This is a genomic window from Bradyrhizobium arachidis, from assembly GCF_015291705.1.
Classification (GTDB): domain Bacteria; phylum Pseudomonadota; class Alphaproteobacteria; order Rhizobiales; family Xanthobacteraceae; genus Bradyrhizobium; species Bradyrhizobium arachidis.
In genome coordinates this window covers 1,291,943-2,214,688 of the sequence record NZ_CP030050.1, presented here as the reverse complement: position 1 = coordinate 2,214,688, position 922,746 = coordinate 1,291,943, and the positions used below count along the sequence as shown (strand labels likewise).

Sequence of the window (922,746 nt, the reverse complement as noted above, 5' to 3'; positions counted from 1 at the left end):
CTTTCTCGTGGTGGCAAGGCATGGCGATCGCGCAAAGGTGCGACAGATGGCTGGCCTGCGCAGGTTTTCAAGGAGCCTGAGCTGCAATTGTCGCTCCGCTTGGCCCGCGCGGCATCGCAAAATATTGCTTGGCATTATGGAGCAGCAAGTTGAAAGAGCCCGACGGCCTCAAGAAGGTCCTGTTGATCGACCATATTGAAGGCCAATGCCGCTGCATCATCGGCTTCAAAGATGGAGATGCCAGAGAGGCCTATATGTGCGGCGAGCCTGTATATCAAAGACGCGGCAAGAAACTGTCTTCGTGGTGTTTTTATCACTACGGACAGATGCACACGACCGTCGCGCAGCAGAACAGAGAGAGTGATCAATCGGCCGAGATCCCTCAAGCAATATCCATTGTTCTCAACCCATGAGAACCATCATCCCTCCAAGGCCGTCTGATCATAGCCTGTATAAAGGCCAACCGAATCATGTCATCGGAGACTCGCCAAGCAATTCCGGGTTGCGGCGGAAGCCACTCGCTGCAAGCGTACTATGCGGCCGTGAGGCGCTTGAACATCGAGTTGAATCTCCGCAGCCTGACCGACCGAAAAGCTGCGTATACTCCCGGCGAAACTGCGGTCCATTTCGAAGGGCAGCCTCTCAGCTACGTCGGCCTCGGCCGACAGACTGACCATATCGCTCGCGCTCACCGACCTCGCCTCTCTCGGAGCAGGACGGCGCCAAATCAAGCTTCGCTCAGTGCTCAACGCGGCGCAGCAGGTTCACCATTGTTGGCATCACGATTCCTCTCTGATCGCGCCCAAATGCCCGGAGGTCGCGGATGCCGCGGATCCTGATCATGAATGCCGGTACGGCTCAAATGTCGGGCTCCGATCTGACACCAGCTCAACTTTCGCTGGCCGCCAATTCGGCATACCGTTCAGCGTGGTTTGCTCATGAGGGTGACCTGATAGTCTCTCCGGTGGTCATCCCCGCGGATCTGCTATCCTTCATTGGCGCGACGCTCAATTTCGACGCATCGAGTCTCTGTCTGCTTGTACCTCAAGGCGGCAGCCAATCGCCGGTGCTTGATGATTGCACACTCCTGTCCAAGACTGTTGTTGAGCGAATCAACAGACATATTCGTCAGAAATCAACCTGGCGATTGTATCCCTGCTACTCTACTGAAGGCGTCGCACGCCTGGCGGCCATGCTCGGCATACCGCAGACAGGCGACGACTTCGCTCTGCAGCGGGGGCCTGATCTGTTGAACCGCAAGAGCCACTTCCGTCAATTGGCGACAAGCGTCGCACTTCCACTGCCGAATGGATCTATCACGACAGACTCAAACGAGTTATTCAGAGCGGTCACTTCACTTAGAACCGCGACCGGCAGCGTCATTGTAAAGCTGGACAATGGAGCCGGCGGAGTCGGAAATGTCATCCTGACCGGCAATGAAAGCGATCCACTACCTGGGGCAAGAGAGACCCGGCGAATTCCATGGCCGTCGTTTGATCCTGACGCGCTTTGGTCCGAGATGACAACGGCGTCATGTAAGACGCTGGTCGTGGAGTCGTACCACCTGGCGACGTCTTTGTTCTATCTCGAGTATGAAATCGAGGATGATGGTTCAATCGTTTTCATGAGCAGTGGAAACATACGTCTGCGTAAAAGCGCCGACCGATCCGAAAGAGCTCTGATCTGGACAGGACTTGAGCTACCAAGCGACCTGAGGAACGAGCAATGGTTGACTGCCCAGGCGCATGCCTACCGATTTGTGGCGCTTGCGCGAAACCTAGGATATCGCGGAATGATCAACATTGACGCCATTTTCGCGGATGACGGACGGTTGCTGTTTAACGAAGCGAACGGCCGTTGGGGTGGCGGCTCGGTGTTACACACCATTGCCGTCCGGCTGCTGGGTTTCGACTATTCCGGTTGCAACGTTCTTTTATCCGTAAGAAATGTTCGATCAGAATCCCTACAAATAGCGCATGATCGTTTGGTCAAGGAAGGATTTCTGTTCGACCGCACACGCAAGGAGGGCGTGATCCCGCTTGCTGCCGACCCAGAGGCTGGCACCGTTGAGTGCCTTGTGATTGCGCGCGATAGGGCAGCGGCCCGCGATCTGCAGTATCACCTACTGCGAATGGTTTGATTGAGATCCCAGCGACCATATCTTCAACCGCTCATGATCTGAACTTGTCCCTGCTTTCGATCGCGCAAGATACCTGACGACGGGACGTGAATGTTTGCCTCGTCTAGCTCGAGCTCTGTCAGCCCCAGCGGGACCACCCTTAAGTCGCTACTGAAGTGCCGATCGGCGATGAGGTGCTCGAGGTGCAGCCGCTCATGGACTGGCCGCTCGCCCTGCGCCAATCGTCCAATCAGCGCTGGCGTCGCGCCTCCACCTGGGTACCCTATCCATGCCGTTCCGCTGCCGGGCCAGCGGGCCGGTTGCAGGCGGAAGCCGAGACGTGCTGCGAGCTGTTCTGCAAATGGTACTGTTGGCAGACTGGGCGGAGTCATAGTGACAGGCAACCGGGGCGGTAGGCAGTAAGCATCCGGTGAGGACCGCGTAGCGGTCACTCAGGCTGCTTGGTTGACTTGCTTATTTCGGTCGCGCCAATTCCAGGGCAAAAGTTCGTCGAGCCGTTGTACGGGATGTGCAGCGATGCGTGCCAGGACGTCGGCGAGCCAAGCTTGTGGATCCACGTCGTTCATTTTGGCTGTGACGATCAGGCTGTACATCATCGCGGCACGGTCGCCGCCGCGGTCGGAGCCACAGAACAGCCAAGACTTCCGCCCCAGGGCGATGCCGCGCAGGGCTCGCTCGGCGGCGTTGTTCGACAGGCAGATGCGGCCATCGTCGAGGAAGCGGGTAAACGCATCCCAGCGCTTGAGCATGTAGTCCATCGCCTTGGCAACGTCGTTGCGCCGGGAGAGCTTGGCGCGTTGTTCACGCATCCAGACTTTCAGATCGGCCATCAGCGGCGCGCTCAGCTCCTGGCGGACGGCCCGGCGCCGTTCGGGCGTCTCGCCGTTGATGCCTCGCTCGATCTCGAACAAGGCGTCGATCCGACGGACTGCTTCCAGTGCCAGAGGCGAGATCACCGCTGGCTTTTTGCCTTGTACCTTGCGGCGCGCATTCTCCGCCAGATCAGCCATCACGAAGAACGGTCGTCGGGCATGGACCCAACACGCCGCTTCCAGGATCGGACCTACGTTGCGGCTCGGGTCGTAAAGCTTGCCATAGCCGCCATAGGCATCGGCCTGGAAGATGCCGTTGTAGCCGGCCAGATGGGCCTGGGGATGCTCGCCCGCGCGATCGCGCGAGTAATAAAACACTGCTCCCGGCGGGGCCTGCCCGCCAAAAGGCTTGTCGTCGCGTACATAGACCCAGATGCGGCCGGTGTCGGTCTTGCCTTTGGCCAGGACCGGCACCGTCGTGTCATCCCCGTGCAATCGCTCGGCACTCAGCACATGGGCCTCGAGGCGCCGGAACAAGGGCGTCAGCGCAACAGTGCAGCCACCAACCTGGTCGGCGAGGGTCGACAGGCTGATCGGCACGCCTTCCTTGCCATAGCGTTCGGCCTGACGGTTCAGCGGCTGGTGCTGGCCGAACTTCTCGAACAGCACCATCGCCAGTAAGCTGGGGCCGGCCCAACCACGGTCGATGACGTGGAACGGCGCCGGGGACTGGCTGATCTTCTCGCAATCACGGCAGCTGAACTTCTCCCGGACGTGCTGGATCACCTTCCAGGACTTCGGGATCACCTCCAGCGTCTCGGTGATGTCCTCCCCGAGCTTGGACAACCTCGCTCCGCCGCAGCAGGCGCACGCCACAGGTCCCGGCACGAGCACCCGCTCGCGAGGCAGATGGTCCGGGAACGGCTGGCGCGACGGCCTCTTGCGCGTGAACGAGGCCACCTTCGTCGTCTTGGCCGCGGCCATTTCGGCAGCGAGTTCGTCCTCAGTCGCTGAGGCCTCGAGCTCCTCCAGCGTCAGTTCGAGCTGATCCAGCAGCCTTGCGGTACGCTCCGAGCGAGGGCCATAACGATCACGGTTCAGCTTTTCGATCTGCAGCTTCAGGTGAGCGATCAGAGCATGGTCGTCGGACTGCTGGGCGCGAACGCTGGCGAGTTCGGCGCGCGTCGCCAGCAACGCCGCTTGCAGCGCCTCAATGTCTTCCGGCAGCTTCTGGGGACCGTCACCCATGCACCGATGGAATCACAAAAGCGACGATTTGGCGTGCGCTTTTTGCAATCTCACGGGACTATTGCGCAACCTATCCTGCGCTCTGCGGCCGCCAGCTGTGTTGGGGATTGCGCCAGTCGATCGCCTCCAGCAAATAGCCCATCTGAGCTGCGGTCAGCGATACCACGCCATCCACCGTCGCCGGCCAGATGAAGCGGCCACGGTCCAGTCGCTTGGCGTAGAGCGACAGCCCGATCCCGTCGTGCCAAAGGGCTTTGATCAGGGTGCCAGCACGACCACGGAACACAAAGACGTCGCCGGCAAAAGGATCCCGCCCCAGCCCCTCCTGCACCAGCAATGCCAGACCCTGCATGCCTTTGCGCATGTCAGTGTGACCGGTTGCGATCCAGATCCTCGCCCCTGCCGCGATCGGGATCATCGCCGCTCCAGCAGATCCAATACGCGAGACAACGCGGTCATATCAACGCCGGCGTCCACGATCACCCGACAGGCCTTGCCGAAGACAATCTCCATGCGTCCGCTCGCTGGCCCCGCTAAAGTTACTGGCGGCGCCGGCGGTTGGTCCGGCATCACCATCGCTGGCACAAACGCTGGCTGAGGTTGTTCAGTATTGCTCGTCCGCGTCCCAAACGATCGTCGCCAAGTCAACAGGAGCGAGCGCGAGATGCCGTATCGTCGTGCTGTCGACGAGACCGCGCGCGGGGCCTGCAAACTCTCCAGAACGATCTTGAGTTTCTCACCATCGGTCCAGCGACGGCGACGGCCAGTCTCGACAACCTCGAACCGTTCAATCTGAGCACTGAACTTATTGCTGTCCATAAGGGCTGTTACACAGCACTGGTATTAACCCGACAAGGCGGCCCTCACCGGAGGGAGACCGTAGGCACGCGCCTCAACCAACAGAAGCGACCAGTGGGCGCCGCCACCAGTAACGCCCGCATCGTTCACAGCACGAACAGGAAATTGGCGGTATCGTTACCATCCTGATCATTGACGACCTGCTGGAGGCTTGTACGCGGTCGCGGTGGCTCGGGATCAAGCGCGGCAGCTGGGCTTGCGCAGGTTGAACGAATCGGGTCCGGGCGGCGAGATCCGGTTCGCTCCAAAGCAACTCTTCTTCCACATGCTCATCGCCCCGGCAGCTTTTGCCAGAACCAGTCTGAGCACAAGATGCCAAGCTACTACCCTCTCCTGAGAGCTCACCCCTTACCAAATTCATTCGAAAGCGATCTCAGCCACCCCACCTCATGTGCCAGCCGTAGAACTTTCGATGATCCGGCGGTTCGCGCCGCTGCGTTTTGAACAGAAGTAGACCAGCGATCGGCGCTCGCCGGACAGCACAGGCTTCACCTCATGCCGGAGCTTACATGTGGTGACAAGCACAGCGCCAAATGGCGGTCGGAATACCTGGTGTTCGTACCCGCTTGGATATACCACGAACTCCCCGCCCTCGAAGTCCCTCGCCAGCTGCACGATGACCGCGTACTCGAAATCCGGATCGCTCGCAGAATCCAGATGAATGCCAACAAACGAACCAGGAGGCATCCGATGCATTTGGCATCTGCGAATCACGTGATCCGACGTGGCCCCCAAGATCTTTCTTACCGCGAAGCTGCGGTCTTTCCTTTCAAGTAGTTCCATGATCTGCCGTGGAGCTGCACCGCTCACGTCGCTAGGAGGGCGGCCGGGCGGGTCTATCCTCACGCGCTTGACGAAAACATTGTGCGAGTCGCCGGCATCTCCCTGCCTCACTTCTTCTTCGGAAATCTCAGCCTGCAGCTGATCGATTTTGGACAAGTCATCTTGGGTGAACAATATCTGGGGGCCGATCACGACCGTCCCCTTTACCAGCAGTTCTATGCGGTATTTTGTCAAAGCTTCTTCTGAAAGAAGACGAGATTTATGATTCATTGCGCGTGCCATTCGAGTTTACTCCAGGGTTTTATGTTCGACGCAGGACTGAAGGTCCTGGTGCATCGAGCGGAAGGCTTGGTCCCAATGCTCGCCATCGAACTCGCTCACCGTTATGCGTTCGATGGTCCCTTTATCGAGGCATCGAATATTTACGCTGAATCCGTCGGGGTTTGAGCGCGGCCTATAGAATGGCTTTACGCCACAAACCCGGCAAAACGTGTGCCGAGCGATGTTCTTGTTGAACTGATACGTCGTGAGGAATTCTTCGCCACACTTAATGCGAAGCTTGTTGCCGGGTACGAGCAAGTGCAGAAATCCAGACATTTCGCAGATTGAACAGTTGCATCGAACTGCAGAGAGCCCTCGCGGTGCTTTGACGTAGAACTTGACAGAACCACAATGACAACGGCCATGGTGCTCGACCTCCGAGTGATCATCTCCCTTCAGTGAGTCAATTCGGCACAGATCGCAGCACCACTGTAGGCTGAGCCGATAGGCTCGATCGAACTCATCTAAAAAGCGGTTATTCCTATCAGCCGGGATAAGTTCGCCAATCAGCCGGCCTGTCATTTCTCCGTGGTACTTCTCCGCAGGATCTTCTCCGCCGACGTGGCTGCGGAAGTACTCAAGATCTCCAGGCCGCGCCTTAAACGTTTTGACCAGAGTGGTCCATAGCGACTCGATCATGTCCGCAGCATGTAGCTCAAAAGCGACCATGAAGGCGCAACGCACTAAGGGATCTTTCGATGACAATCCGGCATAGATAGAATGCAGGTACCGCTTGGTCGTGGCGCTGTAGTGGGGCCGTATTGCTCTGCCGAGTAGTTGCGACGCATCCTTTCTAAGAAGGTTGGAGTGGAAGTTCTCAGTCACCAGAATGTCGGGTAGCGCCGCCTTGCCTCCCTGGAGAATTTGGCCATAACCGCCCGTCTCATCCCAACAGATGAAATTTCCAACCACGCTGGTCAGTTCAATGTCCCTCGCAATATCTCGATTGTGATTCATTGCATCGAAAATGAGATCCCGTTGCGACCCCGCCTGTAGGTACGGGAACGCCTGTGACATCGCCAGATAGTCGGGCAGCAGGCGAGCGACCTGGTCCTCGGACATCTCCGCAGCGAACGGGTGCGGGCCGAACAGGGCTCGTGCTTGCTCAGTCAAATACTTGCAGCATATCTGCGGAGACTGATCGGGTGTCAATCGAGACGCTTGAGATGTCATGTGACTCCTGGTGATGAGGAGAGAACGGTCTTTGACGGAGCACCGCGCCAGCTATGGGCCACCGCGAGTTCGTTGGTTTCGATGGGCTTGTCTCGCTTTCACCATCTAGGCAACATTTTTGGTTGCGCCTTCGCGTAGCAGAAAGCGCCATTCAGTGCTGCTCACCCGCATCGAACGGAGCACGTAGATCAACTGAGCGGCGGCGATCAAAACGGATTCCGGTCCACGAAACGTTCGATGCCGCGAGTTTCCGGGCCGGCCAGCATACGCTTTCAGCGTCATGGTGAGATATTACGCCGCGCAGGCCCTCGCTGTTGCTGCTCCTGCCAGTCGATCGAACCGCTGTGAGCTTCGTACAGCTTTGCAAGGATTATCCGCATCTACCTGGCTCGCTGCTGGCTGCCACGAGATTCTCAAAGAGACCGACGCTATGTTTCACGTTCGCGAGTGCCACCACGATGTCTTCTTGCACGCTTACAGCAATCACCGTGCCAAATCGTGCACTCGCTCCAAAGATTTTGAGTACATTGACAAAATCGCGACCGACTCCTCATCGCAAGTGTATTGAACCTGACAGCGCTTGCACCGCTGTCGGACACCAGACGGCGAAGAGCCACCCGCCACTCACAACGGGCCAATGAGTATAGGGATACTGAATCGCGGAGATTGGTTCAAAGTGCCACAAAAGTCGGCTTCGCGCCTTGAACAGCGCGACAAGCGCTTTGGGGAGCGGGCGCTGGCATGGTGATCCCGTTCGCTGACGTAATCCATCTTCGCTCGCGACAACTACGCGCTAAGCAGTTGCCTCAACGCCATCGAACACGACCATATAGTGGGATCTGGACGCACTCGCAGCCCTTTGTCGATGCGCCTGACAATCGCGGCCAACTCCGGGCATTGATCGAGGCCATAACGCGGTCTAGGGAACACGCGGTCCCCGATGCCCTTGTAAATCGAAGAACGCCATGGACCATAACGCGCAGGTCGCGAGCTGAAATACCTAGCTAGATCGCGCCCACGCGAGTGCCTCATGGTGTTGGTACATCTTTGACTGTTTCGCTCCAGATCAAGCGGCACGGGCAAGTGCAGCAAGATCGGCTTCGAGCTTCGGCTGACGCTTGAAAATCGCGTCTATCAACGCCTGCGCCGGTTGCTCGCCGGCCTCGACCAGCGCTGCCTTCTCAGCCCGCGCAGAGGGAGCGAACACTCGCTTGACGACAGTCGGCGATCCCTTGAGGCCGCATTTGGAAACGTCCTCGATACCGGCATCGTTTGCGCTCCATTTCACGATTTTGGCGCGCGCGGCGCGCAAGGCATCTGCCATCGCGCCTCGCCGAATCTGATTCGTTGCCTCCAGCATGGTGATGAGACAGGGCAGCCTCGTGTGCAGCACCTGGACACCACCTTCGGCGCGTCGTTCTGCTTCAATTGTATGGGCGGCGAGATCTAAGGATCTGACTTTCGCAACGTAGGTTAGCTGCAATACGCCCAGCCGCTTTGCGATACCGGGCCCAACCTGCGCCGTATCGCCGTCGATTGTCTGCTTCCCCGTGAAGATGAGGTTTGTCGGGCCATATTCCTTACCAATTTTTCGGATGGCAGTTGCAAGTGCATACGTCGTGGCCAGGGTGTCGGAGCCCGCAAAGCAGCGATCGGTGAGCAGGACGGCGCGATCGGCCCCGTAAGTCAGCGCCTTTCGCAAAGAGTCTTCCGCCGATGGCGGTCCCATTGTAAGCACCGTAATTTCGCCGCCGAACCGATCGCGCAGCTCCAGCGCGGCCTCGAGGGCGAAGAGGTCATATGGGTTAATGATGGTCGGCACTCCCTGACGCATGATTGTATTGGTCACGGGGTGCACGCGGATCTGCGCCGAGTCCGGAACCTGTTTGATGCAGACGACGTTGTGCACGGTGTTGCTCCCAAAAGCTGCGACAGCTGCGGAGAGCACAGCAAGTGTCGTACCATCGCCCGCCCTTTCGGATCGGCTTGCCATCACAGAGGCTTAGTCCCGGTAATGCGCGCCTCTAGGCCGCTCCCCGACGAACGAATCCTAACACTGTCAGAACTGCGACAGCGCTTTTCAGCAGGCCGCGCCAGCTGAGTGATGCTAGGACGGCTTGCGACAGATTACCCCGCCAATCACCGGCGACCGGCTGACCGGGTGACGTTCAATGAGCATTGGCGCTCACTACTCCGGAGCTTGATCGACGGATAGGCATGACGATCGTTACATGATCCGCAACCGACTGTTCGCGATTGCATGGCCCGCAATGACGCCAAGTATGTCATTGTGAGCAAGTCCCTTTGTCATCGAACCAGGTGAGCCCGCCCTTCGACAGCAGTCCCGCAAGCGCGCGCGATGCTCGGGGCCAAGTTGCCCCCGTGGGCAGACCCATTTCCTTCAGATTGTGATGAGAATGCCTATCGGAGATCGTTCTCGTGTAGCTATTTGGCAGTAGCAGCTCCGACCGATGTCGTCGTTCAGAACCGCTTTATCTCTATTCCATATTTCCTCAGCGCGTAGCCAATTTGACGCGGCGTTAGCCCGAGCAGGCGCGCTGCTTTTGCCTGCACCCATCCAGATCTTTCCATGGCCGCAATGACCCGTTCGCGATCGGCCATCTTGGCGCCACTAACGAGAACTGTGCCGGGAGGCCCCAGTGAGTCCAGTTCGCCGCCGACAGACTGGACCGGCTGGGTCGCTTCAGCAAGCGGAATGGTGGATTTTGCAGGCACCGACGGCGTGGGTGCGGGCTGGTCCAGTCTCTCGTCGGAGGTGCCTTTCCACAGCATCGCAGAAAGACACTGGCCGTGGCAGCATGCAAAGTCACTTCTCACAATCGATGATCCGGCGCACAGCGTCGCTGTCCGCTCGATGCAATTTTCGAGTTCGCGGACATTTCCCGGAAAGCCGCAGTTCATCAGTACATCGATCCCGCTCGCCTCCAAGGTCAGAGTACGACCGTTCTCGTTATTGAAATTTCTGAGGAACTCCCTGGCAAGAAGCGGAATATCACTGCGTCTTTCGCGCAAGGGTGGCAACAGCAAGGGAACTACACTGATGCGATAGTAAAGGTCCGCGCGGAACTCGCTCCTTGCGACAGCCTCTTCAAGGTTCTTGTTGGTCGCAGCTATCACTCGAACATCGACCTTAACAGTCTGGTTGCTGCCGACGCGCTCGAACTCCTGCTCTTGGAGAACGCGCAGCAACTTCGCCTGGAACGGAGCTGAGATCTCGCCAATCTCGTCAAGAAACAGCGTTCCTTTGTCAGCAAGTTCGAAGCGTCCCTTGCGCGAGCTGAACGCACCCGTAAAGGCGCCTTTCTCATGTCCAAACAATTCTGATTCCAGGACGGTCTCAGGAAGCGCCGCGCAATTCAGCTTAACAAACGGGCGCCTGGCGCGGGACGATGATTCGTGAATGGCCTTGGCTACGAGTTCTTTTCCGGTACCGGATTCGCCACGCAGCAGAACCGTGCTATTAGATCTGGCTACAATCGCGATCTTCTCCAGCAGCCCGCGCAGGGCCGGACTATCGCCAATGATTCCATGGGCGTGTAGCTTCTTGCGCTCCCGAGGGGGTTGCCTGAGGTCGAGTACTTGCTTTTGTAGCCGGTCTTTCTCCGCCATCAATCGTTCGCGATCGCAGGCGAACAAGCGATGTAACTTCACTGTTTGTCCCATCAGGTTGGCGATCATGGCGAGCAGTCGCGCATCGTACTCGATCCCGAGACTCGACCTATCGTCCCGGATACGATCAACCGTCAGCGTACCCACGACCTTCGGCTCAATGCGAATCGGAACCCCGATGAACGAAACTGGCGTATCATCAGAGGCGCCGAGCACTTCCCGGTCGGCAGCGCTGAATACCGGCTCGGCGGCCACGTTCTCGACGACAACAGGCCTGTCCGTCGCGATGATCTGGTCGATTACTTTCCGCGGCAGCCGCATCCGGTAACGTTCGTCGCTGCCTTCGCTCCAGCCCGCCCCCACTGTAATGTCCGGCATGCCGTCGTCATCGAACAGTGAAACGATGCCGTGGCGCATCTGCACAAACGACTGCAGAAGATCAAGAACGTTGGCTAACGTGACCTCGAGCCGACAAGGAGCGGTGAGTATTTTCGATATCTCGAAGATGCCGGTCAGCGCGCTCTCACGCAACGGCTCGCTCGAGAGCTTACGTTCCGGCTCCGGTTGCGGTGCGGGTCGTTCGCATGAGGAAGGTATATCCAGCATGAGGCGGCCTCCGTTCTCTCGATCATCCTCCCTGGTACTTTGTCCGGGTTGGCGAGCTTCGTTTTGCATGTCACTCTCGATCTGACGCCAAGTGTTCACGAGATGACATAGAACCGTAACACCTTTTCATGGCACGACGGTAAACTTACGGTGTGCTTTCATTCCATTTTGCAGATTGCGCACGCGTCGTCAGCGGAGAACATAACTACCGCTGCTGCAGCTCAAGTCAGCGGTGTCCCCAAGGCCGGCTGATTCACAGATGCTGCCCACCATTGACCGGCACCTCGGCCCCCGCGACATAGCTCGCCGCATCCGAGCACAGGAAGAAGATGACCTTGGCCACTTCGTCCGGGGTTCCCACTCTGCGAAGCGGGATACTTGGCACGAGACGCGCTTCTGTGTCGGGCGATAACATGTCCGTCCTGATCTCGCCGGGCGCGATCGCATTCACGCGAATTCCATGCGGTGCATAATCGTGGGCCATTTCGCGTGTCAGGCTCGCGAGCGCAGCTTTCGACGTCGCATAGGCACTGCCCGCAAACGGGTGCACCTGCGAGCCCGCAATCGAAGTCACATTCACGATCGATCCTGACGCGGCTCTTAGCTCGTCAAACAGCCCCTGCGCCAGCAGGATCGGGGCCACCAGGTTGAGATGGAACACCCTCATCCAGGTCTCGATCGACGTCGTCAACGACGTCATCCGATCGCCAGCGGGCGTTTTCGGCGAGACGCCGGCATTGTTCACCAGTGCGTGCAAAGGTGCACCGGCCAAGCGCTTTTTGACCTCAGTGATCGCGCGCGGCAGCATTCGATGATTGCTGAGGTCGATCTGCACGTGATCTTCGTTCCCTGCCTCCCAGGGGCATCGCTGGCCGTCGAACGGCTGACGCGCGCAAGAAATGATGCGCCAGCCCGCCTCAGAGAACAGCTTGGCAGTGGCGTGACCAATTCCGCGCGATGCTCCGGTGAGCAACATCACTTTCTGTTCTCTGCCATGAACACGGGCTTTATCGGTCTGAAAAGGGCAAGCTAAATTTGTGTCGGGCACCTGGCCTTCGATCAGATCGTTCTTTGGCAGATCGAGATCCACGCCCGCCTCCTCTCCTGCTGCGTGCGGCATGCGTAGCAGGATTTGGGCCACTGCGATGCATGTAAATCCGCTTCCGTTTTGCGTCCTAGTGTCGCGCACGCGAAATGCTCGGTTCGTTCAAGACATAGTGCGTGTGCTTTGCGACAGCGATGGTGCATCAGCTACGTAAACTAGCGAGCACACTCGCCGTCGTAAAGACAAGGCTGCGAGCAGCGCCCCAAACTCGAAAGCTGACGTTACCAGAGTCGTACGTTAGATTCGTCGGCAACTGATGCCGACTTCATCGCGGCCTACTCGGACGTATCCAGCACTGGCACATCGCCGGGCGGATTGATTCCGGACCGCGACCTGGCGTACTGAATGTTTCTTCAAAATAGTGGATTTCGAGAGCGCCCGTTCACACCAGCGAGTACCGACCGCCAAGACGGAGCTCACCGGATGAACGGAGAGCCCTTCGATATATTCATCCGCGATCGACGACCGATTAGCGTCGACTTGCGCCCCCGAAGCGAGGACGTGTTACACCTGTTTACCGTGGCGGCAGCCACGCTAAGGTCATTGTTGTCGACGTCGAGCTTCAGCGGAAGACATTCGGCCCCCGCGTCGCTCTGTTCTCCGGTGGAAGTTCGCGACAGAGCATCACTTCGGCCAGACAATTCCCGCCCCGAAAAGATCTGCCAATACTGCTGGATGCAAAAAGCGGCAATCAGATCAATCACGCGGGCAACGGCTCTCATGAAACCACGAGCGCTTCTGAGGATTCTTCAATCAGGATCAATCGGCTCGGATCGTTCAAATCGAATTCTATAACGCGTGGGGCAAAGAGACGCGCATAGCGCGTAAAGGCGCTCGTCGGGGGAAAACGAATCACAGTGTCGCAGCGCGCAAGGAGGTACATATCGATGAGGGCGGAAAAGCCGCCCTCAGCTCCGAGCGTGGCGTTGTGCAATGGGCCGGCCTGAGGGGCCTGGAACTGTTTTGGAATCGTGAAAACATCAGGAAATATAGTCGAAACCTTCTCAAGGACGATCGCGCTGTCCGTGCACAGGAAAGCCTTCACGGGTTTTGCGTGGGGTAACTCCCTAGCCTTATCAATGGCATTACAGACCTGTCGCAAGGCGCGCTCAGGGTCAGCCCAGTAGGGAGCATGCCCCATAATGTCCTCGCCGTTGCCATGCCGGACATGAACGCCGATTACGCTGTACGATTCAAAGTGCTCGCGGTAGATCGCACTAATCCGAGACTGAATTTCAGGTCGTGGCTTGATGCTCCGGAAGATTTCTCGTTCGGCCTCCTGATCGCAGCGCCACATCAGGCAGGCGTCACACACAACCGTGTTAGCGTCACTATCTTTCCGACTTTGGAACAGTTGATCGAGTTCGTCGCGTTCTCGGAAAATCTGCTCGTCCGGACGGTAGATGCAATCGATGGATGGCTTGTTCCACCATGCCGGGAAGAATGGTCCCGGAAACGAATAATGATTGATCTCGTCGTCGCAAATCACCCGCACGCCAGCAATGCCTTGAACCGGTTCGAAGAAGACTGGAAAGGCGTTCGTGGATGGCTCATCGAGATAACAAGATCCCCGCCAATCAATGGCTAGCGTCCGTCCTGTCTGCTTTGCAAAACGCCAAGCTGCCGCCAGTGACCACAGGCAGTCGCCGAACCCCGTGCGTCGCCGGGAAACTACGAACCTATCATTCTTCGAACCGCTCTGCATTGCCTCTTCCCGGGCTCCTGGTTGGACAAGAGACGTCATTGCAGACGTCTCACGTATCATCTTGTCCGACGTCACGGTCTGAAACCGCGGTGCCGGCGAGCTGCGTCGGTAGAACTTCATAGCAGTGCTATCCGTGACGGGCCGCGTCCTCGCAACACCTTCCGTTTTTTCTTGATCGGTGTTGCGTCGACGTGCCCGATTTCAGTCGGATGCCCGATGACCCCCGTGCGTCAGGTGGTCTGGCCTCCTCACATGCTGCAGGCATAGGCATGGCCATGCTCATGAGTTCCGGCTATGTTTCGCTTTGCACTTTATTGCAGCCGCAAGCCGCGCGCGGCGGATGAAGCCGAACGCCACGCAGCTCCCACACGAGCCGCAGCTCCCTCACGAGATCTTCACGCTTGGCCTGGTCCTGCATGGTTGCGTCGATAAGCCAGCCGAGCGACGCCTCGCCCTCGATCCGCATCAAGATCTCGAAAAGCTCATGTGAGATACGCATACCATCGCGGGCGGAATGTCCTGTGCGGATCTCGCAGACCGTTTCCTGACGATCTGGCGCTGTGTGGGAGCGAACACGATGAAGGGATGCATACGGCGGCAATGAAACGCCCAGTGCACTCCAATCCTGCAGTGATGCTGGCCGCTTTCTGACGAGGAACGGCCCAACAACAAGTCCGTCCAGGTCAGTCGTTAAGAACGTGGTGATCGCATCTGCCACGGACTCCACGATCGGCTCGGCATTGTTGTTAAATGAGGTATTCAGAAGAACTGGGATTCCCGTTCGCCTCTTGAACGCATTAATTACATCCCAGTAGGTGGGGTTTGCCTTGCGCGATACTGTCTGCAGCCGAGCGGTCCCATCAACGTGTGTGATCGCACCGAGCACGGTACGCTTGGTTTCACGCACACGAACCACGAAGTTCATGAAGGGGAGCTGCCGCGTGCCGTCCGGGAGCTCAAAGAACTCGCTCGCATCCTCCTCCAGTACAGATGGCGCAAAGGGGCGATAGCCCTCGCGCTTCTTGACCATCGCGTTGATGCGGTCCTTGTTTTCCGCAGGCCGCGGGTCCGCAAGAATGCTGCGGTTACCAAGCGCACGTGGGCCGAACTCAGAGCGGCCCTGAACCCAGCCGATTACATCGCCATTCGCCATCCAGTCTGCCGCACTGGATGCTATGTCTTCACTTCGTTGAATGTCGAGGTGGCCTGACCATGCGTTGAGCTCATGCTCAAGGGCTTGCTCGTTGCCGAGATCGGGCCCCCAATAAACGTCCGGCAGTCGCTCCCGCGGCGCCGGCCTGCCCAGCTCGTTTGACAGCATCAACGCAGCGCCGAGCGCGCAACCGGCGTCGTGCGCCGCGGGTTGAACAAAGATGTCGTCAAATAGCCCGGAATAAAGCAGCTTACCATTCAGCGTGCAATTATGGGCTACCCCCCCAGCCAAGCACAAGCGTGTAATGCCCGTCGCTTCACGATGGTGCCGTAGGATGTGAAACACGATCCGCTCCAACGCCTCCTGCAGCGAAGCGCTGACATCTCGATGCTGTTGGGTGAATGGCATTCCTTTTCGCCGAACCTCGATGTTGCGGACCAGGGCTGGACCGATCCGGTCCCTGTGAACGCGATACCCACCGTTCTCCAACAACTCGTAGAACTGCGCGAAGAGCTCGCGATAGGGAGCGGGATCACCATACGGGGCAAGCCCCATCACTTTGTACTCGTCGAACAACCCGTAGCCGAGATATCGGATCGTCTCGAGATAGAACAGCCCGAGGGAGTTATATTCCGGGAAGCTTGCAAGTTGCGCAATTTCGGTGCCAGACCCCACCGCCAATAAGCCGGAGAGAAAATCGCCACCGCCGTCGACGGCAAAAACGAGACTTTGCTCGAAGCCGGACATGGCAAACGCGCTCACGGAATGCGCTTCGTGGTGATTCACGAAGGAAAGCCGCGACGGATCGATCTCAGCGCCGAACTCCCGTGCTAGCAGCTGGCGCAGCAACAGTCTGGCGTCCAACGGAACGGGCTGAGAAACAGAAAGACGCTCGAGCATGGTGTTGCAGTAGGCTTCAGTCGCGTAGAACGCGATACGGTCAAGCTCGCCGAGCTCAACTCCTGCGGTAGAAAGGCAGTATCGGATCGAATTGCTCGGGAACTTGTTGGAGTGCTTGACGCGGTTGAGGCGCTCCTCTTCGACAGCAGCGATCACGCGGCCATCCTGCACAAGAACCGCAGCGCCATCGTGAAGAAATGTATTCGGCAGCTCCGGCGTGCTTTCATAGATTCTGTCAAGTCCGCCACTCACTCCCAGGCACAACATCCCGTTCTCCATATGATCCTGCCGGGACCGCTTACTGCGTCCCACCTATCTAATCTGGACAGTCACGCTCCGTCGGGTGCGCGGGCCAGACAGCACAACACAATTTTGCAAAGTCCGTCTCGGCGCCTAGCGAAAGGCGCCCAGAAAGTAACGGTGCTGGCGTCCGCACCGATCCACCGAACAGGCGGCCGTAGACCTTGCTCGATCGCCGCCTCTTAAGGCCATGCAGCTGCTGTGACAGACCAGGTCATCCCGAGCTACCGCAGAAAGATCGTGACAGTGCATCGATGTGTCTTTCTCCATTTTCGCTGAACTCACGTCAACGCAGCAGGCGGCGCCGAAATAGTGCTGTCGACGCGAAAAAGGGCAGGACCGCGTAAACGCAGAGCGCACCTACGTGCAGGGCAGCGCTGTCAGCGCCGCGCTCAAGCATCGCTGGGCGAATAAGGTCGACCGAATGTGCGAGAGGCAACAAGCCGGCGAAATGCTGAAATGAGCCGGGCAGTTGGCTCGTCGGAAAGACCGCGCCACACAAAAACACCATAGGAGTGAGGACAAGTGTCTGGTAAAACACGAAGTAATCGTAACTTGGCGCAAGAGATATGACGACCATCGCCAGGCTGGCGAAGACAAGGCCAGTAAGGGCGATTGCTGGCATCGCATACAGAATGGATGGCCATGACGCATAACCCAGCGTGGCAGCGACGATCCAAATCGCTGTTCCGGCCAGAACGGACTTACTGGCCGCCCACACCAGTTCACCCAGAACGATGTCGCCAAGCGTGAGCTGAGTGGAGAGGATTGCTTCCCAGGTGCGCTTGGCGTCCATGCGTGCGAAGGCTGCATACATGGCTTCAAAGGTCGCGGACGTCATGGCGCTGGTCGCGACCATGCCTGCCGCCAGGAACGCGATGTACGACGTCCCCTCAACGCGTCCCACGATCAGTCCAAGGCCAAAGCCGAGGCCAAACAGATTGGTTATAGGATCTGCGAGGTTGCCGAGAATCGATGCAAGTGCGACTTTCTTCCATGCTAGGAAGTTCCGACGCCATACCGCAATCCAATTGTACGCGTTAGCGGGCATCACCGCCGCATAACTTTCACCCATCGCTCACTTCTCCATCTCGCGCCCGGTCAGCCGCAAAAACACGTCCTCGAGATTCGGGGGACGCTGCAGAATACGAAGGCCCGCTCGCCCGCGCAGTTTCACGCGTACCTGGTCCGGATATGGCGCATAACAAAAGAGCGTCTCTCCACTCACTTCAAGGTGCCGTGCATGCGGCCTGATCAGCTCGCAGAGCTGATGTGGATCACCGCCATAGATTTCGACCACGTTGCAGCCAATATGCTCATCTATGAGGCCGTCCGGCTTGCCTTCGGCGATCTTGCGTCCACCCTCGAGGACACACAGCCGATCGCACAGGCGTTCGGCCTCTTCCATGAAGTGAGTTGTCAAGAGAATCGTCTTGCCCCGCGCAAGCAGAACTCGCAGACGTTCCCAAATCAGGTGGCGGGCGTGCGGATCCAAACCAGTCGTCGGCTCGTCCATCACGAGCAGATGCGGGTCATTGATTAGCGCACGCGCCAGCGTCAGCCGCCGTTTCATGCCACCGGACAACTCGGACACGCGCACGTCCGCCTTGCTTTCGAGGCGCGCAAACTCGAGCAGCGATGGCGCGACCGCCTCGATCTTGCGAGCGCTCATGCCGAAATAGCGACCAAACACGAGCAGGTTCTCTCGAACGGTGAACTCGAGTTCAAGGTTATCGAACTGCGGCACCACGCCGATGCGCACGCGCGCCACACGAGCGCGGGAAGGCACAGGCTCATCGAGGACCGTAATCTTGCCTGCGTCCGGCGAAATCATGCCGAGGAGCATACGCGCAATCGTGCTCTTGCCAGCTCCATTTGGACCAAGCAGGCCGAAGCATTCTCCGCGCGCAACCGAGAACGATAGTTCATTGACGATGACCTTGTCGCCAAATGACTTTTTCACGCCGGCAAGCTCGATTGCTACGGTGGACATGGTCACTCTTAGGCTGACAGAAGTCGCTCGGCCGACAATGGCTTCCTTACCACCGTTTTGGTCCAGAGCTGGCCGTCGCACCACACATGCTCGACACGCTCCCATTGGCAGGCCGCGGCAGCATCCGGGAAGAATCCCCGCCCGTGGAGGTTGGCGCTCGTGTTGCAGAGCAGCGGTAACCCCGTGAGTTGCTCAAATTCGACGAGAAGCGCGGCGATTTTGTGCGGAGAGTTGCGGGAGATGGTCTGCAGCCGAGCGGAGCCGTCAAGATGGACCACAGCGGGGACCTTGTCGCGCCATTCCGCTCGCGTCTGGTGATCGAACAGCATGTAAGGATCTGGCGTACCTGGGCTGAAAATTTCTGGCGCACGGTCCTCCAGACAGATCGGCGCCACCGGCCGGAAGTGCTCGCGACGCTTAATGTCGTTGAGATGATCCTTCATTGCCGGGGAGGTCGGCGCTGCAAGAATGCTTCTGCCGCCCAACGCCCGCGGCCCAAGCTCGGCGCGCCCCGAAAGGAAGATGACCGGCTTGTTGTCGGCCAGAATCACCGCAAGTTCACGCAGACTGCATGGCGCCGCCTCCCAATCCGGCGGAAGCTCGCTGTCCTGCAGGGCCGGACCACTGTAGACTGACCATTCCAATGGCCCGAACCCATTTTGCGCCGCCATCGCGCCGCAAGCAGCGCCGATTGCCGAGCCGCTGTCATTCGGAAACGGCGGCACCCAAACATCATCGAACAATCCCGCCGCACGAAGCGCGCTGTTCCACTTGATATTGAGACCGCAACCTCCGGCGATACATAGATTTCGCGCTCCTGGAAGCGACGAGTATCGCAGCAAAACGACCGCCATTTCCTTGACAAGAAGACGTTCCACGAACACATGAAACGACGCGAGGACGTCCTCCGCTCGCTTGGCCGTCAGGCGCAATGCGCTTGCCTCGAAGAAGTCGTGCACAGCTGCAAGCGACGATTCTGCATTGTTGATGTCTGCGCGGTAGCGACGAGCCTGCTCCGTGTCAGCGGCGAAGCGCTTTTCATAGAGCTCCTGAAACACTGCCACAATGCTTTCGTCGACAGAACCAAGCGCGATGTAAGCCATCAGCTTGCCGGCGATGCCTAAATCCCAACTGGAGCGGTTCGGCTGCCTGTACGGGCCGAAGTGAAGGCCCGCGGCAGCATAGGCATGGCCGATCATCGGAAACAGGGATGCGATGAACCGTGCCCCCCGGGGTTCCACATAGTAAAGACGCGGAAAGATGCAGCCATCCCATACCAGACAGAACGCGGGTTTTCCCGCGCTGGCAAAGGGACTGGTGCTATATGCTGACGCGACGTGGCCCGTAACGTGCGGGTAGCTCTTATATGGAAACACCTTGCCTCCGAGGATCAGGCCAAAGCCGTCGACGGAATCAAGAAGGCCCTCAGCATGGCGCTCGACATACGGCGCCCCTTTCAGCGCGATCGGCACAGCGCCACTTAGGACCTGGAACTGCGACTCAATCTCCCCATCCCAGCCGTCGATGATGAACTGATCGATATCCCGCGGATCCAGGCCATGCTCCGCCAAGGCGAGCACGACTGCATCGAGATTCTCGACGGATTGATAGCGTGGACTGTTGCCGCGCTTCTCTTGCTCGGTGCAAAAGACAAGCCGCCCGTCCTCGACGACAGCAATTGCCCCGTCATGTGTTAACTTGATGCCGCAGATGCGCATACGATCCCCTGGTCTAGTGGCCGACGTTTGATTGTTCTGACGAATGACCCGGCTTCCGGAACCGCACGATCAAGCAGTCTTCGTTGACCGACTCGGTGTGGCAATGCAGACGCTCGACCTCCGATAGGCTCTCGTTGAAGAGAGCGATCACCGTTTCGGCACCAGCAGCATGGCCCCATCGTTGACATGTGGCATCACGTGCGGACCCGAAAATCAGAGCTCCATTTGGCGCAAGCATACTCACTAGGTTGCGGATAGCCGCATGCATCTCAACAATGTCCTTGAGGTAGTAAAGAACTTCGGCCACGACAATCAAATCGAACCGCTCGGTGGTCGAGAACCGCTGGATGTCGGAGGTCACCCACGTGATATGCGACCACTTCCTGGTCCGTCGTCGCGCTCGCTCGATGGCCTGCGGCATGACATCGACCACAGTGAGCCGTTCGCATAGTGGCGCCAGCATGCCGGTGAATGCACCGGCTGCACATCCCACTTCGAGGGCACACGCAACGCCTCCATTGCAACGCGACATCCGGAGCATTTGCGCGTATCGCTCCTGCTCGAAGGAACTGCTGTCGAGGCGCCATGGATCGTCGGCAGACAACTCCCGCTCTAATAGCTGATGGTTTGCGTCCGGCATCATGAGCCTATCACCTACTTGCAGGCGGTCGAACGATCACAACCGCAAACGCTCTTCGTTGCCGTCAGGCTCGATTCAGGGCTCGAAAGCCCCGCCTTATGAATTATTCCCGACATTCCCCATTTACTTGCAGCACTCGGTCCAGCGTTCGGGTGCAGGATGACAGACTGCTTTTCCCCTTCGGCCGGCACATTGGCGACCTTGCGCGATAGCCAATCGCTGTTGCTCAAGGTACAAAGCGCATAGGCCTTCAAAGGAAGTAAGAGAAAGATATTGATCGGTGTGTGGAGTGCGAAGCCGAGAAACCGCAGTTCGCGAGCACGAAGGGCTGCCACACTGCAGCGGACCATTGTCATTGCTGCAAGCGTCAACCCCGTCCACCAGGGTACTGAGCCGGCGATTAGGAGCTGTGCGAGCGCAGCCAGTGATGACAGGGCGAGAAGCAACGGGCCGACATTTTGCCCGACAACGTCTAGCGTCAGATAGCCATCGAGTTCTGGCAGCAGGCGTAATGCAAGGAACGTGTCCCGGAAGGTACTGCGCGCCCAGCGGAGTTGCTGGCGTAGATATGGCCCAAGGCTGTCCGGGACGACTGTTGCTGCGATCGCGTCCGAGACGTATTCCGTTCGAAATCCCGCCTTGAGCATGAGGATCGTTAGATGGCGATCCTCGCCGAAATCGCTCGGCTTCCCACGAAAGAATTGGGCTTCGTATTGATCGAGAAGCAAGGCGAGCGCGGAGCGACGATACATGGCACATGGGCCGCAGCAGCACATGACGGCACCGAAACGCGCCTGCGCCGCGCGCTCCTCGTTGCATGCCAACCAGTATTCCATATCGATCAACCTGGTCAGCCAGGTTTGGCTGCGGTTGCTCGCTATCAACTGACCCATGGCCGCACCGACTTCCGGGTCGTGCATCTTCAATACAAGCTTCGTGACAACGTCAGCGGCAAGTATCGTATCCGAGTCGACATTGAGGACCAAGTCACCGGATGAGCTGCGTATTGCGGCGATCTGCGCCTTGCGCTTTCCAACGTTGTTTGCCAGCAAGATGACGCTGAACCTCGGATCGTTCGCATAGATTTTGTGTACAGGCGCGACAACGTCGCGATTTGCCGATCCGTCGTCGACCACATACACCTGTAACTTTCCGGTGTAGTCTTGACTCGCAAGCGACTCCAGACATTGGGCGAGCGTGATTGGATCCTCGTTGAAGCACGGTACGATGACGTCTACACTGGGAAGGACCGGCTCCGATCGTCCCGGGGTGTCCTGCAGCGATGGGTTCGTCGCCGGTCGGGCATAAAGCGCTTGCGCGCTCTTGTAGATCGTCGAGAGCAGCGCATAAGACGAAACAGCGACAGCGCTTGTTGTAGCGAGCAGGTCCATAGGGTGTCAGTTTTTTCAATGAAGTTGAGGGAGTGGACGGATTACAAACCCGCGCCGTTGTAGCGCCGGGATCAGATGTGACAGCGCGATGGCGGTCTGATCGCGCAGCGTGGCATCAGTGCACGGTCGCTCCTCATCAGGAGGATATCCGTCGTGCAGGAGCACAATTGCACCCGGGCGAACGCTCGCCAGTACTGAATTCACAATTCTAGCAACCCCGGGGCGGGACCAATCTCTCGGATCGACCGACCAGTGCACAGCTGTGAGACCAACGCTCGCTGACACATCGAGCACCTCTTGTGTCCACATGCCGTAAGGTGCTCGCATGTGCCTGGGTGAGGCCTGCGGGCACGCCGAACGGATCGCCTCGCTCGCCGCCAAAACTTCATCGCGTATCTTCGCTGGTCCGCATCTGGATAGATCCGGATGCGTCATCGTGTGGTTCGCGACCTCGTGCCCTTCCGCGATCATTCGTCGAATGAGCTCAGGTTGTTCGGCCGCGTACGTGCCGATCACGAAGAACGTCGCCGGAGTCCGATGTTGCGCCAGCACATCGAGCACCTCTGGCGTGCAAAATGGATTTGGCCCATCATCAAAGGTCAAATACACGGGGCGACTTCCACTCACGTCAGCGTAGTCACAACGGACAGCAGATAGGGGGAAAAGCTCTTTCATAACTCGGGCCCGTTCCGATCGATGATCGTCCCGGCCGGCCACTCGCTTATCGAGCGTCCAACCGGAAAAACCACCACGATCACGTCTTCGATGCGGATCGGCGACAAATTGGGATAGACATCCGGATGCGTGGAGCGGACGCGAATGCCAGATATGAGGGTGGCGAGCCCCTGCCTTTCGACCAGCCGGGTCATATGTTTCTCAAGCGCAGGCCGAACCGTGCCAAAGCCGAATGGAATCCCAAGCCGCTGCAGCATGGGATACATCACGCGCATTGCCTGGCTAATTCCCAGGCCTTCAAGATCCGGGCGCACCGCATATAACCCCAGTTCGCCCACGAGAAGATCGACCCCTCCAACATTAATGAAACGGCGTAGTAGCCCGACGTGAGCAGCTATCCCGTGCGCGTCGTAACCGATTACGCGGACCTCAGGTCTTGCACCGGCCCAACTTCGGTTGCCCTCAAATGGCTGCGCATTGAACGCACCGGTCGGCCCGTAACTTTTGCGGAAGAACTCGGCGAGCTCGGCATGATCAGAGAGCCGCAGTTCGCTTTCCCAGCGGAGGCTCCACTGCACTTGAGCGCGCGCAGTAGGGGCTCCCGCAGTCCGGGATGCGGCAATGTTCATGGCGGGCTTCCTTGCGCCAGTGGAATTATGAGCGGAGATGGTCACGCGAATTCGCTAGTCGCCGAACCGCTGATCAATACTGAAATGCGCTGCCATGCCCCTCGGAGCGCGGCACTCCTCGCCTGCACCGCGCCAGGCGCCTTCGCTCGCGACGAAGCGATCTCATGGCTCGCGCTCGTCATCCGGCCAATGCCCTGCGCCAGATAGGCCGGAAGATGCCGGTGAGGCGATTGGACTAGCCAGATCCTGTCTGCACCACGCAGCATTTCGGCCTCGTCTAACATCTCTGTCGACGTTTTGGCGTCTGCGGGCAGGCCTTCGATGCGCGGCGCCTCATCGATGGCGCAGCCGAGTGGCATCAGATCACACTGGTTCTTATACATCTTCGACACGCCCTTAATGCGGTGGACAGGCGAGCCATTTGGAGAGCTGCCTGAATGACTGGGCATCCGCAATCTGCGCCTGCCGCTATTTCCCGACACTAGAACGCGGCTGAACGCGCTCTCAAGTGTACGCGGGTAAACCTGCAATATGGAAACGGATGAAACACGCATACCAAGGTTTACGGAGATCTGCCTGGCGTCTCGATCGAGCGACTTTCGCATCGAGACGAAGCGACGCGGCTCGCACGGGGCGCCCATGGCCGCCCCCGAAGCGGATGCGCCGGCTGCTCGCACGTCCAGGAGCTTTTCTCTGAGCCAGCGTGAGCGAGCCGCAGCCATCGTGGTATGCCTGATTACTTTTGCAAACTGATGTTTGCTATCCAACGTCCAGCAATTTGGTAAAATCGATTGTTCCGATGGAACACATCCACACGATGGATAGACTTACAACATGCGGTTCAAGGGACTTGATCTAAACCTTCTCGTTGCGCTCGATGCTCTGATGACGGAGCGCAACCTCACAGCGGCGGCGCGCAAAATTCACCTGAGCCAGCCCGCTATGAGCGCTGCGATCGCGCGGCTGCGCACCTATTTCCGCGATGAACTGTTCACCATGAGAGGTCGCGAGCTCGTCCTGACACCTGGCGCGGAGGCGCTTGCAGGTCCGGTGCGCGAGGCCCTGCTGCATATCCAACTCTCGATCATATCGCGGGACGCGTTCGACCCTACTCAGTCGAGCCGACGCTTCAGGTTCATCCTCTCCGATTTCATGACGATCGTCTTTCTTCGCAAAATTGTGGACCGTATTGCGCAGGAAGCTCCCGCGGTGCGCTTCGAATTGCTGCCATTTTCCGATGAACCCGATGAGCTGCTCCGCCGGGGCGAGGTGGACTTTCTCATTCTGCCGGAGCTGTTCATGTCGAGCGCGCATCCTAAGGCGATGCTGTTTGACGAGACCCTCGTATGCGTCGGATGCCGCGAGAACAAGCAGCTATCGCGGCAGCTGACATTCGAGAAATACATTTCGATGGGGCACGTTACGGCGAAATTCGGACGGGCGCTCAGACCAAACATCGAAGAGTGGTTCTTGCTTGAGCACGGCGTCAAGAGACGCATTGAGATCGTTGTGCAGGGCTTTAGCCTGATTCCGCCCATATTGTTAGACACAGGCCGTATCGGCACAATGCCCTTACGACTCGCCAAACACTTCGAAAAGCAGATGCCACTGCGGATCGTCGAACCGCCGCTCGCCCTGCCCACATTCACCGAGGCTGTGCAGTGGCCTGCGTTCCACAATACCGATCCGGCGAGCATTTGGATGCGGCGGATATTGCTGGAGGAAGCATCCAACATGGCATCTGAGCATCAGGAGCCTCCAACTCGCAGGCGCTGCTAGGCTCACCGTAAGCCACTCTCGGCACGTTCCAAATACGCTAACAATCCTTCGACCTACTCGGCCGCTTTCGTCACTTCAACGTCTCTGAGGCCAAGCTGCCGGCGACGGGCGATCGGCTGCGAAGACTTGCCGTGTCGTGAGCGTGGTGACCTCGCAGATGAGGCGCTTGCACCGCAAACAGGCGACGCCCGGCACTATCGCGGCACCTCCTCCAGTACAATAATGTTTGGCTTGCCGCAGAAAATCGCTTGAACCACACACTGCGTCAGGTTGTAGGTTGGCCGTCGTGATGAAAGCTGCGCTAGGCGGCTCTCGACTGGACGCTTTGGCGAACTCACGGCACTGGCCGGACGTTGGGTTGATCTGCCATTAACCAACCGGCCGGGTCCTGTCGCGTGGGTCGCCGGAACCGGGACACCGATCATCTTTGGGACTCTGACGGCTTCCGGCCGCTGCTGGCCGGACTACCGCCTTGCCTCTCCATTGTTGCGGTCATTGCACGAGCGTCTTTTTCGCGGTCGTAGGATGGAAACGATGTCTGTTCGTGCGAGCCAAGGACCTCTCCAGACGCAGCCGTCATCGCTTGGTGTATGCGCCCAATTACGTTCGTGCCGGATAAGAAGACATGCGTTTCAAAGGTCTGGATCTAAATCTTCTCGTTGCGCTGGATGCTCTAATGACTGAGCGCAACCTCAGCGCAGCGGCCCGCAAGATTAATCTTAGTCAGCCGGCCATGAGCGCAGCCGTTGCCCGGCTGCGATCCTACTTCCGTGACGAGCTGTTTGGGATGAGGGGGCGGGAACTTGTCCCGACCTCGCGCGCGGAAGGACTCGCAGCCCCTGTACGCGAGGCTCTAACGCACATCGATCTTTCAATTATCGCGCGGGACGTGTTCGATCCAGCTCGATCGAACCGGCGATTCAGGATCGGCCTTTCTGATTTTATGACAGTCATATTCTTCCGAAATGTCGTGGAGCGCGTCGCGCGAGAAGCACCGGCCGTCAGCTTCGAACTGGTCGCGCTCACCGATGAGCACGATGAGCTTCTCCGCCGCGGCGAAGTCGATTTTATTATCTTGCCGGAATTATTCATGTCCGGCGCGCACCCCAGGGCGACCCTATTCGAGGAGAGACTCGTCTGCGTAGGTTGCTCCACGAACAGCCAACTACTACGGGGGCTTACATTTGATCGGTATATGTCGATGGGCCACGTTGCGGTTAAGGTCAAAGGCGCGCGCAAGACGCGGGTCGAAGAATCCCTTTTACTCGATTTAGGCCTCAATCGGCGTATCGACATTCTCGTGCAGAGCTTCAGCATGATCCCGCCCCTGCTGGTGGGCACCAACCGCATAGGGACGATGCCATTAAGGCTCGTAAAGCATTTCCAAAGAACAATGCCCCTTCGCATTGCGGAGCTCCCGCAGCCATTTCCCGCCTTCACTGAGGCGGTTCAATGGCCCATGCTTCACAATAGCGAACCGGAAAGCCTGTGGATGCGAGAGATATTGTTGCAGGAAGCTACCCGCATGGCAACTGGGCAAGAGGCCTCCATCATCTGCACTTCGGAACGGGCTGATTCTCCCGGAGATTTCGCACGATCTGCCTCGCCGTTGTCGTAAGGACGTTCGTAAGATTTGCGAGCCTCATATCCCAACGAATGTCTCAACGCATACAGTTTTGGCTCGCCGCGCTCGAATTCATGGTCGCTCTATAAAGATCATCGCAACAGACGGCTATCATGACGATGTTGCGTACGTCTTCCGCACGTTGGCAATAGGCTCGACGTGCGAGCGGCGGGTCAGACTCTTGGCCTGGTTTTAGAGACAGGGACGTACGTTGCACCCGCCCGCCGGGCGCACCTGCTGTCGATACAGCAGAAGCGGCGCTGGGCTGCCCTCGTCAACTCTCCGAATCAGCAGTGGCTCTCGAAGAGCGGAGACGCTTGTGCTTCTTCGGAAGCCGTACCATCGCGCACCGTGCGCGTGATGGTCATCGATCATGCACATGACCACGGTCTCTTGCGCCGTCGAGGCAAGCATCGCGCACGCATGTTGCCCTGTCGCATCACATGGGAGCACATCGCATCTTCGTCGCTCCGCGCCGCGGGTCTGACTTCTTTTGGCCCTATCGCAGCCAAACGTCTTGACGACGTGCGCTGCCATGACGCAATGACAAACAAGGAGCTGAACTTGGAGCAATGCAGCGGCGTATTCGATCCGGAAGAGCTTTCCGTCCTGGGACGCCTTTATGATAGTGCGATCACCGCGCTACCCCCATCGATGCGAAGTCCAGAAAATCGCACAGCAATCGCCAAACTCATCCTGGAGCGTACAGCGGCTAGCGAGGCTCAACTGGCATGCCTGACGAACTTCTTGATCACCATTTCCCCTCAGGGTTGATCCCACGCCATTCTGAGGATAGTCACCAGTCTCGCGCTGGAATGGAAGACGATCCAGCTAGAGCTTTGAAATAGCTTGAATCACACGTGACGTCAGGTTGTAGGCTTTGAAATGAACAACATGAGCAAAGCTACACCACGAAGGCGTCGATGGCGCATTGGCGAACTTGCAGAGGCGACCGGAGTAACGGTACGCACGCTGCATCATTATGAACACACCGGGCTCCTAGCAGCTTCAGAGCGTACTGACGGCGGCCACCGGATGTACGACCGCGAAAGTGTGCAACGGGTTCACCAAATTCGAGCGCTACGTGAGCTTGGCTTCTCCCTTGTCGAGATCCGTAAAGCTATGGAGGGCACGACCTCACTTACCGATCTTCTGCGCAAACATTTAGAACGGATCGAACTTCAAGTCGCTCGAGCAACTCTGCTGCGAGATCGCTTGCGCAACATGACCATCGACAGTGATATCCAGGTAAGTGTGGATGAGCTGCCTGCCACCCTCAATGCCATGTCGCGGGTCGAGACGCATAATCAGACGTCCCGATGCACCTGTAAGTTAGCTGCAGATCGCGAGGAGCGGTGGCGGCGGATCCGCGACGACCTGCGTGATTGCATGGATCGAGGCGAGCATCCTTGCGGCGAGCGGGCAAAGGCTGTCGCAGTTGCAGCACGCTTGCTGATCGGCGAAATCGCTGGCGCCGATACACGCGTTTCGATGATCCTGAAGGTACTTGCACGATTAAGCGCCCCCCGTAGTCTGGCTGGTTGGGACCCCTGCCTCATGCAATATCTCGATCTGGCCCTTGGCGGGTTGGAGGATCAGCCGTACTGACGTCCTCCTGGCCGGCTCCGCACGGCATTGCCGATAGGCGCTCGTCGGCTCTGATGCGGGCCAACAGTTTTATGGACTAACCCGGACAGTCGTCGTGACCCCGTCAATCCGCGCTCCCTGATGCACCGTCGAGGCTCCTTCAAAACGGCCTTGAAACGCACCTAACGTCAAATTGTAAGTTCTACCGTGGTCGCAATCTGGCGACCAACGCAAGCTTCGCTTTGACAGACAATCTCCACCTGTAGACACGTCTGATCACAGCTGCCGGCTGTTACACTTCAGGTGAACATTGGGAGCTCTACAATGTTAAATCGTTGTGCGCCTGCTGCGAGTGTCGCGCTTCTCTTCTGCGCCCTCGCCTCTGTTGCGCGCGGCTCCGACGTCAATATTGCCGTGGCTGGCCCAATGAGCGGAAGCAGCGCTGCGTTCGGCGCACAAATGCGCGATGGTGCAGCTGCGGCAGTCGAGGCGTTGAACGCTTCTGGCCTACTTCTCGATACCAAGGTGATATTGACTGTCGCCGACGACGCGTGCGACCCGAAGCAAGCTGTCGCAGTCGCGAATAAGCTCACAACAGAGCGGGTCCGGTTGGTGGTTGGCCATTTTTGCTCTTCTGCGTCGATCCCGGCCTCCGAGATCTACGCCGAAGCAGGCATCATTCAGGTGTCACCAGGCTCGTCAAATCCTCAGCTAACAGAACGGGGCCTTGACACCGTCTTTCGGATCTGCGGCCGCGACGACCAACAGGGCATCGTTGCCGCAGAGTATATTCACCGGACCTTCCCTAATGACAAGATCGCAGTACTCGACGACAAGAGCACCGCAGGCAAGGGTATCGCCGACGTCGTTGAAGCACAGCTTCGGCAATTCGCTAAACAAGTCATTCGGCAAAGCTATGTAGCCGGTGAAAAGGATTACAGGGCGCTGGTCTCAAGGATGAAGAAGGAACGGGTGCGTGTCGCCTATATCGGCGGTTATCATATCGAAATCGGATTGTTTGTACGCCAAGCGTCAGAAGCAAGAGCGGAACTTATGGTCATGGCGAACGACCCTTTGATGACCTCTGAATTCTGGGCCATTACAGGCAGCGCCGGAAATGGCACGTTGTTTACCTTCATGCCGGACCCCGCCAGGAACGCCAATGCGGCCGGCGTGGTGGCCGCACTCAAAGCTTCCAACCTGTCCGCTGAAGGCTACACGCTTTACGCCTATGCGGCCGTGCAAGCATGGGCAGAGGCGGTGAACCGGACCGGTTCTTTCAATGCTGTGCGCGTAGCTAACGCACTTCGTTCACGGCCGACCGATACCGTGATTGGCCCAGTCCGGTTCGATAGAAAGGGAGACAATGCGGCTCCTGGCTTTCTGGTTTACCGTTGGCGAGAGGGCCGTGTTGAAACTGTCGAGCAGAACTGATTGGCGTCATCGCCATCTCCCCGAAGCCAAAGCGACACGGATAATGAGACGCGCTCAGATCGGAGAAGCGATACTCGCAAGCTCTCTCATACTTGCAGCCTTCGGAGCGTTTTTCGCGTTCGTTGCAGCGCTTGCAGAGCTACCCGACGTCGCCCTGACGGAGACGCTACGTCCGATGATAGACAAATAGTAGCCGTGCCGGGCTGATCTGGCTCGCGAGGCACAGGACCTCTGAAGCGAGTAACGATGCTTCTGGTCGAGCATAACTCGCCTTTGGAGGCGTTCGCGGCGCGGCGACGGCATTTCGCATTCTCGTCACCCGCTCACATGGTGCAAGCCCAGATCCACGCACTCAAAGAAAAATGGCCTGACCGGTCAAATGACGAACGAGACCTCTTTGAGCGCAAGGCACGAAGCAACCAAGACCCGCCATCTGATCGTAATCGGAGATTGATCGAGTGAAGAGTGGCCTTTCTTCAAGACTAAGGTGCGGCATTTTCGACCATTTGGATGACGACGGCCAAGATGCCGCACGACAATATGAAGATCGTCTCAAGCTGATCGAGGTCTGCGACTCGCTCGGATTCTACGCTTATCACCTGGCCGAGCATCACTGCACACCTCATGGCAGGGGGCCCTCGCCGCACCTGTTCCTATCAAGTGCCGCGCAGCGCACCCGGCGATTACGCCTCGGTCCGCTCGTACTGTTGCTCAACCTTTATCATCCATTGCGCGCATTCGAAGAGATCTGCATGCTTGACCAATTGAGCGGCGGCAGGCTCGAGGTCGGGATAGGCCGCGGTTCCCAGCCCATTGAATGGGGCTATTTCGGCATCAGTGCAGACGCTGCACCAAGTCGTTATGCGGAAGCCAGTGAAATCTTGAATATTGCGCTGAAGGGACACACGCTATCTTATCAGGGAGACCACTTCGAGTTGAGCGACGTACCCTTAGCGTTGAGGCCCCATCAACGTCCATCTCCGCCCATTTGGATCGCAAGCAATCGGGCGGAGTCGGCGCAGTGGGCCGCGGCAAATGGCGCCAATCTGGCGTGCATAGGCCCCGCCTGCGCTGTTCGGAACGTTACGGACACCTACCGTTCCCATCGACCCCACAACACAGCCGCACACGGCCGCGAGCCACTTCTCGGGCTGGCCCGCATGGTCGTGATTGCGAAGTCTGATCAGGACGCTCATGCGGCGGCCGAAACTGCGTATCGCCGATGGCTGGAAAGCTTTAAGTTTCTTTACGAGCTTAACGCCATTCCGACACCGCCCGCCCTTCCGCTGACCTTCGATGCAGCACTTGAGAGCGAATTGTGCGTCGTTGGAACGCCGGCTTCCGTCCGACAGGTCCTTCTCCAGCAGATGGAAGTGGCGGGTGCCAACTACTTGCTTTGCCAGCTTGCATTCGGAAACCTACCGCTGGAGATTTCCCTGTACACCGCAACTGCAATTAAAACTGAAATTCTCGGTAGCTTCGGCGGATAATGTCTGCGTTGGAGGATCGTATGCGTGGCAAGTATACCGACGCACTGAGGTTATCCGAGGCTGGTTGCCATATTGGTTGTCGTTGCGCCGGGCGCAAAGGCGACCGTCAGCCTCAATGGCGGCGAGATCTGACCGCCTCGCGCTCCTATTTTGGGGACGGCTTTGGCTAAGTTGTCTGCGAACCGCTTTATCAACTTATCCGCGGCCGAACGCTCTTCGTCCGCTTTGATCACGCGGACCTTTTCAATGGAGACCTGCGATTGCTCTGAGCTCATCCTGCATCTGCGGGAGGCCTGAGCTGGTCGGACAGTCCGGGCGAGACTCTATGACCCTCCCTTCGGCTTATGGGGATCGAGGAGTTTCTTTCACCTTCGTGAGATCTGGAGTCCAATTTAGAGGTATTCGCCTGCGCTCGCAGCTGTGACCTTTCTAGGCCGCCAGTCACCAACGAATCAGCAAGCTCGTCTAAGAGGCCATAAGCTCACTGCACCAAGCCGGCAGGAAGCAACTAACTGACCCGCTTTCGATGTAAGAGGTGAGATTACGCCCGTCCGCGATCCACGAACTGGATGCATCCCATCGACACTTTCGATTTTACCAATTTCAGCCAAATACCCATAAGTCGATCGCCGGTTTCCGGAAAGCGCATTCCACGGATGTCGTTTGAGAAATGAACCCATTTTACTTTCAGCATAGTCGCAGGGCGCTTCAAGGTTCTCGTGGCTGCTTCGCCAACGACAGCCATCAATCTTTGGAATCGACGCACGAGCGGCGTAAATGCGGCCAGATCGCTAATCGCAACTTCTGGCGCGTAATCTGTCGCGCTGGCGCCTCCTCCTTTGCAATCATACTAAGGCCCTCCAGGAAGATCGACTCTCGCGCACACTGCTTGGCCAAGGCAAATGCGTGCGCTGCATAGAATTGGGGCAGGCGAACCGTCCGCTAAACCGGTGCAGACTGCACTTTTTTCCCTGACCAGGCGGGCAGCGCCGACGATCCGACGCTGTTGCGGCCTCCAAACAAAGCAGTGCAGTTGGCTATCTGACCACGCTATTCTCCGGCCAGGACGAGGCACTGATGTCGATCGGTGTGATGCGACAAGCCTCGCGATCTTACTGCCCACCCCCTACACGTGGTGTGATCGTGGATTCTCACTCTGCTCGCGTCCTCAGTCTACGTCGACGGGCGGCTCCCGCACCCATTTTCTACAGACTGACGCTACCCTATCTCATTCTATGCGCCGGCCCTCTTCGACCATATCCCGGCGCGGTTATCCCTTCTCTGCAATCCTTACTTCGCCACCGGAACGACGGGTGGACGCGATCTGCCGGTCTTGTCTCTTATCGCGCCCCCCTTCCAGGAGTCGATCCGCCCCCTCGCCGGGCCAGGCATCGCCTGTCAACGAATGCAGAGAGAAACCGCAGACATGTGAAGCGGATGTTAATTCTGGGTTGCCTGGCATGAGCTGGGCCATAAACGTCTGGCATGATGACGAGACCGGTCTGGAGCAGCTGACGGCGCGCCTTCAGCAACAGCTTCGTCCAGCGCCAAACGCTCTTTGTGGCACTCTGCCTGGCAAGGCCTCCGGTTACGTCTGGATTGCTATGTCAGGCGACAAGCAATCGTGCAGCAGTTTGAGCCGCAATTCTCGACTTGCCGTCATCGCGGCGTCGCCGCCGGCTGGAGTTACTGCGACTGTCGAGGCGCTGGATCGGCTCAATGGTCGAATCACATGACAGTTCACAGCGTTCTCTGGCCGTTTCCGCCTTTGCGCTCTATTCGCGGCACATGCCTGCAACCCTCTCCCTTCGGCGACCGCGCGTGCGCACCTTGGCTTGTGCAGCAGCCATTCGTTCATTCGCCGCGTCTGCGGTCTCGAGGCTGGGAAAGCACGACACAACCTTACTCAGCCTGCTTCCTGCATTTAACTAACCGGAGCAAACACCGTGGAACTTGACCCTTCCAATTCACGCTCAGAGGACCTCGAGGATCGCATCGACCTGCAACTCGACCTCGTGGCCGCCCTCGTACGCGAAGAAGGCAGCGAGCTCGAAGCGGTCCGACTGCTAAACGCCCTGACAAACCAAATGATCATGGCGGAACTGGAGCTCGGGCAGCTCGGGGACGCCAAAACCGGGGACCCCGCCCGCGACCAGCAAACGACGCGGCTCTCGCGAGACCGTGGCGTTTACTACCCAGAAGACCTTCAGATTTTGGGACGCCTTTTCGATCAGGCCGTGGCGGCATTACCCGAAGTGCTCCGAACTCCCGCTAATCAAATGAAGATCGCGAAACTAATTCTGTCACGTGCAACAGTAGACTGAGATTTCATTTGGTTCTCTGTGGTTATGCCGCTTTTGTTGAACGTTTATCGCTGGGCTGACTGCGACGGTCGTACGCGCCAGGGATCGGCGACTCGGTGTTTATGGGCTACCGTCCCGTAAGCGAGCCGGTTCCGCTGGCTTTCCCGAATCACAACCGTTCGCCACCACGCTCAAAAGCGGGAGCCCGCACCCAGAGCAGGAGGCGCGAAGGGTCGAGCAAAGAACGAGGCCCCGCGGACACATGTCAGAAAGCAAACAAGCAGTGGCCGGAAAACGCCACACGCTTCGGTGAACGCGTCTTAGCTAGAGACTGGGAAAGGAGGAGAACGATCCATTTTCGTCGATGTTCGGCTGTACTCGTGATTGGCATGGCGCGATCTTCCGTTTGCAGGAAGAAGAGCCTCAATTGTCGACCGATACCGAGCAACAAGAGCACTTCGGCAACAAAGCCGCGCGAACAGCGCGAGCTCGTTTCAGCCGCTTCAGAATTATTCGAATGCGCCTGGCAATCCGACACGCCGGGTCATCGGAACTTCAACAAACATCTGTAAATTCATTGAACATCGAGAACAGCTCGATGTCCGAGCGTACTGCGGCTCTGATGTCTCTAGCTGGGACAAGCCACAGACGCTCGGTTTGCTTTTGCGAAGGTACTTCCTGGTATCAGGACGGCGTGGAGTGTTGAGATGGATCAGCAGATGCAAGATGCTATCGTGAGCGTCGCATTTGATAAAGCCTGGCGCTTTGTTGAGAAGGATCCGTTGCTGGCGCATAATCGCAAGACGGTCCTCCATAGCCGGTTGTGCACTTTCCTTGAGTCTTCGATAAAGAAGGGCGAACGGAATACGTTGAATCTGGCTAACGAGGCGATACGCAACTTGCGGGCTGAGCTGGCGCGGTCGACCGAGCAATAGGCGCCTGAACCCGTACTGCCACATAAGCTTGGCTTGTTGAGGGTCTTGGGAACCTTATGCGGCGGAAAACACCGGGGCAGAGCGTGGTGGAGCTACCCCTCCAGTCATGTTCAGCCCGTTGAAGAGGAGCACGTTCGCGACGACTATCGCCTAATGCAGCTCTTATGATGACCCCAGACCAGCCACCTAGACTTTAGTGCAAGTCGGCGACGAGGCGGGACAGCCGCCCTAATATTCGCTGGCGCCAGGAAGACCCATACCGTTTCCTCTCCTGACTTTTGGCACGGCACGAGGTCGCGCAAGTTCAAGCAAGAGCCTCGTCAAGCCCAGCCGCGTCGGCTCCTTGACACCCGTCGATCGAGGTCGAGGTTGAGGAACATCGTGCTAAACTTGCGATAGGTCCTGAGCCAGAGCGGTCCAAGCCTGCGATCGATCATCGCCGTATCACTCACGATTGCAAGCGGCAGCACGATCGTCCTGCCGGAGAAGTGAGCCTGGTCGCAGGAGACGCGTTCTGGATCAGCGGTCTTCATTTGCCGAACTCTCTGAACGAGCACGCCCGGGACGTGTTGGCGCAGCCTGGCTTTGTCGCTAGTCAGCGAAAGAGAGAGCCAAACAGCTCGTAGCACTGCGTCCCGTCACAGGCCATCATGAACGGATCGTATTCAAAGATTCATCTGCGCGAAGCGACCAGTGTCCCGTCCCCAGCATTTCGGTCGAGGCAGTGCATGGCAAGTTGCGCGCTCCACAATCTAACGCGGCGTACGATTGGACTCGTTTCTTTCGAAGACATGTTGTGCGGAAGTTACAGCAATTCGCGTTCATATTGTTAAACGCACGGCACCGGGGGGCACCGAAAGGAAACGACACTCGAATGAAAAAGATTCTCATTCTGACTGCAAGCATCGGCGCACTCGGTGCCGCCGCTCCCTCATTCGGCACCGACTTGGCGGGGCAACCTGCCAAGGTCAAGGCGGTACCGCTGCCAGCCGCAGCCCCGATCATCGATTGGTCCGGTTACTATATCGGCGTCAATGGTGGCTGGGGAACGAGCCGCAACTGCTGGGATTTCAATGGTGTTACCCCCGAGGGCTGCCATAATTCGACTGGTGGGACCATTGGCGGCCAGATTGGTTATCGTTGGCAACTCTTCAACATGGTCTACGGCATCGAAGGTCAGGGCAACTGGGCCGACTTCAACGGTTCCAATGTCAGCACCGTGTTCCCGGCAGACACCGTTGGCACCACGACAGATGCATTCGGTCTGCTCACGGGCCATATCGGATACGCGTTCAATGCTGTGCTCCTTTATGGCAAGGGCGGCGCTGCCGTGACGAGCAACATCTATCACGTCAACTCGGTGGCTACTGGCGCCGAGATTGGCAAAAACGATGATGTGCGTTGGGGTGGCGTGCTGGGCGCCGGTGCCGAAGTCAGCTTCACGCCAAACTGGTCGGCTGGCGTCGAGTATAACCACTTGTTCATGCAACGCAGTAACATAAGCTTCCCAGCGGCTCTTGGCGCGGATCGCGTGCACCAGGATGTCGATCTCATCACGGCGCGACTCAATTATAAGTTCGGCTCGCCCTTTGCCAAATAGAGACCTCCACGCGGTCGCATGAATCGGAACCCCGCCCCCCGGTCGGGGTTCTTTCCTCAGCTGCTCCTCACCCTGCCGGCCCCAATCAGTTCCGAAGCACCAGGTGCGCGCTCGTCTGAGTAATGGAATCCAGAGGCCAGGTGGAGTGTGGCCGAGAAGCCGCCAACACGCTGGAGGAACAGGCCAGGTCGATTCGAGAATTCATCGCTCTCGTGAAAGTCCCACAACCTCACGCAGCGTGAGATAACGGACTTGCTCCAAGGCGTGTTGCGAGCTCGCCGAAGGTGCCATGCACTATGTCAGAAGCTGGAAGCCCACGATTTGGCTGCTAGTGTCCCGTTCTCAAATTCAAAGAACATTTAGGCGAACCGCCACAACCACCGCTTGAATCCGGCTGGCTGCCCCCAGCTTTCGCATTGCGTTCTTGACATGAAAGTTGACTGTATTAACACTGATTCCCAAGATCTTCCCAATTTCCCATGACGACTTTTCCTCTGCCACCCACCGCATGCAACTAGTCTCCCGCGGCGACAGTGCAACTTTTCTGTCCCAACCATTATCGCAGGGACGAGCGATGTCGCCATAGGCGGTGTGAAACTGCCAGGCCAGCGCGTTGAGATGCCCGATGCGATCCTGAGGATCAGCATCATCGAACGCAGATGCAAACGACACCACAGATATCCGACCCAACGGGCCAAACAACGGGACGCTCATGCCATGCTTCAGCCCCGCCTCTCTCGCCTCGTCAAGTACGCGTCTTTCGTCCGGTTGAAGCTGATAGTCGTCGGCGAGTTGATCCCACAAGAACGGCCGCGAAAGCATCGGCGTACGCCGGACCACCGGATCGATAGTATGGTACTTGCGCTTGAAGTATCGGTCGCACCAGTCTGGCGGCCACTTCACAGCCACAGTCGGGGGTGGATACTCCGCCAGCCGAAGTGGCTCAACGAAGTTGAGAGCGCCGTATGCAACTTCACTGAAGCCTTCCCTCGTGGCACAGCCTACAAGAAGCTCGAATAGTGCTCTGAGTGAATGAGTCTGGTTAGCGCATTCGGTGAAGCTAAAGAGGTCCATGCTGGGCACTTCAGTACGACCATCAAGCTCCCCTTCATCGTGTTCGATTGCGCTTGCTTCAGGCCGAGCCAAATTCCAGTCCATGAGCTGAACTCGAGGGTTAGTTTAATCGTCCAGTCTGAGCGCTCGCGCTTTGCTGGACGCCATTGGACGAATTCGTTGCGCCCCGGCCGAATGCGCCGGCATGATCCCATCAAACGCCACCAGATATAGCGCCATCATCCCTGTTTCCGAGCCTGAGCTGAAGTGATCGGTCCAGTTTGCCGATAACGCACTGGCCAAATCGGAAATCATCGCCCGTGATCCGTGTTGAAGGATGATGCCATCGATACCAAACCAACGGTGTCCCGTTTGATCATGGCGGCCCTGATCGTCCGCGGGTCCCGGACTGAGCTTCCAAACAGCTCCGCCGGCTAGAGGTTTGGCTCTGTTGAGCTTGCATGGCGAGAGAACGCAGCCGAACGACGCTTTGGTTTATCTCGAGGCCGAGCACGACGAGATCCTGGGCTCTGATCTGCGCGATACGGCTAAGCTCGAGGGGCTTGGCGGCGCGGGACGCGAGGAGCGTCCTGTGAGCATCCATTCTTTGCTTAGGGACGAACAATACGAGATTCATATCTTTTCCCAATCTTGCGAATTGCCATCGCTAACCGTTCGCCGATTCTTCTCCGTGCGACGGCGCCGGAGACGGGATCGATGAGCAACACGGAACAGTCGAGGCAGAAGCCATACTCCCCGCATCATTGTGCGCCGTCTCATCGAATCCGTCCGGCAGGCCTGGCGCAAACGTACCGAACGTGCAGAAAGGGGCCACCTTAACGGCGCAACGATAGATACTCGTAACTGCGAGATCTGCTTGATGCGGAGGACATTTTGCATGCGCTTCTCCAGCAGGAGACGACCCGCGCCAGACTAGCAAGTGTCATACCAACTGCTGATTTCACAAAAACAGACCAGAAAGAGCTTCGAACGCGCATGGTTGGCGCGACGTAGGTCCGTCGAAGCATTCATGACATGCGGAAAGCCGACAGCACGTCGCGAGACGCGACACGAGGTGAGTTACAGCAAGAAATGCAGCTCACCTCGGCGGCCCGTCGAGTGCTGCTTCCTCAGGGCGCAACACAGTCCTATTCCCGCCAGTCAAGTACCAAGTACGGCAATTGATTGGAGGGCCCCAACATGGCACTCGCTAAAGGAACTTGAACTGACTGGACCTTTTGCCCAGCTATTCCGGCGAAGCGGGTCGATCCGTCCCCAAGCAGAAAAACGGTCAGACCGCACCTGATTGCGCGACTCATGATGGGCTCGGTGGAAAAAGGCGAAGATCGTCGCCAAGATTGGTGAAGCATGGCTTGTCTGCTCATCGCGATCATCTCACTGCTCTATGCGAGCGTTGGCCAGGCTGGTGGCACTGCATTCCTCTCGCTAATGGCATTTTTGGGTATGTCATTGACAGAGATGCGCCCGACGGCACTTGGTCTCAACATTGTCGTTGCGGCTTATTCTACGTGGCTCTTCAACCGCAACAAGGTCGTTGACCGGGCCATCCTGCGCCCGCTTCTCTTTTCGTCCGTGCCAGCGTCGCTTGCCGGCGGTTTGATTGCGCTCGATGACCACATGTATAAGACGCTGACCGGGCTCGTTCTTCTTCTGGCGAGCGCCGTGATGATCATGCAGCGGGGACGCGCGGCTGATCGTGTTTGTGAAACTCCGCTCACGGCAATCGTGAGCATTGGCGCGGCCCTTGGCCTGGTTTCCGGTCTGACCGGCGTGGGTGGTGGAGTGTTCCTCGCGCCGACGCTCATCACACTGAATTGGGCATCACCGAAGCAGACCGTCGCGTTATCACCCCCTTTTATTCTGGCCAATTCCACAGTCGGATTCGTCGGAGCTCTTTTCAGCGGCCAATTTCCCTCTCCGGATTTGGTTCTTTACGCTATCTTCGCGCTGGCGGGTGCGGTCGCTGGAACGATAGTCAGCCTGAACTGCCTGAACCCAGCGGGCATCAGATTTATCCTCGTTGCCGTTATGCTCGTTGCCGGCATCCAATTGGTTCTCGCTTGAAAGTCTCAACTCCCATCTTTCGTGGTTCGGCAGGTGATCCAGCACGGTCAGATCGGGGTGCAACATGATGGAGGCGGCAGCTTATGTCTGTCCGCGCGCCTTGACTAACTCTGAAGGCCGCCAACGCGAACACGAAAAGCTGTCGGGTCCAGCGGCGATGGGGCGGATCACCCCGTGCATCCCAGCTGATCGTCATGAGCCGAGCGGTCCGTTCCAAATCACCTCCCGTTCGCGCTTTCTAGTTGCCGGGAGGGTCAATGTCGGCGCGGCGCGCGAGGGGTATGAAGCGTAGTCGGCTCCTGCATGGCAGCTCCAGTTCGCAGCATCAGAACATAGTGACAACCTGACCAGGCGGTCTATGTGAAGCTGAGAGCTGCAGGTGCATCGCATCGATACGACGCAAATGGAGGCTAACGGAATAGATATGCGCGATCTGGCAGGGATCGATAGCTCCAAAGCCGATGTAAAAAGAAAACAACCCAGTTTGAAGCAGAATAGAAACTAATGCAGATAGTGTCCGTCCGATTGCATCTGGCCGGGATTCGCTTGCCATCAGCAGGCGTCCAAAGTCGTTGTGAGTTGGTGAGCTGCATTGGACAGGGACGACACGCCGCCGAACCAAGGCGCCCCGACGCACTTCGCCGGGGGGCTGAAAGTGCGCTGGGGTCGCCCCAACACCATCAGTACATCCGTGATGATGCTTGTGGCAATGAGACAACCAGCGTGGCGGAATTGAGGCTTATGCGTTCGATACTAGAGATTAAGAAAGGCTATCGTCGGCGGCGCTAAAGGACTTTGAATCGCACGTTGCGTCAGATTTTGTGCTATTGCGCTCCTGCGCTCTCATCTAGCAAGCAACTTATCTTTTGTGTCACGCCGGCCTTTGACGAAGGCATCCGTCGAACTCTGTGAGCAAACCAATCGGCTTTGCTTTAAAAAACCGGTCTGAAGATCGAGAAGCCGAGCTGCTCTTGGTGAGACCTACAAGTCCCTGTGTTGGGTCGCAAAAATGACGGGCCGTCAACGGATGCGAACCGGCGTGCCCTCGGATGAGCGATTGATCGCTCGCGCCGGCTCTCTAGCCGCTTCAACCGTGCTCGGAGGAGAAAATTCATACCTAAACATCCAAATAATCGCCAACGAGCGGCTCTCACTCCTTGCTCTGCCCCCTAGCCGCGTTGGCAGTAACATCGAAAAGCGAGACCAGATCTCAGAAACCACTTCGTTTGACATAACGCAAAGACACAATTGACGACATCGGTCAGCTTTCATGCTGTTGAGCATGGGAAAGTTAAATCTTGCAGACCTCCCTTCTAAACAAGTATTGCGATGCTCGCCTGCCTTGGTACACCATCTATCCAACCGTACCGGATTTCTCCGCGATGGTCGGTGCCAAGACTTGTGAGACATGGCTGAGGCGGCTGCCTCCCGACGAGCCCGTATCGCTCTACATCCACGTTCCGTTCTGTCGCTCTATCTGTTGGTATTGCGGTTTTCCTACAAGCCTCACGCGCGGCGAGCGACCGGTCCGCAATTACTTGGCAGCAGTGCGGGACGAGATACGCTTGGTCGCAGAGCAAGTGCCACGCGCTCTGCCGGTGCACGACGTGCATTTCGGCGGCGGGACGCCGACCACCATTGCACCGGGCGATTTTCTCGCCTTGATGGAACTCCTGCGCCGCTGCTTTGCGTTCAGTAAATCAGCTACCATCGCCATAGAAATCGATCCGCGTGGGGTCACGGCCGAGATGGTCGAAATGCTACAAGCGGCGGGGATCAACCGCGCGAGCATAGGCGTGCAAAGCTTCGACCCCGTGGTTCAAAGGGCGGTCAACCGAGTCCAGAGCGAGGTACAGACGGCTTCTGTCGTCGAAAGGCTTCGCCAGCATGGGATAGGGCGCATCAATTTCGACCTTCTCTTCGGACTGCCGCATCAGACGGTGCGGTCCTGCGTTGACTCCGCGCGAACGGCTCTAGCCATGCGGCCAGACCGGCTTGCGGTTTTCGGCTATGCACACGTCCCCTCCTATATGAAACGTCAGCGCCAGATCGATGAGACGGCGCTGCCGGATAATGTCGCCCGCGCTGAGCAAGCCGCGGCTATTGCAGATACGCTGGTCTCGGCCGGCTACCGCCAGATCGGGCTCGACCATTTCGCCCTGCCCAATGACGAGCTCGCGCTGGCCCAGAAGGCTGGTCGGCTGCGCCGCAACTCTCTGGGCTATTCGGCTGATACCTGCAAAACCGTAATCGGCTTAGGTCCGTCAGCCATCGGCCGTCTGCGCGACGGTTACGTCCAGAACGAGATCGCAACCGCTTCCTATCACCAACACATTCAGGTTGGGCGCCTGGCAACCTCAAAAGGCTACTGTCTCACCGCCGAAGATCGCCTCCGCGCCGCAATCATCGAGCGTCTGATGTGCGATTTGCAGGCCGACGTACCAGCGATCTGTGCTGCTCACCGATTTGATCCGATTCCTCTTCTCGGTTCGGCCGACCGCCTGGGAATGCTTGCAGAAGATGGGGTAGTAGACATTGAAGAGGGATTTATTCGGGTCAAGCAGGAGCACCGGTTTGTCGTTCGCGCTGTTGCTGCCGCGTTCGACACTTATCTCGACCGCATCCCTATTAACTAAGCCACGCATGTGAGCAGATCCCAAACCTCTAAGCTCTTCGCGGGGGCGATCCGAAGAAGCCATCGGGCAGGCACGCCAGATTGGTGTGATGACACGACCTTTCAGATATGATCTCAACACTGACGAGGGCTGATTGGAAGAGAGCTGATTTAAAGGAAATGCGCAGCATCGCGCCGTTCATGGCCCCGGCAAGATCATGCGGAAAGTGCGTCTGCACCACCTGCCCTGGAGTGCTCTCGATGATAGTGACGGCCTCACTACATGCCGCTGGAGACGACGGCGCCCGCACAAGCTCCGGGTTATTGCGGCCGCAGGCCGCTTTGCGACCCTACGGGCCACTTCATCGAGCACAGTTGAAGACTCGACCACGCCTGCCGCGTCTCAGACCTCAAGGCTCGGCTGTCTTCGGTGCGGCGATCACTGGCGCGCCTCCGACGGAAACGGGTCCCTGTGGTTTGGACCGCCCGAAGCGTTTCCTGGCGACGCTCGAAGCAGGCCGGGCTGGCGACAAAGGAGGCTCGGAAGCAGCAGAAGGAACAGGTGTTAATCTCTGCAGCGAATCGATCCGCGAAAGCAGAATGGTGATCTGATCCAGGATCCCTTTGAGGTCATCCCGCTGAGCGTTGATCCGGCTGTTGAGTACTGCGATCTCATCTCCGGTTTTCTGCTGTGCCCACTTTATCTCAAACAAGGAGGCCCTGTCCTCCAGTGACAGGCTCATCGTTGGAGCTTCCGGCGTCTCGACAAAGGCTTCAAGGTTAGCCCAAAGCCAGGCGCCAGCAGCACACGAGCCAACGAGGACCAGCGGGAGCACCAAAACCGGGAGGATCCGTCTTGACGGCCCGCGCAAAAGCGGCCGCAAGTCTGAAGCGGCCGCTTGATCCATCAAGTCCATTGTCCCTCGCTCAAGATCCCATTCCAGCAGGCTTGCTTCGTCGACGCGATAGGCTGCGATGCTCGCGCGCTCCAGGAGCTGCAAGCGCCGACAATAAATCACTCTTGCCGAGCTTCCCGATCGGCCACCCTGCTCCTATGAAACGCTGCTTCTTGAGGAACGCAACGCGCCAATTTGCGCGCGTCCTCCATGATAGCGTCACCAGCGAGCAGCGGTGCTCATCTTCGCCGGCGATGGCGCAGCCGTTTCTCGTCATTCAGGAGAACCTTGGCGATTTTCTTACCCGCGGCACGAATGCAAACCGTCCACTCATTCCTGCAGAGTGTTCGATGAAGCCACCTCTTGCCGGACCAGCAACCTCATCCGGGGCGGCAACGGCTGATCAGCCAAGCGGCAATGGCCGATTGGAACGGCAAGCACTGTACCTGGTCAACTACCAATTTCGGCAGATTGTTCGAGATGACGGGCTCGTGGCAAGGGTGACCAACGAACGCCGCGTACGTCAAGGATTCGGATGCAGGACGGGTTGTGCCGCGCTCACCGCAGCCAGCAACGGTTCGCCGATACTCGCCAAAGCTGCTCGATAGCTGATTCCTCCGGTCTCCTGGGCCATCACTATGGGTGTTGTGGTGAGGTTGGCGCGCGAGCAAGTTCAAGCCCGGCTATTGTCTTGTGTTTCGCTGAGAACGATACCGCTCAAGCGCTTCGTGAATCCAAGCTTCTTGCACGGAGAGCCTTGCTTGCCGGTCGCTGCCGCTTCGTCGAGAAAGTCGCCTTCGATGCAGACGCGCGACACCGCCAGACTCACAGTGAGCAGGGCGGACATTCACAATGTTTTATTGGCCAGGACAGCAAGCCCCCGCGCGCTCGTCGCGAGCATTTGCCGAGCCAGCGCCCTGCTCTGGCCCTCGGCGCACCGGCCTTATGCACCAGAAAAGTTTCGAACCAGATCATCGTCGTGCCACGGGGTGAGAGGTTCAGGAAACCTGAGTGGTCCTCTTCGGATAGATCGTGTTCTGGATCGTCCCCCTCGCCCTCGGACGCGCAAACGCCGGGAGCTCACTCTGGCCAATCAGGCCGCAGTTCAATCTATTCATCTCCGGCAGACATTGACCCGAAGTACGCCACGCGTGATTGCCTACTTGCGACGAGCTCGCCTCGGACACACTCGGCTACGGTAGCACTTTCGTTCAATTTGAAATACAGGGGAAAGCAATTTTGGCTTGTTATCGCGCTTTCGCTAGGGGCTTGTCTCGTCGGCAATTCCGTACGGGCACAAACCGCTAGTAGGTTTGATCCGAGTAGCTACTCCGTGGATCAGGCCGGCAAAAGAGGAAAGACCCCCGATCGGGCCGCAAGGCTCCCGACCGACCTGATCCGTCAGGAAATCCGCGCTTCTGCCTCGGCTCCAGCAGCAGGTCTCGGACTGCCTTTCGAGAAGCGCGGCAACGCGGGCAGGGGTGCTCAGACGAGACCGCAACAGACGATCGATCCCTTCGAAAGGTACGACAAGCTGCGTGAAAAAGGGTTGTGGTTCAACATACCTGGCCCTGCGGACACGATTGATCAGGACAAGGACGGCGTTAGATCGGCTCTGGCAGATGTCGGCATCGGCTACATCGGCTGGACACACAACAGCATTGCAAACAACCAGCTGCCGAATGCGGCCAGAAGCACTATCGCAAATCAGCTCTATATGGGCCAGAATCCGACCTTCGCGTCGGTAAACCTCATGATCGTCACCTACGATCTCAGCCGGTTTGGCATTGCCGACGGACAGATTGTCGTAGGAGCCGAGCAGCAATACTGGACGTGGGATCGCCCGGGACCAGATCGAGTAGGAATCAATACGCTCGCCTACTACCAGACTTTCTTCGACAGGACGCTAGAACTCAAGCTTGGCTACCTCAGAAACCAAAATGAGTTCACCGGCACATTGTTCGGAGGGATTACAGGATCGAACATGTCTGCCTTGTTCCAGGCAGGGATGAGCACCAATGCTACGCCGACGCCGGCGGTCAACTTGAAGTACAATTTTGACGATCGCTTGTACAACAAGGTTTCCGTGCAGCGCTCAATCAGTCCAGATGGTGCCTATTCCCACATAACCGAGAATCCCACCGGCCTGAACTGGAGCACGGCCAATGCAGGCCCCCTTCTCGTTGACGAAGCCGGCTACAAGAGCAAGTCGGCTCCCGGCGTACCCGAGACGTGGCTGCGGGCGGGCGTAGGTTTGAACAATAGCCGCTACACGAATTTGGCGGACCCCAAGCATCAAAGGGAGACTGGGAATCATTTTCACTACATCGCTGCAGACAGGCAGCTCTGGCAGAGCGACGCCCTTGGGTTGCCGTCTCGCGGCATCTATGGCGGCTTCTCTATCATGGGAGCTCCGCCTGACCTCAACAGGATCAGCCAATATTACGAGCTTCGTCTTTATGCTAAAGGACCTTTTGATAGCCGGCCCAGTGATCTGATTGCGATCGTTGCTAGCAAGACGAACTGGAGCAAATTTGCGGTGGATGCTGCTCTCGCTAAAGGCCAGCTTGCGCATCGTGATACCACGGCAATCACCGGAACATATACCGCCCGTCTTGCTCCGGGAATATATGCAGGTGTGGGATTATCATACATTCATAACCCCACAAGCATCACGCACACGCCCCAAACCGAACACGCGCTCAATCTGTTGGTATCTACGTTGATATTCTTCTGATCATCGCAAGTGCCATTTTGGTTCCACCTTCTCGAGCCGCATGGGACTTGAGCTTCGCGATCTTGTTGGAGGGACCGGCGCCAGACGAGCCCGTTGGGATCTAAGGGTGCGCTGTAAGAGCATATGGACACAAGATGTCGTGGGATCCCAGGGAGAGTGAGGCGGATTGTTCAGGAGAGCCTGGTCCATCATTTCCGAGGTTGACCCACCCCGAATAACTCTTCGCCGCGGAACCATAGCCAAGTCAGGTTCTCGAAAGCTTGCCGAACTAGGCAGACCTGTTCAGGTGATCCTGGAGTGAGCTTAGCGTGGACCCCCCAAATTTTGACCCTTCTAACGTGCCAGCCTGGTCGCAGGTGCAGCACGACGTCTCGCAAGAGCCGCAGACGAGCCAGGCCGGACAAGATGGCTTTGAGCAGCACTTGGCTGAAGCAGGGCAGGCCGAACCCGCGCCCGTCGGCGGACGAGGCTCCTATCCCCATCTATCTACAGAAGACCGGGGCCTTATCAACAAGGCGATTGCTCAATATGTGGATCAGAAGAACCCACAACCGAATACGGTCAAGCTTTATACTCAGGCACTTCGCCGACTGGCGAATGATCTCCGCGCCCGTGGCAAAACGATTGATCTAAGGGACCACCAGTCGCTGGTTAATCACCTAGATACTTACTTTCCGAACGATGCCCTCATGAAGACAGGTGTAAGCGTCCTTCGTGCGTCTCATGATTCAAATTATTTGGTTTCTCGCGGGCGACCGCGCACGCTCCCCTCGGCGAAAGAGGCCTCTAACGATGGCCAGCGCTCCCAGAATGATGCGATAGATCCACCTGCCCAGAGCAATCTCCCGGCAAGCGAGGAGGTCCCCATCAATCATGAACATGACACGGCTCAATCGAGACCAGCGAAGAGACAGAGGACGCTGAACGATCTGGAAGAGGTTCTGGTATATCGGAAACCGATCGCAAGCGCCGCTTCAGGAGGAAGTGGCGGAGCAATGCCGGTCGCCTCAACGGGCGTCATAATCCGGGGGCAGTGGGACAGGCGGCCTCTTTATCCGGAGGATGCTGCCGATATCTTCAGGCTTGAGGAGGCGCTTATTGAGGGCGGAACGGCCGCCGTTACGGCGAAGCAGCATGCAGGTTCTCTTATTGGCTATAGCCGTTGGCTCTTCGCAAAAAACAAACCAAGCATTGTTGCTCGGCTAGACGGCAAATCGCTGAGCGATGGCAGTGACGTGCGCGAGTTCAGCGGTGCCTCTAAAAGCAACAGACTCGTTAAAGCGTTAGAGCATCTGCGGACCTTTCGGTCGACGGGGGGCGTCGTGCCCATCGTGCGTCCAGGTCGCACTCGCGCTAAACTCAATCCTGCCCCTCAGAACGTGGCGCTCATCAATCCCGAAGCTGCTTTACTGACAGACTCGACACGCATCGACAGCCCCGCTCCGCAGCACGGCGCGTCCTACGGAGCTAGTCGGCAAGAGGAGCATCAGGAAGGACACAACAATCAACCTGTCCCGTCGGCTCTCCTCGAAGGACAGGTTGCGATCGATCCAGAGCAACTTCCTCAGGAGCAGGTTCGGCGCCTGCGCGACCATCTTGATGACCAAGCTATCCCCTCGCCATCAGAGGAGCTTCAGCAGCTGGAAAAGGAGTCGCGTAACGCGCTTCACCAGCAATCGGAGGATCCCCCTGATCCCTCGTTTCCCTTTGATCCAGAAGAGTTTATCATTGATCTAGACCAGTTCTCTCCAGCGGAGGTTTGGCGACTGCTCGAGGATGAAGACGCACAGGAGCTTACTGGGGGGCGAGATGATCAACCCGCCACCTCGGCTTTCATCCAGGAGCAAGTCGCATCCGATTCGGAGCAGCTCCCTCAGGCAGACCTCCGGCGAGTGCTGGATCATCTCGATGATCAACCCAGCGACTCGTCGGTCTCCGTCCCTCCAGAGGAGCTGCGGCAACTGGAAAAGGACTTGCACGACGCGCTTCACGGACTCCGGGATGATCACTTCGCTCCTCCTGTTTCCATTGATCCAGAAGAATGTACTTTCGAGCCAGAGCCGTTTTCTCCAGGCGAGCTTCGGCGACTGCTCGATGATGAACAACCAGAGGAGCTTTAGGAAGGGCGAGACGTCCGCGTTCGTGCAAGGGCACATCGCCTTTCGGCGCGGAGCAGAGTTCTCATGACCGACCGTCGGGAATACCGCGATGTAATTGCCCTGCCGAGCCATCGTTGAGGCGAACCGTTGGTTGACGCCCCATTTCTTAGCGAGGATCGATCCCCCACATGGCATCGGGGTTGTTGTACCGAGTAGAGGCGGGTTCTCTCATTGGCAGGCCCTTCTGCGATGGGTGATCGATTAGCGGCTGTGGTGCGAGATAGCCGTGGACGAAGCTAGTCTTCGTGGCTTTTACGGACCGATGTCGCCTCAAACTCTGGCGATCATGGGCAGCCTGTCCCGGCCATCAAGACTCAGAACGGCAACCGGAACAGCCTCCCTCCTCATTGTGGCCGCCTGCTCTCGTGATCTGGTTCTGTCGGGATTCGTGTTTTGCCGCTGATTCCGGACTTAGCGCCTCCAGATCTGGCTGTTCGCAGCGACAATGGGCGAACTCTGGAAACAAGCGTGCTCGTTCCTCCCTATGCCGTATCAGTAAACGTGATGGTACCAAGAGGCCGTCGTCATGCAATTTAACAGCTGCCGGATGTTGTCTCACATGCGGATCTTGCAGGGCACGTACCCGGTCGTATGATTCAATCGGGTTCACGCCGCGCTCGCTGAGAGACTGTCGCCTCGCAACCTTTCGAGCTAGGCTCGGGCCTGATGTACGGACAGTGGAGAGGTTGCCGCTTGAGAAAACTGACTGAGTCAGGCGCGCGCTCAAACGGCGCAAATCGGCTGCCGCATTCTTGATGGTGCCGTCGCTGAGATTACCCGCCGCCTTGTTTCTGAAATTTTCAATGAGCTCCTCATCGGCCGAATTGCGCCCGCGCGTCCGGCCCGGCTGCCTTGCATAATCAATTCGTACATTCGTCGAAGAGACGTCAGGTTGGACGGCGTCGCGCGACGACTTTCCGCCAAGGGCCTGCCGATTCCCGACTTGAAGCGCGACCATAATCCGCGGCTTTTTCCGCTCTTGGCCGAGGCGGCAGACTCTGCGCCCGTAAAGCTGTAACGTGCGCTGCTGAACAAATCATCTCGCAAACTAGACTGCGGCACTTGCGCCGAAGTGGGAAGCAGCAAGCTGGGAATGTCTACGCTCCGTCGCGTGTCGCCTAGCGCACTCTCCCTGAAAGCGGAGTGCGGCTGCACCCGCATCGAACCGCCGAAATCGTCCCGCCGGACTGTTCGACCACCTCCTGCGGGAGGCCGCTCAGGCGAAACCGACTTGCTTTCATCAGACGGATCGAGATTCAAGTCCTGCAGCCGCCCTTCAGAGTCACCCTGCTTGCTTGGGCTGCCCGCTCGCTGCCCACTCCGCCCCTGAAGGGCGGCGTACTCTCGCATCCAGGCTCCTGCATCGAAGAATGGGTCAACAGGATCCATCCTGCTCTCCTCATGTTTGCGTTGACCCTGCAGCAATCCGTACGGTCTGGATTACGGCCAAATAGCAGCTCGTTCAGCAAGAGGCAGATTCTCGATTGTTTCAGCCGCAAGCTTTCGAAAAGCTGACGATATCAGGATACTGCTGGGCGCGAGGCTCGCCTAGGATAGGCACTCGCCTGGCCAGGGACGGCATCGCTCCAGTTTTGCCGCACCTCTTCGCCGGCCTTCAGTTCGAGCTGACGAAATTCCTCGGCGAGCGTAACAATGGATCGCCTATCGATCGTGCGCCAAATTCAAGCATCACCGCCCGAACAGTAAGCTGCCTCGTCAAACCGAGCCGGCTGGCTGCCGCAGCGCCTCGGCAACCGATGATTTCACCGCTGCGCGCCTTGGTCTCCTCGACAACTTTTCGACCGAGAATCTCTCATCACGAAGCGCGTTCGACTGGACGTAGATACGCCCTCGCCTGGCACGCGGGAATTTTCGTCACTCGGCAACACCGAAAGACCCTCATCGACGGGAGCGCATTGCCAAGGCGCAAAAGCACCTTGGCAGCGATGGCCGAGCCTTCACGATCGATCTTTAGGTACCGCCGCGGAGCAATAATAGATATCGCTGCGGCGGTTTGGGGGCCTCATAGTTCGAGGCCACGCTGTGCGAGCACACGTTGCATGACCTCGCCTTTGATCTCGCCAGCAATCTCGTTTCGGACTTGGTCTCCGAGCACCCGCTCGGCATCCGGATCGCCTCGAAGACCATACTCGGCGAGGCGCTGATCCAATCGGGTTTGAAACTCTTCGCCCATGGCGTCGCGCACCCGGTCTCCCATCGCGGCATGTTCGTCTGGAGCGATGCGCCTCAGCACCGTTTCCCAGGGTTGCCAGCGGCTTGCCATGTAGTCGTTGAAAATGGCTTGCTTCCCGCTCCCGGACCAGGTCGAGCGCTTCCGTCGCATCATCCTCGCTAACGTGAGAGACCTCTAGGAAGCGCATGTCAGGGGCGAGATGATTGAGCTCCAACGGCTCGCGCAGCCGATGTTGATAGGCCAGATAGACTTCGATGTCGTCTACGTTCAAGTTGCCGCTCGCGAGCGAGATGATCCTGTCGCGCGCGATCTCGTCCAACGCCTCCAAGCGGAAGGCGACACGTCCGCGCTGAACGAGATCGCCAAGCCCATCGTCATATACCCCGTCCTTGACGTCAGCGTTGATGCGCGCGGTCTGCATACCATTCCAGTGCAAGGTGACGCGATCCTCGCAGCTCGTGTTGGCTTCGGAAGCCTGTGCAAAGAACTGTTCGCGCAATGTCGGATTGGCGGCCGCGTGCCGTAGATCATCAGCCACTGCCTGCCGAAACTCGTTATTGCCGTAGTTGACCGTGCCTCGTAGCCTCTCCAGGAACTGTGCGTAGTCTTGGGCGCCGGGCTCATCCGCAAAGTGCTGCCATTCGGCCAGCGTGGCCGGGTCGTCTGCGAGCCAGTGTGCGGCAGCTTCATGTGGGGATTGCTGCGCAAGCTGCGGTGGCGCTTCAGCCGCCGCCGGGTGAGCGAGGACGTCGTCCGGCAGCGCGTTATCCTCCAATTCGAGGCTCTCCAGATGCGGGTAGTAGAGGCTATTATTCGGCACAAGAGCATCTAAAAGACCTTCAGGCAGGCTGGTCAGCCGGTTACCGCTGACATTGAGTGATTGCAGCGTGCTCGGAAGAGAGTCGGGAAGGCTTGCCAATTGATTGCCGCTGACATTGAGTTCAATGAGCCGCGAGGGGAGGAACTCCGGGAGATTGGTCAGCTGATTGCCACTGACCGCAAGCAAGGTAAGCCCGCTCGGCAGAGCGTCCGGCAGGCTGGTTAGCCGGTTGTCGTTTGCGTTCAGGATCTCGAGCCCGGCCGGAAGGTTTGCTGGCAGACTGGTCAAGCTGTTGTCAGCGACCTCCAGCTGAGAGAGGGTCGCCGGAAGATCGTCCGGCAAACTCGTCAAGCGATTATGGCTAATGAGAAGACGCTGTAGACCGGGTGGCAACATAGCGGGCAGATTGCTTAGCTCGTTGTGCCTGGCGCGCAGCTCCTGCAACCTTGGCGGCAGGGCGGCGGGCAGAGCGGTCAGCGAGAGCGAGGACAAATCCAGAGAGGGCGAGCCTGTGTCATCCGAATTCCTGATTCGTCTGCGCCCCTGTCGCCGATTCTCCGCTTCGCCCTGCCCCTCTTCGGCAACCCAATTGTCCAAGATCTGCGCGCGCGCGGAGGCTGGGGCCCGATAGCCTGTCAAGGTTTCGACCAAATTCGCGACGGCACGATTGAATCCGCCGAGGTAGCTTTCCTGCTCCACCTCTTCAAATGCGTCCCGGAAGGAAGCCGCGCTCCGCTGTGCGTGTCCTGTGTCCATCAATCTCTCCATCGTCAGAACTAACGAGTACACCTCCGCTTCCCAAAGCCGCGAAGCAGCTAGGTTCGCAGAGCAAATGATCATTCGAAGGCCTGTGCGCGTGGGCCGCGACTGCCGTCCAGCGCCTCTTCGACACAGGCCGATATGAGGCCAACCTGCACAACAGATCGATACTGCTGCCCGCAGTCTGCCATCTCGCTCGCCAGATAAGTCCGGAGATCCGTCAACGGTGGCAGCCTCCGCCCTTAGCAGGACCACCTGTCGATCAGCTGACGTGGGTCGGGGCAAAGGCACCCAGATGGGCTGGGCTCGCCACCAACGGCAAATACCAACACGGCATTGTCTTGGCACGAGAAAGGACCAACGCGGACGTTGGAGAGCGTGCGCTCTTGCTTCGCAGGCAGTTGGACAGAGGCACCGCCGCCACGCGCGGGCTTTATACTCGAGCCGCTGCTGAGTGGTTATGCGCGGAAACGCGTCAGTGGAAAATATCTTACGGTCGGGCATCGGCCAATCAAAATCCTGCACCCAAGGACATCCCAGATGCGTTGCCGTCGAGGCCACTTACGGCGACAGTCTGTCAGCTTATCGAAACCTAAGGTCCTAGAGCATTGTCACCGTGGGCTGAGTCTGCGCAACGCTGTCGTTGCGCTTGATGTGCTCTTCAATCGGTTGACCACTCTGCCCGATAGCCTCCCTGCTTCGCTCCGGCGTCTTGACGTTAGGAGCAATCAGCTGACCACCCTGCCCGAACTTCCGATCGAGTTCAGAGGCCTCGACGCGAGCTCAAACCGGTTGACGAGCCTGCCTGCGGTCCTACCTGCTGAGCTCGAGATTCTCGACCTCAGTGTTGCAGGAACTGCCGGAGGTGCTCCGTGCTTCGCTGCAGTTTCTCCGCGCCAGCCACAATCAGTTGACGAATCTACCGGAGACCGCACGCCTCTTCGCAGACGTCGAGAACGGCGCCTATAATATTCGGATGTATGAGTTCATTCGTGATCCGGTGGCGACGGATGCGACAGCGCGCACACGGCTTGTTGGAATTCCGGAGAGGCATCGCGCCGACAGTCTGCTTGCTGAGATCAAAGGGCGCCGAGTTGATGGCGGCCTGAACGCATTCCGGCAGGTTCGATTTCTTTCGCTCGAAGCCGCTGGAGCCATCAGACGTACAGTAACAGATGTCGCCTGACCAAGTTCGGAGCTGCCGCGAACGTGTTCCACCGCGGCATCTAGCTTTGACTTCGACCTGACGAAAAGCGGCAATCATCCCATTCATAGGTGCACTCATTCCACGCAAAGTGGCGCTTTGCACGAGATGGAGTACCTATTGTCGGCAGCTGCTGCCCTCAAGCCCTATTGGGGCTCTTGTCCGTCGGTCGCGCCCCCGAGAGGTCGGCGCGGAAAATACATCCGACCAAGATAAAGGAACATTGCGCACTGGAGCAGCGCTTCTTCAGAAGCGTCAAAGATTTGCTAAGCTTCCGCTACCCTGGCCAGGAAACTCTGCACTTCCAGCTTCAGACGATTGCTATCCTCAGCTAGAGACCTGGCAGCGGAAAGCACCTGCGTTGACGCGGTGCCCGTCTGATCCGCACCTCGATCGACTTCGGCGATATTTGTGGCGACCTGGGTCGTACCAATTGCCGCCTGCTGCACATTCCGGGCAATCTCTTGGTTTGCAGCGCCTTGTTGTTCCACAGCAGATGCGATGGCAGAGCAACTTTCTGAGATTCGGCCAATAACGCTAGTGACTTCTTTGATGCTTGCCACCGATTCCTTGGTGGATGACTGAATTCCACAAATCTGATCACTTATCTCCTTAGTCGCCTTCGCGGTCTGGTCCGCTAACATTTTGACTTCTGATGCAACGACCGCGAACCCTCGCCCAGCGTCTCCGGCGCGGGCTGCCTCGATTGTCGCGTTCAAGGCCAGAAGATTTGTTTGAGATGCAATTGTGTTGATGAATTGGATGACGTCACCGACCTTGCCGGCGGCCTCGGAGAGAGACAGAACGCGCTTGTCAGCGCTCGCGGCTGTTCGAACGGCTTCACTGGCAATACGAGCTGATTCCTGGACTTGCCGACCAATCTCATTTACGGAAATCGACACTTCTTCTGTGGCCGATGCAACGGACTGAACGTTCGCGGACGCCTGTTCGGAGACCGACGCTACAGCGGTCGAGAGTCGCTGTGTCGATTCGGCAGTCTTTGCCAGTGAGCGAGCCGACGCTTCCAGTTCTGTGGACGCCGAGGAAACGGTTTCGACAATTTCCCCGATGGCCGCGTCGAACGCATCTGCAAGCCCGCGCATGTCGGACTTTCGTTGCTCAGCAGCGATACGATCATGAGCAAGTTTGGCTTGGGTTTCCGCCTCCGCCTTCTCGGCCGACCTCACCTTGAACCTTTCGACCGCATTCGCGATCTCCCCAATTTCGTCCTTGCGACCAAGACCTTTGAGTACAACATCGAAATTGCCCTCGGCCAGCTCGAGCATCGATGCTGTCAGATTCCGGATCGGGCTGCTAATGCTGCGCGAGGTAAACACCGCGAGGAGGAAACCCAGCAGCAAACTGAGAGCGCCAAGGATCAAGGCTATCATCACGCCCAATCCAAGGTCATCTTCCGCCTTTAACGCAGTGGCTCTCGAAGCCTTCTCGTAATCAATCGCGAGCGGCTCTGAGAGTTCGTCAACCCGACCACCGGCGGCGAGTGCGGAACTTACGGCCGATTTCGCCGCGGGCGTATCTAGCGCGCTATTTCTTCCTCTAAATTCCTTCAGTCCGAGCGCCTTCGTTTCATCGTCCTCGATGGCTCTTTTGAGATCCAGCACTCGCACCCGGCGTCCTAAGTCCTTGGTGTCGGCAGCGAGATCCTCAAGCCGCGCAAATGTTCGCCTATAGGTGTCTGCGGCCTTCTCCCAATGCGACGGATCATCGGTTGCCAAGGCCATCCATACATGCACCCGAGCTTCAAATACTTGCTTTTCGATGCGCTCATCTTCGGCTACGTGGTCTTTTTGGCGAACCACAGTCGCCAACAATCCGTTCGCGCTCCGGGAGGTATGGATCGAGTAACCGACAATTGCGACGGACATCAGAAGAAGCGATCCAAACCCAGCTATCAATCGACCGGTGATTTTGATGTTTGCGAACACTTGTTGTGGCTCTCTGCTAAAGGGTGGTCGTCTTACCTCAAATGTACTTCAGCGATCCATCGTAAAACGAGGAACGTCAGCTCTAAAGGCTGGCAGATTTCCGTTTGGCGAGAGCAAGCTCTCGCTCGATTAGATCGAGATCCGCTTCCAGCCTGGCCCCAGCTGACGAATCGGCCATCTTATGTATGAGCGCTCGTATCTGACGATGGTTCTCCTCCAGCGTGGCAATCGCATGCGCGATCGTGAGCTTGGCGTTGGCGCGGGCGGCTTTGAGCCGCTGATTTGCACCTCGACCGGAGTCACATGCTATTGCGAACGGCGCTAATGGCGCATCACGCTTAGCAATCGCCATCGTTTGCATTGACTCAGTGCGCCGCATGGGCGCACCAGGTTGACGAAACTTCACGACATTGAGCATTTTGAACCTCGACCAAAGTGACTCAAAAATACGAGCGTCGCAGTCATGCGAATGGTTCTGCGGATAACTCGACTACATGCGCAGCGGCTGCGTGTTCGCTCCGGTTGTAAGTCGGCCAAAGTTAACAAATTTCTTTAAATGCAGGTCGTCCGCTTTGCGCGCATCAACGATTGACCGCATACTTCGTTTTAAATTGCAGGGTCCACTGGCAACACGAACGTTGAATTACCGCGCCCGCCACCTGAGCTGCGCAGAAAATCTTCGTGGCTTGCGACAAATCGCAGTCAAAACGCATTAGAGTATCTCCGAGCATGTACCACGTGGGTTCGAGCGGTTAATCCAGCCACCGACGACCCCGCAAAAAATTATTGCATTGCCGACAGGCAGTCGACGAAGGGGCATTGAGTTGACCGAAATCCAACGGCCCGGCTACCCCTCATGGTCGGCGCCCGCGCCGCATACCGCGCGGCATCCAACCCTATGTTTCTCGATATGACTTCTTACTGCGGGGAAGCTGGGCGTTTCGGCATCCGATGATGAGACGGTGCAAGCAGACGTGTAGGCAATGGGGCACTTGTACATGACAGACGGAAAGGTCCCCGGGGATCGCTCTTTCCGGATGCAAACCAGTTGTTTTGACGGGTTGCTGGCCGAAAGCGCCTCGCAGGCCGATAGCTGCGCCATCCTCTATTGGGTTCCTACTCTGGACCGCCGGATCACCGCAGATACTGATCTGCAAATAGAATGCGGGCGGACGGCGCGACAGGCGAACGCGACGCCCTCGGATCATGGTGACCTTCTATTGGGCACAGCTAGCGGCGGCAACGATGATTGTCGCCGTCAAGCCGCAGAGGAGGTGCGCAGGCTGGAGGAGAGTTGGAACCGATCATGGGCTTCGACCCAATGACGGATTCGCCCGATTGCAATTTCTCGTCCTGAGCGCGGTCGCTCTCTAGAATGGTAGAGCTGTTTCTTACAAAAGCATGGTCCAGGCTCTGCAACTTTTCGGGCAAATACAGTTGCGCTGCCGAAAGCCATCGCTCCACTGCGGGCCGGCAGCGCCGAATGCGCATAGGGTGCAACTCCGACAACAGGCGGGTTTTACTCATGCACGATGTCTGAAATGCTCTTCTGCCCGATCATTCAGGACGGATATCGCCGACTGATCGACACGATTATTTCATTTCGCTTGTTTGGCTCATGCATTCCAGTACCCGACGACGGCATAATCGAGATCCAATTTCTTATTCACGGTGCATGTCCCGTCGTCGCAAGCCGCCAAAAGCGCCAGGGCTCGAAAACCGTTGTCCAAAGGCGACATCGCCGCGCTGGGTGACGCTTCGGCACACGATGCTTTGAGGCAATTGGCGATAAATTGGTGTTTTATAGGATCCGGCTGCACCGACCCGCGCCGCAAACGAATCGCCTCGACATAGCCATTTAGAGCTGCATTCGGGACGTGGACCAGCGCTTTGCCACGCACCTCCTACAATCCCGGCTGCCGTGCCAGTGCCAGCATCCACCTGCCCTAACAGTGCGAATCGTTCGAGACTTTGCTGGGTCGGCTGGTGAGCAGGGGGCTTTGTCAGCGGCGGGCGGGTACTGTGAGTTGCATTGACCCGCGAACGAGCGGGGGCCGAATTCCCTTCAGATCGCGACATTGCGCTTTCTGTTTCGCTACGAAGACGGAAGACTTTTCGAGCTTCTAAACAAAATTAAGAAGACGCCGCTCGCGTTCCTCGCTGCGCAGATCACCGCCGAGCATTGCCCTTCGCTGGATCTTTGAGAGTATTCGCACCGGTCCTATTAAAGACGTGCGTGTGCAGAACCCGACAGCAAATTGCGATTGAGCTAATCTGAAATCGCAAAGAGATGATGGTCTGAACCAAGCTCGCGCGTCCTGGCATGTCCATTGCTAGGAAGTGCCTGTTACATCATGCGACTGACTGGACGCAAAGGCCGAGTCAGACCCGGCCTGCCGTCCAAACCAAGTCTCTAGCATAGAAGCGGCGCTGTAACTGCCGCTGCGCCAACGGAGCCAGGTCATGTTGATCGACACGTCCGAAATCTTCGACTCCATTCGCATCAATAAGCAGGAAGCGCAGGAGCGACAGCCCGCGGCGCTATGCGAATGGCCTGGCTGCCAGAACAAGGCTACCCATCCCGCGCCCAAGGGCCGCGACAATGCGCGCGCCTATTGGCACTTCTGCATCGAGCATGTTCGCAAATACAATCAGTCCTACAATTTCTTCTCGGGGATGGACGCCGAAGCGGTCGCGCGCTACCAGAAGGACGCGCTGATCGGCCATCGTCCGACCTGGAAGATGGGCGAGAACATCAGCGCACACAAAATGACCGGCAGCACTGTTAGTTTCGAGGACGACTGGCATACACTCTGCACGCTCGCCGAGCTGAACGGACGCGGCGGTGCCCGCCACCGCCCGAAGGCCAAGGCTGAGGCGCGTAAGATTTTCAATGGCGAGGGCAAAGCATTGCAGGTGATGGGTCTGAATGCCAATGCGACGCTCGGCGAGATCAAGGCGAAGTACAAGGCGTTGGTCAAGCAGCACCATCCCGATGCCAATGGCGGCGACCGCTCCACGGAGGATCGCCTGGTCGAGATCATCAAGGCCTACCAGTACCTGAAGACCGTGGTGCGCTAGAGCTCGCCCGTACATCTCAGCGGGCCTCAACGGCGCATCGGAAGTGGAGGACAGAACCATCCAGAGCTTTGCTCTGGCTACGCGGGCAGTTTGACTTCCCTGGCTAACGCTTTCCGGTGGCCATGGCGGACAATCGACGCGATGACCTGTTCGTTTTGCTCCGCGCAGCGGTCAGGAAGAAGGGCCGGAACAAGGGATGCGGCAAGATCCTGCGCACGTGGCGGCTGCATCGGCCCAGCGGTGAGCTCGTGGAAATGCCAAACGGCTCCTTCCACTCCTGACGGCTAGGTCGCTATTACCGCCGGTTCCACCTGAGAAGCTCAACAGGAGTTGCGCACGATCGATCCCTCCGTTGTTCGAGAGACAACATGAAAGAACAGACCTTTCCGGGGTTACTCGGCGGCTTCATGGAAAGGGTTTCGGCGCAGAAGCGAGCCGTCCAGGCCTATTCGCTCGCTGCCGCCGGATTAATGATCGGTCAAGAGGCCGATGGATCGCGGCGTTCACGGCCATTTCTGACATAGCCAGGGGCTGTAGCGCCCCTCGCCACCGACCTATCTCAAGGGCTCTGCCGATCGCCGCGAGGCAAGGCATGAACTTGATCGCGCTCCACACGTGCATCGCGTTCGTCAAGCACTGGGCTATCGCACGCAGTTGCGCGTTTTCCTGTTCGTGAGTAACCGTCTGGTGAGGTTTTCGATTGTCCACAAATATGGTGCCCAGCGCGATGTCGGTGACAGCTTACGCCGCCGTCATATCCGCGCTCCCCCGTCATTCATCCGACGATCGCCGGCGTCTCGTCACCGTTGCTTTGTCTTCGATCGATATGGTTCCCTTTGGCAGCCAATCTGTGGCGCCTCCGAAGAACACGCTCAGCGACCATCTCGCAGCTTCGTTATCTGTCAGTTGATGGGAGTGAGGCTCGCGGGCTGAGGGGTTGGCCCCGACGCCGAAGGATCTGTATTCAGCATAGTAGCTTGTCCTCAAGGTATCGGTCTTGCCGGGCGTCCATTCGCGCCACCCTTCCGCGATCACGGGGGCATCTATCTTCGCTGACAAGAAGACCACTGTGGCGTAGGGACGCCAAGGGCGGCCAAGTGCGATATAGCCCGCAGCAGGGGCGGCAGTTAACCTGCAATGATCAAAAACATAGCCACTGTCCTCATCCGGCGCTGCCTTGCTCTGAGCGGTATAGATGACCGCTTGATTAGCGATGCCGTGCAACTCACATTGCCGGAACCAGGCCTTGGCGTTACCAAAGATGAAATCGACATGCCCTTCGATGTAGCAGTTCGAGAAGTATTGTCGTGACATTCTGCCGTTTGGTCCCTTGCCGGCAAATAGCGTGTCCTGGGCACCGAGCAGGCGGACGCGCGTAACGACGTCCCTGTCTCCGGTAACGGACAGCGCTACCGCCTGCGAGGGGGGATTGGCCGGATTGAGGGCGTAGTCGTTCTGGATGGTCAGATTCTCGAGCCGCAAGTCATCGCCAGCGGCATCCAGCGTCGCCGAACGGGCGGTTCCTCCTACATTGATCGCGCCGTCGCCATATACAATGATCGTATCCTCCGGCTTCCTGCCAGTCCCTTCGAGATGAATGCCGGATTTGGAGATTTTGACCTTCTCGCGATAGACGCCCGGCGCGATCCGGACATTTCCGCCTTCCGCCGGCAATGCGTCGATGGCTTGCTGCACGGAGTGATAGTCTGCATTTCCAGCATGCGACACGAATAGTGGCTCAGCATACGCTGCCGGGATGCAGAAACATCCGGCCAGAAGCGCAGCGGAAGGCACGAAAATTCGCATGTGATCTCATTCTTCGTTGAGTTCGCGACACGCTCGACGCAGTCGATATGAGATACCGCCGCGGGATAGTCGCCGTGCATGGTCAAACACATTTTTTGCACAGAATCACAACCTGCACGTCACCTTCGTATTCCCGGCCCTGCAAACGTCGGACAAGTGCAACCAACTCGGGGCATGAGGCTGACCTTCGTCACACCGGTCATCTTGCCCCAGATGCGGAACTCAGCAGCGAGTTTGACACCGGGTGTAGTGCTTTACCAACCGCCGTCGCGGAATGCGCTGGAACATACCTCCGATCCGCGCCGCAGCGGCTTTGCAACTCGTCCGGGCAGCGGCGGTGATACGTCAGATGCGGTAACGTTCGCATGTTCAACTTGCCAAGTCGCGGAACTGGCAAATCGGACATCTTCGAGTGTCACGTCAAGTGCATGCCCCTCGTCTAGGCCGCGCATCAGCAACACACCGGTGTCGCCATGCACATGACGGAGAACGATTTGCCGATAGACCGGAATCCTCGTGCCTCGTGCGCGCGGATCATATTTTGTATCGAAAGCCACCGGCCACCTGTTGCCCCTCAGGCACACGTACTCGTAAGTCACGCTCTCTACCAGACCGCCTCGGCTAACATCGCTCTTGATGCGCAGGCCAGACGTCGTACCATCCAGCGTCAGATTACGCACCAATATGTCTCTGGCCCCGGAATTCACCTCACTGCCGATAGACATGCCATGCCCCCAGCCGAAATAATTATCAATGATCGAGATATGGCTGCTCGAGCCATTATCGCCGGCTTTGATTGCGACGTTGTCGTCACCCGTACGGATCAAGCTGTGGGTGATGGTCACATCCTGACCCGCGCCAAGATCGATGCCGTCGGTGTTGCGGGCATCCGCCGGCGAATCAATCGTGAGGCCCCAGAACGTGGCACCTTCGACCCTGCTCATCGCGACATGAAAATTGGGAGCGTTGCGCAAGGTGACACCAGAGAACGTGATGTCCTGCGCATGATCGATCTGGATCAAGCGCGGGGCGTTCTGTTTGCCGCCCTGAGCTTGGGCGCGACGCGCTAGCTGCCACCAGCTTTCCGCGCCGCCGCCAATAATTGCTCCACCCTGACCGTCGATGATGCCCTCTCCGTAGATGCCGCCGCCACGCGTTTTTGAAAAGCTGATGAATGGCCGGCAGCCGTCGCCCTTTTCCGCGATGCGGCCACATTGTCCGAGGCCCTTGTCGTAAGCAGCAGGTTCGGGAATGGCAATCAGCGTCGCACCGCGTCCGATCCATAAGGTCACGCCCGATTTCATGTCGAGTGGACCTGAGTGAAACTCGCCGCGCCCGAGATAAACTGCAGCCCCAGCGGGGCAATGTTCAATGGCATCTTGTAGGCTAACTGTATCGTTCTTGCCGGAAGGCACAGGGCGGTCGCAGACCGTATGAGGTGCAACAGGTTCGGCGATAGTCCGGCGGTCTTGCGCCTTTGCGGCAGGGCAGACAACCATGGAGGTGAGTATGGACAATAGGATCCAGTTGCGAAAACGCTTTATCATTGACCTGCTCGTGCTTTGTCGCACGCATCCTTGCCGCGTGCCTTTTCTGGTATTTGAGCGCTGGCTCGATCGAGCCGTCGCGCGCGTCACTGGCCCGCGCAAGATGACATTTATAAGACGCAGCGGAGGCTTCGACTTTGCGATCGCGCCGTAGCACCTTGCCTATGCGCGAAGAAGACGAAGCGTTGTGCGATAGTCCAAAATCCAAACAGCTTCTCGGCGTTCTCACAGAGTTTAAGCGCCTGAAGCGGCATCTCAAGTGCGGGTGAATCCGCACTCCGCCGCATCGGCGTTCGATCAAAGACCCGCCTACAAGAAGTGTCAGGAGCGCCCACGGTCACTTGACACCGTACAGCCAGGAAGGCGCACCGCAAGATTAGTAGCGACACGTCCCGGACGAACGCGGGGGATCAGCTTTCATGTCGGCGAGATCGAGGTCGAGCGCCGCAGGGTTAGGGACAAGAACTGTTCACCGCCTCTGGCCGCTAAACTTTATCCAAGGCGATCCGCTGCGCTTCGATTGAGCCCCGGCTACTTGGCCGCTGCCAGATCGGCAAGGGGTCTAAACATCCAGCACTCCAATCACAGTCGAAAATGCGGCGCGATATTTCGCGCCAGCTGGCGCTCGCTCAGCAAGGGATGGACGCGAAGCCGGTTCGCCGTAAGCCTGCCGCATCTAATTGCTGCTCAAAGGCGTCTGCTCCCGCCTGGTTCGGTTGATCGTCTGGAACGGCGTGCTGTACCGATGGCGGAGGTGCGGCATTGGATATGGCGCAATCGTGCGAGTCCATGCCAGCCTCCCCGTCAAGGATCACTGGGTTAGTCCCTAGACGGAGAAGCTTTCGAGAAGCTGACGAGGCTGCGGCCCGCCTCAGATCGCATTCTCACCGAGAACCCTGTTCCTGGCGTCTCACGAATTTAGGTGATCGCCGTTACCTGCCGTTTTTCGGTGAATTGTGATCGTATGCGGACATAGTCAGCCGGTTCTCATCATCCTTCATGCGATGGCCGTGAGGCATGGTCGGCTTCCGCGGTCAGCACCGTCCGTCACTCGCATGCCTTGCCCCACGGTGATAGCCGACCATCGCGTCATTGAACGCGCCCCTCGCGCCCCGTCCAGAGACGTCTACCGGTAATTTGAACACCTTAAGACGGACAAAACGACCGAATTGGCTGGCTCAAGCTGGAGAGCTTTGATATTCGATTTAGAACATCTGCTGAACAGCCCCGAAGCAGGAGGCTCTAGCCAAAGACGCGGCGATACGTCCCGTATGTGGTGCTACTCTGCGCACATTCCCTTGCCAACACACCGCGGTCAACCAAACGCGCCTATCGACAGGGCCGCTGTCCAATTCGCCCGCCGGGCGCGCAACCCCATCGCGTCACAAGATCTTCACCAATTCCGCGACAAAACCTTTCGCTGCCAACGTGCGCGGCAGCACTTTCAGCGGTCCCATGTTCGACTCGAAAACGTCAAACCAGCATTCTGATCAACAGGATCATCGAAGCTTCGGGATTTGCGCGGTCGCGCGTTACGTATTGAATTGTTCGCCGCAGGGTTGCGCTGGCGTTTATCGATCGATGATGAAACCGCTCGACGCTCAAGCCTCCTCTCGAGATCCGCCAATCCTTCCTTACATTCCTCGACAACCGAGTGGGCGCGAAGCAGCTTGACCTTGAGCTCGTCCTGTTGCCTGACTATTTTCTCGAGATCCCAATCGTCCTGCATCAGCTTATTGACCATCTGCAAAGCGCCGATTGAACGCCGCCGCTTAGCTTTACAAACCCAGACTCGGCATCTCGCAGATGCCCGCGCTTGAGCCCCACCCAAAAGTGACGCAACCAATGGTCCTGAGGTATAACGCTTTTACGTTGGCCTGCACCATCTTGTTGTGGACCGCCATTCCCCGCGAGCCCTTTACAAGACAATCGGATTCTGCCCGGCAAACTGGAGCGCGATCCGAAGATGTCAGAGTTCGCGGCGCAGCCGCATGGTTTGGAAAGCGCATCAGGAGACCTCTGCCACCAACCAACCGGGCAAGTTTCATCTGAATACCTCGACCGAATGCTGAAGGAGCATCATAGTCAGAAGTGGCTGGTCACATGTTCAAGCAACCGGCATGCCAATGCCGGTTGAGCGTTTTATGAAGAACCGATGTCGGTTTTCCCGTAGCACGTAGTTGCAGGCGGTGCTGTTGTCGCGTTTGAACAAACCACGTCTTGAACGAGACATCCGAAGCCGCAACCACGACGTCCACAGCAGCGCTCACCATGGCAGCGCTCAATAGAAAAGATTTTGCGTGCGGCGGCCAGAATGCTCCCACCATTTTTGATTGGTGCGTTGTGTCGAAGCACGGCAAGGAGTCGCCCCGCCCTACTCATGGCGTTCGCGCTGCGGAACGCAGGTGTTGTTCACAAAGGCCGACGGAGGTCGTCGGCCGAGCAAGCTCATCGGGATCGGCACCGCGTTGATCCGCGCGCATTTTCTAATGAAGCTCCGGCAGGACTGGATCGAGTTCTTCCTGCTCGAGCGTCTTGGCTCCATCTTCCGCCAGGTACGCTGCCAGAGCCGCGATCCCGGAGTTCGGTGGACATCGAGCGGGTGCCGATTTTTTGAAGGGCACTTGTCCCAAGCGCTCGGCGACTTCGACGCTCATGAGGTGGGGACGGATCGGTCGATCGACGGCGCGCTCGATGGTGTGGAAGATCCAGGTGCCGTCCGGATCGATGTCCGACCAATGAAAGATCGGCGTCTGTTCGAATACCAATCCTGCGATGGTCCGCAGCGCCTGCTGGGTGGCAAGCGAAGGGTACCCGCCGACATACATGGTCGTACCTAACCGGCCGGGGTCCGCTTCGGCGATGTGCCGGTTGAAGCTTGCGAAATTTTCGATCGTCAGAACGTAGGCCGGCGGCTCCCGGAAGCGGACGCGATCTGCTTCCTTGGGACTGATCCCGAGATAATGCGGAGAGATACCGGACAGGTCGGCTCCATCAAGGTCGATCTTGCCTGCGATCAGAAGCGGCGGGGCAAAACGCTCCAGTCCGATCGCTCGCAGTGCCTCGCGGGGGCGGGCACCAGGCGGAAAGTCCATTACGCCGCTCAAAAGCCGGACCACGGCACCCTCGATGCGCTCGAGTATCTTGCTGTGCCCCACCGTACGTCGCGAGAAAGTTTTGTAGTCGACGTCCAGATGCTTGTTATCGAGGATCGCCTGGGCGAGAACGAATGCATGGCGCAGCGTGTCGACCTCGGACGAACCGAATCCGTGCCACGTCTTACCCCGCGCCCACACCTCCGCGATTTGAGAGCCGCTGTTCTTCAGGGACTCGTTCAGCGCCACTCCGGCTACAAGCCGCGCGGCGGCGTCCTCCGCGATGCGTGACGCCGGCGTGCGGTCGAGATATCGGTATGAGATCTCCGCTGAGGCCAACCTCACGTGCGCCACTTGGTCCCGCTTCGCGCCGCGCCCCCAGCCGATGGACACCGCGCCGGCACTTTCGGCTTTCCTGATCTGGTTCAGAAACGCGTCCGCCGCGACTACTGACGAGAAAGCGGCATAGTCGGGGTGGGCGATTGGACTTGCGGCCCCGGCCTCGAAGCGATCGAGCAGGTCGTTCAGAAGGCCGATCGCGTCCGTGAAACGTCGCGCCATGACTACTCGGCGGCCAGACGGGTGCCGAGCTCATCTTCGGACATCAGGTCCGGATCGATGGCCATTAGTTCGCGCTTGGCCTTCTCTTTCAGTTCCACCACAGTGGCCCTGGACTGTTCGCCGATGCGGTCCACCTCCACGATGGTGTCCATGTGCTCGAGCACGGCGACCCGCTTCTCGAACGGCGCCGCGATCACGAACTGGAGCCCCAGGTTCTTGTAGAAGCTCATCATCTGCCGCTGGTTCTTGCCGTCCATCTTGGAGAAGGCCTCGTCGAACATGGCGAGGGCGAAGCCGGAGGGCTTGCCCGTGCGACGCTCGGCGCTGCCGTAGACGGCGGCTAGCGAAGCGCCGATGGCGACGTAGATGGGCACCTGCTGTTCGGCGCCGGATCCGGTGCCGCGCCGCTGCTCCCAGCGGGTTGAACGGCCCGTAGCGACATCCTCCATGTGAATCTCGAAGGTGTAGAAGTTGCGGTAGTCCTCGAACTGGGTGAAGTCCTTATCTGGATCCTCGAGCAATACCTCGAGCGCACGGATCGTATCTTTGTGCGGGAAGTCATCGGGCGCGTCGCCCCGGAACAGCATATCCAGCGCCTCTGGAGAGGTTTTGGCAATTTCGATGATCTTCAGGATGGGCTGGAATTCCACGACCTGGGTGCGGTGGAATGAATAGCGCTCGTTGTGGAAGGGATGTGCGTAGAGACTGCGGTTCAACGACTGCAGCTCCCGCTCCATCTTGCCGATCCGGGCCGTGAGTGCGTTGATGAACTCGCCGCGCAGCAGGGTGGAGGCCTTTTCCGCCGCTTCCCGCGCCTGCCGTTCGTACTGGCGCAGCGCCTCGGCGGCTCCTACCCATTCGGGCTCGGCGACTTCGATGATGTCGCAGAGCACGCGCGGGGCCATTCCGCTCTGCCGCAGCCTGCGGCAGAGGAGTTCAGTGTCGTCGCCGAGATAGGCCCGTGCCCCTCCGGCGGCGTGCTGTCGGATCCGTTCGAGCACCTCGTCGCGCCGGCCTCGGAGCCCGGAAAGCTCCGCGATGATCGTTTGACGCGCTTCGTCGATCTTCGGCAGCCATTTCGTGCCGCTTGCGGCGAAGGACTTCTCGGCCGCGGAGAGTTCGTCGGAGACGTGCCCGATGTCGGCCCCGGCGGTGGCAGTCAGAAGACGCTCAAGCGCAGGAACGAAGTCCTCGAAACCGTCCGCGCACATCGCGCGGAGCGGCTCCAGGCGACGGATGTTCTCCATACGAGCCTTGAAGTCCGCCGAGGCGCGGTGCGCCGCCTGCCCAGCCACATCGGCGGTCTGCTGCAGGGACTTTCTGCCGGTCTTGGCATCGTGCTCGGCGATTGCGGCCGTGAGGCGTTCGATCTCGTTATCGATGGCCTTGACGTCGTCGTCGATGAATTCGAGTTGTTTTGCTGCGGCGTCCCGGCGCGCCATCTCGGTACGCCGCTTGGTCTTGAAGTCCAGGTTTGTCGCGCGTGCCGCGAGCCAAGTCGCGCGTTTTGCGATCCACTCCTCCCTGAACTTGGTCTCGAGCGCTTCTTCAAGCGTGCCGAGGACGACCCGAAGCGCCCTCAGGGCTTCGAGCCTGAGGCGCATCTTTCTAATGGTTTCGCTGATGTTGCGGTATGTCTGGATCGACTCGCGCAGCTCCTTGATGCCGATCGGACTGTCCTCGAGGATGTAGTTCCGCACGAACTGTGTGGCCGTTTGGTTATGGTCGAGCGTCATCGCGTTGACGATTGATTTCTGCAAGGCGCTAGCGTTCTGCTCGCCATAGGGCGAATGCGGCAGAAGATGGCGCATGTACTCGCGGACGTAGTCGCTCGCCCGGTCGCGATGATTGACGAAGTTGCCCTCGCCGACCGCCGCGACGATCCGGGCGCGCACGTCCTCCCACGGCGCCGGGAATTGCGACTTTCCTCGCTGCTCGATGAAGTCCTTGGAGCTCAAAACGGTCCCGACGGCGACGAACAGTGCCAGCACGGTCTCCCTGCTGTCGGACTTGCGCGCCTCAAGCGCCATGCCGATCGTGACTGGCGGTCGATCGCCTTCCTTGTCTTCGAACCCTAGCGCCACGTAGGTGCGCGCCTCGTCGCGCCGGCGCTGGTCTTCGCCGAGCGTCCCAAGGCAGTAATCGACGACGCTGCGCTTCGAGCCGCTGCGCGATTTTCCGCTGTCGCCGGCGACCGCGTTCAGGCGCAAGAACCGCCGGCTCCCGCCGGTGAGAACGACCTGTGCCATGTCGAGGATTGTCGATTTGCCGGACCGGTTCTCGCCCAAGACCCCGACGTGTCCTGTCACGTCGATGTCGGCGACATCGAACAGGTGCCAGTTCACCATCGTCAGGTGGCGTAGCTCCATCATGCCTCGTCTCCTGCCGGCTGCGGAAACCGCGCCTCCTCACTACGGACGTAGCGCTCAAGCCGTTGGAGGGCATCGCCGCCACTGATCAGCTTGATCATCGGGCGGATCCTGATCTCGCAGTCCTGCTCCTCGTCGTCAAAATCACCGATCTCGACCAAACTGCGTTGGGCGGCCTCGCGCAGGATGTCGCGAAAGCGGGCGGCCGAGATCGCGCCTCCGCCGCCGTGTTGCGCCATCTCGCGGTAGCGATCGAACAGGTCGTTCAAAGTGGCCACTACCACGGCCCGGTCCTCGACCGCTCCGACGTTCACCTCCTGCTGCCAGTATGCCGCCAGCACCAGCACAACAATGGTTTCGTCGAGCTTCATTCGAGGCAGCGACACGTCCTCATCCATGGCGACGATGCCGGCCCACTGCGCCTCCGGATCGCGATGGACGCGGTATCCGCAGCTATCGAAGAAGCCGTCGACCACGTCGCGGAAGTGGCCATCCATGATCGTGTTGTAGACTGTTCCAGTCCGGGGATCTCCCGCGAACACGAACTGCCGCCGTAGCAGGAAGTGCAGCGCTTTGCGGAGGTCGGCTGCCTTTTCCGCGCCGAAGGAGCGCTCGACGTTTTCGAACTCACTGAGCACGGGCTGCCTCTGCTGTCCGGAGGGGGCCGGATCGCCTGACCACGAAGTTCGCACACCGAAGCCATTCGCTGTCGTGGGGCGGCGTGTCTGGGCGCGGCTCCAGATCGAACCCGGCCGCGACCTGCGCCGGAACCTCACCCGTTAACGCATATCGGCGGGCGCAATCGAAGGCGAGAAAGTCGTCCACGGTCTCGATTTCCATGAAGCGGGCTTCCTTGGTCGCGAATGGCGGCACCTGGCCCTCGAGAAATCGTCTGACATCCTCAGGGCGGGGCGCGATGCGAGCGATGTACTCGAGGCGGAGCTTCTTCCGCAGTTCGTACAGCGGGTCCGACGGGGGCCCTGCGAGCTCCCTCGCTTCGACCGGGACGGCGCGGCTGCCTGGCCGGGGCCTGATGGTGCTCCGACCAGGGGGACCGCAGCGGCTCGATGCTCCATTCGATAGTCGCCTTGTGGTGTCTGCCGTCCCGCAGTAGGGCATCCAGGCGCCGCACCAGGTCGCCGGCCCGGCCGACGAGTCCCTGCCCGCCCCGCTCCGCGTACTTAATGGTGTTGCGGACCCGGGCTTCGAGTTGCCTGCGGAAGGCCTCGATCCTATCGAACATCTCCCCGATCTGATCGAAGATGCTTTCGATAGCCAGCAGGTCGTCCGCCGCGGCCATTCGACCGTCCTCGATGTCGGCTGCCATGCTGGAAGCTGTGTACTCCTCGGCGAGGACCTGCATGGTTTCTGGGGTGTAGGATATCCTCCGTGCGAGATCGACAATGGCGTCTCGGAAGCGGTACGGATGGTTGACCGTGAGGATGGACTCGAAATCCTTCAGCAGGAGCTGCTCGACGAACTCCTCGAAAAAGGCTTCCAGCCGGGTGGCGATGGTTTTCGACTCCATGACTGTCCGTCGGACGCGCTTCAGGTCGGCGAGAATGGCTCGCAGGCTCCTCGTGAACTGGTCGGCCTGATTGCGCGCCTCGCGGACGGCGAGCGCGGCTTCGCGCTGCTTGCGGTCGGTGATCTCGGGCCTCAGTTTTTCGACGGCCTCCAGGTTGAGGCGTATTTGTACGATCAAGCCGCCGAATCTTTGCGAGAGATCCTTGTTGAGGCTCGCGAGCCGCTGGATCACGAGCAGCGGTCCCATAGCCATGTCAACGGTAACGCGAAGCCCGTATTCCTCCTCTTCAAGCCATCCCCAGGCGAGCAGCCGGGCGTACAGTTGTCGGGCAAGACCGAGCGCCTTGTCGCCCTTCTCGGAAGTGAGCGCGACGTCGGCCTTCCGGATCCGGCGGCGTCCCGCGGAGATCATTTCCGGCAGGCTGCCGAAATCATCGCCTTCGTTCCAGAGGGCGGGGTTGGCGCGCATGACGTCGTAGATGGCATGGACAACCTGCTGGGGGGGGCGGAAACGACGGTGCGCCTGAAAAGAAGCGTTCATGGAGGTCGAGCAGACAGGCCGCGTACAAGTGCTTGTGATCGCGCGAGAAGGCTAAAAACGCGTCGTCATGCAAATGGCGGAACAAGGACAATCGCTATCACTCCCTGAATCGGCATCATCCAAAAAGGGATGCAGCTTGCCGCCCGCACTCAGAATCTGCCTAGGGGATACCCCAGTCGAGATGTATCGCAAGGCTGCTGCAACTGCAAGGACATGTTCACTGTATGTTCGTACATAGCTTGGCAAAGAGCTGTTGTCGAGCCGTAGCTCTCGCCATCACCAGTCCGAGATCCTGTTGTTCCTCAAGGGCTTGTTGGTCGCGTTCCGCAGCGCCTTGACAAGAAGCAAAAGAACGTGCAGCGCCACGACCGAAAGCACCATGGACTTCCTGCATGACGTCCGCCGCCGCGTCATCGGCCAGGCTGAGATTTCAACGGACGGCTTCCATCCCTACGGCGGAGCGATCCGCAATGCCTTCGGCCCGGACGCCTCTCATGGCGTGATCGTAAAGACCTACTCGGTAACGCATCTAGTGAAGGAGCGCAGGGCCGCCACTCGCCCGCCGCCGCAGTGGTGGTAAGCCGTGACGTAGTATCTGGCGATCCCGATCAGTACGTTTCGGCCACTATGTTGAGCGTCAGAGCCTTTCGCTGAGCATGGCTTCGCGGCGGTTCACGCGCCTCTCTAGTGAATCACGAGAACGACCTTCAGGGCAGGCAAAAGATCTCGGCGTTTCGCCGTCAATTGAGGATGCGGTCGCCTCGAGCGGCAATACCTCCTCGCCCAGTGGTGGTCACGTAGGTCGTCCAACCCGACATCGCATGCTTGGATAGCCCATCCGGGTGCGGGTGCCCATAGACATTACGATATCCGCAGGAAATCACCAGTTGACAGCGGCCGCTATTTGGCTTTGGCACCGACGGCGCGCCTGCATTGAAGCCGGCGCCATCATGAGTTGCGACCAGGTGATCTACTTGCTTGGCATTGGCATGCATGAGGTGCGCATAGTCTGTATCTCCGGCCAGCAAGGCCGATCGTCCGCTCGTGAGAGGCGCAAGATGGTCAATCCGCTGTCGTTGAGATCAGAGAGCCGCGCACCGCCTCTTAACAACTCACCAAAAGCAAAACAGATGCTTGCGTTGGCGGGGCCTACGACCAGATTGCTCTTTTTGGAGCAGCATATGTGCTAGACGCGCGGCACCAGGTCCCAGCCGCTGATCCGGGACAATCCAAAGGCAGTCGAGCAGATGCGTGAGCATGAGCGCGCCATGAAGATGGTCCCAATCCCAATGAGAGAGCACTATCGGCGGCTTCTCTGCTCGATCGTCTTGCGAATTTCCAGACCAGAGCATCGCGAAACACAAAGTCCGCCGAGATCCGGCCCGTGTTCTGCCAACGGCTTCATGCGCTCGAGGCCTGCGCGACGTGCCAGCTGTAACTCTGGCTGCAGCGATTGGTCAACGGCTTCAGGCGATCGAGGCTCTCAAGCGGTTTGCGAGACAGCCCCATGCCTTGAAGAGACGGTCGAAAGGCCGAACGCCCGGCGCGCCCTGACAAGGCATCGCCGGTCAGGTGCGAGAACGCGCTTTGCAGAGGGGAGCTTCCGGAGTGGGTCAGATCAGCCAACCCGCAGATCCTCAGCTGACATCTTACCCGAACGCCCAGACTTGAGCTGATAACTTACCCGGGCACCCTCTTCGAGGGTGGTGTAACCGGCCTTTTCCAGGGCACTGATGTGCACGAAGACATCGGGACTTCCGTCCTCAGGCCTGATGAACCCGTAGCCTTTGGTCGAGTTGAACCACTTCACAATACCCATTGCCACAGCGGCATCTCCATAGTGAACCAGTGTGGTCTAGCGAAGAGTCTCCCGGCCATCAAGACGGTCGGCAAGAGATGCCCAGCGTCGCTGCGATGGTCACGTGCTCACTTTTTTATCGCGCGGTCTAGCTGCGGCCGCATCGTGCAAGCGACAAAAATCCTGACGTCGACGACAGTTTCGCCGCAAGGCTTCAGCCCAGATGACGTTTTGATATCCGCTTCACTCGCCGCGCACCACCGGCTTACAGAACAGTTGCGGAGGCTCGACCCGCGCCCTGGGTCTTTGCCAGTGAAGATCAAAAACGCTGGCGGCGTCTGGCTGGCCTCCGACACGCTTTGATGTTCGCTTGGCAACCCAATGTCGGTAACCGAACATGGTCGTGCAGCCCCGAATGGCTGACACTTACGACTCTTTAGCCGGCACGCAGCTTGCCTTGAACGGCCCGCGACATAGCGCAAGCCGCGCTATGTCATGCGGTTGCGTGCTTGCCGCCGCTTCTGCTTGACGCGCCAGGTCCCGCAAGCCTGGGCGGAGCAATCAACGGGCAGCACCGCGCCGAGTGGCGCCGCTATCACTCATCAGCATCGGTTAGAGACAGAACATGAGTTGACTGTATCGACCCATTCTGGTCATGGGCCACTCGCATGATGTCTTGATTTCATGCGGGGGCCTGCGCCGCCCGCAAGAACCGCGTCAGCGCCAAAGATCTGGATTGCTCCTCTGTCCTGCTACAGAAGCCTGTCATCCGCCGTGCTATGCTTTTCGCCCGGTCAGTGCTCGCGGGCACCGAGCTCTTGTCCGCGATGACCATCGCCGGAAGCTGTCGCCGCCGGCAGATCCCACAGTCTGTCCTGTGTATGCTTCAGTGGAGCCGCTAAAGCCTCAAAGGCCGACTTCACGTCTCCATAGGCAGCGTCCTTCAAGGCGGCATCAGCGGGATCGATCTCATTATAGGAGGTCAGCGCCGCTGCATAATCTTGATAGAGCGGCATCTCGGCCTCGTTGGTCCAGCCGAGACCGAGATGGTCGAACTGATCAGCCGGAACGGTGATGCTGCCTTTGTCCAGCTCCCGGAGGTAGTCCGCCGCCCAATGGTGGATGGTATAGGATTCAATCTTATCCATCATCGACCGCCAGCGCTTGACACGCTGCTCAAGCGGCATGTTGGCCGCTTTCGAAATAGCGTCTGAAATCTCTTCGGGATTGTTTGGGTCAATCAGCAGTGCCTCCTCTTCGTTGAAATCTTCAGCCGCCCCCGCGAACTTCGATAGTACAAGAACCCCGGGATTATTTGGGTCTTGGGCCGCGACATATTCTTTCGCCACGAGATTCATGCCATCACGGAGCGGCGTGACGAGACCTACATTTGCTGCGCGGTAAAGACGGGCGAGTGCAGCCTGGCTGAACGAGTCATTGGTGTAGTGGATCGCCTTCCACTCGCCCGTACCATGCTCAGCATTGACTTGGCTGATCGCATTCTCCACGTCCTCCTTGTACTTCTGATATTCGCCGACGTCCGCACGAGAGGACGGCGCGATCTGCAGCAACCTGATGCTGCCAGGCTCCGCGGCTAAAAGGTGGTTGAACGCTTCGACCCTCTTATCGATACCCTTTGTGTAGTCGAGCCGGTCTACGCCGACCGCAAACTTGGTGCCCTCGAAGTTCTGCAATAACGACGAGAGTTTTTCTTCCTCAGCGGGTGAAAGCTCTGCCGCAAGATACTCTGCAAACTGCTTGGGATCGATGCCGATCGGGAACTTTTCGAGCCGCGTCTGGCCACGCTCCGTTGTCACGACGCCATTCTTGCTCTTCAGCCCGAAATATACCTGCAGGCAGGCGAGAAAATTGTTGAGATCTCGGTTTGTCTGAAAGCCGAGCAGATCGTACTCCAGCATCAACTTCATAAATTCGCGATGGTGGGGTACGTGCTCGATCATTTCGGGCGGCGGCCATGGCGTGTGCAGAAAAAAGCCGGTCGGCCGATCGATGCCGAGCCTATGCAGTTCAGCCGCGAGCGGAAGTAAATGATAATCATGGACCCAGAATGCGTCCCGATCCCGTACGTCGAAGGCCGCTCGCGCTATAAACGCGTTCACATTTCGATAGCTCTCATAATCGCCTTCCGAGCCCGACATCCGGTCAGGCAGGGAGTGCAGTGCCGGCCACAGGGTCGAATTCGAAAAACCTCGATAATAGCCGGGATAATCCGCCTCTGGCAGGTCTAGCCTCGCCACATCGCCTGCACCGGTCTTCACCAGCGGCAAGGGCTGGTCGGTCCCATCTCCTCGGGTATCCGAGGAACCCACCCAGAGTGCACCGGAACGTTCAACGACCGGTTCGAGGCTTGCCGCAAGCCCGCCGATCTGGGGCTTATTAGGGTCGAAGGGCGCAACCCGGTTCGAGATGACGACCAGCTTCATTTCGGGCTTCTGATTGACCGTGGCGAGGCCGTCCTCCATGTCGCTTGAGGCAACAGCATCGGAAGGGCCTGCAGCTCCTTGTTGCTCCTGCTCCAACGGTATGTCGTGCAGGTGCAGGTCAAAGGCCGCTTGGCCTAAGCTTCCATCTTGCTGGGTCGGGCCTGATGTACTGCTGGAAGCCAACGTTGCGGTGTCGGGCGCCTCATGGATCCGAACCATGTCGTAACTCCCTCTGACGATGTTTGCGTTCGTTGCAGTCGCAGATCAGCCTCAAGATATCTCCACTACGCCACGATGGCGGGTCCAGCTTTCCGGAAGCTGACCAGTCGAGCAAAATGGTCGGATTGCTTCATCCAACCAGGGGGTCAAACCGGTCGGGGCGATTAAGGCGACGAGGAGTAGGCCAAGACGACGTTTGGCTTCATCGCCTTGATGAGTACATGCAGAGCGTTGTCGTCATAGGCGGCGACGCGCAATGTACCTCGACGCCAGGACGACTCGGGCGTTGTTGCGAGGTCACCGTCCTGATCGGCACCAATAGAATGGCGACAGCGCGCATTAGCGAGTCTATGTAGCGATCTAGAAGGCCATCTTCTGCAAGGGTGCTCACAATGGGCGACCATTCGGACGACATAAGACGACCGTTGTCACCGCGTATCGAAGTGTACGCAGGCGCAGGTCGAAAGCGCTGGCCGGACGATTTGAAGGCACAGATTGCCGCGGAAAGCCTCGAGCTGGCGGCGATTGTCACAGATGTCGCGCGTCGCCATGGGTGCCGGCCCTAGCAGGTGCATGACTGGCGGCGCCGGGCGCGTTCGGGCCAATTGGTGCTGCCGGCTCGGCGGATACGCTGTCGTTCGTGCCGGTGGTATCGGAATTGGCACTATTTCACGGCCTTTGGCCGGCGTGCCCGAGGAAGTGCTGATGGACAATCCACGCGCGCTCGTGGTGCGCCATGACACGGCGAGCCCAGCGGTTCAGTTTAACACAAGCTCATCGCGTTTGCGAAGCATTGCGCCTTTCCGTCCTCGCACCTGCGCGCCGTATCGGGCCCGCACGAGGGGCAAGACGGAGAATGGCGTGGGCTACGTGAAGAAGAACGCGATCGCGGGGGCATTTCTTCGCGGGCTGATGGGCATTCGAGGCGCACCGCCGAGTGGGAGCGCGAGCTCGGCCGAGAGGCGATCCTGGCCGATTACACGGTGCAGTTCACCACGGCGACACTGGTCGCCGGCCTCGCCAAGGCGCATGGCGAGCGGCGCCTGGAAGAGAAACAGCTCGCGCTGGCGAAGCCAAAGCTGCTGATCATGGACGAGCTCGGCTACGTGCCGCTGGAGCCCGACGCGACCGCACCTCTTCTTCCAGCTGGTCAGCCGCCGCTACTAAACCGGGCCATGCTGATCACGTCGAACCGAAGCCTTGCCGAATGGGGCACCGTGTTCGCCCATCCGGTGGTCGCCACCGAGATCCTCGTGACCGGCTACTGCACCTCAGCCACGTGCTCACCATTCGCGACGATAGCTACCGGCTTCGCGCCAAGCGAAAGAGCGGCCTCATCAAGCCGGCCGCCGCTTGAGGCCCTCCGGTCGGCTCCGCCTCCTTCGCGCCGTCAGCGGTGGAGCTAACCTCCAATCGACATCATGAACCCGAGGTTGGGGCAGTTCTTCATGACGCAAAGGGGGCTGCGCCCGATTGTGGTTGACACTCGCGTTCATGCCGTACGCCAATACGGGGTTAGACCTTAAGCAGAGCAATCCGTCTTAACTGCCGACTCGCATCCATAGCGAAATGCACCGGCTTTTGTTCCCGTGTCACCTATCAATTCTAGCAATTGATCGAGTTGTTAGAGACATGTCACTTGGCGAGCAATGAACACAGACCGATCGGCGCGCCCGGAGTCTGCATGCAAGATCACGCAAATTCTCTCCTCGGCAGTGGACAAGAAGTTAATTCTTCCCGTGCTGATACGCTGCGCAGAGAGGTCTGCTCCAGCACTGAACTCCCCTTTCTGATGGAAGCACATGATGGGCTCTCGGCTGCGATCGCCCAGCGCGCAGGCTTCAAGGGTCTTTGGGCGTTCGGTCTATCGATCGCCTGCACTCTTTTGTCCCAAAAAAGCAATCACTCTCACCGCTGGCGCCGGCTCTCGCCTTCGATCGCTGATGGACCTCCGACCGAAGCCCTTGGTCGAAGTCAACGGTGCCCCGATTCTGTACAACGGCCTCCGAAATCTGGAAGCCGTCAGCGACGAAGAGGTGACGCTCGTGGTCGGTTATCGCAAGCAAGCCATTCAATACGCATGCGCACATCGCCTTGGCACCCTTGTGATCAATTATGCGGAATTGTCGATTTTCGACACTACCGGTCGTGCCTATTCGCTGTGGCTCGCGCGTGACGCGCCGCTTTCCGGAGATTGCTTTTCCTCGAGGGCGATGTGTTCCTCGAAGAGGACGCGCTGCGACATCTGCTACACAGCAGGGTAACCCCCGTGGCAGCGATCGTTCCCTTCGACGAATCGATGGAAGGCTCGGCAGTCCTGCTGACGGATAGCGACCTTATCTCTGAGTTCCGTATGAGGCTAACCGGAGCAAACCTGCAGCGAATGGACCACGGCTTTTCAAAACGATGAACCTACTGCGGCTTTCAGCGCTAAACCTCAAGGCGAGCGCTGGACCAGATCACAGGGTCCGGAGTGACCCAGGCCTACTCTGAGGAGCTTCTTTCGCACCTTGTTGAACTGCGCGGCCTGCAGCTCGCCACTACGTGGTGCGACCATGTCAGATGGTACGAAATCGACACAACTGAAGATCTGCAAGTGCAGAGCGACTTTTCAGTGGAGCGCAAGGTCGAGGCATGCCTCGAAAAAGGTGAAAATTCGATGCTCAAATATCTCTGGGATCCGGCGAACGCTATAACAACTGGCGGCCTTCTCTTTTCGTCCCTGAGTCTGTTTCTTGCCCTATCCAATCGCCTCGAGCTGTCGATAGCGACAGCACTTTGGGCTGTCCTGTCCGACCACCTCGACGGGATAGTGGCAGCTCACACGAAACATCGCCACCCAGATGTTGCCAAGATGGGAAAGAGCCTCGACGGTTTTGCTGACATCATGTACGGAGCCGTCTTGCCCGCGGTAATCCTAATCCAACTCAGCGGAGCCTCGGTTTTTGCCCTCGTCGCCGGGACCACTCTGCTCGCAGCGGGAGCAATTAGGCTCAGCTACTTTGCCAACTTCGGCCGCTTACGAGATGGCCGTTTTTTAGGGGTCCCACTATCATACGACATTCCTGTGATGGCGATCATTTTCCTTGCTCGACCGTTGGTTCCAGATGAGTTTTTCGTACACTTCACGCTTAGCACTTTCGTCCTCCTCGCAGGCCTACACGTTGCGCCGATTCGCGTCCCAGCGCCGAATATGACCATGTACGTGGCGATCTCATTATTCGCCGTCACCGCTTCATCGGCTCTGGGATTACGAGGTCTAAGCTAACAAGCGAGGCGCAGGTCGTATCGGTACGGAGATGTAGATCTTCGCAAGATCATCCCAGAGTTAGCTGGCCGAGAGATGTAGACGCCGATTTGGAGCGTTCAAGCAGTCGAAAGGAGAGCTGGATGTTAGCAAGCAGCATCTTTGAGGGAGCAGCGTTCTACTATGCTCGCTATCAACCTGAGTACCCGCACGAACTCTTCAAATCTCTTAGCGACCATCTTTCTCTAACACCTGAAAGTCGGGTTCTTGATCTTGGATGTGGTACCGGACAGATCGGAATTGGACTTGCTCCCAGCGTGAAACATGTGGACTGCGTCGATCCAAATCGCGCCATGCTGGGCGAGGCCGACCGCCTTTCATCCGAACGCGGCCTCCTCAACATTTCGGTGATTGAAAGCACCGCCGAGGAGATGGATTGGGGCTTGACCGGCTACCAAGGGGCGACGATCGCGAGTGCCTTTCACTGGATGGACCGCTCGCTCGTTCTGGAGACGCTTGATCGTCGCCTGCTATCGTCCGGCAAGGTAGCGATCATCACAAGGGTTCGCGACGAAACCGCACCGAATGATTGGTGGAACAGGATTTGGGAATTCGTCCACACCTGGTGGGGAGGCTATTTTCCCGCCGGACGTGGCGATAAGCGCCGTGAATTGCGTCTGGACCACGAAGCTGTTCTGCGCCAATCGACGTTTTCTAACATCACAGGGAGCCACATCCCTTATATGGTATCGTGGACTTCCGAGAACCTCGTCCAATATATGTATTCCACATCAAAGGCCTGTCCAGGTGTACTAACCCAGAGAAGAGATGAATTCGACGAACAAATGCGCTCTCTACTCCACCAACTGTCGCCGGCTGATACGTTTGTTGAAAGATGCCATTTATATATCTTATACGCCGGCCGCTACTAAGGGCGGAATGCAGCGGTAATCGTTCTTCAAGCAATCGGATCCTGCGGAGCTTAGATTGTGCTGAGTTTCAATCTCCCGAGGTGCACCCTTGATCGACGATCTTGTTCTTTCGCGGCTCGCGATGATAGCCGATTCTGAGCGGCCGAACGACTTCTATGCAGCAGCTCCTAGTGGCGAGAAAATTCCCCATGCTTTTGCTGATGAGGTTGGTCACTGCCGGCGGCTCTGGCCGGGGTCATCGAAGGCCCAGTTAAGTCCGAGAGCCCTGATCAGTCTTACAGCCTGCTTCCGGTCACAGAAACTGCAGCTGACCAGGGAACGAGCCATTTGGGGCCGAAGCGGAACCGTCGATACCACAATCAATCGAATAGTGAGAAGTCGCATCCCCGACCTCGCTTCTGTCCTTTGCCGGCGGAGAACCGGCCAACAGCCACAGCTTTGATGTAATGCGGTATCGGTCGCCCGAGGAGAATTGAATGTCTGGTGGTGAAACGACGGCACCGATTGATATGACGCGGACATGGGCTCCTCAAGTGCCAGCTTTCCGCGAAGTTGTCGAAAGAAGCCTCACTGCGGTGGCGCGCGCGCCGGACCTTGTTAGCATAATACAACGCCATCGCTTCCACGGGAGTGCACGTGACAAACAGGCTGGTGCCGATTGGCTGAGCAACCGGCTCGGCGCGCCCCCTAATCCTACGCGCTTACTGATGACAGGTGGGACTCAGAACACGCTAATGGTCCTGTTCTCGCGACTAGCTTCCCAGGGAGCCGCGATTGCCGCGGAAAAGCTAACTTATGCAGCGATTGGCCAACTCGCAATGCTGGGGCGGATTAGCGTTCTGCCTGTTGACATAGACGAAGACGGCATGCGTGACGATTCTCTTGAATCATTGTGCAAAGCTCACAATCTTGCGGCCGTTTATATTAATCCGACAGGTCACAATCCGACGACTTCAATGATGTCGCTTGAACGCAGACAGAAGGTCGTTCGAGTTGCCCGCAAGTACGCTCTTCCCATTATCGAAGATGACGTACATGGCCTTATAGCCAACAACCCGCCCCCTCCACTCGCTTCGATCGCTCCTGATCTCACTTGGTACCTGATGAGCGTCTCAAAATGCTTAGGCATCGGATTGAGGACTGCGTTCCTTATTGCGCCGTCGGACGACGGCCTTGCCGATCTTCTTCGACCAATACCGAGCGTCTCGAGTTGGTTTGTACCAGGGTTATCTGCGGCCATTATCACTCACCTGATTGAAAGTGGCGCCGCGAGTCATATTGTCGGACAGATATCCAAGGAAATCGCAGCCCGGCAAGACATTGCGCAGGAGATGCTTGGGCATCTAGGGATGATGCGCACGAACAGATCGTCCTTGCACGTCTGGATCGACTTGCCACCTCCCTGGACAGCAGAGCCATTCATCCAAGCGGCTCGTACTAAGGGCGTAATCCTGAGACATCCGCGAGTGTTTGCGACACCTGGCACCAACGTCGAGCAGAACATCAGAGCATCGCTGATCGCTCCGTCAACCCACGAGGACCTCCGACGTGGACTGAGTGTTCTAGCGACCTTACTCCTCAGTCGGACTTAAGCTCGCGGATCATGGCAACTCACGATCGGTAAGCATAGATGTTGGTGCCAGAATTTGCGTATCTCAACGGCCGAATTATCCCATGGGATGACGCCAAGGTGCATGTATTCTCGCCCGTGGCGAAGTATGGCATTGGTGTTTTCGAAGGAATACGTGGCTATTGGAACGAGAACGTCCAACAATTGTACCTCTTTCGTGTTGCAGAGCACCTCGAGCGATATGCCTTCTCGCAAAAGGCAATGAGGTTCGATCAGCCGATCTCCAGTGATAAGCTGGTCGAGGCACTCATTCACCTATGCCGTGCAAATGCATTTCGCACGACCGTGCATATTCGGATGATGGCTTTCGTTGATGGGCTTGGCGAGTTAGTGGCAAAAGGACCCGTAGGGACAGCGATTACGGCCTTGCCCCGCGAGGCTACTCGGCAATCCGTCGACGGCGCTTCTGCTCAGATCAGTTCTTGGATGCGCATGCCGGACAACGTCATGCCCGCCCGCATCAAATGCAATGCAAACTATCACAACGCACGATTGGCAATGATGCAGGCCCAACTCGATGGATACGACATCGCGTTTCTCCTCAATTCGAGGGGAAAACTGGCTGAGGCGCCAGCAATGTGCGTATTTATGGTTCGCGATGGTCAGTTGGTCACGCCAAGCGTTACCAACGACATACTGGAATCGATCACACGCCAGACCGTTATTCAATTAGCACGTGAATATCTCGGGCTAGATACCGTCGAGCGCGATGTCGATCGGACTGAACTTATCCTCGCCCAGGAGGTGTTCTACTGCGGCACCGGCGCCGAAATCATTCCGGTGACGTCGATCGACCGCATGGTGGTAGGGAATGGTCAACCTGGAGCGATCACACGGCAGCTAATCGAGATGTACCGAGCGATCGCCACCGGAACGAACACCGCCTACGAGTCTTGGCGAACTCCTGTCTTTTGAAGACATTGATGCAACCGGGAAGACCTCACCTTAGCCGCTAGCGGTAGTCAATGACGTCACTGTGGTCAAAAGTGTTGCGGTTCTCCAACCTACAACAGTGGCAATGGCGATCCTAATTCCTTAAGGCGCCGCGGACGCTGTTGCGGACGCGAACGTCGGTAAGGACCTACCACCAATCGCGAGGGTGCTATTGGCACCACAGAGCGAACCGGAATGGGTGCGCACCGGCCATCTCGCTCTTCACCTACTGGTACTTATAGTCTGCATCTTGAGCGATGCTTGATAGGATAGACGGCGCGAACGATCGCAGATTTGATGAATTCGTCGGCATTCGGGGTACCCATTGGGTCTTCGCCGCCCTGAACGTGCAGGAACCATCCCGCAATCAGTCGGATTCGAAGCTACTCCCCGCTTGGCTTCGATCTTCCTGAGGGAACGCCGCTCTCCTTTGTTTAATTCTCCGCTTGAGGATCGCTATGAATGAACGGGTGACATGGCAGCTCTATAACGGCGCCGCTCTGGACTACGACGAGTATAGGCCAAGGTATCCTCACACAGTCTTTGATATCCTCACGGACTATCATTCGGCACTTGCGCCACTGCGGGCAGCCGCAGACGTCGGCGCGGGGACGGGGATTTTCAGCAGACAGCTAATGGCGTCAGTTCCGAGCATTGAGCGCCTAACCTGTATTGAGCCAAACTGCGATATGGCCGCCGTTGCCAAGGAGCGATCCGCGACGTTCCGTGGCCTCGACGTCCTCGCCGGGTTTGCTGAGATGCTCCCGCTCCCAAATCATTCATGTGAACTTGTGACCGCAGCAACGGCGGCTAACTGGTTCGATCGGCCTCTATTCTACCAAGAGGCTGCACGGGTGCTGAAGCCTTCCGGAACACTGCTGCTCCTACAGAACAAGCATCGGCACGAGGAAAGCGCATTTCTCGATGATTTCGCCAGCCTTCAAGAGCGCTACATCCCCGGATTTCGGCGAGACCACTACTCCGATTTCTGGGGCGGTTATGGGAAAGCTGATTTCGAAGCGGAACTCCGTTCGAGGCACGATCTGTTGGCTGTGAAGCGCTACAAGCTCGAATGGCGCCAGAGGACGAGCGCAGAGCAGTTTCGCGGCTACTGTCAATCAGGACATTTAAAGACGGCGATCGCTAGGTCTGGCGCTGCAACGATCGCCAAGGAGCTCGACGCCCTTCTAGACCGGTACCAGGACGCGTCAGGTTATGTAACCGTTGACTGGCTGACCGATCTCGTTTTGAGCAGAGCTCCACCTGAGCGGCAATAGCTGCGGAAGCGCTAACTTCCTTTATCCCAGGCTCCATGCCGGTCGCGCCGGACTCTTATGTGAGCCGCAGCAGCTGCGTGCGATAGATGCAGATGCTCGTCGACCGATCTCAAAGAAAGTGTGTCTGGCTCGCGCTAAAGGATGCGGGAATGGGTCTTGGCTGTCTGCGACACCGCCTAGATCGCGCGTAGAGAAGGAGGCGCCTCACGATTGTGTTCGTCGCCTCCGTCAGGACCAGTTGGCAGGCGACCAAAGCCGGCTATGAGCTTGCGCTATGAGCTTTCCCCGGCATGGATCTCTTTTTCGCGGGATCGCCAACATGCGGAAAACGGCTGGTCCGCATGGCCCGGATGATGACCGGCCAATTCAACGCAACCGAGAGCCCTCCTTCGCGTAGAAAACGGAAGGGCACGTTATCCGCTCGAGGCCGAGGTGGACTCGACACCGGACCAGCATTGCTCGATAGCCGTTTCGATTGTCGCCCCAAGCGGCTGGCACTGAGCAGAAGCACGAATATACGCCTGATCAAAAATGTGAATCATTCCGGCCAAGGTTATAACGCACCACGCTTCAACCCCATTGTCGAACAATTGCAAAGGCCATGACCGCCCTGGAGAAGCTTCCAATCCGGGTTTTCTCCACTTGACCACGCTCAGATTGCCTCCGGAGAATAACTTGGACGGTCCGGCTACCTACAGAGTGATCTCGCTCCGCGGTCGCATAGGCACCCCTCGCAATAGGTCCTTAAACAGTTAGCGTCATCGCATCTTACAGGCAATCACATCGAATTATCCGATGCCTGTCATCCTTCAGTTGCGGTCGCGATGCCAAACACAGCGCGCAACGGCTCTAACCGCGTCTGAGGGATTCTATGCGCGTCAAGATAAACAACGATGGACAAAATGATCAGACAAGACCGCCATACTCGGCATCAGGACATGCGTTCCGATTTCAATCAATTCGAAAAGCGGAGCTAGCAGTTGGATGTATCCTGGCAGCTAATCTTATTACCGGAACTGCGCTGGCACAAACGAGCAGTACGCTCAATCAGGAACGCGACGCTCCGACCGGGATCGCCAAGAGAAAAGTTCAAAAGAAAATGATCCAACTTAGCACAGCTGAAAAACGAACAGTGCGTCCTGACGCTCGCCCTGCCAAAGCTATTACGCCCCAGGCCAACCCATTCGCAAAGTTCGAAAACCTTCGCATAAAGGGATTGGAGGTCAACTTACCTGGTCCAGCCGATACGTTGGTTCAGGACAAAGGAGGCATCAGATCCGCGCTGGCAGAGCTTGGGATCGGATATATCGCTTGGACGCAAAATACCTACGTCAACAACCTTCTGCCGAATGCAGCCAAGAGCACGATCGCCAACCAACTATATAGCGGACAGAATCCGACATTCTACACCCTAAATTATATGATGGTGACCTATGATCTCAGCCGGTATGGGATCCCCGACGGTCAGATCATTGTAGGAACCGAGCAGCAAGCTTGGACATGGCAGCCCGGAGGGCCGGATAGATGGGGAATCAACACAATTGCCTACTACCAAACCTTTTTTGATCGGAAGCTCGAGCTCAAAGTCGGCTACCTCATGAACTCATATGAGTTAGCCGGCACGGTGGTCGGAGGGAATCCCGGAGCGAACGTCTTCGGCCCGTCGTCGAATGTGCTTTATCAAGGAGGGATGAACTTCGCGCCGGCGCCGACACCTACTCTCAACCTAACCTACCATTTCGATGACCGGCTGTATAACAAAGTATCATTCCAACGCTCTACTAGTCCAGACGGGGTATTTGCGCATATAACCGCAAATTCAACGGGCTTGGACTGGAGTACTGCGAACGCGGGCATTCTGTTGCTTGACGAGAGCGGGTATCGCAACAGCGCGGCTCCCGGTTTACCCGAGACGTGGTTGCGGGCGGGCGTTGGCTTCAACAACAGCCACTACACGAACTTGGCGTATCCAACCCAACCGAGAGCTAACGAGAATAGCCTCTATTACGTCGCTGCGGACAGACAACTCTGGCAGAGCCATGTCCCTGACGTCGCATCGCGTGGCATCTATGGGGGATTTTCGGTTATGGGTGCTCCGCCTGACCTCAACAAGGTTACTCAGTATTATGAGCTCCGGCTTTACGCGAAGGGACTCTTTGATAGCCGGCCCAGTGATCAAATCTCGCTTGTTGCTACCGACACGGTTTGGAGCAAATTTGCAGTAGATGCTGCGGCGGCTAAAGGAAATCTCGTTCATCGGGACGCGAAAGCAATCTCCGGAACATATACCGCGCATGTTGGCCCCGGAATATACGCGAGCTTGGGGCTGACATATATCGATCATCCGACAAGCATCACATATACGCCACAAATCGGCCATGCCCTGAATTTCTCAGCGTCTACATCGATATTCTTCTAGCGGAGTAGCTCGCGTTGTACGTGGTGAAGGCCGTTGATAAGCTAAAATCGTAGGCCCCCGGGAGAACTGGGCGCGCCGACATCCAAATGATGCGTACGAAGTTAATCTCAGCGTAGCGAGGGCGACGCCAAAGGCGTGCCCCCGCAGTTGATTGGTTTGCTCGACGCCCCTGATCCTGGCTTACAGAGCCCCAACAAGCGGCTCACCCAGCGGGTATTTTGCGACCTTTCTTGGAAACGAGCTGAACTCCTGCAATGCTAGGCGGGCAATCGACCCGACTAGCCGCGGCCTGGCCTCTCTTGCGATGCACCAGAATGTACCAAGCGCGGACGTGTACCGTGTTCACTTTCGCCCGTCGCGTTCGGCCGCGAAAATAATTCGCCGTTGTTTCCGCCGACAATCGCAACTCGATGATCATCACGCAAGAGCACGCCATGTTCACATGTTGCGCGCTTCTCATATGATTTTTCGATGCATGTCATTTGCATGTCGCTATCCACCTCTTGAAGTCCTTCGCGAGCGAACGCGTTCGAGAGATCGAGGAATTGATCGTTGTGATGAGATTTGGAGGCAACGGCAACACGCCGCTGACAGCCGACCGATCGGAAGAGCTCCAATCTGCCCCCTGCTGCTTGGTTTCACAGGTGGTCGGCGCAAATGTCGCACAAAACACATCCCGCGCGACGAGCTGCCAGTTCAAGGCGCTTGCTCGCTCTATTCTATTCATTGGAGACTAACGATGAGACGTCTGCTTGCCGTGGCTTTGTTCTTGGTGCTTTCTATTGTTATCGCCAGACCGAGCATGGTTTATGCGCTTGAACTGCGTGTGAGCTATTCGCCGGCCAATTTTTCCGCGATGTACAATGCAATCGCGGCTGAATTTACGAAAGCGCACCCGGAGATAACAATCAAGTTCGAAACGGCAAAGAGCTACGACGAACTATTGCAAAGTACCTTGCGGGCGCATTTGATTAACGACGCTCCCGACGTTTCGCACCAGGGTCTAAATTGTATACGGCTGCTGGCCGATCGTGGCCTTGCCGTACCGCTCGACCGCTTTATCTCGACCGAACCGGAGTGGATTCAGCAGGGTGTTGCTGACGCCATCCGAAACATCGGATCGCCCGGTGACAAAGCTTATGCCGTCCCTTATTCGCTGACGACGCCAGTGTTGTTCTACAATAATGCCCTTCTCGCCCGCGCTGGCGCTGACCCTGCCAAGCTCCCCACGACATGGGACGGCGTTTTCGATTTGGCCAAGAAGATCTCAAAGCTGGAGCCGAACGTCAGTGGGTTCTACATGGAGTATAATGCGAATGGCGCGTGGGGCTTTGAAACACTGCTTTTTGCGCATGGCGGCAGGATGATGAACAAGGGCGAGGACGATATCGCCTTCGACCAGCGGCAAGGGCTTGCCGCTATGGCAACCGTCGCGCGCGCTGCAGATTCTGGTATGATAGACTTATCGCGCGACAACGCCCGTCAGTCCTTTGTCGGCGGCAGGATTGGCATCTACTTGACGTCCAGCAGCCTTCTTACGGACTTCGAACGGCAAATCGGTCAGCATTTCATGCTTACGATGGCGCCGATCCCCTTGGCTCAAGACGGCAAGACCTTGGCCGCCGGCAACGGAATGATGATGCTAACCAAAGCCCCCGCTCGGCAGGAAGCGGCCTGGAAATACATTAAGTTCGCCGCGAGCCCGCGGGCGCAGGCGATCATGGCGGCAATGACAGGGTATACGCCAATCAACACGGCCGCGCTGTCGGATCCACAGCTACAGAAGGTTTATCTGGAAAATCCGAACTACATCGTTCCGCTGCGGCAACTCAGCAATCTGGTGGCTTGGTATGCATTTCCCGGCGAGAACAGCACGAAGGCCGCGGCGATGATCGTGGACAAAATGCAACTGGTATTGGGCAGCAAACTCTCGGCGCAAGCGGCGCTCGACGACGCCGCCAAGGAGGCGCGCAAGCTCATTCTGAAGAAGTGATTGACGTGTACAGGCGCGGCTCTCGCCGCGCTTGTACCTTGGATCTTTTTTGTGGACCGCGTGTACCAGCACGCCGCAATCCTTCGTTTGACGCCCCGTAACCTCGGCGCCCGGCTTGGTGTGAGGAGACGAGCGCCTCGTCCCTGCCGCCCCAATACGATCGAGGGATCGTCAATCATGCTTTGAATTGCGTCGGCATAATTAGCGGGCCCGACTGCGATCGGACTGGTCGAGCGACCAGCTTCGGGGCCAGCTCGTACCGGCGGGGGTAGCTTGAACGACACGTTTTGAGGAGCGTGGGGACTATCCGAAATGCGTATGAATGCAGTAAGTGAGCGCTTGGGAACGGCTGAAGGCTGTCATTCTACTTCGTTGCTGGTGCCGGTTGATTGCAGAAGATGGCCGAGACTTCGGCCTGCAGGAATGCGATTTCGCTGGCGAGATTTGTCAGATGACGTGCTGTTGCTTTGGCGCCGCGCTCACCAACGAAGAAGAAATGACCGCCTGATACAGTACGCGTGAGACGGCGTGGCAAATCTAACATGAGCGACCGCAACTGCTCCCAAACCTGAGGACGGATAGCGGAAAGGTCGGGGCATCCGCTAACGTAGCGCTCGAAGACGTGCTGTGCGTTCAGGAAGCCCCAGGTAAGTGAATCGGTTAGCGCGTGACGTGCATCAGAAGGCCGCGTCGGCGCAATTACACCCGTCAGCGGATGGGAGCCAAAATCGAAAGTGCCGAGTTCGTCCGTCACTTCGGCAACCGAAACGACCGCGCTGCGCGATCTCAGGAATTGCGGCTCTCCGCGCAGCAGAAGCGGCGTATTTATGCGATAGTCGCGTTGATAGACATCTTCGGGGATGACCACGCGGTCGTTGTCAGCCGAAAGGGCAGCAAGTTCAGCACACCAATTTGCGTGCCGCGTTGGTAGACCGGGCTCATCGGCCGAGAGATCCCACAAGCCCGCCTCCGTCACCGGCTCGCCTCTCTCGAAGACGGGCACCAGGCCGGGAAACGGAGCGCTCGCAGCGAGCGAGATAAAGCCGATCGGCGGCAAACCGCCTCGGGAGAGCCCTCGACAGACTGAGCGAGCAACCCGCCCCGCCATGCTCCAGCCGGCCACTACGACCCGCCGCGGCGCCGGACAGGTCGCTAAAAGGTCGAGGGTGATCGCGGTCACCGATGCCCCCCAGTCGCTCACGGTCATCTCGGGATAGAGGTGGGGAAAGGTGGGATGATCACTGGGATAGGAGACCGCGAGAAGCCCCCATCCGACCTTTCGCAGCCAAAAGTCGAGGAAGTCCCGTGGATCCGCGCCCGGGTGGCCATATGCGACCCGGGCCAGATGGCCACCGCCAGGCAAGAAAACGACGGTTGGGTTGGTGCCGGTCGGCGGGCGCCAAAACACAACCGCAGGAAACGTGCCGCCATTCATAAATAGCTCGTTCGAAAATAGCGCGGCCGCCGATCTCGGGGCGGACTCTGAAATTGTCGGCGAACAGGCAACCACCCCAATTCTCCAATGATGGCGCGACTTGTGGTCCGGAAAACGGCCCGCCAATTTTGGGCGTCTAGGACCAAAGGTATGCTCGCTTTCGCGGGCATGGACGAATCGCTACAGGCCGGATGGCACCGCTCACCTTCACTCTGCCGCGACTCATTTTGCTGCCACTGAGCTCTCGCGCCCTTCAGGGCGCCGACGCATACGGAATCGGTGGTTCGCCCTCCGTCGTGATATGCCATAGGACACGCCGTTCTCGAGAGTCGAACGCCTCACGTCTATGAAGCGTGTAACTGTTATCGAAAACGAGGAGATCATCGACACCTATCACATCGCCCCATGTATCGTCATAGGCTTCGACGTATGTCCATAGCAGGTCAGAGAGCTTCTCACTCTCTTCGCTCGTCAAGCCTTCGATAAGGCACTGTCGTTGGCGCGGGAGATACAAGGATGGTCTTCCACTATGGGGATTGAGGCGAACGAGCGGAAAGCTGGGCCCAATATGCCGACGATCGGCACCCGCGGGGAGTGCTGCAATTTGCTCGGCATATTCAGGAGCGAAGTTATATTGCGAATAATGGATGCAACTCAGTCGGCTCAGATAGGATGTCAAGCAGTGAGGCAGGCGATCATGGACATCGCAGAGGTTCATGAAAAACGTCTTTGGGGGATTTATTTTGGGCGACTCGCGTCCGTACAAGAACGTTAACTTGACCGGCTGTGGCAGATAGGTGCCATCGGTGTGCCAGTAATTTTCGGAAGAACCACCGTCACCGATCGGCCGGCCATCATCATTCGCTACGTTCGAGACGACCTTGATTTCAGGATGGCCAGGCAAATGCGCGCTACTTGACGCTGCGGCGCGCTTCAGGGTCTTGGTATGGCCGAAGGCTGATGCAAGTCTGACGAACTCGCTTGGTGACAGATGCTGGGCACGAAAGCGAAGCACAAGGTGCGTTTCAAGCGCTTCGCGCAGCGCACCGCCAACGGCGGCGTCTTTTGATTCCGCCAATCTGCGGAGATCAACGTTGGCGACATCCGCGCCGATTGCAGAAGAAAGCTTTGTTATTGTGAGCATCGGAGTTCCTTTTCACACTTTGTCCATTTCAGCGCTTGCCGGGGCAATGCCTGTGCACGCGACGAGAGGAGAATTTCGATCCCCTCGTTCGCTATTGTTTGACGGCGCCTCCGGTCTGTCCCTCGACAAACCAACGTTGGGCTGCGAGGAAGGCGATGGTGAGCGGCAGCACCACAAGAGTGGATGCGGCCATCAGAGGACCGTAGTCGCTGCCGGCCTCCTCGTTCTTGAAGACCAGAATACCCAGCGGCGGCGGCATCAGGGACAGATCACGTACGGCGATCAGTGGCCAGAACAGGTCATTCCAGTGCCCGACCACCGAGAAGATTGCAAAGGCGATGATGGCCGGTAGTGCCATTGGCACCATGACCTTCCAGACGATAGCGAACTCAGAGAGACCGTCGAGACGGGCAGCGTGCACAACATCATCCGGAATGGTCTTGAAAAACTGCCGTAACAGAAAGATGCCGAAGGGTGAGACGACATATGGAAGGATCAGCGCGGTGTAAGTGTTGAGGATGGCGAGCTTGTACCCGAGGATGAATAGCGGCAGCGAAAGCACTTGGTGCGGGAGGATCAGACCAGCAAGCACCAGGCCGAAAACCAGGTCGCGACCGAAAAACCGTAATTTTGCAAGCGCATAGGCGCAAGGAGCGCAGAGGAGAATTTGCAGCGCCAGGATCAGACCGCATACCATCAGGCCGTTGCCCATGTAGCGGAGCAGCGGCGCTTCAGTCAGGGCTTTTTTATAATTTTCGATGCCATAGAATTGCGCGGGCCAAAAGGAGAAGGACGCGTGGAATATTTCGCCCGGCGCCTTGATCGAGAGCGAGATCATCCACAGGAAGGGGACAAGGATCAACGCTCCTGTGACGAGTAACACGACATGGCGAAGAGTACCGACAAGGAACGACAAGCGGTTGACGGCCGCGCTCATTGGTAATGCACCTTCTTATCCATGACGAGGGCATTGATGAGCGTGAGAGTTCCGACCATGGCAAGAAAGACGACGGCGAGAGCGGCGCCATATCCGCTGCGCAGATACTCAAAACTCTCTCGATAGAGCGTGTAGAGCAGTACCTCGGAGGCATTCCCAGGGCCGCCTTGCGTCAGTACCTTCACCGCGTCGAAGCATTCCAAGGCCCTCAGTGCCACAACAATGACAACGAACATCGAGACCGGCCCGAGCAAGGGCAGAGTGACAGTGCGGAGCCGGTCGATCCATAAGTCGGCACCATCGACATCGGCTGCATCGTAGAGATCTCGCGGGATGCTTTTGAGGCCCGCGAGAAACAACACCATCGCATAGCCGAGATTTTGCCAGATCCCGATAGTGCCCAACACCGGAAGGACGGTATTTTCATTGCGCAGCCAATTGGCGGTCGAAAGGCCCACGGCGGCGAACATCTGGTTCACGAGGCCTATCGTGGGATGCAGCAGCGCCTCCCAGACAATGGCCATAGCCGTGATCGTTGCCATAAAGGGCAGGAAATGAATGGCACGATAGAACGAGCGGCAGGATTTTCCGCTTTCGATCAGAAGTGCAACCGTAAGGCCGCCAAGCAGCGTACCAGGCACGACGATCAGAACATAGACAGCGGTGTTGGCGAGGGAGGCCCTAAAGGTGGGATCCGCGAACGCCTCACGGTAGTTGGCGAGGCCGACGAAGGCGAAAGAGCCCGCCCCCAGCTGCCAGTCGGTGAGCGCAATGAAAAACACCCCAACCACCGGCAACAAGAACAACAGCAGCAGGAAGAAGACCGCCGGGCCAGCCAGCCCGTATCCTGCGAATGCCACCACAAACGCTTGCCGACGAGCTGGTGAGGCCGCTAGAAATGAGGCTCCACGCCGCGTTAATGACCGATGACAAGCGTTGGAAAAAGCACGAGGCTCACTCATCCCGCGGCCTCGCGGAGCGGAGCGACGTATCTGCGAACAGAATCCGCTTCCCGCCGTAAGCGCCGTCCATCCCGTGTAAACAGAAGAATGCGATCCGGTCTCGCGCCGACATGCAAGGTCTGGCCTGGCGCGATATGCGGCGCCCGCTCGGCCATCAGCCTTGCGATCAAGGGCTGATCGATGCCGGCAAGATCGAGATGTACGAAGAGATCTGATCCCATGTGCTCGACCATTCGCACCGAACCTGTCAGCACTCCCTGGCCCGCGTGCTCTGCGAGATAAAGAGCCTCCGGACGAATGCCGAGCGAGAGCGGCGTGCCTGCCAAGGCATCCGCTTCGATCTGGATCGTCCAACCGGCCACGTCGATTAGGCCGCGTTCGCGCATCACACCATCAAGCAAGTTGATCTTGGGTGAGCCGATGAATTCGGCAACGCGGCGATTGTCTGGATCGGAATAGATGCTTTGCGGTGGAGCAACCTGCAACAACTCACCCTCGAGCATCACCGCCACGCGGTCCGAAAGGGTCATCGCTTCGGCCTGATCATGCGTAACATAGATGAAGGTGACCCCGAGCCGTTGGTGCAGTTCCTTGATCTCGGCGCGCAGCTGCACGCGCAGCTTGGCATCGAGATTGGATAGGGGTTCGTCCATTAGGAAAACAGCTGGATGGCGCACCATCGCCCGACCAACCGCGACACGCTGGCGTTGGCCGCCCGAGAGTTGCCCCGGTTTGCGCGACAATAGTTGGCCGATGCCTAGGGACTTAGCCGTACGGGAGACTTCCATCCCAATGTCCGCGGCGATCTGCGTCGTTCCTGGCAGAAGGCGGCCGATAAGGGGGAGCCTCTGTAAGGCAGAGAGCCGACGCATCCGCAGCGGCAGCGCGATGTTCGACGCAACGCTCATATGGGGATAGAGCGCATAGGATTGGAACACCATTGCGATATCCCGCCGCTTTGGCCGCACTCCGTCCACGATTCGCTCGCCGATCGAGACGGAGCCAGCGTCCTGCACCTCAAGTCCGGCCAGGATCCGGAGCAGCGTCGACTTACCACACCCCGATGGTCCCAACAGCGTCAGGAATTCACCATCGGCTATCGACAGCGAGACGCTGCGCAGGACGGGCACCAGACCGTAGGCCTTAGTGATACTTTCGATCAAAACCGATGCCATCGCATCACTTTCTTTCTGGCATGAACTTTTTGCGCAAGCTGCGGATCTTCAAGACCCATCGTGCTACAGCTGGATGACAAGTATCGAATAAGTAGATGATGGCTCCTGCAATATGCGATAACGGCGTACTGCGGAGCTAAACAGTGTGGCCTTAAGCGGCGTCGCCGAGGTCGCTTGAGAATGGACCAGCCGCGTCGAGCGGTCTTGGCGCTGCTTCCTTAAAGGGGGCGCCGCTCAATTTCGTCGTGAGCCGGAATGCGCTTCGCGTCCTGTTGATCATTTCGATTTTGAAGGAGAATTCACGCGTCTGCGCGGCGCCCAATGCGTAAAGCGCCGAGCAAACTGCTCCGCTGAGGCGTGGCCGCGAAACGCGCCGTCGAAAGGCATCGCAACTTGCGATCATTTCATTCAACAAACACGAATGTCCATTTTGTTCGCAAGTTTGCCAACGAGTAGAAGCGGTCAACAATCCTGCGTCAAACTTCAGGTGCTCCTATGTCTGTCGTTACAGAACGGCTCAAGGCTTGTCAGTTTCTCAGGCCGAAGCCATGACGCTGCGAGCCGCCGAGCTACACGAACACGGCGCGGCCGTGATCACACTCGGTCAAGGCGAAACGGATTTCGAAACCTCACCTGCTGCCCGGAAGGCAGGCATCTGCACAATCCGCGACGGCCGACGAAATGCAGCGCGCTTCTCGGAAGCAGGCAGCTGCGCGAGGCAGTCCACGGGACTTCAGTCGCGGTCACGGGCTCAATTCAGTATCGATCAGACTACGGTCTTTTGCAGCGCAAAGCAGGTCTTCAACGCGATCTTTGCAAGGCTCCCTACCGAGGCAACGGCGTTCGGACGCCGACGCAATCACTGGCTGGCCGGTTCTGTATGCCGCGGGATCTCTGACTCTGGTCAACGCCACCAATCTCGCCCGAAGTGGGATCTCTTCCCACAGGAGCTAGGTCGCGCAATATGGAGCTATCGAGGCGATGTCTGGCGTGCGGGTCATCTAACGCAAGCCGCGGGAGTTTGCGCAACACCGCGAACTCGTGGCCGCTGAGATGAACCAGGCGGAAGGACCATCGTGCCCGTTACCCGGCGCACTCCACGCATTTTGCTCCTGCGCCGGTTTGATCGGCAAACGAACGCCGGCCGGCAAGGTGACAGAGACTGCAGCCATGTTCGCCTTGTATCTTCTGGATGCGTTGGGTCCCTGCAGTGGCCCCCGGCGGCTTCCTGGCCTCGCCCGACATTCGCATCTCCCATGCTTCCTCGGTTGAGGATCTCACCCGGGCCTGCGATTGGATCATCGCCGCTTGCGCCCCTTTTTTGAAAGGCTTCACATGTCCCCTGCCAAACGCCTGCGCGCTCGAATGGCCGAAAGCGGCCTTGTCCACATTATGGCGGCTCACAGTCCGCTTTCAGCGATCCTCGCGGAGGAAGCCGGCTTCGACGGGCTGTGGGCCTCCGGCTTCGAACTTTCCGCGCTTTATGGCTTGGCTGACATGAGCCTGATTTCGATGGCACAGCATCTGGATATGCTGCGAGCAATCGCCGGCCGCACGACGATACCGATCGTGGCCGACATCGACACGGGCTATGGCAATGCGATCAATGTCATGCATGCGATTGGCGAGTATGAAAGGGCCGGCGCCAGCGCCATCGTCATCGAGGACAAGACATTTCCCAAGGTAACGAGCCTTGCTGCGGACGGGCGCCAGCAACTGCTGCGCGTCGAGGAATTCCAGGGCAAGATCGAGGCTGCTCTCGCCACAAGACGAGATCCAAATTTGCTTGTGATCGCGAGGACCGAAGCGCTCATCGCTGGCCTTGGCGAAGCTGAAGCCTTAGACCGCGCGCAAGCATATGTGAAGGCTGGTGCCGACATGATCCTGATCCATTCAAAGAAGAAAGATCCTGCCGAGATCGAAAGCTTTTCCCGCGCCTGGAGCGGTTCAGTGCCACTGGCCCTTGTGCCAAATGCTTATCCGGATCTGGATGCCTGTCGGGTCAAGGAGTTGGGTAACGTCCAGATGATGATCTATGGCAATTACGGGATCCGGGCCTCAAGCACGGCGTTGAGGGACACCTTCCGCCGCATCATCGCTGATGGCGGCGTCCAGAACGTCCACAAGGATATTGTACCGGTCGAGGAAATCTTCAGACTCCAGAGAATGGACGAAGTTAAGGCAGCTGAAACGCGCTTTCTGCGCTGAAGGCCACCTCTAACCTCGCCTGAACGGCCGTCGCTGCAATCTCGACAGTTTGCGCCGACTCATTCATCGGGGCTGCAACTCTATTTCGCTAAATGGAGGATCATCGGCTCCCTGTCAGTCAGCATCTTTGCCTTTGGCTCGAGCCTGTTCGCGCAAGTGGGACAGCGGACTTTGAACGGCTGCCGAGCCAGCGGAACGACTGAGCGCTGTGGTCAGCGCCCGCAAAACCTGCGCCGCCGCAAATTGATACGGTCGACATACCGGCGCCGGTACGGCCCGCCCCAGTGGGGTCGGGGGAACAACGATTCGGTGACACGCATCGAATAATCCGTCAAAACCTCCAATTTAGCGATCTTTTTATTTCGGTTATAGCCAGTGATTTGATGACCATCGAAATGGCTGCTTTCGCGCATGAGAGCTCGTGCGCTTGTGGCTTACAATGCGCGCCGGATCCGCGTCGAGCGCGGTATTTCGCAAGAGCGATTGGCCTATGATGCAGGTATTGACCGCTCCTACATGAGCGGTCTTGAGCGCCAACAGGCAAACCCGACAGTGGATCTTCTGGATCGCCTGGCCGAGACGCTCGGCGTTGCTGTCTCGAGCTGTTTGTTCGGCCATCCGAGGGGGCGCCGCAGCCCGCGACCCTACCTAAAGGTCGCAAGCCGAACTCGGCACGTCGAGAAAGGACATAGCCCCCGTTACAGCACTGAGCTGTTGACGCAGATCTTCTGCGGTACTGGACCAGCATCAATCGCTCCATGTGGATTTTATGCACAGCCGACCCTTTATACGCGGGAATCCCCCTATGGACATCGAGTAATGTGATGGATGTTCATTCTGGCGTCGGAGCAGGCGGCTCAAGACGATGAAGTTCCTTTAAACGCCATCCGCGCTTTTGTGACCGTCGCCCGCGAAGGCAGCGTCACGCGCGCCGCCACCACCTTGGGAACAACACAGAGTTCTGTCAGCCGCTATTTGTCCGCACTGCGGGACTATCTGGGTGCGACCTGATCGAGCAGCGTGGACGGCGCAGTCATTTTAACCGAGTTCGGGAGGTTATTTGCAAACGCAGTCTCCGAATCGCTCGAAACGGTCGGCTTCACCGCGAAGAGAATGCGACGCCGTGCGGGCGCAGGAGGCAATCGGCTTGTCGTCCGCACATCCAATATCGACTTTTGCTTTCTGCCTTCTGGTTCCACATCTGCAAGCGTTTCTCTGCCGAAGCGGGCGGTGTCATCGTGGACGTCGTCAGCTCGCTATCGCCACCGACATCTTCGGATGATCGACATATTGATTACACGCGACCTTTCCCGTCATCGAACCTGCCGATAGCTGGGAGATCTACAACAAGGAGCTGGTATGCGTGGGCCGCCACATCTGGTCGCGGGCGGAGAGCTCTCGCTCGTCGATCAACGCAGATACTGAACATCACATCGCGTCCCGGCATACTGCTGACATGGCCGAACAGTGAGAGAGCGATCGCAAAGATCTCATTCTATCCGCGATCGCGCCATGCCAGCAGAAGTATTGGCTGCACCGAACGGAGGTACGCCATTGAGCGCCCAAGAACTCATGAACTGTCATTCCTTCGTCTGCCCTTGTGGAGCACTGCGCGGAAGCGAAGGATCATGAGACGCCGCCCCAGCTTAACAAGCCGAATGGTTCGGCTGCGCAGGTCGTCTGTTTTCCAACTTCGGCCAGCAATACGATCACTTTCGAAAACGCCCTGCGCGATAGCTATTTCCTTGCTGCCATCCATCCAGTGCACGCAGCGCGAGGATCAGTTGAGACGCTGCTTCAAAGCCGGCAAAGCAAGGGGATCCGTTCCGAGCGGCCCATGCTCAAGCCCGCGCCACAATTGACGTGCGGCGCCCAACCGACGCTCGAAATTCACGTCGAGCGGCAGATCGAGCACGACAGCAGACAACGATGGGATCAAGCCCAAGCACAATGCGCACTATTTCGCCAATCTGCCCTAGCAGCCGCGGCATCGAGAAGTCGCATGTAGGTGACAGCGTACTCCTCTCCTGCTCCACCCGATGTTACGCCAGCGCTGTTCTGCTTAAAGAAGGCCGAAGGGGCCTGTACTAAGGCCGAGCATCTTCGAACTGAGCTTTCACGAAGTGAGGTGAACTGCCGTTACCCGCCCTCTCCCGACCCGCATTGCGACCGCTTGCGGGACATATCAGCGAGTTCTCGTCATCATCCATGCGATGCCGGATGAGGCATGGTCGGCTTCCGCTGTCAGCACCGTCCGTGACTCGCATGCCTTGCCCCACGGGCATAGCGAACCATCGTGTCATTGAACGCGCCCTCCCTCCAATCACGTTTACCGGTAATTTTGAGCGCCTTGAAGACGGACAAAACGAGCGAATTGGTTGGCTCAAGGTGAGAGCTCTCTGACACTCGATTCGGTACATCTGCGTGAGCAGCCCCCCCGAACAGGAGGCTGTAGCCAGAGTTGCGCTGACGTTCGTCGATCGGCGATGAGAATACTCGACGCTAAAGACTCCGCTCCAAATCCGCCAATCCAGCCTTACATGCGGCGACAACGATTGGGCATGAAGCAGCTTGACCTGAACTCGTTCTGTTGCCTGAGTATTTTCGCAAGACTCCAATCGCCCTGCATCAGCTCATTGACCATGTCTGTCGTCCCCACCTCGCGGAGAATACATGTGAGCTAAACATTGCGCACCGTTTCGTCGTCGCGCTGCGCGCCTCGAACCCTCCTCAAGGCCGTCCCGGTACTGCCAAGTTTCCCAATCATCGATGACGGCCCTCTAGTCGTGGCCCAACTCAGCCACATCGACTTCGGAGTTGTCCGCCTTTCCGGAAAGACCGGATTCGCGCCGTCCGCCGCAAACAACCCCAACTTATCTCGATCCGCTATATCATCGGAAGAGCGCAACAGTCGCACTGGGGTCTGCGAAAAGGTCGTTCATCAAGCTAGCTACGTGAGGATCGCCCGCACTTGGTGAGCACGCAGAGTGGTAGAATATGGTGCAACGTCTACCAGCAGCACGCGTTGGAAATGGGTTCACGGACTATCATTGCCATCTTCGTGTCCAGCCCACGCCATCTACACAGCCTTTCTGCCGACCACGACCCACGTCAGCCGCTACGATCACCTCTCTTCAATTTGGCGACACGCATACGACCGCCGCGGCCGCAGCAGGGGGACGGACCGGTCACAACGTTAACACAGAGATCCGACCTGCCGTCGAGCTTACAAGAGCGGTCATGAGCCTGCGACCTCACCTCCCCTAATGGTCCACGGAGCCCCGTGACGATCGGCGACGAAATAGAAGCACGCCCAGGTTCATAGTAACAGCTTCGATATTATGGCTCTACGGCCGCGGCCGCGTCATTCGCTTCGCTTTCCGCCGGAGCAAGCCACAGTCGCCCCTTACATTTGGCTAGATCTGTATGAGCGGCAACGGAATCGGGCCGTTACTCAATAAGACGGTGACGTCGCGCCTTGACGACGCACTGAGTCCGGCTGGACGTTTCCAGCTTTCGCATCGCATTTTTGATATGAAAGTTGACGGTGTTCTCGCTCACTTTCAGAATGACGCCGATCGCCCAGGATGACTTCCCTTCCTCGACCCATCGCAAGCACTGTCTTTCCCGTTCCGACAGCACAACCTCTTTCTCATCCGCCATGAATTTCTCCTGGACTCGAGAGAACAGGAGAAGCATCAGCAAGTGCCATGCCACTCAGTGCGGCAGCAAGCATCGGCGAGGCAGAACGAATTCTTCGGCGATTGCCGCGACATTCGCGCGAAACCGACATCCCACTACAGCGCTGTCGATGGGCTTGCGACATGTGTCGTAAACACGACATCAGCATTACGACAATCGTGGCTGTCGATGTTGTGTCCAACTCCATGTAAGGCGGATATCACCCTTTCGCTAAGCACTCCTCCCCCTCAAGGAGTGGAAGAATTCTTCCTGGGGCAATAAGACCAGGCTCGCGAACCCAGGTCATCCATTTGTAACCAAGGCCCCTCTTTCCAGCCTGTAGGGACCCCAATCAACCCCATAGCGAAAGCTTTGTATTCGCCGCCACTCCTGCGCAACTATGCAAATCTGCGCGTCTCAAAAAAACTACCAATGCTGGTCATTGATCGGCATTCCCCCAAAACGATATGAAGCGTGACGTGGACGCCAATCGAGGATCGCCTTGCAGGATTTAGGCATGAGGCATCAACCACAAGCCGTTCGGCCTACGGCAGGCCGTCAATGTGCACGCCAGTCGCCTGTTGAAATGCTTCGGGGCCAAGTCTGCTCGAATGATGAGCTCTCGTTTCTGATGGAAGCGCATGATGGCCTGTCTGCCACGATCGCCCAGCGCTCAGGATTCAAGGGGCTCTGGGCCTCTGGTTTGTCGATTGCCAGCTCGCTCGGCTATCGCGATGCCAATGAAGCCTCGTGGACCCAGCTCGTCCAGAGCGTCGAACGCATCGTGGACTCGACAGAGCTCCCTGTGCTCGTTGACGGGGATGGCGGCTTCGGTAATTTCAACAATGCTCGCCTCCTCGCACGCAAACTTCATCAGTCGGGCGCCGCCGGCATCTCGCTTGAGGACAGCTGCTTTCCGAAGCTGAACTCGCTCATTGGTGAGCGGCATCCGCTCGCCAATATCGATGAATTCTCCGGTCGTCTGCGGGCTGTAAAGGATGCAGTCGCCGACAATTTGGTTCTCGTGGCCAGGATCGAAGCGCTGATCGCCGGCCACGGGTTGAATGAAGCTATCTTGCGTGCTCACGCTTATGCCGACGCGGGAGCCGATGCAATCTTGATTCACTCGCGAAAGAGTACCGCGGACGAGATGCTTTCGTTTGTCACCGAGTGGCGGAACCGGCTCCCTGTCGTGATCGTTCCGACGACGTACTTTCTAACGCCAGTCTCTGCCTATCGTGATGCGCGCATCTCCACAGTCGTCTGGGCCAATCACTCCATGCGGGCTGCGGCAGCTGCAATGCGGCGCATCTGCGATAGCATCGTAGCTCAAGAGAGCGTTGCGAACATTGAATCTCATATCGCGCCGCTCAGTGAGATATTCGAGCTCCTGAGGTATGACGAGCTCGCCGTGGCCGAAAAGCAATATCTGCAGCCCAGCTAGTTCATGTCAGCAGGATTGGCACCTAACGCTTCTCTTTCAAAACCCGCCCGATGCGCCGCTGGCCCCTCGTCGGACTCGCTCCAGTGTGACCCAGCAAGCCGGTGACCCAACATCCTGGACAGCTCCGGACATGGCTAAACATCTGTCCTAACGCTTAAGGATCACACAGCGGCTATGCGTTGATGACAATTCACACCTACCCCCTTCAATATCTGGGCTGCTCGGACAAGTCTGCGGCACGTAACTCTGAACAGAGGCGTTCACGATGCTCGGGGAGCGAAACTGGGGATGAAGAAGGCGAATGAAATGCCTCTGAATGCTCCCAAGCATGCTCTCATTCTCGCCGCCGGAGTGGGCTCTCGACTGCGACCGCTAACGGATCTAAACCCGAAACCGTTAGTCCAAATCCATGGCACTGCCATCCTGCACAACGCGCTACATAACCTTGGGCGTGTCGGCGTGGAACAGGTGACGATTGTTGTCGGGTATCGCAAAGAGAAGATCCAAGAAGCTTGCGGCAGCCGGTTTGGCGGTGTTGCGATCAAATACATCGAATCCCCCGTTTACGACCGTACTGGGAGCGCCTATTCGCTCTGGCTGGCGCGTGACGCGCTCGTTTCCGGGGACCACCTGCTTCTTGAGGGCGACGTCTTCTTCGAGGAAAACGTATTGCGGCAGCTGCTCATCAGTGAAGAGCCAGACGCGGCTGCTGTCGCTCCGTTCGGTGAGCTGATGCAGGGGTCAGCGGTCCTATTGTCCAATCTCGGCTTCATTTCAGAATTTCGCTTGCAACAAACAGCGAGAAATCTCATCACGGATGGCCCGCCTCTTTACAAGACGATGAATCTGTTACGCCTGTCCGCGTCTACTCTGCGGACAGAGGTCGTTCCGGCCCTAGACGATATGATCAAGGCCGGAGCTACCCAGGCCTACACCGAGGAGCTTCTTTCCTATCTCGTGGAAAGGCAAGGCCTGCTGCTTGCTGCCGTGAGATGCGATGATCTCAGGTGGTACGAAATCGATGATGCGGAAGATCTGCATACCGCCGAGCGCATCTTCGCAAAAGCCGACGTTTGATCCAACCGCCCACGATCACAGAAGATTTGACGCGGCGCCTCTTCACGACCTGCGCCGCGGCCTCTGACACTGGCCGCGTAACGATGCCAAGACCCGCAAGCTTGATGGGGTCGCAACCAACGCGGCCTCCGAGTGCCTCAGCGAAACGCGAGCAGCTCGTCCGGGCCTGACGCGTGAAACACACCCCCACGAGCAAAGGTGCTAGCGAAACAGTTATTTCGCTCCAGCCGCGTTGACGGAGAAATGGGACGGCACCTAGACCTTCACAGAGGCAGATGTTTTCCACTTCCTCGCTTGCGCTTTTCCGGTTCGAGGCTTTCCTGCAAGCGACTGCTCCGCGGAACTCATCTCTTTAAAGTCGAACCTGAAGCTGGTTCTCGGTGCGCACAGTACATTCTCGCCAAATTTGATCGGAATACGGCCGGAGCAATCAAGGCTCTCTTTGACGAAGACTCGTGCTGAAGTCGACATTTCAAGGAGGCGCGCCTCCTGCGCAGAGGGCAGACGCGCACTTATCGTCACCCATTGCTGCGAGTAGTCTTCCATTCCAATACGCCTGAGAGCTGTCGAGATCGAGTTGGCGCCCGAGAACTTGTCCAGCAGTCCGGGAGTGCGTTTCGCCGGAAAGTAGCGGTGCGCAATGACGATTGGGATCTCGTCCTGATAACTCAGTGTCGATGCGCAGCACATCGTCACGAGCTTGCAAATCAAAGTAGCCGGCGAGCCGCTCGTCTGCCTTTATCGTTGCAGCAGACAGGATCTTACGACCCGCCAAGCGGCCTTGCGAGATGAGATTATCGGTCAGCCGGGTTTGAGGGGAGAGCAGATAGGGCCTTGGATGTTCGACAACGAAAGTGCCTCTCCCCTGCTCGACGCGGAGCAGTCCCTCCTGCTCGAGTGCCCGAATGGCGGATCTTACGGTGTGCCGGTTGACACCATATTCGAGAGCAAGCTCTACGTCGTTCGGAAGTTTTTCGCGTGGCCGAAATCGGCTCGACGCAATGGCTTCTTCGATGTTCGACCGAACAAACTCCCAGCGCTTTCCTTGATACATAGGTCAAATGGTCCGTGGTTCAGGCTTTCAATTGCGCGGATTAGCGCCAGGTTTATCATTCTCAACCTGCGCCAGCCGTGTTACGGCCGCTCCCGTCACGTTGTCGGTAAAGCTCCCGGAAGACAGTTGACCGGCGCACTGAAGACGCAATTGAGACGCTCGCATCTTCGACATCACACTGGCCTCTGTCCTCGCGATCTTGCAAAGCTTCATCGATGATACGGCCGCGCACCGTCGACGGTAGCGGCAATCCCAAGCTGAAAAGGATCGTCGGTACCAGATCAACGATGCTGGTTGGGGCAGCAACAACTCCGCTTCTAAAGGCATTGCCAGCAAGGACGCATAATGAAGACAGCTCGTGCGCCGAAAGCCCTCCGTGCATACCAGCGCCGATTGGATAGGGCCCATCGTAGTACACGGCGTCGGGCGAACCGCTCCGATTAGCCGCGCCGCAATCGGCGAGAACAAACGACAGGTCTGCACTTCGTTCGTGTTCGGCCATGACAGCCGAAAGCGCAAGGGTGCTCGCGATAAGTGGAGATCCATCGGGAGCCTGACGTGAGCAAGCAACGCCAAACCATGGCTCCTCGCACATGGCGTGATACAGCTCTGTCAGAAGATGACCCTCTCTGTCCCGGGCCCAAATGTTGACAACGCGTTGAGCGCTCATTGCGGCGAGGCAGCGGAAACCCGAGCTTTTTTCTTGTAATCACACTTGCCGCTAGACGATCTCTGTAAAGGGAGCGCAGCGCGGCCTTGGAGACGTCGAGCGTTTCGCTAAATTTCGCAATGGGTTGGAGGGCCGCCTGAAACGGGGCGAAGGCGTGTTTCCAACGCAGATGCTCTGAGAACGACATGCGCAGAGCTAGCGCAACGATTCGATGGTCTGTGAAGGGAACGCGAGACTCCACGCCCGCCGCCATTGTGGTGTTGTCGACCATTTCAAGCGGCGCCGGTAGATGATGACGTACAAAGAATTGCCTTATGCGCTCGACCGGGGTGGCGCCGCCTGAATGGTAGGCATTGTTCATCCAATCGATCAGCCCCCCATCGTGACCGATCTTCTTTCTCCATGCCGGTGTCGCCAGCTCCAGCTTCTCGACTTGGGGAAAGTAAGTGTACCGCGTAAGAAAGAGCTTGAATTCGCTCGCTTTGAACTTGGGAAGGCCGAGATGACGTCGCGCCCGGCGGCCAATGACATCTGGCAAGGCGGCCAACAGCGCCTGTCGCGGAAGGTCGAGGGGCAATCTGAAGATCCGGCTATATCCAAGGAACAGCTCGTCGGCACCTTCGCCGGTAAGGAGGACCTTGTGAGAGTGGCCGACCGCCCGCGCGAGCAAATACATTGCAGCTTCGTTGTGCATGCCGACTGGATGACCGCGTAATGCGGTAAGGCGCTTAACGACATCCAGGCTCGTTGCCCCAGGCAGCCGGACCAAGATATGGGCGAGCTTGAGGGATTTCGCGAGCTCGACAGCATAAGGGCTTTCATCGTACACATCGTTGCTTACAATTCCAGTAAAGCACGTCGGCTTTTGCGACGAGTGCCTTGAAAGCTCGAAAGCCAAGATACTGGAGTCGAGCCCTCCGGAAAGCAGCGCCGCGACTGGAGTGTGGGGCAGCAAATGTTCCTCCACGGCGCTGCCAATCAAGGTTTCAAGAGAATCGCAATCGCCACCATCATCGAGGTAGGCAGGATCCGACCAACACGTCTGCTCGTGCGATTGAGCCGTGATTTTCAGCCAGGTTCCAGGTTGCAGCTTCCGAACATCTGCAAACAACGTCCTCTCGCCGAAAACGGCGCGGTAGGAGAGAAAGCTTGATAATCCGACCGGATCGAGCTTCGCGCGGACCCTAGGCCACTGCAGGATGGCTGAGGGTTGTGAGGCAAAGACAAACCCATTATCCACGCAAGCGTAATATAGCGGTTTGACTCCGAGCCGATCTCTGACAAGGAACGCTGTCGCGGTCTTTTGATCGTAGATTGCGAAAGCAAACATTCCCCGCAGACGTTTGACGCTATCAATCCCCCAACAAGCAAATGCCTTGCAAAGTACTTCCGTATCCGACTCAGTGCGAAATCGGTATCCGCGCCGGAGCAGGTCCCGCCTTAAGTCACGGTAATTGTAGATCTCCCCGTTATACGTGAGGGTCAAGCCGAATTCCTCATCGAGAAACGGTTGGATTGACCTAGGATCGGGATCGATGATCGCGAGCCTTCGATGCGCAAAGGCAAAGGAAGAGGTCACGCAACTACCACTCGCGTCAGGGCCCCGATGGGCCAAGGTCTGAGCGCAACGCGCGAGGTTCCGCTCGGTCACTGACTGATCAGTAACCCGTCCGATGAATCCGCAAATCCCACACACAGCTAGCCTCCTGCGTGTCCAGCCGGCTCACACGCGGTCGGGGCGCCGGCGCCTCTCGATGGGCTGGATGCTACAAAAACAACCTCCAGAGCTAAGACCACGTTCAGCCAATGAGCAGAAGTTCGCAGGCAACACTTTGGCTTCGCGGACGGCCTCGAGAAGCGCGATCTCATATTCCGGGCTAGCTTCCGCGGTGCGAGCCAAGTCAAGCCTTACCGTGGAGATGAACGTCCCGAGCGAGCGTCCGAACCTCATTGGTCATGACTCGTTCGACAAGCCACTTTGGAGGCTCAATGCGTGGTGGAAGGTATAGAGCGCGGTAGAGCCGATCGAGTTCTTCGGCGCTGCGTGGAACGTCTGACGAATCCAAAAGTGCGCTCATCATGCGCATGGGATAGAAGCAAGCCTTGCGCTTTTCTTGAGCGATCAAGTCGTCTTGTGAGCGACACGACGCCGATCCGTCCAATAAACGCAGCCACACTTGGCAGAAGAGAGCGTAGCCATAAAGTTGCGCTCTGGTGTCTAAAGAGAGGGCGGTCTCAGAAGGCAGCACGGGGAACCGCAATTCGCCGAGAATATCGCCCCTATCGACCCGCTCTGAGAGATAGTGGACAGTTACCCCAAAGCTCTTCTCGCCATTGAGTATGGCATGCGTCCGCGCAAAACTGCCGCGATATTCAGGCAGCGGGCCCGGATGAAGATTGATACCCCCTCCATCTAACCGTGCGAGGATATGGGACGGGAAAATCTTGTTCCACATGACGCTTACGAGAAACGTCCCGAGAGGAGGAACATCATCTATCGACTCGAAAAAGGGTACTCCGAAGCGGTCTGCGACTTCCCAAAGCTCCTCACTGGTTTCGTGCCTCCACCAAGTTTTCTCGTACCGAGAAGCGCCGAGAATGCCGGCGATGTGGTCTTTGCCGCAGGTCTCGATGACGAACAGAAGACAGCGGGTCGCAAGTCCCCTGGTGCCGGCAAATACCACGCTCCTAGTTAAGCTCGACATCTCTCGTCCTTACGACATTGCAAGCCCGCTTATTGACCCGCTCTACTCGTCATCAATAATCCGGCGGACGCAGTGGCCGCCACGCCGATGGTTATCACATGCACAAGACTGCCAGAGGCTTTGATCTTGAAGGGGGCGATGTGGAGCAACGATAGCGGTACAAAGACCCCAGGAAGAACGACACTTAACTGAAGCGGCGCGATAGTGTGGTCAACCAGCAAGATCGCGGCCAGCATCGGCAGAGCGTAAGAGAGAGGTAGACCGGTCGAACGACCACGCTCGTCCAATCCGAAGTAGTCAAAATATGCCAGACGAAGAGCTCCGATCAGCATCACGAGCGCTGTGAACACCGCAGATGCTGGAAACTCCATAAAAGATGCGACGACAATCGCCGGAATGACTGATCCAAACAAAAGGTCAGAGAACGCATCGAGAGCTTTACCAATGGTTCTGGTGGCCACCGTTCGATTCCTGCTGCGCCGGGCAATTTCGCCGTCGACATCGTCAGCGATGATCGCCCAGAGTCCTAGCGCTACTGCCACCTCATACTGTCCTTTGGCCACGAGCCCGATCGCTGCGCCAGAACACAGGAGCCCCACGGCAGTAACGGCATTTGCGCGGTCAAATAAATATGCGATCATCGAACCTCGATGTTGCTCTTTCTGCCGAGAGCGATCGAACCCTGAGCCCATGCGGCTGGTTGGCAACTGCAACTTAAGTTGGGCTAGGCCCCAAATGTCCGCAAACTACCGGTTTTAGTAGGTCAGCTTAGTGGTTCCGCGCGCTAAGACGGCAGCTCTTCCCTTCATGCGATGTGAGGACGAGGCGGACTCGACTGTGGTCGGCTACCTTGACTTTCTCACCCATAACCTGCTGTTCAATCGCCTCGAAAGGACCGCCAGCGGGCGCTGCTGACACGCCCCAGGCTAGACGCAAAATGGACTAAACACCGTGGCAAACGGCGATCGCGATCGCGATGACCAGGTCTAGCGTCCAGATAATCCCAACGTGCAACTCCTCAGCGGGGCGACATCTGTCGTTTAGAGCTTTGGCGGGGGCGAAGCCGAGATACGTCTCCCAGTCGTCGCGGCAGTTGGACCGCTCAGCTGAGCGCCCCTCTCGTACACGATGGCTCTCCAGAATGCGCGCTAACGTCGCGCGCGCGGGGTTGATGAGCCCAAACTCAGACCCTAGCGATCGCTCATCTAAGGCGGCGGACACTTATTGACGATCCGGCTCACGTCGGGCTCGCCGTCAGGCCAATCAGCGGACTTCCTCAACGGCCTGGTTCGCACTTTGATCGGGCACTCACAAATGCGAATGAAACCGTGCTTGCTATTGCGCAGACCGCTAAAGAAGCTAAGGCAAGCCTGACGCCATAGTTGCTTTTGATGAAATTAAAGAAGAATGGCGCAAACGACGCCGTCGACAATCGGACAGCAGTGATAAGCCCGACTCGTGCTCCATACCCATCAGGTCCGAAGACAGAGAGCGGCAAGCTTCCACGACAGATGCTGTTTAGACCAGAGCTAAACCCAACGAAGGCAATGAAAAGTATAATTCCGACGAGAGTGAGACGCCAGCACGATGGCGACAGTCGCCAACGAGAGCATAACGCCTGACAGAATGGTGAGTTGAATAGGCGATATCCTCTCGCTAAGCGACCCTGCAAATAGCCGTACTGCGAGCTGTGACGGGCCGAAGAGCGTGGAAACCAAGGCTGTCTCCTGCCGATCCAAGCCGATCGACGAGAGGATGGGTATCTTTGGTCGCGCCAATGGTAGTGCCGCCGCCATGCGCCTTCTCGGTCGCGGTCTCGATGTAACCGTGGTCTGCACTGCACACATAGTTAAGCGGCCGGCCTGCACTTGCATTTCGAGGCGGCCAAATACGCCTTAATCAGCTTGTCCACGCGTATCAACAGTATGCGCATGAACTGGGCTGAATTGTCGTCGAAGATGATACTTCCTCATTATCTCCAGTTTGCTCGGACAGAGCACCGCTTACCGACGACTTGCACATTTTCCGCCAACGGTGAGACTTGTTCGGGTTCGCGTGGCGCGCCAACTCGCTCGTCCGAATTGCCGCCTAAAGGTAAGGCCGCTGTACTTGGCTGCGGACGCACCCAAGTAAACAACCCCTGTCAAAATGCCGTCGCGAAGCGTCCCTTCGAACTCATAGTCTAAGGCCAAGGGATCGCCCGGCAATTGTGAAACCAGCTTCAATTTCGGTCCAACTATCTGGCCTCGGCAGTTACTCGAGACATCGGCACCGATGTGCTTGCCCGTAACGTTTTGACTCTCCTGTAGCAGAACGAACGCGTGAACTGTGCTACCATGTAGAAATTCGATAAAGACTTGCCATGCTCCTGCTACATTCTCAAAGTCCTCGTGCGGTGGTGCGGCTGGCGGAACAAAAGGCTCTGAAATGGCATGAACGATTGAGCGGCCAACGATCTCGGCTTCGAATTGGGCCAGATTGGTCGGATCGACTACGATCCGTTGCGGTCCCTGCCAACAGTCGTGCAACACAATGCGCGGACGCCCGCTAGCCAGCTTCTTGGCGATCACCTCGGCGCTTACTGGGAATGTTTTAGCCCGCCAAGAAACCGCTATTCGTGGATTGCAGAATGCAGAGTCTGGCTCTATCTCTTCGACAGAGAGGCCAGGCACGCTCAAAAACTCGCGCTTCATTATCGCAATACACTCGTGCCATCTTTCCATCGCACGAGCAGCCCCTCCCTTTACCCATCGCTCCAACGCGACGTAAGCACCAATGATCTCGTCTTTACCAACTTTCATTGACCGGCCAAATGATTGGCCAGGAGGTCCATTCAGGTACGCTGCTCTACATAGTCTTTCCGAGCCAAGTAGGAACCCGGTCGATTGCGGTCCGCGAATATACTTTCCGCCCGAATGAATCAGCAAATCGCCCCCCTTTCGAAGCCAAACGTTCGGAAATCTGGGGGCTTGCCCGGCCGCATCTACAATCAGCGGAATTCCAAGTTGCTTGGTGCGCAGAGCAATTTCCTCGAAGGGCACGACGGACTTCGAAATATCTGAGGCAACGACGCATATTCCCGCAGGGCTCTCAGGCAGCAGCTGGTCTATGTCTGACACACGGTCGACCGGAAGGACGGTACAACCGACTGCTCGAATTGCATGCTCGTAAGCTATGCGTTGATCAGCAGCGACCACCACCACCCTCTCGCCGTGCAACGGGAGCTTCAGCATCTTTTCCGGATCGTTCCCTGCTACGCAAGCAGCAACAGCTTGGCTTACTGCCGCCGCGCTTCCAGCGGTCACGAGCCCCCATTCGGCACCGGTGAGAGTGGCCAGTTTCCGTCCAACCGCTTCTGCCAGTTCGTCCATAACGACGAAACCTCGACCCGACGCTAGCATTGCGGCGAGCACAGATGGCGTTGGATTGCATCCGCCGTAGGAGGTACGCACGCCCGTGCAATTGATGATCGGCTCAACGCCGAGATCGCGAAACAGTTGACCTGCGGCGAGTTCATCGTGCGGCGCGTCATCGGGATCAATATCCAAGGTCATGCAAGCACCTCCAGTACACATAAGGAAGAGCCGAAGCCAGTCACCGTCCAGAAAGCAGTAAGAGATGCAAGGACGCTCGCATTCCTAAGCCTTGCAAGCCGACTATGCAGCTCAAGAAGGGCGGCTAAACTCAAATCTTCCAGAGATGCATGAGAACTCGCGCAATATCGTGGGTGGTCATGAAATCGGTCATACAAACACCTTATGGGATGCGGCATATCAGTTGCCCTCCTCCGTGCCGCCCAAAACGGGAACTCCCGGGCATGGCATCAGCCAGCAGCTCATGCGACACGCCAACGAGGAGCATCAAAACTCGTGCCACTTAGCTTATCTCAACGAAAATCTCCTTCTTGACTATTCTTCAGTCTGACTCTGAGCCTACCTAGTGCTCGGCTGAAAGGATGTGTGTCACGAAATCAACAAACCGGATATGGGGGCGTACTGAGCTGCCGGCGACTTGATGGCCAAGGGATTGGCTACTCCGCACCTACACTCGAAACCAAACGGTTCTGAGTAGCCGATGGTTGAGGGCCGGCGGATCGTGTTCTGGACTCTCTCATAGTGGATGAACGATCTCGAGCCGAACTGGTCTCGTGTGCGGCAACCTTGACGAGCGGCTTCCATGACTTCAGAACCTGAGAAGCCGAGAAGAACGTGTGAAGTTACAGCAAGCAGGCAGCCAGCTTGTGCGCAAGGCCGCCACATATCGCGCTATAAAGGCATCGCAATCTTCCGCCCTCGTCGGAGAGAATTCCGCGCCAACGATGCGCCGATGGCTGATGGACGGCGCAAGAGAGCCGGCCGAAGAACAAGCATCGTCCGGCCGCCCTAGTTGAGTGATACGTATCCTCGGCGCGCTCAACCTTCAGCCCTGGAAGCCGTGCGGCATAAGTGACCGGGCCCTATTTATGTAAGCAGCCGGCGTTCCCCCACGGCCTCGAGAAAGGAGCTAGGTCAGGCACCTCCTCCACCCGGCATCTTCCAATATTGGAGACTTGGTCGTGAAAAGCCTTACTGCAGAAATGTATTTCGCGCGCGTCGTCGGCCTTAACGTCTCCTTGCCGGCGTAATGAGAGTATCGGGGCGGCGATCGGTATGGCCTCATCGCGCAACCGAGGCACCCAGCTCACTTCCGTCAGCCCTCAAAGTCGAATATGTGGAGAACTTCCTTTACTAGTGCTTCAGCCGGCTTTAGCAGCAAAAAGCTTGAATAGGGGCGCCATCCAATCAATGACTATTTCCCGCGATCGACTACAAAGGTTAGTAGTTCATCCTACCTCGGATCCATGGCAAGTATTAGACGATGAGCCCCGCGGACTAAGTCTACCTGCAACGAACCGAGCTCACAGCGCACTATCATGTCAGAGAGGGGTCCGCCGTTCAGACTCTATTAGTCTAAGCATACCAATTCGAGGCGGGATGATTGGAAGAGCTGTGAGAGGGAAGTTGAGGCTTATGTTGGCAAGACGTTGGACCATGCACGCGCTTCGTCACAGTCCATGTGCCATGACTCGCTTGGACCTGCGCCTTGAAAGGACATCAGGGCCGCTCGGTTCTTATGATCCCGTTTCCGGCTGTTCGGCGGCTAGAGAACGCAACGCTTTAGACAATGCGACGCTCTGGATCTCTGGAATCAATTCGGGCGACCCCACCTTTCAATCGAGGTGCGAATGATCGGTCCGGTGGAGAGTGTTCCGGTCTACCCACCGATGAGCTTGCGTGGCAAGGTGGCATTAGTCGTCGGTGGATACGGAGCGGTCGGAAAGGCAATCTCCGAAACGCTTGCAATGGCCGGGGCGACCACCCTTATCGTAGGGCCGAACGTTGAACAGGCCGACGGTCTGGCGCACGAACTAATTCAAAAAGGGCATATAGCGGAGGGTTTCGAGCTTGACGCGAGTAACGTCGCCGCCATCAAAGACGTTTCAGCTTCTTTGGCGCGGCGTTATGGATCGATCGAGATCTTGGTGAACTGCATGGGTTTCAATAGGGAGCAAAAGTTGCTTGAAGTGACTGAGGATGCCTTCGATAAGGTTTATTCACGAACTCTGCGCGCAGGAATGTTTCTTTCTCAGGCGGTTGCCACATATCAAGTCGCATCTGGAGAAGGCGGCAGCCAGATCCACCTGCTCTCGGTCGGATCATCACATGGGTTCCGAAACCACGGCTACAGCGCGTTCTGCGCCGCAAAAGGAGGGCTTGCTGTTCTTTTGAAACAGCATGCAGCCGAACTAGCACCCTACGGGATCACAGTTAATGGTGTCGCGCCCGGCAGAGTGCGCACGGAGAAAAATGAGAAGACGCTCGAGGCCATCTCCACTTTTCGGAAGGCCATCGCCGACATTCCGCTTGGCCGGCTGGCCACGCCTGAGGATGTTGCGGGGGCCGTGTACTTTTTCGCGTCTTCCCTGTCACGCTTCGTGACGGGTCAAATTCTCTACGTAGATGGAGGACTCACCACGAGCACGTAGCGAACAATGCGTAAGGGTCGCTGCAACGAAAACTGAATGGGATCAACACTTCAGATGCAGCCAATGCGGAAATTGTGTACTGGTTTGCCAGCTCGCTCGCATACGGTGACTTACCTTTCGCTTGTGAATTCTCGATCCAATGCAACTTTGAGCAAATGAACTAGGCGCTGTTTGGACGTTTTTGAACGGTTTCGTAGGAGTTGAGACGTGTGGGCCGAGGCCCTAGGTGAACATGTGGGGAAGGACATGGCATGAAGCTCCGAGAATCTCTTTCGCGTATCCCGGCAAGGCCAATCATCTTCATCGGAAAGAGCCGTGCCGGGAACTGGGCTGTGCTCGAAGAGAGCGGTAGGTTTGGCGGCTTATTCGTTAGTCGCGTTCAAGCTTTGAAGTATGCGCTATCTGAGAACGGCGATCATCCCGAGGCCATCGTTGAGGTGCGTTGCGAAGTCGGATTCGCTGTCATGAGTAAGATGATTACTCCGATGCAGTGCATGCGCGATCGGGTCCACCAGGTTATATAGTTGGCCAACGTCCCCCGATTAGAGAACTTGAGCTTCTTTTGGCATGTCTCGAAGGCCTCTGGCATTCGACCAGCAAGGATTCTTTCCCGCGACCAGTGATTGCCGCTCATGCACTTCTGGCCATGACGTCAGCTCAGCATGCGCGACTTGGATAACGTGGTCATACAGGCGTCCACATAGTGTCTTCGAGGAAAGAGAGAATAGATTCACGATTTACGTTTCTTTCTGAATCAGTTTCGTCGCTGAGATCGACGGAAAGCACGTCCGAACAGATCGCGCCAAGAGAATGCTGAAGATCCCGTGCCGGAGGCGAAGTCGAACGCAGGCCTGCTGCTGGCGAGCCCGCAAACCGTAACCAGTTATCGGAAGATATCTTCCGACCACGACATCACATACCTTGAGTAGTTAGGACGCTGCACCACAAGAGATTTTACTTGCTTACGATCATGTTCGCCTTCCGACATATTCTAAGCGAAATTGTTAGCACCGACCTCACTAGCCAACCACCAGGCACTGTCTCAGCATCTCGACCAGCTACTTCAGGTGTGGCGGTTGCGTTGAAACCAACGACGTACTCGCGCAGTGGATTGGACAGCATCTGCGCGACAGATCACCAGCACCGCCCTTGCGCTAGAGGTCAAGAACGAAGGCGGGCCGAGCACGCACAAACCAGATGAATTTGAGGTTTAGCACTTGCTCTTCGGATTTCCTCTCAAGGGCGGATATCCAGGAACAAACGAGCCGGCACGCTGCTTGCAACTTCGGCAGCTTGCTCGAGCACCACCGCGGGTTAGCTGCGCCACCAATACTAAATACTTTTTCAAAGTCGGATTTCTTTGGAAGATGGATGTTGCTGCCCGAGATTAGCGCACTGGCTAACGCAAACGGCCGTTTTTCTGTATAACTAAAGGCCGATCCACTTATGATCCAATCATTTCCCAACTGCTGGCGGGGCCGCACATCGCTCTGGTCTCTCAGCTGGACGTCTGCCAGCCGTGCTGCACCGATGGCGCTCTCCACATGCTGACAGCCGTACTATCGGTCTGAGGTTTAAAACAGTGGCAGCCTTTTTCTGGAGTGCGACCTTTCTTCTGCATAACACACTGCGTCCTCAAAAGCGGCTGGCATGCTTGTTGCTAGAGCACGTGCAGAGCTGAGCCGATCACCTCCGTTCCGAAGGCCCTATGGCAGCCAGAAACAGCCAAGGATTCGGCGATGAATTATCGGTGAGAACATGCCATCAGTGAAGCCGACCATTCCTAGTCTAATACTGACGATTAATGAATGGCGCTAAAGTTAAGGTCGAAGATGCCTAGCCCGATCCAATTCTGGAATGAAAAGGGCGAAGAATTCGCAAGGATCGCTCGCGATCCGGGTTCCTTCTTCGCTCGCCGAGCTGCTCTGGTCGCGGAGCTCGTATCCAACCATATCTCACCAGGGAGAGTGCTCGATATAGGGTGCGGAGCCGGCCAGCTCTGTTTTGATCTTGCGAGGCGCGGATTCGACGTGTACGGGGTCGATCTGTCGTCAGTGCAAATTGAAATGGCGATCCAGACCGCACGCGGACGGCTTAGTCTTCCAGACAAACGGTTTCAGGTGTGTACTCCTCAGTGTTTGTCATTCAACGGACCATTTGATGTCATTACTGCAATTGGAGTCTTGCCCTATGTAGAGGATCACTCTGCCTTTATCAAACGCGCGCTATCTCTGCTGGAGCCCAACGGCATGTTCGTTGCGTCGTGTACGAACTCGCTAAGTCTCTTTACTGGGCTGGCTGTGGCTCGTCACATGCGGGCGTTTCAGCCGGATCGAGCTTGGTTTTCGGTGCTTGCGAATTTGGTGCGAACAGGGTTGTGGTCGGGTACTTGTGTGGACTTTCGTATTGCGCGGCAGTGCGGAAGTGCGGCTGCCCTGGACCGGTTGTGCGAGAGGCTGGGCCTAGTAATAGTGGGAGAATTGGATCTGTATAACGTCACTTGGAGTTCGTTCGATCGTTCGCCTTTTGAAAGGGGCCGGATCGGTCGGATGCTATCCAGACGCTTAGGGTGGACCCACGTGGGAGCCTATCGGAAACAATTTACTGGCACCTAAAACGCTCAAAACCATCTATTACTAGCACTCGCTTGGATAGAAGGCGGCGGAGCCGGCCTGCGACAATTGTCAAACGCATCCGGAACTGCCCCCTTTGCGTCATGAAGAACTGCCCCCACCATCGGGTTCATGATGTCGTTTAATGGTTGCTTCCCGACGGAGGGAGGCGGAGCCGACCGGAGGGCCGTCACCGGCGGTTGGCGGCTTGATGAGGCCACTCTTCCGTTTGGCGCGGAGCCGGTAGCTGTCGCCGCGGATCGTCAGCACGTGGCTGTGGTGCAGGAGCCGATCGACAATCGCGGTGGCGACCACGGGATCGGCAAACACGGTGCCCCATTCGGCGACGCTGCGGTTCGACGTGATCAGCATGGCGCCGGTTTCGTAGCGGCGGCTGACCAGCTGGAAGAACAGACGCGCCGCGTCGGGCTCCAGCGGCAGGTAGCCGAGTTCGTCGACGATCAGCAGCTTTGGCTTCGCCAGCGCGAGCAGTTTCTCGTCCAGGCGCCGCTCGCCGTGCGCCTTGGCCATGCCAGCGACCAGGGTCGTCGCCGTGGTGAACTGCACCGTGTAACCGGCCAGGATCGCCTCTCGCCCGAGCGCGATCGACAAGTGCGTCTTACCGACGCCCGGCGGGCCGAGCAGCAGCACGTTCTCGCCGTTGGCGATCCAACGTGACGCGGCCAGGTCGCGGATCTGCTTCGGATCGATCGACGGCTGTGCCTCGAAGTCGAAGCCCGCAAGCTCCTTCACGGCCGGGAAGTGTGCGAGTTTGAGCGCCATCTCGATGCGGCGATGATCCTTGCGCGCGATCTCGCGCTCGCAGGATCAGCGTCTCACGCGCCGATAGGTTGGCGCGCGCCGCCTCGTCGAGCAGGTTGTCGAGCTGGTCGCGGATGCCGGAGAGCTGCAATCGCGCCAGCATGGCGTCGAGCCGATCGGTTGGTGCTTCGGTAGCCTTCCTTGTGCGCGCCATCAGAAGCTCCCTCCGATCACTGCTTCGTATTCGGCAAGAGGACGCAACAACGAGGGCAGTGGAGAAGGCGCCGGCACTGTCGATGCCGCGATTGCCGGTCGGCAGACCGCGCCGTTGCGACCGGCAACCCCGTCGAGGTGGGCGGAATCGACGATCCGCAGCCGGCGCCCCTCCGATTGCTTGTGGACCGCAACCTCGCGCATGCCGTGGCGGATGCGCACCTCGCCGGCCGCAACCGTCACCGCCACGCGCTCACCGATCAGCCGCCACGGCACCGAGTAGCTGTTCGTGTCGACCTCGACGGCACAATCGTTGCCGACGACGCGGGCCAGTTCACGCAACGATCCAAACGACGGCTGCCCGCCGAGCGGCTTCAACCGGTGCGCCTCGTCACGCGCAAAACGAGCGATCGGCGCCTCGCCGGTCGTGCCGTGGATGCGCACGTTCGCCACCTCACGCTCCCACTCGGCGAGATGCGCCTCGAATGCCTCCCAGCTCGCGAAGGAATGCCCCGCGATCGCGTTCTTCTTGACGTAGCCGACGCCACTCTCCGTCTTGCCCTTCGTGCGCGCCCGATACGGCGCGCAGGCGCGAGGACGGAAGCCCCAATGCTTCGCGAACGCGATGAGCTTGTCGTTAAACTGAACCGACCGGCTCACCGCGTCGTGGCGCGCCACGAGCGCGCGTGGATTGTCCATCAGCACTTCCTCCGGCACGCCGCCGAATGTCGTAAATGCACTCTCAAGCCCGGCGAACCAGTGCTCTTGCTTCTCGGCCCGGAACGCACGGACATGCAGCCGCCGCGAATGCCCGAGCGTCGCCACGAACACGAATGCTTTGATCTTCACCCCGCCGATCTCGACCAGACGCTCGCCAAAGTCGATCTGCAGCTGCCGGCCCGGGGGCGTCTCAAACCGCGTCGTCGCCAGCGCTTCGGCCTTCAGCGCCTGGCGATAGGGCTGCACGGCGCGTTGCAACGTTCGCCGGCTGACTGCCACGCCTTGCTCGGCCAACAGATCCTGGCGCACCACATCCGCATTGCCGCGATGCCGAATGAACCTCTCGCGCAGCCAACCCTCGAGGCCATGGAGTCGTTTTGCCCGCTCAGGCGACTTGAACGGCTTCACCCCGCCCGCCGTCACGTGTCCTTCACCGTGTGATGGCTGCAGCCCAGCTGCCGCGCAATCCGCTTCAGACCCCACCCGCACGCCCTCAGGCGCAACATCTCCGCCACGTCATCCGGCGTCTTCATCACCTGCCCCCGTGGATCACTCCACAGCGAGCCTTCAGTGATTCGTTCCCGCTTCATTCACTCTCTCCTCAGCTATCCGAGGAGGGGGCAATTCCTCGTGACGCTGAGGGGGCAGTTTTCCATGGCGCGCGACAACAATGGCCGGACGCCTAAAATCTGCTGGAAACGTTAAATGAAAAATCGCGGGCCTGCTTGAAGAGCGACCTTGAGCGCGCCTAAACGCGCCCGCAACGCCGCCCCGCCGGATACCGCAAGAGACGTATCGTCGTCGTCTTGCGCGCCCCGGAAAAGCATCGAGCGTCTCCTCGTGACTCATTGCAAGGGCCATCTCTCTTGAAGAGTTGCGCAGTCGCTTGCCCCTTTTTGCGGCTGCGAGCAGGCTTTCCCACTTGAGCTGCAAGGGTTGCGGGGAGCGCATTAGCATGCAGCACGACAGGCCGCCGGGAGCCCGGCGGTTGTTGGTGACGATGGAGGCTTTGACGCCGATCTATGGACCACGCCCGCGTTGCAAGAGCAATCGACAAAGGGATGTAGCGGTCTGCGCCAATCTATCCGGCTTCGATTTGAGGCTCTCGCCTTGAGCCATCATGGATATCCGCCCACTTCTGTCCTCAATAACTCGCCGGCCTCAAGAAGGGCCATGGCGTCGAACCAGGCTTCAGAAGTTTCGGTGCAACCCTTGCTCCATTCGTCCTTTCCGTCTCGCAAACCTCGGCGGGATATTGTTGCCTTTCCGGGTGGATCGTGGATCTTCTTCCTTCCCGGCCCTGTCTTACGCGGCGTGGCCCGTGAAGTTGGCGTCGTAATCACGGCCCTTTGCGAGCATGCTCCGGGCTAGGCGCGCGAGTTTTGCGGCCAGGCGACAACTAGTAGATTCGAGGGGAGCCGCTTGGATGCTGCTTCCAACCAGGCTCCGAAGCCATGCGTGGGCCAACTGCGACGCCTTGGAAGTACGGCTCTGGCCCTTGAATGAACAGCGTTCGGAGGTACCGGTTGCCACGCCTCGATATGCGGCCGAGAATGGTTCGATCGCCGGTCGAGATTTGTTTCGGTACGAGGCCAAGCCATGCTGCAAAGTCGCGGTCCCTCTGGAAGGCATCACAGTTCCGATCGCGGCGATCATCGCACTTGAGATGATTGGTCCGACACCCGGCGCACTCATCAGGCGGCGACGGTGTGCGGCTTGATCAGCGAGTTCGTCGATTTCCTTCGTGATCGATGCGACCCGCCGCTCGAGAAAGCGCCACTCTTCGGCCAAGCCGAACCACTCGAGGCGACAGGTTATCCGAGAGCATCGAGAGAATCTGTGGAAGTGCCAATCGGAGTGCTGCCGCTCGCTGCCGAACTGGCAGCCCTCGCTCAAGCAAAAAACCTCGGATTTGATTGATGACCGCGGTTCTCTGTGTCACCAATCGACTGCGAACTCTGTGCAGCGCCTGCAAGTCGAGTTGCGCGGCCGATTTCAACGGGACGAAGCGCATGGTCGGGCGTTGCGCCGCCTCTGCGATGGCTTCGGCATCACGCAAGTCATTTTTGTGGCCCTTGAGATATGGCTGCACATACTGTGCTGGCAAGAGCCGTACTTGATGGTCCAATTTCTCAGCTTGCGACCGAGGTGGTGTGCTCCTGCACAGGCCCCCATTCCGATCTCAGGGCGGAACATTGGCCAGCGACTGCTCAAGCGGATTTCTCGATCGCTTCTTGCGTAGGATGATTGCATCCCGTAGCATCGAACCCCACCACATGGAATGTGTTTTTGCCTGGATCGATGCCGATCGTGACAATGTTCGTATGGGACATGGTACGCGCTCTTTCTCTTGCCGGGGTTCTATGTTGCCGCTGAGAGCGGCGGGCGTGGTCCATGCCATTAACTCGCAAGGCGCGGCTGCTTTGCCCTTGCCGATGCACTCCGCCTCCGGGGCGTGGAAGGAATAAAGCTTGAAGCCGCGCTGGCGCTGCTGCTGCCAGCGGATCTGCGAGGCCCGGCTGAGCGGGAGGGCGAACGTGTTCTCAAGCACAGCCTGACCTTCGATCTTGCGGTGGATATCGCGGATGATCCAACCCAGTCGGCTGCGCAGGATGCGCAACTGCCGCTGATGCCGCTTGAATTGCTTGGCATGGGCGTAGCGTCCCGCGATCATTGTCGCGGTTTTGGCAATGCGGAGCTAGGACTGCCGCAGCTTGACCCCGTGCTTCCTCGCCAGACGGTTGAGCCCCTGGATCGCCGCGTGTAAGAGCTTGGCATCGGTCGGAAGGTGATCGCCTTCGGCTGCACGGTGGCATCACCTGTGACTCCTGGCTGCGTAACGCACCGGCCTCGTGTGCGACCCGCAAGCTCTCGGCCAGCAACAGCTCCAGCTTGTCGACGAGCCGCTTGCGCCAGTGGTTCAAGTCCGAGCGCTCGTGCGGGAATGCGTGCTGGAAGAACTCTTCGCCGTTGAAGTACTGGAAATATGGTCGTCGACCCAGCGCTCGCACCCCCACCTCATCGGACAGCCTGTAAACGTGCTTGAGCAGCAACAGCCCGATCATGAAGCGGGTCGCGATTCCGGGCCGACCATTCTCGCTATAGAGCGGCGTCATCTCGCCGTCGATCCAGTCCCAATCGACCTTGCCGGCGAGCTGAACCAGCTTGTGCTTTATATTGATGATCTGGTCCAGCCTGGCCAGGAACAGATCGCCCGATCCCGTCGTCCTGTGCTTCTTCGGTCGCCTCGCCACCTCCCATGCGATGACGGAATCATGCTTGGCGACGGAATCCTGAAAATGAAATTGCAAGGTTCCGACGCCCGAAGCATCAAAGCCCTGCAAACGCAGAACAGTCCACAACGACAAAATGTCGATTCTAGATCAATCGCTTAGCCACTCTTCACGGACTACTAGGTACCGAACGGGGCGAGACCTCAGGGCCCGCTGGGATAGTGGCGTGGACGTCACGAACAAGATTTCACTTGTCTCTTGAGACGTGGCGTTTGGCCCAGGGCAGAGGACGCTGATGATCTCGCGACAGCGCGACAGGATGGCAGTAGCGAGCCACAATGGACCTTCCGGCCAGCAACAATCTCCATTTCGAGCGGTCTGCGTCTTAACCGATGTCTTTGCGACCTCGATGACGATGGCGCTGTCATTGATCTCCGTGACGTGCGTGGTCATGCCGCTGAGCAAAGAACGCCGATGCCGGCGTGCAACTCCAGCGCAGAAGCTCGTCAAAATCAGCCCATAAGCTGGGGTCAACCGGAGCTGCAACCAACGATAGCTGTGTGGCCAGGCCCGCGGAGCAAGGCCATTCATTTTAACTGTAACTATCAGGCTGTACACGGAAGCCGCGCGCATTTCGCCCGTGATCAAATCCGCAAAAGAACCAGGATTTTCGCCCCCGTGCGGCGGTATGTGCACCTGACTCGGACCAGTTCGTCATGGCTCAATCAGATCGAGCGCTTCTTACCGTTAAGAAGATCGGGCGCGTCGTCTGTCGCAGCGTAGCCGCGCTCATGGCTGGCATCGATTCGTTCATCTGACGCTGATCCAAGCGTTCCGATGACCCAAGTCAGCTGACGACATCCTCGCTTCCATTGAGCGCTTCCGCCGTTTTAAAGACCACCTCGCCGAGCTTGTGCAGCCGCTCGCTGCCGCACTTACCACATGCGCAAGGCGCGGGTTCGACGACGCGCTCGACCGGCAGATTGTCCGGCAACGGACGTCGCGGCGGCCGTGGATTTTGCACGCGCTTCTCCTTGGCGGCTCCTGGCGCGGCGAGTTCGGCCTTGGTTTCCTGTTCGGCCTGCGTCTCTTCGAGATCCTCGATGGCAAGCTCGAGCTGTTCGACCAGCAGCTTGCCGCGTTCGGAGGATTGCCCGAACTGTTCGCGCCGTGCCTTGGCCAGCATCAGCTTCAGCCGCTCGATTTCCAGTCGACCGACGGTCACTTCGCTCTTTGCCAGCGCCAGTTGTTCGCGCTGCGCAAGGATTATTGCGTGCGCAGCGGCAAGGTCGGCGGGAAGCGGATCGAAAGGCGTTGTCACGAGGGCAAATCAATCATATTCGCCGCTAAAAACCCGGATGCGTCGCCGGTTGCGAAGATCGATCTCGATCAATCCAGCACGCGCGGACGCTACGGAGCGCACCCGGCCGTCACCCGCAGGCAAAAGCTTCGGAGTTTCCTCCACCCCCGTAGCGACGATCTGCACCGGCGCAAAAGATGGCACAACCTGCTCAGATGTCCGTGCTTGTCGACGCCAGGTAAACACCAGGCTGGCCGCGACTCCGTTGCGGCGCGCAACCTCAGTCACCTTCGCGCCCGGCACCAACGTCTCCTCGACAATCCGCGCCTTGTCGTCCTGCGACCAGCGCCGCCGCCGCTCCAGCCCGCCCAAACCCTCGACCCGCATCGCCTGATGACCTTAAAGCTAGACTTAAGGTCACACGCTTCGCGAATTACCACGCGTTACGCAAGACGGCGCCGTCGGATGCGTACTCGTACTCTGTCGGCTCGCGGTACGCTTTTTTGCGGCTGACTGTGATTCGCGACAACGAAAAAGTCACCGAGCTACCTAGCCAACGTCACGCAAGATGTTCGCAAGATCGCGCCAATTAATGTCGTTGACGTCGCCGTATTGTGTGTCACCTCAGAGAGAACCACCCGCTTTAGATCCTCGCGGAACCTAGCAACGAGCGCGTATTCTTCTCAGGCTCTCCAAGAGGTCAGTGATACGCCCCCCGTACTCCCCTGCGGCGCTCCTTGAACGATCGCAGGTCGATTTTTTTTGTTTCATGCTACCAAAGCTGACATCAGCCTCCTGAAGATGTTTCACAACACCGGCGAACACTGTCCCTTCATACGTAGACAGCTGCCGTGGGTCGACAAGGTCGCCGTGAACCTATCTGCGACTTGCCTTTTGATACAGTCGAGACTGTCTCAACCAATTCTGTTCCGGCCCGGATTTATCACACACGCTCGTGCAAGGATTAACGCTTGGGTCATTATAAAGCTCTCCGGATCCGCCTCAGGTGTTTCTCTGGCATTTGGTCAGGGAATGGAACTTGCGCGTCCGTAAACAGTTGTGCGCACTGACTACCGGCGCAGCGAAGCTCCTCTGTACTCTGATGTTATCGTGCAAGAACCATCCCAATACCAAGAGCACGAGCTTTTCGAATCGCAAGTTCTGCTAGCGCTAGATCAGAAATCACGAACCCCCGGAATCCGAACAAGGCCCTGATCGGTCCGCTACGCCTTCTCGAATTCGACGTAAGTTGCGCAAGATCTTCTTCATAATTAACGGTTTTTACCGGGCTCTCCGACGCGTCCACTGGCGAGCTGGACTGCGCCAAACTATCTGTGACAACTCTGTCGAATGCTGTGAGGGTTTCAGACCGCCAACTCCTTCCGCCGTCAACAGCCGAAGCGAACGAGGCACGGGGCAGCGATCGAGCGTTTAGAAATGATTGTAATCCGGGCGAACTTGGAACCGCGGAGATCACCACCTCGCTCTTGCTCAATAGAGCATCAGGATCAGCGGTAATGATTGGCTCTAGTCGCTTTTCGTAGGCGGCAGTCGCAACTCTCTTAGCTGATTCTTCGCTGCGACTTATAAGATAAGCTCTGCGTAAAGAGGGGAACAGATCGACAAACGCATCCAGATGACTGAGCGCCTGCAACCCACATCCGATCATGCCGATAGTGGCAGGTTTGTCAGGAGCGAGGTAGCAGGCTGCAGCAGCGGAAGTCGCCGCCGTTCTTAGGAGCGTGATGGAGTTTCCATCAAGAACCGAGATGGGGACTCCTGTTTGGTAATCGCAGACAACGACTAAGCCGTTAACTCTCGGTCTGTCTTGGTTCTTCTGAACCGGAACAATCGTCACCGTTTTTGTTGTTGCGATCCCCTTGATCTGCGATGCCGCAGTCATTGAGAGCAACCATGAATCCGGTCCGATGCTGATGAACGATTTTGGCAGGCCGATGTTGCGACCAATCGAATGGTCACGAAAGCACGCAAGAACTGCCTCACGCGCCTCCCTGGGCGAAATTTGCAACCGCTGGATATCCGCGTTTGATAAGTAAAGAAGTTCAGAAGACATGGCCTTACCTTTCGTCGGGAGCGAGCCCGTGATGTCCGCTTGAACTCTTGTACCAGCAACACTCGTGCCAGTGGTCGCGCCTGCGCCGCAAGGCTTGATCAGTCTGCAAGAAGCTGCGCTAGATCGAAGCCGGAACGTGTTTTGAAGGGTACGACTCGTCACATTGTTTACAAATCGAACAAATAGGCATTTTGGCAGCCATACCGCACGCTTCCCGAGTGCGATCGACAGCCGGATCGGCTTCTTTTTCGTTCCCCGACACGAGCTACTCGATCTTAAGAGAGTGCCGAGCGACTTCATTTCAGATCAAGCGATCTAGTCTCTCTGGCGACGATTCGTCGCTCAAATTATGCACATGCCTAGGCTGGCTGCCGACGGTCCTGCTCGATCGATCGTGATCTGAGGCCTGCAAACCTGGTCTTTGCAGTACCGCGCTCGCCAGCGATGTGCACTCCATCGCGCGGGAATGTCCATGCAGAACAAGCCACTTGAAAGTGTCATTTTCGGCATCCGGAGATGACCCGCTCTCGATCCCCCGTCTTCGTCTCTGCCTTGGTGGACCTCCCCCGAATGAGTGGACACCTGTAGTAGGCTCGTTGAGCCCGGAGGTGTCGAATGGAACGTCAACCTCGGTCGTTTACCGAAGAGGACAAGCGGCAACGGTCGAGTTGGTAGTGTCGAGCGGGCGCTCGATCGGGTCTGTGGCCGAGGAGCTCGGTCTTCGGGACTCGGTGCTGCGGCGCTGGGTTGACAAGTTCCGCAAAAGCCGGCAGCGGCGGCGTGGCGCCCCACCGCGCAGGCGACGCCGACGCCGGCTAACCCGGCTTCGGAGATCGCCCGGCTGCGCCAGGAGAACGAACGGCTGAGCATGGAGCGCGACATTTTAAAAAACCATCACGGGGCCAACGCCCGCCTGTGCGCGGTAGAAACGGCCAGCGCCGATGCTCTTCTCGACCTGAGGGTAGTGGCGGTTAGCTTATTGGAGCACAGTCCCCGTTGAAAAACGTGGTCCATGGGTGGAATGCGAACTTGAGAATGGTGTCGCTGTTCGGACGGCGATCCCGATTAGGAAGATGACGATTGGCATAACCCAGACCCTCCAGGCCCATTACTGGACGGAAGAGTTGCAATGCCGAAGACGCTTGCCGGTGGCCGCCCGGAGTTAAAGCCGGTCAACGTAGGAGCCGCCGCTATCGACATTGGGTCAAAAATGCACTGGCAGCGGTCGACCCAGGGTGCACCGATACGCCGGTGCGTGCGTTACATTCCCCACCGCGGAGGGGTGGCTGTATCTGCCTGCCGTCATGGATCTCTTCCGCCGGAAGATTGTCGGCTGGCCCATGCGCGATCATATGCAGGTCGAACTCGGATCCGCGGCACTGGCGATGGCCATCCAGCAGCAACGTCCGCAGGCCGGATTGATCCACCACTCCGATCGCGGTGTGCAAGGCGGATTCAAACGGTCGTTGCAACATTGATTGTCTTCACCATGAAAGTAATTCGTCAAGCGCTTCTGCCGGCGTTTTCCAGCCCAGTGTCTTTCTCAGTCGGGCGTTGAGGGCCGCTGCTACAGCGGATATCTCGTCGGCGCTGCGGATGCTCAGGTCTGTGCCTTTCGAAACGTACTGCCGCAGCAACCCGTTGGTGTTCTCGTTAGTGCCGCGCTGCCAACGGCTTTGCGGGTCGCAGAACTAGACTTGGATGCCCGCTTTGATCTTAAGTCGGTCGTGCTGAGCCATTTCGGCTCCTTGATCCCAAGTCGGTCGCCGAGCTGCCAAGACCGAGGATGAGGTCTCCCTGCCAATGTCCCGGCACGGCTCGATCGGCCGCTTCAGCGGGGCGCTCACTGATCATGATCTCCGGCGAGACAAAGCCCTTGCTTCGCCTGCGTACGCGCCCGTTGGGCACGCGCAACACGCGTCCCTTCGCAAGCACGCCGTCAGTTCGCTGCGTAGTACACCGCGACCCTGAACGAAGAGAGCCTGATAGATGGCTTCGCGGCTGATGCGCATCGTCTTTTCGTCCGGGAAGTCGATCGGCAAGCGTCGGGCAATCTGCTCAGGGCTCCTTGGACCATCGTCGATCCTTTCGCCGGCCATGCGGGCGGCCGTTCCACCGAACGGTGGGGCCAGCAATACAAGTCCGCTCGGGGCTACAACACTACCGGCAAGTCTCTCCTCCACATAAGTGCGCAAGGCTGCGTTGGGCGCAAGCTTAGTCGGCTTGGGCCGGCGGGCAGATCGGTCTGCATTGCCATTGGCCAGTTGTGGCCCGATAATCCAACCCCCCGCCGCGGGTGGCCGTTCGGCCGCCATTCACGGGAGACCGTCGAAGCAGCCCGTCCCAAGCGGCGCCCAATCTCCCATATGGAATGGCCCTGCACCTTGAGAAGGGAGATTTCCTCGCGTTCAGCCAATGAAAGGTAGCGCCCGGAGAGAGGCTTGGCCGAAGATCTGAACATCGCCGGTGGCGTGCCGCCTGCCTTTCGGAACAATCTGCTTCCGACAGGTTGCGATAAGCCGGCCTCAAACGCAGCATCTTCGCTGCTCTGCCCTGTGGCAATCGCCCTCCAAAACCTATTCTGTTCATCGCGTCCGGCCACAGACGGCCGGCCTGGCGATGCCAATGGCGCTCGTCCTGACCGTGCCGAATGTCGACTTACAACTTTCATCGCAACCTCCAACTTCTTGGTGTTGCGACGACCGGTTGAATCCGCCCTTGTTGCCCTGATCGGAATGATGCAGCAGCGCGTCCGGCTTGCAGCCGGCAGTGGGCCGGCAGTGGACCGTCAGAAGCGCATCGGTGACCACGATCATGCTCGCGCTCATCGACCAGCTCACCACACGATGCGCGAACAAAATCGATCACCGCCACCCATACAGCCAGGCCTTGGCTGCCCCATGCTTAGGTGAAGTCGGCGCTCCTTCTGCGTCGACCGCTCAGCGGCGGACCACAGGTGTAGAGGGGTCGCCGGCAAAGTCCTCAGCTGCCGATCGCCGCTGTCCTGGGGCGAGCGCCGGCGGCGCGGCCGCGCCCGCAAGCCTGGAGCACCATAAGCCTTTCGATTGGGTGGGGCCCATAGTCCTCTCTCGGCGAACAGGTACCCCTACCAGCGGGCGCCGTAGGTGCGGTGGCTCGCCATGAAGCTGGCCGGGTCTTGCCGCCGAGTTCTTCGTGGCTGCGGGATCTGGCGCTCGGCAATCGGTTCTGCCTGGCATGAAAGCCGGACCGCGATACCCCAGCGCTCGAATAGCCATGCCACCGGTCAGATCGCCCGGGGCTCCGCGATGAAGACGAAACTTGATGTCGCTTCCTTACGCGAACAGGCTGCGGCCATTTTAAGTATTATCGCTCGACGGCGATCCCACGCCGCAACTGCGCGACTTCATTTGTCCTGTGCCTGGGAAAGGCCTGCACGGAGCCAAACTCCTAGAGCCATTTGCGCAGAACATTCTCACGACACTCAACGTGGCGGCCGACCTGCGCCAGCGGCATCCCACGCCCTCAAACCAGCTTGACCGCCTCGAGCTTCAACTTGCGACTGCACTTCGATCTCTTCGTCGCCACTCGACTTCCTGAAACACCTAATCTCCGTCCCTTCAAACCGGCAGCAGGTCAACACTCCTAGTCTCATACATCGTGGACTAACTTCCAACTAAGTCAGATACGAGCGGCTGGCTAAATCGACGGCATATTCTCAATCAATGTTGACAACTACCTTTCCTATTGCTTTTCGAGCGGCCAATTGAGCAATGGCATCGCCAGCCGCAACAAGTGGAAAGCGCGCCGAAATGCATGGCCGCAGCTTACCAAGTTTATACCACTCGAGCAACTTAGTTGCGCTCTGACTAAGGTGCTCGACGCTACGGTCAAGCCATGCCCCCCAGAATACACCAATAATCTGGCAAGACTTGAGCAAAGGAAGATTAAGCGCAATGTGCGGGATCCCTGCGGTGAATCCTACAACGAGGAAGCGACCGTCCCACGCTATCGCGCGCAAAGCAGCCTCGGAATACTCGCCGCCTACTACATCGCATACAACGTCTGCCCCGTTGGGTTCGCATGCCTCCTTGAGACGACGCACGAGCTCCTTCTGAGACCATGAACCAAAGGGCGCAGCGTCGTATATCACTGCGCGATCTGCTCCGTGCTCTTGGACCAACCGCGCCTTTTCTGCAGTAGACACTGCGGCCACAACCCGCGCGCCTATAGCTTTTCCAATTTCAATTGCGGCCAACCCGACGCCACCTGCTGCTCCAAGCACTAACAGAGTCTCACCACTTCTCAGAGTTCCCCTATGTTTCAACGCGTAGTAGGCCGTACCGTAGGTGAGAATAAATGCTGAGGCTTCGTCGAACGGCATTGTATCCGGTATGATCACGCAACGAGCGGCGTCTATGGCAATCTTTTCAGCCATCGCCCCCCACCTAGAAAATCCCATCACGCGATGCCCAACTTGAAATGAGGACACGTCGGCGCCAATCCCTTCCACCACGCCAGAGAATTCGGCACCGGGTGAAAATGGACGTTTTGGTTTGAATTGATATCTATCTTCAATGATTAGCGCGTCTGGGAAATTTACCGCACTCGCCTTGATGCGAACGACGATCTGACCGGCCATGGCCACAGGATCATCAACGTCTTCCAGCAACAACGTCTCAGGCCCCCCTCGCGATCTACTAATAATTGCCTTCATGCGTCCACCATAGAACGGCGTGCCAATCCAGCGCTATCGCAGTTTGTCATGAGTACCCGCCCATCCTATACTTCTCTCCTCGCTCGTCGAACTCTTCCGTGCTGGAGCGATGCGCCCCAAAGCTAGGACCTATGATTAGGTAACCACAAACTGAGTTACGTCACCAGACTGAACCATGGCTCTCAATTCCTCACCGGTCAGCCAAACAAGGCAGTCGTCGTCGACGATAGCCTCGTCCAATAGATGCAACGCGCTTCCGCCTGGTTCATAGTGCGCGTATCCATAGACGCTACCCCGATCCAATCGCTTTCGCGCCACGAGTGCACATAAAAAGTCAGGAGCCCACATCGCAAACGACACGCCGCGTGCTATGCCGGCCATAATCTTCGGAATGCCTTGTCCTCTGAAGTCTCTGCGGATCCAACGATCACCATGATAGGCTACTCTTCCGGTCATCTGTTTCGCGCTTGCGGCTCTACATGTACATCGGTCCTGAGGATGTGCATAAATAGCTGGCTCGCCATAAAACGCCTGGAGCGATTCAAGATGGTCTGCGAAGTTGCTGTCTGAAAGATCGTACAATCGAGCAGCCTCCAAAAGAGCGACCTCATTGTTCGCGTCGACGCCCATCATCCAATAGCCCTCGCCTGTCTTAATTGGCGATCGCTCTGGCCGGAAGTTTGGATAAGTCGGCGCTTTTGTCGGAGTGGCCCGTGTAATCGCAAGGTACTCATGGAAATCGAAGCCTATTGATAGCTTGATGCCTTTTTTAGCGGCAGCCAAGTCATGCGCTTGGATGAAGCGTGAGACGTGCAGTGGACTAACTATGCTCATTGCCACGGTCCCATCGTGATAGGCTATGCCAACCTTTCTTGGCGCGAGTGCTTGGGTGATCCTACAGCACCACCAAGCACCAATGAGCCTACCAACTCTGGTGGGAAGAACTGAATTCGCGGCAGAGCCTTCCGCACAAGCAAGGACCTGTGCTCTTCCGGATATGGCCACGCAATTCCAGCCGTGAGATTCAATTATCTATCGTTGTTTGCGTCCTCTAGTCTCTCACACTTCGTCTGGTTAAGCGTTTCGGCTAAAGAATCCTCGAATATCAGTAGGCCCTCATCCAATATTTCTCTGTCGATTGTAAGCGCGGGCAGGAATTTGACGACCTGATCATTTGGACCACATCGCTCGACCATCAATCCCTTTTTAAACGATCTTCGTGTCGTAGCCTCGGCAATCTCCGGCTTGTGGCAATCAAACCCGTATGCCATTCCCCGCCCCCGAACAGCAAAGCGGTTTCCATACTTGGACGCGATGGCTTCGAGCCGGCGCCGCATTAACTCACCTGTGCGCCGAACTTCCTGCGATAAGATCCCACTGCTCCAAAAAATGTCCAGAGCAGCGGTCGCAGACACAAGCGCGAGATTATTTGATCGAAATGTTCCCGTGTGTTCTCCTGGCTTCCATGCGTCAAACTCTTCTTTGACTAAAAGCAATGACAGCGGCAGTCCGTATCCACTTAGTGACTTCGAAAGCGCGATGATATCAGGCGACAATGCTGCGAACTCGAAGCTAAAGAATTCACCCGTGCGACCACAGCCCATCTGAATGTCGTCAACTATAAAAAGAGCGCCAACATCCCTTGCGATCCGCTGAATTGCTTGCAGCCAGTCCTTGCGGGCTACATTTATTCCTCCCTCTCCCTGCACGGTCTCCACGAGAATGGCAGCAGGAAGATCGACACCACTGCTCTCGTCCGTCAACATCCTTTGCAGGTAGTCAGCCGTATCAATAGTCGGCCCTAGATAGCCATCATAGGGAAAGAATGTTGCGCCGAATAAGGGTACACCGCCTGCCGCTCGATAAAAGCGATTACCCGTTGCGGCGTTGGCTCCCACGCTCAAGCCGTGGTATCCACGAGTGAATGATATAACATTTTGACGGCCTGTGACTTTGCGCGAAAGCTTTAGAGCCGCTTCTATAGCACTAGCACCGGTGGGCCCGGGGAACTGGAACCGGTAGTGCAGCTCCCGATCCCTAAGGATGGTAGAGTTGAAAGTCTCCATAAATGCTAACCTTGCAGGAGTAGCCATGTCCAGTCCGTGTACCACGGCGTCGGACCCTAGATACTTGGTAATAGCACTTCTGAGCTGATGGTTATTGTGGCCGTAGTTTAGCGCCCCCGCGCCAGAGAAGAAGTCGATGATCTTTCGCCCGTCATCGGTCATCATAATGGAGCCACGGGCTCGGCTGAAAATAGCTGGGAAAGAACGTGAGTATGAGCGCACGTTCGATTCTAGAGCAGCGAAATCCTGTAACGCAAAATCCGCATCTGTTAGTCGGTCCATGGAGCTCTCCTATTTCAGGCACAATTCTCGCGATTCCCGGAGGAGCGAGGCGAGTGTGCGCAGTTGTCCAGTATGCTTTGATTGACATGCGCCTCGGGAACGAAAGCACTTTTAACTCGCAGTGGGCGTCAACAAACCTACCAATACTAGTCATTCCTTTTTTATTGAACGATAGGTATGGCGCAGCTACCGCCTAGATTCGTTAGGCACGCGCAATGCGGGTTATCTGCAGGCCGTATGATCAGAAAATGCGGCTGAAAATGGATCGGCCGGAGCGCGAGAAACCGAGCACTTGTGCGCCATAAATGGAATCAGATCACTGAACATCCGCGGCTTTTGAGAATGGTCATTGTTGTTGGAAAGCGATTATCAAGATCGCACAGTATCCGGCTTTTACGCCAATGCTCGGTGCACCGCGGACGGACTTGCAGCCCTACTCGTTGATCGTTCATTCTGAGGATAGGTCCTTGATTTTCGTGCACGGTTCTTCGGAACGCATTGCTGCACCGATGATGCCGTCCTCGAACAATCTGCCGATCTCGTCGTCGGAGAGCCCGAGAACCTTCGATAGGATCTCTCTGTTATGTTGTCCCAGCGTTGGCGCCGCTGCCCTGATTCCGCAGGGCCAGATGCCATCACGAATCGGCATCGAAGGCTGCGGGTGCAAGCCGATGAACGGGCGTTTTATTTGCTGGAAGAACTCGCGTGAGTGCAGATGCCGATCGTTGAGTAGATCAATTGGCGAGCGGACCACGCCAGCGGCAATTCTCTCAGATTGTAGTATTGTCATGGCTTCGTCGGCGTGGTGGCGGAGCGTCCAAGCCGCAATGGCGGCCTCAATTGAGTCTTCGATCTCGCGGCGAGCTTCCGCAGATTGCAATGCTTCCGTCGCCCACTCGGGCTTGGCGAGAAGGACCGCAAGCCTTTGCCACATATGCGCGTCGGTGACCGCTATCATGATCCAGTTGTCCTCACCCGCACAACGAAAGCAACCGTGTGGCACAAACTGAGGATGACGGTTTCCGTATCTCATCGGCGGCATACCATTAAGCGAATGGATGGTGATCCAGGGCGCTGCGAAAGGCATCATGCAGTCAATCTGCGCCAGATCAACAAATTGACCATGGCCGGTCTTGCGGGCGTGGATTAGCGCAGTAAGCACTGCGGCGCATCCGTTCAGGCCTCCGACAGCATCTCCAAATGCGACATGGCTCATGACGGGTACCCCATCGGGATTCCCAACCACAGTAGGCAACCCAGAGCCCTGCTCGAGAGTCGATCCATACGCCCGGCAATGTCGATAAACGCTGTCGGCACCGAACGCTGACATCGACATTACGACCAAGCGAGGGTTGATCGTTCTGAGGACATCATAGCCAAGACCGACCTTCCGCAGGACATCAACAGAATAATTGTCGACCACAATGTCGGCTCCCGCCACAAGCCGCTTGGCAAGGGCAACTCCAGCCGGACGTGTCAAATCGAGAGTAATACCGAACTTGTTGCGATTCATCGCGCAGAAGCGGAGTGTCTTCTCATACATCTGGCCAGCGACGTAAGCGTGACGTCGGTCAACACCGCGCCACCAGTCAGGATACTGAATGGCCTCAATCTTGATAACTTCGGCGCCGAGATCAGCCAGCACGCGCGTGCACAACGGGCCTGCCCAACCCATCGTGAAGTCGATCACGCGCAGCCTTTGTAACGGCCAGCGGTCGGACTCGATGCGACCTCTGGGCGATGATGAAATTCCCCTTCTACATCTGCCGGTGTTTGGGAGAGCTTGCTGCTCGCCAAGCTTTGGAACCTTCCCTCCTCGACGGGGCGGCGTGAGCTTCAGACGCTGCGGCGAGCCCACAGTGAAGCCTACTTCATCGCCTAGCACAACTGGCACGATCGCACCGCGCGATTTCCTTTCCGAATCAACAAGCAGATCTGATAGCTCGGGAACGGGCACGATTGGGATCTTCCGTTTAAGTCCCTCCGCAAACCACTCCTCCGCTGTCCGGGCTTTTAGCCTGGGTGTAAACTGTCCTTCGATCTGCTCCAGACGTAGTAGACGTCCTTCGACAAGGTCAAGAGTTGGATCACGACGCAATTCTGGCAAGTCGAGCATATCACAGAATGCGTGCCATTGCCTTGGTGTGACTGTTGTTACTCCGAGCCAACCTCTCTTGGTCTCATAAATCCCGGCCGGACCGCCCGGCCAGAACTGGTTAATGCCAATCCGGCGCATCAGGTCGCCGCGCCCAATTGCCTCGAACATGAGATACTCGCTCAGAACAATGCTCGATTCGAAGATGTTGAGTGACCAGGATCGTGCCGCCCCCCCATTCATTTGTGCAACAATCGAGGAAGTCGCGGCGATGAAGCCCCACAAACCAGCAAGAATACCGGTCTGGAAATCCGGCGCGTGCAACGGCGGACCGTCAATGGGGCCGACCAATTTGATTAAGCCCGCGAGCGCGCGGACGGTGGAATCGGTTGCGGCGAATCCAGCATAGGGCCCTTGGCGGCCGAACCAGCTCGCTTGGAGGTAGACAACGCTACGCCGCTCCTGGATCCGAGCAACATCAATGAACGGGCATTCCGCTGAATCAACATCTCGCCCATCGATCAAAATGTCACATTGCTCAATCAATGCAACCAACCTCGTGACCGCTTCGGGATCCGCGCGATCGATGACGAAGCTTGACTTGTTAAAGTTCAGGAATGCGAACCACGCGCTTTGGCCACGAGGCGTTAATGGCTCGCTGCGGCGAAGTGGATCTCCTGATGGTGGCTCGACTTTTTGAACATCGGCACCAAAGTCGGCAAACAACCGAGCGCAATAGCCACTCGCCGCCGAACTGCCGATCTCGACGACCCGCAAGTGTGATAGAGGCCCCATCGACGCCCCCATTATATTGGTCATTCTGCCGCTCCGGATACCATCTAATGCTGGCTACTCGCTACCGACATGTCTCGCCACCGAGCGCGCCTGCTAGGCGCCGATGACGCTTGAGAAGAAATATGGAAACGCTACCGAACGGTCTCATCGAACGCGGGGACCGGTTCTCGACTTCGAACACCGGGTCTATTGAGACCGCTTTGCTGTTGCATAGTTCGAAGCGCTTTCGTCTTACGATGAGCGCGCGCTGGGCGAAACGGAAGCTAGGACGCCCGGCGGGATACTTACGGTTTCATGTGAGCCTCCGCTGATGCATCGAGGATGGCGTAACCTTCGCCAGACCGGTGTGGTATGCTGTCGTGAGGTGGAAATGAAACAGATCGAGTGGGACCAAGACCAGGAGGACAGCTCAAAGCGCTGCCCCAAGCCCATTTAAACTCTTGGAGGAAAAGCCCCTGCGCGACCAGGCGATATGCAGCTACGGCGCGATCAGGCATTGCAACGGCTTCGAGCATGCGATGGGGCAGTCCAGTGCGACAGCTTCTCCCCGAGCTAGACAGCAAGGAACGTGCCAGCCAGCGACGGACCGAGTGCAATATGGCTGTTGGGCACCAAGCCGGTTCGCCGCGGGGCGGCGATCAGGCGGCGAACGCCGCAATACGCATCGTGCAGCCCTATTCACAGGCGCTAAACGCGTGAGCTCAAAGCGCTGGCGACGACCCGCTCGAGAGCCCATCGGCTCGCCGCTTGCAGATTGATACTACTCAGTGCCTTAGCCGCTGATGAACCACAGCTTGGCAGTGACGCGTTGCGGCCGGAGAGGCTCGCATCCACCGCGGCGTGCGGCAGGTCGCGATTCACGGAAGGCCGCGACCGTGGATTGCTCAGGCGCTGTCCCATTCATCGCAAGAACGGGCCGGCCTTTGTCGAGCAAAACAACCGCGTGGTAATCGGAATGGTTGGTCACAGTCGGTTGGGGGGCCTTAGGGCGGCTGCTCTGGGCCACCGTATTGATGATCTCAGCCCACACCACAAAGTCGCAGACAAACACAATTGCGCAGCCTGCCGCCCTGCTTTTTCACCTCACCATAGATTTCGTGGGTAGCTCAACAGCGTTCGCAGTTCGCTCCCGCATCTTCGACGTTATCCCTCTGGCGCCTGGCGAAAAGTTATGCCCAGCGCGTCGCAATGAGTTTTTATGTCAGCTTCAGCCTCCAAACCGGGTCCGAGAGATTTCTGGCCAATGAACCATCGAAATCTGGATTCGACAGCCCGAAGGATCTCTGGCGCTGTTGCGACATACTGTCAGATTTACCACGCGCAAGTTAGGAAAGCGCCATGCGAATTGGCTCATGCAGTTGGCGCGAATCTTGAAAAGGGAGCAGTGCCGCATAAAGAACCGCAGTAATGTCGCAAAAGCCTATCGCTTCTCACTTCACCTACGCATCGCACGTGACGTCAACAACATCGTTTCCACTGAAATGCGCACGCGCTCCCCCGGCTTTCCGTGAGCAGCATCGCGACATTCGGCCCCTTCGGTCGCCGGAAGCGGAACGCTGGTTGGTCAACCCTTTCGATCTGCTTGGCGCAAACTTCATCTGTCGGCTTTAACATGGGACAGCCATGTAAAAAGTCTACAAGAAAATTCGAGAGATAGAGCCGAACAGTGAATGCAAGCCGATAGGCGCGTTCGCGCCGGTGACAAACGCATCCACGGATCAGCAATGTGATCGTGAGGCAAACTCCCGGCGCATGGCGGAGATACTCTCCTAAAAGCGGAAGGCGTGCGTGCCGACACAAGTAGCACAATCCATGGCCAAAACAGCCAAAGCAAAGTCCGAATCAAATTCCTGGAACACACGGGCGGGACACACCGGCTGCAATCACCTCGCTGTCGAGTTCGGTAAAACCTTGAAACTTGCCCTGCCGATGGTAGCGATTCAGCTTGCGCACATCGCGATGATGACAATCGATCTCGCCTTCGTCGCGCGCATCGGCGTCGAGTCGGTTGCCGCCATCGCCTTGGCTAGCAGAGTTTATCTGGTCAGCATCACCTTCGGCGCAGGCTTATTGGCGCCAATCGCGCCGTTGGCCGCACAGGCGTTTGGAGCGCACAATCTAAGGAGGATGCGACGTTCTCTGCGCATGGGGCTATGGATGGCTCTGCTGTTGTCGTCTCCGATCGTAGCGTTCGCACTGCGCGGGGAGGAGGTACTACTGGCGCTTGGGCAAGACTCGAATGCGGCTCGGCTGGCTCAGCAATATTTGTTCGGATTGGCATGGGGCGTTCCGGCGGCCCTGGGCCTTCTTGCACTCCGACATTACATGGCCGCCGTCAATCGGCCAGAGCCGGTCCTATGGATTACACTAGGGGCCGTCCCCGCCAAAGGCTTGCTGCTATACCTGCTGATCAATGGTCAGTTGGGCTTGCCTCGCTTTGACCTATTCGGCGTGGGCCTTGCCAGCACGCTGGTGAACTGCGGCACGTTCTTGACTGCCTTGGGGTTCGCTATTATGTGCCGCCCTTTTCGGGAGTACCGCGTGATTGCCCACCTCTGGCGCTTCGATTGGCCTTCAATGCGGCAGTTGATAGTGATCGGAATGCCTATTTCAATAGGTGCCTTGGTGAGCTATGGACTATTCTCCGCGGCAGCGCTCTTGGTCGGGCATATCAGCAGCAGCGCACTGGCCGCGCATCAGATCGCGATGCAGATCGCCGGCCCCTTGTTCATGGTCTCGTTCGGCATCAGCACGGCGGCGACAGTGCGTGTTGGCCAGGCAGTCGGTCGTAACGACGGACCGGGTATTAAGCGAGCAGGAATGGTGGCGATGTTGCTCAGCGTGGGAGTCACCTCCATCATGACGATGGCGGTGGTTGCTGCACGTCTTGACCTCGTCCACTTGTTCCTAGGCACGTCGAGGAGCGAAGGCGACCCAACGAGCAAACTTGCGGCAGAGTTCCTGTTGGTCGGCGCATTTTTTTTTGTCGCTGAGGGCCTGAAGGGCGCCGCCGCGGGTAGCCTGTGCGGGCTGAAGGATACACGCGTACCGCTGTTGCTCGCCGGCATCGCGTATTGGCCGATCGGGTTCTTGTTTTGCTACGTGCTTTCCTTCAAGGTGGGGCTTGGGCCCATTGGTATCTGGATTGGCCTATCAATCGGGACGTCCGTATACGCAGCTCTTCTCGTCCTGCGTTTCCAGATACTCGCGAATAGGCGGCTATCTAGAGTGGAGACTTGAACGCGAATGGAACGTCGTTGAAGCCGCCTCCTGAGTAGTGAAAACGATGGGATTCGACACAATGGTATTCAGGGCACCAGTGGTTTGGGGCTAAGCTGGTCACCTCGCGCACAAATGGCGAGACGACGAACCGTTGCAATGCGCTGCGTCATTGGGACGGTCTGATGCTCTATCTTGACGATGGACGGATCAAAAGACCAATGCTCAAGCATGCGGCTCGGCATGCCAAGCTCAAGGCCAAGAAAGCTGTGTTCGCTCGTCCAAAAGCATCAAGCTCCTAGAATACAGCAGACATCTCTTCTCAATCCGAGCTCGTCAAGGAAATTGGGGCATTCCTGATCTTCAATGGTGCTTTGACGGATGAGCGTAAGGTCCGGCCCTGCGAACGTTCACGAGACCAGCATCAACACCAACTGGTCGCGGTAGGGACGCTGGTTTCCCAGCGCCCCCCCGCTCAGATCCGTACGTGCGGCGCTACCGCATACGGCTCCTGCCTTAGCTCATGACCCGTACCGCGGATTGGGATGCGGATGATAGGCCCGGACTTTCGGGATGTATCGCCTAACGTGACGCTGGAATCGATCCCAGGTCATGCGGGAGCGCTGGCTGCGTCGGCGAAGCGAGCGCGGCCATGCCCAGCAGACCTCGGCTCGGAACATGCCGAGCCGTTTCAGATTCGCTGGAATTGCCCGGTAGCTCGGGTAACCCTGCACCACGCGACGGACCCAGGCGCGGATCTCAGCGATGGGCGCATGGCATCGTTTCATCAGGTCGTGTGGTATCGCCCTCAGCGTCGCTCGAATGCGGGAGGCGATAGTCACGCGCCGGATTGTGAAGCGCGATTCATTCGGGTCACAGCGCAGATGCGCGTGACCCGGAGGAAGTCGAACTTTTCCGGGCGGTGTTGCCCCCGGCCTGCGCGGCGCTCGGCCGCGTACCGTCCAAATTCCAGAAACCGTGGCTTCTCCTCATTCAGCGAGAGACCGAACTTCGCCATCCGCTCACGCAATGAGTCGAGAAAGCGTAGGGCTCGGACTTTGTTTCGAAGCCCACGACGCTGTCGTCCGCATAGCGGACGACGATGGCATCCCCTTTCGCCGTTTTGCTTCGCCACTGGTGGGTCCGGAGGTCGAAGACGTAGTGCAGATAAATATTGGCGAGGAGCGGCGAGATCACCGCGCCTTGCAGCGTACCTATCCGTGCTACGGACTTCGATCCACTTTCGACAACGCCAGGCGGTCAGCCACTTGCGTATCAATCGCAAGAGCCGGCGGTCTGCAATCCTGTGCTCGAGAAAGCATCATCCGTTCGTGATCGATCGTGTCGAAGAACGAGCGGATGTCGGCGTCGAGCACCCAGTTCACTCTTTTCTGATGGACGACGATCCAGAGTGCGTCCAGCGCTTTATGCTGACTTCGCCGCTCCCGGAATCCCTAGGAAAAGCCGAGGAAGTCCGCCTCGTAGATTGCATTCAGGACCGTCGTCACCGCGTGCTGGACGATCTTATCCTCCAGCGCAGCGATTCCGAGTCGGTCTCAGTTTGCCATTCAACTTGGGGATATACGCCCGGCGAGACGGGAGTGCTTGGTAGCGGCCTGATTGGACCGTGTCCCAAAGCGCTGCTATTCGCTCGTCGAGCCCTTCCTCATAGTCGCGCCATGTCATCCCGTCGACGCCGGGCGAGTCCATCGCCCGCCAGAGAATCACAAGATGCGATCTCTGTTCGAACCGCCGATCTGTCACCGTATCAAATCCCAGCGATCAGCCAGCCGCCTGCGGTCGCCAGTTCTGTTGCGGCATCCTCCAATCGATGCCCTCCAGCAGGTATCAAGCTGGGCTGGGGTAATTGTCGCCACGCCATGTCCTCCTGTTGTCAGTTGCGCCGGTGGCAGCCCTCCTGATGCGATCCCTCTGCTCCGGCCCCATTACGAGCCTTCGTCGCTAATACGGATCGGTCCGTCCCAGTGCTCCGCGTCGGTAATCTCGCCTCGCGGTCTTCTCCGCTTGTGCTTCTCCCTTTCCATCGGAGCGACTGGTTCCCGCAGTTCCGCGGCAGCGCCTTCCGGCGGGCATCCTGGAGGGACGACACACCTCTGGTGTTGACGACGATTTCCACGTTACGACGGTTCATCGGCGGGGTCATGCATTTGCCGCGGGAGCGCATTGTTTATCCCGTGCGGGCACCTGCCCATGCTGCGGTGACAGTCGATTGCGCAAGATTGGCGAGGACGTGACCGAGACGCTGGAGCTCGTTCCGCGCCAGTGGAAGGTGATCCAGCACGTGCGCGAGAAGCTCGTCTGCCGGGCTTGCGAAGCGATCACCGAGCCGCCGGCCCCCTCGCATCCGATTGCCCGCCCGTCGCTTTGTTCAGGTCGTTCATTGGTACTATGCGAACGTCCGACTTCTCATCGACGATGACGCTGGGCTTATGGCATTCGCCTTTCCCCAGCCTGCCCGAAGGCTGTTTGTCTTCGGGCGACGACGATATCTCCCGGTTCCTGTGCGAAGGATTTCCCCGCATGCTCTGGGTCTCCGACCCGGTCAACGCCAAGCGCGTCTACCGCTGATGAAGAAGAGCGGCTTGTTTGCTGGCCCGGCATACAGGGCGCCGCATCCCGCGGACCCATGACGGAACGATCATGACAAGCTGCTCCAACGAGCGTTGGTGTTCGGACGCGCTGGAATCACCTGCTGGAATGGCGAGATCGTGCGGGTTGCCTTTGCCCGGGACAGCCACGACCGCGAGGTCATCAGCTGGGTGGCCACAACGGCTGGGATCTCCGGGGAGATGATCCGGGACATGATGGTCCACTGTGTCGAACAGCGGTTCGCCGACATCCGGGCTCCGCGCAAGGTGCAATGGCTGACCGACAATGGATCCATCTTCGCCGCCTATCGCACCCTCGAGATTGCCGCCGCCCTGAACCTCGAGCCCTGCTTCACGCCGGTGGAAAGCCCCGAGAGCAATGGCATGGCCGAAGCGTTCGTCAAGACCTTCAAGCGTAACTATGTTCGTGTGAACCCGATCCCTGACGCGAGCACCGCCCTGCAGCGGATCGACCAATGGATGGAGGATTACAACTCAGAACACCCGCACTTCCGGCTAGGCTACCGCTCACCGCGGGAGTACATTGAATCACTCAAACCAGCCGATGTCCGGTCTGACGGGGGGCAACTCCAGAGCTCGAAAGATCGTTCCACAACACGGCCATAAACAAGGCCTTCCGCTCTTGCTTGGGGGTGCGCCTGGATACCCGACTTTCCGGTGGCATCAGTGACCTACCGATACCGAACATTAAAGTATGACCCCTCGGCCGTCGATCCCGATGTTGTCGATCGGAAGGCACTCAAAGGAAACGCCTTCTCCGAAGAGTTGCAGCCACGTCCGCTTTAGCTACGGTCAAACTAGGCGACGAAGACCAATAATGGCGCACAAACTTGCGCTTGGCGATACACGGTAGACGCGATGGGTATGCCGAACGATGCATCGTAGCGAGCTTTAGGTCTGACGCTAAGTCATATTTTGCCTCCGCGACCGGGAATGTGTCGCGTGGCCACCGGGTCCTCTCGCGAAAGACCTGCTTCGCTGCCTCCGACCAGCCGTTGAGACGGCAACGTCGATACAGCTAGGTGGTCCCTGCCCTACAACCTAGCCGGAGCTCTTTCATCCCACTGGCCCTCGCTGATCCTGCTGCGCTTAATTCGAGCTAACACAGTTGAGCCTGGGCACTCCGCCAAACCTCTTACTCTAAGCTGACACCCTCACCAGAGAAGGTAGGATCCCGTAGATTGCTGGAATATGGCGCCCCCACTATATCGTCAGAGAGGAATCACGCAGTTCATGACGACAAGAGGTGGCAATGACACTCGCAGCAAATGATACGCGCGCATCGCGCTGCCTTCAGATGGATGACCCCACCGCTACGCAAAAAGGCATCCATCTTTTGATAGGGTTCGATTTTCATGAGTATCTCTCGATCACACAGGCCACTCCAACTAAGGGACCAACTTACCCAAACTTCCGACCAGATACGTCGCCGATCAAGTCAGGTGAGGGGTATTGGATTGCCGGGCTTGATCGCCGAAATGACGTCGCGATATTAGCGGCGGCTCGACTATATGACCTTTCGTACACAAACTTCGCAGCGCATCTTCAATCTCTAAACGCGTTTTACGCTGAACCGGACAAACATGCGCATCCTCAAGATCGCTGCGTTTGCACCGCTCCTAGCGCAAAGAAGATAACTGGGAAGGTCGCCTATCATGGGGATTTTTGGATCCGCAAGGACTTTAGAGGACAGGGCATATCGAAGATGTCGGCACGAATAGCACACCTTGTGTCGTTCATCCTTTGGAAGCCTGACTTCTTGTGTGGCCTCGTCCCGAGCTGGTCCGTGGAAAAGGGCATCGTCACAGAATACGGATATGAGCATCTTGAAAAGGGAGGATCGATATTACGGTTAGTTAAGGAGGATATAGTGGACGACGATTGGCTTATATGGCGGACCGGCGAGAAGTTGAGAAGCCAGTTTGATCGAAGGTGCGATCTAACTTTGGTTCCGTCAAATACCCTCAAATAATAAATTGCATCGCCTTTTGCATCGGCCGTAGGCATCAATCGCATCTGTTCGCCGGCGAAGAACTGAAAGTCCGGTCGTGGCGCCGGCGATTGCACCCCTTATTAGGAAGTCCAGAGTATGCTGAAAGCGACAGCAGCCCGACCATGAGGCTGGTCTCAACGACGAGGGCGGCCGTTCTCGCCAGGTCCGATTGTGCCGGACAACCCCCGCGCGATCACCCAAACTACGTTCCTGCATAAGCATCCAATGAGGACCGCGTAACCGTCATTCAGGCCGCTCGATTGATTTTATTAGTTCCGTCGCGGCAGCTCAAGAGCAGAAGTTCCCGAGCCGTTGGACCGAATATGCAGCGATGTGCGCCAGGCTTCGGTGAGCTGGGCATGTTGATCCGATTCGTTCACTTTGGCTGTGACCATCAAGGTGTACATCATGGCGGCACGGTTGCCTGACGCTGAGCCCGCCTCTAGTCGAGGACCTTCAGGTCTACATGCGCGAACAGCTCGCCAAACTGTCTCGTGGTCACGACCTGGCCAAGGCGTTCAACTACATCCTCAAGCGTTGGGCGAGCTTCACGCTGTTCCTGGAAGATGGACGCGTATGTCTCTCCAACAATGCTGCCGAACCTGGCTTGCGAGGCATCGCTCTTGGCCGGAAGTCCTGGCTGTTCTGCGGATCGGATCGCGGTGGACGGCGCGCTGATTCGATGTACAGCCTCATCGTCACGGCAAAATGAACGGCATCGATCCGCAGGCGTGGCTTACGGATATCCTCGCCCGGATTGCCGCCCATCCGGCTCATCGGCTGGACGAGCTTCTGCCGTGGAATTGGACGCCGGCATCAACACTCTCCGCTCAAGCAGCATGTCCACGCACGTCAACAAGGTCCATCACGTCACCACCCTCACCAAGGTCGCCGAAGACCTCGGCGAAGATGAAGATTGGCTGTGGGACATCGCCAACGAGATGGAGATCGAGGACGGCGTCAACTGGGTCTATGGTGTTGGAGAAGACGGCGTCAAGGCGTTCACCGACCTCGGAATCGAGAACCCGATCGAGCTGATCAGGTTCTACAAAGAGAACATTGGACTGCTCAAGCGGTAGCCCTGCGGCCTACGCCGAATGGATACTGTGCAGCCGCCAACCTGGTCGCCAAGGGTCGAGAGCTGATCGGCGCGACTTCCTTGTCATAGGCTTCTGGCCTGCCAGTTCAGCGTGCTACTTCTGGGACGGCACCTTCGCCAACAAGTGGGTCCGTCGCAGCCACGAGCAATCACGAGGAACGGCGCCGGGGCCTCGCTGTCTTCTGGGAATCAGGCCAGCTGAACTTCTCCCGACGTGCTGGATCACCTTGCGGATTCGGGATCACCTCCAGCGTGTCGGTCCTGTCCTCCCCAAGCTAACGCAACTGCGTTCCGCCGCAAAAGGCACAAGCTACAGCCCCTGGCACAGTCCCCCTGCGAGGCAGATGGTGCGGAAACGGCTCGCGCGACGGCTTCTTGCGCGTACACGGGCCACGTTCGTCGCTCTGGCCACGGCCACGTCGGAGTAAGTCCGTCCTCGGTCGCTGAGCCCTTGAACTCCTCTATCCTGTGTTGGAATCCTGTGTTGGAGCTGATCCAGCAGCCTTGCGGTTACACTGCGCGCGAGGGTCGAAGGCGGGTCATTTGCGTAGAACATTCTCGTGAACGTCCAGTTAGCGACCGGCCTGCGCCACCGAGACCCCGCGCTCCCTGACCGGCTTGACCGCCTCGACTTTGAACTCGCGACTGAACTTCAGTCTCTTCATCGCCCACCTCCGGCTTCATGAAACACCTAATCTCTTTGTCCATCAAACCGGCAGCAGCTCATCTTGCCACGCATGCCTAGACCGATTGAGCATATCTTCAAATTTGTACCCTTGGGTCCTGCGCCATAGGCTGGTCGCCTAAAAAAGTGAGTTAAAGAGAGATCGCCACAAGCTTTCTTCCGGGCTTAGGTGTTGCTCCTTGCGGCTGCATGCCCCCGGACAGCATCACCGAACGCGCGGAAAATACGTGCTGATGCTTCATCCGAAGCGGACCAATACTCCGGATGCCACTGAACTCCCACAGCGAAGGCGCTTGCATAGTTCACCGACACCGCCTCGACGGTTCCATCTTCGGCGACGGACTCAATTTTGAGCCGTTCGCCCAACCTGTCGATCGCCTGCCGGTGGTGGGAATTGACCTTGATTTCATCTGCGCCAACGATCTCCCGGAGGCAGCCGTCCTCCATCATCATCACCTTGTGCTTTATGGCAAATTGCTCGCTCCGGCTAACCCCCTGCGGCGCGCGATGGTCAAGCGAGCCGGGACGCTCCTGAATTTCTGTTGCCAGCGTTCCGCCCAACGCGACGTTCAGTTCTTGAATACCCCGGCAGATAGCAAGCAGTGGAATCCCTCGATCGATCGCCCTGACGATCAAAGGCAGCGTCGTCGCGTCACGCGCCGGGTCATAAGGACCGTTGAGTTCTCCGGCGTCGCCGCCGTAGAGCGACGGATGGACGTTCGAACCGGATCCTGTAACTAGGACACCGTCCACAGCAGCTGCAAGTCGATCGAAATCAAGCCGGCGACCAAAGCAAGGGACCAGCAGAGGAAAGACGCCGGCCGCAGCGATTGCCGCGTCTAGATACTGTTGTGGCGTAGCGTGCCAGTCAGTCTTGCAAAGACACCGGACATCCGTTGAAACCGCAATTAGCGGCTGAGCCATTTTTGGTTTACCGTTGGAGCGCCAAGTCGGCCGTTGCATCTATGAGAGTCCTGCCTTTCGAGCCGCGCAGGAGAACGCCACGGTCCTTATCAATCTACCCTTTGCGCACACACCTACACAGCATGGTAGTATCACCGCAAGACATTCTCTGACATTTCAGTCCACGTAGTTGAACTGAGAAGCGGTTAGCCGAGAAACTTGGTCTGCTGATATCTAGCTTCGGAACATTGACGTGCGAGCGGCGCGATTGCTGCTCGTTCATCGTAGTTCCGAACAGAATGGCGGAGTCATAGGTCAATGTCGAAGCAAGTTCTCATTGTGCTCGAAGGTGCACTTAATGGTCGGCTCTACGTCGAGGCGGCGCAGCGTCTTGGTCTGCAACCTATTGTTTTCTCGGCCGATCCAAGCCGATTTGCCTACATCGCGGCAAGCGGCTGTGAAGCAGTGCGCGTCAATACAAAGAACCTTGATGCGATGATACACGAATGTTTGCGGTTGTCTCGGACCTCTCACATTGCCGGCATAACGAGCGCACAAGAGTCGGTCTATGCAAGTGTCGGCAAGCTCTGCCAATATTTCGAACTCCCGGGCCCCGATCCCGTAGCAGTCGAACGATGCTGCGACAAATTTTATCAACGTCAGCTTCTCGCAGATGCCGGCATTCCAACCCCTGCTTTTCGCCTGGCGACGAGTGCGACAGATGTAGAGCGCTCTGCAGCCCAGATCTGCCTACCGGTGATTGTTAAGCCGGCGGTCGGCATCGGAGGCATGGGTGTTCGATTGTGCCGCGATCTTGACGAGCTAGCCAAGCACACGAGCTACCTGTTGAGTAAGGAGATTTGGGGCTCTTCGCCTAGAATACTCGTCGAGGAATTCGCGCAAGGCCCCCACTACAGTGTAGAAATAATGGGAGACAAGATTATCGAAATTGGCGCTGCCGACTTTGATAACCAGCCGCATTTCGTTTGTCGTGAATACATTTATCCCGCCTTATTGACCGATGACGAGCATAGACGAATCGTCGAGGTTTCCTCAAAGTCTTTGAAAGCCCTCGGCGTGGGCTGGGGGCCGAAAAACATTGATCTACGATGGACCACGCTTGGCCCAGTCGTGATTGAGGTCAATCCGCGTCTTGCTGGCACACCAAACTCTCAGTTGGTCAAGCTTTCATGTGGTATAGATCTCGTCGCCGAGCACATCAGGCTCGTCATTGGGCAACAATGCAATCTGCGCAGAAGTCATTCGCACATAGCAGCCGCGCGGGTTCTGCTTCCCGATCGCGAAGGCATTCTTGATGCAATCTGTGGCGAAAGTCGCGCGGCGGAAGTGCCGGGTATCACAGAAGTCCGGTTTTCGGTCGAGCCAAAGGCCTCAATCGTCAAGAAAAACGATTATCGAGACAGGATCGGGCATGTCATTGCCACTTCGCCTGATCGTGCTGTGACAAAGCGCGCACTTCAACGTGCCGTAGACTTAATTGAATGGTCGATCACACCTTTTCCACCTCTGGGTGAGCATGAGCAGGGTGCCAGCCTTACTCCACCCACCGACGCAGATGTCGTCTGATAATCCTGATCGTACCCGAGGCTCGTCGTTGAAAGTGGCGAGGGCGACGAGTCATTGCAGGACGTTCAATGGGCACGCGGAGCGCACCAAAGGCGAGAATAGTGATTTTCTTGAGCAGGATTGGATACGAATTGACTTCACGCGGTGGCAACTCCGGCTTGTGCGACTGCGAACACGAGGCAAACACGTTCTTAGTCTTAGAACAGATGCAACACCTCGAGCCAAAGCAGCGCCGCGTTACTGTTAACAATTGGGTACCTCGCGTTTGATGAAGAAGGTCAAAAGGGCCCTACCACGCGCGAAGAGCCTTCATTAGCTCGACCACGGCCGCTTAATGATCAACCAGAAGGATTTTCTAATGACACACCCTCTGCTTTTCCCTCCAGCTTTCCCCCTTGTAGAATTCCAGAGCCGCCTTTCAGCCCTGCGCAGAATCATGGCCGAGCGCCATGTTCAACTGCTTATCGTCGACCAGCGTGAACACATGGTTTATTTCAGCGGATACTGTTCCACAGCAGCCATGTACCAAGCCTTACTTGTTCCGCTCGATCGAGAGCCCTTTGCAGTGATTCGCGCGGTTGATGCTGAGATCTTCACCGAACGAAGCTGGTTTACTGACTGCGTATCGTTCGGCGACGACGCGAATCCAATTAGGATCGTTGCCGACGCGATCACAACGAGAGGTTTTGCAGGCACTGTCATCGGCATCGAGCAGGACAGTCATTTTCTTACCGTGAACCGAGCGTCGGAGCTTGAAGCATTCTTGCCGAATGCAAGGATTGTTGATTTTTCTGGTGTCATGTGGGAGATGCGGCAGATTAAGTCTCCGCTCGAGCTTGCTTGTCTAGAGGTAGCCGCGGAGATTTGCGACCGCGCGGCGCGCGCCGGTTTCGAGGCGGCTCAGGAAGGCGTTAATGAGCGGGAGATTTTCGTAGCTATGACGGATGAAGCCTGGCGGAGCGGCGCCGACAACGCGCAAGTCGCCGTCGTGGCTTCTGGCCCTCGCTCGGGTATATTGCATGCATCGCTTGGCCACCGTTTTTTACCCAGAGGTGACATCTTGCATGTGGAGCCGGTCCCTCACTTTCGCGGCTACACCTCACGTATGATGCGCCCAAAGTCGATCGGAGAGCCGACGGATCAACAAATCCGGACGGCTGAAACGATGATCCGAATTCAAGAGGAGCAGTTCCACGCAATGAAGCCTGGCGCTAACGCGAAGGACGTCGATCGCATCGTACGAGAGGCGATATTGAAGGCTCGATTGCGCGACACCTACACTAATATAACAGGCTATACTCTCGGTCTTAAGTACCCTCCTCGTACCAGTGATTTCACTCGTGTATTCCTTCCAGACAGCGACTGGCAACTCGAGGAAAACCAAGTTTTTCATATGTACACCTCAGCGCGGGGGATGGCCTTCAGCGAAACCATCGTCGTCACACCCGAGGGAGGGAAGCGGTTGACTAAAATGGAGCGCCGGCTCTTCTTCTGATTTCCGGTCGGATTCTCAACGGAGCACGCCCGAAGCTGTTGTAGTGTACCTGCAAGTGACTTTCATCTAGTGTCTGGTGGTTCGTACGCCAAGTAGTCTGGTAGAGCAACGGGCGACCGACGGAGCTGGCCGAGGCTGCTCGGTCGTCTGCTGCCGCGAGGTGGCGGCACAGGCCGCAAAACTTGCTTTTAAGGACGAATGAGGCGGGCAGATATTGCCGTGGGCGAGCGAGCCAGCGATTCTGGTGCGGGGTCATCAAGGCCGAAGAACAGGCCTCCTGGAGCAGCTTCACCGGAGTTGAAGCTCTGGATGAAGCTGTCCAGCATCGGATTTCCTGGCGCTATGAAGTGTGAGCGATGACCACGTCCTTGCTCTAGGCCGGCATGACGCGGCAGGTGAACTCGATACCGCGATCCGACGCGACCATTCTGGCTTGCCACGTCGTCCAATGACCGATGTCAGTTTGCCGCTGACTCCGTGTCCAGAGCGCGAGTTATCCGGAATATACGCGCCCGCCCGCGTCGCGAGTCGTCCGACTTGGACCTGTGGTCGCCCACCGCTCGTCGTTGTCAAAGTTCGTGAAATAACCACGCTCCTGAATGAACGTCTATTCTGCCGGTCTAGTATTCGCGTCCGGCTCGCCAGTGCTCCCAGGTCATTCGCGCTATGGCGCCAATTCCACGAAACGGCTCCGGCGGGATCCAGTCGGGGCCGGTCAGCATTAAACGATCTGTTAACAGAGGGGATTGGGAGCCACAGGCCATCTCCGCCAGGAGCTTCCCGTGAATATTACCTCTCAAAACCCCCGCCCCTTGACACCCAACTGAGGCATAAAGTCCTGGCCTCAGCTCCCCGAAGTACATTCCGCCGTTGACCGTGATCGCCGTCATGCCGCCCCAGACGTGCTCCAGGTGATAAGAGCGCATTTGTGGAAATCGTCGCCGAAACAATCGAGTCAGCGTCGAGCGTACCTTCTGTGGGTTTACCTCCTTCTCGTATGACCAGCTGCTGCGTATGAGGAAACGCCGCCCGACCTTCCTCATGGTGGTGCCCATTCGGGTAGGCGGAAGCACTCCCCAGGCCGGCAAGGAGCCCATACGGCCAAGTTCATCATCCTCCAGCTCGGGAGTTAGCCCCGCGTAGGTGTAAACGACGATCATTCGGTCAGCCAGGAGACCCAAAGCCCTCGCATGCGCATTGTTCGCGATGAATACTTTGTCGGCTACAAACTCTGCCCGAGGCGTCCGTACTTTGAACGGTCCCGATCCCTCCACGGCCTCGACCGCCCTATGTTCAAGCACAGTGACATTGGAAGAGAGCGTGTCAGCGAGACCTCGGATAAGCGCCGCCGGTTGTACAAAAGCGCGCGTTAGCGTTTCGTAGCCGTATTGGTAGTAGTCGGTGCCGAGAAGAGCTCTAAGCCCCTGAGCATCATGCTCCAAGTATCTTAGATTTCTCCTTTCCAGAGCTTGTCGTGAGCTCAAGAGCCAGCGCTCTCCTTGGCGAGTGGCAGCCGCAACTATGCGTGGGGCCGTCTCATCCCAATCGCAATTAATCTTATGCTCCTCAACGACAGCCCGTAGCCAATCGAGCCCGGCGAGCACGATGCGCGTTTTTCGATTGGCATCATCCTCCGCCGAGCCGTACGCATTTGGACGCGGCTCGATTGCCGACGGCGACAAGAAACCCGAATTTCGCGCCGATGAACCTTCCCCGATCTCCGACGCCTCGATGACAATAATATCCTTTTCCGGCATCAATTCCGCCAAACGACGGGCCGCGGCTAGCCCCGTGTACCCGCCCCCGACAACGATCGCATGATACCTCCTCTCTTTTGGGAGCTGTTCGTTCGGGACTCGCCGCGGCAATAGCGCATTCCATCCCGCCCCCACTGTGTACCGTGGGGCGGTTTTCAAATCGGTCATTCTGCTTCTCCTACCTGCCTGTTGACACGCGACTTCTCCCAAACAGCAAAGGCCCTAGCAGACTAGCTCTGGTCTGTCAGGAGTTGTCGATCTGGTCTGAACCGAGCAAACTGACGTTGCGAAACTTCAGTGTTCGAAGCACAGACCAGATGAACGTCCACAAGAATGCGCCTTTGACGCCCAAAGGTCGAGAGCTGTTGGTGCGCAGTTTAATCGAGGGCGGACTGAGCCAGGCCGACGGCTGACCGGTCCGACACGACGCCGAAGACCGTCCCCAAATGGGTCAAGCGGTTCCGCGCGGAAGGTGTCGACGGATGAGGTCCCATTCATCGCCAAGCCAAACTTCTCCAACCACAAGCACGGCTGTCGAAGCCCTGCGCCAGGCCACACCGGCAAGCAGATCACGGCCGAGGTCAAGGTGTGCCGGGTCACCGTCAGCCGCATCCTTCGCCGCTTGGGATTAAACCGGATGCGCAATCTTGATCCGGCTGACCCGGAATCCCGCGTGAGCGCGAGAGCCAGGCGAGATCATTCACATGGACATCAAAAAATCGGGCGTTTCGAACGCGTTGGCCACCGCATCACCGTCGATGCGAGCGGTCCGAACAACAGCCGCGACGCTGACTGGGGATTTCGTCCACGTCTGTATTGACGACCTTTCTCGCTTCGCCTTCTCGGAGATCAAACCAGACGAGGCGCCGGACAGCGCGGTTTCTTTTCTCAAGGCGGCCCTATTACAAAAGCCCCGAAGTGCGGTTTGGATGAAGCGCTCTGCCTTGCCGTTTGTTCTCGGCGTGTAGGGTTCGGTGAGGAAGTACTTGATGCACATTCGCGGCGACCATATCGGTACAGCTGTAGAAATGCATTCGCAGCCATACTAACGCTAGCCGAACTGGATCCCTTGTCGCGATCGCGCCGGATGCAGCAGCACATGAACAATCATGCGTCACGGTCAGTGCAGGACGAGAGCTCGAGCGGAACCGGTACACGGCGGGACCCGTCGAACGGGAGTTCAACCCGCGATCCAGATAATCCGTTGGTTGCCTCGGTCTCGAGCGCCGATGGAAGGCGGAACTTCTCGACCTGCGCGCAGCCGAAGAGGCGCTTGTCCGACAATGCCGCCCAAAGTGATCCTACAAATGGCCTGAAGCATGGGAGTTCAACGACAAAGTCATCACTGGCCGCCTCGACTAGATATGGGTGACGAGGCGTTCTCGGGTGCGCATCGCACGGCGCGTTGCGATGTCTCATCGAAAAGGCGTTCTCGACCGCGGTGAGTGGGGCTCTGGCTAGCACCGTCTTGCGTGGAGGCGCCGTGACGAAACTCGAATTAAAGATGAGCGTCAACTCCGTCATCAGATTGACGCAAGGCACCGAGATGCGGAAAGGCCTTCTAGCCCTCGATCGCGACGGCGTCCCCGAGCGACGAGATTGCCGCGAGCCTGACCCAATGGATTCTCGCGCAAGACCTCGAACATTCGCGCGCTTACAAAGGCTGCTCTCCGGGGGCATCGGCCTGCCCGTGCTGGCACGGTTAACTCCACAAGATCGCGAGGACGTCAGCGGTGGTGCTCGACATCGTTCGGCGATGTTCGGATGCTGCGCATGCTGGTCGACGCGGTCCGCAGCGAATGGCAGGTCTCGATCCGCCGGGCCTGTGACGCTCTCGAATTTGACCGCTCGACCTACCACTACAAGTCCCGTCGCCCTGGCCAGGCTGCCCTCGAACAGAAGATCAAGGAGATCTGCCATGTTCGTATTCGCTACGGTTATCGTCGTGTTCACGTCCTGCTGCGTCGTGAAGGCTGGCGCCATGGCCAGAACAAGACGCGGCGCATCTATCGCGAATTGGGCCTGCAATTACGCAGCAAAACGCCCAAGCGCCGGGTCAAGGCCAAGCTGCGCGATGATCGCAGGCCGGCGACGCGATCGAACGAGACCTGGGCGATGGACTTCGTCCATGACCAGTTGGCGACCGGACACAAGCTGCGCGTGCTCACGATTGTCGATACCTTCTCCCGCTTCTCGCCGGCGCTGGCGCCACGGTTCACCTTCCGCGGCACCGATGTTGTGGAGGTGCTGGAAAGGGCCTGCAAGGAAGTGGGATTCCCGGCAACGATCCGCGTCGATCAAGGCAGCGAGTTCGTGTCCCGCGATCTTGACCTCTGGGCCTACCAGCGCGGTGTCACCCTGGACTTCTCGCGGCCCGGTAAGCCAACCGACAACGCGTTCATTGAGGCCTTCAACGGCCGCTTCAGGGCCGAATGCCTCAACGCCCACTGGTTCCTGTCCCTTGCGGACGCCCAGCAAAAGGTGGAGACTTGGCGCAGATACTACAATGAAGAGCGGCCCCATGGCGCGATCGGCAATCGACCGCCGATTTTGCTGCAAAACCACGTCGGCGCATCCAGCTCGCCAACGTGATCACGGCGAAAAACTCTAGTTCTGAATGGTCCAAAGTTCGGCCTCGCTGCACTCGGGGCGGACTCAAACTCTTTCTGGAGGAAATACTCAGGGGCAGGTCACGACGAATTTGCGTCGGCATGGCGAGACAAATAGCAAGTGATTGCGCCACCGTCGGCGGCGGCGAGCACGCCGGAATGTCATCGGCCTGCAGAATGCCGGAAAACCCCTGATCTCAAAGAATACCCTCCTGCTTTTGAAGGGACCCGTGCTACTAGCACCACGTACCCGCTTTGCCGAGTTCGGCCGTCAGCTCCGGAACCGCCTGGTAGAGGTCGGCGACCAGGCCGTAGTCGGCGACCTGGAAGATCGGCGCGTCCTCGTCCTTGTTGATCGCGACGATCACCTTGGAGTCCTTCATGCCGGCCAGATGCTGGATTGCGCCGGAAATGCCCACCGCGACATAGAGCTCGGGGGCCACGACCTTGCCGGTCTGGCCGACCTGCCAGTCGTTCGGCGCGTAGCCGGCGTCAACCGCCGCACGCGAGGCACCGACGCCGGCGCCGAGCTTGTCGGCCAGCGGCTCGATGTACTTGGCGAAGTTCTCACGGCTCTGCATGGCGCGGCCACCGGAGACGATGATCTTGGCCGAGGTCAGCTCCGGACGGTCGCTCTTGGCGACTTCCTCGCCGACGAAGGTCGACAGGCCCGGATCGGCCGCCGCAGCAACACTCTCGACCGGCGCGCTGCCGCCCTCGCCCGCAGCGGCGAAGGTGGAGGTGCGGACCGTGATGACCTTCTTGGCGTCCTTCGACTTCACCGTCTGGATGGCGTTGCCGGCATAGATCGGACGCTCATAGGTATCGGGCGCGACCACCTTGATGATCTCCGAGACCTGCATGACGTCGAGCAGGGCTGCGACGCGCGGCATCACATTCTTGAAGCGCGAGGTCGCGGGCGCGACGATCGCGTCATAGGACGGGGCCAGCGAGACGATCAGCGCGGCCAGCGGCTCGGCGAGATCGTGCGCATAGGTCTCGCCATCGGCGAGCAGCACCTTCTTGACGCCGGCCAGCTTGGCAGCGGCGTCCGCGGCCGCCTTGGCGTTCTGGCCAGCCACCAGCACCTCGACATCCGCGCCGAGCGCGGCAGCCGCGGTCAGGGCCTTGTTGGTCGCATCCTTCAGCGACGCATTGTCGTGTTCGGCAATCAGAAGCGTCGTCATCAGAGCACCCCGGCTTCGTTCTTGAGTTTCGACACCAGCTCGGCGACGTCCTTGACCTTGACGCCCGCCTTGCGGCCTGCCGGTTCAGTCGTCTTGAGGACCTCGAGACGCGCGGTGACGTCGACGCCGTAATCGGCGACGGCCTTCTCCGCGATCGGCTTCTTCTTGGCCTTCATGATGTTGGGCAGCGAGGCATAGCGCGGCTCGTTGAGGCGAAGGTCGGTGGTGACGATCGCCGGTCCCTTCAGCTTCACGGTCTGCAGGCCGCCGTCGACTTCGCGGGTGACCTTGAAGTCCGAACCATCGACCTCGAGCTTCGAGGCGAAGGTCGCCTGCGACCAGCCGAGCAGCGCGGCCAGCATCTGGCCGGTCTGGTTCGAGTCGTCGTCGATCGCCTGCTTGCCGAGGATGATCAGGCCCGGTTGCTCTTCTTCAGCAATCTTCTTCAGGATCTTGGCGACGGCAAGCGGCTCGACGTTGCCGTCGGCCTTCACCAGGATGCCGCGATCAGCGCCCATGGCAAGACCGGTACGGATCGTCTCCGACGCCTGCGCCGGTCCGATGGAGACCACAACGACCTCGGTCGCCTTGCCGCCTTCCTTCAGGCGCAGCGCTTCCTCGACCGCGATCTCGTCGAACGGGTTCATGGACATTTTGACGTTGGCGAGTTCAACGCCCGATCCATCGCCCTTGACGCGGACCTTGACGTTGTAATCGACCACCCGCTTTACCGGCACTAAGACCTTCATCGATCCTCTTTCACTTGATATCTGCTACGCTGCTGGATTCAGCTTCGGGGGGACTTGTCGACCCTGCATAGGCTTGCCTCCGTGCTCCACGAATCGGGCTCACGATACATGGGAGACAGACCACATAACGACGGATCAGGCCTCGATCAAAGCATCGAGGCGCTTTAATCTTCAAGGAAAAAGGCCCCTGGTCCGCTTAGCCGATTGTACCACGCTAACGCCGATCGCCGTGGCCGCCATGCGATGAGAAATGCGATCGCGCTTCGCGCGAGCTATGGTCTGCTGGAAGCTACGTTCGAGGATTTGGTAGAGGCGATCGAACACTTCGGCCTCCTCCCAAAATAACCGCTGCAGATCCTGCACCCATTCGAAATAGCTGACAATGACACCTCCTGCATTGCATAGAATATCAGGCAGCACAAAGATTTTGTCGCCTCGTTCATTGAGGATCACATCGGCTTCTGGTGTTGTTGGACCATTAGCGCCCTCGGCCAGAATGCGACATTTGAGCTCTGAGACATTTCCGCCCGTGATAACCCGCTCGATTGCAGCCGGCACGAGGATGTCACACTTTTGGACCAGCAGCTCCGACTGCTCTATAAGACTCTCCGTAGAGAACCCAGCAAGTTGGCCTTGCTTGGCAACGTGACGTTGGAGCTCGCCAACGTCGAAACCATTGGGATCGTAATACGCGCCGGTGTGATCGCTGGCCCCGATAATTCTAACACCTCTTTCCGCGAGGGAATAGGCTGTCACTGATCCAACGTTCCCGAACCCCTGGACGATAGCTGTCGCAGCGCGTGCGCTGATCCCAAGATGGTCAAGGGCGCGGGCGACGAGATAGGCTACTCCGCGTCCAGTCGCTTCACGACGTCCCAGTGTACCTCCTGCTGATACGGGCTTCCCGGTGACGATCTCGTTGATTGTTTGGCCCTGATACATCGAGTATGTATCCATGAACCACGCCATGACCTGCTCGTTGGTGCCCATGTCCGGGGCCATGACGTCGGTGTGAGGACCGACGAAAGGAATCATCTCCTGCATGTACCGTCGGGATAATGCTTCCAGTTCGCGCGGCGACAATGCGTAAGGATCGACCGTTATGCCCCCCTTTGCTCCACCATAGGGGAGGCCCGCCAGCGCGCATTTCCAGCTCATCCAGATTGCCAGAGCGGCTATCTCACCAACGTCTACGGACGGCGAGAACCGCGTCCCCCCCTTGGTCGGCCCGAGTGTAAGGTGATGCTGTACACGGTAGCCCTGAAAGACTTCCGTGCGTCCATCGTCCCTGTGAATTGGGCACGACACGGCGATTGCACGCTTGGGATAAAGCAGCCGGTCCCTTTCCATTTCAGGGATCTGGAGATGATTGGCAACGCGCTCAAACTGCTGCCTGGCCATATCGAATACGGGACCACTATAGATTTGTCTGTTCGGATTTTGCATCATCTAGGCTGGTTAGCGTGTTAGCGGCACGGGAGCGGGGAAGAAAGGGAGGGAGAGATAAAGGAACAAGAAGCTGCCGTCCTAAAGCAGGCGCCAGTGAGGATCTGTCGCCGGAGGCGAAGTACGTCGAGGAGTCAAACCCGAAGATCAAATCTGCCACGCCCCAGATCCGCCGCGGCACTGTTTGATGTATATGGATTAATGCGATCGAACCATTCAGTCTAGCATCTTGTGGTCGCCCACGGGGCGTCAGTCGAGCGGTGGGCGCCTATCAACCAAGCGCAGGAGCGTCTCTGCGCGCCCGCCAGTCAGGATGCCGCTCACCGGTAAGGCCTCAAGAGCTGAGCAAATCCAGAATGTCTTTGACCGCGAGCTCCGTTGTCGTGATGACATCATCGGACGCGCCGAACGTCGATCTGTGCAGATACGCGTCTTGGGCCCGGAGGCCGTACCGTCGATATCGACGTAGAGACCAGTGCAGTGAAAGACTCTGCACCCGTTGATGCCGAAGCGTCCGAGCACGCTGCGGCTTCGTGACTGCGTCTGCCATTCGGCGTTTGAGAGCTCTGGCTGGGATGCACGGCGTGGCGCGGCTCGATCACAGCATCGCACTCAGCCGTGGCGAGAAAGCTATTTCCGCATGTATTCATTGTCACAGAACCTCGGCTAGCCCATCACTGGAACGCTGCGATCAATTCCTGAACCAATTCGGCAGTCGTCGTGAGCTTTACGGGACGATACTGGATGCGAAGTGCATTTTCGTGTCGGGCCTCTGTATAGGACGTACACCCATCAGTTACGCAAATCATGAGGAACCCGCGGTCCGCCCCATCACGAAGAGCCATATCGATGCACTGATCCGTGAGAACACCGACCACAATGATCGCTTCGATGCCGATGTTCCGCAGGACATATTCAAGCATGGTTGTATTGAACACGCCTGATCCGGTTTTCGGGAGGACAATTTCATCCCCGACCGGCGCGATCTCAGGAATCACCTGTCCACCCCAAGATCCTTTTGGGATATTGAGCTTTGCGAGCTTATGGAGCAGCGATCGGTCACGTCCATCCGCCGTCAGACTTTCAATAGTGGTATAAATAACCTCCATTCCGTGTGAGCGCGCAGTCTTGAGCAGCTCGCTGACGTTCGGAACGACGACATTTTTGATCCGCTCGACGTAATCAGGATACTCGCGCGCTGATGCTTCGGAGATCTCCTCGTTCTGCAGGTCGATCACAAGAATAGCAGTCTTTTCTGGTTGGATGCGGAGTGCCGCCCAGATCGATTCGCGAGTAACTTTTGGTTCGTGGCGCATTTGTGTTCACCGGTGTGAGGCGATAATTGGGACGCGATACAACAAGCAGCTAAGACAAGTTAGGGCTCCCTCTAGCGACTTCAGATGGTAGGAGGCGCCCAGCAGTTATCCGAACAAGACGACTTTTTGCCGTCGAACTTTGCGAGTTACACCTGCTTGACGGGAACATGCCGCTTGATGGTTCATGACCAAGCCGGGCAGCAACAGCTGAGACCGAAAGTCCGGTAGGCTCCGCCTAATCGCGAATATTCCCGCTGGGTATATCACTGCCGCACTGCTTTAGAATCTGGAACCATGGTCTGACACGGACTTTTCGAGCCCGACGGGCGCGAGCTGCCGACGCGATCGGATATCCGTTTCAACGTGCATTTTAGACATGCCAAGAGCGTAATACCATCAATATGGAGGCACTATCCGACGAGATGCTGCGTATGTCGCCGAATTCCCACCTAATTTGCGCGCTTCTGGACGCGATGCTTCGCGACGTTTTTATGACCTGTGCAACACATCCAGTCGCTCGTTCGACTAGGCCGATGAGTATCCAACGCCGTACTCTTGCTTCGCAGCCAACGTGTGACTTGGCGCGCGCGGACCTAAACCTCAGCCAGCCGGTTCGGACTGGGGTCGGACCGAGGCTCCTTGTCGGAAACTCGCAAGATTTTTCCTGTCGGACGCAGTATTTCAACCAGCATGGCCGCTTGATCGGCTGAAGTCGACCCGCACAAACCGGCAAAATGCACTACCAGCTGGCGAGAGGAGCCCGGATTGATGAGGGCGGCCCCCCGAAAAGACGGCTGCATTGTCTTCAGCGTGACCAGGCCGGCTCGGTAATGGGTGGGTAGTCAGCATCGACGAGGCAGCGTTTTCTCTAGCGATAAAGTGGCGACCAACCAAAGTGATTCCGGCCAGCCAGCCCTGCACCACCGCGGTGAGCGCCTTTTCGGCCATCCGACGCGGCTCCAGGAAGCCCGGGAAGTAGCTTCCTTTGCGAAGCTTGGGAATGCGCAGCTCGACCGCGCCGGCGCGCGTCTCCCAGGTCCGGTCACGGTAGCCGTTACGCTGGGCAAGGCGCTCGGCATTCTTCTCGCCGTAGGCCGCTCCGGTCAGCCCGGCGACCTCCAGCTCCATCAATCGCTGGGCGGCAAAGCCAATCATCTCGCGAAGCAGATCGGCGTCTGGGGCCTTCTCCACGAGCGCGCGAAGGTTCATCATCTCGTCGGTCATCGGTGGTTCCTCGAATCAGGTTGGTGTCAGCAACCCGACCCTACCGGCGAACTGCCGGTGACCACCGCAAAGCCGTCCGCCCGCTACGGCGCTATCTGAGGGCGCGCGTGCGGACGGCTTCGCTCTACCGAGCTACACCATCACTGGGGACACGACCGCAGGGAGCTATCTTACAACCCAAAGCGGTTCCTTGAACAGCAACACATGACGATTTTCACACGACATGGCGACGCGCATCGGGCTCTTTTGTCGGTCTACAAACGAATTGGGAAGTGAGTTCTTTCCTTCCATTTTTCAGGTTGGAGACAAGGATCTCTTGTGGCTACGGTGCGGCGAATTCTCCACAACTCCTTGGGAATGTAGCAGATGCGCCTCCACCGGCCGGAGAACTCAATGTACTGACTTTCAGCAGGACCTGCTCGGCGGTAGCCATGGGTTCAGATTTGCGTTCGCAGCTCGGGCAATAACCTGGCGAGCGCTGGGGACGTTTACCTGATACTTGGTCGAGAATATATAATGAATTGCTTCCCGCTCCTATCTTTGCCTCTGTGAAGGAGCTCATCCAGGCTGAGCCGCCCGAACGTTGTTCATGTCTTGGACGGCAAACGCCATCGTGTCCCATATCGACGTGTAGAGGGAAGTCGACATCCGGTTGTCCGCAGCGCGCAGACAATGGCTTGAGAAGTATTTCGCCACCTCGTTCGCTATCGGTGGCCACTTCGAGGGTTTGGGATGCTTTGGCCGCAGAGTAGTGACGGGTATTTTGGAGGCATTTAATGGGGCCGCTTCGTGGCGTTACAATTATCGACCTGACTACCGTTCTCTTGGGGCCTTACGCTACCCGAATTCTCGCCGACATGGGAGCTGATGTGATCAAAGTGGAAAGCCCGGATGGTGATCTCATTGGTCAGATCGGCCTAGTCGCACCCCGCGCATGGGCGGCATGTGCTTGAATGTCAATCGCGGCAAGCGCAGCATTATTATCGACCCCAAGTAACCGGACGGTCGCGAACCATTAGCGCTTTCGCGCGAAGCCAATGCGATCGTGTACAATGTACGTCCGCAGGCGATGGCGAGGTTTTGACTACAAAACATTTGCCGATATCAAAAGGAATGCTAGTGCTTTGGTACCCCATCTCGAAGTTCAGTTGCAGCTGAAAAGACGGCGACGCGGCGGCATATTTTGTGACGCCATCGGCTTGCGGTGACCATGCCGGACCATCATCTCCGTCGGTGCCAACGTGGCGAAGCACGTGATGGGCGGGGCCGCTGGATGCGTTTATCGAATCATGCGAGGAACAGATCCTTAATGCCTTAGTACGCAAGGCCGACGCGCGCGACGAAGCTCATTTCTTCCCCTGCGAAGAGAACGTCGGCTTGCGCAGGCGGGATCAGTCTCCGCACCATGCGTTCTCGCTGCCCCCAACCTGCCGTCCTCGTTCCAGGCCAGGCCTATCTCATATGGCCGAGCATGCTGAGAAGGAAGGCATTGTCCCAGCCGGAGCGCTTGATTTTGCGCCGGATCGAGGCGCGGTCCGGGGGGATCGCAGGATGTTGAGGGCCAGCCTGCGCAGGATGGCGTGCTCGCGGGCGTTGTCCTTTCGGGCACGATTGCCATCCTCGGCGAAGTGAACGTCGAGCACCCAATGAAGCTGATTCTCGATGCTCCAATGGCTGCGGCTGATATGCAACAGCCGCTTGGGCGAGATGTATTTGGACAAGAGATAGTAGCGCACGACCGGCGTATCGGCTGGCTTGCCGCGCAGGCGCCTGCGCGAAGTGAGGCGCCCCACCGCAACAACGCTAGGAAAATTGTGGTGCGCCGCTAGGCTGGTGTTGCGCATGACGGTGGCACGCCGCGCTTCGCGCCGATCGTGGCTGGACTGCGCGGCCTGAGCAGCGCTGCTGCGCTTGCCCAACCGCGCAAATTGCTGCGCAGCCGCCTTGAACAAGGGCCCACGGTTGGCCTTGACCACAAGGGCATAATCGCCGCCTCGTTGCGGCACCGCACTGGCAAAGGCGCGGCTGCAATGCTGCGCATCGGCGGTGACATACAGTCCTGCAGCCTGAGAAGCTCCAGCACTTCCAAGGCGCCGGCCGTCTCGTTGCGACCGGGCGCTTTCTGCTGCACCAAGGCCATGCGCGCCTCCACCGCGAAGACGTTGACCAGATGCAGCGGCGTGGCCTTGCCACCGCGTTCGTAGGCGCAGCGCAGTGCCTTGCCATCGACGGCCACCACCCCCGTGAGCTTGAGCCCATTGGCCTTGGCGAGGCCGCCATGGAGCGACGGAATGTCTTCTCGAAGACTTCCGGCTTGAGCAGGCCGAACACGCGGCTGAACGTGTCGTGGCTCGGCACGCCAGTCGCCTTCAGAATCTCTCTTGCTCTCCAATGCAATAGGCCAGAGAAATCCATATGCGATTCCCCTGCCGCTCCAGGGGGAGGGATAACGGCGCAATGCGTCGCCGCGACCGGAGCTTTATCAATACGACTTCGGAAAGCCGAGCACCTTCTCACCGATAAAGCTGAGGATCAGTTGCGGGCTGATCGGCGCAATGCGAGGGATCAGCGATTCCCGCAGATAACGCTCGACGTGGTACTCCTTGGCATAGCCGAAGCCACCATGGGTCATCACGGCCTGCTCGCAGGCGTGGAAGCCCGCTTCCGCCGCGAGATATTTCGCTGCATTCGCCGCGGGGCCGCACGGCAGGTTCTGGTCATATTGCCAGCCGGCGCGCAGCACCATCAGCCAGGCGGCCTCGAGTTCCATCCAGCACTTGGCCAGCGGATGCTGGATCGCCTGGTTCATACCGATCGGACGATTGAACACGATGCGGCCCTTGGCATATTCGGACGCCTTCGTCAGCGCGATCTGGCCCAGGCCGACAGCTTCGGCCGCGATCAGGATGCGCTCGGGATTCATGCCGTGCAGGATATATTCGAAGCCGCGACCTTCTTCGCCGATGCGGTCCTCGATGGCAATTTCAAAGTTCTCGAAGAACAACTCGTTTGAGTCGACTGGCTTGCGGCCCATCTTCTCGATCTCATGTACGGTAACTCGCTTGCGGTCGAAATCGGTGTAGAACAAGCTGAGGCCGTGGGTTGGGCTCTTCACCTCCTCCATGGACGTGGTGCGTGCGAGCAGCAGGATCTTGTTAGCGACTTGCGCCGTAGAGATCCACACCTTCTGGCCATTGACGATGTACTTGTCGCCTTGGCGCACCGCGCGGGTCTTGAGCTGCGTGGTGTTGAGGCCGGTGTTGGGCTCGGTCACCGCAAAGCAGGATTTGTCGCGGCCGTCGATGATCGGCGGCAGCATGCGCTGGCACTGCTCCTTGGTGCCGAACACCACCACGGGATTGAGCCCGAACACGTTCATGTGCACCGCCGACGCGCCCGACATGCCGGCACCCGATTCGGAGATTGTGCGCATCATGATCGCAGCATCGGTGATGCCGAGTCCAGAGCCGCCATATTCCTCGGGGACGCAGATGCCGAGCCAGCCGGCATGCGCGAGCGCGCGGTGGAAATCGGCGGGATAACCGCCCTCCTTGTCCTTCTTCAGCCAGTACGCTTCGTCAAAGCGGGCGCAAATTTTCCCGACAGCTTCACGGATCGTTTCCTGACTAGCGGAGAGCGCGAAATCCATCTCTTTTGTACTCCTATGCCTTGGAATAGCTTTTGCTGCGGCGTCGCGCACCATCGCCGCGATCTGATCCGCGAACAGAAGCGTCCGCGCTGTGATCGAATTGAGGACGGCTTCCATTGAGACCGTCCGCCATTCGAACTGATCGCTCAACCAAGTTCACCAGCTATTGAAATTTTGGACTATGGGCTTCCTGCGAAGCTTCGAATTCTTACTTGACCAGCGTGTCGAACCTGGATTGGCAGACTGTGGATCAGGATTGCAGCCCGACATTGACAGAAAGATCGCGCCCTCTTTGGGACCGGCAGACAACTTGCTGTACGCAGATCGAGGTGCTTTAGTGGACGCTCTAACCTTGCCCGCTTCTTGCAGGCGTCGTGTCGCATCAGAATGGGCTTGACCTGTTAGTATTTTGCCATTTCGAGCGACGGCTTCGTTTCCGCACCAACGGGGTTCTTGAAAGGATTTTGACTACGAAACGTCGCAAAGGCTTCCTTCGCTGCCGACAGGAGATCCTCATTTGAAAGGACGTCAGCTGCCAGGCCCGCCATTGCCTTTGCGGCCAGTGCGAGGCCTTTGTGTGCAGCTGGCGATTTGCCTTGAGCGACCAGCTGCCAGGAATGGAACGGAGTTCCTACTGCGAAAGAAGCCGCGCGGCATTGCACCGTAGGCACGACCCAGCTCACCGTTCCCACATCGGTCGATCCCAGGGAGTCCGTTGAGGAGCCGTACAACGGGAATACCTGTTCGCACAGTGCGTCAGTGCCAACGGGCAGGCCAACTCGCCCGAAGGATGAGCGAATGTCCTCGGGAGTAAGAGTTTCCTGGATTTTCTTGGCGAATTCTATGTCTACGCTGTCAAACCCGGCGCCCCCCAAATCCAGAAGGTTTGCCTGCATGGCTTCCTCCAAGGGTGGATTTGCAACAAGATTTGCTTCTCCAGAAAGCTGCTTTACGGAGACAGTCGTCTCCGTCATCAGGGCCGCGCCTTCCGCAATTTTCTTGACCCGCTCCACCAAGCTCCACATGCCGTTGAGGTCGCGCGCGCGCACGAGGTGACGCACAACCGCCCGCGGCTGCACTACGTTTGGCGCAAGGCCTCCGCCATCGATGAGTGCATAGTGAATGCGAGCGGAGGAAGGCATGTGCTCACGCATGTAGTTCACACCGACATTCATAAGCTCGACGGCGTCGAGGGCGCTTCGTCCAAGATGTGGCGCCACTGAAGCGTGAGAAGCGCGGCCATCGAAAGTAAATTCCATTTCCACACAGGCCAGCGAAACCGGGCTGAATACGCCAGTGAAAGTAGAGGGATGCCAGGAGATTGCTATGTCTACGTCATCGAAGGCGCCGGCCCGCACCAGGAAACTTTTGGAAGAGCCGCCCTCTTCAGCAGGACATCCGTAATATCGTACACGCCCCGGCAGCCCCGTCTGGGCAAGCCAGTCTTTCAGTGCCACGACGGCCAAAAGAGAGGCGGAACCCAAGAGATTGTGGCCACAGCCGTGCCCGGATCCGCCGGGAACGACAGGGATTTTTTCCGCCACTCCCGCCTGCTGGCTCAATCCTGGTAGCGCGTCGTACTCGCCAAGAATGGCTATGAGTGGCCCACCAGTGCCCGCCTCGCCCATGATCGCTGTCGGAATGTCAGCTAACCCTTCGCTCACGGTGAAGCCTTCTGAGATAAGCGCGCGACGGTGCTCACCGCAGGCGAAAAATTCTTGATAATTTTCTTCGGGGCGATCCCAAATCCGGTCGCTTAGCTCGTAGAATTTTGATTTGTGAGCCTCGACGCGGTCCCAGACGGGCTTTGAATTTTTGCGCATTTTGTTTTCTAATCCGGAGAAGGACCCTAGGCCCGAAGGGTGGTGTTGGAACACGGTTAGTCAGTGCCCGCTGGCAGACTGAGCTGCCTGACCATAGGTGTTTTCAATGGCATCTGCGCTGCGCATTGGACAACAAGCGCGTCAATTTCCTGCAAATTTCCGGGTGTCACGCACAATTTCACGGGAGAGTCCGGACCGATGACTATGACCTGCCGCAAATAGAAGTGCGCGGCAACGGAGGGAAAGCCCTGAACAGGAATGTAGTCCCGCCAGGACAACCACTCCGGGAGCGACCAGCGACTGCTCGCGTTGATTGCGATCGGTCGGGCTCATCCCTTAGCGCTCACAACGTTCGCCGCGCGTTCTCACCCGCGGATCGGCCCGAAGTCGGCAAGCTCGACCCTTCCCATCACGATGTCGCCGAGCTTTGCCTTAACTAAGCCCATAAAATGGTCGCGCAGCGTTTGCTCCATCTTCTTCGTCTGACTGTGAGGAGCGCCGCCCCATTCTCGAGCTCGGCTCCCTCTCCCGCGAGCACACAAGGATTGTGCCCGGCAGCGCTGCGGTGGTGTTGCCCTGTCGACTTGCTCCTCGGTCTCGCCACCAAACAGGTCATGGCGCGATAATCAAGCCGAGAACGCGCCAGCTTGATGGCGACACTGGAATCGAGGTCGTCTGGGGTCGCAAGCGATCGCGCAGTGCCGCAAGATTGGGTAACCGTCCGGCATCGAGGTCGATCGTGATAGCCCCGCGAGCTCGGCCTCGCATGCTCGCTCGTGGGCTAGCGCCAGAAGATCGACCGTCACCCCGCAGGCAAATTGAGATCGCGCCTCTCGTCGAGACAGCGGCGACCGCGATTTCAGTCCGTCGAGCTCGAGATCGATGCCCCTCGCTCGGCCAATCGGCAACGCAAGCCAGCGCTCGCCGATCAGGCAGCGTCGACGGACCGCCGCCGTAGTTCGAGGTAATCTTCTGCTCGGTCCTGGCGAAGCGAAAGGCAAAGTTCCTCCCTTCGATTGGTTGCCAGCTAAAGTCTGCCAAGCGGCGTCTGATTTGATTGCTCCGATGGCGGCGGGAGCGGCCATCTGCAACTCGCGGCTCCGGCCTGCCAGCGCGAGCCCTGCGCAGCAACCCCACTGCGCAAAGCTTTACCGCTGTTTGCCCTAAAGAAGCTCGAAGAGCCGCGAGAGCCGGCCGTGCGTTGCGAGAAGATTCGTCGAATTGGCGACGGCGGTCTTGCATCAATGTATCCGGCCTCTGATTGGAGCGTTCGTGCTCCGGGCCATCATGGATATCAGCGCGCGTGCGTTCTGATAGTCTACAGGCCACGGACGGGCCATTAAGGTCGACCAGTATCCGCACACGCTCGGAAGACCTATCCTCCATTTTGTCTTGTCTTCTCGCAGACCTCGGCTGGAGACGGTTGATGCGGCTATGTCATCGGCTTGCTCCTGATATTGCGTAGTTCCTTTGTTCGGACCAGTGGCCGTTCCTTCGTCACGGCCCGCAGAACTCGATCGCGTCGCGCGCAGGGCGGTCAAGGTCGGCCGTCGCTCTTGCTTACGGCTGATTCGAGATCGCCAGGCCGCGCCTTGGCCGCGCCGAGCAGCGATAGCGAGCACATTGTGGTGTAGCCGCTTCTTGGCGGCGGCTTCGATCCAGGAGGCAAAGCCGTAACGTTCCCAACTTTTTATCCTGACCAGCACGACCCATGCCGCCTGAACGAATAGAACGCGAAGGTAGCGATTGCCAGGCCTCGAGACTTTGCCAAGGATCGTGCGGTCTCCAGTCAAGATCTGTTAGGGCACCAGTGCAAGCCAGGCGCCGAAGTCGCGGCCTTTGGAGAATACGTCTCCAGTGCCGATCGCGGCCACCATGGCGCTCGAAATAATCGGCCGATGCCAGGAACTGTCATCAGGCGCGAACAGGCTTGATCTTGACGGGCAACGGCTTCGATCTCTTCGGATAGGCCATTGATGCGCTGATCCAACCGTCGCCAATCGACTGTTAACTCCTCGATGACACGCAACATGCGTGGTGACAGGGCGTCGGCGCGCGTCGCAAGAAATGGGGGTAGTTCTGTACGTAGGAAGCCGATGCCCTGTCGCATGGCGATCCCGCGCTCCAGCATGAAGGCGCGAATCTGGTTGGATGATCCCAGTGCGTTGCGACACCAGTCGCTCGCGCACACGATGTAATGCCTGCAGATCCAGTTGCTCGGCGTTCTTAGTCGCGACAAACTTCATCGCCGAGCGCTGCACGGCCTCCGCAATCGCTTCGGCATCATTGAAGTCGTTGTTTTATCCCTTACTGTAAGGGAGGACGTATTTGGCCGGCATCAGTCTGGCGTCGTGACCAAGCGATGCGAGTTTGCGGCCCAGGTGGTGTGCACCGACGCAGGCCTCCATGCCGATGAGGCAACGCGACATATTGGCGAGCCGCGCTTCTACTTGGCCGCGCGACCACTTTTGCCGCAGCACGATGGCGCCACGCGCGTCGTGGCCCACGACGTGGTACGAGGTTTTGGCGATATCGATGCCGATCACGGCAATCGCCGCGTTGAGTTTCTGAGACATGGCGTGCTCCTTGTCTTGAGCGCCCCTTACCAGCTTCTCGTGCCGGCAGGGCCGGAGCACGGCCGGACCATCCCCTGATGTCCCCAGTCAAGCACCCAGCAAACGGTTTCCCCTTCACGAGGACTCATCGTGAAGTCTTGCGCCGATGGATCGTGCAGAGGAGAAGGCGGGACCCAAAGACGTCGGTGAACAGGCTCTGATGCGCGGGTTGGATACCGCATTTCCGTGTTTTCGTCTGGGGCTGTCCTGGTCTAGCGTCGGGCGTCGATCGAATGATCGGCCACATAATGGGTTTCAGGATTTCCCCTGCCGTGGTCCCACCTTCACCTCTGCACGATTGATGTCTGCGACTACCCCTGATCCTGATTACAACAAAGGGGGCTGTGGGCCGGTCGAGCGCACCTCACGACTCGAGCGGTCCACAGCCCCCAACGCCGTTACGCCTGTCGAGGTGGCATGAGCTCGGTAAGCATCCGGCGTAGGCCGCGAGCTTGAGCTGATTATGTGGTCGACCAGCGTTTGAGCAACTCGGGATTGTCTTTATAGACTTGGATGAGCTCGATGAGGCGTTCGATGCCGAAGTCGGTGAACGCCTGGACGCCGTCTTCGCCAACGCCAAAGACCCAGATGGCTCCGTCCTCGATCTCCATTTCGTTTGCAACGTCTCGCAGCCAATCTTCGTCTTCGCCGAGGTCCCTTGCGACTTGGGTGATGGTGGTGACGTGATGGATTTTGTTGACGTGGGTGGTCATGCCGCGCGAGCGGAGATCGCTGCCGCTGGCGTCCAATTCCAGGGCAGAAGTTCGTCCAGCCGATGAACCGGATGGGCGGCGATCCGGGCGAGGATATCCGTAAGCCACGCCTGCGGGTCGATGCCGTTCATCTTTGCCGTGACGATGAGGCTGTACATGGCTGCGGCGCGCCGCCCTCCGCGATCAGAGCCGCAGAACAGCCAGGACTTCCGTCCAAGCGCGACGCCTCGCAAGCCCCGTTCGGCGGCATTGTTGGAGAGGCACACGCGGCCATCCTGGAGGAACAGCGTAAAGCTCGCCCATCGCTTCAGGATATAGTTGAACGCCTTGGCCAGGTCGTGCCCACGGGAGAGCTTGGCGAGTTGCTCCCGCATATAGACTTGCAGGTCCTCGACCAGAGGCCGGCTCAGCGTGTGTCGAATCTGAAGACGCTCGTCGGGGCTCCCGCCATTGATGGAGCGTTCGATCTCGAACAGCGCATCGATCCGCCTCACGACCTCGATTGCGATCGGCGAGAGCGGGATCTCCTTCTTGCCAGCGGCCTTGCGCCGGGCATTCTCTGCGATGTCGGCCATGGCAAAGAACGGGCGCCGTCCGTGCGACCAGCAGGCAGCCTCCCGGATCGGGCCGGGCTGGCGTCCCGCCAGATAGAGCTGGTTGTACCCATCGTAGGCGTCGGCCTGCAGGATGCCGGCACACCCCGCCAGATGCGCCTGGGGATGCTCGCCCTTGCGGTCGCGTGAGTAATAGAACATCGCCGCCGGCGGGTCCGTGCCGCCGAACGGCCGGTCGTCCCGGACGTAGATCCAGCATCGCCCCGTATCGGTTTTGCCCTTGGCCAACACCGGCACGGTCGTATCATCGGCATGAAGGCGCTCGGCCCGCATGACATGGGCTTCCAGCAGGCGCAGCAGGGGATCCAGCGAGGCACAGACCGCTCCCACGGCATCCGCCATGGTCGACAGTGCGATCGGCACGCCTTCCAGTGCGTAGCGCTCGGCCTGCCGGTTCAAGGGCTGATGCTGGCCGAACTTCTCGAACATGATCATGGCCAACAGGCTCGGGCCAGCCCGTCCCCGGGGGACGGCATGGAACGGCGCCGGCGCCTGGCTGATCTTCTCGCAGTCGCGACAGGAGAACTTCTCCCGGACCGTCTCGATCACCTTCCACTGGCGCGGCACCACTTCCAGCGTCAGCGTCACGTCCTCACCAAGCTTGCGCAGACGACTGCTACCGCAGCATTCACAAGCCGTAGGTCCATCGATCACCACCCGCTCCCGAGGAAGGTGCTCGGGGAAAGTCTGGCGCTCAGCGCGCTTGCGGGTAAATCCCCGCACCGTCGTCTTGGCCACCGCCCGTTCCGCCGCGAGCTCGTCCTCGGTCGCGTCGACTTCCAGCTCCTCGAACGTCAGCGCCAATTGCTCGATCAGCCGCGCCGAACCCTCCGACCGCTGGCCGTAGATCTGATGCCTCAGCTTGGCGATCTGCAGCTTCTGCTGCGCGATCAGCGCCTCGTCTTCCGACGTTTTCGCGCGGGCGACCGCGAGTTCGGCGGCGATCTCCAAACCCTTTCGCGCGCTCGACTGCCAGCGCCTTCTTCAGCGCGGCAACGTCATCCGTAGCAGCGTCGCGATCCGCATTCATGCGACGCAGTGAATCACAGATTGGACGCGATGGGACTCCCCAAAATGCCAGCAGCCGCAGATTTTCCTGGATCAGCCTGCGCTCTGCGGTCGCCAGCTCAGTTGCGGATTCCGCCAGTCGATCCCTTCCAGCATATAAGCCATCTGCGCCGCCGAGATCGATACCGCGCCGTCCGACGCCGTAGGCCAGATGACATGGCCTTTTCCTGCCCGTGATCGCATCTTGGGCGTCGTCCGGATTGGACCCGGCAAGGAAGGAGAAATGCTATGCAATCGGTTTGTGCCTTCGTTGGTCTCGACGTACACAAAGAGACAATTTCTGTCGCGGTAGCGGGCGTTGGGCGAGCGGGTGAGGTTCGGCATGTCGGCACGATCAAGAACGATCCGACGGCAATCGGCAAACTCGCTCGGAGTCTGGCGCGTCGACATGGTGTCGTCGAGTTCGTCTACGAGGCTGGATCATGCGGCTACAACGTTCAACGTCAACTCTCGACAATGGGGATGATCTGCAGAGTGTGCGCGCCCTCGTTGACGCCACGCAAGCCGGGCGAGCGGATCAAGAATGACCGGCGCGACGCCATCATTTTGGCTCGTCTGCATCGGGCCGGTGAGCTCACCTATGTCTGGGTGCCGGACGCGCTTCATGAGGCACTACGCGACCTGGTACGGGCGCGGCACGCAGCTGGTCAGGATGTCCGCCGAGATCGCATTCGCATTCAGGCGTTCATGCTCCGTTGCGACTTACGCTTCGAGGGTAAGGCTTGGAGTCGCCGACACCGGATATGGCTCTGCAACAGGACGTTCGCCCATCCGGCGCAACAGATTGCATTCCAGACCTATCTCAACGCACTTGAGCATGACGAGGCTCGCAAGGCTGGAGTAGAGGAGCAAATCCGCGAACTACTCGCGAGCTCCCGTGGGCCAAACAGATGCAGGCTCTGCAAGCATTGAAGGGCGTCGGTCCGATCGTCGCCGCTACGATACTCGCCGAGGTCGGAGACTTCTCCCGCTTCGCTCATCCGCGGCAGCTCGTTGCCTACTTCGGCCTCGCCCCAGGCGAGCACAGCAGCGGCGGTACGGTAAGGCCGCGCGGCATCACCAAGGCGGGCAGTTCGATCGCGCGGGCCGTGCTGTGTGAAGCTGCCTGGAGCTATCGTACCACGCCGAAGGTCGGGCAATGGATGAAAGAGCGTTGCCCGCCAGTTCCACAAGATATCGCTGCTCTGGCCTGGAAAGCGCAGCTACGTCTGCACAAGACCTATCGGAAGCTTACAGCCCGCGGAAAACGCTCAGTCGTCGCTACCGCTGCAGTTGCGCGGGAACTGCTCGGCTTTATCTGGTCCATCGGCCAGCGCGTCCCGCTAGGCGCGTAATCGAAGACGTATCCTACGATCCGCATCAGCGAGGACGCCGAGCGCGGTAGAGGGAATCCTCGAATTCATTTTGGACAGCGGAAACGCCGACGTCCGAGGCCAGAGCGAGGCAGCCCTCCGACGCACCGTCATCATGGGGTAGCCAATCCCCGCATAGGAGTCTGAGCGACCGTCGAGAACACTCGGCGTCCTCACCCATGCGGATCGTATGCATCAAATATCCACGTCCCAAAACGGGCGATCGGGAAGCTGTGTTCAAAACAGTTGACAAAGGCCATAGGAGATGAACTTGCCGCGATCCAGGCGCTTGGCGTAGAGCGACGGCCCGATCCCGTCGTGCCAAAGGGCTTTGATCAGGGTGCCAGCACGACCACGGAACACAAAGACGTCGCCGGCAAAAGGATCCCGCCCCAGCCCCTCCTGCACCAGCAATGCCAGACCCTGCATGCCTTTGCGCATGTCAGTGTGACCGGTTGCGATCCAGATCCTCGCCCCTGCCGCGATCGGAATCATCGCCGCTCCAGCAGATCCAATACGCGAGACAACGCGGTCATATCAACGCCGGCGTCCACGATCACCCGACAGGCCTTGCCGACGACAATCTCCATGCGTCCGCTCGCTGGCCCCGCTAAAGTTACTGGCGGCGCCGGCGGTTGGTCCGGCATCACCATCGCTGGCACAAACGCTGGCTGAGGTTGTTCAGTATTGCTCGTCCGCGTCCCAAACGATCGTCGCCAAGTCAACAGGAGCGAGCGCGAGATGCCGTATCGTCGTGCTGTCGACGAGACCGCGCGCGGGGCCTGCAAACTCTCCAGAACGATCTTGAGTTTCTCATCATCGGTCCAGCGACGGCGACGGCCAGTCTCGACAACCTCGAACCGTTCAATCTGAGCACTGAACTTATTGCTGTCCATAAGGGCTGTTACACAGCACTGGTATTAACCCGACAAGGCGGCCCTCACCGGAGGGAGACGCTCCAACAGGCCGCTTCAAGGATCGGAGCTGGCTTCCTTTGGGCCTTGTAGAGCTGGTTATATCCATCGAAGGCATCGGCCTGCATGAGGCCCACATAGCCGGCAAGATGGCTTTGCGGATGTTCTCCAGCCCGGTTGCGTGAGTAGTAGAACAGGGCCGCCGGCGGATCCGTGCCGCCAAACGGCCGGTCATCGCGAACATAGGTCCAGATCCGGCCGGTAACCGTCTTAAGCTTGGCCAGCACCGGCACCGTCGTATCGTCGGCGTGGATGCGTTCCGCGCTCATGATATGGATCCGGATCGCCTCAATAATGGGATCGAGCGCCACCACGCAGGCGCCAATCCGATCCGCCAGGGTCGAGATATCGATCTCGACCCCTTCGCGGGCATACGTCTTGCTCTGCCGGTTCAATGGCTGATGCAGCAGGAACTTGTTGACCAGCACCATCGCCAGCAGGTTCGGCCCGGCAAAGCCTCGTGGGATCGGATGGGAGGGTGCCGGCGCTTCTTCCTCCCAATCCCGGCAGGAGAACTTTTCGCGGACATGCTCGATAATCTTCCAGCGCGGCGGCTCGCATTCCAGGGTCTTCGAGACCACCTCGCCGAGCTTGTGCAGCCGCTCGCTGCCGCACTTACCACATGCGCAAGGCGCCGCGCTCGACCGGCAGATTGTCCGGCAACGGACGTCGCGGCGGCCGTGGATTTTGCAAGCGCTTCTCCTTGGCGGCTCCTGGCGCGGCGAGTTCGGCCTTGGTTTCCTGTTCGGCTTGCGTCTCTTCGAGATCCTCGATGGCAAGCTCGAGCTGTTCGACCAGCAGCTTGCCGCGTTCGGAGGATTGCCCGAACTGTTCGCGCCGTGCCTTGGCCAGCATCAGCTTCAGCCGCTCGATTTCCAGTCGACCGACGGTCACTTCGCTCTTTGCCAGCGCCAGTTGTTCGCGCTGCGCAAGGATTATTGCGTGCGCAGCGGCAAGGTCGGCGGGAAGCGGATCGAAAGGCGTTGTCACGAGGGCAAATCAATCATATTCGCCGCTAAAATTCGCGACCGATCTCCCTCGTGAGTCAATAGGCCACAGCTTAACCGGAAGCCTGCAGACGCCAGGTTGCCTGCGGCATTCGCCAGTCAATTCCGGACAGGAGATAGGATAGTTGCGCAACGCTGATCGTCACAACGCCGTCCGCCAGCGATGGCCACAAAAAGCGGCCGCGCTCCAACCGCTTCGTGAACAGACATGCGCCCTGGCCATCATGCCAAATGATCTTGATCAGGTCGCCGCGGCGGCCCCTAAAAACGTAAAGATCACCAGCGTGCGGATCACGCTTCAAGCTCTCCTGAACCAGGCGCGCAAGGCTCGGGAAGCCTCGGCGCATATCAGTATGGCCGGTCGCAAGCCACACCCGCACATTACCCGGTATGGCGATCATCGGCGCTCAAGCACCTCGAGGACCCGCGCCAGCGCCTCCGGGTCGACGTGCGCATCCACCCGGATGCGTCGCCGGTTGCGAAGATCGATCTCGATCAATCCAGTACGCGCGGACGCTACGGAGCGCACCCGGCCGTCACCCGCAGGCAAAAGCTTCGGAGTTTCCTCCACCCCCGTAGCGACGATCTGCACCGGCGCAAAAGATGGCACAACCTGCTCAGATGTCCGTGCTTGTCGACGCCAGGTAAACACCAGGCTGGCCGCGACTCCGTTGCGGCGCGCAACCTCAGTCACCTTCGCGCCCGGCACCCACGTCTCCTCGACAATCCGCGCCTTGTCGTCCTGCGACCAGCGCCGCCGCCGCTCCAGCCCGCCCAAAACCTCGACCCGCATCGCCTGATGACCTTAAAGCTAGACTTAAGGTCACACGCTTCGCGAATTACCACGCGTTACGCAAGACGGCGCCGTCGGATGCGTACACACAGTTCGCGGCCGCAGAGGCTGTATAGCTTGCGCAATAGTCCCGTAAGATTGCAAAAAACGCCGCGCCGAATCGCGGCTTTTGTGATTCCATCAGTGCATGGGTGACGGTCCCGAAGGTGCCGGAAGACATTGAGGCGCTGCAGGCGGCGTTGTTGGTGTCGCCGGGCGTTGAACACTCCCCAGTTGTTGGCATCGAAAAATTCCCAAGCTGGCATCCAACTAAAGGGGGCGCGGCCCCTTCAGGCTTTCCGCATCCGATCCCGTCGCCCGAACTGATTCGGGGCGGAACGGAAGATCCAGCTTAGAGATCTCATCCTGATTTTGGAGCTTCGCCGTCAGGGCTTATCGATCAGCGCTATCACCCGGCGCACGGGACGCGACCCGAAGACGATCCGCAAGTACATCGCGCGCGGTCTCGAACCGCCCGCCTGCGGGGCGCGGCAGGCTGGTCGACTCGGCCAGCTCGCGTTGTATCTCGAATACCCGCGTGAGCGCATCGCTGCTTTTCCCGACTTGAGTGCTGTTCGGCTGACCCGCGAGCTTCGGGAGACGGCTATACCGGCGCCTATACAGCCGTAAAGCGGTTTGCAGCGGCGATCCGCCCCGACAACGCACCCAAACCGCAAGGTCTCCTCGTACTCAGCCTCTGGGTTGGATAGCGCGGTTATACTGCTAACTGCCTGAAATACAGGTCGTTTGCCGTCGATCGTTGCAGTGCGGATCGCAATGCTTGTGTCCATCCAGCCACTGAAACGGATGATCCGCAATAGATTCCACGAGCGACGTTCACTTTCCATGAATCGCACCTTTGGCGCGCCGTTGATAGAGCCGACAGGAAAGCAAGCTCGAAGAAGACTGATGGCGTCATGATCTGTGCAAGTTCGCCCGTAACAATCCACACAAAGTGGTGCACCGAGACATAAGATACATGATTGCACAGCATGGGAACATCGACCGAATGCGCGGGGCAGACGCGCGATAGGTCGTTCAGCAGGAGATCCACGAGCATAATGTTCACGGCGCGGTCCTTTTTCGGATGCGACTAAGAGTTGGGCGGGCCGCTGGTCTTCATCGAAATCGGCTGAACGCGCGATTGTGCCTTTGATCGGTCGCGGTATGAATGGCGCCCTCACAGTTCATGGCTTGCGCTATCAAGAAACGTGAAGATGTGGTCGATCAGCGAAAACCCTGAATGACAGGCTCAATCGCGAACATGCATCGGGCTCTCAGTTGCGGACGGGTATTGCGCTTGAATTCGAGCGTCGACCCTAATCCCCTCTCCAGGGAGAGCGGTATACATCTGAGGCATGTAACCCGAAAGTTCGCGTCTCGCAGTAGCATTTGCGCTTGAAGTCAAAGCGCAAGGTGAGATCGCTGGTGAGTGCCGTTCTTGCAGCACAAGCACCTGATGCACTGCAGTACGCAGGGATCCGCTGCTCGCGCAGTGCACGTCATCATCGTCTGGTCGACTCCCGGTATCGATCTTGTAAGCTGCGACGTCCGTCTCGTTGTCGAATTCATCCACGACGTCGATGCCGTTGCTCAAAAATGCGGATTGAGATTGTGCGCAGCTGCAAGATCGGCCAACTCCGCAATAACCCGTCCATGTTTGTTCGAGACGAGCCTTGTCACAACCGACGTTTAGCTATCCCACCCAGCGACCGCGTATGCGTAAGCTGAAGTCTATTGAGGGTGCGGAGCAGGTGTTTGCGGCTATCAGAAGTCGGTTGTCCAAGTCTCTTCACGATCAGCAATGCAGCATTCTGAAGAATTTCACTCGTTTTCGGGTTTCTATGCGTATGCGCTGTTCGCCGGCCTGAACTAGGTCGCGCGCTGTACCGATGCGGCTGCAACATCGTACGAAATGTACGGATCTGAGGCCGCAACAACACGGCTGCAGAGCGGCCGTCTGGAATTGTCCGGTACGTACAGAGTTCTTGCATCAACAGCGGACGAAATCTGTCAACGTAAGTGGGCGAGCGGCGGAATAATCCGCACCGCGACGTTCACTGGTTCAAGCTACCGGTTGACGTTCGACGATGGCCCTTCAGGTCGAGAATGATTGGGGGCGGGGGCGAAGGTGGTCGGCTCTTCCGCAGCCAGCACCTTACAGGCCCGACAATTTGGAGGACTTTTATGAAGATGGTGAAGAGCCTTTTGCTCGGTTCGGCGGCGGGATTGATTGCTGCAGGCGGAGCACAGGCGGCCGATCTGCCCGTTAAGGCCAAAGCGATCGAATACGTGAAGATCTGCTCGCTTTATGGAGCTGGATTCTACTATATCCCAGGCACGGACACATGCATCAAGCTGGGTGGTTATCTGCGCGCCGATACTCTGCTGGCCACAAGCTCTGACTTTAACGCTGCCACCGGTGGCGTGGCTGGTGCCCGGAACCGGCTGAGCAATTACTACACGACCCGGGCTCGCCAAGATTTGCAGATCGATACGCGCACCGCGACCGAATACGGCGTGGTCCGGACGTTCGCCGAGCTCACGTTCACTTGGACCAGCGGCACTTATAGCGGTGCAGGAACGACCGCCGTAAATGGCGCGACGGCTTACACGTCGTCGGTCGGTTCTGCGGTCGCCGGTGGAGCACTTGGTGTCTACTACGCCTTCATCCAATTCGCCGGGCTCACATTTGGTAAGGCGGAGTCGCAGTTCAGGACCCCCTGGGCAGAATATCCCGCAAACAATTTCGAACTGCCGGGAAGCGCCGGATGGGATCCTGTGAATCAGGTCACTTATACCGCTGATTTTGGTCAAGGAATCACAGCTTCTTTCTCTGCCCAAGATCAGGTCGCAAACTACACGACCAACCTCTGGAACGTGAGTGGCGCGACCGCAGCAGGAATTGCCACGGGTTCGTATGGTGCCAACGATATCGGCGGTTCGCGAGCGCCAGACCTCGTGGCCAGGGTCCGTGTTGACCAAGCTTGGGGACTCTTCCAGGCGTCGTTCGCCGCGCACGACAACCATGCGGCATATTATGGCGCGTCCGAAGTCACCGGCCATCCGGGGGACAAATGGGGCTGGGCTGGACAATTGGCCTTGTCGATCAAAAATATCCCGACCGGCGCGGGTGACACGATCAATGTGACCGGCGTATATACGAACGGCGCGAGCGCGTACAACTTCCACGATTATCTGCCCTCGACCTACGCGATGTACGGCGGTACCGGCCTAGCTGGTGCATATCAAAGCCTTGGGTTTGGTGGTGTGTCGGACACAGTGTTCGTCACGGGCGCTGGCCAGGAGCTGACCACGACTTACGGCTTCAACGGTGGATATACCCACAATTGGGATCCATACTGGAATACGTCGATCTTCGGCGCATGGGCTGCCGTCCGGTACAACAACACGGCCAAGGGGTACATCTGCGGCGCGGTCGTCGCAACTGTCGCTCTCTCGAGCGGTCTTGCCGGTTGCAATCCTGACTTCAACTACGCGGTTGTCGGCACGAAGACGTCCTGGACTCCGGTCAGAAACCTGACCTTCACGGGCGAACTCGCGTATATGATGCTCGATCAAAAATATGCAAGCGGAAGCACTGTGACGCTCCCGCTGCAATCGGGGATCGCAAAGCCTGCTGCTCCCTACGAGCTGAAGGACCATAACAGCCTCGTGCTGCTGCTCCGCGCTCAGCGCAACTTCTAAAGTCTATTCAAACTAGTGAAGGAGAAAACGCGACTTCATAGATGAAAAGCTGACCTCCAAGAAAAGGCCTCCGGCATGCCCGCCGGAGGCCTTTTGACTTCAGCGGGCTTGTTGCTCGGACGAAGCCACCTCAGGCACGCTCGATTGAGGAACGCACGTCATAATTGTGCCTCGCCGCGCTAGTCATCTGGAACGCAAGTTCGTCACATTAGTTGATAGCTCGAATCTCTACAGAGGAGAGAGCTTGTGGCGAATGCAGGTGAGCGAGGCCGGCCGATCGCGCCGTTGGTGCTTAGTCCGCCGGAGCGGGCGTACTTGGAGAGACAAGTTCGTCGTCATCGCGTTGCCCGATCGCTATCTGAGCGCTGCCGCGCGATCCTGCGGTGTGCGGATGGCTTGCCAAGCAAGTCTGTGGCTGTCGAACTCGGCCTCCACGAACACACCGTCGGCAAGTGGCGCCGCCGATTTTTGAAGGATCGCTGTGATGGCCTGCTTGACGAGGCCCGCCCGGGCCGCCCTCGAACCATCAACGACGATCAGGTTGCTGAGGTAATTGAGCGGACATTGCGTACAACGCCACCCGACGCGACGCACTGGTCGATCCGCTCAATGGCTGCGGAAACTGGCTTTTCCCACACCACGATCCGCCGAATGTGGACGGCGTTCGGCCTGCAGCCGCACCGCAGCCAGACATTCAAGCTGTCGAGCGACCCGCTGTTCGTCGACAAGGTCCGCGATATCGTCGGCCTTTACCTTTCCCCACCGAACCGAGCCCTTGTCCTCAGTGTCGATGAGAAAAGCCAGATCCAGGCCCTGGATCGCGAGCAGCCGGTCCTGCCGATGATGCCGGGCGTACCGGAACGGCGCACGCACAGCTATGTGCGGCATGGTACGACCTCGCTGTTTGCCGCGCTCGATGTCGCCTCTGGATTCGTCATCGGCAAATGCTACAAGCGCCACCGGGCAGTCGAGTTCTTGAAGTTCCTCAAAGAGATCGACGCTCAAGTCCCTGAAGGGATCGATGTCCATATCGTCATGGACAACTACGCCACTCACAAAACACCCAAGATCAAAGCGTGGCTCGCCCGTCGGCCGCATTATCATGTCCACTTCACGCCGACTTCCGCGTCATGGATCAATCAGGTCGAACGCTGGTTCGCTGAGCTCACCCGAAAGCAGATCCAGCGAGGTGTTCACACCTCCGTCAGGCAGCTCGAGGCCGACATCCGTACCTTCATCGACCTGCACAACAAAAATCCCAAGCCCTTCAAATGGACCAAGTCCGCAGACCAGATTTTGGCTTCCGTCAAACGCTTCTGCCACAAAGCCCAGCAGACTTTATGTGGCGAACTTTAGATTCACGTGACTAGTTATCTGGAACGCAAATTCGTTGCATTAGTTGATCGCTCGATCTCTAGAGAAGAGAGCGCTACTGGCGAATGCAGGTGTGCGAGGCCGGCCGATCGCGCGGTTGGTGCTTAGTCCGCAGGAGTGGACGTACTTGGAGAGGCAAGTTCGTCGTCATCGTGTTGCCCGGTCGCTATCTGAGCGGTGCCGCGCGATCCTGCGATGCGCGGATGGCTTGCCAAGCAAGTCTGTAGCTGCCGAACTCGGCCTCACGAACACACCGTTGGCAAGTGGCGCCGCTGATTCTTGAAGGATCACTGTGATGGCCTGCTTGACGAAGCCCGCCCTGGCCACCCTCGAACCATCGACGACGATCAGGTTGCTGAGTAATCGAGCGGACATTGCGTACGACACCGCCCGACGCGACGCACTGGTCGATCCGCTCGATGGCTGCGGAAACTGGCTTTTCTCACACCACGATCCGCCGAATGTGGACCGCGTTCGGCTTGCAGCCGCACCGCAGCCAGACATTCAAGCTGTCGAGCGATCCGCTGTTCGTCGACAAGGTGCGCGATATTGTCGGGCTTTACCTGTCCCCGCCGAACCGAGCCCTTGTGCTCAGCATCGATGAGAAAAGCCAAATTCTGGCACTCGATCGCGAGCAGCCGGTCTTGCCGATGATGCCTGGGATGCCGGAACGTCGTACGCACAGCTATGTGCGGCATGGTACGACCACGCTGTTTGCCGCGCTCGATGTCGCCTCGGGATTCGTCATCGGCAAATGCTACAAGCGCCACCGCGCAGTCGAGTTCTTGAAATGTTTTCGACTGCGCCGCTGCGCAGGCGAGGCTTGCGATCACGAACAGCGCTAGGCCGAACACGACGACGGGCTTGCGCCCGACCCGGTCGGAGATCGGTCCGTAGATGAGCGGCGCCATCGCAAGGCTCAGCATGAAGGCGCTCATCGTCAGGCCAACATGCGAGGGGCTGCCGCGACGACAGCACGATCAGCCGCGACTACGTGCTCCAGATCGTTGAAAGAGATCGATGCTCAAGTTCCTGAAGGCCTCGATGTCCATATCGTCATGGACAACTACGCCACTCACAAGACACCCAGGATCAAAGCGTGGCTCGCCCGTCGGCCGCATTATCATGTCCACTTCACGCCGACTTCTGCGTCATGGATCAATCAGGTCGAGCGTTGGTTCGCTGAACTCACCAGAAAGCAGATCCAGCGAGGTGTTCATACCCCCGTCAGGCAGCTCGAGGCCGACATCCGTACCTTCATCGACCTGCACAACAACAACCCGAAGCCCTTCAAATGGACCAAGTCCGCTGACCAGATTTTGGCTTCCGTCAAACGCTTCTGCCACAAAGCCCAGTAGACTTTATGTGGCGAACTTTAGATTCATCTGACTAGAAGCATCACGCGGGTGAGTGCGGTGTCCGATCGAGTCGTTAACGCAATTCTGATGCAGGTGCATTTTTTCGCGCCAATTGGTCTGGTTCGGCGAGAATAGACTTTTGCAGCGCAATGCAGTTGCGTCTGAGGCGCTATCTGCTCTTACATCGTCAGTTGGCGTGGCGAGGCGATGATCGTTAGAAGCGCCGCTTCATCGCTTCATATCATTGGAAAGACCGTGGATGAACGGACGCCGAGACCGGCGCCACGGAATTCGGCAAATGCTTCGAGCGGCTTTTCCGTGAGCGGCTACGCGGCTACTGACTCGGTTGTCAGCCGGATAGGGAGTATCTCTCAGAAAGCTCACCAGATTTGGGGCAATCGAAGAACAAGAATCTTCGCGTGCTAGTGAACTAGTCGAAATGTGAAGTTGCAGAATCGGTTGCAGCATACGCCCCGGAAATGAGTCCGTAACAACCGCATGCCTTTTGTTCCAGGCCGCGGCGCTCTCCAATTTGTAGCACGCCTCGTGTTTTACGAATTAAACGTTGTTCTTCAAAGCGGTTTAACGTCTCCGTTACTCCAGCGCGGCGCAGGCCCAAGACGCAAGAGAGATATTCATGGGTGACTGGAAGAACATGAGCTTCCACAGCATCGCTCGCCAGACAGAGCCAGGATGCAAGCCGCTTTTCGCGATCATGTCGGACCCCGCATAGCCCTGTCTGAGCACAATGCAGGCTCAGCGCTTGAACATACCGAAGTAGGTGTTCTCGGATTTTAGGGCGCTTGTCCATCAAGCGATACAAGTCCGCGACGCGGATCCTGTGCGCGCTTCCCGGAATCAGTACGACCGTCTGATAAGTCGAAACGTGTCCCCCTAATAGCACGGCAGCTCCGACTGCCCCCCGACTGCCTATTGTGGCGGTCTCAAGGATGCATCCTGCCGCAACAATCCTCAACGACACGAGACCCGATTCTACGAAATAGACGTGATCAAGATTCCTTTTCGGCTCTTGCAGAAGCATACGCTCTCTGAGTACGACCGGCTGGAAGAACTCTCCTATAGCCGCGAGGTCTTGCAATGAAAGCGCCGCCAAGATCGCGTTCTTGACAAAGAACCGCGTATTCGAACGCATGGCATTGAAGCGGCGGTTCGTGGCCTGCGTGCCGCCAGGCCGCACAAAAGCGAAATCTGCGGAGCTGTCAGAAATATCGACGGCGCTCGATACGTCACTGGTCATAATGCCCCCGTCCCTGGTGGTCACCCCGTCGACGTTCACGAACTGTTGAAGTGCACCATAACAATGCATTTGTACTGATTAATGCAAATGTGGGTCCTTCAACGACTAAATCCCGCGTTGTAATGCGCCCTTTCGGCGGCTTTCTGCAGGTGCAGACTGCGAATACCTGCCCCTTACATGCCCATTGGCTAGCGCAAGCTGCGTGGAGGGATGTTCGAAGCCGACGTCGCCAAGGGCTCAGCCGAAGGTTGCACGCGCCTGCCAGTAAGCGCAGTCTCAGCCCAGCGGTTCGTACCCCATCCCAAGGTGGGCGACCAAGTCGCACCGATAGGCTGGTCGCCGTCTCGCTTGAGCCGATGACTCGACCGTGGCATCGATGGGCGTACCGCCCAGTTCGAAGAGCGCCAAGAGCATAGGCGAGGGTGAGCGCGAGAAATCGTTGTAGCAGCGGCCTAGCCGAACTTCGTCGTGTTTCTTGAAAAGACGCCTAAATCCTGATTGGAGAGGGCCATACACTTAGTCTTCGCCCAAATTGAGAGCGGGCACTCGCTAGTTGATGAGGTCAAGCATGATGGACATTCCTACCCCTTGAGGGAACCGCTGGCCTCGATTGCCGTTCAACGGTGCTCCTTTAGGTGTCCTAATGATGGATCCCACGGGAAGCGAAAATCCCCATACCCGACGACACCGGTAATGCCAGCACATGGACTGTCCCTTCGCGCTACAACGTAGTGCCTGGTTGAGTGTCTCGCGGATTTCTTGCGCCGGCCGCCGGCGAAATGCTCTCGACCGTGGTTGAGCCGGCAAAGGAGCTTGCGCGCGCGACAGTCACAAAGAGCTTTTCAGGCGGGCACCGATTTGGTTGACACAGAGTAGTCTGCCACAAACCTTAGTTCTCGGAGCGGTCGCATTAGCCTGATCGACTCCTGGTAAAGCTCATGCGCCTGGTAGGCTGCGAGTTCTGTCTCGTTGTCGAACTCACCATAGACTAGACTGTATGTCCCCTCCACAAAATGAGGCGACTCACCCTCGATGTTGCGACGAGGGTTGCCTGGATGAACCAGGCAGAGCCTCAAACAAGGAGGGCGAATCGTGGATCATCATACCGATGCCTTCGTCGGACTCGATACGTCAAAATCGCGCAATGCAATAGCCCTTGCCGATGGCGGCCGTGGTGGCGAGGTCCGATATCTCGGGGAGTTTTCTGCCACGCAGGCAGCGATCCGAAAGCTGGTGGCAAAGCTTGCAGCGAAATGCTGTCATTTGACGTTTTGCTACGAAGCAGGGCCGACAGGATATTGCCTCTACAGACTGCTCAAAAGCCTCGGCCATGACTGCCTGGTAGTGGCCCCCTCGCTTGTTCCGAAGAAGGCCGGCGATCGAGTGAAGACGAACCGGCGCGATGCGGTAAGCCTCGCCAAGCTGTTGCGCGCGGGCGAGCTCACCGCGGTGTGGGTGCCGGACGAGCGCCATGAAGCTATGCGGGATCTCTCGCGCGCCCGCCAGGCAGTGAAGAAGGACCTCCAGGGCAAGCGTCAACAGTCTCGTCATTGATGCTGCGGCTGGGACGCATCTATCCGGGCAAGACAACGTGGGGACCAGCCACCCACATGAGATGGCTGATGTCGCAGAAGCTCGAGCATCGCGAGCAGCGCATCGCATTCGAAGAGTTACTTGAGGGGATACGCCAGGAAAGTGAGCGGATGGAGCGTTTGGAAGATGCCATCCGCGAGGTGGTACCCGAGTGGTCACTTGCCGAGGTTGTCGCGGCCCTGCACGCGATGCGGGGGATTGATCTCATTGCGGCTGTGGGGGGCCGGCCGAGATCGGTGATCTCTCCCGCTTTCAAAATCCGCGTGAGCTGATGGGCTATCTGGGTCTGGTGCCTACGGAAAACTCGACTGGCGACAAGGTCAAGCGCGGCGGCATCACCAAAGCCGATAATGGGCGGGCGCGACGTATTCTTGTGAAGGCGGCCTGGAGCTGTCGATATCCGCCGCGCGTGAGCCGAGACAAGCAGCCTAAGGTGGAGGCCTCGCCGAGAGGCGCGAGAGAGATTGCGTGGAAAGCGCAAACCAGATTGTGCGGACGGTTCCGCTCACTCGAGCGGAAGGGCAAGCGGCGCACCGTAATCGTCACGGCGATCGCTCGCGAGCTATCCGCCTTCATTTGGGCAATCAATCGCGAGCTCAGTATCGCTCCGGTGAGGACCGCCTTGTGCGGTTTGATGGAGGATGAAGACATAGGCGTATGACTGACCATATGCCTATGCCGAAGGTTTCCCGACTTGAAGTCGTCTCGACGGGCGCTCGACGCCGTTGGACACTGGAAGAAAAGCGGCGGATCGTCACCGAGAGCTATGACGGGCCACGTCTGGTGTCGGTGACGGCACGACGTAACGGGCTGTCGACAAGCCAATTGTTCACGTGGCGCCGGTTGGCGCGCGAAGGCAAGTTGATCGGGGATGCCGCGCCGGTGCTTGTTCCGGTTGAGATCACGCCTGCGGCGGCTCCGATCTCGAGTGGCGCGCCACAACCGGTGTCTTCACCGCCTGCGCAACGTGCAAGGGCCGGCATTATCGAGATCGAGCTTGGCGGCGGCTGTCGCGTGCGGGTTGACCGGGACGTGGACAGGGAGGCGCTGCAGCGGGTTCTTGAGCTTTTGAGACGGCGATGATCCCGATCCCGAGCGGCGTCAGGGTCTGGATCGCCACCGGCCACACCGACATGCGCCGCGGGATGCAAAGCCTGGCGCTTGCGGTCCAGGAGAGCCTGAAGCGCGATCCTCATGCCGGCGATCTCTACATCTTCCGGGGTCGCCGCGGCGATCTGGTCAAGATTCTCTGGCATGACGGGCTGGGCATGTCGCTCTACGCCAAGCGCCTGGATCGCGGCAAGTTCATCTCCTATGGCCTTTGTCAACTGTTTTGAACACAGCTTCCCGATCGCCCGTTTTGGGACGTGGATATTTGATGCATACGATCCGCATGGGTGAGGACGCCGAGTGTTCTCGACGGTCGCTCAGACTCCTATGCGGGGATTGGCTACCCCATGATGACGGTGCGTCGGAGGGCTGCCTCGCTCTGGCCTCGGACGTCGGCGTTTCCGCTGTCCAAAATGAATTCGAGGATTCCCTCTACCGCGCTCGGCGTCCTCGCTGATGCGGATCGTAGGATACGTCTTCGATTACGCGCCTAGCGGGACGCGCTGGCCGATGGACCAGATAAAGCCGAGCAGTTCCCGCGCAACTGCAGCGGTAGCGACGACTGAGCGTTTTCCGCGGGCTGTAAGCTTCCGATAGGTCTTGTGCAGACGTAGCTGCGCTTTCCAGGCCAGAGCAGCGATATCTTGTGGAACTGGCGGGCAACGCTCTTTCATCCATTGCCCGACCTTCGGCGTGGTACGATAGCTCCAGGCAGCTTCACACAGCACGGCCCGCGCGATCGAACTGCCCGCCTTGGTGATGCCGCGCGGCCTTACCGTACCGCCGCTGCTGTGCTCGCCTGGGGCGAGGCCGAAGTAGGCAACGAGCTGCCGCGGATGAGCGAAGCGGGAGAAGTCTCCGACCTCGGCGAGTATCGTAGCGGCGACGATCGGACCGACGCCCTTCAATGCTTGCAGAGCCTGCATCTGTTTGGCCCACGGGAGCTCGCGAGTAGTTCGCGGATTTGCTCCTCTACTCCAGCCTTGCGAGCCTCGTCATGCTCAAGTGCGTTGAGATAGGTCTGGAATGCAATCTGTTGCGCCGGATGGGCGAACGTCCTGTTGCAGAGCCATATCCGGTGTCGGCGACTCCAAGCCTTACCCTCGAAGCGTAAGTCGCAACGGAGCATGAACGCCTGAATGCGAATGCGATCTCGGCGGACATCCTGACCAGCTGCGTGCCGCGCCCGTACCAGGTCGCGTAGTGCCTCATGAAGCGCGTCCGGCACCCAGACATAGGTGAGCTCACCGGCCCGATGCAGACGAGCCAAAATGATGGCGTCGCGCCGGTCATTCTTGATCCGCTCGCCCGGCTTGCGTGGCGTCAACGAGGGCGCGCACACTCTGCAGATCATCCCCATTGTCGAGAGTTGACGTTGAACGTTGTAGCCGCATGATCCAGCCTCGTAGACGAACTCGACGACACCATGTCGACGCGCCAGACTCCGAGCGAGTTTGCCGATTGCCGTCGGATCGTTCTTGATCGTGCCGACATGCCGAACCTCACCCGCTCGCCCAACGCCCGCTACCGCGACAGAAATTGTCTCTTTGTGTACGTCGAGACCAACGAAGGCACAAACCGATTGCATAGCATTTCTCCTTCCTTGCCGGGTCCAATCCGGACGACGCCCAAGATGCGATCACGGGCAGGAAAAGGCCATGTCATCTGGCCGGCGACGGTGGATGGCGTGGTATCGCTGACCGCAGCTCAGATGGGCTATTTGCTGGAGGCGATCGACTGGCGCAATCCCCAACACAGCTGGCGGCCGCAGAGCGCAGGATAGGTTGCGCAATAGTCCCGTGAGATTGCAAAAAGCGCACGCCAAATCGTCGCTTTTGTGATTCCATCGGTGCATGGGTGACGGTCCCCAGAAGCTGCCGGAAGACATTGAGGCGCTGCAAGCGGCGTTGCTGGCGACGCGCGCCGAACTCGCCAGCGTTCGCGCCCAGCAGTCCGACGACCATGCTCTGATCGCTCACCTGAAGCTGCAGATCGAAAAGCTGAACCGTGATCGTTATGGCCCTCGCTCGGAGCGTACCGCAAGGCTGCTGGATCAGCTCGAACTGACGCTGGAGGAGCTCGAGGCCTCAGCGACTGAGGACGAACTCGCTGCCGAAATGGCCGCGGCCAAGACGACGAAGGTGGCCTCGTTCACGCGCAAGAGGCCGTCGCGCCAGCCGTTCCCGGACCATCTGCCTCGCGAGCGGGTGCTCGTGCCGGGACCTGTGGCGTGCGCCTGCTGCGGCGGAGCGAGGTTGTCCAAGCTCGGGGAGGACATCACCGAGACGCTGGAGGTGATCCCGAAGTCCTGGAAGGTGATCCAGCACGTCCGGGAGAAGTTCAGCTGCCGTGATTGCGAGAAGATCAGCCAGTCCCCGGCGCCGTTCCACGTCATCGACCGTGGTTGGGCCGGCCCCAGCTTACTGGCGATGGTGCTGTTCGATAAGTTCGGCCAGCACCAGCCGCTGAACCGTCAGGCCGAACGCTATGGCAAGGAAGGCGTGCCGATCAGCCTGTCGACCCTCGCCGACCAGGTTGGTGGCTGCACTGTTGCGCTGACGCCCTTGTTCCGGCACCTCGAGGCCCATGTGCTGAGTGCCGAGCGATTGCACGGGGATGACACGACGGTGCCGGTCCTGGCCAAAGGCAAGACCGACACCGGCCGCATCTGGGTCTATGTACGCGACGACAAGCCTTTTGGCGGGCAGGCCCCGCCGGGAGCAGTGTTTTATTACTCGCGCGATCGCGCGGGCGAGCATCCCCAGGCCCATCTGGCCGGCTACAACGGCATCTTCCAGGCCGATGCCTATGGCGGCTATGGCAAGCTTTACGACCCGAGCCGCAACGTAGGTCCGATCCTGGAAGCGGCGTGTTGGGTCCATGCCCGACGACCGTTCTTCGTGATGGCTGATCTGGCGGAGAATGCGCGCCGCAAGGTACAAGGCAAAAAGCCAGCGGTGATCTCGCCTCTGGCACTGGAAGCAGTCCGTCGGATCGACGCCTTGTTCGAGATCGAGCGAGGCATCAACGGCGAGACGCCCGAACGGCGCCGGGCCGTCCGCCAGGAGCTGAGCGCGCCGCTGATGGCCGATCTGAAAGTCTGGATGCGTGAACAACGCGCCAAGCTCTCCCGGCGCAACGACGTTGCCAAGGCGATGGACTACATGCTCAAGCGCTGGGATGCGTTTACCCGCTTCCTCGACGATGGCCGCATCTGCCTGTCGAACAACGCCGCCGAGCGAGCCCTGCGCGGCATCGCCCTGGGGCGGAAGTCTTGGCTGTTCTGTGGCTCCGACCGCGGCGGCGACCGTGCCGCGATGATGTACAGCCTGATCGTCACAGCCAAAATGAACGACGTGGATCCACAAGCTTGGCTCGCCGACGTCCTGGCACGCATCGCTGCACATCCCGTACAACGGCTCGACGAACTTTTGCCCTGGAATTGGCGCGACCGAAATAAGCAAGTCAACCAAGCAGCCTGAGTGACCGCTACGCGGTCCTCACCGGATGCTTACGTTGGAGCCACGGCCGCAGAAAGTTCTTCGACCTGGCGAAATCTGGAGAGGCGCCGATTGCCAGCGAGGCCTTGCGACGCATCGATATCCTGTTCGACATCGAGCGCACCATCAACGGCAAAACGCCGGAACAGCGGCTTGCGGCACGTCGTGATAAGTCGAGGCCGATCGTCGCCGATCTCGAAATCTGGATGCGCCAGCAGCGAACCTTGCTCTCATCAGGCAACGATACTGCAAAGGCGATCAACTACCTGCTCAACCGCTGGGCGGCGTTCACCCGATTCCTGGACGATGGCCGCATCTGCCTCTCAAACAACGCTGCCGAACGAGCGTTACGCGGTGTGGCTGTGGGAAGACGAAATTGGACCTTCGCCGGTTCAGATGCTGGCGGCAATCGTGCCGCCGCTGTCTATACCCTGATCGAAACCTGCAAGATGAACGACGTTGATCCGCAAGCTTGGCTCGCTGACGTGTTGGCCAGGCTTCCAGATCACCCCGTCAATAGAGTCGCCGACCTGCTCCCGTGGAATTGAAAGGCGACCCAACAGTCCAAAGCGGCTGCGGCCTGAGGCGCCGCGGCAGACCGGCGCGCCTGCCCGGGGTGCTGGCCGGATGCGTACAACTGTGTTGCGCGTTGCGCCAGTCGATCGCCTCCAGCAAATAGCCCATCTGAGCTGCGGTCAGTGATACCCCCGTCCACCGTCGCCGGCCAAATGAAGCCGCCGCCGTCCAGCCGCTTGGCGTAGAGCGACAGCCCGACCCCGTCGTGCCATAGCGCCTTGATCAGCGTGCCGGCACGGCCACGCAACACAAAGACGCCGCCAGCAAAAGGATCTCGCCCACTGCACCAGTAACGCCAGACCGTGCATGCCTTTGCGCATGTCAGTGTGACCAATTGCGATCCAGATTTTCGCGCGCTGCTGCGGTAGGGATCATAGCCGCTCCAGCATATCCAACACCTGCGACAGCTGGATGATATCAACGCCGGCGTCCACGATCACGCGACGGCCATCGCCGACGACAATCTCAATACGGCCACTTGCCGGCGTGGCTAGACCTGTCGGCCGCGCTCCAGCGGGTCCGGCGTCACCATCGATGGCACAAGGCAGGCTGAAGATATTCATTATCGCTCGGCCGGAACCCGAGCGACCGCCGCCAACTCAACAGGAGCGAGCGAGAGATCCGATTCCTCCTGCTGTCGATGAGACGGAGCGCGAGGCTTGCAAACTCTCCAAAACGATCCTGAGCTTCTCATCATCGCTCCATCGACGCCGCCGGCAGTCTCAACAACATCGAACCGCTTAATGAGCACTACACTTATTGCTGTCCATGAGCGCTGTTACACAGCAGTGGCATTAACCCGAGGCGGGGCTCATAACGAAAATATTACGCGCGGCCTGAGGTCGAAGTTTCCCATACTCGGTCCCGATGCGTCCTAAAATCCGCGCCCGAGTGGGATAATTTACATTTTGAAACCGCTCGATTTGACTTGGTCTAAGAAACCGATACCTGCGAGGGGACTGTTCTGCAGTTAGAAACTGACTCCGCCGCTGGGCTCACATGGCAGACAGTTGAAGCGCTGCTGCAACGACCACCCTGAGTGCAGGTGAAGATTTCTGCTGAATGATGCACACAACTCGCGCGTATCAAACCGATTGGTCTCGATCTGCCACACTCGATCGCGGCGAGCGAGCCTAGCGCTTGCACTTTCCCGAGAATCCAGTTGAGCAAACCGGTCGCCCCAGACGCGAGCCCCCAGGAGGGTTACTTAACGCTCCACGTATTCCGAATTCGGCCCTTTGGGCTCTATCGTCAGGTCTGGCTCCAATCCCCATACAATGTACTGCCGAAGTCCGCGCCGGCTCGGCCGAATTCACCTCGCCTGCAATGAAAGCAGCACCGTACCTGTAGCCTGCTAACCGCCGCGCCGTGGACTGGCTCCGGCAATGAAAGCACTATCAATTCTCAGCCACCTCACGGCATCCTCATCACCAGCTGGTTCGTGAGTGGGTGAATGACACACGCTGATTGACAATCTGGCTTCCGCGTCAACTCCGTGCTGGACAGCGTCAGCAACAATGCCAGCGCATCGAGCTTACCTGTGCTCTGCATCCAACGGACCGGGCGCTAAGACCAATCCATTCCGCCCAGACTGAGAGCAACTGCGAGCAACCTGATGTCAGGGCGGCGAACTGGCGCGCACAGTTATAAGTCCAACATCGTCCACAATCGCAATCTGCGTACCGAACGGCTTCGAGAGCTTCTGCAGACGCTCCAGAATAGCTATTGCCTGCGGTCCATGCGCCCGCCGCGGGACGCCCCGGTTGGCAAGCCTCTTAGAGCGATCGAGCTCGATCGGGTACAGCCGCAATTCAACAAGCTGGTTCTGCTCAAATCGGCTGGCCGCCACTATACTCTCGTAGAAGACTGGATCTGAAAATCCGGGATCTGTCTCGTACCCTCTTGTCATCTCACTCGCCGTCACCTCAGCGTCCGTGTCGGTTCGTGGGTCCTTATCGTAAGCAGCATACATGTCAGCCCCGACCGGCGTCCGGAGATCGTCGATAATGAAATTGCCCAACCCATAAAGGATCGGCCGACTCTTGTAGATTTCGATGGCCCGCAACTGATGCGGCCCATGCCCCACATATGCGTCCGCGCCAGCGTCGATCAGCCCTTGCGCAAGCGATTGTTCATAATCAGGCGGCTCCTGACACCAATTCCCGGGCTGGTGTCCGTGATTCGTAACGATGCAAAAGTCGGAGAACTGCTTGCCCTGACGAACGTTTCGCACAATCTTGGCAAAATCGCGCGGATCGGCTTCGTAGCTGTAGCTGATCGTGTCGCCTGTATTATATGTCACTCCAGAGAGCACCACCCTATTCGGATCCTCACGATGGGACTTGACGCCTGGCAACGCGTTGCGTATCCGCCTCAAGCTCTCGAGCATCTCGGGCAAAACAATGGTGGTCTTCGCCAACCGGAGTGTGTTTACGCCCGCTCTGCCCGGAGCCTCGCCCGCCGGATCGGCGGCGCGAGATAACGGCGTGAAGGTCGACGCAAACGATACCAGCGAGACGCGACCGCGTGGCGTCTCCAGAAAGCGAGCAGCGCCTGCCTGCGCGAGACTCTCGCCTGCCCCCGCATGCACGATCCCGCTCTGATCGAGCGCCTGGCTCGTCTCGCGCATTCCTTCAAGGCCCCAGTCAAGGGCATGATTGTTCGCGCGACCTAGGATGTTGAATCCCATCGCCCTTAAATCGGGGCCGAGCTCCGGCAGGCTGACGTGATACGCACCGCCATACTCAGCCTCAGGGCTACCCTTGAACGATCGAATATCAAAGATGTTGGTTTCCATGTTGCCGAATGTGACATCGGCATTCTGGAGAATTTTGACGACGGCGGCGAAACCTGCTCCCTGATATTTGGTTAGCGGTCTTGTGGCGATCAGGTCGCCCACTGCTACCATCGTGAATCCATCCGCGACGTTCGTCTCAGTTGAAGCGATAGCGTCGTAACCATTATCCTGGTCGGCCACAGACCGGTTCTTGTGTGAATGGGATTCCATAGATTTCTCCATCGGCAACTCGCTAAGGCATTTTACCTTCTTTTACCGGCAACAAACCCAAGTCAGGTGCCATGCTCACGAGACACAGTTCAGATGAAGCGATCTGTCCTTGAGCGCGGCAGTGCGCAGCAAGGACCGCCCGGATCGCTGAACTACACGTGCAGAACTAGAGTGAAATTCATTACGAGACCAACTGACGCGAGTCACCTGTGTTGAAGTAACCGTTAGGCCGTCACAGCTTCTGAATGTTCCACATCGGAAGAAGCGCCGGCATTCCGATGACGCCTGTCAGCTTTTTGCGGCGCGCAACTGGCGAGACACTCTTCCCCAAGAAGACGAAACCGACAAAATCCCAAAACATTCGCTGCATCTTGCGGGCTAGCTCCTTGCGCTCTTCGACCGTTTCGACCTCTGCCCATTTGGCGCGAAGAGACTCGTATTCCTCGTTGTTCGGCCAGCCGTACCACGCTTTGTCACCATTCGCTGCTAAGCTGATATTGCCGATCGGATTGCTCAGCGAGTAATCGGAATCGCTCGAGATGAAGATGCTCCAGCCACCTTTCTCAACAGCCCCCTTGTTCGCCCGGCGCGCGACAACTCCACCCCAATCGCTCGGTGCGAGTTCGGCATTAACTCCGATCTTCCGCAAGGACGCCGCCAATAGCTGCGAGGCGTTGTTTATGAAAGGTATGTTCGTGGGCTGAAGAATTATAACCTTCTCGCCCGAATAACCGGCCTCCTTGAAAAGTTGTTTGGCTCGTTCAGGGTCGCCGCCCTTTTTATGCCAGCCCGTGTTTTCATCATTCGAATAGACCGATCCGGTACCAAATATCGAAGTAACGGTGCTGATGTATTCCGGCGGGTACTCGGTGCGCATGAACGCATCCTGATCGATCAAGTGTAGCATCGCTTGACGCGCCTTCACATTGTCGAACGGCTTCTGCAGAAAGTTCAGGCGCAGATACCAGTCGTTGCCTCCCTTGTTCAGAACTTGGAGCTCAAGATCGGGATCACTCTTGATCGTCGAGAGCTGATCGAGTGGCGGCGATCCGAAGAAGTCGATTTCACCCGCCTGTAAAGCAGCGAAAGCAGTCTGCTGATCTGCGATATTGTCCCAGATCACACGTTCAACCTTAACGATCTTTCCGCCGGCCAATCCGTCGGCCGGCTCCTTACGGGGCACGTAGTTTTCGTTGCGATCGTAAGTGAAGCTGGCGCCCGGCCTGGCAAGTGCGCGATTGAACTTGAACGGCCCCGATCCGATATTCGATGTGACCTGCTCTGTTGCGGGGGTGCTCGCATCTTTCTCGCGCATGATGAAGAGGCATGGCGTCGCAATATTCGCGAGAATATCGATCAGAAAGCCTAGCGGCTCCTTCAACGCGATCGTAAAGGTTTTGTCGTCCTTCTTTGAAATATCTTTGGCCCGTGCCACCATCAGCTGTCCGCCGGGATTCACTTCGGCCCAGCGGCGGATCGAGGCCACACAGTCCGCCGCAGTGACAGGGGCGCCGTCGTGCCAGCTCAGACCATCCCGGAGCTGAAATGTGTAGGTTCTGTTGTCGCCGGAAACGGTCCAGGTGGCCACCATTTGCGGCTGCGGCATAAACCTGGAATCAAGCGAGAACAGCGTGTCGTAGATCGCCAACCCATGATTCGCGGTGACATATGCCGCAGTAGAGATAGGATCGAAGACGCGGAGGTCACCGCCTCCTGTTACCATGCGGACGGTCCGCGCAGCGGCGAGCTCCGTCTGAGCCCATAGGGCTGAAGGAATGGACAAAGCCGCCCCGGCAGACGCTCCCGCCTTAATGAGCTTGCGACGAGATATTACCATGGGTCCCATCCTCTCTGAGTCGACTGCGCGATCGACTCGGGTCTACTTGTTGTGTGAGTTATCGTTAGGCTCCGCCCCGACCAGCTCTTCCTCGCGTGACTCTGCATCTGGGCTTTTCCAGCGCTATCAAACGATATTGGAGCTTGCCTGCAGTTTTATGGCGAGTTCCCATCCCAAGCCGACGGTTACGCCCTTGTTTACACCAAACCCGCCGGATTTCTGCATCCTAGGAAATCCCGCCACTTGGGACAGTTTGCCTACAGACTTGTCCGGAACCCAATCCTGCGCGAAGTCGCCGTTTCAACCATGTCCATGGGATCTGTTAAGGAACTGCCGTGACGCCCCCTGCGCAGCAGCGCGACAATAGGTCCGATGTCTCGTTGTGCTTCTATATTCAGCGTGACCACTTCATTGTCGCGCTTTCGAGAGCCCGCTCGCAACTCGAAATTTTTCGAGGACGCCGTCGTCGCCGTATGCTGTATCGCTTCTCCACGGATCGCCCAGCGCGAAGGCCGTTTCGGCTTGAAGTCGCCTGCCGTCAAGCATAACGATCCTGACCCGTGATGGCATATTGCGCAGTTGCCCGCGCACGATCTCGCTCGCGAATTCATTCGCAACGTCTCAGGACTCCACACAAAGTTTCTCTCGCAACTCTTTGACGTGCCGGATGTCTTCAGTCTCGTTGTCTAACTAGGCGCCCCCACCGGAATACCGAGCAGCACCATCGTTGCAGTGGGGAAAGCTGCACTGCCGAGAAAGCCAGTTGCGCCGTGTGAGATTGCAAAAAGAGCATTAAAGTAGGCCCAGCAAAGAGGATCTCACGAAACATCCCGGAGGACGATCATAACGAACGAATACAAGCGGCAGGCGATCGGTTTGGTCTTTCGAGCGGTTGCTCGATGGGCTCCGCGACCAAGGAGCCTAAACTACTCTGCGCGCGTCATGTCCAGCCCGATCGCTCCAAATTTGACCGAGGGTTTACGGCCGTAAGGTGGTCCGCTGGGTCATGCAGGACACATGGCCACCGAACTGCCGCTGATAGCCCTGAGCATAGCAATATCGGTGCAGAAGCCTGGCGCCGGATTGATCCACCACTCGGGATCCCGGTGTTCAATACGCCTTGGGGATTTTGCGCAGGGCGCTAAGGCCCGGCGGCTTCCGCGCCTCAATCAGCCGCACAGCCGTTTCCTACGACAATGCGCCGACATGGAGGCTTTTTCCACGCACTCAAGACAGAACTCGTTCATCATCAGCATACGCCACGAAGCAACGAGCCAACGATATCTTCGCCTACATCGAAGCCTTACTAAATTCCAACTCGATGCCATTCCACCATTGCCTCCAATTGGAGCAAAAAGCAGCATAACCCTATCCTCTTTCTTGGAGTAAGATTAAAGCTCCTGCATCCGACGTAATCGCTCACCGTCTCCCGCCACCACAGCGCGACTTTCCGCGGTCCAATCCCGATTAATCCCGCGCCAACCGGTGCTGCCTTACGATTTTCCGGCAGAGGCAGTCCTCGAAATTCAACGCTCCCCTCCAAACAGCACTCTCGCTGACTCGGTTCTCCGACGCTCGTCGCCCGAGATATCGAGGCTAATGCCTATATTCGAGCAACGTCGTATGGTGACCTCGTTCTACAAAGGAGCCAGACGGCGAATAGGACAGTAATAAGCGACGCATACGTGTCGTAAACTCGTCACGACGAGCTCCGAGAGTGCCTGGCAACCAGTAGAGGTAGCCAAGAAGATCATCAAGGCACCAGTGATGATCGTAATAGTGACGAAGCTCCGTGATTTCACAAAAATCGGAGGCGCGAAGCACTTCTCGATAGGGGGGAAGGTTGGGCCGAACTGCTCCAGGACCTGCCGGAAAAGTTCCTCCCCAGAACTCTCTGATGTCGCTCATCATCGCAGCATGCCATTCTCCAGGTTCCGACCCATCGCGCTCGCGGTTGGTTATCACAACGCAGCCATCCGGGGTAGGCAAATGGGCGAGCTTTGCCAGGACTTTGGTTTGATCCATCCACAGAAAGGAGCCCGCAATCGTCGCGATATCAAACGACGACGTTGGCTCGTCAATGTCTTCGGCTCTCGAAACTAGAAAATCAATATTCGCCGCTCCTGCCGCTTCCGCCATTCGCCTTCCCTCCTGAACCATTTCGTCGCTTGGATTGACGAAAAGCACATTCGCAACCGAGCGCGCCAAGGGAATAGCGATCTGCCCCGTGCCTGCACCTAGATCGAGGGCACGAGTTCTGTTGGAGAGGCTGCAAATCCGGACCAATGATCGGAAGAAGTCTTCTGGATAAGTTAGTCCGTGCCTCGCGTAGTAGGGCCCTGCACCACGATACAGTTCACTCGCTGCGATCATGCCTAACCCCGTTGTGTGTCTTCTTACGTGCCGAACGCCTTGAAATGACAATCCACCAGCGCGAAGCTCATCAACCAATAGGTAACATTGTTGCGTCTGTAGAGTACCTACTAAGGCTGGTAGTTGTGGGGGCGGAAAGGCTGTCGATCGGATTGACGCAACGCTGCGGCTAAGCCCCCATTCACCAGATGCTCGATCTTGATAAAAGTTTCAAGGAACGCCATTAGTAGATCCGCCAGTAGGCGGTAGCAGCGAGCGCTTGTCTCGGGTCTTTCGGCACGTAGTTATTGTATGCCTACTGCTTGTCAGAAGCCGAGTGCGCCGTCGGGAAGCTTGAAGCAGAGCCATCCGTTGAGTGGTGATGTCCGCGCGGCAAATCGAAGCCGCGTTGGTCAGCGACCGCGAAGCTAGCAAAAGAGAAACGGCAATGACAACTAGCACTCGAATATCGATCGATACTTTTTTATCGACGTTGATCCGGTCGACCGGTGAGCTGATGCTCGACATGCCGCCCTTACAGATCTCGAACAAGACAGTTAAGTCTCCGCTCGCGAGGGTCTTCGCTGGCTGGTTCGGCACGGTACTCGGTTCGTGCAGCGGTAGCGCGTCACGCGTTTAATCGGGGAAAGTGCCTGCGATATCAGACGTTCTCGTCGCGTCAGCGTGAGCTACTAGGGACGGGCAACAATTTGAGGCCCGCGCGATTTGTAACGCTCTACAGAAATAGGACATTCCTGCTGGGTTATCTGTCTGCCCCTCCGCGTTCTACTTTGCATTGCCAGAATTGTTACCGTTTTCCCAGCAACGCAACCAACGCGCCGCTAGAAATCTGAGGTCATGACAAGGTAAGTGGCTTTTACCGCAAGGCATCTTCGCTGCGAAGGCGACATTGGACATGCGAGCGTATGCGAGAAGGCCAGACGCTCAGCGTAACCAAGCGATTTGCTCAGAATACGGTCCGCCCAAGGTTTTTAGCTTGTTGAGTTCGCCGTCCTATCTGCCCGCAGGCTCGGATCGATGTAGTCGTAAAGCGTTGTGCCGTTGCGGCGCCGGTAAACGATCGGGCACTGCAAATCCCGTTTGCCCGTGGAGCGGCAGGAGCTACGCATTTGACGGTTTGTTCCGCGCCAAGTGGGGATCAGCCAAGAGCTGCATCTGCTGCAGCGTCGGGCCTCTTGTCCTCACAGCTTGTGACCAGAGCCGCGGTAACGATCAGGGGCAGCGTTGGTCTAAAGGCTCTCCACGTTTCTGATGCGATCATGATGTAGCCTGAAGTTCAGCCGCGGAGAGGTCGGAGATCATCGTCCGCCTTCTCGCTCCGGTAGTGGAGCGACCGAAACTTCTCCAGCGTTGCGCAGCACCGATAGAATAGGCTCGATTCTGCTCCTATATTCAGTGTGGCCTGGATCACTTCATCCGCCCGCGCTTTCGAGAGCCCGCTTGCAACTCGAAATTTTCGACGACGTGGTCGTCGCCGTATGCTGTATCGCTCTTCCACGGATCGCCCAGCGCCAAGTCGGTTTCAGCTTGAGGCCGCGTGCCGTCACGCATCACGATTGTGACGCGCGCAGGCATATTGCGCAGTTGCCCGCGCACGATCTGGCCAACATATTTGTTGGCCACGCCCCAAGACTCGACACAAACTTTCTCTCGCAACTCCTTGATGCCCCGGATGTCGTCAGTCGTATCGTCTAACTAGGCGGGCCCGACAGGAATACCGAGCAGCACCACATGGGGGAAGCTGTACTGCCGAGAAACCCACGCGCGCGGTTTAGGATCGCAAAAGCGGGGACCAGATACCAACACATTGGTGGCGATCAGGTCCTTTCAATCTGCTCGGGATCGATTGTTGCCTTTGAAGCGGCGGTAACTAGCACTACTTTGGCAGATTGTTGATTTTGCCGCGTTTTAGAGGATTCCCGAATCAATTTTTCAATGATTCATGGGTGGTCGGCTCTTGGAGGGGTGACCATGCCGGGATGGGGAGACGAACTCGAATGCTGGCTGATGCCGTTCTTGGACCGGCTGGGTCATAAGACCCGGCAGCGGATGTGTCCTCTATATGTTGCGGGATTGATCGGTCCTGGCGATCGCAAGAGCGTTCAGCCGATGGCAGAACGCCTTGCCACGAGCAGCTACGACCAGTTGCACCATTTCATTGCGGACGGTGTCTGGGACCCGACGCCGCTGGAGACAGAGCTGCTCAATCAGGCGGACCGACTTGTCGGCGGCAGGGATGCGGTGCTGGTTATTGATGACACCTCGCTGCCGAAGAAGGGGGAGCGCTCGGTCGGTGTTGCGGCTCAATACGCGTCGGCTCTCGGCAAAACGGCAAATTGCCAAACGCTGGTGTCTTTAACGCTTGCGCGCGGCGAAGTGCCAGTGATGGTCGCGTTACGTCTTTTTCTGCCTGACAGTTGGACAAGCGACATGCCTCGTTTGAAGCGCGCTCGCGTGCCAGTCGAACACCGAACGCCACGGTCCAAGCCGGAGATTGCTTTGGCCGAGATTGACCGCGCGATGGCGGCCAACGTGCGCTTTGGATGTGTGCTGGCGGATGCAGGATACGGACTCAGCGCACCGTTTCGACAAGGGCTAACAGAGCGCGGGCTGGCCTGGGCTGTCGGTATCCCTCGGCACCTGAAAGTGTATCCGGTCGATGTGAAGCTCATTTGGCCGATCACCAAAGTCCGCGGGAAACCACGAAAGCACCACGTGCCCGATATCTTATCGATTGCGGCAGAACAAATGCTGGCCAGCGCCAAATGGAAAACCGTGAGTTGGCGTAGCGGGACGAAAGGTCGGCTTAAAGCCCGATTTGCTGCTCTCCGTGTCCGGACCGCCGACGGCGCTCCGCAGCGGATATGGGATAAAGGTCAGCAGCATCTCCCGGGCGACGAAGCCTGGCTCATTGGCGAGCAACGTGCCTCCGGGGAGAAGAAATACTATCTCGCCAATCTTCCTGCGGCGACGGATCTGCGCACGCTGGCCGCCACCATCAAGGCACGGTGGATTTGTGAGCAGGCGCATCAGCAGTTGAAAGAGGAGCTTGGACTTGATCACTTCGAAGGGCGATCATGGCAAGGTCTTCATCGCCACGCCCTGATGACAATGATTGCCTACGCCTTCCTGCAACATCGTCGCCTCGCATGCGCGGGTCGGAAAAAAAAGAATCAACGGGCCTCCGCCTCAACCAACCATGCCCGCCGTGCGCCACGCCATCGTCGATCTCATCCTCCGGCCGCCGCCTCAGCACTGCCCATATTGCCGAAAGCAAATCCTTGAAAAACAGCGGCGAAAGCACAATCTGCCAAAGGAGTGCTAGTGTCCCGAGTCACAAGTTCGCAATCGTAGATTCGCGTTAGGTTCGCGTCGCTGTGCCAGAGATGGCGGCTTCAACAGCGACGGAGGATATGATGGCGGCCCAGCGACTTGTCCCCCTGATATTGAGCGATGATGAGCGTGCTGAGCTTCAGTCGCTGACAATGCGGCGAAAGACGGCGCAGGCGCTGGCTCTGAGAGCCCGGATCGTGCTGACCTGCGCGGAAGGCGGTCAGAACAAGGAAGTGGCGGCCAAGCTGGGCCTAGAGCGGGGAACGGTAGGCAAATGGCGGCGGCGGTTTGTGGAGCAGCGCGTGGCCGGGCTGCACGATGAGCCGCGCTCGCGCACCATTGACGATGGTCGCATCGAAGCCGTGATCGTGAGGACGCTGGAAAGCTGCCCAGAGAATGCCACTCATTGGAGTTCCCGCGGCATGGCAAAGGCCAGCGGCCTTTCGGTGTCGACGGTGCAACGTATCTGGCGGGCCTTCGGGCTCCAGCCGCACCGGCTGGAGACATTCAAGCTCTCGACCGATCCGAACTTCGTGGCCAAGGTACGCGACGTCGTCGGCCTTTACGTCTCGCCGCCGGCACACGCCATCGTTCTGTGTGTAGACGAAAAGTCGCAAATCCAGGCGCTGGACCGCAGTCAGCCGATGTTGCCGATGCGTCCCGGCCAGCCGGCCCGAAGGAGCCACGATTACAAAAGGCACGGCACCACATCGCTGTTCGCCGCCCTCGACATTGCGACCGGACGGGTTATTGGCAAGTGCTACGGACGGCACCGTGCCGCCGAGTTCCGCAAGTTCTTGGACGAGATCGAGGCCGCTGTGCCGCGCCAACTCGACGTCCATCTCGTCATGGATAACTACGCTACCCACAAGACCCCGCTGATCCGGAAATGGCTGGCTAAACGGCCGCGTTGGCATGTGCACCTGACCCCGACCAGTTCGTCATGGCTCAATCAGGTCGAGCGCTTCTTCGCGCTTCTTACCGATAAGAAGATCAGGCGCGGTGTCTATCGGAGCGTAGCCGCCCTTCGGGCGGACATCGCCTCGTTCATCGAACGACATAACGCAGATCCCAAGCCGTTCCGATGGACAAAGTCAGCCGATGACATCCTTGCTTCCATCGAACGCTTCTGCCGTTACAATGCCCCGGTACAACACGAGGCGATGTTGCGAACTTCTGGTTCAGGACACTAGCGCGCGTCAGCGGCTGATGCATCCACCGACACGTCGGCCATGGCTTGTAAGTGATGTCGGGCAGCATCCATCGAGAACCAAGGTCGCCGACCAATGTATCCCGGTCAAAACAATCCGTGCCACACATTTTGATTAGACTGCGCTCGCCGTCAAAAATGGCAGAAACTCCCGTTGCTCCAAGGGTCGCTGATCGAGTCGCAAACACGCCGGCAAGCACGGCCCAACCGGCATCCTGGTATTTGGAATCGGACAAATCCATTGATTTGCCTGGCCACATGCTCGGTAGCGGAGTCTTCGAACCGGCTATGCCAAGCGTTTCACGAGCTAAACCTTCATCCTGAGCTTCCAGTTGAAACGCCACGCCCGCAGCCGCGATGACAGTCGATACGGAGAAATGGAAGCAGAACCAGGCTTGCCGAAAATGCGCACCCCGCACGCACTTGCGACGCGCCCCCCAGTTCATATCCCGCGATCAAGCCCTGCAGGAACTGCGAACCGGTTGCTTTGCGCACCGCCGCTAGCGCCAGCGCCGCGACGACCGCGCCTGCGCCGAAGTGATGCCTTACTGGGAACGTCTCGTCTAGGTCCATGCAGTTTGCGAGACGGCCGTTGGCATATACGGCCCCCCCGCAAGACTAGCGCGTTGCTTGCGGCCTGCGGTGGATGCCACATTGCCATCTCCCAAAAATTCAGCCAGTCCGTGAACGATCGGAGTCATCCGTGTGCGCGGCTGCCAATGTGCAACCGATCGAATCGAGCAGAAGACGGCGACCATCAGTTTTGACCTCAGTTGGCACGTCGGCTAAGTCAAGAGTCGAGGCAAACTGAGCAAGAGGCGCCAGTAAGATCGGTATACGTACTATCCATCGAGAAACTTCGAGCGAATCTGCTGCGGCGAAGGACGTCCCGCGACGTAGCAAGTTGGACCGAGGTTCAGCGCGCTCGGTAGAATAAAGTAGCCGGCGTTTGACGCCGAATTCATCGAATTTAGTTGCTCGTGCAGCCGAAATTTCGCCACTGATCCTGGGATCTTTATTTGTCGGCCGGGCTGTGCTGGGCCAGTTCAACTTGAAGGCTCCTCGAGCCTTAGACCTCATGATCACCCGAGCACTCATTCGTTAAAAACAGCACGCTCCTGAATGAACGTCTATTCTGCCGGTCTAGTATTCGCGTCCGGCTCGCCAGTGCTCCCAGGTCATTCGCGCTATGGCGCCAATTCCACGAAACGGCTCCGGCGGGATCCAGTCGGGGCCGGTCAGCATTAAACGATCTGTTAACAGAGGGGATTGGGAGCCACAGGCCATCTCCGCCAGGAGCTTCCCGTGAATATTACCTCTCAAAACCCCCGCCCCTTGACACCCAACTGAGGCATAAAGTCCTGGCCTCAGCTCCCCGAAGTACATTCCGCCGTTGACCGTGATCGCCGTCATGCCGCCCCAGACGTGCTCCAGGTGATAAGAGCGCATTTGTGGAAATCGTCGCCGAAACAATCGAGTCAGCGTCGAGCGTACCTTCTGTGGGTTTACCTCCTTCTCGTATGACCAGCTGCTGCGTATGAGGAAACGCCGCCCGACCTTCCTCATGGTGGTGCCCATTCGGGTAGGCGGAAGCACTCCCCAGGCCGGCAAGGAGCCCATACGGCCAAGTTCATCATCCTCCAGCTCGGGAGTTAGCCCCGCGTAGGTGTAAACGACGATCATTCGGTCAGCCAGGAGACCCAAAGCCCTCGCATGCGCATTGTTCGCGATGAATACTTTGTCGGCTACAAACTCTGCCCGAGGCGTCCGTACTTTGAACGGTCCCGATCCCTCCACGGCCTCGACCGCCCTATGTTCAAGCACAGTGACATTGGAAGAGAGCGTGTCAGCGAGACCTCGGATAAGCGCCGCCGGTTGTACAAAAGCGCGCGTTAGCGTTTCGTAGCCGTATTGGTAGTAGTCGGTGCCGAGAAGAGCTCTAAGCCCCTGAGCATCATGCTCCAAGTATCTTAGATTTCTCCTTTCCAGAGCTTGTCGTGAGCTCAAGAGCCAGCGCTCTCCTTGGCGAGTGGCAGCCGCAACTATGCGTGGGGCCGTCTCATCCCAATCGCAATTAATCTTATGCTCCTCAACGACAGCCCGTAGCCAATCGAGCCCGGCGAGCACGATGCGCGTTTTTCGATTGGCATCATCCTCCGCCGAGCCGTACGCATTTGGACGCGGCTCGATTGCCGACGGCGACAAGAAACCCGAATTTCGCGCCGATGAACCTTCCCCGATCTCCGACGCCTCGATGACAATAATATCCTTTTCCGGCATCAATTCCGCCAAACGACGGGCCGCGGCTAGCCCCGTGTACCCGCCCCCGACAACGATCGCATGATACCTCCTCTCTTTTGGGAGCTGTTCGTTCGGGACTCGCCGCGGCAGTAGCGCATTCCATCCCGACCCCACTGTGTACCGTGGGGCGTTTTTCAAATCGGCCATTCTGCTTCTCCCACCCGCCTGCTGACTTCCTGTGCTTCCAGAGAGGGCGCGGGCCGCCGAACTGATCACAACCTTGAATTGACACTCTGAGCCTGCCCATGCCACGCCTGATATCGATGCTATATCGACTGGAAAGCATCATCATTCACTGAGCTTACTGAGCCCTGAGCCGAATTTGCGTGATATTCGGCCATTTCTAGCCGAAATCCTGCGCAGATAGGCTGACGGGCAACACTTCCATGTGCATTACCGAGCCTTTGCGCTTAAGGAACAAAAGGATGATATTACATCCGAAACGTCAACCCGGACCGAATCATAGCGATCGGGGAGGTCTGAGCAGCTCTTCCGCACACTTGCACTACCAAGGAACTGAACAAACCTGCTGGCGGGCAGGCCCGTATCTGAGAAGATCGACATGCGTTCAGAGTTGTCATTTGCTACTGACTGCCTGCGCATGGCCGAGGAGGATTTCGCCGCACGCGCGGCTAATCTGGTCAGCCAAGCAACTCTGCTTGCGTTTACCGATACGGGCATGATCCGCCATCACTTCCGTTCCGGGCTATCCGAACCAGGACAGACCCGGCAAAGGCGAAGCGGTGCTGGTATCAGGAGACAACCTCATGACGGCCGAACACTGCGGGCATCGTTGTGCCAACATGCTCGGCATGGCCTCTCTGTTGGGCACTGGGCTCAAAAAGCCGGAAAGCCATTTTTTCCAGACATATCCAATCCAACTCCATTGAAAATTGCGAGTGTCTTCAGGATAGTAGGCATGCTTGCCCCAGATCCTGCTATCATTAGGATGATTTCCTTTACCACTGACGCTGTTACGGCGAGACCTACGCTGGAGCCGACTATGCAGTACGATCGAATAGATGCTCGGATCCTTGAGATCGTCCAGAAGAACAATCGTCTAACTTCCGATGTTATTGGCGAGCTGGCAGGGCTTTCTGCTACGGCCTGCCAACGACGCCTGAAGAGGCTTCGTTCTGAAGGCATCATAGAATCGGATGTCTCGATTGTATCGCCGAAGGCGGTAGGAAACCCAATTCAAATGCTTGTGCTAGTGAGCCTGGAGCGGGAACGTTCAGACATAATCGACAGGTTTAAAAAGGCAATCAAATCGTCGGCCGAAGTCGTTAATGGATTTTACGTCACCGGCGACGCCGACTTCGTTCTCTACATCACAGCGCGTACCATGGAAGATTATGAGCAATTCACGCGACGATTTTTCTATGAGAATCCCGATATCAAGGGAGTCAAGACAATGGTGATCATGGATCGCGTAAAGGCTGGCTTCGCCGTACCAATTGAGGCGCCGTCGGAAGATCAGTTAAAATAGCGCGGAATGCTCCAACCAATACGAATGTCCAGCCGCTCACGTTTGTTAGTCGTCCGTTAAAAAGTCGATTTGATCGCGTGCGTCGCGGCAAATAGCCCCAACAAACCGATCAGGAGTAGGCGTTAACGCGAGCCCGCCCAGCGAGGACGAGCCGGAAATTATCGCTCACCGCAACCAGGATGATGCATTCCCTTCGCGGCGCTTGAGATGGCAGCGGCCGTTGAGATTTTTGAGAGACGGCAATTTGCTTCTCCGAATGGTGGAAACCCTCATGGCCCATTTCCTTCTTCCGGCCAGGAGAAAGTAAGGGAATATTCCCACTTTGGCTCGTCCAGTTTCCAAGTTAGGTCACTTATCATCGTCCCTGGCCGCTCGCCCGAGCGGAAGCAATTCAGGGGATGCAATGCGACTGGCAAATGATCTGCCGCTAGTTACTTAGCTAGCGGCCCTCGCTGCCGCGTGGGCCCGGATCGCGTCTCCGAACGCGCGGAAAATTCGCGCGGACGCTTCGTCCGACTTCACCCAATATTCGGGATGCCACTGGACGCCGACGGCGAAGGCCCGGGCATTGCGCACCGAGACTGCTTCGACGGTCCCGTCTTCGGCAACCGCCTCTACCTGAAGGCCCGAGCCTAGTCGGTCGACTGCCTGGCGATGAAGAGAGTTCACCTTCATTTCACCAGCACCAACTATGCCCGCGAGGCAGCTACCGGACGTGATCGTCACCGTCTGGCGGATGGCAAATCGCTCGTCTCGGCTCTCGGTCTGTGGTCCCAGATGGTCAACCGAGCCTGGGCGATCTTGGATCTCGGTCGCCAGTGTACCGCCGAGGACGACGTTCAGTTCTTGAATGCCGCGGCAGATGGCAAGCAATGGAACCCCATGGAGAATCGCTTTTTCGATTAGGGGCAACGTAGTTGCATCGCGCGCAGGGTCATAGGGGCCGTTCGCTTCAGTCGCATCACCGGCGTAGAGCGAGGGGTGGACACCTGACCCAGAGCCCGTGATCATCACCCCGTCGACAACGTTGAGGAGTTGGTCGAGATCAAGCCGGCCCCCAAAGGAAGGGACAAGCAGAGGAAATACGTTGGCCGTGGCGATCGCCGCCTCGAGGTATTGTTGTGGCGCCGCGTGCCAGAGATAGTTGTACAATTCCCGGACGTCTGTCGAGACGGCGATTAGCGGCTGTTTCATCTTCAGTCTCCGAATTGCGCGGCGGCAACCGCGCTATATTCTGTATCTTCGTTTTGTCCCACTTCAGCGATCCTTCGGTTGCATCCCTGACGGGAATACGCGGCCCGCGAAGAAGCCGCAACGGCGAGGCGACAACTGTTCGTTCTGCCAGTTATTCGCGCAGCATTCGCCCCAGTGCCAGCATCTGGGGCACGCTAATCACGTCGTTGTAACGGGCCGGCGCCAGAGGGTGTGACGCGAAGCGCGCGATTACCATCTCGGCCTTCGGTGCGACATAAATACGCTGACCATATAGGCCACGTGCTTCGATCGCGCCCAATTCGTTATGGGGAACCCACCATTGGCTACGATACGAGTAGCCAATGGCCGGAAGCTTAGCCGGATGGTCGCCTTCTTGAATGTCGTGCACGACAGATGCGGGAATCAGCTGCTTGCCGTTCCACTCGCCTTCGCGCCGGATCAACTCGCCAAAGCGCGCAAGGTCGCGCAGGGTCGCATTCAAGCCGCCGCCGGCCAATGGCAAGCCGATCGGGTCGACGATGACATAGCCGTCTTCCTCGCAGCCAAGCGGCGACCACAGGCGCTCGTGCAGCAGTTGTGCAAATGAGCGGCCGGTCACACGCGCCATGACCCAGGCCATCACGTCGGTGTTGATGCTTTTGTAGGCGAAGGCTTCGCCGTGAGTACCTTGCTTGCGTACGGTCCGCAGGTAATCGCAAGCGGTCCGCGGCCCGCCGTAGCTGTCCGGTCGCGGCCGCCGGCCGCTGGCGATCCTATACGTCCAAGCGTCGCTGGAGCGATCGCCGGGAGCGTACTCCTCCGTGTGCGCCAAACCGGTCTGCATGTCCATCACCTGACGCAGCGTAGCATCCTGCCACGCCGTGCCCCGCAACTCCGGCAGGTAGTGCGGGATCATCTTCGAGTCGTCGAGCACGCCTTCGTGTACGAACGCCGCGGTCAGCGCGCCCGCATACGACTTCGTTACCGAGTAGCACGCATGCGGCAGGTGCGGCTCGAGCGCGCCGAAGTAGCGCTCGTACACGATGCGCCCGCGATGCAGCACCACAATGCCATCGGCGTAGGTGTCGAACAGCGCCTCGTCGAAGCGGCGAATGCGGCCATCCTTATCTGCAAACGTGAGCGCGTCAATGTCGGCGGTTTTGTCGCTGCGTTCGAACTGCGAGGGCGCCCCCTGCCCACGCCACACGTTTACCGTCGCTACGAGCTCGCGCATGTGCGACAGCGACCAACGGTTTTGCGGGAAATCGAAATAACTGTCGCTCTCGAACGTGATGCGCCTATCCTTGGGCGGCGGCGCGCCACGCATCCAGCCGAGTTCGCGCGGATCGGACGCCCGGCCGTCGAGGTAGCGCTTGCCCTCGAACTCGAGCATGCTCTCCTCCACGTCGCGGAGAGGCACACCTAGTTCAACGTCTGTCATAAGCTTGCTCCAGATTCCAGTCTTTAGAAGATGCAACAACAGCTCGCGAGCGCGGCTCCTGGACACCGCTCGTAAATTCTGCAAGTGAGGTAAATGGCCGTTGTGCCGTCAGATCTTGTACATGCTCCACATAGCGGTATTCCCCGGCATCTCGATCATGCCGGCGAGCGTCTTGCGCCGCGCGATTGGCGAAACATACTGACCCAGCAGAATATCGCCGGCGAATTCCCACCATACTCGCTGCATCTGGCGGGCCAGCACTTTGCGCTCGTCGAGCGTTTCGACATCGGCCCATTTGGCTCGAAGAGCCTCATACTCTTCGCTACTCGGCCAGCCGTACCAGCCCCTGTCGCCATTTGCGGTCATGGCAGGACTGCTCAGCGGATCGGTGCGGGAGAAGGCGGATTCAGATGTAATAAAGATGTTCCAGCCGCCCTTTTCGACGGGGCCTTTGTTACTACGACGCGTGGTGACCCCGCCCCAGTCACTTGGCGCAAGTTCGGCATTGATGCCAATCTTGCGCAGGGCGGTCGCCAGAAGCTGTGAGGCGTTGCTTATGAACGCAATATTCGTAGGTTGTAGAATGACTATTTTCTCGCCGGCATATCCAGCGTCCTTGAAAAGCTGCGTGGCCTTTTCCGGATCGCCACCCTTCTTGTACCACCCGGTATTTTCGTCATTGGAATAGGGCGTTCCATTTCCGAATATCGATGTGACGGTTTGGAAGTATTTTGGATCTCCAATCGCCGCGTGCAAGGCAGCCTCCTGATCGACAAGGTGAAGCATGGCTTGGCGCGCCTTCACATTGTCGAACGGCTTCTGCAGACAGTTCATCCGCAGGTGCAGCATCGAACCTGTTTTGTTCAGAACCTGAAGCGCAAGACTGGGATCGCCATCAATCACTGAAAACAAATCGGTGGAGGCGAGTTCGCTGCAATCGATCTCGCCGGCCTGCAAGGCCGCCAGAGCAGTCTGCTCATCGGCGATATTGTCCCAGATGACGCGGTCGACCTTGACGATCTTACCGCCGGCGAACCCGTCAGCCGGTTCACTGCGCGGCACATAATGCTCGTTACGGTCATACGTGAAGCTCGCCCCCGGCCTGGCAAGAGCATGATTGAACTTGAACGGCCCTGATCCGATATTTGCGGTCACCTGCTCGGTTGCCGGCCGTTCCGCATCCTTCTCGCGCATGATGTATGGATTCGGTGACGAATATCTCCCGAGGATCTCTATCAGAGCCCCCAGCGGCTCGTTGAGCGCGATTGTAAAGGTTTTATCATCCCTCTTAGAAATGTCCCTCACCCGGGACAGAAGCAGCTGTCCGCCAGTATTAACCTGAGCCCAGCGACGGATCGAGGCGACACAGTCGGAGGCCGTGACAGGGGTGCCATCGTGCCATCCTAGACCATCCCGAAGCTCGAACGTGTAAGTCTTTTTGTGGTCGGAAACGCCCCACTTCCCCACCATTTGCGGCTGCGACATGAACTTTGAGTCGAGCGCAAACAGCGTGTCGTAAACTGCAAGGCCATGGTCTTGAGTGATAGTAGCCGTAGTAGTGATGGGATCAAAGACGCGGAGGTCCCCGGCCTTCACCATGCGAACCGTGCGCGCGGTGGTTGAGGCTGCCTGTGTCCGCAGGATCGAAGGAATCCATAAAGCGGCCCCGGCGGCCAAGCCCGTCTTCAGGAGGCCGCGTCGCGAGATTATCACGTCTAGTTCCTTTCTGAGCCAGTCCGCGGAAGACCCACGTCTATTTTCCGGATGAAGACCAATAGACTCTGCGGCGTTGAGTGTCGCTAGAACACTGCTGGATCCGTTTCTGCAGTCTCATGATATCGATGCTGCAGCTTTGATCCTGGTCCGCGAGCTTCGAATTGCTCTCATTTGGCACCTGCGACAATCTTATTGCAGGTTCTCTTCAGACTCTCCGCAATTCTCGGCCTTTAGAAGCAAAAACCTGACCATCTTGCGCGAATTCTGCAGGATTTCTGCGGTCAAACTTGCCTGGTTCAATGGCGCCCGTAATAACCGGTCGTCCGTTAAGAAGCTGGTTTGAGCGCGGGTGTGAGAGGGAGCAGCTGCATCAAAGCGTTCAGGATTAGGTGCAGCAGAAGCTTCAGCCAGGCGACGACGAGGCGAAGATTGTGGCCGACGGCGGTCAGGACGACATTGGCCGCATCGCCGTCGCGGCCCTTGAGATGGCAGCGGCCGAGGTGTCCGTCGGGTTTCATATGACCGATCACGGGCTCGATGGCGCAGCGGCGTCTGAGTTCGCGTTTGATCCCCCCGAAGACGCCACGCTTCTGGCCCGAGATGAAGACGCGGCGCGGGTTTTCCGTTTCGTGACCGCGATATTAGGCGCGCTCGATTCCGCAGCCAGTGAGCTCTCGGTGCTGTTGATGACCTCGCCGAGCGTGTGGCCGTCATGGGGTTACCCGGCAGCGCCTTGGCGTGCAGCACGAACTGGCCGCCCGGCGCGCGGGCATTGGTGGTGACGATCGAAGCCTTGACGCCGAACTCATAAGGCGCTGAGGCCTTGCCCTTACCGATGCATTCGACCTCGGGGCGTGGAAGGAGTAAAGCTTGTATCCGCGCTGCCGCTGCTCCTGGGAGCGGATCTGGCCTGCGCGCGAAAGCGGTTGCTCGAACGCAGATTCGAGTTCTGGCTGGCCGGCGATCTTGCGGCGGATGTCTCGGATCAGGCGGCCGAGCCGCGACCGCAGCAGGCGCAATTGCCGACGATGGCGCTTGAACTGTTTGGCATGGGCATAACGACCCGCCATCATCGCCGCCTGCTTGGCGATGCGCCGATAGGATGCCGCAGCCCAAGGCCATGCGCACGGCCCAGCCAGTTGAGCCCCCTGATCGCCGCATGGACCAGCTTGGCATCGATCGGGAAGGTGATGGCCTTGGGCTGCACGGTAGTGTCCACCGTCACCCGGTTGAGATCGCGCGTCCGCAACGCGCCGGTTTGGTGCGCCACCCTGAGACTCTCGGCCAGCAAGAGCTCAAGCTCGCTGCCGAGCCGCTTGCGCCAATGACTGAGGTCGCTTCGTTCGTGCGGAAACGCGTGCTGGAAAAACTCAAACCCGGTGAAGTGCTGGAAATACGGGTCGTAGACCCAGCGATGGCAGACGCCCTCGTCGGATAAGCCGTAGATGTGTTTCAGCAACAGCAGCCCACCGACGAAACGGCTCTCGATCCCCGGTCGGCCCTTCTCGCTGTAGAGTGGTGCGATCTCGCGATCGATCCAGTCCCAGTCGATCCTGGTACCGAGCTGCACCAGCTCGTGCTTCAGATTGATGATCTGATCGAGCCTGGCGCGAAACAGATCGCCTTCCGTCGTCTCCGGCTTCTTGGGTCGCATCGTTCCCCTCCGCTGCGACCAAGGCATCACGACTGCCGATTCGAGGAAATCTTCAAAATGGATTTGCAAGCTTTCGAGGCTTTAGCCCACCGACCGAGGAGGCCCCGCGCCCCAACGCTTCCTTGGCCGGCGCCGACAAGGCGCCAAAGCTCATTCCCCCGATGGTGACAGGTATTTTGAGCTTGATGGCTTCTTGGCAAAGCGCGTGCCCAGCGTAACCTCGGTTCCGCATCTTTCACGGTATCCCTCGAGCGGGTATCGCGAAACCGAAGCGCCCAGAAACAGGAGATCGTCGAAATGCGGCCGCGCGCGTTTTGCGCCGCCTCCGCGGATGTCATAGATTCCGGTCGCAGCGGCGCGCTGAATTTCAGCGATCGACTGCGGGCTGAAGGTGGCGGAAAAGCGAGGCGGTGTGCGGTGGGGCGGCAGAACGGTCATCAGAATTCCTGCTCAATAGGCGTCGACGTTGTCGACGTGGAAGTAGTAGAGGCGGCGCGCGGAGCCGAACAGCTTGATTTCATCGGTGCTCAGCGAGTCGCTCAGATCCGCGCGATTCAACAGCGACTTGAGGATAGACTTATCCCCCGCCGACATCGCTTTGTCGATGCAGTCGGCGCCGAGGCTGGCTACGCTGCCGCGCACGAACAGCCGAGCCTCACAGATGGAATCGCCGAGCGCATCGCCGGCGTCTCCGAGCCCGACGAGATTGCCGGCCTGCGCCATGAAGGCACTCATCGGCCCGATCGAGCCTTCGACGATGTCGATGCCCTTCATGGAGATTCCACAGCGAGCCGCCGCGTTGCCGTCGATCACAAGGAGACCGCCGCGGCCCGTTGCTCCGGCGGCCTGGCTGGCGCCTCCCTTGACGCGAACCTCGCCGGACATCATGTTCTTGGCCACACCAACACCGGCATTGCCCGAGACGACGATGGTCGCCTCCTTATTCATGCCGCCGCAGTAGTAACCAACGTGCCCCTCAATATCGATTGTGACCGGAGCATCGACGCCGCAGGCTATCGCATGCTTGCCGCCTGGATTCGTCACGACCCAATGGGTTTCGTTGGTGGAAGGCGACAGCGAATGAAGGGCCGCGTTGAGTTCGCGCAGCGGCGCCTCAGCGAGATCAAAAGTTGACATCAGGCGCGCTCCCACGCGTAGACGGTTGCAGGCTTCGGCTCAAAGAGATTGGCTTTGTCGCTAGCGTCACGTTGAACTGTGGAGTGGGAATATCTCGCGGTCCGTTGTTGCCGAGGTCTCCGTCGACGGATACTCGACGGCCCTGCGGGCGAGATCGACGCGGTCTATTCGTACACCTACGAGGCGAATGTAGACGGTCGATGGTATAGATGGACGGCTAACGGCCACGATCGTCGAGATCGCGCTCGCTTCTGGCCGCGGGCGCCCGATGGTCCCGCTATGCCTTCAAAGCCACCCACTCGCCCTTGGGCCAGATCGCAACCACCAGCTCATCGCGTTCCCGGGCCGGGGCGGCGGGACGCTGAAGCCGTACGCCTTCCGCGCCCTCCAGATGACACGGATGATAGGGCCCCAACCTCGCGCTCGATCGGGGCGACAACGCGCATTTGAGTGTCTAGCGCTCGCTGGTAGAGTCCGCTGCCGTGACACCCCGATCCAGGAGCCGACTCAGACGGGCTCAAGCCTCTTTGCGCGAAACGTTGTCCCCGCGATTGGAGGCATTGTCGTTGCGGCGGCGGGAGCCGTGGCAGCGTTCGCGCTCAACGCAGTGCTCACTCTTCCGCCCATCTCCCCCTTTTCCTTTTGAAGCGCATCTCGGACCGCTCTCCTCTTCCCCTGAAAAACTCGCCGCGCCAAGGTTTCGGGCCAGCGGTACATCATCGATTCAACATCGATCAAGGTCGAGATGTCAGCTAGTAGCCCAAGTCCAGGCTAACCTCCCGAGTGAGCGGCTTACCCGTCGTAAACTCCATTAGGCTGTACGTCCCCCACTGAATATTTCGTTGAAGAACGTCATCGGCGTTTGCGGCCTGTCCGTCAGAGCCGATCACATTCGGGAGCTCGTGAATCCTCAGGCGCGAACCCGATCCGGCCGGAAACGCCCGCCCAAACCCATAGCTCCACCAGACGTCTGCTGCGTATCCGCGTAAACCTCCGGACGTAAGTGCTTCATAGAGCGGCTTCTCTTGAGTCAAGTTTCCGCGCGAAACATTGACCAGAAAAGCAGATGATTTCATAGCTTGTATCTCGACCTTGCCAAAAAACTGATTGGTTTCAGGTGTTGCCGGCATTGCTAGAACGACATAATCGCTTTTCGCAAGCACGACATGCAGTTCGTCCATTCCGTGCATCGAGTCCACGTAGTCCACCAGCTTCTCTTTGTTGCGGCGGACTCCGAGAACATGCATATCGAAACCCTTAGCATGCTTTGCAATGCGGGCGCCGATGTTTCCAACCCCGATTATTCCGATTGTACGACCGTGTAACATCGCCGATCGAGACTCGTTGGCATACAGAGGAAAAGGTTTATTGCGGTCTTGCAGCAATTGATGCTTAAGCAATGCTCTCTTGGCGAGGGCCAGTACGAACATCATCGCTTGTTCCGCGACGGCAACCGCATTGGCACCGCGAACATTCGCAAGTTTAACGCCGCGCTGTTTAAACAGAGAAAGCGCCCCCATCTGGCGGAGATCATCAACGCCCGAATGTAGCCACGAAAACACCTTGAGCTTTTCTGCAATCTCCAACAGACCCTCTGGGACGCTGAAGCCGATCATCGCATCGGCGTCTGCGGCGAGGTCCTTTGCGTCTGAGTAGGCGCAATCGAAACGAGAAAGATAATCCCCCTTTGGTGCTATCACCTCTGCGGAAGGCGGCATCGCGCCCCTGATATAATTGACCTCGTCTTCTGTGGCGTACCATAAACAGAGTACCTTCATGGTCCAAATTCCCCCGACATAATTCCAAATTGGCTGACGTATCGAGGATCTGGATTCAAGTCAGATCCTCATAGAATCTATTTTACGGTGAAGATGACACTTGCGCATTGCAGCGTTGAGAATGCAGTGTGAGCCCGCTGGTCCAAACCCTTTCAAAGCACGTTTGCGTTTCCGGGCCTCCATAGTCCTTCGAGGTTGGCATTCGTCCAAGCACGCTACTCGGGCCGCATACATCGCTACGAACGCGAACTTTGAGCGAAACAAATTGCCTTACTTTGTCCACACGTAGCACGGAACTTTATCAGCGCTTCTCCTGCGATTGTTCTATTGATAATCGTGATGACGATGGTCATCCAATCGGGTAATCCGTCTACAGTCGGCACCACACCATCAACCTTTGACTGAGCTCTCACCAGTACAGGAGCGGCGACAGCGGCGGACCTTAGAGAATTCGGCGACGCAGTTTATCCCGCTTTTTGCGAGTCAGATCTATTTCTGTTTTTGAAGTGGGAACTTCATACGCGTTAAATTTCGAAAAGCTTCGGTGGTACAGCGCTTAGTGTTTCAACGCCAGACTCGGTGACACGAATAGTTTCGCTAAGCACATATCCGAAGTCCCCTTCCCTCATCATCCAGTTACTCAGGACGAGATGGAATGTCATATTCGGCTTTAGCTCTGTCTTGTCTAGCTCGTTGAGGCTCGCGGTCTGTTCTACCCAATCAATGCCTACGGCATAGCCACATCGGGAGACTTTGTTGAATCCTCGCTTCTCAATCGCCCGGTAGGCCGCTCCAGCGACGTCGCTGCAGGTCGCGCCAGGCCGCACTGCATTTAGCGCGGCCTCTAGACCTGCAAGCTGTGCCTCATGTGCGCGACGCAGATGATCGGAGGGTACGCCAATCGAGAAAGTGCGCGAGAGCGGTGCCGCGTAAGCATAGCGGAAGCCGGAAAGTTCAAGATTGACGTGAGTACCATGCTCAATGGTTTCTTCGGTCCAACAAATGTGAGATGTAGCCGAACGTGGGCCCGCGTTTAGAAAAACGTGGGGAAGGCTGGTGCCGGCCTTGCCGTTGAAACCACGTGTCAGCGTCGTCAGGAGCTCGGCGACCACATCAGGTTCGCGTACACCAGGCCGTATCACTTCTTCCGCACGCATAATCGCCGCATCGGAAATAGCGGCAACTTCCTTCATGACAGCAATCTCGAGATTGGACTTGACGGTCCGAACCCACGTCACCGTCCTATTCACGTCGACTATTCTTGCTTGCGGCAACCGTCTCATGAACTTCTCTGCTGCTCGCGCAGACAGCTGATACCCTTCGAGTCCCACGCCGCTTTTTGCTAGACCGGCATCGTGGAGGAAATCGATCACCGCGTCGTAGACATCCGTATCCGGGTTGCCCACAAGGTTTTCCGGATAGATCACTATGCTATCCCGATCCAAGAAGCTCTGATAAATGGCTGCAGCCGCATCCATGGGACGCACGATGAATGTCGGTTCCTCTTTTTGCATTGAAACTACAAGGCATTGCGGCGCGGACGACCGGCCCAAGAAACCTGTGAGATAAGTAAGATTGCCCGGGTTGTTCACAAAAAGCGCCTCGACGTTTAGACGAGCCATTTCTGATTTTACCGCAGCAACTCTTCGCAGGTACTCTGATCTTGGGAATGCCTGCGGCCCATTGGTGAGAGACATTTGTTTACTCCGTTTCGTATTCAAAAGTTATTGCGCGAAACTTGGCGTCCGTTCGCCAGCGCTTTCGTCTTGTGCGCTGGGTTGGCGTGGCCTGTCGTCGGGAACAGATGAACTGTCCCACAAAGATCTTCATATCAAACGGCTTAAGATCGCCTGCCTCGTTCGCGGTCACATCGCCATCTGCCCGACCGAGCCAATCGACGCACCGGACTTTCTCTCTTCGAAGCGCTCCTCGTTGCTGGCATCGCCATCGACAATCTGGCGGTAACCGCCGACACCAGGGCACCGCATTCTGCTCGCGTATGATTCCCCCTCAAGGCGATGCCGTGCACTTTGTGGGCACTCCCGCCGAGAAAGACGCCGCTAGGCCGATCAGGTGCACAAACCAGCCCGCGGCAGTGGTTGATTGAGACTAAGCCTGAGCTGGTGGGCAGTGGATGCTGGTCGCAAACAAGTAGTTCCGCTTCGGATAAGGGAGACGCACTCTTTGCGCCTTCGTGTCAATTTCCTGAGAATTTCTGCAGCTGCCCTGATCGGGGCAGCTGCAGGGTCTGCGCGGACACCATTGTCGCATAGGCGTCCGCGTCATGACGTCGGCGGCTAGCCGACCGCTGCCACGAGGAGTGCTGCGTTGAGTGCAGCATCATAGACCGGCAGTCCCGTGGCCGACCTTATTCGAGGCGAGACTCGGGCAAAAAAAGTACATTCGCATAGAATAGCTGCAATGTCTTCGCGCTTGCGGAGACTTTCGATGATAGCGTCGGTGTCGGAAAGGGCGTCCGCGACACGGATTTGTCCTTTCTCGGCCCACATGTAGGCGTAGGTTTCGGTACCTTCCAATCCTTCAATGACCAACCTCGATGTGTCTTTGATACTCAGCGAAGCCATTATACCAGCATCTAAGTATCGCGAGTCGTACGTGAGTACGGCAACCTTCTTGTTTGCAGGAACATTGGATAGCAGCATCGGAAGTAAGAGAAGACTTGAGGTCGAGACGGGCACCGATACGGCATCTGCAATTGCCTGCTGGTAGCGCACCGTGAAGCCGCAATCACATGTGATTGCATCAGCTCCTTCTCGTACCAACTCCTGCGCGGCCTTGGCGTATTCATCTGCGCACGCAGGATCACCTGGGACAATATTGCTGGTCCAAGCTCTTGGTATACGTCGCAGTATTGGGGGGATTTTGTAACGTCTCGGGTCAGCCATGCCTTGGCCAAAATCTGGGTCAGCGCCCTCGTAGAGGCCACGGTTCGATAGGCACAGAACGCCAAGAGTTTTCATGTGTTTCTCCTTCAAGTCGGTAGTAGTTCGCTTGGGACCACTGGCTCTGAGACGCCAATCGTTCACGCGGTGAGCGCGCTCCGCTCTGTTGAGCTGTCGGCAAGGGTGTCGAACAGCGCCTCATTGAAGTGTCGGGTCCAGCGTTGCTTATCGGTGAAGCTAAGCGCATCAATGTCCGCGGGACTTGTCGCTGCGCTCAAACGCACCGCGCATCCAGCCAAGTGCGCGCTGATCGGACGGGCGGCCGTCCAGGTAGCGCTTGCCCTCGAGCACACCGCCCGTCACATTTCCGAGAGATGCACGCGATCCAAGTTCTGTCATGAGCCCGTCCCGCATTTTCGACTTTTTAACCCTCGATTGCTGGCGCGCCTCTCATCAGTCCCGGTCCAGGTGAGGAATGTAAGTAGTCATGGACCCGTCAGGTCTTCTGCATGTTCCACATCGGAATCCAGTCGACTAAACCGATGAGGCCCGTGAGCGTTTTACGGCGGGCAATCGCCGAGAAATACTGGCCTAGTAGAATCGACCCGGGATCTTCCCATTGCGCTCGCTGCATCTTGAGAGCCAGGGCTTTGCGTTCCTCGAGCGTCTCCAGATTTGCCCAACTGACTCGCAAGGACTCATATTCATCATTCTTGGGCCAGCCAAACCAACCATTTTCTCCGTTGGCTGACATACTCACATTGAAGAGCGGGTAGCTGTGAGAGAAATCTGATTCAGAAGTAATGAAGATGCTCCAGCCACCATCCTCGACGGGTCCCTTCTTTGCTCTGCGCGCGACAAGCCCGCCCCAATCGCTGGGCGCCAGTTCCGCGTTGATGCCGATTTTGCGAAGTGTCGCCGCCAAGAGCTGCGCCGCATGGTCAAGAACTGCAATGTTCGTAGGCTGGAGGATGACAACCTTTTCATCCACATAACCGGCCTCCCGGAACAGTTCTTTGGCCTTTTCGGGGTTACCGCCTTTCTTGAACCAGCCCGTGTTTTCTTCGTTTGTGTACGGGGTTCCATTTCCAAACCAGGAGCGAACAGGCCTGAAATAATTCGGGTTGCCGATCGCGGCACGCATGAAAGCCTCCTGATCGACGAGGTGAAGCATGGCCTGACGCGCCTTTCTATTGTCAAACGGCTTCTGAAGGCAGTTCATGCGCAAATAGAGGAGATTCCCCGACTTGTTTAATCGTTGAAGTGCAAGATTCGGATCACCTTCGATTGCCGGGTAAAGATCGGCAGGGGGTGATTCGACATAATCCACCTCGCCGGCCTGTAAGGCCGCAAAAGCCGTCTGCTGATCAGCTATGTTGCTCCAAATGACACGATCAACATTGACGATCTTTCCGCCGGCGTATCCATCGGGTGGCTCCTTGCGGGGTACGTATTTGTCATTGCGGTCATAAGTGAAGCTCGCGCCGGGCCTGGCGAGAGCTTCGTTGAACTTAAACGGTCCGGATCCGATATTTGCAGTTACCTGCTCTGTTGGGGGACGGTTAGCATCCGTTTCACGCATCATGAACGGCCTCCACAGGAGCTCGGTCATCAGCCCCAATGGTTCGTTCAGCACGATCCTGAAGGTTTTGTCGTCTATTTTCGAGATGTCGCGGGCCCGCGCCATCAGCAACTGGCCACCGGGCTCAACGTGAGCCCAACGACGAATCGAAGCCACACAGTCTGCGCCGGTCACGGCGGTACCGTCGTGCCAACCCAAGCCATCACGGAGTTCAAACGTATAGGTCTTCTTATCGTCAGAAACGCTCCACCTCTCAACCATTTGGGGCTGATACGTGAACTTCGAGTCGGGAGCGAACAGCTTGTCGTAGATGGCAAAGGCATGATCGCCGGTGATGGTCGCCGACGAGAAGACCGGGTCGAAGGCGCGGAGGTCACCACTTTTGACCATGCGGGCGGTCCTCGCGGCACTGGGCGCTGTCTGCGAGCGCAGGGCCGAAGGAATTGACAAAGCCACTCCGGTGGCTACGCCTGCCTTGATGAAACTACGTCGACAAATCGCCATGCCTCGTCCCCCTTATTGTCAGCCTTGCCCACATCTAATTGCTGAATAATACCGACACGCTAGGCAGCAGCGTCGAAGTCTCACTGCTATAGACCTTTGGATCAGTTTGGCGTTCGGACGAGCTTAAACTTTGTCTATCGAAACATATCCAGGTGGGCCGCAGTTTTCTTGCAATTGGTGGAGCCGAGCTGGAGGTTTAGGACTCAATATATCCTAATTCTGGCGGAAGCCTGCATCGGCTAAGTCACGCACAGCGAGGGCTTTGCAGGCGGTGCGTGATGCTCTAAATCATGGCTGATTCTGGCGAGGGGCGATGGTCGAGCGCAATGTCAGTCAGATGAGCTTGGCGGACGGCCTGGTTCAGGCACCGCGAAGCGAGCATCCTGGACGAGATCGAAGCGGTCGTGATTGGTCGCCGCTTCTGCCCTTGCTTGGCAAGCGGGCGATGAGGCCGAGGCAACAGCAGCTAACCTCGAAGGGAACGTTTGTCGTGATTGCAACGGAGGGCACGAGTCAGGCCTATTGGCCCTTCAACAACTGCCCCCGTGGCGCCATGGTCAGGGCTCGAGTGGTCCGCCGGATGAGGTCACCGTGGGCGCTACGGGATCATCTTGGTTGTCTGCAGCGCGATGGCGTCACCAGGGACGGCGACGCAGCGACACTGGTGCCTCCGTGCCGGAATTAATAGAAAAGTCTGCGGTCCATTTTGGTCAGGCGCTCCCCCCCCTCGGGCGTGACGACGATAGTTTCGCTAAAGGACATGCCGCGCGCCGACGTGTACATGTGGAAAACCTGATTTTTCTTCAGCTGCCAGGCGCTGTCAGGAAGGAAGACACGCGTGAAGTCACTGAGACGCGGTGCGGACACGAAACCCAGCGTATAGCCGGTGATACCCGTGTAGCTGTCTCGCAATCCAGCCGCGAGTATGCCCTCGCGCAGGATCCGATCGACCTCTTTGGCTTCAGCCCCGGGTTTCATGGCACGATATTGCTCATCTTGAATCCTAATCATTGTTTCTGCGGTCCGCATCTGTTCATCGGTTGGAGCACCGATGGATTTCGGACGCTGCATCCGAGAGCTGTAGCCGCGAAACCGAGGTATCGGCTCCACGTGTACAATGTCTCCCTCCGCTAGCGTGCGATGCCCGAGCGAGGCGTGCAACATTGACGAGCGAGGCCCCGACGTCATGACGGCGACGGCCCCGTTGTCTGCACCACTGCGCCACGCTTCGCCAGTCATGGCGGTGAAGACCTCGCGCTCATTGATACCGGGCTGAGCCACGTCAAAGGCTGCCTTTACCGCCCGATCGCAGATCTCGGCCGCGGCCTCAAGGTAAACGAGCTCGAGCGGCGATTTGACCTGCCGCATTTCCCACATGATATGCGAGAAATCGACCATCCTGGCATTGGGCAGTAGGCTTTCAAGCTCACGCGCTCGGTTCACCGTGAGAAAATTGCTGTCGTACTCCAGGCCGATAGCTGCGGCCCCATATCCTTTCGCCAGGATTGTTTGCGCCACGGTCTTGAGCGGGTTTGCGCTGTCGTTGAATGCCACGTATTCGGTGAAGCAGCTCAGTTCGCGAAAGATCGGAGCGTCGAGCGCGCGCAAGATGGCGACCGGCTCTCCATCAATGGGAATGAGAAATGCGTGATACATGGACCCCGTGGACCAGTAACCGCCAAAGTAACCGATATGCTCAAACTGGTTGACGATTAGAAGGTCGACTTGGCGCGCTGCCATTGCAGTGCGTAATGCCTTCAGCCGAGAATGGAATTCTGCCGCAGGAAAAGGCGGAGGAAGAAGCGGAATCTGGGTCATGGAATCGATCCTGTTTGTCTAAGTTAACGGACGTTTTTCTAAGCCGGAACGGAGAGACCTTTGTTTGGGCGAACCGGCCTTTTGGTTGTTTCGATGTGAACTTACGTTAGCCCGGTAGATGCTGTTCAGGCGCAGGATCGTCGATCCTTCCGAGATTGCTATGATGTCGATTATTGCTTTTCGATATGACAGGCGCAGCAAGCCATCCGGCGCGGGATCTTCTTACGGCACATGCCCGAACGTACAGGCGTCTTGTTTTGGGAGCGTTCATTTCTCGACCAGGTTCGGCATCTTGAGAGGCCCGCATCGCAAAGCGGATTCCCGTTCGCAAGCTTGGGGTGCTTCCGGTTGGCAGCATTCTCCTTAATTCTTACTGCCGGTACTATTTAGGGTCGCCGCAAATTTCCCTTTTGGATGCAGAGATGCATATCTTTTACGCACAATTCTGCACAATTTCTGCGGGAGGTACCATGCCGCAAGTTCTTCCTTTGAACGGCAAGTGCTCACCGTCGTTAGCTCAAAATGATTCTTTTGGAGGAGTACAAGAGGAGGTCACGTCCGGTTGGCCTGACGGTGCTCAGGTGAACCAGCGCCACGCCCGCGGGGCAAGCGACCGGCGGCAGCTCGGAAGGGACGGCTAAGCCGATAATGAATTTTGGCTGAATTCCACACAGAGAACTTCTGCAAAAGATTGTCGTCGGCCAGCTGTGCTGAAAACGTTCGATCCGATGTTTGGTATACTGACGCTACTTTTTGCACGAGGCGTGGGTTCTAGACGATTGCTCCGCCCAGGCCCAAAATGACTGGTTCTCACTGCGAAAATGCGCTGGGAGCCGTAGAATGTCTCCGTTGGTGGTGGCGACATTTACCGGGTTCGGTTCGGAGGGGCTCGTAAGGTGCCAGATGAGTCAGGCGCGCGACGACAGGTCGTCAGCTCTTCCAGTAGCTGTGTGTCACCATCCAAGCGCGTAAGCGGCGGCTCGTCGCGGATCGGCGCCGCATTCCAGGACGCCTCTATCGCGATCATGGCGAACGAGACACACGCCGCCGGCGCGCCATAAACGATCTGGCCATAAGACGACCTTATGACCGAGTTGTGACAATACGTCGGCTGTTGCTTCAGAAAACCGTCCTTCCAGGCACAGTCGGCCAGGAAATGCGGTGTGCGGCGCGAAAGAATCAGGGTGACTATAAGTAATGAATCGTGGCGCCTCGACGGCCATCTGAGGGTCCATTCCGAACACCGATATATTGAGCAATACCTGTAGCACCGCCTGGACCTGACTGTCGCCACCCGGGCTGCCGATGGGCATCGTCATCTTGCCCTGGCGAAACACCATCGCGGGGTTCGGGGTGAGCCTCGGGCGTTTGCCCGGCGCGACGGATGATGGATGTTTAGGATTTGCCCACGATTGCGAGCCGCGCGAGGAAGGAGCGAGACCGGTTCCAGGAATGACAATTGTATCGCTGCAGGTGTCGCTCGGGCAAATGGAAATTGCGTTTCCGTGTCCGTCGACGACGGCGACATGCGATGTATCGAACTGCCCATCGTCGCTCTCATTGTGAGCAACTGTGGAGCTGCTGACGTTGTTTCCAGCGGGTGGAAGTTCTGGCCATGCCTTGTCTTTTCGAATCAACATTCGGCGCATCTCGGCGTATGCCGGCGACAGCAGCATGTCGGCGGGCACATGGATTACGTCGGGATCTCCGTAGAATGCTTCGCGGTCGGCAAACACAAGCTTGAGTGCTTCGGCGACGACATGAACGTACTCGGCCTCATTGTGGCCGAGAGAACGAAGATCAAAGCCCGCGAGGATATTGATCGCCTGCAGCAAGGCCGGACCCTGACTCCAGAATCCGCACGAGTGCACGTCTAGATCCCCGAACTTGGTCGACACGGTCGGAGCCAGCTTGACGTGGTATGTCGCCATGTCCTGCTCGGTAAGTAATCCACCATTCTCTGCATGAAAGTTCGTGATTGCGCGCATCAGGTCGCCGCGGTAAAAGGCATCTCGGGCCGCCTGCAGCCCACTGATCCGGTCGCCGCCACGGCTGATCGCGGCAGTTTCCTCGTCAATCATGTATTGCAGACTTCGCGCTAGATCGCGTTGGATGAAGATATCTCCGACAGCCGGGCTTATTCCTTCCGGGAGATAGATTTCACGATTCGAGGGCCAGCGCGCATTCTTGTGCGCCACGAGTTGAAGCTGCTCAGCCAAGAAGGGATACATTACAAACCCTTCTCGCGCGAAGCGTACCGCGAAGGTCGCGACGTCTCCGAATGACATCGTTCCGTAGCGTTTGAGGGCTTCAAGCCAAGCCGCAGGCGCGGCGGGGATTACCGTCCGCAATATGCCTTCGGGTACTTGGCCCTCATGCTGACGCAAGAATAACTCACAACTCGCCTTCGCGGGCCATTGCCCGACGCCATCGATGGACACGAGTTCGGCTCTATCCGCCACCCAAATGATCATGGGCGCGACTCCGGCGATGTTCACCTGATCACTGTGTACGACCCCTAGCACAAGGCCTGCGGCCACGCCCGCATCAATCGCGTTACCGCCTGCCTGCAAAATCTCGAATCCAGCGTGCGACGCAAGATAATGCCCGCTGGAGATCGCGTGCCGGCGAGCCGAAATTACCGGTCGCCACGCTTTGAATGCGCTCTGCTGGCTTGCCCCTGTTGCTGAATCCGCGGAGCCCGTGGAATTCATGGATGCCATTTTTAAACTCCAAACTTTTAGGGCAGCGGTGGTCGGGTATATTGCGCGCCGTTTTACGCGCGTGCGGATAAAGACGATCGAAAGTAACGTAAAGACACTTCTAGCCGATATCCTTCACGCGAGCATTCCGGAGATGTTAGCCCGCGGATCTTAGGGTCGGAGGTAGTGCTCGAACCATTCGCTCGCCTGCCGCTGGATCTAAAATTGGTCAAACTGGCGAAATCAGTCGCAGGCTTATCCCTCAAGTTTTCCACGTAACCCGTATCCAAGGACACCCTGATCCCGTAACCGAACATACCTGAACTCACAGGCCATCGTCATGCGATTAAGGAGGAGCGCAACTCCATGCTTACTCATCCACCAGATTATTCGCGCAGCATTCGCCCCAATGCCAGCATCTGCGGCACGCTGATTGTGTCGCTGTGGCCTGCCGATGCCAGGGGGTGCGATGCAAAGCGCGCGATTACCATCTCCGCCTTCGGCGCGACATAAAGACGTTGCGCGTGCTGGCCCCGCGCCTCGATCGCGCCCAACTCGTTGTGCGACACCCACCACATACTGCGGTACGAGTAGCCGGGCAGTCCTTTGTAGGGGAACTTGGCGGGGTCGCCGCCCCTTTGTACGTCGTGCACGACGGACGCGGGAATGAGCTGTTTGCCGTTCCACTCGCCTTCACGCCGGATCAACTCGCCAAAGCGCGCTAGGTCGCGCAGGGTCGCATTCAGGCCGCCGCCCGCCGACGGCATGCCGGCCGGATCGACGATGACATAGCCGTCCTCCTCGCAGCCGAGCGGCGCCCACAGGCGCTCGTGCAGCAGTTGCGCGAACGAGCGGCCGGTCACACAAGCCATGACCCAGGCCATCACTTCGGTGTTGACGGTCTTGTAAGCAAAGACTTCGCCGTGTGTACCTTGCTTGCGCACGGTCCGTAGGTAGTCACATAAGGTCTGTGCGCCGAGGTAACCAGCGGGCCGCGGCCGCCGACCGCTGGCGATCCTATACGCCCAGACATCGGAGCGCTCGTCCGTGTACTCCTCGGTATGCGCCAGACCGGTCTGCATGTCCATCACCTGACGCAGCGTGGCATCCTCCCACGCCGTGCCCTTCAACTCCGGCAGATAGTGCGGGATCATCTTCGAGTCGTCGAGCACGCCTTCCTGCACAAATGCCGCCGTCAGCGTACCCGCGTACGACTTCGTGACTGAGTAGCACGCATGCGGCAGCTGCGGCTCGAGCGCGCCGAAGTAGCGCTCGTAGACGGTGCGCCCGCGATGCAGCACCACGATGCCATCGGCGTAGGTGTCGAGCAGCGCCCCGTCAAAGCGGCGGATGCGGCCATCCCCATCCGCAAAAGCAAGCGCGTCAATGTCGGCGGATTTGTCGCTGTGTTCGAACTGCGAAGGCGTGCCCTGCCCACGCCACACGTTCACCGTCGCTACGAGCTCGCGCATGTGCGACAGCGACCAGCGCTTCTGCGGGAAATCGAACGAAGTGTCGCTCTCGAAGGTGACGCGCCTATCTTCGGGCGGCGGCGCACCACACATCCAGCCAAGTTCGCGCGGATCGGAGGCGCGGCCGTCGAGGTAGCGCTTGCCCTCGAACTCGAGCGTGCCTTCCTCGACGTTATCAAGGGGTGCACGCAGTTCAATCTCTGTCACGATCTTGCTCACGTTTTAGTCCTTTACGAATCGCGATAATAGTTGGCCGTGCGAGCGTTGAATAAGAGCCCGGCGGTCGATCCTGCACAGGATGCAAGCGGCAATCGTGTCGTCAGGTCTTGTACATGTTCCACATTGGATTAACCGCGGGCATCTCGATCAGGCCGGCGAGCGTCGTGCGCCGCGCGATTGGCGAAACATACTGCCCCAGCAGAATGTCGCCGACGAAGTCCCACCACACGCGCTGCATCTGGCGGGCCAGCGCTTTGCGCTCGTCGAGCGTTTCGACGTCAGCCCATTTGGCTCGAAGAGCCTCGTACTCTTCGCTACTCGGCCAGCCGTACCAGCCCCTGTCGCCATTCGCGAGCAAAGCAGGGTTCCCAAGCGGATCGGTGCGGGAGAAACCGGATTCGCTCGTAATGAAGATGTTCCAGCCACCGTTCTCTATGGAGCCCTTGTTAGCGCGGCGTGTGACAACCCCGCCCCAGTCGCTCGGCGCGAGTTCGGCAAGTATCCCTATTTTTCGCAGTGCAGCCGCTAAAAGCTGCACGGCATTGTCGAACGCGGGCAGATTCGTGGGCTGGAGAATGACAATTTTCTCGCCGGCATATCCGGCCTCCTTGAAGAGCTGTTTGGCCTTTTCCGGATCGCCACCTTTCTTGTACCATCCCGTGTTTTCATCGTTGGAATAGGGCGTGCCATTTCCGAATATCGACGTGACGGTTTGGAAGTATTTTGGATCGCCAATCGCCGCGCGCATGAACACCTCCTGATCGACGAGGTGAAGCATGGCCTGACGCGCCTTCACGTTGTCGAACGGCTTCCGCAAACAGTTCAACCGCAGGTGCATGACCGAACCTGTCTTATTTCGGACCTGGAGTGCAAGATCGGGATCGCTCTCGATCGCCGAGTATAAATCGGCGGGCGGCCCCTCAACGTAATCAATCTCGCCGCGCCGTAAGGCCGCTATCGCGGTATGCTGATCAGCGATATTGTCCCAGATGACTCGATCCACGTTGACGAGCTTCCCGCCGGCGAACCCATCGGCCGGTTCACTGCGCGGCACGTATTTCTCGTTGCGGTCATAGGCGAAGCTGACCCCCGGCTTGGCGAGAGCTTCGTTGAACTTGAACGGCCCTGATCCGATGTTCGCGGTCACCTGCTCGGTTGGGGGCCGCTTTGCGTCCTTCTCGCGCATGATGAACAAGTCCGGCGACGAGTATCTCCCGAGGATCTCGGTCAGAAGCCCCAGCGGCTCCTTGAGCGCGATCGTGAAAGTCTTGTAATCTTTCTTCGAGATATCCTTGGCCCGCTCCATGATCAGTTGTCCGCCGGCCGCTATCTGAGCCCAGCGATGGATTGAGGCCACACAGTCCGCGGCCATGACAGGGGTGCCATCGTGCCAACCCAGACCATCGCGCAGCTCGAACGTGTAGGTCTTCTTGTCGTCGGAAACACCCCACTTCCCCACCATTTGCGGCTGCGGCATGAACTTGGAGTCGAGCGCGAACAACGTGTCGTAAACCGCCAAGCCATGGTCCTGGGTTATAACAGCTGTCGTAAAGATCGGATCGAAGATCCGCAGGTCGCTTGCCTTCACCATGCGGACCGTCCGCGTGGCGGTTGGGGCTGTCTGTGCCGGCAGGACCGAAGGGATCGATAAACCGGCTCCCGCCACGAGGCTCGCCTTCATGAGGTCGCGTCGCGAGATTGTCATGTTCTTCAACTTCCTCCCACTTGGCACCTGCTTCGATCTTATTGCGGGTTCTCTTCAGACTCTCCGCAATTCTCCGGCTTTAGATGCAAAAACCTGACCGTCTTGCGTAGATTCTGCAGGATTTCTGCGGTCAGGCTCGGCCGAAGCTGTCCGGTTCAATGCCGCCATAACCAGCTTGTCGCAGAGCCCCTGAGCGATGGCCGACGGTCGCCTGCTTATCGCCGTGGACACTGTCTCGATCGTCGCACCACACCATCCGCCACGACTTAGAATCCCGCAGCGGAACGTTGGCACCACGAAATCTCATACGGGTTACCAATCCCCTCGAACGGGTCAACGGTGAGATCAAACGACTAACCGAGGTGGTCGGCCTGTTCCGCAATGAGGACCCTATCAGCCGCCCCGCCGGCGTCCTGCTCGAGCGGAACGACGAGTGGCTCCGGCCCAAGCCGGCGAACGGGGTGACCTGCTCTCCGCTACACCACGCAGGGACATGATCCCAGGCTCAAACGCATGAACTACTTGCACGAACATGACACGAATGTTGCCGAATGGAGGGAAGTAGGTTTTCGAGCGAATGTTGTGTCAATGGAGTTGGCGTGGTGGGGAAATCCCGCGTGACGGCCCTGGCGCGACGCGAGGAGCGTCGCTTCTCGTACTATTCCAATGGAGGTGAGACGACCTATATCGCCTCTAATCAATCTTACGAGTGTCGACTCGGACGAGGCGATCTGAAGGGTTTTGCGCAGCATAAGGGCAACTTGATAGACTCGGGTTCTTGCCGGTCACAGCTCCGGTCAGCCGGTGAAGACGACAGTCTTCTTGCGATTGAGCACTACGCGATCCTCGAGATGATGGCGCACCGCGCGGGCAAGTACCCGCCGCTCTATGTCGCGCCCTTTGCGCACGAGATCATCGGGAGTATCTCGATGCGAGATCCGCTCGACGTCCTGCTCAATAATCGGGCCCTCGTCGAGATCGGAGGTGACATAGTGGGCTGTCGCACCGATCAATTTCACACCCCGCTCATGGGCCTGATGATAAGGCTTGGACCCTTTGAAGCCTGGCAGAAACGAGTGATGGATGTTGATGCAGCGTCCCGACAACTTTGCCGATAGCCCGTCGGACAGAACCTGCATGTAGCGTGCGAGGATAACGAGGTCTGTGTTAGTCTCCTGGACGAGCTGCCAGATTCGCGCCTCTTGCTCCATTTTCGTCTGCTTGGTGACCGGAAAATGGTGGAAGGGCAGTCCCCCTAGATCAGTGGAAGCCAGATGCTCACGGTCGTGATTGGAAACGATCGCCGTCACTTCCATGTCCAGTTCGCCGATGCGCCAGCGATAAAGCAGATCCGTCAGACAATGGTCGAATTTCGAAACGAGTAACATAGTACGTTTTTTTGCGGAACTCTGCCGCAAAGTGAATGTCATGGCGACCCGCTTCGCGAGTTCCTCAATCGACGCAGCGATTTCCGCCTCCGATTTAGCCTGCTCAAGGCGATCGAAGACAACGCGCATGAAGAATTGACCTGTCTCGGTGTCGTCAAACTGCTGAGCATCGAGGATATTGCAACCAGCTTCAAACAGAAGGCTTGAGACCGCCGACACGATGCCTGGACGATCGGGGCAGGACAAAACGAGGACCATGGAGCGGTCTGACATTGCGGTTACCGCCCGACGGCGGCCTCTCGTAGACTTGGTTGAAATAAAGGAGGATTGGAAGTTATCCCTCGGAGCGTGCTGTGAGCAGCTCTTGGGCGACCAAGTCTTCGATCTTACGATACTCGCCCTTTACTCTAGTGCGGTTTGAGTCGTAGAAAGCGCGAAGGGACGCGATGGCTGCGTGCCGTTCACCCGCGATTTCTATCTCAAAGGATCCTTTGACCAACCATTCGGCAGTCACTCCGTGCTCCGAGCGTAGATATCCCATACCGACACCGCAGCCCAGGGTGTGGCCGAAGCCCGCGGAACGCAGGTAGCCAACGAGCGATCCGTCGCGCCAGACAGGCTCTGATCCGAACATCAACGGCGCCGCCCGGGGCGCGGCCAATTGCACAAGCCGTCGGCGCGGAACCTGCCCGCGCTGCGACTCAAGAACCGTCCGCCCGATGAAATTCTCAGCCTTGTTCCAGGCAACCGTGAAGCCCAATCCCGCTTCGAGCGGAGAATCCTCATCACTTACATCCGCGCCCCAGTCGCGGTAACCCGCCTCAAGACGTAACGTATTCAGCGCCACGTAACCCGCGTGGCGCAGGTCGAGGTCGCCTCCCGCGGCGATAAGTGCATCGTAGACACCCAGCGCCTGTTCGGTCGGAACGTGCAGCTCCCACCCGAGCTCTCCCACAAAGGTCATGCGGAAAGCGAGCGCCATGCCATAGCCAATCTCGACTTCTCGGGCCGTAGCGAAAGGAAAGGCAGCATCGGAAAAATCCGCCGGACTCACGCGCATGAGCAGCTCGCGCGAGCGCGGGCCCATGACGGAAAGGCACGTGTACCCCGACGAGACGTCGGTGATGAATACGTGTCCGGCACCTTTGGCATGCTTTCGCAGCCAAGCGAGATCCCGGATGCGCTGCACCGCCGCTGTAACTACTAAAAACTCCTCATCACCGGTTCGTGCGATCGTAACGTCGGACTCCATGCCGCCGCGCTCGTTAAGCCATGGCGTGTACACGATGCGGCCAACCGGAACGTCAACGTCATTGGTGGAGAGGCGCTGGAGAAGGGCTAGCGCATCACGGCCTTGTACCAGCAGGTGCGCGAATGAAGTCTGATCAAACAGTGTGACCCCGGAACGAGTTGCCTCGTGCTCCGCCGCGCTCGCCTTGAACCAGTCGTCGCGAGCGAACGTGGCGTGGGCGCTCGCCGCGGTCTCGGGCGCACCAAACCATTGGGCCCGCTCCCACCCAGCAGCCTCGCCGAAGTTCGCGCCAGCGGCTGCCAATCGATCGTGCAGCGGCGAGACGCGCACCTTGCGAGCAGTCTCCGGTGACTTGTGAGGCCAATGCAAGGCGTAAAGGAGCCCAACTGCCTCGCCCGTCCGATCGCGCAGATATCGTCGATTGCGCTGGAACGGCATGGCGCGCCGCACGTCCATTTCCCAGTAGTCACTGGCGGGCATACCAGTCGACATCCACTCAGCCATTACCTTGCCGGCCCCGCCAGACGACTCGATCCCGCACGAATTAAAGCCCGAGGCGACATAGAGCCCATCGATATCAGGCGCAGGCCCTAACAGGAATCTATTGTCGGGCGTAAAACTCTCCGGGCCATTGAAGCTCAGCTGCAGCCCCACATTTTCCAGCGCCGGCATGCGGCGCAAGGCATTGGAAAGGTGAGGCTCGATATGTTCGAAGTCATCGGGTAAAGAATCGAAACTGAACTCACGCGGAATCCCCTCCATGCCCCAGGGTTTCCCCTTCGGTTCGAAGAAACCTACAAGCAATTTGCCGGCATCTTCTTTTGCGTAGAAACACGCGTCAAGATCGCGCACGGTGGGAGTATCGGGCAACAAACCCGCAATGGACTCTGTCACGACGTAAAAATGTTCTGCCGCGTGCAACGGCACCGTCCAATTCAGTTCGGCGGCCAACCCCCGGCTCCACATCCCCGCGCAGATCACGACCTTTTCGGCGCGCACGACGCCTTCCGCGGCCTGAACACCGGAAATTTTTCCTTCCTCGAGCAGGACGCGCGTCACGGGAGTCCGCTCCAGGATTTTCGCTCCTCCCTGCCGCGCGCCCGCCGCGAAAGCGCGCGTTGTATCCACCGGATTCGTCTTGCCATCGGAGGGGATCCATGCCGCGCCGAGCACATCTGCCACGTCGAGCAAAGGCATGCGTCGCTTGGCTTCAGCTGCATCGATAATCTCGACATCGAGGCCAAAGGAACGCCCCATTGACGCACCTCGCTTAAGCTCCTCCAGCCGCTCGGGCGTCGCCGCGACGGTAACCGACCCACATTGCCGAAATCCGGTGTGCTGCCCCGTGAGCTCCTCAAGTTCTCGGAAGAGCCCCGCGGTGTACTGAGCCAGTTTAGCCATGTTCTCACTCGCTCGAAGCTGAGTGACCAAGCCGGCCGCGTGCCAAGTGGTCCCGCAGGTCAGTTGATCGCGCTCGAGCAGCAGAACATCGCGATGCCCGAGCCGAGTGAGATGATAGGCGATGGACAAACCAATGATTCCACCGCCGATAATGACGTATTCCGCTTGGGACGGCAGCTTGCTTTGCATTCTACGACTCAGAAAAAATGAATACAGGGAGGTGTGGGGCAGCCAGCATCAGCGTGTTGACACCGCTGACGCGCTCATAGGCACTAACCATAAAAGTTGGTTGTGCGGCACGTCGCGAGCAAGTGGCGCGATTTCGAGCGCATTGACACGATTGCCACGCAGGACCCCGCTAACCAGCGAATGGTGGCGCAGCCTAAGGCGTACAAATGCAGGCAAAATCGACCACCCTTTCCGTGCATTTCGCTTCCGTGACCTTGGGTCAACGAGCAAGTTGAATCTGTTCGCCATATTATCGAGCTCGAGATCCGAATTTCATCAATGTGGGCTTCGCGGAGCAGGAAGTCTGCGCACGATCGATAAAGCGTGAAGCTTTTGTATCGTCCACCATAGCATTCACACGGGCCACATCGAGGCAAGCTAAGGCTGGAAACGATCGGCTCGTGTTTCGCAGATGATTGGATGGCCGATCGGCGTTAGCTCGAAAAGCGAGCGGGGTCATGGAGCATCCCGCCTCGACATCGCGCACGCCTAGCCGCGTGGCTTGATTAGCCATGGCACGCAATTCTACAGAATTCCGGTTTGCGGGAGAGCTCGTAGTCGCGTCAACATTCCTACTAAATCTCGAGCGCCTTTCGCCGGCCGATGCAAACACATGTTTCTCATATTTGGCATGCTTCAGGTCAATCAGCACAACATGGCACCGCAGAACCATTGACAACTGCAGCCCTGTCGCACTTTTTGAGATCATTCCGCGAATTGAGTTGCACGAGCCTTTTTTTCGGAGGCCGATGGCCAAGCGTGTTGGCTTTCAGGATGACTACCCACCAATGACAACCGCCGGCGCGACACCGCCGCGCTAACGGTGTTCGCGAGCAAATAAGCTACAGTCATCGGCCCCACCCCGCCCGGTACTGGCGTTATGTAGCTTGCGCGCTTGCTCGCCTCAGTGAAAGCTACATCTCCGACGAGCTTAGCGGTGCCGGCCGAATCCATCGCACGATTGATGCCGACATCTATGACGATCGCCCCCTGCTTGAGCCAATTGCCTCGCACCAGACCCGCGCAGCCGGCGGCAGCGACGACAATGTCAGCCTTTCGACAGAGGTCCGGCAGGTCTCGCGTCTGAAGCTGCGCGCTGGTCACGGTACACCCGACGTCGCCAAGCAGAAGTCCAAGAGGTTTTCCGACAATATTTGAGCGACCAATGACAACAACGTCCAGCCCATTCAAATCACTCACGACGGTTTTGATGAGATGAACAACCCCGAGCGGTGTGCAAGGGGCGAGAGCTGGCCGCCCCATTGCCAATCGGCCAGCATTGTAGGGATGAAAGCCGTCCACATCCTTGGCCGGATCGATGGTCTCTAGGACCCGCCAACGGTCAATGTGCTCGGGCAGCGGAAGCTGAACCAAGATGCCGTCGATGGTATCGTTAACGTTGAGCTCCTCGAGCAGCCGCAGCAGCTCGGCCTCGTCAACGTTACTCGGCAGCAGGAATTGTTGAGACTTGAACCCCACGGCCTGCGCCTGTTTGGCTTTCGTTTTCACGTAGACCGCACTGGCCGGATCCTCCCCCACCAACACGACGGCCAAGCCCGGGATAACGTTGAATTCCGCTTGGAGCAACGCCAGATCACGGGCCACGTGAATCCGAATAGCCTCCGCGATCGCCTTTCCGTCTATTTGGATAGCATTCATGATAGATACCTGACGATTTGCGTCGAGTTCGCTCTTGCAGTAGCGGCGACCACGATTTTTCGTCGCCTGCCATCGGCGAGCGCGACGAACAATAATTGATGCGTTCAAGATAGACCTGTCAGAGACGAGTATTTCGCAGCTTTTCTTATCAATCGAAGGATTTACTGCATCACAGAGGGACTTCGCGGTGAATTCCAACTCAGGTCCGGAAGCGCCTATGTAGTGCGTCGGATGGACGTCCGCATTCTCCCGATTTTGTAGAAGAATTGTGGATGTACAGTTCCGTGCAGTGAGACCCTCACATCTGCTTCATCGAGGACTCGCATGCGACGTGCGAACCTGTCCCCTCGCTTCTCTATTCAGCAATTCTGTCGAGACATCAATTAAGGAGCGGGAACCGCCCCGGAGGAATGTCGCACTTTTGCGTCAAGCCTGATCGTATCGCCGAAATCGCGGGCATTCCCCACTGCCGCGGGAATGAAGATCACAGAGCTGAAACGTGATCGCCGACGAGTTCTCCCAGGGCACGACTTCTCCACGTTAAGGCGCCTATGACAGAAGCGAGCGCAGCCGATACGTTCAGGCAACGTGCGCCTGAACCGGCTGGATCATGGGACGCCTTGCTTGCTCAAGGGCTTTCGCCTCCGCAACTTCCTGCCCTCCCAGGGTCGCCGCTCCGTGAGTTCCGCTCTCGTAAAGCGGTTGACAGAATTCACCATCACCGCTGAGGCGCTTTGTTTATCGAAAATGATGAATTGTGCGGCTCCTCGCACACATGTCTATCCCCCGCTTCTCGTCGCCTCCTACGCGGCGGCGGCTTTATGGTTAGCAGCAAGATCGAGATACTTCTGAGCTTCCGCGCAATACCAGTCCGCATAACGTATGAGCATCGGCTCTGCCTCCTGCGAGTAGGGACCCGGCCGGTATCCCTTGCCATTCACGCCCCGCTGGTTGAGCTCGGAAAGGTCCTTATCCTCTTGATTGGTTTTTGCCCAAAGCGTAGTGAGTCCTTCGAGGGTGTAATCGACGCCTTCTTGCGCATCCTTGTGGACAAATATCTTCCAGGTGACGACGGTCTCTCGCGCCGCTGTCGGCATGGCACTGAACGTAACAACGTAATCGCAAAGCGCGTGCAAATAGGCATGCGGGTTTAGCGACCAGCGAAACCAGCCGATCTCCGGCTCGCAGAGCAGTTTACTGACCGAAGGTTTTCCATTCATCGTAAGCGAGCTGCAGCCCGCCTTGAGTGGAAAGCGATGCGCGCGCCACCACTCCCCTGCCACAGCATTGAGCGGCTCTCCTGGTGCCTGGCCCGTCGCTACTCCAGCAGCGGCCATGCGGGCCGCGAACTCATCCGCAATCGGACGCCAGCTATCGATGTCTCGGCGGGTTGCGAAGGGGTAGGCCGAGGACGTAAGGCTCGCATGCCCCACAGCGCAGTGGTAGCATTCATTTGCATTTTCCATGACAAGCTTCCAGTTCGCCCGCTCCACGAGCGTGGCCTCATACGCAAGCTTCACGTCGGTGAGGCGACTTGGGGCCATCATCGGCCCGACCTTCTCTCTGAATTCGACGAAGGGTGGCGGCTCCTCTGCAAGGCAGACATAGATAGTGCCGGCGACCGCCTCGACATGAAGCGGCAGCAGATGGATGCTCTTACGATCGAAGCTCTCTTGCATCCTGCCGGCCCCCTGTAATGAACCGTCCAGTCGATATGTCCATTGGTGATACGGGCAAACGAGCCGGGATTTGCGGCCATACCCGCTCTCGCAAATTTGCGCACCACGGTGTCGACAGGTGTTGTAAAAAGCTCGTAGTTCTCCATTATCATCGCGAACCACCACGATGGAAGAGCGCCCGATCGTCGTAGCCAAGTAACTCCCAGGGACGGGAAGCTCAGCCTCCAGCCCAACGAAGAACCAACAGCGCGCGTGTATGGCCTCCACATCGAACTCGAATATTTCCGAATCCGTGTAGAATTCCTGCGGAAAGCTGTATCCGGGGACCCGGGCCTCGAGAAGCCGACTAACCCGTTTCAGATCAATCATCGTTCAGGATCCTTCTGCTGGCTCGCGTATAGCGGGCCGGATTGAGAATTTCGCAAATGGGCGGCACTTCTACCTGCTTGATATCTGAGTCCGGCAACGCCCTGTACATGAACGATCTCATGAGAGTACATAGGTGAGCCATCCCTCATCGCATTCATTCGAAGCTCTTCCCAAAGCTCGCCGGCACACCAATCAAGGCCACCTGACACCTGTCGAACGGGAACTCTTCTTTGTTGAATTCTACTGTGCGGCAGGAGCCGAGTTTTCCCAATTGTTGCCGTCCGTTGCCGAAATTCTGCAGATGAGGGCAAAGCTTTCAAGCGTAATCGTTGATGGTTGAGTAAGGCAGAGACGTCGATTCGAAGCCTAGGGTCTGTACCTAGTTAGCGAACTCTGATTCCCTCGCAGCGGGTTGATTCCACGCGGGGGGACTTCGATGCGCAAAGGACTGTTCTGGCTCAACGACAAGCAATGGGCTCTGATAGAGCCGCATCTGCCAACGAACCAGACCGGACCGGTGCGCGACGACGATCGACGCGTCATCAGCGGTATCATTCACATGCTTCAGTGCGGCGCACGCTGGCGCGATTGCCCGCCCGACTATGGTCCCTACACGACGATCTACAATCGTTTCAATCGCTGGGCCAAGCGCGGACATTGGCGGGCGATCTTTGAAGCGCTCGCCCGCTGCGGCAAAGACGGCGTGACTTTGTCCATCGACTCCACCACGATCAAAGCGCATCGCTCGGCGAGCGGCGGAAAAGGGGGGAGCATGAGCAAGCGATCGGCCGCTCGCGCGGCGGGCGGACCACGAAAATCCACGCGCTGAGCGACCCTGACTGCAGACCTTGCGCATTTCATCTCACTCCAGGCCCGGACGCTGATATTGCTGCAGCGCCAGCCCTTTTGGAACTCGCGCCACCCATGTCTGCCCTCATTGGCGACAAAGGGTACGACGGCGACGGCTTTCGAGCCGAAATCGTCGATCGTGGTGCCAAGCCCGTCATTCCAAACAAATCCAACAGGGTCACTCTCCACAGCTTCAGCAAACGCGCCTACAAGGGGCGCAACGTCATCGAGCGCTGTTTCTGCCGCCTCAAGGATTTCAGGCGTGTCGCAACTCGCTACGACAAACTAGCCAGGAACTTCTTGGCTGCCATCCATCTCGCCGCCATCGTTGCCTATTGGATCAATTGAGTCCGAGCCCTAGCTCAGCTAGTCGCCTTTGAGCTGCTCACAGCAACTCGCAACCACCCATTCCAGTGTATCTTCATCCCAGGCGAGATATCCGTCCTAGAGTATGCGGACGCAATCGGAGCGGGGGCGCCTCTGACGCCTCCGAGGACAGGTGTTGTGAACAACTATTGCCCGGCACTGGCCTTGAACTGCACTCAAGGCTTCAGGCACGTAAGAAGATCTGAGTCCATCGCCACTCCTGGCGGCTGTGGAGCTGTTGTGACGACGGATCTCGATTGCGCCTACAGCAATATAGCTGCTCAATCTTTCGACAGTCGTCGCCGCAGCTTTTCTCCCGAAGCCAACATCACTAGACCTTCACATTTGGCCGCTGAGGAACACGTATTTGATAAACGGCGACGCTCGGCCAGTCCGGATCGTGCCTGAGGCCTGTTGGTACCATAGTTGCCGCCCCCCGAAACAAAATCCGATTTGAGCCGGATCGGCTGAGGTGCTTGGACTCGGAGTAAAGTGCGAACCTGCGAAACGTCTTCTCACGAAAGGAGGTGTGGTTCTGCGACAGCCGCGAGCGAGGAGTTCTCCCGAGCAGTCAAATCGACTGGGATGTGCGAGGCTGGAGCGCGCACATGACAGGCCACGACGCGCCCGTCTGCCATCGGTACCAGAGGTGGCACTTCCAGGCGGCAACGCTCGACCGCGAGCGGGCATCGCGGGTGAAAGGCGCAGCCACTGGGCGGATTAATTGGGCTCGGCACCTCACCCTCCACGGGCACCTCAAGCCGGACCCGCGTGGGATCCGGCACCGGAGCGGCCGCAATCAGCGCCTCGGTGTAGGGGTGGACCGGATTCGCGAAGAGGGCGTCACATGGGGCGAGCTCCACAATCCGCCCGAGATACATAACGGCGACACGATCACCGATATGCTCCACAACGCTGAGGTCATGCGAGATAAAAATGAAGGCGATGCCCATCTGCTGCTGGAGATCCATAAGCAGATTCAAGATCTGTGCTTGCACGGAAACGTCAAGGGCTGACACTGCCTCGTCGGCAATAATGAGCGAGGGCTGAAGGGACAGCGCCCGAGCGATGCCGAGGCGCTGCCGCTGGCCGCCCGACAACTCCGACGGAAGTCTATGCATCATCTCGGGCGACATTCCGACCTTGGTCAGAAGGTCGGCAGCAAGCGCTTTGCGCTGGTTCCTGCTGAGACGCTCAAAATTCTCGGCAGGTTCAGTAATGATCTGTCCCGCAGTGAGGCGTGGATTGAGCGATGAGTACGGATCCTGAAAAATCATCTGCATCCTGCGGCGCCAGGCCCGAAGCGCCTGCCTCTTCAAACCGGCAATGTCGGTTCCGTCGATCAGAATGCGCCCACTCGTAGGCTCTGCGATCCGCATCAAGAGCCGCGCGATCGTGGACTTCCCACAACCGGATTCGCCCACAATGCAGAGCGTTTCACCAGCCTGAACGGAGAAGGATACGTCCTCGACGGCCCGCACCACAGGGATGGTCATTTTCAGAAAACCTGCACCAAGCGCATAATGCTTGGTCAGGGTCTCAACCTTCAGCAGAGGATCGCTCATGCGCGCGCCACCTCTTCTGAACGCCAGCAAGCCGCGGCATGGCCAGGCCCGACATCACGCATGGTGGGTGTCTTCTCGCGGCAAATGTCTATCGCGAATGGGCAACGAGGCGCGAAGCTGCAACCAACGATCGGATCATGCAAGCTTGGTACAATGCCGGGAATCTCTGACAAACGGCGCCGAGGACCATGCCGTCGATGAGGCACCGAGCGCATGAGTCCCAAGGTGTAGGGGTGCGTTGGGCGCGCGAACAGATCTACGACGGTCGCTTGCTCCACAATTTGCCCTGCATACATCACGATCACCCGTTGGCATGTTTCGGCTACAACCCCCAGATCATGCGTGATGAACATTACAGCCGTTCCCATCTGCTTCTTCAGATCGATGATCAGCCGCAGGATCTGCGCCTGGATGGTAACGTCAAGGGCAGTCGTGGGCTCATCGGCAATCAATAGTTCCGGTGAGCAGGCAAGAGCCATGGCGATCATGGCACGTTGGCGCATGCCCCCGGATAGTTCGTGGGGATAATTGTCTACCCGACGCTCCGGGTCCGCGATGCGGACAAGACGGAGCATCTCTTGGGCCTTTTCTTTCGCAACTGAACGTGAGGCTTTCCTGTGGATCTGCACCGCTTCTGCAATCTGGCGACCGACGGTATGAACAGGGTTCAGGCTTGTCATCGGCTCCTGGAAGATCATTGCTATCCGGTCGCCACGAATTTTTCGCATCTCGCGTTCGGAGAGCTTCAGGAGATCACGTCCGTGAAAGAGGATCTCGCCGCCGATCGTCTTGGCGTTCAGCTTCGGCAGCAGACGAAGAATTGAAAGAGCAGTAACGCTTTTCCCGCATCCGGATTCGCCGACAACGCCGAGCGTTTCACCGCTCCTTACTTCGAAGCTGACACCACCGAGGGCACGTGTGACGCTTTCTTGGCCGTAAAAGTGTGTCTCCAGGCCTCGAACTGTCAGAAGGACGTCACCAGGTTTTTCGTGCATATTCATGTCAGCGTCTCCGCCGTGAGCGGACATCGAACAGGTCGCGCAAGCCGTCCCCGAGCAGGTTGGCGGCAAGCACCGTGATGGCAAGGCAGGTGCCGGGGGCGAAGACCGTCAACGGGGCAATGGCGAGATACAAGCGAGAGGTTGATATCATGTTGCCCCAGCTGGGGATCTCGGGCGGCACACCGAACCCAAGAAAGCTTAGCCCGGCTTCTATCAGAATCGCACTTGCGCACACATTTGCACTCTGGACCATAAGAGCGGGAATTGTACTCGGCAGGATATGCCGCCACAGCACCTTCGGCAGGTGCGCTCCGCCGCAGAGCGCGGCCTCCACATAAGGACGTTCGCGTACGCCGAGAACGACCGATCGAACAAGCCGCGTCACGCTTGGGATTTCGCGGATCGTAATGGCGATGACGAGAATGCCCACCCCAGGGCCCATCAGAAAAATAAGGGCAATCGCGAGCAGAATCGTCGGGATGGACATCAGACAGTCCATCATTCGCATTATAACATTATCCAACCAGCGAACATAGCCGGCGATAACGCCGATCAGAAGCCCGCAAACAGCCGCGCTCGCCGCCGACATCAATCCCACTGCCAGCGAGATCCGAGCGCCGAAGATCGTTCGGGCAAACACGTCACGGCCCAAGTTGTCGCTTCCAAACCACATCTCGGCTGAAGGAGGCCGAAGGCGCTTGAGTGGATCCATGTTCAGTGGATCGCCAGCGTAAAACGGGGCACAGAGCGTCAAAGTGCTCAACAGTATCAAGAGGCCGGCGCCTGCAAAGACCAGCGGACGCCGCTTCGCCAGACGAGAAACACTGGATATTCCCAGCCGAGACATTGGCACGGCGTCAACTGAAACGAAGGAGATGGTCATATCAGTACCGGATGCGAGGATCGACCAGAGTGTATGCAAGATCGACCAACAAGTTGACGATAACATACAGACCCGAAATGAGGATCAGCATGCCTTGAATGATAGGATAGTCGCGATTGTTAATTGCATCGACTACCAAGCGGCCAACACCAGGTATATTGAACACAGTTTCTGTGATGACGACCCCGCCGATCAAAGAGGTGAAACTTAAGCCAATGACGGTGAGAATCGGAACACCCGCATTTTTCAGAGCGTGATGGAAAAGCATGGAATATGACGAAGCGCCCTTGGCAGCAGCGGTTCGCATATAATCTTCTGATAGAACTTCGAGCATGCTCGCCCGCGCGATCCGGGCGATGAACGCAATATAGGGAATACTCAACGCCACGGTTGGCAGGATCAGACGCAAGAGCCAAGGCCCGATGCCGTGGCCAACAGATTCATAACCTTGAACCGGTAACCATTGCGCTTTGATGGCGAAGAGGTAGATGAGAAAATAGCCGACCACAAACACAGGGACCGAAAACCCGAGCGTCGCAAAGGCCGAAAGAAAGCGATCAATGAGGCCGCCACTTTGCCAAGCCGCGCAAACGCCGAAGGAGACCCCGATCGTCACCGAAACAATCATTGTCAACGTCGTCAGGGAAATGGTCGGCTCCAGCCTCTGGGAGATGAGTTCCAGTACCGGCCGCCCAGTAAAAATTGACGCCCCGAAATCGCCGCGAAGGATGCCCGTTGCCCAATGCACGAACTGAACTGGCAGAGGATCGTTGAATCCGAGTTTTTCGCGGATGCCCTCTATCATCTGTTGCGTGGCAGAATCGCCCGCAAGGATAGCCGCAGGGTCTCCCGGCGCCAGCCTGAGAAGCAGGAAAACGAAGATCCCGACCATGACCATCACGATGACGGTCCAGCCTAACCTGTGAAGGATGTAAGCGCCCACTGTTTGTCAAACCTTCTGCATATTCCACATCGGGATGATCGATGGCATGCCAATGAGACCGGTGAGGTTCTTCCGTCGCGCGATAGGCCAGAACGTCTGACCCAACATGACGGAGCCGACGAAATCCCACCATACGTTCTGCATCTTGCGGGCCAGCCCCTTGCGCGCTTCGAGCGCATCGACATCCGCCCATTTAATACGAAGGGCCTCAAATTCATCGCTCTTCGGCCAGCCAACCCAGGCTTTGTCGCCGTTCGCAGGGAAGAAAACATTGCCAACTGTGTCGCCTTGGCTATAGCCGCTACCGCTCGTGATGAAGATATTCCAGCCGCCGTTCTCGATGGGTCCTGTGTTGGCGCGGCGCGTAACAACGCCGCCCCAGTCGCTCGGCGCAAGTTCGGCATTGACCCCGATCTTCCGTAACTCGGCTGCCAGGAGCTGCGAGGCATGGTTCAGAAATGCTATATTGGTAGGTTGGAGAATGACGATCTTCTCGCCGGTATATCCGGCCTCCTTGAACAGCTGCCTGGCCTTTTCCGGATCGCCGCCCTTGCTGTACCATCCGGTATTTTCGTCGTTGGAATAGAGTGTGTCGCTACCAAATACCGTGACGGTACGGCCGCATCTTGGGTTGGGGGCCATGACACGCACGAACGCCTCCTGATCGATCAGATGAAGCATCGCTTGGCGCGCCTTTACATTATCGAACGGCTTCTGCAGAAAGTTCAAGCGCGCGTATACCTCACTGCCCGTCTTGTCCAGAATTTGGAGGTTGAGACTGGGATCGCCCTCGATCACCGAGTAAAAATCGACGGGCGGCGCCCCCAGGAAGTCGATCTCTCCCGCCTGCAAGGCCGCAAAAGCAGTCTGTTCATCCGCGATATTTTCCCAGATGAAACGATCAACGTTGACGATCTTCGCGCCGGCCAGTCCATCGGACGGCTCCTTGCGCGGCACGTATTTCTCATTGCGATCGTAGGCGAAGCTCACGCCGGGCTTGGCAAGAGGTTCGTTGAACTTGAACGGCCCGGAGCCAATATTCGCGGTCACCTGCTCTGTAGGGGGCAGTCTCGCGTCCTTCTCGCGCATCATGTACGGGCACGACGACAAAGGCGAAGCCAGAATGTCGATCAGGAGTCCCAGCGGCTCCTTGAGCGCAATCGCGAAGGTCTTGTCGTCCTTCCTGGAGATATCTTTGGTCCGCTCCAGATTCAATTGGCCGCCAGAATCGACCTGACCCCATCGCCGGATCGAAGCGACGCAGCCCGCCGCCGTGATGGGGGCGCCATCGTACCAACCGAGACCATCCCGGAGCTCGAAAGTATATGTCTTTTTGTCGTCGGAAACGCGCCACTTCTCCACCATCTGGGGCTGCGGCATGAACTTGGAATCGGGCGAGAACAGCGTGTCGTAAATCGCCGCTCCATGGTGGTTCGTGATCGTAGCCGCCGTATAGATGGGATCAAAAACGCGGAGGTCACCAGAACCTATGACCGTCCGGGCAGTCCGCGCGGCACTAGGCGCTGTCTGTGCCCGTAGGACGGATGGGATCGATACGGCCGCTCCGGCGGCCACGCCCGTTCTAATGAGATCACGTCGCGAAAACGGCACGAAAACTCCCTTTTTGCTGGTCCGCTTGCGGTGGTCCACCGCGCCTCGGCTTGGCGCTTGAACCGCACTTCAGATTCCGGTTTTCGCGCCTTATTGTTGGTCATCTGGCGCGGCATCATTCAGAATGGCATTAAAAAGGAGCGTCAAGATCACACCGTGCACAATCGCGTTGATTGGAGAAGGTGCCAGCCGACACCTCATGGGCGGAGAATTTAGCCCAGCTCCCTTGCTCTACGCGCTTGCGGTTCACGTCACCGCTCTGATTGTTTCACTCCCAGTGGCTTTGATCCGCGATCTTTGCCGCGCGGACACTTCATCATTGCGTCAATACTATTCGGGACGAAAGGTGATTTTCGCTAATTCATGACCGCCCAATGCAGAAATTATGCGCGATAGCCAGAGAACGCGGTGCTTTCACACATCCAGCTTCGTCTCGGGGTGGAATTAGTTCAATTCGGAACTAGAGACGCCGCGGCAAATGCTCGCCGCGGCTGGTCGCGTATTTGCACTATCGAAGCAGCGAACCCGCGGTGCCGGCCAGCACAATTTCGCGGGGCATCAACAACGACGACTCTCGTCGGTAGTCAAAGATGGACCGGGGCAATGAGTTGTTTACGCCCTTAGGAGTCGTACTCGTCCTGTGCATTTCGTGCCCCCTCCACGATCGATCAGCAGGATCGGGATCGCATCCCGGCGGACCGAAGCCATGATTCTTGCCCGAGTGTCTCGCTGCAGGCAAGGGATCGGCCTGTCATTATCCAAGCGATGAACTTCGGACCGAAAACAGGTTTCCTAGTCGCTCATCAGAATCGGTGAGCGGCGATGGCGGATATATCGAAGTGAGGCTGCGGCCCGCAGCAAGTGTCAGCTTTGCCGTTGCCAGTGCCTGCGTCACTCCGGAGTGGCTACGGCCGAATCCATAGAATAAGCGGTCACACGACCGGGCAGCGCCAATGCACGGTAGACGTCAGGCGGAGACGGACGATGGCCCACGCATTATTCAACTGCCTCAGCGGACCGATGAAGGATCTCGGTTCGCCGCCACTCGGGTGCGGAGACGATACTTGCGAGTTTCACCTGGCCGCGACATGCGGAATTCTTGACACGTCGCCGTAGTGGCCATCTTTCGATCAGATGGCATTATCGGATGGATGACAGCCTTGTCTCGGCCGCAATCGCGCCCGCCGAACACGCCTAATTCGGTTCTGTGCTTGCGCAACGGGATTGCCGCTGAAACGTGGTCGCGGTCACTTCCCGCGAGCGGCGCGAACAGGGTTCTGCAACATTTTGACGTTGCCGGCGGACCATGAGTCAACGAAGTCTACCCAGCAATTTCGTCAAGCCGCTGGTCCTGGTCGCGTTCGGATCACCACCAGCAGACCAGAATCTTGTTTCAAGTGGTTTGCGATTCTTTCGCGAGCTCGTCCATCACCTGCTTCGTCGCTCGGTACGCGAGATCAATCATCTCATCTATCTCAGGCTCAGATACAATGAGAGGGGGAGCGAAACCAAGAATATCTCCGTGCGGCATTGCTCGCGCAATCAGGCCTCTATCACGGGCCGCCTTCGATATGCGGGCGCCCACCTTGATCTGCGGATCAAATCGACGTTTGGTTTGGCGATCTGCAACAAACTCGATCGCGCCGAGCAAGCCCACGCCTCGCACTTCCCCGACGATCTCGAGCTGCGCAAACCGTTCCTTCAGTCGCTTTTGGAAGTGCGAGCCAACCGTTTTGGCGCGGTTGGTTAGCTCCTCCTTTTCGAAGATGTCGAGTACTGCGTTTGCTGCAGCGGCCGCAATTGGGTGGCCAGAATAAGTATACCCATGAGAGAATGCACCGACTCGATCGGCCGCCTCCTCCATGACGTTGTAGACCCGCTGACCGACGATGGCGGCCGAGAGCGGCATGTAACCTGATGTCAGACCTTTGGCGACAGTCACCAAATCTGGCTCCATCCCATAGAGGATGCTGCCGAAGTCTGCGCCCGTTCGGCCGAAGCCACAGATCACCTCGTCGGCGATCAGAAGCACATCGTACCGCCTGAGAACTGTCTGGATTTCACGCCAATACCCGGTCGGCGGCGGCGTGATGCCCCCCGTACCCAGCACGGGCTCAGCGATAAAGGCGCCGATCGTTTCCGGCCCCTCGCGCAGGATCAGCTGCTCAAGTTCAGCCGCACGTCGGCGAGAGAAAGAGTCCTCCGTTTCACCCGGCTCAGCTCCCCAGTAGTGATGCGGGCTCCCGGTATGCAGAATGCCTGGAAAGGGTAGATCCATGTGGTCGTGGTAGAAGGACATGCCGGTCATCGAGCCGGAAATCACTGAGCAACCATGATAACCCCGCTCGCGCGAGATGATCTTCTTTCTCCTGGGCTGACCACGCAAATTATTGTAGTACCAGACGAGCTTCGCTTGTGTCTCGTTGGCATCGGATCCAGACAGCCCATAAAACACCTTGCTCGGCGCACCCGGTGCCATGCGCACGAGGCGGTCCGACAGAGTTGCCAGCTCTTCGGTCGTATGGGCAGCATAAGTATGATAGTAAGCCAGCTTGTATGCTTGGCGCGCAATTGCCTCGGCGACCTCCGTGCGGCCGTAGCCGACGTTTACACAATAGAGACCAGCGAACCCGTCAATATAACTGCGCCCTTCTGCATCCTTGATACTGACACCCCTGCCGTCCGTTACGATGGTTGGATCGCCGATTTTACCTGTCGCGAAATCCTTGAGCTGAGTAAAGGGATGCAGAACACTGGAGCGATCTCGTTCAGCGACAGTCTTGATATCAGTCATGCCAGTTCTCCTAATTCGCTAGATCGCCGAAGCAGACGTACTTGAATTCCATGTATTCGGCTAAGCCGTGTCTCGAACCCTCACGACCGAGACCGGACTGCTTCCACCCGCCGAACGGAATCGGCGGCCCAGTGAATGATGCCGTATTGATACCCAGCATCCCGCATTCGATTCGCTCAGAAAGTCGGAGCGCCCGGCGTAAGCTGTCTGTGTAGACGTACCCGGCCAGCCCCATCTCGTTAGCATTGGCTCGGCCTATGACTTCTTCTTCAGATTCAAACGGGAGCACAGCAGCCACTGGCCCAAACGTCTCGTCCTGGGCGACCAGCATGTCTTCCGTGACGTCACTCAGCAGCGTCGGAGGAACGAAGTTGGGACCCAAACCAGCTCCCTGATTGGCAGAGAATACTCGCGCGCCCTTTTTCACCGCATCGTCAATTTGGGACAGACATTTGTCGGCGACCGACAACTTGGTCATCGGCCCGATGTCGGTCGCAGATTTCAGGCCGTGACCGACCTTCAATTGACCGGCCGCCCCAGCAAATGCCTCAACGAAAGCACCATAGATGCTCTTTTGTACGTAGATTCGGTTTGCAGCGAGACAGTCCTGCCCGGAGGTTGCAAATTTTGCGGCCATCGCCCCCTTAACAGCCTTTTCGAGATCCACATCATCGAAGATGATGAAGGGGGCATGCCCGCCCAGCTCGAGCGACACCTTCTTGACCGTGTCCGCCGCCCCCTCCAGGAGCAAACGCCCGACCTCCGTAGAACCGGTGAACGATAGCGCGCGTATTCTTGCATCGCGCAACAGCGGGGTCGCCAGTTCGACAGACTTACCAACGAGCACTTGCAGTACGCCGCGCGGAACCCCGGCCTCTTCGGCCAGTCTGGCCAGGGCCAAAGCAGAGAGCGGCGTCTCGGGAGCAGGCTTCACGATAATCGGACAACCGGCCGCAAGAGCAGCCCCCGCCTTTCGAGTGATCATCGCGACAGGAAAATTCCACGGAGTAATGGCCGCCGCAACCCCGATTGGCTGCATCCTGACGTGAAGTAGACTACCGAGCTTGTGGCTGGGGATTGTCTCACCGTAGGCACGCTCTCCTTCTGCAGCGAACCATTCGAGGAATCCAGCACCGTACGCAATTTCGTGGCGCGCCTCAGCCAGCGGCTTGCCCTGCTCGCTCGTCACCAGGATTGCGAGTTCTTCCGAATGGTCGCGCATCAATGAGGCCCAAGACCTAAGGACCTCTCCACGCCGCACCGGCAGCAAATCGCGCCAAGAAGCAAACGACCGTTCAGCCGCCACGATCGCCAGATTCATGTCTGCGGCAGAGCAAGAGGCAACCTCCGCGATCTCTTCTCCGGTTGCGGGATCGACAACAATCCCTCTTTTCTCGCCCACAATCCATCGTCCGTCGATCAGCGCATTTCCCGCCACAAAATCGCGGCGACGGAGATTCTTCAGGTGTCGGATCGCAAGACCGGACAAATGAGGATTTTTGTGCCGAAAAGCTTGATGAGCCATCTGAACCGTGCGGTCATTTCTTGAAATTGCCGGAGCAATCAGGATACTGATGTCGCAAACAGATTTGCGTCGCATTTTCCTTCCGTTCGGAGGATTTCCTGCAATGCGCCGGCAGTTTGCGAGGGAATGCAGCTGGGGCTGGAGACAACTATGAATTACGATCGAATAGACGTCCGGATCCTAGAGATCGTGCAGAAGAACAACCGTCTGACTTCCGAGGTCATCGGCGAAATGGCGGGGCTTTCCCCAACCGCGTGTCAACGCCGAATGAAGAGACTCCGTTCGGAAGGTATCATTGAGGCCGACGTTTCTATCGTCTCCGCAAGGGCGGTAGGACGACCTATTCAGATGCTTGTGCTTGTGAACCTGGAACGGGAGCGTTCAGATATCATCGATAGATTCAAGAAGGCCATCAAAACGTCAGATGAAGTCGTCAATGGATTCTACGTCACCGGCGATGCTGACTTCGTCCTCTACATCACCGCTCGTACGATGGAAGACTATGAGCAGTTCACCCGACGGTTCTTCTATGAAAATTCTGACATCAAGGGCTTCAAGACGATGGTCATAATGGATCGCGTGAAAGCGGGCTTTGCTGTTCCGATCGAGCCTCCGCCTAACGACTAAGGCGTGTATTCCATCCCTGGCCGCTTAATGCTACCGGAGCACCGGAAAATGTCGAGAGATACATCAGTGAGCCGCATCAGCGGCGAGATTATTATCACACGGGGCGATCCTGTTCCGGTCGAGCATTTGAATGCGCGCGGAGCATAAAATCAAACAGGTTTACAGGCGATCAAATTCTCAGTTTAGGTTGTTAATAGACGTCCGGCAAGCGTTAGCTCTGGCGTCGATCCTTTCTCTACGCGCTTGTCATGATAGAACGCGAGCAAATCACGTGGCGAGTCTTCTATGAAAGCCTGACCGCAAGAGGGGCCATAAGGGATCGCGTAAAGCCCGGGCGCTACGATCGAGCCTCATCAGGCGACTTATACTGCTACTTCACCTCACTTATTCATGCGCCCGCGCCTTTTCATTGCTTATTCGCGTAGAATGCATAAAATCGGCACCGGCGTTCCTCTACTCTATGCTCCCGTCGACGAGCTGAAGAGAAGTCTTCTCTGATCGAAGTGCGAATGGCAAGCTATCTCATGAATATTGCGTTGCATTTTGTTGCGTGAACCATCCACCCTTTGAGCCCCCCACAAGAACAGGAACTCCGCGGTTGAAGAGGTTCGTTTGATGCTCGATCGAGCCTCGTCCTAACCGACCGAGATGTAACGCCATGCCCACCTGCTGCGCGAGTGGCGTCCAATTCCAAAACAGGACACGGGAGGTCGGCGCGCCGCGATCGAGCAATAGCGCCACTCGGCCGTCAAAGTTCAACCGGCGCGAGGAGCGCTTGTCGCTCAGTCTATCATGGCGAGAGGCGAACCCTCGCGGGCCGCGGCAGTTGCGAGTCGCTGGCCAGTCAGAGCCTTGGTCGACTCATGAGTCCCCTGAAGCAGCATACGCAGCTCGAATGACATTGATGGGGACGTCAACAATTTTGGGGGCGACTAACTCCACCACGGCATCACTGATTGTGGTCACGAGAAGGTATGGGAGGCAAGCCAGAAGTCGAGATGACGCACCCCTCCAACTCCGCGCCGTCCGGCACCGACGGGATCACGGCGCCGCTGCGCTATCCAACTTTCCGCCGCATCTGGCTTGCGAGTTTGCTAACCAATCTTGGCATTCTGATCCAAGGCGTCGGCGCAGTCTGGGAGATGACCCAGATGACGTCTTCGGCGGATCGAGTGGCGCTGGTGCAGACGGCGCTCCTGCTTCCTATTATGCTGATTGCGATGCCTGCAGGCGCAATTGCCGACATGCACGACCGTCGTATCGTGGGGCTAATTGCACTCTCGATTGAGCTATGCGGAGCAACCGCGCTGACCGTCCTTGACTGGTCGGGTTTCACTACGCCGACTCTATTGCTAGCGTTCTGCTTTGCGGTCGGCAGCGGCATGGCCCTCATGGGCCCCACTTGGCAATCCTCGGTGAGCGAGCAGGTACCCTCAGAAGCACTGCCTGCGGCGGTCGCACTGAACGGCATCAGTTATAACATCGCGCGAAGCGTTGGCCCGGCGATTGGTGGCATTATCGTTGCATCAGCTGGGGCGAGGGCAGCGTTCGCCCTCAACGCGCTACTCTATCTGCCGCTCATGCTCGCGCTTTTCCTTTGGAAGCGCATCTCGGAACCCGCTCGTCTTCCGCCCGAGAAGCTCAACCGTGCCATCGTGTCGGGTGTGCGCTACATCATCAATTCTCCATCGATCAGGATCGTGCTGATGCGTTCAATGGTCATTGGCGTGATCGGCGGGGCGATCATTGCCCTCATGCCCCTGGTAGCGCGCGATCTCCTGCATGGCGGCGCGCAGACCTATGGCATCATGCTCAGCGCCTTCGGTCTGGGCGCCGTGATCGGCGCCCTGAATATCACGAAATTGCGGAAGCTCATGACTGGAGAGGCAGCGATTCGCGCGTGCACTCTGTCTATGGGTGGGGCGATGGCCGCAGTGGCGCTGAGTCGCGAGCCAGTTCTCACAGCAGCCGCTCTGATCTTGGCGGGGGCGGTGTGGATGATGTCCTGGGTGCTGTTTAGCGTTGGGGTGCAGCTTTCGGCCCCACGCTGGGTGGCGGGACGGTCACTCGCGGCCTATCAGGCCGTGAGCTCGGGCGGAATAGCGATTGGTAGCTGGGGTTGGGGCCAACTAACTGATGCCGCTGGAGTGGATACAGCGCTCCTGGTTTCGGCAGCTTTAATGCTCGCCTCCCCACTCCTTGGGCTTTGGCTCCCCATGCCGCACATTGGCGAGCGGGGCCAAGAGGCTGAATTCCTCGCCGACCCAGAGGTGCGGCTAGCGCTGACCGGCTGCAGTGGACCGCTTGTGGTGGAGATTGAATATCGGGTCGCGCAGGAGAATGCGCACCGCTTCCACAATCTCATGCAGGAGATCCAGCTGTTTCGACGACGTAACGGTGCCTACGGGTGGTCGATTGCGCGCGATATAGCGGATCCCGAACTGTGGACGGAGCGGTATCATTGCCCGACATGGCTAGACTATTTGCGCCAGCGCAATCGTTCGACGCAGTCGGAGCGCGCGCTGGACCAGCAAGCGGTGGCTTTCCACATCGGTTCTCAGCCGGTGCGCGTCAGACGCATGCTCGAACGCCCGTTCGGTTCGGTACGCTGAAGGGAAGATGCGCACAATGCTGAAGCTGATCGCCTCGATCGACGCGACGCAGGAACTCCTCCCACTTCTTCCCTCGCAACTCAGACCTGGCCCGGTTTGCAGCCCGCGTGCTCCCTGATATGCGGTCATATAGCTTCGAAAAGATGGCACGCAGCGACATCGCCGCCCGCATTGTTGAGTACGTTGAGAAAAGCGATCCACGTGCACAGCGCGCTCTAGAGCAATCGATGCGAGAAGCGCTCGCACACATAAACAGCCGGCCTCCCGCGCGAGGTGATCGCGCAAGCTTCTTGTCCAGATGGGAGAGAATAATTAAATGTCTGGAGCTGTAGATGGCGAAGCGCCCTATCAACGTCATTGTCGCTTATCTTAAGCAAAAGCAGATCGTGAGCCACTCCCCCTCTGCAACAATGCTCTTAAATGCCCGGCATATTCATGAATTGACATACAGTCTCATCTTGTGGCGCTTTAGGCTGAAAGGACTTCCGGTGCACTCAAATGTTTTTATTGAAGAAATTGCTTCAGATGCGCTGCAGATTTTGCCTCAAATCATGATGGGCTACAGCAAAACAGCAAAATTGCTCATCCGAGGGATCATTGAAAATGTCCTTCGACACATTTACTTCGCAGACCATCCAATTGAATTCGGCTACATGAATAGCGACAAAAAGTGGTTTCTGCCTTTTGACGAATTGGCAAGTTACGCGAAGCGCCACCCTGAGTATGTCAAAACAGAACGCAAAGTTGCTGCAATCGAGCAACTGATTAGCTTGTACAAGGATCTTTCCGGCGGAGTGCATGGACGCAGCGTTCGAGACCTTGAAATGCGAACGGCGCTCAAGAAAATTTCAATACGACGACCAGACAGCCACGACCGAGCTTTCGTGTCTCCGCAAGATGACAGCAGCGGTGAACTTCCTCCTAGCAATTTTCCATGCTGAGGCCGTACGAAACTTTGCAGTTGAAGATAGAAGAGCGATCCTAAGATCGATGCCGCGCAATGCTCGCGAAGTTTGGAGCGACCACGAGTAGCTCCCAGAGAGGTCAAGAACGCGTTTTTCTGCCGCCGATCCTTCCATTACTGTCCAGGTTTTTCTGCCTGTGCAACGGCCGCTTCAAGGATTGCACTGACTGAGGCCGGCACTTCATTGACGCTATCTTCAGCATCAACGGCCGCGCCTTCGTAGAAGAGGAGAATGCCCGCTAAGATCGTGACATCCGCGGAACTGGCACCCCCAGCAACACCACGATGAGGTATCAAGGATGTCGCCAGCCCCAGAATAACAGGGTAAATTCTCACAAGAGCTCTCGCGCCTACCGTGCAATGAAGGCAACGAAGCTGCTAGTGGATCCACACTCAATCGCTCAATGCCCGTCAAAGCGCCGACTATATGCAATGGCGCCGTCGCGGAGAGCAAGAGCCGGTTTAGCGAAACGCCCGATCCAGAGAAGCCGTCAAGACGCGGCTTGAGTAACAGCATCAAGCGTACTCTGCTCGTTCGCTGATCGCACATTGGATCTTTGAAGGGCCGCCCGCCGCCAATCCAGGAGGCACGATCACCCGTCGCGATCGCTTTGGATTGTATCACTTGGTTGGGATGATGCCTGATGAGGCCAAGGAGCACTCTCGATCCCTGGCGGAATGTGCTAATTCTCCTCGCCTGAACTCAGCGAACTGGCGCAACATGACGAATAGCGCGATCATTCCAGCGCCGAGCTCAGCAACGGCTTGACTGGCCAACAATCCACTGAACCCCGATATCGCAGGAAATAGGAGTACGGCCGGTATGAAGAGATACCCCTGCCTGGCGAAAGATACGACCGCGCTGAGGCGTGCTCCCCAGCGACTGAAGCATTGTCGTCACGAAACTCTGGATACCGTAAAATCCAAAGAAAAGATGAAAGACGATGCAGCTCGAGACGGCAATTTCGGTGACCTTGGCGCTATCGCTGAACAACCTGACCAACGGCCGGGCAAAAACGATAACGGCTGCAGAATACGCAACGGAAAGCGCAACGGTGATAGAGACCATGAATTTCGCAACCTTCATTACACGGACAAAGTCGCGCGCGCCCCAACCGAACCCCAGGACAGCTTGAGAGCCGATACAGAAGCCGGTGATAGGCAGCGCGCCGATCGTCAAGATTCTTACAGCTATTCCCACCGCCGCGATGAACTCGTCACCGAACCTCGCAGCAGCTCCGTACAAGAACATACCGGCAAGAGCGGCTAAGATGCTTGTCGTCGTCGCCGGCGCCCCAATGAGTGTGAGCTGCCTGATGCGATCTAGTCGCAACGAGACCTGAGATATACTGACGAGCACAGTACCGAGCCGCTTGGTAAAAAACGCGATGTAGAGGCTTATAGCGGCGATCTGTGATATCAGCGTCGCCAGAGCTGCGCCGCGCACACCTAAGCCTAGCAAGAAAATGAAAATAGGATCAAGCAAGGCGTTCAATATGAAAGCGGTCAGCATCGTCCACATACTGAATCGTGTGTTGCCTTCAGCTCTTGCGACGAAGCCGCTGACGATGTTTAGGAGCATCAAAGTAGACCCCGGCAAGAGGATCGTGGCGTAGTCGAGCGCGATGGGCAGGATGGTTGGACTTGCCCCAAGCACGACGAAGATGTCTCGCAGGCTTACAAGCAGGGCGATGGTCATAATCACCCCGATGGGAGCGGCGAGCGTGAGCGCCGTACTAGCACCTCGGCTCGCCTCTAACTCATTACCATCACCAAGATGACGAGATATGAAGGAGGCAGTACCCACACCAATCCCCTCTCCCACGGCCGCGAGCACGACAATGAGCGGCGTCGTCATGCTGACGGCTGCAATCGCCTGCGCGCCGAGTGAGCCAACAAAGATCGCGTTAAGGAGCTGCTGTAATGCGTTGATCGACAAGCCGATAACAGATGGAATGGCGAGCCGCAGGAGAAGGCTTGGGAGATTCTGGTCCGATAGATCGATGTGCCGGTTTTTATTCGGCATCGCATCGCGACTGCTTTTGACGACGAGCTACGCACTGCGCTTATCCATGATTTACGCCGTCTTCAGCTCAACGAATTCATTGATCGTCTGCATCAGCTCCTGTTGCAAGACCGTGCAAAGATGGCGGGTCACCTCATAATCGACCATGCTCGGATCAAACGTGGTGTCGATCTGTAGACGACCCGATTGATATCCGACCTCGAACCAGAAGAGATGGACCGCCGCTGCTTGATGCATGTGTTCGCCGATCCAAAGCGGACAAGGGTCTGTGTCTAGAAAACGGCGTGTGAAATGACGCTGCAAACCGGCGCGATAATTCACCCCAATTCTGGGAAGTGGCAGGCGATCGAGCCGACACCGCAAGGCTGGATCTCGGTTTAGGAATTTCAGAGCCCGAAAGCCTATTCCCCCGCGCGGCAGCGCATTGCGCTGCCGGTATACTAGACGAGCTCGGTCGGAACGCGACTCTCTTCCGGTGACCTTCAATGGAAGCGGAACAAGCTCGCTGATAACGCCAATCATCTGAGATGGATCGAAATCGTCAAACAGTCGACCTCGTGTCGAGGTCAGCCTATCAATCCAGAGCGAATAGTTGCCGAACAGGGCTCCACACACACCGGACAGGGCAGCAAGAAACACATCAAAGTCCTGACAATGCCCTGATCTGGCTCCAATACAAAGTAGACCGGCTGTCGCTTCCCCGTCGATCTCAAGATGGTGCTTGGCCCGATCTAACCGCGAACGGCCGTTCGCATCCTGCCAACGACCTCCGAGGCTTGCATCGTGAAGCCCTCTCGCGCTTCCTTCGGTAACACTCGTGCCGCGCGATGAGGCATCGCTGACACGGAAGTTGAATTGATCGTAGTCGATATCCTCCCAGTACTTGAGTTCGTCTGGTGCTTCTCTGTCCGCGTAATGCTCGAGGCGCTTCAACCAGGAAGAGAGCCTTTGTACGGTCCCGAGGCCATTCACATCATGGCCTGCAGCAAGAGCGTTGTATGCGTCCTCCAATGCTTCCAGGAATAGCCGATAACCCATCCCATCCGCTACGAAATGATGCACCAGCACCAGCAGATAGTAATCGCCGCTTTCCGAAGTACGGAAGGCCGCGACGTGAACAAGAGGCGTGTGGCCGTCAAACCGAAACATGTGCTGATGTCTTGCCGAGACGCTCTCGATTGTCCTGCGCTGGTCTGGACCGGTCATCCGGACGAGATCGATCTCCTCCACGATACGCTCAGTCGGACAAGCCCCAATCCCCAGCCGTAGTCCATCTTGGGTTCGGGCAACGCGGAGCCTAAGGCCTTCGTGCCTCTCGATGACATGGGCGAGAGCGCGGTCCAGGATCTTGATGTTCAGGATGCCGCCCCGCAAGAAGAACAGATCGCCGATGTTGAAATGCTCGTCAAAGCCGAGAAGAGAATTCCAAAACGATATTATGGGGGGCACAGGCAGCAAGCTATCCGCGGAAGCGACGGGTACCGCCTCCGCTTCCCCGGCCGCCAACTCCCTGATGGTCGGCGTTCGATAAAGTTGGTTGACGGTGAGATTCAGCCCGGCTTTGCACGCCAGCGTGACGCAACGCACGCTCAGAAGAGAATCGCCGCCGATATCAAAGAAACTGCTGTCGATTCCCACCCCCTTGGCGCCTAATAGATCCACCCAGATCCGAGCAAGAACTCGCTCGTTGCTGGTGCGGGGCTCAGCAGATGGACTGGTTTCTATCTCGCGGTAAGGAACGGAGGATAGGCGAGTACGGTCTATCTTTCCGCTCGTCGTCAGGGGAACACTGTCAACCAACCTGAAGGCTCCAGGAACCATGGCAGATGGCAACCTGTTGCGCAGGTGGGCGAGAATCTCTCCAGAGCTGAGACTTTCGCGAGCGGGCACCACGCTCGCCGTCAAGCGGCGATCGTCATCGATGCCTTCTGCGAAGACCGCGGCCTTTGCGATTGCCGGATGCAACTCAAGGGCCTCTTCGACCTCCTCCGGCTCGATGCGGAAGCCCCTCACCTTGATCTGGTTATCCGATCGGCCGCAAATCTCAAGAAGGCCGTTGGTTGAGATGCGTGCGATGTCCCCACTTCGATAAAGCACGTTGTATTGTCCGCTATCATGCGGATTCGGCAAGAAACAGCGGTCAGTCCGATCTTGATCCCGCCAATACCCAGCGCTTAGACAGCGGCCTGCGATGCACAGTTCGCCAGGGGCTCCAACAGGCACTCTCTTCAATCGTGAATCGAGTACGTAGAGTTTCACGTTGTCGATTGGCCGCCCCACTGGGACAAGCGCCGAGTTGTCATGCGTAGCCGATGTTTCGTGCACGGCTGCATTTGACGCACATTCCGTCGCACCATAGAAGTTCCACAACGGCACGCCCGGAAAAGACGCACGCCAGCGAGCGGGCAGCGAGGAAGGCATCGGTTCGGCGCTGCTCGTGACCAGTCTCAAGGCGGTCCTTTGCGGTTGCCGTTCCTGGGATCCGATGAGACCGGACAGAAGTGGCGGAGAGGCAAAAAACCGTGTCACGCGACGTTTTGCCAAACTGCAGAACAACAGATCCGGATCTAGCACCTGCTCTTGGGTGAGGATCAGCGTGGGCACACCTCTCAGAAGTCCACCAAAATACTCCCAAGCGGACGCAACAAGGCAGGCGGACTTCTGGACAACCATGACGTCGGTGCCATCGAAGGGAAAGCACCGCCACATCCAGTTCAGCCGGTTGAGAATGGCCGCTTCCGGTATAAGAACCCCCTTCGCCCGGCCTGTGGAGGAGGACGTGTATATGAGGTTCGCAATTCGGTGATCTGACGGTGTGTCGCTAGGCGCGAAATCATCCGTCGACACGCCGCTCGTTTCTAAGGGCAACAGACAAATCGAAGGTATCTCAAAGCCGGGCTCCCTGGTATTCGCGTGAACCAAGAGCTTTGCCTGACTATCTCGCAGGATATGTTGGATCCGATCACGCGGATAATCCGGCGCTATCGGCACAACAACAGCATCCAAGCCTCGCGCCGCAAGCATCACAGCGGCAACGTCCGGCGACCGGTCAACAAGCATGGCGACCAGATCGCCGGCCCTCACCTTCATATCCCGCAGTAACGAGCGGATAGCTGCTACGCGCTCACGCAGCTGGCCAAACGTGACCTCCCCGAACTCGCCAAAATATGCTACTTTGCCGTGATTAGGGACGCTGATCTGCTCGAACGTTTCAACAAGAGGACATTCAGATTCATATCGCTGGATCGACCCATCCAGCGAATGCAGTATAGTGAGGTCTGAGGCGCTAAGGCAGCTTAGCTCCTCAATTGGCACAAGTGGTTTATCAACGCAGGCCGCAATCAGACAGCGCAGATTGTTGGCCATACGAACAGCAAAATCACCGGAGATTACGTCTTCCGCATACGCCAACTGAAGCGCAATCTCATCCCCGTGATCTTGCGCGTACAGTGTTAAGTCGAATTTGACATAGCCTGTGTCGTACTCGCGGAATGTCAGAGCCAACGCGTCCCGACCAACTGGTTCGGCGGCTTCGGAGTACATGTTGAACATGACCTGGAAGATCGGTGATCGACCCGGTTCGCGACATAACCTGGTGTCCCTGACCATCCATCCGAATGGATACGCCGAATTTGCGATAGCATCGCTGACCAGGCTCTGGATGCGCCCGGCATGAGCAGCAAAGGACTGACCGGCATCGATCGCGGCTCGGATCGGCAGCATATTCAGAAAAAAGCCAATGATATCGGCGCTGCCAGGTTGATCCCGTACAGCGTGTGGCATGCCGACGACAATATCGTCCTGACCGCTATACATTCGTAGCAGCAGCTGGAAGCACGCCAGCAGTGTTGTCGACGTGGTGCAGCTATTCTGACGCGCGAATTCTCTTACCCGGCTGGATAGATCGCCGCCAAGCAGCACTGGATGCGAGCCGCCCCGGTATGATTTTTTTTGAGGGCGCGCCCTTCCAAGCGAAAGCACCGGTGGATCATCACCAATCTGACGACGCCAATAGTGACGTTGGTTCTCCAGCGCCTCTGGAGAAACGTGTTGTTTTTGCCACGCCGCGTAGCCCGAGAGTGACGCACGCTTCTCTGGCCAAGGCGCCGCAGCATCTAAATATCTCTGCTGAAGATCTCTGAGCAGAACAGAAATCGACCAAGCATCGAGAATGATTTCGTGAGCGGTGATCAATATAAGATGATTGTCGGGACCAAACTGGACCATGCGCGCACGAAACAGGTGGCCCTGTCTGAGATCGAAATTGTCTTTCAGCTCCGTTCGCCGAAACTGTGCGATGAGCTCCTCACCCTGGGAGGAGGTGAGATGAGATGCATCGATCAATTCAAGATTTGTGCATGGCGGAGCATCAAAGCGCTGAATTGGACCGTCTTCGTCGATAAAGCGCACCGAAAGTGCCTGGTGGGAATGAATGACCTCGGTCCAGGCGCGATTGAACCGAGCTAAATCGATGTTTCCCTTAATCCGCAGCCCGCCCTGAATGATGTAGTTCCGCGCAGATGGATCGAGCTGAGCCAAAAACCAAAGGTGCTCCTGGAGGTGCGTCAGAGGTGATCGGTTTAGCTTTCGGCACGTCAAAGCCGTGCATGGATTGCGCTCAGTCCGAGCCTCGATCGAAGCGGCAAGAGATCGAATTGTGCCATTCAGGACCAGTCTGAAATCAGCTCTCACGCCGAGCAAAGTCTGCAACTGCCCCAATATAAGCATCGCGCGGAGCGAGTCTCCGCCGAGGCTTATGAATTGGTCATTCACACCTATGTTCTCGATACGCAAAATGCCGGACCAGATTTGACGTAGCCGGACTTCGAGGTCTGATTGCGGCTCCTCGAAGGGCGTTGACAATGCCGGCCGAACACTCCCCGGCTCGGGCAATGCTGCAAAGTCGACCTTTCCGTTCCTGGTCAGTGGAATACCGTTGACGTGAATGATTCTTTCCGGAAGCATGTAGCTGGGGAGCGCCTCAGCAAGAAATTTCTGAAGGTCGCTTTCCGCCAGTTCAGCTGAAGCCGACACATACGCAACCAGCCGCCGCGATTCGGCGTGCGCCTCCGCCCCAGCTATATCGCGCGCCGTAAGCTTTACACCTGCGCAGACAGAGGCGACTGCGACGGCGCCATGCACCAAGGGATGAGCGGACAAACGAGCTTCGATTTCTCCCAGCTCGATTCTGTGCCCGCGAATCTTGACCTGACGATCCCGTCGACCGAGACATTCCAAGAGGCCGTTGGAACGGAGGCGCCCAAGATCACCTGTGCGATATAGGTGCCGGAAGGACAGGTCGTTTGAGAACGGGTTTGGCCCAAACGCATCCTTGGTGCGGACATGGTCATTGACGTAACCGGCAGCGACACCGACGCCGCTAACGCAGATTTCTCCGATTTCTCCTACATTGCAGAGCCGTGGTCCGTCCGCGACATAAACCTCAACGTTTTGAATTGGCCTGCCGATCGGCACATAAGGCTCAGCCAGCGCAGGCGGCACGGAAACCAGATGATGCGTCACGCCGTCGGTGCACTCGGTCGGCCCGTAATGATTGAGAATGGAAACGCGAGGATACAAGGCAAGCCACGCACGCGCCAATCCAGGCGTTAGAGGTTCTCCGACCGTAGAAATAATCCGCAAGCCATCCATGGCTCGCTCTGCCGCGGCAAGCGATTGCAGATATTCAACAAACACTGCCAGCATCGATGGAACGAATTGGACGACCGTAGCGCCGCTTCGTTGAATCGCTTGAAGGAGCGATGATGGCGATCTCAGTGTCGCATCATCGATGATTGATACAGAGGCCCCGACGCAAAGCCCAGAGAGAAGCTGCCAAAGCGAGATATCAAAGCAGTGCGATGCCGTTTGCGCGACGCAATCCGTCCGAGTGAGACTTAGAGCATCGATCTTTGCCGCCAAATGATTGTTTAGGCCGGCGCGCTCGATCATTGCGCCCTTAGGCTGGCCCGTCGAACCAGACGTAAACAGAATATAGGCAAGTCCATCCACGTGCGGCGATGGCACGACAGCCGAGGTCTGGACCTGGCGCAGGGCCGCCTCTATAGCTACGAATGGAGGAGCTGCTTTGCTGCTCTCCTGCAAGAGGCTGAGCGATTCCGGCCGGTCTCGGCCCATCAACAAAGCGCAGCGGCTCTGCTCGATCATGAATGATGTACGGGAAATCGGCAGGGATGGATCGAGCGGTAGGTACGTTGATCCAGCTTTCAAAATTGCGATGACAGCCGTCGCCCAGTCGAGGTCCCGCCCTCCCCAATAGCCGACAACCGCGCCGCGAGCACCCTGCTCTCGTAAGGTCCTTGCAAGGGCATCCGATCTTGATCGGAGGGCCTCATATGTGAGTTCGTCTGCGCCGTGCCTCAGCGCAACTCTCTTCGGATCCGAAGCTGCAAGCCGATTGATCGCCGTGATCGCGTCAACCGGTTGACGTTCCGCAGACAGCTTCTTGCCGGATTGATTTTCCGTAGGCACGCGCCCCACCATTCGTCGCCTTCTTCGTCGCCCAAATCGGAACGCCGGAGCTCGTCATCGAGGTGCGCATGCGCAGCCACCCTGATTCCGCACGTCGTAAGGTTTTGTCCGTATGACCTTCTCGCTGTTCGCTTCTGGCTCGATGATCGGCAGAGGGACAGGAGGAGGACGCTAGGACCGCGCGTCCAATTTGGCACCTGCCTACTCTCGTAGTGGACCTGCCATCGTCTGCACGGCACCCGCAACCAACGCGCCCACAGGCTCGTTGCGGCTTGTGGTGAGCGTAATTGTCCGATTTCCCGGCACTTGAGCCGGCACCACCAACCCATTGAGCATGTTGGCCACCGGTCGGTGCAGCTTGTACGGACGAGAGGCTTCTTACCGTAATCACCGCCGGACCGATGGTGTTCAAGCCGGTGAGCGCCGCAACAGGGACCCGGCGGCGCCTCAACATTACAACGAGTTATCGAAGCTCGCAGCAGCAGTCCCAAGCTCGGCCTTGAGGTCATCCAAGTGCTGGCACCGACAAACAAAGCGCCCGATCACCTCGTCACCTAAATCGAATAGCTCCGCTTATTTGGCCGCCAGTCAACGGAGAACGATTTATGGCTATAGATAGCGCGAGGTGGAAAGTGAGACGCCGTGTCATCGCGTAGCGCCCCGGGGCGAGCACAAACCGCTGTGGATAGGCCCCGAGGGCATATTTACCAGGTGGCGCACGGTTGAACGGCTGGTCGTCCGCAGGGATGTATGGCCCACGTAGACTTCGCTTACAGAGACGCAGCCTACCCACGGGAGGCCTCTGCCTGAGGATTAATCCATCCCAATGCGCTTGCCAGACTTGCTTGCCTTTGCGGTCTCGGACGCGGCAGATTCCTTTCCACAGCTGGCGAAATGCGAGGGTCGCGTCCCTGCTCCCGATCGGCAGGCTTTACAAATCAATCGGTCCGATTTTGGCGCGCTCCGCTCAGCTATTCGGGCCCGTCAATTCAACGATGCTGGACTGCATGAGCAGCATCATCCACGCAACAAATCTCAGCCTCCTGATGCTGCCAACGGCGAGCACTAGTTCGGCTTGTGCGGTCTGCTCACCGTATTTCCAGGCGCCGTTGTGTGCCCCCCGGGCAGTCCGCCGGTACTAGATGCGATTGCGACCTTAGTGGGCTGGGGGGAGACTTGCGACGTGTGTCGTTAGGCTGAGATTTATTGTCCGTCAGCCGACGCGCAACCTGGTGGCAGGTTTGGTGGGGCAGTGCCAGCTGCTCGCATGAAAGGTGGCCGATGCCGCGAGGCCTAAATGCCGCAGCGGGATCTCTCCTGGGCGATCGTGACCGGGTCAAGGCCCAACATCACGTCGCGATCGATACCGAAATGGAGGCGATAGAGCCACCAGATTGCGCAGCACCGGTCACAATCGGAGAGTGCCCGAGCGCGCTTTATTGCGGCTGCGACGCGCGCTATTGGGTTCATGACACGTCTCATCTGGCGACCTGAACGTCTCGGGACCGGTGCTCTACATTTTGTGAGTACTTGGTCGGTGACGGTCCGCTGTCGTGCGCCTGCGTCGGCAAAGGATTGGGAGCTGAGGTTCATGTTTGCCATGGAATTGCGCGTCTCGAATCTTGATAGGAACACATATGTGTCCGACCTGTCCGTAACCTTACGATGCAAGTACTGCTTCCCAAACACCCAGATCTGGTAGGGCCAATTGACAGCACTCTTATGCGATAGTTACGCGGTGGCGCGCCGGTTCGCAGACCCGATGCTGGTGCCTCGAACCGATAGGAGTCGATGGCGTTGGCTGCACCTCGAAAACACGGCGCAGCGCAGGTCCGGAGCCATGATATCGCCTCGACTTGTCGATGGCCGGTGGCCCATCCTGAGCTTTATTTGCGCCTGATGTAGCCGCTCCTCGCGACTGGCCGTTAACTGGAGACGGTGATCCATCTGCGACTTCCTGCCGCTGTGAGGATGCGGTCAACGAACGTGTATTCGTCATTTGAACGACTCGCCGGCCGACCACCTAACCGATTGGACACGCGATATAGCCAGGGCAGCAAAGCGGGCCGCCCACCAACACGGGTCCGGTACGGTCGAGAGCGCGTTGCGCAGCCTGTTGGGTCGTGTCCCCAGTGATGGTGTAGCTCGGTAGAGCGAAGCCGTCCGCACGCGCGCCCTCAGATAGCGCCGTAGCGGGCGGACGGCTTTGCGGTGGTCACCGGCAGTTCGCCGGTAGGATCGGGTTGCTGACACCAACCTGATTCGAGGAACCACCGATGACCGACGAGATGATGAACCTTCGCGCGCTCGTGGAGAAGGCCCCAGACGCCGATCTGCTTCGCGAGATGATTGGCTTTGCCGCCCAACGATTGATGGAGCTGGAGGTCGCCGGGCTGACCCGAGCGGCCTACGGCGAGAAGAATGCCGAGCGCCTTGCCCAGCGTAACGGCTACCGTGACCGGACCTGGGAGACGCGCGCCGGCGCGGTCGAGCTGCGCATTCCCAAGCTGCGCAAAGGAAGCTACTTCCCGGGCTTCCTGGAGCCGCGTCGGATGGCCGAAAAGGCGCTCACCGCGGTGGTGCAGGAAGCCTATGTGCAGGGCGTCTCGACCCGATCCGTCGATGATCTGGTCCAGGCTATGGGCATGACTGGCATCTCCAAGAGCCAGGTGAGCCGACTGTGTGCCGAGATCGACGACAAGGTGAAGGCCTTCCTCGCTCGCCCGATCGAGGGTGACTGGCTGTATCTGTGGATCGACGCCACCTACGTGAAGGTGCGCCAGAATGGCCGGATCGTCTCGGTCGCGGTGATCATCGCGGTCGGCGTCAATAGCGACGGCCGGCGTGAAGTTCTCGGCATGGACATCGGTCCCTCGGAGGCCGAGACGTTCTGGACCGCGTTCTTGCGCAAGCTCGCTCGGCGCGGGCTTCGTGGCGTCAAGCTCGTGATCTCCGATGCGCATGAGGGCATCAAGGCCGCCGTCAGCAAGGTGCTCAACACCGCCTGGCAACGCTGCCGCGTCCACTTCATGCGCAACGTCCTGGCCCATGCCGGCAAGAGCGGAAGACGCGTCGTCTCCGCCTTCATCGCCACCGCCTTTGCCCAGGACGATGCCGAAGCGGCCAGGGCTCAGTGGCGCAAGGTCGCCGACCAGCTCCGTCCCAAACTGCCAAAACTCGCCGCCTTCATGGATGAGGCCGAGCCAGACGTGCTCGCCTATATGAGCTTCCCGCCTCAGCACCGTGCCAAGCTGCATTCGACCAATCCGATCGAGCGCCTCAACGGCGAGATCAAGCGGCGGACCGAGATGGTTGGCATCTTCCCAAATGAAGACGCCATCGTTCGCCTGGTCGGCGCGATCCTGCTCGAGCAGAACGACGAGTGGGCGGTTCAGCGGGCCCGCTACATGACGCTGGAAACCATCGCGCCGTTGAGCGATGATCCCATCGTCGGCTTGCCCGCCGTGGCAGGCTGATGCCTTCCGACCCGCCGGAAAATCGGCGGTGACCTGCCGTCAGCTACACCACGCCATGGGACACGATCGCCTGTTGCGGCTTTCACAAATATTGAGACCAAGCGAATACGAATTTGGCGCGCACCTGCCACTCTCTGGGGACCATCCTTCAACTGAGCAGACAATGCATTATCATGCTGTGCGCACACGCATGCTCTAAGACCAATTTCCTGGTCGCGATGACCGGGGTCGTTGAAGTCTGTACTTGCCACGCCTATACCGCAGAGAAGATCCTTTGTGCCAGGCTCGGGAGCGATCGGTTTCATTTTTGGGTGCGCGCGCTGTTCGGGCGGTCAGCGGCCGCCAGTGAGCATGGTCCGCAATCGGCCACGACAGCTGCTGTTCTTTTGTGAATTGTCGCACAGGTTTCGTCAGCTTTTGGAAAGCTAGCGAGAGTACAGAGGCGCTAGGGTTAGCGAGGCGTGGTAGAGACAGCGCCATTACCAGAATGGGACAGCGCCGAGTCACGTTCCTGCTAACCTCAATCTGCAGCGCAGGCGCGGCAGGGACAGCCCCCGATCCAGTCCCAACCGACCGGCGCCGAGTCGCGCCCGCGCTGCTTCCGGTGTCGGAGAAACGAGCCGCGCTGTCATGCTTTTTCAAGCACGGATACCCGTCGCTTGTGCCGAGGGAGATCGACGACGTTAAATTTAGCGGCGCGCGTGGACTTTCAAGCGATCGCGTCCACACCTCCCGTCTTATCCCGCCAACATTTCCCGGGCTCTGACATGAGCGGCAGCGTGTAAGCCTTTTTCACGCAGCGGAGCGCTTTAGTATACTGGGCATCTCCAATCCCTCCGTGAGGTAGCGGATCAGCCTAGAAAGTAGCGGACAATCCAACCAATTCAGGTAGGTGATTGGCAGTCGTTCTCAGTCTACAACTTGGCAGCACCCTACAGGGCGGCAAAGTGTCAGGCTGGATACCGAATCGGGTAAGGCCGGCACCAAAGTTAGCGGCGCGTGGCAGGGACAGCGCTTTGCAGGGATTGAGCGCCGAGTCACGTCGCCGTTAACCTTTTTCGTCCCTGGCACCCTAGGGACAGCGTCGTCTTCGCAGGGTTGCCCACTAGTCCAGCTAGGCGCCCTGCGGTACTTCTCAAAAATACCACTTGGTAGCGCCGTGAGGGGCGTGCCCCTCACGGGAGCAAAGGTGGCCAGCTTTGGCTGATTACCGAGGCTTGCGGCATCTGTCAGGCACAGCGCTTTCACGGTTTCACTACCCGATGGCCGAGCCACCGGCTAGTTCTCGCTAGCATGCCGGCTAGCAGGAGCAGCATTATTTTTTTATGGCGCCAGTCGCGTCTGCGCTGCTCTCCGTGTTCTGCAACAGCTCTTTCCTGACACCCTCGTCGCTCTTGGCACCGCTCGGCAAATCGAAGTCTCTCAGCTGAGTGAGGATATGCCAGCCCGCGGCGTTCGAATGGTCCGGACAACGCCCAAGCCGAAACCTCTCAGCTAGCCTCAACCGCGCGCCGACTCCCAACTCGTTCGGGCTCAGACATCATGGGCAATGATACGCGTGGCCATCTGTTTGACTTGATAGTGGCCGATCCAATTCGCGACGTCTCACCGCTTGCCCTCGCACTATCCCTGCCGTTCCAAGTCAACACTGCGGGTTGTTTGGCCGCCCCTCTTGTGCAGTCGATGGCTGCTGCCAAAGGGGATTACACTTGCCGCACCGCGTTTGATTTGAACTGGTCGTTATTCTTGATAACCGACCGCCGCGCGTTCCTTGACCTTCAGCTAAGAGAGTTCGTCGTCGTGCCCTTAGGCGGACGAGAGAACCTAAAACTCCGTATCATGGCTGATGGCGCCCTCCGTAACGTCAACAAAGATGTTCTACCGGTAGACGAAATCTCAGAGTCCATGGAATGAACGAGATTAGGGTGGCCGAAACGCGCTGTCTGCGCTGATCCAGGGATAAAGACCACTACAACCTTGGCTGAACGGCTGTCGCTGCGATCGCGGTAGTTTGCGCTGGCGCATGTGATCGGAGCTGCAACTCCATTTCGTTGAATGGAGGACCATCGCCTCAGCCAGCATCTTTGCTCGCCTCGAGGCCGTTCGTACGAGTTGGACAGCGGAATCGAACCCGAGGCAGCAGTTCGGGTGAGCGCCGGTCATCCCCCGCAAAACCTAGGCCGCCGCGAATTGATAGACCGTCGACATACCAGCGCTTGTGCGGGCCCTCCCAGTAGCGTCCAGGAAAGCCGACACGGTGGCACGCATGGGATAATTCGATCCTAAAACCTTCTAATTTCGTGATGTTTTTAGGTAGGTTATAGCCAGTGGTTTGATGACCATCTAAATGGCTGCTTTCGCGCATGAGAGCTCGTGCGCTTGTGGCTTACAATGTGCGCCGGATCCGTGTCCAGCGCGGTATTCCGCAAGAGCAATTGGCTTACGATGCGGGAATTGATCGCTCCTACATGAGCGGACTTGAGCGCCAACAAGCGAACCCGACAATCGATCTTCTCGATCGCCTTGCCGAGACCCTCGGCGTAGCTGTCTCCGAGCTGTTTGTTCGGCCATCCAAGGGCGCGCCGCCACCTGCAACCTTACCTAAAGGTCGCAAGCCGAAACCGGCACGCGGCAAAAGGACTTAGCCCCAGACAAACACCAGCTGAGACGCAGATCGTGTCGCGGTACCGGCGCCGGTATGACGCTTCCACGAGGATTTCATGCGTTGCCGACCCATGATACGCAGCGATCCGGCTATGGGCATCGAATAATGTGATGGATGTTCATTTTGGTGCCGGAGGGGACAATGGCGGCTCAAGACGATGAAGTTCCATTAAATGCCATCCGCGCATTTGTGACGGTCGCCCGCGAAGGCAGCGTCACGCGCGCGGCGACCACTTTGGGAACAACGCAAAGTTCGGTCAGCCGGTATTTGGCTGTGCTGCGGGATTATCTGGGTGCTGATCTCATCGAGCGGCGTGGACGGCGCAGTGATTTGACCGAATTCGGGAGGCTGTTCGCAAACGCAGTGTCTGAACCGCTCGAAACTGTAAGCTTCACCGCGAAGAGAATGCGACGCCGTGCAGGCGTAGGAACGAATCGTATTGTGGTCCGCACGTCACTATCGACCTTTGCGTTCTCTCTTCTTATTCCAAATCTGCAGGCTTTCTCTTCTGAAGCGGGTGGCGTTATTGTGGACATCGTCAGCTCGCTGGCGCCGCCGACATCTTCGGATGATTTCGATATTTTGATTACACGGGATCTTTCCGTCATCGAATCCGCCGACAGTTGGGAAATCTACAAAGAGGAGCTGGTGTGCGTCGGCCCGCCAAATCTCGTCGGGGGTAAAGAGCTCTCGATTGTCCGCTCAACCCCTATACTGAACATCACATCCCGCCCCGACATCCTGCCGACATGGCTGAGGGCCATGAACCTGTCTTCCAGCGACATACGAGCGGGGGCGCGGTATGATCACAACTATCTTGCTTTGCCGGCGGTCATGACAGGAAAATGCCTTCTTGTCGCGCCGGAAATCATCGTCAGTGACCTCGTGCGAGGGGGCGCTTTGCAAATCGTCCCTGGCACCCGCGCTCCAAGTGGCATGCAATATCGCGCCTATGCCGTAGATCGCAGCGCGCACCCCGAGCTCGCACGTTCTTTTTGCCGATGGCTGGCTCGTCTCTGCAAAAAGGTCGCACCTGCGCAGGCCGCCTGAGGTCTAGCGGTGTCCTCAATTCGGCACAGCAGGAGATCAATGCTCAAGTCTAGGCGCTCAACTTAAGAAGACATTCAGCGCAGTCGTCAAAGCCTAACGGAGATGGCGCCGCTCTAGTGCAGAAATTGAACACGCCAACAATGAGAGATCGTAGCGCAAAGATTCTATCCTGGCCGCCATCGTGCCATGGCAGAAGAATTGGCAGGCAAATGGAGGGAGGCCGTTTATCGCGCCGCAACCCTTTACTTGTCATCCCTGCCCCTGCGTTTGGTGAGAAATGCTCGCCAGCGAAGGCGGATGAGACGCCGCCCCAGCTTAACTAGTCGGATGGTTCGGCTGCGCAAATCGTCTGTTTTCCAGGCGCGCTCGGCAATACGACGGCTTCCAAACAGGCCTTGCGCGATTTGGCGGTAGCTATTTCCTTCCTGCCATCCATCCACTGCGCGCAGCGCAAGAATTAGCCGATGCTGCTTCAAAGCAGGCAAAGCAAGAGGAGGCATTCCGAGCGCCCGACGCTCAAGGGCGAGCCAAAATCGACGTGCGGCCCCCAGGCGAAGCTCGAAATCGGCATCGAGCGGCAGATCAACGACGACAGCATATCCGCTTGCCGGAAGCTCTCTTAGCCAGAGGCGATGCTTCGTGCCCCCGAGCGGCACGATCGCATGCCAACCATCCGCCGCACGGCGAAGCTCGCTGCCCGGCAGATTGTCGAAATCGAGCTGATAGGTTTTGGGCGCAAGGCAGTTGGCCGCCCGCACAGAAAGTACGGTCGGCAGCACCTCGGGTGCCCAGAAGACTGCTTGCTTGTCGAAGGTCTTTTGCGGATCAGCAGGAAAACGAGAGTCCCCACTTGCGTCGGAACTCGCCCGCCGCTGCGCTTGAACGTTCGCGGCGAGATAGCCGCTTATAATCCTCTTGGTAGTCGCGATCCCGGCGCAGCCACTCCCAGGCCAGGTCGGCAGCATCCGCCTTCTTCAGGCCGCTGTACGCTTCCTCAGATCTCCAGTCAGTATTCGGCATCGCACCTTTCCCGCGCAATCTTTTGGCGCGGGGAATGCAGCCGATGATTGTGGCGCTTTCCGGCTGCTTGCTTACCGTGTGCACGCCTTGAACGCACTTAATCGATGGAATGATCAATTTTTACGATCACGACGCATTCTGGCGCGCCTGATATCCGCGCCGATCATTGTTTTGGCCAACCGCTACGTAGCAGGTCGCGATAGCCGTGGCCCGCTAGCCACTTGGCCCGAGTCAGATGACTATCGAATGTGCGTCGCGCTCGATCCGGCTCAACGGTGGGGTCAAGCCCAAGCACAATTCGCGCGATCTCGCGCCAATCTGCCTTGTCAGCGTCCGCATCAAGCAGTCGCATGTAGGCAACAGCGTGCTCCCTGTCATATGACGTGAGCTCGTCGACGCTGGGCGCCAATTCTGCGACCTTCGGCTCGGCTGGCACTGCCTGAAACTCCTACCCAGCTGAAAAATCTACCGAAATCAGAGCAACGATAACTAATCTGAGTTCGTTTTGGTACCCGTCCAATAGTCGCACGCCGAATTCCTTTTCGCGCTGAGATGGCAATCGCATATCGGCTCACACTGACCTGGTGGCTCCGTCCTGCGCTTTCCCTTTTTCATTGCCAGTCCATACTGCAAGCGATTGCAGATGTGCCCTGTAACTGGTCACCCTTGCTGTTCTGTTCCTGGCGGAAGGCATGGTGCTCCGCGGTGACGGCCAGGTCGTACTCGTGAAAGGCAATCACCAGAACCGGCCAACTGGAGAATATTCGTTTGCCTTTCGACCCGCAGGTGAACATTCGTCCTATCTAGTCGCGGCGCTCGGGAAAACGCCGCCGGCACCTCTGAGCGGACTTCTTTGCTGCTCATCGCAAGCTGTTGCCCCGCGAGAACACTTGTGATGGTCAATGAGATGACGGGCACGCGCTAGCTGCACCTGCATCTCACCGTTGGCTGATCCCTCGAAGCGAAGCAATTGGGGAGGACAGCCACTGCTGGCGCGAGCTTATCGTAATAGTCTGGCTATAACCAGTGGTTTGATAATCATCGGAATGGCTGCCTCTGCGCATGAACGCTCGTGCGCTTGTGGCCTGGAATGTGCGCCGGATCCGCGTAGAGCGCGGCATTCCGCAAGACCAATTGGCCTATGATGCCGGGATCGACCGCTCATACATGGGGCGCATTGAGCAGAAGAAAGAGAACCCGACGATTGATCTCCTGGAACGCATCGCCGCGACTTTGGGTATTCACTTGTCCGAATTATTCACACAGCCGGCTAAAGGTGCAATGCCGCCCAAGCCGATGTCCAGAGGGCGCAAGCCGGCACGGCTTGGCCGAAAAAGACGTAATTATTGAGAGAGCCATGTTTCGGCTAACGCTTGGGCGGAATCGAGCCGGAATGCCATGGCCCATGTGGGTTGTCCTGATCGCGGATCGACCGGCGCTGCATTAGTGCTGTTCGCCTTCAAACCATTACATCACACCCGAATCCGGTAGTGATCTCGCTTACGCCGTGAGAGCGGCCGGTTCCTTGCGCGTTGGTTCCTGGCCATCATTGCCCATGCCATCCCGGCGAATTTGTTGGCGAGCGCGATCGCGGCAACCTTGGTGGGACGCCGCGCTAACAAGGGTGGAAGCCAGCCGGTCCACCTGCTTCATGAATCTACAGCCGGCGCTTCCGATCTCGCTCGAGCCGATGTGGCACCGGCAGGCTTCCGCTTAGCGCTCCATCGGAGCGGCCTGTTCTAAGGCCGAGCATCTTCGAAATGAGGTTGCGCCGCTCGCCTAGACCTACCGACGACCGCTTGAACCCGATATTTTCGAAGAGCCTGTTTGGGGTCGACGGTGCGGTTCGGGTGATGGCAGCGTCGAAATCGGGAGTCCGCGAGGGTATGGAGGGACTTTGCTATCCTGCTGCGCAAGAGCATGAGAGCAGATCCGTTCTCCAGAGCTTCGGGCGGAGAATCAAGCCGGTGTCCGCCTCGAGGATGGGACCTTTGCGCTCGATGAAGATCGGGAAAGTGTGGCGCCCATGCAGTGGCGAAATTGAGGGGCTGCTGGAAAGGCTCGACTGACGGTTTGTTTATGGGACACGTAAGACGCAGGCACCATCTCGAGCGGGATAGTTTCAGCCGACGCAGGCGCTGTGAATCAAGTTCATCCAACGGTGGCGAGTATGCTCTGAATTGGGTGTGAGCTACGCCGGCCTGACTATCCCGATAAGATGAAGGGGATGCTGCTCGCCGAGCGAGAGCCAACGGATGGATCATCAAAATGCAGCGTCATCGGTTTGACCGGCGAGCAGAGACGATGCCTGAAGATTGATGCTATTGGGCCTGGAAGAAGCCTAGCAGGTGGCAGCTGCGCCCCTTAGCCGGTCCTCGCGCATAAGACCGGCCGCTCCGCTCGACATTGCAGGGCCGCAACTTAGTCTTGGGTCTGCAGACGTTGACGCGATCCGGGAGGTGCCGACAATGTCAGGCAGCCTTTGCCGCCCTTGATCTTGGCCTCTTCACGTGCGGTACGCGGGCGTCAATCGCAAGCTGGTCGATCATCCAGTGAGGGCTGCTGGATTTGCTAACAGGATACGGCTCCGTCGCGCGATTGTCCCAGATGACGACGTCGCCTGGTTTCCAGTGCCAGCACAGGGTGTTCCGGGGCGCAATAAGATAGGATTGCAGCCGTTCAAACAGTTTTTGGCTGGGATAGCGCTGCAGGCCGACGAAGTTGTTCACAGAACGACCGAGCGATAGCATGCGTTCACCGGTCTCGGGATGAACACGAACAATCGGATGTGTCGTTTCGTAGATCGTTCCAGTGGATACGCCCCACCAAGGCCGCTTGTTGGCTTCGGTGGCCCGCTCTGTCGCAGTGAGATCAGATGCGACGAAGCTCACAGCCCAGAGGTTATCTGCGAGCATCCGCAGGGGATGGGGAAGATCAAGATAAGCGGCCGCCCTGCTCGACCAAGCCATGTCGCCTCCAAAAGGCGGGACCGCTGCGAGCCGCAGCACCGAAATGGCGGTGCGGACCCGCTCATCGTTCATCTGGTTGAGATGACTGCAGGCGGGATCAGACAGCTCCTGCCGGATCGTTAAACCGCCCATTGTGTCCGCCATTGTGGGATTCGATATCAGCGAGCCGAGCCTGAGCACAAAACGCCGCTGTTGTGCATCGCCGAGATGTCCCTGGTCACGGAAGAAGATGACCTTATGCTCTAGCAGAAGCCGCTTGAATGCTAAGATGACATCGTCAGCCAAATCGTCCGACAGCGCAATGTTCTTGATTTCGGCACCAAGCCTCTCCGCGTGCTTGACGATGTCTGCTCGCGGAATGACATTTTCGACAGCCATTGTTTCACTCATGACGGTGCCTCTTTCTGTGGATGTCTAAACAGGCTCAGTGGTGGTCGGGTCTGGCGACAAACCCGGCAAAACCCTCTTGATGCTACACACCCAAATTGTCCGAGCGTGGGTCACGCGCCGCTCAATTAGGCGGCTGAATTCTGATACACACCACCAGCATCTAAGAATCCGACTCCCTTGCGTAGCGACATGCCTCGTGCCGTTCTCATCGAAGGACACTCGCATATGAGGCCAGCAGATCGATTTGCAGCCTGATCAACAGTGCAGATCATAGACGCAATCCATGTCCAGTCCATGAAACGAAACCAGCTTTCTTTTTGAGCTCGCGCGACGTTCGCGTCGCCTCAGAACTCATGCGTGGAAAATCCTCGAACAACGAGTGCGTCGTGCCTCCATCCTGCACGCCACATGCGCACGACAAAGATTGGAACTGGTTCGCGGCATGCACTCGCGAAGCCCATAGGACGCAAGCAAGATCTACCTGAAGATGTAACTCATATAGTTCACCACTTCAACGGGCTCACAATAATATTTTCGCGACTTGGAGTTGTTCAACGCGCGACGCGTTTCATCAGCTTGACAACCCACTGTCATGCACTAGCGGCAGAAGAGCAAAAGAAGGAGGCTGCAACTTCCGATGCAGCTTAACAACGGACTTAATCCCTCGATTTTCTCGAAATCTGCACGTGGCACGAATGCATTCCCCGCCCTGACCTGCCTTTGGTTCTGCCCGGAGACGTAGATATTCGTTACTGAGTGCAGGCCATTTGGCTTTGTAGCTCTCTCACAAACGATCACGCGGAACGCGTCGCCGCCACAACGAACGAGGAATCCACGCCGATGGCGTAGACGGAGGGCGATCTGATCTCTCATCAAGAAGATGCGGGAGAGTACTACCTTCTGCCCGAAGAGGCGATGTGATACCTCCCCGAGGAATGGAGAGATCATGTCCAGGCGATGGCGGATGATGGGCGCGTCATCCTCAAGTCCGTCGACCACGAGCTGTCACAGCTTATCAGGGTCTTGAACTCGTTTGCCGCCGTGGTGGCTTTGAAGCATGTGCAGAAGCGGCTATCTGCCTACAAATTCGAATTGAAAATGGAGGCTTTCCTCGAGCTTGAGATGCTTACGACAGTAGTCGTAGTCACCTACGTACGCTTGCAACAAGGCGGCAGCGGCTCTTCGCGCGACAGCATCCCGGAACAACTGCGCAGCATTCACGATCGGGTAGTCGGTTTGAGAAACAAGCGTTTCGCGCACAACGACGAACACGATACGGTTTCCAATGCGCTGGAGGTCTGGTTCGAGGACAATCGTTTTGAACTCAAATTTGGACTGTCGCTCGGATACGATATCGGAGGCGCCAAGGAGTGGCCGGACCTCGTGAGCGCCGTCGAGACCCTATATCTCGAGAGGATCGAGAAGCTACTCGCGCGAATGAAGCAGAAGACCAGCCACGAATGGGCCCTCCAAAGCGGTCCGGCGCCTGAGGAGTGACCAAATATCCGCGGGGTGGCGTACGTAAAGACGAACCCCCGTCATTGATCGGGTAAGGAGGCAGCCTAACTAGACACGTTCCCTCGGTAAACGCAGGGTCATATCAATAGTTGTCAAGCCGCTTGTCCGCATTCAGTTTGTCAAGGGACGACCCGAAGACGGCGGGGCGCGTCATCGTAACTCCTCCGAAGCTCGCCGTGACCTGACCCGATGCCAGTTGTCCGCTCGGGTCCATTGCGGCGGCGACAAAGTAGGTTCGCTTGTTTTTCTCGGAGAGCCACGTCTGCTCGACGACACCCGTGGTCCAGACTTCGATCTCCGGCCCGTACGAGCGATAGGTACAAGAGCAGTCGGCATCCGTCATCGTGGCCGTCGCGGACATCCTGAACTTGCCGACGTCGAGGCCCATCGTCGTGAAGAACCGGGCGAGGCGGTACGCGAGAGCCAGGTTGCCGTCGCCATCGAACTTCAATGTCGTCACCGAGTCGTCACGGCCATCGGGCTTTCCGTCGACTATGTGCAGCGGGCCGGCCCAGATCATCTGATCTGTCTTGTGGGTCTTTCGATCGAACCAAGCCTGCGCGACCGGCCAAGAAGCGTCCACGAAGACGCCGGCAACCCGCTTGCCGACGGTCGAAGCGGCGCCCGCCAGCAAGCCGCCGATCATGGGCTTGGAGAGCTTGCCTCGCTCTTCCGGTACGAAATCTTCGACCCGGGCGCCAACGCTCGAAAGCTTTTGCTCAACGGCAGCGCGACCGCCGGCGAAGAAACCTTCGCTCACGGGGATCGCAGTGACCGCCAGCAGGCCTAAAAGGGCAACGGCGGCGGTCGCTCGCCAACGGCTGTGCCTCGGAGCCGGCTGCTCAAATACCCGCGAAGCTTCGGCCAAGTGGAGAGCGGATGAAGTCATCTCTAAGTCCAAGGTTGCGTCGAACCGGGAATACTCGGCGGAGCGGCACGACCGAGCGCCGCCCCAAAACAATCGCATGGGCTATCGAGCCGAGGGACACGCTCCCTCGGCCCGGCCGTGTTCAACAGTCGGCCTTAACCTCAGTGAACATGTTCACCTCCTCTATCGAATTGGGCGTCGCGTCCAGAAGACATTGGGCCGGGCCAGACGGCGGTCAATCCTTCTCACTGGATGGATTTTTTGATGGGCGCGGAACTGTCCCCTCTTGAAATTGGTCAGTCACCCACTAACGTCCGGGTCGCGAAGGCGACCTTCTGCGGCGGCCGCTAGCGACAACGTAGCGAAGCGACGTCGACGAACGCGGAAGAGCATCCGTAGCTCCGACCTAGGAGAGCATCGGCGTACTCGCAACTTGCTGAAAAGTCCGAGCGGCTTCGACCAGGATCGCCGCTCGATCTGACGACCGCATCGAAAAGAAGGTTCGACGCGTGGCCTCCTGCGGCTCGCCGCCGACACCATCGGCTGGTTCAAGGCGATCGGCTCGTTCTACGATGTTCTCAAACACCGCTCCTACGCGTCCGGATCTCCGCCAGCGCTCGATTTCACGGACGCAGTCGTCGGCATGATCGACGAGCGCACAAAGGATCTGCCGGCCGAGCGCCCCCGGCGAGCGCAGGAAAGGATTCGAAGCACTATTCTCGAACGGCACGGTTTCGAAAGAGCGTACCTCACCGCGTTCACTCGCTTCTCGTAGCGGCCCGGGCGCGGTTGACCTATTCTGTGTAGAACCTTGCGCGGAATCGGCGGTGCAGCAGTCAGCTCATCGCATGTGGTGTCGGTCACGGTCCGTGGGGGCCGTCGAATCATCCTATTCTGGAAGAACAGGCTCTTCACCGAAGGGACGATTGATCACTGCGAGCACTTCAGGAGCGGAGTAAACTCGGTTGCGTGCGTATCCGGTCCGCTCGTGCAGAATGCCGGCTTCCTCCAACTGCGCAATGCCCTGATTAATCTGTGCGGGGGTGACATCGAGTAGGTCGCCAAGCCGCTTTGCCGTCACCACCGGATAATTGTGAAGTTTGTCGAGCGCTCTCATGGCCGCAGATCCCCTTCGGAATTTTCGGCGGCCCCTCCATCGCTCGGATAGTTCCGACAGCGCTGTGCGCGTCCGGATGAGCTCTTCGACGGTACCGGTCACGGCGTCGGCCATGAAGGTGACGACGGGCTCCCATTCGAGCCGTTGTTGTGCATCCTTGAGCGAGGCGTAGTACGTGCCCTTTTTGCTTTCGATGTAAGGTGAAAGGTACAGGGGCACATGCTTCTCCGCAGCCATCATGAGCGGAAGCAGAAGGCGACCGACACGACCGTTGCCGTCCCGGAAGGGGTGCACCGCCTCAAAATGAGCGTGAGCAATCGCCATGCGCGTAATGAACCCTTGCGTCATCTGCTGCAGCCCCTCATTCCGGAGGTAGTCGACCGTTTGCGCGAGGCAGTCAGGAACATCGGCAGGAGACGGAGGATTCCAACTTCAATATGCGATGTCTTTACTCCCGCCGACCCACACGACCCGCGCTTGAAGGTCGCCGGGAACGTCCTGTAATCCGGATCGTCCTTCATCACGGCCCGATGGAGATCCCTGATCAGGTCCATCGTGAATACGCCGTAGCCTTCCTTGGCGGCTCTCGGGATGAATCGGTCCAAGGCGACAGCGTAGTTGCGGACTTGGCGCGTTTCGTCCCGGGCACCATTGTCGCCGGTCTCCTCGACGGAAAGCAATTCGTCGAGAGTGGTCTGAGTGCCTTCGATCGACGAGGAACTGACCGCCTCGCGTCTGGTCAGGACCCGGCTACGATGTAGGGGTCCTTCATTTGGGCCGCGATGGCGTCGACCTTGCCGAAGGCCGCCTGAGCGGCTTCGAGGGCCTTCGTCGCTCCGGGAGCGAACACGCCGTCTTCTGGTGGAGCCGGAGGCACGATCCCGTAATGGGAATCGTAGGGCGGCGGCAGCCGCTTCAGGGTCTCTCGGATCGTATGGCTGAGATCGCCGCGCTTCATGGGAACCCAAACTGATCGCGGGAACGCTTATTTTCAGAAGTGGCGGTGTCCACTCGACCTTGCGTTCTATTTTCCAATCGAGAGACGGTCTTGCCTTAGTTTGGATTATTATCGCTTGGCGGTGTCCAAATACCGTAAGGAACTCAAGAATAAACCTATTGTTGACATACGATTCAAGATTATCTCCAGTAGACAACCAGAGAGAGTATGCCGCTTAGGCCGGTGACATCATGTCCCACTTCTTCCATGAAATCGCGACCCCCCGCGTGAGCTTCAATGAAGGCTTCAAGGCCTTTTTTGGCTTCGCCGTGCTCGCTATTGTCTTGGTTGGTGCAATCATAGGCTTCATTAGCGAATCGAGGCTATCATTCGGTCTCGGTGTCATCAGCGGCGTAGTTGGCGGGGCTACCGGTTTTGTCGTGGCAAACTTTCTCGTGGGTCGTTCCAAGAGATGAGGATAGCGTCTTTGTCTTTATAGGCGCCGTTCTCATTCTGTATGTAATTTTCGCTTACCTCTTAGATCTTCTCAGAAAACCTCAAACTACCGACGCGAATAAAGCGATCTTTGATCGCTGTTTCAACGCCGGTACGTTCGCAAGCTCCTTGATCCTGCTAATTGGCGTCTTCGTCCCGGACACCCTCAAGGCGATCGGAAATTTAAAGCCATTTCTGTTGTTCGCCGGAGTAGCTGGCGGAGCCTATAGTTTTAGGGCTCTTCTCCTTGGATAAGAGCGCCCGTCAGTTGGCGGCCTCGACCGCAGCTCGCTTCTTATAAGGCCCGCGCTTCTTCGGCGGGTCTTCGCGCTGATCGATTAGCATCACGATGTCGTTCATTTTCAGCGGAGAGGAGACAAGGCCGGCGGCTATCGCGGGCGTCATCCGAAGCGTCTTATGCTGCTTGATGAAGTTGTACCAGACGAAATAGAGCGAGAGTGTGTGATAGCGGTTCTCCACTTTCCTTTGAGAAGGCATTGGTGAGCCGAGTAAAGCGGCGCATCGACATGCGCATGGTGAGATTCTGGCGCTCCACGTAGGACGTCGAAATGTGCGCGACGTCAGGCGAACCAAGGATCAGGTCCTTATCGATGCCGATCAGCTTTGCGGGGCTGTAACGCTTCTGCGGTTGCGGGTCGCTGTAGGATACCACGGCCCCAGCCGCATCGGCGGCCTAGTCAAGTCGGCCAAATTTCAAACTCAGGCACGACCCGAGAGACGGCTTCCGAAAGACCCGCGAGCTGGCGCACGCCGACCTCAAAGCAGACGGAAAGATGGTCGGCGCCGGCGGCAGGGACACACCCAACGCACGCCAGACAGGCGCGGCGGACCCGATGCCGGCCGAATATTAGGATGCCGTCCTCAAGGACGCCGGCGCCGACGCTGACAGACCGGTCTCCCTATCCAGCTATGGAGGCTTTCGGAGATCGACCAGCACGTGCTGCGGGTCTCCTGCAGTCGATGCGGCCGCATCGTCGAAATCCAGAAAACCGATGCCTACCGGCTATACGGTCCGGATGCGGGTGGAATGACGTCGAGCAACGGCTTCTCGACGCCACCGCCACCCGTCAGTGGCGGCGACCGAGCGACTATTGGCGCGGGTCGAACGGCGCCGCATTCAAGCGAGCGCATGATCCAGCCTGATCCACGCTCCCTCGTCCCTTCCATTTACGTAAGCACTCGCGGCTTTTGCTTCATCGTGTTCGAAGGCCACTCAGCGCCGTTCGACTGGGGAATCCGCGAGACCCGCGGCCCTCAAAAATGCAAGGTGTGTTTACCGCCGCATTGCGCAGCTCTTAGATCAATGCGCCCGACGTGCTCGTCATCCAGGATACCTCCGAACGGGAAGCACGCTCTGGCCGAAATGATTGCGAAATATAGCGCCGCCGCCACGCAAACTGTGGATGAGCGAAGATCATCGAATGGGGTTCTTCGATGCCGCGCGGCACCGGCGCTGACATACTTTCGACGAAAGCGGCTAGACGAGTGCACGAGATTGGCGCTGCAGCAGTGCTGCTTCCGTCAATGTCGTGGCGGCCCGAGAGGTCCTTCAATGGTTATTGCTCGCTCAGGCATCCTGCCCTGCAAGACGAAAAACGTGGGTAGGGTTCGGTTCAGTATATGAAGCGCATAGCCCAACGGAACGTTTGCCTCATGCGCGGCGTGCTTCACCTGATCTAGCGGCACAAGGGAAGACGCCGGTGGTTCGGCTGCCCTGACTTCAAATCTTAGCTTTTGAATTTCAAGCTCCCTCTTTAAGCTTTCCAGGTCGAGAAGACTGCGCTCCTTTTCTATCTTTTGGGTTTCCTGGCCGACCTTCTTGGTTTCGGCCACGGTGCGACGCCAGTTCAGAACAGTCTCAATCGCGCCCGCGGCCGCAAGTATGCCGCCACCCGCATAGACGGGGAGAAGAACCGGCGCGGAAATGATGCCTGCACCGCAGGCCGCCACAACCATTAATCCAAAACCCAACAGACCCGGTCCAGCAAGTGCGAACGAAACGGATCCCGCACTGACCTGGGCATGAGGCATCGCTGTTGACACCCCAAATGGCCGATTAGCAGCCATGAGGACAATCATCAATTGGCTCAAAGCAACTGCATCGGCAGCGAGTTCGCCAAGAGGTATCCCATTATCATCAGGGGGCGACGGCGAAGAAAACCGTACGTTGAACGCTGTGGCAACTCCTTCGGATACGGCATGGCCGGCTTTCAAGTCTCCTTGATTCACCAGAGCAGCGACGTCATCATCGGACGGGTCTATCCATCTGAGGATCAAGGGAGCGAGATTGCTACGATTGTTTTGCACCCATGCTTCACCTTCCGGAACGCTTCCATACCCATCCTTCTTAAGGACCGATGGCCGCGTATCGGACACACCCGCGGCACGCATGAGTTCCTGCTTCTCGAGTTCAGGAAGTTGGCTGAACAGGCGATAGAGCGTGGTTTCGTCGGCCATGCTACCCCTCCCTTGGATCCCTGATCTGTTCAGTTGGGACTTAGGCGTAAAGAGAGTCAGAAACTACTCGTCGGCGTCCCCAGGATGGTTATTATCAAACGAATGAGTTCGGAAATGGCGCCTTTCCCTAATCAGGATCTGGCGTGCAGTGCCGACTCCAAAGCGCTTGTCCCGTGTGCAGCGACTGGCCGCTTCCGGCGATTGTCGGGAATGCGCAGACCATCCTCTCGCTTCCGGTGTTCGCTGCGATGGCCGACGCGATCTTCACGTGCAAAACGGGCGCTCTTAGCGAGCGAACCAAATTGCTCGCTTACAACTCCCTTCTTCTTCGTGATCACATAGCCGCCTCTTGTCATGCTGAATGGCTTTCGGAGCAGCCCAAGATGGTCAAATTTGGTGCCGGGCGGGTGCTTGAACGGCTCAAACCAGGCCGGATGTACGAAGTTCGACATCGGAATGCCGTCGACCAGAAAAGTATCTTCCTCGACTGGGTCGCTCATTTCATAAGCGTACTCGGTGCCGTCTGCCGCTTCCGCCCAAAGGTTTGCGAGCGGGTCGATCACCATTTCAAACAGTTCGTGCGACGCAGTGACGCTGACCAATTGGTGGTCCGCCAACGTGGTTCTGACGAACACTTTGGAAACGGGCTGTCCGCCTTTTGTGAGGTCGTGATAGCCGAGCGCACCAGCCGCGTCGGCATCGTTGAAATAAACGAATTGCCAATCAGAGGGCTTCGCAGCGTCGGTATTGTATAGCTTAACGGGGTAGCCCCACACTGGGAGAAAGTAGGTGTCATAGCACTTCTGAAGCGCTCGCGTCAGCTTTTCAAAAGGTACACCCAGATCGACGGTTGCCTTATTGATACAGGCAATGGTGACCTGGCCGCCCTGTCCAGCCTGAGCTGCACGAATCACTTTCATGATTGTCCTCCCTAAGCCGCGCCCCAGTCAGCCTGGCGCTCTCACCACATCCTACCGCTTTCCTGATGCCGTAGAGTGAACTGGATCACAGGTTAAGATGATAAACGCGGGTGAGTGAGCGGACCGGCGATCATGGGACCCGAGCCCGTAATCCACCCGAATGGCTCCTCCACAGTCGGGAAAGTCTCGCACTTCATGAAGCGTCGATAGGTGCAATGATTTGCACTGCTTGTGCGATCTCAGGAAGGTTACTCAACGCATCTGACTTCGCCGCGACACGCGTTGTCGCGTTCGTCGCCAAACCTCTCGCAGATGAACGAGCGTCACGAACGAACGTAAATAAATGAGCGGGGAATTTAGTCCCCGCTGAGGGCTGGAGCCCGTATTCAGAAATGAGCAGCTCCAATTTCATTCCAAATGCGGCTGATTCTGAATCTTCATGATGGCTCGGTGCTTTCTCGCAGCGTCAATCACCTGGGCAAGATCAAGGTTTTGAACGATCAACACCCCCGTAGCCGCCGGCAAAGTAGTTACCGGTCCGATCGGCCCTTTGGGGCCTTGAGGACCAGTGGCTTCCCCGTGTCCTCCTCCACAGCTCAAGCTCCCATGTCCTCCGTCCCCACCTTGCTAACCCAGCCCTCCGTCTCCGACGGCCCCGTTAGCGCCTGCGGGAGCGGAGAAGGAATACGCGCTCATGGGCAACGGGTTCTTTCCAACATTGATTAATTCTAGCGTTCTTCCGTGCCACCCGCGCCTCCTGCACCACCCGGGGCGCCCTGGATTCCTCTTATTCCGTCAACGCTGTTACCTTCGCTTTGCGTGTACAGTGCCGCCCAACGTGTCCAGATGCTCGGGGAGGACGATAGGTGGTCCGGAAGTCGCACCCTTAAACTTAGTCGCGGCGCGGCGGACCGCGGCCTTCCTGTGAACTAGCTCACAACCATTCAGCGAATTGGCTGTTATGTTACCGTAATTGCATTACGCCGCTCTCCTGAGCGTCGGGGGTCATTCCTGGACTGGATTCGCATACGAATGCCTTCGAGAGGCGACACGACCTATTTGCCGGCACAGCAGGGAATTGGGAGCCATTTGTGATTGGAAATGCGCCGTCGCTAAGCAGATTTGTGGTTCGGATGGGAAGTCTAGGCTGGATGGTTTACGATCGAGAGCGCAAGGGGCCTGCGCTGATTGGAAGCGAGTGGGCAGCCAATTTGACGAAGGAGCAGGCAGAACGTGCGCTCCACATCCTCTCCCTTTCAGCAGGAAAACAAACGGGCTAACCTCTGCCCAGACAGGCGTCTTGCAATCATAGCCCTGCGACAGGCCCGATCGCCTCCGTCTTCTGCGGAGCCGATGGGGCCAACTGGAGCGGCCCACCAGCCTCCGCGAAGGTCCGGTCCTACCCGCTCAGCTCGGGCAAGCTGCAGTTGAACTGACCTTGTCGGCTCGCCCACGCCTTTTTGTTTGGTTTCCAACCTGGTGAGTGGACGGCCAAAATGTATGGCATACCTTTTCGTCGCAAGCGTGCATACCTATCGCGTCGAGATTAAGCCGCTTGCTGTCGCAACTATCCAACGATTGCCCCATCGCACGATCGAGTCGACCCGCCCGATGCCGGGGATCACGTCGCCCCGTGCAGCCATTCGAATCCCATCGGGTCCTTCAAGCACCGCCGTTCCGCCGCGAACGTCGAGGACTGCCCAGCCGACCACAGTCGTCGGCGGTGTCTCGGGGACCGACACAAGCGGCGTCGTAGGCCGGACCGCCCCCGTCACAGACATGTCCGGCTCGACAGCATCCCCCAATTGAGCCCCACTCGACGCTTTAGTCAGAGACTTCGGAGCAAGGTTCGCGGTGACTGTGGCGGGCTGACTTAGACGAGGCGGTGTTCGCCAGCTTGATTCTGATGCTAGCTTTCGGGCGCTTTCGACCTTACCGCTCAGTTTTGTGTCCGGCATGCGGCGCGAAGCCGTTTCTATCTGAGCAATTCGATAGACAGCTGAGACAGCTGCTGGGGCATACCAAGCACCAGCCCAACCAAATCCAAAGCCTCCAACCAATGCGACCGCGACGACCCAAATAGCGGATTTTGAATGGCCGCTTGGCGCTAACAGCGCCTGGATCTCATCACGATTGGAGGTCGAGAAATCCAGTTGGTCGAGCGTGACGGGCCACGCGACCTCGCCATGTCCGCGATCGGCGACCGCCTCAATCCTTTCCAAGGTATTCGCATGGCGAAATTGCATGCTCGGGTCCCTTGTGGTCCCCAATGATCATGCCGGGAACTAAACCAACTCTTAACAGCCGTGCCCCGCAGCACGAATAAGTCAGCGACAGGTCGCGCAAGAAACCAAAAATGAGATCTCTGGCGACCGGCAGCAGCTCGTCTCCACGACCGTTTGCGGCCTTGTGCGGCTGGCACGGCGCTGTATTCGGACCGCGATCTCGGTACGAGCACCGCTCTGATGTCGGCGAGCCTCATCGCCGAGCACATGCCGCCCGCCCACGTTCTCCGTGTCGAGCCAAGATCAATTCGATGTTGCGCCACTTCTAGCGGCCGCGCAGGCCAAGGATACGCTGACTGGGTCCGAAGCTCCGACTAGGCCGATCGACGTGCTTATGCTCATTACAGAGCCCGCAACGAGGCGCCGAGCCGGACGGCAACTTGGCTGGGCGTATTTTTGATGATGCTGGGAATGCTATCTTAAGCTCGAGCCGCTCGCTTCGGCACGCGTTCAGATTGCACCCTGTGGCGCACTGCACCGGGCCTGTATTACCGCAGGCGCCGTCGGGATCGAAGAGCCCGGACGCCGGTCTAGCCGAATTGCCATGCGTACAAACGTTCCTCGCGCCAGCGCTTGCTTTAGCACTGCCTTAAACGAACCTATCGACTACGATGCCGGCCCCCCCTAGAGGATGGGACTTCCATTATGCGGTACAAAGTGTTCGTGGTGGACAGCAACAGGCACGTGATTTGCGCTGCAAAGCTCGACTGCATCGACGAGCAGGCGGCGGGCGTCGAGCCGAACAAATCTATAGCGAGCACGACGTTGAGCTTTGGGACGGCGATCGGCTCGTCGCCGTGTTTCGAGGTGCAGCGTCGAATATCCAGGCGATGGGCTAACACCGTGAGAGTAGCCTCCCACAGGTCAGCGTCAGCCACTCGCGATCGCGGTTAATGGTCGTCTTGGTCTAACTCTCGCAACAGTCGACGAAGGAAGTCGCTGGCGTGGTTGTATTGTGCGGCGCCGTCCAAGATCTGGTGAGCGAGTGGTGACATTATGTTGCCAATAGCGTCCGAGCCAATCAGCTCGGTCCGAGATGACCACAACTCCAACAGCCCGTCGGGGATGTGTTCGCTCGATCCGAATAGCTTGAGGAGCCGGCCCTCGGCGATACCGTTGTGATCATGGTGGGCCTTGGCCGCATAAAAGGCGAACAAGCCTCGAAAGGCGTCACGGGAAACGGCAGGCTTAGCCATCGCGTGTCCCCACAGAAGTTCAAATGAATTTGCGAAATCCGGAACTGAACGAGCCTATTCCCTCGAATCCTCACATGAAGAAGATTCTACAGCAGACCGGGAAAAAGCGGCAAGCCCTTTTATTTACGTTAGATGTGCCCAACTGCCTGGGCGTGTCCAAACCCGTCTTTTATGAACTCTCTTCTAGGTTGCGTTATCCCCTGATTCGAGGTCCGTCGCCCTGGGTCCGGGTGAGAGCGATAACGCGGCTCGCGCTCACGCGGCGCCGGCCGTTCATACGGATCGATGCTGATCTTAGCTTACAACTCGACAAGGTCGGTCGTCCGCCTGAGCTAGTTGCGGCGAGATGAGGTTCAACGGCCTCTTCAGCAAAGAGACAACCGGTGGCGCTAAGTGACCAATCTCTCGCAATCACAGCGAAGGATGGCCTCTACGCGAGGCGCATGCCACGGCCGCGGTCGTCCATCCAAGCATGCGTCAACGCATCACTTCTGTGCAGCTCGTCAGCGACGCAAAACAGGAAGAGCCCAACACTCCGCGCACTATTCAGCCGCTTGGACGTCTCGATCACGGAGAGGACACGTCGCGCACCTGTGGCTCAAGCCATTCCGAGTGCCTTAAGTCGCCATCAGCTGACCACTTCCTTCCGAGTCATCGCTTAGGTCCGCTGGGGTTGTGGCCGTCGCCACCGCTGTTACGTGTCAGCTGACATCCAATTGACAGCAGATTTCAACGTTCGGTTTCTCATGCCGACAAATGTCAAAAAGCCTGTCGTATTGCTCTAAGCGTAGTCCTTCAGGCCACGCTGCATCGCTGCGAGTTGAATTGCTGGACAGCAAGAGAGACGCGACGATCAAAGAACGAAACACTTCCGCCCCGACAAAATTGCAATTGAAAATTGCGGCACAACCACGTAACCATCCTATGGTCAATATTCCTGATCGTTACCAGCATCGTGTCACTTCTTCTGTTGTTTAATCGCGCCCACTCGACGGCGTCGACGCTCGGTCCGATAGCGACTGCCTCTAATTCCGACGTCTCCCTCTGGACCTGACTTCGATATTCCGATTTTTTGTTTCAACCTCGCGGAGGGAATTCCGTGGCTCATAGTCCGTCTCTGTTTTTCTATCTTCGGATCAGCGTCCTGGTGATCGTGGGTGTCTTGCTGCCTCGTGCGGGATACGCAGAATGCGTCGCCGATCCTCAGTGGTTACCGAAAACCCCAACTCCGACGTTTGATCGGCCGCCCCCCCATCCGGAGCCTGACTGCGTCTTCTACAAGCCAGCCTGGCAGAACTTTTTGTTCGCAGCCCAGCCCACGAACGGAAGTCCGACCTTCTTGTCTTATCCGACCATCGGCGACGTCTTCGGGCCTGCCGTCGCACCAACGTTGTCGCCGATCGCGGCTAAAAGGCTGAACTTGCTGGCCTTGGCACCGCGCGCGCTAAAAGGATCGAACGATCCTACGACCGACACGCCGCGGCTTCCGGGACCGAACAGCGCAACGTCGATAAACGCGGGCGTGCGCCAGGCGGGTTTCGCCGGGCTTCTAATCGATCAAAGCGGCCAACCGATTTTCTACGCGATCCATATGAACCAGACCTTCGCTGACTTTGTCCGGTCGAAGCAGTTGACCACCAAGGCCGCCGTCGAGAACGCCGACCCAAACCTCGAACTCCCGAAAGGAGCGGTTGAGCTGAAATCGGCTTGGCGGGTCGTCCCAAAGGGAAACGTTCCCGAGAACTACATCACGGTCGAGGCGAGTGTCCCAACGTTGAAGCGCAAGGGAGAGCTCCTAGAAGTCGACGAATCTGCCCCGCTGCGGAGCGAGACCGTCGCGCTGCTCGCCCTTCACGTGGTCTTTATACCAGAGGGCCATCCGGAATTCGTTTGGGCGACGTTCGAGCACGTCGACGCGAACGGGACGCGCGACCTCGCACCAGCCGCCGCTTCCCAACCATCTCCCGATAATGGACTGCCCGGTGGCGTGGATGGCCCGGTCAAGGCGCAAGACTTCGTTTTATACAAGGGTGGCACTCTCGCTTCGGCGGCAAATCAGTTCTTGACGGACGCCATAATGGCATCGTCGTTCGACGAGAGGCACCGGACTTTTCTCAGCGGCGGCAAGCCGCTACAAACGTCGATTTATCGTATGTTTCCTGGATCGAAATCCGTTGGCGCCGGGATGGATGAGGACGAAGATATCGTGGATCTCAACAAGTCCATGACGTCGCTTTTCGCGCAGAATGCGCCGAACGATCCGCGCCGCAATTACCGACTCGTCGGTGCAATCTGGATGGACAAGCCCGAGCGCTTCGCGCCCGGCATGAAGATTGAAAATCCGGCAGGCATGACCACGGACGATCCTGCGGCGATCGTCGCCGGTGAAGACGGCCTCTCCAGCATGGCCATGGAGTCCTTCACTCAGAACAGTTTCGTGAACTGTTTCAGTTGTCACGATACCCGCGTCGTAAAGGATCTGAACGGCAACGTCGTCCTGAAGGCGAAGAAACTGAACGTCAGTCACATATTCTCAAAGTTCGTCATCGATTCAAAGTAGCCGCGAGGGAAGGGAAAATGGGTTTTGGGCGAGTGAAGGAAATTCTCGATCAAGGTATGGCGACGTGGCAGCAAGCCAACGGGGAAGCCGATCTCAGTCGCCACGGTGCCAGTTTCAAATGGGATACGAAGGCAAACCTCCTCGCAGCGATTGGGCACGGAAAGCGCCTAATCCAACCTGAGCTGATCGGGCACGATGGAGCGAGTACGAATCTGGTCGTGGATCTGCGAACGGGTATCAGCAGCCCCGCGCTTCGGATGCCCAAGGGCGGTCCCTTCATACCCGACCCTCAAGTCCTCGAGATCGTCGACTGGATCAATCAAGGATGCCCCGATTGAATGTAGCGCATCGCGCCCGTTGCCGGGGTCCGACCGGGGATAAACGATGGAGGTCACGCGCCGCAGGACGATATTGATGTATGCTGCAGCACGTGGCTCGCCCGAGATATTGGTCGGAGCGGCCACACGAACTCAGACCGGTACCGTGCGGATATGCCAGACATCCAATTCAAGCCTGATATCGCTGCCGAGCCAAGTGGCGTCTAATGACCTCGTCCATTACCCGGCCCGCTGGGCGATAAGCAAGGGCGAGAACGGTGCATGCGCCCTGTCCTGGAGCGGACGCCAGACTGCTCCGAGCATCGTCAGCTCAAAGGCCACAGGCTTGTCAGCTGAGCAACCCTCCCAAATGAGTTCGAACTTCTGCAGCGCAGCTCGCTTCTCACGTAGATGATCATCCCTGCCATATATTGCGGAAAACAATTATGCTCATTCTTGATCGAACCAATCGTTCGCCCCGCGAACCACCCGTGCTCCACATGGGGTTAGCCAAGAGCAGCGAACAGCAGGTGAAACAAAGCGGCAAGACGGAGCACTAGGGCATCGCGTTCTAGGGCTATTTGCCCGCACCTCCTAACGCCAGCACACTATTCTTCGCTATTGCAATTTTGGCGTGATTGCTATCTGTTGATGCTTTAACAACTTTACATTGCCGGGCTCATTTTTTAGGGGGTGCTTTGATGAAAAGGCCGTCAAAGAGCGGTTCTCGCGGAAAGAAAGCAGCTGCCAAAAGGCGTATATTTAAAGCGGCTCGCAAAAAAAAGGTCGCCACACGAAAAACCGCAGCGAAGAAGAAGGCTGCAACCACAGCGCAGGTACGCGCGGCAGTACCAGAGCGCATGGGAGCGCTCGGTTGCTGCACGATCAAGCCTCCGGGCGAGGCAGACTTTCATATTCCTCATCTCACAAAGAAAGACTGCTGCGAGCGGGCGAGAGCCTTGGGCGCGGTGTGCCACTGGAGACCGGGTGAGTGCGCTTAGGGTTAGTGCGATAAACGCACTTGCAACTAATTGTTGGGGGGCAAGCGATTGCATTACGCGCACCGATTTCCTCTAATCCTCATTTTACTTGGCGCGTGCTCCGGCTGTGCCGTTCCCCGTTACGACGTTCCTTATGACAAGGCAGGCCAGCCAACGGTTGCGTCGATCGTAGCTCGAGTTCAATGCGAGATTCGGGATATGGTTCGGGATGATCGACCTACTGATCCCGTGACGTTCAGTCGAAATTTCTTGCTGGATGGTGACTACGATGTAGAGGTGTCGTTATCACTCGATGTAAATGACACCGGCGGCCTTACACCTAGCCTTTCTTATGCAACCCCGCTAGCTGCTGCTGCCACTACGCTGACCGTTGCTGGCAGCGCCAATTTGAGCGAATCGCGCGAGCACAATTTCACCGAAAACATTCAGCTTTCGACTCGGAAGATTTTCCAGGAGTGGAAGAACGGCGTCGATCCTCATGAATGCCCGCTTGTTGCGGACACCCCCCTCGCCGGAACGCTTGGCATTATCGACATGGTCGCAATGGCCAACAGCACCGCAGATTTGGACGAAAGTCGCAAGCTGACAGACGCGGGAGTTTTCGGCGGCTCAATCCAATTCGTGGTCACAAAGAAGATTACCGCGACAGGACCGACGTGGACGCTTGTGAGATTCAACAACATCTCTGCACTAGCAGATTTTTCTCAGGTGAACACGGACAAAATCACTCTCGCCTTTGCACTTGGTCCCAACGTCGGAAAGCCGATGCGTGTAGCGAGAGCGCGTAACCGCTACAATCCTTACGCACATGATTTCTTACAGCAGCTTCTAACAAGCTCAATCAATACTCAACTCACTAGGTTGCAGAACACGCTTCGCTGATTCTACAAGGCCATTAGGAAGCCGATGATGCCGTTTGTTACAGTCGCAGAAATCGAAGAAGCGGCAAGAGGCAAGAACCATACACGAGGCGTACGATGGTGATTTGCATCCGGATCAATTTCGACCGGCCATAACTGATAGAGTCATAAAGAAGACGATGCTCGGCCTTAAGTTCGCGCCGGGGGGGCATCAATGAGGCGATCGATCTTTTTAGCGCGACGTTTGCGGGATGAATTTCAGCAACGATCGCCGCAGAGACTGGCAAGGATGTGACTTCGGCCATCTTTTGTCCAACTGCCAGATTGCAAGATCGTGGGAAGGCACTTCTTCTCGCCGCACCGCTACAAAGTCGAAAGCTGTTTGTGCAACTCAAACGCGCTCATGCGCTTTTGGCAAACATTATTATCTGCCGTGGGCAGTATCATGCCGAGATCCTTGCTCCCGGAGCAATCAAGTTTGGGCGAGGTCATTTGACTCCAGTAACGAAAATGGGTCATTGAATCTCACCCGTCGCTGACGGCACCCAACAGCCTCTTGCGTCTGGCGTTCGCGAGATTTTTCGCGAATGTGAACCAAGCCACAAAGGCCCGCACCTCAAAACGATAAAGATGCGAAACTACCAGTTGTAGCGCACGGCTCTTGAACCCAGCCGCGGACGATCATTCCACCAAGTGATTGAGGGAGAATGTCCATGAGCGATCGCAAGGTCTTTACAGATAGCGTCACCGAATTGCCCACCCAGCCCGGAGTGACCAAGAGTGGTCTAATGGTGGCTCACGCAAGGAGCGACACCCGCAATGAGACGATGGAATTGCTCTTTTCACTCGAGATGCCTGACAAGGACGATCTGGAAAAGCGTGTTGCTGAGGGCGAGGTACTATCTGCCGAGCAATTGAGTCAGAAGTACCGACCCAAAAAGGCCGACGTTGACGCGCTCAAATCTTGGTTGACCGAACAAGGTTTCACCGTCGTCGGCGAGAGCCCGGGCGACACCGGAATATACGCCAAGGCCACTGTCGGTCAGATCGAACAAAGCCTGGGCGTCCAAATGGTGAAGGTTACGAACCAAGGAATAACCTACACCGCCGCTCAGAATGCGCCGAGCCTCCCCATATCCGTCGGCGCACCCGTCCATGCTATCATCGGCCTGCAACCATTCCGTCACGCTCACAAGCACATGGCGCGCAAGCTTGTGCACGGCAATCGCGTCACTCTGGATCGGCACGGGCTCCCCTCGCCAAATATCGCCAATTCTCCACCATATCTTGTTGCCGAGATTCTCCATGCGTACAATGCGAACGCGTTGGGTGTCACCGGCGCTGGCCAGACGATTGCGATATTGATAGACACTTTCCCAAATGATCACGACATCACTGAGTTTTGGAAAGCAAACGGGATCGCCGTCGACCTGACAAGGATCGGCAAGATCAAGGTGGGCGCTGGCCATCTGCCCGCCCCCGAGGGAGAGGAGACGCTGGATGTCTCGTGGACCAGCGGAATCGCGCCTGGAGCGAAGATTAAAATCTACGCGACCGGTTCACTTCAGTTTGTGGCGCTCGATCGGGCCCTCGATCGGATCATTGCGGACGCATCGAACGATCCGAGCCTTAGACAGTTGTCAATAAGCCTTGGACTGGGTGAAACTTTCATGGGAGGCCCAAACGGCGAAGTGGCCACCCAGCATCAGAAATTCCTCAGACTCGCTGCATTGGGTGTAAATGTCTTCGTGTCGAGCGGCGACGCCGGCTCCAATCCGAACAGCGACGGGCAAACCCCAAACGGCCCGCTTCAGGCGGAATATGCAGCCTCGGATACGGCAGTCGTTGCGGTCGGCGGGACCAGCTTGAGGCTCGCACCAGGGGACGGGTCCGTTGCTCAAGAGGATGGCTGGCCGGGCAGCGGGGGCGGTGACAGCATCTTCTTCACCCGCCCAATCTGGCAAACAGGCAAAGGCGTACCGACCGGAAGTAAAAGGTCGGTACCTGATGTCAGTGCGGCCGCCGATCCGAATGAAGGAGCGTTTCTGGTCCTGCACGGACAGCCCACCGGAATTGGTGGAACAAGCTGGGCTGCGCCGGTTTGGGCGGGTTTTTGCGCTCTCATCAATGAGTCACGCCAAAAAGCCGGACTACCCGCCCTTCCTTATTTGAATCCGCTGCTTTACCCACTCAACGGCACTGGTTGCTTCCGGGACATTACAGCCGGCAGCAATGGCGAATTCAGGGACGGGGTCGGCTATGACCGCGTCACCGGTTTGGGGGCGCCGGACGTCAAGCAATTGATCGCTGCGTTGACGCAAGCACCAATGCAGGCATCCGTCGCAGCGTAGAAGCTACACGAGGGAGCCGCTCCGGCTCACACCTGCCAATTCCGAGACCGATGCAGAGCTGGCTTCAAGCGACCAGCCCTGCATCGTTTCCTAGCCCGACTCTAAAGCGGCAGCAAAAAAATTCTGTACCGCGCGGTTTCGCGGCACCATAGGCGGGCTCGATAATCCGCCTAGCTTGGCAGAAAAGGGGTAAGCGTCGTTCTCAGGCCACGGCTTTAATGTCGTGACGGCAATAGGCCCACGGAAGCAGCTGATCGATGTCGCTATTCGGATGGCCGTTGACGATCCTGGTGAGGGCATCGGTCAGATAGACAAGCGGATTGACGTCGTTCAGCTTACAGGTTTCGATCAGGGATGCGATGATGGCCCAGTGCTCGGCACCGCCGTCGGAGCCCGCGAACAGAGCATTTTTCCGGTTGAGCGTGATCGGACGGATCGAACGCTCGACGGCATTGTTGTCAAGCTCGATACGACCATCATCGATGAAGCGCGTCAGGCCCTCCCAGCGCGAGAGCGCATAGCGGATGGCCTCGGCCAGTTTGCCCTTTTGGCTGATCAACGCGAGCTTTGCGCAGAGCCACCGCTTGAAGGCCTCCGCCAGCGGCCAGCTTTTCTGTTGTCGAACGAGACGGCGCTCCTCGGCGCTGCGGCCGCGGATGTCCTTCTCGATGGCATAGAACTCGGCGATATGCTGAAGCGCCTCGCTCGCAATGGGCGCAGGGCCAGGAGCAGCAAGTTCGTAGAAGTTGCGCCGCATATGCGACCAGCAGAATGCGAGCTGAACACCGCCACGTTCAGCGAGCTTGCTGTAGCCGGCATAGCCGTCGACTTGCAGGATCCCCTTGAAGCCTGCCAGATGAGCGATCGGTCGGTCGGCCTTGCGGTCGGGGGCATAGACATAGGCGACGCCCGGCGGATCGGCACCGTCCCATGGCCGGTCGTCCGCCGCATAGGCCCAGAGTTGACCGGTCTTGGTGCGCCCGCGGCCAGGATCGAGAACCGGCATCGTCGTCTCGTCGGCGAACAGCTTTAGTCGTTGCCTGAGCTTGCCAAGGAGGCGCTCATGCAACGGACGCAGGTGGAAGGCAGCCTGTCCCACCCAGTCCGCCAGCGTCGAACGATCGAGCTCAATACCTTGGCGGGCGTAAATCTGCGCCTGCCGGTAGAGTGGCAGGTGATCGGCATATTTGGAGACCAGGACCTGCGCGACGGTGGCCTCGGTCGGCAGACCGCCCTCGACCAGCCGGGCCGGGGCCGGCGCTTGCATGACACCGTCCTCGCAAGCCCGGCACGCGTATTTGGGACGCCGGGTCACGAGGATCCGGAACTGCGCCGGGACCAGGTCCAGCCGCTCGCTTCTATCCTCGCCGATCCGGTGCAACTCCCCCTGGCAACAGGGGCAGGTCTTATTGTCGATATCGACGACGACCTCAATCCGCGGCAGGTGCGCCGGCAAGGCGCCACGGTTGCCGCGGCGCTTGCGAGCCCGCGCCTCACGGCCTTCAGGCGCGCTGACGTCATGCGCCGTCTCGCTGTACGCGGCGACCTGCTCGACGTCTTCAAGGCCCAGCAGCATCTGATCTTCGGGCAGCGTCTCTGCCCGACGGCCAAAGCGATGCCGCTGCAATTCCTTGATGATCTGACGCAGCCGTTCGCTTTCGCACCGCTCGGCAAGCAGCATCGCTTTCAGTGTCTCGGGATCGTTAGGCAGGGCGTCGCTCACACGCAATTCAGAGCATATTCGCCGCCATCTGGCGACGCGCTCGATGCCCCTGATTCACTTCGCCGCAGCGCTGCCAACAACTATCCGGCTTGCGTTGGCGCCGGCGTCTGCCGCGCCTCATGCACGAGTCGCCAGTCGAGCCCTTCCAGTAGCGCGGACAATTGCGCCACCGACAGACGCATCACGCCGTCCTCGATCTTTGGCCAGCGGAAGATCCCATCCTCGAGACGCTTGGCGAACAGGCACAGACCCGTTCCATCCCAGAACACCAGCTTGATCCGGTCAGCCCGCTTGGCTCGGAACACATAGACAGCACCCGAGAATGGATCTGCACCCATGCTCTCGCGCACCAGGGTCGCAAGACCTTCCATGCCCTTGCGAAAGTCTACCGGTTTGGTCGCCACCATCACCCGGACCGCGCCTGACGGACCGATCACCGGCTCGCCTTTAGCGCCTGGATGATCGACGCAATCATCGCCGTGTCCGCTCCACGACCGGCTCGGATCGTGATGCCCTCGACTTCAATCTCGATGATCCCACTATCTGGCTTGCGAACCGCTTTGCGCTCCCGGTAAGCAGTCGACGTCGGCACCGCGGCGTCCACCACCGCCGGCACAAACTGTACTTCGTCCGCCTCGGAATGACCGCCTGCAGCTTCTCGCAACTGACGCCGCCAGCCAAACAGCTGCTGCGGTGACAATCCATGCCGTCGAGCCACGGAACACACCGAGTCGCCACTCGCCACGATCTCCGCGACGATCCGCGCCTTGTCCTCGTCGCTCCACTTCCGCCGACGACCAGCTCCGGTGAAGACCTCAAGCCGCCGCACTGGCTCCGTGATAGCAGTATGCACTGTGTCCATTCTAAGCCTAACGGTCGAAACCGAACCGCAGACTCGCAGATCGCCCCGTCATCCGGAAGGTGGCCCCGCAACAGCGCTTACGAAAAGGGCACCAAGCTCGCAGGTTTTATCGTCTCTGTTCTCGCGGTACTCATAGTCATACTTCAGTTCTTTGCTTGTCCTTTTTCCATTGAAGGCCTCCGAGAACCGACGTCGCACCTAGTCGGTAGGGTGCCTAAGAGACCAAAACAGCCGCCTCGTGCGGGCGTAGTTCAACGGTTAGAACGGCAGCTTCCCAATTTCATGACGCTGCAACTTCTCACAAGAGTGCGCGGGCCCACGGCGCAATGAAGGCAGCAAAACCGCAGTGGATACAAACTCGATCGCTTAGTGCCGGTCAAAGCGCCGACTGCATCCGATGCCGCCGTCGCGCACAGCCAGAGCTCTTGGTTTAGCGAAAGGCCCGGTCCAAATAAGCGTCAAGACGCGCTTGAGTAACAGCATCCAGCGCACTCTGCTCATTCGCTGATCGTACATTGGATCTTTGAAGGGCGGACCGAGCCGCCAACCCAGGAGCCACGATCGCAGCCGCAGCTGCCTGCCGCGAAGCCGTTCGTTTCGTCGTGTCGAGCGACAGACCGATGATCAGCGCGTGCTTATCCACTCTCGATCCGGAGATGCCGAGGCTTGCTGCGCTCGCCAATCCCCACCGGTTTCCCGACGGTGCTACTATAACGTGCGGAGAGGCTGATCCTGTAATGGTCGTGGTGAATGTCAATGTATCTGCAAAAATCGTCGCGCTCGTTTTGTCAGGCGACAAATTCTTGATTTCATTGACCTCAAAGAAGGTCGAAACCAGTTCGTCGATGCCGATCTTTCCTGCGATCGGGTAAGTGTAGTTGGATGATTTGTAGTCGTAGCTCGGCCCACACTCCAGCTGGCCATTCTCCAAGAGATCTTCGGCTGTCTCACTCACAACGAAATGCCTGAGATTCTCGCGCCTGAAATCGCCGCTTGCCGACAGGCCGAGTCCTGCGGCCCCATTGGTGAACAACTTGACGGGATCGAGGACGCCGGAAGCGCCGTTGTCCTCAGTAATGTCGAAGGAAAAATCATAAGCTATGCCAGTCCGGATGTATCGATCGTAAATGACCTGCTCGATCCCGTTTAGACGAGTCCTGAGGTTCGACGGCCACTGTCTTCCGCGGAGAGCGCTGAGCTCATCAATCAAAGGGTTCGCCAGATCCTCCTTCCGGAAGAGTGCAATCGCCTTGTCCTGGATTGCCAGCCGGCTTTCGCAACGAATGTATTGCACAAGCTCAGACGTGCGCACCCCGGTAACATCCTGTTGGACAGGATGGAGCGAACAGCCCGCAAGAAAGACCGTTGCGATGCAGGCCAACGGCGGCTGCCATCGCCTTTCACCCCATGCTTGGCTTAAGATCTTCGTGCGAATGTCGGGGTGCTTAGACCGCCTTTGCAGCATGATTATTCTCAAAGCAACTTGTTGAAACAAAGTACGAATACACAACAAGCAACGAATGCCATTCCCGCCGGATCGCGGCCGGCGGAAATGGCATGATGCAGTGTTTAAATCGCCGACCACCTTACGGCAGCCACGCGCAGGAATAAACGAGATACGAGTATGCGCGTTTCTGGACTGTTGTCAGCCACGCCCTCGGCGGGGCGCGCAACACACCAGGCTCTCAAGCTTCTTAGCCGCACAGACTAGAGCAGCGGCGGCGCCGTTTTTTTGCGTTTCCAACCCAAGTTACGCTGAACAAAAGCGCGGGACATTGCTTTAAAGCCGCAAGATGTCGCTCCCGAAGACATCCGGTCGCAGCTTGTCGCGGGCCATCTCGCACCGTCTGCCTAGCCAGTGCGTATTCTTCCGATAGGCGACCGTACCAAGCGTTTGCGATCAGGCTTTGCCAGCCACATCAAGGGGAGTCATACGTCGGCAACCGATTTGCGCGACGACGCGGAAGTCGCGGCCATTCGGAGGAAAACTCTTCCGTCGCCGCGTAGAAGATATCGACATTCCCGGACCACTCCTGTACGGAAGTGCACAATATTAAGCGCGCTACCTACGAGCGTGACCGTAATTCAATCTGTTTCGAGTCGCCCCTATGCTTGGGGCTCAATGCTTTCAATGTGAGCTGGCGCGAATGCTTGGTACCCGAGCCCACTCTGGCTTGCCAGCGACCTCCATTAATATGTGAGGAGAGGACGCGATGACTGTGCGCGAGCAGCTGTTTACTTTGTTGCGCAACCTTCGATGGATAATTGTTCTGTCGGTAGCTATCTCGGTGTTGCTTTACCTGCCGGATCAAATTCAGGAGCTCTACCGGATAGCCGCCGACGACCTTGGTTGGGTGACGTTCAAGGAGTTCGCTGCCTTGGGCGTGATTGCGATAGCGATTTGGGCAAGCGCGTTTCAGCTCACGACTGCATCCCTACCGCAAATCCCCCAGCCTTCCGCGCGCCTGGCTTTCTATATAAGACTTGCTCCCGTGCTGCTTGGAGCACTGCCGATCATCGCCGCCACAGCAGGTCAATTCGCCTCGCGGCCGGCGCGAAAGGTTGGCGAGGTCGAGGAAGTCGGAAGTATCTTCCGCATTCAAGACCAGGCGCTCGCGTTTGAGAGGAACGTGCTGTTCATCCTTGCGGTTACCATGCTAATCATGCTCGTCTGTTTCGTGGCATTTACTTGGCGAATGGGATCAAGAGATCGTTCGATTGATCTAGCGAGCCGCGCTAATAACGCTTACTTCATCCGTTACAGGTTTCTCGCGCTCTCGATCGGCGGCATCGTGCTGTTGACAGCAGCATTCCTTATGGTGCCTGATAGGCTCGCACAATTTGTCGGAGCGTTCGGCGTGATCGCTCTCTTTGCGATTTGCGTCCTTGGTCTTACGGTCCATTTCGCTCTCTTGACGATCAGATTTGCGTTTCCGTTTATTCCTGTTGTGTTTGGCGGGTTGTTTCTGCTTGCCTCCTTGTTGGGAGGTGACGACCACGAACTGCGTAACGTCTCTGAAGCAAACAGCTCCCCGGAAAAGGCGCGCATGTCCGCAGCCGCCGGATTCCGCGAGTGGCTTTTACAAAAACCGCGGGTAGAGGAAGCCAAGAGGCTCGGCGAATATCCCGTCTTCATTGTGGCGGCTCAAGGCGGCGGAATCTATGCCGCCAATAATGCGGCGCGGTTTCTTGCGCGGATGCAGGATCTCTGTCCGGCATTTCGCCAACATCTGTTTGCGATAAGCGGTGTGTCCGGGGGCAGCGTCGGTTCGGCAATCTTCGCCGCTGCGCTCCACGCCGAAAATGCGTCCCTTGATCCGAATGCCGTCGACGCAAAAACATGCCCCAAAATCGCGGATTTCCTGGCAGGGGTTGGACGGGTCCAAGATATTGACGCTCCTGGGCCGGTTGAGCAGCGCGTAGCAAGCGTCCTGACAACAGATTTTCTGTCGCCTTTGGTTGCCGGCTTTCTGTTTACTGACTTCACTCAGATGTTTTCACCGCTCGCGATCCCGGCCTTCGATCGCGCGCGCTTCCTCGAATACACGTTGGAGAACGCCGCTGACAGAGTCCTCCGCAGCAACAAGGGCGGCGGCAATCAATCCAATCTGCTAAGGGCTGACTTCCAGTCCCATTGGACGCCCGATAACAACATGCCGGCCCTGTTGTTCAACACGACAGATGCCGGCAGCGGCAAACGAGCCGTCATCTCTCCCTTTGATTTCGATCCGCTGCAGCCCAAAGACACGGACCTGTGTGTTCTTGCCGCGCTTGAACGTGCGGGCACTGGGGCGGACCAAACGGTCAAGAGCCATTCGCTGCATATTCCGCTCAGCACGGCCGCTTTCACGAGCGCACGTTTTCCGTGGGTGACGCCAGCGGCGACCGTCTCAGTCAAAAATGACTGCATAACCTCGCACCCGCAGGCGCGCCTGGTGGACGGCGGATATGTGGAGAACTCTGGGATTGAGACCGCGCTCGACCTGATTGAGAAGCTTAACGCCATCAAGGGCACCTCCGATGCGCCGAAATTCAGGATTTACCTGCTGTCCCTGGTCAGCGGGCAGTTCGGCGATCATGGTTCATTCATGTTCGGAGAGCTCATGGAGCCGGTGCGCGCGCTTCTAAGCACGCGGACCTCCCGTACCTATGTGGCCCTCAATCATGCAACCAGCATCGACCGTCGGCCGGACGCCGAAATGACGTCCAGTGTTCAGCGCTTTCCAACATTCGGCCGGACAGACATAACAGGTTTGTTTTATAGCCTTCCACTCGGCTGGACACTGTCCCAGAAGACCGAAGATATCATCTCATTGAGCAGCGGTCGCTTTTGGGACTGCGTGCCGAAGGACGACTTCGATCAGTCCCGCGAAAGGCAGAGCAATGCAGATTGCCTGCAGGTGAAGTTGTTCCATCTTCTGAATGGATCGGTCGCGGCCGCATTTGAAACGCTGAAGGATGCCAAACTTGCACGGGCTGCCTACGCCGACGAGCTAGCGAAGGAATATCAACCAACTCCAAAGATCAAGCCGCAGCCATTACTTGCGTGTTATGAGAGCAATTGGTTGCAACAGCGCGGTTATGAGGAATACCAGGAAAAAGTCGCCGCCTACGAGCACCAGCTGAGTCAATCGCGCAAAGATCATTCGCCGGCCCCTCCACCCGTTCCGCCATATCGCAAGAGCTATATGGCCTATTATCAGGCCGAGCAGGTCAAAGCCTTGTTGCAGGAATGGGATCGTGTCGAGGAAACGGATCCCCGTATCCTTGCCTATATTCTAGGATCCGTCTCATACGACAGCGCCGATTTTACTCGCAGCAGCGAGAACTTTTCTTACAGCGCGGTTTCTCAACTTCCGCAGAAATGGCGCGATCGCATTGACAAGAACAACTCAAGGCTCCTGGCCGCAAACAAGCCAGCGGTCGACGTGAACTCTTTGCTGAATCATCCCAAGGAACTGGCCAATTTCGTGCTCGCTTACGATGACAACGATTTTGGCAACCAGCCCGGAACGGACGACGGCTGGCTGTTTCGCCCGAGAGGAATGTATCAATTGGTCGGCCGTGAGCAGTATCAGGAAGCGCAGGATCAGATGGTGCAGCTACGCGAGCTACAAGGACTTGATCTGCTAACGCTACCCGACGCGCTATTTGATGCGAAGATCTCGGCTAAGGTTACCTTCGCTCACTTCCGACTGCACCGGTATAAGGACGGCCGGTTATCTCCGCCGAACAACCGCCGAACGCTGTTCGAATTGCTCAACGATCGTGCGAACGACTGGACAACGGTGCGCGCGTTGCAAACGGATATGACGCATCCAGCCGATCACGCGCGGGTCAATGCACGCAGTGAGATGTTCCTCGGCTGTATCGAGGAGGCGTTGCATCCGACGAAACTCAAGACCTTGCAAAGCCAATTCTACGGTGAGGAATGAAGGGTTTGATCCGGTCGCCCGCATAGCCTTGGGAGGCGCGTAGCGGCGAGATGTAGTTGTTCGACAGCTGATGTTTAAATTTTTGCTCTTACAGGGGGATTTTCCAATGATCGCGAGGGGTCAAATCAACGGATCTCTGCTTCCGCGACGGCTCGCAAGCTTGTTAGCGGCGGGGTTGATGTTCGTCGCAGCTTTGGACGTAGGAACGGCTCCGGCGCAAGCCGCGTCGAGGCCGCTTGCGCCCAATGATGTATCCATTCTCTTTCCTCCGCCGAAGTCGGCGGCCGACCTCGCCAATCTGATCGCCGTGTCCGATCTTGCGGGCCCTTCGGGATCGCCGCAGCGGCTGTTTTCCGACGCGGATTTCGCGCATTTTATCGCCAACGCCGAAAATCCGGAGCATCCGGGCGTGCCGGATTCGGGTGCACGGCACATTCAGTTTCCCGATGCCGTGAAGAAGATCGGCGCCTGGTTTGTGGCCGGGATCCGCATCGATCCGGGCGCGCCGGGATTGTCGCCGGAGATCATCGCGCAGTTTGGCCGACAACCACAGATCCGGCTCATCATTCAGCCGGTGACCAACGGGCCGGACGGCTTCAAGGTTCATGACACTGCAGGCCACCTTATCTTCAGCTTCACTCTCGCCCCGGACCCGCCTCTGGACGGTTGCGCGCCCTTCCCGCGATTCAAACCGGACGACGAAGCATTCAAGGCAATCCTTCGTGACGTCGCGACCTTGCGCGATCAGCTTGGGGCCGGACAGTTTGGCAATGTCAAAGTCTCGACTGCGGGTGATCTGAATGTGCATCCGGGTCTTGTAGGAGCATCGGCAAAGGCGTTCCGCGATGCCCTCAAGGCTTTGATTGAGAAGCACCTCTCGCCGCAGCGCCTCAATACCATGGCCGTGATGGGCATCGCCCCGCCCGAACCCTGGATTTTCGTGTCGATGTTAAGGGTCCCGCAAGCAGGCCTAATCCCAGTACCCGGCCCTACGCTTGATGGCATGCACGTGGCACAGATGTTCAGCGCCGTCGGCGGAAAGCACGTGGTCCCGGAACCGGGCGCGAACAATCAAAACCCGGTCACCTGTCGACACGCGGCGTTGCAAAATCCGCCCTTGCCCCAAGGTGATCGTAAGGGTGTTTCGACCTCCGAGTTCATCGATGGTAACGTGCCCAACAGCCGCATCATCGAGATCGTCAATACCATTGCCGATACGAAGAAGAGCCACTTCTTCAATACCGATTGCGTGAGCTGTCACACCGAGACGGCACAGCCACTCGCCAGGAAAATTCCAAATTTCGTAGCGCTGGGCGTCAACCGCGCGGTGTGGCCGAAAGAAGACTGGAATGTTCGCAACTTCGGTTGGTTTCCATCCTTTTTGCGCGGCGGCCCGGCAGCGGCGACGATAACCAGGCGCGCGGCAGCCGAGACGTCCGACGTGGTCGCCTTCATCAATAGCCAATTGTTGAACAAGTAACAGACGCCGTCGCCGTTTCCGGTAGCCTGCCGGGTCGGCTGGACGCATGAAAACGATGGATGGAGTCCTTGCTATGGGCAGACCTTCTTTTGGCTCTCGTCTTTATTCCTGGTTGATGCGCTGGCCTCATATCACCAGCCTGTTATTAGCAGCCGTCGTTGTCGTGATCGCGGCGGCCGGCCTGGTGTATTTCGCCCCGGAGAAGGTTCGCGACGCAGCCCTTAAGATCAAGAACGATGCCAATCTCGTCGCTCAATTACTGCCTGCGACCCTGCCCGAGCCATCAAAAATTGAAAGCGCTTATTGGCTCCCGCAAAATTGGAGCGCCCGCCAGCGTTACTGGTTTCACCACACATCGCAGGGAACAGCGACCATCCCTGTCCCTTATCAGTGGTTTTTGGCCCTGGAACGCCCGGAGCTGTCCTTCTCTTACACGAGCTTAACGGACGAGAACTACCTGCGCCGCCTCGGCTTCATTCCCAGTCCTGGCTCAAAGGACTTCGCGGGTATTGCGCCCGCGTACGGTTATCACGACGATGCGCCGAATGGGGACATAGCCAACCCCGGTTGGACTCCAAGCGCGCCCGCGAACCCGAATGCTTTGCCGGTCGGCTTTGCCATCCTCAAGGGCGGTTTCGATCCGGCGACTGGCGTCGCGTATGAAGATCAGATCGGGCTAACCTGCGCCGCCTGTCATACGGGCCATCTCGAATACAAGAATGTCAGCATACGGTTCGACGGCGGGCCGGCGATGGTCAATCTTGGCGAGGTTGAAAGAGCTGTCGGGCTGTCTATCGGCTACACGCTGATCTTGCCATGGCGTTTCGAGCGTTTCGCCAGCAAGCTGGAGCAGATCAAAGGGCAGAGCGTCGATCGAAATCAGCTTCGAAGCGATCTTGAGCTAGCACTCCAAAAGATCAAGAAGCAAAAGGCAGAGACCGACAGACTTTTGACAGGACAGGGAGTGGCGGATCTCGATGAAGGGTTCGGTCGACTTGATGCGCTGAACCGGATCGGGAACCAGGTCTTCTATAGCAATCTACTCGATCCCTTGACCGGCGAACTGTCCGAGCCACTCCTCAAGGGCAACTTCGCGCGCCACGATGCCCCCGTGAGCTTTCCACCGATCTGGGACACGCCGTATTTCCTTTGGGCACAGTATGACGCATCTGTTCTCAACGAACTCGTTCGCAATGCAGGCGAAGCGCTCGGTGTCAGCGCAAAAATCAATATGAGCGCTGCCGCGCCCGGAAGGCCGCTCTTTGCCTCATCCATACGTCTCTCCGACATCGCGCGGTTCGAAGAGCTTCTGCGCGGCACGGATCCCTTTTCGTCCGAAGATGCAGGAGGCAGAAAATTCACCGGGCTCGTGGCTCCCCGATGGAAGGACGCGCAGGAGAAATTCCGCGGTGACCCGGCCTGGGCGATCGATGAAAAGCTCGTTGAACAGGGTCGCGATCTTTATCGTGCTCACTGCTTTGAATGCCACCGAGGCCCGGTGAACGATGCGGCCTTCGACAAAAAGTGGCCGGAAGACTCATTCTGGCGCGCAGAGAACCCCGATCGCTCAGCCAAGAGCGAGAAGAATTGGGTAGAGGTCGGCGGACGGCATTATTTTAACGTCGTCCAGATGCCGGTCTCGGCGATCGGCACTGACCGCCAACAATCTAACGTCCTCACGACGCGGCGCGTTCACCTACCCGAGTCACTCGGATTAAATCCTGAAGATGACCTCAACAAAGCCGGAGGTTGTGGCCTTCTGGCGGATAAAGGCGTAGATCCTCTGTTTGTACTCGCGCTCATGGACGTGGTCGGCAAAACGATCGATCAATGGGACATTGCGAACGGCACTTCTGAAGAGACCAAGCGGCGAATGTGGGGGCCTCGGAAGAACTGCCAAAACCAGCGGGTCTATGTCGGGGCGCGTGCGAGCCACAACGGCAAGGACGAGACAGTACTCGCCCTTGAGCCTCAATACCGGGCTCGCCCATTGGACGGTGTTTGGGCAACGGCTCCTTATCTTCACAATGGGTCTGTTCCGACACTGAGAGACATGTTGGTGCCGCAAGCCGAGCGGCCGAGGTCGTTTTGCGTCGGCAGTCGTGCGTTCGACCCGATCAAGGTCGGGCTTGTTACAAAAGCAAAGGCGGTCGAGAGCTGTGCGGCCGGCCTTACGAACTTTGATGTGTCGCTGCTTGGCAACAGCAATCGCGGACATTCGTTCGAGGGCAAGGAAACCGACTTAACGAAGCTGCCGCCTGGCGTCATCGGACCAGAATTGACCGAAGCCGAGCGCCGAGCGCTTGTTGAGTATCTCAAGACTTTATGAGCGATGGGTTGCCCGTCGGCCTGTGTGTCGGCGCCGCCACCTTCGACTTTCCGCTGACGTCGCGCGCGCCTCGTCAGCGCGCGTGCCACTCGGGATGCGATCGAAACCTTGATCCCAAGGGGATCAAGGACAAATCTGGCTGACCCCGTGCAGCAGGCTCCCCGAGCAGGCTGCTGAGTCCCCTGCTATGGCCGAATACCGAGCGCCGTGAGGAAGGCGGGACCGCGAGCCGCTTGCCATCGCGCTCGATTACCACGACAAAAGACGCAGCGGACGGCGCTCCATGGCTCGTATCGACCTGATGTGCCGTCGTGAGAGCAAAATCCCAGCCACGATACCTTGCCATCAGTGCCGTCTTCGGCGTTAGCGAGGTTAACCAACGGCACAGCTTAGAATAAGCGCCCAAGTGCGTGTTCAGTCACCTAGACGCCACGCGGTCCGCCGCGAGGTCATGGATAATCCGAATTGGTCGCACGGATGATCCGTGCCGTAAATCAGATCAGTTATTAGTCGCCATGTTGGTCCGAGGAGGAAGCGATCAGTCCGGATGGACTGTCCGCCACGATTAACGGACCACTTGCACTCGTCCGCTAGTTGCGCTTGATTGCGCCTTTTGGGGCTCTTTTGATGACAGCAGCTACCAACCGCATAGGAAGCGGCAGAATTGCACCGACCTTTCGGCTTGAGGTCTGCGTACAGTGAGCGACTTTTTTGCTTGGCTTGAACCGGTCGCTCTGGGCGCCTTAGGAGCGGTCATTGGCTGGATTACTGCGGAGTTTGTCGGCAAACCTGTTCGCGCGTTCTTCGATCTAAAGAAGGAATGCATAGAGACCCTCATACATTTCGGCAATGTAAGCGCACTACCTGTTGAGTTACGCTCAAATATGTTCAGGCCACGAGACCCACAGGTCGAGGCGATAAAAAAAAGACTGGCCGATGCCAGGGAGGCTTTTAGAAAGTGCGGCAGCAGATTACAGGCATTCGCAGAGACCGAAACTTTAGCGGTCGTCGCGTTGGGTGCGATAGGATACAAGCCACGTGAGGCCGGGCGGGGGTTCATTGGGTTATCTGCCTCAATTGGCGATGAGGGGGCGACCCTGCACGGAAATCGGGTATTGATCGAACACGCATTGAGAATGGATCATTAGCCGCTTGCGACACGGCCACCGTTGCGACTTCGTTGTATTAAGAAGCGCATCCCCAGTGAACTCGGGCGCTCGCAATCACAATGGCAATGGCCGATATTGATCGTGTGGCCCGACTGCGAGACTTTTGACTAGCCCTGGGGATTTCCCTAGGTTCTTTAGCGCATCCGAAGGACTTACTTTACACCTGCGCCAAAGGAGTAGAAGACGCCGGGAGGCAATAGGGCGATTCTTTGGGCGGCCACCATTATGTCAAGCCCAGTTCAAGTCTAGCTTGCGCATGATTGTTCTTGGCCGAACATGGTCTGCAGTTGCCGAATTTTCTTTTGGGGGCGCACAATATGGCGGAGCGGGCTGAAATCAAGGAACCAGCTGGCGGACTGAAAATCAATTGCACGGCTGCGGACAACGTCAACATCGCCTTCTATCAAAACGCTGTTCCAATAGTCCGCGAATTGGCAATCGAGAACGGCACGGGGCGCGATCTTTCAGAACTCTCCGTACATCTCACAGCGGAGCCTCCGTTTCTGACACCCGCGGTGTCACAGATCCAATACGTTGCCGATCGCGCCATTCATCATATCCGCAGCCCAGACCTGAAGCTGGATCCCGCGTTCCTGGCCGGCGTAACCGCCTCCAGGCGAGCGCAGTTGCGCATTCGCGTAGAATCCGCGGGTGAAACGCTTATCGAGAGCGCAGTCGAGCTCAATCTGCTCCCTCCCTCGCACTGGGGCGGCGTCAACGCCGCGCCCGAGCTGCTGGCCGCTTTCGTTAGACCGACGGATCCCACCATCGATGTCATCCTTCGGGAAGCCTCGGGTAAGCTGGCGGCAGCAGGCCGTCATGATGCGATAGATGGCTATCACAAGCAGACCAAGGCCCGGGCCTGGGAGATAGCCGATGCCGTCTGGGCAGCTCTGGTTTCACACTCAATCGCCTACGTCCTCCCCCCAAAAAGCTTTGAACGGTCGGGCCAGCAGATCCGAGGCCCCAGCGAAATCCTGTCTCGTAAGGTCGGAACCTGTCTGGATCTTACTCTCCTCTATGCGTCCTGCCTTGAGCAGGCAGGCCTCAATCCTGTGCTTGTCCTAACTGAAGGTCACGCTTTCGTTGGCGTGTGGCTTGTTGACGAGGACTTCTCAAGCCTTGTAATCGATGACCCGCAGATGTTGCGCAAGCGCGTGCAGCTCGATGAGATGGTCCTGGTGGAGACGACGATCCTCACCGGGTCAAATCCAGGGCGTTTCAAACAAGCTGTCGATGCCGGCGCCAAGTTGATCGCCGAGGAGGCAACGTCCGAGTTCGAGCTTGCCATCGACGTCAAGCGTGCACGAAGCGCTAAGATCCGGCCACTCGATCTATCGAGGTCCGGCGAGCCGACCATAACCCCTTCTGGCGCACCGTCTGTCCCGAATGAACTTGGCGAAATTCCAAAATTTGAAGAGAATCTCGACAAACCACGGGAAGACGTTTCAGAACGGAGCCTGGATCGGCTAGAGGTTTGGAAACGCAATCTTCTAGACCTCACGCTGAGGAACCGACTGCTGAACTTCAAGGACTCGAAATCTACCATCGGGATCGAGTGCCCTGATGCGGCGATATTGGAGGACAAGCTCTCAGGTGGAGACCGCTTCAAATTGCTCGGAAGAGCCAGCGTGCTCGATGGCAGCGATGGCCGCGATACTGCGCTACTCGCGCAGCGACTGCAGGACGGCGCCCGCAAGGATTTCATCTCTGACGCCATGGTCCGCGGCGAACTCCACACCGCCGTTCCGGAGACCGAACTCGAAGGTCGGCTAACCGACCTCTACCGGGCCACCCGCCTCGCCTTCGAGGAGGGCGGGGCCAACATACTGTACCTCTGCGTCGGGTTCCTAAAGTGGACGCCCCACGATGGCGCCGGGCCCTACCGCGCTCCGTTGATCCTTGTCCCGGTCCAGCTTGAGCGCAAGAGCGTGCGCTCCGGCTTTCGCCTCGCGCTGCACGAGGATGAGGCTCGGTTCAATCCGACCCTGCTGCAGATGCTGAAGCAGGATTTTGACCTCTCGATTCCCGAACTCGAAGGAGAATTGCCGGAAGACGCAACTGGGGTCGATGTTGCAGGTATTTGGAAGACAATCAGGCGTCATATCAAGAGTGTCAAAGGCTGGGAGGTTACCGAGCAGGTCGTGCTCGCGACGCTGTCCTTCACGAAGTACCTGATGTGGAAGGATCTCGTCGACCGCACCGAAATCCTGAAGCGAAATTCGGTGGTCCGGCATCTGATAGACACCCCGACCCACACCTATGACGGCTCGGGCGCCGCCTTTGTCGCAGAGCACACCATCGACCAACTCATCGATCCGGCCGAACTCTTCACGCCGCTCTCGGCCGACTCCTCCCAAGTTGCTGCCGTGCTCGCCGCGCAGCGTGGAGGCGATTTCGTGCTCTTCGGACCGCCGGGCACGGGCAAGAGCCAGACGATCGCGAATATGATCACGAACTGCCTCGCTCATCAAAAGACAGTTCTTTTCGTGTCGCAAAAGACTGCTGCGCTCGAAGTCGTAAGACAGCGAATGCAGGCGATCGGTCTCGGTAATTACTGTCTCGAGGTTCATTCGACCAAAGCCCAGAAGTCTAATGTGCTGGAGCAGCTGGCCACCGCCTGGCGCGAGCGCAATCGCGTCACCGAGGAACATTGGTCGGCAGCGGCTAGCGAGCTGAAGCGGCGACGCGACCAACTGAACAAGCTTGTTTCCGCGCTACACCGGCGCCGCGCCAATGGAATGACAGCATACGAGGCCTTCGGACGGGTCGTCGCCGATCGCGATCGGTTTCCAGACGTCGGCCTGACATGGCCTATCGGTTCGGTACATACCCCCGAAGATCTCGTTCGCATGCGCGAGATTTGCTCAGATATTCGCACCGCCCTCGAAGCCGTGGGTGATCCTGTCAATCATCCACTCAAAGGCATCGAGCAGACCAAATGGAGTCCTGCGTGGGTGCAGTCGCTTCAGCAGCTGGTCGACCGTCTCCATCTCGCCCTCCAGGAAGTTAGGACGGCTGCCGACGATCTGGTGTTGTCGATTGGGCTCGATGGTGCCGCTCGCAACGATGGTCTGTTGCCGCAACTGATCAAGCTCGTCTCGTTGCTGCTGCACGCCGACGCTGCGGACGGATCGCTTTTGCTCTCGACCGATGCACCAGAACGCGTGAACGCGTTGCACGACCTTGCCGACGCCGCAGGCCGGTTAAACGAAAAAAACTCGCAGCTTTCCGTCCAATACGAGCTCAGGGCGGCGCTGCTGGATCTGCCATCGCTCGAGCGTGATTGGACGGATGCATGCGCGTCGAATGTTCTCGTGCGAAGCGGCCGGAAAAAGAAGGTCAGATTGGCTCTGAAGCCATATTGCCCGGACGAGGTGCCTGAGGACATCGGTCGAGACATTGTTGTGCTGCAAGAGCTCGCTGGCTTGCTGCGCGAAATCGAGAATACGAAACCTCGCTTCAGGGGCATGGAGCGCCTTTGGCGCGGGCCGCAGAGCGAGGTGTCTCGTTTCCAAGGGCTGATCGACTGGGCCACAAGCGTACGCGATGTGGTCGATGCATATCCTATCGATGGCATGGAGCCGCATCAGCTGCTCCTGCATATCCAAGATATGCTGCTTCGCGACAACCATCGCTTCCGGCCGAGCGGACAGGTCCGCCATGCATTCGAGGCTATGTATAGGGCATTTCCGAGTATGCACCGGACGGCCAAAGAGCTGGGTGCATGCATCGGCCTCGATGACCCGGAGGACATCGTCAAGCTCGAGTCTGGCTGGATCGAGGCCCTCCTCCAACGAACCGCGAATTGGAGATCAAACGTCATCAAGGCTCCGCAGTGGGCCACTTGGCGTTGGGCTGCTCGTTCGGCACGCGCAGCGGGACTTTCCCCTCTCGTCGATGCCGTCGAAAACGGAATCGTAGATGGGACGGCCCTCTCGAACGTCTTCGATTACTCTTATGCGCGCTGGATTGCCGAAGCTATCGTCAACGAGGACGAGGTTCTAAGTGGCTTTCTTGCGGAAAAGCACGAAGCCACGATTGAGGCGTTCATCGCCGCTGACAAGCGGGTTGGAGAACTCGCCAGAGACATCGTAAAGGCACGCATTGGGGCGGGGGTGCCAACTCAGACCAATTTCGGCAAGGATCCGGAATGGGGCACGCTCGCGCGCGAGATCAGTAAGAAAGCTCGGCACATGCCGCTTCGGCAGCTGTTTGGCCGCCTCCCGACGGTGCTAACCCAGCTCGCCCCATGCGTTATGATGAGCCCGCTTTCTATTGCGCAGTACCTACCCGCAGACGCCAAACCCTTCGATGTCGTCATTTTCGACGAGGCCTCTCAGATCCCGGTATGGGACGCAATCGGAGCGATTGCGCGCGGCACTCAAGTTGTGATCGTGGGCGACCCGGAGCAGCTGCCCCCTACGAACGTCGGACAGCGTGGCGTCGATGACGAAGATGACGACGGTTCGACCGTCCAGAGCCAACAGAGCATACTTGACGAATGCCTTGCCTCGAACATTCCGAGCATGCGGCTGTCTTGGCACTACCGCAGCCGCCACGAGAGTCTAATCGCTTTCTCCAACGTCAAATATTATCGGGGTGAGCTGACGACTTTCCCCTCGCCCGTGACGCGCGATACCGCGGTCCGCTATATTCACGTAGAGGGCGGCATCTACGAGCGAGGCGGCGCCAAGATAAACCGCAAGGAGGCCGAAGCCGTGGTGGCCGAGGTCGTCCGGCGCATGAAAACGTCGTCCCATTCAATTGGCGTCGTCACATTTAATGGCGAACAGCAACGGCTGATCGAGAACTTGCTCGATCAAGCCCGCCGCTCTGACCCATCGCTGGAGCCGCACTTCGATCGCAACCAGTCCAGGGAACCGATCCTGGTCAAGAACATCGAGAACGTGCAGGGCGACGAACGGGACGTGATCGTATTCTCGGTGGCCGTCGGACCGGACAAGACTGGACGCGTCACAGCTCAGATCTCGTCGCTGAACAGCGAGGGCGGCCACCGCCGCCTCAACGTCGCGGTCACTCGTGCGCGGCGCGAGTTGTTGGTGTTCGCGACATTGCGGCCCGAGCAGATCGATCTCGGGCGGACCGGCGCCAAAGGTGTAGTCGACTTCAAACACTTCCTCGAATTCGCTGAGAACGGCGCACGGGCTATCGCCGAGGCCTTCTCGCCAACCGGGCGCGACGCGGAATCGCCGTTTGAGGACGCTGTGATGCGGGCCCTCCAAGAGAAGGGTTGGGAGGTTCATCCTCAGGTGGGCGTCTCCTTCTTCCGGATCGATCTCGGCGTCGTTCATCCGGATTTCCCTGGGCGATATCTTGCCGGCGTCGAATGCGACGGCGCCGCCTACCACCGATCGGCCACCGCCCGCGACCGCGACCGTCTGCGCGAAATGGTGCTTACAGATCTTGGTTGGCGAATTCGGCGGATCTGGAGCACGGAATGGTGGATGGATTCATCTACTGCGACGGAAAAGATCCATGCGAGGCTGGTCGCCGATCTCGAAGCCGACCGTGCTTCTCGGCGAGCTCCCGCGATAAGTGAAGAACCAACGCCTCCGCCGGAGAGAATCCCGTCCGTTAATGATACTGGCGAGCCGGCTGGCGCCGAAACGTCGGTCGCAGAGGCGGTCCCCGAATCTGAGCAAACCGAAGTCTCGCCGGAATCGGCAAACGACGACGGAGCGCCTGTCGGGGAAACGAAGGTCTACGCTCGTGGACCGATGACCGAGGTGCGGGAGCCCGATCGAGGGACGGCCACGTATGTCAAAGCCGATCCCGCAAATGTGGCGCCCCCTGATCGGGAGCGCTTCTACGACGCGAGCTACCGCGGGACACTCCGTAGTATGGTCGATCATGTTGTCCATACCGAAGCCCCGATCTATTTCGACGTGATTGTAGATCGCATAGCGCGTGCACACGGTTTCATGCGCTCGGGTGAGACGGTGCAAAAGATCGTCGCCTCATCCCTCGGACGAAATCGGTTTCCGATGTCCAAGGACGGCGAGCGGCAGATTGTTTGGCCTCAGGATGCCGCGGCGCAGGACAGGGCTCCTTACAGGGGCGCTGGGGGACGCGATCACAGTGACATTCCGCTTCCCGAATTGGCGGGTCTCGCTGGGATGCTGCGGACCGCTGGCCTTGAGGAAGATGAGGATATCATCCGCGCCATGCAGGAGCACTTCGGCTTAGGGCGGCTGGCAGCTTCGACCCGCGATCGTTTCGAAGCTGCTGTGGCGGCGGCTAGCTAGCCCTACAGATTGGCTCAAGAGGCTGTTCGTGCGCGAAAGGATCTTCCAGCAGCTGCTACCTCAAAGCGCGCGCCGGCCCGCGGCTGGCGGGGCCTTCCAGAACCGCCGCGTCGGGCGGCTCCGCCCGGGTTCCCAGACGGCGGAGAGGACCTCGGTCCGGCCTCGTGCCCGAGCTCATTCGCAGGGAGGCGAATGAAGCTGAGCCAAGGTTCCAGAATAGTGGACCTGGAACAAATTTCTGGTAAACCATTGATTTCACTATTGTTACCATTTTGACGAAATGGATACAAGGGCTTGCTGCCATTTGCGCATAATGGATACAAAAAGACCTTTGTTACCACTTCGCCGAAATGGTAACAAAGACCCATGAAGCAGTTTTCAAACATCGACCAAGTCATGTTTTCCGACCTGGTTCAAAAGGCGACCGACGCCGACTTCGATGAGAATTTCCCGGAGAACGGGACCTTTCTCAAACAGAAGCGGGCCAATCGCGAATACTACTATTACAAGGCCTATGAGACCTCCGGCGGCCACGGACCGACGAAGACGGCCCTCAAATACGTCGGGCCGGCCGACGATCCGGAGATCGCCAAGCGCGCCCAAGCGTTTCAGCGCACGAAGATCGGATATCGCGCGCGTCGAGAGCTGGCTGCGAAGTTGAGGCGAGCGGGCTACCCGGCTCCGCCTCATATGGAAGGTCTCGTTGTCAGCGAACTCGCGCGAGCGGGACTTTTTCGACTTCGCGCCACGCTTGTCGGTTCGATGGCTTATCAAACATACAGCGGCATCCTCGGCGTCAGGCTTCCCGACGAACTCGTCACGACCGAGGATATGGATATCGCCAAGTTCTACGGCATCTCGATCTCGATCGATGAGAGCATGCCGGACATTGAAGACATCCTGAAAAAGGTCGATCCGACGTTCGCGCCCTCGTTCTCCCCCGACGAGACGAAGCTGTTCAGCGGTTTCGCCAACGCCACCGGGTTCAAAGTCGAATTCCTCACGCCGAACCGGGGCGACGAGGACTACTCCTCCAGGCTAACGAAGATGCCGTCGTTGGGGCCGTCGGTGGGCGCACAGGTATTACGGTTCTTGGACTACCTGATCCATGAGCCGATCCGCTCCGTCGTTCTGCACGATGCAGGCGTACCGGTCCTTGTACCGGCGCCGGAGCGCTACGCCATCCACAAGCTCATAGTCGCGACCAAGAGGAACGTCTTCTTTGCGGACAAGGCGAAGAAGGACATCAACCAAGCCGGTGCGCTCATTCAGGCGTTCGATACCGTTAAGCGCGGAAGTGACCTAGGCTTCGCATGGATGGAGGCATGGGAACGCGGAGCGAGATGGCGACGCCGCCTTGGCGTGGGCGCCCTACGTCTTTCCGATGACACTTTCGCCATGCTCTCAAAGGGTGTCGCTGAAGCGGCCAAACTCGACGGGAAGTCGGCAGACGAGTACGGCCTTACGGGTGGCAAGGACGGGCTTCTCGCGCGCCTCTCGATAGCGAAGGCGACAGCAGCGCCTGCGCCGTAACGGTACATTGGCTCGTCGACGGGACATGGCAGCCGCTTTCGCTTCCAGCCTCAGACCCGAATGCGTGTTAAAGAGATTAAGCGCCCTTTGCGATCTTTCGCCCCAGTTGCCATCAACAGCACCAGGGTTGCAGCCAACTCGGCGCAGTTCAGCCTGCAATGCACGGGGAAGATCGACCGGCGGTTTCTCAAGTTGGTCGACAGGTGCCACGGCCGCGAGCTGCTGACCCTTCTCCTCCCCCGCCTTTTCGGCGGCCAGCTCAGCCTGCTTTGCGGTTGCGGCCTTTTGCGGCTCAATCTGCTTAGTTTTCTCCGCGGCCAACCGGGCTTTCTCTTGCTCGGCCAGGCGTGCCTTCTCGGCGGCAGCTAACCGCGCATCCTCGGCGGCGATGCGAGCTAACTGTCCTTTTGCCAGGCTCGCATAAAAGCCATCGGGATACTGCGCGAGAAATGCAGTCCACACGTCTCTGGTGCCGATCTGAAGAGCCAGCTCGTAGTCGCGCCGGACGGCGGTCTGCGGGTCGGCCTGTGGCCCCGTCGCGGCAGGCTTAGCGGGCACGAGCGGTAGATCATCACCGCCCAGTGAACCGTACAGGTACGGCTCCTGCTTGTTCCCGGTGGACTTCAAGACGTCGTCTCGGACGTAGCCGAAGGCTTTGCGCACATCGAGGCCCGGCTTGGCGACGTGGTTGACGAGCGCCCTTGTGAACGGGCTGTACTTGCCGTCGCCATCCGAGGCGGTCGAACCCGCTTTCGACGCGAACGCAATGAGCGTGTTCGGGCTGGTCGGCTCGACCTTCGCCAGGCCGCGCCCGACAGCGCGGGAAGCCAGAGTGCGCTTCATCGACCTTGTGAACGGATTGTCTCGGCACGCATCCAGGATCACGAGTCGCAGCTTCTTCGCTGGCTCGACGGCTACGAGGACGCGTTCCAACGACAAGGCCTCGTCGTAGACGTCTCTATCGCGATCCAGGACCGCATCGACGGGGATCAGGTAGTTGATGCCATCTATCTCGATACCATGACCGGCGTAGTACACCACCGCGACGTCAACCACCTGTACGGAAGCGGCCGTTGTGCTGTGGCTCACGCCTCGCTCGAAGGCGAGATCGTTGATCCTGACATTCCTGCGGACCGAACGCGCTTGTCAAAAGACCTCGTCATCATCGAAGAACTCGCTCGCATTTATATTCGCGACGAGCTCGGCGTCCCTGACGCTCGCTCTCTGCATCAAACGCGCGATCGGCTGGCGCCATGGGATCCGCTCTTGCCGGCGGCAAGCCTTGATTTTCTTAGAAGCGGACAGAGTGCCGACGTTTCTCGGCTCGATAGTCAATCAGTTTCGGTCGGGCTGTGGCCCGATGGGCCGATACCTGGTTTAGAGCGAATGACGATGCACGTTGATGCCGTCGATGGAGGCATTGTGAGAACCGTCCTCATCAATGAGCGTAAGACGATCCTGCTGGTATTTTTCTTGGACTATAAAAGTGGGCGCATCCACACCAACCTTGAAAATGGCGGCCTCTTTTCTGGGGAGCAGGAGCCCGACGAAACCGATGTACGAGCCTACGCCACTTTCTTCTACAAGGTGTTCGGAAATGGCGTCGCCGAACTGAGATGCGGCGACCTCGAGCCCGTCGACTGTGAAATAGTGATCCCGGTGAACATGATGATGACGAAATCTCCGGATGAAGCCATTGCAGACTCAGTGGAAGCTTTCCGACTCCGACTTGGCTGCCCAATACAAGGCCAAGGCAGCCGCGATCGGTGATCGCCATAATTGCGTTTGAGCGTCAGGCAACGACCTCAAGATGGCCTCGACGATCGCGGTACCTATGGCGACGTCTCGATCGATACCGGCCACGTCCGCGGGTCCTCGCTTCGGCTGTGTCTGCTAAAGTCGGCCTGGAAGCACGTCTACAGCGGTCTCAATATCGATCGCATTGCCAGCGCCGAGGATAAGAGCGTTGGCGTATGACCAGTACCGTTCACGCTCGACAACATTCGACGCTACATCTAGGACCCCCGGGGCAACATCCTGCGTGGCCTTGCTGAGGTGTCCTCCGATTTCGACCAGGCCTACAAGAGCCACGATAGGTCAAGATCGGCGTGAAGGGACTGCCGAAGCGAGGAGCGTCGGCTATTCGGATTCCTATGGCAGGCAGAAGCTGCGCGACATTCTAAATGCGCTGGCCCCGTACCGCGGCGAGCCGTTGACTGAATACAAGGACCTTCGGAGCGGCCAGCCCCATCGAGCTTAGTATTGGGTCAAGAGGGACGGGCGTTCGAGCAACATGGTCACGCATCGCCGAGGAGCGGCGCGAACGTAGGGGACGCAATTCCCTGACTCTCTAGCGCAAGTACCTGGCTTAAGTGTGCACGATTAGGCTCAGCGCGATACACCTCACGCCTCGATGCCCATCGCGAGCGTCGGTTGCTGCGTCATCGGCCCCGACGCAAGGCCGCTCATCCTTGCCAGCCCCAGCAGCGCGGGGTGCCGATGGGTGATGAGGAAGGTGGGGATCGCCCGCAGGTATGGCTCGAATCTCCCCTTCCGTTCGAAGCTGCTGCGGAAGCCGGAGTTCGCGAAGAAATCGGCGAACCTTGGAACGATGCCGCCGCCCAAGTAGACGCCGCCCGTCGCGCCCAGCGTTAGTGCGAGGTTCCGGCGAAGGCCCCGAGCATCGAGCAGAACACCTCCATCGTTCTAATGACAAACTTGTCTCCGCGCTCCGCCAGCGCGGTCACCTCACGCGGCTCGCGTGCTGGGCTAGATGCGTTTGCAAGGGCGTGGACCGCCCGGCAAAGGTTCACCAGGCCAGGGCCGGAGAGGACGCGCTCGGCCGAAACGTGGCCGCCCCAACGCTCCCCATCGCCGCGCCGCCCGTCATCGCGTAGGAACTCGAGCACCTCTGCCTCAAAACCGTTGGCTGAGCTCACCCGCCCTCACCAGGAACCACGCCGGCCCCCGCCGCGGTTGGAATAAGGCTTGCAACTTCGAGCCCGGTCCCGGCGCCGACGACGGCGATCGGCCCGCCCTTCGCCACCCCGCCTCCGACGGTGCGGCGATCGCCCTCTGCCAGGTAGGGGACTCCGAGCGCGACGCCGACGAAGTCGTTGACTACGACCAAGCGCGACAGGCCGAGCGCGTTCTTCGTCCCGGCGACAGAGAACGACCAGCCGCCGTTGGTCAGCTTCACGCGGTCGCCTTCGACCAGACCGGCCGCGGAGAAGGCCGCATCCAGTGGACCGCCTGTCGCAAGGTGGCGTTCGCCAAGCTGTATGATCGCAAGACGCCGATCACGGCGGCCGAACTGTTGAATGATCGCGTGGTGCCGGATGCTTCACGCATGCAGTGCTGAAATACCGCGCGCGCCTGCGCTTCGCTGGATGCCTCCGCCTCGATCACCTTGGCGAGGTCAAGCTCGCCGTCGGCGGAAGCGCTGTACGGAGTGACCACCAGCGTTTCAGGCAGATCAGGCCGAAGGCGATCATATGCGGCGCGCGCTGCCGCTTTGGCCGCTTTGCGGTGCTGGCAAGTCTCATCCAGCTTATCTATGCCTTCCCGGAGCGCTCTTAGATCAATGCGCCGTCGTGCCCGAAAGAAAGGCCTAACTGAAGGCGAGTATTACAGCTGCAAGGGACATCGGGGCCGATTTTTCTCGAGAAGACCTCGAGGACTTCTTGCTCACCTGCTAATCGAAGCACATATCGCCATGCACTCGATCGGCCCGGGCGACGATCTGTAAGCCCTGGGCACTCCCGTTATGTTCCGTCCTCAGGGCGAGGCGAACCGCAACGGGCTCAAATTCTCCGCCGACCTCGCTGAAATTGACAGAAAATGCTGACGTGAAAGGTGGGGTACCAGCTTGTTTTCTGTGAATCCCGCAGTTGACCCGCAGCTCCCTGTTGACCAGTGGTTGCAGAACCGCCACAGGTCATTTTGTGAGGGGCTATTTTCGCAAACTGTATCAAGCTCTGCGTCAGACCACCCTGAGGGATCAACCGGCGTGGGGCGACGACTTGGCCATGGCCGAGCTTAAGGCGACCTTTCTCCCTGCGTATCGAAGAGTCCTTGAACGCGGGGCTGTAAGCGGTCCGCACGCTTCGACGGCGGTTGTTGCGAGGCATCACTTTGCGCGTCGCAAAACTCAGCAGATGGCCAAACGACTGCGGTTGGGGGAAGCGGATCGATCTTTCGAAGCATCTGCTGCTCACCAAGATCCGCGCCACTCTCCATTGCTAGATGCTCTCCTCCCAGATCGCGAGCAACGCTGGAAGCCAGTGATCAAAAGGAACCGCCAGCAACTTGCCGAGCTCGTTCTGACATCGACGGGTGAACCAATGAAGCCGGAGTGCATCAAGTTGCCAGTAGAGGGACTGCTCCGCGATGGCCGAGCGACAGACCATCCATTTGATGGACAGCTGCATCGAGATTGGCGTCAGCTTCCAGCCGCCAACACAAGTCCAGGGCGGCGCAGCCGGGATTACCAAGGTTAAAGCGCTCATCGACACCGGCTCACAGTGGAACCTCATCGACGAAGATCTCATCAAGGCTCATAATCCGCCGGTACTGGAGCGACTAATGAACCACGGCGTCGCCAGATCGGCGATCATGACGAACCATCGCGTATGGTTTATGCTCTATTCCGGAGTAGGCAACATGCTGCACGAGACTGGCGCCGGAGGGATCAATCTGAGCGGAAGGATGTCGCCTTGGCGTGTGATCCTCGGTCGCAAATTCTTGCAAGGCGCAAGGTTCACGTATGACAGCACAGCTGGCATTGGTGAATTGGAGATATTGGTGAGCCCGCAGGGTTTCGTCTAGCCACTAGCCCGCGCTTTATTGCGAGCCGTGATTGGACATACGTGGCAGGCGGCAACGCGCACACATTCTTCGGCTTACCCTCGCCAAGCCCCATGATGAGCGAAATTGATAAAAACAGAGAGAAATAGTGCCAACGCCAGAACAGTTGTCGTTCTTGCCAGCTCACTCTGTCGACGCATTGTTGTCAGCGGATGGCAAGGTCGTTGCGCTGAAGTTTACTTTAGACGGAGGCAAGTCCGTCAGCATCGGCCTGGACCCAGAACATGCCAGCAATCTTGCGCAGACTGTCACCGCATTACTTTCGTCAAGCTTAAACCACCAGACCGCGGTCGGTGGTAAGGGGTTCGTGAAGATGATGCCGATCAGTCGTGCTACGGCACATGCGACTGAGCAGCCCGGGGTGGTGGCACTTGGCCTTCTCGATGGATCCGGGCTCGCTCATTACTTCGTTCTGCAGTCGGAAACCAGCAGCCAGCTGCGATCCGCACTTCGAGCTGCGGAAGCCAAGTCCCGCACTGGTGTCCAGATGCCAAAGGCCTGACGAGTAGGAGTGAGCCAAGGTCAAAGGCCGCCCGCGGAGTTGCCGCGCCCTAAGCCGGCAAGACCGACCCTTTGCTGACGTTTCGAGCTGCCGACCGCGCCACAACGATTTTGCCTTCCCCGGGATTGGCGGCCTGTCCCCACTTGGCGGTCCTCGCCGGCAATAAGGCCGGCCCGGCCTACCAGGGTTCCCATTAAGGACTTCTTAATGCTATCTTTCTGATTATATTACAGCGGTGTGCGGCGGAGGGGGTGTGTGCGCCGCAATGTTCCGGTCATGTTCCGCGTTGCTCTGTGCGGCGGAATGCGCCCCTCCAGCGGAGCATTCCGCCAAAGTGAACATGACGCCGCTTGACTGATTTCTGCATATGTTGTCACGGTGCCGTAGGCAGGTTCCTTAAGAAATGATGCATAAATCCCAAAATCTGGCGAGCTCACCGACTGAGGGGGTTATGTTGCAGGATCCGCTTGACGGCTGGCTAGCAGAAAGTATTCGGCTTTCGTTTCTTGACATCCCGGGGTGGACCCAACGGCCCATCTTCGGGGAGGTCGCGGGCGTCGAGCCAACCTCAACATCAGTCGAGCGTATGGTGCAAACGCAACAGGAAGCGGGCGATGTCTCTCATGCGTTCCTCAACGTGATGCAGCAATCGAACCGCATTGATATCGTCCTGGGCGACAAGCCATCCCAGAATACGGTCGACCCTCTGACGCCTGGCTACAAACCATTTTTTTTCGTCGGGCCTTTCCGACAAACCTTGGAGATGTTCGACGCGGTCGCCGACAAAGCCGTCAATTTGGTTTCCGGCGCTATTCGTGTCGCCTATGCGATCACGCTTATTCGACCGACGTCGGACGCCCAAGAAGCGGTTCGCGCCCTGCATCGATTGATACCGAGCGTGCCGGTAGACCCAGAGAAAGACAGTGACTTGATCTTCCAGATCAATCGACCTGCGCGAGATGATCAAGGTAGAGTGATCAATCGGCTTGCGAGATGGCAAGCTCTACAGGTCGCTACTGTTCGGATGCGAGCCTTAGGCGTTCCGATGCCAATTCTGCCATCAGCGCCCCTCGCCACAGCCGCCCAGATTTACATCGATACAAGTACGGATGCGTCAAATATTGTCCCTATTAGTGATTTGCCCCGTGTGGTCAGCGAGCTGCGCGAACATTCCGTGAAGCTTGCGGAGGGAGAAAAAGCAAAATGAACAATGCCAGTCTGTATCCTCTTTCCAATAGCGCACCGCGAACGATGTTTGAGGATGGCACCGTTGCAATCGTGCCTGTCACTTCATCGACAGCGGCTACAATCTTGAACGAAGCGTTCAATCGTCCAGTTGCATCACCTTCCTACACATTCGTTACGTCGTTCGACCAATACCAGAAGATCTTTTCTGGCCAGTGCGATCGCGTTCACTCCTTTATCTATGGGCAACTCGATAACCTCGACCAATCGGATGATGATCAGAACGAAGAAGTGGTCGACTGCATCGCTCGAATTATCGATCTCATGGGCGAGCCAGCATCATGCACCGCCGTCCTTGAGGCTGGATTATTGAAAGAAAACCTTTCAGCTTTTGAGCCCCTTCTTCTCGCAATCGGAGCGTCTCGCCATCGGGATACGGAGTATCTGCGTGCACACGCATTGCGGGGATACGCCAAGGACGCGGATTATCGGGTCCGGAAAGCGGCCGTGAGAGCTTTGGGTCGCATGAAGGCTCTACCGGCGAAGCAGGCCCTTGAAGAAATCAGCAGCCAAAAGGATACAGGTGAGATTGCTCTTCTCGCCGCAGCAATGCTGCGTTGACCGTGGCGATATTCGTGCGAAAAAGTCGCCGAGGCGACTGGGACAGGGTCGCTGCCGATACGCCGGCAGACCTTGCCTTTCCCGCCAATGTTTTGGCGGACATCCTAGACAACGAAAATGAGGTATCAGTATGGGAAGTCAGCGACCCGCCTGCGGCCGCTGAGCTAGATACAATCGTCGCGGCTCTGCACGCGCGCAACGTCTCCAACCTCACAGACGTAACCTTGCGTGTGATCAGTGACTGGAAGGTGAAAAAAGAACTTGGCCTCATCATGAAGAGCACTCGCGGAGAGTCTTTGGATACGAAGCTGAACGGAGCGAGCAAGCACCAGGTGATTCAGATCAATTCGGTCGGCGACGCAATCGCTTTGGCAAAAGCTTTTAAGTTTCGAGATCCTATCTTCCGAAGTCAAGCCCAGGTCATGCAAGCTATGGCTGCAGCGCTCGCATCGGGCCGTATCCAATCAGACGCCGTGGGTTCTGGCTTGATAAAAAAGCTGTTTGATGCCGGTCATATCCAGTTGGCTCTCCCGGCACCAAAACCGGCGTCGGCTTGAAATACGCAGACGGCGATCCCTATTCTGACCCGGAAGCCGCAGCTCGCAAGCTGCTGGACTCGCGGCCAGCATGGAGCCCGTCCAGAACGGACGCATCCATATAGAGAAGATCAGTATCTCTCCGGCGAAGGCCGCCTTGTGTAGTTTGCGAGGCGGCCTGAGGATTTGACCTTAAGTCTAGCTTTAAGGTCACGCCGGGAATGCAGGTCAATGTGTTGGGCGCCGAGCGTCGGCGGCGATGGAGTTACGACGAGAAGGTCCGCCTTGTCGAAGAGACCTTGCAGCCCGGCGAGACGGTCTGCGGGGTGGCACGCCGGCACGGGGTGGCTCATAGCCTGCTGTTCACCTGGCGTCGACAAGCGCGCCAGGGGCGATTGGGCGGAGATGCTGCGCCTGCTCTTATTCCCGTCGAGATCACACCTGTAGCGGCTCCGATCTCGAGCGGCGCACCACAACTGGCGTCTTCACCGCCTGCGCAGCGTGCAAGGGCTGGAATCATCGAGATTGATCTCGGGGGCGGTTGTCGTGTTCGCGTTGACCGTGACGTGGACGTTGAGGCGCTGCAGCAGGTTCTTGAGCTGTTGCGACGACGATGATTCCGATTCCGAGCGGCGTCAGAGTCTGGATCGCGACCGGCCACACCGATATGCGTCGCGGCATGCGAAGCCTGGCTCTTACGGTTCAGGAGAGCCTGAAGCGCGATCCCCATGCCGGCGATCTCTACATCTTCCGGGGCCGCAGCGGCGATCTGGTCAAGATTCTTTGGCATGATGGGTTGGGTATGTCGCTCTATGCCAAGCGCCTGGACCGAGGCAAGTTTATCTGGCCTTCGGCGTCGGACGGCGCGGTATCGATCTCAGCGGCGCAGATGGCCTATATGCTGGAAGGGATCGACTGGCGGAATCCACAACTGAGCTGGCGACCGAGAAGCGCTGGTTGAGCACAAAATCCAGCAGATTTTGCATTTTTGGGGAGTCCCAACGCTTCCAATTTGTGATTCACTATGTCGCATGGATGCTGAGCGCGACGCTGTTCCGGATGACATTGCCGCCCTGAAAGCGGCGCTGGCAGCCGAGCGCGCGAAGGGTTTGGAGATCGCAGCTGAACTTGCGGTCGCCCGTGCGAAAGCGTCTGAGGACGAAGCGCTGATTGCCCAGCAGAAGCTGCAAATTGCCAAGCTAAAGCATCAGATCTACGGCCAGCGGTCGGAGCGTTCGTCGCGCCTGATCGAGCAGTTGGCCTTGACGTTCGAAGAGTTGGAAAGTGACGCCACTGAAGACGAGCTGGCGGCGGAGCGCGCTGTGGCCAAGGCGACGACGGTGCGCGGATTTACGCGCCAGCGCGGCGAACGCCAGACGTTCCCTGAGCATTTACCGCGCGAACGAGTGGTGATCGAACCGCCGACGGCTTGCGAGTGCTGTGGCGGCAATCGTCTGCGCAAGCTCGGCGAGGACGTGACGAGGACACTGGAAGTGGTACCACGCCAGTGGAAGGTGATCGAGACGGTGCGGGAGAAGTTCTCCTGCCGCGACTGCGAGAAGATCAGCCAGGCCCCGGCGCCATTCCATGCCGTCGCACGGGGATGGGCCGGCCCGAGCCTGTTGGCCATGATCATGTTCGAGAAGTTCGGCCAACATCAGCCCTTAAACCGCCAGGCTGAGCGCTACGCCCTGGAAGGCGTGCCGATCGCGCTGTCGACCATGGCGGACGCCGTGGGATCGGTCAGTGCGTCGCTGGATCCCCTGCTGCGCCTGGTCGAAGCCCATGTCATGGCGGCCGAGCGCCTGCATGCCGATGATACGACGGTGCCGGTGCTGGCCAAGGGCAAGACCGATACGGCACGGTGCTGGATCTACCTCCGGGACGATCGGCCGTTTGGCGGCGCCGGGCCGCCGGCGGCGATGTTCTACTACTCCCGCGACCGTAGGGGCGAGCATCCCCAGGCGCATCTGGCGGGGTATGCCGGCATCCTGCAGGCCGACGCCTATGACGGGTACAACCAGCTCTATCTGGCGGGACGCCACCCTGGACCGATCCGGGAAGCGGCGTGTTGGGTCCATGCGCGGCGCCCATTCTTCGCCATGGCCGATATCGAAGAGAATGCGCGTCGCAAGGCCACCGGCAAGAAGGAGATCCCGCTCTCGCCCATCGCGGTCGAGGTCGTGCGGCGGATCGATGCGCTGTTCGAGATCGAGCGCTCCATCAATGGCAGGAGCCCCGAAGAGCGTCTGGAGATGCGACAGACGCTGAGCCGGCCCCTGGTCGAGGACCTGCAGGTCTATATGCGGGAGCAGCTCGCCAAGCTGTCCCGTGGGCACGACCTGGCCAAGGCGTTCAACTACATCCTGAAGCGGTGGGCGAGCTTCACGCGGTTCCTGGAGGACGGCCGAGTCTGTCTCTCGAACAATGCCGCCGAAAGAGGCTTGCGAGGCATCGCCCTTGGACGAAAATCCTGGTTGTTCTGCGGCTCTGATCGCGGCGGACGGCGCGCGGCTTCCATGTATAGCTTGATCATCACGGCCAAAATGAATGGCGTCGATCCACAGGCCTGGCTCACGGATATCCTTGCCCGCATCGCCGCCCACCCAGCTCACCGGCTGGACGAGCTTCTGCCCTGGAATTGGACGCCGGCATCAGCGTTCTCCGCTCGAGCGGCATGACCACGCACGTCAACAAGGTTCATCACGTCACCACCATCACCCAGGTCGCAAAGGACCTCGGTGAAGACGAAGACTGGCTGGGCGACATTGCCATCGAAATGGAGATCGAGGACGGCCTGATCTGGGTCTATGGCGTCGGCGAAGATGGTGTTCAGGCGTTCACCGACTTTGGCATCGAAAACCTGATCGAGCTCGTCAGGTTCTACAAAGAAAACCCCAAGCTGCTCACGCGCTGGCAACGGGAATGATCCAATCAGCCTGCGGCCTACGCCGGATGCGTACGAAGATCAGCGCGCACTTCCTGTTCGAATTGAAGGAGAAGGGCAGCGAGTTCGACGCTGGCATTGGGTACGCCGTCGAGCACGGCTGGCTCGAGCTGCACGAACGCGACCAAGGTGCGGTTGCTTAAGCCTGCCGCGGACCTAAAACCTCGGGATCCGGGCCCGTTTGACATCCAGAATGACATGCACCACTTGTGACGGCTTTCGCTGGGTCTGCGAAAATCACCTCTAGTCCGCCCTTGGGAGGGCCCGCGGGCGTGCAGCTGTGGCGGTGCAGGTGCGCCCTGCCCGACGTGCAACGTCCTCGGGGAAGGCGAAGTGCCGCAGATGCCGGAGGAGTTCCGGGTCGACCTCGACAAGGACGGATGGCGGCACTGACGCTTCGACGGCCATAACTGGACCGACCGCTTCCCTTGGATTGTCGAATCCGCGCTGAAGAACCGCGAGCAGCAATTCGTCATAGATGGCGAGGCCGTGGTGCTCGGCGTCGACGAAATTTCGGACTTCAACGCGCTGCACTCACGACGGCATGATGAGGGCGGTGCAGCTCTACGCTTTGATGTCCTCGCTCTGGGCGGCGAGGACGTACGGCAGTTGCCGCTCTCCATGCACAAAACCAATTTGGCGCGGCTGCGCGGGTAGGTCATCCCCGGACCAGACAGACCGCCCCGAGCGGCCCGAGACGTTTGTGTCGTTCGATCCAAGTGGATCCAGGGCATGACGTCGACTGTCTCAGCTGCTGTCTCGGACGGATCGGGCGAAACTCACCAACTCGGTCGAGTTCAGATCTGAGATCGCCACAAATGAACGCGGACCTTCGGTCCAGGTGACGATATTGTATCCATGCTCGCTTCTTTCCTGAATGTCGCTCTTTTTGGTGTCATCGAGCAGTATCTCGCTTAGACTTATAATGTGCTGACGTCGGCGATAGACCAGCGTGGGCACCGGGGTGCTTGCTATCACGTCTATGCGCGCCCCGAGCAGCTCGAAGCCCTGGCCAGTCAAATCAGCAACGCGAGGAGCTTGCGTAATGCGACCGTTGAACCATGGCTTGACGGTATGGCGGTAAGACGAGCTGACGTCCGTCTGGTTCGAAGACATGAGCGCGCGCAAGTGTCCATCGAGAAGCTGAGCGCTAGAGCTAAGCGGCTCGCGCTGAAGGACGGCGATTGAGGTCAAGGAAACGGACGCGCCAACTACAATCATCAAAGAGGCTGCTAAGAGCGCCCATTGAGGGGGCCGCCATCGTCTTTCGATTCCGAGCTTGCCCTCCATGCGACTCATAAACGCTTCCGAAACGTCACGCTCAGTATGAAGTCGCGACAGAGCCGACTTCAGATTTGTGACTTCGCGCGCCATGTGCTGCAGAGTGGCATCCTCACGGATTTTGCTCTCCATGCTGAGCGAAGTTGTGACATCCAGCTCACCATCCAGATAGGCGTGAAGCAGAAGCACATCGTCATTGGTGAGGCGCATCAGGACGACCTCTCTCGACGGATCTGCGCAATAAGTCTCTGACGTGCGCGTGCAAGTCTTGACATGACGGTCCCCAGCGGCAGTCCCATGACATCGGAGATTTCTCGGTACTCCAATCCCTGTATGTCCCGAAGTACCAAGACCACCCTGAACCCCATTGGCAACTCAGAAATATGTCTATCCAGTAAGGCGGATTCTCCCACAGCGATTATTGCTGCCTCCGGCGAAATGTCGTCCTCACGAGCCTCGCCTTGCTCCACTTCAAGACGCTCCTGGTCACTAAGGTCATCCAGCCTTACCAATGACAGGCGCCTTTTGTCATTCAACCAGGTGAAGGCTGTATTCCTGACGATGGTCAAGAGCCAAGCCTTTGCATTTGAACCGGCAAATCGGTCAAGCGAGCGGAAAGCGCGAATGCAGGCTTCCTGCACAACGTCCTCGGCGTCAGCCCGATCGCGCGTGATCCATCGCGCGAAAGCCAGCGCGTCAGCAAGATGCGGTACGACAAGCGTTCTGAACCTGGCGGTTTGATCCGGGTTCAAGAGCCCCCTAAAGATTTGACTCGAAATGGAACCAGAAATTCCCACTCAGTTCAAAAAAACGGAACTTGCGACCTCAGCACTTGCGAAGTTAGGCGTTCTTGCAGCCGAAAAGCCCACAAAACCAGTTATCAATCAAAAGTCGCCGCGGGATGAGTTGGGCTCCCAGGCGATCGCCGCCAGGCGCAACCAAGAAATGAAAAAAATCGTCGACCGGGAATTTTTCTCGGAAGAGCTAGTTTAATGAATGAGACACAGCATTGCACCTCGTTTTTTCCTCTGTTGTCCTGGTAACTTCATGACCCTGGCAGATTGCTCGTTAAGCGCATTTGTCGTCCTCAACACCGCGAGGCTGCTGGGTTACATCCCTCAAATTATGAGAGTTCACGACGATGAGACTGGTGGAGAGGCAGCCTTAGTCTCGACCTGGTTCTTATTTGCCGCTGCTTTGCAGCCATTGGTTACGCATTGGTTGTGACACACGACTTGCTTACTGGGACGGTTTTTTCAGCAGATACAATTGGCTGCCTCGCCATCCTGTTTACGACAGCTTTTAAGCCGTTGAAGAGATCGAAGCGATCAATCCCGAGTCGACGCGGTTCTAGAGCGGCCGCTTGGCTGAGCACGACCATTCCTCTATTTCAAACGGAGATACAAATGCAGATCGCCCATCAAGCGAACAAGGAAGCGCTTTACTGGACTGCGCAGCTACGACGGTTCGATTATATTAGGATACTCGGCGTTCGCTCTGCTTCTGATTGTCGGTCTCTATCTCGCAAGCGGCGGAAGCGGCTTCTTTTCGGAGGAGATAGCGCTCTTATCCGTATCTCCCTGAGAGCTGCTCTCGCACTCCCCGCAGCGGTTTGACGTTCCGATACCTTGCGAGGCTGGTCCGCTTAAACGCACTCCAGCGCTCCCCGTGCTATCTCTCCAACCAGGCGCTGGCCCCGGCTGCTCCTGAGAGCGGCGTAAGCCGGCTGGTGCGGACGCTGGCCGCCGCGCGCGCCGCTTCGCTGCCAGCGCCCGGCCAAGATCAATTAGCGCCGTGAGTGCACCGGTGACGAGCAGAGCCGCGATAAAGGCGAGGATCGAGACGAGATAATTGTTTGGCGTCTATTGCCAGTGAATGTTCGTCCCGATTACGGCAAAAGCGGTGCCCCCTTGGAGCACTTTCCACCACATCGCGGCGCCGATCCTCGCACAGCTATATCCGCCAGCTGGCGGAATTAACGCCACAGCACAGAGGCAGCAGCGATGACGCAAGCAAATTACCCTACGGAGGCAGTTTTGCCAGCCAGTTGTCAAACGCCATCCGGAACTGCCCCCTTTGCGTCATGAAGAACTGCCCCCACCATCTGGGTTATGATCTCGATTGAAGGTTGTTTCCGCCGGTGACGGGCCGGAGGGAGGCGGAGCCGACCGGAGGGCCGTCACCGGCGGGCGGCGGCTGGATGAGGCCGCTCTTGCGCTTGGCGCGGAGCCGGTAACTGTCGCCGCGGATAGTCAGCACGTGGCTGTGGTGCAGGAGCCGGTCGAGGATCGCGGTGGCGACCACCGGATCGGCGAACACGGTGCCCCATTCAGCAACGCTGCGGTTCGACGTGATCAGCATGGCGCCGGTTTCGTAGCGCCGGCTGACCAGTTGGAAGAACAGGTGCGCCGCGTCAGGTTCCAGCGGCAGGTAGCCGAGTTCATCGACGATCAGTAGCTTTGGCTTTGACAGCGCGAGCAGTTTCTCGTCCAGGCGCCGCTCGCCATGCGCCTTGGCAAGGCCAGCGACGAGCGTCGTCGCCGTGGTGAACTGCACTGTGTACCCGGCCAGGATTGCTTCTCGCCCCAGCGCGATCGACAAGTGCGTCTTGCCAACGCCGGGCGGCCCGAGCAGCAGCACGTTCTCTCCGTTGGCGATCCAACGTGACGCGGCCAGGTCGCGGATCTGCTTCGGATCGATCGACGGCTGCGCCTCGAAGTCGAAGCCCGCAAGCTCCTTCACTGCCGGGAAGTGTGCAAGTTTCAGAGCCATGTCGATGCGGCGATGATCTTTGCGCGCGATCTCACGTTCGCACAGCAGGATCAGCGTCTCACGCGCCGACAGGTTTGCGCGTGCCGCCTCGTCGAGCAAATTGTCGAGCTGGTCGCGGATGCCGGAGAGCTGCAATCGCGCCAGCATGGCATCGAGGGGATCAGTCGGTACTTCGGTTGCCTTCTTTGCGCGCGTCATCAGAAGCGTCCCCCGATCACGGCTTCATATTCGGCAAGAGGACGCAACAACGAGGGCGGTGGAGACGACCCGGGCGCCGTCGCAATCTCCGGTCGGCGGACCGCGCCATTGCGTCCAGCAACACCGTCGAGATGGGCGGGATCGACGATCCGCAGCCGGCGCCCCTCCGATTGCTTGTGGACCGCCACCTGGTGCAGTCCATGGCGGATCCGCACTTCGCCGGCCGCGACCGTTACCGCCACGCGCTCACCAATCAGGCGCCACGGCACCGAGTAACTGTTCGTGTCGAGCTCGATGGCGCAATCGTTGCCGACGACCCGGGTTAGTTCGCGCAATGATCCGAACGACGGCTGCCCACCGAGCGGTTTCAACCGGTGTGCCTCGTCACGCGCGAAGCGAACGATCGGAGCCTCGCCGGTCGTGCCGTGGATACGTACGTTCGCAACCTTACGTTCCCACTCTGCGAGATGCGCCTCGAATGCCTCCCAGCTTGGGAAGGAATGCCCCGCGATCGCGTTCTTCTTCACGTAGCCGACGCCATTCTCCGTCTTGCCCTTGGTGCGTGCCCGATATGGCGCGCAGGCGCGTGGACGGAAGCCCCAATGCTTCGCAAACGCGATGAGCTTGTCGTTAAACTGAACCGACCGGCTCACCGCGTCGTGGCGCACCACGAGCGCGCGTGGATTGTCCATCAGCACTTCCTCCGGCACGCCACCGAAGGTCGTAAATGCGCTCTCGAGACCGGCGAACCAGTGCTCTTGCTTCTCAGCCCGGAACGCCCGCACATGCAGTCGTCGCGAATGCCCGAGCGTCGCCACGAACACAAACGCCTTGATCTTCACCACGCCGATCTCGACCAGACGCTCGCCAAAATCGATCTGTAGCTGCCGGCCAGGGGGCGTCTCGAACCGCGTCGTCGCCAGTGCCTCCGCCTTCAGCGCCTGGCGATAGGGCTGCACGGCGCGTTGCAGCGTTCGCCGGCTGACTGCCACACCTTTTTCGGCCAACAAGTCCTGGCGCACCACATCCGCATTGCCGCGATGCCGAATGAGCCTCTCGCGCAGCCAACCCTCAAGGCCATCAAGCCGTTTCGGTCGCTCAGGCGATTTGAACGGCTTAACCCCGCCCGCCGCCACGTAGCCCTTCACCGTGTGATGGCTGCAGCCCAGCTCGCGCGCAATCCGCTTCAGACCCCACCCGCACGCCCTCAGGCGCAACATCTCCGCCACGTCATCCGGCGTCTTCATCACCTGCCCCCGTGGATCACTCCACCGCGAGCCTCTAGTGATTCGTTCCTCTTTCATTCGCTCTCTCCTCGGCTATCCAAGGAGGGGGCAATTCCTCATGACGCCGAGGGGGCAGTTTTCCATGGCGCGCGACAAGCCAGTATCGCGAGGGACATTCCCGACGTGGCCGCGATCCGCCACAAATTCCGGAACGGATATCTTCCTCTCACCCAACAGGCCTTTGCCGATGGGCTCGGTATCCCCGTGAAGACCCTGCGCCACTGGGAGCAGGGAAAGCGGAAGCCGACCGGTGCCGCCCTGGTGCTGCTGCGGCTGGTTGACCGGGAGCCGGCGCTGTTCGAGCGCATGCGTGGTTAAGGCGCCCAGGTCGGTGCGATATCTGGAGCTCCACAGTTGCACTGCACTCGCTTTGGCGCTTGCGCGCGCACGACAAGATGACGCAGCCATTTCTCCGAAACGTGATCTAGGGAAGTGCGGCAACCAGGGGGACAATGCCGACTAACAAACAACCGAGCGGTCGCGCCGGCCGGTCGCTACAGGACCCACAAAACGGACGTGCCAAGGACATCCAATCGACCTCGCTCTCTTGATCTGTCTCATCTAAGGCACGCACTCCATGTTCTCGGCGCAGTAGCGGAGGGGTCGCATGCAAGAACTGTTGTCGCCTCAAACTCTGACATTCCTCCTGGGATTAGCTCTGATTGTGATCGGCATTTTCGGCGGCGGGATCGAAGTAAAGGAAATCAAGATTCCAACTCTCCCGACGCTCTCGCGGGCACTCAGTCTGGCCGTCGGTATTGTCTTGGTGGTCCTGTGTTCGGCGTTTCCGGGAATATTCCCGAAGGCCGCTGTCGCGACGCCTTCGAATCAAACCGCCGCGCCAACCCAAACGCTTGCCGCTCTCCCTTCACCCGTTCCCACCGATAAGCCGAAAGTTTGGTTGGGGGCGGCCATACACAACCAGATCATCACTGTTCACGAGGTGAAGCTGGTACTGCGACACGTCGGCAAGTATTCCGGGCCGCCAAATGATGAGGTGAACGACGCTTATTTTCGGGCCGTGGTCGAATTTCAACTTTCGCAAAACGTAGAGGCGGACGGTTATGTTGGCCCGATCACGTACGGCAAGCTTCGAGAGGCCTGGCCAGAGTTCTTCGAACCGATCAAGCCCACCAAATGAGCGACTGCGCTTAGGTCGGCAAATTTTCCGACGTGCTCCAGCGTCATTTCAGCGTGACGGTTTCGTCGCCCAGAAGCACAGCCGATGATCCGCCCCCAATACCAGATGGTGCCGGGATGATTTTGGTCGTCTTGGCCGCGGCATCGATCAGGTCGAGCGCGGCCGCTGCTGCCAGCTCTGCGCTGACATCGCCAACCCCAGTCTTGAGCAGAAACTCTGAAAAGGCGCGCGTCAGATACATCTGTCCGTGACCGGCAAGCACGTGTTGCTCGAGATATGGCACTTCCGCGAATGGAAGGAGGACACGGTCACTGTCGGGGTTGAAGCTTGTCCCCTGCAGTGTCGTGAATGCCGTGACTGGGAGAGGTTGCAGCAGGAATTGGCCCTCGCCCCTCAGATCCGCCCCGAAGGCGAGAACACTGCTGGTCCGATTGACCGCGTCGTAGCTCGAGATGATGATTTGCGCGATTCGGCTGCCAGCGAACTCTCTCAATTTCTCGGCCGCGAGGTACGGGCCGACATCGGCGAAAATAGCGTCGGTAAAGCGCTGTCCGTCGAAGTGAGCCACTGGCGTATTTTCCGCATCCAAATAGGCGAGGGTCGAGCGGCCGAAATCAATCGGCGCCGGCGTCTTCGCCATGTGCTCGCACAGCACGGGGCCTGAAAGGTCCGGCATATCCTGCAACGTGGCGAACCCAGTGATCACGACTGCGGTGCGGGCAGGCCGCGCGGGGATCTGGATCTTGTTTATGCCGTCGCAGAATGTCCCTTTCTGCGTCTGCCGCATGTCGGCCGCAATGACGAGCCCTGCGCTCGAAGGCACCAGGACCGCCAGTGTCCCGCCCATTCATTGGAAGTTGTCGGATTGATCCAAGTTCACTCCCGCCCTCCCACCATGCCCGGCTCTGACCCGGGCATCTATAACCGGCCGACGAACGCGGTGCTTCGGCTTGTCAACATACGTGAACATCCTTGCCATTCGCTTGGCAGGAGATGGTAGGAAACAGGCATGCCTCCCGGCTGGCTAGAAATGGCAAGGTCAGCAGCCGGGCGCGGCGATATGCAAACGTTCCGGCTGGGAACGTTTGCCAACGGTGGCAACTTCACCCCGGTCCTTCCTTACCCCTGGGCCGCAAGCGATGACAACAAATGACAACATTCCCGCCCGCCTGCAGAGGCTTGGCAATTTAAAACAATCAAAGGGACTCATATGGAAATCAGTGCGCCAGCCACCTCGCCTCGTCTCGCCGGCCGTTGAAAATGCTGACCTTCTTTCAATGGAGTATCAGAGCAAATCAGAGCAGTGCCAGGGACGCCGCGCTCTGTGAGCCTTCCTCAATTGAGGATCCTCGCCGGCAATATTAAATTGGAGAATATTAGCTGCGGCGAAGACGAGAGGCGCAACGGAAGCCATTTTGTCCGACGCGTCGGACATTTCGGTGCGTGAGGTGAAGGCGGTCAACGGGAATGCGGCGCAAGCTGCGGCTTCGCGGCTTTAAGGGATGTTAAGGGATGTTAAGGGAGCGCAATGAGCGGCGACTGGCCGATGAATACGATGCGGCGCGGTTGCGTGGAAAAGGGATGTTCCTGACGAGAACATCCCTTCCGGGGATGATTCGGACTCACCCGCAAACCGCTGATCTGCTGTCCGGATCGCGTGCCAGATTTTCAAGCAATCAAAGTGGTGGCCGCCGACGTTTTTGCATGACCTAAAAGGTCGGGGGGAGGAGGCTGACGGCCGGTCGGAAATAGTCCGGAATAGATGGGGGGACGGAACCGAGCCAAAATATTGTCCGCCCGCGCGAATCTCGAGCTTTGGCGCACAATTCTCGTCGGACCCAATGTCCACGGCCGTAGACAAAGCGAGGCCGGTCACTGCTTCTAGCCTGGAAGCAGTGAATCCCGGCCGATCCTCGAATCAGATACATTTTTCCTTTGTCAGGGAGATTCATCGTGCCGCAGTCGCAACAATTCACAAATACCGTCGCAGGCTATCAATCGCAGGCAAAGAGAGTGATTGAGGACGTGGCGCGCGGAAGGCCGAATGCTCAGACAATCGCAAGCCTCCTTGAGAGCCATTTCAAGATTATGGCCGAGATGGTGTCGCGCATTGACGCGCTAGAACGAAAAATCGATGCGGCGAGCAGCGGGCCAGGTTCACTGGGCCGCATGGGGAGCGACGATTAACGGAGCTTGCCCGACCGGCTGATACTAACTACTCCAACGGCTCAATATCGAGAGCGTTGCACACGCGTGCGATCGCGAACAGAACTCGCCAGCCCTCGCCCATGCTGATCAGAGCCCCGCATAAGAGGCGGCGTCTTCGTCATGCAGCTGCGCTTCCTCGATGTATCCAGCCGTGGTGTCATATTTCTGATGCCGGAGCTGCTTCTGGATCAGATGACCGGGCGCCTTGTTGCGGGCCGCCGATGTAGCCAAGCCGCGGCGAAGGGAATGCCCAGCGAATTTCCTGGCGGCGGCCTCAGCGTCGGCCTGGGAGGCGCCGTTGGCGAGCTCGCCCGCGATCGCAGCGCGCTTCACGATGAGCGCGATGGAATGAGCGCACAGCGGATCCTCACCCAAGCGGCCGTGACGATCGATTGACCGGAAGGCTGGCCCTGCCGTGATCCCCGACGCTTCAAGCCAAGCACGCCACGCACGCACGGGGCACGTTGACCGGTGCACGCCGGGCGGGATGCCGATCACCTGCCCCTCGCCTTCCTGGTCGCCCTTTGAGCGCGCCAGATGGATCGTGAGGCCCTCGGGTCCGTCCTCCACCCAATCGGCGGCCGCGCGCGCCAGCACCTCGAGCCCGGCGAGCTCGTTCCGCCGCAAGCCGCCAGCAAACCCGATCAGCAGCAGCGCGCGATCCCGCAGGCCTGTGAGCCGGGCGGCACGGCCCCGATCGCGCGGCGGAGTTGGACCGGCATCAGCGGCGCTTTCTTGACCGGCGGCCGGCCGTGCGCGTGCCGGATGCCTTTCCAGACCGACCGGAACGGCGCTGGTGTCGAGCACCACCTCAAACATGCGAAGACGAGATTTGATGGCCGCCAGCCGTCGGCGCTGAGTTGAGACTGCCACCTTGCCGGCGGTGTCGACGAGGAAGGCCAGGACGGTCGCTGCGTCGGAAGCGTGCGCCGTCATACCCTGTCGGCCGCACCACTCCTCAACGACGGTCCAGTCCGACGCATAGGCGGTCCTGGTGTTCTGCGCCTGTGCCTTCTGGGCATGACCCTTCGCCTTGGCGGCGATCTCCACGGCGGCGACGGAGCGGCCGGAAATCTCGTGCGAGCGTAAACCTTCCGCTGTGGAAGGTTTAGCGAGGACGGCGGGAACCGGCAGCATGGCTGGCTTTCAATAATTCCTGTTATGGTAAGCCAGAATATACATGCACGAATGCATGCATGGGTGTTTCGGGAGGAGTCGGGAGGCCTATCCTGTCCCGGAATGATTCGTGTCAGGAGCGCCACTCGCGCCCCCTAAGAAGCCCGCCCGACCTGCGGCCAAGAAAGCCGTCCCATCCAAGGCACAGCGGCCATGCAGGTCCGGCTCTCTGAGGACAGCTGGAAGCAGCTGCGCATGCTCTCGATCGAAACAGGCCGGCCGACCCAGGGCCTCGCCCTAGAGGCCTTCACGGACCTGATGAAGAAGTACGGGAAGAACGTCGAGATTACCGGGCCCGACACGGACGAGTAGGACCGGCTCACCTCTCGCGCGGATAGGTCGACGGACCGAAAACCTGGAGCAGACCAGGCTGCCGCGTGAGCCCGCAGTGTGCTCGCGCCGGTGCAGCGCATGGACGATCTATTTTCTACGAAGTGGTGGAGGCGTGACGTTGCGATTGCATGGGTCTTCACCCGCGATCGCGCCTTCACTCAGGAGCAGCATGACCGCGGATCACACGCTCCTCGACCAGCCGGGCGATTAGTTCCCAAAAGTCGTGGTTCTCATATCGCTGCAGGAAAGCACGTTCGCTCAGCAAGGAGTGGAAAGCGTCATTGGTAAACGGCCCCAGTTCCGCTTCTAGCGGCCAGGACTCCTCAAAGCTCCGCTTGTGCAGGGCCGCCAATAGCCGAACGGCCTTGAGGGCCGTTTCACCGTCTACAAAACCGTTGGCGCGACGCGCCGTTCGCATAATGCCGTCCGCCAGCGACCACTCGCTGTCCGGCTTGGCTCGGTCAATTGCATTGTCTGCGAGGCCAGTTTCGTCAAGCAAAGATCGCCAGCTCTGCGGCGAAGCGCCGGAAGCCTCGCGCATATCGGCAACAATTTGTTGCAGCAGTGCCGTGGAGGAAGACCCGCCGGCTCCGCGCCCAGAGCATCAAGGACAAATCGTAAAAGCGTTTCGAGGGCGACATGGCAGAGATCGTTGGCCTGGTAGATGCGCCACCGCTCGCAGTGAGCGATCAAAGCCGCATCGGCAAGTTCGAGCGGATGTCCGCCGTGTGTTTGCCCCGCATAGAGCACCCAACGGAGTTCATCCGAATCTGGAGGTCTGCCCAGCAGTTCCGCGACCTTGAGCGTAAGGAGCAGAGTCTGCGTCCGAAATGAATCTGGCGCATCCGCATCGGCAGATTTTCTAAACAGCACGCGCTGATAGATATCCCGCTCCGCGCTGCTGAAGGCAATTTGCGAGGGCGCAAACGGACTCAGTGCATCCAGTTCGGCGAGCGTCACAAGCCCGCGTGCGTGTACGTCTTTGAACAGCTGGGCCGCTTCGCCCATCGCAGATTCAAAGCCCTCGGCAAGCGCCGTACCCGACTCTTTGCTGGGAAGCGGGATGCCGTGGCCGTCGCCACGCGAGAGAACGCCGATCTCATAGAGCTGGCTTTGATAGGCCAGCCCAAAGACGCCCCAGCTCTGCGCAAAATAGTGATCCTCCGATCCCGGTACAGCGGCTGCAGCGAAGTCGATCGGGATCGACCCGCCACCCGTCTTCGCGGCGGTTATTGCGCGTAGGGCCCACACCGTTCCCGCTACGCCGAGCTCGCCGCCGGCCTGGTTCGCTATCAGGGCGTAGAGAGCTTCCGCGCGGCGCAGGAACACACGCCAGGTCTCTGGATCTGTGCTTCCATTCGCTTGCAGATAGTGGCGCACCAACCATGGATAAAGACCGTAATAGCGCATGCGGAGGGTCACGTTGCCGATGCCGGGGATGAGGCGCTGATAGAGGGCCACGCTGCTGTTCTGCATGCCGAGGGGGTCAAGTCCCCCTTTATCGGCATAGTGCGTCCACTCGGGTATGTTCAAAGTATCGACCACGGTGCCCCCATCATGGTTTTCTACTACTACCTAAACGATAGTTTGGTTATCGCGCAATCGAAATCAGGATAGTTTAACTATGCCGTAGCGTCGCCGCCGCCTTTCGCGGAGAACGACGATTGATACAACTCTTCTATTTGCTCGACTTCATCCGCGGTTAGCTCCGCGAACTCATTCTCTCTAGCCCGCTTCGACAGCTTCCCATCGTTCTGCCGAAGGAAGCCAAAGAGATTATTGAGCGTGCGCTCGGGCATATCGATCATGTTCTCGATGCCGGCCCGGAAGGCGTCGAAGCTTCGGAGGAAGTTGGTCTCATTGGGAAGATCCTGCTCGATCGTCTGACGGACGCACCCGTATAAAAATTCCGCGTGCGGCGTCGCGTCGAAGTACCGATAGAAATCGCCCGTATCGTTCAAGACCTTCACATTGCCCTTCGGCGTAGCCTCCCATTGAACGCATGGAAGCAGCCTGCTGGAATAGCTCTCCAGCACGTCCTTATATTCGGTAATCCTGTCAAGGATGGCCGAAGACACGGGGAAATGCAGCCCTGGCGGATTGAAGTCGCGCCGGGCAAGCACATGATGCATCAGGTAACGATGAATTCGCCCGTTACCGTCTTCGAACGGATGGATATAGACAAACCCGAACGCAAGCACCGCCGCAGCGACAACAGGATCGAGATCGTTCTCCGCGCTGTGGTCGAACGCGATCAGGCCCGCCATAAGCGAGGGAACATCCTCGTGCCGCGCGCTGATGTGATCTGGAATGGGTCGCTGAGTGTCGCGGTCATGCTCCCCAACGAAACCGCCCTCCTTGCGAAAGCCCATCTTCACGAAACGTTCGTCACCGATGACGATACCCTGCAAGCGCAGAAATTCCTGCTCGTCGAGCGGCGCCCGGCCAGCTTCGCCGATGGCGCGGCCCCAGCGCTGAATGCGGTCCTGCGGTGGCCGCTCTCCCTCAATCACGTAACTGGACTTTGAATCCTTCAGCAGAAGGAACGCCGCGGTGCGCGCGAGCAAGTCCTTGGGCACTTCGCGGATGACAGCGCGCGCGCGCGCATTCCAATCCTGCGCAATGAAGTCATTCAGCGCAGGTGTCTTGAATACGAGCGGACAGAATTCCGGCGTGCCGGGAAGGTTGTTGCGGACCCGGTGCCGGGCCGAGTTCTGACCTGTCCCGCCGAACTGGAGATCGGTATCGACAGCGTCCACATACGAGACCTTATCCGCGGATGGCAGCTGCAACTCGCGGCCGAGCAGCCACTCGTATAAGAACCAGAGCCGGCGCGTGTAGAGGCCGGTCGGCTTCTGGCGCACGAGTTCGGCGATGTCGCCTTCCTTCACGGCCAGAAAAAGCCGCTTCAGAACGGCAAGGTCCAGCCCCTCGTACTTGAGGGCGAAGGTAAGGTGTCCCTCAAGAGACGCGTCGGGCGCATGACGCGGCGTGTAGATGCGCCAGCCATCCTGCTCGATAACGCGGTGCTTTGAGCCTATGGCGCACAGAAGCCGGGGGACCGGAACGGGCAGATTGTAGGCGCCAATAAGCGCGGCATAACCCGCCGGTGCGGCCGCTTCTGGCAGCCGCCTGTCATGAAAAACGCTCACCGGCTCTGAAAATTGCACGCTCAAATCAAAGTCCTCTGAAAATGGCTCTCCAAGTCATGATTTTTGTTCACCGATCGGCTGGATAGCCGAAAACTCAAAATAGTACATGAAAACAGTTCTCTCAATGTCCATTCCGTGAAAAGTCTTCAGCCCAGAGCTGCATCATCGGCAGCATCCAAAATTATCGGATAGAACATACTAAATAATCAGACATTGATTTTTTAGTTTTGACCATCTAAGTTTCTTGGCAGGAGGCGACGATGGCCAGAACGAGACATTTTCAGCAACGCATGTCACAGCGCGGCATCTCGCTCGAAATGGTGGAGCTTGTCCGCCGGTTCGGCGAGCCGGACCAGGATAAGATTGTTCTGGGACGAAAGAGCCTGCGCGAGTTGATCGCCGCCATGCAGCGGCTCGAGCGGACTGCAAAAGAGGCCATGGACAAGGGCGGCTGCGTCGTTGTCGAAGATGGCGATTCGCTTATTACGACATATCGCCTGGACAGCTATGACCGCCGGAAGTCGCGCTCACCGAAGAGGCGGCAGATATGACCTTTGCGCAAACAATCCCCTTGCAGCTTTATCAGAACGTCGCCTCTATCTGGCGCGATTCCGGCGCCAATGCAGATCCACTGGACTGGATCGAAGTCATCCTCGAAATGTTTATCATCGCCCGGCGAAGTGCTGGCGTCAAATCGGCATTGGAGATCGATCAGGGCGAGCTGACTCCCAGCATCTGGAGAACGCTCCGTACCGAACTTGATCAAGAGCTTGAGTTGCCCGCGTCTGACAGGGGGCACCACAGTCTCGCCGAATCCACGCCGGGGCTTCTTGAAAAGACGAGAAGGGCGGTTGCGGAGGCATTTTCTTCCAACCCCGAAGTTATCGATTCCGAATATGCACGGGCACTATTGCGCTTTCTGGTTCACGCACCACAAACGGGTCTGCGCCGTAGCGCCTTAGGCTACTTTACATGGCCCGACTATCTCGCACCGCTGCTAACGGCTCTGATGGGGAAGCCATCGGAACAACCGGTTTACTGTCCATTCGACAGTTCGGGCTGGATGCCTTTACTCCTGGCTGACGCGGGCTGGTCAGTTGACTGTGAGTTAGCCAATTCGCAGGCCGCACGTATTTTACTGCTCTTTGCGTCCCTCGGCGATTACAAACTCAAGGCACACGTGAATGATCCGATCCGCCAGCCTTCCTGGCTGGACGGCGAAAAGCTTCGCCAATTCGCTCATTCGGCCGCGATCACAACCTTCGGCCTGCGACTGGGAAGCGACTTTACCAACGAGTCTTATGAGCGTTTCCCAGTTCGCTTTCATTACGGCGAGGGAAATCAGATCGCTCATGTCATAGCTCAGACGAAAGGCCGTGCCGTCATCGTCGTTCCCGAGAGCTTTCTGTTCCGAACGGCAGGCGGCGAGCGGGATTATAAGGAGCAGCTTGTTCGCCGCGGAATGCTTGCAGCGGTGATCCGTCTGCCGCGCGATGTCTTCGCATCTTATGCAAACGTCCAATCTTCCCTGCTGATCTTTGAGACGCTCGGCGGAAAGAACGGCGATGTGCTGTTCGTCGACGCGAGTGACGAGATAGGAGTGAAGTCGCGGGCAAAAGGTGAACCGGCTAACGACCCGTTGCAGCAGATAAAGTCGATTGTCGAAGCTCGCCGCGTGACGTCAATCTCACAAGTGGCGACATATGACGAAATCGCGGCGCAGGAATTCAATATTTCGGTCGACCGCTATATCCGGGATGAAACCGAACAAAAGATAGAGAATGCCCTGGATAGTGCAAAAACCGTCGAATTGATTGACGTTGCCGACATTATCCGTCCGCAGGCAGTGCCGAGCGCTGGCGAAACCGGACATGAGCACACGCTGCTAGAAGTGTCGCTACAGGACATTCAGCCAGACGGCTCCATAAGAACACCTACCAAACAGATACAGGTCGACGACAGCGCCCTTGGCAAAGTGATGCGCCAAAAGCTGGAGCCGGGCGATCTTCTTCTCTCCGTGCGAGGCCGGATCGGAGCGGTAGGAATTGTTCCAGAATTCAGCGGCCCGGATTGGCTTGCATCGCAAGCCTTTGTCATCCTTCGGCTACGCAAGAGCAGCCACATAAGCGCGCTCATCTTGTATCGCTATCTCGCCTCGCCCTTGGGCCAGTGGCTTATGCACTCGCTCGCCACTAGCGGAACTGTGCCGATGATCTCGATGGGCGACGTCAGAAAAATCAGGGTGATGATTCCGACCGTCCAAGAACAACGGGAAATTGAGCGACAATACGACAAGGTTCTCAAACTCAGGTCGCAGATAAAGCAGCTTGAGAAGCTGGCAGACGATCTCAACGAAGCATCGTGGCCAATGACAAAACTTTCTGTAACCGCTCGCGATTAGGATGTAGGCTGACGAAAATGGAAAATATCAAGCATCAAGAACTATCTGACAAGATCTGGGCCGTCGCGAATAAGCTTCGCGGGCCATATAGACCACCGCAATACCGCCGGGTCATGCTGCCGCTGATTGTGTTGCGCCGTCTTGATTGTGTGCTGGAGCCGACGAAGGACAATGTCCTCGATCAACTAAAACTCCTAAAGAAAAAAGGTCTTTCGAGCGCGGCGATTGAGAAGGCGCTCGCCAAAGTCGCGAGTAAAGATCGGGATCAGCCGCTCTACAATATCAGCCCTTTCACTTTCTCAAAGCTGCTGGGCGATCCGAACGGCATCGCGAAGAATCTCACCGCCTACATCAAGGGTTTCTCACCGAAAGTGCGGGAAATTTTTGAGAAGTTCGAGTTCGATAAGGAAATTGAAAAACTCGAAGAGGCCAACAGGCTGTTCGAGGTCATCAAGGAATTTGCCTCTATCGACCTGCACCCTGATCGTGTCCCAAATCTCGCAATGGGATACGTCTTCGAAAATCTGATCCGCCGTTTCAACGAGCAAGCAAACGAAGAAGCCGGTGACCACTTCACCCCGCGTGAAGTCATTCGCCTGATGGCGCATCTCATCTACACGGGCGACGAGGATATTTACAAACCGGGAATCTCGCGCACGATCTATGATCCCGCCTGCGGCACCGGCGGCATGCTCTCCGTCTCCGAAGAATACATCCGCGAGCACAACAACAAGGCCCATCTGACCTTATACGGCCAGGACTACAACCCCGAGTCCTACGCGATCTGCTGCTCTGACATGCTGATCAAGGATGAGCCGGCGGACAATATCCTGCCGACCGACACGCTTGACCAAAGCAAGGGCGGCGATGGGTTCGCGGGCAAGACGTTCCACTACATGCTCGCCAATCCGCCGTTTGGCGTTGAATGGAAGCCGCAGCAGAAGTTCATCGAGAAAGAGCATGCGGACTTCGGCTTTGATGGACGCTTCGGGCCGGGCTTGCCGCGCATCAACGATGGGGCGCTTCTGTTTCTTCTCCACATGCTCTCCAAGCGTAAACCCTCGCCCGACGAAGGCGGGGAAGGATCGAAGATCGCCATCGTCTTCAATGGCTCGCCATTGTTCACCGGCGATGCGGCCTCTGGCGAAAGCAACATCCGCCGCTGGATCATCGAGAACGACTGGCTCGATGCCATCGTCGCGCTGCCGGATCAGTTATTCTACAACACCGGCATCTACACCTACGTTTGGCTCGTGACCAATCGAAAGCCCAAAGAGCGGCGCGGAAAGGTGCAGCTGATTGACGGCACCCGCCATTACAAGAAGATGAAGAAGAGCCTCGGAAACAAACGCAATGAGTTATCCGAAGATCATATCAAGGAACTCACACGCCTTTACGCCGAAGGCGGCCACGACGCGCTCTCGGCGTTTGAAAGCAACGGCAACGAGATCGAGCGCATCTGCTCGAAGGTGTTCGATAGCCGCGACTTCGGCTACCTCAAACTAACCGTCGAGCGACCGCTCAGGCTTAACTTCCAGGCCAGCCCCGAACGCATCGCACGCATTCAGGACGCAGGCGCATTCCTTGCGCTCGCCGAGAGCAAGAAGCGAAAGGACAAATCTGTTGTCGCCAAGGAGATGGAAACCGGACGTGAAACGCAGAGCGCCATCCTGGCAGCAGCTAAATCGCTCGACCCAAAGCGGATTTATGAGAACCGCGACAAGTTCTGGGCTGGTCTCGAATCCGCACTGGAGAAGGCAGGAGTCAATGTCACGGCGGCACTGCGCAAGGACGTATTGTCGGCGCTCTCAGAGCGTGACCCAACCGCCGATATTTGCACGGACGCAAACGGTAACCCGGAGCCCGATCCAGAACTCCGTGACACCGAAAGTGTCCCACTGCCGAAAGCCGTCACACTGCCCCTTCCGATTGGCTACGAGAACAAGACCGATAACACCGAGCTCGTCGGCCTCGTACGCGATCACTGCCTCGCGTATTTCGACAAGGAAGTAAAGCCGCACTGGCCCGATGCGTGGATCGATTTCTCAAAGACTAAGATTGGTTACGAGATACCGATCAATCGCCACTTCTACGTCTATGAGGCCCCGCGCCCACTCGCAGACATCGAACGGGACATCAAGAAGCTCGAAGGCGAAATCCTCGACATGCTCAAGGCGGTGGCATGATGGCTACGCGTTACTCCGCATACAAGCCCTACGACACCGCTTGGCTACCGGAGCTTCCGGCCCATTGGTCACGGTCGAGGATAAAATTCTTGGCAACATTCATGGTGAGTGGTGGAACACCCCCGACAAGTGTTGACGGATACTGGGGCGGCGACATTGCCTGGGTCTCCCCCAAGGACATGAAGACTGGCATCATCACGGAAACTGAAGATTACATCACGCCGGACGCGATTGCTGTTTCAGCCGCACGAATGGTACCTGCCCGTACATTGCTCATGGTCGTAAGATCAGGAATTTTGCGTCACTCTATTCCGGTTGCACTAGCCGGAAAACATTTGGCGATTAACCAGGATATCAAAGCGATAGGATTCTCCAATCGCATCCTGCCTGATTTCGCGAAGTATTTCATTGAGGGACAGCAAGCCGTTTTGCTTTCGCGTTGGTGCAAGCCGGGAACAACAGTTGAAAGTATTGAGTCGGAATATTTCGCCAATGATGAAATGCCCGTTCCACCAATTGTAGACCAATCTGCTATCGTCCGCTTCCTCGACAGCGAAACGGCGCGCATCGATGAGCTAATCGATAAGGAGCGCCGACTGCTGGAGCTGCTGGAAGAGAAGCGCCTCGCGGTCATCACCCACGCCGTCACCAAGGGCCTCGATCCCAAAGCGCGCATGAAGGACAGCGGCATCGACTGGCTGGGTCAGATTCCGGCACATTGGGAGTTAAAGCGCCTCAAATACTTCAGCGCTGTTTACGACTGCAAGCATGTTACGCCAACTTATATTGATGATGGGTTTCCTCTTGTTAGCACAACAGAAGTCAAGCCTTTCTCGCTAGCTTTTAGCGCTGCCCGCCAAGTCGGTGAAGATGACTTTTCGAATATGACCGAGGGAGGGAGGCTCCCCACGCGAGATGATATTATCTATAGTAGAAATGTCTCAGTGGGCTCGGCGGCCCGCGTCGCAGACGAGGTCAGTTTTTGCATGGGGCAAGATCTCTGCTTGATACGCCCCGCTCATGAAGTGCGCTCTGAATTCCTTGAATTTTCCCTCAACAGCAACGCCGTTCTTGGACAGATTGACTCGTTAACCGTGGGCGCCACCTTTAAGCGGATCAATGTAGAGCGAATCCGAAATTATTGGATTCCTTTACCACCCGATGACGAACAGCATCGGATCATCTTATACCTAGAAGGAAATATCGCTCACTTACGGCGTATAACGACAGCGGTGGAGATGGCAATTCAGCGTCTGGTCGAATACCGATCCGCCCTAATCACCAACGCCGTCACCGGCAAGATCGACGTGCGCGACCTCAAAAACAGGGAGGCCGCAGCATGAGCAGCCGAAGCAAACACAGCGAGTTGCGCTTCGAGGACGCCATTGAACTGGAGTTGCTCGCGCGCGGTTACGATAAACGCAAGCCGGAAACTTTTGCCACTACGCTCGGCCTATTCCCCGCCGACGTGGTCGAATACATCAAGACTTCCCAACCCAAGAAATGGCAGAAGCTATCTGACATCCAGCGCGATGCCGCCGAAGCGACCTTACTCGATGCACTGAACAAGGAGCTGACAACAAAGGGCAGCCTGCACGTTCTTCGCCATGGCTTCAAATGCTTCGGCACGACCTTTCAGATGGCCGCGTTCAAGCCCGCGAGCGGAATGAATCCTGATACTATCGCGGCGTACGAGCAGAACATCCTCACGATCACACGGCAGGTGAAGTTCAACCCGGACACCGAACAAAGTGTCGACGTGGTTCTGGCGGTCAACGGCATTCCGGTTGTCACGGCAGAACTAAAAAACCCGATGACAGGCCAGAACGTCGAGCACGCCAAGCATCAATACGCCAGTAATCGTGATCCACGCCTTACACTCTTCCGCTTCAAGGAGCGGAGCCTTGTGCATTTCGCGGTCGATCCTGACCTTGTGTTTATGACCACCAAACTTGAAGGCAGAAGCACGGCCTGGCTTCCCTTCAATCGGGGTTATTGCAACGGCGCGGGCAACCCTCCAGGCGAAGGCGGCAATTATCGGACCGCCTATCTGTGGGAAGAAGCGCTCACCCGTGAAAGCCTGCTGGATATTCTCGCGCGGTTTGTCCACCTGCAGATCGATGAACGCCAAATCCGCACCGACAAAGGTGTGCGGACAGTGCGTAAGGAGACAATGATCTTCCCGCGCTATCACCAGCTTGCGGTTGTTCGTAGGCTCGTTGATCACGCTCAGGCCAATAGCTCGGGGCGTAATTACCTGATCCAGCATTCGGCCGGTTCTGGCAAGTCGAACTCGATCGCCTGGCTCGCGCATCATTTGGCAGGACTGCACGACGTCAAGGATCAGAAGGTGTTCGATACAGTGGTCGTCATCACGGACCGGCTCGTATTGGACCAGCAGCTACAAGATACCATCTACCAATTCGAGCACAAAAAAGGCGTCGTCGAGAAAATCGACGAGGACACGCAACAACTCGCCAAGGCGCTCGCAAACCGGGTGCCGATCATTATCTCGACGATACAGAAGTTCCCGTTCATCACGGGCGCGATTGCGACACTTGGCAAGAAAGGCGACCAGGTAGCAATCGATTCAGCTAATCGGCGCTATGCGATCATCGTCGATGAAGCTCATTCGTCGTCAGCTGGCGAAACGGCCCAGGCACTTCGGGGCATTCTCAACAAGGAAGGTATTGAAGCAGCCGTCGCGGCGCAACTTCTTGATGACCAGGATGACAGCGATCTTACCCCGGAGGCACGGGAGAACATGCTGCGGGAGATGGCGAAACGTCCGCGGCAGCCGAATCTTTCCTACTTCGCGTTCACCGCCACACCGAAGTTCAAAACCAAAGCCCTGTTCGATGAACCGGGTGACGATGGCAAATCGCCGTTCCACCTTTACAGCATGCGCCAAGCCATCCAGGAAGGCTTTATTATGGACGTGCTGGCGAACTACACCACCTACAAGGCCTATTTTGGTCTCGTGAAGGAAGTGGCGGATGACCCCGAAGTGCCGGAGCGAGAAGCGGCCAAGGCACTCGCGAGATTCCTTGCCTTCCACCCTCACAACCTCCGTCAAAAAGTCGAAGTCATCGTCGAGCACTTTCGTACATTCACCCGTCACAAGATCGGCGGTCGTGCAAAAGCAATGGTTGTCACCGGCTCGCGACTTCATGCGGTGCGCTACAAGCAGGGGATAGACAAATACATCCTAGAAAAAGGCTATACCGACATAAAAACGTTGGTGGCTTTCTCAGGTACAGTCGAAGACCCGGAGCTTGAGGGCAAAACCTATACCGAAGTGGGCATGAACGGCGGCATACGCGAATCCGAGTTGCCTGAGAAATTCAGCGGCGAAGAATACCAGGTGCTCATTGTTGCCGAAAAATACCAGACGGGTTTCGATCAGCCCCTGCTGCACACGATGTATGTCGACAAACGCCTTGACCACATTCAGGCCGTTCAGACCCTTTCGCGTCTGAACCGGCGAGCAGCAGGGAAGGACGACACCTTCGTGCTGGATTTTGTCAACGAACGCGATGAAATCCTCAAGGCATTCAAGCCATATTACGAGGCGACCGAGATCGGCGAAATGCCGGATGTCCACCAGCTCTATGCAATCCAGCATGAGCTTGAAGCCTCTCCGGTGATAAACCAGCCTGAAATCACCCAGTTCTGCGAGATATGGTTTCGTAACCGCCGCGAACCCACGGCCGGTGAACACAAGCAACTGAATGGCTTTCTCGATCAAGCCGTCATTCGCTTCGGGCAACTGAATGACGCCGACAAGAAAGCATTCAAATCCAAGCTTGTGAGCTTTCGGAATCTGTATGCCTTCCTTGCGCAGATTATCCCTTATCAGGACTCCGATCTTGAGAAGCTCTACACGTATGCCCGCTTCCTTCTCCTGAAATTGCCTCGCCGCGCGGAAGGGCCAGGCTACGAACTTGAGGACGAGGTCGCACTCCGGTTCTATCGACTGCAAAAAATCAGCGAAGGCGGCATCGATCTGGAGGAGGGTGAAGCCGAGCCACTAAAGGGTCCAACAGAAGTCGGAACGCGAGGCGCGGAAGACAAAAGCGTGGTGCTGTCCAAATTGGTGGACAAGCTAAATGAGCGGTTCGGGACTGAATTCAAACAGGCCGACCAACTCTTTTTCGATCAGATTGCCGAGGCGGCAGTTGACAACGAAACCCTGCAAACGGCAGCGAAGGTCAATTCACTCGACAATTTCAAACCAGTGTTCGACAGGCTTCTCGAAGGCCTTTTCATCGACCGCATGGACGGAAACGAGGAAATCTTCGATAAGATCATGAATGATCCGGTGTTCCGGGGTCTGGCTTCTGAACAGCTGATGCGCGAGGTCTACGAACGGCTTCGCGGGCGACCGAATATGTGAAGCCTTAGATAGCAACGACCCCACGAAGCAGGAGCATGGCGCAGTATCCCCGCGGTGCGGCGCGCCATCGATGGTTCTGCCGGTTAATGGCTTTCGATCAGCCTGGGCAGAATCCTCGACACGGTGCCCGGACGGACCTAAGCTTAACTATGGGTTTTTCCCTTCCGTCTTTCCGAGACGCGGATTTACCGTCTGCTGAGAGCTGTCGCCGTCGTACTTGGGTGCTTCTACGGCGCGATGGTCGCTGTGAGCGGCATACAGCAGAGGGGCGCAGACCCGGGCCTCATCGGCTATGAGTCTGACCGAGCAGCTTTCTGAACTAGCCTGCGTCACCTGAGAAACGTCGAGAATCACGGCGTCCTGGAGATGTCGCTCGCGAGACAAAATAGTCGCACCGGCGCTTTTCGAACGTGAGGGCTGCGAGAACGGCGCAACCTGCCGTTCGGCTACCCAAGGTAAAAGGTGAATGTCCTGCGGTTCCAAATCTGCCGTGATGACTGGTAATTTCATCACAAACTGCATCAGGGTGGCGACTTCGTGAGGCTCACAATAGCGCTCAGATGTCTCCGATTCACCGCCGTGACCAAGCAGATCGGCGCGCTCTTCTTCAGTGACCATTCTCTTTTTGAGTTGAGCGCCAAACAGATGCCGAACTGCGTGAGCACCCAATCCTTTTTCGTTGACGCCGGCTGCCTGCAGAATGGGCTTGAACTCCTTATAGAAGCGATCACCAAGAGGCGAACGACTAGAGGGCGAAAACAGATCAGGGAACAATAGGCCGTATCCGAGAGCCTTGATGGCCCGGAGATACTGAAGGAAATTGAGCCGGAGCACTTCCGGATGCAAAGGAATGTTGCGCTGAGACTGGTCGTTTTTAATGCGTCTGCGCGCATTCTTGGCGATGTGAAGATACGGAATATTGCCGTTGTCAACGATGACATCGTCGACCATCAAGCCGCAAAGCTCCTCGCGTCGGCAGCCTGTATAGTAGATCAAGATAGGCACAAAGTAGAGAGCGCAGTGAAATATGACCGGGACATTCTCGATGCTGGGCTCGGTCAGGCGATCCCATCCAGCGCAATTATTGAAGGGCGGCGTCGCAAAAACGGCTTTCAGTTTATCGATTTCGAGCTTTGGCCGGGCGTTTCGTGCCCGCTTACTCTTTCCTTTCACCCTCAACTTCGACAGATCAATTTTGTCGAGCGCGGTCGCGCCGCGAACGGAGGAGGAGCCGGTAGGTCCACAGCGCCCGTTTGTCCTCAAGCATAGCCCTTGTCAGGGTCGAACCCTTCGAAGCTCTTGGCAGCCGCGGCAACCCGTTCGAGCTTGCCAAGATGTTTGGTCACGACAGACCGCAACATCCCATCAAGCTGGGCTTGCGACAGATCTAGTCTGGCCTCTTCTGCGAGCATTGCGGCGTCTTCGAATATCCCGTCCAACTTGGACGCGAGCCTCCGAGCTAGAACGAGGCTGGTTGTCCTCAAGCTCATAAAAACATGCGGACGACAGATAACCTTGGCAAGGGCAATGGGGGTTCGCCGCCGCCAATAGTAGGTTGCTTCACGGCGAAAGATGTGGACAGCCATCGGGGACGACACTCTGTGCAGCAGACATGTGTCGCAGCGCTGTGCATCAGCGCCCCAGCTAGGCCGATTTTGTGAGCGATTTCAGGCCTGGCGGCCGGTCTGGCTGGGGCGGGAGGGATCGAACCTCCGAATGGCGATCAAAATCCGCTGCCTTACCGCTTGGCTACGCCCCAAAAGTTGGTCAGGCGAATCCTAAAAAGCTCAGTACTTTTAGGAGGTGGTGCGTATAGTTGCTGCGCCCGAATTGCAATGATCTTCCGAAAGCGACCTCATGTCGTGTCATGTCGCGTCGAGATCGCTCCCAGAGTTTCCCAAGCCTCCCGAACATCGCTTTTGTCCTGGGTTCGGCCTATTTGGATGTTCGGAAAGCGGGTCCCTAATAGCGAGACTCAGCCCGTTCTTGAGTATCTCAAGTGCGGGCCGTATCAGCCTCCCCAGAGCTATCAGGCCAATACGGAGGCATGTCATGGCTGGCGCCGGCTTGGTGTTGCTGCCGCTGCTGATCATCGGCGCGCCGATGATCGCGGTCCGGCAATTCCGGCGCCGGTGCCACCGACGCCATCATGGGCGCGATGATCGCGCTGTCGACATCGATGCCGAGGCCGACGATCAACATGCCGCGGCTGGTGCTGCCCGTGCGGATCGATCTGCTAGCCCCCAAAATTAGGTTCCCTTCAGAACGCGTTCGCAGTCCTGAGCTCGTTTGGTCAAAGCCGCTGCCAATCGCTCGATAACGGCGTTCTCCAATCCCTCCTTTTGCGCGCGCGCGCGGGTGTCGTTAACGAGGTCGGGGATCTGCCCAGCCATGGAGATAAGAGTAGCAGTGACCACATCCGCATCAGCCCGCGTTTCGCGCGAGAACTTCTGCCATTGACGCAAGCCAATTTGGTCGAGCTTGTACTCGCCCCCGACTTTCATGGCGAGCTTAACCTTCCGCGGGTCGACGTGATCGTAAGGAAGAATGCTAGCTATGTCGTAGAGCGGCGCAAGCCGTACGTGCGGGCCGCTAGCCAAAAGCAAGGAATAGTTCTTGGCGTGAGCGTCGGAACCGCCAATGAGCCAGTTGAAGCCCAAAGCGCTGACGAACGTCTCAAGGTCAGCGTCGCGGTCCGTCGAGTATGTCCGTAAGAGCTCGATCACGTCAGCAGACGTTGGTCCTCCCTCGTTCTGGTATTTCTTGGTCGGCAGGATGCCCATGGCCTGGCAAATATCTTCCTGGTGAACCCGAATGATGTCGTTCCCACTAACTTGCCGGTCGTAGCGTTCAACGACGATTGCGATTTCCTTTTCGAAGCGCATCACCTTGGTTTCAGCGGCCGGCAGCCCGAGTTCTCGCGCGAGCCGCAGGCAGATATGCTCGTTCTCGGCGTGACCATCGAAGTGGCCTGTCGGCGGTTTCAAAATGTGGGTGGTCGGTATGCGGCCGGACGGAATGCCCCATTTGCCGTCTTTGAGGACAAGAGCAGTTTTAGGCTGGGCGCCCGCAAGGCTGAATTGACCCGTATCGCCGGGCAGACGCCAGGCAGCATGATCCTCTCGTAAGGCTTGAAGCCGGTTTGCTGTTTCCGGCTCGTCAAGCCATTCGATCTTGTCATCTCGGCCCGTTTTCAGGGCCTCCAGTCGATCGGGCGTGACAAACTGAACGGCGCCTGCGCAATCCTGACCGACGTTCGAGATGAGAGCAAACACGTTGCGCGCTGATACCTGAAATTTCATGGCCCAACGCTCGAGCACCTGCTCATTGGCGGGAAGCAGCCCCCACAGGAAGGCCTGAATGGCGGCTGGACCATGCTCCTCAGCGGCAAGCGGCATCGAAAGCGAGAGAGGATAGGCTCCCTCAGCGTTGCGCCATGCATTGTCATAGACAAAGGTCAGCCGGCCGCGTGCATCACTTCGGACACGACCGACTTCGTTGCCGTCCAAGAGTGCAATGAGCTCGGCCATTAAGGCTTGCCTTTTTTGGCTTTCGCCACGATGGCGTCCAGATCGACGGCGGTTTTCGGGACGCCGCGGGCCGCGGAGGGATTGCTGTCTGCATCGAGCTTAATGCCGAGAGCATCGAGGACGCGGAGGATTAGCCCGAGTTCTGCGCGCGGATGTCCATGCTCGACTTCAATGAGCCATTGGCGACTGACACCAACCTTTTTGGCCAGCGTCGACTGATCGAGCTTGAGGCGTTTGCGCCGGTCGCGGATGACGGCGCCAAGATCGGCTGCGGTACGTGTAAGCATGGGAACCCCGAATGTCAGCGTTCGCTTACATTAACATATGTCGCCATTCGCTGACAATCAAAAATGTCACCTTTCGCCGACATCGTCGAACGTCGCCGATCGACGACATCTATCGGCTCAGACGTCCAACATTCGCCGCGGTCCGTTCACGGTCATCGGGGTCCTCGGAAAGAGAGGGTATACCTGGGGATGTCTGCGTGGGCTGGATGAGAACTATCCGCCGCCAAAATGGCTCTGAACGGTCGGCGTTCCGTTTTCAAATCTCACGTCCACAGAAAGATGCCGTTGACCAGCGCTCAGTCGCCGCCCTCGCGTCTCGTCCACAGCATGCCATCGCACCACACGTGGTCAACACGGCTCCACTGGCAGGCAGATGCCGCATTCGGGAAAAAACCGCGTCCATTGTGATTGGCGCTGGTGTTACATAGTAGCGGAATGCCTGTGAGGCCTTCGTATTCGACGAGAAGTTCGGCGATCTTGTGCCGAGAGGTCCTGCAAATGGTCTGCAATCGCGCAGATCCGTCCAGATGCACAACAGCGGGGATCTTATCCCGCCATTCTGCTCGTGTTAGGTGCTCGAAAAGCATGTAAGGGTCTGGCGTTCCGGGATTAAAAATATCCGGCGCCCGATCCTCCAGGCATATTGGCGCTACAGGCCGGAAGTGCTCGCGAAGTTTGATGTCGTTGAGACGGTCCTTCATTTGCGGCGATGTCGCCGCGGCCAGTATGCTTCTGCTACCGAGAGCCCGAGGTCCAAGCTCCGCGCGGCCGGCAAGAAAAATCACGGGTTTGTTGCTGGCGAGGATGGTTGCAAGTTCACGCATGCTGCATGGTGAGCCGCCCCATCCGGGCGGCATGTCGCCTCGTTCCACGGCTGGACCACTATAGACGGACCATTCCAATGGTACAAAACCTTGGTCCGCCGCCAATGCGGAGCAAGCAGCACCTATTGCCGAGCCACTGTCATTCGGAAAGGGTGGCACCCAGATAGCATCGAACAAGCCGGCAGCTCGTAGAGCACTATTCCATTTTATGTTGAGACCGCAGCCACCGACTATGCACAGATTGCGCGCGGGAAGCCTCGAATGTCTCTGTACAGCACTCGCCAGTTTGCTAACGAGCAGACGCTCTTGAAAGCAATGAAAGGATGCAAGCACATCTGCGGGGGCTTTGGCCTTTAACCGTAACACGCAGGCATCGAAGAACGCATGGACAGGCTCAAGCGCGGCGTCCTCGCTGCAACGACCGACTGGCTCCGTGAACATGCTAAAGTGCTTTTCATAGAGCTCCTGAAACACCTCGACGATGCTTTCATCGACCGAACCGAGCGCAATGTAGGCCATCAACTTGCCCGCAACACCGAGGTCCCACTTGATCCGGTTAGCCTGCTTGTATGGTCCGAAGTGATAGCCTGCGGCAGCATAAGCATGCCCGATCAGCGGAAAGAGGCACTCGACGAACCTGGCTGCGTGGCGTTCTACATGGTAGAGCCGTGGAAAGGAGGCGCCGTCCCAAACCAGACAGAACGCGGGTTGCCCGGCCTTGGCGAAAGGACTGGTACAATAAGCGGAAGCCACATGACCTGTAACATGCGGATAGCTTTTATAAGGGAAGGCGCTTCCCTTGAGGATCAGCCCAGCGCCGTCGTGCGCTATGAGGAGGCCGTCGGCATCGCCCTCAACATACGGCGCCCCTTTAAGGGTAATGGATGCAGTCCCGCTGAGAACCTGAAATTGTGACTCACTCTCGCCCCACCATCCATCGATGACGAACCGGTCAACGTCCCGCGGATCCAAACCGTGTTCTGCCAAGGCGATAACAACCGCATCGAGATTGTGGAGTTTTTGATATCGCGGATTATTGTCCCGCTTTTCCTGCTCCACACAAAAGACCAGCCTTCCGTCCTCGACAAGGGCGACTGCTCCATCATGAGTCAGTTTGATACCGCAGATTCGCATACAGTCTCCGAACCTAATGTCAGATACACTCGATTTGAACGCTCCCCCCCAACTGCCGTCATGTTGCGAGACTCAGATGGGCTCCCATCTTTCACGATGCACGCTCTGGGCCAGTTCCAATCAGAGGAATCGCCGGCAATTGTCTGATTAAAGTCGAGATTGGAGGCTGCTTGGCCGGTTCGTGACACCGAACGCGTTCGGTTTCGGACCAGGCACTCGGGCCTACAGCAACGATTTCCATGCGCACGACCGGCGGCCCCTTATGCCTTCTGCGAGGTCGAGCGAACAAGTTCAGCGAAATTCTCTGCCCGACACGAGATCATGGCCGCGCTGCCAGAAATGGCTCACCGTGAAACGAACGCGCTTCGTAATTCAGCTAGCGCCTAGGCATTCGCGCTAGCACGACATTATGAATCGTGGCGACTGCGCGTATCATAGGTGCCATGCGCCGAGATTCCGGGAGTGTCGGCAACACCGATGCGCTAGTCTGCACCGCTTTGGGATTGACGGCACTTTTAGAAAACAAACAGATGCTCCTTCTTTAAGTGGTGTCTCGTTCAAGGTCGCGAACAGCCCCTGATCGTTGCACCGTCCTCTGTGTTGGGCGAAGACACCGGGACGAGGATGGCCTCGATGGCTAAGACTCGGCAGTACAGGATCCGGGATCATGGCGGCTTGGTATATCCGCCTACCCACCTGTTATTTCAGCGCCGCCGATCTAGCCGCGCTTTGCCGCCAAGCACGTGGATACCTGAGTCACCTCGGGCTCGAAGGATTTCAGACACAAGTAATTTGGCCGCGCGCGCCGCGACAGAGCCGCCGAAGGTGACATATTGCAGCTTCTGACCAAACTGTTTGAAGGTGCATCGTCATGCGTTGGTCCGCGTAAGCGACACGATTCGCTCTGGCCAAGATTCATGGTCCTGATCAATCACCACTGTTAGTAGTTGATCAGGCCAGCGTCGAACGCCACTCTCTGGCCTCTCTGAGCTCCTTTTCTTAGGCTGGTTGTCTTTAAAGACCCGGTTTGGTGGCTGGACGCAAAAATGAAAGACATGAGTGGAAGATCAGAAGCCTTTCGTCGACCTTAAGCCCCCCTTCCTGCTCGCTCAGGTGTGGAGCGTTTCGCACATGGTTGTAGCATCCTGAACATCGCGTGGGTGCTTAAACGACGCACAATACCACTCGATGGCTAGAATGGCCTGTCTTCCAACCCTACTCGCTCCGGAAATGCCAGCTAGCATATGCAAAGCGCTGGTACGACGCTTGCTTAAGGATGAAGCGACGTGTCATCGAGGCGCCCCCGCCAGAGCGACTCCTTAACAAGTGGGTAACTATATGTCCGGTGTCGCCGGTGCATTTTTCTGCGCGTCAAGCGAACCATCGCCCCGTGTCGTTGATCAGCTGAACAAAATGATTCCGACACTTGCACTCCGTGGACAAGCGGGCGTCATCGTCTCTGCTTTTATGCAAGAGCGTGGACTCCGGTATGGAAGGGCCTTTCCATCGAACGATGGTTCGGTGCGCATTGACTGCATCGAACAGGACCCGTGCTTTCGGCCTCATGTTGCAATCGCGCAGATCCGTAGCGGATCCTGTGGAGCTAGGGATGGCGACGACGTGCAGTCAACTCCTAGCCGCCATTTTGCCATTGCTCTGGACGGCGCCTTGGTGAACGCTCATGAACTCAGGAGCGAAGTACTCGCTCGAGGCCAACTTACAGATACGAATACAGACGCCGAGCTCTTGCTGAGGTGGATTGAACACTCTTGCGAACGAGAATATTGGCGTCACGGCCGGCCCGCAAACTACGAAGCTATCTTTCGCGAGCTTGATAATCGTATCGATGGTGCCCTTAGTGCGCTTTTGCTAGATAAGGACGGAGATCTTGTTGCATACCGCAGTCGAAGCGGTTTGCGACCATTGGAGACTATGCGAGCAAGTAATGGCTTGTTGCTCTTTGCTTCTGAAAATTGTGCCTTCGCAGGCTTGGAAGGTGAGATCAGCCAGCTCTTGCCTGGGAGCATACAGCGCGTGGATGCTAAGACCGGGGCCAACGTTGACCATGCCCTGAACTGCCGAGGACATAAGGCCAAGCTCTGCGCGTACGAAGCTCTCTATTTGGGAAGTCCAAACACCTCGGTCGAGGGCCATTCACATCGCCAAACCCGTTACGACATCGGGCTCTCTTTGGGAAAAATCGTTGCGGAGCGACTTCAAGCAGAGCCACTCTTGATGCCGCCAATCGTGTCCTCAATGCCAAATACTGGGGGCCCGTACGCCGATGGTCTATTTGACTCTCTCGCCGAACAGGGCGTGCTTGCCGAGCGTAGTGACGTAGTGGCAACGCAATTTCATGAGCGAACGCTCCTCGGCAGAACCAGCGCCCGGCAATCTCGCGTTGCCCGGAAGTATCGAGTGTCGGAACCCGCCGTAGCTGAACGGACTGTAATAGTTGTCGACGAAGCCCTCATTCGAGGCGATACCAGCCAAGCCGTTACAACGATGCTCCTTGCCGCTGGAGCCAAAGACGTACATTGGGCGATAGGTTCTCCCCCTATAGTTGCGCCAAACTACTACGGCATGGGTATTGATACGCTAGATGAGCTCGCATTCTGGCAGGCATTGAAGCGGCTGCCGTCCGAACTGCGCGCCCAATGCCTTCGCTTCCACAGGATGGAGCCGCCAGCGCTCAGAATCGTTGAGAGCAACATTGCGACGGCGATCCAAGCGGCATCGATAACTTATCTGCCTTTCCGCGCCCTTGTATCCGTTTTGGCCACCAGGCTAGAGGGCATCGATCTGTCACCGTTCACGTTCGAGATGCCGACCCCCGCTGGACGGCAGCGCGCGCGTAGGCACTTGGAAGCGTTGCTGGCCGCTCTTCCTGTCAATACCCGCCTGAGGTCAGGATCATGAAACCCGCTCTCGTATTTGACTGGAACGGAACACTGCTCGATGACACCTATGCGCTGCTCGAAACGACCAATGTCATTTTGGATCGCTTTGGTCGTCCGAGCATCGATATAAAGACCTTTCGGGATCGTTGTGATGTTCCCCTCTCTCGTCTCTACCTTAGCCTTGGAATGTCGCGCGAAGAGATTGAGGCAGTGGAGCGTGACGATGGCGCACTGTTTCACGACTTATACGAGCCTCTTGCGGACAAGGCCGATCTACGTGAGGGGGCGCGCAGAGTGCTCGAGATGGCGCGACGACAATCCGCTCTACTCATCATCCTCAGCAACCACATAGTCGCGCCTTTACAGTCCCAGCTGAGGAGGCTTGGAGTAGATCACTACGTCACCGATGTGCTCGCTTTTGAAAGCCGCGCCACGCAATACAAATCGATGAGCAAAGGAGAGCGGCTTCGGCTTTATATGCAACGGTACGACCTGAAGCCCGCATCAACCTTCATCATCGGCGATATGCCCGTAGAGACTGATATTGCACATAATCTCGGCCTGACAAGCATATCCATTACCGGAGGATTTGTTTCGACCTCGCGCCTGCAAGCCGCGCGTCCAGATTACACGATCAACAACCATCACGAGCTGCCGCCCATCCTGCAAAGCCGTGGCTACTTTTCGGAATGCTAAGTCATGAGCAAGGGACCATCAGCGAGCGCGACTCCCAGACTGATCAAGCAGAGCGTAGGGCTTATCGGAGCGGGGCGCATGGGAACGGGTATAGGCATCAGCCTGCTGCGTCAGCAACGCGAACTCCACATCAAAGTCAACAAAAAGCGGTTCGGTGCCGATCGCCTGATAAGTGCAGGGGCCCGCGAACATACGTCGATCGCTGAGTTGGCGCAGCATGTAAGTGTGGTGGTGTTGTCCTTACCGTCCAGCCGCGAAGTTGAGATGGTGTGCCTTGATGACGATGGACTATTTGTCCACATGTCACGAGGAGGCTTGATAATTGATTGTACAACCTCGTATCCCGCCTCGACTATTGCATTGGCGAAAAAGGCGCAAAGACGAGGTCTAAGCTTTATTGATGCTCCCGTAACACGAAGCCCCGAGCAAGCGGAGCTCGGCCTTCTCAATGCGATGGTTGGATCGGATACAACACTCTTTCCCGTTGCTGAACGCATTCTTGCTGCGTTTTGCGAGACCGTGACGCATGTTGGAGATGTCGGACACGGCCACAAGCTCAAGCTTGTTTACAACAGCATGACTATGGGCATAGCTGCCGTCGCCGCTGAGGTCTGCCAATTCGCGGATAGTCTTCAGATAGATCTTGTAACACTACGGTCTTTGGTCAGTCGGGGCTCTACGAACAGTGGAATATTCCAAGCCTTCGCCGCTTTTTTGTTGGGAGAGAAACCGGATGCACTGGCAATCTCGATTGCAAATGCTGCAAAGGACATCGAGTGTGCTGTGCGCCTAGCGCGCGAGAGTGCCGTTTCCGTGCGGGTCCTGGATGCTGCCGCACAGGAACTCAACCTCTCAGTTGTCGCAGGCAAAGGTGAACTGACCCTACCACATTTGGCCCTATCGTAAACGCTTGGTATGGCTCCCAAGCGGGCCATTTTTCCACGAGTCCGTGGTGCCCCTCGACTCCCTCGTCATCGAGAACAATGATTAGGACGAGACGGTCCGCATCTTCAAAGAAATCAGCGGCGTTTCACATAACGATGGGCGGAGTTCGATCCAAATAGCCTCAAGGTCAATCGCATTCGCGAGGAAACCGAGTATGGCGGACTGCGTATCACCGCCGACGCATTGTTCCGCTAAGGCCCGTATCGTTATCGATATGGCCTTTGATGATGCGGTCGAACCGGGTCTACGAAATGGACTTGTCGGTTCTCCACGATCTTCCTGCTCCGCATCTGCGCGCTTATCCGCGTGAGATGGTCATCCCGATAAATTCCAGGCGATGGTTATGCTGGGCCGCGCCAATTTCGTAGTGCTCGCGGGCTATCATTGGCGCGGAGGTTTGAGCGCTTTGGACGCAGCTGTTATCCGTCCGCGCCGATTTTCCGGACAAAGTATCTTACTTCTGCTCCTGCCTGAATGAACAATAAGCTGTCATTCCAGCAAAGAAAAAGAACCGCTGCCGGATTTCTCCGACAGCGGCTCAAGTCTGGGGAGAAGGCAGACGTACCGGTCTGCCAGCGGAGAAGGGGAAAAGCGCTTGAGGCGATCCGGCGGCACTGTCGAACAATCGTTCTGCTCCGGTTTGGCACCTGGTATTCCGGTTCTAGCTCGCCTGGCTCACAAATTTGGTGTCGAGATAGCTCTCGATTGCCTCGAGGCCACCTTCCGAGCCGAAGCCGGACTCCTTCGTTCCTCCGAAGGGCACTTCGGGAAGTCCAAGCCCATGATGATTGATCGATACCATCCCGCATTGGAGATCGGCCCCGATCGCGGCCATGGTTGCGGCGGATCGCGTGTAGGCATAGGCGGCGAGCCCGTAAGGCAGTCGATTGGCCTCTGTGACAACGTCGTCATAGGTTTTGAACCGCGCAATCGGGGCGGCAGGGCCGAACGGCTCTTCATTCATGATGCGCGCTCGAGGTGGAACATCGGTCAGGACCGTCGGCGCGAAGAAGCACCCCGCATTGCCGATACGCTTGCCGCCGACGCGCAACTGGGCGCCGCAATCGAGAGCGTCCGCGACAAAGCTCTCCATTGCGTCGACCCGCCGCGAATTGGCGAGCGGTCCCATGCGGCTATCTCTCTCAAGGCCATTGCCAACCTTGATCGCGCTGGCCTCGGCAACAAACCTCTTGACGAAATCTTCATAGACACTCTCATGCACCAGAAACCGCGTCGGCGAGACGCAGACTTGGCCGGCATTGCGGAACTTGTTCGCCGACAAGATTCTTGCGGCTTTCTCGACGTCGGCATCTGGGAAAACGATGGCAGGCGCGTGCCCGCCGAGCTCCATGGTGGCGCGCTTCATGTGGGCGCCGGCAAGGGCTGCGAGATGCTTTCCGACTACGGTCGAACCGGTGAAGGAGACTTTACGGACGATAGGATGGCGTATGAGATGATCTGAAACTTCGGATGCACGCCGAAGACGAGATTGATCACACCCGCCGGCAAGCCCGCATCCGCGAAACTACGCACCAACTCCATGCAGCTCGCTGGCGTCTCTTCAGGTCCCTTGACGATGATGGAGCAGCCGGCCGCAAGGCTCGCCGAAATCTTCCGCACGGCCTGGTTTGATCGGAAAATTCCAAGGCGTAAATGCCGCAACCGGCCCGACCGGCTCCTTGGTCACGAGCTGGGCGACATTGCCAAAGCGCGCCGGCACGATCCGCCCATAAGCGCGCCGCCCTTCTTCGGCGAGCCAGTCGATGATATCGGCAGCGAGGAGCGTTTCGGCACTCGACTCGCTCAGCGGCTTACCTTGTTCGAGGGTCATGATTGCAGCGATGCCCACTGCGCGCGAGCGTATGAGCTCGGCGGCCTTGCGCATGGTCCTGTACCGGTCGAAGGCTGAAACCTTTCGCCAGATCTCGAAGCCGTCCGCGGCGGCCGCGAGGGCACGATCAAGATCACCGCGGGACGCATAAGGCGTTTCGCCAATGGGCTGTCCGGTCGCGGGGTTGAGGATCTCTTCCGAGCGCTCCGCCTCCCCTTCCGTCCATTCCCCGGCAATGAACATCTTGATCTGGGGGTACACAGGCTGTGCCTGCACCGCTTGTTCCGGATTGTTCATGCCTCAATGTCCCCAGCGAAGAGCCAACGGGTTGAGCTCGTGCGCAAGCTCGATCAATCCAGCTCTCGTCGCCGGATGGAGGCCATCGAGCGGATGCCGCACCGCTTCGCATTTGATCACACCACCTTCAGCCATGACGCTCTTGGCAGCGCGCAGGCCGCACTGGCGGTTCTCGAAATTGATGAGCGGGAGCACCTTTGCATAGGCAAGAGCGGCTTCCTGCCTGCGTCCCGCTTTGTGGTGATCGAGCACCGGGCGAAGCAGATCGGGCAGCAGCGCACTCGACATCGTTCCGGTCGCACCGGCGTCGAGGTCTGCCATCATGGTGATGGCCTCCTCCCCGTCAAAAGGACCAATGATGGCCTCCCCGCCGAGCTCGATCAGACTGCGCAACTTGGCAGCAGCAAACGGGACCTCGATCTTGAAATATCGGGCGAGCGGCACCTCACAAGCGAGGCGGACGAGAAACGGGACCGTCAATGTAACGCCGGAGAGCGGCGCGTCCTGGACCATGATTGGAATCCCTGCCGCGTCTGCGACCCTGCCGAAATGACCAATCATGGCCCCGTCATCCGCCTTGAGGCTTGCACCATGATAAGGCGGCATCAGCATGAGGAGGCTTGCGCCACGTTCGGCCGCATAGCGGGCGCGTTGCACCGCAATCTGAGTGCTGAAATGGCTGCAGGTCACCATGACTGGCTTGCGGCCCGCGACATGCGAAAGACAGAGCTCGACTAGAATGTTGCGTTCTTGATCAGACAGCAGGAACTGCTCGGAATAGTTGGCTAGAATGCAGATTCCGTCCACGCCTTGATCGATCATGCAATCCAGCACGCGCCGCTGCCCTTGGAGATCGAGATCTCCAGCCTCCGTGAACGGCGTTGGAGCGACCGGGAACAAGCCGCGATAGATGGGAGTTTTCGCATTTCTCATGTAGAGGATTCCAGACAGGAGGCGGTCACTTGCTGTCGAACGGGGGTCAGCCATCGCCAACATCTAAGGAGTGGCGCCGATACCGGCGCACTTTTTTGACAGATTGACTGGCGTGGCGTCACAAACGAGGCTTTGCTCGCGTTGGACGCCGTTCGTGCCTCCTCATTAAATCCAGCCAGGCGGCACCAGGTCGGTGAGGATGGCAAGACATTCAAACAGGAAGTAGCTTCCGAAAATCAGCTCGACGTTCTGGGCTGCATCGATATCGCGCACAATCGCCTTTCGGGTGAAGCAGCCGCCGGTGAGCATTCCAGGCGGGCGCGGGTCATCGGGAGTAGTCGGCGTCAGGTATTTCGAGATCAGCTGATTAACTGTGCGCTCCGCAAATAATCTATATTTGGCGCCCTGCTCAGGCCCAAGCGCGGATGCGAGGCGCAGCGCCGCGGCAGCAGCGATAGCAGTGGCCGCAGTATCCCTGCTGGTTTTGGGGATCGCCGGATCGTCGAAATCCCAGAAGGCAATGAGATCCGCAGGCACATGATCGATCCACCAGTCAAGAAGGCGCACGGCGTAGTCGCGCCATAGCGGTTCGTCCGGGCGGACCATGGCGGCGTGAGCCGTGTAGAGCATCGCCCATCCCTGCGCCCGGCCCCAGGTGCTGATATCGCTATATCCCTTATGCGTGTGCGTTCTGAGCACCTTGCCGGTGTGTGGATCAAGGGTGGAAGACTGGATAACTGAATTGTCCTGCCGTACGTGGATCTCGAGGACACGCCGCATATGTGCATTGGCGACCTCCTCCATCCGAGCATCGGAAAGCTCTTCCGCGGCCCAATAGAGCAGGCCTGTCGCCTGAAGGGAGTCGATGCTGCTCTCGGAGGCTCCGACTGCGCTCGCCTCCTCGGCATCCCTGCCCAACGGTATCAGTCCGAGGTGTGGATCGAACATATCACGAAGCGACCTTGCAGCTGTCAGAGCCACCTCGCGCGCGTTTTCGTCCTCGAACAGGATGCTGCCGAGGGCGCCAGCATGATAGAAGCCGAAACCCTTGAAGGCCGTAAGCCGCTCGGCACGCGGCAACATTCGGCTTAGCGCAGCACGCGCGTCTTCGATTGGGAACTGCCTGGGATCAGCGAGATGCGCGAGCCAAAGCTCGCCGACAAAGGCCCCGCCGGTCCAATCACCATCGGGCGTATACGTCCATGTTCCATCGGCAGCACTGGCCCAGTGTGGCAAGCCCGAGCGTGCAGTGTCCCTGGTCTTGGCAATGCGCTTCAGCATACGCTCGCGCGCGAGCAGATATTGGCGTTCCGTCATGGCTTCTGGTCCAACATAAAACTCGCCGCGCGGCTTTGGCCTGGCGGCAACTGAAAAGTCTTTACCAACAGGTCCTGGCCCGGCGTGAACGGTTAATGTTCACCAGACTTCCAAGCGTGCGCTAGGTTGCATCGCTGCCGAGGAGCACGCCTCGTCAGCAACACCGCAGGGAAAGCCGCGCGCAAGTTGATGCCGATCACCATGCCTCCTGACGTAAGCGCGCTACTTTCGAGAAGTCACTTTGGTCGTTCAGTGATGCGAGTCCGCCGCCCCGATGGCGCCCATATCGTAAAGATGCTTCAATTTCCTGGCGTCATAGCCCAGCTCTTTCAGAATCTCTTCCGTTTGCGCACCGAGCTTTTGCGGGGGTAAACGCACGTCCGGCTGCTCGCCGTCGTAGCGCACGGGATGGCTGACGAGGGTGATGGGAGTTCCAGTCGCGCCGGTCACGACCTGGAAATTTCTGTTGTGCGCAATCTGCGGATCCGCAACGACGTCGGCATAATCGTTCACCGCAGCGTGCCAAATTCCGCGCGCCTCGAACAAGGCGATGCATTCGGTGGTTGTGCGTTTGGCGACACTGGGCGCAATCATGGCTGAGGCCTCGTCCCGCCGGCGATAAGCCTCCTCGTCAGGAATTCGCTGGTCGACCGGAAGGCCAAGCGCGTCTGAGAGCGCCTCCAGCGATCCCAAAGAGATTGCAATGTGTCCATCGCGTGTTGCGTAGATGCCGTAGGGCGCGCCGTAGTACCAGCCCGCCACCGGACCCGGCTGACGGACGTCGTCAGGCCTTTGGCCGTTCAAGTAGCAGGTAAAAGATTCCATCTGCAGGTCGAGCGCAGCCGATAGTAGGCTTACATCGACGCGGCAGCCCTGCCCCGTGCGCGCTTTCCTCACCAGGGCAGCCAGGATGCCCGCCGCAAACAAGGCGGCGCCGTGATGATCAATGGCAGAAACGCCCACAGCCCGCGGCCCCTGCTCGCGACTTCCGGTGATCATCGCAAGTCCTGATAGGGCCTGGATCAAGAGATCCTGGCCTGGGCGGTTGACGTAGGGCCCGTCAGGACCGTAGCCGGAGGCAGCCGCATAGATGATCTGCGGATTGATCTTCTTTGCATCCTCGTAGCCGAGACCAAGCTTGTCGAGCACACCCGGGCGGAAGTTCTCTGCGATCACATCCGATTTCGCGATCAGTTGCCTGGCGATGACGACGGCTTCGGGTTTTTTCAGATCGAGCGTAAGGCTGCGCTTGTTGCGGTTGCCCGTAAGAAGCAACATTGACTGGCCATCGACCCGCTTGTCCGCCCCGCCCCATTTCCTCTGAAAGGCCCCTCCGGGCGGCTCCACGGCGATCACGTCCGCACCGAGGTCGGCGAGAAACTGCACGCCGACCGGACCCATCAGAAAGTGATTGAGGCTGAGGACACGAATGCCCTTCAAAAGATCGACCATACGTCCTTGCTTTCGGTTTTGCCTGAAATCGAGCTGCTTGGCGCTCGATTTCTGAAATCGATTTCAGAGTTAGGCCGCGCAAGAACCGGAGTCAAGCGAATAACCAACTTTTGAATGAGATTCGCTTCCCCCGCTCGATGCGCATGAGATGGCCAGAAATAGCGCCGACGGCCCGTATACAGGGCTTGAGAAGGTGGCGCTCGTGATGGTTTAACCCTTTTGAGGGGGTGACCCTCTCCTTCTCTTGGTTGACTAACGCAAATGGACAAGAAACCTGTAATCGCGCCAAAAGGCCGCCAGCAGCCGCGCGTGAAGATCGAGGACGTTGCTCGGAAGGCAAATGTGTCGCCGGCGACGGTATCGCGGGTGCTCAATCACCCCGATATCGTACGGCCGGAGCTTCGCGACAGGGTCATGCGGCATATCAATGACCTCGCCTACACGCGCGATAGCGCAGCCAGAGCATTAAAATCGGGACGCATGCGGACCGTCGGCGTCATCGTTCCGACGCTGGCGCTCGGTATCTTTGCAGAAGGGGTCGAAGCGCTCCAGAACCGCCTCAGCGAAAGCGGCTACACGCTTTTCATTGCGAATTCGCAATATGACCAGCGGCGTGAACTTCAGGAACTTCAAAGTCTCATTGAACGTGGCATCGATGGAATCGTGCTGGTCGGAGCTTCCCACGGACGGGAGCTGAGGAGCCTGATCGAACAGGCAGGCGTTCCCGTCATCACCACCTATGTTGCCAAGGCCGGCGGCGGCATCCCCGCGATCGGAATCGACAACGAAAGCGCCACCCGCGAGATGACAGAGTATCTGCTAAGGCTTGGACACGTCCGTTTCGGCGCAATTGCCAACGTTGTTGCTGCGTCAAACGACAGATCCCGCGCCAGGCTCGAGGGAATTCAGCGCGCGCTCTCGGACGCCGGCCTCCCGCTCAAGCCAACCCAGATCGTCAAGGCCGATTATTCGCTTGCCCAAGGCCGTAGTGCCCTTCGTCAACTCCTCACCGATCATCCGGACACGACAGCAGTCATCTGCACCACCGACACGCTTGCCATCGGTGCAATGGCAGAGGCTCGCAAGATGGGTCTGGCCGTACCGGCCACGCTTTCCATCACAGGATTTGACGATGTGGAGCTGGCGGCGCAAATGGACCCGCCGCTCACAACGGTCAGTGTTCCGGCAGCAGAAATCGGCCGGGGAGCCGCCGATTATCTCATCAATGCCATCGCTGGAAGTCCTGTCCCGAGAAGTGTCGTGTTGCCTTATCGGCTGGTCATGCGCTCATCGAGCGCGCCGCCGCGGTCCAGCGTCCGTCCCGCCCGGCGTGGGCGTAGTCGAGATCATTGATCGGGCTCCGGTTCTTGAAATCCGTTTCAGAACCGTGGCCTATCCTTCGCGCCGAGGGACCCGGTGAGGCATTCCATTTCACCAATCGCCCGTCAGCAACTTTGCTGAGCATGCGACGCGCGCCTGCACGCCCATCAACCGAACTAGAGGCTTCTCAATGCTCGCGTTCAACGTGAACGGAATGAACGGGCGCGTGATGGTGGCTGGCGCCGAGTTCGTGCAGTCTATGATGCAAGCGATGATGCGCAAGCTCCAGGGCAGCTCGCAGTCGCGCGTGTCGCGCTTCATCGGACTTGGGAGCAAGCGTGTCCATATAGGCGATCGATCCCTCGATTTGTGCAAGGACCGAGACTGCATCCGCGGTGGCAAAGATGGGCATCTCGCCTACTTTGACATATACCGCACTGGTGTGCGCCGCAATGTCGGCCTCGCGTCCGGCGACACTGCCCCGAGCGCGCAGTGCGATCCAACATGAATCGCTAATGGGCACGGAGAGCTGCCCCTTGCACGATAAGCCCCCGCATCGAATCTCCTCGAGGACCGTGCCGTTACATATGAGCTCCACTCGTGCCGGCGGAACGCTGACTGATTCAATCCGCCAGTTGATCGTGAGGGTGCCGCCTGAACGGGGAAGGACCACCGTGCCTCCAGGGCGGCGTCCTTCAACGATCATCTCAACCAGAGGCCCGACCGTGATGAACGTGTCCCCGCTGCGCACGGCATCCATCCAGTTGCGATACGTGAAGTCGCGTTGGCCCAGCCGCACATAGGTCCGCGAGCCCCCGAGGAGTGCGGCCGCGTCCATCTTGTCGGAGCCGGCCACCAGCGGCAGATGGCACCCGATATTGAGGTAGCGATACCAGTCGGCAAGACCAAATGCGCTGATCTGCGCGGCCCGCGGGTTGAACGACATCATTTCGATGGCGTCAACAAGGCCGAGCACAATATCGGCCGCACGTTCCGCCTGCGGGTTCGGCGCATGCGGCATCACGACCAGGCCCCCTTGCTGACGGCAGCGCTCCGCCCAGTCGGCCATGGTCGCTTCCAGAACATGGCCGATCGCAGCTTCGTTGGACCCGCCGCAGGAGAGCGGATTGATCATCTCACCTTCGTAGCCGAGCAGCGATATGTGCCCCAGAACCTGCATCCGGTTCTCCGTGCCGACCCGAACCAGGAATTCCCCGTCCCCGCCGAAATCCTTTGCCCCGATCGTCGTGCGCCCGTCGAAATCGGCGACGTTGGTGAATAGCTCGCCCCACTGTGCGGCGAGCAGGTTGACGACGTTGACATCCTCCGCCTTGCCCTCAAGCAGCGCCGTCTGCGGGCTCAGGAAATGAACGTGCGTATCAGAGCTGACCCATCCCTCTTCGCGCCAGCGCAGCACACGGTCGAGCTCAAAGGTGAGATTGTCCGTCGTTGCGGTGATTTCGACGATGGTGCGCAGCGGGCGCACCTCAAAACCCCTGCTGATCTCTACGAACACGGGCCCGAGCGGCAGGTCCGCCTCGCAGCTGCCGTCCACGTAGGCGTACTGGTTCAGCCCATTGGCAAATTCGCCCGAAAAGTCCTCGAACCTGCCGGTATTGACCTTGCGGTGATGTCCCTTGGGTGGCAGATACTCTCCGTGCGCACCATGGACATGCAGCCGCGCGGCAACACGCACCCCGCTGCCCTTCTCCACGATGCGGATCTTGACCGGCCTTGTGGCCGGTTCGACTGCGGCCACATTAAGCGAGGCGCCGCCTTCGTTACCGCCGCCTTCCAACGACCGAAGCTCGAACATATGCAAGCGGCCATCGTCGGAGCGCAGATAGAGCCTTGCGTCGGGATGCGCGGAGTACTCAACGATGACTTCGTTGGCGGAGCGCACGGGTTGCACATCAACTTTGGCGCCCAGCCAATCCGCTCTGGAGTACTCGAGCACTGCGCGGGCCGAGATGACTGTGCCGAGGTCCATGCCGATCTGCTCGCCTCGATCGTCGACATCGAGCTCGCCAAGCTTATTGAGATGAGCCCCGGGCGGCAGCCTTACCTTCAGCTTGCGACGGCCCTGGAGGCGCAACGGGTGCTGGGTGAGCGTGGTCGTGGTCACCGCAAAGACAAGCGAGATTTCCTGTTCCGCGTGCAAGCTTAGCGCCGAAAGCTCCTTGTTCGGATAGGGGTTCGGGAGCGCGTAAAGCCACAGGTTCTCACCTTGTCGATCCATGCGTCCCGATTGGGTGCGGGCCTCGCCCTGGAAGAAGCACGCCCCCGGCGCTCTGCCGAGTATAAAGTCCTCGCCCGTGCTTGCATGCACGATGGGGCCGCGTAGCGGCAGGGCGGCGAACGCACTCGCACTCCAGGAGATGTGGTTCTGCTGGATCGCGAAGCGGCGCAGCACCGGCACGTCGGTCTCGCTGCCGTCGGCATAGCGGAGCCCGTATGTCGCCACCCGGTCGCCGAGTGGATTACCTTCAACAGGCAGCGTAGCAGGGCCGATCTCTCCGAAACCCTCGGGACTTGTAGTGGGGCGGTCTGCGACCACTTGCACGAACAGCACATAGCTCGCCGTTGCCCGCGGCAACGCAATTACGGCAGGAGAGGCCCCGGGGCGCAGTTCCAGCACATCCGGCCCTGTTTCGGTGCCGAACAGAAAGGGCATGCCGCGATGAGTCTGGAGCCCACGAAGCGAATCGATCCAGCCCGTATCACCCGGGCGGGCCGCGAACCCTTCACCCGTATTTGCGCGCCTGGCGTTGAAATATCGCTTCAGGTCCACAGGCGTGAAGTGCGGCGATGAAGGTGTTTTCATGCTTCGAACTCGAGCTTCAGGAACTCTGGTGCCGCGCAAGCAGTCTTTGTCTTGTGAATGACTGCTCGCGCAAGGACGCTTGCGCCAATCCCATGCTCATGCCCAGCATGAAGGGATACGCGCGAATCCTTATGTTTTGCACCTGATGCGAACACTTTGCGTCTGTCGCGGCGAATCGCAGGGGCAGAGTGCTCATTCACCGATGTAGAGGCGGCCGCGCTTCTTGGCGATCTGGTAGACCAGCACGCTCAGGAGCGCGATCAACGATCCGTAGACGGGAAACATCCAGGCGATGTGCTCGCGTTGCAACCAGACCAGCAGATAGGGTGACGTCCCGCCAAACAGAGAGACGCCGAGCGCATAGCCGAGAGCCACTCCGGTGGTCCGCACGGCGCGCGGCATCAGCGTTGTCGCGATGAAGTTATAGAGGGCCATGTTGAAGCCCACGATCGCGCCACCGAACACCGTGACAAAGAAGAACGTGACGATGCCCTTTTCCGAATAGAGCAGTGTCAGGAAGAAGCATGGGATGAGCAACAGGCGCAGCAGCGTGAACGCGCGCGAGGGTCGTACCTTGTCTGCGAAAGCGCCGACAAGAGGCGCCGTTGACATCCAGATCAGGACCATCAGCGTCATAATCCCGTACACATACGTGCTGTTCTCCTTGAAGACCGTGTTGGCCATGTTGGGCAGACCGGTGTTCCACGCATAGTTGGCGATCTGCACCGAGCCGATCACCAGGATGACGGCGAGCAGCGAAAGGCGGACGCTCCATAGCGTTTTCCACACACCGCCAGTCGTTTCCTGAATGCGCGAAGACTCGTCTTGCCGATGCATGGCTCGGTTGATCAAGGTTTCCGGCACCGTCGTGCGGAGATAGATGATCAAAAGGCCCAGCAGGCCACCGACCGCAAAGGGTATGCGCCAGGCCCACTCGCGCATGGCTTCAGGTGCGACCGAGGCGCTCACCAGGAAGGCAACGAGGCTCGATCCAAGATTTCCTAACTGGATGAATGTGCCACCAATCAGACCGAGGTAGTGTCCCTCCTTTCCAGGTGGCGCCAATTCAATTGCAATGGCGTTGGCGACACCAGCCTCAGCGCCAGTGGCAAGCCCCTGAATGAGCCGCATGATCAGCAGCGCTATCGCCGCCGTGACGCCGAGGTCCTTGTAGGTGGGCAGCAAGGATATCAAAAGCGAGCAAACCGCCATGGCCGTAACCGAGATCAACATCACGCGCTTGTGGCTGATGCGATCTGCGACCGGCCCCAGCAAAGCCGCGCCCAGCGGTCGAGCGCAAAAACCCGCCCCGTACACGGCCAGCCCCGCTAGCAGCGAGGTGGTGGGATCATCGGAAGGGAAGAAGTGCGGCGAGAGAAACGCTGCCATTGCGCCGTAGACATTCCAGTCGTACCACTCCAGCGCCACCCCTCCTCCAAGGCCAGCGGTCATCCGCTTGTTGGCAGTTTGCTTGTCAAACTGGATGGATACAGCGCTGGGCTGAGCAATGATGTTCATGGGTCCTCGGACTCTATTGATGCGTTAATTCGGACTCTATTGATGCGTTAATAATGTTGCGGGTCGCGCGAGAACGAGCAGCCGCTCGTCGGCTCAACTGCGCCCGCAGCGGCGGGGTCTACGAGAGCGGTGGCCTGGAGCAGGCCGGACCGAGGGAGCGCAGGCGCAAAAGGTGCCGGGGATGCCGGCGGAAAGCCCGCCTCGCTTCACGTATTTGCGAGTCCCGCCTCAGGATCGGCCATTGCACGACCCTAATGCCGCAGGACGCCTCCATCATTGCCTCCGACTTGCGCGGCGGCTCGCGTAAAGCGCGCGCGACATTCCGTGCCATTCCCATGGCTTACCCTCCTCCTGTTGCTCTACGCGCGCTTCTGAAGAAGCTGATGTTCTCGTTGGACAGCGCGGCGCCAAAGACCGCCGCAGCGTCGATGAGATCCTTCAGATGCGCCCCACTCTCGCCGGCCGCACGCTTCCGGTTTCCCGCATTTATTCGGCATTCAAACATCTGCGTATGAAATCGATTTCAGAACCAATAAGAATTCGGATCTGGGGAGTCAAGCTCCTTTTTAAGGCTGAGGCCCGCCTCACGGGACACCGTCAGCCCGCCTCAAGCGAGTGGCGCCAGCGACGCGGAGGCTGATTCAGCCAAAACGGCTCCCAAAGAAGCGTCGTTGCTAAGAAATCGATTTCAGTTTATGCGCTGGTTCTCATATTCCTTCAGGAGAACCGCTCCATGACCAAGACGTCCGATCTCATCCTGTCCACATCTGTCGCGCCCCACGTGCGCCTTTTGACGCTGAATAGGACATCGAAACGAAACGCCTTGAGCAACGAACTGATTGTGGATCTAGGCGCGACCTTGCGCGATGCCGCAATTGACGAAGATGTCCGCTGTGTCGTGATATGTGGCAGCGATGCGTTCTTCTCTGCCGGCGCTGACATTAAGGAGATGCGAGAGCGCGGCTTTGAGGCAATCGACAATTGCGCGCGCCGTTCTGCCTGGCGGGATGTCGCCAATTTCCCCAAGCCTCTCATTGCCGCAGTCGAGGGCATTTGCTTCGGCGGCGGCCACGAATTGGCACTGCTCGCGGACATCGTGATAGCAGGCGAAGGGGCTGTATTTGGACAGCCTGAGATTAACATCGGGATATTGCCGGGCGACGGCGCGACGCAAAGGCTGACACGCGTGGCTGGCAAATCGCTGGCCATGCTGATGATCCTGAGCGGCCAATCCATCACGGCGCGGATCGCGATGCAGGCCGGCCTTGTGGCGGAAGTTGTCGAAAGCGGCAGGGCGCAGATTCGTGCGGTCCAACTAGCCGATCTGATTGCGCAAAAGCCTCCCCGTTCGGCTGAACTTGCCAAAGCTGCAGTTCTCGCCGCGTTTCAGACCACGCTGGACGCCGGGCTCGAGTTTGAACGCCAAGCCATCCGCTTTGCGTTCAGCACAGCTGACCAGCAGGAAGGCATGAACGCCTTCTTTGAGAAGAGGCCGCCGAACTATCTCGGAAACTAGCCACCGCGATCTGCTCGCATGCGGCGCCAGCGAAGCTGGACCGCGTAATAAGGGGCTTTCAACACTCCTTCGGGTCGACCAGGCCGGCGCTACGGGCGACGATTTCGTATTGGCCGGCCCTTGCCACACCAACGTACATGTTCATCCTACAGTGGCGCTTGCCCGGCACCATCTCCGCCGGCCCGCCAGGCCCTTCCACAAGCTTTGCGTGGTCGAGCGCGGCGGCGACCGCCTCGCGGTCAATTGTACCGGCTTCCTTGACTGCCGCTTCCCACAGCTTCAATCCACGATAAGTGCCGGTCGCGGCGCTGCCTGCTGAGAACCGGAACTTGCCAGGAAACTGCTTTTCGTAGGCCGACTGAATTTTAGCGCTCACCGGATCTTCGACCGCCAGTGCCTTGTAATAGTCGAGGCTGCTGGCGAGGCCCTCGATCTCGTGAGCCTGATTCATTTCGAGCGTGTTCTCGTCATAGTAGACGCAGCCCAGCTGTCCCCCATTCCTGGAAAAACCTGCTTAAAGCTGTTTGAAAAAAGAGCCGACGCCCGGGGGGATCACACTGTTGAAGACCACGTCTACTTTGTTGGACGTGATGCGGCTTACGGTCGAGGAAAAATCAATTTGGTCGAGGGGTAGTACTCCTCGAACACCACCTCCCCGCCGCTGCTCTCAATCACCTTGCGCGCATAGGCGTTGATTGTTTGTGGCCAGACGTAATTGGAGCCAGGGAGCGCGAAGCGTCTGCCCCCGCTCTTGATCAGCCAGGGGATGAACCGGTCGCAATTCTGCGCCGGAACCGGGCCGGTACAGAACAGATAGGGCGTGCACTCCTTGCCTTCGTAGGCTTGCGGATAGATGTAGAGCGTCTTGCCACGAGAGATGATGATGTCCTTGATGGCGTTGCGCATCGAGCTCGCAATGCCACCGAGCACCAGGTCGACCTTGTCTCGCTGAATCAGCTTGCGGACATTGCCAACAGCGACAGACTCGTTAGACGCAGTGTCCTCGATCAGGAGCTCGATGGGCCGCCCCAGTAGACCACCAGTCTCGTTGATGTCGTTGACCACCATGCGAGCGACATTGGCGTCGGTATTCCCGGCAAAGCCGAGTGCCCCCGTAAGGTCGGTGGCAATACCTATCCTGATCGGGCCTTCGGCGGCGTTGGCCCAGTCAGGACGGATCACCCAGCTGCCCGGGCCGGCCGCCCATTGCCGCCGACGCGAAGGCGAAATCGCAGAGAAAGCGGCGGCGGCTGAGTTGTCGGCGATCATTCAACATCGAACTGACCTCCCCTTGGCTCATAGCCTTAAATCCACGTGCCCTGCTCTTTCCAGGGACCCGGCAGCCTAAAGGCTATCCGTCATTTTAGGTTTCAAGCAGCCTCTTCCGCTCGCGTTTGGGTAAAATCGCGTAACAAAGGGCAGCATTCAGGACAGTCTGAAAAACTCCTTCGCGTTCTCGCCAAGGATTCCGATCGCCAAGCGCTCTGCGTCTCGCGACCGAAAGTAACCGTTCGCGACTTTTCGTTCAGAACCTCACCGATCAACCGGCGTGCGCCCCGTATCGCGGCAAATGTCTCCTCAACGTGAAGACAATCTCCTCCAATCATCATTCGCGATTCATCTGGCAGGACTTCAATGGCTTCGTGGAGGGCGAGCTTGAAATGTGACGGGCTCAACAGAAACGACCAGCACAAATCAAGCCAGACATTTCGGTATACAAAGGCCATTCCCAACAGATCCCGGCTCCAGGGATAGGCCAAATGCATCAGCAGAAAGCGGGTTCGAGGATGACGCTCAATCAATCCGGTCATGCGTAGGGGGTGGGAGCCGCTTATGATTGCCGTTCCAAGATGAGTTTGGACTGGCAGGTCGGCCTCGCCTGCGAGTTGACAAAACAAGTCGACGACAAAGTCGCAGAACGCCTTGCGCGCCGCAGGGGATGGAAATCTCTGTCCCCACGCCTGCCGAGCCAGTTCCTCGTTCGGTTCGTCAAAGCTAATATCCCGGTCATAGGCAAGTGCGTTCTTGAGCGCGATGTGATTGCGCCGTGAGCAGCCGGCAACGAGCTCGCGGATTGCGTCGCAATAATCATCGAAGGTTTTCACCTCCAGGCCAAGGCGCCGCAGCAACGTATGCCCGCAATTTCCATTATGATCGCGAGATTCCGGGTGCCAGCCGAGGGCGAATGCGTTAATCCGCAGGACCGCATCGTAACTTTGCCCTAGGACCGGCCGCGGATCCATCAACGGATCGAGAAAAGGGTCCGTTACGATCCTTCGGATGGCGGCCCGCCCGATCACCTCACTTGGCCATGTCGCCTCCTTGTGGCGCAAGCGCACCGAAGCATCTACCGCCTCCCAGTTGTCGCGAGTGATTCCAGTGTCGGCGACACCGTAAAGCTCGGCGACTCCGCGGACGAGGTTACGGACGAATGCGTTCGATCCGCTCCTCTCGAGGAACGGCGCAAGCGCCTCCCAGGTGGTCGGCTCGGGAGGGATAGATACCATTTCGATCGTTGCCTTAGGCTCGGATGGCAGCACGTGGCTCGTCCAAGCCGCATAGCTCTGTTGGAACAGTTTCAACAGATTTACGTCCGCGCTATGTGCGACCTCGGCCATGTGATGTTCATGGACATCGACGACTTGGCACGCATTGACAAAATCGCTCATGGTTTCGGACATCGCCCCTCTCCGTTCAGCCATCGCAAAAAAATCAAATGCGCCACCTTCGACCTGGAGATAGCCACCGGCGAACGCCTCTACGGCGCTAGATACGTCAACAGCCGCGGGTCGTTGCGCAGCTGCTGCGACGGGCCCGAAAGCGCGACACGGCCGCGATCGAGCACATAGGCCTGCTCCGCTACGCGCATTGCGAGGTCGAGATGTTGCTCGACGATGATGATGGCGATCTCTCTAGCTAGCTCGACCAGGCGCTCACTGATCTCCTCGATGACGCCGATCCAGACACCCTCGGTCGGCTCGTCCAGCAGGAGGAGTTTCGGATTTCCGAGGATCGCGCGCCCGATTGCGAGCATCTTGCGCTCGCCACCGGAGAGCGTTCCGGCCGGCTGATCGAGACGCTGGCCGAGCTTTGGAAACATCTTCATCACCCGCTCCGCTGCCGATCCATCGGGGTCCAAAAGCGATCCGACGGCGAGATTGTCACGCACGGAGAGGCGCGCGAACACTGAATGCTCTTGCGGCACATATCCAATGCCGGCCCGCACCCGCACTTCCGTCCGCCGGCGATCGATGCCTTGGCCGTTGAAATGCAGGCAGCCCTTCCATGCCGGTAGTTCGCCCACGATAGCTTTCATGAGCGTGCTCTTTCCGGCGCCGTTGCGGCCGAGGACGGCGACCCCGCCACGCGGCGGGATGGCCATATTGACGCCGTACAAGACCTGACTGCGTCCATAGCCGGCGTCGAGATGCTTGATATTGAGGATTTCAGGCACGGCGCAGATAAATCTCCTGGACGCTTCTGTTGGCCTGGATCTCGGCAACCGTTCCTGACGCCAGCACCTTGCCCTGATCAAGCACCGTCAAGCGGTCGCAGATGTCGCGGATGAAATCCAGGTCGTGCTCCACGATGACGAGCGAGCAATGCTGCTTGATGGGCTGCAGCAACTCGCCCGTGACGCGGCGCTCCTCTAGGCTCATGCCGCCGGTCGGCTCGTCCAACAGCAGCAGGCGCGGCCGGCATGCGAGCGCCATCGCGATCTCCAGCCATTGCTGCTGCCCGTGAGACAGGGTCGCCGCAGCGTCAAAAGCGCGATCGGCGAGCCGGAACTGGACGAGCATCTTCATGACCTCCTCGTGCAGCCGTCCCCGACTGCGCGAGAACGCAAGATCCAGCAGTGAGGACCGGGCCTGCAGCGCGAGCAGGATGTTGTCGTAAAGCGTGAGGGCAGGTAACACGGCGGTGATCTGGAATTTCAGGCTCATGCCTGCTCGCGCGCGCTCTGGCGGCGTCAACGAGGTGACGTCAGTATTGATGAACGTCACCTTGCCTTGCGTCGGCACTAGCGCACCTGCAAGACACTTCATCAGAGTGCTCTTGCCCGAGCCGTTCGGACCGATCAGGCCATGAAACTCTCGCTCGCCGACCGTGAGCGCCGCTCCGTCTAGCGCGGTGAGCTTGCCAAAGACCTTGGAGACGCCGGCGGCTTCAAGGAGCGGCATTGCGCTTCTCCTTCAGGCTCGGGCCGAAATAACCGACACGTTCTCGCTCGCCTAGCACGAGGCTGATCAAGCCGAGGGGCCGGAACAGAATGACGAGCAACAGCAGAACGCCGAGAATGATCGGCCAGATATCGCGATAGTTGTCGGAGAGCCAGAAGCTGATCCCCTCGACAATCGCGGTGCCGACGACCGCACCGATCAATGTCCCGGAGCCGCCGAACAAGACGTAGAGAACGACCTGGGTCGACATGACCACGCCCAGCATGTTTGGCCAGACGAACCCCTCGTGAAACGCATAAAGGCTACCGGAAGTACCTGCAATCGCGCCGCTGATTGCGAATATGATCGCCTTCAAATGTTGCACTTTGTACCCGAAGAAGGCGATCCGCTGTTCGTTCTCTCGCAATCCCGCGAGCGCCAGGCCGAACTGGGATCGCGACAAGAAGCGCGACAGAAGATAGATCAGAACTAGAATGGCGAGCACCAGGTAGTAGAAACCTGGTCCCTCGCTCAATTCGTGCGAGCCGATGGTCATCGGTTGGATCGAAGGGATGCCGTTCTGGCCGCCAAGATAATGTGACCCTCTCGCCAGGCGGTCAGCTGCGTAAGCTCCGGTCATCGTACCAAGGGAAACGAAGACCACACTGGAGGGATGACGGCCGAGCAGCAGGAAGCCTGCCAACAGCAATGCCGCCACAAAGCCTATCAGGGCTCCGGCCGGAAGAACGGCAAAAATCGATCCGACCCCGAAGTCGCGTGAAAGCAGCGCCACACCGTAGCCGGCCATGCCGAAGAACAACGACTGGCCCAAGCTCAATATCCCGGCATAGCCCCACACCAGGTCGAACGACAACGCGAAGAGGCACAGGATTAGCACTCGCGTCGCATAAACAGTGATGTAATCCCGCAGGACGAGCGGTGCGATCGAAGCAGCAATCAGCAATGCCAATTCGAGGATCGGAAGCACCTTCTTTCGCCCTGCGAAGGCAGATGCCATGACGGGCGAACGAGCAGCTTGAATGACGCGTGGCGGCGGCTGTATGCGAGTGCCGGTCGATGACATCAGCACTCCTTCGGATCGACAAGGCCGGCGCTACGCGCGACAATCTCGTACTGGCCGCCCTTCGCCACTCCGATGTACATATTCATCCTGCAGTGGCGCTTGCCGGGTGCCATTTCGGCAGGCCCGCCCGGCCCTTCTGCAATCTTGGCGTGGTCGAGGGCGGCGGCTACCGAGTCGCGGTCAATTGTACCAGCCTCCTTCACCGCGGCCTCCCATAGCTTCAGTCCGCGATAGGTGCCGGTAGCGGCGCTGCCTGCCGAGAACCGGAACTTGGCAGGGAATTGTTTGTCGTAAGCCGATTGAATCCTGGCGCTCACTGGATCCGCCTCCGCGAGCACCTTGTAGTAGTCGAGGCTGCTCGCAAGCCCTTCAATCTCCTGGGCCTGGTTCATTTCCAGGAAGTTTTCGTCGTAATAGACGCAACCCAGCCGCCCGCCGTTTTTGGAGAAGCCGGCTTGGTAGAGCTGTTTGAAGAACGGGCTAACGCCTGGCGGGACAATTGCGTTGAAAACCACGTCTACTTTGTTGGATATGATGCGGCTAACCGTAGAGGAAAAGTCGATCTGGTCGAGCGGGTAGTATTCTTCAAAGACGACTTCGCCACCGCTGCTCTCGATCACCTTGCGCGCATAGGCATTAATTGTTTGCGGCCAAACATAATTGGAGCCAGGCAGGGCAAAGCGTTTGCCACCATTTTTGATCAACCAGGGAATGAACTGGTCGCAATTCTGCGCCGGTACCGGGCCGGTGCAGAACAGAGAGGGCGTGCACTCTTTGCCTTCGTAACCTTCCGGATAGATATAGAGCGTCTTGCCGCGAGAGATAATGACGTCCTTGATCGCATTGCGCATCGAACTCGAGATACCCCCGATCACCAAGTCGACCTTATCTCGCTGAATCAGCTTGCGCACATTTCCTACGGCGACGGATTCGTCGGAGGCAGTATCCTCAATCAGGAGCTCGATCGGGCGTCCCAATAGGCCGCCGGAGTCGTTGATCTCCTTGACTAGCATGCGAGCGACATTGGCGTCGGTGTTGCCGGCAAAGCCGAGTGACCCCGTAAGATCGGTAGCAATGCCGAGCCTGATCGGGCCTTCCGCAGCATTTGCCCAGTCCGGGCGGATCACCCAGCTGCCTGGGCCCGCCGCGATGGCAGCCGAAGCGAAAGCAAAATTGCCGAGAAAGCGGCGGCGGCTCAGTTCACGGCTGGCGTTGATCATCGGTTGACCCCTCTCCCCGAAATTAGGCCTTGCGGCCGGAACTTGATAAAGATGATGGCGAGCACGAACACCAGAACGTCGGCGATGACCGGTGACATCAGCCAAGGCAGCGAGGCACTGAACGTGCCGATGACGCTGGCGCCAGCGACCGGGCCCGCAAAGGACCCGACGCCGCCGACCATCACGGCAACAAAACCCTGGATAAGAAAGCGGATGCCGAGATCGGCGAACAGTGAAAAGACTGGCACGATCAGCGCGCCCGCGAGGCCCGCGAGCGCCGCACCAGACGCAAAGGTGAGGCTGTAGATCATGCCCGTGGAGATGCCCGAGGCACGCGCCAGCGACGGGTTCTCCAGCGAGGCGCGGACTCGCAGCCCGAACGAGGTGTAGGCAAGCAGTACATGGCTCGCGGCCATCACCAGCAAAGTGATGATGACGATGACGCCGCGCCAGGTGGCGAAGTGTAGACTTCCGATCGTGATGGAGCCACCGATTGGCTCCGGCACCGAGAGATAGAGTCCGCCGATCAGGCCGCGCACGACTTCGCGAATGATCAGCCCGAGCGCATAGGTGCCAAGCATCGCGACGATTGGAGCGGCATAGAACCGTCGCACCACGAGCTTTTCCAGGATGAAACCAAGCGCGCCGACGACGACTGGCGCGGCAAGCATCCCGAGCGGGACCGGCAAACCGACGCTGTGCACGAGATAAGTAACGTAGGCGCCAAGCAGGACGAACTCGCCCTGGGCGAAGTTGAAGATACCCATCATGCTGGCAATGATTCCGAGGCCGAGCACGACCAGCACAACGATCGCGCCGAAGCTCAAGATTTCGAAGATGGCGATAGGTAGCGTGTCCATGCTGCTGCGTCACATTCCCGGCGATTGCGAGCACATCCTCTTCACGCCGATCGCTTGATGGCGTGGGCTACTCGTTGGAATGCGAAGGGCTTCTGCCACGAGAGCGCTCCTAGAAGGTCATCCCGGCAATGGGAGTTGCAGGCGAACGTGAGCTACTTGGGCGGCTCGCCTGTCGACACTTCATTCACGACACCCAGCGCGAGATTTCCTAGAGAAACGTAGGGGAGATCTGAGTAATGTTGAGTAATGTTCGCTGGGCAACCGACATTGCACCCGCGGCCGAACACCTGCCTTGCCAATCAGCGGAAATGTAGATTCAATTCCCTTGCACACGTGTTTTACAAGGTTTGAAGCAACTCGTCGGACGCCGGAGGCGTGTCATTATACTCTTCTAGCCGCCTGATGACGGCGCATGACAACCCGCTTCGGTCGGCGAACTCCTTCACCGACCAGTTCAGCATCACCGGGGGCTCGCAACTGCCTCCCGGTGAGCTTTGATGCGGGCCGACGGTTGCGACGATCTTGGCGTTGCGTGAGCGGCGCATCGTGCCCCTCCAAATCATGAGATCATAGTTGCATGAAACCCGGCAGGGCTGTTCATAAGATGTTCAAAGCGGTGCTGGTTGGACCATCCACACCCTTGACTTTACCCCCGGTCCGTCGTCGCAGGGGAACAGGAGAGAACATTCGGCTTACGCTCCCGATGCCGCCGCGAGCTGCTCCTGTCGCGCCGACCGCACGATGCTGTCGACTGCGCGGTAGGCGAACACAATCGCCGGGCCGATCGTAATGCCTGCCCCTGGGTAGATTCCACGCATCGGCGAGGTCATGTCATTGCCGCAGGCATAAAGACCTGCGATCGGCGCGCCATTTCCATTCAGGACCTGTCCCTCTGCATCGGTTGAGAGGCCGGTGGCCGTTCCAAGGGTTGCCGGGACAATTGGGAGTGCGATGAATGGGCCGGTTTTGATAGCCCCAAGGTTCGGGTTTTTCTTTCCGACCGCCGGATCTCCCAGCGTACGATTGAAAGCCGATTCACCGCGGTTGAAGAGCGGATCGCGTCCTTCAGCTGCGTGGGCATTGTGTTCTTCAACGGTTTTTTCGAGCTCTGTCGGGTCGAGGCCCAATTCCGTCGCAAGCTCCGCAATAGTCCGGCCAATCTCGATGTAGCCCAACCGAGCATACTTCTTGATGCTCAATGTCCATGGCCAGGGGAGCAGGTATCCCATGCCCCTGAGGCGGACGAATTCCTTGTCGCAGATGAAATAGAACCGCTTGTCCGCCGGATAACCGTTGTTGAACATGGCAAGGCAGATATCATGATACGAATTGGATTCATTGACGAAGCGCTTGGCATTTGGCCCCACCGCGATGACGCCTGGACGGCCACGATCAAGCCAGCCGTACGGGACCACTTGCAAGGAGCGGCCGCTCCTGAGGATCGAGACGGGCGTCCAGAAGCCGCTCGATGCCACGTCATTATCAATTGCCGCTCCGAGCTTGCCTGCGAGCTCAATACCATCACCAGTGACATCGCTGTGGGCGAGCGTATCATTGTGCTGGTGGGCTCCGCTGAGCTGGGCTCGCAATTTTCCGTTCCGCGCAAAGCCGCCGGTTGCCAGGATCACTCCGTGCGAGGCGCGGACCCGGAGATCGGCGCCACCTCGCTTGACGATTGCGCCAGTAACTCTCCCGCCTTCCCTCGTGAGTTCGATCGCCGGGCAGCGTGGCCAGATTTCAACGCCATATCTACGAACGCTTACCAATAACCGCGCGATCAGCGCATTGCCGCCACTGAGTTCAGTGCCCCTCCTGTAGCGCAGCCGGTCGCCTGCGTAGCGGCTCACCCGGCCGAGGACGTGTTTGAACGAGGCAACCGACTGGAAGGGGTTGAGGAAGCTTCTGACCTCGCCGGACGAAATCATCATACCGCCGAGCACGACGCGAATCGGATCACCTATCAGGTCGAAATCCTTGCCAAGAAGCCGCCCGTCGTAAGGTACTGGGCTTAGCGCCCGGCCCTTGTCGACCCCGCCGATTTGGCTCGAATGATAATCCGGAGCGGAGGCCAGTGTGAACTTGACTTCACTCCCATTCTCCAAGCTGGCGAGCGCCGTTGGGCCGTCTTCAAGATAGGCGTTCACGAACTCCGGGCGATAGTAGTTGCCAAGTTCGTGTTGCAGATAGGTCTTCGCTTTCGTAATCGAATCATCGATTTTCGCGGCTCGGGCCTGCATTGAGCATGGAACCCAGATCATGCCGTTCGAGAGCGCGGTCGTGCCGCCAAGCCGGTTAGACTTCTCGCAGACCGTGACGCGAAGTCCGGCCTTTGCCGCATAGAGCGCTGCGGACAGTCCGGCGGCGCCGCTGCCGATCACGAGCACGTCCGTCTGCGAATCGTGCGTTGGCTTGCTCGCTTTGGAGAAGGAAGCTGCATTGTTCAATTCGGTGATCGGGCTATTCATTCGTGCCTCGGTGTGGAGTCTGCAGTGAATGCTGACGCTCTCGCGGGAGCGGAACGGCTTTGAATTCTTCGGCTGCAGCCTTCACCGCCCGCTCGATCGGGATCCGTTCGATGGAGGAGGCGCCAACGAAGCCGACACATCCGGTCGATCGGTAGACTTCCGAGGTATCCTGGGGCTCAGCGACTGCGCCGCCGTGGCAGAGAAGGGTGACGTCCGGGCGGACGGCCTGAGCTGCAGCATTGATGTCGTTGATGCGCCTGATGGCCTCTTCAATCGACTGTCCCTCCTCATGCCCCACAAGCCCGCCGCGGGTTGCGCCGACATGTGGGACGATGCAGTCGGCTCCCGCCGTTACCATCGCTTTGGCGTCGTGCGGGCTTGCGACATAGGCGAGCGAGAAGATGTTCTTCTTGCGGGCCGCCGCGATCATCTCAACTTCACGCTCAAAGCCGAGCCCGACGCGGTTTCGACGCTCACGCCATTTCTCACCCATTGTTGAAATGGTCGGGTAGTTGATCACGCCGGAGAAGCCGGCAGCCCAGAACTTGTCCAGAAGGTCATCGAGGTCGAGCCGGAGGGGATCCCAGGCCTCGACACCGCCTATAACAGGAACGGAGGAGACGACATTGCGGATCTCCGCCGCTAGCTCAAGCGTCCGCGCATTGGAATCGCCGATCCGGCTCGTCGGCAGCCCCATCAACCGCGATAACCCAGTACTGTAGACCACGAGCATATCAGCCCCGCCGAGAGCTGCGCATTTTGCGACGAGCCCGCAACTGCTCGCCGCGGCAAGCACTGCCTTTCCCGCCGCAACTTGAACCGTGATCTTTGCGAGTATTTCGGCCCGATCAAACATCCGCACGCGAGGACCCTCCTGGTGTCAATCGTTCGACGATCCACGATGCGGCCGCGTCTGCAAATTCCGGATCGTTGATGTGACAATCCAGCTCGCGGGCGATAATCGAGGGCGGTAGGTTTTGCCTGACAGCGTCGAACCAGGCTCTATCGGCTTCAGGGTTTCGAAAGATTCCACCGTCTCGGTCATAGTCAGACACCCCCTTGGCCGGCCACAACACGAGGGCAGGCGCCTTTGCTTGCGAAAGGCGCTCTGCTGTGAGCCTGCCTATGCGCTCGTTCTCCGAGACGGTCGTGCGCATGAGCGTCGTGAAGGGAGTATGCGAATAGAATTGGCGTCCCTTGAACTCGGCAGGCACGCTCGAGGGAGGGCCAAAATTCACCATGTCGACAGCTCCCGGCGCGATAAGCTGAGGTATCAACCGGTGAGAAGCTGCTTTGAGCCGATCGGGACCTGCACTGGCGGTGCCGCCGACGAGCTCGTCAGCGAGCTCGGTTGTGGTCAAATCGATCACCGCATCGAACTCACCGGCGGACACGAGCTGCTCCATCTTGCGGCCCCCGGCGCCATTGGCCGGAAAGACAATCGCGTCGACGCCTGCCTCTGCCAGCCGCGCTACACAGCGATTTGCCGCCGGGGTCGTCACGCCAAAGGCCGTGATCGCTACAGTCTTTGTCTTCCGCCGCTCTCGAGCAGGCACATAGTGCATCGCCGCAATGGCCCGCCCTGCGTTGTCGAGAACGCGCTCGGTGAACGCGTTGATTCCGAAGAGATCGACCAGGGTCGGATAGAGGATGATGTCATTGTGGAGGGCGAGTTCGGCCAGGAGGGCTGGCCTCGCGCTGCTCACCAGCAGCTTTGGGAATCCATATGGCAAATCCGATACAACTTCACCGAAGACTGCGCTGCCTTTGCCGCCCGCCACTCCGACGACTGCGTCGATCGCACCTGATCGCAGGAGCTCCTTGACTTCTTCACGCGCGCTTGCAGCTATTTCCCGTAAGAGCTCGGCGGGTGCAGCCACCCGTGCATCGCTGCTATCCGCCTCGCTTCTGCACCTTCTGTTTGATGTGCCTACATCGATCGTAAGAGTCTTGCGGCCCCACTGTTCGATGACGCGCGCGAGATAAGTGCTTTCGCGGCCCTTTGTGTCCAAGGTTGCGATAATCGCGACCTTGCCCGCAAGATCGGAGGCGTGACCATCCCGGACCGACCTCTGGTCGCCCACGCAATGGTGAGACACGATCTTCCTCCTAGACGTTTCTGGACATTTGGAGGTCTAGATCGAAGTAAAATGGCTCATAAGGCCGGATACGAGCGCGACTGGGTAAAATTGGGTAGGTGCCAACCGGCGCGTTGCGGACGCGCGATCTCAAGCGGGTGACGGTGGACACTACCGTGCAGCCCAAGGCCATCACCTTCCCGACCGATGCCAAGCTGGTCCATGCGGCGATCAGGGTGCTCAACCGGCTGGCCCGCGCGCATGGCCTTGAGCTGCGGCAATCCTATCGGCGCATCGCCAAGCAGGCGGCGATGATGGCGGGTCGTTATGCCCATGCCAAACAGTTCAAGCGCCATCGTCGGCAATTGCGCCTGCTGCGGTCGCGGCTCGGCCGCCTGATCCGAGACATCCGCCGCAAGATCGCCGGCCAGCCAGAACTCGAAGCTGCGTTCGAGCAACCGCTTTCGCGCGCAGGCCAGATCCGCTCCCAGGAGCAGCGGCAGCGCGGATACAAGCTTTACTCCTTCCACGCACCCGAGGTCGAATGCATCGGTAAGGGCAAGGCCTCAGCGCCGTATGAGTTAATGGCATGGATCACGCCCGCTCTCAACGGCAAGGTAGAGCCCCGGCAAGAGAAGGAGCGCAAACCATGTCCATACGAACATTGTCACGATCGGCATTGATCTAGGCAAGAACACATTCCATGTGGTGGGGTTCGATGCAACGGGTGCAATCATCCTACGCAAGAAGCGATCGAGAAATCAGCTTGAGCAGTCGCTGGCCAATGTTCCGCCCTGCCTGATCGGAATGGAAGCCTGTGCAGGAGCACACCACCTGGGTCTCAAGCTCGAGAAATTAGGCCATCAAGTACGGCTCTTGCCAGCGCAGTATGTGAAGCCATACCTCAAGGGCCACAAAAATGACTTCCGTGATGCCGAAGCCATCGCAGAGGCGGCGCAACGCCCGACCATGCGCTTTGTCCCGTTGAAATCGGCCGAGCAACTCGACTTGCAGGCGCTGCACAGAGTTCGCAGTCGATTGGTGACACAGAGAACCGCGGTCATCAATCAAATCCGAGTTTTTTGCTTGAGCGAGGGCTGCCAGTTCGGCAGGGAGCGGCAGCACTCCGATTGGCACTTCCACAGATTCTCTCGATGCTCTCGGATAACTTGTCGCCTCGAGTGGTTCGGCTCATTCAGGACCTGGCCGAAGACTGGCGCTTTCTCAAGCGGCGGGTCGCATCGATCACGAAGGAAATCGACGAACTCGCTGATCAAGACGCACACTGTCGCCGCCTGACGAGTGCGCCGGGTGTCGGACCAATCATCTCAAGTGCGATGATCGCCGCGATCGGAACTGGTGATGCCTTCCATAAGGGCCGCGACTTTGCAGCATGGCTTGGCCTCGTACCGAAACAAATTTCGACCGGCGATCGAACCATTCTCGGCCGCATATCGAGGCGTGGCAATCGGTACCTCCGAACGCTGTTCATTCAAGGGGCCAGAGCCGTACTTCTAAGGCGTCAGAGTTGGCCCAGGCATGGCTTCGGAGCCTGGTTGGAAGCAGCATCCAAGCGGCTCCACTCGAATGTACTGGTTGTCGCCCTGGCCGCAAAACTCGCGCGCCTAGCCTGGAGCATGCTCGCAAAGGGCCGTGATTACGACGCCAACTTCGTGGGCCACGCCGCGTAAGACACGGCCGGGAAGGAGAAGATCCACGGTCCAACCGGAAAGGCACAACATCCCGCCGAGGTTTGCGAGACGGAAAGGACGATGGAGCAACGGTTGCACCGACACTTCTGAAGCCTGGTTCGACGCCATGGCCCTTCTTGAGGCCGGCGAGTTATTGAGGACAGAAGTGGGCGGATATCCATAATGGCTCGAGGCGAGAGCCTCAAATCGAAGCCGGATAGATTGGCGCAGACCGCTACATCCGTTTGTCGATTCCTCTTGCAACGCGGGCGTGGTCCATAGATCGGCGTCAAGGCTTCGATCGTCACCACCAATGCCCGCGCCCGGGCGGCCAGTTCGTGCTGCACGCCAAGGCGCTGCCGGGTAACCCCTATCACAGGCACACGCTCCGCGAGGTCATCAACAGCACCGAGACGCTCACTGGCTGCGGAATCGAGCGCGCCTATGTAGACAAGGGCTATCGCGGTCACGAAACGGAAAACCCGCGCCGCGTCTTCATCTCCTGCCAGAAGCGTGGCGTCTTCGGGGTGATCAAACGCGAACTCAGGCGCCGCTCCGCCATCGAGCCCGTGATCGGTCATATGAAGACCGACGGACACCTCGGCCGCTGCCATCTCAAGGGCCGCGACGGCGATGCGGCCAATGTCGTCCTGACCGCCGTCGGCCACAATCTTCGCCTCGTCCTCGCCTGGCTGAAGCTTCTGCTGCACCTAATCTTGAACGCTTTGATGCAGCTGCTCCCTCTTACACCTGCGCTCAAACCAGATTCTTAACGGACGACTATGAGGCGTTTCGAACAGCCAGAAGCAAGCTACCGATCCTGGCGCAGTTAGTCCGACGCGTCGAAAAAGCTGGCCGCTATTCAGATATTATCGGGCATCTGCGGCGTTCCTCCGGCCACGCTCAGGACTAGCGACCTAGATGTCTTGGCCACCGTCGGTTGGCGCCTTGTGGCGGCCGCCTGTGAGCGCGCGATCATCGCGCTTCGGCAGATTTCCCGTTCGTTTTAACGCGGACGGGTCGTTGGCAGCTCTTCGGCGTCGTCGGTTGCGATCGTCGGATCCGCCAAATCGTAACCGAAGCCTTCGTAAACGAACGCGCTACGGATCAATTCGCAGTCACGCTCGCTGACGCCGACCTGTCGGCAGACCCTATACCAGGACTCCCCAATGGTCGCTTTCATGCCGTCTACGATTGCCGTTGCCTCTTCTTTTGATAAGAGGAAACGTTCGCTCTGCGAGAGCAAATTGAGCCGGTTGGCGTAACGCCCCCAGTTGCCAAACGCCATCGCCAGGTCCCGGCGCTCCAAGGCAATCATCGGGTTCGGGGTGAGGTCGTATGCCGGTGATAGAGACCACGCTTGGTCCTTTGCCAAGATGGCGTGGTTACGTGGATGATCGTCGGTATTGGAGATGAGAGCGTTAAAGCACACCCGCCGAAACAGCTCTGGCAGATCTTTCGACTGAGTTCCGGATGCGGCTCGCCGAATTTCGTCAGCCAGCAGGAGATATGACCATCTTCGACGCTTATCGACAGTATCAGGCGTGTCATCGGCATCGAGCAGCGTCAAGGCGCTCACCATCCTGCTGCGGTGGTAACCCTTCTCCGCCTTATTCCGATCGAACCGTTTAATCAGGACGACATCTTTATCGCCGATCGTGGTCATCTGACTCTCTGCGCACGAGATCCCGCACCCGCGAGCAAGGGTCAGCATGGCGTGCTCGACCCGAGGGTTATTCCATCGATCGTCGCGGTGGGGGAATTTCGCGAGCCAAAGCGCACCCTCGTCCTCGACAGTAGCCTTCGGCCGCGCACCCCCCATCGAAGTGCCCGCGCGCATCAACGCCTCTGCCTGTTCAGCGTCAGCACCTGCTGGTGCTGCTGCTGGATCCTTCTCGGCGGCAACGATCTGGTCGGCTACTTCGATTAAACGCGCCAAGTCCAGCGTCTTGTTGAACGTACGAACAGGTGCCGGCGGTTGCACGTTGAGACCAAAACTCAAAGCGCCGGCGCGATCGTCGGGTGAATTGAGCAGATATTGAATTTCGCTCGGCGACGGATTGCCCAGACGAGTTTCGATCAGCTTGCGTCCCCAGGCGTCCGGAGAGCTGTCGCGCAACGCGCCAAAATTGCCCCGCAGCTTCGTTGTCCGGAATGGCGGAACTTGAATCTTGAGCTCGACCGGATCGAACTCGACGCGATCCTTTCGCTCGAGGTAGCTGCGGCCATAGACGAATTGTCCAACGGCGGCACCTTGGCGTGTCGTGTCGAGCTGATACCGCCCGGCCGTAACCGGTTCTGTCTGGCCTGGCAGCGTGATATAGACGAAACATTCCTCAGAAGGCATTGCTTGGTCCCCCCCCCCGTCGCGCACGCTCGCGCTCATCGAGGCCGCTTAGAGCGAGCCCCTCCTCATCGTTCTTCGGGTTGGCAACGTCGGCAAGAGACGGGAGAAGATTCATTGCCCACAGCATGCCGAGATACACGCCGGCACTGGTGCTCAATTTCCCGTTCTCAGCATCGGCGATGACGTGCCGATCTACGCCCAGCTTAGTTGCCAGCTCTGTATGGCTCAGGTTGCGGCGCAGGCGCGCGGTCCGGAGATTGTTGCCCAAGCGCTTGATCGCTTCCTGAACGGCAGAGGGTGGTGCGCTGATAAACTGACTGCGAGGAGGCATGGCGTCTTAAGGCTCCATTAAAATGCTTTTTGGCGCCTTATGGCACCAAGGAATATAACACTCCTCTTCGGCTATGTCAACTGCTTGGCGCTTTAAGCTACCGCAAAGTCGTATATTGGCGCCTTAATACGCCAAAACTTCCCTAAAAGGCTGAGAATTGGCCGTGTGCACCTTGGGCCTCAACATTGGGCCCGCTCATCCGATCCCGACATGCATCAGATGGGAAACCAATTGACGGCGGCCTCGCGAGTACATAACAGGAACATCGAAGACTGCCCTTTCAACCTCGCTCAATGCGGCAAAGCCAGTTCTTTGCCAAAGAGCGGGCGATTTCTGCCCGGCTCAAAAGTGCGGATTGCGTGGAAAAGGGCGGCGACCGGCAAACAGCATGTAGACATCGCCGCCGCAGACGGCCCAATCGCACTTGGATGATTTTCAATCGGGACCGGTCGGAATGGGGAAGTTCATGAACTTTAAAGCAATCGCAGCCGGCGCTTCAACTGAACCGACCTTGCAATGCCCCAACTGCAATCACGAGATCCACCTGACGGAATCATTGGCTGCTCCGCTGCTCGCGGAAACGCGTCAGCGCTTTCAGGAACAGCTGGCGAGCAAGGACGCCGAGTTGGCTCGAAAAGTCGAGGCGCTGCGGCTGGAACGCGAGCAACTTACGAGGGAACGCGAGCAACTTGAAGACCGGGTCGCACAACGATTGGCGATAGAGAGGGCGCAACTTGCCTCTAGCGAGGGAAGGAAGGCACGCGAGGCGGCTGCCGCTGAGCTACAAGCGAAGGAAGCGGAGGCTGCAGAGCTAAGGGCCAGCTTGGCCAACAACAACCTCAAGCTGGCCGAGGCCCAGAAGCAACAAGCCGAGTTGATGCGACAACAACGAGCGCTCGAACAGGAAAAGCGGGAGCTCGACTTAACCATAGAAAAACGCGTGCACGCATCCATCGGGGAAATCCAGACTAAGGCAAGGCAGGATGCCGACGAAGCCGCGCGCTTGCGGGTTGCGGAAAAGGACCAAACAATCGAATCCATGGCCCGCACGATCGAAGAGTTGAAGCGCAAGGCCGAGCAAGGTTCGCAACAGTCGCAAGGTGAGGTTCTCGAACTTGAGCTGGAGGAGTTGCTCCGGGGAAGGTTTCCCACAGATCTGATTGAGCCTGTCGGCAAGGGTGAGCTCGGTGCCGACGTGATGCAGCAGGTGAACGGCTCGATCAGTCAACCCGCCGGCATCATCCTATGGGAGTCGAAGCGGACTAAGGCATGGAGCGACGGCTGGCTTGCAAAACTTCGCGATGATCAACGCCGCTGTGGCGCGGACGTGGCGCTTATCGTCTCACTGGCTCTACCAAAGCATGTAGAGCATTTCGATCTCATCGACGGCATCTGGGTTGCTCATCCGCGATGTGCGCTCCCGGTTGCAGTGGCTCTCCGCCAGGGACTTATCGACGTCAACAGTTCGCGCATGGTTCAACAGGGACAGCAGACCAAGATGGAGCAGGTCTACCAATACCTGACCGGCACAAAATTCCGCCAACGGGTGGATGCCGTGGTCGAGAAGTTTAACGAAATGCGCGAGGATTTGGATAAGGAGCGCAAATTCTTGGGAAGGCAGTGGGCCAAGCGCGAAACGCAAATATTGGCCGTGATCGAATCGACCGTCGGCATGGTTGGTGACCTGCAAGCGATTGCCGGCAAGGCGATGCCGGAGATTCCCAGTCTAGAGGTCCCAATGTTGGAAGCCGCAGGCGAACGTGACTGGAAAGTAGGATAAGGCATCGACTGACCATCGACATCGGGCTGACGCGAGTGCGCCGGAAGAGCAGGATTTATCGCATACTGCCTGGTTTCACCGTTCGGCCCAGCCATCCAGGCGCCGTAGTAGAACATGCCCCCAGAAATTTCTGCCTTGCCGAAGGCCGCGCCTTCGCCTGCCGCCAACCATACTGCTGGCGGCACACTCGAACGAAGCTTGCTTATCGCTGGTGGCGGGCTTTGACCGGAATTCGGAAGCTCGGAATGCCGCTCTGAAGGAGATACGTTCTGCGACCTGCCCCTCAAAGTGAGATAGAGGAGCCAAACAACCCCGGCTGCCAGAACACACGATCCTATCGCGGCTGCGTGTTCCACAACGAATCGATAGATGGCCATAATAGCCACCACCAATCCGCCAATCAGGACCAGAAAGATGGTCCCGGCGTCAGATGATTTACCCCGTCGTCGCCCCATGGATGGTAGTCTCTAGCCCGCGCTCTGTAGCCTTCCTTCGGGCGACTCTTGCACGACGCACAACTCGCGGCAACGGCGTGGCTACAGTCAGTCACAATGAGGGAAAAGCACTATACAACAAGGCTCTGTAGCCCCTTATTCGACCACCGACCTGGTTCCGTGCCGCTATAGGAAATCGGCGCGGCCGCATCAGCGCCCGTACACAGTAAGGATTTCCCTTGGTGCGGGCAGCCCACCATGGGATCGCAAAAGCCCTACCGGGCACCTAAGGCGATCTCACATCACCGGGCGAGAATCGGAGAGATTGACCGAGCCGTCACCGGCGACTCCTTTGTCACAGTCGACAGGCTGGCTCCAAGGTGCGGGCTTGCGAGTTAGCAAGCCGAGCGGCGGGCTCTATCCCGCCTGACAGCGGAGGCCTTCGCCATGGCAACTCGTGGCAAAGGACCCAAAGACGTGTTTGTGAAGCGATACTCGCGATGGAAGGCGGGCAAGCGCGAGCAGGTGCGCGATGCGCACCGTGCTGCGGCTTACCGTCTAAGCTTGCGAAGATCGAAAGATCAGCTGGTGTTTGGGTTCTACCAATCAGGCCCGGCCTGAGAGGGAGCCGGTGACGGTAGCTTTGGGCGGGACCAGGGGCAGGCGAACGACCTTCTTCGCTCCCGTGATGGCCTCTTCCGCCACGCGCCATCCAATGGACCCGTGCAGCTTCCACAGCCGCGCCCACGTGCGAGGCAATTGACTGAGATTGTCGGAATCATCCGCTGCCGCGTCGGAAAAATCCGGATTCACCGCGCCGAGGTACCCATCGAAATAGGGCACCAACGCTATTTCGAGCCCCCGCTCGATCAGGAGATCATAGTTGGTTGAGAAGATTTCGACTGGTTTTGCCCGCTGGACGGAGCTCAACCAAGCCGCGAACTCAGCATGAAGCTGAAACCCCTTGGTCGGATCAACACTTACTCTCTGATAGATTGCCTTGCAGATCGCTCGGTCCAACTCTGTCGCAGCAACGCCAGTGAAGCCGCCGGCCGCCGCAGTTTTGCTGTCGCCGATCATCTCGCGACAGAGCCTTACGCGGTTTAGTACGTGCTCAATGTGCGCCCCTGCCCCGACTTCGGACAAGACGCGATCATACTCAGGTTGCATCTTGGCGTCGAGTTGACTCCGAACGTTTGAGGTCAGCTGGACTACACCATTCAAACCAACTGCTTGCGATGTGCCCGCACCAAAGAAAACAATTAGCCTCCGGCGGTCAGACGTCAGCTGTTCTCGGAGCTCCTCGCCCTCGCGCATGGATCGAACGTCGTCACGCCGGCGCCTCCACCTATCAATCTTTAACTGTGTTTCGTATCGGGCCAGACTGACACATTGATGCAAGTCAGATACCGAATTTCCCGATCGCGATGGTCCAATCGCCAAGGCGCTCTCGCCGTCGGTCCCGGCTTGGCTCGCCGGTCGGCATGGGAGGTCCGAGAATTTGAGCTAATCATTAGATCAACATCACAATCTGAATAGACATTCAATTGGGGAATTCCCTAGGGCGCGCGCGCCGCGGGTCAAATGAATCGTCACACGCCGACATGCCGCCGCCGATCCAGCGCGTCTGGTACTTCACGGCCATCTCTGCTTCACCATGCTCACCATCCTTGTCATAGACCTTCGAGACCATGACAATGGTCTCATCGTTGCCGTGGTTGGTCACAGGATCACCTACGCGCGTCATTTCTTTTTCGGCACCAGGTTGAGACTGACCGTGCCGCAGCTGCAGCGGAGCACCTCCTTGTCGCCCTTGATAGGTGAAACGCAGAGGAACTCACCGCAATCGGTGTTGGGGCATTGCATCAGTCGAAGCAATTCCTGAAACGAACTCGCGACCGCAACGAATTCCTTCGGTTGCAGATCCGCCCAGGCGTTGTAATGGACGGCCTTGTTGATCATCCATTCTTCCGACTTCGTTGCGGCGACACGTTTCTTGGATTCGACCTGGAGCGTTTCGGCCTCCTGGATATTCTTGCCCCATGAGGCCGCCGAATCGCGCGCCTCCTGGAGGCGGGCTTTCCAGGCGGCCAACACGTTGGGCCAGAGATCACCGAGATCGTATTGTCCGTTACCGTGATATTCGATGCGAGCACGCAGGTTGTCAGCCAGGATCGTCGAGGTGAATTCGAGGTAGCGGCGCAACGTTCCCGCCGCCTGCGGGACATTGCCCTTAGCCAGGTATTCGTCGATCTGCGTCCAGACGTCGCCTTCGGTCCAGACCTGTGGGCCGCCGTCAACCGTCCAGCCGCCAAAGCTGAGCGTGCTCTGGACCAGCTTTTCGCTCTGCATGAACTTGAGCCACACCCCGTCGTGGGTGGTCAGGATAAACTGCGTGTTGGGAAACTTCTGCTTCAGGAGCGCACAGACCTCACGCCGATGGCCGGCATCGACAGACATCAGCACATCGTCCAAGACGGCGAGCGTGAACCCGTCGCCGAGCGTATGCTTCACCAGTGCAAGATAGAGGCACAGACCCATACCATCTTGATGGCCCTCGCTATGGTAGGCGCCAGGCGGAAACTTGCCCCGGCCGTAGAAGTCAACATCGAAAGCGAGCCTGCCGAACGACGGCGAGAGCTTACCCTCGAACTTGTCTTCATCGTCACGGTTGATGAAGCTGTAATATTCGGTGAAATCCTTTTGCACCTTGTCGTAGATGCCCTCCAGGATGGCGGTGCTGACCGCGCCGTAGTGGCTCAGCACGGCCGACGCTGTCTCGGCCTGCTGCGCCGACACGCTCAGCGCGCGCCGGGTCACGCGGCATTGATCGTATTTTTCCTGCGCCACGATCAAGAATTCCTTCGCCACTTCCTCCGTTGAAGGATCTGGCAACGTGTCGATATGAGCCGCAAGACCGTCTGTGGCTTGAAGCAGCTCGGCCGCGATGGGCGAGCCCAATCGGCCGAGTGCTTGCAGGGCTTCAGCAATGACCGCCGGGTCGCCAACGACCTTATCGAGGATGACGCGGTCGCCGTCGAGCGCCTTGGCCTGAGCGCCGAGTGCCGAAGCATCTATCGGAGGGTTGGCCTTCTCGCACCATTGGGCCACCTTGCCGGCGTCCCGGACCACCGCCTGCAGGTGCGCCGTAAGAGGAGCAATTGCCGCTGCAAGCTGCTCCAGAACAGCAGACGCGGCATCGGCTTTTGCAATCTTCTCCTGAAGATGGGCAGCCAGCGCTGCCATTTCCCAGGCGTTGTCACAGAGCGGGCAAGCATCTTCCTCAAGAAGGTCGAGCCCCCGCTCGAGCAGCGCGCGTTGCTTGACCACCTTCAACAATGCCGGGTCATCGGTGAGCTTGGTGAGCGCGGCAACAGCCGCAGCCCTATCACCGGTTATTCCCGCCTGCTGCGAGGCAGCGAGACGATCCAGATAGGCTGCAAGGTCGCTCTTGGCACCAAGCTTGGAAAAGGGTTGCAGCGTCTTCTCTTTGACCTCTGTATTGACGCCTTCCTTCAGGGCATTTGCCGGCGCGAGGTCCGTGACCGGGTCGAGCTTCAGAACGGCACGCCGGGCATTTACCGCAGTAAGCAGCTCATTCTTTTTGGGAGCCGCGATGCCGAGGTGCCGGAAGAAATCGGATTTGGTACGCTGATCTTCCGCCTGAGCCCGGGTGTGGTCGCGCTTTGCCTCATTGGCAACGCGCTGGAACGAGGTCCGCAGCTTTTCGAGTTGATCGAGGCGCAGAAGCTCCTGGACGTATTGCGACCGCTTCCCCGCCGGGACGAGGATGTATTTGATGATCTCGCGACGAGACAGTGCAAACTCAGGATGGGTTTCGAGCTGTGCGAGAATGGACTTGGCCTCGGTGTCGTTCGGCTCCAGCGTCGCGGTCGTTGCGTTCTTGACGCTCCGTTCGATCGTGAAGCTTTTCTTCAGGGCAGGCGCATAAACCTTGAGGCGAACCAGCGCGTTCTGGGGCTTCTTGCTCGAATCTACGTGCGGGGCGTGCGCCTTGACGCTCAGTTCAGCCGTACCCGTGCCACCGAGCCGGGTGATGTTTCCGGTGAGGGCGAACTCGATGGCATCCACGATGCCGCTCTTGCCGGTACCGTTCGGTCCCGCGACGCCGAGGCTCCTGCGCCCGAGCGAACGCTTCAGATGACGGATGCCGCGGAATTCGACGATCTCGATTTCCTCAATCTGGATCATCGTTCTGCTCCGCAGGGGTGAAGATCGCCTCCCGCAGGCTGTCTGCGTCAAGCTTGTGTTCCGTGAGCGCCTGTCGCAACGCGGTGAGCGATGCCGACGGCAAAGTCTTATGGTCCTCAAGCCTTTTCGTGAAAGCGTCGATCACGGACGAGACCGTCGACGAAAAGGGCGGGTCACTCTGAGCAGCCATCTATGTCCTTCCCGTCCGCCGTACCGTCGCGGCCGCTGCCGCGCGTCGCTCGCTGATTCGTGCTATCTAAGGGTGCGCCACGGAAAATCGAGCGCGGAGCTTGTAGCAGATTAGTATATGTGCCGTATAAATGATTGCGCTTGCGCAAGCTAGATGCGATGCGACGAATCCTATGGCGATGGTTTTTTGTCGGGTGCGCAAGGATTCGATTGCACGGCGAAGGTCGGTTAACCCATTGAACTAACACACATGGAAGGCTCATTGGGGGATATTAGCGTCCGAGGTCCTTAGCCAGCCAAGAGCGTGCCGGGGCCTGCCGCATCATCGAAAGGATCCCTCGCGATGGAGCGACCTGACGGGCCCCTCTGCGTTTCGATGAAGGCGCCCGATGAGGTACAGCAGTTCCGAAACGAGGTGATTGAGCGCCACCGTGTGGATTGGAAGCCGCCTCCCATGAACCGACCGAGGCAAGCGTAACTGGCGGATCTTTGATGGATTAAGCCGCCCGCATGATCGCAAGGACGTCCAATTCCGCGACACCAGTTCCCGAGCGCGCGGCGAGGCGCGCTCCGAGTCAAAAAGATGCCGCTGCCGGAGTTTCCAGCAGCGGCGCCAGTCAGGGAGGAAGCAGACGAGCCGGTCTGCTAGCGGATCCGTAGGGCGCAGATAGTTCGCCCGAAATTTCTTTACCCGAGACGCGCTTTACGGGCCCTCTTTCACCGCGAGCGGAGCTCGCTCAGTACCCTGCAGCAAATCGCATCCGGCACTCAGGACGGGCGCGGAGAGCCCCGTCATGCAGCCAGGAGGAAACGGCGCCGACGACCACCCCTTCCCAGCCGAACCTGGCTCCTACGCCAAAGAAGGACAGGACGTTGCTCCGGTAACGATCGACGTCGTGGTCTAGACCTGGATGAAGCGGCGTGTAAGATCGGCGGAAGCATCAATTGGGTAGGGTTGGGTAGAAACCGTGAGAGTAGGTCGCCTTGCCGCAAGTCTCTCCTCGTCTCGCGGTGATCAGATGACGATCTATGCGCCATCACTGCGGACCCTTCCACAGAACGCCATGCTGGTCATGGCCACGCTTCCCGTCATCGACTGGAACGACTGTCTCCTGCGGAACTTGCAAGCGGGGCCCAAGGTGCCCCCTTCCTGCTATGCGGCGATCGTCATGATCGACCCGTTTGCATGCTGGGAAGATCTTGGTGATTTGTTGGAAGGTGCAAGGATGACCGGAGTGACGAACTTTCCGCCTGCCTTCATGATTGAACGGACACCGGCAGGAGTGCCGCTCGATCGCGGTCAGGAGCTCGAGCTTCGCCGTATGGAGTGGTTTGCAAGCCGAGGGTTCAAAGTCCTGTTTGTCGCGGCGGACGAGGCAAAGATAACAGCCGCGGAGCAACGGCTAGGTTCGCAACTGGATGGGTCCGTCTATCTGCGACCCGAGGCGCTTGCGCTGCCGATTGGATCGGACATCAGGCTCATAAGCCTTGGCTCTCATGGATCGTCGTCGGTACCGAAGTTCTCTCTGGAGCAGGCCTCCACGGCCAAGCAGCCGCTTCGACGGGCATGAGGCCTTATTCGAGGATCCGTAGTTTCTTGATTTTGTTGTAGAGGGTTTTGCGCGAAAGCCCGAGAGAGCGAGCAGTCTTGCCGCGGTGAAGCCGGTTTCTCTTCAGGCCCTCGATAATCCAGTCTCTCTCGGACAGCGAGGCGGCGGGCCGTGCGCCTGAAGTCGGCTCCAACAGCGGCTTTAGCATCTCACCGGTGATGTGAGTTGATGCCAGGGTCACGAGCTGGTTCACGACCTGCCGCAGCTCGCGCAAATTGCCTGGCCAGTCGTGCCCGGCTAGCGCAAGGAAAGCAGAGTTTTCGATTGTGAGCGTCTGGGCGCTGGAATCTCCTTTGGCTTCGACGGTGAAGTGTTGAACGAGTTGCGGCAAATCTTCAAGCCTGTCGGGTAGCGAAGGTAACTGGAGATCCAGCCCGGTAAAAAGGTCGAGAAGCCGCGCGCACAGAACCGTTTCAAGTCCAGCGCCTCGGGCCACTGTCGCGGTCGCAATGATCCGAGCGTGGGAACGCATGACAGTTACCCCGTTCAGAGGGGTAAACCCGCCTGTCTCCAGGTAATCGGCGAGGCGCTCCTGGCCTTCGCGCGAAAGCTGGTCAACATGCAGCAGCAAGACGGCGCCGTCGCTCGACGCCTCCAGCAGCGACAATTGGCGTCTGCCACTCTCAAGGCGCTCGGCGCCGAAAAACGGGCCGAGTGTATCCATCGCCGGACCGGGTCGGCAATGAAACAGCATCGCCTTGGCGTGCCTGCGGTCGCTAAACGCGTGAACCAGGCTTGCTATTCTACGCTTGCCCGAGCCGGCCTCTCCCCAGATGAGAACGGGGCTGGGGGTTGCCGCAACCCGTTTGGTCATCTCGAGGACGCGCTTCATTGCCGAGGACTGCGCGATAACGCCGTGCCTGAAGCCACTCAACTGCAGCTTCCTTTCGAGCAGATCCACCTTCTCGCGCAACAGGTGGATGGTCTTGAAGCCCGACGTCACCTCGAGGACCGACATCTCCAAAGGCACGCGGTCCAGCGAAGAGCCTCCGATGAACCCTTGGATTCCGGTTTCGCGGCAGATGTCCAGGAGCTCGTCCGGCTTTGTGATCGGGCCGCCCCCAAGCAAGCAGATGGTGCTCTTGTTGACGGATTGAGCAACGCGCGCAACGGCATTCGTACGCGCTGCAAGTTCAGACAGGCTGATCGACGGATCCGACCCGCTTTCAACCGCGCGGTTTAGATTGAAGTTGATGCAAATGGCCTCGGCGCCGGCTTCGACCATTCGACGCGCTTCAGATTGAGTGCGAGTATAGGCAATCGTCATCAGGCCGCGTTTTGCAGCCTTCACAAGGAGCTCGATCTCCCGGGAATAGCCAAGGCCGGACTTCTCGAGCAACGACCTGCGGTCATCATCGATGTGTATAACCGAAGGGAAGTTGGTCACGCCAGCAAATCCCCATTTGATGATCCGGTCGAGCCATCGATCCAGATCAAGCTCGGGGTCGAATGTACAGGTGCCGAAGAAGACCGGCAGTTTCGTATTTGGCAGGATCTCGGTCCGTCCGAACCCCGCTACGAACTCGTTACTATTGCGGATTGGAAGAATCGAGGCGGGCGAGGCCCCGCCCATGGCACGAAAACGGCCAGCATTGAGTGCGAGCACGAAATCGGCGCCCGCCCGCTCCGCGGCCCTGGCCGTCATGCCCGATCCGATCCCCGCACCAAGGACGAACGAACGGGAATTCCGGAAGAACTGCCTGATGCCGGCTCCCTTCACCTCAGTGGTCCGCGTGTCGATCCGGAGCCGGCATCATCGCACGGCTCAACGTCAAGACTAGCTCCAAGTCGCAGGCACTTGCAACCGCCGAACCGCCTTTCCATTGCTCATGAACAAGTGGCAATCGGCTGGAGCGGCGGTGAGGGTAAGCTTTCCGGCGCCTTTGCGCGAGCCGGATTTTGGTGCCCTGGCGACGACCGTTTCGTCTCCAACGTTACCGTAGATGTACGTGACACTTCCGAGATGCTCAACGAAATCGACCTCAAGTCCAATGGAGATCTCCTGCTGCTCGGGTGCCGGCGAGCAGAAGTCATCCGGGCGGATTCCGACAGTGACCGGCTTGCCAACTAGCATTTGGTCCGGCTGGACCGGAACGGAGATTGTAGAACCAGCCTCCAGTCGGACGTGCAGGCCTTGCTCGTGAGCTGCCACGACCTTGCCGCCCAGGAAGTTCATCTTCGGCGAGCCGATGAATCCTGCCACAAAGCGAGAGGCCGGATTGTGATATAGATCGTGGGGGCTGCCAACCTGTTCGATGTTGCCGTCCTTGAGGACGACGATCTTGTCGGCCATGGTCATCGCCTCGACCTGGTCATGTGTCACATAGATCATGGTATTTCCGAGCTGCTTGTGGAGCTTGGCAATCTGAACCCGCATTTGCACGCGCAACTCGGTGTCGAGGTTGGACAGGGGCTCATCGAACAGGAACACTTTTGGTTCTCGCATGATGGCGCGCCCGATTGCGACGCGCTGGCGTTGCCCGCCTGAAAGCTGTCGAGGCTTGCGATCCAATAGATGGTCGATCTGCAATAGCGACGCTATTTTGGCTAACTTGGCCGCGATCTCGGCTTTCGAGGCTTTGGCCATGCGCAGGGGAAAGGCCAGGTTCTCTCTCACCGTCATATGCGGATAGAGAGCGTAACTCTGAAAGACCATGCCGAGGTTGCGATCGGCCGCATCGATGTCGTTGACGAGCTCATGGTCGATGAAGAGCCGCCCGCCGCTGATGGGCTCGAGTCCGCCAATCATGCGCAGAAGCGTGGATTTGCCTGACCCGGACGGACCAACGAAGACGACAAATTCGCCGTGATCGATGGTCAGATCGATATTACGCAGGATCTCGATGGTCCCATAGGCCTTCTTGATGCTCTCCAGGCGAACGTTGGCCATTATGCCATCCTCTGTCGCGCCTCGGCCGCGTGAGCAGCACTTACCTCAATTTCGCGCAAGCTCGATACGATGAAGTCCGGGGCCATCAAGGAGGGATCCTGAGGCATCGGCACGCCGGTTCTGACAAGCACCGTGGCAAGACCCGCCCTCTTCCCGGCTTGAATATCCGTAGATACTTGGTCTCCGATCATAATGGTCGAACCGCGGTTCGTACCAAGGCGTGAGAGCGCTGTCTCGATCATCGGCACTTGCGGCTTCCCAACGATCGAGGGCTGCACTTGCGTAGCCGCTGCCACAGCTGCAATGGTCGCACCAGCCCCAGGCTCGAACCCGCTGGCCGTCGGCAGCAGAAGATCGGGATTGGTTCCGATGAAGACGGCGCCATTCAGGATCGCTTCAACGGCAATTCGCATCTTCTCGTGCGTGATATCCCGGTCAAGTCCCATCACAACGGCTTCAGGCGTTCGGTCAGTGACCTCCAGTCCAACATCGCGCATGGCTGTGACAAGCGAGGGAGCGCCGATGACATAGATTCGCGTCAACTGCGGATAGTTCGTTCGAATGAGTTCTGCGGCGGTGATAGCACTTGTCACGACCTCTGACGCCGCGATCGGAAGACCAAATCCTCTCAGCTTGCGGACGACGTCCTCAGGGGTATGCGTGGAATTGTTCGTCACAAAACAGAACGGCACGCCGGCTTCCTGCCATCGCGTAAATGCTTCTATCGCATCCACGATTGCGGTGCTGCCACGATAGACAACGCCATCCAGGTCCGAGATGATCCCTTCTATTGGCGGCCAGTTCACGTTTGAGCCGGTGCTATCCATGCATCAGCATCCCGCCATTCACATGGACGACCTGCCCGGTCATGTAGGAGGCAGCGGGGCTGGCCAGGAACACCGCGAGGCCTGCGATATCTTCCGGCAATCCGACCCGGCCCAGCGGAATTCGGCCACTGTGGCGCACTTCGGTCTCCTCCCGCGGACGCCCGTGCATGGGTGTATCGATGATCCCGGGTGCAATCGCGTTGACGTTGATCTTGAGCGGAGCACATTCATAGGCGAGCAACTTTGTCACGTCGTGTACGATCGCCTTTGACAAGCAATAATCAGCGCCGCCTGCCTGGTAGTTGAAAACCGCGCCTTGAGATGACAATGAGGACCCGACATTGACGATGCGGCCGCCCTTGCTCTTCATGAAGCGCTCGATCGCTTGCTTGGCACAGCGAAGCACCGCGACGGAATTGATCTGTATGGTCTTTTCGATTCTATCGGCATTGCCGGTCAGAAGCGGCTGGGCCGATTTTATTCCAGCGTTGTTGATCAGGACATCGAGCCTGCCGAAGCGCTTGGCGATCTCATCAAGCACCCTGCCGACATCATCTTCTCGAGACACGTCCATGCTCATGGGCAGAATGCCATTGCCGTGCGGCAAGCGCGTCAGAATGTTCCGGAGAATTTCCACATTTACGTCGGTTGCCAGGACGTTCGCACCGCCCTGACGGAAAGCATTGGCAATGGCTGAGCCAATGCCCCCGCCCGCACCGGTCACGAGCACGGTCCTGTCTGCAACTGAGAACTGTTCAGTCATTCCAACTCCAACATCGTTTGAGAATTCAGAAACTCGTCGACGGCCCCACTGCTGGGCATCGAGCTCTGGGCCCCGCGTCGCGTCACGCATAAGGCGGCAACCGCGAGCGCCTTTTTGATCGCTTCTCGTATCGGCAACCGGTGGGCAAGAGAGGCTGCGAAGGCTCCATTAAAGGCATCGCCCGCCGCGGTTGTATCAACGACCTTCACAGGAAATGCCCTCAGCGCAAAAGACGCGCTGGCATCGGCGTAGTAGGCCCCCTGCCCACCAAGCGTGATCAGGGCAGCTCTTGGCCCGAGATCGAGAAGCTTTCCGGCCGCATGAGCTGCGCTGTCGAGGTCGTGCACCTCGACACCGGTGAGCTCGAAAGATTCCGTCTGGTTTGGAGTGACGAAATCGACACTCCTCCATGCCGCCGCCGACAGGCCCGCCCTCACGGGCGCCGGATTGAAAATGAGATCGAATCCTTTGCTGCTCTTCATTGCAAACAGGTGATTGAGCGCGGGGACGGGCATGCCCATCTCGGCAACGACGATTGCGTCCCGCTCAATGAATTCGGCCGCCTTTTCGACCATGCTTGGTGTGACATTTGCATTGGCTCCCGGGTCTATGACAATGATGTTGGAGGCGTCGTCACCGACAAGGACGAGAGCAGAACCCGATATCTCCCCTGGGCACACCGCTATGGCATCGAGACGGACACCTGCCTCACGCAGCGCTTGCAGCAAGGATCGACCGGCGTCGTCATCGCCAAGCCGGGTGTAGAAGCTCGGCCGAAGGCCCAATCGAGCTGCGGCGACCGCCTGATTGGCGCCCTTGCCTCCCGCATTCCGCTTTAAGCTTCCCATCAGGCTTTCACCCGGCGTTGGAAGCCGCTCGACGTTGAAGCAGAGGTCGAGATTGGTCGTTCCGAAGAACATCAATGGTCTGGGGCTCATTTCACGGCTCCGAAGGTAAGACCACGTTCGAGATGACGCTGGCCAAGGATGATCAGGACGACCGGCACAATCATGGTCACCACCAGACCCGCAGCCATCACCGGATAGAACTGAACGCCGGGATTGAGCAGCTTGAGCAGGGCGACCGTGACTGGTGCTTTCGTCGAACTGAGGATCAGGCCGAGCGCGAAGTTGTGCCACGCGAGCAAGAAGATAAGCAAAGAGGCGCCTATCAAGCCGGGCTTTAGAAGCGGAAGAACGATGTGCCAGACAACCCGGAATGGCTTTGCGCCATCCATGGCGGCCGCCTCCTCAACGTCCTTTGGGATGTCCTCGATATATGAACGGCTCAGCCAAATGATCATTGGCAGCGTGACGACTTGATAGACCCAGATCATACCGCAATAGGTGTCATAAAGGCCGATTGTCTGAAACACGCTGAACAGCGGTATGACGACAAGGAGAGCCGGCGCGAAGCGGAAGCCCAGAATGAAGAATGCGATGTCCTCCTTCATAGGGATATCACGCCTCGCCAGGACGTAGCCTGCCGGTACCCCGGCAACGAGCGATACGAGCACCGCACAAAGCGAGATGACGACGCTATTCGTGATCGGGGTCAAGAAATCAACCTTGATAGTGCCATAGCTTGTCGCCCCGGCGTGGGCGGCATCGAACAAAACGCGGAAGTTTTCAAATGTTGGAGTGAAGATAAAGCGCGGCGGCCAGGTCATGACCTCGGCCTGCTGCTTCACCGACATCATCACGATCCAGACCAGCGGAAATGTCAGGATCAGCGTACAAGCAACAATCAGCAGATTAAGGAACAAGCTTGCAGGCGTTGAGCGATTAAAACGCATGTCAGCCCCCTCTAGCTTACGCGCTGACGGACCAACCGCCACAATCTCACCATGGCAAAGGTTCCGAGAAGCACGATCATCCAATTGACAACCATGAGCGCGGCACCACGCCCGAAGGCGAGATTTTGAAAGGCCGTGATGTAGGCGCGAACCGAGAGCACGGAAGTACTGTCACCCGGCCCGCCCTGGGTTGTTCCGAAGATGATGTCAAACTGGTTGAGCGATTCGATCAGCCGAAATACCGCGGCGATCAGGATGTACGGCGCGATGAGCGGAAGCTCGATATGGAGGAACGTTGCCCAACCCCGCGCGCCATTGACCCGCGCGGCTTCTCTGACCTCATCGTTGATGCCCTGCAACCCGGCGAAGATGATGAGCGCAAAGAATGGCGTGTAAGTCCATATGTCGATGAGTAACAGTGAGAACATCGCCGTGCTGGCATCCGAAATCCATGCGAACCGTCCGATCCCAACGAGCGAAAGCAAATAGTTCAGGATCCCAATCTGCGGATCCATCATTGTGGTCCACATCAAGGCGACGCTCATTGGCGGCAGAACCAGGGGAAGGAGAATGACCGGCCGCATCAGCCGGGCAAGGAACACCCCACTTGCGAACAATTTGGCGAGCGCAAGCCCAAAGAACGCTTCGGCGAGCACGGCGGAGCAGGCATACGCCATAGTCGCCCGCACGCTGTTCCAGAAATCTTGGGTCTTGATTGCCACTTCATAGTTGGTGAATCCAATGAAGCGAACCACGGGACGGCCAAGCTTGAGATCGGTGAGTGATTGAAAGACCCCATAGGAAAACAGAAAAAGAAATCCAAGCAGGATGATGATTGCGGGGGCAATCGCAGCAAGGCTCCACCAGTCAAGAGCATTCTGCTCGGCCTTTTGCACCTGCTCGTTTTTGGACGAGGACAGCTGGTCGACCGATGATTGTAGCGTCACGATTGCGTCGATGCCTTGAAGGTCCATCGCTCACTTCTCAAAGGATACTCGGGCCTGGTGGGGGCGGCAAACCCCTTATGCCGCCCCCTCAACCGCCTTACATGGAGGAGCGGATCTCGGAGGCGAGGTCGGTCAAAGTCGCCTTCACGTCCGCGCCGTTGACCATTTTCTGCATGGCGACTGCCCAGGCGTTCATTGCCTCGGCAAATCCTGCGCGCGGCGTAAAGGCCAATGCAGCCCTGTCCTGCACGATTTTGAAGGTATCCACGAAGTTCGTGAATTCCGGTTTAGTCGCGTAGTCGAGCCAAACCTTGTCGCTCCAGGTCGAGGCGCGCGGAGAGTTGACGAGCTTCCCTGCGACGGCACCCTTGAGCTCGACCTGCTTTGACGTCGCCCACTGGATGAACAGCCAGGCTGCTCCCTTTTTTTGAGAGGCCGCATTCATGGCCAGGGACCAGATCCAGATGTTCGATTCAAAATTCTTGCCGTTCGGAGCTCGCAGAGGGGGAGCGAATGCGATCTTGCCCGAAGCGGGCTTGCCGGCGACATCGTTCCAGAACCCGAACATGTTGGAATCGATCGCCATCGCTGTCCGACCCGAATTGATGCCATCGACCACCTGATACCAGTTGTCATTGGCAAAGGATTGAGCAGCGCACTTCTTGATCATCTCCACATAGTCCTGGTGGAAGGCGACGGACTCGGGCGAATCGAGACCAGTTTCTAATTTGCCGTCCTTGACGACGAAGTCGTGCACACCGTAAGACTTGGCAATCGAGATGGCGGCCGTGTGGATGCTGCTCCAAAAGCGGACCCCCCGCACGCCCAGAGGTGTGATCGCCGGATCCGCAGATTTCAGCTTCTCGCAAGCCGCGGACATTTCAGGCGGGGTTGTCGGAACCTTGATACCGTGCTTGTCCAGAATGTCCTTACGATAGAATAATTGGATGTTTTCGAACCCGTGCGGGATAGCCCACACCTGACCCCCGCCCGCTTCGATTTGCCCGCCATTGACTTGCCACGTCAGCGCGTCACGCAATGCGGGGAAGAAGTCCTTGTAGTCATAGCTTGCCGAGGTGAGCTTTGGGTTGTTCAGATAGCGGTCGAGGGGCTCGAGTAGTTGACCGGGCGCGAGATCCCAAGCCGGCTGAATCCCCGTGCCGACGACGTCCCACGAGGCCGACTTCGTGCTCAGCTGGATTGTCAGCTTATTCCAGTAGGCGTCGTCCGGATAAAGCTCGGGTGTCACCTTGATGCCTGTCAAATTCTCGAACTCAGGCAGCTGTGCTGCAACGGCGTCAGCATACGGATGGATGTCGTAAGCCCACACGATCGAAGAGCCCTCGAACTGGCGCCAGTTGATTTCCTGCGCTTCGGCCTGGTCGAAAGATGTGGCCGCACCGGCCAAGAGAGTTGAGCAAATCAGAGCGGTTTTGACAAAATGAGCCGAATGGCCGCCCAAAGCGGCTAGCGTCCTTGTCATTAGTCCCTCCTCTGGCTCTTTGGCCTGCAAATTCACGTGCCCTGCTCTTCCAGGGCCGCGAGTGTTGGAAACGCTAACCGTCATTTTCCGCCCATGTGCACCCATTCAGATCGAAGTTGGGTAACATTGGGTAACTCAAGAAAGCAGCATCACATGATCAATGCAGGCGCATGTTCAGACCCCGCGAGCCACCCCGCAAAGAAGGGCCGATCCCCGCCACTGCTCGCGCTTTTTCATCAGTAGCTGGTCCAAATGCTCTACTGATTCCACCGCTCGACAGACGCGGCGAACTTGTTCTCGACAGACGACAACTCGCTGCAAATAACGACACATTGACGCAACCTTTCGCAATCTCCCATCGCACCGACGATCTGTCTCGCGACTGACCGAACGGCGGTGCGATAGGCGTCCCTCCCGCAGCGTGGGAAGTGTCTGACTTACTTTCCTCGAAGCAACTGCTCATGCAGGACGATGGGGTTGCCCAATCAGCGACAGCACCTTCCCTCGAATTTCTAAAGAATGGTGATGCGGCTGCTCGTCTCGATATTGCACGCGTGGTCGATGCGCTAAGTGGTCGCGTTTCGCTTCTCGATCTCCGCATGCGCCTCGGGGGACGAGGTCTTCCACTTTGTGCACGGCGCAGACGGCTGCGACGATTTGCATCCGTTGCATCATCTGGTTTGGTCAAGGATCGCATTCACTATTGGATTTTTTCATCCGACCAACACGGGCGCCGATGCTGCAACCGAGCTTGCTCTGCAGAAGGCGTCCTTCGACCCGTGTGGATATGCCGCTGGAAGAGACCATGCGTATGATCCGAGGAAAGTCGCCGCCTGATCGCCCTTGATTTTACCGTTTCTGGATTGAACGAGGGCGGAAAGCAAAACGCGGATTAATTGAAAAGCTTCGCCCAAGCCTGGAGACCAAGCTTAAGGGCACCGTTGAGCTTGGCGCCGATATCGGCATGAACGTGATGGGCGATGTCGTCAGCCAGAGCGAGAGCCCCCGACGCGTTCAAACATTCTGGAACGATTGGGTAAATCTGCTTTTCATCGTGTTCGAGAAGCGTCCGCAAATCCTGCAACAGCTTCGCGCGCTGCACATTCATACTAGGTTGCATGCGGCGCTCCGATGGAAAGCGCGGCGTTTTACCAGCGAAGACTTGCATGATATTGAGCACGCGTCGGCTGCGCTGGCTTATTGCCTGGCTTTCTTCACTGAAGACGGACTGCACTCCACTCTCGTGGCAATCAACTGTTTCAGTGCCGGCGTGCCTCTGACACTGCGGGTGCTATCGAGTTTCTAAAGCAGACCGAGACTGAACTTCAGGCTAGTGCGCGAGCATAGCAGCGGCTATTTGCTCTTCCTCTTTGGCGCCGCGGTTCTCGCTTCCTTCCTCGTCTTCGGCTTTGCCTGCGCTTTGGAAAAGCTCTCTTTTTCACCGTTTCGAGGGCTCCCGCTCGGACGCGGCATCGGACTCCTTGGGTTCGCGCAGCATGCGTGGCGCGTTCTTTCTTCGGCTGCTTCAGCATGAAGTCGGCGACCTCCGGGATGGAGTTTTGGAGGATCTGCGCCGGAAGGGTCTGAGCTTGGTCTTCAGCCCAGTCGTCCGCCCTAAGGGCTTGCTCTAGCAAGCCCTTAAAACTCTTCTGGAAAACGTCCCGATCGTCAGCCATTGGATGCCGGGGGTGATGCCTTGACGAGCCCGCTCAGCTTTCCAACGCCGCGGTCATCGCCGCCATCAGCGCCGCGCATATCGTCATTAGCCCTGCGACTTGCTCAATCGCGAGCCGGTCTGTCACGAGCTTCAGTTTTGCAGTACCCGATGCCGCCAGTACCTGCGGCTGTTTGCTCCTATATCCCTAGCGGAGGGCTCCTCTTCCGAATGAGGACACAAGCGCTTCAATCTTGATGATCGGCAGAGCTCGAAGCGTTACACCGCGCTCAAAGCTTTTGGCTAAGAGATTTATAGTAGCGGTGTTGACCCGAGCCTGCTGGATGCTCGAATTGAAAGCAACCCGCGAAATTCTCGATCGCCTGCATTACCCCTTTAAGTGATGGCGCCGTGAAGGCGTGGGCCTGCCCCGTAGACCAATGCGAGAGGTAGTTGCTCACGATCGTCGCCACCGAAGTGGGGAGGCCGGCGAGCTGGGCAGGCTCCAGGACCAGGCGCCCGGCCGCGTCATGGAGGTCGACGGCTGCCTTGATGGCGTCTATAAGGTTTTTTGCCATTTGCTTGTCGTCATTGAAGGCAATGCCGATGGGCACGGGAATGCCGACCCTCGAGATGACCTCCTCGAGTTTGAACTCGAAGTACTGCCTGATCCGAGGCGCGGCATCGTCGGTGTTTCCGGTATCGAGAAAGGCGTGAGTCGTGTCGCGAATCTTGTGGATTACGCCGGACTGCGGAAGCACCGATGTTCGCGTGGTGCCCTGAATGCACTGATGCCACCAACCGCCCTCGTTCGCATTCGTGTTGAAAAGCTTCTCCAGGACTGTGTCATGGCTACGCAGGATGACCTGAGGACCACCTGGGACCCCAGGCGCGCAAATTGTCCTTTGATCACGTTCATCAGATGGAACTGGTGCCCGGAATCAAAGCTCGATGTGACATCATCGAGAATCAGAAACTTGGCGCCCCCACCATAGAGCGAGGCGGCCGCCAATAGACGCTGATCCCGAAGGCGTTGCGATAGCTCTCCGAGAGGACGGCTCGGGCCGAGATGTCCGGCAGTGTCCAGAATTGAGTGAGGGAGATGGAAAGATCTTCGCTGCCGGCGCGCTTTTTCAGAGCCGGCACCACTTCGGTGTACATGATCGCCGCTCGCGCAAGAGATTCGGCGCTCATTTCGACCGGGGTAGCGTGTTATCAACCTCGCAGCAGCACGTCCTTTGTACGTTTCGTATAGAATGAATTCCAAGCGACCGCATTGGTCGTCCGAGCCCCCTCCAAGCACCCTTACGTCGTCATGTTGTCAAATGCGCGGTCATCGGCTGGGAGCGCAGCGGGGCAACTCATCGAACTTTCCGAGCATGGCAAAAGACAACTATGCGCCTGGGGCGGCGCGGCGCCGCGCAACACGAGCACGGCTGCCGCGCGCGACCATCTGGATGGCGATAACGATCGCCGCGCTCTCCATGCTCGAGATTGGATGAGCGTTGTTTTCACTATAAACGGACAAGTCCACCTCGACGCCAAACCCAGGGACAGCAACCGTCTGACGCAACTTTCTGACTCCAGTCACAGTTCGAGAGCAGATGAAGCACTCGCCGTCATATAAAATTCGGAATGGGATTCGTTGCTCGCGCATCATCACCGGCCTTGATGACTCAAGGGAACTTTGGACGCGCGCGCCGCGTTCGCGCCTCGATATCACTGCTAAGCGCTGGACGACAACATCATCGCTCTCACGATATTAGCGCGACTCGCGCGCTATGATCGTTTGGTGAGCAGCCTCACATTGCAGGATTTCAGCAAATTAGCTGGAAGTTTTGTTCAATTCCGCTCCCGTCCTGAGGCATTGTCATTGACGAAGCTTCTCTCATACCATGCGGCCCTCCTAACATGTCGGTGGGCAACCGGTTCTCCCACGGACTTACCAAGACACGGCCAACGTCGCCGCTGAAGGCCACTGCCCCAACAGCAATTGCAGTGGATTGCTCTGAGCTGCTGTTGCTGCTTCGGCCCGACAGACCTCGTGCCGGGCAATCACATCCCGTGTCGCCCACCACTTCTTTCGAGTCGTTCGTCTGGCCTGCGGCTACGTGGGACCATCGTGCCGTTAAAGCCAGCGAAGGATCCCCGCGCGCGAACTGGCGCACCGCTGAGTGCCGTCTAGCCGCGCGCCACATCGCGCGCAACCACAAGCTGATCTAGCAGAAATACAACGGATCATGCCGCTCAAACGCCGCAGAACGTCCTGGTTGCGATGTTAACATCGCTCGCCGATGGGTAGGGACAAATAAGCATGGTTAAAGCATTTCGCAATACCGTCATGGTACTCACTTTTGTCGTCGTCGCCGGCAGTAACATAATTTGGAGTTTGCTAGATGACTACGTCGCCTGCGGCCTAGCGCTAGCCGCGTCAATCACCGCCGGCTTTTGCGCCGAGCGCGCCTTCATCAAACGGTCCCATCGCGAAATGATCCGCCAACATGGCGCAGACTGGCAGGCTGGCAGCGAGCGCATAGAATCTCCCGGACCAACTAGGACGGCGAAGGCAGAGAAATGACAATCGACCGGAATATCCTCGAGAGCGGCACGAAGCGGGAGGCGCCCAAGCTGGAGGTGCTCGATTGCCCCCCTTGCGACAGTTGCTAGCCCATGGATCGGCGATCGAGGCATTGCGCACCTGGTACGCCATGCAGTCAACCGTCAATACCGTCGCCCTCTACGACGCAGCAGCAGCGCTGTTCGGCTCGGATTTCGACCGGGCCGAGTACCACGAGGTCGAGTGAATATATCTGATCTCGACGCGCTTGCAGTTGGGAAAGCGCGGGCCGAAGTCGGCGACGTCTGCACCGATGATTACGATCTTGATGCACGCGGGCTCAGGTGGCCGCGACAAGTGCAGCAACAGTCTCTTCCCGCGTAACTGATCGACTAGCTTTGTGGGGGACGCGACAACGAAATTGGGGGACGGAAGATCGGGCACCCTTATCCATGCGACGCTTCAGGGAAACCACTGGTCTGCGTGGCACTCAGGACCGAAATTTCAAGAAAATCAATGCATCCAATAGTGTGGATGGTGCTGGCAGAAGGGATTGAACTGTTTTTAGTTCAGGTCGGCCTCGATCCAGCAGGACGCCGCGAAATGCCGCATGGCGTGCCACTTAAAGCGCAATCCGGCATCTTGCGTGTTTTTCGACCGAAGTGTGGCGATCGGGCAGGCCTATTTGGCTCACCGAACTCTCTGAGTGCGTCAGCTTGTCGACAGCTGGTCCTAATAGAGCGAGAGCGAAACACTCGAACCGAGGGCGGCCATGGATCCATTTAACACCATCAACCGATTCGACCCAGAGTTCGCTGCTTACAACGCCGCGGTGCAACAAGCGCAACAGCAGCAACCGGATTTTGAGCCGTACTTGGCTGAAGTGCCGCAAGTTGGTACCTCTGCGATCGCAGAGGATCCTGTTTCTGCTGATCCCTACCCTCCTCATCTGTCGGAAGAAGGCTTTAGACTCGCTGAGACCTCAGGACTTGAGCACCAGAGGGCCGACGGTTCTCATCCCGAACACGCAGTGACCGGATGCGAGGATGCCGTTGTCCTGATGGGTGAGGATTACACCGGCCAGTTGAGGCCTGCTAAGAGACAGAGGACATTTAGCGAGACGCAAGCCTATGCCATTGAGCATCAGGCCAGCGAGCCTAGCAATTCAGCCGCTCGCGGGTTGATTGAAGAGGCCGGCACACCGTTTCGGGCCAGCGGTCCGTTGATCCTTCCTGCGGAAGACTACGCTCAGGATCAGCTGTGGGCGATGCTGGAAAACGCCGGCTCATCGTCGTCTCTGGAGCCAAATGAGCGTCATGACGACGCCGTGGATTCAGGAGTGGCCGTTCGTTCCTTCAACTCGCGGCAGGATGACCAACGCACGTCAGGCGCGCATGAGGGTAGCAGCGTCCCGCCGAGCCAGGACACGCCACCCGCTCCTTTCATAGTTCATAACGACCGCTTCACGGCGCTGTTCGTGCCCGCGGCGGCGATGAGGGGCGGCTCTCCACTGAATCTGTCAGGCGCACCCATTCATTTCGGATCTCGACGGGAAATCATTCCGCAGCCGAGCGCACAAGCGGCGAATCGGCCGTCGCCAGCACTGCTTGCACAGACGATGGAGCAAGCCGCTCCGGCGTCCGCCAGAACTGAGACGACGCCGGTGGCGGCCCGCGAGATTTACGCCGCATCATTCGCCGTTCCTCAGGGCTTTTCGCACGGCACACAACCCGCCCCAATCACGATGATCTCGAAGCTCGGCCGCTGGGGCCTCTTGCCGGACGCAGCGCAGCCGATGAAGCAATACGACATTCGCGGCGAGCGTTACACGGCGCTGTTGGGGCCGGAAGGCCCCAACGACGTTCGGCTCATCCACCATCCACAGCTGTAGACACCAGGGACAGTCGCTACATGAGGGGCCAGTCCAGACAGGTAGCAGACTTGTTGATGGACGATAGCTTGCTTCAGCGACTCTTGCGAGCTTAGTGAGCTTCTGGGCGATGCGGATAAGGACTGCCGGCCCCGATGAACCTGCGGGCACCGTGGCTCAGCGGCTCCTTGTTGAGCCGAACAGCCATGGCCCCTTTTGTTTATGAAGAGTGTGATCACGTTTGGCGGGCTGGTTACGGCGAGGTGATGGTGCAGAAAACTCGGAGGCGACTCGCTCCCTCGGGGGCCGCTCGTCGCGATAATGTCTGCCCGTGTCTCGACTTTCTTTGCGGCAAGGCACAGGAACAAACGGGGATTGCGCATTCGGCCCCCGCTTTTAAAGCCTTGATGAAAGGCGTTGTCGCGGCTTGCAGGGCCCCGAGAAGGTCCGGCGTGCCGCCGCGCTGAGAGTCCACAGGTCACGATCACTCGCCTCCTTGATCGGAGCGGATCTTTGCCGGAATCCCACCGACCTACAGCTCCTTCCAGCATCACCAAGATGTCGGTGCCGCAGAAGGCGGTCCGGAGCATGCAGCCGAAAAGAATCCCGAGGAACTTTGAATTGTGATGAAGGCTTGGTGATCTGAGGCCGGCAAACTGGACCATTTTTGGCTAGAGTTCTCGCTGCCGAACCCTTCGGCTGGGAGGAGCGATGGACCATGAAGGCCTCGAAGTTTTCAGACGCCCAGAAGGCGTTCATCCTGAAACAGGGCAACGACGGGGTCGCGGTGGCGGAGATCTGCCGTAAGGCCGGGATCAGCCAGGCGACCTACTTCAATTGGAAGAAGAAGTATGACGGGCTGTTGCCGACCGAGATGCGTCGGCTGAAGCAGCTCGAGGAGGAGAACGGCAAGCTGAAGAAGCTGGTCGCGGACCTGTCGCTCGACAAGGAGATGCTGCAGGGCGTGATCCGCCGAAAGCTATGAAGCCTGGTCGGAAGCGCATGCTGGTCGACGCGGTCCGCAGCGAATGGCAGGTCTCGATCCGCCGGGCCTGTGACGCTCTCGAATTTGACCGCTCGACCTACCACTACAAGTCCCGTCGCCCTGGCCAGGCTGCCCTCGAACAGAAGATCAAGGAGATCTGCCATGTTCGTATTCGCTACGGTTATCGTCGTGTTCACGTCCTGCTGCGTCGTGAAGGCTGGCGCCATGGCCAGAACAAGACGCGGCGCATCTATCGCGAATTGGGCCTGCAATTACGCAGCAAAACGCCCAAGCGCCGGGTCAAGGCCAAGCTGCGCGATGATCGCAGGCCGGCGACGCGATCGAACGAGACCTGGGCGATGGACTTCGTCCATGACCAGTTGGCGACCGGACACAAGCTGCGCGTGCTCACGATTGTCGATACCTTCTCCCGCTTCTCGCCGGCGCTGGCGCCACGGTTCACCTTCCGCGGCACCGATGTTGTGGAGGTGCTGGAAAGGGCCTGCAAGGAAGTGGGATTCCCGGCAACGATCCGCGTCGATCAAGGCAGCGAGTTCGTGTCCCGCGATCTTGACCTCTGGGCCTACCAGCGCGGTGTCACCCTGGACTTCTCGCGGCCCGGTAAGCCAACCGACAACGCGTTCATTGAGGCCTTCAACGGCCGCTTCAGGGCCGAATGCCTCAACGCCCACTGGTTCCTGTCCCTTGCGGACGCCCAGCAAAAGGTGGAGACTTGGCGCAGATACTACAATGAAGAGCGGCCCCATGGCGCGATCGGCAATCGACCGCCGATTTTGCTGCAAAACCACGTCGGCGCATCCAGCTCGCCAACGTGATCACGGCGAAAAACTCTAGTTCTGAATGGTCCAAAGTTCGGCCTCGCTGCACACGGCGAAAAACTCTAGTTCTGAATGGTCCAAAGTTCGGCCTCGCTGCAGCGGAGAGACGACCCTACCGATTCGTGGAGGAGATTTCGCGGCTCACGTCAGTTAGCTTGCTGGCTGTTAGTGACTTTGGAGATTTCCTCGATGTTGATTGTTGAAACTATTTTGAAGCCGGACCAGTTTGGCGGGATTGGACTTTTCTCCGCGACTCGTTTGCCTAAAGGCTCATTACTTTGGATTCACAACCCGATCGTTGACATTGCGGTGACGCGCGAACAATACGAAGCTCTAGCTCCAACATTTCAAGCTCTACTTGATAAGCATGCCTATCCGAGAGACCACAAGGTTAATGACGGTGTCATAGAGTATAATGCTGACAACGCTCGCTTCATGAATCACAGCAGTCATCCAAACACATATCAAGACGATCATTGCAGAATTCTCACAGCCCGCGACGTACAACCCGGTGAAGAACTGACTTGCGATTACTTGTCCTTCGACCCAGGCTGTGACTTATCGTGGAACAAGGAGTTATTGCCGATCTCCAGCTCCTGCTTTCAAAGCTTGGAGCCGGCTCCGACAGGTTGATCATGCGGCGTACGCGTTGTTCTAGTGATTCGGTGAGCAGCTCTCGACAACTTAAAAATGCTCGCCGTCCAATCGCGCGGCCGAGCAGCGTCGCTTTTGGGCCGGACTCGCGACGTTCAGGGCGTTACACGCTGTAATCGCGTGAAAAAGCAGTTAATGACGCCGCAACTCTGCATGTGAAACTTGTTTTTTAAGTGATTTCACCGGGCCGAGTGTGTGAAGCTGCTTTGCACCTAGTCAGCTACGGCACCGGACGTGTCTGCAAAAAAGGTTGGCACGGAAGCGAGTTGATGTGATTGCTTATTGACCCGAGATTCGACGCTTCGAAGTAGGCGCATAGTAGTCCCCCCAACTGCGCTCTGCTCGCCCCGAATAGTTTTAGGATCGAGGCTCTCTGAAATCTGATGCCGTCCAAGCTGACAGGATTGAAAAGACGGCTGGGGAAGAGCCTTGCCGCGAGTCAGGATGTGCTCAGGCGATTCACGTGGGAGATCAGAGCCATTAATGTGTGTTTGGATGACCTTCGGTCTTTCCAGGCGCATGCGCTGGGCATTGCTGCACCACAAATGATGATCTTGATGGCATTGATCGACTTGGAACACGGCGACGGTGTTCCGGTCAACGTGGTTGCAAAGTTAATGAAGGTTGAGTCGGCCTTCATTACGAAGCATTCGAAACAGCTTGAGGATAAGCGATTCGTGCGACGCGAGCGCTGCGCGAACGATGCACGAATCGTCCACCTGTCGCTAACAGACAGTGCTCGCAGAGGACTTGCGAGCATCGCGGCTCAGCAGGAGGAACTCGATGAGTTTGTTTCTGGTTATCTCGATATTGCGGAATTTGCCAAGCTGGCTAGTTGCCTTAGCGGAGTCAGGCAACGACTGGAAAAGGCGCGCCTGCACGCCGCGTTAAAGATGCAAGAACCTTCAAGAGAGCAGCAGCTGCGGGACGCTTAACGGGTCAACAACTTGAGACTGTGAGCCTACTCCCTGCGAGCGCACCCAAATTCTGGATCGGGAGCTTGGATTTACGCTGCTGCTCTGCAACAGCTCGAGCCGGCGCCGAATGATCAAATTCCTCCAAGCTACGGCGACAGCATGCTGAAGGAGCAATACGCCCTCAGAAGCTCCGGCTGTTGCTACTTCGGATCAGGTCGCACCCGAGCGATGCACACTGCGCCGTCGGAGCCTTCGGACCTAACGCTCTGCGACGTAGCGATTTGCCTCGACTCTAGCAATCGTCTCTGCATCTTGCTCGGTGCGCCGACGATAAGCGATAACTCTGCTGCATTTGGCCAATGCTTTGCTTGGAGGCGCGGTGTTCTACGAGGGCGCCCCAGAGCGCTATCCGCTATTCTCGACAGCTCGTCGCCTCGTTCTCGGCCGCAACTTGGACTAATCGGAATATGACTTCGCCGTCGAATGTGAGGACAACTGATCGAGATGCCTTCATTTTGGAGGTGGCAGCACCGTACATGGTTGCTCGATGCGTCTCTTCCGATAAGAACGCTTTGTTTTGCAGCCGACCGCGACGTGGGATCGAATTGCGGCAGTATCATCCTCGATCTCTTACAGCAGAGAAGCAGGGATTTTTAGATAACTAGGCCTCTACGGATAGTCGGGCGTATTTGAGAGCCATGGCACTACGTTAACAAGCGCGCCGGATCGAGCGCATCCTGTTCTTGCATTTTTATAGCAATTTCACATGACCCCTATTGAAGCAGTCAAACGTTGGTACGTGTCCCTGGACGACGAACTTCAAACAGACATCGCGTATATGTTCGTATCTCTCACGCTGGGGGATTGCCAATTTTCGCCTGCTGCAGCCGTTCGAAGACTGCTGCAATGGTTCGACCTTCGCAGCGCGGGCTCGGAACATGAGGACGCGTTAGCGGCGGTCGTGTTTCGCGCCTCGTTCGAATACATGTTTGCCGACCGCTTCACGGGCGCGGGGTGGACCTTTCCCGAGCAATTGTTCAAAGAAGTGATCCGCGAGGCTGCTGAAGGGAAAGAGGCAAGCAAGATCGCAACGACGGCATTTCGATTGCTCCGGAACATTCCCGACCGAAAAATGAAATGGAGGCAGGCTGGTGAGAATTGGAATGCCTTGGTCAACTCGGTACTCAACGACGATGCGCTGAAGCAATGGACGCACGACCAATTCCTGGCGAGCGACTTCGGGCCGACGCAAGACTGAAAATAGCAGGAAATACCGCGTCGAGCGCCGATCCGGAATGAAATTAAGTGAGACCAGGCAGCGCGAGGATTGGAACGGCAACTTCTAAAGAGAGTAGAACGGCCACCGAGAGGCTCCCCAAAAGGGCACCGCCGCGACAGCAAAATACAGTGATCCAACCAATGGCCGATCACCTTAGTGGCATGTGGCGATATAGCAGCGCAACAAGCAGGATAGCGGCCATTGCAAAGGCTCAAGCGCCGGATTTCTGCAGGGAATTGGCGCCTAGCGGCCGAGAGCATCCATACTCGGGCAGCCAATCAGAGCAGTGGGCCGCGCTCAGCGCACAGCGACCGTTGCCGATCTGCTTACGGCGGCCCGCCCAAATCGAGAGCCGCAGCCGGCCCACTGATGTTAAGACATATCGCCTGACTTTTCGGCGTCTTGGAGGGCTGTCTTGATGAATCTCCGCTCAGCCACCGCTTCGAACGGATGTTATACTCCTCATTGTCTGTGGCGGAGAAGCACAGGGCTTTGGGGATCCGCGGGGCTTGGCCGGCAGCCGAGAAAAGGCGTTCCAGCCCAGAATAGGTGAACGAACGGCAACAGGAGCCAAACCCGCCGCTTGCCGTACCAGCAAATCTGGTTCACATTCAGCGCGATTGTCTTCCTTGCCGCTCGAAAGCGTAAGTCGGATTGATGCCGCAATAGGCGTATGTACCTGATGCGGTAGCCATGCACTGGCCATAGGTCGAGAACTGGCAATTGCCCGGATATCCCCAACTGCGTCCCTGCAGACAATAAACATCCTGGCGTACCGGTGGCGTGTACGAATGAGCCCGCGAACCAGCGATCGAACGCGATCCTGAGCCGACGAGGATGGGAAGTGCGAGCACTGCGACAAGGATAAGGTAGCGCATGAGACCTCTTGCCTCCGTTAAGTTCACCAGAGGATAAAGGATCTGAATTGCGTCCTTTGATCTTAGTCAAGATTGCCGGGTCACTCCGCGGGCTAGCTCCGGAAGTGGATTCAGTGTGATCGGTGCCTGGGGCGCGAGCGAAGTTTAGCGGCACCATGGGCTCCACTAAAGCGCAAGCAATAAGACGGCCAACCGTACGGCCCCGCGGGTTAGAAGATTCTCGAACGTCGGTCAGGCCTTGGCGCAGATTTCCTGCTACTTGCCTGGGCAGAAAGATTATTATGGGCGCGCTTCGGCATGTTTATGCTGGCTCGCGTAGCAGGCAAAATGTACCAGCCTTACATTCGTCCTTGCCGATGCTCTTTAAACGATGTGCGCGCTCTAGAGTGTCGCGCGCCATGGAAAACTGCCCCCTCAGCGTCACGAGGAATTGCCCCCTCCTCGGATAGCTGAGGAGAGAGTGAATGAAGCGGGAACGAATCACTGAAGGCTCGCTGTGGAGTGATCCACGGGGGCAAGTGATGAAGACGCCGGATGACGTGGCGGAGATGTTGCGCCTGAGGGCGTGCGGATGGGGCCTGAAGCGGATTGCGCGGCAACCGGGCTGCAGCCATCACACGGTGAAGGACTACGTGGCGGCGGGCGGGGTGAAGCCGTTCAAGTCGCCCGAGCGGCCGAAGCGTCTCGACGGCCTTGAGGGTTGGCTGCGCGAGAGGCTCAATCGGCATCGCGGCAATGCCGACGCGGTGCGCCAGGACCTGTTGGCCGAGAAAGGCGTGACAGTCAGCCGGCGTACGCTGCAACGTGCCGTGCAGCCCTATCGCCAGGCGCTGAAGGCGGAGGCGCTGGCGACGACGCGGTTTGAGACGCCGCCGGGCCGACAGCTGCAGATCAACTTCGGGGAGCGCCTGGTCGAGATCGGAGGGGCGAAAGTCAAGGCATTCGTGTTCGTGGCAACGCTCGGACACTCGCGACGGCTCCATGTGCGTGCGTTCCGGGCCGAGAGGCAGGAACATTGGTTCGCCGGGCTCGAGAGCACATTCACGACCTTCGGCGGTGTGCCGGAGGAAGTGCTGATGGACAATCCTCGGGCGCTCGTGGTTCGCCACGACGCGGTGAGCCGATCGGTTCAGTTCAACGACAAGCTTATCGCGTTTGCAAAACATTGGGCTTCCGTCCTCGCGCCTGCGCGCCCTATCGGGCGCACGAAGGGCAAGACAGCGGCGTTGGCTACGTGAAGAAGAATGCGATTGGGGTCATTCCTTCCAGAGCTGGGAGGCTTTCGAGGCGCATCTCGACAGGTGGGAGCGTGAGGTTGCGAACGTTCGTATCCACGGCACGACCGGCGAGGCGTCGATGGCTCGCTTCGCACGAGACGAGGCACACCGGTTGAAACCGCTCGGCGGCCAGCCGTCGTTCGGATCGTTGCGCGAACTGACCCGCGTTGTCGGCCACGATTGCGCCGTCGAGATCGACACCAACAGTTACTCGGTGCCCTGGCGGCTGATCGGCGAGCGCTTGGTGGTGACGGTCGCAGCCGGCGAGGTTCGGATCCGCCATGGATTGCATCAGGTTGCGGTCCACAAGCAAGCGGAAGGTCGCCGACTGCGGATCATCGATTCCTCCCATCTCGATGCTGTTGCTGGGCGCAATGGTGCGGTCCGCCGGGCGGAGATCGCGGCGGCGGTGCCGGGATCGTCTCCACCGCCCTCGTTGTTGCGTCCTCTTGCCGAATACGAAGCCGTGATCGGGGGGAGCTTCTGATGGCGCGGGCAAAGAAGATAATTGAAGCAACGACGGATCCGCTCGACGCCATGCTGGCGAGATTGCAGCTCTCCGGCATCCGCGATCAGCTCGACAACTCGCTCGACGAGGCGGCGCGCGCGAACCTGTCGGCGCGTGAGACGCGGATCCTACTGTGCGAGCGCGAGATCGCGCGCAAGGATCATCGCCGCATCGAGATGGCGCTAAAGCTCGCACACTTCCCGGCCGTAAAGGAGCTGGCGGGCTTCGACTTCGAGGCGCAGCCGTCGATCGACCCAAAGCAGATTCGCGATCTTGCCGCGTCACGTTGGATCGCCAACTGAGAGAACGTGCTGCTGCTCGGTCCGACAGGCGTCGGCAAGACGCACCTGTCGATTGCACTCGGGCAAGAGGCGATCCTGGCCGGGTACACGGTGCAGTTCACCACGGCAACGACGCTGGTCGCGGGCCTTGCCAAGGCGCACGGCGAGCGGCGTCTGGACGAGAAACTGCTCGCGCTGTCAAAGCCAAAACGACTGATCGTCGACGAACTCGGCTACCTGCCCCTGGAACCCGACGCTGCGCATCTGTTCTTCCAGCTGGTCAGCCGCCGCTACGAAACCGGCGCCATGCTAATCACGTCGTTCCCACTGACTTGCCGGTCGTAGCGCTCAACGGCGATTGCGATTTCCTTTTCGAAGCGCATCACCTTGGTTTCAGCGGCCGGAGCCCGGCTCGCGCGAGCTGCAGGCAGATATGCTCGTTCTCGGCGTGACCATCGAAGTGGCCTGTCGGCGGTTTCTGTGTGGGTGGTCGGTATGCGGCCGGACGGAATGCCCCATTTGCCGTCTTTGAGGACAAGAGCCGTTTTCGGCTGGGCGCCCGCAAAGCTGAATTGACCCGTATCGCCGGGCAGACGCCAGGCAGCATGATCCTCGCGTAAGGCTTGAAGCCGGTTTGCTATTTCCGGCTCGTCAAGCCATTCGATCTTGTCATCTCGGCCCGTTTTCAGGGCCTCCAGTCGATCGGGCGTGACAAACTGAACGGCGCCTGCGCAATCCTGACCGACGTTCGAGATGAGAGCAAACACGTTGCGCGCTGATACCTGAAATTTCTTGGCCCAATGCTCGAGCACCTGCTCATTGTCGGGAAGCAGCCCCCACAGGAAGGCCTGAATGGCGGCTGGACCATGCTCCTCAGCGGCAAGCGGCATCGAAAGCGAGAGAGGATAGGCTCCCTCAGCGTTGCGCCATGCATTGTCATAGACAAAGGTCAGCCGGCCGCGTGCATCACTTCGGACACGGCCGACTTCGTTGCCGTCCAAGAGTGCAATGAGCTCGGCCATTAAGGCTTGCCTTTTTTGGCTTTCGCCACGATGGCGTCCAGATCGACGGCGGTTTTCGGGACGCCGCGGCCCGCGGAGGGATTGCTGTCTGCATCGAGCTTAATGCCGAGAGCATCGAGGACGCGGAGGATTAGCCCGAGTTCTGCGCGGGGATGACCGTGCTCAACCTCATACCTAATTGACGACTAACGCCGATCCGCTTGGCCAGTGTCGCCTGGTCAAGCTTGAGATACGTTCGCGTCTGTCGCGAATGACGGCGCGGACGGCGACCGGTGTGAGGATAAGCAAATGTCAGCCATCGCTCACATTGGTCTAAGTCGCCGTCTCTGACAACAGAATGTCGCCTTTTGCCGACGTTTCAAAATGTCATCGATTGTCGACAAAAGAAGATAACCTCGCATTAACCAGCCCCCGCTCCCGGTTGCAGCAAGTTCCAGCCTGTTCGGTGCCTCCGTGCTCGGGGAATGGCGGCTCCTCTCGCGTCGTGAGCCGCCCGCGCTCATGTGCGTCGGATCAATCGGCATGAACAGCCCTTTGGCCGCTCGATAACTTGCGCGGCTTCTTCACCGCTTTTGCGGGTCTGAGAAGATGATGACGTTGCGCGTTCGATGCGTGGCAGCAACCATGCTCCGGTCATTCACCTCTCCGGCCAAGCAGAACCCACAACCCTGGCCCGTGGATAAGGCGCACAACTACTTCGATATTCAAAGTCGCCCCTTACTCGCGATGCCGGTCTCAGGGAGAAAAAGGCGCGCCGTGGCTCAGGCCGCGGCGGAATTTTTGGCCTGAAACCGATAAAGAAAGTCCGCGCCCGTTGGGCATTGGACGCGGTCTTGACGATCGTGCGTTTTTCGTTCTTCAGCACCTTGATCCAAGAGGTGATATAGGAGGCGTGATCCTCTCACCTCCGGTTTCAGGCCGTGATCGGCGGACAGGAAGGCCGCGCCAAGCTCTGCGACCAACTCTTCCATGGCATAGGCTTCATCGCGGCCGAACTCGCGATTCAGGCGGCTCTCGTCGCGGTATGTGTCCAACGCCACTCATTGCGCGCGTCGCGGCAGAAATGGATTACGTGGCCCTCACCTTTTCAGGTGGTGTACCGACTTTCGCCAGAGTACCTGCGAAGCTTGTCTAGATGGCCACCGCGATCGGTTGGAGCGAGATGTAAAACAGTGCGGGCGCGGCTCGGCCCTAACCGACCCGGGGGCTGAAACCAGGCCAACTAGCCCCTACCACATCCGCACTGCCGTTGAGACTAGCGGAAAGTTGACTCGGCGCTGATCGATCTGGAGCAATAGCGCTGTCCCTGCCACATTCCGTTAACCCCAAAAGGCTTTGTATCTGTGATAGCTTACCGCAAGCTGACAGGCCTTTGCGCAGTCGGTCAATCGTACGTCTGGGCTATCAATACTGGCTCAATCTGCCACAGAAATTCTTGCAACCACTCAGACATGCTCTCGGTCCTCAGCCGTCACGACTTCAGGATTATCCGGACGGTTCAGGCTGCTGATCCGTAAGATATTGTCGGTTGCGGACCATACCATCCTAGATACTCCGCCCCCGCTAGAGGGTGGGTCTCCCGTGCGTCAAATTGCGAATTCGGTGCTTTGCGCGCGCCCATACCTCGGCCTGCATATTGTACTGCCATGTTCGTCGCAGTCTGTGTATCGGTCGACTGTCGCAGTGCGTTTGTGGAATTCCAGCAAGCCTCAATCTGGGAGACTGCGGATAACGAAAAGCGAGACAGATAGGCGAGACTGAGGCGTAGCTGATCGCTCGAATTCATCCCCAGGCAGATACCACAGTCTGCGGAGAATGAGCAAAGACGGGCTTGCCGACGCCCCGGCCGATAACGTCGTCCGCCGAGCGTCATCATTGAAGGAGTTCTTAGTCCTCAACATCACTCATCGACAAGCCGCCGGGATGCATAGGTATATTCTAAAGCGATCCGGCGTGCCTGTTCAATGAGGTTGGCGGCGGCGCTATGCCCCCCATCGGTATTCTCATAATAGAGGTACGGTTGGTCCAACGCAGCGAGCCTCGCCGCTGCCTTGCGGGCATGCGCTGGATGCACGCGGTCGTCCTTGGTGGACGTGAGAATGAAGGGGGCCGGGTAGATCTTTCCTGGCACCAACCTGTGATAGGGCGAGTAGGCCTCGAGCCACTTGCGCTGTTCGGGAATGGTGGGATCGCCATACTCGCCGATCCAGGAGGCTCCGGCGCCCAGCTTGGTGAACCGAACCATGTCGAACAGCGGAACCTGTAAGATGGCCGCATTGAAGAGCTCGGGTCGTTGGGTGATTGCGGTCCCTACCAGGAGGCCTCCTTGGCTACCGCCGACGACGCCCAGCCGGCGGGGAGAAGTGATCTTGCGACGGATCAAGTCCTCCGCGACGGCGATAAAATCATCCCATGTGCGCTGCTTCGTTGCGCCTTGAGCAGTCTGGTGCCATTGGGGCCCGAACTCACCGCCACCGCGCAGGTTCGCGACAACATACGCGTTTCCCTGCTCGAGCCAAAGTCGTCCCGTGAGGCCCGCGTAAGAGGGGCAGAGCGGAATCTGAAACCCACCATAGCCATAGAGAAGCGTTGGAGTTGATCCGTCAAACCTTGCGCTCTTGGGTCGTAGCAGAAAGTAAGGAATGCGGGTGCCATCGCGCGAGATTGCCTCGAACTGTTCGACGACAAGTCTCGAGGCGTCGAACCTAGGAGGTGTCGCCTTCAGTGTCTCAAGGCGCTCGGTTGCAGCATCGAAGTACCAGAGCATCGTCGGGCTAAGAAAGCTGGAGACGGTGAACATCGCCTCGTCCGTTTCATGCGATGCCGCAGCCAGACCGACAGTCGCATTCTCTGGAAGCGGGATAGGCGTGACCTGCCAGGCGCCCTGATGGTACTTGTAGACAAACGCCCTACTCTGAACATTGTCGAGAATCGTTAGGATTAACAAGTTTCTTGTGGCCGTGAATCCGCTGAGCGCTTGTCGAGGCCCAGGCTTGAAAACGAGCGTGGGTCTGGCGTGCAGCGGATCCTGCTTCCATTCGGTCAGGTCATACGAGATGATCGAGCCGGCTGAGAAGGGGGTGTCTCCGGACGGTGGCATCCAGTCTTCGTTTAGCGTCACCAGCAGGCGACCACTCGCGATGCCCCCGATGGTCGCCTTCTTTGGCAGATTGAGCTTAGTCGGCTTGGACCCAAAGAGAACATACTCATGCTCGAACGCACTGATGCTGCGGATGGCGCCGGTCGCATGGATCGTGCCTTCACTGTCGCGCAGCACGAATGGTGTGGCCTCGACATCGGTCGGCTCCCCACGGAAGACCTCGTGCGCTTTCACGAGCGACTGAGCGCGCTTGAGCTCCTTCACAACGAAAGGGTAACCAGCTTGCGTCATGGTCCCTTCGCCCCAATCTCGTGCAATTAGGACCGTGTCACGGTTTACCCAAGTGACCTCCTGTTTTCCCTCGGGAAATTCAAATCCGTTCGTGACGAAGGTTTTGGCGACTGCGTCGAACTCCCGGACGAACACAGCGTCTTTTCCGCCCTCGGACAGGTTGAGCAAGCATAGGCGCTCTTCAGGCGGAAGGCAGCTCACCCCTTTAAGAACCCAGTTCTTCTTGTCCGCGCCAGCGAGAGCATCGACGTCGAGGATGGTCTCCCATCGAGGGCTCTGGGTGCGATAGCTTTCAAGCGTCGTACGCCGCAAGACGCCGCGCACCTGGTTCTCGTCCTGCCAGAAATTATCGAGACCGCGCCGTCCCAATGAGACGTACGGAATCCGGTCCTTGGCCTGAAGAACGTAGAGGGCTTCGCCGTAGAAGCGCTGGTAACGTAGATCGGATTGGAGCGCATTGAGTGTCTTGGCGTTCTCGGTGTGAGCCCAAGCCAGTGCGCGCGGCCCTTCGATCTCCTCAAGCCAAAGAAAAGGATCCTCGGTGCCGGTCGCAGGCGCTAGCGTCTGGGGCAATCCCGCGGCCATCAAACAGCTCATGGATAGCGACGCTGCGAGAAAAAGCGAACTTTTCATGGGAGTTGTCCTGAAGTTAGCCAGCCGGACTTAAGTGTCTTGCTAGGTGAGGGGAAGAATTCGGAAGATGCATACTCGGCGTCAAAGCGCGGGCATGCGGGAATTGCGTCCGCTGGCTGTCGATGGAGCAAGCAGCGTGCCGCTTGAATATTGGAGATTCTCCAGGCGTTTCCGCCCCATGTAAGTGTCGACTTTTGGACGTCCGTCTCAAACCTGACAGTCGGCTCTTAGTAAGGGCGGCATGTTGCGCAGCGGCCGCCTTGCTCATCGTCGCAGTGCGTAGATCCTCGAGGATCGCTTGCGCCGTCCGTTCGGCCACTCACAACTCTGCTAGGCGTGAATTGCCTTGAGCATGTGGCTCACCTCGCAAACGTTGGAAGGGGTATCGCTGAAAGCATTCGGTAAAATTAAACCATGTAGCGTTTTAGACGCGCATCGAGCAGGAATCGGCGAAGCTCTCGACAAGGCCTCTGTAGCCGTCCGAAATGACTGTTCCGGTTCCGGCAAAGATCGCGGTCGATTTTCTTGAGAGATAGCGCTCCATGCGCAGCTGTTCGTTCTCCTGGCGCAGGCGGGCGATCTCCGAAGCCTGGTTCGCCGACATTAGCGGCGCATGCATGGGGCGCCACGCCGCCAATTTCGGCTCCTGCCGGAGCTTATCCACGCAGCGTCCAAGCACCGAGCGGACGCAACCTGGCCCGAGGCGGAATGGCTCGAGTCGTCAGTGGTGTGCGACGCCCGTCGATTTTGTCGCACACTCGCCACAGAGCGCAAAAGTCTGCAGCCACCTGACGAATGCAGCAGGTTCGCATATTTGTCTTTGCCGTCCAGGCCAGCGATCAGATCAAGGGCTAAATGGTGGCGGAGAGGCCGGCATTTTTATTGCAGACGTTACGGTGAGCTTCGTCGTGACACGCTTCAGCCTACATATTGCCTGGCGAAATGGCCGTGAGGGACGGGAGCGGGCAGCGCAATGCAACGGTGCGTCCTGTCTGGCCAAAATCTTGGGTCGGAATCGCGCTTCAGATTAGGTCGAGGATGTCGAGGCAATCTACTCGAGAGAGACTGGAGCCGGTCCTCGATCCCGCAGAGGAACGCTTGACGAGCCGCGCCGTGTTGGGCGCAACCATCGGCAATATTCTCGAATTCTACGACTTCGGGACCTACAGCTTTTTCGCGATACAGATCGGCCAAGCATTCTTTCCGACAACCGACTCTTTCGCTAGCCTCATGCTTTCACTCGCAACCTTCGGCGCAGGTTTTGTAACCAGACCGATCGGGGCCATCGTCCTCGGCTCGTATTCGGATCGGGCCGGCCGACGGCCCGCGATGACCGCCAGCTTTACCATGATGAGTGCCGCGGTCCTATTGTTAGCTATCACTCCATCGTATGAGACAATAGGACTTGCCGCTCCGTCACTGGTCGTCTTCGCACGCTTGCTGCAAGGCTTTGCTCTCGGAGGTGAAGTGGGTCCGACGACCGCCTACTTGATGGAAGCGGCCCCCGCTGAGGCGCGCGGTCTTGCTGTCTCCTTTCAGCCCGCGAGCCAACAGATAGCTGCGACGGCCGGAGCGTTGGTTGGAGAAATACTCTCGCTCACCATGACAAGCGAAGCGCTCAATGCGTACGGATGGCGGATCGCGCTATCGCTCGGCGCCGCTACGTTGCCGTTTGGACTTTGGCTGCGGAGCGGCTTACCCGAAACGTTGCATCGGCCCGAGGCGCACGTTCTGGTCACCCAGCCTGGAGGCCAATCGCGTGCCGATCGCCGCATCATAAGCTTGGGATTTGTCATCTTGGCCAGCTGCACGATCACGACTTATGTGACGGGATATATGACCACCTACGCGATGAACACCCTCCACGTTTCCGCGCCGCTTGCCTTTGCTATCACGCTCATCAGCAATGCGGGCGGAATTGCTGCAGCACTGCTGGGCGGCCTGCTCGCCGACCGCGCAGGCCGTCGTCGCATCATGATATGGCCGCAGGTCAGCGCATTGCTGATGACCTATCCGGTATTCTTGTGGATTGCAGAGAGCCGCAGTGCCTTCGCCCTTCTAGGAGGTCTCGGCGCCCTCACCCTGATCGGAACGATTCCGTATAGCGCCTTCTACGTGAGCATGGCCGAAGGTTTGCCCAGGAACATTCGTGGCGGCGCCTTCGCGACGATTTACGCTTTTGCGATCGCGATTTTCGGAGGCACAGCTCAACCGATCGTCACCTGGCTGATCCACCTCACCGGGAGCCCACTCGTGCCCGCATGGTACATGCTTTTCGCTGCCGCGGCCGGGCTCTTTGCCATGCTCATGATGCCGGAGACGGCGCCACTCAATTTGACGCCCGACCATAAACGAACCTTCCTAATGCCACGACGGCTACCTCGGCACAGCCGGGAAGAATAGACATCCATGACGTCCGAAATGCGAACCATCGAACCGAAGGGCGCTACGGGCGTGACATGGAATAGCTATAGAAATTCGACTAGTTTTAGATCGAGCTGCGGCTCGCATCGGAACACAGCATCGGGATCTAAAACGACTTTTCCCGTTTACCCAACCTACGCCGATGCGGCGGCTGCGCGATTGGCGGTGGTCAACGATTGGCTGAAAGTGAGCAATCGCTTTGATCAACTTAAGAGAATTAAGATGGCGCCACTTGCACCATCTGCCAGCGTAACCGTGCGGCACGAGGACGCGGCCGCAGTCGGAGCAAGCGGCCGCACGAGGCTCGATCCTCGTTCTCTGCTTGATTTGTTTTCCGTCCTCAGTGTCGCACGCACGAGGGATCGGTCAAACAAAAGAACAGGTCGCAGATACCTTCCAACGGGTCGTCCGCGCACTGAGGATATGATGTATCGGCTACCCCCACCCTGCCGGCAACCGGTTGCGCGGCAACTTTTGCAGCAAAAGGAGGCACCGCCGCCGTTGCAAGCGCGAGGGCGCTCGCCGTCACTAACACAGACTTTTTCATTCGAGAAATCGCTTCCCTAGGTTAGCCCCAACCGTCCTCGAGGGTCTATATGACGACCCTGTAAGCGGTAAAATTGATTTTCTTGATCAGATCTATCTACGGAATGGATAAGCTCGGACATCACCGTATGGCTCAGTCTTAACCCGCTCGTAACCTGCAAATCTGCTTCGTGATGGAACGCTCGACGAGGGAGCCGTCGATGTATGTCTCGTGGTGCTCGAGCAGAGCGTTTTCTTGGATCTTTCTTTTCAACGTCCGAGCGAGACCATAGCCGCTTTTCATGGTCGCGAACATGCGCTGCCCCAAACTCACTTGCGTCACAGTTAGAGACGCACGATTGCTCCTCAGCGCTGGGAGGAGTGCGAAGATCGTTGAGGCGACGGGCGACGAGTTTCACACGCGGCTTAACCAACGGCTCGCCGAAGCAGGCCTACGGGCGATATCGATGCCGTGCGAACGTTAGGACCTCAAGTCGTTAGCGAGATCGCCCGCGAGATCAAAGGCGCGGTGATGCACCGGGTGCTTAGGGCGCATGGCATCGAGCTGTAAAAGACGGTCAGACCTATGTCGCTGTCGTGAGCTCGGGCCCTGACTCAATGGACAGTCTCCGCCAAGCTGATCGGGCGGTGGAGGCCCTCTTCGGGCGATGCCGCCGGTCGGTCGCTCGTGACGGCGACTGAACAAGCAGCGACATGACTGACCATGCGTTCATGTATTGGGATTGTCGGCGCGGCTCGGCGCGCCATAGCAGTTGAAACAAAGCACCTTTGACGTCACTCGGCTCGGGAAGCTCAAGGAAGAACGACGAGCCCCAGCATCTTTTGGGGGCCAAGGAGGCGTGATGCTGGGGCCGTCGTAGCCTTTTGCAAGAGTAGCAAACAGGCAGCGTTGTTGTGCACCGCCCCATTTGATTCGTCAAAGCTGCCCTGATGGTCAGCTCCCCTGCACCCGGACCATCCGCGATCTGTTGAAGCTCTGCCGATGGTTTGCGCGCCAGTTTGCCGCGGGCAGGCAGGTGAAAGCACTGTTACATCCGGGCGGGCCGCCGGCATCAGGTACATGTTCTCCATCTGCAATACTCGGCGGCCTAACTTCTCGCATCGGCGCCGATGTTCGCCACTGCCCGGAATGGCAGCTTGCTTCCGGAACAACCGACAATCCTCCGGGCCGGCTGGTAACCGTGCAGTGAGGTGTGCTCTCTCCCAGGCTCCGTTCTTCTGTAAGATGGAGCTGAAGGACCAAGGCGCTGCTCAGGCAATGCGCCGAGCCGATTCTAAGGCATGAACGCTGCCACCGAACGGCTCACCGCCGCAAGACAACCAGCTCACTCGATCCGCAGTTGAGCCAGCTGCGCTGAAACGTGCTGCGGATCGGGAAGCGGCTGCCACGGCTGGCCAGCGGCGGTGCTCAACAAGGACCTACAGAACGCAGGAGTGAGCTTGCCGCGGTGGATCACGACATTCTCGTGACCCTCGGCGGCTCGCGCGTTCTGCCAATGCTGATTGTATCCGCGCTGTTCGTCGGACTTCACGTGGCAGGCGGCGAATTCGCGATCGCTAAGCGTTGCCAATTGCCAGGCATGAACCGGCCGCTCGGTATGGATGTGCCCCCACATCGGCCTTGGCATCGCGCCGCTGCGCAGCGCCCTGGGCTGCAGCTTGATCTCGAATAGCTTCCCTGGCTCTCCCTTCAAGGCGCGCGGCGGATCCACTGACTCCAGTTCCCCCGCCGCGCGCAGCTGGTCGAGGTACTCTTGCGATGGAAACGGGTAGGTCTTCATGCAATCACTCGTGATCACTGCCCTCTGCGCTTTCAATGATCTTGCCTGTCCCTGCAGCTCGGACAACATCCCATTGAGCCGGACTATTTTGTCGTGCACTTCGGGAACTTGCGAAGGCGTGAGCAGGCCACGTCGGCGAGGCTCCTGCAGCGCGGTAACACAGGCCCCACTTTCGTCGGCCTGCGTCTGCAAGCGCGTAATAACCCGACCCAAGACGTGTTCGGCATCCTCGGGCTTCATCTGGCGCACCTGCGAGACCGCGCTCTGCTGAGCCGGCAGATCGAACTGCAGCAGCTTGTCCAATCGCTCAGGTAATCCCGCCAGGCTTCCTTGGACGGCGGCGCCTGCCACATCTGGAGGTGCTCGGTTGCAGCGGATGAGGCGCGTGCTTCCTCCATGGTGGCGAGCTTCTTGGTACCGAGATCTGAGCGCACGATAACCTTGCGCGTCGGAGCCGTAGCGGTATCGGGCCTGGCGAGTTGCGGCTCGGATGAGCTGGCCGTTGAACTCCCCTCGCCTGCAGCCGCCGCGCGCCTTCCTTTTGCTTTTGCTTTTCCTTTTCCTTTTCTGCCTGAATTGCCTTGGCTCACCCCGGCAGTATTTTCCGGCAGCGCAGCCCAAGCCGGCCGTTCAATCGTGGCTGGCGTAGTTGGCTGCAATGCAAGCAGCCGCATGACCTCGTTCGCGGTCACCCACGCCCCTTCCTCGATCTCGTCCAGCAACTGCAGGGGAACTTCAGCTCCCGTTCCGACCTGCCTCAGGCTGGCAACCATGCCGCTCAGCCCAGATGCAAATTCCGAAAGCCGCTCCATGACTCCTTCCAGAACGGCGCGATGCTCCGCGTCGAGCACTGCTCCATCGCGGTGCAGTACGGCGTCGCACGTGGAGACGAATGCCGGAAAAACATCCCCGACGAAGGTCTCGAGCAGACGCACCCGCCCGCTCTCGTCCATCAGGGCATCGCGCACGTCTGGGTCGAGCGTGCTCGCTCGCGAGTCAATCAAGAGCTTCGCGAGAGCAATCCGCGTTTGCAGATACACGCACCTCGTATTGAGAGCCCAGCCAGTATGCAGTCTCAGTGCAGCCTCTTCGGCCTTGCGCATCTCGGGCGTGCTGCTTGGCAAGTGGGCAGTAGCCGCACAGACAGACTGTATCCGATCAAGGCGCAACACCTTCTTTCCCCACCATTCCATGTGGGCTGCATAGTGGTTCGAAAAGATTGACTGCGTGCTCCCGGGAAGAGGCTGGGCTCCATGCTCGAACCGCTCACGTCTTCGGTGTTGCCGGCTCCTACGGCCCCAACTTCCGATGCGCCGGGTCGGCCAATGCCTGTCATGCTTCGTCTTCAATAAAAGTCGCGAATGTGCAGCCCGTCTGGATAGACCGTGTGACTGACGACTAGCTGACCAAAAGCGCTCTTGCGGATGCAAAAGAAAGCCGAGTCACCTGAAGTTCCATTTCCGCCGGAGCTCTGATGTTGCTGAACAGAGCGATGCGGGTAACCGCGTCCGTGTAAGCACCCGCGACGTGACAGCGGCTGAGGTGCTCTGGCCTTGACGCGATCCGGTACGAGTCTTGCCCCTCTGGTGGTGGCTCTGTCGACGCCGACTGAGTCAAGCCGTCCGCCAAACGTTAGTGGTAGCCGGGAGAACAGTCGGCGCCCAATCGGCGAATTATGGTCAAGCAGAAATGGCCAGCTTATAATTGGCAGACCTACGCTCGCCACACGCGTCCTACTAACGGTAAGGGGACTTCGACATAAGAGCTTAACAATCTAGCGGCCGTACACCGATGACGAGATACTGAGGGACGATCAGCATCGATATTTTTCCTCGTTCCAACCAGCTGAAATGACCTTCCACAGATCCTCGGGCTGCATTTCACAAAAGTGCGGCGCCCATCCGGGTCCGGTGAGATCACCTTCATAGAAACATTGCAGCGAGCACACCAAACGCACCGAGAACCAGCCCAATCAGCGAACCGGCGGTCGGCACGTCTCTGAAGAGCAGAACCGTGAGTATCGGTTCCACGACCAGGATCGCTCCCACGGATATCGCGACAATGATCCAAATATTCTTCAGATGCATGTAGCCCAGCGCGTATCCGAGAACGAGCAGGATGCCACCCAAGCATACCAGGAGAAACATCGGCCAAAGCATCGCCAGATCGCCACCGGCCTTTCCGAATTTCCTTGAGGCAATTAACTCGGCGAATATCGAAAGAGCTTCTCCAAGGAAAATTGCTGCCACAGCTACAATTTTCAATATCACGGTCATTGCCCTCTATGGTTTCGGCTATTCGAGGGTGGCCCGGAGACCTGCATCGGAGTAGCCGTTGAGGTTCAATTTTCGGCATGCCAAGCGCTTGCGGAGACGCGCGCCTCACCTATCGCTTCTCGCAGGCCTTTCCAAGCGTTTGCCGGGCCGGTAATTAGCTTCCGACATGCAGCATTGTTTCCATCGATCACCGCAGCTGCGCTGCTTGCAGAAACCAAACATGGTTCAGGGCAAGCCCGCTCCGCCGCCCGCGTGAGTAGAACAACTTTTGCTTAGGCTGCAATCTGCACGGGAAGAGCGGAATAGCCGTGCACGAAGTTAGACGCAATCCGCTCGGGTTCGCCGACAACCTCGAACCCCAATTGCGCAGACAAAATCTCTTCCCAGAGGACTCTCAACTGCAGTTCCGCAAGATGTCGACCAAGACAGCGATGGATGCCGAATCCGAACGAGAGGTGCTGCCTCACATTTTTGCGGTCGATCATGAAATAGTCGGCGTCCTCAATGATCTCTTCGTCCCTGTTACCGGAGATGTACCACATGACGACCTTGTCGCCTTTCCTGATCTGTTTTCCGCCTATGATGCTGTCGATCGCGGCGGTACGGCGCATATGTGCGATTGGCGTCTGGTACCGAATAATCTCGGACACGGCGCTTGAGATTAGCTTGGGATTGTCAATTAGCTTTCGCAGCTCGGAGGGATATTGACTCATGAACAGGAGGCCCCCCGTAATTGAGTTGCGCGTGGTGTCGTTTCCCCCAACGATCAGCAGAATCAGATTTCCGAGAAACTCGCTCGGCTCCATCAGGCGTGTGGCGGGCGAATGCGCCATCAGGGAAATCAAGTCGAGGCGCGGCTCGGCATTGATGCGCTCGTACCAAAGCCGGCTGAAATACTCCAGGCACTCGGACAAGATGGTGCTTCGCTTGTCCCAGCTGTCGATTGCATGGCCTGCTTTCGGAGCTGTAACAGCAACGTCTGACCAATAGGTCAGCAGTCGCCGATCCTCAAATGGAAAGTCGAACAGCGTGGCGAGCATTTGCGTCGTCAACTCTATGGACACCATGTCCACCCAGTTGAAGGCCTCATTGCGTGGCAAGCCCGCGAGAATCGCCCTGACCCGAGACCGGATCAAGCTTTCGAGCTTCGTCAAGCTTTCCGGTCCGACGATCGGGCTCACGGTATTGCGCTGCTCGGCGTGCTTGGGAGGCCCCATCTTGATGAAGCTCGGGGTCCAGTGCTCGTCAGGCACGTCGACAATAGTGACACCTTGTTCGGACGAGAACGCTTTGTGGTTTGTGTCGACGGCTACGATATCCCGGTATTTCGTCACGGACCAATATGGACCATGAGCGCTGTCTTGACAGTAGTGAACGGGATCTTCCTTTCGCAGCCGCTCAAAGCAAGCCCACATGCTGTCGTCTCGAAAGCGGTCACCCTCGCTTACATCCAGCTTGCTCAGCGGGATAACACACGAATCGTCAGCCCCATAATCTTCCGATCGCCTTGTCATGATCATCTCTGCAGATTCTGCTCTCGAGAGTTTACGGCGTGGTGCGATTCGTCGCCTTCGAGCCGCCGCGGCGCTGGGCCGCGACGGGCCGCTCGACCAGGCTACCTCACAGTGCAGCTAGCCTCGCCCTACCATGTCAGGCAGTAAGGATCGCGTTGACTTTCCAAGTCGATCTACTCAAAGGATCGGTGAGAGCTCTCAGCGCTGGTTGGCGATGGCTATGCGCTGGAGGCAAGATCAAGCCGAGTACACCTTCATAAGGTGACCCTCGCTTTGAGATACGGCCGGAACGGATAGCTTTCTCAAGGTCATGGATGAATAGTCGCCTGGCTAGGACTGTTCAGGCAGATCGATCCAGATATCCGAAGGACCCTTCACGAGAGTATCTTGATCTGGAACGTAGATATTATCGAAGATCCTGAGACCATGAGCCGTTGCCGCTCCCAAAATTATGAAAGGGAGCTCGACTTGCTCCAGGTCTTCGAAGTTGTTAGCGCCGACGACTCGAACAAAATCGAGTTTAAAGTGCCGGAATTTGATCTGAGATGTGGCGGACGCGACCAGATCCTTCACACTAGATGCCCCTTGTGCGATCTCTTTCCTCGAATGGTTGAGTGCGGTGAAAAGGCAGGACAGCTCATCAAGCTCGGAACGGCTAAATCGTCTCAGACGCGACGAAATGGGCACTCCGTTCTTGTATCTCACGGTCGGCACAAACCTTATCTCGCAATCCAGAAGGAGATCTGCGACGGCGCGCTTCACCAGGATCGCCTGACCGATATCTTTCAGGCCGAAGTAGCTGCGAGTCGGCTTTGCATAGCAGATCCAGCGGACTGCCCCGGTAACGGCTTCCTGCAAATAGGCCTCGGGTCCCCCTAGACGCAAATGACAGTCGCCTTGCGATACAAAGGTTCGATAGCCAGGCGGGAACATTTCGGTGTCGTTGGAGGAAATTACGGCAGTTGCTCCCGAACGCAATGCAAGTCCAATATCGTCGTCCAAATTGAAGTCGTAGCTCCCACCCGGCCTAAGCTGGATCTTGTTCGGGTAGACTGTGACGATCGCGACGTCATTTTCCGATGCCGCCCTTTTGATCAGTTCTGCATGCCCAAGATGCAGGGCTCCGAGAGTATGTACCGTCCCGATAGTCTGCCCTGTTCTCGCCACCTCCCGGATGAACGCTTTACCTGCGGAAAGACATGCCAGATGCATTTTCTACTCCAGTCTCTTTGAATGCCAAAAGAGCGTCGGTCGGATCGCAAAGGTCTGCCCTGCCTCTCGTATCCGACGATGCCAGGGTAGCCCCATAGCGCTTAAGCGCTCGCTCACAGCACGAACGACCGCCCAGACCTGTCCTAAGCTCGCCGACACTGCATTGCCTTCTATTTTGCAGTCCCCGAATCCGTCAGGTAGACCCTTCTCGACCCCGTCTGATCAAGGATGAGAATTCAGTCAGATAGCTTGATGACGCGCGTGGCTGATCCCCCTTCAGAGCGGCCTGTAGGCCCGGACATCGGTCTGCAAAGAACGGTGGCTCGAATGTGGTTATCTTAGCGCCCGAAAAGTCCACCTTTACGAAGCTGGCTTGGAACGGCGACATCCCACTCAGGTTCGCCTCGCGCAAGGACGATTGATTCATGCGAACGTACGCGGCCCGCGTTGCCTCCAGATTGGTTCTCGTCATTCCTGCGGCGAGATATGCCTGAACGAGATTCGATCCTTCGAGATTTGCATTATCCAGTGCCATTGATTGCGGGGGATCACCGGTGATCATCGACCTGTAAAGGTAAGCATTGGATAGGTCTGCACGTTCGAGATCGCAGTCGCGCACAAAGCTAGAGCGGCCACGAAAGCCAGATAATTTGGCGGCTCGCATTGTGCTCTCTGTTATAGAAATGCATTCGCCTGATGCCAGAGACAGGTCCGCTCCGTCGAGCTCGCAGGAATGAATGGATGCACCGTTAAGCACGGCACCGACGAGGTTTGCGTTGGACAAGCTTACGGATAGAAGCCGTGCCTCGGTCAGGTCCGTCTGCTCAAGCTCCGCATTTGGAAGATTTGACAAGTGAATATCAGCAAATGGTGCGCACATGCCTCTCGCTGCGATGCGGCCGCTTACCTTTGAGAGTCTCAGATACGGAAGATGAGCGCCTTCCAGGACAAGACCATCGACCGAGGTGGGACGCACAATCGATAAACAGTTCCCCTTTGACTGGAAGAACGAGCAAGACGCCAGATGTGATTTCGTGATCGTGAGTTGGCTCAGCTTGGCAAAGCGGAAGGAAGCGGAAGGAAGGAAACATTCATTAATGGTCGAACCCTGTAGCTCCGCGCCATCGAATACAGCATCACTCGCGTCGCATTGGTAAGCGAGAAGTCCGCTGAGCATGGCGTTATCGAAGCGTGTCCTTTTCATGCTGCAACCGTGGAACAGGCTGCCTGTTGCATCAATTACATTGCGCAGACTGGCATCGTCGAAGTTGCACACCTGCGCTGCAATCGCATGCATATACGCATAATCGAGCTTGGCCCCACGGAAACTTGCCCTCTCCAGCCCCGGACAGATAAGATTCGCCCCAGAAAGGTCTGCCCGATCCAACTTTGCTCCGTAGAGCTGCGCACGATTGAGGGTACAGCGTCGCAACGGGAAGTCTGACAGGTCGTGACCGTTAAAGTTCTCGGACGATAGCTGCAAGCCAATCCCGGTCCTTCCGATCGCCTCTTCGGTTCGCCTCCCAACCGCAGCCACCGCGCGCAGCCGATCGGCAGCTCGGCTCCAGTACCGAACAAAGTCGCCATCTGATGATAGATTGTGCTTCGGATCTGACCAGTGCTCTGCCCCTTCATTCGCGGTGCACTCACTATCAGGGCCGATCGTTTGCGACATGACGATTCCGTATTGCCCGGATTACGGGGGCCTGTTATCGACCTCTCTTGCTCCGCCTTGAAGGTAAGCTATGCGACCTGTGGCGAACTCGTCGGCGAAATGACGACACGATGCCTCGATGAGGCGCCTATTGTGTCGGTGACCTCCGCAGCCGGCAGGCTTGAGCACGTCATCCGAATTCTAGTCATGCGCCCCCACTGCCGCGCGCTGACGTTCACCGAGTCCGGCAACGTTGACAACGCAACCGTCTTTTGACATTGCCGTCCAGTCGTTGCGATTTGTCTCGTCGGCTCTTCTAGGCAAATCCAATTCGCTCTCCATCAAACCGAATGCGAAAACTTCAGGGCCTTGCTTGTTTTTCAGATGGACCCACGGCTTCCGGGGGGAAAAGTGATCGTTCACAGGGCTGAAGTGGGCCCCTACTCGGCGTTACCTCATTTCTGATAGCAATGACCGTGCCAGCCGCATCAGTCGCAATTAACGGCTGAATAGGCGTCTTGAAATCATTATTGACGCCGAATGTTTTGAACCTGACATACACACTCTCGTTGTCAGGGACCGCACCATGATGGCAAGGCTATCGTGAAAGCGAAGATTGCGAGCTCGTTTGCAGGGGCGCAAGAGCCGCCTGTCCTTTGCGAGCACGCAATCGATGACTTGCAATCCGACATTTGCGGATCGCCGAGCTCAGGGTTAGAACTCGACTCGCCCTGCTCCGCGCGCCGACCGGTCCATCTAGTGGGAACCCGTGCCACAGACTGTCCTGTTCGAGCGGTGAACGAGCCCGTAATCGTGACCAACTCGGCGCGCAAAGGCGAATGCCCCGCGATCGGAGATAGACAATTTTATGATAAAGAATCGGATTCGAAGGCGTTCATGCGATGCCTTCTTCGAGGATCGTAGCTGAATGACCTATCTGGTGGTCGCGCACAAGACGCGGCATGGCGGCGATAAGGCTCTTGGTATATTCAGACTCTGGATTGCGAAATATCTCTTCAGTGGCGCCACTATCGACGATTCTCCCCCGGCGCATAACTATGACGCGATCGCTGATGTGGCGAACAACACTGAGATCGTGCGAGATGAAGAGATAACTTACGCCGACGCGGTCCTTCAGATAGCCGAGCAGGTCCAAGACCTGGGCCTGGATCGAGACGTCGAGCGCCGAGACCGGCTCATCGCAGACGATGACGGCAGGATTTGGCGCGATCGCGCGGGCGATCGCAACGCGCTGGCGCTGACCGCCCGAGAGCTCGAGCGGTCGTCGGTCCAGCAAGGCCTGGGATAGCCCGACCAGATCGAGCAGCTCGATAACGCGCTCCTGCCGCTTGCGCCGCGTCTCAACGTCGCTCGAAAGGCTGTCGGATATGATGCGTCCGACCGTCCAACGTGGATCAAACGAGCCAAGAGGATCCTGGTAAATGGTCGATAGTGACCGCCGCCGAGCCCGCCGTTCGCGCTCGGCGAGCGCGGTCCAAGGCCGGCCTGCAAACTGAACGGCTCCCTCGTCAGGCTCCTCGAGCGCCAGGACCATGCGCGCCATCGTTGACTTTCCTGATCCGGACTCACCTACGATGCCCAAAGTCTCGCCGGATCGCAGTTCGAAGGAGACGCCGTCCACAGCCGTCCGTAAAGTGCCATCCGGGCCCTTGAAGCGCTTCACCAGACTTGTCGCTTCGAGCAGGATGGGACGAGATTTCGGTGGGGATTGCACTTCTGGCTGCGTTTGCCGGGCAGGCGCACGCACAATAGCGGATGGTGAGAGGCGTGAGCCGCGCGGCCGGCCTGATGGCACGGCGTCCAGCAGCTGCTTAGTATAGGGGTGCTCCGGATCTTTGAATATTTGGCCGGCGTTACCGCGTTCGACGACCTCGCCTTCTCGCATGACGAGGATCTCATCCGCCACGCGGGAGACCACTGCCAGATCGTGACTGATCAGAATCAGAGCCTTGCCCCTCGTTTTGGTCTCCTCAAGGAGCGACAGCACATGAGCTTGCGCCGTCACATCGAGAGCGGTCGTCGGCTCGTCGGCGATCAGGATGCGGGGATCGAGCGCAAGTGCCGAAGCGATGAGAGCCCGTTGACGCTGGCCGCCGGATAACTGATGCGGCAGCTGCTTGGCCTTGGTCTCGGGGTCGGGGACACCGACGAGCTTAAGAAGAGCAATGACGCGCTGCGCGAGTTCCTTGCGCGATGATACCGCGCCGTGGAGGAGCAAGCCTTCACCGATCTCTTTGCCGATCCGGCGAAGCGGATCAAGTGAGACGAGTGCATCTTGTAATACAAAGCCAATCTCGTTGCCGCGGATGCGCCGCCAGGCACGATCGCTAAGACCCATCAGGCTCGTTCCGTCGAAGCTTAGCTGGCGTGCATGAACATTGGCGTAGCGACCAGCGAGGCCTATGAGAGCCCGCGCAGTCACGCTCTTGCCCGAGCCGGATTCACCGACAATCGCAAGACACCGTCCCGGTCGGAGGGAGAAGGATATGCTGCGCACAACCGCTTTCTCGTCGGTGGCGCGACCGAAGGAAACACGCAGCGAATCGACCGTGAGGAGGTCTGGCTGCTGCGGGACAGGCTGTAGCCGACCCTGTGACATTCACGTTTTTCCTTCCAGACGGTCCTGTAGATGGCGCCCGATGATGGTGAGGCTGAGGGCAAACGCCGTAACTGCCAAACCGGGTATGATCTCCAGCCACCAGGCGTAGATTACATAATTGCGCCCGGCATTGAGCAGCGCGCCCCATTCAGGCGCCGGGGGAGCGACGCCGAGTCCAAGAAAAGCAAGACCGGAGGCCCATATAATCGCCTGACCTACGCCGATCGTCATCATTGCCGTCAGCGGGTTCATGGCGTTGGGAAGTATATGCCTCCAGACAATACGGGGAAATGGATGGCCCAGCACCTTGGCGGCCTCCACATACCCTGTCCCCTTGATGGCAAGCACCTGGCCCCTGATCATGCGCGCATAGCCTGGCGCTGTGCTGATTCCGACAGCTATGACCTCAGTCAATACCGACGGCCCAAAAACGGTCACGAACACAAGGGCGAGCAGGAGCGTGGGAATTGCGAAGAGCATATCGACAATCCGGCTCAGGATGCTGTCGCATACGCCACCAGAAATTGCGGCGGCGACGCCGAAAACGATCGCAATGGACATGCTCAGCGCCGTCGCGCCTAGTCCAATAGCCAGCGATTGGCCTGCCCCCTCGACTACTCGAGAGTAAAGATCTCGACCCAATTGATCAGTTCCCAACCAATGGGCGATCGACGGAGACTGTAGTGACGATCTCAAATCAATAGCGAGCGGATCGTGCGTCTGCAGCACCTTTGGCGCCACAGCCGCGAGGGCAAAGAGGCCAATGATGATAAGACAGGCGGCAACTCGGAACGGAACATGGCCGACGATTGCCAGGACCTCTTTGAGCGAACGAGACACGGTGGCTTCGGCGAACATGCTTATGTCAACCTGATCCTCGGATCGACCACCCGGTAAGTCAGATCGACAATCAAACTAACAAGAACGAACAGGCCCGCAGAGACCAGAACAGCTCCCGAGACAATCGGAACGTCTCGCGAGGACGTTGCAGCAACAAGGACTCCACCTAGGCCTTGACGGGCGAAAACCACCTCGATCAAAATCGCGCCCGAAAGCAGTTTGCCGAGCGCCCAACCTGATAAACTAATGCCAGGCAATGCGGCATGGCGGAGGACGTGGCGAAGCCTGACGCCGAAATCACTCATGCCTCGGGCCCGCGCGGACGTAACGAACGGCTGCTCGAGCACGCGCGTGAACTCGTTCTGAACGACTTGTCCGAAAAAGCCCGATAGTTCAAGAGCCAACGCAAGTGTCGGCAGAATGAGCCCGGCCGGAGAACTTCCACCGATGACCGGAAAAATGCGCAGCTTTACCGCAAAAACAACCAGCAGAATTGTGGCCAGCCAATAGGGCGGCGCGGTCGCAAAAAAGACCTGCGTGTCATTGAGCAACTTCGCCCACATGTTGTCTCTGCCGGCGATGAACAAGGTCGTCAGGACTGCGATAATCCATGCGAACAGCAGCGCGGTGACCGCCAGAATAATGGTAGGGCCAATCTGTTCCGCGATGATCCCTGCGACAGGCCGATGCTGCTGGTACGACTCGCCAAAGTCTCCATGCAGGATTCGCAGTATGTATTTTCCGTATTGAACCGCGAGCGGTTGATCAAATCCGTATTTCGCATTGATCGCCGCAAGTTCCGCCGAGGACGCGACTCCGACGTTGCCGCTTGTCGCATTGATGATGATCTGGGCGCGGTCCCCAGGGAGCACACATTGGATCAAAAACGCGAAGGTTGCGGCAGCCCACACCACGACCACACCGGAGAATATCCGGCGCGCGAACCAAACAATGGGATGATGGGCTGCTATTTTCACGGCGTCACTTCCCATCATCGAAATAAGCGTCATAGAAAACGGGTTCGCCGACCGAGCCGCGGTCCAGCCAAACGTCTTTGAGGTTTGGCTTGGTCGCCAACGTTACGTCCAGCACCGTGAGGCCAATCACAGGAGCCTCATCCACGATCTTCCGTTCCGCCTGCTGATAGAGGGCGACACGTTGCGCCCCATTGAGTTCCTGCTCCGCCCTTTGAATGATGTCCCAAAGCGTCAGATCTTGATAGCGTGAGGGATTAAAGCGATTAGTCTCGCCCTTCTGATCGGGCTTCCACGAGATCCGGAATATCTCCGCGCCGGGGGCAACCCAATAGAGGAGAACAATCTCATAATCATCGGGTCCGAGGTTTTTTCCTGCGAAGAAATCAGCTGGATTGGTAGGCTGAAGACGTACGTCAAAACCGGCCGCTCTTGCCTGCTGCTGGATAACTTGCAAGGCTTGCTCGCCATCTGGCTTCAGAAAAGCGTTCGAATAGGACACGCGCACGATGAGCGGGTTGCCATTCTTAACACGAACGCCGCTAGGATTACGCTCGGTCCAACCCGCCTGGTCAAGCAATTGATTGGCCTTCCGAATATCGTACGTATACGACTGCCCGAGCTCAGGCAGGTATTCCGGCGAGCTCTGACTCAGCGCACCGTTGCCTTCAAATGGCAAAGAGCCAAGGAATGATGTGTCGACTGCGGCCTTCCGGTCAGTAGAATAGGCAAACGCCTTGCGGACGAGCACATCGTCAAATGGGGGCCGTGCCGTATACAACGCCAGGCGCAGAGGGGTACCGCCAGTAATGTGCCGCAATAATGGAAAACGGGAATTGGCCTCCTTCCATGCGATAGCTGGGATATCGTATATGGCATCGGTCTCGCCCGCGATGAACGAGCCATACCGCACGGTCTGATCTGGCAGGAACTTCCAGCTGATTCCGTCAATGTAAGCCGGCCCTTGATGTTTGGCGGTGGCCGGCGCCGAGTTGTAGTCGGGATTGCGGCGGAAGGTGACCTCCCGTCCATGACGCCATTTGTCGACAATGAATGGACCTGAGCCGACTGGGTTCTCGCAGTTTACCGCAAGTCCGCGTTTGAGCGCGGAAGGTGAGAGAATGCCTTGCGAGGATTGAGCAAACACGTTCAGCAAGGGTTGAAACGGCACCTTCAAGGTTACCTGTAACTTCAGAGGAGCGATTGCTGTTGCCGATTCGAAGCTATCGCTAAGATACGGAGCAGCAGTCGGATTACGCAGATCAGGGGCGCTGCTGAGCCATCCGTTGATGTTGTCCGCAATGGCTTGCGCATCCAGAGAAGTGCCATCCGTGAACTTCACATTCGGCTTTATCTCGAATGTGTATATCTTCTTGTCATCGGAAATTGTCCATGACTCGGCCAGCCATGGCACAATCTTGCCATCCTCGCTGCGGGCGACCAGATTATCGCTGTACTGGCGTTGCAGATACCATTGCTGCACCCATCCTCCGAAGAGGCACGCCGGCTCCTGAAAGTGCCCGTAACGAATAACGCCTCCTCGCTTCACGCTCCCGGCTACCCCTTCTTGAGCATGAATACTTGACGGCAGTTGCGACAGGCCCAAGAGCACGAGGAGGGCCACCTTCACGGTTCTTGCTGGATAGTCCGACTTTCCAGTGAATTGCCTCGTTGACCGCGCATTCGACAAATGCATATCCAGTCTCCAAATCATTTGATGTTGAGGAAGCGTCATAGCGGTGGGCTAGCTGTGGCTCGTGCCGGCCCGAACGGAATGGAAAGCCCGAAATGCTCTCGCAGCGTCTGCCCACGATATTCTTTGCGAAAGAGCCCGCGCTTCTGCAGGATGGGCACCACATTGTCGACAAACGCTGAAGTGCCATCTTGCAGCACGTCCGGAATGATGTTGAAACCATCAACCGCGCCAGCGCGAAACCATGCCTCAATCGAGTTTGCGATCTGCTCGGGCGCACCCACGAGCACGCGGTGCCCAAACGCTTGAACGCTGCTAATGATTTCGCGAACCGTCCGACCTTGACGCGCCAGAGTCTCAATCGTGCGATGGTGACCGACAGAAAACGGAACATCATCTGCAGCAGGCAAGATCTCCTCCGGGATTGGCCTTTCGAGGCTGAGCTTCTCGACTGCCACGCCCATGCTTCGTGCAAGAGCAGCGATGGCGCGCTCCATATCGAGGAGTCCGTCAAGGTTTTTCTTGCGACGAACCGCTTCTTCCTCGGTACCCCCGATACAGGTGACAAGTCCTGGCAGGATGAGCGGGGCCGCAGGGCGGCCGAATTGCCGAGAAAGCGCGCGCAGGCGCTCTGCCTCCTGCATCGCCGTTGACAAGTCCCCGGCTGCCGCAAACACGACATCTGCACTGCGGGCGCCAAGCCGTAATCCGGGATCCGAACCGCCAGCCTGAACGATGACTGGGTGGCCTTGAGGCGAAGCGGGATGCGTAAGTGGGCCCCGGATGCCGAAACTATTGGTAGCGGGATCGAGCAGGCGAAATTGGCTCTGATCTGCGTAAACGCCCGCAGCCTGATCGGCGATGACTATCTCGCCGCTCCAGCTCAGCCAGAGAGCACGGACCGTTTCAACGAAGTCCTCCGCACGTCTGTAGCGATCCGCTCGCCCAACCTCTCGGCCGCCAAAGTTCGCAACCGTCGCCGGACTCGACGTCGTGACCGCATTCCACGCAACGCGCCCGCGGCTGATGACATCGAGCGATTGGAAGCGCCGGGCAAGATTGTATGGTTCGTTGTAGGTAGTCGACGCCGTCGCAATCAGACCAATCCGATCCGTTTCACGTGCAATCACAGCGAGAACCAGCGTCGGTTCGAGCCCATTAAGCGGCGGCTGGTGCGTGATGTCGGAACTTATCGCGGGGGTGTCGGCGAGGAATACAGCATCCATCAGACCATGCTCCGCAATCTTCGCAGCGCGAACGTAGTGCTCGATGTCGAAAAAGGCGCTTGGATTCGTGCCCGGCCAGCGCCATGCGGCGGAATGACCACCGGCACCATGAAGATTTAAGCCAAGATGAAGCATGGAGTTACCCGAAGAAATAACCGTCACTCATGCGGCGGCATCTGAGCTGCTTGGCGGGCCTTGTTGACAGCCAGCCTGCGCTTTCGCGCAAGCGCACCTTGCATGTGCTCCGGGCAGCCAATTTGAGGGATAGACAACAAACAGCCGGCTGATGTGAGAAGAATGTCACCAAAGAAGCTTTTGGTAGGTCTTGCGATCTTCTCCGAGCGGGCGCGGCCAAGAAGAGCTTCGACCACGCTGGTTGCCGATTGACACCGACCTGACAGCTTGTCTCCAGCGGCGGGCTGCTTCCACACGAGTACATTCACATCGGCTCTCCAGAATTCATCAAGAAGCCAGCTCCTTTTCAGGAAGATGTTTGGATGGGATTCGCATCGTTTTGGACTCCCGACCGAGCGAGCTAATGATCATGCTAGAGGATCTTTAGAGGTCCAGACCATGCAAACGCAATAGTTGAGTATTTCAATCTACTATCGTCCCTTGGCATCCTCTTCTATTGCCGTTTCTAACCTTCCCTCGCGTAATCCCCAGCGTTCTCTGATCAGGCTCACCGAACACGCGCTGCGCAATTGCAGCAGCTGCAATTGGGAGCGCCGGCGCGCCGCGAAAGAGATAACCGCGATGCGATCGAGAACACACGGCAATTTTGGCGCGACATGATCGGTCGACCGCTTGCTGCCGCGCTGCAAAGTGACATCCGATCAATAAGGCGTCGCCAAGCCCAGCATCTAATAATGCGATGAACCATTCGAGATTATAGATGCCGCGTTACGGCAACGCTTCGAAGCTGCGCTGGATTCGAGGATGCTGGAGCGTCGTTAATTCTCGCGCGCGCGGCGCATGTCCTCGCGTACTCTACGGGTGTGATGACGCACCGCCAATTTGCCAAAAAGGCCCGTCTTCACGGCCCCACGAGCGCGCCGATATGTGCACCGGACTCAGCTACCTTGGACACAGCCGCCTTTGAGCATCAAGAATCGCGGCGCATCAACGTCGACGAAATCACCCAGCTGGATATCGGACCGCCTCACTTACCGGCGCATGGGAGTGGGACGCCATCTCGGGATGGATCGTTCGTGGTCATGTCACGTCTGGTTGGCAATCCAACGTCTCGCGGCGGATGTCTGGATTGAATTGCATCGAGCGGGTCGTGTTTTGCGACCAGCCTTCGCCGCGCCCGCGCAACTCCTCGCCCCAAACAGCAGTCCCAACAAAGCACAATGAGCTTCACGCCAGACCGGCGCAATCACGAGCCCGATGGCTGCGGCATCGGCTACTCGGATCAGAGCTAGCCCCTGGACGAGCCTTTCAACGACATCGACTTGCGCACAATGCAAGCTGACGCAGATAAACTTATCCACCCAGCGCAAGCTCACCGATTGCAGCTCTTTCGCGCACCGCTTCTCCCAGACCATTCACACCGCGCTGCCGTGGAGCTGGACAGGGGCGAAGGGTCCATCTCGCCAAACTCAACTCTGCAATGAACAACAGGCCCGCCAGCACAGCTGGCAAGGGCCCGGACTTTACTTCAACCAATGGGCCTGGTCAGCTATTCGACAGCTAAGCCCTTTAGCATAGTAACATCTCTATCGGACTAGCAGGCCCACTTGATGGCTCAAGACCTGGAGGAGAAGGACCTGGATCCTGGCTCAGCCCGTTCCGCACGCCCTCAACATACCGTCCGCTGCAATTTTATCGAGAGTTGCGCCCGGCTCAGCCTCTGATCCTCATCGGGCCAACTTTGCTCGATGATATTGACAAGGCAACCAGTGAGAATGGAATGGACCCATTTGACAAGGTGAACCCGTCCGCGGCTCGCATCAGTTGCGTCGAGCCGCAACAGGAAGAGACCGCGCCGCAAGCAGACTTTGAGCTGCGGCTTAGAGAGCATCGGCCAGTCCTCCCAGCACCAGCTTCAGCCGGCGCTGGATCGACCCGAACTGCAACGGATGGCAATAGGAGAGCGGACCTTATTCCGAAGAACGAACGGTGCACAGCCGCATCCTTTGTAAAAGCGCGCGCTCAACTCGCCGTGACGCTGACCTGCGCGAGCCTTGCGGAACTCAGAAGGGAAATCGAACTCGCCGCGCAGACGTCAACGCCATGGTCAGGAGCGACTGGACCGTCGACCGGCGGCGTGGATAGTAGCCGCGTTCACGACGACGTGGTGGCATCCTCATACTTGGAGCTGCAGCGCTTCCAAAACCACGCTAGCCATTGCAAGCCGCGCGGGTTCGCCAATCAGAGTGCAATGGCCCATTTGCGTTCCATGGCGGCTTCGCGTTTCGACGCCGCCCCCTGGAATATCTGGGGAGGCCAACGACTTGATCTGGGTCGCGCAGCGGCAGAGCACATGAGGGGCGACACCACTTCTTCGCCCTTTGTGTCGCTGTCCGAGGAGGCCTCCCAATTGCTCCTCTCGCCAGACGACGACAACGAGTATGGCGCCAAAGTGATCGCGGAAAATGCGAATGAGTTGCACACGTACACGGTGCCAAGGATCACCGCTTGGACGGCCGACGAGATCGTCAGTATTCTTGAGGACGGGACTGAGGATGATGAACCCAATCTGGCGTGGGTGAGTGATACCCCAACTGAGGAGCGCGAGGTACTGTTTTTGGGCGGGAATCTGGATGACTATCGGACCGCGAGCGCATCGAATCCCTACAGAAAGTCAGGGAAAGAAGATTAAGAGTGGAGGCTTAGCACAACTTGGCTGTTTTCGATGTTCGGAAATCGAAAGCAGCCTTCGCTCCGTCTATACTGCTCCCGCCGAGCTGGCCATCAGGGGAGGTGGCTCGCGTACCGCACCTGGAAAATCAGAATTTCAGCCGAAGCCTGTACCGTCTTTACGTTCGCCGCCTCGTCGTCGGGTTCGAAAAGGCAGTTGCCGACCAATATTCATTCTTACTTTCCGCCCGGCCAGATCAGGTTTTGGAAAGCTAACGTGGGTAGCGAAAGAACGAGGAAACGAAGCGAGCGGACTGCAGCATGGATCGAAACAACGCGATCAACCCAGCGTATAAAGATTCCGCTACGTCAGATACCACGGTTGAACAACCCAAAGAACCGCAAGCGGTGTTCGAGCAACACGTGCGAGAGGTGCGACAGCTTGGCCCGGTATATTCCCATAGCGGGCTTTATGACATCACCGAACAAGACGATCGCCTCATCCAAGCAGCGTCTGGTGCTGCCCTTCACCGAGGCCCACCGCCAAATGCGATTTCCATTGAAATCTATGACCGCCGGCTTCGCAAATTGGCAGAGCTGCTGAAGCAGTCTGGTCACTCGATTGCTGAGCTCGATGACGACACGTTGCTCGATCGCTCCAAGACGCTACTGCCAAAAGACAAGGTGATCTTCTCTGCATTGTCAATGGTGAGTAGGTACCGGGAGCCCAGCGATACCGCTCCGCCGCTCAGAACACATTATCGTCCGTCCAAGGAAGATACCAATCTCATCAGAGAGGCGACCGAGGCGGCCTTTGGTCGAGCAATGGACGCAAAAACCGCTGGAAAATACGCTAGCAGTCTCCGCAAGCTGGCGGCAGCACTGCGCCCCTTGTCGATTGCCAAGCTCAGCCACAAAGCGCTGCTCGGCTATGCCGATGCTTTGTTTCCGAACGACAAGAAGCTCATCTACGCGTTGAACAGGCTGAACGACTACCGCCGAACCGCGGGGCGGGACAACTCGCCGAGTTACGTGGGCGATTCGCGCCGGTCAATGCAGCCGGCCGCCGATTTGCCCGTCCAGCTTTTCGAACGTGAGCAGCCTTTAGGGAACGCGGACGGCTCATTGCCGGCGGGCGGCTTCAATGCTCAGCAGTTTTGGGAGGGAACGGGTTTAACCGCTCGTTCTCCCGCGCAACGTGTCGCCCAGAATATGCTTTTCGACGCTGTGCGCCAAAACAATGTGCCTCCACCTTCCAGCGTCGATGCGCCGGCACTTTGGCAGGGAATGCGTGCCGCCCCCTCGCCCCTGCAGAGTTTCGCTCAGGAAGCGCTTTTCGATGCGGCCGATCGCGAGGGCCTGCCGCCAGTCAATGCACCGGTGCTTTGGCCGAGCATGAGTTCGGTCGCCTACTCACCCGTGCAAGATGTCGCCCAGGAACAGCTTTTAGGTGCAGCTGATCGCGGGGGCTTGCCGACGACGTTCTACGATGCGCCGGTGCGCTGGCCAACTGCCGGTTCAGTCACCCATTCGCACGTGCAAAGTGTCATCCAGCAAGAGCTTTTCGATGCCGCGGATCGAGACCAGTTTGCGCCTGCTTTCGATCTTCAGGCATCGAAGTTATGGGGGGCAACGGAGGCGACAACCCATAGCGCCTGCGGGGCGGACCCTTTCGGTGCCGTGATTTGGCAGCCCAGCTCACGGCCGCAGGGTCCAGCTTCTGAAAAAGACTTTGGACGGATGATGAATCAAGATGGGGAGAGAGCCGGCGAGAGCTTTGACGCCTCCATGGACGTTACCGAAGGTTTTTTCCATGGCAACCAGCCCGCGACGGACATGATGCGTTCCCGGCTCAGCCGCTGGGGTCAGATGCCGGATGCAGCACAGCGGGTTAAGGCCTACAACATTCACGGTGAACGCTATACGGGCGTGTTAGGACCGCGTGGGGGTAGCGATCTTCAGCTCATCCATCTGCGCTCTCCTGCTGTTGGCGATACATTTGACGTTTCATTCGCAGTGCCCAACGATTTTTCCCATCGCACCCAGCTCGCTCCCGACATGATGCTTTCCAAGCTGGGCAAGTGGGACTTCTTGCCTAATGCGCAATATCCGCTCATGAACTATGAGATTGGTGGGGAACGCTATACGGCCGTGCTGGGGCCGAGAGGATCCAATGACGTTCAACTCATCCATCACCCAAGGTTCGCTTCGGGGAGTGAAGCTGCGTCGGTGACTCCGATGGCTTCCCCGCGTACCTACGACGGCCTCGCATCTGGGCTTGATCGGCCCTCCGGGTTCGAATTGCAGGCGGCGAACCTCCAACCGCCGTCCGCCGCGCCCCCCTCGGGCCACCACCCGCTCCCGCAAGTTCCTGAACTCGGAGAGTGATTCGGCCTAAACTGGAGGCACGGCCCGCGAGAAGCTTCGACTCTCGTGATTGACATGCTCCAAAACCTGGGCCTTCTGCCGAGCCAGGGCGTCCCCATGACCCGCTTTTTGATCCATGGCGAGCCCTACACGGCTGAAAGCCTACCCGGTGGCCGCGTTCTTCTCTTCCATCGGCCGCAATTTGGCTGAACGATATGCTGTCGGCACCTCGGGCGGCCCCACAAACTCCCGAATCCACTCGGGTCGCCTATTTCCGGAAATCAGAACCGCGTCCGAACGACAATTGAGACGGCGAGTAAACCCCGTAGCCGCCATTCACAGCATGATCTTAAGCGGGGTGATTCAATCACCCCTGCGGCTGCATTCGGCAGCACGGAAGGTTCAAGTGAAAGAACCCCAAAAGACGCGGCATGAAAGATACCAGCTCATCCTGGGCGGGCCGAGGGTCGAGTGAAATCATCGCGAGCCCGCCGCTTGATCGGCTTGTAAATACACTCCCAACAGGACCGCGGAGGGCGTGGGGACGTACCTTGTCCCGCTCATCTGGAGCGTTCGACTGAGAAGCCGGGGCTCCAACCCACATGATGACATCCCGAACCGCCGGTCCTCCAATCGCTGACACGAATGGAGATCGACGGCCCTCACGCCCAACGTTCGTCAAACAGCAGCAACTTGGCGCAACTCGGATCCTTCACGATTCGGATCAACTCTTCGGAGCGCCCCTTTTCTCTGTGCTCTTCGTTACCAGATGAACTTTGCGCCATCCGGCAGTTCGCAGATGAATTCGCCTTGGTTCACAAGCTCGGTGGTTCCGACAACAAGCTTCGAGGCTCGCACCGTCAGCTTGCCTTCGCGGCTAAGGCTATGGCGGATGTACTCGGTCACAGCATGTCCAGAGCTGTCGACCGTTTGGTGAGCATTGGAGAAGCTGATTCCATTCTGGACCGTCACCCTGAATGCATTGATAACCAGACCGGCCTGCGTCGCCGATGCAGGTTTGCCGCCCTCCGCGGGGCTACAGTGGCTCATGTCCAGTATGAGCTTCACATTCTTCCCCGCCTGCAGGGCATTGAGCACCTCGGTGTATTTCGGCGAGGGCTCATCGGCTCTCGCCAGAGCGCTAGCGCTTGCGACCGAAAGCAAGGACAACAGGATCGTCAGTCCTTTGCCGGTAATCTTCATATGCTCTTCTCCCTCGATAAGTACTACAGCTTACGTTTTTCAAGATGTCGTGCTCGCGCGTTGTTTGGCTTTCATTCAGCAAGCGCGCTCGCGCCTGTACAAAAACAGCCTGCCGCAATCAGGCGCAAGTAGTTGCGACGGCTATTCCAACATCACAACCTCGTAGGTCAGGTTCTGGGGGCATTCGCCTTGCGGGCGTTGACAACGATTTGTTCGGTGGTCGGCCGCTTGGAAACCACAAACGACGAGCGGTCGCGCTGGTCCACTCGGGCGTAATGAGCGAGGACATGCAGCCGTCACATCTGCAGGAGCAGACGATCTACGAAGGAAGCACTCGATCAGCCGCATGCGCTTGCGTGTCCCTCTTAGTCTGCAAAGGACTGTCTGCCCTAGGCGACAGGTGAAGCGAAGGCAGCGCGGCGGTCGAGGAACCCGGTCCCAGCTTGATCGATGTCAGCTTCTCGAAAGCTGCACCTGCAACAATCCACGCCGATAGGCGGCACTTCGAAGGGAGTAGAGAGATGAATGTTGATCCACGGAATGCCGCAGACAATTCGTTTGAGGTTCAGCGGCCGCACCACGTCGGTCGACAGCAGGACGAGCTTAGCGCCCAAACCATCGCAGCGAGAAGTTCAGAAGACCAAGCAAACTTTGAGCAGCAGCTGAATGACTTGGCTCTAGATGACTTGGATTCGGTCTACCCCACCGCGGCGCCAGTCTCCTTAGCGGCAGATTCCGCGAGCGCCGCGCCCTCATCTGCGCCAAACGAGGCGATCTCGGAACCCAGTCGCTATCCAGCCTCATCATACGTCAGTGGGCGCGCTCAGCTTGCCGCAACACTGACGGGAGCCACTCTTGAAGCACTTCGGAACGAGATCGAACTTGCCGCGCAACAGGCAGCACGTTGGTCATCGGCGACCGACGCTGCCATTGATCGAGATCGTGTATTCGACGACGTGGCGAGGTCGTCATATGTCACACTGCGGCGTTTTCAGAATCAGGACACTGATTGCAAGCCGCACACGGAAGAAAACACGAGTGCAATATCTCATGTCCGCAACACGGCTCGAGATCATTCTTCCGTTGGAGATCCTCTGGAGCGGTATCCCCTGGACCGAGCCCGCCAGGCTGGTTGGCATATGCGGGGAAAGACTACAGTCTCAGCCTTCGTATCGTTAGTCGAGGATCCGTCAAAACTTGTCGTCTCTCGCGATCCGTGGGCGAGAGCGATTGCCAACAATGCGGACGCGCTACACACCTACACCGTACCGAAGACCACAATCTGGACGCCCGACGACGTGCTGAGTAGCATTGGGCTTGGAATGAACGCCGAGGATCAGGACACCATCGATGGAGACGTCGATTTGATGTGCTCACTGGGCAGAACGCCGACCCGCGAAACCGAGCGCCTGTTCCTTGGAGGCAATTTGGAAAGCTACCGCACCAGTAGTGAAGCAAATCCCTACAAGCGCGAGAGTAATGAGTAGATGGTCGATCGCGCCATTTGGCAGGTTCGTTGGCGACCAAGCGCCACAACACCCTGCAACGAAGAAAAGCGGCGCATCAGCTCCGCCTCATGCACAACAGATTAAGCGTAAGGGGGGCGACCGACGGCCCGATGAAGGCGCCGATCGAGCCGTACAGCGGTTGACAGTTCCGACGGAAGGTCAGGAGGACACCGATGTTGTCCCCTCATCCCTTTCCACTCGTTGAAGCATCGTGGCATCTTGGGTGCATTGTGTCGCGAGGCAGGAATTTATCAGGCGGCTTCAGGGGTTGGCAGGCGGATTTGGCGAGGTAAGCCGCTGAAAGCGCAGCATCCCTCGCGTTAGCTAACTCTTTCTGACAATGATCGCGCCTCAACCAACAGTGTTTCGGCCGCGGTCGCATCATACATTCACTCACCCGTAGCAAGCGGCGCTATGGCATTACAGTCGATCCGCAACCTGGATGCGTTCCATCAAAACAATCGATTTTGCCGAGCATGCCGAAAGGCCTCATAGTCGATCGCAATGTATGGAGACCGCAATCAAGATGACGTCTGGCAATCGATTCTCTCCTCAGTCCCCTACCGAACAATTTGGCTCGAGCGATCGGCAGTCTCGCGTCACATCGACGTCCCGCGCCCGCCCCGATTTTCCCACTAAATTGCCGAGTATGAGGCAGATTGGATTGGCCGATCTTTGGCGTCACAGCCGAACGACTGCCTCTTCGCGCGCTTCAAAGGCGTTATGGCGCTACGCTTGATTGGACAGACAAATGCTCACGACCTTGGACAGAGCGCGATTGACCTTCGCACAGCTCGGCAGCATGGCCCCACTGTGTCGTCATTGCCTCACAAGGAGTCCGATGTTGATGGCGCCGATACAAAGAGCCCTTAAAGGCACTTGAATCTCACCCAGCGTCAGATTGTAGGATTTACGACAGTCTCGCGACAGACTCCACTCGCGTGAACTCTTCCTGACAGGTAGCGACAATTGCGAACGTCTCAGAATCTCAATGCTCGGCCGATACGGCTTGGGACACTGCTCGACTGCTCCGATTCAGATCTTGCATCGTTAATCTGCTTTGTGAACGCAAGACGAAGCGCGCTCTTCGCAGTCAGGCGAGGATCCAGCGCGCGAGAACAAGGCGAGCAATCGCCGTACCGATCACAGGCTGAGTCCAAGCTCGAGACTAGATCGTTCTTGCGCCGTTCAACCCGTCTGACGAAATTGAGCCGGCCTCACTGCCTCAGACAATGCGCGACAGCAATGCCAGGCTCAATTTGTCCTTCCTTGGCAGCCTTCGCTCGGCTGGCGCGGAGAAAATCTTGGAAGTAACCGAGCTTCAGGACGGTTGACATCATGTTTGGCCATTATCACCGGCTGGCGAGACAATGTCTAACCCGCCCATCGGCGTGTTGAGCGTTTCATCGCATCTTGGCCTTTTACAGCCTGTCGTCCGCCGCATAGCGCGTAAACTGTCTTAAACGCGGAAAACTTGTATCGTAGTGACTTGACGACACTACGGGCTCAACAGCCTTGCAGGACTGACCGCGGATCAAGACGATTTGGGAGTTCCAATGTCGGTTTCGCAAGTCCGTTCGGCGGCAAATACAGCCGCTCTCGCCTGCGCTTTCCTTTCACTCCGCGAGTTTGGCGCGATCGCCACTGCAGGCGTTCGCGTAATGCATGCAGCCATCGCTATGTTTAGCCCGCAGATGAATCAGCACATCGCCAGGGCTCTCGTCCTCGTGAGAGATTGCCGATCACTTGCCGGCGTAAAGGAGATTTTGAGCCCCGCCGCGGGCTGGAACCATCCGCCGCAGGCCCCCGCCTATCCGCCGACGGCGGACGTGCACTGCCTGCCAACAGGCTCTTGCGTATCGCGCACGGGTTTTCGAATTCACGCCAAAGCGGCATCCTCTGGGTTCCGCCGATCGTCATGGTCAAGCGTGACACGCTCAAGTCCTGCCAAGGATGGAGGAGAGGCGATGAATGCGAATTCTCCTGGTTGATCATCATGCGGACTTTGGCCGCGCCGTGAAGGAAACGCTGCTGAATTGCGGGTTCGCCGTCGACGTGACGCGGACGCTGGATGAGGCGTCGGCCGCGTTGGATTGCGCGAACTACCACATGATACTGCTCGACTCCTTCTTGCCCGATGGAGATGGTTTGGACTGGTTGAAGCAGTTGCGGCGCGAAGGACGATCAATGCCGACTATGATGATGAGCAATCTCAATGATCTCAGTCGGCGGATTGCGATCTTCAACGCCGGAGCGGATGATTTTCTGCCCAAACCCGTTTCTATCGACGAGCTCGTTGCTCGCATGCGAGCTATTCTGCGACGATCAACGCAGATGACGGCGCCGGTGGTGACATTCGGGAATCTGCATTTCGATCCGATCGCGAGACAAGTCTCCGTCGGTGGACGAGTACTGAGAATTGCGCGCCGCGAAGTGTGCATTCTTGAACATTTGCTCAACCGCGCGGGCCGTACCGTGCCGCGCGCATCGCTCGAAGAAAGCTTGTATGCATTTGACGACGAGGTCTCGACCAATGCGCTGGAAGTCGGGATTTATCGCCTGCGCACGCATTTGAGCCAGGCGGGTGCAACGCTCAGGATCAAGACCGCGCGCGGTGTCGGTTACACCCTTGAACTCGTTGGCGCAGCATCGGCTGCCTAGCCGATCGAACTTGAAAGCAGCACTTCCTTGAACTTCGTCAACAATGACGCCGGCGCTGATGGACCGTCGATGGTCGCCAGCGGCTCGCATTATGCCGCTTTTCCCCGCCTCTGCTACGCCCTGTGCGCAGTTGCTCTGCTACTTCCGCTTGCTGCCGCGGCTCAGGCAAAGCGAGATGGCAAAGGAGAACCGCCACGAGCCGCGCCTGGCAGCACCACCGGCACGCTCAACCTTACCTCCTCACAGGGAAAGACAGTTCATCTGACCGGACCGGCTGCGAGCATTTTTATTGCCGACCCTGCCATTGCGGATTATCAGGCGCCGTCGAACACCACGATTTTCGTGTTTGGCAAAAAGTCGGGACGGACTAGCCTGTTCGCCCTAAACGACAATGGAGAGGCTCTCGCCGAGCTGCGTGTTGTCGTCACCCAACCGATCGAGGATCTGCGGGCCGCGCTGAAGGCCGAGGTCGGCGACTATCCGATTCAGGTCAGCTATACCCCGCGCGGCGCGATCCTTAGCGGTACGGCGCCTAATGCCGAGGTCGTCGAGACCGCCAGGAAGGTCACTGAGCAGTTTCTTGGGGCTGGCGCGCTGGTTGTCAACAAGATCCAGGTCGCCGGCTCATTACAGGTGAATCTCAGCGTACGGGTGGCAGAGGTCTCCCGCATCGCCGCCAAGGATCTCAACATCAACTTCACTGCCTCGAGCCCAAACGGCGCTTTCCTTGTCACCGGCAAAGGGGGAGGGTCCGGCGCAGCCGGCGGCGGCGGCACGATCGGGATTGGATTTAGCGCCGGCAACACCAACTTGAGCGCTGTTCTGGACGCTCTCGCAAGCGAGCACCTCGCCTCAATCCTGGCTGAGCCGAATCTGACGGCGATGTCCGGCGAAGCCGCAAGCTTCCTCGCCGGCGGCGAATTCCCTATTCCGGTGATGCAGGATAACCGGCAGGTTTCGGTCCAATTTCGCCAATTCGGCGTGAGCCTCGAGTTCGTTCCAACGGTTCTCAACAATAATCAGATCAATATCCGTGTGAAGCCCGAAGTCAGCGAACTCTCGAGCGAAGGCGAAGTCAAAATCAATGGCATGGCGGTCCCTGCCCTCTCCACTCGGCGGGCGAGCACCGTGGTCGAGCTCGCCAGCGGTCAGAGCTTTGCAATCGGCGGCCTTATCAGGCGCAACTTCAACACTGATATCGGCGAGTTTCCCTGGCTCGGCGATGTGCCGATCCTGGGCGCGCTTTTTCGCTCCTCATCGTTTCAAAAACGTGAAACCGAGTTGGTCATTATTGTCACGCCCTACATCGTGCGGCCCGGACCGAATCCGAACCGGATGAGTGCGCCGAGCGACCGCATCTCACCGCCCTCAGACGCGGGGCGGATTTTGACGAACACGGTGGCCCGGCCGCCGCGAGAGCGCGATGCGCCTCGCGCCAGCGCACCAGGATCGACCGGCAGCGCGGGCTTTATTATCGAATGAGGATCGGCAAATGACTTTGCGACATCTGTGCTACCCGATCGTTATTGGAACAACATTGGGGGGCTGCGCAAATACTGCCTCGATCCAGCCCGGGCCGGCTGACCAAGAGATCCAGGTCGAGCAGAAGAGTAACGTGCTGTTCCTGCAGAGCCTTCGTGGCCCCGAACGGCATCGGCTGCGAAGCTTTATTGCAGCGACCAGTCGCGGCCGGCTGGATGCCCTCCATGTGGGTGTCATCGGCCCGCCCAGACTCATTGCACAGGTGGCCCACGAGGCTCGCGCCATGGGCGTTGCCACCTACAACATCCGCCTGTCCGCTTCTCGTGTGGATTTGCCGGCTCGTTCCGGGGTGAGGATCGAAGCGATCACTTTCGAAGCCCATCCTCCGGTCTGCCCATCGCTCTCCATCGTCGGTCCTACAGTGAACGACAATTCGTTCAATCCAACCCTTGGCTGCTCAGTCCGGAATAACCTTGCGGTCATGGTCAATGAACCTGGCGACTTGTTAGGCAATGGCGCTGTCATGCCGACCAGTGGTGATCGTGCAGTGCTTCCCATCACCGCACGTGGGGCCACGTCGGGGGGCAACAGGAGCAATTTGGAGGATGAAACGCATAACAGGGTTGCGCCAGAAACCCAATAAGCGGCTCGTAAGACCCGAGCAGCATGAACGTCGGTTGGCCATTCTTGTCCATATCAGTCTTGGAATCGGCCGACGAGCCTCCGGGAATCCAATCTTTGCTCGATCCTTTCTTGGGATCGTGCAGCTTACAGATTAGGTTTTGGGACAGTTGGATCGTTGACCAGAGGTTTGAGCGCATCGCTGTTTTGTGCGACGCTAAACTAGGCCGGCGGCAAAGACTGCCTTTGCAGCCCTCTCGAAACACTCCATCGGAACGGCCTTGCCCATCGCACCTTTTCGGATCAGCTGACGCGCCAACACATGATCCTCGACAATGCTCAGACGTTGGGCGCGCGCCTCCGCCAGTAACTGTGAAGCCGTTTCGCCCTCGCCGCGGCACACGAGTACTGGGACGCCGGTCTCGCCCCGCACGTAGCGCAGCCCAATCAATGTCGCTCGCCCCGTCAGTATCAATGTCGCCCGATGGATGCCGAGCGGACACTCGTTCGCCGACTCCCGACGGAGCCTACGGTGTTCACCCTTGATCTGCGGATTACCATCCTGTTCCTTGGACTCGCGCTTGGCTTCGCTCTGCGTCATGCGCATGTCGCGCAAGAACAACCAACGCTGAATGAGCAGATCGGCCAAGCCGCCAATCAGAAGAGCGCCGGCAGCAATCGCGATCAGCACTTTGAGCTCTTTAAAGACAAAACCAAAGCAGCTCAAATCGCACACAGGCAAGTATACCAGTGCCCTCCAACTTGCGAGCACAGTGAAAACGAACGTGGCGCCAAGAACCAAAACTTTGACGATAGACTTTCCAAGCTCGACAACCGACCGCTGGGAGACAATCCGCTTCAGCCCTTTGACGGGGTCCAATTTCTCAAAGCTGGGTTTAAGCGGCTCAACCGAAATCGTCAGCCCGCCGCCGGCCAAGACACCGGCCAGAATCGCCGCGACAACCGCCGCAGCTAGGATGGGAGCCGCGGCTGTTATAGAAAGGTCCATCAATCCGACCAGCGCCTGCCGGGCCGCACTGTTGAAGGGCTGTTCCTGCAGCTTGTCGGTGAGCCGCACAGCTTCGCGCCATCCGTCTTCGATCGCGCCCGCCCTGAAGCACAGGCAGCCGAAACCAGCGCAAAGGCTTACCGCGGTCACAAAGTCGGCGCTGCGCGGGCTCTGCCCTTTCTTACGCGCGTCCCTCAGCTTCTTGTGACTTGGTGGAAGATTTTTCTCTTCGCTCGTGTCGCTCATTTCAAGAACTTCTCGAGCCACTCCAGCACGCCGTTGAACCGAATGATCTCTGCTCCCATATATTCGATCAGGAAGACGGCGTAGCTGACCATAAAGATTCCAAAGGCGGCATTCTTGATAGTCGGAGAGAGATCGTTCAGCTTGATTTGCGGCGCAAAGCGCCCGAGCAGCATGAGGGATACGTCAATCAGAAGCAGCAGAGCCAGCACGGGCCCGGCGACCACGAGAGTCGTATGCATGATATGGTCGAGAAGCCCGATAAACTCCATTGCCCCTTGCTGGGTCAGCGGAGGTAGCAGCCGATACACGGGCCAGATCAGATAACTTCCATAGAGGCATCTGACCATGGTCTGCAGACCTCCTGATACAACGAAGATCGTAACCGCGGCAGTCCCGAGAAAGAGCCCCATCGCGGCGGTTTGACTGCGTGTCGCAGGATCGTCCAGCTGGCTGGAGATGCCGCGCTGGGTATCAATGATGTCACCAACGGCCTGGATGCTCCAAAGTGGTATACTAAGCAGAAAACCAAACACCAGGCCGATAAATATCTCCTTCAAACCGAGGAGCGAGACCGCAACCATACGGGTGCCCGGATCTAGTGTCTGCAAGCCGTTTCTGATCTGCATCAAGCAAGGCAATCCAATCACAATCGTCGCGCTTGCGCGGATAATCCCGCCAATGTGCGGTCGCGTGAATACCGGAAGAACCAGCATAATGCCGAGGGCCCGGGCCGCGCCAAGACCGGCCGCAACGACGAACTCGACAGCAGTCTGAACCAGAGCTTGCGTCTCGGTGGGTGACAAGGCATCCATTTGAGCTCAGCTCGTCGTGCCTTCAGCCAATGCAGCTGTCGCACTCACGTCGCCATGATGTGAGACGTCAAGAACTCTGCAGATCTCGGGTCCCAGCGGTTGCAGAGCGACAGGCCTCCCAGGGCAGATGACTTCGGCTTCAACTATCCATATGACTACCGCCATCGGGCGCAGACCATTCGATGAGAGCACCCGCGAAATCGCGCGCGGCCTATAAGCCACGCTTCTTCCGCTCTCACCGGCCGCAGCACGGTTTGGAGATCTGAGGGCCAATTTCGCAGTCTATGGAGATCGCTCTCGAGCAACACCTTCATTCGCAGGCTCATTCACCAGAATGCCAGAAACTTGGGGCCGCTTGCAATCAAAGCGGTTGCCCGTTCACTTGTGTCGACAACTCGCCAGGCTGTGCATCGAGGACCAGGTCTCAGCAGGTAATTCCATCACATCGTAAGCACACCTGAATCGAACGGATAGAAATTCCAAATGGAGTCATCCTTCCTCCGAATACGGCGGGCTCATAGAGCCGAACAGGACAGTTCGGATGTCTATCCGTCTCATAATAGTGAGGCGAGCTTTCGATAAGATGACGAACTCGCTTTTTGTGGTTCGCAATGAGGGCCAACAAACGAGACGCTATAGCTGAAACGTAGACAGGCTTGCGTTCCGCGCGCACTAATACCTCGCTGTGAGCGCGGGGAACTCAGTAAAGATACGCTGGGCTTGCTCGATCAGGGGCGCGCTCAGCACCGGAGCAAACAGAACGAGCACGGCGACGACGACGAGGAGCTTCACGGTAAGCGGCAAGGTTTGATCCTGGAGCTGGGTTGCTGCCTGCACGATGCCAATACCCAATCCGGCCACGAGGGCTGCCAGAAGCGGCGGTAGAACCCAGATCATGAACAGGACTAATGATCGGCTCAGGTGGGTGAGAATGCTGGCCTCGTCCATCTCACCCCCCCGGGGATGCGTAGCTTAAGACCAGTCCGTGCATGAGCCGCGACCAGCCGTCGATTGTGACGAACAGAAAGAGCTTGAAAGGAACGGATATCATTGTTGGTGATACCATTGACATGCCCATGGCCATCAGAATTGTCGTCACAATCAGGTCGATCGTGATGAACGGAAGATAGAGAAGGAAACCGATTTCAAACGCACGCTTAAGCTCCGAGATCAAAAAAGACGGCACGAGGATCGCAAAATCGTCGGCTGTTGCGTTGGCGCGCATCTCCTCCGACCAGATATGTTCCGTCGACGACAAGAAGAACGTGCGCTGCTCCTCAGTGGTGAACTTTTTGAGATGGGCGCGCAGCGGCTCGCTGCCTTCCTTGGCGGCGGTCAACCAGTCATCGGCGGTTTGGTAACGAAGTTGCGTATCGGTCACGCGGTTGTAGGTTTGCTCGAATACTGGGGCCCCTATGAATATGGTAAGGATCAATGCAGCACCATACAAAACGATGTTCGGTGGTATGGACTGAGTGCCGAGCGCGTTGCGGATCAGGAAGAGAACGACGGAAACCTTGATGAACGCCGTCGTTGTGACAACCGCGAACGCCAGCAGGCCAAGACCGGCGGTCGCCGCAACAAGCGCAAGGATGCTCGGTTGAATGTCAACCATTGAGCGCCAACTTGCTCAGTAACCGGATGCCCAACGCTTCACCGACACGTACAATGTCGCCGCGGCCGATCAATTGACCATTGGCAACAATGTCGACCGGACCGTCCACCGGCCGGCCAAGCTCGAACACGTGCCCCTCGTTGATGCTTCTCAACGTACCCAGCGTTATGGGCCAGCGGCCGCATTCGAACACAAGCGTGATCTCAACACTGTCGATGTCGGCTTCCGAGGGCGGGATTGCTTGTTCAGCTTGGGGGCGTATCGTCATATTTGCATACCTTAGAGGATGGGACTGCAGGCGGAATGGTCCCCGAAGGATAAGTCTGTCGCCCGCCACCTGCGCCGGCGCCCACAACTTGTCCGCAGCGAGGATGAGCTGGCCATGGGCAAAGGGAATGACCTCGGGCAGCAGTGCGTCGCCGGGCTGTGCTTGGCGAAGAAGCTTGATGGGCGCGCGCAGCGAGCCGATCTCTCTCGCAATTACGACCGGCAATTCCGAAGAAATCTTACCTAGATCTCGCGGTAATTGGCCGATCAACTCGCCTAAGACACGAAACGCAGACGGAACCAGACCGTCAAGAGGCGCGAACAAGAACAGGCGAGCCTTGGCCGCCAGCGGCCCGAAAGTAACGTCGAACTCCAAATAGGGGTCTCTGGCCGTTGTGTCTTCGACGCGGATCAGCTGCAAATTCCGCGCGAGCACGATCTCTAATGCAGCGAGCCAAGGTTCCAGTGCAAGTTCGAGAAGGAGCGAGCGAGTTGGGCCGGAAGGTAAAGTAAGGCCATGCTGGATCGTTGAAATCAGTGCCTCGACGAGAAGGCGGGGCAAGGACAACACAGCGGTCTCGCCTTCGGCGCAAAATACGCAGTCGAGCACCGACGTGGCATATGGCTCGGCCTGCCAAACAAGCCGGCTCACACGGATCGATAGCGGCTTATCGCCAATGCGGCTCTGCAGAACCGTGCGCGGTGCGGCGGTCTCGTTGAGCCAGGAGACCACTTCATGCGACAGCTTTGCCGCTGGCTGATATAGTGCGGGTTCACCCATGGCATTTATCGACAGGTTCCGCGGGCGCAGCTCGCGAGTTGATAAGAGAACCAGCCATTAGTTCGAGTCATCGACCGTCTGGCTGCGCGAACCACCCTGATATCGGAGCAAAACCTCATCGTCGGCATCGATTTCGGCTGCAAACTCCGAACGGACAGCGGTAGTGCGCTGGACATCGCCCTCAATCTCCTGCCATTTCTGGCTCGCCGCCGAACGCTTGGCCCATATGGTCCGCGCCTCATTCACCGCCCGCTGGGCCTGCTCATGCGCGATGCGCGCCTGCTCACGCGCCTGGCGTGCCGATTCGATCTCTGCTGCCAGCCGCCCAAGGACGAGTTGACAGCGACGATCGAGCTCGGTCACGGACATCATCTCGAGCGACGCCAGCTCCTGATAAAGTTCAGCTTCGGCCTTGGCGCGACGATCCTGCGCGCCTTTAAGATTCTCAGACGCTCGCTGCAGCGCTGCGACCGCAATTTGGCGCCTGGCTTCCATGTTCGACAATTCACGAAGCGCGCTTCGCTCTCTCATGTCTTTCACGAGCCGCAATTTCGACGCTTGCACGAGATTCAGGCCGTCAGACGCGACATCCATGAAACGGTCTCCTCAAAGCTCGACGGCTCGTCCTGTGCCTGGCGCAAGAATGCGCGCAGTTCCTCGATTGACTCGATTGCCCGATCAGTCAGTGGATCGTTGCCCGGCTTGTATTCACCGACCTTGATCAGGAACTCAGCCTCATTGTAGCGCGAGAGCAGATCGCGGAATGCGGATGCCGCCTTGCGATGTGGACCAGAGGCGACCGCATCCATGACACGACTTCGGCTGGACAGCACGTCGATGGCGGGAAAATGCTCTCGGGAGGCCAGCGCGCGCGAAAGAATGATATGACCATCGAGAATGCCGCGCGACTCTTCGGCGATCGGATCGCCCGTGCCGTCACCTTCGACAAGCACGGTATAGAATGCCGTGATCGAGCCCCGCTCGCCCATACCGGCTCGCTCCAACAGACCAGGAAGCAGCGCAAAGACGGAAGGAGGAAAGCCGCGCCGGGTGGGAGGTTCTCCGGCGGCAAGGCCGATTTCGCGCATCGCACGGCTAAAGCGGGTCAGCGAATCCATCATCAGAACGACCTGCAGCCCTTGATCACGAAAATACTCGGCGAGTGCGGTCGCCATATGAGCGCATTGCGCCCGCTCCATTGCCGATCGATCGGATGTCTCAACGACAACGATCGTGCGAGCGAGGGCATCTCCAAGATGACGTTCGATGAATTCACGCACCTCGCGCCCACGCTCCCCTATGAGAGCAACCACGGTGACATCGGCGGCCGCGCCTTTTACAATTTGCGACATCAGCGTCGACTTACCGCAACCGGCATCTCCATAGATTCCGATGCGCTGACCTTCGCCACACGTCAGAAGTCCATCCAGAACGCGAACGCCGAGCGGAAACGGCTGCTCGATGCCACGCCGCCTCATCGGGTTGGGCGCCTTGCCGCGGAGCGGACAAGTGTGGACCGTCCTTAGCGGCCCCTTGCCATCGAGTGGACGGCCGAAGCTATCGATCACGCGGCCGAGCAGGCCAGGCCCGACTGACACTTCCTGCATGCGCCCTGTTGGGAGCACTTCCGCGCGGTGGGACAAGCCTACCATATCGCCAATGGGCGTCAGCAAAACCCCGTCCGGCAGCAAACCGATGACTTCCGCTTCAAGTGACCATCCGGAAGCGTGATCCTGCAATAGGCAAAGTTCTCCAACACGGGCCCCTGGCAACACGGCATGGAGCAAGGTGCCGATCGCACGCGTGATCCGTCCCCGCACGGCACGCGTATCGACCTCCTTTGCTGCGAATCTCAGAGATGCTATCGCCGAATGCACATCTCCTTCTCCGCCGGCTTGATCATGGCCTGATTGTTGCGTCGTCACGGTTAGCTTTCCTGAGAAGATGGATCAAGGCCGAGACGCAATGTGCGGAGCTGCGCGGCAAGTCCTAAATCGACACTGCCGAACTCACTCCACAGAACGCACTGGTCCGGCCCCACGGCAGGGTCCGGATCGATTCTGACTTTCGGCCGACTATTCGTTCCATCGAACGCCAGGAATTCATGTCTTAGTGCATCAGCGTTCACAGGAGACACGTGAAGGCATATTTCTGCGCTGCCATATCTTTTCTCGACAGCGTGACGAACGGTTCTTACCAACATCTCACCCGGATCAAAGGAGCCCAACAAATCGGTCAATATCTCAATGACGAGCTGTGGTAACTCCTGTTGCAGAACAGCTTTTCGGCCGGCCACATCGGAAGCAGCTCGGGCAATCAGCTGTGCCATTTCGTCCGAGCCTGACCTTAGACCCTCGCAGTGCCCGCGCTCCCGCTCCTGCTGATAGGCCTTCCTTGCCCAACTGCGAACCTGCCGCAGGTATCGCTCGGCTAGCGCGCGCGTCTGCACCGCATCGTACCAGATGCCAAGTTCCGCGGCTGGTATGAGCGGACCGAGCGGCCGTATCTGCGGGCTATATGGCAAGACTGTTTCATTGGCCGTCATGCCGCTGGCTCCTGCGTGGCCAAGTGGGCCACCACCAAAGACAGTAACTGACCCGCTGAGTTGTGGTGTTCGGCTGCCGGAGATTCGGCGGTGGTCCCCACAGGTAAGCGGAGAAGAACGCGCACACGGTCAAGCTCTGATGCGTCCTTGAGCCAAGCGCCAAGGCAGGCAAATCCGTCATTTTCAATCTGGCTCGCGAGCTTCTGCGAATCGTCAATCGATGTGGTTGCGACGGCGCTGGATAAGTGTCGGATTGCGAAAGCATGTGCTTCGGCACCAATGTTTTCGATCAGAATCGCTACATCATGCCTTGAGACAAGCTTCAGCACCGAACGGGCATGCCAGATACTGCCAGCGAGCAGCGCCGCCCGACGCGGCTCATGCCCGAGCAGAACGTCCCTACCCCAGTCGGTTCCGCTCGAAGCCAGCTCACTACCTAGCAGCAATTCGACCAGTCTTTGCTGCAGTCTTGGAGACTTCTGCAACTGCAGCACTGTGGCGTCCGACAGAAGCCCATCAAGATGGCCGGCAAACCGGCTGGGATGGATCAAAGCGGCAAGCTCGCGCAGGCGATCGGAATGCGGGTTGAGTGAATAAGTTGGGTTAGTGGATGCCATCGATACGGACCTGCTGCCGCTATTTCGGATCGGAGGAGAGCTTTTTGCCGGCGGACTGGCCCGCTGGCTTGCTGGCATCTCTGCCGAAACTTGTCACTTTGAGCCAGGATTGACGAAGCTGTCGCCCACGTGTGCTCAGCAGCACGTAAGATAGAATGCCCAACGCGGCGAGCCCACCTCCTGCACCAATCGCAATGTGGGTTGCAATGAACTTGGTTGGTTCGGTGGAAGCTGCCGCTGGCACAACGGAGACCTCATGCTGAGCCCGCTCAACCGGCACGAACACGACCGCCACCTTGTCGTATGATAGACCTTCGATGCTGTTGGCGACGAGCATCTTGATCTGCGGCAGCAAGGCTGAGAGCTTCGCATTCGAGGCGTATCGAATGAACACCGACGCCGAAGACGGGGTTGCATCCTGTCGCAAAAGATCATTCTTCGGCAGAACGACATGAACACGGGCGGAGAGAACCCCATCGATATCGTTGATCGTGCGCGACAATTCTTCACTGAGAGCATAGACGTAGCGGGCTCGCTCCTCAACCGGAGAGGCAACGAGGCCCGCCCCCTTGAACACCTCACCAAGGCTCTTGAAGGGTTGGCGCGGCAAGCCCTGGTTATTCAGAAGCTCGATTGAGTAGGCGAGCTGCTTTTCTTCCACCTGAATTGTGCTGGTCCCATCCTTACCGACAACACGGATGGCATCGACGCCCTTGCTCAGGAGCAGCCCAAGCATCTCGTTGGCTTCGCGTTCTTGCACTTTGGTATACAGATCAGCTTTGCAACCGGCGAGGGCCACCAAAAACGGCAACAGGACGAGAGCATGAAGCCGCTTTCTTGCGGGACAGCCGTTACCGACCTTGTCTTTCGTCAAGACAGCCAATGGCCCGCTCAGCCTGCCGATAGAAGCTTGTTCAGAGATGAACTGACAGCACCTGTGCCCTTGGAGACGAGCGAAACCTGGATAACGCCGTTGTAAACATCCCGCAGATTCGCCAGCGCCGAATCGAAATGATCCGCGCCTTCCGGTTTGCCCGCCGGATTTACCTCGACTTGCTGCACACGCAAGACTGGTTGCGCTGCCGGCCCAAGCTGGAAACCCTTGGTAGGATCAGGCTCGCCGACGAGCGTCGGCGAAACTGTACCCGACCGAAATGGTTTGCCCTGATGGATAGCAGAAATGCTCTGAAGGACACGATCGCCGAGCGGGCTCGGCGACATGACTGCGCGCGGTACTTCCGGCAGCAATGGAGCTGGCGCGCGCTCGCTCACAGAAGAGACGGCACCTTGGTTCGAGGCCGCCTGCGCAAGACTCTCATCAAACTGGGCGTGTGCCGGCGAACAGCCGTTGGAGGCACACTCGACGGAGTTGACAGGGGTCGGCGTAATGCCAAACAACATGGAGGAAATCATTTCTGTCACGTAGTGAGGTGAGCCATCAGTTCACACGAACGGGCCGGCACCTTAGAAAAGCAAGCTGACCAAAAACTGACGAGCAGCTGTCATCTAATGATCACGGTCAGCTCCCAATTTTCGACGAGGCAGCGGCTTCCAAATTGGGACGAATTCCAGTGCTTGTTCTCAAGCGAAAAAATAGCAGGAATGCTCATTCCATCTACAAGGCGGCACATCTTGAAGAAACTTCTCTATGCTGGTGTTTTCATTTGCTTGGGCGTCGTCGAGGCGCTCGGCGCTCCCCTGGTGCTGCCATCGACGCCTTATAGTTACACAGTTCTGGATCAGGACCTCGCGGCCGCACTGCAGGAATTCGGCAACAACCTAAACATCAGAGTCAATGTCAGCGCCGGGGTGAAGGGGCGGATTCGCGGGCGAATGTCCGATCTCCCACCGCGAGAGTTCCTCGAACGGTTGATCAATCTCTACAATCTTCAATGGTACTACGATGGGATGGTGCTCTATGTATCCGCCGCGCATGAGGCGCAAAGCCGCCTTTTGGTCTTGAGTCCGATCAGCTTTGATGCGTTCAAGGCGGCACTCGATGCGCTCAACATCTCCGACGAGCGTTACATCGTGAGAGCCGTACCGGGAGATGGCCTTGTCTTCGCCTCTGGTCCACCCCGCTTTGTCGCGCTTGTGGAGCAAACACTCAAAGGACTTGCGGCGGAGGCACAGGCACGGCGAAACCCGAGCGGTGACGAAAAGCCACGGCACGAGTCGGTCTTGATGCTGTTTCGGGGATCCTCCAGCGTGGTCGTTCGCGAAGGACGACCGAATGACGCTCCTTCGCCGGAGGCACCACATCAAGACGGCATGGTCCACCTACCCGACCCAGGTAAGAAATGACCTCACGACAACAGATCGCCTACGAAGAGGTGCAATGCGTCTGTTTATGCCCTCTCTCAGCTTTTCGAAAGCTACTGCTGCCATTGTCAGAGTGCGGATATGTAGATGGCCGATGCCGCGGAGCGGCGCAATAAACGCCCCGGCCGGAGCCGCGGATGTGAACCAGAGTCCTGGCCAGCAGCATCGGTGACCGTGCTTTGCCGCTTTAGCACCTCGTGCGAGCTTTTGAACAACTCTACGAACTCTGCCATGCAAAGGAGCTTCGTCGCAAAAGAATGAAGCCCCTCCGTTGTCCAAAAGGAGGAGCAGCATGGAGTTCAACGCGCTAAGCCCGGCGGACAACAGCCCAGCGTCCCACTCGTCCTCGTCGCCCGCCTGTCCGAGAGAGTCGCATTGATAAAATACCCGAATACAGCCAGGATCTAATTTGGCAGGAACTCGGAGGCAGATTATCGCGTGTCGAGCTATCATTGAGCGGCGGCGAGCGGACCAATTCCCAACAGCCGACCGCTCAGCACCGCGTGGACGCCTCCGATTTCGGCCACGATCCGGGTGACCTCACGCCGGACCGTCTCAAGCGGAGCTCGCGTTGCCGGCACAGGTTGCTCCGCCGGAACTTGGAGATTTCGAAATGCTAAAAAGCCGCGATCTCATACCGACCAGGGCTGCCCGGACAACCATGTTCACCAACCTGGGTGTGCCTCACGGGGCGGAATGGCGAGAAGAAGGTTTTATTCGTCTTAAACCATCGCTAGACGCTGGCCTTTGGCCTGTAGGTTCGAGCGAACACTCGCCAAGCGGATAAGCATGATGACATAAAGAATGCCAGGCGCAGCCGAGCTTCGATCCGCTCGGGGCAACATGGTCCGCACAATACCGTCGGACTCCTTCGAGCATCTACGCCAGTCAATCTGATACGATCATTCTGTATCTGGCTCATCGGGCAGACGCCAACACTCTCGTTGGGCGCAGTCGAGGTCGCTAGGCGTGGGTGATTTCACCATAAGATGCTGCGGAGACCTGCGACGTTGTTGCAGGAATCAGCGCACGTGACCATCCGCAGAGCGGCAGACTCGGATTCATTAATTCGACCTAATTGGCGTGGAGGCGAGCGATCGAAACAAAGCAGGCAAGCCGATTCCGATATCAAGAACCATGACCGCCTTTCACACTGTCATTTCGCGTTTCGTTATGAAACCTCTGAATGCCGTCAGCTTTTGGAAAGCTAATCGAACCTACCATACGGCGTGAATATCTAGACGGCGATGTGCCTATAGATAGTAGCGGAACTGAGCGCTGGGGCGCACTGAGCAATCGGAAGCAAGTGGTAGGAGCCATCGAATCCTATCAACATTTATTGCTCGTTGTTCGTCGCGATTCTCGGGCTGCGCCACATGACCGGCTTGTGGTGCGATCTCAAATCAGAGGACGTATAATGTCAGTCAACAACCTGTCGCTAACCGCGAGCTCCACTTTGTCAGGGCTGGCGCCTGGGCCCTCATCGGCGCGGGATCTTTCAAATTTCGAGGCGATGCTGGCTAGTCTCTCGTTGAAAGACAAGGTCGATGACCATTCCGCGCCGCAGGAGCCGACGGCTGCAGGCTCAGCCAAGCAGCTGACGGAGGAACTCACGCAGGAGGTACGGAACATCCTCCCGCCGGAGATCAAGGCCGCACTGGACGCATGTCAGCAGGCGCCAGCGCCATCCGCCACGGAGTCCTCCTCCGCTGCGAGCGCACCGAAGATTGCAGAGGCACCCGTACAAAGCTCCAGGATCACGTGGAACAGCGGCACGTTGACTGATGCCGAGCTGGAGATTGTGTCGGTGCTGAACCGACACAAAGACAAATGCCCGCTGGATTGGAAATCTCTCGGCGATCTGGCCAACGATCCCTCCACACCGCCGGATCTAAAGGCGGCGATCGAGGCGTTGCAACAGGACCCAGAGCTCTTCTATGCGATAGGCTCGCAAGGTGACGGCCGCTGCGGCGGGAAGATCAAAGCAGGTGATCTCTCCGGCTTCTCCGATCACCACCCTCAGGTTGCTGCTTTCCAGGAGCAGCGGGCGGAGAGCTATACGCAGAACTATATCCCTTCCGACGGCACCCGGAATGGCGAGCCATCGGTTATGACCCACACCGATGCAGTGCGCGAGCTCTATCGCTATGCCGACAACCTGCCTAAGAACCTGAGCCTTGCGGATTTCAAGCGGATCGTCGACGGCGAAGCCAAAACCGGCAAATGCCCGCCACAGGTCCTCGCTGCCGCTCAATACTTCCTCGACCACCCGGATGAATGGAAGCAGTTGTACGGTGGCTCGATAGACAAGGTCCACAAAGAGGACTTCCTGCAGGTTGCTTCATCATCGATCAATCTCACGCAAGCCGAGCTCGATACGCTCAATACGATCAGCAAGAACCAAAACGCATTCTTCGGGAAGGGTGACCTGACCCGGGAAAAGCTGGCGAGCATGGTCGATGATAAGAGCCTCGCGCCCGAGGCGCGAAAGGCGGCCTCCCAGCTGCTCTCCGATCCTGTGTTGTTCGGGTTGATGAACAACGCGATTACGGGCTACAAAACCCACCACAAGTTCTTCGACTTCGGCGGCGGCCATACGGTCGATTCCGGCAACATCAGCAACAGCGACTTCGACCAGTTCTTCAACAACATGTCGGGTGCGAACCGCACCGTTCACCAAGTGAAGACGCATGCCGCCCGAACGCCTGCCGAGCAGGACGCGGTCGCGGACATGACGACGGGCATGGCAGACCAGCCCGACATCAAGTCTCCCAAAAAGAACGGTGGCGCCTTCATGCACGCACTTAACGACGTGCTCAAAGTTGGCTCTAAGGTATTCGACTGGGCCGCAACAGCAGTCGGTGTACTTGGCTTCATTCCAGGCTTGGGTGAATTGGCGGATCTGGCGTCAATGGTGCTCGAAGCCGAGGCGCAAGCTGCAACTCTTCTTCACACTGCCATCAGTGGCGGCAACATAAAGCAAGCGCTGGAAGAAGCCGGGCTGAGCCTTGCGGCACAGGCGGTGGGCTGCATCGCCGGACCTGAGGTCAAATTAGCAATGCGAGAAGGCTTGGTGAAGCAGGCCATTCAAGAAGCCGCGACGGCAGGCATCAACCTGCCGGTTTCGGTGGCCCAGTCCTACGCGGAGGATTATTTAAATGACCTGAAGGCTCGCATCGAGTCCGAGCGCTTGCAAGCTGCAGGCGCTTACGCCTAGGCGGAGCGACGCTATCCTCTCAGGATGACGCTCGAAACTGAGCTTGCGCGACCTCCGCGCGTCGCGCAAGCTCCACCAGCACACTTGAGACCGCCCCACTTATTTCGGCCCTTCGCTGCGCACAAACTATGTCGGCCGCACTCGATCGTTCGAATCCGGCCTCAAACCCAGTCTGCCGCTGTGACGTTCCATTGACTGCATACGCCGCCTGTCAACATCGCGATGCATTAACAATACCCTACAGACGGCCACAGCCGAGGAGCCAGCCGATTGCGCAAGGATCGAGAGCACATTGGTCCAGAGCGGTAGAGCCGAAGGGCTCTTTCTCGAGCAGCGGGCTCCTGCTCGGTCTCCCTGAAATGGGTCGCGATTGACGGATCTGCCATCGGCCAGCTAGGGCCGATGGACCGCTCTGGCCGCTGGATCGGCCGTCACTCTGGCTTTCAGGCTCGCTCCCGACGAGGTCAAGCTCCGTGCCGCATCGCCTGACCCCAAGCAAATTGTCGAAAGAGCTCGGAGGCATCGCAAGAGACATGAGCCCGAGATTGCAGCACATCGAGCCAAAAACGCTTTTATTAGTGGCGGCTTTGATATTTCGCCAATTGAACGCTTTCGAAGCGATGAGCAACGTGCTCACCCGATCAAGCTCCACAAACGATTGTTTGTCTTAACCATCTGATCTCCAGCTTTGGCCGGCAACCTTTCAAATACGGTCTGCTGGTGAAACGTTTAATGACGACCCACCATCGGCTCATTGTACTTTCTACGACTCGTCAGCTTGTCGAAAGCTAATACTTGCATAGTGGAGGGTGGAAACTGCCTCCATTGGCACATCGAATTGACACAGGAGAACTCCATGCGCGTTGCGAGCTCTAGCGCCGCTGGACACGTTGATGCTGACCTCCATGCGGCTGGCGGCAGAGGCGGCGGCAAAAAGGGATCTCAAAAGCCTGGCGAGCGCGACGATCATGGCCGATCGCCTGATGCCAACATTCCCGCAAACGGCGGCGCGTCCAATCCGGGCACTAACTCGCATGAAGCCGCTATGCAGCAAGCGTTCAACGTCGCTCTGGGAGCCATTGCTCTCCAATTTGCGAATAGTGCAATGAGCCGTTTCGACGATGTCATGGCCGAGACAGAGGAGGATTCCTGACGTCGCATGCTGCGACGTTAGGAAATAGGAGCCGCACGTGGCGGCGAAATCGAGCAAACAGGAGAATAGTATGGGTAAAGGAGTTGGTGCGTCTGGTACCTCGACTGCAGGTGGGGCTGCCGGCACCGCTACTGCTGCAGCCGCTTCCGCGGGTGCTGAAGTTGCTGGAGAGGCGGCGTTCCAAAAGCAAATCGCCGCTCTGACTGCGACCAGCACAAAGGCTGCTGAGAGGGATGTGGAACTTCGCGTTGTCTCGACTGAGCTTTCGACTGTCAAAAAAGCGGCCGATGAGCGGGTGCAGTAAGGGATGAGATGGGGCGGCGTCGCCGCCCCACTTTCCCCGGCTGCTTAGTCTGTGAAGTCGCAAGGGCCGTACGGCTTGCCGTACGGTCCCGTTCACTGTTCAGGAAACCGACCGTGAATGAACCAAATTGCCTGCATTTCGAAGTGCTGTCCGGGTGTTATTCTGGGCTGACAAGTAAAGTGGGGGGCGGATCGTGTCTGATTGGCAGCAGCCTCGACGCAGACTTAATCTTCGTCGAACAAGGCCTCGAACCGCACCATCTTCGTGTTGCCCCGCATTTCAATTCAATCGAGATCGAGGCCCTTGCGAGGGACGTCAGGATTGAGGGGCGCGAGACTGTTTTAGCTAATGAGCCCATTGTTGTCTCTCTTCCTGTCGTTTTGCATGCCGGGACGATGTCCATTCGCTGGACGATCGAGGACTACAAACAAGCTGGCTCCATCGACCGCCGGCGTATATCGCTCGCCGTTCTCACTTTGGTCCTGATCAGCTCTGCCGCGGTTGGCGCAGTCTCATCCAGTTTCGTCCAGACCGACACCACCTTGGCGTCAAGTCCGTCGTCCCCTGCTACGGACATTGCACCCAAGCTGGCGCTCAGCGCTCCTGATGCTCTGGCCACCGATGCAGCTGCCGAGCGGCTGCAAGAGGAAGTTGATAGAGCGGGTCTTGTCGGCATCAAGGTCGGCTCTGGGGTGGGCGTTGTCACCGCCGACGGCACCGTTACGCCCGCCTCGCTCGCCACATGGCGAGACGTCCAGCAGCGGTTTGATCAAAATAGCAATGGCGCTTATACGCTCGTCAATGCGGTCGCCATCAAGGATGAGAAGACGCCCCCCGCAATTGAGGTCCAAGCTGTTTGGCGCGGGAGCGAACCCTATATTGTCATTGCTGGTCAAAAGTATTTCGTCGGCGCGCTCTTGAGCAATGGATGGACCGTCTGCGGGATTGAGGAAGGGCGTGTTCTGCTGAGCCGGGATGGCCGGCTTGCCACCCTACCCTATTAGCGGTTTAGCCCGCAGGTAAGAAAGCAAAGTGCCATGACTAGGCTGCCCCCGAATCCCGTCAAGCCTCTCACCTCTTTTCAGGAGCCAAACGTCGATCATCATGCATCTGCCATCACGCCGGTTAGTTCTCGAGGTAAGTCCATCGGGATTGATCGGAGGCGTGGCAATGATAACAAGAGCCACACCTCAATTTCTCGTCACAGCGACGTGCTGGATCCGTTGGTGGACGCCACGATCGAGAGCGCGCTCGAGCTCAGTTCGATCGATGCAGTTTCGCGCGTCAATCTCGACGAGGCGCGCGCCCCGCCAGGTCAGGTCGAGCCAGGCTCGGAATTCGCTTGGCTTAATGAGCCCAATCTCGCGCACGGTCTGCTCTCCTTCGTGACGCCGCGCTTACGTCACTCGCATGTTCTGCGTCCAGAGCAACACGGCCTTCTTCTGGAGCGTTTGGCTGACACGCTATCAGCTGCGCGAGAGGATTTGGTGTCACGTGAAGGGGCCGCGCTTCTACAACTGGAGCTGCAGCGATTAATCCTGCTCCGGCAGAGTCACAACGGCTTGATCAAAGGCTAGCGATGGACGGGCCAGATAAAGCGCAACACTTCACATCTACACAGCGCGTTTCCGAAGCCGGCGCTGTCGAGCTGATCTCCGGGCCGGAGCGAGATTTGCTCTGCGTGCTTTCTTATGTCTACCTTGCCTGCGGACAGAGCGACAAGAGCCTGGCTCTGTTGCGGCTGGTCGCTCACGAACAGTCCCAAGACATCGGCTTGCTCCGCATCCTGGCCTACGCTCTCATCTCGGAGCGTCGCGGTGACGAAGCACTGTCGGTATTGGACAAGCTTGACAAACTGGATGACGAGCCGTCTTCGTGTCTGCCCTTGATGCTGATGCGCAGCCACGCGCTGCGTCACGCTGGCCGCATGACCGAAGCGCAAGCCGTCTTCAAACGCTATGTTTTGTTGCGGGGCAGCACAGCTTCAATCGAACAAAAATAAGGCTTCTCATGGCCAACCTTCTACGAAATCTCATCACGCGCGCGCCGGCTCACCCGGACTTGATGGTCGCGTTGATGCTTCTTCTGGCGATCGGAATGATGATCATGCCGATCCCGATCATCGTGATCGATATGCTGGTCGGCTTCAATCTAGGGTTTGCCATATTGCTGTTGATGGTAGCCCTGTATCTCAACACGCCGCTCGACTTTTCGTCCCTACCGGGCGTCATCCTGATCTCCACCGTCTTTCGTCTCGCTCTTACCGTTGCAACGACGCGACTGATCCTAGCCGAGGGTGATGCCGGCAGCATCATCCATACGTTCGGCGATTTCGTCATATCCGGCAACATCGCCGTCGGCATTGTCATATTCCTGATCGTGACCATGGTGCAGTTCATGGTTCTCGCCAAGGGCGCCGAACGGGTGGCGGAGGTATCGGCGCGCTTCACGCTCGATGCGCTGCCGGGCAAGCAGATGGCAATCGACGCGGAGCTGCGCAACGGCCATATCGATCAGCACGAAGCCCGCAGCCGGCGCGGCGCGCTCGAGCGAGAAAGCCAACTGCACGGCGCGATGGACGGCGCTATGAAATTCGTGAAAGGCGACGCCATAGCCGGACTTATAGTCATCTGCATCAACATGCTGGGTGGCATCACGATCGGATCACTCTCCAAGGGCATGTCCCTCGAGGAGGCGATGCATCAATACACCATCCTGACGATCGGTGATGCGCTCATTTCGCAGATTCCGGCTCTGCTGCTGTCAATTACGGCAGCAACCATTGTTACTCGTGTCAACGGTCCTTCCAAACTCAATCTCGGCGCCGATATCGTCAACCAACTTACGGCCAGCACACAAGCGCTACGCTTGGCCTCCTGTGTCTTGCTTGTGATGGGGCTCGTTCCTGGCTTCCCTTTGCCCCCCTTTGTCATACTAGCCGCGCTCTTCTCCGCCGCCAGCTTTCTCAAGGTTGGCGTGCAAGAGGGCAAGACCGCTCCCAAAGCCGGCGCCGGTCCCACCGGTTCGGCTCCCGCTTCCGCACAGGGTCAGAAGCAAGCCGTGCCCGCGGAGGCACTTCCAATTACGCTGTTGCTAGCGCCGAGCCTGATGCAGGCAACCGACGTAGGGGAACTTGAGCAGTGCGTCGCCCGGGTTTCGGCACTGGTTTCAGCTGATCTTGGCATCACAATTCCACGCATTCCCGCCCAAAGCGCAAAGCACCTGGCCCAATTGCAATTCCGGGTGGATGTCGAAGGAGTGCCCGTGGAAGAGGGCGCCATTGACCCTACACAACTCTTACTTAATGACGACGTGGCGAACATTGATTTGAGCGGGATCCCCTTTTGGCACGACCCAGACACGAATCGGATCTGGATCAAACAAGTCCATGCGCCTGCTCTCAACGCTGCCGGAATAGGGCACCACCGTCCGAGCGAAATCATCGCCTTGCGCGTCCAGTCAACGTTGACGCGCTATGCACAGCGCCTGGTGGGCATTCAGGAAACGCGTCAGTTGCTTGGCCGGATGGAGCAGGAATATGCCGATCTGGTCAAAGAGGTGCTGCGCACGACACCGATCCCTCGCATCGCGGATGTCCTACGTCGCTTACTGGACGAGGGCATCCCGATCCGGAACACCCGTTTGGTTTTGGAGGCGCTTGCAGAATGGAGCGAACGGGAACAAAATGCCGTCCTGCTCACCGAATATGTGCGCTCCGCTCTGAAGCGGCAGATCTGTCACCGCTACGCCAACGCCCATCGTGTTGTGGCGGCTTTTATCGTCGAGCGCGAGACCGAGGATATCGTGCGTAGTGCCGTGCGCGAGACAGCTGTCGGTCCCTATCTCGTTTTGGAGGATCGGCAAAGCGAGATGCTGCTTTCACAATTTCGCCAGATCCGTTCGAGCATCGCACGTAGTCAGAACCAGCCAGTTATCCTGGGATCGATGGATATCCGGCGCTTCGTCCGCGGCTTTCTCACCCGCAATGGAATAGACCTACCTGTTCTCTCCTATCAGGATCTCGCCTCGGATTTCACCGTCCAGCCGATTGGCTCCGTCAAACTTGCGCCTGGCAAGGACAAGACTCCTACAGGCAGGCATCGTGACCTCCTCCCTGCGGCCGGCTGACGAGCACAGGTTTGGGGTCGTGAGGTCGCTTATGAATTCATGTAAGATTAACGTTCTGCGGCGCTGGCGTAACATTCGTCGCCATTCGTGCTCGGCCTTTCTTCCCATGCTTGCCATTGTGCTGCTTGCGGGTTGCGTTAACTCGCGCAAGTCGGATCTTTCAGAGCAGCCGACGTCTGCGGCAGAGCTGGTCGGGGCCAAGGAGTCGATCCAGCTATGCGCGAGCGCATCGCTCTCGCCCTCGGTCCGGATGTTGACGAGAAGGCTTTGCGCGATGCGCTGAAGCAACGACCGGATAATGTTGATGCCGCGATTCCTCTTGCGCGGGCTTTGCTGGCACGCAAATGCCCGAATGATGCGCTTGAGGTGCTCGACGGGATCTTATTGGCAGCCCCTGGCGACCTGCGCGCATTGAATGCCAAAGCAGTTGTTCTCGATCACGAGGGCCGACATCGGGAGGCCCAAGAACTTTACCGCCAAGCTCTCGCAGCGGAACCCGCAAACCCGATGCTGCGCAATAACTTCAAACTGTCCCTCGCTCTTGAAGGTAAGACGGAGACCGGCGGCGCCAACCCAGCACCACAGGCGGACGGCCCGCACTTCGCGGCGCTATCTCGAACGAGCCCATGCGGGACCGGATCGGAACGGTAACGTCTTGATGCTTAGCTATCAGCATGCCGACAGCTAGGCTTACCATCAACGCGGAACACTCAATCGGCGAGCAGCCCCGGCGACCTCGTCCATACAAATGGGAGACTTCATGTTTCAGCGCACCAGAAATTTATCCGATATCAAATGCGCTTCCGAGGCCGATGAAATGAGAACGCACGCGACTAATGACCGGTACTACGCGCATCGCCAAAATTTCGCCGGATATACTCTCATTCCTGAATTCGGCGCCATCGAGTTTCTCCTCTGATTCATTTTCGACTGCAGTCCCGCCATACGCACTGGTCGAGAGCCACCAGTGGTTGAGATCAAGATCTTCAATCGGGAACAATCTGGCAGGGTTTTATGGCGGACACATCGAGCATATTGCTGCGAACCCGCAGCGATACTCTAGCTCGGGTGTCCTGAAAGGCTAAACGCACAGTGGAATTGCGTTTTGCTTCGGCACGAAGTCTGGTTCGGTGAAAGCGCGATATTTCACCTATCAGCTCGGGAACACGAGCGCCGGGCTCCTGAGAACGGAAGCCGGAGGTCGCCCGAGTGAGCTGTTCAAGCGCAAAAATGATCGGCGCGAGCAATTTCCTGGGTGAGATGGACTCACCTCAATAAGATTTTCGGGCTACTCATCCGCTTGTCGATAATGCGGGCCATATGTTGCTTGAACATCAGCTCCGGATCGACGGCAACGAACAGCTCGTCCTCTCTCACTCTTTCAATCCGGAAGCGAAAGCCCGCGCAGCAGCGTTTGGCTTGTTGAGGTAAGTGACTCGATGATGGTGCTTGATCCCACCAAGAAGGAGGACAAATGGAAAAACAAAGGATGCAAATGGTAACGAGCAGGCAAACCGCCTTTGTATCCTGCCGCAACTGAAGACAAGAGCGGCAACGCCAGGTGTACCGAGAGTGCGGCAAAGCCCGCCAGCGATCCGCATGATGATGAATATGACTTTATGTAGAACGCACAGGCTCTACACGAAGATAACCGATGTCATTGGCCAAATCGACTTTAGGGAGGTCAGCCTCGCATCTCATGCCCTTCGCCATATAATTCTTGATCAATGATTTCTGCATCCGCACGGGATGGCGGAATTGAGCTTGATAAGCGCAGGTTCCGCTTTCCTTGCGCGGCGCAACATCGGAAACTGGATCGTTTGGCCAGCATTGCCTGTCATGATCCGACCTATTGGTCAGGTGGTGGATACTTTTCATCGTCGAGCGCAATCAAGCAGGACGTGCAGCAGAACAACTGAAGTATCTCTCGATCTCTGCGATCGCGCGCTCCTCCCACTCTGCAGCTTGCGCTAGCAATGAGTCCCGTTGGATTGGCCGAAATGTGGCTGACTGACGGCACAACGAAGCTATCGCGCGATAGCGGCGCACGTTTTCCATAACGGCCGGTCCGCTCATGTGTGGATCTCCTCCCCTGCTATCCCGGGCAAGAACTTGCTCGAAAACCGTTTTCGATCCGTTAGCGGTCGGAGTCGAAGCCGTGAATGGTTGGCAGAACCTTGCCGGCATGACGGGGCCGAAAAAAGAATGTTTTCCACAAGGATCACATCCACATAAAACCGCTCGGCAGTGCTCCATCCGGGCGCTTCTGCACCCGTTGGCTCAGCTTATTGGTTGGATATCGGAGTTAGCAGCAGCTAGCGCGAGCGAGGCACGTTTCGGCTTGCAATCTCAATCAGGATAACTGTGAACTGGCGTGTCTTTGGGTTCCTCACTAACTAATTTGAGCAATCCGTTTATTGGTGATTTGAAAGACAGAGAGCCGGTGCTTTGTCGCCATCCTTTTTCCTCCATAAACAGCAAACGGCACGCAACTGTGACTTCCTCCGTCTCATCGAAAGCTAGCGAGATTGAGCAGCTGTTTACCTCGCCGGTCGACAACCGAAATGCTGCTTGCGACGGATCCTCTCAATCGCGCAACCCTCGGCAATCTACCAGGTAGCGTAAGCTTATCGCATAACTTTCCGAGTCTCTTGTAGCTCCGTTTACTTGATTAGCGGTGCGCTTGCGCGGCCGGAGTGCACAGGGATTTCACTGAGAATTTAGCAGAATCGAAGAAGGCCAGAGATACTCATCGATCCTCATGGGAAGTAGTATCGCCGCAATCCCGAAAATTAAAGGGCTATGGGAACGAGACTAACGTTCGGGATCCAGTTGGACGCAGACTACCACCATTGGTCCACACCCGATTGATGCCGGGCCTCCCATCGGATGCCACGTGTGCCGCAAATTGTGCTTCAAAACGTGCCGCAGTCCTACCCCTCAATATGCGGCACCGTCGATCTGGTGAAACTATCGTGGCTGTCAGCATGGCGGCCCGCCAGAGCGCCCTCGCGAGGTCAAGTGAGGCCGTTTTGGACCCGGAACTAGCAATGACAAGTGTCCCTGGTTTTGCGGCCGCGTGGATCACAAAAGGCTAATGCGCCATTCAAGGGGACGCTTCAGCCGGCCGAAAGACCTCTGGCCATCAGCCTACCAAAACAAGGAGGCGACGGGCTCTTGTTTGTAGCATATGCTCTGCGAGCGTACGGACGACAGCAATTGTGCGCCGGCGCGCTCGCATCCTACGGGTTTAGGGGCACTTGGATGATCACGCCGTTTCGACGGAACTGGAGTCCAAAAGAGTTATTCAATACTCTTACGCCAGCGATGTTCGCCGCCGAGCCGCCGGCTGTCCGCGCACGTTGGGACAAATTGTGGCCTGATCTGTACACTGAATATGACGCCCGGTACTTGAAACAAGAATTAGTCGCGAGAAATCTTATCGCTTCCGATGAAGCTGCTGCATTCTTTAACGCCTGGGCGATTGACGAAGAGCGCCACACCGACGGATTCATCCGGGTCATTGAACTTGTCGCCAATGGATCCGAGAGGACTCTTCGGGAGAGATTGGAGGCTCGATCTCATGATTTTGGGCCGATCGTTGAACACCTGAAGGACGAGTTTTCCGTGATGGTTATGATCGCATTTGATGAAATGTGCACTTGCCGCGCCTATGCAGCAGAAAAGCCGTTTTATGACGCCCTTGGGAACATCACGTTCCATCATTGGCTGCGGCAGGTAATTGCTGACGAGGCGGTCCACTCGATGAACGCCGTCAATGTTATCCGCTCGCGCTATCGCGACCGCATTGGCCAAGTCGGCACAATTCTCGACAACCTAATCCGCGCGGCGGATAACCTATGCTATTCTGGCACCTTCGTCCTGGACTACTTCGGCGCAGTGTACTCCAAGGAGCTGCTGGCAGACTCCCGCCTCGCTACCATGAGAAATATTGCCAAGCCACTCATCGTGTAGAGCGAGATCTGTAACCGCGAGCCTACGGACAATTGCTCGGACGTCATACCGCCAGCTCAATCCAGCTCTTCTGCAAGTTTTCCATTGTGCCAGTTGACGCCAGGTTATCCCTGACGCGTTGTCTGTAAATGTCGTGTTGACGACATGTCGACGGTTCACCTTTTGCCAGGATGGTAGGTGCCAGTTCCGTTTTGTATCCACTTGGCGTGCGCGCGGCCGTGAGTACACCACTCCAGCAACTGGTCCGGTCTTTGCTCTGCTGTTTGGCAGACAACGAGCGGCTCCGCGCTTTGTCGGATTTGTCTGCCGTGAACGTGGATCAGCATGGAATGAAAGGCGCTACCATGAAGAATCTGATTTCGGTCACCGCCGAGGCAGGAGGTACCGCCGCTAATACTTCCGGCTCGACGACGCCCACCGCGCCGGCGGTCGAGCACAGGATGGATGACAGCACTGACTTATATCTACCTGAAGAGGAGAGCGTCCTTGCCGACAGGGTCAGATCGGATCGACCCGCTAGCTTCACGCTTCAGAACGGCCTCCAGGTGCTCGTGATCCCAGATCATCGCACACCCGTTGTGACTCAGATGATCTGGTATAAGGTCGGCTCCGCCGACGAGCCGCCTGGCAAATCGGGGCTTGCGCATTTCCTCGAACACCTGATGTTCAAGGGCACCTCCAAACATCCGGCTGATGCCTTCTCCACGGCCGTCCTGCGCGCCGGCGGCAATCAGAACGCCTTCACCGGGCTTGACTACACCAGCTATTTCCAGCACGTGCCGCGCGAGCACCTCGGCAAGATGATGGAATTTGAAGCCGATCGCATGACCGGTCTCATTCTCAAAGATGAGGACGTGCTTTGTGAGCGCGACGTCGTACTGGAGGAATTCAATATGAGGGTCGCCAACAATCCACGTGAACGTCTCGCCGAGCAGATGATGGCGGCGCTTTACCTCAACCACCCCTACGGTCGCTCCATTATCGGGTGGCGCCATGAAATCGAAAATCTTACCCGAGAGGATGCGCTTACCTTCTACAAGCGCTTCTATGCACCGAACAACGCGATCCTGATTGTCGCTGGCGACGTCGCCCCCAAGGAAATCCGCTCGATGGTGACGGAGACATTTGGCGGCATCCCCACGCAAGCATCAATTCCCCTGGAACGCCTGCGGCCGCAAGAGCCGACGCCGGCAGCGCCGCGCACAGTGACGTTGGCCGATGCCCGCGTCGAGCAGCCAGCCCTGCACCGCTATTATCTTGTACCATCGGCTCGCACCGCGGCCGCGGGCGAGGGTCCAGTGCTCGACGTGCTCGAGCAGTTGATGGGCGGCGGCGTCAACTCATACCTCTATCGCTCGCTGGTGGTCGAAAAGCAGCTCGCCGTCACTGCCGGAGCGAGCTACCACTCTGCCGCGCTCGATCCCTCGCTATTCGCGATTTTTGCCCTACCAAAACCCGGCGTCAAACTCAGCCAGATCGAGCGCGCCATCGACGAGGTAATAGCCGACATTGCGGGTAACTCCCCGAGCACCGAAGATCTCGAGAGGGTCAAGACGCGGCTGATCGCGCAGGTGACCTATGTCCAGGACAATCAGGAAATGCTAGCCCGCTGGTATGGCCGCGGCCTGACAACGGGACTATCCGTCGACGATATTCGGGGATGGGCCGACGGCATCCGCGCGGTCGGTGCACAGCAGGTGCACGACGCCGCGCCGAAATGGCTCGACAAGAAACGATCGGTGACCGGCTATCTCATCAAAGAGTCCACCCCAAAACAGGGGGAGAAGCTCTAATGATCCATCCTTGCACACGACGTGAGATCCTCCTCGGGGGAGCCTCGCTCTCAATCGCGATGCTCGCTTCGCCCAATTCGCTTGCCGCCACGAGGACGCTTGCCCGGACCGGGATCAAGCGTCTGGTTTCGTCGTGCGGTATAGAAGCCTGGTTCGTGCAGGATTCCACTGTCCCGTTGATCGCGATGGAATTTGCCTTCACCGGCGGCGCGACTCAGGACCCCGAACAAAAACCTGGCGTGAGCCACATGGTCGCTGGCCTGCTCAAGGAAGGTTCCGCCGGGCTTGACTTCAAGACCTTCCATGAGCGGCTCGACCATCGTGCCATTGATCTGCATTTTCACTCGACCCATGATCACTTCCGAGGTTCCTTGCGCACGCTCAAGGACAACGCAGACGAAGCCTTCGACCTTTTACGGATGGCGCTAACCTCCCCCCGTTTCGACGCGACTGACGTCGAACGGATCCGTGCCACTGTGCTTGCGCGCCTTCGGCACGACTCGACCGATCCTTCGTCTCTAGCCCATCTCAAGTTCCTCGAAGTCGCCTTTAGCGATCATCCTTATGCTCGCCCAGCCGGGGGCTCGCTGGAGAGCGTGCCGAAGATCGAGATCGCGGATCTCAAGGGCTATGCCCGGCGCGTGATCGCAAAAGACACTCTCAAACTTGCGGTTGTCGGCGACGTCCGTCCAGAGGTCCTCTGCAAACTGCTCGACAAGACCTTTGGCAGCCTGCCGACCGAAGCGGAAGCGGCGCCGGTTCCTGAAGTCGTTGCAGCAAAGCCGCCACGGCGGCTCTTTATTCCGCTCGACGTGCCGCAGACAGTTGTGACTTTTGGCGGTCCAGCCTTCCGTCGCAGCGAGCCCGATTTCATGGCAGCCTATGTCGTCAACCACATCCTCGGCGGCGCCGGCCTGACGTCGCGTCTGTTCCGCGAAGTCCGCGAGAAACGCGGACTAGCCTATTCGGTTCGTGAGAACCTGGTCTGGCTGGATCATTCAGCCATGTTTCTCGGGAATAGTGGCACCTGCGCCGATCGTGCCGACGAAACGGTCGAAGAAATCGAGAAGCAGGTCCGCGACATCGCCGAGGAGGGACCCACTCAGCAGGAACTCGATGATGCAAAGTCCTACCTGAAAGGGTCGCAAATACTGGCTCTCAACACATCATCAAAGCTTGCGCGGACGCTGCAGCAGCAGCAGCTTGACAAGCTGCCCATCGACTATTTCGAAAAGCACAACGCCGTGGTCGATGGGGTGACGTTGGCGGACGCCAAGAGAGCGGCACGGCGGTTGTGGGGCGATGGTCTGCTCACAATTATCGTCGGCCGCTCCCCCAGGGACGCAGCGCAACCGACCACCATGCCACCGGCGATCACACCTCCGCCAGGCGCTCAGCAACTAGACGCCGCCCCGACGGCTCCACCGAATTGACGTTCTAGCAGCCCAGGCGCTTGGCAAGCCCCTGGCTGTTGCGCGCAGACTGGGTCTAACCACCGGCTTCAGCCTGCAGAGATATTCGCTCGTGGACAGTTACCATGCGGCCGCTCAAGCACCGTTTTTGCTCAAGCGCGTTGCCAAACAAGCAGTCCGGGTTGAAGTCTTTAGGACAACCAAATGCAAGATAGAAATCGGGGCTCCGCGAAGACTAAGTTGAGGCACTGTCGTCCTGCCATTGGGCAATAGCTCGGACGTGGAGATAACCGCTTACTAAATGGCTTGCCCTAATTCTTTTCATTTCCAGCCCAACCAGCGATGGCCGGATTTTCAGGATCATCTCAGTACTTGTCTGCCGAAAAGACGACGATCTGATCCAGCAGACCCTTTGATGATTGTCCAAGCCATAGTCGTACCGCGTAACACCGCCTTTACTCTTCGCTGAGCTCGCAATCTGACGCTACGTAAGATTCGGTTGCTTTATGCCGATCTAGATAGCGGCGTCGATAGATAACCTATGGCGATGCGACGACCGCAGGCATACCGCTGGTTCTTGGCGCCTTTTCAGCCGCTTACAAACCTCACGTAGATCACCACCACAAGTGATTCACTCCCCATTCGCGGTGTGCGTTGTCGTTGCCATCTAAGGACGTCACTCGCTTGATGTTGACAATGTTCATCGGTTGAAGAGCTCTCGCGTCCGAAGAGTCATTGCCCCTTCTTTCTGCCATGTTCGCACCCAAAGCAGAGACGCGCCGGTTGCGCAATTTGCGCGCGGCAATAGCAAGTGTCTCAGGAGATTTCCATGGTGAAGCCAGTTGTAATTGTGGTAGGTGCGGACAAGGGAGGAGTCGGCAAAACGACCGTATCACGAACGCTACTGGACTACTTCAGCGTCAACAACGTGCAAACACGCGCATTCGACACGGAGTCGCCTCGGGGAACGCTGAAGCGCTTTTATCCCGAGATCACCGAGATCGTTGACATGACGGTGACAGCGGACCAGATGAAGATCTTCGATACCCTGAACTCAGGGCTGTCCGTTACTGTCATTGATGCTCGCGCAGGCTTACTGTCCTCCGCGCTGGCTTCCTTGCGCGACATCGGATTTCTGGACTCGGCGCGGTCTGGCCAGATAACGTTCGCGGTGTTCCATATCCTGGGATCATCCATCGCTTCGTTAGACGAGATCGCGGAGACCGCGACCTTCATGAACGGCGCAAAGTACTACCTAGTCAAGAACTTCATCAACGACACTCAATTCTTCCAGTGGGATCAAGCGACCTATAATTCCTATTTTCACCGCATCAAACATGCGACTGAGTTGGTCATACCGAAGCTTAACGAGATGGCTTATGAGCAGGTGGAAGTCGCATCCGTCCCATTCATAGACTTCGTCGCGAACAAGGGGCGGAACGATGAACCCGCGAACAACTCCTTCGTGCTGCGCGGCTACGTCCGTCACTGGCTGGCAAATGTCTGGAGCGAATTTGATCGCATCAACTTGACGGAATTGGCCGGCGCCAAGTCCGCCACCCGGGCCGGCGAGAAGTAGTCGCATATCGGCGAGCTCAGGTCGGGCCCACGTACGAAACGAAATTGATCTGCCGGCTATGTTAGCGACCCCCATCTACATCATTTGCTCTCCTAGCCCGCAGGTCGGTAAAACTCTCATCGCTCGGGCCATGAGCGAGTTCTTGCTGCTGAAAAATGGCACAGCACTGTCGTTTGATGTCAACTTGAAAGAGCCGTCGTTGCTCGACTACCTCCCCAACATCACGGAGACCGCGGATGTGACCGACACTTATGGCAAGATGCAGCTGATGGACCCTCTTATCATCCACGACCGGGTAGCCAAGGTAATCGATCTCGGCTTTCACGCCTTCGACGAATTCTTCAGGATGTGCGAAGAGATCGGCTTCATGAAGGAGACGGCGCGCTGCTATGTCGCGCCCATCATTCTCTTCATCGCGGGCGCTGACCGCATCTCCTTTCGCGGTTATGAAATGCTGCGGCGGCGAATTCCGGCGGCATCGCTGGTCATCGTCCACAATGAATTCGTGCTTCGTAGCGAATTACCTGAAGCGATGGATGGCGAGCGGGTGCTTCGGATTCCCGCTCTTCCGCTGTTCCTCAAGAGATATATAGACCGGCTTGGCTTTTCATTCACTGGATATCTACGCAACGAGAATGACTGGTCCACCGAGCTGCATCAATGGATTCGACGGAACTACAGCATGTTTCGCGATCTGGATACGAGTGTGATGCTGAGAAAGGTCTATCGACCTCGGGGCACGGATATCGACAGCCTACGTTGCACAAGAGCCACTTGAGATTCCGATCTGCCTACCATCTATTCGTCCGGCCTATGGGTTGGTCTTCGATGGCGCTCTCAACGGTCTCGCACGCATGAATTGCGATTTTCGACCCTTCAGTGGACTGCGCATCTTTGCTCACCGAACGAACGGGCGGGAAAGTCGCGAGTCTTCGGATGCAATTATTCGGCAGGAATGCGGGGCCAAGGAATGGCCGCTCGATGACCATCGCTATGCTTGATACTCCAGGGACGAAGCATCTGTGATGACTTCAATTGATGATGCGTTAAGTGAGATCAGATCGCTGCGGAGCGAAATCTGGCGGTGCCGTCGACTCCTTAAAACGGACCTACCTGGCGCGGAGCGCGAGGCCGTTGAGAATCGTCTGGTTGAACAACTTTCTGCCTTTGAACGGCTCTTGTCGACGGCGTTTCCTTTGACCTTGAGCCCGAAACGGTATTCGGCCAAGAGCATCACGATCGGGCAAACTGATTCCCTTGAAGCACCCATCGACAACGCCGCAATGGCATCAAGCAGTTCCTTCGGGAAGTCGATGGGCGGATAACAAAAGAGGTTTCCTGCTCTATCTGTATCTTGAGCCCGGCAGTCGAAATCAGGCTATTCTCCAGCTGAGAAACCTGACGAAGAGCACGACGGAACAACCTCCAACGCTAACGTTCCGGCGATGTTTTGCCAGTTATAGCCGACTTAGCCACCTGCCGGAAAATACTTGGTTGCCGACCACAACGCCATAGATTGATGGGCAGCACGAATTCCTGCAGATGTCCTGCCGTAACCACCGCAGTTACGCAGATTGTCCTTCCGACCAGCTACGACCAAGCCGATGGCAATCTCACGGCGGGCCCAAAGTCGGCGGATCGCTGCAGCGCTGAAGAACGCAACTGCTTCAGTACGAAATTGAAGTTCAGAGCGCATTGCAATCTCGTATCACGCGTGGGCGCACATCGATCGCTGATCGGGGCTAATCGATTCACGGAGCTCAGCCCCCGGATAGATGAACTGCGGCGCGGCCGGCTGATGCTTCAGCCCGATCGACTTTAGGCCACGCTGGCCAAACTCTGGCCCGTAGGTCTGAACACCTCACTGTCGCTCAGTTTCTGCAACTGCCACTCGGACGCTTCACTCTCGATGGAGGACGACCGGAAGCCTATTGAGACGCCGTCTTGGTCCTTCGTTTCTCTCCGCCGCAATTGGCATCATGCGGCGGCATTCGCCGCGTAAATTGTTGAAATTGTCCCTAAGGCAAAAGATGGCTACCTCCACATCGCGAGGCCCTCTAAAGCGGTCACAGAAGCGCATCACGTCTAGTCTGCATGACATTAAGACTTGCTCGGCCCCACGATCTCGCGCACGAGCTTGTTCTGTGCACCACGTGGCTGCGATCGCGATCACGATCGCAGCGAGGGCGGATGCACAGCAATGCGCATTGCAAATCCAGCTCATTCGTCGCTCTTGATTCACCAAACCTGTCTTAAGCCGCATATCCTTCACTATTATTCTTTGCCCCGCGAGCGAAATCTGTTTGCCGGATTGGGCGCCTCGGCAGCCATGATCGAGCCTGCTGCGGGGCAGCCGCAATGATTACGGCCTCCGAATCATCGTCCCGCCACGCGCAACGCGCTCTTGCGAAGACGGAGGTACGACAAGATCGGCCGTTTAGAGCATGTGTGGCGATGCTGTCTCCCCGGTGGCGTTCTGCTTCGCAATGCCTACAACCTGACGCCACGGTCGATTCAAGCACTTTGAGCGTCCGGCAGGTGTGAATACGTGCTGAGACGGGCTTACCCACATTGGTGGCAGTAGGACGAACTCCCGACAACTGCACGCCTGACTGACGGCCTTCAGGTAGGAACGTCACCGATGTTGGTGGCGATTAGCTTAGTGTGGGGGTGGAAGGCTCAAAGCGCACGCATCGAGGCGAGCAGCGACAAGCTGCGCCGGCGCAGCTCGCTTTGTTCGCGGTTTCAGCCAGCTGACCTGCAGAGTCAAATAGTGCCGTACGGGTGAGTTTCCGAGAAGCACGGAGGCTTGGAACCGACAGGCCGGGATTCCTGTGGCTGGATGATGATTTGTCGCACCCGTCACGTACCGTCGATTCGACAGCCTCAAGCCGCTCGCTGCAATTCACAGTGCGCAATTGCATGAAACCAGCCCATCAGGCTTCGCCCTTGGGCCCTGGCACGCCGGTTGCTATAGCACCGGCGGAGCGTCGGCCTGGGTGCAGCCTAGCCTAGCATACGGAAGACACCATTCGTTGACTGCTGCACGTCGTTCTGGGGGCGGACGCGGACCGAGCGCTATGTTTGCGATTCCAGGATCTAGGAGAAAAGCGAGACATCACATGAGGACAATAGTGTTAAGCGAGCTTTCCAGGGCCTGCAGGTTAAGTGTTGTGGCGTCAGCCATTCTGGTTTCCCCAGCAGCCGGCGCCAATGAGGATCTGATGCGCGCCGCCAAGCGGATTTTCAAGCCGATTCCCTCAGTCGTTCCAGCGGTGAAGGACAATCCTATCACCCATGAAAAGGTCACGCTTGGCAAATCCTTGTTTTTCGATTCGAGGCTATCTGCAAGCGGAGTTATCAGCTGCAACACGTGTCATAACCTTGGGACGGGCGGGGTAGATGCCGGCCCGAGATCGATTGGTCATCGCTGGCAGCTGGGGTCTCGTCGTGCGCCAACAGTCTATAACGCAGTCTTCAACGTGGCGCAGTTCTGGGATGGGCGAGCGGCGGATCTCAAGGCGCAGGCAGCAGGCCCTGTCCAGGCCAGCGTCGAAATGAATGCGACGGCCGATCGCGTACTCAGCACATTGAATTCAATGACCGATTATGTCGTTATGTTCAGTAAGGCTTTTCCCAACGAAGCGGTGCCCCTTACGTTTGAAAACTTCGCCAAGGCCATCGAGGCTTTCGAAGCGACCTTGATTACTCCCCACGCCCCCTTCGATCAGTACCTCGAGGGCGATGAGTATGCTCTCAACGATCAGCAGAAAGCCGGGCTAAAGCTATTCATCGAAAAGGGATGCTCCTCTTGTCACAACGGAATCAACGTCGGCGGACAGGATTATTTTCGCTTCGGCATCATCAAAAGGCCAGCCGAAAGCCAGCTTCCAAAGGAGGACAAAGGCCGTTTTGCCGTCACCAAGGACCTCGGCGACGAGTATGTTTTCCGCTCGGCGCCGTTGCGCAACGTCGCATTGCGTCCGCCCTACTTTCATTCTGGTCAGGTTTGGAGTCTTAAGCAAGCGGTCGGCGTGATGAGTGAGGTTCAGCTTGGAGCAGAGCTCAGCGATGAAGAAACTGACGAAATTGTCGCCTTTCTGAATTCGCTCACCGGACAGCTGCCGAAGATCGAGTACCCGATACTGCCCACGCGCACCATTGCAACGCCAAAGCCCTCCTTAGACAAATAGGCCTTCAGGATAGCGACACGCTATGCGGTCCAAGCTGGAGCATTCAGCAGGCCCCAAATTGCGGGCGAGCCCCAACCCGTTCGTCGCCGACGCCAGAGTTCCTTAGGGGCAGGTCAAATCATCCCATCTTGGGCAGCTCAATCCTTCGTCGACTCGCGAGTCGACGAAGGCCCGCGCGCCCTGAAATATGTCCGTAACCCGTGCTGCTAGCAAGACGTTCTGCCGTAGCTCGCGGGCACCGCATATCATCTCACATCAGCCCTTTTTTCAAGCGCCCGGCCCCCGACCTTCTCCTCCGCACAGATCGGAACGTGCGCCAGATCGGATGGCATGCACTTGTCCCTCATTGAAGAGTTTTACGCTCATGTTCGCCACAGCACCATCCCCAATCCAAAAGGCGACGGATCATCCTCAGCTTCCATGTGGTAGCTCCTACATGTGCGCATGGCGACGCGAGCGTCCACAGTCCTACAATAAGATGCGGCGACTTAAGACGTCGGGTGAAGACCGATACAAAACCTCGCTTGCCGCAAGACGCGCAGAAATTCCTTGAAACGGCACGCGGATTGCTGGGTAGGAATCAACCAGTCGCCGCCAAGGAAGGAGCGCGGGGAGAGTTTCAATGAGATTTATCCGATTCATCCTGATCGATCTGGCTTTGATGTGCTCGCACCCGAGAATGCAGAAGCCATGACCGTGGCTCCCGGCGCAAACTTCAAATCGGCTAGCAAAGCCGTGGGATCCTTGATGCGGATTTCCGGCTCCGAGCCAGTATTCAGCTCTGGCCTGAGCCGACATCTTTACCGCCAAACCTCTCAAGCCGCGCCATTTGGACATTCAGCAGAAGCCGCCGGACCGGCGAAGCAGGCTGAAAACCTCGCGCTAAGGGACAGGCGCTTTGCCTCTCATTGGCAAGCGCACTGGGCAGCGTCCGACTGTCACGATCGTCGCGGCGCGGAGATGCTCAAGAAGCCTCTGATCTTAACACAGATCTGCAGTCCGCCGCCGCAGCTTACGCCCTCAGGCGAGCAGAGACGCCGTGCTGGAGCGGCACAGGCCGGATTATCTGAGGCATGGCGATCATCTCTGTTGCAGCGATTGTGCTCGTGACTTGGATGGGAAGACACAGCACAGGCGCAGGTTCATGAGAGAAGCAAAAGCGGGCTATATTGAGGTTGCGTTCAACGGCTCTCTCGCGAACATTCCGTTAGATGCGCAATTCAGGCTGCCGGCCAAAGGCGTCACGGCAATTTTTGGTCCGCCCGGGTGCGGCAAGACCACACTCGCGCGCTGCATCGCTGGCGTGCAGCATGTGCCGACTGGATTTTGTGCGGTCGATGGAGAGATTTGGCAGGATGAGACGACCTTTCGACCGCCTCATCTGCGTCCCGTCGCATATCTATTCCGACCACCAATTCCTCTTTCTCATTGGTCTGTACGGCGCACCCTCCTATACAAGGCGACAACATCGACACCAACACTAATCGATTTTGATGGAGTGGTCGAATTGCTCGACTTGTCACCGCTGCTCGAGCGTTCGCCGTCACATCTTTCCGCGGCCGAGCGACAGCGACTTGCCCTTGGCAGCGCGCTGTTGGGCCAGCCCCAGCTACTTTTGCTAGACGATCCACTCATTGTGCTCGATCGCGCCGCCAAATGCGAGATCCTGCCATTTCTCGAGCGCATGCGGGAAAAGCTCCCATTGCCGATGATCTACATCACCCAGGATTACGCTGACATCGAGCGTTTTGCCGATCATCTTGTCATGATGAAAGATGGCGTCGTGACTGCGGCCGGGCCGCTCAACGTCGTTCAGAGCGATCCGGCGCTAGCCGGGCGCGGCGAAGCGGCAGTCTGTCTTGATACCTTGGTCGGCGGTTATGACGGGCGCTATGGGCTGATCATGCTTCGCCTCAACGGGGCGCGCCTTCTGATACCTGGAGTGCCGCTTAGACCGGGCGCGCAGCTGCGGCTGCGCATCGCAGCCGGCGATGTCAGCATCGCGTGCGAGCCCCCACGTGCAAGCTCTATTCTCAATGTATTTCCGGCACGCATCAAAGCCTTTCTGCCGTTCAACGAGGCGGAGGTCACCTTGGCTCTGGCTCTTGAAACTGGCCGTTCCGGCGTGCCGCTTTTGGCGCGCATCACGCGCCGCTCCTTTGATGCGCTACGGCTCAGCAATGGGGCGAACGTTTTTGCGGAGGTCGCGCGCGCCGTTCCGCTAGCGGCTGCCGAGCGGTGCTTGCAACGCCTGCCACGATCCGCATGAGAGCGTTCGACAGCATTGCCCCGATACGAGAAACACATTAACAGGAACCCGGCCGTGATCGATAATCTGGATGAGATAGATCCGAATAGTGTGGGGGCTATTCTCTACCGTCCAAAAGACGATGTGGATAGGCTACTCGCCGATTTCGCGCAGGATATCGCGCAGCAAGGGGTACGCATCGGCGGCATCGTGCAGCGACACGCGAGATGCGCAAATGGCACGCACGTCATGCTCGCAATCGACGTTGCGACAGGACAAGAGATCTCGATTTCCCAGCCACTCGGCAGCGGAGCTATGTCCTGTAATCTCGATACAAATGGGCTTGCCGAGGCCGCAGCTGTCGTTTCCCAGGCACTTCGCAAAAAGATCGATCTTCTCGTGATCAACAAATTCGCCAAACAAGAAGCCGCTGGCCGGGGCCTGCGCGCCGAATTCGTTGACGCGATCACCCAAGGCGTACCAGTCCTGACAGCCGTTCCGAAAAAACGCCTTGGCGACTGGCGAACCTTCACCGCGGGCGTTAGCACGCTGCTGCCTTGTGATCGTCAATCCTTGGAGCAGTGGTGGCGCGAGATCTCAAGGCGCCGGGCGCGCGGGGCCATCAGCACCAGCTCCGGTTATTTGGGGACGATGATACCGGATCGCTTGATGACGACGATGAGACTGTCGACAACTTCGTCCCCGAAATCGCCCATCGGGCTCTTTCGCCGCCTCCGAAAACAGCCTTAGCTCTTGCGTCCGCTCCCACGCTCTGCGTCCCGCGATGCCTTGCGAACGTGCCGATTGCGGACCTTCTATGGCGAGCGTTCAACCAGCTGCCCGTTCAGCGGCGCTGTGTTGCGCATGCTGCTGAACGGCCTTGTCCCGCAAGTCAGATTGGTAATCGGTTGCGGCCGAGCCAAGATGAGCGTGCGGAACATGGACGCTATAACGCGTGCGGCTGAAGGAACTGTACCGCAGGTTGGACCTTGGCGGCACCGGAATCGAACCACCAATATCCTTACGGCGGATATTTTCATGCGACGGGGCGGCTGGAGCCTCGGGGGAACTCGCCTCAGGCAAACTCTGCTCAGAAGAGCGGAGCTGCAGCTCGTCCAACTGCTGCTCGAAGCCAGCTTGATCCGGAGGCTCGGCATCGGCCTCTTGCGCACGCTGCTCATGTTGCTCGGCGCACCAGCGCATCCAATAGTTCGGATCCTTATAACCCGGCTCCATACCACTCTCCCTAGATGGCATAACTCTTCATAGCCGCCCCAGAGTCACACTCGTGTGCACCGACCATGTGGAATCCAGCTCAAAAAACCCGACCGACGAGATCGATGCCTGAACAAACGAGACCTCCATCACACGCCGCACCAAGCTCGTGCACTACTCACACCTGCCCAACCTTCTGCAGCAGAGCGCCCGCTCCTGAGTGGCATCGTAAAGCCGAAAACGCCGAAAACAGTCCAAGATAAACTAAAGCCAACTTGCCTCATTCCAAGAGCAACGGCGTTCGTGCACTACTCCCCCCGGGCAAGGCCGCATGCCGCACATCTGGATCGAGATTGGGCTGATCAATTGCCGCTGGAAGACCCACCGTCATTTGATACTTGCAACGGAACGTCCCGCTTCGCATTCGATTCTTCACGCCAATGCCCTCACATCCCCGACAAATCGGGTCGTGCCTGCACAGCCACATGCTTAACGCACCTAAGATCTTGAGACATTGAGGTCTCTCCTTCTCATAAAGGAGCTTCAGAGTGATCGCCGCATGTATGATCCAGACTGTACAACCTGACGCCACGTAGAGTCCAAGCCCCAATCGCCGCCGAAGGCGAGCCCGGTTGGCTTTGAAGCGTTTCAGGATCCGGCAAACCCTCGAGCCTGGCGATCTAGCGCCGCTTGAAGCGCCTCAATGCGCGAAGCGCCGTAGCCTATGATTACTCGCACCTTGTTTGGTAGCCGCGAGCATCTGGCCTTACTGGCGCAATCTGTTGTCGCGGCGATACAGCCGCTCTTGTTTGCGCTAGATGCTACGAACCTCGCGCCTCGTCAGGTTCCATATTTCCATTAGATCTCGGCAGGCCGGCAATCAATTATCACATTGATGGCGAGATGAGGAAGTTTGCTCTAAGGGACGCAGAACGGTCTTTGCCCAGACGCTTGCAGTGCGAACATCTCAGGCGGCCGCGCAAAGCAAGACTGTTTTCATGAGCCTTGGTAAGGAAGCGCTTGGCTACAGATTTTTCTCGGATCGACGCTCCAAGCGCCCGGGTATGCCTGTATCAAAGCCGCTTGACTCCACTCCTGAGAACGCATGGCACATAGCTTGCTTCAACAGTGAAGCCACTTTCTACAGAGAGCGAATTTGTGAGGACAGCATGCTCGGAATTGGAAGTCAGTTGCCGCCGTTCGAAATCACAGGCGTGAAGCCCGGTTTTCAAGCGCAGGAAGAAGGAGGACAGAGTGCATTCGAGACGCTGACCGAAGCGAGCTTTCCAGGAAAATGGAAGATCATCTTCTTCTATCCCAAGGATTTTACCTTCGTCTGCCCGACAGAGATCGCTGAGTTTGCCCGGCTTTCCAAGGAATTCGCCGACCGCGACGCGGTGGTACTGGGTGGTTCGACCGACAATGAGTTTTGCAAGCTCGCTTGGCGGCGCTCACATGTCGACCTACACGAACTTCCAATCTGGCAGTTTGCCGACACAAAGGGAACGCTCGTCGACGGTCTTGGCGTGCGTTCACCCGAAGGGGTTGCCTATCGTTACACCTTTATTGTTGACCCCCAAAATACGATCCAGCACGTCTATGCGACGAATCTCAGCGTCGGGCGCAGTCCTAAGGACACGCTCCGCGTTCTAGACGCGCTGCAAACCGACGAGCTCTGTCCCTGCAACCGCGAAATCGGCGGCGAAACCTTGAAGGTTGCTTGAGGCAGAATGTCGTCGATCAAACAACTAAGCGACCAGATTCCCGATTTCGCGAAGGATGTCAGGCTGAACTTGACCTCCTTGATGGCCGATGAGACGCTTTCGCCACAACGAAAATACGGGCTGCTGCTGGCGAGCGCGATTGCCACTCGCAATGCAGTCCTGATTGCCGCGATGGAATCGGCTGCGTCCGCTGTGATGACATCTGTGGCGATTGCCGCAGCGAAAGCCGCAGCCAACCTCATGGCAATGAACAACGTTTACTACCGCTTCGCTCACCTTGTCTCCAACCCGGAATACAAAACGATGCCGCCACGGCTGCGTATGAACGTGATCGGCGATCCCGGCGTGGACAAGTCCGATTTCGAGCTGTGGTCGCTTGCGGTCTCCGCCATAAACGGCTGCGGTGCCTGCATCGATGCCCATGAGAAGACACTCAGAGCCGCTGGCGTCAATTCCGAAGCGATCCAGACCGCCGTGCGCTTTGCCGCGATCATGCAGTCAGTGGCAATCGCAATCGAGGCCGCCGGGCCCGACCCCTCTCAGGCGAGGGGCTGATCCTTCCTCTACCATCCGGCTGACTGCGTTGTGGCGCCACTCAGTGAGGTCACAACCAGTCCTTCGCGGCTCCCGAACGAGCGGCACATCTGCACGTTATGGCTTGTGCGGCGTTCCCCCGAAGAGTGTCTTGCTCGACGTCCCGGCGCCGCGCAAGTGACGCGGAATGCGCCAATGATGCGGTGAAGCCCTATCGCCTAACTCGGTCGCACCACGGCTCTGTTCCACTATCAGCCAAACTTGAACTGCACTCCATATCCGCCGCGCGGATGGCTCCATTCGATGTCGCCGGTGGGCTCGGCGATCACGCGGCAGGTACCGCACTCGATGCAGCCGTCAACTGTTATCTCGACTTGGCCGTTGTCGTTTAGCTCGTAGCATCGCGCTGGGCAGGCTTTCAAAAGTGCAAGGAGCTGCGGCGATGGCGTCGTGTGCGCACGGACCTTGACGTGAGGGTGACCGATGTCGACAAGATAGCGATTATAATACAGCTTGTCTTCGACGCGGACTGGCGATTCGACATTCATGCTTTGACCTTCCATTGTTGGGCTTCACAACTGTCGCGGTCAGCGCCAGGCCCGGGCAAAACGACAAGCATCACCGAACAGACCTGCCCATGACCGCGCCTTGACAAAGGATTTCAGGGTCGCCTTCTCCTTCTCAGCCTTGGGCGTACCATCGACGCGCACGAAGTTTTGCATCGCCTTGGAGATGAGCTGCGGATAGGTGAGAAAGAAGTTTTGTGACTGGGTATGCATTAGGGGCGGCAAATCCTTGTACTTCTTTAGATCTTTGATGACGAAGGAATCGTCGAGCATCTTCTTGTAGATCGACAGATTTGCTGCACTCATCGGCTCGCCGCGCGATTTCACCAGACCTATCGCTTCGGCGGCGATGCGGCCGGAAGTCATCGCGAGATTGGAACCCTCACGATGAATGGCATTGTTGAGTTGGGCCGCATCGCCCACTACGACCCAGCCTTCCCCATACAGCTGCGGGATCGACTTGTACCCGCCTTCAGGAATGAGATGGGCCGAGTACTCCTTGACTTCGGTCCCTGCTACCAGGGGTGCCACGGAGGGATGGCTCTTGAATTGATCGAGCAGGCCGTATGGCGTCTGGCCCGTGCGCTGGAAGTCGGCGACGAGACAACCGATGCCCAGCGAAATGCACTCTTTGTTGGCATAGATGAAACCCATTCCGGTCATGCCGCGGGAAATGGTACCGGCCGCCTCGATCACGACGCCTTCATCGCCCTTGAGATTGAAGCGCGCCTCGATAGTCTCGCGGGGCAAGAAGTGCATCTCTTTCACCGCGAGCGCAACGTTGTCGGGTCTCGGCCGCGCGCGCAGGCCCGCGCGCGTCCCGAGCAGGCCATTGACCCCCTCGGCCAGCACGACGACATCGGCATGTATTTCGCCATCTCGGCGATCTGTACGAACACCGACGATTCTTTCACGCTCGTCCCGTACGAGCTCGGTGACGGTCGTCTCGCACAGTAAGGTCGCGCCAGCCTCCCGCACCTTGGAAGAGAACCATTTGTCAAACTGGGCGCGTATAATCGTGTACCTGTTCGGCCGTTCCTCGTTGAATTCGTCTGAACGGTAATGCATGCCGACATGGGAACGATCGTCCATCATCCAGAACCGCTGCTCAATCACGTGACGTTCGAGCGGCGCCTCCTCTCGAAACTCGGGGATCAGCTTTTCCAGCATGTCGGCATAGAGGATGGCGCCCTGCACATTCTTCGATCCTGGATATTCGCCCCGCTCGAGCTGCAGCACCTTCATGCCGCGCTTAGCCATGGTCAGTGCCGCCGCGTTGCCGGCCATACCGGCTCCAACCACGATCGCATCGAATCTCTCTTCAATCATCATCATCTCCTCTAGACGGCGATCCGGGCGCGCGAGTTCGGCAAAAGGCGGGCGCGAAATGCGGCCGTCAGCGCGGGTAGCAGTTGGATGGCGTCGCTCACGATCGCGAGATGGGCAAAGTCGAAGATCGGAGCATTCTTGTCAGTATTGACGGCGACGATCAAATCCGCGCCCTCGACGCCAACGCGGTGCTGGATCGCTCCGGAAATGCCGGCGGCAATATAGAGCTTTGGCCGGATGGTTTTCCCCGTCTGGCCGATTTGCCGGTCAGACGTAACCCACCCTTTTTGTACCAGAGGACGCGAGCAGCCATATTCAGCGCCAAGCAGAGTTGCGAGCTCGCGCACCAACCGAAAGTTCTCAGGCGATCCCAATCCCAGGCCGCCCGCAACCACGACATCGGCATAGGCCAGATTGGAGGTTTCTGCATCGCGGTCGGGTAGAAACGACAATACCTTTGTGGCAATATCATCTTCGAGAAGACCGAGCGGATGGACGATGATACGAGCGGCATCGCGTACGACGCGCTCAGGCATCGGCATGACCCGCGGGCGGACGGTTGCCATCTGCGGACGATAATTCAAGGTATAGATCGTGCAGAGCAGCGAGCCGCCAAAGGTCGGACGCGTCGCCGCGAGCGAACCATCGGCGTCGACGTCGAGCGCGGTGCAGTCGGCAGTGAGCCCCGTCGACAGAGTCGTCGCCACGGAACCTGCGAGATCGCGACCGAGCGTCGTCGCCCCCAACAGCAGGATCTCGGGCTTGTAGGTGTTGACGAGTTCGGTTAGCGCTTTGGTATAGGATTCGTTTCGGTAATCCGACAAAACGTTGTCGCTCACGAGGTAGGCCAGATCGGCGCCATAGCAAAAGGCGTCAAGCGCGGCGTTACGTGTGTGCTGCCCTTCCGGACCGATAACGACAGCGGCAAGATTCACCTTTAGCCTGTCGGCCAGCCTGCGGCCCGCACCCATGAGCTCCCATGAAACCGGATGCACCTGGCCACGCTCCAGCTCGACGAAGACCCAGACGTGCTTGTACGCCTTGAAGTGCTCCGGCAGTTCTTTTTTGGCTGCTGCGCGCCCGGCCGGCGCCGGCATGATCGTTCTGGTGACATTGCTCATACTCTAAATTCCCCTCAAAGATAGGCGCGCCCGCGCCACAGGTTGCTTTTTAGCTTCCTTAACTGAAGATCACTTTTGGTCGGCAAGTGGCCGGCTGCTCTGCCCCGTCTGCTTGGTCCGACCGGCCTCACAACAAGACGCGTCGTCGCGATAGATGTACCGGTCCGGCCGGATTTGGCGAGGTCTTCCACACTGAACGCTTGCGCGCCGCGTTTGACGAGCGCCACCGCGGTGGCCAGGGCGCCGCGGTGATTCTGACCATTCGCTTCCATGCCCGAGTTGGCGATTCCGTTCGCTGCGCAATACTTGCGCCTCTGTTTCCGCCCACCAGCTCCACATTGACTGTGACGACGAGCGCGATACCGGCGACGCACCCGTCACGCGATCCATGCCGAGCCTCCAGCGCGGACAGCCCGTATGGGCCGACGTTGGCCCTCTTCCTGACGCATGTTGCTATCCAGCATGAGCTGGATACAAATCTGAGCGAAATCCAGGGCCGATTTGATGCGGGCGACGCTGTGCATACCCTCTCCAGGTGTAGCGCGAACGGGCGACTTATCCATTGACCACCATCTCACCGTCCATATGGAGCCTTGATCGCGTCAAAGTCCGTTTCGAGCGGACCTGGCGCGATCGTACGCCACGAGATGATGGCGCAGGGCTCGGCAGGCACTAAAAGTAGCATCATGGGTCTTCCTTCAATCTCATCTCGGACGACTACCATCCGTCGGCATCGACGATCGGGTCGGCAGGACAGCAGCAAGTGTCGTACCAGTTGCAAAAAACACTGAAAGTCAGTCGAAAGTAATGGTTTGGCAGACACTTGAAATCCGCTGATACCTGGACACGACCAGTCCAGACATGGGTCGGGAATACGACAGCCGCTCGGGTGATAGCTGCAGAGAGTTGACCCGGATAAAGACGAAGGCCGCACATCGGGTTGCCACGGTGCCCGTCGGGCACACCTTGCAGTGGAACGCTAGATCACTTCAGCTCGCTCAATGGGACAAAGGCCGCCGCCTTCTTAGGGTCTGCGGCGCCCTCCTTCAAAACCTTGAACACTCGCTGGTCGATCGGTGACGATGCCACGAAATCCGCATAGGCCCGCTCCAGCATCGCCTTGCACCGAGCTCTGATTTCCGGCTCTGCGGCACCAGCAAATTGCTCTTTTGCAAAGTATTGTCCCATGCGCTTTAAGATGTGAAGGCGCGCGACATTCACGATTTTAGGGTCGTAATCGACGCCAAGTAGCGAAAAAAAATCCTCCGCCGATGAGGCCTTGCTGAGCCGATCCAGGATACCGGCTGCCGGGGATGAGTTGATCATGAAAAATTCTCCTTCGATTAGCTCTGGACGGTAACTGCTGGCGGGATCAATGGCCAAACCACGATCGAGGCTGACGCTCGTCAGGATGGTCGCCGGACCGGAACTCAGCGCGAGAAGACGCCGATTGGCAGTGCGGGGCGGCTCGCCAATAGATAGGAGGTCACAGCATGTATGGCGGAACGGGAAGTAAGATCTGGAGATGAGATCGCGCCAGGGGATCTGACGTGCGAAAGCTGGACGCCGTGCGGGCCCATCAGCGATATCGGACGCCATCCTCGCGGCCCGTCTGTTTACGCAAACGCTGCTGGACACGGCTTTTCACGCGGGGTGGGTTGCCGGGCATCCGCACACGTCGCGCCAGATCGCCGCCACGGTTTCGCGCTCGACCGAGCGCTTGTGCTCGATGGCATATTTGCGGACTCGCGACAGAATCTGTCTGGCTTGATCGGCGTTGGCGACGAGCTGCAGTTCATCGAGTAACGCGGTGATCGCCCCAAGTCCGGAATGCTTGCCGATCACAAAGCGGTTGCAGCGGCCAAACAAAACGGGATCAAGCGATTGATAGGTGCGTTGATCCTTCAAAAGGCCAGCGACATGAATGCCGGATTCGTGCGTAAATACATGCTCTCCGACGATGGCCTTGTTCACAGGAATCGCACGTGCGGCGGCGGCTGCTACCACCGCGGCGACGTTCTCGAGCTCCGGGAGTATGATGCCAGTCTCGCGCCCGTAGAGCTGTTTGAGTGCGACCGCGATTTCCTCGAGCGGGGCATTTCCGGCCCGCTCGCCCAGCCCGATGACGGTCACTGAGGCGTGGCTCGCGCCGGCCTTGATAGCGGAGAGCGTGTTGGCGGTTGCGAGTCCGAGATCATCGTGACCGTGAAATTCGAGTTCGAGATCGGTGGTCGCACGCAAATTCCTGACCAGCACGTAGGTTGCGTCGGGATCGAGCACACTGAGCGTATCTGCAATACGAAAGCGACGCGCGCCCGCGGCTTTTGCAGTTGCCATCAGTCTGATGAGAAAATCGATGTCGGCGCGGGAGGAGTCCTCACCACCGACGGCGACCTCAAGTCCGCGCGCACAGGCATAGCCTACCAGGCGCTTCACCCGTTCCAGCGCCAGGTCGCGATGACCACCTAGCTTGGCCGCGATCTGGACGTCGGAGGTCGGGATCGACATATTGATCATGGACACCCTTGCTTCGATCGCCGCGTCGACATCCGATTCCCGCATCCGGCACCAGCCTATGGTGGTCAGCGGAAGATCTGCTTCGACAATGGTGCGAATGGCGGAGATCTCCTCGTTGCCCATCGCCGGCGTTCCCGCCTCGATCTCCGTGACTCCGGCCCGCGCCAGCGCCTGCGCGATCGCTAGCTTTTCCTCTGTGGTGAACGCAACGCCAGGTGCCTGCTCGCCGTCGCGTAATGTCGTGTCGTTGAGCACGGTGGGCTTGGCGCGCAACTGGTCGGACCAAGACGATTTTGCAGCGGCGCTAGCGGCAATCACGCGAGAGCTCCTCATTGTTTGACCTACCTAAGCTTCAGCAAATCGATTGTCGTAAATGCGACAGGCTCATGAAGCGGATGCCTTGCCTATTGCCCCGCCGAGTTCGAACTTTGGTGCAGTTCTACGGCAGGCCAGGATGTGAGAATTGTTGCGGAGCACTTGAGCCCGCTGCCTTGGACACATGGTCGCTCGCTCGAAACGGCGTCAGCCGCGCCCTCAGCCTTCCGCGCGGCTTACCAAATCCTACGAGGCTTTCTCCGATGATGGTGCGATCTCGGACCCTTGTGGCAGCTCAGATGGCCAGTCGCCGGCAACGACCGGCCGAGCGGCCTGCAACAGAAAATCGCGCCGGCGCTCGGCCATCCGGCTCTCACCGCTTTCTTCGCCGAAGCAAATGTTGAAGTCGTCACATTGGTTGCACACGGGTGTCGTGCACATCACGAGGCCTTCATTCTCGCAAAGCATGCGGTAGAAGAAGCGCTTCCAGCGCATATTGTTGACATTGCGCGCGGCGAGCGGCGCGAAATGGAGCCTCAGCAGCCGGGAGAGTTCGCCGCGATTGCGCAAGCCGAGAGCTTCCCACAGATGGCCTGGCTCAATGGCGCGCCGCGCTATCATGGCAGCCAGCCAGCGCCCAATATCCCGTTCCGTCGAGCGTTGCTTGAGCAAGAGATCGCGCAGCATTGCGATCTCTTCGTCCCCTTCGCACCTGAAAACCGAGAGCTGCTCCGCGAGCTTGATCTCAAGCGAGGGAAAGTACTGCTCCAGCAAGGCCGCCAGTTCAAGGCCGGACAGGCCGGCCTTCTCGGGAAGGGAGCCACCATCCATTGTGGCAGCCGCCAAGATAGACGCTAAGACATGGCAATCGAAATTGCTGTCAATGGCAATATCGGCATCTGCAGGAGGCACACCGGTGAGTAGGCGGTAGGTTGCAATTCCCCTGTGCATCTGACTGTTGGCCTCAACGGCACAATCAGCCATCAACGGAAGGAAGTGCGCTTCGGACATAATTTTGCGAGTTTCCACAATGGTCTGGCTTGCGCTGCCGCATCCTGGTTTTGATCAGGGTCGATCGTCAGAATGCCGGCCTCCCGGGATGGGCGGTGAGGGAGACCGGCATTCGTCGCGCGCCTTCGCAAGGCCGCGACTCGCGACCTTTACGAGGCCGCGAGTTCGGCGGCGGTCTTGCCGACGATGGATTCGTCCACGGGCTTCATAATGCCATGCTCCATCAGCATGTCCTCGAGCTCGTCCATGGAGATTGGAGTCGGGATGATGCCTTTGCCGCCATTTTTGTGAACCTTGGTCGCAAGATTGCGATAGTGATCGGCCTGCTTGGAATCGGGTGCATACTCGAGCACCGTCATGCGGCGTAACTCGGCATGCTGCACCACGTTGTCGCGCGGCACGAAGTAGATCAGCTGAGTGCCTAGCTTCTTGGCCAACGCTTCCGCCAGTTCCAGCTCCTTGTCGGTCTGCCGCTCATTGCAGATCAGACCGCCCAGCCGCACACCGCCAGAGTTTGCGTATTTCAGGATTCCCTTGGAAATATTGTTCGCGGCATACATAGCCATCATTTCACCGGACATCACGATATAGATTTCCTGCGCCTTGTTCTCGCGGATCGGCATCGCAAAGCCACCGCAAACGACGTCGCCGAGCACGTCATATGAGACATAGTCAATGTTTTCGTAGGCGCCGTTCTCCTCCAGGAAATTGATCGAGGTAATGACGCCGCGGCCGGCGCAGCCGACACCCGGCTCAGGACCACCAGACTCCACGCAGCGAATGTCCTTGTAGCCGACCTTCATTACGTCCTCGAGCTCGAGGTCCTCCACGCTGCCGGCACTCGCTGCAAGGCTCAAAATCGTGTCTTGCGCCTTGGCGTGCAAAATCAGGCGGGTCGAGTCCGCTTTCGGGTCGCACCCTACAATCAGGATTTTCTGGCCCATCTCAGCCAGCGCCGCCAGCGTGTTCTGCGAAGTGGTCGACTTGCCGATGCCGCCCTTCCCGTAGAACGCGATTTGTCTCAGTGAAGACATGTTGCTCTCCATCAACCGATTTGCCAAAGTTGCGCGCTTCTTGCGCGCGAGCTTGTTTCTCTCTCAGAAACGGGGCACACGGGTTTAGGGAAGGAGCACATCGCTCGTCTTACGCGTCGGCGTGCACTCAGCCCTCACTCAGTGTTGCTGCCGCTTCTTAGCAACCGCCGTGCCAACGCTTGACCGCGCTCCTTAACCTTCTGATTACGTTTCCGAAAACCAACTAGCTGGTGAGCAAGGTCCTGGCTGCTTTGGATCTAACAGGATCTGCGCGGCTGTCAGAAAACTAACAACGACTACAATCATCACCGCGAAAACACCGATTTGGCGCGCCTGTTCCGATGTCTTCAGTTGTGGAACGGAAGTTGCTCCGATCTCAGGATAGTGAATATGCCAGTCGGGCCCGAAACCTGGCGCACCAGCGGTGAGGTTGCATACATGGTACGGCGCTTGGTGCGCTGACTTTGAAGAAATTGAACGGGCTCCCGAAGCAGCCGCGGCTTGCCAATCGTTCAGCTCCAGCGCGCCTACATAGGTATATCGTGGCGACAATCATCTTCTATCAGAAGCCCGGCTGCGCCACTAACGCGCGCCAGATTCAAGCGCTGAAGTCCGCCGGCCCCGACGTGATAGCCCAAGACATCTTGAAGGAGCCATGGGATGGGGAGGAGTTACGTAGGTTCTTCGGCCATATGCCCGTCGGCTCCTGGTTGAACCGAGCTGCGGCACGTATCAAGTCAGGCGAAGTCAATCCCGATACTATCGACACGGAAAGCGCACTCGCATTGATGGTGGGCGATCCGCTCCTGATACGACGACTGCTGATCGACATAGGCGGGGCACGATTTGCCGGGCTCGATCATGAGTCCGCGCTGTCACTGCTTGGCCGCAAGACGCAAGAAAATCTCGAGGGATGCTTGCACGAAGCAAACCTCACGCGTTGTCCGCAGACCTGAGGAAACGAAGAAGCCTCCCCCAGGGCGCCTAACAAGCCAAAGATGACGCCTCCCACTCTCGGCTTTCTGCGGCTTCTTGAAGAGACCGGACTCTCCTGAATTGAATAACGATCAGAACAGATCTCGACGCTTCGCGGCCGTGATCCTTATGCAACTTAGCGGCATAATTGCGCTCTGCTCGCTCCATTTTGATCGGCATCAAATCTCCGCCATTAGCTTTGTGTGACAGAGATCTCGCGCGGCTCTTCGCGCGATTTTTTGGAATGGAGAATTCGATGAGAACAAGGAGAGTTCTGACGAGGGCATCACTCCTCGCGCTAGCAACCTCGTTGGCCAGCATCCCGGTACAGGCTGCAGATCTGGCCCGGGCGCCGATCTACTATAAAGCGCCCGCGATCGAACCCTTCAATCCATGGATGATCCGCCTGCGCGTGCTTGGCGTTTTGCCGGATACCGCAGGCAGCTCAGTCAGCGTCGCCGGGGCGCCCTCGCTGTCCTCACCAAGTTCTGGGCTTTCGATCAGCGATCAAGCCATACCCGAGCTCGACATCACCTACTTCTTCACGCCAAACGTTGCCGCCGAACTCATTCTTGGCGTGACCAGCCATCACATCAGCGGCAATGGCGCGCTGACTGGCCTCGATATCGGCAAAGCTTGGCTGTTGCCGCCAACATTGACCCTGCAATATCACTTCGCCGATCTCGGCGCGCTCAAGCCCTATATCGGCGCGGGCATCAACTACACCGCCTTCTTCAACCAATCGGCAGCCAATACGTCGCTCGGCGGTCTTGCCGTTACGGATTTGCGCATCAGCAACCAATTCGGCGCGGCGGTCCAATTCGGCTTCGATTACATGCTTGATCGTAACTGGGGCCTCAACTTTGACGTGAAGAAGCTATGGCTGCGGCCGGAGTACTCCGCGACCGTAAACAATTCGATTCCCGTCACCGGGCGAGCCAACATCGATCCATGGCTCGTCAGCGGCGGCGTCACTTACAAGTTCTGACGCTAGAACAGGACCAGAAAGAGAAATCCGCTTGATCAACCCGGACGCGGCGAGCTCATCCAGCGCGTCCCCTAACCTCACCGCAGTGCAAGCAGAGCGAGATGACGCGTCAAGGGCGCGTCATTTCGCAAAACGCCGGAGCCATTTGCAGCAAAGATCTTGCTGTGAGCTACGAATCGCGCGGCATGGAGTGACCGTACACAAACAGATTGACCTAGAATGCGCGCGTTGCAAAGGCGCCACTTGCCGATAGGGCCGGAGAAGAAGGGCGGCACGCGCGGAAACGTCAATGACTTGCTGTTCTCATCCGGGGCGTGATAGCTACGCTCAATCTCAGACGATCTGACCTCCGAGCGGCCAGCTCATCGCCGGACAAGCCGTCGATGCTTGCTAGCCCGGGCAAAGTGGCCGCTAATCGAGGCGTCTAGCTTCGCTTTAACACCATCACAAGGCGGTCGACACGTTTTCCCTGCTTGAGGTGGGAGTTTACAATTTCGTCAATATCCTCAGGCGTGATCGCGCGATACCACACTCCATCGGGATAGACGACCATCAAGGGACCAGAGTTACAAAAGCCAAGGCAGCCTGCCATCGTGAAGCCAATATCGTTGAGGCCCTCCGCTTCGATCGCCTTGGCCATTCGATCCCACAGGGCTTGCGCGCCGGAGGCGCCACAGCTGCCGTGCGGATGAGTTGGCGGACGCTGCGTGTTGCAGGCAAATACATGATGCCTATAAAGTTGAGGAAGCTCGAATTCAGTTTCTGTGTTCATGCGCCTATCCTGTGATCAATGTGCTTCATCTGAGAAGAGACAAGATGCGAGCACATCGCAACCCACAATCTCTTACGATTGAACGCCGCATCAACCGAGTGATGCTTATGATTCCCACTCGCGCTTGCCAAGGCGGGCAAAATGAACGAGCGCCATAGTGATTGTCGTCGCTGAAGATCAGCGATAGATATCTTCGCGTCCAGAGCAACCTCCTCGCTCAACTTCAACCTCTTCTGCTCTCATCACGATCTTTCTGCTCCCGCATCACTTGCTCACCATCCAACTTCTGTAAAGCAAGTTGCGCACCAGAAGCGTAACGTTCGTTTCTGCAACGAACCTTGCTTTGCGCCACTCATAATGATTGCGAAAGTTGCGACAAGGTCGTTCGCTACTGTCTCGGACACGACAAACCTCGCACTGCGTTTGACCTCCCGCTTCACCGTTCTGCAATTTGTACGCAGAAAAACCGAGAAGCTCGGTTATTTTTCCAGCTCTGCGCTATCAAATCTTGGAATGAGCAGCGATCTTCATGACCGTCAAGCCGCCTAGCGAGGAGCTCGAAAATCGTGCGGAGAATCGAGCGCCGTGTTCTGCCATGGGTGATCGGCTGGCCGCATTGACTGGCGCGAGCCCACAGCATCTTTTTCGCCCTGAAGCTTGACGCTGCGTCGCGCCGCTGCCCATCTATAGAGCTGCCGCGAGAGCCCAACGAGGCAGGGATGATCACCGAGTCACCTTTGAGGCTGCAGACCAGGCCGGTCGCAATTCCGATCGGCAGCACCGCTAAACCGCAACACATTGGGATCACGCTTTCATACGGCCGGTCAAGATGCGCTTGCAGTGGAGAATGCGGAACAACATGCACGTGCACATGAATGCATTTGCTCCTAACCAGTCCTAACCGCCGATGGTGTCGCCAATCGCTAAGAGCGTCGCACGAACCGCGGTTTGGCATGGCAGTTGCAGCGCAGGCAACAACGCCAGCTGCACCGGCCGGCCTTCTGACACAGGATCGTCGTTCCTCATCCCCCAAACGATCCTGTCAGTCTGGGTCCCGCCATTCTCCAAGCCCAGACGATGCCCTCGGCGAACTTCCAGCCGCCGAGGGCATTTCCCCTCAAACATATCGACAGCGATAGGAAGCGGGTCCCGCCTGCCGGCCTCAATTTGACGAGCCAGCGCAAGAGCAGCTTGTTGGTGCTGCGGAGGTCGCGGAGTGAAAGTTCGCAATCCGACGAGGTGGCCGTTTTGTCTCACCCAATCGAAAGCTGTGACTCGCGTCTACCAACGCTCACGAGTACAATGGCCTCATTCGAGGGCAAAGCGCCTCAGGCAGCTTGAGCACAACAAAGCGATAGGCCCGTTAGTCCGGATGGATCGTAATATCCATGGTCTCGTCGCTGTCCCCGAAGGGGTCGGCAAACCGATCGTCCTCCAGCAGCTTGACGCCGCACAGGCAGACGTCACCTTCGATCACGGCGAGCGCCACCAGCTCAAGCGATTGTCCGTCACAGGGGCCGCCGATGCACATCCCAGTGTCGATCTCGAATCTCGCTCCGTGCCGGCCGCATCTAAGAAAGGAGCGGTCCGCCGAGAAAAACGTACCGGAGCCGATGTTCAGCCAGACGCTCTCATGCGGACAACGATTCACGTAACCAAAATAGTCATTGCCGGAGGTGCGCACCACAATAACCGGAAACGGCCGGCTCTCGCCCCTATCGTCAATCCGCGACAGGCTAAAGCTCATGGCCCCACTCCGCTCGATGGCATCGGCCGGACAGACGACAAAAACCTCGATCTGACCACTCACCAGGTTAGCGATTATAGGTTCGCTCATCCCGGCCTCGCAGTTTCCTGCTTGAAGGCTTCGATCGCAGTTCGGCTCAGTTGAAAAATCCCACGACCACGAGCGAGCGCTCGATAGGCGGAGCTGGCACGGGTGTTGAGGACGTCAAACCACTGGTTCGGCGTGAGCTTCGCCGGACGCTCGCTGATTTGGATCACCCTTCCGTTCGGAGCGAAGCGGACGTGGATGATGACTTGTTGCGAGTTCATACCGATCCCCCGTTTTGGTAACTCTAAAGATCCTGAGCGGAGACTCTCGACTTTGATGTGCTTGGCTTTGGGCACCTTGACGCGTAGGCTCTCAAGCCGCGCCTTGGACGCGCCGCCTTCTCTGCTATCGAGCAGGTCTTCTTCGCGCTCGCTAGGAGCATTTCTCTTGCGGTCTTAAGTCGAGTGCATACCTCCAGCGGCATGCGGCACGCTTCCGGCATGTGGGGCACGATGCATCCGACAACGCTGCCACAAAAACGATCCTCGGTCCGTTGCTCATCTCTTGCGATGAGACCTACCACGCTCATCGCAACTTCAACCCTCGTTCTTCCGTGTCGTGGATGACAATCATCTTAGTAAATCGCGGCACCCGCTCCCACGTTTATCGACGCATCATTCATGGTCTCGACGATAAACTCGATCTGCTTGTTCGTGAGATGGGTGTGAAACGGAAGCGCAAGAGCGCGATCTGCTATTTTTTCCGCAACCAGGAAATCGCAACGCCGATAGCCAAAGTCAAAGTAGTGGCGCTGCAAGTGCAGCGGTTGGCTATAGGCGGCGGATTCAATCTGCGCGCCGCGCAGATCTTCGATAATGGCGTCGCGCCCCGATCGCGTGAAGCGCGTCCCCAGATGAACGAGATAAAGCAACCAGTTCACCTCGGTTACATCAGGGCCAACATAAGGCGGCTTGATGCCCTCAAATGATTGCATATGCGCGTTATAGAGCTGCTCGACGAACCGACGGCGCTCCAGGATTTCATCGAGACGTTTGAGCTGCGCTAGGCCCAAGGCAGCCGTGAGATCGCTCATGCCAGCCTGATAAGGTGCCGTGCTACCGACGACAACGGAAAAGCGCTCGTCCACGCGATGGGCGCGATGGCGACGCAAGCCGAGCGCGATGTCGATATCCTCGGTCACCACCATTGCGCCTTCGCCACAGGTCAGGGCCACCGGCTGAGCAAAGTCGAACACCGCGGTGTCGCCAAAGCGGCCGACGAGCTCACCCTTGTAGCTCGATCCGATCGCCTCGGTGGAATCCTCCAAAAGCAGCAGCTGATGGCGCTGCGCGACCGCGCGCAGCTCCGACCACGGCGCTGGATGACCGTTGGGATTGCCGGCGACAATCGCCCGCGTGTTGGCCGTGATGCGCTCTTCGGCCTTCGCTGGGACTAATGCTCCCGACCAATAGTCGATATCTGCAAATACCGCTCGTGCGCCTGCGAGACTGATGGCATGCACGGTCTCACGAAAGGAGTAGGGAGAGGCGATAACCTCGTGCCCGGGGCCAATGCCGAGCGCCCTCAGCGTAAGGAGGAGCCCTATGGTACCACTCGAGACCGCAACAGCATATTTGCGACCAAGATAGGCGGCGAAAGCGTGCTCAAACGCCTCAGTAGTCCGCCCGTTGGAGATTTGCGGCGAACACAGCAGCGTTTCAACGGCAGAGAGCTCGGCGAAGGTGATATCAGGATCGGAAAGTGGAATGAATGATGTATTCTCCTCCACAGTGAGCGCGCCATCAAGCCGATACTCTGCTAGTGCAGTGCTCACCGCTCAACATTCCTTTTGGCCAATACGATGCCGGTGGCCCGCGTCGGATCGGCCGTAATCTGCACGCAGTGGTCCGATCCATCGATCAGATGAAGGTCGAAACGCGGAAACTGCCGAAACGGCTGATCCGCCACATCCGACGCATCACAGCGCACCCAAGCAAGTTGCGGAAAGCGGCGGCGCAGCTCGACAAACGGACCCATCTCGGCGCCCTCGGCTGCAAGCAGCCGCTCAATTTCGATCACTTCCTCCGCGGTGAGCGCCATCGTGGCTCCTCTTTGACTCCTAAAAGGCGGGTCTTCATTGCCAAAACAGACGCTCCGGATCCGCGTTCAATTCGTCGATTGCAGAAGTCAACCGATGGCAAAGGCTGTAAAATTCCCAGATTCCTCGCGCGTGGTTCTTGCGAAACAGCTTCCAGACCCCGCACACGGTATCATAAAGAATCAGCGCGACATCGATGAGAGCGCCATCCTTGTTGACGTTGCGCGAGCAACATGGGCTCTCGACGAGGTAGCCGCCCCTCACCGGCGTCACGTTCGGCGAGACGTAGAGATAGCGCCTGCGTGAGCTCAAGCCGCGCTCGATCCGTTTTCGATCGAGCTCGTTGGGGTGGGGCACCAGCCCGGCTTTTATCTTTCTCATCAGCGCAGCATTCATGGCGAACGCCTCCATTCAAAGCACTGTGATTTCTTCCTTAGACAGCCGATGAGCAGCTGCTTACCAAACTCGACAGCGTAGATCGGCACGTTCGCTTCGGTATTGATCGCGACGTTGATGATCTCTCCGCTCGCTCCGGCGGCGAGCAAGACTCCCTCGGGCTCTGTATCGGGAAATGAGTGGTCGTTAACGAGGTCGACTGCGGTCTTGGCCCGCTCGCCACGCCAATATTTTGGAAAGCCGCGCTGCGTCATGACTCCTCCGGCAACGGCAGATCATCGACCTCCGCGCAGGTGTCCACCGGCTCCAGTTCCCTGCGCTTCATGCCAACCCGGTAGCCGCCTTCCAGATATTCGACGCCGTAGATGTAGAATTGCTGCAGAAACGTGCCGATCGATACGACGTAACCCACCTCTCCCTTCTTGACGAGAACGTCGCCAATCTCCTTGCCGCGATAGGTGCCATCATTGCGGATGGTGCGATTGGCTCGCACCTTTTCGCCAAAGCTGAAGGCAGGCGGCTCGGTGAGCTCGACGACGTCGCTGTCCCGAACGATGCTGTTCATGTATCGCTCCTCATGCTGCGCTCCTTTGGAGATGCGGGGAGCCGCCGCGCCTACCGCAGGCAAGATCCTGCATCATTTCATGATCGCGCGGCATCGCTAGTTACATCGACGATGGCAGCCCTGGCGAGAACGCCGCTCTCGGCAGCGCGAACCGCCTTTGCACCACCGCGCGGAATGAAATGCCCGCCAAGGCCGTGCTGCCGACCAGCTACAGCACGAACGCACGGCAATCCAGCGCAGTCCTCGTCCGTGATGGAGGACCGAACGTCGGCGCCTGCGCCGCCGCCAACGCGCAGCACGTAGCTAATGACGCTTTCTGAACCAGCTATTGGCATGCCACTCATGGGCCTCACGCTTTAAGCTGGCGCCTGGTAGCGAGGCAAGGATGTGTCAACCACGCAGGTGTTGTCGACCGGACAGGCGGCGACACATTGCGGCTCGTCGAAATGGCCAACACATTCAGTGCATTTCGCTGCTTCAATGACGAAGCTCCCCCCTTCTCCGAGATGGCATCGTTCGGGCATAAGGGTTCACAGGCTGAGCAGCTCGTACACTGCGAGGCGACAATCTTGAACGGCACATATTCCCCCTTTACGCTGCAGAGATCCCAGATCCTTGCCGGATCGCGGCGCCGCCGCGCTGCACGTGCTGGATCTCCCCGCGTTTCACCTTGTCCAGATAGGATTTGAACCAGGCGATCGCCGACTTCTCAATGAACTCATGGGCGTATTGATCGACGGGCTCGATCCCCGCCTCGATCAGTTTGCTTTTCGGGCAGCCGCCGATCTTGGACACGAAGACCGCATGGCAATCATGGATGCCCCCCATGATGGCGGAAAGCCTGTTCTCCTCGCCATAACCACCCTGGCAGTAAACGTCCACGCGGCGGTAGCCGACGAATTTGGCGCCGGATGTAGAAAGTTCGTAAACCTGGAATTCCTTTGCATGCCCAAAGTGCTCGTTGATCAACCCCGAGCCCTTGGTTGCGACGGCCACTAGAAGAGTGATCGCGCTCCTCTCTCCGGCACATTCGGCAAGCTCCTTTTGGCCGGCCGCGACTTTGGCGGCACGCTCACGGTCTACCCTGCTCTGATATTCCTTGCGCACGTCTAAGTCATATTGGACGTCCATTTTCATGACCTGATCGGTGGTGAACTCTGCGCTGCGATCCTCCCCGAGTAGACCGACCGCATCGGCGCGGCACTGGCGGCAATGCCGCATCATTTTTATCTCCCCTTCACAAGCATCTTGCAGCGCCTTCAATTCCCACGCAGTCGGTCCGCGCTGACCGTTGAGGCCAAATACGGTGCCGTGCTCGGGCGCGGAGATCAGTGGCATGATATTGTGAAGGAAGGCACCGCGCGACTTCACCGCCTTGTTGACCTCGACCAAGTGGCGGTCGTTGATGTTCGGGATCATCACCGAGTTGACCTTGCACAGGATACCTCGTTCGCTAAGCATCTCGAGGCCTTGCAGCTGGCGATCGGTAAGTATTCTTGCCGCGTCGATGCCGGTGTAGCGCTTGTGGTTGAAGAAGATCCACGGATAGATCTTGGCGCCGATTTCGGGATCGATCGTGTTGATAGTGATGGTGACGTGGTCAACTTTGGACCTAGCGATGGTATCAATATGGTCCGGCAGAGCCAGTCCGTTGGTTGACAAACAAAGCTTGATGTCTGGAGCCGCCTTGGCGACCAGCTCGAAGGTCTTGAACGTCTTTGCCGGATTGGCCAGGGGGTCGCCGGGACCAGCGATGCCAAGGACCGTCATCTGCGGAATGGCGGTCGCGACCGCGAGCACTTTTCTTACCGCCTGCTCGGGCGTGAGCTTCTCGCTTACCACACCTGGACGCGATTCATTGGTGCAGTCGTATTTTCGATTGCAGTAATTGCACTGGATGTTGCAGGCAGGCGCGACCGCGACATGCATGCGAGCGTAATGATGATGCGCTTCTTCGCTGTAGCAGGGATGGTTCTTGACCTTTTCCCAGATTTCGATCGGCAGATCGCCTTGCCCTGCCTGCGAGCCGCAGCTCGCCTGCCCGGTGTTGGCGGAAGCGCGGCAGCCCTTATGCTCGGCGGCGGACTTCATCTTGCCGCCATCCACTGCAGCTTTGACATATTTTCCGCGTCCCACGACCGCGTTCATTTTCATTTTTCCCTTCAGGCACTATCGGCCCCCAAGACCATCCGTGAGCCAGCCTCAAGAAGCTGGGTAGCAACTTGCATGCCATGGCGGAGACGATGAAATTGCAGCCATACGCCCACGAATTGGCGGAAACGATGGGCGCTGACTCATGTAAGAACATGCAATGATGCGCTTGTTGTCAATGCGACAGATACGTCGTCATTCTCACGCAGCGCTTCCTGGTTTGCGCATTCATTCTCGCGCTGAGCTCACCGGAACCCGGCTCCATCTGAACGGATCTTCTCGCGTTGCGGCTCTCGCAAATAACTCGACACGAGCTGGGGGATTCGGGCTTCACAAGGACGCTAATGCGTGATCAGTATCTCAACCGCGCAAGGGAGCCCGGTCGCAAGCGGTGTAAGGCCTTGCTCGAGAAGCTCGTTGCGAGAGAGCGCGTCCGGGATCCACGATCGCATAGTGGGTGTCGGCCGAGCGCTTGATGATCTGCCGGGCATACCTACGCAAGGGCTGATCGTTGAAGCGACAGCCGATGAAGAAAAAGGTCTGTCCGGTGTGCGCCTTTCCTTGATGATGTCCGGAATTGGTGTCTGAATGTCGATTTCGGTCAACGCCTCGACATGTGTGCGTCGGAAATAAGGAAGTTGTTGGCCGGCTGCACGCTGCCATGCGGCTTGTACAACACCGTCGCCGAGCTGCCGGCCACAGCACTGACGACCTCTTGGCCAAATGAATCGTAAAAGCGATACCAGCAATTCTCGTCAATGGCGATGCGGGTGATACCCTGCACTTCGCCCTATCCATCGCACTCACCCAGCACGTCCGCATAGCGGCATCATACCACGGGTCGACTACGACGGGCAGGGACAGGGACGCAAGATGATGGTGCAAACGCGTCGGCTCGACTGGCCGAGCGAAGGCCTGCGTCATCAATGCCGTCATGGCGGACGGTGTTTGCTGATCTCGATATGCTGCGCCCACGCATTGTCGCTAGCCCGCCGCGGCGGCGTAACCTCGCTCGCGAAGAAGCTGGCCAACGCCTCTGGCGTGGTCGGCATATCGGATCTGCACGATTCGGCGAGGCCAGGACCGAGATAGGGAATGGCGCGCGCGGCCCTCAACCCGGCAGCGATGTCCACGAGCTCGCCTTTGCATCGGCACCATCGACAAAGTCGATCAGTGGGGGCGCCTTCACGGATCGTCCCCCTTCCCGCCCCGTTTTTTAGCGTTAATTGTGATCGGTAACGGTGTGCCGCTCGGCATCTCAGGCAGATCAAGCACCCAGCCATTAGCTACTTTGATCCAGCCGCCCCATAGCGTCTCGTACTCCGATTCAACGATTGGCTCTTCGAGATCCTTTTTTGGCACGTAGATCGACAGGCCCGCGTCCGGAGACCGGCGGATCATGATTTTCACGAGGTCTACTCCCTGACTGCGACGGGGGAGGTGGCGCGCAGGCGAGCCACGATGTCGGACACTGCGCACACGACCTCATCGACCTCCGCGACAGAGGTTTCACGCGACAGGGAAAAGCGCACGACGCCGTGCATCCGCCAGTGCGGCACCTGCATGGCACGCAGAACATGCGATGGCTGAATGGAGCCGGAGTTGCAGGCGGATCCGAGCGACACAGCGATGCCTGCCCGATCGAGATGGTGGGCGATGGCTTCGCCTTCGAGATTGTCGAAGGCAATATTGGTCGTGTTCGCTAACCGATTGCCGGTGTCGCCGAGCACAACGCACTCGCCACTCTTCAAGATTCCCTGTTCAAGACGGTCGCGCAAAGCGCCAATGCGAACGCGTTCGGGTTCAAGCCGCTCCGCCGCAAGCTCGGCGGCTTTTCCCAGGCCGACAATGCCGGGAATATTCTCAGTCCCGCCTCGGCGCCCTCGTTCCTGTGATCCGCCGCAGATCAGCGGCCGGAATTTTGTTCCTCTGCGCAGATATAGCGCGCCGGTCCCCTTGGGGCCGTGCAGTTTGTGCCCGGATAGCGACAGCATGTCGATCGCACTGTCCCTCAGGTTCACGCACACCTTACCGATGGCCTGGACCGCATCAGTGTGAAACAGCGCGCCGGCCTCCCGGGCCAACCCGGCCAGAAACTCCACGGGAAACATCGTTCCGGTCTCGTTGTTGGCCCACATAACGGAGGCAATCGCTGTGCGTGGCCCGACTGCGCCGCGAAACGCCTCGATGTCGAGCCGGCCGCGGGAATCTACGGGCACGATGTGCGTCTTGACTCCTCTTGTCTCCAATTGCTCGGTTAGCGCAAGAATGGCGGAGTGCTCTACTGCCGTGGTGACAATCTCGTCGCGGTCTTCGTGTGTCGCAAGCGCAGAGAGGATCGCGGCATTATTAGCCTCGGTCCCTCCCGAGGTAAAAACGATCTCATGATCGCATGCGTTCCCTAGCATGATACGCAAGCTACGCCGGGCCTGCCTCACAGCAACTGCGACCTCGCTGCCAAACGCATGCGTGGACGATGCATTTCCGAACTTCTCGGTGAAAAACGGCAACATGGCTTGCACGACGGATGGATCGGTCCGAGTCGTTGCATTGTTATCGAGGTAAATCAGCATTGGATTTTCGCTCAATCCGCCACCTCGCCTGCAGCCACGACGGGGATCAGGCGACCCAATTCGTCGCGTTTATCGACAAGCCGCGCCTGAATACCTTTCAGCGTCACGCTCGAAAGCTTACACAACGTGCGGGCAGCGGACAGCCTGACCATGACCCTACTGCGATTGATCCCGATCAGGTGACAGTCGCGATCATCGCGTCTCAGATTGGGTCGGATCTCTTCGATAGCGCCGCGAATGCGGCGCTCTCGGCCTGTCGCAATGGGCGACGATTGCCTCAGTTGTTCCGGTTGGGCCGGCATGCTTCGATGTCCTCCTTATCAGCTGAACGATCTGTTTCATCAGCCAAACGATTTTCCGCACGAGCAGTTCGCGGTGGCGTTCGGGTTGTGAAACGTAAAGCCAGAACCCTCCAGTGCCATTACGAAATCGATGGTCGTCCCGATCAGATGCTCACGGCTCTTGTTATCGACGAACACCTTCAGCCCATCGCATTCGATCACGGCGTCGTCAGGATTCGGCTCTTCGACCAGACCCATCTTGTATTTGAATCCATTGCAGCCGCCCGGTTCGATCATGACGCGCAGACCGCCGGTCGGGTGCGTCGACGATGAAATCGCGCTCTTGATTGCGTTCACTGCGCTGTGCGTCAGGTTGATCACGGCTTTCCCTCATCATCTTGGATCTAGCTGCTAGGGGCAAGTCACGTGCCAGCGCGCAGACGTTTGATGATGCTCACTTCTTTGAATCGCGACTGTGGTGTTGGAAACCGGTGTCGGGTTTCCGACAAGGCTCCGTGAGCCGATGGCAGGCACTGACGCGTTTTCTTTTAAGTTACGGCGAAGGCCGCTACGCATGGGACGGCAAGCAATTTGCATCGCATCTAGCACCGGCCAAGGAGTCGGTGAAGAGTTTAGATCGAGGAAGAATTTAATGACTGCAATCGAGAACACCGCACTCGGCAGACTTGAGAAGGAGGGCCGCCTGCTCAATGCTGTACTCAAAGGCGGGACTACGAAGGCAGGCCGGTTCGGCTTCCGCGGCGACGTGGCACTACAATTCCAGAATCAGGTCGCGGACGAGAAACGACCGCCAGACTATTCGATTGAGCAGGTGTTGACGATCGCGCAGGACGGCGAACGCACTATTCCGGTGCTGGCCGGCTACCTGCATTCCTTCGCCTATCTTGCTGACGTCGCAACCGTCCTTGACGGCGCCTTAAGCCCAACCGGCCGCTACTTCATGTTCTGCAACAACATTGATTTACTGGCGAAGTACCGAGTGAAGATCGGTGATATTAGCTTTCACGTCCTACCGTGCGATGAATCCACGGTCTGGAAGGAGATGATGGACCTGGTTGGGCTCAACAAGGACGACATCAAGAAGCTCGATCCGGGCGGCAAGCTTGATTACCTTCTCGATGCCGCAAGGGATCTCGACCTGTCCTGTGAGGAGATCTCGTACGACGACGGGCTAAAGAGGATGGAGCCTGTGAAAAACCGCAACGAGAACCGTCCGGTCTGAGCGTGATCTTCAGTTGTTGGCCGATGCATCCTCTTCGACAAGATGAACACCAGCGACGCAGATATCACCATCCAGAACTGCCAAGGCGATCGGGGTGAGCGCCCTACCTTGACATGGACCTTCGACGCACCGGCCGGTGCCAAGTTCGAAGGTCGAACCATGCTTGCCACACATCAGCCTGATACCGTATGGATCGAGGAATTCGTTTCGCACCCAGTCCAAATTGACGCCGTTGTGCGGGCATTTATTGGTGTAGCCAAGCACCTTTTTGCCCCAGCGCACCACAACGATGGACCACGGCCGGTGATTTCCGCGATCATCCACGGCCATAAGATGGAATCCCATAGCTTGGCGGCTCGGAATGTCGTTAAAGCTGCAGATCGCGTAGACGGGATTTGGCTTCATTTATCGCCCATTCATTGCAAGACGCTTTTCATTGTCGCTGTGCAAGCAACCTGCAAGAACCGTACAAGTGCCGGGCTGATAGTGTCTGTGGTAATCCAACGCGCAAGCCAGCCATTGCTGGCTCACCCAATTACCCGCGTAGTCCAGACCAATGAGTTCGACAATTTTGGACTTGCTGCCGTGTCCATGGCGGCCGCGCAGCTGCAGCTTTCGGGTCCAGGCCCTCTGCACCATTTGCCGGATAGCTACCTGCGGTGGCTGATCGTTGCTGCTCGTTGATGGTCACTCCGTAGGGAGCCCCGTTACGCCCCTCGGATCGCATCCCACCGCAGTTTCGTAAGCGCCTTCGGAGAAAGGCTGAACGACCGTTTCAGCCAACGGGGACGACGCAGCGAGCGTGCGCCCCCTTTGAAGCAAGGCCGTTGAGCCCGGGACAGAACGGTTAAATGTCCGTCATTTCAGGCCCGCTGCTGCTATTGCAGCGGATTTACTCCATGTGCATCTCCCAAAGAGCGCGCTCCAAGTAAAATGAAGGGTCATCGTCCGATGAGTCCGTTTCGTAGCTTCTCTGAGGACCGAGATCACTGCCCCCATCTTTGGAAAGATACTTCGTAGGCTTGCCTACCCGCTGCCACTCATCGTTCTCGTTCTTCGCCCACACATCGGGGCGCTGGTGAGGATCAAGCACCCAGTGGTTACGACCTACGGGAACAAAACCCATATCCGCTAGACGAGGTTCCATGCCTGCTAGGGCCGGCCGCGACAAGATCAGTGGCTGGTCCCCGTCCTCTCGCAGTTGATGTTCTAGCAAGATATCGCCAGCGTTCTCGACAAGCGGATGAGTCACCCTAAGATCTACGACGGACGTGATATCGTTGCGCCCAAACTGCTGCTGAAAATGGTCTCCTTTAATCCGAGCCGGGCCTCCTGCTCTTAGAAGCCCGACAATTTCGTCGCCCAACCGGTAGCTGTAAAATCGTGCTGCTATTTGGATCGTCGTACGTGTTGGCGTAACTTCCAGCAACCGTTGCTGCGCGCTCAGCCTTTTGGGAGACGAAGTCCGAGTACTCTCCTGGATTCTCGGCGATGTGCCTGATATCATTGCGCAAGAATCTCTCAACTCCGCGCAAAAAGGAGTCTCGGTCGATCTCTCTAATGGGCGGTTCGGAAGCGAGAGAGTATGACGCCGCTGGTTCGGATGATGACCCACCTCGCTCCATTCCTGCAACTGTTTCCGCAAACCGGGGACTATGTCCCGCTTCTGACGAATCGTCAGTTTGGTTACCGGTTGTAAACTGGCTGGATGAGCCAACGCTTCTGCCATACATGAGAGCGCTCTCCTATCGGCAAAGTTGCACGCAACTGAGCTCGTGCCGTGCAAGCTCTGTTGCTAGGATAGGATTCCTAGCTGACCACAACCTGACAAAAATACCCTGCGCTTCGGCGTGACTACCTCTGCGCGTGAGTTACAAATGTCGCTGCGACAAGCCGCGATCTGTGGGTAGAATCGCACGTAAGATCGCCGGCTGCCGATCCGTCACAGAGACCGACGTCTAATGATGATGACTCGCAGATTCCCTATCAGCAGATGGGTACCAGGCTAGCGCTGCGGGAGGCGCGACTCGCCTTCCACGAATAAGCAGACCTTGAAGAGGAGTGGTTTGTGAGCAGCGGCTGTTGTATCCGCATAACATAGCTGGCCCCACCCAATCGAGATCCTTGCGCGGTTCTCACCATGAGTTCACCTGATCAAAATTGCACCTTTCCTCACCTATATCTCGCCTGCCGCGACAGGACGAGTGTGTTCACTCACGCCGCTTCAGGTATAGCTGATGTGTGAGTCTGGCAGTTGGCCGGGCAAACCCTGGCGCATGCACCGCAGCCAATGCAGGCGCCTTGATCATTCAGAACCATGACCTTCTTTTCGATCTCATCGTCGTTGTCATCGAGGTTGACAAATTCGCCATCCTCGCTGATTCCTTTCAACGTCATGACATCACGGCCGCAAACTTTGAAACAGCGACCACAGCCGATGCACTTCTTGGCATCGATCGAGATCAGGTATTGTGGCGTCCAATCGCGTCCGTCTCGTGTTTGAAACGACATGCGTTGCCCCTTTAAGTTTTTTCAAGCGCCTTCAAGTCGAGGCCCTTCCGCTCAAGTTCGGCATAGGCATCGTACGCCTTCTGCGCCACCAGCATGATCGAGGTCCAGTTGATGGGTAATTCTTCGGAAAGGTCGTGCAGATCCATCTTCGCCTGTATCGCCTTCGCCGACACCTTCCTTAGTTCCGCCTTCAATGTTTCACGATCGCTCATGAGTATCCCCAATAGTTTGCCACGTCCGGAAATTTCCGAATCAAGTCGATTCCGTCGCTGACGTACTTGTCGCCCTCCTGCGCGAGCTTTACGAAATTATCAAATCCGAAGCGATGGACGTCGCGCAGCTGCTTGTTCACGGCGATCAGCCGACCTGAGATGAGCACCATGCGGCCGAATCCTTCATGATGCAGATCCAGAATCGGCTGGATCATCCCGCCGGTCTCCTTCTCGATCGAGAGCGCGACCGCATCGAAGAACAGCTTAAGCCGCCACAGTGTATCGGAATCGGGATCACCGATAATCGGCAATGCGCGCCTTTTCTGCTTATCCAGGATATAGGGTTCGAGCAGGTCAAGATCACTCTTCGCCTCCCAGGCTCCGTTGGTATCCTGAGCACGCCAAATCTTGATCAACTCCTTGAGAAACGGCGCGTCGACGGCGCTGCCCTGTTGCTCTATTTTTGCGGTCATATCACCTCATTCGTCGAACTCGAACGTACGCCCTCGGTCCTTTGCCATGGCCTTGCGTAGCCAGGGAGGTGGCGTGCCCTTCAGTACGCGCTCGAGTTTTTCGAGCAACACCAGAATGCTTTCTGGCTTGTCCACCTTGATAGGATGGATCTTGTTGGCCACCACTCGCGCAGCCCCGGCACCACCAATGGCGGCGACGTAAAGGATTGCGCAATCCTTGATCGCCTCGATCTTCGGCGCCAACTTGTCGTCGTTGCCGTCTTCCTTTAGATCGCCCTCAAACTCGATCGCTTTGAGAAGCACGTGCCCTCCAGGCGTGACATCGTAGATTGCGATATTCTTTGCCCAACCAAAATGGGCGTCGACTCGTTTCAGGTCCTGAGTGGCAAACGCGACCTTCATCCAATCGACCCCGCAGCCGCGCCGGTGGAGCTGCGATAGCCCGAGCAAAGTGGCAGCCGGGACGCAGTCCGCCACTTATCGGGCGTAGGCCGATCGTTTTCCTCGCGGTGCGCGATCACGAGGTTGGCGATTTCAAAGATCAGATTGCGGGTACCACGATAGCCCACGGATAGTTGGTGTCCCGCACCAAGTCGATCGAACATCGGAAAACCCGTGCGATAGAAAGGCAATTTCAGCCGAGCCGCCGCTTGCCTGCCATGCGAATGCGTGATCAAGAGGTCGCAATGGTGTGTTTTGGCAAGCCCTTCCAGATCCTCGAGATCGCCAATGAGTACCTCGTTGGTCTTGATCCGCTCGATCACCTCCGACTGAGTGGTCGTCACGACCGCTGTCACCTGCGCGCCCATGTCGTGCAGCATGCCGGACAGATCGAACAGAAGATCTGGCTCGGCGCCGATAGCAACTTTGCGACCGCCAATATGGAAATGTGCGTCCAGCATTGCATCGGCGAGCTGACCGCGCTGGCGCCGATATTTCAAGGGTATGGGGCGGCCGCTGATCTCGCTCAGGAAGGTCATGAATTCGTCGCTCGGACAGAGACCACACAGCCGCTCGAAGACACGAAAAGGCACGCCGGTTTTGACCTGCATGACCTCTGCCGCACGCTGCATCTGCGCCCCGATTGCAATCGTCCATCCGGCGCGCCCCATGCTCGCAATTTCGTCGACGCCGATGCCGCCGGTGGTCGTTGGCGTATACTCATCGGGGATATGCCCATCGAGCGATCCGGCCAGGTCAGGGAGGAAGGACGGGCACAAGCCGAAATCCTCCACTATGGCGCGGAGTTCATCAATGTCGCCGGGCGTCAGGTGACATCCTGGCAGAACATTCACTTTCAATGGATCCCTCAGGCCATTGGCGCTGGGCCCTTCCACCAGCACCTCCACAATGCGTGCCACAGCCTTCTCCCACCCGTCCTGAAACGCGCCCTTGAAATCAGGCGTCGAGACATACACCATTGGCAACTTTGCGAGTGGCGGGTGCTTGTTGCGGATTAGCTTGAGGTAGGCATCCACATCGTCGCCATTGGTCTCGGTGACACCGGTCGAGCAGATACCGATGACCTTTGGCTTGGTACGGTTGTAGATGTTCAGTATCGCCTGCTCGAGATTCTCATAACCGCCGAGTACGGTCGCGACCTCGCTCATCGCCGTGGTCTGCAGCGGTACTGCCTCTTTGAAATGCCGGACGAAGAGCGTGAGCCCGAAGGATGTGCATCCCTGGGAGCCGTGCAGAAGCGGCATCGCCCCGCGCAGCCCCATGAAGGCGAATGCGCCGCCGATCGGCTGACTCATCTTCAGCGGGTTGACAGCGCAGGCTTTCGTCGGCGCCGTGACGATGGCCATGACGCCTCCCTATTCTGCGGCCTGTCGCATGGCAGATGGCTCGGACACCAAGATACCTTCGATGCGTCTCTGGCAGCAGCCACCGGCCGCATTGGTATGCTCTCTCACCGCTGCGACGCTCCTCAGGCCGTGCGCGTAGATTGCATCCTCAATCGTGCCCAAATCGACCGCGTTACACACGCAGATCTTCCTCGCGCGGCGCGCGGTTTCGGCGAGCGCCGGATCGCAGGCGATCGCGGCCACGGGCGATTGCATCTGCTCCATCGCCTTGGCCAATACATCCCATGGGGCCGGTCGACGTAGCTGCTCCCACATCGGACTCGAGAGTGACTTATCGATCTCCTCCACCAGCTTGACCATTCCGACATAGCCCATATAGGCGTGGCAACGCTCCTGATTGATATCGAGCCATGGCATCGCCGCTTTCAGCGCGACGAACTGCGACTTGCCGCCCGATAGCATGATGTCCGCTTTTGCGTCCTTTAACATCTTAAACATCTCGCGCGGCGTCATGTCCTCAATCATGTGGGCGTCCTGCCCCATGAGCTCCTTGATGCGCTCCTTGTCTTTCCCGGTTGATTTCTTGACGCTGGTTCCGACTAACTCAAGCCCAGATTCCTGGAGTGCCGCAACGATCGACCATGACTTGACGCCGCCGGTAATCAATAAAGCCTTCTTGCCTTCGAATCGTGGCTTGTACGGCCCTATCGCAGCCCGGGCCCACGCTTCCTCGCGCGCGATCACCGATTCAGTGCGCCCGAGCAGATCTGCAGGCGCACCGCGCTCAACCAATAAGCGGGCAAGCTGACGCAGCGATACGCTCGAATCTTGAATACCGTAGAACGCCCCCTCGAAGAACGGAATCCCGTAGCGTTGCTCCATCTTGCGTGCGACGTTGATCATGGACTTTGAGCACACCAACATCGCCGCCCGCGCGCGATGGGCTGAAGCGACTTCGCGATACTTGCCATCGCCGGAGATGCAGGAGAGAATCCGTATTCCAAGTTCGTCTAGCAGTGGCTTCACTTGCCAGAGCTCTCCCGAAAGGTTGTATTCTCCGATCAGGTTGATATCGTACGGGGTGGTGTAGTCTGGCTCTTGCGTCCCGATCACATAGTCGAGCAACGCCTCGCCGGCGAGCTTGTTACCGAGGTTCTTCGAGCCGACGAAGCCCGGGGAATTGATCGGGATCACCGGCTTTGCGAACCTTTGAGATGCGGCCTTACAGACTGCGTTGATATCGTCGCCAATCATCGCCGGGATGCAGGTTTGATAGACGAAGATCGCGGGCGGGTCGCACTTGTCGATGATCTCCTTGATCGCTTTGCAGAGCCGCTTCTCGCCTCCGAATACAATATCGGTTTCGCTCAAATCGGTTGTGAACGAGGTGCGCCACAGATTCGAGCCTGACGACGCCGCGCCGCGATTGTCCCAGGAATTCCCTTCGCACGCGATCGGACCATGCACCAAGTGAGCGACATCGGTGAACGGCTGTAGCGCAACCTTGGCGCCATCGAAAGCACAGCCGCCCGCAGCGCTACCCGGCTGCAGTTGCTTGGTGCAGCCGTTCTTGCGTTCAGCCTCCGACTTACTGCCGTTCTTGGCGCAGCCCGGCTCGTCAAAAATATTCTGGACCGTGGTCGCTAGTGATCTCATCCTTTTTTCCTCTCAGCGCAAACTAATTGCATGGTCAACGGTCATGTGCTTGTGCCATCGCAGTTATTGCGATGGCACGCGACACGGTCGCTCATCAACGAATGATGTCAAAGCTGTAGTCAGTTTTGCCAAGAACGTTCGTCTTCTTGTCCATTTCATCGAAGACCTTGTCCAGGATCTTCACGAGTACATTCAGGCCGCCCTGATAGCCCCATAGGGGGGACCGGTGATGGTGATGCCGATCAAAAACCGGAAAGCCGATGCGGATCAGTGGCGTTCCAGTATCGCGCTCCAGATACTTGCCATAGGTGTTGCCAATCAGAAAATCGACTGGCTCGGTGAACAGGAGTGAGCGCATGTGCCAGAGGTCCCGGCCCGGATAGGCTTGGCAGCCCTGCCCGAATGGCGAGCTTGCAAGCAGCATCTGCATTTTTTCGTGCCATGCCTTGCTGCCGTTCGTGGACAGCACATGGGTCGGTTCGGCGCCGAGTTCGAGCAGAAACGCAGCCAGCCCATAGCAAAGATCCGGATCGCCATAGATCGCGAACTTCTTGCCATGGATATGCGCGCTGGAGTCAGCGATGGCGTCGACCAAGCGGCCACGTTCTCGCGCAAGCTGCTCGGGAATCTCCTTGCCGCTGATGCGTGACAGCGCCACGATAAAGTCATCCGTTGCGGATAAGCCCACCGGGTAGTTGAAGGATACGATGTCCTGCCCATGCTCAGCAACGAATGGCAGCGTTTTTTCGGTGCACCACTGCTGCATGGAGATTGTCGCCTTGGCGTGAACCGCGTTGGCCGCATCTTCCAGCGTCGTGCCTCCGTCATACATCCGGAATTCGCCGTCTGTCGGAGTATCGAAGACTTCAGAATTATCAGCGAGAATCGTGTGCTGGATGCCCATCAACGCCAAGATGCGCTTGATTTCGCGAAGGTTCCCGACAGTATAGCCATCGAACCCGCCAATGATGTTGATCGCCCCGTTCTGCTTGCGCGCCAGCTTCGGCGCTGTTCCGGCCTTACCGTCCCAAAAATGCTCCAGAATGCCCTTGAGCGCATTGTCATAACCGGTGACGTGGCTCCCGACGAACGCCGGCGTATGGGCGAATGGCACGTCGAAGTCCGCCGGGACCGAGCCTTTTTCTTTCGACGTTTTGATGAAGGCATTGAGGTCATCGCCGATCACCTCGGCCATGCAGGTGGTCGAGACCGCAATCATCTTGGGTTTGTACATGTTGTAGCTGTTCGCGAGCCCGTCGATCATGTTGTTCAGACCGCCGAATACGGCAGCGTCTTCCGTCATCGACGAGGAGACGCAGGAAGAAGGCTCCTTAAAGTGCCGCGACAGATGGCTGCGGTAGTAGGCAACGCAGCCTTGCGAGCCGTGGACGAAGGGCAGCGTGCCCTCAAAGCCAACAGAGGCGAATACGGCGCCAAGCGGCTGGCATGCCTTGGCCGGATTTACCGCTAGCGCCTCCCGCGCAAAGTTCTTTTCGCGATATTCGGCCGTCTTCGTCCATTCCTTGATGCGTTCGACCTCGGCGGGATCGCGCGGATTCTCGAATATCTTCTTCTTGGCCAGCATCTCCTGGTATTCTGGACCTCGGAACAGTTCGAGATGATCGAGCACGTGTTCGGCACTCTGCGCCATTGTTGAAATCCTTCACAATCGAGATTGGTGTCGCCCCGGCCTTCGCGCAGACCGAGATGAGTTGGTTTATTCTGCAGCCAGGAGCTTGGCCCTCGAAGCTTCCTTCCAGGGGGCCTTCGTTTTCTTCCAGACGGGCGAGTTGATGGCCATGTCCATGTCGCGGGCAAAGATGGCAAAGCCATCATAGCCGTGATATGGGCCCGAATAGTCCCAGGAGTGCATCTGCCGGAACGGCACACCCATCTTTTGAAAAACGTATTTTTCCTTGATGCCCGAGCCGACGAGGTCAGGCTGGAGCTTTTCTACGAAGCGCTCGAACTCATAGCCATTAACGTCATCGTAGATGAGCGTGCTGTCCTTTACGTAGTGCTGAGCTGTGCGCTGATAGTCGTCGTTGTGACCGAACTCGTATCCGGTACCAATGACTTCCATCCCGAGGTCCTCGTATGCGCCGATCACATGACGCGGACGGAGCCCTCCGACGTACAGCATCACCGTCTTGCTCTCCAGGCGCGGGCGATATTTTGCGATCACAGCGTTCACCAGCGGTTGGTACTTTTCAATCACCCGCTCGGCGCCTTCCTTGATCTTGTCGTCGAAATAGCCAGCAATCTTGCGCAGCGACTCTGCGATCTTTGAAGGTCCGAAGAAGTTGTACTCGCACCAGGGGATACCGAACTTCTCTTCCATGTGGCGCGAGATGTAGTTCATAGAACGGTAGCAATGCAGAATGTTGAGCTTTGCCTTCGGCGTTGCCTCGAGCTCAGCTAGTGAACCGTCGCCGGACCACTGCGCTATCACCCGCAGGCCCATCTCCTCTAGCAGAATTCGCGATGACCAGGCGTCCCCGCCGATATTGTAGTCTCCGATGATCGCAACATCGTACGGCGTCGGCTCAAACTTTGGTTTGCCATCGGACTCGAGCTGGTCGAAAATCCAATCGCGCACCGCATCGTTGGCGATGTGATGGCCTAGTGATTGCGACACACCCCGAAAGCCCTCACAACGGACCGGCACGATGGTCTTGCCGCCGTATTCCTTGGACTTCGCTCTCGACACGGCCTCGATGTCGTCACCGATCAATCCGATCGGGCATTCCGATTGGATCGTGATGCCGTTGTTGAGCGGAAACAGCTCCTGGATTTCGTCAAGAATTTTGACCAGCTTTTTGTCGCCACCGAATACGATATCCTTTTCCTGGAAGTCGGAGGTGAACTGCAGGGTCACGAAGCTATCGATCCCCGTCGTGCCAACGTAATAATTTCGTCGGGAGCCCCACGAATATTGACCGCAGCCTACCGGGCCATGGCTGATATGGACCATGTCCTTGATCGGTCCCCAGACCACTCCCTTTGACCCTGCATAGGCGCAGCCTCTGATTGTCATCACGCCAGGTATGGATTTGATATTGGACTTCACCCCGCAATCTGACTTGCCGGCTTGGTGAACGTTGAGGTGCTTGGCACGCCGTTTCGCGGTTTTCTCCGGATAGACCTTCAGCACCTCCTCGATGAGCTCTTTATTGCGAGCCCTGATTTCTGCGATGCTCTGGGTCGTGGCGAGACTCATCTGATGTCCTTCAAAAGTTAGCTGTTGCGAGGGCGGCCTCTTGGGCAAGACTTTTGCAACCAGCATGCCAGCGCATCATAAGCACCAAAAACTTAGCAATCAAAATCGCTTAGCGCGCCTCGTGCGGTTACGGTGGCTGGTGTTGCGAACCCGACATTACGCTTGGGGCAGAGAACTCTTGGCTTGGCCCTGTTCGAAATTGAACAAGGGCTGGCTATGCGTGAAATTGCCAGCCCAATTCTCGAGCGTGTTCGCGATCGCAGTACTCTGCGATCGACCTCGCCGAAGGCGCCGCACTGGAAGACCGGCCGCAAGAGCGGCTGGCCGACACAGGCCCATCAATCCTATGTATGCTTGTTGCGACCTACAGGTGCTTACCTGCTATTTTGCGATGAGGTGCATGACCTCATCCTCCAGGCCTCTATGCGAGCTGCCCACCTGGAGATCGCAGGCTAGCCGAATCACGAGAACAGCTGCCGCGCCTTGATAAGCGCACGCACGAGCACATCGATCTCCTGACGTGTATTGTAAAGTCCGAGGGACGCGCGGCACGTTGCCAGCACGCCGAAGCGCTTGAGCAGCGGCATCGCACAATGGGTCCCCGCCCGCACCGCCACGCCGGCGCGGTCGATGACGGTGGCAATATCATGCGCATGCGCCCCCTTCATATCAAAGGAAACGATCGGTCCCTTGTGTGCCGCGGTCCCGATCATGCGCATGAAATTGATCCCCGCCAGCCTCTCCTGCGCGTAAGCGAGCAGTACGCTCTCGTGCCTGCGGATTTGCACCTTGCCTATTGAATTGATGTAATCGATAGCTGCCCCTAAACCGATGGCTTCGACGATCGGCGGCGTACCTGCTTCGAACCGGTGTGGCGGATCACCATAAATGACGCCGGAACGCGAGACCTCGCGGATCATCTCCCCGCCGCCGTTGAAGGGCGGCATCGATGCCAGATGCTCAGACTTGCCGTAAAGAACACCGATCCCGGTCGGACCATAGAGTTTGTGGCCTGTCATGACGTAGAAATCGCAGTCAATGTCGCAAACGTCGGCGCTCAGATGGACGCAAGCTTGCGAGCCGTCAACCAGCACCGGGATATCACGAGCATGCGCGATCCTCACCACGTCTTTCACCGGCAATACCGTGCCGAGCACGTTCGACATTTGTGTGATTGCAACCATCTTGGTGCGCGGGGTCAGCAGTCGCTCAAACTCATCGAGCAAGAAGTTTCCGTCATCATCCACTGGCGCCCATTTGATCACTGCACCGAGTCGTTCCCTGAGAAGGTGCCATGGCACAATGTTCGAATGGTGTTCCATAATGGAGAGCACGATCTCATCACCCGACTTAATGCGTTCACGGCCAAAAGTCTGGGCGACCAGATTGATTGCCTCCGTGGCGCTCCGAGTGAAGATGATCTCTTCGTTTGTACGCGCGTTCACAAACCGCGCCACCTTGGTACGGGCGCCTTCATACGCCTCGGTCGCCGCGTTTGCGAGGTAGTGCAAGCCGCGATGAACGTTGGCGTATTCGCTGGAGTACACCCGCATCATACGGTCAAGCACCGCGTTTGGCTTTTGCGAGGATGCAGCGTTATCGAGGTAAACAAGCGGCCTGCCGTACACCGTCATGGCGAGCGCGGGAAAGTCCGTACGTATACGGTTGACGTCGTAACTGCCATTGCTCACCGCGGGATGTGCGCTCATCGCCCCGCCTGCAGCCAGTGTTCAGCTTGAGCTGTCACAAAATCGCGCAGATTCTCGGAAGTGATCTCCTCAATCGACTCGCCAAGGAACGCCTTAATCAGCAACGACTTCGCATCCTTCTCGGGTAGCCCTCGAGCGCGCAGATAGAATACGAGACTGTTGTCCAGCGCACCCGATGTCGCTCCGTGGCCGCAGGTCACGTCGTCAGCCAAGATTTCAAGTTCCGGCTTACTGTCGGCCTCAGCCTCGTCGGATAAGAGCAACGCTCGCGTCGTCAGGGTGGCGTCCGTCTTCCGGGCGGCAGGACGAACGACAATTCGGCCCTGAAATACCGAGCGGCCTCGATCGTCGACGACCGCGCGGAACTTCTCCCGACTGGTGCAATGTGGCACGGCATGGTCGACCACCATAGTTGTGTCGGCGTGAAGCTCGCCCCTGATGAGATTAACTCCATTCGCCGAGACATCGGTTCCCTCGCCAGCCAGCGAGATGAATCCCTGATAGCGGCTGATGGAGCCGCTGCAGGTCATGCTGAAGAGGTCGAGCTTAGCCCTGGCGCCGACTGCGATGATCGCCGACGAGATATTCACGGCGTCAGAGGCCGCGGCTGCGACGTGGATATACGAAAGGCTCGCCTCGTTACCGACTAGGGCGATTATCGCATCGTTGGCTTGATAGCCGCTCGCGCGTTCAGCCGAGACGAAACTTTCCACGATGGCCGCATGCGCGCCTTTACCAAGCTGTAGATACGAGCGTGTAAAGGTGGACACCGACACGCCGGTTGCGACGTGCACGATTTGAATTGGACGCTTCACCGCGTTGCCGTCGGAGATCGTAATCACCAGGCCATCTGTTGCCATTGCGGCGTTGAGCGAGATAGCGGAATCGCTCGTCGTCGACAGCACCAGACCTGCCATGTCGCCAGGGACCGAATTCTCCAGAACCTCTCGCAGCGACCGCACAACAAGTCCATTTTCCAGCTTGCCGAGATCGGATAGCTCCGGCACGAATATACCATCCACCAAAACCAGTTTGACCGCCTGATCGGCAGACACATGCTGGGCCGACACCTTTGCGCGCACTAGTGCCTCCGCATCCGGTCGCGGAGCGAGTGGCAGCACCTCGCCGATCAGGGCGCGCAGATCGGTGTATTTCCAGTCCTCCATGCCCCGATGCGGAAGGCCGGTACGCTCGTAGACCTCAAATGCGCTCGCCCGGATTTGAGGAACAAGGCCTGCACCAGGCAGCCGTCCACGCGCCGCAGCGAAAACATTGCCACTTGTGCGTTGGGGGTCGGCTTTGGGCAAAACCTGCTTCATCGGAGCCCCTAGAGCCGTCAGGCCGCGTCTTCGAATTGGCCGTAGCCACAGGCTTCGAGCTCCAGCGCGAGTTCCTTGTCGCCGCTCTTCACGATCCGCCCTTTAGACATCACGTGCACAACGTCCGGCACGACATGGTCGAGAAGCCGCCGATAGTGCGTGATCACGATCATCGCTCGTTCGGGCGAACGCAAGCCGTTGATGCCATTGGCGACGATACGCAGCGCGTCGATGTCGAGGCCGGAATCGATCTCGTCAAGGATGCACAGACTCGGCTCCAACAATGCCATCTGCAAAATTTCGTTGCGCTTCTTCTCGCCGCCGGAGAATCCGACATTAACGCCACGCTTGAGCATGTCCTGGCGAATGTTGAGTGAACCGGCCACCTTGCGGACTCTTTTCAGAAATTCGGGGGTGGAGAATTCCTGCTGGTCCCGCGCCTTTCGCTGGGCGTTCAGTGCCGCCCGCAGGAAGTTCATGGTGGTCACGCCAGCGATCTCGACCGGATACTGGAATGCCAGGAACACGCCCGCGGCGGCGCGTTCGTCCGGGTCCATCTCGAGAAGGTCCTCGCCCTTGAACAGGATCTGGCCGTCGATGACTTCGTAGCCGGGTTTGCCGGCAATGACGTGCGACAGGGTCGATTTGCCGGAGCCGTTCGGTCCCATGATCGCGTGCACCTCACCCGCATGGACGTTAAGATCGAGGCCGCAAATAACTTCGCGGTGTTCGACACCAACATGCAAATCTCGGATTTCGAGTAGCGCCATTCTAATCTGATCCCTGAAATGTCATCTGGCGAGCCGCATTCGGGGCGGCTCGCGGGAGGTTGGGTTATCCGACAGATCCGTCGAGCGAGATCGAGATTAGCTTCTGCGCTTCCACTGCGAATTCCATCGGCAGCTTTTGCAGAACTTTCTTGACGAAGCCGTTGACGACGAGGCCGACGGCCTCTTCCTGCGAAAGGCCGCGCTGGATGCAGTAGAACAGCACGTCCTCGGAGATCTTCGAGGTCGTTGCTTCGTGCTCGAACGTTGCCGACGAGTTCTTGGCCTCGATGTACGGCACCGTGTGCGCGCCGCATTTGTCGCCGATCAGCAGCGAATCGCAGGCGGTGAAGTTGCGCGCGCCGGTCGCTTTCCGATGCGCGGTGACGAGACCGCGATAGGTGTTCTGCGACTTGCCCGCCGCGATGCCCTTGGAGATGATGCGGCTCGACGTGTTCTTGCCGAGATGGATCATCTTGGTGCCCGAATCGACCTGCTGGAAGCCGTTCGAGATCGCGATCGAGTAGAACTCGCCGCTCGAATTGTCGCCACGCAGGATACAGCTCGGGTACTTCCAGGTGATCGCCGAGCCGGTTTCGACCTGGGTCCAGGAGATCTTGGAACGATCACCGCGGCAGTCGCCACGCTTGGTGACGAAGTTGTAGATGCCGCCCTTGCCTTCCGAATTGCCGGGATACCAGTTCTGCACCGTCGAATATTTGATCTCGGCGTCATCGAGCGCCACGAGCTCGACCACGGCCGCGTGCAGCTGATTCTCGTCGCGCTGCGGCGCAGTGCAGCCCTCGAGATAGGAGACGTAGGAGCCCTTGTCGGCGATGATCAGCGTGCGCTCGAACTGGCCGGTGTTGCGCTCGTTGATGCGGAAATAGGTCGACAGCTCCATCGGGCAGCGCACGCCCGGCGGCACGTAGACGAACGAGCCGTCGGAGAACACCGCCGAGTTCAGCGTTGCGTAGAAATTGTCCGAGGTCGGAACCACCGATCCCAGATATTTCTGCACCAGCTCGGGATGCTCGCGGATCGCCTCCGAGATCGGCATGAAGATCACGCCGGCCTTCTTCAGCTCCGCCTTGAAGGTGGTCGCAACCGAGACCGAATCGAAGACCGCGTCGACCGCGATCTTGCGGCGGGCGGGATCTTCCTCGCCCACCTTGGGCTCGACGCCTTCGAGCATGGCGACTTCCCGCAAGGGGATGCCGAGCTTCTCGTAGGTCTTCAGGATCTCCGGATCGATTTCGTCCAGCGAGGTCACCGTCTTCTTCGGCTTCGGCGCCGCGTAATAGTAGATGTCCTGGAAGTCGATCTTGGGATACTCGACGCGCGCCCAGGTCGGCTCGGTCATGGTCAGCCAGCGCCGATAGGCCTCCAGCCGCCACTGGAGCATCCAGGCGGGCTCATTCTTCTTCTGCGAGATGAATTTTACGATCTCTTCCGACAGCCCCTTGGGGGCCTTTTCGGAGTCGATCAGGGTCTCAAACCCATATCGGTACTGGTCGCCGATGCGCTTCACGCGCTCGACTGTCTCTTGTAAAGCTACCATTGCCCGCTCCACCGGGGCAACGACAACTCCCGCCGGCAGGGACTCCGCCGCAATCGATCCAAGCGGATCGCGCAAGTCGCCGGCAACTCGGGGCCAGCGAGCGAGAGAAACAGAAGACGAATCCGACGGACGGCCGCTGTCGATAGCGTCTTCATCATGTTTCGCGCAGGAGCTCCCCTCATCGACTACTCCACCTATGCCGGCACACAGGTATCTGGCACCGGGCAAACGACCGCGCATTGCGGCGCGTCAAAGTGCCCCTCACATTGGGTACACTGGGTCGGATTGATCACATATATATCGTTCTTCAGGCTGATCGCGGCATTGGGACATTCGAACTCACATGCACCGCACACGGTGCACTGGGATGCGATTATCTTGTAGGCCATCACTGCGATTCCATGAGCGAAAGTTGCGGACAGTTTCTTGCTTTCAAGTCTTGTGCCAAACAGTTTAACCCGATTTTGCCTGAGCTATTTTTGATAACGCAAGTCGCGGCCTCGACACGGTGTCGCAAATCCCACAGCGCATGACAGTAGCTTGTGCTGGATGCCGTGGTTTGCGCATGGTCCATCTCACGGCAGTCAGCGATCAGGTGAACCGCGTTCGCCAAACCCAGGGAACGATCTGCAATCCTTGCTAAGGCCGCCGCGCCGCGGCGATGATGGATGCGCCGCGCGACTTCAAAAAGTTCTCCGCCGGTGTGTCGGGTCGCCCCCGAGCCGCCTCTTGATGGTTCCACTCACCGGTACAGTGGCGGCGCCGGCGACAGCACCACGGTAAATAACCCGCGGCAGTCATCACCGGCCCGGTTGGCGTCTCCACAGTCAGTCAGATTGGCGGCGATCAAGCCAGACAAAGTCGCGCCGGTGATCGCGGGCCCTCACGGGCGCATTTTCAATTGGCTCGGATTACCTGGCAAAGCCGGCATTCATATGCGCTATATGGGCGAATGTACATTGTCTCGCATCGTGCGGGGACTAAAGCGAGGGGCTCGTCTGGCGATCCTTCGCTTCGCTCCACGTTCGAAATGCATGCCGGCGCCGGTAGCAGATCGATGGAGCCGAAAAAAAGAAGCCACCCCGGAGGAGGGTGGCCTAAGTCAGGGAGGAAATGCCCATAAGGGCCTCTGGGATCAGGCCGCAGCCTGTTCGATCGGTGAGAAGGGCAGCCCGAGGCTTTCGGCCGCCGCTTCGTAAGTTAGCCGGCCCCGATGGACGTTGAGACCTGCGCGCAAATGCGGATTTTCGAGCACGGCGGTAAAGCCCTTGTTGGCCAGAGCCAAACCAAACGGCAGCGTCGCGTTGTTCAGTGCCTGGCTCGAGGTCAGCGGCACGGCCCCGGGCATATTGGCCACGCAATAATGAATGATGCCATCCACTTCGTAAGTAGGATCAGCGTGAGTGGTTGGGTGCGATGTCTCAAAGCAGCCGCCCTGATCGATAGCGACGTCCACCAGCACCGCCCTCTTGCGCATCGAGCTCAGCATGCTCCGGCGGACCAGCTTCGGCGCGCTCGCACCTGGAACGAGCACCGCACCAATCACCACATCCGCCGCAAATACCTCTTCCTCCACAGAGTCGATAGTCGAAAACCTAGTGCGAGCGCGTCCTTCGAATAGCTCGTCCAACTCGCGGAGCCGGAGTATCGAACGGTCGATGATGGTGACCTCTGCGCCCAGACCAACCGCCATGCGTGCCGCGTGCGTACCAACGACGCCACCTCCGATCACCACGATTCGGGCAGGCTGAACACCAGGCACTCCACCGATCAACAGCCCTCGTCCGCCTGCACTCCGCTTCAGGGCGCTGCCCGCCGCTTCGATCGCAAGCCTACCCGCGACCTCGCTCATCGGCGCCAGCAGCGGAAGACCACCATGCGGATCAGTTACGGTCTCGTAGGCGATCGCAGTGCATCCAGATTTCAGGAGGCCCTTAGCCTGCTCCGGGTCGGGGGCCAGATGCAGATAAGTGAACAGGATCTGATTTTCCCGCAGCTGACACCACTCGGACGGCTGAGGTTCCTTAACCTTTACGATCATCTCGCTCGATGCGAATACCTCAGCTGCCGAAGTTAGAATCGTTCCCCCAACAATGCGATAATCGTCATCGGTTGCACCAATGCCAGCGCCGGCATTGGTCTCGATCATCACGCGGTGGCCCGCTGCCACGTATTCGCGGACAGCTCCCGGGGTAAGGCCCACGCGATATTCGTGCACCTTGATTTCCTTGGGGACTCCGACCTTCATTTGAAAACTCCTGCCTGAAGCGCCTTTCTAATCGGAAGCGAGCGGCGATGCTGCGACGCAGCCGTCAAAATGGCGCAGAAATTCAACGATATTTGACAAGGTTCGCAGGATTTCAAACCCACGGGTGCCGAGCGGATCGTGTGACCATGCGCTGCGCAACCGTCGAAACTGCGCGATGGCCATGAATCGTTTCGAATTGCGTTCTCGGCTCCTGGAAAAACTAACAAGGGATATTCAGCACGCCCAAAGAGCAAACTCGCAGTCTGCCGGTGGGCAGATTGCCCATAGAAGGGATGGTTTCCAGAGCTGATGGGTGATGGCTCACGACCATTGATCATAAACTTGGTTTCCAAAAGCTGGACGATGCGCAGCGTGTCAACAGATCCGAGGCAATTGTTCGCCCCACAACCAGTCGACGATTCGTCGACCGCCGAAACCGGTCGCCATCTGGACAAATTTCCGATTGTCAGCCACCGCTTCGCCAATATCAGCTGCATCGGACCCGAGCGGGTGTGCCTTCATGGCTGCAAGCACGGCGTCAGCCAAATCAGGTGCGACGATGGCAACGAGCTTGCCTTCATTGGCGACATGGATGGGATCCAGTCCAAGGAGTTCGCAGGTAGCCGCAACCGCCGGCTTCACCGGAATGGATGCTTCGTGCAGACGGAACCCGAGCTCGGATTGATGCGCAATCTCATTGAGGGTCGCGGCAAGCCCACCCCGCGTGGGGTCGCGCATCACCCGGATGCCGCTACCGCCGGCGGCAACCATGACCGCCACGAGATTATGCAAGGCTGCGGAATCCGAGCCGACCTCGGTCTGAAAAGCGAGGTTCTGACGTTTTGACATGATCGTCACCCCATGATCGCCGAGGCTGCCGGACACCAGCACACGGTCCCCCACCCTTGCCTTGTCGGCGGAGAGATCGAGCCCATCGGCCACAATCCCGATCCCGGTTGTAGAGATGAACAGACCATCCGCCTTGCCGCGCTCAACAACCTTGGTGTCTCCGGTAATGATGTGAACGCCGGCACTGCGCGCTGCCGAGCCCATCGAATCCGCGATCACCTTCAGATCAGAAAACGGGAAGCCTTCCTCGATGATAAAACTGGCCGACAGATAGAGGGGACGCGCGCCGGACATCGCGACGTCATTGATGGTGCCGTGCACAGCCAGTGACCCGATATTGCCGCCGGGAAAGAACAGCGGCGAGACCACATAGCCGTCGGTCGTCATCACCATTCTGCCCGCCGCAACCTCAAACGCTGACTGATCATTGCAGCGGGCGAGCCATTCATTACCAAAGGCTTGGTGAAAAAGGCCGGAGATCAGCTGTGCCATGGCACGGCCCCCGGATCCGTGGGAAAGATCAACGCGTCCGTTCTCGAGGTCGAGCTTGCGCTGATAGCCCTTTGCGCTCATGACGTCCGCCTCAACGGTTCATCGCGAACTCGGCCATAGGTCCAATACGCCGCGCAAGCGCCTTCCGACGATACCATGCAGGACCCTATGGGAGTTTCCGGCGTGCAGACGGTTCCAAACAGCTTACAATCGACTGCCCGCTTGGCGCCACGCAGAATCGCGCAGCACTCGCAGGCTGGATTGTCTGCGACACGCAGGTCGTGGATCGCAAAACGCGTCTCAGCGTCGAATTGCGCGTAAGCCGGTTTCAGCTTCAGTCCGCTGTTGGGTACGAGTCCGAGCCCACGCCATTCAAACTGCGCACGCAGTTCGAATATCTGCGATACCTCGTCTTTGGCACGCCGATTGCCTTCACGCGTCACCACGCGACTGTACTGGTTCTCCACCTCGTTGCGATCTTCGTTCACCTGCCGCACCAGCATCAGGATAGCCTGCAACACATCGAGCGGCTCAAATCCCGCGATCACGATCGGCTTGCCAAATTGTTCTGCCAGGGGCTCGTAAGGCTGCGTACCAATAATGGTGCTGACATGTGCAGGCCCGATGAAGCCGTCAATTGGAACCCCGCCGGTGTCGCGGATTTTGGGGTTCTCGAGAATGCTGTGCATCGCAGAGGGTGTAAGCACGTGGTTGCAGAACACGCTGAGGCCCTTCAGCCGCTTCTTCTCGGCAATTCGGATCATCACCGCCGTCGGCGGCGTCGTAGTCTCAAATCCGATGGCAAAGAAGACCACCTCGCGGCTCGGTGCCTGTTCGGCGAGCCTGATAGCATCGAGCGTCGAGTAGACCATCCGAATGTCGGCGCCGAGCGCTTTAGCTCGCAACAGGGACTGTCCTTGAGACCCAGGCGCGCGCATCAGGTCGCCGTACACGCACAGAGTGACCTCTGGTCGGTCGACAAGCCGGATCGCCATATCAATTCGACTGGCGGGCAGAACGCAGACCGGACAACCGGGCCCGTGGATCATGCGGACGTTCGCGGGCAGCAGATCCTCCAGGCCATAACGGGAGATCGCATGAGTGTGCCCGCCGCAGAACTCCATGAACCGATAGGCCCTTTGCGAACTAACCTCGCCGCCAATCGCACGCGCAATTCCTTGAGCGATGGCCTTGTTGCGAAATTCGTCGGCAAATTTCATGATCGGCGTTCCCCTGCGCTGCCTAGCTCCTGCAGCAGCTCCAGCGTGCGCTCGGCTTCCACCGGATCGATCTTGGCCAACGCATAGCCCACATGGACAAGGACGCAATCACCGACCTCGAGCTCGTCGACGAGAGCAATCGATATCTCTAGGCTGATGCCGTCGATGGACACTATGGCCATGTCGTTGGGAAGAATTTTTGCAATCTTTGCCGGAACCGAAAGACACATAGTCAGGCTGATCCTCCCCTGGCGGACGACTGTTGAGCTATTTGCAGAGCGGCAATCCAGGCCTGGCCAAGGCTCAAACCGCCATCATTGGGCGGCACCCGCCGTGGCACGAGCGGGATAAGGCCGGCAGCGCTGCAACCGCGCGGGATTTCATCCGCCAGCGCCGCGTTCAGGAAGCAGCCACCGCTCAGAACGACCGTGTTAACGCCAGTTGTCAGCGCAGACCGCGCGACCCAGTCAACGCAGGCGGCGGCGAAAGTGCCATGAAACAGGCCGGCTCCGCCCACCGCGTCAATGTCATCTGCAATCAACCGCGCAAACAGCGGGCGAAGCGACAGCACGCCACCATCGATCGTCCAGCCGGCTTCGAGAATCGCAGTCCGCCGCACCAGCGCCTCGAGCTTCATCGCCGCTTCGCCCTCATAGCTCTGCAAACTCGCAATCCCCAGCAGCGCCGCTGCGGCGTCGAACAATCGGCCCGCACTGGTCGTGGTGGCCCCGCCCGGCTGTTCGAGCAACGCCGACATACATCCAGCCTGCCGTTGTGCCGCAAAGCGCAGCCCGATTTCGTTACCCCGACCGAGTCCGTGTAATACTGCGCTGGCCATCCGCCACGGCTCGCGGGCTGCACGATCTCCACCGGGCATTTGCAGGGGCGCTAAGTGCCCGATGCGTTGGCACCCCGCCCCTTCGCACAACAATAGCTCGCCACCCCAGTTACCGCCCTCGGAGCCAAGGCCATGGCCATCCAGCACCAGGGCAAGCGCAGGTCCCGCATGACCGTGCTCGGCGATCACTGCGGCAGCGTGTGCGTGGTGATGCTGGACAGCGACCAGCGCGCGGCCATTGGCTTCCGCAAACCGGGTAGAAGCCATATCAGGATGCAGATCATGGGCCATGGCGACAGGCTCTACATCGAGGCTCGATGTAAGGTGTCGGATCGTCTCCTCGAATGCGCGGATGCCTTCGGCCGTATCCAGATCGCCAATATGCTGGGAGACGAACGCTTGGTTGTCCCGCGTGATGGTGACGGTCGATTTCAGTGCGCCGCCGACGGCGAGCACGGACGGCACCGACTTCGCAAGCCTGATCGGTTCGGGAACATAGCCACGGGCACGACGAATGAATCGCGGCCGGCCAGCCACCACCGAGACCACGGAGTCATCAGCACGTGTCACTATATCTCGATCATGGGTCACGATAAGGTCGGAGATCCCCTTGAGCCGCTGCAGCGCCTGCGCGTTGTCGATCAGGAGCGGTTCGCCGCAAAGGTTGGCGCTGGTGGCGACGATGATCGGGCTGGTCCGCGCACATGTCCCTGCCGAGCGAAGCGCATGAAGGATGAGGTGATGCAGCGGCGCTACAGGCAGCATGACACCCACGCGCGATAAGCCAGGAGCTATGGCGGGCGCCAAATTGTTGCGCGAACACAGAAGGACGATGGGGCGTGCTACGGATTCGAGCAGCGCAAGCTCGGGCGCATTCGCCTCCGCGATGTCGCTGACCCGCTCTATGGAATCGACCATAACCGCGAAGGGCTTCTGAAGGCGCTGCTTTCTCCTGCGCAAACGCTGCACGGCACCCTGGTTACGCGCGTCGCAAAGAAGCTGGTATCCTCCGAGCCCCTTGATCGCCACGATTTGTCCGCCCGCGATTGCCGCGGCAATGGCGCTGATCCCATGGCTGAGCCGAGGCCCGCATGTCGGACACGCGATCGCCTCCGCATGGAACCTGCGGCTCGCCGGATCGGCATATTCGGCCGCGCAGGCAGCGCATAGCCTAAAAGCCCGCATCACGGTGTTGCGGCGGTCGTACGGAAGCCGTTCGGCGATGGTGTGCCGTGGGCCGCAATGGCAGCAACTGACGAAGGGGTAAAGGTAATGCCGACTTTCTGGATCGAACAGCTCGCTGAGGCATTGCTGGCAGGCAGCAGCATCAGCGACGATCTGAGTTGATAATTTGCCGGCTTCACTCGTGCCGATCGAAAATTCTTTCGCCTCGAGCGCCGCCGTCTCCCGAACGCAGATGTGGTCGATGCGTGCCAATGGAGGTGCCTCGAGCGGCAACGTTGCTACAAAGTCCGACGCACGGTTGCCCTCGACCTCGATCGTAACGCCCTCGGGGCCATTGATGACAAACCCAGCCAATCCGTAGCGCACGGCGAGTCTATAGACGTAAGGACGAAAGCCGACCCCTTGCACGGCCCCAGCCACGCGCACGCGCAGTCGCGTTCGGTCGCAGGTGGTTGCGGCGCTCATCGCCTTATGTCCTCTACGGCGCGCCTTTGATGCCATGCCCGTCTATCGATCCAGGCGTAGAGCGCACCAAGACCCTCGCCCGTACGAGCCGAAACTAAAAGCACCTCGATGTTTGGATTGACTCGTCTGGCGTATCCGATCGTCTTGCCGAAATCGAACTCAAGCAGCGGGGCCAGATCAATCTTGTTGATCACCATGAGCGAAGAAGCTGCAAACATATCAGGATATTTGAGCGGTTTGTCTTCACCTTCGGTAATGGATAGCAGCACGATCTTGCAGGCCTCGCCAAGATCGAAGGCTGCGGGACAAATCAGATTACCGACGTTCTCGATGAAGAGAATACCACCCGTGAGCAGTGGCAACTGGCGATAAGCCTCGCCAATCATCGCAGCGTCGAGATGGCAACCCTTGCCGGTGTTAACTTGAATGGATGGCACGCCGGCGGCCCGAATGCGTTCGGCGTCGTTCGAGGTGTGCTGGTCGCCCTCGATAACTCCAACCGGCCGGCTGCGCTTGAGCTCAGACGCCGCGCGGACGAGTAGCGTCGTTTTACCTGCACCGGGACTGGATAAAAGATTAAATACAAGCAGGTCATTGGCGAGAAAGAGTGCGCGGTTGTGCGCCGCAATCCCATTATTCTTGCTAAGAATATCGCGCTCGATCTGAATGACCCGCTCTCTGCTCATACCCGCCACCTTCAAGCCAGCCGGCCCGGCACCACTCAGAAGCGCCTGCCCACCATGAGCCTGGTGATGGGCGGAGCGAGGATTGCGACTATGACTATCACCAGCATGGTTCGAACGCTGCCGCCCTTGGTCGTCATGCGGACGGGCACAATGGCGATCGCAATCGCCCTGCATATGGGCATCGTATCCCTCATGGCGCTCCGCATCATGCGCCTTGGCGCGTTTGGTCGACGGCGTCCCTTCGGTGCAGCCGCAAACGGTACACATCAATCGATCTCCAGCTCTTTCACGCGCATCTGTTCGCCCGCGGTTACCTGCAACTGATAGCTGCCGCAGCAAGGACAGCATTCACCGCGTCGCGCAATCTCGACGCTCTTCGAACAGCTCATGCACCAGGCAACGCCTGGCAGTTCGACGATATTAAGGACTGCCCCCTCGGCGGCCGTCCTCGTTGCAACGACAGCAAAGCAGAACCTGAGCGCTTCAGGCGCGGCATGGGTCAGCGCTCCCATCTCTAGACAGACGCTCCGCACCCGCGAGAACGATCGCCGACGTACCTCCTCCTCGACGATTTGAATGATGCCGAGACAAATCGCCATTTCATGCATCGCCAACTTCGCGAAAATTGAGGGTGAACCCGACGCACGGATCGAGCGATGCGATCACCGCATCGACTGCATCCCGACGTCGTCCAGCCGTCAGCACAGCTCCCTGCAGGCTGCGGACAAGCGGTCCGCACGGGTGGAAGTTCCACTCCGTCGGCGCAAGGAATTCGAAGCGGGATATCCGGCCTTGAGGATCGAGCTCAACCGCGTGGTAGAGACGCCCCCTGGCGCATTCGACCGCGGCCGCCGCACGGCCGGGCCCTAACTTGTATCTTTCGATAATCCCGTGCTCTGCCGAGTCAATCTGAGCACCGGCCTTGAGCCAGGCACATAACCGGAGCGTTTCAGCAATTCTGGCCCTCAGCCGCTCGGCCGCACCGGAAGGGCTGGGCGAGAGTCGATCACGCGTCATTTGGCGCGCCCACGGACCCGTCTCGGGCACGTTTCCGTCAAGATCCGGACAATAGCAAAACCTCGCGCCATCCACGAGCAGCCGCGTAACGATGTTGAGGTCGTCAGCCACGGACAGGAACGAGTGCTCCGCCGGAATTCGCTTAAGGTCGATCTCATCAAGCGCTGCAATGCGAAGCGCCAATGGGCTACCGGACCTCACCGCGCCCCCCTCATTCGTCATGCCGAGCGCGTTCAGCGCAGCCACAATCCGCGCTGTTGCTTCGCATTGAGCGGAGTGCCGGGGCGACTGTGCGCTGCCGAGAAGCGCTGACATTGCCCGCATCAGGGAGCGAATTGCCGCCGCACTGGCGATGTCTTGCGTAAGATGTCCGACAAACAGGGCCCGTAGCAAATCCGCGATGCGCTCGATAACGATAAGCGTAATACGACTCTGTTTTGTCGTACGAGTGATCACTTCGTCCCGCGCCGTCTCGACCGCGGACAGCAGTGCAGTTTGCTGTGCAGCGGCACACAATGCGAACAGCCGCGGCAGCACCTTGAGCAGCGACGAGACTTGCTTGCCAGCGAACAGCCGTGCCAGCGGCGGCCTGACTCGCGGAAGGATCTCGATCGCGGCGACTATGTCGGCAGCTAGCGATACGGTGACATCGATTTTGTTGCCGGCAGCGAGGCTCATGCGCACCGCTCCACCAACATCCTGGGCGAGGTATGCCGGCGGTCGCCGCGCCCGCTCCGTCTATGGGATCCCTCCAGAAGGCGAACCTTCTCCAAGCTTTTCATGTGAAGTACGCCTCAATAATTTCCTGCATGCGCTCGGCAGAGTCCTGCAAATCCTCGTCGGCGGCCAACGCTAGCATCGGCACGCCGCCGACCTCCAACGTATCAAGGATGATATTGTCCGTAGAATTGAAGAACTGGACCGACCAGACGTTCCTGATCCCGGTCGCCTGCACTCGGCATGTGCTGTAGCCGCGGAAGATGAGTTGGACCGGACCATTCCCCAGGCTTTGCTGCAGGAATGCCAGGTCGATAACGCTCATCGGCAGCAAGGTGAGATTGATGATATGCGCGCGCATTCCAAAGCGCCAGACGCGGGCCCGCTCGCGTATTTCGGCGAGGACCGGTTGCACGTTCATCGCGCCGTCGGGCGCGGGGCCGATCGCAAGGTCGGCGGACGTCAGGTCAGTTGCGGCGCGCCGGACAATCTGCGGGATCGCTCCGACCTCAAGATATTCGCGCGCCGGCTCGCTTCCGATGCGCACGCGCCAAATTCCTGCAAGCACGGACTCACGGATTTGCGCCAAAGAGCCATCTGGCAGCGCAACCACCCCAGCGACCTCACCGGCTCCGAGCACTTCGCCTATCAGCTTGCGCTCGGGATCGCTGAGATTCGCGAGTCCGTACAGTTGTGTCCGAGCGCCGCTCTTCTGTCTGCCAACGGCAGCGGCGGCATTTGATAATAGCGCGGTGGCATTCGGATAGGTCCTTGCAAGCTCGTCGCCGTCGCGCCAAGCGCGCTTGGCGAGCGCACTCGCACTCGTTAACCCGCTGTAGAATACATCGAGACTTCCAGAGCCGGTGGCAAGGTCATTCGCCGCCCCGTAGGCGACGTCGGATACAACGCGGATCGCTGTTTTCATAATGCGATGTTCCGTTGGCTGCATCGTGAGGCAATGCACTTGCCGACACAAGCGCTGCCGGCGTGTGGCCGGACCCTCGGTACCGAAATGCGATCCATCGCGACGAAACGGACCGGTCTCCTACCGATCAGGCGGAGTGTATCGTGCCGTCGGGTGAGGATCGGCGTCGACGGGCCTCGCGGGTCGAGCCACTCAACCAGTTCGCCACTTACGGCGCGCGCAGGCACTGCCCCTTGCCTGCGCCGCCGAAACGTCTTGACCATCTCAGAAAGTAAGAATGCGACCTGGATGATGCGGAGCAAATATGTGGGATCAGCCGCCGGCAGCGGCATCACGGCCGCTTTCACGGGAGCATGCGCGACCAGGCGCGCATCGACGCTGACGCGCTCGGCGTCGGACGGAGCGGGCCGCGCCAGACCATGCTGCGCCGGCTGCAACTTCATCACACGCCTTTCTGATACTGTTCGGTTCTGCTAGGAGGGTAATAGCAAGGCGCGTGCCAATCAGAAGCGCCTGACATTTTCCATGCCGAGGTTACGTGCGACTGGAATTCGATTTGTGAGCAAGCGTGATCGGCGCAACTGGCGAGCGGAACTGCTAGCGTAGGTGCTCGGGCAATTGCGGCTCATGACCGATCAAGTCCGCAAAGAAGCGATCGCAGTCCTGGCCGTTGAGGGTGGCCTCAAGTCCTTCAAGTGCTTCCGAGATCAGCCTTGCTTCATTTTCATCCAAAAGCCGCACCGCGGTATCGATATGAACGAGCACCTTGGCGCCGGCCGAGGCGTCGGAGAGCAGCATGACCGAGACGCGCCGCTGTTCATTGCCATACTTGCAGAGCGCCACGATGCCGTCGGTCTCGACAATCGTCATTGGCAGGCCAAGGCACATGGTCAGTCGCGGGCCGCTAGATCGGCTGCGCCCCCATCTCATAGTTTGCACGGTCGATATTGTTTGCCAACAGCCGTTCTGATGCAGGCAGCGGCGCGGTCCGCGGCTTTGCCGGCGAGCCCCACTGCGCCAGGAGTTTGCAAGCCAGTTTAATCGCAGGCGCAATCTGGAGGCGTACCGGGGTGGTCAGCGGACCGCCCCAATGCTCCAGGTTCATCGGCTGACAGCCGATGAGAGCGAGCTCTCGCGGGCGACGGCCAAGCAGGTCGGCCGCACTCAAGACCTCCTGAAAGCCGGTCTGATGTAGGCTCACCTTCTTGACGGCGGTAAATTTTGGCACTTCGTCATCTCGCACCAGCTTCAACTGCCCGGGCAGCAATCCATAGTCGACGGCATCGAACACGATCAGGCGATCGGCCTGCTCCAGAAAACTGACGAGGTAGAGTCCCTGTGTGCCGCCATCGAGGACCGTTACGTTGTCATCGATCACGTAGTACCGGTGAAACTCCTCGACCGCCCGCACGCCGAATCCCTCATCGGCCCACAGGATATTGCCGATGCCGAGCACCAGGATCCTTTTCTTGTTTTCCGGTTGCATCCGCTTTCCAGTCAATCGCGAAACCCACACTCACCCGATATCACAGAAGCGATGCTGCGGCGCGACATTAGTCTTCCCGGATGGCCGCGTAGATGTGGACCAGCGCAAACGTCACGATCACCCACAGGCCGAGATGATGCCAGGTATGGACGTCCTGACTGTTCGGCCAAATTGAAAATACCCAGCCGAATAGCGTGTACTGCCAACTGTCAGTGCCGGCACCTTGCCCATAAAGTGCAAAGCCTGTGACGACCATGAACGTAATTGTCTGCGTAAACATGAAGAACATCGCGAGCTGAGCAAGACGGTTGTGCCCGACGCGCCTCCCGGGCTCAACTGTCAGGAACGCATACCGGCGAATCTCGTGGTACACTTCGCGCCAAAAGCACTTGCGCCAGAGCGGCACCCAAAAGATCTGCATGGCATACGCGTTTCCGACTAACGCCCAGTAGATCCGCAGAAGAAAGCCGATACTGAGCACATATCCCGCCGAGAGATGAGCAAAGCGGATATAGCCGAACAGGAAATTGCCGCTTGCCTCTCCCGACATTGCCGGTGTCCCGGTTCCAATGACATAGCCGCTTAAACTCAGCATCAGAATGGCCGCAGCATTAACGCAATGCCACAGTCGCACCGGCGCGTAAGCAATGGCAGCGCCGATGCTGCGTTCAGTGGGTTCCGCATCGACGGCGGCAATTAGCTTCCGAGCTCTGTCCAGCATGTCGTTAACGAACATTCACTGAGGCCATTTCCTGGCCGTCAGGACTCATCACGTGGGTCGAACAAGCCAAGCACGGATCAAAGGAATGGATCGTGCGCAAGATCTCCAGGGGCCGCTGCGGATCGACCATCGGGGTACCGATCAGGGCGGCTTCAAAAGCGCCAATATTGCCCTTGTGATCGCGAGGAGATCCGTTCCACGTCGTCGGCACGACACATTGATAATTGTCGATCTTGGCGCCCTTGATCTTGATCCAATGCCCAAGCGCGCCGCGTGGGGCCTCACTGAACCCGTAACCCTTAGCCTCCTTGTGCCAGCTTTCCGGCTTCCACTTGCTGACGTCGGCAGTTGCCGTATTGCCTGCCTTGATGTGGATTACCAACTTATCCTGGAAATAACGCATCTGATGCGCCGCCCACTGGCATTCGAGCGCCCGCGCCGCAGTACGGCCAAGCGTCGAGAACAGCGCAGTCAGGGGAAGATTGAGCCCCTTGAGTAGTCTCTCGGCCGGCTCCTTGAACTCGGCTTTGCCTTGCGCATAACCGATGATGTATCGCGCCAACGGCCCGACCTCCACGGCCTGGCCGCGCCAGCGCGGCGCTTTGATCCAGGAATACTTGCCGCCTTCGTCGAGTTCCTTGATATCTGTCTTGCTGCCTTTGAGTTTTGGCCCAAGTTCAAAAGACGGCTCGGTGATACCGTCCCAGGGATGCAGTCCACAACGATCGCTGGGGTATCTATACCATGAATGCGCGACGAATTCCTGGATCTGCTCGGGATCACCATGGTCGATCGGAAGGATCTCCTTGAGATTGCCACCAAGAATGACCCCGCGCGGCAGCTTGAAACAGGAAGAGTCATTTGCGTTTTCGGGGATATCGCCATAGGACATCACGCTCTTGCTCGAAAGTCCGCCGCCATGGAGCCAGTCCTTATAGAACGAGCAGATCGCGACAACGTCGGGCAGGTAGACCTGCTCGACAAACTCGATCGAACGGTCGATGATCGAGGAGACGATGTTCAGTCGCTCCATATTGATTGCACCCACCGCACCAGTTCCGTCGATGTTGATCGCGCAGGGCACGCCGCCGACCAGCCAGTTCGGATGCGGGTTCTTGCCACCATAGATGGCTTGGATCTTGACGATCTCCTTCTGGAAGTCCAGCGCTTCCAGATAATGCGCTACAGCCATCAAGTTCGCTTCCGGTGGCAGCTTGTAGGCCGGATGTCCCCAATAGCCATTCTTGAACGGACCGAGCTGCCCTGATCCGAAAAATTTGGTGAGCCGGATCTGCAAATCCCTAAAGTAGCCGGGGGACGATAGCGGCCAGGGCGAGATAGACTGCGCGAGCGCCGAGGTGGACTTGGGATCGGCCTTGAGCGCGGAGACCACGTCAACCCAATCCAACGCGTGCAGGTGATAGAAATGTACGAGGTGATCATGCACGAGCAGACACAGCTGCATGATGTTGCGGATCGAATTGGCATTCTCCGGAATCGCAATTCCTAGTGCATTTTCAACCGCGCGCACGGAGGTGAGCGCATGGGTGCCGGTGCAGACCCCGCAAATCCGCTCGGTGAACGCCCAGGCGTCGCGCGGATCGCGTCCGCGCAGGATGACTTCGATGCCACGCCACATCGTCCCGCTTGAGACCGCATTGCGGATCACATTGTCCGAATCGAGATTGGCTTCGACACGCAGGTGGCCTTCGATCCGCGTCAGTGGGTCGATGACGATTCGCCTGCCTGAACGATCGAGATTGAACCCATTCGGTGTCTGGACGGCCAACGTCGCTCCCTCCTCAACTCAGTTTACCTTTGGGGGCTGCGCGATCCGACTTGTGGGTCAACCGCTTCACTGCGGTGACCGCCGCATGGGCAGCGACCGTTAGCCCAACTACGCCAGCAGCAGCCATGCCGATCTGGTCGGCGTTCTCCTCGATGCCGAACTGCTTGATGGTTGTGAGACGGTCGTAAAAAGACCCATTATCCCAGAAGCCGTCTTCGGAACAGCCGAAGCAGCCGTGCCCGGATTGAATCGGAAATGAGACGCCGCCGTTCCACCGAATGGCCGAACAGGCATTGTAGGTGGTTGGCCCTTTGCAGCCCATCTTGTACAGGCAATAGCCCTTGCGCGCGTACTTATCGTCCCACTCTTCGACGAATTGGCCAGCGTCGAAATGGGAACGCCGATAGCACTTGTCGTGAATGCGCTCGGAATAGAACATACTTGGACGCCCTCGGCGATCGAGCTCCGGAAGCTTTCCGAACGTGGTGATGAAAGTCACGAGGCCACTCATGACCTCTGCGATAGGCGGGCACCCGGGCACCTTAATGATCGGCTTGTTGGTGATCACCTTATCGATCGACGCCGCGCCAGTCGGATTGGGCTTGGCCGCGTGCACGCATCCCCATGACGCACACGTGCCCCAAGCGATGATCGCCATGGCCTCTTCCGCCATGCACCTGAGCTTTTCAACGAACGGCTTGCCGCCGTCAATGCAGAACATGCCCCCCTCGTTCAGCGGTGGATTGCCTTCGACGGCGAGCACATACCTGCCTTTGTACTTGGCACGAGTTTCCTCCAGGATGGCTTCGGCCTGGTGTCCCGCCGCCGCCATGATCGTATCGTCATAGTCGAGCGAAATCATCGAGAGCAGCGCGTCCTTGATCAAGGGATGGGCCGAGCGGATAAAGCTTTCCGAGCAGCAGGTACATTCGAGCCCGTGCAGCCAGATGACGGGCACACGTGGTTTGGTCTCCAAGGCGTTGGCAAAACTGCTTGCGGCGAGCGGACTAAGTCCCAAGCTCGCGGCAGTCAAAGTGCAGAATTTGTGAAAACTACGACGCGTCATACCTTGGCGTCTGATCACGCTGTAGAACGTTTCCGTTGGACCACCCATAAAGCCTTCCGTGTGAGTGTCGTCGGCCGTAACGAATTACTGACGTTCAGCAAGAAACAAGCCAGCGAAGCGAAACACTTGACTGATACCAAGTCACCGCTTCAGCACTGCGGACTGTCGAAAGCAGCGAGCCACAGGCTGCGCCATTGATCTTTCATGCAAACGGTGTCCGGTTTTGGACGTTCATGTGAGCACTTCTACAGAGCAGCAATATAGTTCATCACTGCATGGCGACTACGTCATGCTCGCTTTGACACCTCCGGAGGTCGCTGAAGGCACAAAATCAGCCGTACCCGCTTGGCGGCTTCCACTTGAAGCAGAACGCAGCTTGGGTATCGGGGCCCGCATCAAACTGCTATAGTCGCGCGCATGATGGCTGAATTGACCGTTGCCCGGATCGGCTGCGGTACCCCATACATGCACGAGCGCCAGAGCCACTCGACCGGACCGAACCGATAGCGGCGCAGCCACCAAGCGCTGAACACCACCTGCGTGACATACACGAAAATGCCGATCGCCAGTGTCGCGGTCACGCCGAGGCGGCCAAATTGGCCTAGACCATAGCCGTAGAAGATCCAGCCGCAGATCACAGATTGCGCCAGATAATTGGTGAACGCCATGCGGCCAAGCGGCGCGGCCCAGCCGAGCATTCTCCGCCCGCCCGGGAGGTTCACAGCGGCGATGACTGCGGCGGCATAACCCAGGGACATTACGACAACGCCCAGCTCTTCCACCAGAAAGCGCGCGCGACCGAGCGACGGCCAATCGAAGAACTCTTGTCGTGCTGCCGAGAGACTCAATCCGCCGCCGAGAAGAATGGCGGAGGTTGCGATGACGAACAGCAGGCGCCGGTTCGCCGAAGCCCGACGCAAAACTCCGCTGCGCCACGCAAGGGCGCCGATGAGGAACAGCGCGACAGTGCGCGGAAACACCATGACGTGCAGCGGAAAAATAGCCGGCACCTCGCGGATCCGAAACGCGAGCACATCGAAAAATCCGCCCGTGCCGTACACACGCGTCGCCTCCGCGGCAAGAGCGGCCATCTCGGCCGCACCCGGCAGCGGCACGATCGGCGATAACAGCGGCATGGTCACGTAGAGCCCCAGGAGCAGCAAGGCTGCACCTGCCATAAGCCACCGCGGGCCGCCGAGGAAGAGCAGCACCACGAAGCCCGCCAGCGCGTATTCGACGAGAATGTCCCCGTTCCAGATTAAATAGAGATGCACCAGGCCAATAGCCAGCAACACCAGCAGCCTGCGCACGAGCAAGATCATGCGCCGTGCATTGCCGGCAAGCCGCTCGAATTGGATCGCAAGGCCAACCCCGAACAGCAGCGAGAGGAGCGAAAACGCCTTCAACTCGACCATAACCGTCAGCACAGCCGCCACCACCTGGTCGAGCGGCCCCGCCCGCTCCACGTTCGGTAAGAACAGCGCGAAGATCGAGATCCGAAATATGGTCACGATGTTCATCGCGAGCACCTCGAACAGGGCCACGCCCCGCAGCACGTCAATCGCGTCGAGCCGCTCCGACGGGCTCATAGGCTTTCTTGACGCGTCACTCGCCGGCGCAGGTTGCGAGCCTATGCTTCCGCCGGTCATTGCAGGATTCCCCCCATTTGCGATGGAGAGATTTAGAATGCCGCCTCGTACCGCGTCAAACTACCAGAATTGGGCAAAGTCTCACATTGCGCTCGATGTGAGTTCGGGGTTTTGTCGGATCTAGCCGATGTGGTCCGGATGGGACCGGCAAGGTCCGGTTGAGGTTCAAGGCTCCCCTCGACAGCCAGCATGCCCTTGGTCGGGTCATCTCTCGGACGAGGACATCGCCGCGCTCTGAGTTAAGGTCAGCCACGCGTCACAAGCTGACATGCGCGACCGAGAGAGGCGAGCAACTAAGGGGGCACTGCGCTCAATTATCTTCTTGGCAAGGCCACCTGATGTAGCGGATCGGTCAGGTCGAGCTGAACGAAGAGACAGGTAAAAAAAGCCGTAGCTTCAGGTGATTGCTTCTGTCAGCTTAGCTCCCAAGTTTCGGGCATAGGTCGTAAAATGAACCTCCAGGCCAGATGTTTTCGTTGGCCAACTTGGTAATTCCTCCGAAGTCATGCGCAAGAAGTATCTCGATCATGTGACTGCCGAAACCCCTCCTGGTCGTTGGGCCGCCGGTTTCCCGCCAAGAGAAGCAGAACTCCTCCCCCTCGAAAGCCCAACCGATAAGAACATAGCCTTCATCACAGGAAAGGACCCCATGCTTCACCAGCGTTCGTCGCGAACTCGTGGATCGCCATCGCAAGGGACAGAGCCTGCTTTGACTTCAGCTCCACTGCTGGACCCGACAACCTTAAGCGATCGGCGCTCGAACCGTACGGTGCGAGGAGCGGAGTGCACTGAATTGAGCCGATTCCAGCAGCCGCCGCGGCCATAACAAACTTGTTCATTGTAGCCTCGCAAGGATTGATGGATCTGGCTTGCAATACTGCTGCTCGGTCGTGATCGGATATGTCCGACCCGCTAACCTAAGACCGTTCGGTGCCTCTCCTGGCATAGTGTCGGTCGATGAGGGCTAAGGTGGAGATTGCCGCAAAGGCGAACATCACCATACCGCCGGCAACTACACTCGCCTCGCGCCAGCGCGATGCTTGGACGTAGTCTACGACGTAGGCTGACAAAACCTTGGTGCGCCCAGGAATGTTGCCGCCGATCATCATCACGACGCCGAATGTGCCGATCGTATGAGAAAAGCCAACCACGGCGGCTTTAACAACCTCCAATCGCGCCAGCGGCCCCCCTGATGGTAATGAAGGCATACAACGACGAAACGCGCCCCGTAGTTTCCAAGCGGCGATCTCCTATCCCAACAAAGGCGTTACGGATCGGCTGCACCACCAACGGCAACGCCGAGAGGACCGATCCGATCACAATTCCTGCGAAGGTAAAAGCGAGCGTGCGCTCGCCCCACAAAGTGGCGAGAACGCCACCCGGCCCGTTTGGGCCGAGCAACACGAGTAAGCAAAAGCCGAGAGCTGTCGGCGGTAGCACCAGCGGCAGGGCAATCATCGTCGTCACCGCCTCACTCAAAAGAGTCTTTGAGCGCGCTAGCCACCAAGCGAGGGGCACACCAATCACGAGGAGGATCACGGTCGTTACGGCGGCTAGCTCAATCGTGAGCGCAACAGATTGCGCAATCTCTGCCGAAAAGACATCCATGTGCGTCAGCCCAAAAGTGAAAGCAGGTCGTCTTACGGTTCCAGTGATCGCCTGCACGTCCGGCTCGCCCAGGCATGTGGCGCGGGTCGCCTTTTAGTCGCGCCGCGCTTCATGGCGGCCGCCACATTTACGCGCGTCGTTTCTACGAGCAAGAGCAGCGTCGCAGGTCTCATCGACAACTCCTGTAACAGGGCCGCCTCCATCCAGGTGACGGCGGCACCTCCTCGTTTGAAATCAGCAATTCCTGTGCCGCGTGCAAACGGCGCGGCGCGCTATGCGCGACATGGGAGAAATTCGCATAGACGTCGACGTCGCCGTGGCGCGGAACTAACGCTATGTCAGATTTCTGGCATCTCTGTTGCCGAGCAGACAGGCACGGTCAAGCAACGGAACGGCAGAATTTGATGCGGCCAGAGATGCCTAGGTAGTTTGTCGGTAGCTCAAACACCGTCCTCGTTGGGCCGATAATAAAACGGATCCAGGAGGCCTGCCCCTTGGCAGCAACGCGAACGATCTAGCTGAGTAATCATCGTAACGCTGCTTCTGCGACGCGGCAGAAGGCGCGGGCCGAGAGCGAAGGCGGAATCACGACCAACCTGCCTAATGCGCATCGTTAGCGCAGGCTGGAGACAAATGCCCCGTGCACGACGAGCTTTGCCGCTAGCGACAAGGCAGTGCATCGATTCAAGATATTGTCACGCAATCGAGCTCCTAAAAGGCTTCCATCTCGTGGATGAGTGCGATCCAAACTATCAATTTCACCGATCTCATCTACTGTTGCATCCATCAGCAGTTGGCGCATATCGATCACGCTCGGGCTTCTATCCCGAGACGGGACTCCGCTAATGCGCTCAGCCGATCAAGTTGCGCGTCTCGCTGCGACTTTTTGTTTCGACCTTGCGAACGCGGGCCGAGCACCCAAACCGATACCGCCCGGAGACAGACGGTTTGTCCGAGACTGCTTAATCGGGCGCACTTTTAGCAACTGGTGCATATCTTGCTTAACGAGAAGGGATAACGCAACTAAACGCCTGCCTTTGGAACGACGCGCCGGCTCTCGGAACCGTCTTCAATCGGACACGGCTAAAATGATGAGTCTCGTATGACGCTGTCGTCTCTCAATGACGCGGCGGCTCGCATTCGAGTATATTCGGGAAGGAAGCGTCATGACCACCATGGCAACTGCGGCGCCCGCACGCGCGTCGCAAGCTTGGTATAAGATTCTCTACGTGCAGGTGTTGATCGCGATCTTGATTGGCGCCATGGTCGGTTGCCTATGGCCCTCTGTCGCGACCAACGACTGGGTCAAGGCGCTCGGTGACGGATTTATCAAGCTCATCAAGATGGTGATCGCGCCGATTATTTTCTGCACCGTCACATCTGGTATTGCGCATATTCAGGATGCGAAGAAAGTCGGGCGCGTCGGCGTCAAGGCGCTGGTCTATTTCGAAATCGTCTCCAGTTTTGCCTTGGTATTGGGCCTGCTTATGGGCAATCTGGTCCAAATCGGTCATGGCCTTGCGGTCAAGCCGGACGCGGCGGCGGTCGCCAATTACGTCAAGCAGGCGGAAGCCTCGAAGACCGTCGATTTCTTTCTCAACATCATTCCGGATACCGTAGTCGGCGCCTTCGCCCGCGGCGATGTTCTGCAGGTTCTCCTGTTCGCGATCCTATTCGGCTTTGCACTGATGGCGCTAGGAACCCGCGGGGAGCGACTGCGAGGCATGATTGACGACGTCGCGCACGCGGTGTTCGGCGTGATCGCTATCATCATGAAAGCGGCTCCGATCGGCGCCTTCGCGGCCATGGCCTTCACTATCGGCAAGTTCGGGCCGGCAGCACTCGGCAATTTGATCGGTCTGATCGCGCTGTTTTACGCGACGGCGGCGTTGTTTGTCGTGGTGGTGCTCGGTTTGATCGCGCGCCTCGTCGGCTTTTCAATCTTCAAGTTCATTCTCTATATCAAGGACGAGATTTTGATCGTGCTCGGCACATCGTCCTCTGAAAGCGCGCTGCCGCAATTAATGGAGAAGCTCGAACGGCTGGGCTGCTCCAAGCCCGTGGTCGGCCTGGTGGTGCCAACTGGCTACTCCTTCAACCTCGACGGCACCAATATCTATATGACACTTGCGACATTGTTCATTGCCCAGGCACTCGGGGTCGATCTCACCTTTGGCCAGCAGCTCACGATCCTGCTCGTGGCAATGCTAACGTCGAAGGGAGCAAGCGGCGTCACCGGCGCGGGCTTCATCACGCTCGCTGCGACGTTGTCGGTGGTCAGCCCAGCGCTGGTGCCGGGCATGGCAATCGTATTTTCGATCGACAAGTTCATGAGCGAGGTGCGCGCCCTTACTAACATCACCGGCAATGGCGTCGCCGCCGTGTTCGTATCCTGGTGGGAGGACGAGCTCGAGCACACGACGCTGCAAGCTCGGCTCAACCAGCCCAACGTTTCCACCACTATCGACACACGATGAGATAGGTCCCGGATCCTGACCGCCGCCATTCAAAGACGGGTTGAATGCAAGCGCAGCGACATTTCTCGTAGTTTGAATCGAGACAGCCGACTTGACGAGCCGGAACTTTCACGGGCGATCGCCAGTGCGCAGCCCTTGCCCCACCTCGCCCGGGGCCAGCCGCCCTGAAAAGATTCCCGTCGAGCAAAAGAGTCGGGCTTTTTTACCAGTCATTTTCAAGCGCGTCTTTCACCGTAAGCTTCCAGCCATCTGAACGCTTCTGCGACATTTGCCGCGCCCGATATCAGGACTGCGACAGAACGGGTCGGCCTGACAAGCTAGTTCTTGCTCCGCGCACAATCGCATGTGTGCGGTCACTGCGCTTGCCTCGTCCGGCCAACGACGTGGGTAGCGATCCTGCGACGCGACTCACTCCCTTGTTAAGGTCCGCGCTGTCGCATTAGATCAGATGGTGTGTGATCAGCACGGATTAGATGGCACCTTGACAGAGCTGTCGCGGGTCGCAGACGGCTAGGCCGGTTCGGCGTCGCTGCGCGCGCGCTCGGTTCCGGCCAACGCCCCGGAGGCAAGTCCTCCGCACCGAGGCGTGAGGCCGCAGGACATACAAAGCAGTCGCGTAACTTCGCCTTCGTATCTCCGCACATGACCATTGCGTTTTCTTCCGCATGACCGATCGTACCGGCGAGATGAGTGGTTCGGCAGCTTGTCTTTGTTCTTTCCGGTTCGGCCAGGCGCCCCTGATTGTTCCGGCTCAACGTCTTGACTGAACTGCAGCCGCTGTCCTCCTGCGGCTGGTTATCCCGGCTGCAGCCTCGAGCGCCTGCCCGGAGTTATCGGCAACGGAGGAAAGCAGGCACCTGAGCATCGATTGCAGGCGTGTCACCGCGCCATATTGAAAGGTTTAGGACGACTATACGTACGTCTGTAATGCAATTTTTCTCTGCGCGTGCTCAGTTCACCACCAAGCAATCGAGCGGAACCGCTCACCAGCGGGTGCTGGTGCTGAGTATTGCCCTATTTTTGCCTAAAATGTTATAGCTCCCCCGCCGGAGAAAAGAGGCCGGACGGTATCAGAATGCGTAGCCCGATCAGCAGTTTAGAACGTTCAGCCCCTCAGCTTACGTTCGGCAGCATAGCGCTGGCCGTGGTAACTCTGGCTTGCTTGTACCTTCACGCCCATTTCGCCGCGACGGCGTTCGCCTATTTGTTAGTGGTCTTGCTGTTTTCGTTGATGGGAAGCTTCATTGCGTCGTCCGCGCTTTGCATCATAGCCATCGCTGCTCTCGCTTACTACTTTGCGCCGCCGGCGTTCAGCCTGCGTATCGATGACCCCCAAGATCTGCCGGTGGTTGTTGCATTCTTTATCGCCTCGATTGTGGGAGCGCACCTGATCGGAAAGCTCCGCCAGGAAAGAGAGGCTGCGCGTGTCGTTGCGGCCAAGCTTCAGCGGAGTGCGGCCGATTTGGAGGATCGCGAAAAGCGGTGGCGCGCCATCTTCGAGCACAATCCCACCATGTACTTCATGGTCGATGAAGCCGGCACTATCCTCAACGTCAATTCACTCGGCGCGACACAACTCGGCTATGCTCGTGCTGAACTGATCGCTCGATCAGTGCTGGACGTATTTCTCGAGGAGGATCGCGCTTTCGTTCGCGAATGCGTTCGGACGTGCCTTGAGGATGTCGGACAAACGCGCACTTGGGACGTCCGGAAAGTCAGGAAGGACGGCTCGGTGTTGTGGGTACGTGAAAACGCCAAAGCCATGCTTTGGGGCGATGAGCAGCCCATTGTCCTTATCGCCTGCGAAGATATCACGGAGCGAAGGCGGACCGAACTTGCCCTGCAGCGGAGCGAAGCACATTTAGCCCAGGCGCAGGAATTGAGTCACACAGGCAGCTTCAGCTGGAACCCCACTACGGGCGAGGCCTTCTGGTCAAAGGAAACATTTCGCATTTTCCAATTAGATCCTGACACAGTGCCGCCGGGGCCGCAGCTCGTCGTTGAGCGCACTCATCCAGATGATAGGGCTTCAGTTAAAGAACTTATCGATCGCGCGATGCGAGACCCGAGCGATTTCGAGCACGAATACCGGCTCCTGCTACCGGACGGCTCGGTAAAGCACATCCATGCGCAGGCGCGAGCGACGAGAACAGCCTCTGGTGACATCGAGTTTGTTGGGGCAGCTACGGATATCACGGCGGCGAGGCGAGCAGAACAGCAGCTGCGCCGCAGCGAGGCCTATCTGGCCGAGGCTCAGCATCTCAGTCACACGGGCAGCTGGTCCTGGGACGTCTACCGTCTAGATTTCATATATCGGTCCGCCGAGGTCGATCGTCTGTTCGGCTTTAGCCCACAAGAGCCGATATCGATCGAGACCATTCGATCGCGCATCCATCCGGACGACTTGCCGCGGCTACAGGAGGTGCAGCGCCAGGCGATTGAACACAAGGAGCGGCGGTTCGAATATGATTTTCGTATCCTTCTACCGGATGGCGGGATAAGACGCATACACTCCGTTGCGCACGTGGTGGTCGGCAGCGATGGCAACGTCAGCGAGCTGATCGGAACACATATGGATGTGACCGAGCAACACGCAGCTAGGGAACGCCTGGAAAACACACTTGTCGCGCTGCGCGAAAGTGAACAGCGCTTTCGCGACTACGCCGAAACAGCTTCCGACTGGCTCTGGGAGACCGGGCCGGATCATCAGGTCACTCACTTATCCGAGCACACCAGTGCTGCGGGAATTTTGGCGACAGGATTGATCGGCCTGCTTCGCTGGGACATTGCGTGCGACCTCGAAGAGGAACCCGAGAAGTGGCGGCAGCATCGGGCGACATTGGAGGCCCATCTTCCGTTTCGGGATCTCGTCTACCGCACCGTGAATCGGGCAGGTTCTCCGATCTACGTCCGCACGAGCGGCAAGCCTTTTTTCGATGGAAAGGGCAATTTTCTCGGCTACCGTGGCGTCAGCACTGACATCACCGCTACCATTCGCGCCGATCAAGCCGAACAAGAACTACGAAGGGCACAGTCGGAGCTTGCGCATGTGACGCGTGTAACGACATTAGGAGAGCTGACAACCTCCATCGCCCACGAAATAAACCAGCCACTCGCCGCTATTATCAGCAACGCCGATGCGTGCCTCGGTTGGATGGGCCGGGAAGCGCCTAATCTTTCCGCCGCCCGCTCTTCGGTGGAGTGGATCATCGAAGACGCAATCCGGGCAAGCGAGGTGATCCGTCGTATTCGCGCGCTCGCAAAGAAGGGCGAGATTGAGATGGCGCCGCTCGATATCAATGAGGTCGTTAAGGACGTCATTGCGCTGGTAACACGAGAGCTGGTGAGCCACCGAGTGACGTTACGAACCGAGTTGACGGCAGGGCTGCCTAGGATCCTCGGCGATCGGATTCAGCTACAACAGGTGATCATCAATCTCGTGATGAACGGAATCGAAGCCATGGATGCAGTTACAGAGAGGACACGCGAACTGCTGGTTCAATCATCGAAGGACGATGTGGGGCACGTCCACCTTGCCGTGACCGATTGTGGCGTCGGCATCGCCGAGAACGACGCGGACCGCGTCTTGGATCCCTTCTTCACCACCAAATCGACTGGCCTTGGAATGGGTCTTTCAATCTGCCGGTCGATTGTGGAAGCTCATGGAGGACGACTGTCGATGGTCCACAAAAATGGACCGGGTGCGACGTTCCAGTTCGCCTTACCGCTGTATAAGGAGGCCGTCTCGTGACTGCACGATTTGGCGCGCCAGATGAAGGCAGCAATGCCGAGGCCTCGACAAAGGCGACCGTCTTCGTCGTGGAGGATGACATCTCCATGCGTCGCTCGCTTACGAACCTTTTTCAATCGGTAGGGTTAGGCGTCATTGCATTCGGATCGGCGCGCGAAATGCTGCAGAGCCCAATCCCGGACATTATTAGCTGCCTAGTTCTTGATGTCCGGCTGCCAGGCTTGAGCGGCCTTGACTTCCAGACCGAGCTCGCGAGGTTGAACATACATATTCCGATCATTTTCATTACCGGCCATGGCGACATTCCAATGACTGTCAGGGCCATGAAGGAAGGAGCGGTCGATTTTCTCAGCAAACCGTTTCGCGATCAGGAACTGCTTGATGCCGTGGTTGCGGCGACCGAACGCGATCGCAAAAGGCGGGAGGCTCAGCAGACGGTCGCGAACCTGCAGTCTTTATTTGAGACCTTAAGCCCGCGCGAGCAGGCGGTGATGAAACTGGTCGCTGCCGGCCTGATGAACAAGCAGGTCGCCGCCGAGCTTGGGCTCGCCGAGATTACGGTCAAGATCTACCGGGGACACGCAATGAAAAAGATGCGTGCACGCTCGCTGGCCGACTTGATCAGAATGACTGAGACGCTGGGAGTTCGCACTAATCGTCCTGAACAAACGCAAGTATGATTTTACAAGTTCATCAGTCGAGCCCACTTTTCGCGCAAGGTGGCTAATGCTTGCAGCCGCTATTCCCGCTTCAGGAGGGCTCGTCTTGTCCACGCCTTTGATTTCCGTCGTTGACGACGACGCCTCAGTCCGTGCGGCGACAGAGAATCTTTTGAAATCGCGTGGCTACATCGCCCAAATATTTGCGTCGGCCGAGGAACTCCTGAGGTCCCCGCAATTGGGCGAGACATCCTGTGTCATTACCGATATGCAGATGTCGCCTATGAGCGGCCTGGAGCTGATGGCAGAGATGCGGACACGGGGTTACGACGCACCATTCATTTTCATTACCGCTTTCCCCAACGACCGCGTGCGCGCGTCAGCGCTGGGTGCCGGAGCGATTGGCTTCCTCGCCAAACCCTTTGCCGGACAAACGTTAATCGAGTGCCTCGACACCGCGCTGAACGGCCGAGGCGGCATCTGATGCAATCAACATGCGGCTTGAATTGCTGTGCGATCTAAACGCTCCACGCGTCGATCTCGCCACCGATCAACCTCTTCGGAGTCAAACACGCTAGTTGCTCTAAAAAGCGAACGAGAGGACGAATTGTTGTCCTGTCCACGCTTTACCAACTATCGCCGGGCGGCTAGTTTGGCGCAGAACAATCTTATCGCCGCGAGGACCGGAAGGGCACGTGAGCTCGGCTCATTCTGTAGGTCAACGTTCAACTTAACGCTCACGCAGTCGGCGACTTAAGCACTTCTTAACGCGTCTGGATCGAGGCTATATACTTCACCGCAGAGTGGAGCTGGCGCAAGAGCGCTCGGTAAAGCAAGAGATTGGCTGTTCGCAGCCCGACTGCAGTGACGATGATAACGGTGCTTCGCCAGGACAACCGCCTCGCGTGTTGTGTTGAGCCTTTTCTGGTGAAAGAGCTCTGCACGATGCGCGCTCACGGCTTCGTTATGTCCGTTGACGTATGCCGGCCGTCTTGCCCATAAACGCCGCTTCGCTGTGCATTTCCTTGCCGACCGACTCACGGCAGGCGCGACGCGCTTACTACTTCGTAGGCCGTCCTCTGTAGGGGGCTTCTGCCTCCAAGCCGCCCAAGGTGCTCGGCGCAACACGCCAGGCCCCTGGGGGGGCCGGGCGCACTTTGGCGGCACCCCATGCAGGTCCTCGGCGCAGCGAGCATTGCCGTACTGCCTTGCGCAGTCAGCCCCCTACTTCCAACGCTCAAACAACTCAGCAACCGCCGGGCCAAGGAGCACTCTGGGGGCAGTCTTCTGAGCCAACTCAGAGGAACTCTCAGCCGAAAAGGCGATAAGCACAGAGGAGCCCGGAGCAGGCTAGATTAGTCTACTCCATCGGGCCCAATCTCCGGTGATCCCATGGTCACATAAAATCATCCTCATAATCGTATGCTGAGCGGCTCGCTGGGATCTCGGTATCACTACCTTCACTGTCGTCAGCTTTGGAACGATACCGCGCAGGAGCGCCTTTTCGCTGCCATTTGCCGTCGCTTTTCCTTACCCACTTGTCTGACTTCTCCGGGTCGAGAACCATGTTGTCGGCGTCAACCTCGATGCATCCCATCTTTGCCGCACTGGCTCTTGCTTCCGGATTAGCCGGACGCGGATTGAGCAGCGGCTGTTCGCCGTCCATTCGAAGCTGGTGCTCGAGCAGGATATCGCCAGCGTTCTCGACAAGCGGATGAACGACTCGAAAATCCACAGTAGAGGTAGTCCCGTGGTGGCATCTAGTTTTGGCTTCTTGGGCTGATAGGGAGCCTGGCTTAGCAAAACTTGACGTGGCCGCCCTCACGTTGGCTTGTCGTAGGACTTCTTTCTGAACGACACGGGGACACACGCTCGTGCCGTTGGCATTCGCCAGGTTTTGATGAGAGGTCGCGAACAGCTCCGAGGAAGCTCCTTTATTAGGAATTTGGTTGATCGCCGTCTCATATCCGGGTTTTCTTTTCGACGTTCCAGTGGAACTCGCGGACCGCCTTCAACGGATTGGCCCATTTCCAGAATTTGAGCAACGATATCGCCTGCCCAGAAACGTAGCCTAACGTCGGCTCGTAGAAGCGCGACCGGGCGTTCGGCGTCAACGCTCATTTACCCAAATCCGCATTTCGCCTTCGCCGCGGTTAGCCCAGCTGAACAACGGAATGAATGTCAGCTGCTGCGGTTCTAGCTGTCCAGGCACTTTGTCGTAGTGATAAAGCGCCGCTTCTTCATAATGCGTGTGTTGCAACCGCGTCCCGTCGGCCTGCAGCAAGATCTTGCCACTAAAGAGACCAGTTCCTTCGATAAGTGAGAACCGACTGTCTGCATTAAGCCAAAGGTTGTGTAACTCGGTCCCGTTGTCGGCCTCCTCCAGACAATAAATTAAGGGCCCACGCTGGATGGCCACCTTGCCGGCCAAATTGCGAAGTTGTGGATGGCCGTATACGCGACGCACTTGCATTGGCAGCGATAGTTTGACGCGATCTCCCTGCCGCCACGTTCGGCGAATGTGCAAATAGCCCTTGCGCGGCTCGCAATTCACGGGCTCGCCGTTCACGCTCGCCTGCGGCGCGCTGCACCATTCCGGCAGGCGCAGGGCGAGCGTGTGGGCAATTGGCGGCGCAGATTCGACGGCGATTTCCACCTGGTCTCTCCAGGGATAGCTGCCGCTTATGAGCAACCGCAGCGCATGTCCGTCGACGGATATTGCCACCCTAGTACCAACGTAGAGATTTACATAGAGCGCGTCGGTGCTGGGCGTGTAGATGTAGTGACCAATCGATGTGAAAAGGCGCGCGATGTTCGGTGGGCAGCACGCGCAGCCAAACCATCGTCGTCGAACCGGCGAGACGTGATTGTAGATGCCATTAGACCTCAGCGTTTTGGGATGCACTTCGAGCGGGTTAACATAGAAATAGTGACGCCCGTCGAACGCGATGCTGCCGAGAACGGTATTGTAGAGCGCGCGCTCCATCACGTCGGCATAGCGGCCGTCCAGTTCCATCTCCAACATGCGGCGCGCGAACATCATCAGGCCAATCGACGCGCAACTTTCCGCGTACGCCGTATCATTTGGCAAATCGTAATCGGTGCTGAACGCTTCGCCGGCGCCTTGCGAGCCGATGGCGCCGGTAATATAGATCTGGCGCTGAACCATGTTTTGCCATAGCCGCAGGCAAGTTTGGCGCTGCTGCTCGTTCTGGCGCAGACGCGCGAGATGAGCTACTGCCGTCATGAGGTATACAAAACGAACCGCATGACCGGTTGCGGTCCGCTGCTCCGAAAGCGGCAAGTGCGCTTGGCTATACGCTTTGTTTTTTACCATCCAAGGCGCGGCATCGGATTTGGCCACGCAGGATTGCTGGCGCTTCTCGTACTCAATGTCGTAGAAGTGTGGCTCCGTGCCGCGTTGCTCTACGAAATAATTAGCCAGCGTGAGATATCGCTGCTCTTTTGTCGCTTCGTAGAGGCGTACCAACGCAAGTTCGATTTCCGGATGGCCATCATAGCCGTGCAACTGATCGCACTCTGGGCCGAAAACTGTGCAGAGGTGGTCAGCAAGCCTGCAAACGACCTCCAGCAACCGCCGTTTGCCAGTCCCCTGAAAGAATGCGACACCCGCTTCAATCAAGTGGCCAGCACAATAAAGCTCATGGCACTCCGTTAAGTTGGTCCAGCGCTCCTGAGGCGCGTTCAGTATGAAATAAGTGTTGAGGTAACCGTCGCCGCTTTGGGCAGCCGCAATCAATTCAACCAGCTCGTCGACGGCTTTCTCCAGCTCTGGATTTGGTGCCTGGCATAGCGACCATGCAGCCGCCTCAAGCCATTTTGCGACGTCACTGTCCTGAAAAACCGTGCCATGAAACTCGCCGCTCGCACGCCCGGCAGCAAGGCGGAAGTTCTCTACCGCGTGACTCGGTATCACCTCGGGATTGCGATCGTTTAGCACCTCCCATTGGTAGGGAATTGCCACTTCCCTGACCAGCTGCTGGCATTGCCCAATCAGTGGATCCGAGACCTGTAGGTTGTGAAGATCGACTTCGCCCACATTTCGTTCATTCATCGCGTTCCTCCTTGAAGTGTGGCGAGCGGAGACCTAGCTCGGCAAGCCATCTCACCACGATTGCGTTGTTGAGCTTGTCGCCCGGAGATTTTCGGCTACACACTCGTACTCTCGGGGCGAGGCTTCAAACGATCAAATGGAGAGCTGCCCTAAGGCGCCGCCCTCCCAGACATGCGTTGAGAGCAGTCCGTCGAGGAGCGGGACAGCAAATCCCGTGCCCGGAATAAGGAGCGGTTCTTCTGGTCAACCAGATCTGCGGCTCCCCGTAGGAGCCCAATGCGATTGCTGCCCACCAACCGGATTTGCCAGTCGTGCTAAATCCCGCGTCGCTGCAAGGCTGGTTGATCCTGCTATATGAGCGGGTCGGCCGTCGCTGGATAGAATAGTAGTACTCTCCTGCCGCTAAAGCCGGGAGCACCGCGTCTTTCCGGTGCGACGCCCCCTGCACTTGATTATAGGCCCTCGACCTAGCGCGAGAATGTTCGGTTTCTAACAATCCATTTGATGACACGTAGCAGCTGGGAGGGCCGCAGTGACGCGTATGGTCCAACAGGATTGCGTGAGCCGCTGCTAGGCGCCGAAGCGACAAACTGGACTGCTAATCCTAAGCAATCGTCGCAGGGAGTCGAAGTGCATGCTCGACGTGCCCGACATGTGGGCGGATGGCAATCGGGAAAAGTAGGTTGTTGCGCGTATGCGCCGCCAGTGAACAATCCGCGACGGAGCGGCTCGAAGCTGTCGTGTGCACCGACTTGCTCGTCGGCTTCGGCAAGGTGGGAGGATGAGTTAGAGAGTCACTTTTGTGCACCGAGCTTCAGGCTGATTTGGCCCTGCAAAGCAGATAGCAGGCTGGATAACCGAGAGCCGACTTGGATCTCCCAATTGTGCGTAATTCCCACTTGTTATCGACCGTTCCGCTCGAACGACAGCATGGTAACGTCCACGCCATTGGCGTTGGCCGGTTAACGATGATGACGGAAGCAGGACTGACTCTGCTCATCGAGCTGGATCGGTCTACGATTTAGCTGTTGATAATGGGATCGTTCTCCTTGAGCTCGCCCACTCCATTAGTGGCCTCGCCGCTCAAATATGACACTGCCGCCTCATTCCACAGTAACCGATTTTGCTAGATTACGCGGCTGGTCCACGTCCGCGCCCCTTACGAGCGCGGTATGGTAAGCCAAGAGCTGAACCGGAATGGCATAGACCATTGGCGTAAAGCCTGCGACCATCTCCGGCAGCACAATGGTCATGAGTGTGTCCACCGTTGCTTCCAAAGCACCCTTCGAATCGGTCATCAGGATGATCTTGCCGCCCCGAGCCGCAACTTCTTGCATATTCGAGACGGTCTTCTCGAAGACCTCGTCATAAGGCGCGATCACCACCACAGGCACTGCCTCATCTATCAGCGCGATCGGTCCGTGCTTGAGCTCGCCGGCGGCATAACCTTCTGAGTGGATATAGGCAATTTCCTTCAGCTTGAGTGCGCCCTCCAGTGCCAGGGGGGCCGATGTGCCACGACCTAGATAGAGCACGTCCCTTGTGTCGGCGATATAACGCGCGAGCTTCTCGATCTGCGGCTCAATCAACAATGCCGTAGCAATCAACCGCGGCACTTCGATAAGCGCACGCACAAGCTTCGTTTCCTCGATCTCAGACAGTTTATCGCGCTCTTTGCCTGCTGCGACGGCAAGCGCGGCCAATACCATCAGCTGGCAGATGAATGCCTTGGTGGAGGCGACGCCGATTTCTGGCCCCGCCAGCGTCGGCAGAACGGATTCGCTCTCCCGCGCAATCGTCGACGTCGGGACATTGACCACAGATATCGTGTGCACGCCCTGGTCCTTGGCGTATCGCAACGCAGCTAACGTGTCAGCGGTTTCGCCCGACTGCGAGATGACGATCGCGAGATCGCCCCGGCGCAATGGCGCCTCCCTGTAGCGGAACTCGGACGCTACATCGATCTCGACAGGCAAGCGCGCCAGCCGCTCGAACCAGTATTTGGCGATGTGCCCGGCATAGCTTGCAGTGCCGCACGCCGTAATTGAGACGCGCTGAATGGATTTAAAGTCGAATGGCAATGTGAGCGGCAGGGCGACGCGCTCGGCCGCCGTGTCGAGATAATGCGCCAATGTCTTGCCGGCCACTGTCGGCTGTTCGTGAATTTCCTTGGCCATAAAGTGGCGATAATTCGCTTTGTCCACAAGGAGGGACGATACGCCAGACTTTGATGTTTCCCGCTCGACGACAGATCCGTCTACGCTATAGATCACGTACGTCGTGCGCGTAAGCACGGCCCAGTCGCCGTCTTCAAGATAGGTGATGGTGTCGGTCAAAGGCGCGAGCGCGATCGCATCCGATCCTAGATACATTTCGCCGTTACCATGCCCGATCGCAAGGGGCGACCCCCTACGCGCGCAGATCAAAAGATCGTCGTGGGCCTTGAACAGGAACGCCAGCGCGAAGGCACCACGCAGCCGGGGCAGCGACGCTTGTACCGCATCCTGCGGCGAGTAACTCTTCTTGAGATAAGATTCGACGAGATGCGCCACCACCTCTGTGTCTGTCTCTGAATTAAAATGGGCTCCATTCCGCTCCAGTTCGGCTCGCAACTCGCGGAAATTCTCAATGATCCCGTTATGAACGACCGCGACATTTTCCGTCGCATGCGGGTGAGCATTGCTCTCGGTCGGCTTTCCATGGGTCGCCCAGCGGGTATGACCGATTCCCGTGTGACCCGACGGCGGATAATAGCGCAGCCGCTCCTCAAGGTTTCTCAGCTTACCTTCAGCGCGGCGGCGCTCGATATTGAGACCTTCGAGAGTCGCGAGGCCTGCGGAGTCGTAGCCCCGATATTCCAATCTCTTGAGCGAGGCCAGCAACTGCCCAACGACCGGACCACGCCCCAAAATACCAACAATTCCACACATATCGATCAATGCAGCCCAAGTTTAAGGAGTCAGGAACCCGGTCATGAAATTCGCTTACCCGATGGTAACAGGTGTCGAGTTCGGTTTTCGCGACCGCCTGTACCGCCGCCGCATTCACAAGCGTGAGTTAGATCTCTTTCAGCCATCATCGCTTCGCGCGGCTACATTCCACTTGTAACTGGCGATCGAGTACAAACGGCGCAGCAGCTCTAGCTTGAATTGTTCCGCGTTACTGGATACGTTTTTCCAGCGCGGGTTTAGGAGACTTATCATACTTGAACCGAGGCAACTTACGCTCGGCCAGGTTAAAGTATTGGCGCCGAAGCTCCATTGTACGAAAGTAAGCTCTCGATATCGAAACGTTCGTCGATCTATACCAACGTTTGCTACTCTTTCTCACTTTGTCGCGCCTCGCCCCTCACTGCCTGCCGCGAGCTGGACATTAGCAACGGCACAGATCATGGTTGATGAGTCGACCCAAGATTGCGTGTTCTGTTCGGAAGTTAAAAGCGCTTTGTAGACTGCGGCTCTATGAGCAAGTTTTGGCTGTGTTCTGACTTGCGTGCCGCCATTCCGACAGATGCATTGACGAATGCGACGTCGCTCTCCCACGCCATGACGAGACCGCACGAAATGCACACTTGCTCCTGAGGACAGATAAGGAGCACAGACCGCCGCTTCTATCTCATTACAAATGTCGCCCAGGGGCAAACGCGCCGCGAGCACGCGTAAGGGCGTTTTGCCATCCATCTCGCCTGCTTAGGAACATCGCGTCGCTAGGGTTACTGGGCTTCATTTTTGAAGCTCAATGTGTTGGCATCCTTCAGTCCAGATATAAATGAATGTATATAGTGTGCATTCCTACATGATGTGTATGACTGAGCTAACGATCGCTTTCTTTTAATTGCGGGTGGAGCGCGTGTGCGCATCTAGATTTTTCGAGAAACGGCTTCGCAATGGTGTTTCTTTGCGGCGCTACTAAGGGAAACTATGGCGGCTCAGGAGTCAAAACGGCGCGTTGCGCTGATTACGGGCGTCACCGGGCAGGACGGCGCCTATCTCGCCGAATATCTGCTGTCGCTTGGCTATATCGTGCACGGCATCAAGCGCCGCTCGTCCTCGTTCAACACCGCGCGTGTCGATCACCTCTACCAGGACCCGCATGTCGGCAACGGGCCGTTCCTGATGCACTATGGCGACATGACGGATTCGACCAATCTGATTCGCCTGATGCAGCAGATCCGCCCCACCGAGATCTACAATCTCGCCGCGCAGAGCCACGTCGCCGTCAGCTTCGAGAGCCCGGAATATACCGCCAATGCCGACGCCATCGGCGTGCTGCGCCTCCTGGAGGCGATCCGCATCCTCGGCATGGAGAAGCAGACGCGGTTCTACCAGGCCTCGACCTCCGAGCTCTACGGCCTCGTGCAGGAGATCCCGCAGAAGGAGACCACGCCGTTCTATCCGCGCTCCCCTTATGGCGTCGCCAAGCTCTACGGCTACTGGATCACGGTGAACTACCGCGAAGCCTATGGCATGTTCGCCAGCAACGGCATCCTGTTCAACCACGAGAGCCCGATCCGCGGCGAGACGTTCGTCACCCGCAAGATCACCCGCGCCGTCGCCCGTATCGAAGTCGGCCTCGAGGACACGCTCTATCTCGGCAATCTCGAAGCCAAGCGCGACTGGGGCCATGCCAGGGATTACGTCGAAGGCATGCACATGATCCTCCAGGCCGACAAGCCTGGCGATTTCGTGCTCGCCACCGGCGAGACGCGCTCGGTGCGCGAGATGGTCCAGCTGGCCTTCGCGCAGGTCGGCCGCCGCGTCGCATGGCGCGGGCAGGGTGTCGACGAGACCGGCGTCGACGAGACGACCGGCAAGACCGTGGTGAGAATCGATCCTACCTATTTCCGCCCGACCGAGGTCGATCTCCTGGTTGGCGACGCCAGCAAGGCGCGCCAGGTGCTCGGCTGGAAGCCGAAGCGGACGCTTGCAGAACTCGTCGAGGAGATGGTGGCGAGCGATCTGGCGGACGCGAAACGGGACGTCGGCCGTGGCAAGCACAGCGTTTGAGCTGAAAGATAAAAGCGTCTACGTCGCCGGCCATCGCGGCATGGTCGGAGCCGCGCTGGTGCGCCGGCTCGAACGGGAGGACGTCAAGCTCGTCACGGTGGATCGCCGCGAGGTCGACCTCTGCAATCAGGCCGCCGTGTTCGACTGGTTCGCGCGCGTGCGGCCGCAGGTGATCTTTCTTGCCGCCGCAAAGGTCGGTGGCATCGTCGCCAACAACACGCTGCGCGCCGAATTCATCTACGACAACATTGCGATCGCGGCCAACGTGATCCATGCCGCGCACCAGAACGGTGCCGAGAAGCTGATGTTTCTGGGCTCGTCCTGCATCTACCCGAAGCTGGCGCCGCAGCCGCTAGGCGAGGATTCCGTGCTGACAGGCCCGCTGGAGCCGACCAACGAGCCCTATGCGATCGCCAAGATCGCGGGCATCAAGATGGTGGAGGCCTATCGCAGCCAGTATGGCAGGGACTTCATAAGCGTGATGCCGACCAATCTCTACGGTCCCGGCGACAATTATCATCCCGAGTACAGCCACGTGGTTGCCGCCCTGGTCCGCCGCTTCCACGAGGCAAAGCTCGCGGGCTCGAAGAGCGTTGTGGTCTGGGGCACCGGCACGCCGCGCCGCGAATTTCTCTACGTTGACGATCTCGCCGACGCTTGCATCCATCTGATGAAGACCTATTCCTCGCCGGAATTGGTCAATATCGGTACCGGCGAGGACATCAGCATCGCCGAGTTAGCACTCATGGTTGCGGCCGCCATCGGTTTTCGCGGTGAGATCAGATTCGACACGTCGCGCCCTGACGGCACACCGCGCAAGCTGCTCGACGTCGGGCGGCTGTCCAGGCTCGGCTGGCGCGCCACGACCTCGCTTGAGGACGGCATTCAGCTGGCGTACCGGGCGTATCGCGCCGACGGCGATGAACGGTACCAAAGTGATCTGCCTGTTCCGGGATAACGGGCCCAATCCTAGGCATCAATCCGCGGTGAATGTCCAGCCGAGCGCACTTGCCGCTCACGTCCTCCAACTTTGCTTCGCAGTTGACAAGCGTTCATTGTCACCGGGCTCGGTCGGACGCCAAGAACCCAAGTGACGCGATGTATCATAGCTACGACGCAGCATGGCCATGATCGAGACCTGCTACCATGAAGTCGAGAGCTCATCGTCTCAAAGCCGCTAAGTGCCGACCGCTGGACGGTCATTAGTCGGAAGCTTACTGGTGTCCCTTTCCTCTCGGCCAAGGCCTTAGCGATGGTCTGTCATCATCCTCGCTGACAGCGTAACGATGGACATGAGCGCGCCCAATATCCCAAACGCCACGCGCAAGCCAAACATGTGTGCGACGAGCCCAATGCCGGCGGGTCCAACGAGTATACCCGCGTAGCCGGCTGTCGTGACAACCGCGATCGCAACGGCTGGCGGCATTATTTTCTGTTTGCCGGCGCGTCGACAAAGTACAGGTACAACATTAGAAATGCCCAATCCAATGAGCAGGAACCCCGCCATAGCAATTAACGCAACGGGCGCGGCCACCACAGCCAAGAATCCTGTTACGATCGGCAGAGTCCCAACAATATGGCACGGTCACCGATTCGCGCCACCACGGCATCTCCACCGAGACGCCCTGCGGCCATTGCGATTGAGAAGAGCATACAACCAATGCCCCCATGCGCTTCCGCGAGAAGATCTCGTTCAACGAGAAGCAAAGCGCTCCAATCGAGCATTGAAACTTCGACAAGGAAAGTGATAGCCGCGAGCACAGCTATTAGCAACACACTGCGATTGGGCAAAACAAACGATGGCCCCTGCTGCCCCGCCCCCCCGCGAGCAACCCCGGCCAGGCCGATACAATCGCGATCGTCATCAGCGCCGAACAGACCAACGTCGAAAAAAGCGGGCCAAGCTGCAGCGACAGGAGCGAGGTCACGGCGGCAGAGCCGGTGAATTCCCCAATGCTGTACTGGGCGTGGAAGCCAGACATCAATGGACGGCCCGTGACGCGCTCCAATTCAATCGCGTGAATGTTCATGGCTACATCGATCGAGCCCAGTGAAACGCCGAAAGCAAACAGCGTAGCACCGAGCCTGACAGGTGTGTTGGCAATTCCAAGGCACGGCAATAAGATCGCGAGTCCAAGTCCACCCCCAAGGATAATGGGCTTGCTGCCGTACCGCGCATTCAATACGCCGGTCAAAAGCATCGCGATAACGGATCCCGTTCCGAGACAGAGCAACAGAAAACCAAGCATGCGGTCACCGACCGCGAGCCGATCCTTGGCGAGGGGCTCCAAAGGCGCCCAGGCCGCGAGGCCGAATCCGGCCACAAAAAATGCGAGCCGGATCCCAAGCAGGCCGGCAGACCAATTAGCAGGCAGGATCACGGGCGCTCCTGAGAGAACGGGGTCGCGAGCGCGACGCCCCTCATCCTGCGTGCGTCGCCTGCAGGCGGCGCTATCGACAATGATGGCCTCAAGCTGGCATTCTTTATCCTTGCAAATGCAATGCCGTCACAAAATTAGTAGACCACCTCACTAGGCAAGCGGACGGTGATCGTCGAGCCCGTGGATAGGGTGTGTCGGTTGTTCCTTCCCGGTTAAGCTGGCCATAAGAGGGTGACAGTTTTTGCTGATCTGCGACAACCGGAGGCTCAACGCTCACTGTGGCTTTGTCGCAAAGCCTACAAACCTCGCAAAGCCAACGGGGCGTGAAGATCTCGATTTGTAAGGTAACGTGAAGCGATCGCGGGCCCCTTCGCGTACCACACTGAGCGAACCTGGATTGATTTTATCGTCATTGCTTGGCCATCTGGGCATCAGCAGCGCCGGTGAGGTCGAGATCGGCAGCGATCTTCGCGCGGCCGGAGCTCGCATCGGCACGATGATCGGACGCGATCGCGACATAGACCGCCGGCAGCACGAAGAGCGTGAACAGCGTGCCCACAGACATGCCCGCGACGAGCACGAGCCCGATCGAGAAGCGACTCGCGGCGCCAGCTCCCGTTGCGGTCATCAGGGGTATGAAGCCCGTGACCATCGCCGCAGTGGTCATCAAGATCGGACGCAGTCGGACGCGCGCCGCCATCTCTATAGCCGAGCGACGGTTAAGTCTCTCTTTGAGCTGCAGCTCATTGGCGAACTCAACCATCAGGATGCCGTGCTTGGAAATTAACCCGACCAGTGTCAACAGTCCGATCTGGGTGTAGATGTTCATCGTCGCCCAGCCAAAGAATGGCGGGATCAAGGCGCCGACGATTGCCATCGGCACGCTGATCAGGATGATGAGGGGATCGCGCAGACTTTCGAACTGCGCCGCAAGCACCAAGAATATGATTATGAGTGCAAATGCAAAGGCAATGGCCAGTTGGTTACCCTCGTGCACATATTGGCGCGCGTCGGCAAGGAAGTCGTGACTGAATCCTGCGGGCAGTTTCTTCGCCTCCGCTTCCAGGAAGTCCACAGCCTGACCGATCGTGACGCCGGGCATCGGCACAGCCTGAAAGGTCGCGCAGTTGAGCTGATTGTAGTGGGTGAGCGCGTTCGGATCGGTTGCAGTCTCGATGGAGACTACGGTCGAAAGCGGAAGCATCGAGCCCCCCGCAGTCTTCACATAATAGCTCCCGATTGCTTGCGGCGCCAGGCGTTCTTCGCGGGGCACCTGCGGGATCACCTCGTAAGAGCGGCCCTGCAAATTGAAGCGGTTGACGTAGTTTCCGCCGAGTAAGGTGGCGAGCGCGTTTCCGATGGTCTGCATGGTGATGCCAAGCTCGTTGGCCTTGGATCGATCAACCTTGATTCGCACCACCGGCCGGTTGAACTCGAGGTCGGAGTCGCTCACCATGAATAGACCGCTCTTCTGCGCGGCTTCCTTCAGCTTCGACATCTGCTCGTAGACGGATTGGAAGTCAAACGTCGAATTGATCACCATCTGCACTGGTAGGCCATCCGAACCGCCTGGAAGTGGCGGCAAACTAAAGGCAAACGCGTTGATGCCTTCAATTTTGGACAGCTCGGCCTGGAGGAGCGACTTAAGCAAGATCGATGAGCGCTTGCGCTCGTCCCATGCCTTGAGCAACATGCCGGCCATGCCACTCTGCTGGCCGCCAACACCATTGAGTACAAAGCTCAAATCGGTCTCTGGAAATTTTTGGAGCGCGTGTTCGAGCTTGGTGCCGTAATAATCGAGGTAGTCGATATTGGCGTATCTCGGCGCCTTGGTTAAAGCGAATACGATACCCTGATCCTCCTCGGGTGCGAGTTCCTTGGAAGTATTCACATAAAGAAAGCCGACGAGGCCCAGCATGGTCAGCGCAAACAGGCCGGTAATCGGACGATAGTCGAGCGAGCGGTCGAGCTTTCGGCCGTACCATCGTGTCATGGTGCTGAACCCGCGGTTCACAAATGTTGCAAACCGCCCCCCCTCTGCGCGCATCAGGAAGACCGAGCACATCATCGGCGATAGGGTCAAAGCAATCACGCCCGACACGATCACCGCTCCTGCCAGCGTAAACGCAAACTCGCGGAACAGCGCGCCAGTGAGGCCGCCGAGAAACCCGATTGGAGCATATACCGCAGCCAAGGTAATCGTCATGGAGACAACGGGGCCGACGATCTCGTGCGCGCCCCTTATAGCAGCCTCTAGAGGCGGCGCACCTTCTTCCAAATGGCGATGAATGTTCTCCACCACAACGATCGCGTCATCGACCACGAGACCGATTGCGAGAACCATCGCAAGGAACGTCAGGAGATTGAATGAAAACCCCAGCGCCAGCATCATGCTGCAGACACCAACAAGCGAGAGCGGAATAGTGACCACAGGAATGATGACCGACCGCAGCGACGCCAGGAAAAGGAAGATTACCGCCACCACGATCACGACGGCTTGGATGAGCGTCTTCTCCACCTCATCGAGCGACGATTGAATGAATTTGGTGGAGTCGTAGGCCACGTTCATCTTCATTGACGGCGGCAGGTTACGCTCCATTTCTGGAAACAGCGCCCGAACGCCTCTCGCTATGTTTAGCGGATTGCCTTGCGGGCTTGCTCGGACGCCGATAAAGACCGCGTGCTCGCCGTTCATAGCGACGCTAGTGTCAGTGGTCTGCGCGGCAAGCTCGACTATCGCAATGTCCGCTATGCGTACAAAGCCACCGTCATTGGATTTGACGATCATGCGCTTGAAGTCATCGACACTCCGCAGATCCGTGTTTGCCGTAACATCGGAGATAGTGAAATAGCCCTTGGTCTGGCCGGCCGCGGCCTGGAAGTTGTTAGCGGCGAGTGCAGCCGACACTTCGGCCGGCGACACGCCGTGCCCTGCCATTTTCGCGGTATCGAGCCATAGCCGCATCGCAAAGCTCTGGCCGCCCAGGATGTCTGCCGCTGCGACGCCGTCGACCGTTGACATAGCGGGCTGCACAACGCGCGAGAGGTAGTCGGAGATCGCGCTGGCCGCCAGTTCCTCGCTGGAGAAGGCGATATACATGACAGCGGTGGCCTGACCGGTCGACTTAGTGACGACCGGATCGTTCGATTCCTTCGGAATTAAGTATTTAACTGAGTTTACCTTGGAGAGCACCTCGGTGAGCGCTTCATTGGGATCAAAATTGAGCTTGATGTAGACTTGGATCGTGGAGGTACCGAGCACCGATGAGGAAATAACGTAGTCGACGCCCTCGGCGGAAGCGACTGCCTGCTCCAGGGGAGTGGTGATGAACCCCTGGATCGTATCGGCCGAGGCCCCAGGATAGGAAGTAGTGATATTGACGACCGTATTAGATAGCTTGGGATATTGCCGGATCGGCAGTACCGTGGCCGCGCGAACGCCGATCAGTAAGATCAGGCAACTAACAACGACAGACAATACCGGACGTTTGATGAAAAGCTCGGTAAATGCCATCTCGACTCGCATTTCAAGAGGGGTATGCAAATTCGCCGGCAACGTACACCAGCGATGATCATCAATGCGGCGACTGTACTAGAGACCCGAGCACAAGCGACACGTTATTGGCTACTCTAAGAGCTCACGCGCTGGCGAGCGCGGACGCCCTGTCCTCCGCTTCCAATTTCGTCGCTCAATAAAGTGCTATTCCGCTGATCTGGTGGCTGATCGGGATCTCGATAGTGGCACCTTCCTGCCCTTTTTGCGTGCAACAAGATGTTCGTCTCAACACCTGATTGGAACGCGCCGACTTCTGGCAGGGCATCAGTTCAAACTTCGCACTGAACCGCAGATCGAATGATCTAGGTTCGACATCGAAAGTACAAACGATCTAACCGGCGCTCAACTCTACAAAGGTAAGTGGGTGATATAGCATCGGCTGCAAAGCACTAAACCAAGGTTTGTCGAATTGGCCGCTGATGGCCGCCAACAGACTTACAGGGTTGCCGGACACAACGTTCACGGCCCCACACATTCCGTGCGCACGCACTGTCGCTTGGCTGACGCGCCGAACAAATTCGTATCGGCGCTCGCCCTCTGCTACCAGCTCGATCCGCCTCTCGTAACAGTGGCTTGAGTGTTTCTTGCTCGATACACTGCGCACGGTTTGGCCACTCATTACGCTACCGGGTTGGCAACGCCAGTATTACGTTGTCGATCAGCCGCGTTGAGCCAACATAGGCGACCGCACAAAGCGCCGCGGAGCGCAGCAGTGGCCTCGGTTTCGATCTGTTGCACCTGTGTGACGCGGTCGTCGAACGCTCCGACTTCCGGGCACGTGGCAGCCAGGGTTTTTCGCGGAACGCTTGGCCATTTGGTGAAACTGCAGCGCGCCGCAATCTTCGTCACGCCACCTTACGATTACGCTTGGCACTATGGCCCCGCGGCCATTCCGCGTCCGAGGCGCATTCTTATGGGTATCCATCCGATCCTCACGGGGGTACGCTTCAGCTTCGTCGTTCAGGGATGGACAACCGACCGAAAACTCACATCTAAGTGGTCTCACAGGCATCCTATTCGAAGCGGCTGCCCCTTGCGGCCCTCTAGAAGCGCGCGTATGCGCGCAGCGATCTGCCGTGCTTCCTTCGGCCGCAGGTTGGGCGTCATGCAATCGAGTATGGCTAGCATCGCCTGAACTTCGTCGATGTTAAGTATTGCGGCGTCGCGATCTGATGGTCCCAGCGACTGATCGGCGGCACGGGCTTGATTGGCCGCAAGCACCGCAAGGGCTTGCGACCGCAAGGACATGATATGCCGCTCGAATATATGCATTTATCGGCCTGAGCTGCCCTGTGGGCATAGTGCCGCAAGCGCTGGTGGCCAACCCGGTCACGAAGACTGGAGCTGGCCACCTTTGCTCCCGGGAGGCTCAAATCCTCAAGGCTATCAACTTGTATCTTCTAGAAGTACCGAAGGGCACCTACCAAAATCGGTCGGTCCCATCCTCACCGGCGGCTCTCTAAGCTAGGTCTTCGCCCTGGATAAGTTGGAGACACCACCATGCCCAGACACGTGCGCTGTGCATAAACAAGAATGAACGGCCAAACGCGCATGAGAGACGCGAGAACGTAGACGGAGTAAATCCAGACGGAGCGCGATAGAAGCAGTCCCTCTGGAAAGATTATCCGAGACCTCGAAAGCCACGACAGGGAGTACCGGCAACGTAGTCGGCGTCGTCGTCGCTACACATGGCGGACACAATTGCACCAAGATAACCGCGGCCGCTGCTTCGCAGGCAACCTCCTTCCCTTCCAGAGGGGTTGGTGATGATTGATCGGAAGCAGTGCGGCGCGGCTCGGCGCCGTTTGGTGGCACTGGACAGACGTTGTCCCTTGCCCGCCCCATTGCCAATTGAACTTAGCACTCGGCGCTCGTCCCCCACGGGGCAGCGCTGTCCCTGCAATCCCGCTAACAGGCTCCAAGCTCAGCTAGCGGTGGCAAAATGCTAATCGGGAGCTTAGCGCTCGTAAAACGAGTAATATTGCCAGAACGAGACCTAGCCCGTGAGTCGGAAGCAGTGCGAACACGGCTCGGCGCCTGACGGCCTGGGGGCATCATGAAGCACGATCTCTGCCGCATCCGCGGTGCAATGAGCTTAACGGAAGCGTAACTCGGCACATGGTGGTCCTTCAGCTCATGCGCTGTCCCTGCCACGCCCCCGTTAAACCCAACGATTGTTTATCGGGGTTGGCTTACCGAAAGCTGACAGACCTGCGCAGCAATTTATATGACGAAAAGCAGCCCAGGTGGCCGCTTGCCGCCCAGAGCAATATCGACGTTTACTCCTCGGATAGTAGCCACTCGGCATGTTTGCGACCAGCGGCAGCCGCTCCGGGGCGACGCGCCGGATAGCGCGCAGCCAATCCACTGCACGTTTATGACTGAGTGACCTCACGCCCCCCGGCTCGTGCCGGCTTTTTGACCGCGCAGGACTGGCCATTCGGATCGCGCATCAGTTGCTTTCGAACCCGAATACGCCGCGCCGCTTACCGGGGCCCGCTCCACGCTGGGTTCTCGTACCGAAGATGATTGTGTCCGTTTCGTCAAAATGCGCTACCACGCCTTCATGAGGCCCATTAGCCTGTAAGCGTCTAAACTAGGCTGAATTTGCGAGTTCGACAGAAAGTAGCGCGGATGCGACTCGGCGCCTATATCAAGGAGCTTTCCCTATCACGTGCCGCTGGCTCAGTAGTTAGCTCCGGGGATCACAAGGTAAGGCACCCGGCTTTCCTGCGAGGGCCGTCGCCTCAGGGTACGGTGGGACTTTAGCGATAGAGCGTCCTCGGGTGGCCTACCAGCATTGGTGGTCATGCACAGCAATCGAAAAACTGCTGGTAAAACTTGAGGATATGCGCGTTTACCCCGCTAATCCTGGGCAGGTTGAACTTCCCCCCTGCTCCGGTGGGTGCCCAGATGGATAGCTGATTAGGTGCCTCCTCAGCATAGATTGCCCGCGGTGCTTCTCACCTCAGTTAAGCAAGTGATGGGTTCTGGGATCTGACGCTGAGGTCGATCGTATATCGGTCGTTCGATGCGCGCCACGGCTGCCGTGAGCAATACCACTACGTTGTAAACCGTCGAGAACAGCGCAACACTGGAGCCGTTTTCGCGGTGGCGGACGTATTGAAGACGCATCAGAGCTCATCGGCACGATGAGACCCCAACCCTCAATGCAATCGGAATAGGAACGGTCGCATCAAAGTCTCTTTGACAACGAGTTTGATACGGTCGCCGCCTTTGGCCGTCACAGAGAGGCATGTAAAGCAAAGGAGGACATCAATTGATCAGACCTTCGGGCCTCATCCTGCGGCTCGCCATTCCCGCCTCTCGTCGGTGCATCTTACGCTCATGGGACAAAGGGTCGTGGGCCAGCGAAAGGCATCGATTTCGTCAAAGATCGGTACCTATGGTGGGCTTTGCTGGTTCGAACGCCTGTTTCATCGAGGAAGTTATCTGGTGGCGAAGGGCCACGAGGTAACTACGCCAAACTCGGAGGTTGTCTCTCGACGCCGGTGACGATTACCTCAAGCGCGCGGGTCCTACCGCCTGCCGTCGGTCCCTAGACCAAGGTGCCGCTCGTAAGCTGTGACTGCGGCGAACAATATAGTTCCCGACGCGCTTTGGCCCTTCAGTTACGGCGAGATTGTCAGGTAAGACAAGGACTTCGGGTGCCACGCACGCGGCGACGCGGGAGATATCGAGAATCCTCCAAAAGAAGCGGCTCCAAAGACTAAATTTCCTCCCGGAACCGTTTTCACGCAATATCCAGGCTCATAGGCTTGGCCCTAGTAGTCCGCCGATCATTGCCCGAACCGCGATTTCCGCTCGCCTGGATAGACCTGCTAGAGACATTTCAGCCATCGGGTCCAATCAGAGCGAACTGGTGGCGAAATCGATAGCTGGAACAGAGTCCCGTGACGGAGCCCGGAGTTTGCACCCTGGTATTCGCTAGATTGAGACGCTATGCCCCCTCCGAGCAGTATCAATTCGGCGCAAGCAAAGCCGTTCGCTGCTCTCTTTTCCATCGATTAAGCACCCGATTGCACGACGAGCTCATAGGGGCCGTTGCACTTAGTTATCACCCGAGCAGGATGCTCGAGATGATCAGTCCCCACCACCTCTTGTCGACTGGCGCCAGCGCAGGTGCGTGCACCTCGTTGAGCCTCGCGATGACGTAGAGGCTCGATCGTGCGGGAAGCTGATCGCAAAATTGTCTTGCAGACGAATCCAGACAAGGCGATCTTGCGTCTCGCGCGAGTACTTGCTCGTGTGGCCGCGAGGGAAGATCATGAAAGAGAGCTCGCCAATCGAAGAGACGACAAGGAAAAGAGCGACGATCTATGCTCGATTCTCAACCGATCTGCAGAACGAGCGGTCGATTGAGGATCAGCTTTCACTTTGTCAAAGCTATGCCGAGCGCGAAGGTTTAACTGTTGTCAGTACCCATGAAGATCGGGCTCGTTCAGGCGGGTCCGTCATGGGCCGCGAAGGCCTTCTGCGGATGTTGGACCAGGCGCGAGAGAGATCCTTCGACGTGGTAATCGTCGAAGCGCTCGATCGCCTCTCTCGCGACATGGAAGATCTCGCTGGCATTCATAAGCGGCTGTCATTTCTCGGGATAGAGATCCGGGCGGTCCACGAGGGAGTCGTTAACACCGTGCTGGTCGGCCTTCGCGGTTTGGTCGGACAACTCTATCGTGAGGACAATGCGCACAAAGTGCGTCGCGGCCAAGCGGGGCGGGTCAAGCAAGGTTTGGCTGGCGGCGGCCTGACATACGGGTACGCCGCGGTCACCGGAAGAAGCGGCGAACGAGTGGTTGTCGAGACCGAGGCACAAGTGATCCGGCGCATATTTCAGGAATACGTAGACGGTCGTACGCCTCGGGAAATCGCGCATGATCTCAATAAGGAGAGGGTATCACCTCCGCGGGGGCGCGCCTGGAATGCCTCAACAATCAATGGCAATCATGAGAGGGGCGCCGGCATTCTGCTGAACGAACTTTATATGGGACGCCTTATCTGGAACAAAGTCAGGATGGTGAAAGATCCCGACTCGGGAAAGCGCCTGTCACGACCGAATCCGAGGAGTGACTGGCAGGTGGCTGAAGTGCCCCATCTTGCAATTGTCAGTCCAGAGTTGTTCACAGCTGCCCAGCAACGCAAAGGGGAGCGCAGCCACGGCCACCCGACCCATCAACGACGGCCCCGTCGGATGCTATCTGGCTTACTCCGTTGTGGTTCATGCGGCTCGGGTATGGCAACGAATGGACGGGACAAATCGGGGCGCGTTCGGATTCGCTGCTCAGCGGCGACGGAGAGCGGCACGTGTCCGGACGCCAAGACTTTTTATTTGGACACTGTCGAGAGCGCGGTCCTCAACGGTCTACAGGCCGAATTGCGCGCGCCGAAGGTTATCTCAGAATACGTACGCACGTATCTTGAGGAACGGAAGCGCCTCGCGGCCACCTCACATGCAAAACGGCAGCGCCTTGAGCAGCAGCTTGGGCAAATTAACCGGGAAATCGAACGACTGGTGGATGCGATCGCGAAAGGACATGGCGATCCATCCGTTCTAGGACCGCGATCGACTGCCTTAGATGCCGAACGAAAGCGGATATCTGAGGAGTTGCAGAGTGAACCACCCGCCCTGAAGGAAGTCGCGCTGCATCCGGCCATCCTCAAACGCTATGAGGAGCAACTCGATCGGCTTGAAGACGCACTGGGCAAAGGCGTCAGTGGGGGCGACGGAGAGGCCGCGGAAGCCATCAGAGACCTAGTCGAGACGGTCACCGTGTTCCGCGATCCAGGCCGCCCAGGTGGTGTAGCCGTGGAGATAGCAGGCCGGCTAAACGCCCTGCTTGGGGAAAAGGCCTATCCAAACCAAGTCAAAGGAGTGTGGGGAAAGGTGGTAGCGGGGGAGGGACTCGAACCCCCGACCCCAGGATTATGATTCCCGTGGCCCATTTTCCAGGGCGAGCGGCGTTAACTATTTCAAGGATTTAGCCGCAGAAAATGGTGGCAAACTGCCCCCACACCCCTTTCCGCCGTCGAGATTTCGGGCGATGGGTGGGTACACGGGTGAGTACAGTAATGAGTTTCCAACGCGTAGAAATCACGTCCAGGCACGTCGCCGACGCTCTCATGGTGGCCAGGGGCGAAGGCCTCGTCCGAGACGACGGAAAGGCGACGAAGCTCAACGATGGCGAGGTCGCCGACGACAAAGGAATCGACATCTGGGCCGACACCACGCTGCCTTACCTGCAGCTTCGGCGCCGGGGCGGGTCCGTCAAATGGATGGTTCGCACCAAGAAGACGCTGCGCTCGGTCGGCGGCGTCCGCGAGCGCGGCCCCGACTATCTGTCCGTCGCTGCGGCCCGCAGAGCGGCGACCGACATCTATACCGAGCTGCGGTACGCCAAGGCCGTGGACCCCGCTTCCGACGACGAGACCCCGGTCGGATGGACGCTCGGACAGGTCTGCGTCGGGTACCAGCGGTTCCTGGCTCACGACCGTTGGATCAACAACCGCACCAAACCGCCAAGCGAGGGCACGAACGACGACGTGAGGCGGGCGTTCGGCCAGGCCAGCTATCAGGATCTCGGGATCGTCCCGGTTCTGCAGCTCGATCGCGTGCAGCTGAATGCTGCGCGCGACGGGGTCTCGTCGTACCGTCAGCGTCAGAAATGCACCGCTTACATCAAGGCCGCCCTTAGCTGGGCGGCCGACGAGCACCCCGACGAGAGCGGGCTGACCGAGTCCGTGCCGCGGTGGTGGGAGAACGTGAACGCCGGGAAACCGGATCCCGAGACGATGCGGCAGATCGAGCAGCGCCGGAAGCAACATCGTCAGAACAAGGCCGATCTCACCGTCGACGCGATCGCGGCCACGTTGTTCGCACACGAAAAGTATTGCGCGGCGCGCGAGCGCGTGCCGGGCTTCGCGGCGGTCACCGCCGGGATCAGGTGGGGAATCTGGTGGGTCGCTTTCACGGGCAACCGGCGTCTGTCGACCGTCGAGCTGCTGCGCGACAATCTGAAGGAGCAGGACGAATTCGGCGAGCCAGGCTGGGGCCGCGCCGAGTGGACGGCCGAGCAGATGAAAGGCAAAGAGGATTTCTGGTTGCCGCTGCCGCCCGTCGTCTATGCCATCGCGGCGGCCTCGATGTCGGATTGGCAGAAGGCCGTCGACTACAACGGCCGCGCGCACACGGCCTGCGCGAAGACGAATTGGGTGTTCGCATCCCAGCAGCGCTACGTGCGCGGCAGCGTCGGCACGGAGCTGAAGGACGTCAGGATCTACCCGAACAGCCTGAACCGGCATCTGCAGCGCATGCGCGCTGCCGGCGCCCTCAAAGGCCTGCCGTTGTTCAATCCGCATCTGGTGCGATCTCCCGTCGGCGATTTCATCGAGCAGAACGTCACTGGCGTGGCGTCGTCGCTGGTGCTATCACATAAATTGAAAGACGGCGGCGACGAGGCGGCGGCGACAACGCGCAACTACTATCTGACCGGCCAGCGCATGCGCGAGAAGACCGCCGGCATGAAGGCGTGGTCCGAGGCGCTCGTCGCGGCGTACCTCAAGATACCTGACGCGAGGCTGCCGGAGCCCATCGAGCAGCGACGCGGGCGGGCCTGAAAACGAAAGCCTCGGCGATGAAGCCGGGGCCGTCGTTCAGGAGGGTATCGGTGATTTACCCGCGAGATCGCGGAAGTCGTCGGTCTACCCGGTCATCACATCACGTCCCAATCGGCGTCGGTAGGCCAGTCGACGGCGCGCAGCTTTTCGCTCGCCTCCCGGATCGCGAGGGCGGCGACAGCCAGCGCGGACAGCATCTCGCTGCGCGAAGCGTAGACGCCGGCTCCATTGTTCTCGGCGCCGGCGCGCTGGAGTCGCTCCAGTGCCGGCCAGAGCTCACCCTCGTCGATGGTCTGGGTCGTGGTCTGCGCCGCCCTCAGCCGGCGACGAGCTTGGTCCTTAGTCATCTTCGCTACTCCAGTTCGGCGAACATCTTGCCCGCCAGGGTTTCGATCTTCTCGGCAGCCTTCGTCATGCGGCCGGCTTCCGTCAGCAGCGCCTCGGCGACGCGGCGATAGACGTCATCGGTGACGGGCTTGGCGCCGGTGACGATGAACGACATCATCTGCTTCGAGACGCCGGCCGCCGCGGCGAGCTGCGTCAGGCCGCGCGGGCCGAACGCCGTCTCGGCGGCCATCTTGATGCGGGCGGCGCGCGGCGAGAGCTTCGCCATCACGCCGCAACCGTGGCGATAATCGGCGCCCATTCCTTGGCCTCGGCGTCCCAACGGTGGGTCTGCTCCCAGACATCGTAGCGGGCCTGCTGCGCCTTGATCTCGGCGCGGACATCATGGATCTCGCGGTCGCGGCGCTCGAGGTCGTCGGCCTTCAGCCGATCGAAGTCGCAGAGTCCGTCGAGACCGTGCTCGGCCTTCATGGCGTCGAAGTTGGCGCGGGTGATGTCGACCGAGATCTTGGGCCGGTCTCCATACCAGCGATCCGCCTTGGGGTCGTTGTAGCGGACCAGGATCGGCTTCGTCTCGGCCTCGACGGCGTTGCGGGACCCGACGGCGCGAGCCTCCCAGTCTTGCAACCACCTGATCGAGTAGCCGAGCCGGTCGCGGGAGACCTCGAACGGTAGGAACTTGGCGCCGTCGCAGCTCGCGGTCTGCCAGCCGTCTCCGGGGCGGCGGTAGCCGTGGAGGGCGATGACGCCGGTGTTCGCCAGGATCTGACGGCCGCAGCACTGACACGTCATGGCCGCCGCCTCGCGGGCGATCTGCTCCGGCGTCTTTGGCTCCGGCGGGTGACCGGCCTCACCCTTCTTCTTGACCAGCGGCTTTGCGGCCTTCAGCAGCGCGTGCAGCGGCAGCAGCGCGCTCTCCATGAAGTCGGCGTACTCGGTCAGGCCGCCGTGCTGGCGCGCGCGACGCAGGAACGCCGGAAGGTTGTGCGCATCGAACGAGGCGATCAGGGCATTGGCGTCGTAGGCGCGGCCCCACATGCTGCGGTCGGCACCGGCGTCGGATCCGTCGTCGACGTCCTCCTTCAGGAAGGCCTTGGTGGCCTCCTCGATCGACCAGTTGATGATCTCCTTGGCCTGGACGAGGTCGCGGTTGCGGACGACGCCCTCGGCGACGCCGGCCTCGATCGCGCAGACGGCGGCCTCCAGCGCGTCGGCGCGGCGGGCGTGGATGTGCGGCTTGATGGCGGACAGGTCCATTGTCGTTCCTCGATCAAGCCGAATAGTCGAAGCCGTGATCGGCCTCGCGGCCGACGATGCGACCTGCGTGGGCCCAGGCCGCCCGCAGCGCGCGGCTGCCGGTGATCGCGGTGAACTTCATGCCGTCGTAGTAGCCGTCGACGCGGTCGCTCAGCGTCACGGTATGCTTCAGGAAGCCCGTACGGACGGGCGAGCTCACGGAGAAACGGGCCCGATGGCCGGCGCGCGCCTGCGTGGGATTGCGGTTCGACATTCTTGCCTCCTCTCGGCGCCACGATGGCGGCGCCTTCTAACGCCCCGAGCCCGGAAGGCCATCGCTGGCCGCCGGGCGTGAGGTCGATGTCGGCGTGATTTACCGCGTCGGCAGTTCGATGATCTGGCCGTTTTCGAGCCGGAGCCCGAGCTTCACGTCGCAGAACCGGTAGCGGTTATGATTGCCGTCGATGCTGTGCCCGCCCATGTCAGGGTAGACGTGGATCTCGAACCAGCCGCCGTCGATCTCCTTCGGCGGCGACTGATAGGCGTATTTGCTCGACCGCTTGATGCGGGCCATAAGCTGCTGGCTCATCTGTGTCCTCATCCTCTCGACGCCGCGATCATCGCGCCGTCCTTGGTAGACAATATGTCTACCTGATCGGGAGAATGCAACAGATCATTTGTTGACAGAACTCAGGAATCAAGCGCGCGAAGAATCCTTAGCTTCCCATCCATGGTTAATTTGCCTGCTATAGCGGTCAAAATGGAGAACGAACCGCGAAATTGACTGCTATAGCGTGCAATCCGCGTCGTCTTTCTCCTCGAAACACACAGGCTGTTGATGACACAAGCTGGCGCCAGTTCGCCCAATATATTAGGCGAACCTGACCTCTTCGCCGAAAACGCCTAGTATATTAGGCGATCAGCGCTTCGGGGCGATCGAGAACTGCCACGTCTTCACTTGCTGCGTGACGCCGTATACTCGTACGCTCCTTCGTGACCATCACGGCCGCGGATTGGCCCCCTGCTCGTTCGGCCAGCGCTGCCAGATCATCGTCGACCTGTTGAAGGCCATGGCGTACGGATCGCTCTCGTCGACGGTGTCCGCCGGCTTGTGGCGTTCGATCTTCCTGATCGCCGACGAGGCGCGCTCGGCGTCATCCTCATCTTTGAAGCCTTCCGGATCGGAGATCATCTGCTCGAACCCGAGATGCGCCATGTAGGCAATATCCAGGATCTCCTGCCTCTTGAGATCGATCCGTGTCTCGCCGTCGCGCGCGTCCATAAGTTCCTGACCGGCTTCGAAGCCCTTGTGCCACGCCGCCAGCCCCATCGCGTCGCCGAGCATCGCCGCACCGGTCAGGTACAGCCTGCAGCGCGTATGGACGTCCTTTTGGGCGAGGGCGCGCTTCATGTAATCTAGCGCTTCAATCACCTTCTGTGGCAGGTCCTCGCCCTTCTCCTCGTAGTGGTGGCTGCAGGTCCTGGACAGGTCCGTCACCGCTTCGCGCATGCCGGCCAGCCTGGCCGACGCCCGCCAGCCTCGCACGAGCGACACCGTCGCGAACACCATCATAATCCCGAACAGCACCGCGAATGTCGTCTGATTGTCGCTCAATGGCCGCTCCCGCGCAGGTGGCGCCATCATGGACGGGTCGGTCCCGGAAATCCACGCTCAAGTCACTGGATGATGCGCAGGTGCGCGCCCCTCGCCTTGTCCTGCCCCGGCAGATTGATCGAGTAGGTCTTGGCGACCTCGGTCTCGTTCATGATCAGCATCTTCGACAGGTCCGCGAGCGAGTAACCCATGTCGTTGATGTGCAGCGAAAACAGGTCGCTCACCGTACGGGGCTCCTCCGGCGCGAAGTCGAGCTCGGGCGGCTCGCGCAGCCGGATCTTGTGGATGTTGAACTGCTTCCAGATGTACTGCGCCTGGGTGGTGTTGAGGGCGCCGGCGCGCTGGGCCGCGAAGACGAGCGAGGCCATCGAGACCTTCCACTCGGGCTTCAGCGAGGCGAGCAGGCGCAGGTCGACGCGGCGGCCGACGAAGGCCGGTTTGATGTCCTCGGTCGGCAGCAGGAAGCACGACGCGAACTTGTCCGCCTCCGCCTCCATGTCCGGCGTCGGGAAGGTGTGCATGATCACGTGGCCGAGTTCGTGGCACAGGGTGAAGCGCATGCGGTCGGCTGACTGCTGGCGGTTCAGCACGATCACGTGCGGCATGCCGGGCACGGAGAAGCGAACGCCGGAGACCGACGAGCCGCCCAGATCGGAGTGCGTGACCAGGATTCCGGCGTCCTCGACCAGCGCCGTCACGTCCTGGATCGGGCCGTCGGGGACCTGCCAGAACCGGCGGACCAGGACGGCGATCTTCTCGGGATCGTTGTCGTACTCGTCGGCGTCGAAGCGGGGCAGCTTGTTCACCGGCTCCAGGTCGGTGGCTTCGAGCAGCTTGCGCAGGTGCATGACGCGGATGTTCAGCTCGGCGACGATGCGGTGCAGCTCGGTCGCCGACACGTCGGACTTCTTGCGCCACATCGGCGCGTGCACGCTGACCGGCGCGCCGTAGATGGCGTCGGTCTGCGCGAAGAATTCGACGGGCACCGAGAACGTCTCGGCCGCAGCCGAGAGCAATTGCTCCGACGGCTCCTTCAGCCCGTTCTCGATGCGCGACAATTCTGAATTGGGCACGCGGAGGCACTCCGCCGCCTCGTTCTGCGGGAATCCTCTTAGCTGCCGCGCTAGGCGCAGCATGACCCCTGACTTCGACATGATAGTTCCTCACCACGTAGAGGCGACGATTCGAATTTACGTCCGGTTAACCGCCGGCAAGCGGTCAGGACGCCTCGCCGCCCTTCTTCTTGTTCTTGGCCGAATCCTTGAGCTTCGCCACGCTGCGACGGCGGGGTTGCGGCGCCGCGGTCTTCTGCGGAAACTCGATGATGCCCTGATTGCCGCCCGGCATTTCGTAGCTCCAGAGCTTGCCGTCGCCGTTGCGAGCCGTCACGTGCACCGAGTCGTAGCCGGTGCCGAGCTCGTTCACCTTCCAGCAGATCTCGACCTTCATAGCCTGCGGCGCGTCCGCGAACGGGATCGCCGGATCCAGGAAGTTGTCGTTGGCACCGGTCGGGATGTTGGAGCCCCGGCCCTTGCGGCTCGCCTTCTTGAAGCGCACCAGCACCTTGCCGTCGAACAGGAAGCGCGCCGTCGATCCGGTCGGGAAGATGATCACGCCCGGCGCGTTGGTGAACTCCGCGATCGCGGCACGGATGACGCCGTCGAACTGGTCGGCGGAGTCGGTGCGCTTGTACATGTTGCCGGCGCCCTTCTTGATGAAGTCCTTGAAGGCCTTGTCCAGCACGGCCCTGATGCGGCCGTTGAACGGATCAAGCGTCTTGCGGACTTCATTCTCGACGGGCAGCGACATGCAGACAGATCTCCAAGGTGAATCGGTGCGCGCACCCTATCAGGAAAATGCCAAAAACGAAGAATTTTTTGCAGCTTCGTTGCAATGTAACAGTAACGCATTGAAATATTGTAACTTTTATTTTTGATATGGTTCCGCAGAAAACGAGGTTAGAAGAAGCCTCCCGTCGCCGAAATGCGCAAGAAAGGATTCGATTCGCCGGCGCCGAGTCCCTATATCCGGACTCCGATGGCTGGCAGGCGGAAGCGTTCGAGTTCAAGTCCCGATTTGGGGACCGTCGAGGGTGCGGTGCCCGCCGCCATGCCCGGCTTCATCCCGCCGCAGCTCGCCACGCTGCGGCTCAGGCCGCCCGGCGGCGCCGAATGGGTACATGAGATCAAGTTCGACGGGTATCGCAGCCAAATCCACGTTTCCGCGGACGGGACGCGCATCTTCACCCGCAAGGGCTTGAACTGGACGAAGCGGTTCGTGCCGATCACGGCCGCGTGGGCGGGCGCCGGCATCGGCCAGGCCGTCGTCGACGGCGAGATCGTGGTCGTCGTCGACAGCCGCACGGACTTCGGGGCCCTGCAGGCCGACCTCGCCGCCGGGCGACACGACCGGATGCTGTTCTACGCCTTCGACCTCCTGCACCTCGACGGCTACGACCTCCGGAAGGTGCCGCTGATCGAACGCAAGCGGCTGCTGCGCGAGATGATCGAGCGCCGCGGCCTACGCGCGCCGGTACTCTACTCCGAGCATATGGACGACGGCGTCGCGATGTTCGCCGGCGCGGTCAAACTGAACTGGGAAGGCATCGTCTCCAAGCGCGCCGACGCACCCTACCGCAGCGGCGACCGATCAGAGAGCTGGCAGAAGATCAAGACCAGCGTCCGCGAGCAGTTTCCCATCGTCGGGTTCATCCCCGGCGTCGGCGGGATCTCGGCGCTCTATCTCGGCAAGCGCGAGGGCCGCGAGCTGCGTTACATCGGCAAGGTCGGCACCGGTTTCACGCGCGCCTCGGCGGCCGCGCTGCGCCGGAAACTCGACGCCATCACGACGCCCAAGCAGCGTCTGACGAAGCAGGTGCGCAAGCCGAAGGCCACCTGGGTCGAGCCTACCCTGATCGCCGACGTGGAGTATCGCGACATCACCGACGACGGGATGCTGCGGCATCCGAGCTTCAAGGGGTTCGCGGAGAATTAGCCGATACCCGGCTCGATCGCCGCGATCAGCGCCGCTGCGATCGCAGTGAGACCGATCAGTCCGAAGAGCGGGATCAGGAAATCCATGCACGCGCGCGGATATACGCGCAAGCGCGGCGAACGGCAGACGTTCCCTGAGCATCTCCCACGCGAGCGGGTGGTGATCGAGCAGCCGACGGCTTGCGAGTGCTGCGGCGGCAACCGTCTGCGCAAGCTCGGCGAGGACGTGACGAGGACACTGGAAGTGGTCCCGCGCCAGTGGAAGGTGATCGAGACAGTGCGGGAGAAGTTCTCCTGCCGCGACTGCGAGAAGATCAGCCAGGCCCCGGCGCCGTTCCATGCCGTCGCACGGGGATGGGCCGGCCCGAGCCTGTTGGCCATGATCATGTTCGAGAAGTTCGGCCAACATCAGCCTTTAAATCGCCAGGCTGAGCGCTACGCCCTCGAAGGCGTGCCGATCGCGCTGTCGACCATGGCGGACGCCGTGGGATCGGTCAGTGCGTCGCTGGATCCCCTGCTGCGCCCATGTCATGGCGGCCGAGCGCCTGCATGCTGATGATACGACGGTGCCGGTGCTGGCCAAGGGCAAGACCGACACGGCACGGTGCTGGATCTACGTCCGGGACGATCGGCCGTTTGGCGGCGCCGGGCCTCCGGCGGCCATGTTCTACTACTCCCGCGACCGTAGGGGCGAACATCCCCAGGCGCATCTGGTGGGGCCGGCATCCTGCAGGCCGACGCCTATGACGGGTACAACCAGCTCTATCTGGCGGGACGTCACCCTGGACCGATCCGGGAAGCGGCGTGTTGGGTCCATGCGCGGCGCCCATTCTTCGCCATGGCCGATATCGAAGAGAATGCGCGTCGCAAGGCCCCCGGCAAGAAGGAGATCACGCTCTCGCCCATCGCGGTCGAGGTCGTGCGGCGGATCGATGCGCTGTTCGAGATCGAGCGCTCCATCAACGGCAAGAGTCCCGAGGAGCGTCTCCAGGTACGGCAGACGCTGAGCCGGCCTCTGGTCGAGGACCTGCAGGTCTATATGCGGGAGCAGCTCGCCAAGCTGTCCCGTGGGCATGACCTGTCCAAGGCGTTCAACTACATCCTGAAGCGATGGGCGAGCTTCACTCTCTTCCTGGAGGACGGGCGGGTTTCCAACGCCATTCCCTACACTGCTGGCGCAGCCAGTCCTCATCGGCCGCGCGCTTCAAGACGAGAGCAACGTCGATGAAGTGCGTGAGGACGGCAAGCACCGGTCCGGCCGGCGACCAACGGATGGCTTTCCCGGCAGCGGTGTGCGGAAGTGCTACCCTCGATACACGTAGGAGCGTCGTGCCAAAGGCGCAGCCACTTGGCGAGCGGCGGCCATGCAAGTAAACCACGGAAGTTCTGCAACCGCCAATCGATTGACGGCTTGCGGCGGCCGTGCGGGCGCCCCTGCTTCGCGTGGCGCGATCCCCATGCGTGAGCGGCAGGAGCCAGAGGCGATGTCCGCGCCCAGCGGCATGAAGATGACGTGATCATCCTGAATTTCTCCGCGTGCTGCAAGGTTCATCAACTCGTTGCTGCTGCCTCGTCCCTGGTGATCGAGCAAGACGAACAGCTAAAACCACAGCGCCCACAAACCCAGTTGCCGGCGGTACAAGGTCATTCCTGGCGAGCCTGCACCCGGTCATTGACGCTCAGAAGGCATTCCATTTCTCGCTCTTCATCGGGCATCAGTGAAACGGCCGAGCGATACCGGCCGGCAACGATACGGCGGAAGAGCCACAGAACGACGGGACAAGCCAAGAGCGCGGCGGAGCCGAAGTCGAGCGCGGCGCTCGCGGAGCCGAACGACGTGGAAAGCTTGCCACCGATTGCCGGTCCGGCCAGCATGCCGGCGTAGAAGACCGTGTAGAATAGTCCCATTCCGATCGGCCGCATCTTCTGGTCGAGCACGCGCGCCGGCAGGCTCATGATCGGCCCGGCCGGCAGGCCGCAGAGGAGTCCAAGAGCCACGATGATGGCAAGTACCATGCCGCTTCGCGACAGAAGAAGCGTCAGGAGGGCGAAGGCGATGCAGCCTGTCACGAGGACAGCCTCGCCGCGCCTGGTCCGATCGGCGAGGAAACCGCCGAACGGAACCGAGAGGGCGGCGAGCCAGAGCACGATGCTGATGGTTGATCCCGCTGCGGCACTGGACCAGCCCTGTTCGACAAGCATCGACGGGCCGAAACTGAAGATCATCGCAAAGCCGATATTGTAGAGGCACCAGATCAAGCCTGCGGCAATCATGGCGCAGATCGTGTTGGCGGTCAGGCTGCCGCGCTCGTTGTCTGCCGCGACGGTCGCATCAGGCGCGTGATAGACCAAGGCGATGACGCCGAGCCCGATCAGGATCAGCCCTGCGACGGCAAGATTGACGGCATGGAGCCCGAGTCCAGCCCCGATGGCTGGCAGAAGCATCAGGGAGAGCGCGATGCCAGCCGGCCAGGAGTTGATGAAAATGGCCATCGCGGTGGCGATTTCCCGGCCGGCAAACCAGTCCGCGACCATCTTGGTCATCAGAACGTTCAGGAGAACACCGCCGATGCCGGCCGTCAGCCGGCCCGCGATCTGCACGCTCCATGACGACGACGTGGTCATCAGCAGCTCACCGGCCAGCATCATCAGGAGTCCGGCAAGGACCGTCACCTTGTCGCCATAGCGGCGGCCGATCGCGCCGCCAGGCAGGGCAAGCGCGGTGCCCGGCGCAAAATAGAGTCCGATCAGAACGCCGATATCGGCCAGGCTCGCGTTCAGACTCTCGCTGAGCTGTGGCGCGACGGCGGCGACGCTCTGAAACTGAAAGGCGATGGCAGCACGAGCGACGAACAGAGCAGCGAGAATGGTCCAGCGGCTTCGCATTTAGAGGCTCTCAAATGTTATGAACTATGCCGTCGGCTTGATATTCTGGTTCAGGCGGAAGAAATTGGTCGGATCATACTTCGTCTTGAGCGCGGCCAAACGCGGATAATTCTCGCCATAGGCGTCGCGAATACGATCCTCGCCCTCATCGCCGAGATTGTTCGCGTAGACGCCGCCGGTCGAATAGGGCCTGACGGCGCTCCACAGCTCGCGCGCCCAGCGCATGTTTGCGTCGTCGTCGGCCGGATCGTCCCAGATCGCGACCGGAAAGCAATCGAACGCTGCATCGCGGTTTGCATAAGGCGAGTCGGATGCCGGAACGCGCGCGATTGCGCCGCCGACGTGCTGGAAGACCAATAGCGAGGAGGTGTTGGGCGCTCTCGCATAGGCGTCGAGCAGCGCGTCGATCGCACCCGCACTGATGTCGCGCAGGAACTGCGCCTTCCAATAATAGCGGCGCCCCCGCGGAAACAGGGCATCGCCGCCCGACTGAATCTCGAGATAGGGAACGGTTGCGAGGCGCGTCTCGACGGGAGCGCCGAACTCAACGATCGGCGAAAGCGCTTGCTCGCCGTCAAGATGCGAGCCGACATAGCAACCGGCGATGCTGAAGAAACGATCGCCCGACGGTAGCGTCACGAGGGCGGCATCGACGTTGACCTCGTCGGCAGCGCTTCGGGCGAATTCATCGTAGAACCGCATGGCCTCGCGTCCCTGATCATAGGGATGAAGGGCGGACGCGACGAGCAATGACGTGCCGATCGCATGCAACTGGTATTCGAAGGCAGTCACGATGCCAAAATTGCCGCCGCCGCCTCTTAAGCCCCAGAACAGGTCGGAGTGTTCGGTCGCACTGACCTTTAAGACATTTCCCTCGGCCGTCACCACTTCGGCGGCGATCAGGTTGTCGCAGGTCAGCCCGTATTTGCGCCCGAGCTTGCCGAAGCCGCCGCCAAGCGTGAGCCCGGCGATGCCGGTGTCGCTGTTGACCCCCATGGTGGTCGCCAGGCCGTACGCCTGCGTCACACGATCGAACTCGCCAAGATCGAGGCCTGCCTCTGCGCGCGCGGTGCGACGGACCGGATCGACGTCGATGCGTTTCATCCGCGACAGGTCGATGACCATGCCACCGTCGCAGACCGAGAGCCCGGCGACATTGTGGCCTCCGCTGCGAACGGCCACCGGCAACGTGCGCGATCGCGCGAACGTCACGGCCTCGACCACATCCTGCGCATCCGCGCAGTAGGCGATCACGGCCGGCTTCTTGTCGATCGCGCCATTCCAGACCTTGCGCGCCTCGTCATAGCCGGCGTCCCCTTTGAGGACCACCCTGCCCTTGAGCCGCAGCTGTGGGGCGGGCCTGGGTTCGGAGTGCGATGTGCCCATCAGGTCGCTGTCCGGCTGTTCCATCTGATTTGCTCCTCGCCGCCACCGCCCATGCCATCGTCTCACGGAACGCCCAGTCGTTTCCTGAATCCGATCGGAAAAAGTTGCAAATTTCGCCAAAAATGGTGTCACTAGCCCATGGCGACGATCTACCAGTTTGGTCCCTTTCGTCTCGAGACAGACGCCGGCACGCTGTTTCGCGAAGCCGAGCCGGTTGCTCTCGGCGGGCGAGCGATCGCGCTGCTGCGGCTGCTGCTGGAGCAGGCTGGAAAACCGGTTGCCAAGGACGCGCTGATGGAGGCGGCCTGGCCGGGGCTCGCGATCGAGGAAAGCAATCTGACCGTACAGATCGCGGCTCTGCGCCGGACGTTTGCAGATGTCGAGGGCGGCAGTAGCTGGATCGAGACCCTGCCGCGCCGCGGTTACCGCTACGTCGGCCCGCCAGCCGCAGCCCTCTTCGAGAACAGCCGGCAAACGTTGCTCCCGTCTGCTCCCTCCGACAAACCATCGATCGCCGTGCTGCCGTTTTCGAACCTGAGCGGCGATCCGGCGCAGGACTACTTTTCGGACGGTGTCACGGAAGACGTCATTACCGAATTGTCGCGTTTTCGGTCGCTCTTCGTCGTGGCCCGCCATTCCAGCTTCGTCTACCGCGCCAGGACGTCCGACATCAGAGAGGTCGGCCGCCAACTCGGCGTACGGTATGTGGTGGAAGGGAGCGCACGCCGGATCGGGAAACGGGTGCGGGTGACCGTGCAGCTTCTGGATGCCGCGAGCGGCTTCACCCTTTGGACGGAGCGCTACGACCGCGAGATCGAAGACATATTCGCCATCCAGGACGAAATCGTCGGCAGGATCGTCTCGGCGCTGCCCGGCCGGGTTGAGGACGCGGGCCGCGAGATCGCAAGAGGCAAACAGACCTCGAATATCACGGCCTACGATCTCGTCCTGTTGGGCAACGAGCGATGGCGCCAGTTGACCGTAGCAAGCATGGACGAAGCGAGAGGTTGCTTCACAAGGGCCGTGGAACTCGATCCGGCTTATGCACGCGCTCATGCCAATATCGCGTGGACGATCGTCTGCGCCGCGTTCCTGGAATCACCCGCCGCGCCTTCGCTGGATGATGCGCGTCGCGCGATCGAGATCGCGCTCGATCTTGATGAGAATGATGCCTGGTCGCACGGCGTCTTCGCCCAGCTTCTCTTCCTGCAGAACCGTGACCAGGAGGCCGAAACACACTTCAAGCGAGCCCTGGCGCTCAACCCGAACGATGCCGACGTCGCCGCGGCGTTTGCCAACATCCTGGTCTATTGGGGACATTGGCGGGAGGCGCTTACATGGATCAAGTCGGCCAAACAGCTCAACCCGTTTCCACCCAATATCTACCACTGGTACCATGCGCTGGCGCTCTATTCGGCGCGCGACTACGAACAGGCGATCAAGGTGCTCAGGGAAGCGCGATCGAGCGATCGCTGGTCCCACGCGCTGCTTGCGGCGTGCTACGCGCAAATCGATCGACTGAGTGAGGCGGACATCGAGGTGCGTGCATTCATTCGAGAGCGAGGTCTGGAATTGAGTGAGCGCGGTGAAGCGCTGCCGGTCAACACGCTCGAACTCGCCCGGATGCGCGCCGCCAGATACAGAGGTCCCATCGACCGCGACCATTTCCTCGACGGGTTACGTAAGGCCGGCCTGAGTGGCGAACTCACCGATTTCACATAGCGGCGAGGCGGCGAAAATGGCCGGCCACCGATCGCATGTTTCTTGGATCGGGCAGCGGACCGCGCCATTTCCAAATGAAGCTCTATTCGCGCGACAGTGCGAGTGGAAGCTATTTCCTTCATCTGCTTGATCGCCTCGGAATCGAGACCGAGGCGAAGCCAAGGCTAGTAGCGGTGATAGGGCGGAGCCCGGTCGAGGCCGTCGCGGGCGGCGAAGCGGAGCTGACCGTAATCACCGTGCCGGTCGAGGGCGTCGTCCTCGCAGGGTTGCTTCCGGAAGAGTTGCAGAACTACAACACCTTCAGCGTCGGCGTCAGCGCCAACGCCAAAGAGCGTAAAGCCGCCGAGCAATTGATCTCATTGTTGCGCTCACCCGCCGCCGCTGCCGCTATCCGGAGCAAAGCATTGGAGCCAGTTGTTCCCTGAAGCCCGGTTCTGGAGAGGACGGTCGTCGCTCTGCGCCAGCGAGTACGCATCCTGCAACTTTTCGCAACTTTTTCGGAACGAATTTAGGATCGCTGGGCATCGGGCGGCCACACTGCGGCGGCGCTGAAAACTTGGAGCCTTGCCCGATGCGCGATCCCTGCGAGGAGGTGGAGGCGGACTAAAGCCGGCAGCCCCGCTGATGCAAGCTGCGTCGCGGTCAATCAGCGTTGAGGTGACTTAGATGGTCAAGATTCAGTACACGCCGGTTTCGAACTCTTTCCCCCGAGACTCGGATCTGTCAGTTGACGGTCGATACGCCTTCAATTTTGATGGCAGCACTTATACTGTTCTAGACCTTCAGTCTGGCGGCACCAAGTCACTTGCATTAGTAGACCCTTCCACGGCCGCGAACGTAGCCCCGTGCCTTTCGCGCGACGGCCAGCTTTTGGCTTACGTCACGTATGACGCGTCGGTCTACACCTTCCACCTTTGGAACATTGTGACTGGAGCCGTCAGTGATGTTTATGCACTTCACACGGCTGTCGGGACACTGCAGGTGGACGATCTTGCAATCTCTCCAGACAGTCAATCTATCTATTTCACGACGGATGACGTCGCCGGCCAATCGCAATTGCAGCGAATAAACGTTCAATCCGGTGCAATTGATGTTCTGATCAACGAAACAACCGGCGGCACCGCGACTGCCGCGATATCTGATAACGGACGCTACACTGTCGTATTCGAATCCGGCGGCGCCTACCGTTACGATCTCCAGACCGGCGCGAAAGCACTCATTTCGGCTAACCAGACGGTTGATTTGTTCAACGTCTCGCTGTCCGGTGATGGTCACTTTGCACTGGACTTCGGCGTTCTTCGCAATATGGAAACCGGCGAAGACCGTTTTATCTACACGTCGAGTTCCGGATCTTCAGGAAGCGGTACCAGCACTAACGGTGTAATCTCTGCCGATGGCACGCGAATGGCTTTTGTGACGACGGACTCCGTCGTGAGCGCGGGCGCCGGGGAAGACCATCATCACATCGTCATCAAGAATATTGCCACCGGCGCTGTGGCATTCCTCGCCGACGTTGGGACGGATATTCCGCAGCTGAAAATTTCGGCCGACGGACTCGAGGTTGAGTTCTGGACCAAAAATCAACTTGTTTCCAGCGACACTGATACCTTCAATGATGCCTACGTCGCCCGCCTTGCCGCGCCAGAGATCACCATCGATACGGTTTCCGGCGACAACTACGTCAACCAGACTGAGGATTTGTCCCCAGTAAAGGTCACTGGCACGTCCGATGCGATCGGCAAGACGGTGCACATCACCTCGCCGAACGGCTCGACGGCGACGGCCGTGGTACAGGCCGACGGGACATGGACGGCGTTCATCGACGCTACGCGCGTTGCGGAGGGATTCCGAAACTTCACGGCCGACGTCGCCGACGATTTCGGACTGCACGGCACGGCAACCAAATCCGTCGATTTCGACTACACGCCACCGACGCTCGGATTGTTCGCCGTCGCCGGCGACAACATCGTCTCGCGTCGCGAAAAGACGGCGATCACTTTTGACGGCTTCTCGGATGCCATTGGTCAGCAGGTGTCGCTGTCGATCGACCACAAGCTCATCGGCAAGGTGCAGGTGGCTCCGGACGGCAAATGGAGCTTCGTCTATAACGGCACCAACATGGCGGACGGCCAGCACGAGGTCGAATATTCCGTCGCCGATGCCGCCGGCAACCTGGCCGAGCACGCGATCTTCTTCGACAAGGTGACGCCGCACAACGCCGCGCCGACGTTCTTTGTTGGCGGCGGCGTCGTCATTACGCCGGTGAGCGAAACGCAGCCGGAATCGGTAAGTGGCCTCGCCATTCAAGCCGACGGCAAGATTGTCGTCGGAGGGTCGGAAGGCTCCGACTTGTACAGCATGGTCGCCGTGCGCTACGGCACGGACGGGAAGCTCGACGCGAGCTTTGGAAACGGCGGGATCGTCACCGGGCAGCTCGGCGCTGCGTTCAGCGTTGCGGTGCAGCCGGACGGCAAGACGATTCTCGGCGGCGGCACAGCGATCGCCACGAATTTCCAGCTGCAGCGCTTCAACATCGACGGCACCCCGGACCTCGATTTTGGCGATAACGGCCTGGTGGAGACCTCCATCGAAACTTCCGCCGGGGCCTTGAGCATCGTGCTGGATGGAACGAAGATCATTGCCGTCGGCCAAGCGGCAATGGCTCCAACCTACGACTACGATTTCGCCCTGGTTCGCTATCTCGCTGACGGCTCGCTCGATCCGACGTTCGGAAACGGCGGCATTGTCACCACCGACTTTGGGACTCAATTCGGCCAGGCCGAGGTCGCGACCAGCGTCGTCGTTCAATCCGACGGCAAGATCGTGGTCGGCGGAGAAACGGGCAACGGCTTTGAAGGCTCGTTCACGCTTGCACGCTACAACGATAACGGAACGCTCGACGCGAGCTTCGGCGCGGGCGGCAAGGTCGTCACCGATCTTGCCTCCCGGGGTGCCAGCGTTGGCCAAATCCAACTGCAAGCCGACGGCAAGATCCTGGTTGCTGGCGGCAGCTATGATGGTTCGCGCTACGATTTTGAGGTAGCCCGCTACAATACGAACGGCACGCTCGATACCAGTTTCGACGGCGACGGAAAGGTCAGGACATCGCTCGTCAGCGGCGACGACAGAGCAACGGGCGTGGTCATTCAGTCTGACGGGAAGATCATCGTCGCCGGCTGGGCGCTGATCTCGGAACAAGATGCGAGAGCGGCCCATGAATTTGCGCTGGCTCGCTATAATGCGAATGGCTCGCTCGATACCACGTTCGGAGACGCCGGTGTCGTCCTGACCGAGATCGGCCTCTGGTCGGAAGGCATGGGCGTCAAGCTGCAAGCCGACGGCAAGATCGTGATTGCCGGCACCACCATAAATGTAGAGGGAACCTCCCGGGATTTTGCCGTTGCGCGCTACAACCCGGATGGCAGTCTCGATCCGACCTTCGGCGGCACCGACACGCTCGGCAACGAGGTGAGCTATACCGAGGGCGGCTCCGCCATCGTGCTGGACGCAGCAGCGAAAATCCTCGATCCCGAACTTGCCGCGCTTATCGGCGGCGCCGGCAATTACGGTGGGGCATCCGTCACGCTGGCGCGGAGCGGCGGCGCGAATGCGGAGGACCTGTTCGGCGCCTCGGGTGATCTCACGCTCGTCGGCAGCAACGTCAAATTCGCAGGCATCACGGTCGGCTCGTTCACCCAATCGGCCGGGCAACTGGCGATCACGTTCGGCGCCGGCACGTCGCAAGCGCAAGTCAACGGTGTGCTCGAGGCCATTACCTACGCCAACGGTGCGCACGGCTTCGCTCCGGGCACCATGGTCCAGATTGCGTGGACCTTCTCCGACGGCAACACCGGGGGGCAGGGTGTCGGCGGAGCCGGAACGACCGCCGGGATGACGACGGTGGATCTCATCCCCGAGACGAAGCTCCGCGTGGCGCTCGCGACCGACAGCGGGAGAGTGGACCACGACGGCTTCACCAATGTCAGCACCGTCAATGTCTGGGGATTGACGCCTGGGGCGACCTGGAGCTACTCGACCGACGGCGGCACGAGCTTCACGCCCGGCACGGGGACGAGCTTCACGCTGACCGGCGACGGTCCGAAGAATGTGCTGGTGCAGGAGATCGCACCCGGCGACGTCATCAGCACGGCGACGCTCGCCTTCACGCTCGACACCCAGGCGCCAGATACGACCATCACGGCAAAGCCTCCGGCCCTGGTCAATGTCAACTCGGCAAGCTTCGGCTGGAGCGGGACGGATGCGGCGGGCGGCAGCGGTGTCGTCGACTATCAGTATCTTCTCGACAACGGGTCGTGGACCTCGGCGAATTCGGCGTCATCGCTGATGTTCACCAACCTTTCTGACGGCAGCCACAGCCTCAAGGTCGAGGCGATCGACGCCGCCGGCAACATCGATCCGACGCCGGCAAGCTATGACTGGACGGTCGATACCAAGGCGAGCGACGTCACCGTCACCACCGACACTAAGGCTTCGACGCTCACGGGCATCAACCTGCACAATCTCGTCGTCAATGCGGGGGCGACGCTGACGATCGACGCCGCCCTGCCGCCGAAGGTCGCGGGCGGCTCAATCGTCAACAACGGCACCATCCTGGTTAACGGCCAGGCGCTCCCGCAAGGCCTCATCACGACGCTCGACTACACCCAGGCGGCTGATGCCACGCTGCAGGCGACCGGCGGCGCAGCGGTGACGATCGTCGATACCACTACGAGCCCGTTCACCAATCTCGCCGCCAACGGCACCCTGACCGGAGGCATCTACGTTGCGCAGGGTCAGGACGCGGCGAAGCACGGCAGCACCATCACGATCGCCGGCGATGCGGCGGTGCCGATCACGACGCTCTCGGGTGGCGCCAAGGTGGTGCTCGACGGCGAAGGCACCGATCTCCGATCGGCCGGCCTCTCGCTCCTCGCCTCTCTGGCGACGCTGCAGGCTGGTACCGAACTCGACCTTGTCGGCCGCGTCGATACCATCGCACAAGCGCTGACGAACGGCGGCACCATCGCGGCTGGCGCCGGCGAAGTGCTGACATTGACCGGCACGCTTGGCGGCACGGGAACGCTGAAGATCGACGCCGGCGCGACACTGATCGACGATGGCAGCATCGGAGCGGGCGCAACCTTGTCCCTCGCCGCGCCTGATGGCACGCACGCCGGCGCCGCGATCGATCTCACCGAAGCGGAGCTGGCGACGCTGTTTCAAACGGATGTCGGAGCCGTGGCACCCTCGTCGATTTCGGCAGATATCATCGGCGGCAAGCTCGTCGTGCATGCAGACGCGAGCGCTGCGACCGTCGCCTCGGTCACTGCGCTGCCGGCCGGCGACGTGCTGACGGTGACGCCTGACGGGCACGGTGGCGTCAATATCGCGGTTGCGGCCGCGCCAACGGTGACCATCAACCAGGCAGCCGGGCAGGCCGATCCGGTCGACGGCTCGCCCTTGCTGTTCGATGTCGTGTTCAGCGAGGCGGTCACCGATTTCACCGCCGAAGACGTCACGCTGTCAGGCACGGCCGGGGCCACGGGGGTGGTGGTCGCCGGTTCGGGCACGACCTATACCGTCGGCGTATTCGGCATGACGCAGCACGGCACCGTCGTCGCCTCGATCGCGGCCGGCGTCGCCCATGACGCCGCCAACATTGTCAACCTCGCCTCGACCAGCACCGACAACACCGTGCAGTTCACTGGCGAGCCGCCGGTGGTGCACCTGACCAGCACGAGCGTGACGGCAACGATGGGGCTCCCGGGGAATCTCGGCGGCACTTTTTCGGTGACCGATCCGGACTCAACCCGGGTCGATGTGATCCTGCAATCGTCGGATGGCGTCAATCGCCTGATAGACTATGGCTCGGAGGCGGGACACCCCGCGGTCGTCACGATCGGCCCCGACGATTCAATCCTGGCCGCCAGCGGGCTCGTCGCCGGCGAGGCTCTCGAGCTCTTCGGCACCATTGAGGAGGTCAACACCGCACTCGCCTTGCTCGAATACGACACCAGCAAGATCGGTACCGATACCATTACGGCCGTCGCCGTCGACGATGCCGGCAACCTCTCGGCGCCGCAGCACATCGCTGTCACGGTCAACCCCAACCTGGATCAAGCGCCTAGCGTGCATCTCACCAGCTCGACGCTGACGGAGACGACGGGAACCGCGGCACCGCTGGCCGGCATTACCGTGACGGATCCGGACTCTGATGTGGTCACGGTATGGGTCGAATCGTCGCACGGTTTGGACCTGACTGCGACGCCCTCGAGCCCGCTGACAATCGTCGGATCTGCCTTCTTCCAAGAGACCATTGACGGAGTTTTCGTCGGTGGCATGGGCAGCGGTTTGACGATCAGCGGCCACCTCGCCGACGTCAACGCCACGCTTGCTTCGCTCCAGTATCGCCCCGGCTCGGCCGGCACCGACACCATCTTCGTCCTTGCTGACGATGGGCTTGGAGGCAAATCACTCGAGCGAATTGCCGTCACGATCACGGCGCCGACCGAGCTGGTGATACCTGCCGGCGGGACGCTCACGGTTGCGGCCGGACAAACGCTGCAAACGCATTCGCTCACCATCGGCGCCGGCGCCACCCTCCACATCGACGGCACCCTTGTCATCCAGGACGGCGGCGCCAGTGGCACCGTTTCCAACAGCGGCACGATCGAGGTCGCGCCAGGCGCCACATTCTCCGACGACCTGCAAAACCTCGCCGGAGCGTCCTTTAGCAATAGCGGCGCGACCAGCGATACGGTCGCGCTCAATGCCGGCACCATCACCAACACCGCGACAGGCATCTGGACCGGCGACGTCGCCGCCGGGGCCAATGGCGTGGGTGGCGACATCATCAACCAGGGCATCTGGAACGGCACCGCGCACAATGATGGCGGCACGATCGAGAACGCCGGCACCTGGAACGGCGCCATCATCGACACCGCGGGAACGTTCACGAACACCGGCAGCATCAATGGATCGATCACCATCGGCGGCGCAGCGACCTTTGCCCTGACAGGGCTTGGCTCACTCACGAACGCCTCTCCGGTCACGGATGGCGGCACGCTCGACATTTCCGGACTCTCGGCGACGGTTAGCCACATCGTCGACCTCGCCGGGTCCGGCGGCGTGACCCTTGGTGCGAAGGTCCTGTCGCTCGACGACGAGGTGAGCCATTTCACCGGAACCTTCACGGGTGCAGCTGGATCCGGTCTCCTGGTCTCGGGCGCCAATATCGACCTCTCCGGTGCGCATTTCACCGGCTGGAACGCGGGCCAGGCTGTCTCGCTGACCGGCACCGGCAACGCAGCCACGCTGATCGGCTCTATCGTGGACGATCATATCGCCATTCAGACCGGCGATGGCATTCATGATCTGACGCACACGATCGATGGCGGCGGCGGCACCAACACGCTTGAGCTCAGCGGCAAGCTTTCCGATTACGCGCTGAGCAACATCGTCGATGCCGGGCATTTCACCATCACCGATCACGTCGTCGGGCGCGACGGCGTCGATAGGCTCAGCAACATCCAGTTCATTCGATTTGACGGCGATGACGGTAAGCTTGTCGCCACGGCCGACCTTGCGGATCGGTTGCCCATCGCAGGCAGCGATCACGTCACCGCGCAGGAACATACGCCGCTGGTGATCTCGGCAGCCACACTCCTCGCCAACGACAACGATCCCGACGGCGACACGCTGAATTTGCTGAGCGTCGGCCATGCGACCCACGGCAACGTGGTGTTCGACGCCACCCACCAAACCGTCACCTTTACGCCGGTTGCCGGCTATAGCGGTTCCGCGGCGTTCGACTACACGGTGTCCGATGGCCATGGCGGCCTCGCAACAGGGACGGTGGATGTCACCGTCAAACCTGGCTCCACGGGCGGCGGTTGGGGCGACGTCCATTACACCTCGTTCGACGGGTTTAAGTTCGACCTGCAGTCGACCGGCGATTACATCATTGCCCATGCAACGTCCGGCCCGGAATTCGAGATCGAGGGGCGTGCAGAAAATCTCGGACATATCGGGGTCAGCTATCTGACGGCCATCGCGGTCGAGGCCGGCGACCACTTCATCCTGTTCGACGAGGCCAAGCCGAGCATCATGCTGATCGACGGCCATGCCGTCGCGTTCGCGGTCGGCGATCGCCTCGACCTCGGGGACGGTGTGGTCATCGGCCGGGCGAGCGCGAACACCCACCAGATCGAAACATCGCTCGATTTCGTTCAGATGACCGATCACGGCCGCTATCTGGACCTTTCCGTTCATGCGGGAGCTGGCCGTGGAGCTCACAGCTTCGAGGGATTGCTCGGCAATTTCGATGGCAACGCCAAGAACGATTTCGATCTTCGCAACGGCACGTGGCTGGTCAATCCGAACACGCACCAGATCGAAGGACAGTTTGCAGACGCCTGGCGGGTCGGAAAGGACAGCCTGCTCGCGAGCCTCGGCGACGAAACCGTCGCACAACGGGTAACCGACGCCGCTCACACGCCAGCGATCTCTGTGCATGACTGGCATTTGATCTGAGGGGTCCTGCAGGATGGTCGCGGTGCGCGACCTGATTATCACCGGGCCACGAAATCGAAGCCATGTGTTTGGCGGGCAAGGCGCGAACTAGATTACAATATAAATTCGCAGCTTTATTCAGAATGGCGCGCCACGGCCGATGAAGATGGGCACTATTCGTTCGCCATGGCACTATGATGGAGCCACCGCCCAAGCGATCCGGCCGAATAACTTGCGACGAACTGCGATCTTGCGCTACGCCTAATGGGCGGCTGTCTTCCCGATTTCGCAGGTTGTCCGGTTACCCTTCGATTGCAGCCATTTCGATCAATCCCGGGATCGACGCGATGGGCTATGAGCAGACATCGCGTCTTATCGCTCAGAATTTGCCGCGCTGGCAAATCAACGGGGAACCACTCCGGGCAGGCTCTCTCCAACAGAGCTACGCGCATGCTACAACTTTGGTAGCCACTGACTTGGAAGCTCCGACAGCAGCGGATGGGCAACGGCGCTGAAATGACGATGGTCATGCGGCGAAGAGTCCCAAATTTCAGCGGCGCGCGACCTTGCTTCGCACCGGCTCGGCCAACGACGCCACCAGATAATCGGCAAGCAGCGTTGCCGCGCGAGACAGTCTTGGCGCCCGATGCAGCCGGACTTCCGCGCGTGGCAGCGGTGGCAGACCGTCGCGCTCCGACAGGCGCCGAAGTTTTGATGGAAACGTCCCCGATTTGACCACCGTCACCGCAAGGCCCTGCGCCGCGATGGCTTCGACCGCCGAGAGGCTGTGACTGACGAAGGCGAGCCGCCACGGGCGATTCGCCTTGTCCAGCGCCTGCATCGCCCAGCTGCGGAACAGACAGCCTTGCGGATAGAGCGCCACCGGAAGCGGGTCCGATTCCTCCACGCGATGCTCGGCGCTCGCCGCCCACACGGCCTGCTCGCGTCTCAGCAGTTCGCCCTCGGAATGTCCTTCCGGATGCATGGCGATGACGATGTTGTAGGTCTTCCCGAGACGGTCGGTCATGGTGGACGTCAGCCCCGTCTCCATCTCGATATCGATCAGCGGATAATTGGCGATGAAGCTCGCAAGCAGCGGCGGCAGAAATAGCGTTCCGTAATCGTCCATCACGCCGAGCCGAACGCGTCCCTCCACCCTTTGCTCGCGGACCCGACCGACCGCCTCCTCGTTAAGGCTCAGGATGCGCCGCGCGTAGCCGAGCAACCGCTCTCCGGCAGCGCTTAAATTCACATTGGCCTTGGTGCGGTGAAACAGCTCCGCGTGGAGCTGCTCCTCCAGCCGCTTTACCTGCATGCTCACGGCCGACTGCGTCCGGTTCAGCCTCATGGCCGCCCGGGTGAACGAGCGTTGGTCCGCCACCGCGAGAAAGGCCTGCAGGAGATCCGGATCCAAGGTCGGCGCCATCATCACGATCCGCGATTAGATGTATCAACTAAATTCCATTCCTTGATTATCGCGTCTTCCCTAGGGTGCGCAACACTGGAGGCGGAGGATTGGCGATGACCGAGGTTTGGGGCGTGTTGGCTGCGGTGGTCTCGAGCGCGCTGGGCGGCACGTCGATCGGCGCGACGCGGTTTCTGGTCAACGCCATCGACCCGCTGGCGATCGGCTCGTTCCGGTTCGGAGTGGGCTTCCTGCTGCTGTTGCCGGTGGCGCTGGTGCAGGGACATCGCTGGCCGCCGCGGCAGGATTGGCCGGCGGTCGCCGGCTTGGGCCTGCTCTTCTATGCCGCGTTTCCGATCCTCTTCAACGCCTCGCTGATCTTCACAACCGCGGCGCGCGGCGCACTGGCACTGTCGACCCTGCCCTTGCTGACCATGGTGGTCGGCGCGGCGCTCGGCAGCGAGCCGTTGACCGCGCGAAAGACCGCCGGAGTCCTGGTCGCAATATCGGGGGTCTCCATGGCCCTGCTGAGCGGCCTGGCCACGGCGCCCGACGGCGCCTGGCGCGGCGACCTTCTGATGGTCGGCGCCGCGCTTTGCATGGCGCTCTACAGCATCTGGTCCAAACCCTTCATCCGCCGCTCCGGCCCCATTCCCTTCACGACGCTGGCGATGGCGGCCGGTGCTGCCGTCCTCGTTATCCTCTCCATGCTCCGCGGCAGCTTTGCGCCGGTCGAAGCCTTCGGCCCGCCGCAATGGCTCGGCGCGCTCTATCTCGGTGCCTTCGGTAGCGCGCTGACCTTCTACCTGTGGGCCTTCGCGCTGGAGCGAACCACGCCGACCCGTGTCGCGATCTCCGTCACCGTCAATCCGGTCGCGGCCTCGCTGGTCGGCGCAACATTGCTGGGCGAGCCGCTGCGCTGGAATCTGGGGGCCGGGATCGTGACGGTGTTCATCGGCATCTGGATCGCAACGACGCAATCACGCCGGAAGACAGCATTGCAGGAGCTGCGCATCAAACTGTGATTCGCGACCCCCAGTTTGCGTTTGAGTTCGGTTGCTTCATGAGATCCATCTCAGGCGAGGAGACGAGAATGGCAACATTTCGCGGGAGTTGCTTATGTGGCGAGGTCGCGTTTGAGGTCGACGGACCATTCGATTGCTTCGTGAACTGCCATTGCTCCCGTTGCCGGAAAGCAACCGGGACCGCACATTCTTGCGAGGTGATTGTGAAAGCCTCGGCGCTTCGATGGCTTCGGGGAGAAGCGTCGGTTGTGCGCTTCGATCTGCCGGCGGCCGCCAATTTCATGGCTCTGATCACGTCGGGATCCATGGACGCCAGAAATTGCTTTTTGGTGCCGTCCGGAGCCTTTCGCCCCGGCTTTCCGGCCGCCTTTTTCTCCGCCATCACCCTGCCCGTGCGTTGTGCGCGCCCACAAACCATCCCATCGGTTGTTGGGCGCGGCAAGCCTGTGCGACCGGCGACCAGTCTTTTCCCCCCCCCCAATCGACGGTTTTTTATCGATCCCAAGACGGAACATCCCACTGAAATAGCAGCAATTTCGCCGCGGCGGAAGGTTTGCTCATAGTCCTATATGAAATAGGTCGGATTTCATCGAGGCTCACCGCGTCTCGTCCACCCGGCCGAGATGCCAGAGGCAGCCCAAGGCGTCCCGACCGCGACGAAGACTTGCGCGACCTGCTCGACCCGGATGTGCCTCCGGACTCCACGCGCGGTCGAGGCCGACGGCGGCGCCTTCAAGTCAGTCAGATTAAGGAAAAGTAGTCCCAGGGACGGCGCGCTCTCGCCGGAGGCCGAGCTTCAGGTCGAGGAAGCCATCGCCCTAGCGAAAGCGCGCAGCGCGACGAGCTGCGAGCCCCTCATGGCGGCGGGTGGCTGACGACGCGCTGCGAGGCGCATGCCTTGGGCCTCACGTCGGTCGAGGTCCTGGGGCGACGACCAGCACACCGGCGATTTCGACGAAGGAATCATCGATCAGTGCAACTCTCCTTCTCTTCCGCCTGATTCAGCATGCTCAGATTTTCATCGTCAACGACTGGCGCGGCTCGATCTCGACGACGAGCGTCGGATCGAAATCGGGGTTCTCGCGCATGCCGTTCGCCAAAGCGTAACCACGCGGATTGCAGATGACGCGCGTGCCGCCGATCGAGTAGTCAAGCGACTTGTGGACGTGGCCGTGCAACCAAAAGCTCGGTGCGTTCGGACCCCTCATTAAGGCTTCGATATCCTTGGAGCCGTACAACCACGCGTGCATCCCAGGCTCGACCGACGATGCCGGGCCCATGTGCGATACGCAGACCGTCTCGCCGTCGTATGGTGTTTCAAGCACGCAGGAGAAGAAGCCAAATGATTCTTCGTGCAGCTTCAGCCACTGCGACGGCGTGAAGCGATGGTCGCTGTTGCCGGCGCCCATGCGGATCTCGATGAAGTCGTTGTGCTTGTCCCTGAGCGACCAGCGGTCGTCGCGCAGGCGCCCATTTTGCGAGTAGTACATCGCCATCTTCCGCGACCAGCCGGGCGGCATCAAGCTGAAATCGGACCAAAGCGTCCCGCCGACGATGCGGACGCCCATATCGTCTAGATGGAGGACCTCGTTCTGCAGGAGATCGATGCCGATGCTCGCCGCGAGCTCGCGTCCGCGCTCCATTTGGTCTTCGTAGAATGTGTTCTCCTCGCCGGAGCCGCGCGGGCCGCGGTAAAAGCAGTGATTGCCTGGCACGTAGACGCAGCGCCGCACATGATCGCAGAGGGTTTCCGCGATCCAGTGCAGCGAGCGCGTCATCGCGTTCGTGGTGTCGCCGATCACGACCAACACGTCGGCCTCGACCGGCGGCGGCTTCGGATAGCCGTTGCGCTCATGGTCGATGTGCAGGTCTGACTGGACTGCGAGCAGCGTCAACCCAACCTCCGCTTTGGTCCACCGCCACCTCCGGCGCGCTCGCGAAGGTCCTCGGCCCGGGGAAGTGCCTTCGGAAAAACCAGCACGGAGTGCTGCAGCGGCTGCACGGAGCGGACACCGTCGATGCGGCTCCGGCCGGCGATGAGCCTGATAATCGCCTCCGCGCTCGCCCGCGACAGGTGCCCCAGCTCGTCGACGTTCAGACCCGCGAGTGAGTCCATGGACATGCGCGGCGGAAGCGAGGCGCGCTGGGGGTCCGCTAACGGTCGCGCGCGCCCAGACGCCGACTTGCAGCGCGGTCCGGCGCTCGTCGAGATCGAGAGCGCGCTGACGCTCGCGGGGGCCCTGCGGGTTGTCTGTGTCGGCGTCTCGACGCTCACGGCTTCGCTCCATCGTTCTCGAAGTCGTCGCCGCCCTCGAGATCGACCAGCGGCGGCAACTGCGCCAGGCGCTGCTTGATCTGGTTGAGCCTCACCGGCGCCCAGCCCATCACGTCGACGCCGATATCCATCGATTGGCTGTTGCCGGCGAGGCGGCCGTGGTGATGGCCGAAGAGCATCAGCGCACCCTTGCGATTGCCGGGCCATGATCTGAGCGCATAGTGCGCCAGGACGCAGCGGGCCCCGTCGATCGACGTGAATGCGATGTCCCTCACCGATTCCCACGCGAGGTCCAAGGTGCCGCTCTCCTTGGTATCGTGATTGCCGCGAATTAGATGTTTGCGGCCGGGCAGCGACGCGAACAGCTTGCGCAACTGATCGACGGGCATGCGGTGAGCGAAATCACCGAGGACGATGATTTCGTCGCTCGGTTTGACGACTTTTCTCCAGGAATCGGCCATCGTCTGAGTCATCAAACGCACATCTGGCTGCCCAGCCGAGTCGACAAAGGGTCGACCACACATGCGGATGATGCCCTCATGTCCGAAATGGCAGTCGGCGATCAGCCATGTTGCGCTCTTCATTGCATGCTCCCCTTGTCCTCGAACCACATCTCCTTCGCCGCCCCCAGATCGACCGGATCATCTCGGTCTCGCTGTCGTCGCCGGGCTCATAGCGCAGGTCGGCAAGCCGGCAGACCAGGACATCGCCCGGCTGCTTGATGACGACGTGACCCGGGGCGACCTGTTCGTTCGCGTGCGGCCTCATGATTTCGACCCATGGTCGTCGGCGAACGTCTTGAGGTGGAAATCCCAGGCGGCTGCCTGTTCGGCGTCCGTCAGCTCGCTCCAGCGCACGATCACGTCGCCCTCTACGCCACGCGTGACACAGTACGGCGGGTCGTCGGCGTCGGAGGCAGCCCTCACAACCAGCTCGCGATGGAGGGGGTCGGGAGGCCGGCAGCGAACGCGGCCAGCCTCTCGGCGGCGTCGACGGGGATCTCGGTCTCGTTAGTCATGGTGCCTCTCCAGGATTCGAAAAACGGACAGATCGCTAAAATACAATCTGCCTCTTTAATTATGTTACCATGTTAGCCTGCTATGATCAACGCCATCGGACGACAGGCGTTCCGGCCAGAGTCCTTGAGCATGAAAGGAAAGAGAATGAGCGGCGACAGCCATACCAACTTCAACAGCGGCGGCTTCTCGGCGGGCGCGGCGGCCGGATCGCTGACGGTCGCCGGCGCGTTTGTGGGAGCGCTGCAAGCCGCGGCGCAGCTCAACGCCCATCGCTGGGAGAGCTGGAATCGCGAGCAGCTCGAGACCGCGCTCGACCTCTCGGAAGAGCTGCGGCGCCACGCCTACGAAGAGCGCGAGGAGCTCCGCGTCGAGAACGCAAAGCTCCGGATGGCAATGCGCCGCGTGACTAAGCGGCGGGCCGCGGCGCGGTAGCGTAGCGCACGAACTCCGGAGCCGGCTCGACAGAGACTGGCTCCGGAGGCCATTCGGCGGCCGGCAGCGGCTGCACCTTACGGACGCCGTTCAACGCATATATCTCGCGGATATGCGCGGAAATCGCCTGATTATCCGAGGAAACCAGCGTCTCTACCTCGTCCCGCGTCAGGCCGGGCAACCAGTTCTTGAGCTCGCGCGGCAGCCATGTCGGCACCGGCGCCGGCCTGTCGTCGATGATCGAATCCGCCGCCCACGCCAGCACCGACCTGGCGATCTTGTCGTGAGTGTCGGCGAGCGACTTCCGCTCCGCGAGCTCGGACTTGAGGTCGCTGACGAGAGGGCTGTCGCCGGCCGGCGGCCCGTCGGCGGTGCCGCCTAGCAGCCCGGCGAACAGCCGGCCCGGCAAACGGAGCGCTTCCCACACGAAGAAAAACGCGCCCTTCAGCGCGGCCCCGATGGCCGAAAGAATGGATCTCAGCATCACGTCACCTCCTGTTGGCTGGTCATCGGAGCACGATTTGCGGCAAGCCGGAAATCGGGGCGCCCCAGACAAGGATTCGAGGTCCGCTTGACAACGGCCGACATCGAACGCATGCTGTCAGATAAACAACAGCATGCATAATTAAAGATAAGGACTCAGGTCGTGAAGAAGCCCGCGTGTCGCAAATCCCAGCCCCAGCGCATCGAGTGCGTCGGCGAAGGACTCTACGGTGACGAGTGGAAGACCCGTCTTGCCGCGGGCCTGGGCATCTCCCGGAGCCAGCTTTTCGAATGGCGCAGCGGGGCGAACAAGACGACCCGGCGCGACATCGACGCCGAGCTGATCGCGCTGATCGCCCGCGAGCGCGACGCCTCCAACGAGCGCGGTCTGAAGCTCTCCCGCCTGCGCGCCAAGTTGCTGCTGATGATCGGGGCGGACGATGCTTCCTGAGACCATCGCCGCCTTCGGCACGGCCTGGAGCGATGCCGAGTTCGACCGCCTCACCCGCCTCTATGCCGAGACCGGTGGCGACATTCGCGTTATCGCGGCCGCGATGGGGCGTTCGATCAGCTCGATCTCGACCAAGTCGTCGATCATGGGCCTCGCCGTCGAGGGCAACGACCTGGCGATGCGCAAGTGCCTCGGCGGCTGCGGACGGACGTTTATGAGTCCGGATAAGGGCGTGCGCATCTGCCCGCGCTGCAAGGGCGACCCTCGTCTTCCCTGGGGAGTCTACTGACATGTCGATCATCAATTTCGCCGACCGGCGCAAGACCGAGCCTTGCGTAGTTGACGTCGACCGCACGCTCGTCGTGCACGGCCGCGAGTACACCCTCCGCCGCAGCTCGTGGCGCGGCAATAAGACTGGCGGATGGGTCGGCGTCCGCGACAGCGAAGGTCGGATGATGTTCGTCCGGGGCGGGAACCCGCCCGACTCCCTTATCGTCGAACTGATCGGAGCATGGGTGGACGGATACGGCGTCGGCAGGAAGGAAGCCGCCAAGGCCGCGGCGCGCGGCTACACGGGAGACATCGTATGAGCAAGCAGAACGATTTCTATGAGCGGGTAGTTGCCGCGCTCCACGCCATCGACCGCCGGGGCTTGAAGCGCCTCTCCAAGAAGCTGCTCAACGCGCATCCCGGCGATCTGGACCTCCCCGACGGCGCGGAGTTTTCCAACACCTTTCTCACCCGGGTCGAGAACACCGTCTCCCGTGCGATGCACGTCAAGGTCGCCTCGCTACGCGCCCAGGCCAACGCGCTGGAGCGCGCCGCCTTCGACTTCGACGGCAAGAGCGCAGTGCGCCGCTTCGAGGTCAAGACGGCGCATCTGAACAGCATGAACGAGCTCGTGGAGGCGTTCGCCGACGACTGGTGCGACAAGAACGTGATCGGCTGGAGGAAGAAGGAGGCTGCATAATGGTAGGTGGATTCCCACAGCGCCGACCGTTGCCGGCGAAGATCGCAGAGGTGCCGACGGTCGCGGCCGAAGACCGCGGTATCATCGAGCCGCGCGCGCCGGCGCCGATCGGGCCTCCGCCGCGCTGCGCGCGCCCGCTGCCGCCGATGCCAACGGCGCCGAAGCCGACGGCGCCGAAGGTCGGCGGACTGCCGCTGGTGCCGCGCCGCCCAGCGCCGCCGACCGTCAAGCGCGAGGGTCCGCTGCCGCCGCCGAAGGCCGCGACGCCGGCGCCCGCCGCCGTGAAGCCGCCGCCGACGCCGTACGTGCGCAAGCCGCCGTCGCAGTATCTCGATCCGGAGAGCATCCCGTACGACCCGCCGCGGAACTACGGAGTGCGTCGGTGACGCAGCCGCATCAGCAGGAGATGGACTTCGGCGTGTTCGCCACCGCCGCAGCGAACCACGCGCGCCGCCGCAACGCGCCGCCGCAGCCCGACCGCGATGGTCTCTTCGACGCCGAGGGTGTCACGATCATCGCCGGGCACCGGCAGTGCGCTGTCGAGGTGGAGAGCGACCTGTTCGCCGACATCCAATTCAAGGAAACGAAGGTCCGCGTGACGGCGATCGCGCCGGGTCGCTGGGATGCCGTCGCGGCGCTGGCGGCCTGCACAAGGGCACATGGCAACAGGGTCTATGAAGTCGACTACGCCACGGCGAAGCCGACGAACCCCGGCGGCCTGGACGAGATCAGGATCGCGCGCGTCGTCGGCGCCGACGGCGTCAGGCCCTACTTGTCGAAGAAGGGCAGATACTTCGAGGCTGCCTATGGCGTGTGGGCTCCGGTCGAGCGACCGCTAGAGACGGAGCAAGGATTCCGCGAAACGTTCCGTGTGTCGGCAGGCAAGCCGACATGGGTATTCCGCAAGCTGTTCGACGGTTTCGCTCCAGACGGGCGGCGCCACCGCTTCGCCGGAGACCCCACCGTCCGCCGCTCCCTGCGCGCGCTGGAGGACGCCGGCCTCGTCCGGCTCGAGCTCGGGCCGCGCGGCGGCATGGCGACGGCGAAGGTGAGGTGGACGGAGCGCGCATTCCTGGCGCCGGTACTCTCGGCGGAGGACGAAGCGGCCATGGGGATGCTGGCATGACCAAACTGAACGACGACATCAGAATCCTGGTCGCGCTGAGAGAGGGCTACGACGTAGTCGACCAGTATAAAGAGGGCTATGGATGGAGTAATCCGCCGGTCTACTACCGCGGGATCGAAGACAGGGCGCAGACGGTATGGCGCAACATCAGCCTGTCGTCGATCGACCGGGCCGTGACGAATGGTCTGATCGAAATCGACCGCGAGCGCTCCGGCGAAAGCTTCGGCCGAGGTCATCACCGCCGCCACAAGCTGACCGAAGCCGGTGCTATCGCCGCCGCCGCTCTGGCGGTCACGATCGACCAGGCGATGGCACTGCCGAAGCCTAGGCCACCGAAGCCGCCGATGACGACCGAGGAGTGCAAGGCCGCGAAGCAGGAGCGCTACGCGCGATCGACGCTCAAGTATCTCGCCAAGGGCGGCCGCCTGGTCCGCGCTGACGGGAAGTGGATCTGCAGGCACATGGATTTGCCGTACGTGCCTCCGGGCCGGAATTCCTGGTACGTGTCCGAAGACCGAAATCTGCCGCTGATCCGGCATCTTGTTGAAGAATTCGTCGGCTGCGACGGGCTGCCTTCGCTCCGGATTACTGCCGCCGGCGCCGAGATCATCGCGAAACGGAAGCCGCTGAGGTGCGCCTGACGCCGGCGCCGTTGCACTTGCTCGTCGCCGTCTCGCGTGGCGCGCGGCTGCGGCATGTCGGCGGCTGGTTTTCCTTGATCAAACCGAATGGGGACTTCGAGCGCGTCCACGGCCGCGGCGTCAACACGCTGATCAAGCACGGCCTCGTCGAGGGAATCGACAAGTTCGACTGGCGCCTTTCCGACGCCGGCGCGGCCTGGTTGGCCGCGAACGGGATTGCGGCGAAATCGGACAAACCTCGAAATTAAAGGCGGCGCCGCCCAGGTAGTAACGGGGGGCGTCAAGGAATCGGACATCAGCGGTGATGGCGTCACCTGTGACGCTCAACGGTATCGCACGGTGCAGTGACGGCAGGATACCGTGCGATAATGTGAAGCTAACTGACCTTAACTTCCCTTCGGCACCACGTCCGGACCCGGGCGCCGATGTGAGAATGCAGGGGGCTAAGAGGGTTCCCCGCCCCCGCGTTCTCACCCTCGACAGAGCCGGCGCCTGCAGAAAACGCATTACGGCTGCAGAAAAAGCATTATTTCGGGGGCCTTCGGCAGAAAATGCATTACACCGGCAGAAAAAACCTAATTCAGCCGACCCCCGGCAGAAAAAGCCTCACTCCGCCTGGCGTCCAATGATGGCAGCTTGAACTAGCGGCCGGCGCCGTCGAGCAGTCGCTGGATCTCTCGCTCGAGGTCGAAAGCAAGGTGATTTATGCACCACGGCACTTTGACGCTGCTCGTTGCCATTGCAGCTTCAACAGGCCTCATTGTGCTCGGCCTTGCAATTTTTCTGTCGCCGTGACTCACTTAATTTGGAGGAGCGAAATCGATGCCAGCCCATCATCCCTGCGATCACCTCTTTAACGATATCCTTGAAGCGTTCGAGCGCATTGCCCGTGGCGCCTCTCCGAATTGCGCGGATGCGTTGCTTAAAGTTCTTCTCGACTATGGACTTGTTCGGCCAACTGTACGGGTGATCGACCGCGACTCGCTCGGGCCCATCGTTCGTCATGGCTATTCGCTGTCTTCTGAAGTTCGATCGGAAATGGCGTCTTCGCTCAGGTGAGCGTAAAAGCGGTGATCACTCGCGGTCGAAGTTGCCTCACCGTTTACGATAGTGCCCGACCCTTCCTCTCGATCATGCCACAGCCTCGTCCGGAAGCTTCAAGACCGTGAGGATTTCATCATCCGGCAACCGGAAGGATTGCTCCTCGACCTCGAAGCGATCGCACCCCTTGAACCCGAACCACGCGTCCGCCGGCATCTTCCTCGGAAAAGTTTGTTCGGCGGCACCGTTGAACAGCATGTCCGCGGCGAATGTCGCGCGATCCAGCGAGTCCAAGGGAAACCACCACGGCTGAACCATCGGAGATATCTCGAACCAGCGCCGCTTCTTCTTGTTGTGGCAGGCGATGATCATGGGAAAGCGGTTCAGGACCGTCATCTTGAAGAGCGTCGCCGTCAGGCTTGCTGAATACTCTTCGGCGATCTCTCTGGCTGCCGCGAGCGTCGGCTGCTTCACGCGCCGCAGCCGAGGGCCCAGCAAATAGTTCGGTAGAATGAGATCCGACGCGAACGCATCGGCCTGACGCTCGGGGTCGAGGGGACCGTTGGCGAAGTTGCAGACGTCTCGCCCGCCGCAGAAGAGCATCCTGCCCCTATGATGGTGCCAGTGCCCGAGTTCGTGAGCGAGCGAAAATCGGCGGCGCTCAGGAGGGCTTCGACCGTTGACGGTGATCACCGCCCTTCTCTTCGACCCGACGATGGTCGCCTCGCAGCGATCGAGCGGCCGATAGTTCACGACCGCGCCGCGCGTCCACGCGATGGCCTCCAGGTCTATCTCGCCGGGAGAATCGATCCCCGGGCTAAGGAGTATGCGCTCGGCGGGACTGAGCGCGGTCATTCTTCCTCCTGCGGATCCTCTGCCTCGAGCGCAGCGAGCTGGGCAAGGTCGTCCAGCATGCCCTGTTCGTCGCTATCAGACAGGCCTTTGGCTTTCCGCGCCGCCATCATGTCGAACGCACCCGTCAATTCGCCGGCGCGCATTGCTTCCAGCTTTCTCCGGGAGGCATCCCTGTCTTCTGGGAAGGACTTCGCCGACTGTGCTTTGAAGGCCAAAACTGCTTGCCTAGCCTGCTCCAAGCTCTTCTTAGCGGCCACGGATTTGGCGTGCGCAGTGACGGCGTCCATTTCCGATACCACGGAGGCGGGGTCGATACCCATTGCCGCGAGCTCCTCACGCAGCTCCTCCGAAGAAGCGGCCAGAATGCTCTCGTCGATCGCATCGTCCAGCTTGCGGAGCTCATCCTGCGAGGTGCGCTTACTGGTCATAACCGAAATCCGTCCGGGAACTTCTTGGCCAAGGTCCGTCTGATCCGCTTCATGATGTAGTCGTAGCCAGCTTGATCGACTCCGATCTCATCGCGCAATGCCTTTCCTCGATTCTGGCCCGAAATGGCGATGACGGCCAACTGCGCCTCTTCATCGCCTTCGAGGGCTTCGTAGATGACCTTGATGACGTCCTCGGCCTGCTTCTCGATCAGCAGCGCCTCCGGGTCGAGCTGATCCGAGGCGACCTGCTTCTCGCCGCCGTCGTGCCCACGGCCGTCCGAAGTCAGCGACTCTGTGCGGGCGAGCGCCTTCCTGCGGTGCGACGCAATGCTCCGCATCGACTGCGCCAGGAACGCGACGAAAGATTCCTCTCTCGGACAACGGCGTTGGCCGACGATCGCCTGGGTGACGGCCTCGCGATATAGCTCATTCTCCTGGAAATCGGTCCCGCCCCGCCGGCGCCGCTCGATGAGCCGGAGCTTTCGCTTGTCGTCGGCGGACATGGAATCGAGCTTCTCCAGCACCTCCTCGGGAGCAAGGTGCTCTGTCTCCGGGGCGGCGGTCACGCCGCCTTTCGGGGATCCGCTCTCATCGTCCATGGTCTCGAAGACCCTATGCCGCGCTCGGCGACGGAATCGGACAAAAAAATCCGTCCCGCGCGAAAAATAAATGCTGTCCGAATCCGGGCTTCTCGGCGGCATACCCGGGGAGAAGCCGAAGTGGGATGAAATAGACCAGCTTTGGCCTGATACAACCAGGAAGCCGGCGGTGCAACCTTGAGCGGTCGCCCGAGCAGGAGGCGAACGCTTATGTCCAAAAATGTCGTCGTCTTCTCGGACGGCACGGGTCAGGACGGCGGCGCCCGTCCCGAGCAGCGGATCAGCAACATCTACAAGATGTACCGGATCTCGCGCGATCACGCGGACACCGGCATCCATCCGTCCCGCCAGGTGGTATTCTATGACGCCGGTCTCGGCACCGATATCGGCACCACGGCCCTGACCGCTCCCGTCCGCTTCGTGCAGAAGCTGCTGGGGTCCGTGACCGGCGCCGGCATCAAGCGCAACATCGCCGATTGCTACGAATTCATCGTCAACCACTACGAACAGGGCGACAGGATCTTCCTATTCGGCTTCAGCCGCGGCGCCTATACCGTCCGCAGCCTGGCCAACCTGCTGATGCTCTGCGGAGTGCCGACGAAGGCCCCCGGCGGCGCCCTGATGCGCTATCGTAAGGCCGTGAAAGACATCGCTTGGGAGGCCGTCGACACCGTGCTCGAGCACGGCGCCGGTCACCCGAGGGCAGACTTCGAGGACGAGCGTCTCGAACTGGCGAAACGCTTCCAGCTCAAATACGGCTCCGGCGACGGCTCGGATTCGAACGTGGCCCCCTATTTCATCGGCGTGTTCGATACCGTCGCTGCCCTGGGCGCCAGCGGCCTGCGTTACCTCGTCATCCAGGCGGGCCTCGCCGCCGGCGTTGCGACCGCAGCCTTCGCGGCAGGGTTCCTCCCGTCCGTGCTGATCGCGCTGCTGTGGTCCTGGTGGTTCGGCGCCGGCTTCATGCTGACCGGCTTCATCGCCCAGGTCGCCATCATCGCCGTCGTGCTCTGCGCATTCTGGTACTGGCAGAACAAGTCGACGACCAAGACGATCGTCGACTATCCCAAGCCGGGGGAGTCGCGGTCGCACAAGGCCGTGTGGAAGGGCGCAAACTTCGACCGGCTGCTGAGCCGCCACGTCGCCTTCGCTCGCTCGGCCAACGCAATCAACGAGACGCGGAAGGACTTCGACCGGGTGGGCTGGGGCGGAAGCGACGCCGGCGCGCCTCACTTCGCTGGTCACGAACGTCTGCGCCAGTGGTGGTTCGCCGGCAATCACTCCGACGTCGGCGGCTCCTATCCCGAGCCGGAGTCCCGCTTGTCGGACATCGCGCTGGAATGGATGAGCCGCGAAGCCGTTTCCGTCCCGGATGGCCTGCTGACAGGCCCGATCTTCGTGAACGGCGAGAAGTTGCAGGGCAGCGGCGACATCGGTGTTGCGCTTTACGTCTATCCGGACGCCGGCGGCATGCAGCACTGCGAGGTCGCCGGCATGCGTGACACGCTGGACGCCTTGGCGGACAAGCTACCGAACTGGTCGTGGGTCCGTAGGCTGATCGGCCGCCAGAACTGGGAAGTGAAGGTGCGCGACATCGATGCCGCCGCAAAGGTCCACCCAACGGTCGTCCAGCGCTTCGAGCTTCCAACCGTTGTGCAGTGCGCGACCGGAACAGCGCCCTACCGTCCCGACGCACTCGCCGGCCACAACGATTTCAAGCGGTACTACCCGGGCAAGGCTGGCGCGTCATGAAACTGGTCGCGCTTTTCGACGACTTCTTGAAGGAAACCGTCAACCTCAACAAGACCAGGATCGATCTCCTCGAAGCCAGCATTCCGGCGCTCAAGTCGTTTGTCCGCGATTCCGATTGGACGCCAAAGGTCCGCTCGTTCGCGGAGCAGGGGTCGTGGGCCCACGAGACAATCATCCGGCCGGTCGACGGAGGAGAATTCGACGCCGATCTGTTGGTGATGGCGGACCCGGTCGAGGGCTGGACCGCCGCCGAGTACGTCGAGAGCCTCGGCCGCGTGTTCTCCGGCAGCAAGACCTATGAGGACAAGACGAAGACCTGGGACTATTGCGTCACGATCACCTACGCCGGCGACCGCAAGATCGACCTCGCTCCCTGCGTCGTCGGCCGGCGCTGGGACGGGAGCATGGAGGTGTGCAACCGCAAGGGAGGCTTCGAACTCTCGGCACCCGTCGACTATACCGCGTGGATGAAGGAGAGGAACGCGTACTCGGGCGGCAATTCCTTCCGCAAGGTTACGCGCCTGATGAAGTATCTGCGCGACATCAAGACAACCTTCACCTGTCCGTCCGTGCTGCTGACGACCCTTCTCGGCAACCAGATCCATTGGTTTGACAAGGACACGGACGCGTTCGCCGACGTTCCCACCACGCTGCAGACCGTGGTGGGTCGTCTCGACGATTGGCTAAGGATGCACCCGACCAGGCCTTCGGTCACGAATCCGAAGCTGTCGAGCGAGGATTTCTCACCGCTCTTCGGCAGCGACGATCAGTATTCCAACTTCCGCACCGTGATCGCCCGCTACCGGAAATGGATCGATGAAGCCCACGCGATGGAAAGTCGGCAGGAGAGCATCGCGGCGTGGCAGAAGGTGTTCGGCGAGGAATTCGGCAAGGCCAGCGTCATCAAGGTTGCGGCCGATGCCGCGGCCGACGGGCTCGCGAAAGTCCGCGGGCTGCTGTCGTCGACGGCGGCCCATCTCAACGAGTTGGTGGACGTGGTGAAAAACTACGGCATTTCGGTCCTGCCGCCGGATTTCTCCCGCCCGCCCCACATCCGGCGGCCGACTTGGCGGCACGCGCCGACCCTCGCGACGGTTCTGGTCACCACCGAATGGCGGGAGCGGCGGGCTTCCACGGGACGCGCGATCCGCGCCGGCGACGTACTCCGTCCCCACGGCGGCCTGCATTTCAAGGCCATCGACACCGACGGCAGAGCCATCCCGCCGGATTTCGAAGTGCAATGGCGGATCACCAACACCGGCGCGGTCGCCATGGCCAAGGGCGCGGGCCGCGGCGGCTTTTACCCGGATAACTCCTCGCAGGGGCGTTGGGAGACGCTCGACTTCCGCGGGGTACATCTTGCCGAAGCCTTCGTCATCCGCCGCAGCGACGACGTGCTGGTCGGCGTCAGCAAACCGTTCTACGTCGTCATCGAGTGACGGCGAGAACCGAGGTCATCGAAGACATGGCATACACGGTCGAAGCATCGTTCAACGCGTTCTACGACGAGATCAACCTCGGCGGCGACCATCGCGACACCGCGAACAAGCGTCGCGACAGGATCGTCGATCTCCTGAAGAACGACTTCACGACATGCCGCCCGAATACTGGCGGGCCGTCCTGGACGACGTCTCCGCCGACGCAAGACCGACCCCAGATCCGATCGGGACGCAGCGGCTCTGCGATATCGACCGCCACCTGCTGCGAGTTGGCTGCCGGCGTTGCGGTCGCACGGTCGAGCTCCAGAAGGTCGAGGCGATTCGCCTGTATGGTCCGGATTCGATTTGGCGGAACGTCCGCCAACGTTTGCTGGACAATACGTGCTCTCAGCGCACCGGTCGCCATGAGGAAGACGGCTGCGGGCCGGCGTGCGACGTGCCGTAGCGCGGTATGGCGCCCAAGCACCACCCGACCCCACTCTCCGGAGGCGACCGCAAGTCGCTGCAGAAGGAGCTCGGCCGGGCCCGCGCCATGACGGGCATCCTCGCCGCCCAAGCCGCCGAGGCCCGCGCCAAAGGCGAGGCCCTGATCCGTCAGGCCGACAAGTTGCTCGCCGAATCCTGGAACGAAAGGATGTGGAGCGACGGCGAGCCTATCGATCCGTCGCCGACCGTCGACCAAGCCGTCAACGGCGGCTATGCGTGGCTCGAAATCGAATGCTCGCGCTGCAGGACTAGGCGGGACGTCGACCTGGCCGCCCTGCGTCATCCCCCGACTACGTTCGTCCATGACCTTGCGAGCCGCTTACGCTGCAGCAAGTGCGCCAAGGCGAATCGCCGCCCGTCGGCGACGCTGCTACAGTTGGCGCAGCGCCCTCGCCAGGCCGCTCCGGAGACCTGACGATGTGCAACCTCTATAGCATCACGACCAACCAGGCCGCTATCAGCGCTCTGTTCCGCGTCGTCAACCGCTACGTCGGCAACCTCGCGCCGATGCCCGGCGTTTTTCCCGATTACAAGGCGCCTATCGTCCGGACCGGGCCCAACGGCCGCGAGCTCGCCACCGCCCGCTGGGGCATGCCGTCGTCGTCGAAGGCGCTCATGGACGCCACGAAGAAGCGGGCCGACAAGCTGCAGGCGAAGGGCAAAGACGTCGACTTCAAGCAATTGCTGCGGATGGAGCCGGACGGCGGCACGACCAACATCCGCAACGTGAAAAGCAAGCACTGGACGAGATGGCTGGGAGCCGAAAGCCGTTGCGTGGTGCCTTTTAACTCCTTCAGCGAGTTCAACAAGGCCGAGGGCGGCGATATCTGGTTCGCGCTCGATGAGACTCGTCCCCTCGCCTGCTTCGCCGGCATCTGGACCAACTGGACGTCGGTCCGGAAGGTCAAGGAAGGCGAGACGACCAATGACCTCTTCGCGTTCCTCACGACGGAGCCGAACGCCGAGGTCGGCGCCATCCACCCCAAAGCAATGCCGGTGATTCTCACGACGGCTGACGAGGTCGATACCTGGATGACGGCTCCTCCAGACGAGGCCCTGAAGCTACAGCGGCCGCTTCCGGACGGTTCGCTAAAAATCGTCGCCCGCGGAGTCAAGGAAGATATGGTCGTGTTGGCGCAGTGATCATCGACGATGATGATGACCGAGCTGGCTCTCCGGGCCCCCAACGCAAAATCATCCACATCGATATTGAAGTCTTCTATGCATGCGTGAAGCAGTGGGGTGCCAGACTGCTTCCCGGCTGATTTTGCACAAGGCGGTTGATGCGGTGAGATTGGTTTCGCTCTTTTCAGCGATGAGAACAGCCTGCGATCGGCGCTCGACGGACTTGACGACCAGCAGCGTGCCGATGCGATCGACGAATTATCGCGCAAGCTAGGATTGGACCGCACCGACGTTGAACGCTCAATCCTAAGGTTGTTGATCGAGCGCGTTAGGCCTTAGGCGTTGCCTACGTCGCTCTGGGCCAGGCCCGTCACGGCCTCTGACGATCCGCGTACGCTCCTTAGGACTCATTTTGGGCGGGTCGGTGTGGCAGCGACCGCGGATCGACTCGACAAGGGGTTGGATCTCTATCTTCAGTTTCGCGAGGAACGCGGCCGCGTGCAGGTGCAGGAGTCCGATCTTCGGCGATGCGGCTATCGGTGTGAGCATTGCGGTCTAGCGCTCTGCAACGAAGAGCTCGTCCGCAGGGCGATCGTGTCACCGTTCGGGACGAGAAGGGCCAAGAAGACTGACGGCCTGAAACCACATTGGAACGGCGCCGACGAACTCCGGTGGCCGACGATGGATCACGACTGGCCCGTCAGCCTCTACGGCAACAACGACCGCACCAACCTCAAGGTACTCTGTCGCGCCTGCAATGAAGGTAAATCGGATTTTCTTACCTGGGAGCAGACGCGAGCGTCCGTCGGGCTCCCCCGGCGTACACAGTTGTCGAGCACAGGGAGCCTTCCCAAAGAATTATTCTATACGCAACTGAGGCGATCCCCTATTTGCATCGAGTCTGGCCAGAGCGCGACGAGCACTGAATTGACCGTCCGCCTTATCGATGCGAGCGGCCCGCTAGTGCTGGATAATCTCGTTACCGTCGCGAGTTCTGGTATCTGATTTGCTCGGCGACGCTAGGCGTCATCGTCATCACCCGCAGCTTCGGCTGTTATCATCCGCGACGGGCGCGATGCTTACGGATATGCTCCTCGCGAGCGTTACATCGAGCGCCGCGGCTATGAAGACCGTGGCGGCATCGGCTTCAGTGCTCCCGGCGTGAGCGTTGGAATCGGGACCGACCGCTACTGAGAGACGACGAGATACCTTGTGAAAATGGCCGCGGTGTAGTCCGCGGCTTTTTCATTGGGACTCATCCTCAAATGGCATAGATCGAATGCTTCGATCGGCGTCTGGTGTGATCTATCCCGACTTTCCCAGGCGAGGAGCGTTCGTCCCTCGCAACCGTTCCGCAAACCAAAACGCCCCGATCGCGGCAAACGCGAGAAGGAAAATTCCTCCACACGACAGGAATGTAACTGCGAAACTTGTGTCCATGACATTCTCCCAAGAGAGATGATTGGGTGCAGTCTCGATTCGACTACGCCGCTATCCTGGTGTGCCGCGATTTTTCAGGTGGCCAGATCGAAGGGCCGACGTTTCGCCGTTCGTCGAGCAGTTTCGCTGATCAGGCCGAGCTTGCGGAAGCAGGATCGGTTCAAAAATTTGCGGCGACCAGATCGTAAGAGCCCCCGCTGCCGCGGACGTACATCTTAGCAGCGGCGGCGCATATCAAGTCACGATTGAAATCGAACGCGTGCAGAAAACCCGACTCATCGTAACCGGTATCTGGTTGAATTCGCTTCAGCGCATCTTCGTTTATGAAAAACGATGCCTCAATAGCGCTGTCGTGTCCCCAAAATCGTACGGCACGCCGCGTGCGGTCATATGAACGGCTATGGTTGGGAAACTCGATCATGTTGTCGGGGCCGATCAGTTGTCGGAGCACGAGACCTCCGTGCCGGCTGCACGCGATTTGCGTCGCGGCATATTCGATGGCGTCCGATCCTGTCTCCGGCGCACTCGCGTGCAACCGGTCGATACGCTGACAAGGTATCCGGTAGCCAAAGCTTGGCGCGAAGCGCGAAGGGAGGGACGTTGGAGCGATCCGGTTGCGCCAACCTCTAACTGGGTATGCTGGAAGCGGATCACAACCCCGCTCGATCCCGCCACAGCAAATAGTCGCGCCTGGCCTCGTTATTCTGCGGATCGGCACTATATCTTGGATATCACCGCGCGCCCCTCGGCTGTTATCGGTGACTGAGAGCAGTGTGCTCCCGCCGCGACCTAGAGGCGGTTACTATGTCAGATATCTCCAAATTCAGCGTTCGCGAGTGGTTAGTGCCTCCGGTACTGCTGCCGATCTTCTTTGTGCTGCTGATCGCTGCTGCGATGCTTATTCAGTGGTAGTTCCCCTCGTTGGGCCCGCGCCGTCTGCTGAAGCCAACCGCTCATTCCGGCCAGTCAAGCGAGTCCAATCGTCGTTAGCTTGCAAGCTGAACATCCGGGCGGCAGACGCCCTGGATGGAGCCCGCAAGATGCCGCCGGGAGACGAGCGCGCGGAGGCAATGAAAAAGGCTACGATCCTGGAGAACGCCGCTGAAATGCTCGAGCATTTCAGCCGCAGGGTCGGCGTGCCGGCAAAATGACGGTTGAGGGCTAGTTTCTTCCCCCGCTCCACCGTTCACGCCCAAACTCGGGCACTTAGGAAAAGAGCTCCTGGGCATGGATCGTAGGAGCACCGAGATGCTTGTCCCAGATCGATCGCTCGTTTCAGTCAACACCCGTTTTCCCGTGGATGCCTATCCGATGGTACCCGATCTTTCACGCAGTCCGGCCGTCGTTCTCGTCGTAGAGGACGAGATGATGCTCCGCATGCGCGCGGTCGACATGGTGGAAGACGCCGGTTACACGCCGGTTGAAGCTCTGGATACCGACGAAGCCGTCGCAATCCTCGAATCCAGGTCCGACATCGCGCTCATATGCACCGACATTCAATTGCCCGGCAGCATGGACGGCCTGAGTCTTGCGCATACCGTGCATAAGCGTTGGCCGGCGATCAAGATCATCCTGGTGTCGGGACAATTGAACCCATCGAGCATCGATCTTCCCCCCTGTAGCAGATTTTTCGGCAAACCACTCCAAGCCTGGCAAGTCATAGCCCAGATGCGCAGCATGATAGGCCACGCCTGAATCTCGTGGTTCTTGGCGCCGGATGCCGCCAGACCTTTCAATGCCAACGCCCGGCCGAAATCAAGTGCGGTACCCCGCCCAAGGTGATACAGTTGCAAATGCTTGAAGTCGATCTCCGCACAGACAGGCGTCCGGGCGGCGCAGAATTCCACCAGGACTTTCTGGCGGCAGAGAATGTCAGCCTGCGGTTACTCCTGGCGCAGGCTGAGATCAATACGAGGAGCCTGCTTGCCAAGGCCGGTATCGATGCCAAAGAGCGCGAGGCATCCGACAAGCTGCAGAAGCTGATCCTCGAAGAACTGCACCACCGCATCAAGAACACGCTCGCGACCGTCGCCGCAATCGTCTCCCAGAGCCTGCGCAACCTGCAGGGGGGCGAGCACGCGCAACACGCCATCGAGGGCCGGCTTTTGGCACTCGGCCGGGCCCACGATCTCCTTCTGCAGGCAAAATGGTCCAGCGCCGATCTTGGCACGGTCGTCCGCAGCGCCATCGAAGCCTTCGACAATCCCGCCGAGTCGAAATTCTCGATCACGGGACCCGATATCCGGATGACGTCGGCTGCCGTCATCGCCGTCGCGATGACGCTCAATGAGCTCTGCACGAACACCACGAAGTTTGGCGCCCTGTCGGTCCCGGAGGGGCGCGTCGACCTCGTCTGGACGGTAGACCAACCGACACAGCGCTTGCACCTCACCTGGACCGAAAAGAACGGTCCGGTTGTCCAGCCGCCCGCCAAGCGCAGCTTCGGAACACGGCTGATCGAGACGCTTGGCAAGCAGCTCCAGGGCAATGTGCAATTAGCCTATGCGTCGACGGGTTTCTCGTACACGTTCGACGTACCGATAGCTTCTTTGAGCTCCCCGCCGGCATAGCCAGCGCGCATGTGGTCACGTGAGTGGATCAGTATTTACGTGAGTGGATCAGTATTTCTCTTCGTCCCTTTTTGTTGGGCGCCTTCGAGGCGTGGAGCTCGCAACGACCAAAGCAAAGCCGTCGTTGAAGGGGTCTCCCATTCGCGGGACCCACGCGGGATCCTGGGAGCCGGCGCATTGCCGATTATGCAGCGTGCTGCATCACTCAGAGCGGATCCACAGTCGCGGGGCCGGTAGCCAGGTCACAGCGGCCGGTCGCGAGTCACTCTGCGGGAATGCGTTACCATCGCCGACCCCAATTGCCGCCCCACCTACTTCCCCATCCGCTGCCACCTCGAAGCAGCCGCACGATGAGCAGCAGCAATATCGCTCCGATGGTGGCGTTGACGATCGCGCTGATCATCCCGCTACCGAGATGGATGCCTAGCTGAGGTAACAACCAGCTTCCGATAAAGGCGCCCAAAATCCCGACAATGAGGTCACCGATAATTCCAAAACCGGTCCCCTGGACGATTTGACCAGCCAACCAGCCCGCAACGAGACCGACAAACAGTATGACCAGCAGGCCTTCGCTCGACATATTCATTGTGACACCTCGGCATTCTGGTTTGGACGCAGTATTGCAAGCTGATCCGCCTGGTGTCTGTGCAAATTTGATCATCTTGTTGGAATATTGGCTTTGGCGCCAGGTATGGCCTCACGCCATCGGCCTCGTCGCAATTGGTTGAGCTCGCCTGTCAGGGTAACAGGCAGTCCACCACTCCTTTGGTCGCAGGTAGAGGCACGCGCGGTCGATTTGAAGTCTCATTTCGAACCGTTTTCTGACTCGCGAGCTGCACTGACAAGGCGCGCCTCGAGTTTCGCGCCATTCCCGTGCAGACACGAGCCGCTGAAGTGAGGCCAAGTCTGCTTTGCGCAGCCCGTGTCGACAACATGAATATCGCGCCGGTTGCTCTTCTGGAGGGCGGCCGACTGCCCAGGTTCGACCTCTGGGGCATATACAGACAGTACGAACAAGGCGGCGGCAATGAAGGCGGAAATTGCGACGGCCGAGAGCGTTTTGATCATTGGTTGCGGTCGTGTCATTCGCTGCTTTGGCTCGTGAACTTAATGATGATTCGCGCTTTGGTTCGTTGGAGAATCTAGCTTGAGCCGTATATTCAAACCCTTTGTGCTTCTGATCGCCGCCATCTACTTCCTGGTGGACGCCGTCTTTTTCACTCTCTTCAAACCTGTCCTTCGCCGGATGGCGGATTGCTGGGTATTCGAAAGCTTGCGAGCGTGGATTGTGTCGCTTCGCCCATATCCTACTCTGGCGCTGTTCATCGTGCCGGTCATTTTGCTCGAACCTGTTAAGCCTGTTGCGGCTTACCTGACGGCGACAGGCCACGTCGTTGACGGGCTTATGGTCCTCATCGTTGGCGAGCTTCTCAAGCTCCTGCTTATTGAGCGTCTCTTCAGCGTTAGCCGCGATAAGCTTATGTCAATTCCTGTTTTCGCCTGGTGCTACGACAGGTTTTGTCAAGGCCAGGACTGGGTCGCATCCCTGCAGGCATGGCAACTCATGCGTCGTTGGAGCTCCAATGCCAAGCACGCTGTTCAAAGATATGTCCTTGAATTTAAGGCTGCGCAGAAGCGAAAGAGGCTTTTTTGGCGAGCGCGCTGAACGTCGGCGCACGGCTGAGCAAATAGCGCCGCCAGATGTTTGTTGAAAACTATTCTCTTCTGACAGGTTGTGTCGTCGCCCAGATCCCCATCTAGGGACCGTGTTGGGATCTAAACCGGAGCCCGCAGCCCGGAAGAAATCCACTTCATCGAATGGGTTTCGCTGACGACTTTATCGACGTGATGGCAATTGACGCCCTGAAACGTACGAATCTCGAATCCGATCCGAGAGGGCTTAATGTGCGTCAGGGTCATTGGACCCAAGCATTGGGGGCAGGTATGGGGCTGAACTGCTATGCGGCTTGGGTCGAACAAGACTGCTAAGGATGACATGATGCTCACCTAAACTCAGGCGGGAGCGTTACAGAACTCTCATTCACCGATAGATGCCGTGATGGGGGCGGTGATGGAGGCACCATGGAATCATCGCTATCCCAGCGCCGTTCTATTTTGCTCACTTTCGAAAAGTTAACGAATTAGGACCCGGGAAAGCACAACGCCACCAAGCCCAATAATGCTTGGTGGCGTTGGATTAGGTCCGGACAGCGCAATCCCCCGGTGACCACCAAAACAGCAGATATGCACTGCGATCGTCTGTTCAAAATTGCTCACTTTCAAATTAGATCATTGCCATTTTTAAGACTAGGCCACTGTCGTCTGAAACAGGCCAGTACCTACCGTCCCGAGCCGTCCTGATCAGGACACTCGCAATTTGAAATTTTGACAGTGAGCAAAAGTGAGCAAGCGCCGCTGCGGCTGCAAACGGAAACCGCAGCCATTCTGTGAGTTCTCTCAAGATCCAGACGGCGCTGGGCCGTGCGGGGATCGACAGCCCATGCATCGCAACAGTTTTCTGATACTCGATCGCCTCGTCGGCGAGCAGCAAGTGTGGAATGGTGAGAGCTTAGATCAGACCACATTTGCAAGCCGGTCTTCTGTGCGCGCAGGAACGTAGCCTGATCTTGTCAGTTAGCGCTCCGAGACTTCATCTTAGGGAGTGTTCGCTATGGAGAACGATCGAATTGCCGGCTCGGCGAAGGACTTCGCCGGTAGGGTCGAGGGCACCGTCGGCGATATCGCCGGCGACGCAAAGACCCAGGCAGCAGGCCGCATCCGCGAGGCGACAGGCACCGCGCAGAACCTGTATGGCCAGGCCAAGGATGCAGCGCGGGAAGCTACGGATGCCGCCGTCAACTACGCCAAGGACGCTTATGAGAACAGCGGTGATACTTTCCGTGACGGCTCGCAAGCGATCGCGAAGAAGGTGCAGGACAATCCCCTCGGTTCGATGTTGATCGCGGGCGGGATCGGCTTTGCGTTGGGGCTATTGCTGACGCGCCCGCCGCACCATCCGCCGCAGCGCGGGCGACAACGGCTATGACGGCCATATCGGAGCTATTCACGCTTTTTGATTGATTGGCTGTTTGTTGACTTGGAGATGAGATCGTGAGTGATGACATCCCGCTGGCCCCTTTCGCCCATGAAAGCTTGGATTCCGTTCCAGAACCGAAATCCACCATCGCGGAAGTCTCCGAAGCTGTGAGGGGGCAGTCCATCGAGTTAGCGGCGCGATAGAAGCGGGTCGAAAGCCAGGGATGCCGTTGAGCATCTTGAGCAATATCGCGCGCGAAGCGCCACTTGGTTCGCTGTTAGTCGCGTTCCTGTTGGGCGTTGCCGTCGCACGCCGGCGATGATGGTTTTGGGGGCGCGCTAACCGTCCCAGGCTATACAGATCTCAGGACTCCTCGGTAGCTGCCTAGAGCAGGTGCCCGATACCCGCCCGCAATGGCCGAGAAGGGTCCTGTGCCATGGTCACCTCCTTGGTGAGGGCGGTAGGCTAAGTGCGCTTAGAGCACGCCGCCGGCCAAAATTGACCACACTGTCCGGCTTTAAATTTCAGACCCCCTGGATTTAAACTGGGGGCGCGGGGGGTACAGCATCCGCACCCGATAATCATCTTCGAAAGAAGCTGGCACTCTTCCTGATTGCCGGTCGTGTTCGATAACATCAGAATTGGGTCCAATTTAATGCAGATCAATCTGCGCGACCTTATATCGCGCGGTAGGGCAGGAACTTTTGCTGGCTGACCCTATTTGTCCCGATGTCGGACGCACAACGATTGGTGAATATCAACGCGCCGCGAGGCAAAACCCCCGCACAATGCCACCGCCAGTTTGTTTGCGCTGCGATCAGTATAGTCGTAGCGGAGAATTCTTTCATGAAAAGCGTTTTGAAGCTGACTGCAATGCTGGGGCTCGCAGTGTTGATGATCCCGTTGAGCGCAAATGCTCAGGAACAGAAGCACGAAAACAACAAAGGAGCACCGGCGGCGCGTTCAGCCCCAGCTGTCGCGCCGCCGCCACAGCGGCAGGCCGCGCCGCAAAGTCAGGCCGCTCCGCAACGCGAGGCCGTGCCGCAACGCCAGACCGCACCGCAACGTGAAGTCGCACCGCAACGGCAGGCCGCGCCGCAACGCGAGGCCGCGCCGCAACGGCAGTCCGCGCCGCAACGCGAGGCCGCGCCGCAACGGCAGGCCGTACCGCAACGTGAAGCCGCGCCGCAACGCCAGGCCGCACCGCAACGCGAGGCCGCTCCACAAGGCCATGCGCCGCAAAGGGCCGCAGCTCCAACGCGTCAAGCAACGCCACGCATCATCAACAGTCCGCGGGACAATGCACCCGCCCGAACAGCAACTCCGCCGACCACCCACAACGCCGCGCCCAAGGCCGCCGTATCCGCTGCGCCAACGCGCGAGCAGCTGCGCCGCCAGCAACGCGAGGAGCTCACGCTGCGCCAACAGGAAACCCGTGAACTGCGAAAGCTCCCGACTGCGCAACGCGCGCAGAAGCAGCAGGAAATCAATCAGCAGCGTGAGCAGCGCGTGCAGCAGCGGCTGCAACCTAACGGCCATGCTCAGCCGAATGCATTGGTTCAACCCAATGAGCAAGCGCAGCGCGGCGAGCGTCGTAACGGTGTCGCGCGTGTTACACCGCAGGCAGCCCAGCAAGGCCGCTTCGCTGCGCGTTTCGCGGCACGGGCGCAAGGTGCCAATTTCCGTGCGGACACGGCTGCGCTCGCCCCACGCCGGGCCTGGAGCCTCGGCCTGCGCGCGGCCTTCGTGCCGTGGCACGGGTCCGTGTTCTGGCCCTATGCCTATTCGGACGTATTCGATTACGCATTCTGGCCCTCTGGCTATGATGACGGTTACTTTGCCTATGCCTATGATGATTTCTTCGACGGCGTGTTCTGGGGCCAAGCCGGTCTGCCGCCTGAGTACAGCTATGCCTATGCGCCGCCAAACGGACGCCAAGCCCGATCGACTTCTTCCACCGTGGAAGAACCGTGCACGCAGCCTGGCACGGGCATCACTGCTTGGCCGCTCGCAGAAATCAATAGCAAGGTCGGCTTGAATACCGAGCAGAAGCAGCTTCTCGACCAGGTGCGAAGCTCGGGCCAGAGAGCCGCCAGCGTGTTCAAAGCCTCATGCCCCGCGAAAAACGCCTTCGCGATGACGCCACCCAGTCGCCTACAGGCGATGACGTTGCGGCTGACAGCCACGCTCGAAGCAGTGCAGACGGTCCGCCCGGCGATGGAGAAGTTCTATAGCTCGTTGAACGATGAGCAGAAGGAGCGCCTAAACGAAATTGGGCCGAAGCAGAAGAGCAACGCCGAGGCCAACCAGACATCGGCGCGGGATGGCAAGAGCTGCAGCGAACCGAAAGCCGGGCTTGCTAATCTGCCGATCGAGCGGATCGAGGACGCGGTCAAGCCGACCAATGCACAGGAAGGTGGTTTGAAGCTCCTTGATAGGGCCACTGCAAAGGCTGTCTCGATCATGCAAGCCGCCTGCCCCGAGGACACGCCAATCACTCCGCCCGGCCGGTTGGAGGCTATGGAGAAGCGCCTGCAGGCCATGATCGATGCAGCTAATACGGTGAAGCCTGCGCTCAACGACTTTTATGGGTCACTGAGCAGTGAGCAAAAGGCGCGCTTCAACCGCATTGGCGGCGAACTCGCGCAATCCGGCAACTAGTTGAGTTGGGCTCCACGTTGAGTTGAAAATAGATGGCGGCCCGTGTGGCCGCCTCTTTGTTTGCCGGTGGTGCCGAGCGGATTTAGAAGCTATCACTCCGGACATTGGTCCCAAAAAGGCGCATATCCGAGATGGCCATGACTGACCTGACACAACCTTCGTCTAGGGTCCGTTTAGTCTTCGATACCGCTGCTAAAGTCGAAAATCGAATGCGCTTCGAGCCGCTTTCACCTTTGCAGCGGCGGCTTGCGATGACCGAGGAAGCGACCGAGCAGCCGGCGCCTGCCTTTGCGTGGAACGAGATCGACGTCGCTGACGAGTTTCGCGCCACCCTTGCGCCGTTCCAGCACTATCTTGCGGCTGTGGAAGGCTTCAAGCTCGGTGCGATGGGCGACGCTGACCACGGTGGCCATGGGCAGCTCCTTGGTCATCAGCTCCATCATCTTGTCCTGGCTCTTTTCATCGAGTGCAGAGGTCGCTTCGTCCAGCACGATGATATAAGGCTTGTGCAGAAACAGCCGCGCGAAGGCGAGCCGCTGCTTTTCACCACCTGATAGCGTCTGGTCCCACGGCGCCTCTTCCTCGATCTTGTCCTTGAGATGACTGAGGCCGACCTTGTCGAGCGCTTCGCCGATCTGTTCCACCGTCCAGTCCTCGGCGGCGGCTGGGTAGGCAGCGGCTCGCCGCAGCGTGCCCAACGGCACATAGGGTTTTTGCGGCAGCATGAACAGGCGGCGATCTGGATGGAAATTGACGCTGCCGCCGCCCCACGGCCACAGCCCCGCGATCGCGCGCACCAATGTGCTTTTGCCGGTGCCGGTCTCACCGGCCACCAGCAGGCGTTCGCCGGCTTCGATCACGACTTCCGCCTCGCCGACCACGGCGGTGCCGTCGTCGAGGGTCACCGAAAGATCGTTGAGACTGAGAATAGCGTCGCCTTCGGTCTCGCCGCGCTTGATGCGGCCGATGCCGTCGCCACGTTCGGCGCGCTCAAGGCCGTCCAGGGACATCATCAGCGAGGCGATGCGCCGCGCGCAGGCGTTCCAGTCCGAAAGCCGCGGATAATTGTCGACCAGCCAACCAAACGCGCTCTGCACGATGGTGAAGGCGGAGGCCGCCTGCATCACCTGTCCCAGCGTCATGCTGCCGTCGAGAAATTTCGGCGCGCACAGTAGCAGCGGCACCACCGGTGCGATCAGGCTCGATCCCTGCGACACCAGCGTGGTGCGCATGTGCTGGCCGGCGAGCCGCGCCCATTGCCTCAGCACCTTGGTAAAGGTCTTGTCAATGCCGTCGCGCTCTTCCTCCTCACCGCCGAGCAGCGCTATGCTCTCGCCGTTCTCGCGCACGCGGGTCAGCGTGTAGCGATACTCGGCCTCGGCCTGATTCTTGTCTTCGGAGACTTGCACGAAGCCGCGCCCGATCGTCATGATCGAACCTGAGGCAATCGCCGCGTACAACACCGCCGCAATCACGAGGAAGCCAGGAATGGTGATGGTCGATCCCGCGATCGTGACCGTCAGCGCGCCGCCGATGGTCCAGAGCACCACGATGAAGGTGGTCGCCGACAGGAATGCCGAGGTGACGCCGGCGGCGAAATCCACCGGCGCATCAGTGGCCACGCGCAGATCCTCGCCGATGCGGTATTCTGGATTCTGATGGTCGCCGCTGACGAGATTGAGCTGATAATAGCGGCCATTGGTCAGCCAGCGCGACACCACGGAATTGGCTAACCAGGCCCGCCAGCGGCGCTGGATGCCCATACGCGTGAATACTTGCGCAACGCCGAGCAGGACGCTGCCGATCGCGAGCGGAAAGAACACCGCGGTCAAATAAAACACAGCGGTGGAATCGCGCTTCTCGATCGCGTCGAAGATCGCCCGATTCCAGACATTGATGCCGTATTGGAAGCCGACATTGGTGACAATCAGGATCACCAGGACGATGGAAAATATCCACGCCACCCGGTCACCGTTTTTCCCCCAAAATCCCTTGGCGCTGATCCAGAAGGCGCGTGAGCAGATAATCCCGGCGGATTTGCTCCGCATCTTCGGCAGACAAATCCGGATCGGTTTCAACGACTTCGGGCGGGGGTGGCTCGACGTAGGCACCGGTTTCAGTAACAACCTTGACGATGGGTGAATCACTGATGGCGGGCCTGCGCATATCCCAATAACGCAAGGAAAAACAGATGGTTCCGCTAGGCTTTGGAAGACCTAGAGCGGTTCATGGCTTGATTGAATCGGGAGGGATTCCCGATTTCGGACGAATATGATTCAAGATGCTGGCTGGGCTGGAGGCCAGCATCCGATGGTCCGACCGATATCCAATGATCTGCGTAAGCGGGCGGTTGCGGCGGTTGCAAAGGGCGAGAGCTGCCGTTCGGTGGCATCGCGGTTTGGCGTTGCGGTGTCGTCAGTTGTGAAGTGGTCGCAACGTTATCGAGCGACCGGCTCAGTGGCCCCTGGCAAGATGGGCGGCCATCGCAAGCCCGTTCTTGAGCCGCATCGCGCCTTCATCAAGGAGAGGATCAGTCAGACGCCGCATTTGACGCTGCACGCCCTCAAGGACGAACTCGCCGCGCGCGGGGTCAAGGTCTCCCACAATGCGGTTTGGACGTTCCTGCGCCGCGAAGGGCTGCGGTTCAAAAAAACGCTGCTCGCGCTCGAGCGGGCTCGCTCCGACATCGCACGTAGACGCCAGCGCTGGCGCTCATGGCAGGCCAATCTCGACCCTCGACGGTGGCCGTAAGGAGCGTGCCAGATGACCGCATTCTGATTCAGACGCCAGCGAAGTGAGCTTTGACCGCCAAGACGCGAACCCACCTAGAACGCCGGCCGCCCCCCTTGCCAGGGTCGAAGTGTCGCTTCCCGTCAAAAAACGCCGCATGTCGAGAGTTAGTACTTAAACTCCGGCATGGCCTTCAATTCGTCCTTGGTGGCGTTATACACCGCGTGATCGGGATACCAACGCGTACTGGCGCTGGTTGTGGTGGTTGTCGTGGTGGTTGTTGCGGCACCGGTGGTGGTTCGCGTGGTGCTATCTGGAGCGGGAGTGGTTGCAGGCGCATTCGCCGGTGCGGACGTTGTTGACGAAGTTGTCGAGGTCACCGGCTGGTCAACCCACTTCAGCTTATCGAAGGCGACCGCCACGTAGTGTTCGCCCAGGCCGAGAACGCCGCCCACACCCAGAATGACATTGGCCACCTTGCCTGACCTATCCAAAATCACGTCGTGGATGTCGCCGATCTTCTCGTTGGCTTCATTGTACACATCGACGCCGGCGAGCTTGGACGCGCGCCATTCACCCTCCTTGTGCGTGGTAGCACTGGTTGTCGAAGCCGCTTGGTTTGTGGCTGTTTGCGCCGCCGCCGCGCCGGTCATCGACGCGATAGCCAGGAATGCTATTGCAAGACATTTGGAAATCATGATGTTCCTCCATTGTTTTGGTGAACAATAACGCGGTGTGACTTTGGTTCCAGCGACGGAACAGTAAATCATCTCCCCGCGGCAAGGTCTCAGAGAGGCGGTGGACACCCGCGCTCAAATATTGCGCTACTCATTCGATCACCTCGTCGGCGCGAGAGTAGCGTGAGTTGCGGCCTTCTCGACACCCGCGCGGCAGATAATCAGCCGGTTTGCCCAAATCACATTCTGCACCTTAAGGTGCGTTTCGCTCGTTGGCATTGCGGCGGAGTCGACTGCGATCGCTCGGCGCTACCCGGCAAACTGCGCCTGGTGATCATCGTACGAACATACAAGCACCGCCTAATTAAAAGTTAGAACTGAGATTCCGAAGCAACCATTGGTGGCGCGCGGCATTGGTCCACTGTTAAACAAACAAGGGAAAGTTCAAAAAATGTCGAACGCAAATCAGATTCATTCGAATCAAAATTTCGAGCACCAGCAGAATAGTAACGAACAAATCGATACAGGGACTGCGTCATCTAACGCCTTCCTGGCGATTGCCACTGCTTACGGTGACTACACGAAAAAGTCGTTTGAAGACACGAAACTGTTCGTTGAGAAGCTCTCTGGCGTGAAGTCGCTCGACAAGGCGATTGAAGTTCAAACCGAATTCGCCAAGACGGCCTACGAGACGTTCGTTACGGAGTCACAGAAGATTGGCGGACTGTACAGCGATTTTGCCAAGCAGTCCTACAAGCCATTCGGTGATCTTGTTGCAAAGATGACCTCGACAAATCGATAAATCGTTCCCCGCGGTGTGTCAGAGCACAAATACCCTGCTCATCGCGAGGTTTTTTCCGATCATCACTTAATCCGTCTAATCCTGGCAGCTGAGAGCTTGCGCTCGCGTTTGCTACGAGGAGCATTATGTCCAATCCTAATCCGCTTTTCCAAGAGTTGTCCTTTGATCCAGAGCAGGTAACCGCCGTGAATCAGGCCTACGACCTGGCATGTCGAACACTTCAGAATATCGGTCAGTTGGAGGTAGATCGCGAAATTATTGCTAAGGGTATTTTGCAGGCTGCAGGCAGCGGCGAGCGGGACGCCAACAAACTATGTGAACGTGCTATCCTTGGATTGACCCCGGTGGACTATCGGCAGCATGGCACTTAAAACAACCAACGAAGCGACCGGTTTCGGCTTCGAGACGGAGACATCGGCCTGCCAATCAAGAGGCCAGGAGACGCTATTCTGATGTCGAGACCGCCAGCTGACCCGATAGGGCTTGTTACTACCTCCGCCGTGCTGCAGCGGACCATTTCACCTTGGGCTGGCTGATGCACGGCCTTCGCAAGCGATCCTTCGGGATCATCATGATCCTGCTCGCGCTGGTCGCGCTCGCACCGGGCTCTCGATCGTAGCTGGCCTGCTACTCACGATTCCCGCGTTCCAGATGATCGCGGGCAAACCCGCTCCGGTCTTTCCACGCCGCATCGCCACTCGTTCCTTGCCGACGAAACACCTCGCTGCTGTGGTGCAGCGATCCTTACCGGTGCTCAGATATCTTGAGAAGGTGGTTCATCCACGGTGGCGCACCCGTTGGAGGCAACCAAGCGCCTGGTCGGCTCGTCGTGGTACTGAGCGCTACTCTGGTCTTCATTCCAATACCCCTGAGCAACGTCGTCCCCGCTTTGGTGATTGCCTTGATCTCCCTTGCCTATCTCGAGGAGGATGGGGTCCTGTCTCTCGATCGCCTTGCTGGCCGCCGCCATTTGTGCGGTCGCGACGGCGGTAGTTTGGCAGACGGTCGTCGGCGCAAAATGGATCATCGATCTCTGGTAGCGACCTGTCGCTGGTAACGAACCGTGCGATGCCGCTTGCTGGCCGCGCCAACAATACTCGCGTCGCTTCTGTCCGGAGACCGTTTGAAGCCGCAAACAAAGGCGTCAGCGCTGCTTCGCTCGACCACACGACCAGCGGAGCTACGGGACCGAAGCGGGAAAGAATAGCCTTGCTGGCGGGAGAAACCTTTCCTTCGGATCGATGTTGTCATTCCAGCAACAGAACCGGGCGACTGGCAGTTGCTCGAAAAGCCGCTCGGCGTAATGCCCGGGCGGCTTTTTCCTTTAACGTGGGAGGGTGCAATGCCAAATGATAAGCCCCTCAAGCCCGACGACTTTCCGGTTGAGGTTGAGGGCGACGAATTAATGACTGCGGACGGCAAGCCAATCGCCAAGGCGAAAACGCCAGACATCGCAGAGGATATCGCGGACCGTCTCAACGAAGACGATTGCCGTAAAGAGCAGGACAGATGGTCGGCTTGATTTTGCTTGTGGTCGCGTCGAAGCATGCCGCTTCATCGCCAGTTCGAAAACCGTTGTGTCTCCCCCTCCCGCAGATCGCCGGGTTTGGTACCCTACAGAATTCTGTTGAAATGATACGCAGCCACCGCCAGGTGCGTGCAGGTTCGCTCCGTATCGGATTCTCCTTGTCGCTTCACGCAGGCTTGCACCGACGGCAAGATCAGCCTTTCGGCTTTAACCTGAACGTTCCTGATATGGCGTTGCTCATGCGGGTCTATATTTGGCCAGATCGCTCTTTGCTAGTACGCCCATTCCTTTCCGGCCTTTCCGGGTGGGTCCGAGCGAGAGCAGAGAGGTTTCCTCGTTGCTTGGCGCCTGGTCGAGCCCAAGAAATGACTTAGCGCACACAGGGGTTGAAGGTTCTGGCGACAGCCCAGTGATCGACGCGATCACTCGCATTACTTCCCAATACATCTCCCAACCCAAGATAGAAGCGGAACTATAGGCTGTTGGGGCCGTTCCACTCTATGGCCGACCTTCGTCGGCATGGATTCAATTTGAATTGGAAAAATCAGATGAGAAAGTCATTAATGGTGTCCGTGGCCGTTGCGGCCTTGTTGGCCACGACCGGGCTTGCGACAGCTCAAGGCGTTAATCAAGGAGCAGCGAAGGAATCTCCGACTGTCGCTTCGCCTAAAGGTGATACTGCGGCGCCGATGAATGCACCCGCAAAGGGCGCCGAGACCGCTACACCCGGCGCTGGGTCAAAAGAAGCGGCGCCTCAACATGCGCACGGCAAGCCGGATGCAAAAACGACCGGCGACATGAAAGCTGATGGCAAGTCGAAGGCTTCAGAGTCAATTACTCCGACCACCACTTCGAAGGACATGAAAAATCCGACCGCCGAAACGAAGTCGCCTTCTGACAGCAAGGCGACGAGCGACATGAAAGCCGACAGCAAGGCGAAATCACCTGATTCGACCACCACCTCAAAGGACTTGAAATCTCCGACTGCCGAGACCAGGCCTTCGACACCCGACAGTAGGACGACCGGCAATGCCGCAACCTCGGCGACATCAGCGCCTCCCGCCGAAAAGCGCACCCAGATAACCTCGGCGATCAAGCAGGAGAAGGTTGAGGAAGTTACAAACGTGAACTTCAACCTCTCAATCGGAACGGCTGTCCCGGCGGGTGTCCGCTATCATCCGATGCCAGCACGTATCGTGGAAATCTATCCGGAATGGCGTGGATACGATTTCATCCTTGTGCACGGCAACTACATCATTCTTCGCCCGCGCACCCACGAGATCGTTTACATCATCGAAGGTTAGGCGAACTCGCCAAGCACACGACAAGCAGCTACAAAAAACCAGAGGGGGGCTTAAGAGCCGTCCTCATTTTCTGAGCCAGCGGCCGCGGAAGGTCCTATTTGTCCTCTTCGAGTCTTTTTTCGAAAGCGAGCAGTATTGACCAGTGTGGATGGAACCAAGACACTATATTGGTTAGATCACCGCCCTACCATAGGCAACAATCGGTGACTGAGAGTGTCGCACTCCCGCCTGGGTCTTAAGGGGAGTATCATGCCGTCGACTCAATCTCATCCAAGTGTTGGTGTTGCAGACTTCAGAATTCATAACTGCTCGAAATGCCGAACACCAATGAGGTTGGTCTGCATCGAGCCGGACAAACCTGGTTTTGATGTGCGCACCTTTGAATGCGCAAAGTGCAGTGCCGACGAAACCCTCCTCGTTGCCATTTAACTGAGTTTCATATCCCGCTTGATTGCGCCCGCCTACAGAGCAGCGCAAGAGCTCCTACGCTAGAATGCATGATTGTGATGCCGCAACCGCGGAAGCTATTGCGGCCGATCGCATGATGCCGCGGGGAGCGGTCCGAAGCGGACACAACTCGTTTCGCCGGCTCGATCATCGCAAGGATCATTGGCGAACCGCATCCAGTGCAGCCGGCACGATCTTGTGGAGAGTTGGGATTGAAGCTGTCCCTATTTTACTGGGGAAGGCGAAGGACAATCAGTGAGCAGCGTTGCTCCTTCCCATGTATGGGCGTTCAGCCAATCATTGTTCTTGAACAGGGCTCGAAGTGATAAGGCTATCTGTCGCCGCTGATTGCGCTCAGCCCCCGGCGGGAACGAGCGGGCATAGCGCAACATATCGCGCCTTATCTGGATAAACTCCTCAATGCTGTGACGCTGCTCGAAGGTTGGCAACCGGTGGACGGAAGACATGATGCTCCCCTGACGTTATCGGCGAGAGCGCTACCGGACTCTCAGTCACCGAAAGCTGCCACTGACGGGGCGGTGATGAGGTAGTTTGTACCCCGGCGGCGATGACTACTGGTCAATATTGCTCAGTTCTCGAATTTGTTCCTCTGTAGGTTTGTTACGCCCGCGCTCTTCCGGACGAACTCGTTCGCTGAAAGGGATTATGATTGACACCGGAAGCGATCATACGCTCCCATTCAGAGGGAAAGCCATGGTTGCCGCCATACCGCCAACACAGTGTCCTTCCTTCCCGCTGGATGTTGATCGGCCGGAGTCACATGCCGCTGCGACGGAGGCCGCCGACGAGGCGGAGATGCCGCTGCCATCCGATCCGCAGACGTTCTTTCTCGGTGGTTTGTTCGCGTTGGGCGTCCTGGCGGCACTCTATGTGGCAAGCTCGATCATCCTTCCTGTCGTGGTCGCCCTCGTGCTCAATCTCCTGCTTCAACCCGCCGTTCGCCTCTTGGGGCGTTTGCATCTACCCCGCGCTGTCGGAGCGCTCTTCACCGTCTTCCTGGTGATTGGAGCGCTTGTCGGTACGGTGGCAGCGTTGTCGGTACCGGCCACGACCTGGGCCGAGCGGCTACCCGAGGGCATCCCCCGCCTGGAGGCACACCTGCGGGTTATAAGCGCGCCGATCCAGGCGTTGCAAAAGGTAATCCAACAGGCCGAGCAGGCTGCAGACGCGCCGCCTGGCCGGGGTTCGATTGTTTCGGTTCGCCGCGATCTGGGCATAACGGGCGTACTTTTCGCTGGCACGCGCTCCGTACTCGACGGCCTGTTTACGACTGTCTTGGTGCTCTATTTTCTCTTGGTAGCGGGCAATATATTCCTTCGACGCACCGTTGAGATCCTGCCGACATTCAACAACAAGCGACAAGCCGTCGATATCGCTCAGCAGGTCCAGGAGGACATATCGGGCTATCTGGTGACAATCACGGCCATGAATGCCGCCGTCGGTGTCACGACGGCGGCCGCGATGTATCTTTGCGGCCTGGGAGACCCCTTGTTGTGGGGCACCACAGCCTTCCTGCTCAACTACATTCCAATTTTGGGACCGCTTGTCGGGGTATGCATCTTCGTACTGGTCGGAATGCTGAGCTTCGAAAGCTTATGGTGGGCTTTGCTGCCGCCGGTCCTCTACTTTGGCATTCATCTCGTCGAAGGTGAAACAGTGACGCCCATGCTGCTGGCGCGGCGCTTCACGCTGAATCCGGTATTGATCATCCTGTCGCTGGTGTTCTGGTTTTGGATGTGGGGCGTGCTTGGCGCGATCCTGGCCGTCCCGATGCTGGCTATTCTGAAGATCATCTGTGACAGGTTGCGCCCGCTCAAGGCCTTGGGGCACTTCCTCGAAGGGGAATAGCGGCATTACCGCTGGTTCGCATGACCCGTAGCAACCGAAATGTGGGTGACGACTTTGGGCTGACGGTTTTTGAGAACGGTGGCTGCCTCGGAGCGCGCCCTACATTGATGACCGGGATGACGCGATCGGAGAACCATCCGCCGTCCAGTCGATTCGCCGTATTGGATGCGGTTTACGTGTGCGCGAAGGCGATCAGACCTACGATAAAGTGACGAAATTCCCGAACAACTGCGCACACGTACGCTTGCCGTGAAGTCATTCGAAGGAAATGATGGCCGATAACCGGTTAGTCGACGGTCTTCAGACCGAACCAGTCGTAGAAGAGTGGTGGCTCGCGCCGTCGAATGTCGACTATGCATATTCACTTTGCGGCAGCTGGTTGCTACATCGCAAGAGTGGAGAGGACCGGTGACCTTGAGGTTTCCGCCAGCAAGGTCCCGTCGGAGAGCTATTGAACGAACTCGGTAGCAACGAGTTGTCCCTGATGCCTAAACGCAAATCACCATCCACGGGCGCAATGAGCGTGCAGCCTGTCGAGCATAGCTCGACAGCGCCAACCCAGCTGGCTATGGCGCCAACGGTCGGCGAGCAACACAGGACGCCACTTCCGAAAGAACAACAAGCAAGGGCGGATGCAGTCCGCACCGCGAACGCAAGAATGATGCGGCGCAATTCCCTGCGGACGCAGCGTCAAGCGCAGAAGGGCTAGTGCAGGCCGACAGGTTGCCTGTTCAGTTGCTGGAATCGATCGCCCGGTCCAGGTCGCGAAGGTACGATAGTCCGTGCACCGTCAAGCGGTGCTGGTCTTTTTCGCCGCCGATGTACAATTTCATCAGATGCTTGGAAAGACATTCACGGGCGCCCTTCGTCTCGGAGCGGTCCGCAAGGACGCCGTATATGCTTAGCGCGCGATCAACGGGGACGATGTTCATTGGATTAACTCATGGGACCGTTTCAGCTCTGAGAAGGTAAGGTTCGCTGCTTCGTATCGTTCCAAGAAATAGCCCGTCTCATGATGCGATTTTGAGCGCGAAGTGATTGCGCCCCTCGCTCTGTGATGCACAAACGCCGCCAGGCGGAAATGATCCCCTGACGGCGTTGCATGAGGCTGAATGCTAAATCCCTTTCACGAGAACTGGTCCGGGACTTCGGAAAAGGCTCAACCGACCAAAAGCGGCTTGACCTTCTGCCGGAACCAATGTCGTCGGCGCAACTTGGTGACGGGTGACCGGATGCATGTGCCCCCAAGCATCCGATGAAATGACGGCCTCAGCTCGTCCCCCCGCGCTGGGGCCGTTCCTTGGAACGGTGCTTCTAGTCGCGCTCTCTCAGCAGGGGCTTCTCATGCAAGACCGCACTCAACAGCGAATTGTGGACCTCAATGTGCCCATTATAGCTGATGAGGCCCAGCCTGCGAAACTTGTTCATGAAATAGCTGACCCGGGATCGCGTGGTCCCGATCATTTCAGCCAATGTTTCCTGACTGATATTCACGCTGATCGGCTGCGGGCTCCCTTCCTTGCCGAAATTCGCGAGCAGCAACAGCAGCCGAGCAAGCCGCCGCTCACTCGAATTGAATAGCTGGTCGATCAGGTCCTCCTCAATCCGACTGTTCCGGGTCAGGAGGTATGACATGAATAGCTCTGAAAATTTCGGCTCGTCACGAATAGCCGACATCATGGCTTCCTTGGTGATCGACGTGATGACGCAATCTTCCATCGCTGTTGTCGTAGCGATGCGTAACGGGTGACCATTCATGCATCCTTCGCCAAAGAACTGGCCGGGCTCCAGAATTGCGACGACCGCTTCCTTGCCCTGCTCAGACACGACCGTTAGCTTGACTTTGCCTCTTTGAATGTAAAAAACGGTGTCCGCGACGTCGCCTTGCTGGAACACATGTTGATTCTTGGGAAGTTTGAGAATCGTTTTCCCCGCGCCCACTTTGGCGAGAAACGTTTTGGGGTCAAACATGTCCTTGGTTGGCTTCGCCACGGGAGCCTCCTTTGACTCAGCGAATTTGCTCGATTTCGGTTGGCTGCCAAGCGCCAAGCCTTTCGAACCGAGCGGCGAGCTGCTACTTTAGCCAACTGATCACTTTGCGGGGCTTGCCCCGTTTCGCAGACATTACCGCCTGATTGCCCGCAGTTCTACGGAGAAGGCCCGCCTTTTTGAGCCCCTCGGTTCGCTGTGCGCCGGGCGACATCGCCTGCGCTTCCTCAAGCGCGTCAATCGCTCTCGCGTGCAGGCTGCGGCTGTCACTCACCAGATCAGTTGTGACCGTGACCATGTGAGCATGATCGCACTTGGCGCACTCAAGTGTGCGGATATCGAAGCCGGATGGCCCAGCTCAACGCGCTCCAAATGCATCCTTGCGTTGCAGTTTTGACATTGCGGTTGCTGGCTGGGCGAGGAGTGAAACGCGGGACGAGGAATAAGTCTTTGCCATCAACCGTCCACCTGTGCACGTCTACCCAACCCCGAGATCGGCGTGGGAAGGCAGTTTGCCATTCCGAGTTGAGGACGCGTCCTATGTCTTGGATCGCGGTCAGCCGGTCACTTTCGGTGTGCGTTGGGCTTTTTCGGTATCAGCCATTTCCTCATGTCAGCGGCAAAGCCAAGTTGTTCGGCTTTTCTGATGGCTTCGGATCGCATCGATCCAGCCGGCAACTTCTCTGCCCGTGCCAGAGCCTCAGATGCCCGGGTAGCCCAATCGTGACTACCGAGATCGTTGCGCGGCAGCCCTGTCATGTCATGATCCTTACTGCGGCCTTCGCAAGTGGCTGTGTTCCCAATCGACAGCACCGGACTTCATCGGGTCGGCGACTATCTGCGCCTCATGAATATGGGCGCACCTGATGCAACGCAGGGTCCAGTGCTCGAACCCAGCATGGGCCACCGCAATGTTTCGCACCTCTGTACGCGACTGCCATTTGGGACAACGAGGCTGCGCCGCCGCGCGAGGTGATAGGGTCTTTGCTTGTGATCGGGCAAACTTGCCCCCTGTGGGACAGGCGGGCGCACTATCCAACTCTCTGTCACCGATGGGTGCCAACGGTCGGGGGGTGATCACAGCAGTATCGACTCGGAGCGCGGCCCGCTGGTCAATATTGCTCACTCATGAGAATTTGACGGGATGATTGTAATCAGCTGTAGCGGCAAGCCTCTTTGAGAGACACGAGTGTTAGACGCCAACCATTGCCAACTGGCGCGGTCTTTTCGTGCCAGTTTATTTGTGCCCTGGGCTCGTTATTCGAACCTTTGGTCCCCATATCTATGTATGTCTGATCAACCATCGAAGTTGGTCGGAATGGGCCGAGACTTTCAACGAAAGGGGCCCGGCATGTTTAAATCTCAGCAATATCGTGCAAAGGCAGTCGAGTACGGCGAACTGATTAAGCGTTCGATCGGTCCGGCTGAGATCCGTAAATTTCAACAACTGCAGGACCGACTTGCCTCGCTCGCGGATAACGAGCAGGGTCTGGCGGACGACTATGACAATGCAGTGCACGTTGCGGAGCAGGACGGATCGAGCGGCGCAGCCCTTGCGGCCGAAGAAGAGCTCGTTTTGCGTTGTCTCGGCGCGGCCATCATCATGCAATGGAACGCCCTGCCGACGACGCTGCGGCGAGAGATCTTCGACACCGCCGGGTCGGTCGGCAAGTTGTTGGAGACGGCGGCGCTCCGCGGGCAAATCGCCCGATTTCTGCATAAGCACAAGGATGATGCCGGTCGCGGCAAACTGCCTTTAACAGAAGGCACGCCTAGCGATGCGAGAACGGTCGCTCTGGCTCTGTCACGGTGGGACAACGAGGGAGGCGCAGTCCGCGACGTGGCTGCCGATGAAAATAGACGTCAATAACAGGAGGACTCCCATGTCATTTACACAGTTTCGAGTTGATGACGGACCACACACCATGGACGGGCTACGGCTTTTTGCTCTGGATGGAAATGAACGGGTCGAGGCGTTCATGGGCCGAAAGGTGATGGACGTTTGGGCGGAGTCTGTCGAGCATCGTGGAGGACGACAAAGTCTGTTCCGCGATCAATACAATGCGCTTGGCAGGCTGAACCTTGCCGCACTTCAGCGGATTGTGAGCGCGAAATACCAGCGAGGCGCCGCATTCAACCGCCAGCATCCCTTTGTCGAGGTTCTATTCTCTGACATTACGGAAAGCGGCGAGGCTTTGGATCTAAGTGAACTCGTTCGGGAGGCGTTGCCGCCAGCATTTCATAGACTGGCCTGAGACCTGGACCACGAGAGTGCCGCGACTGGAGTCATGTGCGCTCAGTACCACAATCGTAGAAGAATGACCTGCGCTTGGCGATAAGCAGAGCCGCGAAACCACAGCTCGGTCGTGGCGGCAAGATCCTGGAGGATCAGTACAATACGGTTTCGACTCACAGTACATTCAACAACAATTCGGAGAACAAGATCGATATCGACCCCGACAAAAGTGCCCAATGCGACCCGGAATGCCTCCTCGGTGGCAGCTCTCTTGATCAGCAGGATGGCCATCGTCGCCGAGCCGAAGCTCCGGCCGCCGGCGGACACATGGCGCCCGAGAATGCGGATGGCGACGCCCGGCCTTTTGCTTTTTTGATACAGTTCGTTGCCCGTAGGTCTCGAGATCTTATGCCGACGCCGGGAGCGGGAGGAACCGATGTTCATTCGGGTACGAGATTCCCATTTTCGCTCTATCGTCAAGGCCGTCAGTTGGAGGATTACCGGTAGTATCGACACCTTCGTGCTGAGTTTCATCTTCACGGGCAGCGTAAAGGTTGCAGGCTCGATCGCCGGCGCTGAAGCGATCACGAAAATGATCCTCTACTATCTTCACGAAAGAGCCTGGTCCGTCATTCTCTGGGACCAGCGAGGTCCAACCGGTGGCGAGTCCAGCTCAACCTGATTCGCGCTTCGGCTCACTGCGCAAGAGCGACTTCGGCCTATTTAGTAGTTGGAGGAGCGAGTGTCGACCGACATGGGTAAGTTCTGCCGATAGGCGATCTTTCTGTGGGCCTCGTTGGTGCTCTCTCGCAAAGCGATCAAAGTGAGCAGCTGTGTATTGAGATCCTTTGAAATGGATTGGAGGTAAAAAAGCTTATCGTCGAGTGACTGCATCGATCCGCCAACCCCCATTTTGGCGAAATATGACCTGAAACTCTTACAGTTGCTGGTCAATATTGACGACCCCCGGATCAATGGATAGCCGTTTTGGTCGCGGGAAGGTCAATTGGTTTCATCTTCCGCAACGAGGTGACCCAATGTATGGTCCGGCCGTGGGGTGCAAGAAGATTTCGACGATCCGGTAGATGCGGTCTTGCATCAATGTATCCGGCCTCTGTTTGGAGCGCAGTGCTCCGGGCCATCATGGATATCAGCGCGCATGTGATCTGGTTAGCGGACAGGCCTCGACCGGGCCATTTGGGTCACCAGGGTTCACATGTGCCGGGAAGACCGATTCTCCATCGTCGTCTCATCCTCTCGCAGACCTCGGCGGGTAAGGGTTGTTACGTCATCGATAGCTCCTCACTTCGCGCTGTTCCTTCGTTCGTGCCTGGCGGCCGTTCCTTCGTCCCGGCCTGCGCGCGCAGACGCGCCGCGCGCAAGGGGCCGTCAAAGCCGGCCGTCGTGCTGTCCTGACGTCTTGCTCTCCTGCTGCCAGGCTGCGCCTTGACGGCCCCGCGCACGGCGCGAGGATCAAGCAGGTCGGGACACCGTCTCCTCCATCTTGACGCACGCGAAGGCGCGTCCCTTGTTGAGGACCGCCCAGGCGATCCGGGCGAGCTTGTTGGCGAGCGCAATCGCCAGCACGTTGTGGTGCAATCGCTTCTTGGCGGCTTCGATCCAAGAGTTGAGGCCATAGCGCTCCCAGCACTTGACCTTTACCAGAACAACCCACGCGGCTTGCACGAACAGCGCGCGCAGGTAGCGATTACCGCGCCTTGATATACTGCCGAGGATCGTGCGGTCGCCGGTCGATATCTGCTTCGGAACAAGTCCAAGCCAGGCGCCGAAGTCGCGGCCTTTCGAGAACACGTCTCCGGTGCCGATCGCAGCCACCATTGCGCTCGAGATGATTGGGCCAATGCCAGGCACCGTCATCAGTCGCTGGCAGGCCCTATCTTGACGGGCTAGTGTTTCGATCTCGCCAGATAGACCCTCGATACGCTCATCCAGCCGGCGCCAGTCTTCCGCCAGACCCTCGATGATGGGCAACATGCGAGGCGAGAGCACATCAGTGCGTGTTGCCAAGATACCTGGCAACTCGAACCGCAGGGAATGCGGGCCTTGCCGCACGGCGATGCCCCGTTCCAGCAGGAACGCACGGATCTGATTGATCGCGCCGGTACGCTGACCGACCAATCGATCGCGGACGCGGTGCAGTGCCTGAAGGTCGAGCTGATCGGCGGTCTTGGTCGCGACGAACTTCATGGTCGGGCGTTGGACAGCCTCGGCGATGGCTTCCGCATCTCGGAAGTCATTCTTCTGTCCCTTCGAATACGGGCGCACGTATTTCGCTGGCATCAGGCGGGCGTCGTGGCCAAGTACTTGGAGTTTGCGGCTGAGATGATGGGCGCCTACGCAGGCCTCCATACCGATCAAGCACGGCGGCAGGTTGGCGAGCCGCGTTTCCACCTGGCCGCGCGACCACTTCTGCCGCAGCACGATGGCACCGCGGTGATCCTGACCCACGATGTGGAACGAGTTTTTGCCGATGTCGATGCCGATCACGGCGATCGCCGCGTTGAGTTTCTGAGACATGGCGTGCTCCTTGTCTTGAGCGCCCCTTGCCAGCTTCTCGTGCTGGCAGGGCCGGAGCACGGCCGGACCATCCCATTAGCGGGAGTTATTCATCAGGTGCAGAATCGGCGTAGCGTGCTGGCATGCTCGAGCGGATTGCTTGTCCGAGCGCTACCCAAAAACGGCGACGCACCGAAGTCATCGCTTCCACCAAATGGCAAGTCAGTGCCGGCGGTGAGCCCCGGGGCGGAGGGGCACGTCCTGAGTCTTTCGAATATTGCCCAAGTTAGGACAGGCAATATTCTCAAACGGCTGGAACGATTGATCTTGGGACTTCTTGGTCCTCCGCAATCGGAGATCTTATCTTCGAGAACCAAGCCCACTGACCGGTCGACATTTTGCCCCAATGCCCGGCGGAAGGCTTAGCGGCCTCAGATGCCCCCGCACTGAGGCCGTTGCCTTGGTCGAGGCGAAGGTGTTCACGTGGTGCGAAAAACGACTTGACGAACTACTTCAGGAACATCGCGAGCAGCCTGTGCCTTGACTAGCGGATCCGGTCGAACTTGGCGTCGCCTCGAAGGTGTCAGCGCTACAAGTGCCCTCTAACTGACAACCTCGACGATAGAGCGCGAATGAAAATCTCGTGCCCGATAAACATCAGTGCTTCCCGCTTCCCTTCTGGTCCATAATAGACAAGGTCGTCACCGCCTAGGTCTTACCCGGCACCGCTTCGGCCTCGATAGCCGCGACAAGCTCGGGCGCAAGGTGCGCGGACAAACGCTGAATGATGTTGAGTAGCTGCAAGATTTCTTGCTCACGCAAGGCGTCAATCTTGTTGTGCAGCAATTCGATCTCGAGTTCAGCCTTCACATTTATTCGATAGTCGTGTTCTGCGTGCCTGCGGTCAATCTCGGATTGACGGTTCTGGCTCATCATGATGATGGGCGCCGCGTAGGCTGCTTGGAAAGAAAGAACCAAGTTCAGCAAGATGAAGGGATAAGGGTCCCAATGGTTGATGAATGCGATCATGTTCAGAATGATCCAAATGCCGAGTAGCACGCTTTGGATAATGATGAAGCGCCAAGAACCAACTGTTTCAGCAACCCGGTCGGCAAGCATCGCGCCCGGCGTCAGTGCGAGCTTGGATAAGTTGCGGGCTGGCTTTTGCGCCCGAAGTTCTCGCAACCGCTCCTGGTCTTCGGGACTTAGGTGCACTTTGTGGCTTTGCTCGTTGGTCATTCGTTAAATCCACAGTCAGTTAGGAGGGCCATGACAATCGGGTACAGGGCGTTTTGAGATGAGAAGGGGCTGATTGGGGTGCCTCGCGCTGAGCCAGCAGAATAAGTTTACTACGTTGACGCGGAGGCGGAGAAGGCGGCGGGCGACTTGCCTGTGGTCTATCTGGTCAGCGCGGCGATCAGGCGGATGCAAGTGGTCCCGTCACTCGAGGATCATTTACGCCAGGGAGAGGATTTCCAAGTACCATTTTATCGGCGGACTGGGGCGACTTGGTTGACGAGCGGATCACGACCTGCTGCAGTGATGCTACCCTCCGAACGACATCCCCAGTTAGCTGCTGAGTGCCCCGAGGAAACTCTCGCGCCATGCCATAATGCTATTGCGGCGCAGCACCGCCATCATGGCCCCCCAACGCTCGCATCGCTCCTCAAGTGGCATCCCCAGCGCTGTCCGCAATGCTTCGGCGACGGCGTCGGGGTCATAGGGGTTGGCGATCACGGCAGCGTCGAGTTCATAGGCCGCGCCCGCGAAGGGCGAGAGAATGAGCACGCCGGGGTCATCGGGGTTCTGTGCAGCGACATACTCCTTGGCAACCAGGTTCATTCCGTCGCGCAACGGAGTGACAAGAGCGACGCGACTGAGCCGAAAGAAGCCAGCGAGCGAGCGCTGGGAAAAGCTCCTGTTCAAATACTGGATTGGCGCCCAGTCGAGTTCCGCGAAGCGTCCGGCCACGTCGCCCGCCAGCGCACCGAGCCTCTGCCGCAGCGCACGGTATTCAGGAACGTCGCTGCGCGTTGCGGTGGCGATCTGCAGCAAGCGGACGTGGTTGCGGTATGTGGGATAGCCCTCGAGAAAGGCGGCGAACGCTTTGAACCGGTGCTCGAGACCCTTACTGTAATCCAGCCGGTCCACCCCAATGATGAGCTTGCGCCCCCGGAGACTCTCCTGCAGCCGGCGTGCCGTTCGGGATTTCACAGCGCGACTAGCCATTTCGGCGATCGCTTCAGTATCGATACCAATCGGGAAGGCGCCGGCGCGCAGAACCCGATCGAAAGCGTGAACGTGGCCATCGGACGAAATCGTGCCTCCTGCACGGCGAAGGATGGCGTCATGGAAGGCGGTCAAATCCTCCACCGTCTGGAAGCCGACGAGATCGTAAGCGCACAGTGATTTCAGCAGGTCGCCGTAGTGAGGAAGGGTCGCCAGCACCCCCAAAGACGGAAACGGCGTATGCAAGAAAAACCCGATCCGCTGTGTGGCGCCGGCGCGGCGAAGTTCCTCGGCCATCGGGATCAGATGGTAGTCATGCACCCAGACGAGGTCACTCGGGCTGAGCAGGGGCGCGAGGGCGTCGGCGAGCACGGCGTTCACCCGTCGATAGGCGGCCAAGTCCCGGCGGGTAAAGTTCATGAGGTCAAGGCGATAGTGGAATAAGGGCCACAGTGCCGCGTTGGAGAAGCCGCTGTAGTAGCCGTCATGGTCCGCGCGGGTAAGATCGACGGTAGCGTACGTCACTCCCTCGGTCTCAAAAACGTTCGGCTCTGGTGTTGTTTCTCCAAGCTTGCCACTCCACCCGAACCATAAGCCTCCAGCCTGATGCAGAGCGTCGACGAGGCCGGTCACGAGCCCGCCGCTGCGCTGCGCAGCTTCTGCCGGCAAGGCGACACGGTTGGAGACGATGACCAAGCGGCTCAAGCGGGTTCCCTCCGCACTGTCAGGGTTGCGTCGAGCCGAGCCGCCAAAAGATCTCGGCGAACACGGCAACGCAATGATCGGCGGTGACATCCGCCGGAGCCCACATTCGCTCGGTCCTCGCGCGAAAATCCACAATTCCTTCTACCGGAACTGACGGTCCCGTCATCAGGCAATCTAGGCGGGCGTTACCTGTAAAACATATAGATCTTCCCGCAGTAAATATAGGATACTCTGCCGACGATCTGGATTGTTGGGCGCTGTCTAAAGCTGATCTTCGCCAGGATTTCGACGGCAGACGCCCCGGGTGTGCCTCTCGATCTCAGCCAGTGCGGCGTCGAGCGAGGCGTGCGGCCCTTGCTGTATGCCGGCCATAGTTTCCGATGCGTGGCCCTCCGGATGGATCATGAACTGACGTGGAGCGCTTGCCGTGATGCGCCCCATCGAGCGGCCGAGCAGGTCCGTCAGCTGCCAAACCGTGCCTCCCTCTGCCGGTGTAACGATCACATCCATGGTGAACCTTGAGTCTGTACGCCGCGCGAACAAACCGCTGCAATAACCGATGGGCGAACTACCGAGTTCCGCGGCCGCGGCATTCTCGGTACTGGAAGGATTGGCGCTTCGGATCGCCCCGCGATCGAGCGAATGGCGCTTAATGCCGATATATGCGACTATATAGAATGGTCAAAAAGAAAGGTCGAAGGCCAACGTCGGGAGAAGAAATGGCAACCGCTCTCGACCGTTGGGACGAGGAAGGCGGAGCGCAGGAGTTGGCGTGGCCTTTACCCTATGAAGCCAGCGATTTGCGCGATGTGGAGCGCAGAGTCCTGGAATGTCTGGGTGCCGCCCTTGTCAGCGAATGGAATGATCTGCCTACTGACGTCCAGCGCAGGCTCTTCGAGCACGCGGCCTCGGGCAAATCGCACGACGCCACCGTGTTGAAGACGCGGATCGCCCGTTTCCTGCACGATCATAAAGGTGCTTCGGGTGGGCGCTAACACGACTTTGGCAGATTTGTTCACGCCTTGCTCTTCGCTGACCTGTGTTCTGCAGTACCCGTATCGCGGATCTGATGGCTGAAGAATGAGAGCGACGATGGCGGGACGCGCGGCTGGCAGGTTGGGCTGAGGTGGTGGCCGTCGTTTCATTTTTGCGCCCCGTCTTGGCAATGCGGAAGTGCTGCAAGAAGGCGTAAGCAACCATCGTCATAAGAGCGTGACGATGAAGACCGTGCCAGAACCGTCCCATCGCGCCATGACGGTTGTAGCCAACCGCTGCAAGTCTATCTCGGCTGGTAGATTTGCGAGATAGCATTTCTTCTCTCCGAGTCGCGATGCTTGCCGATCGCCAACTCGCATTTTTTCACTTGGCATCAGCAAGCATTTCGTCCGCCGGCATCTATACAAATCCGCGATGTGTATTGCCTTGTGTTTGGTGACTTCGCAGCCATCTCATGATAAAGAGATAGCTAATCTCGGCACAGAAAGCACTGTAAACGGATTGCTTCACTATCGCGCCGATGCAAAGCCGTTTCTGAAGGATAGCCGATCATGACCATGCGCTCCCGACGCGAAACGGTCACCTTCAAGCATCCCTTCCGGATCAAGGGCATCGACCGCCTCCTGCCTCCGGGTGCCTACGAGGTCATCACCGATGAGGAGATGATCGAAGGATTGTCGTTCGAGGCGTTTCGCCGGGTTGCCACTATGATCACGGTGCCGGCGGCGCCGCCGCGCACTTCAACGGTGGAGAGGATTTCCATCAACCCGGTCGATTTGGCTGACGCTCAGCGCATTGATGCCGAAGCGCCTCGCGAGTGACGAGCCACTCGATCTCGACAAGCACCGCTGAATGGCTGCACAAGAAGCGACCGACGTCCGGCGTATTCTGGCGCACGTCGAGAACAACGCAATGCCCCTGCGCGATGGGAAGCTTTCTCAAATTTGATGACGCGGCGTCCAACGACTTTCGCACCACACAGCTGGCCTTCACCGGATCCTTAGCCGCCGCGGTCTTGGCAGCTATTTCGTGATGCTCTGAGCGAATATCGTTTCGGGACGGTCTTGTACGTCCCCTTGCGGCGGCTTATGTGCTGATTAGCACTCGCTGGCCACGACTGCCATTTCGTCCAAAGCAACAACAACAAGAAAACAGGAGGGCAGCATGAAATTCCGTCCGCTTCACGACCGCGTTGCGGTCAAGCGTATCGAAGCCGAAGAGAAGACCACTGGCGGCATCATCATTCCGGACAGCGCCAAGGAAAAACCTTCGCAGGGCGAGATCACGGCGGTTGGCCCAGGCGGCCGCGACGAATCCGGCAAGCTGCCCATCGATCTCAAGGTTGGCGACCGCGTCCTGTTCGGCAAGTGGTCAGGTACGGAGATCGAGCTCGATGATCAGGAAGTACTGATCATGAAGGAAAGCGACATTATGGGCGTTCTCACCGAGCTGCCCGCCGCCAAGAAGAAGGTCGCCTAAGCGCCAGTCTGTTTTCCTTATCCCAAGCAGCCAGCGTCTCGAAGGAGAAGGATAAGGCCCGCAAGTTGAACTCACGTCCCTAAAGAGCTCGCCGAGTCGCGCGGTCTTTCGGATTTGACAGTTGAAAACGGAGATCATGATGTCGGCCAAAGAAGTTAAGTTCGGCGTCGACGCCCGCGACAGGATGTTGCGCGGTGTTGAAATTCTCAACAATGCGGTTAAGGTCACGCTCGGGCCCAAGGGCCGGAACGTCGTGCTCGACAAGTCGTTCGGCGCCCCCCGCATCACCAAAGACGGCGTCACTGTCGCCAAGGAGATCGAGCTTGAGGACAAGTTCGAGAACATGGGCGCGCAGATGGTGCGAGAAGTTGCCTCCAAATCGGCAGATGCAGCTGGCGATGGCACCACCACCGCGACCGTGCTCGCGGCTGCGATCGTCCGTGAAGGCGCGAAGGCGGTTGCCGCCGGTATGAACCCGATGGACCTGAAGCGCGGTATCGACCTCGCGGTGGAAGCCGTGGTCGCCGATCTCGTGAAGAACTCCAAGAAGGTCACCTCGAACGAGGAGATCGCCCAGGTCGGCACCATCTCGGCCAACGGCGACGCGGAGATCGGCAAGTTCCTCTCCGACGCCATGAAGAAGGTCGGCAACGAGGGCGTCATCACGGTTGAAGAAGCCAAGTCGCTCGAGACCGAACTCGAGGTCGTCGAAGGGATGCAATTCGACCGCGGCTACATCTCGCCGTACTTCGTCACCAACGCCGACAAAATGCGCGCCGAAATGGAAGACGCCTACGTCCTCATCCACGAAAAGAAGCTATCTCAGTTGAATGAACTGCTTCCGCTGCTGGAAGCCGTCGTCCAGAGTGGCAAGCCGCTTGTGATTATTGCGGAAGACGTCGAGGGCGAAGCGCTCGCGACCCTGGTCGTGAACCGCCTCCGCGGCGGTCTGAAGGTCGCGGCCGTGAAGGCTCCGGGCTTCGGCGATCGCCGCAAGGCCATGCTGCAGGACATCGCGATCCTGACCGGCGGCCAGGCGATCTCGGAAGATCTGGGCATCAAGCTCGAGAACGTCACGCTCAACATGCTCGGTCGCGCCAAGAAGGTGATGATCGACAAGGAGAACACCACCATCGTCAGCGGCGCCGGTAAGAAGGCCGACATAGAGGCGCGGGTGGCGCAGATCAAGGCGCAGATCGAGGAGACCTCCTCGGACTATGACCGTGAAAAGCTGCAGGAGCGTCTTGCCAAGCTCGCGGGCGGCGTCGCGGTGATCCGCGTCGGCGGCGCGACCGAGGTCGAGGTGAAGGAGCGCAAGGATCGCGTTGATGACGCGATGCATGCGACCCGCGCGGCCGTCGAGGAAGGCATCCTGCCGGGCGGCGGCGTCGCCCTGCTGCGTGCTTCCGAGCATCTCAAGGGGCTGCGCACCAAGAACGATGACCAGAAGACCGGCGTCGAGATCGTGCGCAAGGCGCTGTCTGCGCCGGCCCGCCAGATCGCGATCAACGCTGGCGAGGACGGCTCCGTTATCGTCGGCAAGATCCTGGAGAAGGATCAGTATGGCTACGGCTTTGACTCCCAGTCCGGCGAGTACGGCAACCTGGTCACCAAGGGCATCATCGACCCGACCAAGGTCGTTCGTGTGGCGATTCAGAATGCGGCTTCTGTTGCGGCGCTCCTGATCACTACCGAAGCCATGGTGGCCGAATTGCCAAAGAAGAACGCCGGCGGTGGGGGCATGCCTCAAGGTGGCGGCATGGGTGGTATGGATTTTTAAGTCCTACTCGTTCAGAGCTCAACAATAACGAAGGCCCGGCAGAGATGCTTGGGCCTTTTTTGCAGGAATCAGCAAAAAGCGGCCGCCGAGAAGCGTGATGAATTCTCGCCGTTTCACGGATTTCCGTGAGGACGCCTTGTGCAATATCTCAAAATCAGCACTTTGCATTGCAGCCGGGTGGCGGGTGAGAATTGTTACCAAACCAGTCAGGACTCACCCCACCGTTACTGGATTTTGGGAAGTGCATAGCTCTGCCCTGGTTGGTCGCCCCCGTGATTAGACCGAAGACCGCGATCATCTGGGACGCGGGGATCATGAGTAGCAGGCCGGCTACGATCGAGACATCCGGTGCAATAGCGACCACAGCGAGCAGCGGCATAATAGGGCCGAAGGAGCGCTTGTGTAGGCGACCCATCAGCCAGCCCAGGGTAAAGCGATCTTGCCGCTGCCTCGTCGTGCAGCCGCTGCAGCAGGACCGAGGCAGGCACAAACACCCCTTCATCGGCGGGCATTGTCGGCTTCAGCTGGTCGAGCTCGTTGGGACCCGGTACGCGGGGAAAGGATATTTTGGGAGGCGCCCGGTCGACACAGCCGACCCTGCGAGGGTCAGAGCCGACCCAGAAGTAGCAATACGACGAGGATGACCAGGATGGTACCGATGACCCCCATCCCACCGTGGCCATAGCCGTAGCCGTAGCCGCCGAAGCGGCCGCTGAAGCCACCAAGCAGGAAGATGATGAGGAGGATGATGAGGATAAGTCCGATCGACATTGTCCGACTCCTTTGGTGGGACCTTGTGGATATTGGGTCTCAAGTTTTGTCTGTCTTGCGATTCGTCGACCTCCTGCAAGAGTCCGCAGGCGACCCCGGATGGGAGCGGCCGATGCAGTTGACCGGATCACAAGGGCGCAGCCGCGCCATCGCGATCCAGTGCGCGCTCGAGCGCGTGTTGAGTGGGAATGGTCTGTGACAGAGGTTGCCACGCCCAAACAGCGTCGCTCGTGCCCTCAATACGGGGCGTAGTATTGGCGGCGATAGGGATACGGGCCGCCGTAGTAATCTGGCGCATAGTAGCCCGGCGCGTAGCCTGGCCCGTAGGCTCCGTAGGCCCCGTAGGCGGCGGCTCCAGCCGCGGCACCCAGGATGCCAAGACCAATTGCGGCCCCCGGAGCGCCATAGTAGCCGCGACCGCGGTAGTGGCGTCGGTAGTAGACTTCTGTCACTGCGGACGACGAAGCCGCTTGTGTCGGAAGAGTCGTGCTCGGCGAGATCGGAGCTGCCCCCGAAGGCAGCACCGAGGCGAGCGTCGCCGCACCGAAGAGTGCGACCGCAATCGCGTATTTCATTGTCTGCTGGTTCATGGTCGTATCCTCTCGAATTTGGAGCACCTCAAGCGGCAAGTCGATTGCGTGCCGCTGGCCGATAAAGAACCTCGACCCAGGGCGCTCGAGGCGCTGGTGGGAGCGGATCCGAGGATTCGTGGTTCTAGCGAACTCGCAGAGCCGCCTTTGTGCTCGCGCCGCGACTTAACCGATTACTTGGCGCAAGTTTTGTCCGCCTTCAAAGCCGCTTCTGCCGAGGCCTTTGTCGTGTGAGCGGCGCCGACAACCCTCATGCTGCCGCCGGCAGCAGGCTGGCTCTCGACGATCTGACACTTCATGGTCGCAGTATCCTGAGCCAGGTAGAACGAGGAGGGCGATTGGCCAACGGTTTTGCCAGTCTCAGCCGCGAATGACGGAGAAGCGAATGCGAGAACAGAGACTGTCGCTAATAGAATTCTTTTCATAGTATCCACCAATTCTTATGCGTCCGGAATGGGACAAAGAATGAACAGGGCAAGCCGACAAGAGTTCCAGCTATCGCCGATTTGTTTGTTTCGTGTGGATTGACGTGGGTCAGCGACAGCCCTGAAAGTCTGTCGACAGGTTATGCCAATCGCCCAATTCCATTCTGCCTAGCGGCGATCCTTCAGTGGGTGTTGCCGTTAGCGGGAATCATTTGGCTATAGCTGCGCTCCTCGCAAACATTCTCTCAATCATCGATGGATGCCGAGAGCAGGGCGGTGAGAAGTATTGTGCCGCAACGCGGCGCGAGCTCATGGTCAAAATTGCTCATTCAAGAAAATTTAACGAAAGGGAATTTGCCATCAGATTAGGACGGCATCACTGATCGCAACGTCACTCTTTGGCCCAAGCCCCACTGACGAGTAGGCGCAACAGGCGATGCCCATCATGAGCGGGCGCCTGAAGTCCCTTCTAGAAAACGTGAGGGCCTTGAAGCTGAACGACTGATCAGAAAGGTTGCCGAAGGTCCAATGCGTCGATCTATGATGTGACAAGAACTTCTACGGACATCCCGGCGAAGGCGCCGATGCTGCCGACGAAGCTGCCGGACACTGGAATCGTCTGCCGGATGTCGCGCGCGACCGCGACTGGGATCAGATTGAGGCCGCCGAGGCTGCGATTCGTCGGGTCGAAAGGGATCCAGCCGGCGCCCGGTACGAAGACCTCGGCCCACGCATGGGTTGATCCCGCATTGCTCGATCCGACGCTCTGTTGCTCTGGATTGTAAAGATAGCCGGAGACGATCCTGGCTCCGAACCCGAGCATGCGTGCTGCTTCGGTAAACAGCACCGCGAAATCCCGGCATGACCCCAAGCCACGATTTAATGTTTCTACCGGCGTTTGGGTACCCTCATCCTCACGGCTCTGGTACCGGACAGCTTCCGAAACGCCGACGCTCAGGTCCTTTAGCAGCGACAGCGTATCAGTCCGACCTCCTCGAACGAACATTTGTGCCCAATTTCGTAGGACCCCCGCCGTGTCCGAGAACTGGGGGAGAGCCAGGGCGCCGAGATCGGTCCAATCGTCATCAGAATAGCGGAATGGGTAAGACATGGCCGAGACAGCGATATCGAACACCGGCCATGCAACCGCGTCGAGCTGAAGCTCCGCGACGCTGGCGATCACCAGGTTGGAGGCTGTCATCTGAAACGTGGCCGTCGCGATTGCATTGCCAAACACATCGTGCGCCCAGGTCAAGGCCGCATGCGGCGTCACCGTGACGTTGCTCGAAATCAAACGAAGCTCGCGGCTTTCGCGCGGACGAAGCATCAAGCGGTGCGGCAACAGGTGCACGTGTTCGTTGAATCGATAGGTCGTCGTGTGAAGAACCTTCAGCGTAATCAACGCAAGCTCCAATCCGCGGCAGCGTCTGACAGGCCCTTATCCGGTGGTCCCCTCGGGAAGTATGGCCGAGTTGAACGTGCCCATGCAAATGTCAATCCAGACGACCGAAACCCGGGCGGATTTGCGGACGAGGCACCGAGCAAGAACGCTGCGATTCATTTATACGGTCATGTTGACGGGTGTCGAAGTGCAAGCACAACATCAGTTTCGCGGTGCGACAGGATCCGACAAGTGTGACGTGACCGCTGGTCGGAGGGCCGCAAATGATGGACAGCGTCGTGTCGGCGTGACAACCCTGGATAGTGAGGCGACTAGGAGGGATCGAACCATGAAGAACCGGCCACCGCTTCCGCAACATTTGAGTCGCCATAGGTATCACGCGCTGCTGGTCCGGCTGCAAATCGAGCTCGTCAAGCTGCAGCGCAGCGTGATTGAGCGCGGCCAGCGAATCCTTGTCATCGTCGAAGGTCGCGACGCCGCCGGCAAGGATGGCACGATCAAGTCGATTGTCGAACATCTAAGCCCGCGTGATACCCGCATCGTAGCGCTGGGGCCGCCGAGCAATCGGGAGCGGTGTTCATGGTACTTCCAGCGTCACGTTTCGCACTTGCCCGCGGCAGGAGAGATCGTGCTGTTCAATCGCAGTTGGTACAACCGTGCTGGAGTTGAGCGTGTCATGAACTTTTGCACCAAGAAGGAAACCGAGGAATTCCTCGAGACCGTGCCGGGTTTCGAAGCAATGATTGAGCGTTCGGGTATTACCCTGCTCAAGTACTATCTTGATATTTCGAAACAGGAGCAGAAGCGACGGCTCGCCGACCGCCAAAGGGATCCCCTGAAGCAATGGAAGCTGAGCCCGATCGATGCCAAGGCGCAGAAGCTTTGGAAGGCCTATTCCGAAGCCCGGGACAAGATGCTGGAACGGACGCACACCGTCACCTCGCCCTGGACCGTGGTCCGGGCCGGCGACAAGGAACATGCGCGACTTAATATCATTCGCGATGTTCTGTGGCGGCTGCACTATCCCGGAAAGCACCGTCGTCTCCACAGGCCCGATCCGGCGGTCGTTTTTCCTTACGATAAAGCCTGTTATGAGCGCGCCCTGATCGAGGCTTAGTTGGCTTACCTTGATGCCTCAGTTTGCATCGAGCGAAATTGTGTAGCCTGCATTTTCGAGAGCGGCGAGGACGGCTGTTGCGATAGTCTTGCATTCGTTGGGCTCTTTGTAAGTTTTCGGCCACGCCGTCCCGTTTCCCGCGTCCGGAAAATCAACGAAAGCTGATTGGATAGCGCGTTCGATGATCCTTTGGAGCTTCTCATCCCGTATCATTGCCTCGTCTCCCGCTTCTCGACGATCGTCACAATATCATCATTTTACCTAGAGCCGCTGCGGTACGCTGCCAATGCGCTGGAGTGCACAATATCCTGTTTGAAGGAGTAAAACGTATTCTCGTTCCTCCGACGATCAGCGCAGGCGAGCGTAGCCCTCACCGATTTGCGACGCTCAAGCCGGGCCTCTTTGCGGCTGGCGACGTGGGGGACGGCGTCTATCGGCAAGCTGTCACGCCGGTCTCGGCTGCATGACGGCACTTGAGGCCACTCGCTTTCTCTTGGCCCAATGTCCTTCCAGCCGGCGCGCTTGTCCTGTTGAAGATAGGCTCAACCCTTAAGCGGCAGGTCGAGCAATGTATGGCTGTAATTTCAATTACATTCGAGTTCGCAGTTTTGTTCTGAGTGGCGCGCCATTCAGAACAGTCCAACGAACTCTGACTCAGTACGTCTTCAGCATTGTGAGCTCGCCGGCATCGGCTCGGTTTTTGGCGGCGGGTGCGGTCATCCAGGTCTCGATCTCGTCGGGCGTCGTCAGGATGACGGGCATTGCCTTCGGATGGATGGCGAAGACTTCGGCGTTCGCCTCCGTCGTCAGAAATGCAAAGAGGTTATTGGTGGTCTCGCCTTCCTTGACCTTCCGGACCGACGTCCAGTTGGTCCAGATGCCGGCGAAGCATGCGAGCGGACGGCTTTCGTCGAGCGCGAACCAGATGTCGCCGCCTTCGGCCTTGTTGAACTCGCTGAACGAGTTGAACGGCACCACGCAGCGGTGCTCCGGACCCAGCCAGCGCCTCCAGTGCTTCGACTTCACGTTTCGGATGTTGATGGTGCCGCTGTCCGGCTCCATCCGCAGCAACTCCTTGAAGTTGATGGTTTTGCCTTTCGCCTGCAGTTTCTCGGCGCGTTTCTTGGTTGCCTGCAGGAGGGCTTGCTGGGACGACGGCATCCCCCACCTTGCGGTAGCGAGCTCCCGGCCATCGGCACTATTGCGCACAATCGGCGCCCTGTAGTCCGGAAAGACGCCGGGCATCAGCGCAAGGTTGCCGACGTAGCGGTTGACGACGCGGAACAGAGCGCTGATAGCGGCTTGGTTGGTCGTGATCGAATAGAGATTGCCCATCGGTATTCCGGATCCGGCTGGCGGGTTCGTTGCTGGAGCTTTAGCAGTCTGGCCTCGCGGCAGCGACCGGGAGCCGGTCCATTGCGGCTGCGTTGTCTTTTTGATACCGCAGCGGGGCACTCGCCACGTGGGTAGCCGTACTTACCGGCGTCCGGCGCCGATTTACACGTCAGACCCGCTCGTTCGCGCGGCGATTGGCCTCGGCAATAGCAGCGTCGACATCTTTGATCAGAAACCGGATGCCCGGCGTCATATGGATCATAATCGCGTCGCCGGTACGCGTGTGACCGCCGCCTGGGAAGAGTTCATACGTATTCCCGTAGACGCCAAGCCCGTGACCAGCCTCCTGGATCCTTACTGACGTGTCCCAGCACGAATAAGTGCGCGGTTTGCCCATCTATCACTCCTCTTTCTACCACTGCGGGAGGCGGCCAGCCACCCGTCGGCACTCTGGGATTCACGGCGCCTAGCAATCGTGCCGTGAGTCCTTGATGGCTTACGTGCTACACTGCGCAAAATCGACAGTTGTGCGCTTCAAACCGCATCCGTCGGTGCCGGCTCGCGGGACAAACTACAGCAACCAGAAGAACGATTCGCGGCCCTTCACGTAAGCCGCCTCCATGTTGGCCACGCCGGCCTTGGTCATGACGTAGCCCTCCTCCTGGTCGACATAACGGCCCCCGAAGGCCTCGCAGAGCCGGTCAACGCGGTTCTTGATCCCATGACCATCCTCCAGCGGGCGAACGATGACGCGACCAGAATCCGTCTTGTTGATCGTGAAGGGCGGAAACATATCGAGCTGAACACCAGACTTCGATTTAGACATACTGATACTCCTCTGCTCGCTTCCACGTCGAAGCTATGGCTCAACATGCCGCGACTGCGGCGGGCGCGTCGAGAGCCTTCGCAGAGTCGATGAAGGCATCATGATCGCGGGCTGGAAAGAGCTCAGGATGGGCCTTCTCGTCGGCGCAAAGCACGATCCTGAGCGCAAGGAAGAACCAACTCGGCGGAGGCCTCGCCAGCATGGTTAAATTCGCTTCTGAGGCGCCAAAGCGCGGACCTGGCGCTGTCCAAGCTTTTCCACAACTATCAGCGATGGCCGTCGGACTCGATGGCATCCATCCTCGGCTATCGATGAACCGACCATGTGCGTCGCGCTGACGCAGCGCCAGCGAACGACCGTTCTTCTTCTCGGCGCGTGCCTGCTGTTCGGCGGTGATCGGCGCGGTGCGCTTCGGCCCTGGCGTAGAAGGCGCCGACCTTCAGCTTGCCGGACGGCTTCCTGACGTAGAACACTCCGCCCTGAGACGACGGCGCCAGACCGGTCGTCTTCCCGGGCGTGCGCAGCGTCATCGCGAAGTCCTTCTTGGACAGGTCGTAGAGCGCCTTCGAATACTTGTCCGGCACGCCCCCGTAGGTCGAAAGCCGCGGCTTGGCCGAGTACGATCCGCTCGGGGTGAATCCCGGACGCTGGCCCGGCACCCAGGCGTGTCTTGCCGACGCGCCAGCGTCGCCGAGTCCGCGAACGCTCGCCATGCCCATGATGAACTTGAGGTAGGCGGCCTGGTCCGGCTTCACGAACGACTCGGAGAACGGGCTCACGTCGTCGATCTTGGCGATGGTCAGCCCGTACCCCGACTTGTTGAGGGTATACGGCGACGGGCGGTCGACCTTGCCGCGCAGCTCGGTCAGGAGGTCCTCGTTGGCGAACTTGGCGCTGTCCGTCAGCGTGAAGGCGAGGCCCTTGTTGATGGCCTTGCCGATCCTGTCGATCCTGCCGGCGACGCCGGCGTCCATCTCGATCCTGATCATCGCGACGCCCCATGGCGCACGATGACGCGGTTGATCCCGTCGAACGAGAAGCGGTCTAGCAGCCTGGATCGCGCCGTGCTCACGGCGTCGACGGGCTTGAAGCCTGCGTTGTCGAGGTTCTCGAAGACGACGCGGCAGAGCTCCTTGGCGAACTGCTCGTCCGTCGGAATCCCGTCGCGCTTGCGGTTGCGGTACCGCCGCTGGCGTTCTGCGTGTGAGCGTGTCGGCTTCTCGTCCATGCCGAGACGTTACGCGTCACTACTGGTGACGAACGAAGCCGTTTTCGACGAAGGCGGAAATGCAGAAGCCCCGCAGGGGGTCTACCAGGGGTAGGTCTGCGGGGCTTCGTGTACGGCCAGCAAGTGGATCGCTCGCGACCAACGCGGATACAATCGTCTTCGGAGCTAAAAAGGTCAACGTGCGCCGGCGAACTATTTTCCGGACATGATGCGTCCGGTCAGCGGATCAGAACAACATCGCTCCGCCGGTCGACTCCGAGTCCTCGTCTAGGCGGTCGCCTGGGTGAACCAGCCCGTTGCGGCGACGGCGCAGCGTCTCCAACGTCTCCTCGACGGAGTAGCCGCGATCCCGCAACGACACCAGCGCCCTCTTGACCAGGTCGAACTCAGCGCCGGAACGATCCATGAGCCTTTCGCGGTCGCTGGTGACCAACGCTTCGACCAGCGCGCGGCCGACTTCGTCGATGGTCGGCGACTTGCGCCGGTCCATGTCAGCACGCCAACGCGCGGTCCTCATACGCTGTTTCGCGCGACGCAGCTCCACCGGCATGCGGCCCCGAGGCTTGAAGAATTGATTGTCCGGCCGATCCGGATCCCGAGCAAAACAAGTCCGGGTAACGTCGTCGATCTTCTCGATCATGGCGACGTCGTCCTGAGTCAGCCTGCGGCGAAGCTTCGCCATCTGTGCTCTCCCGTTCGGACCGGAAGATCCGATCGCTGTGCGCGCGGTTATCCGGCACGCCGCTGCAAGGCGCAACCGACGAAGATGAGGGCATGGGCCGGCGGCCTCGCGATCAGCGCGCCGCAGGCTCTGCATCAGGGCCCGGAGGTCTGCGACGATCAGGCCGGCGCCGCCTCCGGCCAGACGTCAGCGTCATCGAGATGATCGTGAGAACCGGACTTGCCGGAGGCCGGGCGCCCCTTGAGTTCACGGCGGGCTTCCTCGCGGATTCCAAGCTTCGAGCGGTAAATACGGAACCCTGGACGGCAGAATTCGAGCAAGGCTCGGCCGGTCTGCGTCTCACCGGAGCCCGGATTCCAGGGGCGGAGCCCGTTGACGAGGGGCAGCATGGTCGCCGGAATCATGGTTTCGATGGTCAGCGTCTCGCCGGAGGTCGCCGGGATGGCCTCGGAAGGCTGGTCGACGGGCTGGCCGGGCTGCCTCTCTCGGCTGTCTGTTCCAGTTACCCCCCGTACACCGGAGCATTCTGCACGGTCGGTCGCAATGGCCGCTGAGGGATGGTTTTCGGGCTCCGGAGCGACCGGCGGCGCGTCCATGATCACGGCCACAATGGCGTTGGCGGCCTTGATGGCGATGGCGGCATCCCAGTGATTTCCGACGGTCGTCCGATGCATGCCGGTCAGCTTGCGGACGGCCTTCTGATCGGGCACCGCGCCCGTCTTCGAGATCTCCAGCATCGCGTCCGCGATCCTGCGCACGCTGCGCTGGACCTGGACCCGGTTGCAGTGGACCTGGCCGATGCTCTGGGCGGCATGGATCTCCAGCTTCTTGAGCTCGGCCGGCGTCAGGTCGGAGGAAGCGGTGGCGCGGACGTCGGCGACCGCCTTCTTCACCTCCGCCTCGGCCGCCCGTAGGTCGTAGCCGCGGCTCGAAGCCCGGAGCCCGCGCCCGTAGGACTCGGCGACCTTCTTGGCGGCCACGCGAATGCTGTTCTCGGCCGCGGTGAGCGCCGAGGCGCGCAGCGTCCGCAGGTGGTCGGCCATGAATCGGTCTTCGAGCAGAGCGTCGAAGACTTCGACGCCGAGGCGGCGGCGGTCGAGTTCGGCGTCGACGCGGAGCTGGTTCAGCCGCTCCCAAAGACCGCACAGCTCGATGCCGCGCTTCCACGCCAGCGAATAGATGGCGCCGGACTGCGTCTCCGAGATGCCAGCCTCGACCATGCTGGCGACGCTTTGCTGGCGCATGGTGACAACAAGGTTCTGCTTCAGGTCGACATCGAGGATCTTGCAGAGCTCCGAGAGCGTCGGCAGGTGCTCGGTCTCCATGTCGATGCTCACGACGCGGGGGCTGGTCGGCTGCTTGACGTCTCCGATGTTCGCCAGGCCGCCGATATCGCCCCCGGCATCGATCGTCAGCGCGGCGGCGGCGGCCTCGAGCATGGCCATGCCGGTGCTCTCGTCGTACCAGACGCCATTTCCGTCCGGCAGATAGTAGAGATAATGCGGCTTGGTCACGCGCTCGGGATGAGCATCGTCGCGGACGAAATTGACCTTCTGCGGCCGGACCTTGAGCGTGTTCAGGTGGTCCTCGCACTCCTGCCAGGACTCGAAAACGTAGTCCTTGTCCACGCGGATGATCTCGCGGCAGTCGGTGCGCGTGTTGCCGTGGATCTGATCCAAGCCGACCCACTTTTTCAGGTGCACTGCGCGACGGTCGTTGTTGTCGCCGGCCCAGTGCCGGGTGTCGAAACGCAGGGAGTGCAGCGCGCCTTTGACGCGACTGACGGTCTCTTTCACGAATTCGTCGGCGGCGATCTCCTCCGGAGCCTTTCCGATGCCATCCAGGTACTGGATGCGCTGGATTGTCTTCTTGTCGCTGATGCCCTTGCGGCGCTTACCGGGCGCCTTCGGCGTCATCTCGAGATAGCGCTGATCCATGACGCTGGCGTCCGAGCGCTTGCCCTTCTCGACGTATTCGTCCTGCCAGCACGTGCCGCCGTTCTCCTGCGTCGACGATCCTCCAACATAGCCGGCGCTGCCGACGTAGCCGCGGCCGCCTGGATCGAAGCGATCGCGAGCGCTCTGATGGCGGGTGGTGACGACGCCGTCGGCGTCGTGGCGCTCAACGATGTGGGACTGCGCGCGCGGCTCGTCGGCCATGCGGCGGAGATATTCTTCCTGGCGGCAGTGTTCTCGGATGAGTGTGGCCTGCCGGGGGCTGTACGGCTTCTGCGATGCCTTGAGGTGTTTCGTCTTCACCAGCCCGGAAGTCAGCGCGTCCGTCGCGATCCGAAGATTGCGCTGGTAGGCCGTCTCGCTCGCCTTGACGGCCGGATCCGTCACCACGTGGTCGCGGGCCAGCCAGAAAGCGTCCCGCCGGAGGCGCTCGGCACGCTTGACGTCGACTTCGGCCATCGCGGCGACGGAGGCGATCGGCAGGTCTCGGAAGGATTCGGGATCCTCCTCATTTCCGAGCTCTAGCATGGCGTTCGCCAAGGACTCGATGTCGACCTCGTCGCGCTCACGGCGCTCGGCCGCCTTTTTCCGATTGTCGGCCAGCCGCTGCACGACCTTGCGGCTCTCGATCGAGAATTCGCGCTCGCTGTCCGGCAGGTCGTCGAGCAGGTCCGGTCGCGGCATCACGACGCGCACGACCGTGGGCCGACGACGCGCCTTCGCCGGGCCAGCGTCGGCCGAGGCGTGCGTCAAGGATTCGGAATGCGTGGTCGAGCTGTCGGTCATGGGGCCTGATGAGAGCGATCCGGCACCAGTCTCCAGCTGCAGGCGAAAAAGCGCAAGCCCTTTCCAAGGATTCGCGTGGTACTGACAGCCGACAGCGGGGAAAACTGCTGCAGCGCCACCGGTGCCCCAGCTTGGAGGCGCCGGAGCAGGTTCGAAGTCGGACATAATCAATTCGACTCTCGGAAAGTCCCGATCTGAGAACATTCAAAGAGTCGTAATGCAGCCGTAGGGTCGAAGCGTTGATCGGGCTGAACTTTTTCGGACGAGAATTCGAGTCTCGAAACGTCAGTAGCGCTGGCGAGGCTTTTTCGCCGCCAAGCGTCGGGCCTCCGCCTCCTCCGGATCGTCGCCGCTGTCGTTTGGGTCCAGGTGCCCGCCAACGGCTGCCGGCCAGTATGAATCCGCGTCCTCGAACCAGTCGCGCGGCGCGTTCTGACCGAAAATCAGCTCATGGGCCTGGGAAAACCGGTTCCAGCGCTCGGCGATCCGCAGCGGCTCGGTCGACCTCGCTTCGAATGGCGTAGGCCCCGCCGATGGGGCCATCTTGCCCATGTTGTCGATCCGCGGGTTTCTCGGATCGGCGCGGAGCCAATTGATCAGCAGCCGCTCGATGTAGGCCGACCGCGACAGACCCGCCTCCGATGCCCGGAGCGACAAAAGCTTCATCAGGTCGTCGTGGGCCCGCAGCGTCAGCCGGTTGTGGCGGATATCGTTGACGTCCCGCGCGACCGGGCCGCGCTTCTTCTTGGGAGGAAACCCTTTGCTAACCATTGGCCGGACGAGTCCTTGATTTCGTTATAACTACGTTGTAACTAAGTTATGCAGTGATGGCAACTTCGTACAGCGTGGATAGCATGACCAGCAAGGATTCGTCGAGACCGCCCGCGCCGGATGTGGACGACTATTGGATGGCGACGGTGATCGAGGACCGCGCCGAGAGCGCGCCGGCGCCCGAGCCGCAGCCGGAGGACGAGCGATGAGCAGCAAGGTCGACAAGGAACTGCTGTGGCTCGCGGCGTTCGTCTGCATTCCGAACTGGGCGGAGGCGGCCCGGGCCGCTACCGCGCGGACTACGGCGCTCGGGTTCGAAATGAACCTGCTACGGGACGGTTCGCTGCGCGACGTGAGCCCTCGCGCGCTGCTGGACATCGCGCATCGTCTCAAGGGGGACCACCCCACGCTCTCGCTGGCGTGGCGAATGCTCGCGCTGCGGACATCGGACGACAAGGCCCTCATCCACGAAGTCGTCGGCGTCGTCGTTTCCGTGGTGTCGAGCACCGACGGCGACGTGACGGATGCTCTGGCGCGGCTGCGCGTGTGGGACGCCGTCGCCGCCGGCAAGTTCACCGGCGATGATTTCTTCAAGATCGCCGGGCAGTTTTGGCGCGGCGAGCGCGAGTACATCGTCGCGCGGCTCGATGAGGAGAACCGTGCAGCGGCGGTATCCCTGTCTGCGTGGAGCTGCTCGATCAGGGTCGCTGGGATGACGCTTTCGCCTGGTTGTCGGCGGAAACCGCGCGCCAGGCCGCCAAACTCGGCGTCGGATCGCCGCCGTCGCACGCCGACCGCAAGAAGCAGCGCATCCTGATCAACGCACATGTCGAGCTGCTGTTCGCGCAGGGCCGCCACTATACTGGCGAGCTGGCTCTCGCCTGGCAGATGATGACCTGTGATCCGGAGCGTCCGGAGTCGTTCAACGCGGTCCTGCCGCAGGTGACGTGGCTGCTGCAGCACTGGTCGATCATCACTAGCCCCATTCAGAAGGCGCGCCTGCACGACCGACTGCACGTCTGGTGGCTGGCTGCCCGTGGCGAATGGGCCGGCGCGACAAAACCGGTTTCAATCTTCCGAATCGCCGAGCGCGAGACGGCGAGCTGCACATACGAAGACAGCGGAGATTTCCCCCTGCCCGAACCGGATCCCGAGCCCGAGGATTTGCGGCCGGCGCCGCCGACCGTCGTCGTGATGCCGGCCAGGCATGCCGAGGAAAAGGGCCTTCCGCAGGCGTGGAAGGACCTGCGCGACCAACCGCTGCCGCTCGTCGTCTGCGACGACGCCACGTGGGTGCGAGAGAAACTGCAGGATGAGTATCCGCACGCGTATAGAGAAATCGCGCTGTTGACGCAGGATCTGCGCGACGACGAGCCGGTCAGAATGCGGCCGACCCTATTGTTATCGCCGCCGGGCTTCGGGAAAACGCGCGTCGTCAGGAGGCTGGCGGAGGTGATCTCGCCTCAGATGTACGTTTACAGGTTTGATGCCGCGTCCAGTTTCGATGGCATGTACGGTGGTACCCCCAAGGGCTGGTCGAGCGCGCAGGCGTCCGTTCCCGCTCGGGCGATCATGATGTCGAAAACCGCCAACCCGATTTCGTTCGTCGACGAGATCTGCAGGGCCGGCGAAAGCCAGCACAACGGCAATTTATGGTCCGCCATCACGCCGCACCTGGAACGCGAGACTGCGGCGCGCTACCGCGAGAGTGGCATCGATGCGGAGATGAACCTGTCGCACGTCGTCCACATCGCCACGGCCAATTCGATCGAGCGGCTGCCGTCACAGTTGCGCGATCGATATCGCGTGATTCGGATCCCGTCGCCCACGCTTGCGCATTTGCCGCGGTTGGCCGCGATCGTCGTGAACGAGCTGGCGGTCGAAAACGATATGTATGCCTCTCACGCCATCAAGCCGCTGGCGCCCGACGAGCTTGAAATCATCGGCCGCGCGTGGGCCAAGGAGCGGTTCAGCCTGCGCAAGCTGCGGCGCCTGGTCGAAGCAACGCTGGAAGCCCGGGACGCTTGCGCCAGGAGGCATTGATATGTCGATCGAAGAGAAGGCACTGCGGAATGGTATCGAGTCCCACCTGCGCGGCGAGCAGCCGCCGCCGGCGGTGCTGGCGAAGGCGCCGAGGCTGGAGCAATGGGCGCCTTCGATCCAGCACGGTCCCAACGGGGGCTACTACATGACCCTGTACGGTTTTCCGTTCGGTCATCCTTGCCTCGCCGACGGGAAACAGTCCTCGACGGGCGAGGTCGTATGGCTCGACCGTCGTTGCCGGTGGGCGCAGACGCGGAATACGCTCTGGCAGCTCGGCGAGCCAGAAGGCACAGAGATCCCTATCGAAGGGGTCGACATATGACACCGGAGATGCAGCGGCTGCTGGAGCGTCTGCAGACCGGCTGGCGGCCGCGGTCCGACGAGATCGACATGCGCATCAGCCAGCGCAGGCTGTTCGATTGGTCGTTCGCGCCGTCGTTCTCGCGCCCTGAAGCGGTGCTGATCGGACGCCCGGAGAGCCGGCAGGGCCTGGTCCGGACTGACGAGATACTTTGGATCGACGCCGAGCTGCGCTGGGCGCTCTGCGAGGACAACTTCTGGTGGCTCGACTAGCCGAACGGGAAGCCAACACAACCTGGCTTCCCATTTTTTGCAGGGTTGCCGAAAGAAGGATTTGGGACATCGCGGCCTCCAAAAGAAGGATTTGGGACCGCAAAGAAGGATTCGGGACGCCTCCGTCGCTTCGTCCTTGTCGGGGCGGCTGAGGGGCGCATCGGCTTGCTGAGCGACGACGAGCTGAGGGCCGAGATCGAGGCGGGTGGATCGACCGTCCAAGAATGTGCGGCGAGAGTTCAGCGAGCAGTCGACGGAGCTATCGAGCATCACCGCAAGTCAGGCCAGCACCCGTCTTCTTCGTGCCTCCCTGTCCTGTGCGCGCAGCCGTCGCCGAGCAGGCGGACGGCGACCAGCTTCCATAGCGAGTTGCCGTCGTACCTCCGCAGCGCTTCCTTTCGCGACACAGTGACGACCCGGAAGCACTTCAGGCACTCGACCTTCAGCTCCGAGGACCTGATCTCCGCGAGCGTGCGATCGGCGCGCGGCTTGTTCGTCGCCGCCCTGGGATCCGCCAGCACGCTCGCCCACCAGGCGTCCTCGTCGTTGACGCCCGCGCGCTTGCGCTGGTTCTCGGCCAGGCGACGCGCAGTCTCCTCCACACGTTGCTGCTTCGCAGTCGGGAACCGCCACTCTGCACACCTTCTTCCGGCCATACGCTAGACTCCAATTGACCGGAGAACGAATAGAGAACAAGATGGTTTCACAGTCAACAGATGCAGCGATGAGGTGACGCAGCCGCGGCTTCGTCACCCGAACGCTGCATGCTCCAGGAATCCTTCGATGTCAGATCCCGCCGAGCAGCAACCCGTCGACGAGGCCGCCGAGCTTGGGATCGCGGCCGCGCAGGCGATCGAGGCGTGCGGCAGCGACATGCTTGCGACCATCAAGGCGCTGAGCGAACAGCATGCTCGAGCGGGAGCTCGCCGACGTCTAGGCGAAGGCGAGCCATGGCTTCCTGCGCGGGCGCCGAGTGCCGAAGCGCAAGGAATCGTAATAGGGAACTAGTTTCCTGTTACGGCGCGCGCAGAAAAAAGCTGAACCGGCGCCGAGGTGTAAGAATCCGCATCGAGGTGGAGAAATCCGCATCCGCGCAGGCGTCGGTGTAAAATCCCGCAAGGATCCGAATCTTGGGTACAAAAGTGGGTACGGTGAGGATAATTCGGATTTTCGAACAAGAAATCCGAGAGCCGAAGACCAATCTAAGCTATTATTTTTACGGGGAAATTCCATGGTAGCGGGGGAGGGACTCGAACCCCCGACCCCAGGATTATGATTCCCGTGCTCTAACCAGCTGAGCTACCCCGCCACAGGGATCGCGGCGGCGACTGAGGCCGATCTCGCGAACGCGCGGCATATAAGGAAGGGGGCGGCGGGAAGTCAAGCAAAGTGGGGCGATTGAGGGGGTGATTTCGCTGGTGAATCGCGCCGTTTGAGACCGATTCGCCCGTTTTCACGCACTGGAGTCGCGAAGAGTCGCCCTCGCCTGGAATTCGCGCTGATGCGGATTCTGGCCTCTCCCCGCGCGCGGGGAGAGGCGGAGAGGCAAAGGAGAGCCCGGCCGAGCCGGCCCTATTTCGGCCTGACCGTCTGGTCGCCACCGGGGCTGCCGGGGGGCGGGATGACGGGCATGCTGCCCTCCGTGCTCGGCGCCGGGGCGTGCATTTCGGGGTCGACGCCCGCGGGCGGACAGATCACGCCGTCGGACTTTGCCAATTTGTCGCCGAGCGGTTCCCGGGCCTGGCCGGTGGTGGTGCCGTCAGGCGCGGTGGCGCGGTTCGGGCGGTCCTGCGGGGTGCAGTTGGCCGCGTGTTGCGGGGAAGGCGGCGCGGTCTGTTGCGGCGGCGTCGCCGGGGCGGGCGGAGCCTGCGCGATCGCGCTGCCGGAGGCGGCGATCAGGAGGCTGGCCAAGATGATGTTTGATGTCGTGCGCATGGGGAGAAAACGTCTGCGCCTATACGGAGGTTCCGGCTGGCGCACGACGAATTGAAGCGCTGGAATGTCGCGGGTTTCCGCGCCGCGCATCCTTCGACGCCCGCTTCGCGGGCTCCTCAGGATGAGGTCTCGATTCGCCGCGACAGTCTGGATTGCTTCGCTTCGCAATGACGGAGCAACTCGCGAAATATCGCGCGTGGAGAGAGCCCTCTCCCGAACCCTCCCCCGCTCGCGGGGGGAGGGAGCGCACTGCCGACTTGGCGGCGCGCCGGGCTCGCCGTCAGTCCTTGCGGTAGCGGATCAGCGAGAAATGGCCCATCGGCGGCATCGGCCTGCGCTCGGTGAGCGTGACGCCGCCGTGCTTGGCGGCCCAGCCTACGAGGCGGGCCCACGGGAATTCCGGACGCCAGCCGAGGCGGCGGGCGAGCGGCGCGAAGGCGAGCTCGGAGAGTTTGCGAAAACCCTTCTCGGCGCCGATGTGGTTGACGAGGATCAGCTCGCCGCCGGGCTTGAGCACGCGCACGAACTCGTCGAGCGTGCCTTCGGGGTCGGGCACGGCGGTGATGACATATTGCGCGACCACCGCGTCAAAGAAGTTTCCGGGGAAGGCGAGATTCTTCGCGTCCATCACCGAGAGCACTTCGACGTTGGAAAGCCTGAGCGCACGCACGCGCGCCTGCGCCTTGCGCAGCATCGGCTCGGATATGTCGACGCCGCAGATTTTTGTGGTGCGCGCGTAATCGGATAACGACAGGCCGGTGCCGACGCCGACATCGAGGATGCGGCCGCCGATGCGGTCGGCCTCCGCGATGGTCGACTGCCGTCCGGCGTCGAACACCTTGCCGAATACGAGATCGTAGACCGGCGCCCAGCGGCCATAGGCCTTCTCGACCCCGGCCCGCGAGATGTCTGCTGCCATGCCCCCTGCCCCGGAAATTACTTAGCCGCGGACGGCTTCCGCGAGTGGCCTCGCTGAACTCGCCGTCACCTTCGCCGTGGCGCTCTGGATAAAGCCGCCGCCGAGCACGCGCGCCTGCCCGCTGGGCGCGTCGTAGAACACGCAGGCTTGTCCCGGCGAGACGCCCTCTTCGCCGGCGACGAGCTCGACCTCGTAGTGACCGTTCGCCCCGCGCAGCCAGGCCGGCTGCGGCGAGCGGGTCGAACGCACGCGAACGAACATCTCAAGGCCATTGCCGATAGCGGGGTCGATGTCGCCGCCTCCGATCCAGTTGACGTCGCGCAAGCTGATGCGGTGCATCTTCAGCGCATCGCGCGGGCCGACGACGACGCGGCGGTTTGCGGCATCGAGCCGCACCACGAACAGCGGCGCGTGAGCCGCAATGCCGAGGCCGCGGCGCTGGCCGACGGTGAAATTGGCGATGCCGTTGTGGCGGCCGAGCACGCGTCCCTCGAGATCGACGATGTCGCCGGGGTCCATCGCGTTCGGGCGCAGGCGCGTGATGATGTCGGTGTAGCGCCCGGTCGGCACGAAGCAGATGTCCTGGCTGTCGTGCTTGTCGGCGACGGCGAGTCCGAAGCGGCGCGCGAGCTCGCGCGTCTCGGGCTTGGTCATGTCGCCGAGCGGGAAGCGCAGGAAATCCAGCTGCTCTTGCGTGGTCGCGAACAGGAAGTAGCTCTGGTCGCGGTCGCTGTCTGCGGCGCAGACCAGCGCACGCGAGCCGTCATCGCGACGGCGCGAAGCGACGTAATGGCCGGTGGCGAGCGCCTGCGCGCCCAATTCGCGCGCGGTCTTCAGCAGGTCGCGGAATTTGACGGAGCGGTTGCACTCGATGCACGGCACCGGCGTCTCGCCGAGCGCGTAGCTGTCGGCGAAGTTGTCGATGACGGACTCGCGAAAGCGGTCCTCGTAGTCGAGCACGTAATGGGGAATGCCGAGTTTCGCCGCGACGTCGCGGGCGTCGTGGATGTCCTGGCCGGCGCAGCAGGCGCCCTTGCGATGGGTCGCCGCGCCATGGTCGTAGAGCTGGAGCGTGATGCCGACGACGTCATAGCCCTCAGCCTTGAGCAGCGCAGCCGTCGTCGAGGAATCGACGCCGCCCGACATGGCAACGACGACCCTGGTATCCTCAGGTCGGCCTTCGAGATCCAGACTGTTGAGCATGACTTTAAAGCTTGTGACGGCGGCGTTCGGCGATCCGCAATTTGCTTCTGACCGGGACATCGGCGCTCCCCGGGAACTTTGGTTCCCGAAGGGCACGGCTTGCCCGGTCGAAAGCGGCTGAGAGCTGCCTCTTTAATATAGGCGCCATTCCGGTGAAGCAATCACGCGCGCGGCGCGCTTAGGGCAATTCTTGCCGGGGCGGCAGAAATGGCGGGGCCGCAAAAAGGGCGCGGAGGGTGACGCCGATTCTTCAACTTATTGATTTCGCTATATAAAATACGCGTCCGGAAGGCTGGCCCACTCCTTGCTACCACTTATGCCGAAGATGTTTCCAAGAGGTCGCCTGTGGTCGGTCGGACGTCAGATGTAGCCGCCAGCGTGCAAGTTCCGAGCGCGCAGCAAAAGCCCGCCAAGTCGCAGGGCAGCAGGGACACCTCCGACTCCTTCGGCTCGCTGGTCGACAGCAACACCCAGGCGATCAGCAACAACGCAGGCACGCAGGACGCCGCGCCGCGCCGGTCCGATTCCGCGACCTCGTCCTCCTCCGCCTCGGACCGCAGCACGCGCGACACGTCATCGAGCGACTCCTCCTCGCAGAGCAAAGCGAGCGACGACACCGAGCCGTCCACGAGCGCCAGCAGCGACACGACAACCGATTCGGCCAAAGCGGCTGACAAGGCCGGCAAGGCCAAGGACAAGTCCGAGACCTCCGACGCCAAGCCGGCGGACAAGTCCGACCAGACCAAGGCTGACAAGAACGACACCACCGATGGGCTTGCCGCCGCCGTCGATGCCACGGCGACCGCGCAGACCGGCGCGACGCAGGCGGCCGTGCCCGATCCAAACGCGATTCCCGTTGCCGCGCCCGTCGTACCGGTCGATCCCAATGCCACAGCTAACCAGGCATCCGATGCCGCATCCCCGCTGACGATCGCCGCCGCCGGCCTTGCCGCCAGCGCCTCCACCGCGGCGCAGATCGCGGGCAACAAGACCGACACCGCAACGGCGGGCGACAAGAGCGCCAAGACGGCCGGCGCCAAGGTCGCTGCCGACACCTCGGCAACGCTCGGGGATACGGCCACCACCGATGGCACCGCGACCGATGCCAAGACCAGCGGCGGCCTGATCGCCGTCGCCGACCTCGGCACGCCAAAAACCTCGTTCAAGGCCGCCGCCACCGCGCAAGGCCAGACCGACGTCTCCAATATCGGTCAGGACGCAGGCAAGGCCAACGCCACCACACAAGGTCCGGCAGCGACGACCGCCAACGCCGCGCATGCGCAAGGCATCAAGCCGCAAGCCGATTCCGGCACGGTCGACGCCAAGGCCGATGCGAAGGCCGGCGTCGCCGATGCGACACCCGCCACCACCACGCACCATGCGAGCGCGCAAGCCGCCGTGCCCACGACCGATACCAGCGCGCAGGCTGCATCCGCCATCCAAGCGCCGGTGACCAATACGACGTCGGCCGCGACCGCTTCGACCGCGACGCTCACCGCGACCGCGGCCACCAATACGGCTGTGCCGCTCAACGCGGTGCCGATCGAGATCGCCGCAGCCGCGCGCGCTGGCAAGACGCGGTTCGACATCAGCCTCGATCCGGTCGAGCTCGGCCGCATCGATGTCCGCATCAATGTCGACCGCAACGGCCAGGTCACCTCGCATCTCACGGTCGAGAAGCCGGAGACGCTGGCGATGCTGAAGCAGGATGCGCCGCAATTGCAGCGCGCGCTCGACGATGCCGGATTCAAGACCGGCAGCAACGGGCTGTCCTTCAGCCTGCGCGACCAGAATTCATCGGGCCAGCAATCCGGCCAGAACAACGACAATGGCGGCAATGCCCGCCGGCTGATCATCAGCGAGGACGAAAGCGTTACCGCAGCGCCCGTCGGGCGCGGCTACGGCCGCATGCTCGGATCGAGCAGCGGCGTCGACATCAGAGTGTGAGGAGTATTCGACAATGACCACCACGAATGCCACCACCGCGCCTACGCCCGTCTCCGGCACGACGGACGTCCCGAAATCCTCATCGAACTCGTCGCTGAGCTCGAGCACGGGCTCGACGCTCGCCGGCAACTTCCAGACGTTCCTGACGCTGCTGACGACGCAGCTGCAGAACCAGAACCCGCTCGATCCGCTCGACACCAACCAGTTCACCCAGCAGCTGGTGCAGTTCGCCGGCGTCGAGCAGCAGCTCAAGACCAACGATTCGCTGTCGCAGCTCGTCACGTTGCAGCAGACCACGCAGGCGACCCAGGCACTCGGCTTCGTCGGCAAGACGGCCCTGGTCGACGGCTCGACCGCGACCATGACGAAATCGTCGGCGACCTGGCATCTCAACGTGCCGACCGACTCCACCGTCGACATCACCGTCGCCAATGCCAGCGGCCAGACCGTGTTCACCGGCAAATACACTGCCTCTGCCGGCACCGACATTCCCTTCACCTGGAACGGCCAGGGCAATGACGGCACGCAATGGCCCGACGGCAAGTACACGATCTCGGCCACGGGCAAGGACGTCGCGAACAACAATGTCGGCATCGCCGCGCAGGTGCAGGGCGTGGTGTCCTCCGTCGACCTGACCCAGTCGCCGCCGCTGCTGACGATCGACGGCGCCAGCTACACGCTGAGCCAGGTGAAGAGCATCATCGCGACCAGCAGCAATTGAGGCGCACTACGCGCGCCAAACACGAGATGTCATCCCCGCCTAGTGCGCAATTGCGCACGGGGCGGGGATCCATAACCCCAGGAAATCGTTCTCGCATGAGGTCGTAACCCCGGGTCTTCGCTAAACTACTCCTTGGGGTTATGGGTCCCTGGCTCGCGCTTCGCGCGCCCCTGGACGACGGTTGAGAGGCTTGCGGCACCGCGCTCAGGCCTCTGTTTGTTAGTAAAGTATTTACCTTCTGCCCCGCCCGGCCCGCCGAAACCGCGTTTTCGGCCCCCCGGGCCGGCCGCGTTCCCGCAAGATTCAACGAGAATTGTATTGAAGCCTTAGGCTTAGCGGATTTTTAAGCCGCCGGGCGTAAGGTTACCGCGTGAGTTCAGTGGTTGAGAGTTTGTGAGTACGCCATGACAGAACCCCATCGCCCGAGGGTAAAATACGTCATCGGGCCGGACGGCAGTCCGCTGACGATCGCAGACCTGCCCGCGCCCGGCACCAAACGCTGGGTCATCCGCCGCAAGGCCGAAGTCGTCGCCGCTGTGCGTGGCGGACTTCTCTCCCTCGAGGAGGCCTGCAGCCGTTATACCCTGACGGTCGACGAATTCCTCTCCTGGCAGTTTTCCATCGACCAGCACGGTCTGGCGGGTCTTCGCACCACCCGCATACAGCAATATCGCCAGTAAGCGATCCGGAAAATTGCAGCTTTTGAACAAAATCGGCCTCGCTCCGCGAGGCCGATTTTTTTCATGTTTGCTTCTGGCACTACTTTTGTCCGACCTCTTAACCTTCGTTAACCATATCGAAACCATCACCTAGGCAATAATTGCCCAGTCGGCCGCTCTTGGAATGCGGGTCGAAGCTGTCGGGGCGGTTGCTTGCAAGGTCTTGCGGACTTCTTAAAAAGTATCGGCGCCGCCCGGTTCGGGGCGATGATCGCGGTCACCGCCGCGCTCATCGGCTTCTTCGCATTCGTCATCATGCGCGTCACCACGCCGCAGATGACGACGCTGTTCACCGATCTCAGCGTCGAAGATTCTTCCAGCATCATCAAGGACCTCGAACGCCAGGGCATCCAGTTCGAGCTGCGCAATGAGGGCAGCATCATCATGGTGCCCAAGGACAAGGTCACGCGGCTGCGCATGAAGCTCGCCGAGGGCGGTCTGCCCAAGGGCGGCGGCGTCGGCTACGAGGTGTTCGACAAGTCGGACGCGCTCGGCACCACCTCCTTCGTCCAGAACATCAATCATCTGCGCGCGCTCGAAGGCGAGCTCGCCCGCACCATCCGCGCCATCGACCGTATCCAGGCCGCCCGCGTCCACCTCGTGCTGCCCGAGCGCCCGCTGTTCTCGCGCGAGGCGCCGGAGCCGTCGGCCTCGATCGTGGTCCGCGTCCGCGGCTCGCTGGAGGCGCAGCAGATCCGCGCCATCCGCCATCTCGTCGCCTCCGCCGTCAACGGGCTGAAGCCGCAGCGGGTCTCGATCGTCGACGAGGCCGGCCAGCTGCTCGCCGACGGCGCCGCGACCGATCCGGAGCAGGCGGTCGGCGACGAGCGCCGCATCGCTTTCGAGAAGCGGATGCGCAAGCAGGTCGAGGACATCGTCTCCTCCGTGGTCGGCTCGGGCCGCGCCCGCGTCCAGCTCTCCGCCGACTTCGACTTCAACAAGGTGACCCAGACCTCGGACAAATTCGACCCCGAGGGCCGCGTGCTGCGCTCCAGCCAGACCCGGGAAGAGAGCAGCCTCACCGCCGACAACAACGGCCAGGTCACCGTCAACAACGAGCTGCCCGGCAACCAGCAGAACAACGGCGTCGCGGCCAAGGACCAGAGCAAGAAGACCGAAGAGACCAACAATTACGAGATCTCCCGCACCACCAAAACCGAGGTGACCGAAGCCGGCCGGGTCAACCGCATCTCGGTCGCGGTGCTGGTCGACGGTATCTATTCCAAGAACGAGAAGGGCGACCTCGCCTATCAGGACCGCACCAAGGAGCAGCTCGACCGCATCGCCGCGCTGGTGCGCTCGGCGATCGGCTTCGACCAGAAGCGCGGCGACCAGGTCGAGGTCGTCAACCTGCGCTTTGCGGATGCGCCCTCCACCGCCCCGATCGGCGAGCCCTCCGGCTTCCTCGGCATGCTCCAGTTCACCAAGGACGACGTCATGTACTTCGTCGAGCTCGGCGTGATGATGCTGCTCGGCCTCGTCGTGCTGTTCATGGTGATCCGCCCGCTGGTCAAGCGCATCCTGGCGTCCGACGAGGTCGCCGCCGCCATCTCCGGCGTCCTCGCAGGCCCGGCCGGGAGCGACGAGGCCGCACCTGCCGCAGGCGGCCAGCCGCTTCTACCGGGCGGTGCCGCGAGCGCGATCGACGTCGCCACCATTCAGGGCCAGGTCCACGCCCAGTCCGTTCACCGCGTCGGCGAGCTCGCCGAGCGCAACCCCAACGAAACCGTCGCCATCATCCGCCAGTGGCTCACCGAGCCAGCCAAGTAACTGCCAAGTGAATCAAGAAGTGATCTGACATGGCCGCCTCACTGCAAAACGCCAACTCGAACGACATCACCAGCGTGATCTCCACGCTCGGTCAGCGCGCCGGCAATCGTGCGGGCAAGGTCGAAGCACTGACCGGGCCGCGACGCGCCGCGATCCTGATGCTTGCACTCGGCGAGCAGTATGGTGGCAAGATCTGGGGCCTGCTCGACGACGACGAGGTGCGCCAGCTCTCGCTGGAAATGTCGACGCTCGGCACCGTCGAGGTCGACACCGTCGAGGACATGCTGCTCGAATTCGTCTCGCGCATGTCGGCCTCGGGCGCGCTGATGGGCAATTTCGACGCCACCGAGCGCCTGCTGCAGCAATATCTGCCGCCGGAGCGCGTCAACGGCATCATGGACGAGATCCGCGGCCCTGCCGGCCGCAACATGTGGGAGAAGCTCTCCAACGTGCAGGAAGAGGTGCTCGCCAACTATCTCAAGAACGAATATCCGCAGACCATCGCCGTGGTGCTCTCCAAACTGAAGTCGGAGCACGCCGCCCGTGTGCTCGGCATCCTGCCCGAGGAGCTCGCGCTCGACGTCGTCAACCGCATGCTGAAGATGGAAGCGGTGCAGAAGGAGGTGATCGAGAGCGTGGAGAAGACGCTGCGCACCGAGTTCATGTCGAACCTGTCGCAGACCCGCCGCCGCGACGCCCACGAGGTGATGGCGGAGATCTTCAACAATTTCGACCGCCAGACCGAGACCCGCTTCATCACCTCGCTGGAAGAAGACAACCGCGAGTCCGCCGAGCGCATCAAGGCGCTGATGTTCACCTTCGACGATCTCGTGAAGCTGGATTCCGGCTCGGCCCAGACGTTGATGCGCAACGTCGACAAGGACAAGCTCGGCGTCGCGCTCAAGAGCGCCAACGAGGACGTTCGCAACTTCTTCTTCGGCAACATGTCCTCGCGCGCGGCCAAGATGCTGCAGGACGACATGGCGGCGATGGGCCCGGTGCGCCTGCGCGACGTCGACGAGGCCCAGGCGCTGCTGGTCAACCTCGCCAAGGACCTCGCCGCCAAGGGTGAGATCATGCTGACCAAGAACCGCGCCGACGACGAGCTGGTGTACTGATGGCCGCTCCGGCAAAATTCCTGTTCGATACCGACTTCGCGGCGCCCGAGCGCTCGCCGCGCGAGAAGGCCGCGACCGCGGCCGAGATCGCCCAGAAGGTCGCCGAAGCCGAGGCGCGCGCCTATCAGGACGGCTTTGCCGCCGGCCAGCGCGAGGCCAAGGCCGAGAGCGACCGCCGCGTCGCGCTAGCCATGGAAGAGATCAACATCGGTATCCGCGGCGTCGCCGCCGGCATCGGCAACATCGAAACCAGGATGGAGACCGAGGCGGTCGAGGTTGCGATCGCGGTGGCGCGCAAGCTGTGCGCCGACCTCGTCGCTGCCGAGCCGCTCGGCGAGATCATGGCGCTGGTCAAGGACTGCTTCGCGCACCTGGTCGCGACGCCGCATCTGGTCGTCCGCATCAACGATGCGCTCTACGACGCCGCGCGCGAGAAGATCGAGCGGCTCGCCAAGCAGAGCGGCTTCGAGGGCCGGCTGGTGATCCTGGCCGAGCCTGAAATCGCAACCGGCGACTGCCGGATCGAATGGGCCGATGGCGGTGTCGTGCTGGAGCGCGGCGCCATCGCGGCCAAGATCGACGAAATGGTCGGACGCTATATCGCGTCCCGGAGGGGGAGCTAAGCCATGAGCGACACCGACGGACAGGTCCCGCTGCCCGATCTCAACGGTCCGCTGCCGCCGACCAACGCGGATGTCGGCTACAACGAGGACGAATATGCGGCGCGCGCCGCCGCCGACCTCGAGGCCGTGTTCGACGTGCCGGTGCAGGTCTCGGCCGTGCTCGGCCGTTCCAAGATGGATGTCGGCGAGCTGCTCAAGCTCGGACCCGGCACCGTGCTGGAGCTCGACCGCCGCGTCGGTGAGGCCATCGACATCTACGTCAACAACAAGCTGGTCGCCCGCGGCGAGGTCGTCCTGGTCGAGGACAAGCTCGGCGTGACCATGACCGAAATCATCAAGACCGAACGCACGTGATAACGCGCAACAGCGCGACCAGACCGACAGGAGACTGACATGCGGCTTCTCATCGTTGGCACATTGAAGGGCCAGCTCACCACCGCCACCAAGATCGCGATGGAGAACGGCGCCACCGTGACCCATGCCGAGGATCACGAGCAGGCGATGCGCGTGCTACGCGGCGGCAAGGGCGCCGACCTCCTGCTGGTCGATGTCGCCCTCGACATCCGCGACCTCGTGATGCGGCTGGAAGCCGAGCACATCCACGCCCCGATCGTCGCCTGCGGCATCACCAACGATGCCCGCGCCGCGGTCGCCGCGATCCACGCTGGCGCCAAGGAATACATCCCGCTGCCGCCGGACCCCGAGCTGATCGCCGCGGTGCTGGCCGCCGTCGCCAACGACTCCCGCGAGCTGGTCTATCGCGACGACGCCATGGCGCGCGTGATCAAGCTGGCCCAGCAGATCGCAGGCTCCGACGCTTCGGTGATGATCACCGGCGAGTCCGGCACCGGCAAGGAAGTGCTGGCCCGCTACGTCCACACCCGCTCGGCCCGCGCCAAGCGCCCGTTCATCTCGATCAACTGCGCCGCCATTCCCGAGCACCTGCTGGAGTCCGAGCTGTTCGGCCACGAGAAAGGCGCCTTCACCGGCGCGGTCGCCCGCCGCATCGGCAAGTTCGAGGAAGCGACCGGCGGCACGCTGCTGCTGGACGAAATCTCGGAGATGGACGTCCGCCTGCAATCGAAGCTCCTGCGCGCCATTCAGGAGCGCGTGATCGACCGTGTCGGCGGCACCAAGCCGGTGCCGGTGGACATCCGCATCATCGCGACCTCGAACCGCAATCTGGCGGAAGCCGTGCGCGAAGGCACCTTCCGCGAGGACCTGCTGTTCCGCCTCAACGTTGTGAACCTGAAGATCCCGCCGCTGCGCGAGCGTCCCGCCGACATCATGGAGCTCGCCCAGCATTTCGTGAAGAAATATGCCGAGGCCAACGGCGTGCCGATGCGCCCGATCTCGGCGGAGGCGCGCCGCGTGCTCTCCACCAACCGCTGGCAGGGCAACGTTCGCGAACTCGAAAACACCATGCACCGCGCGGTGCTGATGGCGCAGGGCGACGAGATCGGCCCGGACGCCATCATCACCCCGGACGGCGACCGTCTCGACCTTGCCAAGACCGCACCCGCCGTGGCGCACGCGACCATGGCCGCCGAGCAGGTGACGCGCGCGCTGGTGGGACGCACTGTCGCCGACGTCGAGCGCGACCTGATCCTGGAGACGCTGAAGCACTGCCTCGGCAACCGGACCCATGCCGCCAACATCCTCGGCATCTCGATCCGCACGCTGCGCAACAAGCTGAACGAATACGCCGACGGCGGCATCCCGATCCCGCCCGCGGGCACGCCGGGCGAGTATCCGCGCATGCCGGCCATGGGGTGAGCAAACAGCTCATCGATCTCGTCAAGCCCGCCCGGGCATTCGCATGAAGCGTGCGAGTGGCCGGGACGAGCCCAGCCACCGCCACCGAGTGCCTCGCCTCATGGCGGCGTCACGCTCACAAGAGGCTACTTGCCAGGCGGAACGTAGACGCTTGCAAGCTTCGCGGCCTTTTCCGCGACGCTCTTGAATTCACCCATCTTCCAGGCGCGTACGGTTTCGATCTTGGCGATGGCGCCGCTCGCCGCGGCCGCCATTCCGAGGGCGACAGCGTCGGCTCCATCGGGGAACTCCGCAACGATGAGCGCGTCATGTGCGCCTGTTGTCATGAACGCTCCCTGGAGCTTTCCGCCGGCTTTTTCGATAATCGGTCCGATGACCGCGCTACGATCGGACGGTTTGTCGACCAATCCCTTGATGCCGGCATTTGAGTACGAGACGTATGAGATGAACAGCGGCATGTTTTCTCTCCGTCGAAGTTAGAGCGACAACATCTGTAGTCTTGGAAAGAGCTCTCCGAGCGAGAGCAAGGCACGGCCTGCCGACAGCACGCGAGCTGCCTTGAAATAGAGCTGCGGACCTCGGCACGTCCAACTGGCAGCTTGTGTCAACTATAACCAACTCCGCGATACGGCGCGAACGGTAAGCCAAGCCTACCCATTTGGGGGCGCGACTATCGTGTCGCCGCGAGTGAAGTAGTTCACTATCGATACGCACCAGGATCGATAGAGTTTTGGAGTGAGCTGATGTCGGCCACAGACCGCGTCCGCCTTCTCAAAGGTGGTTCAACCCGAAAGGGAAAGCCATGGAATATTCTTCGTGGACGATCTCCCGCCTATCGATGATCCCAATGTTGCTCGCCGCCTCGGTGACGCTTGCGCGCGCTGACGTGATCATGGATTGGAACGCAAAGGCCGACGCGATCGCCGCGGAGAAGCAAATTCCTCCGGCGCCCCACAGCCGTGCCCTGTCCATGATGCACGTCGCCATGTTCGAGGCGATCAATGCGATCGACCACCGCTACGCGCCCTACAAGCTCTCGTTGTCCGCCGACCGCTCGACGTCGCGGGAAGCCGCAGCGGCAGTTGCCGCTCACGATGTGCTGCTGTCGATCTATCCAGACCTCAAGCCGGATCTGGATGCGACGCTGACGAATGCGCTGACGCCGATTGCCGAGAGCGAGTCCAAGACCGCCGGCATCGCGCTTGGGAAAGAGGCTGCGTTGCAGATCATCGAGCTTCGTGCCAAGGACGGCAGCAACGCCGTGGAAACTTACCGGCCCCTGACCACGGCGGGCGCCTATGTTCCAACCGTGGTCCCGCTCTTCTCGACCACGGGTGCGACGACGCCTTGGGTCATGACGTCGGGATCGCAGTTCCGCCCCGGCCCCCCGCCCGCGCTCGATTCAGAGGTTTGGACCAAGGACGTCAACGAAATCCGCGAGGTCGGCAGCCGAGGCAGCCCGACCCGGACGTCTGAGCAAACGACGATCGGCCGCTTCTGGTTCTTTGTTGGTGCCCGCACCTACAACCCCATCGTGAGGCAGGCTGCGATGGCCAAGGGCATGGATCTCGTCGACTGCGCCCGCCTGTTCGCCCTGACATCGATGACCGGCAACGATGCCATCGTTGCCGTGTTCGACGCCAAGTACACCTACAATTTCTGGCGACCGATCACGGCCATACGTAATGCCGATCTGACGGCGAATGCCGCAACGCCTCGCGATCCGTCCTGGCTGCCGCTCGGGGACACGCCGATGCATCCGGAATATCCCTGCGCGCACTGCATCGTCTCGGCCGCGATTTCGACCGTGCTGCAAACGGTCGTTGGAGATTTTGGCGAGTTCTCGCTGACCAGCCCCACGGCACCCGGCGTCACACGCAAATGGTCGCGGCTCCAGGACTATAGCGACGAAGTCGCCAACGCGCGCATCTGGGCCGGCTTTCACTACCGCTTCTCGACCGAGGTCGGCAAGGACATGGGCCGAAAGATCGGCGCGTTGACCGTCGCGACGCAGCTTCGCGGCGTAGAGGCAATGGCGCAGCCGAGCCGCTAAGCCGGCTGCCTTTTTCAAAGCGCCGAACACATGGCCGCACCGCATCCGGCGACTAGGTCACGCCTGGGCAAGGCTCTATAACCTCGCGTGAGAACCACGCGAGGATGACAATGTCTCAAGCTCAAATCACGGACTGGCTGGCGTCGCAGAAGCAGGCCATGATCGACCTGCTGCGCGATGTCGTGAACATCGATTCCGGATCCTATGACAAGGCAGGCGTCGATGCGGTCGGCGCGCGGTTCGAGCGGCACTTTGCCGAGCACGGCATTCCCTGCCGGCGTGAGAGCGATGCCACCTTCGGCGATGCCATTCATGCCGAGGTCGCAAAGCCCGGCAGCAACGAGAAGCCGGTGCTGTTGATGGGCCATCGCGACACCGTGTTCGGCAAGGGCGAGGCCGGGCGGCGTCCGTTCACGATCAAGGACGGCCGCGCCTATGGGCCGGGCGTTTCCGACATGAAGTCCGGCCTCGTCATGAACGTGTTCGTGGCCACCGCCTTCCACAAATTCGGCGGCGCGCCGCATCCGATCAAGGTGCTGATCACCTCGGACGAGGAGATCGGCTCGCCCTCCTCCCGCCCGGTGATCGAGCGCGAGGGACGCGCGGCGCGTGCCGTGTTCAATTCCGAGCCGGGGCGGCCGACCGGCAACGTCGTGACGGGGCGCAAGGGCGGCATCTTCATGCACATGGCCATCACCGGCAAGGCCGCGCATTCCGGCGCCAACTTTGCCGCCGGCGTCAGCGCCATCGGCGAGCTCGCGCAGAAGATCATTCACATCCATGCGCTGACCGATCTCGACAAGGGCATCACGCTCAATGTCGGCCTGGTCTCGGGCGGCCAGTCCGTTAACACCACGGCGCCTTATGCCGAGGGGCAGATCGATTTGCGCTATGTCGATCCCGCCGATCGCGCGCGGATCATGGGCGCGATCGAGACGATCGTTGCCACATCTTACGTGCCGGGCACCAGCGCGACGCTGACGGTCAAGGGCGAGTTCGTGCCGGTGGTGCAGAGCGCGGACTCGAAGGCGCTGTTCGAGAGCTATCAGGCCGCCGCAAGGCAAGCGGGCCTCACCACGCTGCAGGGCGAGTTTTCCGGCGGCTGCGCCGATTCCGGCTTCACCGCGGCGGTGGGCACGCCGACCATCTGCGGCCTCGGGCCGGTCGGCGGCCTCGCGCACACGCCGGAGGAATATCTCGAGATCGACAGCATCGTGCCGCGCGCGCAGGCGCTGGCGCTGGCGATTTTGCGGGGGTGAAGGAAGGTGCCGTAGGGTGGGCAAAGCGAAGCGTGCCCACGAACCTTTCGCGGCAGCAGAGAGGTGGTGGGCACGGCGCAAGTGCGCCTTTGCCCACACTACGAGACTGGCGATCTTGAGAGGCTAGCCGCCGCACACTCCGTCGTCATGCCCGGGCCTGACCCGGGCATCCACGTCTTTCCGAAAGCGCCGATGCACGTGGATGGCCGGGTCAAGCCCGGCCATGACGAGGAAAGACCTCACGAATAACTCGGCGCGTCCGGCTTGCGGAAGATGTGGATGGGGTCGCCGGGAATGATCGGCTGGCCGCGGAACGTCGCATAGGCATAGAGCGCGAGATAGGCGATCGCGAGCGCGCCGATGGCGTAGAAGGCGAAGGTCGCGACGCGCTTCATCGTTCCGCTCCATTGCCGTCCCGGCGGGACGGCTCGGGGCGCTTCTAGAGCGATGATGAGGAAAAGACCAGCCCGTACGGCCTGAGACTGACGGCGATCAAATGCCGCGCCGGCTCCGCGCGGGAACGCTGACATCGGCGAGCCTCGCCGCATCCTCGTCCTGGTCGACCGCCACATACTGGCCATGCCAATAGGCCAGCGCGGCGTTGCGGGTCGAGTTCCTGACGTCGCTGACGCGGCCGATGACGATGCCGTGCGAATGGCGCTCGAGAATCTCCTCGACCTCGCAGTCGAACACCGACAAGGCGCCGACCAGCAGCGGAACGCCGGAGACCGCTGTCACCCAGTGGCTGCCGGCAAAGCGATCGGCGCCCTTCAGCCCGCCCTTGCCGGCAAAGCGCTCGGCGACGTCGAGCTGGTCGGCATTGAGGATGCTCACGCCGAAGGCGCCGTGACGCTTGATCAGCGGGAACGAGGACGCATCGCGGTTGATGCTGACCAGCAGCGTCGGCGGCTCGACCGACAGCGAGGTTACGGATGTAACCGTCATGCCGGTGATGTCCTTGCCCCGCCCGGCGGTGATGATGCTGACGCCGCCGGTGAGATGGCGCATGGCGCCGCGGAAATCGGCGGGCGAGACGGGAATTTCGGTCATGAGGTCGCGGGGCACTACATTCATGGCTTGCTCCCCGAAGCGGGGGTTCCTCTTTATTTAGGTACGATCGTCCGCTGACAACAGGTGGCTCAGGATCGAGCCTTCGAGGCCCGCGAGCTCGACCGAGCCGCGTTCGCGCGGCCGGACGGCGTTAACCGTGACGTCATGGGCGATGCGACCCTCCTCGATCACCAGCACTCGGTCGGCGAGCGCGACGGCCTCAGAGACGTCGTGGGTCACCAGGATCGCGGTAAAGCCCTGGTCGCGCCAGACGCGCTCCAGGAGGCGCTGCATCGAGATCCGTGTCAGCGCGTCCAGCGCGCCGAGCGGCTCGTCAAAGGCGAGCACGCGCGGGCGCGACACCAGCGCGCGAGCGAGCGCGACGCGCTGCTTCTGGCCGCCCGACAGCACCGAGGGCCACTGATCGCGCTTGTCGGCAAGACCGACCTCGCCCAGGGCTTTCTCGACGCGCGCATGCGCATCGGCGGAAACGCGGTCGCGGCCGAGACCGACCTCGACATTGGCGAGCACGCGCGCCCAGGGCAACAGCCGCGGCTCCTGGAACATCACGCGGATGTCTTCCGCCTGAACATCCTGGCCAAAGCTCACGCTGCCGGCATCGATCTTTTCGAGGCCGGCGATGAGACGCAGCAGCGTGCTCTTGCCGCAACCGCTCTTGCCCACGATGGCGACGAACTGACCGGCAGGGATGTGCAGGTCGATCCCGCGCAGCACCTCGTTGTCGCCGAAGGATTTGCGCAAGCCGCGGATGCTGAGCGGCAGGCCGCTGCTCTGCACTCGGCGTTCTTCTTGCCGCTCCTCGCGCACCACGCGGGCGTGAGGGGCGAAATTGGCGCGGCTGGCGAGCTCGGTTTCGGGAAGGGAGGTACGAAGCGCTGTCTGCATGTGATTCCCAGTATTTCTGCTCAACGTTTCCAATAGGCGGGGTGCCAGGAGAGCGTGAGGCGCTCCAGCACGCGGGAGGCGCTGTCGGCGAGCTTGCCGAGCAGGGCGTAGATCAGGATCGAGAGCACGACGACGTCGATCAGCATGAACTCGCGCGCCTGCATCGCCATGTAGCCAAGGCCCGAGGAGGCCGCGATGGTCTCGGCGACGATGAGGGTCAACCACATGATGCCGAGCGCGAAGCGGATGCCGACGAAGATCGAGGGCAGCGCGCCCGGGAAGATGACGCGGCGGAACAATTCGCCGTCGGTCATGCCGTAGATGCGGCCCATCTCGATCAGCTGCGGATCGACGGTGCGGATGCCGTGCAGCGTGTTGAGGTAGATCGGGAAGAACACGCCCAGCGCCACCAGGAACAGTTTTGCGCTCTCGTCGATGCCGAACCAGAGGATGACGAGCGGAATCAGCGCCAGATGCGGCACGTTGCGCACCATCTGCAGCGTGGTGTCGGTGAGCTTGGCCGAGAGCTGCGACAGGCCGTTGGCAAGGCCGAAGGCGAAGCCGATGCCGCCGCCGATCAGAAAGCCGATCGAGGCGCGCCAGAACGACACCCAGATGTTGCGGCCGAGCTCGCCGGAAAGCAGCAGCTTCCAGCCGGCGAGCACGACGTCGCTGGGCGCCGGCAGCACGCGCGTCGGCACGAAGCCGGTGACGCTCGCGACCTGCCAGATCGCGACGATGGCGAGTGGCACGATCCACTGGATGAGGCCGTCGACGCGCGGCAGGCGGAAGCCGCGCGGAAGTGAAACGCTGGCGATCAGGCTCATGACTGCGACACCCTGTGCTGCGGACGGAAGTCGCTGCCGACGGTCTCGCCGAAGGGACCGCCGTTGAAGTGCAGCTTGGCGACGTTGGTCGGCTGCTCCAGCGAGAGCAGCGGGAACACCAGCTCGGCGAAGCGATAGGCTTCCTCGAGGTGCGGGTAGCCCGACATGATGAAGGTATCGATGCCGAGATCCTGATACTCCTTGATGCGGGCGGCGACGGCCTTGGCGTCGCCGACCAGCGCCGTGCCGGCGCCGCCGCGCACGAGGCCAACGCCGGCCCACAGATTCGGGGCGATCTCGAGCTTGTCGCGCTGGCCGCCATGCAGCTGCGCCATGCGCTGCTGGCCAACGGAGTCCATGCGGGCAAAGTTCTTCTGCGCCTTGGCGATGGTGTCGTCGCTGACATGCTTGATCAGCTCGTCGGCAGCTCGCCAGGCCTCGTCATTGGTCTCGCGAACAATCACATGAAGGCGGATGCCGAAAGAGAGCTTTCGGCCGCGTGCGCTCGCGACCTCCCTCACCTTCGCGATCTTGTCGGCGACGAGCGCCGGCGGCTCGCCCCAGGTGAGATATTTGTCGACGGTGTCGACCGCGACGTCGATGCCGGCGTCCGACGAGCCGCCGAAATAAAGCGGCGGGCGCGGCGACTGCTCCGGAGGAAACAGCAGCTTGCCGTCCTCGATGCGGATGTGCTTGCCCTCGACATTGACGGTCTTGCCGGCGAGCAGGTCGCTATAGACGTTGAGGAACTCGCGGGTGACCTCGTAGCGCTCGTCATGGGCGAGGAAGATGCCGTCGCCCTTGTTCTCAACGGGATCGCCGCCCGTGACGACGTTGACGAGCAGCCGGCCGCCCGTGACGCGGTCGAGCGTCGCGGTCATGCGCGCGGCGACGCTCGGCGATTGCAGGCCGGGGCGAACGGCGACGAGATAGCGCAGCCGTTCGGTGAACGGCGCGACGCTGGAGGCGACGATCCAGGAATCCTCGCAGGAGCGCCCCGTCGGCAAGAGCACGCCGTAATAGCCGAGCTGATCGGCGGCCTGCGCGATCTGGCGCAGATAGTTGAAATTGACTTCGCGGCCACCGATGCCGGTGCCGAGATAGCGGCCGTCGCCGTGGGTCGGCAGGAACCAGAGGATGTTGGCGTTGGATTGGCTCATGGCTCTGCCTCTAGCCGTAGGACGTGCCGACCGCGGCGGCGACGATGCCGATCGACAGCATGACGGCCGCGATCAGACGCTGGATGATACGCCTCATGTTCAAACCCTTGTGCGTGGGAAGAGTGGTCGGCACGATCAGGCTGCCGGGTTGCGCCAGACGATGTCGCGGATCACGATCGGCTTCGGGATCAGGCCGAGCTTGTGGAAGCGGTCGGCGACGCCCTGCTGGGTCGTAACGATGTCGTCGGTGACGGGGCCGACCACGAAGGACGAGCGGTTGGCCGCGATGGTCTGGATATCCAGCGGAATGCCGGTCACGGCGGCGAGCGATTTGGCGACCTCGTCGCGGTGCTGCTCGGCCCATTTGGCGGTCGCGGTGGTGACGTCGACGATCTGTTGCAGGATCGCGCCGTGGTTTTTCGCGAAGTCGCGGTTGGCGATGTAGAAGGAGTTGGTCTTGGTGACCTCACGCGCATTGATCAGGATGCGGCCGTTCTGCTTGGTCTCGCCGATCGCAAAATACGGATCCCAGATCGCCCAGGCCTCGATGCTGCCATTGGCGAAGGCCGGGCCTGCATCGGGCGGCGTCAGGTAGACCGGAGTGATGTCGGCATAGGTGAGGCCCGCCTTCTCCAGCGTCTGCACCACGATATTGTGGGCGCTCGAGCCCTTGGTGAAGCCGACGCGCCTGCCCTTCAACTCCGTGATGATGCGGATCGGCGAGTCCTTGGGCACCAGGATGCCCTGCCCGTTGGTGATGGGCTGGCCGGCGGCATAGACAATCGCTGCGCCCGCGGCCTGCGCGAACACTGGCGGGGAATCGCCGACCGCGCCGTAATCGACGCTGCCGACATTCATCGCCTCCATCATCGGCGGGCCCGAGGAGAACTCGACCCACTTCACCTCGATGCCTTGCGGGGAAAAATGTTTTTCCAGCGCGGCCTGCTGGCGCGTGATGACCAGCACGCCGTTCTTCTGGTAGCCGATACGAATTTCCTTCACCGCGCCTTGCGCGATTACGGGCGATGCGAACGCAGCGGCGGCGGCCGTTCCGACGGAAAGCTTGAGAAAGTCACGACGCTGCATTCATCACTCCCGGCCGGGTGCGGCCGTCGTTCATTGCGATGCGGGAATGATGGTGTGGGTCAGCGGAGCTGTCGAGACATCGGGAAAAATAGCGATGCGCACACTGCGCGCGTGGCGGCAGGCATGATTAATCTTTCAATCGCCTGCGATGATGCAAACGGAATTTTTCCGCACACGAATGTGAGAGCGGCGCGGATTTTTGTCCGACGCTTGTGCGATCGGAACAAAAACGCGAAAACAACCCCATGCACAGTAGCCGGGGGCGTACGAAATCGATGAATTGCTGATTATCCGAACGCCGTTTGACACGTCGGGCAAAACAGGGGCATAATGCCATCGTCGCGGACTGAGGGCTGAGGAGCGCGAAGCTCCCTCCCCCCCTCTGCTGTCATTCCCCGCGAAGGCGGGGAATCCAGTACGCCGTGGCGTCTCCGTATCCAACGACTGTCTCTGGAATACTGGATCGCCCGCCTTCGCGGGCGATGACACCGAATTTGTACGATGGAACGCGTGCGACAACCCTGTTCATGCGCATAGCCCCTCGCCGGCCTATTGCGACCACCTCACCGGCAAATTCTGCAAGCCCCGGAAGGCCCAGCCGCCGATCCGGACCGGTTCGTCGTTGGCAAGTTCAAGACGACTCGCACGCGCGAACACCGTCGGCAGGGCGACGTCGGCGATCATCGCGCGCGAGGCGAAGGCGCCGGCGCAGAAATGCGGACCGGCGCCGAAGGCGACGCTCTTGGACGTGTCGCGTCGCAGGTCGAACTGGTCGGCGCGCTCAAAATGCGTCTCGTCGCGATTGGCGGAGCCGAACATCAGGAACACGCGCTCATCCAGCTCGAAGGATACGTCGCGAATGCTCCAGGGCCTCGCGATACGCCGCGGCGACATGCCGATCGGCGAGATCCAGCGGGCGTATTCCTCGAAGGCCTGGAGCCAGGACACTTCACCGCGCCTGATAAGATCGAGCTGGTCGGGATGGGTCAAGAGCGCCCATACGGTGCCGGCGATCGCCTTGCGCGGCTCGTTCTGGCCACCCGAGATCGCGAGTTTTACATTTGCGCGCACGCTCTCCATGGCCATGCCGGAGGCAAGAAGAACGCCCAAAATGCTCTGGTCGGGATGCCTACGCATCACCGGCAGGATGTCGTCGATCGCCGCGTCGATGCCTGATGTCGCCGCGTGGCAGCGTGCCTCGACCGCGGGATCGCCGGCATAATTGGCGATTCCCTCGATCATGCCTTGCGACCACGCATCCATGTCCTCAAAGCGGATGTTGGTGAGGCCGGTGATCGACTTCAGGCACTCGCCGGAGAACGGCAGCGCGAAGTCGCGCATGAAGTCGATCCGCCCGGGCACGACGCCATCCATGATGCGGTCGGCATGGGCTTGGAACAGCGCGGTCCAGTGCGCCTTCACCGTCCTCGGCGAGATCGTCGGAAACATCGCGCGCCGCTCGACCTGATGCGCCTCGCCGTCCTTGCGCATCATGTTGTGGCCCATCAGGCGGTTCATCAGGCCCGCGGGCTGGTGCGAGGAGAACACATCGATCTGCTTCTCCGAGATCGAGATGTCGTCGCGGCTCGTCAGCAGCGTCGAGCCGAGCTGCGGCACGAACGCGATCGGCGCCTCCTTGCGCATTTTGGCGAGCATCGGATAGGGATCGGCCCAGAATGCAGCAGGGTCGATGTCGATGCGCGGCGCGGTGCTCAAGGCGGTCTCTCCCCTGGGATTCTCGCTTCCTCCAGGCGAGACTAGCGAAATCCGGGGCCGGCGTCTGTCCCTAGCAATAGGGACAGACGGTCTCTGGCCGCGTCGTCCAAGGTCGAGCACGCGCGCGGTTCGATGACGAAGTCCGCATGCCCACGACACCGGGCATCGACGATACATGAGCGAGTGTTCGCCTAAAGGCCAAAATCCTCATCCGCGCGCCGTGCGGTCTGCCGCTTGCTACAGGGCACGCGGCAACGGAATGGCGGACGAGAAAACATTGTCCGGATCGTAGCGGCGCTTTACTTCCATCAATCGTTTCGCATTGCCGCCATAACTATGCCGGGCGCGATCGGGATCGTTGGGGCCGAGCAAGTTTGGATATCCGCCAGGCAGCGCCGCCGCGAAGGCCTGGCGGGTGGAGCGCGCCCAATCTCGATGCAGTGGCTCGTCCTCGGCGTCGGCCCGGTCGGGGAAGGTCGCGAGCATCTCGACCAGCACATGATCACGGCGGAGACCGAAGGCCGTCGCGGCCTCCGGGACACGGGATGCCGCGCCCCTGAACTCGTGGGTGAAGATGGCGCAGCCCGGCGATACCGCCGCTTCCATCGCATCGACGAACGTGTCGATGCATCTGCGGTCGAACACGGGCAACGAGCACGTCTCCATGACAGCCCGCAATCCATCGACGAGGTAGGGATCGAACACGCCGAGCAGCGCGCCGTAGGATTTTCTTTCGATCCGGCCGGCGAGCAAGGTCCCTAGCTTGAGAAAGGGTTCAAGCTTGGCCCCGCCTTCTTCCGGTCGGCCGCTCCAGGCTGGAATCAACATGACCGCAACCGTGCCCGAGGGATCGGCGACGAGCCCCGCCTGCACCGTCAACTCATCCGGTGCCGATGCCGTCAACGAAGCGCATCCTTCGAGTACGGCGCGCGCCTCGGCAAAGGGATAGACCAGCAGACCGGAAAGGACGTTCGGCAACTCATGCACGCGGTGACGCATCTGCGTGACCACGCCGAAATTGCCGCCGCCGCCCCGCAGCGCCCAGAACAGGTCGGCATCGTTGTCGTCATCCGCAGACACGATTCGTCCGTCCGCCAGCACCACCTGTGCGGCGAGCATATTGTCGAGCGCGAGCCCGAAACGTCCGATCAAGGGGCCGTAGCCGCCGCCGAGCGTGAGCCCGGCCATGCCGACGCAGGAGACGGAGCCCGCCACGACAGCAAGGTCGGCTGGGTCCGTCACCGCCGTGACGTCGGCGACGCGGGCGCCGCCGGCAATCGTGACGAAGCGATGGTCGGAGCCGAGCACCACGTGTCGCATGTTGCTCAAGTCAATGACGATACCGTTGCAGAGAGCTCGGCCCGCCCAGTCGTGGCCGCCACCGCGAACCGAAAGCGGCAGCCCGTGCTCGCGCGCAGCACGAATGGCGGCCTGCACGTCGGCAGCGGATTCGCAGTGCACGACGGCCCGAGGCGAAACGTCGGTTTGCTTTGCCCAGAGACCGGTTGCGGCGACATAGCGTTCGCTTCCAGGCAACGAGACGCGCCCGGCGATTTTACCACTCAGGCCCAGGAACGCGCTTTCGATGGAATCCGACATGGTCTTGCTCTCCGTTGATTTCGCGCGAGCGGAACATTTGGCGCGACTGACGACCGGTTTACGGAGAAGCGGACAGACGTTCGTGAAGATTCCTGCTCTTTTGCGAGAGCAATCAGGCGAGCTCCGAGGGCGCGACGCCGTGTACACGGCGGACCCATCGCGACAAATGGCTTTGATCTGCAAACCCGGTCTCTGCCGCAATTTCAGCCAGTCCCATGCGCCCGTCCCGGATGTGCTGGACCGCCGCGTGAAGGCGAAGATGGACCACATAGCGATACGGCGTCATGCCGACGGAGCGGGCGAACACACGCGAGAAATGGAACTCACTGCGGCCAATCAGTGCGGCAAGCTCGGCCACCTGGATCGGCTCTGCGATGTGGGCAAACACGTAATCCCTGATCCGCTCCAGCGCGTATCGGCCCAGCCTGCCGCGGGATGAAGCGGGTGGATTTGACGTATGGCCAACCAGAAGGCGGCCGATGAGACGGCTCGCAACCTCACTCCAGAACAAGGGGCCGCGCGGATAACCACCCGCAACTTCTGATTCCAGCTGCCGCGCCGCCCGGAGAAGGGATTCATCGTATCCAGAGACGCGCTCGCACAATTCTGCATTAGGGACGTGATCTTCTGCCGACGCGAGCGCTAGCCGGCGTGGCTCCACCGCGATGAGCAGCACGTCCGCCGATTGGTTGCTTTCAGCCTCACAATCAATACCTGCGGGACCGATCGCGAGCGCGCCGGCGGCTGCTTCCTGCTTCGCGTGCAGCCCGGCCATACGGCATTCAATCCGCAGCGACGACGGCGACATCTGGAAGTAGATCAGATGCTGGAGCGCAGTCGCGCGGAAATAGGCTCCCCCGTCGAATCGCACGCGAAATGCGCGGACGCCGCTCTCGCCGGCAGGTCTTTCAGCGTGAAGCAGTTGCGGGGGACGGCCATCCTTCTGCGCCCAGCGTAACTTTCCGAGTTCCCTCATCGCAGCGAAAGCCCTGTTGGAGATAGCAGCCAATAATCCCGCAAATTGAGGTGTGGAAACCTGAAGGGAAAGAGTTTCGAAGAACCATGACGCACACGTGAGAACGCGTGATCACCATGCGCGATTTCGAATGAAGCTCCCGCAAGGCCGCCTGCGCGGCCACATCCTGAAATTCCAGAAGATCAAGGATTTGGAGCAGAGTGGCGAGCCAGCTCGTTGCGATTGCCGCAAGGTGACGGCGGAAGTCGTCGCTTCACTCGATAGCCTCGTCGGCAAGGGCGAGCAATGAGGGTGGTATCGCCACGCCTAGCGCCCTTGCGGTCTTGAGGTTGATCACGAACTGAAATTGAGTCGGCTGCTGGACCGGCAGATCGCCAGGACTGGCACCTTTGAGAATCTTGTCGACATATTCCGCGGCGCGTTGGTATGCGTCCTTCAGTACAGGGCCATATGTCAGCAGGCCACCTGAGCGAGCATACTCGACAAAGCCGGTCATTGTGGGAAGTCGCCGTCTGTTTGCCTGATCGATGACCGTCTCCCGAAGGGTGACGGTGACCGGGTCCTCGATAACAATGACACTTGTCGCACCGGATGCGACAAGCGCGTCCATCCTGGATTCGGTCAACTCCGCCGCGTTTCGTATCTCCAGGGGTTCGAGCCTTATGCTTTCCATATCAGCTGCCGCCTTCAACTGTCTTAGAGCCAGAGCACTGTATGGCGTGTCTGGGTTCAGGAGCACGCCGACAACGCGCTGCCCCGGAATGCACGCCAGCAACAACTGAAGCTGCTTGCCTTTCAAGTCGGTGGATTGACCGCTAAGGCCTGTTGCATTCCCTCCTGGTCGCGACAGGGATTGCACCAGGCCAGCCCCGATTGGATCGCCGACGGTCGAAAACACAATGGGAATAGTCTCAGTCGCTGCTTTGAGCGCTTTGGGCGCCAGCGTTCCCCAACCCGCCACCAGCACATGCGGTTTCAATTGCACAAGTTCGTTGGCCAGTGCGGCGAGTCGCCCGGGGTCCCCCTCGGCGGACCGGTGTTGGAAGAAGAGGTTGCGGCCTTCGAGATAACCCAACTTGTGCAATGGTCCAAGGAGTTGAGAGCCATCCGCGTCCGGTTCAAGCGTTAGCAGTGCGACCCTGTAGACTCTCGATTCGGCATGCGCCCTGACTGCACATGACGTGCACAAGCCTCCCAGCATCCAGATAAATTCGCGCCGCCTCATCGCCGCCCCAAACCCACGTTGAGCACAATCGGTCTGCGGCGCTTCCGGACCGCTCATTTCGGATAGGATCGGCCCAGAACGCAGCCGGGTCGATGTCGATGCGCGGCGCTCAAGGCTGGCTCCCCTGGGTTCTTGTTTCCTCCAGGCGAGACTAGCGCACCACCGCGCCGGCGTCTGTCCCTAGCGATAGGAACAGACAGATGATGCGACTGAAGCCGCCAGCCCTGCCGGCCATCGTCAGTTCAGCACACGCTCTGCTACTTCAGAGCCAGGCTGACGGTTGGGGCGTCGACCGTGACGCTGGGAAGGGACCCTGCAGTTTGCGACAGCGCCGGACTGCCCGATCCACAAATCAACAAAGCAACGCAAAAAGAGGGGACAAATGCACGTGACGAGAACCTCATGACGACGGCTCCCTATACCCAACCCCAAGCTACTCGCTTTGGTTGAAAGCTACAAGATCGTCGCAGATGGATACGAGCAAGCGCCGGAGCTTGCCGCCGGTGGCTTGAATGTTTGCTTGTCCTCAGTTGCAGGCACGGAGGACCGAACTACTGCGCCTCGGCGATCTTCGGTCCGGATGACAGCATCTGCGCGTTGGCCGCCAGGGGCCGCTTCGATGGAGATGCCGGGTCCGGCAACCGGAACGCGGCGTCGGTCGGCGCGCCCTGGGAAGGCCGGCGGGCTACGGTTGCCGGAAGCACGATCACCTTCGCTCCGACTTTCACCCGCTCATAGAGGTCCACGACGTCGTCATTGGTCAGCCGGATACAGCCGGACGAAACCCGCTTCCCGATCGTATCGGGATTGTTGGTGCCGTGAATGCGATATTCGGTCTCGCCCAGATACATCGCACGGGCGCCGAGCGGGTTGCCGGGACCGCCTGCCATGAACCGCGGCAGATAAGGCTGACGCCCGATCATCTCTGTGGGCGGATGCCAATCCGGCCATTCAGCTTTGCGGGCCACAGTCTGCTCACCGGACCATGTGAAACCTTCGCGGCCAACACCGATGCCGTAGCGCATCGCCTGCCTGTCGTTCAGGACGAAATAGAGGAACGTGTTCTTGGTATCGATGATCACGGTGCCCGGTGCCTGGTGGCTGGCGTAATCAATGACCTGCCGGACCAATGCTCCGGGACCGTCGGCGGCTTTTGGTGGCTCGACCAGAGGCGCCGGGGCGGGGGCCGGAATCGGAGCTGGCGCTGGAGCCGGAACTGCCGCTGATGCACGAACTGGAGTTGCCACGTAAACGGGCGTTGACGACGCCCGGGCTTCCTGCGCGGAGGGCTTCCGTGCCGGTTGCTCGCTCGCCGGGCGAGTCAGCAAACCGTACCCCAACGCGGCGACGGCCAAGACGCCAATAGCAACTCTCGCGGCCATTGGGAGTGCGAACGTCTCCGCCTTTCCACGTTTGGCGCGCTTAGCCATATCTTTCCCCAGGTCACTCTGTCCAAGAGAGGTACCCAGCAAAATTTAAGAAACTTCGAAGCGATGTCGCTCAGACGGGAGCCGTTCGCTATGGTTAACGCGAACTCATGTTCGGCATTTGGCGTACCGCTGGAAATGTCGCGACGAGGACGATGCGTTTCTCATCGCGAAAACCAGCGTGGGTGACAGGTTGCAACAGGACTTATTTCTCGAAGCCTCGCCTCTGCCGCCCTACCCTCCGTGCTCCACCCGCAATCTACCAGCTTAGCGAACCGGCGGAACTTTCCCGATCGACTGCGTCCCCGCTGACATCCGCTCGCGCTGGATGCCGATCGCGTTCAGTAACCGCGCGACGCCGATCATCATCAGCACTCCGGCAACACTAACCACGATCTGCATCGCAAGCCCCGCCCAGAGGTCGAGCAGCGTAAGTTGGCTGGCGAGCGCCAGAAGGACGCCGAGACAATAGATCGGCAGCGAATTCTCGCCACAGCACTTCGCGCAGCTCAGCACCGGCGTCGATAGCCCGTCCCAATTCCGCGGAATGAATCGTAGCGCCACAATTGCAAGAGCTACAAAATGCAGCAGCCGTATCGGACTGAGATTCGATTTATCCGGTGGAAATGGCAGGTCCCTCAAAAGTTGCGAGACCAGCGGCACGATGCTCCAACTCTGAGCAAGGACCAGGCCGAAAACCAGATAGAGAACGGCCAGAACAAGCGTCAAGCGCGACATCACCCACGGCCGGAATTTCTCTCCCTCAATGACGCACCATGCGCCCAGCACGATCAGAAATTGCCAAGCCAGCGGATTGAAGAACCAGACGCCGCCGGGCCAGGCGGGAACTCTCCAACCAAAGACGTGCACGAGCGCGTAGAGCAACAAGGACACCCCAAGCGTGACGTTCGGCGCTCGCAGCAGCAGCCACAGCAGCGGCGCGAACAGCACGTGAAAAATCACAAAAACCGGCAGGACGTCGGTGTTGACAGGCCGGTATTGCAGGATTGCGGCGTGAGCAAGCGTCGCGCCCGGACGTTCGAGCAGAATTCGCGTATTGCTCCCGTCGGCGAGATCATCGCTGCCCGCAAGGTAGACCAGAATAACGCAGGCGAGTGTAAGCAGTAGAAACGCCGCGTAGATGTCCCATCCCCGGCGCAGCGAACGGCCGATCATGCCGCTCCAGCCCTCGCGCTCACGCGCCCTGCCGTAGGCCAGCGCACAGGTCACGCCCGAGAGGAACATGAAGATCTCGGCGGCATCGCAGAAACCGTAGTTGCGCGGCGTCAGCCAGCTCCCGATGTTATTGGGAACATGATCGAGAAAGATCCACCATAATGCGAACCCGCGACAGACATCGATACGCAGATCGCGGCCGGCCGCTCTGAACTCCGGCGGAGTTTCGCCGAACAATCGCGTCGAGGTTTGAGTTCGATCGTCCATCTGTTGGCCCGCGCTCGCGCCTCATAGGGTCGATAACGCGCTCCAGCTATCCGATGGGTGATGGGGGCTCCTTCGTCGCCCAGCTACTCCTTCGAGCGCCAGGGTCGGGAGGATCATCGTCCTCCCAAGGCGCTTCCAGGATTTTATCGCCAACGCCCCGTATCAAAAGTTGGTTTCGCATTTCGGTGAGGCGGGCCCGGCAGTACTCGCGATAAAGCATGTCGAGTATGATGGACATGATCGAACCTCTTCCTGATCGCCACGTCGACGTCCCATGTGACAGATTTCGACCATTTCATCCGGCAGCTAAAAAGGAATGGTGCCGGGAAGTAACTTGTGTCCGACGAACCCTAAAGGTGATGCGGCGATCAAGGCACGACAGGAAACCGGATCAGAGGACAGTGTTGTTCTGCAGAACTTCTGCCCGCGGGCCGATGAGCCCGATCAGTCGCGAGCAGTGCAATAAAGTTGGATCTGGTCTTGCAGACTGCCAGGGATGTTCAAACTGGATCCGACGGCAGCAATTTGAAATAGAGCCATTACAATCATCTCCTCTTAAAGGAGGCATTTTGCTCGCGGCGTTTGCAATCAAAAATTGCTGCAATTTTCTGGTCGCCACGTGAGCCAGTTCACATCAGCATCTATCACAGGTGAATGAGACTAGCAGACAAACGAAGTAGCTTCTTGGAATCCTGCGTACCTGAGGAGACGGTCGGTGCGCGAATTGCAAAATACGGATACCGGCAGCTCGCCTGCCGCAGCATTTTGACGCAGTCGCTTACCAAGGCTGGAGGTCCCCATGTCTACGGACGCAGCCAATTTCGTATCGCATCGATTCTCGACGCGCGAGCATCCGGAGCGGATGCGACTTCCACTATGGCGCGAGAGGTTTGTGCGGGGAATAGTTCACGTAGATATCGAACCTCTAACGGACGTTCCGTTTCAAGCCGACGCAACATTGCAAGCGCTCCGGGGGCTACGCACGCTCGCACTGAAAGGCTCTCCCATGCGCTTCAAGCGCTTGCGGGCAAGCGTTACTGACGGCGAGGACTCGATCGGCCTCATCGCCAGCTTACCCGGCAAAAGTCGTTTGTCGCAGCGCGGCCGCGACATCGAGCTTTGCGCCGGCGACGCAATCTCGATTCTGCATTCGGAGCCCGCTACCGTCACCTATATCGACGGAATATTATTTGGTCTGGCGGTACCCCGCGAGGCGCTTGCGCAGCGCGTGACAGACATCGAGAGCCTCGCCATGCGGCCGATTCCTCAGCGGAATGAAGCCCTCCGCCTCCTCATGACCTATCTGAAGTCAGCATTTAAGGAGGGGGCTCTGGCCGCCCCCAAGCTGCGCGATGCGGTCGTAGCTCACACCTGTGATCTTGTTGCGCTCGCGGTCGGCGAGTGCGCTCCCTTGGGCGAGAGCGATGCGAGTGCGGTCGTGGCCGCGCGCCACGGCGCCGTACTCGACTACATCGCGGCAAATTTTCAGAAGCCTGGGCTTAGCGTCGAGGAGGTCGCTCATCGCCAAGGCATCTCACCTCGCTATCTGCAGCGCCTGATGGCGTTATCAGGATCGTCGTTCACCGGGCACGTGAATGAGCTACGTCTCCAACTTGCGTTCAAACTGTTGACCGAGGCCCGCGCCGGCGCGCAGCTAATTTCCGATATCGCGCTGGAGGTCGGCTTCTCGGATGTTTCGCATTTCAATCGCCTGTTCCGAGCTCGCTTCGGCGATTCGCCGCGTGGGGTTCGTTACGCCGACAGGGATCCCGGCCGAGCCACGTGCCCCTGATCGGCGCGCGCGCGAGATCCTGCTAGCGAATGTCCGCATTGGGCAAGAACCGACGATCCTGGCCGCAGACTACCTGTACGCTTTGCGCTCGGAAGCCGATATCGCGGACTTGGAGTTCGCGTTAGTTCAGGCTGCACGGCCTCGCGAGCGGACCCAGCACGATCGCAAACAATTCGTTCGGCGAGGAGATGCCGAGCCGCTCATAGGCGCGCTTGAAGCGCCGGTCTGAGGTGTCAGGGCATCAACGCCGCTAAGTTCGCGGCGCCGGCTGCGACGGGGATGGCGTAGCAGGCTGCTGCGAAGATGGAGCAGGAGGTTTCTGCTGCGGAGTGGTGACCGTCTGCGGATCGCCGCCACCATGCGGGACACATGTCCCCACATTGCTCAGCAGCCGCTTGGCCTCAACATCGCGGGCCTTCTTGTAGTCCCTGCGCCGGTCGATCCTAGCCGCAGCCATGCGGTCCCACGCATCGAACGCATCGGCATAGTGCTGCCGCATCTGCTCCTCGGCGGCGAGACAGTCGCTGAACTTATCGAACACCAGATCGGTGTTGACGGGCGAGACCCCGCCTACCAGAACCACCAACATCCATTTCATAGATTCCGCCTACGTTCGTGCCCGCTCACCGGGAACGACGAGGCATCGGCAAAGTTCCGAAGCACGGGGCGTTGCCCGCCTGTCTGGACCCCAAGAAATTGCTGGAGCCGGCGATCCGAACCAGAATGGAGGGGATGGGCTTAGTTACAGACTTCAACACTTTCGCCAGTGTGCGTGTTGGCACTCCCGCCGCCCCTGCGAAACTCCAATCGGCAACCTTTGGATACTGGTCGGCAACCGGCGCTATTGCAAACGATCTGTCCGCTCGTCTGCGGCTTCGCCGGTGTAGCCTCGATTTTCCTACGCTCCGCATCCCGCTTCGTCGCATCTTCGCGCGTGGCGACCGGCTTCTTGTCTTGGACCTTCTCGCATTCGTTGTCGTCGTTGACGCGATAGCCAGCGCGGCATGCGATCTTGACGCAGGCATCTCCATCTGCCCTGAAACCATGATCGCACACCAGCGGACAGACGCGGCTTGACCGGGCTTTGATCGCGTCCAGCGCATCGGCGCTTGCGAGCGTCGTATCAAGCTTCGTTCCGGCGTACTTGTTGAACAGTGCCAGGGAGCGTTGTGACTTGGCGCTCCACTCGCCATTCTCCAGATTGGCAAGACAGCCGACGCGGCGAAGTTCGGACTGGACGGACTTGGCGAGCTCTCGCGGCGACTGCACCGGCTCAGCCGAAGGTGCGGGCGATGGGAGGGCCGCAACCTTCTGGTCAGCTTCGGAGCCGCTTTTCTTCTCTGCTGCCTGCTTGTCGGCCAGAGCCTTCGCAACAGCGGCCTCAATCTCCTTACGCCGTTGCTCGGCTGCGGCGGCTTTTGCCTCCTCGACTTGCTTGGCCTTCTCGGCGGCGACCCGTGCATCCTCGGCAGCCTTGGCCGTGGCCGCGGCCTTGTCCTGTTCGGTCTTCTTCGCGCGGTCGGCGGCCAGGCGTGCCTTTTCGTCTTCGGCCTGCCGAGCCTTCTCGACCGCCAGTGCGCGAGCTTCCTCCGCTGCAATCTTGTTGAGTTGCCCCTTGGCAAGCCCGGCATAGAAGCCATCCGGGTATTGGGCGAGGAAGACGTTCCAGCCATCACGGGTGCCGAGTTGCAGGGCAAGCTCATAGTTCCGGCGTATCGCGTCATCCGGGCTGGCCTGAGGCCCACCGGAAATCGGCTTCGCAGCAACGAGCGCCACATCATCGCCGCCAAGCGAACCGTAGACATACGGCTCCTGCTTGTAGCTGGTGTTCTTCAAAACATCGTCTCGGACGAAGCCGAACGCCTTCCGCAGATCGAGCCCGGGCGTCGGCAGCCGCTCGACCAGCGCTGCGGCGAAGGGGCTGTTCCTTGAGTCGCCGTCGGAAGCCGTGGACCCGGCCTTCGCTGCGAAAGCTATCATGGTGTTCGGGCTAGTTGGCTCGACCTTGGCAAGGCCGCGTCCGATGGCACGGGCAGCAACCGTTCGCTTCATGGTCTTGGCGAAGGGGTTATCACGGCAAGCATCAAGGATGATGAGCCGAAGCTGCTTGGCAGGCTCGACGGCGAACAGCGCACGGTCAAGTCCCACGGTCTCATCGAGAACGTCGCTGTCGGTTTCAAGAGCCGCATCGGTCGGTATCAGGTAGTTGGTGCCATCAAGCTCGATGCCGTGACCGGCATAGTAGATGACGGCAACCTCAGCATCTCGCGCGCGTCCGCCGAAGTCGCGCAGTGCCTTGCGCATCTCGGAAGCATTCAGATCGGTCCTGATGTCGATCCAGTCGAACCCGGCCTTCTTGAACATGCCCCCGACCAAGGCGGCATCATTCGCGGGGTTGGAGAGCTTGGGTACGCTCTTATAGGCCGAGTTGCCCATCACTAGCGCGACGCGGCGCTCCGCATATGCTGAGCCGCACATCAGCCAAATCGAAACAAACAAAGAAAACCAACGAAAAGCGCCCATTACAGTCCCCGACAATATGTGCGCAGCCTATGCACAGCCTGCCGAAAGGCAAGCAATCGATCTGTGATCCCCATCACATTCGTCGCACTTCGAGCCGCGGCCGGTGCTCGTAGCGAAAGCGTCAGTTTCGGCTCAAAAGAGCGACGATTCAGGCGGCAGCCTGCGTGTCCGCTTTGCTCTCGGAAGCGGGTATCGCGGATCTAAAATCCCCTCAGTTCAGGCCGTGCTGACCCGCCAGCAGACCCAGCACGATCGCAAACAACTCGTTCTGCGAGGAGATGGCGAGCCGCTCATAGGCGCGCTTGCGGTAGGTCAGGGTCGAATGCAGGCTGATGCCGAGTCCTTGCGAGATCGCCTCGGAGCTGAAGCCGAGCAGGATGCGGCGGCACACCTCCTGCTCGCGCGGCGTCAGCGCGGAGAGCGGCGCGCGCGTTGCGAACAGTGCGGCGAGGTTCTGGTCTGGCGTCGCAGTGGCCATCTGCTGGAAATGACGTGCGACGCTGGCGCCGATTGCCGGCGCGATCGTTTGCAGCCGCGCACGCTCGGCATCGCCGAAGCGACCCTGAGACGTGATGCGGTAGAAATTGACATAGAAGCAGGTGTCGCCGGTCCAGATCGCGGTGGCGCATTTATCGACGATGTCGGAATCGTTGAAGAAGATTTTTCGATAGCGCGCACTGTACATGCGCGGCGCGAACAAGGGCAGCATGATCGGCGCACCGCCCTCGCCCTCGAACAGCGCATCGCGATTGGGATCGGATTCGTGGAATTGCTCGGCATAGGCCGCGCCGAGATCGGCGCCGGTCGGGATGTTGCCGGCATCGAGCAAACAGCTCGCCGCGCCGGCGCGGCTCAGCGCGAACACCATGCAATGGCCGACTCCGGCCTGCCGACGCAGCGTGTCGATCAGGACCTTTGGGAAATCGGGGTGGCCGATGGCGAGCACTGCGGACGTGACGTCAGCCGCCGCCAAGCCTGAGTCCGCCCCATAGGACCGCATCGCTTCCTCCGTCAGACGCCTTTTGCCGGAGGATAGCAGCAAGAGAATTTTACCGGAAGTCGGCGAGGCCGGCGTAGGCAGCGGCGGGGTCGACCGATTCCGATTCACTAGTCAAAGCCAACCTAAGTATGCCCCCTTCATACCCGTGCGCAATGGCGCCATCCGAGTGCCCGATGCTACCAATCAATCGAGAGTGCAAAGCAACGGAACCGGTCTTGCGAGCCGGCAGTTGCGGGGCAAGGTCGGCGGCGTAACGCCCGCCGGCTTTTCTCGACCTTTAGATTTTACGCACGATCTATCCGGGAAACCGCTTCGCACTTTTCCGGATCACGCTTTAGCGGCGCGTTGCCGCTCAATTGGTGTCTACTGCCACGCTTGGCCGCAGAGAGTACGCCATGAAAAACATCACCGATCTCCTGATGCGGTTCTGGCAAGGAAGCCAGTCCACGTCCAATACCGAGGTTGCGGCAATCGCCGAAAACCGGGATCGATCCAGCATGGCTGATTTCGTCCGCATCCTGCAGTCCTACGATCAGGACCAGTACGGCAGGAGCTAAAGCGCGATGAGGTCAGGATGACTCGTCATCGCGCTTTGGCTTGTTGTTTGCGCTTATCGCGTGAGACGTTCAGCCCACCGGCCCCGGTGTCCAATCGTCGCCTGAAAGCGGGCTGACCTTGACGTCCTGGATGACTCCGCGCTCGAGGCTTGGATCGAAGTGCCGCATCGTGCGCTCGTTGAAGTCGATGATGCGGCCGGGCCTGAGTGGTCCCACATCATTGATCTTGACGATGACCTTCTTGCCGACGGCCTCGACGAGGGCATATTTCGGCCTCTCTCCAAATAGGACCCCACCAAATTTCCTGCGCAAGCTCGTCTTGATGGCCGCCGTCCACTCCGACGGATTATAGCGCTCGCCGGAAGCTGTGCTCGGCCCGCCCTCCTCCTTGCCGGGCTTAAATGGATTGTACATGGATGCAGCGCCGACGACTGCATTTCCGGACGCGGCATCAACGACGGTGCTTGAAGGAACCCCACGCGTTTCACCCCGAGCAACGGTAACAGAAACGGCAAGCGCAACCAGGGCGCCGCAAACTGCGGCGCTCGAGCGGAACGACATCATAACTCCTGTGATTTTTTAGATCGCCGGTTCCCGACACCGCAAACAGCGCAAGCGAACGCGAACGCGTTCATCAAGCTTGCACCGGACTTTTACGGACTCGTGCCAACCCCTTGGCTATGGAACCGTCGTGCGAACCAAAGTGGTTCCCACGCAGTGTTTTACGTTGTCGCCGGTTAAGACAGAGAATGCGTCAGCAACATGACCTGACGAACGGCCTATTCCGCCGCCGCCTTGGCTGGTGCGACATTGATCGCGAGCTTGCCGTAGCGATCCGTGAAAGCCTCTGTGTCGATCTCTTCGAGCTTGATCTCGCCGCTCATCACGCCCTGCTTCCACGCGGCCTGCGCCGGATCGTTCTGGAATTCCGGCATCACCTCGCGGCCGAACAGCTCGAGCGATTCGCAGATGTGCTCGTGGCTGTTCTTGCCCGCTTGATTCAGCAGAATGACCTGATCGATATGCGAGGACTGGAAGCGCTTCAGCTTCTTTCGGATCGTCTCGGGCGAGCCGATCAGGCCGCCGCGCAGCGCCGCCTCCTGCGCTTCAGGATTGTCGCGCTTCCATTTGTTGTACTCGTCCCACATGTTGACGGTGTAGGGCGCAGGCCGCTGGCGGTTCTGCGAGGCGCCGTAGAAGCGCAGCGCAAACTGGAAGAAGGTGGCGCCGTCCGCGCGGGCGCGCGCCTCTTCATCGGTCTTGGCGCACATGAAGAACGAGACCAGCGCCATGTTCGGATTGATCTCGTAGTCGGCAAGCTTGTGCAGCCGCTTGGTCATGGCGTTGTAGTAGGCATGCACCCAGGCATGCGCGGCATCGGCGCTGACGAACTGGAAGCCGAGCGCGCCAAAGCCGTGACGGCCGGCGCGCTCGATGGTCGGCAGTTGCGAGCAGGCCATCCAGAGCGGCGGATGCGGCTTCTGCACGGGCTTGGGCACGACGTTGCGCAAGGGGATGTCGAAATATTTGCCGTGGTGCTCGGACCCTGCGTCCTTGAACATCGGGAAGATCGCGGCGACGGCCTCCTCGAACACCTCCTTCTTGGTCTCCATGTCGCGGCCGAACGGCGTCAGCTCGGTGATGGAGGCGCTCTCGCCCATGCCGAATTCGCAGCGGCCGTTGGAGAGCAGGTCGAGCACCGCAACGCGCTCGGCGACGCGCGCCGGATGATTGGTCGTGAGCTGGAGGATGCCGTGGCCGAGACGGATGTTCCTGGTGCGCTGGCTTGCGGCCGCAAGGAAGGATTCCGGCGACGGCGAGTGCGAGTATTCTTCCAGGAAGTGATGCTCGACGACCCAGGCATGGTCGTAGCCGAGCTTGTCGGCGAGTTCCATCTGCGAGAGGGCATTCTGGTAGAGGGCGAGCTCGTCCCCGGCGACCCAAGGCCTCGGCAGCTGCAGCTCGTAGAAGATGCCGAATTTCATGACGCCTCTCCCAGTTCTCTTGCCCGCTTGTTCTTGTTGCGCTCATCTTAGTGGGCGAGGCGGCGCTGTCTACGGAGCAGCAATTCCGCCGCGCGGGAGATCGATCCTTCGCCTGCGCATCATGCTCAGGGCCGGTCCTGGCGCGGGCCTGCACGGTGCGTCGAACCCGACAGCTTGATCCAGATCAACGCGTTAGCGGCCCTGCTGCATCTAAAATGCAGCAAGGCAACGGCCCGGATGCCGTCCCGATTCTCGATACCATTTCAGAGAGACCGAATATGTCGGCCCCTGACGACACGACCTCGCGCGTGCGCCGTAAGCGCATGGAGATTTTCGCCTTCCTGTTCCTGACCGCGGTCGTGATGCCCGTCCTCGCGGTCGGAACGGTCGGCTCCTACGGCCTCGGCGTCTGGATCTACCAGATGTTCGCCGGTCCTCCCGGCCCGCCGCCCTCCCCGCATTGATCCCGACAAGCGAAAGACAGGCATCATGGCCCAAACCACACTCAACCGCCGCGCACTGATCACCGGCCGGGTGCTCAGCGCCGAGCGCGTTATCTCCCCGCCCGGCTGCGAGATCGCCAGCATCGTCGTGCAGGCGCGCCCCGAGCGCCTTTCCGAATTGGAAGCCGAGATCGCCGCGCTTCCCGGCTGCGAAATTCACGGACGAGATCCGCGCGGAAAACTCGTCGTCGTGACCGAAGCGCCGGATGCCGGCAGCCTCGGCACCCTGCTCAACACCATCCAGTCACTGCGCCACGTCTATTCCGCGGCGCTCGTCTTCCACGCCATCGAAACGACTTAAGGGCCGGAGGGCCATCATGACATCGCCGAAGCTCGACCGCCGCCAGATGCTCAAGCTGGAAGCCGCCGCCATCGCGGCCGCCGCTGCCGGCATGCCGGCACCTGCGCTTGCCGCCAATCTCGTCACCGAGCGCGACAACAGCGAATTGAAATGGGACAAGGCCGCCTGCCGCTTCTGCGGCACCGGCTGCTCCGTGATGGTCGCGACCAAGGACAATCGCGTCGTCGCCACCCATGGCGACATCAAGGCCGAGGTCAATCGCGGCCTCAACTGCGTCAAGGGCTACTTCCTCTCCAAGATCATGTACGGCCACGACCGCCTGACGCAGCCGATGCTGCGCAAGACGGGTGGCAAATACGACAAGAACGGCGACTTCACGCCCGTCACCTGGACCGAAGCCTTCGACATCATGGAGGCGAAGTGGAAGGAGGCGATCAAGAAGCGCGGGCCGAACGGCGTCGCCATGTTCGGCTCCGGCCAGTGGACGATCTGGGAGGGCTATGCGGCCTCGAAGCTGTTCAAGGCCGGCTTCCGCACCAACAACATCGATCCTAATGCGCGGCACTGCATGGCCTCGGCCGTGGCCGGCATGATGCGCACCTTCGGCATCGACGAGCCGGCCGGCTGCTACGACGACATCGAGGCCACCGACGCCTTCGTGCTGTGGGGCTCCAACATGGCGGAGATGCATCCCATCCTGTGGACGCGCCTCGCCGACCGCCGGCTCTCCGCGCCGCATGTCCGCGTCGCCGTGCTCTCCACGTTCGAGCACCGCTCGTTCGATCTCGCCGACATCGGCATGGTGTTCGTGCCGCAGACCGATCTCTACATCCTCAACGCCGTCGCCAACCACATCATCACGACCGGCCGCGTCAACAAGGACTTCGTCAACGCCCATACCATCTTCCGGCGCGGACAGACCGACATCGGTTATGGCCTGCGGCCCGAGCATCCGCTGCAGAAGAAGGCGACGGGCGCGGCCAAGGCCAACGACTCCACCGAGATGAGCTACGACGAGTTCGTCAAGTTCGTGTCGGACTACACGCTGGAGAAGGCGGCAAAGATGTCCGGCGTGCCGCTCAATCGCCTGGAGGCGCTTGCCGAGCTCTACGCCGATCCCAAGACAAAAGTGGTCTCGTTCTGGACCATGGGTTTCAACCAGCACACCCGCGGCGTCTGGTGCAACAACCTCGTCTACAACATCCATCTTCTGACGGGAAAGATCTCCTCGCCCGGCAACAGCCCGTTCTCGCTGACCGGCCAGCCCTCGGCCTGCGGCACCGCGCGCGAGGTCGGCACCTTCTCGCACCGCCTGCCCGCCGACATGGTCGTGACCAACAAGGAGCATCGCGACAAGACGGAGCACATCTGGCAGCTGCCCGAAGGCACCATTCCCGACAAGAACGGCGCGCACGCCGTGCTGCAAAGCCGGATGCTGAAGGACGGCCTGATCAACGCCTATTGGGTGCAGGTCAACAACAATCTGCAAGCCGGCCCCAACGTCAACGAGGAGACCTATCCGGGCTTCCGCAACCCCGACAATTTCATCGTGGTCTCGGACGCCTATCCGACCGTGACGGCGCTCGCCGCCGACCTGATCCTGCCGACCGCGATGTGGGTGGAGAAGGAAGGCGCCTATGGCAATGCCGAGCGCCGCACGCAGTTCTGGCACCAGCTCGTCAATGCGCCGGGCGAAGCCAAGTCCGACCTCTGGCAGCTCATGGAGTTCTCGAAACGCTTCAAGATCGAGGAGGTGTGGCCGGAGGAGCTGATCGCCAAGAAGCCGGAGGTTCGCGGCAAGACGCTGTTCGACGTGCTCTACAAGAATGGCCAGGTCGACAAGTTTCCAACCTCGGAGATCGAGGAAGGCTACGCCAACGAGGAATCCAAGGCGTTCGGCTTCTACGTGCAGAAGGGCCTGTTCGAGGAATACGCCCAGTTCGGCCGCGGCCACGGCCACGACCTCGCGCCGTTCGAGAGCTATCACAAGGAGCGCGGCCTGCGCTGGCCTGTCGTCAACGGCCAGGAGACGAAGTGGCGCTTCCGCGAGGGCAGCGACCCCTACGTCAAGCAGGGCACCGACGTGCAGTTCTACGGCTATCCCGACGGCAAGGCGCGCATCTTCGCGCTGCCTTTCGAGCCGGCGGCGGAATCGCCCGACAATGAATATCCCTATTGGCTCTCGACCGGCCGCGTGCTGGAGCACTGGCATTCCGGCACCATGACGCGCCGCGTGCCCGAGCTCTACAAGGCGTTCCCCGAAGCCGTCTGCTTCATGCACCCTGATGATGCGCAGGACATGAAGGTGCGCCGGGGCGACGAGGTGAAGGTCGTGTCGCGCCGCGGCTTCATCCGCGCCCGCGTCGAGACGCGCGGCCGCGACCGGCCGCCGAAGGGTCTCGTGTTCGTGCCGTGGTTCGACGAGTCCAAGCTGATCAACAAGGTGACGCTGGACGCCACCGATCCGATCTCGCTGCAGACCGACTTCAAGAAATGCGCCGTGCGCATCGAGCGGGTGACCCAGTCATGATGAAACGATTAGGCATAGCGCTGCTCGCGGTCGCGATCGCGGCCGGCGCGAGCTCGCTGACCGCGCAGACGGTGACGTCGGGCCTGCGCGGCCCGACCCCGCTCAATGACGAAGGCCCGGCGCCACCGATGCTGCCGAACCGCAACACCTCCGAGCGGGAGTCGCGCAACTATCCGGAGCAGCCGCCGGTCATCCCGCACAATATCGACGGCTACCAGATCGACCTCAACGGAAACAAGTGCCTGTCCTGCCATGCGCGGGCGCGCACGGCGGAATCGCAGGCGCCGATGGTCTCGATCACGCATTTCATGGACCGCGACGGCCAGTTCCTGGCCTCGATCTCGCCGCGCCGCTTCTTCTGCACGGAATGCCACGTGCCGCAGAACACCGCGATGCCGCCTGTCAGCAACGACTTCACCGACATCGACACGCTGCTGTCGCGCGCAAGCCCGGGTGGCCGGCGATGACGACGACCGCCGACGGGCCCAATGAAAAGCTGGAGCAGAAGGCCAAGCGCGGCTTTGTAGCGCGAAGCTGGGACTTCGCGCTCGAGCTTTGGGGCGTGCTGACACGGCCGAGCACGGTGTTCGCATTGGGCACTCTGGTGCTCGCCGGCTTCATAGCCGGCGTGATCTTCTGGGGCGGCTTCAACACCGCGCTGGAGCTGACCAACACCGAAAAGTTCTGCACCGGCTGCCACGAGATGAAGGACAACGTCTACGCCGAGCTGAAGTCGACCATCCACTTCACCAACCGCTCCGGCGTGCGCGCGACCTGCCCGGACTGCCACGTGCCGCACAACTGGACCGACAAGATCGCGCGCAAGATGCAGGCCTCCAAGGAGGTCTGGGGCAAGATCTTCGGCACGATCAACACGCGCGAAAAATTCCTGGATCACCGGCTCGAGCTCGCCGCGCATGAATGGGCGCGCTTCAAGGCGAATGATTCCCTGGAGTGCCGCAACTGCCACAGCGCCGATTCCATGGACATCACCAAGCAGTCGCCGCGGGCGTCGGTGGCGCACCAGCGCTTCCTGTTCACCGGCGAGAAGACCTGCATCGACTGCCACAAGGGCATCGCCCACCACCTGCCCGACATGCGCGGCGTTCCCGGCTGGCAGTAGCGCTGCTGCTCTTGGCGGGGCCCGAGCAAGCGCCTCGTCCTTCGAGACGACCGCTGCGCGGTCTGCTCAGGATGAGGCTAATCGGCATCGGTGCCCGTTGAAATTGCAGCCGCGTACTCCGCCCTCATCCTGAGGGAGCCCGCCAAAGGCGGGCGTCTCGCAGGATGGCCGCAGAGAACAGCCGCCCCGCGCTTGAATGGGCGGGGCGAATGGTTAGTTTTGACGGACGGCGAATCGCCTCGTTTCGCCCCTCCTCAAGACAGATATGGCCACTTTCACCCCGCATCAGGATGCCGCCCTCAAGGCCGTCGGCGACTGGCTCAAGGCAAAACCCGGCCGGGGCGGCACGCCGCCGGTGTTCCGCCTGTTCGGCTTTGCCGGCACCGGCAAGACCACGCTGGCGCGCCACATCGCCGAAGGCGTCGACGGCGAGGTGAAGTTCGCCGCCTTCACCGGCAAGGCGGCCCTCGTCATGCGCAACAAGGGCTGCGACGAGGCCTCCACCATCCACTCGCTGATCTACCGCGCCCGCGAATCCGGCGAGGAGCAGCCGAGCTTCGAATTGTGGGACGACGCGCCGGCCTCAAAGGCCAAGCTGATCGTGATCGACGAATGCTCGATGGTCGACGCCGAACTAGGCCGCGACCTGATGTCGTTCGACTGCCCGCTTCTGGTGCTGGGCGATCCGGCGCAGCTGCCGCCGATCCAGGGCGGCGGCTTCTTCACCAATTCCGAGCCGGACGCGATGCTCACCGAAGTGCACCGCCAGGCCCAGGACGATCCGATCGTGCGGATGTCGATGGACGTGCGCGAGGGCCGCGAGCTCGACATCGGCCGTTACGGCGAGAGCGAGGTGGTGTCGCGGAAAGAACTCGACCCCGATCGCGTCATGGGCGCCGACCAGGTGCTGGTCGGCCGCAACAACACGAGGCGCGCCTACAACATGCGGGTGCGCCAGCGCCAGAACATCGAGGACGTCTTTCCGGTCGCCGGCGACAAGCTGGTGTGCCTGCGCAACAACCGCAAGAAGGGCCTGTTCAACGGCGGCCTCTGGCGCGTGAAGTCGCGCAACACTTCGCGCTCGAAATCGCGCATTCTCTCGATGCGGCTGTCGCCCGACGAGGATTTCGGCCACAAGGTGACGAAGGTCTCGGTGCGCGCCGACTGCTTCGAGGGCGGCGTCGAGCAGATCGCCTGGGAGCAGCGCAAGCCCTACGACGAGTTCGACTACGGCTATGTGCTGACGGTGCACAAGTCGCAGGGCTCGCAATGGGACGACGTCGTGCTGTTCGACGAGAGTTTTGCGTTTCAGGACAGCCGCGCGAGGTGGCTGTACACGGGGATTACGCGCGCGGCGAAGCGGTTGAGTATCGTCGTTTAGAACTCCGCTGCCGTAGGGTGGGCAAAGGCGCAAAGCGCCGTGCCCACGATCTCTCTCCATAAGCAATAAGACGCGTGGGCACGCTTCGCTTTGCCCACCCTACGGCACCGTCGCCTCAACCTCCGCTGTCGTCCCGGACAGGCGTAGCGCCGATCCGGGACCCATACCCACAAGAAGAAGTTTTGCGAAGACTCGGAGTGGGCGCCTCGCACCACGACTCCTCCCTGGGGTTATGGGTCCCCGCCTTCGCGGGGACGACAGCGGAGATTGAGGCTCCGCCATCGCGTCCCGCACTCCGTCCTCACTTCCCCGCCACGAAATAAAAATCTTCCCGGCCCGGCGGGGAGCCGTAGGTGAACGGCTGCTGCTCGTGCTTGGTGGCGGCCCAGACGTCGTCGCGGATGATGTCGAACAGCTTTCGGATCTCGACCTTCGGCTCCTTGATCTCGCGGGCGAGCGCGGTGGCGAAGGGGCTGTCGGCGCCGCCGTCGCCGTCCATCGCGGTCTCGCCGTGCTTGGCGGCGTAGACCACCATGAAGCCGGCGCCGGGCTCGATGTTGGAGAAACCCTTGTCGACCAGCTTCAGCGACAGCGTGCGCTGCATGGTCGGCTCGAACGGATTGTCGCGGCAGGCATCCAGCATGACGAGACGCACTTTACGTGCCGCGCCCACTGCTGCGATGACCTGCTCCAGCGCGACCGCCTGGGTCTCGGCGTCTCGGTCGGCGGCGAGCTTGGCGTCGACCGGAACGAGGTAGTTCACCCCACCGATCTCGAAACCGTGGCCGGCGTAATAGACCACGGCCCAGTCGGCCTTCTCCGCTTCGGCTGCGAACGTCTGCAACGCCTCGAAGAACTTGTCGCGGGTGAGATCGCTGACGGAGATCACGCTCTGGAAGCCGACATCGCGCAGCGCGTTCGCGATCAGCTTGGAGTCGCGCGGCGGATTGGGCAAGGCGTGGACGTTCTTGTAGGCGCCGTTGCCGATCACGAGCGCGACACGGCGGCTGCCCGCGGCGGCCGGCGCCTGCGGCGTCAGCGCGGCAAGCCGCTCCCGCGCAATGGCGCGGGCGCGCGCAACGTCGATCTCGTCGAAATTCGTCAGCGAATAGGCCGCCGAGCGATAGTCGGCGCGGGCCTGGGCGAGATCCTTCCTGCGCTCGGAGATCTGGCCGCGGCCGGCATGGGCACGGACATTGTTCGGATTGATCTGGATCGCCGTGTTGTAGTCCTTCAGCGCGGCATCGAGATCGCCTTTCATCATGCTGACATCGGCGCGATTGTTGATCGCGTAGACGTTTTTCGGCTGCCGCTCGATCAGACCGCTGCAATCGGCAAAGGCCTGGTCGTACTTGCCCATCAGGCCGTAGGTGATGCAGCGGTTGCTGGCGATCTGCGGCGCGGCTGGATCGATCTTCTCGGCCTCCGCGAAATCGGCGATCGCGCCGTTGTAATCCTTCATCAAGGTGCGCACGCGGGCCCGGTTGGTCCAGCCGAGCAGGAATTTCGGCGTGTACTTGATCGACAGGTTGAAATCGTCGAGCGCGCTTTGCAGCGCGCCCCGGCGCAACTGGATGACGCCGCGATTGTTGTAAGGCACGCCGTAGGTCGGCCGCTTCTGGAGCGCGAGGTTGTAGTCGGCCATCGCGAGATCATCCTGGCCCTTGCGCTCATAGGCGAGGCCGCGGAGGTTGAGAGCGATGACGTAGTCCGGATCGAGGTCGATGGCCATGGACAGGGTTTCGATCGCGTGGACGTAGTCGCGCTTGTTGAGCAGCGTGTTGCCGCGCACCGAGAGCGCGATGGCCTTGTCCTTGCCGGTGACACGGTCGGCATTGAGCAGATTGTCGCAGGCTGTCGCGCGGGCCTGGGCCTCGCCCTGGCGGTCGCGGCAAAGGGCGAGATCGTCGCCGGCTTGCGGCTCGGCCGCGGCGATCGCGGCCCCCGCGATGAGGACGACGAGGGTCAGGGAAACGACGCGCAGCATGTTGTCAGGTCAGCTCCAGCCACCATTTTTCTAAGTCGATCGTCGATCGCGCGGGTTCATCTATTGTTTGCGCATGATCTTTGCGGAAAACCGCTTCACACTTTTCCGGATCATGCTCTAACCCGAAGTTCCATTGCTCGCCAAGCCAGCTGTCTCACGCGGCGGTCTTCACAGCCTCGTGTGCTTGGCGGCGTAACAATCCGCCGGCTCTGCCCGTATCTCGGATGACGCGAAAACGCGGCCGGGCGGACTGTTCGCCCGAGCCCAAGCGCCCTAGACTGCCAGCCCTTCCGAAAGAGGATCCGCCATGCGCCGACCTGTCCTTTTGTCCCTGCTCGCCGCCACCGCCGCCGCGACGCTGGCCTTCGCCATGCCGTCACGGGCCGCCGAGGACGCGGTCGTGATCCCCGCTCCCGCCATGGACGCTGCGCCGGCAACCGGCATCCAGACCGCCGTGGTCGCCGGCGGCTGCTTCTGGGGCGTGCAGGGCGTCTTCCAGCACACAGCGGGCGTCGTCAACGCGGTCTCCGGCTATGCCGGCGGCACCAAGGCGACCGCCGACTACCAGACCGTCTCGGGCGGCCGGACCGGCCACGCCGAGTCGGTCGAGATCAAGTACGACCCGAAGAAGATCTCCTACGGCAAGATCCTCCAGATCTATTTCTCGGTGGTGCACGATCCGACCCAGCTCAATCGCCAGGGCCCCGACACCGGCACGCAATATCGCTCGGCGATCTTCACCACCTCCGATGAGCAGAAGAAGGTGGCGGAGGCCTATATCGCGCAGCTCGACAGCGCCAAGGTGTTCAAGAGGCCGATCGTGACCAAGGTCGGCGCGCTGGAGGCGTTCTACCCGGCCGAGGCCTATCACCAGGACTATCTGACGCTGCACCCGAACCAGCCCTACATCGCCTACAACGACCTTCCCAAGGTCGAGAACCTGAAAAAGCTGTTCGCGGATAACTACATCGAGAAGCCGACGCTGGTCAGTGCCAGCAAGGCGACCAACTGATCGAAAGATCGCAAGAGAAACGGGAGACCCATGCCCGACACCAAAGCGAAAACCACCGACGACAAGGTCATCAAGAGCGAGGAGCAGTGGCGGCGCGAGCTGACGCCGATGCAGTACGCGGTGCTGCGCGAGAAGGCGACCGAGCGTCCCTTCACGGGCGAGTATGAGCACGACCCCCGTGCCGGCACCTATGTCTGCGCCGGCTGCGGCAATGTGCTGTTCGAATCCGATGCCAAGTTCGATTCCGGCTGCGGCTGGCCGAGCTTCACCCAGCCCGCCGTCGATAGCCATATCGACGAGGAGCGGGACATGAGCCACGGCATGATCCGCACCGAGGTGCTGTGCTCCAAGTGCAGCGGCCATCTCGGCCACGTCTTCCCTGACGGTCCCGGGCCGAACGGCCTGCGCTACTGCATCAATTCGGCGGCGCTGAAGCTCGAGCCGAAATAATATTGCGTGCCATCGGGTTCCCCAGTGGAACCCGATGGCACCTTTATGCTTTTCTCTCCTGGCGGTGCGGCCGATGCGCACAGTCCGCCGGCCGCCAGGGAGGATGCCATGACGCTTGGGACCATCCTGATCATCCTGGTGATCATCTATCTCTTGGGCGGCTGGTCTGGCCGGATCGGCGGCTACGGCTACGGCATGGGCCATTCCGGTATGGGGATCGGCGGCGTCGTGCTGGTGGTGTTGCTGGTGCTGCTGCTTCTTGGCAAACTGTAAACCATATAAGTAATTGAAATTACTTATCTTATCGTCCCTGCGGGGCTGCCATGCGTGGATTCATCATCTCCCATCGCAGGGGTCGCAATTCTGTCAAATCGGCCTATATTAGTGGGCGAAAATGACATGTGCGGCGGGCCCGCTCGATTGCGGCCCCTGCCCTCCCAAACCCCACGCGCTTAAAGCCCCAGAGAAGCTCACGAGGTCTTTGACCATGCGTCCACTGCGTCCGTTCAACTTCAATACTTCCGCCGAACTGTTCCCCGCCGCGATCCGCAAGAAGAAGCGCGCGGGCTTCACCTATCGCCGGTTCGGCACCGCGGCCGAAGCCGTGCAGTTCGCGATGGAGCAGTTGCCGACGGATTCGCTGAACGGCGCCTATCTCCAGGTCGAGGAAGCGCGCTTCGACCAGAACGGCATCCGCTCGCTCTATGAGAGCGAAGCCTTCCCGCTGCCCCGCCGTCCCAAGCCGGCCCCGGCCGCCGAGACCGACGCCGACGCGGCGTAAGTTTCTTCGCAAGCCTCCGATATGCGCAGCAAGCGCGATTGCCGAAGGGCCGTCGCGCTTTTTGCGTTTTTGGGGCCTCACATCCGCGGCTGCTTGTCGAGCCAGCGGCGGAGCAGGCGCACGTTGCGCATGTTGGCGCGGAACATGACGTCGAAGGCATCGCCGGCGAACGGCACCATGCCGACCACGCCGTCGACCGCGACATTGCCGAGCATGCGCGCCGTGATGTACCAGGGCGCGCCCAAGGCGCGCGCCTCGCGCACCAGCCACAGCGAGATCGCCGTGGTGATGATGTCGCCAACGACGGGGATCAGCCCGATCAGCCCGTCGATGCCGTAGCGGATATTGGTGCCGGGCAGGATGAAGGCGACGTCGAGCAGCTTGGCGATCGCCTCGAGCCGCGCGATGCGCTGCTCGCGGGTGAGATTGCCGAACGGATTATCCTTGCCGAACTCGAAGCGAAACTCGCGAAAGCCCTGGTCCAGCGTCTCGGGGCGGATCTCATGCCCCTCCTGGTCGATGATCGGCCCGCGCGCCTCGCGGTCCGAAAAACGCGAGCGCTCTCCCGAACGGGATTTGCGCGGAGCAAGGATGTCGTCGTCGGACATGGTCATGGCCTTCTGAGAACGCACCGGCGCAGCGGAGGTTGCTGCTGCGCCCGAACGTCGCGCGCTCAGGTCGGGGCCGCCGCCGGTCGCGGCTCCTCGACATATCTATGCACGAGCCAGGATGAAATCACGGCCGGCACGAACCCGACCAGGCCGTACAGGATGAACTGAACCGCGCCGGAGTCCGGCCCGCGCGAGCTGTAGGTCAGGGAAGCCAGGAGGAAGGCGAACAGTCCGACCAGCAGCATGCGCACGACCGGGCCGATCCGCCTGACATGGAGCAGGATGTCGTCGACCGCGCCGATCATCAGCGAGGGCAGGAAGCCGAACAGATAGCTGTATTGCAGGGACTTGAAGAACACCGCGAACAGCTTGCCGACCTCGCCGAGGTTGGTCTGGGCCCAATAGCCGGACTGGTAGGTGGTGGTCAGCAGCAACAGGAACCCGCCGACGAAAGGACCGACCAGCGCAAACACCAGATAGCGTTTCATCGAACACCCTCGTTACTTCGCCCCGTTATAGCAGCGCTGCGGGAACCTTGAACAGCGGCCGCGGGCGCTGTCTCGAGGGGAACAAGTGGCAAGGCGCCGAGTTCAGACAGGACCTGAAACATTCCTGCCGGATTGGAGCCGCCGATGTCCCGCAAACTTGTCCTGGCGACGATCACGCTGGTCGCCATGAGCGGCCTATCCCCCGCTCTTGCGCAAGGCCACATGGGCACGCCGCAGGAGCAGAACGCCTGCTCGCGGGACGCATCGCGGCTCTGCCGCAAGGAGCTTGGCAATGACGGTGCGGTGCAGAGCTGCCTGCAAGCCAACCGCGCCAAGCTGTCGCGCGCCTGCAGCAAGGTCTTCCAGAGCCACGGCATGTGAGGATCGAGTCCCTGCCGAGATCGGAGATGTCAGACATGCTGCGCGACGAACAGCTCTCGATCCTCAGGGACATCAGCCAATCCGTTGCCTTCGCCGACGACCGACACGGCAAGATCGGCGAGCTGATCGCCGACGGCTATGTGATGAAGGACGGAGATCTGTTCGAGCTCACACCAAAGGGCATCAGCGCGGTCGAGGAACACGCTGCCGCGCTCGGCGCTGATGATGCGGACGAGGCGAACGCATCGTCCGATCGGCTGATCTGACCCGCGCGTTGCTGCTTTCCGCGTGACGTGCGTGCAACAACTGCGAATTCCTTCACGCCGGCCATTGCAGCTGCGTGACATTGGCGCATACTCGAATCGGGCGGCGCAGCACTTTTCGATTCGGACATCAGGAAATCGAGCGACCACATGCGGGAGCAGGCTCCCGGCGTGAAGGCTGTGACATGCGGCAGATCAAGCCGCGTGCGGCGCCCCAAAATCAAGTGGCTCAAGCCCTAGGAACTCGGGGACGTATTCTACATGTCACGCTATCACACCATCGCTTCGCTATTCGCCTTCACCGCCGCCATCGCACTCCAGACATCACCCGGCCTCGCCTTCTCGTCGGAAGCACAGCAGATGTGCTCCGCCGACGCGATGCGTCTGTGCTCCAGCGAGATCCCGGACATCCCCAGGATCACCGCCTGCATGGTGCGGAACAAGTCGCATGTCAGCCCCGGCTGCCGCGCCGTGATGGACCGCGAGCACGCCGCGGCCGCAGCCGCGCGCAAGCGGGAGGCAGCCGCGCAATAAGCGCTCCGCCGGCGACAGCGTCGAGCAGCGGCGGGTGCGACAACGCGCGCGCCGCGCGCTTGGACATCAAGGGAAACCATTGTCGGGTTCCCGACATTGATCCGTTTCGAACGAGCATCGGAGGGGATCATGGCTTCATGGACATCTGGAACGCTGGTCGCGATCGTCCTTGCCGGCATCGTCACGCCGGCCCTTGCGCAAGGCACAAGCGGAGCTGCCGCCGGCTCGGGCGGCACCGGTTCCGCGGCCGCGGCCGCTGCAGCGGGTTCGACGGGCGCCTACGGGAACGGCGCCTATGGTGCCGGTGGTTACGGCGCTTATAGCGGGACCGGCACCATCCGGCCTGCGACCAATCTGGGACCGACCGGCAGCACGAGCGGAACAACAGGCAGCACGGTGGGAACGACAGGCACCCCAGGCCTAGTCCCAACGCCGAGGAAGGCGACGAACTATTTCGTGCCGTCCGATCCGTCACTCATTGGTCCGAGCGCGACAGCGTCCGCTCAGAGGAGTACGGCCATCAACGGTTCGAACACGGCACCGGGAGCGGACCAGTCATCCGGCGCCGTCGGCGCGGCCGGTGTCGGCGTCGGTCATACCGCCAACGGGCAGCCTATTGGCAGCTCCGGCTCGGGCCTTGGCTCGCCGGAGCATCCGATCGGCTCGACGTCGAGGTAATGGGCTAGTCGCCCCACTGCGCGAAGGCGTCGTTGAAGGCGCGCTCGCCCGGGGCGCCCTTCTCGATGGCGATGATGGCGCGGCGCTGGTTGGCATAGACCAGCGGCACGTCGAACCACGAGCGCTCCTTCAGGAGCTGGACGTTGCGGGCGCGGTCGGCGTCGACGTTGGAGAGGCCGACCAGGAAGAAGCCGTCGGTGACCTTGACCGCGAGGCCGGCAAGCGGCGTGCCGCGCGCCTGCTCGTTCGACTTCATCAGAATGCCCGGCACGTTGGAGACGCTGCCGCCCGGGAAATCCGGCGGCAGGATGAAGGTCAATTCCGCCGTGTGGCTCGCCGGCAGCGAGGAGTCGGTATTGCGGCGGAACGACATCGTCATCTTGAACTTGCGGTCGGGGATCTCGATGTCGGCGCGCACGGCGACGTCGGCTTTCTGGTTGCCCGACGCCTTGATCGGCTCGAGCCGCCACACCACCGAGCCGACATATTGCTTACCCTTGGGATCCGACGGATCCTCGTCATAGAGCACGACCTTCTGCGCCACCGGCGCGACCGGCTGGTCGCTGGCCGAGGGCTGGCCGACGCGGTCCGGAATCTTCGGCTTGCTCTGCGGCTGCGAGGAATCCTTCGGCGCCTCCACCACCTGGGTGGGCGAGGACTTGAACAGATTGGTCGCGGTCTGGACCAGCTGCTTGCCCCAGAGGATGCCGGCGCCGACCAGGATCAGCACGATGCCGACCGCGATCGCGCTCTTGAACGGGAACATCGAGCCGGTGCGGGCGCGCTTCTTGGCCTCGCGCTCGGGCGCGATGCGCGGACGCGGCGACGGCGGCTGCGGCGCGTAGCGCTCGGCCTCCTCGATCGACTCGTCGTAGGAATAGGGCGGATCCTGCTCGCCGCCGGCGCGGTTTTCCAGGCTCGGCTCCAGCCGGTCGAATTCCGGCGAGGGCGAGGGCACGTTGGCGTAGGTGCGGCGCGCGGCGCGGTTGGCCTGCGCGGCGGCGCCGCCGAGATCGTTGGCATCTGCCGTGATGTCGCGGAAGCCGCGCACGCCAGGCGCCGGCGGCAGCGGCGGCGGAGGTCCGATGTCCGGCGGACGGCGCCCGCCGGCGCGATCGCGCCCGGCCTGCGGAGGCGCCGGCGGCTCCGGCATCGGCGGACCGGGCGGACCCGGCTGGCGCGGGGCGTCGAAGCGCGGCGCCCGCGGCGGACGCTGGGCATCGCCCTGGTCATCGACGTTAAAGGACGGACGGTCGGCCCGCGGCGGCGTCGGGGCCGGACGGGTGCGCGGCGGGCCCCCCGGCGGAGGCGCGGCCGAATTGCCCTCGGCAGCGCGGGTGCTGGCTTTCCGGAACGCATCGCCGCTGCCACTGCGCCCAGTGCCGCCGCCACCCGGCCGCGAGGCCTCGCGGGCGCGCTGGGCAGCCTCCGATTCGACCTTGCGAACCGCCTCTTCCAGCGACAGCCGTTCGCGGGTGATCTCGGATTCGGAGAGCGGCGGCTGCACGCTGCGCAGCTGCGCGATCAGCGCCGTGCGCGCGCGCTCATAGAGCGCACGACGGCTCTCGCCGGGAGCGTTCGGGTCCAGGGCAGCAATAGCGCGGGCGATCAGCGGATAGTAATCAGCCATTTCTACTCAACTATACGCGCGTCCCAGTAAGATTTCGTTAAGCCTCAAACGGATTTTGCACCAGGATAGTATCTTCACGTTCGGGGCTGGTGGAAAGCAGCGCCACCGGGCACCCCACCAATTCCTCGATCCGGCGGACATATTTGATGGCCTGGGCCGGCAGGTCCGCCCAAGACCGTGCATTGGCGGTCGGCTCCTTCCAGCCCTCGATGGTCTCGTAGATCGGCTCGACCCGGGCCTGGGCGCCCTCGCCGGCCGGGAAATGGTCGATCTCCTTGCCGTCGAGCTTGTAGCCGGTGCAGACCTCGATCGTGTCGAAGCCGTCGAGGATGTCGAGCTTGGTAAGCGCGAGGCCATTGATGCCGCAGGTGCGAACCGCCTGTCGGACCAGCACGGCGTCGAACCAGCCGCAGCGGCGCGGACGGCCGGTGTTGGTGCCGAACTCGCGGCCACGTTCGCCGATCTTGCGGCCGATCTCATTGTCCTGCTCGGTCGGGAACGGGCCCTGGCCGACACGGGTCGTGTAGGCCTTGCACAGGCCAAGCACATAGCCGACGGCGCCCGGCCCGAGGCCGGCACCGGTCGCGGCCTGCGCCGCCACCGTATTGGACGAGGTGACGTAGGGATAGGTGCCGTGGTCGACGTCGAGCAGCGCGCCTTGCGCGCCCTCGAACAGCATGCGCTTGCCGGCGCGCCGCTCGATGTCAAGCAGCCGCCACACCGTCTCGGCGTAGGGCAACAGCTGCGGCGCCAGCGCGCTCAGCTCCTTCAGGATCTCCTTGCCGTCGAACTCCGGCAGGTTGAGACCACGGCGCAGCGCGTTGTGATGCGCCAGCAGCCGGTCGATCTTGTGCGGCAGGGTGTTGAGGTCGGCGAGGTCCATCAGGCGGATGGCGCGGCGGCCGACCTTGTCCTCATAGGCCGGGCCGATGCCGCGGCGCGTGGTGCCGATCGCGGTCGCCGCGTTGGAGGACTCGCGCAGCGCATCGAGCTCACGGTGCAACGGCAGGATCAGGGTGACGTTCTCGGCGACACGCAGATTCTCTGGCGAGACCGCAACGCCCTGCGCGCGCAGCTTCGTCACCTCGTCGAGGAAGGCGGTGGGGTCGAACACCACGCCGTTGCCGATCACGGAGAGCTTGCCCTCGCGCAGCACGCCCGAGGGCAGGAGCGCGAGCTTGTAGGTCTTGCCGTTGATCACCAGCGTGTGGCCGGCATTGTGGCCGCCCTGGAAGCGGACGACGATGTCCGCCTGCTCCGACAACCAGTCGACGATCTTGCCCTTCCCTTCGTCGCCCCACTGGGCGCCGACGACGACAACATTGGCCATTCGCGGGTAATCCTTCGAAGATTTATCTGTAGGTGGCACGATCCGAACGGAAAACCGGAATCCACTTTTCCTAAGATCGCGCCTAGCGCCCAGCCCAATTCCCGGCCCAAGGCCGTTCGCACGCGAGGCAGCCCAACCGGATAAAGGAAGCGGCCCTTCTAGGCAAGCAAGAACGGGGCTTTTTCGGGGCTTGGAAGCCCCTCCAAGCCTTTGATATCCCCTTAAAATCTCGCAACCTTGGCGGCCGGCGCCATGGCTTCGACCAAAGCGTGAGAAGCCGCCTTCGCCGCTGCATGGTCGCGATGCGTCCGCCCCCCGTTGATGCAGCCGCGATTTCCGTGTCTTTGAGCCAGGCCGGGCTATCAGCCGGCCCTGATATCGCTGGGCCGGGGCCTCGGCGCATGACGCGGGGCCATAACAATCACAATGACCGCCACCGGGCAGACCACAGCCACCGAGACCTCCGGCCACAACTGGATTGCCAACCAGCCTTATCTGCTGCTCAGCATCACCGCGCTGTGCTGGGCCGGCAATGCCATCGTCGGGCGGCTGGCCGCCGGCCACATCCCGCCGGTGACACTGTCGTTCCTGCGCTGGACCTTCGCCTTCCTGCTGGTGCTGCCGTTCGCCTGGAAGCACCTCGCTCAGGACTGGCCCGCGATCCGGGGGCGGCTCGGCCTGATGATCACGCTCTCGATCACCGGCATCGGCGCCTTCAACACGCTGCAATATTGGGCGCTGGAGCACACTCAGGCCCTCAACACGCTCTTGCTGCAGTCGGCCGCACCACTGATCGTGGCGCTGTGGTCGCTGGCCATCCTCGGCGTCCGCCTCACCGCAGGCCAGGCGTTCGGCGTGCTGCTGTCGATGTGCGGCGTGCTGACCATCCTGCTGCATGGCGATTTCACCGCGCTGTCGAACATCGCGTTCAACAAGGGCGACCTCATCTTCATCGGCGCGCTGATCATCTTCGCGCTGTATTCGGTGCTGACCCTGAAGCGGCCGCCGATGCACGGCCTGTCGTTCCTCGCCTTCACCTTCGGCGCCGGCGCGGCCTGTCTCATTCCGCTGGAGATCTGGGAGCTCTCAGCGCGGCCCGTGATGAAGCTCGACGGGCCGAACCTCTTGACGCTGTTCTATGTCGCGGTGTTCCCCTCGACGCTCGCCTATCTCTGCTTCAATCGCGGCGTCCGCCTGATCGGCGCCAACCGCGCCGCGCCGTTCTTTCACGTCGTGCCGGTGTTCGGCTCGATCATGGCGATGGCGTTCCTCGGCGAGCACCCGCAGGCGTTCCACTTCATCGGATTTGCGCTGGTGCTGTCGGGCGTGTTCGTGGCGTCAAGGAAGCAGACGACGTAAGGTCGCCCTCAGATATAGCGCGCGGCGCCCATGCAGAGCGCGGTGATGCCGAGCAGCCCCGCCGCCACGCGCTGCGCGGTTGCAATGCGCGAACGCACGCCCTGGAGATCGCCGGTGCCACGACGCAAGGTGATGACCGCGCGAGGGCCGATCGCCGCCTGAACGCCGACGGCGATCAAGGCGCACGCCGCGCCAAGCGCCAGCACCTGCTCCGTCGTGCCGAAGCTGCCGGCATGAACGAGATGGCCGAGATAGCCTCCGGTCACGATTGCGATCATGGCTGCGCCAAGCTGTGGAAAGACGAGTTGCTCCCCGCCGGCACCGCCGGTGCGCGCCAGTGCGAAGCTTGATCCCGCCCAGAACACGGACGACAAGACATGAAGCGACAGGGCGATCACGAGGGCAGTCTGCATGGCAAGCTCCGGCTTTCCAATTTTGATATACATATTGTATAGTCAATTTATGGACACCGCAAGGCCGTGACGAAGCGCAACTACGTCAGCCCGGCGAGGGCCTCCGCGGCCGCGGAGACACGCGCGCGCGTCATCGCGGCGGGCGCGCGTCTGTTGCGCAAGGATGCCGGCATCGCGAACTTCTCCCTCGACGTCGTGGCGAAGGCGGCCGGCGTCACGCGGCTCACCGTCTACAACCAGTTCGGATCGCGGGGCGGCTTGCTGGAAGCCGTGTTCGACCACATTGCCCGCGAGGGCGGCCTGTTCGAACTGGCCGAGGTGATGACGACGGCGGACCCACGGGCCGCACTCGACCGGGTGGTCGCGATCTTCTGTCGGTTCTGGTCGCACGATCCTGCCATTGGCGGGCTCAACCAGGCGATCGCAACCGATCCCGAATTCGGCGACTCGCTGCGCGGACGCAACGAGCGCCGGCGCGAACTGCTGGCTGCGCTGTTGCCGCGGATCGTCGGCAAGCAGGCAGCAAAGGGCGCCGTGCAGGATGCGGTCGATCTGATCTTCGTGCTGACGAGCTATCCGACCTTTGCATCGCTGAGCCGGCAGCGATCGGTGGACGAGGTCTGCCGCCTGTTGCAGAAGACTTGTCGTGACGCCGTGGATGCGGTGGTGGAGCCGAAGAAATGAGGGCCGAGCGTACAGATATCGTAGGGTGGGCAAAGCGAAGCGTGCCCACGTTCTTTGGTAAAAATTGAGAGGTGGTGGGCACGGCGCAAGTGCGCCTTTGCCCACCCTACGATTTCGGACTCGCGGAGACAGAAGCTACTTCGTCTTGAACTTGCTGTAGGCCTCGCTGGTCGCGATGATGACGTGCTCGGCGCAGGCGCTGACGCGGTGCGGGTCGGCTTCACGCTCGTAGGCCTCCGACGTCATCATGTCCAGGAACGCCGCGACGGTCGGATAATAGACCAGCGCGACGAAATCCCACGCATTGCCCGCATGCGGGCCGAGCGCGATCGCCTTGGCCTCGCCGGTCCACAGCAGCGTGCCGCCGCGCGCCTTGATCATCGGCACCGTCACCGCGCTGTAGCGGAGATAAGCATCCCACCCCGAACCGTCGCCGTCGCGCGAGCGCACGTGGAAACGCATCAGGTTCAGCATCACCACGGGCACGTTCCGGTCGAGCCGCTCCAGGCCTTCGATGTTCAACATATTAACCGCCAATGACACCTCCTCAGCTGGTGCGCGCATTGTAGCATTGCGGCGGCGTGACTTGTGTCATGACGGCGATCCGGCGCAAGCTCGTATCGAACGCCCATGACGATTGCTTCGCCCGCGCCACCGGCCGCCAATCCGGCCAGCTGGCTCAACAACCAGCCTTACCTGCTGCTCAGCCTGAGCTCGCTGTTCTGGGCCGGCAACATCGTGCTCGCGCGCCATGTCGGTGCGCATGTGCCGCCGCTGACGGTGACCACGATCCGCTGGTTCGGCGTGTTCCTGATCCTGCTGCCATTCGCCTGGCCGCATCTGAAGCGCGACTGGCCCGCTTTGCGCGCGAGCCTTCCCTTAATGCTGTTCCTGTCGCTGGTCGGCTTTGCCTTCAACAACGCGATCTCGTACTGGGCGATGCAGTACACGGAGGCGCTGAACGCGCTGCTGATTCAGTCGGCAGGTCCCCTGTTCGTGGCGCTGTGGTCGCTGGTGCTGTTCGGCGTGCGGCTGACCGGCGGACAGCTCGCCGGCATCGCGATCTCGCTGCTCGGCGTGCTGATCATCATCCTGCGCGGCGATCTCGCCGCGCTCGCCGGCATCAGCTTCAACAGGGGCGACCTCATGTTCGCCTCCTCGCTGGTGGCGTTCGGACTCTATTCCGCCTTCATCCCGCGCCGGCCGAAGATCCACCAGCTCTCCTTTCTCTCCTTCACCACCTGCTGCGGCGCGACGATGCTGCTGCCGGCCGCCATCTGGGAGACCTGGAGCGGCAGCGTGTTGCAATTCGACACCGTGACGCTGGCGACGTTGGGCTACATCCTGATCTTCCCCTCGACGCTTGCCTATCTCTTCTTCAACCGCGGCGTCGCGCTGATCGGCCCGAACCGCGCCGCGCCGTTCTTCCATCTGGTGCCGGTGTTCGGTTCGGCGATGGCGATCCTGCTGCTCGGCGAGAAGCTGCAGCCGTTTCATCTGATCGGCTACGCGCTGGTGCTTGCCGGCGTCGTGATCGCCTCGCGGCAGGGTTCTGCGGTGAAGTAATTCCGCGCCGCGGGCGACAACTCCCGCCTTCCGATTTGAGCGAAGAGAAGCTAGGTTCCCCGCCAACCAAAAAAGAGGGAACGTCTGGACATGCTGTCATCACTCATCCGGGCCCTGCGCATCGCCGGCGCGGCTCTGTTTTGCCTCGCCGCCGCATCCGCCGCGCAGGCCGATACCTGGCCGAGCCGCAACATCACGCTGGTGCTGCCGTTCGCGGCCGGCAGCGGCACCGACACCACGACGCGGCTGATCTCGCAGCATTTGTCGCAGGCGCTCGGCGTCGGCATCGTGATCGAGAACAAGGCCGGTGCCAACGGCATGATCGCCGCGACCTATGTCGCGCGCGCCGCGCCCGACGGCTACACGCTGCTGGTGACGACCAACACCACGCATTCGGCCAATCCCTATCTGCTCAAGAGCCTGACCTACGATCCCGTCAAGGATTTCACGCCGATCGCGCGGACCGGCGATCTGCCCTTCATGCTGGTGATCCACCCCGACGTGCCGGCCAAGACGGTCGCCGAGCTCGTCGCCTACGGCAAGGCCAATCCGGGCAAGCTGAGTTACGCCTCGGGCTCGTCCTCGGCGATCGTGTCGGGTGCGACCTTTGCGCACAATGCCGGGCTCGACCTCTTGCACGTGCCCTACAAGAGCTCGCCGCCGGCGCTCAACGACGTCATGGGCGGCCGCGTCTCGATGATGTTCGTGGACATCCTCACCGGCCTGCCCCACGTCCAGGGCAACGCGCTGCGCGCGCTCGCCGTCACCACCAAGGAGCGCACGCCGCTGATCCCGAGCCTGCCCTCGATGCAGGAGGCCGGCGTGCCTGATTTCGACATCTCCTCCTGGCAGGGCTATTTCGGCCCCGCCGGCATGCCCAGGGAGATCGTGACGCGGCTCAATGCCGAGATCCGCAAGATCGTCGAGAAGCCGGAGATCAAGGCCCAGCTTGCCATCCTCGGCATGGACGCGTTCTCCGGCACGCCGGAGGAGCTCGGCACGTTCGTGAACGAGCAGCTGGTGCTGTGGGAGCGGCTGATCCGGGACGCGGGGATCGAGAAGCAGTAGCGTTCTAGAAAGGTGTCATCGCCCGCGAAAGCGGGCGATCCAGTATTCCGAGACGGCAGTGATTGACCCGACGGGCCGCGGCGTACTGGATGCCCCGCCTTCGCGGGGCATGACAGCTGACAAAGTTCAAAAAGAAAAGGTGGGCACGACGCTTCGCGTCTTTGCCCACCCTACGAATTCAGTGCAAGAACTTACGCCGCGCGGACCTTGGCGAGGAAGCCGTCCACCGCGCTGCGCAGCGCGCCGGACTGGTGATCCAGCTCGCGGGCGTTGGTGAGCACGTCGGTGGCCGCCGTGCCGGTCGCCTCCGCAGCCGAGGTGACGCTGCCGATATGGGCGTTGATCTCGCTCGAGCCGGCCGCGACCGACTGGATGTTGCGGGCGATCTCGCGGGTGGCTTCGCCCTGCTGCTCGATCGAGGCGGAGATGCCGGCGGTGATCTCGCTCATCTCGGCAATCGTCTGCGTGATGCCGGTGATGGCCGCGACCGCGTCGCTGGTCGAGGTCTGCATCGCCGCCACCTGCGCCGAGATCTCCTCGGTCGCCTTCGCGGTCTGGTTGGCGAGCGCCTTGACCTCGGAGGCGACGACGGCGAAGCCGCGGCCGGATTCACCGGCGCGCGCCGCCTCGATGGTGGCGTTGAGCGCGAGCAGGTTGGTCTGCGCCGCGATCGAATGGATCAGCTTGACGACCTCGCCGATCTTCTCGGCGCCGGAGGAGAGCACCTGGACGGTGGCGTTGGTGCGCTCGGCGTCGTTGACGGCCTTGCTCGCCACCTCGGTCGAGCGGGTGACCTGGCGGGAGATTTCCGCAACCGAGCTCGACAGCTCTTCCGCGGCGGCGGCAACCGTGCCGACATTGCCGGAGGCCTTCGACGAGGCCGCGCCGACGGTGGCCGCTCGCGAGGAGGCATCGCTCGCGGTCGCGGTCATCGACTGCGCCGTCGACTGCATGCCCGCCGCGGCCGAGGAGACCGAGCGGACGATGCCGTTGACGCTGCGTTCGAAGTCGTTGGCGATTCCCTCCATCGCGCTGCGACGTTCCGCCGCGGCACGTTCCTTGGCGTCCGCCTCGGTCTTCTCGAGGTCGCGGATGCGCACTGCGTTGTCCTTGAAGATCTGGACGGTGGACGCCATCGCGCCGACCTCGTCGCCGCGGCCGACGCCGGGGATATCACCCTCGAGCTTGCCGTCGGCGAGATCCTTCATGCGGGCGCCGAGCAGAGCGAGCGGACGGCTGATGCTGCGGCCGATCATCCAGGCGACGCTGCCGGCGACGATGACGATGCCGAGCATGGCGAAGCCGAGCATCCAGTAGACCGGCCCCATCTTGGCATCGATGTCCTTGAGATAGGCGCCGGTGCCGAGATACATGTCGAAACCGGGAACGGCCACGGCATAGCCGATCTTGCGGATTGGCTTCTCCTGGCCGGGCTTCACATATTCATAATGCAGCAGGATCGAGCCGTTGGCCTTGACGCCGTCCATCAGCTCGACGGACAGCTTGCGACCGTTGGTCACGACGTCCATGCGGTTGGTGCCGATCTGCTTCGGATCGGGCGCGAGCTGCGTGATGCCGTCATAGGACGTGCCGAACAGATAGCCGGCGCCGTTGTCGTAGGTCATCGCGTTGCCGTAGCGGCGAAGCTCGGCCATGGCCGCGTCCTTCGTCATCTCGCCGGCGTCGACGCGCTTCTTCAGCGCGGCCGCATAATTGCGTCCGAGATCGACGATCGATTTGGTCTGCTCGATACGGGCGCTCAGCATCTCCTGCTTCATCAGGTACCCGGCCAGAACGCCGGAGATGCACAGACCGAACAGGGTGACGCCGACAAGGATGCCCAGCTTGGGGGCGATCTTCAGATTGCTCAACTTCACGGGATGGCTCCGGCGAGAAAGGGATACGGCACGCGAGTGAATCGATACAAATTGAATCAACTTTTAGTGTGAGACCCCTTAGCAAGTTACTTACGTGCCTCCGTAGAAGCCCGGAACATGCCGCTGAAATCGGCAAAAATCCTCGCAACGGACAACCGGGAATTGTACGCGCTCGCATCGATTTCGCGTAAAAGACGCAAAGGCCCGCTCAAGAAGGCCGGGTCGCAACAAGAACCGACAAACCAAATCGGGAGCAAGACATGCCGAAATACAGGGTGGTGACGCCGAAGGGCGCGAGCTTCACGGTCGCGGGCAGCGATTATTCCTACGAGCGCGAGGCGCTCGATCCGATCGACGCCGAGATCGTCGAGGCCCCCGCCAACGAGGCCGAGTTCATCGCCGCCGCGAAGACCGCCGACGCCATCTATGCCAAGGGCATCCCGATCACCAAGTCGATCATCGACGCGCTGGACAATTGCAAGGTCATCACGCTCGGCTCGGTCGGCGTCGACAGCGTCGACGTCAAGGCCGCCACCGCCCGTGGCATTCCCGTCACCAACATCCCCGACACCTTCATCGAGGAGGTCGCCGACCACGCCATGATGCTGCTGCTCGCGGGGTTCCGCCGTCTGGTCGAGCAGGACCGCATGGTGCGCGACGGCCGCTGGGCCGAGGGCCGGCCGGCGCTCCTGAAGATTCCGCGGCTGATGGGCCAGACGCTCGGCTTCGTCTCGTTCGGCCGCGTCGCCCGTGCGGTTGCGAAACGCGCAGCGCCGTTCGGCCTGCGCATGATGGCCTACGATCCCTTCATCCAGGAGACGCTGATGTACGACCACGGCGTCATCCCGGCGACGCTGAACGAGGTGCTGTCGCAATCCGACTTCGTCTCGATGCACGCTCCGGCAAGGCCCGAGGTGCATCACATGCTGACCGAGAAGCACTTTCGGCAGATGAAGAAGGGCTCGATCTTCATCAACACCGGCCGCGGCGCCACGGTCGACGAGGAGAGCCTGATCAAGGCGCTGCAGGAGGGCTGGATCGCGCACGCCGCGCTCGACGTGCTGGAGAAGGAACCGCCCTCGCACAACAACCCGATCCTCAGCATGGAGAACGTGACCCTGACCGCCCATGTCGCCTCGGCCTCGGCACGGTTCGACGAGGCGCGCAAGCGCCGCGTGGGCTACGAATTGTCACTGGTGCTTCAGGGCATGTGGCCGGTAAGCTGTGTCAATCCGTCGGTGCTGCAAGACACCGCGCTCCGCCGCTGGCAGCCCGTCAGCATGGATCGCGGACCCAACAGCTAGGCGGACGGCGCGCAAAGGCGCCACAGACGGAAGAGACCCTTCACCGGCGATCAACGCCGGGAAGGGACGACAACAGGGAGGAACTGATGAGGAACGACCTTACACGTCGTGACGCCTTGGCGCTGGGCCTGTCCGCCGCAACGCTTGCTGCCACCGGTGCTGCAGCGCAAACACAGCCATCCACTATCAAAGCTGCCGATGTTCCGGCACCCAAGCTCGAGATCGAGAAAGGCGCGTCGCTACGCATGCTGCGCCCGGTGCGCTTCGTCCAGGCCGACGAGGACGTGTTCCGCGCCAACGCGGCGAAATTCACCAAGGAGACAGGCGTCGAGGTCAAGGTCGACTTCGTCGGCTGGGAGGACATCAACCAGCAGACCGCGGTGACCTCGAATTCCGGCGCCGGCCCCGACATCATCATCGGCTTCTCCGACGCGCCGCACATCTATATCGACAAGCTGATCGAGCTCACCGACGTCGCCGACTATCTCGGCAAGAAATATGGCGGCTGGCAGAACCTGGCGAAGGCCTATGGCAAGAAGGCCAAGAGCGATACCTGGATCGGGCTCCCGTTCGGCGCCACCGCAGGTCCCCTGATCTATCGCAAGTCGATCCTCAAATCCGTCGGGTTCGACAAGCCGCCGGAAGACCATGCCGGGCTCCTGGATCTCTGCAGGAAGCTGCACAAGGCCGGCAAGCCTGCCGGCTTTGCGCTCGGCAACGCCGTCGGCGACGGCAACGGCTTTGCCGACTGGATGATGTGGTCGCACAACGCCGCGCTGCTGGACGAGGACGGCAACGTCACCATCAACAGCAAGGAAACCATCGCGGCGCTGAACTACGTCAAGGAGCTCTTTCCGAACTTCATCGCCGGCACGCCGTCCTGGAACGACGTCAGCAACAACCGCGCCTATTCCTCGCAGGAAATCGCGCTCACCGCGAACGGCGTCTCGCTGTATTTCTCGCTGAAGAACGATCCGGCGACCGCTGCCATCGCCGAAGACTCCGAGCATCAGTTGCTGCCGAAAGGTCTTGCGCCGAGGTCGCCGATGTCGGGACTGACGCTGAACGCGATGGTGTTCAAGCACAGCCCCTATCCCAACGCGGCAAAGGCCTTCCTGCAATTCATGCTGGAGAAGGACCAGTATGAGCCGTGGCTCAACGCCAACAGCGGTTACTGGTCGCAACCGCTCGCGGCCTATGCCGATGCGGCGGTGTGGAAGGGCGATCCCAAGGTCGCGATCTTCAAGGACACCATGAACAGCACCTATTACGCCGGCTACAAGGGTCCGATCTCGACCGCCACCGGCGCTGTTCGCGCGGACTATGTGACGGTGCAGATGTTCGCCTCGGTCGCAACCGGGGCGGCGACACCGGAAGCTGCGGCCGCGGAAGCCGAGCAGCGCTGCAAGCGGTACTTCCGGCGGCAGGGCCGGTAGTGCCGTACGACAAGGCAACCGCTTTTGCGAGAAGCAAAGTGACGAAGCAATCCAGACTGTAGCTACGGCGACAGACTGGATTGCGTCGCTTCGCTCGCAATGACGGTGTGGTGATCTTCAACGACAGGACAACGACCTGATGTCCGTGACCACCCTTCACTCTTCCGCCCTCGCGCAGCGGCAGCCGTCCTGGCTGGTGCGGCTTTTCGACTACAAGCCGTTCCTAATCGTGATGTGCCTTGCGCCCGCGATCGGGCTGCTGGCGGTGTTCCTGACCTATCCGCTCGGCCTCGGCATCTGGCTCGCCTTCACCGACACCACGATCGGCAAGCGCGGCATCTTCATCGGGCTGGAGAACTTCCAGTACCTGCTCACCGATCCCCTGTGGTGGAACGCGGTGTTCTACAGCGTGTTCTACACGGCGGTGGCGACCTTCGGGAAGTTCGCACTCGGCTTCTGGCTCGCGCTGCTGCTCAACAACCATTTTCCGTTCAAGAGCCTCTTGCGCGCCATCGTGCTCCTGCCCTGGATCGTGCCGACGGTGCTGTCGGCGCTGGCGTTCTGGTGGATCTACGATCCGCAATTCTCGATCATCTCCTATCTGCTGGTCGACGTGCTGCACTGGCGATCGAGCAATATCGACTTTCTCGGCTCGCCCTGGCCGGCGCGGTTCTCGCTGATCGCCGCCAACATCTGGCGCGGCATTCCCTTCGTCGCGATCTCGCTGCTGGCGGGCCTCCAGACCATCTCGCCCTCGCTCTACGAGGCCGCGATGCTCGACGGCGCCAGCGCCTGGCAGCGCTTCCGCTACATCACCTTCCCGATGATGATGCCGATCCTCGCCATCGTCATGACCTTCTCGATCATCTTCACCTTCACCGACTTCCAGCTGGTCTACGCCATCACCCGCGGTGGCCCGGTCAACTCGACCCATCTGCTCGCGACGCTGGCGTTCCAGCGCGGCATCGCCGGCGGCGAGCTCGGCGAAGGCGCCGCGATCGCGGTGTCGATGATCCCGTTCCTGGTGTTCGCGACGGTGTTCTCCTATTTCGGCCTGGCGCGCCGCAAATGGCAGCAGGGAGAGAGCAATGACTGATACCGTCGCGCAAGGCTCTGCCGTCGCCAAGGCCGCTCCCGACACCATGGCCTGGGATTCCGGGCTGCGGCGGCTGATGATGATCTACCTGCCGCTCGGCTGCTTCGTGCTGATCCTGCTGTTTCCGTTCTACTGGATGGCGATCACCTCGTTCAAGCCGAACGCGGAGCTGCTCAACTACAAGGACCATAATCCGTTCTGGATCTCCTCGCCGACGCTGGCGCATATCAAGCACCTCTTGTTCAACACCTCCTACCCGCGCTGGCTGAAGACGACGATGCTGGTCGCGGTCGGCTCGACCACGCTGTCGCTGGTCGCGAGCACGCTCGCCGCCTATGCGATCGAGCGCCTGCGCTTCCGCGGCAGTCCCTATGTCGGCCTTGGCATCTATCTCGCCTATCTCGTGCCGCCGTCGATCCTGTTCATTCCGCTGGCCACCGTCGTGGTGCAGTTCGGCCTGTTCGACTCGCCGCTTGCCCTGATCCTGGTCTATCCGACCTTCCTGGTGCCGTTCTGCACCTGGCTGCTGATCGGCTATTTCAAGTCGATCCCCTACGAGCTCGAGGAATGCGCGCTGGTCGACGGCGCCACGCGGCTGCAGATCCTGCGCCGGATCACGCTGCCGCTCGCCGTGCCCGGCCTGATTTCGGCCGGCATCTTCTCCTTCACGCTGTCCTGGAACGAGTTCATCTACGCGCTCGCCTTCATCCAGAGTGGCGCCAACAAGACCGTACCGGTCGCGATCCTGACCGAGCTGGTCACCGGCGACGTCTACCAATGGGGCGCGCTGATGGCGGGCTCGCTGCTCGGCTCGCTGCCGGTCGCGATCTTCTACTCGCTGTTCGTGGATTATTACGTGTCCTCGCTGACCGGTGCGGTAAAGGAGTAAACCGCGGCTGCGCAGGAACGCATTCGATCGTGCAATCCTGATAGACGGCGGTATCCAATACTGGCACCATTGATCGTCGCTTGAGAAGGCGAGGATTGCATGGGACCGCAAAAGCTCCACTCCTTGTCGCGTCGCGGCTTTTGCATGTGTTGCCTCGGCGGCGCGGCGTTCGCCGCCGGTGCCGGATGGCTCACGCCGCGGCAGGCCTTCGCGGAAGCCCGCGGCATCGTCAGCCTGATCAAGGACAGCGCGGCAAAGGCTGTAATCACGACCTACAAGCTGCGCGGCAATGTCAGCGTGCTCGAAGGATCCGGCGGCAACATCGCGGTCCTCACCGGACCCGACGGCAAGCTCCTGGTCGATGCCGGCATCGGCGTCTCTCGCCCGCAGCTCAGCAAGGCGCTGGCCGAGCTCGGCAGCGAGCCGGTCGCGCGACTGATCAATACGCATTGGCACTTCGACCACGCCGACGGCAATGAATGGCTGCATGCCGCAGGCGCGAAGATCATCGCCCACGAAAATACCCGCAAGCATCTCGCCAGCATCCAGCGCGTCGAGGACTGGGACTACGTCTTCCTGCCGTCACCGTCAGACGCTGTGCCGGTCGACGTTTTCACCAAGAACCAGGATCTGACATTCAACGGCGCGTCGCTCGCGCTGAGATATTACGGGCCTGCGCATACCGATAGCGATATCTCCGTGATGTTCACCGAGGCCAACATCCTTCATGTCGGCGATACCTACTGGAACGGCATCTATCCGTTTATCGACTATTCGACCGGTGGCGGCATCAACGGCATGATTGCGGCGTCGGACGCCAATCTGGCAGTGGCCAAAGACGACACCATCATCATTCCCGGTCACGGCAAGCCCGTCAGCAACAAGGCCGAACTGCAGGAATTCCGCGACATGCTGGTCGCGATCCGGGACAATGTCGGCAATCTCAAGCAACAGGGAAAAACGCGTGACGAGGCCGTTGCCGCCAAGCCGACCGCCGCGTTCGACGCGAAATGGGGCCAGTTCGTCATCGATCCCGGCTTCTTCACCCGACTGGTCTATGAAGGCGTGTAGAGATGGCCACGATGGCGCGCCGCGCGCTCGTTGCGACCGACTGTTACAGCCCATCGCGCGCCGCGCGGTAAGGGAGTAAACGCGCGCTGCGGCGTTTGGTCCGGCTTCACAAAACTGCAATATGCGATCCGCATAAGGCGTCGTCCGCTAACAGGAGACGCACATGCGCGCGACCTTTCTTGCTTCCGTCGCAACGATCATTCTCACCGCGAGCACCGCGCTCGCCCAGAACGAGGGCGAATTCCCGGCCAAGCTCGCCGGCCACGTGGTCATGCCGGCCGAGTCGTTCATCGACGCGCCGGCCGATGCGCCCGCCGACCTCAAGACCTCCGGCAAGTACACCACCGGCAAGCGCGTCGACGCGCTCGGCACCGTGATGGGCAAGTCCTATGAGCGTCCGACCGGCGTCTCGCTGCCGTTCAAGGGCCAGCCTCTCCAGGGCCATTCCGGCATCAAGCACATGGCCGACGGCAGCTACTGGGTGATCACCGACAACGGCATGGGGGCGCGCGCCAACTCGCCGGACTCGATGCTGTACCTGAACCGCTACAAGATGGATTGGGCCAGCGGCAAGATCGAGCGCCAGGAGACCGTCTTCCTGCACGATCCCGACAAGAAGGTGCCGTTCCGCATCGTGCATGAGGACACCCAGAAGCGTTACCTGACCGGCTCCGACTTTGACACCGAAGGTTTCCAGATCATCGGCGACGTCTTCTGGATCGGCGACGAGTTCGGCCCCTACATCCTGAAGGCGGACAAGACCGGCAAGATCCTCGGCGTGTTCGAGACGGTTGCCGACGGCAAGCCGGTGCGCTCGCCCGACAATTGGGCGGTGGCAACGCCGGGCGCGCCGGGCCAGACCTACACCAACGTCAATCTGCGCCGCTCCAAGGGCTATGAGGGCTTCGCGTCCTCGAAGGACGGCAAGTTCCTCTACGGCCTGCTCGAGGGGCCGCTGTGGGATGCCGAGAAGAAGGACTGGGAGAAGGTCGACGGCAAGGAAGCCTCCCGCATCCTCGAATTCGACGTCGCTGCCGAGAAGTTCACCGGCCGCTACTGGCAATATGTGTTCGAGCAGAACGGCAACGCCATCGGCGACTTCAACATGATCGACCCGACGGCCGGCCTGATCATCGAACGTGACAATGGCGAAGGCACCGCCGACAAGGCCTGCCCGCAAGGCCAGCGCGGCGAGAACTGCTTCCCTGACATCGCCAAGTTCAAGCGCATCTACAAGATCGAGCTCTCCGACGCCAATGTCGGCAAGCCCGTGCGCAAGATCGGCTATATCGACCTGTTGAAGATCCAGGACCCCGACAAGAAGGCGAGGAAGCCGCTCAACGACGGCGTCTACACCTTCCCGTTCTTCACCATTGAGAACGTCGATCGCGTCGACGACACCCATATCATCGTCGGCAACGACAACAATCTGCCGTTCTCGTCCAGCCGCGATCCCAACAAGGCCGACGACGACGAATTCATGCTGCTCGAAGTCGCCGATTTCCTGAAGGCGAAGTAAGGCACTACCCTGCTCCTCTCCCGCTAGGCGCGGGAGAGGAGCTTACCGACAGTCACCTAGTACCCGAACGCCACGCCGATGCTGATCGGGACCGTCGCATAGGTGATCTCGGGCGGGACCGGCGGAAACGGCTGCGCCTGGCGCAACATCGCCATGGCCTGGGCGTCGAGGACCGCGACGCCAGACGAGCCACCGAGACGGCTGGACAAGACCTGCCCACCACGGCCAAGGGTGAAGCTCAGCCTGGCCACGCCCTTCTGGCCATTGGCGCTTGCCGGATATTGGTGGAAGCGCATCAGGTGCGCGCGAACCCGTTGATTGTAGGTTGCGATCGCCGAAGCGACCGAGCCCGCATTGACGGCTGATGCCATCGGAGCTTCGCGCTCGGCGCGCGGTGGTGCGCTGGCGCGCGGCGCGGGCGTCGCATCCGATGGCTTCCTTGCGTCGGGGCGAACCACCTTGGGTTTCGCCGGCAACGGCTTCTCGACAGGCACAACTTTCGCCGGCTCCGGCTTCGGCGGAACCGGCTCGATCTTCGTTTCCGGCGGCGCAACCACGTCCGGCTTTTCCTGCGGCGGCGTCGGCGGAATCATCTCCTCGACGGTCTGCTGCTGCATCGGCTCCGGCGGCGACGCATCCGCCTGCTGCATCAGCGGCCCAGGCGCGATGTCCAGCGGCGTCGACTGCGGCGCCGACGTCTCCGGCGTCATGTCGATCAGAATGGCCGGCAGGCTGACGCCCTGCTCCGGCTGCGACCTGATCCAGTTCATCGCGATCAGCGCGGCGGCGACATGCAACGCCACGATCACCGCAGCCGATGCTCCCCACCGCGCGGTTTCGCGCTCCTGAAGCGGCACATGCAGGGCAAAGGCGTTTGCGGCGGCCATCAGCTGCGTCCGTCGAGGCCGACCAGAGCGACCTTGAGATAGCCGGCATTGCGCAAGGTGTTCATCACCTCCATTAGGTCGCCATAACTCACGGCCTTGTCGGCGCGGAGATAAATGCGCTCGTCCTTGCGTCCCTTGGTGGCGGCCTCGAGCGCCGCAGCGAGACCCTCGCGGGCCATGGTGTCCTCGCCGACGGCGACGGTCAGGTCCGGCTTCACCGTCACGAAGGTCGGCTTGTCCGGCCGCGGCTGCGGCTCGGCGGCGGTTGCCGGCAGCTCGACGCCGATGTCGACGGTGGCGAGCGGGGCCGCCACCATGAAGATGATCAAGAGCACCAGCATCACGTCGATGAACGGCGTGACGTTGATCTCATGGGTGACGTCGAGATCGCCGGGGTCGCCGCGCCTCAGCGACGATCCGGTGCGCGCGCCGAGCTTCGCAGCCATGGCCCTACTCCGCCGCCCGAGCCAAACGGAATTCCCGGTGGTCGCGCTGCCGGCTGACCAGCAGCATCAGCTGCGCCGAGGCGTCCCCAAGCAGCGCGCGGTAGTTGGCGATGCCTCGGACGAGATGATTGTAGATCACCACGGCGGGAATCGCGGCGACGAGGCCGAGCGCGGTGGCGAGCAGCGCCTCCGCGATGCCGGGCGCGACCACCGCAAGGCTGGTGGTGTGGCTCTCGGAAATGCCGATGAAGGAATTCATGATGCCCCAGACGGTACCGAACAGGCCGACGAACGGCGCGATGGCGCCGATGGTCGCAAGCACGCCGGTGCCGCGCGCGATTTGCCTCGACATCGCCGCCTCGACCCGCTCCAGCCGCAGCGCGACGCGCTCCTGAAGGCCGTCGTCGAGGACGCCGCCGGAGAGCTCCGCCTCTTTTGCGCAGGACTGGATCAGCTGGGCGACCGCGTCATGCGCATCGCCGGCCCGTTCGGCGGCCTCCGCCAGCCTGATATTGCCTTCGAGCGCGCGCGTGCGCCACAGGGCCAGCGCGCCCTTGCGGCGCAGCTCGATGCTCTTGGCGAGCCAAACCGTCCACGTCACCAGCGAGGCGACGGCCAGCCCCACCATCACCGTCTTCACGACGATGTCGGCACCGAGGAACATGCCCCAGGGCGACAGATTGCGCGGCAGCAGCGCCTCGTCGATCGCGAAGGCCGGTGCCGGCGCAAGCGCCAGCGCGATTGTTACGATCATTTGCCGAAGCCTGGACATGCCCTGCATCCTGATCTCCCGTGGATAGAAAGAGGCTACGCCGCGATGCGGTCCGCAAGCTGCCGGAACCGCGCGAGCTGATCGCCTCGCAGCGCCCGCGTCTCGTCGCGGCCGACGAACACCTTGAACATGATGCCGCCGTCGGCATTGACGAATGCGACGAAGGCAGAGGTCTTGCCCATGAAGGGACGCTCGACGAAGGCGACGCCGGCGCAGCGCTCGTGGCGGAGATGGCCGTGCAGGCCCTTCGGCTGCATCAGGTTGAAATAGCCGCGGCCGATCTCGCCCGCGGGAATGCTGCCCGTGAACTCGAAGATCGCATCATCGGTGTGGACGATCAGCGTGACCTCGCCCCACTCCGCAATGTCCTGCATGGCGGCGGCAAAATGCTCGCCGCTGCCGATGCGCACCATGGAGGACGGCAGCGCCTCGATCACCGCACGCGGCGTGACCGTGCGCTCACGCGCAACGTCCTCGATCACCGCGCCGGGGTTTTCGACCATACACGCCTTGAGCTCGGCGAGATCGGTGCTCAGCATGTTCGGCTCCTCATCAAGCTGGCCGCTACTCAAGCGGCCGCATTCGCCTTGCGTTCGGTCATGATGACCTCGAAGCCTTCGAACTTGGGATGGCCAAGATAGAGGCTCTCGCCGGTCTTGTTGTCGGCGCGGGCATGGGCGCGCCGGAATTCCTCCGAGCGCGTCCAGGCCTCGAACGCCGCCTTGTCGACCCAGACAGTGTGCGAGGAGTACAGCGTGTGGTCCTCAAGCACAGGCCCCTTGAGCAGATGGAATTCAACAAAGCCGGCCATGCTGCCGAGATAGGATTCGCGGGTGCGCCACACGGTCTCGAACGCGGCTTCCGAGCCGAGCTTCACCTGAAAGCGATTCATGGCGATGAACATAAAAGTCTCTCCTTGTTATCAAGACGAAAACGCGCCGAAGCCGCGCTGGAGCATCAGCGCGGCCCGGCGGATATTTATGGTGTTGCGGCGCCTCTGGGCTCACGCACCTCCGAAGTGGATCTTCAGGCCGGCCTTGTAGACCCTGCCCGGTCCAGGGCTGGTCCACAGCACGTCGTTCTGCGACGTGCCGTCGGTCGAACTGCCGGGAATGGCGTAAGGCCGGTAGTACTGGTTCAGGAGATTGTCGATCGAGGCCGAGAACACGATGTCCTTGGTCGCTGCGTAAGTCATGTAGAGGTTGATCAGATCGTAGCCGGTCGAAGGCACATAGCCGGCGGGGATGTCGTTGTTCGGACCGTAGGACGCCCACTGCGCCGACAGCACCAGGCTGCGGTCGAGCAGGCGGACACCGCCGGTCGTCACGACCTTGGTCGGGGTGATGGTAGCGAGCCCGATATTGGTCTGGACGTTCTTGCCCTTGATGTAGTGACCAGCGACGCCGATGAACCAGTCGCCGGCATCGTACATGGTCTCCGCCTCGAAACCCTCGATGCGGGCATTGGCGATGTTCTGGTACTGGTAGTACTGGCTGAACGAGCCGAACGGCGGCACCGGGACCGGCGCCGAGGCGACGAGATCGATGTAGTCGCTGACGTCGTTGCGGAACAGATTGATCTTGCCGCGGAACGAGTCGGATGCGGTGAAGATGTTGTCGTACTTCAGGTTGAAGCCGACTTCCTTGTTCTTGCCGACCTCGGGGCGAAGGTTCGGGTTGGGCAGGAAGCAGAACAGGCCACTTGTGCCATCCGGACAGGGGAAGAAGGCCGGGCTGCCACCGGTGGCATGCGCGCCGGAGATCACGGTCTCGGTGATCGAGGGCGCGCGATAGCCTTCGGCATAGCTGACATAGGGCTGGAAGCCCGCGACCGGCGTGACGCCGAGCGTGATCTTCGGCGAGAAGCGGTCGCCGCCGGTATTGGTCGTGCCCGACTGCAGATTGTAGCGGTCATAGCGGATCGCGCTCACCGCCTCGAACCACGTGCTGTAGTTCTGCTTGAGCTGCAGGAAGCCGCCCGACACGGTGCGGATGCCGCTCGGCGTCGTGATGTTGGAGTTGCCGCGGCTGTCGGTCGTGATCACGTCGTCCTGGAACGCATCGACCCCGTAGGTCACGGCATTGCGCCAGTCACCGACGTTGAAGCGCGTGGTGTTGTTGGCGTCGAAGCCGACCGTGTTCAGCGTGTAGCCGCGCTTGTCGCCGACGCAGCCCGAGATGTTGTTGCCGAAATTGCCGGCGCCGCAAAAGGCCGCGCCCGCGGTCGAATAGTGATAAGTCTTGGTCTGATCCTGATCGGTGCGGTTGCCATAGACCGACACGTGCGAGTCGAACAGATTGTCGCTCGGCAGCGAGTAGTTCCAGGTCAGCGTGCCGGTGTAGTTCTTGACGTCGGACGCATAGACCGACGAGCCCTGGAAGAGCGCGCGCTGGGCCGCGGTCGCCACCGGGCCGGTGTTGAACTGGCCGATATTGTATTGATAGTCCTGGAAGGTGGCGCCGAACTTGACCTCGTGACCGAGCGCGGGGCGCACCGTGAGCTTCAGCAACCCGGCTTCGACCTGGTTGCCGGTGTTGCCGATCTCGGTGCCGTTGCCGTCCTTGTAATTGCCCTGCGTGCGGTAGACCGCGCCGCCGAAGATGTCGACGTCGGGCGTCGCGCGCACGCCGCCGAACACCGAGCCGAGGCCGCGCGCATTGTTGGTGCCGTAGGAGCCGGAGAGATCGACGCCCCAGCGCTCGCCGGGACGCAGCACGTCGTTGATGTCCTTGGTGCGGAACGAGACCAGGCCGCCGATAGCACCCGAGCCGTAGATGTTGGCGGTCGGGCCGCGCACGACGTCGACGCCGCCGATCAATTCAGGATCGAGGAAGAACGAGCCGTTGGCGTTGTGGCCGGTGCGCTGGAAGTTCTGCCGCGCGCCGTCAACGACGACGGCAACGCGGCCGAAATCCTGCAAGCCACGGATGTTGATGACGGTCGCGGGATCATCGCCGCGCTCCTGGAACGACACGCCGGGCACGGCATAGAAGATATCCGACAGCCGGTTCGGCTGAAGCCCCTGGATCTGGTCGAGCGAGATCGAGCTGACCGGCGCGAGCGCATCGATCGCGCGCTCCTTGGTCTTCGTTGCGGCGACAGTAATGGTATCGAGCACCTGAACCGGCGCCGTGCCGCCGGCCTGGGCGCGGGCGTTCAAGGCCTCGGGGGTTGCCTGCTGCGCAACTTGCGGCTTGGACGGCTTGCGCTTGGCCTGCTTCGGTGACGCGTTTTCAGTCTGCGCCAATGCGGTCTGCGCAAAGCCGCTTGCCGGCATCACCGCCGCCATTGAAACCACCGACGCGCCCAAAATCAGGGCGCGCGAATACCTAGCCCCGTCAGCCATATCAGCCCCAGCCTGCACTTCACTTCAGTTTTTGGAGTCGTTTGGCTGGCGTGCGTTCGCAAAGCGAACGACTGGCTGGCTGATTTTCTCGAGTCGCGGACCTGCTGTCCGCTGTCACAATTGGTTACGTGGCAACACTCAGGCGGTCAATGACATCAGGTTGCAGTTTATATCGATTGTAAATTGCGGCCGTTGGAATGCGCTTCGCGCCGCTTATACAACAGGCAGCACTCAAGCATTCGAAAGCGCATCACACGACCATGTCGGCAGCGTCCGGAGACAATAGCGGCGATGCGGCAGGGCCGACCCAAAGCCCTTCTGCAACAACGAGAACCCTCACCATGCGAGGGAGCCGGATCGACAGCCGCGAGCTGTTTGCGGCGGAGCGCGAGATCATCATCGCCCATGGCGAGGACAGCTATCGCCTTCGTCTGACCTCGCAGAACAAGCTGATCCTGACGAAGTAGATCGCAATGACATTTTGTCGCACCCTCGCAAACCTCCTGCTGTCAGGCGCGATCGCGCTCGCCTCCTCAGCGCACGCCGCCGGTATCACGGTGCATGATGCACGCAATCGCGATGTTGCGGTTACCGATGATGCGCGCACGGTCTCGATCGGCGGCGCCATCACCGAGATTCTCTACGCGCTCGGGCTGGAGAGCCGGCTGGTCGGCGTCGACACCACGAGCCTCTATCCGGCGGCGGCGCTGCACGACAAACCCAATGTCGGCTACATGCGCCAGATCTCGGCCGAGGGCGTGCTCGGGCTCAATCCGACGCTGATCCTTGCGATCCAGGGCTCAGGGCCGCGCGAGACAATGGACATCCTGGAGACCGCGAAGGTGCCGCTGGTGCTGGTGCCGGAAACCTTCTCCGAAGAAGGATTGCTCGAGAAGATCAAGCTGGTCGGCCACGCCATGGGCGTCGATGCCCGCGCCGAGTGCCTCAGCGCCGCAGTCGGCGCCGATCTCGCCCAGCTTCGCACACTGCGCGCCAAGGTGACCAAGCCGGTCCGCGTAATGTTCGTGATGTCGCTCCAGAACGGGCGAGCGATGGTTGCCGGTCACAAGACCGCGGCCGACGAGATCATCCAGCTCGCGGGCGCTGCCAATGCGGTCGACGATTACGACGGCTACAAGATCATCGGCGACGAGGCGATCGTGGCAGCCAAGCCCGATGTCGTCCTCTCGATCGAACGCGGCAAGGATTCGCTCCAGGCCGATGCGGTCTATGCCCATCCCGGCTTCGCGCTGACGCCGGTCGCCGCCAACAAGAGCTTTATCACCATGGACGGGCTCTATCTGCTCGGCTTCGGGCCGCGTACGGCGGCGGCGGCGCGTGATCTCTCCGTCAAACTCTATCCGACATTGGCCGAGGGCGGCGCGTTCACGTCGGCTTTGTCGGCGGCGAATTGCCGCCAATGAGCGTGGCGTTCGGAGCGGACGCGCGGAGCTCGCGACGGGCTGGTGCGGGCCGCCGGTTCACGACGGCCGCGATCCCCCTCCTTCTCGCCGTGCTGGTCGTCACCGCAGTTGTTGCGCTGACGGTCGGCGCGGCCGGCATTCCCCTCTCCCGTCTGCCGGCGGCGCTCGGCTTTGCCGGCAGCACACCCGCCGATGCCATGACCGCGCGCGACCAGCTCGTGCTATGGTCGATCCGCATTCCCCGGATTGCGGCAACCGCGATGGTCGGCGGCCTGCTCGCGGCGGCCGGCGCAATCATGCAGGGCCTGTTCCGCAATCCGCTCGCCGATCCCGCGCTGGTCGGCGTCTCCAGCGGCGGGGCGCTGGCGGCCGCAAGCGCGATCGTATTCACGGACTCGCGCTTCGGCGAGACGCTGCGCTTCCTCCAGGCCGAGCTGTTGCCGCTCGCGGCCTTCGCGGGATCGCTGGCAACGACCGCGATCCTCTACGGCATCTCCAGCCGCGCTGGACGAACCTCGATCGCGATCTTCCTCTTGGCCGGCGTCGCCATCACCGCGATCACCAATGCCGGCATCGGGCTCTTGGTGTTCATCGCCGACGACCGGCAATTGCGCGACATCACGTTCTGGCTGCTGGGCTCCATGAGCGGCGCGACCTGGACCAAGGCCGCCGTGCTCGCGCCGGTCCTCGTCGTCGGGCTGGCCGCCTGCGCGTTCATCGCGCGCGGTCTCGATTTGCTGGTGCTCGGCGAGGCCGACGCCTTTCACGGCGGCGTCGATGTCGAGCGTCTCAAGAAAATCTCGATCGTGATGGTCTCCGCCATGACCGGTGTCGCGGTGTCGATCAGCGGCGTGATCGGCTTCGTCGGCATCGTGGTGCCGCATCTCCTTCGCCTCGTGATCGGGCCGGCGCACCGCCTGCTGCTGCCCGCCTCGGTGCTGCTCGGCGCGATCCTGATGGTCGGTGCCGACACGCTGGCGCGCACCATCGTGGCGCCGGCGGAGATGCCGATCGGCATATTGACCGCGGCGGTCGGCGCACCGGTCTTCCTCGGCATCCTGCTGCGGCAGCGCGGGCTCGCCTCGCTATGAGCGCCGTGATAGAGGCGCGCTCTCTCAGCAAGCGCACCGGCCGCGCAACGCTGCTCGATAACGTCGGCCTGACGGTTACGGCCGGCGAGATGGTCGCCATCATCGGCCCGAACGGCGCCGGCAAATCGACCTTGCTGAGGCTGCTCTCCGGCGATCTACGCCCGAGCGCGGGCGAGGTGCTGATGAAGCAGCGCGACATCAGCAGCTACACGCCGCGTGAGCTTGCGGGGCGCCGCGCGATGCTGTCCCAGCACATCAACGTCACCTTCCCCTTCGCGGTCGAGGAGATCGTGCTGATGGGCGCGGGCGAGCGCAGCGCGCGCGAGGCCGGCGCGCTCGTCGATGCTGCCCTGGACGAGGTGGGTCTTGCGCATTTCCGCGACCGGCAATTGCCGACGCTGTCGGGCGGCGAGCAGCAGCGCGCCCATTTCGCCCGCGTGCTGGTGCAGCTCGCCTGCGGCGAGGCCGAGCACGGGCCAGGACTTCTATTGCTGGACGAGCCGACCTCGAGCCTCGACCTGCGCCATCAGATCGACCTCGTCGAAGCAGCGCGCCGCCGCGCGGCTGGTGGCACCGCCGTGATCGCGATCCTGCACGACCTCAACCTCGCGATCCGCTTTGCCGACCGGCTGATCGTGCTGAACGGCGGCCGGCTTGCCGCCGACGGCCTGCGCAGCGAGATCGTCACGCGCGAGATCATCCACGACATTTTCGAGATCGATGCCGTCGTGCGCAGGGACGACGACGGCGTGCCTTATGTATTGCCGCAGTCGATGCGGGCGATTGAGACCGGAATTTAGCCAATCCTGCTTCTGCAAGGGCGGTGCGCTCCCTTCCCCGCTAGCGGGAGAAGGAGCGCCCCTTCCTTCGCGGCTAGCACCCTACCCCGCCGGCGCGATCACCATGCCTTTGTCCTTCGGCCAGCGGACGCGCCAGGCGAAGTTGATATCCTTGACTTCGTCGGGCTTGGCGTCGAACGACCATTCCAGCACGCCGCGCTTGTCGCGGATGTTGCTTGCGGTCGGCGGCGTGGTCGCGGGCAGCATCTCGACGACGATGTCCTCGTTCTCGCTGACCGGCAGCTGATCCTCGATCGCCACGCGAATCGGGAAGTCGTGGCCGTTGCGGATCGTCGTCTTGAACGAACGCTCGTCGGTCTTCGACGTCGTCACGAGCAGGCCGGCCGAGCCTTCGTTGCGCTTGAGCACGGCACGCTCGATTCTAACCTTGTCGTCGGCGCCGAAGCCGAGCCGCACGATGTCGTCCTTGGCAGAGGCAGAGAGCTTGCCGCGGCCGACAAAAACGCCGTCGCGATAGATCGCGACCTTGCCCGGCAAAAGCGCCGTGTCGTCGGTCTGCTTGAAGCTGGCTTCGAGGAATGCGGTAGGATCCGCCACCGGCGCGGCGCGCACCGCGAGATCGGCCGGCACCGTCATCGAAGCGATGCGCAGGCTCTTGGCACCCTCGGTGGCGCCGAGACTGACCCGGCCGGGAATCTTGAAGGTGGCCTGGAAGCCACCGATCTCGGCGGTTGCCTCTAGCTCCCCAAAGGTCGTTCCTCCACCAAAGCGGAACTGCTGGACCCGATCGGCTTGCGCAGGCTCAGCCGGCGGAGGTGCCATTGCGGAGCGCACCGGTGCGCTCTCCGACAATTTGCCGGCCAACGGCTTCGGCACCTGCGGATATTGCGCAACGAGCGAAGTTAGCTCCGGCGCGCTACCGCCACGGCCGAGGCGGACCGTGGAAACGCCAAGCGCAACGTTCGACCAGTCCTCGCCGGTCGATTGCGTGACCTCGGCGCGGCGGACCAGTTCGAGCTGCGGCTTGCGATCCTTCGCGCCGGTGTCGAGCCGGGCGTCGTAGAGCGGCAACCAGCGCGCATTGCGCACGGTATAGGTCACCCGCAGCGTCGCCTTGGTCGCAGCCGTCGCGGCAATGTCCATGCGCACCTCGAGCTTGCTCGGCGGCTTGGCATTGCGTTCCACCTCGAGCTGGGCGATCTGCCGATCGAGCTCGCGTATCTTGCGCGTGGCCTCGCGGCTGGCGGTATCGGCGCTGGCGATTTCCTCGCCGACCGCGGCAAAGGCCGCGCGCCACTCGGCGATCGGCCGCGCCTCGCCCTTCTCGCCGATGCCCACGGGAGACGCCTCCGCAAAATGTTCGGCGAACTTGCGCCGCGCGGCGGCCGATTCAATCGCGCCTTGCAAATCGTCGCGCTGGTCGTTCAAGGCCTCGATGCGTTTTTCCAGCTCGGGCAGGTTGACCGGCGCCGCGCGTGGTGTTCGCGCGTCGATGGCGCCAATGGTGATTTTTGCGCCCGCTTCGCCTTCGACGCGGAGCGAGGACGGATCGAGCGAAAGTGGAAAGTCCCTGGCGACCAGCGTTGAATCACCGGAAGCGAGGTCCAGCGCGATGACACGGGTGACCGTAGCGCCATCCGGATACACGGTAACGGCGTCGATGGCCGATGTGGCGTCCACATCGGCGGCCCATGAATGCGACGCGAACGCCGCGGTCACCAGAACCAGGCTCGTCGTTGCCAAACATCTTGCGGTGATGCGCATGAATTCCTCTCTGCCGGTATCGCCGCGCCGCCAGCCGGACGCGCGCGATCAAATGCCTCGCCAACATGGTTGGACGCGGCAGCGAAGGAACCGGTTCGATTGAGGTTTCCATGGGGCGCGCCTGCGGCCGCACCATGGCCGCGGAACAAGTCATTGCCCCGCGGCGGAAGGCCATCAGGCCTGAGCGGACGAGCCCTGGCCGAAGATGCGGCGGAGCAGATCGGTCACGTTCTTCGCGCCGGCCTTCTTCAAGATGCTGGCGCGATAGCCCTCGATCGTCCGCGCACTCAGATGCATGCGCCGGGCGATCTCCTTGTTGGTGAGGCCGGCGGCGAGATGCTCGAGCACGTCGCCCTCACGCCCGGTCAGGGGCTCGCAGCCCGGCAGCCAGCGCTGGCGGTTCGAGGCAGGCTGGCCGAACTCGTCGATGGCGGCATCGATCCGGCCGACGATGTCATGGGTGCGAAATGGCTTTTCGATGAAGTCGGCCGCGCCGCTCTTGATGGCGTCGACCGCCATGGAAATGCTGCCGTTCGCCGAGGTCACCAGCACCGGCGCCATGCAGTTTTCCTCGCGCAGGCGCTTGAGCACGTCGAGGGCGGAGCGATCCGGCGGCATCTCCAGGAGCACGCAGGCCGGCATCCGCGCCTTGGCTTCCGACAGCAGCGATGCGCCATCGGCAAAGCAGATCACGTCATACGCGCTCTGCTGGAGCGCGTTGGCAAGTTGTTCGCGGGAGGCGGCGTCGGTGTCGATGACGAATACCTCACCCTTGGAAAGCATGTTCCCAGGCATAATCCCGATCCAGCAATGTCTTGGTCAAATGGGTCCGAGACGGAAGCGGGCCGCATCGCCCTGCCACGCCGTCGTGAGCACGGCATTCACGCCGGTGCTTTCGGTTTCCCTTATGTATGTTCCATCGTGTTCCCGGATTTGACGGATCGGGACAGAAACTTTACATTTCGGGACATCTGCTGGAATGGCTGGCACGAGCGGTTCACATGACCGATCTCATTCGCAGCGCAGGCTTGAGCTACTACGCGGAGGTCGCCCGGTCGGTCGGGCTCGACCCGAAGCAGATGATGCGCAAGGTCAGACTGCCGCTGGCCGTGCTCGACAAGCCCGATACCCCCATTGCCGTGACGAGCCTGCGCCGGTTGCTCGAATTGTCGGCAGAAGCTTCCGGTGCCGAAGATTTCGGCTTGCGGCTCGCCGAGCGCGGCGGCCTCACCAATTTCGGCGCGGTCGGCCTGATCGTGCGCGAGCAGGCGACCGTCGGCGAGGCCATCGCGGCGTTCTCGCGCTTCATTCATGTCCATCACGACGGCATGAAGCTCGACGTCATCAAGGACAAGCAGACGGTGACCCTCACCCTGCATCTGCGCGGCCGGCGGCCGACTGCGCCGCGACAGTCGATCGACATGGCGCTCGGCAGCATCCACCGCATCATCCAGTCGCTGTTCGGCAGCGACTGGCGGCCGCAGGAGGTGCATCTGCATTATCCGCCGCCGCATGACCGCAAGCGCTACCGCGATTTCTTCGGCTGCCGTGTGGTCTTCAATGCCGACGAGGATGCGATCCTGCTGTCGGCGCACGACATGGAGCGGCGGATCCCGAGCGCGCATCCGCTGATCGCGAGCTACTTGCGCAAGCGCATCGAGGCGATCGAGACCCGGCCGGCAAGCTGGGAAGGGAAGGTCGACGAGGTCGTGCGCAGCCTGCTCGCCAGCGGCGACTGTACGGTCGAGCGGGTGGCCGAGCATCTCGCCTGCACCCGCCGCACCATCCACCGGCATCTCGCCGAAGCCGGCACCAGCTTCTCCGCCATCCTCGATGCGCAGCGCGCCGATCTCGTGATCCAGCTGATCGACGATCCCGACCGGCCGCTGGCCGATATCGCCACGCAACTTGGCTTCTCCGCGCAGAGCGCGATGGCGCGCTGGTTCCGCGGCCGCTTCGGCTGCAGCATCACCGAATGGCGCAAGGGCGCGCGGCCGCTGGCGGCGAACGCAGCCTGACCTAGCGTGCCGGAGCCGGCACGCCCATGATGGCAAGCGCGCGCCGCGGGCTGCCGGCAAGCAACGGTCCGAACGCGACCGCAAAGCCGAGGAAGGCGACGATCCAGCCGCAGGCGGCGATGTGCAGCAGCACATCGCCATGCGCCGGCAGCACCACGGCGGCAACCCGCGCCAGCGCCGCGACGATGATCGCGACATAGATACCTTGCGTCGCCGGCGAGGCCGTCAGCGCCTGTCCGGTATGGCCGAGGCTCGCACGCGTCATCACAGCGAGCGTCATGGTCCCGGCTGCACCGGCCATCCAGGCGTGAATGCCCGCGCTCGGCGGCAGCTCGCCGAAGGTGGCCAGCGCATTCAGGATGAAGCCTGATGGCACGAAGACGTAGCCGACATGCAGGATCAGCAGCAGCCGCTCGCGCGTGGTGCGATCGCCGGCCCAGCGTGCGAGCCGAACCAGATGCAGCACGCCGACGAGCGCCATCGCGACGCCGGTGATCATGTTCAGCGGCGCCACGATCCACGAGATGAGCGCCAGCGCGCTCAATCCGATCACCGCGCCGTCAAAACGTCCGAACGGCACCGGCAGGCGGCCGGGATTGAACTTGACCAGCCAGTTGCGCGTGAAGCTCGGGATGATGCGGCCGCCGATCAGCGCGATCAGCAGCATCACCACACTGATGCCGACGCGGATGCTGACATCGGCCGCGCCCTCATAATGCGCTTCGAGATGAAAGGCGACGTTGCCCGCGAGCAGCACGAGCACCAGCACCACCACCGGCAGATTGCGCCAATTGCCGCCCGCGATGATCTCGCGCGTTGCGGCTGCGACGATCAGCGCCAGGAAGGCGGCATCGACGACGAGCGCGAAGGCCCAGCCGATCTCGGCGGACAACGTCACCGCGACACGTCCGGCAAGCCAGACCACCAGCAGCGCGCCGAGCGACGTGCCCTGGATCGGCAGTCGCCCGGTCCAATTCGGGATCGCGGTGAACAGGAAGCCGGTGATGACCGCCGGCAGGAAGCCGTAGAGCATCTCGTGGACGTGCCAGTCGCGCGGCGCGAAGGCCGAACTCACGGACAGCTCGCCATAGAACATTGGCAGCCAGGCCAGGATCGACAGCCCCGCCTGGATCGCGGCCAAAAGGAAAAAGGGCCGAAAACTGTTCGCAAACAGCGGCGAGCCCTGAAAATTACGGGATCGGGCGCCAGCCATGGGACAACTCCTGTGAATTCGGACCGTTGTCTGGAAAAATACTGCCGTCCGGCCGGCCCGTTTTGCGCTATCGCAAACTGCCTGACGATTGCAGGTGCCATCACACTCCCTGATGCCAAGGAGGCAGAATGGCCAAGGTCGACACATCGCTGGTTGCGCATTTGCCGCTATTCGCCGGCGTCAAGCCGGAGGACCTCGAGGAGATCCTGCGCGAGGCCCGCTCGGCGCGTTATCCCAAGAACGCCGCCATTTTCGAGCAGGGCGCGGACGCGCAATCCTTCTTCCTGCTGCTGCACGGCCATGTCCGCGCCGCCAAGACCACGCCGACCGGCGAGCAGATCGTGGTGCGCTATGTCGCGCCGGGCGAGACTTTTGGGCTCGCGATGGCGATCGGCGCCGCGCATTATCCCGCGACCGCGATGGCAGTCGACGACAGCGTGGTGCTGATCTGGCCGAATTCGGCCTGGCCGCGGCTGGTCGAGCGATTTCCCTCGCTCGCTGCCAACACGCTGCAAACCGTCGGTGCGCGGCTGCAGGAGAGCCATACCCGCATTTTGGAAATGTCGACCCAGCAGGTCGAGCAGCGCGTGGCGCATGCGCTGCTGCGGCTCGCAAAGCAATCCGGCAAGAAGCTCGACCACGGCATCGAGATCGATTTCCCGATCAGCCGCCAGGACATCGCGCAGATGACCGGCACTACGCTGCATACGGTGAGCCGCATCCTGAGCGGCTGGGAGAGCCAGGGCCTCGTCGAGAGCGGCCGCCAGCGCATCATCCTGCGCGACCCGCACCGGATCGTGCTGCTGTCGGAACGGACGGTGGACAGCGGGCCGGCGTAGCTCCTCTCCCTCTCCCCGTTCTTACGGGGCCGCGACGAGCTACGCTCGCGCTGGAAGGGTTGGGGTGAGGCGCTCTATCCATACGTGAGATCGCGGTGGGACCTGTACCCCCTCACCCGGATCGCACCGGACGATGCTTCGCATCGCCGAGGCGCTCCGACCTCTCCCCGCAAGCGGGGAGAGGTGAACGCCACCTCGAGCTCGGAAATTAGGGGTGAGGGCGCTTCCGCTTACGGCGAAAGACCGCCCTCACCCGGGAATTCGCGCGGCCCGCGCGAATTCCAACCCGCCTCACGCCGGCACGCAGTCGCACAGCGCGGCGAGGAATTTGTCCTGATCGATGCCGTGCTCGCGGCAGGCGTCCTCCACGGTGTGGAAGGTCGCGATCGGACAGCCGACACAGGCCATCCTGAAGGCGAGGAACACGCGGATCGTGTGCGGCGCCGTACGCATGATGTCATCGACCAGATCGTCGGATCGGAAAGGCATGGACAACTCCGTTCCGAAGTGACGATAGCGGAGCGGCGTTAGGCTTCTTTGCTGGAGCGCAAGCTGGGCTGTCATTCCGGGGCGCGCGAAGCGCGAGCCCGGAATCCATCGGGCGGCAAGTTATGCGGTGAAATGGATTCCGGGTTCGCGCCAAGAGGCGCGCCCCGGAATGACGGGGCTACACCGCCCGGCTGTGCAACTGCTTGCCCGGATCCAGATGCGCGTCGAACGCGGCGGCGACGCTGCGGACCAGGAAGCGCGAGTCGCTTGCGACTGCGAGACGGTCGCCGTCGAGCTTCACCACGCCGTCCGAGATCAGCGGCTCCAGGCGCGAGGCCGATTGCAGCATGGCCTTAGGCTCGGCGCCATGGCGCGCGCAGATGTCGCCGAGATCGGCACTGAACTCGCACATGATGCGCTCGATGATGTCGGCGCGCAGCCGGTCGTCGTCGGTGAGCCCGTAGCCCTTGGCGGTGGCGAGGCGGCCCGATGCGATGCTCTGCGCATAAGCGCCGATCTGCACCTCGTTCTGGACATAGCCCTGCGGCAGATGTCCGATCGCGCTGGCACCGAAGCCGATCAGGACTTCGCCCTTGTCGGTGGTGTAGCCCTGGAAATTGCGTCGCAGCGTCCGGTCCTCGAAAGCCACGGCCATGGCATCGTCGGGCCGCGCGAAATGGTCGAGGCCGATCTGCACATAGCCGGCTTGTTTCAACGCATTGGCGATCGCGCAGGCCTGGTCGTGACGGGCAAGACCGTCAGGCAGATGGTTCTCGTCAATCATGCGCTGATGCTTCTTGAAAGCTGGCACATGCGCATAACCGAACACCGAGAAGCGATCGGGCCCGAGCTCGAGCGAGCGTCGCACGGTGTCCAGACACGAAGCGACAGTCTGGTGCGGCAGCCCATAGATCAGATCGAAATTGATCCCCTTGATGCCGGCACGCAGAAGCATGTCGACGACAACAGCCGTTTGCTCATAACTTTGCACCCGGTTGATCGCGCGCTGCACGATGGGATCAAAACTCTGCACGCCGAGGCTGGCGCGGTTGACGCCGGAGAGCCGCATGGCGTCGACCATCTCGGCGGTCAGCGTGCGCGGATCGATCTCGACCGCGATCTCGGCCGACGGGAGCACGAAGAACGAATGGCGCATCGCCGCCACCAACTCCGCAAAGGCCTCGGGCGCCATGATCGTCGGCGTGCCGCCGCCGAAATGGATGTGCTCGACCTTGATGCGACGGCCGATGGTTTCGGCGACCTCTGCGATCTCGCTGCGCAGCGTGCGCTGATAGGCGGCAATCAGCCCGTCGCGGCGGACGATCTGGGTATGGCAGCCGCAATACCAGCACATCTCGCGGCAGAACGGCACGTGCAGATAAAGCGACGCGCTGGCGCCTGCGGGCAATTCGGACAGCCATCTTGCATAGGTGTCCGCGCCGATCGCCGGCGAGAAGTGCGGCGCGGTCGGATAGCTGGTGTAGCGCGGCAGACGTTCTTCGCCGTAGCTCGCTGCGAGATCGGTCCTCATGTCTTATCCATTCGTAAATCAATGCCGCGCCATGGCGCGGCAGGTCCCGGATGGCATTGGATTACCCGTTTCCGGATGAGCCACCTTGCGCTTGCTCAAAGTCCGAGCGCCGGATTTGGCCGATGATGACGTTTAATCATCGCTTCCAGGAGATAGGCCATGGCGTCGTTCGCGCTCGATCTCGTTCTCTGGCTGATCGGCATTCGCGGCCATATCCCGCGCTTCGACGATTTTCGTCCCGTGCCGGCCGCTCCCTCTGCCGGCGCTGGTCATCTCGTGCGCGTGCTGGCCGTGATGGCGGCGGTCTTCGCCGCGCTCTCCCTTGCGGTCTGGGGCACGGTCTGGATTGCGATCCATCTGCTCTAGCCCGCGCATCCACCCATTCACGATCAGACGCGACTGAACATGCGAACGACTTGCCGCTGGCGCGGCCGATGTCGCGCGAGTGTCGTCGTGTTCTCCACACCGCCGACATCGCCTCGGCAAACCTCTTAAGGAATTCACCGGAGCCGAATCCGGCAAAAGCTTGTCGCAGCGCAAACACGCTTGCGTAGATCGGCGCACACTGCATCCGTCATCAAAAACCCTTTCACATGAAGGATGCTTTCCGATGTTCACCCGCAGAGCCGCATTGATCAGCGCCGCCGCGACCGCCCTGATGCTCGCGACACCCGCCTTTGCTGCCAGCGATCTCAAGCTGCCGCGGCAGAAGGTCGAGCTGGTCGCTCCGCCCTTCGTGCACCCTCACGAACAGGCCACGACGCAAGGCCCCAAGATCATGGAATTCAAGATGACCATCGAGGAGAAGAAGGTGGTCATCGACGACAAGGGCACGACCTTCCAGGCCATGACCTTCAACGGCTCGATGCCGGGCCCGCTGATGGTCGTGCATGAAGGCGACTATGTCGAGCTGACGCTGGTCAATCCTTCGACCAACACCATGCCGCACAACATCGACTTCCACTCCGCGACCGGCGCGCTCGGCGGCGCCGAGCTCACGCTGGTCAATCCCGGCGAGCAGGTCGTGCTGCGCTGGAAGGCAACGCGCACCGGTGTGTTCGTCTATCACTGCGCCCCGGGCGGCCCGATGATCCCCTGGCACGTCGTCTCCGGCATGAACGGCGCAGTGATGGTGCTGCCGCGCGACGGGCTGAACGACGGCAAGGGCCACGCGCTGAAATACGACAAGGTCTATTATATCGGCGAGCAGGACATGTATGTGCCGCGCGACGAAAACGGCAAGTTCAAGTCCTACGACTCGCCGGGCGAGGCCTTCACCGAGACCGAAGAGGTGATGAAGAAGCTGATCCCCTCCCATGTCGTGTTCAACGGCAAGGTCGGCGCGCTCACCGGCAAGAACGCGCTGACGGCCAAGGTCGGCGAGAACGTGCTGATCGTGCATTCGCAGGCCAATCGCGACAGCCGTCCGCATCTGATCGGCGGCCATGGCGACTATGTCTGGGAGACCGGCAAGTTCTCCAACGCGCCTGAGACCGGGCTCGAGACCTGGTTCATCCGCGGCGGCTCAGCCGGCGCTGCGCTGTACAAGTTCCTGCAGCCCGGCATCTATGCCTACGTCACGCATAACCTGATCGAAGCGGCCGACCTCGGTGCCACCGCGCACTTCAAGGTCGAAGGCAAGTGGAATGACGACCTGATGACCCAGGTGAAGGCGCCCGCGGAGATACCGGCTCCCAACACCAACTAGAGACGACAAGGGGCCGGTCATCACCGGCCCCTTCTTCCTTTCGGGGGACGACCATGTTGATCGCATTCAAGCTGAAGTTAGCGCTGGCCTGCGCCGCTGGCCTCGCTGGGCCGATCGCTATGGCGCCACTGGTCTCGGACATGGCGGTGCACGGCACGGCGACGGAGCCCGCCATCGTCAGGGTCGCGCCGGGCAGCTTCGCCTATCGCGAGGCAGGCGACTTCGCCCGCGCCGGGCAGCAGGCGGAAGTGCCGCTGCGCGCACTGCGCTTCAACCGGCCGCTGCACATCATGCGGCACCAGGTCTCGTCATCCGACTATCAGCTTTGCGTGCAGGACGGCGGCTGCCGCGCGCTCGATCGCGGCGTCGCGATCGCGTTCGATCACCCCGTCGTGCAGGTGAACTGGCACGATGCCGAAGCCTACGCTGCCTGGCTGTCGCGCAAGACCGGCCACACCTATCGCCTGCCGAGCGATGCGGAATGGGCCTTTGCCGCGGGCTCCAGATTCAAGGACGACGGCGCGCCGGTGGACGCCGAGGACCCTTCAAAGCGCTGGCTCAGCCGTTACGAGCGCGAGTCCGAGCGCGACCTCTCCGACACCACGGCCTATCCGTTCGGCAAGTTCGGCGCGAACGAGCACGGCATCGCTGATATCGCCGGCAATGTCTGGGAGTGGACCTCGACCTGCTTCGTGCGCGCGCGGATCGACGAAGCCGGCAATGCCGGACGTCCGACCGTCAATTGCGGCGTGCGCGTCGCCGAGGGCGCGCACCGCGCCTACGTCACCGATTTCATCCGCGACGCTCGCGCCGGCGGCTGCGCGCAGGGCGTGCCACCCGCCAATCTCGGCTTCCGCCTGGTGCGCGAGGAGCCGTCGTGGGTCGCCAGCGTGTCGGCGCGCTGGGGCAAGGTGTGGGCGGCGAGGTCGTAGCGCGGCTCCTGCTGCAGTCATTTCCCGCGTAGCCGGGGCATGACAGCGTCAAGCGAGGAGGCGAAGCGCGATCAAATCGTCCGCGCGAACATGCGAAAGCCGGGGGCACCGATGATCGACTCGAACGCGGGATCGCGCTTCTCTTCAGCGAAGGCGAAACCGGCCTTGGCGTAAGCGCGCTCGGCAGGCATGTTGCCGATCAGGAACGATACGGTCGCCCGGGCAAACCCGGCAGCCCGCCCCTGATCCAGAGCATGCGCGATCAGCGCCTGCACCAGGCCGCGGCCACCATAGGCGGGATCGGTTGCGACATGCTCGATCATCCAGTCGCCCTCGCCGCCCTGAACCCAACAGGCGCGCGTGTAGGTACCGCGGCGGCGGATGGCGTCGAGCTCGGAAGCAGGGAGGCCGGTCGCGGAAGCGACCTCCTCGATCGCGCGCCAGGCCGCAGGACCGGTGCCGGCCGCGGGCACGGCGCAAAGCGCCGCGCCTGGCTTGCCATCGACCTCTGCGATCCAGAACTGCGAGACGTGCCACATCGACACTGCGCGCGCGACCGCGACGCGCGCGATGAAATCGAGGCATTCCGCTTCGGGCCAGCCGAGCGCAACGTCGAACCAGCCGTGCGGCCGGTAGCCGCGCATCGATCGCAGGATGGTCACTGCGATGAAAGCGGCGTCGTCGGGACGCGCAGACCGTATCGTCATGCGCGCCCCCTTCGCGATCGCCTTACGTATTCTTCAGCGCGACGCGGAATTCGGCTTCGGTCTTGGCCTTGACCTCGTCGAGCGTGACGCCGTCGGCGAGCTCGATCAGGGCCATGCCACCGTCGCCGTGCTTGTCGATAGTGAAGACGGCAAGATCCGTGACGACCATGTCGACCACGCGCTCGCCGGTTAGCGGCAGATTGCACTTCTTGAGGAGCTTCGAGCCGTCCTTGGCCGAATGCTCCATCACCACGACGACGCGCTTGACGCCGGCGACGAGATCCATCGCGCCGCCCATGCCCTTGACCATCTTGCCCGGGATCATCCAGTTGGCGAGATCGCCGTTCTGGGCCACCTGCATGGCGCCGAGGATCGACAAATCCATGTGGCCGCCGCGGATCATGCCGAACGAATCCGCGCTCGAGAAATACGAGGTCGAGGGCAGCTCGCTGACGGTCTGCTTGCCCGCGTTGATGAGGTCGGCGTCTACCTCGTCCTCATAGGGGAACGGGCCCATGCCGAGCATGCCGTTTTCGCTCTGCAGGCTGACGTCGACGCCCTCGGGGATGAAGTTCGAGACCAGCGTCGGGATGCCGATGCCGAGATTGACGTAGTAGCCGTCGCGCAGTTCCTTCGCGGCGCGCGCGGCCATCTGTTCACGGGTCCAGGCCATGTGAGTCTCCTGCGCTTAGGCGGCGGTACGCGGGCGGGTGTTGCGGAATTCGATGCGCTTCTTGGCCGTGCCAACCTCGACGATGCGCTTCACGAAGATGCCAGGCGTGTGGATGTGGTCGGGATTGAGTTCACCGGCCGGAACCAGATGCTCGACCTCGGCCACGGTGATCTTCGCGGCCGTCGCCATCATCGGGTTAAAATTGCGCGCGGTCTTGCGGTAGATCAGGTTGCCGGCGGTGTCGCCCTTCCAGGCGTGCACGATGGCGAGGTCGGCGAACAGGCCGCGCTCCATCAGGTACTTCTCGCCGTCGAACTCCTTCACTTCCTTGCCTTCGGCGATCAGCGTGCCGACGCCGGTCTTGGTGTAGAAGGCCGGGATGCCGGCACCGCCGGCGCGGATGCGCTCGGCCAGCGTGCCCTGCGGATTGAATTCGAGTTCCAGCTCGCCGGCGAGGAATTGCTGGGCGAACAGCTTGTTCTCGCCGACATAGGACGAGATCATCTTCTTGATCTGGCGGGTTTCCAGCAGGCGGGAAAGGCCGATGCCGTCGACGCCGGCATTGTTGGACACCACCGTCAGGCCCTTGACGCCGGACTCGCGGATCGCGTCCGACAGCTCCTCGGCGATGCCGCAGAGGCCGAAGCCGCCCGACATGATCATCATGTTGTCTTTGAGAATGCCAGAGAGAGCCGACTTGGCGTCGGGATAGACCTTGTTCATGCAAAAAACCTTCGACTGAACCTTGGGCTGGCAGGCGTCGCGCCTTATTGGCGGCGATTATTAGGCGAAATCCTCCGAAGCCGTCAATGATACGGGGTTCTCCGTTCAGGTCACCGGTGCTAGAAGCTGCCCACACCGTGGGCAGACCCGCCCGCGGCCTTGAAAGCGACAAGAAAACCGATCAAGTTGCGGGGGTTGGGAGTGGGTACGCAGGTTTCCCGGCCCGCCCTTCTGGCTCCAACGACCAACCCGACCAGGACATGCCATTGACCATGGCCCAAGGAATGAAGCGCCTCGGGACGCCGATCGCGGCGTTGCTCGGCGTCGCGCTGATCGCCCTGATCGCGACCTCATGGCTCATCAACCGCGACGCGCTGCGCAAGGCCGTGGAGGCGCAGATCCGCGACGTCACCGGGCTCGAGCTCAATGTCACGGGCAACATCGACATCTCGGTGCTGCCGGCGAGCTACATCTCCTTCCATGACGTCGGCCTGAAGGGCGGCGGCACCAGCGATCCCGCGCTCCATGTCGACGTGCTCACCGCCAATCTGCGGCTGCTGCCCCTGCTGCTGCAACGGTTCGAGATCGCCGACCTGACGCTGCTGCGGCCGCGCATCCATGTCAGCCTGAAGCCGGACGGCGAGAGCAACTGGACGCCCTTCATCCAGACCATCGCGCGGACCATGAAGCCGGGCGCCGACAACCAGGTCTCGTTCTCCGAGATCCGGATCCAGGACGGCGTGCTCAATTACGAGGACGCTGCCACCCACGCCACCGAGAAGTTCGAGGACATCGACCTGTCGCTGGCCTGGCCCTCGATCTCGCGCTCCTTCGCCGCGACCGGACAATTCGACTGGCGCGGCGAGCGCGTCGACGGCTCGATCAGCTTTTCCGATTTCGTCGCCGCCCTCTCCGGCGACCGCTCGGGCCTGAAGGCGCGGATCGCCAGCGCCCCGCTCAAGCTCGCCTTCGACGGCAGCGTCGCCAACCGCACCAGCCCGATGATGGAGGGCACGCTCACCATCGACAGCCCGTCCTTGCGCAGCGCGCTGCGCTGGACCGGCCAGCCGCAGCCCGGCAGCGGCGGCTTCGGCCGCTTCGCGCTGAAGGCGCGCGCCAACGTCGTGGGCGCCTCGATCGCGCTCACCAACGTCAATGTCGAGCTCGACGGCAACACCGCCGAGGGCGTCATGACCTACGCCAACAACGGAAGGCAGACACTGCAGGCGACGCTCGCCGCCGACGCGCTCGACTTCACGCCCTATATCTCCACCTTCCGCCTGCTCGCGAGCGGCGCGCGCGACTGGAACAGGCAGCTGTTCGATCTCAACGGCCTCTCGACCACCGACCTCGACATGCGCCTGTCGGCAGCAAGGCTGACGGTCGGCGCATCGAGGCTCGGCCGTACCGCGATCGGCGCCAATTTGCGCAACGGCACGCTGGCGCTTTCGGTCGGCGAGGCCCAGGTCTATGGCGGCATCGCCAAGGGCTCGTTCGGGATCGCGCGCTCCGACACCGTCGCCGACGTCAAAGCGCAATTCCAGTTCACCGATGTCGACCTCCAGGCCTGCGCCTCCGAGCTGTTCGGCCTCAACAAGCTGTCCGGCCGTGGCAACATCAACGTCTCCCTCGTCGCCTCGGGCTCGAGCCCGTTCGGCCTCGTGCAGTCGCTCGACGGCACCGCCACCGTGACCGGGCATGACGGTGCGATCGCCGGCATCAACGCCGAGCAGCTGCTGAAGCGGCTGGAGCGGCGGCCGCTGTCGGGCGGCGGAAATTTCCGCAACGGCTCGACGCCTTACGACAACCTCACCATCGCGTTGAAATTCGCCGACGGGGTTGCGACCGCCGAGGACATCCGCATCGAGGGACCGTCGGCGAAAATCACGCTGACCGGCACCGCGTCGGTGCCGACGCGCGAATACGACATGAAGGGCGTCGCGAGCCTCAACACGTCCTCGGGCTTCCAATTGCCCTTCGTGGTGCAGGGCCCTTGGGACGATCCCCTGATCTTCCCCGATTCGGAAGTCCTGATCCGCCGCTCGCCCTTCGCCGCGCCGCTGCTCAAGGGCAAGGACGACAAGAGCGGCGATACGGTGCGCTCGGTCATCGAGAAGATCACCGGCGTCAAGCGCCCCGCGCCGGCGGACTCGCCGACGGCCGAGAACACCAAAGAGAACGCGAAATCCAATTGAGGACGGATCGGCCGACATCGGCCGATCGGCTGCGAATTGATCCGGCCGAATTGATGCGGCGATTGGATCGATGCACGCATTAAGCATCTCATCCCGCCCGCGACCCCACGACCTAGGTCTGACAAGATGGCGCTAGATCGGCTCACCGCCATGCGCTAGTGTTTTATACGACCGGTTAAAAACTCCGGCCGTTTGAGGGAGAAAAACGTGAGATCCAAGGTTATTGGCGCAGTGTCATTGGCGGTCGCTGCGGCTGGGCTGTTTGCCGCCACTGCACCTGCCTTTGCGCAGCAGAAGACGATTACGGTCTGGTGGGGCAAGGGCTTCTACCGCTCCGAAGACGACGCGCTGATCGAGACGATCAAGAAATTCGAAGCCAAGACCGGTATCAAGGTCGAATTGTCGCAATACGCGATCCAGGACATGATTCCGAAGACGGTCGCCGCGCTCGATGCCGGCACCGTGCCCGATGTCGCCTATTCCGATTCCTATGACGTGCAGGCGCAGGGCAAGTGGGCCTATGAAGGCAAGCTCGAGGACCTCAGCGATGTCATGGAGCCGATCAAGGACCGGTTCGTGCAGAACACGCTGGATGCCTCGATCCTCTATAACGACGTCACCAAGAAGAAGGCCTATTACGGCTTCCCGCTGAAGCAGCAGAGCATGCATGTCGAGATCTGGAACGACATGCTGGAGAAGGCCGGCTTCAAGCTTTCCGACATCCCGACCGATTGGGCGGGCTATTGGACGTTCTGGTGCGACAAGGTGCAGCCGGCGATCCGCAAGGCGACCGGCCAGCGCATCTACGGCGTCGGCCAGCCGATGGGCGTGGAGTCCACCGACGCCTTCCAGTCGTTCTACACCTTCATGGACGCCTACCACGTCAAGCTGGTCGACGACGACGGCAAGCTGCTGGTCGACGATCCCAAGGTCCGCGAGAACCTGATTCACGCCCTGAAGGACTACACCGACACCTACATCAAGGGCTGCACGCCGCCGTCCTCGACCACCTGGAAGGATCCGGACAACAACGTCGCCTTCCACAACAAGACCATCGTGATGACCCACAACTTCACGATTTCGATCGCGGCAAAGTGGTTCGAGGACTCGCAGAACCAGGCGCTCACCCAGGAGCAGCGCGACGCCGGCAAGAAGGCCTATGAGCAGGACATCGTCACGGCGTCCTTCCCGAAGGCGCCCGATGGATCGACCATCCGCTACCGCTCCGACGTCAAGACCGGGCTGATCTTCACCGCGGCCAAGAACAAGGCCGAGGCCAAGCAGTTCATCAGCTTCCTGCTCCAGGAAGAGAATGTCCGTCCCTATATCGAGGGCGCGCTCGGCCGCTGGTTCCCGGTGACGAAGGAAAGCCAGGCCAGCCCGTTCTGGCAGGCCGACAAGCATCGCAAGGCGGTCTATGCCCAGTTCACCGGCGGCACCGCCGCGTTCGACTTCACCAAGAACTGGAAGTTCACCATTCTCAACAACGAGAACGTGTGGGCGAAGGCGATGAACCGTGTGGTCAGCGAGAAGGTCCCGGTCGACAAGGCCGTGGACGAGCTGATCGCCCGCATCAAGCAGGTCGCGGGTTAACTCGTCCTCACCTCTCCCCGCCTTGCGGGGAGAGGTGTAAGACCAACACCGGCCGCCTCGTGCGGCCGGAAGTCCTTTCAAAGAGTCCGAAAGAATGGCGATCACGCTCTCTGGCGATCAGGCACTCCCCGGCCCGCCCCTGTCGTCGCGGCTGACCCCGGCGCAGGTCTGGGGCATCATCCTGCTCGCGCCCTATCTGCTGGTTTTCCTCGCCTTCGTCGTCTATCCCGTCTGCTACGGGCTATGGCTGGCGCGCGCTCCGGCGAACTATGTCGCGCTGTACAACGACCCGATCTTCGCGCGTGCCGCAGTCAACACGCTGATCTTTCTGGTCATCGGCATCAACATCAAGATGCTGATCGCGCTGTTCCTGTCCGGCTTCTTCGCCATGCAGCGCACCTGGATCAAATGGCTCTCGGTGATCTTCATCCTGCCCTGGGCAGTGCCGTCGATCCCGACCATCCTGTCGGTGCGCTTCATGCTCAACCCCGAATGGGGCGTGATCAACCACCTCATCTTCTCCTTCACCGGCGATGACGGCCCGAACTGGCTGAACGACCCGACTGTGGCGCTGAGCATGGCGATCGGCGTGCACATCTGGAAGTCGCTGCCATTCTGGACGCTGATCCTGATCACCGGACGCCTTGCGATCTCGCACGACCTGTTCGAGGCCGCCGAGGTCGACGGCGCGAGCTGGTGGCAGAAATTCCGCTACATCACCTGGCCGTCGATGCAGACGCTCTACATCACCTGCACGCTGCTCTCGATGATCTGGACGCTCGGCGACTTCAACAGCGTCTATCTGCTCACCGGCGGCGGTCCGGCCGACCTCACGCATGTGCTGGCGACGCTCGGTATCCGCTATCTCCGGCTCGACCAGCTCTCGCTCGCGATGGCCTCCATCGTCTGCGCGATGCCGTTCGTCCTGCCGCTCGTGTACTTCATGATGAAACGGTTGTCGCGATGAAGCTTCCCTCTCTCCGTGACGTCGCGACGGAAGCGCGGCTGCTCCTGATCGGCATTCCCGTCTTCCTGTGGACGATGATTCCGATCTATCACATGTTCTTGTTCGCGATCTCCCCGAAGGAGGACGCGTTCTCGGGCAAGCTCTGGCCGGATCACCCGACGCTGCACAACTTCGAGATCGTGTTCAAGCAGCAGCATTACTTCCTGCGCGACTTCTACGTGCAGTTCTGGAACTCGACGCTGATCGCAGCCGCGGTCGGCGTGCTGACGCTGTTCGTCGCCACGGCCGCGGCGTTCTCGATCTCGCGGCTGAAGGTGCCGGGTGGGCGCATGGTGCTGAACCTCGCGCTGTTCACCTATTTCATCCCCGCGGCGTTCCTCGCCGTGCCGATGTACCGCACCATGGGCAATTACGGCCTGCTCAACAATCACTGGTCGCTGATCCTGGCGATGGTGACGATCGCCAGCCCCTACGCGATCTGGGTGCTCAAGCAGGCCTCCGACAAGCTCCCGGTCGAGCTGGATGAGGCCGCGGTGATGGACGGCGCGACCACGCTGCAGATCTTCCGCCTGGTGTACCTGCCGCTGATGATGCCCTCGCTGGTCGCGATCGGCACTTATGCGGTGCTGCTGGCCTGGAACGAGTACCTCTACGCGTTCCTGCTGCTCTCGAACGACCGCGAGATCACGCTGCCCGTGGCGCTCGGCAACTTCCTCGCCGCCGACGACTCGCCGTGGGAGCTGTTGATGACCACCGGCTTCATCTACGCGCTGCCGCCAGCCGCGGTCTATTACGCCTTCCGCCGCTACATGGTGGGCGGGCTCACCGCGGGTGCGGTGAAGTCCTGAATGTCAGATGTGCACTTCCCGCGGTGCGCCCATAGGAGGGCGGCCGCGGGGAGATGCTCTCACCCCGCCTTGCGCACCGTCTGCAGGAACTCCGCGACGTCCTTCTTGAGCGCGCGGGCCTGATCCTGCAACGCCGACGCGGCCGTGAGCGCGGCTTCGGCGCCGGCATCGGTCTCACCCGCCACGGTGCGGACGGCGCCGACCTGGTCGGTCACGGCTGTCGTGCCGTTCGCCGCCTGCTCGACATTGCGGGCGATCTCGCTGGTTGCCGCACCCTGCTCCTCGACGGCGGAGGCAATCGTTGTCGCGATCTCCGTCATCTCGGCGATGGTTCTGCCGATCTGACCGATCGCGGCGACCGACTGTCCGGTCGAGTTCTGAATCTCGGCGACGAGCCCTGCGATCTCCTCGGTGGCGCGCGCGGTCTGGGTCGCGAGGCTCTTCACCTCGTTGGCGACCACGGCAAAGCCCTTGCCGGCGTCGCCGGCCCGCGCCGACTCGATCGTCGCATTGAGCGCCAGCAGGTTGGTCTGGCTCGCGATCGCCTGGATCAGTTGCACCACGGTGCCGATCCGCTCGGCCGAATCCGACAGCGCGCGCATCAGCGCCTCGGTCCGCGAGGCCTCTTCCTTCGCCTGGTCCGACACCGATACGGAGCGCGCGACCTGGCTGGAAATCTCCTTGATCGAGGCTGCCAGTTCGTGCGTCGCCGCCGCAACGGTCTGCACGTTCGATGACGCCTGGGCCGATGTCGCGGCGACCTGCTCGGCCAGCGAGCGGCCCCGCTCGGCGACGCGGGCGAGGCTCGCGGCGCTCTGCCCCATCTCCTCGGCACGGCTGGAGACGCCGCCAATGACGCCCTCCATGCCGCTATCGAAGCGATCGGCAAGCTGCGCCATCATCGCCGCACGCTCCGTCTCTGCTGCGGCACGCTGCGCGGCAGACTCCTGCTCCATGCGCCGCACGGTCTGTGCGTTCCGGCGGAACACTTCGACAGCGCCAGCCATGTGACCAATTTCGTCACCGCGCCCTCCGCCCGGGATTGCCTCGTCGAGCTCGCCCGCCGCGAGGCTCTGCATGCGCAAGGTCATCTGGCCAATGGGCCGCGACACGCTGCGTCCGATCAACCAGGCCAGCAATGCGCCCAGCACGAGCGCGGACGCTGCGACCGTGAACACGAGATTGCGCGTCTGATCGACCGACCCAGCCGTCAACCGGCTCTGCTCGGTGCGCGTCGCACCCAGAGCCCTGCTGATCTCGGCGGCCTTGGAGTCGATCGCGCTGCTGGATTTGACCAGATCGGCCTGCGCCTTGCGCAACTCGCCCATCGCGGCAGACAGCTCGGTCAGCGTCGCCGATTGATCGGTGAGCACCTTCTTCAGGGCCGCGATCAGATTCTTCAGTCGCGGCGCCTCGACGTCGGCGATCTCCGCCTCGCTATCGGCCACCGCGGCCAGCACATAGCCAATCGTCAGCCCGGCATCGTCGGCATCGACCTGGGCTTGGGTGATGGTGTAACGCAGCACCGAGACCCGCATCGCATCCACCGTGCCGGCCAGACGCTGGGGCTGGAGCAGACGGTCGGGCTGGTTGACAAGCGCGACATTGATCGCGCCGACATCGAGACCAGCCGTGGCACCGAGCGCCTCGCTCTTGGTGCTTGCGTTGCGCAAACGGTCGACAGCGCCCGCGACAGCCGTGAAGGATTTTCGATAGGTCCCGAGCGCATCCACCAGGGCGGCGCGGCCGGCGGCGATCGCCGGCAGGCGGCCGAACTGCTGATCGACCTGATCAAAGGTCTGGCCAAAGCCGTCGATCGCCTTGATGGCGCTATCGCGGTCGCCGAGATTGCGTGTGCGGACGAATTTCTCAACGGTGACGTTCGCCGTGAGCAGCGCGGCGTGCACGCGCGCCATGCCGGCATCGCCGTCGGCGCTGGTCACGAGCTCTCCGACGGTGCCGCCGATCTCGGACAGCCGCATGACGGCGAGCAGCGCCAGCACGCAGAGGAAACCCAGCACCAGCGCGAAGCCGCCGAAGATGCGCGGGCGGATGCCGATGCGTGACAGGATCAATGACAGGTTCATGATGTTTCCCGCGCGATTACGGCGTCGCCCGGATCCGGGCGAGCAGATCCTTGCCGAAGCGCTTCTCGAACTCGGGCTCGAGAGGCTTCACGGCATCGATGAAGGGTTGGCGGTCGACCTTTTCGATGATCTCCATGCCGCCCTTGCGAAGCTCCTCGATTTTCTTCGTCTCCTCCGCGACGCCACTCTTCCAGGTCGCCTCCGCGCCGGCCTTTGCCGCGGCGATGATCGCGACCTGGTCCGCGGGCGTGAGAGCCTGGAACGCATCGCGATTGGCAACGAAAGCAATGGGAGCGAAGAAATGGCCCGTCAGGCTGGCATATTTCTGCACCTCCTCGAGATGGCTGGCGGCAATCGTCGCGACCGGGTTCTCCTGCCCGTCGATACGGCCGTCCTTCAGTGCGGAATACACCAGCGTGAATTCCATCGGCACGACCTCGGCGCCCAGCGCCTTGAAGGTCATCTGATAGACCTCGTTCGGGAGCACGCGGATCTTCAGGCCCCGGAGATCCGCGGGTGTCTGTATCGGCCGCTTCGAATTGGTCACGTTGCGAAAGCCCTGCTTGCCGATCGCGAGCAGCACCAATCCCTTGTCGGCGAAATGCTTGGCGAACAGCGCGCCGACCGGCCCCTCCGCGACAGCCTTGGCCTGCGCGGCATCGCGGAACAGGAACGGCACGTCGAACACGCCGAACTCCGGCACGGCGGAGCTGACCACCGAGCCCGACAGCGTCGCCATGTCGACCACGCCACTGCGCATGGCGGCCAGGATCGCCGTCTCACTGCCCATCGCGTTGCCGGCGCGTGCATCGAGGATGATGCGGCCCTGTGCGGTCTCGGCGAGCTTGCGGCGGAATTCGTCGGAGCCGATCTGCTGCGGCGACTGCGGCGAACCGTTGTACACCAGCGACACCATCTGGGTCGCAGCAGCCGACGGCGGAACAGTGAGACAGAGTAACGCCAGAACCGTGCTGGCCACACCAATATAAAGCCGCTTCATCGCCCTCTTCCCCAAGCGAGGTGACGATAGCCAGATAAGCTATATGAATTGTTAACTATGTCAGGTGGTGCCTGAGCACCATATATGATGTGTTGGACGGCTACAGCGGCGCCGCGCTCTCGCCCTGCGAGCTCGACAGTTTCGAGGCGAGCGAGGCGATCACGATGACGACCGCGATCAGGCCGATCACCAGCGTGCAGATCGCGTTGATCTCGGGCTTCACGCCGAGCCGCACCTCCGAATAGATCCGGATCGGCAGCGTCGCCGAACCTGGGCCGGTGGTGAAGCTGGCGATCACGAGATCGTCCAGCGAGAGCGTGAACGCCAGCATCCAGCCTGCGACGATCGCGGGCGCGATCAGCGGCAGCGTCACGGACACGAACGCGCGGACCGGGTTGCAGCCGAGATCCATCGCCGCTTCCTCCAGCGAGCGGTCGAGCGAGCCGAGGCGGGACTGCACCACCACCGCGACGAAGCACATCGTCAGCGTGGTGTGCGCGATCGTCACCGTCCAGAAGCCGCGCTCTGCATTCAGCGCCACGAACAGCAGCAGCAGCGACAGGCCGGTGATCACCTCCGGCATCACCAGCGGCGCATAGAGCATGCCTGAGAACAGCGTGCGGCCGCGGAACCGCTCGCCGCGCGAGAGCGCCACTGCCGCGAGCGTGCCGAGCAGCGTCGCGATGGTCGCGGAGGCGACCGCGACCCGCAAGCTCATCCAGGCCGCCTCGATCATGGCGCGGTCATTGAAGAACTCGCGGTACCAGCGCAGCGACCAGCCGCCCCACACCGTCACCAGCCGCGAGGCGTTGAAGGAATAGATGACGAGGATCAGGATCGGCAGATAAAGGAACGCCAGCCCCAGCGCGAGCGAGGCGACGTTGAAGCGGGACAGGCGGGAGACCTTGCGCATGGCTCAGCGCCCCTGCTCCAGCTGCCGCTTCTGCAGCCGCTCGTAGAGCAGCAGCGGCAGCAGCAGCACCACCAGCAGCACGATCGCCGCGGCGGAGGCGACCGGCCAGTCCTTGTTGGTGAAGAATTCGAGCCACAGGGTCTGGCCGATCATCAGCGAATTGGAGCCGGCCAAAAGGTCGGGAATGACGAACTCCCCGACGATCGGGATGAAGCAGAGCAGCACGCCGGCGCCGACGCCGGGCAGCGACAACGGAAAGGTGACGAGCCAGAACACCTGCCAGGGCGGTGCGCCGAGATCGGAGGCCGCCTCCTCCAGCGCCGGCTCCATCTTGGCGAGCGTGGCGTAGAGCGGCAGGATCATGAACGGCAGATAGGAATAGACGATGCCGATATACATCGCGCCGTCGGTGGAGAGCCAGACCACGGGCTGGCTGACCAGATGCAGCGCCAGCAGGATCTGGTTGAGCAGGCCGTCATGCTGGAGGATGTTGATCCAGGCATAGATGCGGATCAGGAACGAGGTCCAGAACGGCACGATCACCAGCACCATCGCCACCGCCTGCCAGCGCTTGGGCAATCGCGCCATGCCATAGGCGATGGGATAGCCGATCAGCAGCAACAGCGCGGTCGCCGTGACGGCGACAGTGAGGCTGCGCACATAGGCGAACACGTAGATGTCGTCAGAGCCGAGCAGCTTGAAGTTATCGATCGACAGCGCGGCAAAGGCGGACTTCAGCGCCTCCCATCCCGCCGTCAGGTCGAACACCGGCTCGTAAGGCGGCTGCGCGATTGCGGTCTGCGACAGGCTGATCTTCAGCACGAAGGCGAACGGCACCAGGAAGAACAGCACCATCCAGACATAGGGCGCGATCGCGGCGAAGCGCGCAGGCCTTGCGAAGATGCGGCGCGAGCTCATGACGGCAGCACCATGCAATCGTCGGGCGTGAACCAGGCGACAACGCGCTGGTCCAGGCTGTAGGCGTCGACGTCGAGGCGCGCGCTGTTGGCGACAGACGCCTCAATCAGCCCGCCGGTGTCGAGCTTCACCTTGTAGGTGGTGGTGCCGCCGAGATAGCAGATGTCGTCGATCACGCCGTCGAGAGCGTTGATCGCGGTTTCACGACCGGCCTCGCTCACGGGTGCACGCCGCGACAGCTTGACCTTCTCGGGGCGGATCGCGACCGCAAATTTTCCTGCGCCGACCGGTTCGCGCGGATCGGCCACCACCAGCGGACCCGCATCACGCGTGCCGATGACCAGACGATGACCGTCGCGCAATCTGGTCTCGCCGTCGAACAGGTTGATGTCGCCGACGAACTCCGCGATCCAGCGCGAGCGCGGCGCCTCGTAGAGCTCGCGGGGACGCGCGACCTGGGCAAGCTTGCCTGATTTCATCACGCCGATCCGGCTCGCCATCGTCATCGCCTCCTCCTGGTCGTGGGTGACGATGATGAAGGTCGTGCCGAGCTGGCGCTGCAACTCCATCAGCTCGCCTTGCGTGCTCTCGCGCAGCTTCTTGTCCAGCGCTGCGAGCGGCTCGTCGAGCAGCAGGAGTTGCGGCCGGCGCGCCAATGCACGCGCCAGCGCCACACGCTGGCGCTGGCCGCCGGAGAGCTGGTCGGGCTTGCGCTTCTCAAGACCCTCGAGCTTCACCAGCGCGACCATCTCCGCAACGCGCGTCGCGATCTCGGCGCGCGCCATGCCGGCGCGTTTCAGGCCGAAGGCGATGTTGTCGCGCACGGAGAGGTGCGGGAACAGCGCGTAGTTCTGGAACATCATGTTGATGGGACGCTCATGCGGCAGCGCCTGCGCGATGTCCTTGCCGCCGAGCAAAATGCGGCCCTCGTCCGGTGCCTCGAAGCCGGCGAGCATGCGCAAGAGCGTGGTCTTGCCGCAGCCGGAGGGGCCGAGAAGCGCAAAGAACTCGCCGGCCTTGATATCCAGCGAGACACCGTCCACGGCCCGGAACGTCCCAAAGGTCTTCGCGACGTTCTCGATGCGCAATAGCGGCTGGCCCGCAGGAAGCGCATTTCCGCCGGCCGCCGCCGCGGCGCCTGTTCTGGGCAACTCGTCCGTCATGGTCCCTGCCAACCCCGATTCCGCCGCACGCTAGCGGCCGATCGGCCTTTGCTCAACTGGCTCGGGGCGGGTCGTCCCAAATTGGCCTTCATGCCGGACGTCAAAAGGCGTATGATCAAGAACATGACCAAGTTGCTGGACCGGGCCCTGGAGATCGCACGCAGTCTGCCGGCAGACGCGCAGGATGACATTGCGCGGATCGTGCTGCAGCTCACCGGCGCCGAAGCGGCCTCTCCCGTCATCCTCTCGGATGATGAGAGGGCAGCAATTGCCGCATCCAAGGAGGCGGCCAAACGAGGCGAATTTGCAACCGAGGCTCAAGTCCGCGCGACTTGGGCCAAGCACGGCCTGTGAAGCTCCGCTATACGCTTCCGGCGCTCGCCGACCTCGATTCGATCCTGACCTACATTGCGGAAGCGTCTCCTCAGGGAGCGGTTCGCGTTCAAAAGCGTATTCAGGACGTGATCGGCCTGCTGCTCGCGCATCCCGAAATCGGTCTACGAACTGACGATCCGGACATCCGAAGACTAACCACAACACCCTACCCATTTCTCGTCTTCTACGAGATTGGGGACCAGGAGATCATTATCCACGCCATCCGTCATGGCGCTCGCGATCCCGGCGGAATGCCAGGCAAGCGTGGCTCGGCCTAGCTCACCCCCGCCATGAACGCCGCCAGCGCATCGCGTTCGGCGGCCGGCATCGTCAGGCCAAGCTTGGAGCGACGCCAGAGGATATCCTCCGGAAAACGTGCCCATTCGCAGGTCATGAGATAGCGCACCTCGGCAGCGGTCAGCTCGGGGCCGAAAGCCGGGCCCAGTTCTTCGCGGGTCTTCGCCTCGCCGAGTACTGTCGATAGGCGCGAGCCATAGGCCGCGACCAGGCGCTGGGCTTGCGGCTCCGACAAAAAACGCCAGCGATCACGCGCGAGGTCGACCTCGGTGTCGAAACGATCCCAGGCGAAATCGCCGCCGGGCAGCGGTGCACCCGCCGTCCAGGGTCGCGACATCGGATAGAACGGCGTCAGCCGCGTCACCGCGCGCTCGGCGCGCAGGCGCGAGGTGGTGACGTCGCCGCCGAACATCGTGATCAGCGGCGCCTTGCGCCGGCGTGCGTGGAACAGCGTGGTGCCGTCGCGCCCGCGTGCGGACGCCAGCGTCAGGTTGACGCCGGAGACCGTCCGGACCACGTCGGTCGGGGCGACACGCTCGCGGAAATAGCGGCTCGCCGCCTCGCAGAGATAGCTGACGTCGGCACCCGGCATCGCCACGATGGCGGGATCGCCGGTGAACGCGTGCGTGACCGTGCCGATCAGCGTGAAGTCGCGCTCGAAGGGCTGTGCGAAGATCAGCCGTCCATCGCTGTTCTGGAAGACGTAGACATTGTCGGACTCGAACAGCTTGGGCACGAGGATCTGGCTCATCTGCGTGGCCGCCATCGCAGGCTGCGGCTGCCGCAGCACGGTGTCCGCGACCATCGAAGTCCAGGCGCCGGTGGTGTTGGCGAGCGCGCGCGACGTAATGATGCGGCGGTGGCCGCGATCGACCACCGCGAGCCGCCAGGTGTCGGTCCTGTCGGCGCGCACGCAGCGCGCCCCGGTACAGATCGCCGCGCCGCGTTCGGCGGCGTCCAGCGCCGTGAGCACCACCAGGCGGGAATCGTCGACCACGCAGTCCGAATATTCGAACGCCATGCCGAACGGACGTTTCAGCGCGTTGCCGACGGGATGATGCGTGATGTCGAGGGTCGCTGACGGCGGCAGGCCGCCTCGCTTCGTCAGGCCGTCATAGACATACAGTCCGGCGCGCAGCAGCCAGGGCGGGCGTTCCTCGGAATGGGCGGGGATGACGAAACGCATCGGCCGCACCAGATGCGGCGCAATCCGAAGCCAGATCCGGTGCTCGGCGAGCGCCCGGCGCACCCGCCAGAACCCGCGGCGCTCCAGCACCGACAGATCGCCATGGACCAGCCGCGGCGTCGCCGACGAGGCTGCGCCGCCGAGATCGCCCTGCTCCAGCAGAATGACGCGCAGGCCGCGGCCGGCCGCATCGCGGGCGAGGCTGACACCGTTCAGGCCGCCGCCGATGATCGCAAGGTCGTAATCCGCCATGAAGCCGTCGGGTGGGAGCGAAGCTCACCATCACTAGAGCCATTTCCGTTCCGATGAAATCAGAACGGGGCTCTAGATTCTTATTTTGACGCGTTTTCTTGACGCGAACCGGCGGCCACTTCGCTCGAAAACGCTCTAGCCGGTCTTGAGCGCAAGCTCCATGGCCTCGGCGCGGCCGACGAGGCCGGCATATTTCCCGATCGGCAGCGGCTTGCCGAGCAGATAACCCTGCACGCCGTCGCAGCCTTCCTTGGCGAGGAAGGCGAGCTGCTCGACGGTTTCGACGCCCTCGGCGATGATCGACATTTCGAGGCCGTGGCCGAGATCGATCACGGCGCGCACGATTGCGGCCGATTGCGGATTGCGACCAAGATTGATGATGAAGGCGCGGTCGATCTTGATCTTGTCGAACGGGAACGCCTGGAGATAGCTCAGCGAGGAATAGCCGCTGCCGAAATCGTCCATGGAGATGCGCACGCCGAGCGCCTTCAGCCGGCGGAGCAGCGCCAGGCCGCGGTCGAAGTCCTCGATCAGCACGCCCTCGGTGATTTCGAGCTCGAGCCGGCCGGGCGCAAGGCCCGTCTCGATCAGGATCGAATGGACGAGGCCGACCACGTCGCCGTGCATGAATTGCGCCGGCGACAGGTTGACTGCGACCTGGAGCGGATTCGGCCAGGATGCCGCCTCGCGGCAGGCCTCGCGCAGGATCCACTCGCCCATCTCGACGATCAGGCCGCTCTCTTCCGCGATCGGGATGAATTCGGCCGGCGAGACCTGGCCGCGCACCGGATGCTGCCAGCGCGCCAGGGCCTCGAAGCCGATGATGTCGCTTTCGGCGACGCTGTGACGCGCGACGCCCTGCGGCTGGAAGGCGAGTGACAGCTCGCCGTTCTTGATCGCCATCGACAGGTCCTGGTGCAGCACGCGGCGGTCGCGGATCTGCTGGTCCATCTCCGGCTGGTAGAGGCTGATCGTGCCGCGCGACTTCTGCTTGGCGCGGAACAGCGCCGCACCGGCATTGGCGAGCAGCGAGGCCGCGTCAGCGCCATTGTGCGGGAAGATCGACATGCCCGTGGTGACGCCGGCGCGAACCGGCCGGCCGTCGATCTGGAATTCCTGGGCGACGGCCTCGCCGATCTGCCGCGCCAGCGCGAGGCCCGCCTCCGGCTGCTTGCCGTCGATGATGAGGCCGAACTCGTCGCCGGACAGGCGTGCCACCACGCCGCCGCGCGCGGAGTCCTGGAGCCGCTGGGCCACCTCGATCAGGAGCTTGTCGCCGAGCGCATGGCCGAAGACGTCATTGACCTCCTTGAGGCCGTCGAGATCGACGCAGAGGACGGCGAACTCCTCGCCGGTGCCTTCGCAGGCCTCGATCATCTGGGTCAGCGCCTGCAGGAAGGCGGCGCGGTTCGGCAGGTCCGTCAGGCCGTCGTGATAGGCCATGTGCGCCATGCGCGACTCGGTCTGCCGGCGGTCGGTGACGTCCTCGTGGGTCTTGATCAGATATTGCGGCTCGCCGGCATCGCTGAGCACGGTGGCGCGGCGGGTCAGGAACAGCCGCAGGCCGTCCTTGGTCGAGATCGGATGCTCTTCGGTGATCATGCCGCGCTTCTTGATCGCGGCCTCGTCGCGCGCGATGATCAGCTTGGCTTCCTTGGGATTGAAGATGTCGGATGCGGTCAGGCCCGTGGCTTCCTCGCGCCTGCGGTTGAGGATCGTCTCGGCGCTGCGGTTGGCGAGCAGATAGCGGCCATCCTTGACCTGCTCGACGATCAGCGCCACCGGGATGTTGTCGACCACGAGCTCAAGGAACTTCTTGGTGCTCTCCAGCTCCTGCGACAGCGAGCGGCGGTCGGTGATGTCCTCGAACACCAGCATCAGGAATTCGGGCTTGTTGCTTTCGTTGCGGACCACGATCCGGATCGAGGCCACCATGCGGCGCTCGCCGCCGCGCTCGACCTCGAACTCGTTGCGATACTGCCCGTCCGGCGCCAGCAGCGCGGTCCGGTCGGTCGCCTCGATGCTCGCGGCCGATTTCGGCGCGAACAGCTCGCGCGCGTTCTTGCCGACGACGTGGTCGCGCGAAAAGCCCCAGAAGCGTTCATAGGCGCTGTTGGCGAAGATGTAGCGGCCGTCCTCGATGCTCTTGGCGGCGACGCAGGCCGGCACGTTGTCGAGCACCGTCTCCAGGAATTGCTTGGTGGAGGCGAGCTGCCGCGACAGCTTGCGCTGCTCGCTGACATCGAGATGGGTCGCCACCGACCCGCCGTTCGGCAGGATGAAATATTTGACCAGGATGGCTCGGTTGTCCGGCAGCTCGGTGACCAGGCCGTTGGGGCTCGCCGCCTTTTCGTAGAACTCCTCGTCGGAGACGCCGCCGAGCACCCCGCGCTTGCGCCTGAGCTCGAGGATGTCGTAGCCGGTCATGCCGGCGCGGAGATCCGACCGGGTCAGGCCGTAGATCTCCAGATAGCGGTCGTTGCAGAAGATGATGCGCCGCTGCGCATCCGTCATCACCACGCCCTGGTTGAGATTGTTCATGGCGGAGGAGACGAAGGCATTGCGCCGCAGTTGCAGGCGCCTCGTCCGCCGCAGCGAGGAATGGATCCAGAGCACAATGGCGGCGAGGAACGCGCAGATCGCGATGCCCGCGATCAGGGCCTCCCAGACCACGCTCGGATCGAGCTGGCCGAGATAGCTCGGCGGGGCGAAGCTGTCCGAGAGCGCATAGGCGCGCGCGGGCGCCACCGCGCCGGCCAGGCACAGCACGGCCTGCACGGCAATCGGAAGCGTGCTGCCCACGTGCCAGTTCTTCTCAGCCATCAGCCACCCGCGATTTCAACGTCGGATTGTCTGGCCTCGCGGGTTTGGATCGGGTAAACGCCTGTACGCGCAACAGAAAAATGTGACGTGAAATACGGCAATTGCCCTGACATGATAAATGCTTCCTTAACGGACAACGGCCCCGCGCCGTTGCAGCCGGGTTTGATGCCACCAGCGCTTCCAGCGGACATGCTGCACAACCATGGATAGGGTCGACTGTGTCGTCATCGGAGCCGGCGTGGTCGGGCTCGCGGTGGCGCGAAAGCTCGCCCAGGCCGGGCGCGAGGTCATCGTGCTGGAGGCGGCCGAGGCGATCGGCACCGTCACCTCCTCGCGCAACAGCGAGGTGATCCATGCCGGCATCTACTACCGCGCCGGCAGCTGGATGGCGCGCATGTGCGTCAGCGGCAAGCACGCGCTCTACCGCTACTGCACCGAGCGCGGCATCCCGCACAAGAATTGCGGCAAGCTGATCGTCGCGACCAGTCCGAAAGAGACCGAGAAGCTGCAATCGATCAAGGCGCATGCCGAGGCCAATGGGGTGCTCGACATGCAGCTGCTGTCAGGCGAGGCCGCACGCGAGCTGGAGCCGGCGCTGGCCTGCGACGCCGCGCTGCTCTCGCCCTCGACCGGCATCATCGACAGCCACGCCTACATGCTGTCGCTGCGCGGCGAGGCCGAGGAATCCGGCGCGGCTTTCGCGTTTCACACGCCGCTGATCCGCGCCAAGGCGGCCGGCGGCGTGATCGAGATCGACGCCGGCGGCGAAGCGCCGATGACCTTGCAGTGCAGCCTGCTCGTCAATGCCGCGGGGCTTTCGGCAACCACGGTGGCGCGTCTCATCGACGGCATGCCGATCGACCGGATTCCGCCGGCCTATCTCGCCAAGGGAAACTATTTCAGCTGCAACGCGAAGGCGCCGTTCTCGCGCCTGATCTATCCGGTGCCGGAGCCTGGCGGGCTTGGCGTGCATCTGACGCTGGACATGGCAGGGCAGGCGCGTTTCGGCCCCGACGTCGAATGGATCGAGACGATCAATTACGAGGTCGACCCGTCACGCGCCGAGCGCTTCTATCCGGCGATCCGCAAATATTGGCCGACGCTGCCTGACGGCGCGCTGATGCCGAGCTATTCGGGCATTCGCCCGAAGATCGTGCCGCCCGCGGTTGCCACGCAGGATTTTCTGATGCAAGGCCCGCTCGATCACGGCGTCGAAGGTCTGGTCAATCTGTTCGGCATCGAATCGCCGGGACTGACGTCGTCGCTCGCGATCGCCGATCACGTCGCCGAGCTTGCAGGACTCTAAGCGTCGCGCAAACATCCTTGCTTGCGCGGTGTCGCACCTTCCGGCAGGGACGAGCGCAACAGCGTCCATCCCTGCGTGAAAGGGTGCGGTCAACTCAATGCTGTTACGGGGGTTACTAGTGGAGCGTATCGCCTTGCTTCAGACGCTCGATCTGGTCCTTGACCATCAACTTCCGGCGCTTCAACTCAACAATTTGCAGGTCGTCTGTTGAAAGGTGCACGAGAGCTTCGTGCAATTCGTTTTCGAGAAGTTTGTGCTTCCGCTCCAATTCAACCAGATGTGCCTGAATTGTCATTCGAAACCTCCTCGGTAGGGGTGAACCTCAGGATTCGATCCGGACGCGCAACTCTACATCACCGATTCGTTCTGTCGATATCTATCCGTCGTCTCAGCTTCATTTTTGAAAATTCATATGTAACGAACGGTGAGTAAGGAACCGCGCTGGAAAAATCCATGATATCAATGCGCTTGCGCAGCGCTGCCGCGAATCGCTGAAATATCTCGCGGGAGATCGGTGAGCAACGGCCCGAGATCGCTTGCGATCACGCCGCGCAAGGACGATAATTTCCACAGGGCATCCACAGCCTTAATCTCAAGCCCATCGGTTTTCGGCCACCGCAGACATGACCAATGAAGACGAGCGTGAGCTCGAAGCCGAGCTCACCCGGTTGCAGCAGGAACACCGAGATCTCGATGCGGCGATCGATGCACTGCATCAATCGCCCGCCCCCGACCTGTTGCGCTTGCAGCGTTTGAAGAAGCGCAAGCTGTTACTGCGCGACCGCATCGCGTTCATCGAAGACCAGATCACACCCGACATCATCGCCTGACCTGCGCCGGCGTTTCGTTTGGCGGCGGCCTTGCGGGCCTCTGAATCCGCTTGACTCCAAAAGAACAAAATAGGAACATTCAAGCACCCTACGCCCCCAGGAAACGCCCAAGGGCTCCGCAAGGAGTCCACACGAGGACAACGCAGATGTCGGCAACCGCCCTTCTCGACAACAGCCATTATGAACAGGCCTGCGATCAGGCGATCGCGATGTGCGACGGCAATCTGCGCAGCACCATCAAGGCGCTGATCATGGCCAATGAATATCTCGAAGCCGAGCTCGAGGAATTGCAGGCGGCGATTTCCGCTGGCTGCATTCCAGAGACCTCACGCAGCAAGATACGGAGCAGCAGCGCCGCCTGATTTTATTCCCGGAGCAACGCCATGTCGGACGTGACCTACTACGTTGCAATGCCCTTCCTGATCGATGCCGACGGATCGCCGGTCGCAGGCACCGCGGAGGAATGCCAGAGCTCGACGGCCGCGTTGCGGCGCGCCGAGATCATGGCGCACGTTGCAGGCCATATCGGTGCGGTCGCGTTCAGCCGCAGCGGCGATCCCATGACCGGCGAATTCGGCGACGCCACGCTGCTGCGCAAATTCGGCAACGTGCCGGAAGATCTCGCGACGCTTTAGAGGATTATTGTTTGAGCATGATCTGTCCGGAAAACCGCTGCACACTTTTCCGGATCATGCTCAGCTACTCACGAGCCTGATCCGCGGCTCGTGCCGCCGGCGCGCCTTGCGCACATACATGGCGGCATCTGCTTCCTCAAGGGCGCGGCCTGCATCGGACTGCGCTCCGAGCAGTGCAACGCCGGCGGATGCGCCCGCGGTCACGCCCTGGCCGCGAAAGCTGAAGGACAATTCGTCGATCGCCTGCTCGAGGGCCGCGGCTTTGGCCTTGGCATCGGTCTCGCTGAGATTCCAGAGCAGCAGCGCGAACTCGTCGCCGCCGAGCCGGCCGACTACGTCAGAAGCGCGGACCTGCCGCGTCAGCGTGGCCGCGATCGCCTTGAGCACCTCGTCTCCGGCCGCATGGCCGTAGGAATCATTGATCGGTTTGAGGCGGTCGACGTCGAGCACGATCAGCGCGCCGCTGGCGCGATAGCGCTTCATGTAGGCGATGGCGCGCACGAGCTCGCGCTCGAAACCGCGCCGGTTCGGAATCTCGAGCAGGAAATCGGTATCGGCAGCGTCTTCGAGTTCCGCAACCCGCAGCAAGGCCGCCTTCAGCTTGCTCCGCAGGTCGCGGATCGTTTTTGCGCTCTCCTTGGCGCCGCCGTCGGACGCCCCGCGCCGCGCCGGCTTGGCAGAATGCCTGACAGAATGCCTGGCGGCGCGGTTGGGAGCGGCTTTGGATCGGCTGGCGCTGGTCTTCCGGCCCCTTTTGGCCTTCGCAGCACTTGCCCTTTTTGGTTTCTTCATGGGCATCCTGCTCAATGAAGGCTTGCGGGGATTCACCAAGACAGGATAGTGCATTCCCTTCTCCTTGCCACCGCCTTGCGAGCCGCCGGCCGGAACCGTTAATCTGGCCTATCTTTCTATTTTCCGAGCACAATTGAAGTCATGACCGCGCCGATCGCCATCATCATGGGAAGCCAGTCGGACTGGGAGACGATGCGGCACGCCGCCGACACGCTCGCAGCGCTCGGCATTGCCGCCGACACCCGCATCGTCTCGGCTCACCGCACCCCCGACCGGCTGTTTGCCTTCGCCAAGGGCGCCAAGGCGGCCGGCCATAAGGTCATCATCGCCGGCGCCGGCGGCGCGGCTCATCTGCCCGGCATGGCCGCGGCGCTGACAGAACTGCCGGTGTTCGGCGTTCCCGTCGAGTCCCGGACGCTCAAGGGCATCGATTCGCTCTATTCGATCGTGCAGATGCCCGCGGGCATCCCGGTCGGCACCCTCGCCATCGGCAAGGCCGGCGCGATCAACGCGGCGCTGCTTGCCGCTTCTGTGCTGGCATTGTCCGACCCGGCCCTGTCGGATCGCCTCGCCGCCTGGCGCAAGGCGCAGACCGAGGCGGTTGCCGAGCGCCCGGAGGACAAGGCGTGACTGACGCAAAGCAGGTGAAGCTGAAGCCCGGCGACACCATCGGAATCCTCGGCGGCGGACAATTGGGGCGAATGCTGGCCATGGCCGCCGCGCGGCTCGGCCTGCGCTGCCAGATATTCTCGCCCGATCCGGATTCGCCGGCCTTCGACGTGGTGCTGAACGCGACCTGCGCCGAATATGCTGACGTCGAGGCGCTGGAGCTGTTCGCGGGCGACGTCGACGTCATCACCTATGAATTCGAGAACGTCCCGTCCGCAGCTGCAATGGTGCTGGACGCGCGCCGCCCGGTGCTGCCCAACCGCAAAATTCTCGAGACCACCCAGGACCGCCTCGCCGAGAAGGATTTCGTGACCAAGCTCGGCATCGGCACGGCGGCCTATGCCGATGTTACCTCGGTCTCCTCGCTGCGCGAGGCGATCCTGAGGATCGGCCTGCCGGCGGTGCTGAAGACCCGCCGCTTCGGCTATGACGGCAAGGGCCAGGCCATCATCCGCGAAGGCGACGACATCGCCAAGGTATGGACCAGCCTCGCCACCAAATCGGCGATCCTGGAAGCCTTCATCCCGTACGAGCGCGAGATCTCCGTGATCGCCGCGCGCTCGGCCACGGGCGAGGTCGAGTGCTTCGACGTCACCGAGAACGAGCACCGCGACCACATCCTGAAGATTTCGCGCGCGCCTGCGCCGATTCCGGATGCGCTCGCCGAGGAAGCGCGCAGCATCGCCGGCAAGATCGCAACCGCGCTCGACTATGTCGGCGTGCTGGCGGTCGAGATGTTCGTGCTCGCCAACGGCACCGGGCCGAAGGTGCTGGTCAACGAGATCGCCCCGCGCGTGCACAATTCCGGGCACTGGACGCTCGATGGCGCGTCGGTCTCGCAATTCGAGCAGCACATCCGCGCCATCGCCGGCTGGCCGCTCGGCAAGCCCGTGCGTCACGGCGAGGTCGTCACCATGACCAATCTGATCGGCGACGAGATCCACGATTACGAGAAGTGGCTGAGCGTGCCGGGTGCGACCGTGCACGTCTACGGCAAGGGCGCGCCGCGCCCCGGCCGCAAGATGGGCCATGTCACTGAAGTCAGGCCGCCGAAATTCACGTAGCGGGACCGCAGCCGCGACTATTGTTTGAAGCTGCGATCCCGCCTCTCGGCTAGGCCGTCTTCACGCCCGCGACGACGCCGGCGGGCTCCTCGCTGAGCCAGCGATAGATCACTCCGCCCAGCGCGCCGCCGATCAGCGGTGCGACCCAGAACAGCCAGAGTTGCGCCAGCGCCCAGCCACCTACGAACAGCGCCGGGCCGGTGCTGCGCGCCGGGTTCACCGAGGTGTTGGTGACGGGGATGCTGACGAGATGGATCATCACCAGCGCAAGCCCGATCGCGAGCGGCGCAAAGCCCGCGGGCGCGCGGCCGTGCGTTGAGCCCATGATGACGAACAGGAACATCATGGTCATCACCACCTCGGTGATGAAGCACACGACCATGCTGTACTGGCCGGGCGAATGCGCGTCATAGCCGTTGGAAGCAAAGCCCTTGGTGACGTCGAATCCGGGGGCGCCGCTCGCAATCACATAGAGCAGCTCTGCGGCGATGATCGCACCGCAGACCTGCGCGATCACGTAAGGCAGGATCTGGCCGGCCGGGAAACGGCCGCCGGCGGCAAGCCCGACGGTGACGGCTGGATTGAGGTGGCAACCCGAGATGTGGCCGATCGCATAGGTCATGGTGACGACGCTCAAGCCGAACGCCAGGGAGACACCGACCAGACCGATGCCGACCTGGGGGAAGCCGGCCGCGATCACCGCGCTGCCGCAGCCCGCGAATGTGAGCCAGAATGTGCCGATGGCCTCGGCGGCGTATTTCTTCATATCCATGTGGCGTCTCCCCTGATTGCAAGATCTCCGGATCAACTTCCGGAAAACGGCCCGCCCTGGGCGCCAAATCACCCCAAAATAGGACCGCATAGGGCATTTTCGCCGTATTTAATGGCTGAACTTGGCCCGAAAACCCGCTTGGCCGGTGGACATCAGGGGTTTTGTCTGATACATCCGCGCCCTCAGGTTAAGGGCTTGCGCGTTTCGCCATCCCCTTTGACTTACCAGAATTCAAATCCGATCCACTGAAGAGGATGCCGCGTGCAGGTTCTCGTTCGCGATAACAATGTCGATCAAGCCCTCAAGGCGCTGAAGAAGAAGATGCAGCGCGAGGGGATTTTCCGCGAGATGAAGCTCCGCGGTCATTACGAGAAGCCGTCCGAGAAGAAGGCCCGCGAAAAGGCCGAAGCCGTGCGCCGTGCGCGCAAGCTGGCCCGCAAGAAGCTGCAGCGCGAAGGCCTGCTGCCGATGAAGCCGAAGCCGGTGTTCGGCGCCGGTCCCGGCGGTGATCGTGGCGGCCGCGGCGGCCCGGGTGCTGGTCCGCGCGGACCGCGCTGATTGCCAAACTCATAAGACTTCAGTTTTCGATGACGCGGGCCCCTGGCCCGCGTTATTGTTTGTGAGGGGTGCCTTTCTGGGAACGGGCACTACCGATGCGGATTGGAGCGCGATGAGATTGGGACGAATCGTCATCGCGCTTCAGGTTGTTGTTCGAGCATGATCTTTGCGGAAGAGCGCTGTGCACGTTTCCGGATCATGCTCTAGCGCGAGCGAACGGTAGATGGCCTCCCTTTTCCCCGAGCGCGGCTTGGCGCGGCTCCGCCAGATCTGGCAGCAACCGCTCGCGCTGGCTTTGATGGGAGTTGCGCTGTGCGGCTGCTCCTTCGACCTGGGATCGCTGATGCCGGAGAAGGACAAGCCGCAGGAGGCGCCCAAGGCGGCCGCCGCCGCCGAGAGCGCGGTCAGCGCCGGCAACGTCACTGAGGCCCAGGCCCATACTGCAAAGGCCCAGTCCCTCGCCAAGGCGGGCGAGACCGCGGCGGCGCTCGACGAGTTCAATCGCGCGGTCGGGCTCGATCCCTACAATGCGCAGGCGCTCTATGGCCGCGCCCTGATCTACCAGGGCAATAACCAGCACGACTTCGCCATCGCCGATTTCAGCGCCGCGAGCGGGCTCAACCCGCAGAAGGTCGAGCCGCTGCTCGGCCGCGCCAACAGCTATCTCGCGCTCGGCAAATTCAAGGAGGCCGCGGACGACCTGGACGAGGCCTCAGAGGCCGATCCGCACAATGCCCAGATCTGGACCGCCCGCGGTCAGGCCTATGAACGGCTCGGCGACAAGGCCAAGGCGGCGGCATCCTACAACAAGGCGGTCGCTCTTCGTCCACGCGACGATACCGCCCGCAGCGGTCTCGCCCGCGTCGGCGGCTGACGGTTTCGGCGCCGCGCAGGCGCCGTCTCTTAGTCGGGGGTCCCGCTCTTCGGCAGAACGGCGTGGAACATCGACTTCATGCCCGACAGCATCTCGTCGGCGACATTGGTCTTCTTCTGCGACGGCATGGACGCGCCGGCATCGGCTCGCAGGTCGAGCGGCGGCGCGATCATCGGGACGGGAATGTCGGCCGGCGGCGTGATTCGATTCGGGTCGTCATTGCCGACCGAAGCCGTGTAGGGCGGCGAGGAGGTGCCATTGCCGTACGCCTCGGGCGACGGCGTGGACACCGTGATCGGCGGCGGCAGCGGACGGACCGCAGACGGCTCCGCCGTCACGACACGGGGAGCTTCCGGGGTACGGGCGGCTTCTCGTACCGCAGACTCCGGGGCTCTCTCGACTGGCTTGGTCTCGGCAGACTTGGTCTCGGCAGCTTTGGCCTCGGCGGCCCTGCCCTCAGGCGACTTGCGCAGGCGCTCGATGGCGGCGCGCGCCAGATCGTTGGCGTCGGGCGACGCGGCCGGGGATGCGGCAGCCGGTGCCGAATTGGCCTCCGCCACCGGTGCGGCGGGCGCGGGAGCTGCCGGGGTCGACTTGGCGGCGGCTTTCTCACGGGCGGGAGTGCGACCGTGCGAAGCGGTCTCGGCGGGGGCAACGTCCGCAGCCTTGGTGTCCGCAGCCTTGGTGTCCGCAGCCTTGGTGTCCGCAGCCTTGGTATCGGGCTTGTCGGCGGGCTTCTCGACCGACGCCTTTTCGGTCACGCTCTTCTCGGAGACACCCTTGGCCTTGACGCCGGGCGCCGGGAGGTTGGCGACGTCGGCAGGCTTGCTGCCGCTCTTGCCGGCATCAGTGGGGGCGACCACGGCCGCAGGGGCGTCGGCGGGCTTGGCGTTGATGTAGTGGTTAACGATGTAGGCCCCGATGATCGTCGCGAGCACCGAGGGGAAAATATCCATCGAGATTTTAGCGAGGTATTTCAGCATTTCTCGGCCACTCCCCGCGCGATCTGATGCGGGAACTTTGGGGCATTGTAAGGGATCAACTGCGACGGATCGATGGCAAATGGTTATGCCACCCTTACGGCTTCAGCTCGATCTCAAGGAACACGATCTCGGTTGAGGTTTCGTTAAGTACGTCATGTTGGACGCCCGCCTTGCGAAAGTAGGATTTCCCGGCCGCAAGCTGCGCCTTGGAGCGCTCGCCATTGGGCGCCACGATGGTCATCTCCCCGGCCACCACGGGCACAATGACGTAGTCCATGCCGTGGGTGTGATGCCCGGTGGCGCTGCCAGGCGCGAGCCGCCACTCGGTCACCCGGACCTCTTCATTGTCGATCTGAACCTCGGAGCCGGCGGCTAGCATTGGAACCTCTGCTTGGGGGTGTGGCGCTTCAGGGCACGAACACCATGAACACGTAGACGGCAAATACCACCATATGGACCAGGCCGAACAGCACGTTGGTCCTGCCGGTGCCGAAAGTCAGCATGCTCAGCAAGAATGTCAGGAACAGAAGCGCCGTGTTCTGGGGGTTGAGGCCCAGCACGAGCGGCTGGTCGAGCGCATAGGTGGCGATCCCGACCGCCGGGATGGTCAGGCCGATGGTTGCAAGCGAGGAACCGAGCGCCAGGTTAATGCTCTTCTGGAGGTCGTTCTTGCGCGCCGCCGCGATCGCCGAGACGCCCTCCGGCATCAGGATCAGGAGCGCGACCACGAGGCCGGCAAAGGCCGGCGGCGCGCCGATCATGACGGCGACGGCATCGACCACCACCGAGAACTTCTTGGCGAGCAACACCACGGCGCCGAGTGAAATCAGCAGCAGCACGATGCTGAGCACCAGCATGTTTGCCGAGAGATGGCCAGCGCCACCCTCGCCGCCCTCGGATTCGTGCACGAAATAGTCCCGGTGCAGCACCATCTGGGTGTAGAGGAACACGCCGTAGAGCACGATCGTCACGAGGTCGACGAAGCCGAGCTGGAGCGCCGAAAAGACCGGTCCCGGCGTCGTCAGCGTGTAGTTCGGCATGATCAGGGTCATGGTCGCCAGCACGAACAGGACGCTGAGATAGACGTTGGCGCCCGAGACCTGAAACCCCTGCTCGCGGTAGCGCAGCCCGCCAATCAGGACGCAAAGGCCGACCAGCCCGTTGCAGACGATCATCACCACCGCGAACACGGTGTCGCGCGCGAGCTCCGGCGCCGGCTTGTCGCCCAGCATGATCGTGGTGATCAGCGCGACCTCGATGATGGTCACCGCGAGCGTCAGGAGCAGCGTCCCGTAAGGCTCGCCGATCCGCTCCGCGATCACTTCGGAGTGATGCACGGCTGCGAACACGGTCCCGAACAGGATCACCAGCAGGACGACCGCAAACACGAATCCGCCGACCGAAACGGTGAAGCCGTAGCCCGTCGCCGTGACGATCAGGAACAGCAGCACCGCCAGTGCAGGAAACAGCCAGGCCGACCGCGGCATCGGTCCGTGTGCGCTCATGTCGTCGTGCCCCCCAATGTCAATCGACGGGATTATGCGACATGCAATCGCCGCCGTCAGCCTCCGGGAGCGTTGATGAATTGGCGCGCCGTCTGCATCGCGCCGAAATCGTCCAGGTTCTCGTGGCCGCCGCCCGGAAAGCGGACGATTTTTTTCGGCTCATGCGCCAGCGCGAACAGGCGCTCGCCGAAGGCGATCGGGATCGCGGAATCGTTGGTGCCATGCATGATCAGGAGCGGCGCCGTGACATGCGCGATGCGCTGGTCGGACCGGAACTGATCCCGCATGAGCAGGCTGACTGGCACGAAGCGGAACATCGAGCCGGCGACGTCCACGGTCGAGCTATAGGGTGCTTCCAGGATCAGCTTGCTGACGGGATGTTCGGCCGCAATGGCCACCGCCACGCCGGTGCCGAGCGAAAAGCCCCAGGCGATGATACGATCGGCGCTGTAACGCTGCGCGGTGAACGCGTAAGCGGCTGCGGCGTCCTGCAGCAGGCCCTGCTCGCTCGGAGATCCCGTCGAGCCGGCGTAACCGCGAAACGAAAGTGCCACGAGGCCGGTACCGTCAGCGGTGATCGCCTTGAAGCGGGCGACGCGGCCGGCGAGGAAATCGCCATTGCCGTGGAAGAACAGCACCACGGGACGCCCGGGCTTGGCCGGCACGTGCCAGACGATGACCTTCTCGCCATCGGCGGTCGTCAGCACATGCTCCTCGGCCTCGGGAAGGCCAGCGGCGGCAGGCGCGGTACGGCCGACCGGCGGGATCGGAAACAGCATATCGCGCTGCTTGAAGAAGAGCACGGCCAGCCCGATCAGATAGAAAGCGGCGCTGACGATCAGGATCCATTTCAGGATTGTCATCGCGATGCGCAATCCAGACCTGCCCTGCTATTTGGCGCGCCGAGGCTTGAGCAGCTTCTCGACCTCGGACTTGATGCTGGCGGGAATGGCGCGGCACGCACAGGCTTGTGCGTGCGCGACGTGCCACCGGATCCGTTGCTCGCGCGTGGCTTGGGGCGGCATGCGATGAAGGCGATGCCACTCCCGGTTCAAGGCCATCGCCGTAGCCTCACATCCTCTCGCCTTACATCGCCTTGACGATGTTCTCGGTGACCTTCTTGGCGTCGCCGAGCAGCATCATGGTGTTGTCGCGATAGAACAGCGGATTGTCGATGCCGGCATAGCCCGACGCCAGCGAGCGCTTGATGAACATCACGGTGCCGGCCTTCCAGACCTGGAGCACGGGCATGCCGTAGATCGGCGAGGTCTTGTCCTCCTCGGCCGCCGGGTTGGTGACGTCGTTGGCGCCGATCACGAAGGCGATGTCGGCCTGCGCGAACTCGGAGTTGATGTCCTCGAGCTCGAACACCTCGTCATAGGGCACGTTGGCTTCGGCCAGCAGCACGTTCATGTGGCCGGGCATGCGGCCCGCGACCGGGTGAATGGCGTATTTCACCTCGACGCCTTCCTTCTTCAGGATGTCGGCCATCTCGCGCAGTGCGTGCTGGGCCTGCGCCACCGCCATGCCGTAGCCGGGCACGATGATGACCTTGGAGGCGTTCTTCATGATGAAGGCCGCATCATCCGCCGAGCCGAGCTTGGCGGGCTTCTGCTCGCCCGTGCCGCCGCCGGCCGCGGCGGTCTCGCCGCCGAAGCCGCCGAGGATGACCGAGATGAAGGACCGGTTCATCGCGTGGCACATGATGTAGGACAGGATCGCGCCGGAGGAGCCCACCAGCGCGCCGGTGATGATCAGCGCGGAATTGCCCAGCGTGAAGCCGATGCCGGCCGCGGCCCAGCCGGAGTAGGAGTTCAGCATCGAGATCACGACCGGCATGTCGGCGCCGCCGATCGGGATGATCATGAGCACGCCGAGCGCCAGCGCGAGGATGACGATCATCCAGAAGTCGAACGCGCTGCCTGACAGCACGAGGCCGACGATGAAGACCACGAGCGCCACGGCGAGCGCGATATTGATGATGTGGCGGAACGGCAGGATGATCGGTGCCCCGCTCATCCGCGCGGACAGCTTCAGGAACGCGATCACCGAGCCGGTAAAGGTCAGCGCGCCGATGGCGACGCCGAGCGACATCTCGACCAGGCTCTGCGGATGGATATTGCCGGGCGTACCGATGTCGAAAGCCTCGGGCGCATAGAACGCGCCGGCGGCAACCAGCACCGCGGCCATGCCGACCAGCGAGTGGAAGGCTGCGACCAGTTCCGGCATCGAGGTCATCGGCACGCGACGGGCGATCACCGCGCCGATCGCAGCGCCGATCGCGATGCCGACAATCACCAGCACCCAGGCAAGGCCGTCTGCCGGCGGATGATTGGCAAGCGTGGTGGCGACCGCGATCGCCATGCCGATCATGCCGAACAGATTGCCCTGGCGCGACGAAGCTGGGCTCGACAGCCCGCGCAGCGACAGGATGAACAGCACTCCCGCCACGAGATACAGAAATGCAGAGAGGTTGGCGCTCATCTCAGGTCCCCATTGATCCCATCAGCCCGAGGTGGCCGCTTACTTCGACTTCTTCTTGTACATCGCCAGCATGCGCTGGGTGACAAGGAAGCCGCCGAAGATGTTGATGCAGGCAAAGATCAGCGCCACGAAGCCGAAGGCGCGCGCCCAGCCCGAACCGCTTGAAACATTGGCGACGCCGCCGGCGAGCAGCGCACCGACCACGATCACCGAGGAGATCGCGTTGGTGACGCTCATCAGCGGCGTGTGCAGTGCCGGCGTCACCGACCACACCACGAAATAACCGACGAAAACGGCGAGGACGAAGATCGACAGCCGGAAGATGAAAGGGTCGACGACCTGTGCAGCATGCTCCATGGCGATCTCTCCTTACGCTTTCGGCTGGAAGTTCGGGTGGATCACCGCGCCGTCCTTGGTCAGCGCGGTAGCCTTGACGAGCTCGTCGTCCCAGTTCACGGCGAGCTTCTTCTCCTTCTTGTCGACCATGGTCTCGATGAAGGAGAACAGATTGCGGGCGTAGAGGCTGGAGGCCGAGGCCGCGACGCGGCCGGCGACGTTGGTGTAGCCGACGATCTTGATGCCATCGAGATCGACGACCTCACCGGCCTTGGCGCCCTCGACATTGCCGCCGCGCTCGACGGCGAGATCGACCAGCACCGAGCCCGGCTTCATCGACTTGACCATCTCGCCCGAGACGAGCTTCGGCGCGGGCCGGCCCGGAATCAGCGCGGTGGTGATGACGATGTCCTGCTTCTTGATGTGCTCGGCGGTGAGCGCGGCCTGCTTGGCCTGGTACTCCTTGGACATTTCCTTCGCGTAACCGCCGGCGGTCTGCGCGTTCTTGAACTCCTCGTCCTCGACGGCGAGGAACTTTGCGCCGAGCGACTCCACCTGTTCCTTCGTGGCCGGGCGCACGTCGGTCGCGGTGACGACGGCGCCGAGACGGCGCGCGGTCGCGATCGCCTGGAGACCGGCGACGCCGACGCCCATCACGAACACCTTTGCGGCGGGCACGGTACCTGCGGCAGTCATCATCATCGGGAAAGCGCGGCCGAAGGCCTCGGCTCCCTCGATCACGGCGCGGTAGCCGGCAAGGTTCGCCTGCGAGGACAGCACGTCCATCACCTGCGCGCGCGTGATGCGCGGCATCAGTTCCATCGCGAAGGCGGCGACGCCGGCATCGGCCATCGTCTTCAGCGCGGCCTCGTTGCCATAGGGGTCCATGATGGCGATGACGAGCGCACCGCGCTTGTACTGCGCAAGCTCGGAGGCTTCGGGACGCTTCACCTTGATGATGATGTCGGCATCCTTCAGCGCATCGGCGCTGACGGTGGCCCCCACGGCGGTGAATTCGGAATCCGGCAGGCCCGATTTGAGGCCGGCGCCCGGCTCGACCGCGACCTCGGCGCCCAGCGCCTTGAATTTCTTCACCGTATCAGGCGAAGCGGCGACGCGCGGCTCCGACGGATCGATTTCCTTGGCAACGGCGATCTTCATAGGCCCTCCGGCGGCGCGGGACAGCGCACGCACAAAAAAACAGCGTTACTCCCGCAACGTTCGTTACCGGTTTTAGAACCGGCTTGGATGCAAATATTGTGGGCAGCTGCCGCCGCAGACGTAGGCAGCCGCCAGATCGATCAGATCAGGTCAGGAAGATCGCCATCAGGATCACGATGAGCGCGACCGACGCCGTGCCGTATTTCACGAGCTTGATGAAGCCCTCATAGGTCTGCTCGTGCGCAACGTAGTCGTTGCCGTCGGCGGTGGTGTACGCCACTTCGCTATGGTCAGCCATGGATTGTCCCCAGTCGAAAGCCGAATTATTGGGCTGGGATACCGCAAACCTTCCGGCAGGGCAACGGCAGCCAGGCGCGGTTTTGCCGCAAATCAGGTCATTTGGAATTCCAATTGCCGGGAATTCAGGTTCTCGCGCCGCTCAGCCCTGATCGATCATCGTCACGGTGACGCTCGCGGCCGGTCGCTGGGGAACGGCGAGACCAAGCGCCTCGCGCACCGCGTCGATGGAAGGGTCGCCCGCCTCGGTGAAGCGGGCCATCCGCGGATTGACGCCGCTGCCGATCGCAACCGGATTGTCCCCGGACAGGAAGCCGTGGGCCATGTGAAAACCCAGCGCGCGGTAGACCTCAAATTGCTCTTCGGAGAAGAACTGGTCACCCGTGGTCTCGTGCGGGAAGCGGTCGCTTCGGCGCGCGTAATCCCGAATATAATCGTTCTCGTCGCCATTGAGCGACGACTTGATGTAGACGAGATATCCTTTTTCATCTCCTCCATAGTCGATGGTGCCGATGGCGACGTGAACGTGGTCTTGCACCATCTCGTCATGCTCGTCGGCTGCCGCGGGATCGCCTGCCTTATCGGCATTGCGGGCCATGAGCACACGCGTGCGCTCGCGAATGGGCGTCCATGGCAGGTCGATCCGGACCCCGAGATCGATGCGGGCATAGCGCTGCAACGTCATCAAGGAGCCGAAATTCATCGGCGCATCGGCCTCGGCATCGACCGCGATGATCACCTTGCAGCGGCGGCGCAGCAGTTCGTAGACGCCGAGATTTTCGATGTGGCCGCCGTCAGTGAGGTAGACGCTGTCGCTGTTCTCGTACAGGCGCCCGGAGATTTCGGACCAGAAATAAAGCGGGGTGGAGCGGCGCTGCGGCCGCACACGCTCGTCGACGTAGCGCGGGTTCTTCAGCCAATAGCCAAGCCGTACGTTGAGGAGCGCAAGCGTCGGCGTCAGCGCCTTGATCGAGTTCGAGCCCATGTTCGAGGAAGCCGCGGCTCCGGAAATCGCCATTGCCGTCGCGAGGTCGAGACTCTGCTCGTCGTCCTGGAGGAGACCCGTGGGCGCATAGCCCGTCGCCTCGCTGCCGACGTTCAGCGCGGAGAACAGGAAGAAGTCCGCGTTGCGGCCGCGCCGGTTGGCAAAGTCCGAGCCTTGTATATTCAATGCCGTATTGATGAGCTGATAGGGCGCATGCAGTTTTGGCGTGGCCGGCAGCCCCGGAATCCGGGCCGCCTCCGCCGGAATCACATAGAGGTCCGTCAGCTTCATGCGGTCGAGTCCCCGGAAATCGCGCCCCTGATCGAGGCTGGCTTCGGCGCGCGCGACGCTTCCGTCAGCCGAACGCGTCGGATCGAACAGAAACGCCTTGCTCAGACGATCGCGGTAGAGCCGATGCAACGAATTCGCGTTCGGCGTCAGGCAGAACGAGACGACGAACAGCAGGACGCCGGCGAACGTGTAGAGGATCACCTTCGGCAGACTGTACGAATAGGCTAATTCCGAAGCCTCACCCTGGAACAGGCCGGGAAAGCGAACCTGAACCACTTGTCCGGCTTTCTCGGCCAGGAATTCGAGCCAGGCTGGCGTATGCCAAGTCGGCGTGAGCTGCTCGGTGTCGGTCGCGACCGGCGGCGCCGGTTTCGGCGTGATCTCAGCCGACAAGGTGCCCTTGCCGGCATCGAACTGGATCCTGCCGGCGAGGTTGCCGGAGGGAGTGTTCGACTTGGCATTCGCCAGGCATTCTCGTTGAGAGACGGTCCCCAGAGCCGCCGAACACCTCTCGAACAAGTCGTTGGAGATGCCCCAATACGAGAGATAGAGGTACGCCACCCAGATGACGAGCGGAAGTGCAAGACCGGCAATCCAGAGCGCGGCCTTGGCGACGATCCGGAGGACCAGCGAGCCGCGCTGCGAGGATGCGTTGTTTCCTTTCAACAGTTCCGCGAATTGCTGCCTGAATGCGGTGACGAAAACGCCGATTGGCGCAGCCGCGGCTGCCAGCGACTTGATCCAGACAATCGCAACGCCAGCAGCCGGTCCGCCAATTGCGCTGCTCTCGGCGACGTCGAACATCTGCTCCAACATGAAAGGTTGAAATTCGAAGAAGGCGATCACCGCCAGCAGCACCAGGAAGGTCGCGCCTACGCTCGGCCAATGCGAACGGAATTCCTGCCGCTTCCCCGGACTTGCGAGCGACTGCTTGAGAGCCCATCCGAAAAACAGCACGGCCCCGATGATGGCGATCGCGAGCGTCAGCGCGAAATGTTGGACCTTGAGAAAGCGCGCGAAATCGCAGGCGACACCCAGCAACAACGCGATCCCGCCAACGTAAGCGAGCACGACGCTGGGTCCGCTGCCGCGGACGGAGCGCGAAGCGAAATAGGTCAGCCCGCTGCAAAGGAACATGACCAAGGCAATCGCGGCGCCGAACGTGCTGAAACCATAGCGATCAACGCTGCTGAAATTGTGCAGTTCGCACAACTTCTTGTCGCTGAGGCTGACACCGAAGACGTTGGCATCCGTCAGGCAGCTCCGCAGCGGCGTCGACCACACGGTGACGGCGGCCAGCAACAGCACAATGGGTAACGTCAAGCCGACATTGGCAACCAGTCCCCGCACGACGATGGCGATTCCAGTCAGAACATCGCGGACCCCGGCTGGGATCAGATAGTTTGAATAATTGCGGAGATGTCCGACCGAGGGCGTGTCGCTGATCTCGGCGGCCGTGACGGTTCCGCCGACCGGTGTTTCGCCGAATACAAATCGCCGCGCCGCCGTCATGGTGGCGCTGAGGGAGGTGCCGATATAGCCACCGCCTGACACCGTGGACAGATAATCGATCCGCCCGATCAGATTGTGGTGGTTCAATGCCTGAAGCACGCCAAGGCAGAGTGCCGACGAGCGGATGCCGCCACCAGACAATGCGAGCCCTGTGACGTCGAGCAACTGGCAGCTTTCAAGGCGATCGGTATCGATGCGCCGATCCGGTTCACGCCGCGTGTTGATCGCCGCAATTTCATCGCGGACGATCTGATGGTGCTTCTCGCACCAGGGAATTTCCTGATCGACCGCGGCAGCGTTTTTCGACTCTGGAACCGGCGCGGCAGGTCCTTGATCGAGCATGGGCGCCTCCCCAGGCAGAAATCGATCAATCTGCAATCAATAGTTGAAAATTACTTCTGCAATACCTCTTGAGTTAGTCGCCTGGTTTACGCGAACGTTCAATCCCACGTAGCAAAATGTTGGGTTCTGTCGCGAGACTTGGTCTCGGCGTATGCGGCTGGCACCCGCGGCCCCTCCGCCTCAGCCCATCGCCTCGAGCTCGTCGATCATCCCGGCGATGACCGAGAGGCCGCCGTCCCAGAACTTGGGGTCCTTGGCATCGAGACCGAACGGCCGCAGCAGCTCGGAATAATGCTTGGTGCCGCCGGCGGCGAGCATGTCGAGATAGCGCTCGGCAAAACCTTCGGCCGCGTGCTCGTAGACGGCATAGAGCGAGTTCACGAGGCAGTCGCCGAAGGCGTAGGCATAGACGTAGAACGGCGAATGGATGAAGTGCGGGATGTACATCCAGTAGTTCTCGTAGCCCGCCTTGATCTCGATCGCCGGCCCTAAGCTCTCGCCCTGCACCGACAGCCAGAGCTCGCCGAGACGCGTCGCGGTGAGCTCGCCGTTCTTGCGCTCGGTGTGGACCGCACGCTCGAAGGAATAGAACGCGATCTGCCGCACCACGGTGTTGATCATGTCCTCGACCTTGCCGGCGAGCAGCGCCTGGCGCTGCTTTGCGCTCTTGGTCTGCGCGAGCAGCCGCCGGAAGGTCAGCATCTCGCCGAACACGCTGGCGGTCTCGGCCAGCGTCAGCGGCGTCGGCGCCATCAGCGCACCGTTCTTGGCCGCCAGCACCTGGTGCACGCCATGGCCGAGCTCATGGGCGAGCGTCATCACGTCGCGCGGCTTGCCCTGGTAATTCATCAGCACGTAAGGATGCGCCGACGGCGTGGTCGGATGCGAGAACGCGCCCGGCACCTTGCCCGGGCGCACCGGCGCATCGATCCAGCGGTCGGTGAAAAAGCGCTCGGCAATGTCGGCCATTTTCGGCGAGAAGCCGCGATAGGCGGTCAGCACCATGTTGCGCGCATCGGGCCAGCCGATCACGTCGGTCGCAGCAAACGGCAACGGTGCGTTGCGATCCCAATAGGCCAGGCGCTTCTTGCCGAACCACTTCGCCTTCAGCGCATAATAGCGATGCGACAGTTTGGGATAGGCCGCGCGCACCGAGGCAACCAGCGCATCCACGACCTCGCGCTCGACGCGGTTGTTCAGGTGGCGGGAATCCGCGACGTCCTGAAAGCCGCGCCAGCGGTCGGAGATGTCCTTGTCCTTGGCGAGGGTGTTGGTGATCAGCGCAAAAGTGCGCTCATTGGCCTTGAAGGTTTTCGCCAGCGCTTCGGCCGCGGCCTTGCGCTTGGCGCCGTCGCGGTCCTGCAACAGGTTGAGCGTCGGCTCGATCGCGAGCTCTTTGGCGCCGACCTTGAAGCGCAAGCCCGAGATGGTCTGGTCGAACAGCCGATTGAAGGCGGAATAGCCGGTCTGCGACTTCTCCAGGAACAGCTGCTCGAGCTTGTCGTCGAGCTGGTACGGCTTCTCCTTGCGCAGGTCCTCGATCCACGGACGGTAATGCGCGAGCTCCGCCGCTTGCATCGCGCGGTTCAAAATATCGTCATCGACACGGTTGAGCTCGAGCGCGAAGAACAGCAAATGCGTGGACGCCGCCGTCAGCCGCTCCGAAACGTCGCCGTAAAACTTTGAAATCTTGGGATCAACGCTGTCGCCGGCATGCACGAGGCCGGCATAGGAGCCGAGACGGCCGGCGAGATCGTCGATCGCCTCATAGCGTCGGACGGCCTCGGCGAGCCATTTTCCGCCATCTTCGTTTGCTGTCCCTGTCGCGAGCTTGCCCTTGTAGTCGGTCTCGAACGCGACGCAATCGGCATCCATCTTTTCGAGATCGCGCGCCACTTCCGGCGCATCGATCTCGGAATAGAGGTCGGCGAGGTTCCACTCGGGAAGCTTGCCGGTCTTGCTCGCAGCTTTGGAGGGTTTTGCCTTGGCGGCAGATTTCTTGGTGCTTGGCTTGCGGAGAGCGGGCTTGGCGGCGGGCTTCTTGAGAGCAGACTTGTTCAAGGCAGACTTGTTCAAGGCAGACTTGTTCGAGGCAGACTTGGAGCGCGAATTCATTGTGTGGGAAACCTGTGTTCAACAATCGCGACGGCGGGCGGGGGTATCAAGGTTTAAGAGTGCGTTAATCGGCTTCGGCCAGAGTGACCCGATTCGAGACAGATAGTAGTAGCGTGCGGGGAACACCATGGCTGCCTGTATTTTGATCGCCGACGACGACGCTGTAGCCCGCCGTCTGGTCGAGAACATGGTGCAGAAATGCGGCTATGAGACGGTCGTCGTAGACTCCGGCGACGCCGCGATCGCCACCCTCACCGCCCCCGACGCGCCGGCCATCGACGCCGTCATCCTCGATCTCGTGATGCCCGGCCTCGACGGCATGGGCGTGCTGGCGAAAATTCGCGACGCCGGCCTCAGCGTCCCCGTCATCGTGCAGACCGCCCATGGCGGCATCGACAATGTCATCTCGGCGATGCGCGCCGGCGCCGCCGATTTCGTCGTCAAACCGGTCGGCGTGGAGCGGCTCCAGGTCTCGCTTCGCAACGCGCTCAATACCAGCGCGCTCAAGGGTGAATTGCAGCGCATCCGTCACAGCCGCGAGGGCCGGCTGACCTTCTCCGACATCATCACGCGCGCCGAAGCAATGGCACCGGTCATGCGCGCCGCCCAGAAGGCGGCGGGCTCCTCGATCCCCGTGCTGATCGAGGGCGAGTCCGGCGTCGGCAAGGAGATGTTCGCGCGCGCCATCCATGGCAGCGGCGAGCGCAAGGCAAAGCCTTTCGTCGCTGTCAATTGCGGCGCCATCCCCGACAATCTCGTCGAGTCCATCCTGTTCGGCCACGAGAAGGGCGCCTTCACCGGCGCGACCGAACGGCACACCGGCAAGTTCGTCGAGGCCCATGGCGGCACGCTGTTCCTCGACGAGGTCAGCGAGCTGCCGCTGACCGCACAGGTCAAGCTGCTGCGCGCGCTCCAGGAAGGCGCGGTCGAGGCCGTCGGCGGCCGCAAGCCGTTGAAGGTCGACGTCCGCATCATCTCGGCGACCAACCGCAAGCTGCTGGAACGGGTGAAGCAGGGCCACTTCCGCGAGGATCTGTTCTACCGCCTGCATGTGCTGCCGCTGACGATCCCTTCGCTCCGCGCCCGCCGCGAGGACATTCCGCATCTGCTGCGGCATTTCCTGGCGCGCTTCGCCGCCGAGGAGAACCGCCCCATCGCCGGCATCAGCGGCGAGGCCGTGGCGCACCTCGCCCAGCTCGACTGGCCCGGCAACATCCGCCAGCTCGAAAACGCGGTCTACCGCGCCGTGGTGATGAGCGACGGTGACCAGCTCGGCCTTGCCGACTTCCCGCTGCTCACCGCGCAGCCGCATCCCGCGACCGAGATCCCGACCGCCCCGCTGATGCTGGAGCCGATGGCTGCGCCCTCGGTGGTGTCGGGTAGCGAAATACCGATCGCGCCGCTGCCCTTGGCTGGATCGCTCTCCATGTTGACCCCGACCGGCGACGTCCGCGCGCTGGAGGACATGGAGAACGAGATCATCCGCTTCGCGATCTCGCATTACCGCGGACAGATGTCCGAGGTGGCCCGCCGCCTCAAAATCGGCCGCTCTACCCTTTACCGCAAACTCGACGAGGCCGGGGTTCCCGGTCATGGCGGAAAAAGCGGTGAGGAGACGCATTGAGCCTGATGCGAACGGAGGTTCGCCTGACCTGACGAGGCCGCCGCAAGCCGTTGAATTACGGCAAAATTCGGCGGCCATTCGAACCGTGACTTGGAAGTGACAGACACAGGGAAAAGCGCGTCGCGGGGACGCACAATCCGTTGCAAACAGACCTCCCTGAAGTCAGTTTGTGGTGAGTTGCCCTGGGGAGCGCTGGCTGCAAAACCGGGGCCTGTGTATCGTCTCTGTGGGAGTCGTTGCGTGCAGGCGTGCAACTTTCGCGAGGCCGGCGCGGTTTAGCCGAAGCTCATTTGGACGATAACGAATCTGTTCCACGAGGAACGGTTCACCCGAGGGGTGCGACACAATGCGTGACTGTTTGAACCACCGTGCAGGCTTTGACCGTGTCTTGATGACGGTCGCGGCGACCTTCCTCACGGTGTCGGCCAGCTCGGCGCTGGCGCAGGATCAGGCGCGCAGCAGCGCTGCCGAGCTCGCGATCGAAGCCGCGATCCCGCGTCCCGAGCCTGCAAACGTCCCGCCCCCGACCGCAGCCGATATCAAGCTCGACACCACGGCCACCGTTCAGGACAACGCCAAGGAACCAGCCAAGGAGCCGGTGAAGGCTGAAGCCGCTCCCGCGCCGGCCGCGGAGAAGGTCGAGACCAAGCCCGCAGACGTCGCCACCACGCCTGTCCCCGAGGCGCCGAAGAGCGAGGCGGCAAAAACAGAACCTGCGCAGAGCGAGCCTGCGAAGAGCGAAGCCGCCAAGACTGAGCCCGCAAAGGCCGATACCGCAACGGCAACGCCAGCCGCTCCTGCGGCGCCGGCTGCCGCAGCGGCTCCGGCCCCCGAGCCAGTGAAGGCGGCCAGCAACGTGCCCGCCGCCGACCAGCCGGTCGCCGACAAGCTCAAGGACCTCATCGGCGCCAAGGCCTCGCGGCATTTCGACCGCAAGAACGAGCGCGCGGCGATCGAGAAGTTCTACGGCGCGCGCGACTTCGCGCCGGTCTGGACCCAAGCCGGCAGCCTGACCGCTGCGGCCAAGGGCGTGATCGCGCGGCTGAAGGACGCGGCCTCCGACGGCCTCAATCCGGCCGACTATCCGGTGCCGGATTTCGCTGCCGCGACGACGCCCGATGCGCTCGCCGACGCCGAGCTCAGGCTCACCGCCAGCATGTTCGACTATGCGCGCCAGGCGCAGAGCGGCCGCATGCACTGGTCGCAGGTCAGCGCCGACATCCTCTATCCCGAGCACCCGGTCGACCCGAGCGAGGTGCTGACGAAGGTCACGACCGCGACGGATGCGTCCGCGGCGCTCGACAGCTACAACCCGCCGCAGAAGCTCTACAAGGAGCTGAAGGCCAAGCTCGCGGAGCTGCGGGGTCAGGGCAACGGCCCGGTGATCGAGATCGCCGACGGTCCCGCGCTGAAATACACCCCGGCCGGCAAGAAGCAGGCCGAGATCGTCGTGGATGATCCGCGCGTGCCGCAGCTGCGCGCCAAGCTCGGCATCGCCGAGAACGCCAGCGACACCCGCTATGACGCCACCGTCGCCGAAGCCGTGCGCAAATTCCAGAACGGCGCCGAGATGAAGCCGACCGGCATCCTCGACGACAAGACGGTCAAGGCGCTCAACACCCCGAAGCGCGACAAGCAGATCGACGTGGTGCTGGTGAACATGGAGCGCTGGCGCTGGCTGCCGCGCGACCTCGGCGTGCCCGCGCTGGGCGATGCCTATGTCATCCTCAACATCCCCGACTACACGCTAAAGGTGATGCAGCACGGCCAGCAGGTCTGGACCACCCGTGTCGTCACCGGCAAGCCGGGCCAGCACGCGACTCCGCTGCTGACCGAAACGATGAAGTACATCACGGTCAACCCGACCTGGAACGTGCCGCCGTCGATCGTCTACAACGAATATCTGCCGGCGCTGCAGCAGGACCCGACCGTGCTCCAGCGCATGGGCCTCAAGCTCGAGCAGAATCGCGACGGCTCGGTGCATATCTCGCAGCCGCCTGGTGAGGCCAATGCGCTCGGTCGCATCCGCTTCAACTTCCCGAACAAGTTCCTGGTCTATCAGCACGACACGCCGGACAAGAACCTGTTCGCCAAGGAAGACCGCGCCTTCAGCCATGGCTGCATGCGCGTGCAATATCCGGATCAGTACGCCTCGGTGCTGCTCAACATCGCCATGCCGAACGAGAAGTACACGCCCGAGCGCATCCGCAGCATGTACGGCAAGAGCGAGATCGACCTGAAATTCCCCACCCCGATCCCGGTCAACATCACCTATCAGACCGCGTTCGTGGACGAGGCCGGCAAGCTGCAAATCCGCAAGGACGTCTATGGCCGCGACGCGACCATGCTCAACATCCTGAGGAACGGCCGCGGCAAGGACCTCGAGAACGTCGTCGCCCATTCCCAGCCGAGCTATTCGCGCCCGGCAACGACGCTGCCCTCGGGCGTGGCGATCGCCAACAATGGCGGCGGCTTCGGCTCGTCGGGTCCGAACTTCTTCGAGCGCCTGTTCGGAGCGCCGACCCCGCCGCCGGCTCCGGTCGGCCGCCGGCCGCAGCGGGTGTTTACCCGCTGAGGCCCGCAAGGCGCCTCATTTCCTGAAATTCTGCAATGAAATCAGCGACCCTGTCCCAAAGACGGGGTCGTTTAACGTTAACCATTCTGCGACCTGCCCTCGGGCACCGGGCGTTTTTTTGCCACAGTCAACCGTTTAGGTTTGTATTCTGACTTGGTTTGGGGGCGGGAAGGTCAACGTCGAATTAACCTTCTCGCTTTAAGAAAGCGTTCATCCTCTTTCGCGCGCTAACGGGGTTGGCGGGAGAGTCCATTTTGAACGCTCGTCGACTGGGTGGGCTCATACGTGCTGACTGGTCTCGCACGCCAATTCGTTGTGCTGTCGTTATCCCATGCGGGAGTGAAGGCCGGATCCCGGATCGGCCTCGCTGCCGTGCTGCTGCTTGCCGCCGCAGGCTCGGTCCATAACGCCACCGCGCTGAACGAGACCAAGACGCTTTCGTTCCACCACACCCATTCCGGCGAAGATCTGACCGTCACCTTCAAGCGCGACGGCCGCTACGACGAAGCGGCGCTGAAGACGCTCAACCATTTCCTGCGCGACTGGCGCACCCAGGACGAGACGGTCATGGACCGTCACCTCTTCGACATCCTCTGGGAAGTCTATCGCGACGTCGACGGCAAGCAGCCGATCCAGATCATCTCCTCCTACCGCTCCCCCGCCACTAACGCCATGCTCCGCCGCCGCTCCTCCGGCGTGGCGCGCTTCAGCCAGCACATGCTGGGGCATGCGATGGACTTCTACATCCCCGGCGTGCCGCTGGAGCAGATCCGCTTCGCCGGCCTGCGCCTGCAGCGCGGCGGCGTCGGCTTCTATCCGACCTCCGGCTCGCCCTTCGTGCATCTGGACACTGGCAGCATCCGGCACTGGCCGCGCATGACGCATGACCAGCTCGCCCGCGTCTTCCCCGACGGAAAGACGGTGCATCTGCCGACCGACGGTGTGCCGCTGAAGGGCTATGAGTTCGCCAAGGCCGAGATCGAGCGCCGCGGCAGCGGCGATGATGCCGGCAGCAAGCCGAACTTCTTTGCCGCGCTGTTCAAGAGCAAATCGGCGCCTGCCGCCACGAGCAGCGACGAGGACGACGAGGGTGCACCCCCGGCCGCCAAGCCCGTGGGGCCGACCGTGGTCGCCGCCGCAGCCAAGCCTTCTGACGCAAAGCCCGCCGATCCGGTGCCGACGCCGCGCGCCAAGCCGCAGGTCGCAGCCGCCCTGCAGCTCGCTTCGGCCGATGCGCAGCTGGTTGCGCCGCCCAAGCCGAAGCCCGCGCCGGTGGCTGAGAAGCCCGCGGCCGGCAAATCTGCCGACGCCAAGCCCGAGACCCCGGCCGATATCATCAATGCCCGCGGCTTCTGGGATGACGTCCCGGCTGCGCCGCAGCAGGCGACGCCGGCGCAAGTCGCGGCGCTGAAGGCCCGCCAGGCGCTTGCGGCCGCGACCGAGCCGCAGGCAACCGCGAGCGTCTCCAACGCAACGCTTCAGGCCCTGGCCTACGCGCCGGCGGCCTCCCCGGTCGACCGCGCCAACGTCGTTGCCGCCTCGGCGCCGGTCCCGCGCTCCACCCGTCCCGCCTCGCGCAACGCCGCGCCCGCCACCGAAATCAACAGCGTGGTCGGCAAGAGCATCGATGGCCTGGTCGCCACCGCGACTCGGCTCTCCGCGGCCAAGGGCGAGAGCATCTGGCTCAAGATCGTGATGCTGTCGCCGAGCGCCAGCCGCGCGATGTCGGTGACGCTGATGGGCGAGCTCGATATGGCCGCGATGCGCAGCTATTTCGTCAAGCCGCAGACCGTGATCGTGATGGGCTTTGTCGACGATCCGATGCAGGGCCTGTCCTTCGACAGCTTTACGGGCAGCGCCACGGCGAAGCTCGAGACGACGTCGTTCGTCGTGCGCACGGCCGCGCTGCGCTGAGGCGCGACTATTTCCAAGAGCTCGGTTTCGTAGCCCGGATGGAACGACTTCTATCGCGCCTTCTTCCGCCGCCGATCCAGATGATAGGTCAGCGCCAGCGACAGGCAGACCGATAGCTCCTGCTTCGGCAGCTTGCCGGCGACCGGCAACAGCAGCGCCCGGCTCTGCCGATATTCGAACTGATCCGGAAAGCGCTCGCGGAACGTGTCGACCAGCGTCGTCTTGCAGTTGAACAGGACGGCCGCGTGCTCGGAATCCTTGAGGCGGCCAAGCCGGATCGTCGAGCCGCTGCCGCTCTCATCGGTCAGGTAAGCGGGCTCGCCCCACTTCAGCGTTTCGGTGAGGCGGCCGACGTCGTCATGCGCTGCGGCCGTCGCGAAGATCAGTTCGCGCACTTGCAGCAGCCGCTTGCCGATCGGCGCCGGAAGGGCGCCGAGGGCACGGTTCACCTCGCGCGGCAGCGGCGGCGCAGGCACGGCGGTCTCCGTTCACAGACGAAGTGCAACACGCGCAATTTGTAGCCCGGAGGGAGCCGAGCGCAATCCCGGCTCCCTCCAGGGTGCTCGAGGCGCTAACGCCTCAGAGCATGCCCAGCGCCTGCATGTAGGTCTCGAGAATCGTCTCGGCCTCAGCGCGCTCGTTCGGGTCCTGCTTGCGCAGGCGCACGATGGTGCGCAGTGCCTTGACGTCGTAGCCGTTCCCCTTGCTCTCGGCATAGACGTCGCGGATGTCGTCGGAGATCGCCTTCTTCTCTTCCTCCAGCCGCTCGATGCGCTCGATGATGGATTTGAGCTGATCCTTGGCAAATTTCGTCGCGGGCTCGTCGTCGCGAACGGCGGCGGAGGTGGCCATCTTGGTACTCCCAATGGAACTGGCAAAACGAAGTGACGCCGGCATCCACCGCGCGTGCTGGCAAAACCCTTAGGGTTCGCACCCCCTGCGTTCAAGCAAGCATCGCGTTCGTCCACAGCGCGCCCACAGGAGATGACGTCGAGATTCCGGGTTCGATGCTTTGCATCGCCCCGGAATGACGGAACGAAATTACTCAGTGCCCGTGCGGATGGACCTTCTTCATCGCCTCGATCTGCTCGGGCGTGGCCGTGCCCTGGTACTTCGACTTCCAGGTCTCGTAGGGCATGCCGTAGACGGCCTCTCGGCTCTCGTCCTTGCTTAAGCTCACGCCTTGGGCGTCGGCGGCGTCCTTGAGCCAGTTGGACAGGCAGTTGCGGCAGAAGCCGGCCAGATTCATCAGGTCGATGTTCTGGACGTCGGTCCGCTCACGCAGATGATCGACCAAGCGGCGGAAAGCGGCCGCCTCGAGCTCCGTTCTGGTTTTGTCGTCGATTGCCATGGCTGGATCCCTGAATTGGCTCTGACCCCTGATCGGGTCACCCTTACGGGATCAGTTGGGTCCTGTCACAGATTTTGCCATATCGCGGCTCACACGAGCCCCGCGGCCTGACGGGCGGTTCCCCCTCCCCCGGCCCTACGCCAAATCGTCAATCATCTGGTATACGTTCCGCGACAATGATCGCCGAATCTTCCCGCTCCTCCCTCCGCCTGCTCGCCCGGTTGGTCCCGGTGCTGGCGGTTGCGCTGCTGTGTCTTTCGGCAAGCCCGGCCGCCGCCGATTTCCGCCTCTGCAACAACACCTCGAGCCGGGTCGGCATTGCGCTCGGCTACAAGGACGCCGAGGGCTGGACCACCGAGGGCTGGTGGAACATCTCCTCCCGCTCCTGCGAGACCCTGCTGCGGGGCACGCTGGTCGCCCGCTACTATTACATCTACGCCATCGACTATGACCGCGGCGGCGAATGGTCGGGCCGGGCCTTCATGTGCTCGCGGGACAAGGAATTCACCATCCGCGGCACCGAGGATTGCCTCGCGCGCGGCTATGACCGGACCGGCTATTTCGAGGTCGATACCGGCGAGCAGCGGGCCTGGACCGTGCAGCTCACCGACGCCAACGAGCAGCCGTCACAGCAGCGCGTGCCCGGCCTGCCGGGCCCGGTCGGCCCGGGCGGGGTGCCGGGTTTGCCCAATAGTCCGCCCGGTGGTACGCCCCCCGCCGCGCCTGGCCTCCCGCCAGCTCCCTCGCCCCCATCTGGAAATAAGCCATGAGGCGTCTTCGCCGTATCAAGATTCTCGCGACCCTCGGACCTGCCTCGTCGGACCTCGCGATGATCCGCCGCCTGTTCGAGGCTGGCGCCGACATCTTCCGCATCAACATGAGCCACACCCCGCATGACAAGATGCGCGAGCTGGTGGCGACGATCCGCAACGTCGAGAGCAGCTATGGCCGGCCGATCGGCATCCTGGTCGACCTCCAGGGCCCCAAGCTCCGGCTCGGCGCGTTCGCCGAAGGCGCGGTGCAACTCCAGAACGGCCAGACCTTCACGCTCGATTCCGACAAGACGCCGGGCGATGCAACGCGCGTCAACCTCCCCCACCCCGAGATCCTGGCGGCACTGCGGCCCGGCCATGCGCTGCTGCTCGACGACGGCAAGGTGCGGCTGATCGCGGAGGAGACCTCGAAGGAGCACGCGGTGACGCGCGTCGTGGTCGGCGGCAAGATGTCCGACCGCAAGGGCGTCAGCCTGCCCGACACCGACCTGCCGGTCTCGGCGATGACGTCGAAGGACAAGGCCGACCTCGAAGCCGCTTTGGTCACCGGCGTCGACTGGATCGCGCTGTCCTTCGTGCAGCGCGCCGACGACGTGATCGAGGCCAAGAAGATGATCCGCGGCCGTGCCGCGGTCATGGCCAAGATCGAGAAGCCGCAGGCGATCGACCGCCTCGCCGACATCATCGAGGCCTCCGACGCGCTGATGGTGGCGCGCGGTGACCTCGGCGTCGAATTGCCGCTCGAGCGCGTGCCGAGCCTGCAGAAGCAGATGACACGGATGGCGCGCCGCGCCGGCAAGCCGGTGGTGATCGCGACCCAGATGCTGGAATCGATGATCCAGTCGCCGGTGCCGACCCGCGCCGAAGTCTCCGACGTCGCCACCGCCGTCTATGAGGGCGCCGACGCCATCATGCTGTCGGCCGAATCGGCCGCCGGCAAATTCCCGGTCGAGGCGGTCTCGACCATGAACCGCATCGGCGAGGAGGTCGAGCGCGACCCGACCTATCGCTCCGTGGTCGCCGCCCAGCGCCCCTCCCCCGAATCCACCGCCGGCGATGCCATTGCCGATGCCGCGCGGCAGATCGCCGAGACGCTCGACCTGCCCGCCCTGATCTGCTGGACCAGCTCAGGCTCGACCGCGGTGCGCGTGGCGCGCGAGCGGCCGAAGCCGCCGATCGTGGCGATCACGCCCAACATCACCGCCGGCCGACGGCTGGCGGTCGTCTGGGGCGTGCATTGCGTGGTGGCGGAGGACGCACGCGACCAGGACGACATGGTCAGCCGTGCAGGCCAGATCGCATTCCGCGACGGCTTCGTCCGCGCCGGCCAGCGCGTCATCATCGTTGCCGGCGTGCCGCTCGGCATCCCCGGCACCACCAACATGGTGCGCATCGCCTCGGTCGGCCCCGAGGGGGACGCGAATATCTAGCTCCGCAAAGGCGACCAAAACAAAAACGTCGAAAACAACCCCATGCACAGTAGCCGGCTTTGGTCGGCTATTTTGCTGCGGTTTTGCGAAAAGCCGCACGCAGGCAATGACCTGAGCGCGATCAGGTCCGAGCCCCGATCGCATGAGGATATTTAGGCCCCGACCAGCGCCTTGGTCGTCGGCAGCAGCGTCTGCTGCACCACCAGACCCCGGGCGCGGGCGTCCATGACGCCGACCGCGCGCAGCGCCAGCAGCGTCACGGTCTGCACCGCATCGCGCATCTTCACGGGATCTTCGAGATTGTCGGGCGCGAGCGGCCCGACCAGGGCCTCATGCAGCGCGCCGAGCAGGGCGGTTGCGGCGAGCGCGGTATCCTGCGCCGGCAGATGGCCTGCGCGCACTGCAGCATCGATCCGGGCGGCAATCTCGCCCGCGATCTCACGCCGGCTGGCCAGACGTGACGCGCTGACATCGACATCGACCGGCTCGGCCAGGATGCCCCAGGCCAGGCGGCGCTGTGACAGGGTGTGGACCGCCACGGTGGTGACGGCGGCAGCCAGCGCCGAGGACGGACCCGGCGCCGCGTCGGCGGCCCGGCGAATCGCCGCAAGCTCGTCCCGCGATACCTCGCCGATCAGTTCGGAGATCAGCTCGGCCTTGGAGGGGAAGTAGCGGTAGACCGTCCCGGCCGCGACATTGGCCCGGACCGCGACCGGCGCGATCTGCACCGCCGCCATGCCGCCTTCCGCCGCCGCCTCGCGCGCTGCCGCCAGTATCGCACTGCGCCGGGCCGCCAGGCGCTTAACCACTTGATGCGTCCGCCGATAAACCATGGCGCGCTTCCTGTCCCACACGCCGGCCGCACGCCCTGCGACCGAACGCTTCGTCACTGCAAAGATGCAAATCGCCCCGCAAGGACTGAACAACTATTCAGAGTGGATGACAAGATGCAAATGCGTGGAGCGTCACGCGGGACGGACGGAGGCGCCATGCAGCTCCGCACTGCACACCAGCAAGTCGTAAACGCATCCTTGCATCGCGCCGACGCGGCTAACCAATCCAGTTTACCGCAACTTAAAAGCGACCGTGCTGAAATGCCGACGCGTCCGTGAGTGGCCGTTCAGCCCGAGAGTCAAATGTCGATTTCGATGACAAGCAGCGTTCCCGCCCGCGGCGTTGCGCGATGGCTCATGCCGCTCTGCATCGGCACCATTGTCTACGTGTTCTTTCTGGGCATGGGCGACATCATGCTGCGCGACCCCGATACGCCGTGGCAGATCGCGGTCGGGCAGTGGATCCTCGAACACCGCGCGCTGCCCTACAATGACATTTATTCGTTCACCCGGGCCGGCGAAGCCTGGATCTCGAGTTCCTGGCTGTCGCAAATCCTGTTCGCGCTTGCTTACGAGCCCTCGAACTGGTCGGGCGCAGTTATCCTGACCTCGCTTGCGATCGGTGCGACTGCGGCGATTTTCGTCTACCTGCTCGAGCCCTATCTGGCACCCGCGCGCGCCTTTCTGCTCCTCATCCCGCTCCTCGCGATGGCACTAGGCCACTTTCTTGCGCGGCCACACATGCTGGCCTTGCCTGTCATGCTGGCCTTTGTCGGCGGGCTGCTGGCAGCCGCCGATCGGCGTGCCGCACCCGCCTGGCTGTTGCTGCCTTTGATGGCATTGTGGGCCAATCTTCACGGCGGCTTCGTCATGGGACTGGTGCTGATCGGCCCCATTGGCCTCGATGCGATCGCAGCCGCCGATCGCAAGGACCGATTTGCACTGGCAGCGCGCTGGGCCTTGTTCGGACTGGCCGCGCTTGCCGCGAGTTGCTGCACACCGTATGGCTGGGAGACGCTGCTCGGAGCCACGAAGATCCTCAGCCTTGGCAAGCTGCTCACGGTGATCCCAGAGTGGATGCCGGCCGACTTCAGCTCGTTCAATCTGTTTGGAGCCGCCCTGCTCGGTTTGATCGCCCTCGGCTATTGCAGCGGATTGGTGCTGCCGTGGACCCGTATTCTCCTGCTGCTCGGCCTGACCTGGGCCGCACTCTCCCACGTCAGAAACATCGAGGTCTTTGCGCTGTTGACTCCGCTCGTGGTTGCGAAGCCGATCGCCGAACAATTGGGATTGACGAGAGCTGCCGCGCAAGAAGCGCGGTACTCTCTCGCAATGACGGCAATGGCGGCGCTCGCGATCGTCGCCGCCGGCTGGAGCATCACACGCTCCTACGCCACACCCGACCGGTATGCCTTTCTCCGCAATCTGACTCCGGCGGCTGCAGTCGACCTGCTTGAACAGCGGCACGCGCGACGGATCTTCAGCACCGCTCCGATCGGCGGCTATCTGATCACCCGCAACATCAAGACCTTCATTGATGGCCGCGCCGAGCTGTATGGAGAGCAGTTTGTGCTCGATTACTACGATGCCATCGAAGGCAAGAACGTCGAGACCCTGGTGCGTCTGCTCGAGACCTACCGGATTGACGCGACGCTGCTGAACACCACCACTCCCGCCGCGCAAATCATGGACCATTTGTCGGGCTGGAAGCGGATCTATACAGATGATGTCGCCGTGGTTCACGTCCGCGACGATGTAGCGGCGCAGCTTCCTTCCGGGGCGCGGTGAATCGAGACATCGCCGCGAGCTCTCGCGTCCCCTTGGACATGCCTACCAAGGAAAGCTTGCCTGCCGCCATCCTTCGAGACGCCGCCTGCGGCGAGCCCCCAGGATGAGGTCACGTTGTGCAAAGATATCAGGGCCTCGTGAGCAACCCGCGAAGGCGGGCATCGCCGGGCGAACCATGCAGGCCGACTGCCTCGGCTGACTCTGCCGCACAAAAGGAAAGAGCCCCGTCGGCGACGGGGCTCTCAAATTCTCAAATCGACCAAACTTACTTCAGGCTGGACGAGATCGAGCCGAACTTGGTGTTCAGCGTGCTGCCGAGATTGTTGATGACGGTGATGATCGCCAGCGCGATGCCAGCGGCGATCAGGCCGTATTCAATCGCGGTGGCGCCGGATTCGTCCTTCACGAAACGCGAAACGAGGTTCTTCATAGACTGCTCCAAAGAGTACACGAGGCTACAACTGATCTGGTCTTCCCGGCTTCCCAGCGCCGCCCGACCATGGAACCAAACGTAGAGGCAAAGACTTGCGTCGCAGTTAACTTGGCTGCGTAAACACGGAGCGGTTTGCGCGTATTGGCCGATGGTAAAGGGGAATTGAAAACAATCGGTTAAATTGCCGGCATTTGCGGCGAAGGCCGCCTCACGGATTTACCCCAAGTTATGACCGGCCATGGTCCAATGCCGCCCGCTCCAACAAGAACAAGCAGGACGACGAGGCGGCATGTCCCTTTCCTTCGCCAACAGCATCGCGGTGCAGAGCCGCGCGCGCGCCCTGGTGCCGCTGTGCGCCGGTGCCGGCGCCTATCTGTTCTTCCTCTATGTTGGCGACACGCTGCTTCAGGACTCCGACTCGTTCTGGCAGATCAAGATCGGGCAATGGATCCTCGATCACGGCGCTGTGCCGTACACCGATCTCTATTCCTTCACGCGGACCGGTGCGCCGTGGATCTCGACGTCGTGGCTGTCGCAGGTCCTGTTCGCCTTCTCCTATGCGCAATGGGACTGGGCCGGACCGGTGATGCTGACCGCGATCGGGATGGCGCTCACGGTCGCCGTGTTCGTCTACCTGCTCGATGCGCAGATCGCCGCGCCGCGCGCGGTCCTGTTCGCGATGCTGGCGCTGATGCTGTCGATCCATCACGTGCTGGCGCGGCCGCATATCCTGGCGCTGCCGGTCATGGTGGCGTGGGTCGGCCTGTTGATGTCGGCGGCCGACCGCAGGAGCGCACCGTCCTGGACCTGGCTGCCGCTGATGGCGCTGTGGGCCAATCTGCATGGCGGCTTCGTGCTGGGCCTCGCGCTGATCGGCCCGATCTCGCTCGAAGCGGTCGAGCATGCCGAGAAAGGAAAACGGCTTTCGCTGTTCATGCACTGGGTGCTGTTCGGCATCGCCGCGCTGATCGCAAGCTGCTGCACGCCCTATGGCTGGCGCACGCTGATGGGCGCGACCAACATCCTCAGCCTCGGCGAGCTGCTGACGCTGATCTTCGAATGGATGCCGGCGAACTTTGCTACTTTCACCGCGTTCGAGGGCGCCCTGCTCGGCCTGATCGCGCTCGGCTATTACCGCGGCATCGTGCTCTCGGCGCCCCGGATCTTCCTGATCCTGTTCCTGACCTGGAGCGCGCTGACCCATGTCAGGAGCATCGAGGCATTCGCCTTCCTGGTGCCGCTGGTGCTGGCAAAGCCGCTCGGCGAGATGTTCTCGCGCCCGCCCGCCGATGCCGCCGGCGCCGACCGCGGGCCAGCCCGTTATGTCACCGCAGCAGGCGCGCTGATGATAGTGGCCGCGAGCTGGACCACGACCGCGCTCTACATGAGCCACCACCGCTTCACCTTCACGATGACGCAGACGCCGGTCGCGGCGGCCGACCTGCTCGAGAAGCTTGGGGCCAAGCGCGTCTTCAACGCCTATCAGTTCGGCGGCTACCTGATCTCGCGCGACATCCCCGTCTATGTCGACGGGCGCGCCGAGCTCTATGGCGAGAAATTCGTCATGGACTTCTTCAAGGCAACCGAAGGCAAGAAGCCCGCGCTGCTGCCGCGCCTGCTCGACGAGGCCAAGATCGACGCGACGATCCTGGTCGCCGATGCGCCGGGCCCGGAGATCCTCGACCAGCTCAAGGGCTGGAAGCGGGTCTATCACGACGACATCGCTGTGGTCCATGTGCGGGAGAAGGCAGACGGGGCTGCGGCGGAGCTGCCGAAATGAAGACGGGGCTTTAGGACGCGAACGCGCAAAAGCGTGGTGTCAGCTTCCGGGTGAGCAGCAGACTCTCGCTGGCAAGCCGACCGTCTCCGTTTGCCCCCACATTGGCCCCTTCGGCGCGGGAAACGCGTCAGATCGCTAGCAAGATTTGGGAGGGAGCAGCAACTGCGCGCAGCATCAGATCGCTTGGCCATCCGCAGCAGTCGTGTGTAAGGCAGAGCTCTAACTGCCTGTCGATGACAGCCGACGCAACGCCACCATCGCGCACAAGAGAATGGGCACGCCCAGGAACGCGCCAACCGGTCCCCACATCCAGGTCCAGCAAGCGATGGAGAGGAAAACGAGGAATGGATTGATCGTGAGCCGATGACCGATGAGGGTCGGCGTGATGACTTGCCCCTCCAGTACTGTGATGCCGAGATAGGCGATCGGCGCGATGACTGCATGACTGAGCGCGGAAAACGCAATGAGACCGACAACGAACAGCGTCGCGATGATGGTCGCGGGACCCAGATAGGGTATGAAGTTCAGTACCGCCGCAAGCATGCCCCACAGGAACGGATGTGGCAGCCCCACAAGCCAGGTCAGCACCGTGGCGGCAATCCCGAGACAGATGTTCACGACAGTCAACGTGCCGAAATAGATCGACGTGTTGACCTGAATATCCTTGAGAATGTCCGTTGCTGTTTGGCGCGCACTGTGATTCTGGAACAGCAGTAGCATCCCACTCTGAATATCGCGCTGGTAAATCAGGTGGAAGACCAGCGCGACGACAAAGATCAGGGCTTGACTGACCAGAGGCGTCAGGACGGAGAGGATGGCAGTTACAATATTGGGAGAGGACAGGTTGACGGCGCTCGCGCTCTGGTCCTCGCCGGTCACTTGCGAGAGCGCGTTGCCGATCTCCTCGAAGAACGCGAGCGGATTTCCCAAGGTCTGCAGGCGTTCCTTGAGGAGCACACCAAGTTCACTCGTCCGCCCGACCCAGTAGGTCAGCGGAACGGTCAGGACCCCGACTATCACCACCATGCTCGCGATCAGGAGGAACACCAGGACAGTCGATGTGAGCGGACGCGACAAACCTCGTCGCTCGAGGCCGTCGACCACAGGCAGCAGCACCATGGCAATCACCCACGCCAACAGCACCGGCACAACTACGCTCGCCATGCTGTAGGCGATGCCGGCCAGAGCGAGGACGAACAGCCCGACGACCGAAATCCGTACCGCCCAGTTCCAGCTCTCCACCGAATCGAGCATCGGCGTCCGTGGCTCCGGGCCTCCCACGCGAAGAACGTAGTGCAGGTGGCGTGCGGTTTCGGCAGTTCTACCGGGCTGCATGCTCATGCTCTCTCCCCGGATTCTGGCGCATCGCGGTGTGTCGTCGGTGATTGCCGCACGACCCATCCAGCAGCGGGTACCGAGCAGAAAGTCTCGCGATTCCGCTTCTCCATTGATCTAGATCAAGCGACCAAGAATAGACTTTGATGCCCCCTACCAAAACCGGAGCTGCGGCTACTCCCGGCACATCGCTGCGGCCGGGACAAGCCCGGCCATGACGCTGTGGAAGCTTCAGTGCCCCAAGCTGTTGGGCCATATGCGGTAGCCCTCCCCGCAAGGGGGAGGAAAAGCACCTTCGCCGCGAGTCCTGTTACCTGCAGGGATGGCGGTTGCCGTCGAAACCGAGATAGGTGCCCGTCGCCGGATCGAACGAGCGGAAGCGCGCGGCGCACGAACGCGACATAGCGCCGTCAGCGCGCGCCAGGACGTTGCCCACGCCTGCCGCGCCGTCCGGCAATTCGAGGCCGCGCCGGCCCGCCGGCGTCAGCGTGCCGTTCAGGTTGCGATTGGGGTTCTCCGCTTCGTACGTATCCGGATGACTGCTCGCAAAACCGGATTGCGCATAGGCGGTGGTTGCAGTCAGGGCCGACAGCACAGCCACGGCAGCGAGGATTTTCAGTCCAGTCATCGTCGATCTCCATCATTGACCGGTGCAGCGTGCGGCCGGCGCGATGGGAAGTGGATCGAGATGATGTGTAGGACAAGCTCGCCGGGCTCCAGATTCGCCACCGGGCGTGATCTGACCGTTCAAACACAGAAAGAGTCGTTTGCTTATGCAACGCGGCAAGCTCCGCGTTGCGCGCCAACGCGGAATCAATTCCCCGTCTGCAGTTCGCCAAAACGCTCCCAGCTCTTGCCGTTGAAGCGCATGAACTGCATCTGGTCGACCGGGACGTGATCGATCGGGCTGGTGTTGACCTTGATGCCGGGCAGCAACATCGGCAGTTCGAGATCACGAATCGCATAGGCCTGCTTCAGGATGTTCTCGGTCGAGAGGTCGTCGCCGCAGGCCTTCAGCACCGCCTCCAGCGCCATCGCGCTGTTGTAGGAATTGACGTAGTTGGTGTCGTGCTGATCGGCCTCGGGCACATACTTCGTCATGAACTCGCGCCAGCCCTTGACGCCGGGATCATCCTTCCAGGCGGGATCGTCGGGGTCCTTGACGTAGGCGGTGGAGAGAATGCCGGTGCCGGCCTCCAGCCCTGCGGGCTCCATCACCGTCGAGACCCATACCGCGACGTTGGAGAGGAACGTCATCGGACGCCAGCCGATCTCGAAGGATTTTCTGATGGCTTGCGCGGCGAATTTCGGCGTCGCCGCGATCACGAACACGTCCGCGCCTGAGGCCTTCAGCTTGACGATCTGCGAGTCGATGGTCGGATCCTGGATCTCGTAGGTGGCATTGGTGACGACGGAATCGTATTTCTCGCCGAGCACGTCCTTGAGGCCAGCGAGATAATCGCGGCCGTAATCGTCGTTCTGCGAGATCACGGCGAATTTTGCGTTGGGATTCTTCGCCAGCGCATAGCGCGCATAGAGCCGTGCCTCGTAGCGGAACGGCGCCTGCACACCCATCGTCGCCTGCGGATATTGCGCGATATCGGCGAATTTCGAGGCGCCGGAGCCGATGAACAGCTGCGGTACGTTTTTGCTCTGCAGATACTTTGCGATCGCCGTGTTATGGGCGGTGCCGATCGAGGAGAAGATCAGCGCGACCTCGTCGCTCTCGACCAGCCTGCGGGTCTGCTCGACCGATTTCGGCGGCGCGTAGCTGTCGTCGAGCGAGATCAGGTTGACCTTGCGGCCGTTGATGCCGCCCTTCTCGTTCAGCATCTTGAAATAGCCGACCTCGCCCTTGCCGAGCGCGCCGAACGCCGACACCGGCCCGCTATAGGGCATGGTCTGGCCAATCCTGATCTCGGTTGCGGTGACGCCTCGCATCTCGGCAGCGATGGAAGCGGCAGGCAATGTTACAATTGAAACGGCGCCAAGCACGCCCAATGCCCTCGCAAAGCGCATCGGCTTCCCCTCCCCTTTGTTGGTGCGATTACGCCGCACCTTTATTTGAAGGGAGCATGCCATGACATTGCGGCGAACTCCAATCATTATCAGTGACGGCTATCGTAGGGTGGGCAAAGCGACTTGTCTCGCCGTAGCTCGAAGAGCGAAGGCAGACGCGTGCCCACCATCGCGCGCACGGCGTAGGAGTGGTGGGCACGGCGCGTGCGCGCCTTTGCCCACCCTACGGCCTTCATCCTGTGACCAGAAGCCGACGAGTCCGGGAGCAATGCAGTAGATGCGACATCATTCCGGCAGCCCAGCCTTGCGAAGCGCGTCCGTCAGATGTTTGCAATCGCTTGAAAGCCTATACAGCTCCTTTGGCACAAAGCGCGAAATTGAGAACTCAGGCATGAGACGAAGGACTTCAGCGGCATAATGATTGGATCGGCTCTTATTGCCGGTCAAAGCATAGCAAGCCGCCAAGTGCGCAGGCCCCCAAAACCTTGTACTCGGATAACGAGCGAAAGCCGCGATGGCATCATCATACTGATGTGTCATGAAGTACGCCCTGCCCACCGGTCCCCAATACCATTTCGGAGCAAAGAAGGGATCGATAACCTTCGCTTCTTTGAAGTACTCCAGGCACTTTACGGGATCTCCGAGGCGGAGATACAGGTCGCCTAGATTCGCTCGGACCGTAGGGTTGTTTGGGTTCAGCGCGAGCGCCCGTGCATAATGGTACTCAGCAAGGTCGTACGAACGGCGATGCATGAGTACCCAACCCAAGGCTGCCAAACACACTTCCTGGCCATCATCGAGCTCGACGGCTCTCTTGGCCGACGCTAACGCTTGGTTCAACGCTGTATCGGATGAACCACTCAAGTCCAAATACCATTCGCGACAGAACGCAAACGCGAGCAACGCATGAGGTTTTGCGTACTCTGGATCGAGTTCTATGGCGCGCTTGAGCAGGCGCCGCGCTTCAGCCTCATTAGCAGCGTCGTACACTGGCAAGGCATCGCCGCGCAGCACACACTCATATGCGGCCAGGCTAGTTGGTGGCTTGCGTTTTGCACGATCAGCACGGTCGGCTTGCAACCGTCCTACGAGGGTACCAACGATTGTCCGAACGACCCGATCCTGGACGTCGAACAGCTCTTCCAGGGGCCGATCAAATCGATCCGCCCAGATATGGTGCCCGGATGACGCGTCAATGAGCTGGGCGGTGATGCGAATGCGATCTCCAAGCCGCCGGACGCTACCTTCTAATACATATTGAATACCTAGTTCTCGGCCGACGCGACCGACATCGACGTTTGGCCCGCGAAATTGGAAGGAGGAATTGCGCGCCAGCACACGCAATTGTCGGAAACGCGACAGCTCGATAATAATGTCATCGCTGATACCGTCACCGAAATATTGCTGGTCTTCGCCACTGCTCATGTTGTCGAAAGGCAATACGGCGATCGAGGGCTTTTCGGTTACGGCGCGATCTACCGTCATCGCGATCGTTGGCGTGCCACTGACGCGGTAGGCATGCACAGGCTCGGCGATATTCTTCAGGGCATGAGCGCCGATATCGTCGAACCCAACCTTGACCTTGTTCCTGACATAGTCATAGGCGGTGTGAGAGACGACGATGCCGCCAGGCTCGGCGAGGGTTTCGAGGCGTACGGCGATGTTGACCCCGTCGCCAAAGATATCATCATCTCCGATGATAATATCACCGACGTGAATACCGATGCGAAATTCGATCCGCCTATCCTGCGGCACGTTGGCGGCCTGCTCAGCCATACAACGTTGGATTTCGTCGGCACATCGCACGGCGTCGACAGGGCTTGCAAACTCAACAAGGGCCCCGTCTCCAGTATTCTTGACGATACGTCCGTGATGCTCCGAGATTTTGGGGTCGACAAGCGTCCTTCCAAGAGCTTGAAGCTGCGCCAGTGTGCCTTCTTCGTCGCTCCCCATTAAGCGACAAGAGCCCACGACATCCGCCGCCAGAATAGCCGCCAGTCGCCGCTCAATGTGCTCGCTGCTCAAGATGCACCCCGGGGGCTCGGGGAAATTGAATACCTGGATTATAGCACGTGCGCCAATGTCTGGCCATGTGCACCGTCCGCCTCGGATCACAACCGGCCCCTAGCGACGCACGGCCGATCGTTGGCTTCTGGCCCACAAGGCGACATGTTCGAGCGAGTTAATGTGCCGCTCCTTGGCCGTAGCGGACGGGAACTGCACTCGCCGCGATGGGGGCACCGAACGATCCGCGCGAGCAAATCACGCTCACAAAGGACCGCAGGGGGCAAAGCGCAAGCGTGCCTACCTTGCGTCTTGCTACATCTGTAACATCTTAAGAGGTGACCCGCCCGTTCTGCCATGCGGTAATGCAATGGTCGAACAGGAATACACATCATGCTGCTTCGCAATCTCTTCGCCGCGCTTCTCGTCACGATCTCGCTCGGCGCGGCGCATGCGGCGCCGCGATGGCTGAACCTGCCGCCGACGCCGACCTTGCCGAAGGCGGCGCAGAGCGGCCTCGCGCCCGTCAACGGGGTGAAGATCTGGTACGCCATGTTCGGCCGCGGTGAGCCCGTCGTCCTGCTGCACGGCGGCCTCGCCAACGCCAGTTACTGGGGCCACCAGGTGCGCGCGCTGCAAGGCCGCTATCAGGTCATCGTCATGGACAGCCGCGGGCATGGGCGCAGCAGCCGCAACCAAGAGCCCTATGGCTACGACCTGATGGCCTCGGACGTGGTCGCCCTGCTCGACCACCTCAAGATCAAGAAGGCCGCGATCGTCGGCTGGAGCGACGGCGCCATCATCGGCCTCGACATCGCGATGAAGCATCCGGAGCGGGTGAGCAGACTGTTCGCCTTCGCGGCGAACTCCGATCCGTCAGGCGTTGCGGACATCGCCTCGAACGACGTCTTCAACGCCTACATCGCGCGGGCCGGCGAAGAGTACAAGCGCCTCTCGCCGACGCCGACGGAGTACAAGAGCTTCGTCGCGGAGATTACGAAAATGTGGGAGAGCCAGCCGAAATGGACGGCCTCGGACCTCGCGGCGATCAAGGTCCCGACCTGGATCGTCGACGGCGACCACGACGAGGCGATCAAGCGCGAGAACACCGAGTTCATGGCGGCGAACATTCCGGGCGCCGGCCTCTTGATCCAGCCGGAGGTCAGTCACTTCTCGTTCCTGCAGGATCCAGAGCAGTTCAGTGACGATGTGTTGCGGTTTCTCGGGCGCCGAGATGCCGCGCCGAAGTGAAATGTCGTAGGGTGGGCAAAGCGCAAGCGTGCCCACCACTTCCGTTGTGACTGCGAGAGATCGTGGGCACGGCGCTGCGCGCCTTTGCCCACCCTACGAGGCTGTTGTTGTTGCGAGCGCAACTGCATCAATGACGGAGTTCGTGGTGACGGCGCGGCACACTCCCGTGTCCCGGACGCGCTGCAGCGTGCAACGCTGCTGCGCAGAGCCGGGACCCAGAAAGCGACACGGCAGGATGCAGAGACAAGGGCCCCGGCTCTGCGGAGCGGCACTTCGCGCCGCACCGCATCCGGGGCACGAGACCTGAGTTTCGGGCGCAACTGCGTCAACACCGGCAATAAAAAAACGCGGCGTTGCCGCCGCGTTTTTCAATTCGATTGGCCGCCTGCGGTCAGGCCTGCGGCTGCGGCTCCAAGCCGGGATCCGGATCGGGGCGCGGACGCGACTTGCCGGCCGGGGGCACGGCGGAGGCGCGCGGCGTGGTCGGTTCGAGCACGGACTCGCGGTTCGGCTTCTTGCCCTTGAGCAGGTCGACGATCTCGTCGCCGGTCAGCGTCTCGAACTCGAGCAGGCCCTTGGCCAGGGCTTCGAGGTCGGCGTGCTTCTCGGTGAGGATGCGGGTCGCTTCCTTGTAGCCTTCCTCGACCAGGCGCTTGATCTCGGAGTCGATCTTCTGGACCGTGGCTTCAGAAGCGTTCTGCGTCCGCGACACCGACATGCCCAAGAACACCTCGTCCTGGTTCTCGCCATAGGAGACGGTGCCGAGCTCTTCGGACAGGCCCCAGCGCGTCACCATCATGCGGGCAAGGCGCGTGGCCTGCTCGATGTCGGAGGCAGCGCCGGACGTCACCTTCTCGCGGCCGAAGATCAGCTCTTCGGCGACGCGGCCGCCCATCATGATGGCGAGGCGCGAGGTCATCTGCTCCAGCGACATCGACAGCTTGTCGCGCTCCGGCAGCTGCATGACCATGCCGAGCGCACGGCCGCGCGGGATGATGGTCGCCTTGTGGATCGGATCGGTCGCCGGCACGTTGAGGCCGACGATGGCGTGGCCGCCCTCGTGATAGGCCGTCAGCAGCTTCTCTTCCTCGGTCATGACGAGCGACTTGCGCTCGGCGCCCATCATGACCTTGTCTTTTGCCTCTTCGAACTCGGCCTGCGTCACCATCCGCTTGTTGCGGCGGGCGGCGGTCAAGGCGGCCTCGTTGACGAGGTTCATCAGGTCGGCGCCGGAGAAGCCCGGGGTGCCGCGCGCGATGGTCTTGAGGTTGATATCCGGGGCCAGCGGCACCTTGCGGACGTGAACCTTGAGGATCTGCTCGCGGCCGACGACGTCGGGATTGGGCACCACGACCTGACGGTCGAAGCGGCCCGGACGCAGCAGCGCGGGATCGAGCACGTCCGGGCGGTTGGTCGCGGCGATCAGGATCACGCCCTCGTTCGCCTCGAAGCCGTCCATCTCGACCAGCAGCTGGTTCAGCGTCTGCTCGCGCTCGTCATTGCCGCCGCCGAGACCGGCGCCACGGTGACGACCGACCGCGTCGATTTCGTCGATGAAGATGATGCAGGGCGCATTCTTCTTGGCCTGCTCGAACATGTCGCGGACGCGGCTGGCGCCGACGCCGACGAACATCTCGACGAAGTCCGAACCCGAAATGGTGAAGAACGGCACGTTGGCTTCGCCCGCGACCGCGCGCGCGATCAGGGTCTTACCGGTGCCGGGAGGGCCGACCAGCAGCACGCCGCGCGGAATGCGGCCGCCGAGGCGCTGGAATTTGCCGGGGTCGCGCAGGAATTCGACGATCTCCTGGAGGTCCTGCTTGGCCTCGTCGACGCCGGCGACGTCCTCGAAGGTGACGCGGCCATGCGCTTCGGTCAGCATCTTGGCGCGCGACTTGCCGAAGCCCATCGCCTTGCCGGCGCCGCCCTGCATCTGCCGCGACAGGAATATCCAGACACCGATCAGCGCGATGAAGGGCAGCCAGGAGACCAGCAGCGAGACGAACCACGGCACGTTGTCGCCGGGCGGCTTCGCGGTGATCTGGACCTTGCTGTCATAGAGGCGCTTCACCAGCGTCGGGTCGCTCGGCGCATAGGTCTGGAAGCTTGAGCCATTGGTGAAGGTGCCGTGAATCTCCGGCCCCTGGATCACGACGTCGCGCACATTGCCGCGGTCAACTTCGCTCAAGAGCTGGGAGAAGGCGATATCCTGCGAGGAGGCGCGCTGACCCGGATTCTGGAAGAGCGTGAACAACGCCAATAGCAGCAAGACAATGATGACCCAGAGGGCGAAATTGCGCAGATTGGCGTTCATCGATCTTCCTTCGTGGTCGCGCGGATCGCGGCCCTGATCCTTCGGGAGCTATTTGCCCATTTATCTGGCCCAGTTACCGTGGGCAATGCGAGGAAATCCCCAAGGAATCCCCATCGTTAGACGTATACAATTTAGGTGCCGCCCCCGTCGCTGCCAAGGGAACGAGATGGGACTATTTATCCCATCTTAGAGCGATTCCCGCTGAAATAATGGCGAGCTGGCCGGGGTTTTTCCTGCCTGGTTAAGGTGTCCTGACGCGGTACGGCGGGAAACGGCCGGTGTCATGATCCGCTCTCACCGGCCTTTGGACCGCCGGGCCGGCGCCGGCGCGATGTGGATACGCCCCCCGGCAAGGCTGATCAAGGCTCCCGCAAGGGTCTGCTTCAGGATCGCACGGCCATTTGCGGGTGCACGGCGGCTTGCCGGCCGATCAGCGGCGATGGCCCGATCGAGCGCGGCCAGGAGGGTTTCGACCTTGCCGAGTTCCGCCGGCCCTTCGTGGCCGAGCGCGTCGATGGCCCGCAGCAGGAGCCGCAGCCGGACTTCCTCCGGAAGCAAGGCAAAGGCCGAAGCCTCGAAGCTTCGGCCAGCTGCCTGCGACGCATCGCCGCGATCCCGCAGCCGAAGGAAGCGCTCGGCGCCGTCGGCCAGCACCTCGACCGCCGCATTGGCGCGGGCGAGCCGGCTCGCAAGCCGCGCCAGGCTGCGGGCATCGCCGCCCTCGGCCGCGAGCTGCGGCAGCAGCGCACGCAGCCGCGGCCGGGTGAAATTCGCATCGCGGTTGGTGGGATCGTCGGCGAAGCCGATCTTCGCCCGCCGCAACGTCGCGACCAGCTGCGACTTCGGAACGTCGAGCAGCGGGCGGGCCAGCACGACGCCGTCGCGCGTCGACAGACGCGCCATCGCCGACAATCCGGCCAATCCGCTGCCGCGCAGCATCCGCATCAGCAAAGTCTCGGCCTGGTCGTCACGGGTGTGGGCGGTCAGCACATGGCTCGCGCCGGCCTTGCGCGCGGTCTCGGCGAGGAGGCGGTAGCGGGCCTCGCGCGCCGCCGCGGGCAGTCCCGTCTTCGGCTTTTCGCCGCGCCAGCGCAGGGTCCGGTGCGGCAGGCCGAGCTCGGCCGCGAGCCGCTTGACCTCGCGCGCCTCGCGCGCGGCTTCCGGACGCAGGCCGTGATCGACGGTGACGACAAGGAGACGAGGAGCGCGCGAAAAGCTGCGCCGCCAGCGCGCCGCGAGCCACATCAGCGCAACGGAGTCAGGGCCGCCGGAAACCGCGAGCACCAGCGCGGGTGCGCTCTTCAGCCCGGCGAAGAGCTGCTTCGCCTCGCGCGCCGAGATCGGTGAATTGTCGTCGTCTGACATGACGCTGCAATCGTCCGCGGATGGATCGACTGTTTAGCGCAATGCCATCCGCTTTGTCAGCGGATCAGCACTTCACCCGCTTCTGCTCGCGATCGACCGCGGCTTTGACGCCGGCCGAGGCGCGCGGATATTTGCGGCCGACCTCGCCGAAGGCGGCGCAGGCGGCTTCCTTCTCCTTCAGCGCCGCGAGCGACTGGCCGAGCCGCAGCAGTGCATCGGGCGCCTTGGCCGACTTGTCGTATTTGGTGGTGACGGCGAGGAAGGCCTCCGCGGAGTCCCGATATTGCTGGCGCTGGTAATAGCTCTCGCCGAGCCAGTATTGCGCATCGCCGAGCAGCGGGTCGCTCGGATATTTCTGCGCAAAATTCTTCATGGTCTGCTCGGCGAGCGCGTAGTCCTTGCGCTGCATGTAGCCGATGCCGAGGTCGAACTCGTCGCGCGGCGTTGCCGAGGGCGGCAGTGTGGTCAAGCCTGCGCCGCCTGATGGCGCAGGATAGCCCTGTTGCGCCGGGGGATAGCCGGGCTGTGCGGCCGGCGGCACGCCCTGCTGGTAGCGCGGGCTGGTGTTGGCGAGATCGATCGGCTCGCCGGCGTTGCGGCCGCCGGGGGCGCCGACCTGACCGGTTGCCGGCATCGGCTGCTGGCCGCCGCCGAGCGCGCGCGGCGCACCGGGCGCGCTCGGGTTCTGGTTGGGGTCGAAGGCATCGCCGCGGCGGCGCGTGCCGGGGGCGCCGGGCGCCGGCTGCTCCTGAACGATCGGCGCGGGCGCAGCGCTCTGCGGCTGCTCGTACTTGGGCTGCGCCGCCTGCTGCTGCTGACGATAGGCAGGAGGAGCGATCTGCGCGGGCGGCGCGGCGGAGATATTGGGCTGGACCGGCGCCTGTCCGGGGGCGGCTTGCGCGCCGCCTTCGAGCGCACGCAGGCGCTCTTCGAGCTGGCGGTTGCGATATTGCAGCTCTTCGTTCTGGCCGGTGAGCTGGCGCAGCTGGTTCTCCAGCCGCTCGATCCGCATCTCGGGATCGTCATCCGACTGCGCCATGATCGACTGCGCCAGGACAGGCGAGCTCAAGACCACGGGCGAGCACAAGGAGAGCAGCGCGGCGATCGCCGCAGTGCCGGTAAGAACCTTAAATCTGGATGACATCTTGCCCTGACGACGAAAGCGAAATGGCCTGCGACGGAACCTTCGACGCGCCACACATTGAAGTGGAGTACGCCAAAAATGTGACTGCCACAAAGGGGTTTCTGTCACAGATCGCTGAAACGAAACCGGCGCCCGCGAGGGCGCCGGATCATCCAATTCTGAAGCTGAACGGCAGCTGACTGGACGCGTTACGAGCTCGCGTTCAGCACGGTGACGGCGCGCCGGTTCTGCGACCAGCAGGAGATGTCGTTACAGACGGCGACGGGCCGCTCCTTGCCGTAGGAGATCGTGCGCATGCGGTTCGGATCGATGCCGCGCGAGGCGAGGAACGAGCGCACCGACTGGGCGCGCCGGGCGCCGAGGGCGATGTTGTATTCGCGGGTGCCGCGCTCGTCGGCATGGCCCTCGATGGTGAAGGAGTAGCGCGGATAGGTCTGCAGCCACTGCGCCTGCTTCTCCAGGGTCACGATCGCCTGCGGGGTCAGATCGGTCTGGTCGCTCTCGAAGAACACGCGGTCGCCGACATTGACGACGAAGTCCTGCTGGCTGCCCGGCGTCGCCGCGCTTCCATTGGCGTCCATAGCCGCGTTCTTGTTGGCGCAGGCGCCCATCGACAGCGCGATTGCCACCACTGCGGCCAGCTTCAATCCCTGGAGGATACGCATAGGATAGTTCATTCCGGAGCCTCCACGCTCACGTTCGTCCACTGCTGTCCGGTCTACAGGGGGTTGGTTAAGCGAACGTTCCGTCAACCTTGACGGAACCTTGCTTCACACGGTCAAATGCCCCCAACCAGCGAAAAGCACCCATCATGGTTAATGGTTTGTAAATGTGGCGCGAGGGTGAAGGCAAGCCGCGCCGGCAAGCAAAATGCCGGGTTTTGCTGGAATTTTGGACAACAGAGGCCACGCGGCCACTTAATTCCGTGAAGACCCCCGGATGCCGTGAAGACCCCCGGGTCAGCCCGGGGACACGGCTCAAGCCGGACTGAGCGGCGCTGAAACCAGCATCGGCCGGGACACAGCCTGGCGCTGGCTGACACGGTCGAACAGCATCCGGCGCTCGAAAGCGCTCGAGCGCATGATCGGAAAGCGGGTCAGGACCCGCTCGCGGAGCGTCGCGAAATCCGAGGCCATCAGGACCACCTGGCGCGAATGCCAGCCCGGAAACGGCCGCGGCTCCGTGAGGGTCTCGTGCAGGAAGACGCGGCGATAGAACGCCTGGTGGTCCGTCCGCACCATCGCCAGGCCAAGATCGGCCTTGAAATGATCGCAGGCCAGATAAGCCAGCCGCAACGTCAGGTAGGGCAGTTCGTGAAAGCGCTGGCTCTTTTCGGGGTCCGCGGCAAACCGCGCCGGATCGACGAAAACCTCGCCGCGATCGAGCCGAGGGTGAAGAACGTCGCCGAACAATTCGGATGTGTAGGACATCCGCTGCTCAGACGTCAGGACGTGAAGGCGAAGAGAGCTACAGAGTTCGCCGTCGAGATAGATGCCGAAAATCCAGGCATTGGGCGATTCATCGTAGACGTCGACGATCCGCTGCGAGGCCGACGGCGAGATCAATCCGCCGTGCAGATAGGCCCGGTAGCGCATCTCGTAGAGGGCCTCTCGTTCCTCGGGAGTCTCGATGAGGCGGTAGTCGACCCGGTCGAACAGCCCTGCCCCCCGCATGTCCTGCGGTGCTCGCGGTTCGGCTCCTGACTTCATCTGGTACTCCCGACACTGCAAGCAACTTCCGCGAGTGCAGGGGAAGATTAATGAGTCCTTAATAAAATTGCAAAGGATTCGGGCCTTTACGGTTAACTTCCAGGCCCCGCAAGACTCCGGGGGAGTGCCAGAAACATACTGGAAACACAGGAGAAAACAGGAGGGCTGCGCGCGCCGCTAGGCGAAGGAGCGCGAGGAGATCGAAACGATCTGCGCGTCCGCGATGCGGCGGCCATGCGAGGCGTCGAGCAGCTGACGTATCCGGATCGCCGGCACGGGCCGGCTGAACAGGTAGCCCTGCCCTTCGGAGACGGTGCCGTCGGCGCTGATCAGCTCGAGCTGCTCGTTGGTCTCGATGCCCTCGACCACGACCGACATGCCGAGATCGGCGGACAGCCGCGCCACGCCGCGCAGCAGCGTCAGCGGACGATCGGTGTCGATCCCTTCCAGGAAGGAGCGGTCGATCTTGACCTTCTGCATCGGGAAATTGTGCAGGTAGCTGAGGCTGGAATAGCCGGTGCCGAAATCATCGAGCGAGATGCGCACGCCGAGCGCATGCAATTGCGACAGGATGTCGTGGGTGAGCTGGGTGTTGCGCAGCAGTGACGATTCGGTGATCTCGATCTCGAGACGATGCGCCGGCAGGCCTGAGACCTCCAGCGCATAGCGGATCTCGCTCAGCACGTCGCGCTGGTGGAATTGCTGCGGCGAGAAGTTGACGGCGACGCTGACGCCGTCCGGCCACTTCATGCATTCCATGCAGGCGCGGCGCAGGATCCAGCGGCCGAGATCGACGATCAGTCCCATGTCCTCGGCGACCGGGATGATGTCGACCGGCGAGACCGTGCCGCGCACCGGATGATTCCAGCGCAGCAGCGCCTCGCAGGTGGTGATCTTGCCGGACTTGAGGTTGACCAGCGGCTGGTAGAACAGCTCGAACTCCTCGTTGGCGAGCGCCTTGCGCAGGTCGAGCTCGAGGATACGGCGCGCCTCGACGGTGGCCGCCATCTCGTCGCGGAAGAAGCAGAAGGTGCCGCGGCCGTCGGCCTTGGCTCGGTAGAGCGCCATGTCGGCGTTCTTCAAGAGCGTATCGGCACTCGCGCCTTCCGGCGAGGTCAGCGCGATGCCGACGCTCGCGCCGATCTCGACCAGATGATTGTCGATGCGGTAGCGCTCGCTCAGGCGTTCGACGATGCGGCGCGCGAGGGCAGCGGCATCCTCCGGCGCAGTGAGGTTCTGCTGGAACACGACGAACTCGTCGCCGCCGAAGCGCGCGACGAAATCCTCCGGCCGCAGCATCTCGCGCAGGCGATTGGCGACCGCGCAGAGCAGCTGGTCGCCGCAGGGATGGCCGAGCGTGTCGTTGACCTGCTTGAACTGGTCGAGATCGATGAACAGCAGCGCCGACAGACGCTCGGCCGAATGCGAGGCCGCCAGCAGGCATTCGATCTCGTTGCGGAAATGGACGCGGTTGGGAAGCGCCGTCAGCTCGTCGTAGCGGGCGAGATGGGTGATCTTGGCCTCGGCGTTGCGCCGCTCGGTGACGTCCTCGAGCAGCACCACCGCGCCTCCATCGGCCATCGGCTGGACGGTCCAGGACAACGACCGGTTTCTCTGCGCGTCGGGATCGACGGTCACGATCTCCTTCGCCCGCGAACTCTCGATCTCGGCGACGATCGTCTCGCCGCTCGCAGCCGAGATGGAGCCGGAGGAGACGCACGCCGCCACGATGTCGCGCGCGCTGACGCCGCTGCGAACGAGCGTGTCGGGCAGGTCCAGCATTTCGCCGAACCGGTGATTCATCACCGCGAGCTGCCGGTCGACGCCGAACATGCACAGGCCGTGCGGCATGTTGTTCAGCGCGGTGTCGAACTGGCCGGCGAGTGCCGCCTCGCGTTCGCGCGCCACGACCGCCCGCATGAAGATTTTGTGCAGATTGGCGGAGAGCTGCATGATCGCCAGCAGGAATGCGGCGCTCACGATCGACATCGCCACGTAATAGGGCGTGGCGTGCCATGCCAGCGCCACGACCGCCGGCGCGAACATGAGCGCAGCCTGCAGATGGTAGATCGACGGACGGCCGTAAGCCCTCCCCGCACCCCCGCCGACAATCCCTGTGGTGATGGACAGCGCGATCATGTGGACGACGGCGTCGTCGGTGCTCACCAGGGCGAGGGCGCACCACGTTCCAATCGCAGCAGCCTGGATCACCGCGCCGACCAGATAGCGCTTCTGCCAGAGCGCAGCTTCTTCGGGGGTCAGGCTCGATTTGCGAGGCAAAAATCGCCACAGATCGAACAGGCGGATCGCTCCGGCCAGTATGATCAGGCCCAGGGTTGCCCAGGTCAGGAGCTGCCCGGTTCTCAGTGCGGTGATGGCCGCTCCGATGGCCACGAAGATGATTCCGGCAAGCAGCGGACCGGGGGCCTCGAAGAGAGAATCGATCTGCGCGGTCGACGCCTTCGGCGCGGCCTGTCCCCGATCGGGTTCTCCGGTCTGGCTTGCGAACTGCATCTGGTTTGTACGCGCGTCCTGTTTGACGCGTACTTTTACCCAGACCAGATGAAGTCTTTCTGAGGGAACATCGTTAAAGTCGAGTTGTTTTTCGGCAATAACGAATCTATTTCCGCTTATATATCAAGCAGCTAGGCAAGCGTTGCCGAGCACAAGGTAAAGGAACACTTGCCTTGCGCGGGCGACGCGAAAAAATCGGCGCTTTTTTTCGAAAACATCGCGCGTCTGAACGCGCGATGTCTTAGCCGCGTATCCTCATTGGCCGGCGGTCGAGGACAGCAGCGGCGACCACGCCGGATCGGAGGCGAAGCCCGGCGTCGGCACCTTCAGCTCGTTGCGGCCGGAAATGTCGACGGAGTACAGCGACGGTCCGGCATTGCCGCCGGGATCGCGGAAGAACATCAAGACGCGGCCGTTCGGCGAGAAGGTCGGACCCTCGTTGTGGAAGCCGGAGGTGAGCAGCCGCTCGCCGCTGCCATCCGGCTTCATGACGCCGATCGAGAACTGTCCGCCGCCCTGCCGGGTGAAGGCGATGTAATCGCCCTTCGGCGACCACACCGGCGTCGAATAGCTGGCGTTGGTGTCGTCCTTGGAGAAGGAGATGCGCTGCGCCGGTCCCCCGCCCGCACCCATCACATAGATCTGCGACCTGCCGCCACGATCGGATTCGAAGCAGATGCGGGTGCCGTCCGGCGAGTAGGACGGAGACGTGTCGATCGCCGGCGTGTCGGTGAGGCGCGTGGTCGAACGCGAGCGCAGATCCATCACAAACAGGTTGGAATTACCACCCTGCTGCAGGCTCATGATGACGCGCTGGCCGTCCGGGGAGAAGCGCGGCGCAAACGTCATGCCGGGGAAGTTGCCGACGATCTCACGCTGGCCGGTCTCGATGTTGAAGAGATAGACCTTCGGATCGCCCTGGCCGAACTCCATGTAGGTAATCTCTTGCGAGTTCGGCGAGAAACGCGGCGTCAGCACGAGATCAGAGCCGCGGGTGAGGTACCGCACATTGGCGCCGTCCTGGTCCATCATGGCGAGCCGCTTGACGCGGCGCTCCTTTGGGCCGGTCTCGTCGACGAACACGACGCGGCTGTCGAAATAGCCCTTCTCGCCGGTCATCCGTTCGTAGATCTGGTCGGAGATGATGTGGGCGATGCGGCGCCAATATTCCGGCGAGGTGAAATATTGCTGCCCCGTGAGTTGCTGGCCGGAAACGACGTCCCAGAGGCGGAACTCGGCCTTGAGACGGCCGTCCGGCTGCCGCGTCATGCGGCCGGTGACGAGGGCCTGCGCGTTGATCGTCTTCCAGTTCTGGAATTGCGGCGCCACGTCGATGTTGCTGATGCGCTCGATGAAAGCGGCCTGGTCGATCGGCGCGAACAGGCCCGAGCGCTTCAGGTTGTTGGTGATGACCTGCGTCACGCCGTTGCCGACGTCGCCGTCGGACGGCGAGCCCGGCACGAAATTGGAGATCGCGATCGGAATCGGCTGGAATTCGGTGGGATCGATGCGCAGCCGCGGCTGGCTCTGCGCGAAGGCGTGTCCGCCCCCGAGCATCGCGAGCGTCGACCCGGTCAGGGTCATGAAGCGGCGGCGGTTCATCGATCGGGCGTCATTCATTGCAAAATTCTTTTGTTCGGATGTCACAACATGTCTTTCAGGCCGAAAGTCATCGGAATGAGCTTCCAGCTGTCGTATTGCTGCTTCGGCATGAACGAATAGACCTGGCACTGCACGATGGCGCGCTTGGCGCTCTCGGCCACCGCCTGCGCGATCGAGCGCGACGGTCCCCTCACCGCCACGACGATCGGCTCGGACGCGAGCGAGCCGTCGATCTTCATGGGAATGTCGATGTCGGCTTCGTACTGATCCGCATCCTGCCCGTTATAGGTGGGTGTGAAGCAGCGCTTGACCGCACCCTGGAACGCACCGCGCCAGGTCGCGACGTTGTTGGCGGCGGTCCCGGTCGCCGCTCCCAGCGACGCCGATGCATTCAGCGTGGAGCCGGCGAGCTCATGCCGGGTCGCGGAGCGCTTGTCGAGATCGCGCTGGATCTGCGCAGGATCGAAGGTGCGCTCCTTGGGCTTCGGCTGCTGCTGCGGCTGCACCGCCGCGACCTTCTGCTCCACGGGCTTCGGCGGCGGCTTCTTCGTCTCCAGCTTCTTCTGGAGCTCGGCGATCGGATCTTCCTTGGCCGGATCAGGCTTCTTCTCCTGCGGCTTCGGCTCTTCCTTCGGCTTCGTCTCGGCGACGGGCTTGGGCGGATCGGGTTTCTTCTCGACCGGCTTCTCGACAGGCTTCGGAGGCGTATCGGGGGTCGAGTTGGTCTTGATCAGCTCTTTCTTCTCGGTGACCTTGCCGACGGCGTCCTCTTCCGGCTTGGCTTCCGCGATCTTCTCGACCTTGGGCTTCAGCTCTTCCTTCTTGCCGGTCTTCTGTCCCGCCATCATCTTGGCAAGCTGATCGGTGGAGATGATATCGATCGGAAGCGACTCTTCCGGCGCGATGTAGGCCTTGCTGCTAAAGGTGACGAGGCCCCATCCCAGCACGAGGACATGGAGGGCAATCGACGCAACGAGTGTCTTGTCGACCTTCACCTTCACCGGCCTAGGACCCCTGATCCGCTTCCGTGACGAGCGCCAGCTTCTTGAATCCGGCTCCCGACAGCAGCCCCATCACCTTGGCCACCGTGCCGTAATCCGCCTTCTTGTCGGCGCGCAGATAGATGCGCTCCTCGAGCCCGCCGCGCGCATCCGTGATCGCCTTCAGCTTCGGCACCAGCTCGTTGAGCGCGATCTCCTGGTCGTTGATGAACACCTTGCCCTTGATGTCGACCGACATCTGGATCGGCTTCTGGTCGTTCTGCTCGAGGCTCTTGGCCTGGGTCTGCGGCAGATCGAGCGGCACACCGACGGTGAGCAGTGGCGCCGACACCATGAAGATGATGAGCAGCACCAGCATCACGTCGACCATCGGGGTGACGTTGATCTCGGCCATGACCGGCTTGCGCCGGCTGCGGCGCCCACCGCTGCCGGACGAACTCGCGACGTTCATGCCCATGGTCTGGTGCCCAAATTGCCCTTCACACTATACATGCCGTCCGTCAGCCCCGCTCGTCGATCTGACGCGACAGGATGGCTGAAAATTCATCGGCGAAACCCTCGAGCCGCTGCGCCTGCCGGTTCACCTCGGAAGTGAACTTATTGTAGAAAATAGTGGCAGGAATGGCGGCGATAAGGCCGACCGCGGTCGCAAACAGCGCCTCCGCGATGCCCGGGGCCACCACCGCCAGAGAGGTATTTTTCGAGGCCGCGATCGACTGGAAGCTCGACATGATGCCCCAGACCGTGCCGAACAGGCCGACGAAGGGGCCGGCGGAGCCGACGGTGGCGAGCACCAAGAGCCGGCGTTCCAGCCGCTCGACCTCGCGCGCGATCGAGACGTTCATAACCTTGTCGATGCGCATCTGAAGGCCGGCGACCGAGCGGGCGTGGCTCTCGAACGAGCGCTTCCACTCGCGCATCGCCGCGACGAAGCAGGCGGCCATGGAATGCGTCGGCTTGGCCGAGAGGGTGCGGTAGAGCTCCTCGATCGACTCGCCGGACCAGAACGCCTGCTCGAAGCGGTCCATCGAGCGGCGGGTGCGGGAAAACAGGAAGATCTTGTCGATGGCGATCGCCCAGACCCAGACCGAGCAGGACAGAAGCCCCAGCATGACCCCCTTCACGATCCAGTGAGCCTGCCAGAACAGCGCGATCAGCGACACGTCCGCGGAAGCGGCAACCGGAAGGGCTGACTGAGCCACGTCGGCCGGATTCATAAGCAGTATCCTCTCAAGGCGATCGTTACCTGATGTCCGTGACAGCAAATGGCTGCCGGTTCCCCAATTGCCGCGCTAGCACCGGCGCGGCGGCAAGCCCGCTCAAAGCCTTGTCTGTCTGGGGTGCAGGGGCTGGTCCAAAGCCGGCCGCCTGCATTCCCTGCCAAGATGTCAAAACTATGGGCCTCGACGTCGGGCTTTGGGCGCGATTGTCCATGAATACCAGACCCCGCCGATGGTTAATGCCGGGTTACCAGGCGCGAATTTGGCTGCGGGAATGGTAGGCAGCGCAGGGGGATGGCCGTCTCGGCGCGGCGGGCGGCAGTATTTGGCCAGCGTGGGGTCCAAGGCTGCCAGCTACGTGGGAGGTCAGTTCCCTCCCCCCTTGCGGCGGAGGGTTAGGGAGAGGAGTGCCACACCGGGATTCTCTCCGTGACCGAGAAATCGGATGCGCACTACGGACACACCTTTTCCGGGCCACCCCTCTCCCCCGCCCTCCCCCGCAAAGGGGGGGGAGCGCAGTGTGCTCGGTGCGGGCACCCGATTTCTGACCTTGCACGTTCGATCAGGCTGCCGTCAGCGGTCGATTTGCCCGACGAGTTCCGCCTGATAGGCTGCGCCCGCATCAACCAACAAGGGCCGGGACAGCCGGCCTCGCCAGGGGAGCACGCCGTGCAAAATCCGGGAACAAGCCAGCGGTGGATGACCGCTGCGATCGTATCGGTCAGCCTCGTCACGTTCAGCCCGGCGCGCGCCGCGTCGGTCGCGCCGGTCGCCGCCGAAAACGGCATGGTGGTATCCGCGCAGCATCTGGCGACCCAGGTGGGTGTCGATGTGCTGAAGCGCGGCGGCAATGCCGTCGATGCCGCCGTGGCCGTCGGCTATGCCCTGGCCGTCGTCTATCCGGCGGCCGGCAATCTCGGCGGCGGCGGCTTCATGACGATCAATCTCGCCGACGGCCGCAAGACCTTCCTCGATTTCCGCGAGACCGCGCCCAGGGGCGCGACCGCCAACATGTATCTCGACAAGGACGGCAACGTCATCAAGGGCATCTCGACCAAGGGGCATCTGGCCGTGGGCGTGCCGGGATCCGTCTCCGGGATGGAATATGCGCGCGAAAAATACGGCACCATGAAGCGCGCCGACCTGCTCGCCCCTGCCATCCAGCTCGCCGAGCAGGGCTTTGCGCTGGACCAGGGCGACATCGACTTGTTGCGCACCGCCACCGCCGATTTTCGCGACGATCCCGCGTCGGCCGCGATCTTCCTCAACAACGGTCAGCCGTTCCAGGTGGGCGAGAAGCTGGTGCAGTCGGAGCTTGCCAAGACCTTGCGCGAGATCAGCAGCAAGGGCACCGACGGCTTCTATAAAGGCTGGGTCGGCGGCGCCATCGTGGCGTCGAGCCAGGCCGGCAAAGGTCTGATCACGCAGGACGACCTCGACACCTACAAGACGCGCGAGCTCGCGCCTGTCGAGTGCGACTATCGCGGCTATCACGTGATTTCCGCGCCGCCACCGAGCTCGGGCGGCGTCATCATCTGCGAGATCCTGAACATCCTGGAAGGCTATCCGCTGAAGGAGCTGGGCTACCACTCTGCAGCGGCCGTGCACGTGCAGATCGAGGCCATGCGGCACGCTTACGTCGACCGCAACAGCTATCTCGGCGATCCGGACTTCGTGAAGAATCCGCTCGACCGCCTGCTCGACAAGAATTATGCGGCCAAGGTCCGCGCCGTGATCGATCCGAACAAGGCTGGCGTATCCAAGGACATCAAGCCGGGCGTCGCGCCGCACGAGGGCAGCAACACGACGCACTATTCGATCGCGGACAAGGACGGCAACGCGGTCTCGGTGACATACACGCTGAACGACTGGTTCGGCGCCAAGGTCACGGCGGCCAAGACCGGCGTGCTGCTGAACGATGAAATGGACGACTTCACGGCCAAGGTCGGTGTGCCGAATCTTTATGGCCTGGTGCAGGGCGAGGCGAATGCCATTGCTCCCGGCAAGCGGCCGCTGTCCTCGATGAGCCCGACCATCGTCACCAAGGACGGCAAGACCGTCATGGTGGTGGGCACGCCCGGCGGCAGCCGCATCATCACGGCCGTGTTGCAGACCATGATCAACGCGATCGACTACGGCATGAACGCGCAGGAATCCGTCGACATGCCGCGCATCCACCAGCAATGGCTGCCTGATCTGACCAATGTCGAGACCTATGCGCTGTCACCGGACACGCAGAAGATCCTGGAAGGGATGGGCCACAAGTTCGGCCCGCCGCAGCCGGCGAACCATCTCGCGGTGATCGTCGTCGGCGCGCCGTCACTGAGCGGCGAGCGGGTCGGCAACAATCGCTATTACGGTGCGAACGACCCGCGCCGCAACTCGGGACTGGCGGCGGGGTATTGAAAGGGTGAATGGCGAGTGGCGAATAGCGAGTGGTGATTAACAAAGAGGCGGCCTCCATTCGCCACTCCCAATTCGCCATTCGCTCGCTTCACCACTTCTCCTTCGAGGTCCGCACGTCGAGCTCGAACGACCAGGCGCGTTCGGGCTGGCGGTAGAGGAAAGTGAAGGCATCGACGATGCCTTCGATGTCGATCAGGCTGTCCTCGCGGCCGGCCGCGTCCGGAAAGCGCGAAAAGATCTTGTCGCCGGCGATGGCGCCATCGACCACGACGTGGCCGACATGGATGCCGTCGGCCGCGTATTCCTTGGCCATCGCCTGCGCCAGCGTGCGTAAGCCCGCCTTGGACGAGTTGAAGGCACCGTAGCCGGAGCGCCCGCGCAGCGAGGCGCTGGCGCCGGTGAAGAGCAGCGTGCCTGATTTCTTCGGCACCATGCGGCGGACCGCCTCGCGGCCGAACAGGAAGCCGCCAAAGCACACGACGCGCCAGGCGTTTTCGAAATAGTCGGCGTCCATCTCGATGATCTTGCCGGGCGTGTTGTTGCCGGCGTTGTAGATGGCGAGGTCGAGGTCGTCGCCGGCGGCATCGAACAGAGCGACGATGTCGTGCTCGCTGGTCGCGTCCGCGACGACAGGCACGGCCGCGCCGCCCGCGCTGGTGATATCGTCCGCAACCGCCTGCAGCGCGGACAGCGTCCGGCCCGCGACGATCACCTTGAGGCCGTCGGCCGCAAGGCGCTTGCAGAGCCGGGCTCCGAGCCCGCGGTCCGGGCCAACGCCGATCACGATTGCCGTCTTCATGGGACTCTCCGAAGCTTGATGGGATCACGCCGCCGAGGCGGGCTCGGGGCAGTTGGTCAGCCGCGCGGGATTGCCGACCGCGGTGCAGCCGGCGGGAATGTCTGACGTCACGACCGCATCGGCACCGATCCTGGCAAAGTCGCCGATGCTGATGTCGCCGAGAATGGTCGCGCCGCCGCCGATATAGACGCCGCGGCCGATGCGCGGCGAGCGCGCCGGCAGTTCACTATGGCGGCCGATGCTGACGTTCTGGAGGATGGTGACCTCGTCGGCGATCACCACATTCGCACCGATCACGATGCCGGTGGCGTGGTCGAGATAGACCGACGATCCGATGCTGGCGGCCGGATGAATGCTGATTTGCAAGACGTTCGACGCCTCGTTCTGGAACAGCAGCGCCGCGTCGCGATGGTCATGACGCCACAGCCAGCTCGAGACGCGCCAGGCCTGCAGCGCGACATAACCCTTGTAGTGCAGCAATGGCGGCAGCAAATCGGCGATGGCGGGATCGCGGAGCGCGATGGCCCTGAGATCACGGGCGGCGGCTTCGATCACACTAGGCTCGCCGTGAAAGGCGTCGCGCGAGAAGGACGTGAAGCGCGCGCGCTCGGTGGCGCTGCCGCCAAGCCGCTGCCCGATCAGATCGGCCAGGGCGGCGGCGAAATCGTCATGGGCGAGGATGCTGCCCGCAAGCGCCTTGCCGAACACAGGATCGGCGGCGGCCGCGCGCTGCGCCTCGCTGCGGACCTTCTGCCAGAGATCGTCGCTCGCCTTGGTCGCAGCTTCCGCCATCGCCGCCTCCGGTCCCGCCTGCGTTCGCACCGGCAGATATAGGCGGTCCCTCGACGAGCGCCAGTCACCAAGACATAGCCTGTCCGGTCCTCAGTTGAACCGGTAGGCGATGCCGAACGTCGCCATGTGGCTCTGCAATCGCACGGAATTCGTTGTGTTCTGGGTCCCGAAGCAGTTGACGGTCTGAATACCGAATACGGGGTCATTGATGGTGGCGCTGCCGTTGCAATCGCGGGTCTGCGAGAAGCGGGCGGTGCCGAAATCGGCATAGCGATACTCGCCGCGCAGGATCCAGTTTTCGGTGAGCTTCATCTCGCCGCCACCGCCGACCGTGAAGCCGGTGCGGATCGTGGACTGCTTGATGATCGCCGGCGCGAGCAGGCCGGCGGTGCAGGCGCCGACCTCAGAGGCGACGAAGCCCGGCGCCGTGAACAGAGGCTTCAGGGCCGTATCGCAGTTCGAGGTCTGCTCCAGGCTCATCCAGGCCGCGCCGCCGGTGAGATAGGCGAGGAAGGCCGGATTGACGAAGTAGCCGACCCGCGCGCGGATGCTCGCGTCCCATTTGGTGCGGATACTGAAGCTGTCGTTCAGCCCGCCGCTGCCGCCGACGATGCCGCCGGGCAGATACCTGCCAGACACCGAGTTCTGGCGATCGGCCCAGCCGAAATCGCCTTCGACGCCAATCAGCCATTTCGGATCGAGCTGCCAGTTGTAGCCCACATAGGGGCTGAGCCGCGCGCTGCTCGTATCGAAATGATCGGTCAGGAAGCAGTCGCCGCACCCGGCCAGCAAATTGAAGGGCGGGAAGCCCGTCGAGGTAAAGGTGGCCGCATCGTTGCTGGAGCTGACCTGGTTCGCGCGGATGCCGGCGCCGACGCCGAGATAGGCGCCGCTCCAGGACGCAGCCGACGGCGCCGCCGCATAGGCTGCCAGAGCCGTCACGCCCGGCGCATTACCGAACTTGTAGGCCAGGCCGAACGTTGCGGTGTGGGTCTTCAGCGACGTGTCGTAGCTGACCGTCTGCACGCCCGCTGCGGCGGTCCGGATATCGGTGTTGGAGAAATGTCCGTAGTCGGCAAAGCGATACTCGGCACGGGCGATCCAGTTCGGCCACAGCATCGCCTCGATGCCGGCGCCAACCGTGTAGCCGAGCTGGGTCCGGCTGTTGGTGATGGTTGCCGGCGCCAGTCCAAGGCCGGGCACGCAGCGGCCGTCGGCGCTCAGGAGCGTGCTGCAATTCGACGTGGTCTCGACATGGATCCAGGAGGGGCCGGCCGTTCCGTACAGCAGCACGGCGGGATCGACCAGATAGCCGGCGCGGCCGCGGATGCTCGCATCCCAAGTCGTCTTGAGCGCAAACGAGTTGGACGTCGACGCGCCGCCGTCGAATGGCGTTGCCGGATAGGCTGCGCCGAAGATCCGCGTGGTCTGGTCGGCATAGGCCACATCGCCTTCCAGGCCGAGAACCGTGCGTCCGATCTGCCAGTTATAGCCAAGGTAAGGGCTGATGCGGAATGCAGTGCCGTTGAACGACCGTCCCGTCACGCACGGCAGGCCGGCGAAACAGTCGCCGGCAACGAACATGTTCTGCAGCACAAGAGGCGCGGTCGTGTCGGTTGCCGAATTGACGTTGACGCTGGATTCGTTTGCGCGGAATCCGAGGCCGGCGCCGACGTAGAAACCACCCCAGGCTTCGATCGCCGCGGGCGCCTTGAAGATCGGCGCCTTGATCGGCAGATCGGCCGCGTTGGCCGCGGAAACGGCCAGCAAACCAGCAAGAGCAGTCAAGGTCAGGCGCAGAAGTCGTGTCATTGCATTCCCATTCCAATCCGGGCCGCAAGACCCGCATTGGAGCTGTACAGGGGCGAGGCCAGCGCGACTTGGGGAGGACACGACTTGCGGCTGGGACTGGGCGCGACTGGGCGCGCTATTTGGCGCTCTGTTGCGCGCTTGCCACAAGGGGCCGCTTTATTCGGCCGATGGATGGGCCTTGCGATGCTCGGACGGAGACAGGCCGAAGCGACGGCGGAAGCAGCGATTGAAATAGGAGATGTCGCCGAAACCCGCGGCGAGCGCGAGACGGGCGATGCTCTCATGAGCCCTGAGCGGATCGGCGAGACTGGCATGCACTTGCGCCAGCCGCTCCTCCAGCACGAAGTCGTGGAAGGAGGTGCCCTCGTCGCGGAAAAGCTTCCTGATGTAGTCGGCCGAGACCCGCTGCAATGCTCCGATGCTTTCCGCCGACAGATCGCCGTGGCCGAGCCGCGATCTGATCGCGAGCTTGGCAAGGTTCAGACGCGCCGCGCGCGGGCCGTTGCCCTGGGCGGCGACCTCGTCCTCCGGCACACCGCAGATCAAGGCGATGAGATCGCGCAGATGCTGCGCGGCCAGACGCTGCATCTCCGCTCCGGCCGCTTCACCCATGGCCATGGCGCCGAGGACGTAGCCGCGCAGCAGCTTCAGCGCCGGCGCGCCCGGATCGATCGGCCGCAGCAGGCGGTCCTCGTAATCGCGGACGAACGGTGCAAGAGCCTGCCGGGGCAGTTGAACGCTGAGATGACGGCCGCGATCGAGCAGCGTGTGACGACCGACATCGCAGGTCGTCATCAGCACGGCACCGCCTTGCGGCACTTCCAGCTCGCGTCCGAGCTGAGAGGCCTCGGCGCGGCCGCGCAGCACCACCGCGAGGACAACGTTGTCGGAGGCCGTGGCAAGCAGCGGGCGCGTGATGCGGAAATGCGCCGGCGTCCGCCAGCCCGACGACAATCCCGCCGCAGGCAGGCGGCGCAATTCGGTTCGTGCCTCGAAGGGAAAGCCCGGGATCGGATCGATCTCGATGTTGAACAGCACGCGGCCATAGACCTCGCGCCAAACGGCGAGGCGATCGCGCTCGGGCAGCATGGCGGTGTCGAGCGAGAGATGTTGGGGCTGGGACATTCACAAAGTGCATTCACGGGGAGAGGCGAAGCCTCTTCGTCGCTAGTCGCCACAAACTGGTTCAACCCGTCAAGGTTGTCCGCCATTTTGTTGCGCCGCATGGGCGACAGCGTAAACGCTGCATGACAGTCGCGTTGACCGGGTGCTATGGCGCCTTGTTTTCCGGTGCATGGCCGTACACGACGCCGCAAAACGAGCGGCCGCCGGCACAAGAGCGAAAATGGCAGTCGGGATCGGCCGCGCAGCCGCCATAGACAGCGCCAATGTAGCCGAGCACCGCAAGGGCGGTCAGGCCGAGCAGAAAGCGCGTGTAGAGGTCCATGATGCGTTTGACCCAGACGTGAGCGCCGGCCAAAGCGGTGCTCGCAAGTCTTAGTGTCGGGCCGTCGGCAGTTGGTTCTGAAAACGGATGCTTCAACATCGTCATGGCCGGGCTTGTCCCGGCCATGACGACTGGTTGGCGGGTCCTGGTCCCAAACCAAACCGCCCGCCTGCGGGTTGCGCAGACGGGCGGCTCGGGGCCATCAGGACTTTGGGGGCATGCGCCTGAAGGCTTTGAGAGGTGTCGGCTTCAGATCAGCCCTGCTGCTGGTCGGTCGGCGGCGGGGTCGGACGCGTCTTGTGCTGCGCCATGAACTGGTCGAACTCTTCCTTGTCCTTGGCGTGACGCAGACGGGTCAGGAAATCCTTGAACTCGCGCTGCTCTTCCTCGAGCCGCTGCAGCGTCTCGGAGCGGTATTCGTCGAAGGCGCGGTTGCCGGAGGACGGCGGGCCGAAACCGAAGCCGAAGCCGCGGCGCTCCATGCGGTCACGCATGCGATCCATCTTGTACTGCATCCGCTCCATCTTGTTCTGCCAGCGATCCTGGTGGCTCCAGCACGACATTCTTCTGCTCCCGAGTGTGAAAAAGAGAAGGGCAAGTCCGATCGGCCACCAGATGATGAAGCCGAGAATGGTCACGGCAATCCAGCCAGGATGCCAGGGCGTATCGAGCATGTGGGGCCGCTCGTACGATTGCTGTTGGTCCGAGGGGCCGCGCCATCGATTGACATCAGCGGTGTAGGCCATTTCCCATCTCCATCACGGCACCAGCGCCGTTGTGAATGTAAATAACATTTACATAGCTAGACCATCCCGCGATTTTGTCAAGCTGGCCACCCGACAGGCCGGCGGAATTATTTGCGCAACTTTATTTCGGCTTGCCCCAAGGACCACCTGGGGTGCCGCCCGGCGGCACTCCAGAACCGGAGGAAGCCTCCGGCGGCACCGGCGGCGGCTCGGCGCCCTTCGCGGGCGGCCGGCGGTCGGTCGGGAAGCCGAGGCCGCGGAGATAGATCAGCACCTCGGCCTCGAGCAGCTCGTCCGGCGACATCGGCAGCTTGCGCCGCGCGGCATCGCCTCGGGAGAACAGCGAGGCGACGCCGTGCGCCATCGACCAGATGTGCAGCGCCATCATCATCGCAGGCGGACGCGGCGTGCCTGGAGGTGCGAGCGCGGCGAGGCGCTCGGCGGCGGCGCGAATGACGTTAAAAGCGCGCTCGCTTGCGGCCTGCAGCGCCGGATTGGCATCGACCGGCAGGCCGGATTCGAACATCGCGTTGTAGAACGCGGGCTCTTCGCGGGCGAAGGATAGATAGGCCCGGCCGACCCGCTCGAACGCGGTGACGGTGTCGGGACGCCCATCGTCCCAGGCTGCGGTCAGCCGCGATTCAAACTGTTCAAAGCCGCGCTGGGCGATCGAGGACAACAGCTCGTCGCGGTCGCGAAAATGCCGGTAGGGCGCCGCCGCACTGACGCCGGCCATGCGTGCGGCATCGGCGAAGGTGAAGCCGGCCGCGCCCTTCTCGGCGATCAGCCCGAGGGCGGCCTGCAGAAGTGCTTCCTTCAGATTACCGTGGTGATAGCCGCGCTCGGCGCGGCGCTGCTCCTTGCGCCAGCTCATGTGAACGACTTTTACATGAGCCGCGCGTGAAGGTCACTAGCGGGGATCAGGCGTGATTAACCCCGTACTTCCACGGTCACGATCGTCATTCCGGGGCGGTCCGCAGGACCGAACCCGGAATCTCGAGATTCCGGGTTCGATGCTTCGCATCGCCCCGGAATGACGGCCAACCTAACAGTCGCCCGCAGCTACATCTGCGGAATCGCCAGCACGGGCATGACCTCGATGGCCTCGCCCGGGAAGATCGCAAAGTGCGGATGATTCTCGAATAGTTTTGCAGCTTCCTCCTGCGAGGCGGCCCGGATCACCGTGAAGCCGGTCAGCGCGTTGCTGATCTCGGTGATGCCGCTTGCGTCGATCCGGCGGGTCTTGCCGAGCGGGCCGCCCATCTCGACGATGACGTCCTTGTGCTTCTCGACCCAGCCATGCCAAGCGGCCATGCCCTCGCGCTCTTTGGCCTTCCGTTCGGCTTCGGGCATCGCGTGCCATGCCTTCATTTTCTCGCCGCTCATGCTGCCAAGATAGACGGCGAGGAATTTGTGTTCGGTGCTCATCGGTTCTCTCCTTGTTGATCGATTGACGGCCGCCGTGAATTCACGGCGGCCACGGTCGCTATTTCTTGAGGTCGTCAAAGCCGGCGGCGGCCGCCTGCACGTCAGGCGGAAAGTCGGACATTTCCTGCACCTGCCGGATCTCGATGATTTCGTTGGCGGAGGCCGGGCACTTCTTGGCCCAGGCGATCGCTTCGGCGCGCGAGGCAACCTCGATCATCCAGTAGCCGCCCAGGACTTCCTTGGCCTCCGCGAAGGGGCCGTCGGTCACCACCGGCTCGCCGGTCACAAACGAGACGCGCGCGCCCATCGACGGCGGGTGCAGGCCATCGAGCGTGATCAGCACGCCGGCATCCTTCAGCGCCTCGTTGTAGCGCATCATCGCGGCGACGCGCTCGGGATCGAGTTGAACGTCCGGCGGCGCGGTCTCGTAGCCGAGCGGGATCATCAGCATCATGAATCGCATGGGAGTTCCTTGCTTTCGCTGTCGGAGAGAGGGCGGCAGAGCCGCCCTCCCTCACCTCCAAGACGAGCGGGATCCTACGGAACCGACAAGGCCGCGAAAATTATTCGGGAGGTTATTGCGTGGCACTAAAGCGCGATGAGATTGGGACGTATCGTCATCGCGCTTTAGGCTATTGTTTGCGCATGATCTTTTCGGAAAACCGCCGCGCACTTTTCCGGATCATGCTTTAGCGCGGCTGCGGCTCGAACCGGCCATCCCGGAAGGCAGCGCCGAAATAGACCTCGATCCGGCGGACCTTGCCCGCCTTCAGAGCGAAGAACTCGGTGTTGCGAAAGCTCCTGCCATCTCTGGCCAGGCAATGATAGGTGACGAAGGCCTCGTCCCCGCGGACGAAGATGCGCTCGATCTCATGGCGCGCGATCCAGCCGGTGTCCTTCCAGCAACGTTCGAAATAGGCCGCCTTGTCGAGATCATCGTCGAACGGGCTGGTGAAGCGGAATTTATCGGCGAGGGCATCGCTGACCCGTTGCCGGTCATTGGCGAGATAGGCGGCAAACAGGTCTCGAATCACGCGCTCATTGTCATCGGGCATCGATCGTCTCCGCAGTAAATGCCTTTGGCTCATGGAAGACGATTCACCCTCGAACAAACCGACATCCCCATCGCGGCGCCATCACGTCGCGAGAAAAAATGCGCATGCGCGTCCGTAGTACTACGGCACGACCTATGAACTTCGCCGTGCATATGAATCCGGAAGGCATGCGAGTTGAACGACATGGCCGCGGCGCGTGCAGCTGCGGAACAGATGCCAATCTTTGCAAGGATTTACAGTTGCTCAAGAAGCCCGTGCAACTTTTCGAGTCAGGGCAAACAGGATGTCAATCCTGCCGATTCGAATCAGAACATTGCGGGGCATACGTGTTCAATTTTCAAAGCAAGAAAGTCAGGCATGCGATTGCAGAGGTCGAAGCGCTCGATCGGTCCCAGGCGGTGATCGAGTTCGGCCTCGACGGCACCATCCTCGATGCCAATGAGAACCTGCTCAAGATGAGCGGGTACACGCTCGCCGAGATCAAGGGCAAGCATCACAGCATCTTCGTCAGCCCCGCCGAGCGCGAGAGCGCTCGCTATCGCGATTTCTGGGCCAGCCTGAACCGCGGCGAATTCCAGACCACGCAATACAAGCGCTTCGGCAAGGGCGGCAAGGAAGTCTGGGTCCACGCCTCCTACGCGCCGCTGCGCGACGAGAGCGGCAAGGTGGTCAGCTTCATCAAGTTCGCCACCGACATCACGGCGTACAAGATCAAGACCATGGAGGATTCCGGCAAGATCGCCGCGATCAACCGCGCGCAGGCCGTGATCGAGTTCAACATGGACGGCACCATCGTCACCGCCAACGAGAATTTCCTGGCCGCGATGGGCTATTCGCTCGACGAGATCAAGGGCAAGCACCACAGCATGTTCGTGACGCCGGAGGATCGCGCCAGCGCAGCCTATGCCGCGTTCTGGGCCAAGCTGAACCGGGGCGAGTTCGAGGCCGCCGAATACAAACGGCTCGGCAAGGGGGCTAAGGAGATCTGGATTCTCGCGACCTACAACCCGATCCTCGACGAGATGGGCCGGCCGTTCAAGGTGGTGAAGTTCGCAACCGACGTCACCGCGCAAAAGATGAAAGCGGCCGACAATGACGGCCAGCTCGCCGCGATCCAGAAGTCGCAGGCTGTGATCGAGTTCAACATGGACGGCACCATCCGCACCGCCAACGAGAATTTCCTGAAGGCGATGGGATATTCGCTGGCCGAGATCAAGGGCCAGCACCACTCCATGTTCGTCGAGCCGAACGAGAAGAGCTCGATAGCCTACCGGCAATTCTGGGAGAGGCTCAATCGCGGCGAATACCAGGCCGCCGAGTACAAGCGCATCGCCAAGGGCGGCCGCGAGATCTGGATCCAGGCGTCCTACAACCCGATCTTCGACCTGAACGGCAAACCCTACAAGGTGGTGAAATACGCCACCGACATCACCGCGCAGGCGATCGGCCGCAAGAAGGCCGACAACGCCCGCGGGCTGATCGAGGCGGTTGCCGCCGGCAGCGAGCAGATGAGCGCCTCGATCCGCGAGATCTCCGAGACCATGACGAAATCGCGCGAGACGTCCAAGATGGCGACGAGCCGCGTCGAAGCCGCCGACGGCCAGGCGCAGCGGCTGACCGCCGCAGCGCAGGCGATGAGCGGCATCGTCGAGATGATCTCGGGCATCACCGGCCAGATCAATCTGCTGGCGCTCAATGCCACGATTGAATCGGCGCGCGCGGGCGAAGCCGGCCGCGGCTTTGCCGTGGTCGCCTCCGAGGTGAAGAGCCTCGCCAATCAGGCCAAGCAGGCGACCGACACGATCACGTCCGAAATCGACGCGCTGAACACCATCTCCGGCGACGTCGCGAGCTCCCTCACGGCGATCAAGGCCGCGATCGCCGGCGTCAACGAGTTCATCGCCTCCACCGCCGCCGCGGTCGAGGAGCAGAGCATCGTGACGGCAGACATGTCGGCCAACATGCAGCGCGCGTCGGCGGAGCTGTCTTAAATAGCGGACTCACTCTCTCTGCCCGTCATCCTGAGGTGCTCGCCGTGCGCAGCACGGTGAGCCTCGAAGGATGAATCGGCCCCGATGCAGCCGGGCCGTCGCCCTTCGAGGGCCGCTGAACAAGCGGCCACCTCAGGGTGACGGTGATGGATTGTCGCCCTTCTGGCCGGAACGAAAGCGCAGTAAAAGGCGCTGGCCGCCCGTGCGGCTTCCGTTTCCGCCAGAAGGACAGATCCCCCATGCCCCCTGCCCCGCAAAAAGTCGCCCTCGTCACCGGAGCCGCGCGCGGCATCGGGCTTGCGACGGCGAAAAAATTCCTGGATGAGGGCTGGCGCGTGGCGCTGCTCGATATCGAGGGCGAGTTGCAGGCGAGCGCGGCCGCGGCGCTGGACAAGCCCGATGACACGCTGGCGATCAGCTGCGATGTGTCCGACGCGGCGGCCGTCGGAGCTGCAATGGCCGCAATCATGAGCCGTTTCGGCCGGCTCGATGCGCTCGTCAACAATGCCGGCGTCGCCGTGTTCGCGCCGGTGCTGGAGACCAGCGACGTGGACTGGACCAGGATCATGGCAGTCAACCTCACCGGTCCGTTCCTGTGCACCAAGGCGGCGGTGCCCTTGATGCGCGAGCAGGGTGGCGGCGCCATCGTCAACATCACCTCGATCTCGGCGGTGCGCGCCTCGACGCTGCGCTCGGCCTACGGCACCAGCAAAGCGGGCCTCGCGCACTTGACGAAACAGCTCGCGGTCGAGCTCGCCTCGCTCAACATCCGCGTCAATGCTGTGGCGCCGGGGCCGGTCGACACCGCGATGGCGAAGCAGGTGCATACGAGGGAAATCCGCGCCGACTATCACGACGCCATTCCGCTCAACCGCTACGGCCTGGAAGAGGAACTCGCCGAGGCGATCTACTTCTTCTGCTCGGAACGATCGAGCTACATCACCGGCCAAATTTTGGCCGTTGATGGCGGCTTCGATGCAGCCGGCATCGGCCTGCCGACGCTGCGCGGGCAGCGGCGGAACGGGTAGGCGCGGGATTTGTAGGGTGGGCAAAGGCGCAACGCGCCGTGCCCACCAATTCTCCCAATTTGCGGCGCCATTGGTGGGCACGCTAAGTCCGTCATCGGGCGCGCGACCCGGTGGCTTTGCCCACCCTACGAAACCGAGTTGGTGGAGAGTTCATGCAACGCATCACCGTCCTCAAAGTCCTGATGCTCGCATCTGCGCTGCTGGCCGCCGCGCCCGCCGCGGCCGAAATTCGCATCATCCAGTCGCCGGGCGGGCAGGTCGGGCCGTTCCTCGATCTGTTCGAGCAGGTGCGTGAGAGCGGCGAGCGCGTGGTGATCGATGGTCCGTGCCTGTCCGCCTGCACGCTGGTGCTGAGCATCGTGCCGGGCGAGCGCATCTGCGTGACGAAGCGGGCTGTGCTCGGCTTCCATGCAGCGCGGTCGGTTGACCGGCGCGGGCGCTTCTATGCCGAGCCGGAAGCATCCGAGGCGGTGCTCGCCGCCTATCCCGGCCCGGTGCGCGACTGGATCAGCCGCCGCGGCGGCCTCACCTCGCGGCTGCTCTTGCTGAAAGGGCGCGATCTCGCCGCGATCTATCCGCGCTGCCGATGAGGTTTTCGCGGCCGGCTGCTCCTGCCCGCATAGAGCGCGGCAGACACCGGCGGTTCCTCTAAAGAAGAGTCTGGATCAACGGCGCCAGCTTCAAGCTTGCGCAGATGAGCATCCCCCAAAGAGCAAAATTGATCTGTAGCGCCGCTGCCATCGGTCGCTCCCCCTTCCAAGTCCGTTCATCCCGGTTTATCGGTCTTGTGAACGAGGATTAACAATTTTGTCACGGAGATGACAGCTTAATCTTGCGCCAATTGTTGTGCGCTGCGGTCCGCGCGATATGACGACGCGGACCGCAATTTTCGCTCACCGCATCAAGCGGCCGAGCGGGCCTACATGCCTTCGGCGGGACAGTTCACCATCCAGGGAATGCCGAACTTGTCGACGCACATGCCAAAGCCCTTGGCCCAGAACGTCTTGCTGAAGGGCATGGTGACGGTGCCACCATCGGCAAGCGCTTTGAACTTGCGCTCGCCCTCCGCGGGATCCATCACCGTGAGCGAGATCGAAAAGCCTTGCGGCTTGTGAAAATGCTCGGGCGGCGTGTCGGAGCCCATCAGCACGGCGCCGCCGGGCAGCGTCATCCGCGCATGCATGATCGTCTTCTCGCGGCCGGGCGGGCCGGGAGGCATATCCGACGCCGGCGCTTCCGACAGGCGCATCATGGCGTCGATCTTGCCGCCGAGAATCTTGGCGTAATAGTTGAACGCCGCTTCGCAGGTGTCCTGATAGAACAGATAGGCACTGAGCATCGTTTCTCTCCTCTTCTTCGCTTGCTTGAGGGCGTTACTTCTCGGTGAGCTTCTTCAGGCTGGCGAGACCGGCCTCGAAGTCCTTGCCGATCATGTTGTCCATGTTGATGAAGACCTGCATGAGCTTCGACATGAACGGGGCCGGACCGTACATCGCCCATGTGACCAGTGTGGCATCGCCTTGCGGCACAAAGGTGAACTCGGCGGTGTTGTGACCTTCGAACGGACGCTCGAAATCGAGCTTGATGCGGAGTTTCGACGGCGTATTCCCCTCGAGGATCTCCATGTGGCCGGCGCCGACATTGTTGTTGCCGTCCCAGGCATAGGTCGCGCCCTTTCCTGCCGCGGTTCCGCCGTAGGTGCGCTTCATGGCGGGATCACGGTTCTCGTAGGGCGACCAGCCGGTCCAGAAGCGGAAATCGGACACCAGCGGATAGATCGCAGCGGCCGGCGCCTGCACGGCGATCGAGCGTTCGACACGGAACGTGTCGGGTTTCGTCAGGGCGAAGACGACGATGGTCGCAATTCCGACCGCGAGCACGACGGCGGCAATGGCAACAGCTTTCAGCATGAATGACTCCCATGGATATGGGATTAAGACGAAGGGGAACGGCCGAGACCGACAATTGATGGAATGATTTTTTGGCACTGCCCGTCGTGGCCGGGCTTGTCCCGGCCATCCACGTTCTTTGTCCGGATCGAAAGACGTGGATGCCCGGGTCGAGCCCGGGCATGACGATGAGGAAGGAGATGGGCCTACTTAGCTGTCGCCCCCTGCCTCGCGCCGCCGCCCTTCGGCTGGCTGTCGCGGATCAGGCGATCGAGATGCATGCGGATGTGGGCGGCTTCGGCCGAGGTGTTGGCGAGGGCGATGGCGCGGTCGAAGGCGATGCGGGCTTCGTCGTTGCGGCCGAGTTGCATCAGGAAGGCGCCGCGCACGCCATAGAAATGGAAATAGTTGGCAAGTTTCGGCGCCAGCGGCTCGATCAGGTCGAGCGCGGCTTGCGGTCCGCGCACCTTGGACACCGCGACGGCGCGGTTGAGCGTCACCACCGGCGAAGGCTGCACCACCTCCAGAGCGCCATAGAGCAGGTCGATCTGGGTCCAGTCGGTCTCCTCCGGTGTCGCCGCGCGCGCATGCAGCGCGGCGATCGCGGCCTGGATCTGGTAGGGCCCGGTGCGCCGATGGCGCATCGCCTTGTCGATCAGCGCGAGGCCTTCCGCGATCATGGCGCCGTTCCACAGCGAACGATCCTGGTCGTCGAGCAGGATCAGCGAACCGTCGGCGGCAAAGCGCGCCGCGCTGCGGGCATGCTGCAACAGGATCAGCGACGTCAGCCCCATGATCTCCGGCTCGCTCTGGAACAGCCGCAGCAGCAGCCGCGCCAACCGGATCGCCTCCTCGCAGAGCGGCTTCCTGATCTCGGCAGTGTCGCCGCTCGCCGAATAGCCCTCGTTGAAGATCAGGTAGATCATCGCGGCGACGCCGGCGAGCCGCTCGGAGCGCTCGACCGCGCCGGGCGCCTCGAAGGGCGTCCCCGCCTCGGCGACCTTGGCCTTGGCGCGAGTGATGCGCTGCTCCATCGCCGCCTCCGACACCAGGAAGGCACGCGCGATCTGCTTCACCGTCAAGCCGGAGACGATGCGCAAGGCGAGCGCGATCTGCTGCGTCGCCGGCAGCTGCGGATGGCAGCAGATGAACATCAGCCGCAAGATGTCGTCGCGATAATGCGAGCCGTCGAGCCGCTCGGCGAGTGCGCCCTCGGCATCGTCGAGATCGGAGATCGCCTGGTCGTCCTCCGGCAGCGGCTGCTGCTTGCGGGCGCGGCGCACCTCGTCGATCGCGACGTTGCGGCCGACCATGATCAGCCAGGCCGCGGGATCGCGCGGCGGCCCGTTCTGCGGCCAGGTCTTCAGCGCGCGCAGGCAGGCGTTCTGGAAGGCCTCCTCGGCCGTGTCGAGATCACGGAAATAGCGCAAGAGCGCGCCGACCGCCTGGGGTCGCGCCGAGGTCAGCGCGGTCTCGATCCAGGCGGTGTCGGTGTCGCTCACGCGGAAATTCCTCCGGGCCGGAACACGCCGACGGGACGCACTTCATAGGCGCCGCCGGGATTGGCTGCGCCAAGGTCGCGCGCAACGTCGAGTGCGTCGTCGAGATTCTTGCAATCGACGATGTAGAAGCCGAGCAGCTGCTCCTTGGTTTCGGCATAGGGGCCGTCGAGCACCAGCGGCGGGTCCTCCTTGCGCAAGGTCGCCGCGGCCGTCGTCGGCAGCAGCCGCGCCACCGGGCCGAGCCGGCCTTGGCTCGTCAGCTTCTCCTGCACCACGGCGAGCTTCTTCATCACGGCCTCGTCCTGCTCCCTGCTCCAGGAGCCGACGAAGTCCTCGTCGTGATAGCAAAGGATCGCATAAAGCATGGGCAGCACCTTCCCTGACCGCTCATTTTGAAGACGGTCCACTATGCCCCGCCCCGACATTGCTGCGGAAAAAATTTGCGAGAAAAATCCGGCGGATCGTGCCAAGGAGGGTTTTTGAACGCGGAACCTGCGAGGCACTTCGAATGAGCATGGGCACACTGGCCGTCCTGATCAACAGCACGCAGCAGAACTGGCTGCCGGAGCGCTGGAAGGCCCGGTTCGATGCGGTCTGCGGCGGCCGCCGCGTGGTGCTGCTGCCGGATGCCTCCCTCGATCCAGCCGAGGTGCACTATGCCGCGGTGTGGAAGCCGGTGCCGGGCGACCTCGGCTCCTTCCCCAATCTGCGGGCGATCTTCAATCTCGGCGCCGGCGTCGATGCGCTGATGGCGGACAAGAGCCTGCCCGACGTGCCGCTGGTCCGCGTCGCCGTGCCCGATCTCACCAACCGCATGACCGAATATGTCGTGCTACATGTGCTGATGCACCACCGCCAGGAGCTTTATTTGCGCGACTCGCAGCGCGCCAAACGCTGGGAGCCGCAATATCAATGGCCGGCGAGCGCGGTGACGGTCGGCGTGATGGGCCTCGGCACGCTCGGCGCTGACGCGGCCGAGGTGCTGCGCCGGCTCGGCTTCCGCGTCGCCGGCTGGAGCCGCAGCCCGCGCACGATCGCAGGCGTCGAGTGCTTCCATGGCACCGCAGGCATGGACGCCTTCCTGCGCAAGACCGACATCCTGGTGTCGCTGCTGCCGCTGACGCCCGACACGCACGGCATCCTCAATCGCGACGTCTTCACCAAGCTCAACCGCAAGAGCCCGCTCGGCGCGCCGGTGCTGATCAATGCCGGCCGCGGCGGCCTGCAGAACGAAGCGGACATCCTGGCCTGCCTCGACGACGGCACGCTGGGTGCCGCCTCGCTCGACGTCTTCGTGCAGGAGCCGCAGCCGAAAGACAGCCGGTTCTGGACCCATCCCAAGGTGGTGCTGACGCCGCATAACGCAGCCGACACGGATGCGGACGCGATCTCGGCCTATGTCGCCGAGCAGATCGCGCGGTTCGAGGCGGGCGGCGCGTTGGAGAATGTGGTGGACCGGGGAAGAGGGTATTAGGCCCGCGGGCTTTCGCGAGCGCTGGCGCCTCATACTCGGTGTCGTCCCCGCGAAGGCGGGGACCCACACCGCGTGATCTGTCGATCGTAAACGATAGCCGTACCGAACAACGAGTCTTCGCCAAACCACTCGCTGTGGTTATGGGTCCCCGCCTTCGCGGGGACGACACCGTTGTCTTGGCGGGTGGCCCGATCACCAGAGCCACCCGCCTCCCCACAACCACCCCGCGCCCCGCCCCGTTCACCCTCTCTTAGCGAGAAGTTGATAGGCGTTGTTAACCAACGCTGAAACAACGAGTCGGACATGCGGGTGAGCCTCGGCCTCAGGATGCGGATCACGGTTGCGCTGGCGGTGACGGCGGCGGCGACCGCGCTGTTTGCCGTGCTGGGCGCGATGTGGATCATCTCAGGGATCATCGACCGCGCCGACCAGCGCGAACTGCGCAGCCATTATGATGCGCTGCTGTCGCGGATCGCCGAAGAATCCCGCCGCGCCGCCGCCATGAGCACGGTGGTGGCCGCGATGCCGGCGACGCAGGATGCGATGGCGAAGCAGGACCGCAACGCCCTCGTCGGCCTGTTCGGCCCGGTGTTTGCCGCGACCAAATCGGACTACGGCGTCGAGCAGTTCCAGTTCCATGTTGCACCAGCGACGTCGTTCCTGCGCGTGCACCAGCCGGCCAAATTCGGTGACGACCTCTCCGGCTTCCGCAAGACGGTTCTGATTGCCAATCAGGAGCGCAAGGTCGTGGTCGGCCTCGAGGGCGGCGTCGCCGGCCTCGGCATCCGCGGCGTGGTGCCAATCGCGCAGGCCGGCAAGCATCTCGGTTCGGTCGAGTTCGGCCTGACCTTCGGCCAGTCCTTCCTCGACGACTTCAAGACGAATCGCCACGTCGATGTCGCCTTCCATCTCGCCGACGGCTCCGGCTTCAAGCTGTTCGGCGGCACGCTGAACGGCAAGAGCTTCTTCGATGCGGCGGATTACGCCCGCGCTGCCGGCGGCGATTTTACGGTGCGGCAAGGGAAACTGGACACGACGCCGGTCGCTGCGCTGCTCGGACCGATCAGGGACTTTTCCGGCAAGCCGCTCGGCGCGGTCGAGCTGGTGATGGACAATGCCGACTATGTCGCGTCCGCCGATCGCGCCTGGTGGCTTTCGCTCGGTATCGCCGCGCTCGGGCTCGTGCTCGCGGCGGTCGTCGGCTATCTCATCGCCCGCAGCATCTCGCGCCCGATCCTCTCCATCACAGGCGTGATGCGCGAGCTCGCGGACGGACGGCTTGACGTCGAGGTTCCCTCAAGCAAGGCGAATGACGAGGTCGGTGCCATGGTGAAGGCGGTCGCGGTGTTCCGCGACAATGCCGTCAGCTTCAACAAGCTCCAGGCCGATCAGCTCGAGGCCAAGGCGCAGTCGGAAGCCGAGAAGCGGCGCGCCTTCGCTGCGCTCGCCGACAATTTCGAAGCGTCGATCCGCGACGTCGTCACCACCGTGTCCTCGGCCGCAGTCGAGATGGAGCACACCGCGCGCTCGATGTCGGCCATCGTCGAGCAGTCCCGGCAGCAGACCCGCAACGTGTCGTCGGCCTCGGCGCTGGCCTCGGAAAACGTGCAGACGGTGGCCGCCGCCGCGGAAGAACTGTCCTCATCGATGACCGAGATCAGCCGCCGCCTCGCGCATGCGACCGAGGTCGTCGGCAAGGCCGCCAGCGACGGCCGGGCGTCGAATGCGCGGGTGCAGAGCCTCGCGGACGCCGCGCAAAAAATCGGCGACGTCGTCTCCTTCATCAACGGCATCGCGGGCCAGACCAATTTGCTGGCGCTGAATGCGACGATCGAGGCGGCGCGCGCCGGCGAAGCCGGCCGCGGCTTTGCCGTCGTCGCCTCGGAGGTGAAGGCACTGGCGACGCAGACCGCAAAGGCGACGGAAGAGATCGGCGCGCAGGTCACGGCCGTGCAGGGCGAGACATCAGGCGCGGTGGATGGCATCCAGTCGATCTGCGCGACAATCCAGCAGGTTGATGAGATCTCGGCGGCGATTGCCGCCGCCGTCGGCCAGCAGGGCACGGCGACGCAGGAGATCGCGCAGAACGTCCAGCAGGCCGCCGCCCGCACCGGCGAGGTCTCGCAGAACATCGCGGGCGTCACGGACGGCATCGCAGCGACCGGCACGGCCGCCGAGGAAGTGCTGGGCTCGGCGATCGAGCTGTCGAAACAGTCGCAGCGGCTGCGGGACGAGGTGGATCGGTTCCTCGCGCAGATTCGCGCGGCGTAGTTGCGCGAAGAGTGGCGCTCCAAGTTCAGTGTCGTCCTCGCGAACGTGAGGACCCATACCGCGTGATCCATCGATAACGCACGATCATCGTACCGAAGACTTTTAACTCCTAGTCATCGCCAAACCACTCCCTGTGGTTATGGGTCCCTGTGTCTTGGAAGTCTGTCAGGATGGGTTGGGCGGGAAGCCGTTGGGTCCTTGGCGCTTGACGCCGTGAGCCGGCTCGGTCTCCCGCCCGTTCCATTACCAACCTGAACAGTTGCACGAGGCTGCGCCAACAGACCTCGCATCACAGGGACAGGCACCGTGATCATACCCCTTCGTTGCGTCGGAATCGACGTCTCCAAACAATATCTCGATATCTTCGATGAAGGCCTGGGCGTGCCGGAGCGCATCGCCAACGCGACGCAGGCCATCACCCAGATCGCGGCGCGTTGGCGATGCGATGTGCTGGTCGTCTTCGAGGCCACGGGTGTTTATGACCTCGAGCTTCGCGAAGCGCTGAGCGAGGCCGGCATCCGTTTCGCCCGGATCAACCCGGCCCGGGCTCGTGACTTCGCGCGCGCCAGCGGGCAGCTCGCCAAGACCGACCCGATCGACGCGCGAATGCTGGCAGCCTTTGCGCGGGCCATGCAGCCAGCAACCGAGCCGACTGCCAATCCCGCCCGCAACGCCTTGGCGGGACTTGCAAAACGGCGAGATCAGCTGGTTCGCATGCGCGCGCAGGAGAAGAACCGGCGCAGCGAGACCGACGACCGTGCCATGGCCGAGCGCATCGGTCGCCTCATTGAAGTCCTCGACGGCGAGATCGCCGAGATCGAGGCCGACATCAGGGGACTAATCAAAGCCGAGCGAGAGATTGCGGACGATGCGCGATTGATGCGCTCACTGCCTGGCGTGGGTCCCGTGGCTTGCATGCAACTCATCGCGAAGATGCCGGAACTCGGACATGTGGGAGCCAAGCAGATCGCGGCGCTCGCCGGCCTGGCTCCCTTCAACGTCGACAGCGGAGCCTTCCGCGGCAAACGCAAGATTGCCGGCGGCCGAAAGCGCGTCCGTGACGCCCTCTACATGGCTGCGCTCAACGCGGTTCGCAGGGCCGATCCGTTCAAGGCCTTCTACGCACGGCTGCGACGGGCCGGCAAACCAGCCAAGCTCGCCCTCATTGCCGTCGCCAGGAAGCTGCTAACGGTCCTCAATGCCATGATGCGTGACAGAAAGCCGTACCTGAAAGCCAACCCAACATAACAGTTGCCGGATCTGCGCTCCGCTACGCTACGCTTGTCCGGGACGACAACTTAGGTTTTGGCGTCAGCACCCACCATCACATCGATCGCGCCTTTCACGATCGCCTCGAGCTCCTTCCGCGGGACGCGGGCGCGCGAGCGGATGGCGATGGTGTGGACGGTGGCGGAGGCAATCTGCGCCAGCGCGAACGGATCGGCGCTTTCCGGCAGCTCGCCCTTCTCTTTGGCGCGGCGGAAGCAGCTCGCAAAAGCCTTGTCGAGCCCGGTGAGACCGTCGAGCACCATGGCGCGAATCTCGGGATCGCTCACGGCCTCGGAGGCCGCGGTCACCACCGTGAAGCAGCCGCGCGGGCCGGTGTCGCCGGACAGATAGATGTCCAGCGCGGACGCGTAGATGCGCTCCAGCCGCTGACGCAGCGGCATCTCCTGGCGGAAGATCTCGACCATCGCCTCGCCGGCTTGTTCGCGATAGCGCTGATAGCTCTTGATGTAGAGCTCGCGCTTGTCGCCGAAGGCGCCATAAAGGCTCGGCCGGTTCATGCCAGTGGCTTCGCTGAGATCGTCGAGCGAGGTGGCCGCAAAACCTTGCTTGCGGAACAGGTCGAGCGCCTTGCCGAGCGCGACGTCGGGCTCATAGGCGCGGGGGCGCCCGCGGCGTTTGGGTTCGCCGCGGCGCTCGGGCTGACCGGCAGCAGATGGCGGCTTTGATTTTTGTACCATTTCGCAAAATAATCCTTGACCGTCGATATATTATGCAAGATGGTACAAAAATCAATCTGGCCAGGTTGAGCGACACCCAAGAGGATTTTGCCCAAGGAGGCCCAAGATGGATCTGTATTTCTCGCCGCTCGCCTGCTCCATGGCGACCCGCGTCGCGCTCTATGAAGCCGGCGCGGACGCGAACTATCTCGAAGTTGATCCGCCGACCAAGAAAGTGCTGAACGACGGCACCGACTTCCGCAGCGTGAACCCGATCGGCCTCGTGCCGACGCTGCGCACCGACGAAGGCGTGGTGCTGACCGAGAACGCCGCGATCCTGCAATATGTCGCCGACCGTTTTCCGCAATCCGGCCTCGGCGCGACACAGGGCATCGAGCGTACGCGGCTCCATCAATGGCTGTGCTTCATCGGCACCGAGCTGCACAAGGGTCTGTTCATCCCCGTGCTCGACCGCAAGGCGCCGCAGGAAGCCAAGGCCTATGTGCTAGAGAAGAACCTGTCGCGGCTCGACTATCTCGACAAGTATCTGGAAGGGCGCGAGTTCCTGCTCGACCATTTCAGCGTGGCGGATGCGTACCTCGTCACGGTCATCAACTGGACCATGGCAACGCCGCCGATCGAGCTCGCGAAATGGCCGAACGTGAAGGCCTATTACGAGCGCCTGCGCCAGCGTCCCTCGATCGCGAAGGCGATCGCGGAGGAATTCGAGCTGTACAAGGCCGAGCAGGCGCGGAAGAAGGCGGCGGCTTGAGGCCAACGCGATATCTTCGCATCGCGACGTCGTCCCGGCCAAACCGGGACGGCGTCGTTAGCAATTCGGCTATCTCGGCGTCTGCAGCACGATCCCGTAGCGGCCGTAGATCCGCTCGATCGTGCCGTCGTTGCGCAGCCGCTCCAGCGCTCCGTCGATGGCTTCGCGCAACGCATCGTCCGGACGGATCATGCCGACGGCGACGTTCCAGTTGAGGTCGGCCACGCCCTCGTCGCGATCCAGGATCCGCAGCGCCTTGTCCGGATGGGTCAGATTGAAATAGCTCGCCGCGGTGGGCGTAACCGCGGCTGCGTCGATCTCATGGTTTGATACGGCATCGAGGCTGTCGCTCTCGAAGCCGAAGGTCGACGTCGGCACGCGCCGTTGACCGATGATCATGGCGGCGACAGAGCCGACCTGCACCCCCACCTTGGTATGCTCGCCGAGGCTCTTGAACGAGGTGAGCGCGCTGGATGACGGCACCGCGAGCGCGACACCCGTGCGATAGTACGGTTTCGAGATCCTCAAGCGGGTTTCGCCCTGCGCTTCGCGGTCGGCGATGACGTCCAGAAGAATGTCGCAGCCGGCGCTGCGCATCTGATACTGCGTGATGATCCAGTCGAGCCGCAGCGAAACACCGAGCTCGCGCGCCAGCGCCCGTCCCAGCTCGACCTGAAAGCCGGGCGGATCACCGGCCTTGCTCGCAAAAGGAAGCGAATTGGGATGCGCGCATAGTCCGATCGCGCCACTCGCGCGGATCGCGTCCAGGGTTCGCGCCTGCGCCGGTTCCGACAGAACGATGGCGGCAGCGACGATAGCCAGCACAATTGCCTTCATTCCGCGTCCTCATCTGGATGGATCAGGTCTCGGCGGGTCAACCCGCGCGCGGCTTCAAGGCGCGGATATATTTGACGATCTGGTCGATCTGCGCGTCATTGAAGCTCTCGCCGAATGCCGGCATCGCACCTTGCTTGCCGGTCTTGATACGGTTGTGCAGAAACTCGTCGTCGCGTGGCGAATTCATCAGTTGCGGTCCCCTGCCGGCAGCCCGGCCGCCGTCGGAGTGGCAAAAGCCGCAGGTCCCCGCGAACAACTGCTCGACATCCAGCGACCCGTTGTCCGGCGCAGGCGCAGCAGGTTGTGCTTGAGCCACCACAACGCACAGCAACGAAACACCCAGCGCCGCCGGATACGACTTCAAATGCAGTTTCAACACGTCCGCTCCATTCCCGAAATCACGCGCGGCCGCTGCGATCGACCGAGAAGCGGGCTTGCACCCGCTCCTCGGCAGATCGTTCAAGGGGACTATTTCAGGCTGAAGACGACCAGGGCGCCGTCGTCACGCGGCATGCTCTTGTAGACGCCACCGAAGTTCGGGGCATATTCGTCTGCCAGCATACCGCCGAAGCCGGCTGTCACCGCGATGTATTGCTTGCCGCCGACGGAGTAGCTGACGATGCCGCCCTGGTGGCCGGTGCCATTGTTGTGCTTCCACAGCTCGGCCCCGGTTTCGGCATCATAGGCGTGAAGGACGCCGCGGGAATCAGGCACGAACACGAGATTGCCTGCGGTCGACAGCACGCTCCCGAGCGGCGGCTCGGGGTAGCGAACCTCCCACTTCTTTGCCCCCGTGATGGGATCGCGCGCGTCGAGGTGTCCATAGATCTCGCCGCTTGGAGGCGGCGCCATCTTGAAATCGGCGCCGATGTTGAGCTGAACCTGTGGCGCGGTGACCGGCGTCGTTTTCTGGATATCGAGCGTCATGCACCATTCCTGGCCGATCTTGTAGTAGAGACCGGTCTTCGGGCTGTACGAGCCGGCATTCCAGCTGATGCCGCCGCCGATGAACGGACAGAGCGGCACTTCAGTGACTTTCCCGACGGGGAAATCGCGACGGCCAATCAGCGCGCCGGTCTTGGGATCGATATCCTTGACGAAGTTGATGTTCTCGACCAGCCGCCAGACGTTCTTCACGCCGAGATTGCGGTCGTAGACGAAGACGAAGCCGCCCTTGTTCGGATGAACCACGTATTTCTGGCCGTCGCGCTCGAGCATCACGAACTCGCCGACGGCGCTGTCGAAGTCCCAGGCGTCGTGCGGCAGTTCCTGATGGTAGGATTTCAGCTTTCCGGTATCGATATCGAGAGCGATAACTGAACTCGTGTAGAGATTGTCGCCGGGCCGCGCACCTTGCGTCTTGTAGTCAGCGCCGGACCAGTCGTAGAGCGGCGCCGGATTCGCGGTGCCCCACAGGATGGTGTTGGTCTCGGAGTCGTAGGTACCCGGCATCCAGCCGCCGCCACCGCCGGTTCGCCAGGAATCGTTGCCCCAGGTCTTCATGGCTTCGTCGGTGCCCGCGACCGTCAGGAACTCCCACTTCTTCTTGCCGGTGGTGGCATCGACGGCGAAGATCGGGCCGCGACCCGGCCATTCCCCTCCCTGCGAGCCGATGATCACGCTCCCCTTCGCGTAAAGCGGCGCGCCGGTGAAGCCGACCGTGAGCTTCTGCGAGTCGATCAGCCTGGTTTCCCAGAGAACCTTTCCCGACTTCGCATCGAGGCCGAAGAGACGACCATCCATCGTACCGACGAAGACCTTGCCTTCACCAAGGGCCACGCCGCGGTTGTAGGGAGAGTGGGTCTGTCGGCTGATGAGCGCTTCATCAAGTTCGGGAAAGAACGACCAGATGACCTCGCCCGTCGCGCCGTTCAGCGCAAAGACCCGGCTGTAGGAACCCGAATAGTAGAGCACGCCATCGGCGACGAGCGGCATTGACTGCAGGCCGCGCGTCGATCGCCCGGGAATGTGCATCCAGGCGACGCCCAGATTGCCGATGTTGCTCGCATTGATCTGCGCGAGTGGGCTGTAGTGATGGGACTTGTATGAACCGTGATAGGTGAGCCAGTCGTTCTGGCCGGCTGCCTCGATACGGGCCGTATCCACTGATTGGGCCAACGCCGCCGATGCCGCAAATGCCGCAACGGCGAGAACAGGTAGGCCCGAGTTGAGCCACTGCTTCCTCATATGCACTTCCTCCCGCTTGGTGTTTATTGATTGCGTCTCGTGAACGCCGCTGCGAGGAATGTTTGCAGTTCAGTACGCGTCGATTGTTCTCCATCGGAGATGAACTGCCAATAAATCTCCCTCTCCCTCGGCGCATATCGCCAAAGGAGCTGCGTTCACCGGCATGATTGCTGTCGCACGTCTGCATGCACAGCGTACGACGGATTACAGGGGCGTGCAAAGACGGAATGCGCGCGGGAGGCGAATTGGCGCAGAGGGCGAATTGAAACGACAGCAGCGCTGACCGTTCGATCTCCGTTCGGGCGAAACGTTATCCGTACAGCACCCGCGGCAAGATCGTAACAATGCCGGGCCACAGCGTCAGCAAGAGCACGAAGCCCACCATGATCACCAGATACGGCATCGTGACGCGCGCGATGTAGCCGAGGCCGTCCTCGGTCAGGCCCTGGATCACGAACAGGTTGAAGCCGACCGGCGGGGTGATCTGCGCCATCTCAACCGCGAGCACGAGGAAGATGCCGAACCAGATCTCGTCGAAGCCCGCGCCCTTCACGATCGGCAGCACGATCGGCAGCGTCATCACGATCATCGAGAAGCCGTCGAGGAAGCAGCCGAGGATCAAATAGAAGATGATCAGCACCACGATCAGCATGAAGGGCGACAGGCCGAGGCCCTTGACGAAAGCGGCCACCGCCTGAGGGATGCCGAGGAACGCCGCGGCATTGCCGAGGATCGAGGCTCCTAACACGATCAGCGCGATCATTGAGCAGGTGACGACCGAGCCGATCAACACATCGCGCATGACCTGCTGCGACATCGAGCCTTGCGCCCAGGCGACCAGCCCGGCGCCGAGCACGCCGACGGCGGCGGCCTCCGAGGGCGTCGCGAGTCCGCCATACATCGAGCCCAGCACGCAGGCGATCAGGAACAGCGCCGGCGCGAGATCCTTCAGCGCCGCGAAGCGTTCACCCCACGGCACCTGCGAGAGCTTTGCTTCTGTCTCCGGTACCATCGAAGGCTTGAGCGAGGTGTGCAGCATCACCCAGCCCATGAAGGTCGCGGCCAGGAGCAGGCCGGGCAGCACACCGGCGGTGAAGAGCTTGAGAATGGAAACGTCGCCGAGCACGCCGTAGATGATCATGATGTTGGACGGCGGGATCAGGAAGCCGAGGGTGCCGGCGCCGGCGAGCGAGCCGATCGCGATGTCACGGGAATAGCCACGGCGCAGCAGCTCGTTGAGCGACATGCGGCCGATCACCTGCGTGGTCGCGGCCGAGGAGCCAGAGATCGCGGCGAAGATGGTGCAGCCGATCACGTTCACATGCAGCAGGCGGCCCGGCAGAAGGCCGGCCCAGGGCGCAAGTCCCTGGAATAGCGAGCGCGACAGGCGGGTGCGAAACAGCAATTCACCCATCAGAATGAACAGCGGCAACGCCAGCAGCTCCTGCGTGGTCAGGATGTTCCAGGCGTATTGCGGCAGTAGCTTGTCGAGCGGGATCGAGCGGAACATCGCGAGCAGCAGCGTCGCGGTGAGCGCGAGGGTAAGACCGATCCAGACGCCACCCGCCAGCAGCGCAAACAGAATCCCGAACAGGGCGACGACTTCGATGGTCATGGGATCCAAAATCCGATAGCGAGCAAGGCGGTCATTCGACGGGCGAGGCCTTCATGCGGTGATCCTCCAGCGGCAGCCCGAGCACCGCCTGGATCGCGCGCGCCAGGAACTGAAGAGTCAGCAGCAGCATGCCGAAGGTGACGACCGCTTGCGGAAACCACAGCGGCGTGTCGCTCGAGGTCGAAACCTGACCGCGCACGAAGGCGCTCCAGGCGAACTTCGCCATGGACGAGGTCAGGAACGCCATGAAGGCAAAACCGGCGGATGCCGAGAGAATCTCGATGGCACGCTGCAGCGGGGGCGGCACGTTCTTCAGAAGCAGCACGACGCGGATGTGGCCGCCAACGCGGAGCGTCATGGCGGCGCCGAAAGTGAACGAGGCCGCCATCAGGTAAGACGAATATTCCCAGGCGATCGAGATGGTCGGCGGGAAGAACGACAGGAAGTTCGACAGGAAGCGGGTGGCGACCTCGCACAGCATCAGGAGCGTCAGCGTCAAGAGACAGCCGCCGCCGATCCAGCCGTCGAGCCGGCCGAGACGATCGATGCCGTCGAGCAGGATGCGCAGCGGCGCCGGCGCCGCCGCGTTGAGACTTTGCGGAGCCGCCGGTGAAACGCTGGTCATGAGCTCGACCTCAGCGCTTCATTTCGGCGAGATAGGCCCGTACCGGCTTGTCGGCCGCCGGCACGCGCTTGAGGAAGGCATCGAGCTGCGGCGCGGTCTTGGCCCGGATCTCCGTCATCATCGCGTCGGACACCGGCACCACCTCCATGCCGCCCTCCTTGAGGCGGTTGAGACTGTCGACATCGGCCTTGAGCGAGTTCGCCCAGAAGCCCGGCTCCATCTTCGCTGCGATATCGGCGACGAGCTTCTGCTGATCGGCACTCAGAGCCTTCCAGGAGTCGAGATTGACGGTGAGCATCTGCGACGACCAGACGTGATTGGTCGGATAGATGTATTTCAGGAACTCCCAGAACTTGCCGTCGACACCCGACACCGCCGAAGTCGAGACGCCGGAGACCGCACCCGACGCCAGCGCAGGGATGGTCTCGCCCCAGGGAATCATCACCGGCGCCATGCCGACTACCGCCAGCATGTCGACCGCATTCTTGTCGGGGACGCGGATCTTGATGTTCTTCAATCCCTCGACATCGGCGACCTTGGTCTTGAGATGCAGATACTGCGTCGGCCACGGCACGATGTAGAGGATCTTCTGGTTGTTGCGCGCGGCGACCTTCTCATATTCGGGCCGCACATATTTGTGCAGCACCTTGAGCTCGTCCATCGAGCCGCACTGGAAGGGGATGCTCTCGACGCCCATGAACGGCTCGTCGCCGACCTGCTGGATGTTGAGGACGTCAGCGAGCGGCACGAGGCCGTCGCGCACGGCGCGCAGGTGCTCGGGGCCCTTGAAGCCGAGCTGGCCGCCGGCCTTCACGGTGATGGCGACCGAGCCGCCGCTCTGCTTCTTCACCTCTTCCGCAAAGGCCATCGCGTTCTGGGTGTGGAAATTGCCGTCGGGCCAGACCGTCGACATGTCCCAGCTTGTCGTCGCGGCCTGCGCGCGGGTCGAGATGTGGCCGGCGGCGAGCAGCGTCGCTGCGCCCGCGGTGAAGTTCCGTCGCGTGATCATCGAGCCCCTCCGTTTAACAAACGCGCTGATGCATCAGCGCGAGTACCCATAAACTGCAACCGCATTGTCGGCGGACACGAGACCGCTTTCGATGTCGTCCTTGACCGCGGCACGATCGCGCATCGTCGGCGCACCGATGCCGGCGCCCCCGGGCGTCATCACCACCAGCCGGTCGTCCGGCGGCACTTGCTGAAAGCCTTTGCCACGCAGCTTCTTGCCGGACTTGAGGCCGACATAGCCGGCCTCGCCGTTCTTGCCGCCATCGCGGCCGCGCGGCGGATGATCGATCCGGTCGAACGCCGCGAGGATGTCGAACGGCGCGTCGACGCCGCTGCCGACCTCGATGATCTGGCCGAGGCCGCCACGGGTGCGCCCTGCCCCGCCGGAATCCGGGCGCAGCTCCTTGCGCCAGAAGATTAGCGGCGTCTGCGTTTCCGCGATCTCGACCGGCGTGCCGCGCACACCGCTGGGATAGGCGGTCGCGGAGAGGCCGTCCTTGCCGAACCGCGCGCCGGTGCCGCCGTTGGAGGTCACCGCCATCGAGAACCCGTAATTGCCGCCGACGCCGGAGCGGGTCTGGCCGCGCACATTGAGATTCCACAGGCAGGACGTGCCTTCCGCCGGCACGCGCTCGGGGATGATCTGACGCAGGCAGCCGAACACCACGTCGGGCAGCATCTGGCCGATGATGTGGCGTGAGGCGACCGGCGCGGGCTTCGGCGCATTGAGTATCGCGCCCGCGGGCGCCGACACGGTCAGCGGCGAGAGCGAGCCCGCATTGTTGGGGATCTGCGAGGCGACGACGCAGCCGAGGCCGAACACGGTGTAGGCCGTGGTGTAGGACAAGGGCACGTTGATGCCGAACTTCGAGGCAGCGGAGGTGCCGTCGAAATCGACGTGGATGCCTTCGTCCGAGATCGTCAGCGTCGCAGCGAGCGTGACCGGCGCATCGTAGCCGTCGACCACCATCGTGTTGCGCCAGCTGCCCTTCGGCAGCTTTGCGATCTCGGCCAGCACGGCCTCGCGCGAGCGGTCACAGATGTAGTCGCCGAGTTCGTCGAGCGTGTCGATGCCGAACTCGGTCATCATCTCGACCAGGCGCTCGCAGCCGACGTCGTTGCAGCCGGCGAGCGAATAGGTGTCGCCCTCGGTGTCAATCGGCAGCCGCGTGTTGGTGCGGATCATCGCCATCAGCGTCTCGTTGACGACGCCCTGGTCGATCAGCTTGAGCATGGGGATGTAGAGCCCTTCCATGAACACGTCGGTGGCGTCAGGGCCGAAGCCGATGCCGCCGATGTCCATGAGATGGCTGGTGCAGGAGAACAGCGCGACGATCTTGCCGTCCTTGAAGCAGGGCGTGGTGACGACGAAGTCGTTGAGATGGCCGGTGCCCATCCAGGGGTCGTTGGTGATGTAGGCGTCGCCCTCCTTCATCGTCTCCAGCGGGAAATGCGCGATGAAGTGCTTGACCGATTCCGCCATCGAGTTGACGTGGCCGGGCGTGCCCGTCACCGCTTGCGCCAGCATTCGCCCCTTGAGGTCGAATACACCGGCCGAGAGGTCGCCGCATTCGCGCACGATCGGGCTGAAGGCGGTGCGGAGCAGCACCTGGGCCTGCTCCTCGACCACGGCGATCAGCCGGTGCCACATGATCTGAAGGTCGATCAGGCTCGCGCCATTTGCCTTGCTCATGATCAGGCTGCCTTCCGTTCCATGACGATGCTGCCGGCACCGTCGATATGGGCGTCAAAACTGGTGGAGACGAAGGTGGAGGTCTCGTCCTCCGCAATGACCGCCGGACCCGCAATCGTCGCGCCCGGCGCCATGTCCTCGCGGCGATAGAGCGGGATCTCGATCACCTCGCCGGCGCGGCCGTCGAAGAATTTTCGGCTGCCGGACGCCTTGGCCGCAGGTTTGCGCGCAACGGCGGCAACGGGCGACGGATTGCGCGGTTCGGTGGTTGCGAGCACCGACCAGCTCAACACCTCGATCGCCGCGCCGGGGATCGGGCGCTCGAACATCGCGGAATAATCCGCTTCGAACTTCTGGCGCAGGCCGGCGAGATCGGCTGACGTCAGCGGCCGGTTCGGCAGCTCGACGCTGATCTCGTGGCCCTGGCCGACATAGCGCATGAAGGCGGCGCGGCGCTCGCGCACCGGCGCACCAGCCGCACCCGGCTCGACCAGCGCGCGAGCTTCGCTCACCATCTCCTGCAAGAGGTCGGAGACCGCCTCGGTGTCGAAATCGTCGAGCCGGACATGCCGGCTGCGGACTAGCTCATAGGCGATGGGAGCCGCAAGGAAACCGACCGCCGAACCGACGCCGGCGTTCGATGGCACGATCACGCGGGAGACGCCGATCTTCTCGGCAACGCGCGCCGCATGCAGCGGCGCGGCACCGCCAAAGGCGATCAGCGTGTGCTGGCCGACGATCTCGCCGCGCTCGACCGCATGCACGCGCGCCGCGCTCGCCATGTTCTCGCAGACGACCTCGTGCACGGCATAGGCCGCGGTTTCCGCGGAAAGGCCAAGCGGCTCGCCGACGTCGCGCAGCAGCGCCTGCTTCGACAGCTCCGGATCGAGCTTGATCGTGCCGGCTGCAAAGGCATCGGGATCGATCATGCCGAGCGCAACGTCCGCGTCGGTCACGGCCGGACGCTGGCCGCCGCGGCCGTAGCAGGCCGGTCCCGGCTCCGACGAGGCGCTCTCCGGGCCGACGGTGACGCGCTTCATCGCGTCGATATGCGCGATCGAGCCGCCGCCGGCGCCGATCTCGACCATCTCGATCACGGGGATGCGCACCGGCAGGCCGGAGCCTTTCAGGAAACGCGCGGCGCGATCGACCTCGAACACGCGCGAGGTCTCGGGCTGGTATTTTTCGATCAGGCAGATCTTTGCCGTGGTGCCACCCATGTCGAAGGAGAGCACCTTGCTCTCGCCGAGCCGCGCCGCGATCTGCGCCGCGAAAATGGCGCCGCCGGCCGGACCGGATTCGACGAGGCGCACCGGAAAGCGCCGCGCCGTCTCGATCGAGGTGACGCCGCCGCCTGACGTGACGAGATAGATGGCGCCGCGGAACTGCTCGACCTGCAAGGCATCGGCCATGCGGGCGAGATAGCCGTCGATCAGCGGCTGAACATAGGCATTCGCAACCGCGGTGGAGGTGCGCTCATATTCGCGGATTTCCGGGCACACCGCCGACGACACCGTCACCGAAATGCCGGGCATTTCCTCGCCGATGATCGCCGCCGCGCGGCGCTCGTGCTCGGGATTGGCGTAGGAGTGCAGGAAGGCGATCGCGACGCTCTGGACGCCTTGCTCGCGCAATCTCGGGGCGAGTGCGCGCACGGCCGCTTCGTCCAGCGGGAGGCGGACGGCGCCATGGGCGTCGATGCGCTCGGGCACGGTGAAGCGGAGGGAACGCGGCGCCAGCGGCTTCGGCTTGTCGATTGAGAGATCATACTGGTCGTAGCGGCTCTCGGTGCCGATATCGAGCACGTCGCGAAAGCCGTCGGTGGCGATCAGCGCCGTCCTGGCGCCGCGCCGCTCGATGATGGCGTTGGTCGCGAGCGTCGTACCGTGAATGAAGACGTCGATGTCGCTGATATGCGCACGCGCATCGGTGAGAATGAGCCGCATGCCCTCCAGCACCGCCTGCTCGGGCCGCTGCGGCGTCGTAAGCACCTTGCGGGTCTTGCGATCCTGCCCCACGTCCAGCACGATGTCGGTGAACGTGCCGCCGATATCGACGGCAAGCCGCACCTCGGCTCCTTCAAGCATTCCAAACTTCTCCGGCTGATCGTCAAAACCCAGGGCGAAAATGCAGCAATTTCCATGCCATCGAGCATGCCGAAAGCGCTGCGCCCGGCTATTCTGCTTGGCACCTATGCAATAGGCAAGACGTGTTCGTCTCGCGGCCCTTCAGAGCAGGAATGCAAGCGCCGCTTCGCAGCGCTCCTCGACCTTCAGCGTGAGGAGATCGTCGGCGCGGGTGCGGCCGAGATTGATCGCGGCGATCGGAATGTTGCGCTGCGCTGCGGCCTGCACGAAGCGGAAGCCGGAATAGACCATCAGCGAGGAGCCGACGATCAGCATGGCGTCGGCTTGCGCCAGATGATCCTGCGCGGTGGCGACGACATCGCGGGGGACGTTCTCGCCGAAGAACACGACATCGGGCTTGAGGATGCCGCCGCAGGCCTCGCAAGAAGGCACGTTGAACGACGAGAAGTTCGCATGCTCCAGATCGGCGTCGCCGTCGGGCGCGTCCGCGGCATCGAGCGTCAGCCATTCGGCATTGACGCGGCCGAGCCTGTCCTGGAATTCGCTGCGCTGCGTCTTCGCCCCGCAGCCCATGCAGCGGACGAGGTCGAGCCGGCCGTGCAGGTCGATCACCTGGCGGTGGCCGGCGGATTGATGCAGCCGATCGACATTCTGGGTCAGCAGCATGCCGCAGCGGCCGCCAGCCTCGAGCCGGGCCAGCGCGTGATGCGCATCGTTCGGCCGCGCCTGGCCGAAGCGCCGCCAGCCGATCATGCTGCGCGCCCAATAGCGCTGGCGCGTGGGCTCCTCCGACATGAAGGCCTGGAAGTTCACCGGCTGGGTCCGCTTCCAGTTGCCATGGCTGTCGCGATAGTCGGGAATGCCCGAATTGGTGCTGCAACCGGCGCCGGTCAGCACGAACAGATTGTCGTGCCGGCCGACGAAATCCTGAAGCGGGGAGCTTGCCAGCGGGGAGTTTGTCATGGCGCAGATGTAGTTCGCGCGGACGGATTCTGCCAGATGCAGCGCGGACGCCTGCTGCCCCATCGGACCGAGCTTCAACTCGCCCAGTTCTCGCGAAATTCCGGAAACAGCGTCAGGCCTCCGCAGGCATAGATGGTCTGCCCGGTGATGTAGCTCGCTTCATCCGAGGCGAGGAAGGCGAACACCGCGGCGATCTCCTCCGGCGTGCCGACGCGGCCAAGCGGAATGTGGCTGGTGACGACGCCGCGCTTTTCGGGATCGCCGGTCCAGGCCGCGTTGATCGGCGTGTCGATCGCGCCAGGGCCGACCGCGTTGACGCGGATGCCGCGACCGGCGAACTCGAGCGCCAGCGTGCGCGTCAGATTGGCCATGCCGCCCTTGCTGATCGAATAAGCGAGATAGCCCGGCTTCGGGATGATCTGGTGGACGCTGGAGCAGTTGATGATGCTGCCGCCGCCGCCGCGCGCGACGAAATGCGCGAGCGCTTTCTGCGCGCAGAGCACCGCGCCGTTGAGATTGACGTCGATGATGCGGCGATAGGTGTCGATGTCGAGCGCCTCGCTCGGCGACTCCCGCTGGAAGCCGGCATTGTTGACCAGACAGTCGAGGCGCTTGAAGCGCGCCAAGACCGTCTCGAACATCGCAGTGACCTCCTGCTCGTTGCTGACGTCGGCCTTGACGACGATATGATCGAGCTTGCCGTGACCGCGGTCGCTCGAAGCCGTTCGTGCCATCGCGAGCGACTCGTCGGCCTTCTCGGGATGGTCGACATAATTGATGGCGACGGTCGCGCCCTCCTGGGCGAGCCGGACGGCGACGGCGCGGCCGATGCCTTGCGAGGCGCCGGTCACCAGCGCGTATTGGCCGACGAGGCGCGAAGCAAAAGGGGTTGAGCGGTCGGTCTGTGTCATGAGCTTTCTCCGGGATACTTCATCATGGATGGAACAGGCTTTTTGTTCCATCCCGTCAGCGCATCGCTGGGATCATTCTGCGCGGCGCGCGAGGGGCGAGGTCAGGATCTTATAGAGGATGATGGCGCCGAAGGTCGCTGTGCCGATGCCGCCGATCGTGAATGCGCCGAATTTCAGCGTGAGGTCACCGGCGCCGGCGGTCAGCGCGACGGCGACGGTGATCAGGTTTGCCGGATTTGCGAAGTCGACCTTGTTCTCGACCCAGATCCGTCCGGCCATCGCCGCGATCAAGCCGAACAGCACGATCGAGAGGCCGCCGATGACGGGGCCAGGGATCGACAGGATCAGCGCGCCGAATTTCGGCGAGAAGCCGAGCAGGATCGAGCCCGTCGCCGCGAACGCAAACAGCAAGGTCGAATAGACCTTCGTCGCCGCCATGACGCCGATGTTCTCGGCATAGGTGGTGACGCCGGTGCCGCCGCCGCAGGCCGCGACGATGGTGGCGAGGCTGTCGGCAAACAAAGCACGGCCGAGATAGGCATCGAGGCTGCGGCCGGTCATGGCGCCGACGGCCTTGATGTGACCGAGGTTCTCGGCGACGAGGATGACCGCGACCGGCGCGATCAGGAAGATCGCGTCGGCCTGGAAGGTCGGTGTGGTGAAGTGCGGCAGGCCGATCCACGGCGCGGCCGCAAGTTGCGCAAAATCGATCGGCTTGCCGAAACCGAGACCGTTCGCGAACAGCAGGTACAAGAGATATCCGCCGATCGCACCAAGGATGATCGGCAGGCGCCGCCACAGGCCCGGCGCGGCCACGGCCAGCACGCCAATCATCAGCACGGTCGCAAGACCAATCCAGGTCTCGAAAGCATTGGCGCTCACCGCCTTGACCGCCACGGGCGCGAGGTTGAGGCCGATCGCGGCGACTACGGCACCGGTGACGGCCGGCGGCATCAGCCGCTCGACCCAGCCGACGCCCGACCACATCACGATCAGTGCGATCACGCCATAGAGCACGCCGGCGCCGACGATGCCGCCCAGCGCAACGGAGATATTCGGGTTGGGCCCCTGCCCGGCATAGCCGGTGGCGGCGATGACGACGGCGATGAACGCAAAGCTCGAGCCGAGATAGCTCGGCACGCGCGCGGCGACGATGACGAAGAAGATCAGCGTGCCGATGCCGGAGAACAGGACCGCAACATTGGGATCGAATCCCATCAGCAGCGGCGCGATGATGGTCGAGCCCGACATGGCGACGCAATGCTGGAGACCGGAGATGACGGTCTGGCCCCACGACAGCCGTTCCTCCGGCAAGATCACGCCCGAGGTCTTGAGCTTCCAGCGCGGAAAATAGCCCTGCCCTTGCTCATCCGAGCTTGTCGTCGTTGTCATGTTCCCCCCGGTTGCGCTGCAGCGACTGATCTTCGTGCGATCCGACAAAAATGTGATTGTCGCTTCTGCGGCGGCCATCACATGATGCAGGACATACAAGATTCAAATCTTGCCCGACTCAAATCTTGCAAAATCAATGCGTTCCGGGGCCCACAATATGACACAAGTCGCGATCCAGCCAGCCGTTCATCGCCGGCATCAGCCCTGGTACAAGATCCTCTACGTCCAGGTGCTGATCGCGATCGCGCTCGGGGTGCTGATCGGCTATTTCTATCCCGATCTCGGCAAGGCCTTAAAGCCACTCGGCGACGGCTTCATCGCGCTGATCAAGATGATGATCGCGCCGGTGATCTTCTGCACCGTCGTGCACGGCATCTCCTCGATGGGCGATCTCAAGCGCGTCGGCAGGGTCGGGCTGAAGTCGCTGATCTATTTCGAGACGGTCTCGACCGTCGCGCTCGCCGTCGGCCTCCTGGTCGGCGAGATCCTCCAGCCCGGCCACGGCTTCAACATCGACCCGGCGTCGATCGATCCGAAATCGGTCGCGACCTACGTCACCAAGGCCAAGGAAGAGGGCATCGTCGCCCATCTGATGGCGATCATCCCCGACAGCTATGTCGGCGCGATCGCGCGCGGCGACCTGCTCCAGGTTTTGCTGATCTCAATCCTCTCGGGCTTCGCCATCGCCTTCCTCGGCAAGGCCGGCGAGCCCATCGCCGAGGCCATCGACAAGGCCGCGAAGATGTTCTTCGGGATCATCCGCATCATCGTGCGCGTGGCGCCGATCGGCGCCTTCGGCGCGATGGCGTTCACCGTCGGCGCCTACGGCCTCGGCTCGCTGCTCAACCTCGCCGCCCTGATCGGCACGTTCTATCTCACCAGCATCCTGTTCGTGCTGATCGTGCTGGGCTCGATCGCCCGCCTCGCCGGCTTCTCGATCCTGCGCTTCATCGCCTACATCAAGGACGAGCTCCTGATCGTGCTCGGCACCTCGTCGTCGGAGACGGTGCTGCCGCAGATGATCCAGAAGATGGAGCATCTGGGCGCCTCGCGCTCGGTGGTCGGCCTCGTGATCCCGACCGGCTACAGCTTCAACCTCGACGGCACCAACATCTACATGACGCTGGCGACGCTGTTCCTGGCGCAGGCGACCAACACCCATCTGACGATCTGGCAGGAGCTCGGCATTCTGGGCATCGCCATGATCACCTCGAAGGGCGCCTCGGGCGTCACCGGCGCGGGCTTCATCACGCTCGCGGCGACGCTTTCGATCGTGCCTGACATCCCGATCCAGTCGATCGCGATCCTGGTCGGCATCGACAAGTTCATGAGCGAATGCCGCGCGCTGACCAATTTGATCGGCAACGGCGTCGCCTGCGTTGTCATCAGCATCTCCGAAGGCGAGCTCGACCGCGAGGCGCTGCACGAGACCATGGCGCATCCGCTGGAGATCGGCGAGGCGCTGGAGCCGGGCGGCAGTTCGGCGTCATAGCCGACGCGGTAGTTTCCCGGAGTAGAAAAAGGCCACGGCGCGCGTCACAACAGTGGCGTTGGGATCACTGATTGATACTCATTTTTCCACCCGACGCGCTGGGGGCAGGGCGTCGGGTTTTTATTGTTCGAATGACGGGCGTCTACAGTCACGTTCGCCCGTGAGGTCAAGCCGCCGCGTGACCCCGATCGCCCGCAGGAATGCTTCGTCGTGACTGACGACGAGCAGCGCGCCATCATAGGCTCGCAAGCCCGCTTCAACGGCCTCGATCGAGTCGATGTCGAGATGATTGGTCGGCTCGTCCAGGATCAGCAGGGACGGTGGCGTCACCCCGCCAAGCACGCAAGCAAGGCCTGCACGAAGCAACTGCCCGCCGCTCAGGGTCCCGACGATCTGCAAGGCGGCGTCGGCACGAAACATGAAGCGCGCGAGGGCCGCATGGCGCTCATTCGTGCCGGCCTTTGGATTGAGACGGCCGAAATTCTCCAGGATGGAGATCGAGGGATCGAGCAGGCTGACCTTCTGGTCCAGCAACGCGACGTCCGGCCTGAGCCGCACGGCGCCAGAGAACGGGCGCAGCTCGCCGGCGATGACCCTCAGCAGCGTCGTCTTGCCGGAACCGTTCGGCCCGACCAGCGCGACCCGTTCGGGCCCGACGATGGCAAATGAGAGATCGCGCAGGACCGGCCGCTCCGGCCGGTAGCCGGCGCTGATGCTGTCGAGCGCAAGCATCTCCCTGCCCGCCGGCAGGTTCGTCGCGGGCAATTTGACCGACAGCGGCTGAAGAATTTCGATGCGCCGACTTGCCGTGTCGACGGCTTCAACGGCCTCCACGCGCCGCCGCTCGGCGATTTGCGCATTCCTGCCGCCGCTATCCTCACTGCGGTCCTGGCGCGCGCCGGCGAGTATCCGCGGCATGTCGCCTCTAGCGCGCTTCTTCCGGCCGCCGCTGTCCTTCCGCGCCATCTTCTCCGCAGCTTCCTGCGCCTTGCCATCGATCTCGGACAGACGCCTTTCGGCGTGCGCGAGGTCGTGCCTCGCTGCCGCCAGCTCGACGGCCTTCTGTGCGCGGAAACTGCTCCAGTTGCCGCCGTATCGCATGGCGCCCAGCGACGTCAGCTCGACGATCGCATCCATGGTTTCGAGCAAATCCCGATCGTGGCTGACGACGACTGCGCCGCCACGCCAGGCGGCGAGGAGATCGATCACGGCCATGCGTCCGTCCCGGTCGAGGTTGTTGGTGGGCTCGTCCAGCAGGACGAAGTCGGGCTCGGCAAACAGCAGCGCGGCGAGACGAACCCGCGTGATCTGGCCGCCGGACAGGCAGGACAGCTCCGTATCGGGAGATGGATCGAACCCGACGCGCGCCAGTGAGGCCTCGAGCCGCGCTTCGAGGGTCCAGTCTATCGTGGCGATCTCTTCGGCGGAGGCGTCGCCGTGCTCGGCGCGGCGCAAGAGCTCCAGCGCCTGCCGCACGCCGAACAGATCGGCGACGGTCGCGCCCGCGAGCACCTGCACGTCCTGGCGCAGCAGGCCGATGCTGCCGTTGACCAGGACGCGCCCGGATTGGGGAACATGCTCCTCGGTGATCGACGCAAGCAGCGTCGTCTTTCCGACGCCATTGCGGCCGACGAGGCCAGTCCGCTCGGCCGCGAATGTCAGATCGATATTGGAGAGAAGAGAACGGCCGTCAGGCGTGGACAGCGACAGGTTCGACAGGATGATTGAAGCAGGCATGGAATTCCCCGTGAGCAAGGCGGATGGGCTTTGCGGTCGGGGTGAAATCCATGGCTCTCGAATATCCTGATTGATGAAGCTTCTTCTTAGTCCCGCAATCGGGCGAGATCAAGATCGCGGGGACGACAGTGCCCCAGGCGCTGACGCCCCCACAGGCTTTACGATCAACCCTTGAGCGCGGTGACCACCACCTCGATCAGCGCGCCGCCGAGATCGGCGACGCCGACGGTGGCGCGGGTCGGCAGATTGTCGCCGAAGAACTCGGTCCAAACCGGGTCCATCTCGTTCTTCTTGGAGAGGTCGGTCACGAAGATCGAGGAACTGACGACGCGCGACTTGTCGGTGCCGGCTTCCTTCAGATAGCCGGCGATCTTGCCCAGGATGTTGCGGGTCTGCTCGCCCATCGAGCCCGAGATGTCGTCGGCGATGGTGCCGCCGATGAAGACGAAGCCGTTGGCTTCGACGGCGCGGTGCTGAATGGGCGTGCGGATGTTGCGGGTGATGCTCATGATGTCCTCTTGAGGTTAGAGCGTGGGGGAATAGAAGCGGTCGATGCCGAGATCGCTGACGCGGGTCTGGGTGCCGCCATTGACGATCAGCTCCGCCATCACGGCGCCGGCGCCGGGGCCGAGCTGAAAACCGTGCAGCGAGAAGCCGAACTGGTGATACAGACCCATGTGACGGCTGCTCGGGCCGAACACGGGAATGTCGTCCTTCATCTTGGCCTCGATGCCGGCCCAGGCGCGGACGATCGTCGCGCTGCGCATCACCGGAAACAGCTCGAACACGGTCTGCGCGCTGGTCGCAAGGCTCTTCCAGTCCAGCACCGTCTCGTTGCGGTCCTGATAGGGCGTCGCCAGATGGCCGCCGCCGATCAGCACGGTGCCGTTCTTGAATTGCTTGAAGGAGAGTTTTCGGCCACGCAGGATCACGACGGGATCGATGAAATGCGGCACGCGCGATGTGATCATTAGCATCGGCGCCACGGTCTCGACCGGAACGGGCTCACCGAGATCAGCCGCGATCTTCCCGGCCCAGGCACCGGCGGCATTGACGAGCACCGGCGCGGCAAAGCTCTCGCTGCCGACATCGACGTGCCAGAGGCCGTCGCTGTAGCGGATGTTGGTGGCGGCCACGCCTTCGTGCACGGTCGCACCGAGTTGCTGGGCCTTGCGCCGGAACGCCGTCGTCGTCTGCGCCGGATTGGCCGCGCCATCGCGGCGCGAGACGACGCCGCCGGGACAGGTCTCGGCAACGGCCGGCACGAGGCGCCGCAACTCGGCCGCGTCGATCAGCTCTTCATGGGTGAAGCCGAGCGCATTGAGCTCGGCGACGCGCGCGCGGCAGACGGCGAGCTCGTCCTCGTTCTCGGCGACCAGCACCTGGCCGTGGCTCTCGAAGCTGCAATCGTCGTCGAGGAGATCCGAAATCTTCTCCCAGATTCCCATCGAGCGGATCGAGAGCGGGATCTCGGGAATGTGCCGCGCGAGCTGGCGCACGCCGCCGGCATTGACGCCGGAGGCGTGGCGGCCGGCATAGTCCTTCTCGATCAGAACCGGCTTCAAGCCGGCGAGGCAGAGATGCAGCGTCGTCGAGCATCCGTGGATGCCGCCGCCGACGACGATCGCATCCACGTTTCGGCTCATCCGCGCACCACGGCCTTGACGTCCGCCTCGCTCTTCGGGACGGCGGCGAGCTCGGCGAGCGTGATCGGTTTGACCGGCGCACGCAGCCGGTAATAGCCGATCTCCTGCGGAGTCTTGCCGCGTGCCTGCGCCATCAGCTCGGTGACGGTGAGGCCGCAGAGCCGGCCCTGGCACGGGCCCATGCCGGTGCGGCGATAGGCCTTGAGCTGGTTCGGACCGGTCGCGCCGATCGCCACGGAGTCGAGCACGTCCTTGGCCGTCACCTCTTCGCAACGGCAGACGATGGTGTCGCCCGAGGGAATGCGGAACTGCGGTGACGGGCGGAACAGCGTGTCGAGGAAGACGCGGCCGCGTTCGGCCTTGGCGAGATCGGAACGGAGCGTCGCCATCGCGGGGAGCTTCGCCGCGGCTGCGGGCGCGAGTGCTTCCACAGCAGCACGAGCCGCGATACGACCGCGCACCACGGCCGCATTCGCGCCGCCGATGCCAGCGCCGTCACCGGCGATCGCGATGCCGGCGACCGACGAATTGCCGCTCGCGTCCAGCACGGGCGACCAGCACAATTGCAGATCGTCCCAGCGATGCTCGACACCAGCCGCCATCGCCAGATTGACGTTGGGCACGACTCCCTGATGCAGGAGCAGGAGATCCGCAGGGATTGTCTCGCGTTTGCCGCCCGCGACATAGCTGACGCTGGCGAGTTGGCCGTCCCCGGCCGCAGCGAGCTCAGTGACGCCCGAGATGACCTGCACCTTGGCCTTGACCTCGCGCATCATCGACAGGCCCTTGGCGAAATAGGGCGAGGTCAGAAAGGCGAAGGCATGAGGCAGCGCCGCAAAGTAATTGCCGCGCTCGGTAGTGTCGAGAATGCGGTCGATGCGGCCGCCGAGGCGCAGAATCTGCGCGGCGAGCAGCCAGAGCAGCGGTCCCTGCCCCGCGATCACGGTGCGTCCGTCCGGCACCAGTGCCGACGACTTGAGCATGGTCTGCGCCGCGCCCGCCGTCATCACGCCCGGCAACGTCCAGCCAGGAATCGGAAACGGCCGCTCCAGCGCGCCGGTCGCGAGGATCACGCGCTTTGCCTTGACGAAGGCGGACGCGCCGCCGATCGAGACGGCGATGTCGAGGTTGCGGTCGAGACTCCAGACCGTCGCGCGGTGGATCACCTCGGCATCGCTCGCGCGCAGCGACTGCACGAGATCTGCACCAACCCAATAATCGGCACCGAGCTGGTTGCGGTCGGTCACGGGCGTCGAGGCGATGGCGCGGAACACCTGGCCGCCGGGTCCGATATTCTCGTCGAGCAGCAGCGTCGAAAGACCGGCTTCGGCGGAGGTCGCAGCGGCAGCGAGGCCGGCAGGGCCGGCGCCGATCACCACGACGTCGTAGTCTTCGCGCTTGGGAGCCACGCTCATCGTCCGATCTCCCGCTTGCCCTTCTGGATCTCGATCTGCATGCCCTCGGCGACGGGCACGAGGCAGCCCTGGCGGTTGCCGACACCGTCGATGGTGACGAGGCAGTCGAAGCACACACCCATCATGCAGTAGGGCAGACGCGGCGCGCCGCTCACCGCGGTGGATCGCCGCGCGTCGCGGTCCGAGGCCAGCAACGCGGCGGAGACGGTGTCACCCTGGCGCGCCGCGACGGCGACGCCGTCGACGAAGATCTGCACCTGAGGGCGCTTGTCCTGTTCGGATCTCTTGAACATGGGGATGCCTCTTGGCTCCTTCTTGAAATCTTTAATAGCCGCTCTTGTTCGCCGCGCTCGTGCCGCCAAACCGGCTGGCCGAGAACGCGCCGACCAGCTCCGGCTCGAGCGCGCCTTGCGCGACCATGCGGGCAATCTCGAAGGCGTGGTTGGAGGCGAGCGTCACGCCGGAATGGCAGCAGGCGACGAAGGCGCCGGGGTGCGTCTCCGACTGGTCGTAGATCGGAAAGCCGTCCTGCGGCATGACGCGGATGCCGGCCCAGCTCCTGACCACGTTGAGCCGCGACAGATGCGGGAACATGCGCTGGGCGCGATCGGCCATCACACCGCTGATCGAAGGCTTCATCGTCCGTTCATCGAGCTCGTCTTCCTTGCTGTCGCCGATCATCACCGTGCCCTCGTCGGTCTGACGGATCGTGGTCAGCGGATGCGGCAGGAACGGCATGGTGCGCTCGGTCACCACGATCTGGCCGCGGGTCGGGCCCATCGGCGCGTAGAGGCCGACCATCGGCGCCAGCGTCTGGTTGGCATTGCCCGCGGCGAGCACGATTTTGGCGGCGCGCAGCTCGCCCTTCGGCGTGGCCAGGCGGAATTCGCCGCCGCTCTTGGTGATCGCCGAGACCGGGCGCTCCGGGAAATAGTCGATGCCGAACGCCTTGAAACCGGTGTGGAAGGCGCGGAAGGTGCGCAGCGAATTGACGTGACCATCGAGCGGACAATAGCTGCCGCCGGAGACCTCTGGGCCGATCAGCGGCAGCGCCTTCTTGATGTCGGAGGGCCGCAACATCTCCATCTTGTAGTCGGCGGCGCCGACCTGGTTGTGCATGCGCTTGACGAGCTCGGTGCGCTGACCGAATTCGTCCTCGCCGAGCGTCAGATGAAAGCCGCCGTTCTGCTGCAACGAGACATCCAGGCCGGTCTGCTGCTTCAGCTCGGACGCAAGCCGCCCCCACGCGTGCGAGGCCTGCACCGTCCAGACCGTATAGGCGGGCATGCCGAGCCCCTTGCTCTGAACCCAGACCAGCGCAAAGTTCGCGCGGGAGGCGCGCTTGGTGATGTCGCCTTCGTCGAGCACGGCCACACTCTTGCCGAGCCGGCCGAGGCCCCAGGCAATGGCGGAGCCGAGCAATCCGCCGCCGACGACGGCGACGTCATAGTCCCTGGACATGGGTTCTCCTATCGTCCGGTATCGCCACCCTTGCCGGCGAGCACGCGGTCGAGCCCGTAGAAGCGGTCGAGCAGAATGAGGGCGGTCATGGTGATCGCGATCACGCAGGCCGAGACCGACGTCACCAGCGGATCGATGTTGTCCTGGATGTAGAGGAACATGCGCACCGGCAGCGTCTCGGTGCCGGGTGCCGCGAGAAAGACGGTCATGGTGAGATCGTCGAAAGACTGGATGAAGGCGAGCGCCCAGCCGCTGATGACGCCGGGCAGGATCAGCGGCAGGGTCACGCGACGAAACAGCGTCCAGCCGCCGGCGCCGAGCGAGACTGCTGCCATCTCGACCGTGCGGTCCATACCGGTCGCTGCCGCCAGCGTCAGCCGCAGCGCGAACGGAAACACGATGATGACATGCGCGATGATCAGCGCGGCAAAGCTGCCGCCGAGGCCGGCCGAGGTGAAGAAGCGCAGGAAGGCGATGCCGAGCACGACGTGCGGGATCATCAGCGGCGAGAGGAACAGCGCGGCAAGCGCATCGCGCCCGCGGAAGCGATAGCGCGCGATCGCGAGCGCCGCCGGCACCGCGAACAGCAGCGCGACGAGAGACGACAGCGCACCGAGGCCGAGGCTGACCCAGAAGGCGTGGATGAATTCCGGGTAGTTCGCGATGGTCCTGAACCAGCGCAGCGAGAAGCCGTTGGTCGGCAGCGACAGGAAGCCTTCCGGCGTGAAGGCAACGAGGCACACGACCAGGATCGGCGCCACCATGACGATGACGAAGATGGTGTGGAAGATCAGCGCGAGCGGCCCGTTCCGTCTCATCGGAACACCTCCGCATAGCGGCGCTCGATCAGCGCGTTGCTGCCGACAACGATGAGGACCAGCGCAACGAGAAGGAGCGTCGCGACCGCGGCACCGAGCGGCCAGTTCAGCGTGTTGAGGAATTCGTCATAGGCGAGCGTCGCCGCGACCTTGAGCCGGCGGCCGCCGATGATCGCCGGTGTCGCGAAGGCGCTGGCCGACAGCGAGAACACGATGATCGCGCCCGAGAGCACGCCCGGCATGATCTGCGGCATGATGATGCGGCGGATGATGGTCGCAGGACCGGCGCCGAGCGACATCGCAGCATTCTCGATCTGCGGATCGAGCCGCTGCAGCGCGGCCCAGACCGACAGCACCATGAACGGCATCATCACATGGGCGAGCGCGACGACCATGCCGGTTTCGGTGAACATGAAGGGAATGGGGAAACGGATCACGCCGAGCGACATCAGGAGCTTGTTGACGAGCCCGTTGTTGCCGCCGAACAGCAGCGCCCAACCGAGCGTGCGCGCGACGACGGAGATCAGCAGCGGCCCGAGAATGACCAGCAGGAAAAAACTCTTCCAGCGGCCGCTCATGCGGTTGAGGATGTAAGCCTCGGGCGCACCAAGCAATGCGGTGAGCAGCGTGGTGAGAATTGCGATGCGAAACGTCCGCCAGAACATCTCGGCGTAATAGGGATCGGTCGCGATCTCGTGCCAGTTCTTGAGGATGAAGACCGGCTCGATGCCCTTGTACTGGCCCCAATCGTGGAACGACAGCATCACCGTCATTGCGAGCGGAATCAGCAGGACGCCGACGAACAGCATCAAAGCAGGCGCCGTCAACGCCCATGGCGCACGCGCGCTGCGCTCCTCGGCGGCCGCGCTCATGCGCCGGCCCTCGCGCGCACGCTCATATCCTCGGGCCGCCAGGTCAGGCGAACGGCGTCGCCTTCGGCAGGCTGCGCCTTTCCGTCGTTCTGCCGGATCACGATCGCCGGGCCGCACTCGCTGTCGCACTGGAACAGCCAGTGATTGCCCTGGAAGATACGCGTGACGATCTTTGCGCTGAGGCCTGTGTCGCCAAAGCCGATTCTTTCGGGGCGAACGCTGACGGTCACGGGACCGCCAAGCCCGGCCGGCGCCGGTGCACGCCAGGAGCCCGCCATCAGTTGCGTCGGCGAGACGGTCCGGTCGATCGTGCCGGCAAAGTCATTGGTCTTGCCCAAAAACTGCGAGACGAAAGCCGAGGCCGGTCTCTCGTAGGTTTCCTGCGGGGTGCCGATCTGCTCGATCTTGCCCTCGCTCATCACAACGATGCGGTCGGACAGCGACATCGCCTCGTTCTGGTCGTGGGTGACGAGGATCGTGGTGGTGCCGATGGTGCGCTGGATCTGGCGCAGCTCGATCTGCATCTCCTCCCGCAACTTGGCGTCGAGGTTGGACAGCGGCTCGTCGAGCAGCAACACGCTCGGCTTGATCACCAGCGCGCGCGCCAGCGCGACGCGCTGCTGCTGGCCGCCGGACATGCGGCGGGGATGGCGGTCCTCGTAACCGGCAAGGCCGACCATCGCGAGCGCGGCGCGAACGCGTTCGGCCCGTTCGTTGCGCGGCACGTTACGCATCTCCAGGCCAAAGGCGACGTTCTCCGCCGCGGTCATGTGCGGAAACAGCGCATAGCTCTGGAACACGATCCCGAGGCCACGCTTGGCCGGATGGATCGCGGTCAGGTCCTTGCCCTCGAGGCGGATCGCGCCGCGCGTGGGATCGAGGAAGCCCGCGATCATCTGCAGCGTGGTGGTCTTGCCGCAGCCGGACGGGCCGAGGAAGGAGATGAACTCCCCCTTCCCCACCGACAGGCTGAAGTCGTCGACCACAGTCTGCGCACCGAACTGCTTTGCGACCCGATCGAGCTCAAGATAAGCCATCACGCTGTCTCCGCTGCGACCGGTCAGCGCTCGACCTCGCGATTCCAGCGCTTGGTCCACTCCTCGCGCTTCTCGTTGATCACGGTCCAGTCCGGATTGTAGAGCTTGGCCGCGCGCTCGCCGATCGGCGCCATCTTGCCGAGCTCCGGCGGCACCTTCAGCGATTTCAGCACCGGGCCGTAGCCGTAATCCTTCAGCATCACGAGCTGGATCTTGGGATCGAGCAGCATCTTGACGAAGTTTGAGGCCAGCGGCGAGGCGTTCGGCTTGTTGATCGGACACGCCGTCGTCAGCAGCGTCGCGGCGCCTTCCTTGGGATAGACGAAGTCGACGGGGAAGCCGGTGTTGGCAAAGCTCTGCACGCGGCCGGTGCCCCACACCGCGATCACGGCCTGACCGGACTGGAACAGCTCGGTCATCTTGCCCGGCGACGGCTCATAGGCGAGCACGTTCGGATTGATCTCTTCCTTGAAGATCTTGAAACCGGAATCGACGTTGGACTCGCCGCCGCCGTTCATCTTCGACAACATCACCAGCGCTTCGAGACCATAGGTGTTGTTGATCGGCGGGATCACGAGCTGTTTGGCGTATTTGGTGTCCTTCAGGTCGTTCCACGAGGTCGGCGGCGCCCAGCCTTTCTCGGCGAACACCTTGGTGTTGTACATCAGCCCGGTCGCGACGATACCGATCGCAACGGCACGATCGTCCTTGAAGCGCGCGGTGTCGTAGAGATCGGCCGGCAGGCCATCGAGCTTGCCGCAGAAGCCGAGCTGGATCGCCTGGTACATCGGGCCGTCGTCGACGATGGCGACGTCGATCTGCTGGTTGCCCTTCTGCGCCTGGAGCTTTGCCAGCGTGTCGGTGGAGTTGCCGGCGACGTATTCGACCTTGACGCCGTTCTCCTTCTCGAAGGCCGGGATCACCTCGTCGCGGATGGTCTTCTCGAACGAGCCGCCATAGCCGGCGACATAGAGCGTCTTTTGCTGGGCCGAGGCGACCGAGGGAGCGGCAATGAGCGCCGCGATGCTGACCGCTGTCAGGAGGCGAAGAGTCTTCATTTGGACCGATCTCCAATACCGGAATGAGGTGACGTGCCGACGAGTCTCGCTGGCTGAAGCGCGTTGCCGCATTCCCTTCCGCGCCAATCCGTTTCCGATCAGGGCTCCGGCCCCCATTCGGCGGATTTGGCGCGATCTGGAGGTTTGAATCCCTCCAATCTGCCGAAAAAGCGGGCTGACTCCAGTCCTGATGAAAAAGATCGCAGACGTATACTTCCATCGTCCAATGAATAATGGCATCCTCTGCATACCAGAATGTTATGAATGGAATTCGGGATGGCGCGGATCAATTCGCGGCAGGTGGAGGCCTTCCGGGCGACGATGCTGACCGGCAGCGTCACCGAGGCGGCGAAGCTGATGGTGGTGACGCAGCCGGCGGTGAGCCGGTTGCTGCGCGACCTCCAGGCGCTGCTCAAGATGGAGCTGTTCGAGCGGCGCGGCACCGGCCTCGTGCCGACCGCCGCGGCGATGGCGCTCTACACTGAGGTCGAACGCTCCTTCGTCGGTCTCGAACGCATCACCGCGGCTGCGGAAGAAATCCGTGGCCGCCGCACCGGCTCGTTGCGGATCGCCGCGCTGCCGGCGCTGGCCAATGGATACTTGCCGCGTCTCGCGGGACATTTCCTGATGGAGCGGCCGAACCTCAACCTTGCCTTCTTCGGCGTGATCTCGCCGATCGTGGTCGATTGGGTGCTGAACAATCAGTGCGACATCGGCTTTGCCGAGGTGCCGATCGCGCATTCCGGCCTGCCGAGCCAGCGGCTGCCGGCATTGGCGCGCGTCGCGGTGCTGCCGACCGGCCATCGCCTCGCAGAGAAAGAAGTGCTGGAGCCGCGCGATTTCGAGGGCGAGACCTTCATCTCGCTGTCGGCGGGATCGTCGAGCCGGCATCTCGTCGACCAGGTCTTCCACCGCCACGATGTCCGCCGCGTGCTGCGCGTCGAGACCACGCTGTCGGAAATCATGTGCGGCATGGTCTCGTCCGGGCTCGGCGTCTCGATCTGCGATCCCTTCACCGCGCAGGAATTTGCAACGCGCGGCGTCGTCGTGCGCCGCTTCCTGCCGCGCATCGATTTCGAATTCTCCGCGGTCTTTCCAGCGCAGCGCAGCCCCTCGCCGGTGGCGCTGGATCTGGTCGAGACCATGCGCAAGGCGCTCACCGAAATCGACGAACGGCTCGCGCGCATGACTGATTGCTTGCACTGATGAGGCCGATCTCCTACCTGAGGACACATGGCACGCATCACCATCATCGAGACCGGACGGGTCCCGCAAAAATATCGCGAGCGTCACGGCTCGTTCCCGGACATGTTCGAGCGGATGGTCCAGGCCGAGGATCCGAACGCGACGGTGGACGTCGTCAGCATCCCGAATGGCGATGCGCTTCCCGATCCGCGCAACCTCGAAGCCGTGCTGATCACCGGCGCGGCGGCCGGGGTCTATGACGGGCTCGACTGGATCGCGCCGCTCGAAGACTTCGTCCGCACCGCCTACGCCAACAAGACGCCGATGGTCGGCGTCTGCTTCGGCCACCAACTGATCGCGCAGGCGCTCGGCGGCACCGTGCGCAAATCGGACAAGGGCTGGGGCATCGGGCGGCACGTCTATCGCGTGCTGCCGGAGAACGGCGTCGTCGATGGCGAAGCGGTCGCGATCGCGGCCTCACATCAGGATCAGGTGATCGAGCCGCCGAAGGACGCGCTGACAATTCTCTCCTCGGACTTCACCCCGCATGCCGGCCTGCTCTATGCCAACGGCGCGACGCTGACCGTGCAGCCGCATCCGGAGTTCGATGTGGAGTTCGCAGAAGTGTGCTGCGATCTGCGCGACGGCAAGGCGCCGGATGATGTCGTGGCGACGGCAAGGGCATCGCTGGCGGAGCCGATGGACAACGCGAAGCTCGGCGGGGCGATTACGCGGTTCTTGGCGAAGCGCGCGGCCACCTAAAATTTAGTTCGCAACAGTCACCGCGCGGCCTCTTCCCTTCTCCCCTTGCGGGAGAAGGTGGCGCGAAGCGCCGGATGAGGGGTTCTATCCGCACGCTGGACTACTCGTGAGGGTAGATACCCCTCACCCGTCTCGCCGCTACGCGGCGAGCCACCCTCTCCCGCAAGGGGAGAGGGTGCAGTGCGCTTGCCGCGCTATCTCGCGAAGATCAAAACGGATCCGTCCCCAATCCCGGCACGTCGGCGGGTCGCGGGCCCGGCGCGGCCCAATGAAACCGGCGATCCTTCTCCGCAATCGCAATATCGTTGATCGATGCTTCGCGCCGCCGCATCAAGCCGTGCTCGTCGAACTCCCACTGCTCGTTGCCGTAGGAGCGATACCACTGGCCTTTTCCATCATGCCATTCGTACTGGAAGCGCACCGCGATGCGGTTGCCGTCGAAGGCCCAGAGATCCTTGATCAGGCGGTAGTCCTGCTCCTTCTCCCATTTGCGGGTCAGGAAGGCGACGATGGCCTCGCGGCCCTGGAACACTTCGGAGCGGTTGCGCCAGCGGCTGTCCTCGGTATAGGCGAGCGACACCTTCACTGGATCGCGCGAATTCCAGGCATCCTCGGCCATGCGCGCCTTTTGCGCGGCGGTCTCACGGGTGAAGGGCGGAAGCGGCGGGCGCGACATGGTGGCCTCATCGGTTGGTGGCGGCCGCAAATCTATCCCCGTACGCGGTGGAGTCGATAGGCTGTCACCTATCGGCCGATCACTTATCGGGCGATCAGGAAATCAAATCGGCTTTCATCAGCGCACGAATTGATTTCGGGATTGGCTGGGCGCGGCCGCCGCTGATGAAGGCGACGCGGACCTCGGCCTTAACCAGCACGTCGTCACCGCGTCGCACCTCCTGCGCCAGCATGATCGAGGCGCCCTTCACCGCAATCGGCCACGTCACGACATCGAGCACGTCGTCCATCCGTGCGGGCTTGAGGAAGTCGAGGTGCATCGAGCGCACGACGAAGGCAAAGCCGGCGCCTTCGGTCTCGGGCTGGTCGAACAGCGCCTGCTGCTCTGCGCCCATCAGCCTGAGATGATTGGTACGCCCGCGCTCCATGTAGCGCAGATAATTGGCGTGATAGACGATGCCGGAGAAATCCGTGTCCTCGTAATAGACGCGGACCTGCATGTGGTGGCGGCCGTCGCGGATCTCGCCGTCGAGATGGGCAGTCACGTCGCGGGCCTCTTGGCTTTTTGCTACCGGCCCGTTTTGCGCAAAAACGGCCTGCTGCGCAAGCGTGTCAGGATACGACCGGGGCCGTCCGCCCCAGCGTCACCTCGACGATCTCAGGCGGTACGCCGACGCGGATCGGCATCAAGCTGCAACCGAGGCCGCCGGAGATGATGACGTCGCATTTCATCCTGACATGACCATAGGCGAGCTTCCCGCTATTCGGACCCCGAACAGCCGGCGACCAGCCGAGCAGGCGGACCTGGCCGCCATGGGTGTGGCCGGACAGCTGCAGCGCGACGCGCGCCGGCACGCGCCAGGCGATGTTGGGCTCATGCGCGAGCAGGATGATTGGCGCATCGTCGGTGACTTTCGCCAGCGTGCCTTCGAGATCGTCGACACCGAACCGCGCCGTGCTGCGGAAGCGCTGCGCCGGCGCAAAGGCGAGCTGATCGCCGAGGCCGGCGAGCCAGAAGGAGCGGCCGTCCTTGGTGAGGCGCACGGCGTCGTTCTCGTAGACCGGAATGCCGGCCGCCTCCAGCGCGCGATGCGCGACGGTCGGCCCGCGGCCGGCCCGCTGCACGGTCCGGTCGTCCCAATAATCGTGATTGCCCATGACGGCATGCACGCCGAGCGGTGCCTTGAGGCCGGACAGCACCCTCGCCCATTCGCTCGACGGAATGATGCGCGTGACCTGGTGAACGCCGGCAACATAATCGCCGAGCAGCACGATGAGATCGGCATTCAACGCGTTGGTGCGGTCGACGATCGCCTCGATCCGCTCCAGCGACATCCAGGGATCGCAGGCATGGATGTCGGCGACCGCCGCGATCTTCAGCCGAAGATCCGCCGGCCATTGCCGCGGGGTCGGATGATAGCGGGTGACGCGGAGCCGCATCGGCTCGACACCGACGCCATAGGCGGCGGTCGAGACGCCGAGGGCGGACAGGCCGCCGATGGACCGGATGAGATGACGACGCGAGATCATGGAAGCCCGAACGTGATGCACTTTCTTGATGCGGCCCGATTGAAGCGGAATTGGGGTGCGCTGGTGCAGACCGTCCGCATCCTCGTGCAAATTGCCTGCACAAAGATTACCGGAAGTTCATGACAACCGGACCCTTTCGACGCGATCAGTCGTCGCTCTCGTCCGTGCCGAACAGGCCGAACTGTGCCGCCGCGTCGCGCGAGGGCTCGGCGATGCCGAGATGGCGGAAGGCGTGCGAGGTAAGCAACCGGCCGCGCGGGGTGCGCTGGAGATACCCGCACTGGATCAGATAAGGCTCGATGATGTCCTCGATCGCATCGCGCGGCTCGGACAGCGCTGCGGCCATCGTCTCGACCCCGACCGGGCCGCCGCCATAGTTGAGCGCGATGGTCGAGAGGTAGCGGCGGTCCATGGCGTCCAGGCCCGCCGCGTCGACCTCGAGCGCGCTCAGCGCGTGGTCGGCGATCTTGCGGTCGATCTGCTCGGCATTGGCGGCTGAAGCAAAATCGCGCACGCGGCGGAGCAGACGGCCGGCGATGCGCGGCGTGCCGCGGGCGCGGCGCGCGATCTCGTTGGCGCCATCAGTGCTCATGCCGACATTGAGCACGCGGGCGCCGCGCGTGACGATGCTCTCGAGCTCCTCGATGGTGTAGAAATTGAGCCGGACCGGAATGCCGAAACGGTCGCGCAAGGGATTGGTGAGCAGGCCGGCGCGTGTGGTGGCGCCGACGAGGGTGAATTTCGACAGCTCGATCTTCACCGAGCGCGCCGCCGGCCCCTCGCCGATGATGAGGTCGAGCTGAAAGTCCTCCATCGCGGGATAGAGCACTTCTTCGACCGCGGGACTGAGGCGATGGATCTCGTCAATGAAGAGCACGTCGCGCTCTTCGAGATTGGTCAGCAGCGCGGCGAGATCGCCGGCCTTGGCGATGACGGGGCCTGATGTCGCACGAAAGCCGACGCCGAGCTCCTTCGCCACGATCTGCGCCAGCGTGGTCTTGCCGAGGCCGGGAGGACCGACGAACAGCACGTGGTCCAGCGCCTCGCCGCGCTTGCGTGCGGCCTCGATGAAGATCGAGAGGTTCTTGCGCGCCTGCTGCTGGCCGACGAAGTCGGACAGCGACTGTGGACGCAGCGCAGTGTCGCCGACATCGTCGCTACGGCGCTCGGGCGAGACCATGCGGTTGGCCTTGGGATCGCTCATTTCGAGAGCTCCTTCAGGCCGAGGCGGATGAGCTGCGCCGTCTCGGCGCTTTCACCCGCGCTGCGCGATGCCGATGCGATGGCCGCGGCGGCCTGCGGCTGGCCGTAACCGAGATTGACCAGGGCGGAGATCGCATCTGCAACGGGGCGCGGCGCGCGCTGATCGTCGACGGCGCCGGCGAGATGCACCACGGCCGGATCGACACTGGCGAAGGCCGGCGCCTTGTCCTTCAATTCGGTGACGATACGCTCGGCCACCTTGGGGCCGACGCCGGGCGTGCGCGCCACCGCGGCCTTGTCGCGGAGCGCAATGGCGTTGGCGAGATCGGAAGGCTGCAGCGTGCCGAGCACGGCGAGCGCGACCTTGGCACCGACGCCCTGCACGGTCTGGAGCAGACGAAACCATTCGCGCTCCTGGTCGGTCCGGAAGCCGAACAGCTTTATCTGATCTTCGCGGACGTAGGTCTCGATCGACAGCACGGCCGCTTCACCCGGCGAAGGCAGATGCTGCAACGTGCGGGAGGAACAGTGCACCTGATAGCCGACGCCGCCGACGTCGAGAATCACAAAATCCTCGCCGTAGGAATCGATCAGGCCCTTGAGCTTGCCGATCATAGTCCCGCCACCTTTAGCCGGAGCGCCGTGCTTTGGCGGTGGTGAGCGTGAGTGATGGCGATGGCGAGCGCGTCGGCAGCGTCCGCGGACGGCGGCTCGGCTTTCGGCAGCAATATCTTCAGCATCATCGCGATCTGTTGCTTGTCGGCGTGGCCGGCGCCGACCACGGTCTTCTTGACCTGGTTCGGCGCATATTCGGCGACAGAGATGCCGAACATTGCAGGCGCCAGCATGGCGACGCCGCGGGCCTGGCCGAGCTTCAGCGTCGCAACGCCGTCCTTGTTGACAAAAGTCTGCTCGACCGCGGCTTCGATCGGCTTGTGATCGGACAGAACGGCCGCAAGCCCTTCATGGATCGCGAGCAGCCGGCTCGACAGCGGCAGATCGTCCCGCGGCTCCACCGAACCGCAAGCGACGTAGATCAATCGGTTGCCCTCAGCCTCGATCACGCCCCAGCCGGTGCGGCGCAGGCCGGGGTCGATGCCGATGATGCGAACGGGGCCACGAATCGGGAGCGCGGTCATGGGCCAGTGATAGCGGCTGGCTGCGATGGGGGAAACAGAAACAGAACGGAAGTAACAGGGGAAGTGGGATGTCTCGGGTGAGCAGGGCTGCCCACTTCATACTCCGTCGTCATACCCCGCGAAGGCGGGGTATCCAGCACGCCGCGGCTTCTCCGTATCCGCTGGCGCCTCTGGAATACTGGATCGCCCGCCTTCGCGGGCGATGACAGCGGTGGATGAGGCTACCGGACGGCCTAGCCGCCCATCTTCGCGACCAGCGCGTCCGACACCTCGAAATTGGCGTAGACGTTCTGGACGTCGTCGTGCTCGTTGAGCAGGTCCATCAGCTTGAGCAGCTTCTCGCCGGTCTCGTCGTCGACGGCGACCGTGTTCTGCGGCTTCCAGATCAGCGCGGCCTTGCGCGGTTCGCCGAACTTGGCCTCCAGCGCCTTGGCGACGTCGCGATAGCTCTCGGTCGAGGCGTAGATCTCGTGGCCGCCTTCGCCGGAGACGACGTCGTCGGCACCGGCCTCGATCGCGGCATCGAGCACCGCATCGTCATCGGCGACGCTGCGGTCGTATTCGATGATGCCGGTGCGGTCGAACATGAAGGAAACCGAGCCGGTTTCGCCGAGATTGCCGCCCGACTTGGTGAAGAAGGAGCGGATGTCGGAGGCGGCGCGATTGCGGTTGTCGGTCAGCGCCTCGACGATGACGGCGACGCCGCCCGGGCCATAACCTTCGTAGCGGATCTCGTCATAGTTCTCGCCGTCGCTGCCGAGCGCCTTCTTGATGGCGCGCTCGATATTGTCCTTCGGCATGTTCTCCTGGCGCGCGGCGATCACGGCGGCGCGCAGGCGCGGGTTCATGGCGGGGTCGGGCGTGCCGAGCTTGGCCGCGACGGTGATTTCCCGCGCCAGCTTACCGAACAGCTTCGACTTCTGCGCATCCTGCCGCCCCTTGCGGTGCATGATGTTCTTGAATTGGGAATGTCCGGCCATGCGTGGTCTCGTAAAGGAATCGTGCGCCAAGGTGAGCTTAGGGAAGCGCGGCCTTATAGGCCCTCCACCCACCGGAATGAAAGAGGCTCTACGACTTTAAGGTAATACCGTAAGGCCCCCTGCCTAGAGGTCAGGCACCGTTAACCCTGATTTCATTCCGGATTGCGAAAATAGCGCCTGACCGTTCCCCGACAAGAGAAACCCGATGGCGTTCGGACTATTTCGGAAGCGTCTGCCGGATACGGCTGCGCCTGCGGTCGCCCCGCAGACTGTGCGGCCGACGGCCCATTCCGAGCCCGCCCCGGCCGCTGAGGGCGATTCGGCCCGGGAAATCCTGGAACTGCTGGAACTCGAGCTCGGGGCGATGATTCGCCAGCTCGAGCGCGCCGCCAATTCGGTGGCCGGCGGCGCTGAGGCGACCGCCGCGACGCTGGCCGACATCCGCGACCGCACCGACGCCCTCACCGGCCGCACCAACGCCGCGCAGTCGACCGCCTCGACCTTCGCTCATGCCGCCGACAAATTCACCCAATCCGCGCAAGGCATCGGCGCCCAGGTCCGCGCGGCCGCCAAGCTCGCCGATGAGGCCAGCACCGCGGCGCAGGAAGCCCGCGCCAATGTCGACCGCCTGCGCGAGTCCTCCGCGGCGATCGGCAACGTCGTCAACCTGATCGCGCAGATCGCACGGCAGACGACGCTGCTCGCGCTCAACTCGACCATCGAGGCCGCACGTGCGGGCGCGGCCGGCAAGGGCTTTGCGGTCGTCGCCACCGAGGTGAAGGCGCTCGCGGTCCAGACGCAAGGCGCCACGGAAGAGATCTCGAAGAAGATCGACGCGCTGCAGCGCGATGCCGCCGGCTCCGCCGACGCCGTGCACCGGATCTCGCAGGCGATCGAGGCGATCCGCCCGGTGTTCGACACCGTCAACGGCGCGGTCGCCGAGCAGAACGCCACAACGAGCGAAGTCTCCGGCAATGCCGCCAGCGCCTCGGAGTTCATCATCTCGGTCGGCGAGAGCGCAGCCGAGATCGACGCCGCGACCAAGGCCGCCGAGACCCATGGCGAGAACGTCGCCAGCGCCGGCAAGGCGGTCACCACCTTCGCGCAGAAGCTGAAATCGCGCTGCGCCGTGCTGCTGCGCCAGAGCGAGCACGACGATCGCCGCAAGACCGAGCGGCTGCCCTGCCATCTCAAATTCGAGACGTCGCGCGGCGTGATGCCGGTCTACGAGATTGCGATGGACGGCGTGCTGATCGGCGGCGCCGACGCTGGGCGGCTGGCACCGCACACGATGATCGAAGGCAGCCTCGAAGACGTCGGCGCCTGCCGCCTGCGCGTGATCGAGCAGTCCAAGGCCGGCGCCCGCGCGCAGTTCATTGCCCCCAATGCCGAGCTCTCCGAGAAGATCGAGGACAGGCTCTGGTCGATCCACGAGGAGAACACCGAGTTCGTCACCCGCGCCATGGAAGCGGGCAACGCGCTGACCCAGATCTTCGAGCAGGCGCTTGCGCGCGGCGAGGTCAAGGTCGACGATCTCTTCGACACCGATTACGCGGACATCGCCGGCACCAATCCGCAGCAATACCGCACCCGCTATCTGGACTGGGCCGACCGCGCGCTGCCGCCGTTCCAGGAGGCCTTCCTCGCCAAGGACCCGCGCATGGCGTTCTGCGCCATGGTCGACCGCAACGGCTTCCTGCCCGTGCACAACAAGATCTATTCGCATCCGCAGCGGCCGGGCGATATCGCCTGGAACACGGCCAACAGCCGCAACCGACGGATCTTCAACGATCCGGCGGGGCTCGCCGCCGCGCGCAACCTGCGATCGTACCTGGTCCAGAGCTATGCGCGCGACATGGGCAACGGGAACACCGTCATGATGCGCGAGATCGACGTGCCGATCCGCGTGCAGGGCCGGCACTGGGGTGGATTCCGCACCGCCTACAAGCTCTAGGGCATGGTCCGAAAAAGTGGGCTGCGGTTTTTCGACGAGACCATGCTCACACAAAAAACCTGGGCGCGAAAAACCAAGGCGCAAATTGCGCCTTGTGCACGCTCAGGCAAGACGTCAGCCGCGAATCATCCTTTAACGTCGGAGTTGGAATGGGAATGCCGCGGGGGGCCGGCGTACGGCTCCGACTGGAGGACCCTTAAGACATGTCCGTCGCACAACTTGCAGTTATGGACACCGGCTCCAACCGGACGCTGGCTGAACGGCTGATCGACCAGCTCGCCGACCGCATCGGCGGCCTCGGCGTCGAGCTCGCCGATATTGCCGGCAACGTCCAGGAAGTCGCAAACCGCGTCGCCAACCAGTCGGAACGGTTCCACCATCTCCAGAAGACGGCGGAGACGATGGTCTCGGCCAATCACGACATAGCCAACGCATCACAGGCGGTGCAGTCGACGACGTCGGCCGCGGTCGGCGAGATCGCGCAGTCGCGCAGCGCAGTCGACACCGCCGTCAGCCACATCTCCGAGCTGGTCGCAGCCGTCGAACGTATCGAGGCTCGTTTGAGCGCGGTCGGCTCGGCGCTGGCGCAGGTCGCAAAAGTGTCCGGCTCGATCGAGGCGATCGCCAAGCAGACCAACCTGCTCGCGCTGAACGCAACCATCGAAGCGGCGCGCGCCGGCAATGCCGGCCGCGGCTTCGCGGTGGTCGCGAGCGAGGTGAAGAACCTCGCTGAAGCGACCCGCCAGGCCACGCATCAGATCTCCGACACCGTGCGCGACCTCGACGGCCAGATCGAAGGCCTGATCGGCGAGAGCAGCGATGCCTCGCAGCGCGCGAAGACCGCAGGCGAAGGCGCCCAGCAGATCTCCGGCATCATCTCGCGCGTCCAGCAGGGCTTCGCCTCGGTGGAAGCGGAGATCGACAGCGTCACGCGCGCGGCGACCTCCAATCTCGGGCATTGCGACACCGTCATCAGCGAGCTCAACGAGCTCGCCAAGGGCGTCGACCTCTCCTCGCGCGATCTCAAGAACGCCGACCAGCGCGTGACAAAGCTGCTCGACACCTCCGAAGCGCTGATCGCGCTGATCGCCGACAGCGGCGTCGAGACCTCGGACGCGCCGCTGATCCGCGTCGTCGTCGAGACCGCCAAGCGCATCTCGGCCGAGTTCGAGGCCGCGATCGACCGCGGCGAGATCACGCTCGACCAGCTCATGGACGAGAACTACCGGGAGATCCCCGGCACCGATCCCAAGCAGTACAAGACGCACTATGTCGACTTCACCGACCGCGTGCTGCCCGCGATCCAGGACCCGATCCAGAAATCCGATCCCCGCATCGTGTTCTGCGTCGCCTGGGCCAGGGGCGGGTACCTGCCGACCCACAATCCGAACTACCGCCTGCCGCAGGGCAAGGACCCGGTCTGGAATAACGCCAACTGCCGCAACCGCCGCCTGTTCACCGACCGCGCGGTGAAGAAGGTCGCGGCCAACACAAAACCCTTCCTGCTGCAGACCTATCGCCGCGACATGGGCGGCGGGCAGTTCGTACTGATGAAGGACCTGTCCTCGCCGATCGTGATCCGCGGCAGGCACTGGGGCGCATTCCGGATGGGTTTTCGGCAGGGCTGACGACCGCTGCTGGGGGCCTTGAATCAAAACCTCGAAAACAACCCCATGCACAGTAGCCGGGGCGGGAGGAATCAGCGGCTTGCAGTCGGCGGGCCTGGCGCGGCTTGACCCGTCGGGCAAAACAGGCGCATAATGCTATTATTCCGAAATTGCCATGCGCTCCTCTCCCTTCTCCCCTTGCGGGAGAAGGTGGCATAGGCGGCCTCTGGCCGCCGTTCTTGGGAACGCCGAAGCGAAGCTTCGGCTATGGCGCCGGATGAGGGGTCTCTATCAGCGCGCAAAGCTGCCTCGGAATAAGAGAGGATCATACGCGGAGACAGCCCCCTCACCCGAGTGAGTCTGCGTCTACTGACATCGCTGCCCTCTCCCGCAAGGGGAGAGGGCACAACAACAAGCCGTCGCGATTGATTTCATCGGGGTGCCACCCCTGCCTTTCCCAATCGCACGAATTTCGACATCGCATGATTTTGCGCATTCGCACGACGATCTGCGGCGATCGGCGGCGCGCGCGACGAAAATGCGTCAAAACATGACGATTATCATATCAATTAGCCCAGAACGCGTGCTGCGATCGCCGCACAAATTCGTGAACGTCATGGCTGGGCGCTGCGTTCGCGCAAATATGCATTGCCGGAAATGTCGGTGCTTCTTCGTTTCGCATCGATATGATTATGGTCGCGCGCAAATCGCCGACGCCGTAAGCGCTCGTCGAGCAAGGGGATGCACATGGCAACGACACTCACCATCAACGGCGAACAAAAATCCTTCGACGCGCCACCTGAAATGCCCTTGCTGTGGGTGCTGCGCGACATTCTCGGGATGACCGGCACCAAGTTCGGCTGCGGTATCGCGCAATGCGGCGCCTGCACGGTGCATGTCGACGGCAAGGCGGTGCGCTCCTGCGTGCTGCCCGTCAGCGCGGTCGCGAACCGGGCCGTCACCACCATCGAGCATGTCGGCAACACGCCTGCGGGTGCGAAGGTGCAGAAGGCCTGGCTGGATGCCGAAGTGATCCAGTGCGGCTATTGCCAGTCCGGCCAGATCATGGCCGCCGCCGCGCTGCTGGCGGCAACGCCCAATCCTGATGATTCCGACATCGACGCGGCGATGGCCGGCAACATCTGCCGCTGCGGCACCTATGTCCGCATCCGCGAGGCCATCAAGCACGCCGCCAACGGCAAGCAATCTTGAGGTCCGCCATGAATGCACACAATAGCGTCTCCCGCCGCTCACTCCTGACCGGCGGCCTCGCCACCGGCTTCCTGCTCGCCTTCCATCTGCCGCTGCGCGCCGCCGGCAACGAGCCGGTGCAACGCGATGTGACGGACGGCAAATTCGCGCCCAACGCCTTCATCCGCATCGATGAGACCGGCCGCACCGTGCTGATGATGCCGCAGGTCGAGATGGGACAGGGCACCTACACGTCGATCTCGGCCGTGATCGCCGAAGAGCTGGATGCCGACTGGAGCAAGGTCGAGGTGCAGCACGCCCCGCCCAACGACAAGCTCTACGGCAACCCGACCTTCGGACTGCAGGTCACCGGCAATTCCAACTCGATCCGCGCCTGGTGGCTGCCGCTGCGCAAGGCCGGCGCCACCGCACGCGCCATGCTGGTGCAGGCCGCAGCCACCCAGTGGGGCGTCGACGCTGCAAGCTGCACCGCGTCGAAGGGCGAGGTCGCGCATGCCGCAAGCGGCCGCAAGCTCGGCTACGGCGAACTGGCGCTCGCCGCCCAGGGCCAGACACCGCCGAAGGACGTCGCGATCAAGGATCCCAAGGATTTTGTCCTCATCGGCCAGCCGCTGAAGCGGCTCGACACGCCTGACAAGGTCAACGGCAAGGCGCTCTACGGCATCGACGCGATCCTGCCCGGCATGAAGATCGCCGCAATCGCCAATTGCCCTGTGTTCGGCGGCAAGGTCGGCAAGGTCGATGACAGTGCCGCGATGAAAGTCGCCGGCGTGCGCAAGGTCGTCGTGCTCGACGACGCCGTCGGCGTCATCGGCGATCACATGTGGGCGGCCAAGAAAGGTCTCGAAGCGCTCAAGATCGAGTGGAACGAAGGCCCGAACGCGAAAATCACCACCAAGGACGTCTGGGACGACCTGCGCAAGGCCAGCGAGAAGGATGGTGCCGTCGCAAAATCCACCGGCGACATCGGCAGGGCGCTCGCCAGCGGCGACAGGTTCGAGGCGGCCTACGAGCTGCCGTTCCTGGCACATGCGTCGATGGAGCCGATCAACGCCACCGTCCACGTCAGGCCGGATGCCTGCGAGATCTGGACCGGCACGCAGATCATGACGCGCGTGCAGTCGGAGGCGGCGAAGGCCGCCGGTGTTCCGGTCGACAAGGTGATCGTCAACCAGCATCTGCTCGGCGGCGGCTTTGGCCGCAAGCTCGAGCCGGACATGGTGGTCGCGGCGGTGAAAATTGCAAAGCAGGTCGACTATCCCGTGAAGGTGATATGGACCCGCGAGGAGGACATCCAGCACGACGTCTATCGTCCGGTCTATCGCGACCAGATCACGGCATCGCTGGTCGACGGCAAGATTGCGGGGTGGAAATACAAGGTCGCCGGCTCCGCGGTGCTGGCGCGCTGGCTGCCGCCGGCGTTCCAGAAGGGCATCGACATCGACGCGATCGACGCGGCGGTGGACGCGCCATACGACTTCGCCAACTTCCACGTCGAATATGTCCGCGCCGAGCCGCTGTCGGTGCCGACCGGCTTCTGGCGCGGCGTCGGCCCGAACAACAACGTGTTCGCGGTCGAATGCGCGATGGACGAGCTCGCGCGCAAGGCGGGCAAGGACCCGATCGAGTTCCGCAAATCCATGCTGACGAAGAACCCGCGCATGCTCGCGGTGCTGAACCAGGTCGCCGAGAAATCCGGCTGGGGTCAGCCGCTGCCGCCGCGCGTTGGCCGCGGCGTCTGCGTGCAGCCGTCATTCGCAAGCTTCATCGCGTCCGTGGTCGAAGCGGAGATCGACGACTTCGGCGAGATCGTGCTCCGCCGCGTCACCTCGGTGGTCGACACCGGCATCGCGGTCAACCCCGATACGGTGAAGGCGCAGATCGAGGGTGGCCTGATCTTCGGCCTCACCGCCGCGCTCTATGGCGAGATCACCATCGACAAGGGCCGCGTGCAGCAGTCGAATTTCCACGACTACCGCATGATGCGCATCAACGAGACGCCGAAGATCGATGTCACCGTCGTGAAAAGCGGCGAGGCGCCGGGCGGCATCGGCGAGGCCGGCGTTAATGCCGGACCTCCGGCGCTGCGCAACGCGATTTACGCTGCAACCGGCGTGGCGCTACGGCGCCTGCCCATCGATCGGAAACTGCTGGCTGCGGGGAAGAAGGCATGAGCGGCAAGATGCGTATCCTCGGAAGCCTCGTCGTCATCGCCGTCGTCGTAGCAGGACTCGGCGTCTTCCTCATCCGCGGGCCCGGCCCGCTCGACTTTGCCGGCGGCACCAAGGTGGCGCTGGCGGATTACCGCGCCGGCAAGCCGACCGGCGTGCCGGCCAAGCTGGAGAAAGCGAGCCTGGTCGAGCGCGGCGAATATCTCGCCAAGGCCGCCGATTGCATGGTCTGCCACACCAAGCCGGGCGAGAAGGACTATTCCGGCGGCCTCGCCTTCAAGCTGCCGTTCGGCACGCTCTATTCAACCAACATCACGCCGGACAAGGACACCGGCATCGGCAATTACAGCGACCAGGACTTTCTGAACGCGGTCCAGCACGGCCAGCGCCGTGACGGCGCCCGGCTCTATCCGGCGATGCCGTACACGTCTTACACGTTCATGACCGACGAGGACGTGCTGGCGGTGAAGGCCTATCTGTTCAGCCTGCCTGCGGTGCGCGCCAAGGCGCCCGAGAACACGCTGTCGTTCCCGTTCAACCAGCGCTGGGCGATGATCTTTTGGTCGGCGGTGTTCAATCCGGACACGCGCTTCACGCCCGACACATCGAAGAGCCCGGAATGGAACAGAGGCGCGTATCTCGCCGAGGCGCTGGCGCATTGCGGTGAGTGCCACACGCCGCGCAATCTCGGCTTCGCGCTGGATAACCGCAAGAAGTTCGCCGGCGCGATCACAGCGGGCTGGCGCGCCTTCAACATCTCTTCCGACAAGGCGACGGGTCTCGGCAACTGGAGCGACCAGGATCTGATCTCCTATCTGTCGCTCGGCCACGCGCCGGGCCACGGCTCGGCGTCAGGCCCGATGGGCGAAGCGGTCGACCACAGCTTCAGCCAGTTCGCGCCCGAAGACATCAGCAGCATCGTTGCCTATTTGCGCAGCGTGCCGCCGCAGCCCTCGCCCGACCTGCCCGCCACCACAGCGCCAGTCGCGCCCGCCTCGCACAAGGAAGGCGTGACAGCAGATGCGCGCGGCAAGAAGGTGTTCGCCAGCGCCTGCGCCAGCTGTCACGGCTGGAGCGGCGACAGCCCGGTCTCGCCGATGGCAACCCTCACCGGCACCTGGGCCGTCAACGACCCCGCCGCCACCAACGTCGCGCAGATCGTGATCTCGGGCACCAAACGACACAGGCCGGACGGCGCACTATCGATGCCCGCGTTCGGAAGTGCGTATACCGACGACGAGATCGCAGCGGTGGCGAATTATGTGACGGCGCGGTTCGGGACGAAGGGCTCGAAGCTGACGGCGAAGGATGTGGCCGAGCTGCGGGAGCAGACGGCGGAGTAGCGTGATGGCGAGATTGATGCGCGATCGCGCGTCAATCTCCGCCGTCGTCCCGGACGAGCGCAGCGAAGATCCGGGACCCATACGCCGCAGCAATAGTTTTGCGAAGACTCGGAGTGACCGGCTTCGCGCAATCACTACTCCCTGGGGTTATGGGTCCCCGCGTTCGCGGGCACGACACTGAGGGTGTCGCGCCGCTTTCACCCTACCCAAAACATCGGCGCGGACGCTTCATCTGCCCGCGCCGATCTATCCCCTCACGTAAGCGCAATCGGGCAGCCGTTGCTGCCCGTGGCACCCTTGATCGGGGCCGGCGCGAAGCAATAGACGAACTGGTACTTCTTGTCGGCGATCAGATCGTCGAAGAAGAGGTTCTCGTGGTTGTGGATGCCGTGCTTGGTCTGCAGCTCGGAATGGACCACGAAAGCGAGCGACTTGTCGGGATTGGGCACCACCTCCACCGCCCAGGTGTCGGCGCCGGTGAGCGCGAGATCCTTCTCGATCACCCACCTCGCCGCATCCATGCCGATGCCCGGCTCGCCGCTGTTGAAGCGGTCGTTGTTCTTCATCCACAGCGAGCCCCAGCCGGTGTGGAACATGATGGCATCGCCCGGCTTGATGTCGCTCTCGGGAATGTTCTGCTTGGCCAGCGCGGCCTTGATGTCGGCCGCGGTGATCTCCTGGCCGACGTCCATCATCCCGCCCTTCAGCGCGACCATGTCGACCAGATGCGCGCGGGTGAACAGCGGCTTGAGCTTCTCGACACCGAGCTTCTTCAAACCGTAGGCGTCGCTGATCTCGGTTGCGGTGAAACCATTGTAGAACCGCATCTCGTTCTTGTCGCCGTCCTTGCCCAATTGGATTCCGATATGGCCGAGGCCATCGAATTGGGTACCGGTCTGGCCGATCTCCGTGGTCAGGAATTCGTCGTGATAGACCATCTTGTTGTCGCCGAACGGGCCGCCGGTCGGGCTGCCGGGAATGCGCAGCGTGAACGCGCGCGGACCGAACAGCGGCATGCCGCCTTCGTAGACGCGGCCGATCTTGTAGATCTTGCCGTCCTTGATCCATTTCGCGGCATCGAGGACCTTTTCGGGCGTGATGTGATTTGATGCGCCGGACTCGTCGTCCTTGCCCCATTTCGACGGCCACCACGGCTTGTCGGTGCCCTTGGGCATGGAGGTCGCGATCTGCGCCTGGGCTTGGCTGATCGGTGCAAGCGAGAACTTGCCGTGCATCGAGCCGGCGAGGGCGGCTCCTGCGACGCCGGCGATGCCCGCGGTGCGGAGCAGGGTCCGCCGATCGGTCGTGGAGCCGCTGTCGTCTTGATCTACGTTGTTGATCTCATTAGACATTGCACCCTCCCAGGTTGTGGTCAGAACAAAATCTGACTCTCAAATTGTTTCCGGCTACCCTCCTCCTCCATTGCGCTGTTGTCCAGCGACAAAAATAAGACCGATGGCGGGAGAGCTTCCCATGGGCCTGTTCGAAACCGACAGATCGGCGCAGCGACTCCCGGTGTCGCTGATCACCGGCTTTCTCGGCAGCGGCAAGACCACGCTGCTCAATCGCCTGCTGCGCCGCGACGACATGAAGGACAGCGCCGTCATCATCAACGAGTATGGCGAGGTCAGTCTCGACCATCTCCTGGTCGAGCGCGTCGATGGCGAAGTTGCCGTGCTCGCAAGCGGCTGCATCTGCTGCACCATCCGCAGCGACCTGGAACAGACGCTGCGGGACCTCCTGGTCAAGCGTGACCGCGGCGAGATTCCGCCGTTCCGCCGCATCCTGGTCGAGACCACCGGGCTCGCCGATCCCGCGCCGATCGTGCAGCTGCTGCTCAACAACCCGCTCGTCTCGCACTTCCTGCGGCTCGACACGATCGTGACCACGGTCGATGCGGTCAACGCATCGCATCAGCTCGACCGCCAGTATGAGGCGGTGAAGCAGGTCGCGCTGGCGGACCGGCTGCTGATCACCAAGCGCGATCTGGTCGACGATGTCGGCTTGTTGGAGCTGCGTCTCCGCCAGCTCAATCCCGGCGCGAGGATCGAAACCGTCGATCATGGCGAGATCGATCCGGCCCAGCTATTCGGTGCGGGCCTGATCGATCCCGAGAAGAAAAGGATCGACGTTGCGCGCTGGCTCAATGAGCACGCCTTCGCCGAGCCGCACGCGCATGCCGGTCATTCGCATCACGATCGTCACGCGCATCATGACCACGATCATCACGATCACGACGCATCCATCACCAGTTTCATGCTCGCGTTCGACGAGCCGCTCGACTGGATGGCGGTGACGCACTGGCTCGCGCATTTGCGCAACGCGCGTGGCGCTGATCTCTTGCGGGTGAAGGGGATTCTCAATCTTCACGGCGAGGCTGCGCCGGTTGTGATCCACGGCGTGCATCACGTCTTCCACCCACCGGTGGCGCTGGCCGCCTGGCCCGACAGCGATCGCCGCTCGCGCATCGTCTTCATCACGCGCGGCATCTCGCGATCGGACGTGCTGGAGCTGTGGCGGGCGGTCCGCGCGGCGGCGTGAGGCTCGGCGGCGCTAAGGGAACAGACGACGCAATTGATGCGCAGTTGCGTGCGTCAATCTCAACTGTCGTCCCGGACAAGCGCGCCCTCAGGCGCGCGCCGATCCGGGACCCATACCCACAGGGAGTGGTTTGGCGAAGATTCGTAGTGACCAGTCTCGCATCACAACTACTCCCTGGGGTTATGGGTCCCCGCGTTCGCGGGGACGACACCGAGGGTGTAGCTTCGTTCTTTAGCTCAACCAGAATTTTGGCGTTGCCGGCTCCAGCCTTCCACCAACACGCACCGGCGCGATCTTGAGCGCCAGGCCCGTCGCGTCATCCGTCTCGACCGCAACGCCGCTGAGCGTCGCGACGCCCGCGGCCGGCTCGAAACGTCCCGACGGAATCCCTGACGTGAATCTCCGCAGCGGTTCTTCCTTCTGCATGCCGATGATGGAATCGTAATCGCCGGTCATGCCGGCATCGGTCATGTAGGCGGTGCCGCCGGAGAGGATCTGATGATCGGCGGTCGGCACATGCGTGTGCGTGCCGACGACGAGGCTGGCGCGGCCGTCGCAGAAGAAGCCGATGCCCTGCTTCTCGCTGGTCGCCTCGCAATGGAAATCGACGACGATGGCGTCGGCGGCAACGCCGAGCGGGCAGGCGCCGAGCTCGCGCTCGAGCGCGGCAAAGGGATCGTCGAAGGGGGTCATGAAGACGCGGCCGAGCGCGTTGACGACCAGCGCATGCTTGCCGTTCTTGGTCTCGACCAGAGCGGCGCCGCGGCCGGGCGTGCCGCGCGGATAGTTGGCGGGACGCACCAAGCGGTCGGCGCGCTCGATGAACACCAGCGCCTCGCGCTGGTCCCAGGAATGGTTGCCGAGCGTCACCGCGTCGGCGCCGGCCTCGACGAGATCCCGGTAGATCGCTTCCGTGATGCCGAAGCCGCCGGCCGAATTCTCACCGTTCACGACGACGAAATCGAGCGACCAGTCCTTGACCATGCCGGGCAGATATTCCGCGACGGCCTCGCGCCCGCTACGGCCGACGACATCACCCACGAAGAGAATGCGCAACTTCAGAACTCCGGAAATCGAACACGTCCGATTCCGTTAGCACATAATCCAGCGCCACGTCGTGGGATAGTGCCGGAACCGCCTCGATCTCCTGCGCTGCAAAAGCAAGCCCGATACCGACGATGTGCTTGGCCTTGCGCAAATGCGCGAAGGTGAAATCGTAATGCCCCGCACCATAGCCGATGCGATGGCCGAGGCGGTCGAACGCCGCAAGCGGCGTCAGCATGATGTCGGGGATCACTTCGGCCGCTGCCGGCGACGGTTCGGGAATGCCGAGCGGGCCGAGCATCAGGCGGTCGTTCGGATGGAAGAGGCGGAAGATCAGCGCCTTGCCGCGCGTGGTAACGCAGGGCAGCGCCAGCTTTGCGCCCTGCTCCGCGAGCTTCTTCAGGAGCGGCATCGGATCGATCTCGCTGCGGATCGGCGAATAGCCGGAGACGATGCTGCCGGGCAAGAGGTCGAACGGCAGCCCGCGCTTGGCGAGCTTTGCGGCGGCAGCGATGCGCTTCTTCTCGCTCAGCGCGTCGCGCTTGGCGAGGGCCTTGGCGCGGAGTTCGGCTTTGGAGTTGGACATGCGCGTTTTCCCCCGATGGCGAAGTCTTGCTCCGCCGTCATCGTCCGCGAATGCGAACGATCCAGTATTCCAGAGACGCCAGTGCACAGACCTCGACGCCGCGGCGTCCTGGATGCCCCGGTCCCCGTGCGCAATTGCGCACCAGGCGGGGCATGACACCGAGCCTCAATTGAACCGCAAGCGTGTCGGGGACGCAAATTCGACAGGCACGAACCAGAAGGAAGAAACAGTGCGAGGCCGCGGACGCCGTTGAAGCACTCGATCCCGGAGTTCCCTACGAAAGTAGGTGGGCACCATATGTCCGAGCCCACGGGCCCGGCCAGGGACAGTTCCCTAAAGGATCGATAAGGCCCCGGGGATATATGGCTCCTGACGCACGTCGCAGCCTCGCCGGGACAATGTAACAACGATGTTGACGAATCGCCAGCCCGGCGAGTGGCTACCCACTTGCTTGCCAAGTTCGCCGGTGCGCTCCCTCCCCCGCAAGCGGGGGAGGGAGCGCAGTGCCTGCGTGGCAGCAGGCCCTACCCGATCGCGATGCCGCCGCCGACGGTGCGGTTCAGGACCTGGGTCGATTTCTCGATTCGCTCGGCGGCGGCGTTCAGCGCGTTGACCACCGCGGTCTGCGTCATCCTCGCGCGCTCGACGGCGGCATTGCGGAAATCCCGGAGCTCGTTCAGCTCCTGCTCCATGGTGCGGATGCGGTTGCCGGCATCGACCAGCTCGTCGCAGGCGGTGAGCGCCGCCATCACGGTGAGGCGCGCATCGCCGATCTCGCCGAACTTTCCGCGCAGCGACTGGATGCGCGTCTCCAGGCTCTCGGCGAGCTTGAGCAGCCGCACCTCCTGGCCTTCCTCGCAGGCCATGCGGTATTGCCGGCCGTTGATGGTGACGTTGATGTGGCTCATCCGTCCTCTCCGGTATCGAGCACCGAGCGTATCGTGACGATCGCGGAATCCAGCCGGTCGGAGATCTCGCGATTGGTGCGCTCGAGCTTGCGCGCCTTCACCAAAGCTCCATCGAGCTCGTCGGCAAGCCGCGAGCGATCGGCGCCGAGCGCCTGGATGCGCGCAGCCAACTCGTTCTCGTCACGATCGGCATCGCGCCGCCGCTCCACCGCGCTTTCGAGCGCGTCGAGCGCCGCCGTCAGCCTGCGAGTCGCGATCTCGATCTCGACGGCCGAGGACTCCGTCATGGCAGAGCTGTTGGAAACGCGATCGTTCATGCAGTCAGCGGCGGAACCTGGCGGCCTTTACCCAGTGGCCTTTCCCTGGAGCTTGCCGTCCGGCAAAAGACTCGGTTCGGCAAGCGGTTAGAAGCAGAAATTTACGTGGCAAGCTAGCCAAGCGCAACGCCGCCGCGAAACTATGCACCGATCTTGCGAGCATGATCCCCCGCGCACACGCCCCGCCTTTGCCGCAAGCAAGACCGGGCCGCCACTTTTCGCTAACGCGGCCCTTCGGGTCCAGAGCCTGTATGACGCAACTTTTGCGGCCAAACCGGCGTTTGATTGCCTTGGACTTCCGGAACTGAGGTGCTATCCCAGCCCCGACCTTACGCGGCCGCGAGGCCCCCTTCCCGCGCGGGCGTACACCGCCAAGCGCCTCATTCCAGACGGATTTCAGACATGACGCAGGTCGACCACACCCGTATGGCCAACGCGATCCGCGGCCTTTCGATGGACGCTGTCGAGAAGGCGAAATCGGGCCATCCCGGCCTGCCCATGGGTGCCGCCGACATCGCAACCGTGCTGTTCACGCAGTTCCTGAAATACGACGCGGCCGCGCCTAGCTGGCCCGATCGCGACCGCTTCGTGCTCTCGGCCGGCCACGGCTCGATGCTGCTTTATTCGCTGCTGCATCTCACCGGCAATTCCGAAATGACGCTGGACCAGATCAAGCAGTTCCGTCAGGTCGATTCGCTGACGCCCGGACACCCCGAGAATTTCCGCACCAACGGCATCGAGACCACCACCGGCCCGCTCGGCCAGGGCATCTCGACCGCGGTCGGCATGGCGCTCGCCGAGAAGATGCTGGCCGCCGAGTTCGGCAAGAAGATCGTCGACCATCACACTTATGTGCTCGCCTCCGACGGCGACCTGATGGAAGGCGTGTCGCAGGAAGCGATCGCGATGGCCGGGCACTGGAAGCTCGGCAAGCTGATCGTGCTCTACGACGACAACGGCATCTCGATCGACGGCCCGACCTCGATCGCCGATTCCGTCGACCAGGTGAAGCGCTTCAAGTCGGCGGGCTGGGCCGCCGAGAAGATCGACGGCCAGGATCAGGCCGCCATCACCGACGCCATCACGCGCGCGAAGAAGTCGAACAAGCCGACGCTGATCGCCTGCCGCACCACCATCGGTTTCGGCGCCCCGCACAAGGCCGGCACGTCGAAGGCGCATGGCGAGGCGCTCGGCGCCGACGAGCTCAAGGCCGCCAAGGAAAATCTCGGCATCTCGCTCGAGCCGTTCTCCGTGCCGGATGACGTGCTGAAGGCTTGGCGCGCAGCCGGCAGCCGCGGTGCTGCGGCCCGGCAGGAATGGGAGGCGCGGCTCGGTGAGCTCGGCAGCCGCAAGCGCGCCGAGTTCGAGCGCCGCCTGCGCCATGAGCGGCCGGCTTCGCTCGCCAAGGCGGTGCGCGCCTACAAGAAGGAGCTCTTGGAAAAGCCGATGACGGCGGCGACCCGCAAATCCTCGGAAGCCGTGATCGAGGTGATTGCCGGCGCGATGCCGATGGAATTTTTGGCGGGCTCGGCCGATCTCACCGGCTCCAACAACAACAAGGCGAAGTCGGCGACCGCCTTCTCCGCCAAGACGCCGAAGGGCCGCTTCATCCATTACGGCATCCGCGAGCACGGCATGTGCGCGGCGATGAACGGCATCTTCCTGCATGGCGGCTTCGCGCCGAACGGCGCGACCTTCCTGGTGTTCACCGATTATGCGCGGCCCGCGATGCGCCTCGCCGCACTGATGGGCGCCGGCGTCGTCTACGTGATGACGCATGACTCCATCGGTCTCGGCGAAGACGGCCCGACCCACCAGCCGGTCGAGCATCTCGCCGCGCTTCGCGCCATTCCCAACATGCGCGTGTTCCGCCCCTGCGACGCCATCGAGGTCGCCGAGTGCTGGGAGCTCGCGCTGAACCGCATCGACGGCCCGACCGTGCTGGCCTTGACGCGGCAGAACCTGCCGCAGCTCCGCACCACCGCGCCGAACGATAGCCCTTGCGCCGCCGGCGCCTACGAGCTGGTCGCAGCGCAAGGCGAAGCCAAGGCGACGCTGTTCGCCTCCGGCTCCGAGGTCGAGATCGCGGTTGCCGCCCAGAAGCAGCTCGCCGAGCGCGGCATCGCGTCACGGGTGGTCTCGGTGCCCTCGCTCGAGCTGTTGTTAGCGCAACCAGAGGCCAAGCGCGCCGAGATCATCGGCAACGCGCCGGTGAAGGTCGCGATCGAGGCCGCCGTGCGCTGGGGCTGGGATGCCGTGATCGGCCAGGATGGTGAATTCGTCGGCATGCATTCCTTCGGCGAAAGCGGCCCGGCGAAGGACCTTTTCAAGCATTTCGGCATTACCGCCGAGGCTGCGGTTAACGCTGTGCTGAAGCGCGTTTCCTAAGAGTTGAGCTTGCCAAAAAAAAGGACTACGACACTCCTCATATGATCAAGCACCGCCCGGCCGAACCGGGCGTTCCGTCTAAAAAACCCTCGCAGGCGCGCCAAGCGCGTTGTGCGGGACGATGGGGTTATTGAACAGCCGTCACTGAACGGTCATTGAAGGAGACGAAACATGGCAGTCCGCGTCGGAATTAACGGTTTTGGCCGCATCGGCCGCAACGTGCTGCGGGCTATCGCAGAGTCCGGCCGCAAGGACATCGAGGTCGTCGGCATCAACGATCTCGGTCCGGTCGAGACCAACGCCCATCTCCTCCGCTTCGACAGCGTCCATGGTCGCTTCCCCGGCACCGTCACCGTCGATGGTGACTCGATCAGCCTCGGCGCCAACAAGATCAAGGTGACCGCCGAGCGCGATCCCTCGAAGCTGCCCTGGAAGGATCTCGGCGTCGACATCGCGCTGGAATGCACCGGCATCTTCACCGCGAAGGACAAGGCCTCCGCGCATCTGACCGCCGGCGCCAAGCGCGTGCTGGTCTCCGCCCCCGCCGACGGCGCCGACGCCACCATCGTCTACGGCGTCAACCACGACACGCTGACCAAGGATCACCTGGTCGTCTCGAACGGCTCCTGCACCACCAACTGCCTCGCGCCGGTCGCCAAGGTGCTGAACGATCTCGTCGGCATCGAGACCGGCTTCATGACCACGATCCACGCCTACACCGGCGACCAGCCGACGCTGGACACGCTGCACAAGGATCTCTACCGCGGCCGTGCGGCTGCGATGTCGATGATCCCGACCTCGACCGGCGCCGCCAAGGCGATCGGCCTGGTGCTGCCCGAGCTGAAGGGCAAGCTCGACGGCGTCGCGATCCGCGTGCCGACCCCGAACGTCTCGGTCGTCGACCTCAAGATCGTCGCCAAGCGCGCCACCGACGCCAAGGAGATCAACGCGGCGATGAAGCGCGCCAGCGAGCAGCAGCTCAAGGGCATCCTCGGCTACACCAATGCGCCGAACGTCTCGATCGACTTCAACCACGACCCGCACTCCTCGACCTTCCACGAGGACCAGACCAAGGTGCAGAACGGCACTCTGGTGCGCGTGATGTCGTGGTACGACAACGAGTGGGGCTTCTCCAATCGCATGGCGGACACCGCCGTCGCGATGGCGAAGGTGATCTAAGAACGTAGGTCTCGTGTCCCGGACGCGGTGCAGCGCGCTTGCGCTGCTCCGCAGAGCCGGGACCCATCTCCCCGCGTAGGTCCCGGTTCTGCACAGCGACACTTCGTGCCGCTAGTAGCGCCCGGGACAAGAGAGAGTGTCCGATGGCGAACAAATTCCGCACCCTCGACGACGTCGATGTGAAGGGCAAGCGCGTGCTGCTGCGCGTCGATCTCAACGTGCCCATGGACAACGGCCGCGTCACCGACGCGACCCGGCTCGAGCGCGTCGCGCCGACCATCACCGAAATCTCGGACAAGGGCGGCAAGGTCATCCTGCTCGCGCATTTCGGCCGGCCCAAGGGCCGCGATGCCAAGGAGTCGCTCAAGCCCGTCGCGGAAGCGCTGTCGAAGGTCGTGAAGAAGCCCGTCGCCTTCGCCGACGATTGCATCGGCGAGCCCGCGGCCAAGGCTGTGGCGGCCTTGAATGATGGTGACATCCTGTGTCTCGAAAACACCCGCTTCCACAAGGAAGAGGAAAAGAACGATCCGGCCTTCGTCGCTGAGCTCGCAAAGCTCGGCGACATCTGGGTCAGTGACGCGTTCTCGGCCGCGCACCGCGCCCATGCCTCGACCGAAGGCCTCGGCCACAAGCTGCCGGCCTATGCCGGCCGCACCATGCAGGCCGAGCTCGATGCGCTGGAGAAGGCGCTGGGCTCGCCGACCAAGCCTGTTATCGCCATCATCGGCGGCGCCAAGGTCTCGACCAAGATCGACCTGCTCGAAAACCTCGTCACCAAGGTCGACGCGCTGGTGATCGGCGGCGGCATGGCCAACACCTTCCTGCACGCCCAGGGCGTCGCGGTCGGCAAGTCGCTGGCCGAGAAGGATCTCGCACCGACCGCGCTGCGCATCATGGAGAAGGCGGAAGCCGCCAATTGCGCCATTATCCTGCCGGTCGACGCCACCGTCGCCTATCATTTCGCCGCCAATGCGCCATCGCATGCCTACGGCCTCGACGCGATCCCGGCCGACGGCATGATCCTCGACGTCGGCCCGCAATCGGTCGCGCGCGTCCATGCCGCGATCGACGACGCGGCAACGCTGGTCTGGAACGGACCGCTCGGGGCCTTCGAGATGCAGCCGTTCGACCGCGGCACGGTCGCGGCCGCCAAGCACGCAGCCGAGCGCACCAAGGCCAAGAAGCTGATCTCGATCGCGGGCGGCGGCGATACGGTTGCCGCGCTCAACCAGGCCCATGTGGCCGGTGATTTCACCTATGTCTCGACCGCCGGTGGCGCGTTCCTTGAATGGATGGAAGGCAAGCCCCTGCCCGGCGTCGAAGTTCTGCGCACCAAGTAATTTAGAACGGCAAGCAAGAAGCGGCCCCCTTTAGGCCCAAACGGAGAGAAAGACAGATGGCTCGGATCACGTTGCGTCAATTGCTCGACCATGCGGCTGAGAACGATTACGGCGTACCGGCCTTCAACATCAACAACATGGAGCAGGCGCTGGCGATCATGGACGCCGCCAACCAGGTCGACGCGCCCGTCATCATCCAAGCCTCGCGCGGTGCGCGCTCCTACGCCAACGACGTCATGCTCAAGCACATGATGGACGCAGTGACCGAGATCTATCCGCACATTCCGGTCTGCGTGCATCTCGACCACGGCAACGAGCCCGCGACCTGCATGACCGCGATCCAGGCCGGCTTCACCTCGGTGATGATGGACGGCTCGCTCAAGGCCGACGGCAAGACCCCCGGCGACTGGGGCTACAATGTCGGCGTCACCAAGACCGTGACCGACATGGCCCATCTCGGCGGCATCTCGGTCGAGGGTGAGCTCGGCGTGCTCGGCTCGCTGGAGACCGGCATGGGCGACAAGGAGGACGGCCACGGCGCCGAGGGCAAGCTCAGCCATGACCAGCTCCTGACCAATCCGGACGAGGCCGTGAAGTTCGTCCAGGAGACCAGGGTCGACGCGCTCGCGATCGCGATGGGCACCTCGCACGGTGCCTACAAGTTCACCCGCAAGCCCGACGGCGACATCCTCGCCATGAACGTGATCGAGGAGATCCACCGCAAGCTGCCGAACACGCACTTGGTCATGCACGGCTCCTCCTCGGTGCCGCAGGACCTCCAGGACATCATCAACGCCTATGGCGGCAAGATGAAGCCGACCTGGGGCGTGCCGGTTGCCGAGATCCAGCGCGGCATCAAGAACGGCGTGCGCAAGATCAACATCGACACCGACAACCGCATGGCCATGACCGGCCAGATCCGGAAAGTGCTCAAGGACAACCCCGAAGAGTTCGACCCGCGCAAGTACCTGAAGCCGGCGATGGAAGCCATGACCAAGCTGTGCAAGCAGCGGCTCCAGGAGTTCAACACCGCGGGCCAGGCCTCCAAGATCAAGAAGGTCCTGACCACGGCCGAAATGGCCAAGCGCTACGCCAAGGGCGAGCTGGACCCGAAGGTGGCGTAAGCGATCGCGGTGGCGTGAGCCGCGGCGCGCCCGCTCTATCCTCCCCCTCTCCCCGCTCTTCGCGGGGAGAGGGTTGGGGTGAGGGGCTCTCGCCGCGAATTGTGCCCTTTCGATAGACCGATACCCCCTCACCCGGATCACATCTGCGATGTGATCCGACCTCTCCCCGCAAGCGGGGCGAGGTAAAGAGCCGCCCGGCCGGCCCAGCGCTGACCCCAAGCCGATCCCCCCTTTACCCTGCGACCAACGTTAACTCGGCAATTGCCCGAGAACGGTCTATTTTCACGGGCAAGGGCAGAATCGTTTTGGGAGGACCTCTCGATGAATCTGACTGAGCTCAACAGGATCGCGACCGCCATGGTCGCCCCGGGCAAGGGCATCCTTGCCGCCGACGAATCCTCCGGCACCATCAAGAAGCGTTTTGACGCGATCGGCGTGGAATCGACCGAAACCAACCGCCGCGACTATCGCGAGATGCTGTTCCGGTCGAAGGACGCCATGAGCCAGTATATCTCCGGCGTGATCCTCTATGACGAGACGATCTGGCAGGATGCGAAGGACGGTACGCCTCTGGTCAAGCTGATCGAACAGAGCGGCGCCATTCCCGGCATCAAGGTCGACGAGGGTACGCAAGCCTTGCCGATGTGCCCGGGCGAGCTCGTCACCATCGGGCTCGACAAGCTCGCCGAGCGCTTGAAGAAATACTACGAGCGCGGCGCGCGCTTTGCCAAATGGCGCGCGGTGATCGACATCGGCAGCGGCATTCCCTCGATGACCGCGATCAGCGTCAATGCCCATGCGCTGGCGCGCTATGCCGCGCTGTGCCAGGCCGCGCAGATCGTGCCGATCGTCGAGCCCGAGGTGCTGATGGACGGCGATCACGACATCGAGCGCTGCCATGAGGTGACGAGCCGCGTGCTCAACAAGACCTTCCAGGAATTGCGCGTGCAGCGCGTCGCGCTCGAAGGCATGGTGCTGAAGCCGAACATGGCGATCTCGGGTAAGAAATGCGCAAAGCAGGCCTCCGTCGAGGAGGTCGCGGAGAAGACGATCCGAATGCTCAAGGCGTGCGTGCCCGCCGCGGTGCCCGGCATCGCCTTCCTCTCCGGCGGCCAGTCCGACGAGGAGGCAACCGCGCATCTCAACGCCATGCACAAGCTCGGCCCGCTGCCCTGGGGCCTGACCTTCTCCTACGGCCGCGCGCTGCAGGCCGCGCCGCAGAAGGCCTGGTCGGGCAAGGCCGAGAATGTCGCGGCCGGACAGAGCGCGTTCAGCCATCGCGCGCGCATGAACGGTCTCGCCTCCAAGGGCGAATGGCAAAGCAGCCTGGAAAAGAAAGCGGCCTAGATCTTGTCGAACAAATCGCCTCCGCCGCGCCCGGCGCCGCGTCTCTATCTCGCGACGCCCGTTGTCGATGATCCCGCTGCGCTTGTCGCCGAGCTGCCGGGCCTGCTCGCCTCCGCCGATGTCGCCGCCGTGCTGCTGCGCCTGAAGGAGACCGACCAGCGCAGCATGATCACGCGCATCAAGGCGCTCGCGCCGCCGGTGCAAAAGGCGGGCGCCGCGCTGCTGGTCGACGGCCATCCTGAGCTCGTCGCACGTGGCGGCGCCGACGGCGCACACCTGCCCGGCATCGCCGCGATGAAGGAGGCGCTGCCATCGCTCAAGCCCGATCGCATCGCCGGCGTCGGCGGGCTGACGACGCGGCACCATTCCATGGATGCGGGCGAGATGGGTGCCGACTACCTGCTGTTCGGCGAGCCCGACGCGAAGGGACAGCGGCCGTCGTCGCAGGCGATCGCCGAGCGGCTCGACTGGTGGGCCGAGCTGTTCGAGCCGCCCTGCGTCGGCTTTGCGACCTCGCTGCAAGAGGCCTACGACTTCGCCGCCAGCGGCGCCGATTTCGTGCTGGTCGGCGAGTTCATCTGGGCCGATCCGCGCGGGCCGAAGGCTGCGCTGATCGAGGCCGATGCTGCGATCAAGAAGGCCCATGCCACCGCGCCTGCGGGTGAGGAGCACGGTTAGCACCCGACATGAAGCTCCCGTGCATCACCATCCTGGCCACGCTGCTGTTGACAGTGCCCGCGGCCGCACAGCTCCAGATCACGCCACCGGCGACGGTCCCCAGCCCGCCCGCCGAAAAGCAGAAGCCCAAACCGCCTCCCGCCGCCAAGAAGAAGGAGGCCGCTCCGGCGCCGAAACCGTCGGCCTCTCCCAAGCCGGCCGCCTCGCCAAAACCGGCGCTGCCCGCAACCGTGATTCCCGCGCCGCCCAGCGACACGCCCGGTGTCGATCTGGTGTTCGGCGCCTATCAGCGCGGCCAGTACAAGACCGCGTTCGATCTCGCCACCGCGCGCGCCGCGACCGGCGATCCCAAGGCGATGACCATGCTCGGCGAGCTCTATTCCAACGCGATGGGCATCCGCCGCGACTACGCCAAGGCGGTCGAATGGTACAAGCGCGCTGCGGACGCCGGCGACCGCGAAGCGATGTTCGCGCTCGCCATGATGCGCATTTCCGGCCGCGGCGGCCCGGTCGACAAGGGCGAGGCGGTGAAGCTGATGGCCTCCGCCGCCAAGCTCGGCGAGCCCAAGGCGGCCTACAATCTCGCTTTGCTGTATCTCGACAGCCAGACCCTGCCGCAGGACGTCAAGCGTTCCGCCGAGCTCTTGCGCCAGGCCGCGGATGCCGGCCTGCCCGAGGCGCAATATGCGCTCGCGACCTTCTACAAGGAAGGCACCGGGGTCCCGAAGGACCCCGAGCGCGCAGTGCGCCTGCTCCAGGCCGCCTCGCTCGCCGACAATGTCGATGCCGAGGTCGAATATGCCATCGCCATGTTCAACGGCACCGGCACGCCGAAGAACCAGCCGGCGGCTGTCGCGTTGCTTCGCAAGGCCTCCCGCCAGGGCAGCGCGATCGCGCAGAATCGCCTGGCCTGGGTGCTGATCAACGGCATGGGCGTGCCCGTGGACAAGATCGAGGGCTTCAAATGGCATCTGGTGGCGAAGACCAGCGGCAAGGGCGATCCGGATCTCGACAAGCAGCTCTCCGACCTGCCGGCCGAGGACCGGGCCAAGGCCGAGGCCGCCGCCAAGAAATGGCTCGGGACCAAATGACCTGACGCAATGACTTGACCTGAGGGCCCCCGCAGGGCACCCAATCCCTCAAACAGGCGCGCTTTCGCGCCCTTTCCCCCGACAAGACCCAGAGCCCATGCTGTATTCCGCAACTATCAACGTCATGGTCAAGGCCGCGCGCCGCGCCGGCCGCAGCCTCAAGCGCGATCTCGGCGAGATCGAGCATTTGCAGGTCTCGCTGAAGGGGCCGGCCAATTTCGTCTCGCTCGCCGACAAGCGCGCCGAGGAGATCCTCTACCAGGACCTCGCCAAGGCGCGGCCCGGCTACGGCTTCATCGGCGAGGAAGGAGGCACCCGCGAGGGCACCGACAAGAGCCACACCTGGATCGTCGACCCCTTGGACGGCACCACCAACTTCCTCCACGGCATTCCGCAATTCGCGATCTCGATCGGCCTCGCCCGCGAGGGCATGGTCATCGCCGGCGTGATCTACAATCCCGCCAATGACGAGCTCTACATCGCCGAGCGCGGCAAGGGCGCCTTCCTCAACGACCAGCGCCTGCGCGTCGCCGGCCGCCGCCAGCTCAACGAATGCGTGGTGGCCTGCGGCCTGCCCCATATCGGCCGCGGCGACCACGAGGAATTCCGCCGCGAGATGACCGCGATCCAGGACCGCGTCGCGGGCCTGCGCCGCTTCGGCGCCGCCTCTCTCGATTTGGCCTTTGTCGCCGCCGGCCGCCTCGACGGCTATTGGGAGCGCAATTTGCAATCCTGGGACATCGCCGCCGGCATGCTGATGGTGCGCGAAGCGGGCGGCACGGTGTCTGGCGTCCAGGGCAATGACGATCCCCTGCTGACCGGCCACGTGGTGTGCGGCAACGAGTTCGTGCACGGCGAGCTGGTGAAGATATTGCGGAAGCCGGCCTAAGGCGACAGCTCGCGCTTCACACTCCGCCGTCATCAGCCGCGAAAGCGAGTGATCCAGTATTCCAGAGTCGTTCGTGGATACGGACAGGCCGCGGCGTACTGGATGCCCCGCCTTCGCGGGGCATGACAGTTTGCCCTAGGGCTTCACCGGCGCAGGCGGCCCATACGCCTCGGCTTCCTTCGCCGCCTTCGGCTCCCGGTCTCCCGCCAGCACGCGCTGCACCGAGACGAAGAACACCGGCACCATCAAGAGCGCCAGGATCACCACCGCGATCATGCCGCCCATCACGACGCTGCCGAGTGCCTGCTGGCTGGCGCCGCCGGCGCCGTGAGCGATGGCCATCGGCAGCACGCCGCAGATGAAGGCAAGGCCGGTCATCAGGATCGGGCGGAAACGCAGGCGGCAGGCTTCGATGGTGGCGTCCACCAGCGGCTTGCCCTCTTTGCGCAGGTCCTTGGCGAACTCGATGATCAGGATCGCGTCCTTGGCGGCGAGACCGATGATGGTGATGAGGCCGACGGTGAAATAGACGTCGTTGGGCAGGCCGCGCAGCATCGCCGCAATCACGGCGCCGACGATGCCGAGCGGCACGGTGAGCAGCACCGCGAGCGGGATGGTCCAGCTTTCGTAGAGCGCGGCCAGACACAGGAACACCACGAGCACCGAGAGGCCGAGCAGGAACGGCGCCTGCGAGCCCGACAACTTTTCCTGGAGCGATTGTCCGGTCCATTCATAGCCGAAGCCGCGCGGCAGCCTTCCTGCAAGCTTCTCCATCTCGGCGATGGCATCGCCCGAGGTGAAGCCGGGCCTAGCTTCGCCGGAGATGCGCACCGCGGGATAGTAGTTGAAGCCGGCGATCTGCGTCGGACCACGCGCCCATTCGACGGTAGCGAAGGAGGAGAACGGCACCAGCTCGCCGCGGCTGTTCTTGACGTTGTAGTTGAGGATGTCCTCGGTCCGCATGCGGTCGCGGCTATCCGCCTGCACCACGACGCGCTGCATGCGGCCGCGGTTCGGGAAGTCGTTGATGTAGTTCGAGCCGAGATTGGTCGAGATCGTGTTGTTGATGTCCTCGAAGGTGACGCCGAAGGCGCCGGCCTTCTCGCGGTCGATCACGAGATTGACCACGCCGGCCTCGGGCAGGCCCTCGATATAGACCTTCTGCAGCACCGGGCTCGCATTGGCGTCCGCGATCAGCTGGTCGGCCGCGCGCATCAGGGCGGAATAGCCCTTCTGGCCGCGGTCCTGGAGGCGGAACGAGAAGCCGGAGGAGTTGCCGAGATTGTCGATCGGCGGCGGCTGCAGCGCGGAGATCTTGGCATCGCGGATCGACGACCCCAGATCGCGGTTGATGTCATTGACGATCGCCGCGGCGGACTCCTTCGGCCCGCGCTCGGACCAGTCCTTCAAGGTGATGAAGGCCTGCGCGGTGTTCATGCCCTGGCCGGAGAAGCTGAAGCCGGTGAGGAAGGTGACATCCTTCACGCCCGGGCGCTCGGCGAGATATTTCTCGACCTTCTCGATCACGGCCTCGGTGCGCGGATAGGACGAATCCGACGGCGTCTGCACGTCCGTGGTGACGAAACCCTGGTCGTCGATCGGCAGGAAGCCGCCGGGCAGGCTGACGAAGGCCCAGGACAGGCCCACCAGCAGCGCGGCATAGACCAGCATCAGGCGCCCGGTGCGCCTGAGCGAGAAGCCGACGGTGCGGGAATAGCCCTCCTTGCCGCCCTCGAGCATGCGGTTGAACCAGCCGAACACGCCCCGCTTCGCGTGGCCATGACCGGCCGTGACGGGCTTGAGCAGGGTCGCGCACAGCGCCGGGGTCAACGACAGCGCGAGGAAGGCGGAGAAGCCGATCGCGGCGACCATGGTCACCGAGAACTGGCGGTAGATGATGCCGACCGAGCCCGGGAAGAACGCCATCGGCACGAACACCGCCATCAGCACCAGGGTGATGCCGATAATGGCGCCCGATATCTGCGACATCGCCTTGCGCGTCGCCTCCTTCGGCGACAGGCCCTCCTCGCTCATGATGCGTTCGACATTCTCGACCACGACGATGGCGTCGTCGACGAGGATGCCGACTGCGAGCACCATGCCGAACATCGAGAGCATGTTGATGGAATAGCCGGCGAGCAGCAGCGTGGTACAGGCGCCCAGAAGCGCCACCGGCACCACGATGGTCGGAATGATGGTGTAGCGGATGTTCTGGAGGAACAGGAACATCACCACGAACACCAGCACCACGGCTTCGACCAGCGTCGACAGCACCTTCTTGATCGAGGCCTCGACCACGGGCGTGATGTTGTAGGGGATCTCGTAAGTGATGTTGGCCGGGAAGAAGCGCGACAGCTCCTTCATCTTCTCCTCGACCGCGCTCGCGGTCGCCAGCGCATTGCCGGTCGGCGACATCAGCACGGAGAGGCCGGCGGTCGGTTTGCCGTTGAGGCGCGTGTTGAACTGGTAGCTGAGGCCGCCGACCTCGATGCGCGCGACGTCGCGCAGGCGCACGGTCGAGCCGTCGGCATTGGCGCGCAGGATGATGGCGCCGAATTCGTCCGGCGAGGAGAGCTGGCCCTTGACCAGCACCAGCGCCGAGGTGCGCTGGGTCGCGGTCGAGGGCTCGGCGCCGATGCTGCCCGAGGCCACCTGCGCGTTCTGCGCGGCGATCGCCTTGTTGATGTCGTCCGCGGTCAGGCCATAGCCGACGAGCTTGGCCGGGTCGACCCAGACACGCAAACTGCGCTCGGTCGAATAGAGCGTGGCGCGGCCGACGCCGGGGATGCGGCGGATCTCGCCGAGCACGTTGCGGATCATGAAGTCGCCGAGGCCGACCTCATCGAGGCTGCCGTCGGTCGAGTTCAGCGTGATGATCTGCAGCACGGCACTCGAGGCTTCCTCGATCAGGATGCCCTGCTGGATCACTGCGCGCGGCAGGCGCGCCTCGACGCGCTTGATGCGGTTCTGCACCTCGACCGAAGCCGCGCTGGTATCGGTGCCCGGCTGGAAATTGGCGATGATCTCGACCTGGCCGAGCGAGTCGCTGGTCGATTCGAAATTGAGGATGCCGGAGGCGCCGTTGAGCTCCTCCTCGATCAGGCGCGTGACGCTGTTGTAGAGGTTTTCGGGCGAAGCGCCGGGATAGCTGGTCGAGATCGAGATCGAGGGCGGCGCGATGATCGGATATTGCGCGATCGGCAGCAGCGGCACCGCGATCGCGCCGATCAGACAGATGAACAGCGCGACCACCCAGGCAAAGATCGGCCTGTCGATGAAGAAACTCGCCATGGCGGATTACCGCGTGACTTTTTCGGCGTGCCGGTTGTCCGCGGTCGCGTCCGCCTCCGACCAGGATTGCGGCTTGACCTTGTCGCCGGCCGCAAATTTCTGGAAGCCTTCGACCACGACCTTGTCGCCGGCCTTCAGGCCCTCGGTGACGAACCAGAAGCCGTCCTGCACCGAGCCGGTGCGCACCGGCTGCACCGCGATGCGGTTGTCGTCCTTGACCACGAACACTTCGCTGCCGCCGCCGCCATTGCGCTGGATCGCCTGCTGCGGCACCGCGATGGCATCGGAGTCGAGGCCCTGGTCGATGCGAACACGGACATACATGCCCGGCAGCAGCTCGCGCTTGGGGTTGCGGAACTCGCCGCGCAAGGTCACCTGCCCGGTATGGGCGTCGACCTTGGCGTCGGAGAACAAGAGCTTGCCGTCGAGCGAATAAAGCGTGTTGTCGTCGAGCACGAGGCGGACCTTGGCGGCATCGGCGGCGATGCGCTCGAGATCGCCGCTCTCGAAGGCGCGGCGGAGCTGGTTGAGCTCGTTCACCGACTGGGTGAAGTCGGCATAGATCGGATCGAGCTGCTGGATGGTGGCAAGATTGGTCTCGTTCTGCACCGCGAGCGCGCCCTCGCTAACGAGGGCCGCACCGACGGTGCCGTCGATCGGCGCGCGCACGGTGGCGTAGTCGAGATTGAGCTTGGCGCGCGCGAGATCGGCCTTGCGGCCCTCGACCTCGGCCTGGGCCTGGCGCTCGGCGGCGACCGCCTTCTCGTTCTCAGCCTCGGGCGCGGCGCGCTGGCTGGTCAGCGTGGCGATACGGTGCGCCTGCTGCTTGGCCTGCATCAGCGCAGCCTCGGCCTTGGCGAGCGCGGCCTCGTTGGCCATCACCTCGACCTCGAACGGACGCGGATCGATGCGGTAGAGCGGATCGCCGGCCTTCACCTCGCTGCCCTGGCGGAACAGGCGCTCGACCACGATGCCGGAGACGCGCGGCCGCACGTCGGACATGCGGGTCGGCGCGATGCGGCCCGGCAGCTCGCGCACCACGGCGCGGGCTTGCTGCTTGACGACGACGATGCTGACGTCAGGGTCGGCCGGCGGAGCGGCGGAGACGGCCGAGTTCGATTCATCGCAGCCGGCGAGCAGCGGCGCAAAGGCCGCGAGCATCATTGCAACGCATGCCGTTCGCGCGCGAAGTCCTGACATGAAGGTAAGTGCCCCGATGTTGTTGAAACTGATCACACACCGCGCCGGCCCGTCCTGGGCGATTCCGCGCGACTGCTGCCGTCAAAATAGAATGGACTTGCTGCGACGCAACGCATCCGGCGGGCGGCTCAATGTCACACGGCCTATCGCGCTGACTTCTGGAGGTTTTTTTGGATTCACCGGATTGTGAGTCGGGTTCCATCACGGCGCACTGCGACGGAACATCGCAATCACTCAGCGGCCTTCAGCCGGTAGCGGCTGACGCCCCATTCGGTTCCGTCGGCATAGCCGAACAGGCCTGAGGTCGCGAGCAGGAACCAGCGCCAGCGCCGCATCCAGAGGCCGGCCTCCTCGCCATGGACCTCGTGCAAGGACGCTTCGATCGCGTCGCGATGCGCATCGAAATTGGCGAGCCAGTCGTACGCGGTGCGCTGATAATGCGTGCCGCTCCAGCACCATTCCTTCTCGATCGCGAAGATGTCGTCGAACTGCCTGACGAGGTGATGGCTCGGCATCAGCCCGCCGGTAAAGACGTGCTGGGCGATCCCGTCCTCGCGATCGGGCCGGTCGAACAGATCGGAGCCGGCGCGATGGGTGGCGATGTGCATGAAGAAGCGCCCCTCGGGCGCGAGCCACGACCGCAGCCGCGTCATCAACTTGCGCCAGTTCATGACGTGCTCGAACGTCTCGACCGAGACGATACGGTCGAACGCGCCTTCGGGCGCGAACGCGCATATGTCCGCATCGACCACGCGCAGGTTCGACAGCCCGCGCAGCCGCGCCTCGTCCGCGACATAGGCGCGCTGCGCCTGCGAGTTCGACACCGCGGTCACCGTCGCGTGCGGAAACTGCCGCGCCATCCGCAGCGACAGCGAGCCCCATCCGCAGCCGAGGTCGAGGATGGTCTGGCCGTCGGCGAGACCGGCGTGCTCGACGGACTGCCGCAGCGCCTCCTCCTCCGCCTCCTGCAAGGTGGTCGCATCGGTCTTGTAGAAGCAGCACGAGTATTTGAGGTTGGGGCCGAGCAGCTGCGCAAAGAACGCTGCCGGTACCTCGCGATGTCGGGCATCCGCTTCGCCGGCGATCGGCCGCAGGATCATCCGCCCGGCGAAGGCGGCATCGTCGGCTGCACCCGGCGCCGACAAGCGTGAGGCCGTGCGCGAGCACAGGCGCTGGATCGCGGCGCGGATCACGACGTCGGGCAGCGGCACGCGTTCGGCAGTCCCGATGATGGCGGAGACGACGCTCATGCGACCACTCCCTTGGGCAGGTCTTATGGGGGCAGCGGAGGAAAGAACGCAGATGCCGGCAACAGGCCGGGGACAGGCCCAGGGCAGCGGCGGCCTGGGGATGGGCAAACTTTTGCAGACGATGCGTTATCAAAGCACGGTTTCCGCTTTGGGTTCCGGCCGCTGTCCACGAAATCGGCTCATCCGGCGCTTTTTTTGGGCTGGCGCTGTGCCATAGTGCGCACTGCAATCACGTTCGTAACGGATGATACCGGCCATGCCGCCTGGCGCCCCGCCCCGCTCCTCCATGGATATCGAGTATACGAAACTGTCCTCGCCCAGCGTCTTCCTGGTACGGATGCTGGTTTTCCTGGTGCTGTGCACCCTGGTGGGCGTGGTGCTCTACAGGCAGATCATCCAGGCCTTCTTCGCCAATCCCGGGCTCAATGCCCTGATCGGCGGCGTGCTGTTCATCGGCATCATCCTGGCCTTCCGCCAGGTGATCCGGCTCTATCCTGAGGTCTCCTGGGTCAACAATTTCCGCGTTGCCGATCCCGGCCTCGCCCCGTCCCGGCACCCGAAGCTGCTGGCGCCGATGGCCGCGATCCTGGGCGGCGAGCGCTCCGGGCGGATGAGCATCACCCAGACCACCATGCGGCATTTGCTCGATTCGATCGCGACCCGCCTGGATGAAGCCCGTGATATCTCCCGCTACATGACCGGCCTCCTGGTCTTCCTCGGCCTGCTCGGCACCTTCTGGGGCCTGATCGAGACGGTCGGCTCGGTCGGCAAGGTGATCGACGGGCTCAAGGTCGGCGGCGATTCCGGCGCCCTGTTCGACACGCTGAAGGAGGGCCTCGCCGCCCCGCTCGGTGGCATGGGCATCTCGTTCTCGAGCTCCCTGTTCGGCCTCGCCGGCTCGCTGATCCTCGGCTTCCTCGATCTGCAATCGAGCCAGGCGCAGAACCGCTTCTACACCGACCTCGAAGACTGGCTCGCCACCACGGTGCGCGAATATGGCAGCGGCGAAGTCGCGGTCGCAGCAGCCACCGGCGGCGGCGTCGCCAGCGGCGAGCTTCAGGCGGCCGTCGAACGCTTGCGCTCCGTGCTCGAGGAAGGCAGCGGCAGCCGCGGCACCACCGCGGCGATGGCAAGCCTTGCCGAAGCGATCCAGGCGCTGGTCTCGCATATGCGCACCGAGCAGCAGATGATCCGCGAATGGGCCGACGGCCAGGGCGAGCAGAACCGCGAGATCCGGCGCCTCCTGGAACGGCTCGCGCGCCAGCCCGAGAAGGGTTAGCAGAAGGGTTAGCAACATGGCTCTAGCGCGCGGCCGCCGCAGCGAAGGCGCCTTCAATTACTGGCCCGGCTTCGTCGACGCGCTGTCGACGCTGGTGCTGTCGATCGTGTTCCTGCTCTCGGTCTTCTTGGTCGTGCAATTCTTCCTGTCGCAGGAGGTCACCGGCAAGGACAAGGCATTGGAGCAGCTCAATGCCAAGATCGCACAGCTCAACGAGCTGCTCTCGCTGGAGAAGCTCGGCAAGCTCTCGCTCGACGACCAGGTCTCGCAGCTGAAGGCCGGCCTTGCCTCGGCGGAGTCCGAGCGCGACCGCATGAAGGGCCTTTACGAGGGCCTTGCGAGCGCCGGCAACGACGCGCAGGGCAAGACCGCCGAGCTCGGCAAGGCGCTGGACTCGGAAAAGGCGGTCTCGGCGCGGGCGCTGGCGCAGATCGAGGTGCTGAACCAGCAGATCAGCGCGCTCAGGCGGCAATTGGCGGCGCTGGAAGAGGCGCTCGACGCATCCGAGAAGCGTGACAAGGAATCGCAGAACCGCATCGCCGACCTGGGTTCTCGCTTGAATGTTGCGCTGGCGCAGCGCGTGCAGGAATTGTCGCGCTATCGTTCGGAGTTCTTCGGCCGCCTGCGCGCGATCCTGGGTAACCGCCCCGACATCCGCATCGTCGGCGACCGCTTCGTGTTCCAGTCCGAAGTGTTCTTCGACACCGGACAGGCGACCTTGCTGCCCGAGGGCCGCGCCGAGCTCGAGACGTTGGCGACCGCGCTGATCGATCTCGACAAGAAGATCCCGAGCGAGATTCCCTGGGTGCTGCGCGTCGACGGTCACACCGATTTGCGCCCGGTCACCGGGGTGAACTTCAAGTCGAACTGGGACCTCTCCGCGGCCCGCGCCATCTCGGTGGTGCAGTACCTGATCTCGCTCGGCGTGCCGGCCCAGCGCCTCGTTGCTGCCGGCTTCGGCGAATTCCAGCCGCTCGACACCGGCAACACCGAGGAGGCCTACAAGCGCAACCGTCGCATCGAGCTGAAGCTGACGGAGCGGTAGTGAGCGCGCTCCACCTCCGCCCCTACCGGCCCGAGGACGAGGCAGCCTCGATCGATCTCTGGCATCGCACCTGGCAGCAGGCCTATCCGCAGATCGATTTCGCTGCGCGGCTCGCATGGTGGCGCGAGCGCTGGCGCAAGGATCTGGTGCCGAACGCCCAAATCGTCGTCGCCGAACAGGACGGCGCGCTGACCGGCTTCGTCACCATCGACGGCGAGGGCTATCTCGACCAGCTCGTAGTCGATCCGGATCACTGGGGCTCGGATGCGGCGCGGCTCCTGGTGGACGAGGCCAAGCGGCTGTCGCCGTCGGGCATCACGCTGCTCGTCAACAAGGACAATGCCCGCGCCATCCGCTTCTACGAGCGCAACGGCTTTACGCACGCCGGCGACGACGTGAATCCGACCTCGGGCCGGCCTGTGCTGAAGATGGTCTGGAAAGCGTGATCTGGCGGGCGTGACGCCGGTCACTTAGGGGATCCCGCGGCGCCGGTTATTCGTTGTCTCAGCGATGGCAAGCGTATGGAGACGATCGATGAAGCTGAGCGAGCTGGCCAAGGGGTCCTCGGTGATGCTGGGCGTCATCGTCGCCGGCTATGTGTCGACGACCTATGTCGACCATCGCTTTGCGGCATCAAAGACGGCGAGCACCCCTGCGCCAACGAACAGCCCCGGACCGTCGGTCTGCGTGGAAGCGGACGGAAGCTGGAAGAACTGGCCTTGGCCGAACGTGCCGACGCTGTCGCCGAAGTGCCGGTAATTGCCCATCTGCAGCAAAAGGGCTGGCTTGCGTCCTGGCTCAGCGAATCGGAAATGCGCCCGGCCGGTTCCGGGCGCACTCCCCTTCGATGCTCAACCGATCTCGTCGGACAGCGAGCGCGATCGTGTTTCGGGGGCGGCAACCGCCGCGATGAGGCTCACCAGAGCGAGAGTTGCGAGCCATGCGGGAGCCGGCCAGTAATGGCCATCCGCCCATTTGACCAGCGCGGTCGCAATCAGCGGGGTCAGTCCTCCACCGAGCGCAGCTGACATCTGATAGCCAAGGGAGGCGCCGGTGTAGCGAACGCTGGTCTTGAAAAGTTCGGGGCCGAAAGATCCCATGATCCCGAACAGGACGCCGTTGGCTATTCCGCCGACAGCCATGCCCAGAAAGATCAACGACGTCATCTTCGTGTTCACCAGCCAAAACAGCGGAAACGCGAACAGCATCGTGAAGATCGCGGCCGCCATGAAGACCGGCCGTCGCCCGATTCGATCGGAGAACGCACAGACCGGGACGATGATCAGCAACTCGGTGATGGCGAATATCAGCACGCCGTTGAGCATCAGCTCCTTGGACAGGCCGAGATTCGTCGAGCCATAGGAGACCATGAACGTCACGTAGACGTAGAAACCGCCGCTCGTGGCCAGGAACAGGCCGGCCGCGAGCAGGACCTCCCGCCATTGGGTCCGCAACGTTTCCACCAGCGGAAATGCCGCGATGGCGTTCGTGCGCTTTGCCTTCGAAAAGGCCTGGCTTTCGGGCATGGAAAATCTGGCGAGCGCGCCGACCACAACCAGCACGATGCTCAGAAGGAAAGGCAGTCGCCAGCCCCAGGAAGCAAATTGATCAGGACCCAGGATCGCCGTGGTCGCGGCGAAGACCAAGGTCGCGATCACCAGGCCCGCGGGCGAGCCCAATTGCGGGAGGCTGCCGAGGAGTCCGCGTCGGGTCTGCGCCTCGCTTTCAGTCATCACCAGCACGGCACCGCCCCATTCCCCGCCGAGGCCGATGCCCTGCACGAGACGGAGCAGCACGAGGATGATCGGCGCGAACACGCCAATCGCGTCGTAGTTCGGAAGACAGCCAACAAGGAGGGTCGCGACGCCGGTCAGCAGGAACGTCGCGATCAGCGTGGACTTGCGGCCGATGCGGTCACCCATATGCCCGAAGATGATCGCTCCGATCGGACGCGCGAGAAAGCCGACCGCGAAGGTGGCAAATGAGAGCAGCGTGCCGGCCAGCGGGTCGAAGTTCGGGAAGAATTGCGCGTTGAAGATCAGCGCCGCGGCGAGGCCATAGACCTGAAAATCGTACCATTCGATCGTGGTGCCGACGGTCGCGGCCAATGCCGTTCGGGAGAGCGAACCGGATCGCTCGCCTGCCGTAACAATCGTCGTCTCCGAAATTTGCGTCATGTTCTCAAGTCCTTACACCCCAACTCCTGCCCCCGATGGGCCTCTTGATTTTGTATCGATATTAGATTATCGATAATCGAAGATCACGCGATACGACAGGAATGTCAAGAATGACACTATCCGACGCACTTGCAGGCATCTCGGCCGTGAAGCTTTCGACCTCGGATGTCATCGCCGAGCAGCTGCGGCGCGCAATCCTCCTTGGAACGATCTCCGGAGGCGCTCAGCTCAAGCAGAACGACGTCGCCGCACGGTTCGGCGTCAGCGTCGCGCCGGTGCGAGAAGCGCTTCAGCGGCTGATCGCTGACGGGCTGGCCGTGCTGCATCCGAACCGTGGCGTGACCGTCTCTCCGATTTCGGAGCAGGATTTCCTCGAGATCGCCGAGTTACGTGGGCTGCTTGAACCACACGCGCTGCGTCACTCGGGTCCACGCCTCACCATGGCGGACCTGCAATATTCCGAAACCGTTCTGGCCAAGGCCGCACAAGCTTCAGATCCACTCGATCGCGCCAATCTGCACTGGGAGTTTCATCGCAGCCTCTACAAGCGGGCGGAGCGGCCGCGCCTGCTTGCCCAAATTGGAGGCCTGTACCAGGGGATCAACCGCTACCTGCTTCCGGCATGGGCCAATTCCGGCCTCAGCTCCGACTGGGTCGACAGTCACCTGCTCATTGTCGCGAAGATTCGCGATGGCGACATCGACGAAGCCTGCCGCCTGATCGTCGATCAGACCGACGCCTCGACCAAGCGCGTCCAGGCCCACCTGCATCGGGAAGAATCTCTCAGGAAAGACAAGTAAATGCTCGCGTTCTCAGAATTCAAACTGCTCACGTTCGATTGCTACGGCACGCTGATCGATTGGGATACCTCCATAGCGAAGCTGGTGCAGCCCTGGTTGCTGGAAATGGAGTCTCAGGTTCCCGCGGATCTCGTCGTCAGCACGTTCGCGCTCATGCAGGCCAAGCATCAGCAGACGCGACCGACCTTGCTTTACCCCGACGTGCTTCGGCGTTCGTGGAGAGACATCGAGGAACAGTTCGGCTGGGACGAAAGCCCTGCCCGCGCGGACGAGTTCGCGCGATCCGTGCCGTTCTGGCGTCCGTTCGCCGACACCGTCGAGAGTCTGCGATTTCTCAGCCAGCACTTCGCGCTCGGCATCCTCTCCAATGTCGACAACGCTTCGCTCGCGGGCACACTCAGGATGCTCGAAGTACCGTTCCTGTTCACGGTCACGGCGGAAGACGTGAGCTCTTACAAGCCCGGCCAACCGCATTTCGATGCGGCCATCCAGGAAGCTGCGCGGCGCGGAATTGAGAGGAGCGAGATGCTCCACACCGCTCAAAGCAAGCACCACGATATCGCACCCGGAAACAGGCTGGGCCTGACGACCGTCTGGGTAAATCGCCGCCACGGCAAGAAGGGCACCGGAGCGACATTGGCCGCCACGGCCGATCCGACCCTGACGGTCAACTCGCTCGCCGAGCTGGTGGATCTGCACAAATCTGCGCAAGGCGCATCATGAGCGATCTCGCTGCCGCAAGGTCCATCGACAGGTTCGCAGCGCTGGCCACCGCAGATGCGCCCGGCCAGGAGTTGCGTCAGGCTGCCGGAAACATTGGCAACCTGATGCGCGGCGGGAGAATTTCGGGACGCGCAGTCGACTTCTCGCATGGTGATGTCGATGCCTTCGCGCCGGCACCCGGTGCATCGGATCATTTTTCGGAAGCGCTCGCAGCCGGAGGACGGCAGGCCTACACCGAGTATCGCGGCTCGGCTGACATCCGCGTCGAGCTGTCGGAGGCGCTGGCCGCGTATACGGGCGCTCCCGTGGCTGCCGACAGTGGCACGATCATCACGCCGGGCACGCAAGGCGCGCTCTTCCTGGCGGTCGCCGCACTCGTCAATTCCGGCGACAAGGTTGCGATCGTGCAGCCAGACTATTTCGCCAACCGCAAACTCGTCGAATTCTTCGGCGGGCATCAGCTGCCCGTAACGATGGACTATCTCCGCGGATCCGAAGAGGCAGGGCTTGACCTTGCGCAACTCAAGGCCGCGTTCGAAGCCGGTGCACGGTTGTTTCTGTTCTCGAATCCGAACAATCCCACCGGCGCCGTCTATTCGAGGAGAGAAATCCACGAGATCGCCCAACTTGCCGCTGCGTTCGACGTGACGATCGTCGCCGATCAGCTCTACTCCCGACTTCTCTATACGAACCAGAGTTACGCACACATGCGTGCCGCCGGGCTGCCGGAGGAGCGCGTCATCACCATCATGGGGCCGTCGAAGACGGAGTCGCTCAGCGGCTACAGATTGGGCATCGCATTCGGCGCGCCTGCCGTCATCGAGCGCATGGAAAGGCTTCAGGCCATCGTCTCGTTGCGGGCCGCGGGCTACAATCAGGCTGTTCTGCGCACCTGGTTCCGGGAGCCTGCGGGGTGGCTGGACGAGCGAATTCAGGCCCATCAAGCGATCCGCGACGATCTGCTCGACGTCTTTCGCGCCGCGGATTTGACGACGCGTACGCCGCAAGCCGGCAGCTATCTTTTCCCGACGCTGCCGCCGCTCGCGGTCGAGCTAGGGGATTTCGTGCGGTTGCTGCGCCGCCAGGCTGACGTCATCGTGACGCCGGGCACAGAGTTCGGGCCCTGCCCATGCAGTATCCGGCTGAACTTCTCGCAGGATCATGCTGCGGCTGTCGCCGCAGCCCGGCGCATCGTCGAGATGGTGCATCGCTATCGGAGATGAGAGCGCCTCACGCGCCCTCGAACTGCAACCTCGCCAGCCTGGCATAAAGCCCGTTCGCCGCGACGAGCTCGGCATGCGAGCCCTGCTCGACGATCCTGCCGTGGTCCATCACCAGGATGCGGTCGCAGGAGAGCACGGTGGCGAGGCGATGGGCGATGACGAGCGTGGTGCGGTGCCGCATCAGCTCCTCCAGCGCGGTCTGCACCAGCGTCTCGCTTTCGGCATCGAGCGCGGAGGTGGCTTCATCGAGCAGCAAGAGCGGGGCATCGCGCAGGATGGCGCGGGCGATCGCGATACGCTGGCGCTGGCCGCCTGACAGCGTCACGCCGCGCTCGCCGAGCGGGGTCTCATAACCTTCGGGCAGGCGGCGGATGAACTCGGCGGCATGCGCGAGCTCGGCGGCGCGCTCGACCTCGGCATCGCTCGCGTCGGGCCGGCCGAAGCGGATGTTCTCGCGGGCGCTCGCGGCGAACACGTTGGAGTCCTGCGGCACCAGCGCGATGCGCGAGCGGAAATCGTGGGGATCGGCGGACCTGACCGGCACGCCATCGAGCGAGATCGCACCGCTGCGCGGATCGTAGAAGCGCAGCAGCAGATGGAAGATCGTGCTCTTGCCGGCACCGGAGGGGCCGACGATCGCGACCTTCTCGCCGGGGCGGATGGTGAACGAGATGGCGTCGAGCACATTGACATCGGGCCGCGCGGGATAGGCGAAGCTGACGTGGTCGAAGCCGACCTCGCCGCGCGCCGGCACCGGCAGCGCGCGCGGCGATGCGGGCGCGGCGATCTCGGGCTGCACGTGCAGGATCTCGAACAGGCGCTCGGCAGCGCCTGAAGCCGCCGCGACCTCGCCCCAGACCTCGCTGAGCTGGCCGAGGCCGGCCGCGGCGAACGCGGCATAGAGCACGAACTGGCCGAGCCGGCCCGGCGTGATCGCGCCGGTCAAGACGTCATGCGAGCCGATCCAGAGGATCGCGACCACGCTCGCGAACACGATGAAGATGATGATTGCGGTCAGCACGGCGCGCGCCTGTGTCGAGGTCCGCGCGGCCTCATAGGCCTGCTCGACCTCGCCGCCGAAACGCTTCGCGGCCAGCCCCTCGCTGGTATAGGCCTGCACGGTGCGGATCGCGCCGACCAGCTCGCCGGCATAGGCGGAGGCATCAGCCAGCGTGTCCTGCGCATTGCGCGACAGCCGCCGCACCCAGCGGCCGAAGGCGACCAGCGGCAGCACGATCAGGGGAATGGCGAGCAGCACGAAGCCGGAGAGGCGCGGGCTGGTGATCACCATCATCGCCGTGGCGCCGAGGAACATCATCAGGTTGCGCAGCGCGATCGAGACCGAGGCGCCGACCGCGGATTTGATCTGGGTGGTGTCGGCGGTGAGGCGCGACACCAATTCGCCGCTGCGCGCGGAATCGAAGAAGGAGGGCGAGAGCGAGAGCAGATGGGCGAAGACGTCGCGCCTGAGATCGGCGACGATGCGCTCGCCGATCGTCATCACGAGGTAGTAGCGCGAGGCGCTGGCGAGCGCGAGCACGGCCACGACCGCGATCATCACCGAGAAATAGCTGTTGATCAGCGCGATGCCTTCCGGCGAGAGACCGAAGTCGATCATCCGGCGCACAGCGACCGGCACCAGCAGCGTGGTCAGCGCCGCGATCGTGAGCGCCACGAAGGCGAGCGCCGCGCGGCCGCGATAGCGCGCCACGTAGGGCGCGAGCGCCAGCAGCGGCCGCAGCCTGGCGCGGCCCTTGGCGGGCTGCTCGATCAGCTCGGCTTCGATCGACGGGGCTTCGGTCGGTGCGCCGTCGCGCTCGTCGCGGTACTGGTCGTCAAGCCGTTCCACAGCGCTCATGAGATCCGGACCCAGGGAGACAAGTCAGCTCCACATAGGCCGGTGAAAGGGGAGTGGCAAATCCGGGATGTCCCTTAGGGGACGGCCCGGTTCTCAAGTCCCCACAATGGCTTGTTTTAAGGGGACCTGTGAGGTATAGAGCCGGCCAAATCCGTCATTCAATAGTCACTCAAGCAAGGCGCCGGGCGCCGAGGAATTGCCATGAAAGCCGAAATTCACCCGAATTATCATACAATTACGGTCGTCATGACGGACGGAACCGAGTACCAGACCCGCTCGACCTGGGGCAAGGAAGGCGACAAGCTGCACCTCGACATCGACCCGAAGTCGCACCCGGCCTGGACCGGCGGCTCCCAGCAGCTGATGGACCGCGGCGGCCGCGTCTCGCGCTTCCAGAAGAAGTTTTCGGGCTTTCTCAAAAAGGATTGATCCGGCCCGCAAGGCTGGTGACGAAAAACGCCCCCGGAGCACCGGGGGCGTTTTTGTTTTGGGCCGTCATTCCGGGGCGCCCGAAGGGCGAGCCCGGAATCCATAACCACGATCGGGAGTATGGATTCCGGGCCCGCGCCAAGAGGCGCGTCCCGGAATGACGACCGTGATTGTTGATAGAGCTTACCGCTCGAACGCAGCCTTGAGCGCGTTGAGCTGCGGCACCAGCGGGTTGCCGATGGCGACGTGCTCGGTCGGCGGGGTGTGGATCGAGGTGTCGAGACGGCGGACGCGGGTCTGCAGGCTCATCGAACGGTGAATCAGGTCCTGGAGCTGGGCCGGCAGCTTCTCGATGGTGTCGGCGGGGCCGGGATCGGCGGCGGTGAGCTTGACCTTGGTCTTCTCGCGATTGGCCTGGACCAGCGTCATCTCGCCTTCCTTCACCGCGCGGTGCAGCAGCAGCCACGAGGCGAGCTGCATCAGGCGGGTGGTGAGGCGCATGCTCTCGGTCGCGTAGGTGAGGCTGACGGCACGATCGAGCGCCTTGGCCTCGGTGCGGCCGGCGCCGTCGAGGTAGGAGGCGGTCTCTTCGACGAGGTCCATGCCCTCGCGAAACAGCGCGCCGAACGCCGCAGAATTGGTGAACCGCTCGCTGAGTTGAACGAGAGCGCCGTCGGCCTGCAAACGTTCCATGGTTAACGCCCCTTACGCAACTGTTTACCCACCCGGCCTTGGCGCCGGATTATGATGAACAAATCATTGCGCGGGCGAAGCGCGGAGTCCAGCGGCAGCTGCGGATATGGTTTCCGCGGGTCTTTCCTCGGAATTCAACCGAAAGGAGACTCGTTTCGACGCGTTTTCTTGACGCGAACCGGTACCCACTTCGCTCGAAAACGCTTTGGACCAAAAAAAGAGCCGCCGGAGACCGGCGGCTTTGAAAGTTGATAACAGGGAGGCGTCAAACAGAGTGGACAGGACCCACTCGGTGTCCAAACGAGGACGGTTCCAGTCATAAAGCGAAAAGCTTAATTCGGAGTAAACGAGCTAATTTTTTGAGGGTTCGTTAGCCATGTCGGCCAGAGGCCGAGTGCGATGCGGAACAAATCGTCCGTCATGCTCGGGAAGTGATCGCGCTTCCTTCTCGCCGTCATTCCGGGGCGCGACGAAGTCGCGAGCTACGATGCGCGATTGCGCATCTGAGAATCCATAGCCACAGGAAGACGGAGTTGCCCGCCTGCCCGTTTCAACGTCCTGTGGTTATGGATTCCGGGCTCGGCGCTGCGCGCCGCCCCGGAATGACGGCACGCGATAGTTTTGCGAGTGGCATGGGTCCCGGCTCTGCGGAGCGTCACTGCGTGCCGCACCGCGTCCGAGACACGAGAGCCGCGAAAATCCTACGACTTGAAAAAACTGTTCGCCGCATCGCGCGAGGCGCGCTTCTTGGTGGCGGCTTCTTCGAGTCTTGCGATCTCGGTCTTGAGGAGAGCGACGCGCTCGGTCAGCTCCTCTACTGACAAGAGTGAGAGATCCTGTCCGATTTCATGGCTGATCTTCTTGCGCGGGCGGTCGTCGTCTTCGATCGGCATGCTCGTTCCTCCTGCGTTCGCGCGAGCCACACGGCTGAGGCGGTTGCCAGCTTGGGCCGCGCTGGCTAAGCAAAGGCCTCGTTTCCTCCCGCACCTTTGCTCAAGGACACATCATGGACAAGCTGCCCACGCAAATGACCGTGGTCGCCATCTCCAAGCCCGGCGGACCGGAGGTGCTGGTGCCGGAACAACGCCCCGTGCCGCAGCCCGGTCCGGACGAGATCCTGGTCAAGGTCGAGGCCGCAGGCGTCAACCGGCCCGACGTGGCGCAGCGCTCCGGCGCCTATCCGCCGCCGCCCGGCGCCAGCGACCTGCCCGGCCTCGAGATCGCCGGCGAGGTGGTCGCGGTCGGCAGCAACGCCAAGCGGCACAAGATCGGCGACAAGGTGATGTCGCTGGTCGCCGGCGGCGGTTATGCGCAGTACTGCATCGCGCAGGACGCCCAGGCGATGAGCGTGCCGCCGGCGCTGTCGATCAAGGAAGCCGGCGCGCTGCCGGAAACACTGATGACGGTGTGGCACAACGTGTTCGAGCGCGGCGGCCTCAAGGCCGGCGAGACGCTGCTGATCCATGGCGGCTCCTCCGGCATCGGCACCATGGCGATCCAGCTCGCGAAAGCGTTCGGCGCAAAAGTGTTCGTCACCGTGGGATCGCAAGACAAGGTCGATGCCTGCCTCAAGCTGGGTGCCGACCGCGCCATCAACTACAAGACCGAGGACTTCGTCACTGTCGTCAAGGAAGAGACCAACAAGGCCGGCGTCAATCTGATCCTCGACATGGTCGCCGGCGACTATGTCGACCGCAACTATGACGCCGCCGCGGTCGACGGCCGCATCGTCCAGATCGCGACCCTCAACGGTCCCAAGATCACCGCCAACATCGCCAAGGTGATGGTGAAGCGCCTCACCCATACCGGCTCGACGCTGCGTCCCCGTAGTAATGCGGACAAGGCGGCAATGGTGGCCGCAATCGAGCAGAAAGTGATGCCGCTTTTGCGCGAGGGCCGCGTCAAACCGGTAATGGACAGCTCTTTCCCGCTGGAAAAGGCGGCCGACGCGCACCGGCGCATGGAGACGAGCGCACATATTGGCAAAATTGTGTTGGAGGCCTAGGCCGCTGACCCACAGGGGACGGCGGAAACCCTTTGATTTTCCTCGCTTTCGTGGCATCTATCGCGACGCGCCGAACCACTTCCGGTCCGGTTTGAAAATGTCTTGCACTCGCAGTTTGCGTCGAACGCGGAGAACTGACCTTGCGTCTGATCAGGTGCCTCGCGCCCATCGCGCTGGGCCTCATGATTCTTGTCGCCGCGTATCCTGCGCGCGCGCTCGATGCTGTCAGCGTCCGTAGCGACGCGCCCGCGATCGACCTCACCGGCGTGCTCGAGCATCAGCGCAGCGATGCCGACCGCATCCAGGTTTCCACCGCGCCCGGCACCGACGGCATCGTCCGCCGCATCGAGGTGCGCGCCCGCGAGGGTGGCGTGAACTGGGTGGTGTTCGCGCTCGCCAACAACACCGACGACCAGCTCGACCGCCTGATCGTCGCGCCGCATTACCGCATCGTCTCCTCGGGGCTGCTCTGGCCCGACCTCGGGCTGTCGCGCATCGCGACCATCACGCCCTCGACCGGCGACCGGCCGGAGCGGCAGGAAAGCCCGACCGCCGACGTCTTCCGCATCACGCTCGACCCCGGCGCCGTCATCACCTTCGTCGCCGAGCTGCGCACCGACAAGCTGCCGCAGCTCTATCTGTGGGAGCCGGAAGCCTACAAGGACAAGGTCAACTCGTTCACGCTGTACCAGGGCATCGTGATCGGCATCTCCGGCCTCTTGGCGCTGGTGCTCACCATTCTGTTCGTGGTGAAGGGCAGCATCATGTTCCCGGCCGCCGCGGCGCTGGCCTGGGCGGTGCTGGTCTATATCGGCGTCGATTTCGGCTTCTGGGGCAAGGTGCTCGACATGTCGAACAACGCCGAGCGCATCTGGCGCGCGGCGGGTGAAGCGATATTGGCGGCGACGCTGCTGGTGTTCCTGTTCGCCTATCTCAACCTCAGTCGATGGCATGTGCGCTATTCGCACATCACGGTGGGCTGGCTGGCGTTCCTCGGCTCCCTCGTCGCGCTCGCTCTGTTCGATCCGGCGGTGGCTTCCGGCATCGCTCGCATCTCGCTGGTGCTGATCGCCTTCGCCGGTTTTGCGCTGATCGTCTATCTCTCCACCCACGGCTTCGACCGCGCGGTGCTCTTGATCCCGACCTGGTTCCTCCTGGTGGTCTGGGTGGTCGCGGCCGGCATGACGGTGGCGGGCTCCGTCACCAACGACATCGTCGGCCCTGCCCTGCTCGGCGGCCTTGTGCTGATCGTGATGCTGATCGGCTTCACCGTCATGCAGCACGCCTTTGCCGGCGGCGGCGCCAGCACCGGCGTCGTCTCCGACATCGAGCGCCGCGCACTGGCGCTGGCCGGTTCCGGCGACCTGATCTGGGACTGGGACGTCTCCGCCGACAAGGTGTTCACCAGCCCTGAGACCGAAGCCCTGCTCGGCCTCAAGCGCGGTACGCTGGAAGGCCCGGCGGCATTGTGGCTCGAAGTGCTGCATCCGCTCGACCAGGACCGTTTCCGCGCCGCGCTCGACAGCGTGCTCGACCAGCGCCGCGGCCGGCTCGTCCAGGACTTCCGCCTGCGCACGCCGGACGGTCATTTCATGTGGTTCGCGCTGAAGGCGCGCCCGGTGGTCGGCTCGGACGGCGAGGTCTCGCGCGTGGTCGGCACGCTCACCGACGTCACTGAACTGCGCAACGCTGAGGAACGCCTGCTGCACGATTCCGTGCATGACAACCTCACCGGCCTGCCCAACCGCAAACTGTTCATGGACCGGCTCGGCGCGGTCGCGCATTTCGCCAAGACCATGCCGACGCTGCGCCCGACGCTGATGGTGATCGACCTCGACCGCTTCAAGCAGGTCAACGATTCCGTCGGCATCGCGGTCGGCGATTCCATCCTGCTGACGCTGGCCCGCCGCCTCACCCGCATCCTGAAGCCGCAGGACACGCTGGCGCGGCTCGCCGGCGACCAGTTCGGCCTGATCCTGCTGTCGGAGCAGGATCCTGCGCGCATCACCGCCTTCGCCGAGACCATCCGCAAGACCATCCGCGCGCCGATCGCCTTCAACGACCGCGAGATCTTCCTGACGGCTTCAATCGGTCTTGCGCTCTCCGATCCGCAGGTTCAGCTCACGGACGAGATCATCAAGGACGCCGAGCTTGCGATGTATCACTCCAAGCGCATCGGCGGCGATCGCATCGACGTCTACAAGCCGGCAATGCGCGCCCGGAAGACCGACCGGCTGACGCTGGAGAGCGAGCTGCGCCGCGCCATCGAGCGGCAGGAGATCACCATCCTGTACCAGCCGATCGTGCGGCTGGAGGATCGTTCGATCGCCGGTTTCGAGGCGCTGTCGCGCTGGGATCACCCGAAGCTCGGGCGCATGGCGCCGTCGGAATTCATCACCATCGCCGAAGAGACCGGCCTGATCGTCGATCTCGGCATGTTCGTGCTCGACCAGACCGCAAAGCAGCTCTCGGTGTGGCAGCGCGCGATGCGCTCGCGCGAGCCGATCTTCGCAAGCGTGAACGTCTCCTCGCGGCAGCTGCTGCGGCACGACCTGATCCACGACGTCCGCACCGTGCTGTCGCGCTCCTCGGTGGCGCGCGGCACGCTCAAGCTGGAATTGACGGAATCGCTGGTGATGGAGAATCCGGAGCACGCAGCCCAAATGCTGACGCGCATCCGCGAGCTCGGCACCGGCCTGTCGCTCGACGATTTCGGCACCGGCCATTCGTCGCTGGCCTATCTCCAGCGCTTCCCGTTCGACACCATCAAGATCGACCAGTCCTTCGTCCGCACCACCAGCCGCGGCACCCGTCCGGTGATCCTGAAGTCGATCATCGCGCTCGCGCACGATCTCGGCATGGACGTCGTCGCCGAAGGCGCCGAGACCGATTCCGATGCGGTCGAGCTCTACCAGATGGGCTGCGAATACGCGCAGGGCTTTGCCTTCGGCGAGCCGATGGACGCTGACGCGGCGATGCGCCTTTTGACGGAAGTGCGGCTGGAAGCGGCGAGCTAACCCACCTCTCCCCTTCTTGGGGCCGTCCGCGCAGCGCGCGGGGTGAGGTGCCCGATCAGGCCCTGCTTGATCCAGATCAATGGTCCGCGGCTCAACCGCCGCGAAAAATGGCGCGCAGCATTCGATCCAGAACGGTTTCGTCATCGAGGCCGCTGGGCTCGCCACGTCGTTCTCGGTGTGCCCGCACGCGTCAAGCGCAACGGCTGGGATGAGCAGACCAAGCGCGTCCTTCTCAGGAGATACGGATGAACCGGCACCTTTTCTACGCGATCACCCTCATAGGCACCGGAATGTTCCTCGCCTCGTCGGCCGAAGCCGTGACGGCGGCACGATGCGAGGATCGAGGCGCAAACTGCATCGGCTCATGTGCCATCTACACCGGCGGGGCCGGTGACTTCAGGGGCCGCCAGAACGTGTGCATGCGCGCCTGCGACCAGCAGACGACCAGATGTCTGATACGAGCACACGCCGATGATGAACGCTGGTCCCGGTGGCGCCAATGAAGGCCTTGGTTTGACCAGTACTGTAGGGTGGGCAAAAGCGCACTTGCGCCGTGCCCACAACCCAACATCACAACTGAAGTGGTGGGCACGCTTCGCTTTGCCCACCCTACGATACTGTCGCGCTGCGAAACAACCTTCCCCTCCAGAGGAGAGGCAGCAGTGTCACTCGCCGTACTACCGGCGCCGGTCGTTCTTTCGCTTCCTAAACCGCACGCTCTGTCCGTCAGGCATCCGCGTCGCCACGAAGCCGGCGGCGAGGCAGGCTTCGCGCTGCGGCATCTGGATGTCGGGGCTGCGCAGGCTGTCCCACCACGAGGCGCGGTTCGCCGCGCGCGGCAGGGCCGCGCCGATGATCTCCTCGATCTGTTCGAATGTCAGGACGAATTCGGCCTGCTTCTGCCGCATCAGATAGTCGCGCAACGCATCGTAGTCGTTCACAATCGTCCTCTCGTGCGGGCTGGGTCTCGTCACGCGAGACCTGCCGAAAAACGCTAGCCCATTAAACCGATTCTTAACTCATCGCGGCTTCGCCGTCGCGGCTTAAACACTACGCAAGCTTTCGGGCGCATCCATCAGGATCGGGAGCGAGCGATGCTGTCTGGATGGCGCGAAGTCACGGCCCGCCGGCCGTGGCGCATTTCGGCGAAGCTGCTGATCATCTCGTCCGTGGTGACGGTGATCGGCTTTTCCGCCATTTGCGTCAACGTCATGCTGGACATGCGCCGCGGCGAGGAGGCGCTCGCCCGCCAGACGCTGGAGAACCTCGCGACGACCATCGAGTCCGACATCAGCCGCAACATCGAGATCTACGATCTGTCGCTGAAGGCGGTCGCCGGCAACATGCTGCTGCCCGAGCTCGCCACGGTCTCCAAGCCGATCCGTCACCTGATCCTGTTCGACCATGCGACCACGGCGAAGCATTTCGGCGCCATCCAGGTGTTCGATGCCGAGGGCCGGCTGGCCATCGACGCCTCCGCGCTCGATCCGCTACCGGAGAACCGCGGCGAGGAGGATTACTTCACGGTCCATCGCGACAATCCCGGTGCCGGGCTCTTCATCAGCCGGCCCATGCTGTTTCGCGGCGCCTATTCGATCGTGCTGAGCCGGCGCATCAGCGACAACGACGGCGGCTTCATGGGTGTCGTCGCCGGCTCGATCCGCTTCAGCTATTTCCACGAATTGTTCGAGCGGCTGAGCCTCGATCCCGACGACACCATCACCGTGCTCAAGCGCGACCGCACCATCATGATGCGGCGGCCGTTCGACCTCGACATCATCGGCAAGAACCTGAACGAGAGGCAGACCTGGAAGGCCGACAATCTCCGCATCGGCACCGCCTATTCGGGACAAGGCCCGGTCGATCCGACTCCGCGACTCTATGTCCGCAGCGGCGACAACGGTCCGCTGTTCGTGGTGGCGGGCAAGCCGCTCGCCGCGGTGTTCGCGCTCTGGCAGAAGGAGGCGTTTCGGATCGGCGCCGTGGTGCTGGCGCTGGCGCTGTTCATGCTGGCATCGACGCTCGTGCTCGCGCGCGAGATCGGCCGGCGCGCCACGGCCGAGCGCAAGCTCGAGGAAATGGCGACGACGGATGCGCTCACCGGCCTGAAGAACCGCCGCAAGTTCGATTCGGTCATCGACGTCGAATGGCGGCGCGCGATGCGCCAAAAGACGTCGATCGCGCTCTTGATGATCGATGCCGATCACTTCAAGGCCTACAATGACACGTTCGGCCACCAGGCCGGCGACCAGGTGCTGGTCGGCATCGCCATCTGCATCTCGGACTCGGTGAGCCGCGCCGGCGATTGCGCCGCGCGTTATGGCGGCGAGGAATTCGCGGTGCTGCTGCCGAACACCTCGGCCACCGACGCGTTCAAGGTCGCCGAGACCATCCGCGCCAAGGTGCAGGGCTGGTCCGACGACCAGGCGACATCGACTGTGTCCTGCGGCATCGCCAGCCTCGTGCCGGCGAGCGGCATGGACTGGTCGATCCTGGTCGCCGCGGCCGACAAGGCGCTCTATGCGGCGAAGGCGGGCGGGCGCAACCAGTCGGTGGTGGCAAGCCTGCCGAAGCTGTCGCTGGTGGCGTGAGGCGCGCTGTCGTTATGAGGCGATAACGCGCGCTTCAAAATCGGTGTCGTCCCATAACCCCAGGGAGTGGTTTGGCGAAGACTCGTCGTTCGGTACTGCGACCGAACGCGATCGATGGATTCCGCGGTATGGGTCCCTGCGTTCGCAGGGACGACGGCGGAATATGGGGCTACTACTATTGCCCCAGATACTTCTTCATCTCCGCGATCAGCCCATCGCGCAGCTCGGGGCGCTTCAGGGCGTAGGCGATGTTGGCGCGGAGGAAGCCGGGCTTGGAGCCGCAATCATGGCGCTCACCCTCGAACTCGACGCCGTAGAATTTCTGCGTCTTGGCGAGGCCGATCATGGCGTCGGTCAGCTGGATCTCGCCGCCGGCGCCGCGCTCCTGGGTCTCCAGGATCTTGAAGATCTCGGGCTGCAGGATGTAGCGGCCGGTGATCGAGAGGTTGGAGGGCGCGGTGCCCTTGGCCGGCTTCTCGACCATGCCGTCGACCTCGAACATCTTGCCGTTGCGCTTGCCGATGCCGCATATGCCGTATTGATGGGTGAGATGGTCGGGCACCGCCTCGACCGCGATCACATTGGATTTCTCGCCGAGCGAGGACGCCATCTCGATCATCTGCTTCAGGCAGCCCGGCGTGTTGAGCACGAGCTCGTCCGGCAGCACCACCGCGAACGGCTCGTTGCCGACGATGTCGCGCGCGCACCAGACCGCGTGGCCGAGGCCGAGCGGCGCCTGCTGGCGGGTGAAGCTGACGGCGCCGGCGTCCGGCTGGTTCTGCGCCAAAATCTCCTGCTCGGCCTTCTTGCCGCGAGCGGCCAGGGTGGTGTCGAGCTCGAACATCTTGTCGAAATGATCTTCGATGACATTTTTGTTGCGGCCGGTGACGAAGATGAAGTGCTCAATGCCGGCTTCCCTGGCCTCGTCATAGACGTACTGGATCAGCGGCTTGTCGACGATGGTCAGCATTTCCTTCGGCATCGCCTTGGTGGCGGGCAGCACGCGGGTGCCGAGGCCGGCGACGGGGAATACGGCTTTGCGAATCTTCATGGGATCGATCGAATACCTGAGGAAGGGAGCAATGGTATCTTGCTAGCCTGTTTGCAGCCGCCAACAAAGGCGGATGTGGGGCCTCCCGCTCACAGAGTTAAGAAAAAATCAGCCACCAAAATTTCACCTTTGTTAAGCTATTGGCAACCGTCGCCAGGCCTCTTGAACGGCGGATTTTCGGCCGGACGGACAGGACATGATGCAATCGATGGCAGCACTGGCGAAACGTGCCGGATCTTTGACCGGAGTGATTGTTGCAGTTGCAATACTGCTGCCGGCCAGCGTGAACGCCCAGTCGCAAAACGGCCTGTCGAACCTGTTCGGCGGCATTTTCTCCGGCCCCAATCCGGCGCCCGCGCAGGCCCCGCCCGGCCCCGGCGGGGTACAAACGGGAGTCCAACCTTGGAGCGGCGAGGACGGCGCCTCCGGCCATCCGCTGATGACGGCGGCAGCGATCCGCGAGGCGGCCTCCAATTTTGACAATTGCGTTGCCGGGATGTGGCCCGATGCCGCACGGCGCGGCATCACCCAGGAGAATTTCCAGCGCTTCACCGCCGGGCTCTCGCCCGACCTGCGCATCATGGACCTGATGGACTCGCAGCCGGAATTCACGAAATCGATCTGGGACTATCTCGACATCCTCGTGAACGACAACCGCCTCGCCAAGGGCCGCGAGGTGCTCGCCAAATACAAGGCGCAGTTCGACGCCACCGAGAAGGCATACGGCGTCGATCGCTACATCATCGCCGCGATCTGGGGCATCGAATCCAACTACTCGACACAGATGGGCGACCGCAGCGTGCTGCAATCGACCGCGACGCTCGCCTGCATCGGTCGCCGCCAAGCCTATTTCAAAGACGAGTTTCTCTCCGCGCTGGAGATCCTCAACCGCGGCGATCTCAGGCCCGAGCAGATGCGCGGCTCATGGGCCGGCGCGTTCGGCCCGACCCAGTTCATGCCGACTGCGTTCAAGCGCTTTGCCGTCGATGGCGACGGCGATGGACGGCGCGACGTCGTCGACAATCCCACCGACCTGATTGCGTCGACCGCCAACAACCTGAAGAAGGACGGCTGGCAGTCGGGCCAGACCTGGGGCTTCGAGGTCGTGGTGCCGCAGGGCTTCAACTACATGCTGGCCGATCGCGCCAAGGCGATGACGATCGCGCAATGGGAGAAGCTCGGCCTCAAGCGGGCGACGGGCCAGCCCTTCCCACATCCGGCGGAAAAGGCCTATCTGCTGGCACCGGCGGGCGCGCAAGGCCCCGGCTTTCTGATGCTGCAGAACTACCGCGTCATCATGAAGTACAATCCGGCCGAGGCCTATGCGCTGGCGATCGGCCATTTCGCCGATCGGCTGCGCGGTGGCCAGCCCTTCGTGCAGCCCTGGCCGCGCCAGGAGCGCGAATTGTCCCGCACCGAGCGGCTGGAGCTCCAGCAGCTGCTGGCCCAGCGCGGCTTCTACAAGGGCACCCCGGACGGCCAGTTCGGCGGCCAGACAAGGGAAGCCCTGCGCAATTTCCAGGCCTCGATCGGGGTCCCCGCGGACGGGTTTGCCTCCTCCGATGTGCTGGACCGGTTGCGCGGGCGGTAAAATCGCGCCGAAAGTAACCCTGAACAGGGATTTTGGCTGGCAGCCTTGACGGCGGCGGCAGTTCCCCGGTGTATGGGCAAAGAATCTGTGACGGAATCTGCCCGTTTGGCGCCTGATTCCGTTATTATATCGAGCCTATCCCGATCCCTATTGCGCGTGCCCGAGATCGCATGTCGAAGCCAAAGTCTTTCTTCAAGGCGCTGACCGAGACCGGCCCGTTGATCGCGCTGGGGACGGCGCTTGCGATCCTGGTCTCGATCGCGGGACCTGCCTCGGCGCAGTTCTTCAACTTCCCCGGCTTCGGCGGCCCACCGCAACGCCAGGCCCCGCCGCCGCGTCAAGGCGGTGGTGGCGGTGGCTGGTTCGGCGGTGATTTCTTCGCGCCGTTCCAGCAACCACAACAGCAGGCCCCGCGTCAGGATTTTTCGCGCGCGCCGGCACCAGCCAAGCGCGACACCACGCCCGACAAGAACGTGCTCGTGATCGGCGATGCCATGGCCGACTGGCTCGCCTATGGCCTCGAAGACGCCTACACCGAGCAGCCCGACATGGGCGTGATCCGCAAGCACAAGACCACCTCGGGCCTGATCAAGTACCAGCCGAAGGGCGAGCCCTCGGATTGGGCGGCGGCGGCCAGAGGTATCCTCGAGACCGAAAAGCCTGACGTCATCGTCGTCATGCTCGGTCTCAACGACCGCATCTCGATCCGCGAGCCGGTTGTCGACAAGTCGGACAAAGACAAGGACAAGAAGAACGACAAGGGCGCGCGCGCCAAGCCGCAAACCAAGCCGGGTGAGGCCAAGCCCGGCGACGCCAAGCCGGACACCGCCGCCAAGCCCGACGACAAGCCGGCCGACACCGATCTGCCGCAGGATGATGCCGACAACGCCGACACGCCTGCGGCCGCGCCGGAAAAGACGGCGCGCAATCCGAACGGCGTCTATGAATTCCGCGACGAGCGCTGGGTCGAACTCTACGGCAAGAAGATCGAGGAGCTCGCGAACGTCCTCAAGGCCAAGGGCGTGCCGGTGCTCTGGGTCGGCCTGCCCGCGATCCGCGGCCCCAAGGGCACGGCGGACATGCTGTTCCTGGATTCGCTCTACCGCGAGGGCGCGGCCAAGGCCGGAATCACCTATGTCGACGTCTGGGACGGCTTCGTCGACGAAGCCGGCCGCTTCCTCCAGAAGGGCCCGGACTTCGAAGGCCAGATCCGCCAGCTGCGCAGCGGTGACGGCGTCTATTTCACCAAGGCCGGCGCGCGCAAGCTCGCGCACTATGTCGAGCGCGAGATCACGCGCCTGTTGGCGGGCCGCTCCGGCCCGATCGCGCTGCCGAGCGAGCCGGCGACGCCCGACACCAGCGCCGAGCCCGGCAAGCCGGCGCCGCGGCCGCTGGCCGGCCCGATCGTGCCGCTGGTGGCGGCCTCGATCTCGACCGATCAATTGCTGGGCGGACCGGGCTCGCGTCCCGCCGCCGTCGATGCGCTCGCTGCCAAGACGATGGTGAAGGGTGAGCCGCTGACGGCGCCCGCAGGCCGCGCCGACGATTATGCCTGGCCGCGCCGCGAAGTCGGCCGCGAGCAGGCCAAGGGCGATACGCCGATGGCGGCGACGACGCCTGAGGGCGGTGCCGCCCCGGGTTCGGCAGGCACGGGTGCCGCCGCCGCGCTCGCGCCGCCGAAGCTCGCGCCGAAGAAGCCGCCGGCACCGCCACAGCAGCCGGCGCAGGCCGCGCCATCATTTCGCGATTTCTTCGGCTTCGGCTCGCCGCAGCCACCGCCGCGTCAATTCGCGCCGGCGCCGCGCAATCCGAATCCCAACCCCGCGATCCCGCGGCCGCCTGGCAATGTCGGGCGCTCGGCCGAGATTTTCCGGTAGCTTGCTGAGTGATGTCAGATGTCATTCCGGGGCGCGCGTAGCGCGAACCCGGAATCTCGTGCCGTCACATCTGGATTCCGGGTCCGCCGCGTAAACGCGGCGCCCCGGAATGACGTGGCGGGTCGCTCAGCCTCAATAGCGCCAGCGCGACGGCGGCGGGCGACGTGCGGGGCGCGACATCAGCAGGGCGAGTGCGAAGCCGATACCGCCGGCGACCAGCAGCGCGCCGAGCGGATTGTCCTGCACCTTCTTCGACAGCGCCTGTGTGCCATCGCGGAAGGTGTCGCCGCTGTTCTCATAGGCGTCCTTGGCGTAGCCCGTCGCGGTGTCCGCAGCATCGCGCACGGCATCCTTGGCCTGGCCGTAGAGGTTCTGCACCGTGCCTGCGGCTTCGCGTGCCTTGCCCGACGCCTGCGTCTTGGCATCGCCTGCCATGTCTCCGACTGCGCCTTCCGCGCGTCCGGCATATTCCTTCGCCGATCCGACAATCCGATCCGTGTCCATGATGCTCCTCCTCGGGGGTCAGCCCAAGTAACCGATCAGGCGCGGCGGGGTTCCAGCGAGTTAGAGAATGAGTCCCCCATCGACGACCAGCGTCTGGCCGATGATGTAGGACGACAGCGGCGAGGCCAGGAACAGTGCGGCGCCCGCCATGTCGGCGGGCGTGCCCAATCGCCGCAGCGGAATGCGCAAAAGTGCACCTTCGAGCCGCTTGGGATTGTCCGTCGTCACCTTCGTCATCTTGGTGTCGACGAGGCCCGGCGCGATGCCGTTGACACGGATGCCGTCCTCGGCCCACGCCTCGCCGAGCGTGCGCGTCAATCCGACCGCGCCGGTCTTCGAGGCGTTGTAGGCGGGATTGCCCATGGTGGAGTGATAGGCCGCGGTCGAGGACACCATGATCAGCGCGCCCTTGGCGTCTCGCAACATGGAATGGAATCGCGTTGCGCACGCCATCAGGCTCATCAGATTGACCTCGACGACCTTGCGGAAGCCGCTCATCTCGAACTCGCCGCGGCGATAGATCACCGCCCCCTGCGCGAGCACCAGGATATCGAGCCGGTCGAAGGACGGCGTGAACGCCTCGATGGCACCGGCATTGCTGACGTCGAGTTGCGCGTACGCGAGACCGGTGAGATCGGAGCCTTCCGCCGCCGAATATTCCGTTGCATGAGCACGCGTGCCGCAAACCGCAACGCTAGCGCCCCTGACGCGAAAGGCCTGCGCGATGCCGTTGCCGATGCCGCTGGAACCGCCGACGACCAGCACCTGCTTGCCTGAGAAATCGAGCTCGTTCGCCATGGCGGCCTCCCTTCTTGTTTTGCTTGTTTGACCTGTCTGCGGATCGATGCCAGCCTTGTCAATCATAACAACAAGCAAGACGCTGCGAGGAAACAGCATGACCGAGTCCAGAGAGCTCAGCCGGTCGGTGAAGGGCCTGACCGTTCTCGTCACCGGCGCCGCCAGCGGCATGGGACGCGCGACCGCGCGCGTATTTGCGACCGAGGGCGCGAACGTTGCCGTCACCGATTATGACGAGCAAGGCGCGCTATCCGTTGCCAAGGAGATCGCGGCGAGCGGCGGCGCGGCGAAGGCGTGGAAGCTCGACGTCGCCGATGCCGGCGAGATCAAGCGCGTCGTCGGCGATGTCGCCGCGCATTTCGGCGGACTCGACATCATCGTCAACAATGCAGGCATCTCCGTACGCGTCCCGATCGACGACGAGACTTATGAAGACGCCTGGGCCAAGGGCATCGCCGTGATGCTGACGGCGCATCCGCGCATCATCCGCG

General features: G+C 60.4%; 756 protein-coding genes, 2 tRNA genes, 1 other RNA gene and 50 pseudogenes (1 of these 809 running past the window's edge). 326 read left to right on the top strand and 483 right to left on the bottom strand.

Annotated features, from left to right (window positions below; all coding sequences use genetic code 11):
- The first annotated feature begins 149 nt into the window (after positions 1–149).
- Both WN72_RS10315 and WN72_RS10310 read left to right on the top strand, forming a co-directional pair.
- Positions 150–413, top strand: coding sequence for a hypothetical protein (locus WN72_RS10315; protein ID WP_092219337.1), 264 nt, complete (start codon positions 150–152; stop codon positions 411–413).
- A 410-nt stretch (positions 414–823) separates the two neighbouring features.
- A complete protein-coding gene (locus WN72_RS10310) occupies positions 824–2,140 on the top strand; it encodes a preATP grasp domain-containing protein (RefSeq protein WP_092219336.1) in 1,317 nt (438 codons plus the stop codon).
- A gap of 431 nt (positions 2,141–2,571) precedes the next feature.
- Here the strand turns inward: WN72_RS10310 and tnpC (WN72_RS10305) are convergent, their stop codons facing one another.
- The 18 genes from tnpC (WN72_RS10305) to WN72_RS46800 all read right to left on the bottom strand — a co-directional run bounded on the left by tnpC (WN72_RS10305) (position 2,572) and on the right by WN72_RS46800 (position 24,163).
- On the bottom strand, positions 2,572–4,200 hold the full coding sequence (gene tnpC, locus WN72_RS10305; RefSeq protein WP_194482923.1) for an IS66 family transposase: 1,629 nt from the start codon (positions 4,198–4,200) through the stop codon (positions 2,572–2,574).
- 70 nt (positions 4,201–4,270) lie between these two features.
- Positions 4,271–4,618, bottom strand: a complete 348-nt coding sequence (tnpB, locus tag WN72_RS10300; protein ID WP_080134400.1) for an IS66 family insertion sequence element accessory protein TnpB — start codon at positions 4,616–4,618, stop codon at positions 4,271–4,273.
- Positions 4,615–5,019, bottom strand: a complete 405-nt coding sequence (tnpA, locus tag WN72_RS47800; protein ID WP_194483013.1) for an IS66-like element accessory protein TnpA — start codon at positions 5,017–5,019, stop codon at positions 4,615–4,617. Before tnpA (WN72_RS47800) ends, tnpB (WN72_RS10300) begins: the two co-directional genes overlap by 4 nt.
- 426 nt (positions 5,020–5,445) lie before the next feature.
- Entirely contained in the window at positions 5,446–6,123 is a 678-nt protein-coding gene (locus WN72_RS10290; protein ID WP_092217712.1) for a 2OG-Fe(II) oxygenase, read from the bottom strand.
- A 6-nt stretch (positions 6,124–6,129) separates the two neighbouring features.
- Complete coding sequence (locus tag WN72_RS10285) at positions 6,130–7,335, bottom strand: GFA family protein (RefSeq protein ID WP_143130694.1); 1,206 nt, start codon at positions 7,333–7,335, stop codon at positions 6,130–6,132.
- Between the two features lie 1,066 nt (positions 7,336–8,401).
- On the bottom strand, positions 8,402–9,244 hold the full coding sequence (locus tag WN72_RS10280) for an electron transfer flavoprotein subunit beta/FixA family protein (RefSeq protein ID WP_092217786.1): 843 nt from the start codon (positions 9,242–9,244) through the stop codon (positions 8,402–8,404).
- A gap of 572 nt (positions 9,245–9,816) precedes the next feature.
- Positions 9,817–11,571 carry a nif-specific transcriptional activator NifA gene (gene nifA, locus WN72_RS10275; protein ID WP_244553842.1) on the bottom strand — a complete coding sequence of 585 codons (1,755 nt, stop codon included), beginning with the start codon at positions 11,569–11,571 and terminating at the stop codon, positions 9,817–9,819.
- Positions 11,572–11,824: 253 nt separating this feature from the next.
- On the bottom strand, positions 11,825–12,661 hold the full coding sequence (locus WN72_RS10270) for an SDR family NAD(P)-dependent oxidoreductase (RefSeq protein WP_027562745.1): 837 nt from the start codon (positions 12,659–12,661) through the stop codon (positions 11,825–11,827).
- 733 nt (positions 12,662–13,394) lie between these two features.
- Complete coding sequence (locus WN72_RS10265) at positions 13,395–14,501, bottom strand: nodulation protein NodZ (protein ID WP_092217716.1); 1,107 nt, start codon at positions 14,499–14,501, stop codon at positions 13,395–13,397.
- Positions 14,502–14,673: 172 nt separating this feature from the next.
- Complete coding sequence (locus WN72_RS10260) at positions 14,674–16,701, bottom strand: carbamoyltransferase family protein (RefSeq protein ID WP_092217787.1); 2,028 nt, start codon at positions 16,699–16,701, stop codon at positions 14,674–14,676.
- Positions 16,702–17,020: 319 nt separating this feature from the next.
- Positions 17,021–17,809 (bottom strand): ABC transporter permease, encoded by a 789-nt coding sequence (locus WN72_RS10255; RefSeq protein WP_092217717.1) that lies wholly within the window; start codon positions 17,807–17,809, stop codon positions 17,021–17,023.
- A gap of 3 nt (positions 17,810–17,812) precedes the next feature.
- The gene (gene nodI, locus WN72_RS10250) at positions 17,813–18,727 is read right to left on the bottom strand and encodes a nodulation factor ABC transporter ATP-binding protein NodI (protein WP_167380988.1); all 915 of its coding nucleotides are present in this window, start codon (positions 18,725–18,727) and stop codon (positions 17,813–17,815) included.
- 8 nt (positions 18,728–18,735) lie between these two features.
- Positions 18,736–20,445: a nodulation protein NodU gene (gene nodU / locus WN72_RS10245; RefSeq protein WP_092217719.1), complete on the bottom strand. Its 1,710-nt coding sequence runs from the start codon at positions 20,443–20,445 to the stop codon at positions 18,736–18,738.
- A 13-nt stretch (positions 20,446–20,458) separates the two neighbouring features.
- A complete protein-coding gene (nodS, locus tag WN72_RS10240; RefSeq protein WP_092217720.1) occupies positions 20,459–21,088 on the bottom strand; it encodes a nodulation methyltransferase NodS in 630 nt (209 codons plus the stop codon).
- 11 nt (positions 21,089–21,099) lie between these two features.
- Complete coding sequence (gene nodC, locus WN72_RS10235; RefSeq protein WP_143130696.1) at positions 21,100–22,476, bottom strand: chitooligosaccharide synthase NodC; 1,377 nt, start codon at positions 22,474–22,476, stop codon at positions 21,100–21,102.
- Between the two features lie 15 nt (positions 22,477–22,491).
- Positions 22,492–23,151, bottom strand: a complete 660-nt coding sequence (gene nodB, locus WN72_RS10230; RefSeq protein WP_092217721.1) for a chitooligosaccharide deacetylase NodB — start codon at positions 23,149–23,151, stop codon at positions 22,492–22,494.
- Positions 23,148–23,780 (bottom strand): NodA family N-acyltransferase, encoded by a 633-nt coding sequence (locus tag WN72_RS10225; protein WP_092217722.1) that lies wholly within the window; start codon positions 23,778–23,780, stop codon positions 23,148–23,150. The genes nodB and WN72_RS10225 overlap by 4 nt, the downstream gene beginning before the upstream one ends.
- 41 nt (positions 23,781–23,821) lie before the next feature.
- Positions 23,822–24,163 (bottom strand): hypothetical protein, encoded by a 342-nt coding sequence (locus WN72_RS46800; protein WP_244553843.1) that lies wholly within the window; start codon positions 24,161–24,163, stop codon positions 23,822–23,824.
- A gap of 451 nt (positions 24,164–24,614) precedes the next feature.
- On the opposite strand from WN72_RS46800, the gene nodD1 reads away from it, so the two are divergent.
- The 6 genes from nodD1 to WN72_RS10190 all read left to right on the top strand — a co-directional run bounded on the left by nodD1 (position 24,615) and on the right by WN72_RS10190 (position 31,694).
- Positions 24,615–25,559 carry a transcriptional regulator NodD1 gene (gene nodD1, locus WN72_RS10215; protein ID WP_092217724.1) on the top strand — a complete coding sequence of 315 codons (945 nt, stop codon included), beginning with the start codon at positions 24,615–24,617 and terminating at the stop codon, positions 25,557–25,559.
- A 625-nt stretch (positions 25,560–26,184) separates the two neighbouring features.
- A complete protein-coding gene (locus WN72_RS10210) occupies positions 26,185–27,177 on the top strand; it encodes a LysR family transcriptional regulator (protein WP_092217725.1) in 993 nt (330 codons plus the stop codon).
- A 363-nt stretch (positions 27,178–27,540) separates the two neighbouring features.
- Positions 27,541–27,957, top strand: coding sequence for a hypothetical protein (locus WN72_RS46795; protein ID WP_430644631.1), 417 nt, complete (start codon positions 27,541–27,543; stop codon positions 27,955–27,957).
- A 120-nt stretch (positions 27,958–28,077) separates the two neighbouring features.
- A complete protein-coding gene (locus WN72_RS10200; RefSeq protein WP_194483042.1) occupies positions 28,078–28,791 on the top strand; it encodes a MerR family transcriptional regulator in 714 nt (237 codons plus the stop codon).
- Positions 28,792–29,094: 303 nt separating this feature from the next.
- Positions 29,095–30,204, top strand: a complete 1,110-nt coding sequence (locus WN72_RS10195; RefSeq protein WP_092217726.1) for a branched-chain amino acid ABC transporter substrate-binding protein — start codon at positions 29,095–29,097, stop codon at positions 30,202–30,204.
- Positions 30,205–30,662: 458 nt separating this feature from the next.
- Entirely contained in the window at positions 30,663–31,694 is a 1,032-nt protein-coding gene (locus tag WN72_RS10190) for an LLM class flavin-dependent oxidoreductase (RefSeq protein WP_092217727.1), read from the top strand.
- A 50-nt stretch (positions 31,695–31,744) separates the two neighbouring features.
- Here WN72_RS10190 and WN72_RS10185 read toward each other — a convergent pair whose 3' ends face one another.
- The gene (locus WN72_RS10185; RefSeq protein WP_167380989.1) at positions 31,745–31,969 is read right to left on the bottom strand and encodes a hypothetical protein; all 225 of its coding nucleotides are present in this window, start codon (positions 31,967–31,969) and stop codon (positions 31,745–31,747) included.
- A 1,671-nt stretch (positions 31,970–33,640) separates the two neighbouring features.
- On the opposite strand from WN72_RS10185, the gene WN72_RS10180 reads away from it, so the two are divergent.
- Both WN72_RS10180 and WN72_RS10175 read left to right on the top strand, forming a co-directional pair.
- Positions 33,641–34,018 carry a NolY gene (locus WN72_RS10180; protein WP_092217728.1) on the top strand — a complete coding sequence of 126 codons (378 nt, stop codon included), beginning with the start codon at positions 33,641–33,643 and terminating at the stop codon, positions 34,016–34,018.
- A 686-nt stretch (positions 34,019–34,704) separates the two neighbouring features.
- The gene (locus WN72_RS10175) at positions 34,705–34,932 is read left to right on the top strand and encodes a hypothetical protein (protein ID WP_027562761.1); all 228 of its coding nucleotides are present in this window, start codon (positions 34,705–34,707) and stop codon (positions 34,930–34,932) included.
- Positions 34,933–35,252: 320 nt separating this feature from the next.
- Here the strand turns inward: WN72_RS10175 and WN72_RS10170 are convergent, their stop codons facing one another.
- Positions 35,253–35,465 (bottom strand): hypothetical protein, encoded by a 213-nt coding sequence (locus WN72_RS10170; RefSeq protein WP_092217729.1) that lies wholly within the window; start codon positions 35,463–35,465, stop codon positions 35,253–35,255.
- Positions 35,466–35,806: 341 nt separating this feature from the next.
- Here WN72_RS10170 and WN72_RS10165 point away from each other — a divergent pair, with 341 nt between their 5' ends.
- The gene (locus WN72_RS10165) at positions 35,807–36,532 is read left to right on the top strand and encodes an outer membrane protein (RefSeq protein WP_167380990.1); all 726 of its coding nucleotides are present in this window, start codon (positions 35,807–35,809) and stop codon (positions 36,530–36,532) included.
- Between the two features lie 348 nt (positions 36,533–36,880).
- Here WN72_RS10165 and WN72_RS10160 read toward each other — a convergent pair whose 3' ends face one another.
- The gene (locus WN72_RS10160; RefSeq protein ID WP_092217790.1) at positions 36,881–37,606 is read right to left on the bottom strand and encodes a LuxR family transcriptional regulator; all 726 of its coding nucleotides are present in this window, start codon (positions 37,604–37,606) and stop codon (positions 36,881–36,883) included.
- Between the two features lie 105 nt (positions 37,607–37,711).
- The gene (locus WN72_RS10155; protein WP_143130697.1) at positions 37,712–37,900 is read right to left on the bottom strand and encodes a hypothetical protein; all 189 of its coding nucleotides are present in this window, start codon (positions 37,898–37,900) and stop codon (positions 37,712–37,714) included.
- A 1,053-nt stretch (positions 37,901–38,953) separates the two neighbouring features.
- Between WN72_RS10155 and WN72_RS10150 the strand changes: the two genes are divergently transcribed.
- Entirely contained in the window at positions 38,954–39,670 is a 717-nt protein-coding gene (locus tag WN72_RS10150) for a sulfite exporter TauE/SafE family protein (RefSeq protein WP_092217733.1), read from the top strand.
- A 1,298-nt stretch (positions 39,671–40,968) separates the two neighbouring features.
- Entirely contained in the window at positions 40,969–42,306 is a 1,338-nt protein-coding gene (gene hemN, locus WN72_RS10145) for an oxygen-independent coproporphyrinogen III oxidase (RefSeq protein WP_092217734.1), read from the top strand.
- Between the two features lie 388 nt (positions 42,307–42,694).
- Here hemN (WN72_RS10145) and WN72_RS10140 read toward each other — a convergent pair whose 3' ends face one another.
- A complete protein-coding gene (locus tag WN72_RS10140) occupies positions 42,695–43,285 on the bottom strand; it encodes a hypothetical protein (protein WP_244553846.1) in 591 nt (196 codons plus the stop codon).
- A gap of 568 nt (positions 43,286–43,853) precedes the next feature.
- Positions 43,854–44,027 (bottom strand): hypothetical protein, encoded by a 174-nt coding sequence (locus WN72_RS10135; RefSeq protein ID WP_167380986.1) that lies wholly within the window; start codon positions 44,025–44,027, stop codon positions 43,854–43,856.
- Between the two features lie 486 nt (positions 44,028–44,513).
- Between WN72_RS10135 and WN72_RS10130 the strand changes: the two genes are divergently transcribed.
- Positions 44,514–45,917 carry a carbohydrate porin gene (locus WN72_RS10130; RefSeq protein ID WP_244553847.1) on the top strand — a complete coding sequence of 468 codons (1,404 nt, stop codon included), beginning with the start codon at positions 44,514–44,516 and terminating at the stop codon, positions 45,915–45,917.
- Positions 45,918–46,225: 308 nt separating this feature from the next.
- Positions 46,226–48,037 (top strand): hypothetical protein, encoded by a 1,812-nt coding sequence (locus WN72_RS10125; protein WP_167380991.1) that lies wholly within the window; start codon positions 46,226–46,228, stop codon positions 48,035–48,037.
- A gap of 1,997 nt (positions 48,038–50,034) precedes the next feature.
- Here WN72_RS10125 and WN72_RS10120 read toward each other — a convergent pair.
- Positions 50,035–51,846 (bottom strand): NEL-type E3 ubiquitin ligase domain-containing protein, encoded by a 1,812-nt coding sequence (locus WN72_RS10120; protein WP_244553848.1) that lies wholly within the window; start codon positions 51,844–51,846, stop codon positions 50,035–50,037.
- Between the two features lie 847 nt (positions 51,847–52,693).
- Here WN72_RS10120 and WN72_RS10115 point away from each other — a divergent pair.
- On the top strand, positions 52,694–53,035 hold the full coding sequence (locus WN72_RS10115; RefSeq protein WP_143130699.1) for a hypothetical protein: 342 nt from the start codon (positions 52,694–52,696) through the stop codon (positions 53,033–53,035).
- A gap of 284 nt (positions 53,036–53,319) precedes the next feature.
- On the opposite strand, the gene WN72_RS10110 is transcribed toward WN72_RS10115, so the two are convergent.
- The 3 genes from WN72_RS10110 to WN72_RS10100 form a co-directional block, all read right to left on the bottom strand.
- On the bottom strand, positions 53,320–54,939 hold the full coding sequence (locus tag WN72_RS10110; protein WP_092217738.1) for a methyl-accepting chemotaxis protein: 1,620 nt from the start codon (positions 54,937–54,939) through the stop codon (positions 53,320–53,322).
- 142 nt (positions 54,940–55,081) lie between these two features.
- Positions 55,082–55,417, bottom strand: coding sequence for a hypothetical protein (locus WN72_RS10105; RefSeq protein WP_143130700.1), 336 nt, complete (start codon positions 55,415–55,417; stop codon positions 55,082–55,084).
- A 1,198-nt stretch (positions 55,418–56,615) separates the two neighbouring features.
- Positions 56,616–56,900: a hypothetical protein gene (locus WN72_RS10100; RefSeq protein ID WP_143130701.1), complete on the bottom strand. Its 285-nt coding sequence runs from the start codon at positions 56,898–56,900 to the stop codon at positions 56,616–56,618.
- A 562-nt stretch (positions 56,901–57,462) separates the two neighbouring features.
- Here WN72_RS10100 and WN72_RS10095 point away from each other — a divergent pair.
- Positions 57,463–58,080: a J domain-containing protein gene (locus WN72_RS10095; RefSeq protein WP_092217739.1), complete on the top strand. Its 618-nt coding sequence runs from the start codon at positions 57,463–57,465 to the stop codon at positions 58,078–58,080.
- Between the two features lie 368 nt (positions 58,081–58,448).
- Positions 58,449–58,604, top strand: a complete 156-nt coding sequence (locus WN72_RS10090) for a hypothetical protein (protein WP_167380992.1) — start codon at positions 58,449–58,451, stop codon at positions 58,602–58,604.
- A 247-nt stretch (positions 58,605–58,851) separates the two neighbouring features.
- Here WN72_RS10090 and WN72_RS10085 read toward each other — a convergent pair whose 3' ends face one another.
- From WN72_RS10085 to WN72_RS10055, 8 genes are all read right to left on the bottom strand, one after another.
- The gene (locus tag WN72_RS10085; protein WP_244553849.1) at positions 58,852–59,886 is read right to left on the bottom strand and encodes a pectinesterase family protein; all 1,035 of its coding nucleotides are present in this window, start codon (positions 59,884–59,886) and stop codon (positions 58,852–58,854) included.
- 254 nt (positions 59,887–60,140) lie between these two features.
- A complete protein-coding gene (locus WN72_RS10080; protein WP_092217740.1) occupies positions 60,141–61,433 on the bottom strand; it encodes a glycoside hydrolase family 28 protein in 1,293 nt (430 codons plus the stop codon).
- A 1,444-nt stretch (positions 61,434–62,877) separates the two neighbouring features.
- Positions 62,878–63,177: a hypothetical protein gene (locus WN72_RS10075; protein WP_092217741.1), complete on the bottom strand. Its 300-nt coding sequence runs from the start codon at positions 63,175–63,177 to the stop codon at positions 62,878–62,880.
- Between the two features lie 742 nt (positions 63,178–63,919).
- A complete protein-coding gene (locus tag WN72_RS10070) occupies positions 63,920–65,089 on the bottom strand; it encodes a Wadjet anti-phage system protein JetD domain-containing protein (protein WP_092217742.1) in 1,170 nt (389 codons plus the stop codon).
- Between the two features lie 2 nt (positions 65,090–65,091).
- Complete coding sequence (locus tag WN72_RS10065; RefSeq protein ID WP_092217743.1) at positions 65,092–67,461, bottom strand: SbcC/MukB-like Walker B domain-containing protein; 2,370 nt, start codon at positions 67,459–67,461, stop codon at positions 65,092–65,094.
- Complete coding sequence (locus tag WN72_RS10060; protein ID WP_092217744.1) at positions 67,458–68,096, bottom strand: DUF4194 domain-containing protein; 639 nt, start codon at positions 68,094–68,096, stop codon at positions 67,458–67,460. The genes WN72_RS10065 and WN72_RS10060 overlap by 4 nt, the downstream gene beginning before the upstream one ends.
- The gene (locus WN72_RS47490) at positions 68,086–68,421 is read right to left on the bottom strand and encodes a Wadjet anti-phage system protein JetA family protein (protein ID WP_244553864.1); all 336 of its coding nucleotides are present in this window, start codon (positions 68,419–68,421) and stop codon (positions 68,086–68,088) included. The genes WN72_RS10060 and WN72_RS47490 overlap by 11 nt, the downstream gene beginning before the upstream one ends.
- Entirely contained in the window at positions 68,360–69,526 is a 1,167-nt protein-coding gene (locus WN72_RS10055) for a Wadjet anti-phage system protein JetA family protein (RefSeq protein WP_244553850.1), read from the bottom strand. The genes WN72_RS47490 and WN72_RS10055 overlap by 62 nt, the downstream gene beginning before the upstream one ends.
- 295 nt (positions 69,527–69,821) lie before the next feature.
- On the opposite strand from WN72_RS10055, the gene WN72_RS10050 reads away from it, so the two are divergent.
- Positions 69,822–70,106: a hypothetical protein gene (locus WN72_RS10050; RefSeq protein ID WP_092217745.1), complete on the top strand. Its 285-nt coding sequence runs from the start codon at positions 69,822–69,824 to the stop codon at positions 70,104–70,106.
- Positions 70,107–70,266: 160 nt separating this feature from the next.
- Here the strand turns inward: WN72_RS10050 and WN72_RS10045 are convergent, their stop codons facing one another.
- The 3 genes from WN72_RS10045 to WN72_RS10035 all read right to left on the bottom strand — a co-directional run bounded on the left by WN72_RS10045 (position 70,267) and on the right by WN72_RS10035 (position 73,987).
- The gene (locus WN72_RS10045; RefSeq protein ID WP_143130702.1) at positions 70,267–70,554 is read right to left on the bottom strand and encodes a hypothetical protein; all 288 of its coding nucleotides are present in this window, start codon (positions 70,552–70,554) and stop codon (positions 70,267–70,269) included.
- 590 nt (positions 70,555–71,144) lie between these two features.
- Positions 71,145–71,351 carry a cold-shock protein gene (locus WN72_RS10040; protein ID WP_092217747.1) on the bottom strand — a complete coding sequence of 69 codons (207 nt, stop codon included), beginning with the start codon at positions 71,349–71,351 and terminating at the stop codon, positions 71,145–71,147.
- 767 nt (positions 71,352–72,118) lie between these two features.
- A complete protein-coding gene (locus WN72_RS10035) occupies positions 72,119–73,987 on the bottom strand; it encodes an alpha,alpha-trehalose-phosphate synthase (UDP-forming) (protein WP_167380993.1) in 1,869 nt (622 codons plus the stop codon).
- 392 nt (positions 73,988–74,379) lie between these two features.
- Between WN72_RS10035 and WN72_RS10030 the strand changes: the two genes are divergently transcribed.
- The 10 genes from WN72_RS10030 to WN72_RS09985 all read left to right on the top strand — a co-directional run bounded on the left by WN72_RS10030 (position 74,380) and on the right by WN72_RS09985 (position 86,418).
- Positions 74,380–74,553 carry a transposase gene (locus WN72_RS10030; protein WP_092217748.1) on the top strand — a complete coding sequence of 58 codons (174 nt, stop codon included), beginning with the start codon at positions 74,380–74,382 and terminating at the stop codon, positions 74,551–74,553.
- A 417-nt stretch (positions 74,554–74,970) separates the two neighbouring features.
- Positions 74,971–75,393, top strand: coding sequence for an ATP-binding protein (locus WN72_RS10025; RefSeq protein WP_167380994.1), 423 nt, complete (start codon positions 74,971–74,973; stop codon positions 75,391–75,393).
- Between the two features lie 537 nt (positions 75,394–75,930).
- Positions 75,931–76,251 (top strand): glycosyltransferase family protein, encoded by a 321-nt coding sequence (locus WN72_RS46785; RefSeq protein WP_244553851.1) that lies wholly within the window; start codon positions 75,931–75,933, stop codon positions 76,249–76,251.
- 209 nt (positions 76,252–76,460) lie between these two features.
- Positions 76,461–77,255, top strand: a complete 795-nt coding sequence (locus WN72_RS10015) for a CDP-alcohol phosphatidyltransferase family protein (RefSeq protein WP_244553852.1) — start codon at positions 76,461–76,463, stop codon at positions 77,253–77,255.
- A 122-nt stretch (positions 77,256–77,377) separates the two neighbouring features.
- Positions 77,378–78,166, top strand: a complete 789-nt coding sequence (locus tag WN72_RS10010) for a class I SAM-dependent methyltransferase (RefSeq protein WP_092217750.1) — start codon at positions 77,378–77,380, stop codon at positions 78,164–78,166.
- Between the two features lie 476 nt (positions 78,167–78,642).
- The gene (locus WN72_RS10005) at positions 78,643–79,758 is read left to right on the top strand and encodes an aminotransferase-like domain-containing protein (protein ID WP_092217751.1); all 1,116 of its coding nucleotides are present in this window, start codon (positions 78,643–78,645) and stop codon (positions 79,756–79,758) included.
- A gap of 38 nt (positions 79,759–79,796) precedes the next feature.
- Positions 79,797–80,711, top strand: a complete 915-nt coding sequence (locus WN72_RS10000) for a branched-chain amino acid transaminase (protein WP_092217752.1) — start codon at positions 79,797–79,799, stop codon at positions 80,709–80,711.
- Between the two features lie 476 nt (positions 80,712–81,187).
- The gene (locus WN72_RS09995; RefSeq protein ID WP_092217753.1) at positions 81,188–82,006 is read left to right on the top strand and encodes a class I SAM-dependent methyltransferase; all 819 of its coding nucleotides are present in this window, start codon (positions 81,188–81,190) and stop codon (positions 82,004–82,006) included.
- Between the two features lie 871 nt (positions 82,007–82,877).
- Positions 82,878–84,425: a carbohydrate porin gene (locus WN72_RS09990; RefSeq protein ID WP_092217754.1), complete on the top strand. Its 1,548-nt coding sequence runs from the start codon at positions 82,878–82,880 to the stop codon at positions 84,423–84,425.
- A 739-nt stretch (positions 84,426–85,164) separates the two neighbouring features.
- Positions 85,165–86,418 carry an extracellular solute-binding protein gene (locus WN72_RS09985; RefSeq protein ID WP_167380995.1) on the top strand — a complete coding sequence of 418 codons (1,254 nt, stop codon included), beginning with the start codon at positions 85,165–85,167 and terminating at the stop codon, positions 86,416–86,418.
- A gap of 364 nt (positions 86,419–86,782) precedes the next feature.
- On the opposite strand, the gene WN72_RS09980 is transcribed toward WN72_RS09985, so the two are convergent.
- The 5 genes from WN72_RS09980 to WN72_RS09960 all read right to left on the bottom strand — a co-directional run bounded on the left by WN72_RS09980 (position 86,783) and on the right by WN72_RS09960 (position 92,071).
- Positions 86,783–87,853: an alpha/beta hydrolase family protein gene (locus WN72_RS09980; RefSeq protein WP_092217756.1), complete on the bottom strand. Its 1,071-nt coding sequence runs from the start codon at positions 87,851–87,853 to the stop codon at positions 86,783–86,785.
- Positions 87,854–88,106: 253 nt separating this feature from the next.
- Positions 88,107–88,997: a TauD/TfdA dioxygenase family protein gene (locus tag WN72_RS09975; protein WP_092217757.1), complete on the bottom strand. Its 891-nt coding sequence runs from the start codon at positions 88,995–88,997 to the stop codon at positions 88,107–88,109.
- Positions 88,998–89,088: 91 nt separating this feature from the next.
- Positions 89,089–89,934: a carbohydrate ABC transporter permease gene (locus WN72_RS09970; protein WP_092217758.1), complete on the bottom strand. Its 846-nt coding sequence runs from the start codon at positions 89,932–89,934 to the stop codon at positions 89,089–89,091.
- On the bottom strand, positions 89,931–90,896 hold the full coding sequence (locus WN72_RS09965) for a carbohydrate ABC transporter permease (protein WP_092217759.1): 966 nt from the start codon (positions 90,894–90,896) through the stop codon (positions 89,931–89,933). Before WN72_RS09965 ends, WN72_RS09970 begins: the two co-directional genes overlap by 4 nt.
- Positions 90,893–92,071: an ABC transporter ATP-binding protein gene (locus WN72_RS09960; RefSeq protein WP_092217760.1), complete on the bottom strand. Its 1,179-nt coding sequence runs from the start codon at positions 92,069–92,071 to the stop codon at positions 90,893–90,895. The genes WN72_RS09965 and WN72_RS09960 overlap by 4 nt, the downstream gene beginning before the upstream one ends.
- Before the next feature lie 1,335 nt (positions 92,072–93,406).
- Between WN72_RS09960 and WN72_RS09955 the strand changes: the two genes are divergently transcribed.
- From WN72_RS09955 to WN72_RS46780, 3 genes and pseudogenes are all read left to right on the top strand, one after another.
- Complete coding sequence (locus WN72_RS09955; protein WP_092217761.1) at positions 93,407–94,279, top strand: isocitrate lyase/phosphoenolpyruvate mutase family protein; 873 nt, start codon at positions 93,407–93,409, stop codon at positions 94,277–94,279.
- A gap of 411 nt (positions 94,280–94,690) precedes the next feature.
- Positions 94,691–94,971: pseudogene (locus tag WN72_RS09950) on the top strand (helix-turn-helix domain-containing protein).
- A 136-nt stretch (positions 94,972–95,107) separates the two neighbouring features.
- Positions 95,108–95,290 carry a helix-turn-helix domain-containing protein gene (locus WN72_RS46780; RefSeq protein WP_244553854.1) on the top strand — a complete coding sequence of 61 codons (183 nt, stop codon included), beginning with the start codon at positions 95,108–95,110 and terminating at the stop codon, positions 95,288–95,290.
- A 559-nt stretch (positions 95,291–95,849) separates the two neighbouring features.
- On the opposite strand, the gene WN72_RS47795 is transcribed toward WN72_RS46780, so the two are convergent.
- From WN72_RS47795 to WN72_RS09930, 3 genes are all read right to left on the bottom strand, one after another.
- Positions 95,850–96,038 carry a DNA -binding domain-containing protein gene (locus WN72_RS47795; protein ID WP_092217762.1) on the bottom strand — a complete coding sequence of 63 codons (189 nt, stop codon included), beginning with the start codon at positions 96,036–96,038 and terminating at the stop codon, positions 95,850–95,852.
- 21 nt (positions 96,039–96,059) lie between these two features.
- Positions 96,060–96,206 (bottom strand): hypothetical protein, encoded by a 147-nt coding sequence (locus WN72_RS09935; RefSeq protein ID WP_194483060.1) that lies wholly within the window; start codon positions 96,204–96,206, stop codon positions 96,060–96,062.
- A gap of 1,523 nt (positions 96,207–97,729) precedes the next feature.
- On the bottom strand, positions 97,730–97,942 hold the full coding sequence (locus tag WN72_RS09930; RefSeq protein ID WP_092217795.1) for a response regulator transcription factor: 213 nt from the start codon (positions 97,940–97,942) through the stop codon (positions 97,730–97,732).
- A 604-nt stretch (positions 97,943–98,546) separates the two neighbouring features.
- Between WN72_RS09930 and aepX the strand changes: the two genes are divergently transcribed.
- Together aepX and WN72_RS09920 are read left to right on the top strand one after the other, a co-directional pair.
- On the top strand, positions 98,547–99,404 hold the full coding sequence (gene aepX, locus WN72_RS09925; RefSeq protein WP_092217763.1) for a phosphoenolpyruvate mutase: 858 nt from the start codon (positions 98,547–98,549) through the stop codon (positions 99,402–99,404).
- Between the two features lie 306 nt (positions 99,405–99,710).
- Positions 99,711–100,481 carry a phosphocholine cytidylyltransferase family protein gene (locus tag WN72_RS09920; protein WP_092217796.1) on the top strand — a complete coding sequence of 257 codons (771 nt, stop codon included), beginning with the start codon at positions 99,711–99,713 and terminating at the stop codon, positions 100,479–100,481.
- 255 nt (positions 100,482–100,736) lie between these two features.
- On the opposite strand, the gene WN72_RS47790 is transcribed toward WN72_RS09920, so the two are convergent.
- The 6 genes and pseudogenes from WN72_RS47790 to WN72_RS09895 all read right to left on the bottom strand — a co-directional run bounded on the left by WN72_RS47790 (position 100,737) and on the right by WN72_RS09895 (position 108,464).
- Complete coding sequence (locus tag WN72_RS47790) at positions 100,737–101,171, bottom strand: UTRA domain-containing protein (protein ID WP_092217764.1); 435 nt, start codon at positions 101,169–101,171, stop codon at positions 100,737–100,739.
- Between the two features lie 217 nt (positions 101,172–101,388).
- A pseudogene (locus tag WN72_RS47785) lies at positions 101,389–101,535 on the bottom strand (GntR family transcriptional regulator); the annotation flags it as partial.
- A 440-nt stretch (positions 101,536–101,975) separates the two neighbouring features.
- Entirely contained in the window at positions 101,976–103,856 is a 1,881-nt protein-coding gene (asnB, locus tag WN72_RS09910) for an asparagine synthase (glutamine-hydrolyzing) (protein ID WP_244553855.1), read from the bottom strand.
- A 250-nt stretch (positions 103,857–104,106) separates the two neighbouring features.
- Positions 104,107–104,910: a formyl transferase gene (locus tag WN72_RS09905; protein ID WP_092217767.1), complete on the bottom strand. Its 804-nt coding sequence runs from the start codon at positions 104,908–104,910 to the stop codon at positions 104,107–104,109.
- Between the two features lie 29 nt (positions 104,911–104,939).
- Positions 104,940–105,551 carry a CDP-alcohol phosphatidyltransferase family protein gene (locus WN72_RS09900; RefSeq protein WP_167380996.1) on the bottom strand — a complete coding sequence of 204 codons (612 nt, stop codon included), beginning with the start codon at positions 105,549–105,551 and terminating at the stop codon, positions 104,940–104,942.
- A gap of 1,362 nt (positions 105,552–106,913) precedes the next feature.
- On the bottom strand, positions 106,914–108,464 hold the full coding sequence (locus WN72_RS09895) for a PLP-dependent transferase (RefSeq protein WP_143130704.1): 1,551 nt from the start codon (positions 108,462–108,464) through the stop codon (positions 106,914–106,916).
- Positions 108,465–110,134: 1,670 nt separating this feature from the next.
- On the opposite strand from WN72_RS09895, the gene WN72_RS09890 reads away from it, so the two are divergent.
- Positions 110,135–110,935, top strand: coding sequence for an SDR family NAD(P)-dependent oxidoreductase (locus WN72_RS09890; RefSeq protein ID WP_092217771.1), 801 nt, complete (start codon positions 110,135–110,137; stop codon positions 110,933–110,935).
- Positions 110,936–112,743: 1,808 nt separating this feature from the next.
- Entirely contained in the window at positions 112,744–113,550 is an 807-nt protein-coding gene (locus WN72_RS47780; RefSeq protein ID WP_143130705.1) for a methyltransferase domain-containing protein, read from the top strand.
- Positions 113,551–113,649: 99 nt separating this feature from the next.
- Here the strand turns inward: WN72_RS47780 and istB (WN72_RS09880) are convergent.
- The 7 genes and pseudogenes from istB (WN72_RS09880) to WN72_RS09850 form a co-directional block, all read right to left on the bottom strand.
- A pseudogene (gene istB, locus WN72_RS09880) lies at positions 113,650–114,523 on the bottom strand (IS21-like element helper ATPase IstB).
- Positions 114,523–115,832: pseudogene (gene istA, locus WN72_RS09875) on the bottom strand (IS21 family transposase). Before istA (WN72_RS09875) ends, istB (WN72_RS09880) begins: the two co-directional pseudogenes overlap by 1 nt.
- 715 nt (positions 115,833–116,547) lie before the next feature.
- Positions 116,548–117,575, bottom strand: a pseudogene (locus tag WN72_RS09870) (IS110 family RNA-guided transposase).
- Between the two features lie 71 nt (positions 117,576–117,646).
- Positions 117,647–118,496 (bottom strand): annotated as a pseudogene (locus WN72_RS09865) (IS5 family transposase); the annotation flags it as partial.
- 859 nt (positions 118,497–119,355) lie between these two features.
- A pseudogene (locus tag WN72_RS09860) lies at positions 119,356–119,796 on the bottom strand (transposase domain-containing protein); the annotation flags it as partial.
- Between the two features lie 9 nt (positions 119,797–119,805).
- Positions 119,806–120,162, bottom strand: coding sequence for an IS66-like element accessory protein TnpA (gene tnpA / locus WN72_RS47775; RefSeq protein WP_194483012.1), 357 nt, complete (start codon positions 120,160–120,162; stop codon positions 119,806–119,808).
- Between the two features lie 718 nt (positions 120,163–120,880).
- Positions 120,881–121,849, bottom strand: a complete 969-nt coding sequence (locus WN72_RS09850) for a hypothetical protein (RefSeq protein WP_167380997.1) — start codon at positions 121,847–121,849, stop codon at positions 120,881–120,883.
- Positions 121,850–122,295: 446 nt separating this feature from the next.
- On the opposite strand from WN72_RS09850, the gene WN72_RS47770 reads away from it, so the two are divergent.
- On the top strand, positions 122,296–122,715 hold the full coding sequence (locus WN72_RS47770) for a transposase (protein ID WP_092217776.1): 420 nt from the start codon (positions 122,296–122,298) through the stop codon (positions 122,713–122,715).
- A 402-nt stretch (positions 122,716–123,117) separates the two neighbouring features.
- Positions 123,118–123,297 (top strand): annotated as a pseudogene (locus WN72_RS09840) (DDE-type integrase/transposase/recombinase); the annotation flags it as partial.
- 36 nt (positions 123,298–123,333) lie between these two features.
- Here the strand turns inward: WN72_RS09840 and WN72_RS09835 are convergent.
- From WN72_RS09835 to WN72_RS09810, 6 genes and pseudogenes are all read right to left on the bottom strand, one after another.
- Positions 123,334–124,520 (bottom strand): annotated as a pseudogene (locus WN72_RS09835) (IS30 family transposase).
- On the bottom strand, positions 124,435–124,665 hold the full coding sequence (locus tag WN72_RS09830) for a hypothetical protein (RefSeq protein WP_143130708.1): 231 nt from the start codon (positions 124,663–124,665) through the stop codon (positions 124,435–124,437). The pseudogene WN72_RS09835 and the gene WN72_RS09830 overlap by 86 nt, the downstream one beginning before the upstream one ends.
- Positions 124,666–125,546: 881 nt before the next feature.
- Positions 125,547–126,500 carry an NADPH:quinone oxidoreductase family protein gene (locus WN72_RS09825; protein ID WP_244553860.1) on the bottom strand — a complete coding sequence of 318 codons (954 nt, stop codon included), beginning with the start codon at positions 126,498–126,500 and terminating at the stop codon, positions 125,547–125,549.
- Positions 126,501–126,680: 180 nt separating this feature from the next.
- Positions 126,681–127,379, bottom strand: a complete 699-nt coding sequence (locus WN72_RS09820; RefSeq protein WP_143130709.1) for a hypothetical protein — start codon at positions 127,377–127,379, stop codon at positions 126,681–126,683.
- A 194-nt stretch (positions 127,380–127,573) separates the two neighbouring features.
- Complete coding sequence (gene ectB / locus WN72_RS09815; protein WP_092217779.1) at positions 127,574–128,893, bottom strand: diaminobutyrate--2-oxoglutarate transaminase; 1,320 nt, start codon at positions 128,891–128,893, stop codon at positions 127,574–127,576.
- A 448-nt stretch (positions 128,894–129,341) separates the two neighbouring features.
- Positions 129,342–131,807 carry a CaiB/BaiF CoA-transferase family protein gene (locus tag WN72_RS09810; RefSeq protein WP_244553861.1) on the bottom strand — a complete coding sequence of 822 codons (2,466 nt, stop codon included), beginning with the start codon at positions 131,805–131,807 and terminating at the stop codon, positions 129,342–129,344.
- A 1,788-nt stretch (positions 131,808–133,595) separates the two neighbouring features.
- Here WN72_RS09810 and WN72_RS09805 point away from each other — a divergent pair.
- Positions 133,596–135,023 carry an MATE family efflux transporter gene (locus WN72_RS09805; protein ID WP_092217780.1) on the top strand — a complete coding sequence of 476 codons (1,428 nt, stop codon included), beginning with the start codon at positions 133,596–133,598 and terminating at the stop codon, positions 135,021–135,023.
- 972 nt (positions 135,024–135,995) lie between these two features.
- Here WN72_RS09805 and WN72_RS46760 read toward each other — a convergent pair.
- A complete protein-coding gene (locus tag WN72_RS46760) occupies positions 135,996–136,199 on the bottom strand; it encodes a hypothetical protein (protein ID WP_244553862.1) in 204 nt (67 codons plus the stop codon).
- Between the two features lie 26 nt (positions 136,200–136,225).
- The gene (locus WN72_RS46755) at positions 136,226–136,378 is read right to left on the bottom strand and encodes a hypothetical protein (RefSeq protein WP_244553863.1); all 153 of its coding nucleotides are present in this window, start codon (positions 136,376–136,378) and stop codon (positions 136,226–136,228) included.
- Positions 136,379–137,167: 789 nt separating this feature from the next.
- Here WN72_RS46755 and WN72_RS09795 point away from each other — a divergent pair.
- The 5 genes and pseudogenes from WN72_RS09795 to WN72_RS09775 all read left to right on the top strand — a co-directional run.
- A pseudogene (locus tag WN72_RS09795) lies at positions 137,168–137,379 on the top strand (IS66 family transposase zinc-finger binding domain-containing protein); the annotation flags it as partial.
- A gap of 310 nt (positions 137,380–137,689) precedes the next feature.
- Positions 137,690–138,238 (top strand): integrase core domain-containing protein, encoded by a 549-nt coding sequence (locus WN72_RS09790; RefSeq protein WP_167380999.1) that lies wholly within the window; start codon positions 137,690–137,692, stop codon positions 138,236–138,238.
- 646 nt (positions 138,239–138,884) lie between these two features.
- Complete coding sequence (locus WN72_RS09785) at positions 138,885–139,604, top strand: hypothetical protein (RefSeq protein ID WP_143130710.1); 720 nt, start codon at positions 138,885–138,887, stop codon at positions 139,602–139,604.
- Between the two features lie 454 nt (positions 139,605–140,058).
- Positions 140,059–140,465: pseudogene (locus tag WN72_RS09780) on the top strand (IS66 family transposase); the annotation flags it as partial.
- Entirely contained in the window at positions 140,465–140,704 is a 240-nt protein-coding gene (locus tag WN72_RS09775; protein WP_092217799.1) for a hypothetical protein, read from the top strand. The pseudogene WN72_RS09780 and the gene WN72_RS09775, both read left to right, overlap by 1 nt.
- An 870-nt stretch (positions 140,705–141,574) precedes the next feature.
- Here WN72_RS09775 and WN72_RS09770 read toward each other — a convergent pair.
- On the bottom strand, positions 141,575–142,333 hold the full coding sequence (locus WN72_RS09770) for a gamma-glutamyl-gamma-aminobutyrate hydrolase family protein (RefSeq protein ID WP_092217782.1): 759 nt from the start codon (positions 142,331–142,333) through the stop codon (positions 141,575–141,577).
- A 297-nt stretch (positions 142,334–142,630) separates the two neighbouring features.
- Here WN72_RS09770 and WN72_RS09765 point away from each other — a divergent pair, with 297 nt between their 5' ends.
- Both WN72_RS09765 and WN72_RS09760 read left to right on the top strand, forming a co-directional pair.
- Positions 142,631–143,899, top strand: coding sequence for an ATP-grasp domain-containing protein (locus WN72_RS09765; RefSeq protein WP_092217783.1), 1,269 nt, complete (start codon positions 142,631–142,633; stop codon positions 143,897–143,899).
- A 334-nt stretch (positions 143,900–144,233) separates the two neighbouring features.
- Positions 144,234–145,394 carry a M24 family metallopeptidase gene (locus tag WN72_RS09760; RefSeq protein ID WP_092217784.1) on the top strand — a complete coding sequence of 387 codons (1,161 nt, stop codon included), beginning with the start codon at positions 144,234–144,236 and terminating at the stop codon, positions 145,392–145,394.
- 188 nt (positions 145,395–145,582) lie between these two features.
- Here the strand turns inward: WN72_RS09760 and WN72_RS09755 are convergent, their stop codons facing one another.
- Both WN72_RS09755 and WN72_RS09750 read right to left on the bottom strand, forming a co-directional pair.
- Positions 145,583–145,720: a hypothetical protein gene (locus WN72_RS09755; protein ID WP_167381000.1), complete on the bottom strand. Its 138-nt coding sequence runs from the start codon at positions 145,718–145,720 to the stop codon at positions 145,583–145,585.
- A gap of 294 nt (positions 145,721–146,014) precedes the next feature.
- On the bottom strand, positions 146,015–147,319 hold the full coding sequence (locus tag WN72_RS09750) for an NAD(P)/FAD-dependent oxidoreductase (protein WP_194483011.1): 1,305 nt from the start codon (positions 147,317–147,319) through the stop codon (positions 146,015–146,017).
- Between the two features lie 536 nt (positions 147,320–147,855).
- Between WN72_RS09750 and WN72_RS09745 the strand changes: the two genes are divergently transcribed.
- Complete coding sequence (locus WN72_RS09745; RefSeq protein WP_194483059.1) at positions 147,856–148,119, top strand: hypothetical protein; 264 nt, start codon at positions 147,856–147,858, stop codon at positions 148,117–148,119.
- Between the two features lie 802 nt (positions 148,120–148,921).
- A pseudogene (locus WN72_RS09740) lies at positions 148,922–149,743 on the top strand (IS3 family transposase); the annotation flags it as partial.
- Positions 149,744–149,996: 253 nt separating this feature from the next.
- Here the strand turns inward: WN72_RS09740 and WN72_RS09735 are convergent.
- The 5 genes and pseudogenes from WN72_RS09735 to WN72_RS09715 all read right to left on the bottom strand — a co-directional run.
- Positions 149,997–150,947: an electron transfer flavoprotein subunit alpha/FixB family protein gene (locus WN72_RS09735; protein ID WP_092218211.1), complete on the bottom strand. Its 951-nt coding sequence runs from the start codon at positions 150,945–150,947 to the stop codon at positions 149,997–149,999.
- Positions 150,947–151,696 (bottom strand): electron transfer flavoprotein subunit beta/FixA family protein, encoded by a 750-nt coding sequence (locus tag WN72_RS09730; protein WP_092218212.1) that lies wholly within the window; start codon positions 151,694–151,696, stop codon positions 150,947–150,949. The genes WN72_RS09735 and WN72_RS09730 overlap by 1 nt, the downstream gene beginning before the upstream one ends.
- A 171-nt stretch (positions 151,697–151,867) precedes the next feature.
- On the bottom strand, positions 151,868–153,145 hold the full coding sequence (locus tag WN72_RS09725) for a Glu/Leu/Phe/Val family dehydrogenase (RefSeq protein WP_244553884.1): 1,278 nt from the start codon (positions 153,143–153,145) through the stop codon (positions 151,868–151,870).
- 671 nt (positions 153,146–153,816) lie between these two features.
- Positions 153,817–154,458, bottom strand: a complete 642-nt coding sequence (locus tag WN72_RS09720; protein ID WP_092218213.1) for a cysteine hydrolase family protein — start codon at positions 154,456–154,458, stop codon at positions 153,817–153,819.
- Positions 154,459–155,352: 894 nt separating this feature from the next.
- Positions 155,353–155,682: pseudogene (locus WN72_RS09715) on the bottom strand (transposase); the annotation flags it as partial.
- 776 nt (positions 155,683–156,458) lie between these two features.
- On the opposite strand from WN72_RS09715, the pseudogene WN72_RS09710 reads away from it, so the two are divergent.
- Positions 156,459–156,760, top strand: a pseudogene (locus WN72_RS09710) (CoA transferase); the annotation flags it as partial.
- A 374-nt stretch (positions 156,761–157,134) separates the two neighbouring features.
- On the opposite strand, the pseudogene WN72_RS09705 reads toward WN72_RS09710, so the two are convergent.
- The 7 genes and pseudogenes from WN72_RS09705 to WN72_RS46750 all read right to left on the bottom strand — a co-directional run.
- A pseudogene (locus tag WN72_RS09705) lies at positions 157,135–158,043 on the bottom strand (ISAs1 family transposase); the annotation flags it as partial.
- A gap of 121 nt (positions 158,044–158,164) precedes the next feature.
- On the bottom strand, positions 158,165–159,331 hold the full coding sequence (locus tag WN72_RS09700; RefSeq protein ID WP_092220887.1) for an acyl-CoA dehydrogenase family protein: 1,167 nt from the start codon (positions 159,329–159,331) through the stop codon (positions 158,165–158,167).
- Positions 159,332–159,732: 401 nt separating this feature from the next.
- Positions 159,733–161,154, bottom strand: coding sequence for a M20 family metallopeptidase (locus WN72_RS09695; protein WP_092220880.1), 1,422 nt, complete (start codon positions 161,152–161,154; stop codon positions 159,733–159,735).
- A gap of 1,580 nt (positions 161,155–162,734) precedes the next feature.
- Positions 162,735–163,730, bottom strand: a pseudogene (locus tag WN72_RS09690) (IS110 family RNA-guided transposase); the annotation flags it as partial.
- A gap of 500 nt (positions 163,731–164,230) precedes the next feature.
- On the bottom strand, positions 164,231–164,482 hold the full coding sequence (locus tag WN72_RS09685; protein ID WP_092220885.1) for a hypothetical protein: 252 nt from the start codon (positions 164,480–164,482) through the stop codon (positions 164,231–164,233).
- A protein-coding gene (gene tnpC / locus WN72_RS09680) for an IS66 family transposase (protein ID WP_143130879.1) occupies positions 164,479–166,126 on the bottom strand; the annotation gives its coding sequence in 2 pieces (ribosomal slippage) (positions 164,479–166,053 and positions 166,055–166,126; 1,647 coding nt in all). Before tnpC (WN72_RS09680) ends, WN72_RS09685 begins: the two co-directional genes overlap by 4 nt.
- 71 nt (positions 166,127–166,197) lie before the next feature.
- The gene (locus tag WN72_RS46750) at positions 166,198–166,554 is read right to left on the bottom strand and encodes a transposase (RefSeq protein WP_143130878.1); all 357 of its coding nucleotides are present in this window, start codon (positions 166,552–166,554) and stop codon (positions 166,198–166,200) included.
- Here WN72_RS46750 and WN72_RS09675 point away from each other — a divergent pair.
- Positions 166,441–167,498 (top strand): annotated as a pseudogene (locus WN72_RS09675) (IS110 family RNA-guided transposase). The gene WN72_RS46750 and the pseudogene WN72_RS09675 overlap by 114 nt on opposite strands.
- Positions 167,499–167,753: 255 nt before the next feature.
- Here the strand turns inward: WN72_RS09675 and tnpB (WN72_RS09670) are convergent.
- The 5 genes and pseudogenes from tnpB (WN72_RS09670) to tnpA (WN72_RS09650) form a co-directional block, all read right to left on the bottom strand.
- Complete coding sequence (gene tnpB, locus WN72_RS09670) at positions 167,754–168,011, bottom strand: IS66 family insertion sequence element accessory protein TnpB (RefSeq protein WP_194483010.1); 258 nt, start codon at positions 168,009–168,011, stop codon at positions 167,754–167,756.
- Positions 168,008–168,412: an IS66-like element accessory protein TnpA gene (tnpA, locus tag WN72_RS09665; protein ID WP_080134401.1), complete on the bottom strand. Its 405-nt coding sequence runs from the start codon at positions 168,410–168,412 to the stop codon at positions 168,008–168,010. Before tnpA (WN72_RS09665) ends, tnpB (WN72_RS09670) begins: the two co-directional genes overlap by 4 nt.
- 59 nt (positions 168,413–168,471) lie before the next feature.
- A pseudogene (gene tnpC / locus WN72_RS09660) lies at positions 168,472–169,480 on the bottom strand (IS66 family transposase); the annotation flags it as partial.
- A 70-nt stretch (positions 169,481–169,550) separates the two neighbouring features.
- Positions 169,551–169,898 (bottom strand): IS66 family insertion sequence element accessory protein TnpB, encoded by a 348-nt coding sequence (gene tnpB / locus WN72_RS09655; protein ID WP_092217773.1) that lies wholly within the window; start codon positions 169,896–169,898, stop codon positions 169,551–169,553.
- A complete protein-coding gene (tnpA, locus tag WN72_RS09650; RefSeq protein WP_194483009.1) occupies positions 169,895–170,290 on the bottom strand; it encodes an IS66-like element accessory protein TnpA in 396 nt (131 codons plus the stop codon). The genes tnpB (WN72_RS09655) and tnpA (WN72_RS09650) overlap by 4 nt, the downstream gene beginning before the upstream one ends.
- Before the next feature lie 384 nt (positions 170,291–170,674).
- Here tnpA (WN72_RS09650) and WN72_RS09645 point away from each other — a divergent pair.
- A pseudogene (locus WN72_RS09645) lies at positions 170,675–170,994 on the top strand (IS21 family transposase); the annotation flags it as partial.
- Positions 170,995–171,063: 69 nt separating this feature from the next.
- On the opposite strand, the pseudogene WN72_RS09640 reads toward WN72_RS09645, so the two are convergent.
- Positions 171,064–171,389 (bottom strand): annotated as a pseudogene (locus WN72_RS09640) (chorismate-binding protein); the annotation flags it as partial.
- Positions 171,390–172,516: 1,127 nt separating this feature from the next.
- Between WN72_RS09640 and WN72_RS09635 the strand changes: the two are divergent.
- The 3 genes and pseudogenes from WN72_RS09635 to WN72_RS09625 all read left to right on the top strand — a co-directional run.
- On the top strand, positions 172,517–174,037 hold the full coding sequence (locus WN72_RS09635) for a porin (protein WP_092221038.1): 1,521 nt from the start codon (positions 172,517–172,519) through the stop codon (positions 174,035–174,037).
- Positions 174,038–174,283: 246 nt separating this feature from the next.
- Positions 174,284–175,393, top strand: a complete 1,110-nt coding sequence (locus WN72_RS09630) for an IS630 family transposase (protein ID WP_080137402.1) — start codon at positions 174,284–174,286, stop codon at positions 175,391–175,393.
- A gap of 76 nt (positions 175,394–175,469) precedes the next feature.
- Positions 175,470–176,202 (top strand): annotated as a pseudogene (locus WN72_RS09625) (IS630 family transposase); the annotation flags it as partial.
- Between the two features lie 57 nt (positions 176,203–176,259).
- Here the strand turns inward: WN72_RS09625 and WN72_RS46745 are convergent.
- A pseudogene (locus WN72_RS46745) lies at positions 176,260–176,322 on the bottom strand (hypothetical protein); the annotation flags it as partial.
- A gap of 39 nt (positions 176,323–176,361) precedes the next feature.
- Here WN72_RS46745 and WN72_RS09615 point away from each other — a divergent pair.
- Positions 176,362–176,769, top strand: coding sequence for a transposase (locus tag WN72_RS09615; protein ID WP_244554033.1), 408 nt, complete (start codon positions 176,362–176,364; stop codon positions 176,767–176,769).
- Positions 176,770–177,199: 430 nt separating this feature from the next.
- On the opposite strand, the gene WN72_RS09610 is transcribed toward WN72_RS09615, so the two are convergent.
- Both WN72_RS09610 and WN72_RS09605 read right to left on the bottom strand, forming a co-directional pair.
- The gene (locus WN72_RS09610) at positions 177,200–178,027 is read right to left on the bottom strand and encodes a Crp/Fnr family transcriptional regulator (protein WP_092220982.1); all 828 of its coding nucleotides are present in this window, start codon (positions 178,025–178,027) and stop codon (positions 177,200–177,202) included.
- An 842-nt stretch (positions 178,028–178,869) separates the two neighbouring features.
- Entirely contained in the window at positions 178,870–179,037 is a 168-nt protein-coding gene (locus tag WN72_RS09605) for a Dabb family protein (protein WP_430640416.1), read from the bottom strand.
- Between the two features lie 82 nt (positions 179,038–179,119).
- On the opposite strand from WN72_RS09605, the pseudogene WN72_RS09600 reads away from it, so the two are divergent.
- The 3 genes and pseudogenes from WN72_RS09600 to tnpB (WN72_RS46495) all read left to right on the top strand — a co-directional run bounded on the left by WN72_RS09600 (position 179,120) and on the right by tnpB (WN72_RS46495) (position 180,957).
- Positions 179,120–180,281: pseudogene (locus tag WN72_RS09600) on the top strand (IS110 family RNA-guided transposase).
- Positions 180,278–180,703: an IS66-like element accessory protein TnpA gene (gene tnpA, locus WN72_RS09595; protein WP_244554032.1), complete on the top strand. Its 426-nt coding sequence runs from the start codon at positions 180,278–180,280 to the stop codon at positions 180,701–180,703. The pseudogene WN72_RS09600 and the gene tnpA (WN72_RS09595) overlap by 4 nt, the downstream one beginning before the upstream one ends.
- Positions 180,700–180,957 carry an IS66 family insertion sequence element accessory protein TnpB gene (tnpB, locus tag WN72_RS46495; RefSeq protein ID WP_208617531.1) on the top strand — a complete coding sequence of 86 codons (258 nt, stop codon included), beginning with the start codon at positions 180,700–180,702 and terminating at the stop codon, positions 180,955–180,957. The genes tnpA (WN72_RS09595) and tnpB (WN72_RS46495) overlap by 4 nt, the downstream gene beginning before the upstream one ends.
- A gap of 255 nt (positions 180,958–181,212) precedes the next feature.
- Here the strand turns inward: tnpB (WN72_RS46495) and WN72_RS09585 are convergent.
- A pseudogene (locus WN72_RS09585) lies at positions 181,213–182,270 on the bottom strand (IS110 family RNA-guided transposase).
- Between WN72_RS09585 and WN72_RS46740 the strand changes: the two are divergent.
- The 3 genes and pseudogenes from WN72_RS46740 to tnpC (WN72_RS09570) all read left to right on the top strand — a co-directional run.
- Positions 182,157–182,513: a hypothetical protein gene (locus tag WN72_RS46740; protein ID WP_430644637.1), complete on the top strand. Its 357-nt coding sequence runs from the start codon at positions 182,157–182,159 to the stop codon at positions 182,511–182,513. The pseudogene WN72_RS09585 and the gene WN72_RS46740 overlap by 114 nt on opposite strands.
- A gap of 70 nt (positions 182,514–182,583) precedes the next feature.
- Positions 182,584–184,212 carry an IS66 family transposase gene (gene tnpC / locus WN72_RS09575; protein ID WP_194483007.1) on the top strand — a complete coding sequence of 543 codons (1,629 nt, stop codon included), beginning with the start codon at positions 182,584–182,586 and terminating at the stop codon, positions 184,210–184,212.
- A 29-nt stretch (positions 184,213–184,241) separates the two neighbouring features.
- Positions 184,242–184,778 (top strand): annotated as a pseudogene (tnpC, locus tag WN72_RS09570) (IS66 family transposase); the annotation flags it as partial.
- Here tnpC (WN72_RS09570) and tnpB (WN72_RS47600) read toward each other — a convergent pair.
- From tnpB (WN72_RS47600) to WN72_RS09535, 7 genes are all read right to left on the bottom strand, one after another.
- Positions 184,736–185,056 (bottom strand): IS66 family insertion sequence element accessory protein TnpB, encoded by a 321-nt coding sequence (gene tnpB, locus WN72_RS47600; RefSeq protein WP_347337509.1) that lies wholly within the window; start codon positions 185,054–185,056, stop codon positions 184,736–184,738. The pseudogene tnpC (WN72_RS09570) and the gene tnpB (WN72_RS47600) sit on opposite strands and share 43 nt — an antisense overlap.
- A gap of 121 nt (positions 185,057–185,177) precedes the next feature.
- Positions 185,178–185,369, bottom strand: coding sequence for a hypothetical protein (locus tag WN72_RS09560; RefSeq protein ID WP_092220854.1), 192 nt, complete (start codon positions 185,367–185,369; stop codon positions 185,178–185,180).
- Positions 185,370–185,405: 36 nt separating this feature from the next.
- The gene (locus WN72_RS47765; protein ID WP_092220858.1) at positions 185,406–185,486 is read right to left on the bottom strand and encodes a hypothetical protein; all 81 of its coding nucleotides are present in this window, start codon (positions 185,484–185,486) and stop codon (positions 185,406–185,408) included.
- 938 nt (positions 185,487–186,424) lie between these two features.
- The gene (locus tag WN72_RS09550; protein ID WP_092220856.1) at positions 186,425–187,813 is read right to left on the bottom strand and encodes a CapA family protein; all 1,389 of its coding nucleotides are present in this window, start codon (positions 187,811–187,813) and stop codon (positions 186,425–186,427) included.
- A 232-nt stretch (positions 187,814–188,045) separates the two neighbouring features.
- A complete protein-coding gene (locus WN72_RS09545; RefSeq protein WP_092220852.1) occupies positions 188,046–189,650 on the bottom strand; it encodes an ABC transporter substrate-binding protein in 1,605 nt (534 codons plus the stop codon).
- Positions 189,651–191,246: 1,596 nt separating this feature from the next.
- Positions 191,247–192,023 carry a class I SAM-dependent methyltransferase gene (locus tag WN72_RS09540; RefSeq protein WP_092220850.1) on the bottom strand — a complete coding sequence of 259 codons (777 nt, stop codon included), beginning with the start codon at positions 192,021–192,023 and terminating at the stop codon, positions 191,247–191,249.
- A gap of 1,407 nt (positions 192,024–193,430) precedes the next feature.
- Entirely contained in the window at positions 193,431–193,646 is a 216-nt protein-coding gene (locus tag WN72_RS09535; protein WP_092220846.1) for a hypothetical protein, read from the bottom strand.
- A gap of 312 nt (positions 193,647–193,958) precedes the next feature.
- Between WN72_RS09535 and WN72_RS09530 the strand changes: the two genes are divergently transcribed.
- Positions 193,959–195,308, top strand: a complete 1,350-nt coding sequence (locus WN72_RS09530) for an IS701 family transposase (protein ID WP_092220843.1) — start codon at positions 193,959–193,961, stop codon at positions 195,306–195,308.
- A gap of 131 nt (positions 195,309–195,439) precedes the next feature.
- Complete coding sequence (locus WN72_RS09525; protein ID WP_430644630.1) at positions 195,440–196,549, top strand: IS630 family transposase; 1,110 nt, start codon at positions 195,440–195,442, stop codon at positions 196,547–196,549.
- Positions 196,550–196,881: 332 nt separating this feature from the next.
- On the opposite strand, the gene WN72_RS47760 is transcribed toward WN72_RS09525, so the two are convergent.
- Both WN72_RS47760 and WN72_RS09515 read right to left on the bottom strand, forming a co-directional pair.
- The gene (locus tag WN72_RS47760) at positions 196,882–197,139 is read right to left on the bottom strand and encodes a hypothetical protein (protein WP_194483005.1); all 258 of its coding nucleotides are present in this window, start codon (positions 197,137–197,139) and stop codon (positions 196,882–196,884) included.
- 570 nt (positions 197,140–197,709) lie between these two features.
- Positions 197,710–199,014: an NAD(P)/FAD-dependent oxidoreductase gene (locus WN72_RS09515; protein ID WP_194483004.1), complete on the bottom strand. Its 1,305-nt coding sequence runs from the start codon at positions 199,012–199,014 to the stop codon at positions 197,710–197,712.
- Positions 199,015–199,870: 856 nt separating this feature from the next.
- Between WN72_RS09515 and WN72_RS09510 the strand changes: the two genes are divergently transcribed.
- Positions 199,871–200,356, top strand: a complete 486-nt coding sequence (locus WN72_RS09510) for an Lrp/AsnC family transcriptional regulator (protein ID WP_092218252.1) — start codon at positions 199,871–199,873, stop codon at positions 200,354–200,356.
- A gap of 435 nt (positions 200,357–200,791) precedes the next feature.
- On the opposite strand, the gene WN72_RS09505 is transcribed toward WN72_RS09510, so the two are convergent.
- From WN72_RS09505 to WN72_RS09440, 14 genes and pseudogenes are all read right to left on the bottom strand, one after another.
- Entirely contained in the window at positions 200,792–201,550 is a 759-nt protein-coding gene (locus WN72_RS09505; RefSeq protein ID WP_092218236.1) for a gamma-glutamyl-gamma-aminobutyrate hydrolase family protein, read from the bottom strand.
- A gap of 151 nt (positions 201,551–201,701) precedes the next feature.
- Complete coding sequence (locus tag WN72_RS09500; RefSeq protein WP_092218251.1) at positions 201,702–202,943, bottom strand: serine hydrolase domain-containing protein; 1,242 nt, start codon at positions 202,941–202,943, stop codon at positions 201,702–201,704.
- A 156-nt stretch (positions 202,944–203,099) separates the two neighbouring features.
- On the bottom strand, positions 203,100–204,704 hold the full coding sequence (locus WN72_RS09495; RefSeq protein ID WP_092218235.1) for an ABC transporter substrate-binding protein: 1,605 nt from the start codon (positions 204,702–204,704) through the stop codon (positions 203,100–203,102).
- A 329-nt stretch (positions 204,705–205,033) separates the two neighbouring features.
- A pseudogene (locus WN72_RS09490) lies at positions 205,034–206,361 on the bottom strand (IS5 family transposase).
- A gap of 88 nt (positions 206,362–206,449) precedes the next feature.
- Positions 206,450–206,799 (bottom strand): annotated as a pseudogene (locus tag WN72_RS09485) (glutamate synthase-related protein); the annotation flags it as partial.
- A 12-nt stretch (positions 206,800–206,811) separates the two neighbouring features.
- Entirely contained in the window at positions 206,812–207,498 is a 687-nt protein-coding gene (locus WN72_RS09480; protein ID WP_092218250.1) for a protein glxC, read from the bottom strand.
- A 752-nt stretch (positions 207,499–208,250) separates the two neighbouring features.
- Entirely contained in the window at positions 208,251–209,276 is a 1,026-nt protein-coding gene (locus WN72_RS09475) for an NAD(P)-dependent oxidoreductase (RefSeq protein WP_092218233.1), read from the bottom strand.
- Positions 209,277–209,800: 524 nt separating this feature from the next.
- Entirely contained in the window at positions 209,801–210,973 is a 1,173-nt protein-coding gene (locus WN72_RS09470) for a M24 family metallopeptidase (protein ID WP_092218232.1), read from the bottom strand.
- A 600-nt stretch (positions 210,974–211,573) separates the two neighbouring features.
- Positions 211,574–212,257 carry an aspartate/glutamate racemase family protein gene (locus WN72_RS09465; RefSeq protein WP_143130750.1) on the bottom strand — a complete coding sequence of 228 codons (684 nt, stop codon included), beginning with the start codon at positions 212,255–212,257 and terminating at the stop codon, positions 211,574–211,576.
- Between the two features lie 418 nt (positions 212,258–212,675).
- The gene (locus WN72_RS09460) at positions 212,676–214,265 is read right to left on the bottom strand and encodes an ABC transporter substrate-binding protein (RefSeq protein ID WP_092218230.1); all 1,590 of its coding nucleotides are present in this window, start codon (positions 214,263–214,265) and stop codon (positions 212,676–212,678) included.
- A gap of 681 nt (positions 214,266–214,946) precedes the next feature.
- The gene (locus WN72_RS09455; protein WP_092218228.1) at positions 214,947–216,083 is read right to left on the bottom strand and encodes a M24 family metallopeptidase; all 1,137 of its coding nucleotides are present in this window, start codon (positions 216,081–216,083) and stop codon (positions 214,947–214,949) included.
- A 953-nt stretch (positions 216,084–217,036) separates the two neighbouring features.
- A complete protein-coding gene (locus WN72_RS09450) occupies positions 217,037–218,806 on the bottom strand; it encodes a gamma-glutamyltransferase family protein (protein ID WP_208617511.1) in 1,770 nt (589 codons plus the stop codon).
- Positions 218,807–219,171: 365 nt separating this feature from the next.
- Positions 219,172–220,476 carry a serine hydrolase domain-containing protein gene (locus WN72_RS09445; RefSeq protein WP_244553886.1) on the bottom strand — a complete coding sequence of 435 codons (1,305 nt, stop codon included), beginning with the start codon at positions 220,474–220,476 and terminating at the stop codon, positions 219,172–219,174.
- A gap of 100 nt (positions 220,477–220,576) precedes the next feature.
- The gene (locus tag WN72_RS09440; protein ID WP_092218227.1) at positions 220,577–222,181 is read right to left on the bottom strand and encodes an ABC transporter substrate-binding protein; all 1,605 of its coding nucleotides are present in this window, start codon (positions 222,179–222,181) and stop codon (positions 220,577–220,579) included.
- A 311-nt stretch (positions 222,182–222,492) separates the two neighbouring features.
- Here WN72_RS09440 and WN72_RS09435 point away from each other — a divergent pair.
- Positions 222,493–222,618 (top strand): annotated as a pseudogene (locus WN72_RS09435) (transposase); the annotation flags it as partial.
- Positions 222,619–222,978: 360 nt separating this feature from the next.
- Here the strand turns inward: WN72_RS09435 and purU are convergent.
- From purU to WN72_RS09415, 4 genes are all read right to left on the bottom strand, one after another.
- Positions 222,979–223,842, bottom strand: a complete 864-nt coding sequence (gene purU, locus WN72_RS09430; RefSeq protein ID WP_208617510.1) for a formyltetrahydrofolate deformylase — start codon at positions 223,840–223,842, stop codon at positions 222,979–222,981.
- A 61-nt stretch (positions 223,843–223,903) separates the two neighbouring features.
- Positions 223,904–226,411 (bottom strand): GcvT family protein, encoded by a 2,508-nt coding sequence (locus WN72_RS09425; protein WP_092218225.1) that lies wholly within the window; start codon positions 226,409–226,411, stop codon positions 223,904–223,906.
- Between the two features lie 744 nt (positions 226,412–227,155).
- The gene (gene folD / locus WN72_RS09420) at positions 227,156–228,307 is read right to left on the bottom strand and encodes a bifunctional methylenetetrahydrofolate dehydrogenase/methenyltetrahydrofolate cyclohydrolase FolD (protein WP_347337490.1); all 1,152 of its coding nucleotides are present in this window, start codon (positions 228,305–228,307) and stop codon (positions 227,156–227,158) included.
- A gap of 605 nt (positions 228,308–228,912) precedes the next feature.
- Complete coding sequence (locus WN72_RS09415) at positions 228,913–230,157, bottom strand: aromatic ring-hydroxylating oxygenase subunit alpha (protein WP_092218223.1); 1,245 nt, start codon at positions 230,155–230,157, stop codon at positions 228,913–228,915.
- A gap of 436 nt (positions 230,158–230,593) precedes the next feature.
- Between WN72_RS09415 and WN72_RS09410 the strand changes: the two genes are divergently transcribed.
- Positions 230,594–231,354 (top strand): IS5 family transposase gene (locus WN72_RS09410; protein WP_430640383.1). Its coding sequence is split into 2 segments (ribosomal slippage): positions 230,594–230,950 and positions 230,953–231,354, totalling 759 coding nucleotides; the frame shifts between segments, so codons are not numbered across the junction.
- Positions 231,355–231,887: 533 nt separating this feature from the next.
- Here the strand turns inward: WN72_RS09410 and WN72_RS09405 are convergent.
- The 7 genes from WN72_RS09405 to WN72_RS09375 form a co-directional block, all read right to left on the bottom strand.
- Entirely contained in the window at positions 231,888–232,937 is a 1,050-nt protein-coding gene (locus WN72_RS09405) for an ABC transporter ATP-binding protein (protein WP_092218221.1), read from the bottom strand.
- Complete coding sequence (locus WN72_RS09400; RefSeq protein ID WP_092218220.1) at positions 232,934–233,938, bottom strand: ABC transporter ATP-binding protein; 1,005 nt, start codon at positions 233,936–233,938, stop codon at positions 232,934–232,936. The genes WN72_RS09405 and WN72_RS09400 overlap by 4 nt, the downstream gene beginning before the upstream one ends.
- A 1-nt stretch (position 233,939) precedes the next feature.
- Positions 233,940–234,821 carry an ABC transporter permease gene (locus WN72_RS09395; protein WP_092218219.1) on the bottom strand — a complete coding sequence of 294 codons (882 nt, stop codon included), beginning with the start codon at positions 234,819–234,821 and terminating at the stop codon, positions 233,940–233,942.
- Position 234,822: 1 nt separating this feature from the next.
- Positions 234,823–235,764 carry an ABC transporter permease gene (locus WN72_RS09390; protein WP_092218218.1) on the bottom strand — a complete coding sequence of 314 codons (942 nt, stop codon included), beginning with the start codon at positions 235,762–235,764 and terminating at the stop codon, positions 234,823–234,825.
- 6 nt (positions 235,765–235,770) lie between these two features.
- The gene (locus WN72_RS09385) at positions 235,771–237,375 is read right to left on the bottom strand and encodes an ABC transporter substrate-binding protein (RefSeq protein WP_092218247.1); all 1,605 of its coding nucleotides are present in this window, start codon (positions 237,373–237,375) and stop codon (positions 235,771–235,773) included.
- Positions 237,376–238,768: 1,393 nt separating this feature from the next.
- The gene (locus tag WN72_RS09380) at positions 238,769–240,169 is read right to left on the bottom strand and encodes an aminotransferase (RefSeq protein WP_092218217.1); all 1,401 of its coding nucleotides are present in this window, start codon (positions 240,167–240,169) and stop codon (positions 238,769–238,771) included.
- 10 nt (positions 240,170–240,179) lie between these two features.
- Positions 240,180–241,658, bottom strand: coding sequence for an NAD-dependent succinate-semialdehyde dehydrogenase (locus WN72_RS09375; protein WP_092218246.1), 1,479 nt, complete (start codon positions 241,656–241,658; stop codon positions 240,180–240,182).
- A 186-nt stretch (positions 241,659–241,844) separates the two neighbouring features.
- Between WN72_RS09375 and WN72_RS09370 the strand changes: the two genes are divergently transcribed.
- From WN72_RS09370 to WN72_RS09360, 3 genes are all read left to right on the top strand, one after another.
- Complete coding sequence (locus WN72_RS09370) at positions 241,845–242,321, top strand: Lrp/AsnC family transcriptional regulator (protein WP_092218245.1); 477 nt, start codon at positions 241,845–241,847, stop codon at positions 242,319–242,321.
- 998 nt (positions 242,322–243,319) lie between these two features.
- Positions 243,320–244,933 carry an MFS transporter gene (locus tag WN72_RS09365; protein WP_092218244.1) on the top strand — a complete coding sequence of 538 codons (1,614 nt, stop codon included), beginning with the start codon at positions 243,320–243,322 and terminating at the stop codon, positions 244,931–244,933.
- A gap of 332 nt (positions 244,934–245,265) precedes the next feature.
- Positions 245,266–245,874 carry a hypothetical protein gene (locus WN72_RS09360; RefSeq protein ID WP_092218216.1) on the top strand — a complete coding sequence of 203 codons (609 nt, stop codon included), beginning with the start codon at positions 245,266–245,268 and terminating at the stop codon, positions 245,872–245,874.
- Between the two features lie 777 nt (positions 245,875–246,651).
- On the opposite strand, the gene WN72_RS09355 is transcribed toward WN72_RS09360, so the two are convergent.
- Together WN72_RS09355 and WN72_RS09350 are read right to left on the bottom strand one after the other, a co-directional pair.
- Positions 246,652–247,923, bottom strand: a complete 1,272-nt coding sequence (locus WN72_RS09355) for an MATE family efflux transporter (protein ID WP_244553885.1) — start codon at positions 247,921–247,923, stop codon at positions 246,652–246,654.
- 51 nt (positions 247,924–247,974) lie between these two features.
- On the bottom strand, positions 247,975–254,427 hold the full coding sequence (locus WN72_RS09350) for a non-ribosomal peptide synthetase (protein WP_092218215.1): 6,453 nt from the start codon (positions 254,425–254,427) through the stop codon (positions 247,975–247,977).
- A gap of 2,264 nt (positions 254,428–256,691) precedes the next feature.
- Here WN72_RS09350 and WN72_RS09345 point away from each other — a divergent pair.
- The 4 genes from WN72_RS09345 to WN72_RS09330 all read left to right on the top strand — a co-directional run bounded on the left by WN72_RS09345 (position 256,692) and on the right by WN72_RS09330 (position 261,606).
- Positions 256,692–257,891 (top strand): IS256 family transposase, encoded by a 1,200-nt coding sequence (locus WN72_RS09345; RefSeq protein WP_194483003.1) that lies wholly within the window; start codon positions 256,692–256,694, stop codon positions 257,889–257,891.
- Positions 257,892–259,433: 1,542 nt separating this feature from the next.
- A complete protein-coding gene (locus WN72_RS09340; protein ID WP_092218209.1) occupies positions 259,434–259,805 on the top strand; it encodes a hypothetical protein in 372 nt (123 codons plus the stop codon).
- 449 nt (positions 259,806–260,254) lie between these two features.
- Positions 260,255–260,536, top strand: a complete 282-nt coding sequence (locus WN72_RS09335; protein ID WP_035730210.1) for a helix-turn-helix domain-containing protein — start codon at positions 260,255–260,257, stop codon at positions 260,534–260,536.
- Between the two features lie 161 nt (positions 260,537–260,697).
- Complete coding sequence (locus tag WN72_RS09330) at positions 260,698–261,606, top strand: LysR family transcriptional regulator (protein WP_167381038.1); 909 nt, start codon at positions 260,698–260,700, stop codon at positions 261,604–261,606.
- Positions 261,607–261,848: 242 nt separating this feature from the next.
- Here the strand turns inward: WN72_RS09330 and WN72_RS09325 are convergent, their stop codons facing one another.
- The 4 genes from WN72_RS09325 to WN72_RS09315 all read right to left on the bottom strand — a co-directional run bounded on the left by WN72_RS09325 (position 261,849) and on the right by WN72_RS09315 (position 263,420).
- Positions 261,849–262,385 (bottom strand): DUF2285 domain-containing protein, encoded by a 537-nt coding sequence (locus WN72_RS09325; protein WP_092218207.1) that lies wholly within the window; start codon positions 262,383–262,385, stop codon positions 261,849–261,851.
- Positions 262,386–262,431: 46 nt separating this feature from the next.
- On the bottom strand, positions 262,432–262,626 hold the full coding sequence (locus WN72_RS46730) for a transcriptional regulator domain-containing protein (RefSeq protein WP_092218206.1): 195 nt from the start codon (positions 262,624–262,626) through the stop codon (positions 262,432–262,434).
- A 163-nt stretch (positions 262,627–262,789) separates the two neighbouring features.
- On the bottom strand, positions 262,790–262,978 hold the full coding sequence (locus tag WN72_RS09320; protein ID WP_430644634.1) for a DNA -binding domain-containing protein: 189 nt from the start codon (positions 262,976–262,978) through the stop codon (positions 262,790–262,792).
- Between the two features lie 259 nt (positions 262,979–263,237).
- Entirely contained in the window at positions 263,238–263,420 is a 183-nt protein-coding gene (locus WN72_RS09315) for a hypothetical protein (RefSeq protein WP_092218204.1), read from the bottom strand.
- A 268-nt stretch (positions 263,421–263,688) separates the two neighbouring features.
- On the opposite strand from WN72_RS09315, the gene WN72_RS09310 reads away from it, so the two are divergent.
- On the top strand, positions 263,689–263,976 hold the full coding sequence (locus WN72_RS09310) for a helix-turn-helix domain-containing protein (protein WP_092218203.1): 288 nt from the start codon (positions 263,689–263,691) through the stop codon (positions 263,974–263,976).
- A 1,121-nt stretch (positions 263,977–265,097) separates the two neighbouring features.
- On the opposite strand, the gene WN72_RS09305 is transcribed toward WN72_RS09310, so the two are convergent.
- The gene (locus WN72_RS09305; RefSeq protein ID WP_092218201.1) at positions 265,098–265,985 is read right to left on the bottom strand and encodes a TauD/TfdA dioxygenase family protein; all 888 of its coding nucleotides are present in this window, start codon (positions 265,983–265,985) and stop codon (positions 265,098–265,100) included.
- A gap of 957 nt (positions 265,986–266,942) precedes the next feature.
- On the opposite strand from WN72_RS09305, the gene WN72_RS09300 reads away from it, so the two are divergent.
- Complete coding sequence (locus WN72_RS09300) at positions 266,943–267,482, top strand: hypothetical protein (protein ID WP_092218200.1); 540 nt, start codon at positions 266,943–266,945, stop codon at positions 267,480–267,482.
- 103 nt (positions 267,483–267,585) lie between these two features.
- On the opposite strand, the gene WN72_RS09295 is transcribed toward WN72_RS09300, so the two are convergent.
- The 4 genes and pseudogenes from WN72_RS09295 to WN72_RS46715 all read right to left on the bottom strand — a co-directional run bounded on the left by WN72_RS09295 (position 267,586) and on the right by WN72_RS46715 (position 270,446).
- Entirely contained in the window at positions 267,586–268,263 is a 678-nt protein-coding gene (locus WN72_RS09295) for a hypothetical protein (protein WP_143130748.1), read from the bottom strand.
- 997 nt (positions 268,264–269,260) lie between these two features.
- Positions 269,261–269,851 (bottom strand): annotated as a pseudogene (locus WN72_RS46725) (Fic family protein); the annotation flags it as partial.
- Complete coding sequence (locus WN72_RS46720) at positions 269,833–270,198, bottom strand: Fic/DOC family N-terminal domain-containing protein (RefSeq protein WP_244553887.1); 366 nt, start codon at positions 270,196–270,198, stop codon at positions 269,833–269,835. The pseudogene WN72_RS46725 and the gene WN72_RS46720, both read right to left, overlap by 19 nt.
- 29 nt (positions 270,199–270,227) lie before the next feature.
- Positions 270,228–270,446: a hypothetical protein gene (locus WN72_RS46715; RefSeq protein ID WP_244553889.1), complete on the bottom strand. Its 219-nt coding sequence runs from the start codon at positions 270,444–270,446 to the stop codon at positions 270,228–270,230.
- A gap of 230 nt (positions 270,447–270,676) precedes the next feature.
- On the opposite strand from WN72_RS46715, the gene WN72_RS09285 reads away from it, so the two are divergent.
- The gene (locus WN72_RS09285; RefSeq protein WP_027564838.1) at positions 270,677–270,901 is read left to right on the top strand and encodes a hypothetical protein; all 225 of its coding nucleotides are present in this window, start codon (positions 270,677–270,679) and stop codon (positions 270,899–270,901) included.
- A 283-nt stretch (positions 270,902–271,184) separates the two neighbouring features.
- Here the strand turns inward: WN72_RS09285 and WN72_RS47755 are convergent.
- The 5 genes and pseudogenes from WN72_RS47755 to WN72_RS09260 form a co-directional block, all read right to left on the bottom strand.
- A pseudogene (locus tag WN72_RS47755) lies at positions 271,185–271,578 on the bottom strand (IS1 family transposase); the annotation flags it as partial.
- Positions 271,579–272,462: 884 nt separating this feature from the next.
- Positions 272,463–273,398, bottom strand: coding sequence for a hypothetical protein (locus WN72_RS09275; RefSeq protein ID WP_143130747.1), 936 nt, complete (start codon positions 273,396–273,398; stop codon positions 272,463–272,465).
- Between the two features lie 131 nt (positions 273,399–273,529).
- Positions 273,530–274,318 (bottom strand): hypothetical protein, encoded by a 789-nt coding sequence (locus WN72_RS09270; RefSeq protein ID WP_092218195.1) that lies wholly within the window; start codon positions 274,316–274,318, stop codon positions 273,530–273,532.
- 1,532 nt (positions 274,319–275,850) lie between these two features.
- The gene (locus tag WN72_RS09265) at positions 275,851–276,564 is read right to left on the bottom strand and encodes a hypothetical protein (RefSeq protein WP_143130746.1); all 714 of its coding nucleotides are present in this window, start codon (positions 276,562–276,564) and stop codon (positions 275,851–275,853) included.
- A 929-nt stretch (positions 276,565–277,493) separates the two neighbouring features.
- A complete protein-coding gene (locus WN72_RS09260) occupies positions 277,494–277,799 on the bottom strand; it encodes a hypothetical protein (RefSeq protein WP_027564842.1) in 306 nt (101 codons plus the stop codon).
- A 1,339-nt stretch (positions 277,800–279,138) separates the two neighbouring features.
- Between WN72_RS09260 and WN72_RS09255 the strand changes: the two genes are divergently transcribed.
- From WN72_RS09255 to WN72_RS09245, 3 genes are all read left to right on the top strand, one after another.
- A complete protein-coding gene (locus WN72_RS09255) occupies positions 279,139–280,359 on the top strand; it encodes a hypothetical protein (protein ID WP_143130745.1) in 1,221 nt (406 codons plus the stop codon).
- 17 nt (positions 280,360–280,376) lie between these two features.
- The gene (locus WN72_RS09250) at positions 280,377–280,697 is read left to right on the top strand and encodes a hypothetical protein (RefSeq protein WP_092218192.1); all 321 of its coding nucleotides are present in this window, start codon (positions 280,377–280,379) and stop codon (positions 280,695–280,697) included.
- 1,229 nt (positions 280,698–281,926) lie between these two features.
- Positions 281,927–282,559: a hypothetical protein gene (locus WN72_RS09245; protein WP_092218190.1), complete on the top strand. Its 633-nt coding sequence runs from the start codon at positions 281,927–281,929 to the stop codon at positions 282,557–282,559.
- 37 nt (positions 282,560–282,596) lie between these two features.
- On the opposite strand, the gene WN72_RS09240 is transcribed toward WN72_RS09245, so the two are convergent.
- Entirely contained in the window at positions 282,597–282,842 is a 246-nt protein-coding gene (locus WN72_RS09240; protein ID WP_143130744.1) for a hypothetical protein, read from the bottom strand.
- Between the two features lie 408 nt (positions 282,843–283,250).
- On the opposite strand from WN72_RS09240, the gene WN72_RS09235 reads away from it, so the two are divergent.
- Positions 283,251–284,888: a S53 family peptidase gene (locus WN72_RS09235; protein WP_092218241.1), complete on the top strand. Its 1,638-nt coding sequence runs from the start codon at positions 283,251–283,253 to the stop codon at positions 284,886–284,888.
- Positions 284,889–285,090: 202 nt separating this feature from the next.
- Here the strand turns inward: WN72_RS09235 and tnpC (WN72_RS09230) are convergent, their stop codons facing one another.
- From tnpC (WN72_RS09230) to WN72_RS09215, 4 genes are all read right to left on the bottom strand, one after another.
- Positions 285,091–286,569, bottom strand: a complete 1,479-nt coding sequence (tnpC, locus tag WN72_RS09230; protein ID WP_092218240.1) for an IS66 family transposase — start codon at positions 286,567–286,569, stop codon at positions 285,091–285,093.
- Positions 286,570–286,691: 122 nt separating this feature from the next.
- On the bottom strand, positions 286,692–287,048 hold the full coding sequence (gene tnpB / locus WN72_RS09225) for an IS66 family insertion sequence element accessory protein TnpB (RefSeq protein ID WP_092218189.1): 357 nt from the start codon (positions 287,046–287,048) through the stop codon (positions 286,692–286,694).
- On the bottom strand, positions 287,045–287,473 hold the full coding sequence (gene tnpA / locus WN72_RS09220) for an IS66-like element accessory protein TnpA (protein ID WP_092218188.1): 429 nt from the start codon (positions 287,471–287,473) through the stop codon (positions 287,045–287,047). The genes tnpB (WN72_RS09225) and tnpA (WN72_RS09220) overlap by 4 nt, the downstream gene beginning before the upstream one ends.
- Positions 287,474–287,903: 430 nt before the next feature.
- A complete protein-coding gene (locus tag WN72_RS09215) occupies positions 287,904–288,938 on the bottom strand; it encodes a hypothetical protein (RefSeq protein WP_092218187.1) in 1,035 nt (344 codons plus the stop codon).
- A gap of 748 nt (positions 288,939–289,686) precedes the next feature.
- Between WN72_RS09215 and WN72_RS09210 the strand changes: the two genes are divergently transcribed.
- The 6 genes from WN72_RS09210 (at position 289,687) to WN72_RS46710 (ending at position 305,688) form a co-directional block, all read left to right on the top strand.
- Positions 289,687–292,908 carry a hypothetical protein gene (locus WN72_RS09210; RefSeq protein WP_244553883.1) on the top strand — a complete coding sequence of 1,074 codons (3,222 nt, stop codon included), beginning with the start codon at positions 289,687–289,689 and terminating at the stop codon, positions 292,906–292,908.
- A 178-nt stretch (positions 292,909–293,086) separates the two neighbouring features.
- Positions 293,087–294,388 (top strand): hypothetical protein, encoded by a 1,302-nt coding sequence (locus WN72_RS09205; RefSeq protein WP_244553882.1) that lies wholly within the window; start codon positions 293,087–293,089, stop codon positions 294,386–294,388.
- Between the two features lie 46 nt (positions 294,389–294,434).
- On the top strand, positions 294,435–296,717 hold the full coding sequence (locus WN72_RS09200; protein ID WP_283807156.1) for a di-heme-cytochrome C peroxidase: 2,283 nt from the start codon (positions 294,435–294,437) through the stop codon (positions 296,715–296,717).
- A 698-nt stretch (positions 296,718–297,415) separates the two neighbouring features.
- A complete protein-coding gene (locus WN72_RS09195; protein WP_092218185.1) occupies positions 297,416–297,865 on the top strand; it encodes a hypothetical protein in 450 nt (149 codons plus the stop codon).
- Between the two features lie 287 nt (positions 297,866–298,152).
- Positions 298,153–304,155: an anti-phage protein ProA gene (proA, locus tag WN72_RS09190; RefSeq protein WP_244553881.1), complete on the top strand. Its 6,003-nt coding sequence runs from the start codon at positions 298,153–298,155 to the stop codon at positions 304,153–304,155.
- Between the two features lie 366 nt (positions 304,156–304,521).
- Positions 304,522–305,688, top strand: coding sequence for a nucleotidyltransferase family protein (locus tag WN72_RS46710; RefSeq protein ID WP_092218184.1), 1,167 nt, complete (start codon positions 304,522–304,524; stop codon positions 305,686–305,688).
- A 24-nt stretch (positions 305,689–305,712) separates the two neighbouring features.
- Here WN72_RS46710 and WN72_RS09185 read toward each other — a convergent pair.
- Positions 305,713–306,759: pseudogene (locus tag WN72_RS09185) on the bottom strand (caspase family protein); the annotation flags it as partial.
- Between WN72_RS09185 and WN72_RS47750 the strand changes: the two are divergent.
- A pseudogene (locus tag WN72_RS47750) lies at positions 306,709–306,819 on the top strand (hypothetical protein); the annotation flags it as partial. The pseudogenes WN72_RS09185 and WN72_RS47750 overlap by 51 nt on opposite strands.
- A 12-nt stretch (positions 306,820–306,831) precedes the next feature.
- Positions 306,832–307,458, top strand: a complete 627-nt coding sequence (locus WN72_RS09180; protein WP_143130743.1) for a hypothetical protein — start codon at positions 306,832–306,834, stop codon at positions 307,456–307,458.
- A gap of 633 nt (positions 307,459–308,091) precedes the next feature.
- On the opposite strand, the pseudogene WN72_RS47485 reads toward WN72_RS09180, so the two are convergent.
- The 3 genes and pseudogenes from WN72_RS47485 to WN72_RS09160 form a co-directional block, all read right to left on the bottom strand.
- Positions 308,092–308,597, bottom strand: a pseudogene (locus WN72_RS47485) (glucokinase).
- A gap of 26 nt (positions 308,598–308,623) precedes the next feature.
- Positions 308,624–308,905, bottom strand: coding sequence for a glucokinase (locus tag WN72_RS47480; protein WP_283807157.1), 282 nt, complete (start codon positions 308,903–308,905; stop codon positions 308,624–308,626).
- On the bottom strand, positions 308,884–309,147 hold the full coding sequence (locus WN72_RS09160; protein ID WP_143130741.1) for a hypothetical protein: 264 nt from the start codon (positions 309,145–309,147) through the stop codon (positions 308,884–308,886). The genes WN72_RS47480 and WN72_RS09160 overlap by 22 nt, the downstream gene beginning before the upstream one ends.
- A gap of 930 nt (positions 309,148–310,077) precedes the next feature.
- Between WN72_RS09160 and WN72_RS09155 the strand changes: the two genes are divergently transcribed.
- The 11 genes from WN72_RS09155 to WN72_RS46700 all read left to right on the top strand — a co-directional run bounded on the left by WN72_RS09155 (position 310,078) and on the right by WN72_RS46700 (position 317,002).
- Positions 310,078–310,515, top strand: coding sequence for a pepsin/retropepsin-like aspartic protease family protein (locus tag WN72_RS09155; protein WP_143130740.1), 438 nt, complete (start codon positions 310,078–310,080; stop codon positions 310,513–310,515).
- Positions 310,516–310,642: 127 nt separating this feature from the next.
- The gene (locus tag WN72_RS09150) at positions 310,643–311,056 is read left to right on the top strand and encodes a hypothetical protein (protein WP_092218175.1); all 414 of its coding nucleotides are present in this window, start codon (positions 310,643–310,645) and stop codon (positions 311,054–311,056) included.
- A 451-nt stretch (positions 311,057–311,507) separates the two neighbouring features.
- Positions 311,508–312,263: a hypothetical protein gene (locus tag WN72_RS09145; protein ID WP_092218174.1), complete on the top strand. Its 756-nt coding sequence runs from the start codon at positions 311,508–311,510 to the stop codon at positions 312,261–312,263.
- A complete protein-coding gene (locus WN72_RS09140; protein WP_143130739.1) occupies positions 312,260–312,862 on the top strand; it encodes a HEAT repeat domain-containing protein in 603 nt (200 codons plus the stop codon). Before WN72_RS09145 ends, WN72_RS09140 begins: the two co-directional genes overlap by 4 nt.
- Positions 312,859–313,419 (top strand): hypothetical protein, encoded by a 561-nt coding sequence (locus WN72_RS09135; protein WP_143130738.1) that lies wholly within the window; start codon positions 312,859–312,861, stop codon positions 313,417–313,419. The genes WN72_RS09140 and WN72_RS09135 overlap by 4 nt, the downstream gene beginning before the upstream one ends.
- A gap of 200 nt (positions 313,420–313,619) precedes the next feature.
- Complete coding sequence (tnpA, locus tag WN72_RS09130; protein WP_092218171.1) at positions 313,620–314,015, top strand: IS66-like element accessory protein TnpA; 396 nt, start codon at positions 313,620–313,622, stop codon at positions 314,013–314,015.
- Positions 314,012–314,359: an IS66 family insertion sequence element accessory protein TnpB gene (tnpB, locus tag WN72_RS09125; RefSeq protein WP_018272609.1), complete on the top strand. Its 348-nt coding sequence runs from the start codon at positions 314,012–314,014 to the stop codon at positions 314,357–314,359. The genes tnpA (WN72_RS09130) and tnpB (WN72_RS09125) overlap by 4 nt, the downstream gene beginning before the upstream one ends.
- A gap of 70 nt (positions 314,360–314,429) precedes the next feature.
- Positions 314,430–316,079 carry an IS66 family transposase gene (tnpC, locus tag WN72_RS09120; protein ID WP_194482929.1) on the top strand — a complete coding sequence of 550 codons (1,650 nt, stop codon included), beginning with the start codon at positions 314,430–314,432 and terminating at the stop codon, positions 316,077–316,079.
- On the top strand, positions 316,076–316,327 hold the full coding sequence (locus WN72_RS09115) for a hypothetical protein (protein ID WP_092220559.1): 252 nt from the start codon (positions 316,076–316,078) through the stop codon (positions 316,325–316,327). The genes tnpC (WN72_RS09120) and WN72_RS09115 overlap by 4 nt, the downstream gene beginning before the upstream one ends.
- 26 nt (positions 316,328–316,353) lie before the next feature.
- Positions 316,354–316,488 (top strand): hypothetical protein, encoded by a 135-nt coding sequence (locus tag WN72_RS47475; RefSeq protein WP_283807173.1) that lies wholly within the window; start codon positions 316,354–316,356, stop codon positions 316,486–316,488.
- 349 nt (positions 316,489–316,837) lie between these two features.
- Positions 316,838–317,002, top strand: coding sequence for a DNA ligase-like domain-containing protein (locus tag WN72_RS46700; protein ID WP_244554008.1), 165 nt, complete (start codon positions 316,838–316,840; stop codon positions 317,000–317,002).
- Between the two features lie 90 nt (positions 317,003–317,092).
- On the opposite strand, the gene WN72_RS09105 is transcribed toward WN72_RS46700, so the two are convergent.
- On the bottom strand, positions 317,093–317,836 hold the full coding sequence (locus WN72_RS09105) for an anti-sigma factor family protein (RefSeq protein WP_092220562.1): 744 nt from the start codon (positions 317,834–317,836) through the stop codon (positions 317,093–317,095).
- On the bottom strand, positions 317,836–318,423 hold the full coding sequence (locus WN72_RS09100; protein ID WP_244554009.1) for a sigma-70 family RNA polymerase sigma factor: 588 nt from the start codon (positions 318,421–318,423) through the stop codon (positions 317,836–317,838). Before WN72_RS09100 ends, WN72_RS09105 begins: the two co-directional genes overlap by 1 nt.
- Between WN72_RS09100 and WN72_RS09095 the strand changes: the two genes are divergently transcribed.
- Positions 318,404–318,619 carry a hypothetical protein gene (locus WN72_RS09095; protein WP_092220566.1) on the top strand — a complete coding sequence of 72 codons (216 nt, stop codon included), beginning with the start codon at positions 318,404–318,406 and terminating at the stop codon, positions 318,617–318,619. The two genes, WN72_RS09100 and WN72_RS09095, sit on opposite strands and share 20 nt — an antisense overlap.
- Before the next feature lie 1,116 nt (positions 318,620–319,735).
- Here the strand turns inward: WN72_RS09095 and istB (WN72_RS09090) are convergent.
- Together istB (WN72_RS09090) and istA (WN72_RS09085) are read right to left on the bottom strand one after the other, a co-directional pair.
- Positions 319,736–320,596 carry an IS21-like element helper ATPase IstB gene (gene istB, locus WN72_RS09090; protein WP_092220570.1) on the bottom strand — a complete coding sequence of 287 codons (861 nt, stop codon included), beginning with the start codon at positions 320,594–320,596 and terminating at the stop codon, positions 319,736–319,738.
- Complete coding sequence (gene istA / locus WN72_RS09085; RefSeq protein ID WP_092220572.1) at positions 320,596–321,900, bottom strand: IS21 family transposase; 1,305 nt, start codon at positions 321,898–321,900, stop codon at positions 320,596–320,598. The genes istB (WN72_RS09090) and istA (WN72_RS09085) overlap by 1 nt, the downstream gene beginning before the upstream one ends.
- 105 nt (positions 321,901–322,005) lie before the next feature.
- On the opposite strand from istA (WN72_RS09085), the gene WN72_RS09080 reads away from it, so the two are divergent.
- Together WN72_RS09080 and WN72_RS09075 are read left to right on the top strand one after the other, a co-directional pair.
- Entirely contained in the window at positions 322,006–322,200 is a 195-nt protein-coding gene (locus WN72_RS09080; RefSeq protein ID WP_092220574.1) for a helix-turn-helix domain-containing protein, read from the top strand.
- A gap of 289 nt (positions 322,201–322,489) precedes the next feature.
- Positions 322,490–323,023: a peptidoglycan-binding domain-containing protein gene (locus WN72_RS09075; protein ID WP_092220576.1), complete on the top strand. Its 534-nt coding sequence runs from the start codon at positions 322,490–322,492 to the stop codon at positions 323,021–323,023.
- A gap of 43 nt (positions 323,024–323,066) precedes the next feature.
- Here WN72_RS09075 and WN72_RS09070 read toward each other — a convergent pair whose 3' ends face one another.
- Positions 323,067–323,810, bottom strand: a complete 744-nt coding sequence (locus WN72_RS09070; RefSeq protein ID WP_143130854.1) for a hypothetical protein — start codon at positions 323,808–323,810, stop codon at positions 323,067–323,069.
- Positions 323,811–324,976: 1,166 nt separating this feature from the next.
- On the opposite strand from WN72_RS09070, the gene WN72_RS09065 reads away from it, so the two are divergent.
- On the top strand, positions 324,977–325,210 hold the full coding sequence (locus tag WN72_RS09065; protein WP_143130855.1) for a hypothetical protein: 234 nt from the start codon (positions 324,977–324,979) through the stop codon (positions 325,208–325,210).
- Between the two features lie 108 nt (positions 325,211–325,318).
- On the opposite strand, the gene WN72_RS09060 is transcribed toward WN72_RS09065, so the two are convergent.
- The gene (locus WN72_RS09060) at positions 325,319–326,368 is read right to left on the bottom strand and encodes a site-specific integrase (protein ID WP_092220583.1); all 1,050 of its coding nucleotides are present in this window, start codon (positions 326,366–326,368) and stop codon (positions 325,319–325,321) included.
- A 192-nt stretch (positions 326,369–326,560) separates the two neighbouring features.
- Between WN72_RS09060 and WN72_RS09055 the strand changes: the two genes are divergently transcribed.
- The gene (locus tag WN72_RS09055) at positions 326,561–326,719 is read left to right on the top strand and encodes a ribbon-helix-helix domain-containing protein (RefSeq protein WP_167381184.1); all 159 of its coding nucleotides are present in this window, start codon (positions 326,561–326,563) and stop codon (positions 326,717–326,719) included.
- A 405-nt stretch (positions 326,720–327,124) separates the two neighbouring features.
- On the opposite strand, the gene WN72_RS09050 is transcribed toward WN72_RS09055, so the two are convergent.
- Complete coding sequence (locus WN72_RS09050) at positions 327,125–328,285, bottom strand: hypothetical protein (RefSeq protein WP_092220587.1); 1,161 nt, start codon at positions 328,283–328,285, stop codon at positions 327,125–327,127.
- Positions 328,286–328,362: 77 nt separating this feature from the next.
- Positions 328,363–329,916, bottom strand: coding sequence for a Fic family protein (locus WN72_RS09045; RefSeq protein WP_092220590.1), 1,554 nt, complete (start codon positions 329,914–329,916; stop codon positions 328,363–328,365).
- A gap of 236 nt (positions 329,917–330,152) precedes the next feature.
- On the opposite strand from WN72_RS09045, the gene WN72_RS09040 reads away from it, so the two are divergent.
- The 5 genes from WN72_RS09040 to WN72_RS09020 all read left to right on the top strand — a co-directional run bounded on the left by WN72_RS09040 (position 330,153) and on the right by WN72_RS09020 (position 338,875).
- Positions 330,153–330,443 (top strand): DUF4258 domain-containing protein, encoded by a 291-nt coding sequence (locus WN72_RS09040; RefSeq protein WP_092220593.1) that lies wholly within the window; start codon positions 330,153–330,155, stop codon positions 330,441–330,443.
- Positions 330,440–332,293, top strand: a complete 1,854-nt coding sequence (locus tag WN72_RS09035) for an N-6 DNA methylase (protein ID WP_092220595.1) — start codon at positions 330,440–330,442, stop codon at positions 332,291–332,293. The genes WN72_RS09040 and WN72_RS09035 overlap by 4 nt, the downstream gene beginning before the upstream one ends.
- A gap of 17 nt (positions 332,294–332,310) precedes the next feature.
- Positions 332,311–334,479 (top strand): type I restriction-modification system subunit M, encoded by a 2,169-nt coding sequence (locus tag WN72_RS09030; protein ID WP_092220597.1) that lies wholly within the window; start codon positions 332,311–332,313, stop codon positions 334,477–334,479.
- 89 nt (positions 334,480–334,568) lie between these two features.
- Positions 334,569–335,822: a restriction endonuclease subunit S gene (locus WN72_RS09025; RefSeq protein WP_167381185.1), complete on the top strand. Its 1,254-nt coding sequence runs from the start codon at positions 334,569–334,571 to the stop codon at positions 335,820–335,822.
- Positions 335,819–338,875 carry a type I restriction endonuclease subunit R gene (locus WN72_RS09020; RefSeq protein ID WP_092220601.1) on the top strand — a complete coding sequence of 1,019 codons (3,057 nt, stop codon included), beginning with the start codon at positions 335,819–335,821 and terminating at the stop codon, positions 338,873–338,875. Before WN72_RS09025 ends, WN72_RS09020 begins: the two co-directional genes overlap by 4 nt.
- A 147-nt stretch (positions 338,876–339,022) precedes the next feature.
- Here the strand turns inward: WN72_RS09020 and WN72_RS09015 are convergent, their stop codons facing one another.
- From WN72_RS09015 to nodU (WN72_RS08985), 7 genes are all read right to left on the bottom strand, one after another.
- A complete protein-coding gene (locus tag WN72_RS09015) occupies positions 339,023–340,048 on the bottom strand; it encodes a tyrosine-type recombinase/integrase (RefSeq protein ID WP_143130857.1) in 1,026 nt (341 codons plus the stop codon).
- 86 nt (positions 340,049–340,134) lie between these two features.
- Positions 340,135–340,461 carry a DUF6538 domain-containing protein gene (locus WN72_RS09010; RefSeq protein ID WP_143130858.1) on the bottom strand — a complete coding sequence of 109 codons (327 nt, stop codon included), beginning with the start codon at positions 340,459–340,461 and terminating at the stop codon, positions 340,135–340,137.
- Positions 340,462–340,561: 100 nt separating this feature from the next.
- Positions 340,562–340,634, bottom strand: a tRNA-OTHER gene (locus WN72_RS09005).
- Positions 340,635–340,870: 236 nt separating this feature from the next.
- Positions 340,871–341,077 carry a hypothetical protein gene (locus WN72_RS09000; RefSeq protein ID WP_092220607.1) on the bottom strand — a complete coding sequence of 69 codons (207 nt, stop codon included), beginning with the start codon at positions 341,075–341,077 and terminating at the stop codon, positions 340,871–340,873.
- A gap of 47 nt (positions 341,078–341,124) precedes the next feature.
- Complete coding sequence (locus WN72_RS08995) at positions 341,125–342,405, bottom strand: type II toxin-antitoxin system HipA family toxin (protein ID WP_092220609.1); 1,281 nt, start codon at positions 342,403–342,405, stop codon at positions 341,125–341,127.
- The gene (locus tag WN72_RS08990) at positions 342,405–342,692 is read right to left on the bottom strand and encodes a type II toxin-antitoxin system Y4mF family antitoxin (protein ID WP_092219724.1); all 288 of its coding nucleotides are present in this window, start codon (positions 342,690–342,692) and stop codon (positions 342,405–342,407) included. The genes WN72_RS08995 and WN72_RS08990 overlap by 1 nt, the downstream gene beginning before the upstream one ends.
- 296 nt (positions 342,693–342,988) lie before the next feature.
- A complete protein-coding gene (gene nodU, locus WN72_RS08985; protein ID WP_092219726.1) occupies positions 342,989–344,650 on the bottom strand; it encodes a nodulation protein NodU in 1,662 nt (553 codons plus the stop codon).
- Positions 344,651–345,988: 1,338 nt separating this feature from the next.
- Between nodU (WN72_RS08985) and WN72_RS08980 the strand changes: the two genes are divergently transcribed.
- The 3 genes from WN72_RS08980 to WN72_RS08970 all read left to right on the top strand — a co-directional run bounded on the left by WN72_RS08980 (position 345,989) and on the right by WN72_RS08970 (position 349,152).
- Positions 345,989–347,569, top strand: a complete 1,581-nt coding sequence (locus WN72_RS08980) for an amidophosphoribosyltransferase (RefSeq protein WP_244553969.1) — start codon at positions 345,989–345,991, stop codon at positions 347,567–347,569.
- A complete protein-coding gene (locus WN72_RS08975; RefSeq protein ID WP_092219728.1) occupies positions 347,566–348,246 on the top strand; it encodes an HAD family hydrolase in 681 nt (226 codons plus the stop codon). Before WN72_RS08980 ends, WN72_RS08975 begins: the two co-directional genes overlap by 4 nt.
- Positions 348,247–348,324: 78 nt before the next feature.
- Positions 348,325–349,152 carry an NAD(P)-dependent oxidoreductase gene (locus WN72_RS08970; protein ID WP_208617520.1) on the top strand — a complete coding sequence of 276 codons (828 nt, stop codon included), beginning with the start codon at positions 348,325–348,327 and terminating at the stop codon, positions 349,150–349,152.
- A 700-nt stretch (positions 349,153–349,852) separates the two neighbouring features.
- Here the strand turns inward: WN72_RS08970 and WN72_RS08965 are convergent.
- The 4 genes and pseudogenes from WN72_RS08965 to WN72_RS08950 form a co-directional block, all read right to left on the bottom strand.
- Positions 349,853–351,319: pseudogene (locus tag WN72_RS08965) on the bottom strand (NAD-dependent succinate-semialdehyde dehydrogenase).
- A gap of 3 nt (positions 351,320–351,322) precedes the next feature.
- On the bottom strand, positions 351,323–352,252 hold the full coding sequence (locus tag WN72_RS08960) for a dihydrodipicolinate synthase family protein (protein WP_092219732.1): 930 nt from the start codon (positions 352,250–352,252) through the stop codon (positions 351,323–351,325).
- Positions 352,253–352,417: 165 nt separating this feature from the next.
- On the bottom strand, positions 352,418–353,569 hold the full coding sequence (locus WN72_RS08955; RefSeq protein ID WP_092219734.1) for a glycoside hydrolase family 88 protein: 1,152 nt from the start codon (positions 353,567–353,569) through the stop codon (positions 352,418–352,420).
- 249 nt (positions 353,570–353,818) lie between these two features.
- Positions 353,819–355,021 carry a CaiB/BaiF CoA transferase family protein gene (locus tag WN72_RS08950; protein WP_092219736.1) on the bottom strand — a complete coding sequence of 401 codons (1,203 nt, stop codon included), beginning with the start codon at positions 355,019–355,021 and terminating at the stop codon, positions 353,819–353,821.
- Positions 355,022–355,282: 261 nt separating this feature from the next.
- Here WN72_RS08950 and WN72_RS08945 point away from each other — a divergent pair, with 261 nt between their 5' ends.
- Positions 355,283–356,374 (top strand): LacI family DNA-binding transcriptional regulator, encoded by a 1,092-nt coding sequence (locus WN72_RS08945; RefSeq protein WP_092219738.1) that lies wholly within the window; start codon positions 355,283–355,285, stop codon positions 356,372–356,374.
- A 154-nt stretch (positions 356,375–356,528) separates the two neighbouring features.
- Here the strand turns inward: WN72_RS08945 and WN72_RS08940 are convergent, their stop codons facing one another.
- Together WN72_RS08940 and WN72_RS08935 are read right to left on the bottom strand one after the other, a co-directional pair.
- Positions 356,529–359,165 (bottom strand): CehA/McbA family metallohydrolase, encoded by a 2,637-nt coding sequence (locus tag WN72_RS08940; RefSeq protein ID WP_244553970.1) that lies wholly within the window; start codon positions 359,163–359,165, stop codon positions 356,529–356,531.
- Between the two features lie 192 nt (positions 359,166–359,357).
- Positions 359,358–360,683, bottom strand: coding sequence for an MFS transporter (locus WN72_RS08935; protein ID WP_092219744.1), 1,326 nt, complete (start codon positions 360,681–360,683; stop codon positions 359,358–359,360).
- Between the two features lie 733 nt (positions 360,684–361,416).
- Here WN72_RS08935 and WN72_RS08930 point away from each other — a divergent pair.
- Positions 361,417–362,199 (top strand): enoyl-CoA hydratase-related protein, encoded by a 783-nt coding sequence (locus tag WN72_RS08930; RefSeq protein ID WP_092219746.1) that lies wholly within the window; start codon positions 361,417–361,419, stop codon positions 362,197–362,199.
- A gap of 58 nt (positions 362,200–362,257) precedes the next feature.
- Here the strand turns inward: WN72_RS08930 and WN72_RS08925 are convergent.
- From WN72_RS08925 to WN72_RS08880, 10 genes and pseudogenes are all read right to left on the bottom strand, one after another.
- Positions 362,258–363,472: pseudogene (locus tag WN72_RS08925) on the bottom strand (substrate-binding protein).
- A 97-nt stretch (positions 363,473–363,569) separates the two neighbouring features.
- The gene (locus WN72_RS08920) at positions 363,570–364,880 is read right to left on the bottom strand and encodes an amidohydrolase family protein (protein WP_167381136.1); all 1,311 of its coding nucleotides are present in this window, start codon (positions 364,878–364,880) and stop codon (positions 363,570–363,572) included.
- 77 nt (positions 364,881–364,957) lie between these two features.
- Positions 364,958–365,653, bottom strand: coding sequence for an ABC transporter ATP-binding protein (locus tag WN72_RS08915; RefSeq protein ID WP_092219750.1), 696 nt, complete (start codon positions 365,651–365,653; stop codon positions 364,958–364,960).
- Positions 365,646–366,380, bottom strand: coding sequence for an ABC transporter ATP-binding protein (locus tag WN72_RS08910; RefSeq protein WP_092219752.1), 735 nt, complete (start codon positions 366,378–366,380; stop codon positions 365,646–365,648). The genes WN72_RS08915 and WN72_RS08910 overlap by 8 nt, the downstream gene beginning before the upstream one ends.
- Positions 366,367–367,377 carry a branched-chain amino acid ABC transporter permease gene (locus WN72_RS08905; protein WP_092219754.1) on the bottom strand — a complete coding sequence of 337 codons (1,011 nt, stop codon included), beginning with the start codon at positions 367,375–367,377 and terminating at the stop codon, positions 366,367–366,369. The genes WN72_RS08910 and WN72_RS08905 overlap by 14 nt, the downstream gene beginning before the upstream one ends.
- Positions 367,378–367,442: 65 nt before the next feature.
- Positions 367,443–368,663, bottom strand: a complete 1,221-nt coding sequence (locus WN72_RS08900) for a substrate-binding protein (RefSeq protein ID WP_092219755.1) — start codon at positions 368,661–368,663, stop codon at positions 367,443–367,445.
- Positions 368,660–369,523, bottom strand: a complete 864-nt coding sequence (locus WN72_RS08895) for a branched-chain amino acid ABC transporter permease (protein WP_092219757.1) — start codon at positions 369,521–369,523, stop codon at positions 368,660–368,662. The genes WN72_RS08900 and WN72_RS08895 overlap by 4 nt, the downstream gene beginning before the upstream one ends.
- 692 nt (positions 369,524–370,215) lie before the next feature.
- Entirely contained in the window at positions 370,216–371,988 is a 1,773-nt protein-coding gene (locus WN72_RS08890; protein WP_092219761.1) for an FAD-dependent oxidoreductase, read from the bottom strand.
- Complete coding sequence (locus WN72_RS08885; RefSeq protein ID WP_092219763.1) at positions 371,981–372,844, bottom strand: phosphoenolpyruvate hydrolase family protein; 864 nt, start codon at positions 372,842–372,844, stop codon at positions 371,981–371,983. The genes WN72_RS08890 and WN72_RS08885 overlap by 8 nt, the downstream gene beginning before the upstream one ends.
- Positions 372,837–374,087 carry a Tm-1-like ATP-binding domain-containing protein gene (locus tag WN72_RS08880; RefSeq protein WP_244553971.1) on the bottom strand — a complete coding sequence of 417 codons (1,251 nt, stop codon included), beginning with the start codon at positions 374,085–374,087 and terminating at the stop codon, positions 372,837–372,839. The genes WN72_RS08885 and WN72_RS08880 overlap by 8 nt, the downstream gene beginning before the upstream one ends.
- 107 nt (positions 374,088–374,194) lie before the next feature.
- On the opposite strand from WN72_RS08880, the pseudogene WN72_RS08875 reads away from it, so the two are divergent.
- From WN72_RS08875 to WN72_RS08865, 3 pseudogenes are all read left to right on the top strand, one after another.
- Positions 374,195–374,692: pseudogene (locus WN72_RS08875) on the top strand (transposase family protein); the annotation flags it as partial.
- Positions 374,693–374,771: 79 nt separating this feature from the next.
- Positions 374,772–375,757: pseudogene (locus WN72_RS08870) on the top strand (IS110 family RNA-guided transposase).
- A gap of 288 nt (positions 375,758–376,045) precedes the next feature.
- Positions 376,046–376,530 (top strand): annotated as a pseudogene (locus WN72_RS08865) (transposase); the annotation flags it as partial.
- 233 nt (positions 376,531–376,763) lie between these two features.
- On the opposite strand, the gene WN72_RS08860 reads toward WN72_RS08865, so the two are convergent.
- Positions 376,764–378,104, bottom strand: coding sequence for a type II toxin-antitoxin system HipA family toxin (locus WN72_RS08860; RefSeq protein ID WP_092219807.1), 1,341 nt, complete (start codon positions 378,102–378,104; stop codon positions 376,764–376,766).
- On the bottom strand, positions 378,094–378,435 hold the full coding sequence (locus WN72_RS08855; protein ID WP_092219765.1) for a helix-turn-helix transcriptional regulator: 342 nt from the start codon (positions 378,433–378,435) through the stop codon (positions 378,094–378,096). Before WN72_RS08855 ends, WN72_RS08860 begins: the two co-directional genes overlap by 11 nt.
- Before the next feature lie 466 nt (positions 378,436–378,901).
- Here WN72_RS08855 and WN72_RS08850 point away from each other — a divergent pair, with 466 nt between their 5' ends.
- The gene (locus WN72_RS08850; protein ID WP_092219808.1) at positions 378,902–380,215 is read left to right on the top strand and encodes a DUF2130 domain-containing protein; all 1,314 of its coding nucleotides are present in this window, start codon (positions 378,902–378,904) and stop codon (positions 380,213–380,215) included.
- Between the two features lie 1,040 nt (positions 380,216–381,255).
- On the opposite strand, the gene WN72_RS08845 is transcribed toward WN72_RS08850, so the two are convergent.
- The 4 genes from WN72_RS08845 to WN72_RS08830 form a co-directional block, all read right to left on the bottom strand.
- The gene (locus WN72_RS08845; RefSeq protein WP_092219767.1) at positions 381,256–381,966 is read right to left on the bottom strand and encodes an SIR2 family protein; all 711 of its coding nucleotides are present in this window, start codon (positions 381,964–381,966) and stop codon (positions 381,256–381,258) included.
- 226 nt (positions 381,967–382,192) lie between these two features.
- The gene (locus WN72_RS08840; RefSeq protein ID WP_143130817.1) at positions 382,193–382,396 is read right to left on the bottom strand and encodes a hypothetical protein; all 204 of its coding nucleotides are present in this window, start codon (positions 382,394–382,396) and stop codon (positions 382,193–382,195) included.
- Entirely contained in the window at positions 382,393–384,861 is a 2,469-nt protein-coding gene (locus WN72_RS08835) for an AAA family ATPase (protein WP_092219771.1), read from the bottom strand. The genes WN72_RS08840 and WN72_RS08835 overlap by 4 nt, the downstream gene beginning before the upstream one ends.
- The gene (locus tag WN72_RS08830; protein WP_143130818.1) at positions 384,848–385,051 is read right to left on the bottom strand and encodes a hypothetical protein; all 204 of its coding nucleotides are present in this window, start codon (positions 385,049–385,051) and stop codon (positions 384,848–384,850) included. Before WN72_RS08830 ends, WN72_RS08835 begins: the two co-directional genes overlap by 14 nt.
- 1,018 nt (positions 385,052–386,069) lie before the next feature.
- Here WN72_RS08830 and WN72_RS08825 point away from each other — a divergent pair.
- Positions 386,070–386,621, top strand: coding sequence for a hypothetical protein (locus WN72_RS08825; RefSeq protein WP_244553972.1), 552 nt, complete (start codon positions 386,070–386,072; stop codon positions 386,619–386,621).
- Positions 386,622–386,625: 4 nt separating this feature from the next.
- Here WN72_RS08825 and WN72_RS08820 read toward each other — a convergent pair whose 3' ends face one another.
- From WN72_RS08820 to WN72_RS08770, 11 genes are all read right to left on the bottom strand, one after another.
- Entirely contained in the window at positions 386,626–388,380 is a 1,755-nt protein-coding gene (locus WN72_RS08820; RefSeq protein WP_244553973.1) for a phosphoenolpyruvate hydrolase family protein, read from the bottom strand.
- Between the two features lie 57 nt (positions 388,381–388,437).
- Positions 388,438–389,550, bottom strand: a complete 1,113-nt coding sequence (locus WN72_RS08815) for an ABC transporter ATP-binding protein (protein ID WP_092219773.1) — start codon at positions 389,548–389,550, stop codon at positions 388,438–388,440.
- Positions 389,550–390,377, bottom strand: a complete 828-nt coding sequence (locus WN72_RS08810; RefSeq protein WP_092219776.1) for an HAD-IIA family hydrolase — start codon at positions 390,375–390,377, stop codon at positions 389,550–389,552. Before WN72_RS08810 ends, WN72_RS08815 begins: the two co-directional genes overlap by 1 nt.
- On the bottom strand, positions 390,370–391,140 hold the full coding sequence (locus WN72_RS08805) for an SDR family NAD(P)-dependent oxidoreductase (RefSeq protein ID WP_092219779.1): 771 nt from the start codon (positions 391,138–391,140) through the stop codon (positions 390,370–390,372). Before WN72_RS08805 ends, WN72_RS08810 begins: the two co-directional genes overlap by 8 nt.
- On the bottom strand, positions 391,137–392,078 hold the full coding sequence (locus tag WN72_RS08800) for a ribokinase (RefSeq protein ID WP_092219781.1): 942 nt from the start codon (positions 392,076–392,078) through the stop codon (positions 391,137–391,139). The genes WN72_RS08805 and WN72_RS08800 overlap by 4 nt, the downstream gene beginning before the upstream one ends.
- A complete protein-coding gene (locus tag WN72_RS08795) occupies positions 392,075–392,935 on the bottom strand; it encodes a carbohydrate ABC transporter permease (RefSeq protein WP_092219783.1) in 861 nt (286 codons plus the stop codon). The genes WN72_RS08800 and WN72_RS08795 overlap by 4 nt, the downstream gene beginning before the upstream one ends.
- An 11-nt stretch (positions 392,936–392,946) precedes the next feature.
- Positions 392,947–393,909, bottom strand: coding sequence for a carbohydrate ABC transporter permease (locus WN72_RS08790; protein ID WP_092219786.1), 963 nt, complete (start codon positions 393,907–393,909; stop codon positions 392,947–392,949).
- Positions 393,910–393,979: 70 nt separating this feature from the next.
- Positions 393,980–395,365 (bottom strand): extracellular solute-binding protein, encoded by a 1,386-nt coding sequence (locus WN72_RS08785; RefSeq protein WP_092219788.1) that lies wholly within the window; start codon positions 395,363–395,365, stop codon positions 393,980–393,982.
- A gap of 892 nt (positions 395,366–396,257) precedes the next feature.
- On the bottom strand, positions 396,258–396,599 hold the full coding sequence (locus WN72_RS08780) for a hypothetical protein (RefSeq protein WP_092219791.1): 342 nt from the start codon (positions 396,597–396,599) through the stop codon (positions 396,258–396,260).
- A gap of 710 nt (positions 396,600–397,309) precedes the next feature.
- Positions 397,310–397,780: a hypothetical protein gene (locus tag WN72_RS08775; protein WP_092219795.1), complete on the bottom strand. Its 471-nt coding sequence runs from the start codon at positions 397,778–397,780 to the stop codon at positions 397,310–397,312.
- Positions 397,781–397,988: 208 nt separating this feature from the next.
- On the bottom strand, positions 397,989–398,180 hold the full coding sequence (locus WN72_RS08770) for a hypothetical protein (protein ID WP_092219797.1): 192 nt from the start codon (positions 398,178–398,180) through the stop codon (positions 397,989–397,991).
- A 1,481-nt stretch (positions 398,181–399,661) separates the two neighbouring features.
- Between WN72_RS08770 and WN72_RS08765 the strand changes: the two genes are divergently transcribed.
- The 6 genes from WN72_RS08765 to WN72_RS08740 all read left to right on the top strand — a co-directional run bounded on the left by WN72_RS08765 (position 399,662) and on the right by WN72_RS08740 (position 406,099).
- Positions 399,662–399,823 (top strand): hypothetical protein, encoded by a 162-nt coding sequence (locus tag WN72_RS08765; protein ID WP_194483001.1) that lies wholly within the window; start codon positions 399,662–399,664, stop codon positions 399,821–399,823.
- Positions 399,824–400,348: 525 nt separating this feature from the next.
- Positions 400,349–401,467, top strand: coding sequence for a hypothetical protein (locus WN72_RS08760; protein ID WP_092219801.1), 1,119 nt, complete (start codon positions 400,349–400,351; stop codon positions 401,465–401,467).
- A gap of 697 nt (positions 401,468–402,164) precedes the next feature.
- Positions 402,165–403,267 (top strand): IS3 family transposase gene (locus tag WN72_RS08755; protein WP_194483000.1). Its coding sequence is split into 2 segments (ribosomal slippage): positions 402,165–402,426 and positions 402,426–403,267, totalling 1,104 coding nucleotides; the frame shifts between segments, so codons are not numbered across the junction.
- 192 nt (positions 403,268–403,459) lie between these two features.
- Positions 403,460–403,903 (top strand): SET domain-containing protein, encoded by a 444-nt coding sequence (locus WN72_RS08750; RefSeq protein WP_092220985.1) that lies wholly within the window; start codon positions 403,460–403,462, stop codon positions 403,901–403,903.
- A 404-nt stretch (positions 403,904–404,307) separates the two neighbouring features.
- Positions 404,308–404,859: a transcriptional regulator, SarA/Rot family gene (locus tag WN72_RS08745; protein ID WP_092220988.1), complete on the top strand. Its 552-nt coding sequence runs from the start codon at positions 404,308–404,310 to the stop codon at positions 404,857–404,859.
- 748 nt (positions 404,860–405,607) lie between these two features.
- The gene (locus tag WN72_RS08740) at positions 405,608–406,099 is read left to right on the top strand and encodes a hypothetical protein (RefSeq protein ID WP_092220991.1); all 492 of its coding nucleotides are present in this window, start codon (positions 405,608–405,610) and stop codon (positions 406,097–406,099) included.
- Between the two features lie 632 nt (positions 406,100–406,731).
- On the opposite strand, the gene WN72_RS08735 is transcribed toward WN72_RS08740, so the two are convergent.
- Positions 406,732–406,998, bottom strand: coding sequence for a DUF3551 domain-containing protein (locus WN72_RS08735; protein ID WP_084334829.1), 267 nt, complete (start codon positions 406,996–406,998; stop codon positions 406,732–406,734).
- A 464-nt stretch (positions 406,999–407,462) separates the two neighbouring features.
- Here WN72_RS08735 and istA (WN72_RS47745) point away from each other — a divergent pair.
- Both istA (WN72_RS47745) and istB (WN72_RS08725) read left to right on the top strand, forming a co-directional pair.
- Positions 407,463–408,762, top strand: a pseudogene (istA, locus tag WN72_RS47745) (IS21 family transposase).
- Positions 408,762–409,385 (top strand): annotated as a pseudogene (istB, locus tag WN72_RS08725) (IS21-like element helper ATPase IstB); the annotation flags it as partial. The pseudogenes istA (WN72_RS47745) and istB (WN72_RS08725), both read left to right, overlap by 1 nt.
- Here istB (WN72_RS08725) and WN72_RS08720 read toward each other — a convergent pair.
- From WN72_RS08720 to WN72_RS08705, 4 genes are all read right to left on the bottom strand, one after another.
- Positions 409,355–410,086, bottom strand: a complete 732-nt coding sequence (locus WN72_RS08720; RefSeq protein ID WP_244554037.1) for a HipA N-terminal domain-containing protein — start codon at positions 410,084–410,086, stop codon at positions 409,355–409,357. The pseudogene istB (WN72_RS08725) and the gene WN72_RS08720 overlap by 31 nt on opposite strands.
- A 761-nt stretch (positions 410,087–410,847) precedes the next feature.
- Complete coding sequence (locus tag WN72_RS08715; RefSeq protein ID WP_333930796.1) at positions 410,848–411,120, bottom strand: zincin-like metallopeptidase domain-containing protein; 273 nt, start codon at positions 411,118–411,120, stop codon at positions 410,848–410,850.
- Between the two features lie 866 nt (positions 411,121–411,986).
- Entirely contained in the window at positions 411,987–414,110 is a 2,124-nt protein-coding gene (locus WN72_RS08710; protein ID WP_092218253.1) for a prolyl oligopeptidase family serine peptidase, read from the bottom strand.
- A 424-nt stretch (positions 414,111–414,534) separates the two neighbouring features.
- On the bottom strand, positions 414,535–414,774 hold the full coding sequence (locus WN72_RS08705; protein ID WP_143130753.1) for a hypothetical protein: 240 nt from the start codon (positions 414,772–414,774) through the stop codon (positions 414,535–414,537).
- A 374-nt stretch (positions 414,775–415,148) separates the two neighbouring features.
- Between WN72_RS08705 and WN72_RS08700 the strand changes: the two genes are divergently transcribed.
- Positions 415,149–416,513, top strand: a complete 1,365-nt coding sequence (locus tag WN72_RS08700; RefSeq protein WP_167381039.1) for an MFS transporter — start codon at positions 415,149–415,151, stop codon at positions 416,511–416,513.
- 1,892 nt (positions 416,514–418,405) lie between these two features.
- Here WN72_RS08700 and WN72_RS08695 read toward each other — a convergent pair.
- The 11 genes and pseudogenes from WN72_RS08695 to WN72_RS08645 all read right to left on the bottom strand — a co-directional run.
- Positions 418,406–420,075 (bottom strand): annotated as a pseudogene (locus WN72_RS08695) (hypothetical protein); the annotation flags it as partial.
- 708 nt (positions 420,076–420,783) lie between these two features.
- Positions 420,784–421,137, bottom strand: coding sequence for a hypothetical protein (locus tag WN72_RS08690; protein ID WP_092218257.1), 354 nt, complete (start codon positions 421,135–421,137; stop codon positions 420,784–420,786).
- A gap of 272 nt (positions 421,138–421,409) precedes the next feature.
- Positions 421,410–422,651, bottom strand: coding sequence for a cytochrome P450 (locus WN72_RS08685; protein WP_092218317.1), 1,242 nt, complete (start codon positions 422,649–422,651; stop codon positions 421,410–421,412).
- Positions 422,652–422,981: 330 nt separating this feature from the next.
- Positions 422,982–423,863: a pantoate--beta-alanine ligase gene (locus tag WN72_RS08680; RefSeq protein WP_092218258.1), complete on the bottom strand. Its 882-nt coding sequence runs from the start codon at positions 423,861–423,863 to the stop codon at positions 422,982–422,984.
- A gap of 193 nt (positions 423,864–424,056) precedes the next feature.
- Positions 424,057–425,538, bottom strand: coding sequence for a pentapeptide repeat-containing protein (locus tag WN72_RS08675; protein ID WP_092218259.1), 1,482 nt, complete (start codon positions 425,536–425,538; stop codon positions 424,057–424,059).
- An 874-nt stretch (positions 425,539–426,412) separates the two neighbouring features.
- Positions 426,413–428,137 (bottom strand): dipeptide ABC transporter ATP-binding protein, encoded by a 1,725-nt coding sequence (locus tag WN72_RS08670; RefSeq protein ID WP_092218261.1) that lies wholly within the window; start codon positions 428,135–428,137, stop codon positions 426,413–426,415.
- Complete coding sequence (locus WN72_RS08665; protein ID WP_244553890.1) at positions 428,138–428,995, bottom strand: ABC transporter permease; 858 nt, start codon at positions 428,993–428,995, stop codon at positions 428,138–428,140.
- Between the two features lie 2 nt (positions 428,996–428,997).
- Positions 428,998–429,954, bottom strand: a complete 957-nt coding sequence (locus WN72_RS08660) for an ABC transporter permease (RefSeq protein WP_244553891.1) — start codon at positions 429,952–429,954, stop codon at positions 428,998–429,000.
- 4 nt (positions 429,955–429,958) lie between these two features.
- Positions 429,959–431,581, bottom strand: a complete 1,623-nt coding sequence (locus WN72_RS08655; protein ID WP_244553892.1) for an ABC transporter substrate-binding protein — start codon at positions 431,579–431,581, stop codon at positions 429,959–429,961.
- 101 nt (positions 431,582–431,682) lie between these two features.
- Positions 431,683–433,005: an NtaA/DmoA family FMN-dependent monooxygenase gene (locus WN72_RS08650; protein ID WP_194482999.1), complete on the bottom strand. Its 1,323-nt coding sequence runs from the start codon at positions 433,003–433,005 to the stop codon at positions 431,683–431,685.
- Positions 433,006–433,028: 23 nt separating this feature from the next.
- On the bottom strand, positions 433,029–433,313 hold the full coding sequence (locus tag WN72_RS08645; protein ID WP_143130754.1) for a hypothetical protein: 285 nt from the start codon (positions 433,311–433,313) through the stop codon (positions 433,029–433,031).
- Between the two features lie 1,472 nt (positions 433,314–434,785).
- Here WN72_RS08645 and WN72_RS08640 point away from each other — a divergent pair.
- Positions 434,786–435,697 carry a hypothetical protein gene (locus WN72_RS08640; protein WP_167381040.1) on the top strand — a complete coding sequence of 304 codons (912 nt, stop codon included), beginning with the start codon at positions 434,786–434,788 and terminating at the stop codon, positions 435,695–435,697.
- Positions 435,698–435,996: 299 nt separating this feature from the next.
- A complete protein-coding gene (locus tag WN72_RS08635; RefSeq protein WP_244553893.1) occupies positions 435,997–438,063 on the top strand; it encodes a hypothetical protein in 2,067 nt (688 codons plus the stop codon).
- Between the two features lie 741 nt (positions 438,064–438,804).
- Here the strand turns inward: WN72_RS08635 and WN72_RS08630 are convergent.
- Positions 438,805–439,245, bottom strand: coding sequence for a VirK family protein (locus WN72_RS08630; protein WP_092218265.1), 441 nt, complete (start codon positions 439,243–439,245; stop codon positions 438,805–438,807).
- A 521-nt stretch (positions 439,246–439,766) separates the two neighbouring features.
- Here WN72_RS08630 and WN72_RS08625 point away from each other — a divergent pair.
- The 4 genes from WN72_RS08625 (at position 439,767) to WN72_RS08610 (ending at position 445,539) form a co-directional block, all read left to right on the top strand.
- On the top strand, positions 439,767–440,732 hold the full coding sequence (locus WN72_RS08625) for a hypothetical protein (protein ID WP_167381041.1): 966 nt from the start codon (positions 439,767–439,769) through the stop codon (positions 440,730–440,732).
- A gap of 1,992 nt (positions 440,733–442,724) precedes the next feature.
- Positions 442,725–443,414: a response regulator gene (locus WN72_RS08620; protein WP_027563383.1), complete on the top strand. Its 690-nt coding sequence runs from the start codon at positions 442,725–442,727 to the stop codon at positions 443,412–443,414.
- A gap of 69 nt (positions 443,415–443,483) precedes the next feature.
- Entirely contained in the window at positions 443,484–444,896 is a 1,413-nt protein-coding gene (locus tag WN72_RS08615; RefSeq protein ID WP_244553900.1) for a type II and III secretion system protein family protein, read from the top strand.
- Between the two features lie 10 nt (positions 444,897–444,906).
- Positions 444,907–445,539 carry a CpaD family pilus assembly lipoprotein gene (locus WN72_RS08610; RefSeq protein WP_092218266.1) on the top strand — a complete coding sequence of 211 codons (633 nt, stop codon included), beginning with the start codon at positions 444,907–444,909 and terminating at the stop codon, positions 445,537–445,539.
- Positions 445,540–445,734: 195 nt separating this feature from the next.
- On the opposite strand, the gene WN72_RS08605 is transcribed toward WN72_RS08610, so the two are convergent.
- The 11 genes from WN72_RS08605 to WN72_RS08555 form a co-directional block, all read right to left on the bottom strand.
- Positions 445,735–446,772 (bottom strand): EscU/YscU/HrcU family type III secretion system export apparatus switch protein, encoded by a 1,038-nt coding sequence (locus WN72_RS08605; protein WP_092218267.1) that lies wholly within the window; start codon positions 446,770–446,772, stop codon positions 445,735–445,737.
- Complete coding sequence (sctT, locus tag WN72_RS08600) at positions 446,769–447,584, bottom strand: type III secretion system export apparatus subunit SctT (protein WP_092218268.1); 816 nt, start codon at positions 447,582–447,584, stop codon at positions 446,769–446,771. Before sctT ends, WN72_RS08605 begins: the two co-directional genes overlap by 4 nt.
- 672 nt (positions 447,585–448,256) lie before the next feature.
- Positions 448,257–448,532, bottom strand: coding sequence for an EscS/YscS/HrcS family type III secretion system export apparatus protein (locus WN72_RS08595; protein WP_027563378.1), 276 nt, complete (start codon positions 448,530–448,532; stop codon positions 448,257–448,259).
- Position 448,533: 1 nt separating this feature from the next.
- On the bottom strand, positions 448,534–449,199 hold the full coding sequence (gene sctR, locus WN72_RS08590) for a type III secretion system export apparatus subunit SctR (RefSeq protein ID WP_092218269.1): 666 nt from the start codon (positions 449,197–449,199) through the stop codon (positions 448,534–448,536).
- Positions 449,192–450,247 carry a type III secretion system cytoplasmic ring protein SctQ gene (sctQ, locus tag WN72_RS08585; protein WP_092218270.1) on the bottom strand — a complete coding sequence of 352 codons (1,056 nt, stop codon included), beginning with the start codon at positions 450,245–450,247 and terminating at the stop codon, positions 449,192–449,194. Before sctQ ends, sctR begins: the two co-directional genes overlap by 8 nt.
- 57 nt (positions 450,248–450,304) lie before the next feature.
- Positions 450,305–450,841 carry a hypothetical protein gene (locus tag WN72_RS08580; RefSeq protein WP_092218271.1) on the bottom strand — a complete coding sequence of 179 codons (537 nt, stop codon included), beginning with the start codon at positions 450,839–450,841 and terminating at the stop codon, positions 450,305–450,307.
- Positions 450,817–452,172 carry a type III secretion system ATPase SctN gene (gene sctN / locus WN72_RS08575; RefSeq protein WP_092218272.1) on the bottom strand — a complete coding sequence of 452 codons (1,356 nt, stop codon included), beginning with the start codon at positions 452,170–452,172 and terminating at the stop codon, positions 450,817–450,819. Before sctN ends, WN72_RS08580 begins: the two co-directional genes overlap by 25 nt.
- 2 nt (positions 452,173–452,174) lie before the next feature.
- Complete coding sequence (gene sctL, locus WN72_RS08570; protein ID WP_092218273.1) at positions 452,175–452,792, bottom strand: type III secretion system stator protein SctL; 618 nt, start codon at positions 452,790–452,792, stop codon at positions 452,175–452,177.
- The gene (locus tag WN72_RS08565) at positions 452,789–453,409 is read right to left on the bottom strand and encodes a nodulation protein NolU (protein ID WP_092218274.1); all 621 of its coding nucleotides are present in this window, start codon (positions 453,407–453,409) and stop codon (positions 452,789–452,791) included. The genes sctL and WN72_RS08565 overlap by 4 nt, the downstream gene beginning before the upstream one ends.
- A gap of 19 nt (positions 453,410–453,428) precedes the next feature.
- Positions 453,429–454,283 carry a type III secretion system inner membrane ring lipoprotein SctJ gene (gene sctJ, locus WN72_RS08560; protein WP_092218321.1) on the bottom strand — a complete coding sequence of 285 codons (855 nt, stop codon included), beginning with the start codon at positions 454,281–454,283 and terminating at the stop codon, positions 453,429–453,431.
- A gap of 17 nt (positions 454,284–454,300) precedes the next feature.
- Positions 454,301–454,822 (bottom strand): nodulation protein NolB, encoded by a 522-nt coding sequence (locus WN72_RS08555; RefSeq protein ID WP_244553894.1) that lies wholly within the window; start codon positions 454,820–454,822, stop codon positions 454,301–454,303.
- A gap of 189 nt (positions 454,823–455,011) precedes the next feature.
- Between WN72_RS08555 and WN72_RS08550 the strand changes: the two genes are divergently transcribed.
- From WN72_RS08550 to WN72_RS47975, 12 genes are all read left to right on the top strand, one after another.
- On the top strand, positions 455,012–455,713 hold the full coding sequence (locus tag WN72_RS08550) for a secretin N-terminal domain-containing protein (RefSeq protein WP_092218322.1): 702 nt from the start codon (positions 455,012–455,014) through the stop codon (positions 455,711–455,713).
- Between the two features lie 1,435 nt (positions 455,714–457,148).
- Positions 457,149–458,948 (top strand): HrpF/NolX family T3SS translocon protein, encoded by a 1,800-nt coding sequence (locus tag WN72_RS08545; RefSeq protein ID WP_430640384.1) that lies wholly within the window; start codon positions 457,149–457,151, stop codon positions 458,946–458,948.
- A gap of 856 nt (positions 458,949–459,804) precedes the next feature.
- Positions 459,805–460,101: a hypothetical protein gene (locus tag WN72_RS08540; RefSeq protein ID WP_143130755.1), complete on the top strand. Its 297-nt coding sequence runs from the start codon at positions 459,805–459,807 to the stop codon at positions 460,099–460,101.
- Positions 460,102–460,138: 37 nt separating this feature from the next.
- Positions 460,139–460,405, top strand: coding sequence for a nodulation protein NopA (locus tag WN72_RS08535; protein WP_244553895.1), 267 nt, complete (start codon positions 460,139–460,141; stop codon positions 460,403–460,405).
- A 113-nt stretch (positions 460,406–460,518) separates the two neighbouring features.
- Entirely contained in the window at positions 460,519–461,409 is an 891-nt protein-coding gene (locus WN72_RS08530; RefSeq protein WP_092218279.1) for a SctD/MshK family protein, read from the top strand.
- A gap of 33 nt (positions 461,410–461,442) precedes the next feature.
- Entirely contained in the window at positions 461,443–461,982 is a 540-nt protein-coding gene (locus WN72_RS08525) for a hypothetical protein (RefSeq protein ID WP_092218280.1), read from the top strand.
- Positions 461,983–461,984: 2 nt separating this feature from the next.
- Complete coding sequence (sctY, locus tag WN72_RS08520; protein ID WP_092218281.1) at positions 461,985–462,407, top strand: type III secretion apparatus assembly chaperone SctY; 423 nt, start codon at positions 461,985–461,987, stop codon at positions 462,405–462,407.
- Between the two features lie 8 nt (positions 462,408–462,415).
- Entirely contained in the window at positions 462,416–464,533 is a 2,118-nt protein-coding gene (gene sctV / locus WN72_RS08515; protein WP_092218282.1) for a type III secretion system export apparatus subunit SctV, read from the top strand.
- A gap of 216 nt (positions 464,534–464,749) precedes the next feature.
- Complete coding sequence (locus WN72_RS08510; protein ID WP_244553896.1) at positions 464,750–465,184, top strand: tetratricopeptide repeat protein; 435 nt, start codon at positions 464,750–464,752, stop codon at positions 465,182–465,184.
- Between the two features lie 109 nt (positions 465,185–465,293).
- Positions 465,294–465,452 (top strand): hypothetical protein, encoded by a 159-nt coding sequence (locus WN72_RS46685; protein WP_245003228.1) that lies wholly within the window; start codon positions 465,294–465,296, stop codon positions 465,450–465,452.
- A gap of 211 nt (positions 465,453–465,663) precedes the next feature.
- Positions 465,664–465,792, top strand: a complete 129-nt coding sequence (locus WN72_RS47980; protein WP_488226273.1) for a hypothetical protein — start codon at positions 465,664–465,666, stop codon at positions 465,790–465,792.
- 61 nt (positions 465,793–465,853) lie between these two features.
- Positions 465,854–465,964, top strand: coding sequence for a hypothetical protein (locus WN72_RS47975; protein ID WP_488226274.1), 111 nt, complete (start codon positions 465,854–465,856; stop codon positions 465,962–465,964).
- Between the two features lie 459 nt (positions 465,965–466,423).
- Here WN72_RS47975 and WN72_RS46680 read toward each other — a convergent pair whose 3' ends face one another.
- Entirely contained in the window at positions 466,424–466,609 is a 186-nt protein-coding gene (locus WN72_RS46680) for a hypothetical protein (RefSeq protein ID WP_092218283.1), read from the bottom strand.
- 1,188 nt (positions 466,610–467,797) lie between these two features.
- Between WN72_RS46680 and WN72_RS08500 the strand changes: the two genes are divergently transcribed.
- The 6 genes from WN72_RS08500 to WN72_RS08475 all read left to right on the top strand — a co-directional run bounded on the left by WN72_RS08500 (position 467,798) and on the right by WN72_RS08475 (position 474,617).
- Entirely contained in the window at positions 467,798–468,508 is a 711-nt protein-coding gene (locus tag WN72_RS08500; RefSeq protein ID WP_244553897.1) for a hypothetical protein, read from the top strand.
- Between the two features lie 440 nt (positions 468,509–468,948).
- Positions 468,949–470,301 (top strand): M16 family metallopeptidase, encoded by a 1,353-nt coding sequence (locus WN72_RS08495; RefSeq protein WP_092218324.1) that lies wholly within the window; start codon positions 468,949–468,951, stop codon positions 470,299–470,301.
- Entirely contained in the window at positions 470,301–471,734 is a 1,434-nt protein-coding gene (locus tag WN72_RS08490; RefSeq protein ID WP_371739908.1) for a M16 family metallopeptidase, read from the top strand. Before WN72_RS08495 ends, WN72_RS08490 begins: the two co-directional genes overlap by 1 nt.
- An 808-nt stretch (positions 471,735–472,542) precedes the next feature.
- Entirely contained in the window at positions 472,543–473,292 is a 750-nt protein-coding gene (locus tag WN72_RS08485; RefSeq protein WP_092218284.1) for a P-loop NTPase family protein, read from the top strand.
- A 58-nt stretch (positions 473,293–473,350) separates the two neighbouring features.
- A complete protein-coding gene (locus WN72_RS08480) occupies positions 473,351–474,070 on the top strand; it encodes a hypothetical protein (RefSeq protein ID WP_092218285.1) in 720 nt (239 codons plus the stop codon).
- A 247-nt stretch (positions 474,071–474,317) separates the two neighbouring features.
- On the top strand, positions 474,318–474,617 hold the full coding sequence (locus tag WN72_RS08475; RefSeq protein WP_244553898.1) for a hypothetical protein: 300 nt from the start codon (positions 474,318–474,320) through the stop codon (positions 474,615–474,617).
- Positions 474,618–474,760: 143 nt separating this feature from the next.
- On the opposite strand, the gene WN72_RS08470 is transcribed toward WN72_RS08475, so the two are convergent.
- Positions 474,761–474,988 carry a hypothetical protein gene (locus WN72_RS08470; protein ID WP_143130757.1) on the bottom strand — a complete coding sequence of 76 codons (228 nt, stop codon included), beginning with the start codon at positions 474,986–474,988 and terminating at the stop codon, positions 474,761–474,763.
- 1,426 nt (positions 474,989–476,414) lie between these two features.
- Here WN72_RS08470 and WN72_RS08465 point away from each other — a divergent pair.
- The 4 genes from WN72_RS08465 (at position 476,415) to WN72_RS08455 (ending at position 480,483) form a co-directional block, all read left to right on the top strand.
- A complete protein-coding gene (locus WN72_RS08465) occupies positions 476,415–477,485 on the top strand; it encodes a cytochrome-c peroxidase (protein WP_092218288.1) in 1,071 nt (356 codons plus the stop codon).
- A gap of 1,144 nt (positions 477,486–478,629) precedes the next feature.
- Positions 478,630–479,754: a molybdenum ABC transporter ATP-binding protein gene (gene modC / locus WN72_RS08460; protein ID WP_092218325.1), complete on the top strand. Its 1,125-nt coding sequence runs from the start codon at positions 478,630–478,632 to the stop codon at positions 479,752–479,754.
- Positions 479,714–479,812: a cytochrome c3 family protein gene (locus WN72_RS47740; protein WP_430640386.1), complete on the top strand. Its 99-nt coding sequence runs from the start codon at positions 479,714–479,716 to the stop codon at positions 479,810–479,812. The genes modC and WN72_RS47740 overlap by 41 nt, the downstream gene beginning before the upstream one ends.
- Complete coding sequence (locus tag WN72_RS08455) at positions 479,809–480,483, top strand: DUF2478 domain-containing protein (protein WP_092218289.1); 675 nt, start codon at positions 479,809–479,811, stop codon at positions 480,481–480,483. Before WN72_RS47740 ends, WN72_RS08455 begins: the two co-directional genes overlap by 4 nt.
- A gap of 78 nt (positions 480,484–480,561) precedes the next feature.
- On the opposite strand, the gene WN72_RS08450 is transcribed toward WN72_RS08455, so the two are convergent.
- Entirely contained in the window at positions 480,562–480,969 is a 408-nt protein-coding gene (locus WN72_RS08450) for a hypothetical protein (RefSeq protein ID WP_092218290.1), read from the bottom strand.
- A 1,148-nt stretch (positions 480,970–482,117) separates the two neighbouring features.
- Here WN72_RS08450 and WN72_RS08445 point away from each other — a divergent pair.
- Complete coding sequence (locus WN72_RS08445; RefSeq protein WP_092218291.1) at positions 482,118–482,672, top strand: peroxiredoxin; 555 nt, start codon at positions 482,118–482,120, stop codon at positions 482,670–482,672.
- Between the two features lie 6 nt (positions 482,673–482,678).
- On the top strand, positions 482,679–483,227 hold the full coding sequence (gene ahpD / locus WN72_RS08440) for an alkylhydroperoxidase, AhpD family (RefSeq protein ID WP_092218292.1): 549 nt from the start codon (positions 482,679–482,681) through the stop codon (positions 483,225–483,227).
- Between the two features lie 230 nt (positions 483,228–483,457).
- Here ahpD and WN72_RS08435 read toward each other — a convergent pair whose 3' ends face one another.
- From WN72_RS08435 to nifH, 7 genes are all read right to left on the bottom strand, one after another.
- On the bottom strand, positions 483,458–483,754 hold the full coding sequence (locus WN72_RS08435) for a ferredoxin family protein (protein ID WP_092218293.1): 297 nt from the start codon (positions 483,752–483,754) through the stop codon (positions 483,458–483,460).
- A 39-nt stretch (positions 483,755–483,793) separates the two neighbouring features.
- Positions 483,794–485,101 (bottom strand): FAD-dependent oxidoreductase, encoded by a 1,308-nt coding sequence (locus tag WN72_RS08430; RefSeq protein WP_092218326.1) that lies wholly within the window; start codon positions 485,099–485,101, stop codon positions 483,794–483,796.
- 11 nt (positions 485,102–485,112) lie between these two features.
- Positions 485,113–486,222 carry an electron transfer flavoprotein subunit alpha/FixB family protein gene (locus WN72_RS08425; protein WP_092218294.1) on the bottom strand — a complete coding sequence of 370 codons (1,110 nt, stop codon included), beginning with the start codon at positions 486,220–486,222 and terminating at the stop codon, positions 485,113–485,115.
- Positions 486,223–487,206: 984 nt separating this feature from the next.
- Positions 487,207–487,548: a nitrogenase stabilizing/protective protein NifW gene (nifW, locus tag WN72_RS08420; protein WP_092218295.1), complete on the bottom strand. Its 342-nt coding sequence runs from the start codon at positions 487,546–487,548 to the stop codon at positions 487,207–487,209.
- Positions 487,549–487,866: 318 nt separating this feature from the next.
- The gene (gene nifV, locus WN72_RS08415; protein WP_430640385.1) at positions 487,867–489,057 is read right to left on the bottom strand and encodes a homocitrate synthase; all 1,191 of its coding nucleotides are present in this window, start codon (positions 489,055–489,057) and stop codon (positions 487,867–487,869) included.
- A 243-nt stretch (positions 489,058–489,300) separates the two neighbouring features.
- On the bottom strand, positions 489,301–490,065 hold the full coding sequence (locus WN72_RS08410) for a nitrogen fixation protein NifQ (RefSeq protein ID WP_194482998.1): 765 nt from the start codon (positions 490,063–490,065) through the stop codon (positions 489,301–489,303).
- A gap of 149 nt (positions 490,066–490,214) precedes the next feature.
- Positions 490,215–491,099, bottom strand: coding sequence for a nitrogenase iron protein (nifH, locus tag WN72_RS08405; protein ID WP_092218329.1), 885 nt, complete (start codon positions 491,097–491,099; stop codon positions 490,215–490,217).
- A 542-nt stretch (positions 491,100–491,641) separates the two neighbouring features.
- Between nifH and WN72_RS08400 the strand changes: the two genes are divergently transcribed.
- Both WN72_RS08400 and WN72_RS08395 read left to right on the top strand, forming a co-directional pair.
- Positions 491,642–492,055: a thioredoxin domain-containing protein gene (locus WN72_RS08400; protein ID WP_092218296.1), complete on the top strand. Its 414-nt coding sequence runs from the start codon at positions 491,642–491,644 to the stop codon at positions 492,053–492,055.
- Between the two features lie 263 nt (positions 492,056–492,318).
- Positions 492,319–493,062, top strand: a complete 744-nt coding sequence (locus WN72_RS08395) for an OmpW/AlkL family protein (protein WP_194482997.1) — start codon at positions 492,319–492,321, stop codon at positions 493,060–493,062.
- Positions 493,063–493,486: 424 nt separating this feature from the next.
- Here the strand turns inward: WN72_RS08395 and WN72_RS08390 are convergent, their stop codons facing one another.
- The 16 genes and pseudogenes from WN72_RS08390 to WN72_RS08320 form a co-directional block, all read right to left on the bottom strand.
- Positions 493,487–493,834, bottom strand: coding sequence for a (2Fe-2S) ferredoxin domain-containing protein (locus WN72_RS08390; RefSeq protein WP_092218297.1), 348 nt, complete (start codon positions 493,832–493,834; stop codon positions 493,487–493,489).
- A 1,363-nt stretch (positions 493,835–495,197) separates the two neighbouring features.
- Positions 495,198–495,671: a Rieske (2Fe-2S) protein gene (locus WN72_RS08385; RefSeq protein WP_194482996.1), complete on the bottom strand. Its 474-nt coding sequence runs from the start codon at positions 495,669–495,671 to the stop codon at positions 495,198–495,200.
- The gene (locus WN72_RS08380) at positions 495,668–495,889 is read right to left on the bottom strand and encodes a hypothetical protein (RefSeq protein WP_027563343.1); all 222 of its coding nucleotides are present in this window, start codon (positions 495,887–495,889) and stop codon (positions 495,668–495,670) included. Before WN72_RS08380 ends, WN72_RS08385 begins: the two co-directional genes overlap by 4 nt.
- Before the next feature lie 353 nt (positions 495,890–496,242).
- Positions 496,243–497,397, bottom strand: a complete 1,155-nt coding sequence (locus WN72_RS08375) for a DegT/DnrJ/EryC1/StrS family aminotransferase (protein ID WP_092218332.1) — start codon at positions 497,395–497,397, stop codon at positions 496,243–496,245.
- A 41-nt stretch (positions 497,398–497,438) separates the two neighbouring features.
- Complete coding sequence (locus tag WN72_RS08370) at positions 497,439–497,708, bottom strand: DUF6129 family protein (protein ID WP_027563341.1); 270 nt, start codon at positions 497,706–497,708, stop codon at positions 497,439–497,441.
- A gap of 34 nt (positions 497,709–497,742) precedes the next feature.
- Positions 497,743–498,102, bottom strand: a complete 360-nt coding sequence (locus WN72_RS08365) for a DUF3024 domain-containing protein (RefSeq protein WP_027563340.1) — start codon at positions 498,100–498,102, stop codon at positions 497,743–497,745.
- Positions 498,099–498,356: a nitrogen fixation protein NifZ gene (locus WN72_RS08360; RefSeq protein WP_092218298.1), complete on the bottom strand. Its 258-nt coding sequence runs from the start codon at positions 498,354–498,356 to the stop codon at positions 498,099–498,101. The genes WN72_RS08365 and WN72_RS08360 overlap by 4 nt, the downstream gene beginning before the upstream one ends.
- Positions 498,353–498,667, bottom strand: a complete 315-nt coding sequence (locus WN72_RS08355) for a nitrogen fixation protein NifZ (protein ID WP_092218299.1) — start codon at positions 498,665–498,667, stop codon at positions 498,353–498,355. Before WN72_RS08355 ends, WN72_RS08360 begins: the two co-directional genes overlap by 4 nt.
- Before the next feature lie 356 nt (positions 498,668–499,023).
- Positions 499,024–499,247: pseudogene (locus WN72_RS08350) on the bottom strand (4Fe-4S binding protein).
- Positions 499,248–499,258: 11 nt separating this feature from the next.
- Complete coding sequence (nifB, locus tag WN72_RS08345) at positions 499,259–500,815, bottom strand: nitrogenase cofactor biosynthesis protein NifB (RefSeq protein ID WP_167381044.1); 1,557 nt, start codon at positions 500,813–500,815, stop codon at positions 499,259–499,261.
- 363 nt (positions 500,816–501,178) lie between these two features.
- Entirely contained in the window at positions 501,179–501,481 is a 303-nt protein-coding gene (locus WN72_RS46675; RefSeq protein WP_244553899.1) for an SIR2 family protein, read from the bottom strand.
- Positions 501,420–501,602, bottom strand: coding sequence for a hypothetical protein (locus WN72_RS46670; RefSeq protein WP_244553901.1), 183 nt, complete (start codon positions 501,600–501,602; stop codon positions 501,420–501,422). Before WN72_RS46670 ends, WN72_RS46675 begins: the two co-directional genes overlap by 62 nt.
- A gap of 401 nt (positions 501,603–502,003) precedes the next feature.
- Complete coding sequence (nifT, locus tag WN72_RS08335; RefSeq protein ID WP_092218300.1) at positions 502,004–502,228, bottom strand: putative nitrogen fixation protein NifT; 225 nt, start codon at positions 502,226–502,228, stop codon at positions 502,004–502,006.
- Between the two features lie 5 nt (positions 502,229–502,233).
- On the bottom strand, positions 502,234–503,406 hold the full coding sequence (gene nifS, locus WN72_RS08330) for a cysteine desulfurase NifS (RefSeq protein ID WP_092218301.1): 1,173 nt from the start codon (positions 503,404–503,406) through the stop codon (positions 502,234–502,236).
- Positions 503,403–503,693: a NifU family protein gene (locus WN72_RS08325; protein ID WP_092218302.1), complete on the bottom strand. Its 291-nt coding sequence runs from the start codon at positions 503,691–503,693 to the stop codon at positions 503,403–503,405. The genes nifS and WN72_RS08325 overlap by 4 nt, the downstream gene beginning before the upstream one ends.
- A 39-nt stretch (positions 503,694–503,732) precedes the next feature.
- Positions 503,733–504,053, bottom strand: coding sequence for an iron-sulfur cluster assembly accessory protein (locus WN72_RS08320; RefSeq protein WP_092218303.1), 321 nt, complete (start codon positions 504,051–504,053; stop codon positions 503,733–503,735).
- A 271-nt stretch (positions 504,054–504,324) separates the two neighbouring features.
- On the opposite strand from WN72_RS08320, the gene WN72_RS08315 reads away from it, so the two are divergent.
- Complete coding sequence (locus WN72_RS08315) at positions 504,325–504,915, top strand: hypothetical protein (protein ID WP_092218304.1); 591 nt, start codon at positions 504,325–504,327, stop codon at positions 504,913–504,915.
- A gap of 9 nt (positions 504,916–504,924) precedes the next feature.
- On the opposite strand, the gene WN72_RS08310 is transcribed toward WN72_RS08315, so the two are convergent.
- The 11 genes from WN72_RS08310 to nifD all read right to left on the bottom strand — a co-directional run bounded on the left by WN72_RS08310 (position 504,925) and on the right by nifD (position 514,795).
- Positions 504,925–505,320 carry a Rieske (2Fe-2S) protein gene (locus WN72_RS08310; RefSeq protein ID WP_092218305.1) on the bottom strand — a complete coding sequence of 132 codons (396 nt, stop codon included), beginning with the start codon at positions 505,318–505,320 and terminating at the stop codon, positions 504,925–504,927.
- 487 nt (positions 505,321–505,807) lie between these two features.
- A complete protein-coding gene (locus WN72_RS47970) occupies positions 505,808–506,281 on the bottom strand; it encodes an effector protein NopP (protein ID WP_488226324.1) in 474 nt (157 codons plus the stop codon).
- The gene (locus WN72_RS47965; RefSeq protein WP_488226325.1) at positions 506,229–506,540 is read right to left on the bottom strand and encodes a hypothetical protein; all 312 of its coding nucleotides are present in this window, start codon (positions 506,538–506,540) and stop codon (positions 506,229–506,231) included. The genes WN72_RS47970 and WN72_RS47965 overlap by 53 nt, the downstream gene beginning before the upstream one ends.
- A gap of 589 nt (positions 506,541–507,129) precedes the next feature.
- Positions 507,130–507,426 carry a ferredoxin III, nif-specific gene (fdxB, locus tag WN72_RS08305; protein ID WP_092218306.1) on the bottom strand — a complete coding sequence of 99 codons (297 nt, stop codon included), beginning with the start codon at positions 507,424–507,426 and terminating at the stop codon, positions 507,130–507,132.
- Positions 507,427–507,437: 11 nt separating this feature from the next.
- On the bottom strand, positions 507,438–507,638 hold the full coding sequence (locus tag WN72_RS08300; RefSeq protein ID WP_092218307.1) for a CCE_0567 family metalloprotein: 201 nt from the start codon (positions 507,636–507,638) through the stop codon (positions 507,438–507,440).
- Complete coding sequence (locus tag WN72_RS08295; protein WP_092218308.1) at positions 507,635–508,111, bottom strand: NifX-associated nitrogen fixation protein; 477 nt, start codon at positions 508,109–508,111, stop codon at positions 507,635–507,637. The genes WN72_RS08300 and WN72_RS08295 overlap by 4 nt, the downstream gene beginning before the upstream one ends.
- Before the next feature lie 6 nt (positions 508,112–508,117).
- Positions 508,118–508,513 carry a nitrogen fixation protein NifX gene (gene nifX / locus WN72_RS08290; protein ID WP_092218309.1) on the bottom strand — a complete coding sequence of 132 codons (396 nt, stop codon included), beginning with the start codon at positions 508,511–508,513 and terminating at the stop codon, positions 508,118–508,120.
- Positions 508,510–509,919, bottom strand: coding sequence for a nitrogenase iron-molybdenum cofactor biosynthesis protein NifN (gene nifN / locus WN72_RS08285; protein WP_092218310.1), 1,410 nt, complete (start codon positions 509,917–509,919; stop codon positions 508,510–508,512). Before nifN ends, nifX begins: the two co-directional genes overlap by 4 nt.
- 9 nt (positions 509,920–509,928) lie before the next feature.
- Positions 509,929–511,575, bottom strand: a complete 1,647-nt coding sequence (nifE, locus tag WN72_RS08280; protein WP_092218311.1) for a nitrogenase iron-molybdenum cofactor biosynthesis protein NifE — start codon at positions 511,573–511,575, stop codon at positions 509,929–509,931.
- Between the two features lie 94 nt (positions 511,576–511,669).
- Positions 511,670–513,226 carry a nitrogenase molybdenum-iron protein subunit beta gene (gene nifK / locus WN72_RS08275; RefSeq protein ID WP_092218312.1) on the bottom strand — a complete coding sequence of 519 codons (1,557 nt, stop codon included), beginning with the start codon at positions 513,224–513,226 and terminating at the stop codon, positions 511,670–511,672.
- Positions 513,227–513,292: 66 nt separating this feature from the next.
- Complete coding sequence (nifD, locus tag WN72_RS08270; RefSeq protein WP_027563321.1) at positions 513,293–514,795, bottom strand: nitrogenase molybdenum-iron protein alpha chain; 1,503 nt, start codon at positions 514,793–514,795, stop codon at positions 513,293–513,295.
- Positions 514,796–514,978: 183 nt separating this feature from the next.
- Here nifD and WN72_RS46490 point away from each other — a divergent pair, with 183 nt between their 5' ends.
- Complete coding sequence (locus WN72_RS46490; RefSeq protein ID WP_143130758.1) at positions 514,979–515,251, top strand: hypothetical protein; 273 nt, start codon at positions 514,979–514,981, stop codon at positions 515,249–515,251.
- Between the two features lie 5 nt (positions 515,252–515,256).
- On the opposite strand, the gene WN72_RS08265 is transcribed toward WN72_RS46490, so the two are convergent.
- The 23 genes and pseudogenes from WN72_RS08265 to WN72_RS08155 all read right to left on the bottom strand — a co-directional run bounded on the left by WN72_RS08265 (position 515,257) and on the right by WN72_RS08155 (position 539,923).
- Entirely contained in the window at positions 515,257–516,504 is a 1,248-nt protein-coding gene (locus tag WN72_RS08265; protein WP_092218313.1) for a cysteine desulfurase, read from the bottom strand.
- On the bottom strand, positions 516,501–517,823 hold the full coding sequence (gene sufD / locus WN72_RS08260; protein WP_092218314.1) for a Fe-S cluster assembly protein SufD: 1,323 nt from the start codon (positions 517,821–517,823) through the stop codon (positions 516,501–516,503). The genes WN72_RS08265 and sufD overlap by 4 nt, the downstream gene beginning before the upstream one ends.
- A gap of 17 nt (positions 517,824–517,840) precedes the next feature.
- The gene (sufC, locus tag WN72_RS08255; RefSeq protein ID WP_092218315.1) at positions 517,841–518,593 is read right to left on the bottom strand and encodes a Fe-S cluster assembly ATPase SufC; all 753 of its coding nucleotides are present in this window, start codon (positions 518,591–518,593) and stop codon (positions 517,841–517,843) included.
- Positions 518,594–518,657: 64 nt separating this feature from the next.
- Positions 518,658–520,151 (bottom strand): Fe-S cluster assembly protein SufB, encoded by a 1,494-nt coding sequence (sufB, locus tag WN72_RS08250; RefSeq protein WP_194482995.1) that lies wholly within the window; start codon positions 520,149–520,151, stop codon positions 518,658–518,660.
- A gap of 194 nt (positions 520,152–520,345) precedes the next feature.
- Positions 520,346–520,540: a 4Fe-4S binding protein gene (locus WN72_RS08245; RefSeq protein ID WP_035730311.1), complete on the bottom strand. Its 195-nt coding sequence runs from the start codon at positions 520,538–520,540 to the stop codon at positions 520,346–520,348.
- A 746-nt stretch (positions 520,541–521,286) separates the two neighbouring features.
- Positions 521,287–522,399 carry an alanine dehydrogenase gene (ald, locus tag WN72_RS08240; protein ID WP_092216242.1) on the bottom strand — a complete coding sequence of 371 codons (1,113 nt, stop codon included), beginning with the start codon at positions 522,397–522,399 and terminating at the stop codon, positions 521,287–521,289.
- A 27-nt stretch (positions 522,400–522,426) separates the two neighbouring features.
- On the bottom strand, positions 522,427–522,582 hold the full coding sequence (locus WN72_RS08235) for a hypothetical protein (RefSeq protein WP_167380821.1): 156 nt from the start codon (positions 522,580–522,582) through the stop codon (positions 522,427–522,429).
- Positions 522,583–522,774: 192 nt separating this feature from the next.
- Positions 522,775–523,821: a hydrogenase expression/formation protein HypE gene (gene hypE / locus WN72_RS08230; protein ID WP_092216241.1), complete on the bottom strand. Its 1,047-nt coding sequence runs from the start codon at positions 523,819–523,821 to the stop codon at positions 522,775–522,777.
- Complete coding sequence (hypD, locus tag WN72_RS08225; RefSeq protein ID WP_092216240.1) at positions 523,818–524,960, bottom strand: hydrogenase formation protein HypD; 1,143 nt, start codon at positions 524,958–524,960, stop codon at positions 523,818–523,820. The genes hypE and hypD overlap by 4 nt, the downstream gene beginning before the upstream one ends.
- The gene (locus tag WN72_RS08220; RefSeq protein ID WP_092216239.1) at positions 524,957–525,190 is read right to left on the bottom strand and encodes a HypC/HybG/HupF family hydrogenase formation chaperone; all 234 of its coding nucleotides are present in this window, start codon (positions 525,188–525,190) and stop codon (positions 524,957–524,959) included. The genes hypD and WN72_RS08220 overlap by 4 nt, the downstream gene beginning before the upstream one ends.
- A gap of 2 nt (positions 525,191–525,192) precedes the next feature.
- Entirely contained in the window at positions 525,193–527,448 is a 2,256-nt protein-coding gene (gene hypF / locus WN72_RS08215; RefSeq protein WP_092216238.1) for a carbamoyltransferase HypF, read from the bottom strand.
- A complete protein-coding gene (gene hypB / locus WN72_RS08210) occupies positions 527,445–528,401 on the bottom strand; it encodes a hydrogenase nickel incorporation protein HypB (protein ID WP_092216237.1) in 957 nt (318 codons plus the stop codon). Before hypB ends, hypF begins: the two co-directional genes overlap by 4 nt.
- Complete coding sequence (hypA, locus tag WN72_RS08205) at positions 528,401–528,742, bottom strand: hydrogenase maturation nickel metallochaperone HypA (RefSeq protein WP_092216236.1); 342 nt, start codon at positions 528,740–528,742, stop codon at positions 528,401–528,403. The genes hypB and hypA overlap by 1 nt, the downstream gene beginning before the upstream one ends.
- A complete protein-coding gene (locus WN72_RS08200; protein ID WP_092216235.1) occupies positions 528,735–529,829 on the bottom strand; it encodes a hypothetical protein in 1,095 nt (364 codons plus the stop codon). The genes hypA and WN72_RS08200 overlap by 8 nt, the downstream gene beginning before the upstream one ends.
- 100 nt (positions 529,830–529,929) lie before the next feature.
- Positions 529,930–530,793 carry a hydrogenase expression/formation protein gene (locus WN72_RS08195; RefSeq protein ID WP_092216234.1) on the bottom strand — a complete coding sequence of 288 codons (864 nt, stop codon included), beginning with the start codon at positions 530,791–530,793 and terminating at the stop codon, positions 529,930–529,932.
- 597 nt (positions 530,794–531,390) lie between these two features.
- Positions 531,391–531,681, bottom strand: coding sequence for a HypC/HybG/HupF family hydrogenase formation chaperone (locus tag WN72_RS08190; RefSeq protein WP_027557843.1), 291 nt, complete (start codon positions 531,679–531,681; stop codon positions 531,391–531,393).
- Positions 531,682–531,697: 16 nt separating this feature from the next.
- Positions 531,698–532,279: a HyaD/HybD family hydrogenase maturation endopeptidase gene (locus WN72_RS08185; RefSeq protein ID WP_092216232.1), complete on the bottom strand. Its 582-nt coding sequence runs from the start codon at positions 532,277–532,279 to the stop codon at positions 531,698–531,700.
- 11 nt (positions 532,280–532,290) lie between these two features.
- Positions 532,291–533,000 (bottom strand): annotated as a pseudogene (cybH, locus tag WN72_RS08180) (Ni/Fe-hydrogenase, b-type cytochrome subunit).
- Positions 533,001–533,004: 4 nt separating this feature from the next.
- Entirely contained in the window at positions 533,005–534,789 is a 1,785-nt protein-coding gene (locus WN72_RS08175; RefSeq protein WP_092216231.1) for a nickel-dependent hydrogenase large subunit, read from the bottom strand.
- Between the two features lie 13 nt (positions 534,790–534,802).
- Positions 534,803–535,903 carry a hydrogenase small subunit gene (locus WN72_RS08170; RefSeq protein WP_092216230.1) on the bottom strand — a complete coding sequence of 367 codons (1,101 nt, stop codon included), beginning with the start codon at positions 535,901–535,903 and terminating at the stop codon, positions 534,803–534,805.
- Positions 535,904–536,250: 347 nt separating this feature from the next.
- Positions 536,251–537,444, bottom strand: a complete 1,194-nt coding sequence (locus WN72_RS08165; RefSeq protein ID WP_244553745.1) for a DUF418 domain-containing protein — start codon at positions 537,442–537,444, stop codon at positions 536,251–536,253.
- Between the two features lie 977 nt (positions 537,445–538,421).
- Positions 538,422–539,112 (bottom strand): annotated as a pseudogene (locus WN72_RS08160) (molybdate ABC transporter permease subunit).
- A gap of 613 nt (positions 539,113–539,725) precedes the next feature.
- A complete protein-coding gene (locus WN72_RS08155) occupies positions 539,726–539,923 on the bottom strand; it encodes a hypothetical protein (protein WP_143130600.1) in 198 nt (65 codons plus the stop codon).
- Between the two features lie 355 nt (positions 539,924–540,278).
- Between WN72_RS08155 and dctA the strand changes: the two genes are divergently transcribed.
- The 4 genes from dctA to WN72_RS08135 all read left to right on the top strand — a co-directional run bounded on the left by dctA (position 540,279) and on the right by WN72_RS08135 (position 546,483).
- On the top strand, positions 540,279–541,589 hold the full coding sequence (gene dctA, locus WN72_RS08150) for a C4-dicarboxylate transporter DctA (RefSeq protein WP_092216227.1): 1,311 nt from the start codon (positions 540,279–540,281) through the stop codon (positions 541,587–541,589).
- Between the two features lie 1,075 nt (positions 541,590–542,664).
- Positions 542,665–545,340: a PAS domain S-box protein gene (locus tag WN72_RS08145; protein ID WP_194482994.1), complete on the top strand. Its 2,676-nt coding sequence runs from the start codon at positions 542,665–542,667 to the stop codon at positions 545,338–545,340.
- The gene (locus WN72_RS08140; protein ID WP_194482993.1) at positions 545,337–546,020 is read left to right on the top strand and encodes a response regulator transcription factor; all 684 of its coding nucleotides are present in this window, start codon (positions 545,337–545,339) and stop codon (positions 546,018–546,020) included. The genes WN72_RS08145 and WN72_RS08140 overlap by 4 nt, the downstream gene beginning before the upstream one ends.
- An 85-nt stretch (positions 546,021–546,105) precedes the next feature.
- Positions 546,106–546,483 (top strand): response regulator transcription factor, encoded by a 378-nt coding sequence (locus WN72_RS08135; protein ID WP_027565169.1) that lies wholly within the window; start codon positions 546,106–546,108, stop codon positions 546,481–546,483.
- Positions 546,484–547,395: 912 nt separating this feature from the next.
- Here the strand turns inward: WN72_RS08135 and WN72_RS08130 are convergent.
- The 3 genes from WN72_RS08130 to glmS form a co-directional block, all read right to left on the bottom strand.
- A complete protein-coding gene (locus tag WN72_RS08130) occupies positions 547,396–547,734 on the bottom strand; it encodes a hypothetical protein (RefSeq protein WP_194482992.1) in 339 nt (112 codons plus the stop codon).
- 375 nt (positions 547,735–548,109) lie between these two features.
- Positions 548,110–550,074: a glycoside hydrolase family 127 protein gene (locus WN72_RS08125; protein WP_092218676.1), complete on the bottom strand. Its 1,965-nt coding sequence runs from the start codon at positions 550,072–550,074 to the stop codon at positions 548,110–548,112.
- 1,103 nt (positions 550,075–551,177) lie between these two features.
- Complete coding sequence (gene glmS, locus WN72_RS08120) at positions 551,178–553,004, bottom strand: glutamine--fructose-6-phosphate transaminase (isomerizing) (protein ID WP_092218678.1); 1,827 nt, start codon at positions 553,002–553,004, stop codon at positions 551,178–551,180.
- Between the two features lie 990 nt (positions 553,005–553,994).
- Between glmS and gmd the strand changes: the two genes are divergently transcribed.
- Positions 553,995–555,080: a GDP-mannose 4,6-dehydratase gene (gene gmd / locus WN72_RS08115; protein WP_092218680.1), complete on the top strand. Its 1,086-nt coding sequence runs from the start codon at positions 553,995–553,997 to the stop codon at positions 555,078–555,080.
- Complete coding sequence (gene fcl / locus WN72_RS08110) at positions 555,061–556,038, top strand: GDP-L-fucose synthase (protein WP_092218682.1); 978 nt, start codon at positions 555,061–555,063, stop codon at positions 556,036–556,038. Before gmd ends, fcl begins: the two co-directional genes overlap by 20 nt.
- A gap of 288 nt (positions 556,039–556,326) precedes the next feature.
- Here the strand turns inward: fcl and WN72_RS08105 are convergent.
- Positions 556,327–557,458, bottom strand: a pseudogene (locus WN72_RS08105) (MFS transporter).
- 412 nt (positions 557,459–557,870) lie between these two features.
- Positions 557,871–560,975, bottom strand: a complete 3,105-nt coding sequence (locus tag WN72_RS08100; RefSeq protein WP_092218782.1) for an efflux RND transporter permease subunit — start codon at positions 560,973–560,975, stop codon at positions 557,871–557,873.
- 4,330 nt (positions 560,976–565,305) lie between these two features.
- On the opposite strand from WN72_RS08100, the gene WN72_RS08095 reads away from it, so the two are divergent.
- Both WN72_RS08095 and WN72_RS08090 read left to right on the top strand, forming a co-directional pair.
- Positions 565,306–566,967: a recombinase family protein gene (locus WN72_RS08095; protein WP_092218784.1), complete on the top strand. Its 1,662-nt coding sequence runs from the start codon at positions 565,306–565,308 to the stop codon at positions 566,965–566,967.
- Between the two features lie 116 nt (positions 566,968–567,083).
- Complete coding sequence (locus tag WN72_RS08090) at positions 567,084–568,652, top strand: site-specific integrase (protein WP_143130777.1); 1,569 nt, start codon at positions 567,084–567,086, stop codon at positions 568,650–568,652.
- Positions 568,653–568,747: 95 nt separating this feature from the next.
- Here the strand turns inward: WN72_RS08090 and WN72_RS08085 are convergent, their stop codons facing one another.
- From WN72_RS08085 to WN72_RS08050, 8 genes are all read right to left on the bottom strand, one after another.
- Positions 568,748–568,999 (bottom strand): hypothetical protein, encoded by a 252-nt coding sequence (locus WN72_RS08085; protein WP_092218688.1) that lies wholly within the window; start codon positions 568,997–568,999, stop codon positions 568,748–568,750.
- Between the two features lie 5 nt (positions 569,000–569,004).
- The gene (locus WN72_RS08080; protein WP_143130778.1) at positions 569,005–569,298 is read right to left on the bottom strand and encodes a helix-turn-helix domain-containing protein; all 294 of its coding nucleotides are present in this window, start codon (positions 569,296–569,298) and stop codon (positions 569,005–569,007) included.
- Complete coding sequence (locus tag WN72_RS08075; RefSeq protein ID WP_092218692.1) at positions 569,265–570,254, bottom strand: hypothetical protein; 990 nt, start codon at positions 570,252–570,254, stop codon at positions 569,265–569,267. Before WN72_RS08075 ends, WN72_RS08080 begins: the two co-directional genes overlap by 34 nt.
- A 13-nt stretch (positions 570,255–570,267) precedes the next feature.
- Positions 570,268–570,507, bottom strand: a complete 240-nt coding sequence (locus WN72_RS08070) for a hypothetical protein (RefSeq protein WP_092218694.1) — start codon at positions 570,505–570,507, stop codon at positions 570,268–570,270.
- Between the two features lie 99 nt (positions 570,508–570,606).
- On the bottom strand, positions 570,607–570,822 hold the full coding sequence (locus WN72_RS08065) for a hypothetical protein (protein ID WP_092218696.1): 216 nt from the start codon (positions 570,820–570,822) through the stop codon (positions 570,607–570,609).
- A gap of 411 nt (positions 570,823–571,233) precedes the next feature.
- Entirely contained in the window at positions 571,234–571,848 is a 615-nt protein-coding gene (locus WN72_RS08060) for a hypothetical protein (RefSeq protein ID WP_143130779.1), read from the bottom strand.
- 62 nt (positions 571,849–571,910) lie between these two features.
- On the bottom strand, positions 571,911–573,002 hold the full coding sequence (locus tag WN72_RS08055) for an ImmA/IrrE family metallo-endopeptidase (protein ID WP_092218700.1): 1,092 nt from the start codon (positions 573,000–573,002) through the stop codon (positions 571,911–571,913).
- Positions 573,003–573,066: 64 nt separating this feature from the next.
- On the bottom strand, positions 573,067–573,657 hold the full coding sequence (locus tag WN72_RS08050; RefSeq protein WP_092218703.1) for a hypothetical protein: 591 nt from the start codon (positions 573,655–573,657) through the stop codon (positions 573,067–573,069).
- Between the two features lie 288 nt (positions 573,658–573,945).
- On the opposite strand from WN72_RS08050, the gene ligD reads away from it, so the two are divergent.
- Positions 573,946–574,842: a non-homologous end-joining DNA ligase gene (ligD, locus tag WN72_RS08045; RefSeq protein ID WP_244553925.1), complete on the top strand. Its 897-nt coding sequence runs from the start codon at positions 573,946–573,948 to the stop codon at positions 574,840–574,842.
- Positions 574,843–574,938: 96 nt separating this feature from the next.
- Positions 574,939–575,991, top strand: a pseudogene (gene tnpC / locus WN72_RS08040) (IS66 family transposase); the annotation flags it as partial.
- Between the two features lie 494 nt (positions 575,992–576,485).
- Here the strand turns inward: tnpC (WN72_RS08040) and WN72_RS08035 are convergent.
- Together WN72_RS08035 and WN72_RS08030 are read right to left on the bottom strand one after the other, a co-directional pair.
- Complete coding sequence (locus WN72_RS08035; RefSeq protein ID WP_092218707.1) at positions 576,486–577,727, bottom strand: MFS transporter; 1,242 nt, start codon at positions 577,725–577,727, stop codon at positions 576,486–576,488.
- Between the two features lie 24 nt (positions 577,728–577,751).
- Positions 577,752–579,137: an FAD-binding oxidoreductase gene (locus WN72_RS08030; protein ID WP_092218710.1), complete on the bottom strand. Its 1,386-nt coding sequence runs from the start codon at positions 579,135–579,137 to the stop codon at positions 577,752–577,754.
- A gap of 114 nt (positions 579,138–579,251) precedes the next feature.
- Here WN72_RS08030 and WN72_RS08025 point away from each other — a divergent pair, with 114 nt between their 5' ends.
- The 3 genes from WN72_RS08025 (at position 579,252) to WN72_RS08015 (ending at position 589,367) form a co-directional block, all read left to right on the top strand.
- The gene (locus WN72_RS08025) at positions 579,252–580,835 is read left to right on the top strand and encodes a winged helix-turn-helix domain-containing tetratricopeptide repeat protein (protein ID WP_092218712.1); all 1,584 of its coding nucleotides are present in this window, start codon (positions 579,252–579,254) and stop codon (positions 580,833–580,835) included.
- A gap of 74 nt (positions 580,836–580,909) precedes the next feature.
- Entirely contained in the window at positions 580,910–581,260 is a 351-nt protein-coding gene (locus WN72_RS08020; protein ID WP_092218714.1) for a substrate-binding domain-containing protein, read from the top strand.
- Positions 581,261–581,501: 241 nt separating this feature from the next.
- The gene (locus WN72_RS08015) at positions 581,502–589,367 is read left to right on the top strand and encodes an Ig-like domain-containing protein (RefSeq protein WP_092218716.1); all 7,866 of its coding nucleotides are present in this window, start codon (positions 581,502–581,504) and stop codon (positions 589,365–589,367) included.
- A 529-nt stretch (positions 589,368–589,896) separates the two neighbouring features.
- On the opposite strand, the gene WN72_RS08010 is transcribed toward WN72_RS08015, so the two are convergent.
- Positions 589,897–590,775 carry a LysR substrate-binding domain-containing protein gene (locus tag WN72_RS08010; protein ID WP_092218718.1) on the bottom strand — a complete coding sequence of 293 codons (879 nt, stop codon included), beginning with the start codon at positions 590,773–590,775 and terminating at the stop codon, positions 589,897–589,899.
- A gap of 92 nt (positions 590,776–590,867) precedes the next feature.
- Between WN72_RS08010 and WN72_RS08005 the strand changes: the two genes are divergently transcribed.
- Complete coding sequence (locus WN72_RS08005) at positions 590,868–591,776, top strand: DMT family transporter (protein ID WP_092218720.1); 909 nt, start codon at positions 590,868–590,870, stop codon at positions 591,774–591,776.
- A gap of 38 nt (positions 591,777–591,814) precedes the next feature.
- The gene (locus WN72_RS47735) at positions 591,815–592,339 is read left to right on the top strand and encodes a GFA family protein (protein ID WP_430644629.1); all 525 of its coding nucleotides are present in this window, start codon (positions 591,815–591,817) and stop codon (positions 592,337–592,339) included.
- A gap of 447 nt (positions 592,340–592,786) precedes the next feature.
- Here WN72_RS47735 and WN72_RS07995 read toward each other — a convergent pair whose 3' ends face one another.
- Positions 592,787–593,587, bottom strand: coding sequence for a metallophosphoesterase family protein (locus WN72_RS07995; RefSeq protein ID WP_245003227.1), 801 nt, complete (start codon positions 593,585–593,587; stop codon positions 592,787–592,789).
- Between the two features lie 460 nt (positions 593,588–594,047).
- Complete coding sequence (locus tag WN72_RS07990; protein ID WP_092218726.1) at positions 594,048–594,635, bottom strand: metallophosphoesterase; 588 nt, start codon at positions 594,633–594,635, stop codon at positions 594,048–594,050.
- A 579-nt stretch (positions 594,636–595,214) separates the two neighbouring features.
- Between WN72_RS07990 and WN72_RS07985 the strand changes: the two genes are divergently transcribed.
- Positions 595,215–595,502 (top strand): hypothetical protein, encoded by a 288-nt coding sequence (locus WN72_RS07985; protein WP_143130781.1) that lies wholly within the window; start codon positions 595,215–595,217, stop codon positions 595,500–595,502.
- Here WN72_RS07985 and WN72_RS07980 read toward each other — a convergent pair.
- Positions 595,477–595,986 carry a hypothetical protein gene (locus tag WN72_RS07980; RefSeq protein WP_092218730.1) on the bottom strand — a complete coding sequence of 170 codons (510 nt, stop codon included), beginning with the start codon at positions 595,984–595,986 and terminating at the stop codon, positions 595,477–595,479. The two genes, WN72_RS07985 and WN72_RS07980, sit on opposite strands and share 26 nt — an antisense overlap.
- Before the next feature lie 162 nt (positions 595,987–596,148).
- Here WN72_RS07980 and WN72_RS07975 point away from each other — a divergent pair, with 162 nt between their 5' ends.
- Genes WN72_RS07975 through WN72_RS07940 form a run of 8 tightly spaced genes read left to right on the top strand, consistent with a single transcriptional unit; the run spans position 596,149 to position 599,421 of the window.
- Positions 596,149–596,436 (top strand): hypothetical protein, encoded by a 288-nt coding sequence (locus WN72_RS07975; protein ID WP_092218732.1) that lies wholly within the window; start codon positions 596,149–596,151, stop codon positions 596,434–596,436.
- Positions 596,426–596,725 carry a hypothetical protein gene (locus WN72_RS07970; RefSeq protein ID WP_092218734.1) on the top strand — a complete coding sequence of 100 codons (300 nt, stop codon included), beginning with the start codon at positions 596,426–596,428 and terminating at the stop codon, positions 596,723–596,725. Before WN72_RS07975 ends, WN72_RS07970 begins: the two co-directional genes overlap by 11 nt.
- Position 596,726: 1 nt before the next feature.
- A complete protein-coding gene (locus WN72_RS07965) occupies positions 596,727–597,026 on the top strand; it encodes a hypothetical protein (RefSeq protein ID WP_092218736.1) in 300 nt (99 codons plus the stop codon).
- Positions 597,023–597,406 (top strand): hypothetical protein, encoded by a 384-nt coding sequence (locus WN72_RS07960; RefSeq protein ID WP_092218737.1) that lies wholly within the window; start codon positions 597,023–597,025, stop codon positions 597,404–597,406. The genes WN72_RS07965 and WN72_RS07960 overlap by 4 nt, the downstream gene beginning before the upstream one ends.
- A complete protein-coding gene (locus tag WN72_RS07955) occupies positions 597,406–597,792 on the top strand; it encodes a hypothetical protein (RefSeq protein ID WP_143130782.1) in 387 nt (128 codons plus the stop codon). Before WN72_RS07960 ends, WN72_RS07955 begins: the two co-directional genes overlap by 1 nt.
- A complete protein-coding gene (locus WN72_RS07950) occupies positions 597,789–598,532 on the top strand; it encodes a hypothetical protein (protein ID WP_092218741.1) in 744 nt (247 codons plus the stop codon). The genes WN72_RS07955 and WN72_RS07950 overlap by 4 nt, the downstream gene beginning before the upstream one ends.
- Positions 598,529–599,173 carry a hypothetical protein gene (locus WN72_RS07945; protein WP_092218742.1) on the top strand — a complete coding sequence of 215 codons (645 nt, stop codon included), beginning with the start codon at positions 598,529–598,531 and terminating at the stop codon, positions 599,171–599,173. The genes WN72_RS07950 and WN72_RS07945 overlap by 4 nt, the downstream gene beginning before the upstream one ends.
- On the top strand, positions 599,164–599,421 hold the full coding sequence (locus WN72_RS07940; RefSeq protein ID WP_092218744.1) for a hypothetical protein: 258 nt from the start codon (positions 599,164–599,166) through the stop codon (positions 599,419–599,421). Before WN72_RS07945 ends, WN72_RS07940 begins: the two co-directional genes overlap by 10 nt.
- 499 nt (positions 599,422–599,920) lie before the next feature.
- On the opposite strand, the gene WN72_RS07935 is transcribed toward WN72_RS07940, so the two are convergent.
- The 4 genes from WN72_RS07935 to WN72_RS07920 form a co-directional block, all read right to left on the bottom strand.
- Entirely contained in the window at positions 599,921–600,178 is a 258-nt protein-coding gene (locus tag WN72_RS07935) for a hypothetical protein (RefSeq protein WP_092218745.1), read from the bottom strand.
- A gap of 126 nt (positions 600,179–600,304) precedes the next feature.
- Positions 600,305–601,069 carry an ImmA/IrrE family metallo-endopeptidase gene (locus WN72_RS07930; protein WP_092218747.1) on the bottom strand — a complete coding sequence of 255 codons (765 nt, stop codon included), beginning with the start codon at positions 601,067–601,069 and terminating at the stop codon, positions 600,305–600,307.
- Entirely contained in the window at positions 601,066–601,497 is a 432-nt protein-coding gene (locus WN72_RS07925) for a hypothetical protein (protein ID WP_092218749.1), read from the bottom strand. Before WN72_RS07925 ends, WN72_RS07930 begins: the two co-directional genes overlap by 4 nt.
- A complete protein-coding gene (locus WN72_RS07920; protein ID WP_092218751.1) occupies positions 601,494–602,096 on the bottom strand; it encodes a hypothetical protein in 603 nt (200 codons plus the stop codon). Before WN72_RS07920 ends, WN72_RS07925 begins: the two co-directional genes overlap by 4 nt.
- Positions 602,097–602,306: 210 nt before the next feature.
- On the opposite strand from WN72_RS07920, the gene WN72_RS07915 reads away from it, so the two are divergent.
- From WN72_RS07915 to WN72_RS07890, 6 genes are all read left to right on the top strand, one after another.
- Positions 602,307–603,848, top strand: coding sequence for a phospholipase effector Tle1 domain-containing protein (locus WN72_RS07915; RefSeq protein WP_092218753.1), 1,542 nt, complete (start codon positions 602,307–602,309; stop codon positions 603,846–603,848).
- A complete protein-coding gene (locus WN72_RS07910) occupies positions 603,755–605,287 on the top strand; it encodes an SMODS domain-containing nucleotidyltransferase (RefSeq protein ID WP_244553927.1) in 1,533 nt (510 codons plus the stop codon). Before WN72_RS07915 ends, WN72_RS07910 begins: the two co-directional genes overlap by 94 nt.
- A 46-nt stretch (positions 605,288–605,333) precedes the next feature.
- Positions 605,334–605,732, top strand: a complete 399-nt coding sequence (locus tag WN72_RS07905) for a hypothetical protein (RefSeq protein WP_092218790.1) — start codon at positions 605,334–605,336, stop codon at positions 605,730–605,732.
- Between the two features lie 6 nt (positions 605,733–605,738).
- A complete protein-coding gene (locus WN72_RS07900) occupies positions 605,739–606,188 on the top strand; it encodes a hypothetical protein (RefSeq protein WP_092218757.1) in 450 nt (149 codons plus the stop codon).
- Positions 606,189–606,190: 2 nt separating this feature from the next.
- Positions 606,191–606,916: an SOS response-associated peptidase gene (locus tag WN72_RS07895; RefSeq protein ID WP_092218759.1), complete on the top strand. Its 726-nt coding sequence runs from the start codon at positions 606,191–606,193 to the stop codon at positions 606,914–606,916.
- Between the two features lie 408 nt (positions 606,917–607,324).
- Complete coding sequence (locus WN72_RS07890; protein ID WP_092218761.1) at positions 607,325–607,903, top strand: HNH endonuclease; 579 nt, start codon at positions 607,325–607,327, stop codon at positions 607,901–607,903.
- Between the two features lie 595 nt (positions 607,904–608,498).
- Here the strand turns inward: WN72_RS07890 and WN72_RS07885 are convergent.
- Positions 608,499–608,789 (bottom strand): DUF1488 family protein, encoded by a 291-nt coding sequence (locus WN72_RS07885; protein ID WP_244553928.1) that lies wholly within the window; start codon positions 608,787–608,789, stop codon positions 608,499–608,501.
- A gap of 860 nt (positions 608,790–609,649) precedes the next feature.
- Between WN72_RS07885 and WN72_RS07875 the strand changes: the two genes are divergently transcribed.
- Together WN72_RS07875 and WN72_RS07870 are read left to right on the top strand one after the other, a co-directional pair.
- Entirely contained in the window at positions 609,650–610,033 is a 384-nt protein-coding gene (locus WN72_RS07875; protein WP_041955390.1) for a response regulator, read from the top strand.
- A 98-nt stretch (positions 610,034–610,131) separates the two neighbouring features.
- Positions 610,132–610,908 carry a sensor histidine kinase gene (locus tag WN72_RS07870; protein ID WP_038954956.1) on the top strand — a complete coding sequence of 259 codons (777 nt, stop codon included), beginning with the start codon at positions 610,132–610,134 and terminating at the stop codon, positions 610,906–610,908.
- A gap of 280 nt (positions 610,909–611,188) precedes the next feature.
- On the opposite strand, the gene WN72_RS07865 is transcribed toward WN72_RS07870, so the two are convergent.
- Both WN72_RS07865 and WN72_RS07860 read right to left on the bottom strand, forming a co-directional pair.
- Positions 611,189–611,494, bottom strand: a complete 306-nt coding sequence (locus WN72_RS07865; protein WP_092218763.1) for a GlsB/YeaQ/YmgE family stress response membrane protein — start codon at positions 611,492–611,494, stop codon at positions 611,189–611,191.
- A 218-nt stretch (positions 611,495–611,712) separates the two neighbouring features.
- Positions 611,713–611,976 (bottom strand): hypothetical protein, encoded by a 264-nt coding sequence (locus tag WN72_RS07860; RefSeq protein WP_092218765.1) that lies wholly within the window; start codon positions 611,974–611,976, stop codon positions 611,713–611,715.
- A 79-nt stretch (positions 611,977–612,055) separates the two neighbouring features.
- On the opposite strand from WN72_RS07860, the gene WN72_RS07855 reads away from it, so the two are divergent.
- The 3 genes from WN72_RS07855 to WN72_RS07845 all read left to right on the top strand — a co-directional run bounded on the left by WN72_RS07855 (position 612,056) and on the right by WN72_RS07845 (position 616,606).
- On the top strand, positions 612,056–612,574 hold the full coding sequence (locus WN72_RS07855) for a hypothetical protein (RefSeq protein ID WP_041955320.1): 519 nt from the start codon (positions 612,056–612,058) through the stop codon (positions 612,572–612,574).
- A gap of 1,005 nt (positions 612,575–613,579) precedes the next feature.
- Positions 613,580–613,954, top strand: coding sequence for a CsbD family protein (locus tag WN72_RS07850; protein ID WP_038954960.1), 375 nt, complete (start codon positions 613,580–613,582; stop codon positions 613,952–613,954).
- An 837-nt stretch (positions 613,955–614,791) separates the two neighbouring features.
- The gene (locus WN72_RS07845; RefSeq protein ID WP_143130783.1) at positions 614,792–616,606 is read left to right on the top strand and encodes a Spy/CpxP family protein refolding chaperone; all 1,815 of its coding nucleotides are present in this window, start codon (positions 614,792–614,794) and stop codon (positions 616,604–616,606) included.
- Positions 616,607–616,833: 227 nt separating this feature from the next.
- Here the strand turns inward: WN72_RS07845 and WN72_RS07840 are convergent.
- Positions 616,834–618,772: pseudogene (locus WN72_RS07840) on the bottom strand (ABC transporter ATP-binding protein/permease).
- 144 nt (positions 618,773–618,916) lie between these two features.
- On the opposite strand from WN72_RS07840, the pseudogene WN72_RS07835 reads away from it, so the two are divergent.
- Positions 618,917–619,348 (top strand): annotated as a pseudogene (locus WN72_RS07835) (helix-turn-helix domain-containing protein); the annotation flags it as partial.
- A 155-nt stretch (positions 619,349–619,503) separates the two neighbouring features.
- On the opposite strand, the gene WN72_RS07830 reads toward WN72_RS07835, so the two are convergent.
- On the bottom strand, positions 619,504–620,034 hold the full coding sequence (locus tag WN72_RS07830; RefSeq protein ID WP_020607909.1) for a PRC-barrel domain-containing protein: 531 nt from the start codon (positions 620,032–620,034) through the stop codon (positions 619,504–619,506).
- Positions 620,035–620,464: 430 nt separating this feature from the next.
- Here WN72_RS07830 and WN72_RS07825 point away from each other — a divergent pair, with 430 nt between their 5' ends.
- From WN72_RS07825 to WN72_RS07800, 6 genes and pseudogenes are all read left to right on the top strand, one after another.
- Positions 620,465–620,815 (top strand): phasin family protein, encoded by a 351-nt coding sequence (locus WN72_RS07825; protein ID WP_092218769.1) that lies wholly within the window; start codon positions 620,465–620,467, stop codon positions 620,813–620,815.
- A 125-nt stretch (positions 620,816–620,940) separates the two neighbouring features.
- Positions 620,941–621,186, top strand: coding sequence for a hypothetical protein (locus tag WN72_RS07820; RefSeq protein ID WP_018643672.1), 246 nt, complete (start codon positions 620,941–620,943; stop codon positions 621,184–621,186).
- Between the two features lie 280 nt (positions 621,187–621,466).
- Positions 621,467–621,553 (top strand): annotated as a pseudogene (locus WN72_RS47730) (hypothetical protein); the annotation flags it as partial.
- A gap of 91 nt (positions 621,554–621,644) precedes the next feature.
- Complete coding sequence (locus WN72_RS47725; protein ID WP_161533471.1) at positions 621,645–621,872, top strand: exopolysaccharide biosynthesis protein; 228 nt, start codon at positions 621,645–621,647, stop codon at positions 621,870–621,872.
- Positions 621,873–622,157: 285 nt separating this feature from the next.
- Positions 622,158–622,337, top strand: coding sequence for a hypothetical protein (locus WN72_RS07805; protein WP_020607910.1), 180 nt, complete (start codon positions 622,158–622,160; stop codon positions 622,335–622,337).
- Positions 622,338–622,906: 569 nt separating this feature from the next.
- Positions 622,907–623,647: a DUF1236 domain-containing protein gene (locus tag WN72_RS07800; protein ID WP_194483040.1), complete on the top strand. Its 741-nt coding sequence runs from the start codon at positions 622,907–622,909 to the stop codon at positions 623,645–623,647.
- 671 nt (positions 623,648–624,318) lie between these two features.
- Here WN72_RS07800 and WN72_RS07795 read toward each other — a convergent pair.
- A complete protein-coding gene (locus tag WN72_RS07795; protein ID WP_143130784.1) occupies positions 624,319–624,561 on the bottom strand; it encodes a hypothetical protein in 243 nt (80 codons plus the stop codon).
- Between the two features lie 247 nt (positions 624,562–624,808).
- Here WN72_RS07795 and WN72_RS07790 point away from each other — a divergent pair, with 247 nt between their 5' ends.
- The gene (locus tag WN72_RS07790; protein ID WP_092218774.1) at positions 624,809–625,963 is read left to right on the top strand and encodes an AI-2E family transporter; all 1,155 of its coding nucleotides are present in this window, start codon (positions 624,809–624,811) and stop codon (positions 625,961–625,963) included.
- 731 nt (positions 625,964–626,694) lie between these two features.
- On the opposite strand, the gene WN72_RS07785 is transcribed toward WN72_RS07790, so the two are convergent.
- On the bottom strand, positions 626,695–626,895 hold the full coding sequence (locus WN72_RS07785; RefSeq protein ID WP_018643678.1) for a hypothetical protein: 201 nt from the start codon (positions 626,893–626,895) through the stop codon (positions 626,695–626,697).
- A 382-nt stretch (positions 626,896–627,277) separates the two neighbouring features.
- Positions 627,278–627,955, bottom strand: coding sequence for a Crp/Fnr family transcriptional regulator (locus WN72_RS07780; protein WP_041955330.1), 678 nt, complete (start codon positions 627,953–627,955; stop codon positions 627,278–627,280).
- A gap of 1,348 nt (positions 627,956–629,303) precedes the next feature.
- On the opposite strand from WN72_RS07780, the gene WN72_RS07775 reads away from it, so the two are divergent.
- Both WN72_RS07775 and WN72_RS07770 read left to right on the top strand, forming a co-directional pair.
- Positions 629,304–629,822: a hypothetical protein gene (locus WN72_RS07775; protein WP_244553930.1), complete on the top strand. Its 519-nt coding sequence runs from the start codon at positions 629,304–629,306 to the stop codon at positions 629,820–629,822.
- Between the two features lie 13 nt (positions 629,823–629,835).
- Positions 629,836–630,207 (top strand): hypothetical protein, encoded by a 372-nt coding sequence (locus WN72_RS07770; RefSeq protein ID WP_018643682.1) that lies wholly within the window; start codon positions 629,836–629,838, stop codon positions 630,205–630,207.
- 41 nt (positions 630,208–630,248) lie between these two features.
- On the opposite strand, the gene WN72_RS07765 is transcribed toward WN72_RS07770, so the two are convergent.
- On the bottom strand, positions 630,249–630,776 hold the full coding sequence (locus WN72_RS07765) for a hypothetical protein (RefSeq protein WP_225005886.1): 528 nt from the start codon (positions 630,774–630,776) through the stop codon (positions 630,249–630,251).
- Between WN72_RS07765 and WN72_RS07760 the strand changes: the two genes are divergently transcribed.
- Complete coding sequence (locus tag WN72_RS07760; RefSeq protein WP_244436661.1) at positions 630,709–630,870, top strand: DUF2061 domain-containing protein; 162 nt, start codon at positions 630,709–630,711, stop codon at positions 630,868–630,870. The genes WN72_RS07765 and WN72_RS07760 overlap by 68 nt on opposite strands.
- A gap of 791 nt (positions 630,871–631,661) precedes the next feature.
- Here WN72_RS07760 and WN72_RS07755 read toward each other — a convergent pair.
- The 4 genes from WN72_RS07755 to WN72_RS07740 form a co-directional block, all read right to left on the bottom strand.
- Positions 631,662–632,726, bottom strand: coding sequence for an IS110 family RNA-guided transposase (locus tag WN72_RS07755; RefSeq protein ID WP_194482925.1), 1,065 nt, complete (start codon positions 632,724–632,726; stop codon positions 631,662–631,664).
- A 687-nt stretch (positions 632,727–633,413) separates the two neighbouring features.
- Complete coding sequence (locus WN72_RS07750; RefSeq protein WP_092216774.1) at positions 633,414–633,944, bottom strand: DUF1003 domain-containing protein; 531 nt, start codon at positions 633,942–633,944, stop codon at positions 633,414–633,416.
- Positions 633,945–634,274: 330 nt separating this feature from the next.
- Positions 634,275–635,639 carry an alpha,alpha-trehalose-phosphate synthase (UDP-forming) gene (locus tag WN72_RS07745; RefSeq protein WP_026312942.1) on the bottom strand — a complete coding sequence of 455 codons (1,365 nt, stop codon included), beginning with the start codon at positions 635,637–635,639 and terminating at the stop codon, positions 634,275–634,277.
- Positions 635,640–635,900: 261 nt separating this feature from the next.
- On the bottom strand, positions 635,901–636,149 hold the full coding sequence (locus WN72_RS07740; protein ID WP_018273528.1) for a hypothetical protein: 249 nt from the start codon (positions 636,147–636,149) through the stop codon (positions 635,901–635,903).
- Between the two features lie 209 nt (positions 636,150–636,358).
- Between WN72_RS07740 and WN72_RS07735 the strand changes: the two genes are divergently transcribed.
- Positions 636,359–636,634 (top strand): hypothetical protein, encoded by a 276-nt coding sequence (locus WN72_RS07735; RefSeq protein ID WP_018648614.1) that lies wholly within the window; start codon positions 636,359–636,361, stop codon positions 636,632–636,634.
- A gap of 28 nt (positions 636,635–636,662) precedes the next feature.
- On the opposite strand, the pseudogene WN72_RS46660 reads toward WN72_RS07735, so the two are convergent.
- A pseudogene (locus tag WN72_RS46660) lies at positions 636,663–637,000 on the bottom strand (IS701 family transposase); the annotation flags it as partial.
- Between the two features lie 186 nt (positions 637,001–637,186).
- Here WN72_RS46660 and WN72_RS07730 point away from each other — a divergent pair.
- From WN72_RS07730 to groL, 3 genes are all read left to right on the top strand, one after another.
- Positions 637,187–637,456, top strand: a complete 270-nt coding sequence (locus tag WN72_RS07730; protein ID WP_092216775.1) for a hypothetical protein — start codon at positions 637,187–637,189, stop codon at positions 637,454–637,456.
- A gap of 343 nt (positions 637,457–637,799) precedes the next feature.
- Positions 637,800–638,114: a co-chaperone GroES gene (locus WN72_RS07725; protein ID WP_092216776.1), complete on the top strand. Its 315-nt coding sequence runs from the start codon at positions 637,800–637,802 to the stop codon at positions 638,112–638,114.
- Between the two features lie 139 nt (positions 638,115–638,253).
- On the top strand, positions 638,254–639,894 hold the full coding sequence (groL, locus tag WN72_RS07720) for a chaperonin GroEL (protein WP_028338372.1): 1,641 nt from the start codon (positions 638,254–638,256) through the stop codon (positions 639,892–639,894).
- 154 nt (positions 639,895–640,048) lie between these two features.
- On the opposite strand, the gene WN72_RS47720 is transcribed toward groL, so the two are convergent.
- The 4 genes from WN72_RS47720 to WN72_RS07700 all read right to left on the bottom strand — a co-directional run bounded on the left by WN72_RS47720 (position 640,049) and on the right by WN72_RS07700 (position 643,082).
- A complete protein-coding gene (locus WN72_RS47720) occupies positions 640,049–640,309 on the bottom strand; it encodes an exopolysaccharide biosynthesis protein (protein WP_167380878.1) in 261 nt (86 codons plus the stop codon).
- A 191-nt stretch (positions 640,310–640,500) separates the two neighbouring features.
- Positions 640,501–640,665, bottom strand: a complete 165-nt coding sequence (locus WN72_RS07710; protein WP_018646276.1) for a DUF3309 family protein — start codon at positions 640,663–640,665, stop codon at positions 640,501–640,503.
- Between the two features lie 236 nt (positions 640,666–640,901).
- The gene (locus tag WN72_RS07705) at positions 640,902–641,255 is read right to left on the bottom strand and encodes a hypothetical protein (RefSeq protein WP_244553780.1); all 354 of its coding nucleotides are present in this window, start codon (positions 641,253–641,255) and stop codon (positions 640,902–640,904) included.
- 963 nt (positions 641,256–642,218) lie between these two features.
- Positions 642,219–643,082 (bottom strand): transglutaminase family protein, encoded by an 864-nt coding sequence (locus WN72_RS07700; protein ID WP_092216778.1) that lies wholly within the window; start codon positions 643,080–643,082, stop codon positions 642,219–642,221.
- 328 nt (positions 643,083–643,410) lie between these two features.
- Here WN72_RS07700 and ppk2 point away from each other — a divergent pair, with 328 nt between their 5' ends.
- Positions 643,411–644,199: a polyphosphate kinase 2 gene (ppk2, locus tag WN72_RS07695; RefSeq protein ID WP_092216779.1), complete on the top strand. Its 789-nt coding sequence runs from the start codon at positions 643,411–643,413 to the stop codon at positions 644,197–644,199.
- A gap of 654 nt (positions 644,200–644,853) precedes the next feature.
- On the opposite strand, the gene WN72_RS07690 is transcribed toward ppk2, so the two are convergent.
- The 8 genes from WN72_RS07690 to WN72_RS07655 form a co-directional block, all read right to left on the bottom strand.
- Positions 644,854–645,534, bottom strand: a complete 681-nt coding sequence (locus WN72_RS07690; protein WP_018646271.1) for an SOS response-associated peptidase — start codon at positions 645,532–645,534, stop codon at positions 644,854–644,856.
- Between the two features lie 169 nt (positions 645,535–645,703).
- Positions 645,704–645,931, bottom strand: a complete 228-nt coding sequence (locus tag WN72_RS07685; protein WP_143130627.1) for a hypothetical protein — start codon at positions 645,929–645,931, stop codon at positions 645,704–645,706.
- Between the two features lie 174 nt (positions 645,932–646,105).
- Positions 646,106–646,360 (bottom strand): hypothetical protein, encoded by a 255-nt coding sequence (locus WN72_RS07680; RefSeq protein WP_143130628.1) that lies wholly within the window; start codon positions 646,358–646,360, stop codon positions 646,106–646,108.
- 305 nt (positions 646,361–646,665) lie between these two features.
- Positions 646,666–647,349, bottom strand: a complete 684-nt coding sequence (locus tag WN72_RS07675; RefSeq protein WP_092216780.1) for a hypothetical protein — start codon at positions 647,347–647,349, stop codon at positions 646,666–646,668.
- Positions 647,346–647,588: a hypothetical protein gene (locus WN72_RS07670; protein WP_092216781.1), complete on the bottom strand. Its 243-nt coding sequence runs from the start codon at positions 647,586–647,588 to the stop codon at positions 647,346–647,348. The genes WN72_RS07675 and WN72_RS07670 overlap by 4 nt, the downstream gene beginning before the upstream one ends.
- A gap of 226 nt (positions 647,589–647,814) precedes the next feature.
- A complete protein-coding gene (locus WN72_RS07665; RefSeq protein ID WP_092216782.1) occupies positions 647,815–648,270 on the bottom strand; it encodes a hypothetical protein in 456 nt (151 codons plus the stop codon).
- A 158-nt stretch (positions 648,271–648,428) separates the two neighbouring features.
- Complete coding sequence (locus WN72_RS07660; RefSeq protein ID WP_092216783.1) at positions 648,429–651,011, bottom strand: hypothetical protein; 2,583 nt, start codon at positions 651,009–651,011, stop codon at positions 648,429–648,431.
- A gap of 285 nt (positions 651,012–651,296) precedes the next feature.
- Entirely contained in the window at positions 651,297–651,677 is a 381-nt protein-coding gene (locus WN72_RS07655) for a hypothetical protein (protein ID WP_143130629.1), read from the bottom strand.
- A 188-nt stretch (positions 651,678–651,865) separates the two neighbouring features.
- On the opposite strand from WN72_RS07655, the gene WN72_RS47470 reads away from it, so the two are divergent.
- The 5 genes from WN72_RS47470 to WN72_RS07640 all read left to right on the top strand — a co-directional run bounded on the left by WN72_RS47470 (position 651,866) and on the right by WN72_RS07640 (position 654,398).
- Positions 651,866–651,991: a hypothetical protein gene (locus tag WN72_RS47470; protein ID WP_283258615.1), complete on the top strand. Its 126-nt coding sequence runs from the start codon at positions 651,866–651,868 to the stop codon at positions 651,989–651,991.
- The gene (locus tag WN72_RS46650) at positions 651,988–652,599 is read left to right on the top strand and encodes a hypothetical protein (protein WP_092216785.1); all 612 of its coding nucleotides are present in this window, start codon (positions 651,988–651,990) and stop codon (positions 652,597–652,599) included. The genes WN72_RS47470 and WN72_RS46650 overlap by 4 nt, the downstream gene beginning before the upstream one ends.
- Positions 652,600–652,670: 71 nt before the next feature.
- Positions 652,671–653,825 (top strand): AAA family ATPase, encoded by a 1,155-nt coding sequence (locus tag WN72_RS47595; protein ID WP_347341971.1) that lies wholly within the window; start codon positions 652,671–652,673, stop codon positions 653,823–653,825.
- A 1-nt stretch (position 653,826) separates the two neighbouring features.
- Positions 653,827–654,147 carry a hypothetical protein gene (locus WN72_RS07645; protein WP_092216787.1) on the top strand — a complete coding sequence of 107 codons (321 nt, stop codon included), beginning with the start codon at positions 653,827–653,829 and terminating at the stop codon, positions 654,145–654,147.
- Positions 654,144–654,398 (top strand): hypothetical protein, encoded by a 255-nt coding sequence (locus WN72_RS07640; protein WP_092216788.1) that lies wholly within the window; start codon positions 654,144–654,146, stop codon positions 654,396–654,398. The genes WN72_RS07645 and WN72_RS07640 overlap by 4 nt, the downstream gene beginning before the upstream one ends.
- Before the next feature lie 269 nt (positions 654,399–654,667).
- On the opposite strand, the gene WN72_RS07635 is transcribed toward WN72_RS07640, so the two are convergent.
- The 6 genes from WN72_RS07635 to mnmA form a co-directional block, all read right to left on the bottom strand.
- Complete coding sequence (locus WN72_RS07635; protein ID WP_244553781.1) at positions 654,668–655,000, bottom strand: hypothetical protein; 333 nt, start codon at positions 654,998–655,000, stop codon at positions 654,668–654,670.
- A 184-nt stretch (positions 655,001–655,184) separates the two neighbouring features.
- The gene (locus tag WN72_RS47465; protein WP_283807142.1) at positions 655,185–655,307 is read right to left on the bottom strand and encodes a hypothetical protein; all 123 of its coding nucleotides are present in this window, start codon (positions 655,305–655,307) and stop codon (positions 655,185–655,187) included.
- A 323-nt stretch (positions 655,308–655,630) separates the two neighbouring features.
- Positions 655,631–655,707 (bottom strand) — tRNA-Met (locus tag WN72_RS07630).
- Positions 655,708–655,970: 263 nt separating this feature from the next.
- On the bottom strand, positions 655,971–656,333 hold the full coding sequence (locus WN72_RS07625; protein WP_092216790.1) for a hypothetical protein: 363 nt from the start codon (positions 656,331–656,333) through the stop codon (positions 655,971–655,973).
- A gap of 280 nt (positions 656,334–656,613) precedes the next feature.
- The gene (locus tag WN72_RS07620; protein ID WP_092216791.1) at positions 656,614–657,252 is read right to left on the bottom strand and encodes a class I SAM-dependent methyltransferase; all 639 of its coding nucleotides are present in this window, start codon (positions 657,250–657,252) and stop codon (positions 656,614–656,616) included.
- A gap of 21 nt (positions 657,253–657,273) precedes the next feature.
- A complete protein-coding gene (gene mnmA / locus WN72_RS07615; RefSeq protein WP_092216792.1) occupies positions 657,274–658,455 on the bottom strand; it encodes a tRNA 2-thiouridine(34) synthase MnmA in 1,182 nt (393 codons plus the stop codon).
- A gap of 345 nt (positions 658,456–658,800) precedes the next feature.
- Here mnmA and WN72_RS07610 point away from each other — a divergent pair, with 345 nt between their 5' ends.
- The 8 genes from WN72_RS07610 (at position 658,801) to flbD (ending at position 667,129) form a co-directional block, all read left to right on the top strand.
- Positions 658,801–660,402, top strand: coding sequence for a flagellar hook-length control protein FliK (locus WN72_RS07610; RefSeq protein WP_092216793.1), 1,602 nt, complete (start codon positions 658,801–658,803; stop codon positions 660,400–660,402).
- A gap of 13 nt (positions 660,403–660,415) precedes the next feature.
- Positions 660,416–661,123, top strand: coding sequence for a flagellar hook assembly protein FlgD (locus WN72_RS07605; RefSeq protein WP_027560932.1), 708 nt, complete (start codon positions 660,416–660,418; stop codon positions 661,121–661,123).
- 404 nt (positions 661,124–661,527) lie between these two features.
- On the top strand, positions 661,528–661,803 hold the full coding sequence (gene sciP, locus WN72_RS07600; protein WP_002714638.1) for a CtrA inhibitor SciP: 276 nt from the start codon (positions 661,528–661,530) through the stop codon (positions 661,801–661,803).
- A gap of 192 nt (positions 661,804–661,995) precedes the next feature.
- Positions 661,996–663,612, top strand: coding sequence for a flagellar basal-body MS-ring/collar protein FliF (gene fliF / locus WN72_RS07595; RefSeq protein WP_027560933.1), 1,617 nt, complete (start codon positions 661,996–661,998; stop codon positions 663,610–663,612).
- A 29-nt stretch (positions 663,613–663,641) separates the two neighbouring features.
- Positions 663,642–664,730 carry a flagellar motor switch protein FliG gene (gene fliG, locus WN72_RS07590; protein ID WP_027560934.1) on the top strand — a complete coding sequence of 363 codons (1,089 nt, stop codon included), beginning with the start codon at positions 663,642–663,644 and terminating at the stop codon, positions 664,728–664,730.
- Entirely contained in the window at positions 664,730–665,353 is a 624-nt protein-coding gene (locus WN72_RS07585; protein ID WP_027560935.1) for a FliH/SctL family protein, read from the top strand. Before fliG ends, WN72_RS07585 begins: the two co-directional genes overlap by 1 nt.
- A 3-nt stretch (positions 665,354–665,356) precedes the next feature.
- Positions 665,357–665,707, top strand: a complete 351-nt coding sequence (gene fliN, locus WN72_RS07580) for a flagellar motor switch protein FliN (RefSeq protein ID WP_027560936.1) — start codon at positions 665,357–665,359, stop codon at positions 665,705–665,707.
- A 39-nt stretch (positions 665,708–665,746) separates the two neighbouring features.
- Positions 665,747–667,129 carry a sigma-54-dependent transcriptional regulator FlbD gene (gene flbD, locus WN72_RS07575; protein WP_027560937.1) on the top strand — a complete coding sequence of 461 codons (1,383 nt, stop codon included), beginning with the start codon at positions 665,747–665,749 and terminating at the stop codon, positions 667,127–667,129.
- A gap of 125 nt (positions 667,130–667,254) precedes the next feature.
- Here the strand turns inward: flbD and WN72_RS07570 are convergent, their stop codons facing one another.
- Positions 667,255–667,587: a GYD domain-containing protein gene (locus tag WN72_RS07570; RefSeq protein WP_092216794.1), complete on the bottom strand. Its 333-nt coding sequence runs from the start codon at positions 667,585–667,587 to the stop codon at positions 667,255–667,257.
- Positions 667,588–667,976: 389 nt separating this feature from the next.
- Between WN72_RS07570 and WN72_RS07565 the strand changes: the two genes are divergently transcribed.
- The gene (locus WN72_RS07565) at positions 667,977–669,182 is read left to right on the top strand and encodes a vanadium-dependent haloperoxidase (protein ID WP_244553782.1); all 1,206 of its coding nucleotides are present in this window, start codon (positions 667,977–667,979) and stop codon (positions 669,180–669,182) included.
- Positions 669,183–669,292: 110 nt separating this feature from the next.
- Positions 669,293–670,441, top strand: coding sequence for a M20 family metallopeptidase (locus WN72_RS07560; protein WP_092216796.1), 1,149 nt, complete (start codon positions 669,293–669,295; stop codon positions 670,439–670,441).
- Positions 670,442–670,680: 239 nt separating this feature from the next.
- Here WN72_RS07560 and WN72_RS07555 read toward each other — a convergent pair whose 3' ends face one another.
- The 10 genes from WN72_RS07555 to WN72_RS07515 all read right to left on the bottom strand — a co-directional run bounded on the left by WN72_RS07555 (position 670,681) and on the right by WN72_RS07515 (position 679,761).
- Entirely contained in the window at positions 670,681–670,836 is a 156-nt protein-coding gene (locus WN72_RS07555; protein ID WP_027560941.1) for a hypothetical protein, read from the bottom strand.
- Positions 670,837–670,933: 97 nt separating this feature from the next.
- Positions 670,934–671,515, bottom strand: coding sequence for a flavin reductase family protein (locus WN72_RS07550; RefSeq protein WP_092216797.1), 582 nt, complete (start codon positions 671,513–671,515; stop codon positions 670,934–670,936).
- A 33-nt stretch (positions 671,516–671,548) separates the two neighbouring features.
- A complete protein-coding gene (locus WN72_RS07545; RefSeq protein ID WP_092216798.1) occupies positions 671,549–672,397 on the bottom strand; it encodes an ATP-binding cassette domain-containing protein in 849 nt (282 codons plus the stop codon).
- Between the two features lie 20 nt (positions 672,398–672,417).
- Positions 672,418–673,224, bottom strand: coding sequence for an aliphatic sulfonate ABC transporter permease SsuC (gene ssuC, locus WN72_RS07540; protein WP_092216799.1), 807 nt, complete (start codon positions 673,222–673,224; stop codon positions 672,418–672,420).
- The gene (ssuD, locus tag WN72_RS07535; protein WP_027560945.1) at positions 673,221–674,384 is read right to left on the bottom strand and encodes an FMNH2-dependent alkanesulfonate monooxygenase; all 1,164 of its coding nucleotides are present in this window, start codon (positions 674,382–674,384) and stop codon (positions 673,221–673,223) included. Before ssuD ends, ssuC begins: the two co-directional genes overlap by 4 nt.
- Before the next feature lie 10 nt (positions 674,385–674,394).
- Positions 674,395–674,517: a hypothetical protein gene (locus WN72_RS47460; protein WP_265442147.1), complete on the bottom strand. Its 123-nt coding sequence runs from the start codon at positions 674,515–674,517 to the stop codon at positions 674,395–674,397.
- 2 nt (positions 674,518–674,519) lie between these two features.
- Positions 674,520–675,470, bottom strand: a complete 951-nt coding sequence (locus WN72_RS07530; protein ID WP_027560946.1) for a sulfonate ABC transporter substrate-binding protein — start codon at positions 675,468–675,470, stop codon at positions 674,520–674,522.
- Positions 675,471–676,019: 549 nt separating this feature from the next.
- A complete protein-coding gene (locus WN72_RS07525) occupies positions 676,020–677,186 on the bottom strand; it encodes a cytochrome P450 (RefSeq protein WP_027560947.1) in 1,167 nt (388 codons plus the stop codon).
- Positions 677,187–677,423: 237 nt separating this feature from the next.
- On the bottom strand, positions 677,424–678,785 hold the full coding sequence (locus WN72_RS07520) for an FAD-binding oxidoreductase (protein WP_092216800.1): 1,362 nt from the start codon (positions 678,783–678,785) through the stop codon (positions 677,424–677,426).
- A gap of 112 nt (positions 678,786–678,897) precedes the next feature.
- Positions 678,898–679,761 (bottom strand): helix-turn-helix domain-containing protein, encoded by an 864-nt coding sequence (locus WN72_RS07515; RefSeq protein WP_027560949.1) that lies wholly within the window; start codon positions 679,759–679,761, stop codon positions 678,898–678,900.
- Between the two features lie 130 nt (positions 679,762–679,891).
- Here WN72_RS07515 and WN72_RS07510 point away from each other — a divergent pair, with 130 nt between their 5' ends.
- On the top strand, positions 679,892–680,050 hold the full coding sequence (locus tag WN72_RS07510; RefSeq protein ID WP_156950890.1) for a hypothetical protein: 159 nt from the start codon (positions 679,892–679,894) through the stop codon (positions 680,048–680,050).
- Here WN72_RS07510 and WN72_RS07505 read toward each other — a convergent pair.
- The 3 genes from WN72_RS07505 to WN72_RS07495 all read right to left on the bottom strand — a co-directional run bounded on the left by WN72_RS07505 (position 680,015) and on the right by WN72_RS07495 (position 683,856).
- Entirely contained in the window at positions 680,015–680,836 is an 822-nt protein-coding gene (locus tag WN72_RS07505; protein WP_159073938.1) for an ABC transporter substrate-binding protein, read from the bottom strand. The two genes, WN72_RS07510 and WN72_RS07505, sit on opposite strands and share 36 nt — an antisense overlap.
- Positions 680,837–681,537: 701 nt before the next feature.
- Entirely contained in the window at positions 681,538–682,416 is an 879-nt protein-coding gene (locus tag WN72_RS07500; protein WP_167380879.1) for a L,D-transpeptidase, read from the bottom strand.
- 264 nt (positions 682,417–682,680) lie between these two features.
- The gene (locus WN72_RS07495; RefSeq protein WP_092216802.1) at positions 682,681–683,856 is read right to left on the bottom strand and encodes an OpgC family protein; all 1,176 of its coding nucleotides are present in this window, start codon (positions 683,854–683,856) and stop codon (positions 682,681–682,683) included.
- Between the two features lie 799 nt (positions 683,857–684,655).
- Between WN72_RS07495 and WN72_RS07490 the strand changes: the two genes are divergently transcribed.
- The gene (locus tag WN72_RS07490) at positions 684,656–685,648 is read left to right on the top strand and encodes a helix-turn-helix transcriptional regulator (protein ID WP_092216804.1); all 993 of its coding nucleotides are present in this window, start codon (positions 684,656–684,658) and stop codon (positions 685,646–685,648) included.
- Between the two features lie 250 nt (positions 685,649–685,898).
- On the opposite strand, the gene WN72_RS07485 is transcribed toward WN72_RS07490, so the two are convergent.
- From WN72_RS07485 to WN72_RS07475, 3 genes are all read right to left on the bottom strand, one after another.
- Positions 685,899–686,246, bottom strand: a complete 348-nt coding sequence (locus tag WN72_RS07485; RefSeq protein WP_092216806.1) for a hypothetical protein — start codon at positions 686,244–686,246, stop codon at positions 685,899–685,901.
- Positions 686,247–686,386: 140 nt separating this feature from the next.
- Entirely contained in the window at positions 686,387–688,171 is a 1,785-nt protein-coding gene (locus tag WN72_RS07480) for a caspase family protein (protein WP_027560956.1), read from the bottom strand.
- 211 nt (positions 688,172–688,382) lie between these two features.
- The gene (locus WN72_RS07475) at positions 688,383–689,171 is read right to left on the bottom strand and encodes a helix-turn-helix transcriptional regulator (RefSeq protein ID WP_092216875.1); all 789 of its coding nucleotides are present in this window, start codon (positions 689,169–689,171) and stop codon (positions 688,383–688,385) included.
- Between the two features lie 395 nt (positions 689,172–689,566).
- On the opposite strand from WN72_RS07475, the gene WN72_RS07470 reads away from it, so the two are divergent.
- Positions 689,567–689,728, top strand: coding sequence for a hypothetical protein (locus WN72_RS07470; RefSeq protein WP_167336536.1), 162 nt, complete (start codon positions 689,567–689,569; stop codon positions 689,726–689,728).
- A 69-nt stretch (positions 689,729–689,797) separates the two neighbouring features.
- On the opposite strand, the gene WN72_RS07465 is transcribed toward WN72_RS07470, so the two are convergent.
- Together WN72_RS07465 and WN72_RS07460 are read right to left on the bottom strand one after the other, a co-directional pair.
- A complete protein-coding gene (locus tag WN72_RS07465) occupies positions 689,798–690,292 on the bottom strand; it encodes a septal ring lytic transglycosylase RlpA family protein (RefSeq protein ID WP_027560958.1) in 495 nt (164 codons plus the stop codon).
- Positions 690,293–690,507: 215 nt separating this feature from the next.
- Entirely contained in the window at positions 690,508–691,713 is a 1,206-nt protein-coding gene (locus WN72_RS07460; protein ID WP_092216807.1) for an LLM class flavin-dependent oxidoreductase, read from the bottom strand.
- Positions 691,714–691,991: 278 nt separating this feature from the next.
- Between WN72_RS07460 and napE the strand changes: the two genes are divergently transcribed.
- From napE to WN72_RS07430, 6 genes are all read left to right on the top strand, one after another.
- Complete coding sequence (napE, locus tag WN72_RS07455) at positions 691,992–692,177, top strand: periplasmic nitrate reductase, NapE protein (RefSeq protein ID WP_027532529.1); 186 nt, start codon at positions 691,992–691,994, stop codon at positions 692,175–692,177.
- A 25-nt stretch (positions 692,178–692,202) separates the two neighbouring features.
- A complete protein-coding gene (locus WN72_RS07450) occupies positions 692,203–692,517 on the top strand; it encodes a chaperone NapD (RefSeq protein ID WP_027560961.1) in 315 nt (104 codons plus the stop codon).
- Between the two features lie 16 nt (positions 692,518–692,533).
- Positions 692,534–695,047 carry a nitrate reductase catalytic subunit NapA gene (gene napA, locus WN72_RS07445; RefSeq protein ID WP_092216808.1) on the top strand — a complete coding sequence of 838 codons (2,514 nt, stop codon included), beginning with the start codon at positions 692,534–692,536 and terminating at the stop codon, positions 695,045–695,047.
- Positions 695,044–695,514: a nitrate reductase cytochrome c-type subunit gene (locus WN72_RS07440; protein ID WP_027560963.1), complete on the top strand. Its 471-nt coding sequence runs from the start codon at positions 695,044–695,046 to the stop codon at positions 695,512–695,514. The genes napA and WN72_RS07440 overlap by 4 nt, the downstream gene beginning before the upstream one ends.
- Complete coding sequence (locus WN72_RS07435; RefSeq protein WP_092216810.1) at positions 695,511–696,170, top strand: NapC/NirT family cytochrome c; 660 nt, start codon at positions 695,511–695,513, stop codon at positions 696,168–696,170. The genes WN72_RS07440 and WN72_RS07435 overlap by 4 nt, the downstream gene beginning before the upstream one ends.
- A gap of 265 nt (positions 696,171–696,435) precedes the next feature.
- Complete coding sequence (locus WN72_RS07430; RefSeq protein WP_092216811.1) at positions 696,436–697,551, top strand: ATP-dependent DNA helicase; 1,116 nt, start codon at positions 696,436–696,438, stop codon at positions 697,549–697,551.
- Positions 697,552–697,852: 301 nt separating this feature from the next.
- Here WN72_RS07430 and WN72_RS07425 read toward each other — a convergent pair whose 3' ends face one another.
- Entirely contained in the window at positions 697,853–699,538 is a 1,686-nt protein-coding gene (locus WN72_RS07425) for a caspase family protein (RefSeq protein ID WP_092216812.1), read from the bottom strand.
- A 307-nt stretch (positions 699,539–699,845) separates the two neighbouring features.
- On the opposite strand from WN72_RS07425, the gene msrA reads away from it, so the two are divergent.
- The 4 genes from msrA to WN72_RS07405 all read left to right on the top strand — a co-directional run bounded on the left by msrA (position 699,846) and on the right by WN72_RS07405 (position 701,781).
- Positions 699,846–700,550, top strand: coding sequence for a peptide-methionine (S)-S-oxide reductase MsrA (gene msrA / locus WN72_RS07420; RefSeq protein WP_092216813.1), 705 nt, complete (start codon positions 699,846–699,848; stop codon positions 700,548–700,550).
- A 30-nt stretch (positions 700,551–700,580) separates the two neighbouring features.
- The gene (gene msrB, locus WN72_RS07415) at positions 700,581–701,000 is read left to right on the top strand and encodes a peptide-methionine (R)-S-oxide reductase MsrB (RefSeq protein ID WP_092216814.1); all 420 of its coding nucleotides are present in this window, start codon (positions 700,581–700,583) and stop codon (positions 700,998–701,000) included.
- A gap of 108 nt (positions 701,001–701,108) precedes the next feature.
- Positions 701,109–701,273 (top strand): DUF3309 family protein, encoded by a 165-nt coding sequence (locus WN72_RS07410; protein ID WP_035731827.1) that lies wholly within the window; start codon positions 701,109–701,111, stop codon positions 701,271–701,273.
- Positions 701,274–701,487: 214 nt separating this feature from the next.
- Positions 701,488–701,781 (top strand): hypothetical protein, encoded by a 294-nt coding sequence (locus WN72_RS07405; protein ID WP_027560969.1) that lies wholly within the window; start codon positions 701,488–701,490, stop codon positions 701,779–701,781.
- A 77-nt stretch (positions 701,782–701,858) separates the two neighbouring features.
- Here WN72_RS07405 and WN72_RS07400 read toward each other — a convergent pair whose 3' ends face one another.
- On the bottom strand, positions 701,859–702,395 hold the full coding sequence (locus tag WN72_RS07400; RefSeq protein WP_027560970.1) for a DUF4112 domain-containing protein: 537 nt from the start codon (positions 702,393–702,395) through the stop codon (positions 701,859–701,861).
- 59 nt (positions 702,396–702,454) lie between these two features.
- Positions 702,455–702,880, bottom strand: a complete 426-nt coding sequence (locus tag WN72_RS07395; protein WP_027560971.1) for a DUF5413 family protein — start codon at positions 702,878–702,880, stop codon at positions 702,455–702,457.
- A 144-nt stretch (positions 702,881–703,024) separates the two neighbouring features.
- Here WN72_RS07395 and WN72_RS07390 point away from each other — a divergent pair, with 144 nt between their 5' ends.
- The 4 genes from WN72_RS07390 (at position 703,025) to WN72_RS07375 (ending at position 704,736) form a co-directional block, all read left to right on the top strand.
- Positions 703,025–703,261: a hypothetical protein gene (locus WN72_RS07390; protein ID WP_027560972.1), complete on the top strand. Its 237-nt coding sequence runs from the start codon at positions 703,025–703,027 to the stop codon at positions 703,259–703,261.
- 35 nt (positions 703,262–703,296) lie between these two features.
- On the top strand, positions 703,297–703,527 hold the full coding sequence (locus WN72_RS07385; RefSeq protein WP_027560973.1) for a hypothetical protein: 231 nt from the start codon (positions 703,297–703,299) through the stop codon (positions 703,525–703,527).
- A gap of 258 nt (positions 703,528–703,785) precedes the next feature.
- Positions 703,786–704,058 (top strand): hypothetical protein, encoded by a 273-nt coding sequence (locus tag WN72_RS07380; protein WP_231164214.1) that lies wholly within the window; start codon positions 703,786–703,788, stop codon positions 704,056–704,058.
- A 129-nt stretch (positions 704,059–704,187) separates the two neighbouring features.
- Positions 704,188–704,736 (top strand): hypothetical protein, encoded by a 549-nt coding sequence (locus WN72_RS07375; protein WP_027560974.1) that lies wholly within the window; start codon positions 704,188–704,190, stop codon positions 704,734–704,736.
- Between the two features lie 4 nt (positions 704,737–704,740).
- On the opposite strand, the gene WN72_RS07370 is transcribed toward WN72_RS07375, so the two are convergent.
- The gene (locus tag WN72_RS07370) at positions 704,741–706,366 is read right to left on the bottom strand and encodes a hypothetical protein (RefSeq protein ID WP_027560975.1); all 1,626 of its coding nucleotides are present in this window, start codon (positions 706,364–706,366) and stop codon (positions 704,741–704,743) included.
- Positions 706,367–706,403: 37 nt separating this feature from the next.
- Positions 706,404–707,696, bottom strand: coding sequence for an adenylosuccinate synthase (locus WN72_RS07365; protein ID WP_027560976.1), 1,293 nt, complete (start codon positions 707,694–707,696; stop codon positions 706,404–706,406).
- Positions 707,697–708,122: 426 nt separating this feature from the next.
- Here WN72_RS07365 and WN72_RS07360 point away from each other — a divergent pair, with 426 nt between their 5' ends.
- The gene (locus WN72_RS07360) at positions 708,123–709,055 is read left to right on the top strand and encodes a DMT family transporter (protein ID WP_092216816.1); all 933 of its coding nucleotides are present in this window, start codon (positions 708,123–708,125) and stop codon (positions 709,053–709,055) included.
- Positions 709,056–709,063: 8 nt separating this feature from the next.
- Here WN72_RS07360 and WN72_RS07355 read toward each other — a convergent pair whose 3' ends face one another.
- Entirely contained in the window at positions 709,064–709,468 is a 405-nt protein-coding gene (locus WN72_RS07355) for a hypothetical protein (protein WP_027560978.1), read from the bottom strand.
- A 66-nt stretch (positions 709,469–709,534) separates the two neighbouring features.
- On the opposite strand from WN72_RS07355, the gene WN72_RS07350 reads away from it, so the two are divergent.
- The gene (locus WN72_RS07350; protein ID WP_092216817.1) at positions 709,535–710,152 is read left to right on the top strand and encodes a TetR/AcrR family transcriptional regulator; all 618 of its coding nucleotides are present in this window, start codon (positions 709,535–709,537) and stop codon (positions 710,150–710,152) included.
- Positions 710,153–710,287: 135 nt separating this feature from the next.
- Here the strand turns inward: WN72_RS07350 and WN72_RS07345 are convergent, their stop codons facing one another.
- Complete coding sequence (locus tag WN72_RS07345) at positions 710,288–710,677, bottom strand: DUF1330 domain-containing protein (RefSeq protein ID WP_194482991.1); 390 nt, start codon at positions 710,675–710,677, stop codon at positions 710,288–710,290.
- Between the two features lie 105 nt (positions 710,678–710,782).
- Between WN72_RS07345 and WN72_RS07340 the strand changes: the two genes are divergently transcribed.
- Together WN72_RS07340 and WN72_RS07335 are read left to right on the top strand one after the other, a co-directional pair.
- Positions 710,783–711,718, top strand: a complete 936-nt coding sequence (locus WN72_RS07340) for a DMT family transporter (RefSeq protein WP_092216818.1) — start codon at positions 710,783–710,785, stop codon at positions 711,716–711,718.
- A 90-nt stretch (positions 711,719–711,808) separates the two neighbouring features.
- Positions 711,809–712,786, top strand: coding sequence for a Bug family tripartite tricarboxylate transporter substrate binding protein (locus tag WN72_RS07335; protein WP_092216819.1), 978 nt, complete (start codon positions 711,809–711,811; stop codon positions 712,784–712,786).
- Between the two features lie 191 nt (positions 712,787–712,977).
- Here WN72_RS07335 and WN72_RS07330 read toward each other — a convergent pair whose 3' ends face one another.
- A complete protein-coding gene (locus tag WN72_RS07330; RefSeq protein ID WP_092216820.1) occupies positions 712,978–714,663 on the bottom strand; it encodes a methyl-accepting chemotaxis protein in 1,686 nt (561 codons plus the stop codon).
- Between the two features lie 260 nt (positions 714,664–714,923).
- Here WN72_RS07330 and WN72_RS07325 point away from each other — a divergent pair, with 260 nt between their 5' ends.
- From WN72_RS07325 to WN72_RS07300, 6 genes are all read left to right on the top strand, one after another.
- Positions 714,924–715,967: a C-terminal binding protein gene (locus WN72_RS07325; RefSeq protein WP_027560984.1), complete on the top strand. Its 1,044-nt coding sequence runs from the start codon at positions 714,924–714,926 to the stop codon at positions 715,965–715,967.
- An 86-nt stretch (positions 715,968–716,053) separates the two neighbouring features.
- Positions 716,054–717,403, top strand: coding sequence for an ABC transporter substrate-binding protein (locus WN72_RS07320; RefSeq protein WP_027560985.1), 1,350 nt, complete (start codon positions 716,054–716,056; stop codon positions 717,401–717,403).
- A gap of 139 nt (positions 717,404–717,542) precedes the next feature.
- Entirely contained in the window at positions 717,543–718,499 is a 957-nt protein-coding gene (locus tag WN72_RS07315; RefSeq protein WP_027560986.1) for a carbohydrate ABC transporter permease, read from the top strand.
- Positions 718,492–719,388: a carbohydrate ABC transporter permease gene (locus WN72_RS07310; RefSeq protein WP_027560987.1), complete on the top strand. Its 897-nt coding sequence runs from the start codon at positions 718,492–718,494 to the stop codon at positions 719,386–719,388. The genes WN72_RS07315 and WN72_RS07310 overlap by 8 nt, the downstream gene beginning before the upstream one ends.
- Positions 719,389–719,487: 99 nt before the next feature.
- On the top strand, positions 719,488–720,459 hold the full coding sequence (locus WN72_RS07305) for an MBL fold metallo-hydrolase (protein WP_027560988.1): 972 nt from the start codon (positions 719,488–719,490) through the stop codon (positions 720,457–720,459).
- Between the two features lie 163 nt (positions 720,460–720,622).
- Positions 720,623–721,978: an esterase-like activity of phytase family protein gene (locus WN72_RS07300; RefSeq protein ID WP_027560989.1), complete on the top strand. Its 1,356-nt coding sequence runs from the start codon at positions 720,623–720,625 to the stop codon at positions 721,976–721,978.
- A gap of 56 nt (positions 721,979–722,034) precedes the next feature.
- On the opposite strand, the gene WN72_RS07295 is transcribed toward WN72_RS07300, so the two are convergent.
- The 6 genes from WN72_RS07295 to WN72_RS07270 form a co-directional block, all read right to left on the bottom strand.
- Positions 722,035–722,865 (bottom strand): TonB family protein, encoded by an 831-nt coding sequence (locus tag WN72_RS07295; protein ID WP_092216821.1) that lies wholly within the window; start codon positions 722,863–722,865, stop codon positions 722,035–722,037.
- Positions 722,865–723,311: a TonB system transport protein ExbD gene (exbD, locus tag WN72_RS07290; protein WP_027560991.1), complete on the bottom strand. Its 447-nt coding sequence runs from the start codon at positions 723,309–723,311 to the stop codon at positions 722,865–722,867. The genes WN72_RS07295 and exbD overlap by 1 nt, the downstream gene beginning before the upstream one ends.
- A 4-nt stretch (positions 723,312–723,315) precedes the next feature.
- The gene (gene exbB, locus WN72_RS07285) at positions 723,316–724,092 is read right to left on the bottom strand and encodes a tonB-system energizer ExbB (RefSeq protein ID WP_027560992.1); all 777 of its coding nucleotides are present in this window, start codon (positions 724,090–724,092) and stop codon (positions 723,316–723,318) included.
- 26 nt (positions 724,093–724,118) lie between these two features.
- On the bottom strand, positions 724,119–724,622 hold the full coding sequence (gene hutX, locus WN72_RS07280) for a heme utilization cystosolic carrier protein HutX (RefSeq protein WP_092216877.1): 504 nt from the start codon (positions 724,620–724,622) through the stop codon (positions 724,119–724,121).
- Positions 724,623–724,651: 29 nt separating this feature from the next.
- Positions 724,652–724,987, bottom strand: a complete 336-nt coding sequence (gene hmuQ, locus WN72_RS07275) for a heme-degrading protein HmuQ (protein WP_092216822.1) — start codon at positions 724,985–724,987, stop codon at positions 724,652–724,654.
- Between the two features lie 99 nt (positions 724,988–725,086).
- Entirely contained in the window at positions 725,087–727,429 is a 2,343-nt protein-coding gene (locus WN72_RS07270) for a TonB-dependent hemoglobin/transferrin/lactoferrin family receptor (protein WP_027560995.1), read from the bottom strand.
- A gap of 260 nt (positions 727,430–727,689) precedes the next feature.
- On the opposite strand from WN72_RS07270, the gene WN72_RS46640 reads away from it, so the two are divergent.
- The 4 genes from WN72_RS46640 to WN72_RS07250 are packed head-to-tail and all read left to right on the top strand — an operon-like array spanning position 727,690 to position 730,744.
- Positions 727,690–727,896, top strand: coding sequence for a hemin uptake protein HemP (locus tag WN72_RS46640; protein ID WP_092216878.1), 207 nt, complete (start codon positions 727,690–727,692; stop codon positions 727,894–727,896).
- 6 nt (positions 727,897–727,902) lie between these two features.
- Positions 727,903–728,853: a heme/hemin ABC transporter substrate-binding protein gene (locus WN72_RS07260; protein WP_027560997.1), complete on the top strand. Its 951-nt coding sequence runs from the start codon at positions 727,903–727,905 to the stop codon at positions 728,851–728,853.
- A complete protein-coding gene (locus WN72_RS07255; RefSeq protein ID WP_092216824.1) occupies positions 728,850–729,944 on the top strand; it encodes a FecCD family ABC transporter permease in 1,095 nt (364 codons plus the stop codon). Before WN72_RS07260 ends, WN72_RS07255 begins: the two co-directional genes overlap by 4 nt.
- Positions 729,941–730,744: a heme ABC transporter ATP-binding protein gene (locus WN72_RS07250; protein ID WP_092216825.1), complete on the top strand. Its 804-nt coding sequence runs from the start codon at positions 729,941–729,943 to the stop codon at positions 730,742–730,744. The genes WN72_RS07255 and WN72_RS07250 overlap by 4 nt, the downstream gene beginning before the upstream one ends.
- Before the next feature lie 81 nt (positions 730,745–730,825).
- Here WN72_RS07250 and WN72_RS07245 read toward each other — a convergent pair whose 3' ends face one another.
- Together WN72_RS07245 and WN72_RS07240 are read right to left on the bottom strand one after the other, a co-directional pair.
- Positions 730,826–732,508: a mucoidy inhibitor MuiA family protein gene (locus WN72_RS07245; protein ID WP_092216826.1), complete on the bottom strand. Its 1,683-nt coding sequence runs from the start codon at positions 732,506–732,508 to the stop codon at positions 730,826–730,828.
- 174 nt (positions 732,509–732,682) lie between these two features.
- Entirely contained in the window at positions 732,683–733,303 is a 621-nt protein-coding gene (locus tag WN72_RS07240; RefSeq protein ID WP_092216827.1) for a response regulator transcription factor, read from the bottom strand.
- A gap of 206 nt (positions 733,304–733,509) precedes the next feature.
- On the opposite strand from WN72_RS07240, the gene WN72_RS07235 reads away from it, so the two are divergent.
- Positions 733,510–734,526 (top strand): AraC family transcriptional regulator, encoded by a 1,017-nt coding sequence (locus tag WN72_RS07235; protein ID WP_092216828.1) that lies wholly within the window; start codon positions 733,510–733,512, stop codon positions 734,524–734,526.
- A gap of 1 nt (position 734,527) precedes the next feature.
- Here WN72_RS07235 and WN72_RS07230 read toward each other — a convergent pair whose 3' ends face one another.
- Positions 734,528–735,739 (bottom strand): NnrS family protein, encoded by a 1,212-nt coding sequence (locus tag WN72_RS07230; protein ID WP_027561003.1) that lies wholly within the window; start codon positions 735,737–735,739, stop codon positions 734,528–734,530.
- Between the two features lie 128 nt (positions 735,740–735,867).
- Here WN72_RS07230 and WN72_RS07225 point away from each other — a divergent pair, with 128 nt between their 5' ends.
- Positions 735,868–736,578 (top strand): Crp/Fnr family transcriptional regulator, encoded by a 711-nt coding sequence (locus WN72_RS07225; protein ID WP_027561004.1) that lies wholly within the window; start codon positions 735,868–735,870, stop codon positions 736,576–736,578.
- Between the two features lie 291 nt (positions 736,579–736,869).
- Here WN72_RS07225 and WN72_RS07220 read toward each other — a convergent pair whose 3' ends face one another.
- On the bottom strand, positions 736,870–737,067 hold the full coding sequence (locus WN72_RS07220) for a DUF1858 domain-containing protein (protein WP_092216829.1): 198 nt from the start codon (positions 737,065–737,067) through the stop codon (positions 736,870–736,872).
- A gap of 178 nt (positions 737,068–737,245) precedes the next feature.
- On the bottom strand, positions 737,246–738,598 hold the full coding sequence (gene hemN, locus WN72_RS07215) for an oxygen-independent coproporphyrinogen III oxidase (RefSeq protein ID WP_092216831.1): 1,353 nt from the start codon (positions 738,596–738,598) through the stop codon (positions 737,246–737,248).
- Between the two features lie 159 nt (positions 738,599–738,757).
- On the opposite strand from hemN (WN72_RS07215), the gene WN72_RS07210 reads away from it, so the two are divergent.
- From WN72_RS07210 to WN72_RS07200, 3 genes are all read left to right on the top strand, one after another.
- Complete coding sequence (locus WN72_RS07210; RefSeq protein ID WP_027561007.1) at positions 738,758–738,964, top strand: hypothetical protein; 207 nt, start codon at positions 738,758–738,760, stop codon at positions 738,962–738,964.
- A 244-nt stretch (positions 738,965–739,208) separates the two neighbouring features.
- Positions 739,209–740,306, top strand: coding sequence for a copper-containing nitrite reductase (gene nirK, locus WN72_RS07205; protein WP_092216832.1), 1,098 nt, complete (start codon positions 739,209–739,211; stop codon positions 740,304–740,306).
- Between the two features lie 53 nt (positions 740,307–740,359).
- Positions 740,360–741,238 (top strand): SUMF1/EgtB/PvdO family nonheme iron enzyme, encoded by an 879-nt coding sequence (locus WN72_RS07200; protein ID WP_092216833.1) that lies wholly within the window; start codon positions 740,360–740,362, stop codon positions 741,236–741,238.
- Positions 741,239–741,309: 71 nt separating this feature from the next.
- Here the strand turns inward: WN72_RS07200 and WN72_RS07195 are convergent, their stop codons facing one another.
- The 3 genes from WN72_RS07195 to WN72_RS07185 are packed head-to-tail and all read right to left on the bottom strand — an operon-like array spanning position 741,310 to position 743,341.
- Positions 741,310–741,945 (bottom strand): GNAT family N-acetyltransferase, encoded by a 636-nt coding sequence (locus tag WN72_RS07195; RefSeq protein ID WP_092216834.1) that lies wholly within the window; start codon positions 741,943–741,945, stop codon positions 741,310–741,312.
- 22 nt (positions 741,946–741,967) lie between these two features.
- Entirely contained in the window at positions 741,968–742,618 is a 651-nt protein-coding gene (locus WN72_RS07190; protein ID WP_092216835.1) for a 3-oxoacid CoA-transferase subunit B, read from the bottom strand.
- Between the two features lie 15 nt (positions 742,619–742,633).
- Positions 742,634–743,341 carry a CoA transferase subunit A gene (locus tag WN72_RS07185; protein ID WP_018317833.1) on the bottom strand — a complete coding sequence of 236 codons (708 nt, stop codon included), beginning with the start codon at positions 743,339–743,341 and terminating at the stop codon, positions 742,634–742,636.
- Positions 743,342–743,613: 272 nt separating this feature from the next.
- Here WN72_RS07185 and WN72_RS07180 point away from each other — a divergent pair, with 272 nt between their 5' ends.
- From WN72_RS07180 to WN72_RS07165, 4 genes are all read left to right on the top strand, one after another.
- A complete protein-coding gene (locus WN72_RS07180) occupies positions 743,614–745,536 on the top strand; it encodes an AsmA family protein (protein WP_167380886.1) in 1,923 nt (640 codons plus the stop codon).
- A gap of 207 nt (positions 745,537–745,743) precedes the next feature.
- The gene (locus WN72_RS07175; RefSeq protein WP_092216837.1) at positions 745,744–747,129 is read left to right on the top strand and encodes an ABC transporter substrate-binding protein; all 1,386 of its coding nucleotides are present in this window, start codon (positions 745,744–745,746) and stop codon (positions 747,127–747,129) included.
- A 94-nt stretch (positions 747,130–747,223) separates the two neighbouring features.
- Positions 747,224–748,096: a carbohydrate ABC transporter permease gene (locus tag WN72_RS07170; protein ID WP_027561014.1), complete on the top strand. Its 873-nt coding sequence runs from the start codon at positions 747,224–747,226 to the stop codon at positions 748,094–748,096.
- Positions 748,093–748,944, top strand: coding sequence for a carbohydrate ABC transporter permease (locus WN72_RS07165; RefSeq protein WP_027561015.1), 852 nt, complete (start codon positions 748,093–748,095; stop codon positions 748,942–748,944). The genes WN72_RS07170 and WN72_RS07165 overlap by 4 nt, the downstream gene beginning before the upstream one ends.
- 59 nt (positions 748,945–749,003) lie before the next feature.
- Here WN72_RS07165 and WN72_RS07160 read toward each other — a convergent pair whose 3' ends face one another.
- The 5 genes from WN72_RS07160 to WN72_RS07140 all read right to left on the bottom strand — a co-directional run bounded on the left by WN72_RS07160 (position 749,004) and on the right by WN72_RS07140 (position 755,025).
- Positions 749,004–751,031 (bottom strand): methyl-accepting chemotaxis protein, encoded by a 2,028-nt coding sequence (locus tag WN72_RS07160; RefSeq protein WP_092216838.1) that lies wholly within the window; start codon positions 751,029–751,031, stop codon positions 749,004–749,006.
- Between the two features lie 16 nt (positions 751,032–751,047).
- Positions 751,048–752,031 (bottom strand): TRAP transporter substrate-binding protein, encoded by a 984-nt coding sequence (locus WN72_RS07155; RefSeq protein ID WP_027561017.1) that lies wholly within the window; start codon positions 752,029–752,031, stop codon positions 751,048–751,050.
- Between the two features lie 100 nt (positions 752,032–752,131).
- Positions 752,132–752,944 (bottom strand): ABC transporter permease, encoded by an 813-nt coding sequence (locus WN72_RS07150; protein WP_092216839.1) that lies wholly within the window; start codon positions 752,942–752,944, stop codon positions 752,132–752,134.
- Between the two features lie 3 nt (positions 752,945–752,947).
- On the bottom strand, positions 752,948–753,862 hold the full coding sequence (locus WN72_RS07145) for an ABC transporter permease (protein ID WP_027561019.1): 915 nt from the start codon (positions 753,860–753,862) through the stop codon (positions 752,948–752,950).
- Entirely contained in the window at positions 753,859–755,025 is a 1,167-nt protein-coding gene (locus WN72_RS07140) for an ABC transporter ATP-binding protein (protein WP_092216840.1), read from the bottom strand. The genes WN72_RS07145 and WN72_RS07140 overlap by 4 nt, the downstream gene beginning before the upstream one ends.
- Before the next feature lie 111 nt (positions 755,026–755,136).
- On the opposite strand from WN72_RS07140, the gene WN72_RS07135 reads away from it, so the two are divergent.
- Positions 755,137–755,379 (top strand): hypothetical protein, encoded by a 243-nt coding sequence (locus WN72_RS07135; protein ID WP_347341967.1) that lies wholly within the window; start codon positions 755,137–755,139, stop codon positions 755,377–755,379.
- Positions 755,376–755,678 (top strand): type II toxin-antitoxin system RelE/ParE family toxin, encoded by a 303-nt coding sequence (locus WN72_RS07130; protein ID WP_092216841.1) that lies wholly within the window; start codon positions 755,376–755,378, stop codon positions 755,676–755,678. The genes WN72_RS07135 and WN72_RS07130 overlap by 4 nt, the downstream gene beginning before the upstream one ends.
- On the opposite strand, the gene WN72_RS07125 is transcribed toward WN72_RS07130, so the two are convergent.
- Together WN72_RS07125 and WN72_RS07120 are read right to left on the bottom strand one after the other, a co-directional pair.
- Complete coding sequence (locus WN72_RS07125) at positions 755,675–757,135, bottom strand: glycerol-3-phosphate dehydrogenase (protein ID WP_092216842.1); 1,461 nt, start codon at positions 757,133–757,135, stop codon at positions 755,675–755,677. The two genes, WN72_RS07130 and WN72_RS07125, sit on opposite strands and share 4 nt — an antisense overlap.
- Before the next feature lie 135 nt (positions 757,136–757,270).
- Positions 757,271–759,958 carry a sensor domain-containing protein gene (locus tag WN72_RS07120; RefSeq protein ID WP_092216843.1) on the bottom strand — a complete coding sequence of 896 codons (2,688 nt, stop codon included), beginning with the start codon at positions 759,956–759,958 and terminating at the stop codon, positions 757,271–757,273.
- Positions 759,959–760,160: 202 nt separating this feature from the next.
- On the opposite strand from WN72_RS07120, the gene WN72_RS07115 reads away from it, so the two are divergent.
- Positions 760,161–761,264 carry an NAD(P)/FAD-dependent oxidoreductase gene (locus WN72_RS07115; protein WP_027561023.1) on the top strand — a complete coding sequence of 368 codons (1,104 nt, stop codon included), beginning with the start codon at positions 760,161–760,163 and terminating at the stop codon, positions 761,262–761,264.
- 115 nt (positions 761,265–761,379) lie between these two features.
- On the opposite strand, the gene WN72_RS07110 is transcribed toward WN72_RS07115, so the two are convergent.
- Positions 761,380–761,559: a YdcH family protein gene (locus WN72_RS07110; protein WP_025034152.1), complete on the bottom strand. Its 180-nt coding sequence runs from the start codon at positions 761,557–761,559 to the stop codon at positions 761,380–761,382.
- Positions 761,560–761,887: 328 nt separating this feature from the next.
- Between WN72_RS07110 and WN72_RS07105 the strand changes: the two genes are divergently transcribed.
- From WN72_RS07105 to WN72_RS07095, 3 genes are all read left to right on the top strand, one after another.
- Entirely contained in the window at positions 761,888–762,094 is a 207-nt protein-coding gene (locus tag WN72_RS07105) for a YdcH family protein (RefSeq protein ID WP_008546179.1), read from the top strand.
- Positions 762,095–762,240: 146 nt separating this feature from the next.
- Positions 762,241–762,456, top strand: a complete 216-nt coding sequence (locus WN72_RS07100) for a hypothetical protein (protein ID WP_092216844.1) — start codon at positions 762,241–762,243, stop codon at positions 762,454–762,456.
- Positions 762,457–762,477: 21 nt separating this feature from the next.
- Entirely contained in the window at positions 762,478–762,729 is a 252-nt protein-coding gene (locus WN72_RS07095; protein WP_027561025.1) for a hypothetical protein, read from the top strand.
- 60 nt (positions 762,730–762,789) lie between these two features.
- Here the strand turns inward: WN72_RS07095 and WN72_RS07090 are convergent, their stop codons facing one another.
- On the bottom strand, positions 762,790–763,521 hold the full coding sequence (locus WN72_RS07090) for a GGDEF domain-containing protein (protein WP_167380881.1): 732 nt from the start codon (positions 763,519–763,521) through the stop codon (positions 762,790–762,792).
- Between the two features lie 141 nt (positions 763,522–763,662).
- Between WN72_RS07090 and purE the strand changes: the two genes are divergently transcribed.
- Both purE and WN72_RS07080 read left to right on the top strand, forming a co-directional pair.
- Positions 763,663–764,151 carry a 5-(carboxyamino)imidazole ribonucleotide mutase gene (purE, locus tag WN72_RS07085; protein WP_027561027.1) on the top strand — a complete coding sequence of 163 codons (489 nt, stop codon included), beginning with the start codon at positions 763,663–763,665 and terminating at the stop codon, positions 764,149–764,151.
- Complete coding sequence (locus WN72_RS07080) at positions 764,148–765,254, top strand: 5-(carboxyamino)imidazole ribonucleotide synthase (protein WP_092216846.1); 1,107 nt, start codon at positions 764,148–764,150, stop codon at positions 765,252–765,254. Before purE ends, WN72_RS07080 begins: the two co-directional genes overlap by 4 nt.
- A gap of 49 nt (positions 765,255–765,303) precedes the next feature.
- On the opposite strand, the gene aqpZ is transcribed toward WN72_RS07080, so the two are convergent.
- On the bottom strand, positions 765,304–766,026 hold the full coding sequence (gene aqpZ, locus WN72_RS07075) for an aquaporin Z (RefSeq protein WP_092216847.1): 723 nt from the start codon (positions 766,024–766,026) through the stop codon (positions 765,304–765,306).
- A gap of 261 nt (positions 766,027–766,287) precedes the next feature.
- Between aqpZ and rpsU the strand changes: the two genes are divergently transcribed.
- Complete coding sequence (gene rpsU, locus WN72_RS07070) at positions 766,288–766,584, top strand: 30S ribosomal protein S21 (RefSeq protein ID WP_008546194.1); 297 nt, start codon at positions 766,288–766,290, stop codon at positions 766,582–766,584.
- A 223-nt stretch (positions 766,585–766,807) separates the two neighbouring features.
- On the top strand, positions 766,808–767,458 hold the full coding sequence (locus WN72_RS07065) for a tetratricopeptide repeat protein (protein ID WP_027561030.1): 651 nt from the start codon (positions 766,808–766,810) through the stop codon (positions 767,456–767,458).
- Positions 767,459–767,487: 29 nt separating this feature from the next.
- On the opposite strand, the gene WN72_RS07060 is transcribed toward WN72_RS07065, so the two are convergent.
- From WN72_RS07060 to WN72_RS07015, 10 genes are all read right to left on the bottom strand, one after another.
- Positions 767,488–768,441 carry a hypothetical protein gene (locus WN72_RS07060; RefSeq protein WP_092216848.1) on the bottom strand — a complete coding sequence of 318 codons (954 nt, stop codon included), beginning with the start codon at positions 768,439–768,441 and terminating at the stop codon, positions 767,488–767,490.
- A 94-nt stretch (positions 768,442–768,535) separates the two neighbouring features.
- Complete coding sequence (locus WN72_RS07055; protein WP_027561032.1) at positions 768,536–768,820, bottom strand: cupin domain-containing protein; 285 nt, start codon at positions 768,818–768,820, stop codon at positions 768,536–768,538.
- 28 nt (positions 768,821–768,848) lie between these two features.
- On the bottom strand, positions 768,849–769,946 hold the full coding sequence (locus WN72_RS07050; protein ID WP_027561033.1) for a calcium:cation antiporter: 1,098 nt from the start codon (positions 769,944–769,946) through the stop codon (positions 768,849–768,851).
- A 56-nt stretch (positions 769,947–770,002) separates the two neighbouring features.
- A complete protein-coding gene (locus WN72_RS07045; RefSeq protein ID WP_092216849.1) occupies positions 770,003–770,809 on the bottom strand; it encodes an alpha/beta hydrolase in 807 nt (268 codons plus the stop codon).
- Positions 770,810–771,032: 223 nt separating this feature from the next.
- Complete coding sequence (locus tag WN72_RS07040; RefSeq protein ID WP_092216850.1) at positions 771,033–772,430, bottom strand: NAD(P)(+) transhydrogenase (Re/Si-specific) subunit beta; 1,398 nt, start codon at positions 772,428–772,430, stop codon at positions 771,033–771,035.
- A 39-nt stretch (positions 772,431–772,469) separates the two neighbouring features.
- Positions 772,470–772,787 (bottom strand): proton-translocating transhydrogenase family protein, encoded by a 318-nt coding sequence (locus tag WN72_RS07035; protein ID WP_014492434.1) that lies wholly within the window; start codon positions 772,785–772,787, stop codon positions 772,470–772,472.
- Positions 772,788–772,799: 12 nt separating this feature from the next.
- On the bottom strand, positions 772,800–773,927 hold the full coding sequence (locus tag WN72_RS07030) for a Re/Si-specific NAD(P)(+) transhydrogenase subunit alpha (RefSeq protein WP_092216851.1): 1,128 nt from the start codon (positions 773,925–773,927) through the stop codon (positions 772,800–772,802).
- A gap of 145 nt (positions 773,928–774,072) precedes the next feature.
- Entirely contained in the window at positions 774,073–774,225 is a 153-nt protein-coding gene (locus WN72_RS07025) for an aa3-type cytochrome c oxidase subunit IV (protein ID WP_008136857.1), read from the bottom strand.
- A gap of 141 nt (positions 774,226–774,366) precedes the next feature.
- Positions 774,367–777,354 carry a patatin-like phospholipase domain-containing protein gene (locus WN72_RS07020; protein ID WP_092216852.1) on the bottom strand — a complete coding sequence of 996 codons (2,988 nt, stop codon included), beginning with the start codon at positions 777,352–777,354 and terminating at the stop codon, positions 774,367–774,369.
- Between the two features lie 180 nt (positions 777,355–777,534).
- Positions 777,535–779,469 (bottom strand): M3 family oligoendopeptidase, encoded by a 1,935-nt coding sequence (locus WN72_RS07015; RefSeq protein WP_092216853.1) that lies wholly within the window; start codon positions 779,467–779,469, stop codon positions 777,535–777,537.
- 127 nt (positions 779,470–779,596) lie between these two features.
- Here WN72_RS07015 and WN72_RS07010 point away from each other — a divergent pair, with 127 nt between their 5' ends.
- The 3 genes from WN72_RS07010 to WN72_RS07000 all read left to right on the top strand — a co-directional run bounded on the left by WN72_RS07010 (position 779,597) and on the right by WN72_RS07000 (position 785,582).
- On the top strand, positions 779,597–781,093 hold the full coding sequence (locus WN72_RS07010) for a sigma-54-dependent transcriptional regulator (protein WP_027561039.1): 1,497 nt from the start codon (positions 779,597–779,599) through the stop codon (positions 781,091–781,093).
- Positions 781,094–781,439: 346 nt separating this feature from the next.
- A complete protein-coding gene (locus WN72_RS07005) occupies positions 781,440–783,668 on the top strand; it encodes a L,D-transpeptidase family protein (RefSeq protein WP_092216854.1) in 2,229 nt (742 codons plus the stop codon).
- A 273-nt stretch (positions 783,669–783,941) separates the two neighbouring features.
- A complete protein-coding gene (locus WN72_RS07000) occupies positions 783,942–785,582 on the top strand; it encodes a peptidoglycan L,D-endopeptidase MepK (RefSeq protein WP_092216855.1) in 1,641 nt (546 codons plus the stop codon).
- 50 nt (positions 785,583–785,632) lie between these two features.
- Here WN72_RS07000 and WN72_RS06995 read toward each other — a convergent pair whose 3' ends face one another.
- The 3 genes from WN72_RS06995 to WN72_RS06985 all read right to left on the bottom strand — a co-directional run bounded on the left by WN72_RS06995 (position 785,633) and on the right by WN72_RS06985 (position 786,933).
- Positions 785,633–786,058, bottom strand: a complete 426-nt coding sequence (locus tag WN72_RS06995; RefSeq protein WP_092216856.1) for a DUF1801 domain-containing protein — start codon at positions 786,056–786,058, stop codon at positions 785,633–785,635.
- A 103-nt stretch (positions 786,059–786,161) separates the two neighbouring features.
- On the bottom strand, positions 786,162–786,434 hold the full coding sequence (locus WN72_RS06990) for a DUF2312 domain-containing protein (RefSeq protein WP_018641571.1): 273 nt from the start codon (positions 786,432–786,434) through the stop codon (positions 786,162–786,164).
- Positions 786,435–786,627: 193 nt separating this feature from the next.
- Entirely contained in the window at positions 786,628–786,933 is a 306-nt protein-coding gene (locus tag WN72_RS06985; protein ID WP_027561043.1) for a DUF1244 domain-containing protein, read from the bottom strand.
- A gap of 176 nt (positions 786,934–787,109) precedes the next feature.
- Here WN72_RS06985 and WN72_RS06980 point away from each other — a divergent pair, with 176 nt between their 5' ends.
- Positions 787,110–787,703, top strand: a complete 594-nt coding sequence (locus WN72_RS06980) for a DUF1036 domain-containing protein (RefSeq protein WP_092216857.1) — start codon at positions 787,110–787,112, stop codon at positions 787,701–787,703.
- Positions 787,700–789,136 (top strand): pyruvate kinase, encoded by a 1,437-nt coding sequence (gene pyk, locus WN72_RS06975; protein WP_027561045.1) that lies wholly within the window; start codon positions 787,700–787,702, stop codon positions 789,134–789,136. Before WN72_RS06980 ends, pyk begins: the two co-directional genes overlap by 4 nt.
- A gap of 152 nt (positions 789,137–789,288) precedes the next feature.
- On the opposite strand, the gene WN72_RS06970 is transcribed toward pyk, so the two are convergent.
- Positions 789,289–789,969: a TetR/AcrR family transcriptional regulator gene (locus WN72_RS06970; protein WP_092216880.1), complete on the bottom strand. Its 681-nt coding sequence runs from the start codon at positions 789,967–789,969 to the stop codon at positions 789,289–789,291.
- A 303-nt stretch (positions 789,970–790,272) separates the two neighbouring features.
- Between WN72_RS06970 and WN72_RS06965 the strand changes: the two genes are divergently transcribed.
- Positions 790,273–791,757, top strand: a complete 1,485-nt coding sequence (locus tag WN72_RS06965; RefSeq protein ID WP_092216858.1) for a hypothetical protein — start codon at positions 790,273–790,275, stop codon at positions 791,755–791,757.
- 265 nt (positions 791,758–792,022) lie between these two features.
- Here the strand turns inward: WN72_RS06965 and WN72_RS06960 are convergent, their stop codons facing one another.
- Entirely contained in the window at positions 792,023–792,187 is a 165-nt protein-coding gene (locus tag WN72_RS06960) for a Flp family type IVb pilin (RefSeq protein ID WP_027561048.1), read from the bottom strand.
- A 292-nt stretch (positions 792,188–792,479) separates the two neighbouring features.
- Between WN72_RS06960 and WN72_RS06955 the strand changes: the two genes are divergently transcribed.
- Positions 792,480–793,970 (top strand): hypothetical protein, encoded by a 1,491-nt coding sequence (locus tag WN72_RS06955; protein ID WP_092216859.1) that lies wholly within the window; start codon positions 792,480–792,482, stop codon positions 793,968–793,970.
- A 219-nt stretch (positions 793,971–794,189) separates the two neighbouring features.
- Here the strand turns inward: WN72_RS06955 and WN72_RS06950 are convergent, their stop codons facing one another.
- From WN72_RS06950 to WN72_RS06935, 4 genes are all read right to left on the bottom strand, one after another.
- The gene (locus tag WN72_RS06950; protein ID WP_167380882.1) at positions 794,190–795,311 is read right to left on the bottom strand and encodes an AI-2E family transporter; all 1,122 of its coding nucleotides are present in this window, start codon (positions 795,309–795,311) and stop codon (positions 794,190–794,192) included.
- A 304-nt stretch (positions 795,312–795,615) separates the two neighbouring features.
- Positions 795,616–795,933, bottom strand: a complete 318-nt coding sequence (locus WN72_RS06945; protein WP_027561051.1) for a BA14K family protein — start codon at positions 795,931–795,933, stop codon at positions 795,616–795,618.
- 185 nt (positions 795,934–796,118) lie between these two features.
- Complete coding sequence (locus WN72_RS06940) at positions 796,119–797,324, bottom strand: ABC transporter substrate-binding protein (RefSeq protein ID WP_092216861.1); 1,206 nt, start codon at positions 797,322–797,324, stop codon at positions 796,119–796,121.
- Between the two features lie 285 nt (positions 797,325–797,609).
- On the bottom strand, positions 797,610–799,349 hold the full coding sequence (locus tag WN72_RS06935) for an adenylate/guanylate cyclase domain-containing protein (RefSeq protein WP_092216862.1): 1,740 nt from the start codon (positions 799,347–799,349) through the stop codon (positions 797,610–797,612).
- Between the two features lie 372 nt (positions 799,350–799,721).
- Between WN72_RS06935 and WN72_RS06930 the strand changes: the two genes are divergently transcribed.
- Complete coding sequence (locus tag WN72_RS06930; RefSeq protein ID WP_092216863.1) at positions 799,722–800,579, top strand: alpha/beta fold hydrolase; 858 nt, start codon at positions 799,722–799,724, stop codon at positions 800,577–800,579.
- A gap of 391 nt (positions 800,580–800,970) precedes the next feature.
- On the opposite strand, the gene ftsH is transcribed toward WN72_RS06930, so the two are convergent.
- The 10 genes from ftsH to tolQ form a co-directional block, all read right to left on the bottom strand.
- The gene (gene ftsH, locus WN72_RS06925; protein WP_027561054.1) at positions 800,971–802,893 is read right to left on the bottom strand and encodes an ATP-dependent zinc metalloprotease FtsH; all 1,923 of its coding nucleotides are present in this window, start codon (positions 802,891–802,893) and stop codon (positions 800,971–800,973) included.
- 294 nt (positions 802,894–803,187) lie between these two features.
- A complete protein-coding gene (gene tilS / locus WN72_RS06920; RefSeq protein WP_092216864.1) occupies positions 803,188–804,258 on the bottom strand; it encodes a tRNA lysidine(34) synthetase TilS in 1,071 nt (356 codons plus the stop codon).
- A 64-nt stretch (positions 804,259–804,322) separates the two neighbouring features.
- Positions 804,323–805,402: a tol-pal system protein YbgF gene (ybgF, locus tag WN72_RS06915; protein ID WP_167380883.1), complete on the bottom strand. Its 1,080-nt coding sequence runs from the start codon at positions 805,400–805,402 to the stop codon at positions 804,323–804,325.
- 188 nt (positions 805,403–805,590) lie between these two features.
- Positions 805,591–806,079, bottom strand: a complete 489-nt coding sequence (pal, locus tag WN72_RS06910; RefSeq protein ID WP_027561057.1) for a peptidoglycan-associated lipoprotein Pal — start codon at positions 806,077–806,079, stop codon at positions 805,591–805,593.
- A gap of 300 nt (positions 806,080–806,379) precedes the next feature.
- Positions 806,380–807,111 (bottom strand): N-acyl amino acid synthase FeeM domain-containing protein, encoded by a 732-nt coding sequence (locus WN72_RS06905; RefSeq protein ID WP_027561058.1) that lies wholly within the window; start codon positions 807,109–807,111, stop codon positions 806,380–806,382.
- Positions 807,112–807,288: 177 nt separating this feature from the next.
- The gene (locus tag WN72_RS06900) at positions 807,289–809,625 is read right to left on the bottom strand and encodes a putative bifunctional diguanylate cyclase/phosphodiesterase (RefSeq protein WP_027561059.1); all 2,337 of its coding nucleotides are present in this window, start codon (positions 809,623–809,625) and stop codon (positions 807,289–807,291) included.
- A gap of 255 nt (positions 809,626–809,880) precedes the next feature.
- A complete protein-coding gene (tolB, locus tag WN72_RS06895) occupies positions 809,881–811,227 on the bottom strand; it encodes a Tol-Pal system beta propeller repeat protein TolB (protein WP_167380888.1) in 1,347 nt (448 codons plus the stop codon).
- 41 nt (positions 811,228–811,268) lie between these two features.
- Positions 811,269–812,228 carry a hypothetical protein gene (locus tag WN72_RS06890; protein WP_027561061.1) on the bottom strand — a complete coding sequence of 320 codons (960 nt, stop codon included), beginning with the start codon at positions 812,226–812,228 and terminating at the stop codon, positions 811,269–811,271.
- 4 nt (positions 812,229–812,232) lie between these two features.
- The gene (gene tolR, locus WN72_RS06885; RefSeq protein WP_027561062.1) at positions 812,233–812,685 is read right to left on the bottom strand and encodes a protein TolR; all 453 of its coding nucleotides are present in this window, start codon (positions 812,683–812,685) and stop codon (positions 812,233–812,235) included.
- Between the two features lie 43 nt (positions 812,686–812,728).
- The gene (gene tolQ / locus WN72_RS06880) at positions 812,729–813,445 is read right to left on the bottom strand and encodes a protein TolQ (RefSeq protein WP_027561063.1); all 717 of its coding nucleotides are present in this window, start codon (positions 813,443–813,445) and stop codon (positions 812,729–812,731) included.
- A 702-nt stretch (positions 813,446–814,147) separates the two neighbouring features.
- Between tolQ and ggt the strand changes: the two genes are divergently transcribed.
- Positions 814,148–815,854: a gamma-glutamyltransferase gene (ggt, locus tag WN72_RS06875; protein WP_035730333.1), complete on the top strand. Its 1,707-nt coding sequence runs from the start codon at positions 814,148–814,150 to the stop codon at positions 815,852–815,854.
- Positions 815,855–815,942: 88 nt separating this feature from the next.
- Here the strand turns inward: ggt and WN72_RS06870 are convergent, their stop codons facing one another.
- From WN72_RS06870 to WN72_RS06825, 10 genes are all read right to left on the bottom strand, one after another.
- On the bottom strand, positions 815,943–816,653 hold the full coding sequence (locus WN72_RS06870) for an SDR family NAD(P)-dependent oxidoreductase (protein WP_092216867.1): 711 nt from the start codon (positions 816,651–816,653) through the stop codon (positions 815,943–815,945).
- A gap of 24 nt (positions 816,654–816,677) precedes the next feature.
- Positions 816,678–817,445, bottom strand: a complete 768-nt coding sequence (locus WN72_RS06865) for a serine acetyltransferase domain-containing protein (protein WP_092216868.1) — start codon at positions 817,443–817,445, stop codon at positions 816,678–816,680.
- Positions 817,446–817,535: 90 nt separating this feature from the next.
- On the bottom strand, positions 817,536–819,257 hold the full coding sequence (locus tag WN72_RS06860; protein ID WP_092216869.1) for an outer membrane protein: 1,722 nt from the start codon (positions 819,255–819,257) through the stop codon (positions 817,536–817,538).
- A 156-nt stretch (positions 819,258–819,413) separates the two neighbouring features.
- Complete coding sequence (locus WN72_RS06855) at positions 819,414–820,382, bottom strand: AraC family transcriptional regulator (protein WP_027561067.1); 969 nt, start codon at positions 820,380–820,382, stop codon at positions 819,414–819,416.
- Positions 820,383–820,527: 145 nt separating this feature from the next.
- Positions 820,528–820,809 (bottom strand): hypothetical protein, encoded by a 282-nt coding sequence (locus WN72_RS06850; RefSeq protein ID WP_167380877.1) that lies wholly within the window; start codon positions 820,807–820,809, stop codon positions 820,528–820,530.
- Positions 820,810–820,958: 149 nt separating this feature from the next.
- Positions 820,959–821,450, bottom strand: coding sequence for a DUF2852 domain-containing protein (locus tag WN72_RS06845; protein WP_027561068.1), 492 nt, complete (start codon positions 821,448–821,450; stop codon positions 820,959–820,961).
- A 121-nt stretch (positions 821,451–821,571) separates the two neighbouring features.
- Complete coding sequence (locus tag WN72_RS06840; protein ID WP_027561069.1) at positions 821,572–822,324, bottom strand: TetR/AcrR family transcriptional regulator; 753 nt, start codon at positions 822,322–822,324, stop codon at positions 821,572–821,574.
- 188 nt (positions 822,325–822,512) lie between these two features.
- Positions 822,513–822,878, bottom strand: a complete 366-nt coding sequence (locus tag WN72_RS06835; RefSeq protein WP_027561070.1) for a YciI family protein — start codon at positions 822,876–822,878, stop codon at positions 822,513–822,515.
- A 58-nt stretch (positions 822,879–822,936) separates the two neighbouring features.
- On the bottom strand, positions 822,937–823,341 hold the full coding sequence (locus tag WN72_RS06830; protein WP_027561071.1) for a YciI family protein: 405 nt from the start codon (positions 823,339–823,341) through the stop codon (positions 822,937–822,939).
- A gap of 226 nt (positions 823,342–823,567) precedes the next feature.
- A complete protein-coding gene (locus WN72_RS06825) occupies positions 823,568–823,933 on the bottom strand; it encodes a nuclear transport factor 2 family protein (RefSeq protein ID WP_092216870.1) in 366 nt (121 codons plus the stop codon).
- Between the two features lie 326 nt (positions 823,934–824,259).
- On the opposite strand from WN72_RS06825, the gene WN72_RS06820 reads away from it, so the two are divergent.
- The 3 genes from WN72_RS06820 (at position 824,260) to WN72_RS06810 (ending at position 827,542) form a co-directional block, all read left to right on the top strand.
- The gene (locus WN72_RS06820) at positions 824,260–825,924 is read left to right on the top strand and encodes a methyl-accepting chemotaxis protein (RefSeq protein ID WP_092216871.1); all 1,665 of its coding nucleotides are present in this window, start codon (positions 824,260–824,262) and stop codon (positions 825,922–825,924) included.
- A gap of 239 nt (positions 825,925–826,163) precedes the next feature.
- Positions 826,164–826,952, top strand: a complete 789-nt coding sequence (locus WN72_RS06815; protein WP_027561074.1) for an SDR family NAD(P)-dependent oxidoreductase — start codon at positions 826,164–826,166, stop codon at positions 826,950–826,952.
- A gap of 152 nt (positions 826,953–827,104) precedes the next feature.
- Positions 827,105–827,542, top strand: a complete 438-nt coding sequence (locus WN72_RS06810; protein WP_027561075.1) for a hypothetical protein — start codon at positions 827,105–827,107, stop codon at positions 827,540–827,542.
- A gap of 329 nt (positions 827,543–827,871) precedes the next feature.
- Here WN72_RS06810 and WN72_RS06805 read toward each other — a convergent pair whose 3' ends face one another.
- The 4 genes from WN72_RS06805 to WN72_RS06790 form a co-directional block, all read right to left on the bottom strand.
- On the bottom strand, positions 827,872–828,291 hold the full coding sequence (locus WN72_RS06805) for a VOC family protein (protein ID WP_027561076.1): 420 nt from the start codon (positions 828,289–828,291) through the stop codon (positions 827,872–827,874).
- 34 nt (positions 828,292–828,325) lie between these two features.
- Positions 828,326–828,862, bottom strand: coding sequence for an SRPBCC family protein (locus WN72_RS06800; RefSeq protein WP_092216872.1), 537 nt, complete (start codon positions 828,860–828,862; stop codon positions 828,326–828,328).
- Positions 828,863–829,047: 185 nt separating this feature from the next.
- Positions 829,048–830,343, bottom strand: a complete 1,296-nt coding sequence (locus tag WN72_RS06795) for an RNA polymerase sigma factor (protein ID WP_027561078.1) — start codon at positions 830,341–830,343, stop codon at positions 829,048–829,050.
- Entirely contained in the window at positions 830,340–830,708 is a 369-nt protein-coding gene (locus WN72_RS06790; protein ID WP_027561079.1) for a YciI family protein, read from the bottom strand. Before WN72_RS06790 ends, WN72_RS06795 begins: the two co-directional genes overlap by 4 nt.
- Before the next feature lie 143 nt (positions 830,709–830,851).
- On the opposite strand from WN72_RS06790, the gene WN72_RS06785 reads away from it, so the two are divergent.
- From WN72_RS06785 to WN72_RS06775, 3 genes are all read left to right on the top strand, one after another.
- Positions 830,852–831,817 (top strand): 2-hydroxyacid dehydrogenase, encoded by a 966-nt coding sequence (locus tag WN72_RS06785; RefSeq protein WP_092216873.1) that lies wholly within the window; start codon positions 830,852–830,854, stop codon positions 831,815–831,817.
- Positions 831,818–832,120: 303 nt separating this feature from the next.
- Complete coding sequence (locus tag WN72_RS06780; RefSeq protein ID WP_167380885.1) at positions 832,121–834,088, top strand: methyl-accepting chemotaxis protein; 1,968 nt, start codon at positions 832,121–832,123, stop codon at positions 834,086–834,088.
- Positions 834,089–834,394: 306 nt separating this feature from the next.
- Positions 834,395–835,336: an IS110 family RNA-guided transposase gene (locus WN72_RS06775; RefSeq protein WP_028146463.1), complete on the top strand. Its 942-nt coding sequence runs from the start codon at positions 834,395–834,397 to the stop codon at positions 835,334–835,336.
- Between the two features lie 50 nt (positions 835,337–835,386).
- On the opposite strand, the gene WN72_RS06770 is transcribed toward WN72_RS06775, so the two are convergent.
- Positions 835,387–836,055 (bottom strand): TetR/AcrR family transcriptional regulator, encoded by a 669-nt coding sequence (locus WN72_RS06770; RefSeq protein ID WP_092216526.1) that lies wholly within the window; start codon positions 836,053–836,055, stop codon positions 835,387–835,389.
- A 106-nt stretch (positions 836,056–836,161) separates the two neighbouring features.
- On the opposite strand from WN72_RS06770, the gene WN72_RS06765 reads away from it, so the two are divergent.
- On the top strand, positions 836,162–836,806 hold the full coding sequence (locus WN72_RS06765) for a glutathione binding-like protein (RefSeq protein ID WP_092216527.1): 645 nt from the start codon (positions 836,162–836,164) through the stop codon (positions 836,804–836,806).
- Positions 836,807–836,875: 69 nt separating this feature from the next.
- On the opposite strand, the gene WN72_RS06760 is transcribed toward WN72_RS06765, so the two are convergent.
- The 11 genes from WN72_RS06760 to WN72_RS06710 form a co-directional block, all read right to left on the bottom strand.
- A complete protein-coding gene (locus WN72_RS06760; RefSeq protein WP_027561084.1) occupies positions 836,876–837,643 on the bottom strand; it encodes a substrate-binding periplasmic protein in 768 nt (255 codons plus the stop codon).
- Positions 837,644–837,680: 37 nt separating this feature from the next.
- The gene (locus WN72_RS06755; protein WP_108914503.1) at positions 837,681–838,022 is read right to left on the bottom strand and encodes a c-type cytochrome; all 342 of its coding nucleotides are present in this window, start codon (positions 838,020–838,022) and stop codon (positions 837,681–837,683) included.
- Between the two features lie 89 nt (positions 838,023–838,111).
- Positions 838,112–839,830 (bottom strand): pyrroloquinoline quinone-dependent dehydrogenase, encoded by a 1,719-nt coding sequence (locus WN72_RS06750; protein WP_027561086.1) that lies wholly within the window; start codon positions 839,828–839,830, stop codon positions 838,112–838,114.
- A gap of 310 nt (positions 839,831–840,140) precedes the next feature.
- The gene (locus tag WN72_RS06745; protein WP_092216528.1) at positions 840,141–841,445 is read right to left on the bottom strand and encodes a TRAP transporter large permease; all 1,305 of its coding nucleotides are present in this window, start codon (positions 841,443–841,445) and stop codon (positions 840,141–840,143) included.
- A 31-nt stretch (positions 841,446–841,476) separates the two neighbouring features.
- Positions 841,477–842,070: a TRAP transporter small permease subunit gene (locus tag WN72_RS06740; protein ID WP_027561088.1), complete on the bottom strand. Its 594-nt coding sequence runs from the start codon at positions 842,068–842,070 to the stop codon at positions 841,477–841,479.
- A 10-nt stretch (positions 842,071–842,080) separates the two neighbouring features.
- A complete protein-coding gene (locus WN72_RS06735) occupies positions 842,081–843,079 on the bottom strand; it encodes a TRAP transporter substrate-binding protein (protein ID WP_092216529.1) in 999 nt (332 codons plus the stop codon).
- 33 nt (positions 843,080–843,112) lie between these two features.
- Entirely contained in the window at positions 843,113–844,771 is a 1,659-nt protein-coding gene (locus WN72_RS06730) for a hydantoinase B/oxoprolinase family protein (protein WP_092216530.1), read from the bottom strand.
- A gap of 2 nt (positions 844,772–844,773) precedes the next feature.
- Complete coding sequence (locus WN72_RS06725) at positions 844,774–846,858, bottom strand: hydantoinase/oxoprolinase family protein (RefSeq protein ID WP_092216531.1); 2,085 nt, start codon at positions 846,856–846,858, stop codon at positions 844,774–844,776.
- 141 nt (positions 846,859–846,999) lie between these two features.
- Complete coding sequence (locus WN72_RS06720) at positions 847,000–847,821, bottom strand: NAD-dependent protein deacetylase (RefSeq protein WP_092216630.1); 822 nt, start codon at positions 847,819–847,821, stop codon at positions 847,000–847,002.
- Between the two features lie 74 nt (positions 847,822–847,895).
- The gene (locus WN72_RS06715) at positions 847,896–848,732 is read right to left on the bottom strand and encodes a glucose 1-dehydrogenase (protein ID WP_027561093.1); all 837 of its coding nucleotides are present in this window, start codon (positions 848,730–848,732) and stop codon (positions 847,896–847,898) included.
- Between the two features lie 72 nt (positions 848,733–848,804).
- Positions 848,805–850,124, bottom strand: a complete 1,320-nt coding sequence (locus WN72_RS06710) for a solute carrier family 23 protein (RefSeq protein ID WP_092216631.1) — start codon at positions 850,122–850,124, stop codon at positions 848,805–848,807.
- A gap of 157 nt (positions 850,125–850,281) precedes the next feature.
- On the opposite strand from WN72_RS06710, the gene WN72_RS06705 reads away from it, so the two are divergent.
- On the top strand, positions 850,282–851,616 hold the full coding sequence (locus WN72_RS06705; protein ID WP_027561095.1) for a dicarboxylate/amino acid:cation symporter: 1,335 nt from the start codon (positions 850,282–850,284) through the stop codon (positions 851,614–851,616).
- A gap of 120 nt (positions 851,617–851,736) precedes the next feature.
- On the opposite strand, the gene WN72_RS06700 is transcribed toward WN72_RS06705, so the two are convergent.
- The 10 genes from WN72_RS06700 to WN72_RS06655 all read right to left on the bottom strand — a co-directional run bounded on the left by WN72_RS06700 (position 851,737) and on the right by WN72_RS06655 (position 861,660).
- Entirely contained in the window at positions 851,737–853,353 is a 1,617-nt protein-coding gene (locus tag WN72_RS06700; RefSeq protein WP_092216532.1) for an ABC-F family ATP-binding cassette domain-containing protein, read from the bottom strand.
- A 164-nt stretch (positions 853,354–853,517) separates the two neighbouring features.
- Positions 853,518–853,862: a RidA family protein gene (locus tag WN72_RS06695; protein ID WP_027561097.1), complete on the bottom strand. Its 345-nt coding sequence runs from the start codon at positions 853,860–853,862 to the stop codon at positions 853,518–853,520.
- A gap of 15 nt (positions 853,863–853,877) precedes the next feature.
- Entirely contained in the window at positions 853,878–854,999 is a 1,122-nt protein-coding gene (locus WN72_RS06690; RefSeq protein WP_092216533.1) for an NAD(P)/FAD-dependent oxidoreductase, read from the bottom strand.
- Entirely contained in the window at positions 854,996–856,414 is a 1,419-nt protein-coding gene (locus tag WN72_RS06685; protein ID WP_092216534.1) for an FAD/NAD(P)-dependent oxidoreductase, read from the bottom strand. Before WN72_RS06685 ends, WN72_RS06690 begins: the two co-directional genes overlap by 4 nt.
- Positions 856,411–856,707, bottom strand: coding sequence for a (2Fe-2S)-binding protein (locus tag WN72_RS06680; RefSeq protein ID WP_027561100.1), 297 nt, complete (start codon positions 856,705–856,707; stop codon positions 856,411–856,413). Before WN72_RS06680 ends, WN72_RS06685 begins: the two co-directional genes overlap by 4 nt.
- Before the next feature lie 31 nt (positions 856,708–856,738).
- The gene (locus WN72_RS06675; RefSeq protein ID WP_092216535.1) at positions 856,739–857,875 is read right to left on the bottom strand and encodes an NAD(P)/FAD-dependent oxidoreductase; all 1,137 of its coding nucleotides are present in this window, start codon (positions 857,873–857,875) and stop codon (positions 856,739–856,741) included.
- 8 nt (positions 857,876–857,883) lie between these two features.
- Positions 857,884–858,693: an ABC transporter permease gene (locus tag WN72_RS06670; RefSeq protein ID WP_092216536.1), complete on the bottom strand. Its 810-nt coding sequence runs from the start codon at positions 858,691–858,693 to the stop codon at positions 857,884–857,886.
- Positions 858,690–859,565: an ABC transporter permease gene (locus WN72_RS06665; RefSeq protein WP_027561103.1), complete on the bottom strand. Its 876-nt coding sequence runs from the start codon at positions 859,563–859,565 to the stop codon at positions 858,690–858,692. The genes WN72_RS06670 and WN72_RS06665 overlap by 4 nt, the downstream gene beginning before the upstream one ends.
- Positions 859,562–860,602, bottom strand: a complete 1,041-nt coding sequence (locus WN72_RS06660) for an ABC transporter ATP-binding protein (RefSeq protein WP_027561104.1) — start codon at positions 860,600–860,602, stop codon at positions 859,562–859,564. The genes WN72_RS06665 and WN72_RS06660 overlap by 4 nt, the downstream gene beginning before the upstream one ends.
- Before the next feature lie 23 nt (positions 860,603–860,625).
- A complete protein-coding gene (locus WN72_RS06655) occupies positions 860,626–861,660 on the bottom strand; it encodes an ABC transporter substrate-binding protein (RefSeq protein ID WP_092216538.1) in 1,035 nt (344 codons plus the stop codon).
- A gap of 276 nt (positions 861,661–861,936) precedes the next feature.
- Here WN72_RS06655 and WN72_RS06650 point away from each other — a divergent pair, with 276 nt between their 5' ends.
- The gene (locus WN72_RS06650; RefSeq protein ID WP_092216632.1) at positions 861,937–862,866 is read left to right on the top strand and encodes a LysR substrate-binding domain-containing protein; all 930 of its coding nucleotides are present in this window, start codon (positions 861,937–861,939) and stop codon (positions 862,864–862,866) included.
- 27 nt (positions 862,867–862,893) lie between these two features.
- Positions 862,894–863,607, top strand: coding sequence for a type 1 glutamine amidotransferase (locus WN72_RS06645; RefSeq protein WP_092216539.1), 714 nt, complete (start codon positions 862,894–862,896; stop codon positions 863,605–863,607).
- A gap of 208 nt (positions 863,608–863,815) precedes the next feature.
- Here the strand turns inward: WN72_RS06645 and WN72_RS06640 are convergent, their stop codons facing one another.
- The 7 genes from WN72_RS06640 to WN72_RS06610 form a co-directional block, all read right to left on the bottom strand.
- Positions 863,816–864,283, bottom strand: coding sequence for a nuclear transport factor 2 family protein (locus WN72_RS06640; protein WP_092216540.1), 468 nt, complete (start codon positions 864,281–864,283; stop codon positions 863,816–863,818).
- Between the two features lie 94 nt (positions 864,284–864,377).
- Positions 864,378–864,827, bottom strand: a complete 450-nt coding sequence (gene ybgC / locus WN72_RS06635; protein ID WP_143130620.1) for a tol-pal system-associated acyl-CoA thioesterase — start codon at positions 864,825–864,827, stop codon at positions 864,378–864,380.
- Positions 864,828–864,894: 67 nt separating this feature from the next.
- Positions 864,895–865,812, bottom strand: coding sequence for a metallophosphoesterase (locus tag WN72_RS06630; RefSeq protein ID WP_092216541.1), 918 nt, complete (start codon positions 865,810–865,812; stop codon positions 864,895–864,897).
- A 145-nt stretch (positions 865,813–865,957) separates the two neighbouring features.
- On the bottom strand, positions 865,958–867,016 hold the full coding sequence (gene ruvB, locus WN72_RS06625; RefSeq protein WP_092216542.1) for a Holliday junction branch migration DNA helicase RuvB: 1,059 nt from the start codon (positions 867,014–867,016) through the stop codon (positions 865,958–865,960).
- On the bottom strand, positions 867,013–867,630 hold the full coding sequence (gene ruvA / locus WN72_RS06620; RefSeq protein ID WP_027561112.1) for a Holliday junction branch migration protein RuvA: 618 nt from the start codon (positions 867,628–867,630) through the stop codon (positions 867,013–867,015). The genes ruvB and ruvA overlap by 4 nt, the downstream gene beginning before the upstream one ends.
- Positions 867,627–868,154: a crossover junction endodeoxyribonuclease RuvC gene (gene ruvC / locus WN72_RS06615; protein ID WP_027561113.1), complete on the bottom strand. Its 528-nt coding sequence runs from the start codon at positions 868,152–868,154 to the stop codon at positions 867,627–867,629. The genes ruvA and ruvC overlap by 4 nt, the downstream gene beginning before the upstream one ends.
- A 233-nt stretch (positions 868,155–868,387) precedes the next feature.
- On the bottom strand, positions 868,388–869,134 hold the full coding sequence (locus WN72_RS06610) for a YebC/PmpR family DNA-binding transcriptional regulator (RefSeq protein WP_018646706.1): 747 nt from the start codon (positions 869,132–869,134) through the stop codon (positions 868,388–868,390).
- A 205-nt stretch (positions 869,135–869,339) separates the two neighbouring features.
- Between WN72_RS06610 and WN72_RS06605 the strand changes: the two genes are divergently transcribed.
- The 5 genes from WN72_RS06605 (at position 869,340) to WN72_RS06585 (ending at position 877,421) form a co-directional block, all read left to right on the top strand.
- Complete coding sequence (locus WN72_RS06605; protein ID WP_092216543.1) at positions 869,340–871,088, top strand: methyl-accepting chemotaxis protein; 1,749 nt, start codon at positions 869,340–869,342, stop codon at positions 871,086–871,088.
- Positions 871,089–871,291: 203 nt separating this feature from the next.
- Positions 871,292–872,716: a methyl-accepting chemotaxis protein gene (locus tag WN72_RS06600; RefSeq protein ID WP_092216544.1), complete on the top strand. Its 1,425-nt coding sequence runs from the start codon at positions 871,292–871,294 to the stop codon at positions 872,714–872,716.
- 726 nt (positions 872,717–873,442) lie between these two features.
- Positions 873,443–873,907 carry a (2Fe-2S)-binding protein gene (locus WN72_RS06595; protein WP_027561116.1) on the top strand — a complete coding sequence of 155 codons (465 nt, stop codon included), beginning with the start codon at positions 873,443–873,445 and terminating at the stop codon, positions 873,905–873,907.
- 8 nt (positions 873,908–873,915) lie between these two features.
- Complete coding sequence (locus tag WN72_RS06590) at positions 873,916–876,081, top strand: xanthine dehydrogenase family protein molybdopterin-binding subunit (RefSeq protein WP_167380856.1); 2,166 nt, start codon at positions 873,916–873,918, stop codon at positions 876,079–876,081.
- A complete protein-coding gene (locus WN72_RS06585; RefSeq protein ID WP_092216546.1) occupies positions 876,078–877,421 on the top strand; it encodes a c-type cytochrome in 1,344 nt (447 codons plus the stop codon). Before WN72_RS06590 ends, WN72_RS06585 begins: the two co-directional genes overlap by 4 nt.
- A gap of 254 nt (positions 877,422–877,675) precedes the next feature.
- On the opposite strand, the gene WN72_RS06580 is transcribed toward WN72_RS06585, so the two are convergent.
- Positions 877,676–878,773: a cyclase family protein gene (locus WN72_RS06580; protein ID WP_092216547.1), complete on the bottom strand. Its 1,098-nt coding sequence runs from the start codon at positions 878,771–878,773 to the stop codon at positions 877,676–877,678.
- 121 nt (positions 878,774–878,894) lie between these two features.
- On the opposite strand from WN72_RS06580, the gene WN72_RS06575 reads away from it, so the two are divergent.
- Complete coding sequence (locus WN72_RS06575; RefSeq protein WP_092216634.1) at positions 878,895–879,962, top strand: CobW family GTP-binding protein; 1,068 nt, start codon at positions 878,895–878,897, stop codon at positions 879,960–879,962.
- Positions 879,963–880,193: 231 nt separating this feature from the next.
- Here WN72_RS06575 and WN72_RS06570 read toward each other — a convergent pair whose 3' ends face one another.
- From WN72_RS06570 to WN72_RS06550, 5 genes are all read right to left on the bottom strand, one after another.
- Positions 880,194–881,018, bottom strand: a complete 825-nt coding sequence (locus tag WN72_RS06570; protein WP_167380857.1) for a TIGR00282 family metallophosphoesterase — start codon at positions 881,016–881,018, stop codon at positions 880,194–880,196.
- Positions 880,996–881,592, bottom strand: a complete 597-nt coding sequence (locus tag WN72_RS06565; RefSeq protein ID WP_027561122.1) for a 5-formyltetrahydrofolate cyclo-ligase — start codon at positions 881,590–881,592, stop codon at positions 880,996–880,998. The genes WN72_RS06570 and WN72_RS06565 overlap by 23 nt, the downstream gene beginning before the upstream one ends.
- Before the next feature lie 230 nt (positions 881,593–881,822).
- A non-coding RNA gene (ssrS, locus tag WN72_RS06560) (6S RNA) lies at positions 881,823–881,983 on the bottom strand.
- A gap of 133 nt (positions 881,984–882,116) precedes the next feature.
- On the bottom strand, positions 882,117–882,500 hold the full coding sequence (locus WN72_RS06555; protein WP_027553871.1) for a cell division protein ZapA: 384 nt from the start codon (positions 882,498–882,500) through the stop codon (positions 882,117–882,119).
- On the bottom strand, positions 882,497–882,817 hold the full coding sequence (locus WN72_RS06550) for a DUF4164 domain-containing protein (protein WP_014439722.1): 321 nt from the start codon (positions 882,815–882,817) through the stop codon (positions 882,497–882,499). The genes WN72_RS06555 and WN72_RS06550 overlap by 4 nt, the downstream gene beginning before the upstream one ends.
- Positions 882,818–883,219: 402 nt before the next feature.
- Between WN72_RS06550 and tkt the strand changes: the two genes are divergently transcribed.
- The 8 genes from tkt to WN72_RS06510 all read left to right on the top strand — a co-directional run bounded on the left by tkt (position 883,220) and on the right by WN72_RS06510 (position 892,853).
- A complete protein-coding gene (gene tkt, locus WN72_RS06545) occupies positions 883,220–885,205 on the top strand; it encodes a transketolase (protein ID WP_092216549.1) in 1,986 nt (661 codons plus the stop codon).
- 171 nt (positions 885,206–885,376) lie between these two features.
- Positions 885,377–886,384: a type I glyceraldehyde-3-phosphate dehydrogenase gene (gene gap, locus WN72_RS06540; protein WP_092216550.1), complete on the top strand. Its 1,008-nt coding sequence runs from the start codon at positions 885,377–885,379 to the stop codon at positions 886,382–886,384.
- Positions 886,385–886,527: 143 nt separating this feature from the next.
- On the top strand, positions 886,528–887,724 hold the full coding sequence (locus WN72_RS06535; RefSeq protein WP_092216551.1) for a phosphoglycerate kinase: 1,197 nt from the start codon (positions 886,528–886,530) through the stop codon (positions 887,722–887,724).
- Between the two features lie 56 nt (positions 887,725–887,780).
- Positions 887,781–888,848 (top strand): class II fructose-bisphosphate aldolase, encoded by a 1,068-nt coding sequence (gene fba / locus WN72_RS06530; protein ID WP_027561126.1) that lies wholly within the window; start codon positions 887,781–887,783, stop codon positions 888,846–888,848.
- 321 nt (positions 888,849–889,169) lie between these two features.
- A complete protein-coding gene (locus tag WN72_RS06525; RefSeq protein ID WP_092216552.1) occupies positions 889,170–890,195 on the top strand; it encodes a class I fructose-bisphosphate aldolase in 1,026 nt (341 codons plus the stop codon).
- A 3-nt stretch (positions 890,196–890,198) separates the two neighbouring features.
- Positions 890,199–890,873, top strand: a complete 675-nt coding sequence (locus tag WN72_RS06520) for a thiamine phosphate synthase (protein ID WP_092216553.1) — start codon at positions 890,199–890,201, stop codon at positions 890,871–890,873.
- 8 nt (positions 890,874–890,881) lie between these two features.
- Positions 890,882–891,964, top strand: a complete 1,083-nt coding sequence (locus WN72_RS06515) for a tetratricopeptide repeat protein (RefSeq protein WP_092216554.1) — start codon at positions 890,882–890,884, stop codon at positions 891,962–891,964.
- A gap of 97 nt (positions 891,965–892,061) precedes the next feature.
- Positions 892,062–892,853 carry an inositol monophosphatase family protein gene (locus tag WN72_RS06510; protein WP_027561130.1) on the top strand — a complete coding sequence of 264 codons (792 nt, stop codon included), beginning with the start codon at positions 892,062–892,064 and terminating at the stop codon, positions 892,851–892,853.
- Positions 892,854–892,988: 135 nt separating this feature from the next.
- Here WN72_RS06510 and WN72_RS06505 read toward each other — a convergent pair whose 3' ends face one another.
- The 3 genes from WN72_RS06505 to WN72_RS06495 all read right to left on the bottom strand — a co-directional run bounded on the left by WN72_RS06505 (position 892,989) and on the right by WN72_RS06495 (position 898,594).
- The gene (locus tag WN72_RS06505; RefSeq protein WP_092216555.1) at positions 892,989–896,144 is read right to left on the bottom strand and encodes a multidrug efflux RND transporter permease subunit; all 3,156 of its coding nucleotides are present in this window, start codon (positions 896,142–896,144) and stop codon (positions 892,989–892,991) included.
- 6 nt (positions 896,145–896,150) lie between these two features.
- Entirely contained in the window at positions 896,151–897,344 is a 1,194-nt protein-coding gene (locus WN72_RS06500) for an efflux RND transporter periplasmic adaptor subunit (protein ID WP_092216635.1), read from the bottom strand.
- Between the two features lie 230 nt (positions 897,345–897,574).
- Positions 897,575–898,594, bottom strand: a complete 1,020-nt coding sequence (locus WN72_RS06495) for an SAM-dependent methyltransferase (protein ID WP_092216556.1) — start codon at positions 898,592–898,594, stop codon at positions 897,575–897,577.
- A gap of 256 nt (positions 898,595–898,850) precedes the next feature.
- Here WN72_RS06495 and WN72_RS06490 point away from each other — a divergent pair, with 256 nt between their 5' ends.
- The 4 genes from WN72_RS06490 to WN72_RS06475 all read left to right on the top strand — a co-directional run bounded on the left by WN72_RS06490 (position 898,851) and on the right by WN72_RS06475 (position 901,677).
- Positions 898,851–899,873 carry a hypothetical protein gene (locus WN72_RS06490; protein ID WP_027561134.1) on the top strand — a complete coding sequence of 341 codons (1,023 nt, stop codon included), beginning with the start codon at positions 898,851–898,853 and terminating at the stop codon, positions 899,871–899,873.
- A 16-nt stretch (positions 899,874–899,889) separates the two neighbouring features.
- Positions 899,890–900,918 (top strand): peptidoglycan -binding protein, encoded by a 1,029-nt coding sequence (locus tag WN72_RS06485; protein ID WP_027561135.1) that lies wholly within the window; start codon positions 899,890–899,892, stop codon positions 900,916–900,918.
- Positions 900,918–901,364, top strand: a complete 447-nt coding sequence (locus tag WN72_RS06480; RefSeq protein ID WP_027561136.1) for a GNAT family N-acetyltransferase — start codon at positions 900,918–900,920, stop codon at positions 901,362–901,364. Before WN72_RS06485 ends, WN72_RS06480 begins: the two co-directional genes overlap by 1 nt.
- 88 nt (positions 901,365–901,452) lie before the next feature.
- Entirely contained in the window at positions 901,453–901,677 is a 225-nt protein-coding gene (locus tag WN72_RS06475; protein WP_027561137.1) for a hypothetical protein, read from the top strand.
- A gap of 92 nt (positions 901,678–901,769) precedes the next feature.
- Here the strand turns inward: WN72_RS06475 and WN72_RS06470 are convergent, their stop codons facing one another.
- Positions 901,770–903,095 carry an MFS transporter gene (locus WN72_RS06470; RefSeq protein ID WP_092216558.1) on the bottom strand — a complete coding sequence of 442 codons (1,326 nt, stop codon included), beginning with the start codon at positions 903,093–903,095 and terminating at the stop codon, positions 901,770–901,772.
- A 110-nt stretch (positions 903,096–903,205) separates the two neighbouring features.
- On the opposite strand from WN72_RS06470, the gene WN72_RS06465 reads away from it, so the two are divergent.
- Genes WN72_RS06465 through WN72_RS06455 form a run of 3 tightly spaced genes read left to right on the top strand, consistent with a single transcriptional unit; the run spans position 903,206 to position 905,841 of the window.
- Positions 903,206–903,895, top strand: a complete 690-nt coding sequence (locus tag WN72_RS06465; RefSeq protein ID WP_167380858.1) for a GntR family transcriptional regulator — start codon at positions 903,206–903,208, stop codon at positions 903,893–903,895.
- Positions 903,896–904,618, top strand: coding sequence for an HAD family hydrolase (locus WN72_RS06460; RefSeq protein WP_092216560.1), 723 nt, complete (start codon positions 903,896–903,898; stop codon positions 904,616–904,618). It begins immediately after the preceding gene.
- Positions 904,615–905,841 carry a pyridoxal phosphate-dependent aminotransferase gene (locus WN72_RS06455; RefSeq protein ID WP_092216561.1) on the top strand — a complete coding sequence of 409 codons (1,227 nt, stop codon included), beginning with the start codon at positions 904,615–904,617 and terminating at the stop codon, positions 905,839–905,841. The genes WN72_RS06460 and WN72_RS06455 overlap by 4 nt, the downstream gene beginning before the upstream one ends.
- A gap of 7 nt (positions 905,842–905,848) precedes the next feature.
- Here the strand turns inward: WN72_RS06455 and WN72_RS06450 are convergent, their stop codons facing one another.
- Positions 905,849–907,699: an ABC transporter ATP-binding protein/permease gene (locus WN72_RS06450; protein WP_027561138.1), complete on the bottom strand. Its 1,851-nt coding sequence runs from the start codon at positions 907,697–907,699 to the stop codon at positions 905,849–905,851.
- A 201-nt stretch (positions 907,700–907,900) separates the two neighbouring features.
- Between WN72_RS06450 and rpmE the strand changes: the two genes are divergently transcribed.
- A complete protein-coding gene (gene rpmE / locus WN72_RS06445; protein ID WP_027561139.1) occupies positions 907,901–908,128 on the top strand; it encodes a 50S ribosomal protein L31 in 228 nt (75 codons plus the stop codon).
- A 183-nt stretch (positions 908,129–908,311) separates the two neighbouring features.
- Here the strand turns inward: rpmE and rcdA are convergent, their stop codons facing one another.
- Both rcdA and WN72_RS06435 read right to left on the bottom strand, forming a co-directional pair.
- Entirely contained in the window at positions 908,312–908,821 is a 510-nt protein-coding gene (gene rcdA, locus WN72_RS06440) for a protease adaptor protein RcdA (RefSeq protein ID WP_092216562.1), read from the bottom strand.
- A gap of 701 nt (positions 908,822–909,522) precedes the next feature.
- Positions 909,523–909,714, bottom strand: a complete 192-nt coding sequence (locus WN72_RS06435; RefSeq protein ID WP_027561141.1) for a DUF1192 domain-containing protein — start codon at positions 909,712–909,714, stop codon at positions 909,523–909,525.
- A gap of 113 nt (positions 909,715–909,827) precedes the next feature.
- Here WN72_RS06435 and WN72_RS06430 point away from each other — a divergent pair, with 113 nt between their 5' ends.
- From WN72_RS06430 to WN72_RS06420, 3 genes are all read left to right on the top strand, one after another.
- Positions 909,828–910,826 (top strand): NAD(P)H-quinone oxidoreductase, encoded by a 999-nt coding sequence (locus WN72_RS06430; protein ID WP_092216563.1) that lies wholly within the window; start codon positions 909,828–909,830, stop codon positions 910,824–910,826.
- 140 nt (positions 910,827–910,966) lie between these two features.
- Positions 910,967–913,843: an EAL domain-containing protein gene (locus tag WN72_RS06425; protein ID WP_167380859.1), complete on the top strand. Its 2,877-nt coding sequence runs from the start codon at positions 910,967–910,969 to the stop codon at positions 913,841–913,843.
- A gap of 245 nt (positions 913,844–914,088) precedes the next feature.
- A complete protein-coding gene (locus tag WN72_RS06420; protein ID WP_027561144.1) occupies positions 914,089–914,346 on the top strand; it encodes a hypothetical protein in 258 nt (85 codons plus the stop codon).
- Between the two features lie 174 nt (positions 914,347–914,520).
- Here the strand turns inward: WN72_RS06420 and WN72_RS06415 are convergent, their stop codons facing one another.
- Positions 914,521–914,784 (bottom strand): DUF7662 domain-containing protein, encoded by a 264-nt coding sequence (locus tag WN72_RS06415; protein WP_167380860.1) that lies wholly within the window; start codon positions 914,782–914,784, stop codon positions 914,521–914,523.
- A 153-nt stretch (positions 914,785–914,937) separates the two neighbouring features.
- Between WN72_RS06415 and WN72_RS06410 the strand changes: the two genes are divergently transcribed.
- Complete coding sequence (locus tag WN72_RS06410) at positions 914,938–916,434, top strand: sensor domain-containing diguanylate cyclase (RefSeq protein WP_092216565.1); 1,497 nt, start codon at positions 914,938–914,940, stop codon at positions 916,432–916,434.
- A gap of 175 nt (positions 916,435–916,609) precedes the next feature.
- Here WN72_RS06410 and galU read toward each other — a convergent pair whose 3' ends face one another.
- A complete protein-coding gene (galU, locus tag WN72_RS06405) occupies positions 916,610–917,485 on the bottom strand; it encodes a UTP--glucose-1-phosphate uridylyltransferase GalU (RefSeq protein WP_027561147.1) in 876 nt (291 codons plus the stop codon).
- A gap of 208 nt (positions 917,486–917,693) precedes the next feature.
- On the opposite strand from galU, the gene WN72_RS06400 reads away from it, so the two are divergent.
- Complete coding sequence (locus tag WN72_RS06400) at positions 917,694–919,076, top strand: lytic murein transglycosylase (protein WP_430640378.1); 1,383 nt, start codon at positions 917,694–917,696, stop codon at positions 919,074–919,076.
- A 170-nt stretch (positions 919,077–919,246) separates the two neighbouring features.
- Positions 919,247–920,953, top strand: coding sequence for an SGNH/GDSL hydrolase family protein (locus tag WN72_RS06395; protein WP_027561149.1), 1,707 nt, complete (start codon positions 919,247–919,249; stop codon positions 920,951–920,953).
- 132 nt (positions 920,954–921,085) lie between these two features.
- Here the strand turns inward: WN72_RS06395 and WN72_RS06390 are convergent, their stop codons facing one another.
- Together WN72_RS06390 and WN72_RS06385 are read right to left on the bottom strand one after the other, a co-directional pair.
- The gene (locus WN72_RS06390; RefSeq protein ID WP_027561150.1) at positions 921,086–921,457 is read right to left on the bottom strand and encodes a CsbD family protein; all 372 of its coding nucleotides are present in this window, start codon (positions 921,455–921,457) and stop codon (positions 921,086–921,088) included.
- A 60-nt stretch (positions 921,458–921,517) separates the two neighbouring features.
- On the bottom strand, positions 921,518–922,255 hold the full coding sequence (locus WN72_RS06385) for an SDR family NAD(P)-dependent oxidoreductase (protein WP_027561151.1): 738 nt from the start codon (positions 922,253–922,255) through the stop codon (positions 921,518–921,520).
- A 97-nt stretch (positions 922,256–922,352) separates the two neighbouring features.
- On the opposite strand from WN72_RS06385, the gene WN72_RS06380 reads away from it, so the two are divergent.
- Positions 922,353–922,746: the 5' portion of an SDR family NAD(P)-dependent oxidoreductase gene (locus WN72_RS06380; RefSeq protein ID WP_027561152.1), read on the top strand. Its footprint extends 386 nt past the window's final position; only the first 394 of its 780 coding nucleotides appear in the window; its start codon is at positions 922,353–922,355; its stop codon lies off the right edge, out of view.

Bases quoted from the DNA above. Each gene is read 5' to 3' on its own strand.
- WN72_RS06710 (WP_092216631.1), bottom strand. From the start codon at position 850,124: ATGACAACGACGACAAGCTCGGATGAGCAAGGGCAGGGCTATTTTCCG.
- WN72_RS09040 (WP_092220593.1), top strand. From the start codon at position 330,153: ATGGCCAGAACGAGACATTTTCAGCAACGCATGTCACAGCGCGGCATC.
- WN72_RS06660 (WP_027561104.1), bottom strand. From the start codon at position 860,602: ATGGCTTATCTTGAGCTCGATCGGGTCGCAAAGCAGTTCGGTGCGCAG.
- WN72_RS07405 (WP_027560969.1), top strand. From the start codon at position 701,488: ATGCGTCCACTGCGTCCGTTCAACTTCAATACTTCCGCCGAACTGTTC.
- WN72_RS07730 (WP_092216775.1), top strand. From the start codon at position 637,187: ATGACCATGCGCTCCCGACGCGAAACGGTCACCTTCAAGCATCCCTTC.
- exbD (WP_027560991.1), bottom strand. From the start codon at position 723,311: ATGGCTGCGAAGCTCGGCGCGCGCACCGGATCGTCGCTGAGGCGCGGC.
- WN72_RS07705 (WP_244553780.1), bottom strand. From the start codon at position 641,255: ATGAACCAGCAGACAATGAAATACGCGATTGCGGTCGCACTCTTCGGT.
- WN72_RS08410 (WP_194482998.1), bottom strand. From the start codon at position 490,065: ATGTCCGAAGCGCACTTCCTTCCGTTGATGGCTGATTGTGCCGTTGAG.
- WN72_RS07090 (WP_167380881.1), bottom strand. From the start codon at position 763,521: ATGAAGAAACCAAAAAGGGCAAGTGCTGCGAAGGCCAAAAGGGGCCGG.
- WN72_RS09515 (WP_194483004.1), bottom strand. From the start codon at position 199,014: ATGGCCGATTTGAAAAACGCCCCACGGTACACAGTGGGGTCGGGATGG.
- napA (WP_092216808.1), top strand. From the start codon at position 692,534: ATGACATCGCCGAAGCTCGACCGCCGCCAGATGCTCAAGCTGGAAGCC.
- WN72_RS08710 (WP_092218253.1), bottom strand. From the start codon at position 414,110: ATGAAAAGTTCGCTTTTTCTCGCAGCGTCGCTATCCATGAGCTGTTTG.
- WN72_RS07335 (WP_092216819.1), top strand. From the start codon at position 711,809: ATGCTGTCATCACTCATCCGGGCCCTGCGCATCGCCGGCGCGGCTCTG.
- WN72_RS09215 (WP_092218187.1), bottom strand. From the start codon at position 288,938: ATGCTGCAAAGGCGGTCTAAGCACCCCGACATTCGCACGAAGATCTTA.
- WN72_RS10170 (WP_092217729.1), bottom strand. From the start codon at position 35,465: ATGAAGACCGCTGATCCAGAACGCGTCTCCTGCGACCAGGCTCACTTC.
- WN72_RS06855 (WP_027561067.1), bottom strand. From the start codon at position 820,382: ATGTCCCAGCCCCAACATCTCTCGCTCGACACCGCCATGCTGCCCGAG.
- WN72_RS09205 (WP_244553882.1), top strand. From the start codon at position 293,087: ATGTTCGTCGCAGCTTTGGACGTAGGAACGGCTCCGGCGCAAGCCGCG.
- WN72_RS07030 (WP_092216851.1), bottom strand. From the start codon at position 773,927: ATGAAGATCGCCGTTGCCAAGGAAATCGATCCGTCGGAGCCGCGCGTC.
- WN72_RS07750 (WP_092216774.1), bottom strand. From the start codon at position 633,944: ATGACCAACGAGCAAAGCCACAAAGTGCACCTAAGTCCCGAAGACCAG.
- WN72_RS08950 (WP_092219736.1), bottom strand. From the start codon at position 355,021: ATGGTCGATCTTTTGAAGGGCATTCGTGTCCTCAGCCTCAATCACTTT.
- WN72_RS09330 (WP_167381038.1), top strand. From the start codon at position 260,698: ATGGCGGCTCAAGACGATGAAGTTCCATTAAATGCCATCCGCGCATTT.
- msrB (WP_092216814.1), top strand. From the start codon at position 700,581: ATGCCCGACACCAAAGCGAAAACCACCGACGACAAGGTCATCAAGAGC.
- tnpB (WP_018272609.1), top strand. From the start codon at position 314,012: ATGATTCCGATTCCGAGCGGCGTCAGAGTCTGGATCGCGACCGGCCAC.
- ruvC (WP_027561113.1), bottom strand. From the start codon at position 868,154: ATGACCGCGCTCCCGATTCGTGGCCCCGTTCGCATCATCGGCATCGAC.
- WN72_RS47965 (WP_488226325.1), bottom strand. From the start codon at position 506,540: ATGGAGCGAGGTGGGTCATCATCCGAACCAGCGGCGTCATACTCTCTC.
- WN72_RS46680 (WP_092218283.1), bottom strand. From the start codon at position 466,609: ATGAGCGGACCGGCCGTTATGGAAAACGTGCGCCGCTATCGCGCGATA.
- pyk (WP_027561045.1), top strand. From the start codon at position 787,700: ATGAGGCGTCTTCGCCGTATCAAGATTCTCGCGACCCTCGGACCTGCC.
- WN72_RS06745 (WP_092216528.1), bottom strand. From the start codon at position 841,445: ATGACCATCGAAGTCGTCGCCCTGTTCGGGATTCTGTTTGCGCTGCTG.
- WN72_RS09900 (WP_167380996.1), bottom strand. From the start codon at position 105,551: ATGATCGCATATTTATTTGACCGCGCAAATGCCGTTACTGCCGTGGGG.
- purE (WP_027561027.1), top strand. From the start codon at position 763,663: ATGACCGCGCCGATCGCCATCATCATGGGAAGCCAGTCGGACTGGGAG.
- WN72_RS08840 (WP_143130817.1), bottom strand. From the start codon at position 382,396: ATGACGCGCGTAGGTGATCCTGTGACCAACCACGGCAACGATGAGACC.
- WN72_RS07570 (WP_092216794.1), bottom strand. From the start codon at position 667,587: ATGCCGCTGTTCATCTCATACGTCTCGTACTCAAATGCCGGCATCAAG.
- tnpC (WP_194482929.1), top strand. From the start codon at position 314,430: ATGGATGCTGAGCGCGACGCTGTTCCGGATGACATTGCCGCCCTGAAA.
- WN72_RS07775 (WP_244553930.1), top strand. From the start codon at position 629,304: ATGTTTAAATCTCAGCAATATCGTGCAAAGGCAGTCGAGTACGGCGAA.
- WN72_RS06495 (WP_092216556.1), bottom strand. From the start codon at position 898,594: ATGAGCGTCGTCTCCGCCATCATCGGGACTGCCGAACGCGTGCCGCTG.
- WN72_RS06870 (WP_092216867.1), bottom strand. From the start codon at position 816,653: ATGAAGACGGCAATCGTGATCGGCGTTGGCCCGGACCGCGGGCTCGGA.
- WN72_RS07830 (WP_020607909.1), bottom strand. From the start codon at position 620,034: ATGATTTCCAAATGTCTTGCAATAGCATTCCTGGCTATCGCGTCGATG.
- ruvB (WP_092216542.1), bottom strand. From the start codon at position 867,016: ATGAGCGATCCCAAGGCCAACCGCATGGTCTCGCCCGAGCGCCGTAGC.
- WN72_RS07425 (WP_092216812.1), bottom strand. From the start codon at position 699,538: ATGCTGCGCGTCGTTTCCCTGACCCTCGTCGTCCTCATCGCGGGGGCC.
- nifW (WP_092218295.1), bottom strand. From the start codon at position 487,548: ATGATCAACTCATCCCCGGCAGCCGGTATCCTGGATCGGCTCAGCAAG.
- WN72_RS08165 (WP_244553745.1), bottom strand. From the start codon at position 537,444: ATGAGCCCGTCGGAGCGGCTCGACGCGATTGACGTGCTGCGGGGCGTG.
- WN72_RS07550 (WP_092216797.1), bottom strand. From the start codon at position 671,515: ATGAATGTAGTGCCCCGCGACCTCATGACCGAAATTCCCGTCTCGCCC.
- WN72_RS08550 (WP_092218322.1), top strand. From the start codon at position 455,012: ATGCTCATTCCATCTACAAGGCGGCACATCTTGAAGAAACTTCTCTAT.
- WN72_RS06720 (WP_092216630.1), bottom strand. From the start codon at position 847,821: ATGACAAACTCCCCGCTGGCAAGCTCCCCGCTTCAGGATTTCGTCGGC.
- nifN (WP_092218310.1), bottom strand. From the start codon at position 509,919: ATGGCCATCGTCACGGCGCCGACGAAAGCCTGCGCTGTCAACCCGCTG.
- WN72_RS08085 (WP_092218688.1), bottom strand. From the start codon at position 568,999: ATGACTAAGGACCAAGCTCGTCGCCGGCTGAGGGCGGCGCAGACCACG.
- WN72_RS08810 (WP_092219776.1), bottom strand. From the start codon at position 390,377: ATGGATAGCACCGGCTCAAACGTGAACTGGCCGCCAATAGAAGGGATC.
- WN72_RS07545 (WP_092216798.1), bottom strand. From the start codon at position 672,397: ATGCAGACAGCGCTTCGTACCTCCCTTCCCGAAACCGAGCTCGCCAGC.
- WN72_RS08545 (WP_430640384.1), top strand. From the start codon at position 457,149: ATGTCAGTCAACAACCTGTCGCTAACCGCGAGCTCCACTTTGTCAGGG.
- WN72_RS10010 (WP_092217750.1), top strand. From the start codon at position 77,378: ATGTTAGCAAGCAGCATCTTTGAGGGAGCAGCGTTCTACTATGCTCGC.
- tnpA (WP_080134401.1), bottom strand. From the start codon at position 168,412: ATGGACAGCAATAAGTTCAGTGCTCAGATTGAACGGTTCGAGGTTGTC.
- WN72_RS08310 (WP_092218305.1), bottom strand. From the start codon at position 505,320: ATGAAGCCAAATCCCGTCTACGCGATCTGCAGCTTTAACGACATTCCG.
- WN72_RS08740 (WP_092220991.1), top strand. From the start codon at position 405,608: ATGACCCCTATTGAAGCAGTCAAACGTTGGTACGTGTCCCTGGACGAC.
- tnpA (WP_092218188.1), bottom strand. From the start codon at position 287,473: ATGGACACAGTGCATACTGCTATCACGGAGCCAGTGCGGCGGCTTGAG.
- WN72_RS08430 (WP_092218326.1), bottom strand. From the start codon at position 485,101: ATGATTGAAGAGAGATTCGATGCGATCGTGGTTGGAGCCGGTATGGCC.
- WN72_RS07655 (WP_143130629.1), bottom strand. From the start codon at position 651,677: ATGAAGCTTTTGTCGCTCCGGGCATCGGAGGCGGGTCTGTCGCGGTCG.
- WN72_RS07240 (WP_092216827.1), bottom strand. From the start codon at position 733,303: ATGCCTGGGAACATGCTTTCCAAGGGTGAGGTATTCGTCATCGACACC.
- WN72_RS09930 (WP_092217795.1), bottom strand. From the start codon at position 97,942: ATGGCGGATGAGAAAGAGGTTGTGCTGTCGGAACGGGAAAGACAGTGC.
- WN72_RS09470 (WP_092218232.1), bottom strand. From the start codon at position 210,973: ATGTCTCTCACCAATGGGCCGCAGGCATTCCCAAGATCAGAGTACCTG.
- WN72_RS08185 (WP_092216232.1), bottom strand. From the start codon at position 532,279: ATGCAACCGGAAAACAAGAAAAGGATCCTGGTGCTCGGCATCGGCAAT.
- WN72_RS09155 (WP_143130740.1), top strand. From the start codon at position 310,078: ATGGCCGAGCGACAGACCATCCATTTGATGGACAGCTGCATCGAGATT.
- WN72_RS06750 (WP_027561086.1), bottom strand. From the start codon at position 839,830: ATGAGGAAGCAGTGGCTCAACTCGGGCCTACCTGTTCTCGCCGTTGCG.
- WN72_RS09890 (WP_092217771.1), top strand. From the start codon at position 110,135: ATGATCGGTCCGGTGGAGAGTGTTCCGGTCTACCCACCGATGAGCTTG.
- WN72_RS07660 (WP_092216783.1), bottom strand. From the start codon at position 651,011: ATGACCGACAGCTCGACCACGCATTCCGAATCCTTGACGCACGCCTCG.
- WN72_RS06845 (WP_027561068.1), bottom strand. From the start codon at position 821,450: ATGGCCTACACCGCTGATGTCAATCGATGGCGCGGCCCCTCGGACCAA.
- WN72_RS07010 (WP_027561039.1), top strand. From the start codon at position 779,597: ATGGCTGCCTGTATTTTGATCGCCGACGACGACGCTGTAGCCCGCCGT.
- WN72_RS06555 (WP_027553871.1), bottom strand. From the start codon at position 882,500: ATGAGCCACATCAACGTCACCATCAACGGCCGGCAATACCGCATGGCC.
- WN72_RS07060 (WP_092216848.1), bottom strand. From the start codon at position 768,441: ATGCTGAAATACCTCGCTAAAATCTCGATGGATATTTTCCCCTCGGTG.
- WN72_RS09300 (WP_092218200.1), top strand. From the start codon at position 266,943: ATGGCGGATGATGGGCGCGTCATCCTCAAGTCCGTCGACCACGAGCTG.
- WN72_RS08620 (WP_027563383.1), top strand. From the start codon at position 442,725: ATGCGAATTCTCCTGGTTGATCATCATGCGGACTTTGGCCGCGCCGTG.
- ybgF (WP_167380883.1), bottom strand. From the start codon at position 805,402: ATGTCATCCAGATTTAAGGTTCTTACCGGCACTGCGGCGATCGCCGCG.
- WN72_RS07170 (WP_027561014.1), top strand. From the start codon at position 747,224: ATGGCGATCACGCTCTCTGGCGATCAGGCACTCCCCGGCCCGCCCCTG.
- ftsH (WP_027561054.1), bottom strand. From the start codon at position 802,893: ATGAACGCCAATCTGCGCAATTTCGCCCTCTGGGTCATCATTGTCTTG.
- WN72_RS10155 (WP_143130697.1), bottom strand. From the start codon at position 37,900: ATGATTTCCGATTTGGCCAGTGCGTTATCGGCAAACTGGACCGATCAC.
- WN72_RS08470 (WP_143130757.1), bottom strand. From the start codon at position 474,988: ATGCGCTCTGAACTTCAATTTCGTACTGAAGCAGTTGCGTTCTTCAGC.
- sufB (WP_194482995.1), bottom strand. From the start codon at position 520,151: ATGGTAGCTTTACAAGAGACAGTCGAGCGCGTGAAGCGCATCGGCGAC.
- WN72_RS07435 (WP_092216810.1), top strand. From the start codon at position 695,511: ATGACGACGACCGCCGACGGGCCCAATGAAAAGCTGGAGCAGAAGGCC.
- tolQ (WP_027561063.1), bottom strand. From the start codon at position 813,445: ATGAATCCGGCCGACGTGGCTCAGTCAGCCCTTCCGGTTGCCGCTTCC.
- nifX (WP_092218309.1), bottom strand. From the start codon at position 508,513: ATGAAGGTCGCGTTTGCCACTCAGGACCTGAAACGAGTCGACGCCCAT.
- modC (WP_092218325.1), top strand. From the start codon at position 478,630: ATGAGAGAAGCAAAAGCGGGCTATATTGAGGTTGCGTTCAACGGCTCT.
- WN72_RS09010 (WP_143130858.1), bottom strand. From the start codon at position 340,461: ATGGCTGTCCACATCTTTCGCCGTGAAGCAACCTACTATTGGCGGCGG.
- WN72_RS09725 (WP_244553884.1), bottom strand. From the start codon at position 153,145: ATGATGCAAAATCCGAACAGACAAATCTATAGTGGTCCCGTATTCGAT.
- WN72_RS08625 (WP_167381041.1), top strand. From the start codon at position 439,767: ATGAATGTTGATCCACGGAATGCCGCAGACAATTCGTTTGAGGTTCAG.
- WN72_RS06610 (WP_018646706.1), bottom strand. From the start codon at position 869,134: ATGGCCGGACATTCCCAATTCAAGAACATCATGCACCGCAAGGGGCGG.
- WN72_RS06705 (WP_027561095.1), top strand. From the start codon at position 850,282: ATGACACAAGTCGCGATCCAGCCAGCCGTTCATCGCCGGCATCAGCCC.
- WN72_RS07180 (WP_167380886.1), top strand. From the start codon at position 743,614: ATGGCCCAAGGAATGAAGCGCCTCGGGACGCCGATCGCGGCGTTGCTC.
- WN72_RS06435 (WP_027561141.1), bottom strand. From the start codon at position 909,714: ATGCCGATCGAAGACGACGACCGCCCGCGCAAGAAGATCAGCCATGAA.
- WN72_RS47465 (WP_283807142.1), bottom strand. From the start codon at position 655,307: ATGCTGTTCGCTCAGCGCCTTGATGGTCGCAAGCATGTCGCTGCCGCA.
- WN72_RS08360 (WP_092218298.1), bottom strand. From the start codon at position 498,356: ATGACGCAGCGCGGCTTTCCAAAATATTGGCGTGGCGAGCGGGCCAAG.
- flbD (WP_027560937.1), top strand. From the start codon at position 665,747: ATGCGGCTTCTCATCGTTGGCACATTGAAGGGCCAGCTCACCACCGCC.
- WN72_RS08425 (WP_092218294.1), bottom strand. From the start codon at position 486,222: ATGAGCAATGTCACCAGAACGATCATGCCGGCGCCGGCCGGGCGCGCA.
- nifH (WP_092218329.1), bottom strand. From the start codon at position 491,099: ATGTCTTCACTGAGACAAATCGCGTTCTACGGGAAGGGCGGCATCGGC.
- WN72_RS07325 (WP_027560984.1), top strand. From the start codon at position 714,924: ATGCCGAAATACAGGGTGGTGACGCCGAAGGGCGCGAGCTTCACGGTC.
- WN72_RS09635 (WP_092221038.1), top strand. From the start codon at position 172,517: ATGAAGATGGTGAAGAGCCTTTTGCTCGGTTCGGCGGCGGGATTGATT.
- nifA (WP_244553842.1), bottom strand. From the start codon at position 11,571: ATGCTGGATATACCTTCCTCATGCGAACGACCCGCACCGCAACCGGAG.
- ssuD (WP_027560945.1), bottom strand. From the start codon at position 674,384: ATGAGCCAATCCAACGCCAACATCCTCTGGTTCCTGCCGACCCACGGC.
- WN72_RS08945 (WP_092219738.1), top strand. From the start codon at position 355,283: ATGGACAAGAAACCTGTAATCGCGCCAAAAGGCCGCCAGCAGCCGCGC.
- WN72_RS07105 (WP_008546179.1), top strand. From the start codon at position 761,888: ATGACCAATGAAGACGAGCGTGAGCTCGAAGCCGAGCTCACCCGGTTG.
- WN72_RS08005 (WP_092218720.1), top strand. From the start codon at position 590,868: ATGACCGAGGTTTGGGGCGTGTTGGCTGCGGTGGTCTCGAGCGCGCTG.
- WN72_RS07235 (WP_092216828.1), top strand. From the start codon at position 733,510: ATGACCGATCTCATTCGCAGCGCAGGCTTGAGCTACTACGCGGAGGTC.
- WN72_RS09440 (WP_092218227.1), bottom strand. From the start codon at position 222,181: ATGACAATCTCGCGACGCGACCTCATGAAGGCGAGCCTCGTGGCGGGA.
- WN72_RS08070 (WP_092218694.1), bottom strand. From the start codon at position 570,507: ATGTCGAACCGCAATCCCACGCAGGCGCGCGCCGGCCATCGGGCCCGT.
- WN72_RS07555 (WP_027560941.1), bottom strand. From the start codon at position 670,836: ATGAAGCGCGTCGCGACCTTCGCCTTCTACGCCATCGGCGCGCTCGCG.
- WN72_RS09965 (WP_092217759.1), bottom strand. From the start codon at position 90,896: ATGAGTGAGCCTCGTGCTTTTTCCAACGCTTGTCATCGGTCATTAACG.
- WN72_RS10030 (WP_092217748.1), top strand. From the start codon at position 74,380: ATGGGCGACCATTCGGACGACATAAGACGACCGTTGTCACCGCGTATC.
- msrA (WP_092216813.1), top strand. From the start codon at position 699,846: ATGCGCCGACCTGTCCTTTTGTCCCTGCTCGCCGCCACCGCCGCCGCG.
- WN72_RS07485 (WP_092216806.1), bottom strand. From the start codon at position 686,246: ATGAAATGGATGTTGGTGGTTCTGGTAGGCGGGGTCTCGCCCGTCAAC.
- WN72_RS08055 (WP_092218700.1), bottom strand. From the start codon at position 573,002: ATGTCGAAGTCAGGGGTCATGCTGCGCCTAGCGCGGCAGCTAAGAGGA.
- WN72_RS09465 (WP_143130750.1), bottom strand. From the start codon at position 212,257: ATGAAAACTCTTGGCGTTCTGTGCCTATCGAACCGTGGCCTCTACGAG.
- WN72_RS07465 (WP_027560958.1), bottom strand. From the start codon at position 690,292: ATGATGTCGTTCCGCTCGAGCGCCGCAGTTTGCGGCGCCCTGGTTGCG.
- WN72_RS10265 (WP_092217716.1), bottom strand. From the start codon at position 14,501: ATGAAGTTCTACCGACGCAGCTCGCCGGCACCGCGGTTTCAGACCGTG.
- WN72_RS09995 (WP_092217753.1), top strand. From the start codon at position 81,188: ATGAATGAACGGGTGACATGGCAGCTCTATAACGGCGCCGCTCTGGAC.
- WN72_RS08190 (WP_027557843.1), bottom strand. From the start codon at position 531,681: ATGTGCCTTGGCCTGCCAATGACGATTGTCGAGACCGACGGCATCGTG.
- WN72_RS08785 (WP_092219788.1), bottom strand. From the start codon at position 395,365: ATGACAAGGACGCTAGCCGCTTTGGGCGGCCATTCGGCTCATTTTGTC.
- WN72_RS09695 (WP_092220880.1), bottom strand. From the start codon at position 161,154: ATGCGCAAAAATTCAAAGCCCGTCTGGGACCGCGTCGAGGCTCACAAA.
- WN72_RS06430 (WP_092216563.1), top strand. From the start codon at position 909,828: ATGGACAAGCTGCCCACGCAAATGACCGTGGTCGCCATCTCCAAGCCC.
- WN72_RS47595 (WP_347341971.1), top strand. From the start codon at position 652,671: ATGATGACCTGTGATCCGGAGCGTCCGGAGTCGTTCAACGCGGTCCTG.
- WN72_RS07875 (WP_041955390.1), top strand. From the start codon at position 609,650: ATGGTACCCGATCTTTCACGCAGTCCGGCCGTCGTTCTCGTCGTAGAG.
- WN72_RS08675 (WP_092218259.1), bottom strand. From the start codon at position 425,538: ATGTCGCAAACGATCGGCCCTGATAGTGAGTGCACCGCGAATGAAGGG.
- WN72_RS08615 (WP_244553900.1), top strand. From the start codon at position 443,484: ATGGTCGCCAGCGGCTCGCATTATGCCGCTTTTCCCCGCCTCTGCTAC.
- WN72_RS07165 (WP_027561015.1), top strand. From the start codon at position 748,093: ATGAAGCTTCCCTCTCTCCGTGACGTCGCGACGGAAGCGCGGCTGCTC.
- tnpB (WP_194483010.1), bottom strand. From the start codon at position 168,011: ATGATTCCGATCGCGGCAGGGGCGAGGATCTGGATCGCAACCGGTCAC.
- WN72_RS07345 (WP_194482991.1), bottom strand. From the start codon at position 710,677: ATGTTGAACATCGAAGGCCTGGAGCGGCTCGACCGGAACGTGCCCGTG.
- WN72_RS06475 (WP_027561137.1), top strand. From the start codon at position 901,453: ATGAAGCTGAGCGAGCTGGCCAAGGGGTCCTCGGTGATGCTGGGCGTC.
- WN72_RS09765 (WP_092217783.1), top strand. From the start codon at position 142,631: ATGTCGAAGCAAGTTCTCATTGTGCTCGAAGGTGCACTTAATGGTCGG.
- tnpA (WP_092218171.1), top strand. From the start codon at position 313,620: ATGCAGGTCAATGTGTTGGGCGCCGAGCGTCGGCGGCGATGGAGTTAC.
- WN72_RS09115 (WP_092220559.1), top strand. From the start codon at position 316,076: ATGACCACGCACGTCAACAAGGTTCATCACGTCACCACCATCACCCAG.
- galU (WP_027561147.1), bottom strand. From the start codon at position 917,485: ATGAAGATTCGCAAAGCCGTATTCCCCGTCGCCGGCCTCGGCACCCGC.
- WN72_RS08940 (WP_244553970.1), bottom strand. From the start codon at position 359,165: ATGAAAACACCTTCATCGCCGCACTTCACGCCTGTGGACCTGAAGCGA.
- WN72_RS07805 (WP_020607910.1), top strand. From the start codon at position 622,158: ATGCCAAATGATAAGCCCCTCAAGCCCGACGACTTTCCGGTTGAGGTT.
- WN72_RS47735 (WP_430644629.1), top strand. From the start codon at position 591,815: ATGAGATCCATCTCAGGCGAGGAGACGAGAATGGCAACATTTCGCGGG.
- WN72_RS06930 (WP_092216863.1), top strand. From the start codon at position 799,722: ATGCTGCTTCGCAATCTCTTCGCCGCGCTTCTCGTCACGATCTCGCTC.
- rpmE (WP_027561139.1), top strand. From the start codon at position 907,901: ATGAAAGCCGAAATTCACCCGAATTATCATACAATTACGGTCGTCATG.
- WN72_RS08665 (WP_244553890.1), bottom strand. From the start codon at position 428,995: ATGTTCGCCGAAGCCACCGTGTCTCGTTCGCTCAAAGAGGTCCTGGCA.
- hemN (WP_092216831.1), bottom strand. From the start codon at position 738,598: ATGAGGACCGATCTCGCAGCGAGCTACGGCGAAGAACGTCTGCCGCGC.
- WN72_RS09610 (WP_092220982.1), bottom strand. From the start codon at position 178,027: ATGACCAGTGACGTATCGAGCGCCGTCGATATTTCTGACAGCTCCGCA.
- WN72_RS08720 (WP_244554037.1), bottom strand. From the start codon at position 410,086: ATGGCCGAGCTCATTGCACTCTTGGACGGCAACGAAGTCGGCCGTGTC.
- WN72_RS07470 (WP_167336536.1), top strand. From the start codon at position 689,567: ATGAAAAACATCACCGATCTCCTGATGCGGTTCTGGCAAGGAAGCCAG.
- WN72_RS08910 (WP_092219752.1), bottom strand. From the start codon at position 366,380: ATGCCGCTCCTTGAAGCCGCCGGCGTCTCCAAGGTCTTTGGCAAGCTC.
- WN72_RS07515 (WP_027560949.1), bottom strand. From the start codon at position 679,761: ATGAGGGAACTCGGAAAGTTACGCTGGGCGCAGAAGGATGGCCGTCCC.
- WN72_RS07980 (WP_092218730.1), bottom strand. From the start codon at position 595,986: ATGCTGAGATCCATTCTTTCGGCCATCGGGGCCGCGCTGAAGGGCGCG.
- WN72_RS46740 (WP_430644637.1), top strand. From the start codon at position 182,157: ATGTCGACGCGCCAGACTCCGAGCGAGTTTGCCGATTGCCGTCGGATC.
- WN72_RS06780 (WP_167380885.1), top strand. From the start codon at position 832,121: ATGCGGGTGAGCCTCGGCCTCAGGATGCGGATCACGGTTGCGCTGGCG.
- WN72_RS10105 (WP_143130700.1), bottom strand. From the start codon at position 55,417: ATGCTCAATGTCGTGAAGTTTCGTCAACCTGGTGCGCCCATGCGGCGC.
- WN72_RS07055 (WP_027561032.1), bottom strand. From the start codon at position 768,820: ATGCTAGCCGCCGGCTCCGAGGTTCAGATCGACAATGAAGAGGTCCGG.
- WN72_RS06685 (WP_092216534.1), bottom strand. From the start codon at position 856,414: ATGAGCGTGGCTCCCAAGCGCGAAGACTACGACGTCGTGGTGATCGGC.
- WN72_RS06580 (WP_092216547.1), bottom strand. From the start codon at position 878,773: ATGTCTAATGAGATCAACAACGTAGATCAAGACGACAGCGGCTCCACG.
- WN72_RS07145 (WP_027561019.1), bottom strand. From the start codon at position 753,862: ATGAGCTCGCGCCGCATCTTCGCAAGGCCTGCGCGCTTCGCCGCGATC.
- WN72_RS09700 (WP_092220887.1), bottom strand. From the start codon at position 159,331: ATGGATTTCGCGCTCTCCGCTAGTCAGGAAACGATCCGTGAAGCTGTC.
- WN72_RS07970 (WP_092218734.1), top strand. From the start codon at position 596,426: ATGCTTCCTGAGACCATCGCCGCCTTCGGCACGGCCTGGAGCGATGCC.
- WN72_RS07100 (WP_092216844.1), top strand. From the start codon at position 762,241: ATGTCGGCAACCGCCCTTCTCGACAACAGCCATTATGAACAGGCCTGC.
- WN72_RS08770 (WP_092219797.1), bottom strand. From the start codon at position 398,180: ATGTACACCGAAGTGGTGCCGGCTCTGAAAAAGCGCGCCGGCAGCGAA.
- WN72_RS08030 (WP_092218710.1), bottom strand. From the start codon at position 579,137: ATGGAACAGCCGGACAGCGACCTGATGGGCACATCGCACTCCGAACCC.
- WN72_RS10255 (WP_092217717.1), bottom strand. From the start codon at position 17,809: ATGGGTGAAAGTTATGCGGCGGTGATGCCCGCTAACGCGTACAATTGG.
- WN72_RS08380 (WP_027563343.1), bottom strand. From the start codon at position 495,889: ATGAACTCGCAACAAGTCATCATCCACGTCCGCTTCGCTCCGAACGGA.
- WN72_RS07895 (WP_092218759.1), top strand. From the start codon at position 606,191: ATGTGCAACCTCTATAGCATCACGACCAACCAGGCCGCTATCAGCGCT.
- WN72_RS09275 (WP_143130747.1), bottom strand. From the start codon at position 273,398: ATGGCCGACGAAACCACGCTCTATCGCCTGTTCAGCCAACTTCCTGAA.
- WN72_RS09775 (WP_092217799.1), top strand. From the start codon at position 140,465: ATGTCCACGCACGTCAACAAGGTCCATCACGTCACCACCCTCACCAAG.
- WN72_RS08010 (WP_092218718.1), bottom strand. From the start codon at position 590,775: ATGATGGCGCCGACCTTGGATCCGGATCTCCTGCAGGCCTTTCTCGCG.
- WN72_RS10185 (WP_167380989.1), bottom strand. From the start codon at position 31,969: ATGAGCTCAGAGCAATCGCAGGTCTCCATTGAAAAGGTCCGCGTGATC.
- WN72_RS09530 (WP_092220843.1), top strand. From the start codon at position 193,959: ATGATTCATGGGTGGTCGGCTCTTGGAGGGGTGACCATGCCGGGATGG.
- WN72_RS09805 (WP_092217780.1), top strand. From the start codon at position 133,596: ATGGCCAAAACAGCCAAAGCAAAGTCCGAATCAAATTCCTGGAACACA.
- WN72_RS06450 (WP_027561138.1), bottom strand. From the start codon at position 907,699: ATGAGCGCTGTGGAACGGCTTGACGACCAGTACCGCGACGAGCGCGAC.
- WN72_RS10200 (WP_194483042.1), top strand. From the start codon at position 28,078: ATGAGCAAAGCTACACCACGAAGGCGTCGATGGCGCATTGGCGAACTT.
- WN72_RS07450 (WP_027560961.1), top strand. From the start codon at position 692,203: ATGGCCCAAACCACACTCAACCGCCGCGCACTGATCACCGGCCGGGTG.
- WN72_RS06485 (WP_027561135.1), top strand. From the start codon at position 899,890: ATGGCTCTAGCGCGCGGCCGCCGCAGCGAAGGCGCCTTCAATTACTGG.
- WN72_RS06965 (WP_092216858.1), top strand. From the start codon at position 790,273: ATGTCGATTTCGATGACAAGCAGCGTTCCCGCCCGCGGCGTTGCGCGA.
- WN72_RS07725 (WP_092216776.1), top strand. From the start codon at position 637,800: ATGAAATTCCGTCCGCTTCACGACCGCGTTGCGGTCAAGCGTATCGAA.
- WN72_RS09235 (WP_092218241.1), top strand. From the start codon at position 283,251: ATGAGCGATCGCAAGGTCTTTACAGATAGCGTCACCGAATTGCCCACC.
- ruvA (WP_027561112.1), bottom strand. From the start codon at position 867,630: ATGATCGGCAAGCTCAAGGGCCTGATCGATTCCTACGGCGAGGATTTT.
- WN72_RS08745 (WP_092220988.1), top strand. From the start codon at position 404,308: ATGCCGTCCAAGCTGACAGGATTGAAAAGACGGCTGGGGAAGAGCCTT.
- nifK (WP_092218312.1), bottom strand. From the start codon at position 513,226: ATGGCGCAGAGTGCCGAACACGTGCTCGATCATCTCGAACTGTTCCGA.
- WN72_RS08080 (WP_143130778.1), bottom strand. From the start codon at position 569,298: ATGGGCGCCGATTATCGCCACGGTTGCGGCGTGATGGCGAAGCTCTCG.
- tilS (WP_092216864.1), bottom strand. From the start codon at position 804,258: ATGTCAGACGACGACAATTCACCGATCTCGGCGCGCGAGGCGAAGCAG.
- WN72_RS07640 (WP_092216788.1), top strand. From the start codon at position 654,144: ATGACACCGGAGATGCAGCGGCTGCTGGAGCGTCTGCAGACCGGCTGG.
- WN72_RS08700 (WP_167381039.1), top strand. From the start codon at position 415,149: ATGTCGAGGCAATCTACTCGAGAGAGACTGGAGCCGGTCCTCGATCCC.
- WN72_RS06505 (WP_092216555.1), bottom strand. From the start codon at position 896,144: ATGGCGAGTTTCTTCATCGACAGGCCGATCTTTGCCTGGGTGGTCGCG.
- WN72_RS07920 (WP_092218751.1), bottom strand. From the start codon at position 602,096: ATGGACGATGAGAGCGGATCCCCGAAAGGCGGCGTGACCGCCGCCCCG.
- sctR (WP_092218269.1), bottom strand. From the start codon at position 449,199: ATGGTTGACATTCAACCGAGCATCCTTGCGCTTGTTGCGGCGACCGCC.
- WN72_RS08935 (WP_092219744.1), bottom strand. From the start codon at position 360,683: ATGAACATCATTGCTCAGCCCAGCGCTGTATCCATCCAGTTTGACAAG.
- WN72_RS07845 (WP_143130783.1), top strand. From the start codon at position 614,792: ATGAAAAGCGTTTTGAAGCTGACTGCAATGCTGGGGCTCGCAGTGTTG.
- WN72_RS07710 (WP_018646276.1), bottom strand. From the start codon at position 640,665: ATGTCGATCGGACTTATCCTCATCATCCTCCTCATCATCTTCCTGCTT.
- WN72_RS09030 (WP_092220597.1), top strand. From the start codon at position 332,311: ATGGAAAATATCAAGCATCAAGAACTATCTGACAAGATCTGGGCCGTC.
- WN72_RS09720 (WP_092218213.1), bottom strand. From the start codon at position 154,458: ATGCGCCACGAACCAAAAGTTACTCGCGAATCGATCTGGGCGGCACTC.
- WN72_RS07395 (WP_027560971.1), bottom strand. From the start codon at position 702,880: ATGAAACGCTATCTGGTGTTTGCGCTGGTCGGTCCTTTCGTCGGCGGG.
- WN72_RS08895 (WP_092219757.1), bottom strand. From the start codon at position 369,523: ATGGACACGCTACCTATCGCCATCTTCGAAATCTTGAGCTTCGGCGCG.
- WN72_RS09395 (WP_092218219.1), bottom strand. From the start codon at position 234,821: ATGACCATCTCCTTCGTTTCAGTTGACGCCGTGCCAATGTCTCGGCTG.
- WN72_RS09035 (WP_092220595.1), top strand. From the start codon at position 330,440: ATGACCTTTGCGCAAACAATCCCCTTGCAGCTTTATCAGAACGTCGCC.
- WN72_RS47790 (WP_092217764.1), bottom strand. From the start codon at position 101,171: ATGTGCTGCGCATCGACACTGAGTTATCAGGACGAGATCCCAATCGTC.
- WN72_RS07365 (WP_027560976.1), bottom strand. From the start codon at position 707,696: ATGGCCAATGTTGTCGTCGTCGGCGCCCAGTGGGGCGACGAAGGGAAG.
- WN72_RS46710 (WP_092218184.1), top strand. From the start codon at position 304,522: ATGAAGCAGTTTTCAAACATCGACCAAGTCATGTTTTCCGACCTGGTT.
- nirK (WP_092216832.1), top strand. From the start codon at position 739,209: ATGTTCACCCGCAGAGCCGCATTGATCAGCGCCGCCGCGACCGCCCTG.
- hypB (WP_092216237.1), bottom strand. From the start codon at position 528,401: ATGTGTACCGTTTGCGGCTGCACCGAAGGGACGCCGTCGACCAAACGC.
- WN72_RS08540 (WP_143130755.1), top strand. From the start codon at position 459,805: ATGCGCGTTGCGAGCTCTAGCGCCGCTGGACACGTTGATGCTGACCTC.
- WN72_RS08905 (WP_092219754.1), bottom strand. From the start codon at position 367,377: ATGGCATCTGCCTTCGCAGGGCGAAAGAAGGTGCTTCCGATCCTCGAA.
- WN72_RS07440 (WP_027560963.1), top strand. From the start codon at position 695,044: ATGATGAAACGATTAGGCATAGCGCTGCTCGCGGTCGCGATCGCGGCC.
- WN72_RS08300 (WP_092218307.1), bottom strand. From the start codon at position 507,638: ATGAGCGATCGTGAAACATTGAAGGCGGAACTAAGGAAGGTGTCGGCG.
- WN72_RS07120 (WP_092216843.1), bottom strand. From the start codon at position 759,958: ATGGCTGAGAAGAACTGGCACGTGGGCAGCACGCTTCCGATTGCCGTG.
- WN72_RS09540 (WP_092220850.1), bottom strand. From the start codon at position 192,023: ATGATCGCAGCGAGTGAACTGTATCGTGGTGCAGGGCCCTACTACGCG.
- WN72_RS08495 (WP_092218324.1), top strand. From the start codon at position 468,949: ATGGATGACAGCACTGACTTATATCTACCTGAAGAGGAGAGCGTCCTT.
- WN72_RS46780 (WP_244553854.1), top strand. From the start codon at position 95,108: ATGTTCATTCTGGCGTCGGAGCAGGCGGCTCAAGACGATGAAGTTCCT.
- WN72_RS07735 (WP_018648614.1), top strand. From the start codon at position 636,359: ATGGCAACCGCTCTCGACCGTTGGGACGAGGAAGGCGGAGCGCAGGAG.
- WN72_RS07865 (WP_092218763.1), bottom strand. From the start codon at position 611,494: ATGAATATGTCGAGCGAAGGCCTGCTGGTCATACTGTTTGTCGGTCTC.
- WN72_RS09350 (WP_092218215.1), bottom strand. From the start codon at position 254,427: ATGGTGGGGCGCGTGCCTACGGAAAATCAATCCGGCAAGAAGCTGTCT.
- WN72_RS07150 (WP_092216839.1), bottom strand. From the start codon at position 752,944: ATGCGCAAGGTCTCCCGCCTGTCCCGCTTCAACGTCGCCTCGCTCGCG.
- WN72_RS07050 (WP_027561033.1), bottom strand. From the start codon at position 769,946: ATGAGCGCACACGGACCGATGCCGCGGTCGGCCTGGCTGTTTCCTGCA.
- tnpB (WP_080134400.1), bottom strand. From the start codon at position 4,618: ATGATCCCGATCGCGGCAGGGGCGAGGATCTGGATCGCAACCGGTCAC.
- WN72_RS08650 (WP_194482999.1), bottom strand. From the start codon at position 433,005: ATGCTTCATCTTGGCTTAAATCTTCATGGTGCCGGTGGTCATTCCGCC.
- WN72_RS46785 (WP_244553851.1), top strand. From the start codon at position 75,931: ATGGACCTCCGACCGAAGCCCTTGGTCGAAGTCAACGGTGCCCCGATT.
- WN72_RS06945 (WP_027561051.1), bottom strand. From the start codon at position 795,933: ATGACTGGACTGAAAATCCTCGCTGCCGTGGCTGTGCTGTCGGCCCTG.
- WN72_RS09070 (WP_143130854.1), bottom strand. From the start codon at position 323,810: ATGCGGCAGACGCAGAAAGGGACATTCTGCGACGGCATAAACAAGATC.
- WN72_RS09980 (WP_092217756.1), bottom strand. From the start codon at position 87,853: ATGAATGGCGGCACGTTTCCTGCGGTTGTGTTTTGGCGCCCGCCGACC.
- WN72_RS07035 (WP_014492434.1), bottom strand. From the start codon at position 772,787: ATGGAGCATGCTGCACAGGTCGTCGACCCTTTCATCTTCCGGCTGTCG.
- WN72_RS07005 (WP_092216854.1), top strand. From the start codon at position 781,440: ATGCGTGACTGTTTGAACCACCGTGCAGGCTTTGACCGTGTCTTGATG.
- WN72_RS07115 (WP_027561023.1), top strand. From the start codon at position 760,161: ATGGATAGGGTCGACTGTGTCGTCATCGGAGCCGGCGTGGTCGGGCTC.
- WN72_RS09145 (WP_092218174.1), top strand. From the start codon at position 311,508: ATGTTGCAGGATCCGCTTGACGGCTGGCTAGCAGAAAGTATTCGGCTT.
- WN72_RS09310 (WP_092218203.1), top strand. From the start codon at position 263,689: ATGAACGCTCGTGCGCTTGTGGCCTGGAATGTGCGCCGGATCCGCGTA.
- WN72_RS06460 (WP_092216560.1), top strand. From the start codon at position 903,896: ATGCTCGCGTTCTCAGAATTCAAACTGCTCACGTTCGATTGCTACGGC.
- WN72_RS09895 (WP_143130704.1), bottom strand. From the start codon at position 108,464: ATGACCTTGGATATTGATCCCGATGACGCGCCGCACGATGAACTCGCC.
- WN72_RS08900 (WP_092219755.1), bottom strand. From the start codon at position 368,663: ATGATCAACGCCAGCCGTGAACTGAGCCGCCGCCGCTTTCTCGGCAAT.
- WN72_RS06645 (WP_092216539.1), top strand. From the start codon at position 862,894: ATGGCACGCATCACCATCATCGAGACCGGACGGGTCCCGCAAAAATAT.
- WN72_RS08510 (WP_244553896.1), top strand. From the start codon at position 464,750: ATGCGCGAGCGCATCGCTCTCGCCCTCGGTCCGGATGTTGACGAGAAG.
- WN72_RS08980 (WP_244553969.1), top strand. From the start codon at position 345,989: ATGTCCGGTGTCGCCGGTGCATTTTTCTGCGCGTCAAGCGAACCATCG.
- WN72_RS07790 (WP_092218774.1), top strand. From the start codon at position 624,809: ATGGTTGCCGCCATACCGCCAACACAGTGTCCTTCCTTCCCGCTGGAT.
- WN72_RS06400 (WP_430640378.1), top strand. From the start codon at position 917,694: ATGGCAGCACTGGCGAAACGTGCCGGATCTTTGACCGGAGTGATTGTT.
- WN72_RS09060 (WP_092220583.1), bottom strand. From the start codon at position 326,368: ATGCTGCCGGTTCCCGCCGTCCTCGCTAAACCTTCCACAGCGGAAGGT.
- WN72_RS09370 (WP_092218245.1), top strand. From the start codon at position 241,845: ATGAATTACGATCGAATAGACGTCCGGATCCTAGAGATCGTGCAGAAG.
- WN72_RS09210 (WP_244553883.1), top strand. From the start codon at position 289,687: ATGACTGTGCGCGAGCAGCTGTTTACTTTGTTGCGCAACCTTCGATGG.
- WN72_RS08195 (WP_092216234.1), bottom strand. From the start codon at position 530,793: ATGAAAACAGCGATCCGCGTTGTATCCGACGTCGCCTACGGGGCGGCG.
- WN72_RS09745 (WP_194483059.1), top strand. From the start codon at position 147,856: ATGGACATCAAAAAATCGGGCGTTTCGAACGCGTTGGCCACCGCATCA.
- WN72_RS07230 (WP_027561003.1), bottom strand. From the start codon at position 735,739: ATGGCTGGCGCCCGATCCCGTAATTTTCAGGGCTCGCCGCTGTTTGCG.
- WN72_RS08930 (WP_092219746.1), top strand. From the start codon at position 361,417: ATGACCAAGACGTCCGATCTCATCCTGTCCACATCTGTCGCGCCCCAC.
- WN72_RS08670 (WP_092218261.1), bottom strand. From the start codon at position 428,137: ATGTCACAGGGTCGGCTACAGCCTGTCCCGCAGCAGCCAGACCTCCTC.
- WN72_RS07925 (WP_092218749.1), bottom strand. From the start codon at position 601,497: ATGACCAGTAAGCGCACCTCGCAGGATGAGCTCCGCAAGCTGGACGAT.
- WN72_RS09260 (WP_027564842.1), bottom strand. From the start codon at position 277,799: ATGGCTAAGCCTGCCGTTTCCCGTGACGCCTTTCGAGGCTTGTTCGCC.
- WN72_RS06800 (WP_092216872.1), bottom strand. From the start codon at position 828,862: ATGCTGAAAGCTGTTGCCATTGCCGCCGTCGTGCTCGCGGTCGGAATT.
- WN72_RS06765 (WP_092216527.1), top strand. From the start codon at position 836,162: ATGGATCTGTATTTCTCGCCGCTCGCCTGCTCCATGGCGACCCGCGTC.
- WN72_RS07530 (WP_027560946.1), bottom strand. From the start codon at position 675,470: ATGCAGCGTCGTGACTTTCTCAAGCTTTCCGTCGGAACGGCCGCCGCC.
- WN72_RS46715 (WP_244553889.1), bottom strand. From the start codon at position 270,446: ATGAAGCGCGGCGATCTCAGCCATACGATCCGAGAGACCCTGAAGCGG.
- WN72_RS07380 (WP_231164214.1), top strand. From the start codon at position 703,786: ATGTCACGCTATCACACCATCGCTTCGCTATTCGCCTTCACCGCCGCC.
- WN72_RS08265 (WP_092218313.1), bottom strand. From the start codon at position 516,504: ATGAGCGCACATCCCGCGGTGAGCAATGGCAGTTACGACGTCAACCGT.
- WN72_RS08385 (WP_194482996.1), bottom strand. From the start codon at position 495,671: ATGAGCGAACCTATAATCGCTAACCTGGTGAGTGGTCAGATCGAGGTT.
- WN72_RS07500 (WP_167380879.1), bottom strand. From the start codon at position 682,416: ATGGCTAAGCGCGCCAAACGTGGAAAGGCGGAGACGTTCGCACTCCCA.
- WN72_RS08680 (WP_092218258.1), bottom strand. From the start codon at position 423,863: ATGCATCTGGCATGTCTTTCCGCAGGTAAAGCGTTCATCCGGGAGGTG.
- WN72_RS07340 (WP_092216818.1), top strand. From the start codon at position 710,783: ATGACGATTGCTTCGCCCGCGCCACCGGCCGCCAATCCGGCCAGCTGG.
- WN72_RS07665 (WP_092216782.1), bottom strand. From the start codon at position 648,270: ATGGCGAAGCTTCGCCGCAGGCTGACTCAGGACGACGTCGCCATGATC.
- fba (WP_027561126.1), top strand. From the start codon at position 887,781: ATGGCTCGGATCACGTTGCGTCAATTGCTCGACCATGCGGCTGAGAAC.
- WN72_RS09990 (WP_092217754.1), top strand. From the start codon at position 82,878: ATGCGCGTCAAGATAAACAACGATGGACAAAATGATCAGACAAGACCG.
- WN72_RS07825 (WP_092218769.1), top strand. From the start codon at position 620,465: ATGTCGAACGCAAATCAGATTCATTCGAATCAAAATTTCGAGCACCAG.
- WN72_RS07990 (WP_092218726.1), bottom strand. From the start codon at position 594,635: ATGAAGAGCGCAACATGGCTGATCGCCGACTGCCATTTCGGACATGAG.
- WN72_RS07960 (WP_092218737.1), top strand. From the start codon at position 597,023: ATGAGCAAGCAGAACGATTTCTATGAGCGGGTAGTTGCCGCGCTCCAC.
- WN72_RS07675 (WP_092216780.1), bottom strand. From the start codon at position 647,349: ATGATCAGGATCGAGATGGACGCCGGCGTCGCCGGCAGGATCGACAGG.
- WN72_RS07015 (WP_092216853.1), bottom strand. From the start codon at position 779,469: ATGAATTCGCGCTCCAAGTCTGCCTCGAACAAGTCTGCCTTGAACAAG.
- WN72_RS06640 (WP_092216540.1), bottom strand. From the start codon at position 864,283: ATGTCGCGCCCGCCGCTTCCGCCCTTCACCCGTGAGACCGCCGCGCAA.
- WN72_RS07565 (WP_244553782.1), top strand. From the start codon at position 667,977: ATGTTGCTCGCCGCCTCGGTGACGCTTGCGCGCGCTGACGTGATCATG.
- WN72_RS07605 (WP_027560932.1), top strand. From the start codon at position 660,416: ATGACCACCACGAATGCCACCACCGCGCCTACGCCCGTCTCCGGCACG.
- nodS (WP_092217720.1), bottom strand. From the start codon at position 21,088: ATGATGCCGGACGCAAACCATCAGCTATTAGAGCGGGAGTTGTCTGCC.
- WN72_RS08450 (WP_092218290.1), bottom strand. From the start codon at position 480,969: ATGGAGCCGGGTTATAAGGATCCGAACTATTGGATGCGCTGGTGCGCC.
- WN72_RS07870 (WP_038954956.1), top strand. From the start codon at position 610,132: ATGCTTGAAGTCGATCTCCGCACAGACAGGCGTCCGGGCGGCGCAGAA.
- nifE (WP_092218311.1), bottom strand. From the start codon at position 511,575: ATGAGATCACTAGCGACCACGGTCCAGAATATTTTTGACGAGCCGGGC.
- WN72_RS07935 (WP_092218745.1), bottom strand. From the start codon at position 600,178: ATGACGAACGATGGGCCCGAGCGAGTCGCGGTCGATCACCCGTACAGT.
- WN72_RS46750 (WP_143130878.1), bottom strand. From the start codon at position 166,554: ATGTCGACGCGCCAGACTCCGAGCGAGTTTGCCGATTGCCGTCGGATC.
- nodU (WP_092219726.1), bottom strand. From the start codon at position 344,650: ATGCGAATCTGCGGTATCAAACTGACTCATGATGGAGCAGTCGCCCTT.
- WN72_RS09955 (WP_092217761.1), top strand. From the start codon at position 93,407: ATGTCCCCTGCCAAACGCCTGCGCGCTCGAATGGCCGAAAGCGGCCTT.
- WN72_RS46650 (WP_092216785.1), top strand. From the start codon at position 651,988: ATGAGCAGCAAGGTCGACAAGGAACTGCTGTGGCTCGCGGCGTTCGTC.
- WN72_RS06470 (WP_092216558.1), bottom strand. From the start codon at position 903,095: ATGACGCAAATTTCGGAGACGACGATTGTTACGGCAGGCGAGCGATCC.
- WN72_RS10070 (WP_092217742.1), bottom strand. From the start codon at position 65,089: ATGGCGCGACGTTTCACGGACGCGATCGGCCTTCTGAACGACCTGCTC.
- tnpB (WP_092217773.1), bottom strand. From the start codon at position 169,898: ATGATCGCCATACCGGGTAATGTGCGGGTGTGGCTTGCGACCGGCCAT.
- WN72_RS10195 (WP_092217726.1), top strand. From the start codon at position 29,095: ATGTTAAATCGTTGTGCGCCTGCTGCGAGTGTCGCGCTTCTCTTCTGC.
- WN72_RS09405 (WP_092218221.1), bottom strand. From the start codon at position 232,937: ATGAGCGATCCTCTGCTGAAGGTTGAGACCCTGACCAAGCATTATGCG.
- WN72_RS06565 (WP_027561122.1), bottom strand. From the start codon at position 881,592: ATGTCCAACTCCAAAGCCGAACTCCGCGCCAAGGCCCTCGCCAAGCGC.
- WN72_RS10075 (WP_092217741.1), bottom strand. From the start codon at position 63,177: ATGGTCAATAAGCTGATGCAGGACGATTGGGATCTCGAGAAAATAGTC.
- WN72_RS08565 (WP_092218274.1), bottom strand. From the start codon at position 453,409: ATGGCATCCACTAACCCAACTTATTCACTCAACCCGCATTCCGATCGC.
- sctY (WP_092218281.1), top strand. From the start codon at position 461,985: ATGGACGGGCCAGATAAAGCGCAACACTTCACATCTACACAGCGCGTT.
- WN72_RS08815 (WP_092219773.1), bottom strand. From the start codon at position 389,550: ATGGCCAACGTTCGCCTGGAGAGCATCAAGAAGGCCTATGGGACCATC.
- WN72_RS09960 (WP_092217760.1), bottom strand. From the start codon at position 92,071: ATGGCATCGGTTTTGATCGAAAGTATCACTAAGGCCTACGGTCTGGTG.
- sufC (WP_092218315.1), bottom strand. From the start codon at position 518,593: ATGGCGCTACTCGAAATCCGAGATTTGCATGTTGGTGTCGAACACCGC.
- nifD (WP_027563321.1), bottom strand. From the start codon at position 514,795: ATGAGTCTCGCCACGACCCAGAGCATCGCAGAAATCAGGGCTCGCAAT.
- WN72_RS08485 (WP_092218284.1), top strand. From the start codon at position 472,543: ATGGTGAAGCCAGTTGTAATTGTGGTAGGTGCGGACAAGGGAGGAGTC.
- WN72_RS08170 (WP_092216230.1), bottom strand. From the start codon at position 535,903: ATGGGTGGTCCAACGGAAACGTTCTACAGCGTGATCAGACGCCAAGGT.
- WN72_RS06510 (WP_027561130.1), top strand. From the start codon at position 892,062: ATGCTGTATTCCGCAACTATCAACGTCATGGTCAAGGCCGCGCGCCGC.
- WN72_RS07740 (WP_018273528.1), bottom strand. From the start codon at position 636,149: ATGGATGTGATCGTTACACCGGCAGAGGGAGGCACGGTTTGGCAGCTG.
- WN72_RS07625 (WP_092216790.1), bottom strand. From the start codon at position 656,333: ATGCGCACGACATCAAACATCATCTTGGCCAGCCTCCTGATCGCCGCC.
- WN72_RS08735 (WP_084334829.1), bottom strand. From the start codon at position 406,998: ATGCGCTACCTTATCCTTGTCGCAGTGCTCGCACTTCCCATCCTCGTC.
- WN72_RS10135 (WP_167380986.1), bottom strand. From the start codon at position 44,027: ATGTCCGCCCTGCTCACTGTGAGTCTGGCGGTGTCGCGCGTCTGCATC.
- WN72_RS08825 (WP_244553972.1), top strand. From the start codon at position 386,070: ATGACGATCTATGCGCCATCACTGCGGACCCTTCCACAGAACGCCATG.
- WN72_RS09265 (WP_143130746.1), bottom strand. From the start codon at position 276,564: ATGCAATTTCGCCATGCGAATACCTTGGAAAGGATTGAGGCGGTCGCC.
- exbB (WP_027560992.1), bottom strand. From the start codon at position 724,092: ATGCAGGGCATGTCCAGGCTTCGGCAAATGATCGTAACAATCGCGCTG.
- WN72_RS07785 (WP_018643678.1), bottom strand. From the start codon at position 626,895: ATGAACATCGTCCCCGTTGATCGCGCGCTAAGCATATACGGCGTCCTT.
- WN72_RS46800 (WP_244553843.1), bottom strand. From the start codon at position 24,163: ATGTATAAGAACCAGTGTGATCTGATGCCACTCGGCTGCGCCATCGAT.
- fdxB (WP_092218306.1), bottom strand. From the start codon at position 507,426: ATGTCGTTTCAAACACGAGACGGACGCGATTGGACGCCACAATACCTG.
- WN72_RS09200 (WP_283807156.1), top strand. From the start codon at position 294,435: ATGAAAACGATGGATGGAGTCCTTGCTATGGGCAGACCTTCTTTTGGC.
- WN72_RS06840 (WP_027561069.1), bottom strand. From the start codon at position 822,324: ATGAGCTGGCGCAAGGAGCAGCGCCGCGCCGAGCGCGGCTATCACCAC.
- WN72_RS07370 (WP_027560975.1), bottom strand. From the start codon at position 706,366: ATGGCTGATTACTATCCGCTGATCGCCCGCGCTATTGCTGCCCTGGAC.
- pal (WP_027561057.1), bottom strand. From the start codon at position 806,079: ATGAACTATCCTATGCGTATCCTCCAGGGATTGAAGCTGGCCGCAGTG.
- hypD (WP_092216240.1), bottom strand. From the start codon at position 524,960: ATGAAATTTGCCGACGAATTTCGCAACAAGGCCATCGCTCAAGGAATT.
- WN72_RS08235 (WP_167380821.1), bottom strand. From the start codon at position 522,582: ATGGCCATCGCGCAGTTTCGACGGTTGCGCAGCGCATGGTCACACGAT.
- tnpA (WP_244554032.1), top strand. From the start codon at position 180,278: ATGACTGACCATATGCCTATGCCGAAGGTTTCCCGACTTGAAGTCGTC.
- WN72_RS10055 (WP_244553850.1), bottom strand. From the start codon at position 69,526: ATGAACGCTTCTTTTCAGGCGCACCGTCGTTTCCGCCCCCCCCAGCAG.
- WN72_RS09755 (WP_167381000.1), bottom strand. From the start codon at position 145,720: ATGCTGGACAGCTTCATCCAGAGCTTCAACTCCGGTGAAGCTGCTCCA.
- WN72_RS06760 (WP_027561084.1), bottom strand. From the start codon at position 837,643: ATGAAGGCAATTGTGCTGGCTATCGTCGCTGCCGCCATCGTTCTGTCG.
- WN72_RS08610 (WP_092218266.1), top strand. From the start codon at position 444,907: ATGACTTTGCGACATCTGTGCTACCCGATCGTTATTGGAACAACATTG.
- WN72_RS07020 (WP_092216852.1), bottom strand. From the start codon at position 777,354: ATGCTCGATCAAGGACCTGCCGCGCCGGTTCCAGAGTCGAAAAACGCT.
- WN72_RS08145 (WP_194482994.1), top strand. From the start codon at position 542,665: ATGCGTAGCCCGATCAGCAGTTTAGAACGTTCAGCCCCTCAGCTTACG.
- nodU (WP_092217719.1), bottom strand. From the start codon at position 20,445: ATGCGCATCTGCGGCATCAAGTTAACACATGACGGGGCAATTGCTGTC.
- WN72_RS08955 (WP_092219734.1), bottom strand. From the start codon at position 353,569: ATGACGGAACGCCAATATCTGCTCGCGCGCGAGCGTATGCTGAAGCGC.
- WN72_RS10165 (WP_167380990.1), top strand. From the start codon at position 35,807: ATGAAAAAGATTCTCATTCTGACTGCAAGCATCGGCGCACTCGGTGCC.
- WN72_RS08200 (WP_092216235.1), bottom strand. From the start codon at position 529,829: ATGAGCCTCGCTGCCGGCAACAAAATCGATGTCACCGTATCGCTAGCT.
- WN72_RS09970 (WP_092217758.1), bottom strand. From the start codon at position 89,934: ATGAGCGCGGCCGTCAACCGCTTGTCGTTCCTTGTCGGTACTCTTCGC.
- WN72_RS10310 (WP_092219336.1), top strand. From the start codon at position 824: ATGCCGCGGATCCTGATCATGAATGCCGGTACGGCTCAAATGTCGGGC.
- WN72_RS08295 (WP_092218308.1), bottom strand. From the start codon at position 508,111: ATGACCGCAAAAATAGAGCAACAGGGCAGCGCCGTCGACGCGCCGTTT.
- WN72_RS07915 (WP_092218753.1), top strand. From the start codon at position 602,307: ATGTCCAAAAATGTCGTCGTCTTCTCGGACGGCACGGGTCAGGACGGC.
- WN72_RS08690 (WP_092218257.1), bottom strand. From the start codon at position 421,137: ATGACCGTGATATTGAAAATTGTAGCTGTGGCAGCAATTTTCCTTGGA.
- WN72_RS08365 (WP_027563340.1), bottom strand. From the start codon at position 498,102: ATGAATGCTGCGCTGATGAGAAAGATAAAAGCCGGGCTGGTGCCCCAC.
- WN72_RS06490 (WP_027561134.1), top strand. From the start codon at position 898,851: ATGCCGCCTGGCGCCCCGCCCCGCTCCTCCATGGATATCGAGTATACG.
- WN72_RS09830 (WP_143130708.1), bottom strand. From the start codon at position 124,665: ATGATCGTGGTCACCGATGCGCTTCTGACGGTCCACTGCCGGCCCACT.
- WN72_RS06810 (WP_027561075.1), top strand. From the start codon at position 827,105: ATGCAACGCATCACCGTCCTCAAAGTCCTGATGCTCGCATCTGCGCTG.
- WN72_RS47760 (WP_194483005.1), bottom strand. From the start codon at position 197,139: ATGGACCTAGACGAGACGTTCCCAGTAAGGCATCACTTCGGCGCAGGC.
- WN72_RS09505 (WP_092218236.1), bottom strand. From the start codon at position 201,550: ATGAAACAGCCGCTAATCGCCGTCTCGACAGACGTCCGGGAATTGTAC.
- tolB (WP_167380888.1), bottom strand. From the start codon at position 811,227: ATGAACCGCCGCCGCTTCATGACCCTGACCGGGTCGACGCTCGCGATG.
- WN72_RS07310 (WP_027560987.1), top strand. From the start codon at position 718,492: ATGACTGATACCGTCGCGCAAGGCTCTGCCGTCGCCAAGGCCGCTCCC.
- WN72_RS07390 (WP_027560972.1), top strand. From the start codon at position 703,025: ATGTCCCGCAAACTTGTCCTGGCGACGATCACGCTGGTCGCCATGAGC.
- sciP (WP_002714638.1), top strand. From the start codon at position 661,528: ATGACAGAACCCCATCGCCCGAGGGTAAAATACGTCATCGGGCCGGAC.
- WN72_RS10005 (WP_092217751.1), top strand. From the start codon at position 78,643: ATGTCTGGTGGTGAAACGACGGCACCGATTGATATGACGCGGACATGG.
- WN72_RS07045 (WP_092216849.1), bottom strand. From the start codon at position 770,809: ATGACAATCCTGAAATGGATCCTGATCGTCAGCGCCGCTTTCTATCTG.
- WN72_RS07260 (WP_027560997.1), top strand. From the start codon at position 727,903: ATGACATTTTGTCGCACCCTCGCAAACCTCCTGCTGTCAGGCGCGATC.
- WN72_RS07195 (WP_092216834.1), bottom strand. From the start codon at position 741,945: ATGACGATACGGTCTGCGCGTCCCGACGACGCCGCTTTCATCGCAGTG.
- WN72_RS07140 (WP_092216840.1), bottom strand. From the start codon at position 755,025: ATGACGGACGAGTTGCCCAGAACAGGCGCCGCGGCGGCGGCCGGCGGA.
- WN72_RS06390 (WP_027561150.1), bottom strand. From the start codon at position 921,457: ATGGACACGGATCGGATTGTCGGATCGGCGAAGGAATATGCCGGACGC.
- tnpB (WP_208617531.1), top strand. From the start codon at position 180,700: ATGATCCCGATCCCGAGCGGCGTCAGGGTCTGGATCGCCACCGGCCAC.
- WN72_RS09240 (WP_143130744.1), bottom strand. From the start codon at position 282,842: ATGGCCGAAGTCACATCCTTGCCAGTCTCTGCGGCGATCGTTGCTGAA.
- WN72_RS06715 (WP_027561093.1), bottom strand. From the start codon at position 848,732: ATGACACAGACCGACCGCTCAACCCCTTTTGCTTCGCGCCTCGTCGGC.
- WN72_RS10160 (WP_092217790.1), bottom strand. From the start codon at position 37,606: ATGGACCTCTTTAGCTTCACCGAATGCGCTAACCAGACTCATTCACTC.
- WN72_RS07685 (WP_143130627.1), bottom strand. From the start codon at position 645,931: ATGGGCAAACCGCGCACTTATTCGTGCTGGGACACGTCAGTAAGGATC.
- WN72_RS10000 (WP_092217752.1), top strand. From the start codon at position 79,797: ATGTTGGTGCCAGAATTTGCGTATCTCAACGGCCGAATTATCCCATGG.
- WN72_RS10120 (WP_244553848.1), bottom strand. From the start codon at position 51,846: ATGGACACAGGACACGCACAGCGGAGCGCGGCTTCCTTCCGGGACGCA.
- WN72_RS07125 (WP_092216842.1), bottom strand. From the start codon at position 757,135: ATGGCGGATTACGACCTTGCGATCATCGGCGGCGGCCTGAACGGTGTC.
- istA (WP_092220572.1), bottom strand. From the start codon at position 321,900: ATGAAAGAGGAACGAATCACTAGAGGCTCGCGGTGGAGTGATCCACGG.
- purU (WP_208617510.1), bottom strand. From the start codon at position 223,842: ATGTCAGACCGCTCCATGGTCCTCGTTTTGTCCTGCCCCGATCGTCCA.
- WN72_RS07385 (WP_027560973.1), top strand. From the start codon at position 703,297: ATGCTGCGCGACGAACAGCTCTCGATCCTCAGGGACATCAGCCAATCC.
- tnpC (WP_194482923.1), bottom strand. From the start codon at position 4,200: ATGGGTGACGGTCCCCAGAAGCTGCCGGAAGACATTGAGGCGCTGCAA.
- WN72_RS46640 (WP_092216878.1), top strand. From the start codon at position 727,690: ATGTCGGCAGCGTCCGGAGACAATAGCGGCGATGCGGCAGGGCCGACC.
- WN72_RS08050 (WP_092218703.1), bottom strand. From the start codon at position 573,657: ATGTCGCTGCCCGTCGAGAATGAAGTCCGCAAGACGCTTGATCCGTTC.
- WN72_RS09460 (WP_092218230.1), bottom strand. From the start codon at position 214,265: ATGGCGATTTGTCGACGTAGTTTCATCAAGGCAGGCGTAGCCACCGGA.
- WN72_RS07135 (WP_347341967.1), top strand. From the start codon at position 755,137: ATGATCAAGAACATGACCAAGTTGCTGGACCGGGCCCTGGAGATCGCA.
- WN72_RS08390 (WP_092218297.1), bottom strand. From the start codon at position 493,834: ATGAACACAGAAACTGAATTCGAGCTTCCTCAACTTTATAGGCATCAT.
- WN72_RS08830 (WP_143130818.1), bottom strand. From the start codon at position 385,051: ATGGCTGCTCAGAGTGACCCGCCCTTTTCGTCGACGGTCTCGTCCGTG.
- WN72_RS09615 (WP_244554033.1), top strand. From the start codon at position 176,362: ATGCGAGGGGCTGCCGCGACGACAGCACGATCAGCCGCGACTACGTGC.
- WN72_RS09315 (WP_092218204.1), bottom strand. From the start codon at position 263,420: ATGTTCACCTGCGGGTCGAAAGGCAAACGAATATTCTCCAGTTGGCCG.
- WN72_RS10110 (WP_092217738.1), bottom strand. From the start codon at position 54,939: ATGTCCGTCGCAATTGTCGGTTACTCGATCCATACCTCCCGGAGCGCG.
- nodD1 (WP_092217724.1), top strand. From the start codon at position 24,615: ATGCGGTTCAAGGGACTTGATCTAAACCTTCTCGTTGCGCTCGATGCT.
- hypA (WP_092216236.1), bottom strand. From the start codon at position 528,742: ATGCATGAAATGGCGATTTGTCTCGGCATCATTCAAATCGTCGAGGAG.
- WN72_RS09340 (WP_092218209.1), top strand. From the start codon at position 259,434: ATGGGCAATGATACGCGTGGCCATCTGTTTGACTTGATAGTGGCCGAT.
- WN72_RS07480 (WP_027560956.1), bottom strand. From the start codon at position 688,171: ATGGGCGCTTTTCGTTGGTTTTCTTTGTTTGTTTCGATTTGGCTGATG.
- WN72_RS09545 (WP_092220852.1), bottom strand. From the start codon at position 189,650: ATGGTAATATCTCGTCGCAAGCTCATTAAGGCGGGAGCGTCTGCCGGG.
- WN72_RS09285 (WP_027564838.1), top strand. From the start codon at position 270,677: ATGTCCCACTTCTTCCATGAAATCGCGACCCCCCGCGTGAGCTTCAAT.
- WN72_RS08370 (WP_027563341.1), bottom strand. From the start codon at position 497,708: ATGGCGCTCACCGCGGAGGAAGTGATCGAAATTGAGCGGCTGCTTGCA.
- WN72_RS09270 (WP_092218195.1), bottom strand. From the start codon at position 274,318: ATGAAAGTGATTCGTGCAGCTCAGGCTGGACAGGGCGGCCAGGTCACC.
- WN72_RS07670 (WP_092216781.1), bottom strand. From the start codon at position 647,588: ATGGACGAGAAGCCGACACGCTCACACGCAGAACGCCAGCGGCGGTAC.
- WN72_RS06575 (WP_092216634.1), top strand. From the start codon at position 878,895: ATGGGCCTGTTCGAAACCGACAGATCGGCGCAGCGACTCCCGGTGTCG.
- WN72_RS07315 (WP_027560986.1), top strand. From the start codon at position 717,543: ATGTCCGTGACCACCCTTCACTCTTCCGCCCTCGCGCAGCGGCAGCCG.
- WN72_RS10260 (WP_092217787.1), bottom strand. From the start codon at position 16,701: ATGTTGTGCCTGGGAGTGAGTGGCGGACTTGACAGAATCTATGAAAGC.
- WN72_RS07295 (WP_092216821.1), bottom strand. From the start codon at position 722,865: ATGGCCGCCGCAAACGCCTTTGCCCTGCATGTGCCGCTTCAGGAGCGC.
- WN72_RS07065 (WP_027561030.1), top strand. From the start codon at position 766,808: ATGGCCTCCCTTTTCCCCGAGCGCGGCTTGGCGCGGCTCCGCCAGATC.
- WN72_RS06970 (WP_092216880.1), bottom strand. From the start codon at position 789,969: ATGGTTTATCGGCGGACGCATCAAGTGGTTAAGCGCCTGGCGGCCCGG.
- WN72_RS06600 (WP_092216544.1), top strand. From the start codon at position 871,292: ATGTCCGTCGCACAACTTGCAGTTATGGACACCGGCTCCAACCGGACG.
- WN72_RS06830 (WP_027561071.1), bottom strand. From the start codon at position 823,341: ATGCGATTCATGATGCTGATGATCCCGCTCGGCTACGAGACCGCGCCG.
- WN72_RS06595 (WP_027561116.1), top strand. From the start codon at position 873,443: ATGGCAACGACACTCACCATCAACGGCGAACAAAAATCCTTCGACGCG.
- WN72_RS08635 (WP_244553893.1), top strand. From the start codon at position 435,997: ATGGATCGAAACAACGCGATCAACCCAGCGTATAAAGATTCCGCTACG.
- WN72_RS06515 (WP_092216554.1), top strand. From the start codon at position 890,882: ATGAAGCTCCCGTGCATCACCATCCTGGCCACGCTGCTGTTGACAGTG.
- WN72_RS08960 (WP_092219732.1), bottom strand. From the start codon at position 352,252: ATGAGAAATGCGAAAACTCCCATCTATCGCGGCTTGTTCCCGGTCGCT.
- WN72_RS07495 (WP_092216802.1), bottom strand. From the start codon at position 683,856: ATGGACGATCGAACTCAAACCTCGACGCGATTGTTCGGCGAAACTCCG.
- WN72_RS06905 (WP_027561058.1), bottom strand. From the start codon at position 807,111: ATGAAGTCAGGAGCCGAACCGCGAGCACCGCAGGACATGCGGGGGGCA.
- WN72_RS10090 (WP_167380992.1), top strand. From the start codon at position 58,449: ATGAAAGAACAGACCTTTCCGGGGTTACTCGGCGGCTTCATGGAAAGG.
- dctA (WP_092216227.1), top strand. From the start codon at position 540,279: ATGACCACCATGGCAACTGCGGCGCCCGCACGCGCGTCGCAAGCTTGG.
- WN72_RS07930 (WP_092218747.1), bottom strand. From the start codon at position 601,069: ATGACCGCGCTCAGTCCCGCCGAGCGCATACTCCTTAGCCCGGGGATC.
- WN72_RS06630 (WP_092216541.1), bottom strand. From the start codon at position 865,812: ATGATCTCGCGTCGTCATCTCATCCGGTCCATCGGCGGCCTGTCCGCC.
- ald (WP_092216242.1), bottom strand. From the start codon at position 522,399: ATGAAGGTCGGAGTCCCCAAGGAAATCAAGGTGCACGAATATCGCGTG.
- WN72_RS06585 (WP_092216546.1), top strand. From the start codon at position 876,078: ATGAGCGGCAAGATGCGTATCCTCGGAAGCCTCGTCGTCATCGCCGTC.
- WN72_RS10290 (WP_092217712.1), bottom strand. From the start codon at position 6,123: ATGGCACGCGCAATGAATCATAAATCTCGTCTTCTTTCAGAAGAAGCT.
- nodI (WP_167380988.1), bottom strand. From the start codon at position 18,727: ATGTCCACCGTAGCAATCGAGCTTGCCGGCGTGAAAAAGTCATTTGGC.
- WN72_RS07300 (WP_027560989.1), top strand. From the start codon at position 720,623: ATGCGCGCGACCTTTCTTGCTTCCGTCGCAACGATCATTCTCACCGCG.
- WN72_RS08525 (WP_092218280.1), top strand. From the start codon at position 461,443: ATGACTAGGCTGCCCCCGAATCCCGTCAAGCCTCTCACCTCTTTTCAG.
- WN72_RS06500 (WP_092216635.1), bottom strand. From the start codon at position 897,344: ATGTCAGGACTTCGCGCGCGAACGGCATGCGTTGCAATGATGCTCGCG.
- WN72_RS08355 (WP_092218299.1), bottom strand. From the start codon at position 498,667: ATGAACAGCATCGTTCGGGACAGCGACGTCGTCGAGCTCACCGAGCCG.
- WN72_RS09550 (WP_092220856.1), bottom strand. From the start codon at position 187,813: ATGGAATCCCATTCACACAAGAACCGGTCTGTGGCCGACCAGGATAAT.
- WN72_RS08630 (WP_092218265.1), bottom strand. From the start codon at position 439,245: ATGAAGATTACCGGCAAAGGACTGACGATCCTGTTGTCCTTGCTTTCG.
- WN72_RS07305 (WP_027560988.1), top strand. From the start codon at position 719,488: ATGGGACCGCAAAAGCTCCACTCCTTGTCGCGTCGCGGCTTTTGCATG.
- WN72_RS10095 (WP_092217739.1), top strand. From the start codon at position 57,463: ATGTTGATCGACACGTCCGAAATCTTCGACTCCATTCGCATCAATAAG.
- WN72_RS09985 (WP_167380995.1), top strand. From the start codon at position 85,165: ATGAGACGTCTGCTTGCCGTGGCTTTGTTCTTGGTGCTTTCTATTGTT.
- WN72_RS07680 (WP_143130628.1), bottom strand. From the start codon at position 646,360: ATGTCTAAATCGAAGTCTGGTGTTCAGCTCGATATGTTTCCGCCCTTC.
- WN72_RS07620 (WP_092216791.1), bottom strand. From the start codon at position 657,252: ATGGCAGCAGACATCTCGCGGGCCGGGGTCGAGAAGGCCTATGGCCGC.
- WN72_RS08325 (WP_092218302.1), bottom strand. From the start codon at position 503,693: ATGCCGGCCCAACCGGAACAACTGAGGCAATCGTCGCCCATTGCGACA.
- WN72_RS06985 (WP_027561043.1), bottom strand. From the start codon at position 786,933: ATGGCAATCGACGACAAAACCAGAACGGAGCTCGAGGCGGCCGCTTTC.
- WN72_RS06395 (WP_027561149.1), top strand. From the start codon at position 919,247: ATGTCGAAGCCAAAGTCTTTCTTCAAGGCGCTGACCGAGACCGGCCCG.
- WN72_RS09455 (WP_092218228.1), bottom strand. From the start codon at position 216,083: ATGACCCAGATTCCGCTTCTTCCTCCGCCTTTTCCTGCGGCAGAATTC.
- WN72_RS09820 (WP_143130709.1), bottom strand. From the start codon at position 127,379: ATGAGCATAGTTAGTCCACTGCACGTCTCACGCTTCATCCAAGCGCAT.
- WN72_RS09020 (WP_092220601.1), top strand. From the start codon at position 335,819: ATGAGCAGCCGAAGCAAACACAGCGAGTTGCGCTTCGAGGACGCCATT.
- WN72_RS10065 (WP_092217743.1), bottom strand. From the start codon at position 67,461: ATGATGGAGCTACGCCACCTGACGATGGTGAACTGGCACCTGTTCGAT.
- WN72_RS08640 (WP_167381040.1), top strand. From the start codon at position 434,786: ATGGACCCATTTGACAAGGTGAACCCGTCCGCGGCTCGCATCAGTTGC.
- WN72_RS09250 (WP_092218192.1), top strand. From the start codon at position 280,377: ATGGGTTTTGGGCGAGTGAAGGAAATTCTCGATCAAGGTATGGCGACG.
- WN72_RS09475 (WP_092218233.1), bottom strand. From the start codon at position 209,276: ATGAAGGTACTCTGTTTATGGTACGCCACAGAAGACGAGGTCAATTAT.
- WN72_RS07185 (WP_018317833.1), bottom strand. From the start codon at position 743,341: ATGAACAAGGTCTATCCCGACGCCAAGTCGGCTCTCTCTGGCATTCTC.
- hmuQ (WP_092216822.1), bottom strand. From the start codon at position 724,987: ATGTTCATCGCCATGAATCGCTTTCAGGTGAAGCTCGGCTCGGAAGCC.
- ahpD (WP_092218292.1), top strand. From the start codon at position 482,679: ATGTCGTCGATCAAACAACTAAGCGACCAGATTCCCGATTTCGCGAAG.
- WN72_RS09320 (WP_430644634.1), bottom strand. From the start codon at position 262,978: ATGCGACTGCTTGATGCGGACGCTGACAAGGCAGATTGGCGCGAGATC.
- WN72_RS09905 (WP_092217767.1), bottom strand. From the start codon at position 104,910: ATGTCGAGCTTAACTAGGAGCGTGGTATTTGCCGGCACCAGGGGACTT.
- WN72_RS07095 (WP_027561025.1), top strand. From the start codon at position 762,478: ATGTCGGACGTGACCTACTACGTTGCAATGCCCTTCCTGATCGATGCC.
- WN72_RS06990 (WP_018641571.1), bottom strand. From the start codon at position 786,434: ATGGCCACCTCCGCCGCCGTTCGCGACGACGAGCCCGCGACGAAATTT.
- WN72_RS07510 (WP_156950890.1), top strand. From the start codon at position 679,892: ATGAAGCTCCCGCAAGGCCGCCTGCGCGGCCACATCCTGAAATTCCAG.
- WN72_RS08890 (WP_092219761.1), bottom strand. From the start codon at position 371,988: ATGAATAGCCCGATCACCGAATTGAACAATGCAGCTTCCTTCTCCAAA.
- WN72_RS06940 (WP_092216861.1), bottom strand. From the start codon at position 797,324: ATGCGCTTTGCGAGGGCATTGGGCGTGCTTGGCGCCGTTTCAATTGTA.
- mnmA (WP_092216792.1), bottom strand. From the start codon at position 658,455: ATGCTCAACAGTCTGGATCTCGAAGGCCGACCTGAGGATACCAGGGTC.
- WN72_RS08995 (WP_092220609.1), bottom strand. From the start codon at position 342,405: ATGGCCGAGCTCATTGCACTCTTGGACGGCAACGAAGTCGGTCGTGTC.
- WN72_RS06695 (WP_027561097.1), bottom strand. From the start codon at position 853,862: ATGAGCATCACCCGCAACATCCGCACGCCCATTCAGCACCGCGCCGTC.
- WN72_RS07965 (WP_092218736.1), top strand. From the start codon at position 596,727: ATGTCGATCATCAATTTCGCCGACCGGCGCAAGACCGAGCCTTGCGTA.
- WN72_RS07320 (WP_027560985.1), top strand. From the start codon at position 716,054: ATGAGGAACGACCTTACACGTCGTGACGCCTTGGCGCTGGGCCTGTCC.
- WN72_RS08885 (WP_092219763.1), bottom strand. From the start codon at position 372,844: ATGTTTGATCGGGCCGAAATACTCGCAAAGATCACGGTTCAAGTTGCG.
- WN72_RS09770 (WP_092217782.1), bottom strand. From the start codon at position 142,333: ATGGCTCAGCCGCTAATTGCGGTTTCAACGGATGTCCGGTGTCTTTGC.
- WN72_RS06655 (WP_092216538.1), bottom strand. From the start codon at position 861,660: ATGAAGACTCTTCGCCTCCTGACAGCGGTCAGCATCGCGGCGCTCATT.
- WN72_RS07755 (WP_194482925.1), bottom strand. From the start codon at position 632,726: ATGTCTCAGAAACTCAACGCGGCGATCGCCGTGATCGGCATCGACATC.
- WN72_RS09415 (WP_092218223.1), bottom strand. From the start codon at position 230,157: ATGATTGATCTGAAACGGGTTAGTCGGCTTCTCGAGGCCCGGGTCCCC.
- WN72_RS06900 (WP_027561059.1), bottom strand. From the start codon at position 809,625: ATGCAGTTCGCAAGCCAGACCGGAGAACCCGATCGGGGACAGGCCGCG.
- hutX (WP_092216877.1), bottom strand. From the start codon at position 724,622: ATGCTGAGCACCGATCTCGCCGAGCTCAAGGCGTGTATGGTCGAAAAC.
- WN72_RS08595 (WP_027563378.1), bottom strand. From the start codon at position 448,532: ATGGACGAGGCCAGCATTCTCACCCACCTGAGCCGATCATTAGTCCTG.
- WN72_RS09685 (WP_092220885.1), bottom strand. From the start codon at position 164,482: ATGACCACCCACGTCAACAAAATCCATCACGTCACCACCATCACCCAA.
- WN72_RS08835 (WP_092219771.1), bottom strand. From the start codon at position 384,861: ATGATCCAGATTGAGGAAATCGAGATCGTCGAATTCCGCGGCATCCGT.
- WN72_RS06525 (WP_092216552.1), top strand. From the start codon at position 889,170: ATGAATCTGACTGAGCTCAACAGGATCGCGACCGCCATGGTCGCCCCG.
- WN72_RS08555 (WP_244553894.1), bottom strand. From the start codon at position 454,822: ATGATTTCCTCCATGTTGTTTGGCATTACGCCGACCCCTGTCAACTCC.
- WN72_RS07355 (WP_027560978.1), bottom strand. From the start codon at position 709,468: ATGCAGACTGCCCTCGTGATCGCCCTGTCGCTTCATGTCTTGTCGTCC.
- WN72_RS09345 (WP_194483003.1), top strand. From the start codon at position 256,692: ATGACCGACGAGATGATGAACCTTCGCGCGCTCGTGGAGAAGGCCCCA.
- WN72_RS06825 (WP_092216870.1), bottom strand. From the start codon at position 823,933: ATGCCCGATGACAATGAGCGCGTGATTCGAGACCTGTTTGCCGCCTAT.
- WN72_RS47470 (WP_283258615.1), top strand. From the start codon at position 651,866: ATGACCAGCAAGGATTCGTCGAGACCGCCCGCGCCGGATGTGGACGAC.
- WN72_RS08975 (WP_092219728.1), top strand. From the start codon at position 347,566: ATGAAACCCGCTCTCGTATTTGACTGGAACGGAACACTGCTCGATGAC.
- WN72_RS09975 (WP_092217757.1), bottom strand. From the start codon at position 88,997: ATGCTCACAATAACAAAGCTTTCTTCTGCAATCGGCGCGGATGTCGCC.
- WN72_RS08035 (WP_092218707.1), bottom strand. From the start codon at position 577,727: ATGCGAAGCCGCTGGACCATTCTCGCTGCTCTGTTCGTCGCTCGTGCT.
- gap (WP_092216550.1), top strand. From the start codon at position 885,377: ATGGCAGTCCGCGTCGGAATTAACGGTTTTGGCCGCATCGGCCGCAAC.
- WN72_RS08435 (WP_092218293.1), bottom strand. From the start codon at position 483,754: ATGAATGTCGAATCGCCAGTCCGCGTCGAAGACAAGCTGTATTATAAT.
- tolR (WP_027561062.1), bottom strand. From the start codon at position 812,685: ATGGGCATGAACGTCGCGAGTTCGTCCGGCAGCGGTGGGCGCCGCAGC.
- tnpA (WP_194483009.1), bottom strand. From the start codon at position 170,290: ATGCGGGTCGAGGTTTTGGGCGGGCTGGAGCGGCGGCGGCGCTGGTCG.
- WN72_RS10285 (WP_143130694.1), bottom strand. From the start codon at position 7,335: ATGACATCTCAAGCGTCTCGATTGACACCCGATCAGTCTCCGCAGATA.
- ppk2 (WP_092216779.1), top strand. From the start codon at position 643,411: ATGAAGAACCGGCCACCGCTTCCGCAACATTTGAGTCGCCATAGGTAT.
- WN72_RS10175 (WP_027562761.1), top strand. From the start codon at position 34,705: ATGGATCAGCAGATGCAAGATGCTATCGTGAGCGTCGCATTTGATAAA.
- WN72_RS06675 (WP_092216535.1), bottom strand. From the start codon at position 857,875: ATGTCCAGGGACTATGACGTCGCCGTCGTCGGCGGCGGATTGCTCGGC.
- WN72_RS06955 (WP_092216859.1), top strand. From the start codon at position 792,480: ATGTCCCTTTCCTTCGCCAACAGCATCGCGGTGCAGAGCCGCGCGCGC.
- WN72_RS07690 (WP_018646271.1), bottom strand. From the start codon at position 645,534: ATGGGCAATCTCTATTCGATCACGACCAACCAAGCCGCTATCAGCGCT.
- WN72_RS08750 (WP_092220985.1), top strand. From the start codon at position 403,460: ATGTTGATTGTTGAAACTATTTTGAAGCCGGACCAGTTTGGCGGGATT.
- WN72_RS06790 (WP_027561079.1), bottom strand. From the start codon at position 830,708: ATGCTTTATGCGATCCTTTGCTATCACGACGAGGACTTCGTCGGCTCC.
- WN72_RS07220 (WP_092216829.1), bottom strand. From the start codon at position 737,067: ATGCCTTTCCGATCCGACGATCTGGTCGATGACATCATGCGTACGGCG.
- WN72_RS07900 (WP_092218757.1), top strand. From the start codon at position 605,739: ATGGCGCCCAAGCACCACCCGACCCCACTCTCCGGAGGCGACCGCAAG.
- WN72_RS09560 (WP_092220854.1), bottom strand. From the start codon at position 185,369: ATGAATATCTTCAGCCTGCCTTGTGCCATCGATGGTGACGCCGGACCC.
- WN72_RS09305 (WP_092218201.1), bottom strand. From the start codon at position 265,985: ATGAGTGAAACAATGGCTGTCGAAAATGTCATTCCGCGAGCAGACATC.
- ssuC (WP_092216799.1), bottom strand. From the start codon at position 673,224: ATGAGCCTGATCGCCAGCGTTTCACTTCCGCGCGGCTTCCGCCTGCCG.
- tnpC (WP_194483007.1), top strand. From the start codon at position 182,584: ATGGGTGACGGTCCCCAGAAGCTGCCGGAAGACATTGAGGCGCTGCAA.
- nodC (WP_143130696.1), bottom strand. From the start codon at position 22,476: ATGGACCTGCTCGCTACAACAAGCGCTGTCGCTGTTTCGTCTTATGCG.
- WN72_RS07190 (WP_092216835.1), bottom strand. From the start codon at position 742,618: ATGGCCTGGACCCGTGAACAGATGGCCGCGCGCGCCGCGAAGGAACTG.
- WN72_RS09735 (WP_092218211.1), bottom strand. From the start codon at position 150,947: ATGACGACGCTTCTGATTGCCGAACACGACAATGCGTCGCTGAAGGAT.
- WN72_RS06605 (WP_092216543.1), top strand. From the start codon at position 869,340: ATGGCGTTCGGACTATTTCGGAAGCGTCTGCCGGATACGGCTGCGCCT.
- WN72_RS07245 (WP_092216826.1), bottom strand. From the start codon at position 732,508: ATGCGCATCACCGCAAGATGTTTGGCAACGACGAGCCTGGTTCTGGTG.
- WN72_RS08845 (WP_092219767.1), bottom strand. From the start codon at position 381,966: ATGCGCGAGGGCGAGGAGCTCCGAGAACAGCTGACGTCTGACCGCCGG.
- WN72_RS06535 (WP_092216551.1), top strand. From the start codon at position 886,528: ATGGCGAACAAATTCCGCACCCTCGACGACGTCGATGTGAAGGGCAAG.
- WN72_RS09140 (WP_143130739.1), top strand. From the start codon at position 312,260: ATGAACAATGCCAGTCTGTATCCTCTTTCCAATAGCGCACCGCGAACG.
- WN72_RS07375 (WP_027560974.1), top strand. From the start codon at position 704,188: ATGGCTTCATGGACATCTGGAACGCTGGTCGCGATCGTCCTTGCCGGC.
- WN72_RS09480 (WP_092218250.1), bottom strand. From the start codon at position 207,498: ATGTCAACTTTTGATCTCGCTGAGGCGCCGCTGCGCGAACTCAACGCG.
- WN72_RS06725 (WP_092216531.1), bottom strand. From the start codon at position 846,858: ATGCTTGAAGGAGCCGAGGTGCGGCTTGCCGTCGATATCGGCGGCACG.
- WN72_RS46675 (WP_244553899.1), bottom strand. From the start codon at position 501,481: ATGGCAGCGTGCAGCCGGCCAACAACTTCCTTATTTCCGACGCACACA.
- WN72_RS07520 (WP_092216800.1), bottom strand. From the start codon at position 678,785: ATGTCGGATTCCATCGAAAGCGCGTTCCTGGGCCTGAGTGGTAAAATC.
- WN72_RS07430 (WP_092216811.1), top strand. From the start codon at position 696,436: ATGGCCACTTTCACCCCGCATCAGGATGCCGCCCTCAAGGCCGTCGGC.
- WN72_RS07210 (WP_027561007.1), top strand. From the start codon at position 738,758: ATGGCGTCGTTCGCGCTCGATCTCGTTCTCTGGCTGATCGGCATTCGC.
- WN72_RS08800 (WP_092219781.1), bottom strand. From the start codon at position 392,078: ATGAGCCCCAGACCATTGATGTTCTTCGGAACGACCAATCTCGACCTC.
- WN72_RS07800 (WP_194483040.1), top strand. From the start codon at position 622,907: ATGGTGTCCGTGGCCGTTGCGGCCTTGTTGGCCACGACCGGGCTTGCG.
- WN72_RS08095 (WP_092218784.1), top strand. From the start codon at position 565,306: ATGAAAGAGAGCTCGCCAATCGAAGAGACGACAAGGAAAAGAGCGACG.
- WN72_RS06700 (WP_092216532.1), bottom strand. From the start codon at position 853,353: ATGCCTGCTTCAATCATCCTGTCGAACCTGTCGCTGTCCACGCCTGAC.
- istB (WP_092220570.1), bottom strand. From the start codon at position 320,596: ATGACGCGCGCAAAGAAGGCAACCGAAGTACCGACTGATCCCCTCGAT.
- WN72_RS08760 (WP_092219801.1), top strand. From the start codon at position 400,349: ATGGATCCATTTAACACCATCAACCGATTCGACCCAGAGTTCGCTGCT.
- rcdA (WP_092216562.1), bottom strand. From the start codon at position 908,821: ATGGAACGTTTGCAGGCCGACGGCGCTCTCGTTCAACTCAGCGAGCGG.
- WN72_RS09365 (WP_092218244.1), top strand. From the start codon at position 243,320: ATGACGCACCCCTCCAACTCCGCGCCGTCCGGCACCGACGGGATCACG.
- WN72_RS10210 (WP_092217725.1), top strand. From the start codon at position 26,185: ATGCGTTTCAAAGGTCTGGATCTAAATCTTCTCGTTGCGCTGGATGCT.
- WN72_RS06680 (WP_027561100.1), bottom strand. From the start codon at position 856,707: ATGTTCAAGAGATCCGAACAGGACAAGCGCCCTCAGGTGCAGATCTTC.
- WN72_RS08100 (WP_092218782.1), bottom strand. From the start codon at position 560,975: ATGGCATTTACCGAGCTTTTCATCAAACGTCCGGTATTGTCTGTCGTT.
- WN72_RS47780 (WP_143130705.1), top strand. From the start codon at position 112,744: ATGGCGCTAAAGTTAAGGTCGAAGATGCCTAGCCCGATCCAATTCTGG.
- WN72_RS07945 (WP_092218742.1), top strand. From the start codon at position 598,529: ATGACCAAACTGAACGACGACATCAGAATCCTGGTCGCGCTGAGAGAG.
- WN72_RS08015 (WP_092218716.1), top strand. From the start codon at position 581,502: ATGGTCAAGATTCAGTACACGCCGGTTTCGAACTCTTTCCCCCGAGAC.
- WN72_RS09920 (WP_092217796.1), top strand. From the start codon at position 99,711: ATGCCTCTGAATGCTCCCAAGCATGCTCTCATTCTCGCCGCCGGAGTG.
- WN72_RS07040 (WP_092216850.1), bottom strand. From the start codon at position 772,430: ATGAGCGCCAACCTCTCTGCATTTCTGTATCTCGTGGCGGGAGTGCTG.
- WN72_RS09500 (WP_092218251.1), bottom strand. From the start codon at position 202,943: ATGCTCGAGTTCGAGGGCAAGCGCTACCTCGACGGCCGGGCGTCCGAT.
- WN72_RS09105 (WP_092220562.1), bottom strand. From the start codon at position 317,836: ATGCGCCTCACCAATGACGATGTGCTTCTGCTTCACGCCTATCTGGAT.
- WN72_RS09355 (WP_244553885.1), bottom strand. From the start codon at position 247,923: ATGCCGAATAAAAACCGGCACATCGATCTATCGGACCAGAATCTCCCA.
- WN72_RS08445 (WP_092218291.1), top strand. From the start codon at position 482,118: ATGCTCGGAATTGGAAGTCAGTTGCCGCCGTTCGAAATCACAGGCGTG.
- WN72_RS09510 (WP_092218252.1), top strand. From the start codon at position 199,871: ATGCAGTACGATCGAATAGATGCTCGGATCCTTGAGATCGTCCAGAAG.
- WN72_RS07475 (WP_092216875.1), bottom strand. From the start codon at position 689,171: ATGCGGTCCTATGGGGCGGACTCAGGCTTGGCGGCGGCTGACGTCACG.
- WN72_RS07155 (WP_027561017.1), bottom strand. From the start codon at position 752,031: ATGAAGCGGCTTTATATTGGTGTGGCCAGCACGGTTCTGGCGTTACTC.
- WN72_RS06835 (WP_027561070.1), bottom strand. From the start codon at position 822,878: ATGAGCACCGAACACAAATTCCTCGCCGTCTATCTTGGCAGCATGAGC.
- WN72_RS09750 (WP_194483011.1), bottom strand. From the start codon at position 147,319: ATGACCGATTTGAAAACCGCCCCACGGTACACAGTGGGGGCGGGATGG.
- WN72_RS47720 (WP_167380878.1), bottom strand. From the start codon at position 640,309: ATGGGTCGCCTACACAAGCGCTCCTTCGGCCCTATTATGCCGCTGCTC.
- WN72_RS09075 (WP_092220576.1), top strand. From the start codon at position 322,490: ATGCAAGAACTGTTGTCGCCTCAAACTCTGACATTCCTCCTGGGATTA.
- WN72_RS10225 (WP_092217722.1), bottom strand. From the start codon at position 23,780: ATGAACATTGCCGCATCCCGGACTGCGGGAGCCCCTACTGCGCGCGCT.
- WN72_RS07860 (WP_092218765.1), bottom strand. From the start codon at position 611,976: ATGATCAAAACGCTCTCGGCCGTCGCAATTTCCGCCTTCATTGCCGCC.
- WN72_RS07850 (WP_038954960.1), top strand. From the start codon at position 613,580: ATGGAGAACGATCGAATTGCCGGCTCGGCGAAGGACTTCGCCGGTAGG.
- aepX (WP_092217763.1), top strand. From the start codon at position 98,547: ATGCTTCGGGGCCAAGTCTGCTCGAATGATGAGCTCTCGTTTCTGATG.
- WN72_RS09335 (WP_035730210.1), top strand. From the start codon at position 260,255: ATGAGAGCTCGTGCGCTTGTGGCTTACAATGTGCGCCGGATCCGTGTC.
- sufD (WP_092218314.1), bottom strand. From the start codon at position 517,823: ATGAAGCAGGTTTTGCCCAAAGCCGACCCCCAACGCACAAGTGGCAAT.
- WN72_RS08970 (WP_208617520.1), top strand. From the start codon at position 348,325: ATGGGAACGGGTATAGGCATCAGCCTGCTGCGTCAGCAACGCGAACTC.
- WN72_RS06590 (WP_167380856.1), top strand. From the start codon at position 873,916: ATGAATGCACACAATAGCGTCTCCCGCCGCTCACTCCTGACCGGCGGC.
- WN72_RS07400 (WP_027560970.1), bottom strand. From the start codon at position 702,395: ATGACCATGTCCGACGACGACATCCTTGCTCCGCGCAAATCCCGTTCG.
- WN72_RS08795 (WP_092219783.1), bottom strand. From the start codon at position 392,935: ATGCGTTTTAATCGCTCAACGCCTGCAAGCTTGTTCCTTAATCTGCTG.
- WN72_RS08065 (WP_092218696.1), bottom strand. From the start codon at position 570,822: ATGAGCCAGCAGCTTATGGCCCGCATCAAGCGGTCGAGCAAATACGCC.
- WN72_RS06735 (WP_092216529.1), bottom strand. From the start codon at position 843,079: ATGATCACGCGACGGAACTTCACCGCGGGCGCAGCGACGCTGCTCGCC.
- sctV (WP_092218282.1), top strand. From the start codon at position 462,416: ATGGCCAACCTTCTACGAAATCTCATCACGCGCGCGCCGGCTCACCCG.
- tnpA (WP_194483013.1), bottom strand. From the start codon at position 5,019: ATGGACAGCAATAAGTTCAGTGCTCAGATTGAACGGTTCGAGGTTGTC.
- WN72_RS08465 (WP_092218288.1), top strand. From the start codon at position 476,415: ATGAGGACAATAGTGTTAAGCGAGCTTTCCAGGGCCTGCAGGTTAAGT.
- tnpC (WP_092218240.1), bottom strand. From the start codon at position 286,569: ATGCTGCTTGCCGAGCGGTGCGAAAGCGAACGGCTGCGTCAGATCATC.
- WN72_RS09000 (WP_092220607.1), bottom strand. From the start codon at position 341,077: ATGTTGATCGTCGGCCTCGGCATCGATGTCGACAGCGCGATCATCGCG.
- WN72_RS09055 (WP_167381184.1), top strand. From the start codon at position 326,561: ATGCAGGTCCGGCTCTCTGAGGACAGCTGGAAGCAGCTGCGCATGCTC.
- WN72_RS06860 (WP_092216869.1), bottom strand. From the start codon at position 819,257: ATGACACGACTTCTGCGCCTGACCTTGACTGCTCTTGCTGGTTTGCTG.
- WN72_RS07460 (WP_092216807.1), bottom strand. From the start codon at position 691,713: ATGAAATTCGGCATCTTCTACGAGCTGCAGCTGCCGAGGCCTTGGGTC.
- WN72_RS08075 (WP_092218692.1), bottom strand. From the start codon at position 570,254: ATGGACCTGTCCGCCATCAAGCCGCACATCCACGCCCGCCGCGCCGAC.
- WN72_RS09400 (WP_092218220.1), bottom strand. From the start codon at position 233,938: ATGAATATGCACGAAAAACCTGGTGACGTCCTTCTGACAGTTCGAGGC.
- WN72_RS07250 (WP_092216825.1), top strand. From the start codon at position 729,941: ATGAGCGCCGTGATAGAGGCGCGCTCTCTCAGCAAGCGCACCGGCCGC.
- WN72_RS06850 (WP_167380877.1), bottom strand. From the start codon at position 820,809: ATGACGATGTTGAAGCATCCGTTTTCAGAACCAACTGCCGACGGCCCG.
- WN72_RS08685 (WP_092218317.1), bottom strand. From the start codon at position 422,651: ATGACAAGGCGATCGGAAGATTATGGGGCTGACGATTCGTGTGTTATC.
- WN72_RS06385 (WP_027561151.1), bottom strand. From the start codon at position 922,255: ATGGCGAACGAGCTCGATTTCTCAGGCAAGCAGGTGCTGGTCGTCGGC.
- WN72_RS08020 (WP_092218714.1), top strand. From the start codon at position 580,910: ATGAAGCTCTATTCGCGCGACAGTGCGAGTGGAAGCTATTTCCTTCAT.
- WN72_RS06815 (WP_027561074.1), top strand. From the start codon at position 826,164: ATGCCCCCTGCCCCGCAAAAAGTCGCCCTCGTCACCGGAGCCGCGCGC.
- WN72_RS08855 (WP_092219765.1), bottom strand. From the start codon at position 378,435: ATGCCTCCTCGCAGTCAGTTTATCAGCGCACCACCCTCTGCCGTTCAG.
- WN72_RS09810 (WP_244553861.1), bottom strand. From the start codon at position 131,807: ATGACCAATATAATGGGGGCGTCGATGGGGCCTCTATCACACTTGCGG.
- WN72_RS06865 (WP_092216868.1), bottom strand. From the start codon at position 817,445: ATGGCGGAAGCTGCGACCAAGGCGAGCGACGATCTCTGGCAGAAGGTC.
- tkt (WP_092216549.1), top strand. From the start codon at position 883,220: ATGACGCAGGTCGACCACACCCGTATGGCCAACGCGATCCGCGGCCTT.
- napE (WP_027532529.1), top strand. From the start codon at position 691,992: ATGTCGGCCCCTGACGACACGACCTCGCGCGTGCGCCGTAAGCGCATG.
- groL (WP_028338372.1), top strand. From the start codon at position 638,254: ATGTCGGCCAAAGAAGTTAAGTTCGGCGTCGACGCCCGCGACAGGATG.
- WN72_RS06465 (WP_167380858.1), top strand. From the start codon at position 903,206: ATGACACTATCCGACGCACTTGCAGGCATCTCGGCCGTGAAGCTTTCG.
- WN72_RS06740 (WP_027561088.1), bottom strand. From the start codon at position 842,070: ATGACCAGCGTTTCACCGGCGGCTCCGCAAAGTCTCAACGCGGCGGCG.
- WN72_RS09760 (WP_092217784.1), top strand. From the start codon at position 144,234: ATGATCAACCAGAAGGATTTTCTAATGACACACCCTCTGCTTTTCCCT.
- WN72_RS08790 (WP_092219786.1), bottom strand. From the start codon at position 393,909: ATGGACCTTCAAGGCATCGACGCAATCGTGACGCTACAATCATCGGTC.
- WN72_RS07360 (WP_092216816.1), top strand. From the start codon at position 708,123: ATGACCGCCACCGGGCAGACCACAGCCACCGAGACCTCCGGCCACAAC.
- WN72_RS07410 (WP_035731827.1), top strand. From the start codon at position 701,109: ATGACGCTTGGGACCATCCTGATCATCCTGGTGATCATCTATCTCTTG.
- WN72_RS09850 (WP_167380997.1), bottom strand. From the start codon at position 121,849: ATGTCTTCTGAACTTCTTTACTTATCAAACGCGGATATCCAGCGGTTG.
- WN72_RS07645 (WP_092216787.1), top strand. From the start codon at position 653,827: ATGTCGATCGAAGAGAAGGCACTGCGGAATGGTATCGAGTCCCACCTG.
- WN72_RS08245 (WP_035730311.1), bottom strand. From the start codon at position 520,540: ATGGCCTACAAGATAATCGCATCCCAGTGCACCGTGTGCGGTGCATGT.
- WN72_RS47475 (WP_283807173.1), top strand. From the start codon at position 316,354: ATGCGTACGAAGATCAGCGCGCACTTCCTGTTCGAATTGAAGGAGAAG.
- aqpZ (WP_092216847.1), bottom strand. From the start codon at position 766,026: ATGGATATGAAGAAATACGCCGCCGAGGCCATCGGCACATTCTGGCTC.
- WN72_RS09425 (WP_092218225.1), bottom strand. From the start codon at position 226,411: ATGCAAAGCAAGCTGCCGTCCCAAGCGGAATACGTCATTATCGGCGGT.
- WN72_RS08025 (WP_092218712.1), top strand. From the start codon at position 579,252: ATGGCGACGATCTACCAGTTTGGTCCCTTTCGTCTCGAGACAGACGCC.
- WN72_RS08850 (WP_092219808.1), top strand. From the start codon at position 378,902: ATGAACTTTAAAGCAATCGCAGCCGGCGCTTCAACTGAACCGACCTTG.
- WN72_RS10035 (WP_167380993.1), bottom strand. From the start codon at position 73,987: ATGGTTCGGATCCATGAGGCGCCCGACACCGCAACGTTGGCTTCCAGC.
- WN72_RS07955 (WP_143130782.1), top strand. From the start codon at position 597,406: ATGGTAGGTGGATTCCCACAGCGCCGACCGTTGCCGGCGAAGATCGCA.
- WN72_RS08920 (WP_167381136.1), bottom strand. From the start codon at position 364,880: ATGTCCGAAACCATGAGCGATTTTGTCAATGCGTGCCAAGTCGTCGAT.
- WN72_RS07490 (WP_092216804.1), top strand. From the start codon at position 684,656: ATGTCTACGGACGCAGCCAATTTCGTATCGCATCGATTCTCGACGCGC.
- WN72_RS09360 (WP_092218216.1), top strand. From the start codon at position 245,266: ATGGCGAAGCGCCCTATCAACGTCATTGTCGCTTATCTTAAGCAAAAG.
- WN72_RS46730 (WP_092218206.1), bottom strand. From the start codon at position 262,626: ATGCCGAATACTGACTGGAGATCTGAGGAAGCGTACAGCGGCCTGAAG.
- ectB (WP_092217779.1), bottom strand. From the start codon at position 128,893: ATGGACCGACTAACAGATGCGGATTTTGCGTTACAGGATTTCGCTGCT.
- WN72_RS06665 (WP_027561103.1), bottom strand. From the start codon at position 859,565: ATGAGCGCGGCCGCCGAGGAGCGCAGCGCGCGTGCGCCATGGGCGTTG.
- WN72_RS06785 (WP_092216873.1), top strand. From the start codon at position 830,852: ATGAGCATGGGCACACTGGCCGTCCTGATCAACAGCACGCAGCAGAAC.
- WN72_RS07160 (WP_092216838.1), bottom strand. From the start codon at position 751,031: ATGAACCTGTCATTGATCCTGTCACGCATCGGCATCCGCCCGCGCATC.
- WN72_RS07820 (WP_018643672.1), top strand. From the start codon at position 620,941: ATGTCCAATCCTAATCCGCTTTTCCAAGAGTTGTCCTTTGATCCAGAG.
- ggt (WP_035730333.1), top strand. From the start codon at position 814,148: ATGACCGCTGCGATCGTATCGGTCAGCCTCGTCACGTTCAGCCCGGCG.
- WN72_RS06650 (WP_092216632.1), top strand. From the start codon at position 861,937: ATGGCGCGGATCAATTCGCGGCAGGTGGAGGCCTTCCGGGCGACGATG.
- WN72_RS08490 (WP_371739908.1), top strand. From the start codon at position 470,301: ATGATCCATCCTTGCACACGACGTGAGATCCTCCTCGGGGGAGCCTCG.
- WN72_RS07225 (WP_027561004.1), top strand. From the start codon at position 735,868: ATGGCCAAGGTCGACACATCGCTGGTTGCGCATTTGCCGCTATTCGCC.
- WN72_RS09450 (WP_208617511.1), bottom strand. From the start codon at position 218,806: ATGGCATCCATGAATTCCACGGGCTCCGCGGATTCAGCAACAGGGGCA.
- WN72_RS07985 (WP_143130781.1), top strand. From the start codon at position 595,215: ATGAGCGGCGACAGCCATACCAACTTCAACAGCGGCGGCTTCTCGGCG.
- WN72_RS10150 (WP_092217733.1), top strand. From the start codon at position 38,954: ATGGCTTGTCTGCTCATCGCGATCATCTCACTGCTCTATGCGAGCGTT.
- WN72_RS09095 (WP_092220566.1), top strand. From the start codon at position 318,404: ATGGAACCAGAAATTCCCACTCAGTTCAAAAAAACGGAACTTGCGACC.
- WN72_RS10085 (WP_244553849.1), bottom strand. From the start codon at position 59,886: ATGCGAATTTTCGTGCCTTCCGCTGCGCTTCTGGCCGGATGTTTCTGC.
- WN72_RS07255 (WP_092216824.1), top strand. From the start codon at position 728,850: ATGAGCGTGGCGTTCGGAGCGGACGCGCGGAGCTCGCGACGGGCTGGT.
- WN72_RS10080 (WP_092217740.1), bottom strand. From the start codon at position 61,433: ATGATAAAGCGTTTTCGCAACTGGATCCTATTGTCCATACTCACCTCC.
- WN72_RS06455 (WP_092216561.1), top strand. From the start codon at position 904,615: ATGAGCGATCTCGCTGCCGCAAGGTCCATCGACAGGTTCGCAGCGCTG.
- WN72_RS08480 (WP_092218285.1), top strand. From the start codon at position 473,351: ATGTTAGCGACCCCCATCTACATCATTTGCTCTCCTAGCCCGCAGGTC.
- WN72_RS46685 (WP_245003228.1), top strand. From the start codon at position 465,294: ATGTTTCAGCGCACCAGAAATTTATCCGATATCAAATGCGCTTCCGAG.
- WN72_RS08125 (WP_092218676.1), bottom strand. From the start codon at position 550,074: ATGAATGAACGAAATGTGGGCGAAGTCGATCTTCACAACCTACAGGTC.
- WN72_RS08580 (WP_092218271.1), bottom strand. From the start codon at position 450,841: ATGGATGTCGCGTCTGACGGCCTGAATCTCGTGCAAGCGTCGAAATTG.
- WN72_RS09380 (WP_092218217.1), bottom strand. From the start codon at position 240,169: ATGACTGATATCAAGACTGTCGCTGAACGAGATCGCTCCAGTGTTCTG.
- WN72_RS06410 (WP_092216565.1), top strand. From the start codon at position 914,938: ATGCTGTCTGGATGGCGCGAAGTCACGGCCCGCCGGCCGTGGCGCATT.
- WN72_RS06805 (WP_027561076.1), bottom strand. From the start codon at position 828,291: ATGCTCAGTGCCTATCTGTTCTATCAGGACACCTGCGAAGCGGCGTTC.
- WN72_RS47975 (WP_488226274.1), top strand. From the start codon at position 465,854: ATGTTGCTTGAACATCAGCTCCGGATCGACGGCAACGAACAGCTCGTC.
- WN72_RS09730 (WP_092218212.1), bottom strand. From the start codon at position 151,696: ATGAAGGTCTTAGTGCCGGTAAAGCGGGTGGTCGATTACAACGTCAAG.
- sctL (WP_092218273.1), bottom strand. From the start codon at position 452,792: ATGACGGCCAATGAAACAGTCTTGCCATATAGCCCGCAGATACGGCCG.
- WN72_RS06770 (WP_092216526.1), bottom strand. From the start codon at position 836,055: ATGGTACAAAAATCAAAGCCGCCATCTGCTGCCGGTCAGCCCGAGCGC.
- WN72_RS08500 (WP_244553897.1), top strand. From the start codon at position 467,798: ATGATCACGCCGTTTCGACGGAACTGGAGTCCAAAAGAGTTATTCAAT.
- WN72_RS06980 (WP_092216857.1), top strand. From the start codon at position 787,110: ATGATCGCCGAATCTTCCCGCTCCTCCCTCCGCCTGCTCGCCCGGTTG.
- WN72_RS06690 (WP_092216533.1), bottom strand. From the start codon at position 854,999: ATGAGCCGAAACGTGGATGCGATCGTCGTCGGCGGCGGCATCCACGGA.
- WN72_RS06550 (WP_014439722.1), bottom strand. From the start codon at position 882,817: ATGAACGATCGCGTTTCCAACAGCTCTGCCATGACGGAGTCCTCGGCC.
- tnpA (WP_194483012.1), bottom strand. From the start codon at position 120,162: ATGCGGGTCGAGGGTTTGGGCGGGCTGGAGCGGCGGCGGCGCTGGTCG.
- WN72_RS08395 (WP_194482997.1), top strand. From the start codon at position 492,319: ATGGAGAATTCGATGAGAACAAGGAGAGTTCTGACGAGGGCATCACTC.
- WN72_RS06420 (WP_027561144.1), top strand. From the start codon at position 914,089: ATGAACCGGCACCTTTTCTACGCGATCACCCTCATAGGCACCGGAATG.
- WN72_RS47795 (WP_092217762.1), bottom strand. From the start codon at position 96,038: ATGGATGGCAGCAAGGAAATAGCTATCGCGCAGGGCGTTTTCGAAAGT.
- sctQ (WP_092218270.1), bottom strand. From the start codon at position 450,247: ATGGGTGAACCCGCACTATATCAGCCAGCGGCAAAGCTGTCGCATGAA.
- WN72_RS08475 (WP_244553898.1), top strand. From the start codon at position 474,318: ATGACTTCAATTGATGATGCGTTAAGTGAGATCAGATCGCTGCGGAGC.
- hypE (WP_092216241.1), bottom strand. From the start codon at position 523,821: ATGAGCGCAAAGGGCTATCAGCGCAAGCTCGACCTCGAGAACGGACGC.
- WN72_RS08605 (WP_092218267.1), bottom strand. From the start codon at position 446,772: ATGAGCGACACGAGCGAAGAGAAAAATCTTCCACCAAGTCACAAGAAG.
- WN72_RS06950 (WP_167380882.1), bottom strand. From the start codon at position 795,311: ATGAGCATGCAGCCCGGTAGAACTGCCGAAACCGCACGCCACCTGCAC.
- WN72_RS07585 (WP_027560935.1), top strand. From the start codon at position 664,730: ATGGCCGCTCCGGCAAAATTCCTGTTCGATACCGACTTCGCGGCGCCC.
- WN72_RS06730 (WP_092216530.1), bottom strand. From the start codon at position 844,771: ATGAGCAAGGCAAATGGCGCGAGCCTGATCGACCTTCAGATCATGTGG.
- fliG (WP_027560934.1), top strand. From the start codon at position 663,642: ATGGCCGCCTCACTGCAAAACGCCAACTCGAACGACATCACCAGCGTG.
- WN72_RS07025 (WP_008136857.1), bottom strand. From the start codon at position 774,225: ATGGCTGACCATAGCGAAGTGGCGTACACCACCGCCGACGGCAACGAC.
- hypF (WP_092216238.1), bottom strand. From the start codon at position 527,448: ATGAGCGCCGCAACCACCTGCGACCGAACGCGACTGCGCGTGCGCGTG.
- WN72_RS09525 (WP_430644630.1), top strand. From the start codon at position 195,440: ATGGCGGCCCAGCGACTTGTCCCCCTGATATTGAGCGATGATGAGCGT.
- WN72_RS07560 (WP_092216796.1), top strand. From the start codon at position 669,293: ATGTCTCAAGCTCAAATCACGGACTGGCTGGCGTCGCAGAAGCAGGCC.
- WN72_RS08805 (WP_092219779.1), bottom strand. From the start codon at position 391,140: ATGACTGAACAGTTCTCAGTTGCAGACAGGACCGTGCTCGTGACCGGT.
- nodB (WP_092217721.1), bottom strand. From the start codon at position 23,151: ATGAAAGAGCTTTTCCCCCTATCTGCTGTCCGTTGTGACTACGCTGAC.
- WN72_RS07770 (WP_018643682.1), top strand. From the start codon at position 629,836: ATGTCATTTACACAGTTTCGAGTTGATGACGGACCACACACCATGGAC.
- nifB (WP_167381044.1), bottom strand. From the start codon at position 500,815: ATGAACGCGGTCGTGGGACGCGGAAAATATGTCAAAGCTGCAGTGGAT.
- WN72_RS06670 (WP_092216536.1), bottom strand. From the start codon at position 858,693: ATGAGACGGAACGGGCCGCTCGCGCTGATCTTCCACACCATCTTCGTC.
- WN72_RS07270 (WP_027560995.1), bottom strand. From the start codon at position 727,429: ATGGCTGACGGGGCTAGGTATTCGCGCGCCCTGATTTTGGGCGCGTCG.
- WN72_RS07110 (WP_025034152.1), bottom strand. From the start codon at position 761,559: ATGACAATTCAGGCACATCTGGTTGAATTGGAGCGGAAGCACAAACTT.
- WN72_RS07795 (WP_143130784.1), bottom strand. From the start codon at position 624,561: ATGTCTTCCGTCCACCGGTTGCCAACCTTCGAGCAGCGTCACAGCATT.
- WN72_RS09785 (WP_143130710.1), top strand. From the start codon at position 138,885: ATGACACTCGCAGCAAATGATACGCGCGCATCGCGCTGCCTTCAGATG.
- fliN (WP_027560936.1), top strand. From the start codon at position 665,357: ATGAGCGACACCGACGGACAGGTCCCGCTGCCCGATCTCAACGGTCCG.
- WN72_RS08315 (WP_092218304.1), top strand. From the start codon at position 504,325: ATGACTGCAATCGAGAACACCGCACTCGGCAGACTTGAGAAGGAGGGC.
- WN72_RS08990 (WP_092219724.1), bottom strand. From the start codon at position 342,692: ATGCTTACACGTACCGCAGCCGATCTTGGCGCCGTCATCCGCGACCGG.
- glmS (WP_092218678.1), bottom strand. From the start codon at position 553,004: ATGTGTGGAATTGTTGGTATTTTGGGGCGTGGTCCGGTCGTTGGGCAG.
- gmd (WP_092218680.1), top strand. From the start codon at position 553,995: ATGGCGGCTCAGGAGTCAAAACGGCGCGTTGCGCTGATTACGGGCGTC.
- WN72_RS08220 (WP_092216239.1), bottom strand. From the start codon at position 525,190: ATGTGTCTTTCGGTTCCGGCAAAGATTGCAAAAATTCTTCCCAACGAC.
- WN72_RS07200 (WP_092216833.1), top strand. From the start codon at position 740,360: ATGTTGATCGCATTCAAGCTGAAGTTAGCGCTGGCCTGCGCCGCTGGC.
- sctT (WP_092218268.1), bottom strand. From the start codon at position 447,584: ATGGATGCCTTGTCACCCACCGAGACGCAAGCTCTGGTTCAGACTGCT.
- WN72_RS06960 (WP_027561048.1), bottom strand. From the start codon at position 792,187: ATGAAGAACCTCGTTTCGCGTTTCGTGAAGGACGAATCCGGCGCCACC.
- WN72_RS08860 (WP_092219807.1), bottom strand. From the start codon at position 378,104: ATGCCTTCTGAGGAATGTTTCGTCTATATCACGCTGCCAGGCCAGACA.